Genomic DNA, 922,746 nt, shown 5'->3' with positions numbered 1-922,746 from the left:
AAGTCAAAAGAATTTGACGTATTTAAGTCAGAGGTGTTCTTTAGAGAGCTAGACTTGGTGGTATTCTGTGTAAACGATGTGCTTAAAGATATTTGGCGGGATTCGCCGGGAGCCAAGTTAACAGAATTGACAAGCTGACCTAATTCAGCGCCTTCCCAAGCAATTCTGTAAGCCAAGGTTTCCCTTATGCTTAAATCGGGTAAATCCTGGGAAAACAGAACTGGAAGGGGGGCAAAGAAAATTTTAGCATCAACCGGATATTTTTTTTCCGTGAGAATGAAATCATATTCATAAGTAATGATGACACAATTAAGTCTAAAGCTTTCGTCTTCTTCACATTGTTTGAGTATTTGAGACATAAAAGTTCCATCATGTTCCGATACATAGCCCTCGAAGGTTTTGATGAATGTAAAAAAATGAATATCTTTTACATCACTTTGCAGCTGAATCTTGTAGCTTTCCAAAGGATCAAGCAAATCAACTTTTACCGGAACAGGTAAGATTTCAGTTTGATACCCTACTCCATAACGGGTTTCATTATGGCTTTTCACACAAACATTACCTCCAAACGGACTTAATGGAATTCTTAAATCACAAACAGATTCCTGATAAGGATAGGTATATGAATAAGTAAATGATTTTTCAATTAACCTGAATATATCTCCTTTTGCAATACTTGTTAGGTTGTATTTCTGTAATACATCCTGAGTTACATTCTTTCCGTTTGCCGTATATATTTCTTTTGTATTTTCTGTACAAATGAAATACCCTATATTTTTAAAATCCTGGTTAATATTCTCAATCCTATTCTTGATTTCAAAAAACCGATTACAAATTTCAAAATAGCTTTGCTTAGCTATATTTAATTGTTCCTGGTCAAGGGTATTTGAAAAATTGGCGGCAATATCGTCAAGTTTTGATGAATTGGGTATTTCATTTTTAGTAGTCGCATCTATTGTATTAGCTTCATAGACATTTTTTAGTTTTGTTAAAAATATCAATTCATTATCTAACCTAAAAAATTCTTCACGCAGGAAAATTAAGCTCCTGTCAATTGATGAATTTTTTGGAAAAAAATATTTTTCATTAAAAGTATTATCTGTTGATTTTTTAAAACAAATATTTACATTTAACTGAAGGTCATGTTGATCTAATTCACTCCAAAACTCCTGAATACTTAAAGTCTCTAAATCTGTTATTTCAAATATTTTCTCAAAATCAGTTTTTGTAAAATAATCGTATTTTTTGTTTGAAAAATAATATAATCTTTCAGATTCATGATGAATGATACAAAAAACATCCGGTGTTGAATACAGAACATTTTGTTTTTTATTGGATAAATATCCTATTTCCGCTAACATCCAATATTTATTTTTGATGTCAGTATCAGATAATTGGAGGGTTTCATTAAAATTGTTCTTTTCTGTATTTAATAAGGGATAATACTTTTTGTAGCTCCAATATTTAAAAAAGTATTCTTGAATTAATTGGATAGAAGTTTTAAAATTACTATTGATAATATCTACATTATTTTTATCAATATTCAATACATCAAGCCAATCGACATCCACTTTTTTAAATCTCTCAAAATCCAAAATGGAATTTGAGTTTAAAAACTTACTTGGCGCTAATATGCTAAGCTTACTTTCCAGCTCTTCTTTGTTCTTTATTGAACCTTGAATAATTTGACAGTCCATATGTGTTTTGTTTTTTTAAGTCTGAGTTTAATTGCTCTATCTGGCTGATATACAGCGGTGGGTACTACTGAAAATAGTAGTTTTCAGAACTACGTTCAATAGAAGTAGGTTTTCCGTGCCCTTGCAAGGACATTGCATTCCTTATTGTTTCCAATTTATAATTACATCATCTGTTACAGGATTCAATCTCAAATCGAAAAATTTATTTGGATATTCGGTGTTAAAATAAATTCTTTGTTGTCATATGTTTTTACTAAAGCATAGCTTATATTGGGTCTTTTATTATCAATCGGGTCCGCAAATCAAAGATGCTTACACTTAAGTTTATACAGCACATCAATTCCAACTAGAGTAACGGTAAACTGTCTGTCAGTATACCACTGAATAAGTATTTATTGCTTATCAAAAGTACTTTATATAAGAGTAAGTATCAATCACCCTTTTGTGGTATTTTGGAACAGTAAATAGTAAAAACCCCTCGTAAGATATCTTACGAGGGGTTTTAAATCATAGGGATTATCCGAAATTACATCGTTTCCATTTTGAAACTCATGCTTTCGATTACTTTTAAGATCGCTTCTACCGTATCCATTGACGTCAGACAAGGAACTCCGTTTTCCACACTCATCCTTCTGATCTGGAAACCGTCTCTTTCAGCCTGTTTACCTTTTGTAGTGGTATTCACAACATACTGAACTTTTCCTTTCTGGATCAGGTCAATAAGGTTTACACTTTCTTCTCCGATCTTGTATCCGATCTTACAAGGGATGCCTTTTTCTTCAAAGAATTTTGCAGTCCCTTCTGTAGCCCAGATTCTGAAACCTACTTCATGGAATCTTGAGGCTAATGCTGCAGCTTCTTCTTTATGCTTATCTGCTACTGTGAATAAGATTGAACCGTGCATAGGAACTTTTCTCCCTGCTGCAACAAGGCCCTTGTAAAGCGCTTTTTCCAGGGTGGTATCTTTCCCCATAACCTCTCCGGTAGACTTCATCTCAGGGCCTAGCGAGATATCCACTTTTGTTAATTTTGAGAAAGAGAACACAGGGACTTTTACAAATACCCCTTCTTTATTTGGAACTAAACCATCCTTGTAGCCTAGATCCGTTAATTTCTGTCCTAAGATTGCTTTTGTTGCAAGATTCGCCATCGGAACCTCTGTGATCTTGGACAAGAAAGGAACTGTTCTTGAAGAACGCGGGTTTACTTCGATCACATATACGTTTCCTTCGAAAAGGACGTACTGAATGTTCATCAATCCGATCACTTTCAGTCCTTTTGCCAGTCTCTTCGTATAGTCTACCAAGGTTTCGATTTCGCTCTGGGAAATATTTTGTGGCGGATACACTGCGATAGAGTCTCCGGAGTGAACTCCCGCTCTTTCGATATGTTCCATAATTCCAGGAATCACCACGGTTTCCCCGTCACAGATCGCATCTACTTCGATTTCTTTTCCTACCATATACTTGTCAACCAGGACAGGGTGTTCAGGACTTGCGTCTACCGCATTTTCCATATAGTGCGCCAGTTCTGCTTCTGCATATACAATTTCCATTGCTCTTCCTCCAAGCACGTAGCTCGGACGTACCAATACCGGATAGCCGATTTCGTTGGCAATTTTTATAGCTTCTTCTTTTGAAGTGGAAGTCCTTCCTTTTGGCTGAGGAATTCCAAGTTCCTGAAGTGCTTTTTCAAATTTATCTCTGTTTTCAGCTCTGTCAAGATCTTCCAGGGAAGTTCCTAAGATCTGTACTCCGTGGGATGCCAATTTATCGGCAAGGTTAATTGCTGTTTGTCCTCCGAACTGAACCACCACTCCTTTAGGTTTTTCAAGCTCGATGATGTTCATTACATCTTCTTCCGTAAGCGGCTCGAAGTATAGTTTGTCAGAGATGGAGAAGTCTGTGGAAACTGTTTCAGGGTTGTTGTTGATGATGATCGCTTCATAACCCATTTCTTTGATCGCCCAAACCGAGTGAACAGTCGCGTAGTCGAATTCAACTCCCTGGCCGATTCTGATAGGTCCTGAGCCTAGTACGATGATCTTTTCTTTGCCGGAAACAACACTTTCATTTTCTTCTTCATAGGTTCCATAGAAGTATGGAGTCTCACTTTCAAACTCGGCGGCACAGGTATCCACCATTTTGTATACCGGCATTAGTCCGTTTTCCTTTCTGAAATTGAAAATCTCACGCTCTGTCACATTCCAAAGAACAGCAATATTGATGTCTGCAAAACCTAGTTTTTTAGCCTCAATCAGTGTTTCTTTATCAAATTTATTTTCCGCAATAACTTTTTCGAAATCAACCAGTTTCTTAAGTTTCCAGATAAAGAATTTATCTATTTTACTCCATTCTACGATCTGTTCCCAGTCGTACCCTCTTCTTAAAGCATCTCCGATGATGAATAATCTTTCATCATCACATACTCTGATTCTTCTTTCGATTTCCTCTGCGGTAAGTGCCTGGGCCTGCTTTGTTTTTAATCCTAAGTGTTTGATTCCTGTTTCTAATGAACGGATCGCTTTCTGTAAAGACTCTTCGAAATTTCTTCCGATCGCCATTACTTCACCAGTCGCTTTCATCTGAGTAGAAAGTCTTCTGTCCGCTGTTTCGAATTTATCGAATGGGAATCTTGGGAATTTAGTAACCACATAGTCCAGTGCAGGTTCGAAACATGCGTATGTCTTTCCTGTGACAGGATTCATAATTTCATCCAGCGTCAGTCCTACAGCAATTTTCGCAGCGATCTTTGCAATCGGATATCCGGTTGCCTTACTCGCTAAAGCTGATGAACGGGATACTCTCGGGTTTACCTCAATGATATAGTAGTTGAAAGAATGCGGGTCTAATGCCAATTGTACGTTACATCCTCCTTCAATTCCTAAGGCTCTGATGATTTTTAAAGAAGCATTTCTCAATAACTGGTACTCTCTGTCTGAAAGCGTCTGAGATGGTGCTACTACAATTGAATCTCCTGTATGAACTCCCACAGGATCTATATTTTCCATGTTACAAACCACAATGGCATTGTCATTTGCATCACGCATTACTTCATATTCAATTTCTTTGAAACCGGCAATCGATTTCTCGATAAGACACTGGGTCACCGGGCTATATTTCAGTCCCAGCTCGGCAATTTCTTTCAATTCAGCCTCAGTGGAAGCAATACCTCCTCCGGTACCTCCCATTGTAAAAGCAGGACGAACAATTACAGGATATCCGATCTCATCAGCAAAGGCCAGTGCTCCTTCTACTGTGTTCACGATATCAGATTCAGGAACCGGCTCATTTAATTCTCTCATCAGCTCACGGAAAAGGTCTCTGTCTTCTGCTCTGTTGATCGCAGAAAGCTTTGTTCCCAATACTTCCACTTTGCATTCTTCAAGAATTCCTGATTTTTCCAGTTCTACCGCCATATTCAGACCTGTCTGCCCTCCAAGTGTTGGGAGCAATGCATCCGGACGTTCTTTTCTGATGATGTGGCTTACAAACTGTAATGAAATCGGTTCGATATATACTTTATCGGCGATTTCCACATCGGTCATGATCGTTGCAGGGTTTGAGTTGATCAAAATTACCTTGTAGCCTTCTTCTTTCAAAGACAGGCAAGCCTGCGTTCCTGCGTAATCAAATTCAGCTGCCTGACCAATGATGATAGGTCCTGAACCGATTACTAAAATTGTTTTTATATCTGTACGTTTTGCCATTTTTCTTTTTTTTAAGATACAAGATGTTAGATTTCAGATGTCAGATTTCCAACATTATGTTTACTTTTTTAAGTTAGATTTGAATGTATAAATCATTCTTTGAATTTCATTCAGATTTGATATTAAACTGTTGACAGTTTCTGTATTGACCAGCTCTAATTCTTTTATTAAAATCAATTGAGTTTGTAATTCAAAAGAGGATGCGTTTGCAATTCCAAGAAAGTGATAAAATTCACTATCATTATTTCTCCCTGCTCCTTCAGCAATGTTTGAAGGGATTGAGATTACAGACCTTTTAATTTGAGAAATTAAACCGAACTTTTCATCCTTTGGTAGATCTGCACAAATTATATAAACCTGTTTTGCAAGTTCTATAGATTTCTGCCAAAAAATCAGTTTTTCAAAATTGTGCATGATCAAAGTCTGTTATCTGATGTCTAATATCTAAAATCTTATTACTTCTTAAAGTCCTCCATCATTTGAATAAACTCATCAAACAGGTAGTTCGCGTCCTCCGGGCCTGGGCTCGCTTCAGGGTGATACTGAACAGAGAAGCAAGGGTGAATTTTGTGTCGCAACCCTTCATTGGTTCTATCGTTCAAAGCAATATGTGTTTCGATTAGATCTGTTCCCTTCAAGCTTTCCTGATCTACGGCATATCCATGGTTCTGAGAAGTGATGGCCACTCTGTTTTTCTCCAAATCCAGCACCGGGTGGTTTCCTCCTCGGTGTCCGAACTTTAATTTGAATGTTTTCGCTCCACAGGCCAAACCGATCAATTGGTGTCCCAAGCAGATCCCAAAGATCGGAACTTTTCCTAATAGTCCGCGGATCATATCTAATGCATGCGGTACATCTTCCGGATCTCCAGGGCCGTTTGAAAGCATGATTCCATCAGGATTCATTAATAAGATATCTTCTGCTGTGGTATCCTGAGAAACGACAATGATATCACAATTTCTCTGGGATAATTCTCTGATGATTCCCAGCTTGGCGCCAAAATCAACCAATACTACTTTGAAACCTCTGTTAGGATTTGCGTAAGGAGTTTTTGTAGAAACTATTTCTACCTGATTGATCGGGAAGTTCGTTGATTTTAATTCCGAAGCTGCTGCGCTTTCGTCAGCATCAGCATTTACGATTTTTCCTTTCACTACCCCGTGGTTACGAAGAATTCTCGTCAGTCTTCTGGTGTCGATTCCTGAAATTCCTGAAAGGTTTTTCTTTTTAAATAATTCATCTAAAGTGATCTGGGTACGGAAATTGGAAGGAAGATCGCAAAGTTCTTTTACGATAAGCCCTTTGATTGCCGGCTCGATACTTTCATAATCATCACGGTTAATACCATAATTCCCGATAAGCGGATAGGTCATACAAACTATCTGACCGCAGTATGATGGGTCAGAGATCAATTCCTGATACCCTGTCATTCCGGTATTGAAAACTACTTCCCCTGCAGTTTCCAACTCTGCTCCGAAACCTTCTCCATGAAACACTTCACCGGACTCCAGTATTAATTTTTTCTTCATTTTTAAAAATTAGATATTAGATTTTAGAAATTAGAAGTCAGACTTCCTCGTTCTATATTATTTTTTCTTTATTCTTTACTCTTTATTCTATCAGTTTACCTTAAAAGTAAACCCTTTTTCTTCCAACGTTTCTTTCAGGATCGCCATTCTGGCAAAAACACCATTCTGCATCTGTTTGAAAACTCTTGAACGTTCGCATTCTACCAGCTCAGAATCTATTTCCACTCCCCTGTTGATCGGTGCCGGGTGCATGATGATAGCTCCTTTCTTCATGGCCTGTTCCCTTTCTTTAGTCAAACCATATCTTTTATGGTATTCAGAAGCTGAGAAACTCATTGCTGCATCATGTCTTTCGTGCTGGATTCTTAATAGCATCAGAACATCCACTTCAGCGATCAGTTCATCTACCGAAAGATAAGTTCCGTTGATCAATGCCCCTTCGTCGAACCAATGCTCCGGTCCTGAGAAATATACTTTAGCTCCCAATCTTCTTAGGGCCTCAGCATTGGAGTTCGCCACACGGCTGTGTTTTACGTCTCCTACAATTCCAATTTTCAATCCTTCGAATTTTCCAAACTCCTGATAGATGGTCATCAGATCCAGCATACACTGTGAAGGATGATTTCCTGTTCCGTCTCCGCCGTTGATTACAGGAATTGCAATATTTTTTAATTCTTCGAAGTATCTGTCTTTCTTATCGCGGATCACCACTAAGTTTACTCCTAAACTTTCAATGGTCTTCACGGTATCATATAAACTCTCACCTTTGTTTACCGAACTGTGGGAAGCATCAAAAGGAACCACCTGCAATCCCAGTTTTCTTTCGGCAATATCAAAACTCGTCTTCGTTCTTGTACTGTCTTCAAAGAAAAGGTTTGAGCAAAAAACTTCTCCTTCAATTTTGGCAGTTTTTCCGTTTGCAAAAGCCAGTGCTTCTGTCAGTATACTGTTGATTTTCTCGGTGCTTAGTTCTGTAATCGTAAACATAATTCTTAATTTTTGAGCATAAAAAAAGCGAAGACAAGATCTTCGCTTAATAACAATAAATATCGTAAAGGGCGCTTTCGCCCGGTAAATCTAATGATATAAATACTTTTTTATTCATTAGGTGCAAAGATACAAAAAAATTACGAACCTACAAAAGCAAAGTTTTAAATAAATTAAAAACCCCGGTATTTCCTTATTCTCATTTAAAATTAATATTTTTGTTACAACTCAAATTAGTTCTATGGATTTAAAAGACAAAATGATTCTCAGCATTATTCAGGAAGACTCCACTTTATCTGTTAAGGAAATTTCAGAAAAGATAGGTCTTACCTTTACTCCTACGTATGAGCGAATCAAACAATTGGAGAAACAGGGGATCATTCAGAAGTATGTCGGGCTTTTAAACCGTGAAAAACTGGGTTTGAATATTGTCGTCTATTGTAATGTCCGTCTTAAAGAGCAATCCAAGAAAGTATTGGAGACTTTTGAGAAAAACATTGGAAAATATGATGAGGTCCAGGAAATCATCAGCCTTTCCGGCGAATATGACTATATGCTGAAGATTATTGCAAAAGACATCAACTCCTACAATGAATTTGCGGTCAACGTGATCTCCAACATTCCCAACATTGGGCAATATCACAGTTCTATCGTACTTCATGAAGTGAAAAAGTCTACCAAATTCAAAATTGACCTGGAATAGACCTTTTTACTTTTAAACCATTGAATTTTTAAATAATTAAAAGGTAAGGATTCGCATGCACTTTAAAAGGCAGTTCCTAAATTTTAACCTACCTCAAAACCTTCTTTAATTTTAATGGTTCACAATCAATCATCAAAATTTAAATACCGGAATAAAATCCAACCATTAAGATCACTTAAGCAAGTAAGATTTATTAAGATTAAGGATTCACAAACGAGTGTAAGGCAGTATACCGGAAGTAATTTTCAGATATTCTACTGATTCCGCTTAAGTGATGGCCTTAATGGTTTAGATTCTAACCCAATAATTTATTCTTCAGCTTGTTGAACTGATATTCTATTTTATCCAGACAAAGATTTCCTATACTCCCATGGTGGGTATGGTCAAGGTTCCCTGCTTTAAACTCAAATTCATTATTTTCAATCTCCTTTCCTATTTTCACATAGGCATCCCGGAATGAGCTTCCGTTTTTCACCTCTTCATTGATCTTTTCTACACTGAAAAGATATTTATATTTTTCATCCTCCAAAATCCCATCCTTTACCTGAATATTCGGTAACGTATAGCTTAAGATCTCCAGACATTCTTTCAGAGAATCAATAGCAGGGAAAAGGATTTCTTTGGTCAGCTGTACATCCCGGTGGTATCCTGACGGAAGATTATTGGTCAGCAGGATAAGCTCATTGGGCAAAGCCTGAATTCTGTTACATCTTGCGCGAACCAGCTCAAAGATATCCGGGTTCTTTTTGTGCGGCATAATACTGCTTCCCGTTGTAAACTCTTTTGGAAAACTGATAAAATCAAAGTTTTGATTCAGGTACAGACAGACATCATAAGCAAACTTCCCAAGTGTTCCGGCCAGAGTAGCCATCGACATTGCCAATAGCTTCTCAGACTTTCCACGGGTCATCTGGGCATACACCGAATTATAATTCATCGACAGAAAGCCTAAGTTATAGGTCGTACTTTCACGATTGATCGGAAAGGATGATCCATATCCTGCTGCTGAACCCAGCGGATTTTTATTGATGATATTTTTTACTGAAAAAAGCATTTCAACATCATCCAAAAGGGCTTCTGCATAAGCTCCGAACCACAGCCCGAAAGAAGAAGGCATAGCAATCTGCAAATGGGTATATCCCGGAAGCAGAACATTTTTGTGCTGGTCTGCCAGCTGAATCAGGATCTGGAAGAATTCATCTGTAAGGGCTGTTATTTCACGGATCTCATCTAATAAATATAGTTTTATATCCAGTAAAACCTGATCATTTCTGGATCTTGCCGTATGTATTTTCTTTCCTGTATCTCCTAATTCTTCAATTAGGATCGCTTCTACCTGAGAATGGATATCCTCAGCTTCTTTATCAATTTCAAAACTCCCATTCTCAACTTTTTCTAAAATAGTGTTCAAAACAAACAGCATCTGTTCTGATTCTTCGTGAGTAATAATTCCTGTTTCTGCCAGCATTTTACAATGGGCCATAGAACCTTTGACATCATATTTCGCGAGACGCTCATCGAAATCAAGGTCTTTCCCGACTGTAAAATTATTGACTAATATATTGGTGGCAAGGTCATCCTTCTGCCATATTTTTTTCATATGTAAATATTTTATTTTTTTCTACAACCCCTATGCAATCGCGTGCGATTTCATAATGATCTGATTTAAAAATCCGATTGGTTTTGACTTGCCCAGCATGGCAATCCTTATTACTATTAACTATAAAAAAACATCTCCTTAATTCAAAGCCTCCATTTTTAATTTTCTTTTTTGCATAAATCTTTATTAAAAACTTAAACTTTAAATGCCTGCTGAGCGGAGTCAAAACATATATTGAGCTGGAAGCCTAAAGCTGGAGGCTGGAAGCTAATAACGTATTATAATAACTTCCCTCTTCCTGCTTCGCTCTTCCATTCCTTATAACACTTTTTCTAAAATTTGGATATAGATTTCAATCCCTTCTTCTATTTCCTGAATATAGATGTATTCATCTGCAGTATGGGAGCGCCTACTGTCTCCGGGGCCTATTTTCACTGATGTACATGGAATAATGGCCTGATCTGAAGAGGTGGGTGAACCATAGGTCGTCCTCCCGATTTCCAATCCTGCTTTTACAAACGGATGTTCCATTTCAATTTTTGAGGAATTGAGCCTGAAAGACCTTGCCGTCAGTGTGGATTCCATCTGAGACTGAATGATCTCAAAAGCTTCTTTATTGGAATATTCATCCGTCACGCGTACATCCAATGTAAAATGACATGATTCAGGCACTACATTATGCTGTACTCCGGCATGAATTCCTGATAACGTAACTTTAACCTCACCCAAATATTCTGAAACTTTGGGAAAGGTAAAGCTGAGTATATTCTGAAGGTCCGCCATACATTTTATAATCGAATTATCATCATTGGGATGAGCGGCATGAGAAGGAGTCCCTTTCATTTCTCCATCAATCACCAGCAGTCCTTTTTCTGCAATCGCCAGGTTCATCTGCGTGGGTTCTCCTACAATGGCGAGCTCTATGTTAGGTAGCTGCGGAAATAAAGCTTCGATTCCATCAAATCCTGAGATCTCCTCCTCTGCCGTCAAAGCAATCACTAAATTATATTGTAAATCTTCTTTCTCATAAAAGTGTAAAAAAACCTGTGCCATAGAAACCAAAGAAGCGCCGGCATCATTACTTCCCAGCCCATACAATTTACCGTCTTTCTCAACAGGCACAAACGGGTCCAGCGTGTAAGCCTTGTTAGGCTTCACCGTATCATGATGGGTATTCAGCAAAACTGATGGTTTAAATACATCAAAGTTTTTATTAACCGCCCAGATGTTATTTTTAAAACGTTTGGTTGGAATTTGATGTTTCCTGAAGAAATTCTCAATCTCTACTGATGTGTTGAATTCATCTTTGCTGAATGAAGGAATTTCAATCAGATTTTTAAGTAACCCAACTGCATTACTCAATAATTCTTCCTTATTATAAACAGATTTCAGTTCCTGCATGATGATTCTCTATATGGTTTTTCAATTCGGTTTCTTTAATCAGAAACACTTTATTTACATTATTTTTTATCGCCCCGATAGCATTTTCCAGTTTGGGCAAAATCCCTTTGTGCAGCTTTCCTTTTTCCTTTAATTCGGAAAATTCTTTTTCGGAAACACTTTTGATAACAGATTCAGGATTATTTACATCTTCCAGCACACCCTCTTTATCAAAACAATACAATAACTCCACTTCAAATTTTGATGATAAAGCCTGTGCCATCACAGAAGCAATGGTATCCGCATTGGTATTGAAAAGATTTCCTTTTTTATCGTGTGTGATGGCCGAAAATACAGGAACAAGGTCAAGTTTAATTAATTTTGAAACCAACTTCTTATTCACACTTTTTTTATTCACATCTCCTACAAAGCCAAAATCAATTTCCGGATGTACCCTTTTCTTAGCCTTGATTAAATTTCCATCCGCACCGGAAAACCCTATTGCATTACAGTTTTTATGCTGCAATTTTTCAACAATATTTTTATTAATTCCCCCTGCATATACCATCGTGACAAGATCCAGTGTCTCCTTATCCGTAATCCTCCTTCCGTTGATCATCTTTTGCTCTATTCCTAGCTTGGCTGCCAATTCAGTAGCTAATTTACCTCCGCCATGAACAAGGATTTTCTTTTCTTTAATTTCGGAAAACTGATCTAAAAACTGATCCAGTAATCGTTCATCATCAATGAGCGCTCCGCCTATTTTTATGATGTATATTTTATTTTTCATGAAAAGATTAAAGGATTTAAGAATTAAAAAATTACATGCTTCTTATCTGATTATTGTATGCTGTCTATATGCATCGGATTTCAATCCCGGGTTACATCGTTCCTCCGGGATTTTGGATATTTATTTTATGTTGTCTAAAATTTCACTGAATACAGCTTGTGCTGAGAAAATACGGTTCTTAGCCTGCTGGTAAATGATAGAATTTTCTCCGTCCATTACTTCATCGCTTAATTCTACATTTCTACGTACCGGAAGACAGTGCATTACTTTCGCCTGATTCGTATTGGCCAATTTTTCATTCGTCAACATCCAATCTCCTTTCACTTCAGGCATTGCAGCATAATCATCGAAAGAAGACCAGTTTTTTACATAGACAAAGTCTGCATCTTTTAAAGCTTCATCCTGATCATGGATCACCTGTACATTTTTTGTAAAACTCTGATCCAGATTATACCCTTCCGGATTCGTGATCACAAAGTCAACATCCATTTCCTGCATCCATTCTGCGAAAGAATTTCCAACAGCCTGAGCGATCGGTTTGATGTGCGGAGCCCAGGTCAATACAACTTTAGGCTTATGATCCTTTTTCCAGTTCTCTGTAATGGTAATACAGTCGGCCAGGCTTTGCAGCGGATGACGTGTCGCTGATTCCAATGAAATAACAGGCACTTTTGCATGCTTCTCAAATTGACTTAGAATGCTTTCATTCACGTCGTCTTCTTTACTTTTCATTCCGGCAAAGCAACGTACTGCAATAATGTCGCAATATTGGTTCAAAACTTCAATCGCATCTTTAATATGCTCCACCGTATCTCCATTCATCACCGCACCGTCGGCAAATTCAAGATTCCATGCTTCCTGTGCCGCATTCAATATTAAAACATTTAAGCCCAGGTTTTGTGCTGCAATCTGGCTGCTCAAACGGGTTCTCAAACTTGAGTTTAAAAATACAAGTCCTATTGTTTTCCCTTTTCCTTTTTCTGTTTCTGAAAGTGGGTTTTCTTTTATCTGTAAAGCTTTTTTTATAATGTCCTGTAAGTTTTCAACGTCACTTACAGCGGTAAATTTTTTCATTTCGAACTAATTTTAAAGATTTTTGTTTACCTGTTCAATGTTTAAGTCTAGTGGTTTAACTATTTCCCAATACCGTTTTCAGGGCATTGATGAAAAGATCAGTTTCCTCTTTCCTGATGTTAAGTGCCGGAAGAATCCTTAAAACACTCTTATCATTCGAGTTTCCTGTAAAAATATGATGATCATACAGTAAGTTTTTTCTCACTTCCGAACAGTCTCTGTCAAGCTCTATTCCGATCATCAGCCCCTTCCTTCGGATCGATTTAATATGTGGTAAATCTTTAATTTCGTTTTCTATATACTCACCCATTTTCTGAGCGTTCTCAATAAGGTTTTCCTCTTTCATTACATCCAGTACAGCAATTGATGCAGCACAGGCAAGGTGGTTCCCCCCAAAAGTTGTTCCCAGCAATCCGCTGGTCGCCCGGAATTTAGGATGGATCAAAACTCCTCCAACCGGAAAACCATTTCCCATTCCTTTTGCCGTTGTAATGATATCCGGTTCTATTCCGAATTCCTGGTGGGCAAAGAAGTATCCGCTTCTTCCATACCCTGACTGTACCTCATCCAAAATCAGGACAGCATCATACTGATCACACAGCGCTTTGATTTTAGATAAAAATCCTTCAGCAGGAATCATAATTCCGCCCACTCCCTGGATTCCTTCAATGATCACAGAGGAAATTTCATTCCCATGCGCTTCAAAGGCTTCTTCAAGCTGCTCTATATTATTCCATTCGGATTTTACAAATCTTTCTGAAAAGTTAACAGGGGCAACAATCTTTGGATTATCTGTCACGGAAACAGCTGCAGAAGTTCTTCCGTGAAACGAACCTGAGAAGTAAAGCACCTTGGTTTTCCCGTTATGAAAAGAAGCCAGTTTTAATGCATTTTCATTCGCTTCAGCTCCTGAATTACACAAGAAAAGATTATAATCTTCATATCCTGAAAGCTGCCCCAGTTTTTCAGCCAATTCAGTTTGCAGTTCATTCTGTACAGAATTGGAATAGAAAGAAATTTTTTCCAGCTGCTCTTTCAGTTTATTCTGATAATGCGGATGATTGTGCCCGATAGATATCACAGCATGCCCTCCGTAAAAATCAAGATACTGCTCTCCTTGGTCATCCCAAAGAAAAGAACCTTGAGCTTTAACCGGATTTATATTAAATAATGGATATACGTTGAATAAATTCATTTTTTTATTTTTTATTTTTCTTTTGTCTTGAAACAAAAGAAACAAAAGTTCAAGACCTGGAAACTTCCGCTAAAAATGAGTTCTATTCTCTAAAAATTCTAAAACTTGCGCGAAATCCAAATTGGTTCTTCGAGTCTTTATTTTCCTCGCACTTCGAACAGCAGAATTTTTTTAACATTCATAGAATTAATTTTCTTAACGCTCCGTTTTCCTATGTCGGATTTACTTCTTGTTTAAAATTCTCAATTACTTATTGTCAATTTAAAATGCTATTGGTTTCAGGTTCAGTCCTGCATTTTCTTCCCAGCCCATCGCAATATTCATATTCTGCACTGCCTGTCCTGACGCTCCTTTCAACAAATTGTCAATCGCTGAGTGGATCACGACTACATTTCCACTTTTCTCGATTTGAATCACACAGCGATTGGTATTGACAACCTGTTTTAGATCAATTGCTTTCCTGCTTACCTTTACAAAAGGCTCATCTGCATAAAAATTCTCATACAATTGTTCTATATCTTCCAGATCAAGATCGGTTTTTACCGTAGAACTTGTAAAAATCCCTCTTGAAAAATCGCCTCTCCATGGGACAAAATTCAGAGCAACCTCTTGATTGTTTAAAGAAACCAGCTGTTGCAGGATCTCATCCACATGCTGATGCTTCAATGTCTTATAGGCTGATATATTATCATTTCTCCAGGTAAAATGCGTAGTAGCCTGCAAGGATTGTCCAGCTCCTGTAGAACCCGTAATCCCTGTTGTGAAAACCTCATCCAAAATTCCTTTTTCTGCCAGCGGCAATAAAGCCAGTTGAATAGCTGTCGCAAAACATCCGGGATTGGCAATGCTCTTTGTACCTGCCAGTTGTTTTTTATTGATTTCAGGCAATCCGTAGATAAATTCTCTGTTTCCAGAATTTCCTTCCAAACGGAAATCATTTCCCAGATCAATCACTAAAGTATCTTCCCGAACAGGATTTTGAGTTAACCAATTCTGACTTTCCTTATGCGGAAGGCACAGAAAAAGAATATCTACCTCTTCAGGCTGATCTGTTAAAACCTTGTCACAAACCGTCGTTAAATCCGGGTACAAATCCGATATTATTGTTCCCGAATTTGAACGACTATATAAAAAACTCAATGTCACATGGGGATGAAAAGCCAGTAAGCGTATCAGCTCACTTCCTGTATAACCGTTTGCACCAATTATTCCTACTGTTTTCTTCATTTTTAAATCAAGGACTGTATCCTAATCTTTTGTTAAATCGTTCCTTCGGAACTAGTTGATATTCTGGTTAATCTGGTGGTATATATTTAAAGAATTGCTCACAATTTTTGTATAGCCTTTCACATCCTCTCCTGTCCATGCTCTGTTAGCCTCTCCGTAGCTTCCGAATTTATCGGACATCAGGTCATGATCAGATTCTATTCCATTTAAAATAAACCTGTACGGATGAAGGGTTACAAATACTTTTCCACTCACTGTTTTTTGAGAATCCGTTAAGAAAGACTCTATATTTCTCATCACAGGATCCAGGAAAAGCGCTTCATGAAGCCAGTTGCCATACCAGTCGGACAACTGGGATTTCATCATCTGCTGGTATTTTGAAAGAGTATGCTTTTCCAATAAATGGTGGGCCTTGATAATCACTAAGGCCGCCGCAGCTTCAAACCCTACTCTTCCTTTAATCCCTACAATCGTATCTCCAACATGGATATCACGGCCGATTCCGTAAGCAGAAGCCAGTTCTTCTATTTTTTGAATCGCATACACAGAATGTTTAAAGCTTTCTCCATTTACGGAGATTACCTCCCCATTTTTAAATTCAATCTCCACCTCTGAAGGTTGAGTTTCTTTTACCTGTGAAGGAAAAGCTTCTTCCGGCAGATAATTTCTTGAAGTCAGCGTCTCTTTTCCTCCTACTGATGTTCCCCAAAGCCCTTTATTCACTGAATATTGCGCTTTTTGAAATTCCATTTCATATCCATGGCTTTTTAAAAACTCAATTTCCTCTTCACGGGATAAAGCCATATCACGGATAGGCGTAATGATCTCAATATTCGGACACATTACCTGAAAGATCAGATCAAAACGAACCTGATCATTTCCAGCTCCGGTACTTCCGTGGGCTATTGCATCAGCATTGACTTCCATAGCATATTTTGCAATTTCCTGAGCCTGGATCGTACGTTCAGCACTCACAGAAAGAGGATACGTATTATTCTTTAATACATTCCCAAAAATCAAATACTTCACACAAGAATTATAATAATCTTCCTGAGCATCTACGCACCTGTATTCTTTTACCCCAAGGTTTAAAGCTTTGCTTTCCAATTCCTTTTCCTCCTCTTTAGAAAAACCTCCGGTATTTACAGTGACTGCATACACATCATATCCCAGTGTTTCACTAAGATATTTGGCACAGTAGGAAGTATCCAAACCTCCACTAAATGCTAAGATGACTTTTTTTTTCATCTGGATTTTTTTATTTTTTTTTATGGTCAGATGGAATTCACCAACAGGATTTTGTGCAGAATGCCCAAAGTCTGTTTGGTTCATTTCAAAATATTTATTTTCAGGCTGGTTATCGGCAGCCTCATTTCCTTTTATTTGATCCGGAACAAACAGCATTGCCGTACACAGGCAGTTTTTACGTTCCTTTTTCATTAAAATTTCATAGTTGACACAGCTCTTGCATCCGTTCCAAAATTCCTCATCCTGAGTCAGTTCAGAATAGATCACCGGCTTATATCCCAGATCACTATTGATTTTCATTACCGCAAGCCCCGTCGTTAGCCCGAAGACTTTCGCTTCAGGATATTTTTCTCTAGATAACTGGAAAACTTTATGCTTTATCTGAGTCGCTACCCCTCCGTTCCTGAATTTCGGAGATACAATCAGCCCCGAATTAGCCACAAACTTCCCATGTGACCAGGTCTCTATATAACAGAAACCTACCCACTCTCCGTTTTCAGTGGCTACCACAGCATTGCCTTCTGAAATCTTCTTACTCAAATATTCTATAGAACGTTTTGCGATTCCCGTTCCTCTACGCTGTGCAGAATCATACATTTCCTGCTGTATTTCACTCACATACTTTAGATGTTCGCATGAGGAAATTTCTATTTCCATTTATTTATCTAAATTTTTTGGCAAATTTAAAATATAATTTCTTTTAAATCCAAATAAAAAAGATATTTTTTTTGTTTTAAAAATTTATACAGGTAAAATTATCTTTAATAAAAAATATATATTTGCTAATTTATTATATATTTGCTAAAATACTATAGTTATGGAAAATACATGTCCCAAATGCCACAGCGATAAAGTAGTAAAAAGCGGCATTATCAATGAAAAGCAGAGATTTCACTGCAAGAACTGCAATTATTATTTCACTGTTAAGAAACTGGGAAAACAGATTGACGACTATTATGTGACCAAAGCATTACAGCTCTACCTGGAAGGCTTAAGCTACCGTGAAATTGAAAGAATTATCGGGGTTTCCCATGTTACCATAAGCTCATGGATAAAAAAATACAATATCACCAGACCTCCCCATTCGGAGTTCCATCCTGTCTATAAAATCCTGAAACAAAATGAATTAATTGAATATATCGCCCATGAAGAAAACATTAAAAATTCCGGGATCATCATTACCCAGTTTGCTGATAAGTATATGCTGATCAAGTGGGAAAGATTTAAAAAATAGAGGTGGGAAGCAAGAATTAAGATGGCTGATGTCTGATGTAGGGCAAGAAATTCCGAGATAAGAGGTTATCGGCATAGAGAACTCCTGGCAAGGGATATCGCAGCAGATATAATTTATATGTAAAACTTTCAATTGTCAAAGATAGCTATATGACTACCACTAATATATATTAAATTTTTGTAAATAAATTATTAATTACAATTTGGCATTCACAAAAAACAACGCCAAAAATTGATAATTTATGAAGAAATTACTTACATTCATTGGAGTGGCATTAATCAGCAGTTCTCTTTATTCGCAAGGCTCTCCTGATTATGGCAGTGGATTAAAATTAAACCTGAACTCTGAAGGCGATAAATTCATCAGATTTATTTTATGGGACCAGCTGTGGCTAAGAAATACATCAATGAATCCGGGAAGCATGGTTGGAGGGGAACCTACAGACAACTCCTGGAGCATAGGAAACAGAAGGTTACGGGCATTAACCTATGCTCAGATCTCCAAAAGATACATGATCCTCCTCCATTTTGGAATCAATAACCAGACGTTCATCAACGGAGGAGCTACTGGAACTTCAGGAACAGGCGGTTATGGAAACGGAAAGAAAACCCAGCTGTTTTTCCATGATGCCTGGAACGAATATGCAGTTATTTTACCTGGAGAAGCCGGAAAATTCAGTTTATCTTTAGGGGCGGGACTTCATTACTACATGGGACTTTCGCGTATGACCATGGCTTCCACCTTAAATTTCCTTACCGTAGATTCTCCTGTTTTCTCATGGCCTCTCATTGATAACTCGGACCAGTTTGCAAGACAGCTGGGAATGTTTGCCAAAGGTAAATACGGAAAGCTGGAATACCGGCTCAGTTTAAACAAACCTTTTGCCACAGACTTAACACCGGTGAACGTAACAGATCCTTCAAAAGCCGTAGCGGTAGACAATAATGGGAACCCAAGTTTTTCTAAAGCTGGCTATCTGGAATATCAGTTCCTTGATGAGGAATCCAATGCCCTTCCTTTCAAAGTAGGCTCCTACCTGGGAACGAAAAAAGTATTCAATGTAGGTGCCGGTTTCTACCACCAGGCAGATGGAACAAGAACTTCCGTCAATTCAAATGTTGAGAAGCATGACATTACTCTTTTCGCTGTTGATGCCTTCGCAGATATTCCTCTGGGAGATGCAAAAAATAAAATGGCCGTTTCAGCTTATGCAGGGTATTACAATTATAATTTTGGTCCCAACTATGTAAGAAACCTGGGAACAATGAATATAGCCGCCAATGATCCCAATTTTATCGGCAATAAAGCCATTGCAGGGCCTGGAAATTTACAACCCACCATCGGAACAGGTAATATTATCTACGCACAGGCAGGCTTACTGTTACCAAGCCAGGCAGAAAAGCCTAAAATCAGAATACAGCCTTTCGCGGCCTATACCCACAAAAACTTTGAAGCCTTTGACAAGTCCTCTTCTCAATTTGACATCGGCGCCAACTGGTTTATAGACGGCCACCATGCAAAAATTACGACCCAGTATTCAACAAGACCCGTTTACACCAGTCCTACAGAAAACCCGTCTTCAAAAGGCGAATTTATTGTACAGTTTCAGATCTACCTATAAACCAAGGATGAACTTAATATTATTTTCTACTAACATCAAAACGAATCACTATGAGCGAAAATCATCACGAAAGCTACGAAAATATGACCGAAAGGCAGAAAAACCGCACCATCTGGAGCGTGATCACCGCCTCTTCACTCGGAACCCTTATAGAATGGTATGACTTCTATATCTTCGGAAGTTTAGCCATTGTTTTAGCCACAAAATTTTTTCCGGCAGATAATCCTACGGCAGCATTTTTATCTACACTGGCCACATTTGCAGCCGGATTTGTGGTAAGACCTTTCGGAGCTTTATTCTTCGGAAGGCTGGGAGATCTTATCGGAAGAAAATATACTTTCCTTGTCACTTTGCTGATCATGGGATTCTCTACTTTTCTTATCGGATGTATCCCAAGTTATGAAACCATCGGTTTTTTGGCTCCGGTTCTCGTTTTAATTTTAAGATTATTACAGGGATTAGCCCTTGGAGGAGAATATGGAGGTGCCGCCACCTATGTTGCAGAATACGCGCAGCCTCACCGAAGAGGATACTGGACTTCCTGGATCCAGACGACTGCGACTGCAGGACTTTTCATTTCATTGATTGTTATTTTAATTACAAAAACAACGCTTTCTGCAGAAGAGTTTGACAGCTGGGGATGGAGGGTCCCGTTCTGGATTTCCATCTTAATGGTAGCTGTCTCTTATATCATCAGGAAAAACATGAAAGAATCTCCACTTTTTGCAAAGGCCAAGAGTGAAGGAAAAACTTCAAAAAACCCTTTAAAAGAAAGTTTTGGCAATAAATACAATTTCAAATTTGTTCTGCTTGCCCTGTTTGGAGCCGCGATGGGACAAGGGGTAATCTGGTACACAGGACAGTTCTATGCCATGAGCTTCCTGCAAAAGGTAATGAATGTAGAATCCGCACAGGTGGATTCCCTGATGGCTACCGCTCTGTTTTTAGGAACCCCTTTCTTTGTATTTTTCGGATGGCTATCTGATAAAATAGGACGAAAAGCAGTGATGATGACCGGAATGCTGGTCGCCATTTTAGCGTACAGACCTATTTATGACAGTATGTTTAAGAGTGTAACCCTTGAGAATAAAACAGTGGCCTCCAATGGAATTACAGAAAAAAGAACAGCCAAAATTCACAATGACATCACGACAGACAGCCTTGTTACCTTTCATAAAGAAACACTTTTCACCGATGGAACACTGATTAAAAAAGACAGTATCGTCCACTGGTCTCCCACCGGCCCTGTGATGAAAGACGGCAAAGCTGAAGAACCCAAAGTTTCCCAGACGCTAAAATTAAGTGATGACACCAAATGGTACCTGATCTTCCTGGTATTTATCCAGGTCATATTCGTAACCATGGTATACGGACCTATCGCAGCTTTCCTTGTAGAAATGTTCCCTGTAAGAATACGATATACCTCAATGTCTTTACCGTATCACATTGGAAACGGGGTATTTGGCGGCCTTCTTCCGGCAGTTGCAACGTATCTGGTAACCACAGGAAAAGAAGCCGGCCATCCGACATGGTACCTGGAAGGGCTTTGGTATCCGATTGGAGTCGCCACAGTCTGTCTGATCATCGGATTATTCTATCTTAAAAATAAGAACAATAATCTTCATGATTAAGCATTGAATCAGTCAAATTTTTATTAATTTTAAAACTACTAAAATGAACGGACTAAAAAAAATATTAGGCATTGTATGGATTGCCATCGCTGTGATTGTAGGATATTTCGGAATTACAGTTCTGGGAATCCCTAAGATCACTTCCGGAAAACAGGAGGATCTGGTTTTCGGTATCATCATTCTGTTTGTACTGATGCCGATCATCTCAGGCGGATTGGGAGTTTTCGGTTACTATGCATTAACAGGAGAATATTCTGACGACAAAATATAATTTATAAGGATGAATGATAATTGATGAATGATCAATACTACAGCATCTATTCATCAATTATCTTTTATCAATCATCATTATGAAAAAAAGACACGAACAAAAACTGGTGATCTTAAGCATTGGGCTGATGATCGCATTCAGTATTCCAATTTCACTGCTTTTCAACAGTGAGAAGGAAGTTTTCGGCTATCCTATGATCCTGATCTATCTGTTTGCCGTCTGGATGGTTTCTATCGTGATTTCTTTTGTAATCGTAAAAAAGTATGATGAGTAGTTTTGCATTATTTTTTGTAGTCCTGTTTTACCTGGCTCTTCTTTTCTTGGTTGCCCACCTGGCAGAGAAGAAAAGAAGCAAACTATGGATCAACAACCCTTATATCTATGCATTATCCCTTGCTGTATACTGCACAGCATGGACTTATTATGGAAGTATTGGCGTTGCAGCTACAAGCGGGTTAAACTACTTACCCATCTATATTGGCCCCATTATGATCATTCCTGCGTGGATCTATATCAACACACGGATTGTAAGAATTTCAAGGGTCAATAAAATAAGCAGTATAGCAGATTTCATTTCATTGCGGTATGGAAACAGCAGAAGCTTCAGCGCGATCATTACTATCGTATGCCTGCTGGCTATTGTACCTTATATCGGGCTGCAGATTAAAGCGATCTCTGAAACCTTTCATCTGGTCACCGAAACTTCGATGTCTAAAGATATCCTGACTGACAATGCTACATTTGTAGTTGTTTTGATTGCTTTATTTTCTTCTTACTACGGAACACGGTATGTGGACGCTTCAGAAAAACGGCTGGGAATCATTTCGGCAATTGCCCTGGAAAGTTTTTTAAAACTGTTTTTCATTATTATTCTGGGACTCTTTGTGATCTATTATGCATTTGACGGATTTTCAGATATCTATCAGAAAGCAAGCCAGTTTGAAGATTTTAAAGAAAAAAACACGTTCAACGGGATTGAAGGCGCGATGAACTGGATGATCCTGTGCATGATTTCCGCAACAGCCATCTGTATCCTGCCAAGACAGTTTCATACGGCAATTGTTGAGAACAGGCAGGAAAAGCATATCAGAACGGCAATATGGTTTTTTCCTCTTTACTTATTGATTTTCACAATCTTCATCTTTCCGATTGCCTGGGGCGGCAGATTGATTTTTGACGGCCAGAAAGTCAATCCTGAATTTTATTCTATTTTAATTCCGCAACATTTTGACAACACCCTGATCACGGTTCTGGTTTTTCTGGGAGGGCTAAGTTCATGCATTTCAATGATCATTATCTCTGCCATTACCTTATCTATCATGCTTTCCAATAACCTTATCATTCCTTATGGCCTGCTTGGAAAGTTTAAATCTGAAAGGGAAGAGCAAAACACCAGAAACATTACCAACATCCGGAAATTCAGCATTTTCGCCCTGATCATCATGGCGTTCGTTTTCTACAAATATTTTATCCTGAAAACATCACTGGATTCTGTAGGACTGATTTCATTTGTAGTGATCGCACAGCTGGCCCCTTCATTTTTCGGAGCTTTATTCTGGAGAAGAGGAAGCTATAAAGGAGCCGTTGCCGGGCTTGCTGCCGGATTGGCGATCTGTTATTTCGGACTGATCATTCCTCAGTATTATTTCTCATACAACCAGGAACTCAAGGGAGTTCTGAGAGATCTATATAATTCTTTCGGATTTTTCACCATTCCCTATTTAGCAAGAATTCCGCAGATCTTTTTCTGGTCTCTTTTGGTGAACACAGGATTATTTACCGTTATTTCAGTAAGTACCAAAGGAAATTACCGTGAAAGAAATTTTGCTGAACTCTACGTTGATATTGATAAATACATTCAAAACCACGAAAACGCATTTATCTGGCGCGGAACAGCCTATATCTCAGACATTCAAAACATTCTTGAAAGATTTTTAGGTAAAAACAAAACCGAACAGGCATTAAGAATTTTCAATTTAAAATATAATATCGACTCCAAAACTGAAACTGCCGACTCCCGGTTTATCAAATTTTCCGAAAACCTGTTAGCAGGAAGAATAGGCACTGCTTCTGCAAAAATCCTGATTGAAGGAGTCACCAAAGAAGATAAAATATCTTTAAAAGAGGTTTTAAATATCCTTGAAGAATCTCAGGAAAACATCAACTTAAATAAAAAACTTACGGAACAGTCTGAAGAATTACAAAAACTTTCTGATGATCTTAGGACAGCCAATGCAAGCCTGATCGTCAAAGACCGCCAGAAAGACGACTTCCTCGATTCCGTTGCCCATGAGCTCCGAACTCCGATCACGGCTATCCGTTCTGCAGGAGAAATTTTAGCAGATGATGAGGATATTCCTCCCGAAATCAAACAGGAATTTTTAAATAATATCATCACAGAATCCGACAGGCTCAGTGAAATCATCAATGATATCCTTTACCTGGATAAGCTGCAGCACGGTGAGATCTCGTTACATATTCAGAAAAATAATATTATTGAAACCTATAAAAAGGCACTAAACCCACTCCTCCACCTGATACAGCAGAAAAACATCCATCTGAGTGAAGTTAATCTTTTAAATCAGTTTATATTTGAATATGATGAAGCAAGACTGATTCAGCTATTTCAGAATATCTGGGGGAATGCTTTAAAGTTCACAGATGAACAGGGAACAATACAAACCAAATTATTTGAAAAAGAGGGCCAGCTGGTCATTACTATTTTCAATACCGGAAAACATATTCCTGAAGAAGACCTGGAACTGATTTTTGACAAGTTTTATCAATCCAAAAACCAGAATATTTTAAAACCTACGGGAAGCGGACTGGGACTTGCCATTTCTAAAAAAATTGTGCAGGCTCACGGAGGAAGCATAAAGGCCGAAAACAGCGGACTCGGCGTAACTTTCACCATAAGCATTCCTGAGAATATTATAAAAGAGATCAAAAATGAAGTTGAACACCATTAAAAACCCTTTATGAAAAAGATAATAATTGCAGATGACGAGCACAAAATTTTAATGTCGCTGGAATACAGTTTTAAGAAAAACGGATATGACGTCTATATTGCCCGTGATGGAACCGAGGTGCTTGATTTTTTAAAAACAATGGTTCCGGATGTGATCCTTCTCGATATTATGATGCCCAATCTCGATGGGTACAGCACCCTTGAGATCATCAAACAGGATGAAAAACTAAAGAATACCAAGGTGATCTTTCTCAGTGCAAAAAATAACCCGAGAGATATTGAAAAAGGAATAGAAATGGGCGCTGATGCCTATCTAACAAAACCCTATTCGATAAAAAAACTGATGCAGCAGATTGAGGAAATGTTTGGTAGTTAGAATCAAGAGCCAAGAGGTCTGATATAAGATTTTAGATTTTAGATTTCAGATTTCAGATGGGATAGTAAAAACGACTGTCATTGGGCGGACAAAGCGAAACAATCTCAACGTAAGGCTCAGCCCAACCTATAAACACAAAAAATACACGATTATTGATATGAATGCAGATATGTTATTTAAACAAAGCATAGAAAATAAAGAAGACTTCTGGAAAGAACAAGCCCGGGAAATACAGTGGTTTGAATTTCCAGAACAGATCCTTTCAAAAGATACCAACGGCTATTCTCAATGGTTTCCCGACGGAAAACTCAATATATGCTACCTGTGTATTGATCAGCATATTGAAGAGGGCTTTGGAAACCAGACCGCTATTGTCTATGATTCCCCTGTAACAGGCCAAAAGAAAACATACACGTTCAGCCAGGCAAAAGAAGAAATTTCAAAATTCGCAGGTGGTTTACTTTCTCTGGGATTACAAAAAGGGAGACACAGCCGTCATTTACATGCCCATGATTCCGCAAACACTTTTTGCCATGCTGGCCTGTGCGAGAATCGGGGTGATTCATAATGTGGTTTTTGGAGGTTTTGCGCCTCATGAACTGGTCGTGAGAATTGATGACTGTAAGCCTAAAGTTTTAATCACAGCAACCGCAGGAATAGAGATCGCCAAAAGAATCCCTTATCTGCCACTGGTAGAAAAAGCTATTGAGCTGGCACAGGATAAAGTAGATAACATTATTGTGTATAACAGAAAGTTGGTTGATAATCAGCATGAAATGTTTGACGGCCTGATCGATTATGAAGACCTGGTACAGAAATCACTTCCTGCAGATTGCATTCCTGTTGAGTCTACCCATCCTCTTTATCTTCTTTATACTTCCGGAACGACAGGAAAACCCAAAGGAATCGTCCGTGATACCGGAGGTTATGCCACTGCATTAAAATTTTCAATGAAATACGTGTACGGAGTTGAGCCGGGAGAAACCTACTGGGCTGCGTCTGATTTCGGATGGGCAGTAGGACACAGCTATTCTGTCTACGGTCCTTTACTCAACAGAAATACAACTATTGTTTTTGAAGGAAAACCTATTATGACGCCTGACGCCGGCACATTCTGGAGAATTATTTCAGAATATAAAGTAGCCGTGATGTTTACTGCACCTACCGCAATCAGAGCCATTAAAAAAGAAGATCCGAACGGAGAACTGGTTAAAAAATACGATCTATCCCTTTTCAGAAAACAGTTTCTGGCGGGTGAGCGTTGTGATGTTGCCACACTGGACTGGTTTGCAGAACATATCGGAGTTCCGGCGATCGATCATTGGTGGCAGACAGAGTCAGGCTGGCCTATGCTTGGGCTCATGACCTTTGACGAAAATTACAGGATTAAAAGAGCTTCTGCAGGAAAACCGATTCCGGGATATGATATTACCATTTTTGATGAAAACGGATTGGAGCTCGATCCGCATCATGAAGGTTATCTGGTGATCAAACTTCCCCTTCCTCCTGGTGCCCTGCTTGGAATCTGGAAAGACCACGAACGTTTTGAAAAAAGTTATCTGTCTCAATACAACGGTTATTATTTTTCAGGAGACGGCGCAATACAGGATGAAGACGGTTATATTTTCATTACGGGAAGAGTGGATGATGTGATCAATGTTGCCGGACACAGGCTTTCTACTTCCGAAATGGAAGAAATTGTTTCTTCTCATCCACAGGTTGCAGAATGTGCCGTAGTGGGAATTGATGATGATTTAAAAGGACAGATCCCTTTTGCGGCAGTTGTTTTAAAAAACGGCTCGCAGATTTCCGAACAGGATGTGGAAAAAGACATCATTCAAATGGTTCGGGAAAAGATAGGTGCGGTCGCATTTTTAAAGAATGCAATGGTGGTGAGCCGCTTACCCAAAACAAGGTCCGGAAAAATCTTGAGAAAACTGATCCGTACTTTACTGGACGGAAAAGATTTTCAGGTTCCGTCAACGATTGATGATGAAAAAATCATTGAAGAAATTCAGAAAAAAATCAAGGAATATAGGGGCTAACCCATCAATTAAACATAAATTTAAAATATAAAAATTTCAAAAAACGAAAGGGATATGAGAAATTACTTAATAGAAGATTTACCACAATACTTTGAGGATTATAAAAAGTCTATCAAAAACCCAAAAAAATTCTGGGACAAGGTTGCGGATCAAAACTTTGTGTGGTACCAACGATGGAGCAAGGTTGTTAAGTACGATATGAATGAAGCCAAGATCACCTGGTTCAAAAATGCCAAACTCAATATCACAAAAAACTGTATTGACAGGCATCTAGCCATAAGAGGAGATAAAACAGCCATTATCTGGGAACCTAATGATCCTAAAGAAGAAGCGCAGCATATTTCTTACACCGAATTATATACCCGGGTCAACAAAACAGCCAATGTTTTACGTGATATGGGCATTGAAAAGGGAGACAGAGTCTGCATCTATCTTCCAATGATCCCCGAGTTAGCCGTTACCATGCTCGCATGTGCCAAACTGGGGGCGGTTCATTCCGTGATCTTCGCCGGATTCTCAGCATCTGCCGTTGCTTCAAGAGTCAATGACTGTGAAGCTAAAATGGTGATCACTTCAGATGGAAGCTACAGGGGAAGCAAAGTACTGGACCTGAAAAGTATTGTTGACGAAGCGTTGGAAAAAACACCAACCGTTGAACATGTTCTGGTGGTAAAAAGGACCCATAACGAAATTACAATGAAAGAAGGAAGGGATTACTGGATGGCCGATCTATATGAAAAAGCTTCTGCCGATTTCGTAACCGTGATCATGGATTCTGAAGATCCGCTTTTCATTTTATATACTTCAGGATCTACAGGAAAGCCCAAAGGCATGCTTCACACCTGTGCCGGCTATATGGTATACACCGCTTATACTTTTAAAAATGTTTTTAATTATAAAGAAAACGATATTTATTGGTGTACTGCTGATATTGGCTGGATCACGGGGCATTCTTATATCCTTTACGGACCTCTCTTAAACGGGGCCACAACCGTTATTTTTGAAGGTGTTCCCACCTACCCTGAACCGGACCGTTTCTGGGAAGTGATTGAAAAACATAAGATCACTCAGTTTTATACGGCTCCTACAGCTATCCGTTCCTTAGCCAAAGAAAGCACGGAGTGGGTAGACAAGCATGATTTAAGCTCACTGAAAGTGATAGGTTCCGTAGGAGAGCCTATCAACGATGAGGCATGGCACTGGTTCAACGATCATGTAGGGAAGAAGAAATGCCCGATTGTAGATACCTGGTGGCAGACTGAAACAGGAGGAATTATGATTTCACCCCTGCCCTTCGTTACCCCTACAAAACCAACCTATGCAACGCTGCCTCTACCAGGTGTACAGCCTGTATTGATGGATGATAAGCGTAACGAAATTACAGGAAACCAGGTGACCGGAAATCTTTGTATCCGTTTTCCATGGCCGGGAATTGCCAGGACCATCTGGGGTGATCATCAAAGATATAAAGAAACCTATTTTACAGCTTTCCCTGGTAAATATTTCACCGGAGACGGTGCACTGAGGGATGAAGTCGGCTACTATAGAATTACAGGACGTGTGGATGATGTCATTATCGTCTCAGGACATAATCTAGGAACCGCCCCTATTGAGGACAGTATCAACCAACACCCTGCTGTAGCGGAATCTGCTATTGTAGGATATCCTCATGACATCAAAGGAAATGCACTCTACGGATTTGTCATGCTGAAAGAATCGGGAGAAGGCCGTGATAAAGACAATCTGAAAAAAGAAATCAACCAATTGATCTCTGACCAGATAGGCCCTATTGCCAAACTGGATAAAATACAGTTTGTTTCAGGACTTCCAAAAACGCGTTCAGGAAAGATCATGCGTAGAATTTTAAGGAAAATTGCGGAAGGTGATTTCAGTAATTTTGGAGATATCAGCACCTTGCTGAATCCGGAAATTGTAGAGGAAATTAAAAATGAAAGAATCAGTTAATTTATATTCAAAACGGGCTAAAAACCCGTTTTTTTATTGACCTGATGTAAGCCGTAATCGGCAAACGGCATATTTCCATTATTATTCAATACTTAAAATTAAACACCCGTTCAATAGACATTCTCAAACAATTTAACATTATTGTATAGATGAAATATTAATAGATAAATTTTATTAACTTTAGTTCAACAAAATCAACAAATTATCACTAACTTTAATCAGAACTTAAAACCAATTAACTATGTCACATATATTAGCGGGGCTATTTGAGCACCATAGCGACTATAAGAAGCTTGAGAGCGATCTGGAAAATTCAGGATTTGAAAATTCGGATTATATCATATACCTTAATAGTGACACCCATAATTCTCAATATCTGGCAAGTGTATCCGTACAAGACAGCAGCCAGACTGAAAGTGCCCGTGCTGTTTTCACCCAAAACGGAGTGTTAAAAGCTTATTTATTTGAAAATATGGGTATCGCTGAGACCAATTATGATACTATTAAAAAATACATTGATGCCAGAAACAAGGCCGAGATCCATAACAGTCCTGACATTAAGATCAAAACGTCAAGTGACGGCATGAATTCAGAGGTAAAATTTTAAATAAATATAAATACTAATAACCAAAGATCCGTAGAACATTCTACGGATCTTTTATCTTTGAAAAAACTAAAAATTTTCGTATTTTCGTCTAAATATAGGCATCTGCACAAATGAGTTACGACTTAGAACAAGAAAATAAAGAAATCCTCGCTCGCTATAAAGACTTGATTTCTAACACCTACAGAACTTTGGATGAGGAAAACAATAAACTTATCCGGAAGGCATTCGACATTGCTTTGGATGCCCATAAAGATCAAAGAAGAAAATCCGGTGAACCCTATATCTACCATCCTATTGCCGTTGCTAAAATCGTAGCGACAGAGATCGGTTTGGGGGCTACTTCCATTGCCTGTGCCCTCCTTCATGATGTGATTGAGGATTCGGATTACACCTACGAAGATCTAAAGAAGATTTTTGGTGAAAAAATTGCCAATATAGTGAACGGGCTCACCAAGATATCCATCATGAATCATCAGAATATCTCCGTACAGTCTGAAAACTACAGGAAGCTGTTATTGACGCTATCAGAAGATTTCAGAGTGATTCTGATCAAGATTGCAGACCGTCTCCACAACATGCGGACACTGGAAAGCATGGCTCCGGATAAGCAGAAAAAGATTGCATCAGAAACGGTTTATATCTATGCGCCGATGGCCCACCGTCTGGGGCTTTACAATATCAAGTCTGAACTGGAAGATCTTTCCTTAAAATACAACAATCCCGAGATCTATAATGAAATCACGGAGAAATTGGAACTAGCCAAAGAAAGCCGTGAAAAATATATTGAAGAGTTTAAAAAAGAAGTTTCCGAAAGGCTGCATGAAGAAGGACTGAATTTTAAAATCAAAGGACGCGCAAAAGCGATCTCTTCCATCTATAGAAAGATGCTGAAACAGGGGGTTTCTTTTGAAGAAGTCTTTGACAACTATGCGATCAGAATTATTTACAAATCTGATGCAAAAAATGAAAAATTCCTGGCCTGGAAGATCTATTCTATCGTTACGGATGTATACCACAGTAATCCGTCAAGGATGAGAGACTGGATTACCCAGCCGCGTTCAACAGGTTATGAGAGTCTCCACCTAACCGTTCTGGGGCCTGATAAAAAATGGATCGAGGTACAGATCCGTTCTGAGCGAATGGATGAAATTGCAGAAAAAGGAGTGGCGGCCCATTATAAATATAAGGAAGGGTATAAGCAGAGCTCTGATGACCGAAATTTTGAAAAATGGGTTACCGAGATCCGTGAAGTTCTTGAGCAGCAGCAAAATCTTTCTACTTCCGAACTGTTAGATAATATTAAACTTAACTTATATTCTAAAGAGGTATTTGTATTTACTCCCAAAGGGGAAATCAAGATCTTACCTACCAATGCAACCGCTTTAGATTTCGCATTTTCAGTACACTCCGATCTGGGAATGAAATGTTTAGGAGCCAAGATCAATGGAAAACTGGTTCCCATCTCTTATATTCTCCAAAATGGAGATCAGGTTGATATTCTCTCCTCACAAAATCAGAAGCCAAAATCTGACTGGCTGGAATTTGTAGTAACCTCAAAAGCCAAATCAAAGATCAAAAGTTATCTGAATTCTCAGAAAAACCAACTGGTAGAAGAAGGAAAGGAAATTTTACAAAGAAAGCTGCGTCACGCCAAGATCAATTTCAACGACGACGAAGTCAACAAACTCCAGAAGTTCTTTAATTTAAAATCATCCCAGGAAGTATTTCTTAAATTTCAGAGTAATGAATTGGATGCCAGCAGCTTAAGAAAATATATTGAAAGTAAAAACGTATTCAACAATTTACTTTCAAGATTCAGAAAATCTCCGTCAAAAAATCAGCATTTCGAGGAACCCAAAGAGCAGAATCTCGATATGATTGTCTTCGGAAAGGATGAAGAAAAACTGAACTACAGCTATGCAAAATGCTGTACGGTAATTCCGGGAGATAAAATTTTCGGCTTCATTACGATTTCTGACGGAATCAAGGTACACAGCGATAACTGTCCGAATGCAATCAACCTTAGGGCGCAGTATGATTATCGTGTCATTCCTGCGAAATGGGTCAATGCAGAAAGCTTTAAAAACAGGGTTAAAATTGAAATTGAAGGACTGGACAGAATGGGTATGATCAATGATATTACCACTGTCATCAGCGGAAGTATGGGAATGGATATGAAAAGTATGTCTATAGAATCCAATAATGGAGTTTTCACCGGAAATATTAATCTTGAAGTCAAAAACAAGGGCCAGCTGGAGGAAACATTCAAAAAACTTAAAAATATCAATGGCGTTTCAAAAGTGAGACGGGTACAATCATAAATATGAATTTATCTCTTTATTTTAAAAAATTTTTCAATAACAGCCAGGCCTCAGGAATTATACTTATTTTCTGTGTCCTTATTTCCCTGCTTATTGCCAACTCGTCTGCTGCAGAAGGGTTTCAGCTCTTTTTAGACCAGGAAATAGGCACCTCCCTTTTCGAATTGGAATATCCTGTCAGCATCTGGATCAATGACGGATTGATGGCTATATTCTTTCTTCTGGTGGGGCTGGAAATAAAAAGAGAACTCGTAGAAGGTGAACTCTCCTCTTTTAAAAATGCTTCGTTACCCATCTTTGCTGCAGTGGGCGGCATGCTGGTTCCCGCAGTAATTTACACGGTATTCAATTCAGGAACTGAATACAGCAATGGCTGGGGAATTCCTATGGCAACGGATATCGCATTCTCACTGGCCATTATTTCCATGTTGGGAAAGAAAATTCCAAATTCAATTAAAATCTTCCTGGCTGCACTGGCCATTGTAGATGACCTGGGAGCCATTCTTGTGATTGCTGTTTTCTATACGGAGCAGATCCACTGGAGCTATCTTTTGTTGTCTTTTGGAGTGACTGCCCTGCTTTTTATCTTAAATTTTCTGAAAGTTACCCGTATTGTATTTTACATTATTCCGGGACTATTTTTATGGTATTTCCTGCATCATTCCGGAATTCATGCTACGATAGCAGGTGTTTTGCTGGCATTTTCAATACCTACCAATGCTTCGAACGTTGAAATTTCTCCATTGGAAAAACTGGAGCATCAGCTTCATATTCCTGTAAGTTTTCTGATCATGCCCATATTTGCCTTAGCGAATACAAATATTACATTTTCCGGTGCTATGGTGTCCGGTGTTACCAGTACGCTTGGATTAGGGATCATCTGCGGTCTGATCTTTGGAAAACTGGTCGGAATCAACGTATTTTCATTGATAGCCATTAAGCTTAAGCTTAGCTCCTTACCCCAAAACAGCAACTGGGTTCAGATGTTAGGTGTAGGATTATTGGCCGGAATAGGATTCACCATGTCTATTTTTATCGCCTTATTATCATTTAAAAACGAAATTCATATTCAGGACGAAGCCAAATTTGCTATTTTGATTGCTTCTTTCTTAGCCGCAACTTTAGGGTTTACGATCCTTAGTGTAAGCTCAAAAGAAACTGCCGAACTTGAAGAGGATTAATTAATTTTTAGCCGGATTTTCAAGTTTTCTATTGTGCTCTTCATCACTGTCAAACCCAGGTTCTGTAATCTGAGTATGATACGAGGCCGTTTCTTTTTTGATCTCATCAGACAGCAGCTTTTCTATTCTAAGCTTTCTGATCGCCATATTCAGTTCATTTCCGAACAGAAGCAGGTATACATTGACATTCACCCACACCATCAGCAGGATCATACTTCCGATGGAACCGTACAAAACGTTATAACGGGCAATGTCTTTTACATAAATCGCAAAAATATAAGTGGTCACCAGAAATAAAATTGTAGTCAGAATTGCCCCCGGAACCGCCTGTCTGAATCTTGCAATTTTCACTGTTCCCAACCAGTAAAATAAGGTCAGAAGAATAAAATAGAACAGTGGAAAAGACACGAATCCAATGATGCTGGACAGGTTGTCGACAAGCCAGGTAACATCATAGGCCGGCGTAAAGAGCTTAAGTACAACTTCCACATAATACACCCCGAAAAGCGTTAAAAAAACAATTGTAATAAAGCCTATGGTGATAAAAAATGAAAGGATAAATTCTTTGACATCACTCAGCTTTTCATCAGAATTTTCGTTGAAGCCATTGATCAGGGAAAATGTCCCGTTGGTAGCAAAGACAAGCGCCAATACAATGGTCAGGTTACTGATGCCTTTCATATTAGGGATAATATTGGTTTCTATATATCCTCTTACATCATTTTCCATATTGGATGGGAAAACATTATGCATCAGGACTTCAAAAATATAAAACTGCAGTTTATCGTAATGCGGCATATAAGGCAAGACAGAAAGGAGGAAGAGAATAAAAGGAAATAAACTGATGGTAAAGCTCCAAGAAATAGCAGCAGCTTTCCTTCCGATATTTCCTTTGAAAATCCCTGAAATGTAAATTTGAAACATCTGCCAGAGTGATATTCCTAGTACCGGAATATGGATATTATCAAAAAACTCTTGAATTTTCAAAATAAATTTAGGAAACTTTACACTCATCTATCTATGGGTCTTTATACAAATGTAGGGGAATTAAATTAAATAGGGAAAAGACAAAATATGATAGGAAACAGGAATCAGGTAACCGGTGGCCGATAGCAGGTTTTAAAGAGTAATAAATAGTGATTTTTTAAGAAACAAAAATTGAATATAACCGGTAAACGGACAACCGGCAACATTCAAACAAAACTTTGAACTTTATCCCCCGAAATCCTATCTTTGCCGTCTGAAACTTATTATAATGCGCATCAGCTTACTTTGTATCGGTAAAACAGACGATAAGGAAATCACTTCTTTGATCAGCTATTATCTCAGCCGGCTGCCTAAACACTGGAATTTTGAGATCACAGAAATTCCCGATGTTAAAAATGCCAGAAATCTTTCTCCCGATCTTCTTAAAAAAGAAGAAGCTAAGCTGTTTTCAAATCATATAGATAAAAACGACCTGGTCATCATCCTGGATGAAAAGGGAAAACAGTTTACCAGCCGTGAGTTTGCTCAAAAGATTGATGGCTGGATGAATTCTTCCGTTAAAAAAGTACATATCCTGATAGGGGGTGCTTATGGTTTTTCAGAAGAAATCTACAGCAGGGCCAATGAAAAAATGTCATTATCCAAAATGACATTTACCCACCAGATGATCAGATTGTTTATTGTTGAGCAGCTTTACCGTGCCGACCAGATTCTGCAGGGAAAGCCATATCATAATGATTAAACTTCTATTGTTTACTCAAAACAGTAGAGTTTACGGTTGCTTTATTTTAAGTAAATTTCCCGCAGATTACAGATAACCTGGATTTTTTCTGTGAAATTTGTACAGTCTTTGGGAAATCTAATCTGTAAGCTCAGTATTTTTTAAGATCTTTTGAAACGATCCGTCTCTGTATTTATTTCCTGATACATTTGGCATAATAGTCCGCCAAAATAGCTTTTTCGTACCCAAAACTAACTGCTTTATCCAGGTTTTCGCAGGCTTCTTTCGGTTTTGCAGTCTCGAATAATACCAGTGCCTTCGCTACATAAGACTGCGCAAATTTAGGATCAATAGAAATCCCTTTATTGGCATCTGCAAGGGATTCTTTATATTTTTTCATTTTAAAATAAACATCTGCCCTACCGTTATACAGTAAGGATTCGGGTTTTTCCGCGATCAGTTTATTGTAGTCTGCCAAAGCACCTTCAAGATCTCCGTTATTTTTTTTCAGACCGGCGAGTCCGGTTTTTGCAAAAATGTTATCCGGTGAGAAACTTAATATTTGATTGAGATCTTTAATGGCCAGCTCTTTTTTGCCCTGGCTGTAATAGATTTTAGAACGGGTCAGATATAAATCGGCATTCTCAGGTTCTATCTGAAGTCCTTTTTCAATATACTCAAGTGCTTTCGCTTTATTTCCTTTCTGGCTGTGTAAGGAGGCCAGATTAGCATATACGGAAACGGACATAGGATTGGCGATCAACGCTGATTCGTAAGATTTGAAAGCTAATGTAGCTTTTCCCAGTCTTCTCTGAGCCGTTCCCAGGTTATTGTAATATTCGGATTGAAATTTTTGGATCTGTTCCGCTGCTGCCAGTTTTGAATACTGCTCTTCGGCGCATTTATAATCGGCTTTTTTAAAACATTCTTCAGCCAGTTTTTTGTCCTGCGCGTAAAAATTAAGCGAAAAGCAAATAGAAACTAGGAGTAATAAAGGTTTTTTCATGGTGTTATCTTTTGTTTGTTGATTACTTTTTGGGCGAGCACACTAAATATCACTCCCAATAAAGAACCAGCAAACGCCCCCACCAAAACATCTATCGGGAAATGTACTCCTAAATAAATCCGGCTGTAGGAAACCACTATAGCCCATACAAATATAGCGTATGGAAACCATTTAATTTTCTTTTTTAATAAAATTCCCAGATAAGATGCTAAAAAGAAGGTGTTGGAAGCATGTGCAGAATAAAACCCATACTGTCCGCCACATTTCACGATCCTCATATAATGTTCTAAAGAAGGATCATGGCAAGGTCTCAGCCTTGCAACCCCATATTTAAAGACATTGGCCAGCTGATCGGATACCGTTGCACCAAGCGCCAAAAAAATAAGGATGAAAACTAAAGATCTTAGCTGATAATTTTTATATAAAAAATATAGAAATATAATATAAAGAGGTACCCAGATCCAGGTACTGGAAATCAACATCCAAAGCTGATCGAATGAAGGATCGCCCAAGTTATTAAGATATAAAAATACCTTCTTATCTTCCTGAATAATCTCGTCCATTCCTTATCTGCTTACAGGTCCTTCATGCGTTTCATCTTCTGAAGGGTTGGGTTTTGGAGGTTCATTGGATGCGGCAGGTTCTGTTAAAATATCCTTTTTGATATCGTTCATCGGGTTGAAATCTTTGGCAGCATCTTTTACCTTTTCAATTTCACGCTTGATCTCAGAAACCGGATTGTCCGTTTCTTTCATGATCTCCGTTTTGATATCTTCCACTGCTCCACGCATTTTTCTGACACCTGCCCCTAAGTCACGTGCTATCTGAGGAAGTTTATCCGGTCCGAATAATACAACGATTGCAATGGCAATGAGTGCCATTTCTCCAATGCTTAATTCCATGCTGTAAAATTACGAAAGATTATAACATCTATTTACTGCAAATTTAAATTTTAAATAAATTTTAAGATTTTAACTCCAATACGATCTCTGACAGGAACCTGTTTATATTGTAAAGCATAAGATAAGCCCCGCTTTACGTTTCATTTCTTTTCTTGAACTCATAAAACCAATTTTACGAATTAGCATCAATATTAATAAAACATCACTTATTAACAAATATTTAATTCAAAATATTGAGAATTAATTTACATTTTATTATATTTACTATATACAACTTAAAAATATTTATTATGAAAAAATTAGTAACCTCTTTTAAATGTCTTGCGGTATTATCTGTACTGGTTCTCGGAAGCTGCCAGAATGAAAGCAATGAAATTACACAACACGAAACCGTTCAATCTAAAGTTTCAGCGGCTGATCTAAAAAAAGAAACCACTCCCCTTCTTCAAAGCCTTCCTGAAACAGTACAGACCCAGCTTGGCGAATCCAAAAAAAATCTCGAAAAGTATTTGAAAAATGATCTGCAGATTGCAGGAGTCAATGTAGTAGGAAATATTTCAACACAGAAGGGAATTGAAATTTCTCAAAAGCTAGTATCTGACAGAGACCAGTTTATTGCATTGGGAAATATCATGGACCCGTCTTCAGTGAAAATCGGCAGGATCGGTGATCTGTATTCCGGAGATGATTTAGCCATCGCCCAGGAAGGGTTAAAAGAGACAGTGACTGAACAGATAAAATCTGGGACTCATGTTCTTGAAATAGCATGGGAAGGCAAAAACGGTAAGTTTACAACCCTGTGTTTTTATAATGATTCGGGAATTATCTGGGATAATATTTTGGGAGGACTGGTCATGATGGATACCAGAGGGAATTCTGAAGTTTCCAATAATTCTGCGGCGAAAGTGGTTTCTACATGGTATAAACAATGGTGGACTGCAAGCTGGCTCTGGGGCTCTAAAAGAGGAGAAATCGGGTACCAGATTACGATTTATTATTCAGGGTCTACTGTTTCAAATGCTGATGTGAGTGATTGGGGATACATCAGTTTAGGAAAAGCAAAAAGTGAAAGTAAAGTCATTAAGAAAACAGGTGCTTACGGAAAGTGTCAGTATGCTTTAGGGCTTTGCACTCCTACAGGATCCCTGAGCTTTAATGCCAGCAAATTCTCCGTATCATTTTCCGGATTAGGAAGTAATATTGTAAGTAACGGAACCAAATCTCTTTATCCGTAATTTTATAAAAATCAATTTTCAAATAGTAAGGGAAGCTCACTGGCTTCCCTTTACTATTACCTCCATGGATTATCAATTTTAACTTATAATCCACCTTCGCTTTTAAATTTCTGTTTCAGAGGTTCAATTGCATTTTCCTGCAGTCCAAAGGTATTGTTCATCATCCTGAACAATTCTTCATTATTTTCTATAGAGACAGTATCCTTTTCACCGCTGTTCCACCGTATATTCAATGTATGATCTGTAAAGGTGTAGCGTGCGTCTTCGTCTACTTTTGAAAGCACCAGGTTTTTCTTAAAATTAGACTCAGGGTGGGTTGATAAATACCAATTGACTATTTCCAGATCAACAGGCTCTACCTGCTCCAGGGCAAATCGGTAAACCGGCAACCACTGTTCTTTCCCTATCCAAAGTAAATATGTTCCTTCTTTCTGTGAAATTTTAAACAAACCATTAGGAGTCTCCTGTACCTTTTCTTCATTCAATACCAAAGGAGCGGTCAGCGTTGTAATTCCAAAACCACAGTCTGCAAGGTACTTTTCTCCTTGAAAATCAACAATAAGCAACAGGTGTGTTTTTGCCGTAATGCTATTTTCATCTTTCCTCCACAGTACTCTTGCCAATTGTAATTCAACATTAAATCCAAGATACTTTAAAACTTCTCTCAAAAGCAGATTCTGCTCATAACAATAGCCTCCCCTGGACTCCAGTACCAGTTTATTAAAAATAGCATCAGGATGCAGCAAAGGCACTGTACCTGTATATGAATCGATATTTTCAAAAGGAATATGCCTGGGATGTAAATGATGAATTTTTCCCAGCGTTTCCCTATTCATTCCCCAATCACCGGCATAATGAATCCGTTCTAAATATTTTTTAAATTGTGCTGCATCCATAATCCTGTTTTTTACGTTTTTAATGTACTCAACTTCTCCGTTTTGTAAAAGTATACAATACATTGGAAACAAGATGGGAACAATTGAAAAAAATAAGGCTAAAATGAAATTCACTTTAGCCTTATTTATTTTATTTCTTTTATTTCTTTCTAAAATACAGTTAATTCAGATCCTTTCTTTTCTTCTGAAAAGCAGAATAGGTAATCACAACACTTATAGCCATTAATATAAATGCTAAAAAGAACGGTGCTCCTGAAAACTTGAATGGTGCTTCATCATGGGTAAAAAAGTAAAACAGGTTGGTCATCATGGGAGGTCCCACAATTGAAGTGGCACTCATCAGACTCGTCAATGCTCCCTGCAGCTCTCCCTGTTCATTAGACGGAACAGTCTTCGTAATAACAGACTGTAAAGCCGGCCCGCAGATTCCTCCTAAACAATAGGGAATCAAAAATACAAACATCATCCAGCCTTCAGATGCAAAAGCAAATAATAACATTCCTACGGCATACAGCGCTAAACCATAATAAATACTTTTCTGCTCGCCCAGCCTTGGAGTGGTCCATCTGATCAAAACTCCTTGCACCAGACCAACTAACAAGCCTACGACCCCTAATGAGATTCCTACCATTCTTTCCGTCCAACTGAATTTATACATGGTAAAGAAACTCCAGTTGCTTTGCACGGCATGGCCTGCAATATAGATTAAAATCAATGCAAGTATCAATCCTGAGATTTCAGGGTGTTTTCCTAAAAACTTAAATGAACCCACAGGATTGGCACGTCTCCAGTCGAATGCTCTTCTTTTATCTTTATCTAAACTTTCAGGCAAAATAAAGTAACCATACAGGAAATTAAGCAGACACAGCCCTGCAGCCGCATAGAAAGGGACTCTGGCTCCGTAATGTCCCAGAACGCCCCCCAAAACAGGTCCTATGATAAATCCAAGACCAAAAGCAGCACCTATCAGTCCAAAGTTTTTTGCTCTGTCTTCATCCGTTGAAATATCTGCAATATATGCACTGGCGGTGGTCACACTCGCCCCTGTGATCCCTGCAATGATCCTTCCCAGAAATAACCACCAGATAGTAGGGGCCAGTGCCAGGAAAATGTAATCCACGGCAAATCCAAAAAGAGAGATCAGGATAATGGGCCTGCGCCCATACTTATCGCTCAGATTACCTACCAACGGAGAAAATATAAATTGGGTAAATGCATAGGCAAATCCCAGCCAGCCACCATATTTTGCGGCCTCGCTGATATCTGCATGAATCAATTCTTCAATCAGTTTAGGAACAACAGGAATAATGATCCCCCATCCCGTAATATCAATGAGTAAAGTAATAAATATAAAGCCTATCGCAGCCTTTTTCCTTGAATTTTCCATGATAAGTGCAAAATTAATCAAATCTGAAAAATAATGATTCTAAATTATGAATAGTTAATATGAATAATGTAATCTTAAACAAAAATATCTTTCCATTTCCCTTTGTTCTTTCATAGCGTAAAAAAAGACCGTCTCTTTCGAAACGGTCTTTACTTATTTATTGTAGTTTGTATTACTTTGAAGCAAGTTCTTCTTTAGCAGAAGTTGTCTTTCCGTGTACATCCTCTTCTTTTCCTGTTTTCAGGAAGTCATAAGCAATTGCAGACGCAATAAAGATTGATGAATAAGTACCGAATCCAATACCAATCAGCATGGCAAACATGAATCCTCTCAAGTTGTCACCCCCGAAAATAAAGATCGCCAGGATCACCAAAATCGTAGTAAATGACGTGTTGAATGTTCTACCCAACGTACTTGAAATAGAGTCATCAAATAATCCTGCCAATGTTAAAGATTTCTTCTCTCTCAGATATTCTCTAATTCTGTCGAAGATAATTACCGTATCATTGATTGAGTATCCTAATACTGTAAGGATCGCTGCAATGAAATCCTGGTTGATCTCCATGTTGAACGGCATGTATTTGTGAAGCAATGAATAGGTTCCTAAAATAATAACCGCATCGTGGAATAATGCTGCTACCGCTCCTAAAGAGAACTGCCATTTTCTAAATCTGAACAAGATATAGATAAAGATCCCTGCAAGAGCAGCTACTACTGCAAGAATACCATGAGTCTGAATATCATCAGCCACTGTAGGACCTACTTTTTCAGATGAAATAATACCTGCGTGGTCCTTATCAGCAGACTTAAAGTCTTTTAGCGTAAGCGTAGCAGGAAGATCTCCTTTTAATCCCTGGTATAGTTTTTCTTCAATAGTCTGGTCAGCCTTTAAAGACTCATCTTCGATAAGGTAATCAGTAGAGATTTTCAACTGGTTTGCGTTACCGAAAGTTTTAGCTTCTACAGAAGAGTTTTTACCATCTTCAGTCTTGAACAGCTTTACTAATTTTTCTTCAACATCATTAGCATTAACGTCTTTATCAAATCTTACGACATAGTTTCTACCTCCTGTAAAGTCGATACCATATTTGAATCCGTGAGTAACCATAGAACCAATACAGATCACTGTTAAAACAGCAGAAATGATATATGCATATTTTCTCTTTCCGATGAAATCGATCCATGTATTTCTGAATAGATTTTTTGTAGGCGGAGTCCATACAGAAAGGTGTTTTCCTTTATTTAGTCTGCTGAAGATCATGACTCTTGAAAGCAATACAGAAGTAAACAATGTCATGACGATACCGATCATTAATGTCAAAGCAAATCCTTTGATAGGTCCTGTACCGAAGAAGAACAATACGACTGCAGTCAATAACGTAGTAGAGTGACCGTCAATAATCGCACTTAACGCGTGTTTGAAACCGTCTTTATAAGCTTCCAAGATGCTCTTACCGGCAAATAATTCTTCTTTCGTTCTTTCATAGATAATTACGTTCGTATCTACCGCCATTGCCATCGTTAATACGATACCGGCGATACCAGGAAGCGTAAGGGTAAAGTCTCCGGAATCCATAATTCCGAAAATATAAAAAAGGTTGATTACCATTGCAATGACAGCGTATACACCAGCACCACCATAGTAGAAAATGATATAAACAATGATAATTAAGAAGGCAATAGCAAATGAAATCATACCTGCATTGATAGACTCCTGTCCTAAAGACGGACCTACCTGCGTAGCCTGAACCACTTTTGCACCGGCAGGTAATTTACCGGCTCCTAACACGTCAACCAATTCTTTAGCTTCTTCCTGAGAGAAGTTACCTGAGATCTGAGTTCTACCGTTTGGAATAGCGTTGACAACGTTCGGAGCAGTATACACTCTGTTATCAAGTGTTACAGCAACTGGTTTTCCAACGTTTTTCTCGGTTAATGTTTTCCATTCTTTTGCTCCTTTAGAATCCATCTGCATATCTACCACTACTCTTCCAAGTTCGTCATAGCTGATGTTTGCTGTTTCTACAGCACCGTCTACCGGAGCTTTTTGATTGATGTTACTTCTGATGGCATACAATACCAGGTCGTCCGGGCTTGTTGCTTCAGGTTTGTAACCCCACATGAACTGGGTATATTTAATGTTTGCCGGACGTAAAGCCTGCCCTACTTTGCTGTTTAAAATCTTGTTAACAACTGCAGTATCGGATAATTTTACGTTAGCAACCCCATTAGTTCTTAATTTGTCAAGCTGTAAAAGATTGATAAAATTCACATTCTTTGCCACTCCCATAGAATCTCCTTTTGCAGCAACCATGGCTGTCAAAGTCTGGAAATAAGGAGCCATTTCAGGAACCTGCTGTACTTCCCAGAATTGAAGTTTTGCAGAAGTCTGAAGCATTTTTTTCACTTTGTCGATATCTTTCATACCAGGCATTTCCACGGAAATTCTAGCTGTACCAGGGACTCTCTGAACGTTGGGCTGGATGGCTCCAAGCTTATCAATTCTCGTTCTGATTACCTCGAAAGCTGTACCTACAGAAAGATCAACTCTTCTTTTAACAATACTTTTTACCTGCTCATCCGTAGTGTTGTACTTGATCTCAGACAGGTTTGTATTTCCGAAAAGTTCCGGATCTGCAAGCTTAAGGTTTGTTCCTTTTGCTTTGTTTATCGCATCGAATTGCTCAAAGAAGTTGTCGATATACGATTTTGTAGAGTTTTTCTGAACTTCATCAGTCTTGTTTAAAGCATCAATAAGAACAGGATTGGTAGAATAATTCGTTAAATCATTCACCAGGTCTCTTTGGTTGATTTCCAAAAGAACGTTGATCCCTCCTTTTAAGTCAAGACCAAGTTTCATTTCCTTGTCTTTAGCTTTTGAATAATAAAGCTTAGTATACCCAAGATTAAGAGTATCTTCCTTGATTCGTTTGATCTCTTTCTCGTTTCCTTTCGCAGCTTCGATCTGCGATTCAATTTTGCTGGCGTACCAGGTTGGCAATAGCTCGTTTAAGCAGATCAACCCCAGGACAATAGCAACAATTGTAATAAGTCCTTTTCCTTGCATTTTGTTATAACTACGTTAAATTAAGTCGGCAAATATAATGATTTTCTTGTATTTTATGAATTTTTAACAACAGAAATGGTTTATTTTCAGATATATTGGTATTTTGATTTCTATTCAAGATTTAACAATTTTTTCATGGTATCTTAATGAAGTTTTCAAATTCCGATTGGTATAAAATTTTCATTCATTTTTCAACACACTAACTATCAAAATATTATGAAAAATTTACTTTTTATGACCAGTATCCTTTCTTCCTTATTCGTTAATTCTCAAAGTATTAATTTGGAAGAATTTGCTACCGGGCTTACCAGTCCGGTCGAGATCACAAACGCCAATGACAGCAGGCTTTTTGTTGTACAGCAGAACGGTATCATTAAAATTATCCAGCCCAACGGAACTATTAATTCAGTTGATTTTTTAAACATCAGTTCTAAAGTTCTTTACGGTGGAGAGCGCGGACTTTTAGGTCTGGCATTCCATCCTCAATACCCTAGCAACGGGTATTTTTTTGTGTATTACAATAATACGGCAGGAAATATCGTGGTAGCCAGGTATACCGTAAATTCTGCCAATCCCAATGCAGCGGATCCCACTTCTGAAAAAATCATGCTGAATATCCCAAAACCTTTCGATAATCATAATGGAGGAAGCATTCATTTTGCGCCGGATGGCAAGCTTTGGATCATCACCGGAGACGGCGGCAGCGGCGGAGATCCCAACAATAATGCACAGAACAAAAATTCACTTCTGGGAAAACTGTTAAGAATTGATGTAGATGCTACCGGAGCGTATACTATTCCGCCGGATAACCCTTTTGCCGGAACGGGTGTTGATGGCGCAGACGAAATTTGGGCTTATGGACTCAGAAACGGATGGAAATTTTCCTTTGATTTAACTACCGGGAATGTTTTGATTGCTGATGTTGGCCAGGGAGCTATTGAGGAGATCAACAGAATGCCGGTTACACAGGCAGGGATCAATTACGGATGGCGCTGCTATGAAGGAAATACCCCTTATAATACAACAGGATGCCAGCCTTCAGGCTCCATGACCTTTCCTATAGCCGTCTACGACCACTCCGGTGGAAAATGCTCCATTACGGGAGGATATGTCTACAGAGGGACTCAATATCCTGCTCTCCAGGGAAAATATTTCTTTGCCGACTACTGCTCTACTCAAATCGGGATCCTGGATACCAACAACGCCATCACATGGAGTTCTGCCTACAGCGGAAACAATTTTTCAACCTTCGGGCAGGATTCACAGAAAGAATTGTATGTGGCAGCCGTCAACAGCGGAAAGGTCTTTAAAATATCAACAGGAACGCTGGGTGTGCAGGAAAGCAATAGTTTAGAAAAAGTAAGCATTTATCCCAATCCGGCTACCAAAGAAGTCTTTATTGAGGGGGTTAAGGATAAAAAAGCTACAGCAGAAATCATCAGCGCGGAAGGAAGAAAAGTACTGAAAATGGATCAGATCATCAATGGTAAAGGCATAGATATTTCCGGAATACCTGCCGGAGTGTATTTTATCAATCTAAAATCCGGAGATTTGAAATCTTACAGCCAGAAATTAATTATTAAATAAATGAAAATAAGTTATTTAAACTAAAATTTTAATAAATAAAAAAGCGGTTCTTACTGAACCGCTTATGTTTTTATATCGTCATTGAGAAAATTCTCGTTTCCGGTTTATTTCTCATCATCCTCAGGTCAAATACCATGGCTACATTTCTTGTAAATGCTCTTCCCTCTTCTGTAATCTTTATTTCATGGCCGTTGATTTCCACCAGTCCGTCATTTTCCATTTCCTTAAGCATATCCAATGCATTTTCAAGTTCGGGGAATGAATTGGTATTGTTAAAAGTTGTCTCAAGCTGGCACATCAGGTTCAGAATATGTCTTCTTACCCTCAGATCTTCCTCATTCAGCACATGCCCTTTTACAACAGGAATCTCACCTTCTTCAACTGCTTTCTGATATTCTTCCACCGTTTTTACATTCTGGGCAAAAGCATACCAGGAATCTGAAATTGCAGACATTCCAAGCCCTACCATCAGCTGGGTATTGCTTGAAGTATAGCCCATAAAGTTCCTGTGAAGTTTTTTATGGGTCAAAGACTGATACAGGTCATCATGTTCAAGGGAGAAGTGGTCCATTCCTACTTCAATATATCCCAGGTCCTGAAGCAGTTTTTTACCGTCTTCATACAAACGGCGTTTTTCTTCTCCGCTTGGCAGGTCATTTTCATCAAAGCCTCTCTGACCTACACCTTTCACCCATGGGACGTGTGCGTAAGAATAAAAAGCCAGCCTGTCCGGCTTTAATTCCATGGTCTTTCTGATGGTATGTTCCATAGCTTCCCAATTCTGATGCGGAAGTCCGAAAACCAAATCATGGCTGATTCCTCGGTACCCGATTTCCTTCGCCCACTCCGTTACATTTTTGACATTCTCAAAAGGCTGAATTCTATTGATGGCTTTCTGCACTTTAGGATCATAATCCTGTACTCCAAAGCTCACTCTTCTGAAACCAAGATCATATAACGTCTGAAGATGTTCCCGAGTTGTATTATTCGGATGTCCTTCGAAAGAAAACTCCGGATGTTCCGCAATATCTACTGTAGAAAAGATTCCTTCCAGCAGTGTCCTTAAATTCTCCGGAGAGAAAAAGGTAGGAGTACCTCCGCCCAGGTGTAATTCTTTAAGCTTTGGCCTTTCGTTAAAAAGATCAAGGTAAAGTTTCCACTCTTTTAAAACACTTTCCAGATAAGGAACTTCAACACTGTGTTGTTTTGTAATTCGTTTATGGCAGGCACAAAACGTACATAACGCCTCACAGAAAGGCAGGTGAATATAAATAGAAATTCCCTCCTCTGCATTGCTTTCATGAAAAGACCTGATTACGCTTTTTTTCCATTTTTCCGGTGAGAATGTTGTTTCATCCCAATAAGGAACAGTAGGATAAGAGGTGTATCGTGGTCCGGGAATATTATACTTATCTATTAAAGAGTTCATTTGAAAAATTAAAATTTTAGGATGAAATTTTATACCCTTAAAATTTCATCCTACAAAATTAACCATTAGTTATGAATTTTAACCTATGAATTATATTAGGTTCTATTTTATAATGAATCTAAATATGATCCGAAAACTCTTCAGAAACGATCTGCTACGGCCATTCATCTCCTGTTCAGTATACTTCCTGTACGATATTGAATATATCTTTCCGGGAAAAAGTTATTTTCTATCATGAGCATTCAATATTTTCATTATCATTTTATTTTCATCAGGGCAATTCTGTCTTTTCCCGCCAATACTACCGTCTTATGGTCTACCCAGCGGCAAACAAAAAATCCTTTTTCGTCTGAAATCTTCTTCCATGTTTTTCCAAAATCCGATGAGTAACTGATATGCTGATCACCCACGGCAATGATCTCTTTTCCGTTGGACCCCGGTTTAATTTTCACGCAGGTCATATATCCGGCATTCTGTCCAGACGCCTGAATTTCCCAGGTTTCACCGCCGTCCCGGGTGGTCGCTATATTGTTGATATTAGCTTCCTGTTTTGTATAATCTCCCCCCACTGCAATTCCAAACCGGTCATCATTGAAATCTACAGAATACATTCCCTGTGAAGATTCACCCTGGACAAACGGGGTTTTAAAAATCTCCATGGTATCATTCTTTATATTCAGCCTCAGAATTCTTGAAGCCTTCCCACCTGTTGCTATCCATACATAGTTTTTAGTAGAAGCTATATTGGTATTACTGGCTGCAAAAGCAGCTTCTCCTTCAGTAAGGCTCGTATTGCTTTTCAGCATACTCCATTTTCCGTTTCTATAGACGGCCAGCTTCAACAGATGGTCTTTGTCTGCATCACTGAAGGTGTAGGCAAGGTCATCATTTACAAAATGCAGCGCATCATAGAAGGCTGTTGTTGCAGGGTCCGTAAAAACAATCTGCGATTTCAGATCTTTTTTATCAATTTTAAAGAAATAAGCGGGGCTTTCAATATTAACCGCATAAAATGAAGTTTTATCCTGAGCCAGAGTTCTGAACTGAAGCTTGTCTTCTGATAATCTGATCTGCTTCTGATTCTTGGAATCTTTTAAATCAACAAATCCAAACTTGGAATCTGTCCCGCTGTACCAGACCTTATTGTGGTACAACTCCAGTGCCCTGATACTTACTTTATCATTAAAAATCGTTTCGATGCTTTCCACCTGTTGGGAAAAAGCATTTATTCCTGCGGACAGGAATATGATAGCACATATTTTTTTCATATGATATCCAATAAAAAAAAACCGCCGAAGCGGTTTATATTAAAATTTAATCTATGTTTTTATACTTTTCAGGATTGTTCAGTTTACTGTTTGATTTTCCATAAATGAAATACACCAATCCTCCTAAGAACAACCATGCTGCAGAAAGCTCTAATGCGTGAGCGCTCAGGTTAAAAATCAAATAAATATTGATCACTACTCCTAATGCAACCACTATTTTATAAGCAGGAACTTTGAATGGTCTGATAAGATTCGGTTCTTTTTTTCTCATCACCCAAACTGCAATACAAACCAGGGTAAAAGCAAATAGGGTTCCGAAACTTGTCATATCTGCCAACGTTGAAATCGGTGTAAATGCGGCAATAAGAGCGACTACTATTCCCAGTAGAATAATTCCTTTGTAAGGAGTTCTTGTTTTTGGGTGAAGTTCACCAAAGAATTTAGGAATCAATCCGTCTTTCGCCATTCCGATGAAGATTCTTGACTGTCCCATCATCATCACCATTACTACAGAAATCAATCCTACAGTTGCAGCAATTGTTACGATATTACTGGCCCAGTGTTTTCCTGCAATTTCAAATGCATAAGCTACAGGTGCTTTAATCGCGTCAGGATATTTTCCTTCAGGGTTAAAGTCTGTATAATGCATCATCCCTGTCAATACAAGAGACACACAGATATATAAAGCTGTACAGATCAATAATGAAGCAATAATCGCGAAAGGAACATCTTTCTTAGGATTAATGGCTTCTCCTGCCTGAGTAGAAACAGCATCAAAACCGATATAGGCAAAAAAGATGGCCGCTGCTCCGGAAATAATCCCTTTAATACCATAGGCTGAGATGAGATCTCCTTCAGAGTTTTTAATTTTTACCTGATCGGGGATAAAGGGCTTCCAGTTTTTAACTCCATCCACAGCATTGTAAAGATCTGTATTAGAAAAGATAATATAAACTCCCGCTATAATTACGAAAATGACCGCTGCAGTCTTCAATAAAACAATAAGGTTATTGGCTCCTGCTGCTTCCTTTGTTCCTTTAACCAATAATGCTGTAATCAACAAAACAAGGATAAATGCGGGAAGATTCATCGAAAAACCGTCTCCTGTATAACTCGCAGGGTCAGAAGTAAGATATGCCGGTAAATGCACTCCGAAGATTTTCAAAAATTTGGTGAAATATCCGGACCAACTCACGGAAACCGCCATACTTGCCATGGCATACTCCAGGATGAGACACCAGCCCATAGCCCAGGCAAAAATTTCTCCTACCGTTCCATATGCATAGGCATACGCTGAACCTTCCACCGGAATAATGGAAGCGAATTCTGCATAACATAATGCAGCGAAAACACAGGCTATACCTGCTATAATAAAAGAGATTGCGAGTGCCGGTCCTGCGTGATAATAGGCTCCGGTTCCGGTAAGAACAAAGATTCCGCCACCAATGATAGCACCCACTCCAATTGCTGTTAAACTCCATTTTCCAAGGACTTTCTTCAGCTCACTTTTCTGCATATCTGCCTCATAGGCACTTAGCGGCTTCTTAACCCAAATTTTAGACATGTTTTTTTATTTATTAAGGATTTACGAAAATATAAAAATTTTAGAAACTCTCCCATTTATCGGCAAATTTTCGTCATATATTTTAAATAAAAATTCTGAAAACCTGACTATCACATTGTTTAAAGTATTTTATGAAGTCTTTATTTTTGTTTATTTTTGATCACATGAATTTATATGATCTTTTTGTGAAGCCGTATGAAAATTATACGACTGCACAGATTTTGCTGGAGACATCAGGAGCTCTTTTCGGAACCCTAAGTGTTTATTTTTCTATCAAAAAGAACATCTGGGTCTATCCTACCGGCATTATTTCCACTTTGATCTATGTTTATATTCTTTTTAATTTCGGGTTATTAGGAGACTGCCTGATCAATGTTTATTACACCATCATGAGTGTGTACGGATGGATTTTATGGTCAAAGAATTCTAAAGACCATATTCATGTGGATGTCAGCTGGGCCACCCGGAAAGAATGGATCTACGCCATCATTCTTTTTATCCTGAGCTTAGCGTTGGTCACCCTTATTTATTATTACAAACCGTATATTGACAACCAATTTTCTATGGAAGGAACCTATCTCGGATTATATCATCTCGATTGGGCAAACTGGCTGGATGTATTCACGACTTCTATATTTTTGGTGGGAATGTGGTTTATGGCCAAACAACGCATTGAGAACTGGGTTTTCTGGATCATCGGAGATTTTATTTGCATGCCCATGATGATTTTTAAGGGTCTTGGGATCACTTCGGTTCAATATTTGGTATTTACTATAATGGCTATCTTAGGATACCTCAGTTGGAAAAAAAGTTTTAAAGAAAAAAAAGTACAATAAAGTCATGAAAAATTTATTAAAAATAGCAATCAGTATTTTTGCTATCTCCAGTTTAACTTCTTGTCTGGCTTATTCAGACGGATACGCCAATGGTGGTTACGGGGATCCGTATTATAATAACGGATATTATTATGCACCATCCGGATATTACGGAAGTGGTGGATATTGGGGCAATGACGGCTATTATTACAGAAACAACGTTAATTATTACTATGATAATGGTGTTCCTTACTACTACTATAACTATAATAACTCACGAAGAAAAGTATATGTAGAAAGGAGATCAGATTCGTCTAGACCGAATAACGGCTTCAGAGGGGAACCTTATTACGAACGTAATAATAACAATGGCAGTGGATTCAGAAACCAAAACAGTGGTTCTCAAAACAACCAGGGAAACAGAAATCAAAACAACAGCGGTTTCAGAAATCAGAACAGCGGCAATCAGAACAATCAGGGAAACCAAAACAACAATAAAAGCGGTGGATTCAGAAACCAAAACAGCGGTTCTCAAAATCCTCAAAGAAATTCAAACAGTGGCGGTTTCAGAAACTCTGAAAGCAGCAGACCCGAATCTTCGAACAGCGGATTCAGAGGAAGCTCCAGCGGACAGAACAACAGCAGCTCCCAAAGACAGCAGAGCAGCGGAGGCGGCTTTAGATAAAACGATTATAAATAAGGAAACGAACAGCTAACACTGTTCGTTTTTCATTTTAAATATATTAATTTTGCTTCTTCATTTAAGACAAAAAAATATGGAATTTTATAAATATCAGGGAACTGGAAATGATTTTGTAATGGTGGATAACCGCGACCTGCAGTTTCCTAAAGATAAAAAAATTATTGAAAAACTGTGCGACAGACGTTTTGGAATTGGCGCAGACGGCCTTATTTTATTAGAAAACGATGACCGCTATGATTTCAAAATGGTATACTATAATTCTGACGGTGGTGAAAGTACCATGTGCGGCAACGGAGGAAGATGTCTGGTTGCTTTTGCTTTCTTCCTGGACATTTTTGAAGACAAATGTAAGTTTATCGCTATAGACGGTGAGCATGAAGCTGAAATTCATAACGGCATTGTTAAACTAAAAATGATTGATGTAAACAACATCTCCCAGGACGGAAATGATGCTGTTCTTAACACCGGATCCCCCCATTATGTAAAATATGTAGAAGATCTGGAAAATTTCAAGGTATTTGCCGAAGGAAACGGGATCAGAAATTCTGAAAATTATAAAGAAAAAGGCATCAACGTGAACTTTGTGGAAAAAATTTCTGATCATGAAATTTTTGTAAGAACCTATGAACGAGGTGTTGAGGATGAAACTTACAGCTGCGGAACAGGAGTTACAGCTTCCGCTTTAACTTTTCTACAAAAAGATAATCTAACTTCTGTAAAAGTTAAAACTTTAGGCGGCAATCTGAAGGTTTATGCTGAAAAAGAAGGGGATTCTTTCCGGAACATTTGGCTGGAAGGCCCTGCAAAGCAGGTTTTTAAAGGTAAAATAGATCTTCTTTAAAAACAAAAACTTTTAATCAATAGTATAAGAATGAAAAAAGCTATTCTCATTATCATTCTGCTGGTTTTTGTAGTGGCAGGATTTTTTGGATTGAGATTTTATAATACGTATTTCGGAAATAATGTAGAAAAAGAGGGATATATATTGATTCCCCATAAAGCGGATTTTAAACAGATCCTGGATTCTATCACTCCGTATATAAAAAACAAAGAATCTTTTGAGGCGGTGGCCAAAGATAAAGGACTTGATAAAAGTTTCAAAGCCGGACGCTATCATATTCAGGCAGGTACAGGAAATACCGATCTTGTCAATATGATTAAAGCAGGCAATCAGACGGCCAACTCTTTCAGAATCGGAGATTTTGGAGATATGTACCAAATGATCGGAAAAGTATCCAAAAAAACGGAGCTTGATTCTTTACACTTTATCAATGATCTGGATGGAGTTGCGCGTGAGAAAGGCTATAAAAATGTTGAAGATTTAAAGAAATATTTCTTCATCGATACCTATAATTTTTTCTGGACGGTAAGTCCAAGAGAGTTCTTCAAAAAATTTGAAGACCAATATGATGGTTTTTGGAACAGTGAAAGAAAAAATAAGGAACAACAATCCGGTCTCACAAGAGATCAGATCTACGCACTGGCTTCTATAGTGTATAAAGAATCCGGTGGAAAAAAAGATGAAATGAGAACCATTGCAGGCTTATACCTGAACCGTTATAAGAAAGGAATGAAACTTCAGTCCGATCCTACAGTGATCTATGCCATCAATAAACAGACTAATTTTAAAGAACCTATAAAAAGAGTATTTTATAAACATTTGTCTACTCCATCTCCATACAATACCTATGCAAATGCTGGCATTCCTCCGGGACCCATCTGTGTGGTAGATAAAAACTCAGTAGATGCTGTTTTAAATGCTGAAAACAACAAGTATATATTTATGTGTGCCGACCCTGCAAGATTTGGATATCATAAGTTTACGGCAAGTGCAGAAGAGCATGCTGTCAACGCGAAAGCCTATCAGGACTGGCTTAATTCAAAAAATATAAAATAGGCTTAGCAAGCTCTTAAAATTTACAGTTAAAATAATAAACAGATCATAATATTTTGAAAATCAGATCATTCTGGCATTTTAAAATATTAAGGTTATCCTTTCATGATTTTTATACAAAAAAGTAACCTATGAAGAAGACAGAAATTGTCAATATTTTCACAAAAAAAACACTGGGCCTTACATTAGTCCTTTCAGCTGCAGCAATGGCTTTTGCACAGGAAAAAGCTGAAGTTTCAGGAATCATTGTCAATAAGAAGAACCAGCCTGTACCCTACGCTTCCGTAACATTTAGCAATAAGGCGAATAAAACATTAAGCGACGCTGTACTGACTGATGAAAAAGGACAGTATCAACTGCAGCTTGTTCCCGGAGATTATGATATTACAGTAGAGGCTATTGATTACAAGAAAAGCATACTCCATAAAAATATTACCACAGGAAATATTGGCGCCTTATCTATAGAACCAGAGGCGACCACTACTTTAGATGGAAAAACTCAGGAATTACAAGGCGTTGTGATTACTGCTTCAGCTGCTAAGCCTTACAAAGTAGAGCTGGATAAAAAGACGTATGATCCTTCACAGGATATTGTCAGCAAAGGAGGAAGTCTTCAGGACGTTTTAACAAATGTTCCTTCGGTTTCTGTAGATACTGATGGTACTGTTTCCATGAGAGGAAGCAGCAATGTCAAGTTTTTGATCAACGGAAAGCCATCTTCGCTTCTTGGAATAGATGATGGAGCTAATGCTTTACAAAGTATTCCAGCTGATCAGATTGAAAGAATTGAAGTGATTACCAACCCATCTTCAAAATTTGAGGCAAGCGGAACTTCCGGGATATTAAATATCATTCTTAAAAAGAGCAAGAAAGTAGGGTTTAACGGGAGTGTAGTTGGAACTTTGGGATATTTTCCAAGAACAGCTCTGAATACCAATTTAAGCTGGAGAAAAAACAACTGGACATGGTTTCTGAATGGCGGCGGCGGCTACACTGAAAACAGAACAAAGAATAATTCAGAAACTACATATCATAATATTGCTTTTCCTACAATAGATCCCAAAACAGCAATAGAAGACGTTCCTAATGTACCTGTTCATCAGCTTCAAAATTCCACCAACAAGACTTATAATAAAAATTATAACGTAAGTGCAGGTTTTGTATATGAACTTTCTGAGAAGACTTCCATCAATTTAACAGGTCTTGTAAGAACATTTGAAGGAGATGGCAATGAGCTTTTGGATACCTATGACAGCTTTTACCGTTATACCGGTAACCCGGCAAACTTATGGGCATTAAACAACTCATTTGGGCAACGAGACTCTAAAAGCGTGTTCAACAACCTTGCCTTTCAGGGAGATGTGGGATTAGACCATAAATTTGATGACAAGGGCCAGAATCTATCGGTATCATTGAGTTTACAGAGAAACAGAAGCGACAATAACGCGAATATTCTGGAAACCCGTGATGATGTCCCATTACTGGAGGATATTACCCGAAGACATTCTGTGAGTAAAACGGTTATCGGAAAAGCGGATTACGAATTACCGCTAGGTGAAAAGTCTAAGCTTGAGGCAGGATACAGATTAGATGTCAATGACAATACCTATGATAATTTTGTAAGCAGTACTTCCAATAATCCTTATATAGCGGATTATAACAACAATACAGATTACAGGGAAATGTTCAACGCTTTTTATCTTCAATTTAGAAGTAAAATCGGAAATTTCGGTTATCAGCTAGGATTAAGGGACGAGCTTTCCAATGTTACAATCAACTATGCCAATCAAAACCCTGATAAAGCCCCGATAGATAAGACTAAGAATTACAACAATTTATTTCCAAGTGTGTTCTTAAGCTACGATGTATCAAAGAACAACCAGATTTTAGTTAACTATTCCCGAAGAATAGACAGACCGAGATCTTTCTTTATGGTTCCTTTTCCGAACTACAGCAATAGCCAGAATATTTTTGAAGGAAATATTGACCTGAACCCTTCATATGTAGATTCTTATGAAGTAGGTTACAACATTACCAGAAAGAAATTTACAATCAACCCAACTCTATATTACAGACATGCAAAGGATGACACCAAAATGTTGGTCTACAGGCCTGATGAAAGTTTGGGTGTTTTCTATACAAAACCGATTAACCTTGGTAATGACGACCGCTATGGTCTAGACCTTAATTTCACCTACGATCCTTTTGCATGGCTGAAAATAATGGGTAGCCTGGATATGTTTGGATATAAAACTACAGGAATTGCCTATTATGATGCAAAAGATGTAAACGGGGTTGCAAAAACAGGTTTTATGGACTTCACAGGGAATGGATTCTCTACGAGAGCACGTCTTAACACCACATTCAAACTTGATAAAACCTTAAGTGTACAATTACAGGGATTCTATAGAGGGGCACAAAAATCGGCCAACCAAAATACCCAGGACATGTATGCCCTGAACCTTGGAGCTTCAAAAACCATCTGGAAAGGAGACGGAACAATTTCATTTAATATTCAGGATATCTTCAATACAAGAAGCAGAGAGATTTTCAGCTTTAATGACGATTATACCCGAAGAAACTATATGCAGTGGCAGCCAAGACAGTTTTCTATTTCTTTAACCTATAGATTTAAACAAGGTGAAAAAATAGAACAACCTAAAAAGAAAAAAGATATTAATTCTAATGCAGCCGGCGACGACCAACAAGGCGGCCCAATGTAATAAAAACAAAATCCCGAAAATGCTTTCGGGATTTTTTATTTTTTATTTTACAGTTTCAGTTTTTGAAGCCTTTTCTTTTTCCGCTTCATAAATTCTTTTTCTTAAATCACTGGTAGAAAACCTGTGATCTCTTTTGTTATAAAAGATCTCTATTCCTTTTTCTTCGCAATACTGCTTACCTGTAAAATCCTTATCCATATAATCATCCCCGATGATTCTTACATCGATGACAAAAGATTTTAATATGTCCAGTAAATCTTCTTCTGTATAATAAGGTATAATCTCATCTACAGCATTTACTGCCTTCAACTGAATGTATCGCTCAACGATCGTTTGGCTGGGTTTGTTTTTGTTCGGACGGTCGTGTGACGGATCAATCTGCAGTCCAACGATTAAATAATCGCATACCGTTTTAGCTTCCTCAAGCATTTTAATATGCCCTGCGTGCAGCAGGTCAAATGAGGAAAAGGTAATACCTATTCTTTGTGTCTTCATATTAATAGTAAAAGTTAAAACTTCGCTGAAATAAATGTTCTTTTAAATGGATAAAAAACCGGTGATTCAGGGAAGATGTTTTGTAATTCTGTTTTATAATCGTTTTTAAATTGTTGTTTCATATCATCAGGAAGCCTTTCGATATAAGGAAGCATAGCTGTTCCCGAAGCCCACGTAAATACGGCTTCAGCATTTTCAAGGACATGCGGGAATACTTTTTCATAAACGGTAATTTCCCTCCCTTTATTGTCAAATAATATTCCTGCGTAGTCTTCTATTTTCAAGACAGTATAAGCCCTTTCCCAGGAGTTATATGCTGTTTTATACGGTTCTGTTCCTGCAATCTTCCTGAGCAGCTGATGTACTGTGTACTCGTGATTCGACGGAATCTGTACCGCTAGCTGTCCACCTGCTTTAATTTTGCTGATCATCCTTGGGAAAAGTTCTTTATGGTTCTCACACCATTGAACGGCCGCATTGGAAATCACCAGATCATAGGTATCCCCCAGATGAAGCTGTTCTTCGATACTTCTTTTCTCAAAGGTCAGCCTGCTCGTTTTAAAATGAGCCGCTTTTTCAAGCATCTCTCCGGATGAATCTATTCCTAAGACTTTAGAATCTTCAAGATAATCTAAAAGCTTAGAAGTAAGCTCGCCGGTTCCACACCCCAAATCTATAACGGACAGACCGGATTTTGATTCAACCAGTTTCAGCAAATCAAAAAAGGGAGCCGAACGCTCTTCTTTAAACTGGTCATATACTTCAGGATTCCAAGCCATATTATTTTGGTTTAAGAGTTTCTAGAATTCAGATATTTCTGCCATTCCCACGTCGTTCTTAAAGATTCTTCCAAAGAAGTTTCGGATTTCCAGCCGAGCTCTTTCTCAGCTTTACCGGGATCGGCGTAAGCAATCATAATATCACCTTCTCTACGGGCGCAAACCTGATAAGGAACTTCCACATTATTAGCTCTCTCAAAAGCCTTCACCACATCCAAAACTGATGATCCCTTTCCTGTTCCCAGATTATAAATATCTATCACGGCTTCTTCAGACTGATCTCCGATCAGTTTTTTCAACGCGGCAACATGGGCTTTTGCCAGGTCAACAACATAAATATAGTCACGAACCGCCGTTCCGTCTTCTGTGGGATAATCATCTCCCCAAATACTTAGTTTCTCACGAATTCCTGCGGCAGTCTGCATCACGTAAGGAACCAGATTATTGGGAACTCCAATCGGTAATTCTCCCATGATCGCAGAAGGATGGGCCCCAATCGGGTTAAAGTATCTCAATAGTGATATTTTTCGGCGGTATGCTTTGGCAAAATCAATCAGGATCTCCTCTCCCATTTGTTTTGTTTTGCCATATACACTTTCAGGCATTTTCAGCGGAGCAGTTTCATCAATCGGCATTACATCAGCCTGTCCGTACACGGTGCATGATGAGCTGAAAATAAAATTAGAAATCTCTCTCTTTTTAAATTCCTGAAGAATATTGATAAGGGTAAACAGATTATTTTCATAATAATCTACAGGCTTTACCTGGCTCTCTCCTACCGCTTTTGAAGCAGCAAAATTGATACATCCATCAATCTGATGGGCATCAAAAACCTGTGAAAGCAGCTCTTTACGCTTTAAATCAAAAGGATAAAAAACAGGCTTTTTGCCTGCAATTTCCTCAATATTATTTAAAATAAATCTTTCTGAATTGGATAAATCATCCACTATAACAACTTCAAAGCCGTTATTGAGAAGTTCTACTACGGTGTGAGAACCAATATATCCAAGTCCTCCTGTAACAAGTATTGCCATTTTTATTTTAATCTTTGTGTTTTCCTATGTCTTCTATTTCGTTGACTTCTTTGTGCCTTTTTACTTTATATACATTTATAATGATCAAAATTAATACAAATAAAACTAAAAATTTTAAACTAAAATGTCCTGAAACATTATACCCGTTTAAAATTCCAAATAATAAGGGATAACCTAAGATAACTATGGATAAAGATAAACTAAGGTTCAAAAATAAAACAGCTTTATCATATTTTTCAATCAAGTTAATAAATGCAAATGCATTAATAATAATTGAAGTACAAATAATTAACGTTTTAAATATGCTGAAATCGTTAAATAATCCCAGCACTGAAAAGGCTGATCATTACAGCTAAGTAATATGCCAGCCTATATTTAAATATCTTTTTTTTCATTATTTCATAAACTCAAGCACCGCATCCGTAATATACTTTAGCTGCTCTTCGTCTAATTCCGTATGCATCGGTAAAGAAATTACCTGATCCAAAAGCTTGTCTGTATTCACAAAATCCGCATCATTGCTGTCCTGGAAATAAGCTTTCTGCTTTCTTAAGGCAACCGGATAATAGATCATTGCCGGAATCTCTTTCCCGGTAAGGAATTTTTGAAGTTCATTACGTTTTCCGTTCAGAATTCTCAAAGTATACTGATGGAATACGTGGGTAGAGTTCTCAGCTCTTTTTGGCGTAAGAATATCCGGATGGCCTGCAAAAGCCTCATCGTAGAAATCTGCAGCCTTTCTTCTCGCTTCATTATAAGAATCCAGGTGAGGAAGCTTTTTTCTTAATACTGCCGCCTGGATACTGTCTAAACGGGAGTTTACCCCTACTTCATCATGATAGTATCTTTCGTACATTCCGTGGTTTACGATTCCTCTTAAACGGTGCGCCAGCTCATCATTATTGGTGAAAATAGCACCCCCATCCCCATAGCATCCCAGGTTTTTGGAAGGGAAGAAAGAGGTTGTACCAACAGTAGCCATTGTTCCGGCATATTTTACAGTGCCGTCAGAGAATGTATATTCTGCACCGATTGCCTGCGCATTATCTTCGATGACGTATAAATTGTGTTCCTCAGCAATCTTTAGGATTTCCTCCATATGGGCACACTGTCCGAATAAATGTACCGGAATAATGGCCTTCGTTCTTGGCGTAATCGCCTTTTTTAACTCTTCGGTTGAAATTGTAAATGTATCATAGTCAACATCTACCAAGACAGATTTTAATTTCAGGAGGTGGATTACTTCTACGGTAGCAGCGAAAGTAAAATCAGCTGTAATAACCTCATCTCCTTCCTTCAGATCTAACGCCATTAGCGCAATCTGCAGTGCATCTGTCCCATTGGCACATGGAATCACATGTTTTACCTCTAAATAAGACTCCAATTCATTCTGGAAAGACTTTACTTCAGGACCGTTGATAAAAGCTGCCGAATCCATTACATTTAAAACTGCATTGTCTACATCATTCTTTATTTTGTAATACTGACTTTGCAAGTCAACCATCTGAATTTTTTCATAAATAAATATTTCTGTAAAAATAAGGAATTTAAAATCCTATCAAAAATTTTATTGATTTTGTTTTTATCTTTATACAAAATAATGCTATGAAAAAAATTCTACTCTTTTCTCTGTTAATAGGTTACTGCAGTGTGTCAGCCCAGACACAGCTCGTTTTTGTTCATTTCACAGATAAACCTAATAAGGCGGCCTTCTTTGCCAATCCGCTTTCCGAACTCTCCCAAAAATCCCTGAACAGGCGTACTGCACTGGGAATTGCCCTTAATGACCAGGATGCTCCTATTGAACAGTCTTATCTCCAGAACCTTCAGAATATGGGATTTACTGTTACAGATTATTCCAAATGGCTTAACGGAGCCACCGTCAACGCTACCCCGGCACAAATTGCAGCGCTACAGGCACAACCTTTTGTACTTTCTGTAGAAAGTTTTGCCAGAAATGCATCAGGAGGAACCAAAATAACCCCTGCCGGTCAATGGAAAAACAACTCAAATGTCAATAAAACACTTACCAATTTTGACTACGGAGCAGGTGCAGTACAGATAGACCAGGTGAATATAAGACCTCTGCATCTGGCGGGATATACGGGGACAGGAGTTTCCATTGCGGTTATTGATGCAGGATTTCCATATGTAGATACCGGATCTGCATTTTCAAGATTACGGACCAATAATCACATAAAAGCCGGATATGATTTTGTTACAAAAACCAATGACATCTACAATGCTTCTTTAAGCGGACACGGCTCTGCTGTTTTGGGAGCTATTGGAGGATACTTGGAAAACACATTTGCAGGATCTGCCCCTGATGCTGATTTTTATCTTTACCGCAGTGAAAATGCTGCCGTAGAAATCCCTGAAGAGGAAATATACTGGATAGAAGCGGCTGAGGAAGCAGACAGAAAAGGAGTAGAAATCATCTCATCATCCTTAGGGTATAATGTTTTTGATGATTCCCGGTACAATTACAGCTACACCGATATGAACGGAACAACCTCCTTCATTGCCAGAGGAGCACAAATTGCCTCCGAAAAAGGGATTTTTGTTCTTGTAGCTGCAGGGAATTCCGGGGCGCTACCGTGGCATTACATTTTAACACCGGCAGATAACGCGAATGTATTCACTATCGGAGCTGTAGATGCTTCAGGAAATTCTTCAGGATTCTCTTCGTATGGCCCCAATTCTTCAGGAGCCATAAAACCCGATGGAAGCGCTCAGGGAACCGCTACAACAACAGTGGGTAACAATACAACTTTTACAGTCAATGGAACTTCCATTGCCACTCCTATTGCCTCGGGAGGGGTTGCATGTCTGATTCAGGCGTTTCCGGCCATGAGCAGGGAACAGATCAAACTAAAATTAAGACAATCTGCATCTCTTTATCCCAACCATACCGACCAGATGGGATACGGCATTCTCAATTTCGGAAGCGTATTGAATACTTTAAGGGTTTCTGAAACCGTAAAAAAAGTAATGGTAACCGTATATCCTAACCCTGTAAAAAATATTCTGAATGTAGCCTCTGATTCTGAAATAAAAACATTGGAAATCTATGATAACCTGGGAAGACTGATCAGAAAAAATATGAATCAGACTTCTATCAATGTAAAGGATTTTGCAAAAGGGACCTACTATCTAAAAATTCAGGCCAATGATAAGGTGTATTTTGAAAAGTTTATAAAAGATTAATCGTTTTAATTTCTCGCAGACCAGGCAGATTGAGCAGATCAAACATCTGCGGGATCTGTACAATCTGTGGGGAATATAAAAAACAAAACGGGCTAAGGCCCGTTTCTATTGATAACAGGTATTCCCTGTATTCCTAACAAACTATGCTGAATTTCTGCTGGCATTAATATTTCCGAATAATGAACGGGTCACCAGTTTTTCATAGGCTCCTTTATTCCCTTCCCCTTTCTGGATCTTCATCAATGCATATTGCTGGATACTCAACAGCGGAAGTACTATTTTTTCACGGATCTTTACTGATTTCCGCGATAGCGGATCTTCTTCCTGAAGCATTTTGAAGCCCGTCAGCTCCAGCATAATCTCTTTTGAAAGTTCGTATTCCTCAAAAAGGATGTTCCAGAATGCCCCGAATTTAGGATTGTTTTTGATGTAATAGGTCAATGGAAAATATGACTTATTCATGCTCATCATTGAGTTCAGCACTAAAGTTTTAAAGAAATCAGAACCTTTGTATAATTCTTTTACCTCTTCAAACCTTCCCTGTTCTTTCATCTGCTGCATGGCATATCCAAAACCGAAAAATCCGGGAACGTTTTGCTTTAACTGTGACCAGGAGCCCACAAACGGAATAGCTCTTAAATCTTCAAATTTCAGCTCACTGTCATTCCCTCTCTTGGACGGGCGGCTTCCGATATTGGTTTTACCGTAATATTCCAGGGTACTCATTTCCTGCAGATAAGGAACAAACATCGGATGGGCTTTCAGGTCAGAATATTTCTGATAACTGATATCAGCCAGTTCAATAATCAATGCTCTTTCTTTTTCTGTAAGATCTTTTTTAGCATTTTTAAATACATCATTTTCCACTCCGGCAGTCAGCAGCTGTTCGAAGTTATATTTTGCCTGTTCTTTGTTTCCGAAAATACTGGTAATGGTCTGCCCCTGAATAGTCAGTTCTATTTTATTGTTGGCAATTGTTTTTCCCTGTGAAGCATAGAAATCGTGGGTTTTGCCTCCTCCTCTTGCAGGCGGGCCTCCCCTGCCATCGAAAAAGACCACTTTAATATTATTTTCTTCAGAAAGCTTTGTCAGTACCTCTTTTGCCTTATAGATTTCCCAGTTGGCTTTCAGATATCCCCCATCTTTGGTTCCATCAGAGAATCCAAGCATAATGGTCTGCTGATTTCCTCTTCTTTCAAGATGCTTTTTATAAACCGGATTCTGATAGAGCTCATTCATGACATTTTCAGCATTGGCAAGACCTTCCATCGTTTCAAAAAGGGGAACGATATCCATATTGATCTCTTCGTCTTTATATCCGCATACTTTAAAGAAAGCATAGACATTCATCACATCTTTCACCGCGTCAGAATTGGAAATGATATAGCGGTTCATACCTCTTAATCCGTTTAACCGCTGGATTTCCGAAACCTGTGAAACGGTCAGTAAAGTATCTTTTACAATATCCTCAAAATCATTGGCATTTACTTTTTCTGAAAGCTGGACCAGCTGACTGAATTTCTGTTCAGCATCAGCATTCTCATTGCCGTATACCTTTGCAAAAACCTCATCAATTACCTTCTGATGAATTCTGCTGTCCTGACGGATATCTAACGTAGCAAAGTGGGTTCCGAAGATCTTCACCCGGTCTCTGAAATTGGCTAAAAGATCTAAAAATAAAGAATTATGTTCGGTGACCAGTATTTTCTCCGCTTCATCTGCTCTTTTTAAGATATCTTCTGCCGTAATGCTTTGTCCGTCAAAAATAGCGGCATACAGCTCTTCACTCAGCTGTGTTAAAACCTCTGCAACGCCTCTAAAGCTCAACCTTCTTCTGATATACTTCAAATGGCTGTAATAAGACTTCAGAATTGCCGAGCGGAGCTCTTCCGCTACTCTTTTCGTAACATCAGCAGTGACAAATGGATTTCCATCCCTGTCTCCTCCCGGCCAGAAACCAAGCTGGATAATATCTTCGTGAAGATGAAAATGCCCGTTTCCGAAAGTCTTTTTGATCTTCGTAAACAGCTCGCCAATCGTATCGTAATAAACATACCTGAGGTATGAAATAATGCTCAACGCCTCATCTATCGGGGTTGGTTTTTCTTTATTTACAAATGGGGTTTTTCCCAGCTGCTGCAGGAGCGTATCGATCTGTGTGACAGAATCATTGGTGATTGCCCCTCTCAAATCCTGAATAATTCTCTGTACTGAACTTGGATAAAACTGGGTCGGGTGAGCGGTAAACACCACCTTTACCGTAAAATCTTTTAACTTTTCGCGTACTTTTTCAATTTTATGATCCTGATAAGAACGTTCAAAGAGATTCGTCACCGTTCCGTTATCGCTTTCGGAATGAAGATTCGGAAAAGCAGCATCTTCAATACTGTCAAACAAAACGACCTGTCTTTCTATATACTGAATGATTTTAAAAAGCAGTTCGAGTTTCTGCTCCTCGGTCTGAAGATCGGTATGGTTTTTAAAAAACTCTTCCACAATTTCTTCGGGAGTTTTTCCGGCATCATAGCCCGTCCTGCTTTCTTCATAAAGAAACGGAAGGAGCATTCCGATATTCGTCATTTTATCATAGGGCAGGCTCATAAATAATGAATTGTAGATCTGGAATTTATTCTCCACGATCTGCCTGAATTTTTCTGCGCGTTGGTCGTGTATCATATAACAAATGTAAGTGATTTTGAAATTACATGAATTGACAAATGACAAAATTTGAAAGCGAAAACCAAAAAAAATATTAATTTTAATTTTTTAGGAAAAAAGATAACACACCTCATACTATTCTCACTTTGATATTTAATTCAAACTATCATCATTTGGTTGAAATCTACTATTTGCTGCGGTTCCGGATATCCTTGGAACAGAAGTATTTTTTTATGAATTTTCTGTAAATTGAGTCTAAAATGTATCTTCGCAAAAAATTTAACCAAAGATGAAATTCGGAATTATTTTTTACACGATTTTAGGAATTTAGCCTTATTCACAGGTATTTATCTACTGCAATATTTTATTCCTCTTTCTATTATTTTTTTCATTGGTGCATTTATCAATGTAGTTTTCATTCATAAAGAATATGCTCTTCATAAAAGTGATAAAATGGAATATAACGAAAATTCAATTCCTGATGAAATTATAGTCAAATATTCGCGTTCGGGTAAAATTATCGCTACTGCTACTTACAGCATGTTTATGATTCTGGAGCTATTTTTTCTTTTAGGTCTTAAGTTCAAATTCAATGGAACAGCAATATTTGTATTACTTATACTTCTTGGATTTACTGACTATTTTATTTTTAAAATAATTTCAGAAGTCAAAAAAATATCACAAATTATTATTTCCATCAATGGAAAAGGAATTCCGATAAAAAATAACACGAGGTATTTGTGGAATGAAATTCAACTTGAAAAGATTATTGTAAAACGTCTGGTAAGCCGTGAATCTAAACACGATTATTAACCTGAAGTAAATTATTTATATTGTTTTCATAACAACGAAAAAATAGAAATCAACATCGATGATTTTGATATCACAGATGATCAGCTTGCACAGGTTTTGAAAATATTTAGAGCTCGTTTTAATAATTCAGGTGTAATATAGTTTTGATTACAAAACATTAATAACTAATTTTACTCTTCACACTATCCATAATCCATGAAAAAAATATTCTTCTTATTATTAATAGCTTTTATTTTCACAGCTTGTGGAGATAGCTGTTATAATGCTCCTCAGCCGATAGTTTTTAAGTTTGTGGATTCTAATGGTGAGAATCTCATTGCCAACGGAACATTGACAACCTATTCAGTTCAAGATGAAAATAATGTTAATGTGCAATTAACCAAAACATCCGACAATATGGTTATTTTAGAAAATGTAGGTACCTATAACGGAACAAAAAATTATACATTTTATTCTAATATTAAAAACCTTGATTTTTCCATCCAATCATCGGAATTTAAAGGAGGTTGTGATGGCTATCAAATCAATAAATTAACATTTACAGGTATAGATATTGATGTAACTGATGACAAAGGGTATTATAAAATTATATTGAAATAATTCTCTTTTCTAAATTTGCACTGAAAACACTTTCTCTATGAAGATAATCATCCCATTTTCCCTGATCTTATCCAATCTGATTTTTGCACAGATCACGGTTCCCGATGATTATAAAAAAATTCCGGATATTCTGGATACCGTTGATTATCTCTATCCGTTCATTGTACCGGATAAAGAGTATGAATACTGGAGAGTGCTGAGTAATGATATTGATCCAGAAAAAGCGGTCATCTATGAAAGTCAGGCACCGGATTTTATGACGATCAATGAGCCTCTACCTGAAAAAGGATTCTTTCAAAAATGTATAGGCAACCATTGTTTTTCATATATTCTCGCCTGTAAAAAAGACAGGTCTGTATATTTTTCCAATGAACAGCAGCTAAGGGATTTTATCGGAACCGTTGACAATCTGCCGGAAGCTCTTTTAATAGCAAAAACTTACGGCTATTCGGTAGATACAAAAAATCTTTTTACAGGTGCTTATAAAATGAATGACCGTCATATTTCCCTATATGTTGTACAATCTAAAGGATGTCCTGTCACCAAAGAATCTTTTGTGATTAAAATCAATAGGAAAACCGGAAAACTTGAAGCCAAAAGCAACGGAGTTTATTCAAAAAGCGGGGAATGCCCTACTCTATAACAGCGTTTATAATTGATTTGAAAACGCTAAGACGCAAAATGGGTTGCCTGCCTGACGTTTTAAGAGGCAAGGATTTTATCTCCGAGAAATTGAATATCGTTATTAGGTAAGCTTTTAATCGCCACGAATGCACGAATTGTTTTATCCATACATTCGCGGCAAAATAAATTAACAGAAGAGTTCCTACTGAAAAATCTACAGGATAGATGATGAAACCTGATTCCCTTGCGTTTTTTCTCAGATATTGACAGCACCCTGTCCTGAGGCTATCAAATAGGCTTCTTTCAGAGTTTCGGAATAAGTGGGATGGGCATAAGAAATACGGAACATATCCTCTGCTGTCACCTCATATTCCTGTGCAATAACTCCCTGTGCGATCAGATCTGCAGCTCGCGCGCCTATGATATGAACTCCTAGAACTTCTCCATATTTCGGATCTACCAAAACTTTGGCAAATCCGTCTGTATCCATAGAAGCTCTTGCCCTTGCGCTGGCAGAAAATGGAAATTTTCCTACAGTATAGGCGATGTTATTTTTCTTAAGATATTCTTCAGTGTGACCTACAGAAGCCACTTCAGGCCAGGTATATACCACAGAAGGAATACGGTCATAATGAATGCGATGGTTTTGTCCATTAATCGTTTCCGCTACCAAAACACCTTCTTCTTCCGCCTTATGAGCTAACATCGCTCCACCAATCACATCACCGATCGCATAAATATGGGATACCGCTGTCTGATTGTTTTCATTCACCTTGATAAATCCCCATTCGTCCAGCAGTACATCTGTATTTCCCAGACCTAAGCCTTTTACATAAGGACTTCTTCCAACCGCTACCAAGACATATTCTGCATCCAGCGTATTCTCTGTACCATTTTTATCTTTAAAAAAGACTTTGGCTGATGAACCCAGGCTTTCAGTTTTATATACTGCCTGATTCAAACGGATATCAATTCCCTCTTTTTTCAGGATTTTCTGAAGATTTTTTCCTAATTCATGATCCATTGTCGCGATCAGGTTATCAGCATATTCAAGAATGGTCACCTGTGTCCCGATCCGGTTAAAAATGGAGGCCATTTCCACTCCTATTACTCCTCCTCCAATAATTACCATAGATTTTGGTTTTTCGTTCAAAGCCAATGCTTCGGTAGAGGTAATAATTCTTTGTTGATCTATTTCCACTCCCGGAACGGTTGAAGGCTTTGAACCCGTGGCAATGATATAGTTCTTGGCTGTAATCTCAACCGTCTCTGTTTCATTATCCACTTTAATGGCAGTATTGTTTATAAAACCTGCTGTTCCCTTCAGGCGGGTAATGTTGTTTTTATTCATCAGAAAATTCAGTCCGTCTGTATTTTTTGAAACCACTTCAGATTTCCTTTGGTACATCCGGGAGAAATCCAGTTCTATCTGATCCAGTATAATTCCATGTTTCCCAAACTGATGCCGGGCTTCAGCATAATGATGGGTACTGTCCAGCAAAGCTTTTGTCGGAATACAGCCTACATTGGTGCACGTACCGCCCAAGGTATCATACTTTTCTATAATTACGGTTTTATACCCCAGCTGTGCACTTCTTATCGCAGCTACATATCCGCCAGGTCCTGAACCGATTACGGCAATATCATAATTCTCCATTGTATTAATTCATTTTTTATGATTAAATTTACTTGCAAAATAAAAGCAAAATTAAAACAAACACTTTCGTTTTGCAAGTAATATGTAAAAAAATACGATCATGGCTAAAAAAAGATCAGACTGTCCGATCAGCTGCTCACTGGAGATGTGGGGCGACAAATGGTCATTATTGATTATAAGAGATCTGATGATCAGGAAAGAATGTACTTACGGGGACTTTTTGAAAGCGGATGAAAAAATTGCAACCAATATCCTCGCGTCCAGACTTCAGCATCTACTGGAAAACGGAATCATTGATAAAAAAGACCATCCGGACAACAAACTGAAAATTATATACTATCTCACAGAAAAAGGGATTGACCTTGTCCCTATAATCGTTGAAATTAATCTTTGGGGGGATAAGCATCTAACGATTCCCGAGGACAGAAAAAAACTGCTGGAAGATCTTAAAAAGGACAAGGAAAGTTTTATAAAAAAAGCCAAAATATATCTTTCCGGAAAGGCAGGTCAATAGCTTTCATGAAAATCAATCATAGTAATTTTAAAATTTCATTAACTCAATTTTCCTTTTTCATTCCGTAAATTTGGATTAAAATAAATTTAGAACAATGCTTAATTTCGAGTTTAAAAATCCGACTAAAATACTTTTTGGAAAAGGTGAAATTGCTAAAATTTCCAATGAAATTCCTAAAGACGCTAGAATATTAATGATCTATGGTGGAGGAAGTATCAAAAACAATGGTGTTTATGATCAGGTAAAGGAAGCTTTAAAAGGTCATGATCTCTATGAATTCGGCGGAGTTCCTGCGAATCCGGAATATGAAGTACTGATCAGTGCGCTCCGTTTTATTAAAGAAAAAAACATTACCTATCTTCTGGCTGTCGGAGGAGGTTCCGTGATTGACGGTACAAAATTCCTTTCTGCAGCAGCCAACTACAATGGTGAGCCATGGGAGATCCTGAGAAAACCGGTAAGAACTTTTGAAGGGGAAGGAATGCCTTTCGGAAGTATTTTAACGCTTCCTGCAACTGGTTCGGAAATGAATTCAGGGTATGTGATCTCAAGAAGGGAAACCAACGAGAAGCTGTCTTCAGGAGGTCCGGGACTTTTCCCGCAGTTTTCCGTATTGGATCCTGAAGTCATCAGGTCCATTCCGAAGAATCAGATTGTAAACGGGATCACAGATGCTTATACCCATGTTCTGGAGCAGTATATGACGGCTCCATCTTCTGCTGACCTTCAGGAAAGAATTGCAGAAAGCATCCTGATCAGCCTTCAGGAAACAGCTCCAAAAGTATTGGCAGATGACTTCAACTATGATGCTGCCGGAAATTTTATGTGGTGCTGTACCATGGCTCTGAACGGACTTATTCAGAAAGGAGTGATTACAGACTGGGCCGTACATGCTATGGGCCACGAGCTGACCGCTTATTATGGTATTGACCACGCAAGAACTTTAGCCATTATAGCCCCTTCCCATTACCGTTATAATTTTGATGATAAAAAAGGAAAACTGGCACAATATGCTGAAAGAGTCTGGGGAATCAAAGACGGGACGTTAGAGGAAAAAGCTGAACTGGGCATTAAAAAACTGGAAGAATTTTTCCACAGCCTTCATATCAAAACAAAACTCTCAGAATACACAGAAGATTATAAAGGAACTGCTGAAAAAGTAGAGAAAGCCTTCACAGACAGAAACTGGTCAGGTCTTGGAGAATATAAGAAACTGACCCCTCAGGATGCTTATAAGATTGTAGAGATGAGCTATTAAAGTTCAGAATTCTACCAAACCCACTTCAGGCAAACAGAATAGAGTAACTCATCATATAAGCGGGCATTAGTCCGCTTATATTTTTACGTATAATTTAACACGCCGTTGATTCTTCATCCGGCTTTATTTTCAGTATTTTGAGTTTCATGGGTTTAAAATTCCAAGCAATCTTTTTAAAACCATTATATTCATAAACATTTGTTTAGAAAATAGCGATTTCATTATAGATATTTCAAATTTATTTATATTTTAGCATATTCTTAAATTTGTGAAAATGAAAAAACAGCTACTTTTATTTGCCTTTTCTTCTTTGGCGCTTACTTCTTGTAAAGATGATGATGTACAAGCTTATGAAATGGATATGATGAAAGGAGATTGGAAGGAAGTCAAAAGAGAAGTAATTTCCGGAAAAGATAATAAAACGGTGCTTTCTTCCTCCACTCCACAAGGATGTGATGCAAAAAATCTACTTTTCTTCAGAACAGACTTTTATGTCAGTTATACGGCTTACTCAGGAACAGGAGGAGCAGACTGCCAGGTCAATGGAAAAAGTGAAGGAAATTTTACATATGATGCGGATGCTAAAATTTTAGGGATCAAGTTTGACAAAGATGATACGAGAAACTATAAAGTTGATATCTTGTCAAGTACTGAACTCAGAATCGCCCAGCAATTTGGCAATTATGATCAAAATGGAGATAAAATTACTGATGTCACCTATGTTACTTACAAAAGATAAATGATAAACTCCCTTTAATCGGGAGTTTTTTATTACTTTTATCTGAAATTAAAATTTGAAACTAATGAAGAAGATTCTTTCAGCATTCTTATTGCTGCTTTTTGTCATTTCCTTTTCTCAGGAAAAAAAACCAATGTTCTGGCAAGACATCCAAAATTTCAAAAAAGAAGATCAGCAGAACCCACCGCCTAAAAATGCGATCCTGTTTATAGGAAGCTCCTCTTTTACCAAATGGACGGATGTGGCGAGTTACTTCCCGGACAAAACGATCATTAACAGAGGTTTCGGAGGCTCAAGACTTACCGATCTAAATGATTTTGCAGATGATCTTTTAGCACCTTATCAGCCTAAGCAGATCATTATTTACTGTGGTGAAAATGATTTCGCAGACAACCATAACCTGAAGGCTAAAGCGGTAGTTAACCGATACAAATCCTTTTATAAAAAGATCCGTGAAAGATTCCCGAATATTGAAGTGGATTATATTTCAATCAAGTATTCTCCTAGCAGAGAACAGCTTTGGCCTCAAATGAAAGAAGCAAATAAAAAGATTGCCGCTTTCATGAAAAAACAGCCTAATGCAGCGTTTATTGATGTTACCAAAGCAATGGAAGATGCCAACGGGAAGGTAAGAAAAGATATTTTTGTAGAAGATATGCTTCATTTTAAACCGGAAGGTTATCAGATCTGGAAAAAAGTCCTGGATCCTTATATGAAATAAATGCTGCCCTCCCGGGGATCCTGAAGTCTATTATGGAATCGGCCAGATCTACTTTGCCAACTTAAAGGATAATGAAAAGGCACTTGACTATATCTGTAAAGCATACAGGATATATACGCAGCAGAAATCTCCTTAGAACTGATGCAGAAACGATGATAAGCTACATTTACAAGAATATGAAAGGGGAAGGCAAGACCGATACGTTTCATGAAATTCTGAAAAAGAATAACATTCAGTTTGAATAAAAATAAAAACCTCCCGAAATTCGGGAGGTTTTTGTCTATTTCTTTCTCTTGGATTTAGTTTTAGCTTTCTGCTGAGCTCTGTTGGCTCCAAACTTTTTAGGGGCCTTTCTTTTTGACGGGCCACCCCAGTTTTCTTTTGTATTTTTAGCTTTTTTCTCGTGAAATGCTCCTCCGCCGTCATTCAGTTTTACCTGGGCAGGATTTTTCATCACTACATCGTCTTTTTCGGAAGCGATTTTATTAGGATTGATCTTCACGCCTTCAGGGAAATCATTGTATTTTAGATCCTTGTCCATCAACAATTCGATGTCCAGCACCAATGGTTCCTCTTTCTTGGTGACAAAAGTGATTGCTTTACCGTCCTTATCCGCTCTACCGGTTCTACCAATCCTGTGGATATACTGCTCCGGAATATCCGGTGTTTCAAAATTGATAACATGGGTAATATTGGAGATATCAAGTCCTCTGGCCATTACATCAGTCGTGATCAGCCCCCTAATTTCTTCATTTTCAAATCTCTTCATGGCTTTAAGCCTGTAGTTTTGAGATTTATTTGAATGGATTACATCAAACTGCTCAGGGAATAATTCATCAATTTTAGTAAAAAGAAGGTCTGCATGTTTTTTATTATTATTGAATATCAAAACCTTAGACATATCCGTTTCATTCTTCAGCAAATATTCAAGCAGGTTGATTTTGGTATTGAAGTTTTCAACCTTATAACCGGTCTGTTCTATTTTTTCAAGCGGTGTCCCGGATTTTGCCAGCGAAATTTCAATCGGATTGGCAAAGTATTGATCCAGCATTTCATCTACCGCCTCTGTCATAGTTGCAGAGAAAAGAATATTTTGTCTCTTCTCTTTCATCATTTCAAAGATATGCGTCAACTGTGGTCTGAAACCTAAATTAAGCATCTCATCAAATTCATCAATGATCAGCCGTTGAATTTCTCTCAGGGAAATGGCATTATCAATGGAAAGGTCCATTACCCTTCCCGGTGTGCCCACCAAAATATCACACCCATCATTAAATAATAACTTTTGAGTATTGATATTCTTTCCACCATATACTCCAATAACTCTTGCAGTAATATTTTCTGTCAGTTTTTCAAGAATTTCAGTCACCTGAACTACCAATTCCCTTGTAGGAACAAGCACCAAAACAGTTGGATTCCCCGTTTTATTATATTTCCATGATTTCAGAACTGGCAAAAGATAAGCTAATGTTTTTCCGGTCCCGGTCTGTGCAATTCCCATCACATCTCTTCCGGAAAGAATAGGCTTTAAGCTTTTCTCCTGAATGGGAGTAGGCTCAAATAATTCCATATCCGCCAAAACATCAAGAATCTTAACCGGCAGCTCAAAATCTGCAAAAGTGAGTTTTTCCATTTTGCAAAGATAGGTATTAAAATGTATAATGTAAAATCAGGTTTTGGGTGGCAGGAATTAGGGGCCATGGATTAGGAAGGTCATTTCCTGTACTATGAAAGTATAGCTGGTGAACTTTTTAAAAGAGACAAGATACATAGAAATTTGACAGGACCTCAGGACTCTATAAACCAACAGGCACTTTGCTTAATCCTCAACTTTAAAGAAACCGGGAGCAAAAGATATAAAGCAGGAAACTGCAAAACCAGCAACCAGCAACTTTATACTATTTCCTTCAACTCTCTCAACTTTAATTTCAATCAATTTTAACCGTTTTACTCATGATCTGAATGTCATCATCTTCCCATTTGCTAGAGGTGATGATTACATTTCCTTTCTTTTTAGGATCTTTTTTGATAGGGAATTTATCTTCTTCCCACTGGTTACAGTGAGTGAGAATAGGATTGACTAAAGGTTTTATTCTTTCATCACGATACAAAGTGCAGATACTTAATATCCTGATGGCCAGCAGCTAATATCTGCCCTCAGCGGTCTATTCTATTTTCTTGTCAGCCTAAGCAAAAGGATGAAAACCAAAATGACAGAAAAAATAAATCCTAAAACAGCCACCAAAGACAGCTCTCCTATTCGCGGCCCGGATTCCGAAGCGAAAACAATAGCGGTAGCCACTATATTGGCCCCTAATATCACCGCCAGAATCAGATTGGTGATACTGGACTTTATCAGCTGGTTGGTCTTTTCTATATTTTTTATCTCACCGGAGACCGTAAATTTATTTTCATCCAGTTTCTGAAGGACAGAGCGAAGTTCTTTAGGAATCTCATCAACATTATCTGTGAAATTCATCATCCTGTCCATTCCTGTTTTTAAAAGGTTTTTAGGACTGATCTTTTTCGTAAATATCTTTCTCGTATAAGGATGAAGGCTTTTAACAATATCCAGATCCGGATTGATGTTTCTTCCCACCCCTTCTATCAGGCTTATGCCTTTAAACAAAAGATAAAAATAGTCCGGCATATACAACCTGTTGTCCTTTAAAATATCTTTCATTTTATTGATGATCACCTGAACATGGATATCCTGTAAAGAGGAGCTGTGCACAAAATTCAGAATATCCTCCACATCGCTTTCAAATCTTCTTTCATCCGGAATCTCATAGCTTATGGCCATTTTCTTGAGATAACGGACTATTTTATGAGGGTTTTTAGCGACAAAACTTACGATCAGGTTTTCGAGGATCTCTTTATCATTGGGCTGAATCTTTCCCACGGCACCAAAGTCGATGAAAACAATTTTTCCATCTTTTTTCACTAAAATATTTCCGGCATGCGGATCAGCATGAAAAAAACCGTAATCTAAAATCTGGGAGACAAACAGCCTCAGCCCTTCTTCCGAAACTTTAACCGGATCAATATTATGGGCTAAAAGAACAGATTTGTCCGTCACCTTTATACCGTCAATAAATTCCATACAAAGAACATTGTTGTTGGAAAATTCTTCGTATACTTTCGGAACGTAGGTTTCTTTATTATTTTTAAAATTGAGACGGAACTGCTGGATATTGTTTTTTTCGTTAATCAAAGAGACCTCTTCCAGTAATGATCTTTCAAAAGTAGAAATTGCCTGTTTTAGGTTAAGCTTTTCACCAATTTCAGAATAGGCCGATAAAAGGCGCTCCAAATCCTTGATCAAAAGCAGGTCATCTTCAATAACCGCCTGTACATCAGGTTTTTTAAGCTTTACAATCACCGGAACCCCATCCTTAAGAACAGCTTTATATACCTGTGCAATAGATGCCGTGGCCAAAGGTTCTTTTTGAATTTCCAGAAAATGATCTTTCACAGAGATATTGAACTCATTCTCGAGAATTTCCTCCACATCCATATCTACAGTTTCCACTTTATCCTGCAGTTTCTGTAATTCCTGAATCAATTCCGGCGGCAGAAGATCTTCCCTGCTGCTGAATGTCTGTCCAAGCTTTACAAAAGTAGGTCCCAGCTCTTCCAAAGCCAGTCTGATTCTTTCATAAACGGTCCCTTTTGAAATGATTTCATCAGAATTTCCGGAAGTTTCCTCCTGTTTATTTCCCCCATTCATTCTGGCCAGCATATCTTTAAAACCGTACTTACTTAATACGGAAATCAATCTGGCAGATCTTTTCAGTTTTCTTTGCTGCTTGTCAAACATAGTGTATAGATAGTGAGTGCAATTTACTCCAAAAACTATTCCTAATGCTATTTTTATGTTGAAATGGCAAGTTAAAATCTTTAACAAAATACTATTATAAAAAAGACTTATTCCAATAATGAAATAAGTCTTCGATATATTTTTAAAAAACTTCTTTTTGATTTATCCGACCGTTTCACAGGACCGGATGGCTCTTTAGGATTCAATAAGTTATTTAAAATTCAAGAGGTTCTGATACCATATTCCGGTTTATCCAACCACTCTGATGTTATAGGCTTCAGTTCCCTTTTTTCCTTCTCCAATTTCAAATTCAACGATTTGACCTGCTTCCAGAGATTTTTCTGAAGATAGTATTTTGGAAAAGTGGTAAAAAATTTCTTTTCCGCCATCCTCCGGTGTGATGAAGCCAAACCCTTTGGCTGAGTTAAACATTTTCACTGTTCCTTTTTTCATAGTTCTTTTTTTTAATTAAAGGATAAATATAATGATTTCAACAATTCAATTTGAAAATACAAACACAAAATCGCTATTTAATGGAGTAAAACTCAATCATAATAAGAAAAATACATCATTACTAACAGCATATGATATAATTTTTTATATTTACAGCGTACAAACATAAAACAAACCAATAAAAGTATTACAACATGAAAAATTTACGCAACAACAAACTTTCAAGAGAACAATTAAAAGGAATTAACGGAAACGGTATTATTATCGGATGTTCCAATGAATGTTGCCCTACTGACGGAAGACCGAGATGTCCAAGGTTAATCTGCCCTGCTGTGGTGTGTCCTCAGTATGTATAAACAGGGGCCATTATTTATGGACGTAAAAATAAAAACAGAATGCAGATGCATTCTGTTTTGTTATTTAAGATAGGTTTCGTAAAGGTCTTTTCTTCGGTCTTTCATGACCTGGACAGAGCCGTTATGATGAAGGTCTTTCAATAAATTCAAATCTACATCTACGATTAAAGTCATCTCTGTATTGGGTGTTGCTTCCCCTTTCACCGCATTGGATGGAAAAGCGAAATCTGAAGGGGTAAATACAGCAGCCTGTCCAAACTGAATATCCATATTGTTAACTTTCGGAAGGTTTCCCACACAGCCTGCAATAGCCACATAACATTCATTTTCTATCGCTCTTGCCGCCGCACAGTGGCGCACTCTCATATAAGCATTCTGAGTGTCTGTCAGGTAAGGGACAAATAGTATTTTCATGCCCTGATCTGCCAGAATTCTCGGTAATTCAGGGAATTCCACGTCATAGCAGATAACGAGTCCTATTTTCCCGCAATCGGTATCGAAAACCTTTATTTCGCTGCCTCCTTTCATTCCATAATACCGCTTTTCATTTGGGGTAATATGGATCTTTCTGTATTCATCGATGCGGCCGTCACGGTGAAGCAGGTAACTTACATTGTACAGGTCATTGTTTTCAAAAACAGGCATGCTTCCGGAAATAATATTCACGTTATAGCTGATAGCCAGTTCTGAAATTCTTTCTTTGATCTGCTCGGTAAGCTTAGCAAGCTCTATCATACTGTCTCTCTCTGAAAGGCTGTTGAAAGGTGCCAGCAAAGGAGTATTGAACAATTCCGGGAAAAGCACAAAATCTGATTTATAGTCTCCCATTACATTGACAAAAAATTCTACCTGCTCATAGAAGGCTTCTATATTCACGAATGTCCTCATCTGCCATTGTACCAGTCCCAGACGGATAATACTATCCTGCATGGTATTGGGGTTTTTGCTGTAATAAATATTATTCCACTGTAAAAGAACAGCATTTTCTCTTGATGCTTCATCTTCGGGGAGATATTTTTTCAGGACTCTGATCGGCAGAAAATTATTAGAAAGCTGAAAAGACAATACCGGGTCATAAATCTCTTTATCTCTTACTCTTCGTATATATTCTCTTGGAGAGAGCTCGTGGCTGTATTTATGATAATTCGGGATTCTGCCGCCTAGAATAATGGATTTTAAGTTTAATAATTCACATAATTCTTTCCTGGCATCATATAATCTTCTTCCCAAACGCAGTTCACGGAATTCGGGATCTACAAAAACTTCTATACCGTATAAAACGTTTCCTGTGGATGAGTGGGTATTGAATGTATAGTTCCCTGTAATATCAACGTAGGTATGGTCATCTCCAAACTCTTCATAATTTACAATAATAGAGAGGGCCACAGCAGCTAGTTTTCCGTCTACAGTAATACATATTTGTCCATTAGGGAATATTCTTGTCAGTTTTTCAATACTTTTTTTGGACCATATGGATTCCGACATTTGCGGATAGGCCCTTTTCATCGTTTGTGCCAGTTCATCATAATCCTGAACAGTCAGGGGTCTTGTTTCTATTTGCATTTGATGTAATTTTACTTAAATTTAGGAAAAAAAGATAGAACACTAAGGTTTACCCATGAAAATAGATATAAAAACTCCCTTATGAATCATTTCATAAAGGAGTTAATTGATAGACTGAATACTCTTATTTTTTCTACCTCTGAGGTTTATTTCTGAGGTGTAATTTCCCTGATAATTTCATATTGTCCGTTAAAATAATCTAATTTACATTCATACAGCTTCTTTTTGCCTTTTGCAATCAAAGCTCCTACTACTCCGCCCACTACACCGCCGATCATGCCTCCTGTAATTCCGAATACAAACTGTCTTTCACCTGTTGGAGAACCATTTATTCTTGAAATAAAATAAAAATCATCTGCCGTTTTTCTCATGGGATACAGCTCATCTTCACACATCACAAACGCTTTTCCCTGATAAACGACAGCATAGGAATCTGATTTGGCATTTTTTTTCTTCCCTTTATCATCAATATATGTTGCTTTCGTGATCATCCCCTGATTGACCTGTATTTCATCAATGGGTCTATCAGGGATCTGTTTACTGAAAGAGGTATAATTCCTATATACTCCGTCAACCAGTTTGGAATGGGTATACAAAGGCAATTGGGACTTTGCTATTTTATCATACTGATCGATATCTTCCAGTGTGTACATCCTATTTTCAGCAGGGTTTGCTGATGCTGCTTCAAATACCGTTTTACGAAGATAATCCAACGACTGTTTTTCCAGCTCTTTTGTAACATCCATTTTAAATAAAACCATGGTAGTATCAATCTTCTTTACAAGCTGATACTGGTTTTCCTTACCTCCGAAGATCAACGCTCTGAAGTTAAAATATCCATACTGCACCATATCAATGGTTACCTCCAGGTAATTCATATCCCGCAGTTGAATCAACATTTCCTGATCTTTGGCTGAAGAAGCCTCGATCCCTTTATGAAACATATCAGATAATTGTTTTTCAAGGCTCGGACTGAATTTGATTTTGGCTTTTCTGTCAGACAATCCTTTTTTAACGATTCCAAAGTCTTCCGGATCGTTTCTCACGTCCTGAAGCTTAATGTTGTTGTAATGGGAGCCCGATATTCTCTGCTCCGGATCCGGCAAACTTAATTCTTCAGAGAGATATTTTTTAGATTGAGCAAAAACAGAAGTTATTGTTAAAAACAATAATAAAATGAATGTATTTCTCATATATAATCGTATATAAATCATGTTGAAACTTCTCATTGATTAAAAAGAAGGAGTTCATTTTGATTTGTAGTTCAGTGGTTATTTTTCTGCTAAATAAGCATTTTTTTTATAAATAATAAAATATTCAAAAAAATCCCACCCGGAAGGGCAGGATTATATTTTAAATTCAAGTCAGGATTACTCCCACTCAATCGTTGCAGGCGGCTTGCTTGAAATATCGTAAGCTACTCTGTTGATTCCTCTTACCTCGTTGATAATTCTGCTGGAAACAGTATCTAAGAATTCGTAAGGCAATCTGCTCCACGTTGCCGTCATAAAGTCGATGGTGTTGGCAGAACGAACTACAGCAGTATACTCGTAAGTTCTTTCGTCTCCCATTACTCCTACTGATTTTACAGGAAGAAGGACTACGAATGCCTGAGACACTTTTTCGTAAAGATCATTTTTATATAATTCTTCGATGAAAATATCATCTGCTTCCTGAAGGATTCTCACTTTTTCAGCATCTACAGCGCCCAATACTCTGATCCCAAGTCCAGGACCCGGGAAAGGGTGTCTGTATACCAAATGGTGAGGAATACCCAGTTCTTCTCCTACTCTTCTTACCTCATCTTTGAAAAGTTCTCTTAAGGGCTCTAATAATTCGAATTCCATATCTTCAGGAAGTCCTCCCACATTGTGGTGAGACTTAATTACTGCAGATGGTCCGTTTACAGACTGGCTTTCGATAACATCAGGATAAATGGTACCCTGAGCTAAGAATTTAGCCCCTTCAATTTTATGAGATTCTTCGTCAAATACATGGATAAACTCGTTTCCGATGATCTTTCTCTTTGCTTCAGGATCATCAACACCAGCTAATTTTGTAAGGAATCTTTCTTGAGCATCCACCATTTTGATGTTCATATGGAAATGCTCTCCATATTGATCCATTACTTTCTTGCCTTCATCCTTTCTCAATAATCCCGTATCTACGAAGATACAAGTCAGCTGATCACCGATTGCTTTGTGGATCAAAACAGCCGCTACAGAAGAGTCAACTCCTCCGGAAAGTCCAAGGATTACTTTATGGTCTCCTACTTTCTCACGGATTTCTTCAACTGTTTTTTCGATATAGTTCGTCAGTTTCCAGTTTTTCTCTGCGTTACAGATGGCAAAAACGAAGTTTTCCAGCATTTTTCCGCCTTCTTCCGTATGGGAAACTTCAGGGTGAAACTGAACACAGTAGATTTTTCTGTCTTCATTGGAAATGGAAGCAACCACTCCTGATTTTGCATTTAATTCAAATCCTGCAGGAAGCTCCCCTACTTCATCAAAGTGGCTCATCCAAACGACAGAATTTTGAGTCACTCCTTTCAGTAAAGAGCTTTCTTTGATGATGTCAAGGTTGGCTTTACCATATTCTCCTTTCTCTCCTTTATTTACTTTTCCTCCTAAAAGGTGAGCAGTCATCTGCATTCCGTAGCAGATTCCCAAAACAGGAACTCTCTGCTCGTATAATTCTTTTTCAACCAGATGGGCATTTTCTGCGTTCACAGAGCTCGGTCCTCCGGAAAGGATGATTCCTTTGGGCTGTTTTGCTAAAATATCTTGTAAAGGTGTATTGTAAGGTAAGATCTCAGAATATACCCCCATCTCACGGATTCTTCTTCCGATAAGCTGGTTGTACTGGGATCCGAAATCTAAAATAATAATACCGTTGTTCATTTTTGATGATTGATAAATGATGATTATTTAACTGTTTTACAAAAAAAGACTTGGAATGTCTCCAAATCTTTTTTCGTGATTTTTATTAAAACTTTCCGATGTCTTCTCTGTAGAAGCCGTAATCGAAATGTACATGTCCGGCATCTTCATAAACTTTCTTGCGGGCATCTTCATAAGTAGCTCCTGTAGCCACCACATTCAGTACTCTGCCTCCGTTGGAAACTACTTTATCTCCTTTTCTGACAGCGCCTGCATATAATAATTTACTGTGCTTTAATTTCTCTTCTCCTACAATTTCAAAACCGGTTTCGAAATTTCTCGGATATCCTCCGGAACACATTACAAGACAAACTGCTTTTTCGTCTTTAAACTTAAGCTCAATGTCTTTTCCTTCCATACAATCCTGGATGACATCCAAAAGATTGTTTTCCATAAGCGCCATCAGCACCTGAGTTTCAGGATCTCCGAATCTCATATTGTATTCAAGAAGGTAAGCTCCGTTTTTCGTCACCATTAATCCGAAGAAAATGATTCCTTTAAATCCGAAACCTTCTGCTTTAAGGCCTTTCACTGTAGGTTCCAGGATATTTTTCTCGAAATCCGCATAATGTTCCTGAGTAAATTCAGGACTTGGTGCCACCGAACCCATACCTCCTGTATTGGGTCCTGCATCTCCATTTCCTGCTTTTTTATAATCTTTCGCTGCAATACATGGGAAAAGTTTTTCACCATTAGAGAAAGCAATGATAGAAGCTTCAAAACCTTGCAAATATTCTTCAATAACTAAACGGATACCTGCGTCTCCATAAATCCTTCTGATCATGAAGTCATGGATCGTAGCTTCTGCTTCTTCAAGGTTATCACAGATGACAACTCCTTTTCCGCCTGCTAAACCGCTAGCTTTGATTACTAAAGGATACTGTTGTTTCTGTACATATTCTTTAGCATCATTATATGAATCAAATACTACAGCTTTAGCTGTTTTGATATCATAGGTCTGCATAAATTTCTTAGAGAAAGCTTTACTTCCTTCCAAGCTTGCCACTTTTTGAGTAGGACCGAAAACTTTAAGATCATGCTGCTTAAACTCATCCTTGATACCTGCTACAAGCGGTGCCTCAGGACCTACAATCGTCAAGTCAACTTTTTCTTTAATAGCGAAATCTCTAAGTTCTTTGATTTCTGATAAATGAACATTTTTCCCTATTACATCGGTAGTCGCATTCCCGTTAGCAAAAAACATTTTAGAAATTCTAGGGTCATTCTGAAGTTTTGCCGCTAAAGCAGATTCTCTACCGCCTTCACCTATGATTAATATTCTCATACTTTATTTATTATCTAGTCTAATTTACAAATATATAATTTTGAATGCTATAAATACAATCCCTAATTATTTTTTAATTCTATTTTAATTAGTGTAAAAAGTGTCTCACCCCTGTAAACATCATAGGGATACCGTGCTCATTCGCAGCTTCTACACTGTCCTGATCTTTCACGCTTCCACCTGGCTGAATAATTGCTTTGATACCTTCCTGAGCGCAGAAATCTACAACATCACGGAAAGGGAAAAATGCATCGGAAGCCAATACTAAATCTCCTGAGAACTTTTCTTTTGCTCTTTCAATAGCCTGTTGTGTTGCCCAGATTCTGTTTACCTGTCCGCCTCCGATTCCGAAAGCCTGAATACCGTTTGAAACAACGACAGCGTTTGACTTCACGTATTTTACCACTCTCTGTGAGAAAAGCAATGCTTTTTTCTGCTCTTCTGTAGGTTGTACTTCTGTAACCACCTTGATATCATCTGAGAAATGCGTATCATTATCCTGAACCAGGATACCACCGTCAATCTTCACCCAAGTCTGTTGATCAGAAACAGGGTTTACAATCTTGATGATTCTTAAGTTTTTCTTTTTTCTTAAAATTTCCAGTGCTTCTTCATCAAAATCAGGAGCCATTACAATTTCAAGGAATGTTTTGTTCAGTTCTTCAGCAGTTGCAGCATCGATCTTGTAGTTCATAGCAACAATTCCGCCAAAGATGGAAACAGGATCACATTCAAAAGTTTTCTGGTAAGTTTCCAGCGCTGAAGTTCCGATAGCCACGCCGCAAGGTGTGGAGTGTTTTACTGCACAACATGCCATTTCTTCTTTGAACTCAGTAACCACTTTCCAGCACAGATCCATATCACGAAGGTTGTTGAAAGAAAGTTCTTTACCTCCAAGCTGTTCGAAATCTTTCATCGCACCGTTCTCAAAAGTAGAAACGTAGTAAGCAGCCGTCTGGTGAGGGTTTTCACCGTATCTTAAGTCAGAAACTTTTTTATAGGATGCATTTAGATAGGCTGGATATTCCTCCTCTAAAAGCATTCTTGAGATCGCAGCATCATATGCGGAAGTAAGGTTGAAGACTTTTCCTGCAAGTTTTTTACGCGTTTGGATGTAGGTATCACCATTTTGCTCCATTTCCAGTTTCACTGTGGTATAATCTTTTACATCAGTAATTACGGTAACCGAATCAAAGTTTTTCGCTGCAGAACGAAGCATTGAAGGCCCTCCGATATCGATAAATTCTACCTTTTCGTGTAAAGAAATGTTTTTGTTTACATTTTCAAAGAAAGGATAAAGATTTACGATTACCATGTCTATCAGGCCAATTCCATGTTCCTGAACCGTTTTCATATGCTCTTCATTTGTACGAACAGCTAACAATCCACCGTGAACTTTAGGGTGTAAAGTTTTCACTCTTCCGTCCAGCATTTCAGGGAAATCAGTAACCTCATCGATCTGAATGGGATTTAAACCAGCGTCTTTCAAATGTTTGAACGTTCCTCCTGTAGAGATCAACTCATAATTCTGAGCTTCCAAAAACTGCGCGAATTCAATTAATCCGCTTTTGTCAGAAACACTGATTAAAACTCTCTTTTTACTCATTTTACTTTCAATTTTTTACTTTTTACAGCTATTTCAAACTGTATCCGGTCTTTCACCTCCGGTCTTACTTTTATTTTACTTAGATTTCTTAACTATCCCGTCAAAAATTCTTAATTTTTGACACCCTTCCAAAGGAAGGGAATTAGTTTCCCAGGACCTTATTGATCGCTACCGGAAATATTTCATATTCAATTTGGTGAACTTTCTCTGCCAGTGTTTCAGGAGTATCATCGGCTGTAACTTCAAAAGACTTTTGAAGAATAGCTTCCCCTTCGTCAATTCCCGGAGTTACAAAATGTACTGTTGCTCCACTTTCCACTTCTTTAGCTTCGATAACGGCATTGTGAACATTCATCCCCCACATCCCTTTTCCTCCGAATTTCGGAAGCAGTGCAGGATGAATATTGATGATCTTACCATTCCAGTTCTCACAAAACTCAGATTTTAAAATGGATAAAAATCCTGCCAATACGATCAGATCTGTATTTTCAGGAATTACTTTAGCCAGTTCACTGCTGAAATTTTTCCCTCTCGGAATCAGGATGTTTTCTATATGGTGATTTTTTGCTCTTTCAAGTCCGAAGCATTCTCTGTCAGCAACTACCAAACTTACTTTTGCATTCTGAATTTCTCCAGCCTCAATGGTATCAATAATTCTCTGCAGATTGGTTCCGGAGCCTGATATCAGTACAACGATGTTTTTCATTATTTAGATGTTAGATATCAGAGGTCAGACAAAAGTCTGAGTCTGAGATCTGGAGTCTTTTAAAATTTCAGGTTGATTTTCTCTTCTCCTTCAGTGATTTCTCCGATTTCGTAAGCATCATCCAACAGATGTAATACTTTTTCAGCATGTTCAGCATCTACTACGATTACCATTCCCACTCCCATATTAAAGGTTCCGAACATTTCTTCACGTGCTACTCCGCCTCTTTTCTCCAATTCAAGCATAACGCCAGGAATTCTGATTTTTGAACTGTCTATGGAAGCACATAATCCTTGAGGAATGATCCTTGGAACGTTTTCGTAAAGTCCGCCTCCTGTAATATGAGCGATTCCGCTTACCTTTACTTCTTCGAGAACTTTATGAATATCTTTATAATATAATCTGGTAGGAACTAAAAGAGTTTCATATAAAGGTTTTCCTTCAAACTCTTCTTCGAAGTCCGGGAATACTTTTCTTACTAAAGAGAATCCGTTGGAGTGGAATCCTGAGCTTGGCAACGCGATGATTTTGTTACCAGCTTTAATGGTAGACCCGTCAATGATCTGGTCTTTTTCTACGATTCCCACACAGAATCCGGCAACATCATAATCTCCCGGCTGGTACATTCCCGGCATTTCAGCAGTTTCTCCGCCGATCAATGCACAGTTGTTATCCTTACAAGCTTCCACCATTCCTAAAACGATCTCAGCTGCAATTTCAGAATCCAGCTTTCCGCAAGCCAGATAGTCTAAAAAGAATAAAGGTTTTGCACCATGACAAAGGATATCGTTGGCACACATTGCGAAACAGTCGATACCGATAGAGTCATATTTTTTAGTATCCAAAGCTACTTTCAGCTTTGTTCCCACCCCATCCGTTCCTGAAACCAGGACAGGATTTTTATAACCTCCGATCTCATAAAAAGCACCAAAACTTCCCAGATGATTCAATACATTGGAATTGTGGGTTTCACCAACTGCCTTTTTGATCTTGTCAACGGTTTTGTATCCTTCTTCTTTGTCTACTCCTGCTGATTTGTAAGTGTTGCTCATGTCTGATTAGATTTTTAGATAGTAGATTTCAGATTTCAGATGATTAATTATCTTGCATCTGACGTCTTGTGTCTTCTTATCTTTTAATATTTCAATTACTTTTATACTCGATTTTAGAAAACAAAAAAGCCGACAATCTTTGCAGATTATCGGCCGTTATTTTATCTCAGAATTTCAGAGCCCACAATTTTCCCTTTCTTGGAAAAACATTGTTTATAGGAGGTCTGAATTTTCATCTCTTTTCTTTTTGCAAAAATAGTAATTTTAAATGAATATTCAAATTCTATTTTTCAAGGATGGTTTCAATGGCTGCAATCTTCTTGATTTTTTCCTTTAATTCGCTGTTTTTCTCTTCATTGGAAATTTTTTGATCCGCTTTATCAAAGTTGTCATTGAAGAAAGGAAGTGAGAAAGTTTCTACCACATTCCCTCCGTGGAAAGGGAAACGCTTCGATGCAGCTTCTAAAACGCCTGCTCCACCTCTACCTCCCGGAGATGTAGACATCAATAACATGGGCACTTCATTCCAAACTGTTCTGTCTTTGATTCTCGATACCCAGTCGAACACATTTTTAAATGCTGTAGAGTAAGTTCCGTTATGTTCCGGTAAAGAAACCAGCAATAAGTCTGCTCCATCAATTTTGGCTGCAAAATCATGTGCTTCCTGAGGAACACCTCCGGCCAGTTCTCTTTCATGCTTATAGATCGGCATTTCAAAAGGATTCAAATCCACCACTTCTACTTCTGCATTTTCGAATAATGTTGATGCGTAAGCTACCAACTGCTTGTTCATTGAAGATTCTGAGTTACTTCCTGCGATTGCTAAAATTTTCATATGTAGGTATTTTTTTAATGGATGTGACTGTCATTTCACCGCTGCTTTTTTGCAATGGAAGTTTTTATAAATGACAATTCCACCATATTTTTAATTTTTAAGGATACAAATTTAGTTTTTTATTTAAGATAAGAGGGTAATTCCATAGGGACTTCCATCAGTAATACTTCTGTGTCTTCTACGGCTTCAATAGAAAAGCTTTGAGTATCCCAGATTCCCAGTCCGTCCCTTTCATTTAAGATACGGTCACCAACTTTGGCAGTCCCTTTTAAAACAAAGGCATATACTCCGTTTCCTTTTTTGTTGAGCATATAGTTTTTACCGTTACCTTTTTTGAAGTTGGCCAAGTTGAACCAGGCATCCTGATGAATCCAAACCCCGTCATCATTTTTATCAGGGGATAAAATCTGCTGAAAGCCATTGATCTTTTCTCCTTCTTTGATACTTTTCTGATCATATCTGGGCTCCACATCCAGTTCTCTCGGAAAAACCCAGATCTGCAGGAATTTCACCTCTTCATCTTTATTTTTATTGTATTCACTGTGCATCACTCCGGTTCCGGCACTCATCACCTGGATCTCTCCTTTTCTGATCACCGCAGTAGTACCCATTGAATCTTTATGCTCCAGATCTCCTTCCAAAGGAATGGATATGATTTCCATACCTCTGTGGGGATGTGTTCCGAATCCCATTCCCTGAGAAACGGTATCATCGTTCAATACTCTCAATACTCCGAAGTTTGTTCTGTCTCTGTTTTGGTAGTTTGCAAAACTGAATGTATGATAACTGTTCAGCCAGCCGTGGTTGGCATGGCCCCTTGAATCTGCTTTATGATATACTGTTTTCATTTCTGTGATTATTTATGGTACAAATGTACGGGATATAGGCACAGAAAAAGTTGATGTAGGTTAAGAAAGGAAATGGATCAATACAAGGCGTAAAATCGTGAAAAGTAAATTACCGGGTTGGATATGGTCAAACGCAAAGGCGCAGGGAGGATTTTCATGCCTGCTGTTTTTAAGGCGCAACGATTTTATCTGTGATAAAATTTCATTCCGGATAGTTTTTCTCACAGATTGAGCTGAGTGAACACATATAAATGAGTGCAAGCGTCTGCGTTATCTGTGAAATCTGCGAGAGATTATTATAGCCATTAAGAGAAATATATAAAGTATAGATTTTAAGTGTTGGATATGATTAAACGCAAAGGCGCAGGGAGGATTTTCATGCCTGCTGTTTTTAAGGCGCAACGATTTTAGCTGTGATAAAATTTCATTCCGGATAGTTTTTCTCACAGATTGAGCTGAGTGAACACGTATAGATGAATGTCTTTCGCGCAGGAGCTTTATTTACAATGTTTTGTTGTCTACCATAGAAATTTGTTGTGCATGATTTAGAACGGTGACTAGAAGCAAAATTATTGTCTTATAGAATTTCATTGTCGTTGTTGTATTTCGTTCTATCAGCATGACTACTAACGTTTTGCGGCGTGGCGGCGTGGGTTTTAGCACTAAAGTTTATTAGAATTACAAATGTTTGTTTTAGTACAGATGTTTCATAGAAGCACTTCAGCCACCATATTGCCAAACCGATGTTAGCGGTAGTGGTTCTTTTGTCAAAGTGTTGCAGTTATGGTTTTTGAAATATTCTGTAACTCATTTAAAGATGTCATACTTGTTAGTTTATTTACTTTTAAACGTAATATCTTATTGTCTTTCCTTGATATAATCATAAGAAAATTTTCGTCGTCGGTATGCAAAAATGCCTGGTCTCCGATTTCATTTAGTTTTTTTAATCCGGGCATATTTTCGTTTTGTCCTAAAATGTCAGAATACGCTTTTTGTGAAGAATCCACATTTTCAAATTCTTCAAGCAGGTAGTATAAATTACCTGTCTTACTTGTTTTAGGGTCTATGGTATTTGCCGTATATGTACACCTGAATTTTGTAACGCCATTTTTATTTTCAGAGGAACTTTCCGTCAGTTTTGCAGTTTGTCCTAAAATCTTTTCAGCATCTGCCTGAGCAAGACAAAATCCTGATTTTGCTGTCTCTTTCTCTTGATTTGTCAAGTTAAGGGGTTGTTGAATGTTGATTTTATTGACAGGCTGATGACAAGCAAACAATGTCGCTGATACTGTCATAAAAAAATACATTATTGTTTTCATATCGTTTAAATTTTTATTGTCATTTTTTTAAACGGTCGTCCTACCATTACCGGTAAAGTTTTGCAGATTTGCGATGGGCGGGTTTTGAAACCGAAATGTTTTCTACCCGCACAATATTAATTAGTTGCCGAACGACTGTACTCTTTTTTGCTTACATGAAAATACAACTTTCTGCGTAGCAGGCAAAATTGTAAGCAAAAAACTTATACGTCCGCCCGCCTGACGCGAACCCCGTTTTAGCGGTATTTGTTCTTGTTTGTCTATTTGAAAAGTTTGTCCTCAATGAGTTTAAGATTCTTATTTACGAAAAACATATCAGGTTCGTGCTTAATTGCTCTTACACGTATTTCAAAATTCGGGTTCGGGTCTTCTGGTTTAAGATTGTCGAACAAGATGAATCCAATACCAAATTGTCTGCAAAGCGTGTCAAGACGTGTGACGTCCTCAATTTGTGAATCGTTTGGAACAACAATGTAAGATTTATGAGAAAAGATTTTGTAAGCACAAGCTTGTCCAAATGCAGTAATTAAACCGTTGGTGTCAATTTTTATTTCACCAACAATAATTTCGGTCGGAAATTGAATTATGTCGCTCCGTTTAGATTCTCTAACACCTACAACATCAGGAGTCCCCCATTTGTCACGAAAGATATTACCACCAAGTCCGATTGCACTTGTGCATTCTTCAAGTTCATTTACTAGACAGTCAGCAAATGGTTGGTAGAAATCCTCTTCTTTAATCGTTTTCTTTTTTATTGTCTTTGTCTCAATAGTTGACTGTTGGTCAGGTTGAGTTAAAATATCTTCTTTAAATTTTAAAAGGCGAAAAACTCCTCTGTCGGGCTTATAGATTTTATCAGGATAAGTTATGTCTAAGTCCCAGGTCGCACCACTTATTGTGTTCGGATTAAAACTTGCGTTGTGTTCTAAAATTTTTCGTTTAAGGTCTGAATACCTAATACCTTCAGGTCTGTCCGTAAGAACATCAAGTGCAATTTTTCGTATTTGTCCAGTTATGGTTATGATTGTTGCCATTGTCTATTTTTTGTCTGTTCGTTTATGTTGCGATGTCGTCCTACAATTGGTACTAACGTTTTGCGGCCTTGTGCCGACACACAGATACACCTTGCTCACTTGTCAACTTTTATATAACTAAATTTTTTTTGTCCGTCTTGAACCTCAATTTTTGTAATATTCTTGATAGGTATTGAAGTCCGTATGTTTATAAACCTTGATTGAACGCCATAAACCACATTGTCGTGAATTATTACTCTGTCAAAATAAAACACCACTCTTTTCTTATTGTTAATTGTTATTCGGGTTTCAATTGATGGTCCGTTATTTAATTCAGCGTCATTTCCTTTTTTGTCGACGCACTTTATTTTATTGATCGGATTTGCTTTATACGTCGCAGTACTGCCCATAGGTCCGCTTACAACTACAGTCCGCAGTTTTGTCGAGTCGATGTCTGAGAATTAATTTATAAAATTGATGAATGCTTAAAGGAAAAGCGGGCTAAAGCCCGCTCCTATTGATGTATCAGTTTAGTATTTTTTTAATTGGAGATATATTTCAACCCTCCAACTTCTAAAATTAAAAATGCACCTGCCGGATCTCTTCTTCAATTTCCTTAGGGGTTTCATTTTCTGATTTCACAAAAATCATCGTAACTAAAGCTCCGATCAGCATACAAACACCCCCTACCACAATGTAATCCATCGCCTGTTTACCAAAAACAGAACTTACAACAGGGCCTCCAAACAAACCATTGATGATCTGCGGAATCACAATAAAGAAGTTGAATATTCCCATATAAACGCCCATTTTTCTTTGCGGAATCACTTCAATCAGCATCGCATAAGGCATTGCCAGGATACTGGCCCAGGCAAATCCAAGCCCAATCATTGAAATCCATAAATGATCAACGTTTTTAATAAAGTACATAGAGATCAGTCCTAAACCTCCGCAAAACAGTGCTAGGGCATGGGTTTGTTTTTTACCGATCCATTTGGCAATGGGTGTCAGTAAAAATGCAAACGGAATCGCCCAAAGGTTATACATTCCAAAGAGCTTCCCCGTTAAATCTCCTGCATCATTAAATGCTTTGGAGTGGGTATCTTCCGGAGAAAGTCCCATATGATGGGTAGCCAGCGCACTGGTGGTAAATACCCACATCGTAAACAGGGCAAACCATGAAAAAAACTGAACGATTCCCAGTTTTTTCATTTGTATAGGAATCTTCGCAAAATCTTTAAAAATATCTGAAAATTTAGATTCGTCCTTTTCTATTTCTTTTCCATCCTCAAACTCAGCAAATTCCTGTGGAGAATATTCCCTGGTGGTTATGATGGTATACAGAATTGATAACAGCAGCAATACGGCGCCTATATAAAAAGAATAGATCACATTATCTGCGACAAAACCTTTAGGTGCTTCATTAGAAATTCCCAGCGTTGTAAGCCAATCCGGCAGATAAGAACCGAGTACCGCACCCATTCCGATCAGAATGGTCTGCACAGAAAACCCTACCGTTCCCTGGTGTTTCGGAAGCATATCTCCTACCAAAGCTCTGAAGGGCTCCATTGCAATATTAACAGAAGCATCCATCATAGCAAGAAAAATGACAGCCAGTAAAAGTGCATTGGCAGCAAATAACCGGGTTGCAGAAGCTGCATTCGGAAGCAATACCAGCCCTATGGCACATAAAACGGCTCCAATCAGGAAATAAGGCTTTCTTCTTCCCAGCGGGCTCCATGTATTATCTCCCATATGGCCTATGATAGGCTGAACAATCAATCCTGTAATCGGAGCGACCAGCCAGAACCAGGATAATTCATGGACATCAGCTCCTAAGTTGGCAAGTATACGGCTTGCATTGCCATTCTGCAGTCCGAAAGCCATCTGGATTCCTAAGAATCCCATGCTCATATTAATAATCTGCAGCATGGATAAGTCCGGCTTTTTTCTTCTTCCCAAAGAGCCGCTCCCATACTTCCCTTCCATTACTGCCATGAAGCTTTCAATTTTTGGATTAATACATCTTCGATCGGCGCTTTTTCGGCAACCACTTTATCCACTATCTCATTCGGAACTGTCATGGAAAGCACATACTGCTTTACCTTCCAGTTTCCGTTGATTTTTTCTACAACTCCTGAACCTCTGCATATTTTCATTTGGGTATCCAGCAATTCATCAAACCAGGCCAGCTTTCCGTCTTTACTGAAATATATATTTCTCTTAAGGGCAGTAAAATTCCAGGTTCTTTTCTTATCAAAATGGGGTTTTGCCCAAACCATGAATGCTTTTTTATCCCAAACCTCAGCAGCATCTGTTCCAATAAACGTAGATTCATCCGCAAAGTAACTGAAATAGGTATTATAATCAGCTTTAGCCGCTGCTGTATTGAATGCATCAAGCATGGTACTGATTTCGGCCTTTTCTTTTTCAAATCCTTTTTGTGACTGTGCTGAAAGTAACGAACATCCAAACAGGAAAAGGATCAGTGTATGGACCGTTATTAATTTTTTCATATAGGGTAATTATTTTTTAAGTTCGATAATAAGAGGAGTCTTGGCAGGGATCACCATATTATTCTGTAGGGGCAATTCTTTTCCAGAAATGACATCTTTTCCTTTTGAAAATCCGTTCAGTGCTTCTTCAAAACGCTTTAAATCTAATGTATAATCTTTTTCATTATTGTTAAGGACTACCATTACGCTTTCTTTTTCATTATATCTAAAGTAGGTAAAAATACCATCCTGAGGAACGAAATTTTTAGTTTTTCCGGAGTGGATCACCTCCTTTCCTTTTCGCCAGTTCAATAATTTTTGGGTAAACTGAAAGAATTCCTTTTGTTCCGGGGTCTGTGCTAAGGGATCAAACGCATTTTGTGGATCCGACTTCCATCCTCCCGGAAAGTCTCTTCGTATATCCGCATCTCCACCTTTGTTTTTATCGCCGCGCATTCCTATTTCTGAACCGTAGTAAATCTGTGGAATTCCACGGACTGTTGAGATCAGGGCAAGACCCATTTTGTAGGCTTTGGGATCTGCATTAAAGATTTCATTCCATCTTTCAGTATCGTGATTTTCGAAGAATACGAGTATATTATTGATATCCGGGTATAGAAAATCACTGGTAAAGGAATCATAGATTTTCACCAGGCCTGTATTCCAGCCTTCTTTTTCCTTAAACGCTTTAGGCATATCCCCGAACAACATAAAGTCCATTACAGACGGCAGATTGGAGTTGTATCCTGCCGCTTCTCCTGTTTTTGAATTTTTCTGCCAGGCCGAAATCTGCCCTGCTGTATACAGCCAGGTCTCTCCTACAATATTAAACTTCGGGTATTCATCGGTAATTGATTGGGCCCATTTTGCCATAGCTTCTTTATCATTATAGGGATAGGTGTCTACACGGAAGCCGCCTAACTGGGCATATTCAATCCACCAGATTGCATTTTGGGTCAAGTATTTTAAAACCAATGGATTTTTTTGGTTGATATCCGGCATCGTTTTATCAAACCATCCGTCTAAGGCATATTTTTTATCAATATCCGAAGCATTGGTATCGAACTGGGTAGTCGTTTTATAGTTAGACCGTTTAAAACCTTCATCCCCGTCATTAAACCAATGTATCCAGTCTTTGGCAGGAAGGTCTTTGATCATCCAGTGTGAAGTTCCCCAGTGATTCGTTACATAGTCCATTACCAGTTTCATATTTCTTTTATTGAGCTGCTGGGAGAGTATTTTATAGTCTTCATTGGTACCGTAGCGGCCATCGATTTTATACAGATCAGTCTGGGCATATCCGTGATAGGAATACACCTTTTCATTATCCTCATTTACCGGAGTCAGCCAAACGGCTGTAGCTCCAAGGTTTTGAATATAATCGAGATTATTGATGATGCCCTGAAGATCCCCGCCATGCCTCCCGTTGGGTAAATTGCGGTCGGCTTTTTCGGTAAGTTCCGGTTTGGAATCATTCTTCTCATTTCCATTGGCAAAACGATCCGGCATTATCAGATACATGACATCTTTTGAGGTAAAAGATTCGCGGTCTGCAGATCCCGGTTCCCGCTGTTTCAGTTCGTAAGTATAAGAACCCAGATTCTTACGTCCTTTTTTAATATGGATGGTGAACCTGGGAATGTTTATTTCATGGGTATTGACGGTGACGAAAACATAATTTGGGTTTTCTACTTTCTGAATATCCTTGATCTGTATTCCATCTGAAAGAGAGATCTCATTATTGGCAATTCCTTTTCCGTAGACCATGATCTGCAGCTCAGGATTTTTCATTCCTTTCCACCAGAAAGCAGGTTCTACTTTTTCCAGCATTTTTGATTGAGAAAAAGCCATTGAAGCTGCTGAAAGGGCAAAAAATAAGTATATTTTTTTCATAACTACTGTAAGCTTTCAATTAATAGCCCGGTGCGCATTATGAATTACAAGTAATAAAGCTGTTCATTATTCTGAAAACCAGCAAGTTACCATTTTAACACAACCGTTTAACTATGAACAACTTAGGAGCAAATTACGAAAAAAATTCAACAGTTATTACAAAATAATGGCCAGAATCTACATTTTCAGGCCTGTTTCTGCTATTAATACATTTCCTGTCACAGAAGCGGAGCATCTTATGTTTCATGAAAATTACGATGAGTCTGCAGTTCAAAAACGAATCTTCTATTGAAAATATAGCAGCCTTTAACTATTATCATTTCAATTTATTATAAAAAAATTGCATAAAAATAAAATTTAATGTAAAAAATAAACTTTCAACCCCTTTTATTTTTAGTTTTACAGAAAAAATGTTTGATTTTAATAAAATCTTCGTGACCGATGGTCCAGACATTGTTTATACATGGACCATCCCTTTATTTGCCGCTATTATTTTTATAGAAATGGCCTATAGTCATTTTAATAAAGAAAAACTTTATGAAACTAAGGATGTGGCGACCAATGTTCTTTTTGCTCTTCTTAACTATGGGCTGGACATTATCATGAAGGGTTTTTCTATGTTTGTCATGATGTTTTTTTATCATCACCGCCTTTTCGACTGGGAATTCGGAATCTGGTATTGGATCGCTGTATTTCTTGCCCAGGACCTTGCTTATTATGTTCACCACTATGTAGATCATCATTCCCGTATCTTCTGGGCAGTCCACATTACCCATCATAATTCTGATTACTTCAATATCAGTACAGGATTTAGAAGCCCCGTATTCCAGCCTCTGTACAGGTATCTGTTTTTTTCTCCTTTGGCGTTGATAGGATTCAACCCATGGCATATTATGGTGGCTTATTCCGCTATACAAATTTATGGAACGTTTGTGCATACCCAGTCTATTAAAAGCATGGGGTTTTTAGAATATATTTTGGTGACCCCTTCACATCATCGTGTGCACCATGCCTGTAATATCAAATATCTGGACCGTAATATGGGAATGGGTCTAATTATCTGGGATAAGATCTTCGGAACATTCCAGAAGGAGGATCCCGAAGTTCCTGTTAAATACGGAGTCTACCCGAAAATAAAATCTAAAGATCCCGCCACCATGCTTTTCTATGAATGGAGAAGAATAGGAAAAGATATCAGACAGCCGGGGATTTCTTTCAAAGACCGCACAAAATATCTTTTTTATCCTCCCGGATGGAAACATGACGGCACCGGAAAAACAGTAAGACAGTATCAAAAGGAATATCAGGAAAAAATAAAAAAGGAGCAACTGTCTGAGAATGTAGAAATTTCAACTCCTGAATATCATCCAAATTAGAATATCAATCTAACTCCATCATCCAGAAAAAAATACCCCGGTCATTGAAGATACAATGAGCCGGGGTATTTTATTATTGATTTTAAAAATTATTTTACCGGTTTAATAGAAACTGCAAATCCGCCGCTTCTTACCATTTTAAAATTAATTTTAGACTTGCTGGTAATCTCTTTTTTGTAGATGTTATAGCTTTGAGGATTGTCAATATAATCTGCATCTTTTCCATCTTCATAGATCGTTGCTTCATATTTTTTTCCTTTATCCAGGAATGAGAAATCTACGGTATACCCGCGTTTGTTTTCATCCGTAATCCCTCCTACAAACCAGTTTTCAGTACCTTTTGCTTTTCTGGCTGTGATGATATAATCTCCAGGTTCGGCTGATAAGATTTTAGTATCATCCCAATCTGCAGCCACATCTTTGATAAACTGGAAGGCATCCATATGCTTTTTGTAGTTTTCAGGCAGGTCAGCGGCCATCTGAAGCGGCATATACATCGTTACATACAATGCCAGCTGCTTAGCTAACGTAGTTTTTACAAAGCGGTTATCTCCAGGGAAATAATAGTCTAATTTCGTCTGGAAAATCCCCGGTGTATAATCCATTGAGCCTCCCATCCATCTTGTAAACGGAAGAACGGTCTGATGGTCAGGCTTGTTGCCTCCAAATGCCTCATATTCCGTACCACGGGCAGCTTCTGCAGAAATATAGTTTGGATAAGTACGGCTCTCTCCTGTAGGGCGTACAGATTCATGAGAGTTTACCATAATTTTATATTCATTTGCTTTTTCAGCAATTCTATAATAGTGGTTAATCGTCCACTGAGAATAATGGTGTTCTCCTCTAGGAATGATATCTCCTACATATCCTGTTTTTACCGCATCATACCCATATTTATTCATCGTTTGGAACGCTTTATCAGCCCATCTCTCATAATTCGTTGCAGAACCTGAGGTTTCATGGTGCATGATCAGCTTGATCCCTTTGGAATGCGCATATTCATTCAACATTTTGATATCAAAATCCGGGTAAGGGGTAATGAAATCGAAAACAAATTCTTTAGAGTGCCCGAACCAGTCTTCCCAGCCGATATTCCAGCCTTCGATCAATAATCCCTGGAAGCCATTTTCAGCAGCAAAGTCGATATATTCTTTAACTTTTGTATTATTGGCTGCATGCTTTCCATTCGGAGTCAGTTTTGTGAAATCTGTTTTATCTAAATGAACATTTTCCGCTGTAGAGTAAGCCCACTGTGATTTTCCGATAATCATCTCCCACCATACTCCCATGTATTTTGTAGGATGAATGTAAGAAGTATCGGTATATTTTGTAGGTTCGTTAAGGTTAAAGATCATTTTGGAATCCATCACCTGTTCTGCTTTCGGAGCGACAATAATAGTTCTCCAAGGCGTTACCGATGGGGTCTGGATATATCCTTTTGCACCCTGTCTGTCTGCTGTCAAATGTGTTTTGAACCTGAAATTCCGGGCATCCACTTCCAGATGGGAAGCAGGATAATCCAATACTGCAGCTTCAGCAACGTTGATGTATAAAGGCTCCTTTCCTTCTCTTTTAAGCATTAGCGGAGACTGCACTGCATTTTTCACCAAAGCCTGGGATGCATTGGCATCATAAGCCTTCTCCCATTGTGCAGGAATTTCAGAAACTTTTGTTTCCTGATACTGGTATTCCTGAGAGTCATAGTCTGCTACAATCCACCACGCTTTCATGTCGGTAGGAAAATCAATTTCAGAATCTTCTTCTCTGATAACGAAATAATTCAGGTTTTTCTGTTGAGGAAATTCGTATCTGAATCCAAGACCGTCATTGAACAGTCTGAATTTCACCACAATACTTCTATCGGTAGAGGCCTGGTTCAGGGTAAGAGCCAGTTCATTGTAGTGATTGATATAGTTTTTCTTTTCTCCAAGAACCGGCTGCCAGGTTTCATTTTTAGCATCTCTTTTCTCTTGTACCTTTGTGAAACCATTATTCAGATCGAATTTCGCATCTTCCGTTTTCGCGATTTCAGAAGCGAATTTTATGGATGCATCTTTAAATAATCTTAATCCTAATTTAGAGTCTTCAACGACTACCGCACCGTTATATGTAAGGTTATAATAAGGAACTCCTTCTTTAAGCTGGAAGTTCATTTCAAACTTACCATCCGGTGATTTTAAAGATTGTGCTTTTACTCCTACAAACATCATTGAAAGCAAAAGAGCTCCCACAGTAATTTTCTTCATAATGACTATTTATTAACTTAAAAAATAGATAAAGTGCTGGCTCTGGCGCAGCACTTTATCAACTTAATTGGTATGTTTTACAACTTTGTAATGGTTAATTTGTAATATGCTGAATTATGTAAATCCAGCTCTATCTTATAATTTCCTGCTACAGACACTTTATAGCCGGGGTCACCATCTACGGTACCTTCAGCATTTAAATAAGTTTGCACCGGCTTTCCTGAAACCAGGGTTTCATCATCTTTTTTAGGCTGAAATTTCAGTGTCCAGTCATCGTTTGCTCTGAATTTAAACAATCCTGTACTGTTCAGCATAATAGAGTTGATCACAAATGTTTTGGTAGCTGGATTATATACAAAATCTGTATCAGAGTTCCAGCCTGTAGGTGTTGCATCTCCTATGATACCAAAGTTTGCTAACGTTGAAGAATAGGTATTTGCAGCCCAGTCTACCTTGATATAATAGGTTCCGGCTGCCGGTGGTACTATATCAGCTCCATCAGCCTTTAATTTTCCGGTGTTCGTTCCATCATCTCCTTTATTTCCCGGCCAATCCTGATTGATAGCAAATTTGTATTTTCCGTTATCGCCTGAAGCATCTTTAATGAAAATAAATCCTCTGTATTTATCATTTTTTTCAGGAGAGAACAAATTGGGTGAATTTGACGGAGTCCAATTGGCATAACCAGCTGCTCCTGCGTATGCCCCCGGCACGTTGATCTTTGGATATACCAAATCCGGGTTGGGAGTATAAGGAGTTACTTTAAGTGCTATTACATTGGAATAAAAAACCGCTGATCCTACAGATGTTTTCAATCTCGCTTCAATTTCATTCACAACATCCGGCACTGCTCCAATATTGAACATTGCGGCATTCATTGCGGCATGGGTAACAGAACCAGCTGTTACATCATTAGAGAAATCAACAATAGTACTTTTTTTAAAACCATCTCCTTTAATTCCGAATTCTATTTCCTGACTGGGAACAACAGCAATACTAAATGTTGGTTTTGTCCAAGTAAAAGTGATTACGGCATCATTGGCATTGAGTTCATTAAGAATGACGGTACTTTTATCAGCAGATATTTTACCAGCGGATGTTTCATTAATAACCGCCTGTTCTTCATCTTTTTCACAGGAAACCATTAATAATCCGATAAAAGCTACCACTACTATTTTGAATAGATTTTTCATTTTTAAAATATTTAAAAGTTAGTAACCAGGATTCTGGATCAGATTAGGATTGGCGATAATATCTTTATTGGGAATAGGGAAAAGATCTCTATAGCTTTCTACAGCTTTTCCATCTTTAATATTTCCTTTCCAAGGCCACAAGTAATCTCCTGTAGTATATTTCTTAAAACGAATAAGGTCTGATCTTCTGGTTGTTTCCCAAGACAATTCTCTGGCTCTTTCATCCAAAATAAAATTAAGATTTATTGAAGCCACGTTACCGCTTGTGTTACCATATGCCCGTTGTCTCAATTGGTTAATATAACCTATTGCCGTAGCCTGATTACCACCGCTTCCACCTCTGAGAACAGCTTCAGCATACATCAGATAGATATCAGCCAAACGATATAAAGGAATATCAGCTTCTACCCAGTTGTCATGAGCACCGACAGAACCATTGCTTTTGATATTTTTAAACTTTATAAAAGCATAACCATCTGTAAATGATCCCAAGTCATTAATTTCTAAATTCTGTCCTGAAGTAAAGAACCTTCCTCTTTTGTCACTTCCATTAGCAGGAAATAAGCCTACAAATGATTTTGTAGTTCTTAAACCACTCCATCCTCCATTCACTCCAAAGTCAGCAGCCTTCATTTCTCCACCTATTGCAGCATGTACCAGATACGTGGTTCCACCATTGGTCTGCGTATTGATCCCGTCAAAATTTACACTTAGGATCTGCTCCGGATTATTGATATTATTATCTGCAAGGAACAGATCATCATACTTCGGTTTTAAAGAATAGCCTGCTGCGATTACTTTATTACAATAAGTAATACAATCTGTATTTCTCTGCGTTCCTGTATATACTTCAGCATTTAAATATAATCTTGCCAATAGCGACCAGGCCGCAGCTTTATCTGCTCTTCCATACTCATTGGTTTTAGGCTCCTTTAATTGATCTACCACAGCAATCAGTTCAGATTCTATAAAATTAAATAATGATTTCCTGTCTATTCTCTTTGGCGGATTTGCAGATCCGGGCAGATAGGATTCATCTACAAAAGGAACATTTCCAAACATATCTATGGCATGGTAATAAGACTGCGCTCTTAGAAAACGGGCTTCAGCTCTCATTAATTTTGCTTGATTAAGGTTTTCACCGGTGATATTATTGGCTGCTAATTTTTCGTCTGTGACATTTCTAAGAAACTCATTACAAAAAGCAATTTCTGTATACACTCTGTAATACATAGCTGCAATAAATTCATTGGATGAATCCCAAGTCATTTTATGGAGCGTGTGAAGGTTTCCGTCATTCCAGCCTATCACTGCTTCATCGGTAGTGATTACGTTCAGAGTGTATAGCAGCCTTGTATACTGTGAAAAACCTCCGTTAATCCCATTAATATCACTGTCAGGCTGGTCGCCGTCTCCACTTACCTGTCCTCCCATTGCAAGACCTCCATAAAGTTTTGCTAAAATATTTTTATAGTTAGAAAAATCTTTATAGATACTTGCTGAAGTAACGTCTGTTATAGGCTCTCTTTCAAGATCTTTCACACATGACGCTGTGGTCAGTAGAAATGCAGCAGAAAGAGGCAGTACTATATTTTTAAGTTTGATCTTATTTAGTTTCATCGTAATTATTATTTAAAATTGAAAATTAAAGCCTAAAGAATATATTCTAGGCATTTGATAATATCCGTTGTCTATTCCGCCAAAAACTTCAGGGTCTACGCCTGTATATTTAGTGATTACAAAAACATTTTGTGCCATACCGTATATTTTCAGATTACTTCCTTTAGAGAAAACTTCACCGAAATTATAGCCAATATTGATATTATCCAATCTTAAGAACGATGCATTTTCGATATAAACATCTGATTTATACTGCGGTACAGAAAATTTATATTCCGGTGCGGTAGAGAATACATTTTGCAGATATTCGTTTGTAGATGCAGACTGTAATGAGCTGTTGGAGGCCATATTGTTATATACGTAATTTCCTAATACAGCTCTGGCGCTGAGGGCAAAGTCCCAATTTTTATGAGATACTTTCGTTGAGAAACCTAAAATAGCATCCGGAGTGGTCGATTTGTAATAATACATATCTTTTGGAGTGATCACACCATCTCCGTTTCTGTCAACAAAAGCTCCGTCTACAGGTTTTCCGTTATTATCATATACCTGCTGGTACACCCAGAATGAGTTTGGAGCATATCCCACAACATGCGCCTGGATTTTATTTCCGGAACCTCCTTCAATACCACCAACTTCCATATTGAATGATTCATCGGCTCTGTCCTTTAATTTCGTCACAATGGGTTTGTAGTGGGTAGCATTAAAACTCAGCTCCCAGGTCGTTTTTTCATTTTTAATAGGAATCAAGGTGATACTTCCTTCAATACCTTCATTCTTCATATCACCCACATTCTGCCAACTGGCATTACTAAGCCCTCCAGCTGGTTCATCGGCATATACCAATAAATCTTTAGTATCTTTTCTGAAAAGATCGATGGACCCGGTAATCCTATTACTCATAAAACCAAAATCCAACCCTATATTTTTTGTTGTTGTGGTTTCCCAAGTAAGATTTGGATTATAATTAGCAGGTCTGAACATAAAATAATATTCGTTTCCAAACTGGTAGCTGGCTCCAGGGTAACTTGGATTATATGCGGCGAAAGCTGGGTAATTATTCGGCTTATTTCCATTGAGGGCCGGCAGCTCCTGCTGTCCTGTTTTTCCCCATCCTGCTCTCAATTTCAAAGTACTGATTGCCGAAATGTTTTTGATGAAGCTTTCCTCATTAAGCTTCCAAGCTAAAGAAACTCCAGGAAAGACTCCCCATACGTTATCTCTTGTGCTGTTAAAAAATCTTGAAGAACCGTCTTTACGTACTGATCCTGATATAATATACCTATTGGCTACCGTAAAAATAGCTCTTCCATAAAATGATATCAATGTATTTCGGGTTTCAAAATTCAAATCCGGGGGCAGCGTTGTTCCATTTCCTCTGTAGGTCACAGCTCCGGGAATGATGGTATGAAAATCCTGATAAGCATATCCGGCGGTGATGTCTACTCCCGTATTGATAGGAGCTATATTTTTAACATAATTAAAATAGGTTTCCAAAAGTTTGTTTTTCTTCTCCATCGAATAGAGGTTCGAACTTCCTTTATCACCGTAACCAGGTCTGTAAATGGCATCTTTAGTTTTGTGCCCTTCACTTTTTGTATAATCATATCCGGCATTCACATTGAAGTGAAGGTCAGGAAGAAAGTGAAATTTATAATCTAACTGAATATTTCCCAGTCCTCTTGTTACTGATGATATATCACGAATGCCGTCAATCATTCCAAGCGGATTTGAATTGGCATTTACATTATATCCGGTTGCAGACCCTGCATCCAGCCACTCATAATACCCTCCATACTTGGAATTTCCCGAATACACAGGCTGTGTAGGGTCAAAATAGGTAGCTGCCTTGATGACCCCTCCATCCACAAATCTATTATCTGTAAAAGTTCCTTTCGCATTTACATTCACTGACAAATGACTGTCAAAGAATTTAGGATTTAAGTTCAAACCTACTGAGGTTCTTCGGAACGAATTTGATCTTACAATACCGTTCTGCTCATTATAGCCTAACGATAAACGGTAAGGCAACCCTTTGATTCCTCCTGAAAGAGCCACATTATTGTCTGTTCCCCATGCAGTCTGGTAAATCAGATCCTGCCAGTTGGTATCGGCATTTCCAAGTTTTGTTTTGTAATTTGCAGGTGCATAATTATTAACAAAATCCCTGAACTCCTGTGCATTCAGTACGTCTACATTACCCATTTTGGTAGATAATGAAGTCACGGTAGAAAAATTCACCTTAAACTTTCCGGAACTTCCTTTCTTGGTAGTAATCAAAATAACCCCATTGGAGGCTCTGTTACCATAGATTGCTGTTGCCGAAGCATCTTTCAGGATATCGAATGTTTCAATGTCATTAGGATTTATTAATGATAAAGGATCTGAAACCCCATTTACTCCTACAAAATCCTGAGGAACTCCATCAATGACAATAAGCGGCGAGTTCTCTCCACTCAAAGATGATGTTCCCCTGATCCGGATCTTTGTTCCGGATCCCGGAGCTCCGCTGTTATTGGTAATCTGAACCCCCGGTGTTTTCCCCTGGATCAGCTGTCCGGCAGAAGTGGCTCCTCCGTTGAAGTCTTTTGCCGTTACAGAAGTGATAGAACCTGTAAGGTCAGACTTCTTCTGTTTTCCATACCCGATCAATACCACCTCTTCAATCTTCTTCTCCTTAGTGATAGAGTCCTTTGTCTGCGCATGCATTACTGTACTGGCCAATAAAAAGGCGGGCGCAATTTTTAATACCGTTGTAAAATTCTTCACAATCTTATTTTTATATAGTTTCGTTTTTGTTCATTTTGGCTTGCAGCCAGATATGCAATTTATAAAAAAATAGAATTATCATAAAATTAATATAATTTAAGATAAAATTATGTATATTACGATACTTATATGAATTAAATAACTGTATATTAGTGTTTTACATAATACTATGCTAAACATAATACAAGCATTACTTTAACATAAAGTTAAACGATGGTTTAACTTTAATTCATATTCATCCTCCTGAAAAGAGCCTGTTGATCATAATAACTCCACAAAGAGCGGTATTCAGCAGATAATCCTTATCTTTGCAGTCAAAACTTTACTATAAATGTCAAACAGAAAGATGATTACGGCAGCTTTGCCTTATGCAAACGGACCGGTTCATATAGGACATTTGGCAGGTGTTTATATTCCTGCGGATGTTTACGCAAGATTTCAGAGAAGATCAGGAAAAGATGTAGCGTTTATCTGTGGTTCGGATGAGCATGGAATTCCTATTACCATAAGAGCTAAAAAGGAAGGGGTTACCCCACAGGATATCGTTGACAAATATCACGAGATCATCAAGAAGTCCTTTTCTGATCTGGGAATCTCTTTTGATGAATATTCAAGAACAACTTCAAAGAAGCATTATGAAACCAGCCAGGATTTCTTCAAGGTTCTGTATGAAAAAGGGAAATTTACTGAAGAGGTTTCTGAGCAGTATTTTGATGAGCAGGCCGGAGAATTCCTTGCCGACCGTTATATTGTAGGAACCTGCCCAAACTGTGGCAACGAAAATGCTTACGGTGACCAGTGCGAGAAATGCGGCTCTACCCTGTCTCCTTCAGAGCTGATCAACCCAAAATCCATGCTGAGCGGAAATGTTCCTATCCTTAAAGAAACCAAAAACTGGTACCTTCCTCTTAATGAATACGAAGATTTCTTAAACGAATGGATTATTGAAGGTCATAAAGATGACTGGAAGCCTAATGTATACGGACAGGTTAAATCATGGTTGAATGATGGTCTGAAGCCACGCGCCATGACCAGGGACCTTAACTGGGGAGTTCCCGTTCCGCTGCCGGACGCGGAAGGAAAAGTTCTTTACGTATGGTTTGATGCTCCCATCGGGTATATTTCATTCACGAAAGAATGGGCCGAGAAGAATGGAAAAGACTGGAAGGATTACTGGCAAAGCGAAAACAGTGATCTGGTACACTTTATCGGAAAAGATAATATTGTATTCCACTGTATTATTTTCCCTTCGATGATGAAAGCTCACGGAGATTACATTATGCCAGCCAATGTTCCGGCCTTCGAATTCCTGAACCTTGAAAACGATAAGATCTCCACATCAAGAAACTGGGCCGTATGGGCACATGAATATGTAGAAGATTTCCCTGGTCAGCAGGATGTGTTAAGATATGCACTTCTTTCCTCAGCTCCGGAAACTAAGGACAATAATTTTACATGGAAAGATTTCCAGACAAAAAACAATTCTGAATTGGTCGGAATTTTCGGAAACTTCATCAACAGAGTAGCTGTTCTTATCCATAAATATTATGACGGGGTTGTTCCACAGGGCGACATCAACAGTCCAGAATTGCAGGAAATAAGCAAAGCTGCAAAAGAAATTTCAGGATTCCTTGAAAATTATGAATTCAGAAATGCTTTATCTGCATTGATGAACCTTGCCCGTTTTGGAAACCAGTATCTTCAGACAGAAGAACCTTGGAAAACAATTAAGGATAATCCGGAAAAAGCAGCCCAATCTTTATTCGTCGGTGCTCAGATTGCTGTTGCATTAGCTCAGCTGTGTGAACCATTTATGCCGTTCAGCTCTGACAAACTATTGAATATGTTCCATGTTGAAAAGAAAACATGGAATGATGTTGAAACCAAAACTGTTTTAATTGAAACAGGCCATAAAATCAATGAAGCCTCTCTTCTATTCTCAAAAATTGAAGACCAGGTAATTGAAGCTCAGATTGAAAAGCTGGAACAGACAAAACAAAACAATAAAAAAACAAACCTTAACGCAAAACCTATGAAAGACGAGATCACTTTTGATGATTTTACTAAGATAGACCTGAGAACAGCGACCATTTTAGAAGCTGAAAAAGTAGAAAAAGCAGACAAATTACTAAAACTTACCGTTGATACCGGTGTAGATGTAAGAACTGTAGTTTCAGGAATTGCAGAAAGCTTTAGTCCGGAAGAAGTAGTGGGCAAGCAGGTGATGATTTTATTGAATCTTGCTCCCAGAAAAATCAGAGGAATTGAATCTCAGGGAATGTTGTTATTAACGACTAAACCAGACGGAAAATTATCTTTCGTTACACCTGACGACAGCAATGTTGAGAACGGTATTGAGATCGGATAATTAAAATCCTCATAAAGATAATAGGCTGTTTCACAAGAAGCAGCCTTTCTTTTGGTCAATAGAAATATATTAAGGAAACTTGACAGCTTAGACCAGAGAACTGATTAGGAGCTGATTCCCGCTCTCCACTTTTACTCCTCGCGCCAGCCTTCTCCAATGCTTAAACCCTTTCACTCTCCAACTCATGCTGTGGGGTAACCGTTTCTATCGGGGCTAGGTAGAAGTACAAAAAAGTCATTATGGTGTACAGAATGACAATATAGGGTAATTGATAAGATTGCTTCGCTTTCAGCCCGCAATGACTGGTGTAAATTATTTCTTAGTCAGTTTGGCTAAATAAGAATCTTCATCCTTCAGCACCCTTTCTATTTTAAATCCATTATTTTCAGCAGCATTTTTAAGGGTATTGAAATCAAGATACAGCCATGTAATCGGCTTTTCGGATTCCCCTTTGTAATGAACAACATACTCCAGCTCTCCATAATACCCTCCGGCAGGAATATAAACTCCGCCGTCTTCATCACGGTCAAACATATAGAGAATATCCGTACTGTCGATCAGGATTTGTCCGCCTTCATTCAAAAGACTCTGTAATTTCTGAAGATAGGTATCTATTTTTGCCAGGCTTTCAAAGATTCCGGTCCCATTCATCAATAATAAGACAGTATCGAAAGTTTCTCCCGAAAAATCAAGGATATTTTCACAAACCGCCTTTTTGATTCCTCTCAGTTTGCAAACTTCGATAGATTTTGGTGAAATATCCAGAGCCATTACCTCAAGATTTCTTTCATTTTGGAGATACAGCGCATGGGAACCCGCTCCTGCTCCTATATCCAGAACTTTTCCGCCGGATAGCTTCAGTGCTTTCTGCTCAATGGCATTCATCTCTTCAAAATCTCTGAATAAATAATCTACAGGAAGTTCATCCAGTTCAGAAATCGACGTTTCAGTCTGCAGGTCTTCCGGGTTTTCATCATGAAAATAATCCCAGATCGCTCTGCCCATTAAATCTTTCATAACTGCAAAGATACGGCTTCAGGGTGCAAAGTTCAAAGCTTTGAGTTCAATGTTTAAAGTGAGGAGGGGAAGGTTGCTGGTTGTTGGTTTATATAGTCTTAATCTCCTGTGATTCATTTTCTGCCACTCCGGCTTTCCAGTAAGAATAAGCATAGAGTTCCTGTGCGGTCCAGTTTTTTTCTTTCCGAAGGTAGGTACGGATCTCTTTCACACTTGAAAACTCGCAGGCAACATATCCAAATCTACTTCCTTCGGGAATTTCAACACTTTTAACAGCTGCTGCCAGTTCACTGCCTATATGGGGCTGGGCATTATGAAGCCATTTAAACTCAATATCTGCTTGGGTAGCCAGGATCTGTTCATCTTCTTTTCCATGAACTTCAATAATACAAACTCCTTTTGCAGTCTCAGGAAGCGTCTCCAGAATAGCACTTAAAACAGGAATCGCGGTAGCATCCCCCACCAATAAATACCATTCCGCTGCAGGATACAGCTCTTTACCATCCAGGCGCATCATGACTCCCAATTTGGAACCTGCCTCCGCATTTCTCACCCAACTTGAAGCCGGGCCGCCATCTCCGTGGTCTACAAAATCAATGATCAGTTCATTCTTCTCCAGATCAATTCCCCGGTGTGTATAAGTCCTGATAGCCGGAGCCACATCTTTGGCCGGGTAGACCCACTGATGGTTTTCATCCAGGATCGGGAAATGAATTTCATTGAGGCCCGCCGGTGGAACGGCAATTTTGTTATTGTCTCCTACCACAGTATTTTGAAACTGGTGCACTTCAGGAGAATACAGATAAACCCTGATGAAATGATCTGTGATGTATTCTTTTCTCGTTACTTCGGCAACAATCTGCCCTGTTGGAATTTTCGCCATAACTGATTTTTTTTAAGTTAATATCCGGCCTCCCATCTGGATCGGAAGCCGGATTTGTAAAAGGTATGATTCAGATTAAGGCAGTACCTACCTTAACCTTATTTTTTTAAAACTCAAAAGTATAAGACAGATTGAATGTTCTTCCTCTTCCTTTGTAGTTAAATAATTCCGGAAGTCCGTAAGAAGAATATAAAACCTGGGAACGCTTGCTCCATAGGGTTTGATAGTCGGTATTAAACAGGTTCTGGATTCCTACATTGAATCTTCCCCAGTTGAACCGGTAGCCTATCATCAGATCTGAAGTATTATAGCCTTCAACCACATTGTTAAGCTCGTCCTTCAACTTGAAATTCTGTAAAGACTGGAATCTGAATGACCAGCTTTTGATAGTATACCCGATATACGTGACCAATTTTGAAGGGGAAGCATTATAGATTTCCTGTTTCTGCCAATCGCCTTTATGGTCTACCTCAGATTTGATCAAAAGCCCGCTGGCACCGAAATAAACGCCATTGTTTAGTGCATAGGAAACCTCTGCTTCAATACCCATATTCCTTAGCTTCAAATCGTTGACCAGGATCTGAAAAGTCTTTTTATCTACCGTAACACTTTTGTCTGAGTTACTTAAAAAACCGGCAATCTGCGCTCTTAACCCTCCTTTATTGACACGGTATCCCACTTCATACTGATTGGTCTTGATCGCCTGTAATGGCTGGTCTTTCACATTGATACTGGATATCACATCCCAGTTGGTTCCGTTGAGCTTATAAGTACCAATTCCGTAGAATTTCGCCGGGTCAGCCAAGCTTGCTCCCTGAGAAAAAGTTCCCCAAACCTGGTGCTGTTCATTGAATTTATATAACAATCCTGCATTAGCAAGGGTTACATTATAGGAACTCTGGCCTCCCGGAATGGCAGATGCAGATTTTCCATTGCCCATGGCCACCTGAGTTTGCTGTTCAGACCCTACAAAATCATCCATTTTAACGGTGATATTCTGGTAACGAACTCCTGCATTGATCTGAAGTTTCGGAAGAATATTGTATTTTGCCTGAACATATCCTGCATAGCTCTGTGAGTGATTCGTAGGATATCTCCCCAAGCTGTATTTTGTTTCACTGATTAAACCGCCGCTGGACATTGTTTTAGCAATATCATAAACAGACTGGTTTCCCTCAAACTTCTCAAAGTCAATATCTGCTCCATAGGTTACGTTCAGTCCTCGCCATGATTTTGACAACAGGGCTTTTATTCCTGAATAGTATGTATCCTGCTGTGAAGATGACATATACGCTGTTTTTCCGGTCTGCAACGTTATATTTCCAGGAAATGGATAAAATCCTAGCTTCTCCCCACGGGTTGCCAGCTGTACATACAGATCCTGGCCTCCCAAGATACCGTTTCCGGTATAGGTTACCGTTCCCATATAACGCTCTGTACCTACGTTTTTATCAGACGAAAAACCATCTCTCATTTCCAGCAGAGAAGCATTTTTCTGAGTGAAGGCACTTAAATTTTCACCTAAAAACAAGCTCCGGTCTCCATTAAATTTAGAATTATAATACTGAAGGGAAGCTGTAATTTTATGTTTGTTGTTAAACTGGTATCCTCCTGTTGCCAGGATATCAATAGACTGGTTATACTGAAGATCGGTTTGGGTAATATCTGTAAAGAGCTGCTTCTGATCTGCCCCATACACACCTCCATTCTGCTGGTAAGCAATGCCCAGTCTTCCAAAGAATTTCTCACCTTTTCCTGCAATAGACTGTGCCGCACGGAAATCATGATCATCTTTCCCCATAAAACCGGTGCGTACTCCCAATTCGGTTTCTCCACTGATGCCTTTTTTAGAAGGTATTTTCGTAATGATATTAATGATCCCCCCTGTTGCATTTCCCCCATAAATAGAGCTGGCTCCTGAAAGCACTTCAATTCTCTCAATATTGAACGGATCAATGGCATCTAACTGACGGCTGATCGCCCGGATACTGTTCAATGAAACCCCGTCAATCATGACCAGGGCAGAGCGCCCTCTCGTATTCTGCCCGTAGTTCGTTCTTCCCTGCGGGCCGATATCCATACTCGGAATTAAAATGGAAAGCATTTCTTTGATAGGAACTCCATTTTTGGCCTGTTCCTGAATTTTTTCTTTCTGTACTACCCAAACGGTTCCGGGAATTTCAGAGATTTTGGTAGGTTTTCTGGAGGCTACGATCACCACATCATCAATACCTTTAGAGGTTATAGAATCCTTAGCGGTCTGGGAAAATAGTAATCCCGAAGCTAACAGACCTATAAATGCATACTGCTTTTTCATTCTTTCTACTCAAAGTTTTATAATCCCGCAAATATAATTTTTATTGCTTCTAAATAAAAATAACTCAATGTGAAATTTTTCATGATTTTTTACAATTAAATACGTTTATTTATTGATCATATTCATAAAAGCGTAAAATCCCGGCCTATATAAGGTCCGGGATTTTACTAAATGAAAAACAAGGTATTTTTAGCCCGCAGGTCCGGCTGCGTCTTTGATCTCTTCTAATAATTGTTTACGTTCACGGAGTCTTCTTCTTGCAATCACAGATTTACCTCCAAGAACCCTCACAAATCTGAAATATTGGAAACGTTTTGCTCCGAAATGATGGGTGATGACATAGAATAATATTCCAAAACCAACCAGAATAATATATCCGAATATTTTTTTGCTGGCAATAATAATGGCATTCAGCTGAATAGCTTTCATAGTAGCGGCTGCATTTTGAGGAGTTACCGTCATTCCGTCCATATACACCGCAAGATCCCCCACCGCCACAATCTGAAACCGATACTGAAACCATGAGTACAGGGTTGAAAAGATACCGACTGCCAGAAAAGTTCTCCAAACCAATACCAGTCCTATTGCAGCCAGCATTTCATCCATTTCAAGTTTATCCAAAGTATAAAACCATACGGAAATAAATAAGGAACACATTCCGTAGCCCTTTAAAAACATAGGCAGATACCAGTTGTCATAACTGAACTCCAATACCATGGAAAAATACATAATGATCGCATATCCCACCATCCCTGCAAACCCTGAGAAAATGTACATTTTTAATGGTTTTTCCTTTTTAAACCAGAAGACGGCAATGACTCCGGCGACTAAAATTCCGGGAACCATCATCATACTGAGTCCGGCATTGGTCAGTTGATCATATCCCAACACTCCTACCGCAAAAGTATTCTGAATACTTGCCGTCCCCAGGAACATTCCCAGCCAGAACAACATAAACAGACCGTTCTGAACGTTATTTTTGGTAAATATATTAAATGAAAGATAAGGCCGTTTTAAAGTGAGCTGTCGGATACTAAGCAGGGCAAAGCTTACAAAAGCCGCGATACTTGCATTTATAATATTCTTCGAATTCAGCCAATCCTGCTGCTTGCCAAAAGAATACACATAGGCCGAAAACATAAAGGTAGATATGAACAGGAGAATACTCAGCCAGTCGATATAATGAAGCGGTACTTTCAGCGCAAAGTACTTATTGTGCATGAAAATCCAGTGAATAAGCGCCAGTATAAAGCACAGCACGGCTGTCAGTAGGTAAAACTGCTGCCAGTTATAAAGGAGGGCAAACTTTGCTGAATAATAAACCGCCACCTGGTTCATAATCAATACAAAGGTATAAAATACCCCATAGAACATTCCGCGGTTTCCGATCATTACCATAAGAGGCAGGAATAGTTCTATCGTTACCATCATTTTCATGAAACCGATAAGCAGAGAGGTAAATACAAAGATCATCGGCTGCAAGGTAGTGGCATTCACATAGCTCAGCAGCCCCAGAAGAACCAGGAGCATCACCATTTTATCCCTTACTTTGAACCTCATCTTCATTCTGAGAACGACCGGCATACATGCTCCCATTCCAATGGTGGTCGCATAGTTGGCCCACATAAAATATTCTGTCAACGCTCCGGTGCCACTCACCAAATAGCTGATATTTCCCGTATATACGCCACCCAGAGGCATGACTACGGCAAGCAGCAATACGATCAGCAGCAGCTGTACAGGTTTGGGTACCCAGTCGTTATATAGTCCTTTGTTGTACATTTTTTTAGATAATAGATTTCAGATATCAGATAACAGACTTTTTTAAACTCATCTTCAGTATTTCATTCAACATAGGGTCTGACATCTGACATCTCATATCTTTTAAGTCTTAATTAATATTCACATTCATATTCATTCCGGCACTCAGTTTATCCAAGTTTTCTTTTTTATTGGCAGCTGTAAACTCTATTCTTACAGGAATTCTCTGCTGTACTTTGATAAAATTTCCGGTAGAATTATCTGTCGGCACACTTGAATATCTTGATCCGGTAGCTGCAGAAACGGCTGTTACCACCCCTTCAAATTTCTGTCCGCCTAATGCATCTGCTGTCATTGTCATTTTCTCTCCTACCTTGATATGAGGCATCTGGCTTTCCAGGAAATTGGCTGTTACCCATTTCTGGCCGTTCAATACGATGGTAGCCACCTGCTGACCCGGTTGTATCAGCTGGCCTTCAGAGATTGTCCTTCTTCCCATCACCCCGTCATAAGGAGCAGTGATTACGGTATACGAAAGGTTGATCCTGGCCATATCCAATGCAGATTTTGTTCTTTTGATCTCCGCATCGTTGATTCCCAATTTGCTTTTCACTTCAGTGGTGGAAAGGTTTGCTGACTGCTTTTGGTTGACTAATGTTTCATAAGCTGCTTTTTGAGCATCATATTCTGTTTTTACCTGGTCATACTGCTGCCTTGTCACAGCTTCAGCTGACAAGAGGTTTTTATATCGGTTTAAATTCTGTTCAGCATTCCAAAGTCTTGCCTTCGCACCGGCAATATTGGATTCCATAACATTGATATTATTGGAAACCGTATTCACAGAAGAGCTTGTTGCCGTTTTCTGAGCCATTGCATTCTGATAAGCCGCCTCAGCCTGCCCCAGCTGGGTTAGAATCTCACGGTTATCAAGAACCACCAATGTATCTCCTTTTTTCACCTTTTGGTGTTCAATAAATTTGATCTCTTTAATATAAGCTGAAACCCTGGTATTGATCGGATTGATAAATTCTTCAACCTGTGCCGCTTCCGTATAGGTTTTATTCCCAATATGGAAATATTCCCGTATCAACCAGAACAAACCAAATCCGATCACCAGGAAAACGATGATATTGGAAATAATGGCTCTGATTTTATTTTTCTTATTCTGCTTTTTTTTCCCTTCTCCGCTTGTTCTTGCCGGAGATTGAGTTGTATTTTGAGTAGTTTGTTCCTTGTTTTCCATTGTCTTGATTTTCAGTTTTAAGATTAAAGCGTTCCGGTAGATTTCAACAGATTATAATATTGATACAGGACATTGATCTCTGCGTTGGCATAATCAAGCTCCGACTGCAGTTTCTGGTTCTGCGCATCAATCATTTCTGCCTGCACGGCCAATTGGTTCAGATATTTGGCTTCTGTGATCTTATAGTTTTCTTCAGCCAGTCTTTTGGAATCATTCAGGATGTCTGCCTGCTGGATAGCTTCCTGGTATTTGGTATACGCAGCATTCACTCCCATATCTACATTTTGCTGTACCAGAGTCATGGCATCACCTGCCTGGTTCTTTTGCAGTTCACCCAGTTTTACTTTTTCTTTTGTCTTATACAGCGTGTCTATATTATAACTGAGGGAAACGCCGGTCTGCCATCCTCCTGAATACATATCCAAAACAGGATTCCTTGTCGTAACCGGTCTTTGTAAGGTATATCCTCCAAATCCGGCCACCGTCGGCATATTATCCGTTTTTATAATTTCGATATTCTTATCAGCGATATCCCTGTTTTTCATTGCTGATCTCAACATGGGATTACTGTCATGAGCAAGGTTCATATAATAGTCCATTCCGATACCTGATTCTTTATTTTCCAAGCTTTCAGTAGGAACTATTTCAGTGTCAGAAGAGAGACCTAAAGCAATATTTAAATTATAATTAAGGATTTTTTTATTATTTGAAAGGGTCAGAATTCCCTGATCCAGGTTTTTAATAGCAAGTTCGCCACGAATCACCTCATTTCTGGTTACCATACCCTGCTGGTAGAACTTCTGGATATTTTTAAGACGCTCCTGAGCCAGTTTTCTGTTGTTTTGAAATACTTCCTCCTGGTTTATGATTTTGTATATATCCAGATAATTGGAGATGACCAGGAATTTCACATCCTGTTTGTTCTTTTCCAGATCAAGCTCCGAAAGCTGTTCACGAAGCCCAGCCATTTCAATCGACTTATTGACCAATCCTCCTTTGAAGATCAGCTGTGTTGCCTGCACGGCATAAGAGCTTCCATAATGAGGCATCGGAATTTTTGTAGAGTTTGAAAAGTCCTTATCAACAGCTACTGCATCACCCAGGTAGAACTGGCTTGTAGAAGCCGTAATGGCAGGCAGTTTCTGAAGTTTTACAACATTCGTATTCTGTTTAGCGATGTCAATATTCTGAGCAGAGACTTTTAACTGCTGATGATGTTGGACTGCCATTTCAGCAACCTCACCTGCGGTCATCTGTTTAATTTGTTGCGAAAAAAACAGCGCAGGAAAAGCTGCTATCAATAATGATAGTGCTGTTTTTATTTTCTTTGTCATTGTACCTTGTTTTACAGATGCAAAGTTAGGACAACAACAAAATCAATCAAATGTTTGATACTTGGAAAAAGATGTTCAAATGTAAGATTTTAGTTTTCAAACTGATGTCTATACTGGGTAGGACTTACTTCCAGATGCTTTTTAAAAAAGTGGGAAAATGAGTACTGATCACTGAATCCAAGGATAGAAGAAACCTCTGAAACCGGTTTATTAGAAGAGTTTAAAAGCACTTTTGCTTCATTGATTACAATGACCGCAATGATTTGACTGGCGGACTTTCCCGTGATAGACTTTACCACCGATGAAAGATGTCTGGTTGTAATCGATTGTCGTTCCGCATAAAACTCTACGGTTCTTTCCGTAAGATGATACTCTGCAAGATCGGTAAGAAAAACGAAAACAATCTCTTCCTGCCTGGACATGTGGTTCATAGAACTGTTATCTTCCTTGGAGATGATTCCCGCCATCTGATAGCAGAAAACAGAGAAAAGATGTTCCACCATTTCCTTTTTATACAGCATTTCCGTTTCAGAATCAAGAATATATTTCAAAAAATTAACACTTTTCCAGACCACTTCCATTTCACTCTCCGGAAAAGGAACTCCCTTATTCATCTGTTGCCTGAAATAACGGTAAGTAATCAAACGGTTAAATTTCAATGACAGGGCTGAAATAAATTCCCTTTTATAGGAAACCATCCTGGACTGGAAGTCGTCACTCACTGCCACCACTTCGTAAATGGTCTGAGGGTCAGTGACCATAAACATATTAGCGGTAAGCTCAAGGTCATTGAAATGCTGTCTAAGCTTTATGGTTCCTGATTTAATAAAAATAAATGCAGGATTATCGGGACGGAATGGTTTATCGACAGCAATTCTCTCGAAAATATTACGTTGCGTAAAAATTTCAACTCCGAACTTTTCTAAGGCAGACATAACACAAATGTAAGCAATCTTACCAGTGATTACAAAATTTTATTATTTTAGCATTTACCAAATTCACTATGACTATGAGAAAGGTTGATTTATTATTTGCGGAGTATAGCAAGAGCCATAGAAATGCAACCAACAAATTTATCCACTGGATCTGTGTACCGTTGATTTTCTGGACTATTCTGGGCTTTATAGCCCTGATTCCGGCGCCCCATTTCTGCAGTTCCTATTTTGGCTGCATCAGTATTGTCAGCCTGATCACTGTACTGCTTATCACCCTATTTTATCTGCGACTTTCCTTACTCATCAGCGGTATCATGATCTTTATGATGCTTATTATGGAGCATTTTATTTACCTCACCAATATTCATTTTGGAAAACAGTCATGGATGATTTACCTCGCTGTTTTTATCATTACATGGATTTTCCAGTTTATAGGGCATAAAATTGAGGGGAAAAGGCCTTCTTTTCTTAAGGACCTCCAGTTTTTACTGGTAGGCCCCATCTGGCTCTTAAGCTTTATTCTCAAAAAAACAGGGATCAGATATTAATCTTCCAGCGCATAGACCGCAAAACTTGCCAGCCAGTGATCGCCTCCATAATTTCCCTGAAATAACAAAGGCAGTCCATTCGTTAAGAATACATTGGCTGTTTTCCGGAAATCTTTTTTCAATGGGTGGTGATCCGGAAGTGCTTTCGCAATCCCTTTCATACACCATGCTTTTGAAAAAGACAATCCAACCAGGTGAACTGTCTGATAATCGCTAAGATCACTTACAACAGGTATTTTTTCTACATTTTCAAGACTTCTCTTTTCATAGAAACGGCTCAGCCACTGTACAAATTCTTTCTGAGGAAGTACCCTCCGCATCAGGTCTGCGATCTCAAGGCTTGGTGAGAAGAAGTCTGAACCGTCCGGTTCTAAATAAGCGGGTGTTTTCTGTTCTTTTAAGAAAAAGTACTGAGCCTTCTCTATCAGCTGATGTTCAAATTCTTTATCTTTATTGGCCCTTGCCCAGTCTATGGCAAAAGACATGGCAAAAGCAGTATTGGGATGCACTCCCGTTCTGTTCGGATAGGTCTGTTTAGGAAGATAAGTTTTCCAGGATCTCAGGATCTGATCGGTTAAAGGTTTCAGATTTTGGTGCCATATTCTGGCTTTTGGGTGATCCCAGGCGGTCAGTTCTTCATCCAGTTTTAATATCCATGCCCAGCCGTATGTTCTTTCAAAAGTTCCCGTCAGCTGATATTTTGTAAAATAGTCGGCTTCTGCCTGTAATTTATCTTTTTGAAAGGATTCATCGAGGATTTTTTCAATGTCTTTTGCATTGGATAAGTTGGGTTTTGTTTTCAGCAGCCGGGTAAGCATCCAATGTCCATGAACAGAGCTGTGCCAGTCAAAACATCCGTAAAAAGCAGGATGAAGGTCTTTCGGAGTCAAAGGAACTTCTCCGGCATTATTAATGATATGGGCTGTTTTATTAGGATATTCCTGATTGATACAATGAAGCGGCTTATCTGATAATTTCATCGCCATGTCGTCCGTAAGTTTCGGAACTTCCTGGGCATAGATGAGAAATGGCGAGAATGCAAATGCTAAAAGACTTTTTTTCATGTATTAAAAGTAAAAATAATTCAAACTCCGTACAACTTTTGTGGGAATTAAAGCATCATTTATAACATACACAGCGTTATTTTTTAAACCGTAAACAATTCAAGCATACTTTTTGATCATATTCACCAAAAACTATTCATGAAAAATCTATTATTACCATTATTCTGTATTATTCTGATAAACTGCAGCAAATCCGGTACAGATAAGCAGCCACTCAATGCCGATCTGATGGAAGTCCATGAGGATAAAGCCATTTCTAATACACTTCCTTCTCCTCCACCTGCTGAAGTTCAAAAAATATCAGCCAAGACCTCCCATGAGCCTAAAAAAACGGATACGATCTCAAGAAAAATTATCAAAAACGGAGAGATGAGAATCCAGGTAGGAGATATCAGAAAAGCACACAATCAGGTCAACGGTATTGTAAAGAAAAACAATGCCTATATCCAAAAGGAGCAATTTCAAAATACAGATACGGATGATAACCTGAATCTCACAATCCGTGTTCCTCATAAGAGTTTTGAAGCGCTTGTTAATTCATTTTCAGATGGTATCGGCTCTATTCTTTCCAAAAACATTTCATCCAATGACGTTACTGAAGAATATACGGATATTTCGATAAAACTAGCCAACAAGAAAATTTATCTGGAAAAGTATCGTGATATGCTTAAAAACGCTGCTACCACGAAAGATATATTGGAAATACAGGAGAATATCCGGGAATTAGAAGATGAAATTGATATAGCGGAAGGAAGGCTTCGTTTTATTGATGACCGGGTGAATTACAGCACGTTAGAATTGAGCTTATATAAAGAAAAAGTAAGAAGCTCAGCTACGTCTAAAATAGGTTTTGGAAGCCGGTTCATAGATTCTTTAACGGAAGGATGGAACAGTTTTGTAAGCTTTTTCCTTGGAGTAATTTCTCTATGGCCCTTCTTTTTGTTGGTTCCCTTTATTGTTTTCCTTTGGAGAAAATGGAAGACACGGGAAAAGAAGTAAACCCGGATAACCCAGTCTGTAATTAAATCATACTTGAAATCCTAAAAATCCGGACACTTTTGATGTCCGGATTTTTACTGCATTATCACAATTTAAACATTAAAATGATCTTTAACCGTTTCCAAAACCTGTTCATCAGGCATCTTCTGTGACGTTCCCAGCGTTATCTTCAGATCCCTGAACTGAGCCGTATCATGAAGAAAATGTTTCAGTTCTTCCTGGGCAACTCCCGGTCCGGTTATGTAGACTTCCTGGGTATTGGTCAATAAATGTTCAACTTCTTTAAAAAACTTATTCCTATTCGTAATTTCAGCATTATTAGCTGCGTTTTCACTGGAATTTCCATACTGTATTTCTGCCTTTACGGGCTTGCAGAGAAAAAATTCAGAAACGTTTTGAGCATCATGATTTTTCACGACAACCGCTTTTTCTGTATCAATCCATATTCCTGCTAATTTTTTATCAGACATGATTTATTTTTTTAAGGTTATGCCGGTTAAAAAACAAGAATGATGCAAAGGGAACGTTAAGGGCTGTTAAATATTTTGGTTAAAAATATAAATATTATTATCAGTTAAAGCTGAATATTAAATATTACAAATCCCTTAATACCTGAAATTTTCAAACAGTAAGGGATCTATAAATAGATAAGGGTATTTAAATTGAGATGGCTCCGCTTTGCTTGCAATGACAGTCTGCAAAACACTTATCATTTATCCAGTACCTATTGGCTCCCGGATGTCATATTATTTTCCAAGCACGAATACTGCAGGAATCTTATGGAGTTCCGGCTTTTGCTTTTGCCAGTCTTTTATTGTTTTTGTTTTAATAAATTCATGCTCAGGATCATTGATATTGGCAGCAATACACAGCTTTGTATTCGGAGCTAAGAATTTCGTTAAGTCTTCCAACAGCTGATTGTTACGATAAGGTGTTTCCATAAAAATCTGGGAATAGCCGGTTTTCTGTACTAGGCTTTCCAGCTGCTGGATCTGCTTTTTCTTTTCTCCCTTATCAATGGGAAGGTACCCGTGGAAGGTAAATTCCTGTCCATTAAAACCACTGGAAATCAAAGCCAGAATAATAGAGGAAGGTCCTGAAACCGGGATAACTCTGATATTCTTCTCATGACACCATTTTACAATCAGATTCCCCGGATCTGCTATACAAGGCAGCCCGGCTTCTGAAAGCAGTCCAAAATCCTGCCCTTTCAGCATCAGATCCTGTGCCTCTTTAACATCAGCATTCTCGGTATATTTATCCAACAGAAAAAGTTTCAGGTCCGCCTGTTTCTTCTCCGGAGCAAAAAACTTAACGACCTTTCTTGCCGTTTTTTCATTTTCCACAAAGAAATAATCCGTCTGCATGATATAATCCTTTACAACAGGTGAAAAATGAGTAACAGGTGTATTTTCTGATAAATAAGCTGGGAGTAAAAAAAGCATTGTATTATTTTTTAGTTCTTTCGTTTAATGTAGGTTGGGGAAAATATTGGGTAAGATCCATAGAAAAGCTGACAGAAGTTATTTTCCAGGCTCCGTTGACCTTCATCAGAGTCCAGATTTCTTTTCCCCAGTTTTCCATTTTACCGTCATACCAAAAACTGTAGTCAAAATTGGCAGAGGCAATGGACCCGTCTTCAATTATTTTGATATTGTCAAATTTTTCTTCAGATTTATCATCTTTGAAATTTCGGATAAAGTCTTTGTAATCATCTGTAAAATAAGAGTTCGCCGCAGGACTTTTTTCGAGCCGCTTTGCCTGGCTTCTTTCTGTATAAATTCCGGTCCAAAGGACAGGCTCCTGAAACAGCGATAAAAATTGAGCTTCATTCCTGGTTGTAATACATCTCATAAAATCGTCCATTACTTTACGGATCTCTATTTCATCCTTTGTTTGGGCAAAGGAAAAACTAAAACTAACTAATAGTAACAGCCACAGCTTTTTCATGATGACTGAAGTATTTGTTTTCTAATGGCATCACAGCCCTTATCCAGCAGTTGAAAAACCTCTTCAAAGTCTTTCATATCACCCCAATACGGATCCGGAACTTCTGCATTTTTATAATCTCCTGCCGGCTCTAAAAACAAGGATACTTTCCGGCGTTCAGCTTCATTTTTAGCTTGGGACACTACCTCTTCATAAACATCAATGTCCATACAGTAAATCTTATCAAAATTTTCAAAATCAGCTTTGGTGATAGGTCTTGACCGTTGTCTGGAAATGTCAATGCCATGGCCAGAGGCAGTTTTTACAGCTCTTTTGTCAGGATGCTCTCCTTCATGCATGGAAATGGTTCCTGCAGAGTCTACCAGAAAATTTTCAGGAACTTTTGATTTCATAATCCCTTCTGCTAAAGGGCTTCTGCATATATTCCCTAAACACACCATCAATATTTTCATATTCTTTTTTTGAAATATTAGAGATTTCTTTACCTTAACAAAACTAAATAAAAAATGAAGAATAAAAGCTATTCTTCATTTTCATTATGTCAACTAAACTATTATTTTTACTGTTTGATTCTTTCTGTAAGATCTTTTACGTACTTCTTTACTTCTTTATCAATTTTTGATACATCTTTAATGGTATCGCAAGCATACATTACCGTAGAGTGATCTTTACCTCCCATTTCTTCACCAATCTTGCTGAATGTGGAATTGGTAAATTCTTTTGAGAAATACATTGCCAGCTGTCTTGGAAGGGCGATTTCTCTTTTCCTTGTCTTTGATAGCAGCTGTTCTTTTTTGATTCCAAAATAGTCGCATACCACTTCCTGAATATAAGGAATATTGATAATCTTCTTTTGGTTGGCAGCAATTCTGTTAATGGTTTCTTTTAAAAGTTCTAAGCTTAGATCTGTTTTATAAATCGTAGAATAAGCAATTACAGAGTTGATAATACCGATAAGCTCTCTTACATTTGTTTTAGCTTCTGATGCAAGGAACTCAAGCATATCATCAGGAAGAACGATTCCGTCGCGGCTTAGTTTATTCTCAATAATTTTTTTACGGGTGTTTAGATCCGGAGATTTAATTTCTGCAGAAAGTCCCCATTTGAAGCGGGAAACAATCCTGTCCTGAATATCCATAATATCTGCCGGAGCTTTATCAGAGGTAAGGATGATCTGCTTACCGTTTTGATGCAGATGATCAAAAATATGGAAGAAGCTGTCCTGAGTAGCTGATTTTCCAGATAAGAACTGGATATCATCGATAATCAGTACGTCCACCATTTGGTAAAAGTTGGCAAATTCTGTCTGCTTGTGTGCTTTAGCCGCAGAAATAAACTGCTGGATAAATTTCTCAGAAGATAAATACAGCACCACCTTGTCCGGGAACTGGTTTTTTACTTCAAGACCTACTGCCTGCCCTAAATGGGTTTTCCCCACTCCATATCCTCCATATAAGAATAATGGGTTAAATGCTGTAGCTCCGGGTCTTTTTGCAATTGATCTTGCTACGGTAGCCGCAAATTTGTTGCTCTCTCCTTCTACATAATTATCAAACGAGAAATCCGCCTTCAGGTTGGAATCAATGTTCACCTTTTTAATTCCGGGAACTACAAAAGGGTTTACAATATTGGAAGAAAATCCTTGCGGCATTGTTTCCTGAACTTTTGGAGTAGGAACACTTTTGCCTTTCATATTCATAGTAACAGGTTTTTCCAGACCGCTTGGTCTGTTTTCCATTACAGAATACCATAATTTCACTCCTTTACCAATATTTTTTTCAGGGCTGCTGAAAGAAGTGACAAATAATTATCTTCTATATATTCTTTATAGAAATCACTGGGAACAATTAATGTAAGGTTGTTATCAACCAAGGAAAGTGGCTGTACTTTATCAAATAACAGGTCGAAAGATTTTTCAAGCTTTTTCAAATCAGAATCATCCTCAGCAGCGTTTAAATTATCACGCATGAACTGAAGACACCTCTGCCATATCATCATTAAATTTTCGTCCATATTTGGGCCCCTGATTAATTGTTTGTTAGTAATGTTTTTTAGAAGGAGGACAAAGGTCCAATTTTTTCTTTTTAAAAAAATATTGCGGGTATTGATTATTTAAAAATATATTTGTATGTATAATTTAGAGTTAAAAATGATACACACAACACACTCAATACGAGTACGTTACGGAGAAACAGATCCTATGAAATATGTATACTATGGCAACTATGCGGAGTACTTTGAAGTAGGAAGAGTGGAGCTCTTAAGAAGCATAGGAATTTCATACGATGAAATTGAAAACCAAGGAATTTGGCTCCCGGTTTCGGAATATAAAATTAAATATATCCGTCCTGCTTTATATGATCAAAAATTAGAGATTCATACATTTATAAAAAAAACTCCGGGCGTAAGAATTGAATTTGAATATGAAATTTACAATGAGGAGCATATTAAAATTACAGAAGCTTCCACTACTTTATTCTTTTTGGATGTAAAAACCGGTAAAATAATCAAATGTCCTGACTTTTTACTGGAGTGTATTGAAGCCAGCTGGGAATCAGAAGAAGGTGAAAGATAATAACTCGCAGGGATCAAGAATGAAACGATCAACTATTCCCTGCTTCCTGACATCTGCCCTTCTCTGTTTCTGAATTAATTTGCACCTTTGCAATTCAATTTAACCCCTATCTTACCTATCAATATGATGAAGATTGCATTTTTGGGCCCTCATGCCAGCTTTACTCAGCTTGCGGCGGCACAGCTTTTTCCGGAAGACCAACTTTTACCGCAGGCCAGTATTTTAGACTGTTTCAGTGCTGTGGAAAGCGGAGAAGTGGCACAAGCGGTCGTTCCTTTGGAAAACTCCATAGAAGGGACCGTTTCGATGACACTGGACTATTTATATAAGACCCCTTCTATCAAAATAGAAGCGGAAGCCGTAATGCCCATTGCGCATCACCTGATGATCCATCCCGAAAACAGGATTGAAGATATAGAAAAAATATACTCACATCCGCAAGCTTTAGCCCAGAGCTTTCACTTCTTGGATAACCATTATAAAGGAATCGCCAAACAGGACTTTTCCTCTACCGCCGCCGCTGCAAAATACGTTTCTGAAAATCAGGAACTTACCATTGCAGCCGTTGCCAACCAGTATGCCGCTAATTTATATGGTTTAAAAATCATCAGCCGTAACATCCAGGATTTTGAACAAAACCATACCCGGTTTATCATTATTTCCAAACAACAGAACCAATACCACAATGACCGCCTTGAGACTTTGGGTGAAAAATCAGGGATGCTGATCACACTTCCCGAAGATCATCCTGGGGGACTTCATCAAGTTTTGTCCGTTTTTGCATGGAGAAAGATGAATCTCAGCAAAATTGAATCCAGGACGTTAAAAACGGGATTGGGCAATTACTTTTTCTTTATCAACGTTGTAGGTGCATGGGAAGAGATCCTGCATGGAAATGCACTTAAAGAACTTGAATCTATTCACGCAGAAGTCGATTTTCTGGGCAATTATAAAGAATTTCTCCTGGAAAGCTAGAATTTTACAATATAAAGCTCCCTAATTTATTTACACTGTCATTACGGCAGTGTTTTTTTTTTAATTTAAATAACAATAACAGCCTATTTATCAATATTATAGCTATTTCATAATCCCAATTAATGATTTAAGTTAAAAAAATACAATTCAAAACAACGAGACATAATATATTTTTACTAAATTTGATTCATTGAAAATTAAAGAATAACAAACCGTAACCAAATTATGAAATGTATTAAAATGAAATATAAACATATGTTTAATAAATTACAATTTAATTAATATTAAATTTATGTAATTCACAAATCATAGCATATTTTTATTCTTCACGAAAATCCAGAAACTAATTAAAAAAATTCGATCATGAAAACTAAAATTTACAGCTTACTCTTAGCTTGTTCCACTTTATCCCTATTTGCCCAAGTTGGCATTAATACTGCTACACCGACTGCAACATTAGACATAAACGGAAACGCAAAGGTTCGTACCACTCCTGCAGCCCCTGCAATAGCAGGATACCAAATACTAGGTATCAATAGCGCAAACTCAGAGGTATCCAGTATTGACCCTCTGTTAATATATGCTGCCGCAAATACCAATTCCACCGTGTATGCTGCTAAAAAGACCACTGGAATCAGCCTTTTAAGCCTTGGGCTTTTCCCTTCAGGGTTTAGAGCTGTTAACTTCCTGGCCGCTGAAAGAACCATCGGATCTGCGAGTTTGTTCAGCGATACAGACAACACCTATACAATTCCGTCTGCGGGGGTCTATGCTGTAAGCTTTACTTTCCGTTACGGAACAGGATTACAGGCTTCCATATTAGCAAACAACCCGGGAGTTGGAATTGTGAGAACCAGAGCAGGGGTAGCAACTACTATTGACAACCGTCCGTTCAGTGGAGCCAACCTTATCTTATTAAGCTTAACCATCTCTGAAACAACAGTTAATTCATTATACTCATTCCAGGCTGGAGATAAAATTTCATTCGGACTTACAGGGTCAACAGCATTGGACGCAGGTCTGTTAGGAGCCAGTGTTGCTACATTCTATATCTACAAAATATCCAATTAGTAAAAACATATTGTTAGTTATTTATACAGTTGATCCATCACATGATTTGTGGTGGATTAATTTTTTAATATGTTTTCAAACATTTGTCTATATTTGATATAAAACTATGAAATGAATGAATATCTCATCATTGTATTAATCATTATTGTTGTTCTCATATTTAATAACCTGAGTACCAAAATCAGAAAACTGGAGAAAAAGGTTTCGGATCTTACCTCAGCAATTCATGAGACCTCACAACAATCAGGAGTAGCACAAGAAGAAGTTTCTGTTGAAAAAACGATTCCACAGACTCCTCCAGATGAGATCCTCTCTACAAAAAAAGCAGCTTATACCCTTCCCGAAGATATTCCCTTTCAAACACAAAAAGACTGGCTGGGCCCTGTTTTCGATTTTTTAAAACAGAATGCACTCACTATTATTGGTATTTTCACCCTTGTTCTCGGCATAGGATATTTTGTAAAGTATGCTATTGATAAAAACTGGATCGGTGAAACAGCCCGAACAGCCATCGGACTCTGCACAGGACTCGGAATCATTCTCACAGGACATTTTCTAAGAAAAAACTATGCAACATTTGCTTCAATCATTACCGGTGGAGGAATTGCCGTTTTATATTTTACCGCAACCATCGCCTTTAGAGAATACCATCTTTTCACACAGAATACGGCATTCCTCATTACAACACTCATTACCGCAGTGTCTATTGCTCTTTCTTACTACTATAAAAGTGAAGTATTGATTATTTTCTCATTATTAGGAGGCTTTTCAGCTCCTTTAATGATCAGTACCGGACAAAGCAATTATCTTTTCCTCTTTATTTACATCAGCCTTTTAAATATAGGAATGCTTGCCACCGCCTTCCTTCAACATTGGAGAAGTGTAGGATGGACAGCCTTTATTTTCACCAGCCTCTACCTATTCTCCTGGACTACAGAGAAACCGGAACTTCTGTGCATTGTATTTTATATGATCAGTTATATCATCTTTTATATTTTTGCACTGCAGGACTATTTCAAAAAGAATACATTACAGATTTCCGGCATTTTAATGCTCGCCTTAATCAACTTTTCCAGCATTACCGGGCTTGTTTATATTTTCAATGAACTGAAATATGAACCGGTCATTGTTTTCCCGGCCACTTTTGCCCTGATAAATGCCTTGTTTTTTTTCAGGGAATACGGAAAGAAAAATTTTGGAACTGCTTATTCTGTTTTTGCCGGGATAACGGTAAGCCTGATTACCATAGCAATAGCGCTTCAGTTTAAAGCACATCTCATGACCAGTGTATGGGCTGTAGAAGCGACTTTACTTCTTTTTATCTGGAAAAAAACCGGTCATACAATTTTTAAAAACTGTTTCTATGTTCTTTTTCCGTTGGTCATTATTGCCCAAATCATTACATGGACTGAATATATGAATGCCCAAAATCTGAGCATCATTTTTAATCCGGTATTTTTAACAAGCCTCGTCACTATTATTTCAATGGTTATCAATCTGTTCTTACTAAAAGGTACTCAGAATCACCAAAAACAAAGCAGCAGTTTACCTGAAGAACTCATTACCGTTACCAGCTACGGAATGATTTACATTGCTTTAGTCTCTGAAATGATCTATCATCTTTCGAGAATGCCTTGGGAAGCCGTTGTCAATGCCGGATTATTATTCAGTATTTATTATATTTTTATAGTATTGCTTTTCAGAAAAAAACTGGATATCAGCCCTACTCTTCAGACCGGACTTATTTATCTTTTTCTTCTTCTTCTGATCGTTAATTCATCCATCTCCACCTTATCAGTGGTCATGATTATTCTATCAAAGAAGCTTCAGGCTGGTTTTTATCTGCTTCATTTCCTTCAGTGGATTCCTTTTATTTATATCTATGTCAATGTGATTCTTTCTTCAGATTTTCATAAAACAAAGATTTCTTACTGGATCTTTGCCCTTACTCTGATCATTGCAGTCAGCTGTGGGCTTCATCATTCTTACGTACTGGTCGCTGCCCGTGATGTTCCTCATTCATATCCGATAAGAGAACATTTCAATATTCTTTATTTACCTATTATCTGGACTCTTTTAGCCAGCATTTTCATGTATGTGGGATTAAAAAAAGATATTCAGGAGTATAATAAAATTGGATTTGTCCTTATCGGGATCATGGTTCTCAAACTTTATGCTCATGACGTCTGGCAGATGGATAACATTTCTAGGGTGATTGCATTTATTCTGCTGGGAGTTATTTTATTAGTAAGCTCATTCACCTTCCAGCGTCTTAAAAATATCATTAGAAATATGGTAGACAAAAAAGATCCCCATAAGGAAGAGACAGATCTATCTTCCGACTAAACCCTTTATTTCTAAATAAAATGTAAAACATTCTGAAATTTCATTCACATTTTATAAAAAATAACTATATTTATCACGTTTTTAACAGTTATATATTCTGATTATGAAAAAAATACTCTACTCTTTTTTACTCCTGTCATCTGCAACTTTATTTGCACAAAAAAACACCGCAATAAAATTTGCTGTTGCTAATGATGTTATCGGGACAGTAGATATGTTTAATGCAAGAAAAAGCATTGTACAAAGCTCAAAAACATACCCCAGTTCAGCGAGTCTTCCCCAGAACCTGAAAAAATACAGCTCTATATTCTCAAACGGGATCACTGAATATAAGATCAAAAACGGTTATGGAGGATTAGACAGAATATCATTGGCCTCCCTGAATGAGCAACATGGTATCCCAAAAGATACTCCTGCATTCATCGAAGGATATGAATTCACAGATACCAATACCGTTATATACGGAGATATTCTGACAAGATCAGAAGTAAAAGATTATAACGGCAAGAAAAGTTTATTTATTTATACCACGAGGTAACTTGCCCGTAACATATTATAAAAGGATACCATGAGTATCCTTTTTTTATTTTAATATTTATTGTTCCATTTTTTCTTCAGTTCTTCATAAATTTTCTTTTCTGTGGAATTATTTCCGGGCTCATAAAGCTTTACATTTTTTATTTCCTCAGGAAGAAAATCCTGATCTATAAAGTTGCCTTCATAGGAATGGGCATATTTATATTCTTTACCGTAATCCAGATCCTTCATCAATTTGGTAGGAGCATTTCTCAAATGAAGAGGCACCGGTAAATTTCCGGTCCGTTTTACCAATGCCAGTGCTTCATTAATAGCCATGTATGCAGAATTGCTCTTAGGAGAGACGGCAAGATAAACAGCTGTTTCACTTAAGATGATCCTTGCCTCCGGATTTCCGATCACGTTGACCGCCTGGAAACAATTATTGGCGATTACCAAAGCATTAGGATTGGCCAATCCGATATCTTCCGCTGCCAGAATAAGCATCCTTCTGGCAATAAATTTGATGTCTTCACCTCCGGCAATCATTCTGGCAAGCCAATAAACGGCACCGTTAGGATCACTCCCGCGCATTGATTTGATAAAGGCCGAAATAATATCGTAATGCTGTTCTCCATTCTTATCGTAGAGCGCCATGGTCTCCTGAAGGACCTCAAGAACATCAGCATTTATGATTTCTTTGACTTTTGAATTCTTATATTGATTTAAAACCAATTCTACGGAATTGATCAGCTTCCTGGCATCTCCTCCTGAATACTGGATCAAAGCCTCTTTTTCAAGAATTTTAAAATCGGTTCCTTCATCTTTATTGTATCTTTCAGAAGCGGTATCAATCAGCTCTTCCAGCTTTTCATAGCTCAACGCCTTCAAAACATACACCTGGCTTCTTGAAAGCAAAGCAGAGACAACTTCAAAACTTGGGTTTTCCGTAGTCGCGCCTATCAATACAATCCATCCTTTTTCCACCGCATGCAGCAATGAATCCTGTTGGGACTTATTGAAACGGTGGATCTCATCTATAAATAAAATGGGAGATTTTCCTGAGAACAGATTCGCTTTTTTGGCATCATCAATCACATCCCTTACATCTTTTACCCCCGAAGAAACAGCTGACAGCTTATAAAACTTTCTCCCTGACTTTTCGGATATAATTTCCGCCAGGGTCGTCTTTCCTGTTCCCGGAGGTCCCCAAAAAATCAGAGAATTCAGGGTATTATTTTCAAGCATTTTCCGGATGGTCCCTTTTTCGCCGGTAAGATGTTCCTGCCCCAGCACCTCGTCCAGGGTTTTAGGTCTTAATTTTTCAGCTAATGGAATATTTTGATTCAAGGTAATTTTATTTTTTTTAAGATCAATACTTCAGGTTTCAGATCTCTGAAACTTCTAACAAAATTAAACTAATTTTAATTTTTTTAGCCTATTTTTGCATTGTTTTGAAACTTACATTCCATAAAATCATTACATTTCCTTTGGTAATTTTGATAAAATTTTACCAATGGTTCATCTCGCCCTTACTCCCTAAAAACTGCCGTTACGAACCTACTTGCTCCAATTATATGCTGGAAGCTCTGAAGGTTCATGGTATTTTTAAAGGATTCTGGCTGGGATTCAAAAGAATTTTAAGATGCCACCCCTGGGGAGGATGCGGATATGATCCCGTTCCACCCAAGTATAACAATCAATAAACAAACTATTAAACCAATAGAAATGAGTAATATCTTTTTCAGAATTTACCTTGTCATGTTTGCCTTCGTTGCACAATGTGTTTTTGCACAGGAATATCCCGGAGGTTTATCTGACGGTACATTAGAAGTAAACGGAAACAATGTTCCTGTAAAAATCTATTCCACAACAGAAGTTAGTGACCTCGGCGCTTTTCCGGACAGAGCGATCAACAACAATGTTTTGGTCATCTTTAATGAATCGAACTTTGAGCCGGCTTATTATAATTTCAGTGCGGCAACTTTGGCAAAATTTAAAAATTCAAAGTATCAGCTTTTTGATAAAGACTTTAAACTGATTGATACTCCTGTTACCCAGGATAATATTACTCATTTCAAATATGCTGTAAAATCGGCTAAGCCCATTAGTGCTTCTGATACCGTAGAACTTGAAACGCCATTTAAGATTTGGGATCCTTCCAAAGGAATTAAATTAGGTCCCGTTACCCTGCACTTTTACAGCCTGATGTTTGTATTTGCATTTGGGTTCGGATATATTTTAATGACCAGAATCTTTAAAATCGACAATGTTAATCAGAAATATCTGGAACCCCTTTTCACATGGACGTTGATTGGAACTATCCTTGGAGCAAGATTAGGGCATGTTATTTTTTATCAGCCTGAGCTTTTTAAAGAGGATTTCTGGAGTGTATTTTTACCTATCAGCACGAAAAACGGTTTTAAATTCACCGGCTTTTCAGGACTTGCCAGTCATGGAGCTACCATTGCTTTAATATTAACCACTCTGTACTATTCATTTAAAATCATTAAGAAAAATCCTTTTTGGGTATATGACCGGTTGGGTATTGTAGTCGCATTGGGAGGTGCATTTGTAAGAATGGGAAATTTCTTCAATTCTGAAATCGTAGGGAAACCTGCTGATCCAAACTCTCCGTTTGCCCTTCTTTTCCCTCAGCAAAGCAGCGAATACGGACTTACCGTTCCCCGTTTTCCAAGCCAGTTGTTTGAAGCGGCAGGCTATGTAGCCTTATTCGTTTTGTTATGGGTTTTATACAGAAAAACAGATAAAAAATACCAGCAGGGATGGTTATTCGGACTATTCTTTATCATCCTTTGGGCGATCAGATTCTTTGTTGAGTTCCTGAAAGAACCTCAGGGGGATGAGTTCATCCAAATCGGAGGACTGAATACCGGACAGGTACTTTCCATTCCGTTTATGATCGCAGGAGTTATTATTATGATTGTTTCCAAGAAATTTAAGATCACTCCCGAAGAGAACGGAAAACCTGAATAGATCCTAATAGCGAAAGCTTACAAAGGTAAAGACTGCAAAGCCAAACGCTTAGAAGTCCTTGCTTTTACAATATAAAAAGGCAAATAGGTAATGATCCCTATTTGCCTTTTTCACTTTCTGAATATATTGAGCCTCCTCACAGACTTTTAAAAGTCCTCCTGTTCAGCTCATTAAAAACACTTCCAAACGCATCAATGACGTCCGTAGGAAGCACGGATTCTCTGGAATGCTTTTCCGAAGCGTATTCTGCCGCTTTTCCGTGCAGCCAAACGCCTAAAATACACGCTTCTTCTTGTGAATATCCCTGTGCTAAAAGTGAAGTTACCGCTCCTGTAAGGATATCGCCGCTTCCTCCTTTTGCAAGACCTGAATTGCCTGTAATATTATAATATACTTTTCCTTCAGGAGTAATAACCTGGGTATGGTGATCTTTTAAGACAATATAAATGTGAAGTTCCGCTGCTTTTTTACAAGCAAGATCCAGTCTTTGGTAGGAGTTTTCGGTACTTCCGAAGAGCCTTTCAAATTCTTTAGGATGCGGCGTGATAATTGATTGCTGAGGAACGGATCTAATGTTTTTCTGATGCTTTGAAACGATGTTTAAAGCATCTGCATCCAAAACCAATGGATGAGAATGGTTTTTCAGAAATTGTAAAAATTTTCTTCAGTATCCGGATGAGTACCTAATCCGGGGCCTATCCCACAGGTCATATCCTGATCTATTTCAAAGTTTTCTACAAACGCATCACCTCCTTTTATAAACATAGCTTCCGGACATGAAGCCTGCAGCACCTCATAACCACATTCAGGAGCCAGGATAAAAGTTAATCCGACTCCGGTCTTTAACGCTGACTTTGCAGAAAGCACTGCAGCTCCTATTTTCCCATAGCTTCCGCCTATAATAACTGCTTTCCCGTAATTTCCTTTATGGGAAAATTCTTTTCTTGGTTTATAAACGGCATTGATCAACAGGTCATCAATAACGAAATACCCAGTTTCTGCCGTTTCATAATACTGTTTATCCAGATTGATATCCAGAATAATCACTTTACCGGTATACTGGCCGGATTCAGGATGCAGGAAGCTTCTTTTCCAGCCTTGAAGGCTAAGGGTGTAATCAGCCTTCAGAACCACAGCTTCAGGCCCTGCAATATGGTCGGTAAACATTCCTGAAGGAACATCAATCGAAATGATAATATTCTCTTTTATATTGAGCTGATCAATAATGAGTTTGTATTCACCCTCCAAAGACCTCGACAGGCCGGTCCCAAAAAGAGCATCAATGATGATTGTTTTATCATCAAAGTTATACTCATCAGCTTCATTAAATTTCTTTACAGAAATCCCTGAGAAATCCCGAAGTCTTTTAAGATTGACAGCCGCCTCAGTTGAAAATTTCCCTTTCGGATCGCGAACGAATACATCCACATCAAAGCCTTTTAAATAAAGCATTCTGGCAACAACAAATCCATCACCTCCATTATTCCCATGGCCGCAAAATACAGCCAGTTTCTTATGATTCTTACAATTCTCAGCAATCCAGCCTGTCACAGCCATAGCGGCTCTTTCCATTAACTGAACTGAAGAGACAGGCTCATGAGAAATGGTAAACTGATCCCAGTTTCGTATTTGTTCCGCAGTAAAAATCTTCATAAAATGTATTAAACTTTTAAGCAAATTACAAAAGATTTTTCATTACCTCGATATGCCTGATATAAAATTATAAATCGAAAAAAAAGAATAAAAAAAAGTTTTTTTCAAAAAACAAAAAAAAAGCTAAATTTATTAATAATTTCCATTTTTTTGAGATAAAAAGTCTAAAAAGTAGTGTTTTTTACATTTTTAAATTATATTTTTGTGTATATACTTAAAAATATAAATTATGGGATTTGTCAAAGAATTTAAAGCGTTTGCTTTTAAAGGCAACGTACTTGATCTGGCTGTCGGTGTTATCATCGGGGCAGCATTTGGTAAAATTGTTTCCTCTTTGGTTGAAGATGTCATTACCCCGCTCATCTTAAACCCTGCCTTAAAAGCTGCCGGTGCAGAAAACATTGCTAAACTTACCTGGAATGGGGTGGCTTATGGAAATTTTCTTTCAGCAGTGATCAGCTTCCTGTGTATCGCACTGGTTCTTTTCTGGATCATTAAAGGCGCCAACAAAATCAGCAGAAAAGAAGATCCGGCTCCTGCAGGACCTACAGAAGACCAAAAATTATTGGCCGAAATCAGAGATCTATTGAGAAGCAAGAATACTATGTAATCTTCCCCCTCAAGAGTTATACATAAAAAAGCATCTCAGATAGACTGAGATGCTTTTTTATTATTTGATTGTAACTACTAAATCTGTAAAATACTTGAAATCTGCTCTGCCAGGGAAAGTCCTATTCTATCCTGCGCTTCAAGGGTAGAAGCTCCGGTGTGAGGAGTCAGAGAGATCTTGGAATGAGCGAGAACCTCTTTAGAAGGAGTCGGCTCATTAATGAAAACATCAAGTCCTGCAAATCTCACTTTACCGGAATCCAATGCTTCAATCAAAGCAGTCTCATCAATCACTCCCCCTCTGGAACAGTTGACAATGGCAACACTCTCTTTCATGATATCAAACTCATTTTTACCAATCATGTACCCGTCTTTCTGAGCAGGAACGTGTAAAGTAATAAAATCTGAATGTTTTAAAACCTCCTGCAGCGGTTCAGTTTCTATATCCACATTGATAAACTGGTTATTGTAGAATTTCACTTTAATACTGGCTCTTCCTACATTATTATCAGCTGCAACAACTCTCATACCGAGTCCTAAAGCAATTCTTGCAACTTCCTGTCCTATTCTTCCCATCCCCACAATACCGATCGTTTTTCCTCTCAGTTCGATCCCGGCAGCATATGCTTTTTTAAGTCCAGCAAATTCTGTATCTCCCACTAAAGGCATTTTTCTGTTGGAATCCTGAAGAAATCTTGCCCCTGAAAACAAATGGGCAAAAACAAGCTCAGCCACCGATTCTGAGGAAGCTGAAGGAGTATTGATTACATGTATTCCTTTTTCTCTTGCATAATCTACATCGATATTATCCATACCAACACCTCCTCTACCGATAATTTCAATAGACGGGCAGCCATCAATGATATCTTTTCTTACCTGTGTTGCACTTCTCACCAATAAAGTACGGATCTTATGCTCATTAATGTAATCTACTAAAAATTCCTGGGGAACTTTTGTCGTAATGACTTCAAAGCCTTTTTCTGCTAATGCATCAATTCCAGATTGATCAAGGCCGTCGTTTGCTAAAACTTTCATAAATACAACTATATTAAAAAATGAAAGATTTAAAAATTAAAGCGATGAGTTCACATTTAATTTTTAAATCTTTTGGATTATATTTTTATTCTTCGTCTTCTTTGAACACTTCAATAGTCACTTGCTTTTCTACCAAATCTGTAAATCTGCCTTTATATCTAGTTGCTCTTACCAGGTGGTTATCAATCCAGTGATAATTTCCACCTCTTGGTTTTCCGCAGAGTACACTGTGGTATTTAAAACCGTGTTTATCCAGCCAGTCGATTGTGATTTGTTTCAGATTTTCAGTTCTTGAAGTGAAAAAACAGATTTGGTGACCTTCATCATACCATTTATTGATCGTTTCCAATGCATCAGGATATGGCTCACAGGTAACCATTCTTTCCGGTTCTTCATTAGGAACGTCATCGGTAATGGTTCCATCTATGTCTATTAAGTAATTTTTTATTCCGTCCTTAAGAATTGGACTCAAATGCTCTATGTATTCTAATTCCATCATTAAACATTAAGTAGCAAAGTTAGCGTTTTTACATCTATCAGACCCATTAATCTTAGTTTAAGTTAAAATTTTACTACAAAAAAATGTATTCAATAAATAATTTAAACATTTTATACATCAATTCACTGTTTTTAGTTAAAATTTTTCATTTCAAAATCTTGTTCTATTAAAATAAAATTAGTTTACTATCTTTATATTCATCGTATGATCCATGTTTATGAAAAGGACCCTATCTCTGCTCTTTTGTCTGGCCGGCTGGTTTGCTCTTATAACACAATATTTTTTAATGCTTGAAACAAGCGGGGTTTCTTTTTGGGAAACAACCATCAGATTCTTTAGTTTTTTCACGATCCTTACCAATTTAATTATTGCTCTATACTTCACCTTCAATATTATAGAAAATAATTCTTCGCAATTCGCCCGCTCAGGAACGTTAACCGCTATTACCGTCTACATTCTTATTGTGGGACTGGTGTACCAGATAGTTCTTCGGCAGACATGGAATCCTGTAGGCCTACAAAAAGTAACGGATGAGCTTCTTCACAGTATTATTCCCCTCTTCGTCATTATTTACTGGTATCTCTATGAAAATAAAAAAGGGCTGCACTATCGGATGATCTTATCATGGGCAGTATATCCGCTTCTGTATTTGATTTACATTTTAATAAGAGGAAGTTTTTCAGGGTTCTATCCCTATCCTTTTATGAATGTAGCAGAATTGGGGTGGGCAAAAGTACTGGCCAACGCTTTCCTTATTTTGATTTTCTTTATTGGATTATCTGCGCTGCTGATCCGTCTCAAAAAAGCTGTCAATAGATAATTGTAGTCTTCGGCAGACTCGTTGTTCATTATTAGACATGATGTTTATCTAAAAATTTCCAAAATACATTTATTACACTTACATTTGTAGAAATGGAAGAATTTGTAGTTTTAGTGAATCCTGAAGATGAAGTTCTGGGTCTGATGGAAAAACAGCAGGCTCACATCAATGGTCTGTTGCACCGTGCTTTTTCGGTATTTCTATTCAACAGTAAAGGAGAAATGCTTCTTCAGAAAAGAGCTTCGGGAAAATATCATTCTCCGAATCAGTGGACCAATGCGGTGTGCTCCCATCCCAGAGAAGGAGAAACTTATCTGAATGGAGCAAAGCGCAGGCTTAAAGAAGAACTTGGAATTGAAGCGGAGCTTTCAGAAAAATTCTATTTTATCTATAAAGCAGATGTTGGCGGAGGTCTTTGGGAACACGAACTGGATCACGTATTCGTAGGACACCATGAATCTGATTTTAACTTAAATAAAGATGAAGTGGAAGAAGTACGATTTATATCTCCGGAAGATCTGGATAAAGAAATTGCCGAAACTCCTGAAAATTTTACAGAATGGTTCAAGATTATTCTTGAAGAATACAAACACCATTTTTAGCTATGAAAAAAATACTGCTTGCTTTTGCTTTTGTTTCAGGGAGTTTATTTTTTGCCCAGAATACAAAAGTTTACGACAACCCCAATTATTCAATCAATATTCCGGAAGGCTGGAAATCTACTAATGATAATGAAATTGTCAATATTTTTCCTGCCAGCGAAATCGGCGCCATTACTATTTCAGAATACCATGATCTGGACCTTCCGAAAAAAGAGATGAAAAAATTCATCCTGGCCCTGTACAAATCAGAAGATCCGGAGAATAAGGTAAAGGACAATAAAAGTAAAAAGGGATATACGGAGTATTTCTACGAATATTTTGATGAAAAAGAAAAGCTTTTTTGGGTTACCAAAGCTTTTCAAAAAGATAAAGTTCTGTATCTGGTCAGCATCAACTGTGGCCAGAAATTCTGGAACGGAAATTATATGACCCTTTTCAATGAGACTTTCAATAGCTTTAAAATAAAGAAATAAATTAAATATGAAGAAAACAGCCTTGTACGACAAACATGTTTCCTTAGGAGCTAAAATCGTACCTTTTGCAGGTTTTGAAATGCCTGTACAATATTCAGGAGTAACTGAAGAGCATTTTGCAGTAAGAGAAAAAGCAGGATTATTTGATGTTTCCCACATGGGGCAATTTTTTGTAGAAGGTCCGGGTTCAAAAGATCTTTTGCAATTGGTAACGACCAACAATGTAGATGCTTTGGAAAACGGAAAAGCCCAGTACTCTTGTCTTCCCAACGAAAACGGCGGAATTGTAGATGACCTTATCGTTTACAAAATGGAAGATGATAAATATTTTGTGGTTGTAAACGCTTCAAACATTGATAAAGACTGGAACCATATTTCCAAATACAACAGCTTCGGAGCGACAATGACCAATGCTTCGGATGATATGTCATTATTGGCTATCCAGGGTCCTGAGGCGACTGAAATTCTTCAAAAGCTTACAGAGGTTAATCTTTCCGAAATCCCTTATTACCACTTTACAGTAGGAAGTGTGGCAGGAGTAAATGATATCATCATTTCCAATACCGGATACACGGGAAGCGGAGGTTTCGAAATCTATTTCAAAAACGAAAATGCGGAACAGCTTTGGGATGAAATCATGAAAGCAGGTGAAGAAGAGGGAATCATCCCTTGCGGATTGGCTTCCAGAGATACTTTAAGACTGGAAAAAGGGTTCTGCCTGTACGGAAATGATATTGATGATACGACTTCTCCAATTGAAGCCGGTTTAGGATGGATCACAAAATTTGATAAAGATTTTGTATCCAAGGACACTTTCGCAAAACAGAAAGAAGAAGGAGTTAGCAGAAAATTAGTAGGTTTCGAGCTTCAGGATAAAGGAGTTCCAAGACACGACTACCCGGTTGTAGATGCAGAAGGTAACGTTATCGGAAAAGTAACTTCCGGAACACAATCTCCAATGAAAAAGATCGGTCTAGGTCTTGCTTATGTAGACAAACCTCATTTCAAACTAGGTTCTGAGATCTTCATTCAGGTAAGAAACAAAAACATTCCTGCAAAAGTGGTAAAAGCTCCTTTTGTATAATTGTTTGTAAAGAAATATACTTAAAACGCAGGCTAGTTTAGCCCGCGTTTTTTTTTAATTGTTATTCCTGAGCGTTTAGTAGCAGATGCAACAAACTGATCTGTCTGAATTGCATGCATCCCCGATTCCCGGTCTGGTAGAGATCACTCCGCCGCCAGGTCCGCATAAAACACTGCATGGATTCAGGGAAACTATTCCTCCGTTAATCTCTTTTAATTCTGATCGGTTCAGATTTTTTGATTTTAAAAAGTTCGTTTTCATATTAAAATATTTTTAGTGAACTGTAAATTTAAAAATAACTATTTTAAAATCAAATATTTACATCAAACCAACTAGTTTATTCCAAAAAATTTCTGTAATTCTTCTACGTTTTTTTTATCATTTCCTACGAAGATCTCTTTTTCGGTAATGAAAACCGGTCTTTTCAAAAAGGTATAATGATCCAGCAGCAATTCTTTAAAGTCTTTTTCTGTCAGAGTCTTTACATCGAGTCCTCTCAGCTTAATCTGAGTGGATTTTTTACTGAACAATGCTTCGTATGATTTTGTTTTTTTATGCATTTCTTCCAGCTCTTCCCCGGTGATCGGTTCTTTTTTGATTTCTCTGAGTTCCCATCCCGTAAGGTCGAATTGAGCTAAAATTTTTCTGCAGGTATCACAGGTGTTAAGATAAAATACTTTCTTCATTATGGTTTATAAATCTGTTATTGATTAAAAAATCTTTTTCATTACCCTTTCGTCTTTCAAAAGTAGGATTTAATCTAAAACTTTGAAAATTATTAAATAACTTTATTCAAATTTTATAAAGATGGAGAACAAGCCTATTACTTTTCAGTTTATTTCAGAACCCTCAGATGTTAATTACGGAGGAAATGTACATGGCGGAAGTGTAATGAAATGGATTGATCAGGCAGGTTATGCATGTGCTACGACCTGGAGCGGAAATTATTCTGTAACAGTGTATGTAGGAGGAATCCGGTTTTATGAACCTATTAAGATCGGCGAAGTGGTAAAAGTAGATGCCCAGGTGATCTACACCGGTACTTCAAGTATGCATATTGCCATCAATGTCTATTCAAGAAACCTGAAGCAGCCGAATTTTGATAAAAAGACCCATTGTATCATTGTTTTTGTATCAGTGGATGAAAATGGGAAAAAACTGCCTGTTCCCAAATGGGTTCCTGAGACTGAAGAGGAAAAACAGCTGGAGCAATATGCCAAACGCCTGATGGAATTGAGGACTCAGATTGAAGATGAAATGAAACCTTTTTTGTAAAGAAACAATTGGGGTCCGGGGTTCACAATCCGGAAATGAAGTAAGAGGCCTGACCAGAAACATTCCAATAGTATAGAATATGAGACATATTTTCACCATCTCCGCTTTACTGATTATCAGTTTACTGCATTCCCAGACTCACAGATTCATGTATGAACTCCAGTATAAAATGGATTCTGCGGAAGCAGGTTACGAAAAGCTGAATATGATTCTGGATATCACTCCAAAAGAAGTTAAATTTTACGGGCAACATCTGGCCATTACAGATTCTTTAAATAAAAAATTCGGAATGAATTCCAGTCATACGGACATGTCCGGGCAGGTGGTCAAGCGAAAAACCAGCTCTTTTGATCATGAAAATTTCATCAATATTAAAAATGGATATTATTCATTTAAAACCACTGATAAAATCAACTGGAAAATTTCCGGCGAAACAAAAAAAGTTGATAACTATACCCTGCAGAAAGCAACGGCTGCATTTGGAGGCAGGAACTGGACAGCATGGTTTTGTAAAGATATTCCTTTTCATGAAGGGCCCTTTAAGTTTCGTGGACTGCCGGGTTTAATTTTTGAATTGTCAGATACTCAGAAAAATTTCATGTATCATCTTGTAAAAAGCAGGAAACTTCCCGGGATGTACTCTACAGAAGATTTTCTGGAATCCAACTTCGGAAATAAAGCGATTCCCATCAATGAAAAACAAAAATATAAGTTGATCATGGAGTTCTATAACGATCCGTTTGCTTTTGAAAGAAATAACTTCAGTAAAGCGAATAGTGATTTAAAAATCAATATCAATGGAAAAGAAATCCATAATGTTGATGAATTGAATACCCAAACCAAAAATATGCAGGAAGTGATAAGAAAATACAATAATCCGCTTGAGATTGATAAGGCGGTCCATTACCCGAAGTAACAATTTAAAAAATTTCAGTTATAAGCTTGCTGAAAGAAAGCAGATATATTATTTTTGTCAAACAGATTCTTATTTTTATATTTGCACGAACAAAAGGAAATGGTGTTCTTCCTTACCCAACCGCTCTACAAAAGCTGATGACGCCTGATTAAGAGATTATTAACCAATAACTTATCAGGAGTATTATGTCAAAAAGTCAGCGAACATTGAGTAAAAAAGCAGTTTTCCACACTCATTTTTTCTTCAGAAAATTTCCGGCTCTGCCTTATATTTTTAAATGGCTGGTCATCAGTATCATCATTGGTGCCTTAGCAGGAACGGCTTCTGCCGGATTTCTGCAATCGCTGGAATGGGCCACACATTTCAGAGAAAGTCATCTCTGGCTCATCGCATTGCTTCCCGTTGCAGGTTTTCTGATCGGACTTTTATATTATTACCAGGGAAAAGATGTTGAAGCTGGGAACAACCTTTTAATTGATACCATTCATAATCCAAGAGGAATCATTCCTTTCAAAATGGCGCCTTTTGTATATCTGGGAACGATTGCCACCCATCTCTTTGGGGGCTCAGCCGGACGCGAAGGAACTGCTCTTCAGATGGCCGGAGCAATTGCTGATCAGCTTAGCAATCCGTTCAAACTGGATAAGAACGAAAGAAAAACATTGATCATTGCTGCTATAGCAGCCGGTTTTGGTTCGGTTTTCGGAACTCCGCTGGCGGGTGCCGTTTTCGGTCTTGAGGTATTTCTGATAGGAAGAATACGTTATAACGCTATCTTTCCTGCTTTTGCTTCCGCTGTACTGGCAGATTGGGTCACGAATCTATGGAACGTAAAGCATACTCATTATCCTATTGATTTTATTCCTAAGCTGGCGTTTTTACCGATTCTGTACAGCATTTTAGCGGGAATAGCTTTTGGAATCTGTGCCGCTGCCTTCAGTAAAATGATTCATTGGATGGGCTCGGCTTTTAAATCAGGAATCACCTATCCTCCACTCCGTCCGGCAGCCGGCGGGATTATTATTGCTCTTGCGGTCCTTGCAATGGGAACAACGCGATATATAGGATTAGGGATTCCGGTCATTGTAGAATCTTTTGAAAAGCAGCTTCCGCTGTATGATTTTGTATTAAAGATGGTCTTTACCATAGTAACGCTTGCTGCAGGATTTAAAGGAGGTGAAGTAACTCCTTTGTTCTTTATAGGAGCCACATTGGGAAGCGCTTTATCGCTGTTTATCCCGCTTCCTTTCGGATTATTGGCAGGAATGGGATTTGTTGCCGTATTTGCCGGCGCTACCAATACGCCGCTGGCCTGTATGCTTATGGGTATTGAACTATTTGGGGCAGAATGCGGTGTTTATGTAGCGATTGCCTGTGTTGTTTCGTATCTTCTTTCAGGGCATAACAGCATTTATACCAGACAGCAAATCGGTGAAGCTAAGAATAAGAGATATGAAAACCAGCAGGATAAATCTATCTCGGACTTTTTGTAGAAAGGGGTTGGTTGATGGTTGGTAGTTGTGGTTAAGGGTAATGATGAAGGTTGAAAAAGATAATGAGCTAAGAAGTTTAGTTGATAGTTCAATATTAAAAGTTTGTATCCTGTCAACCATCAAACTGTCAGCTAGCAACTCTCAACCACCAACTCCATCACTGCATTACTCAACTTACAGCTATAATTCGTATTTTTACACCATGTTTGATTATAGGTTAAAAGTTTTCCATACCGTAGCTTCCAGGTTAAGTTTCACCAAAGCTTCGGAAGAGCTTCATATTTCCCAGCCGGCTGTTACCAAGCACATCAAGGAAATCGAGACTCAATTGGGCACAAAATTGTTTGACCGCAAAGGAACATCCATCCAGCTAACACAAAGCGGAAAGATCCTGTATGAATATGCCGAAAAAATCCGGGGCATTTACCGTGATCTTGAGTTTGAAATCAGCCAAATCAGCCAACAACATAAGGGAAAGCTGCTTATTGGAGCCAGTACAACTGTTGCGCAGTACATTTTACCGGAAATACTGGCTAAATTCAATACCTATTATAAAGATATCAAAGTTGAGCTTCTTACCGGAAACACCGAAACGATTTCAACCCTTTTAAAAGAGGAAAAAATAGACCTTGGAATCATTGAAGGGGAATCCCAGTCTTCCTATTTTGATTATCAACGTTTTAGGCCTGATGAAATTGTACTGGCAGCCAAAACGGATCACCCGCTAGCCAATAAGACTTTACAGCTAAAAGATCTGTATCACCTCAATCTTATCTTCCGCGAACATGGCTCCGGAACCCTGGAGTTTATTCAAAACCGGCTAAAGGAGAAAGAAATCAATATCAGTGAGCTCCATACGGTCATTCAGCTTGGGAGCAGTGAAAGTATTAAAAATTATCTTCTTCACTCAGACTGTATGGCTTTTCTTTCCATCAGTACTATTTTAAATGAGCTCAAGAATAATATTCTGACCGTTATTGATATTAAAAACTTCAGTATTGAAAGAGATTTTCACTTTATTCTTCCTAAAGGAGCGCAATCTGAATTGATTCAGCTTTTCCTGAGATTTGCAGAATGACAAGCAAGCAGTAAGCAGTAAGCAGTAAGCAGTAAGCAGTAAGCAGTAAGCAGTAAGCAGTAAGCAGTAAGCAAAGATATAACTTCTAGTTATTCAACATAACAAAATACAATTTACTTTGTAATAATAAATTGCGGAATTTTGATGCAGATTTTAAAAGTTCGCAGTATGAAAGATTTCATTCAAAATGAAACGACACGGAAAACAGTATTTATGATATTGGCGGGTTTATGCCTTACTCCATTTATATCTTCTCCCATAGCCCTTGCATCAGGCTTTATATTAGCTGTTTGCATCGGAAATCCATTTGAAAAGCATCTTCACCCATATATCCATCTCCTATTGCAGATCTCCATTGTCGGATTAGGATTCGGCTTAAAACTGGACGAAGCCCTCCATGCCGGAAAAACAGGATTGATACTAACTGTTGTCAGCATTGTAACCGTCATGGTTTTAGGCTATTTTTTAGGAAGGATATTCAAGCTCGAAAGACCATTAGCCTATCTGCTGTCTGCCGGAACAGCGATCTGCGGAGGGAGTGCCATTGCAGCTGTATCCCCTATTATTAAACCCGGCACCAGGCAGATTTCCCTGGCGCTGGCTATTGTTTTCACCTTAAATTCCATTGCTTTGTTTGTTTATCCGGCTATCGGGCACCTGCTGAATCTTTCACAGGAACAGTTCGGTCTATGGTGTGCTGTGGGAATACATGATACAAGTTCTGTAGTAGGTGCTGCGGGTAAGTATGGTAATGAAGCCCTGAAGGTAGCCACCACAGTGAAGCTGGCCCGTGCTTTATGGATCATTCCCGTTTCTGTGATCACCATGTTTATCTTTAAAAATAAAGAGTCTACAATAAAAATCCCATGGTTTATCGGGTATTTCATCCTTGCTATCCTCCTGAACACCTATTTCCCATTTTTTGACCGTTTTAGTACTGCAATAACTGCTTTGGCAAAATCCGGATTGAATCTGACCTTATTTTTCATAGGCTCTACCCTTTCTATCCAGACCCTGAAAACCATAGGCTTCAGGCCTTTGCTTACGGCTGTTCTCCTTTGGGTTACCATCAGTATTGGCAGCCTGCTCTATATTATTCATTAAAAAAAGCAGAACCCTCTTGATTTCAAGAGGGTTCTGCATATTAAATGTGGAAATGTTTATTTCATGTTGAAATAATTCTTTAGATCGCTGAGTCACCACAAGTATACACCTGAGGACAACCGATATACTGTACGCAGTACCATGGCCCAGGTTACAGAACCTGAACAGCTGCATCCGCAAAGAGATAAATCAGGGTTTCCACTTATTCCTCCTGCGATATTCTTTAGATCTTCTTTTCTTAATTTTTTAGCATTTTTAATAATGTTCATGTGATTTAGTTTTAATTAAACAATATAGTTTTAGTTACCTTCCAAAGTTAAACAAATATTAATTACACGCAACATAAATTAAAACAAATTTTATAATTTATTGATTATAAATCAATTAATATATTTAAAACAAGGATTAAAACATTATTATTTATTAAACAAAATTAATTATTCTATAAATTCAAGGTCTCTGTCATGGGTTTCTGAAATGGTCAATGAAGAATAAAATGCAAGACCGAACACCACCACCCCTACAATGGCTGCACTTTCCACCACTGAAAAATGATTTTTAAAGAAATCAAAAGCTAAAATCATCACCGGTACCAGCCCTCTTACCATATTGGGTACGGTGGTGGTAGCTGTATTCCGGATATTCGTTCCAAACTGCTCTGCAGCCAAGGTCACAAACATCGCCCAATATCCTGTTCCAAATCCTAACCATACACAGAACAGATAGTATTTGGTTTCTGTATTGGTATTTCCAAAAAGCATGACCGCTACTCCGACCAGAGTAAAGACCAGCATATAAAATATAGCCATTTTACGGGACTTTAAGGCATGTGAAATAAAACCACTCATCAGGTCACCGGCAGAAATCCCTATATAAGCCCACATAATAGCTTTTCCAGGGTTGAGGTCCTTTATTCCAAATTCAGGAGCAAATTGGTTAGCTAAAACCGCCAGAATCCCTATACAGTACCAGGTGGGCAATCCTACTGCAATGCATTTTACATACCTTATCAATCTGTCTTTATTCGTGAAAAAGGATAGAAAATTCCCTTTTGAAACACTTTTATGTTCAATATTCTTATAAATTCCGGATTCTGAAACGCTGATCCTTAACAGTAACAATAAGATTCCCATCACTCCTCCGATAATATACGAGATATTCCATCCACCAGCTAATTCTACGGTCAGCTGGGCTACTACAGCTCCCATTAGCCCGAAACCTGCCACTACCGAAGTTCCTATGGCTCTTAAGTTTTTAGGCAGGCTTTCTGAAACCAGCGTAATCCCGGCACCCAGTTCTCCTGCAAGGCCTATTCCTGCAATAAACCTTAAGCCTGCATATTGATACACCAAATGTTCTTTGGGAAAATAAGGAAGAAAACCACAGGCCATATTGGCCAGTGAGTAGACCAGAATAGATCCGAAAAGGACGGACAGCCTTCCTTTCTTATCTCCAAAGATTCCCCAGAAAACACCGCCGATAAGCAGTCCTACCATCTGGCAGTTTAGAATAAAGGTTCCATCAGCATCCGGATTAAGCCCCAACGCTTTCAGACTGGGGATTCTAACGATCCCGAATAAAAGAAGGTCATAAATATCAACAAAATAGCCTAAGGCGGAAATAATAACGGGAATAGAGAAAATGTACTTCAGTTTTGAAGACCGGGACAGTTCTTGCATTTTTAAGTTTTGATAAAAATAAAAAACCTTTCAATTTCTTGAAAGGTTTTTATTAAATATCTTAATCCGATTATTATCTGGCAATATTCACCGCTCTCGTTTCTCTGATTACTGTTACTTTTACCTGTCCCGGATAGGTAAGCTCATTCTGGATTTTTTCAGAGATATCGTATGATAACTGGGAAGCGACTTCGTCATTTACCTTTCCACTCTCTACCATTACCCTTAATTCTCTACCTGCCTGGATGGCATATGCACTTGATACTCCGTCAAAACTTAATGCGGCAGATTCAAGGTCTTTCAATCTCTGGATATATGATTCCAATACCTGTCTTCTTGCTCCCGGTCTTGCTCCTGAGATAGCATCCGCTACCTGAATGATCGGAGACAATAGGGATTTCATTTCAATTTCATCGTGGTGAGCTCCAATTGCATTAACCACTTCAGGATTTTCACCATATTTCTCAGCCCACTGCATTCCTAATAAAGCATGCGGTAATTCAGATTCCTGCTCAGGAACTTTACCGATATCGTGTAACAGACCTGCTCTTTTGGCCAGTTTTACGTTTAATCCTAATTCAGCAGCCATTGTTGCAGCGATGTTGGCTACTTCTCTTGAGTGCTGTAGTAAGTTTTGCCCGTAAGAAGAACGGTACTTCATTCTTCCTACGATTTTGATCAATTCAGGGTGTAATCCGTGGATTCCTAAATCAATGATTGTTCTTTTTCCTACTTCAATGATCTCCTCTTCTATTTGTTTTCTCGTTTTTTCCACCACTTCTTCGATTCTTGCCGGGTGAATTCTACCGTCTGTAACCAATCTGTGAAGGGATAATCTGGCGATTTCTCTTCTTACCGGATCGAAACATGAAAGAAGGATGGCCTCCGGCGTATCGTCAACGATAATTTCCACGCCTGTTACCGCTTCCAGAGCTCGGATATTTCTACCTTCTCTACCGATAATTCTACCTTTCACTTCATCAGATTCAATGTTGAAAACAGATACTGAATTTTCGATAGCCTGCTCGGTTCCGATTCTCTGAATGGTTTGGATAACGATTTTTCTCGCTTCATTTTTAGCATTCATCTGAGCTTCTTCCATAATGCTCTGAACGTGTGCCTGTGCTCTTGTTTTAGCTTCAGCCTTCATGGTTTCCACCAATTCTGCCTTAGCTTCATCAGCCGTGTAATTAGAGATTTTTTCAAGTATTTCAACTTTTTTTGCCGTAGCTGTATCTAATTCCTGCTGTTTTCTTTCTAAAATTTCATTCTTCTTAGCGTAATCTGCAATCTGCTTATCAAGATCCTTCTCCAGTTTTCCGGTTTTGCTAAGCTCATCATTCAGCTTATGCTCCTTGTCCTTGATTCTTTTTTCTACTTCCTGCATTTTCTTTTCACGGGACTGGATGTCAGCATCATGCTGAGATTTCAATTCCAGGAATTTTTCTTTAGCCTGAAGGTTCTTTTCTTTCTTTATGGATTCAGCTTGTACATTAGCTTTTTCTATAAGGTTTTCGGCATTTTTCTTTGCATCATCTATGATAAATTTTGCCTTAGTATTCAATGAGCTCCTGGAAAAAAACATCCCTATCACCGCCCCAATTACTAAACAAATAACGCCTACTATAATGGCTGTTGTCATAATATATATTGAGTTTTAATTGTCTTACTATTTAAATAAAAAAACCTACAACAATTCAGCGATTGAGAGTAAACTCCTAATCAACACGATTTGAACTGATTTCCACTGTCTGTAATCCGGGAATCCGGCACGCCATTCAATGGACATTTGCTCGGTAATTGTTTAGCGTTGAGTTTACCTTTAATGTGTTAGAATTATTGTAGGCAGTCTTTTTCAGGAAAAAAAATCTATTTCCCGATTTCATTCAACATTTGATTAATCTGAACTAATCTTTCGTTGGTTGAATTAATATTTTTTTCGTAGTTAAGAGAAAACACTTCCGCATTCGTCCCCAGTTTCAGGGCACACATTGCCAATGCATCCTGTTTATCTCTAACATCGAAGTTCTGTTCAAAATCTTTAATCATATTCTCGATCTGCTTCCCGACTTTACGCAAAGTTTCCTCCTCTGCTGCCGGTACGTTCAGCGGATATACCCTTCCTGCAATGTTTATGGTTATTCTCCTTACCTCCATTATAGTCCACTGTTTTGAAGCTGAGCAATACAGAAATCAATTTCTTTTACCAATCTGTTGATATGATTTTTCATTAACCTATTGTGTTCAGGATTTCCTGATATTGCTGAATAAAGTTTTATATTTTTTTGCTCTTCTGCTAATACCTGATTCTTTCTTCTCTCCTCGTCGTATTTCACCTTCAGTTCATCATGCTCAACACTTAATTCCGATAATCTTTCAGTAAGATTTTTATAATTCTTTTGCAGAGCCAAAATCTTTTTCTCTAATTCTGAAAAATTGTTTTCTAAATCTTGAAGCATTTCAGGTTTGTATATTCTAACTAGAAGCAAAAATAAAAAAATAATAACACTAACAAAAATAAAACGCTCTATATTTTGGTATCCCCATAAAAAAGGAGACGCAGATGCATCTCCTTTGTATTTTGAATATGATATTTCTTATTCGAATTTCAGCACAAACATTACGGCTCTCGTCTGCAATGTAGAGACTGCAGAAGCCCAATACGGAGGCGTAGTTGCATTATCTGCCACTTTTTCATTGTTCATGAAGAATGTTCCTCTGATGGCAGGAGTCAGTTTAAATTTGTTGAAATAAAACTGGATTCCCATTTCTGCAGACCATGCAAAATTATGGGTGGTAGATCTGAAGATCCCCTGCATATTGTCATCGGTAGAAGTTGCATTAGACTGCAGGTTTACTACATAATTGACTCCGGCTGCAACATAAGGTCTTGAATTGTACCATCTCTGCCCATGAAGCTCCAGCATAACAGGAATATCGATCAATGTAGATTTGATTTCTCTTACTTTATCTTTATCCTGCAGAGGGAAAGGCATGAAAGGAGGATTGGTTAAAGATCCGCCTGCATAGAGGTCATTAGATTGAGTATTAAAAGTCAACTGTCTTTGTGCAAACTGTAAACCCGGCTCTATTCTTACATCCAAATAGTCGTTCAGTCTCCATTTTGCAATAAGCCCGGCACCGAAACTGTAACTTTCCTTAGAGGTAACAAGATTTTGATTATCATTCATACCATACCTCGGGTGCAGTACAATGCGGTAGTCCAGTCTATTCCCGTTCAAATAAAAACCCCAACTGAATTTCTGCTCGTCGAAATCTTCCAACTTATCCATTCTGTTTCGGGTTCTAAATTGCGCGTTTGCAAAAACGGCAACATTTACTGAGGCTAAAACCAGTGCTCTTAATAAAAATTTATTCATAGGTTACTTTGTTGCTTTATAAATTGTGGCTATACCTAAACTTAGTTTTTTATATTCTACTTTCTTAAATCCCGTATCTAAAAGAATTTGCTTCATCTTTTCCCCGAAAGGAAAAGCATTTACAGAATCCGGAAGGTATGTATACGCCCTATTATCTTTGGAAACCAGTCTGCCTATGGCAGGTAATATATTTTGAAATAAAACATATAAAGCGGTCCCATCAAACCCTCAACCTTTGAAAACTCCAGTATATAAACACTCTTGTTATCTTTAACTACTCTTCTTAACTCTGCCAAACCTTTGGTAAGGTTCTCAAAATTCCTCACTCCAAATGCAACGGAAACAGCATCAAATCTATTGTCCTCGAAAGGCAGATTTTCTGCATCCCCCTTTTGCATTGAAATTTTGCCGTCTAATTTAAGTTTTTTTATTTTAATAACGCCAACATTAAGCATTTGTTGTGATAAATCTAATCCAACTACTTTTGAACCGGTTCCTTTTTCAATGGTAATTGCCAGATCTCCCGTTCCTGTAGCTACATCCAGCACTTCCTGCGGATTATCATTTTTCATCCATTTAACCAGTTTATTTCTCCATAAAATGTCAATTTTCATGGATAAAACACGGTTTAAAAGGTCATACTTCGGCGCAATATTGTCGAACATATCCTCTACCTGGCTTTTCTTGGTAGCCTCTGAATTGTAGGGAGTAACTTTGGTGATATCTTTTGTCAAAACTTAAAACTTGTAATATTCTTTATAATAATTTAGGTAATCCTGCTTTCTGAAGATCTTGGATCTCGATTCCACTTTCTGGATATTCTTGATGATTTTGTCATAATCTTCATCCACATTGTAGTAAAAATCTTCTGTGTAAAGCTTATTGAAACGCTTTGGGGCTCCGAAATAATCCTTTCCGTCAATTGTCGTCTTATCAAGGGCCAGCAATAACGAATCCTTTTTAAGGTTATATCCGTAATACTGATCATTCACATAATAATCCTGATGCGCAATATTAATCAAACCCCGAAGTTTGTTCACTTCAAATGCTGAATCATAAAGCATTTTTTTATTCTGATCAAAAACCTGAATAGAGTTTTTCCCTTTATTCAAATCCACATGCACATACTGCCCCGCTGAAATGATTCCTTCAGAACCATTATTGATTTTAAAATAATACGTGTTGGGGGTAGGATTATCTACAACATAATAATTCTTCTTGGCTAAAAAAAGGAAGTAGATCCCAAAGGCAACGATAAATGCCACAGCTGCAATAAGTAAGCCTTTTAAGGACGAGTTGTTTTTCATAGATTGTAAAGTACAATTTTTGCAAATTTAATAATATTTTTAATTCTCCGTTATTAATATTAATTATTAACTTTGCAACTTTAAAAAAATCATATAAACGAATGCCGAATACGATCATTATTGGCTCTGGATCTTACATCCCGAACAGAGTTATTGGTAGAGATTACTTCATGAATTCCGAGTTCTACACAGAAGACGGGGTAAAAATTGAAAAGCCTGTGGAAGAAACCATTGCGAAGTTTGTAGAAATTACAGAAATCGAAAACAGGCGATTCATTGAGGATGATCTTTCCAACTCACAGATCGGTTATGAAGCCGCAAAAATTGCCCTTGAGGATGCAAAAGTAGACGGCGAAGAACTGGATTATATTATTTATGCAAGTAATTTCGGGGAAGTTACCGAACACGGATACGCTGATTTCATGCCAACCATGGCTGCAAGAGTAAAGAATAAACTCGGAATCAAAAACAGAAAATGCGTAACGTATGATATGCTTTTCGGATGCCCGGGATGGGTAGAATCCATGATATTAGCGGACAATTTAATCAAGGCTAAAGTAGCCAAAACAATCCTGATAATCGGTGGGGAAACTTTAAGCCGTGTGACTGATCCGCATGACCGAAACAGAATGATTTTTGCTGACGGTGCAGGTGCGGTAGTTGTAAAAGCTACTGATGATGAAAATGTAGGGATTATTGCTCACAATACAATCTGTGACAACGGCCCGGAATTGAACTATCTTGAAAATGCTCCATCCATCAATAAAGAAGTTGACCAAAGACGTCTTTATGTGAGAATGCTGGGAAGAAAAATCTATGAATACGCTCTTAAGAACGTTCCGGTTGCCATCAAAGACACCATTACAGATGCAGGTCTTTCTATTGAAGATATCGATAAAATCCTGATCCACCAGGCCAATGCCAAAATGGATTATGCGATGATTGAAAGACTTCACAGGCTTTATGACGTCAAAGAATACGATCATGCAATCTCCCCTATGACCATTCAGGATCTTGGGAATACCTCTGTAGCAACCATTCCTACAATGTATGATTTAATAATTAAAGGAAAAATGGCAGGTCAATCGTTTAAAGATAATGGTAACATTGTGATGACTTCGGTAGGTGCCGGAATGAACATCAATGCTATCGTTTACAGATTTCCTTAAAAATATTTAAACAACAGAAAATATAAAAAGCACAGGAAATTATTCTTTGTGCTTTTTTTAAATCAGACTATGCAAAAGAATTTTTTAATCATTGCCGGGATCTTCCTGTTTTTAGAGATCTATATTTACCAGGCGATAAGAACGCTGACAGACAATTTTTGGTTGCGGACCGGCTATTGGGTGATATCTTTAATTATTTATGGCGTTTTTGCTTACGAGGTGACTCATTATCAGCGGTCAGAACGGAGCATGATGAGGGCTCAGATCATGATTTCCTTATTTTTAGTATTTATCCTTCCCAAAATTTTCGTGGTTCTGTTTTTATTAATTGATGACATCTTCAGAACGGGTGGTTATTTGGTAGGATTAACACGACCGACGGACCACTTTTTCCCGGAGAGAAGAAAATTTCTGAGTCTGGTAGGACTGGGAATGAGCGGCGTCCTTTCCGCACTCTTCATTGATGGTATTACCTTCGGAAAATACCGCCATAAAGTAAGAAGGGTAAAAGTAAAACTGACGAATCTCCCGAACAGCTTCAAAGGCTATAAGGTCATTCAGATTTCTGATGTCCACAGCGGAAGTTTCTCGGACCCGAGTAAGCTCCAGCACGCTGTAGACCTGATCAATGAACAAAATCCTGACCTGGTACTATTTACCGGAGATATGGTGAACAATGTAGCTGATGAGTTCAAACCATTCATACCTCTATTTTCAAAAATAAAAGCTAAAGACGGAAAATTTGCGGTACTTGGAAATCATGATTATGGTGATTATATAACCTGGGCTTCACCGGATGCCAAAAAGAAAAATCTTGATACCCTGATCGACTATGAAAGACAGGCAGGCTTTGACATGCTGAGAAATGAAAACAGGGTCATTGAAAAAAACGGAGAAAAATTATTCATCCTGGGAGTTGAAAACTGGGGACTGAAACCGTTCCCCCAATTTGGTAAAATTGATGACGCTTTAAAAAACATACCGGATTCCGCGACAAAAATTTTAATGAGCCATGATCCTACCCATTTTGATTATGTGGTAAAAAAACACCCGGGAAACATTCATTTAACCCTTTCAGGGCACACCCACGGAATGCAGTTTGGCCTGGATCTTAAAAATATCAAATGGTCACCGGTTCAGTACCGGTACCCGAAATGGGCAGACCTTTACGAAAGCGAAGGGAAGCTGCTGTATGTCAACAGAGGCTTTGGCGTATTGGGTTATCCGGGAAGAGTCGGGGTATTACCGGAGATTACTCTTTTTGAATTGAGCTAGCAAGGTGCGGGAAGCGGGGTGTGAGACAATCTACGTCTACCGTCTGCAACTTAAAAAATATAATCTTTCATACGGGAAACGGCTAGTTCTTTCTCGTTGATAAACGTAAGGAGGGCATCTAATTTGTCCTCCATTTTTTTGCCCGAAAACAGACTCCTGTAAAAAGGAATCTCAAAACGGTACTTTTTAAAGTCTGTAAACTGCCATGAATTGAGATAGATCAGTACAAATTCCTCATTCTGCAGTGTTTCCAGCATCATATTCTGGTAATATTTCATCGGCAGGATCTGAAACACAAAATCATTGTAGGGCAATTGACTGTAAGGAGAGATACTTTCCGGTACGATACTCAATCCGTCCTCCTCGGTAATTTCCGTATCCCGTTTCAGACGTTTGAACGGGAACAGAATATTGGCATTGTCGATATTGGAAACGTAATTAAACTCCAGCAGCTTCAAATTTTCCTGCGGCACTTTTACATCCTTCTGACGAATTCCTCGGATCTGTTTTTCCAAAAGATCCTGAATATTCCGCTTGGCATTTTCAAGTTCCGTAAGATTGGAACCTTTATTATAAAAAGCAATTTCATGCCCTTTGGATGAAATTGCTTTTATAAGATTCTGCAGTTTTTCAACGAGCGCAACCTCAACGAAAAAACTTGCTTTTATGTCATGAATATCTAAAATTCTCAGAATTGCTTTGGTATTATCTTCTGTCGTTTTCAGCCTTTCTTCACCGGTGATTGTGAAGCCGTTTTTTGCTTCCGCTTCGATATTTACAATATTGAAAGTCAATAATACCATTTAAATTAAATTCTATATAAAATTTATAATAAACTAAAAATCAGATGTTAAAATAAAAATTAATTAAAGCATTACTTTACATTATTAATCCTTAGCCAATTTTACTTTAAGATTCTTGATCATATCTTTTGTCATTTCAGAAATCCCGAAATCATACGTCAGACCCCAGTCCTTTTTAGCCACTGAATCATCAATTGAAGCCGGCCAGGAATCGGCAATAGCCTGTCTGAAATCCGGGTTGTAATCAATGGTGAAATCAGGAATTTCTTTCTTAATTTCTTCTGCCAGTTCTTTTGGGGTAAATGACATTCCTCCCAAATTATAAGAGGAACGAACCGATAGGTTTTTCTTTTGGAGCTTCCATTAATTTCAAGGTTGCATTGATGGCATCATCCATATATAGCATCGGCATTCCTGTATTCTCAGAAATGAAACTTGTATATTTCCCCTCCTCTATTGCTTTATAGAAAATCTCAACAGCATAATCGGTTGTTCCGCCTCCCGCAGGAGTCTTCCAGGAGATCAATCCCGGGTATCTGATACTTCTTACATCCACTCCGTATTTATCGAAATAGTATTCACACCATTTTTCACCCGCCATTTTAGAAATCCCGTAAACCGTTGTTGGGTTCAGTACCACCTCCTGGCCTACATTTTCCTTTGGAATTCCTTTTCCAAACACCGCGATTGAACTTGGCCAGAAGATCTTTTTAATAAGTCCTTCCTTCGCCATTTCGCAAAAATGAAGCAGAGGCTCCAGGTTGAGTTTCCAGGCGAAAACAGGCTGCTTTTCGGAAGTTCCGGATAAAAGCGAAGCTAAGTGATACACAGTAGTGATGTCATAATCCTGAATCACCTGCCTTACTAATTGTGTATTAGTAACATCCATTCTTTCATAATGCCCTGCAGAGGTAATTCCTTCCTGCCATCTGTCCAGTCCTGAAGCGACTACATTCTCCGCTCCGTGGATTTCAACAAGTCTATTGGTAAGTTCGGTGCCGATTTGTCCAAGAGCACCCGTAATCAGTATTCTTTCCGTATAGGATTCCATTTTTCAGATTTTTTTAGAATTGTACAAAAGTAAAAAAAACATGTCAACCATAATACAAAAGGTGTACTTAAAAAAAACATCATCCGGAACAGGCATCGAAAATCATCCACGGACATGCCCCTTTTGTGAATATCTGATTGTCCATAATAGCAGCATATGTTACCGGAACCGATCTGATCTACAGCACGGGCAATGGTCTGCTTTTTCAAGCCTGAAAGGGAGATTATGATTATTTTAAACAAAAAACTTTTTACATCATTATCGTTGACTATGATTTACACAAAAATCTATAATTTTGTTTCATAGAAAAACAATCGTATGAAGAAGATTTTAATTGTGTCGATCTTATTAGCCAGCCAATTAGGCTGGGCTCAATTTACAGATATCAGCATTGTAAAGGAAGTAAAAGTAAAAAATAAAGGAGTGGTCGTATCTGCGCACCCTTTGGCCAGTGAAGCCGGTGCCAGCATATTAAAAATGGGCGGAAATGCTTATGATGCAGTTACAGCCACCCAGTATGCTTTGGCTGTAGTATATCCTCAGGCAGGAAACATCGGCGGCGGCGGATTTTTGGTAGGCGTAAAAAATACCGGTGAAAGATTCACTTTAGACTATAGGGAAACCGCTCCCAAAAAAGCTTCCAGAGATATGTATCTGGATAAAAAAGGAAGAGCAGATACTGACCTTTCGCAGAACGGAAGACTTGCTGTAGGGATCCCCGGAAGTGTAGCCGGCTTTTTGCGACCTTAAAGTACTGTAAACTTCCGATGGAAAAGATCATCCAGCCTGCTATCGATCTTGCAGAACAGGGATTTGCCATTACAGAACAGGAAGCCGATATGTTGAATAATAACAGGGAGCACTTCAAGAAACACAACCAGTCTTCTACCGTTTTTGTAAAAGATACCCCCTGGAAAGCAGGTGATATATTAGTTCAGAAAGAATTGGCTGAAACGTTAAAATTGATTCAGAAACTAGGAGCTAAAGGTTTCTATGAAGGAAAAACAGCCCAGCTTCTGGTGGCAGAAATGAAGAGAGGCAATGGAATTATCACCCTGGAAGACCTTAAAAATTATAAAGTTGCTGAAAGAAAAGCCCTAGAATTCGATTATAAAGGAAACCGTGTCGTTTCTATGCCACTCCCTTCAAGCGGCGGACTGCTACTTGCCCAAATGCTTAGAATGGCAAGCTTTGAAAATCTTGAAAAATATCAGCAGAACTCCACAAAAGCAGTTCAGATTATGACCGAAGCTGAAAGAAGAGCCTTTGCAGACCGAGCGGAATACATGGGTGATCCTGACTTTATTGAGGACAAAACATCGTACCTTATCTCTGATGAATATCTGAAAAACAGATGGAAAAGTTTCAGTTTCAATAAGGCCACTCCAAGTGCAGAAGTGGGAAAAATCATCCCTCAGCCTAAAGAATCTACCCAAACCACTCATATTTCTGTCCTTGATAAGGATGGAAACGCTGCCTCTGTGACGACAACCCTTAACGGATATTACGGAAGTAAGGTCGTGGTTTCCGGAGCAGGATTCTTTTTAAATAATGAAATGGACGACTTTTCTATCAAACCCGGGGTACCGAATATGTTTGGTGCTGTAGGAGGTGAAGCCAACGCAATCCAGCCCAATAAAAGAATGCTGTCTTCCATGACCCCTACCATCCTGCTTAAGAACGGAAAGCCTTATATGGTGGTGGGAACGCCGGGGGGAACTACCATCCCTACTTCAGTGTATCAGTCTATTGTCAATGTAGTTGATTTTAAATTAAATGCCAACATTTCCGTGAATGCTCCCAAGTTCCACCATCAGTGGCTTCCGGAATCAATAAAGGTAGAGAACAACTTCCCGCAAAGTACCATTTCTGAGCTGGAAAGTAAAAATTATGTCATTGAAAAGGTAAAACAGATCGGAAAAACAGAAATGATTGTACTGGACGAAAATGGAAACATTCATGCCGTGGCAGATGGCCGTGGAGATGATTCCGTAGCCACTGAATAATTGAGTGACTCCCAAAAATATAGCCTATAAAAACAGGGTTGGAATTTTTATTCCAGCCCTTTCTTTATGCCTGATAATCAATGAATACTTTCAAATAAAAAAGCTGATAACTTGTAATATATTCTTCAAATTCTATGACTTCTATCATGTTTTTAGAAAAAATTCATAATTTCGCCCTTTAAAAACATTTCCTTTTGAAATCAAAAAAATTTTATCAGCAGCTTTATTTTCAGGTTATCATCGCAATTATTGCAGGTATTCTTTTAGGAAAATTCTATCCAGAAGTAGGAGAAAGCATGAAACCTCTGGGTGACGGTTTCATTAAATTAGTAAAAATGATTATTGCTCCTGTTATCTTTATTACCCTTACCCTGGGAATTGCCCATATGACGGATCTTAAAAAGGTGGGAAGAATTGCCGTAAAAGCAATGCTCTACTTTTTTACATTTTCAACATTAGCGCTGATTATCGGTTTAATTGTAGGCAATGTCCTGCAGCCTGGCCATGGTTTAAATATTGATCCTGTTACCCTTTCAGGAGACGTTTCACAATATAAGGCGAAAGCTCATGAGTCAACGCTTACGGGCTTCATCATGAATATTATCCCGGATACGCTTTTCAGTCCGCTAGTAGGAGACAATATTCTTCAGGTTCTCCTTGTAGCGATTTTAATGGGTGTTGCCCTGGTTTTAACCAAAGAAAAAAGCCAGAAGGTAACGGATTTTCTACAGAACTTATCTGCCCCCATATTCAAGATCGTTCATATATTAATGAAGCTGGCACCTATAGGTGCTTTTGGAGCAATGGCCTTTACCATAGGAAAATACGGGCTTCATTCTGTTCTGAACCTGATATTCCTGGTGGCAACCTTCTATATTACTTCTATCCTTTTTATTGTGGTGGTTTTGGGAGCTGTAGCATGGTATAACGGAGTGAATATATTCAAGCTCTTGTTTTACCTTAAAGAAGAACTTCTTTTGGTATTGGGAACCAGTTCATCAGAATCAGCTCTTCCCGGCCTGATGGAAAAACTGGAAAAAGCAGGCTGCTCAAAAGCTATTGTAGGTTTGGTAGTGCCCACCGGCTATTCTTTCAATCTGGATGGAACAAATATTTATATGACTCTGGCCTCTCTTTTTATAGCGCAGGCGCTCAATATTCATCTTCCCCTGGAAAAACAGCTGATCCTTCTTCTGGTGGCCATGCTTAGTTCGAAGGGAGCTGCAGGAGTTACAGGAGCAGGATTTGTTACCCTGGCTGCAACGCTGGCAGTTGTTCCTGAAGTTCCTCTTGCAGGAATGACATTGATACTGGGCATTGATAAATTCATGAGCGAATGCAGGGCATTGACCAATGTGATTGGAAATTCCGTAGCCACGATCGTAGTTGCCAACTGGGAAAAACAATTGGATAAAGAACAGCTTCAATACTGCCTGGATCATCCGGCTGAAGTTGAGAAAAAACTGGAAATGTGATGGCAGGTGGCAGAGATCAGGCAAGCAACCTTATACTTTCAACCTTGCTCTTCATGAATGAATTTTGCTTCACAGGTGAACAGTAAATTTGGAAACAAAGATCCAAACCAGGGATTGCATTACGGGAAACAATCAACTTTAAACTTTAAACCAGAATATTAAGACTAGACGGCTGTACTTTAACATGAACAGGCGATTTGATCTTATTGAATTCACCATCAAGGTGCCAGTTTTTGGTATTGACCTGAAAGGAAATTTCAGAAACCGGAAGATAGGTAACATATTCGTCATCCTTTAATTTCTTGGTAAACATCCTGAAAGCAAACAGCGCAGAATAGGTTAAAGGGAATTTCTTTACCAAAACCATGTCCACCAGCCCATCGCTCTTACTGGCTTTTGGCGCAATATAGGCATTGTTTCCAAACTGACGGGTATTGGCAATATTCAGCATAAGATACCTTCCGTTGTACTGCTTATATTCTTCTTCAAAAAACTTGACCTTGATCGGTTTATAATTGAAGAACGTTTTTAGGGATACTTTGATATAATTCTTGAAACCACGGCTTGTTTTTTCAAATTCTTTGACCACCTTGCCATCAAATCCTGTTCCCGAAACATTAATGGAAAGTCTGTCATTCACCGTAAAGGTATCAATCTTCCTGGATTTTTTCGCTTTTATTTTCTCCAAAAGCTCATCCAGGTTTTTACTGAAGCGGGTTTCATTGGAGAATCCGTTTCCTGAACCTGCCGGAAAAATGGCCAGAATTTTATCTGTGGAGATCAAATTTTTAGCTACTGTAGAAATCGTTCCGTCCCCTCCAATAGCAACAAAAATATCTACCTTATCAAAATGGGACTGAATAAAATCATCGGTCCCGGGAATAGATTCGGAAACGTAATACAGAGGATTGCCAACTTTGTTTTTAAGTTCGTTCAGAAATGGCTGATAATTTTTTTTAGCCGAAAAAGGATTGATGATAAAAGCTACTTTTTCCATTACCGCAAAAATAAACAATGCTTCCTGATCCGGAAGCATTAATTTATTTAATTTTCATTCTTTCTTTAAATTCGGTATTTAACGTTCCTATAAGTTCTTCCCAGGAAATAGGAATCGTAATATCTCCTGCTGCAAAAGCTGCAATTTCGTAGGGACTGTAATGGAAATACAGATTTTTATCATCAAAATAGAAATTATTGGTCGCCGGAATTTTCTCTACCAGTAACATTTCCGAGTTTTTTACTTCACCGTTTTCGTCCGTCGTCCCGCTATTCATCTTATTAATATTTTTCATCAGGATCGCCTCAATTTTAGCCTTGGGCATTGAAGTAATATCTTTCAGTTCCAGTTTTTTATTATTCCTAAGATCAAAAACTCTTTCTGAGAATCCATAATTATCATGCGCTCCTCCTTCATACCCGCTTCCAACATATTGAATATGCATATATCCATTAGCATTGGAAATCAGATTCATATAAGAGCTGGAATACCAATTCTGAGCATAGGTCATATCGCTAACCCAATCTTTATTATCATTTTTCACAGAAGAGAAATAGTCTTTTTTTCCGGTTTCCAGATAATTTTGAAGTCCGGTTTTCGAAAAATCTTTTATTCCTTTATCCTGAAAATAAATGCTGTCTAAAAGCGTTTTATTTTTTAATCCTGGAAAAACCAACAATTTTGAGGTATACGAAACTTTCAATGAGTCTGTAATTTTTGTAGAATCACTTACTTTCACAGAATCTACTATAAACCCTTCAGATTGTTTATTTTCTGTTTTTTCCTTTGCGGTTTCCGCTGTTTCATTTTTTTTACAGGCAGTAACAGCAAACAGGGAAGACAGGGCCAAAGCGGCAATCGTATTTTTCATAATTTCATTTTTTATATACAAGCAAAAACCATTCATCTTTTGAATGGTTTTTGAAAAATTTTATTTTTTTAATACACAAATCCTCAAATCTGTTCTTTATGATTTTTTAGTTAAACTGATCACCTGGTTTTCGTGTTTTGAAGCAACACCCCAAATCTGCTTGAATGCAGGGTAATATTCTTTTGGATAATCCGGGCTCGCAATTTTAGTGGTAGAAATTACTTCCAGTTTATTCCCTTTCTGTTCAACTATATAGCTGTATTCTATCTCTTTATCTTCTGTAACGATCTTTTTGTTTTTAGGCATCTCATCAATGGTATATCCTTCCGGAATTTCAAGAGTTACTTTTTTTACTTTCGTAGAGGAAGCTCCAAAATCAATAGGATACTTTCGGGCTTCCGTCTGATCAAACTCATTTGAATTTTTATTTAAAAACAACATGGGATTGATGATCAGTTTTTTTCCTACTTTATCAATCATTTCGTTTGATGAAAATTTCATAGTACTCTCAAATTCACCATTTTCCAGTACTTTTGAAGTAATGTCTGTAAAATCTACCGAAAAGTTTTCTTTATACTGCTTTTTATATTTGTCAGGATTTTCATCGTAATCATCTTTAACATACATGGCGAAAACACCGGTATCTCTATCGGAATAGGCACCGGAAACACTCCCGTCTTCATTAATTTTAGCCTCTACGGTAAGGAAAGTATTTCCCGGTTTGGTATTGGTCATCTGCAGCTGTAAAGTCTTGTCTTTACCCACTAAAATACCATATTCGTTCCAGTCCCTCAAAGGAAGTTCATTCATCGAAGACTGTTTCGATGTTGCATCAAACGTTTGAAGACCTCCGGCAGTTTCTACGGCAGCCAATACAAAATTCGTATTGGTAACATTAGGAGATACAATATTGATCAGGCCGTTATCCACAGTAGAAATAATAAGCGGATCAGCTTTAATGTTCGCCTCACGAAGAAGCATTACTAAAAAAAGATTGATTTCTGCCGCATTCCCCGTTTTTGTTTCTATCATTTTTTTTATACCGTCTTCGGTGTAAATTCCTCTATCTTTATTCCACGTAAACGTTTTCTGAACATATTTGAAAATAGCATTTGCCTTTTCAAGGTCGGTTTTCATCTCTGAAATACCTGCCGGCATATTTTCTTTCGCCAGTTTTGTTTTTTTCAGTTCCCCGCCGAAATCCTCATTTTCATAAAGTCTTTTTTTGATCTGCTCCCAAGAAGAGGAATACAGCTTCACTTCCTTAAAATTGGTAGAATGAAGTTCCGCACTTATTTTTGTACGATAATTTCTGTCATTTCTAACGAATTTCTCTGTTTTAAATCCTTTTACATTTTCGAAGCCGAACCTGTATGTTTTATATTGGGCTCCATACAGAGTTCTGTCCGAAATATCCCTATGTTTAGGCACCAAACTTCCGGTATAGTTGATATTATAAGATATACTAACGGGAGCGTCTAAAATATATTCTGTATAAAGGGAAGGCGTATCCAATTCTATCAGAGCCTCAGGAATAGTATATAAAAATGCAAACGGAGACAGTACCTCATATTGATATTCTAATACTGAGCCGTCTTTCACATTCGGAAAAGCAAATTTGGTAATTGTTGTATTTTTGCTCTCTTTACTTTTGTATTTAGAACTTTTTTCAACCTTTACCGGAACAGCCTTTCCATCTTCCAGATTGTAAGTAAATGCTTTAAACTTGTTCAATACTTCCTGATCATTACCACTTTTATAAAGCGGAACTTCAACATTCAGCCAGTCTTCAGCCTTATCTTTATTATAAATCTTTACTCTATAAACATATTCCCTGTGCAAATCACCTGTAGATACATCAATTCTATAATGTACAGATCTATATAAAACCTCAGCAGCTGCATTTTCATCCAATAATGATTTGGCTTTAGATAAATCGGCATCCGAAAATTTTGGGGGATCTAAAAACTCATGCTTTTGCGCTTTAATAAATGCTAAGTTTGCAGCGCAAACCAGTACCAGTACTATTTTTCTCATCGTTATATTTTTGTAATTAAAACTTTTGAATTGTCCATGTTTATTGTTTTCTTTCTGAAATTTACATATTCATTATATTTTTCTTTGGGGTAAGTTCCTTTATTGACCTGTATTTTTCTTTTTACCTTAAGTTCTTCTCCATTCTTGGCAAAGCTTAGGGTATAGTAGCCAAATTCAGATTTCACATGAGTATCTTCAGGGGTTTCATCGATCTTGTAGCCTTTAGGAAGGATAAAACTGATTTCATACTCATCTTCGAAAGATTGTCTGATTTCGAAAGGAAGTTCGCGGCTTTCATCTGTTTTGTAAATACTGTTGGAAAAAATCGGAATAGCTCTGAATATAAGGCTGTTTCCCGCTTTCTTCGCATAATTATTGGCTTTAAAATCTACATCATAGGTTATAAAAGCTTTATCCTTATCGTTGACAAAATTTTTCATTTCAACTTTTTCAAAATTCAGAACATTTAAAGAATTTTTCAAGGCATCATTTCTTTCTTTTGGATTAAGGCCTGTAAATCCTAAATTATAATCATACTGGCTTCCCGTATAGTGAAAATTTCCTTCTCCCGAAATACTGTTGTCTTCCCCTACTTTTATTTTCAGGATCTGTTTTTCTTTATTCTGATCAGCAGAATACACGGGAGTGCTGATCAATTCTATTCCATTTTTCTTTACAGAAAGCACATTTCGGTCTGTTGTACTGTACCCTAAGTGATTGAACCCGGTCTGCTGTGATGTATTTTCAAGCCAGATATTCCCGTTCTCCGTAGGTACCATTAGAATTGCGTGATTTCCTCCCATTCTTGGAAAATCCGGATCAAATGATACCTGGGAAGGTTCGGAATTGATAACGCAATAATAAGACGGTATTCCTGCTTCATTCAATAAAGTCTTCATATAATTGGTAAGACCTTTACAGTCCCCGTACCCTTTTTTATCCACCTCATCAGGCAGCATGGGAAGCCATCCCCCAATTCCCAACCCTACATAGATATATCGGGTTTTAGCCTGCATGTACTGATAAATCTTCTTTACTTTATCCTCTACGGAACCCTGCAGGTTTAAAGATGCTATTTCCGCTTTGATCGCCGGAGTAGAAACAGCAACCGGCTCCACAAGGTTATTGTAATACCAGGTTCCGAAGTCTGTCCAGTTATTTAAAGTTCCCTGTTTCCCTGCCAGGTTAAATTTCGTAAGGGAAAAACTTACTTTGGGTAAAATTTTAATAGGCTGTGGAATTAACAAAGCATCATCAATGGCCGGAACATTTTTGTAGGCGTATGTTTTTTTCCCCTGCGCTTCCGCTTTCAATAACAGATGTATAATTAAACTTTGACGGATAGGTCTTTGTCCTAAGTTCGATTCCGGAGGTATTGATAATTTTAAATTCCGCTTCTTCTAAAGATGTGTTGGTGGAAAAAAACGGCACAAAATCAGGAATGAAAACGGTATTTTTGTCAGAAATCTGATAAGAAAAATCCACCGTATACGGATAGTCTGTTGGGGTATAATTAAACACCAAAATCCTGTTATCCGAATAAAAGATCCCTTGACGGTTATTGGCAAAATCACCAAAATCCGATTTGGAAAAACTTTTTATTTTCTTACCGGCTCCGTCATAGATGGTCACCTTTACATCTGAAATGCTGTTTCCTTTATTATAAGGGATATAGGCTACGGCTTTATCATTACCGTCCTTATTTAAAACAGTTTTCACCGTATTGAACTGGTATTTTATTTCATCTACTTTATTAATACTAACGGTAGTAAAGTCTTTCCGAACCACTACGTTTGCATTTTTTTTTAAATTTTCAGGAATTGCAGAAACAGGATAGCTCTGTGCAAAGTAAGATGAAGCTACGGATAAAGCTCCAAGAAAGAATATTTTCATCATAGTTATTAAAAATTGTGCAAACATAATAAAATATTGGGAACTCTTAAATAGGTTTGCACAAAAAAATACTCCACCTAGTGAAATCTTTATTAATACTAAAGAAAGTATTATTCTAAAATCTACCTGCTTAAGCTGATGAATGGACAATTAAAACTCTTCATTAAAGAAAATTGTAACTTATTTCAGGATGATTTTAAGTATGTTTTTCAGACTTTCTCAGTATGCAAAATTATTGAATGGGAATATTAATTTTTATTAATATCTCCATTAATTTATAATGTTATCATTATTTCAAATGTAATACTAATTGACATTTTACATAATTCAAATACTGTAGAATTAATGTAAGACGGGTGTACAATAAATTCGACAATATTAATGAATCAGATATGTAACAAAAAAAGACTCCAGAATTGAAGTCTTTATTGTATTTATATTGTAATTTTTTAATCATTGGGAATTCTTTTGCTGTCGTAGGTATCACTTCCAAGCCCCAGCACAGGAATAAAAATAAATCCTAAGAAAAACAACAGAATGGTATATAAAGGAGTTTCCTTTCCAAACCCTTTGGCCAATCTGTCATTCACTACCCAGCTTGCAAATAGATTTACAAAAGGGAAACAGAATAATATAATCCACCATATCGGTTTTTTAACAATATCCAGCAGAACGATGATATTATAAATAGGGATAAAAGCTGCCCATGCATCTTCTCTTCCTGCTTTCTGGAAGATTTTGTACATGCAGTATCCATAAAATATATAGAAAAGTAAGCCAATGAATAAGGATCCGATCCCTAATCCGGCAGCGGCTGCACCTGAAACTGCATCTACCCCTTCATAAGGGTCTGTTTGTAAAAGAGTTAACATATTATTATTTTTTATTGGTTCCCTCAAATATAAAAAAAGCTTCTAAATAATCAGAAGCTTTTTTTATATATTTTACAAATGCTTATGCATCAATCTTTGCATATTTTGCATTTTTCTCGATAAATTCTCTTCGTGGCGGAACTTCATCTCCCATCAACATTGAGAAAACACTGTCTGCCTCCACAGCATTATCAATAGTTACCTGCTTTAAAATTCTGTGTTCAGGATTAAGGGTCGTTTCCCAAAGCTGCTCAGGGTTCATTTCTCCAAGACCTTTGTAACGTTGTACTTCTACTCCTTTCCCATCCGGAGACATTTCCAATGTAAACTCTTCACGTTCTTTTTCGTTATAAGCATACACTTTTTTGTTACCTCTCTTCAATAAATATAAAGGCGGCTGAGCAATATAGATATATCCGTTTTCAATAAGTTCCTTCATATATCTGAAGAAGAAGGTAAGAATCAAGGTAGATATGTGAGATCCATCGATATCAGCATCGGTCATAATCACAATTTTATGATATCTAAGCTTCACCATATTCAAAGCTTTGCTATCTTCTTCAGTACCTACAGATACTCCAAGAGCGGTATAGATGTTTCTGATTTCCTCGTTATCATATACTTTATGAAGCATAGATTTCTCTACATTCAGGATTTTACCTCTTAAAGGAAGAATAGCCTGGAAATGTCTGTCTCTTCCCTGTTTAGCAGTTCCACCTGCGGAATCTCCCTCTACAAGGAAAAGCTCAGATTCAGCCGGATCTTTAGATGAACAGTCAGATAATTTTCCAGGAAGACCGGAACCTCCCATCGGAGATTTTCTCTGAACCATTTCACGAGCCTTTTTCGCAGCTTGTCTAGCTTTGGCAGCTAAAACCACTTTTTGAACAATTACTTTAGCTTCATTAGGGTTCTCTTCCAAGAAGTTAGTAAGCATCTCCCCTACAATCTTATCAACAGCACCAGAAACTTCAGAGTTTCCTAATTTTGTTTTAGTCTGTCCTTCAAACTGAGGTTCCATTACTTTTACAGAAATTACAGCTGTTAATCCTTCACGGAAGTCATCACCAGTAATTTCTACTTTTTCTTTTGCCGGAAGCCCCAATTCGTCTGCATATTTCTTTAAAGTTCTTGTTAAAGCTCTTCTGAAACCTGCAAGGTGAGTACCTCCTTCGTGGGTATTAATATTATTAACATAAGAGTGAAGATTTTCGTTGAATGACGTATTATAACGCATCGCCACTTCAACAGGAATATCATCTCTTTCGCCTTCCATAAAAATAACGTGCTCCATGATAGATTCACGGCTGCCATCGATATAAGCAACGAACTCTTTTAATCCTCCTTCAGAATGGAAAATTTCTGTTTTGAAAGAGCCATCTTCTAATGTCTCTCTTTCATCAGTAAGTGTAATTGTAATTCCTTTATTAAGATAAGAAAGCTCTCTTAAACGGGTTGCTAATGTATCATAGTTGTAAACCAGTTCCGTAAAAATGGTATCATCCGGCTGGAAAAACTGTTTTGTCCCTCTTTTTTCACTATGTCCGATCTCTTCAACCTGAGTCTGGGCTTTTCCTTTAGAATATATCTGTTGGTAAACATTCCCATCTCTGTAAACTGTAGTTACCATTTCATTGGAAAGTGCATTCACACACGAAACCCCTACCCCGTGAAGACCTCCTGAAACCTTATAGGAATCTTTGTCGAACTTACCTCCGGCTCCGATTTTTGTCATTACAACCTCAAGAGCAGATTTCTGTTCTTTCTCATGGAAATCAACTGGAATACCTCTACCATTATCGCTTACCTCAATTCCGTTTCCTTCTTTAATGGCAACAAAGATCGTGTCGCAGTATCCTGCCAACGCTTCGTCAATAGAGTTATCTACTACTTCATAAACCAAATGGTGAAGACCTCTCGTTCCTACATCACCAATGTACATTGAAGGACGCATACGTACGTGCTCCATTCCTTCCAATGCCTGAATACTACTAGCTGTATATTGTTTTTGACTCATATTAAATATTAAAAATCTTGCTATATGCAAAGACTTACAAATATCGTGATTTTTTTCGAGGTATGAAAGTTAAAAAATGTCAAAAAAATGTAGAGTTTTCTTACTTAAAACATAAAGACTGATAGCATCATAAAAGATTTAAAATTAAGTTGTATTTCTGAAATACCAGCTGTTTTAAATCATACTCTACATCAATAATTTATACGTAAATTTATTTACTCAAAAGTTGATATTATGGATGATTTTATTGCTGCCCGTGCGCAGATGGCCTTATCCCTGGGCTTTCATATCATTTTTTCCTGTGTGGGAATGGTGATGCCTTTTTTAATGGCCTTTGCCCATTGGAAATACCTAAAAACCAATAATGAAATATATAAAGGACTCACAAAAGCCTGGAGTAAAGGAGTCGCTATTTTATTTGCTACCGGGGCTGTTTCCGGAACAATGCTGTCTTTTGAGCTGGGGCTTCTCTGGCCTGGATTCATGAAACACGCAGGTCCTATCTTTGGAATGCCGTTTTCTTTAGAGGGAACCGCATTTTTCATTGAAGCTATTGCTATTGGCTTCTTTTTGTATGGCTGGGAACGCTTCAACAAATGGTTTCATTGGTTTTGCGGTTTTTTGGTAGGAGTAAGCGGACTGGCATCAGGAATTCTTGTAGTAGCCGCCAATGCCTGGATGAATTCTCCTGCCGGCTTCGATTATATTAATGGGCAATATATGAATATTGACCCTATCAAAGCGATGTTCAACGATGCGTGGTTTCCCCAGGCGCTCCATATGACTGTGGCTGCATTTTGTGCTACCGGATTTGCTGTTGCCGGTGTTCACGCCTTATTAATTATTAAGAAAAGAAATATTGAATTCCATACCAAAGCTTTCAGAATTGCAGTTGGTTTTGCCCTTATCGGAGCTTTCGGAGCACCATTAAGTGGGGATATTGCCGCAAAATCTGTTGCGGAAAGGCAGCCCATTAAACTGGCAGCCATGGAAGCCCATTTTGAAACAGAGAAAGGAGCCGCTTTTGTTATCGGTGGAATTCCTGATGAAGAAAAAGGTGAAATTAAATATGCTGTTAAAATTCCAAAAGTATTAAGTTTTTTGGTAAGCAATGATTTCAACGCTGAAGTAAAGGGTCTGAAAGATTTCCCAAGAGATGAATGGCCTCCAATAGCTGTTACCCATTATGCATTTCAAATTATGATCTTCTTTGGAGTCATAATGATATGTATCGGGATCGTATACCTGTATGCCTTCTTCTTCAGGAAAGAATGGTTGAGTAAAAACTGGTTGTTAAAGACCTTTTTAATCGCCACTCCTTTCGGATATATTGCTTTAGAGGCGGGATGGACCGTTACTGAGGTAGGACGGCAGCCCTGGATTATCTATGGAGTCATGAGAACAATAGACGCTGTGACACCGATGCCCGGAATACAGTATTCATTTTATTTCTTTACAGCGATCTTCATCTCATTATCACTGATCCTTATTTTCCTTTTAAGAAGGCAGATACAGATGGTTCCCAAACTTTACGACCCTACAGACTCTCAGTTTAACGATAAAAACAAGAAATCATGATCTACATTGTTATAGGCTTTCTATGGCTGTCCATCTGTCTTTATATTATTCTGGGCGGGGCTGATTTCGGAGCGGGTATCGTGGAACTTTTCACGAATAAAAAAGCCCGTCATAAGACCAAAGAGATCATGTATGAATCTATTGCTCCTGTATGGGAGGCCAATCATATGTGGCTTATCATCGCTATTGTAATTCTTTTTGTAGGATTTCCTGAAATCTATACCACAATGTCTACTTACCTCCACATTCCTTTAGTATTGATGCTTTTGGGTATTATTGCGAGGGGAACAGCTTTTACCTTCAGACATTATGATGCCGTGAAAGATAACTGGCAGGTATTATATACGCAAATATTTTACTATGCAAGCCTGTTAACTCCATTTTTCCTGGGGTTAATAGCAGCAGCAACGGTTTCACATTCCATCAATCCTGATGCCACAGGTTTCCTCGATCTTTATATTTTCAGCTGGCTGAACTGGTTTGGCGTTTCTGTAGGCTTATTTACCGTAGCGCTTTGTGCTTATCTCGCTTCCATCTTTTCATTGAGAGAGACCAGAGATAAAGCCGATCTGGTACTGATGATCAGAAAATCCAAGCAGACTATGATTTTTGTAGTCATTACCGGAGTTCTTGTATTTTTTACAGCTTATATTTCGGATATTCCGCTTCTGATGTGGATATTCTCAAAACCATTGGGGATTATGGCAATTGCTTTTGCTACGATTGCGTTATTACTTATCCTTCGGGCAATGAACAGACAAAAACTGCTACCTGTACGGGCTCTGGCCGGTTTTCAGATGGTCATGATCCTTGTAGCAGCAACCTATCAGCATAATCCTGATATTATTTTACTCGGAAACGGACAGCACCTTTCGTTGCTCACCCATATGGCACCGCCAAAAACCATTGCCGCCTTGGGATGGGCCCTTATGCTGGGTTCATTATTTATCCTTCCGTTTTTGTTTTATCTGATGGCTTCATTCAGTAAACAGAGAAAATAAACCCTATCTCATGCAGCAGTACAGTAATAAAACCGAACTTATTGAAGCCTTACAGAAAAACTACCGGCTTTATGATCAGGAATTTGAGGGTATCAGAGAAGAGGAAAAAGACCTTGTAAAATCCGGGATTGACAAAACTCCTTCACAAAACATCTCTTATCAGATCGGCTGGACTCATTTGCTTTTGCAGTGGGAATCTGATGAAAAGAAAGGAATAGACGTGAAAACGCCTGCTCCGGAATATAAATGGAATAATTTAAGAGGTCTATATCAATCTTTTTATGATCAGTACGGTTTTTACAGCCTGCATGATCAAAGGGAGATCCTTCAAAAACAGGTCGATGAAATCATCCAATGGTTTGAAAGCCTTGACCCCGAAACTTTATTCGTACCCGGGCAGAGAAAATGGGCTACAACAGCAGCCAAATGGCCTGTCTGGAAATGGATACACATCAATACGGTAGCTCCGTTTAAAAACTTCAGAGCACCATTGCGAAAATGGAAAAAAGAAACCGGCACAGAGTAATCTGTACCGGTTTTTATATTATTTTGTTTAAAATTATACCAGTTTCATTAAAAGCTGATCATCAATCTTATCCACTTTCACAAGATTATTCTTTGTCAAAGTTTTAGAAGCTTTATCCCACTTCTTACCTGATAGCTGGCTTCTTTCTTTTACTTCAGCTAAAGCCATAGCTTCTTCCTGAGAATTAAGGATTTCAATGATTACTTTTTCATCTTCTCCTAATTCAATCTGCGGCACTGCTTTTTCAGGTCTCATCTGAGGGAAGAATAATACTTCCTGGATAGAGGCATTATTCGTTAAGAACATGATCAATCTGTCCATACCAATTCCTAATCCTGATGTTGGCGGCATACCATACTCAAGCGCTCTTAAGAAATCCTGGTCAATGAACATCGCTTCATCGTCACCTCTTTCTGATAAAGCCATCTGAGCTTCAAAACGCTCTCTCTGGTCGATTGGATCATTAAGCTCAGAATATGCATTTGCGATTTCTTTTCCGCAGACCATTAGTTCAAAACGCTCCGTTAAACCTTCTTTGCTTCTATGCTTTTTAGTCAATGGAGACATTTCCACCGGATAATCTGTAATGAAAGTCGGCTGAATGAAGTTTCCTTCACATTTTTCACCGAAGATCTCATCAATTAATTTTCCTTTGCCCATAGTTTCATTCACCTCAATTCCGATAGACTTCGCAAAATCATATAATTCCTGCTCAGTTTTTCCGGTGATATCAAAACCTGTGAATTTCAGGATGGCTTCCGTCATAGAAACTCTAGGATAAGGCGCTTTGAAATCAACATTATGCTCTCCAAATGTAGCCGTTGTAGTTCCATTCACCTGTATAGCACAGAATTCCAATAATTTCTCAGTGAAATCCATCATCCAGTTGTAGTCTTTATAAGCTACATAGATCTCCATGGCGGTAAACTCCGGGTTATGGGTTCTGTCCATCCCTTCATTTCTGAAGTTTTTAGAGAATTCATATACTCCGTCAAAACCACCTACGATCAGTCTTTTCAGATATAATTCGTTGGCAATTCTTAAATATAATGGAATATCCAATGCATTGTGATGCGTGATAAACGGTTTTGCTGCTGCCCCTCCTGGAATAGACTGCAAAATAGGGGTTTCCACTTCAAAATATCCGGCTTCATTGAAGAAAGTTCTCATCGCGTTGAACAATTTGGTTCTCTTCACGAAAATTTCCTTCACCTGAGGGTTTACCGTTAAATCCACATAACGTTGTCTGTATCTTAGCTCAGGGTCTGTAAATCCGTCATGTACTACTCCATTTTCGTCAGTTTTAGCCTGAGGAAGCGGACGTAAAGCTTTTGTAAGAAGGGTAAAGTTCTTTACTAAAACAGTTTTCTCTCCTACCTGGGTCGTAAACAGCTCTCCTTCGATACCGATAATATCTCCGATATCCAAAAGGTGCTTATATACTTCATTGTATAACTCTTTATCTTCCCCCGGACAGATCTCGTCTCTGTTGAAGTAAACCTGGATTTTTCCTTTAGAATCCTGCAATTCTGCAAAAGAAGCTTTTCCTTGAATTCTGCGGGACATTAATCTACCAGCGATCTTTACCTGTTTACTTTCAGAAAAGTCCTGTTTTATAGATTCTGTAGTATCTGTAATGGTATACTCATCCGCCGGGAACGCATTAATCCCCATTTCAGTAAGCTTATTCAGCTTTTCTCTTCTAATGATTTCTTGTTCTGATAATTGCATTTCTTATTTTTCTAAAAGCGTACAAATTTAGGCATTTTTGAGTTGACCATCAATGGCTTTTTTAAGAAATTTTAAAATGTGAATCGTGAATTGTGGAGAGAAGGGCAGAGAACCAAGAAGCAAGAGACAAGAGACAAGAGATGTGAGACTAATAACTAGCAACCAGCAATTAGCAACCAGCAACAAAACAAACAATCACGCGTTTACGAAAACCAATCGTTCCGGTCCTGTTGAGGAACAAATGTCCAGGCCAGTATTCTGCTTATTTTCTGTCCCTGAGCCATATCAATAATTTTAATATCCACAGCTTTTACTTTCTTTAAAAGTGTAGTCAGCTTATGCAGATTATCTTTTTTAGAAACCAAGCATGTAAACCACAGAACCTGTGATGAGTACAGCCTGCTTTCATGAATCATTTTTGAGATAAAAGCCAGCTCACCGCCCTCGCACCATAATTCCGTTTGCTGCCCGCCAAAATTAAGCAGCGGCTTTTGGTTTTTTGAACGGTTAAGATTCCTGGTTTTTCGCAGATTCCCTTTCATTGCAGATGCTCTGGAATCATGAAAAGGGGGATTACACATTGAAAATGTAAACCGGTCTCCGGTATCGATGATATTTTTGAAAAGGTGATCAGGGTTTTCCTGATGTTTTAACTGAATAGCCGGTGAAAGATCAGGATTTTGATCTACAATAACCCGGGCATTGTTTAAAGAATCCTGATTGATATCTGTTCCCAGCATTGTCCAGCCATAAGACCGATGGGCAATTAAAGGATATACCAGATTGGCTCCTACCCCTATATCCAAGCCTCTCACGCAATTTCCTGCTGGAATTTCGTTTCGCTCTTCAGCCAACACATCTGCAATATAGTGTACATAATCTGCCCGGCCGGGGATGGGAGGACAAAGATTGGCTGCCGGAATATCCCAGTTTTTAATATTATAAAAATGTAACAGTAATGCTTTATTAAGCAGCTTAACTGCTTGGGGAATGCTAAAGTTGATCGTTGATGATTGATAATCATTCACAAACACATACTGTTTCAGTTCTGGCACACAAGAAATAAGCTGATCAAAATCATAGGGATTACGATGCAGATTTCTTGTGTGCAGACTTGATTTTTCAGCAGACATATTTTATTTCTTCTGGCTTAAAATATATTCTACCATTTTTTTGGCATCTTTTTTTGACACCTGTGGATGAGCGGCCATAGGAACTCCTCCCCACACTCCACTTCCGCCTTCAATAATTTTGGAAGCCAGCAGATCAATATCTTTTTCAGAATATTTGCCTGCTATTTCCTGGTAAGAAGGTCCTATCATTCTCTCGCTGACAGAGTGACATCCTGAACAATCCAATGTTTCCATGATCTGGTCGCCGGAAAGATTGGAGGGAGCAGGTTCTGAAACCGAAGTTGTTTCAGAAGAGGTAGCCACCGCTGCTGTATTTTCTTTTTTAGAACAGGAAAAAATCAGAAGACCGATTGCTCCCGCCAAAAATATTTTTTTCATTATTTCTTCGCTGTAGAATCTGTTTTAGCAGCTTCAGGAGCTGGGGCAGCCGGAGTTGCAGCAGCTGGAGCAGCAGGTTTAGCTGTAGAATCTACTACCGTAGTGGTTTCAGGCTCTTCAAGCATGGTGTTGCTGTCCTGTAACGAGTGATCTGTTTTTTTTGAACAGTTAACAACTAATAAACCTCCGATAAATGCGATTGCTAATACTTTTTTCATTGTTTTCTAATTTGGTAGCAAAAATATAAAAAATAAACTTTGCAACTCATGACAAATGTTTTCTTTGAAAAATATTTTTAAAGATTGAATTTAAATTCAGCAAAAAAATAATTCAATAGTAAGGGATATTGAAATCCGGTTATTATTTTTGTACTATCGATGATCAACATCCAAAAACAATAATATTAATTTGAATTTATGACTCAGAAAAATTTATTAGGTACAGCTTTATTCACTGTACTTTCTGCCCTCCTTCTTTCATGTGACAACTCATCAAACGAACCGCAATCAGAGTATTCTGATAAAATTGAATCGGTTACACTTTTAAAAACGACAAAATCATGGGATGGAACTCCTTACCCTGCTTATCCAGCCAAACAACCTGAAATTTCTGTTCTTAAAATTGCCGTGCCGCCTAACAAAGCATTGGATTGGCATAAGCATCCGGTAATCAATGCGGCTTATGTAGAGAAAGGAGAAATCCAGATAGAAAGAAAAGAAGACGGTAAAACACAGTGGGTAAGGAAAGGACAAGTACTTCCGGAGATGGTAAATGTAGCACACAGAGGTAAAACGGGAGATAAAGGAGCCACTCTTATTGTTTTCTACAGCGGAACACCTGATATTCCTCTTTCGGAACCTGTCCATTAAATAAAATATTGTAGTATATTTATTGTAACATACTTAAAATATGGTTTTAATCTCAAAAATTTTGTTTTTCACCAGCCATCATGGTTTTTATACTGTGATTCTGTTGTTTGTATTCTTTGGACTTCTTTCTTATCTGACTAAAAAAGCCTGGTTTTTGATTCCAATCATTCCTCTGGCAATACTAAACGGGTTTGGAGGGCAGTTCTTAAACGCCTGGTTTCTGAATAAATACGGTGTTGAGAGTACTGCCATTATCACTTCCGATGTAGAAACCAACTCTACCCTGAACGATATGTATATCCATGATTACGAAGCCATTGTAAAGAAACAGGACGGAAAGTATATTTCAACTTTCTTCTCCACCACTACGGCATCGATCTACCCTATTGAAAATGCTATCAGAATCCCAAGAATGGAAGAATCTTTTCCGGTAAAGTACATTCCGGGCTATGAAAAAAACATTGTTATTCTTTATAACCAATCGGAAGAAGGGCAGCAAGCCCTCAGGTATTCAAAGCTTGCTCCTGTCAATTCTGCCAAGATCAAATATGAAGCAGACAGAACCAATAAAGAATTTATTAAAGAATATATATCAGCATTGGAAGACTACGTAAAATCCTATGATGATGAAAGTTACAAATCAAAAATCAGAGCGCTTAAACAAGAACTTGAGCAGCTGAAATAACAGATTTTCCCAGTACATTTTTTTATTTTTTTACATTTTTTATTTTTTGTATTAAAAAATTTTTTACATTTGTCCCATGTTTAACATGAGCAACAATATTTGGTGGTGGCTTTCAAACTCTTCGTCGGGTCTGGAAGTATTGTCATGTTGTTAACTGTACAGCAGAAATAATTAAAATAAACAATATATAGGCTTTGACGGATACCGTTGAAGCCTTTTTTTATTCCTTAATCTTAAAAAATAAAACTACAGATGTTTACTGATCTTATCAAAATAAAAACTGTTTCGAAAAAAACATTGGGAGACCTTCATACTCCAATGAATATCTATCTTAAAATCAGAGATAAATTCAGGGATACCATTCTTTTGGAAAGCTCTGATTCAAAAAGTATTGACAATAATTTTTCCTTTATCGCCATCAATGCCATTGCCGGAATTGAGGTAAAAAACCTTAATGAATTTGAAGTTAAGCTTCCCAACGCTGCGCCTGTAAAGCAATTCGTCATGGACCAGGCTATTACTGATATCTTTGAAAGTTTCCGCACGGTTTTCAAATGTGAAAAAACAGAAGATCCCATTGAACAGACTGCCCAAAGTCTTTTTGGCTACACCAGTTTTGAAGCGGTTCAGTTTTTCGAAAACGTCAAGCTAAAGGCTCAAAGTCCTGAAGTAGAGATCCCTATCCTCAGATACAGGCTGTATCAATATGTAATTGCCATCAATCATTTCAATGACGAGATGTACCTCATTGAAAATCAGATCGAAGGTATAAAATCTGAAATCCACCTGTTGGAAAACCTCATCAAAAATCAGAATACTCCGGTTTATCCTTTTGAAAAAAATGGCCAGGAAACTTCCAATATTACCAATGAAGATTATATTGAACTGGTAAAAACAGCTCAGAAACACTGCATGAGAGGTGATGTTTTCCAGTTGGTACTGAGCAGAAGATTTGAACAAAAGTTCAAAGGTGATGAATTCAATGTTTACCGTGCTCTGAGAAACATTAATCCTTCTCCTTATCTTTTCTATTTTGATTACGGAAATTACAAATTATTCGGATCCAGCCCGGAAAGCCAGCTGATCATAAAAAACCACAAAGCGATTATTCATCCAATTGCCGGAACTTCAAAAAGAACAGGCCATTTCGAGACCGATCTTCAGGCCATTGAAGTATTAAAAGAGGATCCAAAAGAAAATGCGGAACATACCATGCTGGTGGATCTCGCAAGAAATGACCTCGGAAAGCTTGGAAAAAATGTAACGGTTACAAAACTGAAAGAAATCCAGCTGTTCTCTCATGTGATTCATATGGTAAGCGAAGTGACCGCAGATCTTCCTGAGGATATCAATCCTCTTGAAATGGTGTCGGCAACCTTTCCGCAGGGAACATTAAGCGGAGCACCGAAACACAAAGCTTTACAACTGATCAATCAATATGAAAAAGATTCCCGTGGATATTATGGCGGCTGCATCGGTATGATTGGCTTGAATGGAACCTGCAACCAGGCTATCATGATCAGAACATTTTTAAGTAAGAACAATACGCTCTATTATCAGGCAGGTGCAGGACTTGTTGCCAAATCGGTGCCTGAGAACGAGCTGCAGGAAGTGAATAACAAGTTAAACGCTCTGAAAAAAGCAGTAGAAAAAGCAGAGAAAATAGTGGAGAGGTAATGGTTGACAATGGAGATCCTGCCACAGTAAATAATATGAATATAAAGAACCAGCAACCCGCAAAAAGTAAAAAAATGAACAACACTATAAACAACCAGCAGCCCGTATCCAAAGTTCTTGTTTTTGACAATTACGACAGCTTTACGTATAATCTTGTCCAGATCATTGAGAGAATACTGAATCAGAAAGTGGAGGTCGTAAGAAATGATCAGATCACTTTAGAAGAGATCAATAAATATGATAAAATAATTCTTTCCCCCGGCCCCGGTGTTCCGGAAGAAGCAGGAATTCTATTGGACCTGATCAGGGAGTATGCACCAACGAAAAGCATTTTGGGGGTATGTCTTGGACAGCAGGCGATAGCAGAAGCTTTTGGAGGAAGTCTTATTAACCTTTCTGAAATTTTTCACGGGGTAGCTACCACTACCGAAGTGGTAAAAGAAAATACAAAACTGTTCAGAGATATCACTTCAGGATTGGAAGTCGGTAGGTATCACAGCTGGGCAGTAGATCCGGAAAATTTTCCTGCTGCACTGGAAATTACTGCCGTAGATAAAGACGGAATGATCATGGCATTACAGCATAAATCGTATGATGTACATGGGGTACAGTTCCATCCTGAAAGCATTTTAACTCCTGATGGAGAAACAATCATTAAAAACTTCCTTTTACCGTGAAAACCACAGAAATCCCATCAACAATAAAAACTCCCCAAATGAAAGAAATACTGCAATACCTGTTCAATCATAATACATTGTCAAAATCTGAGGCTAAAGCGATGATGATTGAAATTTCTCAGAACAAGTTCAATTCGGCAGAAGTTACTGCATTCATCAGTGTTTTCCTGATGCGGAATATCACACTGAAGGAACTGGAAGGTTTCAGGGAAGCACTTCTACAGATGGCAGTCCCTGTTCAGATAGAGGCTCATGATGCCATAGATATTGTAGGAACGGGAGGTGACGGAAAAAACACAATCAATATATCAACATTGGCTAGCTTTGTAGTGGCCGGAGCCGGGCAGAAGGTAACAAAACATGGAAATTACGGAGCTTCTACCACTACAGGTTCATCCAATGTCCTGGAAGAACTTGGATATGGATTCAAAAACAGTTCGGATCAGCTGAATGAAGATCTTGAAAAAGCTAACATCTGTTTTTTACACGCTCCTTACTTCCATCCTGCCCTTCAATCAGTTGGATTATTGAGAAAATCTCTGGGATTAAGAACATTCTTCAATCTTCTGGGACCGTTGGTGAATCCTGCCAAACCTCAATATTCCATGATTGGAGTGTATAATCTTGAAATTGCAAGGATATACCAATATCTATTACAAAAAGAGGAACGTGATTTTATGCTGGTTCACGGATTGGACGGTTATGATGAAATCAGTCTAACCGACGACAGCAAGATTATTACTAAAAATGGAGAAAATATCTATTCTGCTGAAGATTTAGGCTTCAATCCGGTAACGCTGGAAAATATTAAAGCGGGAGATACAATGCAGGCAACGGCAAAGATTTTCAGAAATATTCTGGAAGGCAGGGGAACGGAGCAACAAAATTCCGTAGTGCTGGCCAATGCTTCCGTAGCCCTTCATCATACCGGTAAATTTGGAACTTATGAAGACTGCCTTCTGCTCGCAAAAGAGAGTCTTGAAAGCGGAAAAGCCTTACATAGCCTCACACTTTTAATTAATGAGTAAGGATTAATGGTTAACAGTTGATTACCTCAAACCTCTAAAATGAAAACATGACTATACTGGATACAATTATTGAAAGAAAAAAAGAAGAAATTGCTGCAGCGAAATCCAATATTTCCGTTAGCCGATTGAAAGACACCGATTTTTTTAAAAGAAAAACGTACTCTCTGAAAGAATCCGTTAAAAATAAATCCGGCATCATCGCTGAATTTAAAAGACAATCACCTTCAAAAGGAATGATCAACAGCAGCGTTTCACCGTTGGAGGTGGTTTGCTCTTATGAAAAATTTGGAGCCAGTGGAGTTTCCATTCTGACGGATAAAGATTTTTTCGGGGGTGATTTAAGTGATATTCTGAATGTAAGGAATCATATCAGCATTCCCATTTTGAGAAAAGATTTTATGATTGATGAATACCAGTTCTATGAAGCCAAAAGCATCGGAGCAGATGTCGTCTTACTGATTGCCTCATGCCTTTCCGCGGGCCAGGTCCAGGAGTTTACAGAACTGGCTCATACGCTTCACCTGGAAGTATTGCTGGAAATCCATACGGAAGAAGAATTAAAACATTTTAACCCTGATATAGATCTTGTGGGAATTAACAACCGTAATTTAAAAGACTTTAAAGTGGATTTGCAACATTCTGTACAGTTGAAAAACCTGCTTCCCAAAGAAGTTTTATCGGTTGCAGAAAGTGGTATTTATACCCTTGAGGATTTTAAATATGTAAAAGAAAAAGGGTTTGATGCTTTTCTGATGGGGGAATATTTCATGAAGAATACCGACCCTTCAAAAGCTTTTGAAGAGTTCACTTTACAAATTTGAAAATGAGATCATTTAAAACTAACTTTCAACGGATTAAAATCGCTATTAATGACCGCTATGAACCTGCACCCTAAATTAAAAGTCTGTGGTTTAACAAGATCAGAGCAGATCCTTGAGCTGATGGCTATGAAAGTGGACCTTCTTGGTTTTATATTTTACGAAAAATCACCAAGATATGTTCTGAATCATTTGAGCCTGGATGAAATTTACAATATTAACCACCCGGGGAAAGTAGGGGTATTTGTCAACGAAAAAGTTGATCAAATTGTAAAAACAGCCGATAAATCCGGGCTGAATTATATCCAGCTGCATGGTGATGAGGACGAAGATTTTATAGATGAATTAAGAAAAGAATTAAATCCGGAAATTAAAATCATCAAAGTCATCAGAATTGGAGAGAATACTGCTGAAAACAGAAATACAATGGCACTTACGCTCAGTTCTCCGCTCTCAGCCATCAACTATTTGTTATTTGATACCGACAGCAAAGCATTTGGGGGAACCGGAAAACAATTTGACTGGAAGCTATTGAATGAATGTAAAATTCCTCTGCCTTATTTTTTAAGCGGCGGTATTTCAGAAGACAATATTGATCATATGAAGTCATTACAGCTGATCCCCTTTGCAGTGGATATCAATTCAAAATTTGAAATTGAACCCGGCAATAAGGATGTTAACAAAATAAAAAAATTCAAATCTATTTTAGAGTCCCAACAGGACGTTTTGCCCTAGCGAGGTAAAAGCTAAGGGCTTCTCATCCTTTCTATTAATTATAATGTATTACTCATGAAGTACCAAATAAAACAGACTCAGGAATTAACAGAACGTGAAATAGAACATATTCTGAAGTTATGGGATATCTCTATGTGGAATACCATGAAGGCGGCCTACTTCCGCACTTTTTTTAAAGATTCTGAGTTTCACTTTCTGTTGGATACGGAAGAAAATATATTGGCGGTTATGCGTATGAATTTCGATTTTACCCTGGAAATCTCCGGAGAAGAACTCTCTTTTGCAGAAGCTGTAGGGTTGGTGGCAACCCATAAGAAAAAAGGGTATGGAGCTAAGCTTGTGGAGGCATTTAAAGATCATGTTACCCAGAGAAGTATAGATACAATAGGGTTCTGCCATCAGGAGCTGCGTCCATTTTACCAAAAGTGCAATATCTAAATCCTATATGACAAAGCTAAAGCCATCAAAGAAAGTGTAGGTTCAGAATGGATCAATTCAGAAGATGATGACATTTTAATTTTTAAGGTATCAAAAGACAGAAAAGAAAAACTCAATCAGCTGAGTCTACAAAATAATGCTTATTTAACCATTAAAGAATAAAGAAATGAATTATAAAAACCCCGATGAAAACGGATATTATGGAGCGTTTGGAGGTGCTTTCATCCCGGAGATGCTCTATCCTAATGTAGAAGAATTGCAAAGAAACTATCTTGAGATTATAGCATCTGAAGACTTTCAGAATGAGTACCAGGATCTGCTTAAGAATTATGTTGGGCGGGCTACTCCACTTTACTTTGCGAAAAACCTAAGTAAAAAATACAAGACCAAGATTTACTTAAAAAGAGAAGATCTGAATCATACCGGCGCTCATAAAATCAATAATGCTCTGGGACAGGTTCTTCTTGCCAAGCGTCTTGGGAAAACCAGGATCATTGCTGAAACCGGTGCCGGGCAACACGGCGTTGCCACTGCTACGGCCTGCGCGCTGCTGGGTCTTGAATGTATTGTGTATATGGGAGAAATTGATATTCAAAGACAGGCTCCCAATGTTGCGAGGATGAAAATGCTCGGAGCACAAGTCGTAGCTGCCACTTCAGGCTCAAAAACACTGAAAGACGCAGTCAATGAAGCTTTAAGAGACTGGATCAACCATCCGGTAACGACTCATTATGTGATCGGAAGTGTTGTGGGGCCCCACCCTTTCCCGGATCTTGTAGCCCGTTTTCAAAGCATTATTTCAAAGGAAATAAAGGAGCAGCTTAAAGAAAAGACAGGAAAAGAGAATCCTGATTATGTGATTGCCTGCGTGGGTGGCGGAAGTAATGCTGCCGGAACTTTTTATCATTTTGTAGAAGAAAAAGAAGTAAAAATCATTGCCGCAGAAGCCGGAGGTCTGGGAGTAAATTCCGGAAAGTCTGCCGCCACTACCTTTTTGGGAACCCTGGGTGTACTTCATGGAAGTAAAAGCCTTGTGATGCAAACTGCGGACGGGCAGGTAATCGAGCCGCATTCTATCTCGGCCGGACTTGATTATCCCGGAATCGGGCCCTTCCATGCGCATCTGTTTCAGGAAAAGCGGGCAGAATTTTTCAGCATCAATGATAATGAAGCTTTACAGTCTGCTTTTGAACTTACGAAACTGGAAGGAATTATACCTGCCTTAGAAAGCTCTCATGCCCTGGCTGTTTTGGGCAAAAAGAATTTTAATGAAAACGATATCGTGGTCATTTGCCTGAGCGGCCGTGGGGACAAGGATATGGAAACCTATTTGAGAAATCTGTAAAATGTCGGATGTAAAATGTACAATGTATTTCTAATCTAACCTTGATGCATTATACTTAAATACAATAGAAAAAATGAAAAAACTAAATATATACTTCACGGCCGGCATCCCAAAATTGGAAGATACTGCCGAAATTATACAATTGATTCAGGATTCCGGAGCGGACATGATTGAGATCGGAATGCCTTATTCTGATCCGGTGGCAGACGGACCCGTCATTCAGCAGGCCCATGAACTTGCTTTACAAAACGGAATGACCATTGAGACCCTTTTTTCTCAGTTAAAATCCATAAAAGACAACATCAGAATTCCGGTTATTTTAATGGGTTATATCAATCCTGTTTTAAGTTTTGGATTTGAAAAATTCTGTCAGGAGTGCTCAGAAAGCGGGGTTTCAGGATTGATCTTACCTGACCTTCCTCCTATTGAATTTGAAAAAAATTACCAGCAGATTTTGCAAAAGTATCACCTTAACTTCACATTCCTGGTGACTCCGGAAACTTCTGATGAGAGGATAGTATATCTTGATTCTTTAAGCTCAGGTTTTCTGTATGCGGTCAGTTCATCTTCAACAACCGGCGGTGAGAATGCAGTGCTAAAGAATGAGAATTACCTGTCCCGGTTGGCTTCACTTCCTCTTAAAAATCCTGTAATGATAGGTTTTGGAATAAAATCCAAAGAAAACTTTGAAAATGTAACGGAAAAAGCGGATGGCGGTATCATCGGAACAGCATTTGTGAATATCTTACTTCAGGATAAAGACTGGAAGAAGAGCGCTATAGATTTTATCCATTCCATAAAAGGCTAAAATTCACTAAATTTGTATGTCGAAAAAATGAAATGAATACAAATCAAAATAAAACAGTAGAGTTTGAAGATTTAGGAATCAGAGAATATCAGCCGACCTGGGATTACCAGGAACAACTGATGAAAAGCATCATTGATACCAAAATAAAAAACAGGGATCTTCCTGCAGAACAGCATATTACTACTCCGAACCACCTTCTTTTTGTAGAACATCCCCATGTATATACGCTGGGAAAAAGCGGCCATGAAGAAAATATGCTTGCCGGTATTGACAAACTGAAAGAAATTGATGCCACTTTTGTAAAGGTAAACCGCGGCGGAGATATTACTTATCATGGTTACGGACAGGTTGTAGGCTACCCGATTCTGGATCTTGAAAACTTTTTCACAGATATTCATTTGTATATGAGAAATCTGGAAGAAGTGATCATCCGAACCATTGGTGAATATGGTCTTAAAGGAGAACGTTCCCAGGGAGAAACAGGGGTATGGCTGGATGTAGGCAAACCTTATGCAAGAAAGATGTGTGCCATGGGAGTAAAAGCTTCCCGCTGGGTAACACTGCATGGTTTTGCCCTGAATGTCAATACGGATATGCGGTATTTTGAATACATCATTCCATGTGGCATCAAGGACAAGCAGGTCACTTCTTTAAAAAGAGAACTTGAAAGAGAGCTGGCCCCGGAAGAAGTGGAAGAGCTAAAAGCTAAGATCAGAAAACATTTTACAGACGTTTTCCAGGCCGAACTGATCTACAAATAATGATCAAATAAACATATATCAAAGCCAGTTTCAGCTATTGAAACTGGCTTTTGTTTTTCCAAATACCATTAAAACCTGAACATATCTCATTTTTATATTTTAAAGAATATGATTATTAATAAGCACCCATAAGACTCCTATAAATAGGCTTTACATTCCATACATCACATTTTTTTTAAAATTTTCACAAAAAAATAGTTGCTGGTATTTTAAATTTTTCTACATTTAATATCACTTTACAGTGAACTAAAATTACCGGTAAAGTAACATTTTTTAACCACCAAATCTATGAGAATTATGAAAAAATTTTTGTTATCCATGATGGTATTCGTAAGTGTACTGTCTTTCAATTCCTGTGCGGAATCAAGCGCCAACCAGGACAACTTAAGTTCAAAGGAGTCTAATGAAATTGCGTTAAAAGATTTCGGCAAAACTGTTCCGGTAGGGATAGAAAAGGAAAATGGAATGTATAAGGTCTCATTCATTGTTACGGCCCAATTTTATGAAATAAAAGCCAGCAAAGAAAATGAAGATTATATTTCCATGATCACACAGGCGGTAAAGGACGAATCCCCTATTCATGTTTTTATCAAACCTAACAGCAATGAAATCGCAAAAGTAGAGAAGCCTACCGATGAAGATATCCGCTATTTCAAATCTACTTTGACAAAAGAAGCCAAAGGGGAAGCCAGCAGATTAGCCAGTGTTATTCCTGATCTTGCGACTTTAAACAGTTTGTTTACCAAAATTAAAAATCAGTCTTGTGGAACTTCTACAGCATCTTCACCATGTATCACTTTCAGATATCCTGTAGACGGCTGCTATGCAAGAGCTCACAAAATGAGACAAATCTTGATGAACAACGGATATGACTGTGAAAAACAGTTTGTATACGGAAACTTAAAAGCTTCTACGGGCACCTGCTGTGTGGCATGGAGCTATCATGTTGCTGTCCTGGTAAGCTTTAAAAATGCTTCAGGAGTGGTTGAAAAAAGAATTATTGACCCGTCTTTATTTTCAAGCGGCCCTGTAACAGATACTGCATGGAGAGGTGCGTGTACTAATTCCACGTGTGGGTCTGTATCTGTTTCTTCCTATGCCAATACTGCAGGGAATGTTTATTACAGAAGCCCGGCAGGTTCTCTGTTATATGATGATAATCTGGTAAATACCAATTGTGTACTGACTACATTCTCTTCTCTTTCAGGATGCTCGCCATCCCCTGCTCCTAATGTAGGACATTGTGGATTCTAACTAACCTTTATAGGGCTCCTGCGTATATTATGTATATTGCAGGAGCTTTTTATTCAATAACTGCTCTCTTATGAAAGTCTGGAATTACATCTTATCACTATTATTTATGATCACATCCTGCTCTGGCAGCTCAGGTTCGCAAAACCTAACCTGGTACAACAGTGCCACCATTACCAACATTACGGAAGATCCTGAAAAACCGGAAGACTTTGTTCGCATATCTATTGGAATAAGCCCGCAGATCTTTTATGTTTCAAAAAAAGCATCTGACTACAAAGCCCTCATGGAAAAGGTAACCCAGAGCTACAAAAAAGGAAAAGCATTCAATATAGGGATTGAAAATAATACCAATGTTATTAAACAGGTTAATGAAATCAAGTGATTCCTGAACCTGTAACTTCATCGGGCATTATCTTATCACAGAAATTCCGGCATCCACTTTTATCTCTGCTCCATGAATGTAAGAAGCCTCTTCAGAAGCAAGAAACAGGACAACATTTGCAATTTCTGCCGGTTCTCCCTGTCTTTTAAACGGTATGGTAGGGATAATATCCTGAACCGCAGTGTCAATTTGTTCAGCTGTTAAACCTGTATTGTTAAAAATATTGGTCTTGATATGTCCCGGACTTACTCCATTGACCCGGATTCCACGTTCTGTAAGTTCGGCGGCAAATGTCTTAATAAAAGACCGCACTGCTGATTTTGCTGCAGAATACACCGAAAAATTAGGCATGGCAATATCCGTAGCCACGGAAGTATTAAAAATCACCGAACCTCCTCTTTTCATCAATGGCAGTATCTGCTGAACCGTAAAGAACGGGCCTTTTACCAGCATATTGAAAAGCTCGTTAAAATGATCTTCCTCCACATATTCAATAGGAGCGAATCGTCCATATCCTGCATTCGCAAAAACAATGTCAATCTGTTCTGTATATTGTCTCACCTCCTCCTGCAAATTCATCAGATCCCTGATATCACCGGTATTGGATACAATTCCAAAGGCTCCTTCTCCAAGGGTCTGTAAGGCATTATTTACAGTTTCCTCACTTCGCCCCGTTATTATGACTGTTCCTCCTTCATTCATAAATTTCTTTGCGGCGGCCAAGCCCATACCATTCGTTCCACCGGTAATTAAAGCGGTTTTGTTTTTAAATCTCTGCATTGTTTTTAGTTTATATTTCTATGGCAAAGATTGGAATAATAAGAGATCGAAAAAATCCAGTTCTTGCGGAATTGAAAAATGGTTAAAAAGCAAATTGCCGAATTTACTTTAACATATTAACGGTTTACCTTTTGTTTTTCTGTTTTATATTTTTATCAATAATTGCCATCAATAAAATCTCTCAAAATTAAATTGCACACAATTAAATTGACTCTATATTTGCACTGTTAATTCAGCTCAACATAAAAACTGAATTTAAACAATCGACCAGTAGTTTAATTTAAAACAAAAAGAAAAATGTCATTAATAGAAAATTTAAACTGGAGACATGCTGTAAAAGCTTACGATCCAACCAAAAAAGTTTCACAGGAAGATCTTAACACTATTTTAGAAGCAGCAAGACTGGCTCCTACTTCATCAGGACTTCAGCCTTTCCGAATCATTGTAGTGGAAAATCAGGAACTGAAAGAACAAATGGTAGCCGGAGCTTTGAACCCTGAAGTAATGAGAGATTCTTCTCACGTTCTGGTGTTTGCCGCATGGGATAGTTATTCCAATGAAAAAATTGACAAAGTTTACGATTATCATACTGACGTAAGGGATCTTCCAAGAGGACGTTTTGGAAGCTATACCGATCAAATCAAAGAAATATATGGTGCACAGACTCCTGAAGAGCATTTTGCGCACACTGCACGCCAGACTTATATCGCATTAGGAATTGCCCTTGCCCAGGCTGCAGAATTGAAAATCGACAGTACTCCGGCAGAAGGGTTTAGTAATGAAGTGGTAGATGAAGTATTGGGATTAAAAGAACTAGGATTAAAAAGTGTAAGCCTTTTATACCTTGGATACCGTGACGAAGCAAACGACTGGCTGTCTTCGATGAAAAAAGTCCGTGTTCCTATGGATGAATTTATCATAAAAAAGTAATACCTTCATCTCATCTTTCGTACCGAATTTATGGAAACTCCAAAAACACCCAGGTTAGAAAACCAAATCTGCTTTCCTTTATATGTAATCGCCAAAGAAATTACCGGTCTTTACCGCCCTTTTTTGGATGAGCTGGATATTACCTACCCACAGTATCTCGTAATGATGATCCTCTGGGAAAGTGACGGACTTACCGTAAGTCATATCGGAGAAAAACTGTTTTTGGACAGCGGTACATTGACTCCTCTTCTTAAAAGACTTGAAACCAAAGGATTTATTATAAGAAGACGAAAAAAAGAGGATGAAAGAGTGGTTGAAGTATTTTTAGCCGAGGCAGGAAAGCAACTGCAGAAAAAAGCATGTGAAATACCTGGTAAAATTCAGGAAAAAATTGGCATACAGCCAGAAGAGCTCCTGCATCTTAAAGATACAGTTCTCAGCATATTAAAAAAAATAGAAAATAAATGAAACCATTATATACAACAAAAGTTACCGCTAAAGGAGGAAGAAACGGCCAGGTAAAAAGTGAAAACGGAGTATTAGATCTTGAAGTAAGAATGCCGAAAGGCCTGGGAGGAGCCAATGATGATTTCACCAACCCTGAAATGCTTTTTGCAGCCGGATATTCAGCCTGCTTTGATAGTGCATTGAACAGAGTGATCAGCTTATCAAAAGTAAAGACCGGTGAAACAACCGTTGCTGCACAGGTAAGCATAGGACAAATTGAAAACGGAGGATTCGGGCTTGCCGTGGAACTGGATGTCAATATTCCGGGAGTTTCTATCGAAGAGGCACAGGTATTAACAGACAAAGCTCACCAGATCTGTCCTTATTCTAATGCTACCAGAAACAATATTGAGGTTAAGCTTGCGGTAACCAACAACGATTAATTATTTTTTTAAGCATAGGTTATAACGGAAGGAGCTGTTTCCATGGAAACAGCTCCTTTTATTTTTAGCCAAGAATTTACACAGATGATGCAAAAATCTGATATCTGATGTCTTTACTCACCCTCTCTATCTCCTATTCAGATCACTTTTCTGATATGCATCTACTTTTTTATAAGAATCGTTTTTCTCTTTTTCTTTTTTGTCGGAAATAAGAATTCCGAAGAGATGGTCGATCTCATGCTGGAAAATAACCGCTGTGAAACCTTCTACAATTTCTGAATATTTCTGGCCTTTCAAATCAACATATTCCAGCTGAATCACTTTGCTTCTGTAGAACTGGTCTCTGAAATCAGGAATAGAAAGATCTCCTTCAGGACCAAGATTCTGTAAATCCGAACGCCATACAATCACCGGATTGATAAAGTATTCCAGCGGAGTTCCTTCCTTATCAAAACGCTGTACCCAAATAATCTTTCTGTTGATTCCCACCTGTGGGGCTGCAATTCCTACTCCTCCGTCTGTTGACAGGAGAGATTCCTTCATTCTCTTTACCAGCACGGCAGTATGGGGATCTGTAGGATTGATCTCCGCAGAAAGATTCAGCAGTGTTTTGTGCTGATTTTCATCTGTAACCTGATAGATAGGCAGTGCAGTATGTAGGTCTCCCTGATTGATAATGGAAAGTTCATTGGATGTCAATTTTTGCGCATGAAGCAATCCTGCGAAAAGAATAAAAAAAACAGATAATTTTTTCATATGAAGTGAATGTTGTGCAAAGTTAGATATTGTCAGGTAAAGTTTAATGACTGCATCCTGTATTTTATAGTCTCTATTTAGGTTTTGGCTAAAGCCATTGGAATTTGGATAAAAAATAAACGGGCTGAAGCCCGTTTCTATTGATATTAATTCCTTACATAAGATGGTTTAGGATCCCTATTATAAAAAACAAAGGATCAGAAGGTCTTCGTCATATCGCTGGGAATAATCAGATTAAAATCTGTTGGAATATAATCTTTTGCCGGAACTTTCAACTCAGGGTCTTCAGATTCAAAAACGGAGATCACTGCCATTTTAAGATTTGGATTTTTCTGTTTGATATACCAATAAATACCTCCGAATTCTTTACTGTGATAGTTTCCGTTATAATGGATAAAGGTTTTCCCAGCCTGGAAATTTTTCAGGATAGATTCTGCCATGGTCGCATCTTTTGTCGCTTGTGCTGAAATAAAATTCATCACTTTTGTTCCTTCTGCATGATCCCCCATCATGGCTTTCATTTCGGGATAGCCTGGCGTATCTAATGTTACTTTAATCGGCAGCTGTGCAATATAGTTTTTTCTTTTCCGCTTAATCTATTGAGAGATTCAAGGCCTTCTTTAGCCGTCTGTGATGCATATCTTCTTGGAATATTGGTGGCGATAAAGTTTAGCTTCTTATTTTTAGCAAAATCAACCAGTGGTTTATAATCTGTAGCATAATTATTCCATAAACGGACAGAATCTTTCAGGGTTTTGGCATCCAATGTTCCGTTTAAATATTTGTTTAACTGAGATTGGTTATCTCTTTCAAACATTTCGGCTCCCAATATCAGCTGACCGTTTTTCTTCTCAAACAGAGCTTCCGTTATTTTAAGCTGGAGCCAGTGATTCACAGAACTGTTATGATTTTCTCCAAAAAAGACCACATCATAGTCTGCCAGTTCTCTGACCAGTTTATCAGTCTTTATTTCCTTTCCTTTTTTATCATAAAATTGATAGGCTTTAAAATTCTGAGCACTCAGCAAACAGAATCCTGAAAGCAAAATTGCTATAAAAATATTCTTCATTTTAAATATTTAACCACAAATTACACAAATATTTTGGCAAACATATCAGAAAGCAGCCACAATAGGCAAATTGGCAGATTCGCCTGTTTGCTGCAGCCCATTCCCGGGATTGCCAAAACTCAAAATGAACGGACCGCTTTGATTTTAACACAAAACGGCCCATTCAAATCATCTAATTATTATTTTTCTAATGCTGCAACAAGGTCTTTCCATTCCTGTAATTCAGGAATACCCGGTTTCCTTTTTCCGAAGAACTGAACGATAAAGTCTCCTTCTTGGTTGAACACCTCAATCGCGGTTACCTCCCCGTCTTCCGTTGGTTTTTTAACGATCCAGGCTTCAGCGATCTTCGTGACATCCAGGTGTAAATTGAAATCCGGATCCATTACATTGAACCATTGCTGGTGCCAAAGTGTTTTCTTCACATTTCCTGTATGGATCTGGATAATTCCCCTGTTTCCGACAAATACCATGATCGGTGTATTTTTTTCGGAAGCATCTTCAAGGATATTGACCACTTTAGCATTCTCGATTTTTCTGGCAAACCCTTCCGGAGCCAATCTTAATGCCTGAGTTCTGCTTACCCCGAATTTTCTGGTCATCATGAAGAAATCATGAGTATCTTTCAATTCTGTCCATGCCTTTTTGAATCCTTCGACATCAATTTCAGAATCCTGTTTTTCTGCCTGTTTAGGAGCTACAGGCTCAAAAACAAAAGTCTGGTTTTGATCTTCAGCTTTGAATTTCTCAACGATAGTATCAAAAGCCTCTTCATTACTGTCTTTAGTCAGATAGATCTTATGCAGTGCCAAGCCGTCTTTTCCAAAAAACTGCAGGCTTTTTTTATCGCCTTCCCTTACGGCAAAAGCAAATTTCCAGTGGGTAAGGAAAATTCTAAGGTCAATATCCTCTCCTACAAAGAGCTGTGCATGCGGGCTGCTGAAATCACCGTTCAGATACGTTCCTTTTCTTTCATGAACACATTCATCATTACGGGTAAGGGCCATTACTTTTCCCAGCTGCTCAGCATCGGTAAGGATCGCAGGAAATTCAGATTTTAAAACAGTTACCCCTTCTCCTATACCGGTTACTAATAATGCTGCTTCGCTCACTCCGAATTGTGCTGCTGCATTTCTGATTCTTACATGTGGATTTTCTGCTTTCAGAGCTTCCCATTTTTCCTTTAAATCATTAACTAATGTGCTCATTATTTATTTTTTTATGGTTAAAACTGTATAAATTCTTTGTATTGTTTCTTCTCCTGTTTTGCTTTTGATCTCTTCTTCTCTCTCGGAAATTTTCATTCTTTTAAAATGACTTCTGGACACCATCTGTTCCATTTCATCATTATTGTAAAGGGTAAAATCATATGCTGTAAATGGTAATTTCTCCATGAAATCCCGTTGTCCGAAAGTAAGAACGAAAGTGCCGTCATCTTTCAAAATTCTGTAGATCTCATTTAAAAATGCTACCGGATCTTCCCAGAAGTACACGGTATTGACCGTAAATATTTTATCAAATGTTTGATTTTCAAAAGGGAGCTTTCTCCCTTCGTACAGTATAAATTCTGCCTGATTCTCAAATTCCTTATTCAATCTCCTGGCTTCCTGGTGCATGGTCTCAGAAATATCGACTCCTGTATATTTTATATTTTGAGCCAGGCCTAGCATACTTTTCAGATGGCCAGCATTTCCATGTCCTATTTCAAGGATATGCTGATCGTCTTCTATCAGGAGTGTTTTAATACTTTCTAATGTCATCCCGATATTGGTGGCATTCATCATTTCACCGATTTCTATCCCTTTTTCTCCCTGAGGATTGGCAAGGTTCTGGGCGAGGATTTTTAATTCATCTTTTTCCATGGTTATCCAAAAATGATCATTGGGTTATTCGTAATAGGGTGTCCGCAGATGGTACAGGGAAAATTATAGGCATGGCTTATATTTTCGGCTGTAAAGACCTCCGGAGGGGTTCCATAGGCAGAAACTTTTCCCGATTTCATCAGTAATATCTTATCTGCAAACTGAGCAGCAAGATTAAGATCATGTAAAACAACAATAGCACTATTGGCTTTTTGGGTAAATTTTTTAATAATTTCCAATGCCTTATATTGATGTTTTATATCTAAATTATTCAAAGGTTCGTCCAGGAATACAAGCTTATGAGCAATTTCATTCTGCACCTGTGCCATTACCCGTGAAAGATGTACCCGCTGCTTCTCTCCACCCGAAAGGGTATTATATTCCCTGTCTTTAAGATGAAAAACGTCTGTTTCATACATCATGTTATTGATTGCTTCAAAATCTTCTTTTCCGGGTTGTGAGTCAAAATACGGATATCTTCCCATCATCACCACATCTTTTACTTCAAGCGGAATATCATTGCTGTTGTGCTGGGAGAATTTCGCTTTGTGTCTTGAAATCTCTTTCACATTCCATTCATGGATCAGCTTGTTTTTAAATAAGACCTTTTGTTTCCCTGACTTCACCTCATCCGCCAACACGCTTAACAGGCTGGATTTCCCTGCTCCATTCGGGCCCACAATGGCCAGAAATTCTCCATATTCCAGAGAGACATCCACTCCGTCCAGGATATGAAACTCTTTATGCTTATAATTAATCTGGTGTGCCTTGATCATTACAATGCTTTTTTAAATTTAACTAAAATAGCGATAAAGATAGGTCCTCCCATTAAAGCGGTAAGAATTCCTATCGGCAGCTCAGACGGTGCCACAATACTTCTGCTGAAGGTATCTGCCGTCAAGAGTAAGATACTCCCGCATACTGCAGACAATGGCAGGATAAAAGTATAATTGGATTTGAATAAAAGCCTTAAAATATAAGGGACAATAAGACCTACAAAGCCAATCGTTCCTGAAAATGAAACGCAAATTCCCACCATCAATGCCACAATAATAATGATCTGCTTCTTCAGCTTCTCCACATTGATTCCTAAATGCTGGGCATCTTTCTCTCCTAACATCATCGCATTGAGCGCTTTTCCCTGGGGCAACAAAATAGCATAGGAAATAATTAAAACTATGGTTAAAATGATATTCTTCGTCCACGTTGCCGCTGCTAAGCTTCCTAAATTCCAGAATGTCAGATCTCTCAGCTGCTCGTCTTTTGAAATATAAATCAGAAATCCGGTAATGGAGAATCCGATCGCTGTAATGGCAACTCCCGTCAGCAACATCATGACCACATTGGTCTTTCCTCCGCTTGTTGAAATCCTGTATACCAACATCATTGATAAAAAAGATCCTATAAAGGCTGAGATCCCTACGAGTGAAAATTGTACAGCTTCAGGAAGGTACTGCTTGAAATGCCCTCCTAAAACAATCGCAATTGCCGCCAATAGTGTAGCTCCCGATGTAAGTCCTATTAAATCTCCCGTCGCCAGAGGATTCCTGAACAGACCCTGCAGACTTGTTCCTGAAACCGACAGCATGCTTCCTATTAAAATCGCCATTATAATCCTGGCTGCCCGTACATCCCAAATAACATATTTATCACTTAAGGTTAAATGGGGGTCTCCTTTTATAAACTGCCACAGAGCCTTGAACGGAGATGTTCCTCCAAAATCATAGACTCCTGTATTAAGTGCCAGTACTGCTATAATAACCAGCAGTACCGCACTTGAAGTAAAATAAAAGTATAGTTTATTTTGTGTTCTCAATCAAAAGTTTATTTAATCCTACTGCTGCTTCTCCTAGTCTTGGTCCGAAACCTGAAACTAAACCTCCGTCCATTGCGATGATCTTCTTATTTTTACCGGCATTGGTTTGGGATACTCCCGGCATTTTAAGCGCGCCTTCGTTTCCACCGGCACCCTGTAATCCTGTTGTAAAAAAGAATAATACATCCGGATTGGCTTTTATAACGGCTTCCGGAGTCAATGGTTTGAAATCTTCAAAATCATTCACGGCATTTTCGCCACCGGCAAGACCGATCAGGGAAGCCATTGGTGTATTTTTACCTGCAACCATCAGCATATTTCCTCTGGCATAGATGAATAATACTTTAGGTTTTTTAGCGATTGGCTGTACCTGTTTCAGATCTGCATCAATCTTATCATTCAACTTTTGATAATCTGTGTTTCCAACTGCTTTTGCAACGTCTTCGATCAGTTTTTTAGTTCCGTCAACCGTGTATTCCTGTTTGAAAACTTCAGCTTTAATTCCTGAAGAGTTGATCTTTCCTAATAATTCCGGATTGATATCCTTATCGGAAGCCAGGATCAAAGTAGGGTTTACGGCCATGATCGGCTCTATTGTCATCGATCTTACATGTCCCAAATCTTTCGCTGTAGCTTTTACACTTTCAGGATATGTACTGGTCACATCGGTTCCTACGATTTCTTTTTCGTGTCCTAAGGCACTTACAATCTCTGTAATTCCTCCGCTCAGTGTTACGATCTTATTATTGCTCTTCGGAGCTTCGGAAGTGGCTTCCGTTGTATTTTCTTTTTGGGTTCCTTCTGTTTTTTTGCATGAATACACTGCTGCAAGAACAGAAGCTGCAAGAATGAATTTTTTCATAGGTAGATATTTATTTTTTTCAAAGGTCATACGCAATCGTCGTCTTTGTCTCCCGAATCATTTTACAGGGAATTTTATCCAAGACGATTTCACGACATACGATTATTATTTCTTATAGTGCTTTATACTGGAACATAGGATGTCCTCTTTCTCCTTTATCATCGGTAAGGTTTACAAATCTTAATTTATAATAGAAGCCCGAGGCATCTTTAACGATATAGAATACATCTCCTTTTACTTTAGAGCCGGAAGGCCCTACTTCTCTCCAGTTTCCTCCGATCACTCTTTGTTCGTTATACACTAATTTGGAATCATCTACATCTGCTTTTTTAAACTTATTAAAAGCATCCACCATAGAGCCGGATGTTATTTTGATTTCATACGCTCCTACATTCGCTACGTTGTTGATGGTAACAAAATCTGCATTGACATAGCTGCCGGCTCCGGGAATAATATTGGTAAATACGCTAAAGCAGATATCCCATTTGCTTTTTTCAGGCTGAACAGCAACCTCCTTACCGGTTTTTGAATTGAAGAAAGTATAGTTATAGGCAGTATTTTTCTTGATCACGACTTCTTTGATCTGATCTCCAACCGCATTAAGGTCTCCATATCTCACTTTATAACCATCTGCCTGTCTTGTGATCTGGATTTTCATCCAGCCTCTCTCATCACCTCCTGTGATGGCTGATCCGTGGGCAATACTTCCTTTATAAAGTTCTTTACCTAAATTGACAAGATAAACGGCATTATCAGCAGCATTGGCTTTGATCTCTTCTATCGCGGTATAGCCGGAAGGAAAATTTCCTTTTACATCATCAATATAATGGGTGTTGTCAGAGTCAAAGTTGGCTACCTGAACCTGTTCTTTTAAATTACTGACATCAGATTCTTTTACCGCCCCGATATCTGCAATATTCGGAATCTTGGCAGCAGCCATCATAATAGAAGTATTCAGGACCACTTTAAACTCAGCTCCTGCATAAAATGCAAGGTCCCAGTCTGTTCTGCTATTGACCGTCTGTTTCGGCTGTCCGTCCTGATCTACATCACTGAAGTCTATCCATACCTGATTAGGCTGTGCAGCTCCCCTTACATCAGGTTTCACAGATACGCCCTCTGAAGGGATAACCGGCACGGGATCTTCATTATCGTTGATACAGGATTGTGATACCAATGAAGTTCCTAGCAGAAGATAAAACAGTATTTTTTTCATTTTTAGAATTTTAAAAATTATAGCTTAATCTGGCAAAATAACTTCTGCCATAGAAAAGATTAATTTTAGGATCTGCTGCTTCGTGAGCATTTCCGGTAACGGTAGTATCTCTTACGGAGGATACATCAAAAATATTTTTAACCCCCAGACTTACTTCGAGATGTTGTTTGAAGAAAGGCTGGGTGACAATGAAATTCATCATATGGAAATCTCCCCTTTCTCCAATTTCATAGGTTGGATTCTGAAGATCCGAAGACAGCACGCACTGTTGAGTCTTTCCTGTATATTTATAGAACAGGGAAAGGGTGGTATTGATATTGGGAACCGTATAGTTCACTACAGCATTAGCCTCCAGTGTATAAAAGAAATCGTTAGGCGAAGTCACATTTCCATCTTTCAATTCTTTTGCAATTCCATAGTAAGCGACATTGGCAGCCAGTGCCAACTGATTTTTCTGAGCTTTAAAGTTAGCTTCAAATAAATAAGACTGGAATTTATCCAAATTGAGATATTGGTATTTCAAAGGCTGTCGGCTCACCGTCACCGATTCTATTCTGTCTTTCACGTTCAAATAGGTAGCACTCGCCCCTACGCCTAAATTCCAGCCTGAACCGGTGGTTATTTTTTTCTCCCCATTTAAAGAAACGGTCATTCCTTTTTCAGGAACCAGGTCTTCATTTCCTCTGATATCATGATTACTGTCTACCATATAGGTATATAGCTCGTCAAAATTCGGGAAACGGTTGGCACTTCCCACGACCAGCCTGAAATTATCGCTCTCGGTAGCTTTTACTCTGGCAGTCAAAGAGTAATTATGTTGTGTTTCAAACTTATCGCTTAAGGCAAGACGATATCCAGGACGCAATGATAACCAGTCTGTTGCATTCCATTCAACGGACATAAAGTTGGCATAATTAAAGATCTTTCTCTTGACATTATCCGTTCCTTTGAAGCTTCCTGCGATATTACCGGCAAATCCTGAAGTATGATCTAATTCATATCCTAGCTGGAAGTCAATTTTTTTGCTGTCCAAAAAGTTACTGAATACCCCTCTTGAATAGAACACATCTGCTTTGTTATAAGACTCAAAAGCGTCTTTGTCACCGATTACCTTTCTGTTAGGAATATCATATTTATAGTCCCGGTATTTTCTATCCTGTGTCTGGTAAGAAAAATCTCCGGTATAGTTCACAGCCCCCAGTTTGGTTTGTATAGTAAGCTGATGCAGATATCTGGTGGTATTATAATCTCTGTCGTTAGAGAAATAAGTCCTGTCATTTACACTATAGAAATGCTCGCCTACCGTGGGATTATAATAGTTTAGTTTTTCATTTACAAAGCCAAATTTATAAAATAAGGAAGTCCTATTTTTATTGTATCTTACAATTCCATCTACATTCAGCACATCTTTTGGCTGCCATAAATACCCTCTTTTTCCGTCCTGTTCAAAGTATTTGTATCCTTCCTGCGTTCCCTTGAATCCCTGGAAGTCATTATGATTGATATGGGCTCCTACAAACCAGTGCTCATTGATGTTATACCCTACATTCAGCGTCTGGATATGTCTTCCTTCTCCTTTTTTCTTAAAGTCATATTCTTTACCTACGGTTTCTTCCTGTACTGACGCATTAAGGGTGAGCTTTTTCTGACTGTTCTTTTTCGTAATAATGTTAATTACCCCAGCCACAGCATTGCTTCCATAGTCAACTCCCATTGATCCTCTTACCACTTCTATTCTTTCAACATTATTGATATTAAGCTTTGTAAGATCTATATTGTTCCCCAGGCCTATGTCTCCTACTACAGGAATATTGTCTATCAAAACCTTAGTATATTCACCTCCAAGACCCATCAAGTTTGCGGTAGAATTCCCCGAATTACGGTCAGAAATGATCAGAACATTCAAACTTTGATTCAAAACATCTGCCACATTGGTAGCAGCCATATTCTTGATCTGCTCTGCATTGATAACTTCAACTTTATATATGGATTTATTGATCGACTGCTGGGTATACTGTCCTGTAACAACAACTTCATCTATTCTTTTCTGTTTAAGAGAATCTTGCTGCTGTGCATTTACCAAAAAAATGGCGGACAGCAACAGTATGGAAAGCACTTTCTTCTTCATAAAGGCAAAAAATTTTCGACAAATATAATGCTTTATTTAGAATAGTTAAAAATAAATATTTACTTTTGTGGAATAATTCTAAATAAAAATAAATTATGAATTTAAAATTACTCCTAGGAACTTTAGTGCTTACGGCGGCCCCTGCCCATGCACAGTTAGCCTCTATCAATGAAAATTTTGAGACTTTTGTTACAGGTCCGGCGGGTCCGGCAGCAGCCTGGCCTCAAAAAAACTGGAATAGAGTTCAAAATGCAACAGATGGTCCATGGGTATATGCAGCGGGGACGACCAATAAATATGTACAGTATTACAGTTTCTCCGCACCCAATACGGCAGGATACCTGATCACGCCTCAGATCGTGGCTCCAGACGGTACGAAGACGATCTCTTTCACGGCGGCCATCACTTCCGGATCTGCAACCGGAGCTACCGGTACCATTGAAGTAGGTTTAGTGAGCGGAACTTCTGATATGGCTTCATTTACCCCGATCGCAAGTATTATCAATCTGAACCCGACGAATACACCGTATTCATTAACGGTACCTGCTTCTTCCAACCAGTACATTGCTTTCAAAATTATCGGAAGTGCAATGCATACCGCAATACAGATAGATGATGTGGTATACAATAATGCAACACTGTCAGTAACTGATCATATAAAGTCCAGTGACGAGATCAGGTTTGCGGTGAATTCAGGTAATACAGCACTGGAATTTGTTACGAGAAAAGATCCTAAAAACATTCAGATCTACTCTGCTTCAGGGCAAAAAGCTGCGGAAGGGAAACTGAACAGACAACAATTTGATATCAGCACCCTTCAGACAGGAGTTTATTACACGATTATTGAAACTGCTGAAGGAAAAACCATCAAATCGAAATTCATAAAGAAATAAGGTTTATCAGACTATTATTTGCCTTAGTAAAGCCGGCCGGGGAATCTCCAGCCGGCTTTTTCCTGGTTTGCATTCTACTGCTGGGAATTGTCACGGATGAAAACACGACAAAAATCATGCTTTTATTTAGACTGATTAAAAATAATATATATATTTTTGTAGAACAATTCTAAATAATAATTTAAAAATACATTATGAAAACAAAACTATTCTTGGCTTCACTGCTGGCTCTTACTGTGCAACAGACCGTTGCAGCACAAACAGATGCATTAGGATACACACAGGTGGATATGTCGATGGGAAGCGGTTATCAGAACCGTGTATTTGTGAACCTGGCGGACGGCAATATGGTTTCTCAGCCGGCGAATACCTGGGATATTGCTTTTTATAGAAATTCAAGTTTTCAATTTGGATCAAGGATTAATGACGCTCTTGATATCGAAGTATATACAGCCTCCACCAATCTGGCTGATTGGGATACCATCAATATCAGCAATTTAGCATCATGGGGAGCCCCTTTATACAATCCTGATCAAACAACAGACTTAAGCCAGGGCGCTTTTGAGCAGGGCCCTGTTACTTCAAGCAACCCGAATATTCCGGCAACAGGCTGGGGAGTATACAACCCGATTACCCATCATATTCAGGGAAAAGCAATTTTCGTTTTACGATATACCGCTACTGATTCTTATATCAAATTTGCCATTGAGGATTCATTTGCAGGATATACATTCAGATATTCCAAATGGAACGGCACCTCTTGGGAACCTACAGAAACAAGGACGATTGCCAACGGGACAGATGATGCTTATTTCAACTATTTCTCATTTACCACAGGGGCAAAAGTTCCGAATATGGAACCTTCCAAAAGTGCATGGGATCTGGTATTTACTAAGTATTACACTTTTTATAACAATATTCAGATGTATCCTCTTTCAGGAGCCATTCAAAGTCCAAACGTTAAAGTGGCTGTGGTTCAGCCTGAAGATCAGGCAACATCATCATATACTATTCCTGCCGACAACAGTTTCTCATCCAACATTACCACGGTGGGACATTCCTGGAAAGGTATTGGAACCGTTAAGAATAATGTAGTCTATTATATCAAAAAAGGAAGTGATTATTACAGAATGTACTTTACCACCAATGGCGGTGCCACCACAGGAAACATGTATTTCAAGTACAAAAAAGTCACCGCAACATTAGGGATCACAGAGGTAGGGAAAAAAGCCTCTTTTGGAATTTATCCTAACCCTGCTGCTGCGGATAAAAAAGTAACGGTTTTATTTGATGTTAAAGAAAAGGCAAATAATAAAGGGAATGTAGAAGTATATGACCTTACCGGGAAAAAGGTATATTCTGCGGAGCTGGCTAACCAGACGGGCTTATACCAGAAAGATATCAATTTATCTCACCTTACTTCCGGAAATTATCTTGTCAAAATAACGTATGGTGATCATTCGGAAACGAAAAAGCTCATTATAAAATAATTTTATTTAATACTTTCTATTTTTTCTAATAAAAAGGCGGCTTCAGAATGTTGAAGCCGCCTTTTATAGTATTAATAGATCTTGAATCCTTTATATACTTCCACGGAGCTTTCCATCATTTTGGAAGCCTCTTTACGGAAATCCAACAGGTGATCCTGCCCATTATGCCTGTTGTGATGGTCAACACTCTCCCAAAGCTCAATCAGGAAAAAAGTACCTTTATTGTCTTTATCTTCAATAAGGTCATACTGCAGGCAGCCTTCTTCTTTTCTTGTCTCTTTTACAAGGTTTTGAAAAAGCTCTACAGCCTCCATCAGGTAATTTTCATTAAACTTAAAAAGTGCAATGATATGTAAATTCATGTTCTAATATTTAGTGATGTAAAAGTAAAATATTTTCAAAACCAAATCTGTTTTTGAACCTTTTATTTTTCACACCCGGTCATAAATTTCAACTGAATACTGATTTATAAATAGTTATAGAACTCATGATAATCACCAGGAGCCCAATGACCACAAACATCTTCTTCACAGGAAGCTTTGCTGTGAGCATCGCAGAAAAAGGAGCGGTAATAATTCCCCCGATTAACAGTCCCAGAATAATATTCCAGTGCTGAATACCGAGTGTAAGGAAAAAGGTGGCCGCAGCCGTGATGGTCAGGATAAATTTAGCGACCGTAGAACTTCCGACTGCAAATCTGGGGGTAAAAGCATTCTTGATCAGCGTTCCTGTAACCAGCGGGCCCCATCCTCCCCCTGCAAAAGAATCGATAAAGCCTCCTATCAATCCAAGCCTTGTCAGGTTTGTTTTCTTTTTAAGGGCTTTGTTCTGTTTTTCTTAAATGCATTAGATAAGATCTGAAATCCGAGGTATAAAGTGTAAAAAGCAATAACGGTTTTTGTAATTTTAGCGTAATATTCACCCAGGTAGGTCAGACTTACAGCTCCTATAACGGCCCCGATAACCGCCGGAACCGCTAATTTCTTTACCAGGCTTTTGCTTACATTTTTCAGTTTGATATGGCTCAGACTTCCTGCTGCCGTTGTAAAACTTTCTGCGGAGTGAATACTTGCACTTACAATATGAGGCGGAATATTCAGAAACATAAGGGTTGTAGTACAGATCACTCCATACCCCATTCCCATAGATCCGGCGACAATTTCTGCAAAAACACCCACCAGCAGCATCCAGTAAAAGATATAATGATCCCTGGCCAAAACCGTGAGAAGTTCATCGAGATACCCCAGTTCGTACATGGAGAAAATGGTAATGAAAAGTACCGCAAGCATCACGATAAGTACATTGAGCCGGATCTGAATTTTTCTTGAAATCACCATATTATATCACTTTAACGCCTACATTTTCTCCTCTATGGGGCTCAGCATGACTGCTTATGACAGAGTGATCAAAAACCAGTGGTGTCAACTTTTTCAGTGAAATCATAGTATATTCATTTGAAGTTATGCAAATATCCAATAAAAATACTATCCTACCAAACGAGTAGACTAATAATTCAAAAAAAAGGACCGGGTCAGTCGACCAGATCCATTAAAGTTTTCTTCTCCAAAATATTCAGTGAGGCATCCCTAACCTCGATCAATACGTCATGGAGGCCACAGTGATCTTCGTTACAGTCTTCACATTTTTCATAAAAATTAAGACTTACACATGGAAGCATGGCGATAGGGCCATTGACCAGACGGATGATCTTGGCCAGTTTTACATTTTCAGGATTTTCTTTAAAAAAGTATCCTCCTCCTTTTCCTTTTTTACTGTCAAGGATTTCCGCTTTTTTCAGTTCAAGCAGAATATTTTCTAAAAACTTTAAAGGTATCTTTTTGTGTTCCGCTATTTCGGAAATAAGAATGGGGCCTTCATTTCTTTTTTCAACAAGATATGAAAGCGCCTTAAAAGCATATTGAGATTTTTTGGAAAGCATTAGAGCAAAAATACGAAAATTGTTTCATATGAATAAAATAGAAAAACAAAATTGAAAAACAGCGAATTTGCTTTTTAAGCCTTTTGCCTTTTTGCCATTAAATTATTATGTTTGTCTTTATGTTCAGTAAACAAGAGGCACAGCAGCTAAAAAAAGAATTTTGGACCGCTTTTGGAAAGTCTTTTCCCAGAAAATGGATTTTATATGACACCAAGATCAAGGATATGTCATTCAAATTTTCTGCAGATAATAAAAAAGCAGAGGTTTCCCTAGACATTGAAATGAAGGACGAAATCTTCCGTAATGCTTATTATGAAAAAATCTGGTCTTTGGAGGATATCCTTAAAGATTTCATAGGTGATTTTCAAAAGGAAGAATATTTTACACTTGAAAATGGGAAGACAATCAGCAGGGTTTGGGTTGATATTCAGGGAGTTTCAATTTTTAATAAAAATAAATGGCAGGAAATTTTTGAATTTTTTGTTGACAAAATGGATGGATTTGAAAGATTTTACTACGAATATGATGATTTTATAAAGGATATATAAAATAATTACGAAATAAATACTATTTTACCCTTAATAATAAAATAAAAAAGAAACTTATATTTGCCTACCACTACTTAAAACTAATATATGGAACAAATTAACATGCTTAAAAATGAAAAAAGTATACAAAAACATTTTTGGAGAAGTTGTCTCCAAAAGTAATGCTGTAAAGCTAGAGGAATACCATCTCTATTATTACGAGAAGGATACAGATGTATTGAAAGAAATTGAGTTTATAAGTGAAGACAATATTTATAATATCAATTATTTCATTAGTGAAAACGAGGATGAAAACAAAGCGTTTGATTACCTGAAAGAAAAATCGGATTTTTTTGATATTGAGGAAAGAGAAACGGAGGAAGAATTCATTATTTCTACAAACAAACTTTATTCACTGTCGGTGAATGAGGAGCCCCTGATCTCAAGAACGGTTTTTCACATTGATGACCCTGAAAACTTTATCTGTTCACAAGTTATAGATAATGAAACCCAGAAACCGCAACTTGAAAAGACCGTAAAATGCTGGTATACGACTGATGAAAACGGTGAAAAATATGCAGCCATAGAATGCAGCTATCAAGATGATGGAAAATTGGAACTGGCCGTTCATAAGACTTCAGATGATCATGAAGAAAACTGGGCTCATTATGATTATGATACTTTCCAGGATCTCCAGGATCAGGTAAGCACGGATATCAGCTATTACAGGACGGCGACATTTCTGCCTCAGAAAGAATTTCAAAAATAGCGGTGTACTGGAGTTGTCTCAGTGATTATGTTAACTGAAACCACAACAAAAGGAAATGAAAAACATCTCCATCAGAAATAACAATCTATTAAATTCAACTTATAAAAAAGAGAAACCTAAAAGTTTCTCTTTTTTATAAGAATCTTAATAATTTGATTGAATGATATTCTCAACCAGTTCATTTTCCACTGGATTTCCTCCACCATTATTATAAAAATCAAGAGGAATAATTCCCAACCGTCTTTTCCCTGCATATTGGGTATACTGTTTTAACCATGGATTCATGGCAGGATCTATCCCTGTTCCGCCCCATGCATACTGATAAGGGGTATGATGGAATGCTCCAAAAGCAATACTGTTAAAAGACACATACAAAACAGACTCATTGCCGGCATCCTTTTTCATGGCTCTTTCAAGGTTTTCCTGTACATATTTAACTTTTTTGTGGGTGTCATAGCTTTTATAATTATCTTCGATATAAAACTTCTGCCCATTTGAATTTTCAGTTTCAAAAGAAGCGTCATCCTGCCATGGACCAAACCTTACTCCCACCCTATTTTTATCAATTCCGGAATTTCCTGTATCCAGATCAAACCTGTATAAGAATACAACTTTACCTTTTGCCTGTTCTATTGTTGGAACTGTATTGTCTTTGTAGTACAGAGAATCATATTTTTTAAGGTAGGTCATAAAGTTTTCCGAGATTTTCTGACCGCTTTTCTCATGATCAACAGACATTAAAACAGTTTCCGAAGGATGATTTTTCAAAAATTCCCGGCAGGCATTCATGACCTCACCAAAGGTTACATCACAGGGGATAATCCCGTGATAAAGACTTAGAGGATCAGATGTATCGGACGAATTGACAAGACGAATATCTAAAAAACGGATTCCATTTTCCAACTGCTGGCTGATATCATAGTTCTGACAACGGGCGCCAAATGATGCCGGGGAAATTTTATACGTCCCCGTATCATGGGTTCCGGGAATACTCAGTCCCGGTAATGAAGCCTTCACATCTATTTTACCCATCCACTCTGAAGTATTTAATTTCATATAAAACTGATTCACTCCCGATACGGAAATATCACATTTAAAAGTGAGCTCCTGTCCCGTCTCCAGGATATAATTTCCGGATACTTTTTTAAGATTGCGGCTGCCGATCCACCAGTTATTTTCTGATCTTGAATTATGTCCCTGCCCAATCTGGATATCCCGCAGTTCACAATGCCTGTTGTGATAATCAAAAGAAAGAGTGCAGGTAAAAGCAAAATTCAGTTTGCCCGGCAAGGCGTCATAAGAGCTGCATCCCCTGGCATTTCCAACTGATATTTTATCTTTGAACCATCGTGCTACCGTATCTGTATCATGCCTTCCGGCCTGAACGTCAATTTCCCATGTATTTCCGGACTTCTGAATGATGCCCGGTATATTATCCCAGGGTTGTCCTGAGGAGATGCTGTGGTCTGTTATTGCGATTCGTAAATTGCTTACTCCCTCCATCATTTGGAGAAGAAATCTGTTGTGTTGTTTTGTTGGCATGACTTAGGTGATTTAGTGAGATTACGGAGAAAACAGATAAGTTTTCCATCCTTATCCCAAAATTAGACAGAAAAAATCCCTGATCATAGCGTATAAATACGTGTTTTAGAGGCAGGTGTTTTTACTTAAAAAAGAGACCGCCACAAAAGTCAAAAAATTAAACCTTGTCATTCTGAGCCTGTCAAATCATCTCTAAAAATCAGACACTTAAGATATCTTACAGTTCAAATGCAATGATAGACTAAAAAAATCACAGGATGATATAGGCTTGCCAAAGCCTCCGGAAAAGCAGAGAGAAAGAGCTGCGGAACTATCCTTTACTGCGCGCTCCACCATATATTTAGACGTGTATATAAGGTGGTAAGCGGAGATTCCAAAAGGAAGAAAAGGCTTTACAGGTATCAGGATCTTCAGGATGGTATAAAATGGCTGGAAATCAATATACAAAATGACTTCTGCTGACTTTAAAATAAAGTTCAGCTTCAAAAGAAAACAATACAGATCATAAAAAAGAGAAGCAATGTTGCTTCTCTTTTTTTATTTTATCCGAACTTCTTTTTCCTCAACCAGAAGAACAATCCTCCAATAAGGCCGATTATCACCAATGGAAGCAGTAAGTTCAGCCACTGCCAGTTGGTTTTCTCTTCGGTAATTCTGTGTCTGTCAAGAAGTCTTTCTTCAATATTCCTGTTTCTCAGCTCCATCAGGTTGCTGTCATCCAGCAGATAGTCCAGTGCATTTCTCAGGAACTGTTCGTTTCCGAACTGCTCGTTGGTCAGCAGGTCTACGCCTAAAGGAAGAGGTTTTCCTTTGATCACTTTATTTCTTCCTACATCTCCGTCTGCGATAACGATCATTTTGTTATCAGGACTTGCCGCTTTGAAGCCGGGATAAGATTTTCTTTCGATTCTTGAAGCGTAAGCAGAATTAAATTTCCCTTCCAACGCTACTGCAAAAATCTTTGGTGTACTCGGTTTCTCCATCTGTCCAAGGCTGTCTACACTTGCAATCTCTTTTAAGTCCACATAATTCGGAACCTGCTTTAACAGCGTTCTTTCACTGGATTCGAAAAGAACTTTTGTTTTGATGTTCTTTCTCCCACCCAATGTATCGATGGAAGTAGGGAATTCAAATTTTACAGGGTTGATATTCTTTGTAACCGGATTATTATTTTCGGCAATTCCCAGAGGATAATACGGCCAAGGTAAGCTTGTATACTGGGGGTTTCCGCTCACCTCCCCTGTTACCAGCCTTAATAAAGCAAATTTCTTCACGTCTTTTACCAATGCAGGATTGATTCTCACTCCGTAATTGAAAAAGAAATCCGTCATATTGATATCAACCGGGAAGGGCATTACTTTTTTAGATCGTGTTAAAGTATCCATTTCAGCGTTTACCGCATCGATCATCCAAAGTGTTTTCCCGCCATTCATGATGTATTGGTCAAGGATTACTTTTTCATTATCAGTAAAGGCTTTACGCGGTTTTGCAATCACAAGGGCACTCATCTGCTTCAGCAAAGGAACATCTTCTAATGAAAGCTCGGTCTGGTTTTTTGGAATGATGGGACCGGCGTCATAATTTTCCAAAGCCAGCTGTACAAATCCCTGGAATTCTTCCGGGCTCAGCTCATCGTGGTTGACCAAAATCCCTATTTTTTTTCTTTTGGCTGCTGCAATATTCTTAATATTGGAAACAAGACTGTATTCCAATCCTTCAATGGATCTTGTAAGCTGCTGATCTGCATCAATTCCTGCCTGCTGTACCACCAAAGGAATAGAAACGCCTTTGTTGTCATATTTTATTACGGCGTACGGGAAAAGAGTGATCTGTGAGATTTTTCCGTCTTTAACGTCGGGAAGAATCGAAGGCTGCATTCCCATCGCCATCAAAGTGTCCTGGGACATTTTGGTTTTAATAGGGTCGATAAATTTAAAATCAATCTTGGAATTCACTTTTCTGAACTCTTCCAGCATAAACTTCGTTTCTCCCTGCAGCTGTTTGAAGCTTGCGGGGAAATCACCTTCCAGGTATACCTCAACCGTTAAAGGTTTCTTTACAGATTCCAATACTTTAATGGTATTATCAGAAAGGGTATATCTTTTTTCTTTTGTTAAGTCTAATCTTATTCCCGAATACGCCAGGATAACAACTAAAGGAATAATAACGATTAGGAAAATTCCCAGTGGAGATTTAGCATTGATCTTCTTCATAATTCTACTTCTTTTTGTTAATAAAATGATTCGACAATACTAATGAAAGGCCGATGACCAATACAAAATAAGCAATATCCCTACCATCGATAAGGCCTCTGGTAAATCCTAAAAAATGCTGATAAAAACCTATATTCTGAAGGATAAAATCCGCTCCGCCCAATAGTTTATAGCTTGCCAGCTGTTCAATTCCAAAGTACATGATAAAGCACATGAAAACCCCTAGAAGATAAGCCATGATCTGGTTCTGTGACAGTGAAGAAGCTAAAATCCCCACTCCTGAAAATGCTGCAATTAAAATAATTAATCCAATATAACTTCCGAATGTCATCCCAAGGTCAATATTTCCTTCCGGAACTCCCAAAACATATACCGTATAAAGATAGATCAGGGATGGAATAAGGCATAAAATCCCGACAATCCATACGGAAAGGAACTTTCCTGCTACCAGTTCGGATACTTTTAACGGCTGTGAAAAAAGCCAGTTCAGCGTTCCCGTTTGCTGCTCTTCTGCAAAAGTTTTCATCGAAAGGGCCGGAATAATAAACATCAGCAGCCATGGAACCAATACGAAATAGCTCTGCAGAGAGGCCATTCCGATCTCAAAAATATTAGAATCGTTGTCGAAAAAGAACAGGAAAAGAGTGGCTATCAGACTGAATGCGGCAATAATCACCCATGCACTCCAGTTTCCAAAGTAACTCCAAAGTTCTTTCTTTAAAATTGCAATCATAGTTTTTTTGTAAAATGTAAAAAGTAGTATGGATCATTACATCCATCCTACTCCACAATTATTTGTTTTTTTTATTTTTATTAACCAGTTTCACTGTCATCATGATCAGAAATACAAGAACGAAAAATCCTCCGATTAATTGCCACCAGTATTCAATTGCCATTGATTTTAAAATAACGGTAAATACGACCAGAAACAGAATAAAGGTTGCAATTTCATTCGCCTGCCGCAGTTTGATGTTGGCAATTTCCAGCGTATTTCCATTCAGTTCCTTCAATTGAAGCACTTTTTTCCAACACCAGAAATGATACGCAGCAAGACCGATCAGGAAGGTCAGTTTTAAATGGAACCATGGCATTTTCATTAGTCCCGGGTTCATAAAAATCATGACCAGTCCGCACACCGCCATGATCACACCGGCAGGAACGGTAATGATATTCCACAGCCTTCTGGCCATAAACGTATACTGCTCTCTGAGAATTTTCTTTTTTTCTTCCGGAAATTCATCGGTATCCTTATAGTAAACGAAGATTCTCACGAGATAGAAAATTCCCGCAAAATAGCTTACCATAAAAATAATGTGCAGCGCTTTGATTATTGTGTAAAGCATTCAGAAAAAATTAACAGCAAAGATAAGCTTTTATCTAATTTTTAAAAATAAAATTCTTTTGATCCGGAAAATATAATTAATCGGTATGTATATAAAAAATACTTCGGCTCGGGGCAGCTTTGCTGCCCCGAGCCGAAGACTCTATTTTCACGGATTGAATCAAACTCAGGTATTAAGAGATTACCCCTAATTCCTTTCCTACTTTTTCAAAAGCAGCAATAGCTTTATCAAGGTGTTCTCTTGTATGAGCGGCAGACAGCTGAACTCTGATTCTCGCCTTTCCTTTCGGTACTACAGGATAGAAGAATCCGATAACATAAATCCCTTCATCCATCAGCTTTTCAGCCATTTTCTGAGAAAGCGGTGCATCATAAAGCATTACCGGAACAATTGCAGCATCCCCATCAGGAATATCAAAGCCTTTTGCTTTCATTTCTGTTCTGAAATACTCTGCATTTTCCATTACTTGATCACGAAGGGAAGTATCTTCAGAAATCATATCCAATACTTTTAAAGCAGCCCCTACGATTCCCGGAGCCAGTGAATTGGAGAATAAGTATGGACGGGAACGCTGTCTCAGCATATCGATGATTTCTTTTTTACCGGAAGTAAATCCTCCTAAAGCACCTCCAAGAGCTTTCCCTAAAGTAGAAGTAATAATATCCACTCTTCCCATAACTTCATTTGCCTCATGGGTTCCACGGCCGGTTTTCCCAATGAATCCTGTTGCATGAGAATCATCCACCATTACCAAGGCGTTATATTTATCAGCAAGGTCACATACTCCTTTTAAGTTGGCAACAATACCATCCATAGAGAAAACCCCGTCTGTAACAATAATTTTGAAACGGTGATTCTTTTCAGAAGCAGCGATCAGCTGGGCTTCAAGATCTGCCATATCATTGTTTTTGTAACGGTATCTGGCTGCCTTACAAAGACGAACTCCGTCAATGATGGAAGCGTGGTTCAGTTCATCTGAAATAATGGCATCCTCTTCTGTAAATAAAGGTTCAAAAACACCGCCGTTAGCATCAAAAGCAGCAGCATACAGTATGGTATCTTCAAGACCTAAGAAATCTGCAATTTCTTTCTCCAGTTGCTTGTGAATATCCTGTGTTCCGCAGATAAAACGTACCGATGACATTCCGTATCCATGAGATTCAATCATATCCTGAGAAGCTTTCATGACTTCAGGATGATTGGATAATCCCAAATAATTATTGGCACAGAAGTTCAAAAGCTTTTTACCGTTGGCTTCTATTTCCGCACTCTGCTGAGAAGTGATGATTCTTTCTCTTTTGTAAAGCCCGTCATTCTCAATATTTTGAAGTTCATTCTGCAAATGTTGAAGATATTTTTCAGAGATCATTTTAGTAAATTTTTAGATGTGCTAATTTAATAAAAAGGCAGTAAAATATAACCCTTTATACATTTAATTCTAAAAATTGATTTTCCATTGAGTTTTAACATTATTAGTCTACAAAATTAGTAGGACAATATTTATATTTGTTTAAAATTTGAGAATATGAAATTAGTACAGGTACACAAAGCAGAAAAAATAAATTCAGAAACCTTTATTAACAGCTATATGAAACCCCGTCTTCCTATTATTCTTAAAGATTTTGTACATCCGGAAAGTCCTGCCTTAAAAAAATGGGACTATGATTATTTCAAAAAAATAGCGGGTGATCAAAAGGTGAATATCTATGGGGCAGAGCTGGAATCCCTGGACAAAGTGGCAAGTAAGCCCATTGCACAGACCACTTTTTCAGAATATCTGGATCTGATAGATTCCACTCCTACTGAAAACCGGCTGTTTCTTTTCAATTTATTAAACCTTAAACCGGAGCTTAAAAGTGATATTCTATACAATGACGTCACGAATGGTAAAATCTTGAAGTGGCTCCCTTTTATGTTCTTTGGAGGCCAGGGTTCTGCCACCCGTAATCATATTGATATTGATATGTCGCATGTCTTTATCACTCAGTTTCGCGGTATTAAAAGAATCTGGCTCTTTCCCTGGGAACAGTCTGATCTAATGTATAAGCTGCCTTATAATTTTCACAGTCTGCCTAACATTAAGGAACCTGATTACAGAAGGTATCCGGCACTCCTTTATTTAGACGGCTACGAAGCAGTGCTGCATCCCGGCGAAACCCTTTATATTCCATCCGGATGGTGGCATTACATACAATATGAAACAGAAGGCTACTCTGTCTCTGTACGAGCGCTTCCTTTCAGTATTCTTGAAAAATGGAGGGATTCAAGAACATGATGATTACAAGAAATTTTGATAATATAATGCGTATTATTTTCAAGGAAAGATGGTTCAGGTACAAAATCAGAATCGCTGAAAGAAGAGGTGCAAGGAAATTCAGAAAACAAAGAAGCTTCCAAATCTGAAAGCTTCTTGTCTTGATAACAATTAAATTATTTATTATGGAATTATCAGATGCAACGGCGTCTGCTGAACGTCCTTATTACTTCTATTATCCCATTTTTTAAACATCAGATGATATTTTTAATGTTTAATGAATTTAATATTCTTTTCTTTTACGGTAAAGATATAAGCTCCCGGAACCAGTTCTGAAATTCCAACAGGCTTACCCGGCTCGTAGGTATCTTTTCGGATCAGCTTTCCATCGATAGCATGGATGGAGAATTCCGTAGCTTTATGAAGACCTTTTATGTAAAGCTCATTTTTGGCAGGATTCGGATATACACCAAAGTCTTCTTTCTCTGCAGAAGAAACACTTAACGTATTATCCTGGCTTACCGTAGAATTTTTTTCCAGGATCTGGTATTCATAATTAAACTGAACGCTTGCTACAGGAAACGATACCATTTCAGATAAATACTGATTGTTAACAGTATTGTTCAAAACCAGATAAGCCGTTTGCCCGCCTGTGCCATTCACTTTGATCGGTAGAGGCATTTCAAAAAAGCTGACAGAAGAATGGCTTTGAGCCTGATTTACATTCAATACCAGCTGATTTCCAAATTGTCTCCATTTGATAGTGTAAGTGGGATATCCCTGTCCATAGATCCAGTCGTTAAAAAATTCTGTAAAATCTTTTCCTGTAGACTGAAGCAGCGAGGCCTTAAAATCTGAAGTCAACACATAATTATACGCCAGGTTTGGCCTTGCATGATAATCTTTAAGGGCCTGGTAAAAGGCATCATCTCCCAAAATCCATTTCAACATTCTCAAAACATAGCCCCCTTTTGCATAGGAAAGCCTGCTGTCAAAAATCCTGTTGACACTGCCAAGACTACTATCCGGAACATAGGTACTTCCTCCTACACTGCTCGTGATATAATTGATCTGATTGGACAGATAATTCATAAATTCCGTATTGGTCAAAAGCAGTTTCTCATTAGTCACATGCTCTGCAAAAGTTGCAAAACCTTCATTTAACCAGATATCATTCCATGCTGCACAGGTTACTTTATCGCCAAACCACTGGTGTGCCAGCTCATGGGCAATAAGGGTTTTGCTCCAGCTGCTCACTGATGACATGGTCTGATGCTCCATTCCTCCGCCATTGAGGTATTCCATATGTCCGTATTTCTCATTACGGAAAGGATAAGGTCCGAAATACGTTTCAAAAGTATTCATGATCTGTTTGGTCCACTGAATATTGGCCATACTTGTTGAATTCGAATTGGTGGACGGATAGACATAGTTCACAAATGGAAAAGGTGGATTTCCAATCGTATCATTCAATTTGACATAGTTTGTAATGCCTAATGCAATCAGGTAAGCCGGTGTAGGATACATGGTTCTCCAGAAAGTAAGTTTCTTTCCGCCGGCAAGAGAGGTTTCAGACATCATTTTACCGTTTGCAGCAACACTGTATTGTGAAGGCGTGGTAATTTTAAAATCAAATCTTTCAATTTTATCATTCAGGCTTTGCTTCGTAGGAAACCAGTCCTGGGCTCCATAAGGTTCATTTAAAGTGGAAAGAACCGGTGTGCCTCCCTGGCTTCCTAGCATAACCGTATTATAAATAGGATCCGGAGTTCCTGAGTAGTGAATTGTTAGCGAATCTAATGTACTGGCAGGAATGGAAGCTGGAAAATCAATCTTCACTTCTTTGGTAGCAAGCTGCTGAAAAGCCACATTTACCCCATGATACTGTACCTGGGAAACCGTAAGATTGGTAGAAAGATCAAAATAAATACTTCCTATATTCTGGTTAGGCTTGAAATGTGAAGTCACAGATCCCGAAATAGTATTAACAGCAGGGTCCAAGCTTACATCCATCCGTTGATATTGGAGGTCGTAATTTAAGGTGTTAGGATTGATGTTATAGGCCGTCATTTTACTGGCAAAGGATTTCATTTCCTTTTTAATCAGGCCGTTCCTTTCGCCTTTCATGTCAATGTTTTGGTCTTGATCTTGTCCATAAAACGGCTGAGACACCAAGAATCCCAACATCAGAAGGTATATTTTTCTCATACTTAGAAATATTGTAGAATTCAAATATAAAAAAAACCTTTTAATCATTGATTAAAAGGTTTTTATATTCTTAAAATTATTTAAAGATCCAATGCTGGTTCCAGGATTTTCTCCATTCTTTTCTTTACCATATCTACTGATCCTGCATAGTTGTTGACCATTAAAGAAAAAACAAGGGTTTTTCCTGAATTGGTCTTTAGATAACCGGCTAAAGTCTTCACTTTATTTAAAGTTCCTGTTTTAGCAAAAACCTGCCCGTTGCCTTCTCCCAGGAACATTCTTTTCAGAGTCCCGGACTGTCCGCCTACCGGCAGAGAAGTCAGATAAGATTTATAATATTTTTCCTCCATTAAAGAAGTTAAAAATTTAACCTGAGAAATTGGAGTTACGTTATTACTTCTTGAAAGCCCGCTTCCATCCATATAATTCAGACCATTCATATCAAACCCTGCATTTTTCAAATGACCTGTTACCACGATTCTTCCTGATTCTGAAGTCTGATCTCCCATTTTCTGGAACCCGACCGTTCTCAGCAGGGCTTCCGCTAGTGAATTATCACTGTGCTGGTTGGTATAATAAATAATATCACCCAGTGTTGGAGATTTATAGGTGGAGAGCATTTTCCGGCTTTCCGGAGCGGCATCCGTCATTTTCGGGGATACTTTTCCGGTCACAGGAATTCCGCTTTTAATCAATGTTGTTCTGAAAGAATTGGCCAGATAAGCCGGGGCATCAGGAAGTTTTGTGGTCAGGACTCCTTCCCCGTCATATTTTTCAGCATATACCATCTGGCTGGCATATGGCGAAACATAGAAAAATTTTTTATCCGTAGAGAAGCCTGCTTTTTTTACGATCAGTTTTTCATTCGCCGGGTTGATTCCACGGGTGGTTCCTACTGGCAGATAGTAATTGTTGTTCTCTAGCCATACAACATTTTCCGGAAGCATTGAAATATTGCCTTTGAAAAGCGCTGTCTGAATAATAATATCACCATTTACCTTCTTAATCCCATCTCGTGAAAGTCCGCTTATGAAATCTGAAATAATGTCTCTGTAAGACCATGCTCCTGCTTTATTCGTTCCCAGAGAAGGATCTCCACTTCCTACGATATAAAGATTCCCGTTTAAAACTCCGTTTTCATCCACAGTCCCTGAATACTCAAGCTGAGTCATCCAGCGGTAGTTTTCTCCCAACAGATTCAAAGCTGTCTCTGTAGTCAGCAGTTTTGTGGTAGAAGCCGGAACTAAAGGAGTATTTTCATTGTACGAAGAAATGACCTTCTTCGTTTTCGGATCGTACACTACGAATCCCCAGCTTGCATTTTTCAGCACAGGATCCGTCATCATTGTGTTTACATTAATGTCTACTAATTCTTTGGCTGACAAAACTGTTCTCTCCACCACCGAGCTGACGGGTGAAGGAAGATTTAAACTGTTTTTCTGATTGTCATAAGCCTGAGAGTAAAGAACGGTAGAAACGGTAGATTGAGCCAGGAAAAAACCAGAAGCCAATACCGCTACGCTTGAAATATACTTTCTGAAATTTACCATTTATATTCTTTTTGTTCTGTTGTTTTGATCCTGTAAAAAATGACAGGTTAAATCATTCAATAAAAGAGTCAAACACTTAATCAACGTCCAAAAGTAGAAATTATTGTCATACAACAGATCATAGCGGTCTTATAAAAGAGTGTAAAGTTTGTTAAAAATTGTTAAAAATCAACAAAAACACCTTTTTTAACACTTTGATAAGCAGTGATTTCATCAAATTCTTTCAGACTTATCAAAACCATCTTCTTGTACTTCTCATAGTTTTTTCCACGGGGAAGTTTAAGTAAAATCTGGAATTGATATAAATTATTCAGCCTTGCAATCTGAGCTCTTTCCGGCCCTAAAACGCAATCTTCAGGAAGGTATTTTCTTAAAATAGATCCCAGGAACTGAGAAGCACGGTCTACTTTGTCCTCTTTTATATGCTTCAGCTCTATCATAATGAGCTTGGTAAACGGAGGATAATGGAACTTCTGGCGTTCAGTAAGGATATACTTATAGATTTTTGCAGGATTATTCATTTTGATCAGCTGAAATACGGAATGCTCGGGATTATAGGTCTGAATCAGGATCTTGCCTTTCCCGGAAACCCTTCCTGCTCTTCCTGAAACCTGTGTAATCAGTTGGTATGCTCTTTCTTCAGCTCTGAAATCCTGAACATATAATAAGGAATCTGCCTTAGGAATCGCTACCAGCTCTATATGGTCAAAATCAAGGCCTTTAGAGATCATCTGTGTTCCTACGACAATATCGGTTTCTCCTTCTTCGATCTTTTCATACAGTTTTTCATATGCGAATTTCTTGCGCATAGAGTCCACATCCATTCTGTCCACTTCATTTTCTGGAAATAATTTGGATACTTCCTCATGAATCTGTTCTACCCCGACTCCTCTTTCATTCAGCTTATCAGAATTACATTTCGGGCAGGTTCTAGGCTTTGAGGCCTGCTGTCCGCAGTAGTGGCATTTCATTTCGTTGGCTGCTTTATGATAGGTCATCACTACATCACAATTCGAGCAGTAATTCACGTAACCGCAGCTCTCACATTCTACAACATTGGCATAGCCACGGCGGTTGTGGAGGACAATAGCCTGATTTTTTTCGTCAACGGTCTTTTTGATCTCATCAATAAGTTTCAAAGAGAAGTTTCCTGAAACCTTTTTAGATTCCTGGGCTTCTTTGAAATTGATCAGCTCATATTCAGGCAAATTCACATTTCCGAACCTTTCGTTCAGGAAAATATATTTCATTTTATCTTTTCGTGCACGGTAATAGCTTTCCACGGAGGGTGTTGCAGAACCCAGTATGACTCCGGCTTCATAAAATCCTCCAAGAACCAGTGCTGCATCTTTAGCGTTGAAATAAGGGGAAACTTCTCTTGGTTTATAAGCAGCATCATGCTCTTCATCCACTACGATCAGTCCTAAATTCTGGTAAGGTAAAAACAAGGCGTTCCGGGTTCCGATAAGAATACGGATATTATTCTGCTTTATCCTTCTCCATACTTCCACTCTCTCAAAATCGGTCAGCTTCTGATGATAGAATCCCAGTTGCCTGCCGTATTTTTTTTCCAGCCGCCGGGTGATCTGTTTGGTAAGAGAAATTTCAGGAAGTAAAAACAAAACGTTTTTCCCTTCTTGTATACATTCTTCAATTTTCTCCAGGTAAATATGGGTTTTCCCTGAAGAAGTCACTCCGTGAAGCAAAACATTTTTCCCTTCCTCAAAAGCTTCATCTATCTCAGATTTTGCTGTTTTCTGCTGTTCAGAAAGCTCTTCAAGTTCTTCTATTTCTCCTTCATAGCTTTCAATCCTGTCTTTCTGCACATAATATTCCTCTGCAAGACCTTTATCAGCGAGGGCTTTGAAATGGGAACTTCCAAAATAGCCATCTTCAAATAAGGCTGCCTTTTTAATAGGAAGATCAGGGTTTTCCGTCTGCTTCTCCAAAATAAGAAGAAACAGATCTTTCTGTTTGGGCGCTTTATTCAGCTTTAAAAGAATTTCTGTAAGATTCTGATTGTTCAGAACATCACTGCTGATTCTTACATAGGCGACCTCTTTCGCTTTATATTTCTCAGCAATTTTCTCATCAATCTCGATATACTGCAGATCAATCAATGAATTGATCGTTTTAATGATTTCTTTTTTGGGAATAAATGCTTCAATGTCCGCCAGGTTAATCAGCTGGCGTACTTCCAGAGCCTGAACGAGATACATTTCGTTGACATCCAGGTTTTCAAAATCTATTACTGCGCCTGGTTTCAGCTTTAAATAGGTTTCACTTTCCAGTTTTAAAGAAGAAGGAAATGCGAATCTGTAAATTTCGCCCAGACTGCACAGATAATAATCCGAAAGCCAGTTCCAGAAGTCGATCTGCTCTTCCGGAAGGATAGGTTGATCATCCAGGATACTGATGACTTCTTTCGCTATAAAATTTTCCGGGGCCTGATCGTGAAGTTCAAAAACAATTCCCGTATAGATTTTTTTACCGCCAAAAGGTACCAAAACCCGCATTCCAGTCTGGATTTCGGGGATCAGTTCTTCCGGAACTTTATACGTAAAAGATCCTTTTAAATTCAGGGGCAAAACAATTTGAACGTACTGCAAGGGAAATATTTAAAGTGTAAAATTAGATTTTTCTTCAGAGAACTGCAAGTTTGTGGAGACTCTTTCGTTCTGCTCCGGATGATAATAATCCTCCATTATCATGTTACAAGTGCAGGAATTAATAAAGTAAATTTCCTCCGTTAAAACAGTAATTCGGTTACTTCATACCAGAATAGGGACGTAAAAAAGCCCACCATAATACTGACCCCGATGATCAGGTTTGTCAGTTTGGTATTCAGTCTGAACTGTTCTGCGATAATACTTGAAGTAACCAACGTTGGCATCGCAGCTTCAAATACTGTAATTTTAGCTACATCCCCTTTTATTCCCGATAATAAAGCTAATCCCAGCACAATGGCCGGTGCTAAAATCAATTTATAAAGCATGGAAGCAGACATCTGCGGGATCAGTTTTTTCCATCCGTTAAACTTCAGCTGCAGCCCTACTGAAAATAAGGCTAAAGGACTTACCGTAGCGGCCAGTTTATCAAAAAAAGGTTCTGCAACGGTAAAATCTATAAATTGTGAGAGCACTAAAGCTGAAATACAGCCAATGAGCGGCGGAAATGTAATAAGTCTTTTCAAAATAAACACGGCACTTACCTTTCCCGATTTGCTGCCTCCCTTTACCGCAGCAATAATTCCTAAGGTAGAAAGGGCAAAAAACATGGTCTGGTCACAGATAATGGCAATACTTAAAAGGCCTTCTCCATAAAAAGCACTGATCAAAGGAAATCCGATGAAAGAGGTATTGCTATACCCGCTTGACAGCTCCAGAGTACTCCTCGACCGCCTTGAATATCCCCTGCTTTTACTGTAAAACATCATGTAAAAGAAACAGAGAACAGAGATCATAAAAGTTCCTACAACCGGAAACAGCATTTCTGTAGTCCATTGTACTTTTGGCAGATATTTAAATGAAACTGCCGGCAGAGCAAGATAAAGAATCCAGGTATTGATACCCTTATGGGCATCCGGGTGGATAGATTTTGTTGCTTTGAATACCATTCCTGCAATAATGCACACTGCAATCAGAACAAAATTTACCATAACTGTAAAGAAATATGGTGCAAATTTACGGCTGATTTTTGAGTTGAAAGGGTAAAATTTATATTTTTTTGAGGATCATTCCTGTCTTTTTCAAACTTTGAAAACCTTATAGGCTTTGGGAACCTATAAGGCTGACTGTTTTTAATCGTACATAAAGAATTTCTATTGCTGTGCCTTACTTACGGAGTAAGCGATCAACGTATAGATTAAAAATAAGATTCCGCACACCATAATGTATAAGGCAGGATTCTTGAAGCTCACCAGTGAAAAAACAAGATTACTCATTACCCCCAATCCGAAGAATAGGGCGGAAACCGTTTTTATCACGGAGGTTGTTCGGGGCAGATTGAATCTGACCCCAATTGTTACAATTAAGGTAGGGATCAGAAAAATCAAACTTCCAATAGTCAATAATTCTTTGTGGTCATCCATATTTAACGTATAGAATCCATAAGCAATGAGACAGCTTACAGCAACCGCAATCATGGTTTTTACAATATCTAATTTCATTTTTTTTAAATTGTTGGGGGAGGAGGTGGTGTTACATTAAATAATCTGGAAGTTTCGGGTACATTTCCTGCTAATTCCCAGCCTGGCATTCCTTCTTTCCAGACGTGGTGATTCATTGAAAACTGCCCGGACTGTACAAGCTGCCTTAGAGATTCTGGGCTGTATGGCCCTGATTGCTGCCCGTTCAGGGCAATATGAAACATCGGATCAGGGTGAATGGGAGGCGGTGTATTCGTCATATTATCCATCAATCCTCCAAGCTGTGTTCTCATAGAAGCGCCAACTCCCATTCCGACCATAAGCCCTGCAGCATTTAATCCATCTCCATGGCCTATATCCACATGGCTCATTCCTCCAAGGCTGGCAGCCGCTGTTTTCAGGACATCAGCATGCTGATTCAGCTGATGAACAGCAAAGTGTTTTCCTTCTACTCCCAACTCCATCTCTTTTCGCTGGATTCTGGTTACTTCGGATAAGTTTTCAATTTCAATATCTGTTTTCGCCTCGGTAAATTTCGTCTGCTGGTCGGCAGTCACTCTTTTAAGCTGCCTGTAATGAGGGTGCTCCCTGTCCAGTTCTATCGTTCCTATATCCAGACGTTTCAGATTGACTCCAAAATATTCTTCCAATTCAGCTTTTAACCTGCCTTGTATACTATCACTTACCTCATCAATTTTTCTTTCGATCTGCATAACAGGAATATTATAATCCTGTGGTGCGCTAATCAGCACAGATTTAATTTTTCTTTGAAAAAAATCTTTGATCTGCGCTTTAAAATCATCCAGATTAAAATTGATCAAACGGTTTAGCTTAATGAAGTTTTTATAATCGGTCAAATTAAAGGTAAGTGTTCCACGTACCGCACAAGGAACCCCAAGATCCATAAACCTCGGATCATACATATCAAAATAAGGGATTCCAAACTTGATCTGTATATTTCCGGAAAGATTGATAAAATAGATCTCTGCCTGAAACGGTGAATTCCCCCCGAATGCAGCTCCCACGATATTGGTAAGAACCGGAAAGTTCGCTGAATGGATCGTCTGATCATGAGGTCCCTGTATAAAATCCTGAATGGTTCCGTCATTTTGCTTGTAAAAAAACACCGCAAGCTCTCCATCTTTTACCCGTAAGCTGCTTCCGTAACGGATACTGTTTTCTTTGCTGGTGGAATTGGCAGATCCGGAAGGCCTCCATTTCCAAACCAGGTACTCCTGCTCATCACAACGGATCACATCCATCAGCCCGCCCTCTTTTTTATTTCCAAATAGTCTCATTGATTTAAATTAAAATTTATAAATATCTGCTTTCAATTGTAGCTCTTTTTCTTTCCGGTAACTGATTGTTGACCGCTTCTTTCTTTTCTACAAAAATCCTGTACGAAATAGCCTCAATATCCTCTGTTTTATAATCTGATGTGTTACTTATTCTGGTCCATCTCAGTTTTTCTAATGCTAAACGGATCTTTGAATATTCTTTGTTTTGAATTAAAGGTTCCAAAGTTTCCAACTCTTCTGTAAGCTTGGCCAGCTGTATCTTGCTTCTGATTTCAACACTGTGTTTATCATCAATATTGACAGCAAGCTCTGCAGCTTCATCATATTTTTTATTTTCTATAAGCTTCTCAGCTGATTTAACTTTTGAAGCATAATTGGTATTTCTGTTTTCATCGAGCTTATTAGAAATACTGCTCCAGAAGCCTACTATAATGAGCAGTACTGCCACTGAACCTAATACTTTAAAAATTTTCCTGTTATTTTCTTTGGTAACATTCCTGGCATTTTCTACAATAGTAAGTACTTCGCTGTAGATTTCGGTATCACTTTTCATTGAAATGGACGCTTTGGAATTGATCTGTTCTATTTTCTTAAGCCATATCTTGTTCCATGTATTTTTATATTTTGTCTGCTCTGAAAACAGAGAGAAATAAGAAGCGGTATTGATTTTACTTGCCGACAATGTTAAAAACTCCAGAATCCCTTCTTTAGAAACCGGAACGGGATAATTAAGAACCAATTCTTCTTTGCGGGCATCGGTAGTAGACCACTTGGCAGGTTTTGATTTATTGATGATAAACTGTATCCCCTTGAAAAATATAAGAAGAGGCCACAAAAACAACCAAAGTACAATAGTAGTAAGGTTAATATTGCTTCCGGAATTCTGTGAATAGAAATTACCATCCCTGGTCGCTTCTATTTCATCTAATTTTTCAAAAAATCTGATGACACTGCTTGATACTTCTATGTTTCTGAATTCCGTTCCGCAATCTGAACATTTTGTGGCAAAACTTTCTGCAATTGCTCCACAGGCCGGGCATTTCTTGATATCTCCGAGTTTATCAGAGTAAGGGGCCGCCGATTCTGAACTTTTATCATTTGTTTTTTCAAAAAGCCGGGCTTCCAGGACAATTTCAAATTCATCCAGGTCTATTCCTTCGGCTTCTGCATTTTTAAAAAGCACCTGTTTTTCTTTCTCTGTTAATTCCCCGTCAGCCAGTGCCAGTTCAATGAGTTTTTCCAATTTTTCGTTATACATACGATAGATATTAGTAATTTTTTACAATGTTATAAAAAAGCCCGTGGGAATTTTTACGGGTTTCCGTAATCAGCGGTTTCCTCCTATCTGCTGTAATAAAAAAAGGACTGGCTAATGCCAATCCTTTGAACTGAAAACTCAGCTGGGTATATCTTTAATTTTCCATTGTTTCCCAAAGACTCATCACCTCCACTTTTTCCAAAGGTTTTGAAAGGGTAATTCTCTTTGAAGCCGCGGGCAAGAGATCGAAAAAGTTATCGCTAAAATGAGTATCTCCCATCAGGTAAACATCTTTTGCCAAAACATCTGTAGACACTTCAATTTCTGTCGGAGATATTTTCCTGATCGTCAGCCTAGGTTTTGAAAGCTTAAGGTTGTTGGGTCTGTTAAAGAAGAACAACTTCTCTTGTTTTAAAGAACCACCGGCAAAATAAACCCTTAAAACGGCTTTTGACAAATCAAATTTTGAAAGGGCTGTTTTCTTTATCCCAAAATATTTTTCACTTGAATTGGAGGGTACATGCTCTGCTGTATTCATAGACCAGAGAACTTTACCCTCAAAATCAATTAATTCAGCAACAGAGCTTACTTCAAAATCATTGAGCAGATCATTAATCAGATGAACATCGTAGGATTTTTCTGTTTCTTCAACGGATATTATCGCAGGCTCAAAACTCCTTTTAGCCTGATAGTGGAATGCTTTCCAATTTCCCAAATAGTCAATGGAAGACCATGAAACCACAGGCCAGCAATCATTAAGCTGCCAATATAAAGTCCCCATATTATATGGTTTTGCCCGGCGGTGGGCTTCAATAGCAATCTGCATTCCTCTGGCCTGCAATACTTGGGAAACGTAATTGTATTTCACAAAATCTGTCGGAATCGTGTAATCCCGTTTCATGTATTCATTGATAATATCCCAGCCTCTGGTGTGTTTCTCATGGGCCTTTACCGCAGGATGCTGCAGGCTCAGTTCCGGAGTTCCGGAAAACATTGATTTTATAGTTTCTAAAGCCGGCATTCCCTGAAAACCGTATTCAGACATGAAGCGCCCTACTTTTTCATTGTATATTTCAAACGGCTGCTCACCCCACCAAACTCCCCAATAATGCGAATCACCTTCCGTAAGGCTTTCTTTATGCCCCCAGCCTATAGATGGAGAACTCGGCCAATAAATATTCTTATCCGCGGTAAGATTTTCGTTTAATGCATTAGGAATAACTTCATGAAACAGTTTTTTATAATCTTTCCAAACCTGTATGGAATCATTTTCAGAATACTTAAACTGTTTCTGATATCCCCAGTTGACGATCGCTTCATCTATTTCATTATTGCCGCACCATAAAGCTATTGACGGATGGTTTTGAAGTCTGCTGACCTGATCTTTTACCTCTTCCTTTACATTGTTTAAAAATTCTTCATCTGCCGGATAAAAACTTCCGGCAAACATAAAGTCCTGCCATACCAAAATCCCGTTTTCATCACAGGCTTTATAAAATTCATCATCTTCATAGATTCCGCCACCCCAGATACGGATCATGTTCATATGGGCTTCTCTGGAGTCTCTGATCAGCTTCTGATATTTTTCTTTGGTAATCCTTGGGGAAAAACTGTCCCCAGGAATCCAATTGGTTCCTTTGATATACAGAGGATTTCCATTCACTCTAAAATAGAATGATTTTCCTTTACCGTCTTTTTCCTGCACCAGCTCTACTGTTCTTAATCCAATCTTCAGCGTTGTATCAGACCATATCTTTGTGTCATTCTGTAAGGAAAATTCCATGGAATAAAGATAAGGTTCTCCCCATCCATTGGGCTGCCACCGTTTTGGATTATGAATAGTAAAGGGAATATCGAGCAGGTTTCTCCCTTTTTCCAGGCGGATGGTGTTTTTCCGGCCATTAACGGTAAAAGTATACTTCCCGGCTGTATCGGCAAATAATGAAGTATGAATCATTAAATCAGCTTTTTTATCAGTGATGCTCTTCTGCTCAACCTTTATTGTTTCAATTTTGGCCGTATTCCAAAATTCGATCTTTACCTCTTTCCAGATTCCGGCTGTCACCAGTCTTGGTCCCCAATCCCATCCGAACTGATATTGTGCTTTTCTCACAAAACTTCTCGGCGATTCAGGCATGGTGAACGGAACTTTTTTAGCCAGTTCTTTTCCAACATTCACAGCAGATGTAAACCTGACCTGTAAAATATTATCCCCTGCTTTCAGGTTCTTTTTAACAGAAATTTCCCATTTTCTGAACATATTGTCTGTTTTCCTCAGCAATTTTCCATTAAGATAAATCTCCGAAAAGGTATCCAGTCCGTTAAAAATAAGATCAATATTATCGTATTCCAGTTCTTTTGCGGAAACGGTAAAATGAGTCTGGTAATCCCAGTCTTCATTCTCAATCCATTGTACCTTTTTTTCGTTTTCATCTTTAAAAGGATCCTGGATAATCTTGTTGTTCATCAGGTCCAGATGAACTGTTCCCGGAATTTTTGCCGGAAGCCAGTTTTTATCTTTTGAATTCTTGAACTGCCAGTTTTCTGAAGACAGATTTCTTTCGGAAAACTGTGCAAAAAGGATATTCTGCATACAAAGGAAAGCAAAAAGGAAAGTTTTATTCATCAATACATTTGTTTACAATTCTATGGATTCTATAAGTTTCATATGCATTTTCTAAGAGGCCAACTCCTAAGTTCTTACGTACTTCTATAGCTTCTCCTATTATTTTGCAGGATAATTCGTTTTCGGTCATTCATTTGTGTGTGCTTATTTTAATTATTTAGTGTAAACGCAAAGTATTTATTTCTGTTATACAATATTTTAAGGGAGCTAAGACAAAACCGATTTTCAATCAATTGGATGCAGCTTACTGTTTTTATTCTTAAGCTTACTCAGCGGCGTTGCCACAACCCTTTGCCTTCTCTTATATAATGTACATCCATTTTAAACTTTGCGTTTAAAATAGTACCTATATCACTTACTCTTCAATGCAGCCACCTCTTCCGGGTCGGCAAAAGCGCCACCGTCAGTGATGGCAGAAGAATGGAAATAGCCGGCTTTTGTCAACGACCTTATTTCTTCAATATTCGATGAACGGAGTCCTCCCCCAACAAGGATTTCTATTCTTCCCCTGGAAAGATCAACCAATTTTTTCAGATTTTCTTTCCCTTCGGATACATTCGGTTTCTGGCCTGAAGTAAGAATCGTTTTAAAGCCGCATTCAATTACTTTTTCCAAAGAATCTTCCAATCCTCTGGCACGGTCAAAGGCACGGTGAAAGGTACAGGGAAGAGGATCTGCAAGTTCTATCAAAGTTTTGTTCTGCTCTAGATTGACCTCATCATTTTCATTCAGAATACCCCATACAAAACCATCCACATTCAAAGACTTCAGATGCATCAAATCATTTTTCATCTGCTCAAATTCTGAATCTGAATAGGTAAAATCACCGCCTCTGGGACGGATCATTACAAATATCGGAATATTTATTTGTTCTCTGAGTTGCCGGGTCGCTTCAAAATCAGGAGTAGTACCGCCTTCACTCAATCCATCGCAAAATTCTATTCTGTCTGCTCCGTTTTCAAAAGCAATGACTGCTGATTCCGGATTAAAACATGCTATTTCTATTTTTGACATTTTCTTATTCTTATTCATTCAACTTATGCTCTTTCTGCCATACATCGGCAATCAAAAAAGAACCGTTTTCTTTTGTAACATTGACCGTAATAGGATATTCAGCCTTAAGCTTTCTATCGGACAGTACTACATCAAACAAAAAATCATGTTCACCCGATGCGAGTATTTTACAACTTGAAACTTTAATTTCTTCCCAGTCCTGCCCGGTGATCAAAAATCCAGTACCTATTCCTGCTTTCTGAACATCAAATTTCTTTCTCCATTTTTCATAAAATTCTTTCTTTGTAAGGCTTCCATCCACATCAAGATCAACATTCATTGCATCGTTTTTGTAATCGTAATATGCTTTGGTCGTCATTTTCTGCATATTCTTTTCTTCAGTCCCAAGGTCGGCTTTGAAGTAGTCTTCAATGCTTTCTTCCAACCATTTCTTAGCTTCTTCAGAGTCCTTGGGTTTATTTTCTGAAGCTATATTTTCCTTCACCTGAGGCCCGGTTTGTGGTACTGCTTCCTTCTTTTCTTCCTTACATGCGATAATCAGAAATAAGGAAGCGATAATCGTTCTTTTCATATGTTGTTCTACGTTTTGGCTAAATTCCTATTGAAATAAATAATCTGCGTCTTTGCGTTTTACTAATTTAGAACTATGGTTGTCCCGTTATGTTGTATTTTATGGTTAAACGCAAGGGCGCAAAACGTTTCACAAGAATACTGTTTTTAAGGCGCAAGGAATTTAACAAATCTAAATTTTACGTTTGTTTGATCTAAAACTTGCTTTACATATCACGTTAGAAGGTTATGGGCGCCAATTAACTTTAATGCAGCAAATTTCAATATATATTAAATTATTTTAAAGCAAACTCAGGCTTTTCAAGGTGGTTTCCTTTCTGATCATACACGGCAAAATTAAACCCATCCTGGATGCAGTAAGAGCCATATTCTCCTTTCTTATTCAATGCGATAAAGCCTACCTGAATATCTTTTAAGTTTTTATTTCTTCTCTGATTGATCTTTACAATTCTTTCCACGGCTTCTTTGCAGGCCTCCTGAGGATTTCTGCCCTGTCTCATCAGCTCAACCACAAGGTGTGTTCCTACTGTTCTGATGACTTCTTCCCCATGACCGGTCGCTGTAGCAGCTCCCACTTCATTATCTACAAATAGCCCGGCCCCAATGATGGGTGAATCTCCTACCCTGCCATGCATTTTGAATGCCATTCCGCTTGTCGTACATGCTCCCGAAAGGTTTCCCTGTGCGTCCAGTGCAATCATTCCTATGGTATCGTGATTTTCAATATTGGCTATTGGCTTATACCGGCTAGTTTTCAACCATTCTTTCCATTCTTTTTCTGATTCCGGAGTGAGAAGATTTTCTTTTTTAAAGCCTTGTGATAAGGCAAACTGCAGTGCACCATCTCCTACCAGCATCACATGCGGCGTTTTTTCCATCACGGCTCTGGCTACTGAAATCGGGTTTTTAATGTTTTCAAGACATGCTACTGAGCCGATATTATAATTTTCATCCATGATACAGGCATCCAGAGTTACCCTGCCATCCCTGTCCGGGCGTCCGCCATAGCCGACACTTCTTTCCTTGGGATCCAACTCTACAAGACGAACTCCTTTTTCAACTGCATCTAAAGCTTTTCCTCCTTTTCCGAGAATAGTCCATGCTTCTTCATTGGCTTTTAGTCCGAAATTCCAGGTAGAGAGAACAATTGGTTTGTTTACGGTGGCGGTATGTTCAGGTAATTCGGCAGCCATCAAATCCAACGGGTTTACGGCAAGTGCTGCTGTTGCAATTCCCAGTTTTTTAATAAAACTTCTTCGGTTATTGTTCATGGTATCTCAAATTATATAATACCTAACAAATCTAAAAAAAACTTCCATGAAATCCTCAAGACGGATAAAGAATATCTGTGCATTATTTTTAATTATCTTTACTGCTGCAATGGACGCATTTAAAACTTTCAGAAATATTCCATTCTTTCAGGAGCTTTCTGAGGAAGAAATTAATATTTTGATAAGGATCAGTACTCCGAAACTTCTCCGAAGGAAAGAAAAACTGGCAGAACCCGGGAAACCTTTTACCCATGTATTCATTCTTTCCAATGGATTATTAAGATTTTTCTTTGATGATGAAAACGGAATTGAAAGCAGCAAGACTTCCTTCACTGAGTATAAGCTCATCTCTGGGAACTGCCGAAAGCAATGTGGAATCTATTAATTCTTTATTCTCCAATCCTTTACTAAAAGTAGGCAGCGGACTGGTTTCCCCGTTATTCAACAGCGGAAAGTTAAAAAAGAATGTGGAAATAAAAACTTCCTAACAGAAGCAGGTTGTTGAAGAGTATTCAAAAGCAGTGCTGAATGCCCTGAATGAAGTAGAATCATCTTTAGCAAATCTCCATTCTATTGAAAAGCAGCTCACTTATAATCTTAGTGCTGTCAATGAACTGAAAAACAATATTGATCTGACTGCGAAACAAATAAAAGCAGGAACGAACAACAGCTTTATACTGATCCGGAAACAGCGGGATCTCCTTAAAAATGAAATGAACCTCATCAATCTGGAACTACAGTACAGAATAGAGCGCATCAATCTTTATATGGCCTTAGGAGCAGAAAACTTCATCGGTTCATAATTTTATACAAGAAAGACTGCAGAAAAGATCTGCAGTCTTTCTTGTAAGGTATTAATGGGGCAGTTGATCTCTGAAATACCCATACACCCAGGTTCCGGCAATGGCACTCAAAAGAGTAACGGATACTGCTAAAGCTCCTGTTCCGATCTGGGCGAAGAGAGGCCCGGGACAGGCTCCTGTAATGGCCCAGCCAAAACCAAATATCAATCCACCGTAAATCTGACCTTTATTAAATTTTTTAGGCGTCAGTGTAATAGGTTCACCATATATTGTTTTTATATTAAACTTTTTAATCAGCCCAACTGAAATCATTCCCACCAATACTGCACTTCCGATGATCCCGTACATATGGAAAGACTGTAAACGGAACATTTCCTGTATTCTGAACCAGCTGACCACCTCGGCCTTCACAAAAATAATTCCGAATATTATGCCTGCAGCAAGATATTTCAGGTTATAATACCATGGATGAGTAAGCTTGCTTTCATTCACACAAACAGCATCCTGATGACGTATGTCCGGTTTTTTTTCTTTTATCATTATTTCAAATTATATTTATAAGGAAAGGATTACAGGCAGAATAAGATTGGCCATTAAAAATCCTCCCGCCATGAAACAGATGGTTGCGACTAAAGAAGGCCACTGCAAATTGGAAAGTCCCATGATCGCATGTCCACTGGTACATCCACCCGCATACCTTGTTCCAAAACCCACTAAAAATCCGCCGGCTACCATCATGATAAACCCTCTCAGCGTCAATATACTTTCAAAGTTCATCAGCTGTACCGGAACCAGATTGCTGTAATCTGTAATTCCATAGCCTGCCAATTCGGTTTTCAGATCGGGATCAACTGCTATTTCAGCAGGATTAAGCATAAAATTGGCGGCCATCATTCCTCCGAAGAAAATTCCCAATACAAAAAATAAATTCCAGGCTTCTTTTTTCCAGTCGTATTTGAAAAAATGCACATCTGCCGGTACACAGGCGGCACAGATATGCCTTAGTGAGGAACTTATTCCAAAGGATTTATTTCCCATCATCAGTAAAGCGGGAACGGTAAGCCCAATCAACGGGCCTGCGATATACCACGGCCACGGTTCTTTTATCATCTCCAACATCTCTTTTTTTTAATCTAATTTATTTAAAACTTTAGTCTGACACACAAAATCGCTTGTAGGAATACCTGTAGAAGCTATGGCCTTAAAACCGCCTTCAATTTCCGTGAAGTTTCTGTAGCCTCTTGCCTGAAGAATACTCGCTGCCATCGTGCTTCTGTAACCGCTCCCGCAATGCATATAAAAATGTTCTTCCTCCCCTATCTTATGAATCCATTCATTGATATAGGCTAAGGGTTTGCTGTATGCTTCATGTACATGTTCTGCATGGTATTCGCTTTCTCTTCGTATGTCTATGATCTTTGCTTTTTTTTCTTTTATTTCTTTTTCAAACTGCTCCGCAGAGATACGGTTTACCCGGTCTGTTTCTTTTCCGCTCTTTTTCCAGGCTTCAAAACTGCCTTCCAGATATCCTACGATATAATCGAAGCCTACCCTGCTTAGCCGGGTTACGGCTTCTACTTCATCTCCTTTTTCCGTTACCAGCAAAATAGGCTGATTTACATCGCCAATTAAAGCGCCTACCCACGGGGCAAAATCGCCATCCAGTCCAATGTTCACAGATTGCGGGATAAAATCTTTCACAAATTCACGGTTCGTTCTTACATCTAAAATTAGAGCTCCTGAAGCTTCTGCGGTTTCCTCAAACTGTTCCGGCACCATTGCATGTAATCCTTGTGAAAGCACTTTATCAAAACTGTTATATCCTTTTTTATTCATCATTACGTTCATCCCGAAATAGGCAGGTGGAGGCAGAAGTCCGTCTGTAACCTTTTCTACAAAACTCTGTTTGTCCTTCTGGTTCAGCGCATAGTTGGTTCTCTTCTGATTACCCAATGTATCTACAGTTTCTTTCTGCATATTTTTGCCACAGGCAGAACCGGCACCATGGGCAGGATATACGGTGATATCATCATGTAAAGGTAAAATTTTATTGTATATGCTGTCATACAGCAACCCCGCCAGTTCCTCCTGGGTCATATGTGCCGATTTCTGTGCAAGATCCGGACGACCTACATCTCCCAGGAATAAGGTATCACCACTGAAAAGCACTTTTTCAACTCCATTTTCATCAATCAGCAGATAGCACGAGCTTTCGAGTGTGTGTCCCGGTGTATGAAGGACTTTAATTTTAATAGTACCTATTTCAAAAATCTGATGATCTTCTGCAATGAGCGCATCAAATTCAGGATTTGCTGTCTGACCGTAAACAATCGGAGCGCCTGTTTTGCTGCTTAGATCGAGATGTCCACTGACAAAATCAGCGTGAAAGTGGGTTTCAAAGATGTATTTTAATTGTACTCCATCTCTCATCAATCTGTCGATATAAGGCTGTGTTTCCCTTAAAGGATCAATGATTACGGCTTCTCCGGCTGAAGTAATATAATAAGCTCCCTGTGCCAGACATCCTGTATAAATCTGTTCTATTTTCATTTTACTTATTTTTTGATTCTGTTATCTGATACAAATCTCCTGCTTTCTTTTTTCCACCACAGTTACTTTTGTTACATAAGAAAAAATTAGAGGAATATTTCTTTGGTAATGATATAAATACCCATGATCAGGATAAACCATCCGAATGCAGGCTTCAGTTTTTTACCGTCAATTTTTCTTGATAATTGTGAGCCTATCATAATTCCTACGACGGCAATAGCAGTAATAGAAATCAGCAGGCTCCATTCTATATTCATAGTGCTGACAGAAGAGAAGAACCCTATTAAAGAGTTGAGGGAGATAATAACTAAAGATGTTCCTATCGCCATCTTCATTGGAATTTTCAAAAGACTGACCAATGCCGGAATGATCATGAAACCTCCTCCGGCTCCCACCAGTCCGGTTAAAACACCTACTATTGAACCTTGCCCTGCAGCCAGCAAAGCATTATTTTTATCCGTCGTATCCTCTAAAGACTCTGCAGAAGCATTATTTATTATCATTTTATAAGAAGACAGAATCATTAAACCCGCAAAAATCAACAATAAAAAAATGTTTCTGTTTACTGTAAAATCTTTTATTCTGGCTACTTGCTCAGGAATTAAAGGGAGCAGATATATTCTGGTGAGAAAAATTGAAACAACGGAAGGAAGCCCGAACACCAACGCTGTTTTAAAATTGACCAATCCTTTTTTAAAATACGAAAAAGAGCCTGCCAAGCTACTTATTCCCACTACAAAAAGAGAATATTCCGTAGCCAGAAAGGCATCTATTCCAAAAAGATAAACTAAGACAGGGACAGTCAGAATACTGCCGCCACCACCGATGAGCCCAAGAGAAATCCCTATTAAAACTGCTGCTGCATACCCTATAATTTCCATTTCACTATTCAAATAATTCTGATACAAAAATGGGAATGCGTAAGAAAAGCTACAGCTACTTTTGTTACATAAGGGAAATTTTTAACAGAATAACATTATAGTCATTACAGGGAGCAACATAAGAAAGCAATCTTTTATGACTGATCTGGAATCGCATGCTGTGGTAATCCACCCCGTCAAATCTTTGATTTGCCATCCTTCAAGAGGAGAGGAATTGAGTGGCTTATTACATTGGTGAGGGGTTATGAGTTGAGGGTTTTCAGAAGGGTAATTTTGTTTCTTCCCAGTTTTAGCCGGCCTTCTTCTTCAAGCTGTTTAAGGAGCCTGGACACTACAACTCTGGCGGTTCCCAACTCGTTAGCCAGTTGTTCGTGGGTGGTATTAATCGTTTCGGAACCTGTAAGTTCATATTTTTTATGGAGAAGATTCAGGAGCCTTTCGTCTACTTTTTTGAAAGCGATAGCATTAATGATATCCAGCAGTTCTTCAAACCGTTTATGATAAAGCCTGAAAATATAATCCAGCCATTCAGGATGTTCTTTAATGAATAAAGAAACTTTATCTACAGGTAAGAAAAGAATTTCTGCATCTTCTTCTACCTCAGCTTTTACAATACTTTTTTCATTATGCATCCCGCCCAGGAAAGACATAATACAGCTTTCACCAGCCTTGATATAATACAGCAGGATCTCCCTTCCGTCCTCTTCTGTCCTGATTACTTTGATCATTCCTTTCATCACAATAGGAATGGAACGGATAGAAGCATTCTCATCTAAAATTAGAGCTCCTTCACTGTAATTTTTTGTTATGCCGTATTGGTATAACTTCTCCACCAGCTCAGGGGAAGAGGAAAATTCTGAAGAAAGGATGTTTTCCTGCATGGTGTAAAATTCTAGGGGACTAATTTACACCAATTTCGTCAACGAACAGCCACGCTTTTGAATCTGCACCAGGGTTTCCTGCCGGAATAATCCCTGCATTTTCTATGCTAACCTTCAGGTATCTTGCATTTTGCATTCCTACATTCAATTTGATTTTTCCTTTCGCATTCCGGATTTCTTCATTTGCAATTTCCCTGATCATTGTAAAGGTCTTATTATCATCGGACACAAAAATCTTTGCAGATTTTGCCAGGTGGATCCAGCTTCCTTTATTTTCAAGGATATTAAAATACACTTCTGAAAAATTGGTTTTCTGTCCGAAATCTATGGTTGCTACCACATCTTTTCCCTGAAAGCCCAGCCATGTTTTACCCAGCTGTTTTACATTCCCTACAATTCCGTCTACAAGGGTGAAAGCACCGCCGAAAGAATAATTCTCACTGGGCTGCTGCTCAAGGGTAATACTTTTCCCTGTGGTTTTTGAAACTGTAAACTGCTGGGAAGAGACTGCACTTTTCAATTGGCCGCCTTCAAAATAAGCAGATTTGACCGTTAAAGAACCTGGAATGGCAACAGGTTTCTGATAAGTATTGGAATGTAGGGTAGGAACAGTTCCGTCTAACGTATATCTGATGCCGTCTGCATTCTGTGAAGTTGATAATTCGTAAGCAATACCATTATTCACCGGAATTACTTTTCCCAAAATATTGTAAATACTTTTGGCATAGTTTACCTTCATATTATCCAGGACTTTGAACTGGCTGATCACTCTTTTTTCAAACTCTTTATAATTTTTAGGATCCGATGTTCCCCATCCTACCTCAGAAAGGGCCATTAGTCTTGGAAAAATCATATACTGAACCTGCTTAAAGTCAAGAATATATTCGGTCCAGAGGTTAGCCTGGACACCCAGGATATATTTTGCCTGTTCAGAATTCAATTCAGCAGGAATAGGGTCATAGGAATACACTTTATCCAACGGGGTAAATCCTCCGAAAGCATTCGGTTCAGATTGTGGATCCCCCTGATAATGGTCAAAATAGCAATAGGCGCCTGGCGTCATCACTGCAAAATGTTTTGATTTGGCAGCCTCGATCCCTCCATTCACTCCCGTCCAGCTCATTACCGCGGCATTAGGAGCGAGTCCTCCTTCCAGAATCTCATCCCACCCGATGATTTTACGGCCTTTGCTGTTCACATATTTTTCAATCCTATGAATAAAGTAGCTTTGTAAGCCATGTTCATCTTTTAAATTATTTTTCTTAATCAATTCCTGGCAGTGTGCACATTCTTTCCACCTTGTCTTCGGGCACTCATCACCGCCGATGTGGATGTATTTGGATGGAAACAGCTTAATAACCTCATCCAGAACATTTTCCAGAAATTTAAATGTTTCCTCTTTAGGACAGAAAACATCATCGAAAACGCCCCATGTTGTAGCTACTTCAAAAGGACCTTTGGTACAAGCCAGTTCAGGATACGCAGACAACGCGGCCAAAGCATGTCCCGGCATTTCTATTTCCGGAACAATATTGATATGTCTTTCCTGAGCATATTTCACCACCTCTTTGATCTGTTCCTGGGTATAAAAATAAGGCCCGTAAGGTTTCCCGTCAAAAGTATTGTCAGCATACGCCCCGATCATCGATTGTTTACGTTTTGAGCCGATCTGTGTGAGTTTTGGATACTTCTTGATTTCAATTCTCCATCCCTGATCATCCGTTAAGTGCCAGTGGAAAGTATTCAGCTTATACATCGCCAGATAATCAATATATTGTTTTACCTCATCCACTGTAAAAAAGTGGCGGCAAACATCCAAATGCATTCCACGCCAGGCAAATTTAGGCTGGTCTTCGATCTTCATGGCCGGAATTTTCTTACCGTCTTTATATTGATCGATGATCTGAATTAATGTTTGAAGCGCCAGAAAATAGCCTTGTTTTGTGTAAGAGTGAATACGGATACCTCCTGGCGAAATTTCAATTGTATATTTTTCCTGTTCTCCATGTAAAGGGGTTAATGACGGCGGGAACAATGAGTTGATTAAATGAGTTCCTTCATCTTCTTTACCATATTTAAATGTGTAACGTTTCGCAAAATGTTTTTTGAAATATTCTGTTTCCTCTTTCGGAAGGTTTTCATCTAATTTAAAATTTTCAGGGATTATAAATTCTCCCTGTGAAAATTCCACTTTTTGAGGATATGGGATTAAATTCAATTTATTCTGAGCAAAAATTACATTTGAAAGTAACATAAGGAATAGTAAAAAAGTCCGTATCATGGGAGGTGGTTAAGATTTTAGCTAATATAATGATTTTCCAAAACTTACCAACCCTTTTTAGATAATTTGAACTTATTTCTATTAAAAATTACAAATTACACTATAAAACATTAAAAATAAGTAAAAATTTCAAAAAATAAGTTGAATTTCTCTTCATTTATTCAATTATAAAATACTGATAGGTGAAGGATAGACGTATGGATGAGAAATAGGCCTAAGTTTTTGAAAATCTTTGGTCTTTCCCTATTACAGTATTTTTTAAACTTACTAAAATGCCTGAAAAAATTTGTGGTTTATTTTTTGCTAAGTGTAAGCGACTACAACAAATAAACATTTAAATTTGTAAAAAAAATACGATGAAAAAAAGCATTTCTCTGGCAGCCGGGTTATTATTTTCAATTTCTACACAGGCTCAAATTTTAGATATGATCAAATCTACCGTTAAAGATAAAACAGGAGTGGATCTGAATGCTCCGGTAAAGACAAAAGGAACGGCAGCAGGTACTCCCGCAACATCTGCCCATACTTCTATCAGCTCTTCCACCAATCTGGGAAATCTTACTTCCACACAGATTTCATCAGGACTAAAAGAAGCATTGAATCTCGGCGTTACGGATGGAGTAAAGAAGCTCGCTATAACGGATGGTTTTTTCAAAAATGAAGCGGTAAAGATTTTAATGCCTGAAAAGTTAAGAAAGATTGATACCACCTTGCGTTCTCTAGGAATGGGAAGTCTTGCTGACGAAGGGGTAAAATTATTAAACAGGGCTGCTGAAGATGCAGTGACGGAAGCTGCTCCTATTTTTACCAGTGCTATTACCTCGATGACGATTACAGACGCCAAAAATATTCTGTTAGGCAGTGATAATGCCGCAACAAATTACCTTCAGGGCAAGACACAGAGCCAGCTGTTCACGGCTTTTCAGCCCAAGGTAAAAGCTTCATTAGGTAAAGTGGGTGCCGATACCGTCTGGAAAAACCTGATCTCAAAATACAATACTTTTACAGGACAGTCCGTTACTACGGACCTCAACGAATATGTGACGACCGAAACCATCAATGGAGTATTCAAAATGGTCGCTCAGAAAGAAAGCGGAATCAGAAATACACCGGCAATGAGAACGACGAGTATCTTGCAGAAGGTGTTTGGAGCACAGGATGGAAAATAAATCAAAAGTTGGATTGATAAACCAACCCTTAAAATATAAGGCTGTTTCATCATGAGACTGCTTTTTTATATACTTTACTTTTGTCTTGAAACAGAAGATTACAGATTTACAAAGCTTAAGTACACTTCTTATGCATAAAGTTTATGACTTAAATACCTTATGTGTTTAAACTGCTTTTGTGACTTTTGTGGTTTATAATAATCAGTTTAAACTGCATAAAAAAACCTTGCCGCTGGCAAGGTTTTTATTTTATTAGAATTGCATTTCAGGAATTTCACCTTCAATGATCAGGTCAGCTTCTGTGGACTTGACAATATGTTCTACCGAAACTCCCGGTGCTCTTTCCACCAGTTTAAACCCTGCCGGAGTAATATCCAGGACGGCTAATTCAGTAACAACTCTTTTTACACAGTTTACGCCTGTTAAAGGAAGTGTGCATTTTTTAAGGATTTTACTTTCTCCTGCTTTGTTGACGTGCATCATAGCCACGATAATATTTTCAGCAGAAGCCACCAGGTCCATCGCTCCTCCCATTCCTTTCACCATTTTCCCGGAATTTTCCAGTTGGCTATATCTCCGTTTTCTGAAACTTCCATCGCTCCAAGAATGGTAAGGTCTACTTTCTGACCGCGGATCATTCCAAAGCTGAAGGCAGAGTCAAAGAATGAACCTCCGGGCAAAATGGTTATCGTTTGTTTTCCGGCATTGATGATGTCTGCATCTTCTTCACCTTCAAAAGGGAATGGTCCCATCCCCAACACTCCGTTTTCACTCTGGAATTCTACGGAAATCCCTTCCGGAACATAGTTGGCAACCAAAGTAGGAATTCCTATTCCCAGGTTTACATAATAGCGATCTTTCAGTTCTTTTGAAATTCTTTTGGCAATTTGTTCTTTTGTAAGCATAATAAAAACTTAGACTGCAATTTAAATATTTTCAATCGAATACAAAAGGGCTTTGTCATGCTTAATAATTAACAGTGTTAGTCAAAATAATATCTTTAATTTTGTATCATTATTTAATAGAATGAAAATACTTTTAAGATACCTTAAGCCTTACCAATGGTTAATTGCCACTTCTTTGCTGCTGGCAACCATTAATCAGGTTTTTTCTTTATTTGCTCCGGCGATTACTGGGAATATCCTGGATCAGCTGGTTACCCATCCTAATTTTTTTGATAAGGAAAAACTGGTACCCAGAAACCTGAGCGAATATTTGTACGGAAATAAAATGTACCATGGTGCTTTTTATTTTTTAGGATTACTGATTGGAACAGCCATGGTAAGCAGGATTGCCAAAGCTTTTCAGGATTATGTGGTAAGTGTTATCACCCAGAAGTTTGGGGCAAAAATATTTACAGACGGACTGCAACATTCAATGGCATTGCCTTTTCAGGAATTTGAAGATCAGAGAAGTGGTGAAACCTTATCCATTTTGACGAAAGTAAGGGAAGATTCTGTAAAGTTTATCACCAATTTCATTAATATTTTCTTTGGAATTTTAGTAAGTATTATTTTCGTTTCCGTGTATGCTATCCGCTTACATTGGTCGATTATGCCGGTGTATATCTGCGGTATTTTCCTGATTGCATTCATTACCAATTTATTAAGCAAGAGGATAAAAATCATTCAGAAAAATATTGTTTCAGAAACAACATCTTTAGCCGGAAGCACTACAGAAAGTTTAAGGAATATAGAAATTGTTAAAAGTTTAGGACTGACCAACCAGGAAATCAACCGTTTGAATAATAATACTTACAAGATTCTTGGGCTTGAACTCAGAAAGGTAAAGAGTATCCGTTCTCTAAGCTTTATTCAGGGAACTATGGTCAATTTTCTTCAACAGATGATCACACTGACCTTATTGTTCTTAATTTTTAAAAATATTGTCACTCCGGGACAATATCTTTCTCTTATGTTTTATGGCTTTTTCATTTTCGGGCCTATGCAGGAAATAGGGAATATCATCATTTCGTACCGGGAGGCCGAAGCTTCTCTTCATAACTTTGACCGTTTAATGAAAAAAGAAGTGGAAGAAAAACCACTTCATCCAAAGCAAATTGGGGCTATCGAAGAATTGGAATTTAAAAATGTTTCTTTCAAACATCAGTCGGCTCAATATAAAGCCTTAAACAATATTTCTTTTGAGGTTAAAAATGGGGAAACCATTGCTTTCGTGGGGCCAAGCGGTTCAGGAAAAAGCACATTGGTAAAATTACTGGTTGGGCTTTACAGACCTCAGGAAGGAAGCATTTTTTACAATACCATCAATGGAAAGGAATTTGATTTTGATGAACTGAGAAATCAGATTGGTTTTGTCACCCAGGATACGCAGCTTTTTGCAGGAACAATCAAGGAAAATCTTCTTTTTGTCAATCCAAAAGCTACAGAACGGGAACTGGAAACTGCTTTACAGAAATCGAGCTGTACCACATTGCTGGAAAGGGCTGAAAAAGGTATCGAAACCGTTATCGGTGAAGGCGGACTAAAGCTGAGCGGTGGGGAAAAACAGAGAATTGCCATCGCGCGGGCTCTTTTAAGAAAGCCTCATTTATTGATTTTTGATGAAGCTACTTCCGCATTGGACAGTATTACTGAAGAAGAAATAACATCTACCATCAAAGACATTTCAAAAGAAAAGGAACAAATTACGGTTCTCATTGCCCATCGTTTAAGTACGATCATGCATGCAGATAAAATTTATGTCCTCGAACGCGGACAAGTGATAGAAACGGGTTCGCATGATCAATTAATTGACGAAAAAGGATTGTATTATGCGATGTGGCGGCAACAAATCGGGGAAAGAAAAATGCTCACCCCGCAAGCATAAACAACAAAGCGCTGAATAAGAACTTCAGCGCTTTGTTATTATAGTAACATTATTTTTCCTCAGAAAATTATTCTTTAGTCCTAACCGTTCGCTGCTCGATCCTTTTTTCAAATTTTTCTCCCTGAAAAATTCTCTGGATCATGATTCCCGGAATATGAATTTGGTTGGGATCCAATGCTCCGGGTTCCACCAATTCTTCTACTTCAGCAATGGTTATTTTAGCGGCACCGGCCATAGGATGGTTAAAATTTCTTGCAGATCCTTTGAAAATAAGATTTCCTGCGTAATCTCCTTTCCATGCTTTTACGATAGAAAAATCAGCATCATAAGCATGTTCCAAAATATGGGGCTTACCATTGAATTCTTTTACTTCTTTTCCTTCTGCAATCTCGGTACCATAGCCTGCCGGAGTATAAAAAGCAGGAATTCCGGCCTGGGCAGCCCTGCATTTTTCTGCTAAAGTCCCTTGCGGAGTAAGCTCTACATCAAGTTCTCCCGAAAGCATCTGTCTTTCAAATTCAGCATTTTCTCCTACATAAGAAGAGATCATTTTTTTAATCTGCCTTTTGTGAAGCAATAATCCCAATCCGAAATCATCTACCCCCGCATTGTTTGAAATACAGGTAAGATCTTTCACATCGCTTTCTACCAAAGCATTAATTGAATTTTCAGGAATACCGCAAAGCCCAAATCCGCCCAGCATCAGTGTCATTCCATCTTTAATTCCGTCGATGGCCTCCTTTGCATTTTTTACTCTTTTATCTATCATGAAATATTAGATTTTTCTGTTGGCTAAATTTAATAAATTTTCTCATATATCCTATGTTTACGATTCATCTGAATTATTGGAAGACGATCTCTGCTGATCTTTATTGAGAAAATAAAAAATACAGGTCATCCCCAAAATGCAGACGATAGAATTTAAAAATTCTGCAATTCCCTTAAAAATGATATATATTTAACTTTTAAAACTCATAATAACGGGATATTTTATTATTTTTGTCGCCCACCATTAAAAAATATTAATAACACCATTTCAATATAACCAATTATTCTGCGGCAGTCTTCATCTGCCTCTCCTGCTCTTTCGACTTTCTATACGGTCTAAAAGCAGATCATTCATTTCATAAAAAATAAAACGTAATCAAAAAAACATGAAAAAATTATTTACATCAGCCCTGCTTGCATTCGTACTCAGCATCAATATATATGCGCAGGAAAGGACTTATTTCGATGAAAACTGGGAAAAGGCCACCCAGGACAAGATGGAGTACTACCGGGAAACTTCAGCTAAAGGCCAACTTACTTTAATCAAGGATTTCTATAAAAACGGAACGCTTCAAATGGAAGGGATGGCATCCGATACCACTCCGGGCAATGAAGTTTTTGAGGGTAAGGTTACCTGGTATACTCCCGAAGGAAAAGTAATGAGCATGGTAACCTATTCTAAAGGCAAACAGGTTGGGATCTCTCAATCTTACGATGTTTCAGGTAAATTGTCTGAAGATATGATCTATAAAGCAGACGGTACCTTCAGTGGAAAAACCTTTAGCTACAAAGATCCTGAAAACGAATACTTTTATAACAGCGTGACCACCTACGAGAATTCTTTACCTCTCAAAACTATCGTATATGATGAAGATATCAAGGGAATTCGATACGAAACCATTACCGATAAAGAGGGAAAATACGAGATTAAATATTATGGTGAAAAAGGAAAATATCTGGGCAGCAGTTCTGCAGACGGTGAGACTATGCTGGTAGAATATTATCATGATCCGATGAGACTTTCTAAAATTGAAAAGTATAAAAGTGACGGCAGTATAAAGGAAGGTGTTATCTATGCTAAGAATGGAAAGATCCTGCAGGAACAGAAAAGAAATAAAAAAGAGGGGTACAAAACCACTTATGATGAATCCGGCAAAAAAATAGGACATCTCGTTTATCAGTATGACAAAGACAATGATGTTTATACACCGATGGACGGTGAAGATTATCAGCTTAACTATGATTATACTCAAATGTCAAGTATTGACAGCTATAAAAACGGATCTGTCATCCTGAGCAAATATTTTGATGAAAGCGGAAAATTAGTCTCCGAGAAGAGCGTAAAAGATGATATTACACAGGAGATCAAGTATTACAGTCCGGATGGAAAATTGAAATCTACCTTGACGTATAAAGATGATATGCCTTATAACGGTACTGCTTATGAAGGTCTGAATGAAATAGTATATAAAGACGGTATCATTGTGAATACAAAAAACTTTTCTGAAGATCAGAAGCTGAATTATGAAAAAAAGCTGAACGCTAAGCAAACAAGCTATGAAGCAACAGTTTATGATAATAAAGGAGCTGTTTTGTATACCTTTACACAACCCCTTAGTGAAGATGGAGAGGATTACTATTTCACAGCACAAATTGTACAGTATGCAAAAGGTAAACCTGCCAACAAATCTTCTGTAAAGGCAGGTGTTCTTCAAACCGGAAAAATAAAACTAAAAACGCCAAACGGAACCAAAGAACTTGAACGTAATGGAAAATGGATCTTGTTAAAAGTTTATAATACGGACGGAAAGCTTATCCAGGAAACCAAGACTCTTGCCGATGCACAGGATGAGTATGTATCTGCTGAAAACCAGACGATACTCAGTGAGGATGATTTATATTATTTTGACTAAATCACCAATTATAAATACAAAGGCAGTTTCAATTTTTTGGAACTGCTTTTTTTATAATTAAATACATAATTTTTGCAAAAAAGAGACCGTCATTTCTGGCGGTCTCTAAATTATACTTGTGTTTAGTTTACTGTTTACTGAATGATCAGTTTTAAAGTAAATAATTTTCTTGCGTGTACTTTGACAAAATATACTCCTTTCGGAAGGTTTTCATTGACTAAAGAAAAACGCTGGTTATTGATATTTTTGGAAACATACAATAGCTCTCCTGCTGCCGATACCAATTCAATCTTCTCTATTGGGTAGTCACTTTTAATAAAGGTCGGCTCACCAGGCTTTGTAGGATTTGGATATAAAACTACATTTTTCTCAGTACTTTTTGCTTCATCCACGCCTAAGGTTCCCGTCACCTGAAACTGTACCCTGTTTGAAACTTCCGTATAGGAATCATTGGTAAACATTACCATATAATAATTTCCCGGTGCAGCAGGCACTGCCGTTCCCTGTATTGTTTTAGTTCCCTGTGTCACTCCATCAAAATAAGTATAAGAGACAAAGTTATCATCAGGAATCTGAATATTCTGCGGGTAAATTCCAAGCCAGTCTTTGATGATCCCCGGAGAATCCGTCCATGAAGCGGTAATATTCTCACCCAAGGTATATACCGGTTTGTTGGTCCACAATTCTGTTACAATATCACCCACTTTAAAGAATACCTTTTCCCCTATGCCGGTGTATCCGTCTTCAAGTAAATACTGAGCATAGTAGTATCCTTTCGGAAGACCAGTAAAATTAAGGGTTCCGGATGCCGTTGTCACATAGCTCCATTTGATGGAATTGGTTGTTCCGGGAGTCTGCCCCATTTTATAAATCCCGACCCAGTCTTTTACTAGGTTCGGACCATTGCTGAAATTAATCGTAACTGTTCCTCCTACAGGATAGGCATCGGCAGTCGCCTGCAGCTGAACCTTCGGACCTACATAAAAATTCTTTCTTGGCGTAATTTCCGTATATCCGCCGTTGGCAAAAAAGCCTGCAAAATATTGTCCTTTATTTGCCAACCCATTATTAAAAGTAACCGTTCCGGCAGTCTGCCCATTCGTATAAATATAGCCCTGGGAAGTCGTCGTTGCAGGGGTTTGTCCTTTTTTGTAGATCCCAACCCAATCCTGCTGATTTCCCGGGCCTCCTGTGAAAGTGGCTGTTATCGATTCATTTTGTGTATATTCCGTTTTATCTAACGCAAAGGCAGGGTTTGACACCACACTTCCTGTGATTTCAAACTGTTTTACATCACTCCATTCACTCCACTCCAGGTTTCTGTCTCTGTAACGGGTTTTTACATAATAGATACCGTTCGGGATAGAATTGGCGGCCAGCGTTACTTTGGTAATATCTACCCCGTCATTCAGGTTTTTGGTTTTATCCGGATTTCCGCTTCCGTCTTTTCCAAACCAGTTTTCAAAATCACGGTAAACCTCTTTTTCAATAACAGAAAAGTCTGCTGCTTTACTGATCAGAAACTGGGTTGTATTCAACAGTTCTCCGTTGGGAGATGAAAATGCGCTTCCGTTCAATGTCAAAGGCAATGTAACCGGCCCACTGAACGTATTGGTAACAGAAGGTTTTACCGGTTTCGGCTGGTTTTTATACCGGTGGAAAGAATCTACCAATTCATTGTTTTTCTTAGTATATATTCCTCCGATAGAGTAACATTCTATATCTACTTTTCCGCTTTGTACGTCTACTTCCACGATCTGGTACGTCCAGTCAGTCAATGTTTTCTGAACATCATCAAAGTCCTGTTCATTAGACATTCCCCAATACTGGTCCCATGCGGTTCCTCCTGAAATAATCTGATAATTCGGGGTGTTTTTCAACTGTCCTCTGTGGTAAAGATGATGGTGAGCTCCTACGTGCATCAGATATTTATCCGAGGTAACTAAAAGAGGTACTGCATTATTTCTTACCCAGGCAGAAATATCTCCTACATACTGTTCTGCCTGATACGGCCTGTGGCTTAAAGAAATAATCCAGTCTACTGTAGGATCATTGTTGGCTTCATTTAAGACCTGCTGCAGCCATGTCTGCTGGGCTGCTCCCGTATGTTCGGAACTCAGGCTTATAAACAATACATTGCCTGCCTGCTGGGCATAATAGTTCTCATTTCCGGAACTGATGTTCTTATATTTAATTTCATCAATATAAAAATGAGCATAATAAGAATTCATTCCCAAACTTCCATACGTTTCATGATTTCCTACTGTCGTCTGGATAGGCAGATAAGGAGATAGTTTGATATTCTTTCTGAAATGAACATTCTCATAATGATCCAAAGTTCCGACATCTACCTGATCTCCTACCATAAAGGTAAGGGCAATATGATCTGACGGGTCGGCATTAGGCCCGAATTTTTGTTTTAATTTCTTAAAGGCATTTAAAGTAAGACTGTCATATCTCGGCTCCGCTTTAATCTGGTTATCACCCATGATCAAAAAACGGATCTTTCCATCGGCCGTGACCGGCTGCCCCGGTAAAGGAAGTGTTCTGAAATTATACACCGCAGATTCGCTGGTTCCGGTTTTTATTTTATAATAATACTTGGTATTAGGCTGCAGATTATTAATTTTCGCAGTGTGATAGTAATAGTTATTATTGTATCCTGTATCTGAAAAAATATTGGTAGTACCGGTAACGGTTACATTCAGATTCGTTGGAGAATTCCCGTAGATCACAGTAGTTTCGTTATTGGAAGCCGTTTTCCAATTAACGATCATAGAATTCGGAGTCGGATTTTGTAAATAGGGAAACAAAACCTGTCCGAATGCCATCTGAACCGCGAAACAAAAAAAGAAGAAATAATGTTTCATAATTAATTAGTTTTAAAATAACACATATAGTTTTAAATTGTAAATCAGTGTATTAAAAATCATTATTCAGATTTTTATTTCGGGCAAAAGTAGATTTCCTGTATAAACTCTACCTGATGGAATCTTAAAGGATCTGTTAATTTTTTACCAAAACTGGAATGAAAAAATTATAGTTTTTAGCACATTAATTATTTGGTATATTAAGAAACTATTTTGTACATTTGCAACCTGTTATTCAACCTCTGACGAAAAACGTGTAAGTTGCTTAGCTTTAACATTTTATTTTATTAATAATGGATTTATTAAAGTACGTACAAGACAAGTACATTACGAAAAAAGAATTCCCTGAATTCAAAGCTGGTGATACAATTACTGTGTATTACGAAATTAAAGAAGGACAAAAGACAAGAACTCAGTTCTTCAAAGGAACAGTAATCCAATTAAGAGGTGCTGGAACTACAAAAACTTTTACCATCAGAAAAATGAGTGGTGATGTAGGTGTAGAAAGAGTATTCCCTATCAACATGCCTGCACTTCAAAAAATCGAAGTTGACAGAAGAGGTAGAGTTAGAAGAGCTAGAATTTATTACTTCAGAGATCTTAGAGGTAAAAAAGCTAGAATTAAAGACGCTGCTTACAAGAAGAAATAATTCAGACAACAATAAATGCAAAAAGAAGCTGTTTACGTGTAAACAGCTTCTTTTTTTTGTCCATACAACAACAATTATTTCCTGAGGAGCCCGGTCCTGTTATCCGCTCATCACCCTATCATAAACGATGGATAAATTTCACAATTTATTTTCTGATCGCCCATCACAATGTGATGCTACTTGGTATACGGATTTCCTTTTCCTGTTTCCAAGAACAGTTTCAGGCTGTTGGTAAACTGCAGCCACCCCTCGGAACATATGTCATAGCATTCAGTAGACGGTCGTAAGCCGATATGGGTAACTTGCAACCGAGTACTGTTTTCCTTCTGCTTTATTTCCCAAACTATATAGGTTCCGATCCACTCTGTCTGATTCTTTAATACCGGAAGGGCGATCAGCGAGTCTTCAACATACCAGATCACTTTTGAATTGAGTATTGATTCTTTCACTCTCATTGTTTTGTGAATCTTATCTCCAAATCTTATAGTGAATGCATCACCGGCTTTTACAGATGAACCTTCAAACATTTCGGACCACCAAAGAGGAATTTCGTGAGTTAGAGCGTTATATACTTTATCCGAGGGAGTTTCTACTTCAATGGTATGCGTGTAATGGTCCACATTGCTTTTATTCATTGTTTTCATAACTATTGTATTGGTAATACAATTTTATGTCATTTATTTTTCAATAAACTTTGCATAAGGCAAGAAATATCTGGCCCAAGCTAATATGCTGCTTACACCATCCGCCAAATCTTCGATTGCTGTGTTTGATATTAATACATAAGCTTATGTACGGTGATGGGATCCATGTTCACTCATTTTTCGTCAGATACTGCAAAGGAGTGGATCCTGTATGTTTTTTAAAAAACTCAATAAAAGCACTGTCTGAGGAAAAATCCAGAATATGTGCCGCCTCGCCGATTGAATTCCCGTCTACCAAAAGCTCAATTGACCGCTGAAGACGCCATTGCTGCCTCCACTCCTGATAGCTCAATCCTGTTTCTTTTTTAAAGACCCGGCTGATTGTTTTTTCAACAGCTCCGGTTTCTTCTGCCAGGATTTTCAACATCGGCGGCAGCGTAAGCCTCTTGGCCCACTCTTCTGTTATCTTTTTAAAACGCCTGTCCTGAGGCATCCTAAGCCCTAATTTCTCTTCAGCCGCCTCATTCATTTCATTCCAGAATACCTTTACCATATGGTTCTGGCTGTCATCAAGAGCGGCCCATTCCCAAAAACAAATTCTTTCGATAATTTCTTTTAACAGAGGATTCACATGCAAGACTCTAAGACCGGAATTCATATGGATTGCAGCATAATCATCAAAGTAAATAGATCTATATGCTACAATATTCCGGAAATTCACCCGGTGAACTTCATGAGCCGGAATCCAAAGCATCCTGAATGGAGGCAGAACAAACTGCCTGTCGGCGGTAGTAACCGTCATGCAGCCTGAGGGAGCATACAGCAGCTGCGCTTTTGTGGCATGAAAATGAAAACCTGAATCATGCATTACCATATCGGAAGCAATTCCTATTACGTTACCCTCAATAGAATCTGCATCAAATTCCTGATCTTGTTTCAGTACAGCCATGTCCTATTTTTGATATTTTTTGTTTTTATATCATTATAAATATACATTGATTTTTTTAAACCTTTGCAGAAAAAAATGAAAAAGACAAATCCGCTCTGGCTGCTGACCCTTCTTGTAATGCTTCCACAGTTCGTAGAAACCATTTACAGCCCGGTCCTGCCCATAGTTCAGGAGCTATTTAAAGTGAAAGAAGAATCTGTGACGCTTACCATAAGTTTATACTTTATAGCATTTGCTTGGGGAGTTGCATTTTGGGGAGTTCAGTGTGACAGAATAGGAAGGAAGAAATCATTGGAATATGGGCTTATTACTTATGGAATTGGAACTTTAGCTGCTGTTTTCGCCCCTAATTTCACCATTCTTCTGATCGCCAGAATTACTGCTGCGTTCGGAATTTCGGTGGGTTCTATTGTGACACAGACTATTTTACGCGATTCATATGATAAAGACCACATCAGCAAAGTATTTTCCTGGATCGGAATAGGTTTATCCATCAGCCCTATTATCGGGATGATCACAGGATCCCTACTTGTTTCTACCGCGGGATATCAAGGGGTATTTATCACTTTATATCTGCTAGCGGTCTTATTTTTCTTCATCTCCAGAAGAAACGTTTCCGAAACCCTGCATTCCAAAAAAGAAGTTAATTTCAGTACTTTGATCAACCTGTTGAAGAGAATGCTTAAAGACCATGAGATCATCAGATCCTGTTTACTGGTTATGAGTTTTAACGTTCTGCTGTTTTCCTATTATTCACTGGCACCTTTTATTTTCAAAGCGCAGCATTATTCATCATATGCTTTTGGATACAGCAGTATTGTACTGGCAGTGGGAACTTTTGCAGGGGCGCAGCTTAACAGATTTTTGCTTTTAAAGAGCCATTCGCCAAAAACTTTAGTAATTTCAAGCACCCTGGGATCATTTATTGCTTCTTTTTTGGTCTGGATTTTATCAGATCACGGCCTGTACTTTTTAATTCCTTATTTTTTTATCGTCATGGCATTCAGTATTGCCATTCCGAATGTCCTAAGCACAGCACTCATAAAGTACAGGAATGAAACAGGAAGTGCCGGCGCTTTGCTGGGGCTCATTTATTATATATTGATAGGGTCAGGATTGGTCAGTATAGGCTGGATTCAAAATCTGGGAATTTCATGTCTGCTTTTTTCTGGAACCGGAGTGATTTCTCTTCTGCTGTTTCATCAAAAAAATAAACGACTACCCGGGAATTGAGACCGCCTTTATAGCCATGAACCTTTATTTTATAAAATCATATAAAGCTTTAAAAAATTTGGGATAAACCTCGATATGGGGAAGATGGCCTACATTTTCAAGTTCCACCAGTTGTGAACCGGCAATTTCATGTTGTGTTTTCTTCCCCAGCTCCTGGTACTGTCCCATTTTCGGCTGAAGTTCTTTAGGGGCCCGATCTTTTCCTATAGCTGTCCTGTCTCTTGTACCAATGATTAGTAAAGTCGGAGTCTTTATATTTTTAAATTCGTAGCAGACCGGCTGATTATAAATCATATCCGAAGTCAAGGCTGCATCCCATGCTACCTGGGGATAATCTTTATGAAGAGTCCATCCCGCAATTAAGTCGAGCCAGGGCTGGTATTCATCTTTCCATTGGTTATCATAATAAAACTTTAATTGGTAGTTTTTATAGGTTTCCGCCGTATTTTTCAGCTCTGCCTGATAAGCCTGGTCTATGGTTTGATACGCTGCAAAGGTTTTATAATCTTCGAGCCCGATTGGATTTTCCAGGATCAGTTTCTGAACTTTTTCAGGATAAAGCAGCGTCAATCTGGTAGCCACCATCCCGCCCATAGAATGTCCCAGCACAATGGTTTTATCGATCTTCAGCTCATCCAGGACAGCTTTGGTATTTTCTGCCAGCTGTGAAAAGGAAAACTGGTAAGCCTGGGGTTTAGAAGATTTTCCAAATCCGATCTGATCCGGAATGATCACTCTAAAGCCTTTAGCTGACAAATCCTCAGCCGTTTTCTTCCAATACGCTCCATTAAAATTTTTCCCATGGAGGAGCATGATTGTTTTCCCGTTTGATTTCTGAGGATGTACATCCATATATGCCATCTTCAGATCGTTATGCTGAGATGGCAAGCTGATAAAATGAACTGCATAAGGATATTGGTATTCTGAAAGCACAGCATCTAAAGGTTTCACCTGAGAAAACAGTACGGCTGGAGCAGCCATTAGTACCATCCCGGCAACTCTATTTCTGAAATATTTCATGAAACTACATTTTTAAAGCATTAAAATTAAAAAAACCACTCCAAAAGAAGCGGTTTTTAACTGTTTTTTTATTTCAATATTATATTTTTAAGACCATTCTGCTACGGGAACTTTCTTTTCCTTTTTAGACGGTAAGTTCATCAGGACAATCGCAAACAGGATCAGAATAATTCCGCCCCATTGGATCAAAAGCACTTTTTCACCCAATAAAACAAAAGCCATCGTTACGGAAACCGGAAGTTCCAGTGATGAAACAATACTTCCCAGTCCCAGCCCTGCATTCGGAAAGCCAATATTAAATAAGACAGGCGGAATGATGGTTCCAAACAGGGCCAGCACAAATCCGTATGTCCAGAATATTGAGTAATTAAATGGATGAATATGTTCCGTATTTTCTGTAAAGTTTAAGTATAATGATTTTAAGCCATCAAAATACATCGGTCCTATCTGGGCAAAGAATAGGAATGCAAAAACCACAATGGAACCACCCGCCAGCATGATGATACTCTTTCTGAAAACCGGCAGATGTGTAGCCAGGGTATTTGACGTAAACATGGTCAGTGTATACGAAGCTGCCGCCATCAGTCCCCAGAAGACTCCATGCCAGTCCAGTTCTATGTCCATATTAATAAGATTCGTCGCCAGCACTGTTCCCAGCAATACAATAACCACAGAAATTACTTTTCTTGCGTTGGGCAGTTTTTTGGTAAGAATACTTTCCACCACCACACTGAACCATACAGACTGCATCAGCAATACGATTGCAATGGAAACGTTGATATACTGTACCGCGATATAATAGAATAAACTTGTTCCTCCCAACGAAGTTCCTGCAAGGATCAGCATTCTGACTTCCTTAGAACTTGGCAGTGATAATTTCTGCTTTGAGGTTAGGGTCTGAATAAAATTAAGGATCAAAAGTCCCGTCAACCCTAATACGAATTGGGAGGTAGTCACCTCAGAGGTTGTAAAACCATCATGATAAGCCATTTTCACAAAAGTGGCCAACATACCATATATACTAGCTCCAATTCCTACAAATAAAACACCTTTTAGTATATTTTTCTTCTTCATAATTTTTTTAACAGCCTGCAAAGTTACGATATATAAATTAAAACCTGCAGGGGCATTGCCTTAATAGATAAATAAAATCGCCGCAAGCTCTGCTTGCGGCGATTTCTGAAATTGATTATATAAGTTCGTTATTTTTTAACAATTACTTTTGAAGAAGCTTCCATACCAAGTCCTTTCACTTTTACCATATACGTTCCATTGACCAGGTTGCTTGTAGAAATCGCTTTTTTATTCTCCGGTGAGATCTTATCTTCAGAAGAAACCAGTTTACCTGACATATCATAAAGCTCTACACTCACTTTTCCAAGGGTATTGCTTGGGAAATTAATATAAAACTCATCTTTAGCAGGGTTGGGATAGATAGAAATCTTGTTTTCTTTAACAGATTTCACTTCATTGGTAGCCAACATACATTCTGCCGGTACGGTGAAGTCCTGTACCTGATCGTTGATATTGGTTTTTGATCCTGCTGAAGCATTCAAGCCTAATCCTCTTTTTGCAAAAACATTCCAGATCATACATTTATCCTGCCCCTGAGTGGTTGCTGCATCTGCAGTTAGCAATGCATTTCTTCCATCAATAAATGTAGGGTTACAACCCTGAAGTTTTAAGGCATCGGTAACCAATTGCAGTACTCTTGTACTTCCATTAGTCGCATTAGCCAATACATCGGATGAGTACCCATATTTTTCTACGTATTTCCAGTGAAGATCCCATAACATGGTAGCCCAAACAAATCCGATAGAGTGAACGTCAGGCACTATGGCAGTTCCATTGTTATACTCCATTCCGTTGGTATTTCCGTACGTGAAACTATTGATCGTAAAATCAGGCGAATATTTAGCAGGTCTGATTCCTACTCCAGTGATCTGCTGACCCATTACATACGTTCCCACTCCTCTAGGTACCGAAGCATTATCACCAGGCTTATTCGTCAACATTAAAGCAAAGAAATCCGACCATCCTTCACCCATTTGTTCTTTATCAGCCCCTGAGTTCAAACAGTTATATCCTGTACCGGTCAGTCTGTTGGATATTCCGTGCCCGTACTCATGAGTTACAATTCCATTATCAAAACTTCCGTCCGGAGTGATACTTGTTGCCGGATCATTTTTCAATGTAACATTTACTGTGGTACTAGCAGCCAGCTGGCTTTTGATATATTCTCCTTCAGCATTGGTGATCAATACGGTAGAAATTGTAATAGTAGGATCTGTTCCGGTCATGTTAGCCAATGTAGAACCATTCACAGCATTGTTATAAACAATTGCAGCTGTAGCTCCGGCATCCTGGAGATTTTTTGTTTTAATAACAAAAGCACACGTTCCTCTTTCAACCAGACCTATTTTTCCTGTAAGAGCGCCTGCAGGTAAAGCTGTGCAGCCGTCTAAAACAGGAGATAGCTGTACATTTCCGGTAACACCTGCCGCATTAAGTGCATTACCAAAATCAGCAGTTCCTATACCCGGTTGACGGGTTACAGCCGCACTTGGAGCATTGTAAAAGAATTTTCTATTGACAGGAGACCACAGATACATCTGCATTCTCGGGTTATAATTATCCGGTGGAGAAGCGAAGTTAGCATTATTCGTTCCACCGCCGTCTTGCGCTTCTGCGTATACTGAATCATCATCTAACCCTCCTTTTCCAAAGTTATTCTGCTGAAAGTTCTTGGCAGACTCTGTAAATCCAAACTGATAGAAGACATCATGAATCCTATTGTTTAGGTAAAACAGATTGGTAATGGCTGCATTTTGATTTGATGCAGGCGTTCCGTTGATACTAAAAGGGAAATTAAAGTTTCTGGATGCTCCTCCATCTGCTGTATTGCCTATGGCATTCGTTCCGGCGGTATCTTCGTAAGTATATACGTTATTTCCTCTTGTGTATGTATAATGATTGGTTCCGTCAGAATGCCATCCTTCCGGTGAAGCGGCAAGAATCCAAGGATTTGTAATAACAGATCTTGACCCAAATGTTGCCGATTCAATAGGCATTGGGAAAACATTATACGAAGCATTATCTGGTGCAAAGAATAAGAAACTGCTTTGTCCAGACTGATTTACCGGTCCAATAGCCAAATTTCCTAATTGTTCAGAATGGTCATGCCCAACCTCTGATCCATAAGCATCAGGGTGGAAATTACATGAAAGTGTTAAGTTATTTTTCTCAAGAATCTTTCCGTTGTTTGCATCTACTAAAATATTCCAGTAATTTGAAGTTTTTGGCTCCATCAGGATATATTCATAGGCTAACCGTAAATTCCCTTGTCCATCATTTGCATACACCAATCTTTGGTTTGCTGATGCCGCTTTATTTTCACTTTTCTCTAAGAATTCCTGAATAGTAAAATGAGCAATCTCAGGATTCTTTAAGTCATCTGCAATCTTTTGCAACGCTGCTGCTTTATTGATGACGGCAGTACTTGAGGTAGGTGCAGAATAATCTTTTATAAAATTATCCGTATAATAAACAATTCTATTATCCTTAATAAGGGCAGTTCCTACAGAACTATGCACAGGCAGACCATTATAGGTTTGTAGGAACTTCACGACATTCCCTCCCAATGATTTTGACTGATCTACATTATCTACAATAAAATTGTTAAGGTCAGACTTTTTATATTCCCTTGTTTTATTTTGAGAAATATAATCTTTAATCAGCCTTTCATTATCTTGTCCAAACAAAAAAGCCGGAAATGCCGAAAATACAGCAAATAAAATAGGTAGAGTTTTATTTTTCATATCCATTATTAAAGTCGCTAATCTACAAATAATTAATATATTAAAATAACTTTTATTCATTATTTCAATAAAATAAAATAATAAAAATAAATTTTCAAACCGGCACATCCATTGTATATTTTTCAATAAAGAGAAGCGTCAGCAGGCAGGATTGCTCCAAGCTTCTTTTGACAGGCATTTTTCAATACTTTATCAGGATTATAATTTTTACAGAATAAGAGCTACAATAGAAAAAACCATCTTACCGGCAGTTGTATTTTTTATAATTTTCCGCCCGTATTGGCTGTAAAAAATATCATTTTGCAGATCTATTGTCCACAAGGCTATAAAAAAAGCCGCTCAAAGAGCGGCTCAATATTGATAAAAATGGTGTTAAGGATTATTTACCTTCTTCCATTTTTCTTTTTAATTCTGCTAATGCATCGATATCTCCAAGAGTAGATCTTTCTTCGTTGTTTGAAGAAGAAGATACGTTTCTAGAAGAAGATTCTTTTACGTTTTTCTTCTCTTCATCTCTGAAGATACCTGTGTGAGATACTACTACTCTCTTGAATTCTTTGTTGAATTCGATTACTTTGAATTCAGCATCTTCACCTTTTTTGATTTTAGATCCATCTTCTTTCTCTAATAATCTTGAAGGGCAGAAAGCTTCTACTTCAGCATCTTCGAATTGTACAGAAGCTCCTTTATCGTGAACTTCTACCGCTTTACCAGCGTGGATAGTTCCTTCAGCATATTTAGTTTCGAATTTATCCCATGGGTTTTCAGTCAATTGCTTGTGACCTAGAGATAATCTTCTAGCCTGAATATCTAATTCAAGAACTACAACGTCTAATTTATCACCTACTGCACAGAACTCAGACGGGTGCTTGATTTTCTTAGTCCAAGAAAGATCAGAGATGTAGATTAATCCGTCGATACCTTCTTCTAACTCTACGAATACACCAAAGTTAGTGAAGTTTCTTACTGTTCCTACATGCTGAGATCCTACCGGATACTTCGCTTCGATATTTTCCCAAGGATCTTTAGATAATTGCTTGATACCAAGAGAAATTTTTCTTTCTTCTCTGTCTAAAGTTAATACTTCAGCTTCTACTTCATCACCTACTTTTACAAAGTCACCAGCAGATCTTAAGTGAGTAGACCAAGACATTTCAGAAACGTGGATTAATCCTTCTACCCCTGGAGCGATTTCTACGAATGCACCATAGTCAGCAAGAACTACTACTTTTCCTTTTACTTTGTCACCTACTTTTAAGTCAGCAGAAAGAGCATCCCAAGGATGAGCTTCTAACTGCTTCATACCTAACTGGATTCTTGTTTTCTCATCATCAAAGTCAAGGATTACAACTTTAACAGTTTGTCCGTCCTCAAGGATTTCAGATGGGTGGTTCACTCTAGACCAAGAAAGGTCTGTAATGTGGATCAATCCATCAACACCTCCTAAGTCAATGAATACACCGTAAGAAGTAATATTCTTAACAGTACCTTCAAGAACCTGGCCTTTTTCAAGCTGAGCGATGATTTCTTTTTTCTGACCTTCGATATCTGCTTCGATCAATGCTTTGTGAGATACTACTACGTTTTTGAACTCAGGGTTGATTTTCACAACTTTGAACTCCATAGTTTTTCCTACGAACTGATCGTAATCTTTAATTGGCTTAACGTCAATTTGAGAACCAGGTAAGAATGCTTCGATTCCGTGAACGTCAACGATCATACCTCCTTTAGTTCTGGATTTAACAAAACCGTTAACGATTTCACCAGTTTCGTGAAGTTCGTTTACTTTATCCCAAGCTTTAAGCGTTCTTGCTTTTCTGTGAGATAACTGTAACTGACCAGTTTTGTCTTCTCTCTTGTCCACCATTACTTCTACCTCATCACCTACTTTCAGGCCTTGGTTGTAACGGAATTCATTTAGAGAGATAACACCTTCAGATTTGAAGTTGATGTCTACGATAGCTTCTTTGTCAGTTAATCTTACTACTTTACCAATTAGAACGTCGTTATCGTCTAAGTTGTTTAAAGATCCGTTGTAGATTTCTTCTAAATCGCTTTTTTCTTTTCTCGCATCTGCATCAAGACCTGATTCGAATGAATCCCAATCAAATTGTTCCGGTGCTACGTTTTGGTTTAATAAAACCTCTGCTGAATTTGTCTCTTTTGACATTTTCTAATAAAATTTGTATTCCTTCTTTTTTAGCGGTCTGAATAAATGTGAATCTAAAAAATACGGAAGTAATTAATTTTTAATAATTTACCTTTCAAACCTTTCACACAAAAAGTGGGTGCAAAGATATGAATTTTATTTAAGATAAGCAATAGTTTTTTATTTCCGGGAGATCTTATTAAGTAATTGAATATCAGTATTTATGGAAGAACCAAGAGCCAAGACACAAGACATGAGATTAGAAATAGAAACTAAAACTTTAAACCGCTCAACCAGCACAACCAACTTCCTCATACCCTCACTCTCAACCCCGCCTAAATTCACTACCTTTGCACCATGGAACTACAATCAATCTATCAGAAACTGCAGATTCAGGATATGAATCAAATGCAGAAATCTACCTATAAAGCTACAGAAAACAAACAAGATGTTGTTTTGCTCTCACCTACAGGCTCAGGGAAAACACTTGCTTTTTTATTTCCGGTTCTTAGAAACCTGAAAAAAGATACTACAGGAATTCAGACATTGATTTTAGTTCCGGCAAGAGAATTAGCTTTACAGATTGAACAGGTTTTCAAAGCAATGGGAACAGATTTTAAGGTTTCTGTCTGCTACGGAGGTCATGACAAAAAAATTGAGGTCAACAATTTAATTGAAGCTCCTGCAGTTTTAATAGGAACTCCGGGAAGGGTTGTTTACCACTTAAGAAATAATAATTTTGATCCGAAAACAATTCAGACTTTAGTTTTAGATGAGTTTGACAAGGCTTTAGAACTAGGCTTCCATGAAGATATGGAATTCATCTCGAATTCTTTGAAAGGCCTGTCACAACGCATCCTGACTTCTGCAACAGCAATGGATGAAATTCCAAAATTTACAGGATTAAAAAATGAAAAGCTCGTTGATTTTCTAAAATTAAGCGAAGTAAAACCGGATATTCAATTGCGAAAAGTAATGACCATTTCTGAAGAAAAGCTGGATACGCTTTTTAATCTGATCTGTAAAATTGGAAACAAAAGAACACTGATTTTCTGCAATCACCGTGAAGCAGTTGACAGAATCTCTGAACTCTTACGCGAAAAAGGAATCGACAGAGAAACTTTTCATGGCGGAATGGAACAAGATGAAAGAGAACGTGCTTTATTGAAGTTCCGAAATGATTCCGCAAGAATTTTAATTACGACAGATCTGGCATCAAGAGGTTTAGATGTTCCCGAAGTTGAATCCATCGTTCATTATCAATTGCCTCCCAAAGAAGATGCTTTTATTCACAGAAACGGCCGTACTGCCAGGATGAACGCAAAAGGTTTTGCTTACCTGATCATGACTGCGGAAGAAAATTTTCCATTCATCAAAAACAACACCCCGGAAGAAAGTGTTACAGGATTCAATAAAATTCCTGAGAAGACCCCTTTCCAAACCATTTATATCAGTGCCGGAAAAAAGGATAAAGTAAATAAGGTTGACATTGTTGGCTACTTGCTTAAAAAAGGAGAATTACAAAAAGAAGATGTGGGGGCTATCGAAGTGAAAGATACCACATCATACGTTGCAGTGGCCAGAAATAAAGTGAATGCTGTTTTAAGAAAGCTTCAGCATGAAAAGCTGAAAGGCAAAAAGGTAAAAATGGAGGTTGCTTATTAAAAACTCAGGACTCAATTTATAAACCACAAAAGTCACAAAAGCAGTTAAACACTTTAGTGATTTTAAGAGCCAAGATCGACGCGTAAAAGTTCACGTAAGTTTCTTGAAAATCTTTGATTTTCTTCTTTATATTAACTTTGTGCATGATGCTTTTAAACGTATTTAATTGTATCAGAATGAAAAGCAAAATGGAGGTTGCTTATTAAAAAACTCAGGACTCAATTTATAAACCACAAAAGTCACAAAAGCAGTTAAACACTTTAGTGATTTTAAGAGCCAAGATCGACGCGTAAAAGTTCACGTAAGTTTCTTGAAAATCTTTGATTTTCTTCTTTATATTAACTTTGTGCATGATGCTTTTAAACGTATTTAATTGTATCAGAATGAAAAGCAAAATGGAGGTTGCTTATTAAAAAACTCAGGAATCAATTTATAAACCACAAAAGTCACAAAAGTTAAACACTTTAGTGATTTTAAGAGCCAAGATTTGCGCATAAAAGTTCACATAAGTTTCTTGAAAATCTTTGATTTTCTTCTTAATATATACTTTGTGCATGATGCTTTTAAACGTATTTAATTGTACCAGAATGAAAAGCAAAATGGAGGTTGCTTATTAAAAACTCAGGAATCAATTTATAAACCACAAAAGTCACAAAAGTTAAACACTTTAGTGATTTTAAGAGCCAAGATCGACGCGTAAAAGTTCACATAAGTTTCTTGAAAATCTTTGATTTTCTTCTTAATATATACTTTGTGCATGATGCTTTTAAACGTATTTAATTGTACCAAAATGAAAAGCAAAATGGAGGTTGCTTATTAAAAACTCAGGACTCAATTTATAAACCACAAAAGTCACAAAAGTTAAACACTTTAGTGATTTTAAGAGCCAAGATTTCCACGTAAAAGTTCACTTAAGTTTCTTGAAAATCTTTGATTTTCTTCTTTATATTAGCCTTGTACATGATGCTTTTAAACGTACTTAATTGTATCAGAATGAAAAGCAAAAAAGCAAAATGGAGGTTGCTTATTAAAAACTCAGGACTCAATTTATTAACCACAAAAGTCACAAAAGTTAAATACTTTAGTGATTTTAAGAGCCAAGATTTGCGCATAAAAGGTCACATAAGTTTCTTGAAAATCTTTGATTTTCTTCTTAATATATACTTTGTGCAGGATGATTTTAAATGTACTTAAGTGTTTCGATATAAAAAACTTTGTGACTGTTGGGGTAAAAAATAGTTATAGCTGCAACTACTTTATCCCTCTCACTTTTGTCGGAAAAGTATAAACAGACCTTGAAGCTGTAATGAATAAAACATCATTATTTTTTCCGCCAAAGGTTACATTGGAGGTCCATTTTTCAGGAATCTGAATATGATAGATCTTCTTACCGTCACGGTTAAAAATATGAACTCCGTTTCCTGTCAGATAAAGGTTACCGTGTTTATCCAAAACCATCCCATCTGATCCCATTTCACAAAACAGTTTTTTCTCGGATAATTTTCCATCACCCAGGATATCATAAACATATGTTTTTCCGGCATCAATATCGGAAAGGTATAATTTTTTCAATTTCTCACTGCCCACAATTCCATTGGGCTGTGTAAAAGTTTCCAGCTTCATGGTTTTCCCATCTTTGCTTCTGTAATAAAGACTTTTGTGCAGTAATTCCTGTTTAAAATCTATCCAGTAGTCTCTTTCGTACAAAGGATCTGTAAAGTACATCCCTCCCACTGCATCATTCCAGACATCATTAGGGCCATTCAATCTCTTTCCTTCAAATCCTTTTACAATCACCTCTACTTTTTTATCTTTCGATATTTTCCAGATCTCTCCCTGATCATCTGAACAGGTAATCAAATAGCCGTCTTTATCAAAGTGGGTCCCGTTTGCCCTTCCCGTTTTATTTAAAAATTCAATGATCTGGTTGGTCTTCCAGTCCCAATAATAGATCTTATCATTAGGCTGGTCTGTAAAATATACGTTTCCTTCCTCATCTGCTGACGGGCCTTCTGTAAAACTAAACTTATCCGAAACTTTTTCCGGCTGTACACCTTCATAAAACATTTTACTATAATTTGCTGATTGGCAGTTTACCAATGCGAAAACCAAACCAATCAGTCCTATTTTACAGATATTCTTCATATTCCATTTTTAAGCCTGCAATTTACAACATGAGCAATAGGTTTCAAAGTTATTTTATCAATTTGATCCATTAAACTTTTACAAACACAATGTCCTAATTGTCCTATTTTTGAAGTGGATCATATTAGGAGTAAAAGCATATAATCCGGAGCTTTGCAGAAGCAGGATCAGTCATTTTTTTTCATCTGAAAAAACAGCCCGAAAAATAATCCTGACCTTGCATTAATATCATTATAATACTTTTATAGCATACAGCATGAGTGCAGATTCCAACCATATCAAATCTTTAGAAATTGAAAATGAAGATTTTAGAAATTCAGTAGGAACAATGGATGAAACCGGAAAAAGGAAATGGATATTCCCCCGGAAACCCAAAGGAAAATATACCAATTACAGGGATTATACCAGCTATTTTCTGCTTGCCTTATTTTTCGGACTCCCTTTTGTGAAGATCAATAACAATCCTTTTCTGCTAATCAATGTTATTGACAGAAGGTTTTTCATTTTGGGACAGCCATTTTACCTTCAGGATTTCTTTATCCTTGCGCTGGGAGCAGTAACTTCAGTAATCTTTGTCATGCTGTTTACAGTGGTTTTCGGGAGAATATTCTGCGGATGGCTGTGTCCTCAAACGCTTTTTATGGAAATGGTCTTCCGCAAAATCGAATATTGGATCGAAGGGGACCGGAACAAACAAATGAAACTTGACCGACAGGAATGGGATGCTGAAAAAATCAGAAAAAGACTCACCAAATGGTCCGTATTTCTTTTTATTTCCCTGGTCATCTCCCATTTTATGTTCATGTATATTGTGGGCTATGAAGAGCTTTTCCGCATTATGAGTGAAGGCCCGGCAGAACACTCACTGAAGTTTATCTCCATGATATTTTTTACAATGACCTTCTATTTTGTCTTTGCATGGCTTCGTGAGCAGGTATGTACTTTAGTTTGCCCTTACGGAAGACTTCAGGGTGTACTGATAGACAAACAGACCATCAATGTTTACTATGATTTTAAAAGAGGAGAAAACCGTTCAAAATGGAGAAATAATGAAGACAGAAAATCTACCGGAAAAGGAGACTGTATCGACTGCAACCAATGTGTGGTAGTCTGCCCCACCGGAATTGACATCAGAAACGGCCAGCAGCTGGAATGCGTAAACTGTACGGCCTGTATTGATGCCTGTGACGAGGTCATGGACAAAGTGGGGCTTCCTAAAGGGCTGATTCGTTATGCTACGGAAGCCGAAATTGAAAATCAGGAAAAATTCAAATTCACATCCAGAATGAAGGCTACTACTGTCTTCCTCGCCTTACTGATCGGGTTCCTTGGATTTTTAATGTATGACAGAGGGTCTATGGAAGCCAAATTCATCAAACCTGCCGGCTCTACATTTTTTATTAAAAACGGAAAAATCACCAACTCTTTTATTTATACGCTTCTTAACAAATCCAATGAGAAAAAGACCTTAACCATTAAGGTGATCAGTCCTTCCAATGCAGAGATTACCTATTTCGGATCTGAAAAAATCATTTTAAAAGGAGATGAAATCCTGAAAGGAAATATCAATATCACTTTCCCTGAAGAAGATATTAAGTTTTCAAAACAAAACATGGTGATCGGTGTTTTTGATGAGAAAGGGAAATTGATAGACTCTTTTGAAACTACTTTTGAGGGGCCATTTAAGCTGGCATTGTAGAAGGATGGCAGCAGGTGACAGGAAATGGATTGCATGTAACAGGGATTAGAAAAAACCACTTCTCACTTAACACCAAAGCTTTGAGTAAATAAGTGACAACCGGCAACTTTAATCCCTGAACTTTGAACCTTAAACTTCCAGCTCAATGTCAAGCCTTGTATTTTTTTATAAACTGCGTAGGGGTCATTCCGGAGTTTTTCCGGAAGACTCTTGCAAAGTAGGAATATTCTTCGTAGCCTAATCTAAAAGCGACTTCAACAAGGCTTTCGCCGAGGTACATCAGCATTCTCTTTGCTTCCAAAACAACTCTTTCTGTAATCACATCGGTTGCCGTTTTCTGAACCACAGTCTGCGTTATCCTGTTCAAATGCTTAGGAGAAATTCCTAATGAGGAAGCATAATAAGAAATCGATTTATGCTCCGTAAAATGCTGTTCCACCAGACTTTCAAACTCCTGATAATGTTTAAAATAGGAAAGTCCTGCTGAAGAAGCCATCGTGTCAAAATCCTTTGAAAACAATCTTGTTGCATTGATAAAGACCTGAGACATCAAGGAAAGCATAAACCCTTCTTTCATAATATTTTTAGACCGGTACTCTTTTCCCAGTTCCTGAAATAAAGTAATATTTTTCTGCAGCTCCGAGGCATCAAGCTGAAGTTTCCTCGGAAATGATACGGAACCGAAAAATGGAAAGTTCCTCAGTTTTTGATTCACATAATGCATCTCATAAAACTCCTGTGAACAAAAGAAAATATATCCTTCAATATCCACCGAAAGTTCCCAGCTATGAACCTGTCCCGGGGATAAAAAGAAAAAACTTCCTGTAGAGACCTCATGCTTTTGAAAATCGATCTCATGCACACCTGTTCCTCCGGTAAAAAGCACAGCTGCATAAAAATCATGCCGGTGCGGTTTTTCTATATGCCGGTGTCCCACAACCAGGTGATCTTTCATGGTATTGAAATAAAAGTCTGAAGCAGTCCTTCCAGCCTGGAAAAGATCAATATGAAGAACGGAAATAGAATTCATCACCTATTATTTAGAGAAAACGGATTGATTATTGATAAAAGTACTATAAATAAGGACAAGCTGCAAGTCTCCAATAAAAAAGGACCGGAAAAACCCAGTCCTTATCGTAAAAAATTTAACGATTGATTATTTGATAACCAATTTGCTGTTATATATTCCTTCTGAAGTGTCTGATCACCTACACTCTTTAGGTATATTTCATTGGATTCTTTCATATTACCGCCTGCACTTTGATCCCCCAAGCCGCCGCCTGAACGGCTCATCCCTGAATTCCGGGCTTCCTATATGCAGGTTTTCAGAAAACGTTCTGTCATACCCTCTACGGCTCCGGAATGGTGATTTCACTATGCCGTACCGATTTGTTTTTCACCAAATTACACAAAAAAAAGCAAACACAAGTATTTTTTTCACAATATCATGAATAAAATATTTATTTTATCATAAAGTATAAACCTGCAGACACTTTGAAAGATATATTTGGATGAAACTTTAAAAAATATTTATCTTTGAAGCTTAGGAGCTGTAAAATGAAAATAAATTTACCTGACAAACTGTATTATTCCATAGGAGAAGTTGCTAAAGCATTCGATGTAAACACTTCATTAATACGGTATTGGGAGCAGGAATTTCCTATTATCAAACCTAAAAAGAACAGAAAAGGCAACCGGTACTTTACTCCTGAAGACATTAAGAATTTACAGATGATCTATCATCTGGTCAAAGAAAAAGGCTACACCTTAGATGGAGCGCGTGTTGCTTTAACCACCAACAGCAAAATTTCCGAAACCATTACTATTATCGACCGGCTTGAGTTTGTGAAAGCAGAGCTCATCAAGCTAAAAGAGTCTTTGGGAGAAAGAGATTCTGAGTAATTTCACCGCTAAACAAATCTATGACCGGAGGCAGATAAAGTTTGCTCCCTGAAATATTGATTCTGTACTATCATTAGCCCATTTTTTATTCAGATGATTGACCGAGGTATAAGTCCCGGAGCTCTACAGCATTCATAAAATTCAAACTCCTTTTTATACTTGTTCATTAGTTCCTTTTGCTTTGCGTGCGGAATTATGATTATCAAGATTCTTTTATACAAAATCTTTTGAAGTGGTCATCATTCCTGGGTATAGCCCCGCTGTTTTTGTAAAGTCTTTAGCTTTTCCATCATGATTTTTTATTCATTACCACAACTCTAAAAATTCAGCCCTTTTATTCTATCCCTGAACATAATCCGAAGATTTATTTATTGTTGTTCTGTTTTCTAATAAAAAAACAGAACAATTTTTACAACACAAAACCCTCGCAAAAGCAAGGGTTTTCTTTTATTTTGGTACATATTCATTTTCAGAATTTTTCAATTTTTCTTCTTCAAAATCCTTTTGTATCTTCCTGTTATTTTCTATTTTCTGCCAGTCCTTACTATAATTCCAATATCTAATATCATCAATATTATACTTAGCATCACTGTTATTAGCGCTTGAAGATCTCTGTTTAAGATAATAATTTCTTATTCTTTTTGATATATCTTTCATATCATATGAATTAGTATAGTTTGGGCCGATCCAACTTAACAAAAAAGAGTCTTGTTCTTTTATTCCAAGATAACAAGTTGCATTATAATACCAATTGTAATTTTTGTCCGGCATTCTTTGCTTGTTAATAGGATTTTTTGCAATTATGAAAACTGCAATTTTTTTATAATCCGGACTGTACAGAATGGTGTCTACTATTATTTGAGTAGATGCATCATATTCTTCAGATAGTATGTATATTGTTCTTCAAATGCAAGGCTTTGTAAAAAATTTCTTGATGATTTTTTACAAAGCCTTGCATTTGAAGAACAATATACATACTATCTGAAGAATATTTTTCTTTATTTACTATATTACTGCTCACAAATTCTTTAGGAGTTTCCTTGTAAACTTAAACTTATACCATCCGTAAATATATTGTAAATAAAAGAATAGTAATACTAAGATTACAAGAATTACAACAATAATTATTTTCTTTTTCATTCTTCTGATATTTAATGTTGACAGGTTATGCAAATCCACGAAGAACCATTCCATTGATATGTACCTTCTTGCAATTTACTAATATCGTTTAAAAAAGTAAGAATTGAGTGATCCGTACTTGATCCTGTATTTGTATATGTGTCCTTATCACTCATTCCTTGCTCTTGCTCATTTGCAAGCCCACCCCATTCCTTTAATATTACTATCATCTTCGTGGATAAATTGTTGGGTTTTGATATTTGGATCAACTTTTAAGCTGCCTCCCTGGAATGGATCAAAATCTGCAACTAAAGTTATTTTTATTTGTTTTTGTTGTTCTTTTGGAAGAGTAGAAATATATTCTTTAAGAGCTTCCACATATCCTTTTCCATATGCACCACCCATACTATGGGTAATGATTTTTATAGTTTCTACAATTGCCCCAGTAGTTTCATCTCGTGCTAAATTTTTAATGATTTCTGCAGCATCTTTTTGGCCTTGTGCAAAACCTGAATTGATTCTATTTGTAGCTGAAGTGTTTGCGTTCTTTGCAGCAAAAAGAGTATTTGCCCATCCTCCCATTGCTCCATCAACATATTTACGATTATAATCACCTAGTTGTTTACTTACAGCTACATCAAATCTATCATACATTGGCATCGGCTGACCTCCTGCAACTGTCATATATCCTCTAAATCTGCCCTGCCAATATTCAGGTGATCCGTCTGAACCTCCATGTTGACCATTAATAAAAATTACGAGATTTCCATCTGGATCAATATAGCAGTTTTCTTAAGCCAATATAATGAAACCCACCGCATTGCGATGGGTTCTTTTATTATCTGCTCACGGAAGGTTATAAAGCTAGTATTACTGCTTTTTGAATATAAAACCAACACTTCTATTTTCAACTTTTTTATAATAATACAAATCGTTGTCTTGGGTTATCTTTAAAGTATCAATATTTGGTATATGATACAAAGATTCATCAGGATAAAATGTCCTTCCATCATAAAGCTTTCTTATGTTTGTTCTATATTTTTCACTCAGAAAATCGCAATCACTATTATTAAAATAAGGTAAGTTAAACTCTTCTTTTTGAGGATTCAAAATTATTATCTTATTCTTAGAAATACGGTATCTCTTTTTAAATACTATATTTTTGAACTGATCTGCCATATTCGTACAATTAAAAACATTTTTAATAATGAGATTATTCTCATCCAATATTTGAATAGACAATTTTCTATTACTATGTTCATAAATATATTCATTGCCGATTATCATTAAAGATTGGCTTTTGCAGGAAATGAACAAAGTAAATATAATTAAGGTTATTTTATTGTGCATAATAGCTTGTATTAGTTGCTGGAGGATAAATTAAAGATTGATTCAACCCAGGATTATCAACTAAACTTTGAAGAAAACTATTGTTAATATCATTAAGCTCAGTGACGGTTTGTACTTGATTTATTTTCAACAAATTACTAGGATTTGAAAAATCTAAATAAGGTTTATATAATATTTGACCAACTGCTGATAATTGTGCTTTGTAAGCATCCACTTCTTTACTTGCTCCAAAACTTCCAGATGTTAAATTTCCTGAAGTATCAGTATCATACTCTCCTCTGGCAATTTGTCCTCCATGTCTACCTTCATGCACTTTCTTATCATAATCATCAAAATAAATAGTTACTTCTGCACTGCCTGTTCTCATCGTTTGTGGTAGTCCACCGTTCAATGAAGCATCTTTGAATACATAATCATTATTTTTATCATTGATCATATCGGTTATATCATTCACAGACTTGTTAACTTCATTAATCATCGAATTAATAGTACCTATTTCTTTTTTCTGAGCTTTACTTAAGGTGTATGTCTTCTATATATTTCCGCCAATGGATCGATCACACCCCATCTTTCAATATCGGACATATAAAATCTCGCACCATAATCGTACATTCCTGTCTCCTGCACTCCTTACCGTTGTACTTATACTGATACGCATTCTGAGTTGTATCAGTGTTTCTAATTATAAAGGTGGAGGCTGAGGAAGCTTTTCATTCAATAATTCTTTTGAAAAATCATACTCTGATATCTCTTTATAATTTTTCAACTTATATAAATTAATTATTTTAAAAAATATCTGGTTTTGAGTGCTTGTCAAATCACTTTCAATAAACTTAGATTTATACACTTTTGAGGAAACCTTGTAAAACAATTGGTAATATGTGGCATCATTAACTTTAATATAAGTGGGCTCTATATTATTTTTAAAAGTGCTAATAATCTCTTTTTTAAATTTTTCGAAGTTAACAGGTTTAGTGTTTTTATAATACTTGTACTTTTCTGTTTTTCTTCCGTCGATTATTATTTCTTTACATAAGTACAAGTCATTATTAGAAGTGATTTTTATTCCAATCCTAGGCTCAGATGGATTCATACTACGTCCTTCAGTTATTTCAATAAATTCTATTTCTTTTTTACATCCACACAGTATTGTGCAGATAAATAAAAAAATTAAACTATTTTTTAGTATCATATTCCTCCTTTCCATCTCTTTTTACTTTTATTAATGATCCTTCAAATTCCCACATCTGTGTTTTTATTTGAGTATTCCCAAGTTTAAGCTTTAATTGCTCATTTACTTGTTTTAAAATATTATAAACCTTGTTAACATTTGTGCTTTCTGGGTTTTTAATGTATTCTCTAGAAATATAATAATGATCAGCATTTTGCGAACCTAAAACCCTATCGTACTGTCTATATTCTTTGGGTAAAGTTGAGTTGTTAGAATATCCATCATCTAAAAAGTCTTCAGCATCATCTTCAGCATAAAAAAAAGATTCGTGAGCAATATGTCCAACTGTATTAAACATATTACTTCCTGATGAACCAAATGGTTTTCTAGATAAACTAACAACAATATTTCTTTCCCCTCTTCTGTCTGTTGTTCTTTGCATTAAAGTATGACTCCCTGTTTCTGAGTTATTCCTCACATTGTATACTAAATTGACACCCTCTTTATGGTATTCTCCATCGTTTTTGGCTTCAAATTATTTGGTCATAGTGGAGCTTTGGGTTATTTTATCAGGTAAATTTAAATAATTATAGTCAATGGAAGAAATATCTTTATCTATTATTCATGAGCATATAGGTGCGTATTTTTAGATAAAACCTTTTGTAAACCTGTTTAAATAATTTATACATATAACAGTATCTTTCCACAGGTGTTCATTATCTTTGGTTAAGGTTTTCCAGGATACTTTAGCAATATTTCCGAAATCATTATTCGTATCGACAGGCCTGAGCTCGGGAAAGCAGAATTCATCAGGCAAAAAGAGTTTTTGTTTTAAGATTCTGTAAATTTTGTCTAAACTTTTGAGGACAGTCTAATTACGAAGGTTTTTTTATCTGCCACACGATGCAATTATGCGGGAGTGTTGGGATCACATCACCACTTTTTCTGCAAGAATGACACTTGTAAAAGTTCCTTTCCAAATTGACCTGTAAGCTTGCTGTCTTGTCTTCGTGATAAAAACAATGTAGAAGATAAAACTTTAATTGAACAGGTAAGGCTAATAAACAGCTTGGAAGAAAAAGACAAAAATGTAATCTTCGCTATGCTCAAAACGATGATTACCAAACAAAAATTTAAAGACTTCTTTAATAAAAATGTTGCTGCACTATAAAACAAACCCCACCGCAATGCGGTGGGGTTTGTGTTTTTATACAGATAGAAAATTTGTACTAACGTGTAGAAGTTTTTTTATACAATATATTTTCATCTGAATTCACTTCTATAATCGTTTCACTATTTTGTTTATAAACAGGAAAAGAAGTGATCATCAAAAATTTCTCAGCATCCTTATTTGATAAAGGTTCTTCTAACTCATTATCTTCATTGTTATAAAATCTTAACAAGGTAATTCTATCACCTTCCATAGTCCACTGATCTTCTCCTTGATACATTAGCTTAAGATCTTTATTGTAAATTTTATGTATATAAATATCATTTTTGAGGATGAGTGTATCAATTATATTTTCTCCTTTAAAAGAATAACTTCCTAATAAACTTTTTTTTGCTGCACAGCTCATCATAATTATTGAGCCTAATATAGAAAACATTATTATTTTTCTCATTTCATTTTATTTTTATCTACCCAAAATAAATACGTTTGTCTAGTAGTACTTTGGGGAGCACCGACACCATTTGTTCTAGGAATATTTCTTGATTCAGCCTTATTAAATGGATTAAGAGAGTAAGATGATACAGACTTAGAGTCAAAAGCCATTACAACGACCTTATTTCCAACAGGATAAAAGCTAAAATTGGTTTTGCCCATAAATTGACCTTGCATATTGCTACCTTCTGCAGCAAAGCCAATAAGTCCAAACATACCAGAAAAAGAAGTCTTTTCATTCATAGATGTATCTCTAAAATAATCTACTGCAGTTTCATACATATCAGTTTCCATAAGTTGTTTTACAGCAGTATTTTCTTTTCCCACAAGCAAACTGTTTTCAGGACCACCACCACTTAAAAATTCATCATATAAATTTGCCCAATTAGTACTGTTCATTCTTCGAGTATAACCTTTCAAGTTCTTTGATGAAGCCATCCATTGATCATCACCAGTTGCTCTATCAACAATTCTTGTTTTTCCATTAAATTGCGCCCCACCTCCTACATAGTGATAAAAATCAATCTCATTGCCACCTAAATCACTAATTTGTCTAGTTTTTCCTGTTTTCAAATCTACTTCATATTCATTTGGAGGTTTTTGAGAGCTCATAAGGCTTTGTAGTGATCTAAATGCAGATTGAGCATCAGCTCCGGTATAAGTCGTTCCTGAGGATGTTTCTTCAATACCTCTTCCATCCGGATCGATAAATCTTATAGGATTGTTCACAGCATAATTATAAGTAGAATGTCTTCTATATTGTTCCGCCAGCGGATCTACCACACCCCATCTTCCCAGATCCGGCATATACATCCTCGCACCATAGTCATACATCCCCGTCTCCTGCAGTTCCTTGCCATTGTACTTATACAGATAAATAACCTCGCAAATTGCGAGGTTATTTTGTTATATCTTTTTTAATCTCTTTTGATTATTCTTTTATAAACTATTCTCATCAGCAACATAACTTCTATGATAGTTAATAATAAAAAGGACATAAACCAAACATTTTGTATCATTGCTGACAATGAATTATTTTGGATTTTAGCCAGACTAAAAATGTAATTTAATCTATAAAAGTAACTATCCATCTCATCATTGTAGTTTACAGTAAGAATAGTATATAAAAACTGTAAAACAGCAGTGTAAATCAATAATTTATTTCCAGAAGTAAAAAAAGATAGGATAAAATTTAATATTATAATTGTAATTACAATTATATCTAATAATTTGGTTCCATCATCGTGGAAAATATTATCAGTTAACAGTATTAAGATTAATGAGATAAAACTTAATACATAGAAAAGAAGATTTTTTTAGTTTTCATTTTTTGGAGATAACATATGTAATTTATTTCTTAAATAGTCGACTATTTTCATCCCTCCATCTTCGGGACAATTTCTTGGATCAGTAGCTTTCTCTTTATGACCTCCTAAATATTGGATACCATATTTACCATTTAAATAAGAAACAAGATCCGTTACAGATTGTCTCATTTCTGTGCTTGCACCTCCATTGCCTCCAAATCCTTCTATTATACTACTAACAAGTCCTAAACCTTTATTTTCTGTATCAAGATCAGACATCAAAACAATACCGATATTCCCAGTATTTCCACCTTTTACGTGCGAACCTTTTATGTTTATAGGTCTACCTTCGTAAATATTACCCTTACTATCTATAGCAAAATGATATGGAATATCTGCATAACCAGCATCTTGTTCTTTCTCTTGCAATTCTTTTATAATCATATAGTTATCTCCATTTCCAGAATGATGCAATGTTATAGTGTTATAATATTTTGACAAGTCAGTAGGTATCGATACTGATTGGTCATATGTTGTGCCAAAAAAAGTCTTTGCTTTAATCGTAGCAGTAATATATTCATATGAGCGTCCACCTCCTAAAATAGGAGATTTTGCTCCCCATTCTTTTCTAGAAATAATTTTGGGACCAGGACCGCCTCCTAATTGATTTCGCAATGCTAAAAATGCTGATTGTGCATCTGCTCCAGTATACATTGTACCTGAAGCCGATTCTACGACATCCATTCCATCAGGATCGGTAAAATAAATCGGATTATTCAGAGCGTAAGTGTAAGTTGAAAATCTTCTAGATTTCTCCGCAAGCGGATCCACAGCCCCCCCATCTACCAATATCCGCCATATACATTCTTGCCCCATAATCATACATCCCAGTCTCCTGCAACTCCTTGCCATTGTACTTATACTGATACGCATTTTGTGTAGTCCTTGTATAATTATGCAGTAAGCCAAAAGGATAATAATTATTAACATCTACTATTTCTCCCGGTCTCCAATCATCTATGCAAAACAAGCCTGTACAGTTGGATGCATTATATCTTCGGGGCTGGATGATTCCGTCTCCATTGGTATCGGTATAGCTTAATCTTATATTTCCCAAATGATCTGTATAATTATAGACATACCTGTTCAACAGGGCATCGTAATATCCTTCAGAGGTCGGAATAATTCTCAGCTTTAAAACGGGGATTTCATTAGGATTCGGAAAGGTTCCTTCTCCGTTCCAGGATTCCATCGAAAATGTAGACTTGTACTGGAATCCATCCAGATAATCCGCTTCAATCTTATCTCCAAAGAACTTCTTTACTTTTATACCGTCTGCCCGATATATATATTTGGTCATAGTGGAACTTTGGGTTATTTTATCAGGTAAATTTAAATAATTATAGTCAATGGAAGAAATATCTTTATCCATTATTCATGAGCATATAGGTGCGTATTTTTAGATAAAACCTTTTGTAAACCTGTTTAAAGAATTTATACATATAACAGTATCTTTCCACAGGTGTTCATTATCTTTGGTTAATGTTTTCCAGGATACTTTAGCAATATTTCCGAAATCATTATTCGTATCGACAGGCCTGAGCTCGGGAAAGCAGAATTCATCAGGCAAAAAGAGTTTTTGTTTTAAGATTCTGTAAATTTTGTCTAAACTTTTGAGGACAGTCTAATTACGAAGGTTTTTTTATCTGCCACACGATGCAATTATGCGGGAGTGTTGGGATCACATCACCACTTTTTCTGCAAGAATGACACTTGTAAAAGTTCCTTTCCGAATTGACCTGTAAGCTTGCTGTATTGTCTTCGTGATAAAAACAATGTAGAAGATAAAACTTTAATTGAACAGGTAAGGCTAATAAACAGCTTGGAAGAAAAAGACAAAAATGTAATCTTCGCTATGCTCAAAACGATGATTACCAAACAAAAATTTAAAGACTTCTTTAATAAAAATGTGGCTGTGCTATAAAACAATAAACCCTCGCTTTGCGAGGGTTTTATTTTACTTTACTATTTCTCCATTGAGTTTAAATTTTATAGAAAAAGTATTTTCTCGAATACTAATAACTTTTTTTATATCCTCCTCTGTTCCTAATTTCTTTAATACATTTTCTCCCTTTTCTGCAAATGAAAAATATTCGTCAGTATAAAAATAAAGAGGAACTAAATTTTTCTCTACAAAAACAGATCTATTACTATTCTCTACCCAAAAATTCTCTGGAGAATTAGAAAGATTATTTAAATATAAAACATAAGTATCTGCATTTTCTTTATCCAAGACTACATAAACTTTATTATTTGAGCCTCTTTTTTGAACTTCTTTGCTAAGAATTTCAACAACAGAGGTAGGCAGAAAATATATTATATCCGAAGTTTTCTTTTGTGAATAACAACTACACAAACAAAAATTTAACAATAAGATTAATAAGCTTTTTTCATTACGGAGTTTTTTGTTTATCAACAAAGTTATTTAGTGATTCTTGACCAATATTATTAGTCTGTGTACCATTTGGCATAACTCTATGTATAGAATTTCCACTTGGCTGAACACCAGTATAAGAGTCTACCGCGTACACTGGAATATTAAATCCTGTAGAAGAACTTGAAGTGCTTACGTCTAATGACGATGTTCCAGGTATATTTGTGAGAGTAGGATTTTGTGAAGTATTATGTGTATGTACCTGAGCTGTTGGAAGTAATTTAGTTCCTCCAAATGTTTGTTTCACAATATTTCCCGATGCATCTCCTCGCTGATCCATTGTTATTGTCGTTTTTCCATCAATCCCATCTGGACCTCTCGAAGAAGTCACTTGCGCTGTCGGAACATCTCCTCTGGTAACTTCAATACCAACATACACCTGTCTTTCTTTGGTTTGATCGGCAATAGTTTCATTATTGGCATTGTTAATATCAGAATTTATCTGAGTATTATTGACTGTAACAACCGAACTACTTGCTTGTAAAGCCGTTGTTGCCGTTATGGATAAAGAACCTCCGTTCTCAGACGTTATATTATTCCAGTCACTTTTGTATATAACTCGGACGTTTTTAGTTGCAGCACTATCACTTCCCAAATATTTACCTGTTGAAGCATCAATATAATCATCTGGTGGCGTAGCAAACATTCCATCATAATCAACAAACATAATTGGGTTATCCCAAGCATAGTTATAAGGGCTGAATCTTCTCATCTTTTCGGTAAGAGGATCAATAGACAACCACCTTGCAACATCCGGCATATAAAACCTTGCGCCATAATCATACATTCCCGTCTCTTGCAACTCTTTACCATTATACTTATAATTCTACAAGCATTCCATTGTAGGAAAATATTCTGAAAATGTGACACTCCATTTATTATCAAATCCTCCGTTAATAATAATATAATCAATTCCTTTTTTTAAATCAAACTCCATGCTTTCTTTTTCTTAGATGTAATTTTTATCTTTCCCTCACTTTTAATAATTCTAATTTGTCTATATCCGCAGGTATAGTTTTCAAAATTATAGCTTTTACCATTTATAGTAATAACATCGTCAATAAAAGCAGCGTTATTAAAAAATAATAAGACTTCGTAATCTTTTTTAAGAAATTCTTTTGGAATATTCTCCAAATAAGATTTATATGCAGCGCTATCTGTTGCTGTTGCTTTCGTTTTATCCTGATAATAAAAATCAATATTATTTTGTGCGGAGCAACTATTGTTGGTCAGTAAAACCATTATTAAAAAAAATACTATTTTCATTATTTTTTATTTTGAGGTAGTCTAAATGAGTTAGCTTTAACAGTTTCTTCCATTTTCTGTATCTGATTTTTATTAAATTCTGTACCTAACCCTTTCATTGAAGAAGTTGGGTTTTCATATGAATTCATCCTATTATTAATATTAGCAGGTGTATTTTCAACTCCTGAGTTTGGCTCCCAGATGTGTTCTGCACCAAAGGTATGACCAATCTCGTGTGTAATTGTATCCGTATTTCCATTCTTTGCATTCACAGTTGCAGTAATAGGATTTCCAAGTGGGGCGTCTCCGAGAACCGTTCCTGAAGTAGTAGTACCGTCATCATTTACTACTGTTACAGATCGTCCTGAAAAAGTCATATCAATGTTATAAGTAGCATTACTATCTTGAATAATTGTAAGATCGAATCCTTCTTTTTTAAAGTTATTTTCTACGGTTGAAAGTTTTTGTTGAACTTGTTCATTGGTAAAAGAGCCTTGTACAACATTTGTTCTTAATTCAACTTTTGCCGGGGTATTCAAATTAAATCCAGATATATCATTAGATACAGGGGTATTCCTTGTAGATTTATTAATTAGCTCAGCTTCTAGCCCTTCTAATTCTCTCGCATCAATAACTCTATTTTCAGAAAATGCATAAGTACTGTTATGAGTGTATTTTTCAGCTAAAGGATCAATATTAAAGAACCTTCCCACATCCGGCATGTAATTTCTCCACTTAAACGAATAAAAACCAGTCTCTTGGAGCTCTTGCCCTTGGTATTTATACTGATAAGCAGGGTTCCCCGCCAACACATTCACCCCCTCATGTTTTAACCCAAAAGGATAATAATTGTTTTCTTCAATGATCTCAACTCCTGACCCTTTATTCATGTAACTTAATCGTACATTTCCTAAATGATCAGTATCGTTGTAAATATACTTATTTTCAAATAACGAAGTGGACAAACTGGTGGACGTTCACGGTGCTGTCATCGCTAAATATGAGCGTGAGGAAGTAAAACCGTCTATTGAGATGGCGACACAACTGGCGGAAGTTTTGGAGATTTCTTTAGATTATCTTGTAGGTTCTACAGATGTTCTTTTGGAAAAAAATATCGTCTCCAAAATCCTTGACATCCAAAAACTAAAAGAGAACGACAAATAGACAACACGTTTTCGCTCTCCTTGATGCTTTTCTCAAACAAACTAAACTGCAAAGCATTATGTAAAACAAAAGCCAACTCAATTGAGTTGGCTTTTGTTTACTTATTTGTTTGTTTTCTTTCTTTGTCCTTATAGCGTGTAAGGATTAAAACTCCCTCATAATTACTTCGCTTTGTCCCCTGCAAAATAATAGTATCCTTACTATAATAAAGTATTTTACTGGTGTTCTTATGATAAGAACCACTTACCGGATTTCTCTCAGAATCTATACTAACAACCGAATCGTTTATAATAAACCATTTTTCAGGATTGTACATATCACTCCTTGGGATTGTATCTAAATTCTTAGTAGTGTAATTATTGATATATTGGATTTGTCGTCCATCTTTGAAAAACTCTTTTACTCTATAAGGGTAAAATGAATGATCTTCGTCAATACTATAACAATACCATTTTTTACTGTTATCACCCGCAAAAGCTGACTGTATTTTATCTTGTTTACTTTCTTTACATGAAAAAACAATAAAAACTAAAAAAAGTAAACTAATCTTGGGGTTGTTTAATATCTTCATAGGGTACTGGTTTATAATATGTGTCTCCTACCTGAGGTGTTATTGTAGGTAAAGTACTTCCACCTGAATATAAGTTTATATGTACACCTCCTGTATTTTTTTCATTGTATGTATCAATCATGTTCATAAGATTAGTTCCATACTTGGATTCTTTATCTACCGCATTAAGAACACGTAATCCAAAAGCTGTGGATTGCCCTGCCCGATAACTTTCTGTTGTCTTTCCAAAATCTGGATTCATAGCTTCATTTAAGTAAACTTTTGCATGTAATTCAAAAGTATAATCTCCCTTGAAATTTTCATTTTTATGCCCAGACTTTCCTCCTTCATGGTTTAATGTAGACCGGATGTTATAGGCATTATCATAATCGCCTCCTTTTAAAGCTGTAGTATTAAAGAAAATATTTCCTCGTCCATTTGTGTGAGCATCTCCCTTAGAGTATGTTCCTACACCTACATAGCCTCCAATTCCTTTTTCTCCTGCATAATGTGCTAAAACTTTTGAAACTGCCGTTATAGTTCCTTTTTTATTGTAATCCAATTGAGATAAACTTGCAGCTCCTGTATTACCATTTAATTGAGATAATTTTGTAGCAGAACTATTAGTATGTACAACGACATTATTGGTTTTCTTATTATCAGTTCCAATATAACGTCCAAATTTATTAAAATGATCATCAACAGGAGCTCTACCATCGGGATCAATAAATCTGATAGGATTATTAAAAGCATAATTATAAGGACTATGACGACGCATTTTTTCTGCTAAAGGATCAGTTACTCCCCATCTTCCAATATCCGGCATATACATTCTCGCTCCATAATCATACATTCCATTCTCCTGAAGCTCCTTCCCATTGTACTTATACTGATAAGCAGGGTTCCCCGCCAACACATTCACCCCCTCATGTTTCAACCCAAAAGGATAATAATTGTTTTCTTCAATGATCTCAACTCCTGATCCGTTATTCATGTAACTTAATCGTACATTTCCTAAATGATCAGTATCGTTGTAAATATACTTATTTTCAAATAACGAAGTGGGACAAACTGGTGGACGTTCACGGTACTGCCATTGCTAGATATGAGCGTGAGAAAGTAAAAACCATCTATGGAGGAGGCTACACAACTGGCATTGAAAGTGTCTTTGGATTATCTTGTAGGGTCTACGATATTCTATTGGAAAAAGTATTGTTTTTAATATTGGATATACAAAAACTAAAAGAGAATGATAGATGGCATGTCTTCGCTCTCCTTGATGCTTTTCTAAAAACAAACGAAGTTGCAAAGCATTTTATAAATACAAAAGCCACTCGTTTTAGAGTGGCTTTTGCTTTTTTTATCCATAAAATTATTATTTCTTTTCTAAATAATATAACATTACTCCTACTATAATAGCTATAGGTATCAAAAGAAGTCCTGCTAAATTATTCTTTATTCCTTCTTGTGTCGTGTCAGAATTATAAGATTCTGCCATTTTTTTTGAATTACATTTATATATAAAAATCCATCTAATAAATGTTCCAACTAAACCAAACAATAAATCTATCATTTTTTATCTTTTTTAGGACCTAATTGATATATTCCTTTTTTTACAGCAGTTTTAGCAGCTGTATTTACTCCCAATTGCCAACCGCATTTCCTACAGCACCAAACTTAGTAAATGGATTAAAACCAAAGGCTACACCTGCAGTCATCGCCTCGACACCCGGTTTAGCAAATGCTTCGAATTGCTCTGCTTCAGTCATCGGATCACCATCTTTGTAGGTTACATGTTGAAGATTGCCATTCTTAAATTTAAGAACATTTACATCCATTTCTACATGTAGACCATAAATCTTTTCCTTTTCAATAGCCTGTTGTGGAAAAGCAACAAAACTACCATAAAGAATATGTCCGATAACTGAAACACCTTCCATTGGTGGGGAAATTAAATTATCCGCAACAAAATTCCAACCTTTTCTAGCTGTAGATGGCTCATGTGTCATTACAACTTCTTCAATCTCATGCATTTTCCCATCTTCAACAACTTTTCCTCCTCCTTCTTTAGAGTCATCATATATGTACCCATCTGCAGCATAATTCATATTCCCCATCGTGTTATTTGCAAAAGCATATTTGGCTCCTTCAATATTATTGTCCTTGAAAAATTGAGAGGCATTGTCCCTGTTTAAATCCTTATTATAAAGATATTGTCCATCACCAGTATAATACCAATCTCTTCCGTCCGGATCAATTCTCATAATCGGGTTATTTCCAACATAATTGTATGGTGAATGATCTAAATACGATTCCTGGTGAGGATCTTGTACACCCCATCTTGCTACATCCGGCATATAAAATCTTGCGCCATAATCATACATCCCCCGTCTCTTGAAGCTCCTTTCCATTGTACTTATAACTATAATACCCTCCAAAATTAGAAGTACTAAGCATTCCTTCAATATGGTTTAATCCAAATGGATAGTAGTTGTTTGCATCGGTTATTTCAAGAGCGCCTTCGCTGTTTTTTGCAAAGCTTACTCTGGCATTGCCAAGGTGATCTCTGTACTGGTAAATATAGTGGTTTTTATAAGAGAAAATAATAAAACCACCGCAAGAGCAGTGGTTTTGTTTTATTTGTGGACACGAGCGAGACGCTCGCGCCAGCGGGGGCAACTTTAAACATAATATTGCATCATTAAAACTCATTTGTTTTAATAATATGAGCATGCATATAATTATCAGATAATAAAAAATCCGTATACCAAATATTTGTCATTCCATCAATTAAAGAAGGCATTTCTTTTACTGCTAATTCTTGCAATAATTTTTTATTATTGTCATTAAGCTCTTCAATTATAGATATATCTAATTCACGAGTCCACACAATTAGAGCATCTTTAATTCCTTTAGCCATTACTTGGCTTATATATGTTCCTCCTTGGTAATACATGATTACAGTATATAGGTTTTTATCTAGTCCCTTTTGCATTTCTACTATGATTTTCTCCTGTTTCGTCTGCTTTTCTTTTCCAGTGTTCTGCTTGCTTCTTTAATTTTTCAACCATTTTTGATTCTTCTTTTGATTTATTAGGTTTTGTTCTTAATTTTTCATATTCAGCTTTCGCTTCTTGATATTTTTCCCCAGCACTCTGCTTAGCTTTAAGATTTTTATGTTGTCCATTCTTTCCACCACCTTTTCTGTTCTCATTCCCAGAAATAGAATCATTAGGAACATCAACCCCATTTACATCTTTATCTTCATCACTACTTTCGGCATTCATACTTCCGTAACCTATACCAGGATCTGCAATTGTTGTATGCCATTGCAAAGGAGGTTTTGTAGCCTGATCTACAATATAAGCAAGCCCTACGGCTGCAAGGATAAACAACCCGACACCACTTTCTGAGGTGCTCAATCCAAGGGCGGCAGCGGCAGCATACCCGCTATTATTGCTGTCTTTGGATTTCCCCAGTAAATTAACCTGAGTGATTATGGAACTCCCATTGTTAAAGTCTTTCCAGACGCTGTTTTTGCATCCCAGTAAAACTCTCCATCTGAATCTTTCCAAAATTCTCCATCTTTCCTACCATCCCGATCAGGATAAGCCAATTCTCCCTGCATTCCTGTAGGATCCCAAAAACTTATCGGATTATTCCAAACGTAGCTGTAAGCTTCATGAGTGTATTGGCTTCTTGGATCTACCACACCCCATCTTCCCAGATCCGGCATATAAAATCGTGCGCCAAAATCATACATTCCTGTCTCCTGCAACTCCTTACCGTTGTACTTATACTGATACGCATTTTGTGTAGTCCTTGTATAATTATGCAGTAAGCCAAAGGGATAATAATTATTTTCTTCAATAATCTCCACTCTTGATCCGTTATTCATGTAACTCAGTAATACATTTCCTAGATAATCAGTATAATTGTAAATATAATTATTTTCACATAATCAAAGATGGCGCAGGACGAAGTGGGCAAACTCGTAGGTGTCCACGGTGCTGTCATCGGTAGATATGAGCGTGAGGAAGTAAAGCCATCTATTGAGATGGCCACACAGTTAGCAGAAGCCTTGGAAGTATCTCTGGATTACCTCGTAGGGTCTACGGATATTCTACTTGATAAAAATATTGTTTCTAAAATATTATATATACAAAAACTAAAAGAGAATGATAGACAGCATATCTTCGCTCTTCTGGATGCGTTTCTTAAACAAACTAAATTGCAAAGCATTATGTAAAATAAAAGCCAACTCAATTGAGTTGGCTTTCTTGTTATTTTTGCTTTATCCATTCTTCCCCCTTCCACATTAAAGTATTTCTATCTTTTACATAGATATAACTGTGATAATAGGGTTCAAAATCGTAAAAACATTGATTAAAGTTAGGAAGACTAATTGTAAAATAGTTGTATTTATCTGTATCTAAATTATAGTCTTGTAAAATATTATACCTTAATCTATTCTTGAAAAAGACATCTCCTTTAGCACTAAACACTAAGTCAAGGATTATTTGATTTTTTACTCCAATCAAAGAATAATCCTTTTTTGACAATTTTATTCTATTACTTGCACTCCTGATTCTTTTAGAAGTCTTATAGTTAAATAAAAGGTCAAATTCTGGAGTTGCAACTTCTTCAAAATCTTTCGGAAGTATTACATCAATATATATACTATCCTGAGAAAGTTTTGACTCCTGTTTTAAATCGTATTTAAACCCTTCTTGTTTTGAATAGTAATTTTCACTTGTTAAATCTATAACATCAGAGCTTACTTTATTCCACTGTCCTTTGGATGCGTATTCACAAAAATCTGTAGCAAGATGCCCAAAAGAATCGGGATTATACAAAATATACAACCCTTTTGAATCTAATTCTAATTTTTGTCCAGAACCTTTTATTTTATAAACGCCTGAATAATCATTTATAGCCTGACTATGAAAATAACCACAAAAACAGAATTGGAATAATATTATTATATAGTTCTTCATATTATTTATCTTTAACATCTAGAGCCTTATAGACTTGAGTTCCATCACTTGTCTTAATATCCATCAAGTTCTCCTCATTAATATCATTTACAGACTTTACAGGAACAGGATAACTATTCGTGTCATAAGAATATCCTGTTTTATAGGCTTCTACTTCTACGGCTCTTCCTTCGCTAAAACTTTTTGCACTTGTTTTTAATTGCCCTTTACTATTAAATTTCATTCCTCCCGCTTCATAACTTTGGCCGACGTGCCTTATTTCGTGTAAGTGTAATGCGCTTCCAGTTCCTTCTATGTTTATTCTTTCTTTACCATCCTTTCCTGTTGTCTTCACAACACCGTGGGTTCCATTATCTTGGCTAGGACCTGTTAGGTAAAAAGTTTCTTTAGCATCTGCAATCGTTTTGATGTCTGTCAGCGATTGATTCATACTACCAAGCATAGTATTATTATCAGCAAGTTGAGTATTAAGCTTAGTTAATTGTTTATCACTTAAACCTCCTTTATCAATCTTCGCCTGAATTTTAGCATTGCTTTTATTTAAATCAGCAATTCTATTATTAACATTCTTAGTTAACCTTTGTTCATCTTTCGGGTCTCCCCAGGTTCTTCCATCCGGGTCGATAAATCTCATAGGATTATCTCCGGCATAAACATATGGTGTCCATCTTCTCGTTTTCTCCGCTAGTGGGTCAACAACACCCCAACGTCCAATATCCGGCATATAAAATCTTGCCCCATAATCATACATTCCTGTCTCCTGCAACTCCTTACCATTGTACTTATACTGATACGCATTTTGTGTAGTCCTTGTATAATTATGCAGTAAGCCAAACGGATAATGATTATTAACATCTACTATTTCTCCCGGTCTCCAATCATCTATGCAAAACAAGCCTGTACAGTTGGATGCATTATATCTTCGGGGCTGGATGATTCCGTCTCCATTGGTATCGGTATAGCTTAATCTTATATTTCCCAAATGATCTGTATAATTATAGACATACCTGTTCAACAGGGCATCGTAATATCCTTCAGAGGTCGGAATAATTCTCAGCTTTAAAACGGGGATTTCATTAGGATTCGGATGAAAGGTTCCTTCTCCGTTCCAGGATTCCATCGAAAATGTAGACTTGTACTGGAATCCATCCAGATAATCCGCTTCAATCTTGTCTCCAAAGAACTTCTTTACTTTTATACCATCTGCCCGACATATATATTTGGTCATAGTGGAACTTTGGGTTATTTTATTAGGTAAATTTAAATAATTATATTCAATGGAAGAAATATCTTTGCTTCAGAATCTTCTTAACCTAAAGGAATTCACCAAAAAAATATCTGGATGCCTCCCATGGCTTTACCGTTGCGGTATGGCCACCATTTCAATTCAGAAATCATTAGAGATAGAAAATCGTACCGGCTGGGGTAGCTTTGAAACAGAACCCGGATAAGTTGAAATAGTTACACAACTAGCAGAAGCTTTGGAAATTTCGTTGGATTATCCTGTAGGGTTTATAGATGTTCTTTTTGGAAAAAAATATTGTTTCTAAAATTCTGGATATCCAAAAAATTGAAAAAGAGCGACAGATAGCATGTCTTCGCTCTCCTTGATGCATTCCTCAAACAAACTAAGCTGCAAAGCATTTTAGAAATAACAAAGCCACTCGAACGAGTGGCTTGATTGTTTTATTTGTCTTTTTCTTTATATCGTGTAAGGATTAAAACACCTCCATAATTATTGCGCTTTGTACCTTGTAATATAATGGTGTCTTTGTTGTAATAAAGTATCTTTCGATTATCTTTGTGATAATATCCACTTTTAGGATTTCTTACAGAGCCAATACTAACAACGGAATCATTGATAATAAACCATTTTTCAGGATTATACATATCATCCTTGGGTATAGTATCTAAATTTTTAGTAGTAGAGTTATTGATATATTGGATTTGTCGTCCATCTTTGAAAAACTCCTTTACCCGAAAAGGATAAAATCCTTGAGAACAATGTATACTGTCTATACTATAGGCATACCATTTTTTGCTTGTTTCTCCCGAAAAAACAGACTGTATTTTATCTTGTTTATTTTCTTTACATGAAAATAAAAAAGAAAGTTAAAAGAAAATAACTAATCTTTGGGATACTTAATGTCTTCATATGATTTTGTTGGATAAGTATTATTTCCTACTTGAACAGTAAGTGTTGTACTGGCTGGTAAATTGTTTCCTCCGCTATATGGTGTAATGGTTACACTTCCTGTATTTCCGCTATTATATTCATTGATCATGTTCATATGATTAGTACCATAGCTGGATTCTTTTTGGACTGCATTAAGAACATGCCGCCCAAAGCTTCCAGCCTGTCCGGCTCTATACTTCTCTGTAGTCTTACCAAAATCAGGATTTCTAGCTTCGTTTAAATAAACTTTAGAATGATCTACAAAAGTATAATCATCAGGGTTAATATTTTCATTTTTATGTCCTAATGAACCTCCTTCATGGTTCAGAGTAGATCTAATATTATAAGCATTATCATAAGTGCCTTTGCTTAAAAATTTGATATTAAAGAAAATGTTACCACTAGGATTGGTATGAGCAGCTCCTCTTGATCCCGAATATATTCCTATATATCCTGATATCCCTTTTTCACTTCCATAGTGGGCAAGGACATTTGATACAGCTCTAGTTGTTCCTTTACTGCTATAATCTAATTGAGATAAACTCGCTGCACCTGTATTGCCTTTTAATTGAGATAATTTTGTTGCAGAACTATTAGTGTGCACAATAACATTATTTGTTTTTTTATTATCTGTGCCAATATAACGACCAAACTTATTAAAGTGATCATCAACAGGAGCCATTCCATCCGGATCAATAAATCTTATCGGATTATTAAATGCATAATTATATGGACTCCATCTTCTCATCTTCTCTGCCAGCGGATCGATCACACCCCATCTACCAATATCTGGCATATAGAATCTTGCCCCATAGTCATACATCCCCGTCTCCTGCAGTTCCTTGCCGTTGTACTTATACAGATAAATAACCTCGCAAATTGCGAGGTTATTTTGTTATATCTTTTTTAATCTCTTTTGATTATTCTTTTATAAACTATTCTCATCAGCAACATAACTTCTATGATAGTTAATAATAAAAAGGACATAAACCAAACATTTTGTATCATTGCTGACAATGAATTATTTTGGATTTTAGCCAGACTAAAAATGTAATTTAATCTATAAAAGTAACTATCCATCTCATCATTGTAGTTTACAGTAAGAATAGTATATAAAAACTGTAAAACAGCAGTGTAAATCAATAATTTATTTCCAGAAGTAAAAAAAGATAGGATAAAATTTAATATTATAATTGTAATTACAATTATATCTAATAATTTGGTTCCATCATCGTGGAAAATATTATCAGTTAACAGTATTAAGATTAATGAGATAAAACTTAATACATAGAAAAGAAGATTTTTTTTAGTTTTCATTTTTTTTTGGAGATAACATATGTAATTTATTTCTTAAATAGTCGACTATTTTCATCCCTCCATCTCCGGGACAATTTCTTGGATCAGTAGCTTTCTCTTTATGACCTCCTAAATATTGGATACCATATTTACCATTTAAATAAGAAACAAGATCCGTTACAGATTGTCTCATTTCTGTGCTTGCACCTCCATTGCCTCCAAATCCTTCTATTATACTACTAACAAGTCCTAAACCTTTATTTTCTGTATCAAGATCAGACATCAAAACAATACCGATATTCCCAGTATTTCCACCTTTTACGTGCGAACCTTTTATGTTTATAGGTCTACCTTCGTAAATATTACCCTTACTATCTATAGCAAAATGATATGGAATATCTGCATAACCAGCATCTTGTTCTTTCTCTTGCAATTCTTTTATAATCATATAGTTATCTCCATTTCCAGAATGATGCAATGTTATAGTGTTATAATATTTTGACAAGTCAGTAGGTATCGATACTGATTGGTCATATGTTGTGCCAAAAAAAGTCTTTGCTTTAATCGTAGCAGTAATATATTCATATGAGCGTCCACCTCCTAAAATAGGAGATTTTGCTCCCCATTCTTTTCTAGAAATAATTTTGGGACCAGGACCGCCTCCTAATTGATTTCGCAATGCTAAAAATGCTGATTGTGCATCTGCTCCAGTATACATTGTACCTGAAGCCGATTCTACGACATCCATTCCATCAGGATCGGTAAAATAAATCGGATTATTCAGAGCGTAAGTGTAAGTTGAAAATCTTCTAGATTTCTCCGCAAGCGGATCCACAGCCCCCCATCTACCAATATCCGCCATATACATTCTGGCTCCATAATCATACATCCCTGTCTCCTGCAACTCCTTGCCGTTGTACTTGTACTGATACGCATTTTGTGTAGTCCTTGTATAATTATGCAGTAAGCCAAACGGATAATAATTATTTACATCTACTATTTCTCCCGGTCTCCAATCATCTATGCAAAACAAGCCTGTACAGTTGGATGCATTATATCTTCGGGGCTGGATGATTCCGTCTCCATTGGTATCGGTATAGCTTAATCTTATATTTCCCAAATGATCTGTATAATTATAGACATACCTGTTAAACAGGGCATCGTAATATCCTTCAGAGGTCGGAATAATTCTCAGCTTTAAAACGGGGATTTCATTAGGATTCGGATGAAAGGTTCCTTCTCCGTTCCAGGATTCCATCGAAAATGTAGACTTGTACTGGAATCCATCCAGATAATCCGCTTCAATCTTGTCTCCAAAGAACTTCTTTACTTTTATACCATCTGCCCGATATATATATTTGGTCATAGTGGAACTTTGGGTTATTTTATTAGGTAAATTTAAATAATTATAGTCAATGGAAGAAATATCTTTGCTTCAGAATCTTCTTAACCTAAAGGAATTCCAAAAAAAATATCCATTGGTTAACACATATCCATAACAATTGGTGACGTCTTTAGAATGTTCATTCGCAAAGTTAGTTCGGTTTACAGGCATAAATCCATATTCTTGATCCCACTGTCCAATAGTTTGCTTAACATTTAACGTAGCATTACCTTTAACAGATTTTAAAGTTCCTACTCTTGCTCTTACATCCGTTCTATAATGCTCAACACTATCTTCATAATTCCAATCATTTATAAATCTACCCCATTTAACACCTCCCCAAGAACCCTTTGGACCTGGCCCACTGCTCATTTGATTTATTAAAGCAAGAAATGCTGATTGAGCTTCTGCCTCTGTATAAGTAGTACCTGAAGCCGTTTCAATCACTTTTCTTCCATCAGGATCTATAAATTTAATCGGATTATTCAAAACATAAGTATAGGGTGACCATCTTCTTGATACTTCAGCCAGCGGATCTATAATGCTCCATCTTCCTAAATCCGGCATATAAAATCTTGCACCGTAGTCGTACATTCCCGTCTCCTGCAGCTCCTTACCGTTGTACTTATATTGATACGCATTTTGTGTCGTCCTAGTATAATTATGCAGTAAGCCAAAGGGATAATAATTATTTTCTTCAATAATCTCCACTCTTGATCCGTTATTCATGTAACTCAGTAATACATTTCCTAGATAATCAGTATAATTGTAAATATAATTATTTTCACATAATCAAAGATGGCGCAGGACGAAGTGGGCAAACTCGTAGGTGTCCACGGTGCTGTCATCGGTAGATATGAGCGTGAGGAAGTAAAACCATCTATTGAGATGGCCACGCAGCTGGCACAAGCCCTGGAAGTATCTCTGGATTATCTTGTAGGGTCTACGGATATTCTACTGGATAAAAATATTGTCGCTAAAATTTTAGATATACAAAAACTAAAAGAGAACGACAGACAACATGTCTTCGCTCTCCTGGATGCGTTCCTTAAACAAACTAAATTGCAAAGCATTTTATAAAACAACAAAGCCACTCGTTTGAGTGGCTTTGGTTTTATTTAAGAAATTTTCAAATCTTGTAACATTTTCTAATTGTTCGATATTTCTAATATTTTTATTTCTCCTAAACAATTTGAGCCTTCATAAAAATAAATTTTTTCTCCAATTTTCAACTTGTCTTTTACAAATTCCTCAAACATAAAACTAATTTCTACTTCTCCAATTTCACCAGGATAAAACAATTGTTTTTTATTATCCAATAGCATAATTCTTCCAGATGTTAAACTTTCTGTTCCAAAATCAAACGCAGGTCTATATCCATTAGAAAAAGGCGTTTTTCTAATATCATCATACATATGCAGTGTTGCTTTAATTGTTATCATTATAATAGTTTTATTTATGGTAAAGGGCTATAATTAAGAGCTTTCACATTTTTAATATTTTGTAGCTGATTAGCAGGTATAGATATTACATTCTTTCCATCCATAATATAAGAACCTGATGTTTTCATTACACTATTCGGAACTTTAGCTTTTATTATAGTGTTTGCCGTTTTATCCCAAGGATAAAATGCTTTTGAAAAGAATGAAGCATCACTTGCTGTTGTAGTAAATAACTTTTCTGTTGCATAACCACTTTCTCCGACACGTAGACCATTAGTACCAATATCGGCTAACTCCGCTGGTGAAACAGATCTATAAACCGTTGTTGATTTAGACAATAAGCCTCCAATTTTTACAATCGCAAGTTCGGAAGCAATAGCTAACGGTGCTTGTTGCATAGCTGTAAGTGTTGTAGATGCTAATTGAGCCGATGGATTAGCAAAAGCTCCCTCTGCAGTATTTAATGATGGTGTTTCTCTTATATAAGAACCATCGTTAGGAGTTCCAAAAGCTGCAACACTCATTGCTGATGCAGAATCACCTGCTTGAATTAAAGGATCTAAATTATTCATTACTCCCATTCCTCCTAACAAAGAATTATTAGTATAAGAGCGATCAGAATTTAATGCAGTTGTAGAACCGTCCTGAGTTGTATATGTCCCAGATTTTCCAAGATAGGTCTCATTAGCTCCAGCTGTAGCTTGACTTGTGGCATTATTATTCCAATAAATCTGGTTAGTTTCTCTGTTATGAACCCAATCCGTTCCTTGTCTTCCATCAGGATCAATGAAACGTATTGGATTATTGAACGCATAATTATAAGGACTATGTCTAGTCATTTTCTCCGCTAATGGATCCACAACCCCCCATCTTCCCACATCCGGCATATACATTCTCGCTCCATAATCATACATACCCGTCTCCTGCAACTCCTTGCCATTATACTTGTACTGATAAGCAGGGTTCCCCGCCAACACATTCACCCCCTCATGTTTTAATCCAAAAGGATAATAATTGTTTTCTTCAATGATCTCAACTCCTGACCCGTTATTCATGTAACTTAATCGTACATTTCCTAAATGATCAGTATAGTTGTAAATATACTTATTTTTTACAAAATCAAAATAGCCTTCCGAGGTAGGTACAAATTGTAATGCAGGGGAAGCCGGGGGCAATCCAAACATGATATCCCTGAATTTTCCAACACGTACTGAAAGCCATCCAGATAATCCGTAACGGTATAAGCTAGGCTGGTATTTCCCTGCCAGTCTCTCTTATAATAAGAATATCCTTTTTTAAGTTTTGTCCCGTCAGCCCTGTACAAATAAGAACTAAGGCTCCCGAAAGGACTGGTATTGTTGTTGTTCTTCACTGAGGAAGGAAGATTCAGAAAGTTGTATGTAATCTCATTAATTCCTTTATCTAAATGATTTGTCATATTGCCATTCGAGTCATACCCTATGGTATTTCCTCCACCGCTATATCCTGAATAATTCTGAGCAGCATCTGTTACTTTCAAAAGTCTGTTTCCGGAGTAGGTATAGCTCAGGTTGTCAATCTGCATGGCTAGCCCATTGGTGGTATTTTTAGTATTCCGGTACAATCGGGTAATATTTCCGTTCAGGTCATATTCTGTAGTTTCCCCGAAATGATCTTCTTGAGGTACGGTACTGTCAGGTTCGGAATAATGTCCGTAGTTTAGCCTGTTTAAGCTGTCATAACTATATGAATACCTTTTTAAAACATGATCATTAGATGTTTTCCAATCCACCTCTGCAATGTTTCCATTGTATCTTCCGATAGCGAAAAGAGTATTGGCAGGGGTATGGTATTTAAGTTCATATCCAAATAGTTTTCCGCTCAGGTTGGAAGGGTTATTAATTCTGGTCATCCAGCCACGGATGTTATATTGATAATCAATCTGCTGAAGGGAGCAGCAGCCACTACTCCCGCCTACTTTCTTACTTTCTAGCTGGGAAAGTTCATTGTATTTGTTCTGGGCTAATATTTCAACAGGATTACCATTGACCTGATGGGTAAGTTTAACCAACCGGTTCTGGGGGTCATATGTAAATATTTCTCTGGTAACTATTTCTGCATTGTTGATAATCCTAATCTTCTATGATAAGTATTTGTTTGAAGGATGGTTCCTGTAAAGTCTAGTTTATGGTTTAATACGGTATATCCTCCAAGGTGGTTATTGCTTCTCGACCCTATTATTCTGCCTTGGGTATCATACCAGGTAAAGGTTTTGGTCCAGTTGTCATCTTCTATATTCTTCACATAAGTGGCTACAGGAAGTCCTTTGGTCGTGCGGTCCTGTGTCGGATTATCCGTAAGAAGAGGCTGGGCAAATGCATTGGTAACAGCGGGTGATCCTGCAGGATAGGTATCATAATAGTTGACACTTAAAACCGTTTCGATATCAAAAAAATATCCATTGCTGTACTGAACCGGCATTCCGTTTTTGGTAAATCCTGTACTGCTCCTGTTCTCCACTATTATGAGATGCCCTGCCTGGGACTGCATGCTGCTTCTGCTTCCTCCGGCAATGATCCCTGTATAAGCCACTCTCCCGAATGGATCATATTTAGTAATCAGCCATTTGCTTTTCTCCCGCATATTGGCATCCTGGGTCATGATAAGCCTCTCCGCCTGATCATACACCATATATTCCCAGCCTTTTCCGGGTAGTTTTTTCTCGACCAAACGGTTTCTGCCGTCATAACGGTATTCATAAGCTAAAGCCTGCTGATCTTCCCATTGCCAGTGTACCTTTTTTGATAATAAGGGGGGAATCACCCAGGCCAACTGGTCATATTCATTGTATACGTAATAAGTATCTGCATTTTCTGTAGCACTCAGGACTTTTCTCACTAACAAAAGCTGTCCTCTGCCGTTTTTGAATTCTATGGTTTTGTTGCCGTCTTCATCGGTTATTGTGTTCTTATATAGTTGTCCGCCATCATAAGTCCCTCCGTAATCAATGGTAGACTTAGTGGCACCATTTTCCCAGGTGGTCGTTGTGGTACATTTAATAACTTCTCCTGTAATGTTCACATCATAGTCAAATTTCACAGGCTTATTCTGCCAGGCATTTCCTACCTGGATCTGCTGCTGGATCCTGTCCAATGGTGAGTTTTCCAGTAATTTCTCTGCATAGATCTTTTCTGATCCGTAAAGATCCGGACTGGGAAGCATTGGTTAATGGAGAGGTGTAAATTGCTCCGTTTTGAGTTCCTTGCTGGGGAACGGGTAAAAATTCTTTTACCTGTCTTCCAAAATCATCATATTCAAAATGGCTCACCACATCCCTGCCCAATGGAGAGGATTTGACATTCACGACCTGCTTGGGTCTTCCCAGGCCGTCAAAATACTGAACCGTTTCTGAGGTTTTGGGATTGGCAAGTGTAGGGTCTGATAAATAGGTTTTACTGTAAATATAATTTTCTGCGGGACTCGGTGTTGTTTGCGCAGAGGAAAACCCCACCACAAATAATGCACTGAGAGGTGTAATTATCTTTTTCATCGTTTGTTAGTTTTTATAATGGTATTTCATTTCCTTCAATACTTTTCCGTTTACATCCACTACTTTTTCAAGACGGTTGGCCGAGTCATAGAGGTAATATTCTGTAATTCCTGAGGGCGGGGTGATGCTTCTTACGCCAATCAATGGATCATAGCTGTAGGTGGTGATCTGATAACCCGATAAGCTATTTTTAAAATTTTTAAAGGCATTCAGTAAAGCAGTCTCATCATTATTGGGTACAGCAGCGGCGTCTGTATCAGAAGCACTAATCAGTGCCGTAATCAGGGATTGCTGAATATCCGTTAATTTGGCATTTTCGATCTTGGCAATAGGCTGGGTATTGTTATAGCCCCAGATAATTACGGTGGAAATCCCATCTTTGGTGGTATACTGCTGAAGGTTTCCTTTTGAATCGTATTTATCATAAGTGACTTCTGTGGCAGTTCCTCCCTGAAGTCCGGTAGAAATGATTGAAGTCGGAAATAAGGTGACAGGATCATCATACCTGGTTTCTACCCTGGAAATGGTTTTCCCTGCATCATTACTATTCATTTTCTTCGTCATCACAGTTTCCAGCGGTATTCCGGTCATATTGGCATTAATCAGCTTTTGGCTGCCTTTTTCGTGGGCATAGCTGTAAGTGGTTTCATGTACCGTCTGATCAGAATAGGTCATTTTTTCAGAGGTCGGCTGATGATGGCTTACACTTGCATTGGTCGTCTCTATATTGATTGTCATAGAAGGTAAGCCATTCGTATATTCCTGTTTGATTTTCTTATAATTCCGGATCATTCCTCCATAGAAGAAAGCTGTTCTGTAAGTATCATGATCAAATACCGGGTCAGAATTATTTGCATCAAGATATTTACCCCATTTATAGATAGGGATACTTTTTATTTCATGAGATAAAATATAACTTGCCGGAGCTACATCAGGAGGCATAGGCATCAATCCATTTCTCGGAGTATTGGTAGCTACTGTACCATCATACTTTCTATAAAAGCGATAAGGGAGGTCATCACCTGAAAAACTATATAAATTGGTTAATGTTTCTACAATTTTCCCGTTAGAATCATAACTTACAGTTTTTAAATTCAATCCTCTCGCCCAATCCATATCATCAGCAAGATTGTATGGATATTTATAGTACTCCCCTCCATCCAGGTAATTGGTGAAATTGTATTTTTTAGACCACAACACCGAATCATCAGCAGATGAAAAAGTTTCTGTGACCTGGGAATATCCTACCTGGCCTGCATTATTAAAGCTTGACATCGGCTGCATTGAATCCGATCTGTTACCAGCCAGCAAAGGATAATTTCCAAATCTCTTAATAATATACATATAATCGGGAGTTCCCAATAATATCCCGGAACTAGTTCCATTATCTTGGGTGTAGGTGAATTTTCTTTTGGCAATTTTACCGTTTTCATTGGTCTCAATTCGTGCAATTCTCCTTCCGGCCCCCACAAAACTGTTGATAGGAAGTGTCGGTTTCCGTTCTTTCCACTGCAGACTCACTGAAAACGGATTGGTTTCATAGTTTTGAGAGTCACTCAGGGTAAAGGACCCGTTGGTGACTTCAATACGGTAATTACCATTTTCAAGAGGTGGATTAACTAGGGTTTGCTGTCCCTGTGTAATGATATAAGTGGCCCCTGTCTGAGTATTGTATAGCCTTACTTTGGTTTTACAATCGGTTGTTTCAACTGAAGTACAGTTTTGTCCCAACGATGCAATATAAACAAGCTCCTTATTATAGCTTGACTGGATGGTAAATTCTTTGACATACTTTCCAAGACTGGTAGTGTTGTTATTTAAAACAAAATATTCCGGTCCCTTGGCTATAGCTGTAGCTTTTTTATCATACATGATCATAGACGGGCTGGACAGCATAAAATCTGAAAAATATTTAGGCACAATCACATTATTATTCTCGTAATAGAAGTTCTCACTTCCACCGGTAGGATAAGTTATCTTAGTCAATATTCCTGCTTCTGCGAAGTTGGCATACACATCCCGGTCTGAAACATCGGTGAAAATATTCTCTTTATTAGGCTTACCATTAAAATATCCCCAATAGTCAATAGCGTTCGAAAAACGGTTGGGAAGTTCCTGAGGATTGTATTCTAATTGATAGGAGGAAACAATATTGTCATTCCTGTCCAATTCATTAACCCGATTAAGGAATAAGCGCTTATCTGACTTCGTATCTTTACTGAGTACGTTAGGATGAATATTATTATGATTTCCATCTCCCTGACGGTAGCCTTGCATAAAAGCTATCTTTTTAATCTGAGTCTCCCTCTTATTTTTTAATATGATACTTTGTAAAGCTTTTCCTCCTTTAAGATCTTCGCGTTCAGTTGTGCCGTATATAAACTCCAGACTTCCTTCAGGAAAAGAAATATTCTGAAGAACCTGTTGCCTGGTTATGGTTGTACTCAGTGAAATATCACCTATATTATCTCCTTTCTTGATATCTGTTTTCGAATATGTGGTTACTTCTTCTGAGTTATAATTAAACAAATAGCTGTTCTTTAAAGTCTTTACTTCTTTTAAATGCCAGGCTGTCCTGTATCCGTTTTCCTGCTGTTTAGGCGCCTCTATAACAAGTCCGGAACTTACAGCAGTGACAGTATCATAGGTTGAGTTTGCTGCTGAAGAGTCTTTTCCAAAATAGTATTTGTTCCCAAGCTCATCGGTAATGATTATCCGGCTAATCCTATAATTTCCTCCATTGGGATCTTCATAATCTATATCGATCTTCCAGTCATCGAAACTTTGAGCCACGGCTTTTTTAGTGACATTATCAATGATAAACTTTGCAGACTTTCCTAGAAAATTAATAAAAAACAAATCCGGATCTTCATCTACCGGTGTATCAGAACTTCCATATCCAGCATTTTCATTCCCCAACTGATGGCGTAAAGCAGTATTGGTTTCAAAATCTGAATTGTATGAATACGTTAAATAACCTCTGGTATATTCATCCGGACGATGTCTTACCTGGCGGGTAATTAAACCTCCTGCGCTTAAGCTCCAACCAGCTCCGAGGGAAGAGGCTACTTCCGCCACTCTCACCCCTTTGGTATCATACTGTATGGATACATTCAACGGAATATCTCCGGTATTGATGCTAAATAATGGAATACCTACATTGGCCGAACCCCTGTAGTAGGAAACCGGACTTTCCACAAACTTTGCTATGGAAGCAGCATTAGGGGATGGCGGTACAATTTTAGGTATATATTGTGCATAAGCAACTGAATTTAAAAATACTATTGCTCCTAGTGTTATAATTGCTCTTTTCATCGGTTATTTCTTAATCATTTTAGCATTCGCCGTTTTATTCGTATCCGTTTTTATCGTTACCAGGTAAGCCCCCTGGATCAAAGGCTGGGTGTTGATCTTGGTTACCGTGTTTTTGGTCTTCAGATGCTGAACCTGTCTTCCGCTCATGTCATAGACTACAATCTCCGCTTCCTTAAACTCAAAGCCGATTTCCACATAGGCATAGTCGGATACAGGATTCGGATAGATTTTGATGTCGTATTTCTGGATCAGATCTTTCACCTGCTTATCACCCAGCTTCACGATCTTCCAGTTCTCTTTGCCCAGTTCTTCGGCGCTCGTTCCTGCTAATATAATAGAACCGTCCCTGTTCAGCCTGATATCTGAAAGTCTCTCTTCTCTTCGTCTTGAGTCTCCATTCACATGTTTTCTCCACTGTTCATTACCGTTTCCATCCAGATACAGCATCCAGAAGGTCTCATCGTCCTTCTCTATTCTTCCTTCCGCCTGAGTATAACCGCCCAACAATATTCCTTTGGTGATGTCTTGATTCTTGATTCCTGGATCTTGACTCTGTATTACATTCATGCCCATCAGGATATCCCGGTTCTTAAAATTGTAGGATTTCTGCCACTGCTCGTCGCCTCTTTCATTCAAAGCGATCAGCCAAAGGTCTGTACCTTCTTCTATCCCTACGGTTTTATTGCCGGATCTTTCGGAACGGGACTCTCCACCGATAATGAAACCCTTTGAGGTTAAAGCGAGGGTTCTGATATGGTCATCGCCTTTGCCGCCGAAGTTCTTTTCCCATTCTACTTTCCCGGTCTTATCCAGTTTTACGATCCAGTAATCGCCTTCTCCGAAATTGCTGCTGGCTTTTGGCATTGGGCTAAGGGCGGCTGAGGAAGCAGGCTTTTCAGCCGAAACAGGATTAGTCGTTGCTGATTGAGAATTACTCATGTAAGCGCCACTTCTGGAATAGATGCCCAGCAATGCGCCGCCGTCTTTCGTGGGAATCATCTTTTCAACTTCATCCAGCCCTCTTCCGCCTAAGATCAGCTGGGAAAGTTCTTTGCCATCTTTGTCAAGCCGGATGATCCATACATCTTTGGAACCGTAGCCTTTGGAGGAGCTTTGCACATTCCCTGCTACAAAGAATCCTAAGTCTGTGGTTTGGATCACCGCTCTGGCTTCTTCGTCCGATGAAGTTCCCAGCGTTTTCTGCCACAGCTCATCCCCGAATTCATTCATTCTTATCAGCCAGATATCTGATCCGCCTCTGGATTCTTCTTTTTTATCGAGCCCTTTCCCCGAATAGGAAGTTCCCGCAACAAGAAATCCTCCTTCCCGGGTGGTAACGGCAGCGGATAAGTAATCATGGTTCTGGCCGGAGAAGTATTTTTCCCAGACTTCTTCACCCTGTTGGTTCAGTTTTACAAGATGGTAGTCGTAACCGTTGTTTTGCTTACTTCCAGCCTCAGGCTTCCCGCTTCCTGACTGTATACAGCTTCCGGTAATTAAATACTGCTGGTCTATGGTGGTGGTCACCTGGCTTAGGAAATCCTGTGTGGAAGACCTGATATCTTTCTGCCAGATCACTTCCTGGGCAGACAGGCCGAAAAATGCATATAAGGTACATACACAGAGATACATTTTTTTCATCCCCTGTTATTTTGAGTTAATGTTAGTTATTGTCAGTTTAAATCGGGTGCAAAATTATTATTTTTAGTTCACTCTAAAAAGAATAATTATTTTGATTGAGTATAAATTAGCCCTCTCGTTTTCAGTTTTGATTTCACAAAAACAAAAGTATTCAAAGAAGGCGACAGAACATGTCGCATTATATACCTCCCTCATTATAAAAAATTATATTGGGAGGATTGTATTTCAATGTACTTTTTTAGGCAATTGAAACCAATCTATATCTTAAACTTAATTACTTTAGCGTTAGCTATTGCCATGCTTTGTTTTTATTGATATGTTTACCTTATGATGAGAAAAAGCTATTACGAAAAACTGGCATGCATGGTTATATTACTGACTGTTTTACTGGTCTATCAGAAATATACCAGCAGAGAAAAAGAACCTTTTCCTGAGGTAGAGTTCATAGTAAGCTCTTCTATTCCTGCCAGGATCCCGGATTTTGATCCTAATGTTCTGGATGAAGGACAATGGCAGAAGCTTGGCTTTTCCGAAAAACAAGCCTCAGTAATTCTTAAGTATAAAAAACTGATTGGAGGGAATTTCAGTTCAAAGGAACAACTGAAAAAATGCTATGCGATTTCCACAGAAAAATTCACTGAACTGGAATCTTTCATTCTCCTCCCTGAAACGGCTAAAGAAACAGAATCCGGGACTTTTAAAAATTTTGAAAAGAAAGGGATCATTATTACCAGAAAGTTCAATCCGGACCAGTTTTCTGCCGGAGAGTGGATAAAAATGGGCTTCAGTGAAAAGCAGGCCGGCGCTATTTTAAAATATAAGAATTATCTGGGAGGAAGCTTTATCAGTAAAGAGAAGTTTAAAGAATGTTTTATTATTTCACCGGAAAATTACAGGCAGCTTGAGCCTTATCTTCTTCTCCCGGAAAAAGCCCGGGAAAACAGCAGAACTTTCGCGGAAAATAATACAAAAGCTCAAAAACCGCATCATTCATTTAATCCTAATACACTGAATACAGCAGAATGGCAAGCTCTAGGCTTTTCTGAAAAACAGGCGAATGCCATTGTGAATTACCGTGACAGAAATCTGAGGGGAAGCTTTAAAAATCTTGAAGAATTACAGAAATGCTTTGTGATTTCCGCGGAAAAATTTCAAGAATTAAAGCCTTATATTCAACTAAAAGAGCAAGTTAAACAGGAACAAACTGATTTTTCAAAAACTGATCTCAACAGCATCACTTTCAAACAGCTGTTGGAGTTCGGACTCGATGAAAGAAGTGCAGCTTCCATGATTGGCTTCCGGAATAAACTGGGTGGTTTTATGAATAAACAGCAAATTCTGGATACATATAATATTGATAAAGATAAGGTGCAGAAGCTGATTTCCACAGCCCAGCTGGATACTTCCGGCGTTCCCAGATATAGTTTGGCAGAAGCTCCTGAAGAATGGCTGAAAAATCATCCGTATTTTAAATATTCTGCGGATAAGATCATCTTTTACCGGATCACGTATCCTGATGATAAAAAAATATGGAAGTTTTTAAAACTGAAACCTGAGTATGAAGAAAGAATGAGGTTATACGTAAAATAACATAAACCCAGATAAAAAGTTGAATTTGAAAAAAACAATGCATAAAGCATGAATTTCAAATACTTAACATTTTTCTATTCAGGATTTTAAAGGATCAATTTATCTTCGATAAAACTATTCCAAAAAATAATATCTTGGAATAGTTTTATCATCTGAAACACTATTCTAACTTTTAATGATGCATATAATTGCTGGGGCCATTGGTTCCTTCAATAGATTCCGGCAGTATTCCATACCGGGTACGTAAATTCACCGTACCTAATGTTTTTCCCGTATTGATATCAATTATACTAATGGTTCCGGAATTTAAGTTAGGGATATTCAATAAATTATTTTGTACCGCTACAACCTCTTTTCCTGATTTAGTTTTAAAGAAAGCCATATGGTGTGCCCCTTTATCCGCGTCAAAAGTCTTCAAAAGCTTTAGTTGAGGAAGATTGTTTATATCAAAGACAAGCACTTTTCCAGGGTCTGCAAAACTCACATACAGTTTATTGGAATCGTCAATATACATTTCGAGTGTCCATCCTAATCCTTGTGTACTTCCGTCAAAAAACTTAGTAAAAGCATCATATTTTTTGGTTGTGGTATTGTATGGAGCCATCCAGATATCACCTCCAAGCATTGTTGTAGCAAGTGCATATTGCGGAAATTTTCCATGTAGTAATAAAACCTCAACAGGAGCGGACATATCTGTCGGCGAGTCTGCTACCTGATAGGTCTCCTTTATTTCATAGGTATTCAGATCTAATAAAGTACAGGTATTCCCCATTCCAGTAGTAAGGTCCGGGTGAATGGTGGAGGTTACCATCATTAATCCTTTTTCCTCATTAACTGAAATGCCATGCGGATACATTATAAATTGATTGGGATTATCCTGAATTGGTGCTTTAATAGTTTTGATAAGCTGATTATTACTAGCGTTAAAAACACCTATGCTTCCATCTTTTGGACCTCCTGCCCCACCCATAAAGGTCAGAAATTATCTTCCGTCATTAGTGAAAAATAAATTTTCTCCTACCGTATTCTCACCAGTGTCAATAGGAGTTGCACTCATTAATTTGGACTGTCCATTTTGGTCCTCTTCCGTTTTTATCTCATAGAGATAGCTGCCTCCCAAAGCAGTTGTGAACATTTTTTTTGCATTTTGATTGTAATAGATATGATGCGGCAATACGCCAATACCCAATTCAAGCCTGCTGCTGATATGTCCAAAATTTGGAGCTTCAGGATCGAGCTCTATAACAGCAATTCCGTCTGGTAATCCTTTTAAACTTCTGTAATCAATATAAAACGAAGAATCATGGGAATGCTCCGAATTGTGGTTATCATTGTGACAATTAGTAAATAGTATCAAAATGATAAACAAGAGAACTGTATTAAATTTTAATTTCATGATTTTCAGGTTATAGTTGTTACTATTATAAATATAATACATTTTCAGTGAGAAATAAAATATATTACACTATTATGTGAAAAATCATCAAATAACAATAAGTACATACATTTCCAGCTGTTTATACCAGAAAATATGAAAGCGGAACGACTAAGGTACCGTATATGTATTAGTCAATTGTTTTGCTAGAATCCACCAGCAAAGAGTTTAGAGCATTAAGTTCTTCCTCTGTCAAATCCCGCCATTTTCCGGTGGGAAGATCAAGTTTGATATTCATAATACGGATTCTCTTCAGTTTTTTCACTTCATACCCAAGATATTCGCACATTCTCCGGATCTGTCTGTTGAGTCCTTGTGTAAGGATAATCCTGAAGTTCATTTCATCAATTTTCTCTACTTCGCATTTTCTGGTCACCGTATCCAGAATAGGAACTCCGTTTCTCATTTTTTCCAAAAATCTTGGAGTAATGGGTTTATCCACCCGAACCAGATACTCTTTCTCGTGGTTATTTCTGGCTCTCAATATTTTATTGACGATATCTCCGTCACTGGTTAAAAGAATCAGTCCTTCACTTGGTTTATCTAACCTTCCAATCGGAAAAATTCTCTTAGGGTGGTTGATATAATCAACGATATTATTTTTCTCACGCTTCGTATCTGTGGTACATACAATGCCTACAGGTTTGTTAAAGACAATATATACGGGTTTATCCTGCGGTTCTTTCACAGGTTTCCCATCTACTTCCACCAGATCTTCATCCGAAACCTTTGTTCCCAGTTCAGGAACTTTTCCGTTAATGGTGATCCTTCCTTCTTCCAGAAGTTTATCTGCTGCTCTTCTTGAGCAGAATCCCACTTCTGATAAATATTTATTGATACGTGTCTTTTCCATTATTCTTTTCCGTAAGCGGTATAATTTGTATTGCTGAAAAGGGTAATCCCATAGCTGACTCCAATAAAAGCAGCCCTGGAATTTTCAAATGTATGGGATTCCAGAACAAGCCCTCCTTCCTGACTTAACCTTTTTGAAAAAGAAACCTGCATTCCCAGTTTAATTCCCCAAAACTCAGAATTGGAGCTCACTGAATGGTTAATCTGCTTTCCGTAATTAATATCAATAAAGAAAGGTTCTTCTCCGGGACTAAAAATAAATTTAGGCTGAATCACCCAGTACAGCAAATGATAATTGCTGTCTACAAAACTATATTTCAGTCCGGTCCCAAGTGCAAAATTAGGTAAAAAATTATATCCACCTACTGCCGTAAGCCCGTAGGTAATTTTGTTGGGTAAATAAGGTGCTATATTCTGCTGGTAATAAGGAGAATCTTTATTCTGGCTGTCTTTAATACTGTTTCCCAGGTTATATCCTGCATTTAAAGTTGGATTGATATAAAAATCCATTTTAGGTTTTCCGGTTTCTGTCTTTTGTGAAAATAGCTGAGCAAATGTCAGGAAAGCCAAAAAAAAGGATACATTTATTTTCATAGACTTTCAAATCTAAAGTCGTTGTTCAGAAACTGATCTGTCGCATCCTCAATTTTATAGTCTCCGATCCTGGTACGTCTAAGCTGGGTAAGATAGGCTCCCACTCCCAGCTCCTGCCCTATATCATGAGCAAGACTTCTGATATAGGTTCCTTTTGAACAGCCTACCATGAAGCTTATCAGAGGAAAATCAATGGTAATATCTTTGATATAGTGGATGGTTGTTTTTCTGGACTTCATTTCTACTTCTTCTCCTGCCCTTGCCAGGTTATAAGCTCTTTCCCCGTCAATTTTTATTGCGGAATATACCGGAGGCTTCTGCTCGATTTCACCAACAAACTTTTCCAGCACTTCTTTTACCTGTTCTTCCGTGATAGTTGAGATATCCTGATGAAGAATCTCGGGTTTTTCAGTATCATAGGATTCTGTCTGTACCCCGATTTTAATTTCCGTCCAGTATTCTTTAGGTGCATCCTGGATTTCAGGAATATTCTTTGTGAATTTTCCGCAGCATACAATAAGAAGCCCTGTCGCTCTGGGATCTAAGGTCCCTGCATGGCCTATCTTAAATTTCTTGGGAAGGTCAAATTCTCTTTTAAGCTTATATTTCATTTTATTGACTGCCTGGAAAGAAGTCCAGTCCAAAGGCTTGTCCAATAAAAAAGTATATCCTGATTTCAGTTCTTCAGCTGTCATGAAATGTTTTCCTATTTAAAGAAATAAAAATAAATCAACAAAGCAATTCCCACAAAAATACGGTACCATCCCCAAGGTTTGAAACCATACTTATTTAGTACGCCAATAAATGCTTTGATGGCAATAAGTGCCACAATAAATGCCACTACATTTCCTATCACAAAGATCATAATATGGTCCTGTGAAGCCATGATCATTTCGTATCCTTTCTGCGGATTGGCTGTTTCTTTTCCCCATGTCTTCACAAAAACCGAATATACGGTTACTGCAAGCATAGTAGGAACAGCAAGAAAGAAAGAAAACTCTGCGGCAGCTTTTCTGGTAAGTCCCTGTGCCATTCCTCCGATAATAGAAGCAGCACTGCGGCTTGTTCCCGGCATCATAGCCAGACACTGCCAGAATCCAATGGTTACAGCATTTCTTATGGTAATCCCTTTCTCATCATCAATTTTAGGATTCTTAAACCATTGATCAGCAAACAATAAAACAACACCTCCTATGACCAATACTGAAGAAATCGCAATCTGATTTCCAAGCACCGCTTCGATCTTATCATCAAACAAATATCCCAAAACCAATGCAGGGACTACTGCAAAAGCCAGTTTAAAATAAAACTGAAGGTTATTCAGATCAAAAAACTTTTTCCAGTAGGCTACCACTACAGATAAAATCGCTCCAAACTGAATAGATACCTGAAACATTTTTAAAAATTCAGTTTCTTCCAGTCCCATCAGATTTGCGGTAAATCCCATGTGGGCTGTAGAAGAAATCGGAAGGTATTCTGTAAGTCCTTCCACGATGGCAATAATGATTGCTTTGATTAAATCCATATCTTTCAAAAATTAAAAGATTAAGAAACCGGGAAATTCAGAATGTCTGATTCTAAATTTCCTGATCTCTTAATCTCTAAATATAAAATTTATTTACTTTCTTTTTAAAATAGCGTATACTTCTATTGCAAATCCTATGACTACAAACAGCGGGGCTATTCTGATCCTTCTGATAGAAAAAATACCGTCATTCCAGGAGTTGGGATCAAATTGACCATCTACGGTATTGGCATCCGGACCCATCATCAGTAGAAAACCTCCTACAATGAACGCCAGACCGATCAGCATCCATTTGAAATTCTGCTGTCCGAAATAAAATGTGTTTTCCTGTGGTGCTTCTGCTTCTCTTCCAAATTCAGAAGCGGAAAATTTATTTGTTTTTTTGCTCATTGTTAAGAGTAGTATAAATCGTCAACGTTTGATTTTAAGAATCTCCATGTTGCAATAATGGTACTGAGAACGGTAATAAAAATTCCAACCCCTATTACCAGTAATACAAGCCAGAAATACTGCTGATTGTCCTGTACAAATGCTGATCCGATCTGATTGGTAAAGTAATACCAAACCCCAAATAAAGCTAAAAGACCTATAAATGCTCCAATAGCACCCAAAACAATCGCTTCAATGATGAACGGCTTCAGGATAAACCTTCTTTTAGCCCCCACCAGCTGCATGGTTTTAATGATAAATCTTTTAGAAAATATTTTCAGACGGATCGAGTTGTTAATCAATACAACCGCCAATACCAGGAATAAAATTGAAAATCCTAAGATCCATTTTAAGATTCTGCTCAGGTTATTGTAAACATCCACCATCAAAGTACTGTCATTTTTAACATCAATGATGCCAGGTACTGACCTGATCACCTTGATCGCTTCGTCAATTTTTGCAGGATCTACGTATTCCGGTTTTAAAGCAACTTCGATAGATGAAGGGAAAATGTTTTCTTCAAACAAGGCATCACTATCAATTCCCATACTTTTCTTGGCCTCCTTTGCAGCCATGCTTCTTGAAATATAGGTTGCCTTTTTTACAGGAGCTAACGTCTGTACTTTTTTAAAAGTTTCTTCCTCTAGTTTTGCAATTTTTACAGAATCTTTAGCATCATAGTTTTCATCAAAGTAGGCATTCACTACCAACTGTTCTTTGATATAGTCAGAATACTTCTGGGCATTGATTAAAATAAGCCCCATTAATCCCAACAAAAATAACACTAAGGCAATACTTATCACTACTGTAATATTGCTAGACCGAAGCCTTTTCTTATTAAACTCTTCTACAGATTTAGCCATTAATATTAAAATTTTTGGCTAAAATAGAAAAAAACTTCCGAAATTTGGGACGAAATAAAGAAAATCATTGTTAATAAAATCATAAAAAACTTTGAGTGTAAAAGCAAAAAAACATCTTGGACAGCACTTCCTGACAGATGAAAATATCGCCAGAAAAATCGTAGAAGGTCTTAGTTTTGAGAACTATAATAACATTATGGAAGTAGGCCCCGGAACGGGAGTTCTTACCAAATATCTTATTGAAAAAGATCAGAACCTTTATCTGGCAGAAATAGATAATGAATCTATTGAATACCTGAAAAACAACTATTCTAAAATTACGGAAAATACTTTTGTAGGTGATTTCCTTAAACAGGATTTTAATTTTATCAAGGATGATCAGATTGCCATTATTGGTAATTTCCCGTATAATATTTCTTCGCAGATATTATTCCAGATCGTTGATCACTATGAACTGATTCCTGAAATGGTAGGAATGTTCCAGAAAGAAGTAGCGGAAAGAACAGCCGCAGTACCAAGGACCAAAGATTATGGTATCCTTTCCGTTCTGATCCAGGCATATTATGATGTGTCCTATATGTTCACGGTTCATGAAAATGTCTTCAACCCGCCTCCAAAAGTAAAATCAGGGGTGATCAGGCTGACCAGGAATCCGAAAGAAGGCCTGGCCGGGAACGAAGTTCTATTTAAGCAGATTGTGAAAGCAGGTTTTAACCAGAGAAGGAAAAAACTGTCAAATGCCTTAAAAGTACTAAACATTCCAGAAGCTTTAAAAACCCATCCGTTTTTAGACAAAAGAGCCGAGGAACTCAGTGTAGCAGACTTTATCGGCTTCACCAGCCTTTGGAAAGAAAATCAATAATCGGTTAATAACAGGAGCTCCTTTTCAGGAGCTTTTTTTATTGCTTGTATTCAGATAAAAAGAGCCTTTCAAATCAATTGAAAGGCTCTTTCTTTAAATCATGTATTATTTTAATCCCTGTTTTTAAGCATAATCCATCCGGACCAGTTCATCTGAGCTTTTGATTTAGGGTATTCAAAATTAAATTTATACCAATAGGTGGCTGTAGGAAGTCTCTTTCCGCCTACTGTTCCGTCCCATATCGGGTTTTCTTTTGAGAATCTGAACATTTCAACTCCATACCTGTCATAGATAGAGCCTGTAAAGTTTTTAAATTCTCCAAGTGCTTTAAGATCCAGCACATCATTAATTCCATCCTGGTTCGGAGTAATGATATTGTTGATCTTCAAGGTAAAGAAGTCTAAAGAACCCACGCAGTGAGTACCTGCTCTTCTTACCAAAATGGTATAGTGGGTATTATCGATAAGATTGGTGAAGATATTTGACTCCTGCCATGTAATTCCATTATCAATGGAATATTCAAGACTGCTCGGCATATTGTTCATCGGAGGATTTTCCGCTGTAACGGTCAATGTTTTCTTAGCTCCGTCATAATTCATTGCAGTTATGAAAGGAGTAGCTGCCCCCATCACTTTAACCGGGAAGACTTTTTTACAAATTCCGTTATCAATTTCTACAGTGTATACTCCCCATTGGTTTACTTCAATTGTCTGTGTGGTAGCCCCCGTACTCCAAAGATATTTATAGCCAGTTCCTGCTCCTGCATCCAGGGTAACACGGTCTCCCAAACACATTTCAACATCAGTTAAAGGAGTTGTGATTTCCGGAGTCACTTCTATTCTGATGGTGGCAGGATTCAAAGATCTGCATCCTTTTGGCCCGATAGCATATACGGTAAATACTCCGGACTGGTATAAAGTAACGGTCTGTGTGCTTCCTGTACCTGAGAAATTGTCCCAGAAGTAGGTGCTTCCTCCCTCTGCAGAAAGTGTGACAGATTCTCCCGGACAGATTTTTATTTTGGATGACTTCAGTTTAGCCGTAGGGGTTACTTCTTTTAATAATGTAAGTTCAATGGTCTTGCTACAGAAGCCGCCATTTGATACCACTACATACAAAATCTGACCATCGTTACCATTATAGTTCAGGATATTCTGGATGTAATTATTATTTTGTGCTGCAGCATCAGCCTGGTTTTCATAAAACCTGAACACGGCTCCTGGAGTCGGACTGATGGACGGCATAGCCGTACTCAAATCAAAGGTGGTGATATCCGGAGTGGTACAGAGAAGCAATGTTGCATCCTGAGCCTGCGGAGTAATTCCACCATGAATCTGTATGGATGCTTTACCCGGGCATGGATTTCCCGGAAGACTTACTTCAATGGTGTAAGTTCCTGCCTGGATAGCTGTAATAGTGTTGGTAGTAGCATTAGGAATTGCGGTTCCGTTAAAATACCACTGATATACTAAATTAGGATCACTTACAGAAGCTGTGATCACCTGTGGAACATTGTCACAAACGTTGATATCGGAAGGTAATGTAGCTCCACTTGGATCTAAAAGCTCTACCCCGATATTGAAAGATCCGCCTTCCAAAAATACGGCAGAATCAAAAGTATTGTCCCTGTAATCAGCAATTACCATTTTAAAATGATATTCCTGCCCTGCAGTTACTGTAGCAGTGGCAGTAAGCGGAATCGTTCTTCCATTAAAGTTAGTTACTGTATTGGTTGTGTTGTATCCTGCAAAATATTGTTCGTTAACAGCGGCACAGTTTGTAAACCCCGTATTGATCGCAGGCCGAATATTGGTAACACTTACCGGTCCTGCACCATTAGGAAGAACCGCCATATTAACGTAAGGGCCTCCTGAGGTAGGGCGCAGTAAGATTGCAAAAGCATCTGCATACTCACATGGATATCCCTCATAATATTCTTCGGAAGCCAGCATATAATTAAACTTAATCTGAGTCGTAGTAGGAACGAAATCAAATTCTAAGAGTACGGCATCATTTAAACTTCCTGTTGCTCCTGTAGCCTGGGCCAGATCAGAATCGGTTCCCCCACCATTTATCTGACCAAGATTTCCAGCTACTAAAAAATTACCTGCTTCACTTGCATATCCTGTAGAAAGGACAATCCCATCTTTGAAAGGGAAATTGGTTGTTCCCTTGTTAAAATATCCCCAGGCTCTGTTGGCGTCTCCTACCGCATGGTTAGGGGTAATCTTTACGTTGGTCACATTGGGAGTAACACAGGTATTAGTCCCTGATGAGATTAAAACATCTTTTACCAGCTTTTCAATAGAAAAAGTACTTTCCGTATATCCCGGAGCATTTACATCAATGAAAGCTCCAGCTCTTCTGGATAATTCAGTACTTTTTTCTTTTACAGTTTTTCTGGGTTGTTGATTTTGTGAATATAGAAATGTCGAGATGACTAAAAAAAATAGATAAAACGGTAAAAATCTTCTTCGCATAATACTTTTGTTTCAACAAATTTAATTTTTTTTTAAATATCTATTATACATATTTAGTTTTTTTATAAAAAAATAAGAAAAATATTCACTAAAATTTATTGCGAAAATTATCACTAATCATTCCTACTTCAAAACAAAAACAGGGGATTAACTGTCTATTCCGATAAAAAACATATTTTTTATCCATGAATAGTGAAATAATACCGGTTATTCTCTCATTGACTGTTTCTTCTTAAATATTTTTTTTCTGTGATAAAAACGATTAGCCATCACAGCCTCTACAGACTTTCTTTAATAAACTGTCCAAACACTGACTATTTTAAAAACAACAAAATCTCCCGTTTCCGGAAGATTCTGTTACTTTTATTTTACACTGATTTAGTTTCTGTTTTTTAATAATATCCAGCCTGAGCGCTGCTCTAGTTTTCGGCTGGCCGGATTCTCCCACTGTACCCTGTACCAGTAAGTACCGGTAGGAAGATTTGAGCCTTTTAAGGATCCTCTCCATATGGTCTCATTTTTTGTTGCTTTAAATACTTCAGCACCATACCTGTCAAAAATGGAAGCAGCAAAGTCTTTATAGCCGCTGATTCCCGTAAAATCTATGGCATCATTGAAACCATCCATATTAGGAGTTATGGCATTACTGATCACCAGAGTAAAATAATCCAGTGATGTACCACACTTCGAACCTACTACACGCACCATCAGATGATAGGTAGTATTATTTAAAGTGCCATAAAAAATATTAGAAGACTGCCATGTACTTCCTCCATCTATGGAATACTCTAAAATTCCTCCTGTCGGATTGCTTGCAGTAAGCGTAAGAACATGATTGTCATATATTATATTGGTAAACTGAGGTAAATCCGGATTGATCAATTGAGCTGAAAATACTTTAGAACACACCCCGTTGCTTATTGTTACACTATAAGTACCCGGGATATTGGTCGTAATGGTCTGCGTAGTCGCTCCCGTACTCCAAACGTAAGTATAATTGGGTCCGGCTCCTGCATCCAGAGTTCCGTTATCTCCGGCACATACGTAGACATCTTTCAAGGTAGATTCTATAGCAGGAACAACCTCAATGGTAATTTTAGCAGCTTCTACCGAACTACATCCGTTACCTCCCAATGCAAATACAGAATAGGTAGTAGTCACTGTGGGGGTAACTACCTGAGTATTTCCGTTTCCGGGAAGTCCCGGCCAGTTATAGGTAACTCCTCCGGTAGCCGTCAGCGTTACAGATTCTCCGGCACAAATTTTTGTTTTGGAAGCGGCAATTCCGGCAATAGGAGGTCCTACCTGAACCGTCACTGTAGCCGGTGTTGCAGAAACACATCCATTGGCTCCTACTGCATACACCGTGTATACGGTAGTCGTTGCAGGGGAAACCACCTGAGTACTTCCGTTTCCGGGAAGTCCCGGCCAGTTATAGGTAACTCCTCCGGTAGCCGTCAGCGTTACAGATTCTCCCACACATATACGCGGTTGTGATGAAGTAAGCCCTGCAAAAGGCAGTGCCGTATCCTGAGTTACTGTTACATTTGAAGTATAGGTACAGCTTAGGTTTCCTGGCTGAGAGACATTGGTAACCGTTAATGTATAAGTACCTCCTGCACTTACGACAGGGGTAAGGGTATTCCCTCCCGATACTATGGTTCCGCCTGTAGTCGTCCAGGTAATGGTAGATCCTGGTGGTATTACCGAAGCAGAAGCATCCAGGGTAACCTGAGGAGTGGTACAGGTAACCGTCTGCGGCGCTGCTATGGTTAATGTCGTTTCAGCTGATCTCAGCAACTGTAAGGAAACCACATAGCTACACCCTCCGTTGCTCACCAATACATATATGGTTTGATTCCCTGGTGGAGTATAAGCTGTAGGAGTTGTAATAAAGTTGGCATTCGCAGCAATGGCATCTGCCTGATTGACATAATAGGTAAAAGTGATCCCCGCAGCTCCCGTGATCTGAGGCTGCGCCTCTGTAAGATCATAGGTTAATCCTGGCTGATAACACTTGTGTAATGTTGCATTTTGAGCTGTGAATGGTTGTGATACTTCAATGGTTATTGTTGCAGGATTGGCAGATACACATCCATTGGCTCCTACAGCAGTTACCGTATAAGTTGTGGTCACTGTAGGGGATACTGTCTGGGTATTGCCGGTTCCAGGAAGCCCCGTCCAGTTATAGGTAGCCCCTCCTGTAGCTGTCAAGACTACAGAATCACCATTACATATTTTGATTTTACTGGCTGTAAGTCCTGTTGCCGGCGGCGCACTGTCTCCTGTAACGGTAACACTGGCTGTGGCTGTACAGTTGACATTTCCGGGCTGATAAGTATTTGATATGGTTAAAGTATAGGTTCCGGCAGCGTTGACAACAGGAGTCAAAGTGTTGCCTCCCGAAACAATATTTCCTCCGGTAGTCGTCCAGTTATAGGTAGCACCAGCCGGATACACAGATGTGGAAGCGTTTAAAGTTATTTGTGAATTGGTACAGGTTAATACCGCCGGAGGTGCAATAGTGGCAGTCATCTGTGGCGCTTTTACCAGCTGCAGCTGAGCTACTTTGGAACAGAAGCCGTTTTTAACTAAAACATAAATGGTTTGTCCCCCGGCACTTTGATAGGCGGTAGGATTCGGGATTGTATTAGCATTTCCGGCATTTGCGTCTGCTAACGTGGTATAGTATGAAAATGCAGCTCCCGGAGTGGTACTGATGGCAGCCTGTGCTGAGGTCAGGTTAAATGTAGCATTCCCTGCAGAATAACATGCTGTTAAAGTTGCATTCTGTACCGTGGGAGACGTTCCTCCTACTACGGTGATGGTGGCTTCTCCCGGACATGTATTGCCCTGGATATAGACTTTAACGGAATAGACTCCAGGCTGCGTAGCGGTATAGCTCGCTCCTGTAGCTCCCGGAATTGGATTAGAACCTAAAAACCATTGATAGGTAATATTAGCGCCCTGAACAGAAGCTGTAAATGTCTGTGGTGTGTTATCACACATATTCACTGTTGCAGGCAGCTGTACTCCTGCAGGATCAAGGATCTTTACTCCGATATCAAACGATCCTGCTTCCAAAAAGACAGCTGAATCAAAATTACGATCCTGGTAATCTGCCAATACCATTTTAAAATGATAAGTCTGCCCCGGGATAACAGTTGCTTTTGCTGTTAAAGGTATTGTACGCCCATCAAAATTGGTTTCGATTTGAGCGGTATTTGTTCCCCCATAGTAAGATTCATTGATCGGACCGCAATTAGGATAGGCAGGGTGAATATTTTTCACACTTACAGGCCCTGCTCCTCCAGGAAGTATAGCTAGATTAGTATAGGTAGGGTCACCCACCTTTTTCAATAATAAAGCAAAACCGTCCGTAATGGTACATGGAAAATTTTGTTGATATTCTTTAGAGGCAAATAAATACCTGAATGAAATTTCAGTGGAGGAAGCTACGAAATCAAATTCGATAGAAGTAGCATCAAACAATTGAGAATTAGGAATTCCCAATACGGTAGCCAGGTCAGCATCTCCGCCGGAAGGGAGCCCATCACTAAGGGTTCCCTGGAAATTATTCCCGGCTTTGTTGGCAAATCCTGTCGTTAATATAATTCCTTTGTTAAACGGAAAATTGGTCGTTGCCTTGTTAAAATATCCCCAGCTTCGCTCCTGGTTACCGGGAGATAAATTGGGAGATACCGTTACATTACTTACCGCTGCGGTACTACATCCTCCTCCTGAGATCAAAACATCTTTCACCAGTTGTGTGATGTTATAACCTGATTCAGGATAGCCCGGTGCATTTACATCAATAAAAACTCCAGCTCTCATAGAGGCAGCACCGGCTTTTCTGGCAACATCTACCCTTCCCTGGTTTTGAGAAGAGAAAAAGTTCCCTATCAGTGTAAAAAATAACGCAAAAAATAAACTTCCTGTCCTCCTATTTAACATTTTATATTATTTTAAACAAAAATACTATTTTTTTTGATTAAAATTCAGTTTAACGTAATTTACATTATTACTAACGCAACTTTATTTATTATAGAATATCAACTTTATTTATTCCATTCTGATAAAAAAAAGACTGACAAAACAGTCAGTCTTTCAATTATAATTCAAAAGTTACTCTATGTTCTTAAGCAATATCCAGCCCGTTTTTACAGTAAGCTGCTTACTTGCAGGATCTTCATAGGATACCTGGTACCAGTAAGTATTTGTCGGCAGGCGTTTGCCCTGGAAATACCCATCCCAGTACGGTCTTATTTTCTCAGCTTTAAATACTTCTCTTCCGTAACGGTCAAAAACAAATCCAGTGAAGCCATTATAATTACTCACTCCCCTAAAGTCGATGATATCATTGATATTATCCCCATTCGGAGTAATTACGTTTTTCATTACGAATGTAAAATATTCAAGGAATCCTATACAACTGGTATACTTAACCCTGACACGAATAGAAATTACCTTATTTCTGGGTACATTCGAGAATATGTTGGAAGACTGCCAGCTAATTCCGTTATCTATGGAGTATTCCAGTATCCCGTTACTAGGGTTACTTGCTGTAATGATCAGGGTTCCGTTATCATTGTAGTCCGCTTTTGTAACTTCAGGAATTACAGCACGGATTACCTGTGTTTTAAACACTTTTGAACAAACGGCATTGCTGATTGTTACGGTATATTCTCCCGGGGTACCTACCGTAATGGTTTGGGTGGTCTCACCTGTACTCCATTCATAGGTATAACCAGGTCCTGCCCCTGCATCCAAAACGATTTTATCTCCTTCACAGATATGTCCTCCTTTCAAAGAGGAAACAATGGCAGGCACTACCTCAACGGTAACAGAAGCCGGCTGTAAAGATACGCATCCCTGTGCTCCGATTGCATATACGGTATAGGTCGTCGTTTGGGTCGGGCTCACTGTTCGTATCGCTCCTGCTCCTGAGTTATCATTCCATTGGTAAGTAGCCCCTCCGGATGCGGTCAGCACTAAAGACTCTCCGGCACAGATTTTTAATCTGGAAGCGGCGAGCTGGGCGACAGGAGTTTCTTCTTTTCTTAATGTTAAAGTAGCGATTTTACTGCAAAACGCTCCGTTGGAAACAAGCACATATAAAATCTGCCCGTCCGTTCCCGTATAATTGGTCAGATTGGTAATATAGCTGTTATTTTGAGTCTGAGCATCAGCCTGGTTGGTATAAAAACGGAATACAGCGCCCTGTGTCGTGCTGATCAGAGGCTTGGCATCTTCCAAATTAAAAGTACTCAGAGAAGGTGTTGAACAGAGTTTTAGTTCTGCATTCTTTACTGTGGGGCTTGTTCCGCCTACAATCGTGATGCTTGCTTCTCCGGGACACTGATTTCCCGGGGTCATTACTTTGACAACATATACTCCTGGCTGATTCGCTATATACACAGCATTGGTCGCTCCGGGAATTAAAACACCATCCTTATACCACTGAAAAGTCATTCCCGGGATGGCAGCTACCTGAGCCTTCAGCTGCTGTGGGGTATTGTCACACATATTAATAGAACCGGGTAAAGCGGCTCCATTTCCGTCTACAATTTTAATTCCGATATCGAAGGATCCTCCTTCCAGGAACACCGCAGAATCATGTGTTGAGTCTTTTGCATCTGCAAGTACCATTTTAAAGTGATAGGTCTGCCCGGGAATTACATCAGCAACAGCTGTCAGCGGAGTGGTTCTTCCATAATAATTGATACCAACATGCGGATTAGTCAATCCTCCAAAATACGCTTCATTAATAGGACCACAGGAAAACCCGTTTCCTGTAGGCACAATATTCGTGGCACTTACAGGTCCTGCACCTCCGGGAAGTATCGCAAGATTGGTATATGTGGGATCTCCTACTTTCTTTAGCAGAAGGGCAAAAGCATCAGAATACCCCAAGCACGGGAAATTGGATATATATTCATCCGAAGCAAAAATATAATTGAATTTCACCTGAGTAGAATTGGGAACGAAGTCAAATTCCAGGGCTACTGCATCCACCAGACTCACGGTAGCGCCGGTAGCAGTAACAAGATCCGCGTCACTTCCCGAACCCACTGAAGCACCGACAGCCCCCAGGAAGGTATTTCCAGATTCAGAGGCGCGCCCTGTCGTTAATACAATCCCATCTTTAAAAGGAAAGTTGGCTGTCCCTTTATTAAAATACCCCCAAAATCTGTTCGCATTATCTAACGCATGGTTAGGGGAAACTGTAACATTGGTAACATTGGCCGTTGTACAGTTGGTTCCTCCATTAATCAAAATATTTTTCACCAGCAGATCAGGAGTATAGGTAGAACCTACATAAGGAGGAACATTTACATCGATAAATGCTCCGGCTTTCAAACTTTCTGCTGACGGGTATACTTTTTCCGGCTTTCTGGCTGGTACTGTTTGAGAAAAAACAGACACAGAAGCCATTAAAAAAGAAAAAAGGAAAAAATAGTTTTTTAATCTATAATTTAACATTTTAATTTCATTTGTCCAAATGTAGGAAAAATATTGAAATTAAATTAACCAATTTAAGGCTTAAACATTAATTTAATCCATTTATTTACAACAAATGCTTTTTATTTTTAAATTTTTATTAAACATGAAGAGTAATTTTTAAACTTAAAAATATTCGGAAACAAAAAGCAGATCAACACCTGCTAATCTGCTTCTATCCGGTAATTATCTTTGATGTATCCGCATTTGTAAACAATACAATTACATCATTCTTTTTTCAACTGATCAATCTCGTTCTGAAGCTGGGCAATGATGTCCTTTAAAGCTTTTATTTCATTTTTGTTGGAGCTTACATTGCTTTTGAGGATTACATTTTTGGCTCTTTCGTTATGATCTTCTTCCTCCTCTTCTTCATTGATGTCTTCACTGATTTCTTCGATATCTTCCTGGATATCTTCGATGTCTTCATTGATCTCCTCAATATCTTCACTGATCTCTTCAATATCTTCGCTGATCTCTTCGATATCTTCCTGGATATCTTCAATATCTTCACTGATTTCCTCGATATCTTCCTGGATATCTTCAATTTTTTCGTGGCTTTTGTTGACAGACATCTGAATAAAGATCGCCAGGTATATCGCTTCCAAAGAAAGAACCGTAGTAAGAATCAGAAGCATTTTATCAAATTCAACCAGGCCGACCATCGGAAGCAGAAATGAAGTAATAAAAAGCACGGTATGTACAATAAGTGACGGAATAGAACCGATCCACGAGGTAATACTATTGGCTATTTTTTCAAGAACTTCTGTTTTTTCATTATATTTTTTCATCTTTTTATTTTTTACAAGAGTTCTTTGGTCACTCCAAGCCCAAATAAAGCAAAATCATATTTGGCCGGATCATTTTCATCAAACTGCCTGATAGCAGTATCCAGTTCTTCCACGGTTTTCCAGTCATTCTGTGTTCTTGAAATAAGCCCCAGTTTCCTTGAAATATTTCCGGTATGTACATCCAAAGGGATAGAAAGATATTTCTGATCAATGTTTTCCCAGATTCCAAAATCCACGCCGCGTTTATCTTTACGCACCATCCATCTCAGATACATCATGATCCTTTTTGCAGAAGAGTTTTTACCGGGAGAACTGATATGTTTATGGCTCCTATGTTTTTCAAGCTCCAGAAAAGCATTTCTGAACCGTTCAATAGGCTGCAGAAAATTTGTTTCGGTTTCTTTTACTTCAAACAGGCTTTCCAGGCTTTCATTTTCTTTATAAATCCTGTTGAACTGCCTGATGAAATAAGCAAAATCCTGTCCGTTAAAAGTCCTGTGAATACTTTTATCCTGAATACCTTCAAGATCTTTCTCAGTATAGTTCATCACAAAATCATAGGGAGAATGGCCCATGATATCAAGCATTTTTTCAGCTGACCTGATAATGGACTTTCTGTTTCCCCAGGAAATTGTTGCCGATAAAAATCCTGCAATCTCAATATCCTGTCGTAAGGAGAACCGGTGCGGAATCTGTACCGGGTCATTTTCAATAAAGTCGGGAGTATTATACCGGTCAGCTTTTTCGTCCAGAAAACTTTTTAATTCTTCAAACTTCAGCATATTCATTTTAAATTTTCACACTTTCCAGCGCTTTTGGTAAAAACGTATTGGGAAAGACATTTCTTGCTTCATCTGTGAACACTGTCAAATCCCCGTATCTGTTGGAAAAATGGCCAAGGATCAGTTTCCCGACCTGAGCTTTCTGAGCAATAGTAGCAGCTTCCAGGGCGGTGGAATGCCCGGTATAATCTGCCATTTCCTTTAAATCATGCAGGAATGTGGATTCATGATACAGAACGGTTACATTTTTAATGATCGGCAATACACTTTCAAGATAACGCGTATCACTACAGAAAGCATAGGAAACGGACGGTGCCGGCTCCAGTGTCAGTATCTCATTTTTAAGGGCATAACCATCACTCAACACAAAATCTTTTCCTGCTTTGATATGATGATAATCACAGGTTTCAATTTCGCTGTATTTGGCAATCTCTTTCATATTGAGATGCCTGTCTTTGGGTTTTTCCTTAAAAAGATAGCCATTGCAGTAAATCCTGTGATCCAACGGGATCGTATACACTTCTACCCTGTTGTCTTCATAAATTTTTTCTGAATAGTCTTTATCCAATTCATGATACACCACCTCAAAACCGCGGTGGGTTTCTGTAATGGTAAAAATGGTTTCCAACATTTTTTTAATCCCCTTCGGGCCGTATACATGCAGGGGATTCTCTCTTCCCAACAGGCGGAAAGAAGCAATAAGCCCCGGAAGGCCAAAGCAATGATCGCCATGAAGATGGGAAATAAAAATATGGTTGATTTTTGAAAATCTTGCTTTTGCTTTTCTCAGCTGTACCTGTGTTCCTTCTCCGCAATCAATCAGAAAATGTCTTTCCTCCATTTCCAGCAGCTGTGCTGTAGGTGAAGAATTGATAGTCGGGATAGCTGAATTAAAACCTAATATCGTTAAATAAGTACTCAAATCAATAGTTTATTATAACAAATGTACGACAGAAAATCTAAAACGGGTATTTCCCATTTAAATTTAACGGTGAAGAATATCCTTAAATAGCCGTGGCTTAAACCCTGTGAAAAACAAAAGAGCTTTCGCCACAGACCAACCGGCAGTTCTGTTATGTCAATTTAATCGGTTACCTTCAAAAAATCCATAAACAAATCTAATGCCTGCTTACGGTGGCTGATTTTATTTTTATCTTCAGGATTCATTTCCGCAAAGGTTCTGTCATATCCTTCAGGAACAAAAATAGGATCATATCCGAACCCTTTGAATCCTTTATTCTCTGTCAATAAATTTCCATGAACCCTTCCTTCAAAATACTGGGCTCCGTTTTCATCGTAATAGCATAAAACAGTGACAAAATAAGCTTTTCTATTTTCGATCCCCGTCATTTCTTCCAATACTTTTTCAATGTTTTTAGCAAAATCATGATCTCCTGCATAACGGGCAGAAAATATCCCCGGTCTTCCGTCTAAGGATGCGACCACCAAACCGCTATCATCTCCCAAACTTGGAATACCGGTTTTTTCAAAACAGTATTTTGCTTTGATCAAAGCATTGGCATGAAAAGAATCTCCATCTTCTACAATTTCTTCGTGAATATGATAATCTGTAAGACTTTTCACGCTACAGTCGTTTCCTAAGATCTGTTGAATCTCTTCTTTTTTATGCTCGTTGTGGGTCGCTACCAATAATTCCATGTCTCTATTCATTTTCAATTTTTACTTTTAAGCTTTGCTTCATTAGATTTCAGAGTAATGTACTTTGTACTTTTTCATAAACAGATAGTAGAATAAGGAAAAAAGAACTATTCCAACTGCCAGTATAAGCCATTCTGAAACTTTAAAAACCTTTCCAAAGCTTTCCTCTTTACCGTAAAGTACCAATAAGGAAAGGCTCAGGTTATTAAACCCATGCAACAGCATAGGTATCAGTAAAGATTTTGTTTTATAATATACCAGTCCCAATACACACCCAAGCATGACAGCACTGATAAACTGCCAGGGATTACCGTGGACCAAACCAAAAATAATGGAAGCATACAGAATCGCTTTCCATGGTTCAACGCCTTTATTCATCAACCCTTTCTGGATGATTCCCCTGAATATAATTTCCTCAAAAACCGGGGCCATAATCACGGTCATGATGATCATCATTACCGGATCATCAGTCAGCTGATTCATCAGCTGTGTAAAATATTCGTAAAAATCTCCGAAAAAAGGGCCTGTGGTTGGGATTAAGGAGGTAATGAATTCTGTAATAAACATCATTCCTGCCATCATCGGGAAAATCAGAAGATAGGTATAAAAATTAACCGATGAGAGATTAAAGTTCAGTTTCCTTTGAGTGGTACGCCGTACAATAAAAAAGTCAAAAAAGGCAATAGCTGTCAGAAATCCTACAGAATTAGCCACCATAAAAAACCAGTCCTTAAGCTCGAGGTTTTCTCTGAAAGCAACTTTCCAAAAAGTACCCAATAAAGAAACAGCCATCGTTCCCACAAACAGTCCAGCTACCAAAGTAAGACCTCCCAACCATGTGAACGTAAACTTTGGATATTTGCTATTTTCCATTATTTTCTCTGTAAAATTTTATCGAAACAAAGATAATTTTTTTGAATGCTACGGGCAACTAAAAAAGGAAATACTTAGGTCCGAGATCTGTGATATCATATAGCAGATGCCAGACCATTCCTGTACCCTGTAACCTCAACCTCATCGCCCTTATCCAAAAACAATCACCCATTTATTCCCGGAATTATTTGAAACCTCGTAAAAAATCACGATTTTTGCAACTTCAAAATACAATATGTCAGACTTAATCAAAGAAATACAAAAAAGAAAGACTTTTGGGATTATCTCTCACCCGGATGCCGGAAAAACCACTCTTACAGAGAAATTACTTCTTTTCGGAGGGGCAATCCAGGAAGCAGGTGCTGTAAAATCCAACAAGATAAAAAAAGGAGCGACCTCCGACTTTATGGAAATTGAAAGACAGAGAGGGATCTCTGTAGCGACTTCCGTATTGGCTTTTGAATATAAAGATCATAAAATCAATATCCTCGATACTCCGGGTCACAAAGATTTTGCTGAAGACACCTACAGAACATTAACAGCTGTAGATTCTGTAATTGTTGTTATTGACGTGGCAAAAGGGGTTGAGGAACAGACTGAAAAACTGGTTCAGGTCTGCAGAATGAGAAACATTCCAATGCTGGTATTCATCAACAAACTTGACCGTGAGGGTAAAGATGCTTTTGACCTGCTGGACGAAGTAGAGCAAAAATTAGGATTAAGAGTTGTCCCTCTTTCCCTTCCAATCGGTATGGGAAGTGATTTCCAGGGAATTTATAACATCTGGGAAAACAATATCCAGTTATTCCTTGAAGAGAAAAAACAAAAGGTAGGAGAATCCATTACTTTTGATAATATCAATGATCCTTCTATTGATGAAGCGATAGGGGCAAAAGCTGCTCAGACATTGAGGGATGAACTGGAACTGATACAATCCGTATATCCTGAATTCAGCCGTGAAGATTATATGAAAGGTGATCTGCAGCCGGTTTTCTTCGGATCTGCTTTAAATAATTTCGGAGTACGCGAGCTGCTGAATGCATTCATCGAAATTGCACCGATGCCGCAGCCTAAGGAGAGTGATCTTCGTATGGTAAAGCCGGAAGAAAATACGTTCACAGGTTTTGTTTTCAAAATCCACGCGAATATGGATCCTAAACACAGGGACCGGCTTGCTTTCGTAAAAATTGTTTCAGGAACTTTTAAGAGAAACGAAAATTATTTATTGGTAAGAGAAGGTAAAAAGATGAAGTTTTCTTCTCCTAACGCATTCTTTGCTGATAAAAAAGAAGTGGTGGAAGAAAGTTTCCCCGGCGATATCGTAGGTCTTCATGATACAGGAAGTTTCAGAATCGGTGACACCCTTACAGGAGGTGAGAAGCTCAGCTTCAAAGGAGTTCCGAGCTTCTCTCCTGAACATTTCCGTTATATCAACAACAATGATCCTTTAAAAGCAAAACAATTGGCAAAAGGTATTGACCAGCTGATGGATGAAGGGGTTGCACAGCTGTTTACCCTGGAAATGAACGGCAGAAAGATCATCGGAACAGTGGGTGCCCTTCAGTATGAAGTGATCCAATATCGTTTGGAGCATGAATACGGAGCTAAATGTACCTACGAGCCTTTATCCATGCATAAGGCATGTTGGGTAGAAGCGGATGAAAAATCCGAAGAGTTTAAAGAATTTGCCAGATTAAAGCAAAGATTCCTTGCCAGGGATAAATACAATCAATTGGTATTTTTGGCAGACTCCTCGTTCACCATTCACATGACGCAGGAAAAATTCCCGAATGTGAAGCTGCATTTCATCAGTGAATTCAGAGATCATTAACCGATAAAATTACAAAAGGCAAGATTGCTGAAAGTATAAATCCGTAGAAAAATTCTACGGATTTTTTATGCTCTATACGGGTAAAGCCACGCGTCAAATCTTTGGCTTGCCCCTCCGGTGGGATGTATAGATTCCCAATGGGTTTCATAAAAAAATGGAAATAAAAAAACGGAAGTGTTTAAAAACTTTTGCAGCTCACGGTATACATTGTAAAAATCTGCCTCCAACCCTATTTGAAGTGTAAAAAATATTTTGTAAACCTCTTGTAAAACAAATACAAAATAATAAAAACCAAACAGTTATAATTTTACCAGGATAATACATTCCATTTACAAGCTTTTCCATCACCTTCCGGCTAATTTTACTTCATCAAAAAATTAACGTTATGAAAAAGCTCATATTACTGGTTGCTGTATCAGGCACCTTCATCATGTGTAAAAAGGGAGAAACGGCACAATCCGGCCTTGAAAGAACAATACAGTCTGCAGACAGCACTGCTACCGCAGCTACAGAAACTATCGACCATGCTCATAAGACCATTGATAAGGCCCTGGATTCAGCCAATATTAAAATAAAGGACTTTGAAAATACCAAAAACGATATTCAGCAGAAAATAGAAAATACCTCAAAGATCGTGGATTCTCTATCTGATAAAATCGCTTCCACCAGGCTGGAATCAAGAGTTGAGAAAAAGGATTCAGCCACGAAAAAGTCTAAAAAAATCGTTGTGAACGTTCCTGCGCCCAAAGTTATTAAAGAAACCAAAGTTATTTACAAAGAAAAGCCTAAGAATGACAGCGAACTGAGTCTATCAGAAAACAGAATGGTGAAATCCGGACAGCTCTCTCTCAAAGCTGAAAACGCAGAAACGGTCAAAGAAATCATTAAGGAGGAAGTCCTCAAAAATAAGGGCTTTATCAAAAGTGAAGACCTTTCCTATATAGAATCCGCAGACCGCAGAAAGGAGGATCAAAAAGTCTATACGATGGAAATCAAAGTCCCTATGCGGAATTTTGACGACTTAATGGATGCCTTAAGCCATAATATTGGGGATATTGAGAGTAAAAACGTTCAGGTTTCCGGAAATAACTATACTGATCATGCGATCTGCAGTATTTCACTACATCTTACAGATCAGGTAGAGACGGCAAAAGAACCTGAAACCTTTGCAGAAAAATCCCTGGCTGCAGTTTCATCCGGCTGGGAGGTTATCACTTCCATATTCCTTTTTCTGCTTCCGCTGTGGCCTTTATTTCTGATGGGAGGAATTGGATATTATTTTTATAAAAAGAAAAGCAAGAACACGCCTAATACAGATTCAAATTAGAATACAAAACTCCATCCTTGTGGTGGATTTTTAATATTTTTTTAATGATATTTAGAATTTCAGATCGATTCTTATGCTTAAATTTATAAATAGAAACGAATTCGTCATGAAACGAAATTCGAAGTCAACCTGGAAATTTTTATTTCATATATTAATATTTTGTGATTTGGTGAAAAATAAGGCTCTCATCTGAGAGCCTTATTTATATTATTTCATGTTCACTACTTTATCAACCACAAACTTTGTGTTTCCTCTCCACGGAAGAGCTCCGTTATATTCTTTGTAATGGAGGTCAAAAGTCTTACCGCTGTTGGTTTCCAGTTGTTTGAAAACTTCAGGGTCATCTACAGAAAATTCAAACTCATAGCTTGTAATGGTTCCTGTTTTTCCTTTTCCAAATCCTTCCTGAATCAGTTTACCTTCATACGTTTTGAAGATATAGCCTTTTTTCATGGCATAATTCAGGTATCCGGATTTTACTCCTTCTCCGAAAACGAAGAAGTACTTATACCATACCAATACTCCTAATAACAGCAGTACGACACCGAGGGTGATCCACAAAGATTTTTTCATAGGGAGTGTGTTTTATTGATGTTTATTTTGCGATACTTCTTGAGATCACGATTTTCTGGATTTCAGAAGTTCCTTCATAGATCTGGGTGATCTTCGCATCTCTCATTAATCTTTCTACGTGGTACTCTTTCACATATCCGTATCCACCGTGGATCTGTACTGCTTCAATAGTAGTATCCATCGCTACCTGAGAAGAGTATAACTTAGCCATTGCTCCACTTTCGGAAATATCTTTTCCGGCATCCTTTTCACAGGCTGCTTTGAAACATAACATTCTAGCTGCAGTGATCTGAGTAGCCATATCAGCTAATTTGAAAGCAATTGCCTGGTGGTTGATGATTTCAGTTTTGAAAGCTTTTCTAGTTTTAGCATATTTCAAAGCCATTTCATAAGCCCCGGAAGCAATCCCTAAAGCCTGAGAAGCAATCCCGATTCTTCCCCCGTTCAACACAGCCATAGCAAAGTTGAATCCGAAACCGTCAGCACCGATTCTGTTTTCTTTTGGTACTTTCACATTATTAAAGATCAAAGAGTGGGTATCACTTCCTCTGATTCCCAGTTTATCTTCTTTTGGTCCGATTTCAAAACCTTCCCATCCTCTTTCTACGATGAAAGCATTGATTCCTTTGTGCTTTTTCTCAGGATCCGTCTGTGCAATCACGATATAATAAGAAGCTGTTCCGCCGTTGGTGATCCAGTTTTTAATCCCGTTGAGAAGGTAGTAATCTCCTTTATCTTCTGCGGTTGTCTTCTGAGAAGTTGCATCAGAACCGGCTTCAGGCTCAGATAAAGCGAATGCTCCGATTACCTGTCCGCTTGCAAGAGGCGTAAGATATTTTACTTTTTGTTCTTCAGAAGCAAACTTTTCAAGACCCGCACAAACCAATGAATTGTTTACAGACATTACAACAGCTGCAGAAGCATCTATCTTTGCAATCTCCTCCATTGCCAAAACGTAAGAAACGCTGTCCATACCTGCACCTCCGTATTTTGGATCAACCATCATTCCTAAAAGGCCCATCTCTCCCATTTTCTTCACCTGCTCTGCTGGGAATTTCTGGTCACGGTCTCTTTCAATAACTCCAGGTAATAGTTCGTTTTGTGCAAAATCTCTTGCTGCCTGCTGAATCATCAGCTGTTCTTCCGATAAATTAAAGTCCATAAAAAAAATAATTAGATAGCCGTAAATTTACACTTTTTAGGCAAATCTGGAAAAATAAATTAGAAGTTGGGAAAAGGCCGGAGGAAAGGCAGCCGGAAGGAGGAAAAATAAAAGTTTATAAATGATGTGTTTTCTTATCCGTCATCTTATAAATGATCATAAAAATTACATTTTACATAAACATAATATCCGGTTAATGATCGCACTGCAACACAAAATATGTTATGGTAAACATTCAAATAATTTTCGATCACCACCTCCAAAGTTCTGAAATTAAAAAAAATGCTTATATTTAGATTTCTTTATAAATTACGTAAAAAATCATGACGATCAAGAGATTATTCGATATTCCTCACTACGCATTAGAAAAATATCCTAAAACGGATATGTTTGTCACTAAATATCATGGTGAATGGAAAAAAACTTCTACACAAGAGTTTATTAATGAAGGAAATAAGATATCCAGAGGATTGCTGAAGCTAGGTATAAAACCGGGGGATAAAATTGCATTGATAACTACCAATTCCCGTACGGAGTGGGCTATCATGGATTTTGGGCTTTCTCAGATCGGTGTAGTTTCTGTACCGGTATATCCAAGTATTTCACCGGAAGATTATGAATTTATTTTCAATAACGCGGAAATTCAGTACTGTTTTGTTTCTGATAAAGACCTTCTCAACAAAGTAATGAAAGTGAAGCATAATATCCCAAGCCTGCAGGGGATCTTTACTTTCGATCCGATAAGCGGTGCAGCCAACTGGAGAGAAATTCTGGATCTTGGCGAGGATGAATCTACCCAAATTGAAGTGGATGACCTTTCCAATGCCATCAATACCGAAGACCTTGCCACCATTATCTACACTTCCGGAACTACCGGAAGGCCTAAAGGGGTAATGCTTACCCATAATAATATTGTTTCCAATGTACTGGGATCTATCCCAAGGATTCCGAAGAAAAAAGGTTTTGACTACAAGGAAACAAGAGCACTAAGCTTCCTGCCTATTTGCCACATTTTTGAAAGAATGCTGTTTTATCTTTACCAGTATAATGGATTTTCGCTCTATTTCGCTGAAAGTATTGAGAAAATGGGAGAAAACGTAAAAGAGGTGAAACCTCATTATATGACCGTAGTACCACGGTTAGTGGAAAAAGTATACGACAAAATTTATAATACCGGTTCTTCTGCCGGCGGGCTAAAGTCTAAAATATTCTTCTGGGCTTTAAATTTAATCAGTAAAAAGAAGGAAATTTCTAAACCATCAGGAATACAGGAACTCATTGCGGACAAACTGGTATTCTCCAAATGGAGAGAAGGCCTGGGCGGTGAAATCGTGACATTGGTTTCCGGATCTGCAGCTTTATCTACAAGACTGAATTTAATGTTCCAAAATGCAGGAATCCCTATCCTTGAGGGATATGGTTTAACGGAAACATCCCCGGTAATTTCGGTAAACAGTTTTGAAAAAATGAAAGTGGGAACAGTAGGGATACCTTTGGATAATTTAAAAGTAAAGATCCAGGAAGACGGTGAAATTACAGTAAAAGGACCGTCTGTTTTCAAGGCCTATTTCAAAAATGAAGAAATGACCAAAGAGGTTTTCACAGAAGATGGCTTTTTCAAAACAGGAGATATCGGGCATATCGACAGTGACGGTTTCTTACAAATCACTGACCGTAAAAAAGAAATGTTTAAAACTTCCGGCGGGAAATACATCGCTCCTCAAATGATTGAGAACCTGGCCAAAGCCTCTAAGTTTATTGAGCAGATCATGGTAGTGGGTGATGGTGAAAAAATGCCGTGTGCCCTGATACAGCCTGATTTTGACTTTGCAAAAAGCTGGGCGATGAGAAACAACTTAACCGTTGGTTCCACGCCAGAAGAAATCGCCAAAAGCCCTGAACTGAAACAAAGGATAGAAAAAGAAATTGAAGGCATCAATGAACATCTTGGTAACTGGGAAAAGATCAAAAAAATTGAACTGACCCCTGAAATATGGAGCATTGAAAGCGGATTGCTTACTCCTACCTTGAAACTGAAAAGAAAAGCAGTAAAAGAGAAGTTTATTGCATTGTATAACAAGATGTATGATCATCAGGATTAAATAATATCAACCGCTTCATTTTGAAGCGGTTTTTTATGCTTTTTGGAAGATATTACCGGGATTCAGGCTAAAGACCTATTAACGGGTAAACAGGCTAAAACCAGGGCTTTTGAATGCTGCTCATATAATATCCCTAGTTAAGATAACAAAAAAGCTGTCTCATTTCTGAAACAGCTTTTGTATGATTGACAATCAATAATTAGAATTTAATTACAGATTTCATTTTTTCATTTTCTTCCATTACCAACTCATCATCTACAAGGATTTTCCCGGAATGTTCGTCAATAATAATTTTCTTTCTCTGAGCAATTTCCATTTGCTTTTGAGGAGGAATCGTGAAGAAAGATCCTTTGGGGGCTCCTCTTTCCAATCCTACTACTGCTAAACCATTGATAGAATTTGTTCTGATTCTGTTGTAAGAAGCTAATAATCTTTCATCAATTTTACCTGCGAATTCTTTAGACTGCTCTAACAGATATTCTTCTTCTTTTTGAGTTTCAGAGATAAGACCTTCTAATTCTTCTTTCTTGAATTTCAAGTGGTTTTTCAAATCGTTGATCTTAGCGTTCAGCTCGCTTAAAGTTTCATTTTTATGAGCGATTTTAGCTCCGAATTCTTTAATTCTTTTTTCAGCAAGCTGAATTTCCAGATCCTGGAATTCGATTTCTTTTCCTAATGCTTCAAACTCTTTATTGTTTCTTACATTATCCTGCTGAGATTTGTATTTCTCAATTAAAGTTTTAGCATGGTTAATCACTTCATGCTTTGTTTTGATCTGGTCATCCTGATCTTTAATGTCTGCATGAAATTTTTCAGCTCTCTTTTCAAGACCTTCGATCTCAATTTCAAGATCTTCAACTTCAATTGGCAATTCTCCTCTAGTATTTCGGATTTCATCCAATCTTGAATCAATGATCTGTAAATCGTATAAAGCTCTTAATTTTTCTTCAACTGAAATATCGTTGGTTTTTGCCATATTTAAATGAAATAATTTACTGGGTTTGTTTTTTCAATAGATTTTGAAATTGCAAATGTACTAAATTTTTGTGATAAAATTTCAAATAATTGTTGAGTCACAAATTGTTCTGATTCATAATGGCCTATATCACAGATCAGCATTTTGGACTCCGCTAAAAAATAATCATGGTATTTGAGATCTCCCGTAAGATAGGCATCACATTTCTTGGAAACGGCAGATCTGATTCCACTGGCTCCGGAGCCGCCCAGAACCCCTATCCTCTTAATTTTTTTATTGTTAAAAGAAGAATGTTTGATGACTTCAAGACCAAACTTTTCTTTAACCAATGTCAGAAAATCCTTTTCATCCATTTCCTCTTCCAGATCTCCATACATTCCCAATCCTGCATGATGGTTTTTGTTATCCAGGCTGTATACCTGGTAGGCTACTTCCTCGTAGGGATGTGCAGTCTTCATAGCCCCTACGATCTGCCCTTCTTTATATGTTTCAAAAATAACGGAGATCATGTCCTCATCCGCATTTTCACGGATATTCTGCTGGCCTGAGAACGGATTTGAGCCTTCTGTTGGTCTGAATGTTCCTTTTCCATTAACCGTAAAGCTACATTCATCATAACATCCTATACTCCCTGCTCCCGCACTAAACATGGCTTCTTTTACCTTTTCCGAATACTCGCCCGGGACGAAGACGGTCAGCTGCTTCAGGTTATTTTCTTTAGGCTGAAGAATTTTCATGTTTTTTAGCCCCAACTGGGTGCATATACCATGGTTTACACCAAAGAAATCATTATCAAAAGCCGTATGAATCGCATAAATGGCAATTTTATTTTCAATCGCTTTTAAAACGGCTCTTTCCACATAATTTTTTCCTGTTAAAGACTTTAACCCGGAAAATATAATAGGATGAAAACACACGATCAGATTGCAGTTTTTCAGGATAGCTTCTTCTACTACATTTTCCAATGCATCATGACATACCAGGATTCCGCTTACATCGCGATCAGGAACACCACACAGCAATCCCACATTATCAAAATCTTCTGCCTGTCTGACACTTATTTCTTCTTCAATCTTTGAAATGACAGTTCTTAGCTTCATGAATCTATTTTTACAGTTACGGCGAAGATATTAATTTTACCATGATCCCGGAAAAATTACACCATAAAAAACCGGCAAATTCAGCCGAGCCGGATCAAAAAAGCAACACAAACTTGTCTTTAAATAGGTATTAATTCAATCATGATAGTACTACTATTGAATATTTGGAATTTTCTTTTAACAATCTTATATTTACCTTATACTTGATTGAAATTATTAACTTCGCCGTGAAATAAACAGATTTTAAATGGAAAGAGAACATAATCTTGTTCCTGAAGATATTCTATGGAAAAGATTCCTTTATCGGATCATTTACCGTTCCGATACCAAGCTCGGAAAACTCTTCGACATCATCTTATTGTCCTTAATTCTCATCAGTACTGCCATCATTATGATGGAAAGTGTACCCAAACTCGACAAAAAGTTCCATTATACATTCCTGATCCTTGAGTGGGTCATTTCTATTTTTTTTACGCTTGAGTACTCTATGCGGATTGCTGTGGTGAAGAATAAAAAGAATTATATTTTCAGCTTTTTCGGGATCATCGATTTTCTTGCACTGGTTCCTTTTTTCCTTAGCTTTTTCTTTCCCATCACCAAATATTTCCTGATCTTCAGAATGCTGAGAATGTTGAGAATTTTTAGAATTTTCAATTTACTGGACTTTATGAATGATGGCTACCTCATCGTAAGGGCTTTAAAAAACAGCTCAAGAAAAATTTACATTTTCCTCCTGTTTCTGATTATTTTTTCAGTGATCGTAGGCTCATTAATGTTTATGGTGGAAGGCGGCAGGCAAGGTTTTGAAACCATTCCGCAGGCTATTTACTGGGCTGTGGTAACAGTTACTACCGTAGGCTACGGGGATGTGTCTCCTATCACTCCTTTAGGGAAGTTTTTTGCAGTAATCCTCATGCTGGCAGGTTATTCCATTATTGCAGTTCCTACGGGTATTGTAACCGCTGAAATGCGAAATAAAAGACAGAACCTGGAAAAGATATGTGACCGCTGCGGAAACGATGATATTGACGACAATGCAAGATACTGTAAACAATGTGGCAAGAAATTAGCTTAATATTTGGTATTCATTTAATCTATTAACAAATACCCGAAAAATCATGGAACCGAAAAAGAAAAACAAACCGAATAGTTTAGTGATCATTCTTTTCTCATTAATTGTATTGATGATCATCATTTACTTTATCCTTGCTATGTTCTTCCCTACTGTTTTTGATCTTATGAATACGGGAGACATACAGCCCGTACCTGATAAATAATGAGTAGTGAGCAAGATCATGAGATAGCATTAAAAATAAAAAGATGAGTGAAATATTTCACTCATCTTTTTTAGCAGTAAACAAAGCAGGTTTGTTTTATTTCTTAATCGCTTTCACAGTCTGCTTAGATCCGTCCTTCATATGAAGTGTTACCATATACATTCCTGATTTCAGATCTCCCAGATAAAGCGTTGAAACCGGCTGGTCTATAGTCTTCACGAGTCTTCCTGAAACCTCAGAAACCGAAATTGATTTTACCTGGTCAATTTTAGCGATATTCAATACGTCTGTGAACGGATTCGGATAGGCTCTGATCTCATTTTTAGCTTTAGAAGTTTCTGCAGTAGCAAGATTTTCTTTCGTAATATTAATGGTAAAAGTTCCTTCCAAGTTGTCATCCCATGTACTGTAATCGCCCACATTCACATAATATACCGTTCCGGCAGCCGTAGGGATAGCAATTGTTTCCGTCTCTCCTGCTCCGTTCTGATCTACAGTATCTACACAGGTTAAATTATTACAGCTACCGCTGTACACTCCGATCTGAGAGTCAAAATAACTGCCGGCAGGTGTTGATACGGTCATATTAAACGTAGTACCATCGCCGGTGAAAGTAAACCATGTACCATCATTCATCCCATTAGAGCAAACTTCAATATAGCCATTATTATTAGTAGCTCCTGCAGCATCAGTCTGTGTAAAGCTATATGGGAATACAGTTGCTGCTAATGCTCCAGAACATTCATCATTTACCGGCGGCGGAGGGATTGTCCCCACACAGATATCAAAGCTTTGAGCTTCGCCTGCCCCTCCATAACTGTATGCCCTGATATAATAAGTCTGGCCTACCGTCAGCCCGGTAAGAACTTCCATTCCTCCGTAGGAACACACCATACTTGCCAAACTATTGCAGTCACCGCTGAATACCTGATAATAAAGCTCATCGCTAAAGTCCGCTCCAATGGAAACCACGTTACTAAGCGTTACCGTATGACTGGTAGCAGTAGCTGTAAACTTAAACCACACATCATCATCCGGGTCACCATAGCATGGATCCGGGACCAAACCAGAATCACTTGCTCCCAAGGTATACCCTGAAGCCATGCTGGCACAGTTCATATCCGGATTCACCGTAAGATTTACCGCACTTGTACAGTCATCATTGGCAGGTGCAGGCGGCGCTGTTTTAAACTGGATGATGGAACAACCTGTAGATTCTCCTCCCGCTCCCACAGCTGTTACTTTTGCATAATAGATGGTATTGGCATTAAGCGGGGATGACGGCGTGAAATTGTTGGAAGTTACCGTTTGCTGATTGACAATATCTGTTCCTCCCGGAGTTGTTCCTATTGATACCTTATAACTCGTAGCCCCCTGCGTGGTATTCCATGTGATAGCAGGTGACACAGGAATAAACGATGAATTATTTAAAGGGTATTCCATGACAGGACAAGCCGGTATAGGATTGATTGTAAGCCCCATAAGACTCACTACAGATCTATATTCCAGGATTTCGCCAGATGGAGGATTGGCAGGGTCAGGGTCAGTACCGTCACTGCTGTAGGAAAGGGTACGATCATTGACAGCGCTGTATTTATAGACCGTAAATATATTACTGTCATCATAATCCGGAGAATTTTCTTCCGCCGCAATGACTAAGTTTTGTGTATTATTATACGGAAACGGGGTGGTAAAAGTGATTTCTATAACTCCGTTATTGTTAGTAACAGCACCCGCATAGACCTGTGTCAGCTGTGTTGAAGGAATCCAGTCACTGCCGGAAGTAAAATTGGATTTTGCAGTATGTCCCACATAAACAACCCAGTCTGATGAGTTGGTTAAAGATGCTGAAGCATCCAGATAAAATTTCAATCCTGTAATAGTACCTGCCGCATTGGCATTAATCTCTTGTTTGGTAAAAATCTGCTGGATATAGGAATATCCATAATAAGTATCAATCGGGGCATTCCCGGTTTCAGTACTCCCTTCTCCTAAGTTGATTTGAGCACTCAATGTCATGCCTATCATCAATAAGCACAAAAGTAAGATTTTCTTCATATTATATTATTTTATTGGGTATTAATTATATTACCAAATTAATAATAATTTTAACACAAGATTAAAAAAACATTAAAAAATTATTAAAAAAGCAGTGACTAAATAGCCACTGCTTTCATAATTATGAATAAATAATGATTTTTATTTTTTTAGAATCTTGATCGTCTGTTTAGATCCGTCTTTCATATTCAATACCGCTAAATACATTCCTTGTTTTAATTCTCCTAATTGAAGTACAGAAGAAGGTGCTGCAATAGTCTTCACTACTCTTCCTGTAAGATCAACAATTGAAATAGACTGTACTTTAGAGATGTCTGAAATATTCACAACATCAGTAAATGGATTAGGATAAGCCTGAATCGTATTTACTTTAACGGCAGATGCTTCTGAAGTCGCTAACATACTTGAGGTAATACTCATCGTAAAGTTTCCTTCTGCTGAATCGGTAGTGGCACTATAGTAGGCTACATTTACATAATAGTCTGTACCTGCTACAGAAGAGAATGTATAAGTTTCCGAAGATCCGGAAGTACTAAGGCTGTCATCTACGGTACCCACGCAAGTAAGAGCACCGCAGTTACCGGAATATACCGATACCTTATGATCCCAAGTAGTGGTTGTAGTTGCCTTTACCGTAATCGTTCCTCCGTCACCTGTAAACTTAAACCACATTCCGTCATTAGATCCTGAAGAACAGGCAGTAATAAATCCGGATCCGTTTGTATTACCTGCTCCGTCTGTCTGGTTGTAAGTATAAGGGAATGATGATGCTACCAATGCTCCGGAACAGTTATCATTAGCCGGTGCAGGATTAGCATTCACGGTAAATGTTCTTTCCGTACATGCTGATGAGGTATTGGTATTGACCTTGTAATAGTATTTAGTTCCTAATGTTAAAGGAGCAGTAAATGTATAGGATGTAACATTCCCCACGTTCACATTACTCAGGATATCAGTTCCGCCAGCTGTTGTTCCCACAGATAAACTATAAGAAGTTGCCGTAGAAATCGGATTCCATTTAATAGTAGGCATTATTGGCTGAAGAGTTGCCGCATCAGCAGGATAAGTCACGATAGGACAAGGTCCCTGTGTCGTAAAGTTTCTTTCCGTACAAGCTGTACCTGCCAAGCCTCCCGCGTATCCGGTTACTGTATAATAGTATTTTGTACTGAATGATAATGGCGTAGAAACGGTATAGGACGTCATATTTCCAACATCCACACTATTCATAATATCTGTACCTCCGGCAGTGGTTCCCATAGAAATTCTATATCCGGTAGCCCCCGTGATCGCTCCCCATGTAATGGTAGGAGTGATGGAAACATTGGTGGCAGAGGATGAAGGCGCGGAAACAGCAGGACATAAAGTTGACGTTGTGAAGTTTCTTTCCGTACAAGATGTCCCCATGATACTTCCTGAATATCCCGTTACCGTATAATAATATTTTGTATTATATGATAAAGGGGTAGAAAGGGTATAAGTCGTTACATTTCCTACATCCACGCTGTTCATAATATCTGTACCTCCGGCAGTGGTTCCCATAGAAATCTTATATCCGGTAGCTCCTCCCACCGCAGACCATGTAATGGTAGGAAGGATGGAAACCCCGTTGCAGAAGATGAAGGTGCTGACACACTTGGACATAACGTTGAAGTGGTAAAGTTTCTTTCCGTACAGGAAGACCCTGTTGTACTTCCGGAATACCCGGTTACGGTATAGTAATGTTTTGTATTATATGCTAATTGCGTAGTAAGGGTATAGGTACTTACATTTCCAACATCCACGCTGTTCATGATATCTGTACCTCCGGCTGTAGTTCCCATGGAAATTCTATATCCGGTAGCCCCTGCAATAGCCCCCCATGTGATGGTAGGAAGCACAGATACCCCTGTTGCTGCCGATGAAGGTGCCGAAACACTCGGACATAAAGTTACCGTTGTAAAAGTTCTTTCCGTACAACCTGAGCTGGCAGAAGTCCCGCTATAACTGGAAACCGTATAATAATATTTAGTATTGAATGATAAAGGGGTAGTAAGGGTATAAGTCGTTACATTCCCTACGTCCGCATTATTTATAATATCCGTACCTCCGGCAGTAGTTCCCATAGAAATTTTATATCCGGTAGCCCCCGCTAAAGAACTCCAGCTGATAGCAGGCATTACAGCAACTCCGGTGGCTGCAGAAGAAGGTGACGAAACGCTAGGACAGCCAATATTTAAAGTTGTAAAAGAACTTTCCGTACAACCTGTATTACTTCCAAAATTATTGGTAGGAGTAACTTTCACGTAGTAAAGCACCGAGTAGTCCAGTGCATTGGCAGCAGGAATTGTGTAAGAAGTAGCACTCCCCACATTCACATTATTTAATACATCTGTTCCTCCAGGTGTAGTCCCCACACTTAATAAGTATGAAGTAGCCCCTGCAGCCGCAGCCCAGGTAAGCGCAGGAGTTCTGGAAATCCCCGTAGCTCCGGCAGCCGGTGTAGCTAATGTAGTACACCCAGGTCCGGTTGAAATAGTCTGAGTCAGCTTAACATCATCAAAACCTAAATAAAAGTCACCGGGACTTGTATAATTCCCCGTAAGTCTGAATTTAAAATTAGCTCCTGCCGGAATGGTTCCCGCCGGAATAGTCCCTGAAACGGTAGTACAGGAAACAGGAGTAGCATTTGGACTGTCAAGAACCACAGGAGTGATCAGCGGAACCCAGGTAGTTCCTCCATCCACTGAATAATCTGCCGCTACATTCCCCTTGATCGCTCCGGAAGTAGAATATCCTTTTGCTGCATACTGAAATGAATAGTCCATTGCAGTGCCATTCGAATTAGCAGAACTATACACAAGGCTAAAAGATGTCGCACTTGAATATAAATTCTTATAAGCCATTTTTGCATCCGCACAGGCAGTACCCCCTGACCATATGGAATACGAAGGAGAACCTGTGGACGTCCATCCTACAGGTAATGAATTCTCAAACCCTTCATTGACTATAATCTGTGCCGAGGCTCCTATTCCCAGAGCGGTCATACACAATAGTAGAAGTTTTTTCATATATAGTAAAATAAAATTAGGGCGTAAAAGTAATTAAATATTTAATTAAAAATCAATAATTAATTAAAACAAACACATACAAATCAATGAAATAGAATTATTTTTAACTAAAATCAAACAATTATTTAATTTTAACATTTTTTTAACAATTGATGATAAATTGTAATATTCTGAATATCAGCAAATTAAGAATAATCATAAAATTAAGCCCCAGCTTACAGACTGCTATTTAACATAAAATAATTTTTGAAAAAAAAATCATCATAATAATAAAAGTTCAATAAAAAAAGCGGCAAAAAAGCCGCTTTTATAGATATTTATTTTTTATTTAATTTAATTCAAGTAAAATTCATATTTATTCAGTAACTGAATCTCTTTAATCAGATCCCCATTCAGATCCACGGAATGCTTCATCGATTGAACTTCAATATGAGAGTTGTCCTCAATATTTTTAATAAAGAATTTTAACTTCTGATTTCCTTTGTTCCTATCGAGAACCGTTCTGAAAAAGTCAAGGTCCTCAGGCCGTACATCCATGACATCCATGACCAGAGAAATGCTTTTCGCAAACCTTTCAAACGCTTCCTGAAGCTCAATGACATCATTTACATTTACGAAAACCCTTCCATCCTTAACCTGTGCGAATTTTATCTTAAAGATCACAAACCGCTGGACTTCAAGTTTTTCTTTCAACCTCATATAATCCCGGTCTCCCAGCCTGAAAGAATATGACCCCGAATAATCCTCCAGCGTTACAAATGCCACTTTCTCACCACTCCTGAAACCATCCTGCACCCTGTACTCGGTAATCAGACCGGCTACCGTGTATTCTTTTCCGCCTCCGCCATTTTCCCTTTCTTTCTGAATCGTTTTCCAGTCTTTCTTTTTCTCCTCAAACAATTCTTCCTGCTTATTGGAAAAGGCTTGTTCTTTATAAGCATCCACCTCATCAAGGTTTAAAAATAAAAAATTACCTTTCGGCTCAGCTTTTTTGGTCACCTCTTCCACGATCTCTTCTTCAATCGATATTTCGTCTGAAACAATTTCTGTAAGATAAACTGTTTCGTCCTGCGCTTCCTGCTCTACAACAGGTATATCATCAGAAGCGGTTTTTTCTTCTTCCTCTTTTTCCAAAACTGCTTTTTTTGAAAGCTGGCCCTGCATAAACTGAAACTGGTATTTAAACTCATCCAATGGGTGGGCAGAAAGATAGAAACCAATGATTTCTTTTTCTTTATTAAGCTTATGCATATTCGGCCATTCCGGACAAGGTGCCAGTTTGGGCTGTTCGATCTGAACTTCTTCCGCAAAATCAGCAAACAGGGAGTGTTCCATTTCATTTTTACTTTCCTGGAAGCTCTGCCCATATCTGATCAATCGTTCCAGATTCGTTTTTCCAGCCATATCTATATCAAAATACTGACCTCTGTGGAAAGTATCCAATTCATCAAAAGCTCCTGCCAGCACTAAACTTTCCGCCACTCTTTTATTCATCTGCGAAGGCATTATTCTCTCGAAGAAATCATAGATATTTTTAAACCTGCCGTTTTCCCGCTCTCTCGTGATCGCTTCACTAGGACCTTCTCCAATACCCTTGATCGCTCCCAGTCCAAAACGAACCTGCCCTTTCTCGTTTACTGAGAACTTATATTGAGATTCATTAACATCCGGCCCTAAAACATCAACGCCCATACTCTTACAGTCTTCCATAAACATGGTAATAGAATCCGTGTTGTTAATGTTATTACTCATTACGCTCGCCATGTACTCCGCCGGGTAATTTGCTTTTAAAAATGCGGTTTGATAGGCAATAAAAGCATAACACGTAGAGTGAGATTTATTGAAGGCATATTCGGCAAAGGCTTTCCAGTCATTCCAGATTTTTTCTAACCGCTCTTCATTCAGGTTATTCTTTCGGCCTCCTTCAATGAATTTAGGGTACATTTTATTCAGAACATCAATCTGCTTTTTACCCATCGCTTTTCTCAGTGTATCAGCCTCACCTTTTGTAAAATTGGCCAATTTCTGGGATAAAAGCATTACCTGCTCCTGGTAAACGGTAATTCCGTAGGTTTCCTTTAAATATTCTTCTGTTTCCGGTAAATCATAAACAATCTCTTCAATCCCGTGCTTTCTGTTAATAAAGTTTGGAATATACTTGATCGGACCCGGACGGTACAATGCGTTCATGGCAATAAGGTCAGCAAAAACCGTCGGTTTCAGTTCCCGCATATATTTTTGCATCCCGGGACTTTCATACTGGAAAATCCCTACCGTTCTTCCTTCCTTAAACAGCTGATAGGTCTTGGCATCATCCAGCGGGATAAGATCCGGATCAATATCCAACCCATATCTCGCTTTCACAAGTTTCAGGGCATCCTTGATGATCGTCAGTGTTCTAAGACCAAGGAAGTCCATCTTTAAAAGACCGGCACTTTCCGCCACGGAGTTGTCAAACTGTGACACCAAAATATCGGCATCTTTGGCTGCAATCGTTACCGGAACCAGATTACTCACATCTTCCGGGGTAATGATTACCCCACAGGCATGAATTCCGGTATTCCTGATACACCCTTCCATCTTTTTCGCACTTGCAAGCACATCATGACGGGAATCCTCAGGGCTGTCCAGAACATACCTCATCTCATCGACAAGCATTTGCTCCTCCGGCTTCAGTTTATCATATTTCGCCAATGCTTTTGCAATATTCATCCCCGGTGTGGACGGAATAAGCTTAGCGATATTATTCGTATCCGGGATAGGGACATCCAGAACCCTTCCTGCATCTTTAATTGCAGACTTTCCTCCAAGCACAGAATAGGTAATAATCTGCGCTACCTGGCTCTGCCCGTATTTATCGATTACCCATTTGATAATCCTGTCCCTTCCTTCGTCATCAAAGTCAATATCAATATCCGGCATCGAAACCCTTTCCGGGTTCAGGAACCGCTCAAAAAGGAGATCATATTTAATCGGATCCACATTCGTAATTCCTATACAGTATGCCACTGCGGATCCTGCTGCAGATCCTCTTCCGGGACCTACCCAAACTCCCATTTTTCGGGCTTCGTTACAGAAATCCTGTACAATAAGGAAGTATCCTGGATAACCGGTATTGGCAATTACCTCCAGTTCAAAGTCAAGACGCTCTTTGATCTCATCAGTAATACCTGTTTCCGCATATCTCTTTTTAGCTCCTTCATAGGTTAAGTGCGTAAGATAAGCCATCTCCCCTCTTTTCCCTCCGTCTACCTCATCTTCTGCATGGATAAATTCTTCAGGAATGTCAAATTTAGGAAGAAGAACATCTCTTTTTAAAGTATAAGGTTTGAACTTCGCAAAGAATTCTTCGTACGCGTCAAAAGCATCCGGATAAGCAAGGAAAGCTTCTTTTATTTCATCCGAGTTTTTGATGTAATACTCTCCTGTAGCCAGTCCTCTCCTTTTACCAAATCCTTTTCCAATAGGTGTTGTAAGCTTCTCTCCATCTTTGATACAGCTTACAATATCCTGAATATTAGCATCATCCTTATTGGTATAGAAGGTTTCGTTCTGAGCTAAAATCTTAACATTATATTTATCTGAAAGATATAACAGGACCTCATTTAAGTGTTCTTCCTCAGGCAGCTTATGGTTTTGAAGCTGAACATAAAAATCATCTCCAAAAGTTTGTTTCCACCATTTAAAAAGCTCCTCTCCTTTTTGTTCCCCGGTATTTAAAATCGCATCCGGAATATCACCCATGATCCCTGAGGTAAGAGCGATCAGTCCTTCTTTATACTGAGCGATCAGCTCACGGCTCACCCTGGGAACACCAAAATAGAACCCTTTTAAAAATCCGATACTGGAAAGCTTGGCAAGGTTTTTATATCCGTTAAAATCCTTTGCCAGCAGAACAACCTGCGTTCTTCTGTCCGGATCATCCTTCGTAAACTGCTTCTGTTCGTAACGGTCTGAAATATAAAACTCACATCCGACAACTGGAATTAAGGGTTCTGAAACAGGCTCCTCTTCATTAAACTCTTCTCCGTTCTCTTCCGCTTCCTGTTTTTTGGCAAGATATTCTTTATGCTTTTTCGCTCTGTCCCCATTGGCTCCTTCCACCGCAGAAACAAACTTAAAAGCTCCCATCATATTTCCCAGATCCACCATTCCGACAGCCGGGAAATTTTCATCAGAGGCTCTTTTAATCAGATCACTGATACTTGAAGTAGCCGTGAGTGTTGAAAATACACTATGATTATCAAAATTGAAATATTTACCTAAATCAATATCATCGATACTTCCAAAATCCTGCTGTTTCTTCTTGTTATGAAAATCAGCAACCTGTCTCCGGATAACAATTCCGAAAGGTTTGATCGGGTCCGGGTAAAGACTTTTAAAATAAGCAAGCTGATCCTCTGAAATCTTTAAGGTTTCAGCCGGAACAACCCCAATTCTCATCATTTCAAAGAAAACCTGAGCGGTGGCATTTACGTCCGCAGCAGCATTGTGGGCTTCATCAAACTTATTTCCGTACAGCTTTTCATAGAGTTCTTCAAGTTTCGGAGGTTTAAACCGGCCTCCCCTTCCTCCGCCAAGCTTGCAGAAGTCGGTTCCCAGAATCATTGTATCTGCTCTGGGTTTTCCCTGTAAATTATCATTAAGATTTTTTCTGTAAAATTCTGCCCCTACAATATTGTAGTCAAACTCCACATTATGTCCGGATACCACTCTTACCCTTTCCAGTACTTTTGAAAACTCTTCCAAGATTTCCTGGAGGTCACGGCCTTCTTCATGGGCAATCTTTGTGGTAATTCCGTGAATCCTGGCTGCATTAAAAGGAATGTCATAGCCTTCCGGTTTAATAATATAATCCTGGTTTTCAATCAGGTTCCCGTCATCATCATGCAATTGCCATGCAATCTGGACCATTCTTGGCCAGTTGTCCGAATCCGAGAGCGGTGCGTTGAAATTCTTTGGTAAACCGGTTGTTTCTGTGTCAAAAATTAAATACATATAATGTTCTAACTTTTTTATAAAAAAGAGAATGTAAAGTTACTTCATTTTTTCTAAATACTGTCTTAAAGTCATGAGATAAACGATCAATAATTATTAAAACAAAAACATCCGAATAAGAGTCCTACATTTTTACGGCAGGCAAAGAAATACGGATTATGCAATTGAATTTACTCATTTCAATTCATTGTACTACAAAAAAACAGGTCAAAGACATTTTCTTCTGAGTATCTGGAAAAAAACGATAAAAAAATGACAATATTTTGAAAATCAGCCCCTGTCTTTTATTCATTTTCACAAAATAAAAAACATTCATAAATATAAATTATATAAAAATATCAACTAAAAATTAAATATTTATTTATAAATACAGTCAAAATGCTTTTTGTTTTCACGAAATAAAGCCTGAATTGAAATTATTCATACATTTGAAAAAACACTAAACTTCTTTAAAACCTTAACAAAATGAATAAGATCTTTATTTCGATCAGCACTTTAATTATTTCATTTATAAGTGCTCAAAACAACAATGATGCTCTCAAAAGAGAATTTGAAAGACAAAGAATAGAAAACAACGAAAAGTTTGACGCCTATGTTTCAAAACATTATGGCGCCAGCAGAAGTCCTGAAACCTTAAAAAAAATTGAGGAAGAGAGAGCAAGCATTGCTGCTTTTGCCCCTAACGGCCAGCCTCTTTTCAACAAAGCCCAGGACCTGGACCAGATCAAAAATTCTAATTCCGACTTTCTGCAGGGAGGAAATATCAGCGGACTCACAGGCTCCTTTAACGGTGAAAATATCAAATTTACCATTTTTGACGGAAGTACAGCAAACGCCCCCTCCAGAGTTTTTGCAGACCATGTATTTTTTAATAACGCTACCGGAAGGATAACCAATAAAGAAAGCAGCACTCTTAATTATGGTGATCATGCCACTTCTATTGCAGGCTTCATTGGAGCTAAAGATTATCCATATACTGTAACCTTTACTAATGGAACTACAAGAGCCGTTAATTTCAGGGGGATTGCTCCCAATTCTACCATAGATGCCTATGCTTTTATGGATAGCACCCTGCCTGGAAACACCACCGCAAGTACTGTGTTTCAAAAAATATTAATTGCGCAGCCTGCTATATCCAACCATTCTTACGGAACCAATCCCGGATGGACTCAAGCATTGGTCAATGGTGCAGCAGCCTGGGTATGGGCGGGAGATTTTACTTCACCCAATACAGCATATGATATGCAGGGAACGTATTTTGAGACGGACCGGGATTATGACCGCATTGTATATAATAACCCGTCCTATATCATTGTTAAATCCGCCGGAAATTCTTACGGAATGGGACCCGGCACCTCGGCAGGGACTAAATACTATTCCAAGGGCACTGTTGCATTTACCGCATCAGATACCCTTCCTCCCAACAACTGCTCACAGGGATACGACTGTATCGGCTTTGGTTCTCTGGGAAAAAACATTATTGTCGTAGGAGCTACCGACAGAATCACCACTAACGACGGGAGATACACCGCTTCTTCGGATGTCATCCATTCCGGCTACAGCAGCGCGGGACCAAGAGATGACGGAGGTATTAAACCTGATATTACTGCTGTTGGAACATCAGTAGCCAGCGCGAGTACTAATAATGATGCAACCGGAAGCCAAGGTATTACAGTAGGCGATGGGACTTCGTATTCAGCTCCTGTTGTTACAGGTATCATGGGGCTATGGACCCAGATCAGCAAGCAATTATTTTCCGGAAACCCACTCAGTGCCGCATCTGCTAAAACCCTGATGATCCACTCCGCTTTAGAAGCCGGCAATATCGGACCTGACCCGCATTTCGGATGGGGATTCATCAATGCAAAAAAAGGAGCAGAACTTCTTGTGGCAAAATCAAATAACAGCATTATTTTTAACGATGAGACCTTAACAAGCGGAACACCAAATGCCAAAATCGTTACAGCTTCCGGAAGTGAACCATTAAAAGTGACCATTTCATGGATCGATCCTGAATACACCACAATGCCAGCCACTTACGCAGATGCTTATAACGATAGAACATCTAAGCTTATTAATGATTTGGACGTGAGAATTATTGATACCTCTAACAATACTATTTATTACCCTTGGAAATTGAATGCTTTAAGCCCAATGTCCCCTGCTACAAAAGCCGACAATACGGTAGACAATGTAGAGCAGGTAGTTATCGACAATCCGGTAGCAGGTAGAAATTACAGGATTGAGATCACCAACAAAGGGACCTTAAAAAACAATGCAGGCGCTAATGCTCCACAGAATTATTCAATTCTTGTGACAGGCTACACCGCTCTTTTAGGAACTAAAGAAACCGGAAGCCTAAGCGGAATTGCCATAGCACCCACTATTACAAAGAATATGATCAATATACTGAAAGCACCTAAAAAATCAACTTTCACCATTTATGATCTATCCGGTAAAAAATTACAGAACGGAACCATCAACAGTGATAAAGAAGCAGTTGATTTATCTGCCTATACAAAAGGAATTTATATTATTGAAATAAAAACTGACAAAGAAGTAATTTCTAAAAAAGTAATTAAGGAATAACCATAAAATTCATTAAATTATTGCAAAATACTAACACTTGTTAGTATTTTGTTTTTTTATGTATATTTGCTTGCTATGGAAAATACACTTCACGAAAAAGTTTCTCAGGATATATTACTCAAGGCGTATAATCATATGATGCTGGCCAAGGCAATGGCTGATATTTACGAAGAAAACAGGAATATATGCAAATACGTTCACAGCACTTCAAGAGGCCACGAAGCTATCCAGCTGGCAACAGCTTATCAATTAAAAAAAGAGGACTGGGTTTCTCCTTATTACAGAGATGAAAGCATTCTTTTGGGGATTGGTTTTGAACCTTACCAATTAATGCTTCAACTATTGGCTAAAGCTGACGATCCTTTTTCGGGAGGAAGGTCTTATTATTCACATCCTTCAAGCAGAGATGAAAATAAACCTAAGATCATTCACCAAAGTTCCGCTACCGGAATGCAGACGATCCCTACAACCGGTGTTGCACAGGGGATAAAATACATCCAGGATTTCAATCTGCAGCATTTTGAAAATAATCCCGTAGTCGTTTGCAGCCTTGGAGATAACTCTGTAACAGAAGGTGAAGTAAGTGAGGCCTTACAGTTTGCTTCTTTACATCAGCTTCCGATCATATTCCTCGTTCAGGACAATGAATGGGGAATCTCCGTGACTAAAGAGGAAGCAAGAACCTGTGATGCTTACGATTTTGTAGCAGGTTTTACAGGATTAAGCAGAATGAGGGTGGATGGAACAGATTTCATAGAAAGTTTTGAAGCCATGAAAAAGGCTGTTGATTTCGTAAGAACTGAAAGAAAACCTTTAGTAGTTTGTGCAAAAACCGTACTGATCGGACACCACACCTCCGGAGTAAGAAGAGAATTCTATAGAGACGAAGAAGATTTAGCCAAGCATAGAGCAAAAGATCCGGGAGAAATCCTTAGAAAACAATTACTGGAAACCGGAGCAGACGAAGATCTTTTAAAACAAATTACCAAAAAAGCGCGTCTTGAAGCTGAGGAAGCTTTTGAAAGAGCCAAAAATGCAGATGATCCTAACCCTGAAACAGTCATGCAGCATGTTTTCGCTCCTACTCCAATTACCGAAGAGGCTGGAACGCGTGAGCCTGCCAATGGTGAAAAGATTGTGATGGTAGATGCGGCCATCCATGCTATACAGGAATTGATGTGGAAACACCCTGAAGCACTCCTTTACGGACAGGACGTAGGAGAAAGAATCGGTGGAGTTTTCCGTGAAACGGTAACATTAGGAAAGAAATTCGGAAGTAAAAGAGTCTTCAATACAGCCATTCAGGAGGCATATATCATTGGTTCCACAGCCGGAATGAGTGCCGTTGGATTAAAACCTATCGTTGAAGTTCAGTTTGCCGATTATATTTATCCCGGAATCAACCAGCTTATCACAGAAATTTCAAAATCCAGTTATTTAAGTGGCGGAAAATTTCCGGTCAGCAATATCATCAGAGTCCCAATTGGAGCGTACGGCGGCGGCGGCCCCTACCACAGTGGAAGTGTTGAAAGTATTTTAGCCAATATCAAAGGAATCAAAATAGCGTACCCAAGTAACGCTGCAGACTTTAAAGGATTATTAAAAGCGGCTTATTACGACCCTAACCCGGTGGTCATGCTGGAGCATAAAGGATTGTACTGGAGTAAAGTTCCGGGAACCGAAGATGCAAAAACAATTGAACCGGCAGAGGATTATATCCTTCCATTTGGAAAAGGAAAAGTAATCATTGAAGCAGATAAAGCGGAAACCGAAAAAGGAAGAACAGTATTGGTCGTGACTTACGGAATGGGCGTTTACTGGGCTAAAGAAGCTGCCAAAAACCATAACGGAAGAGTGGAAGTTATCGATTTGAGAACTTTAATCCCGTTAGATGAGGAGCTTGTATTTGAAAGAGTAAAAGCACATGGAAAATGTATTGTCCTGACAGAAGAACAGCTTAACAATTCGTTTGCAGAAGCTTTTGCCCACCGTATTTCGAAAAACTGCTTCAGATATCTGGATGCTCCGGTAGAAACAATGGGATCTTTAGATGTTCCTGCCGTTCCTATCAACCTGGTCCTTGAAAAAGAAATGCTTCCGAATGCGGAGAAGCTCTCCAACAAGATCGAAGAGATGCTTACATATTAAGTTATTATAAAATAAAAACCTCTAAATTTTTTTAGAGGTTTTTTTATTACTTTTATTCAATGATTAAATTCTCACCCTTAAGCCATTATCTCCGGATAAACGTGAATAAACAAGATTTCAAGGATATGATAAAACCGGTTTTATAATAGTTTGGTATTTATTTTGTCTCCACACCAAAAACACATTCTTCTTTATGATCACTACAAAATACGTTAATTATAAACAGGTTCTTAATCTCTCCGGGACCCACCTTATCTTAATTTCTATCTGGTGTACACTGATTGCAGTTCTGTTTTATTTTTTCAACTGGCAATGGATGACGATCCCATGGGTTCCTGTTGCACTGATTGGTACAGCAGAAGCTTTTTTAGTGGGTTTTAAAAATAACCAGGCGTATGACAGACTTTGGGAAGCCCGAAAGATCTGGGGCGGAATTGTGAACTCAAGCCGTTCATTTGCTTCAATGGTACAGGCCTTTGATACGAAAAATGAAGAAATAGGTGTTTTTGAACTGGAGGACCGAAAAAAAAGAATCATTTACCGCCATATTGCATGGCTATATACTTTCCGCGAACAGCTTTTAGTGCCTACGGAATGGGAACATATCAGCACTGAAAATAAATTCGGAAATATCAATCTGAGACGGAACAGACTGATCAAGGCGGGGTTTCCTGATTACGGAAGAGCGCCTATTTTTCTGCATAAATATCTTTCAGAAGAAGAATATGATCTTAAGAACGACTATAAAAACTTTGCCACTTACCTGATCTCCCAACAGGCCAAGGATATCAACGAACTGAAGAACATAGGTGCCATCTCAGACTTCAATCAAATGCAGCTGCAGACCTGTTTGAATGAATTTTACGGCTTTCAGGGACAAGCGGAAAGAATCAAGAAATTCCCATCGCCAAGGCAGTTTGCCAGTACGGCATTTGTCTTTAACATTCTGTTTATCACATTGCTTCCGCTGGGATTGGTGAATGAGTTTGCCAAACTGGGAGACTGGGGAATCTGGACATCTATTCCTTTCTGTATCATCATTGGATGGATATATATCATTATGGAACTTGTAGGAGATTATTCAGAAAATCCTTTTGCAGGGCTGATGTTTGATGTTCCGATGCTTTCCATCTGCAGAACTATAGAAATTGACCTGCTCCAAATGACCGGTGAAACAGATCTGCCTGACCCGATCGCTTCAAAAAATGGCGTTATCGTTTAGGAAATGTAAACTTTCTGAAAGAGAGAAGTTAGCTGCCCTTCAGCATTAAAAACCGGCTCTCTTTCAGCAATTGTTTTCCCTTTACACGCGGCTATTATAAAACAATTGCTGTTGTATTCTTCACTTCGGAAATCATAAACGAACTATGGGTACTTGCAATGTGCTGAAGTGTTGTAAGCTTTGTCAGCATAAAACTGCGGTAATCCTCTATATCTCTCACTCCTATTTTAAGAATATAATCATAATCCCCGCTCACATGGAAGCATTCTGTTACTTCCTCAAGATTCATCACCTCCTTTTCAAACTGCATGACAAATTCTTTCTTATGCTGCGTCAGTTTCACATGGCACAGCACAATAAAATTTCTATGAACCTTGCTTTTGTCTAAAAGTGCTACATATTTAGAAATCACCCCTGTATTTTCCATTTTTTTTACACGCTCATAAACAGCTGTAACAGATAATCCAAGCTTGCCGGACAGCTCTTTGGTCGTTTGTTTGCAGTCTTCCTGTAAAAACAGGAGCAGTTTTTTATCAGTTTCATCAAGTTCCATAGATAAATTTTTGGTAAAAATTTAATATTCCCGAAGATACTAAATATATTTTCTAAATAAACAATGATTTACAGTTTTATATTCTGTAAATTCAGATTTATATTGTAATAATTATGAAAATAATGCAATTTGGCTCAGTAAAATAAAGACAACGCCTATGGAAAATTTTAATGCAGCCAATGAAATCCAGGATCTTCAGTATTTTGGTGAATTCGGGGGAGTCAATCCTTCTATTTCAGACAGCTCTACCTATACTTTTCTTTCTGCAAAAACAATGTTTGATACTTTTGAAGGAAATGCAGAAGGATGTTACCTGTACTCCAGGCATTCATCTCCTATGAACCTTTATCTGGCGCAGGCCCTTGCCAAATTGGAAAATACGGAATCAGCCAATGTAACCGCTTCCGGAATGGGTGCGATCACCTCTGTTTTGATGCAGCTATGCAAAAGCGGCGATCATATTATTTCCAGCAGAACGATCTACGGCGGAACGTATGCTTTTCTTAAAAACTTCCTGCCTTCTTTTACTATTGAATCCACTTTTGTGGATATCAGCAACTTTGAATCTATTGAAAGCTCCATAAAGCCCAATACCAAGGTAATCTACTGTGAAAGCGTAAGCAACCCGCTCCTTGAAGTAGCCGATCTGAGAAGACTTTCAGAAATCTGTAAAAAATATGGTTTGAAACTGATTGTTGACAATACCTTTTCACCTCTTTCCATTTCTCCCACACTGCTGGGCGCTGATATTGTCATCCACAGTTTAACCAAATTCATCAATGGAAGCAGTGATACTGTAGGAGGCGTATATTGCGGAACTCAGGAATTCATTAATGATACTAAAAATGTCAATTCCGGAGCATGCATGCTTCTGGGCCCAACGATGGACAGTTTCAGATCTGCGAGTATCTTAAAAAACCTGAGAACACTTCATATCAGAATAAAGAAACACAGCGAAAACGCCATGTATCTTGCTGAAAGATTTGAAAAAGACGGCTTGAAAATATCCTATCCGGGTTTGCCGTCCCATAAGAATCATGAATTGATGAAAAGCATGCTTCACGAGGAATACGGATTTGGAGGATTACTAACCCTGGATGCCGGAACTACGGAAAAAGCAAATGAACTGATGGAACTGATGCAGGAAGAAAACCTGGGATATCTGGCAGTAAGCTTAGGATTCTATAAAACCCTGTTCTCCTGCTCAGGAAAATCCACCTCATCTGAAATCCCGGAAGAAGAACGTGCTTCAATCGGTATCTCCGATGGCCTGATCAGATTCTCAATCGGTCTGGATCATGATATAAAAAGAACTTACCACAAAATGAAAGAATGCATGCTGAAAGTAGGTATTCTTACCCATGAAAACATTTCTATACTCTAAATTTATTGTAAAAAAGAGGGCTGTTCCAAATGAAACAGCCTTCTTTGTATTTTTGTTATATTTAAAAGTTAAATCTCTTTCCAATACCTGCACAATCGGCAGGAACTAAAAATTCAGTAGAAACGGACTTTCACCCGATTAAAAAGATAATCTCAAAATTAGCTGTAGCCAACATCTATAAAATAAGAGAAATACTTTAAACCATATATACGGCGAACGTCAGGGATTTATTCTGATATCATCCATAAAAACAGGCAATCTACCAGGCTTATTTTTTATAATAATGATGGGGAAAAGCCTCCTCCGGTTTCATTTTAAAAACGTTCAGAAGGATCCATGATTTTAAAAAACCATATCCATATGAAAACATTTGAATATAAGTGGAAATCACCGCCATACCGGCAATACTTATATTTTTAGTCAGAAGCAGCGCATGGAAAAAGACCAAAAAGGTATATAATCCATAAAAAGCAAGAATAACGCCCCTTCCCAAAATAAAATATTCGAAAAATCCCATAATGTACCCCAACATGAATAAGGTCGGAAATGCAAAAGAAATCTTCACATAGTTAGGATGCCGCTGATTAAGAATCGGTCTTGCACATCCAAACTGATATACCTGTTTGGAGAATTTCCCAAAATCCACTCTGCGCTTGTGATACACAGCAATATCATCAAAGAAGGCAGTAGTGAATCCATTTTCCCAAAGGGTCATCGATAAGTCAGGATCCTCTCCTATTCTCATTTCAGAAAATCCACCCACTTTCTTAAAGACCTCTTTTTTTACTCCCATATTAAAGCTTCTGGGCTGAAATTTTGACACCGCTTTCTTGCTTCCCCTTATTCCTCCGGTAGTAAAAACGGAAGTCATAGAATAGGAAATTGCTTTCTGCATCAGATTAAACCCTTTATGGGCTTTATCTGCCCCACCAAACGCGTCACAAGGTATCGTCAGAATATCATTTTTAATATGTTCAATATAATCTTTCTCTACAATGACATCACTGTCCACAAAAACCAGCCACTCATTGGCAGCCCTTGCCGCTCCGTAATTTCTTGTCAGCCCCGGCCCTGAATTATCTTTTCTGAAATATTTGATATCCAGGATTTCCTCAAAATTCCTGATCGTAGGTTTAAGATCAATCATCGATCCGTCATCCACAATAATGATTTCAAACCCTTTATCAGTTTGTTGGGTAAGCGAGGTCAGCAACTCGAAAAGTTCATCCTTTCGGTTGTAAATAGCGACAATAATGGAAATACTAGGCTTCAAATTGAAAATTTTTCAAAATTACTTATTCAGAGAAGAAGCTGCAAATAGTTTAACAGCTTATTCGGAGAAATTAACTTTTATAGGATCTTTAAATAAATAGTCCTGTTTTAAAATAGATATACAACACTGCTGAAACAGAAAACAAAATAACGGAACTGCTGAAAAGCAGCAGTTTAAAAAAGTTCTTAAAATAATAATGCCCCAGTACATACAGAACAAAAAACAGCACAAACGAAATGGCAGTTCCGATCAAAGAAGCCACCATTAGGGTCTGAATATAATGTTCCGGAGGCAAAGGATCTTTAAAAACAATTATGAAAAGAACGGTCGCTGCTGCAATACATACGGCACTTACTTTTTCCGTATACTTCCCTTTTCCTTGCTCTTTCTTCGGTGAATGACCATGCCTTCGCTTTGGTGTATCCGAATTTGAGCCTAAAAGACTTAGTCCGTCTAAAAGCATTTCCACTCCATCAAAAAAATTCCAGGACATAAAGATTCAGTATTTCTATATTTATTTACCTTCTAATTTATGTATTTTCTTCGTTCCTTCATACATTTCATACTGCAAAAATCTTGTTTCCAGCTTTCCGTTGAAAAGCTTGATCTTTCTTGAAGGGCGCAGCCCAATTTTTTTAACGGCTTCCAGATCAGACGAAATCAGCCATGCCAATGTATTCGGATAATGGGTTTTGAAGGTATCTCCTACTTTTTTATAGAAATCATCATCATTAATAGAAATCCGCTCATCATATGGAGGGTTGAATACCATCAATAATGGGAAAAGCTCTTTCTTGGAATCAAAGAAATTCTGTTTTTTAATTTCGATAACATCTTCCATTTCTGCAGCTTCAACATTTATTCTGGCAGCATTCAGCATTCTTGCATCTATATCATATCCTACAATCTTTCCGTCAAACTGCTTGACTCTGTTGATTCTGAACTCTTTAATTTTTGCAAACAGATCAGCATCATAATTTTTCCAGTTCTGGAAGGCAAATCCTCTTCTGAAGATCTGAGCCGGAAGATCCATCGCAATCATAGCCGCCTCAATCAGCAATGTACCTGAACCACACATCGGATCAAGGAAGTTTCCTTTTCCGTCCCAGCCGGCAAGCTGAAGCATTCCGCTGGCAAGCACCTCATTAATAGGAGCTTCTCCCTGTTCTCTTCTATATCCCCTCTTAAATAAAGGATCACCGGACGAATCCAGAGAAATCATAATCAGTTCTCTGTCAATATGAAGATGAAACTTAATATCCGGATTTCTGGTCTCCACATTCGGACGTCTTTTGAATTTCTCCTGAAAATAATCCACGATAGCATCCTTCATTTTCAAAGTAACGAACTGTGAATGCTTAAATGTTTCAGAATTCACCGTGGCATCTATTGCAAAAGACTGATCAACATCCATGAAGTCTTCCCAGGCAAACTGAAATAGCCTGTCGTAAAACTGGTGCTGGTTGAAAGCTTTAAACTGGTGAATCGGTACCAGGACCTTCAATGCTGTTCTCGCAGAATAGTTGATCTTATAAAGAAATCCAAGATCTCCCTCACAATTTACCGCTCTGTTTTTAATTTCAACGTTTCTTCCGCCTAATTTTCTTATTTCTTCTGCCAGAATCTGTTCCAGTCCGAAGAATGTTTTTATCTGTATTTGTAAATTTTCTGTATCCATAAGTCGTTATTAAAAGTTTTAAAGGATTAAGAATTAAAAGATTAGCTATCCAATCTGTGAGCCAATTGAATTTTTCAATCTTTGAATGTTGCAAAATACTTTGCTTTTAACCGCACAAATTTAGTTATTTTTGCATTATGGAATGGTTTGAATCTTGGTTTGATACCCCTTATTATCATCTTCTTTATAGCAACAGAGACTATACCGAAGCCGAAAACTTCATTACAAAATTAACTGCGGACCTCCAGCTTCCGCCTAATTCCAAAATCATAGATCTTGCCTGTGGTAAGGGAAGACACTCTGTTTTCCTAAACAAATTAGGGTATGATGTTTTGGGACTGGACCTTTCAAGACAGAGTATTGAATCTGACAAGCAGTTTGAAAATCAGACTTTGATTTTTGAAGTGCATGATATGAGAAACCCGATTGATGCAGATCCTATGGATGCTGTTTTCAATTTATTTACAAGTTTTGGATATTTTGATAATGAAAATGATGATAAAAAGGTTTTTCAGTCGGTTTATCATGCATTAAAGCCGGGAGGATATTTTGTTCTTGATTATTTAAACGAAGAATACGTAAGAAAAAATATGGTTCCTGAAACCGTTATTACCCGTGGCAACATTGATTTTAAAATTCTGAAAAAAATAGAAGGAAGACATGTGATCAAGGACATTCGTTTTGAAACAGAGGGTAAAGCATTTCATTTCTTTGAAAAAGTAAAACTTCATACCCTGGAAGCCATTAATGCATACGCTTCCGAATGTGGCTTTGAAAGAATAAAAATATGGGGAGATTACCAGCTGAATGAATTTGATAGAGAAAGCTCGCCACGTTGTATCAATTTATTTAAGAAAAAATAATGATTACAGTACTTTTACTGATTTTAAGTGTAATCGCAGGCGTATTTCTGGGAAAATACTTCGGTAAAAAAGAAAAGCTGGCTAAAAACCTGCTGATCTTAAGTGCCGGATTCCTGATTACCATATGCCTCAATGAAGTATTTCCACAGGTATATACCTCCACAGCAGGCAGCAATATCGGAATATTCGTTATTGCAGGAGTTCTTCTGCAGATGATTCTTGAAGCACTCACTAAAGGTTTTGAGCATGGGCATTTTCATCATCATAATGAACATAATATCCTTCCTGTTGCTTTAATGGTAGGACTGTTTATTCATGCATTTATTGAAGGGATTCCTCTTGCCAATGAAAAACATGAGCTGTCCCCTTACCTTTTAGGAATTGTATTTCACAATCTCCCAATCTCTTTTATTCTGGGAGCCTTTTTATTCAACCGGAAAGAAGAGTCTAAAAGCAAGTCCTCATATCCTTCTTTATTGATCGTTGCCCTTTTTGCACTAGCCTCTCCAATGGGAATGCTGCTGGGAAATTATTTCAATCCGGATCTACAGCCTTATTTCCTGGCTATTGTTGGAGGAATATTCCTTCATATCTCCTCAGTGATCATTTTTGAAAGCAACAAGAACCACAATATAGACTGGGTAAAAATAGGATTGGTAGTCTTAGGGGTTTCCCTGGCACTTTTTATGCACCTGTTTCATCATCACCCTCATTAAAATAATGATTTATAAATATAAAAGGCTCCGGAAAATCCGGAGCTTTTTTATTGTATCGATCTATCAGCTGAAATTAGAATTTCCACCCCAATGTAAGGAAGAAATTATTTCTGGTATTTTTCACACTGGAAACAGCATAAGCGTTACTGCTTACAATATTCGTTGGTGAGTAATAGGCAGAATCTACCTGATCTGAAAGCACACCTCTCAAGAAAGGATTATTGTACGTTGAGGTTATATTTTGGTAAGAAGCATCAATATAGAACGATTTGAAATCATATCCTATACCAAATGAAAGAAGGTTTCTGTCACTTAACATAAGATTGCTGTACGACTGATTTTCCTGTACAATACCGGCATCGTTATAGCTGCTGATGGCAATAGCATCCATAGGACTGGAAATATAAGAATAACCACCTCTCAGTCTAAACTGCTGCACTCTATATTCGGCACCCAATCTAAGCTCTGATAAGTTCTTGTAATTATCCTTAAAGAAGCTGTTCAATTCTCTTTCCGCGGACCCGTATACTTTATAGTCCGGTTTTGTAAGTCCCAGTGTATAGTCTACGTTCAATGAGAAATTCTTACTGGCTACAAACGCAGCACTTACCGTTGCCTTAAGTGGTGTCGTTAGTTTTCTGTTTTCATATCCTACTCCATCTCCTGAACTGGCATCATTATAATAATTATAATCTCTGTCTATGGTCCAGAAAGTAGGTGTTTCAAGGGCTGCTCCCAGTCTGAAGTTAGGACTTAGTTTCCCAATAACCCCTAATGAAGCAGAAAAACCTGAAGACCTTTCAAAAAACGGAGTATTTTGCTTACTGAAATATTCCATGGTATTATTCTGAACCGATCGGAAAGCTGCTGTATCATATTGGTCTATTGAAGTACTCAAAAAGTTAAGACCTGCTCCAACATAGAAATTATGATTGTAGTTGGCTCCTACACCAAAACTCATTTTTGACAAATGACCGTATCTGTTGTAAGCATGTCCCGCAAATGCTGAACTTTTGTTAGTATCAAAATCATAAATCATATTATTATTCCCGGCCGATTCTACATAATTATCAATAGACTGATTGGAATAATTAATCCCTATGTTGATAAACTTCCATGCAGTTTCAGTCATCAGCGGAAAAGCAATAATTCCACCTACATTTCCTAGATCCGTCTTCGTTTTGTTATAATCAATCGTAGAACCCGCCCAAGAGCTGCTGTTTTTGTTACCAGCAACGGATAAAGTTCCTGAAATCTCTCCGGAGATAGCAACTCCTAAACCTGCCGGGTTGGTAAGCAGCGAGTTGGCATCTCCTCCCAATGCTCCGTTAGCACCTGCCATCGCATTAAACTTAGCCGATCCCACCATAGGAGTACTGGAATAAACATCTACAGTATTTCTTATCACGGAAACATCCTGTGCCTGCGCAAAGAAAGCCGCTGAAATACTCATTAATACTAAAGATTTTTTTAACATTATTTTATTAATAGTTTATTTAATTTGAAAATTACCTGAAGCCTCCGCTACCGCCGGATCTCATTCCGCCACCGCTGCCGGATCCACCTCTGAAGCCTCCGCCTCCTGAGTTGAAGCCGCCACTTGATCTGAAGCCTCCCGAATCATTCGATCTGAAACCTCCGTTGTTATTATATCTAGGCTGTTGATAATTGTAATCTGGTCTTGACTGAGGAGCAGCATTACGGAATCCTCCGGATGATGAATTTCTAAATCCGCCTGAGTTTCCTTGTCTGAAGCCTCCATTAGAGCCTCCTTGTCTGAAACCACCTGAATTCCCCTGTCTGAAACCTCCATTGGTATTGCTGTTGGCATCTCTGAATCCGCTTGTTCCACTGTTTCGGAATCCGCCGGTTGTACTCGGTCTGTAAACATTATTAGTTAACCCAGAATTTCCAACAAATCCTCTTCCGTCAGCACCGCTTCTTCTGTAGGCAGGTCTGTAGTAACTATTACCCCAGTATCCTCCGTATCCCCAATAAGGGTTGCCATAATATCCACCCCAGAACGGGTCATAGTATCCACCCCAGTAAGGAGAATATCCCAAGTATGGGCTTCCCCATCCGATAGAACCTCCCCAGCCCCAGCCGAAAGATCCGCCCCAGCCCCAGGATAGTCCCATATTCCAGCCTCGGTTCCAGCCCCAATATGGGCTATAACCACCGTACCAGCCCCAGGGAGATCCCCAGCCCCATGAATTGTCATAATAATTAGTCTGAGAACCGGCAAAAGCCCCCCAGTCAGAATCTGTGGCGCTGGTATTCCAGTTGGTTCCGTTCCAGTCGTTATATTTATTTTGTTGGTCTCTTGAATTCTCCTGTGCATTTTGGATCACATTAGAATCCTGATAGTAGTCATAATATTCGCCTACTCTGTTTCCGCTACCATTAATGATTACTCCTTCTGGCAGCGTATCCTTATTAGGGTCATAATAAACCCCGTCTGTCTCGCTATACCCTCCCATCTGAGCACCACAAGACATAAGCAATAATCCGCCTGAAACTGCCAATATCCCTTTAGATCTTAGCAGACCAAGCAAATTTTTATGTATATTTCTTTTCATGATAACGTAAAGATTTTTAATTTAAATTATATTTGCAATCTGTACCAAAAATGTACCAAAAGACTGGTAAAAAAATCTATCAAAAATAGATTTTTATTTTTAGATAACAATAATGTACAAAAGTTAAAAAAATTTTAAAAGATAATGGCAAAATTAACCTCAAGAAGCGAAGATTACAGCAAATGGTATAATGAGCTGGTTGTAAAAGCTGACTTAGCTGAAAATTCAGGAGTACGTGGGTGTATGGTCATCAAACCATACGGCTATGCAATCTGGGAAAAAATGCGTGATGAAATGGATAAAAAATTCAAGGAGACAGGTCACGTTAATGCATACTTCCCGCTTTTTGTGCCCAAAAGCTTGTTTGAGGCCGAGGAAAAAAATGCAGAGGGTTTTGCTAAAGAATGTGCCGTAGTAACACACTACAGATTAAAAACAGATCCAAATAATCCTCATAAGCTGATTGTAGATCCGGATGCCAAGCTTGAAGAAGAGCTTATTGTACGTCCTACTTCTGAAGCGATCATCTGGAATACGTATAAAAACTGGATTCAATCTTACAGAGATTTACCGATTCTTATTAACCAGTGGGCAAATGTTGTGCGTTGGGAGATGAGAACCCGTCTGTTCCTTAGAACAGCAGAATTCTTGTGGCAGGAAGGACATACCGCCCACGCTACAAAAGACGAAGCGGTTGAAGAAGCTGAAAAGATGAATAATGTATATGCTGACTTCGCAGAAAAGTTCATGGCAATGCCCGTTATTAAAGGTTTAAAAACTCCGTCTGAGAGATTTGCAGGAGCAGATGAAACCTATTGTATTGAAGCATTAATGCAGGATGGAAAAGCTCTTCAGGCAGGAACATCTCACTTCCTGGGGCAGAATTTCGCCAAAGCATTTGACGTAAAATTCACCAATAAAGAAGGAAAAATAGAACATGCATGGGCTACATCCTGGGGAACATCTACCCGTCTGATGGGAGCTTTGATTATGACACACTCTGATGATTTCGGATTGGTACTGCCTCCAACATTGGCTCCGATTCAGGTAGTGATCGTTCCAATTTTCAAGGGAGACGAACAGCTTAACCAGATCAGTGAGGTTGCCTTAGATATTCAGGCTAAACTGAAAGCTAAGGGAATTTCCGTGAAATTTGATAATGATACACAGAACAAACCAGGCTGGAAATTTGCAGAATATGAATTGAAAGGAGTTCCTGTAAGAATTGCTATCGGACCAAAAGATTTGGAGAATAAGTCTGTTGAAATCGCAAGAAGAGACAATCTTACTAAAGAAGTGCGCTCTATCGAAGGCTTAGATGCATATATCGAAGAATTATTGAAAACCATTCAGGAAGACATTTACAATAAAGCTTTAAACTTCAGAGAAAACAATATCACAAAAGTGGATACTTATGAAGAGTTTAAAAAAGTTTTAGAAGAAAAAGGAGGTTTTATTTATGCACACTGGGACGGTACAGCCGAAGAAGAAGAGCAGATCAAAGAAGAAACCAAGGCTACCATCAGATGTATTCCTTTGAATGATGACCTAGAAGAGGGTATTTCACTTATCTCCGGAAAACCTTCTAAGAGACGTGTATTATTCGCAAAAGCGTATTAATAATTTTAACGATTTTAAAAAACGTCACTGATTTTTAAAGAAATATTCAAAAAAAAGTGACATTTGGACAGATTTTTGTTTAAATTTATACAACATTAATCCAAAAATTTATTATTATGTCTTTAAATGTCATTGATTTAATTAAAGGACAATTAGGTCCCGCTTTGGTTTCCCAGGCTGCATCACAGCTTGGAGAAAGTGAATCCGGTATTTCTAAAGCCATTGGCGGTCTATTACCTGCAGTAGTAGGCGGACTTGCCAATAATGCAAACAACCCTGGTGTGGTGGATGCCATAACGAAAGCCTCTTCAAGTGGAATTTTAGGAAATTTAATAGGCGGATCGTCTAGCAATCCTATTATTACCAACTTACTCTCTTCTCTTTTTGGAGATAAAGTAAGCGGACTGATCAATTCCATTGCCAGTTTTTCTGGAATCAGCAACAATTCTGCAGGTTCTTTATTAAATCTGGTTACCGGAGCTACAGTAGGTACTGTCGGAAAATATGCGGCAGATAATAACCTGGGAGCTTCAGGAATTTCCAGCTTGCTGAACGATCAGAAAGGTATTGTTTCCACTTTATTGCCTGCAGGGCTTTCCCTGGCTTCGCTGAACATTGGTGATTGGGCTAAAGGATATAAGTTTGATAATGACAATGATGCCATAAATACACCTTCCAGCGAAGGGCCAAAAGTAGAAGTTACAAGAAGTACAACCCCTACAGGAACATTTCCTGACAGAAATAACAATAATGAAGGCGGAGGGTCAATCTGGAAATGGTTACTTCCGCTTTTATTGTTGATTGCAGCAGGATATTTCTTGTGGAAGCAGTGTGAGAAAAAAGAAACGACAACTACTACTACAACTGCTCCGGATTCAACGGCAACCAGTTCTACGGTAGATACAGCTGCAACTTCAGGTACAGCAACTCCGGTTCCGGCTACCGCTAAAACGGATGAAAACATTGATCTTAATGGAGTAATGTTAAAAGGATATAAAGGAGGTATGGAAGATCAGATGATCTCTTTCCTTAAATCCGGTGGTTATAAAGATGCAGCTGATGATGCAGCATTGAAAGAAAAATGGTATGATTTTGACCATGTTAATTTCAAAATGGGAAGTTCTACTGAGTTAGAAGCTGGTTCCCAGGGACAACTGGATAATCTTGTTGCTATTTTAAAAGCTTTCCCTGATTCTAAAATTAAAATCGGAGGATATACTGATAAAACAGGAAATGAAGCTTCTAATGTAAAATTATCCCAGGCAAGAGCAGATCATATCAAGGCTGCTTTAGCAAAAGCTGGAGTTGGAGGCCAGGTGCTTGGAGCTGAAGGTTACGGAAGTAAATTCGCAAAAGTAGATGCCAAAGCTTCTGATGCAGAAAGAGCTGCTGACAGAAAAATGTCTGTAAGATTTGCTAAATAAATCTTTAGAACAAATAAAAATTGAATCCCGGGAAGTCATTTTCGGGATTTTTTTTGCTCTATAAATTTTATATTTACATTTATTTAATTAAATTTGTTAGTCATTTCTAACATTTATGAATTTCAACTTAAAAAACGCTTGGCGAAAAGATAAAACTTCACCCTCATTACCAGAGGTTTATTCATCCATTAAGGTTCCTAAAAATGCAACATTCTGGAGAAAATATCTTGCATTTGCAGGGCCCGGTCTTATGATTGCCGTAGGGTATATGGACCCCGGAAACTGGGCTACGGATATTGCCGGAGGAGCTCAGTTCGGATATACATTGCTGTCCGTAATTCTTATTTCCAATATTTTTGCGATGGTTCTTCAGCACCTGTCAGTGAAACTGGGAGTGGTAGCAGAAAGGGATCTTGCGCAAGCCTGCAGAGACCACTTCAACCCTACCACCAACTTTATGCTCTGGATTTTTTGTGAAATAGCCATTGCTGCCTGTGACCTTGCTGAAGTAATAGGCTCTGCCATTGCTTTGAACCTGTTATTCCACATTCCTCTCACCTGGGGGATAGTCATTACAACAGTGGATGTCCTGATCATTCTTTTGCTTCAGGCAAAGGGATTCCGCTGGATCGAAAGTATTGTAGGAGGGCTTATTTTCATTATTCTGGCCTGTTTTGTGTATGAAATTGTAATTTCAAAACCTGCTTTCAATGAAATCCTTGGCGGGCTGATACCTCAAAAGGAAATTATCCAGAATCCGGCCATGCTCTATATTGCGATCGGAATTCTGGGGGCTACTGTTATGCCACACAACCTGTACCTTCACAGCAGCATTGTTCAGACCAGAGATTACACCCGTGACAGAGAAGGCAAAAAAGAAGCTATTAAGTTTGCTACATTAGACAGCACTATATCATTGATGCTTGCCTTCTTCATCAATGCGGCGATCCTTATTCTTGCTGCAGCTACTTTCCACACGACAGGAAATGAACATGTTGCCGATATTCATGATGCCTACAAAATGCTGACCCCTATATTAGGTGCTTCTATGGCAAGTATTGCATTTGCGGTCGCTTTGCTGGCATCAGGACAAAACTCTACTCTTACAGGGACTCTTGCAGGGCAAATTGTAATGGAAGGGTTTCTAAATATCAGGTTAAAACCTTGGCTGAGAAGGCTTATTACAAGACTTATTGCTGTTATTCCTGCCTTAATTGTTGCTATTCTTTACGGAGAAGAGGGAACCACTAATTTATTGGTTTTAAGCCAGGTGATCCTATCCATGCAGCTCAGCTTTGCAGTGGTCCCATTAGTAATGTTTACGAACGATAAAGCCAAAATGGGAGAATTTGCCAATAAACCCTTCCTGAAGGTATGTGTCTGGATTATATCGGTTATCATTATTGTTTTAAATCTGTACTTGCTGTATCAGACATTTGTGGGAGAATAGTCAAGTATCAGTAGCCAATTTTTACGCCGCAAAGTCAATAATGACTGGCTGTATAAAAACTCACAAGCACCGCGTATTGACTTTTTAATATTCACTCCATCAACTCCTTTCCTTTTTCTGCCTTAATGTCCTGATTTTTTGATTTGGCAGAATCTTTGTCAAACAATTCAGTAAATAAATATTGAATTATGGAAAACCAGGATATTAACGAAGAAAGCATCAATAATCAGGAAGAAAACAACATTCAGAACGAAGCCGTATCTGAGGACAATGTGACAGCTGCTCCTTCTGCAGAGGAACTTTTGGCAGAAGAAAAAGACCGTTACATCAGATTGTATGCCGAGTTTGAAAACTATAAAAAGAGAACTTCTAAAGAGAAAATGGAGTTCTTCCAATATGCCAACCAAGATATGATGGTTTCTATGCTTGGCGTTTTAGATGATTTTGAAAGAGCTTTAAAAGAAATCGCTAAAAACGGAAACCCTGCTGATCTGCAAGGAGTGGAACTGATCTATCAGAAATTCAAAAATAAACTTACCGAAAAAGGATTAAAAGCAATGGAAGTAAAGGCCGGTGACAGCTTCAACGTAGACTTCCATGAAGCAATTACCCAGATTCCTGCTCCATCGGAAGATTTAAAAGGAAAAATCGTAGACGTTATTGAAATCGGTTATACTTTAGGTGATAAAGTAATCCGTTTTGCAAAAGTAGTAACAGGAAACTAATCATATTTAATAAATGATAAATGGTGAATGGTAATTGATGAAGCTTCATCAACAAAAATTCAGCTATCAATTATCATCTATCCACCATCAATTATAGAAAGTCATGTCAAAAAGAGATTATTACGAGGTTCTGGAGATCAGCAAATCTGCATCAGCCGACGAAATAAAAAAAGCATACCGAAAAATGGCCATTAAATATCACCCTGATAAAAATCCGGGTGATAAAGAGGCTGAAGATAAATTTAAAGAAGCAGCTGAGGCTTATGAAGTATTAAGCGATGATCAGAAACGTGCCAGATACGACCAGTTCGGTCATGCCGGAATGGGTGGAAATGGCGGTTTCGGAGGCGGAGGCTTCGGAGGCGGAATGAATATGGAAGATATTTTCAGCCAGTTTGGAGATATTTTCGGTAGTGGTTTCGGAGGTTTCAGCGGTGGTGGCGGTGGCCGCCAGCAGGTGAAAGGTTCTAATTTAAGAATCAGAATCAAGCTGAACCTTGAAGAAATGGTGAACGGTACCCAAAAAACCATTAAAGTTAAAAAAATGAAAGTAGCTGAAGGAGCTACTTCAAAAACATGTCCTACCTGTAACGGTTCCGGTGTTCAGCTTAAAGTAATGAACACGATGTTCGGTCAAATGCAGACCCAGACGACCTGCAGTACTTGCCAGGGAATCGGAAAAGTGGCAGATAAGATCCCTGCAGGAGCGAATGCCCAGGGACTTGTAAAAGATGAAGAGGAGATCACCATTAATATCCCTGCAGGAGCAAGAGACGGTATCCAGCTTAACGTAAGAGGAAAAGGGAATGACGCTCCATTCGGAGGTATTCCTGGAGACTTATTGGTTATTGTAGAGGAAGAAGTGGATGCAACAATCAAGAGAGAGGGTGACAACCTTCACCAGGAATTGTATGTGTCATTTGCAGAAGCTGCCCTGGGAACGAAAAGAGAAATTCCTACCGTTGGCGGAAAAGTGAAAATTACGATTGACCCGGGAACCCAGTCCGGAAAGATCTTAAGACTGGCAGGAAAAGGTCTCCCAAGCATCGACAGCTATGGAAAAGGAGATATGTTTATTCACATCAATGTATGGACTCCCCAGAAGCTTACAAAAGAACAGAAAGATTTCTTTGAAAAGCAGATGTCCAGCGGAGAAATGGTTGCAGAACCATCCGGAAAGGAAAAAACCTTCTTTGATAAAGTAAAAGATCTGTTCAATTAATATAAAGAGGCCTCAGGGTCTCTTTTTTTAACTATAACTGTAAGGGAATTGATCACATCAATATATAAAAGTAAAATCCTGTACTATTTCAGTACAGGATTTTTTATAATATCTTAATTGATTCTTATTTTTTAGCAGCTAAAGAATATATTCCTTTACCTATGGTGAATAGGGCTACAGCAGCTAATCCTCCTACAATTCCGAAAGTAAATTCTTTAAGCATAGCCGGCCATGTGGGTAACAGTTCATGCAAATAATGAATATTGTGAGCGAAAATTCCTCCTGAAACCAGAATCAAAGCAATTGTTCCTACAACTCCCAAAACTTTAATAATAACAGGCAGCGCCTTTACCAATAAGTGTCCTAGCTTGGAAAAAAATCCTTTATCATGGCTTTTTTTGATCAGCTTAAACCCTGCATCATCCATTCTTACAATTAAGGCAACAATTCCATACACTCCTACAGTGGCTATAAATGACACAAAAGTTACCGTTAAGATCTGAGTAATCAATGGGTGATTTTCCTGAATAACGGTGCCTAATGCGATAATTACAATCTCAATAGAAAGAATAAAATCTGTTCGGATTGCTGAATTTATTTTTGCTTTTTCAGATACTTCCGAGTTCTCCTCTGCATTACTTTCTTCTACTACCTCATGTCCTTTTTTAGAACGGTGGAAAAGAAATTCAATAATTTTTTCTACTCCTTCAAATGCCAGGTATAGGCCTCCCAGGATAAGAATCATCTCAATCGCAGGCTTATACAGCCAGTTGAGCAGGAAAGCAATAGGAAGAATAATCAGTTTGTTTATAAATGAGCCTTTTGTAATCGCCCATAAAACAGGCAATTCCCTGGAAGAAAGAAAGCCTGTGGCTTTTTCTGCATTCACAGCCAGGTCATCTCCTAAAATACCTGCTGTCTTTTGGGTAGCTATTTTACTGGTAACCGCTACATCATCCATCAACGCTGCAATATCATCTAAAATTGCAAAAAAGCCTGATGCCATATTTTAATTTTTTTTTAATATCTGTTAACTTCAGCAAAAATAATTAATAAATTCTATTTTCAAGCGTTTTATCAAAACAATAATTGTAAGAATGAAGAACTAACAAATCTCTTATTTTTATACATTTGATGAATGAAAAAGTGGATTCTTACATACCATTTCTTTATTTTAGGATGTATGAGCTTTATATTCAATTCATGTAATACAAAATTCAGAGTTTGGGTAGGACCCGGTGGTCAGCAAAAAATCTATAATTTAAAATACGGAGAACATCAAAGACAGAAAATGGATGTCTTTCTTCCTAAAGACTACCCGCAGGACGTTCCGGTGGTTCTTATAGTACATGGCGGCGCCTGGACCTTAGGCAGAAAAGAACATATGATCCAGATCCAGAAGATGCTTTTTGAAAACAGGATTCCAAGTATCAATATGAATTACAGGCTGGTTTCGAAACGAAAAAAAATCACTTACAGGCAGCAGCTTGAAGATATTGCTTTGGCAGTCGACAAGTTTAATTCTCTAACAGAGAAGGCAGAGCTTCTTCCTGACAACTATATTATCCTCGGAGAAAGTGCGGGAGGACATCTTGCCCTCCTTTACGGATACCAGCATCCTGATCAGATCAGAAAAATCATTTCTTTGAGCGGTCCTACGGATTTTTACAGCCGGGAATATCTTAATTCATTTTATTCCAAGTATACTTCTCCGACAATTCAGAAAGTGGTGGGAACCAAATTTGACAGGAAGAATATGTCCCAAGCATTTAAAGAAGCCAGTCCAATTGCCAATATCAGCCATGTTCCTACTCTGCTATTCCAGGGAACCCATGATTTTTTAGTCAATCGGCACCAGGGAATTGCTATGGACTCTGCTCTTACCCGGCTTAATATTCCGCACAAGTTTATTTTTATGGAAAAAACCGGCCATGCTCCCAGATTTTTCAGCAAAAGAAAGAGAGACAGCATTATCTACCCGAATATCTTGGAATGGATAAAAAAATAACCTGCTTGGCAGCAGGTTATCTATTATAATTTTATGTATTGATTATTCAATCATTGTTTTCATATTTAGAAAGGTCATCTTTTTTCCCGAAAACAAATTTGATAATTACCGGAAGTGTGGTAACCAGTACAATCACAATGATGATATATTCCAGTTTTTCTTTCAAATTGATTCCAAACTGCTCCATGAATAGTTTATCAAGATAATGCCCGGCAAAGATCAGAATAAAGGACCATAAAACCGCTCCGATGATGTTATCCCGTAAAAATTCTTTTTTATCCATTTTTACAATCCCTGCAACAATTGGAGTAAACGTTCTTACTACAGGAAGGAATCTCGCCATAATGATAGCCAGAGCTCCGTGTTTTTCAAAGAAGTCATGGGCCTGATAGAGATATTTTTTCTTAAAAAGCATTGAATCGGGTCTTTTATATAAAGCGGGACCTGCCTTTCTTCCAAAATAATACCCTACCTCATTTCCTATTATCGCCGCCAATGCTACACCGGAAGCCAAAAGAGTGGTATCTAAGAAATCGCTCCCTGTGGAGCCGAATGTCTCTTTGATAATCTCAACAGCATAAATCCCTGAAACGAACAGTAAAGAGTCTCCGGGAAGAAAAAATCCTACAAATAGGCCTGTTTCAGCAAAAACAATAAATAAAATAAGCCAAAACCCTCCCATTTTAATGTAAAACTCCGGGTTCAATAAATCCTTCCAGCTATTAAAATCTTCCATATTTCTTGATGAACAACAAAAATAAGTCTAAAATGTCTGAAACAAAAATTAATTATAAGATTTTAACTAAAATTCATATGATCTTTTACAATTCCATGTCATCGTCGGAAACAGCCGTCCCATCGGCCATCAGGAATGCTTTTAAGAATGGAGTTATATTTCCGTTCATGACAGCATCCACATCTGAGGTTTCATGGCCTGAGCGTACATCTTTTACCAATTTGTACGGATGCATCACATAGTTTCTGATCTGGCTTCCCCACTCGATCTTCATTTTATTGGCTTCAATTTCGTTTCTTGCCTTCATACGTTCTTCCAGTTCCATTTCATAGAGCCTGGAACGAAGGAGCTGCATTGCCTTTTCTTTATTCTGAAGCTGTGATCTGGATTCTGAGTTTTCAATAATGATCCCCGTTGGTGCGTGACGAAGACGAACCGCAGTTTCCACTTTGTTGACGTTCTGTCCTCCAGCTCCGGAAGCCCTCATGGTTTCAAAGCTAATATCCGCAGGGTTAATATTGATTTCTATGGTATCATCCACCAAAGGATAAACATATACGGAAACAAAGCTCGTGTGGCGTTTTGCATTACTGTCGAAAGGTGAAATTCTAACCAAACGGTGTACTCCATTCTCTCCTTTCAGATATCCGAAGGCATATTCTCCCTCAATTTCAAGTGTAACAGTTTTTACGCCTGCTACGTCGCCTTCCTGGAAGTTGAGCTCACGAATCTTATAGCCTTGTTTTTCTGCCCACATCGTATACATTCTCATCAGCATGGAAGCCCAGTCACAGCTTTCTGTCCCTCCCGCTCCGGCAGTAATCTGAAGCACGGCAGAAAGTTCATCCCCTTCATTGGAAAGCATATTTTTAAACTCAAGGTCTTCAATTTTCTCCACCAATTGAGGAAAAGTCTCATCCAGCTCTTTTTCTGAATCAGGATCTTCTTTAGCAAAATCTGCCAGCACCTGTATGTCTTCAAACTGCGTCTGGATTTCATCATAGCCTTCCACCCATTTTTTCTTGGAACGAAGCTGCTTCAGAAAAGCCTCTGCTGTTTTAGGATTATCCCAAAATTCAGGAGCTGCCGTTTTTTCATCATCATTGGCAATTTCTATCTTCTTTTTTTCGATCTGAAGATATCTGTGTAAGTCTTCAATTCTGGATTGAACTTCTTTTATCTGGTCGTTGTTGATCACGAATTTTTCTTTTTTGCAAAAATACGGATTTCTTTTAGAGTGGAAAGTTAGGAATTGAAAGTTGAGAGGTAAGAATGAAGAGTTTTCTTAGGGTTGCGAAATTCAGGATGCAGGTTCAAAGGAAGACTCATCATTTTTCGTTTGTATTTGCCTAGACCAAACTTAAATGGATGCAGATAATATTAACATTTTGATGAATGGGCACTATGGAAATTTTGCCAAGCTAAAGAAACTTATTGCTTCAATGAATGTACTAAAAGGGCTTTCTAAAAGCAGCCTTGATCATTTAACTGAAAAAATACTTTACCATCTGGAAAAAAGGAACTGATCAGCAAAAGTTAAAAATCATGATAGAAACTGAGCTGTGTGTAACTTACGGTTTTTATATCTTTGAGTTTGATGCTGAACAACTGACTCTTGATCTATTTGACCGGTGGGAAATAATTAAAATCAGTAATTATTCATTAGTTATTTCAGCTTCAAAACTTTTTCTCAGGTATTCTTTTGATTTTTTGCTTTCCATTTTGAACCCCAGCATTGTTAAAGCATAAACAAATAACAGCATGAAGAGGGGAAGAAAAAAATCTACGGATATTTCTTTGTCTCTTATATCCCTCACACACAGGCATATGAAAAAAAACAGGGCCAATGAGCACCAAACGATTAAAAAAAAGAATACGAAAGCATGTAATTTCATCGTCACCTCTATTTGTGTTCCGTCATTATTTTTTTGAATCGTACCGCTTATTTGAGGAAGAAAGGAATTTCTGTTTTTGATAATTCTATTGATCTCAAACCTGTTATTATCCACAGACCCCTCATATTCCTTGATGGGATTTCTTCCAAAACCAAATTTTTTGGGTTCAACAAATCCGGAAAGTTTTGTTATTATTTCCTGCTCTGACAAATTGGTCCTATAGGTGATCCTTTCAAAGGGTAAATATTTCATTTATACAAAACTTTATTTTATATCATATCTGCCATTATTTCACCAATCTTCGGCGCCAGGGCCACTCCCATTCCGGAAAGTCTTACCGCACAGAACTGTCTTTCTGAAAGCTGTTTTACAACAGGCGTTTTTTCTGATCCCATGGCCATAATTCCTGACCAGCGGAGCGCAATTTTAAATTCATAACCGGGCAGAATGACTTCCTTTAAAAAGTTTTCCAAATGATTCTGCAGAAATTCCGTCGTTTCAAAGGCGGTAGTTTCTTCTGTTGTAAAATCCTGATTTCTTCCTCCTCCCAGCAGCACCCTGTTTCCTAAATTTCTGAAATAATAAAATCCTTCATCGTAATGAAAAGTTCCTCTAAGCCGCAAGCCTTCCACAGGTTCGGTGAGAAGAATCTGTCCACGGGCGGGAATAATTTCTTCATTCTCCAGAAATTTTGAGCTGAAAGCATTAGTACAATAAATCATTGTGTCAGATCGTATACAGGAATCTTCTGACAAATGAATTTCAACTTCATCCGATCTTTCATCAATATTTTTCACCTCGGTTCCAAACAGGAACTCCACCTTCATTGCCTGACATTTTTCTATAAGCTTTTGAAGCAATTTTCCGGAATGGAGACTTCCTTCACAGCTGTTTTCGATCAGAAACTTTGATTTTCCAAGCCCAAAGTCTTTTATTTTATCCTGTTTCAGCTCATATGTTTTGTGCAATCCGGTGATTGGTTGAAGTTTTTCATTAACGGCATCGAGATGTTTCAGAGGTTCTTCATTATTCAAAATTTCATATCCGCCGTTACGCTCAAAATCTATTTCGTCACTTTTAAAATATTTACTGATTTTCTGAAGTCCGTCAAACCTCATTCTCACCAACTCCAATGTTTTTTCCCAACCCATGTTCTCCGCATCAGCAATCAGTTCTGTGAGACTTCCAAAACATGCAAAACCGGCATTCCTTGTTGATGCACCCAACGGAACCGTATTCCGTTCAATGATTAAGACCGATTTTTCAGGATATTTTTCCTTAATGGATATTGCCGTCCAAAGCCCTGAAAATCCGGCTCCGATAATGATAATATCTCTTTTCCGGTAAAAGGTTTCGAGTTCCCAGATGCTGTTCATGAGCGATTTTTTGTACAAATATATGATGGTAGTAATGGAGTTGTTAGAAAGGGCTGAGAGTCAAGAGGTTAGATATCAGATTTCAGATAACAGACTTCAGACAGACTTAAACGTTCTTATTTCTCAATTTTTTCAACTCTAAAATTCTTCACTTTCAAACGCTCCACAAAATCACCCTTCATCCTTTTCTTCGCTATGGTGGAAACCAATAGCCCTTCTGGGCTCTTCAACCGCTTTGTAGGTTTCCAGTTCGTTTCTGAGTGCTTTGATCCTAAACTGGAAATCATCAAAATTATTGATAATGGCATCGGCAAGAAACCTCGCCACCTGATCCAGGTATTCTTCGGTAAGTTTTCCTGCAGCATCTCTTAAAGCACCATTTAAAAGATTCTGATCTATTTTAAGTTTTTCATTCTTTGTTCTCTGGTAAAGATTTTTAATCCTTTTTTTCAGGCTTTGGGTGAAATCGATCAACATTGTATTGCTGAAGGCTTTCATTTTGGATGAGATATCATGCCAGAAAGGAACTTTATCAGCCTTATTATTTTTAAGTATTTTGTAGAGCAGAGAATCTTCCTCAAGACCTCTTGTCATTGCATACAAAATAATTTCTGAACGTTCCGAAGCGTTGGGAGGAAATATAGGGATCATTACGTCAAACCTTCCCGGAGCAAGAATTTCTTCATCAATTTCTGAGACCGAATTAGCCGATCCCACCATCAATACTCCTTCTTTCTCAAATTTTCCGATATAATGCAGAATCAGTTCCTGCGCTTCAAGGTTACAGGAAGCAATATCTGTTTCAGCCTTTCGCTGCATCATAATCTCATCAAAATCATCCAGGAAGAGCAGCATTTTATTTTCTTTCATCATAGACAACAGAAAATCACTGAAATTAATTTCATTTCCGTCAATCAGTGAGGTCCCCAGATAATGTTTTTTCACTTCCTTAAACTGGTAGCCGATAATCTCCGCTATTTTAGTGGCCCAGAAAATCTTCCCGCTTCCCGGAGGCCCATACAAAATAATGCCGGCAGGTTTATTGATTCCCCAGTCTTTGATCTGCTGCGGGTTCAAGAAGGGCTCAAGAATAGCTGACGTATAAAAAAACAGATCCCGGTAGCCTATGAAATCTCTTTGCTGTAAACTGGTCTTATGACCAAAATAATCATAGACAAACTGATAATTTCCCCCTAATTTATTGTCAATCCCATAACTCGAAATGGAAGACTTGAAAAAACCGTTATCAAAAATATTGGGACTGCCGTCTTTGATTACTTTTTCGATTTTATCCTTAGGCTGATTAATCACTTCAGCAATCTGTTCTACCGTTTTACTTTTATCCAGATCTTTCTCATATAACCTTAAAAAATCTACATTTTCACGGGCAAATTTTTCAAAATCCTCTTTCACTTCAAAATTAGTACTGATACAGTCTACCAATTCCAGGTCAAAATCCTGTATAAATTGTTTTATGGCTTCTGCTGAAACATTCAGTTCTTCCGCAAGTTCAATTAATTTCATATCTGTTGATTAATTCTATCAAATTTAATGTATTTCATATTAAATGTAAATTGATTTATGATAATTCTGTAACATTCTCTAATTTATATAGACTACTACTATGTAAAACAAATTGCATGGAAAAGATTTTATCCGTAAAGAACCTGACGAAAAAATTCAAAAGAGTGGTAGTCAACAATATCTCTTTTGATGTTGAAAAAGGAAATGTCTATGGGCTTCTGGGGCCCAATGGAAGTGGAAAATCCACTACTTTCGGAATGCTGCTTTCAACGATCAATCCTACAAGCGGCGATTGGTTTTGGTTCGGTAAAAAAGGGACCGATCCTGAAACGTTAAAGAAAATCGGTGCGATTATCGAGCAGCCCAACTTTTATCCTTATTTAAGTGCGGAAACCAACCTTAAAATAGTCGCAGAAATTAAAGAAACTCCTTATTCAAGGATTGAAGAAGTTTTGAAAACCGTTAATTTATATGAAAGAAGAAAAGACCCCTTCAAAACCTATTCTCTGGGAATGAAACAGCGTCTTGCCATTGCTTCTGCCATGCTGAATAATCCTGAAGTGCTGATTTTAGATGAGCCTACCAACGGACTCGATCCGGAAGGAATTATCCAAATCAGGGAAATTATCAGCAATATTGCGGGACAAGGTATTACGATTATTATTGCAAGCCATCTTTTGGATGAAATTGAAAAAATCTGCAGCCATGTCATTGTGCTAAAAGAAGGAAATTCCATCTATTGCGGAAGAGTGGATGAAATGACTTCCAACAATGGTTATTTTGAGTTAAAAGCAGACAATAACACCTTACTTTTAAACGTATTGAATGAACTTCAATGGTTTACGTCCATCAACCAGGAAGGTGATCTTATTAAAGCCCAGATCCGTGATGATGCCTCGATTTCTGCCTCTGCTCTGAATCAGAAACTGGCTGAAAAAGGGATTTTCCTCGCCCATTTAACCAAGAAAAAACTGTCTCTTGAATCCCAATTCCTTGAACTTGTAAAAAACACAAATTAATCATGATCAAATTACTAAAGCTAGAATATTACAAAAATCTGAACTACAAACCGTTCAAGGTTTTTACTGCTCTTTATTTTGCCATTCTTATTGCACTGCTTTTCATTGGATTGGTAGATTTTGACCTTTTCGGAGCAACCATTAATCTAAAAGAACAAGGCATTTATAATTTCCCTGAAATCTGGAATTTCACTACATGGATTGTTGCTTTGTTGAAAATTTTCTTAGGATTGATCATTGTTTTCTCTATTTCACAGGAATTCAGCAACCGGATGTTTAAACAAAATACAATCGATGGGTTGAGCCGTAAAGAATTCATCACCTCAAAGCTGCTAACGATCAGTATTTTTACGATTATTTCGACTGTCCTTGTATTCGTTATCACTATGTTTTTGGGATATCAATATTCAAATACAACAGAATCTGCAAAGGTTTTTGGAGAGATTTTCTTCATCGGGAACTATTTTGTTAAATTATTTACGTTCTTCTGTTTCTTAATGTTCCTTTCCATTTTGCTAAGAAAATCAGTGTTTGTATTTCTGGCTCTTTTCGTTTTCTGGATCGGTGAAGGAATTTTAACCGCTCTGGAAGTTTTCACAAAAGTAAAAGGAATGCAGGGCCCCCAACGAAATGAAATTCTGCAAAATGACTTTTTTATAACGCACCTTTTGCCATTGGAAAGTATGTCCAGCCTTATTCCTAATCCGATGATGAGACTCAATATGGCCAAAATGATGGGGGTAAAATACGAATTCCATTATCCTACAGAAAGCCTTGTTGCATGTTTGGTATGGTGCGCTATTTTTATATTCGGATCGTATTGGATTTTGAGAAAAAGGGATTGGTAAGCGGGAGAAATTAAAATAGGTAAAGATTATTTTTAAAGTGGTTCGTTCCGGATCACTTTTTTTGGCTTAAAATTTTCATTCGGTTGTCAAAACTAACCATGAAAAAAATATACTACATACCTGGATTCATCAGTGCTCTGCTGATCCCTATTCTGTTTTGGTATTATGGAAATCAGAGGGTTCAGCCATCATATACAGTAATGGATCTTGGCCTTCCGGCGAAAGTTAGACCCAATAGAACTTTCGACAATACTTTTGAGCCCTACAGAAACTGGAATTACAGGAAAATTATAGTTAAGCCCAATACTGCACTTCAAAACCAAAATTTTTATGTTTCTGAACTTAAAGAACTGCAGACAAGAAATGAGAAAGAATCTGGAATTGAATTTATCATTGACGATAACAATAACTATCAGGATTTTATTGCTCTAATGGATGCTATGACAATTTCCAAACAGGATGCATTTTGTGTTGATATGGAGAAAACAGGACATTTTTTTGCGGTTCATTTTTATAAAGACCCGAATAAAATTGAAAGAGATTATGATACTATTTGCGGAACTGAAGCTACTACTATTTATTATAAAGAAGAAAACAATTATAAAGGCTTTGATACATTAAAATATTTACCAGAGCTTCCCAAACAGTCATTCTATGTAATTTTCGGATTTCTTATATTTTTGAATATCTCTATGCTAAGCATCAAAGAACGATTTCAATTACACCATTAATTCAAAATAAAAAGGCCGCCATTCGGCAGCCTTCCCTTCACATTACTTTTTATCTAACAACGGAAGATATTTTCCGTATCCTTTACTCTCCATTTCTGCTTTTGGAATAAACTTCAGAGAAGCACTGTTGATACAGTAACGAAGTCCTCCTTTATCTTCCGGTCCGTCTGTAAAAACGTGTCCTAAATGGGCATCTCCGGTTTTACTCCTTACCTCTACTCTTGTCATTCCATGGGTACGGTCCATTTTTTCATCAATCAAAGTCTTTGTAATCGGTTTTGAGAAACTTGGCCATCCACATCCGGATTCAAATTTATCGGTAGAAACAAACAACGGTTCTCCTGTGGTAATGTCTACATAAATCCCTTCACGGGTTTCATTCCAGTATTCATTCTGGAAAGGTCTTTCCGTACCGTTTTCCTGAGTCACATTATACTGTTCAGCAGTTAGCTTTTCTTTTAAAACTTTTTTATCCTGTTTTTGATAAGCCGGTTTTGGAAGCGGATTGGCTTTTTTGGCCATTTCAAAAAGTCCCGGTTCAATGTGGCAGTACCCGCCCGGATTTTTATCCAGATAATCCTGATGATAATCTTCAGCTCTGTAGAAATTTTTTAATGGAATCGTTTCTACCAATAATGGTTTGCTATAATTTTTTGCCAGCTTCTGAACTTCATCTTTTACAACGGCTTCATCTTCTTTGCTGGTGAAATAGATCCCGGTTCTGTACTGGTTTCCTCTGTCATTTCCCTGCTGGTCCTTGCTGGTAGGATCAATGGTTTTAAAATACAGATCAATCAGCAGTTTCAGATCCACCTGTTCAGGATCATATTTTACCTTTACGGTTTCTGCAAAACCTGTGGTATGGCTTACCACCTCTTCATAAGTAGGATTCTGGGTATTTCCATTGGCATAGCCCACTTCTGTTCCTACAACTCCGCGGATTTGCTGAAAAAAATGTTCTGTTCCCCAGAAACATCCACCTGCAAAATAAATTTCTCTAACGTTTTTATTATCCATAATTTCCTCATTTTCTTTTTTTACTTCTTCTTTTCCGGATTTTGTATTGTTAAACAGTCCGGAACCTGCAGCAAAGACTGCTATACCCAGAACAATTCCGAGTACGATCAATATATTTTTCATTTTTTTCTTTTTATTCATTATTTATTATTTTGAACGATCATTAATCCAAATCCTAAAAGCATAAGGTCTTTTATAATAAAAAAGTCCGTAACAGGGATACCATCCACTGTTTTCCACATTCCCGGAGTGGTAAACAAATAACTTAATGTGACAAGAAAAATCACGATCATTCCTGTTCCGGCATACTTTTTCAGTACTGCAAATTTCGCACTAAATACCAGCAGTAAACCAATGATAATTTCTATCGTTCCGATAATGTCTGACACTGCCTGTACACTCATTATCTTATATACGAAAAAAGGTTAGGAAATGGTTTTCAACCAAAGGTTTTATAGAAGCCGCTTCTGTGGGGGTAAATTTGAAAATACCGATCCAAAGTAAAATAAGGGCTGCTCCGAAAAGGGAAATGTAGTATCCTAATCTGAATGCGGATTGATTTTTATTGGATTGTGCTGTTCCGACCATGTTTTAAAATTTTAATTATACTTTTTTATTTTCAAAAGTATAGTCGGCACTTTTTCAATATCCTGACAAAATTTTCTTAAAAATCTAATTTTTTAATCATCTTATCTTTAAAATCCTGAATATCAGAATTATTTATTTCAGATTCTTTTGCAGCAAGGGCCTTTTTAAGAGCCTTATCCAGCAATGCCAGTTTTTTACTGTACATTTTGCACCATTTGCAGATCATCAAATGGGCGGTGAGCTTCCCATTCTCTTTCGAAGAAATGGATCCTGCATTTCGTTTTTCCATCAGCAGCGTCGCTTCACTGCAGGGTAAAAATAATATATGGAGAATTCTCTTTATCATCTTTAATTCTTATAATCCTGAAAACCAGTTAACTTCCAGACATTCCCTCAACTGCATCCGGCTTCTCTGTAAGATCTTCCAAAGGTTAGTCGTTGAAACTTCAAATTCCTGACTCACTTCCGGTGCTTTTTTTTCTTCGATATAATACATTTTTAACAGGATCTTCCACCGGGGAGGCAATTCTTCCATACATTCCTCCAGTGTTTTATTAAAATCCTGGTCATCCAACAGTTCGGATTCTTTGCCTGCCGCATTCCAGTCATTCAGCACGTCATTGTTTTTCCACGAACCGGTTTCATCAAAAAAATGATCGAGTCTTATTTTCGGTTCAGATCTGTATTTTTTCCTGTAAAAATCAGCAACTTTTCTATTTAAAATGGCCATCAGCCAAGTCAAAGGCTGGCTTTTTCCTTCAAAAGAATCATAGGATGAAAATGCTGCCAGAAAAACCTCCTGAACAATATCCTGAGCTTCTTCCTGATCCGAAAGCATATAAAAGGCTTTCTTCAAAAGCGGTTCGGAATACTGCTCTATCCAGCTTTTCAGGACTTCATTTTTCATCATTTTAGGGTTATTTTATCATATTCAGATCATAACGAAGATAATAAGTTAAATGGAAAATTGCAACACTATATTGAATCAGGTTTCAAGCAAAGAGGAATTTTAAACGCAAAGTTTAGCCTTCCTGAACCTCTTTCCCTACAATGTCTTATTATATTTTTGAATGGACAAATCCTTTTATCAGTACATCCATGGCTCAAAACAAAAGCAATACTTCATTATTATGCCGGACATTTGATAAAACATCTTTGAAAATAGTTAATCGTAGATATTAAATCACCTAAAAACATTAAATTTGCATCTTATCAAAATTTGATACGTTAAAAAGCAAAAGCAATACTATGACATCACAAGAGATCCGTCAAAAATTTTTAGATTATTTTAAAAGTAAAGGTCACATGATCGTTCCTTCAGCTCCTATTGTGCTGAAAGACGACCCTACCCTTATGTTTTCCAACTCAGGGATGACGCAGTTCAAAGATTTTTTCTTAGGCTACAAAACGCCTACCGCCCCAAGAATTGCCGATACACAAAAGTGCCTGAGAGTGTCTGGAAAGCATAATGACCTGGATGATGTAGGTAGAGATACTTATCACCATACCATGTTTGAAATGTTAGGAAACTGGTCCTTCGGGGATTACTTCAAAAAAGAGGCTATTGCTTTTGCCTGGGAATTACTGACTGAAGTATACGGAATTCCAAAAGAAAATTTATATGTAACGATTTTTGAAGGGGATGCTTCTGAAAATCTTGACAGAGACCAGGATGCTTATGATTGCTGGAAATCTCATATTTCAGAAGACCGAATCATCAATGGAAATAAAAAAGACAATTTCTGGGAAATGGGGGAAAGCGGGCCTTGCGGACCTTGCTCAGAGATTCATATCGATCTGAGAACTCCTGAAGAAAAAGCTGCTGTTCCGGGAATTACATTAGTGAACCAGGATCACCCGCAGGTAGTGGAAGTATGGAACCTGGTTTTCATGGAATTCAACAGGAAAGCTGACAAATCTTTAGAGAAACTTCCTGCTCAGCATGTAGATACGGGAATGGGCTTTGAACGTCTGTGTATGGCACTTCAGGGGAAATCGTCCAACTATGATACAGATGTTTTCACTCCGCTTATTTCTAAAGTTGAGGAACTTTCAGGTAAAAAATACACCGGAATTTTAGAAGATGAAAAAGATATTGCCATCCGTGTTGTGGTAGACCACATCAGAGCGGTTTCTTTCGCTATTGCTGATGGACAATTGCCATCCAACGGAGGCGCAGGATATGTGATCAGAAGAATTTTAAGAAGAGGAATTTCTTATGCATACAGATTCTTAGGAATGAAAGAACCTTTCCTTTTTGAATTGGTTGCTGTGCTCCAGGATCAAATGGGCAAATTCTTCCCTGAATTGGAAAAACAAGGAAAACTGGTTTCAGAAGTGATCAAAAGTGAAGAGGAATCATTCTTAAAAACTATTGAAAATGGACTGATCAGGGTAGAAAAACTGATTCAGCAGACCATCGCTGACCACTTAAAAGTATTGCCTAGCGAAGAAGTTTTTGAACTCTATGATACGTACGGTTTCCCTGATGACTTAACAAGAATTATTGCTGAGGAAAAAGGATTAACGATTGATGAAGCCGGATTTAAGGCTGAAATGGAAAAACAAAAACAACGTTCCAAGTCTGATTCAGCTCAAAAAGTTTACGATTGGGTGGTTTTGGAAGAAAAACCGGAAACGTTTGTAGGGTATGACCAAATCGAGTCTGAGACGTATATTACAAGATACAGAAAGGTAGAAAATAAAGACGGAGAATTTTATCAGGTTGTGCTGAGCAGCTCTCCTTTCTACCCTGAAGGCGGAGGACAGGTTGGAGATAAAGGAGTTCTTGAAAATGCTTCCGAAAGCTTTGAGGTATTGGAAACAAAAAAAGAGAACGGATTGATTATTTCATTGATCAGCGGTCTTCCAAAAGATGCCGGAGCTCTTTTCTATGCTAAAGTAAATGCTTCTGAAAGAAAAAATTCCCAGGCTAACCACTCTGTGACCCACCTTTTACATGAGGCATTAAGAGATGTTCTAGGAACTCATGTAGAACAGAAAGGTTCTTATGTAGGGCCAGATTATCTGCGTTTCGACTTCTCTCATTTTAATAAAATGACCGAAGAGGAACTGGCATCCATTGAAGAAAAAGTAAACCAAAAGATCAAAGACAGCATTGCTTTACAGGAGTTCAGAAATATTCCTATTCAGGAGGCTTTGGATAAGGGTGCAATGGCTTTGTTTGGTGAAAAATATGGTGACAGTGTGAGAATGATCCAGTTTGGAAGTTCAAAAGAACTTTGTGGAGGAACTCACGTTAAAAACACCAGTAAAATCGGTCACTTCAAGATCGTTTCTGAAGGTTCTGCTGCTGCAGGAATCAGAAGGATAGAAGCGATTTCAGGAGATCAATCAGAAGAGTATTTCAAAAATCTGGAAAAGCAGATCATTGAGCTTTCTCACCTGCTGAAGTCTAAAGATGTGGTAAGGTCTATCGAGAAATTACTTGAGGAAAACGCATCATTAAAAGCTGAGGTAGATGCTCTTAAAAAAGAAAAAGCAAAAGGAGAAATCGGCGACTGGAAAAATGCTTATGAGCAGAAAGGCAATAAACAGCTTTTAGTAAAGAAAACCTCTCTGGATGCAGGTTCTGTTAAAGACATTGTATTCCAGCTGAAAAGAGAGATTCCGGCTTCCGTGACAGTTATTCTTTCTGATGCAGATGGAAAACCGATGATCACCGTAGGAGTATCTGATGACCTGGCAGCAGATTATCAGGCCGGAGCTATCGTAAAAGATCTGGCCAAAGAGATCCAAGGCGGAGGTGGTGGAAACCCTGGCTTTGCAACTGCCGGAGGTAAAAACCTTGAAGGGCTTGAAAATGCTTACCAAAAAGCATTAACTCTCTAAGAATAGTAATATCTATCATACATATTAAAATCGGCTGTCTCAACTTTGAGACAGCCGATTTTGTTTTACCCATACATGCACAAATCCTTTATTAATGATGTTGAAATAAAGCATGGCATAAAAGAAAGGACCCAAGATTGTAAAGCAGCCTTTTACGCTCTTTTTATTTATAACGGTTCTAATTATTGACCTTAGCTTAACAAAGCATCATTCAATCTTAAACTATTTGTTTTGTCTTGTTAAAACACAATTCATACTGGATCTTTAGTTTTGTCTCAATCGAAATTCAAAAAAACAATTATGAAAATTAACAAAACTATTGGAGCTTTATTCTTTGCCTCCCTTATTTTCCAGGGATGTAATGATGACAATAACGGAGACGGGAATCCTCCTGTCAACAGCAATGTTAAGCTTGAAAATTTTTCTAAGGAACCAGCCTTCGTTTTTGGAATGCCTGGTTTTGAAAATTTAAATATCACCACCCTTATTTCAAGTTCAGATGTTCTTCCAGGTTCTCCTAACTTTGTTTTTGGAGGACAGCCGGACGGAATGGGAATTATGAAAGATCCTAATTCCGACGGATACCTGATGATTACCAACCATGAGATCAAACAGTCTGTATCAAGAGTATATTTAGACAAAACTTTCAAACCTGTAAAAGGAGAATATATTTTAAATGGAACCGGCGGGGTGACAAGATTGTGTTCTGCTACCCTGGCAACTCCTGAAATTCATGGTTTCAGTGCATTCCTTACTGCGGGAGAATCCGGTGAGGAGAGTATGGTTCACGCTTTGAATCCATCATTGGCACAGGTTTCTCAGGCATCAGACAAAAACAGAGTAAAACCGGCTTTAGGAAAAGCGTCTATGGAAAATGCGGTTCCTCTTCCTAAAGATGTATCCAACGGAAAATCTTATATCATCATTGGTGAAGACCAGTCTTATTCTTCTTCGCATCAGTCTGCCGGGCAATTGATCATGTACGTATCAGATGTACAGGGAGATTTAGACATCGGAAAATTGTATTCTTTAAAGAGAACGAACAACAACTACACGGAAACCGATATGGTAAAAGGAAGCAGCTATGATGTGGAATTTGTTGAAATCCCCGGAGCTAAAAACCTTACCGGAGCCCAGATCAATCAGAAAAATATTGATAATAATGCCATCCGTTTTTCAAGAGTGGAAGATGTAGATTACAGAAAAGGAGCCGGAAAAGGAAGAGAGATTTATTTTACAGCCACCGGAGAATCTTCTGACGGAGTGACGCCAAAACCGGGATTAACCATGTGGGGAAGAGTGTACAAGCTTGTTCTTAACGCCAATAATATGTTGACAGGAAAACTGGAAGTTGTTGCAGAGGGAGACTCTAATCCGGGACATAACCTTATTAATCCTGATAATTTATGTGTGACTGAAAACTATGTCTACATTCAGGAAGACGGAGATTCTTATTACAAGGCTGCTGCTCATGATTCTTACATCTGGCAGTTTAATATTGCCTCTAAGCAATATAAACCATGGCTGAATATGAAGCACAACAGGAATGATTCTGCATGGCAGACGGCTTACAATCAGTCCGGGAATCTTCAGAAGTTCGGTTCATGGGAGTTTGGAGCGATGGTGGATATTTCCGATATCATCGGAGTTCCTAACACATTCTCAGTGAACATCCATTCTCATACATGGCAGTTGGATAAATTCAAGAACCCTGACGGTTCGGGAATCAACACCAATAAAGAAGGTGGACAGATTGTCATTATCAGAAACGTAGAAAAATAGTTTTAATTAATCCATACCACTAAAAGTATCAGCAGACAAGCTTCTGTTGATACTTTTTCATACCTATGAAAAGACTTTCAAAATACCCGCTACTTCTGTTCTTCTATTCTGCAGCAGCCCTTTTCATTCTTTCTTACTGTAAAAATGACAAACATCTGCCGGTTTATGAAGACCTGGGTTCTGTAAAAAATCAAATCATCCAAAATAATTCTGATTTTGAAAAACAGATCAATGAACTGATAGGACTTGTTTCCAACAACCCAGATGAAAGAATACTCCAGGAAAAGTTTGAGGAGCTTAGAAAAACCTACAAAAAAATGGAATGGGCCGTGGAATACTTCCTTCCCCATTCCGCCAGGCTGATCAATGGCCCTGCCCTCCCTGAAATAGAAATGGATGAGCATACGGAAATAGAAGCTGAAGGGTTACAGGTACTGGAAGAAATGCTTTACCCTTATGATCCAGATAATAAAGATGAGGTCATCAGGTTTTTAAAGAAGCTAATTAATAAAAGCAACACCATTGACACCAATTTCCAGGTCATTACCATCAGTAAAGATCAGGTTTTTGATGCTTTGAGACAGGAGGTTTTCAGAATTTCAAGCCTGGGAATTTCAGGCTTTGACACTCCTATTTCCGGAACCTTCTTAAAGGAAATGCCTTATGCTCTTGAGGGAGTCCAACAAACTTTGCAGCAAATTTCAACAGATCAATCAAAAAATAAGGCCTTAAAAAGCATTATGGCTGAAATCCATGCAGCCATTGAGGTGGTGAAGAACAATACGGATAAAAATACGTTTGATTATGTCAGTTTTATTCCTGATCATCTCAATAAAATCACGTCTTTATTACTTGAATGTAAGAAGCAGGAAAAGATCCCGGAAATTGAGGTCACCACTGCCCTCACTAAAAATGCAGCTACATTTTTTGCAAAAAATGCATTCAATCCTAATGCATTTACTCCCGGAAAAGAATTTGCATTTTCTGATGAGAAAGCGGCTCTCGGCCATCAGCTTTTTAATGATAAAATGCTATCCAACAATAACAGCAGAAGCTGTGCGACCTGTCATATTCCGGAGAAAGCATTTACTGACGGACTGGCCAAGTCAATGTCTCTGGATAATTCGGAGCTGGCAAGAAATACCCCGTCTCTCAATTATGCAGGATTTCAGCATGGCCAGTTCTGGGATATGCGTAAAGATGATTTGGAAGGCCAAAGTTCCGATGTCATTTCAAATAAAGAAGAGATGCATGGCGACCTTAATGTGATCCTGGCTAAAATCAATCAGGATAAAGCATATCAGACTGCCTTTAAAAAGATGTATCATTCTCAGAAGGCAGAGGTATGGCAGCTTCAAAATGTACTGGCGAGTTATATCCGTTCCCTGGCAACATTCAATTCTGATTTTGATGCCTATATGCGGGGAAATAAGTCTGCAATGACCGAAGACCAGAAACGGGGATTTAATCTTTTCGTTGGAAAAGCACAGTGTGCGATATGCCATTTCATTCCTTTATTCAACGGTACCGTTCCCCCTGATTTCAAGAAAACGGAACAGGAAGTTCTGGGCGTGGCCGTCAATGGGGATAACAAGACTTTTGACCGTGATTTAGGAAGAGGAAAATTTCATGAAACAGTGCCTGCCTTACAGTATTCTTTTAAAACACCTACGCTTAGAAACATCAGCAAAACAGCTCCTTATATGCACAACGGAGGCTATAAAACGCTGAAAGAAGTCATGAACTTCTATAATAAAGGCGGAGGAAAAGGCTTCGGGTTTACCATTGAAAACCAGACTCTTTCTGACACTCCGTTACAGCTTACGGATCAGGAGATCGATGATATTATCGAATTTTTAAAAGCACTGGATGACCGGTAGGGATAATGAGCCCGTCAGATCTGCAATTTGCCAACCCTCCGGAGAAGTAGAATTATTCCCCGCCGAAAAGTAGTTTTTGACGAATATTCTTATCACAATAAATACTATTGCCAGTAACTGAAACTTCTGCCTTATACTGCGAATTTCATATCCTGAAATTTAATACAAAAGCCTGAAATAAATTCAATTTTCCTCGTTTACCAGCCTACTCTTCATTCTTGTTTTTCCATCAGAAGATTAGATTAAATCAATGTTATACTCCGTTAAAAACTTTCTTAAAACAATAAATATTATTACTTTTGACATAGTTTTTTCACATGAAAAAGGGTTTACTATTATTATTTTTTTTGATATACTGGTTGGGGTATTCACAATCGAAAGTTAAGGTTGTTGATGATGCCGATCAAAAGCCTGTTCCTAACGCTAAAATTTCCTGTGGCGATAAAATTCTTGGCTATACCGATGTTCAGGGGATTCTTGAATTTAAAACACCATGCAGGTCAATCGAAATTGAAGCCGCGTCTTATCAAAAAGAAACTTCAACGGTAGAAAGCAGCATGGAGGTTTCCCTGCTCAGAAAAACATTAAAAACAACAGCTATAGAAGCCGTAGTCATTGAAGATAAAAGCGATCCAAGAGCACTGGAAATTCTGAAAAAGGTAAATAAACTTTTTAACGAAAACTCGCCGAAAAGTTTGGGATCCTATTCTTATAAATCCTACGAAAAAATATCCCTGGATATTGATGAAGACAGTCTTTCCCAGTTTAATCAATATTTCGATGACTTGAATATTTTCAAGAAAAAAAGGGAGAAAGATTCATTAAATAACATCAACGCAAGAAAAATATTTTCAAACAGCAAGCTGTTCCTTTGGGAAAGGGCACAGGAGTTTTTGTACTCAAAAAAGTACGGTGAAAAAATCAATATCCTTGACAACAGAATTTCAGGGCTGAAGCAGCCTATCTATGAAATGATCGCTCTTCAGCAAAGTAACAGGGATGTTGTTCCTGAACAGGTAAAGCCTGAAAACAGAGGGCTCTACAGATTTTTTCTCTCTGATACCATTGAGCTTGACGGAAGAAAAAACTTTGTGATCCGTTTCCGTGAAGTCAATTATAAAAATCCCGACAGAAAAAGAAAATACAATGGGGCAATCTATGTAGATACTGAAACATACGGAATTAAAAAAATTGAAAATTTCAGTAAAAATAAAAACGACGGAATTATTACCAGTACATGGGTATTTTACAATAATAAGTGGTTCCTTGCCCATGAAAAGGCAAAGCTTAAAATGGGTAAAATGGCGATGGACGACAAAGACCATGTCCATAAAAAAGACAAAAAAAGTTTTGGAACCTACGCTTTTCTCACTTCCAAATACTTTGACTTTGAATCTCCTATTGAAGAAAATGCCAGGGATTTCAAAGGATACACTTTCTCTGTAAAAAGTATTGACGGTCATTCTTTGGACAAATACAGGACTGATCCGCTTAGTGCAAGGGAACAAAATACCTATAAAACCATTGACAGTTTAGGAAAACAATATAAAATAGACAGCAAGGCTCAGATATTATCCGGTCTACTCAACGGCCAGATCAGAGTGGGTTCTGTGGATTTTGCAGTGGATGAAATTGTCAATTATAATTCCTATGAAGGATTCAGACTGGGTTTAAAAGCCAAAATCAATGAAAACTTCAATCCTTATATCTCTCCGGATTATTATTTTGCCTATGGGGTAAAGGACAGAAGATGGAAATACGGGATGGGGCTGGATGTGAAAACTACCCTAGAGAAAAACTCATTCTTCAGATTTGAATTCTATGATGATGTAACCGCTTCAGGAGAATTTTACAGAAGACTCTGGAATTTCAAAATGAGGATGATGAACTTTGGAAACAACCTCAACAATGACCGTTATTTCCACTTTAAAGGAGCATCCCTCTCTTATTTGAATGATGTCACCAACGGCCTTACACTTGCCCTTGCCGTGAGAAGAAATATTGAAGAAGCGGAATTTGATTACCAGTTCAGGGACGGAGGTTCTTCATTTAAGAATTTTAATACCTTATTTACTTTAAAATATTCTCCAAACTCTACCAATATCATGACTCCTCAGGGAAAATCTCTGATCGACCAGAAATATCCTGAGCTTTATTTCAATTATGAGCAAAGTTATAAACTGGCGGGCGGAAATTTTAATTATTCCCGTTTCGATGCCCTTTTTGTCCATAATTTTAAAACATCTCTCGGAACAACAGGTTTCAGGCTTTACGGAGGAATGGTTTTCGGAGATGCTCCGATCTGGAAGAATTTCACTATGAACGGACTGGCATCCCCTGGTAAGGATTTTAATTTCAACCTTACTTCATTCCTGGGATTTGCCACACTGGAAGGCGGAAAATACTATAACGATAAGTTTGTCGCCTATTATTTTACCCATAAACTTCCGTGGTATTTCAAAAGCTTCGGACACAATGTTTCCAGTTTTGATTTTGTATTAAGGGGAACCATTGGAGACATGAAACATCCCGAGTACCACCAGTTCCGGTTCAAACCGCTGAATCATCTGTATCAGGAAGTAGGTCTGGAATGGAATAATTTCCTTTCAAGTTATTTTAATCTCGGACTATTCTACCGAGTGGGATATTATACCACTCCGAATTTCAAGCAGAATTTTGCAATACAGTTTAAACTGAAATTTCTGGAATTTTAAATCGCATCAGCCCGGTTATTTAATCTGAAACTATTTTTCAAAAACAATTCAACGATACTATATAAAAAGAAATATGCAGACAATCGAAATAAAAGCCGAACAGTTTTTTGAGCTATTAAAGTTAAAAGACACTTCCATGTGGGAAATTTTCTCACAGATGATCGATGGGAATGAAAAGGAAATTATCTTTTTAAACAATGACAATAAGATTCTTTTCAACTATGTTCTACCTTCAACCCCTGAAAAACTGGAAGAAGACAGAAAGGAATTTTCAAAACAGTTCTCAGAAAAACTGGCTAACTTTAATTAAAAATCCGATGAATAAAAGCTACATTTTTTCCCTGTTAAGTTTACTTTTCTTCAGTATTGGGAACGCGCAAAATTACAAGAAACCATTAGTCTCCGCCATTAAGGAATCTGACCTTAGGAAAGATATGTATGAGCTGGCTGCAGATCAGTTCTGGGGACGCGAAGCAGGAACTTTAGATGAGTTAAAAGTGTCTATGTGGCTTGCTGACAAAGCTAAAGAAGCGGGAATGAAACCCGCAGGAGATCATGGAACTTTTTTTCAGTTTTTTGATATGTACAGACATCAGGTTATTCCTCAGAGCAGCCTTACCCTTGGAGACCGTAATCTGAAATTGTGGAAAGACTTCCTCGTGGCAGAACCTGTCAATGCTTCCATAGATTCTGATATTATATATGCAGGAAATACGGAACCTGAAGAGCTGTCCCAATTGAATATTAAAGGAAAAGTTCTTGCTGTCAATGCTTCTGATAAAAATATAGAAAAGGAAATGACTCTTTTTGTAAGAAGATATCCGGGATTTGTACGCACAAAATATTACAACAAGGCTTATGAGCAGGGAGCAAAAGCTATTATTTTCATTACGGATGATATTGCTGAACAAAGCTGGCCGGAAATACTTCCTCAAATGACCAGGGGCAGCTATGGTGTGGAAGGGTTAAGGGAAAAAATAACCCATAATATTCCCGTCCTATGGATCAAAAGAGAAAATGCAGGCTGGGTAAAAAACAATCCTAAAGTATCTCTGAATCTGATCACTGAAACCTATAAATATCCTTCGGTCAATATCATTGGAAAAATAGAGGGTACAGATCCTGTTCTTAAGGATGAATATGTTCTGCTAAGCGGACATCAGGATCATGACGGCATCAGGCATCCGGTAAAAAATGATACGATTTATAACGGTGCTGATGATAACGCCAGCACATGTGTCGCTATGCTAGCTATGGCAAGAGCTTATAAAAAGCAGCCGGGAAAAAGAAGCATCCTATTTGTTTTTCATGGTGCCGAGGAAAGAGGGCTGCTAGGCTCCAGATGGCATGCAGCACACCCTGTCGTTCCAAAAGAGAAAATTGCAGCCGTTCTGAACGGTGACATGATTGGCAGAAACAGTACCGAAGAAGCCGCTTTATTGGGAGGCAATGCTCCGCATAAAAACTCTGAAGAACTTGTAAAAATGGCGGAAGATGCCAATAAAGAGAGCACAAAATTCAAATATCTGAAAGACTGGGATTCTCCGAATCATGCAGAATACTTCTACTTCAGAAGCGATCATCTTCCTTATGCAAAAATCGGAATTCCTGCGATATTCTTTACCAGTGTACTGCATGACCAGTATCACACTCCACAGGATGAATCTGAAAACATCAACTATAAAAAGCTTTATAAAATGACTGAATGGATGTACAGAACATCGTGGAAAGTAGCTAATGAAGCTGAACGGCCAAAAGTAATTCCAAATTTTTCCCTTGAAAGATAAATAACAAAAAGCTTCACAAATTGTGAAGCTTTTTTTCATCATGACAGATAATAATGAAATACAAAATGGAAGCTTGTTTTAAATAAGGAGATTCATTAAAGACGGGTCATGGTTCAGATAATTGACAAAAAAATCATAGTGTTTCATTTTATTGATCAACGGAGTGAAATCCTTATTCTGTTTCAACGCAATCCCTACAACAGCAATTCCTTTTTCCTTTGAATTTTTCTGAGTATACTCAAAAAAGGTAATATCATCATCAGGACCCAAGACATCGATTACAAAAGTTTTCAATGCCCCGGGACGCTGTGGAAACCTGACCAGAAAATAATGCTTTAATCCCGCATACAGCAGAGCTTTTTCTTTGATTTCTTCCATACGCGTGATATCATTGTTGCTTCCGCTGATGATGCATACTACATTTTTGCCTTGTATTTCATCCCTGTATTTTTCCAGGGCAGCCACCGAAAGGGCTCCGGCAGGTTCTACGACAATGGCATCTTTATTATAAAGAGACAGTATGGTCTCACAAACCCATCCTTCGTCTACCGTCGCCATATCATGGAGTACCTCTTTACAAAGCTTGAATGTAAGGTTTCCCACCTGCTGTACTGCGGCGCCGTCTACAAACCGGCTTATCTTTTCAAGAAGTACGGGTCTGCCCTTTTCCATTGCCTTTTTCATACTTGCTGCTGCTGAAGGCTCTACCCCGATAATCTTCGTTTGTGGAGACCGCTCCTGAAATACTGAACAAATTCCTGCAGCCAATCCTCCTCCTCCTATCGGTACAAAAAGATAATCCACAGGTTTTGCTGACTGCTCCAGAATTTCCAATCCTACGGTAGCCTGTCCCTCAATAATCGCGGGATCGTCAAAAGGATGAATGAATATTCCGTTGTTCTCATGGCAGAACCTCATCGCAGCATCTTTTGCTTCGTCAAAAGTGTCCCCGAATAAAACAACATCTATATAACTGCCTCCGAACATTTTCACCTGTTCAAGCTTTTGGCCGGGAGTGGGTAACGGCATAAAAATAGTCCCTTTCACTTTCATGGTATGACACGCAAAAGCAACTCCCTGGGCATGATTCCCTGCACTGGCACAAACCACTCCCCTGGTAAGGTCTCCCTGGGACATGGTTGCCATTTTATTGTAAGCCCCCCTGATTTTATAGGACCTTACCCTCTGAAGATCTTCCCTCTTAAAGCTGATATTCGCGTCATAGACCGCTGACAGGTTATTGTTGACTGCCAAAGGGGTCTTTATGACAACATTTTTCAGTCTTTCCTCCGCTTGATAAACCTTCTCCAAAACGGGGGAGCATGTTTCCTCTCTCATCATGATTCAGTTTAGTTATTTTCAGGCCTCAGACTTCGTACGGTCTTTCCTGCTTTCCACATTTCACTTTCTCTCAGTTCAGTGAGTTCCGCTTCTAATTTTTCCCTGTAATCCGGTTTACTGTTACTATCTATGGATCTTTGTGCTTCGTTTCCTTTGGCCACGCTGTCATAGAGTTCTTCAAATAAAGGAGAGGTAGCATCCCGAAAACGCTTCCACCAGTCTAATGCTCCTCTTTGAGCTGTAGTACTGCAGTTGGCGTACATCCAGTCCATTCCGTTTTCTGCTACCAATGGCATTAAGGACTGCGTGAGTTCTTCCACGGTTTCATTAAATGCTTCGGAAGGGCTGTGTCCGTTTTTTCTTAATACATCATATTGGGCAGCAAATATTCCCTGTACAGCTCCCATCAATGTACCCCGTTCGCCGGCAAGATCACTGTAAACTTCCTTTTTAAAATCGGTTTCAAATAAATAACCGCTTCCAATCGCTATACCAAGAGCTGTTACCCGTTCTCTTGCTTTTCCCGTAGCATCCTGATAGACTGCAAAACTGCTGTTCAGACCTCTATCCTGCAGGAACATTCTCCTTAATGAAGTTCCGGAACCTTTAGGAGCCACCAGGAATACATCCACGTCTGCAGGTGGAACAATCCCGGTACGTTCGTTAAAGGTAATTCCAAAACCATGAGAGAAATACAGTGCTTTTCCGGCAGTAAGATGCTGTTTTACTTTAGGCCAGTATTCGATCTGTGCGGCATCACTCAGGAGATAGCAGATGATTGTCCCTCTTTGCAGCGCCTCTTCAATCTCAAACAATGTTTCACCGGGAACAAATCCATCGGCAACCGCTTTATCCCAGGATTTAGAATTTTTTCTCTGCCCTACAATAACATTGATGCCATTATCTTTTTGATTAAGAGCCTGTCCCGGTCCCTGTACTCCGTACCCGATAACAGCTACCACTTCGTCTTTTAAAACTTCCTGAGCCTTTTCCAGGGGAAACTCATTTCTTGTCACTACATTTTCTTCTACTCCGCCAAAATTCAATTTTGCCATTTTTTTGATTTTATTAATTATTGATTATGTTGATTGATTCTATGCTTAGCTTGCATATTCTATTACCGTTAAATGTGGATTCCTGTGGTAATGAACTTCCAGTACATCTACCTGTTTTTCCATTTGCTGGCTGATCTTCTGAACTGATTCTTCCGTTTCCCTGATAACAATGACAAACTTTTTGATGTTTTCAATTTCAGAAGGTCCTACATTGAAGTTGACTATGGAAATCCTTCTCCTTGAAAAAATCGCATTGATCCGGCCTATCAGCCCTAAATAGTCTTCTGTGTAGGCGATTATGGTATATTCTTTATATTCTGGTTTCATCTTTTTATTTTTTTAAAACTTATTATTCAATACAATTTCAGAAACACTTTTTCCCTGTGGAATCATCGGAAATACATTGTGTTCCTTTCCTGTCATGACCTCAAGAAGAAAAGCTCCTTTATGATCAAGCATTTCATGGAGTGCATTTTCCAGGTCTTCTCTATGAGCCACTTTATTTCCCGGAATACCATATCCTTTTGCCACCTGTACAAAATCGGGACTCTGAATATCTACGGAAGAATACCGTTCCTCGTGAAACAGCTCCTGCCATTGCCTTACCATCCCCAGGTAACAGTTATTAAGGATCAGGATTTTAACATGAGGCCGGTACTGCATAATGGTTCCCAGCTCCTGAATATTCATCTGAGCGCCTCCATCTCCCATGATGGCAATGATTGGACGTTTACGTTCTGCATACGAAGCCCCTACAGCAGCAGGAAGACAGAATCCCATGGTTCCCAATCCGCCACTTGTGATATTGGTACGGGAATTCTTAAAATGTGAATACCGGCATGCAGCCATCTGATGCTGCCCCACATCTGTTACAATCACGGCCTCTCCTCCTGTTATCTCATTGAGACGGCGAATGACCTCTCCCATTGTAATTTCGCCTTCTTCAGGATACAATTCATGATTGATCAGTTGGGTACTTTCAATTTTAAAACAATCTTTAAACCTTGTATGCCATTCCGGATGTTCATTGTTTCCAATCCTTTCTGTAAGGAGTGGCAGCGTCTGCTTACAGTTTCCAAGAACCGGTACATCCACTTTTACATTTTTATTGATTTCTGCTTTATCAATATCCAGATGGATGATTTTTGCCTGTTTTGCATACTGGTCCAATCTTCCTGTAACACGGTCGTCAAAGCGCATCCCGACAGCAATAAGGACATCACATTCGTTGGAGAGTATGTTTGGGCCGTAGTTTCCGTGCATGCCCACCATCCCTACGGCCTGAGGGTGATCTGTGGGGATCGCACTCATTCCCAATACAGTCCAGGCAACCGGAATTCCGGATTTTTCGGCAAACTGCAGAAATTCTTTTTCTGCTTTCCCCAGCATAATCCCCTGTCCTGCAATTATAAGCGGCTTCTTTGCTTCATTAATGAGCGCTGCCGCTTTTTCTATATTTTCCATGGAGGGAACAGGGTCCGGTTTATAGCTTCTCAATGAATAACATGATGAATAGCCTTTATAGAGGGCAGTCTGCAGTTGGGCATTTTTTGTAACGTCAATCAGTACCGGTCCCGGGCGTCCTGATCTTGCAATATAAAATGCCTTAGCCAGTACTTCCGGGAGTTCGTTGGCATCGGTTACCTGATAATTCCATTTGGTAACAGCGCTTGTGATGTTCATCACATCAATTTCCTGAAAAGCATCAGTTCCCAGAAGATGCTCAAAGACCTGTCCTGTAATGCAGACAACAGGCGTATTATCCAATAAAGCATCTGCTAATCCTGTGACAAGATTGGTCGCTCCCGGTCCGCTGGTAGCCAATACGACCCCTACATCTCCTGAGACTCTTGCAAGGCCCTGCGCCGCATGCACTGCTGCCTGCTCATGGCGTACCAGAATATGTTCCAGTTTTCCCTGATAATCATAAAGGGCATCATAAATAGGGATGATGGCACCTCCCGGATATCCGAAAACCGTTTTTACTCCTTCCTGAAGAAACGCTTCAAGTATGATCCGACTTCCGCTAAGTTCTGTTCCTTTCGATAAATTAAAATCCTTCATGATGTAATTATTGTGAGATTTCGTCCGTTACGCAGCCTTCAGCAGCTGATGATACGGTTAGTGCATATTTGTAAAGCAATCCTTTCTGTACTGCAAGGGGTGGTTTTTTCCATCCTTGTTTTCTTCTTTCAATCTCTTCGTCTGAAACCTTAAGCTGTATGGTATTATTCACGGCATCTATTTCGATAAGATCATTATCTTTTACAAAAGCAATCAGGCCTCCTTCATAGGCTTCGGGGGTAATATGTCCCACTACAAAACCATGTGTTCCCCCACTAAACCGACCATCTGTAATCAAAGCCACACTGTTTCCCAGGCCGGCTCCAATCAAGGCACTTGTAGGTTTCAGCATTTCCGGCATTCCCGGAGCTCCTTTAGGCCCTTCATTACGAATGACAATAACATCGCCGTGTTGTACCGTTCCGTCTTTAATTCCTTTGATGAGGTTTTTCTCGCCATCAAATACCCTTGCTTTTCCTATAAAACGTTCTCCTTCTTTGCCGGTGATCTTTGCAACACTTCCCTTTTCAGCAAGGTTGCCATACAGTATTCTCAAATGGCCTGTAGCTTTTACCGGTTCCGATAAAGGCTTTATAATTTTCTGTCTGCTAAAATCCAATCCCTGAACATTTTCCAGATTTTCAGCCAGTGTTTTTCCCGTAACCGTAAGGCAGTCACCATGCAGCAGCCCCTGTTCCAACAAATATTTCATTACTGCAGGTATGCCTCCATGATCATGCAAATCCTGCATCAGGTATTTCCCACTGGGCTTAAGGTCTGCGAGCACCGGCGTACAGTCACTCATCTTTTGAAAGTCATCCTGAGTAAGAGCTACCCCTACACTTTTGGCCATCGCTATAAAATGCAGTACAGCATTTGTACTTCCTCCAAGGATAACAATAAGACGGAGTGCATTTTCAAAAGCTTTACGGGTCATAATATCCGAAGGCTTAATATCCTTTTCCAGCAATATCTTCAGATACTTTCCTGCTTCATGGCACTCCTTCTTTTTCTCATCACTCAAAGCGGGATTGGAGGAAGAATACGGAAGGCTCATTCCTAATGCCTCTATGGCAGAGGCCATAGTATTGGCTGTATACATTCCGCCACAGGCTCCTGCTCCGGGACAAGAGTTTTTAACGACTCCATCAAAGTCTTCTTCGGAGATCTCTCCGGCAATTTTTTTACCCAGGGCCTCAAATGCAGAAACAATATTAAGCGGTTCCCCTTTATAACATCCGGGAGCTATAGTACCGCCATACACCATAATCGACGGCCTGTTCAGCCTTCCCATCGCCATAATGGTTCCCGGCATATTTTTGTCACAGCCCGGCAGTGCAATCAGTCCGTCATAATACTGTGCTCCGCAGATCGCTTCAATACTGTCGGCAATGACATCACGGCTTACCAGTGAATAACGCATTCCATCTGTACCGTTACTCATCCCGTCACTTACTCCTATCGTGTTAAATATCAGTCCTGCCAACCCGTGATCCCAGGTTCCTTTCTTTACCATTCTCGCGAGGTCGTTGAGGTGCATATTACAGGTATTTCCGTCATAGCCCATACTGGCAATTCCGACCTGGGCCTTGTGCATATCTTCTTCTGTAAAGCCTATCCCGTACAACATTGCTTTTGCGGCGGGCTGTTCACTGTTTTGTGTGAATGTTTTTGAATATTTATTTAACATATTATCCTGCATTTGCTGTTCTTTTCATCTCTTTAAAATGAAGTTTTTTATTTAATTTTGATCCAAAACTACAGCTTGTAATATTCTTTTCATTTTCAACTTTTCTGAAAACTACAATATTCAACCGTTTGGAAAATAGACATATATATATGATAATCAGATATTTAAATCATAAAAATTTACAATAACAGAACTCTTACAAGTTTCAAATAGGCCTGCTGTACTTTTTCACTTGCGGTATCTTCCCAGTTTCTGGTAAAAGGAACACCATCCAGTGAATCCAGAGCGACGATTTCTGCAGCTGTACCACAGAAAAAAGCGGCATCCGCGCCACGCATTTCTTCTGGTTTAAAAAATGTTTCTTTTACAGGAATATCAAGTTCATTACAGATCTCCATAACCGTTTGTCTTGTGATTCCCGGAAGAATACTTCCTTTGGCCGGGGTGAACAGCACTCCGTCTTTTTCGTAGAAAACATTGGCTCCCGAGCTCTCGGCAACATTTCCGTTTTCATCCAATACCAGCGCTTCGTCATAGCCTTTATCCTTGGCATCCTGGCAAGCCAGTATAGAGTTCACATAATGCCCTCCTACTTTGGCTTCAACTTTAAAAGCCTTAGGATTAGGCCGTTGAAAAGGGGAAGTCATAATTTTCATTTTGTCTGCCAGATACCCGTTATTCCATTCCCAGGCCAGCAGGGACAGATAAGATTTTTGCCCTTTTGAAAGAGACATATTGGGGGAACAGGTAACCAGCGGACGGATATAAGCATCCGAAAATCCATTGCGGTCTAAAAGTTCATAAGTAAGCTCTGTAAGCTGCTCCACTGAATAATCAAAAGGAATATGCATCAGCTCTGCCGATCTTCTTAGCCTTTCGTAGTGTTCCTGAGCTTTAAAAATTCTGGTTCCATGGCCGGTACTGTAAGATTTGATCCCTTCAAAAACAGAATAGCCATAGTGAAGCGATTGTCCGTAAAGATCCGTTCCCGCTTCCTTTGCCTTCATGAAATTTCCATCAAAATAGATGACCGTGTCGTCGTTGTAATACATGTTATAGTGGTTAAAAAATTAACAAAATGGAATAAAAAAAGCCCTCTCAGCATGTGAGAGGGCCCAATATATGTACAGTCATACACTTTCCTTCTCACAGACGCAAGGGAATAATAATGACGATGATAATTACTGCTAATAACTGATACATATTCTGTACAAATAAAAAATTAAAACAAAAAAGCCGTTTCATATATGAAACGGCTTATATATAATTTAAATTAAAATCTATTCTAAAATGCCGCTTCCTTACTGTTGCTAATGACAACAGCAGTAATAGAAATGACCATAATATTTTTCTGATTCGTAAAATTCATACTGCAAATGTATAAACTTTTTAATTCCTCGCAAATTTTTTTACACTTTTTATTTTTTTCGTAAAAACTGCATAAGAGTTTCCTTTGCTTCAGCTACCTCATGAACCCTTAGAATCTTTGCTCCCTGTTCCAAAACTTTCAGGTGAAGTTTTTGAGTTTCCTCATTGATGTCCAAAGGAGATTTCCCAAGAGGCTTATAGATAAATGATTTTCTGGAAATGCCTATTAACAGGGGAAATCTTCCCCATCCAAGGTATTCAACCTCATTGATCATTTTCATCTGGTCATCCACCGTTTTTCCAAAACCAAAACCAGGGTCAAGAATCACATCATTCACCCCTTTTTCTAAGAGCTTACTGACCTTTTCAGAAAAATATCGGTTGACTTCCAGTGTAATGTCTTCAAACCTGATTTTATCATGCATGGTTTTGTATGACGGATTGACATGCATTAAGATGTAAGGAAGCCTTGTTTCAGCGGCTGTATCAAACATTTTATCATCATACTGACCTCCCGAAATATCATTGATCATATCAATTCCTTCATTAAAACCAAACTTTACGGTTTCAGCATAAAAAGTATCCAGGGAAATCAATGCTTCAGGAAATTCTTTTTTGATCTGAGAAATTATATTTCCTATCCTTCCGATCTCTTCTTCACTCGTTAGAAACTCAGCATTCGGGCGTGTTGACTGCGGACCAATATCAATGATTTCTGCCCCTTCCGCCAACAATTTTCCGGCATGTACCAATGCTTGCTTCTCATTATTGAACTTTCCTCCGTCAGAAAAAGAATCGGGAGTTAGGTTTAGGATTCCCATGATTTTTGGAGTATCCAATTGTACTAAACGGCCATTGCAATTCACTGAGTACGTTGGAGTGCTGGAGTGTTTGAGAGTCTGAGTGTTTGAGAGCATAAGAATCTATAAATGATGAATGATTTTGTATCCTGCAAAATTAGGAACTATTTGGGAATTGAGAGTAAGGAATAAAGAGAAAAAGAGATTGGGGGTTAGGATATTAGATATCAGATGTCAGATGTCAGATGTCAGATGTCAGACTACTGAGGTTGAGGTATAGCTTTAGATGTTATAGAGTCAAGAGTCAAGAGCCAAGGGCCAAGAGTCAAGATTCAAGATTTAAGATTTAAGAAAAACAAAGACAGAAACATGCCGTATGGAGACTAGAGACGGAATATCTACCTTGAGCTTTCCCCAACATTCATCCTTAAAACTCTCTCACCAAAAATTCTGCTACCTAAAAGCTAATTCGTATATTTGGAAGATTAAGAAAATTTATGCTAAAAACATCAGTACAATTCGAGAAAATTATCAGTCAGTGCCGTGATCTTTTCAGTAAAAAATTACAGGATTATGGTGCAGCATGGAGGGTTTTGAGACCGAGTTCCATTACGGATCAGATTTATATCAAAGTCAACAGAATCCGTACGCTTCAGATGACTGATAAAAAAATGGTAGATGAAAGTGAGGAAGAGGAATTTATCGCAATTGTCAACTATTCTATTATAGGCCTTATCCAGCTTGAGAAAGGTCTTTCCAATGATTTTAATGAAAATAAAGAAGAAATTCTGGGTCTGTATGATCAATATGCCAATGAAGCCAAAGCGCTGATGGAAAGAAAAAACCATGACTATGGCGAGGCCTGGAGAGATATGAGAATCTCTTCAATCACAGATCTTATCTACCAGAAAGTACTGAGAACCAAGCAAATTGAAGACAACCAAGGGAAAACAATTGTTTCTGAAGGGCTTGATGCCAACTACTTCGACATGCTGAACTATGCTGTTTTCTGTCTTATCAAATTCTCTGAAAAAGAAAATCAATTCGAACCCAAAACTATTTAATATGATCAAAGGTTTATTACGCTTTATTATTGCTGTCATTTTTATCCTTTCAGGATTTGTAAAAGCTGTGGATCTGGTAGGATTCTCTTTCAAAATGGAAGAATATTTTTCTCCCGCTGTTTTCAACATGCCGTTTTTTGAAAAATTCGCCCTGCTGTTTTCTATTATAGTCGTTGTACTGGAACTTTTCCTTGGATTTATGCTTCTGCTGAAATTAAAGCTTAAATTTACCTTGTCCGCATTAATAGCACTTTGTGTGTTCTTTGGATTCCTTACATTTTATTCCGCTTATTTCAATGTCGTGACAGACTGTGGCTGCTTTGGAGATGCGATCAAATTTACCCCTTGGCAAAGTTTCTTTAAAGATGTTGCCCTTTTGCTGGGACTGATCATTTTATTTTTGCTTTACAGAAAAGAATTCAGAAAAAAAGAGGCTTACAGCAGTACCCCAAAAGAATCTTCGGGTAAATTTAAATATTACCTGTTAGGGGCTTTTGCTCTGGTAATGATCTACATTATGGCACAGGGAATTATGCATGAACCGATCATTGATTTCCGGGATTATAAAATCGGAACGGATATTAAAGGAGAAAAAGAAAAAATCAACAAAAACCCTTCTGAATACAAGACTTTTTATTCTCTTAAAAATCAGAAAACCGGAGAAGTTTTAAAGGTCAACCAAGATGATTATATCAAAGAAACCAAGTACTGGGCAGAAGGTTCTTCATGGAAAATAGAGGAAGGAAAAAATGAATCTGTCCTGGTAAAGGAAGGATATAAATCTGAGATCGTTAAATTCAAAATCGAGGATCCTACGGGAATGGAGCTTACTGAAGAGATCATTAAGGCTCCCAAAGCCATTTTGGTATTCTCTTACCATCCAAAAGAGGTCCCAGCTGATCTGCTTCAAAAAGTGGAAGCTAAAGTAAATGCTCAAAAAGGGGCTCTGATCTATGGCGTTTCTACTGATCAGAATACATTTAAAACCATTAAAAATACGATGATGGACGGAACTGCCATCAAAACCATTGCAAGAAGCAATCCTTTTGTATTGATTCTTGAAAACGGAAAAATTGTAGATAAACAGCCTGCCAAAGATTATATTAACTAACAATCTCAAGACAATGGACCAGAATTTCAATTATATTAATGATCATTATATTACAGAAGAGGAATTGTGTAGTCTAACAGATATTACGAAAGACGAACTGGCAGCCCTTATTCAAAATCAACTGGTACCCCAGCCTTCTTATGTTATTACCCGAAGTATTAAAATTACATCACCTCTTAATGATAAATTTCAAAGTGAAATTACAGAAAAGTACTTCAGTAAAAATTGTATTTCCCTGATTAAAAAGAATAAAGACCTGCAGGATACGCATCAGTATAAAGAAGAATTCAAAGAAAAATTCATTCAAAATCTGACGGAACATCCTGATAAAAATTTTGCTTATGGTAATATTTTCAAAGACAGCATTCCTGATCCTGAAAAATTAAACGAAGCATTTGAAAGTGAATGGTCTGCCTATTGTGATGGAATATATGGGATTTGTACCCTGAACTCCACTGAAGAGGAAATTGTAAAAAAAGAAATCGCAGTTAAAAAATTAATACAGTTCAACACTCTGTTTTCTAAACAAATGCTCGCGCCAGTTGAACTGGCCGAATTGATGAAGTTGAATGAGGAATTCAATGAAGTGGCACAGAAATTTGCCCCTTATCAAAGGAGCTCCAGCAGCAGGGGTAAATACCTTGATCAAATTTTAGAAAATAATAATTTAAATTATTTAGTAAAAAAATATTAAACATGCAAAAATCAAATAAATCTATCGCCGGTTATCATTTATTAATGATCCTTTCTTCTATAGACGGAGAATTTGCTCCTGAGGAAGGAATGCTGGTACAGCAATATTTAGCGGATGAGTTTCCATTCAGAATGAACCTTGACAATGAGCTTGAAACCCTGGCTCTTTTACAGCCTGAAGAATGGAAAGATCACTTTGAGTTTCATGCACGATGTTTCCTAGATGATTCTACAGAAGATGAGCGTGTCAAATTTGTTCAATTCGCAAAATCATTGATCAAAGCAGACAATAAGGTAACCGAAGAAGAACATACGTTTTATATTCTTCTGAAAAAACTTTGGGGATTAGCATAACCACCGATCCAACATCAAAAAACGGCCATGAAAAAAATTTATTTAGGATTATTAGTAATGAGTGCATCTACATTTCAGTCTCAGCAATTTCCGGATATGAAAGCTCCTGTAGCAGAAAAACAGGAACATATCAGAGAAATCCATGGTGATAAGGTTAATGACCCTTATTACTGGATGATTGATTATTTTAAAAAAGGAAAAGATTCTACCAAAGTTGTTGACTATCTGAAGGCCGAAAACAGCTACTGGGAAGGCATGATGAAAGATACTGAACCTTTCAGGGAAAAGCTGTTCCAGGAAATGAAAGCCAGAATCAAGGAAAAGGATGAATCTGTACCTGTTTTTAAAGACGGATATTACTATTACAGCCGTACAGAGACCGGAAAGCAATATTTTAAATACTGCAGAAAAAAAGGCAGCCTTACCGCTCCTGAAGAAATTCTACTGGATATAGACCAGCTTGCTGAGGGACATCCCTATTATGCTGCTTCAGGCTTCAGCATCAGTCCGGACAACAATAAGATGATCTATGGTGTGGATGATGTTTCCAGAAGACAGTATAAATTATTTTTAAAGGATTTATCCACCGGAAAAACAACGGAACTCGGAATTAAAAATACAACGGGTTCAGCCGCATGGGCCAATGATAATAAAACCATCTTCTATACTTCAAAAAATCCTGAAACTCTTTTAACGGAAAAAATTTTCAGACATACCTTGGGAACAGATTCTTCCAAAGATGTTCTGGTATATGAAGAGAAAGATAAAACCAACTATATTGGAGTCAGCAAATCTAAGAATCAAAAATTCATTATGATTGATTCCCAGGCTACAACTTCTTCCGAGACCAGATATCTGGATGCAAATGATCCTAACGGCACTTTTAAAGTCTTTCAGCCCAGAATCAAGGATGTTCTGTATGATGTGACTCCTTTGGAAGACAAGTTTCTGATCACGACGAATAAAGATGCGCTAAACTTTAAAGTGGTAGAAACCCCTTTAAACAAAACCGGTATTGAAAACTGGAAAGACTTTGTACCGCACAGAAAAGATGTTCTGATGCAGGGAATTACTGAGTTTAAAAACTATCTTGTTTTCAACGAAAGACAGAACGGGCTTTCCCAGCTCGTCATCTACGACAGAAAAACCGGAAAAAAAGAATCTCTGAAGTTTGATGAACCGGCATATACTGTGTATTCATCGGGTAATCCTGAATACAATACGGATAATTTCCGTTTCGGTTATACTTCGATGATCACACCGAACTCTCAGTATGAACAAGACTTAAAAACCGGAAAAAGAACTTTATTAAAGCAGCAGGAAGTTCTGGGCGGCTACAATAAAGATAACTATACTACCGAAAGACTTTTTGCGACAGCAAAGGACGCTACTCAAATCCCGATCTCTGTTGTTTATAAAAAAGGATTCAGGAGAGACGGAAGCAGTCCGCTGCTGCTGTATGCTTACGGTTCTTACGGAAGCTCAATGGATGCTACTTTCAACAGCAACAGGCTCAGTCTTTTAGACAGAGGTTTTGCCTATGCCATTGCCCACATCCGCGGAGGCCAGGAAATGGGAAGACAGTGGTATGAAGACGGGAAAATGATGAAAAAGAAAAATACATTTACCGATTTCATTGATGCCGGAGAATATTTAGTGAAAGAAAAATATACCTCACCAAAACATTTGTATGCACAAGGCGGAAGCGCCGGAGGACTTTTAATGGGAGCTATCGCCAATATGAGCCCTAACTTATGGAACGGAGTCATCTCGCAGGTTCCGTTTGTAGATGTTGTCAATACAATGCTTGATACCAGTATTCCGCTAACAACCAATGAGTATGACGAATGGGGCAATCCTAACCATAAGGAGGCTTATTTCTATATGAAATCTTACTCTCCGTATGAAAATATAGAAAAGAAAAACTATCCTAATTTATTGGTAACAACAGGTCTTCATGATTCTCAGGTACAATATTTTGAGCCGGCTAAATGGGTGGCTAAGCTGAGAGATATGAAAACAGATAAGAATGTATTATTATTAAAAACAGATATGGATTACGGCCATGGCGGTGCTTCGGGAAGATTTGATTATCTGAAGGATATTGCTTTGGTGTATGCCTTTATGTTTAAACTGGAAGGAATTAACAAGTAATAATAAAGCTCGCAGATTCCGCAGATTTATCATAAAACCTACAAAACGGATTTGATTAAAAATCAGCGAGAGATAAAAGAATAGAAAATAAATCAATATATAAATCTTATGAGAAGAAAAATAGTTGCAGGCAACTGGAAAATGAACAAAAATGTAATTGATGCACAACAATTAATGATTCAGTTACTAAGCTATAAAAACAATGCTAACACAAACTGCGAAGTTTGGATCGCTCCACCGGCTTTATATTTAATGATGGCAAAAGACATCTTTGAAAAAGATGAAATCGGGGTATTTTCTCAGGATATGAGCGAGCATGAGAGTGGAGCTTATACAGGTGAAATTTCTGCAGACATGTTAGAGTCTATCGATGCCAACGGGTCATTGATCGGTCACTCCGAAAGAAGACAGTATCATGGTGAAACTGATTCTCACTGCAACAGAAAAATCAAATTAGCACTTGATAAGGGTCTTATTCCTGTCTATTGCAATGGGGAAACTCTTGAGCAGAGAAAAGCTGGTCAGCACTTTGAGGTGGTAAAAAACCAGACTGAAGTAGCATTATTCACGCTTTCTGCTGAAGAAATCAAGAAAGTGGTGATTGCTTATGAGCCGGTTTGGGCTATTGGTACAGGGGAAACAGCTACTCCAGAGCAGGCTCAGGAAATCCATGCCCATATCAGAAGTATCATTGCTGCAAAATACGGTCAGGAAGTCGCTGATGAGGTTTCTATCCTTTACGGAGGGTCTGTAAAACCAGACAATGCCAAGGAAATTTTCTCACAGCCTGATATAGACGGAGGTTTGATCGGCGGAGCTGCTTTGAAATTAGAGGATTTCTCTAAAATTATTGAAGCTTTTAATTAATAAAGAGATGTGATGTTTTGGCTAAAGCCAATGGAATATATTATTTTTGGAAACGGGCTAAAGCCCGCTTCTATTGATGTAAATGAGATACATAAAATAAAAACGGCGGAAATAAATTCCGCCGTTTTCTTTAAAAAAAAATCTAATTATTGAATATCGACTACATACATAGTTCCTTTGTCTACCTTCCCTGTTTTAGGAAGAATTTTAGCTTTGGGGTTTCCGTTTCCGTCATCCACCACTCCAAAATCATCATCATTGAAAACAGCCAGTTTATTATTTCCCAAATAAACAATTCCCTCGAACTTATCATGTTCATACCCCAGTTTTGAAACCAGATCCACTGCCAATTTTTTAGAAACAGATTTTATCCCTGCATTGGTAATTTCATCCCAGCTGCTCTGTTCTAAAGCTTTATTATTGATTTTCATTCCGTCTGCTGCTGCAATATCTGTTCCGTTAACATCAGTAGCTCCGGCCAGGTTGATTCTGTATACTTTTTTAATACCGCCCTGTGATCCGAAATTACCGTCTCTTTCAATCACCAAGAATTCATTATTCCCAATCGCTGTAATATCGCAGACTGAGTCGGAAGCACCGCCGTCCTGCCTGTATAAAAACTGTTTGGTCTGCCCGGTAATAATATCGAATGTTACAATTCTTGTCAACGTGGTATTGGTGGCTAATGCTTTAGTCGGAACATACATCATTGACTGTATTGTTCCTACCAATGTTCTGCCGTCAGGTGTAATGCAAAGTCCTTCCATTCCTCTGTTGGCTCTTCTTTTAGCCAACACAGCAGGCAGTTTTCTGGTCCCCGTATTCACTCCGACCGGGCTTATTCTTTCCAATTCCACCCCTTCTGCACTGTAATGAACGATATGGGGACCATATTCATCCGAAACCCAGAAGGTACCATCTGCCGCTGCTACAAGACTCTCACTGTCCAGACCATATTGATCTGTTCCCAAGACATTTCCTGATGCATCATAGGCTACCTCCCCGGTACTTCCCATTCCTACAGGATTTGGAAGTCCTGTGATAGGCTGGCCGGATGGATTTTTAAGTTTAATATATTTAATCACCTCAATATTTCCTTCTGCATTGATTTTAAAATGCATGATGGTGGGCGTAAAATTAGGGGCTAGGAATTTTTTACCGCTCAGATAATCTGTATTCGGACCACGGTCTGTAATGACATAAAATTCACCTTTTCTTTGAGGATGAGCTGCTGCTCCGGAACCGAATCCGCCATTGATCACGTCTACTCCATTTACTGTTGCCAATGTGGAAAAAGGAAATTCCTGTGGAAGTTTAGAATAATTGATATCCTGGGTATTGATATTGTCGTCATCTTTACACGATGCCAACGCCGTTAATACCAACACAGATAATAGCAGTTTTTTCATATTCTCTTTTATGGCTGCGAAAGTATAAATTGATTATAAACTAATCTTGAATACAATGATAATTCTATTTTAACAATAAAAACAATTGTATTAACTTAATATAAACAAAAAATAATCAGGATTAAATTAAAAAACACAATACTATAACCCAATTATTGATCAGATTAAAAATTAAGCATATAATTCACAAAATACAACACTAAAATTTATATGATATATTTGCAGCGTTTTAAGGCTGAACACTGTTCATTAATAGGGAATCAAGTGAGGAAATCATTCAATTCTTGGGCTGTACCCGCAACTGTAAGCTGTTTCACTTATAGCAAAATAACACCACTGGACCCATCATCCGGGAAGGTCTGCTATAAGATGCGAGCCAGGAGACCTGCCTTACATCCATTTTAACGTCAGGAATACAGATCATCGATTTTTTTCCTGCAGATAAGTTTCGGGAATAAAACTTTAATTTAATTATATCATGAGAAAAATCTATTTTTTTTTCTTACTGCTTTTTATGCAGTTTTTATCTGCCCAATTCACAGAAAACGACATTAGGTTTTGGGTAGGAACAGGATCAAAGAAGGCCTATTTCATTGCAGATTTCAACGATGGCAAGACGCCTGCTTCTTATGTCTGGGGATACCGTTTTGATTCGGATGGACTAACCATGGAAGATATGATCAATGCCATTGCAGCAGCAGAACCCAAAATAGAAGTGGAAATCCCTTCCGGCTTCTTTTACAGCTTTAATTACAACCACCATATTCCCGATATGAATAATGATTATTGGTTTACCTGGTCAGGACCAAGCCAGGGAAATATGGCATGGAATAACGGAGTAAGTGATCCTCTCATCGATGGAAAATGGTACGGAGCATCTTATGGCTACGATAATGCGGATGATCCTCCTTCCCTTCCTGTTACTGCCTATGGCTCCAACTGGTTTGCTGCCTCCCAGATCACCCACTGGATCGGAACCGGCAGTAACAAAAGTCTTGTGGTGATTGATTTTGGAACAGATAATACAAACGGTGCCGCCGATTCTTTTGTTTTTGGAATTCAATACAACGGAAGTATTACTGCTGAACAGGCGCTGCAGCTCATTCAGACCCAAACCTCTTATTTTAATTTTACGTCAGCAAATAACCAGATTTCTACGCTATCACTGAATACCTTTAGCGGCAGTACTTCGGGATCGGATACCTGGAAATTATATCAGGGAAAAGACCTTTCAAGCTGGCAAAAAAAGACAGGCCTTTCTCAGCTTCAGCTCAGCAACAATGACTGGCTGGGTTTAAGTTTTGGACAAAGAAGGCCATTTATTCCTGTAGAAGCAGCTTCAACACTGGGTATTTCTTCTGCTTATAAAAAAACATTTAAAATTTATCCTAATCCGGCAAGTGATTTTATCAGGATTGAAACGTCTGAAAAAGTTCAGGATGTAATTATTTATTCTTCTTTAAGACAGAAAGTGATGACTTCTCAAGCAACTACAATTGATATTCACTCTTTGAATCCAGGGCTTTATTTTGTTGAGGTCAAAACTGCAGGCGGATCAACATTATATAAAATATTAAAGAAGTAGATCATAAACCACCACCCCCAATCTGCGATTTGGCACCTCTACGGAGGAGGAGAATTCTCGCTCTATTCCAGTATCATAGAAAACCGGAATACATCAGGCCGGATTCCTGCAGAAATCGAAGTTTCGTCAGAGTTAACAGCACACCATACCTAAAGAAAAATATCAGATCTTAGGTACTTAAGAGTTAAAAAACGGTTGTGGTTCTCGTGGTTATCAACAAAAAAACGCACCGGACCGGTGCGTTTTTTATCGATGGTTTACATCAATTATTTTTTCTCTGTTGATCTCTGTAAAACCTCATCTACCATTCCGTAGCCTTTAGCTTCTTCAGAAGTCATCCAATAGTCTCTATCAGAAGATTTCTCAACCCACTCATACGTCTGCCCTGAGTGGTGTCCAATGATTTCATAAAGCTCCTGCTTTAATTTCAACATCTCTCTCAGGTTGATCTCCATATCAGAAGCAACTCCCTGAGCACCTCCGGACGGCTGGTGGATCATCACTCTTGAATGCTTAAGAGCAGAACGCTTTCCTTTTTCTCCGGCCACTAATAATACAGCTCCCATGGAAGCAGCCATACCTGTACAGATGGTTGCCACATCCGGCTTGATAATCTGCATCGTGTCATAAATTCCCAAACCGGCATACACACTGCCACCAGGAGAGTTGATATAGATCTGGATATCTTTGGATGGATCTGCACTTTCCAGGAACAAAAGCTGTGCTGTAACGATATTGGCTACCTGATCATCAATTCCTGTTCCCAGGAAGATGATTCTGTCCATCATCAAACGTGAGAAAACGTCCATTTGAGCAACGTTTAGTCTTCTTTCCTCCATGATGTACGGTGTAAGATTCGTTGGGCCATACATTCCCATATACTGATCGGTAACCAGACCGTTGTTTCCTAAATGTTTTACAGAGAAATCTCTGAATTCTTTTTTAATGTCCATATTTCTATTATGTATTATTTAAACAAATATTTTCAAAGTTTAAATTACAATATTTATTCCTAAAATTTTATAAGACTTTTTGTCACAGAATAGGAAAATTTTTGTCCATAAACTATCTTTTTCTATTGATATAGATCCCCTTAATCGGTGAATATTCAATGATATTGCTCAGCCGTATGGAAGCCTGTTTCAGCAAAGTGATTTTTTTGATCAGCTCGTAATATTTTACTTCATCACTGTTGCTGTATTGGTCTAGTTCTTTGGCGGTTTCTTTGATCAAATAATCGATATACCTGTATTTGTGCAGTAAAACATCACCTTTCACCTGGTCCGCCACCTTATCTCCGTAATTGGGAGGATAAATATTTCGGGAAGCCCAGTTTTCAAGCTCATCCAGAGGGATCAACGCATCTACAACCTTCGATGTAATTTCCTCGTCCATAAAAGATACAAAAAAGTTTCCGCTTCTGAGTTCTTCTTTTTGAATCCCTTCCCGAACCTGATTGATAATGATTTCATTTTCTTTAACCAAAAATACATACTGCTCTTCTTCAAAATGATGAAGAATCTCTTCAATCACAGTGATCTGATACTCCTCATTATTCTCATTTTTACGTTTCAGAACAATATCTCCAAACATCAGCATATGATCTACCAACTTATTCTCCATAAATAAGACATCATACAGAAATGGATCTTCCTTTTCCTGATCCAAAGGCACAATCTCCATTTTTGGAAGAGCCTTTTCTTTCTGGTGCTGGACATGTTGGGTCTGATTCTGAGTGATCTGCTTCTGAACATCCAATTCATTGAAAAGGCTCTGCTCTGAAAGCCCGAATTTATTGGAAACTTCTTTAAGGTATACTTCCCTTTTCAGGGCATTTTGCACAAAAGAAACAGATTTTACAATATCCCGTATGGCTTCTGCCTTCTTAATAGGATCATTTTCAACATCTCTTAACAGGATCTCGGCCTTAAAGTCGATAAAATCCATCGCTTCATTTTCGATGTATTTTTCTACATATTCCTGTGGATGTTTCCGGGCAAAAGAATCCGGGTCGTCTCCATCCGGAAAAAGCAGTACCCGGATATTCATTCCTTCCGTCAACAGCATATCAATGCTTCGGAAACTGGCTTTGATTCCTGCATTATCTCCATCGAAAAGAATGGTTACGTTTTCCGTAAGCCTTTTGATCAGCTTGATCTGTTCCGTGGTCAGGGAAGTTCCGGAACTTGCCACTACGTTTTCAATCCCGGACATATGCAGGGAAATCACATCCATATATCCTTCCACCAAAAGACAGGCGTTCTTTCTTGAGATAGCCTGTTTGCTCTGGTTTAATCCGTAAAGAACATTTGATTTATGATAAATCTCAGTCTCCGGAGAGTTGAGATACTTTGCTGTTTTAACATTGTTCTTAAGGATCCTTGCGCCAAAGCCCAGTACTCTTCCTGAAAAACTGTGGATGGGAAAAATAACCCTTTCCCGGAACCGGTCTACTCCTGCCGGGGCATTTTCCGGGAAAATAGAAAGTCCCGATTTTTCCAGAATTTCTTTTGAATATCCTTTTTCCAGGGCATATGCCGTAAAGGCATTTTTCTTTTCCGGAGAATATCCGAGCTGAAATTTCTTGATGATATCGTCCTTAAGCTCTCTTTCTTTAAAGTAAGAAAGCCCGATGCTTCTTCCGTCTTCAGCACTCCAAAGAATCTCCTGAAAATAATTATTGGCAACCTCATGGATTTTATACAGCAGATCTTTTTCCGTCTGTGCATTTTTAGCCTCTTCAGAGATCTCCCGCTGATCTTCTTCTATTTCAATTCCATACTTCTTAGCGGCATGGCGAAGGGCCTCAGGATAGGTGAAATTTTCAATCTCCATCAGGAAAGAAATGGCAGTTCCTCCTTTTCCCGTTGAGAAATCCTTCCAGATCTGCTTACTGGCAGAAACTACAAAACTCGGCGTCTTCTCATCATGGAACGGACTGAGCCCCTTGTAATTAGACCCCGCTCTTTTCAACTGCACATATTCCCCCACAATCTCTTCTACCCTGATTGTGGAGAATATTTTATCTATGGTCTGCTTAGAAATCATAGGGTAAAATTAAGTATTTAGTTTGAAGAAAAAAATTCACAAAAAAAGAATAGCTGTAAATCAATTCTTTAAAAATGTTGAATGAATTAAAGAAATGATCAGTTAGCATGCGATACTTATTTACAGGCCGTACAATATTTCAGGATCTTTGATAAAAAAACCGACTGAAAGAGATCAGTCGGCTTTTTTTGAGAGAAAAAATGAACTTGTGATAAGATTATTGATACAATAGTAGTTCTATAAAATTGTTATTGGTTTTAATTTCTTGTTCTGCCTGTTTCTCTAAATTTCTAATGATATCACTCTGCTTTATTTCTTCGCCGTTCCAATTTAAACTCGCCTGAACGCCTGAATTTAAAAATATATTTTTCACATTCGCAGAAGGATCTTTCCTGTACTCTTTCCAAATCTTATTAAATTTTTGTTCCGTAATAAGAGCTTTCTTATCATTATTCAATGCATTCCCCGAGGAAATATTTTTCTTAATTCCTATCAATTTGAAAATATGATCACCTTTAGTATCTTGAATTTCTAAAATTAACCCTGGCAAACCATAAAAACAATAAGGCCCATCCGGGAATGGAATTTCAGTGGAGAACCAGGCAATCCAATTTCTTCCCCCAAAAGAAGCCGTAGCTTTTTGAACGGTATAATTTTTTATTATTTTCTGATTGGGAAGGATACTCCAGTTTATTTGAGTATTTCTCCCTATCGTACATCTTTTTTCTCCTATTTTATTCTGTAAATAGGTTTTATATTCGGGGTATTCCTTTTCAACGGAAAATTTAACTTTAGACTTATTCTGAAAATTCGAAAAGTTATATTCTTTACGATGTAAAGAGGATACTTTTTGGATTTGGACACTTTTTAAAGAGTCATACACATACTTTGGATAGCTGTAAAAATGAGATCCCTTTTTCCATATATCCAAAAACATCACTTCCTTTTCCTGTTTTTCTCTATCTAAAGAATCAATCTTATAGGTATACTCGTAAGCAATTCTTGTATTCTGCCCAAAATACAAGGAACAGAATAAAAAGCATATTAGGATTTTCATATTATTCCCATTCATATTTTTTTTCAATACCATTTCTTTTTGGTGAATCAATACTTATTACAACTCCATTATTGAGATTGGATGTCAGTCTTTTTACTTCTTCCCAATCTTTCTCATCTTGTAAACGGATAAATTCTCTATAGGAAATTGTTTTTTTATCAGGAAATGCTAACACCATATCCTCAGGAATATTAAGTTCAATACTCTCAGCCTTCCATGAATTAACATGATTATTATCTTCTCCAATCTCTAAAATCACTCCTGATAAGCCATAAAATTTATATGGTCCGACAGCAAATGGCAAGTCAGGGGCATAAAAGGCTGTTATCTTGCTTCCTCTAAACTTTGCCGTTGCTTTTTTACAAATATATGCTCCGATTTTCTTCGTGTCAGTATAATTTGTATTCCAGACAATTTTTGGAAGTTCATCTGTGATCCAGTAAGAATGATCATCAATATATTCATTAATAACAACTGTTTGAGTTAAAGAAGATTTATAATATTTTGCTTTTTGCTTATTTATCTTCCCTAATATTTCAATATTGTTATCATCTACCTTCAATTTACCTGTACCAGCCTTAGACATCATCGAATCTCTTATACTCAATGCATTATTTCCTGATAGGTATAACTTCAGCTATTAACAAATTTACAGGATTTACATAAGTATATTTAATATGTACATTTTGGGACTGTACAAAAAATACAACTAATAAACTTAGAAATAAAAAAAGTTTATTCTTCATTTGAACTTGCTTATAAAAAATTATTAAAAACTGAGGATTAGCTCATCCTGATAAGACTAAAATACAAACTAGATACATAGAAAGTAGAATATTCAACCCATACACTAAAAAAAAATCAGTTCAATGAAAAACATGAATATATTTCCTATTTTAAACCAAAAACAGTATTAATAATCGAAAAAACCACGAAAAATAAATTACCTGATATTTTTAAAAAACAGTAATTTTGACTCAAATTTGACACATGGAAATACACTCCTTAAACGAATGGCAGAATATGGTGGATGAAATTCTTCCTAAACTAAAGTATAACATCCTTTTACTCAAAGGAAATTTGGGAGCCGGTAAAACTACTTTTACCCAGTTTCTGCTTAAAAATCTGGGAAGTACAGATGAGGTCAGCTCCCCTACTTATTCTATTGTCAACGAATACAGCACCTCCAAAGGAAAAGTATATCATTTTGACCTTTACCGCTTAAAAAGCATTGAAGAAGTCTATGATATCGGTATTGAAGAATACCTGGACAATTCTTTTTTATGCATCATTGAATGGCCGGAAGTCTATGAAGAGGAGCTTTACGGGCTCAACTACCACACAATGAGTATCATGAACAACGGTGAGAGCAGAGAAGTTTCATTCGATTAAATATTATGTATCTTTGCTTCTTAATTCAGTATTAAAATAACAATCTGTAAGACATAATTTAATTTAAGGATGAGTACAAATATTTTTACTCCTTTCACAGAAGAAGAATTGATGCCGAAAGAAGAAAAATTGGAGGTTATAAAAAAAGGAAAACAATTCAGTATTGGAATTCCTAAAGAAACCTGTTTAAACGAAAGGAGGACCTGCATTACTCCAGACGCTGTACAGGTGCTGGTAGAGCATGGTCATGAGATCATTATAGAATCAGGGGCCGGACAGGGTTCATTTTTTACAGATTTACAGTATTCCGAGTCCGGAGCAAAGATTACCAACGATCCTAAAGAAGCTTTCGGACAGGACCTCATCTTAAAGATCAATCCTCCTACAGAAGAGGAAATTGAATATATGAAACCTAATACTTACCTGGTTTCTGCCCTTCAGATCAACCTCAGAGATAAGGAATATTTCTTAAAACTTGCAGAAAGAAAAATAAATGCGATTGCTTTTGAATTTATTGCGGATGAATACAAGCAGCTCGCACTGGTAAGATTAATCGGTGAAATTGCAGGAACAGTTTCTGTTTTATATGCTTCGGAGCTGTTGGCATTATCAAACGGCTTAATGCTGGGAGGAATTACAGGGGTAAGACCTGCTGAAGTTGTGATTTTGGGGGCTGGAATTGTAGGTGAGTTTGCTACAAAAGCAGCTATTGGATTAGGCGCCAGTATCAAGGTTTTTGACAATTCATTATCTAAATTGAGAAGACTTCACACGATGGTTGACAGCCGGGTTCCGACGTCTATCATTGATCCTAAAGAACTCAGCAAAAGCTTAAGACGTGCTGATGTAGTGATTGGAGCTCTTCCAAGGCTCAATATGATGCCTATCGTTACGGAAGATATGGTGATGAAAATGAAAAAAGGCAGCGTCATTATTGATATTACCATCGATAATGGTAAGGTAATTGAAACTTCCGAGCTGACTACAATGGAAGATCCTTATGTCATTAAGCATGGCGTGATCCACTGCGGTCTTCCAAACCTGACCTCAAGAATGCCGAGAACCACCACTAAGGCCATTTCCAATTTCTTCCTTTCGTATATCCTGAATTATGATGAAGAAGGCGGTTTTGAAAATATGCTGATCCGCAAAAATGAAATGAAGCAGAGTTTATATATGTATAAAGGCAGACATACCAAAAAGATCATCTGCGACCGTTTCGGACTTACCTACCACGATATCAATCTTTTAATTTTCTAATGAAAAAACTGAAATTTTATATAATAGGCTTCATCCCGGGGCTGCTTCTCGTATTTTTTATTTTAAACAAAAAAGGAGCCAGCTGCAGCGGTTATTTACCTAACAGCCGTGTCATTGCCGAAATTCTTTCCAAAGAATTCAAATATTCTGAAGGTTTTAAAAATGAGATGAATACTTACAAGATTGATGAAAAATTTGTAAAGGACAGTATCATTACTGCCGGAAAAGTAGATTTTGACAGAAGCCACGCGCAGAAAAAACCGTGTCCGGATTATCTTATTACTTATCCTGAAAAGAACCCAAGATACGAGATCACTTTTGAAAAGTGTGAAGAAAGCGTAACACTGAACAGTCTGAAAAAACTGAAATAGTTTTAATTATAACAACACTATGGTATGGGAGGCAATTACTATATGATTGATGATTATCTGATATTCATTGGAGTTTTTGCCGTTTTCTTTTTTCTGGCCACCAGTATTTACCTGTTCAGCCAAAACCAAAAACTTAAACAGAAAAATACCCAACTATCAGAAACCAATAAAATTATTGAGCAGCGGTTGAATGAAGTCCGTCTGGAGCATATCGGCACCAAGCTGAACCCTCATTTATTTAAGAATATTCTTAATTCGGTACAGTCTCATGCCTATCAAACCTATATGTCTCTGGATAAACTGGCCAATGTGCTGGATTATATTTTATACGAAAGCAATAATAAGTTTGTAAGTCCTAAAGAGGAACTGAATTTTGCTTTAAGCCTTATTGAAATCAACAAGATCAAAATAAACCCTCTTTTTGATTTCAGGATCAAATCTAAGGTTAATAAGACGGATTCAGTATATGAAGAGAAGGTATTTGCCCCGCTCATTTCGGTAGACCTGATTGAAAATGCTTTCAAACATACTGATTTTCTGGCCCAGGATTCTTTTATTTCCATCTACCTGGAACTTGAAAATCGAATCTTTACCATGAAAGTCAGCAATAAAGCCTCTTTGAAAAACATCCTTGAAAAGGAAAAAAGCGGTTTCGGAAGCCAGTCCTTAGATCAAAGGCTTAAAATGATCTACAGTACATATTACCAGCTTGAAAAAGTTCGAAAAACGGTATATTCACGGCAGAATTAAAAATCAATTTAGGAGAATTCTATGATAAAGTGCGTTATACTGGATGATGAATTATTAGCCATCAGCTATTTAAAACTTCTATGCGAGCAGATTGATCATGTAGAAGTGGTAAAAGCATTCAATGATCCTAAAATATTTCTGAACGAAATTGATCATATTGATTGTAATCTCTGCATACTGGATATAGAAATGCCGGGAATGACAGGACTTCAGGTAGCAGAACTGATTTCAGATTCAAAAAAAATCATCTTCACCACAGCGTACAAAGAATATGCGGCAGAAGCTTTTGATCTTAATGTGGTGGATTATGTAAGAAAACCCATCAAAAAAGAAAGACTGATCCAGGCCTTTGAAAAAGCTAAGGAACTGGTAGACCCTGCTCCTAAAAAAGCCTTCATCGAATGGAATACCAATATAGGGAAAACCGTCATATTCACCGAACAGATCGCTTATATCAAAACTTCCGAAATAGACAGCAGAGATAAAGATATTATCCTGAATGACGGAACCGCTATTGTTTTAAAAAACCTTAATTTTAAAAATCTTCTGGAAATGCTTCCTGCTAAAGACTTTGCCCAGGTCAACAAAAAGGAGATCATAGCATTAGCATCCATTAAAGTATTTTCAACCAACGAGATCATTACGACGATCTCTGCAGAGGACCATACTTTCCTTAAACTTCAGATCGGAGATGCCTATAAAAGCTCATTAATGGAATTATTCGGAAAATAGAACTTTCAGATCTTTCCGGTTTCATTACAGAATACAAGCGCTTCGTTACAAGTCCTCTTTTTCAGCCCGTAATCCCTGTACTTTTGCTGTGAATTAATTGATTTTATAATGAAAAATTTCATCTATGCTGCAGGAATCTTCATATCCGGGTTGTGTTTTTCTCAGGAAGCGCCTTCAAAAATTAAGGCCTCATTTTTTGACGGAACAGCAGTAGCCGGATATGTGGATCATGGTGCTTTTATCAACTTCACAGGACCTAACATAAGCCTTACACACCAAAACGTAAAATTGATCCTGGGTATGCTTCCCTCGCTGAGAATAAAAGAGGACAGGTCTCCCGGAACAAAAAACAGTCTTATGACCCCTAATCTGGGGGCCGGGCTCACCGTGGTTTATAAAAAAATAGCCTTCCAGGTTCCCGCTTATTATAATTCCAAAACTTCAGATCAGAATGGACATTGGAAAGCAGGCATCGGAATCGGCTATTCCTTCAGATAGTTTTTATTACATTTTTTAGAACATTCATTACATTTTAAAAAGAAGCGTATTTTAATCTAATATATTCTTATCAACTTTGCATTAAAATATTGGAATCATGAATTTGGGAAAATACAGAAATATCATTTTCTACATCACTACGATAGCCGTCTTTTCTTGTCTAATGTACTTTTTTATTATTGAAGGGCAGACATTGGAGATAAAAGAAAATATTGTGGCTAAAACCAGCAGCGGCTCTACCTGGGAGAACTTCCAGGAATCTTTTAAAACCAATCTCCATCATCCTTTAGCACTGTTATTGGCACAGATCATTACCATCATTATAACCGCCAGGCTTTTCGGGTGGATCTGTATGAAAATAAAGCAACCTTCTGTAATTGGGGAAATGATTGCAGGTATCGTATTGGGGCCCTCCCTTTTAGGAATGTATTTTCCTGAATTTTCAGCTTTTCTTTTCCCTAAAGAATCTTTAGGTAACTTACAGTTTTTAAGCCAGATAGGACTTATTCTCTTCATGTATATTGTCGGAATGGAGCTGGACTTAAGTGTTTTAAGAAAGAAAGCTCATGATGCCGTAGTGATCAGCCACGCCAGTATTATTATCCCTTTTGCATTGGGAATTGGCCTTTCCTATTTTATATACCGGGAATTTTCACCTGATGGGATCCAGTTTACATCATTTGCCTTATTTATCGCTATTTCTATGAGTATTACAGCCTTTCCGGTATTGGCAAGGATTGTACAGGAAAGAAATCTCCAGAAAACAAAACTGGGAACTATCGTTATTACCTGTGCGGCAGCCGATGATATTACGGCATGGTGCATTCTTGCCGCTGTAATTGCCATTGTAAAGGCAGGCTCTTTTACAAGTTCCATTTATGTGATTATTATGGCGATTGCTTATGTGTTTTTAATGATCAAAATTGTAAGACCGTTCCTGAAAAGGATCGGGGATCTTCAGGCCGGGAAAAATACGATCAACAAACCTATGGTTGCTATTTTCTTTCTGACATTAATCCTTTCTTCTTATGCCACTGAGGTAATTGGTATCCACGCATTATTCGGAGCTTTCATGGCCGGGGCAATTATGCCGGAGAATACAAAATTCCGAACCTTATTCATCGATAAAGTGGAAGATGTGGCCCTCGTACTTCTTCTTCCGCTGTTCTTTGTTTTCACAGGGCTCCGTACGCAAATTGGCCTGTTGAATGACAGCCATCTGTGGATGACAGCAGGTTTTATTATTTTAACCGCAGTACTAGGAAAATTTGCAGGAAGTGCACTGACCGCCAGATTCGTCGGAATAAACTGGAAGGAAAGCCTAACGATTGGGGCATTGATGAATACCAGAGGTTTAATGGAGCTCATTGTACTGAATATCGGTTATGATTTGGGGGTTTTAGGCCCTGAGATCTTTGCCATGCTTGTTATTATGGCTTTATTTACGACATTTATGACCGGCCCTGCTTTAGACTTTATCAACTTTATATTTAAATCTAAAAAAGAGGAGGAGGAAAAAGTCCATGATGAAAATGGCTCTAAATACCGGGTATTGCTGTCATTTGACCAACCCGAATCCGGGAGCAAACTTTTAAAACTGGCTCATGACTTTACCAATAAAATGAACGGCAATAAAAGTATCACAGCCATGAATATTGCTCCTGTGGAAGAAATGCATGCTTATGATATTAATGAATACGAAAATTCCCAGTTTCAGAACGTAATTGAAACCTCTCACGAGCTTAATGTGGAAGTCACCACTTTGTTCAAAGCTTCTACAGATATTGAAAATGATCTTACCAGTATTACCAATAAAGGACATTACGATCTGTTATTGATCATGCTGGGGAAATCGATGTATGAAGGAAGTTTGTTAGGAAGGTTATTAGGATTTACCACCAAAATCATCAACCCGGAAAAGCTTCTGAATACAGTAAAAGGAAAAGGAAATATATTCAACAATTCGCCTTTTGACGATTTTACCCTGCAAATTTTAGATAAAACCAATATTCCTGTCGGGGTTCTGGTAGAAAAAGGATTCAAAGCAGCCGATAAGGTATTTGTTCCCATCTTCAATCTCAGTGATTTTTACCTGCTTGAATATGCTAAAAGACTGATCAACAATAACAATTCCCAGGTTATCATTCTTGATGCAGCAGGACAGATCCGTAATAATATTGAAGTAAAAGAACTGATCAGAAGTATTGAACAGGTAGCCCCCAATCACATCACCCTGTACAATGAAAAGAAGATTGAAAAGGAATTCCTGAACGCCCAGGATCTGATGCTTATCAGCAGCAAAAGCTGGAAAAACCTGATCGATACAAAGAGTCTTTGGCTGTCTGATATCCCTTCCACATTGATTATTTCAAACCCATAAACACCGATATTTCTATTTCTGTTGAAGCTGTAAATATTATTCGTTGTCTGTAAAGAAAAAACGGGTATATTTATAGCTTCAATTTTTTGGGAAATGCTGATTCATAGTGAAAATGGAGTTATAGAGCTGAAAGCCTTTGGCACCAGGCTGTATAAGGGAATGTCATATGATCAGCTGAAACAGACTGATTTCTATCAAGAAAAATACCATACGATGCGGGATATAAAAACCGGATATCTTTGGTATTCATTTGACCCCATAGAAATACAGGGATATCAACTGTATTTCAATCTGTGTTTTCTTGGAGATCAGCTGCACAGTATTCATATGAATACGTGGGAAAAAAGTGATGCTCAAGACTGGAATGAATGGACAGAAGAAAAAGAAGTGAAGGTTTTTTACCGCAATAATAAATTTTTGTCCTCTGTACTGCCAACACCTCCTCCCCAAAAAAAGAAAACACCATATCCCAGAGTCTCCTACCTATTTCCCTGGGGCAGCATATGGTCCGTATATGATCCCCGCAGTGCCAGCAGCCTGATGGGAATTCATTATAATGAAGAGGAAAAAGTTTATAAATAGCAAATAACCACAAGAACAAAAATTGTAATATGTGCCGATATGCCATGATGGTTTACAAAGGTCATTATGCCTGTTTTAACTGCCAGAAAACATTTAAGCGCCGCGTTTTAAAAGATGTGGACAGGGATGCTGTGGCTTCAGTGGAAGCCAAATGCCCGGAATGCGGAAATCTGATGGCCAATATGGGACCCGACTTTGAATCACCGGCAAAAAATGACCACAAACAATGGGCTCATATCCGAAATCTATATACGGTAGGCATCACGTTCCACTCCTGCGGATGTTCCGGTCCCGGATATATTCCCCAAGACCGGAAAGCGATTATCTCCTATCTCGAAAAGATACGGTCTGAATATATGCATGCCCTGGTATTCTGGAGATACAGAATTGAACCGGAGAATAAAAGAGAACGTGAGCTGGAGTATCAGAAAAACGGCTCCCAGCTATGGACCGTCAGCCGGAATGCCTTCAAGCAGACCGTTACCAACCAGGAAGGAATAAACTACTGGATCAGTAAGATCAAAGATGTGGAAGAACGTCTTACCTTAATCCGAAATTCAAAAAGCTGATGGAACTGAGATCAGACATAAAACCCGATTTAAAAACTGCAGAAGGCCGTTATTCCAACATTCTAAAATTAATTTTAGATTACACCGCCCACGTAGACCTTTCAGGCGATGAAGACCTCTCGGCCTATCGCCAGCTCGAATCCGAATTACACCAGATCACCCAAAAAGACATTTCCCAATTCAGTATGGAATGGTGGGAAGAGGAAGGCGCTGAAGTATTGGCATTCCGGATTTCCTTACCGGATCCTGAAAAAGTGGAAAATCTGACTCCTGATGAATTGGAGGAAATTACATTCCGGATAGAAAATCCGGTCATCATTAATAAAGACTGGGAAGAACAGACCTTTGAGGAGCAGTTTTCATTGTATCTGGATGATTATTACCGGAAATTTCTGAAACTAAACTCCCAATAGCCTGTACAGCTTCTTAAATCATTTTAAAAACTAAAATATTGTACAGCCTTTGTAACTTTACAGTTTACAATTCACAACATCTGTTTTAGCCACCCTTAAATGTTTTAAATCTTTTGTGACTTTATGGTTTACAATTTTCACCCAGACAGATTATTTTGTCCTTCAATTGTACACTAAATAAAAATCTTTGATTTTTTTAAACTTACGTGTACTTTATTACTCAACAACCTTACGATACCTTAAAAAAACTCAAGCGTTTAAAACTTTTGTGAATTTCATTTCCGGTTTAACGGATTGCACATATATTTGTGTATGTAGACAGATTAATCAGATCATACACAATAGTACACTAAATAAAAATCTATGATTTTTTTAAACTTAGGTGTTCCTCTCAACAGTCTGTATGAGAACTTAAAAAACTTAAGTGTTTTAAAACTTTTGTGACTTTGTGGTTTATAGTCTCCCACGGATCGCACAGATTACACAGATACGGATGCAATTTTGAGATAGTTACAGCTTCATTCTATTCGTAATAAAATCTTTGATTTTAAAAACTTATGTGTGCTTCTTCTGCGCAAACGCTGGAACTTAAAATAACTCAAGTGTTTAAAAACTTTTGTGACTTTATGGTTTACAATTTTCACCCTCGCAGATTAATCAGATCATAGACAATGGTACACTAAATAAAAATCTCTGATTTTTAAACTTAGGTGCTCTTCTCAACAGTCTTACGATACCTTAAAAAACTTTTGTGTTTTAAAACTTTTGTGACTTTTGTGGTTTATAGTCTCCCACTGATCACACAGATTACACAGATACGGATGCAATTTTGAGATAGTTACAGCTTCATTCTATTCGTAATAAAATCTTTGATTTTAAAAACTTATGGGTGCTTCTTCTGCGCAAACGCTGGAACTTAAAATAACTCAAGTGTTTAAAAACTTTTGTGACTTTATGGTTTACAATTTTCACCCAGACAGATTGACCAGATCAGACAGATTTAAATTCCTGTTTGCAAGAGGGATAACCACTGTAGAAATCGAACAGCAGGGGAAAACGTAAAAAAAATTATTACCCACAGCGCCGATTAATGTTCTCTCAGATTATATCAATCTATAATTTAAGATAAGAAATTTCTTACATTTCAAAAATATTTTATACCTTCGCTTTGTGAATTTCAACAACGGAACATATTATTATAGAATTTTTAACTCAGATCTGGGATAGGGATTCTTATGAACATAACTTAAAACCTCGTCCTAGACGAGGTTTTTTTATTGTAAAAAATTAAAAGATGAAAATAAGTATTATAGGAGTAGGATTAATCGGAGGTTCGATGGCTTTGAAATTAAGAGAAAAAGGCATTGCTGACTTCATTTATGGGATTGATTATGACCAGCAGCATATCAAACAGGCATTAGAGCTGAAAATAATTGATGCAGAAGCAGATCTGAAGCAGGGCATTCAAAACGCTGACCTGATCATCATAGCCATTCCGGTAGATGCTGCCAGGAAACTATTGCCCAGTGTCCTGGATCTCGTTTCAGACCATCAGACCGTCATGGATGCAGGTTCTACCAAAGCTGGAATTGTTAATGCTGTAAAAGACCATCCGAAGAGATCAAGGTTTGTAGCCTTTCACCCGATGTGGGGTACGGAGAACAGCGGTCCCCAATCTGCTGTTGCAGAAAGTTTTTCAGGAAAAGCCGGAGTGATCTGCAATACAGAAGAATCCGCTGAAGATGCTCTCAATACCGTTGAGCAAGTAGTAAATGCCCTTGATATGCATATGATTTATATGAATGCTGAGGATCATGACATCCATACCGCTTATATTTCTCATATTTCCCACATTACATCCTATGCGCTGGCCAATACGGTGCTGGAAAAAGAACGTGAAGAAGAAACCATCTTTCAACTTGCCAGTTCAGGTTTCTCGAGTACGGTACGTCTGGCCAAATCCCATCCGGAGATGTGGGTTCCGATCTTTAAACAAAATAAAGAAAATGTACTGGATGTACTGAACGAACATATTACCCAGCTTAGAAAATTCAAGTCTGCACTGGAGAAAGAAAATTATGAATACCTTGAAGAGCTGATCACCAACGCCAACAGGATCAGAGGAATCTTGAGATAATCTGTGATTAAGGCTGGAGACTGAGTTAATCAAAATAACTATTTTAACAGCCTCTTCTTCCAGCCTTCAATTTTATTTGTTAAAACTGCATCATCAGTCCTACCTCATTTCTGTCATTAAGCACATAATAGCCCGGAGTGAATTTTCTCCTGTCAGCATTTTTATAATTTTCGACAGCATCATTCATCTGTGAGTGTCCCACCTATTTAAGGACAACACCTCCTGCCGCTCCCAGCAGGCTGATAAGAGGTACAGGAGACCCTTTTGTTTCCCCATTTTTTACTTCTGCGGCATTTGCCTTTGAGAGATTGGATATCCCGCCTATCAGGAAGCATGCGCCACCTCCTATCACAAAGCAGTTTCAATATTATTCATCGTTCATCCTTTCATATATAAGGGATCTTTTTCCTTTTAAGGGGTAAAAAAATCCTTAGATGCTTTGTCTAAGGATTTATATGGCCGGGTTTTATAATCTGTTAACACTCCGGAACGTTTACCGCAATCGCCAGACCGCCTTCAGAGGTTTCTTTAAAACGGTCGCTCATGGCCTGTGCTGTTTCCCACATTGTCTGGATCACCTCATCCAATGTTACTTTAGCCTTGGCTGGATCACTTTCCAGCGCAATATTTGCTGCGGTAATGGCTTTCATGGCACCCATTGTATTTCTTTCAATGCACGGAATCTGTACAAGACCTTTAATGGGATCACAAGTTAAACCAAGATGATGTTCCATTGCAATTTCTGCTGCCATCAATACCTGTCCTACGCTTCCGCCCAAAATTTCTGTAAGTCCCGCTGCTGCCATCGCTGATGACACTCCGATCTCTGCCTGGCATCCTCCCATGGCCGCAGAGATGGTTGCATTTTTCTTAAATAAGGTTCCTATTTCTCCTGCTACCAAAAGAAATCTTACAATATCGTCTTCGCTTGTAAAAGAGGTAAACGCCTGCGCATACATTAAAACAGCCGGAATCACTCCACTCGCTCCGTTTGTAGGTGCTGTAATGATTCTTCCGAAGCTGGCATTCTCTTCATTAACGGCCAACGCAAAACAGGCTATCCATTTATTGATATTGGTGAAATTTTCTTCGGCATCAACAACCTGCTGAAACCATTCATTTTTATTTTTATAGATTTTATCTCCCAAAAGCTTTCTGTTCAGTCCAGCAGCTCTTCTTGAAACATTCAGACCTCCCGGAAGGATACCTTCCTTATTGACTCCTTTGTAAATACATTCTTTGATCTGATCCCAGATATACAATGCTTCCTGTCTGGTTTCTTCCTGTGGCCTCCAGCTTTCTTCATTGATTAAAATTAAATCTGAAATCCTGCTAAAGCCCAGCTGCCGGCAATATTTTACAATATCCGAAGATTTATGACAAGGATACAATGTACGCACACAATGTTTTTGGATAGAGTTTTTTTCCTGGCTGGCAATAAAGCCGCCTCCTACGGAATAAAAATCCTGGATAAGCTCGGTTCCATCTTCAAAAACGGCTCTAAAAATCATTCCGTTAGGATGAAAATCAAGAGATTTCTGCATATTTAAGATCAAATGATGCCCATAGATGAAAGGAATTTCTTTTTCTCCGCCAAGGTTAATGGCCTGGTCTTTTTTTATCCTTTCTATTTTTTCATCAATTTTTGATGTATCGATTGTCTTAAAATCTTCACCGTTCAGGCCCAGCATTCCGGCGATATCCGTTCCGTGCCCTATTCCGGTTTTGGCTAAAGACCCGAAAAATTCAAGGAAAACTTCCTTTACCTCTGCGATTGATCTTTCCCTTTTTATAATTCTGATAAATGCAGATGCTGCATTCCAAGGCCCCATCGTATGCGAACTCGACGGGCCTATTCCTACTTTAATAATCTCAAAAACCGATATTGATTCCATAAATGATTCGTCATTATTCCTCGAGAAACAAAGATACATGATAAATTTTAATAAAAGGATGCCCAGATCTTAGAATTAACAACACTTCACAGAGGAAGAAATGAGTTTATAATGAGTATTTTTGTAGATCAGCTGATCCAGTGCTGTCTCCTTATGAAACTATCATTTATGCGTCTCTTCTTTTAATTATTTTGAATGGAAACATTACTTAAGAACATTTTACAGCATATCAGGTTAAGTCCCGAAGAGGTTGTCATTTTTAAAAGCTTCTGGACAGAAAAAACTTTGAAAAAAGGCGAGTTTCTTTTAAGAAACGGAGAAATCTGCCGTTATGACAGCTATATTATTTCAGGGGTTTTAAAAGCCTTTTGCATCAATTCTGAAAACGGAAATGAAGAGATCCTTTTTTTAGCTATTGACCATTGGTGGGCAACTGATATCTCCAGTTTTTCCAAACAAAAAGCTTCAATTTACAATATACAGGCCGTAGAGAAAACAAACCTTTTACAGATCAGTCATCAGTCTTTTCAAAAAATGTTACAGGAAATTCCTTCCCTGGAAAGATACTTCAGGATTATTTTAGAGGGTTACCTGGGAACACTTGAGAAGAGGATTGTATGTAATAACATGCATAAAGCTGAACAGAAATATTATGATTTTCTTGAGACCTACCCGGATATCGTATCCAGAGTTCCTCAATATTTAATTGCGTCCTATTTGGGAGTATCAGCAGAATTTATAAGCAGAATCCGGAAAAAAAACAAATCCTCTTGAACTAGATCAATTGTTAAGGAATGAATAATCAGGAATTTTGCTGTAATAAAATCATCATAAATGAAAGTACTGATTATTAATGCAAGTGTAAGAGATGAAAGATCTTACAGCCGGAAATTAACCCAGATTTTTGTTGAAAACTGGAAAACGAAATATCCTTTAGATATCTTTACCTATAGAGAAACGGGTATTGACTGTATCCCCAATATTAACGAATCCTGGATTGCAGGAGCGTTCACAAAGCCGTCAGACAGAACAGAAGAAAGCCAAAAGGCATTACAACTAAGTAATGAGCTGGTAAAAGAGCTCAAGGACCATGATATTTACGTCATTGGAACTCCAATGTATAACTGGTCTATCCCCAGTGGATTAAAAGCCTATATAGACCAGGTCATGCGGATCAATGAAACCTGGAAGTTCAGGTCAGGAGTTCCGGATGGCGACTATGTAGGCCTGCTTGACAACAAAAAGGTATTTATACTATCTACTCGGGGCGATACAGGATACGGGGAAAATGAAAAAAACGGACATATTAATTTTCAAACAACCTATTTGAAGCACATTTTAGGAATTATGGGGATCAAAGACATTACCTTTTTTTCATTAGATAATGAAGAGTTTGGGGGTGAAGTGTTTGAAAAGTCAAAAAACAGCATTTTCAATGCCATCCACTCCATTGAATAACACCGGTAGACATCCTTTTAATTTGGATATTTTTTACCAGGGCATTCCGGCAATACTGCCTGTGCCCTATTTTTTCTTTTAATGATCATTACTTGAAGCTCTCCTGGTGTTGGGAAAGATCGAGTCCCATATCTTCAGACTCTTCTGAAACCCGCAGTGTAATTATAGCGTCTGTAATTTTATACAAAATCAATGATCCAAAAAATGTAAAGACAGAGACAAGAAGCAATGCAGCCATATGATGGAGAAAAACTTCGATGCCACCGTGAAGAAGACTAGCATTGTCACCATGTGCAAAAACAGCCGTAAGGACCATTCCCATTATACCTCCTACCCCATGACACGCAAAAACGTCTAATGTATCATCTACTTTCTTTAAAGCCTTCCAATTGACCAGTACATTAGAAACAATCGCTGAAATAAACCCGATGAAAAGACTTTCCCGAATGCTGACAAAGCCACATCCCGGTGTAATGGCAACCAATCCCACAACAGCCCCTATGCACGCTCCCAGTGCCGATATGCTCCTTCCGTTGATCCTGTCAAAAAAAATCCAGGTCATCATCGCAGAAGCAGAAGCAATTGTCGTAGTACCGAATGCGGAAGCTGCCGAAGCAGAGGCGCTCAAGGCAGATCCTGCATTAAACCCAAACCAGCCAAACCATAACATTCCTGTCCCCAAAAGCACATAAGGAATATTTGACGGTTCATGATGAGGATTCTTTCTCCTCCCTAAAACCAAAGCTCCTGCAAGCGCTGCAAACCCTGCACTCATATGCACTACCGTACCTCCTGCAAAATCTTTCACCCCAAAATATTTATTAAGAAGACCGTCAGGATGCCACACCATATGACAGAGCGGTGTATAGATAAAAATACAGAAAAGGACTATGAATAAGAGGTAAGAAATAAAGCGAACCCTTTCAGCAAAGGATCCTGTAATGATAGCCGGAGTAATGACAGCAAATTTCATCTGAAACAGGGCAAAGAGTATAAAAGGAATCGTGGAAGCCATCATTTTATGAGGTAGAACGCCCACTCCGTTAAAAAACGGATAGCTCAAAGGATTTCCAATAATGCCATAATGCTGTCCATTCATGGTAAACCCTAAAGATTCTCCGAAAGACAAAGAAAATCCTACCACAACCCATAAAATAGAGATAACCCCTAATGCAATAAAGCTTTGTAACATGGTGGAAATTGCATTTTTCTTTCCCACCATTCCCCCATAAAAGAAAGAGAGGCCGGGAGTCATCAGCAGAACAAGTCCGGCAGCAGCAAGGATCCAGGCTACATCAGCGCCTACAATTTTATCTTCGCTTAGAAATTCTCCGGTATTGGCAGCCTCTGTAGCAGGGCCCCAGAACAATCCGCCGATGGCCACCAGTGCAATGACGGAAAATGAAACGATCCATTTAAGTCCAACTTTCATAGAATTTTATATTTAACCCTATCAAATTTAAATATAAATTCTATAAAAATGATATTTTTTTTCAAATACCCCCAATAAAATACCAGTATTAAAAAACAACAAGCAATTTTACTCTTCAGAAAACACTTCATTCAATATTTTGGAAACCTCTTTATATCTGGTAGCAGGAAAGAGGTGCGAGCCTCCCCTGATCACATAATCCGGCTTTGAATTTTTGATAGGAAAAACAATATCTTTATCACCCAGCACCTGGATCACCTTAGGATTTTCTTCAAATTTCCATTCGGATACCTTCTCTACAGACCACTTTAAATAATAAGGGTCACGAACTTTGAAATACTGTAAAATTCTTGGGTTTCTGGGATCAAAAAGCTTCCTGACCACAGAATAAACCTGAGTAGCCCTATCATTGAAAAGCCCAACGGGAAGAATTTTCGGAATTTTAGTAACCTCTCCTGTCCTTATCAATTTGGACTTTTCTTTATCTGATTTTATACTTCCCAGGATGACTACTTTTTCAGCAGGCTTCAGCCTGTTAATTTCCTGGACGATGATTCCTCCAAAAGAATATCCCAAAAGATAAAAAGGCTCCGAATCATCTACTTTCTCTGCCATTCTTTCCACATAATCATGAAAAGCTTCATTATTTTCAGGGATAAGCCAATCTATAAACACCGGTTCGCAGTTCTTCGGAAATTCCAATCTTTCAAGTACCTTAAAGTCTGCTCCAAGACCGCTTACAATATAAATTTTCATAGGACTAATTTATAAAAAATACGGTAAAGCAGAATAATCGTTTATGGAGAAAAAGAAAGATACCATGATCAGATTTAAATTATAAAAGTTTTAAATACATCAGCCATTTTAAGTCCAAGACTTTACCCATATACGGTACAGCTAAGCTCCGGGTTTTCTTATTGATAGTAAAAGTCTTCAAAATTCACTGCTATTTGAACGGAAGGCCAAGGTTATTCTCCTTTGAAGGACCCGGCAAATCTTCGATTTGCCGGGGTGGTATCAACAGTGATTCTATTGCTGTATTCTTTCCATAAAAAATGAGCAGCCCATCAGAACTGCTCATTTTTATATCAATATTAATTTAACTCTTATTTCTTTTTCTTTGCCGGAACTCTGTTCTCGTTATCCAATTGTTCAGTAGAAACGCTGAACTGGATATCCATTTCGTTTTTAATGAAATAATCTTTCAGTGAAGACTGATAGAATACTTTAAAGTCTCTTCTGTTTAAAGAGAATTTAGCAGAATGAATCACTACGGTAAACTGAGTAACGTATACATTGGCAGGGAAAGAGATTGTTTTTCTCACGCCTTTAAGGGTAAGGTCTCCATACACTGTAGAATTGTATTCACTGTTTGCTAAAGGAATAATTTTAGTCAAATGGAATTTGGCAATCGGGAATTTTTTTACTTCGAAGAAATTTGTGCTCTTCAGGTCATCCGTAAGTTTGATCTGATCTTCATCGGAAACATCTCCCGCCATCATACTTCTCATATCTATTACAAACTCTCCGTCTACCAAAACAGTTTTGTCAAAGTTGAATTTTCCACTCTTCAGCTTTACAGTTCCTGAATGGGAAGAAGCCTCCGTTTTTACAACTTTATATCCCCACCACCTGATCTCTGATGAGGTCACTTTTGACACTTTATCAAATTTCTTTTGGGCAGAAACAAATGATATGCTTGCGCACACCATAGCAAACAATAGTAATCTTTTCATTCTTTTTTATTTACAATTCAACAAAAATAAAAAAAAGTGTAGAACTTCTACACTTTTAACAATCTTTTTTTGATTAATTTATTGAGCAGTAACCTTTACGACCATATCAATATCATCTTTCACAAAAACATCCTGCATAGTAGACTTGTAAGCCACATCAAATTTCTGTCTGTCGAAAGCAAATTTGTTGGATACCAAGCTTACTACTCCTTTGCTGTAAGAAATCTTTGCAGGGAAAGTAACCGGATTCGTTTTACCTTTTACAGTAAGATTTCCTGTCACTAAAGAACTGTAGATCTTATCGTTGTTTTTCTTAACAGAAGTGATTTTAAAAGTAGCGGTCGGGAATTTTTCAACTTCAAAGAAGTCACCGTTTTTAAGGTGCCCGTTTAATTTTTGCTGATATTCTCCTGAAAGGTCAGTGGCGTTGATTGAAGTCATATCCAATACAAAGCTTCCTCCTACCAATTGGTTTCCTTTCATTACCATATCTCCTGACTTTACTTTTACAGTACCGTCGTGAGAGCTCGCCTCAGATTTTGCCACTTTATATCCCCACCAGTGAATATCAGACGCTACTACTTTTTTTGACTGTCCGAAAGCTAAGCCACCAGCTAAAACTGCTAATAAAAATATTTTTTTCATTGAATAAAATTATTTACTTATTTGATATCACAAAGGTAGCTATCTTAGCTGATAGATTTCATTGATATATATCAAGAAAAACAATTATTTTTATGAATAATATCATCCATAAAAAAACTCCGAAAGAATTCGGAGTTTTGTATTTTAATCTTGGTAGTAAGCTGTATATAATGCCATCCCTTTTAATGCTGTATGATTTTGCTTGACCAGGTAAATCGGAATGTTTTTCAGCATTCCTTCCATTTTATCACTGATCTTGAATTTCTCATAGAACTTGGCCTTGTCAATGTATTCTCTGACCATCTGAGGAATATCTCCTGCGATCAGCAGCCCTCCGGTAGCCTTAAGCTTAAGGGTTAAGTTGTTTGCTTCTCTTGCTAAAAACTCAAGGAAAGTATCCAGAGCAATTCTGCAAACCAGCACATTGTCTTCTACGGCAGCTTTGTAAAGTTCTTCTACAAAATTTCCACCGGCAAGACGCTCGCTCAACCATTCCGGCTCCGGATGTCTTTTGACATCTCTTAAGAATCTGTAGATATTAAATAAACCTGATTTAGACAGCACGTTTTCCCAGCTTACAATTCCGTAGATATTATTCAAGAACTGGTAAAACTCTACCTCTACGTTTGTTCTTGGGGAAAATTCTGAATGTCCTCCTTCTGTTGCAAAAGGTCTCAGATATTTTCCGTCAAAAAAATATCCTGCTTCCCCCAGCCCGTTCCCCGGTGCAAGGATAGCCACATTTCCTTTTTCAAGATGGCCACTGGTATAAATGGCATCAAGGTCATCGTCCTCAAGCAGAGCCATTCCATAGGCAGAAGCTTCAAGGTCATTCAGCATATCTACTTTTTCGAAGCCGAAATCTCTTAAATATTCTTCAACGTCTAAGTCCCAGCCCAGTCTTGCAGGACTACTCTTTCCATAAAGTACCGGACCCGGTACAGCCATTCCCAAACGTTTTACATTTTCCAACCGGTTATCCTGAATAAACTTCTTTAAAATATCGGTAAAAGAAGCATATTCCTGTGTTGAATATGTATTTTGGATTTTTATCTCAAGACCTCCGTTACTGGAAACAAAATAGCCTAAGATTGTTATGTCTTCACGGAGACTTGCTCCAATGATTGAAACATTATCATTATTACTGTTCTCTACTCCTGGTAAATAAAGCGGAAATTTTGGATTCAGAATCATAACCTCAAATTTTATCAAATATAATAATTGTTTTTGTAAATCCTGCAGAGAAGAAAAAAACCTTTTCACAAAAATGAAAAGGTTTGGTTAATAATTGTTTATATTTAAATCTAACTACTTTCCTAATGGAATATTGTAACCGAAGCCTACTCCGATGTTCCCCACATTATAGTCCTGACCAGGCAAATCTCCCTTAGTTCCTACAAAAACCTTCTGGTATTGTACGAAGAAGTTCCAGTCTCTGTTGTGGTACCCAATCTCAGGCTTCAGGTAGAAACCTCCGCTTGCTCTCTCCACATTGGTGTTTGAAGCTACGGTCTTATCCCCTACCAAGAAACCATATCCTAAGTCTGTTCCAAAATAGAAACCGGTTTGTTTCGGATAAATTCTTATCAAGGCTGCTACAGGCACTACCCCTACATCATTGTTTTTATAACCGTTGTTATCTTTTCCGAAATAGTGAGTATATCCTGATGCGATACCTAATCCAAATCCAGGTGTGATCAGGTTTTGGTAAGATACGTCTACGCCAACGGCAGCGGAAAGGTTATCTGCAGGAACTGCTAAACCAACATTTGCGCCTACTTTGATCATATTGTTCATTTGTGCACTTTGGGCGCTCACTATTCCAGCTGTTAAAATTCCAGCCAGCAATATTGCTTGTTTAAACATTTTCATAACTCTAATTTTTAAATTTTACTAAGCAAGTAAGATGTAAAAATCGTGCCAAGCAAAGCTTTTTCTTTTATTTTAACACTCATGAAAATCATAAAACAATGAATATCAATGCTTTATTTTTAACAAAATTTAAATGTTTGTTTAACAAAATTTATCAAAAAATTGATCCCAAAAAGTGAATTAAGGAGAGTGAATGGAAGTTAGGAGCTGGAGGCTGGAAATAATTTACTATTTTTAAAATATGGGGTATGTATTAAGGCAAAAGACAAGTGAATGCAATAAGTCTCAATCCTATCTCCCAGCCTGCACTACAATATTAATAAATCCTTAACCGTTATAATTTTAACCTTTTCCCCTGAAAAACATCAAAAAATAAATTCTCTATAATGGCTGATTCATTATTAAAAAACAAGCATCTTCTTTGGCGTGCAGGTTTCGGAGTTGGAATTAATCAGATTGATGATGTAAAAACTAAAAATGCAAAAATGCTCCTTAGTGAATTATGTAAAGAGGACCGCTTTACTGAAATCACGTATGACACTCCTGATATCGATCCCGCAGCAGATGATATGAACAGTACCGCTCCGGCCGAAAAGAAAAAAGAGATGCAGCGGATCAGCAGAGCGCAGAATAGTGAGCTCAATCTGAATTTTCTGGATAAAATGGTCAACAGCAAAGAACAGATGAGAGAAAAAATGGCATTTTTCTGGCATGGACATTTTGCTTCCAGAGTAATCAATCCCAGATTCAACAGACAGCTTCTGAACACGATCCGGAAAAATGCACTGGGAAATTTCAAAGACCTCCTTTTCGAAGTAAGCCAGTCACCGGCGATGCTGAACTTCCTGAACAATCAGCAAAATAAAAAGGATCATCCCAATGAAAATTTTGCCCGTGAAGTCATGGAACTGTTTACCATGGGGAGAGGCTACTATACTGAAAAAGACGTAAGAGAGGCGGCCAGAGCTTTTACCGGATGGAGCTATGATAAAGAGGGAAATTTTAAGGAAAGGAAAAACCTGCATGATGAAGGCAGTAAGACTTTTTTAGGAAAAACAGGTAATTTCAGCGGAACCGATGTTCTGAATATTATTTTGGAACAGAAAGCAACCTCAACATTTATTACGACCAAACTCTATCAATTTTTCGTCAATGAGAAGGTAGACTATGATATGGTTACCAAATTAAGTGCAAATTTCTACAATTCCGGATATGATATCCGGAAACTGATGAATGAGATCTTCTCAAGTTCTTGGTTTTATGATCAGAAAAATATAGGAAACAGAATAAAATCTCCAGTAGAGCTAATGGCCGGAATCATGAGAATGCTTCCTATGCATATTCAGAACCCGGAAAACCTCATCGTCTATCAAAAATTACTGGGACAGATGCTGCTTTATCCGCCCAATGTGGCCGGATGGCCCAATGGAAAGGCCTGGATCGACAGTTCTACCCTGATGCTGAGACTTCAGGTGCCACAGATATGGTCCGGTCTGAGACCTTTGGAATACAGCCCCCGTCAGGATGATGATATTGATATGGGAATGAAATCCCGCGAAACCGCTTTAAACAAAACATTTAAAAATCCCAATATCACGATAGACTGGGAACGCGTAGAAAAGATCTTCGCTCATCAACACTGTGAAGATTATCTGATACAGAATGCCCGGAGTCTGGATATGAATTCGGTAAAGAACTTCTCAGATAACAGTATTAAAATGAATATAATCAATCTGATGTCTACCCCGGAATATCAGTTAATGTAATTTTTAACGCAGCAGGCACACCTACGCTACCTATTATCTTCACCCTAAACGCAAAAGTTATGCTGATCAAAAGAAGAGAATTCTTTAAAATAAGTTCACTGGCTACGGCTTCTCTGATGATGCCCAATTTTCTAAAGGCCATGACATGGGAGGAGGCACTGATCCCTAATCAAAACATCCTGATCGTTCTCCAGCTTACAGGTGGCAATGATGGCTTGAACACCATTATTCCTGCTAAAAATGACATCTATTTCAGAGAAAGGAAGACCCTGGCTGTTCAAAATTCTCTGGCTTTGACGGATGAAGCGGGAATCAATCCTTCTCTCTCCTACTTTAAAGAACTCTTTGACACCGGTGCGCTTTCTATTATGAATAATGTAGGCTATCCCAATCCTGATAAATCGCATTTCCGGAGCATGGATATCTGGCAATCGGCAAGCAAAAGCAATGAATTTCTGGACACAGGCTGGCTTGGCCGTTTTCTGGATGAAGAATGCTACCGTTGTGAGCATCCCACCCAGGCTCTGGAGGTAGATGATATGCTGAGTCTGGCCCTTAAAGGAGAGAATAATAAGGCATTTGCCTTTAAAGATCCTAAGAGGCTTTATCAAACCAGCCAGGAGAAGTACTTCAAATCTCTGTATGATCATCATCATGATGATGAAACGGTCTCTTATCTCTATCAGACCTTGGGATCTACCATCAATAATGCTGATTATATTTTTGAAAAAAGCAAAGCAAAAAAAACAGAACAGGCGTATCCAAATTCTCAGTTGGGAAAAGATTTCAGGACAGTAGCTTCCCTGATCAAATCAGATATCAATACCCAGGTATATTATCTCTCAATCGGCAGCTTTGACACCCACGTCAATCAAAATGAGAGGCAAAATAAACTATTCAATGATATCAATGATGCGGTAAAGTCTTTCGTTGCTGATATGAAAGCCAACGGCCTTTTCAACAATGTCCTGCTCATGACATTTTCGGAATTTGGACGCCGTGTTGCCCAAAATGCCAGCAATGGAACAGATCACGGAACAGCCAACCCAATGTTTTTCATCAGCGGAAATCTGAAGAAGAAAGGTCTTTTGAATACATTGCCGGACTTAGAAAACCTTAATGAAGGAGATCTGATCTACACGGAGGACTTCAGAAAAGTATATGCTACCATTCTGAAAAACTGGCTTCATGCGGATTCCACCAAAGTATTGGGCTGGAAAAACGGGGTTTATGATTTTATATAGCTGGAGCTTAGCTGGAGTAGAATGTTTACTATTCATATTATCCCATTACAGCGCTTTAGGATCAATAATACTTTCAAAACAACAGATAAAAAAGAGACTGATCGTACTACGACAGTCTCTTTTCAATAATTTTAAATTCTAACTCCTCTTCGTTTAAGCAGTAATCTGCTTTTTTTCCTTCTCTTCTTCTTTTTCTCTATCTTCTCAGATATTTTTTTAACAATATATTCTATTGCGAGTGGGGCTATAATTGCAATTAATGCTTTAAATATTCTTGATTTCATAAAAGTGATTTTGTATAGGTAATTAATGCAATTTCCAAGCCAAGATAAAAATGAATGCTCAGTTTCCGGCTCAATCTGTACTTAAGATTCTCCTTTTAAGGTAAGAAATCAAGCCGTTAATTCTCATCGGGAACCATGAGATTTTCATAGTTTTTACTCCCCGCCCTGAACTTTTCTTCCATTCTTACCCTCAGTTTTCTTGGTTTATAAACGATCAGGGAATCTCCGAACCCTAGCAGCAGCCTTTCAAGCTCAAAATTAATCTGAACACAAATTTTAAAGACTGTTCCCTCATGGTCTTCACTGATGATCTCCTGACTTTTATGGAGAGGTTTTGTTTTTACATAGGGTGCATTTCCGGAATCGACCCGGAAGATTACATTTTTGGGTACTATTGATTCTGAAACGGTAACTCCCACAATATCTTTAAAATATTCATCTCCATCCAGCTCCTTGTCAATATACTGGGTATTTGAGTCGATCTCGATATGCTCCATCCTGTCCAATGCCAGATTATACATCTTATTTTTATACAGGCAAATAAGAAACCAACGGTTGTTAAACTCTTTCAGCAGCTGCGGATGAACTGTATACACATTGGATTCTCTTGCTGTAAAGCTTTTATAGAGTATTTTCAAAACTTTTTTATTCGCCACGCTTTCATACAGAATGTCAATATGTTCAAGTCCTTTCAACTGTTCATTTTTGTCCAGATGGATAATCGACTTCTGGCTGGTTGCATGGATAGAATCCTCCAGTTTCTGAATGACCCCGTTCATTTCTTTAAACATAGAAAAATCTTTGAACTGTTTTAAGATCTGAACTGCATTATTCATCGCTTTCAGGTCACTTTCATTCACTGAAATATGATGGATGCTGTAATCGGGGTCGCTGTAACGGTAGTATTTTCTTTCATAAACCTCAATAGGGGCTTCATACCCGAATTTTTCACTGCGCATATTCTGCAGATCAAGCTGAACGGTCCGTTTACTGACATACGATTCTTTGCCCTCAAATTCAAACAAGGCTTCAGAACATTCATCAATAAGATCTTCCAAGGTATATTTTCTGTATTTGTTTTTGAGGCATTTATCCAGTGTTTTATAACGGATCAGAGCATTTTTATTGGATGACATAATTATAATGTTTAGTTGGACTGAAGGGGTTTATTCACTGATGTATCCATTTATTTTTCATTAAAAATTATTTTTCTATCAAAGGATCTCCTTCAAAAGAAATGCCCTCCCATCCAAATTCCATGAAATTTCTGATATTCTGATGGTCTGTTCCGTTTGGGTGTTTCAATACATCCTCTCTGTAAAATTCGCCAAAAAGGGGAAGTGTCTGTTCTTTCGTCAGTCCATTATATAAGGCAAATCCGAAGATTTTACATGAACCGTTGTTCTGCCCTTCTTCATTTTTTATATTTCCGTTTCTAAATGCGGCAGGCGTAAAATTGTAATTTTCGTCGATATAGGCAATGACCTCACTGAATTGAATGGTTTCAGGGAAATGCTTTAATTGTTCCAGTAGTATCATAGATTTTCGTTTTTATGTATTTGTATTAACCAGGCAATTTGCTGATTTGCTTTTGTAAAAATAATTAAAAAAAATCAATGTACGCAAAACTATTGCGCAATTATATAATTACTTTGCATCATCAAAATGAAAAACATATGGAATTTAATGGAAATCACTTAATCGGATTAGGATATAGACCAGCGCAATGGTTTAAAGATGCCATTACCTATATCAATGAAAATAATCTGGACGAAGTTCAGATCAAAGAATATCTGGAACAGTTCAAACAGCCTGACCTTATTCCGCTTCATGAAAACGCCAAGGATTTTGTCATCAACATCCGAGCCGAACATGAAAGTGAAAATGATAACGTAGAGAAAGTGATCAGAACGATGAATGTTTTGATGAAAACGCCTACGCTGACAGGTGGAGCATTGATGCCTGATGCCTGCCCTACAGGCCCTGAAGGCCAGATCCCTGTAGGAGGTGTGGTAGTTGCTAAAAATGCCATTCACCCCGGATTCCATAGTGCTGATATCTGCTGTTCTGTAATGCTGACAGATTTTGGAAAAACAAATCCTAAAGATATTCTGGATGCAGCCCATTCGGTGACCCACTTCGGATATGGAGGAAGGGCAAGAGGTGAGCAGATGCCTATGTCTCAGGAACTGATGGATGCTTTCAGGGAAAATGCGTTCTTACAGGATGAAAAACTGATCAGCATTGCCCGCTCCCATATGGGAACCCAGGGAGACGGAAACCATTTCCTTTTTGTAGGTATTTCTAAAAATACAGGAAACACCATGATGGTTACCCATCACGGTTCCAGAGCTCCGGGGGCGGCATTGTATGATAAAGGAATGAAAGTGGCCAACCGTTTCAGACAGGAGATCTCCCCTGAAACCCTGAAAGAAAATGCCTGGATCCCTTTTGATACGGAAGAAGGAAAATCATATTGGGAAGCGCTGCAACTGATCAGAAAATGGACTAAAGAAAACCATACTTCCCTTCACGATGCTGTCCTGAACAAACTTCAGGTAGAAAAAGAAGACCGATACTGGAATGAGCATAACTTTGTTTTCAAAGACGGTGATTTATTCTATCACGCTAAAGGAGCGACACCTTTAGATGATAAATTCATGCCTGATATCACAGGGCCAAGACTGATCCCGTTGAATATGGCAGAACCGGTACTGATCGTTCAGGGAAAAACAACGGAAAGAAACTTAGGTTTTGCACCGCATGGAGCCGGAAGAAACTTTCAGCAGAAGCCAGCATAAAAAATCGCTGGCCCATAAAACAACCGAGGACATTTTCAATGAGGAAACCGAAGGGCTTGATATCCGCTTCTATTCTAATGAAATTGATATCTCCGAACTGCCAAGCGCCTATAAAAGTGCTAAAAACGTGAGAGCACAGATTGAAGAATACGGCCTTTGTGAAGTCCTGGACGAAGTAATGCCTTACGGATGTATCATGGCAGGTGATGTCGGTAAAAATGCGCCGTGGAAGAAAAAAAAGAAATTCAGAAAAGCATAATTTTTAATATTTAAACTTTATAGGTTTTTAAAACTCATAAGGTTGATGAAAACTAATACTCTAACCTTACAGGTATAAAAGTCTGTAAGGTGAATGAAAACTTTTTTATAACGGCAGGGGCAGTAGCTCAGATGGTAGAGCAACAAAATTACTTTTCGCTGCAGGCAACTAAAGTTCCTATAAATCACCAAGATTGTGTGTCGCAGGTTCGAGTCCTGTCTGCTCCTCAAAACAAAGAAAATACTTATATTCAAATAGTAGTTATTTTCATATTAAAAAAAATAGAAGGTAAAGAAAGTTCCTATAATTCAGATTCACTTTCCACCTTTTTACAAATTATAAGGCAAAGGGGTTCCTATATTTTTTGGATAAATTACTCCCCGCTTTTATAAACTATAGGTAAAAGGAGTTCCTATACCCTTCACTTTTAATGAATCTACTCCTCACTTATTTTTTAAAACTTACAACAATGAAAACACTACAATTATTCGATGCTGTACTGGCCAGAAAATCTGATGATAAACCATTTATTTCTGATGATGGTTTCATCATTGAACCTAATGCAGTTTGGGCAAAAAATGAAATCATCTCTTATTTTGCAAAGGAAAAGCTGAATGGAAATGATTTGAATAAAACCTTTCATAAATCCTGGGAGAAAATAAAAAATACCTCCAGAATTGATTTATTTTTTGAACAGATCAGACATTATATTTCAACATATGGAAGTAATTTCCAAAGTGAAGTTTATATTCCTGCTGAAATATTGAATGTTCCTGATATGAAGCTGGTTTTTAAAGTCATCAAAGCGTATACAGTGGAAGAAATGCAGGAAAAGTGTCTTTCTCTTTTGAGATCGGGAATTGCTTTAAAGGAAGAAACCGTTGATGACCTGTTGTATATTTTACATACTGAGCTGGAATACGATTTTACAGGAAAAGAAAATATCAGAAATAAAGAAGCAATAATAAAAATAGCTGACCTGTACGATATCTATCCAGAAACCCCGGTTGAGTTTTTCCGTTATGTCATTTATAAAACAACCAACACGACGCTTTTGATCAAAAATGACGATCTGATTAATTTAATCAAGCAGAGTAACTTCAATCCGACATATCTGTTTGAAAGCTTCGGACTGGAAAAACTGGCAGAAATTTTTAACAGATTTAAACCGTTATTCCTTGCTTATAAAAACAGAGCTCCGAAAGCGATCAATAAAATATCGAAGCTGTCTAAAGTACATCATAAACCGCTGATTTCAAATCCTTTGAATGATGCCACCAATACATTGCTGGAAAACAGTGATTGGCACTGGCTGGAAAATGCGACACCGTTTGCGTTATTCAAAGCATTGTCAGCATGTTACTCAAGAATGTACGGTCAGGATACGTTTGTCTACAGAGTGAGAAATGGAAAATCATGGACTAAAAAAGGTAAGGAAACGTACGTGAATCAGTTCAACTATGATTTTATCATGGATTATCTGAAACTGAAATATGAAAACCTTTCCGGAAAGAAATTCTATTTCCCTGAAAATGTGGAATTCGCATTACCGACATCTGAAAAAATGTTTGTTGGAAATATCCCTACCGGAACCCGTTTTTATGCTGACAGACTGGCTGTAGGTATTTATTGGGAAGATCGATGGGGCGCCCGTGATCTTGACCTTTCAGGATTGAATATCGCTGGAAAAACAGGTTGGAATGCCGCTTATAACCATGGTGACGGACAACTGATGTATTCAGGAGATATGACTTCTGCTCCTAACGGTGCTGTTGAATATCTTTACGCCAATAAAGGGCTGTGCGCACCAACACTTGTTATGAATAACGTTTTCAGCGGAGATGCAAATTGTGGATATAAAATTGTGATCGGAAAAGGAGATGATATTTCCTACGAGTATATGATGAATCCTAACCATCTCTTTGCCGAGGCCAGATGTAATTCTGTTCAGAAGCAGATGATTCTGGGAATGCTGGTGACTAAAAACGAAAAGCAATGTTTCGTACTGTTGAATTTTGGAGCCGGACATTCTCATGTTTCAGGAAATACGGAAGTATCTGCGATGGCAACAAGTGCATTGTATCAGCAATGGTACAAAGCGATGTCCTTCAATGATCTTATAAAAGAGCTTGGAGCTGAGATTACAACAGAAAAAGCAGAAGCTGATTTTGATTTCTCGCTGGAAGGCCTGGAAAAAGATAGTTTTATCAGGATCTTCAAATAATAATTCGCCATTCAATCTAATTGAATGGTGTTTTTTTACCTTCATTTGAGTCACCCAACAAATTCAGTTACAAGCATATCAATTATTTATAAAAGTGATCATCTTTTTCTTTATATTTGCCGACCTTAATTTTATAAAACTAATTGCCTTCAAAAACTTTTAATCATGAAGAAAATATTATTTGTATTTTTATCTCTTTTCATGCTCGCTTCATGCGGATCAGACAGCAACAGGGATAATGACAATGGTACTCCCAATAACGTCACCGCAGCTCCGAAAGTGGTAACAGGTACCCCTATTATCGCCAACGCACAATTCAAATTCGCCGGAACAGTAACCTCTGCGGGATCAGGATATTCCAGACGTGGATTTTGTTGGAGCAAAAGTATCAATCCTACCATCAGCAATTCCAAATATATTGAGGAGTATACCAATACTACAGGCGATTACCTTCTTATGGCAACTTATAGTACAGATTTTGAAAAATCAACGACTTATTATGTAAGAGCTTATGTTGCTGCCTATAATGGGGATATCATTTATGGAGACAATATATCCTTCATCACTCCTGCAAAAATGGACATTACCTTCAAGATGGCTAAAAACGTGTACACCACATCTGCCACTTTAGTTACTGAAAATATTGCAGTAAATTATCTTGAAGCTTTTTATCCTGATGAAAAGGGATTCTGCTACAGGACCAGTACAGGAGTAGACATCTCAAACGGTCAGGTTATCAAGATATCAAATCCCGGCAACTATTCAGCGTATGAACTGGAAGCTACAGCATTACTTCCCAACACTACCTATTACGTCAAATCTTATGTAAAAGAGGGTGCAAAAGTATATTATTCCGCCGAAAAAACATTTAAAACAGCCGGAGCGATAGGCGCTTCCGGAGGATATATCTTTTATGATAAAGGAGAATTCACAGATGGCTGGAGATATTTGGAAGCAGCTCCCAATAACCTGCTCTACAGCGGATCTGATAAAATCAGATGGGGATGTCCTTTTGATATTGTCAATCAGACCCAGGCAGTAATGGGGTCAGGACCTGCCAATACGGCAAGGATCATTTCTCAATGTGGAGATGCCAACTGTGCTGCAAGGCTGTGCAAAAACTATTCTGTTAACGGTTTAGCAGATTGGTTCCTACCCTCGGAAGAAGAGCTAATGGCATTCTATAAGAGTTCCAAAAATGTTTACAATATTGCATCAAACCCTTGGAATGATGTATCACAAAAATACTACTGGAGCTCCACAGAAGTACCCGGTTCCAACAGGGCAAGAATCCTGGACGGATATGCAGGATACATGTGGGATTATACCAAAGATTATAATATGGTTAGGGTAAGACCATTCAGAAGATTCTAAAGACAAGCCATGATAAAAACAAAACCGCTACCCTGTGATTAGCGGTTTTTCATTTCTTATCTCTATTCAGATATATCATATATTTATACCTTTAATGGAAATCAGGTTTTTATCAACATGTATAATGGTCTTCCTGCCGTAGCCCATCTGAATGGTAAACATATTTTCCAGAGGAAACTGCAAAACGGACTGAAGGATTAACCGGATCACTCCTGCATGGGTCACCAGTAAAACCTTATGACCCTCTTTTTTAGTGATCAGTTCATCCCAAAATCGGGATACCCGTCTCTGCATCTCAAGAAGATTTTCCCCGTTTGTTGCTTTTACATTGATAAAATCCTCATACCAAGGGGTAATTTCTGCTTCCGGAATATCGGACCATTTTTTCATTTCCCAACTTCCGAAATTCATTTCCCGGATCCTTTCATCCGTTGAATAATCAAAGTTAAAATAATCAGCCAACAGACGGCAGCGCTGAGACGGACTTGAAATGATAAGATCAAAATCCGTATCCGGCTTTACATCGTTAAGATCATCTTTATAATTTTTACGCAGGGGCATTTCGGCAAAACCATAGCACAGATTTTCCGGGTTTTCTACAGCAGTATGCCGGATCAGATGAATTTCCATACGATCATTGTTCCCAAGTAAAATAAAACTTCACTGACCTGCTGTACGGAACCCAGGCAGTCTCCTGTATAGCCGCCAATATGTTTTTTAAAATACCATCCCATACAGATCTTCCCTAAATAGGCCAGGGCAAAAGCAAAAATCAAACGCCAGTCCGGGATCAGCGCAAAGGAGATCAAAACACCGGTTAGCCCTACCAGCAAAGCAGCTCCATCCAGTGGTTTATTTGCCAAAGGTTTTGATTTGCTGACATCAATGTCAGTGACATACTGGTGGGTATAGATCATTGTTCCTGAAATAAAACGACTCGATGAATGGGCCAGAATGACAATTCCTAAAGTTGTAACCGGATTCATATTCCCCAATGCCTGAATGCTGAAAAATTTTAATGCAAACAGCAGAATAATTCCGATCGTACCATAGGCTCCTACCCGGCTGTCTTTCATGATCGTCAGGATCTTCTCCTTTCCATAGCCGCCCCCGAAGCTGTCACAGACATCCGTAAAGCCGTCTTCATGAAATGCTCCTGTCAGTAAAACACTGGTGATCATCATCAGTATGATTCCTATCTCCAGATTAAAAATCTGCGAAGAAAAGTAAAGAACCACAGCGTTGACCAGCCCTACCAACAGTCCAATCCAGGCGAAATATTTCTGGGATTTATTCATGATCTCACCGGAGTATGGAATCGCAACCGGAACCGGTATTCTTGTAAAAAACATCAGGGCCGTTGCAAAATAGATCAATTCATTTTTTATTGCCTTCATCTATTCTTTATTTGAAACATGAGCATCTTCAAAGCTTGACATATCATTCAGAAAATTAACGGCACTCTGAATAACCGGATAGGCCAATGCGCAGCCTGTTCCTTCTCCCAAACGCAGACTAAAATTCAGCAGTGCCTTCTGTCCCAAGAGTTCAAGAAGCTGCTGATGGGCATTTTCATCACTAACATGACAAAAAATACAGTTTTTCAGGATGTCCGGATTTTTTTTCCATACCGTAGCTATTGCTGCTGTAGCAATAAATCCGTCTACCATGATGAGCATATTCCGGCGGAAAGCTTCTTCCATCGCTCCCATCATCTGGGCGATTTCCAATCCACCAAAAGTCTGTGCAATTTCGTCAGCACCCGTAATGTCCGGATATTGATCTAGAGCTGCTGATAGAATATTGATCTTATTTTGAAGCTGCTCATCATTCAACCCTGTTCCACGGCCTGCACAGCTTGCCATCGGCCAATCAAACAGTTTGCTCATCATCAGTGAGGATGCTGAAGTATTTCCGATCCCCATTTCACCAAAACCAATGATATTGCAGCCAGTTTTTACAATTTCAGCCACTACAGAGCGTCCGTTTTCCAGAGCCTGCTGATATTCTTCAACGGTCATTGCGGGTTCCTCCAGGATATTACGGCTGGATTTTCTGACTTTTTTATCTATCAGGTCTAACCCTTCAGGAAAATCAAAATTAACGCCTGCATCTACAATCTTAATTTCAATATCATTTTGTCTGCAAAATACATTAATAGCTGCGCCACCTCCCAGAAAATTCATCACCATCTGATAAGTTACCTCCTGTGGATAAGCACTTACGCCCGCAGCAGCAATCCCATGATCGGCAGCAAATACTACCATATGCGGGTTCAATAACTTCGGGAAAGCGGTCTGCTGGACCATCCCTATTTTATGAGCCAGTGGCTCCAATACTCCTAATGCGCCTAAGGGCTTTGTCTTAAAATCTATTTTGTGCTGTAATTCGTTTGCTAACATGGATATCAATGTAAACGTAGTTATGTTAAATTGAGAAAGTGCAATATTAGTGAAATAGGGATTATTTTGTGTAATGTTTGTGTAATGTATTTATGATTAATAAGGAGAAAAGAATTAAGAATAAAGAATAAAGACAGGAGAGACAGGAGACATAAAATAGGAGATCTGAGAGAGACAATTCAAATCTTAAGCTTTGAATTTTATGTCTCAGATCGCGAACGTTGTAACTCGAAGCTCCGCAATGCATACTCTAAGCCTTTCCAGCTTAAAAATTACAAAACTCAAAAATACTGCGCAATAACATTACGCACTTACTGATTTACTTTGCATGATAAATCAAAATAATGACACCCAAAATATTAGAAAAAATAAAAGAAGTTGAAAACGAGAAAGGCGTAAAAGTCCTTCTTGCCGTTGAATCCGGAAGCAGGGCCTGGGGCTTTGCCTCTCCTGATAGTGATTATGACATACGATTCATATACCGACATGAAAAAGACTGGTATCTCTCACCGTGGGATAAGGATGAAACGATAGAATTTATGACAGAAGACGACCTGGATGGTTCCGGATGGGATCTCCGGAAGACTTTTCACCTGCTGTTAAAATCGAATGCCGCTTTACTGAGCTGGTTCTACTCTCCTATCGTCTACAAAGAAAATGCAAAGTTTACAGAACTGTTCAGACCGTTGGCGGATGCCTGTTTTTCTCCGATTGCCGTTTCTTATCATTATTTAAGTATGAGTAAAAAATATCTTGAGGCCTGCAGAAATGATGAGGTCAAATTAAAAAGTTATTTTTATTGCCTGAGAACTACATTAACCGGAAAATGGATCATAGAAAAAGGAACAGTTCCGCCGGTGTTATTCAGTGACCTGCTTGTTTTGGTGGATGATAGAACCAGGCGGAAAATAGAGGATCTTGCTGCATTGAAAATAACTAAGGGAGAAGCTTATCTTCATCCGAATGACTGGGAACTGTTTGGCTTTCTGGAAAAAACAGTGATGGAAAACGAAGAAAGAGCCAGGAGCCTCCCTAGAGGAAACGCAGATAAAAGGGAGATGGAGAGGGTTTTTAGAAAGATCTTAGATTAAATATATGATTTAGGAAACAATAAAAAAAGAGATCAGCAGCACCTGAAAGTTTCATTTTCCTAAAATTAAAAGCCAGGAAACTATTTATTGCAAATTCACGTTATAAAATAGAGCAAATCAACAATTTATTGAATAACTTTAACTTTCTTAAAAAGCACAAACAATGGAACACAAAAAGAACTTTACCCCGGTAGAGCAATCGTTTTTAAATGATCTTTCAAGAAACAGCAAAACCAATGTACCGTATGTAACGGTTGACAATTTCCCCAATTTAGGAATGCTTACCGCCCTGCGGTTTTTGGAATGGGTGTCTGAAAATCCTACCGGGGTGATCAGTCTTCCTACCGGAAAAACTCCAGAATATTTTATCTTCTGGACCCAACACATTCTTGCGAACTGGGAAAAGGAGAATATTATTGAACTTAGAAAAAAGCATCATTTATTATCAAACGACAAGCCATCACTGGCAGAACTTCATTTTGTTCAGATTGATGAGTTTTATCCTATAAAATCATCACAGGCAAACAGTTTTTATCACTATGTCAACAAGTATTATATTGAAGGCCTGGGACTGAAAAGAGAAAATGCCCTCCTGATCAATTGTGATGAAATTCCTTTAGCCGACGGCAGAAGCTTTGAAGAGGTTTTTCCCAATCATAAAGTAAACCTTGACCTGAGATACCGTGAGCCCCAAACCTCTTTAGAAAAACTGCAAAAAGAATCCATTTTTCTTATTGACAACTGGTGTTCGGAATATGAACACAATATTCGTAAGCTAGGCGGTATTGGCTTCTTCCTGGGCGGAATAGGCCCTGATGGGCATATTGCCTTTAACATTAAAGGTTCCGATCCTTATTCCACTACACGGCTGACCTCAACCAATTTTGAAACACAGGCTGTGGCAGCAGGAGAACTTGGTGGAATTGAAATTTCCAGGGAACGGCTTGTCATCACCATCGGCCTCGAAACCATTACTTATAACAAAGATGCTGTCGCCATTATTTTTGCTGCGGGAGAAGCAAAAGCTCCTATGATCAAAAATGCACTGGAACTTGCTCCTTCAAATTTATATCCCGCATCTGTGCTTTCCAAACTTCCGAATGGAAGATTTTATCTCACTTTAGGCGCGGCAAGTATGCTGAATGATTATATTGACGATTATTACCAGTCCGGAAACTGGTCTCAGGAAAAAACGGATAAAGCAGTAATGTCACTGACCCAAAAACTCAACAAATATGCTGAACATCTTACTTTGGAAGACCTTCAGTCAGATCAGTATACCCGGTTAATTCCAGATCTTAGTGAAAATACAGTGGAGTCTGTGATTGCTTCCATTAAAAATAAAATAAAAAAAGGAACAGAATTTCTTAACAATGAAATTTTTTATCATACAGGTCCGCATCATGATGATATCTCTTTAGGCCTTTTACCCTATATTCATTACCAATCCCATAATGAGACCAATGAATCTCATTACTCGGTGCTTACTTCAGGATTCACTGCTGTAACCAATACATTCTTAAAAGATATTCTCTATGAGATGCTTTCTTTCGTTCAAAAGGGAGAGATTGAAATGCTTCATTATCCGGACTTTTTTGAGACCGGATATAAAAATAAGAAAGATAAAGATGTCTATCATTACCTTATTAACATCGCCTCCGAAAATGCCGTTGAAAGATCAAGGGCCTTATCCCACAGGATGGTAAGAAACATTGTTGAACTTTGGAATTTAAAGACCCAACAAGGTCTGGAAGAAAAAATTAATGAAATTCTATCGATCATCAATTCGAGCTATGACGGGCAGAATCCGGAACCCAAGATCCAGACTTTGAAAGGGATGATCCGGGAATATGAAGAGGAATTAGTATGGGCACACTTTGGGGTAAGAACAAAAAATGTTTATCATCTAAGGCTTGGTTTTTATACAGGAGCAATTTTTACAGAAAAGCCCAGCAGGGAAAGAGATGTATATCCTATATTACAACAGCTGAGGACCATCAACCCTACCATCATAAGTTTAGCGTTCGATCCTGAAGGAAGCGGCCCCGATACCCACTATAAAGTTCTGCAGGCCATTGCTGCTGCCGTGAGAGAATGGAGTAAAGAAAAAGATCTTTCCCAACTCAAAATATGGGGTTATCGAAATGTTTGGTATCAGTTCAATATGGCTGATGTAACTCATATTTTCCCGGTATCACTTCCTGCAATGAGTACCATGGATGAGAGCTTTACCAACAGTTATCTGAGCCAGGTGAATGCTTCTTTCCCAAGCTATCGGTACAACGGGAAATTCAGCCATCTCTCAATACAGACGTGGGTAGAGCAGCTTCATGCCGCCCAATTGATACTGGGAAAACCTTATTTCTATGATAACGACAGTCCCTCCCTCCGGGCAACGCATGGATTGCTTTTCTTTAAAGAAATGAATATAGAGGAATTCCTGCAGTCTGCCCGTGAGCTGGAGCAATCAACAGAAGGGGTATTTTGACGTGAGCCGGATCTTCGCCAGCTGTAAGTAAAAAATAAAATTAGCATTATAAAATTTAATACTGTAAAAACCGGTTAACTCACCTGCTTAACTGTGTTTCAAAGATAACAAATGACTATCCAAGACCTAAAATCCAACAACCTTATTCTTTTTGAAGCCATTTCCGGAAGCCGTGCTTTCGGACTGGCTACAGAAAACTCAGATACGGATATCCGGGGAGTATATTACCTGCCGAAAAAAGATTTCTTTGGGCTGAACTATATTCCGCAGATCTCCAATGAGACCAATGATATTACTTATTATGAAGTGGGAAGGTTTGTGGAACTGCTGCAGAAAAACAATCCGAATATCCTTGAAATGCTGGCCAGTCCGGAAGATTGTATCCTGCATAAAGATCCGCTGATAGACCTGTTGAAAACGGAGGATTTTCTGTCAAAATTATGTAAAGATACCTTTGCGGGATATGCCATTTCACAGATCAAAAAGGCAAAAGGACTCAACAAAAAGATTCTAAATCCTATAGATAAAGAAAGAAAATCTATTCTGGATTTCTGTTGTATCCTTGAAGGACAAGGCTCTGTTCCTTTGAAGAAATGGCTATTAAAGCATGAATTACTTCAGGACAAATGCGGATTGGCAGGCATTGCTCATACCAAGGGAATGTTTGCTTTGTATTATGATGAATCAGGAACTTTAGGATATAAAGGAATTATCCGGCATGATGACACGAACCAGGTTGCTGTATCGTCTGTTCCTAAGGATGAAAAACCGGACGCCTATCTCTTCTGCAATCTGGACGCCTACTCTACTTACTGTAAAGACTACAGGGAATATTGGAAATGGGTTTCTGAACGCAATGAGGACCGTTATAATGTCAACACAGCACATGGGCAAAATTATGACAGTAAAAATATGATGCACACCATCCGGCTTTTACAGTCGTGTGAACATATTTTCAGGACCGGCTCGCTTCAGATCAGGGTGGAAAACCGGGAAGAACTATTAGACATTAAGTCCGGAAACCAGCCCTATGAAGCTGTGATTCAAAAAGCGGAAGACCTCGTACGGTCTATCGAGGAATATCATTCAACAGCAAATCTACCGGACCATCCTGATTCAGAAAAAACAACAGGGATCTTAGTCAGCATCAGAGAAAAGTTATATCGGTAAAAAGCATACATACTGAGGATGAGCTGTGGGATAGGCCTTTACATACATGGTCTCCCGCACTCATGCTCTCAAACTTCCGCACGCCCAAACCCTGAAACCCGGATATGGGCTATCCAAAACTATTTTTTCTTCGAAGGCTTTGCAATTTTATTGTAATCCAGGCAGATCTTTATCCAGTATTCAAAGTCCTCAGGTTTTTGAAAGCCAATGGATTCAACATAGCAGTATGCTTTGAGCTGCTTTCCTTTCATTATCATTGGGAGAAAGCCTGTCTTTTCCGAAACCTCCTCTTCCAGTTCCGGGTTATACCGGCACATCAAAAGATCATGACTGATATTGATACACATCTTTCCATTGACAAGAAATGCTAATCCACTGAACATTTTCTTTTCTTCCGCTTCAATATCAGGTTCTTTTAATAGCCGTTCACGAACTCTGTCTGCCAGTTCAATATTGTAACCCATGATTTTTTATTTTTTACTGTTTAAAATTAAATAAAAACAGCATTCAACAGCGCATTTTTTATTTGTATTTCATTGCAGAGGCCTTAAAAAATAAAATTTTATTTAAATTAATTATTGTTTTACGATAATTAATTATATATTTGTAATACTAATTAATGATCGTGTCATGAACCAGACCAAAATTATTTCAAGAATTTTATTTTATATCTGCGCTCTGCTTTCTGCCGGATATTTAATCACTTTTGTGTACTCCGTTTTATGCCTGGTAACAGGATTCTCTGTTACTCCATATAAAAACGGGCAATATCTTCATATCAATTATCTGTTCACCGAAAAACCATTTCTGAATATTGAAAACAACTATCCGTATATCATCTTTTCTTTTCTAACTGTTTTAATTTCTTACGGAATCTTTTTCTGGCTTTCCGCGAAAGTTTTCAAAGTTTTTTTCCAGCCAAAACTGTTTACAAAAGATCATATACAACAGCTTAAGAGATTTTACCTGTATAATATTTTCATCCCGCTCCCACTGGTTATTGCTGCCAGTTTCTTTGTGGAAGTAGAAAGTATAATCTGGGGACTGGTGTTTATTCACTTTATGCTAGGAATTTTCTGCCTGTTTCTTGCGAATATCTTTAAGCAAGGACTACATTTGCAAAACGAACAAGACCTATTTATTTAACATGCCAATTATAGTCAACTTAGATGTCATGCTAGCCAAACGAAAAATGCAGAGTAAAGAATTGGCAGAAAAACTGGGAATCACTCCCGTAAACCTTTCTATCCTAAAAACAGGGAAGGCCAAAGGCGTGCGTTTCGATACCCTGGAAGCCATCTGTAAAATCCTGGAATGCCAGCCGGGTGATATTCTGGAATATAAGGACTAGGTTTTGAGTGAGAGTGTTTGAGTGTGGGAGGTCCTATTATTGAGCTGCTGGCCCAAAGTATAAGATAATCTCTACGTCTCCTGTCTCCTGTCTCCTGTCTCAAAATCTATCATTACTCTTAGCCACAGTCTATAAATCATCATTATTTACCATTATTAAAAGCAGCCTGAAAAAGGACTGCCTGTCATTCTATTACCCAAACACAACACTATGAACACTTTATCTATCAACAACCTTAGCCTCACCTACAAGAATGGTTTCCAGGCTATTAAGGACATCTCATTGGAAATCGGAAACGGGATGTTCGGTTTGCTGGGTCCAAACGGAGCCGGAAAATCGTCCTTAATGAAAACCATTGTAGGATTGCAGAAACCCAGTTCCGGAACCCTGTTTTTTAATAAAATGAATATTGCTGAAAATCCCGGTTATATAAAACAGAACCTGGGATTCCTTCCACAGGATTTTGGAGTATATCCTAAAGTCTCCGCTTATGATCTCTTGGAGCATATCGCAGTACTCAAGGGTATTACAGACAAAACGAAATGTAAAACCCAAATTCTAAATCTGCTGGAAAAAGTAAATCTTTCGGATTTCCGGAACAAAGAGGTTCATACCTTTTCCGGTGGAATGAAGCAGCGTTTTGGGGTTGCCCAGGCTTTGTTGGGTGATCCTAAAATTATTATTGTAGACGAACCCACTGCCGGTTTAGATCCCGAAGAACGTAACCGTTTCAATGCTTTACTAAACGACATCAGCCAGGAGGTTATCGTTATTCTGTCGACCCACCTGGTAGAAGATGTCAGAAATCTCTGCCCGGAAATGGCCGTGATGAACCATGGACAGATCCTTCGAAAAGGAAATCCCGGAAAATTAATGGCAGAGCTCGAAAACAGAATCTGGTCAAAGCCTATTGATAAAAATGATCTTGAAACTTATGATTCCAGCTATGAGATCATCAGCAGGCAGCTGATAGAAAGGGAGCTTCATATCACTGTTTTTTCTGAAGAATCCCCCAAAGGTTTCAGCCCTGTAACTCCTTTACTTGAGCATGTTTACTTCCATACGCTAACCCAAAAACCTTAGTCATGAACAGCCTTTTTTTATTTGAAGCCAAGCGCAATATCAAGCACTGGCTTACCTACCTTATTACCTTACTTCTGGTTTTTATAGGTATTTTCTGTGGTCATCAGTTTAATCTTTCGGTAGGAGAAGGTATTTATCTCAATTCACCTTATACGATTGGGTTCATGTCCGGAATGCTGAGTCTTTCTATCATTTTCTTTGCCACCGTTTATGCATTACAGCTGCTTTTTAGAGATTGGGATACAAAATTCGACCTTGTGCTCTTCTCTTTTCCTATATTAAAATCCACCTATCTTAAGGGTAAATTTCTGACTTACTTTTTACAGACTTTTTTAAGTTTCTGCTTCTTAATGACCGGTTTCCTGACAGGCCAGATGTTGCGTACGGGAAGTGAAATGCAGAATGAATTCAATATAGGGTATTATCTCTACCCATTATTTATCTTCGGATTTATCAACAGCCTTCTGGTCTGCAGTTTTCTGTTTTTGATATCTCTTAGTCTCCGGAAAAAACTGATTGTTGTGATTGGAGGACTTTTTCTGTACGTATTTTATATGATTGTTTTATTGTTTTCCAATTCACCCTTTATGGCAGGAAGTATTCCCCAGTCTTTGGAAGCACAGCAGATTTCTTCATGGCTGGATCCGTTTGGCCTTTCCTCATACTTTCTGGAAGCCCGGACCTTTACTGTCCATCAGAAAAACACACAGCTGGTATCCTGTACGGGATATTTACTTCTCAACAGGCTTTCATTTCTTATCATCTCCATAGGTTTTCTATTTCTTAGCCTCAGGTTATTTTCTTTCTCAAAAATTTCTAGGCAAAAGACAAAAAAGACGGTCAAAGAGCCGGATTCTCCCCATAAGACATTAGCCTTACCATATTCCTCTGTTCTGCCCAATTTCGGGAAAACAGCTTCTGTTAAGGCAGCTATGTCCTTTGCCCGGATTGATATAATTTATCTGTTTAAAAGCATAACCGTTCCGGCTGTATCCATCCTTTTACTATTTTTTGTCGGGATGGAAATGTATGCCGAAATAGAGAAAGGAATACGCCTTCCCCAAAAATATGCCGGTTCCGGGCTTATGGCCACTACCATTTCAGAAAACTTTCCGCTGTTCGGACTGCTTATTTCTTCCTATTTTATTAATGATCTTTATTGGAGAAGCCGTTCCTCATGGTTCTTTTTGATTGAAAACACTACTTTTTACTCGAAAAATAAGCTGCTGGGACATTTTCTTTCCATCAGTTTTCTGTTAGTTTTCTTTACAGGAATTTTGATCATTCAGGGAATCATTTTCCAGGCAGCCTATCAGTATTTCCATATCGACTGGAATGCTTATCTACCGGTCTTTCTTTTCAATACAGTTCCCTTAATTCTTTTTTCCGGGCTTATTCTGCTTATTAATGGCAACATCACGAATAAATTTATAGCGCTGGGAGTATCTGTTCTTGCGGTTTTTATATTGGCAGGTCCTGTTTCCGGAAAAATACTGTCCTACCCTCTTTTCAACATATTTTCAGACTTTAAAGGTACTTACAGTGATTTCAATGGCTATGGAATTTATGAATTAGCTTTTGCACAAAGGCTTTTATTCGGAATAGGTGTGATGTTTACGGTATGGATGCTACATCAGTGGATTACATTAAAAAAAATAGTACCTGGCCAAGCAATTTTCACTTCTATCGTTCTTTTCTCAGGAATATATGCAGGGACCTCTTTTATGAAGGGCTATCTTCCCCAAGAGGATGAGAAAGAAATTTCAAACTCGGTACAGTATGAAAAAAGTTTCAAAAAGTATGAACATATTCCGCAGCCTGACATCATGGATATCACTACGGAAATCCAACTGTATCCCTCAAAAAACTCATATCAAATCATTGGAAAATACGCTCTAAAAAACCAAACAGACCAACCTATCCGCAAAGTACTGATTAATTTTAATCATGATCTAAAACTGGAACATGCAGTTTTACAATCAGGTTCTGAAACTATGAAGATCACTGAAAATACTACTGAAATCGTCCTAAGACAGCCAATGCAGCCTAATGAAACAGCAGTTCTTGATTTTACATTATCTTATCAATGGGTTGCCGTCAATGGTCATCATTCTTTCAATGCGATTATAGAAAATGGTTCATTCATCAGGATCAGCAGATATTTCCCGTCGGTGGGCTATCAGAAAGATAAAGAAATTGAAGATCTGAAAATACGACAAGACAACCAGCTTGGAAAACCGGCTGCATTGAAAAATCCGGAAGCACCAGGCGTCTCCAAAAAAGATTTTATCAATCTGGACATGACTGTTTCTACGGAGAAGGATCAAACCGCTATAGGAACCGGAGATTTGGTAAAGAAATGGACAAAAACAGGCCGTAATTATTTTCAGTATAAAGCAGAAAATATACCTTTCAGATTGGCTGTTTCTTCTGCAGAATATCAGATAAAAAGTGTCCATTACAAAGGAATTACAATCAATATTTTTTATCATCCGAAACATTTTGAAAATGTAGATCACCTGCTGGAAAACAGTATAATTACTTTGGATTACTGTCAGCAGAATTTTGGAAAGTATCCTTTTAAAACCATCAATTTTGCAGAAGTTTCTTCTTTTACCAGGGGTTTTGCTGCTACAGCCTATCCATCTGCTGTTTTTATGCCTGAGGATATGGTTTTCCACGCCAATATCCATGCTGACCAGCATCAGGATGTTATCAACGAACTTGCAGGACACGAACTTTCCCATCTGTGGTGGGGAAACAGCCAGATCAATCCTGATGACAGAGAAGGTGCTGTCATGCTTACTGAAACTCTTGCCATGTACACCGAAATGATGCTCTACAAAAAAATGCATGGCAAAGCAGAGATGATGAAAAGAATCCATGTTCATCAGCAGATCTATGATAATGAAAAAGGACTGTCTGAAAATATCCCCATCTATAAAGCCACCGGAGATGCAGCTCATATATCTTATTCTAAAGGTGCAGTTTCCATGGTAAAGCTAAGTGACCTGATCGGTGAAAAAAAGGTGAATACAGCCCTACACAACTTTTTAAAAAATAACAGCTATCCTAAAAAACCTACTTCCCTGGATCTTATCAATGAGTTTTATAAAGTAGCCCCTAATGAACGTTCTAAAAAACAGATTGATCTATTATTTAAATCTATATAACAACAGTACGTTGAAATACTCATTCAATAATGTATTTCAATTCCTCTAAAAATGGACAGCCAGGGGTGCAGATGATCTGAAACAGAGAAAAGGAACCTAAATTTTGAAGAGTTGCCGGATGACCAGTTGGAATTACGCCAAGATGTGAAGATTTCTGACAAGCTTCCTGTTGTAAGGCGCAAGGATTTTATCTACGATGCAATTGAATACCGTTACAAATTATTTATTCGTGCATTCGTGGCAAAAAAATACAGCCTATTTGCTGTAAATCTTCGATTTTCTTGCTCCTTAAAAATTTGCAGCATACATTATCACTATTTGCGTATAACAATGCCTATACAAAACAAAAGATCCCTCAAAATTGAGGGATCTTTTTATATCTAAGAAATATCTTAAGCTTCTGTTGAAGGAGTCTGGTTTTCCACAGGTGCCTCACCTTGCGGTCTGCCTTGTCCTTCTGGTCTTGGTCTTCCTTCCGGTCGTCCTTGGCCCTCAGGTCTTCCTTGTCCTTCCGGTCTTGGTTTCCCTTCCGGTCTTGGAGGTCTTGGTAAAAGAACTTTACGGGAAAGCTTCATTTTCTTACGGTCATCATAACCCATAAATTTAACTTCTACCTCATCCCCTTCAGCATAAGGAACTTTGTCTAAACGAGCCCATTCAATTTCAGAAATGTGAAGAAGGCCTTCAGTTCCCTTAGCAATAGCTACGAAAGCTCCGAAATCCATTACTTTTACTACTTTACCTTTGTAAACTTCACCTACAACCGGTACGAAAGTAATTTCATTGATCTTAGCAATAGCCGCATTGATCTTTTCTCGGTCTGTTCCTGCAATCTCGATACGTCCGATTTCCCCGATTTCTTCGATCGCGATAACCGTGTCTGTATCTTTCTGTAATTGTTGGATAATTTTTCCACCAGGTCCGATTACAGCACCAATGAAGTCTTTAGAGATCTCCATTACCACCATCTTCGGAGCGTGAGGTTTCACGTCTGCTCTTGGCTGAGCAATCGTTTCAGTGATTTTGTTAAGGATGTGTAATCTTCCGTCTTTAGCCTGCATCAAAGCTTTTTCCATGATGTCCATAGAAAGTCCCTGGATTTTAATATCCATCTGACATGCTGTAATACCGTCTTCAGTACCTGTTACTTTGAAGTCCATATCTCCAAGGTGATCTTCATCTCCCAAGATATCGGAAAGTACCGTAAATTTACCTGATTTTGCGTCAGTGATCAATCCCATAGCGATACCGGAAACAGGTTTTGTAATCTGTACCCCGGCATCCATTAACGCCAATGTTCCTGCGCAAACTGTTGCCATTGAAGAAGAACCGTTTGATTCTAAGATATCGGAAACTATTCTGATGGTATATGGATTTTCCGCTGGAATTACCGCTGTTAAAGCTCTTTGAGCCAGGTTTCCGTGTCCTACTTCTCTTCTTGAAGTTCCTCTTAAAGGTCTTGCTTCACCCGTTGAGAATGGAGGGAAATTATAATGTAAGAAGAATCTTTCGTCGTGCTGCGTAATTACGCTGTCGATCATATTCGCATCTTTCACAGAACCTAAAGTTACTGCTGTCAAAGACTGGGTTTCCCCTCTTGTAAAGACTGCTGAACCGTGTGCTCCGGGAAGATAATCAACTTCTGACCAGATCGGACGGATCGTCTGAGGATCACGGCCATCAAGACGGATATTATCTTCAAGGATCATCTGACGCATTGCTTCTTTCTCTACGTCATGGTAATATACTTTTACGAAAGGAGTTACTCTTGCCAGCTCTTCTTCGTTTTCAGCATACTGAGCTAAAAATTCTTCAAGAACGGCTTTGAATTTCTCGCCTCTTTCTTCTTTATTGGATGGAGTTTTTGCTACTTCATATACTTTATCATAGCACTCTTTCCATACTTTTTCACGAATCTCTTCGTCATGCTCTTCGTGGCTGTATTCTCTCTTAGGGAAAGCTTTACCTACTTTCGCAGCCAATCTTTCCTGAGCTTCGATCTGTTTTTTGATCTCTACGTGAGCGAAATTGATCGCTTCTAACATTTCCTGCTCAGAGATCTCTTTCATTTCTCCTTCTACCATTACGATGGAGTCTTTCGTAGCTCCAACCATAATGTCAATATCTGATTTTAATAAGTTTTCGTGGCTTGGATTCACGGATAATTGTCCGTCAATTCTTACGACTCTTGCTTCAGACATTGGTCCGTTGAAAGGAATATCTGTAATCGCAATCGCTGCAGAAGCTGCCAAACCGGCTAATGCTTCAGGCATTACTTCTTTATCATAAGAAATCAATGAGATCATCACCTGCACTTCCGCATGGAAATCTTCAGGGAAAAGCGGACGCAATACTCTGTCTACCAATCTCATTGTAAGCACTTCATCATCAGATGGCTTTGCTTCTCTACGGAAGAAATTTCCAGGAATTCTTCCACCTGCATAAAACTTTTCTCTGTAATCTACCGTTAATGGTAAAAAGTCTACTCCAGGATTTGCTTCTCTATTGGCTACAACAGTTGCTAAAAGCATTGTTCCGCCGCTTTTAACCACTACAGATCCGTCAGCCTGCTTAGCCAGCTTCCCCGTTTCAATAGTGATTTCCCTGCCGTCTGCAAGGGTAATCGTTTCTATAAACGCTTGAGGTATACTCATAAATTTTCTTCTTTATACTCCGTATTGAGTATGATTAATATTTAAACTCTTTAAATTTTCGTTTGCAAAGGTACTATATAATAATGATATATTAAATTTTCACTTGTATAAATAAGGTATCAAATTACAAAATTTCACCCAGCAGTTTGAAGAAAGATTCAAAAATTCTTATCATAATATGAAACTTATTCACTATTTGTGAAAATAAAAAAATGTTTTTATAAAAAAATACATTAAAAAATGAAGGTGTTTTTGTATTATTGTCCCAAAAAAAGAAAATAATATTTTTAAGAAATAAAAAGTATCCCTATTATGATAAAAATCTACAAAAACATTGCAAAACCATAGGGGGATACCTATATTTGCCGTGCTTCACAACATGTAATGCGGCAGACAAAAAATTAGGAAAATCTGATACCGAGACAGAGGTACTGCAAGCTCTTTCTCTATTAAATAAATGATTATGAACACTAAAGAAGTAAAGCTACAAAGCAGGAATTACACGGTTCCGTTGATTACCATCACCCTGCTTTTTTTTATGTGGGGATTCATTACCTGTATGAATGACATCCTGATCCCCTATCTGAAACAACTTTTCAATCTCACTTTTTTTGAATCCATGCTGGTACAGTTCTGTTTTTTCGGAGCTTATTTTATTGGATCACTGATTTATTTTCTGATCTCTATTTCCAAAGGAGATCCCATCAATAAAGCGGGGTATAAAAAAGGGATTCTGTTTGGAATTTTTCTGGCCGCTTTCGGCTGCATCTTATTTTATCCGGCAGCCACTTTTTCTTATTATCCTTTATTTTTAGGGGCTCTATTTATTTTGGGGTTAGGTTTTACGGTATTACAGATCACCGCCAACGCTTACGTTTCCTTATTGGGAAGTGAAGAGTCCGCTTCCAGCCGTTTAAATATGACCCAGGCATTCAACGCATTCGGAACAACGATTGCTCCGGTATTGGGAGGACACCTGATCTTTGAGTTTTTCTCAGCTCCGGACGGATCATTCAGTGCGGTAGCCACCCGGATTCCCTATTTGATTTTTGCAGGAATTCTTTTGCTGGTTGCTTTACTGATTTCAAGAGTAAAACTTCCATCATTTCAAATGGAGGAAGAAGAAATAGTGAAAGGCTGGGGAGCTTTGCAATTCAGCCATCTAAAATTTGGTGTTTTCGCTATGTTCTGTTATGTAGGCGGAGAAGTTGCGGTGGGAAGTTTTATCATCAGCTTTTTAGAACAGCCTCAAATTATGGGCTTCAATGAAATCATCAGTAAGAATTACCTGTCACTGTATTGGGGCGGGGCGATGATCGGACGTTTTCTGGGAGCAATTTCTTTAAACCAGTCGTTAAGCCAGGGTAAAAAGGCCGTATATATGCTGGGAGCAGCTGCAGCTGTTTTTCTTGTTATTTTCAGTATTGTCAATCTTAGCTTTGCACAGATCAGCTTTTTCCTGGTATTCATCGTCCTCAATTTTATAGCTTTCTTTATTGGTAAAGCAGCTCCGGCGAGAACATTATCAATTTTCGCCGCGATCAATGTTGCCTTACTTATTTCTGCTATGGTCAACCATGGTGAACTGGCCATGTACAGTATTCTGGGAATCGGGATTTTCAATTCCATTATGTTCTCCAATATTTACACACTGGCAATTTCAGGATTAGGAAAATATACCAGCCAGGGATCTTCACTGGTGGTAATGGCTATTTTGGGAGGGGCTATCGTTCCCATTTTTCAGGGGTATCTTGCAGACCAGTTTGGAGTACAGCATTCCTTTATTATTCCGGTATTCTGCTATCTGGTGATCCTTATTTTCGGGGCCTATTGCACCAAATACCTGGGACATGTAGAAAGTACTGAAGCCAAATCAGGACATTAAACAAATCAATTGATCATATAAAGCGGAATACTTTAAAGTGTTTCGCTTTTATTTTTTTTACCCTTTAAGGGTGTAACTTTTGTCGTGAAAAAATGACCTATCTTATCATATAATCACAACTGTTTATTTCGATGAAAATACAATTACAACTTGAGTATGCAGCATTTTTAGCACTGGGTATATTTGCTTTTGCACAGACAGGATATTCCTGGTGGTGGTTCGTTGGGCTTTTCCTTGCTCCTGATATTTCCATGCTGGGATATACGGTGAATAATAAATTGGGAGCATTTTTCTACAATCTGTTCCATCATCTTGGAGCAGCCGTCATCGTTTATCTTGCCGGAACGGCACTAGCCCTTCCTTATCTTCAGATGGCCGGGGCCATTTTATTTGCGCATTCTGCCTTTGACAGGATATTGGGCTATGGATTGAAGTATCCTGACAGCTTTCAGAATACTCATTTGGGTAAAATCGGAAAAGAAAAATGATTGAAACCAGCAAGATTATAATAGCAAACTGTTTACAGGCCCTTCCTTCAAATCTTCGGTTTCACCCTGAATTTTTCCTCAAAGAAAGCAGGATATTTTCTGGAATTTATCGTATTGAAAATTTCCAATTTTCAAAAATGACTTAAGTGTTTTTTTAAATATGACCTTCTGTTTTGAGATAGTACACTAAGGGGTAAAAAAAAGCAACCTCTTTCGAAGTTGCTTTATGTTGAGAATCTTATAGATTATTTTCTTAAACCTAGTTCAGCGATGATCGCTCTATATCTTTCGATATTTTTATTTTTAAGGTAATCTAGTAATCTTTTTCTTTTACCTACCAATTTAACCAAAGATTTTTCAGTGTTGAAATCTTTATGATTGCTCTTTAAGTGAGCTGAAAGGTGGTTGATTCTGAAAGTGAAAAGAGCAATTTGTCCTTCAGCACTTCCTGTGTCTTGTGCAGATTTTCCGTGTTTTGCGAAAATTTCCTGCTTTTTTTCTGTTGTTAAGTACATTCCAATATTGTTTAATGATTATTATGTAACGGGTGCAAAATTACGACTATTTTTTGATTCTGCAAACATTATTGATTTCATAAATCAAATTTGATAGAAAAAAATGTTAAAAAATTCTTAATAAATTTGATGCAATCCAAGGAAAAGGCAGTAATTTTGCATTCGGATTACAAATGAGAAAAATTATATTTTTTACAGCAGTTGCTTCTTTTTTATTGATCGGCATTACTTCGGTAAAAGCACAGAAAAATGCTGATGACAGAATAAAAAAAGTTCTCTACTTCAATCCTGAGGTAGAGCCCGATATTGATGAAATCAAAGAGCCGACCAACAATGCATTCTTTGATGCCGTATCTGATAATTTCAGCGGAAGGAGAAATAAAATGCTCAGAGCGGAGCTTCAGGTTCCTTTTGACAGCATAGACAAGCAGACCATTGTGGATTACTGCGTAAATAATGATGCTGATTTTGCCATTGTTTCCAAAGTAAGATATTTCAAGGTAGGCTTCGGAAAATATGTTTTCTCCAACCAGGTTGTCATAAGCATGAAGCTGTTTGGAGCTGATGGAAATCTGCTTACAGAAACAGACCATGACACCTACCGAAAAAATATGCGCCTGCTGGGCTCTACAGTAAATTCTGTGAAAATAGGTACGGAAGGCGCCATAAAAGGGATTATTAAAAAACTGAGAAAGCTGAAACCTACGGAAGCAGAATTATAAGGAAAATACCTGTTCAGGATTCCGCCTTTCATCACTGCCAGAACTATTGTGAATCCCCAACGGATCCATGCTTTGCCGGCTCATTATTCCAATAAGACTCAACGTGAAAATATATTCTGACATCTGTTCTTCACAGATGTCTTTTTTTATTCAAAAAGAATAATATTAACATTAATACCTTGATTTACAGTAAAATATTTTCACTAATAGATGAATAATTGAAAATTATTTATTATTTTAGTGAAACATTAAAATCTAAATCATATGAAAAATCTAAAGAAACTCAGCAGAGAAGCATCAAAGCAGATCAACGGCGGAGCTATTGAAAGATGCAGCGAGCAAAGGCCGTGTACTGTAGGATGGTGCTGTAATGGTATCTGTTCACCATTCATCTGTATGGAATTTTAAAAAATCTATCTTATTAACAATTGAATACTATGAAAAATTTAAAGAAACTCAGCAGAGAAGAGCAAAAAGAAATCAAAGGAAGCGGAATCATTAAAAGATGTAATTATTCCTTTGAATGTCCAGGTGGCGCATGCTGCCAAAATGTATGCGTATTAAACCCTTGTATGTTGGATTAATTCCAATAACAATAGACTCAGGCACTTGTTTTTCAGCAGGTGCTTTTTTATGGCTATTAAGAAAATAATTAATGCAAATATTGATTTTCAATAAAATATTTTCACCATATAAGGAATAATTGAAAAAATATTATTATTTTAGTTACACATTAAAATCTAAATTATATGAAAAATCTAAAGAAACTCAGCAGAGAGTCAGCAAAACAAATCAAGGGTGCCGGCGGTCCGATCAAATCTTGTAGTGAAACCAGCCCATGCACTTTCGGATCATGCTGTAAAGGTGTTTGTATGGAATATATCTGTATGGAAGAATAAACCAAGCATTACTATTTAAAACGCGTCACCATGAAAACTCAATATTTAAAAAAGCTGAGCAGACAAGAACAAAGAGAGATCAAAGGCAGCGGAATCATCAAAAAGTGCAGTGAAAGCTCACAATGTGATCCGTTTCAATGCTGTACAGGCGGAATGTGCATGTTCTCTCCTACTCCGGAATGTGAACCACTTTCCTAATAATAAGGATATTGGAATTTAAAATTTAATTTTTTGAACATCCGTTTCGGCGGATGTTTTTCGTTCTTATACTGAGACACCAAACTTTAATTAATCCTTAATTTTGCCAGTTTGTTGCATAGTCTTAAAAATTTGAATTATTTTTGCATATCCAAAAATTTCACGTTTTGAACTCTAGAGACGAACTTATCTTCAATCCTGCCGATATTGCCGAAACTCTCAGCGAACTTCCTGCTGACGAGAGGCTGCTCGCGTTTTTGAAAGTTCCGAAAGAGTATAAAGCAGAAGTTTTTTCCCACCTTGACCCTGATTTCCAGGAAGATACCATCAGAAGTATCGGAAGCGACGAAGTTTCTGAGATTCTGAATGCCATGACTCCGGATGACAGAACAGCTCTTTTCGAGGACTTCCCGGACGAACTTATCAAGTATTCGATCAATCACCTTAATCCACAGGAAAGAAGGATTGCACTGAAGCTGTTAGGCTACAATTCAGACTCTATTGCCCGTCTGATGACTCCCTATTATATTCAGATCCGTAAAGAATGGACCGTAAAAAGATGTCTTCAGCAAATCAAAAAAGTAGGAAGAAAGGTGGAAACCATGAACTACCTGTATGTAGTGGATGAAAGAAACCGTCTCATTGATGACCTTGCGATCGGAACTTTGCTGCTGGAAGAAGAAGACACTTTGGTTTCGGATATCACCGACAATCATTTTGTGGCGATTACCACTACAACCTCAAAAGAGGATGCGGTAACCTATTTTGAAAAGTATGACCGCGGTGCCCTTCCCATCATTACGGAAGCCGGTGTCCTGGTAGGAATTGTAACAATTGATGATATTCTTGATCAAATTGAACAGCAGAATACAGAAGATATCCAGAAGTTCGGGGGATTGGAAGCTTTGGATCTTCCCTACACCCAGACCTCATGGACAGAAATGATCAAAAAAAGGGCAACCTGGTTAATTATTCTTTTCGTTTCAGAAATGCTTACCGCTTCAGCAATGGGGTATTTTGATAAAGAAATTGAAAAAGCAGTAGTCCTTGCCTTATTCGTTCCTTTGATTATATCCAGTGGGGGAAATTCCGGATCCCAGGCAGCCACCCTTATTATTCGTGCGATGGCCCTTCAGGAAATCGGATTGAAAGACTGGTGGTATGTCATGCGGAAAGAAATTATTTCCGGAATATGTCTGGGAGCGATATTGGGAGCGATCGGGTTTATCAGGATTATGCTGTGGCAACAGATCGGGCTTTTCGATTATGGACAATACTGGGTATACGTAGGATTAAGCGTTTCCATATCCCTGATTGCCATTGTATTATGGGGAACCTTATCAGGTTCTATGATCCCTTTTGTCTTAAAGAAATTAAACCTGGATCCCGCTACTTCTTCTGCTCCTTTTGTAGCAACATTAGTAGACGTTACGGGACTTATTATTTATTTTACGGTAGCCGGACTTTTCTTAACCGGAAAACTTTTGTAATTTTAGGCATCATCTAACATGCCAATATGAAAATCGTTTCTCTCGTACCCTCTATCACTGAGGCTTTATTTGACCTTGGACTTACTGAAAATGAAATTGTGGGCAGAACAAAATTCTGTATTCACCCACAGGATAAAATAAAGAACGTAGCGGTGATTGGCGGCACAAAAAACATCAATATTGATAAAATCAAAGCTTTACAACCCGATCTTATCCTGGCCAATAAAGAAGAAAATAATAAAGAACAGGTAGAAGCCCTGATGGATGATTTCAAAGTGATCGTGACTCATGTAGAAACCATTGAAGACAATTATTATCTTCTTAAAACCCTCGGAATATTGCTGGGTAAAGAAGATAGAGCACAGTTTTTCAATCTGAAGATCTATGATATCCTCAATCAGGCAAAGCTTGAAACTCCTGTAAAGGCAGCCTACCTTATCTGGAAAAATCCCTATATGACTATTGGCAATGACACTTTTATTCACCGGATTCTATCGGAAATAGGTTTTGAGAATATCTTCAAAAACCAAACCCGTTATCCTGAAATTCAAACTGAAGATCTGGCAGATGCTGAGGTGGTTATGCTTTCTTCGGAACCTTTTCCATTTAGAGAAAAACATATTGAAGAATTAAGAGAATTTTATCCAGATAAAAAGATGATCATCGTGGATGGTGAAGCATTTTCCTGGTACGGTACCCACATTGCAAAATGTGAAAATTACTTTAAAGAATTACTGGCTGAGATCCACTTGATGAAGCTCTGATTTTGATTACACCAATTGAAAAGGGGATTAATCCGACTGGGGAATAATTCTAAACCACAAAAGTCACAAAAGTTTTTAAACACTTAAGTTTTTTAAGTTTTCATACAGACTGTTGAGAAGAAAACCTAAGTTTTAAAAAAATCAAAGATTTTTATTTAGTATATTATTTAAATCTGTCTGATCTGAGTAATCCGACTGGGGAATAATTCTAAACCACAAAGTCACAAAAGTTTTTAAACACTTAAGTTTTTTAAGTTTTCATACAGACTGTTGAGAAGAACACATTAGTTTTAAAAATCAAAGATTTTTATTTAGTATATTATTTAAATCTGTATGATCTGAGTAATCTGACTGGGTAAAAGTTCTAACCACAAAAGTCACAAAAGTTTTTAAACACTTAAGTTTTTTAAGTTTTTATACAGACTGTTGAGAAGAACACTTAAGTTTTAAAAATCAAAGATTTTTATTTAGTATATTATTTAAATCTGTATGATCTGTTTAATCCGACTGGGGAATAATTCTAAACCACAAAGTCACAAAAGTTTTTAAACACTTAAGTTTTTTAAGTTTTCATACAGACTGTTGAGAAGAATACCTAAGTTTTAAAAATCAAAGATTTTTATTTAGTATATTATTTAAATCTGTCTGATCTGAGTAATCCGACTGGGTAAAAAGTTCTAACCACAAAAGTCACAAAAGGTTTAAAACACTTGAGTTTTTTAAGGTATCATACAAAATGTTGAGAAGAACACTTAAGTTTTAAAAATCAAAGATTTTTATTTAGTAAAGCTCTAAGCGCATCAGATCAATCCATAAAAAAACTCCGGCAAAATACCGGAGCTTATGTTTATGATCACAAGATTTTAATTACAAAATCTTAGAAACTTCGTTACAAAGCCATTCCAACAGCTCTCTGTCTTCGGCTGTGAAAGGATCTATCGTATGAGAGTCAATATCAATCTGCCCGATGTTTTTTCCGTCTTTGAAGATCGGAACCACAATTTCTGCTTTTGTATCGATGGAGCAGCTTAAGTAATTGCTTTCTTCATGTACATCCGGAACAACGAAAGTCTCGTTGGAAACGGCAACCTGCCCGCAAATCCCTTTTCCATAAGGAATGATGGTATGATCGGTAGGAGCTCCTACGTAGGGGCCCAGGATCAGCTCTTCCTTATCTCCATTTTTAAAATAGAATCCTGTCCAGTTGAAATAAGAGATCTCCTGGTCCAAAAGGTGGCAAACTTTCTGAAGTTTTTCTTCTGTATTATGTTTAGGACTTTCAAGAATTGAGGAAAGCCTTTTCTTTAATTCTGACATTTTATTTATTTTTAAGAGAATTGTTTTAGGGAAAGTTCTTCTTTATAGCCAAACATTCCACGCTCTTTGATCATTTCTGCAACGCCTTCCTGAACCTGAGTTTCCCAGCCTTTCACACAACATGCTATTTTCCTTAATATTTCTCTTGAATAGATTTCCAAAAACTCAGGGTTATAATTGGTAATATCTACAATACGGTTGTTGTGTTTGAAATATTTATATAACTCTTTCAGATTTTCCTCCACTTTAAGGTTCGAAGAATCCAATAGCATATGGGTTTCAGGATCTTTATAAGGGTATAGATAGACTCTCATCCCGTTTCGGAAAAATTTACCGAAAGCTTCCAGGATTCCCCCTGATAAGTTTTTATAGTATTTCTCATCGAATACCATTAACAGGTTGTTTACACCCATTGCCACTCCGATATTTCCACCGGTATAAGATGCAAAATAATCGATCAGCCTGTAATATTCTGAGAAGTTTGAAATAATAACGGTATATCCCAGTTTTCCCAAAATATCCACCCTATCCAGAAAATCCCTTTCATCTATATCCCCGTCTGCTCTAAGATTGGAAATCGTAATTTCTATAAGAACCTCAGTTTCTTCATGGGTACAGATCGCATCTTTGAAAAACATATCCATACCGTTCTTAAGCATATCAATATTCACTTTCGTAACCGGTCTGAAACTTCCTCTTACCGCAAAAATATTTTTTTTGTACAATACATCTGCAGGAAGCATATTGTTCCCCTGAGAGTTGAAGATCACCGCATCGGTCATTCCGTGTTTCACAAGTTGCAATGACATCAGCCTATTGTCAACATAGGAAAAAGCAGGTCCGCTGAAATCAATCATATCAATTTCCAGGTTGTCTTTTGCTACATCATCGTATAAGGATTCTACCAGTGTTCTCGGGTTATCATAGTAATTAAAAGCTCCGAAAATAAGGTTTACCCCCAGGTTTCCTAAAGTTTCCTGTTGTAAGGTAGCATCATTTTCTTTAAACTTTACGTGAATAACAATTTCATTGTAATCTTCATTTTCTTTGGTCTGAAAACGGATTCCTACCCAGCCATGGCCCTTTACTGTCTTGTCAAAGTTAATAGTGGTTACTGTATTGGCATACGAAAAGAATTTTCTATCCGGATTATTATCCCTTGAAATTCTTTCTTCAATCAATGCCACTTCATAACGGAGCATTTTACGAAGTCTGTTTTGGGTAACATACCTGTTTTTTACCTCTTTTCCGTAGATAGCATCACTAAAATCTTTGTCGTAAGCAGACATGGCTTTAGCAATCGTACCGGAAGCTCCCCCTGCTCTAAAAAAGTGACGAACAGTCTCCTGCCCTGCTCCAATTTCTGCGAAAGTACCATAAATAGTAGGATCTAGATTAATTGTTAATGCTTTTTGTTTAGGAGTTAGTTTCTGATACATTAGGACGTGAAATTTTTTGTAAATTTACCAAAATTAAACCAACCTCAAAACAAAATGAAGTTGAAATTTTTAGGAACCGGTACTTCCCAAGGTGTGCCCGTTATAGGCTGTACATGTGAAGTGTGTACTTCCGAAAATCCCAAAGACAAACGTTTTCGCTCTTCCGTAATGATTACTACGGAGGAAAATAAAAAAATACTGGTAGACTGCGGTCCGGATTTCAGACAGCAGATGCTTCTCAATCACGAACACAACGTAGATATTGCCTTGATTACCCATGAACATAACGATCATGTGATCGGGCTTGATGATATGCGTCCGTTAATTTTTAAAAGCGGAAAAGATGTTCCACTCTACTGTTATTCAAGAGTGGCCCATGAAATCAAGAAACGTTTTCCTTATGCATTTGCAGATGTAAGATATCCGGGAGCTCCTGCTTTCGATCTTCATGAGATTGAAAATAAACCGTTCACTGTTTTGGACACGGAAATCACCCCTGTTGAAGTCATTCATTATAAAATTACTGTGTTTGGATATAAGTTCAACAACCTGGCCTATATTACGGATGCCGGTTTTATTTCGGATAAGGAAAAGGAAAAACTCAAGAATTTGGATGTCCTGATTTTAAACTGTATCAGGAAATTTGATCCACATCCTGCCCATTTTATCCTCCCGGATGTAATCAAGCTGTTTGAAGAGCTTACCCCTAAAAAATTATTTTTAACTCATATCAGCCATCATTTGGGGCTGCATGACGTTGAAGATAAGCTGCTTCCAGCCGGAATTCACCTTGCCTACGATGGTTTGGAAATAAATTTTTAATTTTTTTTCTTCAAAAAGCTTTTGAACATTGAAAAAAGTTTCTATATTTGCACACCAATTTGAAACAAACATCAAGCCCAGGTGGCGGAATTGGTAGACGCGCTGGTCTCAAACACCAGTTCTTAGGAGTACCGGTTCGATCCCGGTCCTGGGTACAAAAAACCTCTGAAATCTTTTGATTTTCAGAGGTTTTTATTTTGAATAGCAGTAAACAAATAATTCATTTTTATTTCAGATCAGAAAATAATGGAGTTTATCTGCGTATACAGGTCAATTATTTTGCCAGGTGTTTATTTTAAGTTCCCGCTCCACTTCATCAATATCCGGCAAAGCAAGGTCATAGCTTTCACTGATATAGTTCAGGATACTTTCATCTGTTTTATGATTTACTTTTCTGATAAAAAGATGATTGCTGGATTTAAGAAATTCAATTAAGGTATTGACGTATTGTTTTCTGTTAAAAAAAGTTTTCCCGATAATGGCTCTTTTATCATCATTCACAATAATGTCATTAAAAGATGTATTCATAAGAACTGTCTGAAAAAATGATTCAGCCGGTAAAAAGGTGTGAAGATAATAGTCTTCAAAATCCATCACTTTTTTGTTATTGGTCATAAACAGACAGGTTTCTCTGGTAAGAATGAACCACTTTTCACCAATATAAGGGGTTACTCCTTTCATGAATTCTCTTTTATAAATAAATGAGGAGATCTTGTAAGATAATTCGGTAAAATGATTTTGTATTCTTTGAAGGGTGTCAGGCCTGTAAAACTTCTGGTCATAGTAGAAAAGATAGTTTCTCCCGTTATTGACCGTAAGAAACTTCCGGATGATATTTTGTGATTTGAGAGGGTAATCTTCACCGCTTAAATTAATGAAATAATCCCATTCAAGGCTTACATTAAGCATGAATTCCATGGCATCAAGTTCTGCCTGGATCATACTGAATCCCCCTGAGACAATATTCATGCTTTCCAGAAGATACACATTGGGAAATTGCACTGCATACAATTGGATTTCTTCCGTTATTTCTATGCTGGCTTTCCGGTCAATATGGATCAGATAGAACTGATCTCTTGTATAAATTTTCTGAAACATGGCTTTGAATACCTCAAATTTATGGTGTACCATAATAAAATAGGCAATTCTTACATGGGGTGCAGAATGGGATTCCAGGGTCTTGGAATGCGGATCAGTAATAGGGAAGGGAGTTTGCATAAGGTTGGAGCTAAAAATCATCCGCGCCAAGCAAACAATTCAGTTATGTGCGAAAGCTACGAATATATTTTTGATAATCAATCAATTAAACAAGCCAGTATTCCATTATTTTATTGTACATTTGCAGAGCATTAATAAAATAGGTTTCTGCCTTTGCTATTCTGTAATAGTTTAAAATCACAATTTTCTTTTCCAGTTTTGCTTTTTCAGCTGCCCAATTTTTAACCTTAGAATCATTTTTTAAAAATGTAGGGTTTTAAAAGTCCTATTTTACAGTAGGAGCGATACGTCATTGCAGGCTCATCAATCATATTTCAGTGTAAATATGTTATTGCGATAGTTAAAGCAAATAAAATGATGAATAGAAAAGAGCATTCTTCCTTTATTTATCCTTTATAAATATACCAAAATACAGGGAACCCGGGAAATTTTACAATGAGTTTTAAAAATTTAAATTTAATCAATCCAATCATACGTGCTGTTACAGAAGCAGGATATTCTAAACCTACGGAAATACAGTATACTGCCATTCCCCATATTTTAGCAGGAAAAGACATTATAGGATGCGCACAGACGGGAACAGGAAAAACAGCTGCATTCGCTATGCCTATTCTGCAATTACTGAAAAAACATACCCCTGATCATAACGAAATACGGACGTTAATACTCACTCCAACACGGGAATTGGCAATACAAATTGAAGAGAGCTTTAAAGTCTACAGTAAGTATCTGCCATTATCACAACTTTCGATTTTTGGTGGAGTTTCAGCAGGAAGCCAGCTTGCTGCTCTAAGAAAAAGAGTGGATATTCTGGTGGCAACTCCCGGAAGGCTGCTGGATTTAGTCGCCGAAAGACATATTGATCTTTCTAAAATTGAAATATTTGTACTGGATGAAGCAGACAGAATGCTTGACCTTGGATTTATCAATGATGTAAAAAATGTGCTGAAAAGGATTCCTCAAAAGAGACAGACATTATTCTTCTCCGCAACCATGCCGGCAGTGATAAGGAAATTTGCAGACACCATATTAAACAATCCTGAAGAGATTACTATTACTCCGGTATCATCAACGGCACAAACCATTCAGCAATCAGTATATTTTGTTGAAAAAAGAGATAAAGTGGACTTGCTGATCAGTGTACTCCAGGATGAATCCATTTTACGTTCGCTGGTTTTTACCCGCACGAAGCATGGTGCAAATGAACTTGCCAGACAATTGGAAAGTACAGGAATTGATGCAGCCGCTATCCACGGAAACAAATCTCAGGCAGCAAGACAAAAAGCATTGGATGATTTTAAAAATAATAAAATCCGAGTTTTAGTGGCTACTGATCTTGCCGCAAGGGGAATTGATATAGATGAACTGCCGCATGTGGTCAATTATGAACTGCCTAATATTCCTGAAACTTACGTCCATCGGATCGGAAGAACCGGAAGAGCCGGTGCACAGGGAACTGCTATTTCATTTTGTGATGATGATGAACTTTCTGATTTGAAGAATATTCAAAAGCTGATAGGACGTATGATTCCCGTAGTGAAACCTATCAAACATTCATGAAAGATTACATTCAGAATGCTGTAAGTTTAAGAAACAAGAAATAATTTTTTCAAAATATCCAGTATCCAAATTCATAAAACGGAATACGGTGTCTTTTGAAAAAAACCAGGGAGAGGTTTTCAGTAACCAGTACCTATTAATATAATAATAACAATTTTTAATAATAATTACAATGCAACAAGGCACAGTAAAATTTTTCAATGAAGCAAAAGGCTTCGGATTCATTTCTCCTGCAGATGGGAGTAAAGATATATTTGTACATTCTTCAGGATTAGCTTCAAGATCTATCCGTGAAAATGATAAAGTAACTTTTGATGTACAAAAAGGTGAAAAGGGTTTAAACGCTATTAATGTAAAATTAGCATAATGTAAATAGTATTTGCAGATAGATTGGTTTCGAAAAAGAAAGCAATTCTATTGGCAACCCAATTCTAAGAAATTATATTTTTTTACAATTTTTAAAATCCATACATCTCTTTGCAGATCTGGATATATTGTTTGAACGAATATTGATATAAATACACTATTTATATGATGTTCATGAACCTCTTGCATCAAGCAAGAGGTTTTTTTATCATATATTGCAGCTTCTGTCCATATTACGGCATGCAAAAAGCAGGACAGCTTCTTATTACCCAGACGCTGTCCTGCTTTATATGATGGTAGTATTCTTATGGGGTAGGCCAGCCTCCGTCGTAAGAAGAGTTACCTAATTCTATCTGCTCTGCACTGATAATAAAGCTGATATACATACTATTCTCATCTACTGCATCAAAATCTACTTCATGCTGGATGACATAGCCGTTAGTCCATTTTAATGTTGTTAATGTTCCTTCTTCGTGAGATTTATTAAAGGTCACCTCACCTACAGTCGGTTTGTACTTCCCGTTAAGAAGACTTTCCAGAATATCAGATTTTTCTGTAGCTTCCACTGTAATTTTAATAAGCGCATTGGAAGGATCGGATGCCACTCTTCCTGATACGTCTGTAGCACGGGACACACTGTAATTTAATTTTAATAGCTTTTGTCCTTCACCGTTGTTGAATTTTAGAATTCCTCTTGAATTTCTTTCTGCCATGATGGTAAATTTTAATCGTTAATATTTTGTGACTTGTTGTTGGTTATATCACCAAATTTAGAAGTATTTAAAGGATTAAAATAATATTTAAGAGTAAATATTGAAAAGTGTCGTACTTCTACGACTAACAGTTGTTAGGCAAAATACCTGCTGTAAATCAAAAACTTACCCTTGATAAAAAAGCAGGCTACGCTACATTCACTCCAAAAAACCGCCCTACCAATGCGGTAATTCCCATCGCTACCGTTCCCCAAAAACAAATCCTGAGTACAGCAATTTTAATACTGGAGCCTCCTATTTTCGCCGAAACAGCCCCTAAAAGCATCAGGAATATGATAGAAAATCCATACTGAAAGTAAATCATCTGTTTAATAGGAGCCAATAAAGAAACAATAAAGGGCAGTAATGCACCTACCGCGAATGAACCAAATGATGCTACAGCAGCATGTAATGGTTTTGCCTGTGTGATTTCATTGATCCCCAACTCGTCACGGGCATGGGCACCCAGGGCATCATATTCCGTAAGTTCAATAGCCACCTGCATAGCGGTTTCTTTGGTACACCCTCTTTTTTCGTAGACTTTAGCCAGTTCTCTGAGTTCTACTTCCGGCATTTCTTCCAGCTCACGCTTTTCACGCATTAAGTCCGCCTTTTCTGTATCTTCCTGTGAACTTACAGACACATATTCACCGGCAGCCATAGACATTGCTCCTGCAATCATCCCAGCCAATGCAGCGAGGATAATAATATGCCGTTCGGGTTCTGCAGCCGCTACCCCGATGACAATACTTGTGGTGGATAATAATCCGTCATTAGCTCCTAAAACAGCTGCCCGGAGCCAGCCTACCCTGTTTACATAATGTTTTTCCAACTGATGATGCATAGTAAATATTTCTGTGTTGATATTGTAATGAAAGGTATAAAATGTTTATTTGAGAATCATTTTAAATTATACAGATTTTATTGCGGATAAAACCTCATCTGCTCAAAAATATAATTGGGGTTTGCTCTTAGCAGATCAATCAGCTGTTTCAGTTCGGATTCCTCCCAGCTTTTTTGAAACATTTCATCATGGATCAGCATCACCACATTATTTTTTGTAAAGGTTTTGTCTGAGGTACAAAGTTTCTGAACACTTGCATACATCTCGCTGACTGTTTGTATCGGGGTTCCGTCAGCAGGACGGTGCTGCCATTCAATATCCCACCCTACAATTTTATAGCCGAGAGCTGCCAGCTGATCTGCAGTCTGTATGCCATTGGCCACGTCATTTTTTGACCGGTCTCCCAAACGCCAGATATTACGTCCAGGAAGCCGCACAATCTTATAGGGCAATTTCAGCAAAGTCTGATTATATTCAACATCCTTGACCGATTTTTCAACATTATTATAAAATGCTTCATAGTGGTCATTGGCATGAGAAAAACTGTGATTATATTCATCAATGTAGGGATTCTGGTCATAATACTTCGCGTAGGTATCCATCTGTTTGTCTTTCATGACATGCTCTCCCACCATGAAAACGCTGATCTTGATTTTTTCTTCCAAAATTATATCATTGATATTCTCACTTCCGTTGAGCGGACCGTCATCAAAAGTAAGGTAAATATAACATTGATCAGATACGGATACCGCTGTCTTCTGCGAATAGAAAGAATTACCCAGTACTAAAAGAGTTCCTGCAAAAGCCTTAAAAAGTGCATTCATAATGATCAGTTTATCACAAAGATAGCAAGGATCATCTTATTTATGGGTAGCTAAGATCGATTATTGAGTATCATGGTGATCTTTCAGTAATTTTTTTTGAGATGCTATCCCTCCATTCTTTATGAATCTGCCGGAAATAAAAAGAAGAATCAGACGGCATAAACCCCCTGCCTGCATTTCTGATTCCCCTTATTCTGTCCATAATAACATTTCCCTTATCTTTGCTCCCTATGAATCAATTATACATCGACTGGAATGTCAATCCTGAGATCTTCAATATTTCCGGATTCCCTGTGAAATATTACGGCCTGTTATTTCTTACAGGACTTATTTTATGCCTCAATATTTTAAAAAGCATTTATAAAAAAGAAAATTTAAGTGCACAGGCGCATGAGGCTTTATTTTCATATGCTTTTATAGGAATTTTGTTGGGAGCCCGGCTGGGACACTGTATTTTTTATGACTTTGATTATTATTCCCAGCATCCTGTTGAAATATTCCTACCTATCCAGAAAGGAGTAGATGGATCTTATCACTTTTCAGGCTATGCAGGACTTGCGAGCCATGGCGGCGGTATTGGTCTCGTGATCATGCTTCTGTTGTATGCCCGAAAGTTTTCCATACCGTTTATGACTGTTCTGGATGCTATCGCCATTGTGCTTCCTTTAGGCGGAACTTTTATCAGATGGGGCAATCTTATGAATTCTGAAATCATAGGAACACCCACCAGCCTTCCATGGGCCTTTATCTTCCGGCAGGTAGACGATGTTCCAAGACATCCTGCGCAGCTTTATGAAGCCATCTCCTATTTCATCATTTTCCTTCTTGTTTATTTTATCTACAAGCAAAATATATTCAAAATAGGAAAAGGATTTTATTTTGGAATCAGTATCCTGTTAATTTTCATGATGAGAATTCTTATTGAATTTATCAAGGAAGATCAGGTGGGCTTCGAGCATGGGATGAGCTTTAATATGGGACAGATCTTAAGTATTCCTTTTGTATTGCTTGGGTTGTTTTTCATTGCCAAAAGCATATTGGAAAAAGGAAAAGTGAAAACGTCATAGATTTTATTATTCTTTAATGATATCATCAACCCCCGCTGAAAAAATATTCAGCGGGGGTTTCTATTCAAATGATGATCTTCATTTATCGGGTGGTATATCCTCCGTTGGCAAATATTGTCTGCCCGGTAATCCACCATCCGTCCGTAACCAGGAATTCAACCAGGGGAGCTATATCTTTGATATCTGTAAGCCCTCCCAATGCAGAGGCTGACTTGTGGTAGGCCACTGCATCCTCAGTTTCCTGCCCATAAAAGAAGGGAGTATCCATTGGGCCGGGAGCCACAGCAGTGACAGAAATTCCTCTTCCTCCAAATTCTTTGGAAGCTGCTCTGGTAAAATGTTCTACAGGTGCTTTTGCTCCTGCGTAGGTAGAATACAATCCGGTATAAGCGGCAAGCAGAGAAGTAACAATGGTACAGATTTTCCCATTATTATTCAGTTTCTTTCCGGCTTCCTGCAAAAAGAAATATGCCGATTTTGAATTAACGTTAAACATTGTATCGTATTCCTCTTCTGTTGTTTCTGAAAATGGTTTTTTCAGTACCATTCCTACCGTATTGATCGCAATATCAATTCCTCCGAATCGGGAAATGGTTTCATCAAAAAACTGCGTGATATGATCTATTTTAGTCAAATCTCCCTGGAACAAAAATGCTTCCGCTCCTAAGGCCTGTACTTCCGCCAATGTTTTTTCACTTTCTGCTTTTGAGCTTTCACTGTTGTAATGAATGGCCAATTTTGCTCCTTTCGCTGCAAAATCCCGGCTTAATAAGCCTCCAAGGTTTTTACCTCCGCCGGCAATTAAAACAACTTTTCCCTTTACATCTTGTGCTGACATAATTTTTATTTTTAGTAGGTTAATGAAGCAAAGATGAACCATTAAAACCGTCTCAACATGGTGAACTTTTCGGAAATTATATCCCCAATATCGGTTTTAGCTCCAATATCTATGGCCCGGAATTTAAATAAAGTTGAAAATATTTGAGTTTTTGAAAAAAATATTTGGACAAATATCCCATTATTTACCAGACAGATACAGCAAATCATTTTATTCCCGTAAAAATGTATCCGTTCAAATTTCTTTAAACAGTGAGTTTTAGGCATAGCATTTGATACTTAACACCCCATATTATATACACCACTTCATTTTTATAATATATTTTTCACAATCCCCAATTTATTGGGGATTTTTTATTATTAATTCCCAAAAGGAACTAAAATTATAATCCTTCTTATCCATACAGTATAATCTATTTCTGATAATCAATTAATTAAAACTGTATTATTCATTTTATTGTTGTATCTTTGCAGTATTATTAATCAAGTCACTACTTTGTTTTCTGCCCTGACCGAATATTTTAACATTCAGTCTTTGCTTTGTAACAACCCTACTTTTAACTTTAATTCTTCTACTAAGAACACTACTTGTCGGAATTTTAAAGCTTTGTATGATTGGGAGAATCCAAGACAGGAAGCATAGGTAGGCTTTATCAGATATAAAGCTGAACAGACTGACCAATACACAATATAGCAACTAAATACTAAAAATAATTTATGGCAGATTCTTTTTCTAAAAAGGAAAATTTCAAGAAAAAAATTCAAAAGCAAAAAGAAAAAGCGTTGAGACGCGAAGAACGTAAAACGAACAACAACAAAGGGAAGGACATGGAGGATGTATTCATGTATGTGGATGAATTCGGAAGATTAACATCTACCCCTCCTGAGCAAAGACAGGAAGTAAACCTTGATGAAATTCAGCTAGGAGCTGCTCCTATTATTGAAGAAGACATCAGAAAAACAGGAATCATTACTTTCCACAGTGAAAAAGGATACGGTTTCATTACTGAAGATAATAGCAAAGAAAATATTTTCTTCCACAACAACAACTGTACGGAACTTGTAAAAAAAGGAAACAAAGTATCTTTCGAAAAAGAAAAGTCTCCCAAAGGTTTTTCTGCGGTTAATATCCAGATCATCAAATAATTCAAAGATTCTTATCAAAATAAAAGCCACCTTTCCGGGTGGCTTTCTTTATACATCGTAAAAAATAAAATGGGCCAGTTTCAGCAACTGGTAAATTGTTCTTGTTTTATCTCCTCACCATTACTCCAGTTTTCCTCCCAGTGCTTTAAACAGCAGGACGTTATTTCTGGTGTTCTGATGCTGAAACTGTAAAAGATCAAGTTCAGCAGTCAATTTGCTTTTCTGGGAATTGATTAATTCAAAATAATTGGCATAACCTGTAAGATAAAGATCATTAGAAACCTCTACCCCACGGTCAAGAAAAGCCACTTCTTCCGATTTCAACTTTAAAACCCGTTCATAGATCTTGGTCTGCTTTAAAATGGATTGAAGCTCATTAAAGGCAGTGGTAATACTCTTCTGGTAGTTTAGAAAAGCAATTTCCTGCTCCTTGCTCGCCACTTTAAATTCATATTTTAACTGTCCCTTATTAAAAACAGGAACCATCAATCCTCCTAACAGCTGTCCGGCTAATGAACTGGGTTTGAACAAAGTCTCTACGGAAAAGGAGTTCAGACCAAAGCCTGCTCCGAGATCGATTTTAGGATAAAAAGCAGCTCTCGCCGCTTTAGCATCAGCCTGAGAAGCTTCCAATACATAATAATTGGCAGCAACATCCGGTCTGGAATGAATGACTCCTTCTACATTAATGGTTTTATTCAAAATTTCCATATTGGTAGGCATCAGAGTTTTCCCCCGCTTTACACTTCCTCCATAACTTCCTGTCAGGGTAGTAATGGCCTGTTCAACGGTGACAATCTCCACCCTGATATGTTCTATCTCTGCAAGCCAGTTGTTGTTCTGGGCTTTAAACTGCTGTACAGCAAGCTCTGTAGCTTTACCAACTTCACGTTGTGCCAAAACAATTTCAAAAGCCCTTTGCTGAAGCTTATAATTCTTCTGATAAATAGCCAGGCGGTTATCCAGGGCCACCAGCTGATAATACAGATTGGCTATATCCGTGAAAAGCTCTACCTGTAAAAGACGGAGACCTTCTGTGGATGCCAGGTATTTCTTTTGGGCAGCAATTTTTTTGTTTTTAAGCTTTCCCCAGGCGTCAATTTCCCAGCTGCTTCTCCCTCCCAACCAGTAGTTCGGAGTAAAATTCCGGTTAATTTTCTGCTCTTCGGTAATATTAGGGGAAAGATTGGTATCATAATTTCCAACACCCTCCATGGTATATTTTCCATAGCGGTTTCCGGAAGCTTCAACTCCAATATCAAGAGATGGCAAAAGATCCATTTTTGAACGCTGTAAAAAACTGTTGGCAATTTCTACTCTTTGCTGGGCAATCTGGAAATCCGGATTGGCCTGTATCACCTTATTAAAAAGCTCCTGGAGATCCGGATCTGTAAAGTAAGCTCTCAGATTGACCTGCTGGAATTCATCTGCATTTGTTTTCTTTTCAGTTTTCAGGACTTCATCAGGCAACGTCTGGGCTTTTTTCAATTCTGCCACTTTTGGAGCAGCACATGAAACTAAGCTTAGCGCAGTAATCCCGTACAATATATTTCTATGATTTAATCTTTTCATCTTTCTTCTTATTTTCAAGTTTTGCAAAGAATATATACAGCCCGGGAATGACCACCAGCCCGAAAATAGTTCCGATCAACATTCCTCCCGCTGCAGCGGTACCGATAGAGCGGTTTCCTATGGCTCCTGCTCCGGAGGCAATACACAATGGAATCAGCCCGGCCACAAACGCAAAGGAAGTCATCAGGATCGGCCGCAGACGCTGCCTTGCCCCTTCGATTGCCGCAGGAATAATATCAAAGCCCTGTTTGTTTCTGGCAACGGCAAATTCTACAATCAGAATTGCATTTTTAGCCAAAAGCCCGATCAGCATGACCAGCGCTACCTGTGCATAAATATTATTATCCAGACCAGCCATGACCAGGGCAATATAAGACCCGAAAATTCCTGTCGGCAGGCTTAATAGTACCGGAAGCGGAAGAAGGAAACTTTCATATTGTGCTGCCAGCAAAAGGTATACGAACAACAGACAGATCAGGAAAATGTAAACGGTTTGGTTTCCTGACAGAATTTCCTCCCTGGTCATCCCTGACCATTCAATATCAAATCCCCGCGGAAGGGTCTCCTTGGCTACTCTTTCTACTGCTGCAATGGCATCTCCCGAGCTATAGCCATCTGCCGGCTCTCCGTTGATCATGGCAGACATATACATATTATACCTTGTCAGGACCTCAGGACCATATACTTTTTCAATCGTGATAAATGTTGAAAAGGGCACCATTTCACCTTTGTCATTCTTCAAGTATAAATTCAGAATACTCTCCGGAGTATCTCTGTGTTCCGGGCTTGCCTGAACCATTACTTTATACATCTGGCTGAAACGGATGAAATTTGTTGCATAATAAGAACCCAGCATGGTCTGCAAAGTTGACATTGCATTGTCTACGGAAACTCCTTTCTTCGCCGCCATATCATAATCCACATTGATCATGTATTGCGGAAAGGTAGCATCAAAACTGGTAAAACTGTTCTGCAGCTCAGGAGTTTCATTGAGTTTTTTGACAAAATCTTTGGTGATTTTATCTGTATTCTCAATCGTACCTCCGGTCCTGTCTAACAAACGCAATTCAAAGCCACTGGTATTTCCGAATCCAGGAACCGTAGGCGGTGCAAAAATTTCAATCTGGGCATCTGCAATACCCTTTGTTTTTTCAGAAAGCTCTGCGATCAGATCGTTCACTGAAATACTTCTTTCTTTCCAGTCTTTAAGGTTGATCATTGCCATTCCGTAAGACGAACCCGCTATTTCTGTTACAATACTGTATCCGGCAAGTGTCGTTACGTTTTCCACTCCTTCTATCTTTTTGGCGATCACCGTCACCTCATCCAGTACTTTTTCTGTTCTTTCTACGGTTGCCCCCTGCGGAGTGGTAACACTTACGTACACCATTCCCTGGTCTTCCATAGGGATAAAGCCTGTGGGAAGAAACTTACCGGTCACAAAAGTGAGTGCTATGAATAAAAATAGCAGACCAAAAGTAACGGTAGTTCTTGTGGCAAATTTTGATAAAATTCCTACATAAGTATTGGTCATCCGGTCAAAACCTGTATTAAAACTCTGGAAAAACCGGTCAACGATCGTTTTCTTCCTGTTATGATCATGAGGTTTTAAAATAATAGCACAAAGCGCCGGGGTAAGAGTCAGTGCATTGACCCCTGAAATAACAATACTGATGGCCAGCGTTAATGAAAACTGGCGGTAAAACACTCCTACCGGACCATCCAGAAACGCTACAGGAATAAACACAGCAGACATCACGATGGTAATTGCCACTACCGCTCCTGCAATTTCTTTTGTAGCACTGATGGTGGCATCCATCGCATTCATTCCTTCCTCCATTTTAACGTGAACCGCTTCCACGACGACAATTGCATTATCCACCACAATTCCGATCGCCAGAACCAAAGCAAATAGAGTCAGCAGGTTGACAGAAAAATCCAGCATATTCATGAAAGCAAAGGTTCCTACAAGCGCTACCGGAACAGCCAGCACCGGAATTAATGTGGAACGCCAGTCCTGAAGGAAAATAAATACTACGATTCCAACTAAAATAAAGGCTTCAATAAGTGTCGTCAATACGGCACTGATGGAAGCATCCAGGAACCTGGAAACATCATAAGCCATATTATATTCCATTCCCGGAGGGAAAGAGGAAACTTTGAGTTCTTCCATTTTTGTTTTTACACTTTCGATCACTTCAGAAGCATTGGAACCGGGACGCTGTTTCATCATAATAGAAGCAGAAGGTCTTCCGTCTGTTTTGGAAACCATTCCGTAATTCATGGCCCCGAATTCTACTTTGGCAATATCTTTAAGCTTTAAAATCGTTCCGTCTACGTCAGACCGGATGGGAACTTCTTCATACTGCTTAGGTTCAAAAAATTTTCCTTTGTATTTGATTACATACTGAAGCTGGCTAGACGTTTTCCCGGAGGTTTCCCCCACTTTTCCAGGAGCTGCCGAAATATTCTGCTTCTGCAATGAGCTGATCACTTCATCTGCTGAAATATTGTACGCTGCCATTTTCTGGGGATCCAGCCATACCCGCATCGAGTATTCTTTCTGCCCCATAATCTCAGCACGTCCTACTCCGTCAATACGTTTCAGTTCCTGGAGAACATTAATATCTGTAAAGTTGTAAATGAACTGTTCATCCTGGCTTGGATCTGTACTCGTAATGTTAAGGTACATCAGCATACTGTTCACCTCTTTTTCAGTGGTTACACCGGCCCTGATCACTTCTTCAGGAAGCTCATCAAGAATGGTTGTCACCCTGTTCTGAACGTTTACAGCCGCTACATCGGGATCTGTCCCTACTTCAAAGAAAACCTGGATCAGGGTAAGCCCATCGTTCGAGGTAACTGTTGACATATATGTCATTCCTGGAACTCCATTGATGGCCCGTTCCAGAGGAAGCGCTACTGCATTGGCTGATACTTCCGCATTTGCTCCGGTGTATTTTGCTGTTACGGTAACGGACGGCGGTACAATATCAGGGAATTGTGTGATCGGCATTTTCAGTAATGCCATGATTCCCAGGAGCACAAATAATATAGAGATAACCAACGAAAGCACCTTTCGTCTTATAAACATTTCTACCATTCTCAATTGATTTTAAGATTATGAAAGGTTAATACCTCTTTTTGATTTTAATAACATCACCGTCTTTTAAAGACTGAGTCCCTTCATAAATAATCAAATCTCCTTTTTTAAGACCGCTTTCTATCAGATAGGAATCTCTTAGGGTAGCCCCGATCTTAATATTGGTCATTTTTACTTTATTCTGCTTATCCACAACAAAAACATAGGTCTTATCCTGAATAGAGAAGGTTGATTTTTGCGGAATAAGAATCGCATTAGCCTGGTGCTCGGAAATAATCAGTTTTCCTGAGGTACCGTGCTTGATGAGATGATCCGGATTCGGGAACAGTACTTTATACCGGATAGAACCTGTAGTTCTGTCGATTTCCCCTTCAGCGGTTTTCAAAGCTCCGTTAAACTGATAGTTTACTCCATTAGGCAGCATCAGTTCGATTTTCTGATGGCTTCCGATCTTATCATTGGCCAAGAGTTCGAAATACAGGTTTTCCGGAATTGAAAAATAGGCATATACCTCGCTAAGCTGAGATAATGTGGTCAATAGGGTCCCATTTTCCACTAAACTTCCGTCTTTATGAGGAATCACATCAATCACCCCGTCAAAAGGTGCGGTAATCCTGGTAAAGCTTATCTTTTGCAATACCGCTTTCTTTTCTGCATCGGCAAAGGCATGCCTTGCTTTGGCAGAAGAAAGTTTAGCCTTTACCATCTCCAGCTCGTTGCTGGCTACGAATTTTTTATCGTGAAGGCTCTGGATCTGCTTCAATTCCACTTCTGCAATACGGACATCAGCTTCGGTCTGTTTCAGCGCAGCATTGGCCTTTAAAAGTTCCATCTGTAATTCGGCATCATTGATTTTAAACAAAGCTTGTCCCTGATGTACAAATTGTCCTTCGTTCACATAGATATGCTGTATAATCCCACCAATCCTGGAACGCAGTTCTACATTTTTCTTAGCCTGGATATCCGTAACAAACTGATTGCTGACCAATGTATCTTTTTCTTTGATTTCCAGTATGGGAACTTCTTTTTCTTTCTGATTGTCTTTTTTCTTGTCTTTACTGCATGACACAGCGAATAATATTGCAAGAATGCAAATTATTACGTTTTTAGAATACATTATTAAATGTTTAAGTTATAAAATTTTCGTTAAAATAAATTGAAATTCAATAACTTAAACTAATACAGCTGGAGGAGATGGAGAAAGGATTTCACGCCGCAGATCATAGAAACGGCAATATCCGGAAGTGTAATTTTCGGACTGACTTTTAAGACCGCTGAAAAATCACTTATTGCATGATCATCTTTACGGACAGAATGTTTTACAATTTTTGAGGCTGCAGGCAATGCATGCGTGTTCATATCTGCCTCTTCGTAGACATCGAGTAGATGGATGTTGTTTACATGGGGTACATGGGGAATATTACGAAGCGATTTTTCCGCCCAGTTCGAATTGAAAAGGGAAAAAACCAATATAATATAAAAAATGATAAATGACTTCAGACCTGCCATGTCAACTAGAACAACTTTGTTTTTTAGTAAAAACGATAGTGGTGCAAAAATAAGAATTTTAGACGGAGTTCCCGTCCTTAAAATGTTAAAAAAACTTAAACAATGATAAATAACCGGTATTTTTCAACCGCACAGTCACATAAGTTTTTTGAACACTTTAGTTATTTTAAGTTCCAGCATTTGCGCAGAAGAAGAGCACATAAGCTTTTAAAATCAAAGATTTTATTACGAACAGAATGAAGCTGTAACTATCTTAAAATTGTACCGGATCTGTGTAATCTGTGCGATCCGCGGGAGACTATAAACCACAAAAGTCACAAAAGTTTTTTGAACACTTTAGCATTTTAAGTTACAGCGTTTGCGCAGAAGAAGAGCACATAAGTTTTTAAAATCGAAGATTTTTATTACAAACAGAATGAAGCTGTAACTATCTTAAAATTGGATCCGGATCTGTGTAATCTGTGCGATCCGCGGGAGACCATAAACCACAAAAGTCACAAAAGTTTTTTGAACACTTTAGCATTTTAAGTTCCAGCGTGTGTGCAGAAGAAGAGCACATAAGTTTTTAAAATCAAAGATTTTTATTACTTAAAAGTGGATCTGTGTAATCTGTGCGATCCGTGGGAGACCATAAGTCACAAAAGTCACATAAGTTTTTTGAACACTTTAGTTATTTTAAGTTCCAGAGTGTGTGCAGAAGAAGAGCACATAAGTTTTAAAAATCGAAGATGTTTACTTGTAATAAGAATTAAAATCCTGCTCAGTGTGTTCAATCTGCAAGCGTAAAAGCAAGCTAAAAAAATTTGCTATTAAAACAACTTACGCAATACCCGGAAACGGTAATCGAAAATATATTCCAGTTTCTTTCTGACAAAAAGACGGTGCGCTATTTCTCCCAGGAATCCCATAGGAAGTTCATAATCTATGGTATCCCTCATTAAAACGCCCTCTTCATTAGGGATAAATTCATGGTGGTGATTCCATACTCTATAAGGTCCTTTTTTCTGAAAATCGATGAAGCTTTTTTGAAAATCCACGTGCGTGATTTCCGTCTGCCATTTCATTTTAATTCCCAATAAAGGCGAAACATAATAATCAATAAGCATTCCTTCATAGATCTCATCATCTTCCATTTCTGTCAGAACAATGAATCCCATATCGTTGGGAGTAATTTCGGAAAGATTATTGGCCGAAGAAAAAAATTTCCAGGCAGTTTCTATATCACATTTCAACTGCTGTTCGCGGAAAAGCGTATGTTTCATCTTACTTTTTTTAATTATAAATCTACATCAGAACCTGTTTTTTGCGCTCTGAAGCAGAGGATCAACTTTTCTTATCGCCTGCCCTAAGACCGCTCACTGTTTTTTCTTTACCGGTAAAAAATACATACGCGACAAAAAAGAGGCAGATGATTCTGATTCCTATTTATAATGTTGAAAAATTCCAAAATCGGAAGGCGTCCAAAGAGCAGCTTTCTGCCCGGCAGCTTTCAATGCATTATTGGCCCATGTATTACAGGTGTAAAGAAAACTATAGGTTCCTTTGGCATCATAAAAGGCGTCATGATCTCCGTAAACGGCATTGGTAGGAATCAATATAAAGTTTCCATTCTGATCCCGGTCAAATTTATTTTCCACAAATGCTACCAGGCTCTCATACTGGCTTCTGCTGATCATCATCATTTTACAGTCATCGCCTTCTTGCATGGAGGTATAATAAGTACAGTGCATCGCTGAATCACTCAGCCAGAATGCCGCTTTTACGGCGGTTGAGAACTTCAGGTCAGCCCAGGTAGGGGTATCCAGATAAAACCCTTTATCTCCCCATCCTATTCCTATATAGTTATAATCCGTTCTCTTAGATTTTGTATTGGCAAAAGGAATTTTAAGACTCCAGTCCTGCAGGTCATTCTTTACAGGCATTACAATATCGGTATGTACTCCATTGGTGTAAATATAAATAGGGATTTCCTTCTTCTGTCCGTCATTATTTGCTGAAACAGGAATATAGGGGATCAGCAGACCCAGAATCACATAGAGGATCACGATTCCTAAAATAATTCCCAGCCCCTTTAAGATATACCATAATACAATTTTCACAGTCATGTTTTTTAATAAAATTTAATCTACAATTTTTCGTAAAAGTATTTGTTTTAATCGAAAAAATGGCTATATTTAGTTACGAAATATTCATAAATATGCGTAAAAATACTAAATCCCAGAAAAGATTTAAAATAAGAGTAAAAACTGCTCCAAAAAGAGTACAAAAAAAACGTTGATTTTCGGTGAGATTTAATCTCCTGAAAGTCAATTTTTCTTTTTAGGAAAGGCTTTTTAAGAAAATTATTTAACTCAATCTTAACCTCCTTAAAGTAGAATTTTTAAGGAATGGTCGATTATCAGCTTCAGTTTGGAACTTTAAAAAATTCCAAAGAAGGGACTGTCACCAAAAGTTTAGGTTAAAATGGGTCTGAAGACTTCTTCAAAAATTCAATATTTCTTTTCAGGCCGGCAAATTTTGTTCTTTTCACTGGTGATTTTCTGAAAATTTCAGAGAAAATTTCCTGAGTCAGCTCTTTCCATTCTCCTTTTTTAAAATTTTTCAGGGCTTCATTGGGTTTAAACCGGCTTTGCTTGTTCGGAGCGGAAAATCTGTTCCAGGGGCATACATCCTGGCAGATATCACACCCAAACATCCAGTCTTCCATCTTACCTTTAAAATGATCGGGAATTTCATTTTTCAGCTCTATTGTAGCATAAGAAATACAACGGCTTCCGTCAATGATCTTTTCAGAAACTATAGCATCTGTAGGGCATGCATCAATACATTTCCGGCAGGTTCCGCAATGATCTGTGGTTTCATGATCAGGAATCAATTCCAGGTCGCAGATAATTTCTGCCAGGAAATAAAAGGAGCCGTTTTGTTTGGTGATCAGGTTGGCATTTTTCCCTACCCATCCAATTCCGGATTTTCTGGCCCAGCTTCTTTCTAAAACCGGTGCAGAGTCTACAAAAACCCGGAACCCGAATTCTCCTATTTCTTCCTGCAGTTCGGCTACCATTTCACGAAGGATCTCTTTAATAACTTCATGATAATCCTCTGCATAGGCATATTTTGAGATCTTGTAGTTTTCCAGGATTGAAATTTTCTCCTCGGGGAAATAATTGTATGAAAGTGAAATCACAGATTTAGAGCCTTCTACCAGCAGTCTTGGATCAAGTCTTTTGTCAAAATGATTTTCCATATATTTCATTTCGCCATTGAAATTATTCTTCAGCCATTCCTCAAGGCGTCCTGCATCTTCCTCCAAAAAATCAGCTTTCGAAATGCCACAGCTTTGAAACCCAAAACTTTTGGCCTTGGATTTTATCAGTTGGGAATATTTTTCGGCACCTGCATTCATAATTTTCACGTTGCAAAATTAAGATTATTTTATCAATCTTCCGATTTTCAACAAATCTCATATACAGGTCTCATGGGATCACTTTTCAAAAAAATTATGTTTTAATTAAGATTTTTTTCAAAAAAAAATTACGTACTTTCGTTCATAATTTAATGTTTAAAACAAACAACTATGTCTTTAATAGAAGTAATACAATCCGGAAACTATGAATTGGTCGACGTTCGTGAGCCTATGGAGCTTGAGATGGACGGAAATATCGATGGTGCCAAGAATATTCCTCTAGGTGAAGTAGAAGATAGACAGGATGAGATTTTATCTATCGAAAAGCCGGTGATCCTATTCTGCAGAAGCGGAAACAGAAGCGGAAAAGCATTGGAATTTCTTAACAGTCAAGGATTAAAGGACGGTTATAACGGCGGCGGCTGGGCTGATCTGAAAGCTGTTCTTGAATCAAATCAGGGAACTTTTTAAAAGTTCCTTTTTTTATACCTGATTATTGGCCATGCATCTGAAAGACCGGTTTGAAGAGCTTTGCTTTCCTTTTAGTGAAGACCATACTTTAGTCCACTCATTATGGAAAGAAATTGAAACGAAATATTCTCAGAAAGGAAGGTATTATCACAACCTTTCCCATCTCGAACATATGTTCCGGGAACTTGAGCCGGCAGAAAACAGCATTTCAGATTGTACAGCGGTTTCTTTTTCTGTATTTTATCATGATATCATCTATAATGCTACTTCCAAGTCCAACGAGGAAAACAGTGCCGTTACTGCTGAAAAAAGACTTAAGGAAATAGGTTTAGGCAGTGCTGAAATCAGGTTGATTTCAGCTCAGATTCTGACCACAAAATCCCATCAGGAATCAGAAAACAGCGATACCAATTATCTGCTGGATGCAGACCTTTCCATTTTAGGGAAAGATTTTGAAACTTATATTGATTATACCCAAAAGATCCGAAGGGAATACGCTATTTATCCTGATTTTCTTTATCAACCCGGCAGAAAAAAGGTACTTCAGCATTTCCTGAAGCTGAAAAGCATCTTTAAAACAGATTATTTTAAAGAGCAGTACGAAATACAGGCAAGGGAGAATATCAAAGCTGAAATTCAATTATTGTAATCAAAAAAAGAGATGCAAATTTGCATCTCCCACACATTACATTCATATAAAGCATAGATTCATTGATCGTACAATCAAAAATCATTATTTCTGTTTTCTTCTCAAAAATAAAAATCATGATGGTAAAACAGAGGTATTTTTATTGTATTTTTTATGTATTTTCAGGGATGCATTTTGCACATAAAATCAAATTTTCAAGTCTAAAACAAATATGAAAAATTTTAAAACCCTTTTGAAGTCTACGAAATATATTCCATAAAAAAACATCAACCGAAATTTTTATTTCTCACTTTAAAACTATTAAAAAAATACCTCAGTCTATAGAAAATAGGTATCTTTCAAACAGACAATATAATCCTTATACATAATGTACAAATTATGAGACTTGGGTTATAAAGATATTAAAATAAGTTATTAATAAACTCTGCAGATTTTTTTACAACGAGTTCCGGAGCTTCCTTATGCGGCGTGTGCCCAATACCGGGAATAATGTATTTCTCAGTACTTCCGCTTACCTGGGAAACCGTTTTTTCAACCTGATCCAGAGAGCCGTATTCATCTGCCTCTCCCTGAATGAATAATAGCGGACATACGATATCCTTTAAAAGATATTCGATATTCCAGTTTCTGTAATCATCACGCGTCCAGGTTTCTGTCCATGCTCTGAAAAGGATCTCTACTTTATCTCCGTGATATTTCTGTAAACGTTCTGCCAGATTTGTTGTTTTATAAGCTTCCCAGGCATCATAGATTCCTTTTAAAGTTACTTCTTCAACAAAGATATGTCCTGCTTCACAAATTACAGCTTCTACTCTTTCGGGATATTTTGCAGCGGTAATCAAAGCGATTGTTCCGCCGTCACTATGGCCAAAAAGAATAGCTTTATCAATATGAAGTTCTGCCAGCAGGTCATTGAGCAGATCGGCTTCGAGTTCCATATAATTGACTGTTCTTTCATGGGTGGGCATCGAATGTGATTTTCCATAGCCCAAACGGTCATAAACAAGAACATTGGATTGTGTAGCTTCGGCTAATTTACCCGGCAAGTCTCTCCAAAGCTGTACCGAGCCCAGAGAATCGTGAAGGAAAACAATTGCAGGCCTGTCTTCAAATGAGGTATTGTATTCTATATAAAGATTTTTTTCATCAACATTTATTACCGTATTCTGTATCATATTCTTTCACCAATTCTTTCAACAGCATCAAATTTTAATCTGTAAAAAGCTTTTATTATTTCTTACAAAATTATCAAATAACAGGATAATATGACTTAAAAGCCCGGGATATTTGAAATAAAATGATTTCCGCACCTGATATCAAATTTCAAACACGCTTTTATTCAAACACTTACCGATTTATCAAAAAATTAATATACCACCTGAAAATGATAACAAACATAATAAGACACTATTCAGTGTGCTAAAAATTTTATCATGATCAAAATAAGATGAAATAACTCTATTAATAAATTGAAAAGTATGAATATATCTCAAAAACGGGATAATTATACTTATTATATATTTGCCGCTGTAAAAAATCAACAACAATAAACATGAAAAACGCATTAAAAATTTCTTCTTTAGCTCTATTAGCATTGGTAACATTTTCTTGTTCTACAGAAAATGACTTACCTACAGAAGTACAACAAACAGTGCAGGCAAAATCTTCTATTGGCATTGCTAATTCTACAGAGAAATTGTCAGTTACCCAAACAACAGTTTTAGCCGAAAGTACCCGATTTAATGCTATGGGAGCAGGAGCTTCTTTGGTTCTGAATTACGGAAATGTAAACCTTCATCTTGATCTTCAACACGACTGCAACTTAGTATTATATGCAAGTCCGATTCACTGGGTAGGATCTCACCCAAATCCTGCAAGATGGGCTTCCAATACGGTACAATCAGGGAGCAATAATCCTTACTTAAGTGCTCAGGGAGACGGCAATCTGGTTTTATATAAAAATACACCTTATATTTCTTCAAATTCTTTATGGGCTACCAATTCTGATGGTGGAAATGTGTCTAATCCACAATTTAAAATACAGATTATCAAGAAGAAGAATCAAATAACCGGTAATTTAAGATACTATGCTACTTTTATTCTGGAAGGCAATAATTCTGAAAGACATGAAATAGCAGTGGTAGAAATCACAGATATTTACGAAATTAACAATTAATGATACATAAAAGAGATTGCCTTCAATGAAGACAATCTCTTTTATTATGTAAAATAACTACTGAAATTTAATACCGTTATCTATTCTATAAAGTAGGCATTTTTGCTTTTTCAAATTCGTTCAAAAGATGATTAAACACAGTTTCTACCGGTAGTATATCATCTATTAATGCAGAAACCTGTCCTATTTCCAATTCTCCATCTTCCATATCTCCTTCAAACATTCCTTTTTTTGCTCTGGCTCTTCCTAATGAAGCAATTAAAGCATCTTTATCTCGTCCGGTCTGATAAATATCTTCCAATTCTCCGAAGAACTTATTCTTAACCATCCTTACAGGGGCCAGTTCCTTTAATGTGAGATGGGTATCTCCTTCCTGCAGCTCGGTAATTTTCTTTTTCCAGTTTTCGTGCGCACTGGCTTCATTGGTAGCTGCAAATCGTGACCCGATCTGCACGCCGTCTGCTCCTAAAATCATGGCGGCTTTCATTTGGGATCCCAAAGCAATTCCTCCGGCAGCAATTAATGGTTTGGAAATATGTTTCCTAACATTAGGAATCAGACAAAAGGTTGTTGTTTCATCTCTTCCGTTGTGCCCACCTGCTTCGAAACCTTCTGCAACAATGGCATCTACTCCGGCCTCTTCACATTTCACTGCAAATTTGGTAGAGGAAACCACGTGAGCCACCTTTACTCCTTCTTTCTGGAGTGTTTCAGTATATGTTTTCGGATTTCCTGCTGATGTAAAGACGATTTTTACGCCTTCTTCCAGGATAATCCGGATGATTTCTTCAATATTGGGATACAGCATGGGAACATTCACCCCAAAAGGTTTATCCGTCGCCTGCTTACATTTCTGAATATTTTCTCTCAGGATATCAGGATACATGCTTCCTGCCCCTATTAGACCCAGTCCTCCGCAATTGGAAACAGCAGAAGCTAATTTCCATCCGGAATGCCAGATCATACCGGCCTGGATGATTGGATATTTTATATTAAAAAGCTCAGTAATTCTATTCTGACTGTTCTGCATAGTATGAAATTTTTTTGCCGCGTTGAAATCTATAAAATTGCTCATGCGTAAAAATACTAAAAACAAAGGTTCTACAGGAAATATCCACTGACATTTTCAGCATAAAAAAAGACCTTCAGAAATTCTGAAGGTCTTCGTTTTATTTTTTAGTGGAATCTTTTTTCCAGTTGGATTTAAAATTGCAGCTGTCGTAACGTCCGTTGATGGAGATGAAGATCGTTGGCAGTTTTGTATTCACAAACTTTTCAACCATTTCGTTCTTTTTCTTATTAAGTGCCATTTGTTTGATTCTGCTAAAGTCTGTCTCCAGAGTAATCTGGTGTGCAGGAATAACGTCTTCCAATTTAATGATCTTAATAACTTTTCTTCGGTTTTCATCATCTTCAAAAGCAGTTGTGATATCCCCTTTATTCAATCCTGCCAATTCATAGCTGATGGTTCCAGGGATACTTTCTCTTTCAATTTTATCAGAACCGTCTGCTCCAGGAATTACCCCTGCATTAAATTTGGTTCTTTTATCATCTGAAAACTTAAAGGCCGCATCTTTGAATGTCATCTTCCCTTCCATTACCAGGCCTCTGATGCTGTCTAATTTTGCTTTTGCCGTTTTGATTTCCTCGTCTGTAGGCGTCGCTTTCAGAAGGATGTGTCTCGCATCATATACTTTACCGGATTTCTTCAGCAACTGGATGATATGGTATCCAAATTCAGATTCAACAGGATCAGAGATCTCATTATCCTGCAGGTTTAATGCTGCAGCTTCAAATGGTTTCACCATCTGTCCTTTACTGATATTCTTATACAGTCCTCCGTTCGCAGCGGAACCTTCATCTTCAGAATAAATTCTGGCCTGGCTTTCAAAGCTTTCACCACCCAGGATATCCTGCTTAATCTTTTTTAATCTATTGATCAGATCCTGCTTATGAGCCTCCGTCAAGGTAGGATAAATCATGATCTGAGCCAGAGTTACTTCATCTTTTACCTGTGGCAACTGCATTTTATATAGGTTATAAAAGTCAGTCACCTCATTGGGAGTGACGTCAGCTTTTTCTGTAACTCTCTGGTATTTTGCCTGCCCGTAGTATTGGTCTGTATCTATCTTTTCGATAGCGTTTTTCATTTCATAAGCATTTCTGAACTTATAAGAGGCAAGCATTGTTTTTTCATCCGGAAATTGAGAAAGCAACTGACGGTATTTTGCATTAGCCTGTTCTTTAATGGCAGCAGAACGGTTTTCGATCAGGGTATCTTTTTTTGCCTCGTATACAAGAAGCTTATTGCTGATCAGGTTTTCAAGGAACTCACATTTATCAGTATTAGAAGCTCCCTGCTGCTTTCCATAATTCATCTGTTCAGTTACATCAGATTCCAACACAATCTCATCCCCGATAACAGCAGCAATACCATCCACTAAATCTCCTTGTTTTAACTGGGCATTCATCATATTTGAAGAGAATATCATCATGAAAATCCCAAGGAGAAAAGTGATTTTTAGTTTATTTGTCATTTTACTATTTTAAACAAGTTGCAAATTTAGAATTCTTAACGAATTTTACTCAATTTTTTATTATAAATATTTCTTAAAAAGACTTATTTACTGCAGTTCAATATCAAATGTCGTTAATTCTTTGAATTGTCTCAATCTGCTGAACATATCACTTTCTTCTACTTCCTGAATTCTTTCAGTTCCGAATTTTTCTACTGTAAATGAAGCCATTGCAGAACCTACAATCAGGGCAGACTTCATCGTTTCAAAATCCAATTTTCCTTTTTTCGCAAGGTAAGCGGCAAAACCTCCTGCAAAAGTGTCTCCAGCCCCGGTTGGATCGAAAACGTCTTCCAACGGAAGTGCCGGGATAGCGAATACTTTGTTATCGTGGAAAAGTAATGCACCATGCTCTCCTTTTTTGATGATCACGTACTCCGGACCCATGGTGTGGATCTTTTTAGCAGCCTTTACCAAAGAATACTCTCCGGAAAGCTGTCTGGCCTCTTCATCATTGATGGTGATGACGTCTGTTTTAGCAATCATATCCATCAGAATATCCCATGCGCTGTCCATCCAGAAATTCATCGTATCAAGGATGACAAGCTTAGGGCGCTTGTTCATCTTTTCAAGTACTGAAAGCTGAACACCCGGGTGTAGGTTTCCAAGTAATAAAATTTCTGCATCCTGCATTGAATCAGGAATTTTCGGGTCAAAATTCTCAAGCACATTCACTTCTGTAGCTAAAGTATCTCTGGTATTTAAGTCGTTATGGTATTTTCCTGACCAGAAGAATGTTTTTCCTTCTTTTACGATCTCAATTCCTTCGATGTTTACTTCTCTGTCTGTGAACATATCAAGATGCTCCTGTGGAAAATCTCCTCCTACAACGGAAACGATACCCGATTTAACGCCTAAAATAGATGAAGTGATCCCAATAACATTTTAATAAAAGAAGCCAAATCTTAAAAGCAATACAAAGGATTAATAAGCCACTAATAAGTGAATCGGAGAATAGGGGAGTAGCTACATAAGTGGCTGCACCACCTAAAATTTTATCCGTTTTACCAAATGGTGTTTCGATTGCATCAAATGCAACACTTCCTACAACTAAAAGTTTCATATATTTTTCAATGTATATTAAAAGTAATTTATTTTTTCCATTCAAAAGAATCCAGCAGGTGTTTCATATCATTTTTGATATAGTTCACCGCAGGAGCCAAAGAGTCCGGTTTCGGTCTTGAATTAAAGTATAGATAAGCAGTCACGAAATGTTTCGTACTGTCTGTAATGTAAAATTGAAGATTGGAAGCGCTCTGCCCTTTCAGTTCATAGAAGTTTCCGTATACTTTTTTCTCCGGATACTCAAAAGACTTGGTATCTATTGCACTGGCTTTGATGGTATGCTCATAAACCATTTTTTCAGCTTCCTTGATATGCTCGGCAAAGTCATTCTGTATCGGGTAATAGGTGATAAAAACCTTGGCTTTCATCTTGGGGTAGTTCAGATAATACCAGCATGGTTTCTTGGCCGGCGCCATAGAAGCGAAATCCGAATACTCAAAAGTATAGGCACAATTGTTTTCAAACTTTTGATATTTCGGGGTTGGGTATTCCAGACGCAATTCTCCGTAAGGTTTCGGAGCCGGGTCTTTTCCACATGAAATTAAAAGCAGTGATACAAAAATAAAAATGACTTTTTTAATCATTTTGCAAAAGTACAAATTAGATTTCAGATTTCAGAAGACAAATTTCAGTCTTTCAGTGCGTTTTGAATGTAATTTTCCAAAGGTTTGGGAAAGGATTTTTCATGAGAACCCTCAACATCCGTGATGAGGTATTGATTTTCAGTGATCAATGCATTCCATATTTTCTCAGAACTCACCTGCACGTTAAATATTTCAATACTTAAATTCTTGTGGGTCAGCTTATGGGCAATGGTTTTTGAACCGGTAATCAATGATTCCATTGCTGCAGGAATAGAAGAAGGAAACTCAAATAATTTTTTCCAGATAAAATCATCTTTTCTCTGACGGATCAGAAACTGGCCGTTTCTGTGAACAAAATAATAGGTCAAAGCAAGGTCTTCAGCCTTTACTTTCTTGGTTTTTACAGGGAAATCAGCTGTTTTCTGCAGAGAAAATGCCAGGCAGTCCTCATTTACAGGACATTCTCCACATAGAGGATTTTTCGGTTTACAGATCTCAGAACCAAGATCCATCATCGCCTGGTTAAAATCACCTACATTTTCCGGCATGATCAAAGCAGCCAGCTCAGAGAAATAAGTAAAAGCTTTTGAACCGGAAATATCAAAATCATCCGCAAAAAAGCGGCTTAATACACGATAAAAGTTTCCATCGACAGCAGGTATTTTCCCTCCAAAACAGATACTTGAAACAGCAGCTGCAGTATATTTCCCTACTCCTTTCAATTGTAAGATCTCTTCATACTCAGCGGGAAATACTCCTCCGTAATCGCTCATAATCTGCCTGGCCGCTTTATGAATATTGATCGCTCTGGAATAATAACCCAATCCCTTCCAGTATAGCAATACTTCATTCTCTTCAGCTTCAGCCAAAGTTTTCACATCGGGAAATCTTTTGATAAATTTATTGTAGTGATCCAATCCCTGATTGATCCGGGTCTGCTGAAATACAATTTCACAGATCCAGATTTTATAAGGGTCCTTTGTCTGTCTGAAAGGCAGATCTCTTGCATTATTTTTATACCACACCAAAAGCCTGTTTCCTACATGAAGAAAATCTGACGCTGCATTATTTTTTTCCAAAAACCTTAATTTATTTAAATCACTGAAGAGCTATATCCTTCATCTATGAGCATTATTCCGAAGCTGCAAAGATAGGTTTATTTATTTTTTCTTTACAGAGTATACCGGTGCTGCTTTTAGCCATTGGTATTTAAGTTTCCTGTCCTTGGCAATAAAGCGGTATCCCTGAAGGTTCTTCAGGTAAACATACATGGAATCGTTTTTCAGCTTCAACCTTTGCTGCGATAAAAACTGCATTGGATATTCTATCGTAGAATCCCTCACGGTTTTCAGCACTTTTCCTGATCGCACTTTATAGATAAAGAACGGTTTACCCCGTCCTTTTGAGCTGTCCACAAGCTTAACGTTTGAGCTGGCGATCACGAGTTCACTGCCATCGAAACATTCATCCTCGTTCATAATATAAGCTTTTCCTTCCTGACGCTCATCTGCAAAAAGATCGTTCTCATAATGCCCCGGACTCTGGTATTTTTTTCACAGCTTACCAGAAATGTTATCAGCAGGACCGGCAGGCCAATGATCATTTTTTTATTCATCTTGCTATTCATAGGTGTGGTAGAAAAAAACCGATGTAAAAAAATTGCATCGGTTTTATTGTATAAAAATAAGTTTTTATTATTCCTGAGTGTATTCTGCATCCCATTCGTTACCATCATCTCCTTTGTGTCCGTCTAATTTAATAACGAAACTTTTTGTAGGAAAATATGGAGTCATACGGATATCAAGCCATACTCTGTCTTTATTCACTCTGTCCTGTTCAAAACGAACGATCTTGAATTTTTCGATCAGCTTATCCGGTCCTTTGATATTGTCTAAGAACGTTACGATCTGTCTTCTCAAATCATCCTCATTCTTAGCATTCCAGTTTTCAAAAGCTCTTCTGTTCAGGAAGTCTAACAATACTTTCGTTACATAGTCGAATACCCGAACTACCGAATAGGTCTGAAGACCGATATTGTCTCCTGTAAACAATGTTTTCGCAGAGAATGCCATGATTTTTCCATATTCATTCACCATCGGGACAAGACCCATTTTTTCCAACTGAGAAATTTCACTTTTCTTCAATTCGAATTTTACGGCATCTACCTCGTTGATATTACCATGTTTTTTACCTGCAGCGACCTGAGACATCAGCGTTTTATGGATTTTTCCAGCTAATGAAGTGGAAGGTGGAAGTTCTACATTTTCCTCTTCTCCTACTTCTTCTGCTTTCCCACGTCCTACCAGCCAGTTACAGGTCATGATCACATTACTTCTGTGAAGTTCACCTCCTGTAAGGTTTGCCGAGTGGAATAAGTCTACCACATCATCCGGCTTGTCAAGGTTGGCAAAGTCTGTAACCATCATTACTTTATTCTCGTTACATATTTTTGCCCATTTCTCAATGACCTTGTTTGAGCCTAAATATCCTGGTATGGCAAGGATAGAATAGTTGTCTCTAAGGTCTAAACGGTCATAGTAATTCTTAAATTCTTCAGAAATTGCATCGATGAATAAAGGATTATCCAGGTCAGAAACCTGTTCGATGCTTGCATTAACGATACTTACGTTATCCACTTTGTCCAGTTCCGTATTTTTATAGAATTGAGCTACAGTTCTATAGTTGGTTTCCAACATACGTACTGCATCAAGTGTATTTTTTAAGTTGGTTTTTAAATTCTGATCGGCCTGCTGTGCTTTACTTTTGCACGTTTCCGCCATTTTATCGGCAGATTCATTTCCTTCTAAAAGGCTTACCCAAAGGTTGATCTTCTGAAGGAGTTCTTTTCTTTCGTCTGCTTTATTGCTATCATTAAGGAAAATTTCCTTTCTTGCCTTTCTTGTAGGGTTCATATTGGCGATACCGTCTACAACGGATTCAACAAAGCCAAAACCTCCCATTTTATTGAGCTCAGCAAGCGGGTTCCCTTTCGGCTGTCCCGAGTGCTGCTGTTGTCCCTGTTGTTGGCTTTCCTGCGCCTGTAATTTGCTATCCATGATTTAATGTAAAGTCTTTAATTATTTTTCAAGTTCTTGTGCCACATCTTTCAATACCTCTATGAACGCCGCTCTTGTCTGATCGTTCTCCAGCATATTGCGTAGAATTTTATTTGTTTTCAGCTGGCGTACAATTTTGTTGTACTGCTCCTGTTCCATGCTCAGCTGCTGCAGATAGTCTGATTTCTGAGTAAGGTTTTTGGGAGTAAAATCTGCAAGATTTTGAAAGCGGAATTCTTCTTCCACTACACTGCCGTCTTCTGTTTCATGCTGTACAGATACAGAAGGTTGGAAATGTTTGAAGACGTCTTCCACTGTTTTTAATCCTGTTACAATTTCAGGGGTATAAGCTTCATCTGTTGTAAGCTGGCTTACTATCAGTGATTTATTTTCCTGTATTTCCTGAATAGCTTCATTAGCGTCTACTTTTACCTCGTTTCCGCCAACACCATAATTAAACATTGCCATATTATTATTATTTTGAGATTTACTATTTTGATTTGGACCTGTTTTTGAGTAATTTACAGACGAATCAAATAAATTACCAATCCAATGTTTAAATTTAAAAAAAAACTGTAACATACAAAATTTTGTCAAGATTTTTCTTGAATTATTTAAAATTATCAAGAATTATTTAACATATAATCACTGCCTTACGATATCACTAAGCTATGAAAAATAAAACAAAAACGCATCAAAAAATGATGCGTTTTTATTTTCTAACAATTATTGGTTATTGTTACCAAATTTTTATTCTGTCCTCAGGAGCTTTATACATTTTATCCCCTGGTTTGATGTCAAATGCTTTAATGAAAGAATCCTGATTCACCAACGGGCCAAATGCCCTGTATATTCCCGGAGAATGCGGATCTGTTTTTACCTGATTGATCATGTACTGGTCTGTAGCTTTTGTTCTCCAAACGGTTGCCCAGCTCATAAAGAATCTCTGATCCTGAGTAAATCCGCTGATTTTCCCTGGATTTCCTTTATCTTTCAGATACATCTGAAGCGCATCATAGGCAACGGCTACCCCGCCCAGGTCCCCGATATTTTCTCCACTTGTAAATTTACCGTTTACAAAACTTCCTTTTACCGGTTCATAAGCACTGTATTGAGCGGCTAACTGTCCCACTTTTGCATCAAAGTTTTTACGGTCTGTATCTGTCCACCAGTTATTAAGGTTTCCATCGCCATCAAAACGGGAACCGCTGTCATCAAATCCGTGAGAGATCTCATGCCCGATCACCGCTCCGATACCTCCGAAGTTCACGGCTGCATCTGCCTTAGGGTTATAGAAAGGAGGCTGAAGGATCGCTGCCGGGAAAACAATTTCGTTATTTGAACCGCTGTAGTACGCATTCACGGTTTGCGGAGACATTCCCCACTCTGTTTTATCAACAGGTTTTCCTACTTTATCCAAACTTTTCTGATACTGCCAAGCGGATACATTCTTTAAATTGGAATATAAGGTAGCGCCCTGTGTTGGAGAGTCCACTTTTAATTTAGAATAATCTTTCCATTGGTCGGGATAAGCAATCTTTACGGTAAACTTAGATAATTTTTCCTGGGCTTTTACTTTTGTTTCAGGAGACATCCAGTCTATATTCGCAATATGTGATTTGAATGATTTTAAAAGGTAGTCAATATAAGTTTCCATCTGCTGTTTTGCTTCCGGAGTAAAATATTTTTCAACATACAGTTTTCCAAAAGCTTCCCCCAGCACACCGTTGACAAGAGTCAGACCTCTTTTGTTCATCGGACGCTGTTCTTTCTGTCCCTGCAAATATTTTGAATAGAAATCAAATCTGATCTGCTCCAGATTATCATCCAGGTTGCTTGCATTACCGTTAATCAGGTGATACTTCAGGTAATCTTTTAATAGCGGAAGGTTTTTCTGAGTCAGGAACTGATCCATATTCTGGTAATATTTCAGTTCACCCACAATCACTCTGTCTGTATTGACGCCAGCGTCTTTCAAATACTTGGCAAGATCAATATTTTTAACAAGGCCGGACAGTTCAGATACATTTTTAGGATTATACCTAAGGTTCGCATCTCTGTTCTGCTCAAGGGTTAATAAATAATTAGCAAGCTGTTTCTCAAAATCAACAACATTTTTCCCTGCCTGATCAGCATTTTTATATCCTAAAACACCAAATAGTTTTCCAACATATCCCTGGTATTCCGCCAGCGTTTTGGTATTGGCTTCATTGACCTTCTGGTAATAATCCCTTCCCAAACCAAGATCAGGACCGCCAAGATATACCGCATTCATTTTGGAATTCTTCATATCTGCGCTCACTCTCCAGCCATAGAAAGAGTTATCTCCTAATTTTGTTGCTTCCAAAAGGTATTTCTGAAGGTCATTCAGGCTTTTAATAGCATCAATTTTTGCCAGATCTCCTTTGATAGGAGCCAAACCTTCTGCATTTCTTTTATTGGTATCCATAAAAGAAGCATACAGGTTCTGAATTTTTTGTCCTTCAGATCCTTCGGCATATTTTTCAGATAAAATCTTGTTTAATATATCGAGCGAAGCATCATCCACATTTTCTCTCAAAGCATTGAAAGATCCCCAATTCGCTTTATCGGAAGGAATTTGAGTATTCTTTACCCAATTCCCGTTCACATAGCTAAAAAAGTCATCCTGCGGACGGACACCCGTATCCATATAAGATAAATTGATCCCTTCCTCTTTCACTTCTTTCACCGGCTTTTCAACAGCTGCAGCAGCTTCTGTTTTTGTCTCTGTCTCTGCAGTTTTTGCCGTACCACACGAGTTTAGAAATACAATACCCGAAAGGGCAAGTATTCCAATATTCAGCTTTTTCATTAAAGATAATTTTTGATTTTACACAAACGTATCAAATATACAAACTTTAATGATAATTGATAAAGGATAATTGGTAAATGATGAGAATAGTGATGAAATGAGGATTTACAGCTCATAGTTTAATGTTTTGGGGTACTGACCAGGATTTGGATTTCTGTTTGAGTAAGAAATGTTTTGAGGATATAAACCACCCGTCAAATCTTCGGTTTGCCATCTCTCCGGTGGAGGGAATGATGGAAGCCGTTTCTTATAGATTGTTACCTGATTCCTACTACAGATCTCTTAAAAAACAAAAACCGCCCATTTCTGAGCGGTTTGTATATGTTGTATATTACCAGATTTTGATTCTGTCTTCCGGAGCTTTAAATAATTTATCTCCTTTTTTCACGTCGAATGCTTTGTAGAATGAATCAACGTTGATCAGCGGGGCGAAGCTTCTGAAGTAACCCGGAGAATGCGGATCTGTCTTCACCTGGTTGATCATGTATTTCTCACTGGATAAAGTTCTCCAAACTGTTGCCCAGCTTAGGAAGAATCTCTGATCCTGGGTAAATCCGCTGATTTTTCCTGGATTTCCTTTATCTTTTAAATACATCTGAAGGGCATCGTAAGCGATGTTTACTCCTCCAAGGTCAGCGATATTCTCACCGTTTGTAAAAGTTCCGTTTACAAAAGTTCCTTTTACGGGCTCATATTTGTCATATTGAGAAGCAAGAGCTTTGGTCGCCTTTTCAAAATTTGCTTTATCTTCAGGTGTCCACCAGTCTACCAGGTTACCGTCTGCATCAAACTGTGCTCCTGAATCATCGAATCCGTGGCTCATTTCGTGGCCGATCACAGCACCGATTCCTCCGAAGTTCACCGCTGCATCAGCTTTAGGGTTGAAGAATGGCGGCTGAAGGATTGCGGCAGGGAATACGATTTCGTTGTTTACCGGGTTATAGTAAGCATTCACAGTTTGTGGAGTCATTCCCCATTCTGTTTTATCCACGGGTTTACCGATTTTAGCCAGATCTTTATTGTACTGCCATTCTGCAATATTCTGAAGGTTTTTATATAATGTTCCTCCTTTCGCTTCAGGAATGATTTCTAATTTTGAATAATCTTTCCATTTATCGGGATAAGCAACTTTTACAGTGAATTTATTCAGTTTCTGCATTGCTTTTTCCTTGGTAGTAGCAGACATCCAGGCCAGATTATTGATATGAACAGCAAAACTTTTCTTTAAATAATCGATCAGTTCCACCATTTGGGCCTTAGCTTCTGCAGGGAAATATTTTTCAACATATAATTTTCCGAAAGCTTCTCCCAGATTTCTGTTGATCACTTCAAATCCTCTCTTATTCAGTGCTCTCTGCTCCTGCTGACCTCTTAAATATTTTCCAAAGAAATCAAATTTCATGTCTCCTAACTTTTCGCTTAAGTAAGAAGCACTTCCATTGATCATGTGAAATTTAAGATAATCCTTAATCACAGGAAGATTCTGAGCATTCACTAATTTATCGAATTCTTTGTAATATCCCAGTTCCCCAATAATAACTCTGTCCGTATTCACCCCTACTTTTTTAAGGTATGCAGGAATATCAACTCCTTTTACCAAAGCTGAAAGCTGGGCCATCGTCTGAGGATTGTACTGAAGGGTATTATCACGGCTCTGCTCATTTGTCAAATAGGTCTTCGCAATACTTTTTTCGTAATTAACGATCCCTTTTGCCGCTTCATCAGCATTTTTGTAACCTAATTCCTTTAACATGGAAGCTACATATTTCTGATATTCAGCAATAGCTTCAGTATTTTTTTCATTTACTTTCTGGTAATAATCTCTTCCTAAACCAAGAGAGGCTTCCCCTAAGTAAACAGCATTCATTTTAGAATCTTTTAAATCTGCATATACCCCCCATCCGTAGAAATTATTTTCTCCTTCTTTGGTTACAGCAATCATATAATTCTGAAGATCAGCTAAATTTTTGATCGCATCAATTTTATTCAGATTCTCCTGGATAGGCTTGATCCCATCAGCATTTCTCTTCTGCATGTTCATATAAGACGCATACAGGTCCTGGATTTTTTTACCTTCACTTCCATCGGCGAATTTATCCTTCAAAAGCGAGTTCAGGATCGTCATAGAGTTGTTATCCGTATCTTCAGCAAGTTTATTGAAGCTTCCCCAAGTTGGCTTATCAGACGGAATTTTGGCAGTTTTCATCCAAGTTCCACTCACATAGTTATAAAAATCATCCTGTGGACGCACAGAAGTATCCATAAGGCTAAGATCCAAGCCTTTATCTGCGTTGTTTACTGCTGTAGTGATTTTAGCCTGAGCGTTCAGTGTATTTTGTGAACATATCCCCGCTAATAAAAACAAAGAAAGCGTTAGTTTTTTCATTATGATAACAATTTATACAATATGTATGATTTATTTACTATTTGTTACTTTTTATAAAAAACAAATTTAAATAAATATTAAGAAGTGGCGATCTCTTTTACATTTCCTGTTCTTTTCAGGAATCCCCAGGACTGCATTTCCCCTTTCAGAGCCTTTCTTAAGCTTTTAAACAATACAATATACATCAGCCATCTATACCCGAATCTTTGTGGAATAATATACATCAGACTGGTTAATCTTTCACGCTGCATGATGAATGCTACTAAAGATAAGGAAGCATCTACCAAAAGGAAGATCAGATAATACGTAAATATTTTGCTTCCGTTTCCTGATAAAATCCCAAAAAACATGATCAGGTCTGCCAGTGGTGAAAAGAATGGGATAATGTACTGGAACAGCAGAATATTCGGCATCGCCCAAAGTCCCAAGCCTTTATATTTAGGATTAAGGAAGGTTTGCTTCTGTTTCCAGAACATCTGCATAATTCCATACGTCCAGCGGAAGCGCTGTTTTAAAAACTGTTTCACCGTTTCAGGGGCTTCCGTCACAGCAACCGCTCTGTTTTCATTGGCCACCGTATAGCCTGCTCTTAAAATCTTCACTGTAATATCGCAGTCTTCAGCCAAAGTATCCGATGAATATCCTCCCGCCTCTATGATCGCTGATTTTCTGAACGCCCCGATAGCACCGGGAATTACCGTAATGGCATTGATATGAGCGTAAGCAAGTCTGTCAAAATTCTGACTGGTCGCATATTCTATAGACTGCCATTTGGTAAGCCAGTTCACCGTATTTCCTACTTTCACATTTCCTGCCACTGCTGCTATTTTTTCTTCAGGATCTGAATTTAAAAATCTCGCGATCATATATTTAACAGCATCCTGCTGCAGCTTGGTATCAGCATCAATACAAACCACATATTCAGCATCGGTCTGTGAGATTCCAAAGTTCAGGGCTGTAGCTTTTCCACCATTCGCTTTGGTGAAAATTTTCAGCTTCGGATGATCAGGAAATGCTTCTTTCGCCTTTTCATAAGTGGAATCTTTACTTCCGTCATCTACCATAATGATATTAAAATTCGGATAAGTCTGTTTCAAAAGGTTATGTAAGGAAGAAACAATATTTACTTCTTCATTATAAGCCGGAACAATAACAGACACGTTCGGATATGATTCCAGGATAGGAAATTCCCCCAGTTGTTTTTCTTTTCTTTTTTCTTTAAAGGCCCAATAAGCCATCAGTATAAGTCTGATCAAACCCAACACAATAAAGATGGTAAACAATGCAACCAAAAAATGACTTATTCCGTAGATAACGGTAGCCAGCACCAGATTGAGCTGCATCACATAATATGATCTTGTTTTAGGGATTTCCGGCATCAGCTCACTTCTGCTTTTATGCAGCAGGTTGGTAAGGTTGGTAAAATGATACCCTTGCTTTTGCAGTGTCGGGATTAAGATTTTCAATGCTTTCACCGTTTCTTCTCTTGTCTCTCCGCCTGCATCATGAAGCAGGATAATATTGCCTCTCTGCTGTTTGATCCCGGCCAATACACGTTTTACAATTTCATCAGCTTTTATTCCTGGCTGCCAGTCTTCAGGATCTATATTTTCTCCGATGTCCAGATAATTCTGCTGTCTTGCCAAGGCTACAGGGATGATCTCCTCTGGGGTGGTAGGCTCGGAGTCTGCATTGTAAGGTGCTCTGAACAGGATGGTACTGTGTCCCGTCACACATTCTATCAGTAATCTTGTTAGTTTCAGCTCCAATAAAGCTCTTTCAGGACTTACTTTAGCTATATTTTCATGCGTAAAGGTATGGTTGCCGATTTCATGTCCTTCCCGATAAATTCTTTTAACCAGGGGAAGATTCTTCTCAGCATTTAATCCTACCAAAAAGAAAGCAGCCGGAACATGATACTTGGAAAGAATATCCAGTACCTGCGGAGTATAGGTTTCATCAGGTCCGTCATCAAAGGTCAGCACCAGTTCTTTCTGAGGAGCGCTTCCATATTTTTTCACTTCATAAGAACTTGGATAGGTAACATAATTTTCATCGGTAATGATTTTCTCTTTCGGATCAATTTCCAATGCTATTTTACCATCATGCGGGGTATTCAGTACATCCAGTACCTCTCCGTCTCCGATATAGTCGACCATGGTCTGCCCTTTTACATTTTCAAGACTTTTTAAATGAAGCTTGGAAAGTCCGGCAAACGTAAGATCTTTATCATAAAAATTCCAGATCCTGCTGTCTTCACTTCCCAATCTCCAAAGTGCAGTGCCTGCCAATGGATATTCGGATGAAAAGCGCATGGTGTTGAAAACAGAGGCAGCATCATTGAAGAATACGGTATGGGTATTATTTTTAGAATCGGTATAGGAATAGTTCAGATTGAAGGTATTGTCATTAAAATCAATCACCGCTTTACTGGCGCTGGCTTTTGTAATGGCCTGCATATAGGTAATGGAAGTATTGTCATCCGGATTGGAACTCCAGTCATATCCATAAGCTCCCAAGCCCAAAATAATTTTTTGGGGAGAAGTCTTTTTCATGATTTTTCCTGTCTGCTCCTCGATCCATTTCTGTGAAGAAACAGGACCTGCATCACCGCCTGCTGAATATTCATCGTAAGCCATCAGCACAAAATAATCTACAAAAGGATCTAATTTCCGGATATTATAGTCATCATTATCTGTCATGATATCCATGGTTACCAGCAACCTGTTCTGCTTGAACGTTTCTGAAAGCTCTTTCATAAACGCAATCAGGTTTTCATCAGAATTAAGGTTCATATCTTCAAAGTCAATATTGATTCCTTTGAAATGATATTTTAAGCACTGCTGGGTAATTCTTTGGATAAGATGTGTTCTTTTCTGCGGATCATTAAGGACTTTTCCCAATCCCTCAGAACGGAATTCCCGGTCAAAATTATTACTCAGAATAGGCATGGCAGCCACTCCTGTTCTTCTGATCATTTTGTATCCTTCCGGGTCAATATTGGTTTTCAGATCCCCGGTATTGGGATCAAGGAAGAACCATTCCGGAAAAACAAGGTTGACGTGTCTGATATTTCGTTTTAAAGACATCAAAGACTGCGGATCCCAGGCAACATAAAAAGCTGAGCGGATCCCTCCCGGAAACTGGGCCCAGTTTCTGTTCTGATTTTTGAATCTCTCTGCTCGTGCCTTTTCAATTTTGGCAAGATTGGTATGGATTGTTTTTTCAGAAATAAAGCTTCTGAACCCTTTATATTCTTTAGAAATTTTATTTTCCTGAAGATAAGGCCTATTCGCAGTGATAACAGCCTTATAATCTTCTTTAAAAGGTATTTTAGGACTTCTGTCCAGGGTCATCATCAGACCTAAAGCAAGAAGAAGGAGTGCCGCAATAAAAATAAAAACACGGCTTCCCCATTGTACGCTTTTCCAGCGTTTCTTGCTGCTGGTCTGAAAAATCTGTTTGGAATTTTCCACAATTTTGAAATTTATTGAATGGCGCTCAAAAAGTGTGAAAAACTATACTAAAATTAATTAAAAAAAAATTAAAAAACAGATATGTATCTAACTGCTTATAAGAAGGCTTACAAGATCCTGGATCACCTTTTGTGAAACGAAATTCATAAAGTCTGCTCTTTCCAGATGCGGCATGTATAATTTGGAGGTTACTTCTTGATCATTAATCCTGATCGTATAGTAAACGGTTCCTATATCTTTACCGTCTTCTCCTTTTCCCGGACCGGCAACCCCTGTTGTAGAAAGGGAAATATGGGTTTCAAACAGTTTTTGACAACCTTCCGCCATTTCCCGGGCTACCTCTTCGCTTACCACAGTGAATTGATCAATGGTTTCCTGGGAAACATTAAGAATCTTCACTTTTTCTCTGAAGCATAGGCTACCATACCTCCAAGAAAATATTTTGAACTTCCTGAAACCGAAGTGATCATTTTTGCCAGTTCACCTCCGGTACAGCTTTCTGCAGTAGAAATAGTCAAGTTTCTTTCGGTAAGCATTTCTGCCAGGATATTTTCGATCTTATCTTCAGACGTTGCAATCACATGATCTCCTACCAGCGGAAGCAGTTTTTGGATTTCGCTTTCTGTCTGTTGTTGCAAGGCACCTTCGTTATCTCCGGAAGCCGTCAGTCTCAGCTTTACCCGTGTTCCAACCGGAAGGTATGATAACGTTATATTTTCAGGAAGGGCAAGCTCCCAGTCTTCAATAGTATCTGCGAGAATACTTTCAGGAATCCCGACTACGGAAACAATCCGGGTATGGATATACTTAAGACTGAATTTTTCCTGTAAATAAGGAATAATCTGGTCTTTGATAAGCGGTTTTACCTCATAAGGAACTCCCGGAAGGCTGTAGCACAGTTTTCCATCCAGCTCCATCATCATGCATGGTGCTGTTCCGTAATGATTTTGAAAAACAAGGGATTTGGTAGGAACAAAAGCCTGTTCTCTATTTCTTTCAAGAATATCCAGGCGTCCCCTTCTTTCCATATATCCTTTCAGGTGATTGAATGTCACCTCATCCAAAGCAATTTCATCATTGAAAAATTCTGCCAGTGCTTTTTTGGTTTTATCATCGCGGGTAGGTCCCAGGCCGCCTGTAGTAATAATTAAGTCTCCTTCTTGAAAGGCAGTACTCAATGTATTTTTAATGGTTTCTATTTCGTCTGAAATCGTAAATATCTGAGAGACTTTTATGCCTATATTTTTAAGTTCGGACGCAATAAAATTAGAATTGGTGTCTATTGTATTTCCAGAAAGGATTTCGTCACCGATCGTAATCAAAACAGCTTTTTCCATAGATCAATTGGTTGAAAAAATTCTCCTGCAAATGACGGAAAAATCTGTGGTTGCAGCAACATAAAATGATTTTTTCTATTTTTGACGGCAATTATTTAAAAAGATCATTACAATGACGTCTACATATGATGACGCCTCTTGGCATTGTGGCGGAGATTTCCCCGAAGGACTTCCTGAAAAAAACGGAGCAACGCATACAGGAATGTTCCTGAACTGGTGTGTTCACCATGATTTAATTTCTGATGAACTGAAGGAAGAGAGTGAAGAAGAAATTGACAAGTTAAAACGAAGAGAAATTACCGGAGCGGAATTTATCATGGAATCTTGTGACGGAAAATTTTCCGAATATGACCTTAATGATCTGGGAAACAGATTTGCAAAAGATTATTATGCAGATGATACCGACTTTGGGAATATATTCAGCTCATTTGCGGATGACTATGTCAATCTTTTTGATGCCAAGGCTGAAGAAAATGATTATGAATATGAAACATTCTATCACATTGAAGATACTTATGAAAACTATGATTTGATGAAACAGGTCATTGACCATCGCTTTGAGGAATGGAAAGAGTATTCCGGAGGCTAAAAGTAAAAGGACAAAAAAGGTGAAGAAGGCTGAGGAGTGACTTGTAAAATTCACTTATCAGCCTTCTCTGTTTATCTTACTGATTATGCTTCACCCAGATCAGCTCGTCTGTCTGATAGCCTATTTTCTTTGCTTTTTCAATAAATCGCTGTCGGATACTTTCAGGAATAGTGGTCGTCCGGGATAAGATCCAAAGATATTTTAAACTGCTTCCGGCCACCAATGCATACTGGTAGTCTTTATCAATATCAATCACATTATAGCTTGCCCAGAAGGGTTTGAAAAATGCCACTTTCAGCCTGGCCTCTGTTTTATCTTTCACAAACCTGGCTTCTCCTACCGATTCTTTCCATTCTTTTTTCACGTAATGATACCCTTTGTTGTCTACTTTGATGGTTCCATCCGGGTTTTCTGAATATTCGGCAGTCACATTATCCATATTTTTCTCAAACCGATAATCAAAACGGGCGATTTCATACCATCTTCCGAGGTACTTTTTAACATCAAAATTATTCACTGCCGTAGCTCCTTTAGGGATTCCTACCGAACATGAATTAAAAATAAGAAGTCCCAGTGCTCCCAGCGAGACGGGAAGTATAATTTTATGAAGTGTTTTCATAGCAGAATTATTTTGTGTGGTTCTGATGAAAGCTTCAAAAATAGTGCCTTTGGGCTATTAAAGAAGGACAATTCTACGAAAAAACTTTCAGAAAGTTATCTTTAAAACTGCCGGAAACCTCTATTTCCGTATCATCAGAAAGCATTACGGTTCCGCTTTTATGATAAGATTTTACGAAGGCTGAATTGATAATATGGGAACGGTGAACCCTTACAAAAGGATTTTCCAGCAAATCGTCAAAATGTTTTAAAAACCGGCAGACCATTTTCTTTGAACCATCGGTAAGGTAAACCTGGGTAAAGTTGCCATCGGCCTGAAGCCTGAGGATATCTTCTGTCTTCACTACATCGAACCCCTGCAAAGTGGGAAGGATAAGCTGCTGCTTTTCAGGTTTTAATTTTAAATTTTCCAGCAGGATTTTATTTCTGTTGAGTTCTTCCTTTTTCTCCAGACTTTCAGCGACTTTATTTACAGCAAGGATCAATTCCTGGATATCAATCGGTTTTAAAATATAATAACTTGCCGATTTATTTAAAGCCTGTAAAGAATATTGTGAAAATGCCGTAATGAAGATGGTCTCATAGGGAAACTCCTTGGTAGCTTCCAATACATCAAAGGCATTACCGAAAGGCATTTCCACATCCAGAAATACCAGCTGGGGCTGGTTTTCCGTAATCAGAGGCACTGCTTCCTTTATATTTTCTGCCTCTCCCAGAATTTCCACCTGAGGGCAGTATTTGGTGAGATAGTTTCTCAGTACTTCTCTTGCGATGACTTCATCGTCTACGATTACGGCTTTTATTTTCATTGGCAGATATTAATTGTGGGTTACAAATTAGCAATATTTATGCTAATCTTCCAATAAATACAGTAATGACCCAATTCTTTATATTTTCTTCCATTTTCAGGCATACCATACAATCAATATCGTTATGATACATTCTACAGCTGCCAGAAAAACATAAAACGAATACCAATCTGAATAGGAGATTATTCCAATAAGCAGCATTACCACAGTAAAAAAAACTCCAAAAATAATATTCAAAATCCTGTTGACCGCAGGCTTTACAATAAGGGAAAGGAATACCATTGCTGCAGGAATTGCCAGAATTATAGAAGCAATACATAATTTTAAAGGAGAATTTAGCAGGCTGCTTCCTTCCACGAGACCGCGTGTTTTCCCCGAAGTATAGAGTTCAAAGTAATCTCCATACAAATAACATAGTGTAACTGAAGTCCAAAGCCCTGCAAGGATGACCTTTATGTTTACCGGAATATCCTCAAATTTTGTGGAATTGTTCATCGGCAATCTGATATTAATGGTTAGTATTTCTATTTTTCACTCCCAGAACCAACATCCACAAACAGATACCCATCTCCCCTATTGAAGCGGGCAGTGTTATATAGCCTGATAATGCATAATCTGAAAAATGAGGGATTAGAGTTTTTCCAAAAACATTGAGTATATACCCAAAACACCCCAGCATTAAGAAAACTCCCAGAATTTTGGGCAAAAAGCTAGATTTATATACCAAATAGCCAAAAGGGTAAAGCCAAAGCCCCCAAAAGATCTGAACCATTAAAATTCCTTTATTATAATGACTCAATAAAAGCATCATCTGGGCCTGAAGCTCTTCTATCTTATATATTTTTAAGTAATCAGCAGTCTCAATAATGGTCAGTACAGAAAGCTTATTTTGAAGATTGACAAAGGAAATAGGAACGCTTATAAGAGCAAGAATAACCATCAGTTTGGCATAAGAGGCATTGACGCCTTTCAGTAATTTATATAATACCAGAGGAAGCAGTGTAAAGGAAATATAACACAGCATACTGCCTGCAATACTCAGACTGAAAAGATACTTAGAAGAAGAGATATTTTGAAAGGTCAATGCAGGATTCTTCAAGTCTATCAATTGGGACGGAACATACATTAAACTAAAAAATCCCGTTATTATGACGATCAGATAAATAAATCCTGCCCATCTTGCTGTCTTATTTTCAAAGGTCATCTGTTTAGCTTTTAACCTAATAAGACGATTTCATTTTCAGTTTGTTACAATTACATATAAAAAATATTGGCCTGCCTATTAAATCAGGTTCATCTTTATCATAACGATTACTCCGCCATTATTTTCTTTGTCTTTCACAGTACAGGTAATGTCTTTTTTATACAGGTCATTCAGCAGCTGGATTCTTTCCAGTGTATTTTTCATTCCCCGCCCTTCTCTTGCCTTCTGGTGCTGGGTTTTCTGTTTTTTACTTTCTTCAATTCCGATTCCGTTATCTTCAATGGTGATCTTTAAATACTGGACATCCTTTTCAAAACTCAGTTTTAAGAATCCTTTTTCATCTCTATACCGCAATCCGTGCCAGATTGCATTTTCCAGAAACGGCTGTATAAGCATTCCCGGAACCTGCTGGCTTTGCAAGTTCAGGCTTTCATCTACCTCGACTTCGTAATCAAATTTATTTGCAAAACGCGTTTTTTCGAGCGCAAGATAATTCTGAAGAAGATCGAGCTCTTGTTGAAACGGGATAAAGTCTTCTGCAGAATTTTCCATCACACCGCGCATCAGTTTGGAGAATCTGGTAAGATACTGATTGGCTTCCAGCTCATTGCTGGTGGCTATAAAGTGATTGACACTGTTCAAACTGTTGAAAATAAAGTGAGGGTTCATCTCCCGTCTCAGGGATTGAAGGGCAATTCTTTTATTCTTGATCTGAACTCTTTTTAAGGTTCTGAAGATAAAAATAACAAGACCGCTTAATAGAATTAAAACCCCGATCAATCCATAATTGAAAACATTTTTCTTCCGGATCAGCTCATCTTTCAGTTCTTTTTCCTTTTCCAGCTGGGAAATTCTCTGTTCCGTATCTTCAAGGATCTTATTGTCTACCAAGCTTCTGTCCTTAGAAACAAGGTCGGGTAATTTTCCTAAAAAATCACGGTACAGCTGAACGGAGGCATCTCTATTTCCTGATATAGTATAAAGACTGTCCAACTTTTTGACACTTTTCTGAGCTTCCAGCGTATGTCCTTTATCCAATGCAATCCCATAAGCATTTTTCAACAGGGTTACCGCTTCATCCGGATCATTTTTCTTAATATAAATATCGGCAAGCTCCTGAATCTGATTGACTTTCTCCTGTGAATTTTCTTTTACAAAATCTTCTCTGAGGACTTTCTTTTTGGCTTCAATAGCTTTTTCAAAGTTTTTGTTCTCAACATAGAGGTTCGCTAACTTCTGATTAATTTCCAACGCCTGCTGTGGCGCTTCTTTTTTCGATATTTTATAAGCATTATTCAGATTTTCTTCAGCTTTAAATACATCATTCTGCTGTATATTGACATCTGCCAGCTGGCTGTAGCCCTCTGCAACACCGGCCTGTTCGTTTTCCTTTTTGCTTATGTTGATATTGTTCTGAATGGCTTCCACCTTTTGTTCCGGTGTAGGGGAAGAAAGCCTTGCCACATCATTGGAATTGACGGTTCTGCTTTTTTCGCTGTATCCCAGCTGCGCCGCCATACTGTAATTGCTGATGGCAGGAGTTATTTTATTCTGTTTTTCCTGCGACTGGGCTAATCTCCGGGTAGTTTTCTCAATATTCGGCTTGTCATTAAGCTTTTCGTAGATCTTTTTGGCTTTTGTGTAGTACTCTTCACTTTTCGGAAAGTTTCCGTCATTGAAGAATGTTTCCCCGATATTGTAATAGGAGTCAGCCTGTGCAGATTCATTTTTGGTATCTATAGCTTTTTTCAGTTTCCTAGTGGCTACCTGAACTTCCTCCACAGCTTTAGTATTGACCTGAGAATACATTCCACTCCCAAAGGTCATGAATAAAAAGAGGATAAAAAGCCTAAGTGTTTTCATAAAACAAAGATATACATATATAAAGTCTGTTCAAAAACTATTCACCAAGTGAAAGTTCCGCTTCACCAAGTCTCCCCGTTTTCATTTTCAGATCTGACTAATTTTACTTCAGAATTTAAAATTATAATTAAAATTAAAAACAGGAAATTATGAAATTGAAACATTTTTTATTAATCGGAATTTTATCTCTTGGAAGTTTTATCAATGCTCAGGAAATAAAGAAAAATGCCATTGAAGTAACGGGAGTTGCCGAAATGGAAGTAGTACCGGATGAAATCATTTTCAGTATCGGAATAAAGGCAGATCATAAAAACGAATTAGCAGACAATGAAAAGAAACTGTTTGAAACCTTAAAAAATGCAGGAGTAAAAAATGAGGACATTAAATTCAAATCGATGTATCAGAATATATACTCTAAAACCACCAAGTTTACTAAAAGTTATCAGTTTAAGGCTTCTACAACATCAAATATCAGCAAGATTTTTGAAGACCTGAATCAAAAATGGGTCAGCAGCCTGAATATTGCAGAAGTAAAGAATACAAAGATCGCAGATTTCAGAAAAACAGTCAAGATCAATGCTTTAAAAGCCGCTAAGGAAAAAGCAGATTACCTATTGGAAAGTATGGGTAAAAAGACCGGAAATGCTATTGAAATTGTAGAAATAGAAGATTATACCAGTGATACGGTACTTCCCGTGGCCTATAAAAGCAGGATGAATAGTGTACAAATGGAAATGGCCGATGCTTCAGCAGATTATTCTTTTGATAATATAGAAAACATCAAACTAAGATACAGCATCAAAACGAGATACGAAATCCTTTAAAAATGACAGATGTAAAAAAGACAGTCCTCCCAAGGGACTGTTTTTTATTGATACCCGGCTGAGGTTTACCAAGCCAGACTGCTCCTTCACCAAGTCTTCCGGTTTTCAGTCTTAAATAGGGATAATTTTACTCTATAAATTCAAAATAATAAACGATGAAACGTTATTTTTTACTATTAGCCACATTTTGTGCTGCTTTTATAAAAGCACAGGAAATCAAAAAAGAAATTGAGGTAAAGCAGGCTACTGTATTTCTTCAGGGGGCAAAAGTCTTTGGAAATACGAATGTAAATCTCCAGAAAGGAAGAAATAGGGTGAGAATCATCAACCTTCCGGACAACCTGGATGAAAATACATACAAAATCAATCTTGAGAAAAACACAACACTTCTTTCGATCACTCCTGAAAGTAATTTTTTGAAGAACGACGTATTATCTGACGGTGAAAAGAAACTCGAGGACGAAAGAAAAAAGCTTCAGAGGCAGGTTAATCTTCTGAATATCCAGATCAAGAACCTCACCGGCGAACAGAATATCATCAATGGTAATTTAAAAATATCCACCAATGATAAGTCAACGCCTCAGGAACAGCTCATCAGACTCACGGAATTTTACCGAAAAAGAATGCTGGAAATTGACAATCAGATCTTTTTGCTGGATGAGCAAAAAAATATCCTGGACGAAAGCATGGTCAGGCTGAACAAGCAGGCTGCGGAAGAGCAAACCCATAAAAACACCAACAGGAAAGAACTTGTGCTTGAAATTCTTGCGGATAATGATACCAGTCTGAACCTTGGAATCAGTTATATTGTTTCTGATGCCGGCTGGGTCCCTTCCTATGATGTAAGGGCAGAATCTGTAAAGAAACCTCTTGAAATGGTGTATAAAGGAAAAATCTATCAGAAAACCGGTCAGGACTGGAAAAATGTAAAACTTTTTGTTTCCACTTACCGACCTTCCTACAACCAGGACAGGCCTATACTGTCTCCTCTTTATATTGCTGAATATAGCGCTTACAACCCACAGATAGAAACTTCAGGTTTTCAATTGAAAAAAGAAACGGCAGCAGTAAATGCTTATCAGATGCGGGAAGTAGCGGAATCAAAACCATATCAGGTTCCGGTGGCTTCTGTTTCCGGCCGCCAGATGAATGTCATCTATGAACTCAATTACAATCAAACCATCCTAAGCCAGGAAAAAGAACAGTATGTCATTCTTGATAAAAAACAAATTGAGGCGGCTTACAAATACCATACGGTTCCAAAGCTTAACAACCAGGTTTTCCTGATGGCTTTTGTAAAAAACTGGCAGAACCTTAACCTCATTACAGGAGAAGCCAATATTTATTTTGAAGATAACTACATTGGAAAAACAACCATTACCAGCCATTATGTGAAAGATGAGTTCCCGATTTCCCTTGGTGTGGATGAAAGAATTACCGTAAAGAGAATCAAACTGGAAGATAAAACCTCCCAAAAAGCAATGAATACCAATAAATGGGAAACTGAATCTTATCAGATCAGCATCCGAAACAATACAAAAGAAAGCATTGAACTGGAAGTTCTTGACCAGCTTCCGATCAGTGAGAATTCAAAAATTTCAGTGAAGGCAGCGGAAACAGGCGGCGGAATCCTCGATGAAAAAACAGGAAGTATCCTTTGGAACAAGAACATCAGTTCCGGAGGTTCTGAAAAGATCAGTTTCTCCTATGAAGTGAAATATCCGAAAGATATGCAGGTCCAATATTACAGCAGATAATTTTTATAACCGGTAGCCGGGGTTATCAATGCCATCATTTTAAAAAAAACAAACCCTAAAAGCCACAAAAGTCTTTACATGAATAATTTTAAGTTTTTGAAAATCTTTAATGCTCTCCTTATATGAATTATTCAACAGCATTACCTCAATCTTACTGAGGTGTTTAATAACAATTTTTGTGGCTTTGCGGTTTAAAAAAAAGTTATCTGCCAAATTTAAAATACCTGGACAGCGGATGTTTTTTATTTTTCATATACAGAGAAGCCATTTCCATCCCTGTTACCGAAAAGGTAATCCCGTTCCCTCCAAATCCCAATACAAAATAGGAGTTTTTGAATTTCGGATGTTCTCCGATATAGGGAAGCCCGTCTTTTGTTTCTCCAAAGGTTCCTGCCCAGACAAAGTCCGGATAGAAATGATAACCGGGTTTTATTTTCTGTAAAGTTTTTAAGATTTCCTCTTCTTTTTTGCCGAGGAGTGCATCCCGCTTTTCAGCATCATAGAAATCTTCATCTCCGCCTCCTATCAGAAGCCTTCCGTCATCGGTAGTCCTCATATACATATAAGGATCATTGGTATTCCAGACCAGGGTATGGCTGATATTCTTAAATTTATCCGTATTGATTTCTGACACCACAGCATATGTACTTTTCAAATCAACGAAATTTTCGTTCAACAGGCTTTTGCTTTCGTACCCAATGCAGTAGATTATTTTTTTAGCCTTGATGGTATATCCGTTCTCAACGGTGGCCAGATTAAATCCTTTATGGTAATCTACCTTTACCATCTCGGTTTTATCAAAAATTTTTAATCCTTTTTTTACATTATGCTTACACAGCTCATGAGCAAAGCGAAAGGCATCTATACTGGCACCCTGTCCTGATAATATTCCCCCATGCGTATTTTCAAACCCAAATTGTTCCAGCACCTGATCTGCAGATAACCATTTTACTTCAAAACCTGCATTTTTTCTGGCGTCATACTCTTTTTTCAGCCACTCAACATCTTTCTTTTTGGAAGCAAAATACAATGATTCTTTTCTTTTGAATCCGGCATCAGACCGGATCAGTTTTGAAAGGCTGCCGATGGTGTCAATAGCATCAGAGCATGCTCTATAGCTTAATACTGCTCCTTTTTCTCCTATTTTTTCTATTAATTCAAAAAGAGGAACATCTATTTCATACTGCAGCATGGAAGTGGTCGCTGAGGTACTTCCGTTACAGAGTTCCCGTTTATCCATGAGAATGGTACTATAGCCTTCATCTACCATCTGATGGGCAATAAGGCTTCCGGTAATTCCTCCCCCGATAATCAGGACCTCACATTCTTCATCTGATTTCAGAGAAGGATAAGAGGCTATTAATCCGTTTTTTAAAAGCCAGAAAGGTTCATTTGATTTTAAATCCATATTAATATTTTACATTAAAATAACAATATCTAAACCAATTTTAACAACTCATTAATAACTTATGGTTTAATTATTGTAGTTCCACTTAAAATCAAACCACCAAAAATATTTACTATGATAACAATTATTCCAGAAGCTCCGGAGAATGTTGCGGCGTTCAATGCAACGGGAGAAGTGACGAAAGAAGATTTTGAAAGACTGGTAATTCCTCGTGTAAAAGAAAAAGTAGACCAATTTGGCGAGCTGAATTACTTACTGTATTTGGATACTGATCTGGATAAGTTTACCATAGGTGCATGGCTAGAAGATGCGCTTTTAGGATTAAAGAATCTTACCCACTGGAACCGTACAGCCATTGTCACAGACAAAGAAGGGGTACAGAATTTCACAGACATTTTCAGTGTCCTGATGCCGGGAGAGTTTAAATCTTTCCCTAAAGAAAACTTATACAATGCTCTCTACTGGTGTAAAAACGGTAATGAAGTAGAGGCATAATTCCATTTTATACAAATATATGAGGCTGCTTCTATCCTGAAGCAGCCTCATTTAATATTCCCGCAGATCGATGAAATTTGCAGATTTTATGCTGACAAAGCCATGATCTCCATTGTTTTACTGATCACATGAAACACATTCTGTAACGGATTCCTCGGGTGTCCTTTTTCCTGCACTATACAGGTACATATACCTGATGCTTACCGCAAATCCTATAAAAGTCATTCCCACTCCTACCAGTGAAGGATAATTGTAAGGAAGTCCGTATTCTAAAGGAATTCCTCCTAAAAAAGCCCCCATGGCATTGGCAATATTAAATCCGGCCTGCATAAAAGCGGCAGCCATCATTTCGCTTTTGGGAGCAGCTTTCATCATCATGATGTTAATAGGTGCTGCAATCGACATCGACAGTGCTCCGCACATAAAGGTAAGGATAAAGGCTGTATTCTGATGCTCGGAAAGGAAAAATACTCCCGTCAAAGAAATCATCATCAGAAAAATCAGGAGGGCACATGTTTTCTCCGGTCCCAACTTGTCTGAAACAACTCCACCAACCAGGTTCCCTACCACCATTCCAGCTCCGGCAAGAACCATCACATAAGCCATCTGACTGCTTTGTACTCCTGAGACCACCGTCATTAAAGGGGTTATATAGCTAAGCCAGGTAAAAAGTCCTCCAAATCCGATCGCTGTAATCGCAAGAACCAGCCACGACTGCTTATTCTTCAAGAATTTCAATTCTTCCAGGAAATGAGTGTTCTGGTTAGACTCCATCGCGGGAAGCCATAGTTTTAAAAATAATATTGCAAACAGTCCTATCAGTGCTACAATCGCAAAGTACAGCCTCCAATGAAAGGTATGCCCTATATAGGTCACCAAAGGAACCATTGCCAGGTTAGCCACTGTGAGCCCTGTAAACATCATTGATATATAAAATGCCTCTTTTCCTTTTCCTGCCATTTTGGAAGCCACTACAGTTCCTACTCCAAAAAATGCCCCATGCGGAAGCCCAGACATAAACCTGATGATCAGCATCGTGGTATAGTTGGGAGCAATAGCAGAAAGCCCGTTAAACAAAGTAAACAGGATCATAAAAGCGATCAGTACTTTTTTAGGCGGAAACTTTACGGAATATCCGATAAGAAGCGGTGCCCCGATAACTACTCCCATCGCATAAGCAGAGATCAAATGTCCGGTCTGAGGGATTGTAATCTGTAAGGTTTTTGCAATATCCGGAAGAAGCCCCATCACGGTAAACTCCGTGGTTCCAATTCCCAATCCACCGATTGCCAGTGGTATTATTCGTTTATCAATCTTCATTGTATATTCTTTTGTCTGAATTGTTATTTAGAATTAAAAATGGATTCTGCCATATTCATTTTGAAAGTGCAAAAATCGAAAGAAAGATTGAATTTCACTTCTTTTAAAATGATAAAAATTTGCTCCGTATTGACCTTTTTGACTAATTTTAAATCCACAAACAATCAAATGAGGACAAAATGAAAATTCAGAAAGAAATTATAGAGTTTGATAAAGGGAAATCTTTCAAGCTTTTTTCACCTTCTTTAAAAAACTGTTTTTTCTGGCATTATCATCCTGAAATAGAGCTTGTCTATGTAGAGGCTCTTAACGGGATACGACATGTTGGAAAGGATATTTCAGGATTTACAGAAAGTGAGCTGCTGCTGATCGGCTCCAATGTTCCTCATCTCAATTTTGATTATGGCATTCAAACAGAATGCCAGCAGCTGGTTCTTCAAATGCGGGAAAATTTTCTTCAGGATATCATACAGCCCGTTCCGGAATTTGGAAATATAAAAAGGCTTTTAGAAAGATCCTACCTCGGATTATCTTTCTCGGGGGAAACAAAAAACAGTGTGGTTGAAAAACTTCATCAAATGAAGGAAAAAAACTCTTTTACTTCCTTAATAGAGCTTATTCAAATTTTACAAATTCTTGCAGATTCTACAGAGGTAAAAGAACTCAACAAAGAGGATACAAGAATCAAATGGTTCCTGAATGATAAGATCAGGATGGGTACCATTTACGACTATATCCATGAAAATTATGACAAGCAACCCAATGTCAATGAAATTGCAAAAATTGTGAGTTTGAGTACTCCTGCATTCTGCCGGTATTTTAAGAAACAAACCAATATGACCTTTACCGATTTTGTCAATAACTACAGGATCAACCAGGCCAAAATATTTCTGCTGAAAGACTATTCTGTGACCGAAGTCTGTTTTCAGGTGGGTTTTGAAAGTCTATCCTATTTTAATAAGCTGTTCAAGCAGCATACGGGAGAAACGCCATCGGAATTCAGGAAAAAATATTTCAAACCTATTGAAATCAATGGAAGGATTGGGGTGATCACCAAAGATTCTGCCTGTCATAAATAAAAGGTCCGTTTAAAATTTATCTACTCTCCAAAAAAAACCGCTCATTACTGAACGGTTTATATTGTTAGTGAATATGTTTTTCTGCGTGGTAAGAACTTCTTACAAGAGGTGAGCTTTCAACGTGTCTGAAGCCTAAACTTCTTGCGAAATCTCCAAATTCATCAAACTCTTCGGGAGTAATGAATTTCTTTACAGGAAGATGTTTTTTAGTCGGCTGCAGATACTGTCCCAGTGTAATAACGTCTACATTGGCATTTCGGATGTCTTCAATGGTTTGGAAAACCTCATCTTTAGTCTCTCCCAACCCAAGCATTACACCGGTTTTGGTTCTTCTTTGCCCTGCTTCTTTTAAATATCTTAATACATCAAGGCTTCTTTCATATTTTGCCTGAATTCTCACTTCTCTGGTTAAACGTTTTACAGTTTCCATATTATGAGAGATTACTTCAGGAGCAACGTCTACCAGCCTGTCAAGATGTTTGGTAATTCCCTGGAAGTCCGGAATCAATGTTTCCATAGTGGTTCCCGGAGAAATCCTTCTTACGGCATTCACCGTTTCGCCCCAAAGAATAGATCCCATATCTTTTAAATCATCACGGTCTACAGAAGTAAGAACAGCATGTTTGATCTTCATTAATTTAATGGAACGGGCTACTTTTTCAGGTTCATCCCAATTGACATCCAGCGGTTTTCCTGTTTTTACTCCACAAAATCCGCAGCTTCTCGTACAGATATTTCCCAAAATCATGAAAGTTGCTGTACCTTCTCCCCAGCATTCTCCCATATTCGGGCAGCTTCCGCTTTGGCAAATGGTGTTTAATTTATATTTATCAACCAAAGTTCTAAGTTCCCGGTAGTTCTTTCCGGTAGGAAGTTTTACGCGGATCCATTTTGGTTTTTGAACGGTAGTGTCTTGAACTGAATTTTCCATTTCTAAAATTGAAGTTCAAAGTTAAGGATTTTTTAATGGAAACCATCTACCAGAAAAATTGATGGAACTGATAATTCAACAATTAAGATCTGATTTTCAGATCCGTTGAACTGCAAAATAGTGAACATATTTTTCAAATACTGTCACTTTCATACCACAAAATAGTATTTATTGTCAATAATACAACCTTTTGGAAAGATTATTGCTACATTCTACAGTATGAAAAAACAGAACTACTATAACCACAGGAAATTTTATCCGCCCCATCATTTTATTTATCTTCCATTATTAATTCTTCTGGAAATCTTCGGCCTGTATAAAATAGGGAATGATGACAGCAACCAGTTGGCGTGGATATTGTTCTCCATTGTAATCTTTCTGCTTTTCTACCTTGCATTGATGACCAGACAGCATTATGCCCTGGGGCTTCAAAACCGTATGGTTATCCTTGAATTTAAGCAGCGGTACTTTGAAATTTTCAATAAAAGATCTGATGAAACGGCTGAAAAGCTAAAATTTGATCAGATTGCGGCACTGAGATTTGCGTATGATGATGAATTTAAAGAGCTTTTATACAGGGCTCTTCATGAAAACATTTCAGGGGATGAAATTAAAAGGTCTATTAAAAACTGGAAGGCTGACCACCTTAGAATTTAACACATTTAACAAAATATATTACTTATGAAAAAATGGAGCTTTTACAGTATAACGATATTATGTTTGCTAACATTAACAAGTTGTGAGGCAGTAGAAACAATTTTTAAGGCAGGAATGTGGTGGGGAATTATCTTGGTCTGTGCAATAGTAGTGATTCTTTTACTGATTTTTTCGAAGGGTAAAAACTCTTAACCATGTTTTATGGAGAAGAATACAGATTTAGAGATGATTTCTCACCTGAAGCCTTCTAAAATTGTTAAAATAATGAAGGATCCGGAAGCTTCTGCAAAGGCGGTACATCTTGTATATACCACCGATGCAGAAACGGCCGGAATTACCCGTAAAAAGACAGGGAAAAAGTATTCTTATTATAAAGACGGGGAAAGAATCACGGATAAAGAGGAGATTACAAGGATCAACAGCCTGGTCATTCCTCCTGCTTGGGAAAATGTATGGATCTGCGCGCTCGAAAACGGCCATCTCCAGGCCACCGGTTTTGATATCAAAAACAGAAAACAGTACCGCTATCATCCGCTGTGGAGTGCTTTGAGAAATCATACAAAATTTTACAGAATGCTTCAGTTTGGATATGCACTGCCGGATATACGGCTTCAGGTAGAGCAGGATCTGGCTTTGAGAAATTTTGAAAAACGGAAAATACTGGCATTGATCGTAAGCCTTATGCAGCGCACCAATATCCGTATCGGCAATAATGTATATGAGAAATTGTACGGTTCTTTTGGGCTGACCACGTTAAAGGGTAAGCATGTACAAGTAAAAGGACAAAAGATCTCCTTTTCATTTAAAGGGAAGAAAGGCATCATGCATCAGATTGATCTCAGAAGCAGAAGGCTGGCAAGGCTGGTGCAAAAATGCAAAGATATCCCCGGAAAAGAGCTTTTCCAGTATTTTGATGATGAGGGAAACCGGCATTCCATAGATTCAGGAATGGTCAATGAATATATCAAAGAAATAAGTGGTGAAGATTTTACCGCTAAGGATTTCAGGACCTGGTCCGGAACGGTGAGCGCATTGATCGCTTTTAAAGAAATAGGGTATGCAGAAAACGATACTCAGTATAAAAAGAAGGTGAAAGAAGCGCTGGACATCGTTGCTGAGCATCTTGGAAACACGAACACGGTCTGTAGAAAATACTATGTACATCCTCTGGTCATCAATCTTTATGAAAACAACACCCTCAAAAAGTACCTTGATGAGCTGGAAATCATAGAAGAAAATGACGGTAAAGCCAGTCTGACGCAGGAAGAAAAACTGGTTCTTAAAATTCTTGAAAATGAAAAAATGTAGAGTTTTTGAGGATGGAAGCTCTTGAAGCCTGAAAAATAATCGTTTGTTCTTTTAACCTGACCAGATTTAAATCATTATATTAATGTCAGCGCAACATCGTCCGAAAGTACGTTCAGCCTATTGCTCCCAGCTTCCAGCATTATTAAACCGGCACTCTGTTCTTTAAAAACATTGTCCGGTATTCTTTAGGGGTGATCCCTGCAATTTTTTTGAAAAGCTGGGTAAAATGGGATGCGGTATGAAAATTCAGTTCATAAGCGATCTCTGCAATATCTTTACTTGAATGGAGTAATGCTTTACTGTAATTGATGTCAATCTCATTGATCCATTGTTTCGGAGATTTCTGGGTAACACTTTTCACGCATTTATTTAAGTAACTTTCAGTCACCGACAGTTTATCAGCATAGAAAGCCACCCGTTTTTCCCCAACATGATATTTAAACAAAAGATCCCGGAACTGCAGTGATAATTCCATCGGACGGGTGGCTGATTTGTGGTGGCTGTCAGAATCCGTACTCAGCATTTTAATCAGAATAAGATGAAGCATCGTCACTACCACATCATTCACATTGAGGTTATTCAGCCACAATTCCTGTTCCATAATCGGAAGAAGCTGGGTGATCGTTCCATATGTTAAACTGTCCAGGTTCAGAAAAGGTGTCATGAAAAAAATACTGCTCTTATGCTTGGGCAGCTCCTGTTCAGACAGGATATTGTTTTCATAGGCAAGAAAAAAGCCTTCAATATCATCTGACAATTCAACGGTTGCCGTGATTGTACCCTGCTTAATGAAGATGACACCTCCTTTTTCAGAATGATATTCTTTATTTTCAAGGTATTGCTTGATATGTCCGTTCGTAATGAAGATAATGAAATTAAAAGTCGTACGGTACGGAATCACCGGCATCAGTATCCCTTTAAGATAATTCTCTATCCGATAAAGCTGTATATCAGCATTATTAGCTAATATTTTCTCCGTTATATTGGGAAGAAAAAGCTTTTTATATTGAAAATTGGATAATACTTCCATGATGATTGATTATTACAAATTTAATGCTGAAATTGAGTATTTGGATATTTTTATACAATGTGGGATGTGAGGTATAAAGTAGAATGAAGGACCCTCTTTGAAATAACGGTATTATAAATAACAATAGAACATCCCACATTATACATTAGAACTTATAGTACACTCCTACTCTTACTCCCAAAGGACTTCCCGGAGTATAGGTAAGATCTGTAATGGGTTCTGCTTCTCCTTTCAATTGTGTTTCTGTCGCAAATTGGGCTTCGTTCCATTTTACATTGAAAAGGTTATTTACCTGAAGATTGGCGCCCCATTTCTGACGGTTGTAAGAAAGCATCAGATCATTTACAAAATAGGCTTTTGTTTTGATACTGTTGTCCTCCACCGCCGGTCTTTCGCCAAGATAACGATATTGGAGCCCTAGAGAGAAACCATTCAGGAAATCCCAGTTTACGGATCCTGTACTGGTTACTACAGGGGCTAATGGAATGTAATCCTGACCTTTTTCCTCTTCAATAAATCTGGCATGAGAGTAATTGATATCTGCATTCAGATAAAAATTTTCCAGAGGCTGAAAACGGATGCCAAGATCTGCTCCAAAGCGTCTCGATTTTCCGGAAGGCTCTACTACGGCATCGTCTCCCACATAGACAAATTCCTGCTGCAGATCCATATACCATAAAGCAGGGGTAATGATCAACGATTTGAAAGGGTGCAATCTCACTCCGAAATCTGCACCGATAGAATACGGAAGGGTATTTTCGTTTTTATTGGGAACTACAACCCTTAAGTCATTAGAGTGAAAGCCCATTCCTGTTTTCAGGAACCACATCACGTTGTCATTCTGAGCGTAAGAAAAATTCAGTTTGGGGCTCAATCTTGTTGCCTCTTTTGACTGTCCGGAAGGCAATTGTTCTGCATCCAGCAGATTGTGCATAGTAAAGATAAAGTGATCTACTCTCAAAGCGGGGTTGATGGTCCACTTCCCTGTTTTCCAGATCAATCCGGAATAGGCGTGCAGATTGGTTTCCGTACCGGTAACATCGGATAATCTGTCAAGCAGTAAATCCCTGTGATACACATGATTCAACTGTAAGGTATTAATATCATCATTTCTTATACCGATTCCTGAAATCCAATTCAGCGCGCTGTTGGGTAAAGCGAAGCTTTTGGTGTATTTTACTTCGGCTCCGTAAATATTCCTTCCATCGGTCTGCTGGATTTCATCTCCATGGTCTTTATCTTTTAAATAGAAGGTAAAATCAGAATACAGGTTGAAGTTATATTTTGAATAAAAAGCCATTGCATCAATCTGCTCAGAAGGCGAAATGATATGCTTAAAATTCATCTGAAGGTTGGTTCTGGAGGTTTTTCCTCCTTCTGTAGGATCTATACTTCCCCATCTGCTGATGATTCCTTCATCTACCGCACGCTCAGGGATCTGTCCCGAAGCATTCCATGATGAATTGAAGGTTGAAAACTGAATATTGAAATAGTCATTATCGGTAAGCCATTGATTGTACTTTCCAAAAATATTGACTTTATTAAAATTCTGTTTTACATCAAAAGGACCGTCCGTATAGTTGTATTCTGCTGCCACATACGCATTCTTTCTTCCTAAATCATCATGCAGAATATTGAACATTCCCAACACTCTTTTTGAATTGAACGAACCGCCTTCCAATTTGATCATACTGTTTTTCAACCCGTTATACGTCTGAAAATCAACATAACCTGCTGTATTGAAATCTCCACGGTCCATATAATATGCTCCTTTTCCAAAGTCAATATTATTGACCGTTTCAGGAATCACAAAGTGCAGGTCAGAATATCCCTGTCCATGGGCATGAGACACAATATTCACCGGCATTCCATCTACATTGACACTTACGTCTGTACCGTGATCGGCATCAAATCCTCTTAAAAAAAGCTGTTCGGCTTTTCCTCCGCCGGCATGCTGTGCAATAAACAGTCCCGGAACTTTTCTCAACAGATCCTGCGCCGAATTTACCGGAAATTTATTCAGGTCTACTTTTGTAATGGCCGACAAAAATGAACTGTGATTGATGGCCACTTCAGAAATCTGAAAAGGCTTATGCTGTAAAAAAATAACTTTATTTTTATCTTCATCATTGGTCACCACCCATTTTACCTCATCGTATCCCTGACGGATGATCACAAGGGTATCAGGAAGAGATTTTACAGGAATGGCAAATGTACCGTCTGTTCCTGTGTGGGTATGGCTGTTTCCGTGGTCATATTTTACCAGCGCATCAGCGATGGGGAATTTGTCATCAGCATCTTTGATTAGCAGTTGCTTTTCTGCTTCCTGTGCCATCATCTTTCCACTGAATGCCATGACCAGAAATACGGCTGCTATTTTTGTTATTTTCATTTTTTGTTTTGATTAATGATTGTATTGATGTAAAATGTATTAATGATTTTAGAAGTCAGATGAGAGACATTTAATCTGAAATATCAATGGTGAATTTTGCTTTGCAAGTGAATCGTCAATTATCCGTAAAAGCATGACAACCATGAACTTTAAACTTTAAACCTTGAATTTTAAACTTTGAACTGCCTCACCTTCTCAATCTCAAACTCTCTGACTCTCCGACTATCAAACCCTATCCTTTCGCTTTAAAAAATACCTTCTGTATTAAAAGAGTAATCCAGGTTCCTGCTACAAATGGAAAAGTAAATACGCCACCAACAGCGTCCAGGCAATGATTATCTATCAGGAAATCATCGATAGCAATAGTTAAAAGAACGGCAATAAGCACCCACAATCCATCTGTTTTTTTAACACCAGAGAATACAATAGCTGAAAGCACGGCATTAAAACCAAATAATCCCATATGGATTTCTTTAATAGGTTCTCCGTTCAGCTGTGATAATCCGGCACCCAGAATAGAGGCTGTAAGCCCGTACAAAGCAGCTACCGGTGAACTGATGAAAACAGCAATGAAAAAAATCATTCCTGAAACCACTCCACCCTGAAATATCACTTCACCAAAGCCATTCGTACAGGTAAGAAAATCATCATATTTCGTAGGTACCACTTCACTGCTCAGCATGGCCGACGGCGGAATATGGGTAAAATGGTGTAGTGTAAATACCAATACCCATGTAATAATGATGAAAGGAAAAGTAAATACCTGAATTTTCTTTTGGATAAAGAAATGCTGAATAATAGCAGCCAATGCTCCCCCTAAAACGATCAGAACCCAGATCAATACTGTTGTTTGGAATAAGAAAGACAATGCTACTCCTACAAGTGCTGCACTGAAGCCGTACAATCCTGCATTGATCTCAGATTTATCATAGCTAAGTTTCATAGCTGTAAACGTTCCGGCAGCTGTCGAAAGAATCACGGCAACCCCGCATTGCCAGCTTCCCATAAAGATTCCTATAAGAAACAGAAGTCCTGTCCATCTGTTTTCCTGGAGCATGATCTGCCCGATCCCTTTTAAAACATTGTCTAAAAAGGGGATTTTTTTTAAAATTTCGTCCATAGTTTTTTTAATTGTATTAACGTAGAATGTAAAATGTATTAGTGATGTAGGATGAGATGTTAGAGGTTAGATTTTCAGATATCAGATTTGAGATAAAAAGATTAGATATTTGAAATTCATCATTTCCACTTCAATATCCTTCAATTTTCCAACTCTCAAACCTTCAAACCCTCAAACCCTCAAACTCTCAAACCCTCAAACTCGAAACCCGCATCACCTTACCATCCCAGAAAGACCATTCCGATTCCGCATACGGTTACTACCGCTCCGCTTACCACTCCCATATATCTTTCAAGTTTATCTGTATTGAATAATGTTGAGTATCCATAACGCCCTAAAAGAACCATTCCCAGCATAGTCAAAACTGTAGTCGCGGTAAATGAAGTCACAAGGACTGCAATTTCAGACATCGAATGCTTTACTCCTGAATAGAATAATAGAGGAATCAAAGGTTCACTCGGTCCCATTACGAAAATCATAAAAAGGACAAGCGGGGTCACTTTTATTCTTTTTTGAGGCATCACGATTTCACTGTGGTTGTGTTCATAAACGTAAACATCATCACCCATCACATCAAAGTGCTTATGAGGTTTATTTCTGATAGCCTGAACCAGGCCGTATACTAAGTAGACTCCACCAAAGATCAGCAGAGCCCATCCTGAGAAATTGCCTCTGATATCCTGAAACCATGAGATCTTATTCAGCTGCCAGCCGAGAAATACTCCGATAAATCCTAAAATTAAAGAGCTTAATACATGTCCCAATCCGCAGACTACAGTGAGCACTGCTGTTTTCATCCCACTCCATTTTTTAGATTTTGAGAGGACAATGAAAGGCAGATAATGATCCGGCCCTGAAGCCGTATGTATAAAACTTATTGAAACGGCACTTAAAAGAAGCGCCCATACTGTACTGTCCATTTTTGTTTACTGTTGTTCATTTTTTTATTAAGTTTTGGCTAAAGCCGATTGTATAAATTATTTTATTATCACGGGCTAAAGCCCGTTTCTATTGATAAAATCAGCCTACCTAACTTCAACAAGAATCATGTTATTTTTTATTCCAGTGACCAAAGAATTTCCTGGAGATGAAGGAAAAAATGATACATCAGTTCTCCGCCATGTCCCAGAGATCTCACGACGAAACCATGATCTTCCATAGCAGAAACCCCTACTTCCATTTCACCACGATATTGTTCTGCTGCTTCGATGATCTCTTCAATCAAACCGTTTTTATCCACATTCTCCTTCGTGCTGTAGAAGATCAGAGTTCCCTGATGAGTATACTGCTCCAGGTTTCCGATACTGCTGACCGGAATCATATCAGGCTGAATCACCACATTGTCTTTTACCACCAATTTATTATTGTGGTAGATCTCCATAAGATTCTGAAAGCGTTTCAATTTGAAAACCTCCCCATAATGCTTTCTCCCACAGGTAATGATCTCGCTGATGATAATCTGGCTGTTTTTCCCGATATGGATATTGACTTTACTTTTAAAGTTGGAATCTTCATGCGGAACTATGGGATGTGGCACGTAAGCAAAAGAAGTTTCATCTTCCATGGTAACGTTAAGCTCCTGCACAGCCTTATCTTTCATATTGAAAAGTCTCTGATACGACTGTGACTGCAGCTGAAGTGCAGCTCCCTTCTCAAGGGCTACATCCAGATGATAATGGTCTCCATCCAGAATCCCCGGAGAGGAGCTCATCACCATCTGATAGAGCTTTTTGTCACTTTTTCGCTGTCCTACAGAAACCACTCTGAAAGGAAGTGAGACATAAAGATCTTTCACATAGGATTCTCCTCCCTTGAATCCTGCGATAATATTTAAACGACTCTCCATTTATCTCACTAAGTTCGGTTCTTCAATTTCCTCTAAAAGGGCATATTTTTTAATCCAGCCGATTACTTTGTCAAGTCCTTCATCAGTTTTAAGATTCGTGAATACAAATGGATTTCCTTTTCTCATTCTTCTGGCATCATTCTCCATCACTTCAAGGCTGGCCCCTACGTAAGGTGCAAGGTCAATCTTATTGATGATTAATAAGTCAGATCTTGTAATACCAGGACCTCCTTTTCTAGGAATTTTTTCTCCTTCTGCTACGTCAATGATGAAAATCGTAACATCTGCAAGATCCGGACTGAAAGTCGCTGAAAGGTTATCCCCTCCACTTTCGATAAGAACCAGCTCGATATCCGGGAAACGGGACGCCAGTTCATCTACTGCTTCAAGATTCATACTTGCATCTTCACGGATTGCAGTGTGAGGACAGCCTCCTGTTTCCACTCCAATGATTCTGTCATGAGGAAGAAGACTGTTCTTTGCCATAAACTCAGCATCTTCCTTGGTATAAATATCATTTGTGATTACGCCAAGATCATAAGTCCCGAATAATTTTCTGCTTAGACGTTCCAATAATGCAGTTTTTCCTGAACCTACTGGTCCTGCCACCCCTACTTTTATATATTTTCTATTTTCCATTTCTTCTAAAATTTTAATTGTTTTTTTAACGCTATGGGCGCTAAGTTTTTCTTTAGCGTGATGAACACTATTTTTTATGAATTGAGAATATGTAAGGGATGCAAAGGCATTTCATTCGGCTAAGAAACACTCCTGTTCATTTAATCCTAAGTTTCTTCATTTTCTTAGATTTCCTGTCTTCCTTTATCATTTTGCCTTTTCTCCCCTTTGTCTTTTATTTTTACTTTTTACGACATATAAAGTCTTGAATAAAGCCTCTCATGCTGCATACACCTGATATCAAAAGCGGTATTACAAAGTCCTACCATATCCCTGTCCAGTTCCATGGTTTCCCAGACTGTTTTTTCCATTACAGGATAAAGGGAAAACAGGATGTCCTGGCCGTCCAGCTGTCCAAGAGGAACAAGTTTCACAGCATTGGTGATCATTCCCGCGACTGAGGTATAATAGAATCCTAAAAGGGCTTCGTATAATGGAATTTTCATTAAATAAGCATACACTCCAAACACAATACAGTAGTGGGAATTGGCTTCTTTATTCTGAACTGCCTTTTCAAAAGCCTCCATAAAAGGGAAACTTTCCCTTCTTTTGAAGATCTTGATCAGTCTGATCCCCAATTTCTGACTGGCCTGGCGGATTTCTTTCGGACATTTTATGGCATTGCACTCATTATCAAGAAGTAACAATGATTGCAAATCTCCTTTTTCTGCTGCTTTATAAGCCAGTTTTACAAAAGCGCCGTCATTGAACTTAAGATTATACTGAAGCATGTTTTGTACAAACTCTTTCGCTGTTTCCAGGTTATGTACGATTCTTTCCTGCACATACGTTTCAAGTCCGTTGGAATGGGTATAGCCACCGATAGGCAGTGTAGGATCTGCCAGATGCAGCAGTCCTGACAGGAAATTTATGTTGGTATTATTCATCTTTTGGAGCGGCCATTTTTAAGATTTTAGTAAAAATTGTTGAGCCCAGGCTTCCGTGGCCGTGAGGTTCCACATTAGATTTCAGGAGGTTCAGCAGTTTAACGGATTGTTTTTCCGGTTTGAAACCGCTTGCTTGCAGCCATCTGAACATGGGCATCTCAAAAGGAAGCAATACTTTATCTTCCTGGATAAAAAGCGGAATATGTTTATTTCCGATTTCGTAGCATACGGTACCCATTTCCAACAAAGAAGCCGGTGCCATTACAATCGCTTCCGTTTCAGGACGTTTACCGCAATTATTTTTTCTGTATCCTCAAAAAGAATATCACCTTCACGCAGCCGCTGTCCTTCTCTGAGGAATTTAATGGCAACATCAGTTCCCTCTCTGGTTTTTTTGCGTTGAATTCTTTTCGTGGTTTCAAACCATTCCAGATCCAGATAGTCTATGTTTTTTTCCGTAGGTTTTTCGGTTAGATTGCCTATGATTTGATTAATTATCATTTTTGGATTTTTTTCTGAAGTCAAAATTTTTGGAAATGCCTACCCCGAATGTTGAACCACTGATTCCCGCCACATAGCTTTTAGTCCAACCTTCCTCTTTTGTTTTGGTCTGAAGCATTGAAAGTTCAGCGAATTTGAATTTCAAAGCCCAGCCTCCGCCTAATAATATCCCAATCAAAGGATAAGCACGAAGACGGAATCCATTAAAGTTTTGCATCGCATCTGCTGCACCCGACAATTGTTGTCCCCAAACATAATGAGCATCTACCTGCCCAATCAATACAAAATATTTTCCAAGCATTAATGACGGGCTATACCAGATTCCGGCTTCATTTTGCTTATATACAACATGATGATCGACAGCATTTTGTGAATAAGCATAGTTTACTCCAATAAGATCATTATTATTGATAAAATATCCCACTCCCAGTGGTGCGCTGGAAACCGTACTGCTGCTGGTTGACGGTGTGGTGACTTTAGAGTAATCTAATGAACCATACACCATAAACTGCCCTTTGGGTCCGTCTTCATCACTTTTAAGCCGGTGCCCTCCTAAGAACTGTGCCCTTAGATTCGCTGAAAACACAGACATCCCTGCCACAGCAAGAGAAAAAACTGTTTTATTTAAATATTTCATTCTAAACTTAATTCTATAATGAGTTAAAATTTGTTTGGATAAACCTTCTAAAGTGTTAGTTAAACCTTCTAGGTTTTGAAAACCTAGAAGGTTTGGCTGATACTTTAGAAGGTTTATTTTAAAACAAGTAATACAACTGTGTTAAAGGAAGTGTTTCCGCCGGTTCACAGGTGATGTACTCACCATCTACCGTTACTTTATAGTTTTCAGGATTCACTTCAATCAAAGGAGTTTTGTCATTATGGATAAGATCTGCCTTGGAAATATTTCTACAGTTTTTCACAGGAAGGATCATTTTTTCCAATTTATAGGAATCGATTGTTCCGTTGTCAATAGAAATCTGAGAAACGAAATTGGCACAAGTCCCGAACTTAGCTTTTCCGTGAGCACCGAACATATTTCTGTAGATAATGGGCTGAGGAGTTGGAATAGAAGCATTAGGATCTCCCATTTTAGCAGCAATTACAAATCCACCTTTTACAATCATTTCCGGTTTTACTCCGAATAATGCAGGCTTCCAGATGACCAAATCCGCCAATTTTCCTTCTTCAATAGATCCTACATATTCTGAAATACCGTGTGCAATCGCAGGATTGATCGTATATTTTGCTACATATCTTTTGGTACGGTAGTTGTCATTTCCGCTATCTTTATCTTCAGCCAGATCACCTCTCTGCTCCTTCATTTTACTTGCCGTCTGCCAGGTTCTAGTGATCACCTCACCCGGTCTTCCCATAGCCTGAGAGTCAGAACTCATGATACTGAAAACTCCCATGTCATGAAGAATATCTTCTGCTGCAATCGTTTCAGGACGGATCCGTGAATCTGCGAACGCCACATCCTCAGGGATATTCTTGCTTAAGTGGTGGCATACCATCAGCATATCTAAGTGCTCGTCGATTGTATTGATCGTGTAAGGACGTGTTGGGTTGGTAGAAGCAGGGAGTACGTTCGGGTACATGGCTGCTTTGATGATATCCGGAGCGTGTCCTCCACCTGCACCTTCCGTGTGGAATGTATGGATTACTCTTCCGTTGATCGCTCTCATGGTATCTTCTAAGAAACCTCCTTCATTCAAAGTATCCGTGTGGATAGCTACCTGAACGTCATATTTATCTGCCACTTTTAAGGCGGCATCAATTGTCGCAGGCGTTGCTCCCCAGTCTTCGTGGATTTTTACGCCTAAAGCTCCGGCTTCCACCTGCTCTTCGATAGGTTCTTCTGCCGAACAGTTTCCTTTTCCGAAGAATCCAAGGTTCATTGGATACTCTTCTGCTGCTTCAAGCATTTTCTGCATGTTGAATCTTCCCGGAGTCACTGTAGTAGCGTTTGTTCCGTCATTTGGGCCTGTACCGCCTCCGATCATTGTGGTAATACCGCTGTATAGGGATGTTTCGATCTGCTGAGGGCAGATATAGTGGATGTGGGTATCAATTCCTCCGGCTGTTACAATATATCCTTTTCCACCGTGAACTTCCGTAGAAGCACCGATGATCATATTAGGAGATACACCGTCCATCGTATCAGGGTTACCGGCTTTTCCGATTCCTACGATCTTACCGTCTTTAATCCCGATGTCTCCTTTTACAATTCCCCAGTGATCGATGATTACGGCTCCTGTGATACAAAGGTCCAAAACCCCTTCATCTCTTTTTGCAGTAACATTCTGCCCCATCCCGTCACGTACGGTTTTTCCTCCTCCGAAAACGGCTTCGTCTCCGTAATGGGTGAAATCTTTTTCGATTTCAATAATAATTTCAGTGTCTCCCAGTCTGATTTTGTCTCCGGCTGTGGGACCTAATATATTGGCGTATTGCTTTCTATCTATGGGTAAGCTCATCTTAGTGATTTTTAAAGTTTAATTCTTCAACTTTTGCAAGGCTTGTTTTTTTCTGTTCTTCAGAATCTACCTGTCCGTCAACAAGATTATTGAAGCCCATTGCTTTTTTAGTTCCTCCTATTTCTACCAATTCCACTTCTTTCTCTTCTCCCGGTTCGAAACGTACGGCAGTGCTTGCTACAATATTCAGTCTCTTTCCGAAGGCTTTTTCACGGTCAAAGCTCATTGCTTTGTTTACTTCGAAAAAATGGAAGTGTGACCCTACCTGAATAGGACGGTCTCCCGTATTGGTTACTTTTATTTTGACCGTTTCTCTGCCTTCATTGCAGATAATAGTGCCTTCTCTTACAAAAATTTCTCCTGGTATCATGATCAATAAGTATTAGCGGATTGGGTTATGTACGGTTACCAGCTTAGTTCCATCAGGAAAAGTAGCTTCGATCTGAACATCGTGGATCATATCTGCCACGCCAGGCATCACATCCTCTTTAGTAAGGAGATTCGCGCCTTCCTGCATCAGTTCGGCTACTTTTTTTCCGTCTCTTGCGCCTTCAAGCAAAAAGTGGCTGATCAATGCTATCGATTCTGGATAGTTTAATTTTAGGCCTCTGGCCTTTCTTTTTAGAGCGAGCTCGCCTGCCAGAAATAGCATAAGCTTCTCCGTTTCTCTCGGTGTTAAGTGCATAGTATTTTATTTAAAATGTGGACAAACAGTATCCTGTTCGCCTTTTTGTAAAGGCAAATAGAAACGTTTAAAAATGTAAAATGAGGAATGATTCTAATGGATCTGTACAGTAAGTATACAAACCATTATGGATCATTAGATTTTAAAAAGGGATTAGCAGCGTGCTATCTGCAGAGAATGATACAGGATGTATCGGGGTGCCGTAATATAGATACAGCTTTGAACAGCTGCAACTCTTGTATTATAAGAATAACTTGCAAAAAAGCAGTACAGCCATTGCTGTGCAAGTATTGAATAATCAAATTTTACTTTCTCCCAATCATTGGAATCCTGAACATCCTGAGCATCTGTGAAACTATAGATTTCAGGCTGAGTCTGCTGATCAGATTTTTGTTGAAGAAGATGAATTTTCGATAAGATATCAGAGTATGGCTGAGTTTTCCCTTTATGTGCAAAAAGACCTGCACACAATGCTGAGAAAAATAATACAAAAGAGAAAAATAGGACTCTTTTTTTCATACCTGATAATAATGATGTAAAATTAAAACAATCTCAAAAGCCCGGCTATCAAAAAATTTATTTAAAATGTTCAAAATCGCAACAAACACAATTTTATACAATTTTAACATTTGGCTGTAAATCTCTTATTTACAACACTTAAGACCAATTCATGAGCTATGACAAATACTTGATTGTCCCCATTCCTATAATTCTGGCAAGCCGAACCCTTTTTTCATTCTATCTAAAGTATTGAATAATACATTAATTATTTTCAATATTTCATATTATAAAAAACATTATATCATAATGATTAATGAATAATAAAGTTCATTTCACAAAAACAGACCGTATTTTTTCTTTACTTATAATTATTGTAAATTTGTATATCATACTTTTTTAAATTAAAAAAAATAATACAACGTAATATGTCAAAAGCAATTTCGCAAGTACCATTAGCGGTAAATGAGCCGGTAAATTCATATGAACCGGGATCTCCAGAAGTTAAAAGCCTTATCGCCATGTATAAAAAAATGTGGGCTGAAAAGGTAGAAATTCCAATGATCATCAACGGAAAAGAAGTAAAAACTGACAAAAAAGTACAGCTTCAGTCTCCACAGGATCATGCTCATGACTTCGGATTTTACTATCAGGGTGGTATGCAGCATGTGGATGACGCTATCAACGCGGCATTGGCAGCTAAAAAAGAATGGAATGAACTGGGCTGGGAACAGCGTGCAGCAATTTTCTTAAAGGCAGCCGATCTTTTGGCTGGGCCTTACAGGGATGTTATCAATGCAGCAACCATGATCGGACAGTCTAAAAATGTACACCAGGCTGAAATTGACTCTGCCTGTGAGTTCATCGATTTCTTAAGATTCAACGTAGAATTCATGACTGAAATGTATGCTGAGCAGCCGGTTTCTGATAATGGAATCTGGAACCGTGTAGAATACAGACCATTGGAAGGATTCTGCTTTGCAGTAACACCGTTCAACTTCACCGCAATTTCAGGAAACCTTCCTACTTGTATGGCAATGCTTGGAAACGTAGTGGTATGGAAGCCTTCGGATAAGCAGGTTTATTCTGCAAAAGTAATTATGGATGTATTGACAGAAGCAGGTCTTCCTGCAGGGGTCATCAACATGATCTTTACAGACGGAAAAGAAACGGCTGAAAAAGTATTGGCACACCCTGACTTTGCAGGATTACACTTCACTGGTTCTACAAAAGTATTCCAGGGAATGTGGAAAATGATCGGTGACAATATCCACAACTACAGAACTTATCCAAGAATCGTTGGAGAAACTGGTGGTAAAGACTTTGTAATTGCCCACCCGTCTGCCAACGTAGAGGCTGTAGCAACTGCTTTGGTAAGAGGTGCTTTTGAATATCAGGGTCAAAAATGTTCTGCAGCTTCAAGAGCTTATGTTCCTAAATCCCTTTGGGCAGATGTGAAAAAAGTAATGGAAGCTCAGATGAGTACAATCAAAATCGGTTCTCCTGAAGATACCTCTAATTTTGTAAATGCTGTAATCGATAAAAATTCTTTCGAAAAATGTAAAGGATATATTGACAGAGCGAATGCTTCCGGTGAAGCTACTGTAGCAATCGGTGGGAAATGTGACGATTCTAAAGGATGGTTTGTACATCCAACGGTAATCGAAACGACCAATCCTCAATACGAAAGTATGGTTGAAGAAATCTTCGGACCTATCTTATCAGTATATGTTTATGAAGATCAGGATTGGAAAGAGACTCTTAAAGTAGTAGATTCTTCATCTCCTTATTCATTGACAGGTTCTGTATTCTCACAAGACCGTTATGCAATCAATGAAGCTTTCAAAGCGTTGGAAAATGCTTCAGGTAACTTCTACATCAACGACAAACCAACTGGTGCCGTAGTAGGGCAACAGCCTTTCGGCGGAGGTAGAGCTTCAGGAACTAATGATAAAGCAGGTTCTAAAATGAATCTTCTGAGATGGACATCTGTAAGAAGCGTAAAAGAAACTTTTGTTTCTCCAAAAGATTACAAATATCCATATTTAGGATAATCATGAGTAATAGGTAATACGTAATTGCTGCCTATTCCTAATATACAGCCCCGGGACTTCGGTTTCGGGGCTTTTTTATGAAAGTACAGGTGTGAGATTCGAGGGTAAAGGTTAACGTTTAAAGTTTAGATTTTAAAGTGGGTTGTAGCCGGAAAGTACTTTGTTCCCCCAACGCTATAATACTCTCCTATCCTAAAATTTTTCCACTCCTAATCCCTACAGGCTGCTACCTGCTATCTAACACCTTTTAACAAAATTTATCTATATTTTACAATTCATTCTCCCTGTTTGGGAATAATTGTTGATTTTTTTCCATTACACCAAAATAAAATAAATATGAAAAAGTTTTTGTTAACAGCCATCGGAATTGGAATACTTGCGGTGAGCTGTGGGACCAAAGAATCAACAATGTCAACGAGTAACAGTGATTCAGCAGCTGTAGACCGTGTGCAAAAAAACATACCGCCTACAGCTACTGATACTATGACTACCAAAATGACAAATCCTGATAGTATCAAGATGAAAAAAGATTCTTTATCTCCCGTAAAATAATCCAATATTATGTTTAATTTAAAATGGAAAATCTGCAGATGAAAGCCCTGCAGATTTTTTTATTACGATTTGGAAGTTAGAAGGAACAAGGTTTATAAGTAAGCACAATTATTTTTTTGATTTTAAGCTTTGGCTGAAGCCAATGAATCTATTTATATTGTAAAGGCGGGCTGAAGCCCACCTCTGTTGAATATTAATAAACAAATCTTTTAATCTTTTTAATTAAATCATTATATTTGAGTAATACCAACATTAAAAAATAGTACAATGAAAAAATTATGGATAGGAGCCATTCTGGGACTTCTTTTTCTTGGAAGCTGCGCTCAAAACAAAGAAAAGAGAGAAGAATTCAAAGATGCTCATGATAAAGATTCTTTAAGAAACAGGATGGGCGATTCTGCTGTAGCTAATTCCGAACCTGCACCAGCCACTCCGGATACCTCAAAACCAAAAACCGACAGTACCAAGACTAAATAAATCACAAATCCGCAGAAACCTGCGGATTTGCACTTAAAAAAACTTGACTGAAAAAAAACCGGGCAATCAACCCCGATTATATTGTATATCCTAATTTTTCATTAGGCCTTTCCCTGAGATAAAAGAAGGAACCGTGGCTATCTCATGATAAAGAAATATACACGCGTTCCATATTAAAAGTTCCATGGTCCGGCTAAAATGTACTAACTTATTTCGAAAAGAATATTTTTCAAGAAATAAAAGAGATTAACTTTAGTGTAATGTGGTGATCATTCCCGTAAAACTGGCGCAAATATAGTCCAGCAATGCTTTTGTAAAAAACAATAGGTTGTTCATTTTCGTGAAAATAACAATACAAAATAGAACAAATGATCTTATTTTAATCATTTTCGGGAAAACGGACATCTTTATCTGATTGATTTTCAGCGTCGAGATGCTTAATATAAGCAGAGGGTGAAAAGTCGGTGACTGCTTTAAAGACAGCTGCAAATTTACTGTGTGATGAAAAGCCGCATTCGTCAGCAAGGATACTGATTTTATATTGTCTGTACTTTTCATCATTGATCAGTTTGTCTACAATATAGCTAATTCTTAACCGGTTGATATAGGTTTTAAAATCAGCACTTTTATGCTGGTTGATCACATAGGAAAGATACTTTGTATTGGTATTCAGCTCTCCTGCCAGGAAAGATAAAGACATACTTTTGCTGTTATAAAGATCTCCTTTTTCAAAATCTTCAAGCAATTCAAGCAGTTTTGATTCTGTTTCGGAAGTCATCAGAGAATCATTTCTTCTCCTGTCTGCTTCGCTGTCTTTTTCATCAATCTCTTCAACAGAAATATTAGAAAATTCAGTTTCTTTTTTGGTATGTAGAGCTTCGCGGCTCAGGCTGTTGACAGGATGCAGTCTTGTTCTTATAATATTCCTGAATTTTGAAAGCTGCTTTTTCTGTTTTGTCCTAAAAAATATAATTATGCCGATTACAGAAATAAATAACACAACAATAGCTGTGTTTTTAGCAACATTCATCTGCCCGTTCTTACCAGATTTGCCAGCCGCATTTTCAGGGTTCTTCAATGCAAACTGATGAATACGGACTGCAATGCTGTCATAGGCTCTTACATATTTCACAGCATACAATGAGGCTTTAAAATTGTCTCCAATCCCCTCATAATAATCGTTAATATTAGAATATACGGCTTTCTTCAGCTTCAGGCTGCGGGAAGTATCTGCTATTTTTTCAGCTTTTTTCAGATAAAATTCGGCATCTTTCCAGTTTTTCTGCTTTAGCCGAATGCCTGCCAGACCATTATAAATAAGCCCCAGAGTACAGCTTTCCTTCTTCAGCAGTGTTTCGGCTTTTCTATAGTACTTTTCAGAAGTGTTATAATCGTTCTGCTTAAAACAGACATCTCCCAATACCTGATACGAAGTGGCCATTGTTTTGCCTATATCCGGATTGCCTGTTTTCTCCAGAAATTTCAGCGAAAGCTCAATATATTTGATTGCATTTGAATAATTCCCCAGCTCCATCTCATAAAAAGCCATTTCCTGATGGAGTAATCCTTCAGCTTCATTGCTTTTTTGAAAATCTGTAATCTGTTCCGAAGCCTGCATCCCTTTTACAATATACTTCCTGGACCTTTCATAAAGGCCAACCTGACGGTACTGTTTCGCTAAAAGTCTGCAGATATAAATCATCTTTTCAGGATCCCCTGTCCGGCTGATCAGGGCATGGGCATTCTCACTATAACAAATAGCCTTCTTGAATTCCCCGGAATAGTGATAAAGCTCTGAAGAAAGAATCAGACTTTTGATTTTTTCCTGCGGAGTTTGCGCAGCCATGTAAAGAGAGTCTGCCGTTTTAATGGCAGCCGATAAATTTTTATGAGCAGTAATAACGGTAGTCCTTTCACAGAGCTGATCGAAATTATTTTTCTTCTGTGCGGATATGGGAATAGCGGTCGTATATAGAAACAAAAACAGCAGTAAACATCTGGACATAAAAAAACAAATTATTATTTTAATTTTATAATAACTCATCATTTTTCAGTAGGTGTCTTTTTGTTTTTTACAAAACTACTAATATTTTATTTTTTATTAAAATATTCTCCTGTAATTTAATCATTTAAACCAAAATAGACATTTACATTAATTTTAATAATAAAAACAAAAAAGTATATGATCATCTTTCATTTCAACCTATACCTGTAGTAAAGTCAAGAGATGGGTATAATTATTTTCGATATGAACGTCTTAATTGTCATCATATTTATTACATTTGTAATGAACAAAAAGTTTTTTATGAAAAAATTATCTCTAGTTTCTTCTTTATTTATAGGAATTTTGGCCTTTGCACAGGGAATTAAATTTGAAGACGGCAACTTTGCGTCTATCCTGGCTAAGGCAAAAAAAGAAAACAAACTGATTTTCATTGATGCCTATGCTTCCTGGTGCGGACCATGTAAACTGATGGCTAAAAATATTTTCCCACTGAAGACGGTAGGCGACTATTACAATTCCCACTTCATCAATGCTAAAATTGATATGGAAAAAGGTGAAGGGATCGAGCTTGCGAAAAAATATAATGTAAAAGCATTTCCTACTTACTTATTCATTGATCCCAATGGGGAGACCGTACATAGAACACTGGGGTATGTAGAGGAAAATGACTTTATCCAGTTTGCAAAAGACGCCGGAGACCCAAATAAAAGGCTCACTTCATTAAAGCAAAAATTTGAAAATGGAGAAAAGGACCCTGAATTTCTAAAAAACCTGGCAGGGCTTACTATTTACAATGATCCTGAGTTTGCCGGTAAAGTATTGAACCGTTATTTCGGCCAAAAAACAACGCTGGATCAGGAAGATATCCAGATACTTCTTGCCGGGACACAGAGTACGGAAAGTCCTTTATATAAAATATTTCAGGACAAGAAAGCGGATATTCTAAAGTTCTTGCCGGAAGATAAATACGAAAAACTGGACAAAAATATACAACTGAACACGATTGCTAAAAAAGCTTATAATGCCGATACAAAAAGCTGGAATGAAACTTATTTCATGGCGGAAACCCAGAAATTCCTCAAGAAAGATGAAGCTGAAAAGGTATTTAAAAGAATGAAAGCAAACAGGGCTTTAAAAAACAAAGATATTCCTGTTTACGAAAAATTAATTCTTGAGCTGTACCAGGACTATTCTGCTGCAAGCTCTGAGGAACTGAATTCCCTGGCGTGGAACTTCTTTGAAAATGTAAGCAACAAAACGTCTCTTGAAAAAGCAATTGGCTGGGCACAGGAATCTGTGAAAAAAGACCAGAACTTTGCCAATACCGATACTTTAGCAAATCTTTACAATAAGATTGGTGACAAGAAAAATGCAAAAATGTGGGCTGAAAAGTCTATTGAGCTTGCAAAAAGTACCGGACAGGATTCTTCTGACACAGAAAAATTATTGAAAAGCCTTTAAGTAGGATTACATAAAGCAAAAAATCCGCAGAATATCTTTGGACTGCGGATTTTTTTTTGTGGAACCACCCCGTCAAAAATTCTTTGAATTTTCGCCACCCCTCCGGAAGAGGGAATTCTCACGTCTTCAGTTGTGATATAAGTGAAAATAGGGGTTTTCAATATTTTTATAAGATATCAATAAGCTATTTTGTTCTTTTGTTATCTTAGTATTCAAACAGTACACTTCCCCAGGTAAATCCGCTTCCAAAAGCTGAAAGAAGGACCAGGTCTCCTCTTTTAATTTTCCCCTGCTCAATCGCTTCACTTAAAGCGATCGGAATAGAAGCAGCTGTTGTATTTCCGTATTTCTGAATATTATTAAAGATCTTTTCATCCGGCAGCCCGAATTTTTCCTGCACAAACTGAGCAATTCTCAGGTTGGCCTGATGGGGAATGAACATATCCAGATCCTCAACCGTTTTTCCTGCTTTATTCAGGGCTTCCATCATTGTTTCCGGAAATCTTGTTACAGCATGCTTAAACACAAAGTTTCCGTTCATGATCGGATATACTTCTTTATTCGTTACATGTTCAGGATCTTTTCTCATCCTGTCGCTCCAGCCGAACTTCGAACCCGGGAACTGAGTACACAGATCGTCAGCATATTTTCCTTCAGAATGCATATTGACCGCCAAAACATCGCCGGTATTTTCCCCTTCTGTAGCAGAAAGAACAATAGCTCCTGCCCCATCTCCAAAAATTACGGAAACGCCTCTCCCTTCATCTGAAAAATCCAGGCCGAAAGAATGAACTTCCGCTCCTACGACTAAAATATTTTTATAGGTTCCGGATTTGATAAACGCATTGGCAACACTCATAGCGTATACAAACCCTGAACACTGGTTTCTTACATCCAATGCCCCAATGGTATCACACCCCAGCATATCCTGAAGCAATACCCCACATCCCGGGAAATAATAATCCGGAGAAAGGGTGGCAAAAACGATGTAATCAATATCTTTAGAAGTGAGACCTGCATTCTGAATCGCTTTTTCTGCTGCTTTAAAAGCTAAATAAGCAGTGGTCTCCTGGGAATCATTTCTGTTTTTTCTGTGTCTTCTCTCCCTGATGCCTGTCCTTTCTGTGATCCATTCATCATTCGTCGCCATTAGTTTCGCTAAATCATCATTTGTAACAACGTTATCTGGAACATAAAATCCCACACCTTTTATTGTACTTTTAATCATATAGTTTTATAATTTTGGCAAAGATAAACTTATTTAACACATAGTATTTCAAAATATTAGTATTTTTACTTTATGCCAATTGATACGATATACAGAAGCTCCCAGTGCGAATGGGTAGATGTAGAGGCTCCTACAGCAGAAGACCTGAAATTTCTTCATGAACGTTATGAAATCAATAATCTTCTTCTGGAAGATACCATGGATCCTAACCACCTTCCCAAATATGAAGAAGACGGGAATGTAAAATTCTTTCTCCTCCGTGAAAGTACAGAGCTGGAAAGAAAAAACCTCAATACCATCAGTGACATCAGTACTAAGATTGGAATTTTCTTACTGGATAATACCATTATCACTATCCACAGGATGAAAACCAGAAGTATTTCTGAGACCAAGAAAAAGGTCTCAATGATACAGGAAGACGCTACCCCCGAAAAGATTGTTTTAATGATCGCTATATTGATTATGAAAAGTTTTGATGATGAATCTCTAAGCTTATTTGAGACTATGGACAATATAGAAAATGAGATATTCCTTAAAAACACCAATCATACCAGCCAGATCCGGCGGCTTTATAAGCTGAAACGAAAATCAGGATTAAATTCACGGGTCCTGGTCATTTCCACGGATGCGGTTGACAAATTTAAGCTATTGAACCTGCAGGACTCTGAAATTGTCGATTTAAAAGACAAACATAAAGATGTAGTGGCCGATTTTGACCATCTAAACATCCAAATCACCAACCTTATCTCTATGTTCCTGGCGCTTTCGGATCAAAAAGCTAACCAGGTGATGAAGGTTCTGGCGATCTATTCAGTTTATTTTTTACCGATCACTTTTATTGCCGGGGTTTACGGGATGAACTTTGACAATATGCCTGAGCTTCATCATAAATATGGTTATTTTATAACATTGGGAGCTATGGCCACCGTAGTGATCAGTACGTTTATTTATGTAAGACGCAGACAGTGGTAATTTGCAGAAAATGTTTTTTAAGATCATGCAAAGACGCAAAAGGTTTTATTGAATTTTAAAAAGAAAGGATTTTATCTTCGACAAAATTTATTTAAAGAAACGGACAGGAAAATGACCCTGTGTTTCCCATACATCAAAAAACAAAGACCATGAACACTGAAGATCTTAATAAAATGCTGGATGATCCTTCTCTTTCAGAAGAGTCTAAAAAAAAGCTTATTGCCCTGCATGAAAGCATTTCGTCTAAAGAATTTTCAGATCTTTTGGATGAGTATGGGCATCAGTACGTGGAATTTGTGCAGGAAGGCGGTGGTGTATGGGGAAGCGCATTGGTAGGTTATCTCTATGGTCTTGAAAGCTTCGGGATCCGTTTTCTAAAAGTAGCGGGAACCAGTGCCGGCGCTATTAACACAATGCTCATTGCGGCCTGCAGAACAAAAGAAGAGGCTAAAAGTGATGTGATTAAGGATATCCTGTTCAGCTGGGACTTTGCTGATTTTATGGATGGAAAGACCTATGTGAAAACAACGCTCCATGCTATGCTGAACAATAAGGATTTTTTTAAAATCAATGCCATTATTACTGCAGCCCTGTTCATTATTCTCATCAGTATTCCTTTTACGGCTCCATCAGAAACCATAACACGTGCCAAACTTATGTTTCTCATTCCATTGGTACCCGCCATTATTCTCTTTTTCGGAATTAAGAAATTATACCATAACTTCAGAAAAGAAAACAGTGGCCTCAATCCCGGAAATGTTTTTATGGACACCATGAAAAATGCTCTTGATGGTTTTGGAATAGAGACCGTAGCCCATCTCAATAAAAAATATATCCGGAAAGAACATGACCTTAACCTCAGCTACCGGTCCGGAAACAGGCAGGAATACTACACCATAGCTTTGCAAAGCATTGAAAAGATAAAAGCTAAGAATCTGGAACATATTGATGAGACCAGATACAAAATTTTCTATGAGAGTTCTGTCAATAATGACTATTATAAAAACAATCCTTTTTATCAGCTTAAATCTGAATATGTAGTCATTACAACAGATATCAATGCTAAAATTAAAGTAGAGCTTCCCACCATGGCTAATTTGTACTGGTCTGAAGAGGAACTGAAACACACCAGCCCGGCAGAATTTGTGAGAGCCTCCATGGCTGTCCCTTTCTTTTTTGAGCCTTTTCAGAAAAAAATCAATAAGGAAGAAGATTCTGTGAAATATGCCTGGAAATTCTGGATGAGTACCCAGCAGCAGGATATTAACCCTGTAGGTATATTTATTGATGGGGGCAGCATATCCAATTTTCCTATTGACCTTTTCCACGCGGACGAGGTTTTTTATCCAAGGATGCCTCTTTTTGGCGTACAGCTCACCAACGATTCCGCTATTCTTTCTGAAAAAGGAAAAACAAGTGAAGAAATCCTTAAAACCCCATTCAGCTATGCCGGAAATATCATCAGTACCTTAAAGGGTTTTAATGATAAAATGTTTCTTACCAAACATAGTTTTTACCGCCAGTACAGCATACAAACCGTGAACTGCGGATCCAGCAGCTGGCTGAATTTCTTTATGAAAAGAGAAGAGAAAGAAGAGCTCTTCAACAGGGGCTTTCAGGCAGCTTTAGATTTTCTTCATCAATTTGACTGGGAAAAATACAAATATGAAAGAATGATGCTTTCCATGAAGGAGAAAAAGATACTCAAAGAAGAGGATACTCCTACGGTAGGATAAGGATTTTTAAATATTTTAGCAAAAAAATCACCGATATGAAATACATCTGCCAATGCTGCGGAGAAGAAAAAGAGGATTGGCCGGCGTTAGCTTATGACGCTCCTTATTTTTATTCCTGTTTATCTGATGAAGAATTAAAGAATGCTGAACTCTCTTCAGATTTATGCGTCGTTCAAGATTCTGAATACACTCATAGATTTATCCGTACAGTTCTTGTACAGGAAGTCACCGATGACTGCAGAGACCTGGATTACGGAATCTGGGTTTCACTGAGTGAAAAGAACTTTAATGAATATGTTGAAAATTATGATAATAAAGAATTTGAAGCGGAATATTTCGGATGGCTTTCTACTTATCTTCCGGATTATGATTTTCAGGAAACCATTCCTACAACAGTTGTGGTAAACAATTCTATAGGCCGTCCGTTTGTTTTTCCTCATCAAAGTTATGATCATCCCTTTGTGCATGACTTTTATAATGGAATTACAAAAGAGGAGGCAGAGAAAAGGATCGGCAGGGTTTTAAATACGAAATAAATGAACTGGATTATCAGAAGTACCAAAAAAGTAAAATTCCATACGAATCTCCGGGAAGTTCTAAAACCTATATGGAATGATCTGGCTGCTTACCGCTGGATTTTGACGGATCTAGATTTTATACCTAATGGCCAGCCGGTCCCTATTCATTTTGATGAAGATTTCTTTGTTTTAAATCATCAACAATTTCAACAGCTTTATGAAAGCAGTCCTCAGATCATTTGGGGAATCATAACTGCTGTACCAAGTAATATTGAGCCTGATAGTACACTAATCTCTACTTTATGTGCTGAAGATTCCCAGGTATGGGAAAGCGATCATTTTTTTATTCAGGAAAGTCTTTTGGAAATTATTGCTTTTGACAGTGGATATACTATTGTTAAATTCAGAGATAAAACCTTATCTGATCAATTCAAAGATTATTTTCAGGAGCAAGCTCTGGATCTTCATACGTTTAATGAAAAATATATGAACTAAAATATGAAGTCAATTCATCACGATCCATTCTTCACAGGCATCTCTGCAGGTCTTCTCTCTATTATAATGTTTTTACTATCCATGGGAATGTTTACGGCAAGAGGAAATTATTGATCATGTATTATACAATTGGGTGAGCCGTTTCTTATTCTATGGTTTCCATTTTAATTACCGGAATACTTTTAACCTTGGAAGGAATAGGAATCTATTTCACAAAAAAAAACAAATAGATTCCTGTTTATTTTCATTATAAGCTATCCAGAAAGTCAAGGTACATCGGCACGCTTCTTTCGATCCATTCATCGGAAGAATCTCTTTCGATTCCGTAGTACACGAAAGGTTCTTTATATTCTGCTTTAATATAATCAAAAGTCAGTTCATAAGGTCTGAAAAGCTCATTCATAGTATATTTATACTCTCCGGATGCACTATACCCATCCTCATCAATTCCTGCCGTAACAGCCAATGACATTTTCTTGCCTTCCAGCTTATATCCGCTGTTACTTCCATAAGCCCAACCATATAAAACCACCTTCATCTAACCATTGTTTTAAAAGCGGCGGACTGCTGAACCAGTAAAAAGGAAACTGAAATATAATTTTATCATAGGATTCCATTATTTCCTGCTCTCTGGCGACATTGATATTTCCATCAGGATACATTTCATACAGCTGATGAACCGTATATTTTTCAGGAGATTTTTTCAGTTCTTCGATCCATCTTCTGTTGATAACAGATTTTTCAATATCCGGATGAATTACAATAATTAAGGTCTTCATAAAGTTAAATTTCTATAGCAAAAATACTATACACAGGTTACATTTCGTACATTAGCAACCTATTGTATGGTACTATAAAAAATGTAAGTAATGACTAAAATTAAGGAAACATCCACCAATTTTGCGAATAAAAAAGCCCTTGCAGATGAATGTCCGGAAATCTATACCTCCAATATGATCGGAGGACAATGGGCCCTGGCTATCTGTTGTTATCTGATCAACGGGAAAATGAGGTTTGGAGAGCTTAAAAAACGTCTTCATACGATCACAGAACGAATGCTTACCCTTCAGCTTCGCAGACTGGAAAAAGATAAAATCATCACCAGAACGGTCTTTGCTGAAGTCCCTCCCCGTGTAGAATATGAGCTTACGGAAATCGGTTACAAACTGAAACCCATTATTCTGGAGTTTGAAAAATGGGGAAAAGAGCATAAACAAATTATGGAAAACGAATAAGATTCTTATTCCGGATTAAAAAATTCTGGATCGTATTATTTTATGTAAATTTAATCCTCACAAAACCCTCAAATAATACTATGAAAAACCTGACTTTTTTCATTTCCCTCACCACAGCTGTTTTTCTCGGAACATTTGTAAACGCACAAAAAATTTCTGACGGCCAAACCCTTGAAATCAACGGAATGAGTGTTACTTTCAATATCCTCAATAAAGAGAGTATTGAATCCGGCGGAAAATCTTATGACCGTTACAAAGTTTCGGCCTCTGTGAAAAATACTTCTGATAAGCCGTATAACATCCGGCTGTCTTCTTTTCCTCAGATTGTAAGCAATATCGGGCTTGTAGAATTAGACTGTGTGAATGCGACCGGTGCCAGGCTGACCTCCAAAAAGGTCGAACTGAAAATGAAAGCCCAGATCATCAACGTTACTTATTCCGCTTATGATAAATCAGGAAAATTTACGACCAGTACTATCCCTGTAACGGGAAGTTATTATTTTGATCCCGGAGATACAATTAATGACAATGCCATCTTTATCGTTCCGCAAGGCGAAAAACCTGATGTTTCAGTAAGAAGTCTTAAGTAAAAAATAAGCCGGAAGATGATCTTCCGGCCCAATATTTTATATTCCCGCTTCTTTCCACAATGGCTTCTGTTCCAAAACTTTTGAATGAATGGGGCAGCTTTCGGCATGGGCTCCTCTCAGATATCCGGTACTCATCAGAAATTCATTCACGATCTCTCCTCCCGTAAATTTGAATGTCTTTTTGAACAGCTTCATCCATTCCTGCAGAGGTTTAGGGTGATGATGTTCCAGCCATTTTTCAAAAGAACCAAATTCTTTCTGCAGTTCAACAATAGTTCTGGCATTTTCAATGGCAGCATTTACTTTTAATTTATTTCTGATAATTCCGCTGTCATTAAGAAGTCTTTCGCGGTCTTCGTCTGTGTAAGCAGCTATTGTCTGAATATCAAAATCACTGTATGCTTTTCTGAAGCGGTCTTCCTTTTTCAGAACGGTTTCCCAGCTCAGTCCAGCCTGATTAATTTCCAAAATCAGTCTTCCGAACAATTCATTATCATCATGAATCGGAAATCCGTAATGATTATCGTGGTAATTTTTATGCAGTTCTTTCCTGCTTTCAGGCTGCATTCCGTCTATGGCTAAGCAATAACTCATTGAAGTACTATGTTTTTAATTAAAAATATTGGATAAAGATAATACACGATTGTGACAACTGTCAGTCAGGAGAGATTTTAATTTTCAAAATTTATGACCTGAATCACCTTACTGGCCGTGTATGAAAAAAATGACGGAATATTTTCTGAGAAACAGCTTAATGACCTTCAAAATATAGTCGGAAAAGATCATTGTAAACATATTGACAACTGCTCTCATTATTTATTTGTGGATCAGCAGGATGAATTTTTACAATTTAGTAAGCTAAAACTAAAATAAAGTGTAGTTTTGTGTAAATGTCAAACACAGGAATCCATATGAAGACCTATAAAGCCATCATAACGATGCTGGTATTGGCGTTTTCATTATCGCCATGCTCTGTAAAGAGAAATGTTCTTGATATTTTTGACATTCAGTACATCAGTGGTTTAAATAAGATCAAAACCACATCCGGTTATTCCAATAACTGCGATATTGCTTCCACCTCTTCCAGACTTTCCGTTTCAAAAGCTGATATCAGGTTAATAGATAAAGGTTTTTCTGATGCTGGTTCTTCAGCAAAAAATACCGGAAAAGAAAAGGTTCTTAATGAGTATTCTGGGTACGCTACCGGAAACAGCCCTCCGAAGTATATTTTATTTAAAAGACTCAAATTAAGCCTGCCCCAGGTTTAAAATACCAATCAATAGTCTTTTACAATACAATATAAAATTCAATGAAACATACTTTAAACAGCCAGTCTTCTGATTTGGCCGGCTTATATACTTTATCCCTCCGAATGGTTATCGGGTGGACTTATTTTTCTGCCTTTTGGCGCAGACTCATTCTTGAGAACAAACTCATTCCCGATGAAAAGGGGTATATCGGAGAGAAATTCAATCACTTTCTGCCTAATGCTTTAGGAATAAAACCTGTTATAGAATATCTGGTTACCCATCCTGATGCTTTGCAACGATCTATGATGATCTTTACCATTATTGAAGCCATCGTAGGATTATTTATTATTTTGGGATTATTTACCAGATTCATGAGTCTCGGGATCTTCGGACTTGCATTGGGAATCCTTCTGGGCTCAGGCTGGCTGGGGACAACCTGTGTGGATGAATGGCAGATCGGTGTCCTGGGGATAGCAGGCGGATTCGTGCTGTTCCTCACCGGAAGCGGTCCGTATTCCTTGGATCATTATTTGATCAAAAAAAATGTAAGTTTTACACATAAAAAGTGGTTTCAATGGCTGGGCTCCGGTGTTTTGCCATTCTCAAAACCAAAAGGTATTGTACTTACAGGTTCTTTATTCATTTTGGGGATTACCCTGTATACCAATCAGTATTTTCATGGAGGGGTCTGGGGCACATTGCACAATAAATCCGTACAACCTAAGATTGAAATTTCCAATATCTCTTACAATGATTCAGATTTAAAATTTGAAGTGTACAGAACTGAAGGAGCGGATGTTTATGGCTCATTTCTCATAGGCATTCATATTCTGGATCAGGACGGGAAAATTTTAAAAGAACTGAATCATCATGAACTTTCAAAATTCTCTGCAAAAGATATCCAAAACCATTATGTAGCCAGGGTGAAGCCCGGAAAACACAGTCTTGTTATTCCGCTTGGAGCAAAGGCTGATATAACAGTAGGCATCCATGATATTCTTCAAAAAAGTGAAATTTACACATTAAAGCTGATTGACATCAGTGGTATTGAATGGACAGAGAGGATCAGGTAGCATCCTTTTATATTTATAATTCAAGGTTTAAAGTGTAAGGCTCTGAGTATGATCTTTAGAAGTTGCAGCAAAGATTATTAAAGTTGGAAGATCTCATGCTTAGGTAAAGCCTGATGCTTGTTTTTATTCATAACAGAAGCGGACTAAAGTTCGCTTCTGTTGATATTTATCTATGCTTTTTCATTCTTATTTTTCAGATATCACTACATGGTAGCTGCATGAACTGTCAGGATCAAGCTTCAGGACTTTTATTTCAAATAAAACATCCAGCCCCATGGTATCGCAAACTCCCTGTATAAAAGGTTTTATGACCGGCCATTTCAACAGGTCTGCGATCTGCAGGCTCTGTGTGACTTTATGGTAACGGTCTGCTCCCTTGATCAGCAGCTCGCATTTGTGATCATTTAATTCTTTACATTCAAAATTATATTCGGGACTGGATGTAAAAATTGCTCCTATAAGTATTTTGGCTACAGCTGGAATACCCGGCTGCAGATTAGGTTTTGTTTCAAGATTTTTCATTGTCATTCTTGATCCGAGATCATACATAAAAGCACTGGAAAGCTGTTCAATAGCTTCTGCTCCGTAAAGTCTGCCAATCTGCTTGAGCATGCCTCCGTAAAAAGCTCCTGTAATATCTGACAAGCGCTGGGTGAGTTCTGTAAAAGTTCCGGGGAAAAAATCTGAAATAATCTGAGCCTGATTCATTTCAGGAAGATAGACATCCTGTTTTCTGAAATCTGATAATGCCAGATAAGTTTCCGGCAGTTGTATTTGATTCATATTTAATATTTTGTAAGTATGTTGAGATCATGGTTAAGTTAAATAAGGAAACGAAAGGCAGTATTTATAAAGCTTTCGGAAATAAGAACATTGCCTTTATTGGATATAAAAACAAAGTAAAAGGTAGCGCTTGATCAGTTGATATTAAAAACTGAATTCAGTAAAAATCCGGTACTATATTGGGAAAATCCCTTTTAAAAAAGGGTTTTGAGGGATGAGGGAATCTATTTATATTTTTTCATTTGTTCGTGTAAAGCTAGAAAAAATAATTAAACTCTCCAATAAGTGATATTATTTTTTATTTAACAAAATTAAAACTGAAAGTTATTATCTGTCATTACTTTACGGTAGAAATGACAATGAAAAAACCTTCGAAAATATCGAAGGTTTTTAATTTAAATTTAGTGCATGGCTTCACTCAAATCTATTTTTTCTTTGCTCTTTCTTTCTTTTACGAGTAAGATAAACGGAATACATATCAGGAATACGATGCCGAGGTAAAGAAATACATCCATGTAAGACAATACCGTTGCCTGCTTGGTTACTGACATATCGAGCATTTTATAGGCGGCATTCATTGCAGCATCGGGTGTCATTCCTTTAGCTACGAAACTTGCTTTCAGTGCACTCAGCCTTTGCTGAACCTCAAAACTGTTTTCATCCAGATGGGAAATTAAATTATTCCTGTATTTCTGACCTGCATTGGCAATAAAAGTTGTGATGGCTGCAATCCCGAAAGATCCCCCAAGCTGTCTCATCATTCCGGTAAAAGCTGCTCCCTGACCAATCTCCTGCCCTTTCAATGTACTTAATGACAGAGATGTGATGGGAATAAACAGTAATCCTAAACCAGCTCCCCTTACAATCAGCATCCAGAAGAATGCGTCTTTACTGGTATCCGGTGTCAGAATTTTATATCCCCAGAAACTATAGACAAAGAAGATGAACAATCCTAAAGAAACAAGGATCTGCTGTTTTGCTCCTTTTGCCAGTAATCTACCAATAATAGGCATCATGAAGGCTGTCGTTAAAGCTGCCGGAATCATCAAAGCTCCCGACTGAAGGGCCGTCCATCCTAAAATACTCTGGGTATACAATGGAACGATGAATGTGGAACCATAAAGCCCAAATCCAAGCACGAATGACATCATTGTTCCGATTCTTAAATTACTATTTTTAAGTACCCTGAGCTCAACAATCGGATATTTAAAGGTAAGCTCTCTCCAGAGGAACAATATAAATCCTAAAACTGCCGCTATTGTAAACGTGACAATCATTCCACTGGCAAACCAGTCTTCCTCATGACCTCTCTCCAGAATAAACTGTAATGAACCTACCGTTACTGCCAGCAATCCAATCCCAATCCAGTCAACATCCGAGACTTTACGTTTTTCTGCATATTTCGGACTTCTTACAAACTGAAGCGTCATCAAGGTTGCTGCAATTCCAATCGGAATATTAATATAGAAAATATAGGGCCAGCTGAAGTTATCCACGATATATCCTCCAAGCGGCGGACCCAAAGTAGGGCCGATAATTACTCCCAGACCATAGATAGCCTGAGCCATACTTCTTTTCTCAATCGGATAAGATTCCGTAATGATGGTCTGTGAAGTTACCAGTAAGGCTCCTCCCCCGATCCCCTGCATCAATCTGAAGAATACCAATTCCCAGATGTTGGTCGCATTTCCACATAAAAATGAAAATACGGTAAATATAATGATGGAAGCCGCAAAGTAATTTCTACGTCCAAACTGCTGTGAAAGCCAGCTTGTCATAGGTACGATAATTACGTTACCTATCGCATAAGCCGTAATTACCCAACCTACTTCAGAAAGCGTGGCTCCAAGATTACCCTTCATCTCATTCAAGGCAACATTGACAATCGTGGAGTCCACAATTTCAAGCAGGGCACAAAGAATCGCTGTAATCGTAATGATTACTCTCCGGGCTCCATATTCTACTAATGAATCTTGCATACGTTTTTTACGATGTAAAAAAGCCAATGGTAAATTTTGCTGCGTAGTGAACGGTGAGTTTTTTAACCCTCAGTTTTAAATTGACAGTAAAACCTCTTCCCTGTAAACAAACGAAGTTTATTGACTTTTTACAATTTTAAATGTTATTTAAGCGAAACCTCTGCTTTCACGTTCATTCCTGTTCTCAGTCTTTTTGCAATATTCTTATCAAGATTTACAAAATCTATTTTTACAGGAAGTCTCTGAACTACTTTTACGAAGTTCCCGCTGGCGTTATCCGGAGGCAGAATTGAAAAAGTGGCACCTGTAGCAGGTGAGAAAGAGCTTACAACCCCTTCAAATTCCTGGTCAGGGAAAGCATCGATCTCAATTTTCACTTTTTGCCCTTCTACCATTTTATCTACCTGTGTTTCTTTGAAATTCGCCACTACCCACTTCTGGTCATTTTTTACCAATGCAAACAACTGGGCTCCGGCCTGCAGATATTGTCCGGCCTGAGTAGGTACTTTTCCTACATAGCCATCTTCAGAAGCAAGAATTACCGTATAGGACAGGTTTAATTTTGCATTTTCAACATCTACTTCTCTTTGTTTCGCCACAGAACCGGCCACGCTTATCTGCTGAGAGCTTGCTGCTGTCTGAGATGACGCGATTGTGGTTTGCTGAGCGATTTGATTTCTCTGATCGATTAAAACCTGTAATTGCTTATCTGCAGATTGTTTTGCTGCTAAAGCCTGCTCATATTGCTGCTCTGTAATAGAATGGTCTTTTACAAGGTTGGCATACCTCTTCAAATCCTGAGAAGTTTTCCAAACATTTACTTTCGCGGCCTCTATTTGTGCATTCGCTGTGACTACAGCGGCTTGAGAAGAACTGATATTTTTTGAGGTGGCTGTGGTAGACGCTTCTGCATTTGAAATATTGCTTTTAGCAGTAGATAAAGCTGCCTGAGCCTGCTCAAGGGCCATTTTTTGGTCCCTGTTATCTAAAATAACTAAAGTATCTCCTTTTTTTACGAACTGGTTATCTTTTACTTTTACTTCAGCTACATAGCCCGATATTTTAGAAATAACGGGTGCCATATTTGAAGTAATCTGGGCATCATCAGTTTCTTCGTGGTACTGTCCGTAAGTATATGCTCTGTAACCGTAGATTCCCCCTCCGATTACGACAGCTGCTAAAATGATAGGAAAGACTAGGCTTTTTTTCTTTTTAGGTTCAACTGCTGGTGTAGTATTGTTTTCCATTTTGGTTTCGATCTGATTATTTTATTGTTAAAGTTCCTGTTGTCTGTAATAGTTTTCTATAGGCTAATGCTGCATCAGCCTTTGCATTGATCACTCCCACGTTGGCTGCAATCTGAGCTGCATCTGCATCCAGCAATTCAGTCATGGTAGCCAATCCGTTATCATATTTATTTTTTGTGATTCTGTAGTTTTCATTAGCCTGTTCAGCTGACTTTTCAAAAACAGCAATTCTCTTTTTGGAATAGTCTGTATTCTGATATTCTCTGTTGACCTCAAGCTTAATGTTGTCATTCAATAATTCATCGGTAGCTGCCAGTTGCTTTTCTCTCGCCTGGGACTGCTTCATCGATGAATTTTCTTTCCAGATATTCGATAGATTATAAGAAATCCCCACTCCTACATTCACAGCATTGTATACGGTAAGAAATTTAGGAATATCTGCCGCTACATACCCTCCGGTAAATGCTATTGAAGGAAGATTTTCTGCTTTTGCCGCTTTTGTCCCCAATTCTGCTGCTTTTCTCTGCTGAGCTAAAGCCTGTAAATCCTTACGGTTTTCTCTGGCTTCATTCACATAATAATCAACAAGTTTCACATCAGAACCTTCATCAATATAATTTTGATCCACTTCAATCTCGGTATTTTCAGGAAGTCCTAATAATAAGTCCATATTGATATTGGCAATATTGTAGTTATTTTTGGCTTCCAGTAACTGTAGTTCGATGTTTGAGGTCTGAAGGTTGGCCTTTAACCTGTCATTTCTGGCAATCAATCCGTTGTTTTCCATTTTAAGGAAAGTCTCGTCTCTCTTTTGAGAAGCGGCAAGGTTTTCTTCAAAAACCTTGATGGATTGGTTCGCCTTAAACAAGTTATTATAAGCCTGAGCCACGTTGTATGCAATCGCTATCTTGTCATTTTCAGTGCTCAGTTTGGAAGCTTCCACGAGGTATTTTGCAGACTGGATCCCATATTTGATTCTTCCTCCGCTGTAAATAGGAACACTAAGGTTGGCAGAACCATAAAGGACCTGATGAACTTCAGGGCCTCCGGCACCTGAAACGCCGGGAAGCTTAATATCAATATTGGGTTTTATGGGAAGGTACATATAGCTTCCGGAAACTTTCAATTCAGGAAGCTGTCTGTTTTTAGCTTCCAAAAGATCAGCGGTAGCCTCTTCGATCTTGGCTGCGTCGATCTTGAGATTCTTGCTGTTCTGGATTCCCAGCTGCACCGCTTCGTCAAGAGAAAGTGTTTTTTTCTCCTGAGCATTTGCATTTGCTATTCCAATGAATAATGATAATGCAATCACTGAGTTATTTATTCTCTTCATAACCTAAAAGGTCTTTTAGTAAATATTTTATATGTTTATTAAGTTCTGTGTAGTACTTTTCATCAAAAACTTCATCATCTTCCGTATCATTCAGGAATTCCTTATACATCTCTTTCGCATTGGATGCATAGAACAAGGTTCCGCTTATGGTAGCATGAAGCAGATAAATCGGTGGATTTTTAGTAAAAATACCTTTCTTCAGGCCACTTTCGAGAACCTGTGAATACATCGAGATAAAGCCCATTTTTGTCTGTTTCAGAAATTCTACAATCTGTGGATTCTCTGTATGAAGCTGTTCCCGCTGCATGATCCTGTAAAAACATTTGTGATGTCTTACCCTTCCGGAAAATTGGTCTACTATTTTTTCTATTTTCTGCCATTCATTGATGTCCGTTCTTTCTAAAATATCTTTTGAAAAAAACTGGCCCTCATTCATCCTGTATTCAACTAATTTCTCATAAAGCTTTTCCTTGGAACCAAAATAGTAAGAGATCATAGAAATGTTTACATTCGCCGCCTTGGATATTTCTCTGGTAGAAGTCCCGTCAAAACCTTTTTCTGCAAAAAGTTTTTCAGCAGCAAATAGTATATTTTCTTCTTTTGAAATCATATCACTTCCATTTTTCAGGGCGCAAATTTACATCAATTTCCAATAAAATCAAACGATTGATTGATTTTTTAATATAGATTTAATTTATTAATAACAGAAGGTATTCTCTATGAAAGACATACACCTGCAAAAAAGGAAACCATTAATATATTATTTTAAGCCTTTAAAATGTATTTCAGAGATTAGAGTTTTATTTTAAAATTGAAAAATGAAACAAAAAAAGCATTACATTTATTCACTTTAAAAATTTAGATCATGAAAAAATTAATATCAATTTTAGCGATTGGCCTGTTTACGGTAAGTTATGCTCAGGAAAAACCTAAAGAAGGTGGATGCTGTGCGGGAAAAGACAAAAAGGAATGTTCGGTGAAAGATAAAAAAGCCAGTTCCGATGCTCATCATAAAAACTGTGATGCCAAAACAAAAACAGCTGAAAGCACCCTTAAAAAAGATAAAAAAGCAGCGAAAGTAACAAAATCTGCCTGATTCTAAAATAAAGGCACCAGCCATTGCCGGTGCTTTTTTATGAGTTCTTATGGATATATCTCGACAATTTGATCCCAAGATCCGTCCATACAATTTTAGGGTTTCCGTTTCTTGTTAAATGCAGATCGGCAGTATTAATCTCTTCCAGAATACTTTCAATATTGGCGCCACTGATAAATTTTGAAAATCCGCCCCAGTTGAACCCGTCAGCATTGATCTTTTTATATACCAGATCTTCAGACTGATAATTTTGAAGTAATGCCAGGCGGAAAATCTCAGAACAATAATTTAAAAAGTTCTTCTGTTTTTCCCGGTTCCATCCAGCAATTTCTCTGGCCCAAAAAATAATACTTTTAAGATATGCCGGTTTCTTCTTGACCATAAACGCATCACGAACCCACTGCACAAAAAGTTTTTCAAATTCATTGATTTTATCTCCTGAATTCAATAGTTTCACAGCATCATTAAGGTCTCCCTGGGATTCATGAACCATTTCTCTGACCTTTTCTTCGGAAAGCGAATACTTCTGCTTAAGATATTTCCCAAGATCATCATCATTAATCCTAGGAACTTCCACAATCTGCGTCCGGGAAAGAATCGTAGGAAGAATATCATTGGTATTTTCTGCGGTAAGAAGTATAATTGTTCTTGCCGGCGGTTCTTCCAGAAATTTCAAAAATTTATTGGAGGCAGCAACATTCATTTTATCCGCCCTCCAAACAATGAGAATTTTGGTTCCTCCTTCAAAGCTTTTCAATGAAAATTTCTGATTCTGGTCATCCACTTCATCGGCAGAAATAAAAAGCTGCTTGTTTTCAGATTCTAAAAAAGCCGTCCAGTCGTCATAGCTCGAATAAGGGGAACTCAGGATCATTTCTCTGAACTCTTCAAACTTATTCTTACTTAAAGAATTTTTATTATCTGTAAAAACAGGAAAACTAAAGTGCAGATCCAGGTGGTTAAGATGTTCAACCTTAGAAGCGGCATGCGCATTTTCCTGATTAAAAATCTCCTTGGCGTATGCCAATACCACAGGCAGTGTACCATATCCTTCTTTTCCTACAAAAAGTTGGGCATGGCTCACTCTATTTTCAGCGATGCTTTCTCTCAGAAGTTTTTTCAGATTTTCCTGTCCGGCTATGTTCTCCCAATTCATGTCCCAAAGATAAAAAATCTTATTTCAATTTATAAAATTAACTCTGTTTAATATCATATAAAAACTACGGTTTTGATTTTTACTGGGTGCAGATCCCTATTATAGGTGACATCAATAATGTAATTAGAATAAATTTTAAATTAAATTGTGTACAATGTAATTTTCAGCAATACATTTGCATGGTTGTTTGTTATCTAATTTACTTAGCTACTCAACTCACCGTCATCATCATTTAAATAAATAAAAATGGATAAACAATCTGAACAGAAAATAAGGGAGGTATTCCAACAACAAAAGGCTTTCTTTAAAACCAATCAAACGAAAGACATTGAATTCAGAAAATCACAGGTAAGAAAGTTCCGTGATGTATTTTCAAGCCATACCGATGCGCTCTGTGATGCTTTGCAAACTGATTTGGGAAAAAGCAGAAAGGAAGCGGAATATGTTGAAATACAAATTGTACTTAGCGAGCTTGATTATCTTCTGGAAAATATAGAGGAATGGTCTAAACCGACTCCCGCAGCATCTAAACCACATCCTTCAGGTGCTAAAGTGGAAAGTAAGATAATAGATGAACCTTATGGGGTTACCTATATTATCGGCCCTTTCAACTACCCGGTACAATTAACATTCAGTCCGCTTATAGGAGCATTGATTGCCGGAAACACAGCGGTTATAAAGCCTTCAGAAAATACGCCTCACGTTGCTGAAGTTCTTGAAGATATCGTGAAAGCATCTTTTGATGAATCTTACGTTGCAGTGGTTCAGGGAGCTGTTGAGGAAAATACCCTGTTATTAAGTCTTCCTTTCGATTATATTTTCTTTACGGGAAGCCCGCATGTTGGAAAGATCGTAATGAAAGCTGCTGCAGAACAGTTAATTCCTTTAACGTTGGAACTTGGAGGGAAGTCTCCCACCATTGTTCATTCTGATGCAGACTTAGATAAGGCTGTAGAAAGAATATCTTACGGAAAATGGATTAATTGCGGGCAAACCTGCGTTGCTCCTGACTACATCTACATTCATGAGTCTGTGAAGGACGCCTTTATTGAGAAGTTTAAAAGCTATTTACAGGCTCATTATCCTGACGGATCTTTAGGCAAAATAGGTAAGATCGTCAGTCAGAATCAGATTAAAAATCTTGCAAAATATCTTGAAGCGGCTCAGGAAAAAGTAATCTATGGCGGAGGCTATGATCTCGACACCCGTCATTTTGAAGCGACGCTCATGGATGCTGTCAGTTGGAATGATCTCGTTATGCAGCAGGAAATTTTCGGGCCTATCCTTCCTGTTATGACCTATCATGATATTGACGAAGCGCTGGAAGAAATCAATAACCGTCCCAAGCCGTTGGCCTTGTACATCTTCACAGAAAACCAGGCATTTGCAGATAGTGTTTTAAGCCGTACAACTAGTGGGGATGCAGAAATCAACAGTACCATTATTCATGTAGGTTCTCATTATCTTCCCTTTGGAGGAGTAGGAACTTCGGGAATGGGAAAATACCATGGAAAGTTCAGTTTTAAAACCTTCAGCCACAGCCGGTCAGTACTTCAGGTGAAATAATTTTCATCGCTTCTGTCCAGCAAAAAAAGACCATTCTTATCCGCTGAATGGTTCTTTTTTACATAATAGAATAGCCAGATGTATTCATAAAAATTTGCATTTTCCGTGTAAAGAACGGCCCTTAACAAACTTTAACCACATATAATTTTTACAATTCATTAATATTTAAGATATTTGCGCATTGTTTTAAAAATAAAGAATGAAAAAAATCTTTGTAGTATCATTCATATCAGTTGGATACTTCCTAAATGCACAGAGTTTAAGCAACTCTCCTTATGCAGCATATGGAATTGGAGATGTAAAATATGATAATACGATCGAAACTACTTCAATGGGAGGTATATCAACCGCTTTTATAAGTGATTTTACAAGTAGTTTCAATTTTGCTAACCCGGCCAATAATGCCAATTTCGAACTTACAAGTATCAGATTGGAAGCTACCAACGAAAACAATTATTTCAAATCGAATTATAACGATAAGAAATCTACAAAACATTCTACGTATCTTTCTAATATTGCTTTGGCATTTCCTTTATCACCAAAAGTGAAAATGGGACTTTCTTATCAGCCTTACAGTTCTAAAAGTTATGATGTAGTGAATCCTGAAACACTTTCAGACAAGGATATCTACCAGAACCGTTTTAAAGGAGGAGGTACATTAAATACCGCACAGGTTGCAGTATCTTACAAAATTAATCAGGAATTATCGGTAGGGGCAAGAGCCAATCTTTATTTTGGAGATCTATATGACCTTAATGAATTAGTTACATCAAATGCGGAGTACGTTAATGGCTATGAAACTAAAAACAGGGTCAGAAACTTTAACTTTACACTGGGTACCAGTTATCAGAAATTAAATACCCGTACGGATAAGAAACTGACTATCGGGGCTACAGCTACTTTTGGAAATACCAGCAATATGACAACTGAGTATATCAACAGTACATATCGATTTGCTGATGCTGCAGGAACAAAAACGGATGAAACCATCCTGGAACAGAAAACAACAAGTTCAAAAAACCTTCTTCCATTACAGGCTTCTTTCGGGGTAGGATACGGAAGTGAAAATCACTGGTTCCTTTCCGGACAGGTTGATTATAAAAAGGGAGAAGACATCTCTTATTTTGGCAAGACCTTTGATTTCCAGGATACCTACAGGGTTTCTGCCGGAGGATGGTATCTTCCCAACTACAATAACTTCAGAAATTATTTCTCAAGAGTGATCTACCGATATGGAGCATTCTATGAAAGAGGTAATCTTAAAATAGACGGTAACAGCATCAATAAGTTTGGTATTTCAGCCGGTGTAATGCTTCCGTTCAAAACCAGCAGTATCACAAGAATGAGCGGTCTTGAAATTGGAGTAGAACTTGGAAAGAGAGGTACACTTAAAGATAACCTGATCAATCAGAATTTCATCAACCTGAGAATCGGCTTTAATTTTGCTGATAAATGGTTCAGAAAGACTCTTTATAACTAGAATGAATTTTTCAAAAAAAATATCATATAAAAATATAGCATGCCTTTTTAGTTGTGCTATATTTTTTATATTGACATCCTGTGAAGAAGATCTTACCAAAAATAAAGGTAACCAAAGCAAGAACTTTCCCTCACAGATCATTAACAACGCTGATATTATCCAGCGTGATTCCGGCTTTGTGACCTTAAAGGCCAAAGCTCCCATCATTGAAAAATATGAGCTTATTGACAGCCCGTATGTCGTAGCCAGAAAAGGAATTAATATTGAATTTTTTGACAAAAAGAAACCCAAAATTCCCGGAAAAATTACCGCCAAATACGCCCGTATTTTTGAATATAAAAAATTCTATGAGGCAAAGGGCGATGTGAGGATTACCACCAATGAAGGACAAAGATTTGCCATGCAGAGCATTTACTGGGACCAGAGAAAAAACAGGATCTATACCAAAGATACCGTGTATGTTACCATGGAAGACGGATCTACTTTAGTGGGAGCCAATGGAATGACTGCTAAAGACGACTTTTCTGAATATACTTTTTATAACAATTCAGGAGACTTTAGTTCAAAACGGATTTCAGAAAATAAAAAATAGCTCCTATACTAATGAAAACTCTTGCTATTGGACTGATGTCCGGGACAAGTTTGGACGGCTTGGATATCTGTCTTGCTGAATTTGAAAAACAAAACAGCTGGACCTTTCAGATCCTGAAAGCAGAGACCCTTCCCTACTCTAAAGACTGGGAAAACAGACTTAGGACCTCTGTTCATCTTTCTGCAGAAGAATTGCTGGAACTGCACTCGGAATACGGTTTTTATCTTGGCCGGCAGGTCAAAGATTTCATCGGAAAATATCAGCTTGAAAATATCCACCTGATCGCTTCACATGGCCATACCGTTTTTCATCAGCCTCAAAGAAAATTTACGCTTCAGATAGGCGACGGCAGAGCTATTAAGCTGGAAACCGGATTGCCTGTGATCTATGATTTCAGAAGTCAGGATGTCCTGATGAAAGGAAACGGCGCTCCTTTGGTTCCTGTAGGTGATGAACTTCTTTTTTCAGAATATGATGCCTGTCTTAATCTGGGTGGATTTTCCAATATTTCCTTAAGGCTGAACGATCAAAGAATTGCCTTTGATATTGCACCGGTCAATATTATCCTGAACAGATTGGCAGAAAGGCTGAACCAGAGTTTCGACAACAACGGAAACCTGGCAAAAGAAGGGAAGATAGATGAAGAACTGCTGAAGAAGCTCAATTCTTTAGATTTCTATACCCAATCCCATCCCAAATCTTTAGGAATAGAATGGTGCAGTCAGTTTATATTTCCGCTGCTTGAAAACAGAGAGCCGGTAGATTCACTAGCGACAATGACTGAACATATTGCCCAGCAGATTTCAAAGGCGATCAATGAGCATCATAGTAAGAATATCCTTTTCACCGGCGGCGGCACTTATAACACTTTTCTGATTGACAAAATAAAATCGAAAACAGCCTCTGAAATCATCATTCCCAAAAAAGAAATTATTGATTATAAGGAAGCATTAATTTTTGCCTTTATGGGAGTCTTAAAAATGAATAGCGAAATCAATGTCCTCTCCTCGGCTACAGGAAGTACATCCGACCATTGTTCGGGAGTTATGGCGTAGAAAAAGGAACATTCCAACATAAAAAAAACCTTCATTGCTGAAGGTTTTTCTTTATTTATTTGTAAGCTTCAATCTTATCTGTCAATGTATTAATAAAGTTTTGTAATGGTTTTTCTACCATCATTTTGATGAATGGGTTAAATTTCCCTTCAAAAATCATCTGTACCTCTGTCTGGTTTTCGCTGATAGGGTTCAATGTTGCTGTTAATGAAAAATCTAAACTTGAACTTGCAGATCTCAAAACCGCTTTATGATCGTCTACTTCATCTATTTTTAACGCAATTTCCGGCATTCCCTGTAATCCGAATTTAAACCCGTTGTCTCTTGTTTCAAATTTCTGAAGGCCATCCGGCATGAAATCTTTATAGTTTTCCGGGGACTTCAGTAATTCTGTTAGCTCTTTAGATGATTTATTGACAATAATCTTTCGTCCTTCTAAATTCATTTTTTATTTTTGTATTTAAATTCTTAATTCTTACAAATGTATAAAGTTTTTGTGAACGAAAAAAAATTATTACTATCTAAGCATCCTGAGGAACTTGAAAAAAACCTTGGGTATGAAGGTTTCACAACTTTAGAGATAGCATTAGATCTTTTAGAGAACACTTCTGTAAATGAACTCAATGTTTTTGGTGAGAATATTGATGAGATCTGGCTGGAATTTCAGAAGCTGTTCAGAATCATAGAAGCAGCCGGAGGAATTGTGAGTAACCCCGAAGGTGATGTCCTCTTCATCAAAAGACTCGGAAAATGGGATCTTCCAAAGGGTAAAATGGAAAAAGGGGAATCTCAGGAAGAATCTGCTGTAAGGGAAATCGAAGAAGAAACCGGATTGAAGGAGGTAGAGCTTGTAAAATTCATCAACACCACCTATCATATTTATGTGGAAAGGAATGGCGATAAAATATTAAAATGCACCCATTGGTTTGAAATGAATTTCAATGGCGAAGACACTTCCAAGCCACAGATCGAAGAAGGAATTACTGAAGTAGCCTGGAAAAACACCTCCCAAATAGAGGAAGAAGTTTTCCCAAGTACATTTAAAAATATCAAACTGATTGTAAAAGAATTCTGGAAATCAAAGAAATAGATGTTTGGGCGAAGTTCAAAAAAATGAAGCTGGAAGTTACTCCTCAATAGTCGACTTCTGGCGGTCATTTAACAAGACCGTTATTAAAATTAAAAAAAAGGATAACGATTCGTTTTCAAGAACTTCTCTCCCCCAGCCTCGGCTTTTCCCGATTAAAAGTACAAGACTAGAGAAAATCAATCACCTTTTCTAAAGCGATTCCCCTGGAACCTTTCAACAGGATATTTTCAGATTGAACGGATCTTTGTTTTAAATAGTCTATCAATGCTGAAGTATCTTCAAAAGAAAGATTTGAAGGGTTAACTGCTTTAAAATGCTTTCCTACAGTAATAATTTCATCAAAATTTAAATCCTGAGCCAGTTTTAAAATATTTTGATGTTCTATTTCACTTTCGATACCCAATTCCAGCATATCACCGATAATGATCGTTTTCGTTCCTTCAAAGCTGATGAAATTATTCAATGAAGCGACCATAGAGCTTGGATTGGCATTATACGTATCCAGCACCAATGTCCTGTTTTCTTTTTTTACAACCTGTGAACGCATATTCGTAGGAATGTAATGTTCGACAGCATGTTTTATTTTTTCAAAGCTGATTCCGAAATGAAGACCAAGGCTCGCCGCTGCACAAAGATTGGTAAAATTATAGTTTCCTGTCAGTTTTGAAAGAGCTTTTTCCCCCTGATAGGTCAGTCCTACAAAATAATCTTCCGAAAATGATTCAAAGTGGTAATCCGACTCTTTTTTTCCAAAACTAATGACCGGTGAATAGCCTTGGGTTTTTTCTACCTGAACAGGATCATTTTCATTCACGACGATCGTCTGATGATGGCTTTTCAGATAATCATACAATTCTGATTTACCTTTGATCACCCCTTCAAAACCACCAAAGCCTTCCAAATGAGCTTTCCCGAAGTTGGTAATATATCCGAAATCAGGCTGGGAAATCGTACACAAAAACTCTATTTCCTTCTGATGGTTGGCTCCCATTTCTATAACAGCAATCTCATGTTCAGGACGAACAGAAAGAATAGTCAATGGAACTCCAATGTGATTATTTAAATTACCAAACGTATACTGAACACTGAACTTTTCTGAAAGCACGGCATGGATCAGTTCTTTGGTTGTCGTTTTCCCATTACTGCCGGTAAGGCCTATAAAAGGAATGCTTAGCTTATTTCTATGGTATATTGCCAGCTGTTGTAAAAACTCAAGCGTAGAAGGAACATAGAAAATATTTTTATCTTTATTTTCAAACTCCTGAAGCTCTACAATGACTGCCAAAGCCCCCTCATTAATCGCTTTTTCTGCTAACGTTGCGGCGTTGAAGTTTTCACCGGAAAAGGCAAAGAAAATATCATTCTGTGCTATTTTTCTACTGTCGATCGTTACTTTACCTGCTTGTAAAAACAAAGGATAAAACTGTTCTATATTCATGATTCAAAAATAAAAAACCTTCCGAAAATCCGGAAGGTTTTTTATAAGTATTTTTTGATAAATATTATCTTCTTGTTCTGCTCTTGTCGTTTGTTCTTGCATCCTGTGCTACACGGAATCCAATCCAACCGTAAGATTTATTCTGATTTTTATATCTTCTCTGCCCTGGATCTAACCAATAAGCAGTATCCTGCCAAGAACCTCCTTTTATAACTCTCACATCATTAGAGATGGAAGAAGTTCTGTCTCTGGTATCTTTCTGCATCTTCACTCTACCATTGGCATCTACAACGAAGCTCTTACGAGGAGCATTGTACATATCGAATGAAGCCGAATCACCTTCTTTTCTATATTCTAAAGAAGATTGTCTGTCACCGTCTCTATAGTTTCTGTAATCAGCAATCGTTTGTCTTTCAAATTGTCCCGGAAGTCCTCTGTAAACTAATCTTCCGTCAGCCAGAGTATCATATTTGATCGTTCCTTCATCAATCATCTTATAAGTTCCGTCGCCGTTTCTTACAATAGCCTGAGGCATATTCCCTCTGTAGTAGTTGAAGTCATTGTAATCTTCATCGATAATAGGTCTGTAAACATCCGCTGTCCATTCGGCAACGTTTCCATACATACCATATACACCTAAGTCGTTGGATGGATATTGTCTTACATCTGAAGTCTGTGCAGATCCGTCATTTTTCCATCCTGCAATCCCTGAATAGTCACCTTTACCCATTTTAAAGTTTTCAAGGAACATTCCTCTCTCCTTTCCTTTGGTACCTCTTAATTTTTCAATTTCAGGTTTCTTACCTAAGTATTGGTTATATTCTCTGTTTTTAGCCATACCCAGTGCTGCGTATTCCCATTCAACTTCAGTAGGAAGTCTGAATTTCTGTACCATTGCGGCATTAGGAGCTCTGTTTGCAGCAAGAAGCCTCTGATTAGTGGTTTTAAGACCTGTTTTCTGCTGCATTCTTTGTTCGTTAATGTATCCTTGCATTTCAGGATCATTGGCCTTGAATTTATCCATGTTGAATGCTGTTCCTCCCTGGTTATTGGATTCGTTGATGTACAAATCTTTAGCAATAATACCAGCGTTCATCAAAGCTTTTTCATTTGCTCTGTCTGTCAGCCATTCACAATATCTGTTTGCTTGAGTCCAAGATACTCCTACTACCGGATAGTAATCGAATTCCGGAGAACGCAGATAAGTTTCGTTATAATCGTTTCTAGCTAATTTGTTGTCCCATAATAAGGTATCCGGCAAAGCACCGTTGTAGATTTCCTTAAAGCTGGGATCACTTGGTGGGAATACGTACTTCAACCATGTAAGGTATTCGCGGTATTCATAGTTTGTAATCTCAGTTTCTCCGATAAAGAATGAACTTACCTGCATTCTGCGAGGCGTATTATTCCAATCGTGCATAACATCATCTTTCACTAATCCCATTGTAAAAGTTCCACCTTCTACATATACCATTCCCGGCCAACCTTTCTGCTTCTGTTGCTTTCCTGCAAAAAACCAACCCTGTTTTTCGTTTGGTTTCCAACCTGTTTTACTGACAAATTTTTTGGTACCGCCACCTTTGCTGGTTCCTGATCCGCCACAGCTGGTTAATGCAAGTGTAGAACTTAATGCTATTAATGAAAACAACTTTAGTTTTTTCATAGTCGATATAAATATTTTCAAGAGTACAAAGAAAAAATAAATTATTCAATAAATCAAATAAAGATTTGATTTTTTTGAAAAACGTTAACAAATTAATTTTATTGTATCGCAATTTAATTATAAAATTTTCATTTATTTTGTAATTTAGAAATTTCAACAATAAACATGAAACAAAAAATCGCGATTTTATTTCTATTCTCTTCTGTATCAATGCTTTGGGCCCAAAGAAACACCATAGAATGGGATGGTTCAAAAATCCAGGACTTTGGCGACACAAAATTAAATCTTCCCAATTTTAAAAATGAAGGTTTTTCATATAGCCAAAATAACGTTTTTATAGTAACTAAACAAAAAATAGGAGAAAAGCAGTTAAAAGTTTCTGACCTTACGTGGGAAAATGTTTCCAACAAAGATTTATATGAATTGGATAAGGGCAGTCTTCCTAATTATGAAGTTGCAGATGTTTCATATTATACATTAGAAGGGGAAAGCTATGCGAGCATTAGTGTGTCATTATTCAGAAATGTAAAAGGGCGCGTTCAAAGATTATCTTCCTATACTATTTCTGAAGCTGCATCATTAAATACGACCGCCGGTACAGGTACAGGCAGATTGGGAACTACAAATAATCCCCTGTCAAGCGGTAGCTTCTATAAAATAAAAGTAGACAAATCCGGTATATTTAAAATTACAGCCCAGTTTTTAAGAGATAACGGGATCAATCCTTCTTCTGTAAATCCTAAGAATTTCAGAATATACGGAAACGGAGGTCTTATGCTTCCTGAATTTAATCAGGACCCGAGATTTAATACCTTGCAGGAAAATGCAATCCAGGTAGTGGGTGAAGACGATGGTACATGGAATGACAATGACTATGCTCTTTTCTATGCCCAGGGTCCGAACGGATATAATCTTTATAATAAAGATAACGGTAACGGTATTAAAAGAACCGACACCCGCTATGACAGAAGTAATAATGTCAAAAATATATATGAAGACTTTTCCTATTATTATATTAATTTTGATAAAGGACCTGGAAAAAGGGTTCAAACGATAGACGGAAATTTACCTCCTCAGCTGATCACAAGATATGATGAATACCAGGTCATCAATAATGATCAGAAAAACCTGATGAAAGTAGGAAGAGTATGGGTGGAAGACACTCCTTTCACTACAGAAAAAAGCATCACGTTTACGACTAAGTCTGCCATACAGCCTGCGGATGTCATCCGGTTCGGAACGAGAGCTGCAGGATACAGGGCACAGAAAAATACATTGGAATTCAAAATTAATGACCAGAATCCAATGCCGACAACAGTTCCTACGGATACCTCGACCTACCAATACAATTATTATTTCCTGCCAACCTATTCAGGAACTATAAGTAATCTGAGCGGAACTCAAATTACGTTCAAATACAATCCGGATATTTCTTTAAATCCTAACGGGACCTTCTATATAGATTATGCTGAAGTACAATATAAAGAAAATCTGGCGTTCAATGGTTCACAAATGAATTTCAGGGATTTTTCCCTGGTAAGCGGAAGCAATACCAATTACGGCTTCAGTATTTCCAATGCAGGGAATATAGAACAGGTATGGGACGTTACCGATATTACAAATGCCAACCGAAAAGTAAATAAGGCCGGCGCCGGCAGCTTCAATTTTGCCTATACTGCTGCCGATCAGAACTTCAACAATGAATTTGTAGCTTTCAGGGCTGATGCCGCCTATTCACCACAGTTTGTAGAAAGGATAGGAAATCAGAATCTTTCGGCTATACAAAACGCCGATTATCTGATCATTACCGTCCCTGAAATGATGGGACAGGCTCAGAGAATTGCAAGCTATCATCAGACAAAGAACAATTATAAGGTAGAGGTTGTAGATGTGAATAAGATCTACCAGGAATTTGGAAGCGGAAGCAAAGATCTTACTGCCATCAGAGATTTTGTTACCAAGCTGAATACGCCACAGGGAAGACTTAAGTATGTATTCATCCTTGGTGATGCTTCATACGATTTTAAAAATAAGGTTTCAAACAATTCAAATATTATTTCGGGGTACCAAAGTGAGCAGTCTTCAGATTTTGTAAGCTCATTTATTACGGATGATTATATCGTAATGACTTCCCCGCAAACCGCAACCTATATCGAAAATAATCTGCCGGACCTGCCTGTTGGAAGAATTCCAGCTGCCAATGCTTCCGAAGCTGGAGACATGATTAACAAAACACTGGCATATTACAATTCTCTCCCGGGACAATCCAGCCCCTTTGGAGAATGGCGTATGAGGCTTGACTTTGTCGTAGATGATGATTCTGATGACGGGCCTCCTTTCCATAATGTGATGAACAATACCCTGGTGAATGTTTTTGAACAGCCGGCGCAACAGGAACTGAAAGAATATAATGTAAAAAAATTGTATTTGGATTCTTTCCCTGCTCAAAGTACTGCAGCGGGACAAAGATATCCACAGGTCAATCAGGCCATTTCCAATGCGATCGGAAACAGTATGTATCTGTTCTACTTTGGGCATGGAGGAATCAACGGCTGGGCACAGGAACGTGTTTTGACCAGTACCGAGATTCAAAACTCCAACAATTTTTCCAATGTATACAGCAGATTTCCATTTGTATCTACCATAACATGTGAATTTACCTTATGGGATGAACCGTCCACGAATTCTGCCGGTGAACAGTTCATTAAGCTAAAGCAAGGAGGTGCCGCTGCAATGATTACTTCCAGCCGTGCGATCGGGGTGATCTATGGCCGCCAGTTTACAGATCTTTATACCAAAAATATCTTTAAACTGACCAATGATGATTTTGAAACGTTAGGGAATGCTCATCTCACCGCAAAAAAACAAAGAGGTGCAGATCTTAACCATCTAAAGGTAAACCTGCTGGGAGATCCTGCCATGAAGCTCAGCAGACCCCAAAGACTTTTAACAATTGACAATATTGAAACTCCTGTTCCTGGTTTAATCAGAGGACTGGATTTTGTTAAGATCAAAGGTCATATCAACAACCCTAACGGAACACTAAACAATACATTCAACGGAAGGGTTTCCATCAATATTTTTGATAAGAGAATCAATAAGAAAACGTTAAATAATGACGGACACCTCAGCCCTGTTTTAGAATATACCGAGGAAGGAAGTCCTATTGTAAAAGCATCCGGGACAGCCGTAAATGGCGTCTTTACTGCTGAATTCTATGTCCCTAAAGATATTAACTATACCGTAGGACAGGGAAGAATCCTGGGCTATGCGGATAATAAAATAATGGACGTGTTCAATAACCAGGCCGTACAGGTAGGAGATATCAATCCTAACGGGATCAATGATAACCAGCCGCCGAAAGTAAAACTGTATATGAACAACACCAACTTTGCGGATGGCGGGATTACGAATCAAAACCCTACCCTTCTGGCTTGTCTTACGGATGACACCGGAATCAATTCTACGGGTTCAGGAGTAGGCCATGATATTACTGTATACCTGGACGGACAAATTATTAACACGGTCATCTTAAATGATTTCTACGCTGCAGGAGAAGGAAACGGATGTCTAAGTCCAAGTCTTGCCGAATATCAGAAAGGAAATGTAACCTATCCTTTCAGAAATTTGGCCATCGGACAGCATCAATTGACATTTAAAGTTTGGGATATAAACAATAATTCGACTACTGCAACGTTAAATTTTGAGGTTAAGGATGAATCTGACCAGCATTTAGTGATCAACCGCCCGTTGAACTGGCCTAATCCATTCACCAATAAGACCTATGTACAGTTTGAGCATAACTGTGACGATATCCTTGATGTGAATGTTCAGATTTACACAATCACCGGAAGATTGGTAAGAACTTTATCCCAGGCAGTAGTTGCAGAACCGTTCCTACAGGGCTTTAGAACCCCTCGCCAGGCTATAGAATGGGACGGAAGAGATGATTTTGGGGCTACAGTTGCAAAAGGTACGTATATTTTTAAGATATTTGCAAAAAGTCAAAATCAGGAAAAATGCAAAGGAAGTGCTACAGCTGTAGAAAAAATGGTACTTTTGAAATAATTAAATAATACATAGACAATAATATTAATAAAAAACTGATAATATATAAAAGACAACATATGAATTTAACTACTAAACTGCTTGTAGGATTTGGGTTAAGTGCTGGTTTTCTAGGCTATTCGCAAGATTTAAGTAAAATCAACCCTGTACTGACCGGAGCTCCTTTCCTAAGAATTGCGCCAGATGCAAGATCAGGAGGTATGGGAGACCAAGGGGTAGTAACCTCTCCGGATGCATTTTCACAATTCTGGAATGCGGCAAAATATCCTTTTAGCAGCACAAGTTCTTCCATAGGTCTCAACTACACGCCTTATATGGGAAAACTTACCAACGATGTATTTCTACTCTATGGAGCATTCCATAAGTTTTTGGGGCAGGATGAAAGATCTACTATTTCCGCAAGTATCTATTATTTCAATATGGGGCAGGTAGACCTGACTCAATTGGTAGGTACGGAAATTGCTTCAATGGGTACATCAAAACCTAATGAATTCTCTATTGACGTTGCTTATGCTTTGAAATTATCTGATTCTTACTCAATGGCTGTAACAGGTAGATTTATCCGTTCAGACTTAGCCGGTGGATTCAACACAGATACAACCCTTAAGGCAGCTAACTCTTTTGCTGTAGATGTTTCAGGATACTACAGCTCCCCAAGATTTACTGGCCTGGGAGGAAATGACGGTAAAGTAAATGCTGGTTTTGCCATCCAAAATCTGGGGCCGAAACTGGATTATACAGGAAACGAAGAATCAAGATCTTATCTTCCTACGATGGCAAGATTAGGGGTGGGCTATGATATGTACCTGGATGATATGAACAGAATCGGAATCAGTGTAGAAGGTTCAAAACTGTTGGTTCCCGGTTCTGAATATGCAGGGATCAATCCGAATACAAGAGAGCCCATATATGAAGTTCCCAATGTAGGGGTAATGGCAGGTATCGGAAAGTCATTCAAAAACAAAAACAGTATCATGTACAGCGGTGCGTTGGAATATTCCTATGACAATGCATTTTCAGTAAGAGGAGGTTACTTCCATGAAAGTGAAGAGCAGGGAGCAAGACAGTTTGCGACAGCAGGTATCGGTTTAAAATACCGTTCTTTCGGGCTGGATCTTTCTTATCTGATCAACATGTCTAAAATTAACAGTGCTTTGGATAACACCCTGCGTTTCGGTCTTACCTGGAACATCGGTGATGAAACATCGAATAACGAACGTTAATCAGCAACATCTAGTATACAAAAGCCTCATCAGGATGTATGGGGCTTTTTTATTGGAATACCCCGCCAGTGAATTGTGAATTGTCATTCATGAATCGTCAATCCTCTCCAATCGCCAATTTTCTATTAAAAAAATATAATATTTAAGTTGATAAAAGTCTCTTATTTATGGCTATTTTTTTAATTCCAATACCTATTTTTGTAGTATGAACTATTCGGCGGAACTCAAAAAATTTGTAACCAGTCAATATGTATATTCTGCAATCAGGATTACATTAGCTACTGTTCTGCCTTGTTTGGTCCTTGCCCACTTTGGAATTTTAAAAGAATACTTCCTCTTTCCTTTAGGGACCAGCTTTGTGGCCCTTACCGATCAGCCGGGCCCTTTTATCCGGAGAAGAAATGCCCTTGCTTTTGCGATCTGCTGTTTTGTTTTCGTAGCACTTATTGCAAGTATGGTCATGAATTTCAGAATACTGGTCCTCTCAGAAATCATCCTGTTTGGGATGTTCTTTTCCCTTATTGGAGTATACGGGCAAAGGCTGGCCGCTGTAGGCTCACTTTCCCTGGTGGTTCTTGCCATCTTTATCGACGGGCACCTTACAGGAAGTAATATTCTAAAAAGCCTGCTGATCTTTGCCAGTGGCTGTATCTGGTTTTTGCTGATCTTCCTTGTTGTAACCACCATCCGCCCTTATAAGCTGGCAGGTCAGATGATCGGAGAAAATTATCTCCAGCTGGCAGAGTTTTTAAAGATCAAGGCTAATTATTATCAGAAGAATCCGGACTTTGACAAACTTACCACACAGGTTATTGCCAAACAGATTGAAATAAAAAACCTTCAGGAAGATACCCGGGAAACGGTTTTTAAAACAAGAACCATCGTCAATGAATCTACCACTACCAGCCGTTTATTGATGCTGATGTTTTTGAATTCTATGGACCTTCATGAGAAACTGATGACCTCTGAAAGCGATTATCAAAAATTGCAGCAGAGTTTTGAAGACAGCATGATCCTGGTCAATATTCATGATTATCTTAACCTTTTGGCTGAAGAAATCACCAATATCGGGATTGCCCTTCAAAGCGGAACAAGAGCAAGGCCGATGTCTAATCTTGAACTTGAATTAAAAAATCTTAATTATAATTATTTCGAACTCAGAAATAAGCAGCTCTCTCCGGACAACCTGGAAAATTTCATGATCCTGCGCCAGATCCTGATGCGTATTAATGAGATTACCAAAGAAATCAATGAGATTTATAAAGTCTTTTCCCAAAACGTAAAACTGGCAAAGAGTTTATCCACCGGATTAGACCTGAAAAAATTTATGCCGAATGAGCCTAAACTTAATGCCAAGGTTCTCAGGAATAATATTTCATTATCATCCTCCCATTTCCGCCATGCCATAAGAATTACCACAGCCTTGCTGGTAGGATATATTTTCTCCATGTTTGATTTTCTGGGGCTGGGACACACCTACTGGATATTAATTACCATTACGGCAATCTTAAAGCCGGCCTACTCCATTACCAAACAACGGAACCTTCTTCGTCTCTACGGAACAGTCACCGGAGCAACTATCGCTTATATTATTTTACATTTTGTGCATATCAACGGAGTCTTATTTGCGATACTGCTCATCAGTATGATCATGTGCTTCAGCTTTTTGAAAGGAAGGTATTTTTGGGCCGTTTTATTTATGACCATCTATGTTTTCCTCAGCTTTAATTTCCTGAACCCGGGAAAGGTAGATATTATATTTAAAGACAGGGTTGTGGATACTGCTATTGCAGGGATCATAGCTTTTGCGGTCTCTTATATCGTACTGCCCGTTTGGGAACATACCCAGAATCTGGACCTGATGAAGAAATCTGCTGCCGATAACCTCATCTACTTCCAGAGTGTGATCTCCAAATTCCTGCAGGGAGATTTTGATCTTGAAGATTATAAAGTAAAGCGGAAAAATGCCATTATTTCTCTGGCCAACCTATCCGACAATTTCCAGAGAATGATCTCTGACCCTAAAAACCAGCAGAAAAAACTGGAGGTGGTTCATCAGTTTGTAGCAACATCGCATCTTATCACAGCCTATACCGCTTCCCTTTCTCAATATTCCAAAAGCAATGAACAGTATCCCGAAATAGATGCTGAAAGCTGGAGCAGAAAAATCGAAGCCGAAATGCAGCAAACCTCAACATTGTTAAACGGAGAAGATATCAATGAAACGCTTAAAATGGAAAGCCGCCTGGAACCGGAAGACTCATCCATTGAAGATATGCTTCTGAAAAGAAAAACCGAGATTGAGGAAAATGAAATTGTCGACCGGAGAGATCCTGATAAGATTTCACATTTAACGGAGCTCAAGAATATCCATGACATCCTGGAACTGATCTATGATGTTGCCAAAGAACAGAGAAAGGTCATCGAAAAATACAGAAGTGAAAAACATGCTACTCCTCCACAATCGTAAAACAGTAGTCATCAAAGAACTCTACTCTGGCTTTAAACTCATCTGAAAACCGGTCGTCATATACCCGGCAGCTTATTTTATGAAGATGCTTCAGCTCAAAAGGCTTCACTTCATAGTTTTTCTTTAAAGACCAGTACTTTGAATGATGGATCTTGTACATACTTTCTTTTACACTCCAGATGATCGTATAAAAAGTATCCGCTTTATCCTCCGGAATAAAGCCCCGCTCATGCTCATACGTGAATTTATCAATCACCCTTAAGATCTTAGGATTGAATTTTTCAACATCAATCCCTATTTTATTTTTAGAAATGGCAATCGCTGCAAAAGGAAAGGAATGCGTGATCGAAATTTCAGCATCCTTAGGAGAAAGAAAAGGTTCTCTCTCATTGTATAATATTTTGGAATTGGGTTTTAATCCTTTCAACAGTTTACGGACCATCAGTACCTCCAGCAGTTTTTTAGGATGATAATCTTTTACTTTCTCGGCATTTTCCGGCTCCAGAAGCTCGTTGATCTCAAGTTCTTCGCTCTCGTCATACTTCCAGACCAGGATGGTGGCATTGTCATCTGAAAAATCTCGGTAAAGGGGCATTATCTTTTTATTGGATAAAAGTAGTAAAAAGATGTGGAAGTTGAAAGAGGACGGATGGCGGGAGCTGAAGATAGTGGTTACCAAAAGTCCCGGTAAATATGGAAATAAAGGAAAGAATGGAGAGAGAAGACGGAAGTTACCGTTCGTTTATACAATGCCTTTTAAAAGGTTTGTTTGAAAGAATCTTTAAAAAATAATTTCTTCTTTGCTTAACCTTTATCAGCTTCCATCTTCACGCTCCCAGCTTCCTTTCTTATTGAGATTGATGATTCACATCATTTCTGTGTTCAATAACCTCTAAATTCTCATTTACAAAATAAGCGCTTCCAAATCCGTTTACATAAGACCCTTTTACCGGCTGGAGAGCAATTAAAATAAAATCTCCCATTTCAGAAATGACATCCACTACTTTTCCATGGTTTTCTTTAAGCTTTGCCACCACAGCATTCCATTTCTCCGAATCTCTCTCTACCCGGGAAGCAGAAGCTTCGATTGTTAAACGTTCACGGGCATAGATCTGTTTGGCAGCAGATTCATCTTCTATAAACATCACGGATGCCTTTCTTCCTTCTGCAAGATTCTTGGTATGTCTGGCCATAAAAGAAACCAGGATATAAAAAGCCTGATCTACCTGTACAAAAGGAGCATAGCTGGAATTGGGATTTCCTTCTGCATCAGCAGTAGCTAAAATGACGCTTTTGGTACGGTCAATCAGTTCTTTCACCTTTGGAGCAACAGGTTTTGCTTTTCTCTCTGTATTGGTATGATTCATAAAGTATTATTATCAGATAAAAATAGTTATTTTTATTAAGACTAAATAATCTGACTTCCTGTTTAATCTCATGAAACAGATCCTGATCTGTTGTTTTTTTATCTTAATTATTAATTGTAATTTTGCATTTCGTTATCAATTGAATTTAAAAAACTATTCATTCATATGAGTACTACAACACAATACATTCCTTATAAAGTAAAGGATATCTCCCTAGCAGAATGGGGAAGAAAAGAAATTACTCTTGCAGAAGCAGAAATGCCAGGTTTGATGGCTATCCGTGAAGAATACGGACCTTCTCAGCCGCTTAAAGGAGCAAGAATCGCAGGATGTCTTCACATGACGATCCAGACGGCCGTGCTTATCGAGACATTGGTAGCTTTAGGAGCTGAAGTTACCTGGTCATCTTGTAATATTTTCTCTACTCAGGATCACGCTGCGGCGGCTATCGCTGCTGCCGGAATTCCGGTATATGCTTGGAAAGGTTTAAATGAAGAGGAATTTGACTGGTGTATTGAGCAGACTCTGTTCTTTGGTGAAGACAGAAAGCCATTAAACATGATCTTGGATGATGGTGGAGATTTAACCAATATGGTTTTTGACAAATATCCTGAATTCACAAAAGATATCAAAGGGCTTTCTGAAGAAACCACTACAGGAGTACACAGACTGTACGAGAGAATGAAAAACGGAACATTAGTAATGCCTGCTATCAACGTAAACGATTCAGTAACTAAATCTAAATTCGACAACAAATACGGATGTAAGGAATCTGCAGTAGATGCAGTAAGAAGAGCTACTGACGTAATGCTGGCCGGGAAAAGAGTGGTCGTTTGCGGATATGGAGACGTAGGTAAAGGGACTGCTGCATCATTCAGAGGAGCTGGTTCTATCGTGACCGTTACAGAAATTGACCCTATCTGTGCACTTCAGGCTGCCATGGACGGTTATGAAGTAAAAAGACTGGATACTGTAGTAGATAACGCAGATATCATCATTACGACAACGGGTAACTTTAACATTGTAAGAGGAGAACACTTCCTTAAAATGAAAGACAAGGCGATCGTTTGTAACATCGGCCACTTCGATAACGAAATCGATATGGCGTGGTTAAACAAAAACTATGGTGAGACTAAATCTGAAGTGAAACCTCAGGTTGATATCTACACAATCGAAGGGAAAGAAGTGATCATCCTTGCAGAAGGAAGATTGGTAAACTTAGGATGTGCAACAGGACACCCTAGTTTCGTAATGTCCAACTCTTTCTCTAACCAGACATTGGCTCAGATCGAATTATGGAATAACTCTGCAGCTTACAAAAACGAAGTATACATGCTTCCTAAGCACTTGGATGAAAAAGTAGCGGCTTTACACCTTAAGAAATTAAGCGTAGAACTGGAAACTCTTTCTCCTGAGCAGGCTGAGTATATCGGTGTAGACGTAAAAGGACCATTCAAGCCTGAGTACTACAGATACTAAGACTTAAAAATCTATGATATTATCCCACTATTTGGAAATAGTGGGATTTTTTTATTTAAAACTGCTCTGCCATTCCCTATTTTTGCAAAAAAATAACATGAAAAACTACTTATTTCTGGGATTAATGGGCTCTGCTGTATTCTTTAACAGCTGCAGCAGCAGTAATGATGATACGGTAAATGAACCTACAGAGAAAAAATTATTATTGAGCAAAATCACAACAGTTTACTACGACAATCCGTCCCAGCCTCAAACCAGCATAGAAAACCTTGAATACAATAGTCAGGGAGAACTTATCAAAACCCTTTCCGCATCAGGAACCTCCACATTGGAATACAGTAACGGAAAACCTGTCAAGATAAAGTATTACAATAACAATCAGACGCTGGAATATTATTCAGTTTTTAATTATAATGGGGATCAGCTGGTAAATGTTAAAGCAATTTATCCAAACCCCGATTACAACAGAACCGTTACCTACAACTATAATTCTAATGGACAGGTTATTTCTTCCACGCTTTGTCAATCTGCAGACTGCTCCCATCCGGGAATCGATACGTTTGTTTATAATGGAAACAATATTTCTTCAGAAACTTCAGAAACCGGAGGATCCAGCTTTGGTACTAAAATTGTTTTCTCTTATGATGATAAACTGAACCCATACACGAACATCAACAAATATCTTAGAATTGCGATGGGCAGAGCTCATGTTGTAAGCAAAAATAATTATCTGACAGAAAAGATAAGTTACAAAAGTAACGGTGCCTGGGTACAAAATCAAACCAGAACTTCCACCATACAATACAACAGCTCCGGTTTACCGGTTCAGGTTATCTCAAAAGAAGCCAACGGAAACCTTGCTGCTCAGTATAATTACGAATATAGTACTCAATAACAGTAGACTCTCCAATTCCGGGGAGTTTTTTTATGAGCTGATCCCGCTATCCGCTTCTACTCCTCGCCCCAAAGCCAGAACCGCTGCCTGCTGCGGGGTAACCGCTCCTATCGGGGCTAAGGAGTTTTACATTTTTATTACTCCGTATTTTGCCCATATTTTTTTGTTATTCCCGCTGAGTTTATAAAAAATGAATATATTTAGCCTCTTAAACAAAACATTTAATTCATGAAGAAACAAAGAGTCTCGAATGCATTCATCGCAGCGTCCTGGGTAGCATTGGGAGCAGGAATGATTGGCTATATGGTAGGGCTTGCAAGAGCCGAAATGCAGCTGAATGAGAAAGGCTATTATTTTACCATCCTGCTGTATGGTTTATTTGCTGTGGTATCACTGCAGAAGGCAGTCCGTGACAAATTAGAAAATATTCAGGTGACAGATATTTATTATGGCATCTGCTGGTTTGCCACATTGTCATCTATTGTATTACTGGCAGTCGGACTCTGGAATGCAACCCTACTTCCGAGCGAAAAAGGATTTTATGCTTTTGCATTTCTGCTGGCTCTCTTTGGAGCCATTTCCGTCCAGAAAAACACAAGGGACAATATGGTTCAGGAATAATATAAAAACTCTCCAAACTTGGAGAGTTTTTTAGGTATAAAATTCTATATCTGACACTATTTAACTACTGATCAAAATGGTTCGGATGTTGAGCTTTAATATCATCAACGGTTCCCAGGACTTTATCTTTTAAAGAATCCTGATATTTTTGAAGATTTTCAGCCACTTTTTCGTCAGCACTTCCTATAATTTTCGCAGCTAAAATACCGGCATTCAAAGCGCCGTTCAATGCTACCGTTGCGACAGGAATTCCGCCCGGCATTTGAAGGATAGACAATACAGAATCCCATCCGTCAATAGAATTGCTGGATAAGATCGGAACCCCGATCACCGGAAGTGTAGTACAGCTCGCTACCATTCCCGGAAGATGGGCTGCTCCTCCTGCTCCTGCAATGATCACTTTAAGGCCTCTTTCCTTTGCTGTTTTAGCGTAATCGAACATTCTTTCCGGTGTTCTGTGTGCAGAAACCACGGTCAATTCGTATGGAATATCAAGACTTTTCAAAAAACTTGCAGCCTGTTCCATGATCGGTAGATCGCTCTGACTGCCCATAATAATTCCTATCATCTTCAATTTTTATTAGATCATCAAAGATAAAAAAATATAACCTTTTTTAATCATCAATTCTTAGCAACATTTTATAGAACAGAATCAGATAAAGAAGTTAAACTCTGTTAATTTTAATCCGTAATTATCATTTTTTTACAATATTTGTTTCACCAACAACATAAAAATTTAAAGAAATGAAAAATTTAAAGAAATTAAAAAAAGAAGAACTAAAAAAAGTTTTAGGAGGTATCGACGCCTGCTCATTCCAGCTTTGCTATAGAAACGGCAAATGGATATGTGTCCCCTTTGACACCTGCGGAGGATTCCAACCTTAAAAATTAAAGGAGTACATTAAAAATTGTACTCTTTTTTATTATTATACTTATGCAGTTCTTCTGTATCTTTAAAAATTACAACAACTGTACCCATCCGTTTTATTCCATAATAGATACATTTGTCTGGTATACCTGATTCACATTGAAAGACTATAAACTTTTTTTTGCCGTTCTTACCGTTGCTGTTGTCTGGGGAACTACATTTTTATCGATCCGTATTGCAGTGGAAACTATTCCCGCATGGTTTGTGGCAGGAATCCGTCAATTTCTGGCTTCTGTTATTATGTTTTCTATTCTTATGTACAGGAAAGAATTTAAATGGATTGGCTGGAAAAATCTCAGGTATCAAATCATTTTCTCTTTACTAATGCTGGTTATAGCTAATGGCATGACAACAGTAGCGGAAGAAGAAGTGACCAGCAGCCTCACCTCACTGATCAGTGCCTGCTCTCCCATTCTTGTATTTTTCGGAAGTCTGGCATTAGGGCTTCAAAAATTCAGCTGGCGGGCATTTGCAGGAGTATTGTTATGTTTCAGTGGAATTATTTTCATATTCTGGGATGGGATCAACGATCTTAAAAACCCGGACTATGCTTTGGGAATTCTCTTTTTATTTATTGCTATCGCAGGCTGGGCTTCAGGAACAATTTTTACAAAAAAACTAAACCTGCACAGCGGAAATATTTCTCTGAATCTATTTTATCAGTTTGCATTTGCAGGGATTGTTCAGATTATATTTGCTTTTTTATTCTCTGAAAATTATAATTTTGGTAACTGGACGCTACGCAGCATTTCTGCTATGCTTTATTTATCTGTTTTTGGTTCTGTAGCAGCTTTCTTTGCATTTCATTATGCACTCACCAAAGTCTCCCCAGTCCAGGTATCCATATTAGCTTACATCAATACTGTAATATCCATATTTTTAAGCTGGCTGATCCTCGGTGAGCAAATTAGTGTTAAATTTATCATTGCCGCCGTCCTTATCATCTGCGGAGTCTTTATTATTAATTACAACCCGGAAATGTTTAAAAAACAGCGGATTGAGCCTTAAATATCATTTGCGGATCAGCGGATCACTAATACCGTAAGCCTTTTCCACCATTTGTGATGTTTCCATTTTTTCCTTATATTGTATACTCAACCTACACAATATGTTAAAAAATACATTTTTTATCCTGCTGGCGGTTTCTTTTTTTCTGGTAAGCTGTGATTATAAAGAAAAGGAAAAGAACCTCACGGACAGAGAAAAACTATTACTGGAAAAAGAAAAACTATTTGCAACGAAAGAATCCGAATATCAGTCTCTCTTGAAAATGAGGGACAGTATTTTTGCGAAAAAAGATTCAGGGACGATAGTCGCAGTCTGGCCGGCAGAAATCTCAGGAGCGTGGAATGGTAAGGTGATCTGTACAGAATCCAGCTGCAGTGATTATGCTGTCGGCGACCAGCGTACAGATATCTGGGAATTTGATAATGACTCTACCCAGCCGATCACTAAAATCATCAATAACAACAACCTGGTAAGGCTGTATTCCGGCAAATTCGAAAATAATGAAATCAAACTCACATTCAAAACAGATTCTACATCGAAAAAAAATGTAGAGATGAATGTCCTTCTTAATGATATTTCCGATAACAAAATCAAGGGAACCAGAACCATTACTTCTGATGGCTGTACAGCCAAGTTCTCCGTTGAATTAGTACGTTCCACCAAATAAACACCTATGATCTTACTGAGTATACACAATCTGAGTCTTCCCATAGAAGATCCGGTACTGAAATTCCTATTGGTACTGGTCATTATTCTTGCGGCTCCGCTACTGCTGAATAAAATTAAGGTTCCCCATTTGCTGGGGCTTATCATTGCAGGGGCCATCATAGGACCTAACGGCTTCAATGTATTGTCCAGAGACAGCAGCATTGTGGTGACCGGGACCACCGGTCTTCTCTATATTATGTTTCTGGCAGGACTGGAAATCGATATGGGTGATTTTAAAAAAAATAAGTGGAAAAGTCTCACCTTTGGTATCTATACCTTTACCGTTCCTTTTGTTTTGGGATACCTCGGAGGGTATTATATTTTGCATTTTTCCATGCTTACTTCCATACTCTTTGCCAGTCTTTTCTCTTCTCATACGCTTATCGCTTATCCGCTGGTCAGCAAATTGGGAATTGCCAAAAATAAAGCAGTCAATATTACCGTGGGCGGTACCATGATCACCGATATTCTGGCTTTATTGGTCCTTGCTGTGATTGTGGGAATGTCCCAGGGAGATGTAGGAACAGAATTTTGGGTTACATTATCCGTTTCTTTCGTTCTTTTTGCACTGATTGTTTTAATTGTGTTCCCTATGATAGGACGCTGGTTTTTCAAAAAGGTAGATGATAAAATCTCCCAATATATTTTTGTATTGGTAATGATTTACCTTGCAGCCATGCTTGCTGAGCTTGCCGGTGTAGAAGCCATTATCGGGGCATTCTTTGCAGGATTGGCTTTAAACAGGCTGATCCCGCATACTTCTTCTCTGATGAACAGGGTAGAATTTGTAGGAAACGCTATTTTTATTCCTTTTTTCCTGATCAGTGTAGGAATGCTGATCGACTTTAAAGTTTTCTTTAAAAGCTGGGAAACACTTGAAGTAGCCGGAATTATGCTTGTTGCATCCATCGGAGGAAAATATCTTTCTGCCGTGGCAACACAAAAGACCTTCAGGCTCACAAAAGAAGAAGGAAAACTGATTTTCGGATTAAGTTCCGCTTCCGCAGCGGCAACGCTGGCTTCTGTCATGGTAGGATATAACATTATCCTTTCCGAAACCGAAACCGGAGAACCCGTAAGGCTGTTGAATGAACATGTACTGAACGGCAGTATTTTACTGATCCTGATCTCATGTACCATTTCATCCTTCATTTCCATGGCCAGTGCCCAGAAAATTGCAGAAAGTGATAATGAAGATACGGTTTCCGGAAACAGTCATGAGGAAGAAAGTATCCTATTAGCCATTAACCATGAAGAAACCGTCGAAAGAATGGTTAATCTTGGTATCCTGATCAAAGCTCATTCCAATACGGAAGACCTGTTTGCCCTGAATGTTATCAATGAAGACAAGAATGAATCCTCTGTAAAAAATGCAGAGAAACTTCTTCACCAGGCTGCAGATACCGCTGCGGCCGCCGATGTCCAATTACAAGCCCTTAAAAGGTATGATAATGATGTCATCAATGGCGTGAACAATGTCATTAAAGAGCAGAAAATTACGGATCTTATCATCGGACTGGAAGATGAGAAAGGCTTTTCTCCGTCTTTTGTCTATAACCTTTACAATGGGTATCTGCAGAATGATGATGTGAATGTATTGGTATACCATGCCGCCCAACCCCTTTCCACCATCAAAAGATACGCGGTGATGGTTCCCGAAAATGCCCATAAAGAGGCCGGGTTCTTCCATGCCCTTTTAAGAGTATGGAATATCGCCAGAAATTCCGGGGCCACCATGGTTTTTTATGCTCCTGAAAATATTCTGGACATCCTTCAGAAGATCATCAAAAAAGCCAATATTGAAGCGGAATTCATCATTATGAATACCTGGCAGGACGGTGAAAAAACAGCTGCCCAGCTGAAAGAAGATGAAGCATTGATCATATTGATGGCAAAACGCGGAATGCAGTCCTATATTCCCCGAATGAGGCTTATTCCTGAAATGCTGAACAGATATCTGAATGATAACAATTACCTTCTGATCTTCCCTTTCTCTGAATATGATAAAAACAGTCCGGAAATCCGTTCCGTAGGAAATCATGGTGATTTTATGGAAATCGGGAATGTGATTCAGAATATCTTTAAATAATACGGTTATTTTTGCAACGGTTTAAAATGATAATGATCGCATTGACAACAAAGAAAATATTCCTTTTCACAGCAGTTTTAAGTATCCAGTTATCTTTCGCACAGTTTGCTAAAGTGGCAGATCCGGACGGTGATGTGAATGTGAGGGAAAGTGCGGATGCCAACAGTACAATTGCCGGAAAAATCAATTCCGGGGAGATCGTCTATACATTTCCTGACGAAAGGAACAAAACCTGGCTGAATGTTGATTACAATAATAAAAAAGGGGAAAATACTGCCGGGTATATCCACCGTTCCAGGCTGAAACTTATTGAGTCTTATGAAGCGGTCCCTTCCGTAAGTAAGGATAAAAATAAAGCGATTTTCCAATCCGGACCTATCCAAGTGGAGATCACTGCCGGAAAGTTCAATTATAAAGAGAATAAAAAGTTCTTTTCCTCATCCGATTACAGTGGACAAAAAATTGAGGATCAATATAAAGGTCAACAGGTCTGGGGCACGGATGGTACCATCCCCGAAACCCATTACAAATCGATAACGGTACACATTGGACATAGAATCATTCAGGTGCCCCGGAAAGAGATTGAAAGTCTGTTCAATATCAATAATGAATCTGCACAATGTTATTATGACCTCAACAACGACATTCTATATATTACTATGACCAACTCCGACGGGGCCGGCAGCTATGTTGTATTATTTGAAATTGAGAAAGGAGGATACAAAGGCAGAAAGGTCATGATCCCTTTTTAAATTTCAAGGTAAAGAATTTGTTCTTTTTACTTTCAAGCAGATAAAAAATAAAGAGCCGTAGAAAACTACAGCTCTTTTGTATTTTTAAAAATAAAATTATTCAGAAATTACTCTCACCATTCCCTTCACCATCACAAGCCTTTCCATAAGCTCTTCTCTGGAATCTGCCAGCACATTGATGTGCCCCATTTTTCTTCCCGGCTTGGTTTCCGTTTTTCCGTACAGGTGGATGTATGTTTCAGGGAGTTTAAGAACCTCTTCCATCCCTTCATACATTACTTTTCCCGAGTATCCTTCTGCTCCTACCAAATTCAGCATGCCACTGTAGGTAATGGCATCGGTATCTGCCAAAGGTAAATTTTTCACCACACGATACATTTGTTCAAACTGTGAGTTGGTATTTCCTTCCTGGCTCTGATGCCCTGAATTGTGCAGTCTCGGAGCTGTTTCATTCACCCATACTTTTCCTTCCTTGTCAAGGAATAGCTCAATGGCAAAAAGCCCCGGAGAATTGACAGCATTTAAAAATTTCCCGGTAATAACATCGATCTGCTGCTGAACATCTTCAGTCAGAAGAACCGGGCACACATTGAAGTCCAATAGGTTCAGCTTCGGATCTGCCACCATTTCCGTAACAGGGAAAGTATTGGTTTCTCCCTTTTCATTTCTGGCAACAATAACAGAAAGTTCTTTATCAATGTCTACCAGGCTTTCTATTACGGAAGCTTCAGTCCAAAGATGTTGATAATCCTCTTCATTTTTAATCACCTGCACTCCTTTTCCGTCATATCCGCCTGTATTCATTTTCTGAACAAACGGAAGCGGCATCATGATTTTCTCATCATTGTTCCAGACTACCTGAAACTCCGGGCTTGGAATATCATGAGCCTTATAAAACTCTTTCTGAAGGATTTTCTGCTGAATGGTTTTGATAATAGCAGCATTGGGAACCACTCGTATTCCCTGCTTTTCAAGTTCAGCCAGTGCATCAGCATTTACATGTTCTATTTCTATCGTGACAACGTCCTTATCCTTCCCGAAGTTCAGAACGGTTTCATAATCATTGAAATTTCCCTGTGTAAAATACGAGATATTGTGACATGGTGCATCAGAAGCCGGATCCAGTGTATAAAACTCATCATCATATTTCAGTGCACTTTGTATCAGCATTCTCCCAAGCTGTCCGCCTCCCAGAATTCCTATTTTCATTTTTATTGTATTAGATTTATTTCTTATTGAACTTTATCAATTTTCAAATATCCAAGTCCCATTGTATTTTCCTGATTTTCCGCATCAGACTTTACGAGAACAATGGAATACTTTTCTTTCATTTTTTCAGGAAGAATATCACTTACATTGAAGATGTCATCGATATCTACTCCATGTTTATCATCAATATGGCTTACAGCGCCTTCAAATCCCATTGTATGATAGAATTCCGTAGCTTTTGCTCTCTTCACGATCTCTCCCATAGACTGTCCCACCATTAAATGCTGCTCATGAAACTCTTCAAAAAAGCCTCTCTTATATCCTCCCAGATTAAGGAAGTAAAGCTGCTCTTCCGTTGTTTTTTCCCCTTTGTCTACAATCTTCAGTTCATATCCGTCTGCAAATTTCACCTCCTGATAGCAGTCGATATGGATCTTACCCTCAGCTTCCTTCCAGAAGTCTTTCATATCCGGAACAAGATCTTTAAGATTTTCAGCAATTCCAAAGAATACGTCATGCTGCTCAATGTTTCTCCCTTTAGGGGTAGCACCAAGAATCACATAAAATAATTTCATTTCATTTTTCATGCATACAAAAATACGTTAAATTTATCTTTTTCAAATGTTTGGCAGACTACTACAATAATTTTATATTTGTAGCATTAATTGTAGTATGTCAGAAATCATCATACTCTTCCTTGGCGCAATTTCCGCTGGTCTTTTAGGTTCACTTACGGGTTTAGGAGGAGGAGTTATCATCATTCCTTTATTAACGCTGGGTTTCGGCGTTCCAATGCATTATGCCATCGGGGCTTCACTCATCTCTGTCATCGGGACTTCTTCCGGGGCAGCGGTAGCTTTTGTCAAAGAAGGCTTTACGAATATGAGGATCGGGATGTTTCTCGAAATTGCCACCACAGCCGGAGCTATTATGGGAGCTTTGGTTTCGGGAATGCTTAATCCCAATACAATCGGAATTATTTTCGCGAGTATCCTTCTTCTGACTGTTATTTTAAATCTTAAAGGAAAACCTGATCATCAGGAACCGTTGATAAAAGGAAGTCTTGAGGATAAGCTGAAACTTCACGGAACTTTTCCTGATAAGGGAGTTTTAAAAGGCTACTCTGCAAGAAATACTGTTCCGGGATTTATGATGATGATGTTTGCCGGTGCCATGTCCGGACTTTTAGGAATAGGTTCCGGAGCATTAAAGGTATTGGCAATGGACAATATGATGAAACTGCCTTTTAAAGTTTCTACCACGACCAGTAACTTTATGATCGGGGTGACGGCAGTAGCGAGTGCACTGATCTATTTTCAGAGAGGGGAAATTATTCCTGTTATCGTAGCACCTGTATTAATCGGGGTGGTAGTGGGAAGCTTCATTGGTTCGAAAACGCTGATGGTATCAAAAACAAAGAAATTAAAAGTATTTTTTGCTATTGTTATCACGATCCTTTCCATTTATATGATGTATAACGGTATCACAAAAAGCTTCAGATAATGAAAAAGAATTTTACAGATGTAGATCTGAACCGCTCCGTAGGAAACCTCCTCAGATTAGGTGTTATTTTATCTGTCGCAACTTCACTGATCGGATTTATCAAGTTGTTCACGGAAGGTTTTGAGATGCCCAAAAAATATACTTCCCTGGATATCGGCAATTCTTCAGAAAAGGTATGGTCACACTTCTGGAACTCTCTATGCAAAGGAGAAGGGATGGCAATTATCCAACTGGGAATACTTTTACTGATCTTCACTCCGCTGATGAGGATTGTCTTCGCTTTAATAGGCTACTTAAAAGAAAAAGACTACGTGTATGTAGTCATTTCTTCTATCGTTTTAACCATTATGGCGGTAAGCTTTTTTGCGGGTTACGCTCACTAATCCTTACATTTCATAGAACTCCAGTGGCAGCTGGTCCGGATCCTGGGTAAAGAAAAATTCTTTCCCTGTAAATTCGTCTATCCGGATTTCTTCACAGCTTAGCCCTTTTCCGATCAGCTCTGCACGTTGGTCAGCTACATTCTCTACTGAAAAAGCAAGATGTCTTAATCCACATGCTTCCGGACGGGAAGGTCTGTCGGGAGGATCCGGAAATGAAAATAATTCAATCACATAATGGTCTCCAATGGCCAGATCCAGTTTGTAAGACTGCCGCTCTTCACGGTAGACTTCGCGGATAATATGTAAGTTTAAAACCTCTGTATAAAACTTCTTTGAAACAGCATAATCTGAACAGATAATGGCAATATGGTGAATCTTCATTTTCATTTACATTGTTAATATGATTGTATCTCTCTGCAGTTGTCTTTTCTTCTTGTATCAATGATATACTGGATTTTCCAGTCAGTATTCTGTTTCACCAATTGGAAACTGTTTGCTCCACAATGGGAAAGCTTACCTTTCAGATAAAAAGAATAAGGCGTAAATACACTGGCCAGGTTTCCATCTGTATGAATGGCTTCTACTACAATTCTTTCATCGAGATCTCCTTTCGGAAATGTAGAAACAGAAGTTATAAAATCCTGGATGCTGTCACTTTTTACGGTTCCGTCTTTCGTTATCGTCTGGAGAACTGCACTTTCTGCAAAAACAGATTTCAATAAATCAGGATCCGCATTTTTCATCGCTAAAAATAAGTTGCGGATCGGTTTCTCAATATCCCGGTTCTGCTGTCCGAAACAAAAGATACCTGCCAGCAGGCAAATTAGGGCTATTTTATTCTTCATAATAATTGGATAAGATAGAACCAACACATAAAAATATGGAAAAAAAATCAATTTTATTAGCAAAGTTTAAATATATACTTTTGTATTCTTCCAAAAATAAATTAATTTTATCCGCAGACTTTTATTATGTGGATTGTTTATTTAATTATGGCCATGCTTTTGCTGGTCTTAACCATACTCCCAAAGATCCAGAATTCTCATTGGGTATTTCGGGTTCCTGAATTTGCTAAAATACAGATCACCTATCTTATATTTTTCACATTTATACTGGGTTTTCTGGTTGATTCTTCAGGATATTTCTGGTATTATCAGGGGCTTCTGGCTGTTTTATTTATTCATCACGGCCATACACTGGTTAAATATACACCTCTTTATCCTGTAAAAAAGCACCAACAGCATCACCAATCTTCCGGAAAGCTGCATTTTGTATCAGCCAATGTATATCAGTTCAATAAGAACTACAACCAATTTATCAGCCTTATTGAAAAATACAGCCCGGATTTTTTCATGACAATGGAAAGTAATGGGGATTGGGAAAAAAGTTTGAGAGTTCTTGAAGAAGATTATCCATACCAACATAAAGTGACGCTTGAAAATACATATGGAATGCATTTCTACTCGAAGGTTGCCATCAAAGAAGCAAAAACACATTATTTCGTGGCAGATGACATTCCGAGCATTGAAATTCACATGAAGACTGATGATGGTTTTTCCTTTGTTTTTTTCGGTGTTCATCCACCGCCGCCAAGTCCTACGGAAGAGGAAACCTCAAAGGAAAGAGATGGTGATCTTCTTAGCACGGCCCAATGTGTAAAGGATCTCCGAAAGCCTGTCATTGTAGTGGGCGACTTTAATAATGTGGCATGGTCAAAATCATCTATCCTTTTTAGAAAAACAAGCCACCTGATTGATCCGAGGATTGGCCATGCTTTTGTTTCTACTTTTCATGCAAAATATCGCCTGCTGAGGTTTCCTATAGACCTGATGTTTCATAGTGAAGATATCTTTATCAAAGAGCTTAAGACACTGGAAAATTTTGGATCAGACCATCTTCCGGTATACTGTGAATTTTTAATAGATCACCACAATGATGAACAGGAAGAGCTTATACAGACCGCCAGTACAGAAGAGCAGGCCGAAGCTGAAAAAATGATACAGGAAGGAATACAAGAAAGCGGAGATCGTGATGCAGTAGTAACTGAGGATTAAGTTTTACAAAAAATTGCCTCAAAAGCAGTATCAACAAAATTATGTTCTGCCAACACCTGCTTTTGAGGCCGTCTTTTATATAGTATACTTACTTTTTAAAACCTCATTATATCCTTCACTACTCCATTCTTCTGGGTATGCTGAAGCAACTCTTCTTCAATAAATGCTGTGATTTTTTCTTCTGAGCCGCCGTTCGGGAATAAAAGATGTACATTGGCGCCCGCATCTAAGGTAAAGAATAGAGACAATCCTGTATCCCTCCTAAAATCCCAGATCTTATTGATCACTTCCAGCGTTCCCGTTTTCATCAGAATAAAGGCGGGATCACTCATCATCATCATCGCATGAAGCGTCAATGCCTCATGTTCAACCAATGTAATGAACTGTTCCATATTCCCGCTTTTCAGGATCTCTTTCATCGGAACAAAATTCTCCCTGGCTTCCTGGAATCTTCTTTCCGCGTAAGGATTGGTCTTCATCAGTCCGTGTCCCACTGTTGAAGAAACACTTTTCTGCCCTTCATGGATCAGTAAAACCCAGTCGTTAAAATTTTTAAAAATATCATGGATTTCAGCATCGGGATACGGTACAGCAAATAAGTCTGAGCTATTTTCCACCTCATCCGTCTCTCCCCACACCACAAGCCCGTTGTATAAACTTCTGCATGCGCTTCCACTTCCCAATCTTGCTAAAAATGAAGCTTTTCTCAAGGATTCTTCCTCCGAAGATTTTCCTGTAAATACTTCATCCAGACTCATCAGGCACTTTGCGATTGCTCCAAATCCTGAAGCAGAACTGGCAATACCGGAACTATGCGGAAAGGTATTCTCAGTTCGGATCATATATTTTCCCTTTAAAATCCATGGAAGGTAACGTTCGATAGTTCTGAAGTATTTTTCTATTTTTTCAGCAAACTTCACTTCTTCATTTCCAGCCAGGAACGTCTGAACAGAGAAAGCCTCATCTGCGATAAATTCCATGGAGGTATTCGTTTTACAATGATTTAAGGTATAACTGATACTTGGATTTGCAGGAATCTGGTTGTCATATTTCCCCCAGTATTTAATAAGGGCAATATTGGACGGGCAGCTCTCTGAAACGGTTTGGGTATGGATGGTAAAGTCTTGTTTTCCTATAAATTCTTGTGTTGTCATAGTTTAATTTAAATGATAGAACCTGATTGTAACCGCAAAAGTCTTTATTTTTAAACACTTTAGCGTACTTGAGCAGTTAAATTTGCCTTGTAAAAGTTCGAAGAAAATCAATGATTTCCATAAAACTGAAGTGGACTTTATCAGTACAAAGCTTGTCACTTAAGTGTTTATTATCTTCGCTCTATTATTAATACATCTTTTCAATAATATCGGCATATTTTTTTATCACCACATTTCTTTTGACCTTCAAAGTAGGAGTAATTTCTCCTGTATTGATATCAAATTCTGCCGGCATCAGGGTGAATTTTTTCACTTTCTCATAATCGGCAAGGTGACTTTGTAATTCTTTAACTTTGTCTTTATAAAAGCTGATCACATTATCATTTTTCACCGCTTCTTCCCAGCTGGTAAAAGGAATATTATTTTTTTTGATAAAGTCCTGCAGGAACTCAAAGTTAGGGACGATCAGCGCGGAAACAAATTGTCTTCCTTCTGCAATCAGCATGATCTGCTGGATAAAATTATTATTCGTCAGCAGGTTTTCAATCTGCTGCGGAGCCACATATTTCCCATTGGAGGTTTTCATCAGATCTTTGATACGGTCTGTAATGATCAGGTTTCCTTTATCATCAAACTTCCCTGCATCTCCTGTTTTAAACCAGCCATCCTCAGTAAAAACTTTCCCGGTCTCTTCAGGCCTGTTGTAATATCCCTTCATAATCCCGTTTCCTTTTGCCTGGATCTCATCGCTTTCTCCGATACGGAGTTCTACTCCCGGAAGCGGCTTCCCACTGGTTCCATGCTCAAAATGCGTTAAAGGGAAAAGCGTTAAGGTAGCTGTCGTTTCTGTTAAACCATACCCTACTGTTACGTGAATGCCCACCGATTCAAAGAATTTGGTAACCTCCGGCGATAAAGAGGCTCCACCACAAGGTAAAAACCATAATCTTCCGCCCATTTTTGCTTTGATCTTACTGAACACCAACATATCTGCAATAGATTCCCTGATTTTCAAACCAAAAGGAATTGCCGTTTCATTTCTTCTCAGCTCAGCCGTTTGCCAGCCTGTCTTCAGAGCCCAGTTAAATATTTTTTTCTTGAATGCGGAACCTTCCTCTGCTTTTTCCAATACTCCGGCATAGACTTTCTGGAAAAACCTGGGTACGGCACACATGGTGGTAGGCTTTACTTCCTCCAGCGCCTTTGCTACATTTTTAGGATCTTCAAGGAAATAAACCCTTGCTCCTCCGTAAAGGCAAAGCAGGCTCCAGCTTCTTTCAAAAACATGGCTTAATGGTAAAAATGCCAGTGACAGTTCTTCCTCAAAGTTTTTAAATGTAAAAAATTCAAAGTGGGAGTCAAAGGCTTTGATAAAATTGCCATGAGTAAGCATAACTCCTTTCGGTATACCGGTAGTTCCGGATGTATAAATCAGCGTTGCCGTATCGTTATCTTCTTTTTTACAGATTTCTGATTTTGGAGAAGATTTCGCAATGAAATCCTCAAGATAAAAACTGTTGAATTCTTTCTTTATCCATACAGATTTCTTAGAAACAACAATGGTTTCCAGACTATTATTTTCTTTTGCTAAAAGATCCAGGCAGGCATCATACTGAACCTGGTTTCCTACCAAAACAACTTTAGCTCCCGAATCATTAATGATATATTCAGCCTGCTCGGCATTATTGGTTGAATAGATCGGAACGGTGACCGCTCCGATGGCCATAGAAGCCAGATCAAAGATCATCCACTCAGAAGAGTTATCTGAATAAATGGCGACTCTGTCATCTTCCTGAACTCCGGCATCTTTCAAAGCATTGGCCGTTTTAAAAATAATTTCACTGAATTTTTTCCAGCTCAGCTCTTTCCAGGCTTCATCTTTCTTTTTAAAGCCAATGGCAGCTTTTACAGGATGTTTTTCTACATTTTTAAGGATAATTGCCTCTGCCAGATTCATTTCTTCAGCTTTTTGTCGTTAATATAATTGTTCAGGTGAAAGTCGATGCTTTCTTTTATAGGAATAAACTGATAATTCAGTTTCTCTTTGATTTTGTGATTGGAAATGGTATTGAATGAAGAAATGGCTTCAATATTTGATTTGGTGACCATTCTCAGTTTGGGAATCAGCCATCCGAAAAGGGTATTGGCCAGTCTTCCGATATTGAGCTGCGCTTCTGTCAGTATTTTGGCCTCTTTAAGTCCTAACCGGGTTCTGATCTGCTTTCCAAGTTCTGCATATCTTTTATTTTCAGAAACAATGATAAAGCGTTCTCCAAAAATATTATGTTCCAGCAGTTCTACCGCAATTTGGGCAACGTCCCTTACATCTACGTAGGCGGAACCTCCGGCAAATGTAAAACTGTTATTTTCAAAAGTCGAAAAAAGCTCACCACTGCTTTGGCTCCAGTTGCCGCTTCCTACGATCATTCCGGGATTGATGACCGATACGTTCAGCCCTTCTGCAGAAGCTCTCCAGACTTCCATTTCAGACAGATGCTTAGAAATGGCATATGCTGAATGCTCAAGCTTTGGATTGAAGTCAGAATCTTCATCCAACTCGCCTTTTTCATTAAAATTATCCAGCACAGCAACGGAACTTACATGCAGAAACTTTTTTACACCTGATCCTTCACAGGCATACAGTAAGTTTTCTGTACCTTTGATGTTGGTATGGTACATTTCTTTTTCATCTTTAGGATGAAAACTTACCTTGCCCGCACAGTGATATACTTCCTCCACTCCTTCCAAAGCGGCCTGCAGCGTATTAAGATCATCAAAATCTACATCTATCCATTCGATCTTATTAAAAAAATCATCAGGATTCTCAGTATAAAAGCTGTATGAATGCCTTACTTCGTTTAAATTGCTGCCCGGTCTTTTGGAAGCACGCACCTTTTTACCTCTTTTAAGAAGTTCCAGTACAATTATTCTTCCCAGAATTCCGGTTGCACCTGTTACAAAAACCATTAATTATGTTGCTTGATTGCTGACTAAAATATGACAATATTTTTTACCCGGCAATTCTTCATTCTTATGTAAAAGCTGATTGAAAAACTGCTTCTGCAAATTTGCGATTTTTAAAGCAAAACTCAGCTTAATTTAACCAATATTATCGTTCTGAAGATGATAAAATGATCAGATACTGCTTAATCATTCTTCATTTTAGCAGGATCTTAAACCTCCATCAACAAATTGTCATTCTGCAGAATCGGGTAAACGACCATAAATTTTGATCGTTTAGATTCCACAGAATGACAATATGAATTAACCACAAAAGCCAAAAGTTTTTAAACACGTAGGCTTTCTGAAAATATCCGGTTTTCCGGCATATCACCATTGAAGCAGTAAAGATTCCTCGTCCCCTGGCGGCAAATCACGTGCAGGATCGGTTTATCAAGGGTATCATAAAAACATTGTTGCTTTTGCGAGTAAAAACAAGCTATTTTTTAAGCCATGACCATATTATTTCTTCTCGGTGCTTTATCGCAAAGAACATCTGCAATACTTTTGGAGATCTGGTTTCCTTCGGTAAGATTATCCAGCCAGAAAAACTCTCCTGCCGCATTGATCTCTATGAAGTAATACTCATCTTCAGGAGAAACAATAATATCAATGGCTCCGTAATCTACATGGTACACATCCAGCAGCTCCAGCAGTTTTTCTTCAATATCTGCAGGAAGTTCTATTCTGGACCATTTATCGAGAAGATTGATCCCGTCTTTTCTCCAGTCTACTTTGGCATCCTCAAACTGTTGGGAATCGATTTCGAAGGCATATACTTCTCTTCCTACAATGGTAACACGAAGCTCTCTTTTCTTTTCAATCATTCTCTGAAACTGCATCGGGCAATACAACAGAGAATCCAGTTCCTCAAGCTTATCTTCACTGACTACATTGGTAAAGACTACATTCTCTACCCCATCTTCATAAATTGCAAAACCGGTCTGCATTTTTGCAACCACATTCTTATGTTTCAGAATAAATTGTCTGGCTTCTTCAGCATTATTTGTAATGCAGGTTTCAGGAACATTCAATCCTATTTTAGTGGCAATTTTCAATTGTTCTTCCTTGCTGTCCAACCTTCTGTAGATACTTGGTTTCCCTAATGAATAGGCATCCACCGATTCAAAAAAACCGAAAAGAGTATTCCGGATCTCTCCCATCGCAGCTCCGTAAAACTTGGAATCCAGCTCTTCTTTTAATCCTTTTCCAATATTGTAAGCCCTCCTGTACCAAATTGATGAAATATCCTCAAGGCGGTATTGGGCATCAGCGGTCTCCAGAACACTTACCCATTCTCCATCCTGGAAAATCGTAGACAATTTATTCTGTAAAGGATAGAGATCTACATCAAAACGGATGACCTCAGCATTGTTTTTCTCAATATATTCTGTTACCTTTTCGATTGAAAAGTTATCTGCAGTATGTGTTATAATTAATATTTTGTCCATGAAAACTGATTCTTTTTATTAAATTATCGGCAATTCTCTGTGCTATCGGATAGCCAAGCTCCTTTTGCAGCATCCCCCATTCTCCCTGTGGATTCACTTCCAGGAAATAATACTTTCCGTCCTTCCCTTTTATCACATCAATAGCTCCCAAATAAAGGCCCATCTCCCTCATCATAGAGGTCAGATTCACTTTGAGGTCTTCCGGTAAGTCATAGGCAGACCAGAAATAACCTTCGCGGGCTACCCTCCAATCTGCATTTTCACTGTTATTGATCCTGCCTGTAAAAAACTCACCGTCCACATAAACTATTCTCAGTTCATATTCTTTATCAATATAAGGCTGAAATATCATCGGGCAGTAAGCAATATCTGAAATATAGTCCAGCGTATCTTCTTCAATCACCGTAGTAGCCAGCTGGTTTTCACCGTTCATTGTTTTTCCGAGGACGCTATGAAGTTTGGCAACAGCTTTTCCGTGACAGTATTGGTGAAAGAAGGCTGTTATGGCCTTTTCATCATTGGAAAAAATGGTTTGGGGAATGATCAGGTTGTTCTTTTGGGCAATTTTCAGCTGAAACATTTTATTTCCATCGACCTTCCTCTCATTTTCATAGGGATTGATCCACGGAATATCTTGTAAAACAGTCATGAGGTTGTATCGGAGGCACCCGTATTCATTCAGGAAAATTTTTTCATAGTCTTCATCAAGCTCAGACGGAATACTTATTTTCCATGCTTTCCTGTGCCATACCCCTTTAATGTTATCAGAATGGATTGTATTTCCTGACTCATCGGTCAGTTCAAATGAGCTTTCATTGATACTGATTTTCTGAAGATGATTCAAACGGTCAGAATTCAATCTGAAATAAGAAATATTTTGGGAAGTAAGGTATTCAAAAAAGATATCGATATTATAAAAATCCTGTGAATGGGTAATGCAGAGAATCATTTGCCGGTTTTTATTAAAAGGGAAACTTACTATTTAAGTTTCCCTACTATTTAATTTTATGAATATACTATTGATTTTATAATGGAACAGTCAAAGTATCATCATCTCCGTCAGAAGGATATTTCATCGTGTGCATCATATCATCTTTCGGAGAGGTTACAATATCTAAACTAGGTTTTGTAATCACATCTCTTTCAGGAATTGTGATATCTCCTCCTCCTTTTACTGTTTCCGGATCTTTCAATTGTTTTTCCAGGAATGATGCGAAAAATGGCTTCTTTTTTGAATTTTTGTTGTTCATAATGATTTCGTTTTTTGATTTGATATAATTTAGTTTACATTATAATACATCCCCGGCTTCATCCCCGTCAGATGGATACTTCATCGTTACGTTGTCATTGGACTGTGTCGTAACACTGTCTTCAAGTGCTGAAGTTGTAATATTATCCTTGATCACTGATGTAACATTGTCTACCAGTACTGAAGTGATAGCACCTCCTTTTACGGTTTCAGGGTCTTTAAGCTGTTTTTCAAGGAATGTAGCAAAAAACGGTTTCTTTTTTGAATTCTTGTTTTCCATAAGTTAATAATTTTATTTTTTTGACAATCCAAAGTACAAAAAAATTCAACTCATGGAGAAATAATAGTGGACTTTAATAAAATTTTAACATTATGCCATTATAATGTGAATAATTTTAATCTAAATCAAGAAATTCTTTAACAACATTTGCAAAATCAACAGGGTTCTCCGCCTGTACCCAATGTCCTGCATTTTTCACGGTAACCACCTTTGCCTTGGGGAACTGCTGTTTAATGCCATATTCATCCTGCGGCAGAATATAGTTGGATTTAGCCCCTGCAATAAATAATGCATCGCCATTAAAAACACCAAATTTTACAGCATTTGAAACAAATTCATTATATTTTTCGGATAAGGTCTTCAGGTTAAACCTCCAGTTTAGCTTTTTATGATCATCCCAATACAGGTTTTTCGTTAAAAACTGAATTGTAGATTTTTCCGGAATATACTGATTAAGAACAGCTTCTACCTCATTCCTGGAAGCCACCGTATTGAAATCCACACTTTCCAGCGCTTTGATAACGCCTTGATGGTGCGGAGGATAAGCTTTTGGAGAAATATCCACCACAATCAGCTTCCCGATTCTTTCAGGATACCTGATCGCAAACTGCATCACTGCTTTCCCTCCTAAGGAATGTCCTAAAACATGAGCTTTTTGAATACCGTAATGATCCATATACCGGGCAATATCATCTGCCAGGTCATCATGCGACATACTGTCCGAATGAAAGCTTCGCCCGTGATTTCTCAAATCGATCAGATGTACCGGAAGATATTCTCCCAGATCTTTTCCAAAACTTCCCCAGTTATCAAGCATTCCAAACAATCCGTGGAATACCAAAAGCGGCGTAGATGTAAGATTTTCGCCGAATATTTTTGAGTTTAAGATTTCCATAATTTTTTGATAATAGATTTCAGATATCAGATTCCAGATGATCAACCCAGCCATACTAATTGGACCTGAACCTCCAGCCTCCGACCTCTATTTTACCATTGTGCCAGTCTCTTCAAATAAGCCTGAACCGTATTTTCCAATCCCATATAAAGCGCTTCAGAAATCAAAGCATGTCCGATGGAAACTTCCAATAAATTGGGAATATTATCTGCAAAATATTTTAAATTATCCAAGCTTAAATCATGCCCGGCATTGATCCCCAATCCGAATTCTGTAGCTACCACAGCAGTATCGTAATAAGGTTGTATAGCCTGTTCTTTATTCGCTACATAATTTTTTGCGTAAGCTTCGGTATACAGCTCAATTCTGTCCGCTCCGGTTTTTGCTGCATATTCTACCAGCTCCGGTAAAGGATCAAGAAAAATAGAAGTACGAATCCCTTCGTTTTTAAATGCAGTGATGATCTCTGTAAGATAATCCAGGTGTTTTTTTGTATCCCAGCCTGCATTGGAAGTAATGGCATCATCAGCGTCAGGAACCAGGGTTACCTGTTCCGGTTTTACATCCAATACCATATCAATAAACTGCTGATGCGGGTTTCCTTCAATATTAAATTCAGTCGTCACAAGCGGCTTCAGATCATACACATCCTTTCTTGTAATATGCCTTTCGTCAGGCCTTGGGTGGATCGTAATTCCCTGCCCTCCGAATTCCTGGATCTTTACAGCAGCTTCAGTAACACTTGGCGTCTCACCTCCTCTCGCATTTCTTAATGTCGCAATTTTATTAATGTTTACACTTAATTTTGTCATTTTTATTTAAGATGTTAGACGTTAGATTTCAGATGTCAGACTTACATTATTATGGTAAGATCACCTTCCGATTCTAACTCTTTATTATATTTTTTAAAGTAAGATTTTAAAAACCAGTTTCCAGTCCCTAATTTCTAACTTCTTCTTATTATACTTTAATACTTACCTGCATTACCTGAAGATCAAATTCTTTTGAAGCCACCAGCAGGTGATCAAAAATATCTGCCTGAATCTGTTCGAAACGTTCCCATTTGGAATCATTCGCAAAGCAATAGACTTCAAGAGGGAGCCCCTGGGGTGTGATGTCCAGCTGGCGGACCATTCGGGTTCCCTGTTTATCAACATCCGGATCATTTTCTATATACTTCTGTGCATAATATCTGAACACCCCGATATTGGTAAGCTGTCTTCCGTTAACGACCTTATCCCGATGTTCCAGGCTCGCATTTTCCTTTTTAATCTCAAGACTTTTTTCTTCAAGATAATCTGAAATCAGGTTGACTTCTTTCAGCCTTTCAATATCTTCATCCGTTAAAAATTTAAAAGAATTGATATTGAAATAAATAGATTTTTTGATCCTTCTGGTATTGGATTCAGACATTACCTGAAGGTTTTTGATTTCCGTGGTCAGCAAATCATAAGTCGGAATAGTGGATACCGTTTTATCAAAATTGGTGATCTTCGTTGTTAAAAGACTTATATCAGTAATATTTCCTTCAATGCTGTATTTGGGAATACTTACCCAATCTCCTACTTTTAAATTTTTAGAAGTTGCCACGTGTAATCCCGTTACAAATCCCAGGATAGTATCTCTGAAAACGAGTACCAGGACCGCGGTGATCGCCCCTAAACTTCCTACAATAGTAGTTCCTTTAATTCCAAAAACCACACAAATCCCTACTACAGTGAATATAAAGATTCCCAGGATCTTTACAGTTTCCGAAATAGCGTTCAGGGCCATAATCTTATAAAAATCCTGCTTGATCGCAAAATAATTCCTGAATGCTGCCAGTGATCGATAAAGCATTCCGGCAAGGATCAGCACCAATCCCAAATTAACACTTCGTATAATAAAAATTGTGGTTTTGGGAAGTGCTCCCTCAGGAAATATGGATCCCTGTAAGGCTCCCACAATAATCAATGCAAAAAAATGAGCTACAGAATTGGTAATCTTAGACTGGTAGATAGATTTGAGGATCGGAAATTTTTCTTCACTGTGAAATAAGCGAAAAACAGAATTGATAACGAACTTTAAAACAAAATCAACAACCAAAAATACCGCACAAAGCAAAGCAAGTTTTACAATAATATGAACAATCCAGTCCAGCCCTGAAGGTGATATCTGGGTGATATAAATGTATAACTGTTCGCTTATTTCCTGCAAATAGTTTTTGGTTTCCTGTAGGTTATCTTTCATTGACAGCAAATTTATAAAATTAGAATGACGATTTTTACTATTCACTATCAATTTTCAGCCCAAAAAAATATCAGCGGGCCAATATCTGGTAAAAAATCCTGCACAATAATAAAATCCTAAATTCTATCATAAACACTGAAAAATAAACTATAAAAAACTAAAAATAAATTAATTAAATTAAAAAAATAACACATTCAATGTTTTTATATTAATTATTTTTTTAATTTGATAGAAACTAAACCCATCAAAATCAATTCAATATGAAACAAAAACTACCTATTAATGATGCTCTGTGTATTAGTATTTTTAGCCAACTGCAAAGGAGATCATTCCATTGCTTCTGAAGAGTTCACTCCCAGTGTTCCTCAAAACGGAAAAGTAGAGGGCACAATATTCGCCAAAAACGGAACAAAGCCCATCGGCGGGACTCTTGTATTTACCATTGACCAGGAAAACAGGGTTTACCATACCTATTCTGATTCCGATGGTAAGTTTAGCTTAACCGCTCCGGAAGGCAATACAACGCTTCACATTCAGACCGGTGACGGCCAGAACTTCAGGACTGAAATTCCCGTTACCATTAAAAAAAATGAAACCTTTACCGTGGCTGCGGCAGATTCCAAACTGAATCAGGTGGCAAAAATGGCCTATGTAAAAGGCAGTTATGATGAAATAGAATCCATCATTACCAGGCTGGGATATACGGTTACAGAAATCACTTATCAGGATTTAAAAAACCTGAATACCATTGCACAGTATGATATTATTTTCCTGAATTGCGGCTCCCGTAATTATACACAGACCGGAACTCCCACTCCCGGTAATGACTACAATGTGTACAGTAATCTGTCCACTTTTGTAAGCAACGGAGGAAGCATTTACAGTTCAGACTGGGCTTCCGCTTATCTGGTAGGAGGAAATACCAATACCGAACACTGTACTGCACCCGGAGGGTTCATCAATGACAATCTTCTTTGTTTAAAAGACACCGGCACGGCAGGTACTTATTCCAATTGCAGTGTTTCCAATGCCTCTTTGGCAACCGCCATAGGGTTTAATGCTCTGGATATTGAATATGATATGGGGGCCTGGGAGAAAATTCAAAACTATGATCCCGCATTCTGGGAAGTCCTGGTACAAAAAGGAAATGAACCTTTAATGATCAGAACGGGTCATTATACGAATCCATCCGCACCTCAGACCCCGGTAGGAACTTCGTTAAACAACAATCATATTACGATCTGCCATCATATTCCAAATGATAATAACATTACGATTACAATTAATCAGAATGCCTGGAATGCCCATCAGACACATGGAGATACTTTAGGCCCGTGTACGGGAAATTCCAACAACGGGAATATTTATTATACCACCTTCCATAATCATGCAACCGGAAATATTGGTGAGACCGCCCCTATTTTGGAATATGTTATCTTAAATCTGTAATAATTTTTTTTAATTAAAATATAAAGGTGGCTTTTTATAGGGCCACTTTTTTTATATTGCATCTATATTATATTTTTTAGGAATGGATCATACAATTATTAATATTCTCTGTCTTATTTTATTATTTATCGGAATACTGGGAACCTTTCTGCCGGTACTGCCCGGGCTGTTGTTAAGTATCTGCGGGCTCCTAATCTATAAATTCGGAACTGATGCAGACCTTTCTATGCTCTATATCTGGGCATTCGGAATTCTTACTGCTGCTTCTGTAGTGCTGAGCTATGTGATTCCTGCCAGAACCAACAGAAAATATGGCGGCACGCGCTGGGGAAGTATTGGATCAGTGATCGGAACGATTGTCGGAATATTTATTCCTATTCCATTAGGCTTTCTGATCGGAATGTTTGCAGGAGTATTCATTGGAGAATTACTTCATGACAGTAAGGATATGAACAAAGCCCTTCAATCCACCAAAGGAGCCCTTATCGGATTTATTTATGGGACGGGATTCAGTTTTGTAGTGGGAGTGGCAATGTTTTTGGTAGTATTACTCAATATGTTTAATATTATTTAAATTTAAAAAAAGAACTATGTTCCATAAAGCCCTTATACTCAGTCTTGGAATACTCGCATTAACAGGATGTGATGCCCAAAAGAAAACAAAGACAGAAACAAAAGCTTCTGAAATGAGTTCTAATACAAAAAGTACCAATGCTTCTGATCAAAAAGGAGATATCATCTACTTCAGTGAAGGTGAAAACAAATTCCTGAAAGAATACGAAATGAATGTCACCTTCAAAGGTATTTCGGAAGACAGCCGCTGTCCTGAAGGGGTGAACTGTATCTGGGCCGGGGTGGCTGTGGCTCAGGTTGAAGTCATGGGAACCACTACAAGACCTATGATTTTAAATCTTGCCAGCATGGACCACCAGGCTAAAAACTATCACCAGTCCGCAGATTTCAACGGCTACACAATTACGCTACAGGATGTAGCTCCCTACCCGCAGGCTGCAGAAGGAACCAAAGCTCTTGGTGGAAAATATAAGATCGGGATTACGATAAAAAAAACTGAGCGTTCTTCAACGCCTACCACGAAATAGGTTTTTTCCCTCTGGAAACAAGATATTCATTAATTTTTGAGAAAGGCCTGCTTCCAAAAAAACCTCTGTGAACAGAAAACGGTGACGGATGCGCCGACTTCAGAATAAAATGCTTAGTCGGATCTATGAGTTCGGCTTTTTTCTGTGCAAAAGCTCCCCAAAGGATAAACACCACATTTTCCTTTTTATCCGAAATTTCCTTAATGATAAAATCAGTGAATTTTTCCCAGCCGAGATCTTTATGAGAATTCGGTGAATGGGCACGAACCGTCAAGGTAGCGTTCAATAGCAATACGCCCTGTTTGCCCCAATCATCCAGTTCTTTAGATGTTCTTACCACTCCCAGATCATCTTTTAACTCAATAAAAATATTTTTAAGCGAAGGAGGTGCCGCTACCTGCTCAGAAACAGAAAAACACAATCCGTTTGCCTGATAGTCGTTATGATAAGGATCCTGCCCGATGATCACCACTTCCACATCTTCAAAAGGCGTGAGTTCCAGGGCTCTGAAAATCTGATTTCTCGGTGGAAAAACCTGAGTGGTGGCATATTCATTCTTTACTTTTCCCCATAAGGTCTTAAAGTATTCCGTACTCTTTATCGGGGCTAAAATTTCTGTCCAGGTCATAATTGAATTTAAAAATGAATTAATTTGATCATTGTTTTCTGCTTTTTAATCACGCAAATATTGTAAACTAAAGATCATGTTTTCAAGGTTCTTCTCATCTGTTGTATGTTCATCCAAAACAAAACCATGTTTCAAAAGCAATGCCTGAGAATCTCTGTTCATCTGATGGGTAAAAGCGAAAATCTTGTGTAAATTTAAGCTATTAAATCCATACTCTAAAACCGATGACAGCGCTTCGCTCATGATTCCTTTTTTATGGTAATCCGGCAACAGTTCATACCCTACCTCAGCCGTTTTCCGGTCTTCTGAAAAATTCCACAGGCAAATTGTTCCTATAAGGTTTCTTTGATCTTTGTAAGAAATCCCCCAGAACATCATTTCTCCGGTCTGCATTCTTTTTCTGACACTTACAATAAATTCCAGCGCATCATAATTTGTCTTTGGTGAATTTCTTCTGACATATTTATTGATCAACTCATTGCTCCGGATGCGTAAAATATCTTCTACGTGGCTTTCATTGATTCCATTTAAAATTAATCGTTCAGTTTCCAGTTTCATACTTCAAATGTATAAAACCCAGTTGATCCAAAAATGATCTTACCGTCAAATTTCATTATTTCTTCATTTTCAAATGCTCAAATTAACTCATTTTCAAATCTCCCCATCCCTAACATTCACATTTTCTCACTAAATTTGCACTGTGTATATAGATAAAGAAGATTTAGACGAATTAGAGTTTCCGCAATTGCTCGCGGAAATCTCCCCATTTGCGTATTCTCCGAAAACAAGAGAAAAAATTCTTCAACTTCGTCCGATGGAAATAGACGAGGCAGAGCTTTCATTGAAAAAAACGTCAGAATACCTGTCGAGTTTTGAGAGTTCAAATGCAATTCCGTTTGATGAATATGAAGATATTGAAAGTGAGCTGAAATTGATGCTGATTGAGAACTACCGTCTGGAAAACAGTGCTTTCATTAAAATAAAGACCATCACGGAACAGATCGGAAAGCTTCAGAAGTTCTTCCCTACCATGCCGGAAACCTTCCCTACTTTGATGGAAGATGTTTCTGTACTGGAGTTTAGAAAAGAGATCATTGAGAAAGTAGATCAAGTTTTCAACCGTTTCGGTGAAGTAAAAAATGAAGCTTCTCCAGCGTTAAAAGGACTAAGAACCGAGATTCAGCTTGCTAAGAAAGCCATCCAGGAAAATTTCAACCGGGCCCTCACCACTTATGGGCAGAGTGACTTTTTGGATGACATACGAGAGACCATTATTGACGACCAAAGAGTACTGGCTGTAAAATCAGGATTCAAAAAAAGAGTTCCTGGCAGAACCCTAGGAATCTCTAAAACAGGTTCTATCACTTATATTCAGCCGGATAGTGTAGTAAAACATTACTTCAAACTCCGGGAGAATGAAGAGGAAGAGAAAAAAGAGATCGACAAGGTCCTTCGGAAACTGACTGCTGAACTGGCAGAGTTTCAGCCTCAGCTCTGGAGATATCAGATCTATATTTTTGATCTGGACCTTACCAGGGCCAAAGCGAAGTTTGCAGATCTGGTTAACGGCGTACTGCCGAAAATAAACCGTCATAAAACGCTGAGGCTGAGAGATGCCTTCCATCCGTTATTATGGTTGAGAAATAAAGTAGAAAACAAAACGATTTTCCCACAGACTCTGTCTTTAACGGAACACAACAGGATTATCTGTATTTCCGGCCCTAATGCAGGCGGAAAATCAATTACGCTGAAAACAGTCGGATTATTACAGCTGATGATCCAAAGCGGTATTCTGGTTCCCGTACATCCTAAGTCTGAAATGTTTTTCTTTGAGAAGATGATGACCGATATCGGGGATAACCAATCGATTGAAAATCATCTGTCGACGTATTCCTCAAGGCTGAAGAAAATGTCAGGAATCATTCGTGAAGCTGATGCAAACACTCTTTTACTGATTGATGAGTTTGGTACCGGTTCTGATCCTGAACTGGGCGGAGCGTTGGCCGAGAGTTTTATGGAATACTTTTATGACAAAAAAGTTTCGCGATCATTACGACTCACTACACCAATATTAAACTGGTGGTAGAACAGCTCCCCAATGCTCAGAATGCAGCCATGCTGTTTAATGAAGAGACTCTTGAGCCTATGTATAAACTGGAGGTGGGACAAGCCGGAAGTTCATTTACTTTTGAGGTCGCGGAGAAGAATAAAATTCCACGATTCATCATTCATTCTGCCAAGAAAAAGGTAGAACATGATATCGTGAATCTTGACAAAACGATTGTTAAACTGCAACAGGAAAAATTTGAAGTCGAAAAGCTGAAATCTGATCTTGCGGAAAGAAAAGAATCTGTGGAAGATAAGCGGGATAACCTTCAGAAACTGAATGAGCAGCTTCAGCAGAAGCTCTTCAATTTCCAGAAGCTCTACGAGGAAGAGCACCGCAAACTTCAGTTCGGGAACAAAATTGAAACGTTTATCGACAGCTATACAAAAGGCAAATCAAGAAAAGATGTTGTAAAAGACTTTGTTAAGCTGCTGGAACAGGAAAAGTTCAGAAAATTGGGGGCAGATAAAGATGAATCGAAGCGTCTGCAAGTGGTGAAGAGAAAGATTACGCAACAGCTGAAAAAGGAAGAAGTGATTGAAAAAATTGCGGAAACGAACGAAAAGCTGGAAGAAAAACGCAAAAGCGACCGTGCCGTCTGGATGAAAATAGGCCAGCGTGTCCGTATCTCAGGAAGTACAAGCGTGGGAACAATTGAAAAGATCTCCAGGAACAAGGTGATTGTCAACTATGGAACTTTCAAGACGACCATTGATGCGGATGAACTTGAGAGAATTTAATTAATTTTTAAATTATATAGAATAAGAAAGCGCTGGGCTGCCAGCGCTTTCTTTATTTTTTGATCAACAGCGACGCCGAACTGCAATAATTAACAATTGTTGAAAAAGCTACAGAATTAGACCAGATTCCTGTAACTGCACAAATTTTGACAACCTGCACTTCATAAGCTGTACAAGGGGTGAGATTAGTAAAAGTAAAAGAATTTTGTCCGGAAGGCAAACTGTTGAAAACAAACCATGGAGCTCCTCCTACAGGTCGTATTCTTACTATATCCGGTGTAGTAGGATCTGCAGCCCAGCTTACTGTAGAAGGCGTAAAGCTGATATTGGATATCACCACATTGGTTGGAGCATCGGTATTACAGAAAATACCGGCTTGGATGTTTCTGCAATCTTAGTTTTGTTTTGAAAAAATGTAATTCCCATTGTAATGTAAAAATTGTTATTGTTTTACATTTCACTAATGGATTGGAAGCTATTTCATCCCCGATCAGACTTTAATCCGTTCTCTATTCTTCATTATTCAAAACAAATACAAGATTTAAAAGAACTGCGGCTGTATAATTATCTTTCGAAAAGCATTTAATTTATATATTTGAAGGATCAAAAAAAAGACATCATGATTTCCGTAAACAGAGCATTCTACTTATCCGTTTTCAGCGTTTTTTCTTTAGCCTTTGTGAAGGGACAGAATAAAGTTCCTTTCGGTGTTGTAAAAGCAGAAGAAGGTTATGCCAACGTACGTGTACATAAAGATAATTACAGAAAGATTGTGGATAAGATCCGTATGCGTAAAGGAGATGTTTTTATGTATGTAAAACCGGCTCCGGGAGAAACAGAATGGATCTGGATCAAATACCCGGAAAAACAGGATGAAGAAAAGCCCTTTGTAAGGTATGAAACCCTGGATAAAGAAGGGATGGTAAATAAGGAACGTATTGCCTATATTGACCAGCTTCCCCAGTATACCCCTTCTAAATCTAAAAACGGAAGATCACTCATATTCACAGACAATTCTGATCCTAAAATACCTACGGCACAGCGAAGCAAAGTGGTGATTGATATCTACCCTTCCAATGCCGGCTACCGTAAAAAAGAAAAAGATGCCGACGGAAAAATCCTTACCATTGATAAGGTAAAACCCTGGGGAATCAGCAATGAGCTGCCTGAAGGGATGACAGAAATCAAATCCATCAGGGTTCAGCAGCCCGGAAGAGGTTCTGTTTTTGTAAGGGAGGCCATCAAAAATATGTTCCAGCCTACCATGGATTTCAACAACGTTGGGGTAACCTCTCTGGACAATGACAATATTTTTCTTTATATGATCAATGGTTCAGGAGAAAACAGATACACCACCCTTTGGACGATCAAAAAGGGAAGAGTGATCAGCCAGATTATTTATCATAATCCGGAATAAATTCATTATTTTTGCACCGAAAAGTTGTAACGCTTATTCATCATAGAAATTGGTTCTGCCTAACCGCAGATTAAAAGGGAACCGTGTGAAAATCACGGACTGTCGCGCAACTGTAAGTAACTGAAATCTTTTATCAAAAGATCCACTGTGCGAGGCATGGGAAGGAGATTAAAGATGTTACGAGTCAGGAGACCTGCCTTTTTCTTACACAAGAAACTTTCGCGATTTGAAGTTTATTGATCTGATGGATTGTTTCAGGGATTTCTTAGGTTCCTGAGATTATTCTGTTGTTTTGATATTCCTTCTTGTCGCTTTAATTAATAATGAAATATGACTACAGACGAAAGAATTGAAGCATCCGAAACCAGAATCTTTAAAGCGGTTTTCCCTAACACCACCAACCATTATGATACCCTTTTTGGAGGTACAGCCATGCAGCTGATGGACGAAGTAGCTTTCATCACCGCAACACGGTTTGCGAGAAAAAGAGTAGTGACTGTAAGCAGTGATAAAATAGATTTTAAAAAACCTATTCCTGCCGGAACCATCGTTGAACTGATCGGGAAAGTGGCCCATGTCGGAAAAACAAGTATGAAAGTAAACGTTGAGATCTATACTGAGCAGATGTATTCTTACGAAAGAGAAAAAGCAATCGTAGGAGATTTCACCTTTGTGGCCATTGATGAATTCAAGAAGCCAATTCAAATACTATAATAACAGAAATTCGGGCGGCCTTTGGCCGCCCGAATTATATATATTCTCTCCGGATCAACGGTTATTGTACAACTTTCCGGGTTTCTAAACTTCGGTTCAATAAGAGTTCAAACGCTTCTCCCATTTCATCGGAAGCCCTGCAGATCGCATTTTCAAGCATGTTTCTGATTTGTCTCTCGGTAACCCCCGCTTCTGTCCAGCTTTTTCCTGAGGTATGAGAATTAAGAATAAAAGGCATAATCCGGTCTATCGCACAGGCAAAAATAGCATCGGGAGTCTTTTCCTCTTCAAATTCAAGCCACAAATTAAAGAATTCAGAACGGAGCGGCTCATCCAAAATGCCAAAGATTTTTTGAGCAGACACCTTCTCCCTTTCAAACTTCCCTACCATCGCTTTTTCATCAAACAGAAAAGTATCTCCGGCTTCAATTTCCACCAGGTCATGGATAGAGAGCATCCTGATCACCCTCAGTAAATCTATATCCGCACGGTTTTTGGCATAAGGATAAAGGATCTGGGCCAGGATAACGATCTGCCATGAATGTTCCGCTGTATTTTCTCTTCTGGAATCATCCGCATTATAATTTCTTCTCTGTACGTTTTTCAAAGCATCCACTGCCAGGATGAAATCGATCTCTTTCTGTATCTTCATGGTACAAAAATAGTGAATTGTAAGTAAATTTTAAATGACTATTGGCTGCTATTCTAAATAAAAAAATCAAATTAAGCACAGCAAATCAACTGATTATTAGAAAAAATATCATCCATAACAGTAATCTCACATCATTTATTATGCAATTGATATGAAAAAAATACTTAGAAAGTTAATTGTATTTTAAAAAAGTCTTCCGCATCAGGATGAAAATATATTATCTTTAACAAAATAATGATTTTAATGTATTTTTAATAAAAAACAATCGATCACACCACTGAATTTAATTATTATTATATTGAGAATTAGATACTTTATGGAAATATTCTAAGAAAATACAATGTAATTAAACACAAAAATGAAAAAATCGATTCTGTTTTTTGGAATTGCCACCCTGGCATTTTCAGCGAAAATAAATGCTCAGATAGGGGTTAATACTCAAGATCCTGCTTCCACCTTAGATATTACAGCAAAAAGGACAACAGGTACCTCCACCAATGTAGACGGGCTTTTAATTCCACGCATAGACAGGCAAAGAGCTCAAAGTATGGCATCAGTACCGGTCTCCACATTGATCTATGTAAACAGTATCACTACAGGCACTCAAACCGGTACAGCTGTCAATATAGACGCAGTGGGATATTATTATTTTGACGGAACAAACTGGGCAAAGCTTACTCCCAATATTTATAATTCTGATGGTAGTCTTAAAGAAAACAGAACAGTGACACAAGGAAACAATACCCTGGCTTTCAAAGCCAGCTCAGTGAATGCTTTTTCAGTTAATAATACTTTTTCTGTAGATGCCGCCAATAACAGAGTGGGTATTGGCACCATTTCCCCATCTGCCACTCTTGAAATCAACCCGAACATTGCCAACAATTCCGGGTTAAAATTCTCAAAACTTAATTCTTCTACACCGGTAGGAATTGGACAAGCTATAGGAGTAGACAATAATGGCAATGTAATCACTTTACCCAATCCTACCGCAGCAAATGTTACTGCTGTATTAAACACCTCTATCAATGACACCGGAGGGCCTGCCAGTAATGCGAATAATTTTACAGTAAATGATAATGGCTGGACCATTGTTCCGAGTACTTCTCAAACAATGACAATTCCTGCTGGAGGAAAAGCAATTTTCGTCAACTTTATGCTGGGTATTGATTATTTAAATAATCCTCCGGGATCAGGGTATTCATACTATACTTCCAAACTTTTTATAGACGGAGTGGAAACCAAAGTTTTTCTGACAACCCAGGAACCTGGGCCGGGAGGATTGCAGGCACAATTTACTTTAAGTTCGGTAAGCTTTTTTTCACCTGGAACCCATACTATTGATATCAGAATGAAAAGAACCTTTAATAACGGAACCAGCCCAGGATCCAATATGTCATGCGGCGTCATGTCTATGAGCATCAATGCTTCATATATCAATTAATGCTTACAGTTAATCCCTGTACCGGCCTGGCCTTACAACCTTACAGAGGGAGTCAGCACAAAAATTCAGACCATAAAAAGAGCAATGAGTCCTGCAGTACAGAACTCATTTGTTTTAATTCAGGAACATCATAATGGAAAGATCATCTTCATTGTCCTTTTTATTGATATTGTTCCGCCGGATATACCCTGGTTTTGGTAGCTTTTCCTTTATGACCACTTTTACCTGATCTTCCTGGGTCATATCTTCTTCCATCTCCAGTACCATTTCCAAACCTTTGTCAGGAATTACTTTATATTCTGTCGTAAAAACCCTGCAGCAGCCTGATTTTGCAGAGGCAATCAGACGCTTACGCTTAGGGTCGGTTTCAAACAGTCCCAGATAATTGGACGCAATTTCCGTAAGCTCTTCACTTTTTACAAACCCCATTTTAGTCTGGCTGAATACATAGATATCATAGGAAGCACCGCCGTAATTTCCGTTATTCCCGTTTCTGGCCGCTGCATCCTCTGTTCCGTCAAAATTAAAATCATCTATAATGACAGGACTCTGCTCTTTCGTTAACAGAAGCATTTTTCCCGGTCTCAATTTCTGATCTCTTCCCACATCTATGACCAGATCATCAGAAACAAAAGTCTGAATTATGCTGTTTTTATTATCAAATAATTCTACAGTTCCTTTATCATTGCATTGGCCATCAAAACAATTTTCAACATTAATGACGGCATTGTAGTTTTTGGATGCATTGTTAACTTCAAACTGATACTGTCCAAAAGATAAAAGGACCCAACAAAATAAAGGCATATAAGCCTTTGTAATTTTTCAATATATTCATGATCATCGTAAGATGGTTATCGTTCAGTAAAACTCTATAACAAAAATACAAATCTGCTCCCGGTCTCAAAATATGTTTCTTCTATCAATCAGAATTGGCAGCTATTCCCGCTATCCGCTCATACTCCTCGCGCCACGGCTGTTAAAACCTGCGCCTGCTGTGGGGTAACCGCTCCTATCGGGGCTAAGAATAGAACGTTTCACAGCTGTTTTCATGCTCAACAGGAACATAATTACTATGCTCTCTACCGTCACAATCTGTCAACTTCCTATGAAATCCACATGATCAAACAGATGCGGCTGAAATTGTTTAAAAATGACCGCTCTATACCATCCTATTTTTAAATCTTCTGCCTTTTTTATTTAAAACTTCCTGTTGGACAAAATATTAAATGAAATTTATTTTATTGATTATCAAATATTTATATATTTTATTTTAAAAATTTCACTACTTTGTATTGCATAATACCATTTTATTTACATATCTTTGTAATGTAAAATTAGAATAGGCTCAGCTAGCTAGGAGTAGTATTCTAAAAATATAACTAATTAATAAAACTTATCAAAGATGAATACTGAAAATACCAAAGCGCAAATGCGAAAAGGAATTCTGGAATTCTGTATTTTAAGTCTCATCAATCATCGCGAAATGTATGTTTCCGACCTTATCGATGAACTAAAAAAAGGAAAACTGGATGTAGTGGAAGGTACCCTCTATCCTCTTCTTACAAGACTTAAAAACGGAGAATTTCTCTCTTACCGATGGGAAGAATCAACAGGAGGACCTCCCAGAAAATATTATCAGATCACGGAAAAAGGAAAACTTTTCCTGGATGAACTTCAAAATACCTGGAATGAACTGACCGCGTCAGTAAACCAAATCACTCAACAATATTAAAAAACAAAGCTATGAACAAGACACTCTCAATAGGACTCGCAGGTTTTTCTTTTACAATAGAAGAACACGCATATATAAAGCTCAGCGATTACCTGAACGCCTTGAGAAGCTCTCTGGATGCTTCGGAAGCGGATGAAGTAATGCATGACATAGAAATAAGAATGGTGGAGATCTTCAGGGATTCTCTGGGAAAACGCGAAGTGATCAACGATACTGATGTAGAAAAAGTAATCGCACAAATCGGTACCCCGGAAAAAATCGAAGAGCAGGAAGAAGCTTATTTTTCTGAAAAAACAACGACAAAAAATACGAATTCAGGAACCCATTATTCAGATAAGAAACAATTGTTCCGTGACCCTGAGAAACAAAAGATAGCTGGAGTATGCGCAGGTTTAGCCCAATATGTAGGAATGGATATTACCACCATGAGAGCCATCTGGTTAGGAATCTTCGTTTTGGGAATCTTTACAGCAGCCATCTCCTCTTCATTGGTAGCGTTACTCTATATCATCCTTTGGATCGTACTTCCTAAAGCTGAAACGGCAGCCGATTTCCTGAAAATGCAGGGAAAGCCTATGAACTTCGACAATCTTAAAAATGAATCCAACAAAATCGTTCAGTTTGCCAATGAATCTACCCAGAGAGTCGGAGAAATATACAACGAAAACAAACCTTATATCAATAATGCAGGAAACGGGGTATGGAATATACTCAAATATCTTATAGGAGGTTTATTTGTACTGATGGCTGTAGGAAGTATCATCGGAGTATTTGTAGTCTTCGGTCTTTTCGGAATGGATGCGAATTTCCCTGGTGCCAATCAGATCAAATTTTATATGGATGACAATGGTCTTGATAAAGTGTTAGCAGCCATGATGGTCATCGTAAGCTTGATTCCTGCTATCATCTTTAGTTTATTAAGTATTAAGATATTTTCTCCAAAAACTAAATTGAGAAATATCGGATGGGTAATAGGCGGATTATTTCTTCTGCTGATAGGATTAGGAACGTATTTCGGACTAAGTATGGCTAAGAAAAACCTGATCTACAGAGGAAGCAAAGAAGACACAGAAAATGTTGCCATCAATACAACTTCCGATACCATCTATGTAGATGTAAAACAGGTAAGTATTCCACAGAATTTCGAAGCTTATGATGACGATATTTATTCTGATAAAAAATTCGTTTACGAAGAAGATTATATCTCTGTAGAGGTGACCAGAAAACCGGATATTCAAACTCCTTATCTGATCATTAAAAAAGAAGGTAACGGTTATAACTTCCCGATTCAGCTTACAGTACCTGTAGAGGTGGTAAACAACAAAGTAATACTTCCCAACTACGTCAAATATCCTTATGAACACAGATTCAGAGATTACAGAGTAGAATATGAGCTTGTAGTTCCTCAAAAATCAATCGTGATTCCATTGAAAAAGGACAGAATTGACTTTGACGGAGACCTGGATGGAGACGGAATCAATGACGATGATCAGAACGGAGATGAAAATCACCAGACAGTCAGAATTGAAAAAAACAAAATCTCTGTCAACGGATCTACTATTGAATACAACTCTGATGATAAAGACAGTGTTATCATCAACGGAAAAAAAGTTCCGAATAACCAGGCAAAGCAGGTAATTGATTCAGTGGCGTCAGGCATCAAGAAAATGAATAAAGATGTAGACATCAAAATCAAAGACGGAAAAAACGAAATTTCCATACAAACTAAATAATTAACTTTAGAGAGTGCAAGCAGGTGTGAATGGATAGCAACCGTTTGAAATTCACACCCTTCTTCTCTCAGAATCGTTAAAAAATCATATTATTTTAGTTCTCTATGTGAAAAAAAAGCTTTATTTTCGTACTATTGAAAATATAATAACCAAACAACAAAAGCACACACCTATCATGATACAATTAGCCCTAGAATTTGTAATGAAAATCGTAGATTTAATCAACGGTTTGTTTTAAGAGCGATAATATTTCAATATATTTGTAAAGTATAACCAACTTTGGTTATACTTTTTTGTTTTTAATCTAAGATCTATGAAAAAACTGATAGGTAAACTAATGTTAAAATTATTAGGATGGAAAGTCGTTCTGCAGGGCGATGTCAACAGCCTTAACAGGTGTATCCTCGTAGTTGCACCCCACACCCATAATATGGAATACATTTTAGGAAACCTTGCCTACTGGTCATTGGAAAAGCCATTAAAAATAATTATCAAAGATGCTCATACCAAAGCATGGTATGGAAATGTTGTCAAAGGACTTGGTGGTATTGGGATCGACAGAAGCCAAAAAAATGATCTTGTGAATTTTGTAGCCAAACAATTTGCAAAAGAAGACTTCAGTCTGGTCATCACACCGGAAGGGACAAGAAGCTGGGTTCCAAAATGGAGAAAAGGCTTCTACCACATGGCTTTGGCAGCAAAAGTTCCCATTGTACTGGCAGCCGGAGATTTTAAAAGAAAAATCGTTTATTTAGGCTATACGATTCCCTATGAAAGGCTTGCTTCTGCTCCTTTCTCTGAAATCATGCAGGAAATCCAGGACTATTATATCAAAAATGACATCGTACCTAAAGTCCCTGAAAACTGGAATCCCCAGATCATGGGAACAGGAAATGAATAAAAGTATCTGAAAAAATCACTTATCAACGATCATTATCAATCATCATTTACAACTATAAAATGAAAGATCAGACAAAAGAGGAAATATTAGAATTTTTGAATAACTGGGGAAATGAAACCTTAGCAAAAACTCTGGAAATAAAATTCATTGACATAGATCTCGAAAATGAAACCCTTACCGCAACAATGCCCGTACTTCCAAGAACCCACCAGCCTTTTGGAATCATGCACGGAGGCGCCAGCTGTGTGTTGGCTGAAACCTTAGGGTCAAGCCTGTCTAATATTTTTATCGACGGAAACAAGTATTATGGGGTGGGAACCAATATCAACTCCAACCACCTGAGAAGTAAAAAAGATGGTATTGTAACAGCTACAGCACGTTTTATCAGAAAAGGAAAGACCATGCACGTCTCTGAAATCGAAATCAGGGATGAAAAGGGCATTCTCATCAATCATACAACGATGACCAACAATATTATCCTCCGATAATTTAATCGGCCAATAAATGTAAAGACTCAAAAAATTGAGTCTTTTTTTCAAAAAAGTACCTGGGAAAAAGATTTTCCCGGAAACAGGTCACAATTAGGGATCAATGCGGGAATCTGGGCTTCCAGAAAGCTTTTCAACAGGTTTTCACTTATGCTGTCTGCCCTGGTTTACCACTGGAACTCTACTTTCGATCTCAATGCCAACATAGAATATACGCACTCAATGGATCTTATTGTACGGAAGATCATCATCATTTACTTTTTCAGCGTTTCAACAACAAGCATTTCGAATATGCAGTACAGCTAAAGTTATTATATGAATGGAAAAATCTGCGCCCTTTCGTAGGTTTTCCGGCCCATAAAAACACTTATAAAATGCAGTTTTTAGTTCCTGATAATAATGTACTCAATACACTGGATGATTTTACGTCCGGTCAGATCAATTTCGGATTCTCGTTAGGGCTTCAGTATCAGTTGCTGAGAAAGGTTTCACTGTATTTGGAGTATCAGGAGTACAAAATGAATAATATTCCGTTAAAAAACAGCTCGTATAATTTTGACATTTTTAAGACTAATAATACCTTTGCGGAAAGGAAAATCAACTTGGGAATTTCCTATACTATTTCCGGGCAGTGATTTTCAAAATCTATCCACAGCTAATGATTTATTTCAAACTTCCTTTTGACGAACAGTTATATTCCACCGATAAAGACCAGCATTTAAATTCCGTAAGTTTTTATTCTTTTGACAGGCAAAACCAGATCGGTTTTGAAGGCACTATTATCCAGGCCGGTGAACAGAATGCATCCCAAGATCTTACCGACACCCTCCTGCTTAAAGACCAAAATCATTGTGAAGGAGAAACTAAAGATGAATATATCAGCACGCTGGAGAATGTGATTGAAGTGATCAAAGAGAACCGACTTCCTAAACTGGTTTATTCAAGAAGAAAAATTTTCAGAGATTTTATTCAAATTAATCTAAGTGAAAGTTTTAAAAATTTGTGTGCTTCGTATCCTAATGCCTTCAGATATATATTTAATGACGGGCAAAATGCATGGATGGGAGCCTTTTCCGAAGTATTGGGAAGATTCAGCAAGGAAACCCATCAGTTTGAAACCATGGCTCTTGCAGGCACTTTACCGGTCTCAGAAGAATGGTCTGAAAAAGAAATTGAAGAGCAAAAGCCTGTGGCATCTTACATCCAGAATATTCTTAACCATTATTCTGATGAGGTGCAGCAATCGGAAACATATGATCACATTTCAGGGAATATCAAACACCTCCGCACAGACTTTACAACTCATATCCAGCCTGAAGATCTCGATCAGCTGATCCGGGAACTGCATCCTACTCCGGCAGTTTGTGGAATTCCAAAGGATTTCTGCATTGAAAATATTGAGAAATATGAAAAGTTTCCCCGTGAGCTGTATGCCGGTTATATTAAAATTGAAACCGAAAAAAGCATTCAGTATTTTGTCAATCTGAGATGTGCAAGACTCTATCAGGATGCTGTACATATCTTTGTAGGAGGAGGAATCACCGCTCAAAGTAATCCCGAAAAAGAATGGACAGAAACAGAACTTAAATCTGAGGCGATCCTGAAAAACTTAGCTGTTTCTTAAACATTCGATAAAAACTTAAAAACGTTTCAAACATCATAAAAAAACCTCTTTCAAAAGGAAAGAGGTTTTTATTATTTTGAAATATAAATATCTGATTTATTTCTTTACTCCGATTCTGCTCCATGTATCCATAACGAAAAGTAAGATAAGACCGATAAAAGCTGCAGCTGCAGAAAATACAAACTTCAGGTTATCACTCTCTTCAGACAGGATATCCGCCTGCTGCCAGTCTATAGCGTAAAGATTAATGGCGATGAATACAATAAACAGTACTAAAAATACTTTATAAAACTTCTTCATGACTCTTAAAAATTAATATAATTCTGCACCAATTGAGCAAAATTTGCGGTGAATAATTTAATTGAAATTGCCAAAAGGATAATACCGAAAACTTTCTGAAGAATCATCAATGTAGCATCTCCTATTTTTCGTTCCAGCCATTTCGCTGATTTCAGCACCAAATATACGAAAATTGTATTAAGAATAATTCCGCAAATAATATTAATGTCATGGAATTCAGCTCTGAGAGATAAAGCAGTAGTTAATGTTCCGGCACCGGCAACCAACGGAAACGCAATAGGCACAATGGATGCAGCCTTTGCTTCAGTCGTTTTGTTGATTTCAATTCCTAAAATCATTTCCAGCGCTATGACAAAAATCACAAAAGCTCCGGCAATCGCAAAGGAGTTAACATCTACCCCGATCAGCTTAAGAATTTTATTTCCTACAAACAGAAACACAATCATAATGGCACCGGCAGTAATGGCAGCTTTCCCGGCTTCAATCTGTCCAAACTTTTGCTGAAGACTTACGATAATAGGAACTGAACCGATAATATCAATTACGGCAAAAAGAACCATAAAGCTGGTAATAATCTCTTTAATAGAGAACCCATCAAAAATTTCCATCTCTTTGTAATTTTAAATTTCGCAAAAATATGAAAATAAACTGATTATTTGCTAATTTGTGAATACAAATTAACAATTGCTTTCAAAAGTTCTTCAAGACTTTCAAGAGATTTCACAGGGGAATATTTTTCCATCTGAATTTTCTGCCGGAGCTTTCCGTACTCTTCCGCAACAGAAGAACCTTTGTAATTTTCAAGAAAAGTCTTAAACTCCGCAGCAGAGCCCTGAAAATACTGGCTTCTCACTTCCTGATCCAATTCATCCAACGTTTCAAAAAACTTTTCATATTCACTATGATCTTTCAGATTTTCAAGATAACTGAAATAGTCGTTGATATCCGTTTTCAGCAATTCTTTGATCTCCTTTTCTGTTTCAGCCACAGATCCTAAAGATTTTGACGGTACGGTTTCCCTAACTAATGCGCGTTTTTTTTGCCAAGTCTTAAATAACAGATAAACAATAAATAAACCTGCAAGAATGACAATATTGGCAAGGAGAATATTCCAATGGAATTTACTTTTTTCTTTTACTTTAAATGACGTGGTTTTTAAAACCGGCGTATTCACGGTTTCCAGTAAATTATTGGTATATTCATTTACTTTTTCCACTGTAGACCGGGCTTCCAGTACCTGTTCATGAGAGAACGCATTCAATGCCAATGTTTTTTGTCCCAGATCTACATATTCCCGGTTTTCCGGATCAAAGAAAGCAAACTGTTCTGTTTTGATCGACAGAGATCCCGCTTTTTTAGGGATCACTATATAATTCGCCAGAATTTCACCTTTCATTCCTGTCGTTCCCGGAGCAACTCTGGAAGTTATTTTAGGGGCAAAAATCTCATAATCCGGAGATGATGCAATCTTCGGAAGCTCCATGTCCGGTAAGTTACCCTCGCCTGAAACTTTCACGATCACATTCATCGGTTTTTTAACCTCCGGCTTCTCTTTTGAAGCATTAAAAACACTTACTTTAAAATTTCCAACTGCATTTTTAAAGCACTCAGGTGCTCCTTCCGGAAGTTTTCTTACGGTAAGCTTTACTTTATTGGAAACAATTTTATTCTTATTTGAATAGGAACTTACAGAAGCCGAAACAGGCGGCACTTCTACATAGCCTGCTTCATTTGGAAATACCATAAACATTGCCAGGATCTGCGATGCCATATTTCCGGAACCGGCCGGATCAATCTCAGATTTATTGAAATTGATAGGATGTACATTGATATTATCCTGCTGTGGAAGATGAATGTTCTTTACTTTCCTAAGATTATCTACATTCCTGGAATACACTTTCAGCACAGCAATAGTCGGCTGATCCTGATAGACATCCCGATCTTCAATTTCCATATTCAGATATACCTCGTTGGAGGTATTGGCAGCCAGAGATTTCTTCTCAACGATCTCCTTAACCGTTACGTCAAAAGGCTCTGTCTTATAGATTTTATTATTGACTGTAACCAGTACGGAACCAATTTTAATTTTCCCTTTTTTCTTAGGTTCAAGGGCTATTCTCGATACTTTCTGAGTAATCAGCGTATTGGTGGCAGGATCAATCACCGTATTGGTTACAGATCCGCTTCCAATGATATTGAATTTTGAAAGATCCGGAAGCTGCAGCCCGGTTTGCTGTACCAGATCACTTCCGTTAAGTTCTAAAACAATGGTAAGGTTGACAATATCTTTACCTCCATATTCGGATTTATCTGCGTCCAGGGAAAGATTTACCTGTCCGTAAGTAATTACGGATGCTAGTGTAAGCAATATGTAAATCAATTTGTGCTGCATCACCAATCTTTCTCGTTGCTTTCAGGCATCGAATAAGAATTTTTGTTTAAAATTCTTCTGGCGGTTTCTTTTTCTTTTTCGTTTATTTTATCTAGGATTGCATTTTCAAGGTCTTTCGGCATTTTCCCCTCATTATTCTGATTCTGCTGAGGAGTATTGCCCTGGTCGCTTTTACCTTCGTTCTGCTGGCCATTTCCCTGATCCTGCTTTTGGTCTTTTTTATCACCTTTCTGATCATCCCCTTTGTTCTGATCATTACCGCCGCCTCCTTTTCCTGAGTTATTCTGTTGGTTTTTCTGTTGTTGTTCTTTTTCTTTAAGTTTGGCAATTTCATAGTTCTTACGGGTTGCCTCGCTGTATGGATTCTGCTTCAGAGCTTTTTTATAATAATCTGCCGCTTTTTCCGGCTGGTTCATCTGCATATAGGCATTCCCCAGATTATGAAGTACCGCAGATTTATCAGGAAGGGTCTGCGACAGCTTTTCTGCTTTTTCAAACTCTGCTTTTGCCTCTTCATACTTTTTACTTTTATACAGGGCATTTCCCAGATTGTAATGCGCCGTAAAATCTTTATCATTGGCCTTTGCCGCTTCCATGTATTTTGAAGATGCTCCATCATAATCTTTACCATCAAACTTCTGATTGCCTTCATGAACTAAAGTCCTGTAATTTTCCTGCCCAAGCAAAAAACCTGAGAACGAAAAAGCAATAATAAACGATAAAAAAATGATTTTAGTATTCATCACTTGCAAAATTATCCCTTTAAATGTTAATAAACAGGGTTTTATTTGTTAAAATTGGGTTAAAGTAGCCATTAAAATGATGCCTCAGAACAAAACGACCTAGACATTGAAATCTTTTTTAGGATTAAAGAGGAAAATCAACAGGAAAAATAAAAGGGAAACTCCGAGAAAATACTGATAATAATGGTTGGCATTCTGTGACTTTACAAGGGTTTCAGAACCTGAAGATTTCTTATTAACAGCGTCAATAATTCTGTCCGGAGCTTCATTAATATTGTTTCCGTCAATATAAGCTCCGCCTGTAGATTCTGCCATTTTCTTTAAAGCCTCTGTCTGTCTTTTCGAGATCACCGTTCCTCCGTCTACATCTGTTTTATATCCCATGAGCTGGCCAAAAACATATTCAGGCACCGGAGCCCCTTCATCAGATCCTACTCCCACGGAAGTAATGCTTATTCCTTCTTTATTGGCAAGCCTTATCGCAGCATTATCATTCCCTTCATTATCTTCACCGTCACTTAGTAAGATCACTTTCCGGGATCCTTTGCTCACATTTTTAAATTTTTCAACTGCCGCCTGCATTCCTTTAAGAAAATCAGTTCCCTGAATCTGCATCGAATTGGTTTCAATTCCGCTGATATAGGTTTCTGCTGAATTATAATCCGTTGTTAACGGCATAATAGACATCGCCTGTCCTGCAAAAATTACAATTCCCACTTTGTCATTCTTCATCTTCTGCATGGCAGCCAGCATCAGGTTTTTAGCCTCTGCAAGACGGCTTGGGTCTATATCTTCGGCATTCATTGAATTCGAAACATCAAGCATAAAGATCACATTATTCAGCTTTTGGCTGCTCTTTACTTCTTCAGATCCATTCAACAGGTCAATCATTGAAAATATCAGAAAGAGGATCCCCAGCAAGTATAAAGCAGGAAAAAACCTTGTAAATCCTGATCTCTTTTCAAATAGCTGTTCATGAAACTGGCTGTCTGCAAAAACTTCTCTCTTTCTGCTGGTCCATTTAAAAAAACGGAGTAAGAAAGAGGCTAACAGCGGCAGAAGCAGCAGTAAAAATAAATACCAGTAATTTCCTAAAGACCAACTCATCAGCTTAAAATTTTATAAAACACCCATCTCAACAATGCATCTAACACCAGCATTCCTAAAGCAATCCATAGGAAGATCTTAAAATACTCTTCATAATTATACAGTTTTGAAATCTTCACATCAGATTTTTCCAACTGGTTGATCTCATTATATACTTCTTCAAGACTACTGTTTGAAGTAGCCCTGAAATATTTTCCTCCGGTAGTCTGTGCTACTTCTTTCAAGGTATTCTCATCAATGGTCACTTCCGTTTCGGTAAAGACAAGATCTCCGAAAATATCCTGTGAAGTAGGCATCAATGCATATCCATTGGTTCCGATCCCTATCGCGTATACCTTTATATTATTATTTTTGGCCAATTCTGCAGCAATCTGAGGCGGAATCGCATTCTGAATATTGCTCACTCCATCCGTCATCAGGATCACCACTTTACTTTTTGCCTTGCTTTTGATCAGGTGGTTAACCGCTACAGAAAGTCCTTCTCCAATAGCCGTCCCCGGTTCCAGCCCCTCTGAATTCAGGTTTTTAATTTCATCAATGACAACCTGATGATCTGAGGTAACAGGTACCTTTGTAAAGGCCTCCGCAGCATAGGCTACAACTCCAATCCGGTCATTGGGACGTTTCTGCACAAACTTCACGGCAATATCTTTCAATGCTGTAATCCGGTCCGGATTCAAATCCTTCGCCAGCATACTGAGAGAAACATCTATCGATAACATAATATCAACTCCTTTGGTATCATCTCTATCCTGGGAAACCGTAAAAGTTCTTGGTCTCGCCATAGCAATGATCAAGGCTGAAAGAATAATATATTTTGATATTCTCAGTAAAAAAAGGACGGCCTGAATCCCGCCGCTGTTATCCATATTTTTAACGGTAGGAACTTTTATCCCTTTTCTTTTCCGTTTTCCCGCATCTTTAACAAAAAGAGGAATAAACAGCAAAAAGAGGAATAAAAACCACGGACTGTAAAACTCAAAATTAAACATCCTTTCTCAAGTTTTCAAATTCTAAATCTTTGGACGATCTTTTTACAAAGTCCCTGATATTGGCAAAATCGTTTTCCATTGTTTCCTGATCAGGAAAAGTCTTGGCAAACTTCACCAGGTCTCCCCTTAAGAAAACATCTTCCACTATTTTCTCATTTTCCTGAGAAATGGTGTTATTCTTCTTCATCACATCAATAAGATCATCGGTAAGGAGTACATCTGCCGGAAGATGATACTGTTTTGTAATAAAGTTTCTGGAAATATCGATCAGCTCTACATAGAATGATCGGAAATTGCCCCCTTCAATATATTTTTTCTTTTTAAGAGAATCCAGTTCTTTTAAAGTCTGATTGGTAGCCACAACCGGTGAGCTTTTGGATTTCCTGCCCCATTTTACGATCATGATAATGGCAACAACCAATGCAATAAGTGCCAGCGCAGCAAGGATATAGAATTTATACAGTTCCCAATAATCCTTGGCAGCCAGTTTGACCTCTTTGTTCTTCATGATATCATTGATCTGGTCAGCTTTTTGAGCCGTATTAATGACATCTATTTCATAAGGTATCGTCTTAAGGATCTTATCCCCCACTTTAAATTCCAGCTCCGGAATGGTAAATTTTCCTTCTTCAAAAACAGCAAATTCAATTTTTCTTTCGTAGGAATTGGCTCCCTGCCCTATGCTGTCTTTTATTTCTTCAAAATGAAAGGGAAGCAGTTCGTTTTTAGGGGCAGCAACCACCTGCTGATCATGAATATTGTCAATTTTTATTACAAAATGATTGACTTCCCCCAAAGCAATGGTCTTCTTCTCTACATTGGAAGATAATATCTGTGCAAATGTATTGGCACAGATTAAAAAAGATAATATTAAAAGTATTTTTTTCAATTTTCAAATAATAAATTCCGGCTGATGCCTGTTTTATTTTTAATTCTAAACGAGCTTATTCATCACTGCTATTTCTTCTGGAAATAATTATACAGCAATCTTGAATAGTCCGAACCTGTATTGATGTTCATAAAGCCGGCCGAGCTGTTGGAAAAATCTTCTTCCAAATCTCTTAATTTCTGCTTTTGAGCTTCAGCAAAAGTATATCTCCACCTTGCGCTTGAAGTATTGGCCCAAACCTGCTTTCCTGTTTCCGCGTCATATAAAAGAGTATATCCCACATCCGGAATTTCGTTATCTTTTTCATCATAAATACGCATTCCAAGCAGCTGATGCTTCTTTGAAGCGACTCTCAGCATTTTGGAGTCATATTCGTCTTCAAAGTCTGAAAACAGAAATACCAATGATTTTCTTTTAAAAATCCCCATCATATATTCTAGTGCATTGTCTATTTTGGATTCTGCCGAAACATAATCCGCAGTTAGAATATTACTGATGATCGAAAGAATATGTTTCCTTCCCTTTTGAGGAGGAATCACTTTATAGACTTTATCAGCAAAAAGAATCAATCCCACTTTATCATTATTTCCTGCCGCTGAAAACCCCAGACTGGCAGCAATTTCAGCGACATATTCCCTTTTCAGCTGGGTTTTGGTCCCATAATCCATGGATGCGGAAATATCTACGAGGATCATCATCGTCAGCTCTCTTTCTTCCTCCATCACTTTTACAAACGGCTCACGGAAGCGTGCCGTTTTATTCCAGTCGATTCTCCTGATCTCATCGCCGAACTGATAGGGGCGTACCTCAGAAAAAGTCATCCCCTGCCCTTTAAAGGCACTGTGATATTGCCCCATCAAAGCAGCCTCCGTCTTTTTTCGGGTACGGATTTCTATCTGCTTTACTTTTTTTACAATATCTTTTATCTGCATAAATATGTTTTAAAACCAGTCAATTCCGGCTTTCTAACTTATAAACTCAATGGAAACATTCAGCCATTCATTATCAAATTTTGGACTGTATTTTTTATAGAAATTGATCGCAGGCTCATTCCAATTCAATACCTGGAACACCAATCCGTTGTACGCATTTGATTTTCCATGTTCTAATGTTGCCTCAAATAGTTTTTTACCGATCTGCATTCCTCTCATTTTTTCGGTCACTACCAGATCTTCGAGATACAGCCTTCTCCCTTTCCAGGTTGAATATCTGTCATAATACAGTGAAATTCCTACAATATTACCATTTATTTCAGCGACAAAAGCTCCCCAAACCGGATTCTTTCCGAAACCGTCTTCTATAAACTGATCCAGGGTTACCGTAACTTCATGTAACGCTTTTTCATATTCTGCCAATTCCTTAATCAGTTCCAGCATTGAGTAGCAGTCCTCCTGAACTGCTTTTCTGATCACTACTTCATTCATTAGGGTGCCTGGATTTTTGCTAAAATTCTGTTGATAATTTCTTCTGTTGAAATTTCTTCCGCTTCCGCTTCAAAAGTTAAGCCCATTCTGTGTCTCAATACATCTTTCGCCAAAGCCTTCACATCTTCCGGGATAACAAAAGCTCTTCCTCTTAAGAATGCATAGGCTCTTGAGGCAATAGCAAGGTTTATAGAGGCTCTTGGAGAAGCTCCAAAACTGATATAGTTTTTAAGCTCAGAAAGTCCGTAATTTTCCGGATAACGGGTTGCAAATACCATATCCAGAATATATTTTTCAATTTTCTCGTCCAGGTAAATCTGGTTAATCAGTTCTTTAGCGTCTACGATATCCTGCAGGGAGATCACAGGTTTCACTGTCGGCTGATGCGAAGTGGAAACCATTCTCATGACCTTTCTCTCATCTTCAAAAGCAGGGTAATCTATAGTGCACTTGAGCATAAAACGGTCGCTTTGTGCTTCAGGCAGCAAATAAGTTCCTTCCTGATCGATAGGGTTTTGCGTTGCCAATACCAGGAACGGTTTGGGAAGCTTCATAGTCTCATCCCCAATCGTCACCTGTTTTTCCTGCATGACTTCCAAAAGAGCGGATTGTACTTTTGCAGGAGCACGGTTGATCTCATCAGCCAACACAAAATTGGCAAATACAGGACCTTTTTTTATAGAAAAATCATTGTCTTTGATATTAAAGATCATTGTTCCCACTACATCTGCAGGAAGAAGATCCGGAGTAAACTGAATCCTTGAGAATTCACCATGAACAGCATCTGCCAAAGTTTTTATCGCTAAAGTCTTGGCTAATCCCGGTACTCCTTCCAGAAGAACGTGACCATTCCCCAAAAGGCCTACCAAAAGGCGGTCTATCATGTATTCCTGTCCAATAATAACTTTGTTGATTTCCTGTCTCAGAAGAGAAAATAAATAGTTTTTTTCCTTTACTTTTTCCGTCAACTGACGGATATCTTCTGCTTGATATGTATCTGACATAGCTTGATTTAAAATAAGTGGTAAATTTCTGATAAATACTTGCATTAATCAACACAATCAATGCCATTATTGAGTTAAAGTTTGTTAAATATTCCAGAGCTGATAAGCTATATTTAAACATACGGTCTGAGTTTCTTACGGATCAACAGAGTCTATCGACCGAATAACGCTTTATAATCTTCTTTATATCCCTGTATGAAATGGCTGTTTTTTGACCAATCAATACAAAAACCCGCCTATTTTAAATAGAAAATGCTGTGAAATTTCACAACATTTTCTATTACCGAAATGGATCACACCCGGATATTGATATCGTTTTAAAGCTTCGTAATCGTAATTGTAAAGGTATTTTCAGGAACATCTACAGTTTCCTCATACGAGCCCACATTCACATAATATTCTATTCCGGCAGTTGTGGTAATTGTACTGGTTTCCGCACCGCCACCGCCTGCATTATCTACGGTATCCACACAAGCCAGATTATTGCAGCTTCCACTGTAAACCCCTAACTGAGGATCAAAAGTGCTGCTGCTTGCCGGCATCGTAATTTTTATGGTAAACTGACCGCCGTCTCCAGTAAATTTAAACCATGTTCCATCATTCATTGCATCAGAGCATGCGGTAATAAATCCGCCATTATTGGTAGCAGATACAGCATCATTCTGTGTATATGTGTAAGGAAAAGAGGCTGCCGCAAAAGCCCCTGAACAGGCATCATTTGCCGGTACAGGAGGAATTGTTTTAAAAACAATATCTGCACAGCCGGAAGACGCAGTATTTGCTGAAATAGCCATTACTTTTAAATAGTATGTTGTATTTGGATTAAGAGGCGCAGATGGAGAAAAACCGGCGGAGGTTACTACCTGCTGATTGATCACATCTGTACCTCCAGGAGTTGTTCCCAATGAAATTTTATATGAATCTGCTCCGGAAACCGGAAGCCAGGTTATATTAGGGGACAGTGATATAAGTTCAGCATTATTAACGGGATAAACAACAAAAGGACATGCAGGAGCAGTACTTGCTGTCAGTCCTGAAATCGTTATTGCCGATTTATAATCCGCTCTTATCCCACCGGGAGGAGCTGCAGGGTCCACTACTGCGCGGTCTCCTTTGTAATAAAGGGTAGAATATGGAATATGCGGATAAACATAAAAGGCTTCATCAAAATTATTAATATCGATACTCGGTGCGTTTTCCTTTGCAGCCACCACCAGATTATCACTATTATTATAAGCAAAAGGAGTCGTAAAAGTAATGACCACCTTGTTGCTGTTTCTGGTCACTGCGCCTGTGAATACCTGAGTCAGCTGGGCAGCCGGAATCCAGTCTGTACCGGAAGTGAAAGCTGTTTTTGTTGTATGTCCCAGGTAAACGGTCCAGTTAGAAGAGTCGGTAATTGTCGCCGATGGATCCAGATAAAAGGTAAGACCCGTTATGTTTCCTGCTGCATTTGCATTGAGTTCCTGTTTAGGATAAATCTGCTGAACATAGGAGTAGGAAAAAAAGCTACTGACAGGAGCAGTTCCTACATTTGTACTTCCAATGTTTAAATGTATTTGAGCTTTAAACATCAGCACTGTCAATAATCAAAACAAAATAGCAGAAATTCACAAGACAAATTAGAAGAAGATGCCAGCAGCCTAAGTCACCCCAAAATTGATGAATTTCCATTACCCCAGAACAACGACATATCGAAACCTTTCTTCATTATTATAAAATTATTGGTGAATTGGATGCTAATTTAATAATAAAATTTCAAATTTTATGATAAAAAATTTACCACTAATAGAATTTTAGTTATTATTTTTAAATAAAGACTTATTATTGTGTGCAATTTTATTTAATCATCAACAAAACATAATATATTTTAAAAATATACATAATAAAGTTAATTTTTAAACAATTATTTTAATATATTTATACAAAATACCAATAATATGTATAAAAAGCTATTTTTTTTAAGTCTCTTTTTAGCAGGTCTTTTTCCATCACAGACTACTGCGCTGAATCTGATTTCAGATGCAGTATATTATGATGGTTATGCGAGTCCGGTATCCGATCCGGTTCCGTCCGGGCTGATCAGATTGGCCAATACAAGATATGCAAGGAAACTTACAGATACTGAATTAAATTCATTTAAAGCAAAAATTGCAATGAGGGTAACCATAGGGGCATTATGTGATAATTATGACCGTTTGGGAAGTGTTTATCTGGCCATGGTTCCAAAAAACCAGCCGACCTATGCTTTAAGCGATACCAATGTAAAAAGAATTGAAGTCGGCAGATATATCACGCCTTTCATGAATAAAAACCGGTCTCCTGTAGAAGTTCCTTATACATATGATTTGAGTAATTTATATAATGTATTTCATGATGCCACATTGCGCAGTGCTTATGATCTGTATATGGAACTGGATGTTTTTGGTGTTCCTTATGCTGCACAGACTCAGGTTTCGGGATGCACGGGAAGGATTGATGTTTTCTCAGGAACGCTGACATTTTTCTCAACAGATGCCGGAGCAGCGCCAACAGGCTACAATACAATGGTCCCTATGCTGAATTACAGCAAGCTTAATAATTACAACAGTACTGATGTTACCGGAGAAACGGTTAGAATTGTTACCTTCAATCTCCCTAATCCCATTACCGATGCCCGATTTTTTGTAATATCCACCCCACACGGAGCCAATGCCGGTGGTGAAGAATATATAAGAAGACAAAACTATACCTATATAGATGATGTACAGGTACTCACTTATACTCCCGGAGGGATTTCATGCGAGCCATACAGGGTGTATAATACTCAGGGGAACGGAATCTATGGTGCCACCCCCAAAACATTTGCCGAATGGACTTCGTGGAATAACTGGTGTCCGGGCAACGCTGTTCCTATCAGAGGGTTTACATTACCTGCTATGACCGCCGGGAATCATACGCTGAAACACACCATACCCACAGCTGTTTTCAATCAGCAGCAGGGAGAGGTATATTTATCGGTTTATATGCAGAGTAAAAGCAATACGGCTTTAGACGTCAAAGATATTAAGACAGTGGATGTGAACATTTATCCCAACCCCACTTCTGATTTTGTGAATATAAGATCCAAAGCAGAGGTTGCTTCGATTGCCCTTTTCAGTATTGAAGGAAGAAAATTAATTGAAACCTACAGGGAAAACAGGATAGATTTGTCAGGATACACTGCAGGTGTTTACTTCCTGAATATTGTATTGAAAGACGGAACCTCCTTCAAACATAAAATAATCAAAAAATAACCCGCAAATACATTACTGAATAAGAATCATTTTAAGATCCTTTTTAAATCATACAGATTTGGAAAACAGCAAAACCCTTCTTGAATATTTTTCACAGGAGGGTTTTGCTGTTTCAAAAAATAGTTCAATTCACTTATATGTATTAAAAAGAAGGGTTTAAACTGTAAAAAAAATCGGTGTTTCAACAAAAAAACCAAGAAATAAGACAATAATTAGATCTTTTTTTGAATAGTTAAATAATTTTAACTTTAATCCTCCGCTCAAAAAATTGTCATTTCCAGTTTATTAAACTATTTTTGGAGATTAAAAAATCTGCAAAATGAATTATCATTTTCAAGCACACAGACAGGTTAGAAGAAATCTTTTAGATATCCTGCAGAAAACCTCTCATGAAGATCTTCTGCTGATCCCGGACGGTTTCAATAATAATATATATTGGAATATTGCACACACAGTTGCTACACAGCAGCTCCTGCATTATTACCTGAGCGGAAATCCCTTCCGTATTGATAAATACTGGATTGAAACATACAAAAAAGGAACCCTGCCTAATCTTAACGTTCAAAAATCCGAAGTGGAAGATTTAGAATTTCTGCTTACTGAAACGTCTAAGATTTTAATGAAAGATTATGACAGCGATTTCTTTTCAGACTATACTCCCTATACCACAAGTTTCGGTATGGATCTGAAGAGCATACAGGATGCCATTATCTTTAACAATATGCATGAAAGCCTTCACTACGGATATGTGATGGCACAAAGAAGAGCCATTTTAGGAGAAAAAGGAAGATAGTAAAATTTTGCTGCGCAGGTCCATGGTCAGATGTGAATCTATCTACCGCAAAAAATGACTTGCATAACAGAATTTGCTATTCCCATTCACTATATAACTACTATATATAATATATATACAAATTTCAATGAAAGACGATTTTATTTTCGGGCTGCGTCCCGTTATTGAAGCAATTGAAGCAGGAAAAACGATTGACAAGATCTTTGTGCAAAACGCACTTCAGGGTCCTATTTATGCTGAACTGAAAGCCATTTTAGCGAAAAATAAAATCCGTCCCAATTATGTTCCGATTGAAAAACTGAACCGCTTTACCAGAAAAAACCACCAGGGTGTGGTTGCTTTTATTTCAGATGTTCCGTTTTATAAGGTAGAAGATATTGTTCCGCAGCTGTTTGAGGAAGGAAAAACACCTTTTCTTCTGATTCTTGACAGACTTACTGATGTAAGGAATTTCGGGGCGATCTGCAGAACAGCGGAGTGTGTGGGAATTGATGCGGTGATCATTCCTGAAAAAGGAGCTGCGCCTATCAATTCTGACGCCATAAAAACATCTGCGGGAGCGATTTATAATATCAAAATCTGTAAGGAAAATAATCTTGCCCATGCGGTAGACTTTTTACAGCAAAGCGGAATTACGGTATTCTCTGCCAGTGAAAAAGGACAGAAGTTGATTTATGATGTTAACTTCACAGAACCATGTGCTATCGTTATGGGAAATGAAGAGACCGGGATCTCTAAAGAAGTATTGCATCATTCGGATGAAAAAATAAAACTTCCTATTGAAGGAAAAACTCAATCTCTCAATGTTTCTGTCGCTTGTGGAGCCATTCTGTATGAAGCAGTAAGACAGAAGATTCTGAAATAAATTATTCGATAACACAACCTTAAAAAAATTAGAAAATGAAAAACATAGCAGCATTAGCGCTAATATCATCTATAGCCCTTGTATCGTGTAAAAAAGAGACCGCTACGGTCACGAAAGTAGATCCTAAAACAGGGAAAACCGTTACCGTAGAAGTTCCTGTCGATTCTGTAGCAAAAGTGGCAGAAAATCCTGCGATCAGAGACTCTGCGGGAATCATTACACAAACGTTCAAACTTGAAAAAGGAAAAACATATCCTCTTACCACCTACCAGAGAGATGTAAAGACGATGACGGATCCTCAGGGTAAATCGATCAACGCGACCAGTGAATCTACGGATGAAATGAATTTCACGGTAAATGATATCAAAGGAAACGTATATGATATGACCCTTAATCTTGTGGCTAAGAGAAGTTCACAATCTGCACAGGGAAAAACGATTGTTGTAGATACCAAACTTCCTATTCCTAAGGAGGATGATCTTAAGATGATCTGGAATATCAACAGAGCCCTTACCGGAAACAAGCTTGATATGAAAATGGATACTAAGGGGAACGTAATTTCCATCACAGGTTTTGATGCAGTATATACTAAAGTCACCAATGCGGTGGGAACTCTTATCAAAGATGCTAACCAAAAGGCAAGTGTGGTAGCAAGCCTTAAAGAAACGTTCAATGAAAAAGTGCTGAAAGATCAGTTCAATAAAAATTTAACGATTATCCCTAGAAAAGGAGCTAAGATCGGTGAAAAATGGACGACTTCTGAAAATGCAGACGCAAGCGGAGCAATTAAGGTAACCTCCAACTATGTTTTAAAAAGCTTAGGAAACGGAACTGCCGAAATTACGGTAACCGGAGGGATCCCTAAGAAAACTGAAAAGAAAGCGCAGGGACCTATCACGCACAGTCTGAGCAGTGAACTTGTTCAGAATGGTACGATCAAGTTTGACCAAAGTACAGGATGGATTACGAATCAGAATATCAACGTAGTTACTACCCAAATAGAAACTATTTCGGACGGAAAACAATCACAGTCCATGAAAAGTGTTTCGAAATCTTCTGTAATGGTAAACCCTTCTGCAAAATAATTAAAAGAGAGTTTGAGAGTTGAAGAGTCTGAGAATTTGAGAGTTTTATTTTGATCCATGAAATAATTCTCAACAAACAACCTTGAACTTTAAAATCTTAAATAAATTCTATTATGAAGTACATTCTTGAGCTAGTACTTTCTGCTATTATTATTTTCTTTGTCTGGAATATTCTGAAAAGGATATTCTTTAAGACGTTTTACGGGTATCGGTTCAACAATAACAGTAATCAAAATAACGGGCAGCAGGATATTCACGGCTCGAATAAGAATAACCAACAGAACCTCAACTGGGATGCGGAAACCGTAGACTATGAAGAGGTAAAAGAGAGTAATGACAAAAGGTAAACATTCCAAGAAATAAAAGATAATAACCAGCATGGCAAAAAATAAAAACTTAATTTATATTGCTATTTCATTAGTTGTATTTATAGTTTTAGCATTTTTATATTCCACTCCTGTATTTACAGGAAAACAGCTTTTCCAGCATGATATCGTACAGTACAGAGGAGGGGCCAAAGAACTGCTCGACTATAGAGCCAATACCGGAAATGAAACGTATTGGAGTGACTCCATGTTTGGCGGAATGCCGACTTACCAGATGGGTAGCCAGTTCAAAGGCGACATCATCAAAAAGATCGACAGCAATCTGAATTTTCTGCCAAGGCCGGTTAATTATCTGTTTCTGCTTTTTGCAGGCTTTTTCCTTTTGGGAATGGTAGTGGTCAGAAACTGGAAATATGCCTTATTGGGAGCTACTTTCTTCGGTTTGTCCACCTATTTTTATATTATTATTGCAGCAGGACATAACGGTAAAGTAAATACGATTGAGTATTTTGCGCCCCTGTTAGCCGGAATTCTGCTGGTTTATATCCGAAAACAATATATCTGGGGATTCATTGTGACGACCCTTTTCATGGGGCTTCAGATTGCAGCGAACCATCCACAGATGACTTATTACCTGTTTTTAGCTTTAGGCTTTTTATTCCTGTCAGAACTGATCAGGGCTCTTCAGAAAAAGGCTCCCATGAAGCATTTTCTGATTTCTTCGGGAATCATTGCAGCTTCTTGTATAATCGGGGTGGGAATGAATTCACAAAGAATCATGGCCAATTCCGAATATATAAAAGAAACGGTACGTGGAAAGCAGATTTTAACGAATGACAGCCATACTTCAGGAAAATCCGGAATGGACAAGGAAAGTATGCTGATGTGGAGCTATGGAAGGCTGGAAACATTAAATCTCTTTATCCCAAGATTAATGGGCGGCGGAAGCCAGGAACCTGAAGCCAAAGAAATGATGAACAGGGTTCAGGAACTTGTTCAGGAAAATGTAGGGTCACAGGCTGAGATGGACAGGATTTCAAAAGGGTTCAACGGGATGACCTACTGGGGAGACCAGCCGGGAACATCAGGCCCTGCTTATCAGGGAGCCATTGTATGTTTCCTTGCTGCATTAGGTTTCTTTTTTGCCTGGAAAAAATACCGATATTGGATCCTGGGAGCTTCAATCCTGACTGTTTTACTGGCCTGGGGAAGCAACTTTATGCCTTTATCTGATTTCTTTATTGATTATGTTCCATTTTATAATAAATTCAGAGCCCCATCTTCCATTCTTGTGGTGGTGGAATTATTATTCCCTCTGATTGCGATTATAGGATTATACAGATTCTTTACAGATGAAAAACTGACGGAAGAATACAAACAGAAGATCCTTCTTTACGTAAGTGGAGTAACATTAGGGCTGGTATTGATCCTTTTAATCTTCGGAAAATCACTGTTAGGATTTGCTACTGAAGGTGAAAAGACGTATTTCCCTCCTTTCCTGTTGGATTATCTGGTGGATGAAAGATATAAATTGTTTAGAATAGACGCCATCAAGGCCTTTATCTATGTAGCCATTGCTGCAGCGGTTCTATTCTTAAGCCTAAAGAAAAAACTGAATCAGAATATGGCTCTGGTTATCATTGGAATCGTAAGTTTATTTGACTTGTGGACAGTCAACAAGCGGTATCTGAATGATGAAAATTATGTAGACAAAGTTTTCGCGGAAAACCCTTTCCAGACAGAGAGTTCAGATCTACTCGCTGAAAAAGTTCAGGCGAATCCGGCTCTTTCATCAATTTTAGCCAATGTGAATGTCAACAAAACATTAGAGACCATTGCTGAAAAAGACAAAGGACATTATAGAATTTTCAACAATATTCTGGGAACATTCAGTGAAACCAATACTTCTTATTTCAAGTCTTCTATCGGCGGTTACCATGCTGTAAAACTGAGAAGATATGACGATGTGATCAATGAATATTTCCAGGTGATGGATTCTGTAAAAGTTCCTAATGTACTGAACCTTTTAAATGCAAAATACTGGGTAGTAGGCGGACCTGAACAACCTCAGGCAATGCCGAATCCAAATGCCAACGGAAATGCATGGTTTGTAAGTGACCTTAAGTTTGTGAATACACCTAATGAAGAAATCAAATCCATTGGTGTTATCAATAACAAGACAACGGCTGTCATCGCTTCATCAGACAAATCTTATTTTGACAATAAGCCTGTTCAGGCAGATCCTGCAGCATTCATTCATCTTACAAAATACCAGCCTAATGAACTTGAGTTTAAATCCCAGTCTAAAACGCCGCAATTGGCTGTATTTTCTGAAATTTATTATCCTCACGGCTGGAAAGTACTGATTGATGAGAAAGAAGTCCCTTACATTAAAGCAGATTATCTGCTTCGTGCCGTACATGTGCCTGCAGGAAGCCACCATATCAGAATGGTTTTTGAACCTGAAGTGATTGAGAAAGGAAAATGGATTTCCCTTCTTGCCTTCGGATTATTTATTGCCCTGTCAGCTTTTGGGATCTTCTGGATGAATAAGAACAAAAAGAATCAATTAAACACGGTAAACTAATACCTCAAAATAAGGAATGAAAAAAGCAGCATTACTCTTTTTAGCAGTCAATTTTTTCTATTGTCAGAAAAAGGAAGTAGAATATTCTTCTCCTCCGCCCCCAATGGAAACTGTTACGTTGAATAATACAATTACATCAAAGTATGTGAATATTCCGAATACGAAAATATACGTAGCCCCCTTTGAGCATAATTATAAAATGAGTAATGGAGCTATCGTATCTAATGATAACAATTACACCCTTACCGTGATGGAATCGGGTGACGGCACCATAAAAAATACCATTAATGACTTTTCAAAAGAAGGTTTTGAAGCCAAAGGAATCAAAGTTTTTGATGAGAAGTTCATTACGGTGAATGGCGTAGAATCAAAAATTATTTTTTTGCAGGGTAAGCCTGAAATAAAAGGAATTCTTCTTTTCATCGATAACAAAGCTGAAAAGATAATGGTCACAGCCATGTATGAGGCCAATAATGTATTACTTGAAAACAAAGTAAAAGATATGCTGTACAGCATTGTTTACAATAAGGAGGAGAAAGTTGATTATGTAAAAAATGCATCATTTGCATTAGATCTTACGGGAACAAAATTTAAATTTCACAAATATACCTCCAATTCATATAATTTTACAGAGGAAGGTAAAGATACAGAATTAAATGACCCTGCTATTTTAGTAACTCAAATTCCTAAAATTGCCCATCCGGACTTAAAAAGTTTCCTGGGTGAGGTAAAAGCTTCAATGGGGAAATATGGGTTAGAAAACATTGAAGAAAAAAATATCATTGAAACTAAAGATTCTATCCAGTTTGAACTGTATGGAAAAATGAAAGGAAATCCTTCGGTAATTCTTTATAAAATCATAAAAGACCCTGCTAAAGATTTTATTTTACTTTTCATGGCTTCATCAAAACAAAATATAGATCAAGATTTAGTTCAGTTTAAAAAAATCGCCAAAACATTTTCATTTAAATAAATTGGAACAAAAGAAAATATTGATTATCACCTATTACTGGCCTCCTGCGGGAGGTCCTGGTGTTCAAAGGTGGCTTAAGTTTGCGAAATACCTGCCTGATTTCGGCTGGAAGCCTGTAATCTATACTCCGGAAAACCCGAGTTATCCGTTGTTGGATGAAAGCCTGATGAAGGATGTTCCGGAAGGCATTGAAATGGTGAGAACAAAGATCTGGGAGCCTTACCAGCTGGCTGAGAAACTTAATAAAAGTAATAAGAAGTTTAAGGCCGGACAGTTTGATGTAGGCAAAAACCAAAGCTGGAAATCCAGGCTTTCCATTTGGGTAAGAGGAAATTTTTTCATTCCTGATGCCCGGGTTTTCTGGGTAAAACCTTCCGTTAAATTTCTGGAAAAGTACTTGAAAGAAAATAAAATTGAGACTGTAGTTACTTCCGGTCCTCCCCACTCCCTGCATTTGATAGGTTTAGGGCTTAAAGAGAAGTTCCCCCACCTGAAATGGATTGCAGACTTTCGTGATCCCTGGACGGAAATCTCTTACTATAAGCATTTAAAATTAACAAAAACTTCTGACAAGAAGCACCGCCAGCTGGAAAATGCTGTATTTAAAAATGCGGATATTACCCTGGCAACAAGCTATACCGATGCTGAAAATTTCCGCAAAGCGGGAGCTAATGCTGTATGCATCACGAACGGGTTTGATGAGAGCGATGCCGGCAAAACGGTAAGACAAAATAGCGAAAATTTCACATTAAGCTATATTGGGGTATTGGAACAGCTTCGCAATCCTGAAAATCTTTGGAAAGTCCTTGATGCTTTAGTAAATGAAAATACCGATTTCGCTGAAAATTTCACATTAAAATTTGTGGGAAGAATCGATGATAAAATCTTAAATTCCATTGAAAATTCAAGCCTGAAGAACCATATTCTGAATATGGGATATCTTTCCCATGGTAATGCGGTTAAAGAAATGCAGAATGCTGATATGCTGCTGATCACCAACTTTCCGAATGAATCTTCAAAAGGAATTATTCCCGGAAAAATATTTGAGTACCTGGCTTCCGGCAAACAGATTCTGTCATTCGGCCCTGATAAAGCTGATGTAACCAAAATTTTAGAAGAAACCAATGCCGGGAAACACTTCAGCTATAGTGATTCTGAAGCAGTGAAACAGTTTATACTTGAAAAATTTGAACTTTGGAAATCAGGAAACCTTATTGAAAACACACAATATATTGAACAGTTTTCAAGAAGAAATCTCACCAAAAAACTGGCTGAAATTTTGTAATAGAAAAATTTTGTAATAGAAAAAAGAAGCTGGATGCCGGAAGTCATCTGCCAAGAGTTGAAAATTATAATTCGCTCATTTTAGTTTGATGTAGTGAATTTATTCCTGCATCTCACCATAACTTCCCGCTTCAGGCATCCGGCTTCCCAACTTAATTATATCGTCCACTGATCGTTGACCACAGCAATCAGATAATATTTTCCCTGGAAATCTTCAAATACGAAACGAACGGTTTTCCAATCCATTTCCCCATTTTTCTCAGATCCTTTTATATAATTTTCTGTAAAATCATCTTTAGGATAGATCTCTTTCAGGTTATTTAGAGAATTCCCTCCTCCTATGAATTTATTCAACGAATATTGGGAGGCTGTAAAATCTTTAGAGAAAACCCATTTGCCAAGATATTCATTGATGGTTGCTTTATAAGGATCCCCGGAACCATCGTGTGCTCCCCATGTAAATAATGTTTTTGTAGGCTGGTATTTTTCAAATTCCTCTTTTGAAAAATGTTTATCTGCTTTGGGATCCACAAAGGCATACATTGAAAAACGGATTCCTTTCTCAGGATGTATTAAGGAAGTAAATGCGGTATAATCTTTATTTTTTAAAGCCTGTAAAACCTCATCATTTGCTTTTTTCAAAGAGGCTTCTTTTTCTGCTTTACTGGGAAGCTTTGCGATGCTGTCTTCTTTTGCCTGGGCAACAGAATCAACAACATTCGGAACCGGTTTTCCTGCTTCTTTCTTACAGGCGATTACTACAGCCAATACAAAGAGAGAAATGAGTAGCTTTTTCATATTTTTAATTTTAGTGATGGTAAAAAACACCAAAATTAATGCCATACCCGAGCTGGAGGTGTTGTGGGATCCGCGGTGCAGGATCAGTAGCACCAAGTTTACTGGTAAATATCCTGTCTCTTATCTTAATGTTCCCAATCTAATAATATAATGTCTGATATCTGATGTCTGGCATCTTGGCTCTTGCTTCTTGCTTCTTGCTTCTTGGCTCTTGATTCAATACTTTGTTCTAAAAACATCCATATAATCTGCCAATTACATCGTACCTTTGCTCTATGGAAATTTTGGACATTCTCATTATAGGCGCAGGACCTATTGGCCTAAACTGTGCTATTGAAGCTCAAAAGAAAGGCCTCAGCTATCTGATTATTGAAAAAGGGACCATTGTCAACTCTCTTTACCACTATCCTTTATATATGCGTTTTTTTTCCACTGCTGAAAAACTTGAAATTGACGGAATTCCCTTTATCTCTACAGCCCCCAAACCGGGAAGACAGGAAGCATTGGAATACTACCAGGGAATTGCAAGACAAAAAAGGATGAATATTCACCTTTACGAAAAGGTTCTGAAGGTTGTGAAGAAGGGGAATCTATTTGAAGTTGAAACGACAAAAGGCAAATACTCCGCAAACAATGTAGTCATTGCCACCGGATTCTATGATATTCCGAATATGATGAATATTCCCGGGGAAGATCTTCCAAAAGTCAGACATTATTACACGGAACCTTATCCTTATGCAAGACAAAAGGTAGTGGTGATAGGATCCAGTAATTCTGCTGTAGATGCTGCTCTTGAAACGTATAGAAAAGGAGCGGAAGTGACCATGATCATCCGTCATTCTGAAATTTCAAAAAGTGTCAAATATTGGGTAAAACCGGATATTGAAAATAGAATTTCAGAAGGAAGCATCAAGGCTTATTTCAATGCTGAGATCCTTGAAGTGAAGGAGCATACAGTCGTTTTCAAGGATGAAAACAATCAAACCCATGAGATTGACAATGATTTCGTTCTGGCCATGACAGGCTATCTTCCTGATTTTGATTTTCTGAAAAATTCAGGCATCGAGCTGAATGGTGACTGCCTGAATCCTTATTACAATATGGAAACCATGGAAACCAATATTCCTGATTTATATCTTGCAGGAGTAGTTTGCGGGGGAAAAGATACCCATCTCTGGTTTATTGAGAATTCAAGAGTACATGCTGAAATGATTATAAGCAGTATTCTTACCAAAGAAAATAACTAATACTCAGAAAAACGAACTGTTTATTAAAGCAGATCAAATAAAGACCCCAGCTGAACATCAGCTGGGGTTACTTATTTACGGATAAGGATTGGTCTTAAGCAATCTCTTCTCCCGTCTTATTTTTATCTTTAAGCATCCATGGAACAATAAAGTAGAAAGCAACAGCAATAGCTGCCGCTAAAATTCCTGTTCCGATCCATAATGTATTAAAACCTAATTTATCGGCAATCAATGTCCCTATATAGGGTGTAATGATAAATGCTAAGGAGAAAGATATTCCGTTCAGACCCATATAAGCTCCTTTATTGTTTTCGCCTGAGCGCAGTGCTGTAATGGTTGACATAAAAGGCAGTGTCCATATTTCACCGATACAAAGCAGTGTCATGGAAAGCATTAGAGCGACCATGCTATAATCAAAAGCCAGCATCGCATATGAAAGCCCACATAAGAATGTTCCTATCAGCATGGTAAAGGCCAGCGTGAAATACTTTTCCGCCAGCTGTACAAATCCCATCTCAAGCAGTACAATCAGAAAGCCGCTGTATCCCAGCATAAATCCGATATTCTGCTGGCTCAGATGTGCCGTATCTTTGTAAAAGATAGTCAGGGTACTGAATAACTGGAAAAAGCAGATCGAAAAAAGCATACAGAACAGGCAGTACATCAAAAATTTGCCATCCCTGTAAGGGGAATTTTCTTTTTTAACCGCAACGGCCTCTTTTACGTTCCGGGCTTTCTTTCTGGCTAATCTGGTACGTTTTCTAAAAAACCAGATATACATCAATCCAGCCAGGAAAGCCGCCAAAGCATTACTGAAAAATAAAAATTCATAAGAAATGGCAGACAGGATTCCTCCCAATGCAGGGCCTATGGAAAATCCCAAATTAACCGCCATTCTGTTTAATGAAAAGGCCCGGGTAATATTCTCAGGTCTGGCATATTTGGTAATAGCTACCGAGTTGGCCGGACGGAAGGTCTCACTTACAATACTCTGCAGCAAAATAATACCAGCCAATCCAGCTTCTGTTTTAAAAAGGGGAATCAGGCAGAATAAAGGAACACTCAGCAGCAAGCTTAAGCTTTGTACCCTGTATTCACCTATCTTATCGGTGATCAATCCGCCCAGCCATGATCCAATCACTGAACCTATTCCAAAAAAGCTCAGAACAATTCCGGAATTTTCAATGCTAAAATGTAAATGATCAGTCATGTATACCCCTAAAAAAGGGAGTACCATAGAACCAGCCCTGTTGATTAGCATTACCAACGCCAGCATCCAACTCTCCTGCGAGAGTCCTTTGAAAGAACTCGTGTATATGTTTATAAGTTTCACAATAATATTTGGGGAAATTAAAAATACAAAGTTAGACAAAATAGCCCTTATCCCTTCGTTGTGACTCGAATAAATTTCGTCTTTCCCTCTGTTTTTAAAGGCTTTAAGAGATGTAACAAAATGCTGTCAAAATAAAAAAGCCGGAAGAAAAAACTTCCGACCTCAGCAAGTAAAACCTGTATTTATTCTGAATTCAATAATAAAAAATGGGGTTCAGGAGTTTATCCCATTTTAAATCTTGAATTTAACGCTTTACATTTTATCCCTGTTATGGATTTGTAGAGAAAATAGAACCATTGGCAATCAGCGCTCTTCTGTTCATTTTAAGAATATCTCTTACCCATTCAGCAAAGTCTTCAGGCTGTAAAACAGTATCCGGATTTCCATCGGTCAGTCCTCCCTGGATGCTCATATCTGAAGCAATGGTACTTGGAGTCAGGGTAATCACACGGATATTCTGCTTTCTCCATTCTGCCATCATCGATTGGGATAAAGAAACTACCGCTGCCTTTGAAGCTGCATAGGCCGACATATTGGGACCTCCTTTTAAACCTGCTGTAGAAGCTACGTTTACAATATCACCTTCTCCTTTGGCTTTCATAAAGGGATGTACTGCTTTAGCTGCGTAATATACGCCAAACAAATTGGTTTTGATCACCTGTTCCCAGGTTTCAGACGGCATGTCCTCAAGGGTTCCAAAATCTCCGATTCCAGCATTGTTAACCAGGATATCCACTCCACCCAGCGTTTCAGCCAATGTATTGATTCCTTCTTTCACAGCAGTTTCATCATCAATACTGAAGACAGCATATGCTGCTTTCACTCCCAGTTTTTGAATCTCATCCACTGTATTTTTTAAATTTTCTTCGTTTCTTCCTGTAATGGCAACGTTTACCCCTTCATTGGCTAAAGCTAGAGCGACAGCTTTTCCCAGCCCTCTTCCGCCACCTGTTACGATGGCATTTTTTCCGTTTATATTCATACTGATATACTTTTCGTTCTGCAAAGTTACGAAAGAACATTTTTATGGAATGGAAATACTATGGATTTAATGATTTTTTAACGGCTTCCTTTATTCCTAACCCGTAAAACACAAAGCCGGCTCACTACAAACCGGCTTTACAATCTAAAAAAAGTAAAATGAAAAGTTTAAGGAATCTGGATCGCGTTCTGTACTTCAAATTCTTCTGAAGCGGAGAACTGGTTTCCATACATATCAACTGCTCTAACCTCAACTTTATGTTTTCCCAATGCCAGTTTTTTAGGGAAATCGGCCTCCCAGATATGTTTTGACATTTCAGGATTGGAAGGTCTTCTTCCCGGTAAGATTTTCTCCGTAGCATCCCATTTGAAAACGGAAAGAGCAAAATTAGGATCAATGGTTTCATCATACTCCATCTCTTCCCATACCCCGTTGTCTATTCTGTACTCAACTTTATCTTTTTTGCTTCCCATAAAGAAATTCGCCATTACCTTGGCAGATGTTTTTGACGGATAAGGAATAACTTTCGGAACGTATAGCTGTATTTGATAATCATCCGGTTTTCCGGCTGTTTTGTATTTCACTTTATATTGGTTATCTGCAAAGCTGATAAAAGAGTATCCTTTGGCTGTTCCGTCTCTCATCGTTGACGTAGGAAGTCCCGAATCATCCGGTGTTCCTGAATACCAGTCACCACAAGTAGTTCCCACATTATATTCATGCAGGTCTTTCACTCCGTTCCAACCTGCTTTTTTACCATAGAAAATCTGCTGCTGGATATGGGTATGGGCCGATAAAAGCAATACATTGTCAAAAGGGTGCAGGAAATCGAATAACTTCTGACGGTCTGCATTTCTGAAACTGTCTTCGTTCTTATGTTCCAGCGGAATATGGAATGACACCACAACCAATTTATTTTTATCCACCCGTTTCAGATCATTTTCAATGAACTGAAGCTGGTCTTCACGAAATCCACCCCAATATCCTTTTCCATCTCTAGGGTCCGGATAAAGAATATCATCCAGAATAATGAAATGTACATTACCGTAGTTAAAGGAATAGTTGGCAGGTCCAAAGTTGGATTCAAATGTTTCATCAGACAGGCGGTCTTCTTTAGCATCATAATTCATATCATGATTTCCCATTACATTATACCATGGCAGCCCGACCTCTTTCATCACCTCAGCATACGGTTTTTGCAGACTTAGGTTATCTCCCACCAAATCTCCTAAACTGATTCCCAATACTGCATTTTTCCTGGTATTTTTAACCTCGTTAACGATTCCTCTTTTGAAATAATCAAGTTCTTTTTCTGTATAAGGCTGGGGATCTCCGAAAACCAGAATATCGAAGTTTTTATTTTCGTTTTGCTTATATAGCGGAAAGTTCAATTCTTTGGGAAGATCTCCTGTAGGGGCAACTCCTTTATATTTGAAATCAGCCGGTGAACCTTTTGGTTTATAATGGTAATAAAACTGCGGCAGGTTATTATTGTTTAAAGCAGTTTGATAGCCTGAGGGCTTTATGACAAAAACAGTCTGATCTTCCTGAACCGGCAGGCTGTATCTTCCATTTTTATCTGTCAGAACGACCTGAACTCCATTGGAAACAGCAACTCCTTCTATGCCTTTTTCACGGCTTTCTTTCTTTTGGTTTTTATTGCTGTCTTCATACACATAACCAGAGACCGAGGTCTGAGAAAATGCCATTGCCGAAACCAATACACAAGGCATCAAAAATTTTATGCTCATACTCATTTCTTTATTCTTTATTCTTTATTCTTTATTCTTTATTCTTTAATAAACATTTTATTTATTCCACCACATTTTTATATTGATATTATCTCCTCCCATCTGCTGAACGGCTGCCAGATAATTGGCCGTGTTCAATACTTTTGGATTCGGCGGATACATCAGTCTTTGAGGAAAATTCCCGTTATTCAGCAGGCCTCCGTTATTGGGAAGTACCGGGAACCCTGTTCTTCTTTTTTCAAACCACTGCTGCTGATCTACGAAGAAAAGAGCAATATATTTCTGAAGCATAATCTTTTTCATATCTGCTTCATAGGCTATATTTTGATTGTCAAAATAATTGGCGGGTACCACTGCTCCCCACTGTTCTATAGAGGACTTCACTCCGTTTTCATAAAAAGTTTTTGCGCTTCCCTGGATCACTCCTTTCAGTGCCAGTTCTGCCAGAGTAAACTGCAGCTCGGCGTAAGGATAAACGAAGATCTTTAAAGGGGCCTTTGCTAAATTTTGGTTAAGATTGGATGGCTGGTAAGTAAATACGGTTCCAAAAGGATAACCTGAAGGAGCTCCTACATAGCCAATATTTACATTATTCAGATCTTTTGCCTGGGAGAAGAACATAGAAATACGGGGATCGTTATTGGCTTTTAATGCCTGCACAAAGAAATCTGAAGCAGCCCTTCCCGTCGTAAAATCCTGTGGCCTTGCAATAGGCGGCATTAAGGGAGAGATTCCTGAAATATCCAGTTTGGCACCGTCAGCATTATTCTGAAAAACAGGATAAAGGGTCGGGTTATTGATAATTTCCCGGATTCTTTCTTTCACATTGATTTCTCCGTCTTTATTCAAAATTCTGGTCAGCAGTCTTAACGAAAGAGAATTACAGAATTTTTTCCAGTTGGCCATTCCATTGGTGTCCGTATCTGCCTTATAAAACAAATCTCCACCTGTAAGGGTTTTATTGGTTATAAAAAGAGCATTGGCCGCTTTCAGATCATCGAGAAGACGAACATAAATATCTTTTTGTTTATCAAATTTCGGCTGAGAAATATGATCATCCAATTGTGAAGCCTGAGAAAACGGGATATCCCCATAGGTATCCGTAAGATTGGAATAGATCCACGCATTGAGAACCATCGAGATCGCCAGATAATTCTTATCATCCGCAGAAATTGCTGCTTTTTTCAAATCATCTACTTGCTTCAGCCACCGGTATGAATTGTTCCAGAATCCGGCACCGGTATTTTCAGTAATATAATACCGGCTCAATGAATTTCCTTCATTAGGAAAATCCAGGGAAACCTGCATCAGGTCAAAAGTAAAATCATTAGCTCTGTTGTATCCTACAGCAGCCATGTTGTACTGTATCGGTACCAGTAAAGAACTGGCTACAGGTTCATTAATTCTACTTGTATCTTTATTGATTTCATCGAGGCTCCGGCTACATGAGACAGTACTTCCTGCCAGCGCAAGAAATGAGCATATATATATTATTTTTTTCATTTTTAAAATTTTAGAATTTAACATTTAACTGAATTCCGACCGTTCTGGCTGTAGGCAATTGTCCCATTTCAACACCCGGTGTAATGGTAGAGTCGTCAAGTGTCGCAGCTTCCGGGTCAAACAGTGGAAATTTTGTCCACATCCAAAGGTTTCTTCCAAATAAAGCAAGGGTAAGGTCTGTTACTTTTAAAGGAGTGATCACTGATTTTGGAAATGAGTAAGAAATTCTGGCATCTCTCAGCTTAATGAATGAGGTATCAAATGAATTGGTTTCCACATTCGCCCTTCTGTAATAATCTCCATAATAGGCAGAAACAGGAACTCCTTTGGTATTCGGAGAGAAGCTGCCGTCAGGATTCTGAACCACTCCGTCCCCTACAATCAAACCTCCCGGGTTGTCTCTTCCTGCAAGGGTATGGGCCAGTTTGCCCTGTTCAGACATTTTATGATGGGACTGTGAGTAAGCCATGCCTTTATACTGTCCGTCGAATGAAAAGCTTACGGTAATATTTTTGTATCTGAATTCATTCTGAAGCCCTGCTCTCCATTTCGGGTAGGCATTTCCTATTTTTCTTACCTCTGTTGGTTTAGCGGTAAGCCCATCTGTGCCATAGATCACTTTTCCATCCGGTGAATACATCAGGCCGTATCCGTAGATATCCCCAAGTGAACCTCCCACTACAGCGTTATAATACACTACGCCTCCCACACTTGCCATGGTATATGGAAGCCCTTTAAATTCTTCCGGAAGAGAAAGGATTTTATTCCTGTTCATCGACCAGTTGGCATTCACATTCCATGAGAAATCTTTGTTTTTAACGGGATAAGCGCTTAAAGACATTTCGATCCCCCTGTTTCTCAGCTCCCCGGAATTAATAATTCTTTTATTGTAACCGGTTTCATACAATACAGGAATGATGATCGTCTGATCCTTAGAATTATTTTGATAGGCCGTAAAGTTAAAGGTCAGCCTGTTTTTCAGCATGGTAAAATCCATACCGCCTTCTATATTGGTAATCATCTCCGGTCTCAGATCGGGGTTGGGATACAGCAGCGGAGACTCTACAGATCCTGTAAACACACTATTTTCATAGTATTTCTCAAGCATGTAATTGTAGGTGTCATTTCCTACTTTCGACCATGATAATCTAAGTTTCCAGAAATTGAACTGATCTGATTTTACCTTAAAAATATCCGATAATACAAAGGAAGAAGATACCGATGGGTAGAAATAAGACCTGTTGTGGCTGGGAAGGGTACTGCTCCAATCGTTTCTGGCCGTCACATCAAGGAAAACCATATCTTTATAACTGAAATTGGCCAGGGCATACATACTGTTTACCTGATTATCATTAGGCTTTGGAAGCCTGTTTTCTAATGATGTGGCATTGGACAGCTGGTAAAGCCCTGCTTTATTGAGCCCATTGGCTCTGTAATCATTCATGGTATATTCATGATACCTGATATTACCTCCGGCAGAGGCTGTGAAACCAATATTTCCAAATTTGTTTTTATAGGTAAGGAGGATATCATTGTTCAGGTCCAGATATCTGATGTACTGTTCCCTGTAATAGCCTTTCAGATAATTGGCAGAGCTCCAGGGCCTTCTTTGGGTACGGAGTTCATTGTTCCATTCCAAGCCTGATTTATAGGCAATATCAAAATTCTTTGCCAGCTGGTAACTGATATTGATATTTCCTGTCAGAGTCTTTTTATTGGTACTGTTCAGGTTTTCATAGGCAATCAGATACGGGTTATCGATGTATGAACTGAAAGGGTGAATCTGATCTACCTGTTCCTGTCCCTTCTTCCAGATCGGTCTGTACCATTCAAGATCTACATTGGGATTTTGGAAAATCATGAAATAAGAGATCGACTGATTATTATATCCTGTAGCCGGAAGGTTATCACTTTTGGTCTGGCTGAAATTGATCTTAGTTCCTATCTTTAATCTGCTGCTCAGCTTGTGATCTAAAGACAATGCGGCATTCAATCTGTCGAAACCTGTATTAGGCATCATCCACTCATTCTTCAGATAAGAAAGTGATGTTCTGAAAGCGGTAGACTCATTAGACTGTTCCAAAGACAAGCTGTTTGAATAGGTAGATCCTACCTGCCAGAAGCCTTTGATATTATCCTTATAGGGTCTCCAAAGCTGTCTTTCCTTACTCTGCCCTTCTACAGCAGGATCATACTGGAAGTAATATTGTCCGTCAAACTTCGGCCCGAAGGCACTGCTTGTGGAACCTGTATTCACGCCATCCGGGGAAGCCCCGTAAGAATAGTAATAATTCCCGTTTTTGTCTTTTTGCTGGGTTCCCTGGCCGTATTCATACTGGTAATCCGGCCATTTAAGCACCGTATCATAGCTTGTATATGAGTTTAGGGTAACCTGTATTTTCCCTTTTTTGGTTTTACCGGATTTTGTGGTAATCATAATCGCTCCCCTGGAACCTCTGGAACCATACAATGCTGATGCGGTTGGGCCTTTCAGAATTGAGATGGATTCAATATCATCAGGATTGATACTGTTGAAGCTATCTCCGTAATCAATAGGTAGATCGCCTCCTGAACCCGCTCCGTAGGCTGCAGTTCCGGTTCCGGTTCTTTTTTCACTTAAAGGAACGCCGTCGACAACAATCAGGGCTCCGTTATTCCCCATGTTCATAGAGATGTCTCCACGAAGGGTAATGCGGCTTGTTCCAAGAGGCCCGGCACCTGCAGTCTGCACTTTTAGTCCTGCTACTTTACCTTCCAGAGCCTGTGCCCAGTTGTTATTCTGGGTCTTCAAAATCTCATCGGATTTGACTGTCTGGGTAGAATACCCCAAAGACTTATCATGCCTTTTGATTCCCAGAGCAGTCACTACTACTTCGTCAAGTCCTTTAATCGTATCTTTCTTGGTTTTCTGCTGAGCCGTCAGATTGATGCTGATTAATCCTAACAGCGAAAAAACCAATAGCTTTTGTGTCTCTTTACGCATATCCTTTTTGTTTGCGCAAAATTAAAACGACATTATGATTACGGTTTTAACAATATTTTAACATTTATTAAAAAATTATTGAATATAATATTAATTTACTATTAACACATTACCTAAACCTCTGATTAGAACTCATTTAAGAAATTAAGGATTTTTAATGCCATTTCCCGGTTCTATTTACATATCTTTATTGTCTTTCCTTGAGAAAATAAAATAAATCAATCACTGATTGCAGCGGGTTACATTCAACACCGGTATTTTAAAATCTTATTGTTTCAGATCCCACCCGTCACTTATTTTCAGGATGACTCCCAGCTTTTACCTCTTACATGTCTTCTAAAACTGGTACTTATATCAAAAACAACAGCCTGCCCCTTTGTAAGAGGCAGGCTGTAAAAATTATATTTATTTTTTAATCTGAAGCCGTATTAATTAACGATTTCCAATTTAAAAATTATTATTTGTTTTTCAACTGTTCCGGAATATTAGTCGTTACAAATCCGATTCCCTGGTTTTTCAGCTCTGCATATACTGCTGCATCATTTACTGTCCAAGAATTGGTAATAAGGCCTAAAGCCTTGGCATCGGCAATCCATGTAGGATTTTTCTGGAAAACACTGTAGTGATAGTCCATACCGTCGAGGCCTTCTTTTTTGATCTGCTCAGGAGACAGTTCTCCGTTCAGATACTGCACTTTAAACGCCGGGGCTGTTTTTTTAATTTCTTTACAGATATTTAAACTGAAAGAAATGAATTCACTTTGTGATTCCAGCTTCATATCCCTGATCATTTTGATCGTCTTTTGAGTGATCTCATTTTCTATTTCCGGAGTCTTTGCAGGTTTGATCTCAACGATCAATTTTACCGATGGATCTTTTTTCCCCTGTTTAAGATAATCTTTTAACGTTGGAAATTTTTCTCCGTTTGATAATTTAAGTTTTTCCAGTTCCTTGAAAAGCGTTTCAGAGATTTCCATTTTACCATGGTGTTCATCGTGATTGATCACCAATACACCGTCACTTGTCATTCTCACATCAAACTCGGAGCCGTATACTTTAAGCTTTTGAGCATTCTCTAAAGATTGAATTGAATTTTCCGTTGTAGGAGGCTGAGCCTGGAAATATCCTCTATGAGCTATAATCTGAGTTTGTGCTTTCATTAAAACTGTACTTAAAACTGCTAACCCTAAGATAAAATTTTTCATAATATTAATTGATAATTAAAACCAAGTCTTTAGACTTTTGGATAAAGGTAATTATTTTAAAATTTTTCAACCACAAAAAACCCGGAAGTTTTCATTTTTCTTCGACCGATAAAGCATTCTAAGTTTTTTGTGGTGTCCATTGGCTTCCTGTTAGAAAGTATACTTTGCTCCGATTTGGATCTGATACGGATTTCCTGATAAAGGAGCTAAACCGCTGGTATTTTTAACATACTCAAACTGTTTGGTAACCTGGTTGAATCCGGTAATCCTGTACAGAGACATGTTTACGTAGGATTTGTTAACGCCCCATTCTTTATTAAGAAGATTGGCTACGTTGAAAATGTCTACAGAAAGTTCGAACGCCCCTATTTTGTCAAATTTTATTTTCTTGGCAACGCGTACATCCCAAACTCCGTAGAATCCGTTTTTACCGCCATTACGTTCCGCAATCTTATTATTGTAGTCTGTGATATAATCTTTTAATGCTTTTCCTACTTCAGGATCGCTTACAAGCGGCTGGGTAAGGTTCGGGAAGATATAAGCCAGGTCATTCGAATCTACGAAGTCCCCGTTGATGTTTCCTCCTGCCGTAAGAGAGAAACGGGTTCCTCCTATTCCTGAATACCTGATCCCTAATGTAAATCCTGCAATCGTCGGCGAATTCCCGTAAATAACTACTTTATTTCTGAACTGGTTATCGGAATACGTCATTCTCAGATCTCTCGGATCACTTTGGATCATCGTTGACAAGGTTGCAGAGTTGGCTACATTTCCGTTATAAGATGTGTTATCTTTGATATCAGACCATGTATAACTTGCCGTAATCTCTCCGTCTTTCCAGTAACGGTAGCTTGTATCCACCACGAACGAGTATTGATTTACTTTACCATCGCTCACCAATTCCAGTACTCTTCCGAAGTTAGGATTGATTCTGCCGGCTTTCCAGTCGACCTTTGCACCATCAATTGCTGAAGCAGGAACAAACACGCCTCTTCCTCCTTCATTGGCCAGTGTAAAGAACGGGTTGGCCACCATATTCCTGTCATAGTAATAGTAATTATTTCTACCCAATGCCATATAAGCAGCAATTCCTGCTCTGAATCTCTCATTAAAGAAGTGCGTATAGGAGATATTGGCTTTATAGACGATTGGAATTTTCGCATCTTTTCCGGTATAGTTGATCGTTGGAATCTGATACTGGGCCAGTGAAGGTACGGTACTGTAATCCCTTCTGTAGCTGTAGAAATCAGGGGTAAGGCCAATTGCCGAAGGATTCACATCTACCGTTGCCAAGTGCTTACCGTCAAACACAAGGTTGTTGATGATCATATAGTTGTTGATATCTGAAGAGAAGATTCCTGCCCCAAATTTTAAGAAGTCTTTATTCTGCTCATTGATATTCCAGTCAAACTGGAATCTGGGCTGGATAACAAATGATTTGATTTTATTATCCGTTCTGATTCCCATTTCATCAAACAGCTTTTGGTTGAATTCTGCTTTAGGGTAGCCTCCGTAATCTAATCTTAACCCGGCCATTAAATCAAGGCCTTTGGCTATTTTGGTCTGCAACTGCCCGTAAACCCCGATATTCCAGATATTGGATCTCACGGACGGATCATCCATCAAAGGAACTTCTCTGTAGAATCTGTACACTGTAAGGTTTTCAAAATTGTAGAGGTTACTCGGATTTTTCGTATTGTCTTCTCTAAAGTGGAATCTTCCGTTCACTTCACTTCCGTATACTGATTTTGAAGTGGTATACATCAGATCTGCCCCGAAGGTATATTTTACTTTATCCGTGTTATAGTATAAGTTGTCTACAATCTGGAATACATTATTCCTGAAGCTTTCCTGAGCGAAACGGTGGCCTCCGATCTGAATGTTGGTCGCACCGATCCCTGGAGAGACAATATTTTCAACAATGGCCCTCGGAACAGGCTTACCCAATTCACTGTTCTGGTAACTGTCCTGAAAGGTATAAAGGTACTGGGCCTTTAATTCATTTGTTAAATTAGGTTTCAGGTTTGATCTCAGGGTCAGTAACAAACTGTTATCAAGGTTTTTGTCATTTCCGTAGGATTCGAAGAAATTGATATTGGTATTGTCACCAAGACCGTTTTTATTAAGGTCGTAAGTAAAGTTATTTCTAAGCGTTAGTAAATGTTTTTCATTGATCTGCCAGTCTAACCGTAAAAATGCTGCATCTGAATTTCTTACTTTATCAAAGCTTCCGAATTGAGGGGTATTTCCTACTCCGTACTTTGATCTCGCAATGTCAAGAAACTTAGTCAGGGTTTCCGTAGTGGTATTGAATCTTTTCTCATCTTCCTGAGATCTGATATCTGCGATAATCAGCGGTCTTGAATCCAGCTGGTGATCCCAGGCAACGAAGAAGTGTAATTTATTCTTAATGATCGGTCCTCCCAATGAGAATCCGAACTGAGAAGTAGAGAAATCGTTCTGTCTTTTGTTTCCCCTGATATCATACGGGCTGGAAAGCCAGTTGGTTCTCAGGTATTCCCAGGCACTTCCTGAAAACTTGTTGGTTCCGGACTTCGTAACGGCACTTACCGTTCCTCCTCCACTTCTTCCCAGCGTCACATCGTATTGGTTGGTTGTAATTTTGAATTCGCGTACCGCTTCAATAGAAATAGAGAAAGGGGCACCACTGCGGCTGGTTGTAGATCCTGCAGAGGTTGGGTTTTTCGCGGTCATCCCATCAATGGTAAAGTTCGTGGAAGAACCAAGCTGTCCGGACAGATTCCCTCCTTTTCCACTTAAAGGAGACAGCTCCGTAAGGTTGGTAAAATTTCTGCCGTTTACCGGAAGCATGCTGATATTCTTCGCCGAAACAGCCGTAGCCGCTCCAAGGTTTCCGATCTTATTTTTAAGGTTTCCGGTAATCTTTACTTCTTCGATATGCTTTTCTCCTCCCAAATCCATATTTACAGTAACCTGATCTCCGAAGTTGACGTTATAGCCTTCTTTTTTATCATCGTTCACAATCACCGTATAAGGGCCGCCCAGAGGAATTTCTTTAAAAATATATTCTCCTTTTGAATTGGTTTCCGTCTCGGTTCTGAATCCTGTAGACTCATTCACGATGGTTACTTTCACTTTTCCCTGAGCCGTACTTCCCGGCCCGGTAACTTTCCCCACAATAGAAGCCTGCGTGGTCTGTGCATACGCCAGGGTTCCAAGCCCTAAAAACAATAATCCCAGTACAATCTTTACTTTTTTCATTTCTTCCGAAATATTTTTAATTTATTTTTTAATGACTGTCAGGAACCTCCATGATTTTCACGGTATTAGATCAGTTTTGAATCATGAAGGCTACTTTCAATTAGATGTGCAAAGGTATTTTGACTTTAAGGCTAGGCCGTTTACGGGAATTTTAACATTTTTTTAATTAAATTGAAACCTGATGTTAAATTATTCTAAACATCTATTTTATTATGTACAAAATCAATTGATTGAGGCATATTACTTATTATTAATTTTCCCGGAATATTTAATTCTGTTATTTTTTAAATGAAATTAGTTTAGTTATTTTTGCTCAAAAGATAGAACCGCAATGTCTGAAAACATTCAACAAAAGATAGAACAGCTTCGTAAAGAGCTTCATCAACATAACGAAAACTATTACCTTCTGGATACGCCTACCATTTCAGATTATGAATTTGATATACTGCTGCAGGAGCTTCAGGATCTGGAAGCCAAATATCCTGAGTTTTATGATGAAAATTCCCCTTCCGTACGGGTAGGCGGCGGAATTACTAAAGTTTTCCCAACCATTCAGCATAAGTTCCGAATGTATTCCCTGGATAATTCTTATGATTTTGACGATCTTGAAGACTGGGAAAAAAGGATCATTAAAACCATTGATGATCCTGTAGAATTTGTCGCTGAGCTAAAATATGACGGAGCCTCAATCTCTATTCTTTATGAAAACGGAAAACTGACGCAGGCGGTAACGCGAGGTGATGGTTTCCAGGGCGATGAGATCACTCCGAATGTCCGCACGATTTCGGATATTCCTTTGAAACTGAAAGGCCATTTTCCGCCTCATTTTTTTATGAGGGGAGAAATTTATTTGACGAGAAAGAATTTTGACAAACTCAACAGCCTTCGTGAAGAAGAAGGACTGGATCCTTTCATGAATCCAAGAAATACAGCAAGTGGAAGTCTGAAAATGCAGGACAGTTCGGAAGTAAGAAAACGCGGACTGTCTTCGGTATTATACCAATTTATTGCTGAAGATGTTCCTGCAGAAACCCACTGGGAACTGCTTCAAAAGGCCCAAAGCTGGGGCTTTAAAACGTCTCAGCAGGCGAAATTATGTAAAACCATGGATGAAGTAAAGGAATTTATCACGTTCTGGGATACGGAACGCCATCACCTTCCTTTTGAGATCGACGGGATTGTATTAAAGGTCAATTCTCTGCAACAGCAAAGACAGCTTGGATATACTGCCAAGTCACCCCGTTGGGCCATGGCATATAAATTTAAAGCTGAAAAGGTAGAAACTGAGCTTCAAAGTGTTTCTTATCAGGTAGGAAGAACGGGGGCCATCACTCCGGTAGCCAACCTTAAGCCTGTCCTTTTGGCAGGGACTATTGTAAAAAGGGCCTCTCTTCACAATGAAGATATCATCAAAAAACTTGACCTTCATGAACATGATTTCGTGTATGTAGAAAAAGGAGGAGAAATCATTCCAAAAATTGTAGGAGTACATACTGAAAAAAGGGCTGAGGACAGTAAAGAAATAGAATATATCAAACACTGTCCTGAATGTGGAACTGAGCTGGTAAAAATTGAAGATCAGGCCATCCATTTCTGCCCGAATGAACTTCACTGTCCGCCACAGGTGGTAGGAAGAATGATTCATTACGTTTCACGGAAGGCCTTGAATATTGACAACCTGGGAAGTGAAACTATTGAACAGCTTTACAGGGAAAAATTAATTGAAAATCCTGCAGATTTTTATGTTTTAACGAAAGAGCAGCTTCTTCCACTGGAAAGGATGGCAGAAAAATCTGCCCAGAATATCATCACAGGAATTGAAAAATCAAAAGAAATTCCGTTTGAAAAAGTATTGTACGGAATCGGGATCAAACATGTAGGAGAAACCGTTGCCAAGAAGCTGGTAAAGAATTTCCCAACGATCGATGAATTGAAAAATGCTTCTGTAGAGGAGCTTTGCCAGGTAGAAGATATTGGAGTTAAAATCGCTGTAAGTATTGCAGAGTTTTTCAGAAATTCTGAAAATATTCTGATGATTGAGCGTTTAAAATCTTACGGAGTACAGCTTGAAAAAGGAGAAAGTACGAATGAAGTTCTCTCCAATGTTCTGGAAGGGAAATCCTTCCTTTTCACAGGGAAATTATCTTTATTCACCAGAGAACAGGCAGAAGAGATGGTGGAAAAGCATGGTGGAAAAAATATCTCTGCGGTTTCCAAGAATCTGAACTTCCTTGTAGTAGGTGAAAAAGCCGGAAGCAAACTGAAAAAAGCCCAGGATATCGGAACGATTACCATTCTGGATGAACAGCAGTTTTTAGATTTGATCGAAAAACAATAATATTAATTTACAATAAAAAATATACCAACCATTGAGAAAGAATCTTGATGGTTTGTTTTTGTAATTCTTTTCGCAGAAAACCTAAAATTAAAGCAGAGCTGTGACAGATTTCACAGCCTTTTTTTCATAGCCTCCGATACTAAATCTTCTAAATTATGATCACATAAACTGTTAAAATACAACCTTAAAACTTTACTTTTTCTTTTTATTTACAGAATCATATAAAAAAGACAAAACTTAATAAACTAAACCATGAAAAAAATCTACCTGGTCATTGTAATGGCTATGTTTTCTGTACTGCAGTCACAGGTCATCCATATTCCTGATGCCAATTTCAAAGCACAGCTTCTGGCAGCAGACGTCACGAACAGTATTGCTGCAACAGTATTTAACAACAGTATAAAAATCGATACCAACGGCAATGGTGAAATTGAGGTTTCGGAAATCCAGCAAGTCGGAATATTGAGACTTTATGGGACATCCATCGCAGATTTTACAGGGATTTCAGCCTTTACGAATTTGGAAAGTTTAGAAACCGCTGGAAATACAGCCCCATCACTGGATCTTAGTTCCAATGTTAACCTGGGGAGTTTAACGATTTCTGCAAGCCCGCAGCTGGCCTCTTTAAATATCAACAACTGTAATCTGCTTCGACGGGTTAACCTCAGCGGCATCTCTATTACAGCATTAGATTTACACAACCGTTCTGTTCTTCAATATCTTTATATTTTTAATACGCCTCTTACCAGTTTAAATATTACCGGATGCCCGGCATTGTATGAAATTGATGTGGAGAATACACAGCTGGCCTCTTTAGATGCCTCCAATCTTCCGAATATTTTTATTTTTTATGTAAGGAGTAATGCTCTTTTATCCAATATCAATTTTACCAATTCCAATATGCAGGTAATTGATATCAGCAGCAATAACCTTTTCAATGTCAATATTCAGAACCAGAGCAGTCTCCGGAATATCAACTGCAGCAATAACAAACTGAGTTCTCTAAATCTTCCGGGATGTCCTGACATGATGGAAATCAATTGTGACAAGAACCTGATTACCAGTTTGGATCTTTCAGCGTATCCGCATTTGATCAGGTTAAAATGCAATAACAATTCCATCGGAGCTCTGGACCTTTCTCATAATCCGGAATTCCACAGCATCACATGTAGCGGGAATAACATGACGTTTTTGAACATCAAAAATGGAAAAGTACAGTCGAACTACTTTTTCAGTGTTCAGGGAAATCCTAATCTTGTGATCTGCTGTGATGAAAACGAAGCCGCCCTGATTCAGAGCTGGATCAGTAACGGTACGCTGTATCCTAATTACTCGGTAACGACTTATTGTTCTTTTACGCCCGGTGGAACTTTTTACACCATTAATGGGAATACAAAGTATGATTTTAACAATAACGGATGTGATCCGAATGATCCCAATAAAGCATTTCAAAGGTTCAATATTACCAATGGAACCACTCCGGGAAGCATTATTGCCAACAGTACCGGTGATTATTCCATTCCTGTACAATCCGGGACCTATACGGTAACTCCGGTTTTTGAAAATCCGGCTTATTTTACGGTTTCTCCGCCAAGTTTAACGGCAGATTTTCCGACTCAGGCAAGTCCATTACCTCAGAATTTCTGTGTTTCAGCCAATGGAATCCACCACGATCTGGAAACGGTTATCATCCCTGTAACAGCGGCCAGTCCCGGTTTTAATGCCCAATATAAAATCATTTATAAAAATAAAGGAACCGCTGCACAATCAGGAACTTTAGTATATAACTACAATGATAATATAATGGATTATCAGACTTCAACACTTACCCCCAACTCACAGTCAACAGGAGTTTTAAACTGGTCTTTTACCAATCTCCAGCCCTTTGAAACAAGAGAGATCACCCTAACTTTAAAATTAAATACTCCTACGCAAACCCCGCCTGTCAGCGGAGGTGACGTTTTGCATTACACAGCACAGATCAATGGGGCAACAGATGAAACACCGCCAGATAATAATGCCGTATTGAACCAGACTGTAGTCAATTCTTTTGATCCTAATGATAAGACCTGCCTTGAAGGCACTTCAATCAGCCAAACCCAGGCAGGTGATTATGTCCATTATCTGATCCGATTTGAAAATACAGGAACTGCCAATGCAAAAAATATCGTTGTAAAAGATGAAATCGATATGTCAAAATTTGATATGGCTACTCTAATACCGCTTCATGGAAGCCATAATTTTGTGACAAGAATAACCAATCCGAATGTCGTAGAGTTTATTTTTGAAAATATCCAGCTTCCTTTTACCAATGCTGACAATGACGGATATGTTTCCTTTAAGATCAAAACAAAATCTACCCTGACAACCGGTAACAGTTTCAGCAATACCGCCAAAATCTATTTTGATTATAACGCACCGATTGTTACCAATACCTTTACAACCGCAGTTCAGAATATACTGGCCGTTTCCGAGACTATCCATACTCCAGACAGGATCAGAATCTACCCAAATCCTGTACAGAAGATCCTGTTTATAGAATCTAAAGATGAGCTGTTGAAAACAGAAATTTATGATGCAACCGGAAGAATCATAACTTCTATGGGATGGAAAGGAAACTCTGTGAACGTTTCTGATCTGCCTAAAGGAAATTACATCATTAAAATGTTTATTAAGGACAAAACGATGGTACAGAAGTTTATTAAAGAATAGGCTTACAAAGGTTTTTATAATATAAAGGCTGCAAACAATTTGCAGCCTTTCTTAATCAAATAAGACATATTCTATTTGAAAACAAGGATTGTGTAAGGAGCCTTCTCCCCTGCTTTCGGTAAGATCAATCTGATGTGTTCTTTATTTTTATAATAGTCTGTATAAGGTTCTTTGGTAATGATTTTTCCTTTTTCAGCTACTTTATAGCCTGCATTCAGTATCAGTTTAAGATATTGGTCATACTCTTTTTTACTTTTAAACCCAAACTCGATTCTGTCTTCTGATTTCTCTGTAGTGAATTCAAATTTTCCGATTTTGGATTTATAATCAGGGCCGTCATATTCGTCTAAAGTGAAGTCTGTACTTTTTGTTGTGTCATAAAACCGGTAATTAAGCTTTTTCATTTCTTTTTTAAACTCAGCCATTCCAAGTTTATTGAAACCTTTCAGCGCTTCCAATGTGAAGGTCTGAGCAAAAATAGGTGTACTTAATAAGACAGCGAAGAATACAGTGAGTTGGTAAAAAATATTCTTTTGCATTTTAAATTTATAGAATAGGTAATTTGGTGATGGCATATCTCAATACCAATGATCCTATGAAATCGGCAGTCTGAAATAAAACGTACTTCCACTGTTCAGGGAACTTTTCACTCCGATTTCACCATTTTGTTTTTCAATGAAATTTTTTGAAATTGCTAACCCTAACCCGGTACCATTCTGATGTTCCCCGGGAACCTGAAAATAGCGGTCAAAGATCTGACGGTGGTATTTTTCATCAATTCCGCTTCCGGTATCTGTAATACTGAACTGAATAAATGCATCTTTCTTTTCTACCACAATCCGGATCGTTTCATCCTGGAATGAATGTTTTACAGCATTCGTAAGGAAATTATTCATTACCCAGACTGTTTTATCAAAGTCTGCGGTGACAAAATCATTCTCTTCCAAAATATATGCTGTACTTATTGAAATATTTTTCTGTTCGGCCAGTTTTTCAACATTTTTTACTGCAGCCTGTACAATTTCTTTAGGAGAACATGTTGCAACGGTCAACCGGATGTTCCCGGATTCCACCTGGGAAAGATTGAGCAGTTCTCCGGTGATATCCAGCAGGCGCTGCCCATCTTCATTGATGCTTTTCAACAGTTCTTTCTGCTGGTCATTCAATTCTCCGAATTTTTGATTTCCAAGCAGCTGTACTCCCATTTTGATAGCGGAGATCGGCGTTTTAAGCTCGTGCGAAATGGTCGCAATAAAATTGGTCTTTGCAAAATCCAGCTCTTTAAACGGAGTGATATTTCGCAACAGAATTACCTTTCCGATATATTTTTTTTCTTTTTCTCCCGTTTTTACAATGTTGATAGGAACAATATCCTGCTCAAAATAATTCTCTTTATTATCACGGACAATCTTGATAGGGTCTTTCACAGGATGATCGATATTTTTTAACAGTTCTCGCATCAGATCATTATTTACAGCTACTTCATGGGCGGTTTTTCCTATAATCTCTTCCTTGTGAAGGTTGGTGATCTTAAGGGCTTCATCATTGATCATGTAAATAAAATGATGTTCATCCAGCCCGATTACGGCATCATGCATATTATTGACCAGCGTTTCAATCCTTTTTTTCTCCATCAGCTGTTTGGAAAGACTGCTGCTTTCATACTCCTGAAGCTTTTCTGCCATCACATTAAAAGATTCTGCAAGGCTGTTAAACTCTTCGCTTCCTTTAAAATGTACTCTTTCGTTATAGTTTTTATCAGCAATCTGCCGGATACTGAACGTTAGCTGATTAATAGGCTCAGCAATAGTTTGCGGGAGGTTAAAAAGCAAAATAAAGGCAATCAGAAAGCATACGGTCCCTAAACTTACAATCCAGAAAGTGGCATTTTCTGCGGTAATGATCGCAATATCACTTTTACGTTCTATCCCTTTCATATTCAGAGACATGATCTTGGCCAGATCTTCCCGGATCAGCTTTTCCTTTTCACGGGTAGCCCCTTTTAAATAGCTGCTGAAATGCAGATTGAGATTTTGGGTGGCTTCCCGCTCTCCAAATTCGGTAAGGTTTTTTTCCTGTAGTTTATTATTTTTCTGAAAATCTTTTACGGCAACAGCGCTATCCGTATCAATATTATCCAGTGCCAGGAGCATATTTTTAGAAAACTCCAGACTGTTGTAATTAGCGGTAAGGATCTTTTCTGTATCAGATTTCAGTTTATTGATATATACAGAACCAATCACTGAAAGTAAAACAATCAGTAGAAATAAAAGCCCTACGCCTAATGTAAGTTTTGTTTTAAGTTTCATTACTTTTAAGATAATATAATAATATCTATCTGCCGCTCATTCAGTCTGTTCATCAGGGTATAAATCCAACTATATCCTAACAGACGGTGCCAGAATTTTGCATGAGGTTTACCCATACAAACCGTAGTGATATTATGGGCAATGACATACTCCAGGATTCCTTTATGAACACTGCTTTCTTTGATCCTGATCACTTTTGCGCCCAATTCCTGCGCTAAATTAAAATTATTAATCAAATACCGCTGTTTGTCCAGTGCTATTTTTTCAGGATTTTCTGAGGGTCTCTGAATGTATAAAACAGTCCATGGACTGTTATAATAGCTGGCCAGCCTGGCTGTTTTCCGTATAATGGTCTTAGCAATCTTTTCATTACTGCTGATACAGGCCAGGAATTTTATAGGTTTAAAATTTTCTGTTTTGATTTCAGTTTCCACCTTTCTTTCAACATGGGTCGCCACTTCTTTTAAGGCCAGCTCGCGAAGCTGCAGGATATGTCCGCTCTGAAAGAAGTTATTCAATGCGGTCTGAATTTTTTCCCTCTTATAAATCTTTCCTTCCTTCAGCCGTGTCAGCAGCTCATCTGCTGTAAGGTCGATGTTTACCACTTCATCGGCAAGAGCAAGGATCTTATCCGGGACCCGTTCAGCCACTTCAACGCCGGTAATTTTCTTTACCTCTTCGTTCAGACTTTCGATATGCTGAATATTCATCGCACTGATCACGTTGATCCCGTTATCCAGAATCTCAAGAACATCCTGCCATCTTTTTTTATTTTTGGATCCTTCCACATTGGTATGGGCCAGCTCATCCACCAATACAACTTCAGGGTGTTCATTAATAATTGCCTGAACATCCATTTCTTCAAGGTTTTTACCTTTATAAAACACCGATTTCCTTACGATTTCAGGAAGACCTTCCACCAGAGCCTGGGTCTCTTCCCTGCCATGCGTTTCTATATAGCCGATCTTTACATCAATGCCGTTTCTTAAAAGGGAATGAGCTTCCTGAAGCATACGGAAAGTCTTTCCTACGCCTGCACTCATCCCAATATAGATCTTGAATTTTCCTTTCCGGGATTTCTGGATCAGTTCTAAAAAATGTTTTGCTGATGACATTGATGATTACTTTTTCAGTATTAAGTTATTATAATTTTTACTGAACCACAAAAACCCCAGAAGCTTTTATTACAAATACTTGGTTACAATGGTACACTATTGAAGCCACCCCGCCAAATCTTCGATTTGCCCCCCTTGCGATGGAGGAGAATGAGCACGTCTTCAACGGTAACATTCGTGGAAACAAAAATTTTCATAAAACTTAAGTGTCCTTATTATCCGTAAAACTTGTCACGTACAGTACACTAAGGTATTTAAAAACTTTCGTGACTTTTGTGGTTATTTCATGGTATGGGAACTCCAGCCCAATTTTTATCGTCTAACGTGCAGCCCTTAAAACCAGACTGCCAGACTCGTGATAATAAAAAAGTTTCCTTTTTTCATTTCGCCGTTCTTTACAAAAATGGCATCTTTGGAAGTAAACCCTCTTGCTTCTGTCCGGAAGACCAAATTTTTTAAAATGGCATAGTCTATATTCAGAGAATATCCAAAAGTCTGAAACCCACCGGGAGTCCCGGTATTGATGATCACTCCCTTTTTATCGTTATAATATTCCAGTCTTCCTGCAAGAGCCCATTGGTCATCCAACTGATATTTCATCTGTAGATTCGGGCTGTACCAGATACTGTACTGTTCACTTCCTTTTGATTGCTGCTCTGCCCCTATATCAAAACCCAATAGCGCTGAAAACTGGCTGGTCAGCTGAAAACTCCCGTACAGATCATGGAAATAGCGCATTCTCTTATCTGCTTTTGCTTTATCATTTCCGATGAATGAGCTGCTGTTCAGAGTAATCTTATCATTCGGTTTATAGGTAACCTGGTGTCCAAAAGATAGGCTCTGGTTCCCTTCAGCCTTTGCAATACGCTGCCATCCGTTCAGAACCAGTCCGCTCAAAAACCATTTTCCATTATCCGAAGTATATGAAATTTTAGCACCGGTCTCAAAATAAGGAGAGTTTTCTGCTGCAAAACTTCGGGTCAAGTTGATATTATCTTTTCCTATAGCACTTTCCCAACCGATATGGGAAGGCATGATCCCCGCATCGATCCATAAATTTTTATTCTTTGAGATTTTGACCCCCATATTGGCTTCATTTACATAACGTAATGCATTCTGCTCGGCAGCCATATTATCCTGGGCATAAGTTCCTGCCATTAAGGCAACATTAGCTCTTAGGTTCTCGCTCTGATAATTTGCTTTAATAAGTCCCAGATTAAGATTTACTTCATTATGTCTGTTGTATGAATATAAAAAATTTTGACGGAGATGATTAGCAGGTTCATTAAAATCGTAGGTATAAAATAGTTCTGCATAAGCAGAAAATGTCACTTTATTCCCTATTTTTAATGAATCTGTGGATTGTGCTTTTGGAAAAAAAATGCCCAATAAAGCTCCTATGACTAGATATTTTTTCACGTTACTTTTAAATTATTTTAATTGGTCTAAAGCGATATTCAGCTTTAATACATTTATTTTTGAAGGTCCGAAAAGTCCTAAAAACGGCTTTTCAGTCTGAGTTTTAATTAAGTTGTTAATCTGTTCTTCCGGAAGGTGTCTGGCCTTGGCAATTCTTTTAGCCTGATATAAGGCTCCTTCCACAGAAATATCAGGATCCAGCCCACTTCCGCTCGCAGTCGCCAGCTCTACAGGAACTTTAGTATTTCCCATATCCGGATTCTGTCGTTGTAAAGTATCAATCCTTTTCTGCACTGTTTCCAGATATTCCTCATTGCTGGGGCCTTTATTGCTGCCTCCGCTTCCTGCGGCATTATAATTTACAGAAGAAGGACGACCATGGAAATATTTCTCAGACTTAAATTCCTGGCCGATATTGGCGTAAAATTTTTGTCCTTTATCCTTGATCATTTCTCCATTTCCCTGAGTAGGTAATATTTTTGAACCTCCATATACAATGGCTAAATAGATCCCTACAACAACCAGCATTACAAGAGTCAGCCTGAATGCTGAAACAATATGATTTTTCATTTTTAAATTTTTAATAGAATAAACTAATCAGTACATCAATGATCTTAATTCCAATGAACGGTACAATTACACCACCCAAGCCATAAATCAAAAGGTTTCTTCTCAATAAGGCACTTGCCCCGATCGGTTTGTAAGCAACCCCTTTTAAAGCTAATGGAATAAGAAAAGGAATAATCACCGCATTGAAAATAACAGCAGATAAAATAGCCGTTTCCGGACTGTGAAGGTTCATAATATTCAGCTTCTGAAGCGAAGGAATAAAGGTAATGAACAGAGCAGGAATAATGGCAAAATACTTGGCCACATCATTGGCAATACTAAAAGTAGTCAATGTTCCTCTGGTCATCAGCAGCTGTTTTCCAATTTCCACGATTTCGATCAGTTTTGTAGGGTCATTATCCAGGTCTACCATATTTCCGGCCTCTTTAGCCGCCTGTGTTCCACTGTTCATCGCGACCCCTACATCTGCCTGGGCTAATGCCGGTGCATCATTCGTTCCGTCTCCCATCATGGCAACCAGCTTACCTTCCTGCTGCTCTTTTTTGATATAGTTCATCTTGTCTTCAGGTTTAGCCTCGGCAATAAAATCATCTACCCCAGCTTTTTCTGCAATAAACTTTGCTGTTAAAGGATTATCTCCGGTAACCATTACCGTTTTCACCCCCATTTTTCTCAGTCTTTGGAAACGCTCCTGGATTCCTGTTTTAATGATATCCTGAAGTTCAATTACGCCCCATACTTTTTCATTCACAGCGACCACTAAAGGGGTTCCTCCTTTTTCAGAAATTCTGGTGACAGCATCCTGTGTTTCCTGCGGGAAGATATTCCCGGCTTTTTCAGTCAGTTTTTTTATCGTGTCGTAAGCTCCTTTTCTGATCCTTGTATCTTCAAAATCAATTCCTGAAGTTCTGGTTTCTGCCGTAAAGTCAATATAAGTAGGATTGGAAACCAACAAATCCTCTGATTTCAGCTGGCTGAGTTCTATAATCGACTTTCCTTCCGGAGTTTCATCTGCTACAGAGCTCAAGGCAGATGCTTTAATAAAATCTTCAAGTTTAATCCTATCAGCAGGGTGAAACTGTGTCGCTTTACGGTTTCCAATGGTAATGGTACCTGTTTTATCCAACAGTAAAACATCAATATCTCCTGCTGTTTCAACCGCCTTTCCACTTTTGGTGATGACATTGGCTCTCAGCGCTCTATCCATTCCGGCAATTCCTATGGCAGAAAGCAGCCCTCCGATTGTCGTTGGAATGAGACAGACAAAAAGTGAAATAAATGCTGCAATCGTAATCGGAGTCTGCGCATAATCTGCAAATGGTTTTAAAGTGAGGGTAACAATAATGAAGGTAAGGGTAAACCCTGCCAAAAGTATGGTTAATGCGATTTCGTTAGGTGTTTTCTGTCTTGATGCCCCTTCTACAAGAGCAATCATTTTATCCAGAAAGGATTCTCCCGGTTTTGTGGTCACTTTTACTTTGATCCTGTCTGACAGTACTTTTGTTCCCCCTGTCACGGAGCTTTTATCTCCGCCTGCTTCGCGGATCACCGGGGCACTTTCTCCGGTAATGGCAGATTCATCAATGGTCGCTAATCCTTCAATAATCTCCCCATCCATCGGGATCTGATCTCCGGCTTCACAAAGGAAAATATCCCCCAGCTTCATTTCAGCTGACATTTTCAACGTTGTTTTCACCTGAAATCCAGGTTTATTTTCAATCACGAGCTTAGCCGGGGTTTCTTCACGGGTTTTTCTAAGAGTGTCCGCCTGGGCTTTTCCTCTGGCTTCGGCAATAGCTTCTGCAAAATTGGCAAATAGAACCGTAAAAAATAAGATGATGAAAACTAAAAAGTTATAAGAGAAACTTCCCTGTGTTGTATCGCCTGTCAAGCTGAACATGCTTACGATAAACATAACAACGGTTCCGATCTCCACCAGAAACATAACTGGATTTTTAAACATGATTTTCGGATTCAGTTTTACGAAAGACTGCTTAATAGCCTCGTTTACCAAATCTCTTTGAAACAATGTTTGTGATTGATTTTTCATTTTTTTGAAAGAGTTTATATCATTGTCAATCAATATTAACCATTAAGGTCAGCTAAAGTAGTAAGGAATGGAATGGATAATAATAAAGTGAACGTTTCAGTAAGTTTTCAGATTAGATTCCTCAGACACTCCGGCTTCCTCAATGGTTTATTATTGATTTTAATTTTAATGTTCACATTTTATTTTGAGAAATATTGAATCTGCTCTGCTATAGGGCCTAAGGTCAATGCAGGGAAGAAAGATAAGGCTGCAATAAGTAGAATGACTGCCAGCGTCATGAAACCGAAAGTAGCGGTATCTGTTTTCAATGTTCCTGAGCTTTCAGGGATAAATTTTTTCTGTGCCAGCAAACCTGCTATGGCTACAGGCCCTATTATCGGGATGAATCTTGATAACAGCAGTACAATTCCTGTTGAAATATTCCACCAGGGAGTATTGTCTCCTAACCCTTCAAATCCAGATCCGTTATTGGCTGAAGAAGAAGTAAATTCGTACAGCATTTCACTGAAACCATGAAAACCGGGATTATTCAATGTTTTGGTTCCAAACTCCGGCAGATAAGCTGTTAAAGCGGTTCCTACAAGAATTAGAAAGGGATGGAACAAGGCTACGATCATTGCGATCTTCATTTCCTTAGCTTCAATCTTTTTGCCCATAAACTCCGGAGTCCTTCCTACCATCAGCCCACTGATAAATACAGCAAGAATGATAAAGATAAAGTAATTCAGGATTCCTACTCCACAACCACCGTAGAAACAGTTGATCATCATCGCAAGCAGCTCGTTCATCCCGGAAAGAGGCATTGTACTGTCATGCATAGAATTGACGGATCCTGTTGAAATTACAGTAGTTGCAATACTCCAATATCCTGATGCAGCACTTCCAAAACGGATTTCCTTACCTTCCATTGCTCCCAGGCTGCTGTCTGCTCCCATTTTTGTAATTAATGGGTTTCCAGCGGTTTCATTGACTATATTAGGGACGGCAAGAGCCAAAAAACCAACCGTCATAACCGTAAAGATGACCCATGAAAGTTTTCTTTTATTCAAATAAAAACCTAAAGCAAAAACTAATGCAAACGGAATGATCATTTGGGCGACCATTTCTGTCATATTTGTTATATAATTAGGGTTTTCAAGAGGATGCGCTGAGTTGGCTCCGAAAAATCCACCTCCATTGGTACCTAAGTGTTTGATAGAAACAAAAGCTGCTACAGGACCTCTGGAAACCTCAATCTTCTGCCCTTCTAACGTCGTTATATGATCTTTCCCTTGAAAAGTCATCGGACTTCCGTTCATAGAAAGAATTAAAGCTACTATTACACCGATGGGAACCAGGATTCTGATCATTGATTTTGTAAAATAATCATAGAAATTCCCCAGTTCCGTAGCCGTTTTTTCTTTAAAGGCTTTAAAAAGAACTGCCATAGCTGCCATTCCTGTCGCTGCTGTGACAAACTGTAAAAACATCAGATAAAGCTGGCTTAAATAACTCACTCCCGTCTCTCCTGAATAATGCTGAAGGTTACAATTGACTAAAAATGAAATGGCGGTATTAAATGCAAGATCAGGGGTCATATTGGGATTACCGTCAGGATTTAAAGGAAGCCGGGCCTGATTTAACAGGATTAGAAATCCAATGATAAACCAGACCCAATTAATGGTCAGCATGGCGAACATATTCTGTTTCCAGTTCATCTGACGGGCCGGATTGATTCCTGATATTTTATAAATTAACTTTTCTACCGGCTGAAAAACCGGATCTAAAAAAGTTTTCTTGTATCCGTAGACATTAGCAATATATTTACCTAAAAATATTCCGATAACTAATGTAATAGCAAACATGGCTATGATGCCTAAAATTTCTGTATTCATGACCGCTTAAAATTTTTCAGGTTTCATTAAAACATAACAGATATACACAAAGGCAAGAATTGAAAGGAAAAATAAACTCCACATAATTTTATATTCTATCAAAAAATTCAACTGATTTATATAAAAGCCAAAACAGGACTGCACATAGCAGAACCAAACTTATGAGCATCATATCTTTATTATTAGGGTTAATATGGTCAGCAATACGTACGATACAATCAGCAGACTAAAAGTCGAGTGCTCACGTTTTTTAAACGTTTTTCTTGAAATTGTCATTTTTAAATATTTTATTCAAATACTATATGCCAAAAGAAGTTCCATTGTAGAATAAAATAAAACAAAATACTGATTAACAACAACTTACACACATTAAGCAACCCATATAAAAACAGAAAAGCCTATCAAAATGATAGGCTCATTATTAAAATGATAAAACGTTTATTTTAATCCATATTCTTCCAGCTTCCGGTAGAGAGTGGCTATGCCAATCTCAAGTAGCCGTGCTGCTTCGGCCTTATTACCTTTGGTATACTGCAGTACTTTTTGAATATGTATTTTCTCTAATGATCTGATGCTTAAAGAATCACTTTCAGGAAGCGCTTTTTCCGAATAATGAGGAAGACTTTCTGCATCCAGAATGTTATTCTCCATTAAGATCAGACTTCTCTCCACAGCATTTCTTAATTCACGAATATTTCCTTTCCAGTCGTTTTTCTCCAAAACTTTATAATAATCCGGACTTATTTGAACGGAAGATAAATGTAATTTATGAGAAAATAAATCAATAAAATTCTTAGCCAGTGTTTTTAAATCTTCTTTTCGTTCCCGAAGCGGAGGAAGAGTAATTTCGAACACATTGAGTCTGAAGTACAAATCCTCTCTGAAATTTCCCTGCTTTATTTCCTCTTCCAAATCCCTGTTTGTGGCTGCCACTAATCTGAAATCTGACTTTGACACTTTGGTATCGCCCATTTTGATAAATTCCCGGGTTTCTAAAACCCTAAGTAATTTAGCCTGGAGTTCTATAGGCATTTCACCGATCTCATCCAAAAATAAAGTACCACCATTGGCTTCTTCAATAAGCCCTTTTTTATCTTTAATAGCTCCTGTAAAAGCACCTTGTCTATGTCCAAATAATTCGCTCTCCAAAATCTCTTTACTGAACGCAGAGCAGTTAATGGCAACAAAACTGTTTTTATTTCTCTCACTTCCCTCATGAATAGCGTTCGCAAAGACCTCTTTGCCTGTTCCTGTTTCTCCTGTTAAAAGGACAGCAGCATCCGTTAAGGCTACCTTTTCCGCTAATCTTTTAGCCTGTAAGATGGAAGGTGACTTGCCGATAATCTGTTCAAATCCTTTATTAACACAGGTTTGATGAACAATACTTGATTTATTGTCTTTTACCTTTTCCAATGCTTTATATACCAATGGAAGAATTTTTTCATTATCATCACCTTTTACCAGATAATCATAAGCCCCATTCTTCATAGCCTGAACAGCATCCGTAATATTACCAAACGCAGTCATCAGGATGATTTCAAGATGAGGATACTTTGTTTTAATAGATCGTACTAATTCTACCCCAAAGGCATCAGGAAGCCGGACATCGCTTAATACCACATCAAAATCATACTGCTCCAGCATCGTCATTGCCGAACGGGCGGTAGAAGCTTCTTTTACATTAAAATTTTCTTGGGAAAGGATCATTCCTAATAACTTAAGGAGCTTGATCTCATCATCGATGATCAGAATGTTTCCTGACATTATAATTATTTTTGGAAAACTAACTACAAACTTATTGATTTTATTTGACTAAAATGTATTTATAGAAGGAAATAGTTCACATAGAGATGAACAGTTTTATAAGGCTGGCCGCCTTTACTTGTAATGGTATTATTTTACCTGTCACATTAGCGTTAAATTCCAGATTATAAATGCTAATGATGTTGATGAAACATTGATCAATAGGCACGGGCTTTAGCCCGTGCTAAAGGATATTCGATCCTACGGCTTTAGCCGAAACATAAATACAGCAAAGTTAATCCTAATTACAAATAGGTTGGGCTAAAGCCTATTTCTATTGATTATAAAAAAGCATGGACAGATATAAAAAGATAAAATTAAAAAAATTAGATCTTTTCATTCGGGGGATATAAAAGACTTTTAGAGAGAGTATAGATTCCAGATCTCAGATCTCAGATTCTGGATTATAAATGATCAATAATGGGGAATAAAGGATAAGTAATGCGTGATGGATGGACTGCATATTTCAATAGGGACGGGCTTTAGCCCGTTCTAAAGGTTATGCAATCCTACGGCTTTAGCCGAAACATAAATACAGCAAAGTTAATTATTAATTACAAATAGGTTGGGCTAAAGCCCATTTCTATTGATTATAAAAAAGCAGGGATAGATATAATAAAGAGATAAAATTAAGAAAATAGATCTTTTCATTCGGGGGATATAAACGACTTTTAGGGAGAGTATAGATTCCAGATCTCAGATCTCAGATTTCAGATTCTGGATTCTGGATTATAAATGATCAATAATGGGGAATAAAGGATAAGTGGTGATGGATTAAATGCAGGCTTGCATGTTTCAATAGGGACGGGCTTTAGCCCGTTCTCAAAGAGAGCGCTGCCCTATGGCTTTAGCCTAAACGTATCTCAATCGGGTAACGGGAACCGGATCTTCCGGGATAGATGAAGATAGAGATGAATAGAGAGAGTGGAGATCTACGTATAGGTATAGGTACAGGTACAGGTATAGATATAAGTATAGATACGTAAGGTATATAATGTATATAACAAAAAAAACCTTTATCGTTATGATAAAGGTTTTTTAAAAATAAAATAAAAACTGGCGGCGGCCTACTCTCCCGCGTTAGCAGTACCATCGGCGCTGGTGGGCTTAACTTCTGTGTTCGGAATGGGAACAGGTGAGCCCCACCGCTAAAACCACCCTAAAGAAGGTATATAAGATATCAGAGCATAGATTTCAGATATCAGACTTAATGTCTGTCATCTGATGTCTTTTATCTGACATCTGGTTTAATCGATAAAAACTTTCACAAAGACAAAACCTTCATTGCGCATAAAGCACCTGGTTTATAAAAGTAACCATAGACTATAAATCTACGGGTAATTAGTACTACTCGGCTATGACATTACTGTCTTTACACCTGTAGCCTATCAACGTCGTCATCTACAACGACCCTTAAAAGATGTCTCATCTTGAGGCGAGTTTCGCACTTATATGCTTTCAGTGCTTATCTCTTCCAAACGTAGCTACTCAGCGGTGCACCTGGCGGTACAACTGATACACCAGAGGTTTGTTCAATTCGGTCCTCTCGTACTAGAATCAAGCCCTCTCAAACATCTAACGCCCGCAATAGATAGAGACCGAACTGTCTCACGACGTTCTGAACCCAGCTCGCGTGCCACTTTAATGGGCGAACAGCCCAACCCTTGGGACCTTCTCCAGCCCCAGGATGTGACGAGCCGACATCGAGGTGCCGAACCTCCCCGTCGATGTGAGCTCTTGGGGGAGACTAGCCTGTTATCCCCGGAGTACCTTTTATCCTATGAGCGATGGCCCTTCCATACGGAACCACCGGATCACTATGTCCTGCTTTCGCACCTGATCGACTTGTTGGTCTCACAGTCAAGCACCCTTATGCCATTACACTCTACGCACGGTTACCAAGCGTGCTGAGGGTACCTTTGAAAGCCTCCGTTACTCTTTTGGAGGCGACCACCCCAGTCAAACTACCCACCACGCAATGTCCTTCTAAAAGAAGTTAGGCTCCAAGTAAGTAAAGGGTGGTATTTCAACGTCGGCTCCACAAACACTAGCGTGCATGCTTCTAAGCCTCCCACCTATCCTACACATTACTTACTCAAAGTCAATACGAAGTTATAGTAAAGGTTCACAGGGTCTTTTCGTCCCATTGCGGGTAATCGGCATCTTCACCGATACTACAATTTCACCGAGCTCGTGGCTGAGACAGTGCCCAGATCGTTACACCATTCGTGCAGGTCGGAACTTACCCGACAAGGAATTTCGCTACCTTAGGACCGTTATAGTTACGGCCGCCGTTTACTGGGGCTTCAGTTAATGCCTTCGGTTTAACCCTAAGCACCTTCCTTAACCTTCCAGCACCGGGCAGGTGTCAGACCCTATACAGCATCTTTCGATTTAGCAGAGTCCTGTGTTTTTGATAAACAGTCGCCTGGGCCTCTTCACTGCGGCCACCATTGCTGATGGCGTCTCTTCTTCCGAAGTTACGAGACTATTTTGCCTAGTTCCTTAGCCACGACTCACTCGAGCACCTTAGGATTCTCTCCTCGACCACCTGTGTCGGTTTTGGTACGGGTTGCTTCACTTCGGCTTTTCTTGGAAGCACTTTCCCTACAGCAGCTTCGCCCGAAGGCTAGGCCTTGACTATTCCGTCAGTCTCCAGTAAGTACGGCACTCCGTCCCCTTTTTAGTGTGAGCAAGTATGGGAATATTAACCCATTGTCCATCCACTACCCCTTTCGGGTTCGCGTTAGGTCCCGACTAACCCTCAGCTGATTAGCATGGCTGAGGAAGCCTTGGTCTTTCGGTGAGCAGGTTTCTCGCCTGCTTTATCGTTACTTATGCCTACATTTTCTTTTCTATCCGCTCCACAATACCTCACAGTAATGCTTCTGCGCAAATAGAATGCTCTCCTACCAGATATATCTAAAATATAAATCCATAGCTTCGGTAATATGTTTATGCCCGATTATTATCCATGCCGGACCGCTCGACTAGTGAGCTGTTACGCACTCTTTAAATGAATGGCTGCTTCCAAGCCAACATCCTAGCTGTCAATGCAGTCCAACCGCGTTGTTTCAACTTAACATATATTTGGGGACCTTAGCTGTTGGTCTGGGTTCTTTCCCTCTCGGACATGGACCTTAGCACCCATGCCCTCACTGCCGCAGAACATTTATTAGCATTCGGAGTTTGTCAGGAATTGGTAGGCGATGAAACCCCCGCATCCAATCAGTAGCTCTACCTCTAATAAACTTATATACGACGCTGCACCTAAATGCATTTCGGAGAGTACGAGCTATCTCCCAGTTTGATTGGCCTTTCACCCCTACCCACAGGTCATCCGAAGACTTTTCAACGTCAACCGGTTCGGTCCTCCACTCTGTGTTACCAGAGCTTCAACCTGCCCATGGGTAGATCACAAGGTTTCGCGTCTAATCCTACTAACTATACGCCCTATTCAGACTCGCTTTCGCTCCGGCTCCGGTACTTAATACCTTAACCTCGCTAGTAAAATTAACTCGTAGGCTCATTATGCAAAAGGCACGCCGTCACAGCTTTACGCTGCTCCGACCGCTTGTAGGCGTACGGTTTCAGGTTCTATTTCACCCTTCTATTCGAAGTGCTTTTCACCTTTCCTTCACAGTACTTGTTCACTATCGGTCTTTCAGGAGTATTTAGCCTTGGAGGATGGTCCCCCCATATTCAGACAGGATTTCACGTGTCCCGCCCTACTCATTTATCACTTAAATATGCCTTTCATATAAGGGGCTATCACCCGCTACGGCTGTTCTTTCCAGAACATTCTATTAAACATATAAAAGCTTTTGGGCTAATCCGCTTTCGCTCGCCACTACTTACGGAATCTCTTCGATTTCTTTTCCTCCGGGTACTTAGATGTTTCAGTTCTCCGGGTTTGCTCCTCTTGCGAGGTGACATGTCTTCAACATGCCGGGTTGCCCCATTCGGATATCTGCGGATCAATTCGTGTGTGCCAATCCCCGCAGCTTTTCGCAGCTTACCACGTCCTTCGTCGCCTCTGAAAGCCTAGGCATCCGCCATACGCCCTTAACGATTTCTTTCCTATTGGTTACTCAAGCGCTTTATGCGCTCGGTTTTCTCTTTGTGATGTCTTTACCGTTAATGTCAATGATCTTAATTCTATTTCTGATTTAATTCGCAAATATTGTTTTTGGCTCTATTTGCTTTTTTAAAACTAAACCATCTATGATGGTGGAGAATAAGGGAGTCGAACCCTTGACCTCCTGCGTGCAAGGCAGGCGCTCTAGCCAGCTGAGCTAATTCCCCCTCTAGTAGACTTCAGATGTCAGATCTTAGATTTCAGTCTTTTAAATTCTGATCTCTAGCATCTTATATCTTCCCGTCTTATAATTAGTAGTCTCGGGCAGGCTCGAACTGCCGACCTCTACATTATCAGTGTAGCGCTCTAACCAGCTGAGCTACGAGACTGTCTGTTAGACTAACAGATTTCAGATATTAGATATCAGACTGATCTTCTTCTTTTATCTTGCCTCTCGTCTCAATCCCTTTTACTAATTTCTAGTGGGTGTTGTATTGTTAATATAACCAACCAAACAAAAAACTAAAGCTTCTCTTTAAGCAAGTACTTGTATCTTGCGATACTAATTTTGTTTATCGTCTAATGACGCTCTAAAATGAGATGTTCCAGCCGCACCTTCCGGTACGGCTACCTTGTTACGACTTAGCCCTAGTTACCTGTTTTACCCTAGGCAGCTCCTGTTACGGTCACCGACTTCAGGTACCCCAGACTTCCATGGCTTGACGGGCGGTGTGTACAAGGCCCGGGAACGTATTCACCGCGCCATGGCTGATGCGCGATTACTAGCGATTCCAGCTTCATAGAGTCGAGTTGCAGACTCCAATCCGAACTGAGACCAGCTTTCGAGATTTGCATCACATCACTGTGTAGCGGCCCTCTGTACTGGCCATTGTATTACGTGTGTGGCCCAAGGCGTAAGGGCCGTGATGATTTGACGTCATCCCCACCTTCCTCTCTACTTGCGTAGGCAGTCTCACTAGAGTCCCCAACTTAATGATGGCAACTAGTGACAGGGGTTGCGCTCGTTGCAGGACTTAACCTAACACCTCACGGCACGAGCTGACGACAACCATGCAGCACCTTGAAAATTGTCCGAAGAAAAGCCTATTTCTAAGCCTGTCAATTCCCATTTAAGCCTTGGTAAGGTTCCTCGCGTATCATCGAATTAAACCACATAATCCACCGCTTGTGCGGGCCCCCGTCAATTCCTTTGAGTTTCAAACTTGCGTTCGTACTCCCCAGGTGGCTAACTTATCACTTTCGCTTAGTCTCTGAACCCGAAAGCCCAAAAACGAGTTAGCATCGTTTACGGCGTGGACTACCAGGGTATCTAATCCTGTTCGCTCCCCACGCTTTCGTCCATCAGCGTCAGTTGTTGCTTAGTAACCTGCCTTCGCAATTGGTGTTCTAAGTAATATCTATGCATTTCACCGCTACACTACTTATTCCAGCTACTTCAACAACACTCAAGACATGCAGTATCAATGGCAGTTTCACAGTTAAGCTGTGAGATTTCACCACTGACTTACACATCAGCCTACGGACCCTTTAAACCCAATAAATCCGGATAACGCTTGCACCCTCCGTATTACCGCGGCTGCTGGCACGGAGTTAGCCGGTGCTTATTCGTATAGTACCTTCAGCTAGATACTCGTATCTAGGTTTATCCCTATACAAAAGAAGTTTACAACCCATAGGGCCGTCGTCCTTCACGCGGGATGGCTGGATCAGGCTCTCACCCATTGTCCAATATTCCTCACTGCTGCCTCCCGTAGGAGTCTGGTCCGTGTCTCAGTACCAGTGTGGGGGATCACCCTCTCAGGCCCCCTAAAGATCGCAGACTTGGTGAGCCGTTACCTCACCAACTATCTAATCTTGCGCGTGCCCATCTCTATCCACCGGAGTTTTCAATATCAATTGATGCCAATTAATATATTATGGGGTATTAATCTTCCTTTCGAAAGGCTATCCCCCTGATAAAGGCAGGTTGCACACGTGTTCCGCACCCGTACGCCGCTCTCAAGATCCCGAAGAATCTCTACCGCTCGGCTTGCATGTGTTAGGCCTCCCGCTAGCGTTCATCCTGAGCCAGGATCAAACTCTCCATTGTATGTTTGTCTGACTCACTCAAAGTTTTGACGCTTTAGTTTTTCCTTACTTGGTTGTTATATTGTATGTCAATGATCTTTATATCTTTCGCTTTTTAACGAAGCAATCTTTCTGTCTGTGTTGCTCCGTATTTGCGAGTGCAAAAGTAAAACTTTATTTCGATTTGACCAAATCTTTTTGAAGAAAATTTTAAAGTTTTTTTGTAACCTTAATCCTTCGCCAATCCTCAGCCCTACTCCTCCTGCGCTCCCTTTATTTGGGATTGCAAAGATACAAATCTTTTTCACTTTCGCAACTTTTATTTTTAAAAAGTTTTAAACGCGTTTTGTAGATTTATTATCTTAAAGTATTTCGTTTCTGCTTATCTAAAAGCCCTTCTGCGCTTACTGATCTTCTCTCGTTTTCAGTGGGGCAAAGATAGACCCTTTACCACATACCAAACAAGTTTATTTAACTTAAATTTTACATTCCCGTAACATTTTTTGCTAAAACCCTGAATGGCAGAGTGAAAAATTTTAAACAAATGTTTGAGGGGTTGGGTTTGAAAGGCAAACGATGCGGATATGGAGGGAAATAGTTCAGTTTATAAGCTTCTTCTTTATATATTATATAGTACCGGTTATGATTATATCTTATGTATAGGTACTAATAAAATTGCTGCTTCCCCCTCTCCCATTCACAGATCTCCTTTATATATGCACACTCAATTCAACTTCTCAACTATAATAATAGATGTAATAGTCATAAAACCGGAGCGCATTTTTTTTTGATTCATTACATTTGTACTGCATTCTGCATTTAAAAGAATGAAATGAATTCATATATGATAGACAGAAAATATAAAGAAACGGTTCATACAGATAAAAACCACTATGAATATATCACGGTAACCCATGATGAAAATAAAGTAAGAATCTACTTATTGAAAAACGGCCTAAAGGTTTTCCTTGCTCAAAATATTGATGCTCCAAGAATACAAACCTTTATACCGGTAAGAACCGGAAGCAATAATGACCCGGCAGATAATACCGGTCTTGCCCATTATCTGGAGCATATGATGTTTAAAGGCACCTCTAAAATAGGAACTCAAAACTGGGAAAAAGAAAAAGCACTCCTTGATCAAATCTCTGAACTTTATGAGTTGCATAAAGCAGAGCAGGATGCTGAAAAGAAAAAGGAAATTTATAAAAAGATAGACCAGATCTCCCAGGAGGCAAGCCAATATGCTATTGCCAACGAATATGACAAAGCGATTTCTTCATTGGGAGCCAGCGGAACCAATGCACACACCTGGTTTGATGAAACGGTTTATAAAAACAACATCCCCAACAATGAGCTGGAAAAATGGCTGAGAATAGAAAAGGAAAGATTTTCAGAAATCGCATTGCGGCTTTTCCACACAGAATTGGAATCGGTGTATGAAGAATTCAACAGGGCACAGGACAATGACACCAGGCTTGTCAACTATGAACTGATGGATGCCTTATTTCCGACACATCCCAATGGACAGCAAACGACACTCGGCAGGCCGGAACATTTGAAAAATCCTTCTATGAAAGCTATTCATAAATATTTTGATGAATATTATGTTCCTAATAATTATGCAATGGTATTGGTCGGAGATCTGGACTTTGAAGAAACTATTCAATTAATTGATCGATATTTTGGGACTCTTCCCTATAAGGAACTTCCGAAAAAAACACCTGTTACTGAACAACCCATCACCGACATTATCAAAAGAACGGTAAAGAGTCCTACCACTCCGAGAATTCAACTGGCCTGGAGAACAGAAAGCTATGGTACAAGAGAAGCAATGCTTGCTGATATTGTTGCCAATATATTGAGCAACCGTGGTGAAGCCGGCTTATTAGACCTCCATATTAACCAAACTCAGAAAATGCTTTGGGCACAGGCTTTCTCTGTAGGGTTGAAACAGTATGGATATTTTTCTATTGTCGCTGTTCCGAAGGAGACTCAAACATTGGATGAAGCGAAGGATATGGTTTTGGAAGAAATTGAACTCATCAAAAAAGGAGATTTCCCTGACTGGATGCTTCCTGCCATTATTAATGATTTTAAAATTCAGAGACTGAAAGGCCTTGAAACCGCTGAAGGTTTAGCCACAAATCTTTATGATACCTATATAAAAGGAAGAACCTGGGAGCAGGAGCTGAATGAAATGGATGAATATGCCCGTTTTACGAAAGAGGATGTTATGAGTTTTGCCCGTGAGTTTTTCAAAGACAATTATGTGATTGTTTATAAAGAAAAAGGGACTAATGATAAATTGGTACGGGTTGAAAACCCCGGCATCACCCCTGTTAAAATCAACCGCGAGGCGCAGTCTGAATTTTTAAAAGGAATTTTATCCGATATCACCGAAGATATCAAACCTGAATTCATCGACTATCAAAAAGAAATTGCCACGGACCATATTAAAGGTAAAAAGCTGAACTTCGTCAGAAATAAATACAATGACCTTGCACAGGTGCATTTCATTTTCCCTTTTGGAAGTGATCATGACAGGGAACTTGGAATTTCAACTCAGTTACTTCAGTATTTGGGAACCCATGAACTTTCTCCTGAAGATTTGAAGAAGGAATTTTTTAAGATCGGAATTAATAATGATTTTAAAACAACCAATAATCAGTTGTTGATCTCATTAAGCGGATTGGAAGAAAATATTGAAAAAGGAATCGCGCTTCTTCAGCACTGGATGTATCATGTAAAACCGGACCAGGATATTTATAATCAGTTCGTCAATACAGTATTGGAAAATCGGCAGGCAATAAAGAAAGATAAAAACCGTATTATGACAGCCCTGACAAATTATACGAAATTGGGCAGTACGTCCCGTTTTACGGATGTCATTTCAAAAGAAGAGCTTGAAAGCAGCAAGGCTGAAATATTTACGGACCGGATGAAAAAACTTTTCAAGTATCCCTACCAGATATTTTTCTATGGAAAGGATTTTGAAAATTTTAAAGGATACATCGGAGCCTATACCGAGACGGAAAGTCTCCAGATTTCTGAACCCAGGCTTTATCTGGAACCTGAAACCGGAGGTCATGTGTATTTTATTGATTATGATATGGTACAGATGGAAATGAGCAAAGCCGGAAAAGGGAATCTTGTAGATCCGTCCAACTTTGGAAAAGTGAATGTTTTCAATGAATATTTTGGAAGAGGATTATCTTCCATCGTTTTCCAGGAAATCCGGGAAAGTAAGAGTCTCGCCTATTCTGCGTATGTTTCATATGCTGCCAATCTTGAACTGAATCATCCTGATTATATTACCACGTATATTGGAACTCAACCGGACAAACTGATGATTGCTGTAGATACGATGGATGAGCTGATGAATGAGCTTCCGGAGGTTCCGATTCAGTTTGAAAATGCCAAGAATGCTGCTCTGAAACAGATCGCTTCCACCAGAATAACAAGAAACAATATATTTTTCAATACTTTACGATTGAAAAAGCTGGGTATTTACCACGATTTCAGAAAGGATATCTATGAACAGATCCAAAATCTGAGATTTGAAGATATTAAACAGTTTTATCAAACAGAGGTCAAGCCTGTCCATTTTAATACTGCGATTATTGGTAAAAAAGAAAATCTGGATATGGATGCAGTACGTAAAATGGGTGCATTTACCGAGGTAAGCCTGAAAGATATTTTTGGCTATTAAACCGAATAATGAATGAACAGCATTCTTCTTACGAAACCCATACAAATAATAAATCCCGGAATCATCCGGGATTTATTACTATAGATTGGTAATGATTACATTATTTAATCACCTTCATTTCATCAATCAGCCATTTTGAATCAGCGAATTTTTCAATGATGAACAGGATATATTTGGTATCCACCATGATATTTCTGCTGAAACGGGGGTCATAATTGATGTCACTCATCGTTCCCTCCCACTGTCTGTCAAAGTTTAACCCAACAAGGTTACCATTGGCATCCAGAGCCGGGCTTCCGGAATTTCCTCCTGTCGTATGGTTGGTGGCTGTAAATCCTACCGGAACATCACCCGTTTTATCTTTGTAAGCTCCAAAATCTTTCTTGTTATAAAGATCGATCAGTTTTTTAGGAACGTCAAATTCATAATCTCCAGGCACGTACTTTTCCATTACTCCCGCCAGGTGGGTCTGGTATCCGTAAGAAACAGCATCTCTTGGAGCGGAGCCTTTTACCTTTCCGTAAGTTACACGAAGGGTTGAGTTGGCATCCGGGAAGAATTTTCTGTCTTTATCAGTTTCCATTTGCTGTGCCATAAACTTCTTCTGCAACGCATCAATTTTTGACTGAAGAGAAGTAAACTGTGGATCAGCCGTTTTCATATAAATTTCTCTTATCGAAACATAGAGCTGATAAACAGGGTCTTTCTTTAAAGTTTTAATCAGTTTGTCCTGATTAGAAAATCCTTTATCAATATCAGCCGTTAATGCCGCTCCGTTTACAGCTGTTCTTCCGGTAATGATAGAGTTCTTGGACATTTCTTCCACCACGGGAATATTTGCGTTTTCATCTTTATATTTGCTGAATCCTGCCGGCAAAAACTGTGGTGCGGTTTTATTAACATACAGAGCCAATAATTTTGCAGTTACTTTGGCATCAAGTTCTGCACTGTAGTCTTTGTAGAATGAGGTTAATTTTGATTTTAATTTGGTAAGCTCTTTTTCATCCATCCTTCCTGCTTCCACAGAAGCAATAAAGTCGTAGTAGTCGCCAGCCAGCTTCAATGTTTCAGCATTTCTTATTACTTCCGTATAATAGGCATTGTTTAATGCGTAAGGAGCCTGATCATTGTAAAGTTTATTTAATTGGTCTAATGTTGATTTGATCTCCGGATTTTTAGACACAAGAGAACCTTCATACATTACTTTTTTCTCTACAGCATTGGATTTTTTTAATCCCTCCACTTCTCCGATCCATTTTTTCCAATAGTTGGCAACGGATGCATATTTTGAGGCATATTTGATACGTGTTTCATTATCCACACGCATTTTTTCATCCAAAGTTTTCAATGCTACATCACGTACAGCAATTCTGGCAGGATCAATATCTTTCATGATCTTTTCTACCGCTACTGCAGGAAGATATTCTGTAGTTTTTCCCGGGAATCCGAAAACAAAAGTAAAATCATTTTCATTTTTATCTTTTATAGAAACCGGCAAATAGTGTTTTGGAACGTAAGGAACGTTATCTTTTGAATATTCTGCAGGTTTATTGTTTTTGTCTGCATAGATTCTGAACATCGAGAAATCTCCGGTATGCCTGGGCCAAACCCAGTTGTCTGTATCGCTGCCGAATTTTCCTATACTTTGAGGCGGAGCTCCTACAAGACGAATATCTTTATAGGTCTCTATGGTGTATGCATAATACTTGTTTCCATAGTACATAGGCTTCACCAGGATCGATTGATAGGATTCAATTTTCTGAGAGTTTTTGTAAACCTCAATATTGTTGTTGATCTTTTTGCTCAGTTCAGGTTCTGTAAGGTTATCGGTGCCTTCTAAGACCTGATTGGTTACTTCTTTTATATCGACAATAAAATCTACTTTCACTCCCGGATTAGGAAGTTCTCCTGTGGTGTTCTTAGCCCAGAAGCCATTCGAAAGAAGGTCATTCTGAACCGTAGAATGCGCTTGGATCTGTCCGTAACCGCAGTGATGATTGGTTAATAACAGTCCTTTAGGCGAAATGATCTCTGCGGTGCACCCGCCATTAAACTGTACTACTGCATCTTTTATGCTCGGCTTCTGAGGGTTGAAAATGTCTTTGGCAGAAATCTTCATCCCCAAATCCTTCATTTCCTTTTCATTCAGTTCCGTAGGAATCCACATTCCTCCATATTGTTGTGCAAATGCCATTGCAGCCGGCAAAAGAAATACAGATAAAAGTATCTTTTTTGTCATAATCAAAATTTTGCCCGAATTTACGAAGAAAAATATGAACAGGCTCAATAAAAAGGCTGTAAAAGTTGTTATGTCCATTTTATATGAGGCAAAATACAAAAAGCACCAGAACCAGAAGAAAAGAATTATCTTAAGTATTGAATATGAATGATAAATGGTGGCCCTTGATTTCAATGCTTCAAATTATTTCTATCAATAGTGAATTTCTATCTTCTCTGGCTCAGTTTTTGTTTACTGGTATTCCACTTTAATATTAAAAAATTATTTAAATTGATTACTATGATGAAAGACAAAATGCTTATCCTGGGAATTGGGGCAGCACTATTCATGATTTCTTGTTCTCAAAAAGAAAAGACAGCTGAAGCAACGGGTTCTGCTACAGATTCCGCGGCTGTTCAACCGGCCTCTGACAGTACCTCGCATTCTGTAACAAATATTATGGCTGACACTTCTGAAAATGCCTTGGATTGGAACGGCACGTATGAAGCTATAGTTCCATGTGCCGACTGTCCCGGAATCAGGACTTTACTCACATTGAACAATGACAAAACCTTCAGCATTACGGAAGAATACATTGACAGAAATTCAAAAAACCAGGATAAAGGATCTTTTGAATGGGATACTACAGGAAGTATCATTACATTAAAAGGTAAAACAGCCAATTATAAATATAAGGTAGGCGAAAATATGCTCGTACAATTAGATATGGACGGGAAAGAAATTAGCGGTCCTAACAAGGATTTATATATATTCAAGAAAAAATAAAGGCTCAGGCCTTTATTTTTTGTCTTATTCTAAAATTGGTACGCTATAATTTTAGCATCCTCCATAAGGCATTTAATGACTTCTTCATGATGCTCATTTTTTCCTGTCAGCCTCCATGTAACGGCTAGATTCCCCTGCGTATACTGCTGTTTGATCATCTGATATTTTACATGATGCCCTTTAAAGATAGCCTCACAGTGCTTTACATCCTCTGAACCCGCTACCGCAATTTTGTATTCCCTGATTTTATGATAGTTGTCTATAAAGTTTTGGAGATACGTAAGAGAGCTTAGGATCAAAAGTACCAGAATGGTTCCCAGTAGTGACAGGTAGACATAGCCGGAACCTACAGCCATTCCTATGGAAGCTGTTGCCCAGATTGTAGTCGCTGTAGTAATTCCTTCTATTTTATTATCTCCCTTGAAAATCACTCCTGCTCCCAAAAAACCAATTCCGGTAATGATATTCGCAGCAAGACGGTCCGGATTGGCAACTCCTATTTTAATGGAAAGGATGGTAAAGAGACAGGCCCCGAAACAAACTAAAATAAAAGTACGAAGACCCGCAGATTTATTGCGGTACTCCCGTTCAGCACCAATCATCAGTCCCAGCAGGACGGAAATAAGAATCAGTAAGAGTTCATTTTTAACGGTATAATGATCCTGAAGAAAATCCATTTTTAAAAAATTTAACCTTAGAATAAATTTACAATAAAAAAATGTACGGAACTATTTTTGATGTCCAGACTTTGTCACGATGCTCAAAAAGCCTGATATAACAGAAAACTTTTGTAATATTACACTCTCAAATATCTGTTTAGGACGTTGAAAAAACAGCCTGCAAAGAGATTACCATAATAAACGCTATATGAAAAACCTTGTGTTCACATTGATTACGGTTTTATCCGGAATTTCATTTTTTAATGCACAAAAAGTATTTAATGAAAATTATTCTTTTAAAGGCGAAACCTCAATAGTTGCTTTTGTTCCTATCAACAACAATTTTGAAGAAAATGATGAGATTACAAAAGATATTTTAAAGGATACCCTGCTGTTAAAATTCATTGATGTTTCTGTACTGCGCACTCAGCTGGATACAAAAGTGACCGATATTTTAAAGAAAGTCGCTGAAAAAGACTATAAATCTAAAGAGATCAAAGCATTTCCCAACCTGAAAACCATCCTGAATACGGAGGAAATAGGCTATATCAAAGAAAAATTCAGTAATGCAGACCTGCTGTTGCTGCCAGTTGTCTTTACCATTAATCAAATGGGAGGGATGACATTCGGAAATTCAATATTCAGGCTGTATGATCTGAATAACGGAGAACTTATTCAACAGTTTTCAGAAAAGATCAATGTCAACATAAATGGCAAAGGAGGGTTTGCAATGATGACGGGAATGCTTCTCATTGATGAAAAGGCCCACCTGGTAAAGAATATCAAAAAATAACATTATATAAAATTTCACTTATGGATAAAGAAACTTCTCACTTCTGGCTGGGATATTTTAAAAATGAAGAAGACTTTTATGACTTTGTAGAAGAGGATGAAAGTTACTATATGGAAGAGGAAACGGAAGACCAGTATATTTCAAAATTTGCCGAATCACAAAATATAAAGTGGTTTGATGATGATTTCATGGAATATGGGTTTGAAGATGAAAACTTAGGCATCTATGAAAAATTTTCAGAATACTCCTATGCAGATCAATGGCTTCCGGCACTTGAAAAAAAGCTTAATGAGCTTGGTCTCAATACACCGGTTAACGCTATTATTTTTGCCAGCAGGTTTGTAATTCCTAATCCTGTTTCTGTAGACGGGGAAGAAAATAAACTGTATTATATTGGTGAGATAGAATTTGAGGTATAAAATACACACAGGCTCAATTCTATGGATTGACCGCAGTCTTTATTATGGAATAGTATATTGGAAATTATCCCATGATGTTGAATCCCCTGTATGCTATGAAAGAATGTAGATCAGAATACCTGGCTGTACTCGTCGCAGTTACAGCTTTGGTTTCTTATCTTCAGCAGTCTCAGAATCAAGAATTTGAACTTTAAAACCAAATTTTTGAGAGTTTTCCCCAATATTAATTTCCTGATTCTTTTATTGCTCTCCTAAAGCAATGGAAAGGATGGGAAGCCAGAATACAGAGGAAGATTGACGATCTCAATACAGTTCCTTAAAAATAAATCTATCAACCTATAATCTCACAATTTTTTTAGCAATTTAATGAATGTATACTCTGCCCTGCAAATCGGGGACTATCACACCAACCATTGTGAAGACTATCTCCTGATCAAAAAAATCAGCTCCCATAAAATTGTGTGTGCGGTCATGGATGGCTGCTCTACGGCATGGACAGTCATTTTGCTTCGGCATTGATCGGAAAGATCTTGCGTAAAGTAATTATTGAAACAGGATATCGTGAGTTATACGAAAAAAATGTTCAATATCCTTTAGAGGAAGAGCTTAAAGATATTATAAGAAATCTGTTCCGTGAAATTTCATCTGTCAAGAAGAACCTGATGCTGGACGAAAAAGAATTACTCTCCACTCTGACTGTTCTGCTGTATCATATTCGTGATAACAGGGGAATTGTTTTAACCATTGGTGATGGGGTAGTTTGTATTGACGGAAAAATCACAGCGTTCGATCACGACAATAAACCGGATTACCTGGCATTTCACCTCAGTGAAAACTTTGAGGAATGGTATGATCAGCTGCCTCAGAAAATACTTTTTGACAATATAAAAGATATTTCAATTGCTACGGATGGTATTTTAACTTTTTCAAAAATTAAAAAAACAGATGCTGAAGAATCTATTCATTCCGTTGACTATTTAATGAAGGACCGTTCTTACAATGATACTGAAGAAATGCTTAACAGAAAGCTTAAAACCCTTGAAAATCATTATCAGCTCAGACCGACGGATGATCTTGCCATCATTAGAATAATAAAAGAATAACACAGAGCCATCTATCAGTAAGAAATTATTTTTATTTCAAAGAAGTTTTCTATCCGTACAATACTTATTTCCACTGCTGCATTTTTACAAATATACTGGGCCCGTCAATAGTTATAAGCGGGCGCTTCTATACCATCTACCAGCTACGGATTCCCATAAAAAAAATCAGAAAAATACATCATAGATTTGAAAAATATAAAATAACAAAATCATGAAACGTATTTTAAACTTACTTCTTTTTTTGACAGTTTGTTTAGCAACAATAGCTTGCTCTACAAATTATTATACTGTTTTGCTGACTGACGACACGAAGCTTTACAGCTCTACAGATTCCATTCATACAGTAACTATAATTCCCAAAAACACACACGTTTTCTTATCTTCTAATCCTCATAAAAACAATTATAGAGAGATGAAATGGGAAAATTATTCAGGCTGGGCATATAAACCTGCTTTTACTTCATATAGCAGTTATGGGCCAGCTCAAACCTCATCAAGCCTATCAACTTATAGACCAGGAAGTACAGATAAATCATCCGGCGGCACAGCAAGTGTAAAAAGTTACTACAGAAAAGACGGAACTTATGTCAGATCCCACACCAGAAGTACATCATCAAGAAGGAGATAAACATAAAAAACTCCCGCTTCAGGCGGGAGTTTTTATATGATGATGATAAGAGCGTTTATTAATGGGCTTCCAGCCAGTTCTCTCCTACCCCAATTTCAACCAACAGCGGAACCTGCGTTTCTAAAGCGCTTTCCATTTCTTTTCTGATGAGTTTTGAAGCGGCTTCAATTTCCTCAGCCGGAGATTCAAATACCAGTTCGTCATGGACCTGCAGTAACATTTTGGTCTTTAGCTGCTGTTCGTCCAGCTGTCTGTCTATTTTGATCATTGCCATTTTAACAATGTCTGCAGCACTTCCCTGAACAGGCGCATTCACCGCATTTCTTTCTGCATGGCCTCTTACCACAAAGTTATTGGAATTGATATCCTTTAAATGACGTTTTCTTCCTAAAATAGTTTCCACATATCCTAACTGGCGGGCTTTATTTACCTGTTCTGCCATATATTCCTTCAGCTTTGGATAGGTTTCAAAATATGCTTCGATCATTTGTTTGGCTTCTGTACGTGACAATCCCGTCTGTTCTGCCAATGCAAAAGCGCCCTGGCCGTAGATGATTCCAAAGTTTACCGTTTTAGCCTGGCTTCTCTGTGTTTTGGAAACTTCTTCCAAAGGAATTTTGAACAGTTTTGCTGCGGTAGAAGCGTGAATATCCTCTCCGTTCTGGAAAGCTTTAATCATATTCTCCTCTCCTGAGATTTCGGCGATAAGGCGAAGTTCAATTTGGGAATAATCGGCAGAGATAATTTTCTTTCCTTCTCCCGAAACAAATGCTCCACGGATCTGCTGGCCTCTCAGCGTTCTGATCGGAATATTCTGCAGGTTTGGGTTTACACTTGCCAGACGGCCTGTCGCTGCGGTAGTCTGTGAGAAATTGGTGTGTACCCTTTTATCCTGTTTGTCAATCTGTGAAGGCAGAGCATCCACATATGTTGATTTTAATTTCTGATAGGTTCTGTATTCCAGGATATGCTTGATGATCTCATGTTTTGAAGCCAGCTTTTGAAGCACATCTTCTGAAGTAGCATACTGCCCTGTTTTTGTTTTTTTAGCTTTCGGATCCAGCTGCATTTTTTCAAACAGGATCTCTCCCAGCTGCTTCGGCGAGTTCATATTAAACTCTTCTCCTGAAAGTTCAAAAATCTTAGATTCCAACTGTCTAAGGTCATTTTCCAGGTCTATACTTTCCTGTGCCAGCCACTTTTCATCCAGAGAAATTCCGGCCAATTCCATTTTGGCAAGAACTTCCATTAAAGGCATTTCAATAGTGTAGAAAAGTTCTTCCAGGTTTTCTTTATTCAGCTGTGGGGCAAACAATTCATACAATTGGAAAGTTACGTCCGCATCTTCCGCTGCATAATCGGTCTGCGTTCTAAGATCTGCATCTCTGAAATTGCCCTGTTTTTTTCCTTTTTTACCAATGATGGTCTCAATGGAAACCGGTTTGTAGTTAAGATACACTTCCGAAAGGTAATCCATACCGTGTCTTCCATCGGGATTCAGCAGGTAATGGGCAATCATGGTATCAAACATAGCCCCTTTAACAGTGATATCATACTGTTTTAAAATTTTATAATCGAATTTCAGGTTGTGAGCTATTTTCAGCAAATCTTCTTTTTCAAAAAACGGTCTGAAAATTTCGAGCGTCTGCAGTACTTCTCCTTTATCTTCAGACAAAGGAATATAGTATGCAAGACCTTTTTTATAAGAGAAACTCATGCCTACCAGCTCAGCTTCCAACTCATTCAATGAAGTGGTCTCCGTATCAAAACAAACCGCCTTTTGCTTTAGCATGTTGTCTACTAATTTCTTCTGCGCCTTTGGATTATCGATGAACTGATAAAGATGGTCATTATGTTCAATGGTAGATTTTGTGGAAGTAGCCTGGTCCAGTTCTTCAAAATTAGCAAAGAGATCAAGCTGCATTACCTGCCCTTTTACTTCTGTTCCTGAAGGGGTCTGCTTTACTTCAACCTCACTTACCACTATTGTTTCTGTAGGTGCCGGAGCAAAAGCCCTGTAAAGGTTTTCATACAGTCTTCTGAATTCTATTTCGTCAAAAACTTCTTTTACTTTTTCAAAATCAGGAGTTTCAAGATCATATTGTTCCTGATGGAATTCTACAGGAGCATCACAGATAATGGTCGCCAATTTCTTTGACAGAATTCCGCGTTCTGCAGAAGCTTCCACCTTTTCTTTCAGTTTTCCTTTCAGTTTATCGGTATTCGCCAGTAAGGTTTCAATATTTCCGAATTCTTTAAGGAATTTCATTGCCGTTTTCTCTCCTACCCCTTCCAGTCCCGGGATATTATCTACAGCATCTCCCATCATCGCAAGGAAATCAATAACCTGCTTCGGATCTTCAATTTCATATTTTGCTTTTACCTCTTCTACTCCCAGAATTTCGATATCACCACCTTTTAAACCTGGCTTATATATTTTGATTTTATCAGTAACCAGCTGGGCAAAATCTTTATCCGGTGTTACCATAAAAGTGGTATATCCTTCTTTTTCTGCTTTACAGGCAATGGTTCCTATCACATCATCAGCTTCATAACCTTCTACTCCCAGGATCGGAATATGCATGGCTTCCAAAATCCGGTGAATATATGGAACGGCAATTTTGATAGCTTCAGGAGTTTCGCTTCTATTGGCTTTATAATCTGAAAAATCTTCTGTTCTTACGCTTGCCTGTCCTACATCAAAAACTACTGCCAGATGAGTTGGTTTCTCTCTTCTGATCAATTCGATTAAAGAATTTGTAAAACCAAAGATGGCAGAAGTATCCAATCCTTTGCTTGTGAGTCTCGGATTTCTGATCAGTGCGTAGTATCCTCTGAAAATCATCGCATAAGCATCGATGAGAAACAGCCTTTTATCTTGTGTTGCGTCCATATTGTCTATAATGAACAAATATAAGAAAATAGGTAGATAAGTTGCTAGCTGATGACTTAGAGTTGAGAGGCAATAGCTGAAAAAAGGATGGTCAATCTGCTGACCCGTCTATTCCTTTAAGTTTCCAAAATCATGATCCCGTATATCATAAAAAAAATAACAGCATACCCGTGAGTATACTGTTACTTTATTATAAGAGATCTGTGATTTATTTACCTGATGAAGGCCATAATCCTGCGTACTGGGAAGTACCGTAATCGATAGTTTCAGCGCTTACTATAAAGCTGATCAGCATATTGTTGCTGTCGATAGCATCGAAGTCTACTTCGTGCTGGATAACGTATCCATTTTCCCAGTTCAATGTGATCAATGTTCCTTCTTCGTGAGATTTGTTAAACGTAATCTCACCTTTAGTAGGCTTATATTTTCCGTTCAGTAAGCTTTCTAAGATATCAGACTTTTCAGTAGCTTCTACTGTCAGTTTGATCAATGCATTGGAAGGATCTGATGCTACCCGTCCTGAAACGTCTGTAGATCTTGATACGCTGTAGTTAAGCTTTAATAGTTTTTGTCCTTCTCCACCGTTGAATTTTAAGATTCCTCTTGAATTTGCTGCCATGATTTGTAAATTTTAATCGTTAGTAATACATTGTTATTCGATAATTATAGAACAAAGATAAAACCGTTGTTTTTGAAAAAAAAGCTTTTAAAGATAAATCTGAAATTTTGTCGTAATTCTACGATTTCATGTCGTAATTCTACGACTATAGATTTAAAACCTCTTTTTAATCTGTTATTTTTAAAATACTTACAGCTGATCTCGAATAGAATAATCCATATTAAATTACACACTATAAAGAGATATAAACTACGAAAATAAGCTGGATTTGCCTGCATTGTAAGAGTAATGCATAGGTAGAAAAAGATTATATTTAAATCTTAATTCAATGGTTTATCAATTTCGGCAAAGCTGTACTTTTTGGCTTCGTTTTATTTACCTTTAACCATATTCAAATCTTTCTGATACAGGTTTTCACCATAATTTTTATTAAAATTCACTGATATTTTATCTTTAGGCCCTAGATTTTCATACAGTTTTATTCTAAGCTTTGCTTCTTCTAAAGGATCTTTTTTATACGGAAACGTTACCTTATATTTTTCAACCAGCTGTTTTTTAATACTAAATAATTTTTGATAATAAGGGGAATCCGGTAAATTCCGCTCATTTTTCTGCTTTTCCTTATATTGAATATAATCAGCCATTGGACAAATATTTGTATCCTTTATGGTAGGCTGGCCGCCTTTGCTGAGAAAATATTCAGTCATATCCAGATCATCCCTCACCACAGCATCCATTATATTATTTCCATTATAAGATATATTATTGATATCAGCTCCATTCTGAAGCAGATAATCTATCATTTTCCTTTCGGTATTCTCGTCTCCTCCCACCGTCAAGGCATCGGTTAATGGGGAATCTCCCAGGGCAGGATTAGGGTTGGCTTTATATTTAAAAAGCAATTGAAGCATCTCATAGTTGTTGAGGGCTACGGCATGATTCAAAGGTGATTCCAATCCTTCATTAGGCACTATGATATTAGGGTCGGCACCTAGTTCCAGAAGTTTATCCATTGCTTTAAGATCTTCAATAATAGAAGCGTACATGAGTAAAGTATACCCTGTATCTTCCTCTAGCTTATTAATATCCATATTTTTTTCTTTAATAAGCTGCTCCATGCCCTTAAGATCGCCATCAAACATTTTTTGGGCTGCTAATAATCCATCCCCTTTGAACATTCTAGAGGGAGGATATTGATTTCTATTTTCTTTTTTGCGCGATCTAAGGCTAAAATCTGAACAGGAAAAAAGTGTCATGATGGAAAATATTATTAAAATAATTGGTTTCATATTATATATTATTAGCTACAACATTTGTATTTATAGTCGCCAGCATAGCCTGAAATGCATCATTATACGCGCTATGTCCGCTTCCTATAGTTTTAAGGCCAAGTCCTTCATTGTCTTCAATATACCCGAAGATCTCATGCTGCTCTCCCAAAGCACGCGGAACGGCACCTGTAAGGCTGCCGAAAATTGCAAGCTTATTAAGGCCGGGTATTCTTGAAAAAGCTAATGTGGAAAGAAGGCCTTCCCTGTTATTTTGTAATCCGTTAAGAATATCATTACTTGTGCTATAATTCACAATATTGGAAGTTGACTTTACGGCTCCTTTCTTATCAAGATAATCCAGAGTATTACCATGTACTCCTCTAGTATTAAAGGTATAGCCAGGAAGTCCTGTATAATAAGAGGCCATTGCACTGTTTCCCCCGCCTAATGAATGCCCGGTAAATTTCACGTTGCCTCCTGTAGCATAATCCATTTTTTCAGCAAGCTTTCTCGTCTTTTCTATTTGAGGGGTATCAAAACCAAAAGCCTGCCCTCCATCTTCTATGAACCAGTCATGATAGAATTGCATACCTTTAGGCTCTGAGCCTCTAAATGCCACAAAATAATCTCCTGTTTCTTTGTTATAATATAAGGAAGAAAAGAAACCGTTATCTTTATTCGTATTAAAATCTTTACTAGTCAATGCCCCGGGTCCAAACAGCTTGTCTAATTCATTCTGATCATCAGTATTGATTCTCATATACCCATCTATATTGGTATTCTGTCCATTATTATCTTCATAAGAATCCTGTGCCATTCTGCTGGCAATAGAAGCTTCCTGTAATTGAACAACCGGTAAATGAAAAGTAATTTCCCCTCCTATAAAGCAATGTAAACTGGAGTTCTGTAGTAAAGGTTTTTTGTTTTCAATTTTTACTTTGGGATGTGTATTTTTCCAATCACTCCCTTTACACAAAAAGGAACATATATTCAGACAATCATCGATCAGCGCACTTCCAGCCCAGGCTGCAGCGGCCAAAACAAAAAGTCCGCCGGAAAAAGCAGCGGCAACAGCCACTCCGGCTAAGGCTCCGGCCATCATCATTTCAGGGCAGATAAAATTGTCTTTGAATCGGTCTTCTTCTGTGGCCATCATCTTAGATCCTTTCTTCAATTTTACCGAAGACTGGGAGCTGACTCCAATTCCTATAAGTCTTCTACCCTTACTGCAAATAAGCGGAGTATCCTGTGCTATATATAATTGGCTCATAATGATTATAGTTATTTATTATTTAATTTTATATGATACCTGCAGACATAAAACATCTTTTCATTCAATTCTTCCTTCACATGGAAGATGATTTCTGACAATACAGAATCCTGATTATACTTATATTCCCCTTCCGATGAATATTTATATTTCAAAGAACTCCCGAGAGTCCGCTGATACTTATCTTTATATATCGTTTCAAACTTCGGCTGATTATCTTCACCCTTACCTTCTAACTTTACGATATATCCTCCTTCTTCATCCTTAGAAATGTTGTATTGAGAACTGTATCTTAATTTTTCTCCGGGAAAAAGGGTAGACAAGGCAGTTCTTTCAGGAATTTCATCTACAAATCCACCGCCTCTGAAGGCAGGCAACGGATAAAACATAATCTGGTATAATAAATTCTGTTTAATATTGTGGTCTATACCGTTAAACTCTTTATCATAGATCTGTATAAAAGTTTCATAGCTCTCTTTGATCAGTTCATAAAAGTGCAAATCCTTTTTTATCTTACTCCATTTATTTAAAATATCATCTTTATTCGTGACTTCATTAACGCTTTTATCAGCATGTAAAGAGATCTCCAGTACATCTGTGGCCTTATTTATTTTTTCAAGAATTTCATAAAAAGGCTTCATTTGTGCATCTGCCTCAATATATTTCTGGGTAGAGGAATTGATTGTAATCTGATTGTATTCTCCCGGTAAGAGGGTCCAATCTTCTTCTATTTCGGTCTGATTGGCTTTCCCGTTTCCTAAAGTAAGATAAGATTTTATATTAATTTTATATTGTGCCTTTTTATACCAGGCGTATTTAAATCCTGATAAATCACCGTTATGCTCTTCACTGTTCATTTCAGCTGTCATGTCTAATCAATTTAAGAAGCAGTTACACCCTATTATTAATTAATATCTACATTACTTCCGGTAATAAATATATCTCCTGTCGCATTGATTGAGGTTACCGATTTACTGTGGATACTCAGATTATCCTGGGTTACCAGTAAAGCATTTTGTAATGCATTCATATCCAGCATTCCTTCTTTGGCAGAAATCGTAATCCCTTCTTTGGTTATGGTAATGGTGTTTTCGCCTACTTTTAGTTCAATTTTTGTTTTTCCTTCCAATGATATATTTCCTGAGGCATCCATTTTTAAAACGGAATTGGCTGCTTCCCCTTCTTTTCCTCCCACATTAATGGCACTGGTGCTGCCCGCATTTACCGTGTTATTGTTTCCTACATTTACCGTTTTATTATTATTAGCATTGGTGTGGGCATTTCCTGCCCCGTCAAATTTCATATTGGCACCCCCTTGATCCGTAAGGAAAACAGAACCTTCGCCATCATTTAATTCTAATTTATTTCCACTTCTGCTGCTTAAACTTTTTATAATATTATCAGCGCCTCCTCCCGATCCGATTCCACCATGGAACATTCCTCCCATCACAAATGGACGGTCCGGATGCTGATGAACAAAATTAACAATGACCTGATCGCCTACCTCCGGGATAGCCATAAATCCTCTGTTTTTACTCACTTTATCACTGCTCCCTGCATCCGGTGTCATCACCCGGATAAATTCTGATGTATCCGGTCCATTCTGCCAGTCGAACTGTATCCGAACCCTTCCCTGGTTCAGGGGATCCGTATTGGAAATTACTTTTGCAAACTGAGCTTCAGCTCTCGGAACTTCAAATTCAGGACGCGGGATAAAACCCGTATCTGCTGCAATTGCTTCAAATTTACCATCATAATACCCTCTGGCATCTACTTCATGAGTCACTTCAATGATCATTAGTTTTGTAAAATAAGAGGTTTCATTGGTTTCTGACTTACGCATTTCAATATCTGCGGTACATCCCGGATATAAAAAAGGAACGGTTGTAGTTCCTGAAGTAATAAAAACTTCCGAAGCTTTACTTCCGGCAGCCCCTTTCTGGGAGGCATCTATATCCATAAAAGACGACGCCTTGATTGGAGCAATCCTCAGAGAAGGAGTGGTAAAGGTCTTTTCTGATATTTCATAAGCTCGTCTTGCGATATCTGAGGTATGATTTATTTTTGAACTTCCGGCAATCAGTTTTTCATTTTTACTGCTGTTATAGCCGTAAAAGCTCGGGTTGACATGCTGTGCCTTCATTTTAATGGCAATATCACTTACACTGCTTCCATAGGTAAGTTTAACAGGTTTTTCCTGAGGCGGAAGTTTTCCGAAATGCAGTACTTCCCCGTCATAATAAAACTGTTCACCATAGGCTTCAGCCATTCTGGCAAGGTAATTATAATGGGTTTCTTCATATTGCGAACTGTAAGGAATATTTCCGTGCTGGGCATCTACCCTGAAATCAAATTTGCTTTGTCCAAGGCCTTCCCTGATAACCTGGTCAGCAATACTGTTAAGGCTGACCGGCTGGCTTCCTCCAAAACTTTGAATATGAGGGGCCGCATCTAAGAGTATTGTGGGGCTGTGTCCTTTAAGAACAATATTACCGAGACTCCCTTTTTCCTGGCTGAAACCTACTTCCGTAACAACTCCCACAAAATTACGCTCGGCTCCTTTTTCAACATCTTTATATTTGAAAACAACGGTAATTCTTTTACCCAGAAAATTCTGGGCTGTTGCCAAATTATGGTTTTCCGGGCTTCCTAAGGTATCATGAGCCAGTATCAGGCTGAATTCATGATGCTTACCCGCATTCTGTACCAGTTTGAAATGTTTGAAATGTTGAATGATCTGTCCTTCAATAATGACATCAAGTTTTACAACCCGGTTAATTCCCGCAATATAACTTTGAGGAATAGCTTCTGCATTATGTATTTTTGAAGTGGGCTGTTTTGCCCATACTTTTTGCTCTACAACAGAGGCATTATTGGAAACCAAAGCCTGGTTCATAAATGTATCTGCTCCCTGTATAGCGCTTGCACCCTGCTGCGCGGTTTTTGCTCCTTTTTTTATTTTCCCGTTTCCCTCATTCACTTTCTCTTCTGCCTTTTTAACGGTATTTTCTTTGACAGCATTTTGGGCTTGCTCTGTATCGTGGCTGATGTTCTTTTTAGAGCTTTCTATTTTAATTGTTTTATCATCTTGAAACATAATCTTTTGTGTTTAAGTTAAACCAATGTGGAATGAGCTGCTGAAAACTGAATCAGAAAATATCCAGACCTGTACTGTTATCCGGCTATGTTCTTTGAGATCTTTATTTGAAAAATGGAAAAACAGAACAGCATACCCTTACGAGTGCGCTGTCCTGTACCAATTTTATTTTACTAAGATGATGAGCTTATTGGCCCGATGAAGGCCATAATCCTGCGTACTGGGAAGTACCGTAATCGATAGTTTCAGCGCTTACTATAAAGCTGATCAGCATACTGTTGCTGTCGATAGCATCGAAGTCTACTTCATGTTGAATTACGTATCCGTTCTGCCAGTTTAAAGTGATTAATGTTCCTTCTTCGTGAGACTTGTTAAAAGTAACTTCCCCTGATGTAGGTTTATATTTTCCGTTTAGCAAGCTTTCTAAGATATCAGACTTTTCAGTAGCTTCTACTGTAAGTTTGATCAATGCATTGGAAGGATCTGATGCTACCCGTCCTGAAACGTCTGTAGATCTTGATACGCTGTAGTTAAGTTTTAACAGCTTTTGTCCTTCTCCTCCGTTGAATTTTAAGATTCCTCTTGAATTTCTTTCTGCCATGATGAGTAAATTTTAATCGTTAATAATATTTTGTGATTCAGTGATTGTACAGCAAATATAAAGGGTCTATTTTTCTAAAAAAAACTTTTGAAGATAAATCTGAAATTTTGTAGTAGTTCTACGATTTTATGTCGTAATTCTACGACAAAGGATTTAAAAATACAACACAATAATCTGAAAACAAAATACTTAGAACCAGTAAAAAATTACGGTTTAATTGTACATTTTACACACAAATGAGAAATATTAAGATTTTTTTATCAAAAATTAAGATGCTTTAACAAACGCAAAAATCCTGTATCCTGTAACAGAATATAGCATACAGGTTATTCTGAATAGCCCTTATTTTACACCAATATAGTCCATTTTAATTTTCTTCGGATTACCCCGGTTTATTTGAATCAGGATTTTTTGAAGAAAAACAAGGAGGCCACAGTGATTTTATATTCTTGGATTTTTTATCTTTCCAAGACCTATAAGATAAAAGCCCGTCCAAATACAATAGGCGGGCTTGCTAAATCAGTAGCTGTACTTTATGAATTCTAGGGATGGGAATTCCCTCCTTCTTTTATAGACCGTACCAATATTTTATTTTTTCTTAAAAGAAAATCAGGCATCAGATCTGTCGGAAGGTAAAAAGAACTTTCTCCTTTTTTCTGCAGCTCTTCTACGATTCCGGGGTTCCATGCAAGGATCCGGTCTACATCCACATTCAGTTCATCAGCAACAACCTTCAGATTAAATCCTGCGTTGATCTCTGTTTCTGAAAGGGCTGCATCTGTCACTTTCCTGTTTCCGGCTTCAAAGAAAACCTTATTGATTCTTGAAGAGTTATAGTTGTTTAAAACACTTTCCAGCTCTCCTGTTGCATAACATGCATTGAGATATTTTCTAACATGATTAACCGTTTCACCCGGAAGATATTTCGAAAATTCGTGGTACTGGGAAGACCCGGCAGCCTGCATCGCTTTTGCAATATTTCCTTCACCACAGTTGTAAGCGGCTACTACTGTTACCCAGTTATTGTATTTCCTGTAAAGATTTCCCAGCGAAATGACAGCTGTTTTTGTACTCTTATAAATATCAGTCCGGTTCTGCTCTGTAAGCCCATACTGATTGGCATGTGCTGTCATAAACTGCCATATTCCTACTGCCCCGGCTCCCGAAGTAATATTCTTGTTGAAATGAGACTCAATAAGCGCCAGGTTTCTCAAATGTTTTGGAAGTCCCTTCTGAAGAAGAAGCTGTTCTATAAATTCTACGAGATCTTTGTTCGCATTAATGATTCCCCTGTATTTTCTCACACTGCTTTCCGAAGTATCGGAAGCAGCCAGAAACTGACCGTTTACAAAAATGCCAGCTCCCAAAAGCAGTAAACCTGTAAAGATATTTCTGACAATAATTTTCATTTTACATCTATTTATAAGCAAAAAGCTAATTTGCAATTAGCTTTTTGCTCTTTTACTTTATCACTAATCTACTTTCCAGCTTAATTTTTCCTCTTCCTTATTCCAGTCCACATGAAGGGTCTGTCCGGATTTCACTTCTTCTCTTACAATCATTTTAGAGATCGGTCTTGCGAGCTGGGCACGGATCACTCCGGAAATCTGTCTCGCTCCGTATTTACTGCTGAATCCTCCTAAAGCAAGGTTTTTCACCGCCTCCCCGCTGATCTTTAAGGTCATACCCAATCTTGTCAGCGAAGTATGAAGAGATTTCAACTGGATATTGAAGATCCTTTCCGCAATAGATTCCGTAATCGGGGCAAAAGGAATAATTTCGGTGATCCTTGCTAAAAATTCAGGTCTGAATCTTCCTGAGTTCGACATGATCTGCATCAGCGAAGAGGATTCAGGTACTTTCCCTTCTTCAAACTGTTTTACAATTTCCTCACTTCCGATATTGGATGTAAATAAGATCAGTGCATTGCTGAAATCTCCTTCTTTACCAAGTTTGTCATGAACTTTTCCTTCATCCATAATCTGGAGGAACACGTCAAATACAGAATGGTGAGCTTTTTCAATCTCATCAAACAGGACCACCGTATACGGCTGCTGTCTTATTTTGTTAACCAGCATTCCTCCTTCCTCATATCCTACATATCCGGGAGGCGCTCCGTATAATAAGGCTGCTGAATGTTCTTCCTTAAATTCTGACATATCAAAACGTACCATTGCTTTTTCATCGTTGAACAGCAGTTCCGCCATTGATTTTGCCAGCTCTGTTTTACCGGTTCCCGTAGGCCCTAAAAGGAAGAATGATCCTATCGGCTGTCCCGGTTTATTCAATCCGCTTCGGTTTTCAACAATAGCATCGGAAAGGATTTTTAAAGCATGATCCTGGCCTACTACCCTGTTCATCAGAAGGGATTCCATATTCAGGAGTTTTTCTTTTTCCTGAGCCTGTATTTTCCCGATCGGGATATTGGTTTTAGCTGCCATTACAGCGGCGAGCTCAAGCCGGTCTACTTTTTCTCTTTTCTTGGCTGCATGCTGTAAAAGCTCTGCATAAGTATCTTCGATGATCTTCTGGATCTGGTCTACAGGCATTGAATTATCAATAGCCGGCTGCTCACTTAGCGAGCCCCATAAAATAGGACTTATTTTGTCTCTCAACAGGTTGTAGGTCCAGATCAGTTCATCTGCTTTATCTTTGCTGTCTGCATATTCTTCTTTTAAAATAGCCTCATAACTTGCTTTCCAGCTTTCCAGCTCTTTCTCTGAAAGTTCATCAAGCATTTTGATCGCTGCCATTGTCCTGTCCAGCAAATCAATGGCAGCATCAGGCAATTTTTTACCTTTTGCATATCTTTTGGCCAAACGTACACATTCCGGAAGGGCTGTTTTTTCCACTTCAATTCCATGGTGTTTTTTATAGCCTTCAAGAAGCACATCGATCATTTTTACACAGGTTTTTTCATCCGGCTCATTAACAGTCAGTACCTCAAAACGACGGTTAAAAGCCTGCTCCGGTTCAATAATCTTTCGGTATTCTTCCTGGGTAGTAGCACCGATCACGGTGATCTCGCCTCTTGCCAGTTCCGGCTTCAGAAGGTTCGCTACATTTCCAATACTTCCTTTCGGATCTAAGAGCGTGTGAATTTCATCAATAAAAAGAATAGCCTTTTCAATTTTCTTACACTCATTGATGACTTTTTTAAGGCGGTCTTCTATTTCCCCTTTGTAGGAGGTTCCTGCAAGTAGTGCTCCTGTATCCAGTTCTAAAAGAGTTCCGTTTTTAAGCATTTCAGGAACATTTCCTTTTGTAATTTCAATGGCAAAGCCTTCTACCAAAGCTGTTTTTCCTACGCCGGGTTCTCCGATTATAATTACATTCGGCTTGCTTCTCCGGCAAAGGATCTCCACCAGCATTCTAAGTTCTTTATCTCTTCCAATGATATTTTCAAGGTTGCCATTTCTTGCCTGTGCCGTTCTGTCTACACAATAGCTTTTAATAGATGGAAACGACGAATCTGTGAAGTCTGAACCGTTTGAAAACAGGGAAGCAAAATCTCCATTTTCAGAAACAGTGAAAGGAGTATCTTTTCTGTACAGATTAAAGATCTCATGTTCTCTCAATGGAAGTGATTTCAGCTGCTGAAGTGAAAAAACGACCTGAGGTTTAACCACAGCTGTCAGAATACAAATTGGTGTAATCTCATCCAGTCCTAATTTTAAACGGATATCATCTGCCTCCTCAATAAGAGCGTCTACGGCATCATCCTGGGCAACTTCATCCGGAAGATGGCTGGTTTTTGGATATTCTTCAATGCGGACATCTGCCCATTCATAAAAATAGCCTGGATCCTTATCTATACTTTTCAAAAATTCATTGAGCCCGATATCTTTATGCATTAAAGCCTGAAGAATATGAGGACCACCATAAGTAGCATTATAATTTTCCTTCGCTATCGACTGAGCAATATGAAATAGCTGTTTTACTGTTTCGTTGGTTACTAGTACTCCCATTTATAATTTTTCTTATATTAATATTGTGCATTTCGTTTTAAGACTGAAGTTCTCTTGGCGGAGAATCTGAAGTCACGATTTTTTATCTCCCTAAAATTAAATATTTTATTCTAAACGGGATAAAGATAATTAATTCTTCAATGAGAGAAGTAGCGATGTCGTTTTTTTAATTTTTAACCCGGTTTCTTACTGTCATATTCTTACCTTTTTTATAAGCGAAGATGATTTTTTTATACAATCTGAAAATATACCAGAACCGAACTTACCCGTTTCAATCCAATATAGACCTAAAACGATATGGCTGAAGGCTCTGTCAATTCACTATAGTTTTGTTTTTATAGCGTAGAACGGGTTAATTCGTTTTAATTTCAAAGGTAATATCCAAATATCATCAAATTCCTATCCTCATTCTAAAATAGGGTTACAGGCAAAAAAGACCGCCTTTTATTAGGACAGTCTTTTTTGTATGAATGTGTGATAATGTGTCAATTTTAGCTGCTTGGCCAAAGTCCTGCATACTGAGAAGTACCGTAGTCGATTGTTTCAGCGCTTATCACGAAACTGATCAGCATACTGTTGCTGTCGATAGCATCGAAGTCTACCTGGTGTTGGATAACATATCCGTTTTGCCAGTTCAAAGTAATCAATGTTCCTTCTTCGTGAGATTTGTTGAATGTAATTTCACCTACAGTAGGTTTGTACTTACCATTCAGTAAACTTTCAAGAATATCAGACTTTTCAGTAGCTTCTACTGTAACTTTGATTAACGCGTTAGAAGGATCTGATGCCACACGTCCGGATACATCGGTAGATCTGGATACGCTGTATTTCATTTTTAATAGCTTTTGCCCTTCTCCTCCATTGAATTTTAAGATTCCTCTCGAATTTCTTTCTGCCATGATTTGTAAATTTTAATCGTTAATAATATTTTGTGATTCGGTGATTGTTCAGCAAATATAGAGGGTCTTTTTCTCTAAAAAAAACTTTTGAATGCAAATCTGAAATTTTGTAGTAGTTCTACGATTTCATGTCGTAATTCTACGACATTAGATTTATCAGCATATCACTAACACCCTAAAATAAAGAAGTTTAGCTTATTTTCAGTTTTTAGGCCAAACGGTCATTTTACACTTAAATGAGAAATAAAATGGTTTTGAAAGCTCAAAATATAAAGTTTATGGTTCAAGATCCGGAGCATATTTTTTTCAGACCAATAAGGAATGTCCATTCTCTTGCTTGTCAATTTTTATTATGGGATATAGATTCAAAATTCGTAATCTGCGGTTTACCATTTAAAGTCATATAACCTGCTCCTCTCGTTCCCCATTCATTGGCAAAGAAAAAATCCAATAAAAAAAGCAGAAGGAGTACTTCTGCTTTATGATGATAAAAAATGAACGATTAATGTTTAGTATATTCCGGTTGTTCAGTCGGAAGCCTTGTCGGCGTAAAATACTCGTTAAGCCAGTAGAATGTCTGTCCGTTCTGCTGAATTTTCACGGCAGGATCATTTCTGTGGGCAAGCATTCTATCCGCTAAATCTTTATAGTGGCGGAAATAGTTTCTTACGGTTTCGTTAGGAACAATTTTAGACTTTTTCCAACCTTTTAATTTATATTTAGCCATCAGCTCTTCTTCTGAAAGATCAAATCCTGTGCTCATTCCAATGGCATAAGACATCGGCATTTCGTACAGCGCTCCTTTGTCCAGGAACTTTATAGTCGGATTGTATTTCTTCAGCAGTTTCACATATTCTTTAACGGCTCTTGCCTGATTAAAGTCTGCTCTTTCGGCTTCAGTATTTCTATATACCTCTGTGTAGAAAGCTTTTAAGTTGTCATATTCTGCTTCAGAGATCAGGATTCCCTTTTCTATTCCGGGGGTAAATTCTTTCAGATCTTTTGGAATATAACCTTTTACAAGGAACGGGCTTCCATAGTTGATCAGCTGTGCTGCAATTCCTGCAGAAACCGGGTTCGTAAGCCCCGGATACAGATATTTGTATTTTAAATCCACATCTGTTCTTCCGGCTCCTACTGAAGAGTGGAAGTAATCGTTAAGCGACTTATCAACAGTCTGGTTGTCTAAGGTAACCTGTGCAATCAGGCTGTCCACAGATCTTTTAAGGAATCCCGGAGTGGCTACATCTCCTTTTTTAGGGAAAATAACATAGCCCTGGGACATACTCTGTTTAGGATAATCCAGCGAAAAGAACCCGGCATCACTTTCTATTAAGCTGAAATTATTCTTCGTAAGAACATCATTCTGATTGATGATCTTTTGTTTTTTAAGCTCAGCAATATTTTTGGCCGTATTTGTCACTACATTTTCAGCCATCAATACAAAATCATTATAAGTATCTGAAGACCTGGCGCTTGTCTGGAACATGATCAGTCTTGCCTGAGCCTGGGTAAGAGAACTGATTACACTGTACATATTTCCGCTCTGGTTAGCAGAAGTTCCTACTGTTACGACAACATTTGTTTCATCCGGAACGTTTGAAAGGAGGTTTCCTGCTGCAGAAAGCGCCTCTCCTACCGGTTGATACCCACTATTACTGTTACAGTTCATTTCATTGGTCTTCTGATCAATAAATGAAGTGATTTTGCTGTAGTCCGTACTTAAATTTGAAATGGAAAGATTGTTTCCACAAGGATTATTCTTATATAAAACCACTCCATACTTCACCGTACTGAAATAAGATGGTTTCTCAAACCTAAGCTGTAAATCCTGTAATAATGATTTTACAATAGGTGCATACGGTGCATTTGGAGCACTTACATCCAGTGCGAAAACGATATTGATATTTTTATTTTTTTCTGTGATCTCTCTGTAACGGTCAAAATAAATAGGTTCTCCCAGAACATTGAAGACATAGTTTTTGCTGTAATCTAAAATGTTGGTAAAATATTTTGTTTTGACATCGGGAGTTGGAGCTTCCTCCAAAGCAAGATTTACCGGATAAATATTTTCCAGCGGTGTTCTTTTGTTTACATCCGTAAGAAGAATTGCTGTTTTATTTTCAGCATCCGATGCTGATCCTCCCGGATATCCTTCGTGAATTCCTAAAGCAGTATCATTAATTCCCGTTGTATTTTTCAGTTTGATCGCTGAACGTTCTCCCCATGCAGAAACCACATTGGAGCTTACCCATCCGTAAAGGCCTGTACTGATACTGTCTATATCTATGGAAGGCTTTTTACCAACCAGGAATCTTTTGTTATTTTCTGCCTGTTTGTAAACGTATACCATCTGGCCGTTAGGAATCTTCACATTGGCTGTTTCAATCAGACTTGGCGAATTAAACACCATAATAGAGTCGTTCTTGTAGTATCTTTCAGCACTTCGGATCACTTCACTGTTGTTAGGAACTACCGCTACTCTTACAGGATACCCTGTTTTCTCGCTTTTTAAGGAATTATTCCATAGCAGAAGGTCAGATTCTGGAATCCAGCCATATGTTTTGATTGACTTTGATGAAACTTTTTTCATTAAAGCATCCGGAACGTATTCTGCTACTTTTACCATTCCGTCTCTATGTTTTAGAACCATTAAAGGTTCGAGAAATTTAACTTCCTTATATGACTTTTCGTCATTTTTATCTAAATAGGCCGTATTTTTAGATCGGTCTGAAATCACGATCCATGGAACGGATTTTTTTGGATACCCGTTGACTACAGTTGAGTTATCTACCTTCCCGTACTGTGACGGTTCCGGCGTTTTCTTTGACGGAAGCTTTACCTGGCAACCCGTCAACAATACTGACAGTCCTATATAATATGCTGCTAGAGGAAATTTATTTTTCATCCTATTTTATCTTTTTATGATTGGCACATCCGGTGAGACCGGAAATATTATTTGCTTTGGTTTATATCTACTTTAGTTACACAGTTTTGTGTATCATCCAAATTCACCTTTACGGTTTGGATCACCGTATTTTTATCAAACTGAAGACCTGCACAATACATGTAAAAATTGTTTACTTTACTGTCATTTACTTTCACTACTGTATTTTCATTGTTACACAGGTAAGTTCTCAACAGGTAATTATAGTGCATATTAAAGCTGTTTCCATTGGCGATCTGCTGTAAGTGGTATTTGAAATCATTATCCACTTTTGCGTAGGAGTCTTCCACGGAAACTTCATCTTCCGCCAGAGAGTTGTATGCAGGAAGAATTTTGATACGGTGGTAGATGGGCTCCTGAGTTTCTTCTGTATATAAAGTCACTAAATAATCGCCCGGCTTTTTATAAGAATAAATGGCAAGCTTTTCTTTAGCATCTGTATTTCCGGTTTCTCCAAATTTCCAGGCAAATTGTTTGGCTTCAGAAACAGCACGGAATTGTACATTTTCGTTCTGCATAGCCTGTACAGGAGCTTCGATTGTTGATTTAATCCTGGCCGTGTCTTTGGGTTTCTGAATACTTCTTGCAGCAACCATCACCGGGAAAGATTTTGTGTATTTATTGTCTACAATCAAACTTACCTGATAATATCCCGGTCTGTTATAAAAGTGAATTCCGCTGTTTTTGTCTGAAGTTGTCCCGTCTCCAAAATTCCATCTCTTGGTCTTTGCAAATTGGGTTTTATCTTCAAATAAAAGCGTATCTCCCACCGCCAGTGAAGACGGATAAACTACCCCCACAATATCATCAGCAGAATGGATCACTTTTTTCTGCAGCCATAATGCAACGAGCGCTGCAATGAGCAGGGTTGCGATAACACCGATGATAATGTTCTTTTTGTTCTTTTGAAAATAATTCATAGTTAATAATTGTGATGTGTTTTATTTAAAGTTCCTACTATTTTATTGTTTGGCTTATTGTGTACGTGCTTTCAATGCACTTTCCCTTTCATAAAGCTTATTCTGTTTATCTTTAAAGCCAATTCGGCAGTCTTCCACCTGCTTCTCAAATTTTTTGATATCTTCTGAAGTGGTTGAAATGACTTTTTTGTCTTCAAAATACATTTTATAAAATTTTGCAATCTGCGGATAAGCATCTTTTCGGATATCAGCAACGTCATAATTGCCGAAATAGTTTGCGAGATCATTGGTCCCTACGATAATGTTGTTTTCAACAAATGGCTGCGGTGCTTCGTCCGTAAGTTTGGAGATCATGGTATAGGTACTGTCCATGATCGGAAGAACAATTTTCTGATGCTGTTCGAATTCTGCCTTTTGTTCCAGATTCTGAATTCCCCTTACATCTTCATCTGAAAACGGAGATTCAAAACCTTTTAAAAAAATAATTCCGAGAAATATCATAGCAGCCACCAGCATCAGTATCAAATAAAAAAACTGATAATGCCTTTCCTTTTTAGATAATGTAATATTTCCTTGCATGCTCTTTCTTTATTTTCTTCTTTTACTTCCAGTGAAATTCCTTGTAGGATCTTTTCTAAGCTCATTATTGGCTCTGCCTACCTTATTCATACATTCTTCAAGATCTCGGAGAACCACTTTCTTTTTATATTCCACCTCGATGATCTTATTTTTCAAATCCAGTATAGGCCCTATCTGCTTCATCAGGACAGCATAATGCTTAAAGTTTCCGGTACTGTCTTTTCCCATAATATTTTTGGCATCCCTTACATTATCCATAATACTGGTTCTCAGGAACACATCATTCTCCACCTTATTGATATTAAGCTGGGTCATTTGGTCATAAATATTATCGACATGGGTTTTCAGAACGTCGCTCCGCTGCATCAATTCCTTATAGGCATCGGCCTCTTTGCTGATCCCTTCCCTTTGTCTATCATAGCTTTTAAAGAAGAGGAAGAGACATATAAAGGATACCGCCGACAAAACGGCAAAAGACAGGATAAACTTCCAAATGCCCATTCTGACGTCAGATCTGTTCAATTTTTTTTCCCTATTTGAAGACATAATTTGCGATTTGTTTGGCCTGTGAAAATATAAAAAAAAAATCTTATGCACAATACGTAATTTCCCCAATCCATTTTCGGGAAAACCCTGATTAACTTAATATTAATTTTCTCTTTCATAAGTTTTTCCTAAATTAGGCCTCTGAATTTTAAATATCATTCGCCAAATCGATATTAAGAATGAGTAAAATATTATCCAATACTGTGCGTTTTTCCATTGCTGACAGTGATTTTTATTTTAAGAAAATAATGATCAAAACGCTTATGGAAAATCCTTTCTATATGCTTCTGAATGACTGTAACAATGGCCACGAGCTTGTCAACAGAATCTACAGAAGGCAGGAGGACGTGTTCATTATTGAACTGTTTATGCCGGTATTAAGCGGTATTGAAGCCATCAAATACATTAGAAAAAGCAATACAGAAACTCCTATTATCACTTATTCCGGAACCTACCAGGAAGATATGGCGGAAATCCTTTCTAAAATTCCGAATATATTCTACTGTCAGAAGAAGAGCAATACCATAAAAGATATTATCAAAGGAAGTATAGCTTCTGATGATTTTGATTATCAGACGTATTCCAAAGAATGGGAGCAGCAGCCGTTAGCTGTACAGGAATATATGGAGCGTCAGAAAAAAAGCCAGGAAGAGCTCTCTTCTTCAGAGATCCAGCTGATGAGATTCTGTTATGAAGGATTCAGTAATAAGGAAATTGCTGAAAAGCTTAATTTGAGTACAAGAACCATTGATACTTATATCAACAGGCTTACGGAAAAACTGGGACTGAAGACGAAACTTCATTTGATCCGTTTCTGTGTGGAAAATGGATACTACAATTCCAGTATGTAAAAAAATTGTCAATTTTAGAGGCAAAAGATAATCAAAGGGATACTGTGATTTACAGGTTATGGTATCATTGCAGAACATTGTTATTTTATTCAATTTTATCCTTTTTTTTATTATTTCAGCCGTTATTTTGGTATGTTATACCGCTATATTATTAAATTATTAAATAATCTTAACCCCGCCTTAATATAGTGTATACATTAAAAACTCAACGATCTGAATAAAAATATTTTGCCACTAATTTGCTAGTATTCAATTTTTTTAACTAAATTTGCACACCTAAAATTTAAAATTAAAATAAGGAAATGACAAAGGCAGAATTGGTAAACACCATCTCAAATAAGTTGGGAACAGAAAAGAATGAAACACAGAAAGTTGTAGAAGCTTTTATGCAGGAGATCAGAACTTCTATGTATAATGGGGATAACGTTTATCTAAGAGGTTTTGGATCTTTCATCATTAAAACAAGAGCTGCTAAAACAGGAAGAAATATTTCTAAAAACACTGCAATTGAGATTCCTGCTCATAACATTCCTGCTTTCAAACCTTCAAAATCTTTTGTAGAGAAAGTAAAAACTAAAGTTGCAGTAAAATAAGAACATTAACTGAATATTAACTAGTTACTAAAAAATTAAAATTATGCCAAGCGGAAAGAAAAGAAAAAGACACAAGGTTGCGACTCACAAAAGAAAGAAAAGAAGAAGAGCAAACAGACATAAGAAAAAATAATCTCTTCTTCTCGAGATTTACAATATAATAATATAGTTGGTGATTTTAAATTTCTAAGGTTCACCGACTATATTTTTATTTACAACTATAAGATTCCGCGGAAAACAGCCGGTTTCAAATATTATTTTAATAAAAATATAATGATTTTCATTCTAAATTCTTATATTTATATAGATAAATCAACTGAGAAACATGCCAATTTCCTATAATCTTAACAATTTTATCTTATAACAAAATGAAGAAAGAACTAATAGTTTCGCATGAAGATGATCTTACAAAGATTGCACTGCTGGAAGACGGAAGACTATGTGAACTTCATGAGCAAGAGGACAAAAGCGATTTTATAGTTGGAGATCTGTTTATAGGAAAAGTAAAAAAACTGGCGCCCAATCTGAACGCCGCATTCGTTAATATCGGATATGATAAAGATGCATTTCTGCATTATCAGGATCTGGGGCCGCAATATCTTACGTACAGAAAGTTTTTAAAAGACACTATTTCTAAAAAACAAAGCACTTCAAGCTTAAAAAATTTCGAGATTCAACCCGAAATAGACAAAAACGGAACGGTAGATAAAGTGATTGCAAAGGACGATCTGGTTCTGCTGCAGATCACTAAAGAGCCTATCTCCACAAAGGGACCCAGGATTTCTACCCAGGTTTCTTTAACAGGACGTTTTCTGGTTCTTATTCCCTTCGACAATAAAGTTTCTATTTCCAAAAAGATCAGAAGCTCTGAGGAAAAGGAAAGACTGAGAACCCTTATCGACAGCATCAAACCTGAAGGTTTTGGGGTGATCATCAGAACGGTAGCCGAAGGAAAAAAAGTAGCCGACCTCCATAACGATATGAATCAGCTGATTCAGAAATGGGAAACCACTTTTAAAAATATCCAGAGAAACAAAGTTCCATCCAAAGTTTTAAGCGAAGAAGATAAAGCTTCAGCTATTTTAAGAGACAATTTTAATCAGGATTTCGTTAATATTATCTGTGATGACGAGCAGATGGTCCACGAAATGAAGAATTATGTGGAGGTAATTGCTCCGGAAAGAAAAAATATTGTCCAGTTTTACGATTCCCATATTCCTCTTCTGGAATATTACAATGTTGAAAAACAACTCAAACAGAGCTTCGGAAAACACGTCAACATCCCAAGTTCAAAGGGAGCCTATCTTGTTATTGAACACACAGAAGCACTTCACGTCGTCGACGTTAACTCCGGAAACAATATCACTACCGGAACCGCTGTCAACAAAGAACACGCACTAAAAGTGAACAAAATGGCAGCTACTGAGATTGCAAGGCAACTCCGCCTCCGTGATATGGGAGGGATCATTGTAATCGACTTCATCGATATGACCAACTCTGAGCACAGAAGAGAACTCTTTGAACATCTGAAAGAGGAAATGAAGCGCGACAAAGCACGCCATAAAATCCTTCCTCCGAGCAAGTTTGGACTGATCCAGATCACCAGACAAAGAAACCGCCCGGAAAAACAGATTGAAACCAAAGAAGAAAACCCGAACAAAGACGGAGAAATTGTAGCTCCGATCGTGATCGTGGAAAGAATGGGTGAAACCTTAAGAAACATCCTGCAGAAAGAAAAAGGAAAAGTTTATCTGCACGTACACCCATTTGTGGAAGCCTACCTCACCAAAGGCATCAAAAGTATCCAAATGAAATGGTTTATGAAATACAAAAAATGGGTAACCATTGTTCCAAGGGATTCTTTTAAATATTTAGAATACAAAATTTACAATTCAAAAAAAGAAGAATTGATCGAATTTTCTAATTAAGACAAAATTTAAACCTTCAGTTGTACTGGAGGTTTTTTCATTACCTTTGGCAGGGATGCTGGATGTCAGATGTCAGATGTCAGATATTAGATTTCAGATGTCAGATGTTTGAAATTTAAGGTTTACCCGTATAATTTTTTAAGTTTTGGCTAAGGCCGATGGATTGATGATACATTGGAAGGTGGGCTAAAACCTACCCTATTGATTTTTAATGGCAGCATCTTTTAATCTTTTAAATATGAAAAAACACTACTACAAAACCAAAATTCATTGGACGGGAAACAAAGGAACCGGCACCAGCGGATACAGAGATTATGAAAGAAGCCATACCGTTTCAGTAGAAAATAAAACAACTATTGAAGCTTCATCTGATCCCTCTTTCCGTGGAGACAGCACCAAATATAATCCGGAAGAAATGCTCCTGTCATCCCTTTCTTCGTGTCATATGCTCTGGTACCTTCATTTTTGTTCTGAAGCCGGGATTATTGTCACAGAATATACGGACGAAGCCACAGGAATTATGAATGAAACGGCTAACGGAAGCGGCCATTTTACAGAGGTAACCCTTCATCCCGCGGTCACTGTAGCAGAAGAATCAATGATTGAAAAAGCAGCGCTGCTTCATCATAAAGCCAATGAGTACTGTTTTATTGCCAATTCAGTCAATTTTCCGGTCAACCATATCCCTCTCATATCAGTTAAATAATTTGATAGATACAATTAACAGCTATAAGTAAAAAATCACCGGACCATCCGCTTTTCCCATTAATGCTCTTGTGAATTCACTACTTCCGGGATACAAATAGACCATTGACATTGGAAGTTCAAGATTCAGGGTGTAAAGCTGTTTTTATTATCATTGACCATTCATAATTCACTTATCAAGCAAATTCACCATTGACCATTATTTAACCGGAAGACTTACATGGTTAATTATTGTTAAGCCTCCTTATTTCTTCAAGATATATTGCTAAATTTGGATTATGGAAAATTTTGGAAAAGATTTATTGAGAAAAATTAAAAGTATAGAATTGCCCGGCGAACATGCGCATGGGATATTCTCCCCTCCCTACCGGCCGGTTTTCACCTATGATGAAGTGTTGGCAAAAAATCCCAAATTTGCTGCTGTCAACATTATATTATATTTAAAAGACAACGAATGGTATTTTCCATTGATCCAGCGAACAATTAATGAGCATGACCGGCATAGCGGCCAGATTTCATTACCCGGTGGAAAGCGTGAAGAAATGGACCAGGATTTTGCTGAAACCGCTGTCCGGGAAACATCTGAAGAAATCGGGATAGACAAACATTATGTAAGAATCATCCGGGAAATGTCTCCTATCTACATTCCACCCAGCAATTTTTATGTATATCCTTATATTTCATATACTAAAAAGAACCCTGTCTTCGTTCTTCAGCAGAGCGAAGCTGTGGAGACCATTGAATTTCCCATCACTTCTTTTTTAAATCTGTCTGACACTCCGGAAATCATGGCTCTTCCGAGCGCCGGAGGTCATGAAGTTCCCGTGATTAATTTCAACGGATATATTATCTGGGGCGCTACAGCCATGATATTAAGTGAATTCAGCCAGTTGCTGAAAAAAATGTAACTTTGCACTACCGTGTTTAATTGAGAGATGGCGAAGAAAAATATTTTCACCGATGCATTCGGAACACCTTATTTTTTAAAAAGGTTTATCATTTTTATTTTAGGAATTGTATCCTACAGACGATTCAATGGCTTTAATAAATTGAAGATAACTGGTACAGAGCACCTTGTGGATCTTCCGGATTCCAATGTTCTTTTTGTATCGAACCATCAGACTTATTTTGCAGATGTAGCAGCCATGTATCATGCATTCTGTGCTGTAAACAATGGGTACCTGAATACCATCAAAAATCCCATTTACCTGCTGAATCCAAAGATTGATTTTTATTATGTAGCTGCTGAAGAAACCATGAATAAAGGGATCCTTCCTAAAATTTTTAAAATTGCAGGAGCCGTAACGGTAAAAAGAACCTGGAGAGCAGAAGGAAAAAATGTCAACAGGATGGTAGACATGAGTGAAGTGGATAACATCATGAAGGCATTGGACAATGGCTGGGTAGCCACTTTTCCACAAGGAACAACCTCAGCTTTTGCACAGGGACGAAGGGGAACTGCCAAATTGGTAAAAAACCAGCGCCCTATCGTTATCCCCATTAAAATAAACGGATTCAGAAGAGCCTTTGATAAAAAAGGACTCCGTGTAAAGGTGACCGGTGTAAAACCTACCATGGAATTCAAAGCTCCTTTGGATATCGACTACGATAATGAAAAAGCACCGGAAATTTTATTGAAAATCATGACTGCCATTGAGCAGACAGAAGATTTCAATCTATTACACAATTATGATGAAGAACTTAAAGCTAAAAAATTAGAACAAAAGGACTCAAATAATTAAAGTAAATAAAAAAATTATGAATAGAATAATAGGAATCTTATTCGCAATCATAGTATTAGTTTCGTGCAACAGTCAAAAAGTATACTCCGATTTTGATATCAGCTATTCAAAAAGCGGAGGTTTTGCCCCTGTATATGAAAATCTGCTGATCAAAGGAAATAATGCACACTACTCTTTTGAGGGCCAGGGAAAAAAATACAAGCACGACTTTAAAATTTCCAATGAAGATTTAAAGAAACTGGACCAAACCCTTTCTCAGAATAACTTCAGAAGAATACAGGAAGACCGTAAAAAGCTTTACGATAATATTACGATTTCCATCAATGTTAAAAGAGGACCCAATGAGGGAAGCAAAACAGATGCTAGTCTGATCATTCCTAATTTTCAGAGCAATTGGAACAATATCATTCAGGCTTTCCAGGAGGTTATTAATAACAATGTTAAAAAACAGTAAATACAATTGAAAACCCACTTCATTGCAATCGGCGGGAGTGCTATGCACAATCTTGCCATTGCGCTAAAAGATAAAGGATATCAGGTGACAGGTTCAGATGATGCTATTTTTGAACCTTCCAAATCCAGACTGGAAAAAAAAGGAATATTGCCCCAGGAAACGGGTTGGTTTCCTGAAAAATCACCTCAGATATCGATGCTGTCATTCTTGGAATGCATGCGCACCAGGACAACCCTGAATTGGCCAGAGCAAGAGCGTTGGGTTTAAAGATTTATTCCTATCCCGAATTCCTGTACGAACAGTCTAAAAATAAAACCAGAGTAGTCATTGCCGGTTCTCACGGTAAAACAACCATTACTTCTATGATCCTTCATGTCTTGAATTTCCATCAGAAAGAGGTGGATTTTATGGTAGGAGCACAGCTGGAAGGTTTCGACTGTATGGTAAAACTGACCCAGGACAATGATTTTATGGTACTGGAAGGGGATGAATATCTTTCTTCTCCTATCGATCTGCGTTCAAAGTTCTTATTATACCAGCCGAATATTGCACTCATGAGCGGGATTGCCTGGGATCATATCAATGTGTTCAAAACGTTTGATGATTATATAGAACAGTTCAGAAAGTTTGTGGCAAGCATTACTGCCGGTGGAGTCTTGGTATACAATGAAGAGGATCCGGAAGTGGTAAAGGTAGTTGAAAATGCTGAAAACTATTTCAGAAAAATTCCTTATAAAACTCCTGAATATGAGATCAACAATGGAAAGGTATACTTAAAAACGGAAATGGGCGATGTTCCGCTTTCTGTTTTTGGTGCCCACAACCTACTGAACCTTGAAGGAGCAAGACACATCTGCCAGCAGCTTGGTATCATGGATGAAGATTTCTATGAAGCCATTATGAGTTTCAAAGGAGCTTCCAAACGTCTTGAAAAAGTAGAAAGAGAGGATCAGGGAACGCTTTACAAAGATTTTGCCCATGCACCAAGTAAAGTGAAAGCAGCTGTAAAGGCATTCACAGAACAATTTAAAAATGATAAGAAATACGGATTTCTGGAACTTCATACATACTCCAGTTTAAATCCGGCTTTCCTTGAGCAGTACGACCATGCCATGGACGGTCTGGACGAAGCTGTGGTTTTCTATTCCGAAGATGCTCTTAAGATCAAAAGGATGGAGCCTATCTCTCCTTCGCTAATTAAAGAAAAATTCAAGAATGAAAATCTAAAGGTATTGACCAATGCTGAAGATCTTCACGCCTATTGGGAAACGTTAGATAAGACCAAGGGCGTTTATTTAATGATGAGCTCCGGAAATTTTGGCGGACTGGATTTGACAAAGTAAAATAAATTACAAAGCTTCAGAAATATGATCTGAAGCTTTTTTGTTAAATACTGTTTTATCGAGAGCCAGCACAGAGTCTTTTACTGATCACTCATTGCTTAATTTTCTGTTATTGGTCAGTTCAACACTTTTTATTGATCCTACCGGTGCAATCTTTATCGTTTTATTTCCTTTGGCCAGATAAATGTAATACATACTGTTTGATCCTATCAGATGAACTTGTTCAAAATTATCATCACCATAGTTTAATTTATAGTCATATTTAAGTCTGTTTTCCTTTATTTTTTTGTCAGTCCCATTCCCTCACCCCAACGTATTCCTACAAAGAAAGACAATAACATCATGGCCATAAATCTTACAAACATATTGGTAAAATGGTTCTCCATATCCTCCTTACTCATGTTTTCATGCTCTTTAAGGGCAGCCATTTTTAGTGCCCATCTTTTATTTTTACTACTTTGCTTTGATAAATAGGACGGAAAGGCAAATGAAAATATGACTATAGCAGTGAGCGCAATCAATACTATCGGATGAGCTGTTAAGGTAGCAATCGGACTTATCAAGATGTCCATTATCGTAGAGTATTTTAGAATATTAATGCCTATCTGGTAGTAGAAGACACTTTCCTTTAATATTCCCATCACGACAAGAAATAGATATCCGAATGGAAGTGATCTCTGTATTCCTGCTGAAAATTTCATTTGTTTTCGCTGGTTTTAGTTTTTATAACTGATCAAATCGAGGTCCTGAAAAATTTCGACAAACGAACTTTCCGGTCCATAGAAATGATACTTGATCCACGAAAATATAAAATTATTGTCAAACTGAAAGCATACTGATCTATCTTTCACATTCCTTGATAAGTTTTTTTAAAATTTCTTCAGTGGAAAGTTCACTGTAAGGGTGAATCGACTGTCCGGTCCAAATGCTCACAAATTCAGCATTATGCAGTAATTTTGAAACTTTGCGCAATTGGCCAGTCAGTTTGTTCTGATAAGGATAGGGTAAAATATACGGTGAATCTTCAACAGCTTCAATATATTTATTTTTAATTCCCCGGGCATATCTGCCCGAAAAGCTTTTTGTGAGCATAATATCTTTTTCATCCACCTTTTTCAGTCTTTCTTTTTCAAAAGGCTGAAGAGCACTTTCTTCAGAGGCCAGCAACATACTTCCAACCTGAAAACCCTCAGCTCCCAAATCTCTTGCAGCGTGTAATGTTTTTGCATTATAAAGTCCACCGGCGTAAACCAAGGGTACATTGACCTGGTCATCAACCTGTGACAATAAAGACAAGCCGCCAATCTGCGGAATATATTCTGTATTGAAAGTCCCTCTGTGGCCCCCGGCCTCTATTCCCTGTACACAGATGATATCGATCCCGGATTTTTCCAGGAGCAAAGCTTCTTCCACCGACGTACACGTCCCGATAAGGGTAACTCCGTTTTCTTTTAATTTCTGAATACTTTTATCATCCAGATTCCCGAATGTAAAACTCAGAATATTGCATTTTTCAGCGATGATCGCATTTACCTGCTCGTGGTAACTGTTGGTTTTGATCTCTTCAAGTTCAGGAAGACTGACTTCAATATTGTGTTCTGCAGCCACCAGCTGTATAAACTGCCTGGCTTTGACAAATTTTTCTTGTAAATCATCTGTTATCTCAGGAATCGTATGTACAAAAATATTCGCAGCAAAGGGCTGATCGGTCAGCTTCCTTGTTTCCCGGATCAGTTCAATACATTCATCTGCTGAGAGATCTGCCAGCGCCAAAGACCCCAGACAATTTGCTTTGGCTGCTGCTGCAGCCATCGGCGGTGTACTTACTCCAAACATCGGAGCCTGAATTACAGGATATTGTATTCCTAATTTTTTACTGATTGTATCTGTCCAAAACATAAGAATTATTTTAATTAAAAGGTACAAATAAGCGGACAATGCTCTTTATTACAATGATATGATATTGCTCACAAAGATAATTTTAAATGAAAATCCCACAGATCCCACACAGTACACAGATTTTAATCCGTGAAATTTATGGGACCTGCGGGAATATTTTTAATCGCTATTTTTTATTAAATATCCGCTACGGAATTTAACATTTTCTGTTCCCATTCAGGATCTTTAGGATCGAAGAATAATCTTTTCCCTGTATCTAAAGAACGGACAATATTCATTTCATCTTCTGTCAGTTCAAAATCAAAGACATTAAAGTTTTCTTCGATTCTTGATGGGGTAACAGACTTTGGAATTACTACAAATCCTTCCTGCAGATGCCATCTCAAAATTACTTGGGCTACAGTTTTTCCATATTTTTCTGCGATCGCTTTAAGATCAGGATTGCTTAAAAGGTTGGCATTACCGTTTCCTAGCGGACTCCACGGCTGTGTTATGATGTTATTTTCTCTATCATATACCTGTAATTCTTTTTGCTGGAACACAGGATGCAGTTCAATCTGATTGATTACCGGTAAGACCGTTGAATGAGCCTTTAATTCTTCCAGCTTCTCGATAGTAAAATTACAGACTCCTATTGCTTTGATCTTTCCTTCCCGGTACAGGTCTTCCAAAGCTTTCCATGTGCCTAAAAAGTCTCCATAAGGCCAGTGGATAAGATACATATCAAGGTAATCCATCTGCAGCCTGTCCAGTGTTCTTTGGAAAGCGCTCTTCGCCTTTTCATAGCCGTGGTCCTGAACCCATACTTTTGAAGTGATAAACAGTTGATCCCTGTCTGCCCCGCTATTTTTCACCGCCGTTCCAACGGCTGTTTCATTCTGATATATTGCAGCAGTATCAATCATTCTGTATCCGGTCTGAATCGCTTTAATTACCGCATTTTCACATTCTTTCAGATCTTCCATCTGCCAAACTCCAAATCCCAAAGCCGGAATATCCACTCCGTTATTTAAGGTTACCACAGGCTGTCCTGTATAGGTTTTCTTTTGCATACTCTCTTAATTTTTGATTTTAATATAAAGTGATTACACAAATTTGCGATAAAAAATCGGAAACTCTGCCTACCAATTTTACTGTTTTCTGCAATGAAAGGCATTTGATGAGTTTCTAGATATGTTGGAAACGCAAAGGAGCAAAGCATTATGTACCATATTTTTAACTACCCCGTCTTTTTGCTTTGCAAAAATCCACCCCTTCAGAGAAGGGGAATGCGTAGTCAATAAAAACCTAACATTTCAGCTTCTAACTTTTACCTTCTAACTTCCATCTCCCAGCTTCAAATTTGCGCTCCTGCTGGCATCTCACCACTATTTTTTCTACTTTTGTATAAATTTCAAATCATGTCACAAAATATCAGATTGGTTACAGCAGAGGATTATCCAAAAGTTATGGAAATTTGGGAATCTGCGGTAAAAGCTACCCACGATTTCCTAGCTGAAGACGATTTTAACTATTTCAAAGAGGTTATCCCAAGAGATTATCTCCCCAATCTGGACGTTTATTTAATTACAGAAAATGATGATGCTAAAGGCTTTGCATCTGTATCGGAAGGCAGTCTGGAAATGCTTTTCATACACAATGACGCCCGTGGAAAAGGCTATGGGAAAAAGCTGTATCAATTTATGAAAGAGAAAACAGGTCTTACCAAAGTAGACGTAAACGAACAAAATCCGCAGGCTATTGGATTCTATGAAAATATGGGATTCAGAAAGGTTGGCAGGTCAGAGAAAGACGGTTCGGGAAAAGATTATCCCCTTATTCATATGAGCCTGTAAATGGAAAATTTCACTTTCAACCTCCACAGTCCGGGTTTACCCATCCCGTATGAACTGCTATTACTGGCAGATGAAACTACCGAAGCCATTGATGGGTACATTTTCAATTCCGATATTTATCTTTTACGTGACGGAGTACAGGATATTGCTGTTATGGCCTTATATAAAAACAGTGATACAGAACTGGAAATTAAAAATATTGCCGTTATTGAAAGCTACAGGAGTAAAGGAATCGGAAGCATCCTGATCAATAAGGCCAAGGAAATTGCCAGAGAAAATCATTATAAAACCCTGACTGTTGGAACTTCAGATACAGGGTTCCAACAGATCAGATTTTATGAGAAAAACAGTTTTATCAGAAAGGGAATCCGTAAAAACTTTTTTATAGAAAATTATCCTGATCCTATTTATGAAAACGGCTTACAGATGCGTGATATGGTTCTGCTTGCCCATAACCTTACGGAATAGTTCTTTGATATGCTCTATCTCCGTTTGGTAGTTCGTCTTTTTTCGGCACCCGAAATAAAGGGTATTTTCCAGTTTTTTCTTTCCCTCCCAGATCAGTTTCACTTCCCCGTTCTCTATTTCATTTTTGCATAGAAAATCAGGAATAACGGCCAGTCCGGTTCCTCCTTTCAAACAACGGATGATGGAGTTTAAATTGGGAACGATGTAATTGGGGCGGAAATTGGGTTTATGCCCAAAATTTAAGGTCCAAAACTGGAAAAGATGTTCCATATCTCCGGTAGTTCCGTACCATTTCTCTTTCTTCAGCCATTCTTCTATCGGTTCAATATCTTTTGTTTTTAAAACCTTATTGAAGCTATCTTTATCCACCTCTTTGCCTCCTACCAGAATGATCTGCTCGGAAGAAAAAGCCTCATGCTCTATATTCGGTGACGCTCCTTTTTTAGGGGTAATGATAAGATCCAGGATGCCTTTATCCAGCTGATCCAGCATTTCCGGATATTCTCCAAAGCTAATGATCAGATTAAAAGGCAATGTGGAAACATATTGTTCCAGGGTAGTCTGAAAGGTTTCAAAACACATCCCCACACTGATTGTAGGGGTATGCTTTTCTGTAGATTTCTGAAAATTCTTCTCTACATCCTCCAGCTTGCCAATAGGTTCGGCAACCGCGTTAAATAATACTTTTCCCCGCTCCGTCGGAATCATCTTTCTGCCGGTTCTGTCAAATAATTTATATCCGACATAAGCTTCCAGAGAACTTAGATGCAAACTCACTCCGGGCTGTGAGATAAACAATGCGTCAGCCGCTCCCGTTAATGTCCCCGTTTTATATATGGCTTTAAAAGTACGATACCATTCTAAATTAACCATAACATAATTATTAATATTATAATACAAAAATACAAAATAATTATAATACTGATATCACTTCTACAATAGATCAATCCGTATCGTTTTTACCTACCGAAAAATAAACGGGACATTCTACTTTCTTTACAGTCTTTGAAAGATCAATATTCATGACTTCATTCTACGCGGGTGGCCAGGTTTTGACCATTGAAAAAGCTTTTTTAAAATCATCACTTGCTACCTGCTGTTTTCAAGCTTTGTAAAAAAGTGATTTTCTTAAATAAAACAGGTCTTCATCAACTCTAAAAGGAATATTTACGCCTGACAATTCTTTACTGGCAGCAGGATCTGCCTTAAAGTACCGGTAAACAGTAATTTTCAATTGATATTATTTTACCCTGCTCCATTGAAACCAATTTTATTATTAAAGAAAAAACTTACCCATGCGGCACCTTTTCATTTCTTAAAAAGTCTGCATAATAATCCGGGATCTCACTTTCTTCAATCTTCCGGACTGTTTCTTCCAGCGGATAGCCCAACTGTACAATCTGCGGCGTGATCTTTTCTTCATCTAACGTTAAAATCACATAGGAAGCCAGCCGGTTCTGCTCTTTGGAACGCCCTACCGAGCCGCAATTGACGGCCCATTTATGATTTTCAAGCTGTTTTTTAAATGATAAATGGGTATGCCCCATCACAATGATATCAGATTGTGATTCTCTCAGCATGAGATCAAAAACCTCATCATCTTCCGATTCATACAGATAAGTATCATTACTCGATAAACTTGAATGTACAAGCTGGATATTCCAGTGCTTCCCGCCAACTTTATACTGTACCTTCATATGAAAAGGAAGGGCTGATAAAAATATTTTGTTCTCTTCTGTAATATTTCTTTTGGAATGATCAATAGCAATGAACCTGGCATTGGTTTCTTCTTCTGAATGTTTAGACAAAGGAACAACAGGAATATCAAAGGCGATTCTTTCATCATGATTTCCCATCAGGCAAGGAATATTCAACATTTTGATCTTTTCTGTGACTTCATTGCCCCAAGGCGCAAAATCTACAAGGTCTCCCAGACAAAATTTCTGACTGATCCCTCTTTCCTCTATATCCTTCAGCACTGAATCCAGGGCAGGAAGATTTCCATGTACATCACTAAAAACGGCAATCTGTATCATATTCACTCTATTTGTCATCACAAATTTACAAGAGAGAAAAGGAATTCAATTCACGAGGAATATGATATTTACCCATAAAAGAGTGAATCATCCGTAATTGGGAAACAACATAAACTTCAAATGTCAGGAGCTGCAGTACCGGAAAATTGACAAGCGAAACAAATTGTCCATTCACCATACCATAAAATAAATGTATAATTATTCTGATACTTCTTTATCATTTATATTATTTTTATTATACAATCATCCATCCTAACTTTGCAGGGTAAAATTTAAACAATCATCAAAAAATGAAAAAAGTATTAATCATCAATGGAGGACAAAACTTTGGACATTCCGGAGGAAAATATAATCAGACCATTGCAGAAAACACGATAGAAGTTCTTAAAGAATTCGATACTGTAGAAGTAAAGATAACCCATGTAAGTGACAATTATGACAAAGATGAAGAAGTACAGAAATTTGTCTGGGCAGATTACATTATTTACCACACTCCGATCTGGTGGTTCCAGCTTCCGAATGGTTTAAAAAAATATATCGACGAAGTGTTTACAGCCGGCCACGCGAAAGGAATTTATATGAGTGACGGAAGAAATGCTGAAAACCCTGAAATCAACTACGGTACAGGAGGAATGCTTGGCGGTAGAAAATATATGCTGACCACAAGCTGGAATGCTCCTAAAACAGCCTTTACTCTTCCCGGAGAATTCTTCAGCGAAAGAAGTGTAGATGACGGCCCCCTATTTGGTTTTCATAGGATGAATGCGTTTGTTTCTTTAGAAAAACTGGAAAGCTTCCACTTTCATGATGTAGAAAAAAATGCAAATATCGAACGCGATATGAAGCTTTACAGGGAACATATAAAAAACGTATTTGAAAAAGAATTAAAACCGGAATTAGTATCATGAAAATTCACCTTACAGCAGTTATAAAATCCAAAGAAGAGCACAGGACAGAAGTACTGGAAGTTCTGCAGAATATGGTAAAGGAAACAAGAAAAGAAGACGCCTGCGAACTCTACAATCTTCACCAGGGAATTGAAGACAAAAACCAGTTCGTATTCTACGAAATATGGAAAAGCGAAGATGGATTGGCCCTGCACAACGAGCAGCCTTATATCCAGGCTTTCGGAGCTTTGGTTGAAGAAAAACTTCAGGAAAAACCACAGATTTATACCACCCATATCATTTAAACATGAAAAAAACAGCAATTTTAATATTAGCCATCCTTACAATAGGATTCGTTCAGGCACAAACCAAAACATCAAAAAATATGAAAAAGAAAATTTTATTTGTCGTAACCAGCCATGATAAAAAAGGCAGTACCGGTGAAGATACAGGATATTATTTAGGAGAAGTTTCTCACCCATGGGAAGTCCTTCATCGAGCAGGCTATGAAATCGATTTCGTAAGTCCGAAAGGCGGGACTCCTCCGGTAGATGGATTCGATTTAAAAGACCCTGTCAATAAAGAGTTCTGGGAAAACAAAGAATACAAAAACAAAATTGATCATTCTTTACAGCCTTCCCAGGTAAATCCAAATGATTATTCAACCATCTTTTATGCAGGAGGACACGGCGCCATGTGGGATTTTGCAGACAATAAGGAGCTGGCAGATATCGCCTCAAAAATCTATGAAAACGGCGGCATCGTTTCAGGAGTCTGCCATGGGCCTGCCGGTTTGGTCAATATCAAACTGAATAACGGAAAATACCTGGTTGACGGGAAAAAGATCAATGCTTTTACCAATGAAGAGGAATCGGAAGTGAAGCTGACAAACGTTGTTCCTTTCCTGCTGGAAGACAAATTAAAAGAAAGAGGGGCAAGATTTGAAAAATCCGGACTTTGGGAAAATCATGTGGTAACGGATCAGAGAGTGATTACAGGACAGAATCCACAGTCTGCAAAAAGCGTTGGAGAAGCTATCCTAAAAGAATTAAAGAAATAACAGACAATGTTTAACCACAAAAGTCACAAAAGTTTTCAAACACTTAATTAAAAATAAGCTGCTATCCAAAATGCAGAGAAGAACACTTAAGTTCTTAAAAGTGTCACCATTGAAATGGCGAGAGTTCCCCTCCTCCGGAGGGGTGGCAAATTGAAAATTTGACGGGGTGGTTTAATAAAACAATCAATTTTAAAACAGACAAAATGGAATACAGAAAATTAGGAAACACCGATTTAGAATTATCAGCCATCACCCACGGAGCTTTTGCAATTGGCGGAAATATGTGGGGAGGTAATGAAAAAAAGGATTCCATTAGCTCTATCCACGCCTCACTGGATCATGGGGTAACTTCTATTGACACAGCCCCTTTCTATGGTTTCGGATTGAGCGAAGAAATGATCGGGGAAGCCATCAAGGGAAAAGACCGTTCAAAAATCCAGCTTTTAACAAAATTCGGATTGGTATGGGACGGAAGCAATAACGGTAAAGGAGAATTTTTCTTTGACGCAGAAGACGAAGGGAAAACAATTCCGGTTTATAAACTGGCTTCCAAAGAAAACATTATTAAAGAAGTTGAGGAAAGCTTAAAAAGATTAGGTACAGACTACATCGACCTTTTACAGCTTCACTGGCCGGACAGCACAACCCCGATCTGCGAAACAATGGAAGCAATGGAACTATTGATCCAACAGGGAAAAATCTGCGCTGCTGGGGTAAGTAACTACAGTGTTGCCCAAATGGAAGAAGCCAACAGAACTTTAAAGCTTGCCGGCAACCAGGTTTCTTACAGCATGCTGAACCGTGGCATTGAAAACGATCTTGTACCTTATTCTTTGGAGAACAATTCAGGAATTATCGTGTACAGCCCAATGGAAAGAGGTCTTTTAACCGGTAAATATTTCAAAGAAACCCAATTGAAAGATAACGATCACAGAAACGGCTATTTTTCACAGTTTGATTTGAATAAAGTAAAAACTTTCTTAGAAAAAATAGAACCTATCGCTCAGGAAAAAGGAGCAAGCCTTTCCCAGCTGGTATTAAGATGGACTACTTTACAGCCAGCCATTACAGTAGTATTGGCAGGAGCAAGAAACGCACAGCAAGCCATTGAAAACGCAAAAGCAATGTCTATTGATCTTTCACAGGTAGAATTGAACTTCATCAACTCAGCGTTGAGCGAAATTTAATGTAAACGCTGGAAGAAGGAGGCTGGAAGTTAGAAGGACTATCAGAGTAAAAAAATAATAACATATCTAAAGAACAGAGAGACAATGCAATTCCGGTTTAAAAAATAAAACTAACCTTTGAATTTATTTTTAGAATTAATACCCAAACTGTGTTACACTGTCACTTTGCATCTTGCATCAAAACGGCCTTTCAAATTTGAAAGGCCGTTTTTAAAATAAAGTAAACATCCGTAGATGATGCAGTCTTCATTAACTTCCATCCTCCATCTCCCCGCTTCCTGACTTCACTATTTTGCAATCGGAAGATGTGTACTTACTGCAATTCTGTTCCATGCATTGATCGTTACAATCGCCATGATGATCTGAGCAATCTGGTTATCATCAAAAATGGACTTCGCTTTTTGGTAAGTTTCTTCGGTTAATCCTTCATGGCTGATCAAAGTGATCTCTTCTGTCATGGCCAAAAGAACCTGTTCATCTTCTGTAAAAAGTTCTTTGGCTTCTGTCCATCCATCCAGAATGAAAATTCTTTGAGGAGTTTCACCATATTTCAGAGCATCTTTGGTGTGCATATCAAGGCAGAAAGCACATTTGTTAATCTGTGAAGCCCTGATTTTAATTAATTCCTTCTGAATATGGTTTAAAGAAATGGTCTGAAGATACCCTTCCAATCCTAACATCGCTTTGTAAGCTGCTGAATCTACTGCTGCAATATTTAATCTTGCACTCATAATATTATTTTTTGATTATTTGATCAATACTTAAAGAATAATGGTGTTGTACCGCCAGTAAAAGTGCCGCTGCACTTCCCACCCATACAGAATAATTCAGTGGAGCTTTTGGTCCTGATGCAATGGTCATGGATATGGCAAAAATCAACAGTAAGATACTGCTTCCATAGGCTGCAATTTTTGTTTTAAACCCTGCGATCAGCATCAAAGGAAAAATGATTTCGAAGAAAGTAGCAGCATACGCCGATATCGTACTCAAAGTTTCCGGGAGGAAAAAGGTCAGCTGTCTTGTATATTCTTTAAAACTCTCCATGTTTCCCCATGATGAATTTCCTTTGCTCCACCACCCGAACCGGTCTGCCACTGCAGAAAGCATGGTAACGGCAAGAGCCAGTCTTAAAGAGAGTTGCGGAAATTGATTTTTTATATCTGTCATTGCATTAGCTTTTAATCACATGACAAATTTCCGGTTTCTGATCCGTAAAAAACTTAAACTGGTTTAAGAACGTAATTTTGCTTTAATTTCACTCAAATATTCCGGTGTAAATCCAAGAAAAGAAGCGACAAGATATTGAGGAATTCTTTGAATAAACCATGGGTATAACGTACTGAAATGTACGTATAATTCTTCCCGTGAAAACTCAGACAGATAGCGGAGTTTTCTTTCAGAAGCAGCATAAGCCCTTTGATAAATAATTCTGAAATAACGTTCCATCACAGGGTGCTTTTCAAACAATAATTCCTGTTTTTTAAAATCAATTACTAAAATAGTAGAATGCTCCACTGACTGAATATTAAAATCTGTCTGCAGCTGTCTTTCATAAGCAAAAGTATCCGTGATCCACCAGTTTTCAATAGCAAACTGAGTAGTGTTCTCTACTCCTTTTTCGTTGATAAAGAACTTTCTCAGACAGCCTTTCACTACAAAATACATATTCCGGCAGATTTCCCCCTCAAGCATCAGATTCTGCTTCTTCTTTACCTCCAAAACCTGGAAAAATGATACAATAGAATGATATTCCTCATCGGTTACGGTAATGAATTTATTTAAATGTGCTTTGAATGGGTCCATCTTACAAATTAATACTCAAACTTAACTTTATTTTTTTAGTTTTACAATGACAAAATATGAAATCATGGAACTCGTTGCTAAAATTCTGATCGCCATTGTTGCACTCGAACATCTTTATATTCTCTGGATGGAAATGTTTGCCTGGGAAACCAAAGGAAAGGAAGTTTTTAAAGCAGCTCTGCCTGCAGAAATGTTTAAACCTACCAAAGGACTGGCTGCCAATCAGGGACTTTACAACGGTTTTCTGGCTGCCGGACTGATCTGGTCGTTTCTGATCAAAGATCCGCAATGGCAGACCAATGTAGCTTTATTCTTTTTAGGATGTGTGGCTGTAGCTGGAATTTATGGAGCAATCTCAGCAACTAAAAAAATATTTTTCGTTCAGGCCTTGCCTGCTATTCTAGCCATTATTGCTGTTTTATTGAAGTAATTACATGGGTCATATGATAAAGATCTTCTTAAAAATATTTACACGGTCAATACTCTCTTATGTTTCATGATAAGGGAAAAAACTGCTGTGAATATTTCATTCCGTAATCAGGCTTACAACCAGCTTCTTACGTCTCAAAAAATCCATTTAATATAAAAGTTGTAAATTTGCACCGTCATAAAAAATTGATACACAGGTTTTTTATACTGGTCTGCATTTTGATGAAATGTAGCAATTCAAGTTGTTCAGTACACATATCTGTAATTACCTCATCCGTAATTTAATTGTAGAATCTATGTAAAAGATTAACTTCTTTTTACATGATACACTCTTTTTCTAGAGTATAATCTATTGAAATATTTAAAATAAACATAAGACCTCAGGGTCATTATGGTATTATTTTTTTGTAAAAAGCTTCTATCATTATAAGCTCTACAGATTATTTTGCGCTATGGTCATCAGCAGGGCAACAAAGGCTAAACATAGTATAATTAATGGGTGTACAATTTTTTATATCATTTATAAATTGAAAAAAATCTGAATATGGAAAAAAATGAAAACACTAGAAAAGTAAAACTTAAAGTGGAAGACCTGACTATTATTTTTGGTAAAAACAAAGAAAAAGCACAGGAACTTCTGGACAAAGGTTTTTCCAAAAAGGAAATTCTGGAAAAAACAGGCTGCACCATAGGAATCAACAAAGCAAGTTTTGAAATCTATGAAGGTGAATTCTTTGTCATCATGGGATTGTCAGGAAGCGGAAAATCTACTTTACTGCGCTGCCTTAACAGACTGAATGAACCTACTTCAGGAAAAGTATATATCAATGACGATGATATTACCGGTAAAAATAATAAAGAGCTTCTGGAAGTTAGAAGAACGGAAATGAGTATGGTATTTCAGAAATTCGGATTGCTGCCCCATCATACTATTTTAGATAATGCAGGTTTCGGACTGGAAATCCGAGGAGAAGACAAAGCTTCCCGTGATAAAAAAGCTCAGAAAGCACTTGACATTGTAGGGTTAAACGGTTTTGAAAACCAGTATCCTTCCCAGCTTTCAGGAGGAATGCAGCAGAGAGTAGGATTAGCAAGAGCTCTGGCGAACGATCCTGAAGTACTGCTTATGGATGAAGCCTTCTCCGCACTGGATCCTTTGATAAAATCTGAAATGCAGGATCAGATGCTTGAACTGCAGAATACACTGCAAAAAACCATTGTCTTCATTACTCACGACCTGGACGAAGCGATTAAAATCGGAGACCGTATCGTTATTATGAAAGATGGGGTCATAGAACAAATAGGAACAGCCGAAGATATTTTAACCAACCCTGCAAGTGACTATGTAAAAGCATTTGTAGAGAAGGTGGACCGTAAAACAATCATCACCGCGAGATCTTTAATGTTCGACAAAGCTACGGTAGTACGTTTCAGAAAAGACGGTCCTGAAGGAGCTTTAAGAAAAATGAGAGCCACAGGTCTGGAAAACTTACCTGTCGTAGATTTTCAGAATAAATTCCTGGGTTTTGTAACGCTTAACGATGTCGTCCGCATTGCCAGAAAGAAAGAGCCTACGGTGGAATCAATTATCAACAGCAATGTTCCTTCAGTCTATCCGGAAGTTACTGTAGAAGAAATGCTGCCGCTGATTTCCGGAAGTAAATCAGCCATCGCTGTAATCGATGAAGACAATAAATTTTTAGGTCTTGTCACCCAGTTATCTCTTGTGATAGAAGCTACCAAGTTCAACGAAGAAGAGATCATTGAATTAAAAGAAATCGCAAACAATCAATAAGATGAATAAAACTATAGATATAGGCCAATATGTAGAAACTGCAATCAATTGGCTCACAGAAAATGGAAAACCTGTATTTGATGTCATAAAACATATAGGAAACTCCTCTATTATGGGGATTGAATGGGTTTTGGTAAACACTCCCTTTTATGTTATCATCCTCTTTTTTACGCTGCTTGCATTATGGAAAGCCGGAAAAGGCATTGCTGTGGTCACTGCAGCCGGACTGAGTTTAATATTTTTAATGGGATTATGGAAAGAAACCATGGAAACCCTGGCACTTATTTTTGTATCCACCCTTACTGCCCTTATCATTTCTATCCCTTTGGGAATTTTAGCTGCAAAAAGTACAATAGCAGATAAAATCATCCGTCCCTTACTGGATTTGATGCAGACCATGCCGGCATTTGTCTACCTGATTCCTGCTGTATTGTTTTTCAGTATCGGTAAAGTACCCGGTGCTTTTGCAACGATCATTTTTGCGATGCCGCCTGCAGTACGGTTAACGACATTGGGAATTGAAGCGGTTCCGAAAGATATTGTGGAAGCCGCCAGGGCTTTTGGAGCCACCAACCGTCAGATCCTGTTCAAAGTAGAGCTTCCTTTAGCCATGAAAACGATTTTAACAGGGATCAATCAAACCATCCTTTTATCCTTATCCATGGTTGTTATTGCAGGAATGATTGCAGCAGGCGGTTTAGGGGAAAAAGTACTGGAAGGAATTAATAATCTGGATATCGGATTAGGATTTGAAAGCGGTTTATCCGTTGTGATTTTAGCTATTATCCTTGACCGGATTACCCAGGGATTTGTAAAGAAAAAACAATAAGATGAAGCAGTTAAAATATCTATTTTTTTCCATTTTAATAGTGGCATTTGCTACATTAAATTCGTGTGGAAATATAAAAAACTCTAAATACATCACCATAGGAATGGTAGACGGCTGGGCGGAAGATGTTGCGATGACCCATGTTGCTAAAGCTATTCTGGACCAGCAGGGATATCATGTCATTATTCAAAAAGCTTCTACGGATATGATTCTGGCTTCAATGAACAATGAAGATACAGACCTTTTCATGGGAGTCTGGCTCCCTTACACCCATGCTAAAAAACTGGCTAAATTTCCGGGATTAGCTCATATTGGCACCAATTACGACAACGGCCGTATAGGATTGGTAGTTCCGGAATACGTTCCTGTTAACTCTATTGAAGAACTTAACCAACATAAGGATCAATTCAATCAAAGGATCATTGGAATTGAGAAAGGTGCAGGACTGACGTACGAAACAGATCAAGCGATTATTGATTATAAACTGGATTACAAACAGATCAACTCCTCTACCATTGCCATGATCACCGAATTACAGAATGCCATACAACGTAAACAATGGATTGTGGTAACAGGATGGCAGCCCCACTGGATGTTTAGTAAAATGAAGCTTAAGTTTCTCAACGATCCCAAAAAGATATTTGGTGAAGCTGAACAGATTAAAACGTATGCCCGAAAAAGCTTTGGCAAAGACCATCCGGAATTGGCAAAATTCTTTTCTAAACTCCATTTTGATGATGAAAATATGGCTGATCTTTTAATGAAAATGGAACAGAGTAAAAATAAAGAAGCCACCGCTAAAGAATGGGTGGAAGAACATTCTGAACTGATACAATTATGGTTAGATAAAAATTAATAAACAATACAATTTGGTATTAAAAAAATCCTCAACTCTATACGAGTCTGAGGATTTTTTTATCTATATATCAAAAGTATTCATTGATTCTTTGATTTTCTCCCGATGAAGGATACCCCAATTAACCAAAGTTTCTGTCACAGGAAATACAGATTTCCCATATTCCGTCACGGCATACGTTACAGTAATCGGCTTTGTATCCTGAATAGTCCTTGTAATCAGGAGATTGGTTTCCAGCTCTTTCAATTCTTTGCTCAGCATTTTAGCAGAAATTCCTTCAATACTTCGTTCCAGCTTTTTAAAATGAATCTTTTGATCAGGTCTGTTCGTCAGATAACGTAAGATCATCAGTTTCCATTTTCCACCCAGTACATCCAGGCTGTCGCGCATAGCGAACAATTCTTCTGTACAGCTCGCTTCTCTTTCTATGCCGTTTTCAATGATTTTTGCCATAATAGTTTCATGAAGGTAACTAGTTACCATTAGTTAACCAGTAGCAAATATAAACTATTCCCTCTTTACATTTGTGTATCAAATTAACAGTATGAAATCGCCGTGATTTATCAAATACCGATGAAAATAGTGCGATTGTATATGACTTTTGAAAAAATAAATATCAACATATGAAAGCAGTTATTTTAAATAAAAACGGAGAGCTGGAAAATGGGATTACCGAACAGCCTGAACCCAAAGGCAATGAAGTTTTAATCCGGATTAAAGCAAGCGGTTTCAATCCCATCGATTACCAGATGCTGGAAAACGAGCTTGAACGAAAACTGATCAGTTCCCCGATATTAGGAAGAGAATTGTCAGGAATTGTAGTTGATAAAGGTTCAGAAGTTACAGAATTCAACATCGGAGATGAAGTTTATTGTGGCAGCGGTTCCATGGGAAGCAACGGCACTTACGCTGAATACATTGCGGTTCCTGAAGCTATTGTTTCCTTTAAACCAAAGAATATTTCTTTTGAACAGGCAGCTTCCATTCCATCGGTTGGCTTAACTTCTTTACAAATCTTTAAACGTTTGAAATTACAACCGGAGCAGACGATCCTTATAACCGGGGCAACCGGAGGTGTCGGTTCATTTCTGATCAAACTGTTGCTGGCAGACAATATCCGGCAGATCACAGCAACTGTCGGTAGTGAAGAAAACAGGCAGATACTGCTGAATATGGGATTGAAAAGTGATCAGATCGTCCATTACAAAGAAGAAAATCTCATCGAAAACATTTTAAAAGCCAATCATGACCGCCCCTTTGATATCGGAATTGACCTCGTAGGAAATGGTATGGCTGAAGTCACTGCTGAAGTTTTAAACATCAATGGAACGTATGTGGATGTGACCGCCTTACTCACTAAAAATGCTCATGAACTCCTTTTCAACAAAGGAAGCCTGATCATGAATATTTCCAATTATACCTACAGCATGATTAAAAAATATGATTACTACAAAAACAGCTTAGAAGAAATCTCAGAACGTATTGAAACCGGAACCATTGCTCCACCTCAATATAAAGTCGTAGGAGATCTTTCGCTGGAAACTGTTTTGCAGGCACATTCCATTCTCAAAAACAACCAGACCCAAGGTCACAAACTTATCATGAACCATTAATCTATGAACAAAATACCAAGACGTATCGTAACAGGGATCAAAGACGGAAAATCCATCATTATTGAAGACCAGCAGGCAGAAAATGCCGTGGAACATTTCCCGGGACTCATTATTTCAGATATCTGGAATACACAAAAAACACCCGCCAGTTTAGATTCTGAAACCCCAATTCCCAATACCGGGTTTCCGCAAACTCCTAAAAACGGAACTTGTTTCCGGTATGTAGTTATTCCGCCGGATAAAGATCTCGGAGTAGATCGTAAACCTGGAAAGCCTCATCCGATGATGCATCAGACCCCGACATTAGACTACATCATCATTCTTTCCGGTGAACTTCACCTGATTATGGAAGAAGGAGAAACCCTTCTAAAACCTGGAGACATCGTCATTCAGAGAGGAACGAATCATGCATGGAGCAACCGTTCTGATGAACCGTGCATTCAGCTGGCTGTGTTGATAGATGCGGGGATATAAAAAATTTCTCAGGGATCGCACAAATGTCACAGATGAAGATAAAGACTAACGCAGATCTAGCGATTATGCAGATTTTATACAACCATTTATGAAATCTGGGGAATCTGCGCGAAATAAATATACATCATACAATTTTATCGCAGATAAAATCCTTGCGCCTTAAAAATAGCTCCAAAAAAATAACCTCGCGCCTTTGCGTTTCCCGATAGATGCAGAAATATAAGATTAAAAATTTCCCACGGATCACACAAATGTCACAGATGAAGATAAAGACTACGCAGATCTAGCGATTATGCAGATTTTATACAACCATTTATGAAATCTGGGTAATCTGCGCGAAATAAATATACATCATACAATTTTATCGCAGATAAAATCCTTGCGCCTTAAAAATAGCTCCAAAAAAATAACCTCGCGCCTTTGCGTTTCCCGATAGATGCAGAAATATAAGATTAAAAAATTTCCCACGGATCACACAAATGTCACAGATGAAGATAAAGACTAACGCAGATCTAGCGATTATGCAGATTTTATACAACCATTTATGAAATCTGGGGAATCTGCGCGAAATAAATATACATCATACAATTTTATCGCAGATAAAATCCTTGCGCCTTAAAAATAGCTCCAAAAAAAATAACCTCGCGCCTTTGCGTTTCCCAATAGATGCAGAAATATAAGATTAAAAAATTTCTCAGGGATCGCACAAATGTCACAGATGAAGATAAAGACTAACGCAGGTCTCGCGATTATGCAGATTTTATACAACCATTTATGAAATCTGGGGAATCTGCGCGAAATAAATATACATCATACAATTTTATCGCAGATAAAATCCTTGCGCCTTAAAAATAGCTCCAAAAAAATAACCTCGCGCCTTTGCGTTTCCCAATAGATGCAGAAATCTAAGATTAAAAAAATTTCTCAGGGATCACACAAATGTCACAGATGAAGATAAAGACTAACGCAGATCTAGCGATTATGCAGATTTTATACAACCATTTATGAAATCTGGGTAATCTGCGCGAAATAAAATATATAAGCAGTATTCAATTTTATCAAAGATAAAATCCTTGTGACTTAAAAAGCATTTAAAGAAAAACAACTTTGCGTTTACCAACAAAATTCATTTATCATAAGCAGAAATCTCCATCAGCTTCTGCTTCATTTTTTCAGGAGTAATTTTCCCTTCGTGATAGTATACCAGATTTTGGTTCTTATCCAGGAAAATCCATAAAGGATAAACAGGCTGGTTTTTATTCTTTGATAAAGCCAGTGCCAGTTCATGAATCCCGGAATTTCCATTCGGCAGATATTCAAATTCCTGATTCTGAAAACGGATTTTTTCTCTTGTTTTCTCCGCTTCAAAATTAATCAGATAAAAATGCTCGTTCATCATACTCACTAGTTTTTCATCCTTATTCAAAAGAAAAGATTCAATCTTACAGACAGCACACCAATCTGTGTAAAGGTGGATGACGACAGGTCTAGGATCTTTATGTTGCAAAGCCTCCAGTTCAGAAAAAGTGCCCGTCTTCATCTGAGACAGATAAAAACAGGGCACTACCATTAAAAATAAAGCTATTTTTTTCATTTCAAAATATATTTCACTCCCAGGAATCCCCTGATACGCTGCATCGGAGCATAGCCGTATGCTGTATCGAAAGTATAGTGGTTAGGATTGCTGACAGGATCGTCAGCATGTTTATCAAACGGGTCAAATGGCCTCATCAGAGGATCTTTAGGAGTAAAGTTGAATAAATTTTTAATGCCGCAATACACTTCAAATCCTGATTTAAAACCTTTTGAAACCTGGATATTAGCCAAAGAATAGAAGGGCGAATATTCGGGACGGTAGTCATTCACCAAAACAGGAAGCCTCATCGGTCCATAAAACTGTCCGGTAAAATCTACGGTCAGATTGTTTGGAAATTTATAGGTCAGATTATAGGTTCCACTCCATTTTGGAGCATGTAGCTGCTGTGTCTTTTGACTTTCATTATCATATTTCTGGTAAACATCAAGATACGTGACTCCCAGATTTACGCTTAAAGGAAACTGAAACGTGAAATCCACATTCAGTGAAGCTCCTCTTGAGATTCCATAGCCGTGAAGGTTATCGTAAATAATTTTATTGGGATCGGAATCAAAATCACCAACGATTTTATTACTGAAATAAGTATAGAAGGCAGACGCATCAAGATTCAGCAAACGGCTTCCTACAGGAATTTTCCAGATATAATTTAAATTCCCATTGACCGATCTTTCCGGCTTGAGGTCTGATTTTACCACCACTTCCCTCGAACCTGTCAGGGCTGCGTGATCTTCCGTAAATAAATTGACAACTCTGAATCCTGTTCCGAAATTGAAACGTAACGTATGGTAAGGATTCGGTGAGAACTTCCATGCGAATCTTGGTGAATGAACGGAATGATGCACTTTATCATAATCATACCGATATCCAAGCAACAACGTATTTTTATCATTGATCTCCCACTGATCCTGAATAAATGCTCCCCAGATCGGAGATTTCATCGGGGCATTGGTTATCCCGTCTGAAGCCAATGTTCCCGGTGTATTGTCATCGTAAAAAGTTCTTTTGAAAGTAAGCCCTGCCGTGAGATCATGCTTTCCGAAACTTCGGTCCCAATAGGTCTGTATAAAAGCTACCTTTTGAGCCGCATTAAACGGATTCGATCCGTAAAATGAGTTCTGATCATGATAGTTGTAAGAAAACTGTGTAACGATATGCTCTTTCACAGGCCATTCATACAATCCGAAAATTTCAGCCCGATTGGTATAAATACTTTCTCCGTATACCTCATCACTGCCCCGGAAAGATTTATCCCACTGCATTTCTCCTCCGAAACGGTCTTCATAGAGATACCTCATCGCAAAACTGGCCTGCCGGTTGTCCTTTCTCTTAAAGTTCCATTTGTTAAAAACTGAAATCCTGCTCTGTAAAGTGGTATCGGTGAAGTTATCTTTATTTTGATCTATTTTTTCCTGAAAGCTGAAATAATTTAAGCTTAATAATGAGGCGGCCTTTTTTCCCACATTGAACTTCGTGGAAAGATCAAGATTATTTTCACTCCATGTGCTGGTCATCATATCTACGCTTAATTGGGGCGCTGTCAGGGCATTCTTGGTAATGATATTGATAACGCCTCCCATCGCTTCAGAACCATAAATGGAAGAAGCGGGGCCTTTCACCACTTCAATTCTGTCTACCAGGCTATTTGGGATCCCGCTCAGGCCGTACACCGTGGAAAGAGAACTTACAATGGGCATGCCGTCAATCAAAATCATGGTATAAGGACCTTCCAGCCCGTTGATATGAATATCTCCGGTATTGCAGACAGAACAGTTCAGCTGAGGCTTTACACCGTTTACCATGGCGATCGCCTCAAAAATACTCGGTGTTGGATTTTTCTGGAAAAATTTCTGGCTGTAGATCTCTACGGCTACCGGGCTTTTTGATCTGCTCATCGGTTTTATAGTTCCTGTAACCACAACATCTTCAATATGGCTTGTCTTGATTTCTTTTTTGGAAACTCTGGCTGAATCGATGTTTTTGCTTTGATAAAGGCTCAGGCTGTCCGTCTCCTGTGAAAAACAATAGGATGATAATAAAGTAATAGAGAATAATATTCGCTTCATGAAATTAAAATTGTTAGACAAAACTAACAATTATTTTTGAAACACGAAACACGATAGCAAATATTGATACAGATCAATTCGTGAAAAATGATTAAATTTGAGAAACTACATATGAAAGTAAAATGAGATATCATCTAGCGGGAAATATCCCACCAAAAAGGCATACCATCTTTAAGTCTCCGGAAGATAAATTTTATTATGAACAGCTTTTCGGTACAGAAGGCTTTCATGGGATTTCGTCTTTGTTATACCACATTCACCGTCCTACACAGATAAAATCAATCGGAGAACCGAAAGATGTGACCCCTAAAATTGCGGTTGAAAAAAATGTGACCCCAAGAATGTTTAAAGGAATGAACGTTGCTCCGGAAGACGATTTTATGGACAGCCGGAAGATTCTTTTGATGAATAACGATTTGAAAATGGGATTGGCAAAGCCAAGAAAATCAATGGATTATTTTTACAAAAATGCTGAATGTGATGAGCTTTTATACGTTCATGAAGGAACAGGAACCTTAAAGACATTTGTAGGAAATCTTGAGTTTGTGACCGGTGACTATCTTATTATTCCGAGAGGAACAATTTACCAGGTAGAGCTGAAGTCGGAAAACCCTGTATTTTTCGTACTGGAAAGCCACTCTCCTATTTACACTCCCAAAAGATACAGAAACGAATTCGGACAGCTTTTAGAGCATTCCCCATTCTGCGAAAGGGATATTATCACTCCTTCTTTCGTGGAGCCCAAAGATGAAAAAGGAGAATTTTTAATCAAAGTAAAAAAAGAAAACCAGATCACAGACTTCATCTATGCAACGCATCCGTTTGATGTGGTAGGCTGGGACGGCTATTTTTATCCTTATAAATTCAATATTAAAAACTTCGAACCGATCACCGGAAGAATTCACCAACCGCCACCGGTTCACCAGAACTTTGAAGGACACAATTTCGTAGTCTGCTCATTCTGTGCAAGAATGTATGATTACCATCCACAGGCTATTCCGGCACCTTACAACCACTCGAATATCGATTCTGATGAGGTATTGTTCTATACGGAAGGTGACTTTATGAGCCGTAACCACATCGACCTGATGGACTTTACCCTTCACCCTGGAGGAATCGTACATGGACCTCATCCTGGTGCTATGGAAAGAAGTATCGGTAAAAAATTCACGGAAGAATATGCGGTCATGGTAGATCCTTTCCGTCCTTTAAAAATTACGGAAGAAGCTTTAAAAGTGGAAGATCCATCCTATAAAACCTCATGGCTGGAATAGTTTATTCTTAGAATTAAAACAGTTTTAACCGTTTACTATCAATCACAAAAGATTTAAACACTTAAGTCTTATAAGGTGAATGTTATTTGACAAAAAAGAGCACTTAAGTTTTTGAAAATGGAAGATTTTCTTTTAAGAACTTTATACAGCATTATTGTTGACTTCCTTAAGTGAACTATAGTGTTTAAACATATATCTTTATGATTTTTATGGTTAAAAATTCTCATAGATCTATTTAATAGTAAAGAGCCTAAACAGGTGCAAATAAAAAGTATTACTGAATACATACAAAAGACGCTTTAAATCCTTTATTTAAAGCGTCTTTTTTCGTAAATTTGTGAGGTATGGTTACCATATTTAACCATCATTATTTTTCATAACGCATCCTAAGTAATGGTGGTTTAAAACAAAATCAATATTACATGTTAGAAAGAATCAGATTAGAAAGTCTACACCAAAAAGTAACCACAGCAGAAAACGCTGTAAAAATCATTAAAGACGGTATGATCGTAGGATCAAGCGGCTTTACGAAAGCAGGTGACAGCAAAGCTATTTTGCCTGCACTTGCAGAAAGAGGAAAAACCGAAGACCTCAAAGTCACTTTGATGACCGGTGCTTCACTGGGGCACGGCACCGACGGAAAACTGGCAGAAGCCAATGTATTAAGGAAAAGGATGCCATTTCAGGTAGATCCGATTTTAAGGAATAAGATCAATAAAGGTGAAATTCTCTTCATCGACCAGCATTTAAGCGAAAGTGCGGAGCTTCTTCATACTAAAAACCTGCAGAGTATTGACGTCGCTGTTATTGAAGCAGCCTATATTGAAAGAGACGGAAGTATTGTACCCACCACTTCTGTAGGTAATTCTGTAACTTTTGCAGCTCTGGCTAAAAAAATCATTATCGAAATCAATACGGAAGTTCCTGAGGAAGTCTATGGGATTCATGATATTTACCAGGCAGAGGATTACCCATACAGAAATGTTATTCCAATCGTGGCTCCGTGGAACAAAATCGGCAGAAAAAGTATTCCGGTCGATCCCAATAAAATTGAAGCCATTGTTTTTACCCATCTTAAGGACAGCCCTGCAGATATTGCAGAGCCGGACGAAAAGACAACAGCTATTGCCCAACATCTTCTCGGTTTCTTTGAAAATGAGGTTCTTTTAGGACGTCTTACAGACCGGTTACTTCCCCTTCAGGCGGGTATCGGTAAAGTTGCCAATGCCGTTCTTACAGGATTCAAGGATAGTAACTTTTATGACCTGACCATGTTTTCTGAAGTGCTTCAGGACAGCACATTCGATCTGATTGATTCCGGTAAATTAAGTTTTGCTTCTGCATCCTCAATCACCGTTTCTAAGGAATGCTATGAAAGAGTTTTGGGAAACCTCTCAAAATATAGAGAGAAATTTGTTTTAAGACCTCAGAATATTTCCAATACTCCCGGACTGATCAGAAGGTTAGGAGTAATAGCGATCAATACCGCTATCGAATTTGATATTTACGGAAATGTAAACTCCACTCATATCGGAGGAACAAAAATCATGAACGGAATCGGAGGTTCCGGAGACTTTGCAAGAAACGCCTATTTAAGTATTTTTGTGACACAGGCAGCTTCAAAAGGCAACAACATTTCCCATGTCCTTCCCATGGTGTCTCACACGGATCATACAGAGCATGATGTTGATATCTTGGTAACGGATATCGGATTGGCTGATTTAAGAGGATTGGCACCAAGAGAAAGAGCACAGAAAATCATTGACAACTGCGTTCATCCTGATTACAAGGAAGAACTGCAATCCTATTTCGACAGAGCATGTGAAAGAGGAGGGCATACTCCCCATTTACTCGAAGAAGCATTCAGCTGGCATCTGCGGTTCTCTGAAACAGGAAGCATGAAACAGAAAACAGAAATCGAAGTTTCCATTTAAAAATTTTCATTACCATAATAAAAGGACCGCATGCAATGCATTGGGTCCTTTATTTTTAAAGAGTCCCGGGTTCATTCAATATGATAAATGTCTCTTAATATCCCTGCAATATTTAGAATAAGTAAAGGCTATAAATATTATCTTTGAAAGAAGATAGGTATTTTTATGTAAAAAAATAATATCGGCACCGGTCATAAACTATTATTAAAAAAGAAGGTATGCAAAATTACATAAGCGCAGAAGAAGCGATATATACAATAAAAAGCGGAAACCGTGTATTTTTCCATGGAAGTGCATGCACTCCAAATTACCTGATTGATGAACTGGCAAGACAGTCTCACCGGCTGGAAAATGTAGAAATGGTTTCCATTACGCAACAGGGGAATGTTGAAATAGCAAAACCTCAGTACAAGGACAGTTTTTTTGTCAACTCTTTATTTGTATCCACTCCTGTACGAGATGCTGTAAACTCTGAGAGAGGAGATTTTGTTCCGGTATTTTTAAGTGAAATCCCTATTTTATTCAGGAAAAATATCCTTCCGTTGGATGTGGCCCTGATCACGGTGTCTCCTCCCGACAGACATGGTTTCTGTACATTGGGAACTTCTGTAGACATCGCAAGATCGGCTGTAGATACCGCTAAGATCATCGTTGCGATTGTCAATCCGAGAATGCCCAGAACCCATGGAGACGGAATGATCCACATCACCAGAATTCATAAACTGGTTTGGCACGAAGAAGAACTTCCTACCGTAGATTATGGCTCAAAGGTAGGCCCTGAAGAAATGCTGGTAGGAAAAAATGTAGCAGAGCTTATTGAAGACAGGTCTACCCTTCAGATGGGTATCGGAACGATTCCTGATGCTGTTTTAAAATGCCTTACCAACCACAAAGATCTGGGAATTCACACAGAAATGCTGAGTGACGGGGTCATTGATCTGATTCAAAATGATGTGATCAACAATAAATACAAAGGGTATAACGACAATAAAACCATTACAAGTTTCTGCTTCGGAACCAGAAAACTGTATGATTATGTAGATGACAACACGGTGTTTGCCTTCAGAGATGTAAGTGAGGTCAACTTCCCGATCAATATTATGAAAAACAAAAAAATGGTGGCTATCAATTCAGCCATTGAAATTGACCTTACCGGCCAGGTATGTGCAGATTCTATCGGAACTTTACAATACAGCGGTATCGGAGGACAGATGGATTTCATGAGGGGCGCTGCATTAGGTGAGGATGGAAAACCAATCATTGCCATTACATCAAGAACAAAAAAAGGGATCTCAAGAATTGTTCCTTACCTTAAACAAGGCGCAGGAGTAGTGACTACAAGAGGCCATATCCACTATGTTGTTACAGAATACGGAACAGCTTATCTGTATGGTAAAAATCTTCGTCAGAGAGCCCAGGAGCTCATCAGCATTGCCCATCCTGATGACAGAGAAATGCTGGAAAGAGCAGCTTTCGAAAGGTTTAAACATTAATAATCAAAGCTTTTATAGAACTGCTTTGGCAGTATTTTTGATAAAATTCTTTCTAAAACAAGGAAATTGAAAACTATATATAATTCGATAAGAGAAGAAGTTGTAAAGCATTCAAAAGTAAGGAATTCTGTTTTGGGGAATGTGAATGAATGGAAGAGAAGCCATTATATTATTCTTTCCGAAATTATTAAAGAAGAATTATCTGAAGCAGAAGAATTGAAGGGCGGAAGAAAATTTGAAATAGGAAATACGATTTCACATGTTACCTTACAGCGTTTTTTTGAAAATGATTATCAGGATAAAACGCATAGCGATCTGAGATTTTTAAAAACCCTGGATAAGATCTGTATCTTTCTGGGATATAAGGACCTTAATGATTATATTCTATTTATAAGAAGTAAAAAACAGGAAGATCAGGAGTCGGATGACCGTTCGTTTCTGACCCAGATCGTGTATGATTACTGTGCTGCGGCTTTTGAATTTTACAAACAGTTTCCCAGCCATAATACCCAGCTTTTTAAAGGTCTGGTATTTGACGATTCCCCTTTTTTAGAAAGAGCTTCCTTATTCAGTAAAGAGCTCTGCGACAAAGATTTTCAATTGGTAACCAAAAACAACCGTTCCAATTATGAAGTATTTGATATTACTATTGTGACAGACGAGCCTGATAAAAAGGTACTGGAATCCCAGGAATTCTGGAACCTCTTGTTCAAGGTCGGGGAAACCGGTGAGGAACATTTTGTCAACCAGCTGAATACTCAGATCTACTTTATCCGAAAGATCGATGATACCTGGAAAATATGGGACAATTATAATCCCGATGCCGGAAGGCTAAACAGAAAAATTGAGAGAATGTAAAATAAGAAAACCGCAGATATTTCTGCGGTTTTCATGTTCGAAATATTTTTTTTTCACTTGTCTTTTGTAGTACAAAAGTAGCGGATCCTGGGTAAGCCTAAAAAACTTAAATGGACTTAAGTGAACTCTTCTTTAATTTTATGTTAAATAAATCCCAGGATTTCTACTGAATGTTTTTCCTATATCCAGGATTTTTGTAATTTGCATTCCTATAAAATAAAAGTAAAAGAGAAAATATGTCAACACTTACATTTGCCGAAAAAATTGCTCAAGCAGAGAATTTTTTACCGATCAACGGTACAGATTATATTGAGTTTTATGTAGGAAATGCAAAACAGGCTGCCCATTATTACAAAACCGCTTTCGGTTTTCAGTCTGTTGCCTATGCGGGTCCTGAAACAGGAGTAAGAGACCGCGCATCTTATGTGCTTCAACAAGGGAAAATAAGACTGGTATTAACAACCGGACTTACGTCTGACTCTTCTATCAGCGAGCACGTTAAAAAACATGGTGACGGAGTGAAAATTTTGGCACTTTGGGTAGATGATGCTTATGCAGCTTTCGAAGAAACTACGAAAAGAGGAGGAAAACCATATTTGGAGCCTGTAACTTTAACTGATGAGCATGGTGAAGTAAGAATGTCCGGAATTTATACTTACGGAGAAACCGTTCACATGTTTGTGGAAAGAAAAAATTATAACGGAGCTTTCATGCCCGGATATGAAAAATGGGAAAGCGACTACAATCCTGAAGAAACAGGGTTGCTGTATGTAGACCACTGTGTAGGAAATGTAGACTGGAACAGAATGATTCCTACCGTAGAATGGTATGAAAAAGTAATGGGATTTGTTAATATCCTTTCCTTTGATGACAAACAGATCAATACAGAATATTCTGCTTTGATGTCTAAGGTAATGTCAAATGGAAACGGATATGCAAAATTCCCGATCAATGAACCTGCAGAAGGTAAAAAGAAATCTCAGGTCGAAGAGTACCTTGATTTCTACGAAGGTGAAGGGGTGCAGCATATTGCTGTGGCTACAAAAGACATCATCTACACCGTAAGCGAATTAAAAAAACGTGGGGTAGAATTCCTTTCTGCTCCTCCTGAAGCCTATTATGATATGGTTCCTGAAAGAGTAGGCCATATTGATGAAGATCTTAAGAAACTTCAGGATTTAGGTATACTTATTGATCATGATGAAGAAGGGTATCTGTTACAGATCTTTACTAAGCCTGTAGAAGACCGTCCTACTCTATTCTTCGAAATCATTGAAAGACACGGTGCACAGAGTTTCGGTGCCGGTAATTTCAAAGCATTGTTCGAAGCATTGGAAAGAGAGCAGGAAAGAAGAGGAAATCTTTAATTTTACATTACATATAAGTTTTGTCAGGATGCAGCGTCTTGGCAAAACTTTTTTATAAAACACAGCATATGAGAAAATTTTTAATTGGAATTTTATTTTTTGGAACATTAGGCTTAAAAGCACAATATGGAACATTGAATGAAATTCTTAACAGACTTGAAGAAAGAAAAGGAATCAATCAGAATCTTGAAAACGTAAATATTGACAATAAAAAATTTGTTTTCATTAAAGATGAGGCAGATCATACGGAAAGAGATTTTATCATCTTCAAAGGAACGAATGCTACCTACGTAGAAGTCTTCGATGATAAAGCCACAGGCGAAAGCAGTTCCAATGTTTTCAGCGGTGATATTATCAGGAAAAAGAATATTATTTCTTTAAGGGCAGACAGGCTTGAAGATAAAAAAATTCCGCTGCCGGTCACCAAAACCTTGTTGCTTACCAAACAAAAGGATATTCTCTATCTCATTGATGTCAATACCAGAGACCGATGGATTGATGAAGAATCTTACTCAAAGAAGGCAAAATAAATATCTTGAGGAAGAGTTTCTCAGGTTGATATTTTAATCTAACTTAAATCTAAACTTATGAAATCATTTGTAGACTATTCCTCACATTCGGATTTTTCTATACACAATATCCCTTTCGGAGTCGCCGTTTTTAATAAAGAATATATAGGATGCTGTACAAGAATCGGAGATCAGGTAATTGATCTTGCAACCTTGTACGATCTGGGATATTTCGATGATATTGAAGGATTGGACGACAATGTTTTTGAAGCGTATACCCTCAACGAATTTATCGAGTTGGGGAAACCGGTTACCAACGCTGTGCGTACAAAGATACAGACGCTGTTACAGGAAGGCTCGGCTTTATCAAAAGACCAGAAAACCATTGAAGAAGCATTCTATGATCTGGATAAAGTAAAAATGATGATGCCTGTACACATCCCGAACTATACAGACTTTTACAGCAGTATTGAACACGCTACCAATGTTGGAAAAATGTTCCGTGATCCTGCTAACGCATTATTACCAAACTGGAAACACTTACCCGTAGGGTATCATGGAAGAGCATCTTCTATCGTAGTTTCAGGTACGGAGATCAACCGCCCGAAAGGTCAGATGAAACCTGCTGATGCAGACCAACCGGTTTTCGGACCTTGTAAACAGCTGGATTTTGAACTCGAAATGGCTTTTATCATCAACAAAAATACAGAGATGGGAGAAAGTATTTCTACAAAAGAAGCTGAAGACGCTATTTTCGGAATGGTCGTTTTCAACGACTGGTCTGCAAGAGATATCCAATCTTGGGAATATGTTCCGCTAGGGCCATTCCTTGCCAAAAACTTCGGTTCATCTATTTCTCCGTGGGTCGTTACCCTGGAAGCCCTGGAACCTTTCAGAACGGCTTCACCGACACAGGATCCTGAAGTCTTAGACTATTTGAAATTTGAAGGGGATAAAAATTACGATATCAATCTTGAAGTCTATATCCAGCCTGAAAACGGCGAACAAAACCTGATCTGCCAAAGCAACTACAAACACATGTACTGGAATATGACTCAGCAATTGGCCCATCACACGGTAAACGGATGTAACGTTGAGGTTGGCGACATGTATGCAAGCGGAACTATTTCAGGAAGCGATCCAAAATCTTTCGGTTCTATGCTGGAATTGACATGGAGAGGTCAAAACCCTCTATCCCTAAGCGATGGCCAGGAAAGAAAATTCATCGAAGACAACGATACGGTTACCATGAAAGCGTGGGCTGAAAAAGACGGGGTAAGAGTAGGTTTCGGTGAAGTTTCCGGTAAAATTATCCCGACAGTTTAATAAATATTAACCACAAAAGTCACAAAAGGATTTATGGTTACACAGTCTTATTTAACCGATTTGACCTATAAGATAAACGGTGCCTGCATAGAAGTTCACAAAATTCTGGGCGCCGGTTTATTGGAAAGCGTGTACCATAAATGTTTAGAGGAAGAACTTAGGTTAAGAAACATTCATTTTAAATCCGAGCTGAAGGTTCCGGTATGCTATAAAGGAAAAGAAATTGATTGTGATTTCTTTTGTGACTTTTTAGTTGAGGATTTAATCGTTATTGAGCTTAAATCAGTTGTTCAATTAAATGACATCCATCGGGCTCAAATTCTAAATTATATAAACTTAATGAGAAAACCTAAAGGTATTTTAATCAATTTTAACGTAAAAAATCTATATCACGAAGGACAGGAAACTTTTGTAAACAAATATTACGACATGCTTTTTTGAACTTTAAAAAGATAGATTTTAAACTTAAAAAACTTTTGTGCCTTTTGTGGTTAAATCAAAAATATGAAAACAGTAATCCCCTCCGAAATAACCTCCGTACAGCTGCAGACGATCATGCAGACAGCGGTTTCGCCACGGCCGATTGCCTTAGCTTCTACGGTAGATAAAAACGGGACGATCAATTTATCCCCATTCAGTTTTTTTAATATGTTCAGTACGGTTCCGCCGATTTTGATTTTTTCACCATCGAGAAGAGTCCGTGATAATACGACGAAACATACCCTTGAAAATGTTCTGGAAGTTCCGGAAGTTGTTATTGGAACGGTAAACTATCCCATTGTACAGCAGATTTCTTTAGCTTCTACAGAATATGAAACCGGAGTCAATGAGTTTATAAAATCCGGCCTGACGATGAAAGATGCTGATCTGGTACAGCCTAAACTGATTGAAGAATGCCCTGTCAATTTTGAATGCAGGGTTTTGGAAGTAAAACCGTTGGGAGATCAGGGAGGTGCCGGAAATCTGGTTATCTGTGAGGTTCAGAAAATCCATATCAGAGAAGATTACCTCAATGAATCCGGAAATCTGGATCAGAAAAAACTGGACATGGTAGCCCGTTTAGGCAGCAACTGGTATTCCAGAAGCAATGAAAACAGTCTTTTTGAAGTTCCGAAACCTTTGGTAACCAAAGGAATCGGGTTTGACTTATTACCTGATGCTGTTAAATACAGTAATATCTTTACAGGAAACGACCTTGGAATGCTTGCCAATATAGAAGTATTACCTGCCGGAGATTTCCATTCGGATGAAAGCATTCATTTGAATGCCCAGAAATTACTTTTAGAAAGCAGAATTGAAGAAGCCTGGAGAGTTTTGACAATACAGTAAAAATAAAATAAGCCTGAAGTTTCAGGCTTATTTTATATAGATGAGAGACTGGAAGAAAGAAATTAGAAATTATCTGAAAATAAATTTCTGATAGTCATTTGACATAATTGAACCTTAAAAATTACTAGAATCAGCCTAGTCATTCTCCGATTTCAATAACTTCCCTTTTCAGGTCCCTTTCCTTATTTAGCCTTCAAAGCCTCTGATATTTTAATTTTTCCTTTCTCTGCAAAGTCCGTAACCTTACCGTTTTTATCGATAGAGATATTCAAATTATCATTTTTAGCATCATAATAAATGGAGGTAGAATATCCCGGACAGTCATGCTGCTTACATCCATTGAGTTTATAGATGCCGTTTTCTGTCACAATAGGACTTTCTACATTGAAATATTTTACCATTTCATCATACTGGGCTCCGGCAAGTTTTTTCAGTCTGTCTGTGATGCTCTTATCTTCAAACAACTTAATATCATGCGGATATTTTCCGACATTTTTAGTGATGATATTATCTGAAGCTGCTGCAGGAGAGGCAGTGGATGCAGAATCCGTTTTAGGAGCAGCTGCCGAATCTTTAGACATTGTTGTACTTAGAGAATCGGTACCTGAAGAAGTTTCTGTCTTCACTTCCTTTTTACAAGAAATAACTGTTGCCAGCAATGATAGCGCCAATGCGCTTGTCATAAGTTTTTTCATAATTAATTTTATATGGCGTTTAATATATTATAGCGTAATTTATACTGTATTATTTCAGATATTTTCTTTTATAATACTTTCTCTTTTATAAATTCAATACATTTTTCAGTCGCTGTATTCAGATCTTTGGGCAGATTTTTTTCCTCCCATGGTTCTTTAGCTCCAAAAGTATGATTGGCATTTTCAATCAGAAACAGTTCAGAATCCGGATGAAGGAGATGGAGATGTTCTGCCTGCTTTTCCTCTACACTTTCATCAGTTGTTCCGTGAATGATCAGCATATGTGCTTTGGCCATTTCTGTAGCTCGTTCCACATCAAAACGGTGGATATGCTGTTCATAATTCTCATAAAACTGGTAATAGTGAGGCATTTCCTGGTTTGTACGCCCGTTTAGTACGTGGTAAACCCCTTCCTTTTTCCAGTTTTCAAGAGCTTCCCCTGTTGGAAAGCGCTCTAAGGTATCCACACTGGCCAGGGTAATCAATCCGTTGATTCTTTCATCTTCAAAAGTCTTAATAATAGAGATTCCTCCTCCTCTGCTGTGCCCGATCAATACTATTTTCTGATCGTCAACATGAGAATCTTTTATAAAGTGATCAATAACAATACCAAGATCTGAAAGTTCTTTAGAATAATTATTATTCCCAAAAGCTTTCAAATCTGCAAAATGATGAGGATTATTTAAAGTTGTTCCGTTATGGGAAAAGTTAAATTTCACAAAGAAAAAACCTGCCCCGGCAAACTTTTCCGCCATGAGATCCCAAGCTCCCCAATCTTTATAGCCTTTATAGCCATGAACGAAAATCACCAATGGTAGTTTTTCTCCAGTTTCCCCATAATAAACATCAGCAAGAAAACCTTTCGTTTCAGGGTTTTCCAGGAGTATATCTTTCTTAATAATCAAATCCATAAAACAAATACAATTAATTTAAATCGAAATTTATGAAAAAAACTATCAAAAAATAACCTTAATTTTGCTTAATGCAGAATTTAAGAACGGTAACCGTGATGCGTTACATTCTGCCCCTGAGAGAAGGAGGTTCTCTCCCCGCTCTGGCAGAAGCTGATGATGATTTCAAATATGTATTAAAGTTCCGTGGTGCAGGCCATGGAGTGAAAATGCTGATCTCCGAACTCCTGGGAGGAAAAATTGCAGAAGCGCTGGGGTTGAAGCTCCCGGAACTTGTCTTTATAAACCTCGATGCCGATTTCGGCAGAACGGAAGCTGATGAAGAGATACAGGATCTGCTGAAATTTTCTGAAGGCTTAAATCTGGGTTTGCATTATCTTTCAGGTTCTATTACCTATGATCCGGGAGTTGCTGTCGATCCTCTTATGGCGTCAAAAATATTGTGGCTGGATGCATTTATTACCAATATTGACCGTACTTATAAGAATACGAATATGCTGATGTGGCATAAAGAGCTTTGGATCATTGACAACGGAGCATCATTCTATTTCCATCATTCATGGCAGAATTTTGATGCAGCAGCCAAAACTCCTTTCAAATATGTGAAAGACCATGTTTTACTTCCCAAAGCCAAAAAACTGGACGAAGCCGATCAGTTTGCTCATGAAAAATTAAATGACACCCTTTTCAGAGATATGGTCAACTTAATCCCTGACGACTGGTTACAATGGAATGATGCTGATGAAACCCCTGATGAGATCCGTGAGATCTATTTTCAGTTTATGAAAACCCGGTTAGAAAATTCTCAAATCTTTGTAAACGAAGCCAAAAATGCAAGAGGATAAAATATATGAATATGCGGTAATACGCCTGGTTCCGAAAGTTGAGAGAGAAGAATTTTTCAACATTGGGCTCGTTATGTTTTCAAAAAAGGAAAAGTTCATACGAGTAGAGTTTTATCTGTGTCCCGATAAATTTAAGTTGATGCACAGCAAACTGGATTATGACGATATTATTCATAATCTGGAAAGTTTCCAAAAAATAGCAGAAGGCAATAAAGATGGCGGCCCTATCGCACAACTGGATATCCCTGAACGTTTCCGATGGCTTACAGCGGTAAGAAGCTCCGTTGTTCAGACTTCAAGACCTCACCCCGGAAAATCAAGTGATCTGAATAGCACTTTTGGTAGGCTTTTTGAGGAGTTAGTAAAATAACATTCCGTCAAAAAAATCATTATGAAATTATCAACAAACATATCAATCTACAGGTTTTTTACAAACCTGTTTTTTGTTTTATTTTTAAGTTCTTCCCATTTAATTTTTTCACAAAATTTTTCACAAATTCCAAAACAGACTCCACGCGTAAAAAGCACTCTTCTTCCTGAAATAACAACAGTTGCCGAGAATGTAGTATATAAAATAAATAAAAAAGGGAATCCTCTCGAATTGGATCTTTACACTCCCAAAACTCTTTCTTCTGAAAAATATCCGGTTCTAATCTATGTACATGGTGGCGGATGGATAGAAGGCAGTAAAATGATCTCAGCGGATGATTATGTTGAAAGTACCATAAAAAAACTGACGGCAAAACAGTATGCAGTAATCAGTATCAATTATACCCTTTTGAATGACAGCACTCACTTTCCCCTGCCTTTAGAAGATACCAAGGATGTGGTAAGATGGGTCAGAAAAAATGCGGAAAAATATAATTTTGATACCCATAATATCGGATTGTTCGGGGCTTCAGCCGGAGCGCACCTGTCTCTTCTTGCTGCCTATACTCCGGATGATACCTTTAAAGGGAGTTCTGAGCTTTCCCCCTACTCTGCCAAGGTAAATTATGTCATAGATCATTATGGTCCCACTGATCTGAATAAGCTTTTTCATACTAAATTGGGGACAATTCCGGTGGCTATGATCGGATTGATTTCAAAAAAGATTGTTAGTTTACAACAAGGCCTGGTAAAGGGACTTTCCGGATTTGACATCCAAAAGGACCAGGAAAATGCCATACAATATTTAAAAACCATATCTCCGGTCAGTTATATTTCCAATGCAGTACCTACTTTAATTATCCAGGGAGATCAAGACAAAATAGTTCCTTTAAGCCAGTCTAAAAAACTTCACAGAAAGTTAAACAGGGCTACGATACAGAATTCTTTGATCGTAGTCAAAGACGGTATCCACGGCTTTGGAACTACTGACAAAGCTTATCTTGATCAGATGACCGATCAGATGGTGGACTTCATTGTTTCACAGAAAAAATAAGATAACTATACCCAATTAAAATCTAAAAATCTATATTTCAATATATTAAAATACACATGAAACCAAATATGCTAGATTAATATACATATTAGTCTTTTTTAAACATAAAATAATTAACTTGGCTTTTAATTAAATTATTCGCATTAAAAAGCCTGCATTTTAATTATTCACTTAAAAAAACAAGACATATGGATTTCATGAACAATCTCAATGCCCTTACCCTGATATTTGTTTCGGTACTTATTTTTGCTATTGCTTACCGTGTTTATGGTATTTTTATGGCTGACAAGGTACTCCGGCTGAATGATCAGCACACCACTCCTGCGGTAGAGTTTGCAGATGGTAAAGATTATGTAGCCACCAATAAAAATGTCCTTTTCGGACATCATTTTGCAGCTATCGCGGCAGCCGGTCCTTTAGTAGGTCCAGTGCTAGCCGCACAGTTTGGTTATCTTCCCGGAGCATTATGGATTTTAATAGGCTGTGTATTGGGAGGAGGCGTTCATGATATGGTTGTTCTGTTTGCTTCAGTGAGGCATAAAGGCCAAAGCCTTGCTACTATTGCATCAAAAGAAATTGGCAAGACAACAGGAACAGTGGCTGGTTTTGCCATTTTATTCATATTGATTCTTACGCTGGCAGGGCTGTCCCTGGCCTGCATCAATGCTATGCATGAGGCTTCCTGGTCACTTTTTACAGTGGTGATTACCATGCCTATTGCTGTTATTATGGGACTGATTATGCGCTATAAGAAGAACTCTGTTCTGTTCGCCAGTATCTTGGGAGGCATCCTATTAATCGCAGGAATAATTGGCGGACATAGCCTGATGCAGAATCCAACAATGAATCATTTATTTTCATGGGATATTAAGACCATTTCCATTGCTATTCCCCTGTACGGCTTTCTGGCTTCCGTATTACCGGTTTGGCTGCTGTTGGTTCCGCGTGATTATCTTTCTACCTATCTGAAAATAGGAACAATCATCATGCTTGCCATCGGAGTTATTGTCATTCATCCTACGATACAGATGCCTGCCCTTACAGCCTTTGTCAACGGAGGTGGACCTGTCATTGGAGGCCCTGTACTGCCTTTTATCTTTATAGTGATTGCCTGTGGAGCGATTTCAGGGTTCCATGCTGTAATTGCTACGGGAACCACTCCAAAAATGCTCAATAAAGAAAGGGAAATCCTTTTTGTAGGATATGGTGCAATGCTCGTAGAGGGATTTGTTGCCTTAATGGCATTGATTGCCGCCTGTACCTTAATGCCAGGTGATTATTTTGCAATCAATACTCCGAAAGAATCATACGATGCCTTTCTTGCAGCACATCCTTCCCTACATGGAGTTGATATTGATTATTATTCCCAAAAGATAGGTATTGACCTTCACGGCAGAACAGGCGGTGCTGTATCTTTAGCGGTAGGAATGGCTCATATATTCAATAAAATCCCGTATATGGATCAATTGACGGCCTATTGGTATAACTTCGCCATTATGTTTGAAGCGGTATTTATCCTTACCGCGATTGATGCAGGAACCAGAGTGGGACGCTTTTTTCTACAGGAAATGCTGGGCTCCGTTGTCCCGAAATTCAATGATAAAAACTGGGTTCCCGGAATTATAATCAGCAGCCTTCTTTTCACTTTTGCCTGGGGCTATCTGGTGTATACCGGAAATGTGAGCAGTATCTGGCCGTTATTTGGGATCAGCAACCAGTTGCTTGCAGCCTGCGGACTTATTGTCTGTACCACGATGCTTATCAGGATGAACAGAGGAAAATATGCATTATGCTCAGCAGTGCCGGGAGTTTTTATGGCTGGAATCACTTTCTGGGCAGGCTATATCCAGGTGACCTCCATTTATATCCCTAAAGAGCAGTATTTACTGGCCGCTTTAGCAGTAACGGCTATGGTTTTGATGCTTATTGTATTTATTGGAGCTTTCAGAAAATGGTATGAACTTTTAAAAATCACTACCACAAAAACCGATTTTTACGGTGAGCAGGTAAAGGAGCTTGTGGAAAGGTAAAAGATACTTTTAATGCGCCCTGCTTTTTGCCCGGTCTGATTATTTTTATACATTTGTTTTGCTTTAGGGGTATTCTGAAAAGAATTGAGAGAGTCCCTTTGAACCTGATACGGCTGACACCGGCGTAGGGAAAAGCAAAATTACATTACCAATAATGTACCTTTTGTTTTGGATTTTTTCCTAAAGCTATTTTTATTTTAATAGATAACAATGGAAAAAATTCTTTGGGAACAGGTACAGCTTGTCAAACAAAAATCACCTCTTGTTCATAATATCACCAATTATGTCGTGATGAACAATACAGCCAATGCTCTTTTGGCTGCCGGAGCTTCTCCGATCATGTCTCATGCAAAATCTGAAATCAGGGAAATGATTGGCATTGCCCATTCAGTGGTCATTAACATTGGAACCCTTGATGAATATTGGTCAGAATCTATGCTTTTAGCCGCTGAGACTGCACATTCAACGAATAAACCCTGGATTTTAGATCCTGTGGGGGCAGGTGCTACTTCTTTTCGGGATCAGGTTTTGCACCGGCTTTTACAATTTCATCCTGCTGTAATCAGAGGAAACGCTTCTGAAATTATTGCCCTCGCTAAGGCCAATACCACAGTGACCAAAGGGGTGGACAGTACCGCACGGAGTAATGAAGCGGTGCATGCTGCACAAACGCTGGTCAATCAATACCATTCAATTGTCTGTATTTCCGGTGAAACCGATATTATTGTAAGCTCAAAACAGGAAATTTTTATTAAAAACGGACATCCTCTTATGACTAAAGTAACAGGGCTTGGATGTTCCGCTACAGCATTAATAGGCGCATTTATAGGAATTGCAGAGGATAAGGTACTTGCTGTAGCAGCGGCAATGGGATTACTGGGCGTAGCCGGGGAACTGGCTTTCCAGGAAAGTAAAGGTCCCGGAAGTCTCCAGGTCCATCTGATTGATAAACTGTACAATATTACGGAAGAGGAATTTGTAACGGTCTTAAAAATAGAGAAAAAATGAGCACTCTTTCCTTTCCCTATCAGCTATACCTGGTGATCTCAGAGGCCGATTGTATTGGAAAAAACTTCCTTACAGTAGCGGAACAGGCTATTCTGGGAGGAGTAGATATTATCCAGCTGAGGGAAAAAAATACCAGAACCGATATATTCTTTCAAAAAGCACTGCAGCTTATAGAAATTACCGATAAATACAATGTTCCCCTTATTATTAATGACAATATCGAAGTGGCGGAACACGTCAATGCCGCGGGAATTCATGTAGGAAACAGTGATGCTTCACCGGTCTATCTTAGACAGCAGCCTCTTATCCGAAATAAGATCATTGGATATTCCGTGGAATTTCTGTCTCAACTTGAAAATGAACAGACCATGGCATCAGATTATCTAGGAATAAGCCCGGTATTTAGAACAGATACCAAAAAAGACACTGTAACAGAATGGGGTCTTGAAGGAATTGCAACCATCAGACAGCTTACGGAAAAACCGCTGGTGGCCATAGGGAATATTCATCTTAACAATGCAAAAGAAGTGATCAGCGCAGGAGCAGACTGTCTTGCTGTAGTTTCTGCCATATGCAGTGCTGCAGATCCTCAAAAAGCAGCCTTTGAATTAAAAAATGAAATTTTAAAATGAAAAAACATAAATATCCATCAGTATTAACTATTGCCGGCTTTGACGGAAGCGGCGGTGCAGGTATCCAAGCTGATATCAAAACAGCTTCTGCCTTAGGATGTTTTTCTACTTCGGTATTAACGGCTTTGCCCGTGCAGAATACACAAGGTGTACAAAAAATCTATCCTATCCCCGTAGAAGCGGTAGCTGATCAGATCAAAGCCATTTTGGATGATATCTTTCCGGATGCCATTAAAATCGGAATGGTTCATACTCCTTTACTGGTAGAGACTATTGTTTCCACATTAGCTCAATATAAAAAAATACCGGTTGTATTTGATCCCGTTATGGTGGCCACCAGCGGACACCGGCTGATTGAGGAGGAAACCATCAAAGCCCTCACGGAAAAACTTTTCCCTATCGCTGATGTCATTACTCCCAACATGGATGAAGCGGCAATTTTAGCCGGTATGAAAGTAGAAACTCTTGAAGATTTATATGCTGCCGGAAAAAAAATAAAACAGCTGGGCTCTAAAAGTATACTTCTGAAAGGCGGCCATCAGGAAACCTCAACAATTACTTCTTTATTGTATGATGAGCATGACCATTTCCATGCATTTGAAACTCAAAAACTGAATACCCGCAATACGCACGGTTCAGGTTGCACCCTTTCCTCTGCGATCGCAGCCTATCTGGCACAGGGAAAAAGCTTATATGATGCAGTTTCCCTGGCCCAACACTATACTTATCGGGCTATAGAAAGCGGAATGGATGTACAGACGGGATTCGGAAACGGTCCGCTTAATCACTTTTTTAACCCTCAAAAATTAATTAAAAATGAAATGGTCTGAACAAACCTGGCAAACCATAGAAGGATATTATCAATCTATTCTGGAAATGCCTTTTATAAAAGAACTTTCAGATGGTAGTTTACCCCAGGAAAAATTCCGGTTTTATATGGCTCAGGATTCTTTATATCTTGAACACTTCGGCAGAACCCTCTCGCTGATTGCTGCAAAAATTCAGGATCTCCAGGATGTACTTGCCTATATGCGCTTTGCTGAAAATGCTATTGTGGTGGAAAATGCATTGCATGAATCTTATTTTAAAGATTTCGGTGTTGCAGACAAAGGTGTTTTACAGCCCGCCTGCCATCATTATATTCATTTCCTGAGAAGCACTGCTGCCCTGGAACCGGTAGAAATTGCCGTTGCAGCAGTACTGCCTTGCTTTTGGATTTACAGGGAAGTCGGAGACTATATTTACCGTACTCAGAATACAGATAACAATCCGTATGAAAAATGGATCGACACCTATTCCGGGGATGAATTTTCCGCTGCAGTGGATGAGGCTATTGCAGTTTGTGATAAAATAGCGCAGCAAAGTACAGAAGAGACCAGAAAAAAAATGACTGAAGCCTTTATCATGGCCACCAGAATGGAATATCACTTCTGGGAAGCTGCCTATGAACTGAAAATCTGGAAATAGCTTAGAAAAAGATAGTCAGGATTGATGAGGGAAGTCATTGATTTCTAGAAAACAACTATAAACCCATTTATTAAGCGCAAATAAATGATTCATATATTTTAACATCAATATAAAGCAAAAAGAGTAAACCCTTAAGTTAATTAAGAAACAAAATTGGGCAGAGTAAGTACACTTACGTTTTTGAAAATCTTTGATTTTCTTCTCAGGTGCACGTATTCTATCCAGTTTTTATGCGTTCTTAAGTAGACTAAAGTGTTTTAAAATAAAGATTTCCTATTTTAATAAAAAGTCAGAATACCCTTTATATCAAGCCTTAATTGATTTTGCAGCTGACCTTTCAAATTGTGATACTACCGGAAATAGAAAGCGGAAATAAAATATTAGTTCCGCTTTTTAAAGTATAAGTATTGATTAAAAATTGAAATTCAGTCTTGTGAAAACATATCTTCCGTTCTGCCCAAACTGAGAAGTGGAACGGGAGTAGACAAACTGATCGTTATTGGTTGACGCCGGAAGGTTTTTAGTAGGATAAATATCAAATAAATTGTTCACCCCTGCGGTTAGCCCTATATTTTTAGTAAACTGGTAAGCCAGGGAAAGATCCGTGATGATTTTATCTCCGATCTGCTGATGCTCATTGAATCCAATAATTCCGTCTCCGTTGACATCAAGAACATCAGCTCCTGTTACCTTTCCAAAATAGGTATTTCTAAGATAAAAACTGGCTCCCTTCCACGTTAGCGTATGCGAAAGACTTGCTTTTACTCTGGGCACTGCTTCTTCCAGGTATACTCTGGATTTTTCAGAGAAATATACCTTTTCCAGTTTTGGATCCTGTAAAAGTCCTGAGGAATGGATATCCCCTACCTGTTTGGTCTGGCTAAGATTAATAGCAAAATTATGATCTAACTTAAAGTCTGAAAATCTCGCATTATGGGCAATAACCACATCTATCCCTTTGGTTTCCGTGTCAATAGCATTGGTAAAAAACTGTGCGCCATTGATTCCCAACTCATCATATACTTTCTGTGCAGCAACCGGTACATCAGCTCTTAAAAATTGATCTGTCAGAATAATTCTGTTGTCAATTTTTGTAAAATATCCGTCGGCTGTGAAACTTAAACCAACAGAAGGAATTTTATAGGTAAATCCTACACTTGCTGATTTGGAAGTTTCCTGTTTCAGTTTTGGCATCTGGAGCAGCCCTGCCACCTCAGAATCATTGCTGAAAGTTCCTACTTCCAATAGCTGGTTGTTGGTAAATAAAGTAGAAGTCACATTATAATAAATCTGATGTATGGAAGGTGCTCTGAATCCTGTAGAGCCTGCCAGTCTTACATTGAAGTTAGGGGCAACTTTAATCCTTGAAGCCAGTTTATAGTTGAATGTAGATCCAAAATCCGAATAATTCTCATACCTCGCAGCAGCATCTACCAGTAACCAGTTGGTAAAATTGAATTCTACATCTGCATAGGCTGCCACAGACTGTCTGTTTTTATTTACAGCATTTACAGGCTTAAACCCGCCGAATACCTGTGAACCTCCGGGAAGAAAAGCTTTGAAAAAATCTGTAGGTCTTTTTAAGGGATCACCATCCCATACATTTCCGAAAACATCATAAATCTCGTAAGAAGCAGGTTCGCCTGCTGTTATTTTAAAATTTTCATAACGATGTTCTGCTCCAAATGCCACATTGATCCCTTCCCAGACGTCATATTTTTTAGAAAAATCCAAATTGATGGTATTTTGGGAGAATCGTAAGCCCCCTGCATCAAATTCATTCGGGGAAGCAAACCGTAATGAAGTATTTCCTGTATTTTGAATCGTGTAAGTAAACGAGTTTTGCCCGAACGTATTACTGAAGTCAATGTTCCAGCCATCCCATTTCCCCTTGATTCCCGCAGCCAGCGAGATATCCTGAATATCAGTTCCGATCTGAGGCAGGTATCCGTTAGGATATAATCCTGTAAACGTTCTGCTCTGGTTAGGCTTTCTGTAAAAACCTCCGGAAGTACCATGTCTTAAACTGTATCCCCCGAAAGAATATACTTTCCAGTCATCACTGATTGGAACTTCCATATTGATGAAAAGCTGGTGGTTGTTCAGTTTAGACTGACCTACCTGCATATTGAAATCTTTTCTAGTCAATCCTCTATACGCCAGTTCCTGATCCGTCACATCTCTTCCTAAAATCCCCTGTAATGCACCGATGGTATTCGCCGCCTGAATCTGGTTTTGAAAATCGGAGCTAAAGTAGTTTACTCCCTGGGCATATTGATGGATATAATTGACAATCTGCTGTGAATTCTGGGTGGTATTGATGTTGGTATAAAGTGAGGAAAGATTCACTCCGGCATTCAGCGCACGTTGCTCAATGGCATTATAAGCATTATAAATGGCTCCGCTTTCTGCACCGGCTCTGGAAGTAGGATCCCTGAACTGTGAAGACCAGGTAATATTAAAGAAACCGCCTTTGGTTCCGATTTTATTCCCGTAATTCAGGTCCACCTGAATATTTTGACCGTCAAAATTTCCGGTGTGATCATCGGCTGCCGGAGTTAAATTCCCACCATAACTCACCTGCCCGGCCAGCTTTCCGGTGTCTCTTTTAAGCTCAAGGTTGATTACCCCGGCAATAGCATCGGATCCGTATTGGGCAGAAGCACCATCTCTCAGAACTTCAATCCTGTTCAGTGCAAAAGCCGGAACAGCGTTCAAATCCGTTCCCACAGTTCCTCTTCCCGGGGTTCCGTTCACATTCACCAAAGCTGAAGTATGTCTTCTTTTTCCATTCACCAATACCAATACCTGATCCGGCCCCAAACCTCTCAGCTGGGCAGGATCCAAATGGTCTGTTCCATCAGAATTGGTTTGAATAGTAGAAGTAAAAGAAGGAGCCACTGTATTGAGTATCTGTCCTATTCCGGATTGCGGAAGAATGACAGAAGATTCTTTGATATTGAATACATCTACAGGAACCGGGCTGTCTGTTTTTGATCGTGCCCCTGCTCTTGATCCAAGTACAACAACTTCTTCTACATTGTTCGTCTTTATACTGTCCTTATTTACTTTTGTACTGTCTTTTTCCTGGCCATATGCATAGGTTCCCAGAAAAAATAAGACAGAAACAGAAAAGATAGTTTTTTTATTTCTCATGTTTTTTTATTTGAAGTTAATGAAAAACATTCACGTTTTTTAAGGGGCAAATGTAAAATTTATTTAATAGTCTACAAAATTAATAGACTTTATTTTGTGAAAATTATGATTGTTTTTTTCTATATTCCGTAAGAATCATTCAGACAAAGGGAATATTAAAAAAAACAGATTCAAAAATTGAATCTGTTTTTTATATCTAAATATGTTTTACTTTTAAATTTTAGTCAGTTTAGCGTATTTCAGAATAAGATTTTTCTCACCTTCATGCATAAAAATAACCTTGGCCTTGATATTTTGAGGATCTGTTCCGTCCAGGAATGTTACCTCTCCAATTCCAAAGCGGTCATGTCTTACCTTATCTCCCACCTCAATATCCTGCGAAGAAGCTCCGCTAGGGTTGATAATTTTTGCAGTACTTACCGGTTTCAGTTTTCGTACTTCCGGTGCCGGCTTTGAATTGTCTGCTCTTTCAATCGTCTTTTTCTCAACTTTTTTATAATATCTCTGCTCCGAAGGATGCTCATCAAAAATATTGGATTTAACCCCTGAATTATTGATAAACCTTTTCTCCATCGCAGGATTGATGAATTCAATGAACTCATCATCTATTTCACTTAAGAATCTTGAAGGTTCAGCATCTGTAATTTTTCCCCATTGAAAACGGGATATTGCATAGGAAAAAATGCCTGTTTTTCTGCTCTTGTCAATGCAACATAGAATAAACGTCTCTCTTCTTCCAGATCTTCCCGGGTTGCCGAACTCATAAAACTTGGAAAAAGGTTTTCCTCAAGCCCTACCAGGTGAACCACTGGGAATTCAAGTCCTTTTGACAGGTGAATGGTCATTAATGAAACCATATCATCATCAAGCTCTTTATCCTGGGTATCTGCAGAAAGGGCAATATTCTCAAGGAAATTGGAAAGGCTGGGATCTCCGTCCTCCAGCTGCATTTGCTCTTCAATAAATCCCTGCATCGAGTTCATTAATTCCTGCACGTTTTCCACTCTTGAAATTCCCTCAGGAGTTTGGTCATCTTTCAGGAATTTGATCAAACCGCTTCGTTTTGCTACTTCCATCGCAACACTGTAAGCCGTCTCCGTTTTCAGCAATACCTGAAAGGCCTTTATCATAGACCAGAAATCATTCAGTTTATTTAAGACCCCATTATTTAAACCCAGCTGAGGAGCATACATCGGAATATTATCCAATACTTTGGACACAGAAATGTTGTGTGCATCCGCAAAAACAATCAGTTTATTCTGAGTCGTTTCCCCGATACCCCTTGCAGGATAATTGATAATTCTCATCAATGCTTCAGAATCATTTTCATTGATCAAAAGCCGAAGATACCCGATAAGGTCCTTCACTTCTTTTCTCTGGTAAAAGGAAAGTCCTCCGTATACTTTATAGGGAATATTTTTACGTCTCAAAGCATCTTCAAATGCTCTGGTCTGAGAGTTTGTTCTGTATAAAATAGCAAAATCGCTATATTTTCTCTGGTCACGGTTACGAAGTTCCCAAATATTTCCGGCCACAAAATTCGCTTCATCAGCATCAGAAAGTGAACGGTATATTTTGATCTTATCCCCTTCTTCATTATCACTGAAAACATTTTTTTTGAATTGCTGCAAGTTTTTGGCAATAACAACGTTCGCAGCATTTACAATGTTCTGGGTCGAACGGTAATTCTGTTCCAAAGAAACGGTCTTCGCATCCGGATAATCTTTCTTAAAGTTTAAGATGTTATAAATATTGGCACCCCGGAACGAGTAAATAGACTGGGCATCGTCCCCTACAACACAGATATTCTCAAATTTTGAAGCCAGGGCTTTTACAATAAGATACTGAGAGTGGTTTGTATCCTGATACTCATCCACCATGATATATCTGAATCTGTCCTGATATTTGGCCAGTATTTCCGGAAAACGGGTCAATAATTCATTGGTTTTTAACAGCAAATCATCAAAATCCATAGCCCCGTTTCTGAAGCATGCATCAACATATCTCTGATAAATCTGACCGATAAATTTCATATTTGCCTTTTCATCAGCTTCCATCAGCTCAGGATTATTGAAATATGCTTTTACCGTAATCAGGTTATTTTTATAGGTTGAAATTCTTGCCTGAACTTTTTTAGGTTTGTAAAGATCAGCATCGATATTCATATCCTTCAACACCTTTTTGATCACATTCAGGGCATCCTGCTGATCATAAATGGTAAAATTGGAAGGATATCCCAGATAATGGGCTTCAATTCGTAAAATTCTTGCAAAAACCGAGTGGAAAGTTCCCATCCAGAGACTTCTTGCATTACTGTCTCCTACCACTTTTGCGATACGGTCTTTCATTTCACGGGCAGCTTTATTGGTAAAGGTAAGAGCCAGAATATTGAAAGGATCTATCCCATTGTGGATCAGGTGTGCTATACGCATTGTAAGTACACGTGTTTTTCCGGAACCTGCTCCTGCAAGTACCATCAAAGGTCCCTGTAAAGAGGTAACGGCTTCATATTGTGATTCATTGAGTCCTTTCAAATAGTCCATACTGCAAAAAAGATTTTGGGAACACAAAATTAATGTATTCAGAGGAGAATTCAAATTCTGATTAAAGAAGTTAGAATTTAAAGGCTAGAAAATAGAGCCAGGAACAAAGATAAGAGACTTAGAGATGGGAGACTTGAGACAAGGATTACACAACCGGCAACCGACAACCAGCAACCAGCAACCAGCAACCAGCAACTAGCAACTAGCAACTAGCAACTAGCAACTAGCAAACATAAACTTTAACCCGTGAATTTCAAAATTGACAAGCAAAGCAAATAGACTGTTCTTTATTGTATCCCTACTTCTCACTTTCAATTTTCAATTTTCAACTTTCAATTTTCAGCTTCTACTTCTGTAACATTTAATTCACTTTTTCTACTAATTAATAAAACAATTTGTACTTTATGAAAAAGCGACTTCTTTCTGCTGCTGCAGTAGCCTTCTTCGGGATGATACTGAATGCACAGCAAATCAAATTCGAAGAATATGACCTGCCAAACGGACTTCATGTTATTCTTCATCAGGATAATTCTGCTCCGGTAGTTACCACAGGAGTAATGTACCATGTAGGGGCAAAAGATGAAGTAAAAGGAAGAACAGGATTTGCTCATTTCTTTGAACATCTTTTATTTGAGGGGACACCGAATATTAAAAGAGGAGATTGGTTTAAGATCGTTTCTTCAAACGGAGGACAGAATAATGCCAATACAACTAACGACAGAACATATTACTATGAAACTTTCCCATCCAATAATGAGCAGCTTGGCCTTTGGATGGAAGCAGAAAGAATGCGCCATGCCTTGATCAACCAGGTTGGTGTAGATACTCAGAGAGAAGTAGTAAAAGAAGAAAAAAGATTGAGAATGGATAACCAGCCTTATGGTAACCTTTTCTCAACCATTCAGAAAAACCTGTTTACCAACCATCCTTATAACTGGCCTACAATCGGCTCTATGGAAGACCTTAACGCTGCCAAGCTTCAAGAATTCCAGGCGTTTTACAAGAAATATTATGTTCCCAACAACGCAACATTAGTGGTGGCAGGAGATATAAAACCTGAACAGACTAAAAAATGGATTGAGGAATATTACGGAGGAATCCCCAAAGGAACTGTTTATCCAAAAGATTTCCCGAAAGACGCTCCGATCACTCAGGAAAAAGAAGTAACCGCTACAGATCCGAACATTCAGCTTCCGGCTTATGTTTTCGCTTATAGAACACCTGCTAACAAAGAGAAAGATGCCTATGTTTTGGATATGCTTTCCTCCTATTTAAGCAATGGGAAATCTTCTGTTTTATACAAAAAATTAGTAGATCAGGAGAAAAAAGCACTTCAGGTAGCTGCTTTCAATCAGGGACTTGAAGATTACAGTATTTTTGCATTCTTCGCTATTCCTATGGGAAAAACAACGAAAGAAACATTGCAGACTGATATTGATGCAGAGATTAAAAAGCTTCAGACAGGTCTAATTTCTGAAGAAGATTATCAGAAACTTCAGAACCAGTTTGAAAATCAGTTTGTCAACCAAAATTCAAGCATTCAGGGAATTGCCGCATCGTTGGCTACCAACCATGTATTGATGGGAAATACCAATCTGATCAACAAAGAAATTGATATTTACAGATCAATCACCAGACAGGATCTGCAAAATGCAGCCAAAAAGTATCTGAACCCTAACCAAAGAGTGATCATCAACTACGTTCCTGAGAAAAAATAATTTTACCCCATGAAAAAGCAATTCACCTATATAGCAGCAGCATTTTTATTTTCAGGAATGCTTTCTGCACAGAAAATAGACCTTAACGCAATGCCAAAACCAGGACCTACCCCTGCGATCAATATTGCCAAACCAAAAACTTTTCAACTCAATAACGGCCTTACGGTAATGGTGGTTGAAAACAATAAACTTCCAAGAGTAAATACGACTCTTTCCATGGACAGGCCTCCTTATTATGAAGGAAAGGTAGCTGGAGTAAGCCAAATCATGGCAGAGCAGCTTGAAAACGGGACCACCAATCTAAGCAAAGACGATTTTAATAAAAAAGTGGATTTCTTAGGGGCCAGCTTACACTTCAGTTCCAGTGGAGCCTCTGCCAATTCACTTTCAAAATATTTTCCTGAAATCCTTGAATTAATGGCTGATGCCATCGTGCACCCTAAATTCTCTGCGGAAGAAATTCAAAACACAAAAGAAAGAGCCCTTGAAGGGCTGAAAGCGGATGAAAAGAATGCGGCTTCTATTGCTTCAAGAGTTTCCAATGCATTGATGTACGGAAAAAACACGTCAAGAGGTGAGTTTGAGACGGTACAGTCGATCAGCAATATCCAATTGGCAGATGTGCAAAATGCCTATAACAAATATTATACTCCTGATCATTCCTATTTAGTAATTGTGGGAGATGTACAGTTTGATAAGGTAAAACCTCTGATTGAAAAGGCTTTTGGAAACTGGAAGAAATCAAATACTAAATTTGCCGCTTTAGAGCCGGCTTCCAATGTTTCTAAAACTGAAATCAATGTAGTGGATGTGCCTACCGCCGTACAGTCTGTATTGTCAGTGAGCAATCTGAACACTCTTAAAATGAAAGATCCCAATTACTTCCCGGCTACGATTGCCAATTATATTTTAGGCGGCGGCGGCGAGGCAAGACTTTTCATGAACCTCCGAGAAAAAAACGGTTTTACATATGGAGCGTATTCCAGTATGAATCCAAGCAAATATTCTCCTGAATTCTCGGCTGAAACCAGCGTAAGGAATGAGGTTACGGACAAGGCAGTTAAAGAAATAATGAATGAGCTTAACGCAATTTCTACGGTGAAACCTGAAGAACTGGACAATGCCAAGGCCAAATTAAAAGGTGCTTTTATCATGTCCCTGGAAAAGCCAGAAAACATTGCCAATTTTGCCCTGAACCAAAAAATTAAGAATCTTCCTGCTGATTTTTACACCAATTATTTAAAATCCATCGATAAAGTAACAGCTGCTGACGTATCCAATGCTGTGAAAACCAACATTCTTCCTACCCAAAGCAGAATTTTCATTGCCGGAAAAGCATCAGATATTTCCGAAGGACTTGAAAAATTAGGATACCCGGTAAAATACTTTGACAAAGAAGCTAATCCTGTAGCAAAACCTGCCGTACAGAAAGTGGATACCAATGTGACCATTGCTTCTGTTGCAGATAAATACATCAATGCCATCGGAGGATGGTCAGCCGTTCAGAAAATAACTTCCATTACTGCTGACGCGACGACTAAAGTTCAGGGAATGGATATGAGCATGAAGCTGATCCAGGCCAAAGGTGGAAAAATGATGATGGATATGAAAATGATGGGCAATACCATTCAGAAAATCGTGTTTGACGGCAAAGATGGTTATGTAGAAGCACAGGGTCAGAAAATGCCTTTAAATGATAAACAGAAAGCCTCAATGGCGGAGCCGGAACTGTTCCCGGAACTTGGTTTTGCCAAATCTTCTGACTTTAAATTAGCAGGAATCGAAAAGTACAACAACGAGGATTCTTATGTTATCAAAGGAGCCAAGCAAACGTATTACTATAGTGTAAGCACGGGCTTAAAAACAGGAGAAATAAAAGCAGGAGAAGGAGGTTCTATTCCTACCAGCTTTGCCAATTACAAAGATGTTTCAGGAGTAAAGTTCCCGTTTACGATCATTCAGAATATGGGCGGAATGGAAATCAATATGAATGTACAGTCTTATCAGCTCAATCAGGCAAAGGATTCTGATTTCAAATAAATATCCTTTTTTGATATTAAAACGGCAGCTTTCAGCTGTCGTTTTTATTGTACACGTAAACATTAAGGAAAGATGGGATAGTAAAGATAAAAGATAAAGATTTTCTAAGCTCATTTAAAAAAAATTAATATTTCACTGTGATTTATAGCTTTAAAACCGAAAACGAAATTCTGTTTCAACCTTATTTTTAACCTAAAATCATTAGCTGATTACCAAACTTTTGCACTTAATTTATATTTACCAGCATCTTTTTTTGTTGTTCAGTAAAAAAAGGTTAAATTTGCCCATTCAAAAAGATATCAGAATTAATGGATACTATATTTACACTATTGATGGTTCTTGTTATGATTGCCAGTATTTTATTGGTGATCGTTGTTATGGCTCAAAATCCAAAAGGAGGAGGTCTTTCCAGTACTTTCGGAGGGGCATCACCTGCTCAGTTTGGAGTACAGAGAACCAATGATTTCATGGAAAAAGCTACATGGACTCTGGGCGGGACAATTATTGTTCTTATCCTTTTAAGTGTTGTTATTACAGGTAAACCCTCACAAGTGGCACCTGCTCAGCAACCCGCTAAGAAAGAAGCTCCGGCAAAACAATCGGCTCCTGCTTCTTCTACAACCACTACTCCGGCACCGGCTAAATAAGAAGACTATTATTTTACATACAATAAAAGCAACTCGATTTGAGTTGCTTTTTTATTTTAACTTGATCTTTTCAATTTGATGGCGAAGTTTTAAGCCTGCTTTTAAGAATGAATACTGCAAAGGCTTTTCTTCTTTATAGTATTTATCAATGAAAATCTGCATGGCACCATAAAACCTTTTGAGGTATACCCCATCTTTGATTGTACTTTCTCCTTTGTGATGAAGAAGCAGGGCCTTACCGTAATAATAGTTTTTATATCCTTTTCTCAATAATGTATAGCAGAGATCAATATCTTCCCCATACATAAAATAAGCTTCATCCAATCCTCCTATTGATTCGTAGACATTCTTTCTAATCAATAAAAAGGCTCCTGTAACCACTTCTACTTCTGCAATTTCATCCTTCTCTATATCATTCCTGTAATAGGACTTTGAATTATTTTTTTTTAAATTGGTAAAAAGCTTCTCAAAGGAATTGAACATATCCGGTACCGAACGTTTGCTTTCAGGAAGAAAATGGCCTTTCGCATCATGCATTTGTATTCCAAGACATCCGAAATCCGGGTCAGAATCCGCAAAATCCAACAGATCCTGCATATATCTGCCTTCAAACTCAGTATCAGGATTAAGAAGAAGCACATATTCTCCTTCCGCCTTTTTGATCGCCTGATTATTAGCTTTTGAAAAACCTCCGTTCGTTTCCGAAGACATAAAACGTACTGCAGGAAATTCGGGAATAAGATCTTTCCATGAAGGATCTGTAGAAGCATTATCCATTACAATCACCTCATATTCTATGTCTTTAACATATTCCTGAATAGATAAAAGACATTTTCTGAGCAATTGGGCAACATTATAGTTAACAATAATAATTGACAGCTTCATATTACTCTTTTTCGTTGTATGGCAGCCTGTTGATAATGGACCTCCCCAAAGATATTTCATCGGCGTATTCCAGTTCATCTCCCACAGCAATTCCTCTTGCAATACTTGAAAAATTCACTTTAAAATTTTTAAATTTCTTGTAAATATAGTAAGCAGTCGTATCGCCTTCCATTGTAGCGCTTAAAGCAAAAATAAATTCCTTGACCTGTCCTTCATTCAGTTTCTTTTCAATGCTGGATATATTCAGCTGTCCTGGTCCTACTCCTTCCATAGGAGAAATTTTCCCGCCAAGAATCAGATATTTCCCTGTATATTTCCCTGTATTTTCAATAGCAATGACATCCCTTACGTCTTCAACGATACAAATTAACTCACTGTTTCTCTTCTCATTACTGCATATCTCACAGATGTCAAAATCAGAAAAATTATGACACTCTTTACAGTATTTGATTTCATTGACAAGATTAATCAGTGAATTTCCGAGGCTTACAGCTCTGGAGTTGGGTTGTTTCAATAAATGTAATGCCAGCCTCAAAGCCGTTTTTCTGCCGATCCCCGGCAATCCCGAGATTTCATCAACCGCCTTTGCCAACACTTTACTTGGATAATCCATAAGTACAAAAATAAGAATTATAGTTGAGAGTTTGGATTTTGAGGCAGGAGAGAATTTGGGAAGATGGGATAGGAAATACTATTGTAAATTCAAATGGGCCTATTGATATTGTAAATTCAAAATTCACAATGTACAAGCTATCTGTAGTCCTCCCTCTAAAGTCTTGCTCTCTGCTCTTTATTCTTTAATTCCATTAATGAATAACATAACTCACCACCTATACTGTATAACTCTAAAAAAACGTTTATATTTGCGGCCTAATATGAAAAAAATAAACTAACATGGTACTTAAAAACCTAAATTATCCGCTGGATTTCAAATTCAAAATCACTACATTAGCAAGTGATTTTAATATTACTGACAAAAATGGGAACTATGTAGCCTATGTACGTCAGAAAATGTTTAAGCTGAAGGAAGATGTGATTGTTTTCAATGATGAGAGCAAGTCTAGGGAACTATTCAGAATCCGGGCAAACAAATGGATTGATTTCAATGCTTCTTATTCCCTGAATGACCTTATTGACAACAAAAACTTTGGAAGATTGGCAAGAAAGGGAATGCGTTCTATATGGAAAGCAAGTTATGATATTCTTGATGCTGCCGATCAACCTAAATTTAAAGTTCAGGAAGACAGTGCATGGGTACGATTTTGGGATAGTTTCGTAGGTGAGCTTCCTATCATTGGAATGTTTACAGGTTATTTCCTTAATCCATCATACACTGTAACAGGTATTGACGGAAAAGCTTACTTTAAATTGAAAAAAATGCCTTCCTTCTTCGGAAGAAGATTTCAGCTGGACCGATTAATTGACATTGATGATGAGGAAGAAAGCTTAGTAATCCTGTCATTATTAATGATGACTCTTCTTGAAAGAGCAAGAGGTTAAAAAATAAAACCACCAACATAATGAAATACCTAATCATTTTCTTTTCTGCGTTTCTCCTGACAGCCTGTAAAAAAGACAAAGAAACAGTGGCCGGCCCTGCCCCTGCCGATTCTTTAAACATTGTTCAAGACACAGCCGCCCGCAGATCTTCAGGAAACATTCTGGTAGGAACCATTCCTTTTCCAAAAGAAATCAAAGAATGCTCATGCTATTTTGCCCAAAGCAAAGCTGATTTTGAAACTGAAAAATACATCTATGCTGATGATGCCGGAAAAACAGCCTATATGATGCTGGATGGTAAAAGACAGGCTATGAATCTGATCTCCTCCAGTGATATGGAAGTGGATGAAGAATTGACCAAAGAAATAGAAAACGATGATTACAAAATCTCCGTGAAAGGTAAGAAGATAAAAGGCGAAGAAGCTTTATTGTTTGAAGGTACGCTGACTATTGAAAAACCCGATGGAACCATTTTCACAACTCCTATCTACGGAGAGTGCGGATGTTAATACATTAAAATAGCAAAAGGCTATCCATAAATCTGCGATTTTGCCTTTTCATTATTCATAAAAAATGCTTCTGTATTCCACGGAAGCATTTATTATTTCGTAAATTTGAGAAAAATAAATTTCAATGGAATTATCTAATATAGAACCGCAGATCATCTGGAAAAACTTCTCCAGATTAAACGCTGTTCCAAGACCGTCAAAAAAAGAAGAAAAGGTAATAGCCTTCATCAAAGGATTTGGTGAAGATCTTGGATTGGAAACTACGGTAGATGCAGTAGGAAACGTCATTATCAAAAAACCGGCAACAGCAGGAATGGAAAACCGTAAATCTATTGTGCTACAGTCACACCTAGATATGGTTTGCCAGAAAAACAATGATGTCAATTTCGATTTTGAAACAGAAGGCATCAAAATGGAAGTGGACGGCGACTGGGTAAAAGCAAAAGGAACTACTTTAGGAGCTGATAACGGTCTCGGAGTGGCTACCATCATGTCTATCCTTGAAAGTTCAGATATTCCACACCCTGCTTTAGAAGCATTATTTACCATCGACGAGGAAACGGGCATGACCGGTGCTATAGGTTTAAAGCCGGGACAGTTGACAGGAGAAATCTTACTCAACCTGGACACAGAAGAAGATGACGAGATCGATATCGGCTGTGCAGGAGGTGTAGATGTTACCATCACTCAAAATTATGCAGCAGAGGCTCCAAAAGGACAAATTGTAAGAATTGAAGTAAAAGGTTTACAGGGAGGGCACTCCGGAATGGACATCCATAAAGGATTTGGAAATTCAAATATCATTACAGGAAGACTTCTTTACAAGGCTTTAGAAAAACAAAATATTCAATTGATTTCTATCGACGGAGGCGGATTGAGAAATGCTATTCCTAGAGAAGCGGCAGCGGTTGTGTCTGTGAGAAATGCTCAGGAGTTCATAGAAGAGGTAACTGGTCTTAAAAAAGAAATTTTAGAAGAATTTGCTTCTGTAGAACCGGGAATTCAAATCAATATTGAAAGCTCTACCTCATCTGACCAGGCGATTTCTGAAGAGGATTCAAAAAAAATAATCCTTACATTGAAATCTCTTCATAACGGAGTGTACAGAATGAGCCCTGATGTAGCTGATCTTGTGGAAGCATCCAACAACGTTGCAAGAGTAGAATTGAAAGGAGGCGAACTTAAAATCCTAAACCTTACGAGATCATCCGTAGAATCTTCTAAGGATTCAGTGGCTGAACAGCTAAAATCTGTAGCAGAATTAGCAGGAATGAACGTAGAATTCAGCGGTTCTTATCCGGGATGGAAACCAAAGCCAGGTTCCGAGATCGTACAGCTGATGGAGAAGATCTATACTGAAAAATTCAGTGAGAAACCTCATGTAGTGGCTTGCCACGCAGGGCTAGAATGCGGGATCATCGGTGCCAACTATCCTGAAATGGAAATGGTAAGTTTCGGGCCTACCATCAGAGGGGCCCATTCTCCGGATGAAAAAGCCAATATTCCTTCTGCTCAGAAATTCTGGAGCTTCCTGAAGGATATTTTAGCCAACATTCCCCAGAAATAGAACATTAAAATTACTATATTGAATATCCAAAATCATAAGATTTTGGATATTTTTAATTTAAACCATTAAGAATTATTTAAAATATGAAAAGCATAACCGTATTCTGCGGCTCAAGTTTCGGGTCCGCTGATATATATAGAGAACAGGCTGTTTTGCTTGGGCAGACGTTAGCAAAACAAGAGATACAGTTAGTTTATGGCGGGGCAGATGTAGGCCTTATGGGAGCCGTTGCAGACGGGGCAATGAACGAAGGCGGAAAAGTGGTTGGAGTTCTTCCCCACTTTCTACAGTCCAAAGAAATTGCTCACAAAAACCTGACAGAACTGATTCTGGTAGAAACCATGCACGAAAGAAAAACCCGAATGAATGAACTTTGTGACGGTGTGATTGTTCTTCCCGGCGGTTACGGAACTCTGGAAGAATTTTTTGAAATGATCACCTGGGCGCAGCTTGGACTTCACCAAAAGCCTATTGGTGTTCTGAATATTGACGGCTTTTATGATGATCTGATCAAGCTGGTTCAGACGATGGTGGATAAGGGATTTTTAAAACAGGTCAACAAAGATATGCTCCTGATCAGTGATACGATTGATAATCTGTTGGAAAAGATGCGAAATTATCAGGCACCTACTGTAGGAAAATGGATTTCTAAAGAGGAAATCTGACTTTAGAAAGAAAGAGATATCCAAAACGGTATCTCTTTTATTTTATCAGTACCTCTCATTTCCAACGCTTAAGTTTAGTACATTTGCAATTATTAATTTATCACCGTTAAAAGAAATAAACTAATGAAAAATATATTTTTATCAGCCTCCTTATTTTTCAGCTCAATAACGTTCGCTCAGTACAGTTATCCAAAAACTCCGGAGAAGCCCGTAACCAACGATTATTTTGGAACAAAGATCACGGATAATTACCAATGGCTGGAAGATCTTAAAAGCCCTGACGTGAAAACATGGTTCAAAGCGCAGTCCGACTACAGCCACCGTGTTATTGACAATATTCCACACCGCGATGACCTCTACAAACGGATGAAGGAAGTCCAGGAAATGGTGGGAGACACTTACAGCAGCGTGTTGCAAAGAGGAAATCTTTACTTTTACACCAAGACCAAAAAAAATGAAAAGCTTTCCAAGCTTTATACGAGAGAATGCTCTACAGGAAAGGAAACATTGATTTTTGATCCTGAAACCTATAAGAAAGACGCACAGATCACTAATTTTACTATCGATCTGAAAGGAGAAAAGATTGCATTACTATTTTCAAAATCAGGAGGTGAAATCTGTGAACTGAGGATTTTGGATCTTAAAACGAAAAAAATGCTTGATGATGTACTGGGGCCTGTTTGGAGTGAGTTCAACTTTGAATTTACCCCGGACAGCCGATACATTACCTATACTAAAATGAGCACCGGAGATCCGAACAGCAATATGCTCCTGAAAGAGATGAAAGCAATGCTGCATCAGATTGGAACAAGTATGGATCAAGACATCATACTAGGTTCAAGGGCTGAATATCCGGAGCTTGCTATCTTAACAGAACAGTTTCCGAATGTTTCTTTTTCCGACGACTATCAGTCTGTCTTTCTGAGAATAGGATCCACAAAATCTGAAAACCCGATATTCTACGCTCCATTTTCTTCAATCAAAGATCAAAAGATCAAATGGAGACCCATTGTAAAACCTTCAGATGATATTACCCAGATCCTGGCATATGGAGATCAGTTATTTTTCCTTAGCCATAAGGATTCACCCAATTATAAAATAGGCCTTACAAGCTTATCCAATCCTGATTTTAATAAGGCCAAAATTATCGTCCCTGAAACAAATTCTGTCATTAAGTCTATTCAGAATTCCAAAAATTTTCTATACTATTCATTAAATAACGGAATCACTCAGGATAAATATCAAATGGACCTTAAAACATTAAGTACGGAAAAAGTTCCGTTACCCAACGGAGTCAATTCCTCCTATCCTGTTAATCCCCGCGAAAATGACGACCTGCAATGTTTCAACAGCAACTGGCTTACTCCTACCACAACCTACGACTACAATCCTCAAAATGGCAAAGTCGTAAAAAGTAAATATTTCAACGGAGACACCAGTTATCCCGACTACCACAAATTGTATGAAATAAAAGAAGTGGAAGTGAAAAGCCACGATGGAACAATGGTTCCACTTTCCATTATTTATCCTAAAAACATGAAAATGGATGGAAGTACGCCTGCTTACATCACCGGTTACGGCGGATACGGGATATCTTCCATTCCCCGTTTTTCCAACAGGCTATCGGTCTTACTCGAACAAGGTGTTGTACTTGCTATTGCCCATGTCAGAGGGGGTGGTGAAAAAGGAGAAAACTGGCATAAAGACGGAATGAAAGCCAACAAACCCAATACCTGGAAAGATTTTATTGCGTGTTCAGAATATTTAATCAACCAACACTATACCTCTCCTTCAAAACTGATCGGAAACGGGGTCAGTATGGGAGGTATCCTTATTGGAAGAGCCATTACGGAAAGACCAGATTTATATGCTGTGGCCGTTGCTGAAGTAGGAATGACCAATGTTCTCCGCTCACAAAATTCTGCCAACGGAGCCAACCAGATTCCGGAAGTGGGATCATTACAAAATACCGAAGATGTCCCTTACCTGATTGAAATGGATGCCCAAAGTAAGGTGAAAAAAGGAGTAAAATACCCTGCCGTTATCATCCGTACCGGAATGAATGACTCCAGGATCACCCCCTGGGAACCTGCAAAATTTGCGGCTGCATTACAGAACAGTACAGCTTCCGGAAAACCAGTTTTATTATATGTTAATTACGAAAACGGCCACTTCACCAGTGATTTAGATGTGGTTTTCCGTGAGTATTCCGATATTTTTGCCTTTGCACTATGGCAGGCGGGACATCCGAAGTTTCAGCCGGTAAAAAAATAAAACATTCCATAAAAAACAAAACCCGTCCGAATGATCCGGGCGGGTTTTTATTAAGATTAAAAAATATTTTCTAAGGATAAGGAGCAATCGCCACTTCAAGTCCTTCCATTTCATCTGCCATATGCAGCTGACAGCCTAATCTGCTGTTATCTTTCACGTGGAAAGCTTCAGCCAGCATCGCATCTTCCTCATCTCCCATCGGTTCCAATCCAGGGTCATTGATTACATAAACCTGGCATGAAGCACACATCGCCATTCCTCCGCACACCCCAATAGTACCTTCTTCAGCCAATTCATAGGAACGGATGATTTCCATTAAATTCATGGACATATCCGTTGGAGCAACAACATCATGGATTACACCTTCTCTGTCGGTGATTTTAATATTAATATCTGACATAATTCTGCAAAATTAGTCAATTTTTTTCACAACAGCCTTCTCTGCTTCTTTACGGCTTCCGTCAAATCCGTCTACACCACTTACTGTCGTGTATTTCAATACGAATTTTTTACCCGGATTTAATCTGTTGTAAACACTTTGACACATTAAGGTCGCTTCGTGGAAACCACAAAGAATTAACTTTAATTTTCCAGGATATGTGTTGATATCACCAATAGCATAAATCCCGTCAATATTGGTTTGGTAATCAAGAGCATTATTTACCACGATCGCATTTTTTTCAATATTCAATCCCCAGTTTCCGATATCTCCCAATTTTGGAGTCAATCCGAATAGAGGAATGAAATAATCCGTTTCGATATCAAATGCTTCTTCACCGTCTTTTTCTACCGTGATCGCTTCTACTTTTCCTTCACCTTTGATCGCAGTCACTTCAGCAGGAGTGATTAATTTGATTTTTCCCTGATTTTTAAGATCCTGAACTTTTTCTACAGAATCTAAAGCTCCCCTGAATTCATTTCTTCTGTGAATAAGCGTCACTTCACTTGCCACATTAGCAAGGAAGATGCTCCAGTCCAGGGCAGAATCTCCTCCACCGGCAATTACTACTTTTTTGTTTCTGAAATGCTCAGGCTCTTTTACGAAATACTCAAGACCTTTTTCCTCGTAGTCAGCGATGTTTTCAATCGTTGGCTTTCTCGGTTCAAAAGTACCCAGCCCTCCCGCAATGGCCACAGCTTTTGCTCTGTGTACGGTTCCTTTGTTCGTAATGACTTCAAACCATTCATCATCTACTTTATTTAAAGTAACCGCCGTTTCACCTAAAGTGAATCCCGGCTGGAATTGTTTGATCTGCTCCATCAAATTATCCACTAACTCTCCAGCGTTTATTGAAGGATACCCTGGAATATCGAAAATAGGTTTTTTAGGATAAAGTTCTGCCAATTGCCCTCCAGGTTGTGGAAGTGCATCAATAATATGGCACTTCATTTTTAATAGACCAGCTTCAAAAACTGCAAAAAGTCCTGTAGGTCCCGCGCCTATGATCAATATATCAGTGGTTATCATAATGTTTAGATAATTTAATTATACTTGTAACTGCAAATTTACTAATTTTAATGCGAAGCATATTTAATTGATTCTAAATAAAAACCTGAGATTTGTCAAATATCTATCTTTTAAGGGATTAAATTTGGCAATGTTTTTGTAAATGTCATATCATGAAGAAAATTTTAAATCTTTTAGCAGTATTTATATTCTTTTTAGGTTCTGCTCAGATTGATAACATCGCAGACGGCGAATCCATTACTCTTAGAATTCATTATGGGTTCCTGAATGCCGGTACCGCTAATCTTACCACAAAAAAAACAACATATAAAGGCGTTCCACATTTATATGTAAAAGGTACCGGACAAACGACGGGAGCGGTAAAGGCGTTCTTCAAAGTAGAAGATCTCTATGAAAGCTTTATCAATACACAAACCGGATTACCCAGTTTCTATGTAAGAAATGTGCGTGAAGGAAGTTACCGACAGCATTTTGAAACCGTGTTTAATCATGATAATAATACTTTGATCCTAACGGATAAAAAAGAACCGGCCAACGGTTCTAAAGTACTCAAATCGGTAAAAGGAGTTCAGGATATGCTTTCATGTTTTTACTATCTGCGCAGTAAAAGTCCTGATGAGCTGAAAATAGGAACCATAATCAATATGAATGTATGGATTGATGATGAAATGTTTCCTTTTCAGCTAAAAGTAATCGGAACAGAAAATTTAAAAACAAAATTCGGAACGATCAACTGTCTTAAAATCATTCCATCTGTAAAAAGCGGAAGAGTGTTTAAAGAAAAAGAAGGGGTGACCATGTGGGTTTCCAATGATGCCAATCACATTCCGATGCTTTTGAAGGCAGAGTTGGCTGTAGGCTCTCTGAAAGCGAGTATTGATGATTTTAAAAATGTAAAATATCCATTAAAGTTTACCAAGTAAACATATATTGTTAGTTTTTTTATCTATAGATGTCTGTAAAGTTTTTTACAGACATTTTTTATTTCCTATGTAATACTTCCCGGAATAGGATTGTCTTTATTATAACAGCGGGAATGGCAGCATTTCCGGTTAAGAGTAAATAGAATGTTGATTCGCTCTAGGTAAGAAACAGAACACATGTACATTTTCAATACAATCAGTTTTTAATTACGTTTTGTTTCTTAGGTCAGTAATTAAAAACAAAAACCTCCGGAATATCGGAGGTTTGTTTTTTATAAAGATTTAAACTGTTCTAATGTTCTGATATCATTTTCAAAGAACATTCTGATATCACTCATTTGATAAAGAAGCATGGTAATTCTTTCAATACCCATTCCGAATGCATATCCTGAATATTTCTCAGCATCGATATTGACATTTTTAAGTACGGCAGGATCTACCATTCCACATCCCATGATTTCCAGCCAGCCTGTCCCTTTTGTAATCCTGTAATCGGTCTCAGAGTTTAATCCCCAATACACATCAATCTCAGCACTCGGCTCTGTAAACGGGAAATAAGAAGGTCTCATTCTGATCTTGGATTTTCCGAAAAGCTCTGTTGTAAAGAACTGGATGGTTTGTTTTAAATCGGCAAAGCTTACATTCTCATCGATATATAAACCTTCAATTTGGTGGAAAATACAGTGAGAACGTGAAGAGATTGCTTCGTTTCTGAATACTCTTCCGGGAGATAAAATTCTGATGGGCGGCTGATTTTCTTCCATATAGCGGGTCTGTACGGAAGAGGTATGCGTTCTCAAAAGAATATCCGGATTCTGCTCAATGAAGAAAGTATCCTGCATATCTCTTGCCGGATGATACTCCGGAAGATTAAGCGCCGTAAAGTTATGCCAGTCATCTTCAATCTCAGGACCATCCGCTACTGCGAATCCAATTGATTTGAAGATTTCAATGATTCTGTTTTTTACCAGGTTGATTGGGTGTCTTGACCCCAATTCCAGTGGAAATGCCGGTTTGGTAAGATCTTCTTTTTCTAAGACAATAGAAGATTCAGAAGCATTTTTCAAATCTTCTAATTTCACAGCTACAGCCTGCTTCAAAGAATTGATCTTCTGCCCGAATTCTTTCTTCTGGTCGTTAGGAACTTCTTTAAATTTTTCAAAAAAATCATTCAGAACTCCTTTCTTACCGCTGTACTTAATTCGGAAGTTTTCTATTTCTTCTTTAGATGTAGTATTGAAGCTGTTTACCTCGATCAGTAGTTCTTCTATCTTTTCTATCATTATTTTACCCTTTCAAAATGTTTTGCAAAAATACGATTTTTAAGTGTAATAATTAATTGACTCATAAAAAAATCTGCCTCTTTTTCGGGAGGCAGACTTCAATCACTTATTTCACTTAAATAAAAAAATTATTTCTTTTCTAAAGCTTTAACGCTGATCTGAAGAGTTACCTCATCTTTAATCACCCCGTTTTCAGCAGGAGCCTGGAACTTTACGCCAAACTCTTCTCTCTTGATATCTTTCGGCTCAGTCGCTACGCTTACCTCTCCTTCTTTTACAGAAACATTTGCTTTAAACTGAACTGGTTTTGTAATTCCTTTGATGGTTAAATTACCATCTAAAAGCGTGTTATAATCACCTTCTGTAGCGGGTGTTACTTTTGTTATTTCATAGGAAGCTGTCGGGAACTTTTCTACTTCAAAGAAATCACCGCTCTTAAGGTGCCCGTTTAATTTTCCTAAATCTTCAGGGCTGTCTTTTAAGTCTACGGAAGTTAAAGAATTCATATCGGCAACAAATTTACCGCTTTCCAGTTTTCCATCTTTTACTGTAACATCACCACTTTCAAACTTAATCGTTCCAAAATGGCTGGTATTTTCAGATTTAAATATCTTATATCCTTTCCATTCCACCTTACTGTTTAATGTATCCAAAGTATACTGGCTACCCTCTTTGGTAGTGGTCACTTCATTACTTTCGCTGCTAAGAGGTTTGTCTTTTTTACAAGAAATGACAACGGCTGCAAGAAATAAAGCAGGAATAGCCAACGAAAACAGTTTTTTTCTCATTTTTGATATATTTTTATTAGTTCCGCTAATATAATAAAAAAAATCATGTTTTCATAAAAACCTTACATTTGTAATATGCTATTAGAAATAAACAACTTATTTTTTTCTCATACCAAGGACAAACCGTTGTTTCAGAACCTTAATTTAAGGTTTAAAGCCGGCAGAATCATTGCCCTGGCAGGAGAAAGCGGATGCGGAAAATCCACACTTCTCAGTTTGATTTATGGACTTCTTGACTGGGAAAGCGGCGAAATCATCTTTAATGGGACTCATCTTCTGGGACCTAAAGGAAATCTTGTGCCCGGAGAAACTGAAATGAAATTTGTAGCGCAGAATTTTGATCTGATGCCTTATGCTACCGTTGCTGAAAATGTAGGGAAATTTATTTCCAATATTAATTTAAAAGAAAAGAAAGAAACCGTAATGGAGCTCCTGGAAGTTGTAGGCCTTCAGGAATTCGCTCATATCCTTCCCAAATATTTAAGCGGGGGCCAGCAGCAGAGAGTAGCCATTGCCAGAGCGCTTTCTGTACTGCCTAAACTTCTTATCCTGGACGAACCGTTCAGCAACCTGGACTTTCCCAGAAAAATTGAACTTCGTGAAAGACTTTTCAGGTATGTGAAACAACATGGAGTTTCTTTGATCATTTCCACTCATGAACTTCAGGATATCATGCCTTGGCTCGATCAGATCGTTATTCTTCAGGATGGAAGGCTTATTCAAAATGACAGCCCGGAAGAGACCTACCGCCACCCTTATAATTCTTATGTTGCCAAATTATTTGGTGAAGTCAATCTTTTTGATGAAAATGAAGCTGCAGAACTTCAGCTTTCTAAATTATCCTATTATCCCAAAGAAATAAAAGTTTCCGAAAATGGCCTCAATGCCGAAGTCCTGGAAAGCCGGTTTGCAGGAAATTACTATTGGAATAAAATTAAAGTAAAGGGCAGGGAAATAGTAATGTATACTGATGAAAAACTTGACAGCTCTGTTGCTATTTCATTTGTTTAAGACCCAAAAGCCGATAAACAGTAAAGGGTGAATTTGTAAATTTGCTTATTTACCTTTTTCTTTCTCCACCTTCCAAATTCCTTAATTACACCATCCAGCTGACACTACTTAACTCAAAGAAAATCTTACACTTATCCACAATTTGTGGATAAAAAAATACAAACATAAGAATCTGTCGTAAAAAACTTTTTCTTACATTTGTATTTCCACAGCATAAGGAAATTTTTGGTTAATTCTCTTTCTGCCTTCTAGACGGACATTAGCAATCTTGCAATTAAGTCTTTTGAAAGATTACACTGTCCAATTTTTCCTTTTTTTATGGGCTTGCAGCCAATCGCTTTAAGCCGTTGGCTTTTAAAAGCCAGCTGCAATTATGCCTTCTTTACGAATTCTGATTTCAAAGCCATGGCTCCAAATCCGTCTATCTTACAGTCGATGTTATGATCACTGCCTGGTCTTAAACGGATATTTTTCACCTTAGTACCTGCTTTTACCGGTTTTGGTGCTCCTTTTACCGGAAGATCTTTAACAACAACTACAGAATCTCCATCCTGAAGTTCGTTTCCGTTTGAATCTAAGATCTTTCCTTCATTGGCAGCCTCGGAAGCTGCTTCTTCAGGGTTCCATTCGTAGAAACATTGGGAACATACCATCATATTATCGCTTGGATAGGTAAACTCCGAGCTACACTTTGGGCAAAGTACTGTATCACTCATATTTTTTATTTTTTGCAAAGGTAGAGCTTTTTAGATGATAGAGTCAAGAGCGGGAATTAAGATATTAGATTTCGGATTTTAGAATCAGACATCAGACTATACAATTGTCAAATTTGAATTTTAAAATTTAAAATGTCAATTAATCCTTTACCCGTATTAAGAGACCATCTCCTTTTGCCTTGTCTTTGAATAGTAAAATCAGCTGCATTTTACGCTCCCACTCTATACCCTCAAACTCTCCGGACTCAAATTCCAAACTCTCAACTATAATTCGTATTTTTGCAGATTCAAACAGCAGAAGCAATTATGGAACTTATTCACAGAAACTTGGCGATCGGAATTCACGATGCTTTACAAGAAACATTTTTCGAGAAAAATAAATACGCTGATAAAGTAATCGAAAGACTTTTAAAAGCTAATAAAAAATGGGGAAGCCAGGACAGAGCAGTTGTTTCTGAGATTTTCTACAATATCATCCGTTGGAAAAAACGCCTTGAGTACTATATGGGAGAGGGTGTGAAACCCAACAATATTTATAAACTTATCATTGCTTACCTTCTTTGGAGCAAAACCAATTATAAAAAATTTGAAGAGTTTGACGGAATCAAAATTGCTGACATCCTTACCAAACTTAAAAAGAATACAGTTCCTACAAAAGCGATTGAATACTCTATTCCTGACTGGCTGGCTGAAACACTTGAAAAAGAACTGGGTGCCAACTGGGAAAGAGAAATGTCCGCACTGAACGAACAGGCCCCAACCGTCTTAAGAACAAATTCTTTAAAAACAACGACGAAAGAACTGATCTCCGATCTTTCCGATGAAGGAGTCTCTTCTTTTCCTATTAAAAACTACCCTGATGCGGTACAGCTTGAGGAAAAAAAGAATGTTTTCCTTACCACTGCCTTTAAAGAAGGTTTATTTGAAGTTCAGGATGCATCTTCACAGAAAATAGGATACTTCCTTGATGTAAAAGAGGGCCAGAGAGTGGTGGATGCATGTGCCGGTGCCGGTGGAAAGACCCTTCACTTAGCGGCATTAATGAAAAACAAAGGCCAGATTGTAGCACTGGATATTTTTGAATGGAAACTGGCAGAACTGAAACGTCGTGCTAAAAGAGCCGGAGCCCACAATATCGAAACCAGAATGATTTCTGACAACAAAGTGATCAAGCGCCTTCATGAGAAAGCAGACAGATTGCTGATCGATGCTCCATGTTCAGGTCTTGGAGTTTTAAAAAGAAATCCGGACAGCAAATGGAAAATTGACCAGGATTTTATTGACAGAATCAAAAAAGAACAGCAGCAGATCCTTCAGGACTATTCCAAAATGCTTAAAAAAGGCGGAAAAATGGTATATGCAACATGCTCTATCCTTCCTTCTGAAAATAACGGGCAAGTAGAAGAATTTCTTAAAACCAATCCCGGATTCAAAATGATCAAGGACGAAAAAGTAATGCCTAGTGAAGGCTACGACGGATTCTATATGGCTTTGATTGAAAGAGTATCTTAATCTTTCTCTGAAATAAAATATAAAAAAACTACTCTGGAGCAGAGTAGTTTTTTTGTTGCTAAAATCTAGTTTTTTTTAGATTTCTCTGTAACAATTCTCCTGTATTGTCTACTAACTAAGCATAGATTACAACCGTTTTAATGTCATAAAAAGTTAAAATAACTTTGTGGCAAACCCATCTAGTTATGCATACAAGAATTGTTTTCAATTTTCTGGCTGTTTTCATATACTGTCTGTTTTCTGCACAGACGTATGAAATTCAGTACATCAGCTCTTATAACGGAAAAACATTAGCTGATCAGCCCTCTACACTGGTTTGGGTCAATGAGAAAGAAAATTTCATCCTCAACAGCGTTATCAAAGAACAAAAAAGCAGCTACCCCTATGAAATCACTAAGGTAGAAAAACCATCCAACACTATTGTTTCTTATGCTTTTTTAAAACCCGGTTCAATTATTTCCACATCAGATGCCGAGTCTGTGGGAAAACAGGATTTTGAACTCACCAATGAAACTAAAAAAATCTTAGGATACAACTGTAAAAAAGCGGTTACAAAAGTCAATTCAAACACCATTGAAGTCTGGTATACCAATGATCTTAAGCTGAAAGGTGGTCCTTCTGTTCTGGGACAGAATTTGGGACTTGTTCTGGAAGTGGAAAGAAATAAAAATTCCCTACTTACGGCCGGTTCAATCAAAAAAATCAAAAATACCGGCATTGAAAATATTCTAACAGGAAACGTACAAACAGCAGATCAGTTAGGATACAAGGACCTTCTTTGGAAAAGCAGATTCACCACCCTGAATGTTTTTGAAAATGAAACGATCAATTTCTCTGATGCCTCAAAATCAGATGGCCAGATAAAAAGATATGCCAACGGAACTATCATTCTTAAAAAGATAAAATTCCCTGCCATGACAGAAGGTGAAAATATTTTTGTAGAACTGAAGCAGCAGTCGAACGGAGATGCCTATGACAGAACCGGGACTGTATTTTTCATTCCGCAGGATAAGGAAAAATCTTTTTTCGATGGATTGGAAAAAGGGGCAAAAACGCTTCCTGTTTACGAAAATGGAAACGGGAAACAATATTACGGAGTAACAACTACTGACAACTACAGTCCTGCTACGGAAATGATGAGATTCTTTACTGCCTTCGGAATCCAGAAATTCAATCATATCCAGCTTAAAGGAAAAAACTGGCAGACCATCAGCCCTTACCGGCAGGATATTACAGAATTAAAACCTTCTTTATCAGGAAAAGAACTTTGGGTAGGTACATTTATCGGCAATTATGATAAGGGCGGCCACAAAGTAAGTCTTGAAATTACCATTCACAGAAGCGATCAGACGGTTTATAAAAACAATGTCGCCATTCCTTTATTCAACACTTTGAATATCATGGAAATGGCCGGACAGGACTATTCCACCATGTTCAATCAGGATAAAGGGCTTTGGGTAGATTTTACCCTGAAAAAAGACATAAAAAACGCTCAGCTGAGATATACGGCTACAGGACATGGCGGCTGGGAAAACGGGGATGAATTTGTTCCTAAAACCAATTCTATTTCCCTGGATGGGAAACCTGTATTTTCTTTTATCCCATGGAGAACCGATTGTGGCTCTTACCGCCTGTATAATCCTGCTTCGGGAAATTTTCAGGACGGACTTTCATCATCTGACCTCAGCCGATCGAACTGGTGCCCGGGAACAGTGACTAACCCCAACTTTATTCCTCTCGGAGACCTGAAAGCAGGAAAACATACGATTCAGATCAAAATCCCGCAAGGCCCTTCAGAAGGGACAAGTTTCAGTTCATGGAATGTCGCAGGGGTGCTACTGGGAGTACAATAAAAACAAAACCTTCTTGCATGAGAATTGCAAGAAGGTAAAAACACAAATGATGAAAAAAAATTATTTCGAGCCACAAAGTAAGGGGTAAAATTTGTATAATAAATTATCATACATTAATAAATATGTCATTTTTATTTCGTATAGAGATAGAGCTCACTTATCCTGAACGAAAAAAATTAATCAAAAACATATTAATCAGCTTAAATAGTTAATATTTTTCTTTAAAATAAATTATTTAATTAAAAATTTTAACTATTAGACATTTTTCATTGTTATTTTTAAACAGCACATTTACTTTTGTTTCATAATAATAAAAATATGTGTGGAATTGTATGTCTATTTGACGCTAAACAAAAAACCGAAATATTAAGACCTCAGGTTCTAGAAATGTCAAAAAAAATCCGTCATAGAGGACCGGATTGGAGCGGAGTTTTCCAGGATGAAAAAGTAGTATTCTCCCACGAAAGACTTGCTATTGTTGATCCTACATCAGGAAAACAACCTCTATTTACTAAGGATGGAAAAGTAGTATTAGCCGTCAATGGTGAAATCTATAACCATAGAGAATTAAAAGAAGAATTTCCGGACTATGAGTTTCAGACGCAGTCCGACTGTGAGGTAATCTTGGCACTTTACAGAAAATACGGAAAAGATTTCGTTGAAAAACTGAACGGGATTTTCGCATTTGCATTATACGATACTGAAAATGAGATTTATCTGATCGCCCGTGATCATATGGGGATCTGCCCTCTTTATCAGGGATGGGACAAAAACGGGAACTATTATGTTGCTTCCGAATTAAAAGCCCTGGAAGGAGTATGTAAAACAATAGAACCGTTTTTACCGGGACATTTGGTGTACAGCCAGGATGGCAGCGCATTGCAGCAATGGTATACAAGAGAATGGGAAAGTTTTGATCATGTAAAAGACAATGAAACCGATATTGCAAAGGTAAGAAAAGGACTTGAAGATGCTGTTCACAGACAATTGATGAGTGATGTTCCTTATGGTGTACTTCTTTCCGGAGGTCTTGATTCTTCAGTGATTTCAGCTATTACAGCAAAATTTGCGAGACAAAGAATAGAAAGCGGCGATACCCAGGAAGCATGGTATCCGAGGCTTCACAGTTTTGCTGTAGGGCTTGTAGGATCACCTGATCTGGCGGCTGCAAAAAAAGCGGCAGAACATATCGGCTCTGTTCATCATGAAGTTAACTTTACCGTACAGGAAGGTCTTGATGCTGTGCGTGATGTCATTTATCATTTAGAAACTTATGATGTAACAACAATCAGAGCTTCCACACCAATGTATCTTCTGGCAAGAGTTATCAAATCCATGGGAATCAAAATGGTTCTTTCCGGAGAAGGCTCTGATGAACTGTTCGGTGGGTACTTATATTTCCATAAAGCTCCTAACGCTAAGGAATTTCACGATGAAACAGTAAGAAAACTTGGAAAGCTTCACCTTTATGACTGCTTAAGAGCCAACAAAGCATTAATGAGCTGGGGAATAGAAGGCAGAGTTCCTTTTCTGGATAAAGAATTCATGGATATCGCAATGACCCTTAACCCAAAAGACAAAATGATCGATACCGCCGAAGGAAAGATTGAAAAGTGGGTATTAAGAAAAGCTTTTGAGGATATTCTCCCGGCATCTATTGCCTGGAGACAGAAAGAACAGTTTTCTGATGGCGTAGGATATTCCTGGATTGACAACTTAAAAGAAGTTGCGGAAAAAGAAGTTTCCGATGATATGATGGCTAACACAAGATTCAGATTTCCACTGAACACTCCTCAAAACAAAGAAGAATACAGATACAGAACTATTTTTGAAGAACACTTCCCAAGTGAAACTTCAGCAGCCACTGTTCCTTCTGTTCCTTCTGTAGCCTGCTCCACTCCCATCGCGCTGGAATGGGATGAGGCTTTCAAAAAAATGAATGACCCAAGTGGAAGAGCGGTGAAGGTACATGAGACCTCATATTAGAATGGAATCAATGGTGAATCATCAATCCGCTTCGCTTGTCAATTTCTACAGGGAAGCAATTCACAACTGGGCAATTGACGATTAAGGTTCAAAGTTTCAGGTTTAAAGCTAAGGTCTTTATTCTTTGTTCTTTACTCCAGATCTGCTTTTTATAGAGTATAAAAAAAATTTGCTTTCTGCTTCTACTATCCAACTTCCGGCACCATAATTTATCAATCCTGTAGCAATACAGGATTTTCTTTTGAATTAACGGCAATAATATCAACAGATTTTCACCGACAATCAAAAATAATATCTAATAAATAATTATATTTGGAAAACGAAAATATCAATTATAAAAAAATGAGAAGAAACCTTACTGTTTTGTTTGCCTTATTATCTATAAGTTTTGCTTTTGGACAGGGAAAATTTGGCAAATACCTGAATTCAAAAAAGCTTGCTTTAGCTTACAAAAGTGTGAAAGATGCAGATAAAGATGACTACTATCAACAATTTTACTGGCTGGTAAAAGCAGAGCAGCTTAAAACGTATCCTCACCTTAAAGATGTAAAACCTGCGGTATTATATGAGTTCGTAAAGAAAGTAAATCCTCAGAACCCAACCAAAAAACTGGATGACAGAGGTAAAGAATTGAGAGCTACTGCAGAATTATCATTAAATCAGTATTTTAAAAATAAAAAATTCGAAAACAATTCTGTTTTAATGTACAATCTTGAAACGTATGTAGACCCTTCTAAAGGCCAATATTATACAAAGGTTGATCCTGAAAAAATCAAGGAACTGGTTCCGAAAGAATTGTTTGCCTTTAATTCCTACAACAGGAATATGGGCGAAGAGAAGACCTATTATCTTTGGATTGATAAGAAAAAAGATGATTTCAATATTGTAGACATCATTCCAAACGAAAAAGAAGATAAGGCTTTCTATACAAGATTAAGACAATATCTTCCGAACTACAAATTCACCAAATATGTTCCTTCTGTAAAAAAAGGAAATAAATCTGACAAAACGGATATAGACTATTATTATATCATGCCGTTTGAACAGAATACCGATAATATCGAATATAAAACAAAGGACTTCAAAACTTATATGCTAAGCCAGTACAGAAAAGCCGGCGAGGAATGGAAAGGAGTAGAAAAACCTAGAAAATAAATCAAAAAGTCCTGTGATATTTCGCAGGACTTTTTTAATTTTATACAGATTTCTTTATCTAAAGATTGAAACTGCTTAAAGCAAGCATTTTCTTGAAATAAAATAAGTCTGGAAGTTTGTAAACATTCCAGCCTGTATACAATGACAGAAACATCCCATCCACAACAGACTTCAATAAAGAAAATTCTTCCCCTGATTCTGGCTACCGCTATTTTCATGCAAATGCTGGATTCAACCATCCTGAACACTTCCCTGCCCTCCATTGCAAAGGATCTTCATGAGTCGCCGCTGAATATGCAGAACGCCATCATAAGTTATGTTCTGACACTGGCTGTTTTCATGCCTGCCAGCGGATTTTTAGCAGATAGGTTCGGAACAAAAAAGGTATTTATTTTCTCATTGGTACTCTTCAGTCTGGGCTCGTTATTCTGTTCATTATCTCAGAATCTTACGCAGCTTGTTATTTCAAGGGTGATCCAGGGAGTTGGAGGAAGTTTAATGACTCCGGTGGGTAAACTAGCCCTGATTAAAACCTTCGATAAAAACGAATTGCTTAAGGCCATGAATTTTGCCATTATTCCAGCACTTATTGGCCCCGTACTCGGTCCATTGGTGGGTGGATATATGGTGGATTATCTTTCCTGGCACTGGATCTTCCTGATCAATATTCCAATTGGAGTGTTGGGAATATTTTTAGGTTTAAAATTTATGCCTAATTATAAATCTGACAATGTAGACTTTGATTTAAAGGGCTTTTTAATTTTTGCCGCCGCTTCTCTCCTGCTTTCCGTTTCACTGGAACTTTTCGGGGATATCCAAAATATTACGCCGGTGCTTCTTGTATTTATTATGGGCTTTTTATTTCTTTATTATTATTACAAACATGCAAGAAGAGAGGGAAATCCAATTTTTCCTTTGAATTTGTTTCAGGTACGAACGTTCCGTGTAGGAATTGTAGGAAACCTGGCCACACGATTAGGAATCAGCTCTGTTCCGCTTCTTCTTCCACTGATGATTCAGATTGCTTATAAACAGTCTGCAGTGACTTCCGGATGGATTATTGCTCCAATGGCTTTAACAGCTATATTCGGGAAATCATCCGTTATCAAAATTTTAGATAAATACGGCTACCGGCAGACTTTAATGGTGAACACATTTATTATCGGAACCCTGATCTGCCTGCTTGCTATTCCCAATATCCATACTTCCCTCTATTGGTTTATTCCTATTATCGCGGTGCTGGGATTCTTCAATTCGATCCAGTTTACCTCAATGAATACCATTTCCATTGCAGACCTCCGGAATTTCCAGACGAGCAGCGGCAACTCGTTGATATCTGTCAATCAGCAACTCGCTATCGGTTTCGGAATTGCTTTCGGATTAATTGTTTTAAAATTATTTGAAAATACAGATCTGATCAAAGGTGAGATTCACAATGCGTTCCGTTATACCTTTCTCACCGTAGGAATACTAACCATTTTGTCAGGTTTTGTCTTCAGAAGGCTTCATATTTCAGACGGGAAGAATATGAGATCGAAGGAAGATTAATTGTAATGGAAAATATCAACAGTTGACTTGCGAATTTGCCTATTTACACTCCCTGTCTTTTAGCGATTTTACTTTTTCGCCTTTGCCGATATAATTTTCTCTTCCTTACCCTACGAACTTAACACAGATCAATGTATTTTCCTCTTCGCTGTGATATTTTTGTGTATATAAAAAATCAATATGATGGCGACTAAAAAAGTAGAAATCGTAGTAGCTCCAAAACCTGCGCATTTTGTAGGCGATGGATTCAGGGTTCATAATTTTATCCCGGGCGTACACGGATTGGATATGAAAAGAATGGACCCGTTCATTATGCTGGATTACAATTCAAAGTTTCATTTCAATGGTTCAGACAGACCAAGAGGAGTAGGAGTTCATCCGCACAGAGGTTTTGAAACGGTAACAATAGCTTATAATGGCAAAGTGGAACATCACGACAGTGCCGGCGGAGGCGGTATTATCGGAGAGGGTGACGTACAGTGGATGACGGCTGCAAAAGGGGTTCTTCATAAAGAATATCATGAAACGGAATGGTCAAAAAAAGGAGGAATCTTTCAAATGGTTCAGCTATGGATCAATCTTCCGGCTAAAGATAAGATGAGCAATCCCAAATACCAGGCTATTGAAAACAGCACCATGGAAAGAGTGGATTTAGGTGAAAATGGATCTGTGGAAGTTATTGCCGGCGAGTATGACGGCCATAAAGGGCCAGCCGATACGTTCACTCCGGTGCATATGATGAATGCAAAGCTTAAAGCCAATGGAAAGGCAGAGTTTAATTTTCCGGCTCATTTTAATACCGCAGCTTTGGTGATTGAAGGACATATCATTATTAACGGGGAAGAAAAAGTAAAGGCAGACCATCTCGCCCTATTTAAAAATGAAGGCGAAACTTTCACGGTTGAAGCCGGTGAAGATTCAATTATTCTGATCATCAGCGGAGAACCTATTAATGAGCCGATCTATCCCCACGGGCCTTTTGTCATGAATTCCAGAGAGGAAATCATGCAGGCATTTGAAGATTTTAATACCGGGAAATTTGGTTACCTGGAGGATTAACAGAATTAAACTTATTTTAATCTTCGATTATTCCTTTTTTATTAACTTTATATAATGATGTGGGATTAAATATACAAAGGCAGATTTATCAACTGATGTTTTTTGATCTGCAATTAAATTCATTATACACCTGCGTCTTATTGTCATTCCGTAGGGATCCGGATCAGATTCTCATATTAAATTATTGAGATTTCTACGAAATGATCATCATGCAATTACATTAAAGTTGATTCTTTAGTTGATAACCCATCATCTTTTAATACAAAAATTATGAAACCAGAATTTGAAAATATACCTCTTGTAAAAACCGATAAAAGATTTGAAATACAAGTTAACGGACATTATGCATTCATTGACTATCGGGAGACTACCCACCAGATTGTCCTGATCCATACCGAAGCCGGGCCGGAACTGGCCGGAACAGGGGCAGCTGCAGCAATTGTGGAAAAAACACTGAACTATATTGAGGAAAGCGGTAAAAAACTTTTACCATTCTGTCCTTATGTTTTCGCTTTTATCAAGAAACATCCGGAATGGAAACGTATCGTGGATGAAAAATTTGAAGGATATCAGCAACTTTAAATCCGCTACGAAAGCATCTCAATTTATCTAAACAACTAAAAAAACAACTATTTATCATGTCAAATATTGGACTTATCATTGAAGAAAAAGCAGCAGATATAGGAAACTTTCTGGTAGGAAGGCTCCTTCCCTTCCGTGAGAAAAGAGCTGTGGGGCCTTTTGTTTTCATCGATCACATGGGGCCTTCTGAACTGAAAGATTATCAAAACCTTGATGTTCCGCCTCATCCTCATATCGGATTATCAACATTAACCTACCTTCTTGAAGGATCTATCTTCCACCGAGACAGCATAGGAAGTGCTGTTGAAATAAAACCGGGAGCTGTCAACTGGATGACTGCCGGGAAAGGAGTGGTACATTCTGAAAGGACTCCTGAATATTTGAGACACAGTGATAAAAGACTTCACGGATTCCAGATCTGGGTAGGTCTTCCGAAACACCTGGAACAGTCTGAGCCTACTTTTCATCATATTGAAGCGGATGATATTCCGGTTTGGGAAGAAGATGGAATTCAGTATAAATTAATTGCCGGTGAAGCATTTGGAAGAACATCGCCGGTTCCCGTACACAGCCAACTGTTTTTTCTTGAGATCAAAACGAAAGATGCAAAGAAAATAAGCATAGGAAAAGACCTGTATGGTGAAGCAGCCATGTATGTTCTGGATGGTACTGTAACCACTGATGGAAATTCCTACGGCTCCAAACAGCTGATGATCGCAAAAGACACAAAGCTTTGCGAGTTTGAGATGAGTGAAAATGGAACTGTTTATCTTTTCGGGGGTGAGCCCTTTGATGAGGAACGCTTTATATTCTGGAATTTTGTGAATTCAGACAAAGAGCTGATTGATCAGGCTAAAGTAAACTGGAGTGATCAGAATCATGATGCTTTTCCTTTGGTTCCAGGGGATGATCAGGAATACGTACCTCTTCCGAAAGCTATTTTAAACAGAAAATAATCTTGTCCCCATCCTACAGCCATGAAAATATTAGCATTTGCAGGAAGTACTTCTTCCACCTCCATCAATAGAGAGCTGGTAAAGTTTGTTTTAAAGGATTTTCAGAATGAAGACATCAATTTAATTGACCTCAATGATTTCACAATGCCTGTTTTTTCAGTAGATCTGGAGAAGAAAGGTTTTCCTGATGAAGCCCACCAATTTTTAAAAATGATTGAGGAATGCGATATCATTATCTGTTCTCTTGCGGAACATAACAGATCTTACAGTGCTGCATTTAAAAATATTTTCGATTGGGCTTCAAGGATCAATGTTAAAGTATTTCAGAATAAGCCTATGCTTCTGATGAGTACTTCTCCCGGCGGCTATGGCGGAGGAAATGTTATGAATACGGCCAAAACATTTTTCCCGCAATTTGCGGCAGACATCAGGGATACTTTTTCACTGCCTAAATTCTATGAAAATTTTGATCTTGAAAACGGTATTGTCAATCCTGATATGCTGAACGATCTGAAAGGTAAGATAGAAAACTTTAAAAATCAAGTCAAAACCAATGACTAAAGGCAGACTAGAGGCTTTCAGCGATGGTGTTCTGGCCATTATTATTACCATTATGGTACTTGAACTGAAAGTACCGGAAGGCAGCAGCTGGGCCAGTCTGAAACCGCTGCTTCCAAGATTTTTAGCTTATATTTTCAGTTTTATCTATGTGGGCATTTACTGGAACAACCATCATCATTTGTTTCAGACCGTAAAAAAAGTAAACGGCAGCATTTTGTGGGCCAATCTGCATCTCTTGTTTTGGCTCTCCCTGATGCCGATTGCAACAGAATGGATAGGGACCACTCATTTTGCAAAAAATCCGGTGGCGACTTATGGTATTGGACTCATCATGTCGGCTATTGCCTATACTATACTCGAAAACGTGATCATCCGGTATGAGGGAGAAAGTTCAAAGCTGAAAGAAGCTATACATTCAAAATATAAAGAATACATCTCTATTATATTTTACGTCCTTGGAATCGCTACTTCGTTTTTTTATCCTTATATTGCCATAGGTTTTTATTATATCGTGGCTCTCATATGGCTGATTCCGGACAAAAGAATCGAAAAATCATTAAAAGAAAATTAATATGGAAACACACGAATATCCCAACGGCGACATTACTGTCATCTGGCAGCCTCAAAAGTGTATCCACTCGGCTGTATGTGTAAAAATGCTTCCCCAGGTTTACAATCCCAAGGAGAGACCCTGGATCAAAGCACAGAATGCAACCCCTGAAGAACTTAAAAAACAGATAGATCAATGCCCGTCAGGCGCATTAAGTTATAAATTCAATACAGACAAATAATGGCGGTAACGGTAAAAGCAAGTTTAGGAAAAACAAAATATTATACAGAAGTAACAGCGGGTGAAAATACGATCATTACTGATGAGCCGATAGATAAAGGCGGACAAAACAAAGGGTTTAATCCTTTAGAAATCCTGGCCACTTCCCTGGCAAGCTGCACTGCGGCTACTTTGAGAATGTATATTGAAAGAAAGGAATGGGAGGTAGAAAACATCAATGTAGAAGTAGAACTTGAAAATTTTCCATTGACCAAAAGAGCCGTTTTCAAAAGAGATATCAGTTTTGAAGGCGTATTGGATGATGAGCAGATGAAAAGGCTGCATACCATTGCTGACGCCTGCCCGGTTCACAAAATATTAACTAACGACATAGAAATACTAACTAAATTCTCGTAATATGATCGAAGTAAAACAAAACAACGACGAAAAACACGGAAGTTTTGAAGCTTTCATAGATGGAAAGCGCGCAGGAATGATGACCTATACCTGGGCAGGAGAAGAAAGATTTATTATTGACCACACTGAGGTGGAAGAAGCCTATAACGGAAAAGGTGTAGGTAAAGAAATGCTTTTGGCAGCTGTAGATTTTGCAAGGAAGAATGGCAAAAAGATCATTCCCCTCTGCCCTTTCGCTAAGGCAAGCTTCCAAAAGAGCGCGGAACTGCAGGATGTTCTAGTGAATTAATACCTGTTTTCCACCCTTATCATACAAACCTTTCAGATCAAGACTCTGAAAGGTTTTTCTTTTTCTTCCGGTTTTGTTACTTGTTTTTTAGGATGGTCAGGAACCTTTGTCATACGATGTCATTGGATTTTTGAATCATGGAGGTTTCAGCAGAACAGAAAAAAACTATATTTGCTAAAATTTAAAATTGAAGCATGAATTCAGGAACTATCCTTTTGCTATTTGTTTTTATCTATTTTATCGGGCTTTTGGTGATCTCTTATTTTACAAGCCGGAATTCTGATAACCAGTCATTCTTTATTGGTAACAAAAAAAGTAAATGGTGGCTTGTCGCATTCGGGATGATAGGAACCAGCTTAAGTGGTGTTACCTTTATTTCAGTTCCGGGAACCGTTGGAAAAATGACGGGTACGGAATATATCTATGGAGGGTTTGAATATTACATGATGGTCATTGGTTTCTTCATTGGATATTTCATTGTTGCAGCTATATTACTTCCGTTGTATTACAAGATGAACCTGACTTCCATTTACACCTATCTCGGAAAGAGATTTAATGTAGAAGCTCATAAAATCGGGTCTATATTTTTTATCATTTCCAGGGCTATTGGTGCTACGGCAAGATTATACCTGGTAGTCAATGTTTTACAGATATTCTTACTTGAAGGATTGGGGGTTCCGTTTTGGGTGACGTCTCTTGTACTTTTAGTAATGGTCCTCCTATATACTTTTGAAGGAGGGGTAAAAACCATTGTGATCACAGATACCCTGCAAACCTCTTTTATGATCATCAGCTTAGTAGCCTGCATCGTGTATATTTTATCCAATTTAAATTTATCTTTTGGTGAGGCATACACTATTTTAGAACAGAAAAACTATACCCATTTCATCAATTTTGATCCTAATTCCAAAACATTTTTCCTTAAAACCATATTAGGAGGAATTTTTATTACAATTGCCATGACAGGCCTGGATCAGGAAATGATGCAGAAAAATATTTCGGTTGACAATCTCAAGAATTCAAAGAAAAACATGCTGACTTTCGCAGGAACGCTTCTTCTTGTCAATCTTGCCTTCTTATTTTTAGGAGGCTTACTATATCTTTTTGCTTTACAGCATGGAGCAGAATACGGAGCAATCAAATCAGAAACCGTTAGCCATATTTTCGGGTTTAAGGACGCATCAGGAAATATCAAGAATATTATGGGTGATGACCTCTTCCCTGCATTATCACTTCAGGGATACTTTCCGATGGCGATTTCTATTATTTTCATTATCGGGTTGATTTCGGCATTATTCCCTTCAGCGGATGGTGCTTTAACTGCTGTAACGAGCTCATACTGTGTAGATTTATTAAACCTTAATGAAGACAAGACCAAAACTGAAAAAGAGAAGAAACGTCTCCGTATGAAAGTCCATTTGACGTTCACTGTCGTTTTCTTCATCCTGATTATGGTTTTCAAAGCCATGAATGATAAATCTATTGTTTATCTTATCATGGAAATTGCCGGTTATACATACGGACCGCTTTTAGGCCTTTTTGCTTTCGGAATTTTTACCAAATTCCAGATTTCAAAAAAATATGCCATTCTTGCGGTGACCATTATCGCTCCAATTCTCACCTATTTAATCAACCTATCGGTGACCACTTATACTGATTACCGAATTGGTGTGGAATTGATTGTTCTCAACGGACTGCTTACCTTTATCGGTCTGTGGCTGGTCAAGAACAAACAGTATTTAAGGGTCGTTTAATTAAAAAATTAAGTTTCAGCTCAATAAAAGAGGAGTAATTTTATACTGCTCTTTTTTTATGCCTGTCATTTCTTTTCAGAGGTATACTGACTATTTTATAAATCAACTGTACAATTTACAGGTCGGGGTTCTTGATTTCTTTGATCTTATGGTAAGGTTCCGTAATAGCATCGGTACCAATATAAAAAGGCTGTTTTATGGTTAAAACAGCCTTTTTTTGTCCTTTACCCTTATATCGGATTTCGGATTAGTCAAAAGTATTTAGGCATTGCCTATTCTTTAATCCATTTTATGGTTTTATCCATATTTTTAGTTTTCACCTTAATTAAATAATTTCCTTTCACTAAATGAGTTAAGTTAAAAGTCCCTGATTTATCATGGTTTAATTGATTATTCAATTTACTAAACACTAATTTCCCGCTTACATCGTATACCATGATATCATACCTATCATTTTGACTGGTAAATTTAATAGTAAGAAGCCCTTTGCTTGGGTTAGGATATACTGCAAATACCTCTTTATTTCCAGTTGTTTCAGTGACACCCAATACCTGATTAATTGTAAAATTAACAGGGTTGATATTATAAAAGACATTATCTATTCCTGCAACCATAATTCTGGCTTGCGCAGTATTTACATTAGGAACTGTTATAACTTCTGAACCATCGTTTGGAGTAGAGGCTAAAATGGTCGTTGGATACGTAAGGCCTCCATCCGTTGAAAGTAAAATGCTTACATTGGCACAGCTTACAGGAGCAGCAGTTGTATTGGCTACATTCCAAGTTATTGTTTGTGAAGTGTTGCCCGTCCAGCTTACCGCTGTACCAGGCTCCGTTACAGTGAACGGCCCTGAATTTCCATCCACTGTAATTATTGTGTCATCATTGGCAACGCCGCCGCATCCTGCGTTATTATCTCTCACCGACAATCTGAATTCCATGGATCTTGCATAGGATGGTAAAATCTCTCCTATCGTTGTCGTGTTATTGAGAACATCTGTAATTTTCGGAAAATACCTGTAAGGAACAGTAGTCGGTATAAAAGATCTGAATAAAGGCGCATTTCCGGACGGCGCATTCCAGTTTCCTGCCGGTCCCGTATCGTTTTGTTCCCAGCAATAGGTAAGGCCGTTGTTTTGAGCATCTGTTGCTGAGCCTGTTAACTTAAACGGGGTACTCTTAGGAATGGTATAGTCATTTCCTGCATTGACAACAGGAGCTGTATTGGAAACAGGAGTTGTCACCTGGCAGGTTGTTGATTGCACAGTCGTTGTGATGGACTGAAATGAGCGGCTATGAAAAATAGGAATACTATTGGGGGCTAAATTATTGGTAGCACCGCAAATACCGGCATAAGCCATAATTGTAATTCCACTTCCAGGTTCTACTGCATTGGAAGCGCTGCGATTGCCATTACAACTTCCTGTTATTGCATTAAATGTGTGGGGACCACCAAACTGATGTCCTACTTCATGGGCAACATAATCAATATCATAAGGATCACCAACCGGATTAGATGAACCGGTAATTCCACTCGCTTTGGAGGAATTGTTACATATCACTCCCACTCCGGCCAATCCGCCGCCGCCTGTACTGAAAGTATGTCCTATATCGTAATTGGCAGTTCCTATTCTTGTATCAATCTGGGCCTGGCTCTCGTCAATTAACGTGTATGCATCATTATTTCCATTAAAAGGGTCTGTAGCCGGATCTGTAAAGATAATGCTGGTTTCATCAGGTATTAATATCAGCCTTACTGCCACTTCCTGTTCATAGACTCCATTCACCCTGTTTACAGATGTTACAATAGCCGACAGGGTTTGTGCAACTGTGGGTGAAGATAATCCCGTTGCAGCTTGTGCATATTCACCTGTGCAGGCTACTGCGAACCGAAAAATTCTAATTTGGCTGCCTACGCCTGGGGTAACGGTTTTTTGTTCGTTTTTTTTTTCTAATGGAAAGCTCTCATCTTTCGTTCCGCATATTCTCGGGTTTTTGTCAAGTAAATCACTTTTTTTGTAAATGATATAATGTTGAATATCACTTTTTGCATAAGGATCAATATAAAGATCACCTGTGACCACCGATTTTATTTGAGCGTGAAATCCCAACTCTGTAAAATCCAGTTTTATAGTAGCATATGGATCATCGATCCCCTGGCCGGTGAAAGTCACCAGCTGAGGAAACTTCAGAGCCAGTTCCGGAGCCATCACTGAAGACTTCCAGATTTTGAATTTAGCTTTAGTTCCATCAGGCATCGGAAGGACTATAAGGGTTGCATGGTCCTTAAGATCATTATCTTTCAGTTCCGGAACAGAATTAAAATAGCTTTTTATACCAGCCACATCCAGTTTATAGGTAAGAAACTTTTCGGGCTGTACGGTTCTGCTTTTAGATTCTGCTTTAAGGGATTTCGCATTGATCTCTGTAAAAAAATCCTGTGCTTTCACTAAGGAAACGGATATCATGAATATCCCTAAATAAAATAATTGTTTAATTTTCATATTTATGATGGTTGGTTTACAAAATGCAATAAAAAATAAAAGATTTGAAAAAAATCCAGATCTGAAAATTTAATAATTTCAATTACAAATGATTATAAAATTAATCAAATCTGTACAATTATTACAGTAAAAACGACAAAATTGAGCATCACTTTATAAAAACAATTAATATCACATTAAAACAAAATAAAACTATTAATAACAACTAATATCATGTAAAATATTAACTGTAAATGAATCAAGTTTCTGTTTTTTGTTATTAAATTTTCAAAATTATCTTGCTGAGGAAGAGCTGTTTTATTCACTCACATCTGAATAATCGATGAGGAGGCCTCACAGGATTGCCTATTTTGAGTATCTTTGAAACCGATAACCGGACTTGAATATTACTTTATTAAAATAAAAAAACAGGAATTACAGACTATGAAAAAAATACTTCTATTTTTCACTTTCGTATTGGCATTTGGCTGTATGAATGCCCAGGAAAACTTTGAGGTCTCTACCTTAAGAATTGGGCCTTACAAAGTTTTTATGCCAAAGGCTGAAGCTGAAAAAATTGCAGGTACAAAGCTGAATATTGCAGACGGAGAGAAAAAAAACATGGTAAAATATAATGGAGAGACCATCCAGATCGAGCTTTTTAATCATTACGTGAATGAAGCCAATCCCAGTGTTCCTTCCATTACCTATATGACTACCACCAGCAAAAAGTTTAAAACCAAAAGCGGAATAGGGGTTGGAAGCACCAGAGATGACCTGGTCAATGCGTACAGAAATTATTCCAGCTTCAGTGTACGCCCGGATTGGGATGATAAAAATGAGAAACCTATTAAGGACGCCGGTTATTTTACGTTGGAAGATAGCCAGGCAGGAACTCAATTAACGTTTAAGTTTGTTAATAATATCGTGACTGAGATTTCAGTTTACCTTAATGAAGGCTGTTAAAAGCAGGAAAATATTTAAATAATTCAAAATCCGGATTTTAGATCCGGATTTTTGCATTTCCATAAGCCGGCAAAAAATTGTAAATTCGCGTGCAAATAAATCAGAGATATAATGAGTAAAAGTATTGAAGAGTTAAAATCTCTTACTACACAGATCAGAAGAGACATTTTAAGAATGGTTCATGCTGTTAATTCAGGACACCCGGGTGGAAGTTTAGGTTGCACAGAATACTTCACCGCACTTTACGGAAAGGTGATGAACTATCATCTTCCTTTTACGATGGAAGGAAAAAATGAAGATCATTTTTATTTGTCAAACGGGCACATTTCACCGGTTTTCTACTCTACTTTGGCAAGATTTGATTTCTTCCCGGCAGAAGAGCTGAACACCTTCAGAAAACTGGATTCAAGATTACAGGGTCACCCAACCACTCATGAGGGGCTTCCAGGTATCAGAATCGCTTCAGGTTCTCTTGGACAGGGACTTTCTGTAGCTCTTGGAGTTGCTGAAGGCAAAAAATTAGACGGAGACCAGTCTCTTGTTTACTCTCTTCACGGAGATGGTGAACTTCAGGAAGGTCAGATCTGGGAAGCTTTGATGTATGCTGCTGCTAAAAAAGTAGACAACATCATCTCTACGATTGATTACAACGGACGTCAGATTGATGGAGATACAGATGATGTATTAAGCCTGGGAAATCTTCATGCCAAACTTGAAGCATTCGGATGGATTGTTTTAGAAGAAAAGAACGGTAACGATCTTGAAGCTGTCATCGCAATCCTTGAGAAAGCAAAAACTGAAACAGGAAAAGGAAAACCTGTAGCTATTATTCTTCATACAGAAATGGGATACGGAGTTGACTATATGATGGGTTCTCACGCTTGGCACGGAAAAGCTCCTAATGACGAACAGTTGAATACGGCATTCAAACAATTGTATTTAGAAGCTCCGACGGATTACTAATTTCTTAACCCTCTCGATTAAAAAAATAAAAATGAAATATACATATACAGAAAAAAAGGATACTCGTTCAGGATTTGGAGCCGGATTGGCAGAACTAGCTGACAAAAATCCTAATGTTGTAGCACTTTGTGCAGACCTTATCGGTTCTCTGAAAATGGAGAAATTCATTGAGAAAGCACCGGATAGATTCTTTCAGGTAGGTATTGCAGAAGCAAATATGATGGGTCTGGCAGCAGGTCTTAGTATTACAGGAAAAATTCCTTTTACAGGAACTTTCGCGAACTTCTCTACTTCAAGGGTATACGATCAGATCCGTCAGTCTATTGCTTATTCCGGGAAAAATGTAAAAATCTGTGCATCTCACGCGGGTCTTACCTTAGGAGAGGATGGGGCTACCCACCAGGTTTTGGAAGATATCGGGATGATGAAAATGCTTCCTGGAATGACGGTAATCAATCCTTGCGACTACAACCAGACGAAAGCTGCCACTATTGCTATTGCAGAGCATGAAGGTCCTGTATATTTAAGATTCGGCAGACCTACTGTTCCTGTATTCATTCCTGAAGATATGCCTTTCGAAATCGGAAAGGGAATCATGTTACAGGAAGGTACTGATGTAACCATCGTTGCAACAGGACATCTTGTATGGGAATCTCTTGTAGCTGCTGATGAACTTGAAAAGGAAGGAATTTCCTGTGAAGTGATCAACATCCACACGATTAAACCTTTGGATGAAGAGATCATTTTAAAATCTGTTGAAAAAACCGGTAAAATTGTAACGGCTGAGGAGCACAACTACCTTGGCGGTTTAGGGGAATCTGTTGCGGGAATGCTTGCAAGAAGAAGACCTACAAGACAGGAATTTGTAGCGGTAAACGATACTTTCGGGGAATCTGCAACCCCTGCTGAGCTTATGAAGAAGTATAAAATAGATGCTGCAGCCGTGAAAGAAGCTGTAAAAAGAATTTTAGCCAACTAAGATTTAGCAATACTAATAAACCCCGGCTGGTTCTTCGAACCAGCCGGGGTTTTTGTTGGTTGATTTGTAAAAAACGGTTGCTGTTGCCCATATTACCACTCCGCAACATCTTCGATTTGCCCCCGGCGAATCAGTTTTTACCCAGCTTATTATTGTTCCGGCGGATTCAGGGAATTCCTACAGCGATCAGAACAGGACGTAAGATTTCTCTGATGTATTCATCTTCTCTTCTGGTGGACGCTTTTGAACCTGAAAAGTAATTGCTGATCCTATAGCTTTTTACAAACTGATTTCTCTTTTTTCCAATTGAATAATAATATCCTCCTCTTTCATCATTGATAAAATAGGTCATTTCATCAAAATTCATGAGCTTTTTGGAAACTAAGAGTTTTCTGTAGATACACTTCTCTGATTTATCAAAAATATATTTCACAGGAATTCTGAAAAGCAGGTCAAACAGAAAGTAAAGCATGTAAATTATCCATAATCCCATTACGATTTTAAACTGGTCTCCGGATATTTTATCCATAAAGCAGTAAATAATTACAGGAAAGGCGATCACGCCCAGTGCCAGCCACCCTGTCAAAGTATGCAGGCAGCTGTAATTGGGCATAAAGCTTATTTCACTTCCGTTTTCTTCAAACTTATAGCGGTCTGTGATGTCCATTCTCCGGATTATTAATGTTCATAATATCCTCTGTTTCATTGACCATTTTCTGTATTCCTTTTTGAGTAAGGGCCTGCCCAATGGTAAGCTGCTTTTCTTTACCATCAACTTCAAAATAAATGGACAGCACTACATTCGTGGTAATAAAGCTGAATGGAATTAATGATTAAAATTGTATAGAAAGAAAAACAGCATCAAAATGATGCTGTTTTTGTTTTCTGTTATTTTTTAATTTGTATAATTTAATAATAATTATCAAATTTTAATTCAATAATATCATCAGAAACAAAAAATTTAATGACTGAAAATTGTTTAATAATTTTGGTATATCATTATGGTAAAAATATCTCTTAAATTAAGCTACTAATTTTCTAATATTATCATTACTATTCTTTTCAGACCATAAAATAAAATCTGCATTTTTTGATTTTAATGCATCTATATATTCGTCTTTGACTGTTTTATCAGAATCATTAATAATTGCAATAGCTTTAAACTCTTTCTTGGTTGTTTTTTCCCTTGTTTCTTTAATATCTTCCCAAGAAAACAAAAAGTTGGAAAGGTTTGATTTATTTACTGAATTAAATGATTTAAGCACAATTTCTTCTGATTTTTTAGCAATTTGAAAATCAAAATTAAATTCTAATCCTGTATGACCTTTAGCTATAAAATCAGGGGTGTAAACAATATCGATTGCATCTAAATACGTTTGTACATCTTCTTTAAATATAGAAGCCACGTTGGGTTTAGATAATAAATGTAAATCGTTTATTTCTAAGATTGCAGATATTAGTTTATGTTTTAAAATCGGAAATTTATCTACTGTTCCTTGTACTATAATATCTTCACCTGACAATTTAAGACCATAATTCAATAATATGCTATCTAATAAATCTCTTCTGTTTTTCGAAGAATTTATATTTATACCTACTAAACTAAGATTGTTTAGCGTTTCACCATCATCTGATAATATAACATTCACACCTTCATTCTTAACATATATATCAATCCCATCATTAAACGCTCCAAAATAGGGAGTATTAATTAAAAACCAGTCACTATTCTCATCTTTATGAGAATATGTCCTATCTTTTAACCATTGATAGTATTGTTCAATTTTGTTATCTATCCAATTCAAAATAATGAGGTATTTATGTTTAAAGGTGAAACTACGTTTATTTTTTCTCCAAATTTAAGTAATAAGTCAACAATATCTTGTTTATCATTTAAACTTTGAATTTTAAAATCATAGTCGCCTAATGGTATCGCCCAAGCAAGGGGTCTATATCCTTCAATATACAAGTGTACATGAGGTTCGTCAGGAGAAAAATGTTTACCTGTAAAAGGCTTTAAATAACTAGGTAAACTATTTAATTCGTAATCAGGATTCATATGAGATCCTTTGAAATCAATACGCAACAATCCAATGTATGTGTTATTTTCTTGGTGATGTATTGAGGTTTTTAAAAGAATTTTTTCATTACTTGTCAGTTCAATTAAAAATTTTTGGTCTTCATCATCAGGAGAAATAAATTCCAATCTGTTTCTTTTTTGAGATAGGTCTACTACTGTTTTACTGTCTTTTAAAGTTTTTGGTAGTGAGATTAGATATTCAGCATGTTGCGTTGAAAACATAATTTTAGTTTTTACTAATATATAGAAAAACTTTTAGATAGCTGCTACTTTCCATAACACCAAATAATTTCTGTAGTGATATGAATTAAAGGGACAATTAACTTGAAAGTGTTTTTTTATCACCCTGAAATTCTACTATAATACTTTTACAAGTTTAACAAGGACAATCACTAAAAAATTTATCAAATCCTTACATCAAGTTAAATCAAATATAGAGATAGGAAATTATGACTTTTTGGAAGAACAAATAAGTACAGATAAAATAAGTGTTAACTTTTTAGAATCAATAGTTGAATTAGGAGAATATGGTGAAAAAGATAAAATTGATATTAGTGTAAGTTGGTCAAATCATATTGAAAAAATAAGCGATTTACCAAATGAAGTTAGCTTTACAAGAGACTATATACAACCCTTAGAATATATTATAGCCAAATATACTCCAAAAGATGAAGGAACAATAGGTACTTTTGTTGGTAAGATATCAGAAGCCAAAACGAACCCCGATCTTGAAAAAAAGAAATGTTGGTGAAATTACATTCAACTTTATTAATGAAGAAAATAAAGCTATTAAGGCAAAACTAAATTTAAACCCTGAACAATTTAGTGATGCTTTAAAAGCCTTTGACGGTGGATATCATGTAAAAATTGAAGGAAAGTTAATTTCACAAGGTAGAAGTAATTTTATAAACAATCCAACATTTAGAATTATAGATTAAAAATTACTTTTGAGATTTTAGTTTTTCATTTTCTTCTTTTAATAATACAATTTGTTCTTTCAAAAGTTCAATGTAATCTTGGGTATTCTTCATCATAACTTCAGGCACATTGTAATAGTTTACATTATTTCCAGAATTATCATGAAAATTAAAATTTTCATTATGGATGCTTGCTCCTTTATCTTCTCTTATTTCATCAGTCGAAACATCTAAAACTTCTGATATTTTTTTCCATTCATCCTCATGTATTTTCACTTCCCCTCTTTCTTTTCGAGAATAATTTGATGTGTCCATAAATAACATTTTTGCCATAGATTCTTGGGATATTCCCTTTTCCTTTCTTAGTTTTCTCAATTTTTCTTGAATCATCACTTATATGTTTTGTAACAAATGTATGCAAAATTTGTACAAAATTTGCAAAGGAATTACCAAAAAATTACAAAAATTATCACTTCAATGTGATATGATTTTTTATAGCTTTGGAAATGTCAACGTTGATGAAACACATTCTGCATTTTTACACTGTATGTGTACAGTACGGGATAAACGTGGGAATTGTTCAGCCCAATGCCAGGGTTCATATGGCACAAATGATTTTATTCAACTTAAAAAAACAATCAAAATGAAAAAGTTAATCGGAATGAAGAGAGGCTTCTCTTCCTTGGAAAACAAAAAAATGAAAAATCTACAGGCCATTAATGGAGGTGGCGATACTGCCATAAACTATGTTGAAACCAACAAAGGAGAATGTTATGATAAGGAAACATGGAGGGATCATAAACTTGAATCAACTTTAGAGATCTGCTAGGAAATTGATTTACATCATATCATTGTAAAGGGAGGAGCAACTCCTCCTTTTACAGATGATAGTATTAAAACTGACACTTCTTAATAATACAATAAAACGGATAGCACAGATGAAACGAAAATCAATTTTAAAACAAAACCTTGCCTTGTATATCCTACTTCTATTTATTATCAATTTTATATTCTTTTCCTGCAAAAGTAAAAGCATAAACTATATTACGTATTACAATACAGTAAACGAAATTGACAGCCTTTACCGTATAGCGAATCAACCTGAAAAAGCTGTAAAACATTTCCGAAAATTATTCAAAAAATATAATCCTAAAAATCAGGATCGCATTGAAGAATATGAAACTTACATCAAACTTGCTGACCAGTATCACAAAAATTTTGGAGGAAAAAAAAGTCTTTACAAACTTATTCCACTTATTGCTCCCTATGAGGGTTCTTATAAAAAGTATTTTGCATTGTATCAAAAATATGGGATAGACAGTATTGAAGTGAAACAGAAAATTGCAGACTGGAAAAAGGGATTGAATAAACAGCTCGTGGATTCTTTTACCATTGCTTTTATCCGAGATCAGGCCGAAGGACGCAGAAACCCTGAAATTATGGAAAAGAATGACAGAATAAATGCACAGCTATTGAAATGGACCTTTGAAAACTATGGTTATCCTTCAATACAAAAAATCGGACTCATAGGAAATGATGGAGTGTTTATGCCTATGCATCCACTATTCAGCCATATGATAGATTCGAAAGAATATCCTTATTTCAAAGCAAAAATGCTGGAATACATAAAATCCGGAGATTGTGTACCCAAAGACTACGCCAATATGGTAGACAGACATAATCTACAGGTTGCTAAAAAAGAAATGTTATATGGAGTATATCCAAGTTATACTGCTGTAATTGATACTTTAAAAACAAATCGTAATAGAAAAAGTATAGGTATACCAAGTTTCAAACATTCTGCTAAAATCACAAAAGATTATTTAAAAAAATGATCCTTATTATTTCTATCAACAACGAAAGAACTACTACTCTAATTATAAAATCGCTACTGAAACTGGGAAAGAAATTCATTCGTGTACATGAAGACGAAGTTTTTGCCATTAAAGTTGAGAACAAAAAAATCTTTTTAGAAAGCGAAAGAAATTCCTTTTTTCTGGAAGAAATCACTTGTGTATGGTACAGAAGGGGTAGACTGAAAATCAAACGTCTAAAATATGAAAATCCTTCTGTTAATGCCCATATGAATGAAGTACAACATTGGCTTGAAGATTATATAAGAAAAACACTTGAATCCAAAAAACACATCAATAAAGAAAGTAACAGTGATGTTAATAAATTATTGATATTGGAACAAGCTAAGAAAATAGGTTTGGAAGTTCCGGAATATTTTTTAGCAGATAATACTGACCATGTTTCCTTAAACAAAACCATTATAAAAACAATCGGCGGAAACCCGATACTGGATGATATTAGTACAAATTTAAATGGTATCATGTATACATCAAGTGTAAAAAGGAAGAAAAAAAAGAAGTTCTTTATTACTTTCTTTCAGGATAAGATTGATAAAGAGTTTGAAATCAGGACATTCTATCTGAATGGAAAATGCTATTCAATGGCCATTTTTTCTCAAAATGATGAGCAAACCAAAACAGATTTCAGAAAATACAATTTAGAAAAACCTAATAGAAATGTTCCATATAATCTGCCTTTTGACATTGAAGAAAAATCCAGCTTCTGATGCAGGCATTAGACCTTAATTGTGGCTCACTGGATTTTATTAAAGGAAAAGATGAAAGATTTTATTTCTTAGAAGTTAATACGATTGGGCAATTTCTGGGTTTATCCTACACATGCAATTATTTACTGGACAAAGAAATAGCTGATTATTTATGAAAATTAAAGTTAAAGAAAAAAATAAGCTTCCCTTACTTTCAAATATATTGAAACATTCAATAATCAGAAGCTAAAAAAAACAAGTGATATTATCTACGTTTTAGATTGTGAAAAATATCAGACCAATTTTTATATAAGAGAAAAACCCATAAAATCACTGAACCGGTTATTATGAAACATTTTAATCTATTCTCAACTATACTGGTCACTAAAGGAGCCGGCAGAATTCTTATCTCAGATCTTCAAAGGAACATATCAGAACTTTATCCCATAGAACTATATGAGATACTAGAAGAACTAAAAAATCATTCTATAGAAGATATTATAAAAATTTATAATGAAGAATCTAAAGAAATTTTTCAGGAATATCTCAATATTTTGTTGGAAAAAGAATATGGTTTTATCACTGACAATGATTGGGACAGGAATTTTCCGTCCCTATCCTATGAATATTATGAACCCAGTACCATAGCAGATCTTTTTATAGAAATGGAAGACACCGGTTTACTGAAAAAAATAAAACCGTCTATAGAAAACCTCGGAATCAGGCATCTGGTTATTTACAGTTTGAAATCCTTAACCGCAAAGGATTTTATAGAAATTGACAAAACTTTTAGAACCTCAGTCTTATCAGGAATAGAAATTTTTTCCCCATTTTCATCAGGAAATAAACCCATATTTTATACAGGCTCTCCATAAAAACACAGTCAGAATATACAGTCTCATTTTCTACCATTGTTCGAAACCTCCTTTCAAAGCTAAAGAAGAATACAGATTTAAGCTGCATTTCCTGGAAGATGATCTGAAAATATCTGCCTGCGGAAAAGTGGAATTGAAATATTTTAACACGAATCTTCCTAAAGTTCTGGAAGCAATTAACCATAATTCCTGCCTGCATAAAAAGATAGGTATTGATAAAAACGGAAATATTAAAAACTGTCCCCTGATGCCGGAGAGCTTTGGAAATATTCAGCACCACAGCCTTGAAGATGCAATAACCCAGCCCGGTTTCCAAAAATACTGGAATATCACCAAAGACCATATAGAGGTCTGCAAAGACTGTGAATTCCGCTATGTCTGTACCGATTGCAGAGCTTATACGGAAAGAAATCATTGCAATAACAATGGACTTAATCTTTCAAAACCATTGAAATGCGGATATGATCCCTATACCGGAGAATGGAAAGACTGGGCAGAGAATCCTTTAAAGAGAGAAGTTATCCATTATTATGATGCAGAGGAATTCAAATAATTTAATTCTTTCAACCCTCTTCAATTGAACTTAAAAAAACAATCAAAATGAAAAAATTAAGTTTTATTTTTATAGTAATGACCTCATTTTGCTTTGGGCAAAAAATGAGCTTTATTTATGAGATGAAATATCGGTTAAACAACCAAATCCCCGATCAATACATTACAAATACGACGATTTTAGATTATGCGGATAATCATTCGATCTTCAGGGAAAGGATGGACCGAAAAGCAGATTCTACGAGAATGAATAATGGTTTTCCTATGCTTTCTTCCGGCTTTGAAAATCATTTCTATGTAAAGAAAGACCTGTCAAATAGTAAAATATCAAAAATAATTACTAATGGCCAATTTAGCTATCGTCTCCCTATAAAAGAAACTTTAAAATGGAAAATATCGTCAGAAAAGAAAAAAATCGGAATGTATAATTCTCAAAAAGCTATGGTCACTTATGGAGGTCGAGAATGGACGGCATGGTTTACTGGTGATATACCTATTAATGATGGGCCTTATATTTTCAATGGTTTACCCGGATTGATTATTTCTGTCACAGACAGCAGAGGAGATTATAATTTCGAATTAGTACAAACTAAAAAATTTGCAAATTTATTTGATGCCAGACTAAAATCAATAGTTATTGATTGGAATAAATATGATCAATTAGCAAAATCCTATTATCAAAATCCCAATGCTGAAATCGAACAAAAAATCAGAAATGCGAAAAAGGTTGTTATGCAAGATGCACACGGAAATGTTATTGATTTTGATATCAGGCAAATGAATAAAGACCAGCAAGAAGATATTAGAAAAAATAATAACCCAATAGAACTTAATCATAAAATTGAATATCAGTGAGAATGAATCATGAAACAGCGACAGTATTATACAAATTAAAATCAGTAGCTATTTTTCGCAATTCCTGCCTATATTCCATATTAAAATAGCTTTTAAAGGGCATTTAAAAGCTATGGGGTTATCCTACTATAGTCAGTGATTATTTTCTATTTAAAAAATTTCCATTTCGGGATAATGGCCAGCATTCCAAATCCTGTGAAAAGGAAAAGATTGGTCACATCGGTGTACAGGAAGGTAGACAGGTAGTAGTTGTGCATAAAGAAATGCAGGACCAATAATGCCGGGAACATAAAAATCCCTACTTTCTTATAAAAAAACATCAGGACCAGCCCTACCATCATCAGGACATCAATAGAAAAGATGATAAAAAAATACCATCTTGGGATCTGAAGATACTCATGCTGCAGATATTCATCCACATCTATTCCCAGCCCCATTATCGTAAACAACATTAAGGCAGCAAATGCCAGTACAAATCCCCACCCTTTCTTCGGATCTTCGTCAAAATAGCTGTATTCTTCCATAGGTACAAAAATAAAGAACTTATGAGAGATTTCATAAGTTCTTTTATAATTATTCGTTTAAAATTTGAATTATATAGAGATAGCGTTGATCAGTCTGTTCTTGTCACTTAAGTACTCTTCCATAGAAATCATACTCTCTGTTCTCATGACATCCTGAATGTCGTCTATCTGGTAGATAATTCTTTTAGCATCATCCGTATTCTTAGCTCTTACTTTACAGAAAATGTTATATTTTCCTGAAATAACGCTTGCTTCGATTACGTTAGGGATTGTTGACAATTCTTTCAATACTTCCTGAGTACGGTTAGATTTTGTCAGAAGGATCCCGATGAAAGCTGTAAAATGATAATCCAGCTTACCATAATCAATGTTAAGAGATGATCCCAAAATAATACCAGCATCTTCCATCTTTTTCACTCTTACGTGAATTGTTCCAGCAGAAACATCCATCTGCTTTGCAATTTCGGTAAAAGGCATTCTTGTGTTCTCTACTAAGAAATCAAGAATCTTCTTGTCTATTTCGTCCAGTTGATAGTTCATATTAGTTAAATTACAATTTCTTTAAAAAATCTATGTATTTTTTGCAAATTTATAAAAAATAATTTAACTAAAAAAATTATATCAAATATTAACAATAATTAACACAGATGATAAAAATCATTAAAATATTCTAATTATTTACTATTCGATTTTATAGAATCTGTTTTTATTTCACGTTTCACTTCAGTGGTTTTTTTATCTTTTTTCTTCTTTTTAAACAAAGAATTAAAGCTTTTACTCCACATAACTCCCATTCCATAGGCCTGATTAGCAGAACCGTTTGTACTTACCATACCGATATTGGTTGGCTTGGAATATCCTCTTAAGACTAAACTTCCGTCATTCTTTTTAGAAAGATCATATTCAACAGATCCCTCTCCGGAGAGATAATTGCTCTGTGTATTCTCTGTTTTTGACAGCGGAATCCCCAAACCGGTTTTGATATTTACTCTTGGTGAAAGCGCCACACTTACCCCTGCATTTGCCCGGTCTCCGATATTGCCATTCTGATCTCCTTTTACATAATTCAAATCGATCTGGAATTCATTACTCATGGTATTAAGTACAGATCCCAGCTGCTTGAGAAGCATATTATATCCTGAAGATTCAGCTACATTTCCTACGTTTACATCCACCCCTCCGGTATTGGATACATTAAATGTACTCAACAGCAATACAGAACCAAACTGAAGGACTTTCTCCCCTTCCTGACTCATTTTTGCCGCCAGCGTCTCTCTCACCTGGCTGGAAACATCCATAGCCGTTACATTAAGATCTACCTTAGGATCGATCAGTGAGCGGGTAATATGGGCCTGCAGCAGTATACTGATTGGCTGCAGTTTTCCCATGCTTAAATATTCCCCTGCATTTGATACCATTCTCACATAGTTTGCGGTAATATCCAGTGTCGGTTTCATGGCATCCCCGTCCCATCGTATGCTGCTGTTCTTTTCAATCTGGAAGGTTTTATTAAGAATGGCTTTCGAAACAAAAGTTCCGTTATCCACTTTATACGTTCCGTTCATGGCAATATTTCCCTGTCTGTTCATCTGGAACTTCAGCGGATCTGCAGTTCCTTTTACGGTAATATTTCCAACATCATCTCCAATAAGAACATTCACAGTGGTGCCTTTATCAACGGCAAGGTTGAAATCGATATTCATATTGGCACCTGTCTTTTTCTTATCTTCCAGGGTGATCAGACCATCCTTTCCTTCTTTCAGGAACCTCAGCATTTTAAATTCTTCAACATTAGAGGTAGAACTGGAATTGAAAGTAAAGGTGCTTCCGTTCAGCGACTTCATATTGGGAGTGGTAATACTCAATCCTGAAACCGGCCCATCCACATACAGGTCACCCTGTCCGTACACTCTTCCCCAGAAAAGATCAGAATCCTTTTGTGTCGTATTTAAAACCAAAAGATTGTCTGCTCTCATCACCAGGTTGACCCCCATGGAAGAAAGCGTTTCAAACTGAATGGCTCCTGAGATATTCCCTTTGGAATTCGTTCTTCCGTCATGCACCTCAATATTGTTGAGAATAGCAAGTCCACGGGACAGCTGAATCACGGTATCATCAAATGAGTAATCTACCCCTGTAAACAGAAGTTTTAAGCCAAAGTCTTTTAAGGCAATATCACCGCTGTAGTCAAGATCATTAAGCTTACCATTGATTTTAAGATCTCCGGTAGCTTTACCTCTCAGGTTCCCGAAAATCGTCTGTACAAACTGCTGCGTAAAGGAAAGATCAAAATCACGCATTTCTGCCGTAAGATCAATAACCGGTGAAGCGGTATTGTTATTAACCGTTCCCGTAAGGTTCAGGCTGTTATTTCCAAGTACACCTGCTGAATTTACCTTTACATCAATATCATACACGTTCAATGAGAACCCGTTGGTGGCAGAAATGGTAATATCTCCCATATCATTGCCATTCATCTTAATATCGTCGACGGTAAGATCTACCAAAGGCTGCAAAGTGCTTTTATCCATTTTGATCTTCACACTTCCGTTGGCCAGCCCCTTGATATCCATGCCGTTTCCTCCGGACTGCATGTCCAGAAGTTTTTCTATGGCAAAATCATTAATGTCAGCGTCTACATAGAAATCTTTGGCAGACTTAAACTGGGCTTCTTTGATAAACAGGGCACTCTTATCAGAATATACCCTCAGGTTCCTGATATCAAAATCCCCGGTTTTCTTTCTGTACGTAATAGAATGATTAAGTTCCGGGCTTGTATCTATCGCCCAGGTCACTTCATTGAACTTTACCTCTGTAGGTTCAAACCTGAAAACATAATCCCCTGCAGCATCTGTAGACTGATCTACATTGATCGCATATTCCTTAAGCTTATCGTCGGTCTCATCTTCAGGACTTCCATGCTTAAATACAGTGGATAAATGCAGTGTATTATTGTTTTCATTATGCCCTTTAAGTTCAAAGTCCTTAATGACATTTTTATTGTACTGTAGTCTTGTTATTTTTGCATACAGCTGCTGGTTAAGGTCAGCCGTATTAATTCTCACCTTGACACTGTCCACCAAGGCACTGTCTCTGCTCATACTCTTCCTGTCATTAATCTTATAGTCAGGATTGGAAGCTGCCAAAGCTTTATCAGCATCTGTGATTTGCTCTTCCTTGGTCATGATATATTTTAAAGAAGCAGCATCCACATTGAGAATCAGGTTATTAGAATTTCCATCATATTCACCTTCCACTTTTGCTCCATTGGGAAGCTTCAGATCCGGTAAAAAATAATTGACCAGCCCTTGCTGTACATCAAAATTCAATGTAAAATTCTGACCTCTGTACAGTTTTCTTGGCGGCGGGCCTACCAGTATCTTACCGACTCCGTTCTCTACCATCCCGGCAAGATCTGCAAGACTGTATCTTCCCGAAATCTTACCGGTAGCAGCTCCCGGCGCATCTACATCAATCATACGGCCGCTGGCATCGACAAAAGTTTTTAATCTGGCATTAGGAACTGTATATTTTTGAGTCGCGGTAGCAAACTGAAGATTATTGGCATTCACATCTAAGGTCAGGTCATTGATTGAAGACATAGACATTTTACCTTCAACCTGCCCGCTCACTATCTGGCTTCCGGGCTTATTGGTAAAATAATTCATGTTCAGGTAGCGTACATCTGCATTTACATCCATGGCTACTTTAGAGGTACTGAAATCAATAAGTCCCTTTACCGTTGCTTTTGCCTGCTCGTCATCAACCGTAATAAGGCCGTTATATTTTTTATGATCCAACATTCCGTCAAGGTACAGGTTATTGATCACTTTATCCATAATTTCAATGCTGGCAATCTGAGATTTGGTCGTCAGACGCATCGTATTGACATCAAAACTTTGGCCGTTAAGATCAAATTTTCCGGAAATTAAACCTACCGTTTTATTTTTTGTGATCACGGAAGTATTAAGATCCTTTACATCCACATAACCGGAATATTTAGGCATTGCCGTACTGTAGGCTGTGAGTGACAGTTTTGATATTTTGGCCTGCCCGATTCCCGTCAGTAAATGACCGCTCTCCACATACACCTGGTCCGGGGTAACTTTGGCTGTCCCGTTGTATTTCAGCTTTCCAAAATCATCCGCAAAGTTCTTCATCTTTTTGGAAATAAATGAAGGCATCATTGCTTTTAAATCTTTATAGGTAAAATCAGCAGAAAGTTCTTTTGTTTCGATGGAAAAATTCCCTTTCAGCAGACGATCTACTTTCATGGTCTTTGTAGCAATATTCACATCAGGGTTCCTGATCAGGAAATTTTCCAGGTGGAATTTATTCAATGGACCGGTCATTTTTCCGGAAAGATTGAACGGCTTATTGTTATCCCAGTTCGTCACAAAGTAACTGATATCATATCCGCTTACCTGGCTTCCCTGCTCAATATTCATATCCCAGCGCACTCTATCGGCAAAATCGGCCCATGAACCATCATGAAGATTGAATTTGATATCTCCCTGAAGTAAGGTATGATCCGTATTTAAGGTCAGGTCTTTTAATGATAAAAACTGCTTGGTTAAAGACAGTTCGGTTGAAAAAGTATCCACAAAATGGGATTTCCCCCATCTTGAAGTCACAAATGACATGTTGTTGATAAGGGCAGAGATATTGGGGCCGTTAACTTTAACGTTAGGTGCTTTTAAATTAAATTTCGTTGCGGTAAGCCATTTTCCAGGTTCTCCCGGAGAATTCTGATTGACGATGGAAACTTTAGAATCAATAATCTGCACCCTGGAGTTCAGCTCAAAAGGAGGTTTCTTTGGATCTCTCTTTTTTCCGTTATCAAAAAGTTCTGTAAATCGGACGAAGTTAGAAATACTGTCCCCTTTATAGGTAATTACTTTTATATCAGCATTCACTAAAGTCAGGGCATTAAAACTTAAAGAATTGCTTTTTCCTGAAATAGCATTTACGGCAAGAGAAATCCAGTCTGAATCTGCACGAAATTCACGGGCTTTAATAAATTCAAGCCCTTTATAATCTTTAACTTTCAATCCTTTTATGGTGACATCTCCGAAATAGTTCACATCTACACTTTCTGTAGAAAAACCGGCTTTAAAGTCTTTATTGACAATCTGTAATGCCTGATCTGCCGCCCATTGCTTGGTTACCGGAAGATTAATCGTGATCAGTATTCCTCCTACAAGAACAACCGCCAACCAGAAAAGAATAAGAAGGAGCTTTGCCCACCAGGTATAGCTGGTGACATCTTTCATAGCCTGTTTACCGAATTCTTCAGCGGTTTCTACAGGATGATGAATAGCATCTGAAGCCAGCTCAGACGCTTCCTTTACAGTCTCCCGAACTTTTCCCTCCACATTTTCAACAGTCTTCTGTACCTGATCCCCTAGGTTTTCAGCTACTGATTTTTTATTCTCATTCTCGTTATTATTCTCTAACTTTGCCATTATTATGAGCGACTCTATAATTTTAGGTATTGAATCGTCTTGCGACGACACCTCAGCAGCTATCATCAAGGGGAATTCTATTCTTTCAAACATTGCCGCGAATCAGGCCATCCATAAAGAATATGGTGGTGTAGTTCCTGAATTGGCTTCACGAGCTCATCAGCAAAATATTATTCCCGTTGTTGAAAAATCTCTTACTAAAGCAAATATACAACAAAATGCAATTTCAGCTATAGGATTTACACGCGGACCCGGACTTTTGGGTTCACTTCTTGTAGGAACATCATTTGCTAAGTCTTTGGCAATGAGCCTTAATGTCCCACTGATTGAAGTAAACCACCTCCAAGCCCACATTTTAGCCCATTTCATTGAGGATGCAAATCCTGTGCCGCCTACCTTTCCTTTCCTATGTCTTACCGTAAGCGGAGGGCATACCATGATTGTATTGGTAAAAGATTATTTTGACATGGAGATCATCGGAAAAACCATCGATGACGCCGCAGGAGAAGCTTTTGATAAGATCGGAAAGCTCTTTGACCTCGATTATCCTGCCGGCCCTATTATCGACAGGCTTGCCAAAGAAGGAAATCCGGATGCGTTTACATTCAATAAGCCAAAGATGGAAAACTACGATTATTCTTTCAGCGGCATCAAAACTTCGGTTTTATACTTTATCCAGAAAGAAGTTAGAAAAAACCCTGATTTCATCAAGGAAAACCTTAATGACCTCTGTGCTTCCGTACAAAGGTCCATTATTGAAATTCTAATGAATAAGCTTGAAAAGGCTGCCAGAGAGCTTAACATCCATGAAGTGGCCATTGCGGGTGGAGTGTCTGCCAATTCAGCACTAAGGAAAGCAATGGAGGATAATAAAGAAAAACTGGGCTGGAATATCTACATTCCGAAGTTCGAATACACCACGGACAATGCAGCCATGATTGCTATGGTAGCACAGCTAAAGTTTGAAAGAGGTGAATTTACCGACCTTAGGACTACGGCTACAGCGAAGTATGATTTGTAGGAAAAGGGATCAAGAAGTACGGAAAAAAAATCAAGATTTATAACTATTTCTCTTAGCAGCTGTATTACTAATTTCAAATGATCTGTTTTTAGATGATGAAAATTATGAATTAAGTATAGAGGCTGAAAATATTATTTATCAATTGAATTCATTACATAAAACTTTAAAAATAACAGAGGACAAGGCGGCATGTAAGTATTTGCATTCTTTGCCTTTTCCCTTTCTTTGCCATTATGAAACTATTCTACGGACAAATAGAAAATAATCTAGTCACCATCAATGATGATGAACAGCAGCATATTGTAAAAGTTCTCCGCATGAAGGCAGGAGAGGAAATCCATGTGACCGACGGAAAAGGGAGCCTGGCTTCCGGAAAACTAGTGATAGAAGGGAAAAAAGCGGGTATTGAAATTTCTGAGATTAAAGAAAATTTAGCAGATTTCAACCCTAAACTTCATATTGCTATTGCCCCGACAAAGAATATTGACAGAATAGAATTTTTTGTGGAAAAGGCTGTAGAAATGGGAATCGCTGAGATCAGCATTATCTTAACGGAAAAGACTGAACGTAAAAATATCAATATTGACAAAATCAGGAAACAAAGCATTGCCGCTTCCAAGCAGAGTTTAAGGTTTCACTTCCCTCTGATCAATGATGCGGTAAAATTATCTGATTTTCTAAAAAATACGGATCCGGAAAATACTTTTGTGGCCCACTGTCATGAGAATCTTGAAAGAATTGACCTCAACAGGATACCACCATCCGGCAATTACACATTCCTGATCGGCCCTGAAGGTGATTTCTCCGAAAAAGAGATCGGATACCTGTCAGACCATAAAATAAAAGCGGTTTCTCTTGGCCGCCAGAGACTCAGAACAGAAACGGCAGGAGTATTCGTTGCTGCATGGAACTACAATAAAATGATTTAATTTTTTACTTTTACAGCTTCCTTACGTTTAAAAAGTGGAAGCAGGATATGGTAGGGAAAGAAAAGCACAATCAGAAGATAGTTCGTGTTCTCAAAATCTGCCAGTACAAATTTCGCGGTATAAGTATGGAATATATAGAGAAACACCATGAAAAAGGTAAGTAATTTTCTATTAAAAGCGCCTAAAAAACAGGAAAACTGCAGGAAAATTCCCACAACGGTAAGGAGTACCCAGAAATTTTCATGAATATAAATTTCTTTCATCCATTCGGGGATTATCATATCTGCAGTCCAGTAACTGTCGTAGGTATTCAGCTTGGCAGCATTTTTATCCAGCCAGGTAAGTTTAGCCGTATGTTTAATGATATTTTTAGCCGTTCCTAAAAACTTACCCAGCCCGGCCAACGTGTAGGTTGCTAAAATCCCCAGGTAAAAGTACTGAACGAGTTTATAATCTTTATCTTCCATATCTTTAGGCAGTAAAAAGATACTTAAGAAATAAGCCAATATAATAAGATGATTATCATGGTGAACTCCAAAATTGGCTGACAAGGGCAGGTTAATCAGCGCCGTCAATAGAAAAATCAGGATATTCATGATGTAAGATGGCCTGAAAGCGGAAGCAATAACCAATATTCCGCAAGACACAATAAGCCCTGCAGACAAGAATGCTCCCGGGAATTCGGGGAATATTACTTTTTCCAGCCAGAAAACAGGCTCATAGATTTCCTTTGGTCTTTTTCCGAGTTCAGTAAACTTCAAATACTGAACGACCAGCCAGTATATGGTGAATATTCTTAAAGCGTAATAAGCAATTTTATAGTTGAATACGGTAAGCTGAGGGTACTTCATTACAGTTTAGTAATTAGTTTTTTATTGATTTCCATCTTTTTTTCACCTATCTGCTGAGGCTTGTAAATTTCTTTATACAGCAAATATTCTTTAAATTCCGGTCTGATATCCTTTGCAAAAACCAAAAGCTTGTTCACATTGGCTGTTTTATTTTCATTTTTTTCAATCATGCCGCCATAGGTATTGACAATCGACTCTTCATCATTGGCTTCATACCTTTCAACAGAAGTATTCAGGATCCTTACAGTATCCTGATTTTTAATTCCGTAAAGTTTATATCTTTCAGCAAAAGCCTCGCCTCCGCTGGGAACTGTAAACAGCTTCCAGCTGGCAAAAGGATATATTTCCTTATAGCCTTGCTCTTTAATTGCAAGACTGACCAAAGACATAATGATAGAAAAAAAGAATAAATAGATGGTATATTTCTTCATCTGTTCTATTATTACAAATGGTGATCTTTCAGGTATTTTGCATAAATCTCCTTTCCGCTTCTGATCGAATTTACAGCCCATCGTATCTTCATTTCCATAAGCTTCCGGTTATCCAGTTTATAATCAATACCTGACTTCATCAATTTCTGTTTCAGCTCATACATACAGATTCCAGCGGCTACAGAAACGTTGAAACTTTTTGTAAAACCATACATGGGGATAGCCAGCGTTTCATCTGCAAAATCGATTACTTCCTCAGAAACCCCCTCCAGTTCCGTTCCGAAAACAAGAGCAATCGGTTCTGTCACATCATATTCGGGAAGCATCTTTGCATTTTTCTCCAGAGAAACGGCCAGGATTTTATAGCCTCTGTCTTTAATCTGCTGTAAGGATGAGATATTCTTGGGCATTTTTTCAACCTCTACCCATGTTTCTGCACCTTTTGTTACGGTAAGATTAGGATTAAAGACATTTTCTTCTTCCATTGCAATCACCTTATGAAAACCGCAGGCTTCCACTGATCTTATAATGGCTGCGGCATTTCTGAACTGATACACATCATCCATCACAGGAAGCACAAAATCAGAACTTTCCTGGGAGAAATGTTCAATTTTCGCCAGCCTTTCTTCTGTTAAAAATTGCTTTAAATACTCAAAAGTTTGTGCTAAATCTTTCATTCATTTTCAAATCTTTGCAAATTAACGTAATTTTGGGCTATGAACCTTAGTCAGGCTCAAATTCTTAATTAAAAATAGTACATGAAACGAAAAGTCCTGCTTATCTATACCGGAGGAACCATCGGTATGGAAAAAGATTATGAAACCGGTAGTCTCCGCGCCTTTGATTTTGGCAATATATTTGAAAAGATGCCTGAAATGAAGCTCATGGAATGTGAAGTTTTTGTACATCCTTTTGCCAAACCCCTGGATTCTTCGGACATGGGGCCTGAGGAATGGAGAATTATAGCCAATTATATCTACAAGAATTATGAAGACTATGATGGATTCCTTATTCTTCACGGAACAGATACGATGTCATATACCGCTTCAGCGTTAAGCTTTATGCTGAAAGGGCTGAGAAAACCGGTGATTATGACCGGCTCTCAACTTCCTATCGGAGATCTGAGGACTGATGCCAAGGAAAATCTTCTGACAAGTCTCTACTACGCCAGTCTTTACGAAAATGACGAAGCCGTTATCCAGGAGGTAGCCATCTACTTTGAATATAAATTATTAAGAGGAAACAGAACATTGAAATATTCTGCAGAGTATTTTGATGCCTATGCCAGTCCGAACTACCCTATTCTGGGACAATCCGGAGTACATTTAAATATTCTAAAAGATAATCTTTTCCGGTGTGGCCAGGAGGTGGAATTCCATGTTGACGAGCATATTTCTGAAGATATTTTGTTCTGGAGAATATTTCCGGGAATGCATCTGAGCCACTTCAGGGAAATTCCCAAAATGAAAGTTCTTATCCTGCAGGTTTTTGGCTCGGGAACTATTTTCAGCAGTGAAAAGACCCAGGAGACACTTCAGGAAATCAGAAATAACGGAACAGAAATCGTGGTGGTAAGCCAGTGTATCTCAGGAGGTATCTCCTTTGGAAAATATGAGAACAGTAATATTTTCTCAAGAATAGGAGCCATCAGCGGAAGGGATATGACCGCTGAAACGGCGATTACTAAAGCGATGCATCTTATAGACAATCCCACCTATTCAGGAAGCTTTGCAGACAACTTCACCAGAAGTCTTTGTGGAGAAATTACAGATTAATTGCAATAATAATTTGGATATTCAAGAAAATACTCTATTTTTGCAATCTCAAAAAGAAAGGTGTCCGAGTGGTTGAAGGAGCTACCCTGGAAAGGTAGTATACGGGTAACTGTATCGAGGGTTCGAATCCCTTCCTTTCTGCAACCCAACTAGAGCCCGTGCTAATGAGCACGGGCTTATTTTTTTCTAAATTCTCAGTATTTATACCCAAGCTGTTAATTGGTTATTTATACTATACAATATACGCGTTGTTCTTTGTTACTTTGAAATACAAAATAACCATCTAAAATCAGTTTAATATGACGACAGCAACAAACGTAAATGCAAATTCATCCGGCCAGGTTCAACTGGGAGGAGGAGCACAATTCTGGGTTTATCTTTCCCCACAAAATGATACTTCCAGAATGATCACTACATGGCGTGTAACTTTCTCACAGGGAAATTGGAGCGATACCATTTCAAGCGAGAATCCTACAAAACAAATCCAGACCCCTAACCTTTCGGGTATTTTTGACATTAAAGTAGAATTGTTAAGCGGCTCAACGGGTACCTGGCGCCAGATTCCGCCTCAGTCAGGAAGCCATAATGAAATAGGCTGTAACTCCAACTGCGCTTCAATGGTAGGGATTGTTGCCGACAGTACCAACCCGCCTATCGGTGCTATTAATGCTCATTTTTGGACTACATGGGACGCCATGTGCAAGATGACAGGAGCCTAAACAAAAATCTGAACAAAACAAGTCCATAACATCCAATTGCCGCAGTATTTTTGCAGGGACGACAGCGAATAACGCATTCACATGTTTAATCCCACAAAAAATACTGTGGTATTTTCTATATCAGCTAAACCGTGTTAAGTGATCTTATCCACAAATAACTAATATTTTTTCCACAAGTTTTCCACAAGCGGTTTATTTTATGAGAAAAAAATTGCCGCGTCTGTTTCAGCGATAATGATTCTGATATCCAGAGGTAAACTTGTTATTTTGAAAGTCTACACCTGAAAAATTTACCTGACTATAGAAAATGAAAGCGGGAAAATTCCGGTACAATGGTTAGGAAAAGGTCAGTATATCTTAGTGTTGCCGGTTTGGATATTTAATCCTGAAAACTGGAAAAAAACATTTTGGTCAACGAAAATCATCAGGAGATTTTTAGACCTACCATGCCCGGACTCTATGTTATCAGGCAGGATTGGCAGGATGATAGTCCCGGAACTTTCTAAGGCCAATCTTATGGAAAAATACGGTATCGTAATAATTACTGTCTTTGGCCAACTGAAGATCTCATTATAAAATAAAAGCCCGGATTCATAAACCCGGGCTTTTTTCTTTACCAATCCTATCTTAAAATTTCATGGAAACACTTCCAAGAAAACGGGCTGGAGCCTGCGGCGTTAAACGTACTGACCAGGCTTTTTCATTGGTGATATTATCAAATTTCAATCCCACTCTATACTTCGGCTGATCATAGAAAATCCCCAGATCAAACATGGTATAGGAAGGTATGATGACTTTTGCGGTCTGTGTATTGGTTTGGTAAGAAGAAGATCCCATATTTCCTCCGCCGCCTATTCCCAGCCCTTTCAGTTTACCCTGCGGAATACGGTAGCTGATCCAGAAGTTAAACATATTGGCAGGGCCTGATAATGCAGGTCGTAAGCCATTAACGGAAGGATTAGCGTTAGTATATTTACTGTCATTATAGGCATAGCCTGCCACCATGTTTAATCCATCAACCGGATTGGCTGTCAGTTCCGCTTCTATTCCTTTACTAAGCTGTGTCCCATCCTGGATGGAATAGTTGATATCCTCCGGATTGGTTCTCAAAATATGATCTACCCGGATATTGTAATAGCTTAACGTTCCTACAAGTCTGTGATTGAATACATCTGCCTTTACTCCAAACTCAAGCTGGTTGGCATATTCAGGTTTGAAAGTATTACCATTGATATCTACTCCGCTGACGTTGTTAAAGCCATTCATATAATTTCCAAATAAAGAAAGTTTATTTCTGAATACCTCATACACCACACCGAGCTTAGGCGAAAGGGCAGTCTGCCCATAGGGCCCCGACTGTACTCCACTGTTACTTAATCCGCCTTTTATTTCACCTGTAGTGATGTCATAGACTCCTTTAAACTGAAATCGGTCTACCCTTAAACTGGCCATTATCATAAGCTGATCGGTGATATTAAAAACATCCGACACATAGGCCGCATAGGTATTGTCACCATTATTTTCTTTTCTGAAAGCAGAAGTTGCCGTAAGGGCGTCAATCGTATTTCGGTTCACTCTAAAATCTGCTGAAGGATGAACAAAATTAAAGACTTTAGTATTGGTATGATAACGGTCAAAATGATTGGAATTGTTATAATAATCCAATCCCACGACCATTCTGTTTCTAAAGCGTCCGATCCGGAAGTCTCCAATAAAATTCTGCTGGATATTGGTCGCAATAAAAGAAGTGGTTCCTACCATTACCTGGGCACTTGCCGTAGAGTCTGTTTTTCCGTTGATTGCTGAGATGTATCCGTTGATGGTTGACCTTGCCCTGGACAAGATAGTCTGGGAGGTCCAGTTTTCTGAAATCTTGTAATTCAGCTGGGCAAAAATATTCATCATCTGCGTTTCATACGCCAGATCATCGCTTAAAAAGTTTTTATAATAAGGAAACTTCATATCAGCAATAGACTGTGTTTTATTTCCTCCTGTATAAGGATTAAAACGGACCACTGAGGTACCTTTTGCCTGGTTGAATTCCACATCCAGGAGAAGCGACATCCGGTCGGTAATCTGGTAAGAAAAACTAGGAGCAATGGCTAAAGAATTGGTAAATCCCAGATCCTGGAAGCTTTTTTCAAAAGTCCCGGCAGCATTGAGGCGGAAAAGAGCTGTTCTGTTTTTATTGATCGGTGTATTGAGGTCTAAGGTCAGGCGGTTATAATCCCAACTTCCTCCTACATACCCAACTTCTCCTCCAAAATCATTGTAGGGCTTTTTGGTTACCCGGTTATACACTCCACCATAACTGCTCGCCACACTTTTCCCAAATAAAGTGGCAGAAGGTCCTTTAATGGCTTCTATGCGTTCAAGGTTTACAGGATCAATCACTGAAAATGCAGCTCCTGCTACGCCGTTTCTTGCATTCGGTTCTGTTTCAAATCCCCTTGAGCGGAATGTGACCCTTCCCTGATTGGCTATCATAGGAACTCCTGCTCCGGGTACATTTTTAGAAATACTTCCTAAATCTACCGCTACCTGCTCCTGAAACAGTTCTTTGGTCACGGTATTATATACCTGAGGATTTTCAAGATTTTTCAATGGCATTCTTGCTACATAGCCGCTTTCTTTTTTTGAAAACCGGTTGGTATTCTTCATAATAACGACCTCCTGGATCGCAAGAATATTTTCTTTTGTCAGCTGATAATCAAGCGTATCGGTTTCTCCGGGCTTCACTTCAATAGGAAGACGTATTTCTTTACTTCCCAATATCTGTAGTTTTACGGTATAGTTTCCTGCATTCAGATTTTCAAAATGGTAATATCCGTCATCATCTGTCAGGGTCTGCCGGTCCGTTTCCAATAATGAAACCGATATTGATCTCAGAGGCTGCCCGTCAATCATATTCACTTTTCCGGTGATTCCTCCCTGCAGATCCTGTGCATACATTTTTGTCAGGCTTATCAGAGAAAATACCAAGATTAAAAAGGGCTTGGTCCATTGGGTTATTTTGCGGTTAAACAGTTCATCGGTTTGTTTTCCAGGATTGATTATTTCCCTTGTCAGAAGTACATTTTCACTACATTGTATCATTTTTTCAGCCTTATTTAAAGTGATTATAAATAAAAGTGCAAAATAACGGAATAGTAAAGTCACGCACAATATTAATTTAAATTATTCTAAATAAAATATAAAATAACTCTAATAAAACAGATCAAAAAAAACAGAGGATCTGCTAGTGCTCTCTTATCATACATTCCTAAATTCTTTCTAAATCATCTTGTTATTTTGTCTTGTTTTTAAACAGTATTAAACGAATTTGAATAATCTCAGAATGAGTAAAGTATCTAATTTTGTTATGTCAAAATATATCTTCTGCACTTCATCATGGGCTGTAACGGGCTTTATGATCCCGCAGTCATTAAAATTAATTTTGAAGCAATTATCTATGATGTTCAGTTTAAAAAAAATATTCATTGTCTTATTTTTAACCGGTCTTACAGGAAGTTCTATTCAGGCACAGATCAGTCCGCCAGGGCTGGGGGATGCCAATTCAGCGTTCTGGTCTGCCGTTGGAGTCAGACGCAAGCTCGATTCCTTAGGGGAAAAACAGGCTCTAAGTTATATTGCCATTGGACGTAAGAGCAGTCCGGACCATCATAATATGTTCTCAAAACAGGCTATTTTTGTTGTAAACCATGAGGTATACCACTCTTTTGCCCTTCATCAGCAATACAGCTATGCCATCAGCTACCGCCGGCAGCCTCAATACGAAAGCACTGCGCCTTACGAAAAAGAAAACACGGAACAGGAATTCAGGATATACGGGAGATATGCCTATACTTTTGATCTTGGAGAAAAATGGAAACTTAAAAATACAGTCCGGCAGGAATTCAGAAAATTTTTTGATGCTGATTTCAGGAAAGTGGAAGAAGATTTCCAATTAAGAACCCGTGTCAAAAGTCAGTTAACATACAATCTATCTCCCAAAAACAATCAAAAGCTGGCCTTAAGCGCAGAAGCATTATTTTCCATTAGCCATCTGAATGAACCCGATTCACAATGGACTTCTTTCGGATATCGGGAAATGCGTATTGCAGCCTATTATATGTTTACTATTCCCCATTCTCCTTTTACAGTAGATATAGGCTATATGGATGATCTGATCAGAGACAGCAGAAGTATTCATCACGGCGGTGTTCATTACCTTGCGGCAGACCTGATCTGGAATATCCCTTATCATAAGAAATAATCATTTGAATAAAAAAATCCCAATCATCTCTGACTGGGATTTTTGTTTGGAAAACATAAAGTCTTCCTGCAATATAATTAGTATGAATGTTTGGTGTAAAATTTTAATTGCATAATGTCAGAAACTGGCGGCTCATGTGTACCCTGAATTTTGCTTCAGCTCTTGACCTGGCATAAATAGTATGTTCAAAAGCCCGGATCGTTTTAAGCTTCCTGTCAATAAATTCAGCGATATCTACAATGGAAAAAATAAAATCCTTATACAATGCCATATTTACCGTCTGTCCATAATAAGGAAGATAGGCTTTTAAAAAAGGAAGCACCTTCTGATGACGGTTATAGCTGATACAATATCCTACTCCTTCTACAGAAGTGATTATATCATAATTATTGAGGTAATCCAGGATATTTTTACTGCCATTCAAGGCATCGTTATTTTTTGAGCAGTACTTGTTGATTTTATCCAGAATATGCTGTGCATACTCCATCATCGAAATATTTTTAAATTCAAAGACTTGGTTAGGATTCTTTTTAGATGAAATTCCCTTTTCACAATGGGTACAGAAAGAAATCCCGATCTTTTCATGATAAGGAAAAAAGCAGTCTTTAATTTCAATAGAAGCATCCGCCTGTACGCTGTCATCTCCAAAATTGTAATACACGTAGGGGCTGTACAAATTGGCAAGAGCTTTCAGATAATCTATTTCGCTTGTATTGTTATATTCTTCAAACCATTTTTCAAGGTTGTCGTAATAGTGGCTTTCAAAGTCTTTAAAGTGTAAGTAAAATGGTAATTCCATAGCTCTGTAATTTTGATAAAACAAAGCTATTGCAGTAATGCGACAAAACTTGACGTAATATATTTTTTTGTATCATGCAGTTTGATAAGACAGCCAAGATCCAAGATCCGAGAGGCAAGACAGGGGCTGAAGATGGGAGACCGGAGACAAAAATTACAAAACCAACAACTTTAAACCCAGAGCCAGCAATGAAGACGCTAGATGTCAGACTATAGAGACTGAGCCCGGAATTTTTTGATGGATGACCTTTGCTTTGAAAAGTTAACAGGGTGAAAAAACCGACAGATAAAGCAAAGCCGATCATTCAGCTCAACTTCCCAGAATTGTCATTCGTAAATTTCACTTCACAAATGAATAATCAATGATTTTACCCTAAAAAAACTGACAGGCAAAACAACCTGATCATTCAACTCACATTTTCAACTTTCAACTTTCAATTTCTCATTCATTACTTATCATAGTTCTTCATCACATATTCAAAGTAATGGATCATTTTCAGATAGTTTTCTATACTGAGATATTCGTTGGTACTGTGGATACTCTGCTGTTCGGAACTGTTGATTTTAATAGGCATAAACCGGTACACGTTTTTGCTTACAATTTCATATTTGGCAGCATCTGTCCCGGCCATAGTAAGATATGGCGTGACAATGGCGCCGGGATAAATTTCTTTGATTCCTGCCTGTATCATTTTGAATGCCTTGGTATTGGTAGGAGATATTGCTGAAGCTTCTCTTGTATTGTCTATTTCTTCTACTTCCACATCAAAACCTTTGGTTGCTTTTGCAATATGGTCTTTGACCTCTTTCACCGTGTTTCCAGGAAGAAGCCTGAAATTGACCACAAATTCAACTTCAGGAGAAAGCACATTGGTACCGTCACTTCCTTTCATCATAGTTAAAGCCGTGGTAGTTCGTACCAATGCATTGGTCGTATTATTTTTAGTAAGCTGTGATAATAATACGGGCTTTAAGAGCCACTGATTGGCAATTGCCAGTCTGTTGGCAAACGGCATTGCCCCACCGATATTATCAAAAAATGCTTTAATCAGCGGAGTGATGGTGGGTTTCATCTGATCATCTTCCAGGCGCTGCATAATGACAGCTGCTTTCCCGATAGCACTTTCCATAGGAGGCATCGAAGAATGGCCGCCAAGCCCTTTTACTTTTATTTTTGCTGAAAGAAACCCTTTTTCTGCACACCCCACTACAGCAACATCAGAATCAATTCCTGATACGCTTCCTTTCCTCATGATCAGTCCGCCTTCATCATAAACGGCATCAAACCTCAGCCCTCTTTTTTTAAAATAATCCGCAATCTGCACCGCTCCTTTTTGTCCGCCTACCTCTTCATCAAAACCGAAGGCAAGATACACGTCACGCTGTGGAATCTGTTTGTTTTTAATCAAACTGTTCATTGATTCCATCAGGGAAAAAAGCATTCCCTTCATATCGATAGCCCCTCTTCCATAGATCCTTCCATTGGCAACGACTCCCGAAAAAGGGGCAAAATCCCAGTCTTCTGCAATTTTTGCAACGGGAGGCAACGGTTTATCATCCGGACGGAATATATTTTCTTCTTTACTTTTCACATCTGCATCTCCCGGAGGAACCACATCCATATGAGAAAGAAAAAGGATAGGTTCCAATGACGGATTACTTCCTTTTAACCGGAATACCAATCCATGTTGATTGACTTCAACGTATTCCGTATTCTGATATACCAGTGGATAAGATGCTTTCAGATATTCTTTAAACTGATCAAACGGAGCATAATTAAATTCCCCCAAACTGCCGGTAGAAACGGTAGGAATCTTTATTCCTCCGGAAAACCGCATCACTGCAGAATCATTTTTCACCGGTTTCCATCCTTCGTCTGCTACAGCGGTGTTTTTCTTAAAAGGGTATGTATAGGTCTTAATAAGAAGTACTGCCGCCAGAATAACGAGAATACCCAAAATAATTAAAAGGATTTTTTTCATGGTAGAAAATTTTTGTGAAATAGTTTGATCCTATAAATATAGCAAAGTATTTTTTCTTTAACAATTGTACAATCAAGCTTTTCTGCTGATCTACCTGAAAATTCACTTCATTTCAAAGTGCCCCAAAAATATCATGGTGATGTCTACAGTCGTTGTCCCCAGTGTAGAACCATCATGAATACAGTTATCTGTAGGCGCTATATAAAATTCGTATGGTTTTTGCTTTATTCTCAATACCGGATAATCCGGAAAATAGGTAAGGAAAAAACGAACGATATTGGTATTGTTGACATTTTCTTTTTTCACATCCATTTTCTTCTTCAGCATATTATAAATCTGGAGAATACTCAAATTGATAAATAAGAAATACCTTGATTCCTGCCCTAAGTTAATGGATAAGCGATTACCATGTTTGTGGGATGATCCCACAGTCATCTGCCTGTTGGATGAATCTTTATGAAGTCCGATAAACCGTACTTTATCCGGGGCGAATTCTTCCGGCATTCCTCTTCTGTCGAATGAAGTCGTTTCACAATTAGGATAGCCGGCTCCCACACAGAGAAAAGAATAGCCGCTTTGAGAAAGGCCGTTTAAGAAAGTATGCAGGTTTTCGTTCAGCTGCTCTACAATTTCTTTATTGTTGTAAAAACAGGCAAGCGTTTCTTTCTCATTGGTTGCCGTATGAAGATGAAGCTGCTGGAATAAGCCTTTCATCTCTTCGGAAATTTTTCCGACTACAATTGTATTATAATCCTTTCTAAAATGGTCTGTTTTTATTTTTGACAGGGCTGAACCACTGACTTTTTTCCAATCTTTTTTAGGAAGATAGGACTGCGGTTCATATTGTGGCTCACACTCTACATGATCCCATACAAATTTTGCTGATGGATGATCTTTGCTGGAATGGCTTCCGGTATTGATCGTTACAGCCTCTTCAAATTCTACGTCGGTGCAAAAAATTTTAATTCCGCTTTTTAATTCCATAATTAATAATTGTCAAAGATTCCTACATAAACAATAGTGATATCAAAGCCTTTATTTCCTAATGTGCTGCCGTCATGGATGAAGTTATCAGTAGGTGCAATATAGTATTCATAAGGCTTTACCTCCAGTCTGATCACCGGATAATCCGGAAAATCTCTCATAAAATTTTCAACAATATTCTCTGTGGTCACTTTTTTCCCTTTATACAGATGATAAATCTGTCTTAGCGTCAGATTGATATAATACAGATAGCGGGATTCTTCACTGACATTGATTGATATCCGGTTATTTGACTTGTAAGCCGTATAAGGAGTAAACCTCCGGCTTTCGTCAATATGTAAACCTGTATACCTCACATGCTCCCTGTTGATCAGGTGGAATGTAGTGGTCTCCCTGTTAGGCTGAGCTTTGGCAATTCTATGAAACTTAAAATCCTGAACGGAAGACTTTTCCTTTAGAAATGTATCCAATTCCTCATTGATTTGAGTTATCAGCTCTTCATTTTCTTTAAACTTTGGATCTACATCAAAAAGACTTTCACATTCAGATAACTTCAGCTGCTTGATCAGGTGGGTTATCTTTTCCGGTATTTTTCCAACAGAAACCGACTTTGAAAACGGAGTACCGCTGGTATCCGTCATGACTATCCGGTATTCCTTGTCTGTAAGCTGCCGCCAGCTGTTTTTCGGAAGAAAAGCATTGCTTAGATACTCTACCTCTGTAATATCCTTTACGGGTTCGGTTCCGGTATTGATAAGGATTTGCTGTTCGATATTATCAATTCCGTTATTATATAATTGAAGTCCTTTTTTTAACATACTAGACTAAATGATTTTAATTTGTTCCTGATTTCACCATCCGTTTTTACCACCACTTCTTCATTGATCTCATCTACAATTTCTTCATAATTGGCCTCGCTGGCGTCCAATGATGCATACACTTCTTCCGGAAGGCTGTTGATAATGTCATTCTGAATATGGGAAACCAGTTTGATCATATCATGGCAGTAAATTGTAGGATTATCGAAGCCTTTATCATTGGAATAGCGGTTGCCGAGGAATCCGCCTCCACATATATCATAGATGGAACAGTTCAGACATTTATCATTCACCATATTATGGCTGTTGAAGAAAACATCAAATAATCTGTCCTCATGCAATGCCTCAATAGCATGCGTATGAATATTGATATCATTTCTCGTAATTCCTTCATAGCATGCGCGGATAGAATCTGAGACTTCTAAATTTCCGTTGGTTTCAAGAACTGCAACCCCATTCTTAAGCCTTCCCAGCATTTGGTCTCCTGTCTGTTCGCCCATGATCAGTTCTATGATGGTCTGGAAAAAACGGATGACGGGTCTGTCACTGTCATTTTTCCAAAGTTCGAACATTTCAATTAACCAGTCAGCATAGGGAGTATAATGCAGGGTATTGATTCTCTGCTTTTCAACATTTTCCGGTAAGTTGTCATAATGACCATCGGGTAGCAGAATGTTAAACCCCGGTATGCCTGTATTTTTAACTTCCTGATAAAATTCTGCAGGTGAAATATCCAGATTAACGACGGATAGTATATTATTCATTCCATATTGTTTACCCCGATCAATCGCTTTGATGACCTGCTCATAAGAGCCTTTACCATTGTGAAAGACACGGTATCTGTCGTGATGTTTCTTTGGTCCATCCATACTGATTCCCACCCTGATATTCAGTTCCTGAAACAACGTATACCATTCATCATCAAGGCTTACTCCATTGGATTGCAGGGCAAAGTCAAATTTTACATTTTTAATGGTAGAGGTAAAGATCTGAATAGCCTGTCTGTAGTGATCTTTACTCCACAATAACGGCTCTCCGCCATGAAATACAATCTGAACAAATTTTGAGTTATTTTTCTGGCAGTAATCATTAAGTTTCTCTGCGAAAACTATAATGGTTTCAATGGACATGAATTTAGGCTGAGAGAGGTAGGTTTTATCTCCCAGGTTATACATATAACAATAAGAACAGTTGAGGTTACAACGGCTCGCAACCTTTAAAACAAATGAGATAATATTTTCCATAAATTTTGTTTAAGAAAGTTCCCCATTAGTTTGAAAAACCAATGGAGAACACATGAAAGTAGCTTATGCTCTTAAAAATGTACCTGTCCTGTTGTAGGCTGCAGAAGCACCCGTATCTGCTATAGCAATATCGCAATCACCAGGCTCAAGTCCCGTTCCCGGACCTGTCTGTCCACCAAAAACAGATTTATACAAATCCATTCTTTCTGAAGATTTGATGGTTTCTTTTAGTAAACTTTTGTTCTCTAAGTTGGAAACCAATTTTACTTTTTTCTTTTGCATGTTTAAAAATTGTAAGGTTAATAGTTTTGCCGTCAGTAAGGACACGGCAATGGCCCTGATTATAAAAATAATTAACCTATCTAGCTGAATTACCTAGAAGGCGGAAGGATTATACTCTTAAAAATGGTCCTGTCCTGTTGTACGCTGCAGAAGCACCGCCACCTTCAATTGCGATATCACAATCACCAGGCTCAAGTCCGGTTCCCGGATCTGTCTGCCCACCAAAAACAGATTTATACAAATCCATTCTTTCTGAAGATTTAATGGTTTCTTTCAGTAAACTTTTGTTCTCTAAGTTGGAAACCAATTTTACTTTTTTCTTTTGCATGTTTAAAAATTGTAAGGTTAATAGTTTTGCCGTCAGTAAGGACACGGCAATGGCCCTGATTATAAAAATAATTAACCTATCTAGCTGAATTACCTAGAAGGCGGAAGGATTATACTCTTAAAAATGGTCCTGTCCTGTTGTACGCTGCAGAAGCACCGCCACCTTCAATTGCGATATCACAATCACCAGGCTCAAGTCCGGTTCCCGGATCTGTCTGCCCACCAAAAACAGATTTATACAAATCCATTCTTTCTGAAGATTTAATGGTTTCTTTCAGTAAACTTTTGTTCTCTAAGTTGGAAACCAATTTTACTTTTTCTTTTGCATGTTTAAAAATTTTAAGGTTAATAGTTTTGCCATCAGTAAGGACATGGCAATGGCCCTTGTTATAAGAATAATGAATCCGTTCCAGCTGAATCGCTTAGAAGGTGGAAGGTAATTATACTCTTAAAAATGTACCTGTTCTGTTGTAGGCTGCAGAAGCACCTGTATCTGCTATAGCAATATCGCAATCACCAGGCTCAAGTCCGGTTCCCGGACCTGTTTGTCCACCAAAAACAGATTTATACAAATCCATTCTTTCTGAAGATTTAATGGTTTCTTTTAGTAAACTTTTGTTCTCTAAGTTGGAAACCAATTTTACTTTTTTCTTTTGCATGTTTAAAAATTTTTAAGGTTAATAGTTTTGCCGTCAGTAAAGATCCGGCAATGAATAAATTGTTGATTTTGCCATTAGTAAGGACATGGCAACCGTCCTCATTTGTAATCAGTGAACGATCATAAAGAGTACATTATACTCTTAAAAATGGTCCTGTTTTATTGTAAGCCGCAGATTCACCGCCGCCTTCAATTGCGATATTACAATTATCAGTTCCAAGTTCAATTCCTGACTTACCACCGAAAACTGCTTTATACAGATCCATTTTTTCTGAAGATTTGATCGCTTCTTTTACAAGACTTTTGCTTTCTAAATTGGAAACCAATTTTACTTTTTTCTTCATATAAAAAATTGTAAGGTTAATACTAACGCCATCAGTAAGGACATGGCAACCGCCCTCATTTATAATAAAAATGAACTTTTTTATTTTATTCGCTGTTTGACTTCATCAAATTCAGTATCCCGGTCTCTTTTTTCCTTCACTGTTTTTTTCCCGAAAGCGTAGCTTACTGCCAATGCAACACTCCTGGTATCGTAATAGTAGTTATCATACACTCTTAAATCCCCAACATCCACCTTATAGCGGTCTTTATTACTTCTGAAAAAATCCTGACCGGAAAGGGTGATATTCCAATCTCCTATTGCTTTCCTGATTCTTATCTCTGTTTCCAGCCTGTTTCCTATACGGGTGTTGACAATGGTTGCGGGAAATGAATTGGCAGCAATCACCGTACAGGTAAGCCCTGCAGCTTTGGAGATGGTGAAGGTCTGGTTGGCGGAAATATTCAGTAAAAATGTTTTATTATGAATGGGCAGCCCTTCATATTCGCCTTTTGATACCACGTATCCTGTTAAGACCGATGTTGTGATCTTCCACCATGGAAGAATCTGTCCGTAGTATACAATGCTTCCGGTATAACCATATTTATCCCCATAATTCACTCTTTTATTCACGATAACATTGCCGGAAGGATTATAGGGTAAGGCATAAAACTCATCTATAGTCTGGCTTGCTGCAAGCTGAAAAACATAGGTAGATTTCTTCTTTTTTACCGTATGGCTCATCTCCTGTCTGTAATAACGAGAAGGCTGTAGAAAAGGATTTCCTTCAAAATAGGTCTGATCTGTTAAATATGTCCTGAATGGGTTTACATCCCAGAAACTCGGACGCGTAATCCGGCTTGAAAGTGCAAGATTAAAGCTGTTGCCTTTATCATTTACATACCGTAGAAATGCTGTTGGAAATAAACTGATATAATTCCTGTTCACCGCTTTTATATTTTCAAGCCAGCCATTGGCCAACGTGTTCTCAAGGCGTGCCCCAACCTGATAAGACCATTTTTTATTAACCGTATGGTTTAATGTCGCGTATAATGCATAAATATTTTCTTCATACCTGAAATCATTACTTCTTGTGCCATCTTTTACCCAGCTGCCATCAGCCGTATTATTTTCAAAAAGCAATTCGTTATTGATCTTTGAAAAACTCATTTTTCCGCCAAAATCCATCGATACCTCTTTATTAAAAGGCCATTCGAAGTCAACTTTCAAAGATTGATTCCGAACATTCTGAGGAGAGGAACTTCTGAATGTATTTCCTGCTCCCACAGGAGCTAAAAGTATTGTTTCTACCAGTGAATTATTGGATGAATCATAAAAAAGCGCATCATAGTCTACGCTGAACCTTTTCCCTATGGAGTCCAGTTTGGCCACATAGTTGGCATTCAGCGAATAGGTATTCGATCTTAATTTATTGCTGTTGCTGGTAAGGGAAAGAGAATCTCTGCCGGCATAGAAATCATGACTACGGGCTTCCCTGCTTTCCTCATCCCATGCGCCTGAATAATCGAACAGAATTCCTACTGTATTTTTAGCATTAATCTCGTAATCTATTCCCAGATTGACCCCTCCAAATTGATTCTCGTTATTATCGTTAGAATTAATTTCTCTTTTTTGCAGTGAATATCCTTCCGGATATATAATTTCTTTTCTTGCATCGGGCTTACGGTTTCTTGCTCCATAATACATGGAAGAATAAGCACTCCATTTCCCTTTCCGGTAATTAAAATTGGCGCTTGAAGACTGGGAGTTCACTCTGGTTTGTCTTGTACTGAGCACCCAACTTCCGGTCATTCCGTCATTCTTACTTTTTTTCAGGACAATATTAATGATCCCGGCTCCTCCTTCGGCTTCATATTTACTGGATGGAGTCGTCATCACCTCTACCGCTTCCAGGTTTTCTGAAGGAAGGCCGCTCAAATAACTTTTTAATGCAGTACCGGATAACTGTTTTCTCTTTTCATTAATGTAAACAATAGCATTGGATGTTCCTGCGATCTGAATATTTCCGTCAGTGGAAGCTGTCACCAACGGTGTTTTTTCAAGCACTTCCCATACATTATTTCCTTTCGTGAGATCTGAATTGCCCACATTAAAGCGCAGCCGGTCTGCCTTAGATTCTATGAGGGATCGGTTGCCCTCAATTTTAACTTCAGATATATTTTTTGTGATATTCAGACGAAGATTGACCACAGCATCTTTTGCAAGAGCCACTGAAATTGCTGTATCTTTTTCATAGACCGGATAATTGAACGTAAGTCGGTAATTCCCTTTTTCTAAATTTTGGAATTGATACTGCCCCGACGTATTGGATACCGCCACCCATGACTTTTGGGAAGAATTCACAAGACTGATCCTTACAAACTCTAAAGGTTTGTTTTCCTGATCGGTTATATTCCCGGCTATTGAAAATTGTGCGTAGGATAATTGAAAAAAGATTATTAAAAAAAAAGCAATGCTCCCCCTCATCATTATTCTTTTTTAAACTGAAAACTTATTTCCCAGTGTTCCATAAATTCCCTATCAGATGGAACCTGACAAAAGAGTAAGGAGAAATAAGTGATTCGTCATGTTAGTTATAGTTTTTGTTAGTTTTTGGTTACCGTGTTTTTAAATCTTTACCGGAAGGATTTAAGATTTTTAGAATTCCCTGGTACCGGAATACAAACAACGGCATTCTTCTGTCTGCATAAGCCTGTTAAAAATACAAGAGCAGGTCTGTACAGAATCTGTATTAGAAGACTCCTTTTGATCATTAGTTTTTTTTTACCAATGTATGTATTGATGGCAGTTGAAACTACAAATTAAAGAATTGGCAAGCGTTACTTCTTAAAAAAAAAGATATCAAATCATAAAAAAATAAATCATCAATTTAATACAAATATATGATTATCAATATTTTAACCTTTTTCATTTTTTAGGGATTTATTACTACTTTTGTTACAGTTATTTTTTATGATTTTTGCAATTTTCCGATATGAAAAAAATATATTTTCTACTGCTTTTCCAATTATGTTTAATAACACCCATTTTTTTTATTCAGGTAAAAGGAGTACAAAAATTGGAAAATTCAAAAAATTCCGTTAGTAATGATGAAAAGTGGAAAAAAAAATTAATTTATTTAGATAGTGCAAAAAAAGAAAAAAGTCCGGAAAAATCTGATATTATGTTAAAAAAAAACATTATTCCGGAAGGAGAAAGTCAAAACAATAACAGACTCCGGTCTTCAATTTTATCAACAGAGCCTGATCAAAAAAAACGGCTGAAACAAATACTGCATTAAAAAACACGATAAAAAAAGGACAAGCTGTCTATACCGTAAGTATATCTATTGGAGCGCTACTCATTCTTGGTCTGATATTCTTTCTCGATAAAGAAATAAAGAAAAGAAAACATTATCAGAAGCTGTATTATGAGTCTATAAACATCAAAAGGAATGATTTCCCCTTAAGTCAGCAGGGCATTGCTGACAATGACCGCGATATGATCAATACTAACATTGACAAAACTGATATTGAAATTGCCTCAGATAGTGACACGCACGATATTCCGGCTTTTGCGGAGGCTGACGATATTGACCTGAATCCCAAACTTGTGGACAATGTCCTTAAAGAACTTGAGCTGTTTGAAAAAAACAAAGATTTTTTAAAGAAAAGAGTAAGCCTGGAAAGCCTTTCACTGCAATGCGGAACCAATACCGCCTACCTGTCCAAGATCATCAACCATTATAAAAAGCAAAATTTCAAAGCCTATGTTAATGATTTAAGACTTCATTATGTGATGAACCTCTGGACCAACCATAAAAAAAGCCGGAAGTACTCTATACAGGATATCGCGGGGAAATCAGGCTTCAGCAATGCCCAAAGCTTTTCAAAAAAGTTCCAGGAAAAATTCGGGGTTTCGCCTTCCTCTTTCCTGAAACAGTTCAACTCCAATATGGAGCTTGAGAATGAGGTAAGAAACGAAAGCTAAGCGTTTAATTTCACTTAAATATGGAATATTATATTGAACTGACACTTATAGAATATTACATTTATGTTATATTATAAAAATAAAAATCTAATACAGAAAAATTATTTAAATCATCCATATAATTAAAATATTTTTCATACAATGCTTTATCCACGGATAAATATTCATGATTAAAAAAGTCTACAGTAACGTATTGTATATACTCATCTTTATGTAAGATTGCCTTTATTTTAGATAAGTATGTATCCTCTATGAAAAATATAGGATAGTCCGCATATATATATCCAACGATATTATTTTCAATCTCAACTATAGCAATTTTTTCTACTTCAGGTTCGTAATTGACATTAAAAAATTTACTCAGTTCACTAACAATACTATGGAAGTGATCATACTTCCAGTTTACATCTAAATTTACTGCCTTTTTAATAAAATATGTTATATCCATAAGTTAGCCATAGTTCTACTTTCCTCCTTAAGCCTGAATTTTATCGCTTTGAATGCTGTTTCAGGTAATTTCCGTCAATCGTAGCGGTCACCTCGCTTAGAAAATCCTGAGCAAAGGATTTAACGTACCACATCGCTTCCTATGCAGACAGGCCGTAACATGTGTATAAAGTACATACACAGAGACACATTTTTTTCATCCCCTGTTATTTTGAGTTGCTGTAGTTATTTTCAGTCTGGATCCGGTGCAAAATTATTCTTTTTAGTTCATTCTAAAAAGAATAATTATTTTGATTGAGTATAAATTAATTCCATATTTTCCGATTTGATTTTCACAAAAACAAAGGTATCCCAGGAAGACAACAGAATTGGCATACAACAGCAAAAAGGGCCAATCCAAAAGAATTGACCCCAAACATTAACTGTTTATTGACTGAATTATGATGTTTCTTTATTTCCAGCCGCCTCCCAGGCTTTTGTAGATATCGACTACCGTACTTAATTGTTTCTGTTTTGCTTCAATCAGTTCCATCTTAGCATCCAGCGCATCTCTCTGGTTCAAAAGAACTTCAAGATAATCTGCTCTGGAGTTTCTGAACAATTGATTTGCAATGTCAATAGATTGGTCCAGGGCTTTGGTTTCCTGGGATTTCAGTTGATAGTACTGATCTATATTTTTAATTTTCGACATCATGTTGGCAACATCCAGATACGCATTTAAAATCGTCTTGTCATATTCATACAAGGCCTGGATCTGTCTGGCATCAGCCGTCTGGAAGTTAGCCTTGATAGCACTTTTATTAATCAGCGGTCCTGCCAGCTCACCGGCAAGGTTGTATGCTATAGATTCCGGCATTTTAACCAAATAAGAAGGTTTGAATGCTTCCAGTCCCAGTGTTGCAGAAATCTCCAGTGAAGGATAGAATTCTTTTCTTGCTGCTTCCACATCCAGTTTTGAAGCTTTTAATTCTAATTCTGCCTGTTTGATATCCGGACGGTTCGACAGTAATTGTGACGGAATTCCGGTATAAACAGTTTGAGGGATGGTAGACATAAAGCTTTCCTTCGTTCTCACAATAGGCTGCGGATATCTTCCCAGCAAAGCATTGATCTCATTCTCCTTTTCAGTAATCTGCTGACGGATTGTATATTCCGAAGCTTTGGATTTAGCTAATTCTGCTTCAAATTTCTTTACCGCTAATTCCGTAGCCGCGGCAGCTTCCTTCTGGATCTTAGAAATTTCCAGTGCCCTTTGCTGAAGCTTGATATACTGCTGCATAATGTCCAGCTGATTGTCAAGAGCCAGTAACTCGTAATAATTATCCGCGACTTCTTCAATAAGATTAGACAGCACAAAGTTTTTTCCTTCAACCGTGGAAAGATAATGAGCTACTGCTGACTCTTTCTCAGTTCTGAGTTTTTTCCAGATATCAACCTCCCAATTGGCCATTATTCCGCCTTCAAAATTCCCTAATGGGTCCGGCATTTCTCTTCCGGGCTCTATTTCTGTAGTGGCATCCCCAGCTCCTTCACTGGTATAACGGCCGGACTTTCTCAGACCGGCTCCTACTCCTGCAGAAACTGTTGGGCTTAGCCTGCCTTTTTTAGCCAATACTCCACTTTTGGCAATTTCAATTTCCTGAAGCGTGATCAGAAGTTCCTGATTATTCTTTAATGCAGTTTCAATCAGGCTTACAAGATTGGGATCAGTGAAAAATTGTCTCCAGGGAGTTGTTCCACTGTTGTTGTTTGCATCCTGTTGCTCTTCCTGGTTGAAATTTTGAGGTATATTTTCTTTTACCTCATCTTTTATGACTGTCGCCATCGGAGCTTTACAACTTGCAAGAAGAAGTGGTAAAGCAATGGCGGCGAATATATTTTTAATCTTCAAATTTTCCATCATGTTCGTACGGTTCAGTTTGTTCTGTTAAAGGATTTTCTTCTTCATATCTCGCCAGTCTGGACTTTTCAGCAATCGTTCCGAAGATATAATACAACCCTGGAATAACCATCAGTCCGAAAATGGTACCTATCAGCATCCCTCCGGCTGCCGCTGTACCAATCGTTCTGTTCCCCACTGCCCCGGGACCTGTTGCTATCACTAAAGGGATCAGCCCGGCAATAAATGCAAATGAAGTCATCAGGATCGGACGGAAACGGATTGCAGCCCCCTCAATAGCTGCCTGTGCTACAGGAATTCCTTCTTCTGCCTTCTTCTGTACGGCAAACTCTACAATCAGCACCGCGTTTTTACCTAAAAGCCCGATAAGCATTACCATGGCCACCTGTGCATAGATATTATTCTCTAATCCTAAAAGTTTTAAACATAAAAAGGCTCCGAAAATCCCCACCGGAAGTGATAGAATAACAGGAAGCGGAAGAATAAAACTCTCATACTGCGCAGAAAGGATCAGGTAGACAAACCCCAGACAGACCAGGAAAATAAACACAGCTTCATTACCACGGCTTACTTCATCTTTGGAAATCCCTGCCCAGTCGATCCCAAAACCTCTCGGAAGAGTTTTATCAGCGACCTCCTGAATCGCCTGAATCGCCTGTCCGCTACTGTATCCCGGTGCCGGCGTTCCGCTCACTTCTGCAGAATTATACATATTATGTCTTGTAATTTCAGATAATCCATATACTTTTTCAAGTCTCATGAAATCTGAATACGGAACCATCTGATCTTTATCATTTTTCACATACAATTTCAACAAATCTGTTGGCAGTGCACGATATTGTGGTCCTGCCTGAACAATAACCTTGTAAGGTCTGTCGAAACGGATAAAACTCGTTTCATAGTTGGAACCGATAAGTGTAGATAAATTATCCATTGCTTTTTCAATAGTAACGCCTTTCTGCTCTGCAAGATCATTATCTATTCTCAGCATATACTGAGGGAAACTCGCCGAATAAAATGTAAATGCAGATCCCAGTTCCGGACGCTTCTTCAGTTCCTTCACAAAATCATTGCTTACCTGTTCCATTTTATGATAATCACCACTTCCTGCCTTATCCAGCAAACGGAGTTCAAAACCTCCTGCAGCTCCATAGCCGGGAACGGAAGGTGGCTGGAAGAATTCAATATTGGCTCCGGGAATATTCTTGGCCTTTTCTTCCAGCTTTTCAATAATTTCAGAGGCAGACTCTTTACGTTCTTCCCAGCTTTTAAGGTTGATCAGACAGGTTCCGGAGTTGGATCCTGTCCCTTCCGTCAGAATTTCATATCCTGCCAGGGAAGAAACAGACTGTACCCCGTCAATATCTTCAGATTCCTTTAAAAGCTCCCTTGCAATCTGATTGGTTCTTTCCAGTGTAGATCCCGGAGGAGTCTGAATAATGGCATAGATCATCCCCTGGTCTTCAGCCGGAATAAATCCTGAAGGCAGCGAGTTGCTCAATAAATAAGTACAGACACAGAAAGCCAGTAATAACGGCAGCGTGATCATTTTTTTGGTCACGGTCTTATTCAACATCTTCTCATATCTTCCGGCTCCTTTTGTAAAAACATTATTGAATTTATCAAGGAAGATTGTAACCGGTGTTTTCTTTTTAGCCTTTCCGTGGTTATTTTTCAGGATCAAGGCACATAATGCCGGTGTCAAAGTAAGGGCTACAACTCCCGACAAAATAATGGAGGATGCCATTGTAATAGAGAACTGGCGGTAGAATACCCCAACCGGCCCGGACATGAATGCAATAGGAATAAATACCGATGCCATTACTAATGTGATCGCAATAATTGCCCCGCTGATCTCATGCATCGCTTCTTCAGTAGCTTTTAAAGGCGAAAGATTTTTCTCCTCCATCTTGGCGTGAACGGCTTCAATCACTACAATTGCATCATCGACGACTACCCCGATTGCCATTACCAGAGCAAAAAGCGAAATCATATTTAAAGTGATCCCAAATGCAGACATGACTGCAAAGGTCCCTACCAATGAAACAGGAACCGCCAGTGCGGGGATTAAGGTGGAACGCCAGTCTCCCAGGAAAAGAAATACAACAATTGCCACCAATACAAAGGCCTCGAAAAGGGTATGGATCACCTTCTCCATGGAAGCATCCAGGAACCTGGAAACATCATAGCTGATATCATAATGCATTCCTTTCGGGAAATTATTTTTCTCAAGATCCGCCATCAAAGCCTTTACATTTTTGATAACATCACTTGCATTGGATCCATACGACTGTTTTACAGTGATTGCCGCTGAAGGCTTACCATTCAGGGTCGAATAGATATCGTACATCGAACTTCCGAATTCGATATCTGCCACATCTTTCAGCCTTACAGATTCGCCATCTGTTTTTGCCTTTAAGATAATATTGCCATATTCCTTTTCACTGTTAAAACGTCCAGGATATTTTAACACATATTCAAAAGACTGGGAACGCTTCCCGGAACTCTCCCCGGTTTTCCCCGGAGAGGCTTCCAAACTCTGCTCGTTCAGAGCCTCCATTACTTCATCAGCTGAAATATTGTAAGCGGTTAATCTATCCGGTTTAAGCCAGATACGCATTGCATATTCCCTGGTTCCGAGAATATCGGCAAAACCTACCCCGCTTACCCTTCTCAATTCAGACATTACATTGATATCTGCATAGTTGAAAAGAAACTTCTGATCCGCTTTGGGATCATCACTGTAAAGGTTGATATACATCAGCATATTCGGTTCTTCACGGGTAATCTTCACCCCTTCCCTTACCACAAGAGGAGGAAGTTTATTCACCACTGAAGATACACGGTTTTGCACGTTGACTGCTGCAACATTAGGATCTGTACCCAGGTCAAAGACAATCTGAATAGAGGCTTCTCCGTCATTTCCGGCATCCGAGGTCATATATTTCATACCCGGAACCCCATTCAACCCTCTTTCCAACGGAATAACCACGGATTTGATCAACAGTTCATTGTTGGCTCCGGGATATTCTGCCGTAATATTTACTTTCGGCGGAGAAATGGACGGGAACTGAGTCACCGGAAGCTTGACCAATGACAAAATCCCTAAAAATACTATAATCAATGAGATTACAATAGACAGAACAGGTCTGCGAATGAATTTCTTAAACATATTTCTTCACTTTAGAGTACACTACTCTGCTTTTAATTTCAATGATTGAAGAACCTTTTTAGGATCTTGGAATTTTGTTTTTATCTTTTGATCATCTTTCACTTTCTGAACGCCCTCCAAAAGGATCTGATCCCCTTTTGAAAGTCCTGATCCTATAACATACAGATCCGGAAGCTCATATGCGATTTTAATGTTTCTGGATCTTGCGGTTCCGTTTTTGTCAATAACAAATACATATTTCTGATCCTGAATTTCATAGGTTGCTTTCTGTGGGATGATCAGTGCATTGTGGACAGGCATTGCCATCTGCACTTTTCCGGTTTCTCCATTTCTAAGAAGTTTATCAGGATTAGGAAACTTGGCACGGAACGCAATATTTCCGGTCTCGTTGTCAAATTCTCCTTCAATCGTCTGAATTTCTCCTGGTTGAGAGTAGGTTTCTCCATTAGCGGTAATCAATGAAACCTGCTTGCTTCCACGATCTGCAACATGCGTCTGATAACTTAAATATTCAGGTTCAGAAACATTAAAGTAAGTGTAGATACTGGTATTATCAGACAGTGAGGTAAGCAGATCACCTTCATCAACCAAACTTCCCAGTTTTAAAGGAATTCTGTTGATCACCCCGGAAAACGGAGCTTTAATATCAGTAAATGACAGATGGATCTGGGCCAGTTTCATTTCAGCATTGGCAGCATCCAGCTTGGCTTTTGCCATTGCTCTTTCATTTTTAGAAACAATATTGTTCCCGGCCAATGTACTTGCATTTTTCAATTCGATAGAAGCCTGTTCTACTTCAGCTTTTGCCTTTAAAAGCTCTGCCTGATACAGTTTCGGCATAATACGGAATAAAGTTTGTCCGGCCTGCACGTACTGGCCTTCATCTACAAAGATCTTTTCAAGGAACCCTTTTTCCTGAGCCCGGACTTCAATATTTTTCACCGACTGGATCTGGGCTACGTATTCTTTGTGAATAACGGTATCCATGACCACCGGAGAAGTTACCGGATATACTGAGGCTTCTTCTTTTTCCTCTTTTTTCTTGTTACAGCCAACAGCCAATAGCAGAATGCTCAATGCAATGCCCGAGGCAACTCTTTTCATCATAATTCTAGAGTTTATATAAATCGTTAATGTTTGTATAGAAATAAAAAAACGGTAATTGAGAATAGCGTGAAGCGATGATTATCAGCATCCTCAACACATAGATATATCCCGCCTGAAATCAGGCAGAAATCAACGGAAAAATGAAATTTTAAATTCTAATGGAACGGATTAAAATAAATCTTTTGGTGGCTAGACCAAAAACAGAACCGTGAATATGCGGTCTGAATTGTTTATCGCTTTTTAATCCAAAAATATAGATCAGACTGAATACCCCTGCGAAAACAACAATTGCCTGAAAGACATCAGACAGTTGAAATTCATTCTCAGCAACTTCTAAAGTAGAATTGTCTATAGTATCTGCCATCTGCTGCACCGACAATTTTTCATAGGTCTGATTCAGTCGGTTCGCTCTTTTAGGCATGTGATGAGAAACATGGCCGGAATAGTCATTCCGAAGCGTTTTAACATTAAGCTTACTTTCCACTATGAAGAGCAGAAAAAGGCTGGTTAAAAAATATACTATAAAGTTTCTCATTTTGAAGTCGCAAATGTACATCTAGATTATGATATTCTCATAACAGATTAACAAAATTTAACGCTTCTTTAAATAAACTCAAAAGAAAAAATTATATAGTCAAGCGTCCGTTTTCCAAACATTAGAATAAAATAAGTTGTTTACATTTCAATTAAAACAGTATTGAAGCACTTTTAAGCCATTTTTCATTAAATTTATTCACTCAATATTGAATTTATTTTTAAATAAGAATAATTGATGAAGTTATTTTTATATCGCTCCACCAAAAGTAACACAAAACAAAGTGAACATTTTATTAAAAGCAAAATTATTATCAATTTTATTATAATAATTTGTATATTTATAGAAATTCAACAATGCATAATGAATAATTTAGTCGATTTCCTAAATTATATCAAAAAAATCCCTTGCTGTAATTTTTCTCAATATTACAGTAGAACTGTATGTCATTCAGCAAAAAAACTACCTGTTTCACTTTTATATGATTTTAACAGCTATAGAAATCTTAGGAAAGTCTATTATTTTCAGGCTGGTATCATCATCCATTTTTCTGCCGATAATCTCATTTTTCACCTTCAGGATATAACCTTTAAGAAATATATTACTATGAAAAAAAAATTATTATTAGCAGGATTAGGATTCGCTTCAATCTTTTCATATGCTCAGGTAGGCATAGGAGTTTCCAGCCCAGACCCTTCCGCCATGCTGGAAGTAAACTCTCCTAACAAAGGTATTTTGCCGCCGAGAGTGGTACTGACTGCTGCCAATATGCAATTAGGAGCAAGCCCTAATGCTACAGGATTACTGGTTTATAATACAGCGTCAGCTGCCTTAAAAGTGGGTTATTATTTCTGGGATGGTATCCAATGGCAAAAACTGGATTCTACGACGGATAACAGTGGAATAAATGCGACTGTGGAAACCAAAGCTGTCATGGGTCCTCTGAGCGCAACGACTGACAACGGAAGAGCCGGATATGCTATTGTAATTACCACTCCCGACGGCAGATTTTCTGTACGGTGCTTTATTCCTTCCGGAAGTTTATTTGCAGATGTCAACTTACAGATCAGAAATAATGATGTTTCCAATATTGATATTATTTCTAACGGCCACTATCTTTGGTCGGGAGCGGGAGGTTATCAGCAGAATCAGCTCAGGTTACCGCCCGGAGCATGGGCCGGAGACAATGCAACGACTTCACAGTCACTTATTGATGCAACCACCGGTGCCAGAATACAAAATGCATCTACCAACCCATATTGGGGAGATCCCGGAGTCTATGCCAGTGGTGTCCCTGAACAAAGGTTATATTCCTGGACCACAACTGATGGTAATGACAAGGTTTTCTATAAAATGTATTTTATGATGGGATCTTCTACTCCTGCAAGTGCAGGAACAGCCACTACCTGTCCGGGAGGTACCTGCAGTACCACAAAAGCCTTCTTCACTATTGATCAGGTGAAAGCGCCTTAAATGATAAAAATGGCAACAGTCAGGAAGAGTTGATAGGTGATTCTTCCTGACATTTATGCATTAATTTTTTCAACAGCTGCTATTTTTATATTAAACATCACTGATCACAGGCAAGGCTAATTTTTATCATGATTTTCAATTATTTACAAAACCATATTGCTATTCTCCATGATTTGAATTATTTTTGCCGAAAATTAAAACAACAAATGGAAAATGAAAAATTTACAATCTATCTCACTTACATTGAGCTTAATACCCTCCCTTTTAAAGGAGGAGCGTTCTGATTACGATTTCTTACCACTTTATCACTACTATTTTGTTTCAGAGAAGGTGTTTTTACAATGCCCTTTGAATTGTTAATCAAAACATATTATTAGTTTATGAAAAATTAACATATATTTAGTAAAAATATTCGTATTTTTATATCGTATTAACATCATAATTCATGAAACACTTTAAAATCACTTATCACTATGAAAAAATTATTAACATCAGTCCTTTTGGGATTGACCATTCTTTCCTCAACAACGTGTAAACATCCGGGAAAAGAAGCTGAAACGGTTATTACAAGTACTCCTGAAAACACAGACCATATTTCCAAAAATATTTATGTGGACAGCTATGGAGAAAAAATAGAAGTAACTATAAACAGTACTAAAAACACGGCAACCATTCATTTGGACGGTAAAACTTATGACCTTAAAAAAAGTGATGCCCTCCCAGAATACACCGCTTCCAATGAAGAGTACCAATATTCGGAGATCAAAGGTAATATAACTTTTCTGAAGAAAAATGTAGATATGGTTCTCTTCCATCTTAAAAAAGACAAAAAAGAATCAGGTCCGGCAAAAATGGCATCATATTAGCTAAATAATTAAACAGTTATTTAATTTTTTTTTAAAACAGAGTTATGAAAAACCTATTTTATTATCTATCCGCTCTTTTTCTAGTTGTATTCCTTGTTGCCTGTAAAGCTCCTGCAGCGCAGAAAACTACAGATATTACAGGAAAGACATGGAAACTTACTGAACTTAACGGACAACCTATCCAGTTGAAAAATCCTAAAAACAATCCTTATTTCAAGCTTACTATGGATGGTATGAGATATGAGGGCCACGCAGGATGTAACGGACTAGGCGGTACATTTGAAATCAAGCAGGATATCATGAGAATTAAGTTCAATCAGGGAATGTCTACCATGATGGCTTGTGAAGACCTTGACATTGAAAATCAGTTTACCAAAGCTTTACTTTCTGCAGACAATTATTCTGTTAACGGAAACACTCTAACTTTAAATAAAGCAAGAATGGCTCCTTTAGCTAAATTTGTTCTTCAGTAAGAATCAGATATACAAGTACAAAAAACACTCTCAATTGAGAGTGTTTTTTTATGGTTTATTGTTTTTATTATAGAGCATATAGCAAAATAGAAGGCTCAGATTGACCACAACAGCAAATGCATTGGATAAAATAATGGGCAGCTCATCTTTTTTAAAACCATACCATACCCAAAGTGAAAGTCCGGAAATAAGCACCAAAAGCATAAGCAGAGAAATATCCTCTACGTTTTTTTCCCTGATCACCTTGATAAGCTGTGGAATCATGGAGACAGAAGTCAATACACCGGCAATAATACCCAACAGGTTTTCATTCATAATTTTCTATTTTTTATCGTACTTTAATAAAAAGGCAATATAGGATTATTTAAATCGGGTAAGGGAAATCTCTTCATGCAAAGGAATTTCATCTTCAATGAAATCGTAAAGGCTTTTGGAGAAATAACATCCATTGAGAATTCCCCTTGCGCCCAGGCCATTAAAAACATAGAGATGATCAAAAGTTTCGTGTCTTCCAATAATTGGCCTTCTATCTTTTACGGTAGGTCTGAAACCGAAATGCACTTCCTCCACGTCAAAATCATAAGGATAGAATTCTGACAGCCCCTTCACCAGCTGGTCAACAGCCGATTGATCCACATGATGATGAAGCTGCTCCCGGTCATAAGTACCTCCGTAAAAATGAAGCCCGTTCCCGGCAGGAAATAAAAAATGCTTCTTTTTAATCGTTACATCAGGAACATCCTGAGAAAGTCTGACTTTGACATGATGCCCCTTATTGGGATTTACCTGTATTCCAGAAAAGTAAGGATTTTCTTTAACTCCCATTCCTTCACAGAAGATTACCTGTTTAAAAATAAAATCTTTGTAAGATGACCCGGCAGGGTCGAGTTTGCCGTAATCGAACTTTTCCCTGACTAAAAAGTCATTTTTTTCAAAATAATCAAATAGACCTCCAAAAAATCCATTAACATCCAGCCTGGCAGACTGATTTACCTTTCCGCTGAGAAAATCGTTTTTTACTATGTCTAAAAGCTCAAATTTTTCACTGAGAAAAGCAGATAATTCTTCATTTCCTGATTTCTTCAGCCAGAGTTTCTGTTCATTTTCATCATGAAAAATCCTGTGGATTGATTTTCTGATCAGGAAATTTTCACCTGTATAAGATTCTATCTCTTCGAGGGTACGGGTAAGGAAATCGATCTGTTCCTGAGCTTTCCAGAAGGTTGTAAATTTCTTAAGGACCACAGGATTAATGATCCCCGCCGAAACCTGGGATGCACTCTTTTTTCCTTCAGAAAACAGAACAAAGGACTTATTATTCTTAATTAACTGGTGAGCGAAGAAAAGTCCTGCATATCCGTCTCCCACAATAATATAATCTACATTTCTCATAATAAAAAAACCTGAGTAAAAATACTCAGGTTTTCTATAAATATCAAATGAAATTTAGTAATTCCACATATCATTTTCCATTTCAAGGATCTGCGTCTTGATTCTGTCACTCTCTTCTAACTGATCATCAGCATCTCTAGGAATATAGTCCTTAATAGTACCATCTCCTAACCCGGCTGAAGATTTGTAGATTACAGAAGAGAACCTTCTTGCATTGATGATATCATCGAAAGATAAATCAGCGGAAGAGTTTTTTCTGTTGAAAACATAATTGTTTGCTAAGATATCTCTTGCATTCGGATAGAAGATCCAGAATAAGTCGATAAGTTCGTCATTGCTTGCCAGTGGCTTACCATCAGGACCTATTACTCCCTGTACTGCCGGGTCAGGACCCATAGCTGCAATACCAAGAGGTCTGTATTTCATCTGTCCGTCTCTCTTATCGATGAACCACATCCCCATAATTTTAAGAACTTTTACTTTATCAGTAGTCGTTTCAATAATATCGGTATATTCTTTTTTCTCCTGTTCCGTTAATTGTCTTCCAGAGTTCAGGATATCAATTGCTGCATCACTGATTTTAACGTTCACCAATCTTTTCTTAATGGCTTCAGGAGTCAGTTTATCTACAAAATTTTCGTCGTTGTAAACCTGCTCAATTTTACCGCTTAAAGCAGCATCCAACAATAATTTATATAAAGATCTTGTAGGAGTAGAAAGTAAACCATCCGGATTATCATAATAGAACGGCTGGTTGATCTTATCATTCATATCAATGATTTCCCAAACAAACATACTCTTAAGGATATCTTTATCTTCTACAAAACCATATTCAAGAGGCTTTACTGTTTTATCAATAATAGTATCACCAACTTTTTGTTTATTCTCCTCTCTCATCTTTCTAAACTCTTCTGGAGAAGAAGCGTTCAGAATAGTCTGGGACAAAGCAAATCCCGAAACTAATACTAAAAGGGTGCTAATATATTTTTTCATAATAAGTTACAATTTTAGTCCTATTGAACATTAATTAATATAGGAGTAATGTTTTTAATCTGTTGCCCTTCCAAACCTTGAGCTGTTGCTTTAATATCAAATATTGAAAATACGTCTCCTGATCTTAAATTTCTTACCAATCCTGCTGCTTCACCTAAAGAATTTCCGTGGATCAGCAATGCTGCTTTTCCAGGTACTCTTACCATAAACTGGGTTACAGTGAATGAAACCGGGAAGTCAAAGTCAGGAATAGTCGCCTGTACAGTCTGGTTCGGAATAGAAGTTGCCGGCATAGACAATATATTCTGTCCTCTCATTTGCCCCTGTGGTGGCGGTACATTTTTGATTCTATATTCAAATACCTGAGATACGGATTTACCATAAGGATCAAGACCTGATAATGTCAACTTCACTGTAGTACCAGCACCAGGTTTTACATTCCATTTACCAGGACCTGTGCTTCTTACAGAGGCTCCCGGAGCTGATAATGAAAGTTTAGCATTGTCTGCCCCTAAGATTGATCCTGAAACAGGGTTCTCAAGTCCTCTATACATTACATTCATTTTATCAGCAGAAAGTAATAGACCTTTTTCAAGTTTTACTTCTCTTGGCCCTGCAATGACATTGTAAGTATGCGTCCAAGGGAAACTTTGTGGCTTACCTGAAGCATCTGTCAATGTAATTGTACCTCCTAATTTATGTTCACCAATTCCAGAACCTGAAATAGATGTGATACCTTTTCCGTTCTCTACTTTACCTACACCTGAGATACTGATCTTGTTACTTGTAGAATAAGTACCTAACATTACTTTTACTTCAGCTTGCTTTCCTGCCTGGATATCTACCGGACCTGAAACAATAGGCTCATAGCTTGAAAATTTGATACTTGCATCTACTTTCTCCTGTAACAACATTGCCAATGCATCAGACTGTACGTTTCTGGCATCATTTTGGATAATCTCTAAATTGGAGATTGCACCAATCAAAGGCTGATGATAGAATTTATTCTGAAACCAGGTCTTATTATTTGGCGATTTTCCTTTTGGATATTCAGCTATAAGAGATGCATTAGCTCTATTCACCAAATCTTGCAATTGATGATTTTGTCCGAAAGTAATGTTGATATAATTTCTTATAGCATCAATCTTAGCCTTTAACTCATTTGCTCCTTTGGAAGGAGTATTTTCATCTCCATCCTTGAAGAAATATTGTGTTGCCCCTTCATTATTATTAAGTGAAGAAAAATTCTCACTAACATCAATCGGCTTACCAGTTGCTGGATCGTTTTCCATAAATTCAGCCTCTTTCTTCAATTTTTCTTTGATTTGTTCTGCATGAGAAACCAAATCATCGATTTTTGTCTTCAACACCTTATATTGCTCCCAAGGCTGCGCATAAGTATCCGGTACCTGTTGTGCTTTAGCCTCTAATGTTTTTTCAAATATATCAGTATTTTTAGCTTCCGTAAGCATACGTGTTGCTTTTAAAGAAACTGTAGAGTCATAGTATGATCTGATGATTTCTGCATCAATATTGAGGGCCATCATCGCGATGAACACCAAATACATCAGGTTGATCATCTTCTGACGAGGGGTCTGTTTTCCTTGTGCCATTCTCTTTTCTTTTTTTAGATTAAATAGTTATTTAGAAATGGTTTAGGAATTAAGACTTCATAGCGGTTAGCATACCACCATAAACTCTATTTAAGTTGTTCAGATTAGTTGTTAAACCTTGTAGCTCTTGATTGAATTTTTCAGATTGCTCAGCAGATTTCTGCATATCTGCAACATATTTATTGGCAAATTCGGATTGCTTCTTACCGTTTTCAAGCTGCATTGCATATAAAGCGTTCATGCTTTCCATATGTTGAGCAGCTTTGTTGAGCTGATCATTATACTTATGAGTAGAAGCAGATACATCTACTGTTTGATTGATCTGATCTACAGAGTTTGAAAATTTATCAATTCCTGTTCTCAATCTGTCAAATAACTGAACGTCAAGTTTAGCATCCTGAAGCATTTTGTCTAATTTGTTGGAAAGAGAATTTTCTAACTCAGCAAATTGAGCGCTTGTATTTTTAGTGGTTACATTAGAGTGTAAAGGGTTTGGGTTCGCATGTTTATCCAATAATTCAGGGTAAACATTTTCCCAGGCATAAGACTCTTCAGTTTTTGGAGGGTCAAATGCGAAAATAATAAAGATAATAGCCTCTGTAATAAGCCCTACTGTAAGAGCGATATTACCGTTAATTGGTCCCAGGGTAATGTGAGTAATTTTAAGCCAAGCTCCAAGAATTACAATTGCAGCACCGAATGAATAGAAGAAATTCATCCAAGCATCTTTAGTCTTAAACATATTGAGTTAGTTTTTTTAATGTTAAATAAAATTGTTATTGAAAAATAATTGTCTGGTTAATTATCTGTTCACTCTTCTTGGCTTAACAGCTGCTTCAGGAATATCCTGTACAGTTCTAAACCCGATATAGCTTCTTGCCGAATCCTTTCTTTCCCAATCTCTTGCACCCGTCATCAACGCATATCCTATATCTTTCCAAGATCCACCTCTTACCGATTTTTTAGTATCCTTTTTATCTTTTGTAGAAGGATTGAGTGTAGAAGAGAATCCATATGAAGAATTGTTGTACGCAGATTCTGTCCATTCAGAAACGTTTCCAGCCATATCAAACAACCCAAATCCATTTTTCTTAAATTTCTTAACTGGAGCTGTATATGTATAAGTCCCTTTTTTCTCGTCTTCCATGTAGTTACCTCTCTTAGGCTTAAAGTTTGCCAGGTAGCAACCTCTGTCATCCATTAAATATGGACCTCCCCAAGGGTAAGTAGCATTTTGCATACCTCCTCTTGCAGCATATTCCCATTCGATTTCTGTAGGAAGACGGAACTGCAATGGTCTTTGTTTTTTTCTTTTTAAACTTTCGTTATAATCCGTTTTCAATTTAGATCTGAAGTTACAATAAGCTCTCGCCTGATCCCAGGTTACTCCCACTACCGGGTAGTTTTTGTAAGCTTTGTGCCAGAAGTATTGTTCAAATAATGGCTCATTGTAAGCAAAGTGGAAATCTTTTACCCAAACGGTAGTATCAGGATAGATGGCGATACTTTCGCTTTTCAGGTAATTAACTCCTCTTTCGTTATCTGCAAGTGCTGCGTCCATATCTCCCCAACGGTAAGTATATTTAAGCTTGCTCACATCTAAAATTCTTTCGTTTCCTATTCTGGAAGATGCTGGTAAATACATAGATTCCAAAACCTCTGCATATTCAACATCGGGGTATTTTGATGTACTCCAATGTAAAGGAATTTTCCAATCTAATCTTTTACTCGCGTCATAGGTTCCATCCTCTCGGCCTCCCTGGCCTTCCATATATTCTTGATAAGGTGTTAAATTTTCTTCTTTTTTAGCAAGGTATGCATAATCTCCTATGCTTGCCCCTTTACGTCCGCCTTCATCACCGCCTTCTCCGGCAGCTTCAGCAAGTAAAGTTCTTGCGATAGAATCTCTTACGTAATTGATAAATACCCTGTATTCTGAATTGGTAGTTTCTGCCTCATCCATGAAGAAAGAGGAAACAGTAACGGTTTTCAATGCTGTTTTTTCAGGTGTATGTGTTGGATCCTGATCTGCGAGACCAGCAACAAATGAACCTGCAGGAATTGCAACCATTCCGTATGGTCTTTCCGCAACAAATGATTTCGTTTTTTCTCTTGGTATCAATTCTCCTTTTGTTCCTGGCTTCCCTACAGAAGAGTTGCCACCACCTGAACAAGATACCGATGCTACCGACGCAGACAATAATAAAAGAAATATCCTTTTCATGTTAATTTTTATAATTAAGCCGTAAATATATAATTTTTTTAAGAAACTTTTAAGATTTTTTTTGAAATAACGGAAGAAATCTAAATTTATTTTATTTACAACTACTTTTTATTCCACGGTAACAGATTTTGCTAAGTTTCTCGGTTGATCTACGTTCGCACCTCTATATACTGCAATGTAGTAAGCAAGCAGTTGTAAAGGTACTGAAGCCACAATTGGAGAGAAACATTCCGAGGTTTCAGGGATTTCAATAACATAATCTGCCATTTCACTTACCTGACGGTCACCTTTATTAACAACAGCGATAATTTTTCCTTTTCTTGCTTTAATTTCCTGAACATTGCTTACAATTTTATCATAATGACCTTTTTTAGGTGCGATAATAACAATTGGCATATTTTCGTCAATCAGAGCAATAGGACCATGCTTCATTTCTGCTGCCGGGTATCCTTCCGCGTGGATATAAGAAATTTCTTTTAATTTTAAGGCTCCCTCTAATGCTGCAGGATAGTTATATCCTCTTCCCAGGTAAAGGAAATTAGAAGTACTCACAAAGTCTTTTGAAATCTGCTGAATCAATTCATGGGTAGTGCTCAGAACTTCTTCAATTTTCTTAGGCATCGCATTCAACTCAGCAATTAAGCTCATAAATTCAGCATTTCCTAAGTTTCCGTTATGTTTCCCTAATTTAAATGCAATTAAAGTAAGGATTGTAAGCTGAGCGGTAAATGCTTTTGTAGAAGCAACCCCGATCTCCGGACCGGCATGAGTATATGAACCTGCATCTGTAATTCTTGCGATAGAAGAATCCACCACATTACATATTCCATAAATAAAGGCCCCTTTTTCTTTTGCCAGCTTTAAAGCAGCCATGGTATCCGCAGTTTCTCCGGATTGAGAAATGGCAATCACAACATCTTTATCTGTAATGATAGGATTTCTATATCTGAATTCCGAAGCATATTCCACTTCAACAGGGATTCTTGCATATTCCTCAATAAGGTACTCTCCGATAAGACCCGCGTGCCAAGAAGTTCCACAGGCGATAATAATGATCCTGTTGGCATTTTTGAATCTTTCTACATGATCCCAGATCCCGGCCATTTTGATCACGCCTTCCTCTACAAGAAGTCGGCCTCTCATTGTATCATGGATAGATTTAGGCTGTTCAAAGATTTCTTTAAGCATGAAATGCTCATATCCTCCTTTTTCAATCTGCTCAAGGCTTAGCTTAAGCTTTTGAATTTCAGGTTCTATTTTAGAGTTTTCATTGATTGTCCGTATGTCTACTCCGTTTTCTAAAGAGATCGTTGCCATATGCCCTTCTTCCAAATAGATGGCTTCTTTTGTAAACTCTACAAAAGGAGAGGCATCAGAAGCAATAAAGTACTCTTTATTTCCAATTCCAATAGCCAGAGGAGAACCTAATCTTCCCACTACCAATACTCCAGGATAATCTTCATGAAGTACAGTAATGGCATACGCTCCGTATACCTCATTTAAGGCATATCTTACTGCTGTTGGGAAATCTATTTCAGGATTAAGATCCATAAAATATTGAATAAGATTTACCAATACCTCAGTATCTGTTTCTGATTTGAAGGTAAATCCTTTTTCAGTAAGCATTGTTTTAATCGTATCATAATTTTCAATGATCCCATTATGTACAATTGCAATTTTCCCATTATTTGATAAATGCGGGTGGGAGTTTCTGTCACTTGGAACACCATGGGTGGCCCAACGTGTATGTCCCATTCCAATTTTGGCTTTCCCTTTCAGTTTTTCCGAAATATTCACCAAATCATCAACCTTGCCCTTTGTTTTTTCTACTTCAAATTTTTTGTCTGCATTTTCTAAAACAATTCCGGCACTGTCATATCCTCTGTATTCTAATCTTCTAAGACCATTGATTACAATGTCATAAGCGTCCTGAAAACCTGTATATCCTACTATTCCGCACATATTTATTTTGTCTAGTGTTGTTTATTTATTGTGTTTATTTTTTTGTACCGTAAGTCACTTTCAACTGAACCCTGTTAGCGTTCATTTTATCCGTTCCTATCAATACAGCTCTGTTCATATCAGTTGCCCTTGTCGTATATTTGGCACCAAAGTACCCTCCTGTAGCAGATTTCACAAATGAACCAAGATTAATAATCAACGGTTTATTTTCTTTAGCGCTTTCAACGATATTTTTAATCGTTTTTGTTACGATGAAATCATAGTACACAGGTTCTTTATTGACATTATACATCGGGAACCCCGCTAAGAAGTCTGCCGTAAAATCTAACGAAGTAAGTTCATTTTCCTTTCCTTTGCCATCATTAGGAAGAATAGTAAACCTGCGGTCTCCTAGCAATGAGTGTTTGTTATCCCAGCTTGCTGCGTCTACATACATTCTGATTTTTGCAGTTACAATTCCTGCTTTATCTTTCTGATATAAATTTTTAAGTGCATTGATCGCATCTTCCGGAATCTTCACTTCTATTGAAGGACCTCCCATTCCCTGAACAAAAAGTTTAGGATCTCCGTTCACCTCACTGCTTGATGCCAATGCCGATTCAAGGGAAGAACCTGCTCTGCTATAAGTATATTGTCCAATATGAACATTACCTGCTCCTACATTGAAATTAAGAGTAGTCTGTGTTTTCGTTACAGTACTATTATCTGTTTTATCATATTTATAGTACATGATAATCTGCATATCATTAGGCGAAAACTGGAAAAGGTAACGGTCTGTCTCATTGACAGAAACTCTTATTCCGTTAAAGTATCTGATAAAGTTAGCCGCATTCTGAAGCTCAGGCTTTCCTTTCATATCTACGATCTTAGTCTGGAAATAATCTTTATCAAGCTTTATTCTAAAGTCATTGCTTGAAGTAAATAAATTCGTATTATCAGACTTCTTGGTAACGGTTACAGAACTTACATTTCCGTCAAATACAGCGGATCCCAATAATCTGCCTGTACTCACCTCTACATTGGAGCGGGTAAAAGGCTTGGCATTGGCATCCAGGAAGGTGGTCACTTCATGTACATTTACTGTCATAGAGTTATACTGACCTCCTATTCTTCCGTATTTAAAAACAGGATATGTTTTTTTATCTATTGAAACCGGTACGGTTTCGTTTCCTACCGGAAAATCATTTCTATCATATGCTGCCTGTGTCTTTACTGAGTCTGTAAGATAAGCCGGTGTTTTTAGGACCAGCACCACAGAATCCACTTTAGCATTAGGCCCGTTAAAATCAAAGTTATCAATAGGCATTCTCATCTGTGTAATATAAGATGCCTTCTGCCCACCAAACTGGTTTTCGGTGAAAGCTCCTAAAATACCTACCGCAGGAAATACTCCCTGGGAGTTTTGATCACTGATAAGTTTGGCGGCATCGCTTCTGATAGAATCATGATTATTAATATTGTAAGCAATAAGGTCATATGAAGTTTCATTACCTTGTACCGCATCTTTTACAAAAAGCTGTTCGCCAAGAGAATCTGCATCCGGTTCACAGTTATAAAGCATGGTGCTTCCGAAAATCGCCAATAAAAGCATGGCGAAAGTCTTTTTAAGAGTATGAGTCATTAAAAATGTGTTTTTAATAAAGTTGGTTTATAGAATCTACGTCAAGATACTCCGACTTTTGGGTAGCGCTCTCATTGAACGCCTGATCAAGATCTTCATCCAGAAATTCATCCCCTTTAACAACGGCATCTACGTAGTTCATGCTTTCGATAACAAATGTTTTAATTGTTGGGTTATCTAACGCCTTTAATCCTGAAATATTATCAAACTTCAACTTCTCATCGATCTTTTTATCCAAGGCGGCATCTTTCTCATTGTATAGAGAAAGTACAATTTTAGCGTCTTTGAAATACGTATCGGATTCGTAATAAGTTTTAAGATAAATAGGGACAAAAGAAGACATCCATCCGTTCAAATGAATAACATCCGGTACCCAATTCAGCTTCTTGATGGTTTCAATCACTCCTCTTGCAAAGAAAATAGCTCTTTCGTCGTTATCGTCAAAAGGATTTCCTTCGTCATCAAAATAGTATTGTTTTCTTTTGAAGTATTCTTCATTGTCAATAAAGTAAACCTGAAGTCTTTCCCCCGGAAGAGACGCTACTTTAATGATTAAGGGCTGGTCCAAGTCGTTGATGATAATATTCATCCCTGACAGACGGATCACCTCATGAAGTTGGAATTTTCGCTCACTTATTTGTCCAAATCTTGGCATAAAAACTCTTACATCATTGCCTTCATTGTGCATCTTAAGTGCCATTTTGTTTACCACTGCAGCCATATTTGTATCTTCCTGATATGGATACATCTCTGTAGTAATGTACAGTATTTTTTGATTCGGCATAAATTTTCTATCTAATTTTTGTAAAAATGCTTTAATGTGCAAAATTACAAAAAAACATCCAACATTATTTTAATTAACATTTTTTTACGAAAATTCCCTTTTTCAAATTATTAAAAACACACTTTATTATACGATATTTTTACTATTTTTGAATTAGTATTAAAATAAACTATGGAAGTTATAAAAAACAGGAAAGTCCTTCAGGATTTCATTGAAAGACAGAAAGAAATGGGAAAAAGAATTGGCTTTGCCCCCACCATGGGAGCCCTTCATAAAGGCCATCTTTCTCTATATGAAGAGGCAAGAAAGGAGAATGATCTTGTTATTTCTTCAATTTTTGTAAATCCAACTCAATTCAACAACCCGGAGGACCTTGCCAAGTATCCAAGAGATGTGAACAGGGATATTTTAATCCTGGAAAACTCCGGCCTTGTAGATGCCGTTTACATCCCTGAAATAACTGATATCTATCCTGAAAAAGCAGAAAGCAAACATTATGATTTTGATGGACTGGAAAATGAAATGGAAGGAAAATCAAGACCCGGACATTTTGACGGTGTAGGAACCGTTGTAGAAGAGCTTTTCAGACAAGTTCAGCCGGACAATGCCTATTTCGGTGAAAAAGACTTTCAACAACTGGCCATAATCAAAAAAATGGTTGAAAAGAAGCACCTTCCGGTAAAGATCACAGGAGTTTCTATTTACAGGGCAGAAAACGGGCTCGCATTAAGTTCCAGAAATCAAAGGCTTCATGACAGCCGAAAAGAAGCCTCTACAGTCATTTATCAAACCCTTAAAAAAGTAAACGACTGGTTCAGAACGGTTACCGTCCCTGAAATTAAGGAAAGGGTAACCGATATTTTTGACGACCAGCAGGGAATGAAACTGGAGTACTTCCTGATCGCTGATGAAGAAACGTTAAAAGAGACCGATTTTTTCTACAAAGACAGAAATTTCAGAGCCTTCATCGTAGTTGAAGTCGATGGGGTAAGATTGATAGACAATATGCATCTGGATTAGTTACAATGCATTTTAAAGTAAAAGACAAACTCTGGTTATAGTAATCAGAGTTTTTTTTAGAATCAGCTGCAAAGTTGAGACCACGGATTGAAAGTATTAAAATGAACACCACTGTATTTTATCGCAAAGCTTTTACTTCCGTCATCAGCTAAGAAGAGAATATAAAAAATCAAAGGCCTCCTGAAGGAAGCCTTTGAAACACCAAATCACAAAATATTAATATGAAAAAAATTTACTTTTCAGTAAACTTGTGACCCGGCTGGGATTCGAACCCAGGACCCATACATTAAAAGTGTATTGCTCTACCAGCTGAGCTACCGAGTCGGCCACAATTAAAAATGAATTAGATATCCATTAGTAATTATTAATTTTTCTTTGCAGTGCCTGCGACTGGACTCGAACCAGCACATCCTTAGGAAACCACCCCCTCAAGATGGCGTGTCTACCAATTTCACCACGCAGGCAATAAAATTACAACATTCAAGTAATTTTCTTGCTAGTGACCCGGCTGGGATTCGAACCCAGGACCCATACATTAAAAGTGTATTGCTCTACCAGCTGAGCTACCGAGTCGGTCACTTACTCATCAAGTTTTCATTTAAGTAATGTCCCTTGTTTTAAGTGGTGCAAAGATATGACTTTTTTCTTTATCTCAAAACTTTTTCGCAAATTTGTTTAAAAAAAATTCATGGTAATTTCACTCATCGGATACATGGGGAGCGGCAAATCTCACATTTCCAAAATATTAAGCGAAAAAATAAATTTTAAACTGATTGACCTCGATAAAGAGATTTCCAGAAGAAATAAATTAACCATTCCCGAGATCTTCGAGAAAAAAGGGGAAATTCATTTTAGAAAGTTAGAACGGGAGGCTTTGGAAGAAATACTGGCTTCTGAAGAAAACGTAGTTGTAAGCCTTGGCGGAGGAACTCCCGTTTATTATAACAATATGGAGATCATCAATCACAACTCTAAAAGTGTATTTTTAAGAACCTCTGTGGGAACACTCGCAGAAAGGCTTTCCAAACAAAAAGAAAAAAGACCCTTAATTGCTAATATAAAGGATGAAGACCTTCCTGAGTTTATTGCCAAGCACCTTTTTGAAAGAAATCAATTCTACAGTAAGGCACAGTTCAGTGTAGGTACTGATGCCAGAGAACCGGAAGATATTGTCAACGAAATAATAGAAAAGCTCTATCTCTAGAGCTTTTTTATATTAATCTTCTTCTGTCTCATCACCGGTTTCCCCGAAAAAGTCATCCCAATCGGTAAAATCTGAAGCGATATCGTTACCTACATATTCATCCATTTCTCTCCGGTCCTTTTTCGTAGGTCTTCCCTCCCCCTTATTTCGGTAATAATCCTGGGACAGTTTACGAAGCTTCAGTAATTCATACTGTTCCTTATCCGTTACATCCTGTATATGAAGGGGCACAAGCTTTGCTCCTATCCTGCTTTTAGGGATTTGGATCACCTTTATTTTATAATCAATCTGATTCTTTCTGATCTTAATGACATCCCCTTCTTTTACCTCCTTTGATGATTTTACGGCAGACGTCCCGATCGAAACTCTGTTCTTTTTAATCTCCTCTGCTGCAATACTTCTGGTTTTATAAAAACGAATGCTCCATAAAAATTTATCTATTCTCATATTTTTTTATACTTTTGCCGTTATATTATTTGTAAAGTAATTAAAGTTTTTTGAAATGAAAAAAATATTTTTATATATCCTTGCGGGATCTCTGTGTTTTACGGCCTGTAAAAAAGATGATGTAGTAGACACTATTAATGAGCCCGAAGATATTAATGTCCAGAACAGCTATGATGATCAGGCTATTAAAAAATTCATGAATGAAAATTATCTGGATACACAGGGAAATATAAAAGCCTTCAGCAGTACAGATACCAGCGATGATAATGAAAAAAAATTATCTGAACTTCCTCATGAGACCCTGCCTTCAGGTACTGTTTTTATTACAAGACCTAATGCACAGCCTTCTCCTGGAAAACCGATCGCAGCAACAGACAGTATCCGTATTATGATGAACGTTCAAACTTATGTAGCCAATGACAACGCGGGAACGGTAACATTTGGTTCCGCTTCTGCAATGACCAATTACAACAGCATCAACGAAACAGGGAATCCCATTATAGATCCTAAATTCTTTTACATTAGAAAAGATGATAAGCTGATTACAAACGCCACTACAGATGCGGCAAAGCAGCAAAATTATTATATGATTGAAGGTTTTAATGAAGCTTTGCAGAAGTTCAACGCTTTTGATAAGGCTGATTCTGAAGGATACAATCTGCAGGGTGTGATCATTGTACCATCCAGAGCTGCTTTTGCAAGGGATGCCCACTATAATTACAGTGGTTATTCTTTCAGAAATAGAAGTTTTGTTTTCAATTTCCAGGTATACAAAACAACGACAAGGCCCAATTTAAAATTGTAAAAAAAAAAAAAAAAACCGCAATATTCGTATTGCGGTTTTTTTTACTTTTTAAAACGGAATTTTAAAATCTAGCTTTCTGTTTTACATTTCCTAAAATATCCGGGAAGTAAAGATCCGCCAGGTGATCAAATTCATCTCCTCTCATAAACATTGTAGCATCTACTTCTTGGTAAGAACTTCTTCCTGCAGCAGCAATCAGCTCATTACAAGTGTGAAGTGTATTTTTATGGAAGTGGTATACTCTTTCGCTTTTATCCGTTACATCAAGTCCTTTGATCAGCATTTTATCCTGGGTTGCAACTCCTGTAGGGCAGTTGTTGGAATTACATCTTAACGCCTGAATACAACCTAAAGAGAACATAAATCCTCTTGCATTGTTACACATATCCGCTCCCATCGCAATAGCTCTTAAAATATCCAAGCTGGTAAGGACTTTACCACTTGCAATTACTCTTAATTTCGTTCTTAAGTTATAATTGTTAAGGGTTCTGTTGACAAATATCAAAGCAGGTTCCAAAGGCATTCCCACCCCATCTGAAAATTCCGGCGGCGCAGCTCCTGTTCCTCCTTCTGCTCCGTCAATGGTAATAAAGTCCGGATAGATCTTCAGGACATTCATCTGCACGCAGATATCTTCAAATTCTTTGGTATCTCCGATACAAAGCTTAAACCCAACAGGTTTTCCTCCAGAAAGCTCTCTCAGTTCCTGTACAAACCTCAACAATCCGGCGGCGTCAGAAAAAGAAGTATGTGATGGTGGAGAGATCACTGTCATTCCAGGAGTGACGTGACGGATTGCTGCAATTTCCGGAGTATTTTTCACTCCCGGAAGTACACCTCCATGACCTGGCTTTGCTCCTTGTGATAATTTGATCTCAATCATTTTCACATTAGGCAGCGTGGAATATTTTGTGAATAGCTCAGGATTAAATTTTCCTTCCTCATCCCTGCAGCCAAAATAACCGGTACCAATCTGCCAGCATAAATCTCCTCCTTCCAAATGATAAGGTGAAATTCCTCCTTCACCTGTATTGTGGTAAAAATTCCCCTTTTTGGCCCCTCTGTTTAAAGAAATCTGAGCTCTGTCACTTAATGCACCGAAACTCATGGCTGAAATATTGAATAATGAAGCATGGTAAGGCTGTGTACACTGCTCTCCTCCTACCCAGACTCTCGGGAGCTCTTCCGAAGGTGACTTTGCATAAATAGAATGCTTGATACCTTCATATTTTCTATGATTAACTTCCAGCTGCGTACCAAAAGCAACCGTGTCACTTAAGTTCTTGGCACGTCTGTATACTGCAGAACGCTGATTTCTTGGAAATGGTTTGCCGTCTGTCTCCCGCTCAATAAAATACTGCTGCATTTCCGGGGAAATACTTTCAAAAAAGTACCTGAAATATCCCAAAACAGGAAAGTTCCTCAGAATAGCATGTTTAGACTGGTATGCATTGTAAACACCCAATGCATAGATCGCGGACAGCAGGATGGGTATCCAATAGTGCGCTCTGATTAGTAACGCTACAATCCACGTAGCAGCTACTAATACAATTCCCCAAGATAAAAACTTATCTCTCATGAATGTAGTATTTAAAGTTAAAAATAAATTTAGTAGAAATTTTGCAAAGAGCCTATGCTTTTGCTAAAAAATTTTGGTAGGAAGATTGCACAGAAACTGTGCCATCTGACAGGATTTTTTCTAAATTTAGAAATTCTATTTGATTGACAGAAGCAGGATCAAAGTCTTTCTGGACTCTCACATAGTTTTCTGTGAAGCCAAACATTTTTCCGTCTTTATTTTCATGCTCCCAAAGTACAGGAAGTGTTTTTCCTAACTGAGTCTGATAAAAAGCCATTTTTTTCTTTTCAGAAAGGATTCTGAGCATTTTATTACGCTTTTTTCTTTCAGCCACCGGAACAACTCCCTCCATGGCAGCGGCTTCCGTATTCTCTCTTTCCGAATAAGTAAATACATGAAGGTAAGTGATGGGAAGCTCATTAAGGAAATGATAGGTTTCCATAAATCGTTCTTCTGTTTCACCCGGGAATCCTACAATAACATCCACACCAATAGCCGCATCAGGCATGACCTCGCGGATCTTGTTTACTCTGTCATTATAGAGTTTAGTCAAATAACGACGCTTCATTTTTTTCAATAAATCATCGCTTCCCGACTGTAAAGGAATATGGAAATGCGGAACAAAGCTTCTGCTTTTAGAAACCAGTTCTATGCTTTCATCTTTTAAAAGGTTGGGTTCAATAGACGAAATACGGATTCTTTCTATTCCTTCCACTTTATCAAGTTCAGAAATCAGATCTAAGAAGGTGTGTTCATGTCTTTTATTTCCGAACTCTCCTTTTCCGTAGTCTCCGATATTTACCCCTGTAAGAACGATTTCCTTGATATCTTTTGCTGCGATTTCAGTCGCATTTCTAAGAACATTCTCGATGGTGTCTGAACGTGAAATTCCTCTTGCTAAAGGAATGGTACAGTAAGTACATTTATAATCACAGCCATCCTGTACCTTAAGGAAAGCTCTGGTTCTGTCACCTATTGAATAGCTTCCGATAAAAAAGTCAGTTTCTTCGATTTCACATGAATGAACAATACCTTCATTCTCTGTTTTCTCAAGATCGTCAAGGTAACTAAGAATATTGAATTTTTCTTTCGCTCCCAATACAAGATCTACTCCGTCAATCTGTGAAATCTCTTCCGGCTTCAACTGTGCGTAACATCCTACAATAACCACCAGTCCTTCAGGATTGGCTTTCATCGCTCTCTTTACGTGAAGTTTGCATTCACGGTCAGCGTTTTCTGTTACAGAACAGGTATTGATGACATATACATCTGCTTTATCATCAAAACTTACCTTATCATACCCTGCATCTGTTAATTGACGGGCAATAGTAGACGTTTCTGCAAAGTTTAATTTGCAGCCCAGTGTATGGTACGCGGCAGTTCTGTGAAAAGTAGACATTTGTTACTTCTGAATTTTATGGGTGCAAAGATAGTAATTTTAATAAGAACTCAAGATTGATTCAATCTATTGCTTGTATTCATCCCGCACTTCAGTACTATTCTGGAAACAGACAGGTGACGAATTGGGGGCTTGTTCTTCCCCTGAAAATTTCTTTTTCATCTCATTATTAAAGTCCTGAGATTTATTTCTGGCAATGGAAAGTGTTTTCCAATCTTCATTTTTTATCATTTTAGCGATATAAACAATCTGTCCGATATGATATGGATAATGTGCCAATTGTCTTAAAACAGCATCAATAAAAGCATGACTTTCTCCTCTTATATAGATGGTGGTATAAAGATTATCATCATTGATCTGGTTCAAAGCCTCAAAGAAACATTTCCAGCCTTTTTCCCAATAGTCCAATACTTCTTCTTTTGTCTTAAAATCATTGTTGAACTCTCCATCACGGTGACGCCAGGATTTTTCACCGTCTTCCGTTAAAAAATTAGTCCATCTCGAAAGCATATTTCCGGCAATATGCTTGGCTACTACCGCAATAGAGTTACTTTCCCCGTTGTACTGCCAAAACATCTGTTCCTCGGACAGCTGGCCAAATGATTGATCGCCGAGAGATTTATAATACTCAAACCGTTTAATAAAAAGCTCTTTCATGTTTTCTCATTTTGATAACGAATGTAAAACTTTTAAATAACAAAACCACCTCCTATGAAGTGGTTTTGTCTATGTAGGCTATTTATTATTTTTACTCTCTGTTTTTAACCAAAACCCACCCGGAAAATTTGACCGGCGTGTTTTTTTTATCATTTTCACTCCAGGTTACAGAATACCAGTACGTCCCTGTCGGCGCCCGTTTTCCTCCTTCTGTTCCATCCCATTTATAACCATTGGTTCTATCTGCCCTGAAAATTCTATTTCCGTATCTGTCAAAGACATCCATGACCAGGTTCTGTTTGCCTGCCAGCGCAGAATAATCTATCATATCATTGATACCGTCTCCATTGGGGGTTATGACATTCACTAAATTAGGAACAATCACTCCGATCTCAATAGGATCACAGTCATAAGCATCTTTCACAAACACTTTGTGATCTCCTCTTGAAACACTATTGAAAATATTGGAATCCTGCCAGCTGACATTATCCATGGAATATTGATACGGAGGATTTCCACCCGTTACAGATATGGTGACCGTATTATTGGTAATTTCTATATTTGAAACAACAGGCTGATCTGACGGATATACCTTTACAGTCTGCAAAGTCGTACAGTCTCCGGTTTTAAGTTTCACCCAATACGTTCCTATGCCAGCATTACTGATCGTCTGAGTAGTCGCTCCTGTACTCCATTCATAACTTTTGAAACCGGGACCGGCATCTAAAGTAGTGGTATCTTCAGCACAGATGATTTTATCTTTAAGAATCTCGGAAGAGACCGGCGGAATCACCACCAATGTAATCTTAGCGATCATGTAGCATCCTTGGGCATTGTAGACCCTTACGTATACTACCCCATTCGGTGCAATATAGGGGTTGGAAGTAGGAATTTCATTCGTTTGATTGATGGCATCAGTGAGCGACGGATAATATTTCTTTCCGGTTCCTGCTTGTGTGGTTACACTCGCTTCTGTCAGGTTAAAGGATGCCGTAGCAGGATTAGTTTCAATAAAGCATGACCTGATGATAGCATCATTCACTACAATTGCCGGATAAAATTTCAAAGTGATCTGCGCTATTGTGCTGCACCCGAACTCAGATGTTATTTTCACATAAATGATTCCCTCAGCAGATACAAATGCCATCGGCGTAGTAATCTCATTGATTCCGGCATTGAGATCAGCCATAGAATGATAATATTTCTTAGTAGCATTAAGATTTCCAATTACATCCGCAGAGGTAAGATCAAACAATGCTGTACCTGCATTATTATTGTTACATGCCAGTAATGTAACATTTTTAGCTTTAATAGACCCATCTTTAAATTTAAACTTCCCGATTTGCTTACATTTATTAAGCGGATTATTAGGATTTGCTGCGTCGGTATAACTAATGCTATAGTAAAAGACAGTGGTTGTATTGACTACTCTTGGTACAGTAATAGGATTAGCCCCGGTCAGCGCATCATTCTGACTTATATGGTAGCTCACACTAAAATTCTGATTTCCATTAAGTATTCCGGCCGACAAAATAGAAAAATCAAACAATTCGGTACCCGAACATATAACAACTTCTCTTGGGTCAGCAGGGTTTGCAGGGGCAATACCAGGAGGGATAAATGGATAAGTTTGAATAGTAGGGTCAGTAAATGGAGACGCCAGTGTTGCTGTTCCTCCCCAGGTCAAAGAAAATGGAGCTGTTGTAGAACTGGTACTGCCCACCCAGTTGTCAATAAATAAATAATACGTTTGTCCTGGTAAAACATCCAGATATTTACAATAGGGTGTTGAAGAACCTCCCACAGCATTTATAACGGTACTTGTCATATTTAATCCTGTAGAGGGTCCTACCCCAATTACTGTTGCCGCGTTGCAACGGATTGGGGCTCCTAAACTTCCGCAGGTAACATTCGGTCCAAAGATGGCCCAGTCGTAATCTGCATCCGGATTATTCGGAACCAGGTCAAAAGTAAGCGTTCCTCCTGTGGCAATCGTAATTTTATACCAAATCGAATTATGCTCACCTGTCGGATCTAAACAAGTTCCTGAATTGACCAGTTCCTTAATGTTACCATATCCTGTCGGGCTGTAGGTGATATCTGAATTTCCACAAACTGCCAATGCCGTGGCACAATCCGCCTGCGAATAAAAAGTTTGGGATATGCCAAAAAGAATAAAAAGTAAAAGTTTCCTCATAGATATATGTTTTTAGTTAAACCAGTGGCTAATCGGATTGAAAACAAACCTTATCAAATATACCTATAATTTAATAACAAACAACAGAATTCAAAATATTTTGAATTATATTAATTTAAAACACATAATCTTTAAATATACCGTATTTTATTTTATACTTGTGATATTCCCGCAAAGATTTTCCAGATGGAAGATTTTATGGAAAGGGCTTTTCACTTCTTTCAAATGCTCTTTATCCTGGATAAAAGTATATCTTGAAGCAATAGAATTCATATCAGAAACAATAATCAGCCAGCATTCATCTACAGAAGTGTCATAATAAGGGAATTTTTCATTTTTCTTTTCAATGAGTTCCAGGATTTTTTCCGAACAGAGTTCATCAAAAAGATTCATGCTGTATTCATGCGTGATAAAGACATTTCTCCGGTGAAAAGATTTTCTGATCCTTTTGACACATCCTATTGCTTTGCTTTTCTTAATGCTTTTGTAAATATTGATAATATTTTCCTCCTGTTGTTCCAGACTATCAAACCTCACATCAGGATGGAATTCTAAAAAATAAACACCACGATATTTCGTAGTGTCTTCATGTTCCAGTAATATTTCTGCCTGACGGAACATCTTGTTCAAAGTACTTTCCAGCTTTTTCATTTCCAAATGATTGATCACTTCCGTGAGTTCTATGCCAATTTTTTTGCCGTTTAATTTTGCAATAAAGTCAGGACTTTCACAAGTGAAATTTTCAAATTTCACTTCAGGGAAGTGGTGCATAAAAGAGTTCAGAAGCAATATCTCGGACTTCTTTCTGTATTTTTCACGGTCATGGAGCGGAGATTCATCTATGGTACGGTGGTACTTTTCTATGGGCTTTTTTTCAAATGCCTGTTCAGGTAATATAAACTTAGATTCTTAATTAGATCTTCATCAGAAAACGTCTTTTTCATGTGTGATTTTTTATTTAATTAAAGAACACATGCAGCAATGGGCTTTCATCATTAAAAGTTTTTGATAATCAAAAATTTACACTCTTAAAGATAAGTAAAAAAACAATTCAATATTTACTTTTATATTTAATTTATCAAATAATTAATGTAAAGTTTATTTCTATAATTAATACCTTTGCTCCTTCTAACACAAACCAGTATTTATGGATTTTAGGAATTTCAAGACCCCTTACAGCATCAATCCCCAATATTCAAAAAAAACCGCCTATTTTTCAATGGAGTTTGCCCTTGAACAGGTGTTAAAAATATACTCAGGAGGACTTGGCTTTTTAGCAGGCTCCCATATGAGAAGTGCCTATAATCTGAAACAGGACCTGATCGGAATTGGTATTCTTTGGAAATTCGGATATTATGACCAGGCAAGAAATCATGATCAAACATTACAACCCGTATGGACAAGAAAAATGTACAGTTTTCTTGAAGACACAGGCATTAAATTTCAGATTGAAATCCACAGTGCTCCGGTATGGGTAAAAGTATGGTATCTGGATCCTGAAATTTTCAATACGGCACCCATGTTTTTCCTTTCTACAGATGTTCCGGAAAATGATCACGTCTCCAAAACGATCTGCCATAAGTTATACGATGCCAATGAATCTACGAAACTTGCCCAATACATCCTTCTGGGAAAAGGTGGGGCAAAATTACTGGATGAAATGAATATCGAGAGGGACGTTTACCATCTGAATGAAGCGCATGGACTTCCCGCAGCCTTTTATCTATTGAATAAATATAACGGAGATCTGAATAAAGTCAGGGAAAAACTGGTTTTTACCACCCACACTCCCGAAGAAGCAGGAAATGAAAAGCACAATCTCAAACTATGTTATGATATGTCCTATTTTTCCGGCTACAGCATGGAAGAGATAAAAAGCATTGAAGGTACTGATGAAGACCGTTTCAACCATTCTCTCTGTGCCTTAAAAATGGCAAGGAGAGCCAATGGAGTCTCCAGGCTTCATGGCGTTGTTTCCAGAGCAATGTGGAATAAATATCCGGGAATCTGCGAAATTACGTCCATCACCAATGCCCAGGAATTCAAATATTGGGCAGACAAACCTCTTTACAATGCCAAAGATGAAAATGATGCAACGGTTTTCGATTACCGTAAAAAACATTTAAAGAAAAAACTGTTCAGCATTGTGGCTGATCAAACGGGAAATCTATTTAATCCCAATATTTTCACCATTGTCTGGGCAAGAAGATTTGCCGGTTATAAACGCGCTGAACTTCTGTTACATGATAAAGAAAGATTCTACAGGCTCCTTAACAATCCGAAATACCCTGTACAAATCATCTGGGCAGGTAAACCCTATCCTATGGATTACTCAGCAATCTCTACTTTCAATTCTTTAGTGGAGGAAAGTAAAAATCATAAAAACATGGCTGTACTGACAGGATATGAGCTCGCTTTAAGCAAATCTTTAAAACAGGGTTCAGATCTGTGGCTGAATAACCCAAGAGTTCCAAGGGAAGCTTCAGGAACTTCAGGAATGACCGCAGCGATGAACGGCTCTGTAAATTTATCTACAGACGACGGCTGGATCCCGGAATTTGCAAAACATGGAGAAAACTCTTTTGTAGTACCCAAAGTAGATTACCTCAATATGAGTATCTACGAACAGGACAATTATGATTTAAACACAATGTATGAAATCCTTGAAAATGAAATTCTGCCAACATATTATGATCATCCGGACCGATGGAGAAAAATCCAGCACAACGCAATGAATGATGTAAAAGACCAATTCAACAGTGACAGGATGGCGGATGAATATTACAGAATCCTTTATAACGGGTCGGAATAACGGAAAGGCAAAAAGGTAAAAGGCAACCCCCGAAGAGTAGTATACCTGGCTTGTATTAGAACGCTACAACCTTTGCCATTTGCTGTCTCGCCATTTTGTTTCACCATAAAAGATGCCCGGAAAAATTTCCGGGCATCTTTTATGGTGAATTATTTACTTTTCTTTTTCTCCGGCACTTTCAGGCCTTTTTCCTTCGCTTCAGAAATACCGATGGCTACGGCTTGTTTTCTGCTTGTCACTTTTTTTCCGGAAGAAGATTTCAGTTTTCCTTCCTTAAATTCGTGCATTACCTTTCCTACTTTGTCCTGAGCTTTTTCTGAATATTTCGTTTTGCTCATCATACTATTTTTTAAGATTTTGGCAGGGCTACCCCCAGTTCATAAACACATGCATGCTTCAAATATTTTGAGCGCTCTCTTGAAGTTACCGATTCAAAATGGTCATTCTTAATCACAATGATCGGATCTTCCGTATTTTCAATTTCAAAATTAGCCAGATACCGTTCATCGGGACTGGTTTTATCATTTTTCGCTTTTATTTTCTGCAGTTCATCTGCATATTTTCTGAATCCTGGATCAGATGAATGGATAAATTTATACTCATCGCCTGCATACACATAGTAATGAAGTTTTTTTTCTATCAGACCTGCTTCATCTGTAATTTCGGGATTATCGTTTCCATCTTTGAACCCCACTTCCACTAAAGTTCCACCTTTTTTACCAGCACATTCTTCAGCGTCTTTAAAGCTTGAAAAGCCTGTATAAACAATCTGGTCGTTCAACACATAACGATTAAGTTTCTGGTTGTATGCATTCGTTTCCATAATTATTACTTGATTTGATTATTTAAAGATATTCAATTTTGTTGCCAAAAGTCTTATTTGGAAAGCTTTTTTTACACATTTTAATAAAATTATTATCTTTGAAATCCATTAAAGCTAGAAATGAAAAAACTTCTTTTAACACTTACTATTGCTGCTGCATTCCAGAATGTATCAGCACAGGAAATTACTTTAGATAAAATATATTCAGGATATTACCGTGGCAAAGGCATCGCCGGGATCACTTCCATGAAAAACGGTGAAAATTACCTGGTAATAGAGCCTACAGGAATTGCCAAATATTCCTACAAAACCTCTCAAAAAGAGGGAAATGTTGTTGACGGAAAATTTGAAAGCTATATCTTCTCTGACGACGAGTCAAAAATCCTCTTACAGGTAGGAAGCCAGCCTATTTACAGACATTCTTTCCTTGGAAAGTTTGATGTAAAGGATTTAAAATCAGGAAAGGTAACCAGTCTGAATAATGGAAAAACCGTTCAGGAACCTGCCTTTTCACCTGATGCTACGAAAGTGGCTTTTATCTCTGATAACAATTTATTCTATCAGGATCTTGCCTCAGGAAAAATTACACAGATTACTACGGACGGCAAAAAAAACTCAATCCTTAATGGTTTGGCAGACTGGGTATATGAAGAGGAATTCGGACATGCAAAACAATACGAGTGGACCAAAAATTCGGATGCTATTGTATTTGTAAAATCCGATGAAAGCCAGGTTCCGGAAATTTATATTCCAATCTATGGAAAGAACCTTTATCCTGCTGAAATGCGTTACAAATATCCAAAGGCAGGTGAGAAAAACGCGGTGGTTTCTGCACAGTTATATCGTCTTGATAGCGGAAAAACGATACCGCTGAATCTTGGATCATTTAAAAACTATTATATCCCGAACGTTCTCCAGACTGCAAAAGCCGACGAGATTGTTTTGATCACCTCTGAAAGAATTCAGAATGCTTCAGACATCTTAAAAGTGAATACTAAAAACGGAGCTGTCCAGAAATTATTTACGGAAACTGATGATAAATGGATTGACACAGACAGTCCTACTATAGAATTTTTGGATGACGATTCTTTCCTTTGGTCTTCTGAAAGAGATGGAAACCGCCATTTATATTGGTATGACAAAGATGGGAAACTTAAAAAGCAAGTGACTAAGGGAAACTGGGAAGTAACTGATTATTATGGTTTCAATCCAAAATCAAAAGAAATTTATGTTCAGACTACTGAAAAAGGAAGTATCAATAAAGTGGTTTCTAAAGTAAATATTGAAACAGGAAAATCTCAATTGATCTCCAATGCGGAAGGAAACAATTCTGCCAATTTTAGCAAAAACTATAATTATTTCATTGAAACCTCTTCTACGGCAGCAAAACCCAGCACCTATGTTTTAAAAGACGGAAATGGAAAAACAGTAAAAGAACTTCAGAACAATAATGACCAGCTACAGAAATTAAAAGCTGACAATTTTGTTGAAAAAGAGTTCATTACGATTCCTAATGCGGCAGGTGATCAGATGAATGCATGGGTCATGAAACCTAAAAACTTTGATCCTCATAAAAAATATCCATTATTCATGTTCCAATATTCCGGTCCCGGATCTCAACAGGTTGCCAATTCATGGGATAACGGCAATGCAATCTGGTTCAATCACCTTGTACAAAAAGGATACATTGTTGCTTGTGTAGACGGACGTGGAACCGGCTATAAAGGGGCCAAATACAAAAAGGTAACGTATATGAACTTAGGAAAATATGAGATTGAAGATCAGATCACCGCAGCAAAGTGGTTTGGAAACCAGTCTTATATTGATAAAAGCAGAATCGGAATGTTCGGATGGAGCTTTGGTGGCTATATGACAAGTTTAGCAATGACCAAAGGGGCAGATGTGTTCAAAATGGGAATTGCTGTTGCACCGGTAACCAACTGGAGATATTATGATTCTGTATATACGGAACGATTTATGAGAACACCTCAGGAAAATGCCGATGGATATGATAAAAATTCACCCACAGAATATGCGAATCTATTAAAAGGTAAATTCCTGTTAATCCACGGAACAGCTGATGACAATGTTCATTTCCAAAATTCTATGGAATTCTCTGAAGCTTTGATTCAACAGAAAAAACAGTTTGATTTCATGGCTTACCCGGATAAAAATCACGGAATCTATGGTGGGCAGACAAGACCACAGCTTTATCAGAAAATGACAGATTTTATTTTGCAGAATTTGTAAAAATATAAGCCAATGAAGATCCCTTTCAAAAATTTTTGAAAGGGATCTTTCGTCAATACATTCAGTAAGGATATTTTATCGCTTCATCCGGCTAGCTCTATAGGATTAATTTTTTTATGGGCATTGGCCTCAGCGGGTTTCCACTATGCCCTGTCACCGAGCCTCAGTTTTTTCCTTCAGGAATAGTCAATAAAGTTATTTTAAGAGATCCCAAAGTATTCTAAAAATTCAATTTTTAATTACCTATCAATAGATCAAGCTCAATGATATTATTCTCTTTTTTAACCTTTTCTTTTCTAAGGTTTTCAATTAATCTCATATGTTCTTGCCTTTTTGATTCCGATTCATAATATACATCTCCACTCAAAACCCATTTGTCTAAATTCTTTAGCAGGATTACTTTACGATATTCTTTATATTTAAACTTAACGAAATCGTTGAAAGTAAAATTTCTGATTTTATTTTTTTCATCAATTATATTTGGAATATAGCTGTCTTTTATTTTTTTCGTTCCTTGAAGTTGAAAACTATGAGAATTTGATGCATCTTTGATTTGTACAATTAAACCTGGTAAGCCCCTGAATTATATGGTCCATCATTAAACAGAATTTGATTGTAAACCAAGCTATCCATTTTCTTCCAGCAAAATCTAATTCCGCTTTCTGACATTCATAGCTTCCTATAATTTTTTATCAGGCTGAAAAGTACCAGTCAACTTAATGATCTATCGATAAAATAATAAATTGATAGGTAGTTGAAAATTCATCTGTTAGTATGCTCGTTTTAAAATCCGATACTTTTTATAATAATAGATCTGGTATTAATATTCTCATCCGGCATTGTCATAATTCCTTTTTTAACCACCTATACAATGGTTGAATCCGAAATCATTTTTTTCTGACTGATAAACACAGATCTATCCTTATCAATTTCTAAAACCATATTTTCATTTATGATGTTATTTTTATTAAGGGTATCAGGTATAGATGCATAGTTATAGACAAAACGATATTTCTGAGCAGAAACAAGTGAAACAAGTACAGAAAACAAAAAATAAGATATATTTGAAACTATACATATAATTAAATTTTAGAAGTAAACCCCCTAAGATGTACTTAGAGGGTTTGTTTTTAACAAGATACGGGATAAGAACCAGTAGAACATACAGGATTAGTCTTTATATAAACACAGTTACTACATGCGTCACTGTTATTAGAACAGCATTTATAGTAGCCTCCACCATTTCCACCCTCTCCATCTGTAATATTATTATCAGCCGCTTGCTCGGTACCTCCGGCAATAATTTTCAAATTCTCTCTCGAAAGTTTTTTTAAATTTCTCATAATGTTTTTTTTAATGATTCTTTATCACTATTGACCTCATCGAAACTAAAAAATGAATATCACATCAAAGAGAAATAGTTATGTATATTTTGTGCAGTTTTATTTTTGCAAATGTGTACAATGACCTCTACCTATTATACAAATTCACCGACGAATTAGCTAAGAAAAGGCTAAGTTGGAATGCAAGTTTTATATTTATTTCATTAATCGTTTGTCTAAGTATTATTTATTTTATCAATTGAAATTAAAAACCTATTTTTGGGAAATTTGAAAATTGAATATATGAAGACTAAACATCCTAAAGGGCTGCCCTATCTCTTTTTCACTGAAATGTGGGAGCGTTTCGGGTACTATCTGATTCTTGGAATCTTTGTTCTCTATGTGATTGAACCTAACGGTATAAAAGGAGGTCTTGGATTACCTGACAAAACGGCTGATGATATTTTCGGAACCTATATCGCATTGACCTATCTTACCCCTTTCATTGGTGGTTTTTTGGCAGACAGGGTGTTAGGATATATCAAGTCCATTTATCTTGGAGGTTTTTTAATGGCTGCAGGATATATAGGAATGGGGGTTTTCAAAGATTTACCTTTGTTTTACTCTTCTTTAGCTTTAATCATTATTGGAAACGGTTTCTTTAAACCAACCATTTCAACCCTATTGGGAAATCTTTATTCTGAAGAACCTTATAAAGCCAATAAGGATTCGGGCTATAATATTTTCTATATGGGAATCAATATCGGGGCATTTATCTGTAACATTATTGCTGCTTTCATGCGTAATAAATTCGGCTGGGGAGAAGCATTCATCACTGCGGGAGTCGGGATGTTGATCGGTATGGTTATTTTCACCATCGGAAGAAAACACTATATCCATGCGGCACAGATGAAGCCTGTACAGGAAGGAGATACTAAACTTTCTGAAATTTTAATCAAAGTATTCGTTCCAGCAATCGTTGCAGGGGCCATCGGTTGGTTTATTCCCAATAATATTTTCGGAAGTGACAGCACAGATGCCTTTATTTTCGCATGTATTCCTGTTATTTACTTTTATGCTTCTCTTTATTTTAAAGCTAAGCCAGAAGAGAAAGCTTCCATCGGGGCATTGCTATCAGTATTTCTGATCAGTATGTTCTTCTGGGCTGTTTTCAAACAAAATGGTACAGCATTGACAAGATGGGCGAATTATTATACGGACAGAAGCGTTCCTGCTTCGTTGGAAAAGCCTTTGGAAGGGATTTTTATGGTTGACGGGAAGAGCTATGAGGATAAAGAAACCCCTGTATATGATACGCAGTTCAGATCTCAGAAGGATGAAAATGGGGACACCAGAAAAGAAATGGGAAAAGATGTTTATTTTAAAAATATTTCTCCTGAACAACGGGCTGCTCTGGAAAAGAATCCTGAAAATAAAGTATATCTATATAATACGGAATTATTCCAGTCTATCAATCCATTTTGGGTAATCGCTCTCACACCGGTTATTGTAGGTTTTTGGGCATTGCTAAGAAGGAAAGGAAAAGAACCTTTAACGCCTACTAAAATCGTTCTGGGACTATTTATTTCAGGACTGTCCTGCCTTGTCATGGTATTAGCCGTAATGGCAGGAGACAATGGTGCTGTAAAAGTTTCTCCTTTATGGCTGGTGGCAAGTTACGGAGTTATTACTATTGGAGAATTATGTCTTTCTCCGATGGGTCTTTCCTTCGTTTCGAAATTATCTCCTGCAAGAATTACAGCGTTAATGATGGGAGGATTCTTCCTGGCTAACTCTGTAGGAAATAAGCTTTCAGGTATCCTGGCAAGTACATGGTACAATTACGAAAACAAGACCAATTATTTCCTGGTTAACTTTGGTTTGTTAATATTTGCTACACTTTTAGGCCTTTCCATGTTAAAAAGATTAAACAAAATTATGAGGGAAAAAGGACACTAATCCTTAGTATTATAAAGAATATCAAGCTGCGGAACGGTTCCGCAGCTTTTTTATTTAAAAATAAAATTAAAACCTTGCCAAAAACCTAAAATAAACTATATTTGTCAGTCTTAACAAAAATTAACAATAGAAATGGATAATATTGAAGCATTAAGTCCGAAACCGGATGAATTTGTAGAGAATAAGGGTTCCAGACATCCAAAAGGATTATGGGTTCTTTTCGGAACTGAAATGTGGGAGCGTTTCAACTTTTATGGCATGAGAGCATTGCTTACCTTGTTTATGGTAAACTCGCTCTTAATGAAGGAGGCAGATGCGTCAATTATTTATGGTGGTTTCTTAGCACTTTGTTATCTAACCCCGATGTTGGGAGGTTTTATTGCCGACAGATTCTTAGGAAACAGATACTGTATCCTTGTTGGCGGTACTTTAATGGCTATCGGTCAGTTTTTACTGTTCATCAGTGCCAGTACTTTTGGTTCCAGCTTAGGAAGTGCAACCATGATCATGTGGGTTGCCTTGGGAATCATTATTTTCGGTAATGGTTTCTTCAAACCCAACATTTCTTCAATGGTGGGAAGCCTTTATCCAAAACAGGAAAAATCAAAACTGGATTCAGCATTTACGATTTTCTATATGGGGATCAATCTTGGAGCATTCCTGGGCCAGTTGATCTGTCCATTGATCGGAGATGTAAAATCAACGGAAGGAATCAGAGATATCCATGCTTTCAAATGGGGATTCCTTGCAGCTTCTATTGCTATGATGGTAGGTACTCTTACGTTCCTGGTTCTTAAAAACAAATATGTTGTCACTCCAACGGGTAGACCTATCGGAGGACTTCCAAAAAACAATACTGCTGAAGACTTTGAAGAGGGAGAAGCTCAATCTGCTAAATTCTCTGGAAAATCAATTGGTATTGCTGTTGTTTTATTTGCCATACTGGGATCTTTTTTCCACTTTGCTGTTGGGCAGAACATCATCTATTCCCTTGTGTATGCAAGTGGTATTTCATTAGCGTTTTTAATCATGTCTGATTCCTCTCTTACTAAAATTGAAAGAGACAGAATCTGGGTAATCTATATTGTTTCATTCTTCGTTATCTTCTTTTGGGCAGCATTTGAACAGGCGGGTTCGTCTCTTACATTTATTGCTGATAACCAGACTGACAGACATTTCTTCGGATGGAATATGCCTCCTTCAATGGTTCAGATCTTCAACGGGATCTTCGTTGTAGCGTTAGCTGTACCATTCAGTATCCTTTGGGATAAATTGAGAAACAAAGGAAAAGAGCCGGTATCTCCATTCAAACAGGCAATGGGATTGGCTTTGATCGCTCTTTCTTATTTCATCATCGCGCACAACGTAAAGGACCTTGGAAGCCACGGGCTTTTAGCAGTTAAATGGTTAATCTTATTATATTTCATCCAGACTTGTGGTGAGCTTTGTTTATCTCCAATCGGGCTTTCATTGGTAGGAAAACTGGCACCGAAAAGATTTGCTTCTTTACTGTACGGGGTATTCTTTATTGCGAATGCTGCAGGATACGCTTTAGCAGGAACATTGGGTTCTATCTTACCTGCAACAGGGGATAAATTTGAAGCAGCTCAAAAAATTGGTGTAAGCCTTCAGGATGTTTTGGATAAAAAAGTAACACTGACAGCTGATCAGGTTGCTGCTTTTGAAAAAGCCCAGTTACCATTACACAATCCTACTTTTGCAGGATTTGAAATCCACAACTTATTTGAATTCTTTATGGTATTCGTAGTACTTTGTGGTATTGCTTCTGTAATTTTAGCTTTAATCTCTCCTATCTTAAAGAAAATGATGCATGGTGTCAACTAATGCATGAACAAAATATGAATAAAACCTCTGCTAAGTCAGAGGTTTTTTTTATTTTCGTATGATGGAAATTTCCGATGATTCTTTATTCCAGTCCGTAAAGGAAATTATTAGGCAATCGCGCGAAAATGTCTTAAAGGATCCTTATATCTTTGAGTTCCCGGGTTTAAAAGCCGATAAACAATTCTCTGAAAAAGAAATGGAAATATCTGCTTTACCTGCCAAAAGAAGAAGAATGAAAACAAATCATCGACCGGGACAGAATCTGTTTTGAACTGGATCAGGAAGATAAAAACCCTAATTAAACTAATCATATCATTATGAGCTTAACTTTAGATGAAATACAAAATTTCAAAGGAAAATACCCTAGGCAAATCTGGAGTCTGTTTTTCTCTGAAATGTGGGAACGCTTCTGTTTCTACGGAATGCGCGGAATGCTGGTTTTCTTTATGATCTCACAGCTCAACTTCCATGAAAAAGAAGCGAACCTTCAATATGGAGCTACCCAGGCTTTCGTTTATGCCTTTACTTTCGTAGGCGGCCTTTTTGCAGATAAAATTTTAGGATTCAGGAAATCACTGTTTTGGGGTGGACTTCTGATGATTGTCGGAAGTTTGATCCTCGCCACCGATCCCCATCAATACTTTTTCTTAGGAATTGCATTTACTGTAGTGGGAACAGGGTTCTTCAAACCTAATATTTCATCAATGGTCGGACAGCTCTATAAACCTAATGATTCGAGAGCTGATGCAGGATTCTCACTTTTCTATGCAGGAATTAATCTTGGAGCATTATTGGGGGGTTACTTATGTATCGCCATCGGCAAAGGAGAATTTCTAAGTCACCTTATTCCAGAAGAAATGAGATGGCATATCGCTTTTGGACTGGCATCAGTAGTAATGGTCATCAGTTTGATCAATTTTATATTTACTCAAAGAAGGCTGGGAACAATCGGGCTTCAGCCCGGACACCCTTTAGCAGAAACAAAATCAGCTCCTATTCCGAAATGGAAAGAATATGGAGTTTATATTTTGTCTCTGATCTTTGTCCCGATTATTATGACCATGGTGGCCAAAACAGAATATACAGATTATTTCATGTGGACCATTGGACCATTGACATTAATTTACTTATTCTACGAAATGACTAAAGTAACCCCCTCCGAACGTAAAAAACTTTGGGCCGCTTTAGTATTCATCATATTTTCAATATTGTTCTGGGGAATTTATGAACAAAGCGGAGGCTCTCTGAGTATTTTCGCAGCTAAAAACCTGAATAAAGACCTGTTTGGTTTAGATCCTAACGGTGTCAACAATTCAGGAGGTGCCTTTTTTATTATTTTCCTGGCCCCTCTTATCGGGCTTCTCTGGATTTGGCTCAACAAAAGAAAAATTGAACCAAATACCCTGATTAAATTTGGTCTGGGATTTATCTTCTTAGGATTAGGATATTATGTTCTATTTGCAACACGTCTATTTGCTGACCTTCAAGGGATAACTTCTCTTAACTTCTTCACACTGGCCCTGTTGATTATCACTCTCGGAGAATTGTGTTTATCTCCAATCGGGTTATCGATCATGACCAAACTTTCTACAAAGAACCTTCAGGGAATGATGATGGGAATGTGGTTTCTGGCTTCAGCCTATGGCCAGTATGTAGCTGGAATTATAGGAGCTGGCCTTGCAACAGCAAAAGAAGGCTCTACCAACTATGATGCTTTGATCACTTATACTGATGGATATAAACAATTGGGTTTGTATGCAGTAATTGCCGGAGTGGTATTAATTTTGATATCTCCGTATGTGAAAAAATTAATGCAGGATGTAAAATAAAAAATAGGTAATTATGCTTATTTTTACACAAATATCACATTATGAAGAAAATTTTAAGCATAATACTCTTATTTTTATTAAATTTTAGTTTTGCACAGATAAAATGGATGACCATTGAAGAAGCTTTAAAAGCTCAAAAAGAACAGCCCAAAAAAATTCTTATTGATTTTTATGCAGACTGGTGCGGGCCGTGTAAGATTATGGATAAGAAGACTTATGGACACACTATAATTTCTCAAATTTTAAATGAGAACTATTATCCTGTAAAGTTTAATGCTGAAGAAAAAAACAATATTGAAATCTTTGGAAGAACATTTTCAAATCCTAATACAACCCATAAAAAAGGAAAAAATTCCTTGCACGAGTTTACTCAATATATGAATGTAGGCGCTGTCCCAAGCACTGTTTTCCTTGATGAACACGGTGATCCGATCACCATTTTACAGGGAGAATTATCCGCAAAGGAACTGGAGCCTTATCTGGAGCTGATCTCGAAAGATGTATTTAAAAAGATCCGGACCAGAGAACAATGGGAAGACTACCAAAAAAAATTCAAATCTAAAATCAAAGAATAATATCAATGAAAGGCTTTCAGGATCTGAAAGCCTTTTTTACATAAAAATTCTAATATTTATGGGAGAAAAATTTTAAATTTCAGCTATTTTACCGAAATTAGGGCTCGTTTTTTAAATGACTTTAGATACCTCCATAGAATACGTAAAAGGAATAGGTCCGGAAAGAGCCAAACTCATCAAAAATGTGTTGGGACTTTCTACCGTAGAAGATCTTCTTAACTTCTACCCTATCCGCTATTTGGATAAAAGCAAGATTTACACCGTATCTCAGCTTGAGGAAAGTAATCTTGACGTACAGCTCAAGGGAAAGATCACCCAGATACAGGAAATTCAAACAGGAAAGACCAAAAGACTTTCTGCCAAGTTCAATGATCACACCGGCAGTATGGACCTGGTATGGTTTCAGTATTCAAAATGGCTGAAAGAACAACTTCCGATCGATCGTGAAGTGTATATTTTTGGGAAAATCAATGTTTTCAACCGGCAGTTCTCGATGCCCCATCCGGAAATAGAAGCTGAAGAAAATAAAGAAAATGACACCCGCCTGAAACCCATTTATCCAAGCTCAGAAAAACTCACGAAGAGAGGGCTGGGCCAAAAATTTTTTCAAAATGTTTTAAGAAATATCTGTAAAGAAATTCCGAATCTTATTGTAGAAAATTTTCCGGAATACCTGATGAAAACTTTCAGGTTGATCTCCAGGCAACATGCTTTTCTGAATATTCACTTTCCAAAGGATATGGAACATTTTGACAAAGCTGATTACAGGCTCAAATTTGAAGAATCATTCTTTTTTCAATTAGGCTATGGCCTAAAGAAACTTCATCACAAAACACAGTCATTTGGAAACCCGTTTCCTATCATAGGAGACCACTTCAATGATTTTTATCAAAACCATCTTCCTTTTGATCTCACCAATGCCCAAAAAAGAGTGTTAAAAGAAATCCGGATGGATATGAAAAGACCTATCCAGATGAACAGGCTTTTACAGGGCGATGTAGGTTCAGGAAAAACCATGGTAGGATTGTTGACCATGCTTATTGCTATGGATAATGGTTTTCAAAGCTGTATGATGGCCCCTACTGAAATCCTCGCTCAGCAGCATTATAACGGGATTAAGGAACTGCTGCAGGAAACCGATATCAATGTCAGACTTCTGACCGGTTCTACCAAAACTTCCGAAAGAAAAATTATCCATCAGGAGCTTGAAGAGGGCACCCTTTCTATTTTGGTAGGTACCCATGCTGTTTTAGAGGATAAGGTCAGGTTTAAGAATCTTGGGCTTGCGATCATTGATGAGCAGCATCGATTTGGTGTTGCACAGCGTGCCAAGCTCTGGGCAAAGAATACAATTCCGCCTCATATCCTTATTATGACCGCTACTCCTATTCCGAGGACCCTGGCGATGAGCTTCTACTCTGATCTTGATGTTTCCGTAATTGATGAAATGCCCGTTGGAAGGAAACCCATTATTACTGCCCACCGACGTGAAAAGGACAGACTGTATGTCTACAACTTCTGCAAAGACGAAATTAAAAAAGGCAGACAGGCTTATTTTGTCTATCCGCTCATTGAAGAGTCTGAAACCTTGGATTATAAAAATCTGATGGAAGGACTTGAGCATGTCATGGAGTATTTTTCAGACTACAACGTAACGATGCTGCATGGAAAAATGAAACCGGATGAAAAAGATGCAGCGATGTCTTATTTTGCTTCAGGAAAGGCTGAAATTATGGTAGCTACCACGGTTATTGAAGTAGGGGTAAATGTCCCTAACGCTTCTGTAATGGTTATTGAAAGCGCCGAAAGATTCGGGCTTTCACAGCTTCATCAGCTTAGAGGACGTGTGGGAAGAGGAGCTGAACAAAGCTACTGTATCCTGATGACATCCGATAAGTTATCCAAAGAAAGCAGAACCCGTGTCCGAACAATGACGGAGACCAATGACGGATTTAAAATTTCTGAAGTCGATATGCAGCTTCGCGGACCCGGAGATATTTTAGGGACCCAGCAAAGTGGTGTGGTAGATTTTAAAAGACTGGACCTCATTCATGATTCTGCCATTATCAAAACGACAAAAAATACGGTGGATAAGATTTTGGAAGCAGATCCTATGCTTACCAGACCGGACAATATGGCCATCAAAAATTATTACCTCAAATATTACAGAGGAAAGAATAAATGGAGTAAAATTTCATAAAAAAACCGCAGAAAGATATTTTCCTGCGGTCCCCTTATAAAACTGTTATTTAGAAGAAATTACTTTTGGTCTGCTTAAAAAATTTATTTTAATAGCCTAGGCTTAATATTTTGTGATGTGGTATGAAAATATTTATATAATTTGAAAAAAGCCCTAACTATTAAAATAAATTATAAAAAACAAAATGAATTATTTTTCCAACTTGCTTATTATAAAAACTAACTGAATTGAGATGGAGATGAGGGAATGAAACGAATAAAAATATCTCCAACTACTATTGAGTTTTCATGATTGTACCGTTTTGTTTAAAGATCTTCTATGCTTTATAATTGGAAATGAACATAATTCATTTTGTTAACTAACATTGTGATTTATATAATTTTGTTTTTGAAACAATTACTTTTCATTCATCTACGTCTTTCTATTTATATCAAATTTGTGTCACTGATTTTATACTTACAAAAGTCAGGATATTAATTGAGAATCTTTTTATATTATTTCATTTATTAGTTATAAAATTTTCACCTCTTTGTGAATATTATGCATTAAACATGATCCAACTCCCTGTAAAAAAGTTGGCATAAATCTAATGTTAATCATACTTTAAGGATAAAGTTTTCTTTATTCAATCCTGAAGTATGGTATTGCCAATTGATCGTGATAACTTCCGTGAGTACTTTTTTAAGACTCTCAAAAGTATCCGGTTTTTTCATATAAATATTTCCTCCTTTTACAAAAAGCTCCTCAATTTCATTTTCAGAAATCTGGTCAGAATAAACGGCAACCACCATATTATTGAATTTCAGGTTTGCTCTGATCTCTTCAATACATTCTATACTGCTTTTGCCAGGAATTTTATATTTTATAAATACGATCTCAGGAACGAGAGCTTCTGCATTATTCAAATACTTCATGAGTTCATTTCCATGATGAAGGCATTGAACCTTTATAGAGATTTTCAGCTCTTTGAATATGTTTTTAAAAAAAATTAAAGTGTTTTCATCGTCGTCTGTAACTATTACGTTCAGAAATTCTTTATTCATACTGCATTTTAGGGTTTATGGCCGTACTCTGGGCTCTTCTTCTTTTGCCTACTATCTTTTGAAACTGGGACGGAGTAATACCTGTCGTATTTTTAAACTGGGTACTCAAATGGGCGACACTGGAATAATTTAATTTGTGAGCGATTTCTGTAAGGCTCTGCTTATTTCTTATAATCAAAACCTTTGCGTGTTCGATTTTCTGTAAAATGATAAAGTTCTCGATTGAAGTAAAGGCAACTTCTGAAAAAAGGTTGGAAAGATATCCATAACTGTGATTCAGTTTTTCAGAAATATAAATAGATGCCTTTACAGGGATAATCTCATCAGAAAAAACAAGTTCTACAATAGCATCTTTTATTTTCTGTACTAAAGCCGTTTTCTGGCTTTCAATAATTTCAATTCCATAATCTCCAAGATTCTTCTTGAAAAGATTATGCTGCTCCTGAGTGAAAGGTTCGTAAAACTCTACCTCCCCAAAGTTCAGCAGCCTGTACTTCAGTCCGTGCTCTTTAAGCTTCTCATCCAATACTTTCTTACAGAGAGTATTGAAATCAAATTTTACATACATTTTCATCCTAGTATAAGTAAGTCAAATTTTTAGTAAATATAATAATTTATTTCAATTAAAAGTGAAATAGAAAGGATTTTTTTAACATAATATAGATAAAAAAAATTCCTGTATCCGAGAATACAGGAATTTAAACACTAAGGATGAAAAAAATATACTGATAAAAAGCTATATAAGCTCAAAACCAAGCATATGAATGTATTATTTATAAGTGATCTGGTTCTGAAGCAAAGATGATCCAAAAAAAGAACTCACATGTTATAGAATTACAGGATAAAGTTACAAAATTTTAAGTCAACTACTTGTGAATTAGAAATTCCATTAAATAATCATCCATTACAAAGCCGTTTCCAATGTCAAAGACTCCTTCATCATACACTTTGTAACCTTGGGATTCATAGAAATTTCTGGCTGAGTTGTATTTATTAACATTTAAAATAATCCTTTCATTTCCGTTTTCAGCCACTTTTTGATTTAAAAAAAGGAGTGCTTCTTTCCCAAATCCTTTTCCTTTACTTTCCGGAACCAAATAAATACGGTGCAGTTTGGTTGTCTTATCTTCATAGTTATGCTCATACCCAATAAATCCTTCATAAGAGCCGTTGATCTCATCCTGAATCAAATAATAATGATAATCGGAATTTTGCAGATGGCTTTCAATTTCAGTTTCAGAATACATTTCTGAAAGCATATACTCCATCTGCTCTGCTGAAAGTATTTCTGCATATGCATTTTCCCAGGATCTTTTTGCCAGCTCCTGAATAAGAGGAATGTCTTTTTCTGTTGCTTTTACTAATTTCATACTTTTTTATCTTATGATTAAAAAAAGTGAAAAGCCGGAACTTTTCACTTCTTGTACTATTTATTGTCATTATAAATGGTCAACCTTATTTTGTGATAGCTTTTTGTATCACGATTGGCTGTTCATTTATTAAATGTTTGCCATTTCAGCTTTAATTTTAGCGTAAAGCCCTTCTGAAGCCTGGACTAGAGGAAGTCTCAAATAGTTTTTGATAATCCCTTTTTCCGCCAACACTACTTTGATACCGCAAGGATTTCCCTCAGCAAAGATCAAACGTGTAATTTCAACCAGCTTATTATGAATTTCATAAGCTTCTTTTACTTTACCCTCAAAGGCAAGCTGTACCATAGTTGAAAATTCTTTAGGATATCCCTGCCCGATTACAGAAATCACACCGTTTCCTCCTGCTAATGTCACAGGAAGCGTAAATTCATCATCTCCGGAAACCAATGAAAATCCTTCAGGTTTCTTTCTTAAAATATCGAAGTACTGAAGAATGTTCGGTGCCGCTTCTTTGATCATGATTAAATTTGGGAACTCTTTAGCAATACGAATCGTCGTATCTGCATCAATATTTTGCCCTGTTCTTGAAGGAACATTGTAGATAATAATATTTTTCCCTGTGGAAGCTAAAGCTTTGTAGTGCTGATAAAGCCCTTCCTGATTAGGTTTATTATAATAAGGAGATACAGAAAGTACAGCTTCGAATGCAGAAAGGTCTGCTTCTTCTATCTGTTTCTTGACTTCAAGAGTATTGTTACCGCCAATTCCCAATACCAAAGGAAGACGTTTATTATTTACCTTAATGATATGCTCAATTACCTGTTTCTTTTCCTCATCAGAAAGCGTAGCGGCTTCAGCCGTAGTTCCCAATACTACCAAATAATTGGTTCCGTTTTCAATATTGTATTCAACAAGTTGAGTTAAACTGTCGAAATCAACGGATAAATCTTCATTAAAGGGTGTTACCAATGCAACACCTACTCCTTTTAAAATGCTCATCTGTTCGAATTATTTTTTTCAAATTTAATAATTTACAATGAGAATTTGTAATTTATTAAGTTATATGCTTTTTTCTTTCAAAAAAACGATCTGCTCTTTCAGTATTGCGATTTGCTCATCTTTACTTTGAATGAGCCTGTCATAGGTTTCTTTGATGTCTTTGATTAAATCTTTACAATCATTATTGCTAATTTCTACATATCCATTTCCTTCGTTGGATTGATTGTCAAATACATTTTTAGTATTGATATTTAAAAGATTCGAAACAGGGCTTTTGATTTGGGATACAAACTTTAATGATGAAAAAGAGGTTCTTGGCTATAAGTCTTATAAAGCAACAACAATTTTTAATAAGAAACTGTACGTTGCTTGGTATACAAAAGAAATTCCTATTTCAGAAGGTCCATACAGATTTAAGGGCTTGCCGGGATTGATTTTAGAATTGGAAGATGAAAAAGGATATAGTACTTTTAAAGCAGTCGGAATTGAAAAAAAGAAAGTTGAAATAAAACAGCTTCAAAAAGGAATTCCAATTTCAAGAGAACTATATTTACAAAAAAAGAGAAGAGTTTAGAAATAATCCTTATCCCGGAAAATCTTTTGATAAAGCAAAACAAAATCAAATAATTGGGTCAAATAAAAAGAATAATAATCTTATTGAAAGATAATTTCAAAAAAATAACAACCTTCGATTGAGGGTTGTTTTTATTTAAATCAAATCTTTTCCCATGTAAAAATAATAAACTGTATTAATTAACAATTCTTTCTAAAATTTAATTTTTTATTTTTAATAATTATACCAAGAATTTCCAATAAATAATAATGTTTTATTATACATATAGTTATATTTGCATATACTAAAAGATATTATGAAAAATAAATTCTTGTTACTAGGAATTGCTCTGGCATCTCTTACTGCATGCAAAACAGCTTCTACGCTGCAAATTGCAAATGTACAGACCCAGAAAAACATTTCTATTAATAACGAGCTAAAAAATGATGAGGAGTTTGTAAAAGTAATTGAACCCTATAAGCAAAAACTGGACAGGGAAATGAACCAGAAGATCTCACATACGAGCGCAGATCTGACGAAGCAGGGAGACAACAGCAATCTGGGTAATCTTTTAGCTGATTATACACTTGAAGGAGGAGATCAATGGACGAAAACTCATCTGAAACAAAATGTAGATGCTGCTTTGATCAATATAGGAGGAATCCGTACTACTATTGGAAAAGGCGACATTATGCTGAAAAATGTTTTTGAAGTGATGCCTTTCGAAAATGAACTGATCATCGTAAAAATGAAGGGCACAGATTTACCCGGACTTTTTGAATATTATGCAAAAACGCAGGTGAACAATCCTGTTTCTCACTTATATATTGAAACAAAAAACGGACAGTTAACCCAGTCTTTAATTAACGGAAAAAAAATAGATCCGAACAAAGACTATTATATTGCTACCTCAGACTATCTTGCTCTGGGAGGAGACAATATGAAGTTCTTTGCCAAAGGAGAATCAATCCCAACGGGCATTAAGCTTAGGGATTTATATGTAGAATGCTTCAAAAAAAATCCTGAAGTGGTTCCCAATACAGATGTTCGTTTAAATTTTATCGGTAAAAAGTAATGGATAGAAAAAGTTTTTTAAAAGCAATAGGCGGTGGATCTTTAGCAATGGCTTTAGCTCCCCATATGATGAAGGCAGAGGGATTGGCAATTTCAGGCTTAAAATCCGCAAGCAAACTGACTATTCTTCATACAAATGACCAACATAGCAGAATCGAGCCTTTTGATGCAAGTTATACCAAAAATCCTAATCAGGGTGGTTTTGCAAGAAGGGCGAGTTTAATTCAGCAGATCAGAAATCAGGAAAGCAATGTATTACTTCTTGATTCAGGAGATATTTTCCAGGGAACTCCCTATTTCAATTTCTTCGGAGGAGAACTGGAATTTAAATTAATGTCCATGATGAAGTATGATGCTTCTACCATGGGGAATCATGATTTTGATAATGGCTTAGATGGATTTTTAAAGGTTCTTCCCAACGCCAAGTTCCCTTTCATATGTTCCAATTATGATTTTAAAAATACAGTTCTGGACGGAAAAACTTCACCCTACAAAATCTTTGACAAAAACGGGATCAAAGTAGGCCTTTTTGGAGTCGGAATCCAGCTGGATGGCCTCGTGGGCAAAAAGCAATATGGAGAAACCATCTATTCCAATCCTATTGATGTAGCACAGCATTATTCAAATTTTCTGAAAAAAGAGCAAAAGTGTGATCTTGTGATCTGCCTTTCCCATGTTGGTTACGATTACAAAGATGAACCCAATAAAGTAAGTGATACAATCTTAGCCGCCAGTACAGAAAATATCGATATTATTCTGGGCGGGCACACCCACACATTTTTACCTGAGCCACAAACTTTTACCAACAGACAGGGTAAAAATGTCCTTGTGAACCAGGTAGGATGGGCAGGTCTTCTTTTGGGTAGAATAGATTTTCATTTTGATACAAATAAAAACATACAGCACATCTCCTGGAACAATCAGGTAATAGACAGCAGCATAATAGCATAATATGAAAAAACTCTCTTTACTTTCTCTTGGTATTTTAGCATCTCTGCAGCTTACAAAAGCGCAGGTCATTTCATCAAAAAAATGGGCAGATCTTTTTTCCTACAACAATGTCTTGGCAATGAAAGAAGACAATGGAAAAATAATAGCCGCAACTGAAAACGGAATATTCTATTATACCATGGCAAGTGGAGAGATCACAAAATTGTCTAAAGCCAACGGGCTGCACAATATCGGGATCACAGCTTTTGATTACAATCCACAAACCAAAACAGGACTTATCGGCTATTCGGATGGCTCGATGGATGTGATCACCCCTCAGGAAATTAAATACGTTGTAGATATTCCTATTGCTACAGGATACAATGGCAGCAAAAAAATCAACCATATTTCTATTACAGGAGATCAGGCAGTGATTTCTGTGGGGTATGGTGTTTCGGTATTTAATCTGAAAAAGAAAGAGTTTGGCGATTCTGCATTTTTTATCAATGCAGGAGTATATGAAGCAAGTAACGAGGCGACGATATTTGGAAATAAAATATATTCCGTAACCAATGCCGGCTTGAAAAGCCATGAGATGAATAATACCTTCCCGGTATATTCTACCTGGGCCACAGAAGTTCCCGGAACATTCAAAAATATAGATGCTGAGTCTGAATTGGTATTTTCATCTGCAACCTCCGCATTCCTGTATAATAACGGAACGCCTGCACCACTTCCTGCCACCTTTGGAAATATCCGGGATATTGTAGTGACTTCCAATAATATAGTGGTCACTGACAGCAGAATATATACTTTCGGTATTAATGGAGTTTCTACAGGAGCCGTAAGTGTAGGAGAAGAATGCAATACCGCTATAGTGGCTGGTGGAAAAGTACTTGGCGGGACCCAATTATCTGGGATAAAAGACGAAGGTAACAACACCTATAAACCGTCAGGCCCCTATTTCAACTTTGCTTATAAAATCAACCTGTATGACAACAACCAGATGCTTGTTTCTACGGGTGCCAGGTCAGGAAATTATAACTTCCCAGCAGGTGACGCTAAAAAACCGGGATTCTATTATTTCACGGGTACTGAATGGATCTATTCTTCTTTTTTTAATAACAACGCAAGGCAAATCAATGTGTTAGATGCCATATTAAATCCTGCCAACAGCAACGAAGTCTTTTTTTCTAACTATACCATGTTTGACAATGGCGTTTACAAAATGAAGTATAACGCCAACAATAAAGATTTTGAACTTGTCAAATATTATAATCTGGGGGCAGAACCTTATTACCGACGCCCGGCAGGTCTTGCTACAGATGGTCAAAATAATGTTTTTGTATCTATCGGATATACCGATAACGGAATCCCTTCTATCGGTATTTACGACAAGGCCTCTGATGATTTTATTATAAAAAAATATACCTTCTCAAGTGCTGGAGTACAAAAGCCGATTGTTTACGAAAATATGCTGTGGACCCCTTTGCCAAGAACAAATAATTTCTGGGTATATGATTATAAAAATGCAACTAACCTTTCTGACGACACCGATTACCTCCTAAAAGAATCTAACGGTCTTGGGGGCACAGGAACATTATCCGTAGCCTTCGACAAGTCTGGTGATGCATGGATAGGTACAGACAATGGAATAAGAGTCCTTCCTAATGCTGCTGCAGAGATAAAGTCTCCCAATGCTAAAGCAGAGCCTATTGTGATAGAACAAAACGGTCTTGCAGAGGAACTCTTCAGGGATGCCTCAGTGATTCAGATTGAACCGGATGCCGGAGATTACAAATGGGTGTCTATAGAAGGAGGTGGTGTATACTATCTTTCAGCTGATGGACAGAAGACGATCAAACATTTTACAAAAGAAAATTCACCGCTTCCAACCAATACGGTAACCGATATAAAAGTAGACAAAAAAACAGGTAAAGTATATTTTGCAACTTATAATGGTATAGTAAGCTACCAGGGAGATGTAGCAGATGTCACCTCAAATTTCGGGGATGTGGTTGTTTATCCGAATCCGGTAGTATATTCTAATTTTAAGGGAAAAGTGACCATTAAAGGGCTTGCAGAAAAAACAAATATAAGAATTGTAGATGCGGCAGGAAATGTAGTGCATTCGGCAGTTGCAAGAGGAGGCTATTATGAATGGGACCTTAATAATCAGAAAGGAACCAGAGTCGCTTCAGGTATTTACTTTGTATTGATGACGAATGAAGACGGTTCTGACAAAGCTACAGCCAAAATAGGGGTAGTCAATTAATGAATTCACAAAATGGTTTTTTACTTTCACTGATAAAGTATGGGGAAAATGATGCAGTCTTGCATTGTTTTACAGAAGAGGAGGGTTTTCAAACTTATTTCCTGAAAGGAATTTATTCTAAGAGGAATAAAAAGAAGGCCCTGCTGCAGCCTTTGAGTAAACTTAATTTTTCCGTAAATCCGGTAAGAGGCAGCGGTATACCGTCTGTTTCAAACTTTGAACTGGTCCAAAACAATGATATCTATACTGATATAAAGATCAATACGATTATTTTCTTCATCTCAGATTTCCTGAACCAGATTCTTAAATTTGAAAATAAAAACGCCAATATATTCGTAAGTATTGATCAATTTGTAGGGGAGCTGGTTAACAAAAACTATCAGTCGCACCTTCTTTTTTAGTGGCTGTCTTAAAGATCCAGGGGGTGGCTCCGCTCATCAGTGAAGGCCTATTTTTAGATCCTGAGACCGGAACTTTCTCAGCTGTATCCACCCACCAGCTTTTCAATGAAGAAATTTCAGCAGTATGGCGGGCGTCTCTTATGACAGAAAACTTTTACGCTACAAAAATTCATTCTTCGCTGAGAAAAGATTTCCTGGACAGTCTTTTGGTTTATTATCATTACCATATCACAGATTTTAAGGTTCCGGCATCGCTGGAAATTATACAGCAAATATTTGAGTAGTTGAGGTGGTAAAAGCTGATAATACAAATCAAATTTCAGACATTAGCCTTTCATTCTTCTTTGCCTTTAGTATCAGGATCTTCCGGCATTTCAGTTTCAGATTCTGCAATGGCTTTTTTGGAGAACCTAGGCTGCAGAATTTTTGCAATCAGCCCCGTCCAGCCGGTCTGATGTGAAGCTCCTACCCCACGGCCGTTATCGCCATGAAAATATTCGTAAAACAGGATATAATCCTTAAAATCAGGATCAGTCTGAAATCTTTCATACTGACCATGTACAGGACGTTTTCCATTTTCATCTTTTAAGAAAATTTTAGAAAGTCTTTTACTTAAAGAATCTGCAATCTGATCAAGATCAGCATAATTTCCGCTGCCTGTTGGATATTCAACCAAAAAGTCAGGACTGTAATAAAAGAAAAAACGTTGCAGACTTTCAATGATCAGGAAGTTTATGGGAAACCAAACAGGCCCACGCCAATTGCTATTCCCTCCAAAAAGTCCACTGTCACTTTCTGCAGGGGTATATTTTACACAATAATCTGCTCCATTAAGGTTTAAAGTATAGGGATTCTGTTCGTATTCTTTTGACAGCGCCCTTATTCCGTAGTCGCTTAAAAATTCAGCCGGATTGAGCATTCTTTCCAGCAGCTTTTTTAAACGATGTCCCCGAAGCAAAGACAACAGGTGCTTGGAGTCCTGCCCTTTAACGGCCCATCTGGAAACCAAAGACGCCAGCTCCGGTTTATTATCAAGCACCCACTCCATTCTTTTCTTAAAATTAGGTAGGTTTTCAATCATTTCATCATCGATGACCTCAACGGCAAACATAGGAATAAGGCCTACAATTGTTCTTAATCTTAAATACATATGAGGACCGTCATTGGAAGCAATGGCATCGTAGAAAAACTCATCCTCTTCATCCCAAAGACTGAAATTCTCGTCTCCCATATTATCTAATGAATTGGCAATAGACAGGAAGTGCTCAAAAAATTTCATTGCCATCTCTTCGTAAACAGTATTATACAAAGCCAACTCAAGAGCTATCCTCATCATATTCAGGGCAAACATCGCCATCCAGCTTGTTCCGTCTGATTGCTCCAGCTGCTCCCCATTCGGTAAGACAGAATTCCGGTCAAACACCCCGATATTATCCAATCCTAAAAAGCCTCCCTCAAAAATATTGTTGCCATTGCTGTCTTTTTTATTGACCCACCATGTAAAATTCATCAGGAGTTTTTGAAAGGCACTCTCCAGGAATTCAAGATCTGGCTTTTCGTTCAAATATTCATCAATTTTGAATACCCTAAAAACAGCCCAGGCATGCACCGGAGGATTTACATCGCTAAAGTTCCATTCGTATGCAGGGAGCTGTCCGTTGGGATGCATATACCATTCAAATAGAAAAAGCTTAAGCTGGTGTTTGGCAAAATCAGGATCAATCAATGAAAAACTAATCGTATGAAAAGCCAGATCCCAGGTAGCGTACCAAGGATATTCCCATTTGTCAGGCATAGAAATAATATGGGCATTATTGAGATGCTTCCAGTCATAATTCCTTATTTTATCCCGGGATTTTGAAGGCGGCATCTCTGCTGGGTCTCCTTTCAGCCATTTTTCAACATTGTAATGGTAGAACATTTTATTCCAGAGCATTCCTGCAAAGGCCTGTCTCTGCACCAGCCTTTCATCCTCAGATGGAATGCCCTTCTGAATTTCAGCATAAAACTCGTCTGCCTCCTGGTGTCTCAGATCAAAAACAGTATCGAAATCCTCAAACGGTTCTTTTAATTCTTTATTTGAAATCCTGAATTCAAAGGTTCTGGATTCTTTACCCTTAAAATTTTCTTCAATCAAAAATGAAGCTTTGGTTCCTGTATTTTGGGGATTGACCGATTGCGTATTTCCATTCAGTACAAAGTCATTAATGCCATCCTTACAGTATCTTGATGGGTTAGCAGATTGATAAAGCCTTTCATTATTCGTTTCATTATTGCAAAACAGGGTTTTTAAAGATTGTTTTGCATAAATATTCCTGATTTCAAGATCCTTATGCTGTACTTTGATCCGGTTTGCTTCTTCACCAGACAGCTTTGGTTTATAATCATCATAGCCCCAGTTCCAGGTATTCCGGAACCATACTGTGGGCAGTAATACAAGGGGAGCTTCCTTTTCCGATTTGTTGATAATGGTAAGCCTGATTAAAATATCATGCTGGCTTTCCTTAGCATATTCAATAAAAATATCAAAATACTCATTGGCATCAAAGATACCGGTATCAATGAGTTCGTATTCAGGTTCTGTTTTAGTCCTTTCTGCATTCTTTGCGATCAGATCTTCATAGGGAAATGCATGCTGAGGATACTTATACAGCATTTTCATATAAGAGTGGGTAGGAGTAGAATCCAGGTAATAAAAATACTCCTTTACATCTTCACCATGATTTCCCTGTCCGTTGGTAAGGCCAAAAAACCGTTCTTTGACCATGCTATCATTTTTGTTCCAAAAACCGACAGAAAAGACCAATCTTTGAAGGTCATCACAGATCCCGCAAATCCCTTCTTCACCCCACCGGTATGTTTTGGCTTCAGCTGTATGATGACCGGTATAATTCCATGCATCTCCATTTTCGCTGTAATCCTCACGCACAAGTCCCCATTCCCGGTTACTTACATAAGGACCCCATTTTTTCCATGATATATCTGAGATTCTTTCTTTTTCTGACATAAGCACGCCTATTTGCACAATTATAAAATGTATTCATCTAAGGGTGATGATACGCTAAGTTTTAACTTTCCGCCCAACAATCAATCAGCAACTTGTAACTAGAGACTTTTAACTAGAAACTTTTAACTAGCAACATGCAACCAGCAAACAACAGCCAACTATCCTCCTGTAGAAAAGCTCTCAAAGGTGGTCATTCCGCCGTCGACGAAAATACTGGTTCCCGTAATATAATCTGCCAGATCACTGGCCAGAAACGCGGCCAGATTTCCGATATCCTGGGGCTGTCCGATCCTGTTGTAAGGAATCAGTGTGAGAAGTGAATTGAGTGCTTCCGGGGTATCCCATGCATTTTTATTGATAGGAGTCTGAATGGCTCCTGGACAAATAGAATTGACACGGATCTTGTCTGCACCATATTCCTGAGCCAACGTTTGCATCAGCATTCTGACAGCTCCTTTACTAGAGGCATAATTAGCGTGTCCTGCCCAGGGAATAATTTCATGAACAGAGCTGATATGAATAATCTTACCACAGGCAACAGACCGTGAAGCATCTATTCCCCTTCGTAAAAATTCTTTGATGGCTTCCCTTGCGCAAAGAAACTGTCCGGTAAGATTTACTCCTATGACCGCATTCCACTGATCAAGGGTCATCTCTGTAAACTTAGCATCCTTTTGAATCCCTGCATTATTGATGAGAATATCCACCGTCCCGAACTGGGAAATGGCCTCCTGAAACATTGCAATGACCTGATCTTCCTTGGAAACGTCACATTGACAGGTAATTCCCTTCCCTCCGGCATCGGTAATCTCTTTTAAAACGGCTTTTGCTTCTTCTGAAGACCTTTCCGAGGAATGATTGACAATGACTGCAGCTCCTGCTGCTGCTAAAGATTTTGCGATTCCTGAACCAATTCCACTGGAGGCTCCTGTAACTACAGCCACCTGATTATGAAGTGAGATTTCCATATTTTATAATTTGATGTTACTCAAAGTTATGGAAAGAAAATCTGCTGGACGGACATTTTGAATTTAAAATTTTCTTAAAATTTTTTGTACATTAAGTATTGAGGTCCGCTTCTCCCGATCCTGGTCTTTCCTTCATAAGAATATCCTGCTGTACGGTAAATATGATAGGCAGACTCATTTTTCTGGTTCACCGCCAGGACAATTTCATGACAATCTTTGAAATGCTTTCTTACAAAATCATCTACCTGAATCATGGCTTCTTTTCCAATTCCTTTTCCCTGCATTTGAGGATTCACAGATAAAGATCTTATCAAAACGGAATTTTGAGTATCAGTCAGTTCAAATTTATCATCTCCAAAATCAAGGATAAAAAAACCTACAGGCTGTCCATCATTGAAAATAGTAACCGGAAATGCATCTTCTGTATTTCTTTCCCGGATCATGCTCATTGCCTTTTCTACCGTTGCGGTAAATCGTGACTGACTTTCGTCCAAAGCATAGCTGATGGCAGGAAGATCTTTCGGATCTAAAAATTGTAAACTTACCTTATTATTCATGATAGATATCTTCATACATCACACCGGCCCGTATTTCCACCGGAAGTTTATTTTCTTCAGGAACAATGGGGCAATTGTAATCGTAGGCATTATAGGCACAAAACGGCTGATAGGATCGGTTAAAATCCAACACTATGGTATTTCCTTTCGGAATTTTCAGATCCATATATTTTCCCCCGCCATACGTTTCTTTTTCATTCGTTGCATCTCTGAAAGGAAGAAAGAGATACTCTTTATACTGAGCCTTTTTGATCAAATCCAGACTTTGGTATAAAGTGACTGTATAAGGTTTTCCGTCAAGGGTAAAAGTTGCTTTTCCATATTCCTGGTAAGTCTTGGTTTTTCCTGCAGAAGTCGGAAGTTCAAAAGGTTTTGTTTTTTTTGATTTAACAAATTTTGCCGTTACTCTGTATTTGATATCAAACGGAAAGAAAGGATGGCCTTTAAAATTTTTAAGATGATCTCCTCTTAAAGGGGTTTCTTTTGGATTAAGATATTCGGCATTGAGTTCCTCCTGAAATTTCTTAACCTCCATTATTTCTTTAGAGACCATTTTTTGAGAAAAGATCCACATGGGCAGGATCAAAAAGAACACAATATATTTTTTCATAAATGCTTTAAATTATAAGTAAAACTATGAATTTTTCATGGGATAAAGAGTTAAAATTATAATAAAAAGTATAATCTGTTTTAAATAAAAATGGGCCGAAGCCGCTCTAGCATACTTTTTGAAAATCAAAGCTCATGGACAGAAAAAAATTCATTAAGACAAGCGCTTTGGCGATCCCGGCTTTTTACTTTCTTCAATCCCATTTCTTTCAGGGTGCAGAAAGGAAAATCCAACGATCCCAAGAGACCATTGAAGCACCTATTGTGATCATTGGCAGTGGATATGGGGGTTCTGTAGCAGCCTTACGTCTTTGTGAAGCCGGGAAAAAAGTGATTATGCTGGAAATGGGTCTTAACTGGGGAAAAGCGGGAATTCCGTTTTCCAATCTGTTGAAGCCGGGAAAAAGCTCAGCCTGGCTGAAAAAGAAAAGCATTGCTCCTTTCATGAATATTTTTTCGCTGACTCCCTTTACCGGAACACTGGACCGCCTGTCTTTTGACCATATTAACATTTGGGTAGGAAGAGGAGTGGGCGGAGGTTCATTGGTTAACGGCGGAATGGCCGTAACTCCGAAGGAAAGTTACTTCAAAGAGGTTTTCCCCCATCTTGATGCCGAAAAGTTTTTTACTTATTACTTTCCTTTGGTACAGAAAGAGCTTAAAGTCAACGTGATTGATGAACAGTTTTTAAAAGACTGTCCTTATTACCAATTTACAAGGGTAGGAGAAAAGGAAGCTCACCGGGCAGGTTTTAAAACCATAAGAGTTCCGAATGTCTATGATTTCAAATATATGGAAAAAGAATACCGGAATGAGGTTCCGCGGTCTGCTCTCAATACGGAAGTGATCTACGGAAACAATTATGGCAAAAACAGCTTAGATAAAACATATCTTAAAAAAGCCCTTGAAACCGGCAACCTTGAAATATTTGATCTCCATCGTGTAGATCATATCAGGCTTAATGATGACAAAAGCTATACTGTAACTGCACAGCAAACGGATACATCAGGAAATATAATCGCTGATAAAACATTTCATTGTGGAAAGCTTATCCTTTCAGCAGGTACCATGGGAACCTTACAACTGCTGTTACATTCAAATGCAGTCAATGGGCTGCCTCTTGATGAACATATTGGAAAAAACTGGGGTAACAACGGAAATTTTATGACAGGAAGAAATTGGGTCAAACCGCTGTCCGGCGGAACAGGATCGAAACAATCGACTATTCCGGTAGGCGGAATTGATAACTGGGATGATAAAGAGCATCCTTTCTTCACAGAAATTGCGCCTTTACCTATGGGAATGGATGTGGCTACCGCCTTGTATCTGCTGATCAACAGGGTAGATAAAAAAGGAGACGTCAGGTACGATAAAGCCCGTCAGTCACTGGTTTTGAACTGGGATGAAACGAATACTGCCAAGATGAGAGAAAATGCCAGATATTTTATCAGAAAAATGAATAAGGCCAATGGCGGAACCCGAAGCCATCTTCTGTTTAATAACGGTTTTGGGGCAGATATCTGCTACCATCCCCTTGGAGGCTGTGTATTAAATGAAGCAACGGATCAATATGGTAAACTGAAAGATCATAAAAACCTGTTCGTCTTAGATGGTTCCCTGATTCCCGGAACCGTGGGAGTCAATCCTTTCGTTACCATTACTGCTATTGCTGAGTATTGTATTGAAAATCTGATCAGAAAAAACGAATTTGCTTAAATTAGGGCATTGATTTTACTTCAGTAAGGTAATTCCGGATATCATTTTCATGCTTTGCCGGATAGGTGAAATTAAGTTTTTCGGCCAAAGCAGTTCCCAGTTCATGTACGATATCAGCAAATTTGAATAAGGCAGTCCAGTTTTCTTCAGGATGACTCCCGGAAAAGGTAGCCTCTATCCTGTTCCAAAGTTCTTCAGGCAGGTATTTTTTGAACAGTCTTCCGTGTTTATTGGTTGTTATATTATCCCAATTATGATTGCCGGCAATATTCCATTCTATCAAAGGAACCAGATAATCTGTTCGGAGAATATTTTCAGACATGAATTTGGCATAGAAAATATCACCCCTTTTAAGACATTTGGCCACATAGGTGGTATCCCACCAGAAATCATTGATCAATTGTTGAAACTGCTGCTCTGTAGGTTTCTGGATCATGACGGATTGGTAGCCTGGCAGTTTCATATCTTTTGTCAGCCCGTCTTTATCTACCAAAACTTTATAGCCTACATCCCAATCACCGGGAAGGGTTTCTTGTTTTATTTCTTCCACAAATTCAGATACCTGATACAGCTTAAAGTCAACTTTGACATGATCTTTGTACAAGACCATCTTCATCGCGTGCTTGCCTTCAAAAACAGAATCCTTTTCTTCAATCATCGAAATGGGATCTCCAAAAAGACTGATCCATTCATTGCCGGTTTCATAAGCACTCCTACTTTCAAAGACTAATTCAACGTCAAGATCACTGAAATCATCTACCGGAGCATAAGGGTTTACTAACGAGCTGGTAAGGAGAACAGCCCGAATGTCCGGATTGTTTTCAGCCCAATGAATAATCTGTTCCAGTTTTTCCGTTCTTCCCGTCATGTTAACTAGGATTCTGATATTTTCACCCGGTAAACATCCGAGGAATTTCTTTTGATAGATTCCACGAAGAAACCTCCTTCTTCAGGAATCACTTCTTTCAGATCAAAACTTTTACAGTCTTTCGGTAATCCGGAAAATATCAGGGTAAACCAAAAATCCTGCATAAAAGGAACGGGAGTCCAATAAGGAGAAATTGAAATATTTTCTGTGTGAATCAGTTTGCTTCTATGGTCAGACTGATTATCAAAAAGATATGTGGAGTGCCAGATCCTGATCAGATTTCCCAAAAATGGGGAGGCCGGAAAACAGCAGTGCACAATGACCTGCCTTTCCTCTTCTATTTTGGTTTGAAGAGATTCCAAGAGTTCTTTTGCAATGACTGGTTTTACAACTACTTCTTCCACGTATTTTTATAAATAATAAATGACGGGCAATGAATAAGTTGAAAATTACTCATTGCCCGTCATGGATGTTAATATTCTAGTTCTAATTTTTCTTTCGTATAATGTCTCACTTCTTCAGTAAGCGCAGGATGTTCTGCTAGTTTTTTGCCATAAGAAGGAACCATTTCAAGCAGTTTTTCTTTCCATTCTCCCTGAAGCTTTTCCGGGAAACATTTTTCAAGGACATTCAGCATGGCGTATACCGCTGTGGAAGCTCCGGGCGAAGCACCCAGCAATGAAGCTATGGTGCCGTCTTTATTGACGACCACTTCAGTTCCAAATTCCAGTTTACCGCCTTCTTTTTCATCCTTTTTAATGATTTGAACCCTCTGCCCTGCAACCTTCAATTCCCAGTCTTCCTCTTTGGCATCTTTTATAAACTCTCTTAAATGCTGCATTCTCTGGGATTTTGTCATAGCTACCTGCTGAATAAGATACTTCGTCAACGGAATATTATGCCACCATGCACCAAATAAAGATTTCAAATTTTTTGTATTCACGCTTTCAGGCAAATCAAGATAGCTTCCTTCTTTCAGGAATTTTGTTGAAAATCCTGCAAAAGGACCGAAAAGAAGCGCTTTTTCTCCATCAATAATTCTAAGATCAAGGTGCGGAACCGACATCGGCGGAGCATCTACCGTGGCCTGTGTGTACACTTTAGCCTGATGTTTTTTCACCAATTCCTGATTATGGCTTACCAACCACTGCCCGGAAACCGGAAAGCCTCCGTACCCTTCACTTTCTTTAATATCTGAACTATCCAGCAACGGAAGTGCGTATCCGCCGGCCCCGATAAATACAAAGTCAGCAACAACTTCCTGCTTGTGATTATGAATTCTGTCTTTTACCTTCATCTCCCACTTCCTGTCTTCTCTTGGATCAATATCTTTTACCTCATGGTATAAGAACACTTCAACATTAGAGTCTTCAAGCAAATGTCTTCCCATTTTTCTTGTCAGTGTTCCAAAGTTTACATCCGTTCCCATATCCATTTTGGTGGCTGCCATTACTTCAGATTTATTTCTTTTGCTCATGACCAAAGGAATCCATTCTCTCAGTTTCTCATGATCTGTAGAAAATTCCATTCCTGAGAAAAGAACAGATTCCTCCATTTTATCATGGCGTTTTTTAAGGTATTCTGCATCTTTTTCACCAAATACCAAGCTCATGTGCGGGCAGGAATTGATAAAATCCTTAGGATCTTTTATATATCCCTTTGTCACCAGGTAAGCCCAAAACTGTTTTGAAATTTCAAATTGTTCAGCAATGCTTTCTGCCTTGGTAATATCAATGGTTCCGTCTGGTTTTTCAGGCGTATAGTTGAGCTCACAAAAAGCGGAGTGACCTGTTCCGGCATTGTTCCATGCTGCTGTACTTTCTTTGGCAAATCTCCCGAGTCTTTCGAAGATGGCAATTTCAAGAGTTGGATCAAATTCATGAAGCAGTGTTGCTAAAGTGACACTCATGATTCCGCCTCCTATCAGTACAACGTCGTATTTAGGTTTCGGTGTTCTGCTTGTAAGCGATTGTGGCATAATTTTAAAATTTTACTTCAAATTTCGGGAAAAGTTTTAAAAAGAGAAACGCGTTTAATGATTTTAACACGTTAATTTTTCATCAAAAAACAGATATGAAATATGCAAGATCATATGATGGAAAGTATCAATTTATATTGATGATTTCATGTATTAAACCAAACAGCCTAAAGATTGCAAGGGCTCTGTTTTTGAATTTCTGTGTTCATTGAAAATATGGATTCATTTACCTCTGATCCGTATAATTTAAAATATAAGCTCCGTCCTATATGGATATGGGACGGAGCTTATGTATCATGTAGAATTACTCTTAATTCAATTTCGCAGTCAGTTTCTTAAACTGTTTTTCAGCATTTTTGCCCTCATAAAGAATAGCATACACCGTTTCTATGATCGGCAGCTTAAGGTTTTTCTGTTTTGCTGTTTTATAAATAGAATCTGCCGCATAATATCCTTCTGCTACCATGTTCATGGACTGGATCGCAGATTTTACGGTATAGCCTTTTCCGATAAGATTTCCTAAGTTTCTGTTTCTTGAGAAAAGTGAATAGGCTGTTACCAAAAGGTCTCCCAAATAAGCACTTTCATTCACATCCCTAGGCGCTTCATAGATCGCTTCAAGGAAAGTTTCCATTTCACGAATGGCGTTGGATACAAAAACAGCTGTAAAATTGTCTCCATATCCCAATCCGCTTGCTATTCCTGCTCCGATGGCAAAAATATTTTTAAGAATCGCACTGTATTCATTTCCTAAAATATCTTTACTGGAATGTACTTTAATAAAATCTGAGTTAAAAATTCCTTCCAGCTTTTCAGATGTTTCATCTTCTGCTGCTGCAATGGTAAGGTAAGAAAGTCTTTCCATTGCCACTTCTTCTGCATGACAAGGGCCAGCAATAACAGCCTGATTCCTGAAACCGATTTTAAATTCATCACGAAGATAATGGGCCACCACATCATTCACTTTAGGAATAATCCCCTTAATAGCAGAGATAAAGATTTTATCTGAATAGTCACAGGTCATTTTTTCCAGGGTATCGGAAAGGTAAATGGACGGTGTTGCCAAGACAATCACATCACAGGCTGAAACCAGTTCATTGATATCGGTTGTCAGTTTTAAACTCTTCAGATTAAAATGAGCCGCTGTAAGATAAGTCGGATTATGGCCACGAAGTTCAATTGCTCCTTTTACAAATTCACTTCTTACACACCAGTGTACCACTTTACAGTTTTCAACAAGCATTTTGACGATAGCGGTTGCAAAACTTCCGCTTCCTACTACCCCTACAGAAATATCCTTTTTATTCTTTTTTGGATGAGAAGATTCTGACATTGTTTTCTTTTTAGCCATAATTGGAATGTGAACTGCAAAGATATTAAAACAAAGACGTAACCTGGGCCTCAAAACCATGATAAAAGCCATTTTCTGAAAAAATTAACACTTCAACACAATTAAACAGCTAATTGAACGTTAAATACAGAAAAAACTGAGTTTTAAATAAAAATAACGCATAAAGGTTATTTTTATTTAAATTTGCAGCTTCAAAAAACCGTTTTAAACTTACTAAGAGAAGAAATATGAAGAAATTTCTAAACAGCAAGAAGAATGTAAACATTCTCCTCGGAGGACTTTTACTGGTAGTTTTTGCACAAGGGGTATTTATTGCCAAGCTATTCTCCGAAAGGGATGATAAAACCTACGAAGTAAATCTAGTAAAAATAAACACTGAAAGAGACAGTGTAGATTACCTAAAAATGAAAACAGATCTTAATCTTGTAGATCAGACTGTTGCTCAACTTAATTCTTTCCTGAAATCCAAAGACATTCCCAATGAAAAACTAATGGTTCTGAGCCAGGACAGCATTTCAAATTCTATTTATCTCGCGAAACAAGCCAACCGTTACAGTCAATATTTAATGGATCTACAGAAAAAACTAATGCAGGTTCCTTTGGGAATGCCTACAGACGGCTATATTTCTTCCAATTTCGGGATCAGAAAAAATCCTATTCCATTTAAGACGGTTTTTGCTTCTGTAAAATCAAGTGCGGCATCAGAATCCAAGCCTGTGGCTGCAGCAGCTCCAAAGCCTGAGGTTAAAGCTGAGCCTGTTGAAAAAATCATTGAGGTTACAGACAGCTATGGAATAAAGAGAGAGATTAAAGTAATGGTAACCCCTAAGGCGGCTCCGGCTCCGGCTGCTGCGGCTTCTACAAAATCTATTGCCGGCAATACAGCTTCTAAAGCAGCACCCGCTGAGAAAAACAACCCGCCTGCTGAAGCTGATCAGATGCAGTTCCACAAAGGACTGGATATCGCTGTAGCTTATGGCTCTGATGTAAGAGCTGCTGCTGCCGGAACAGTTATTTTCTCGGGACAGAAAGGAGGCTACGGAAATTGTGTTATCGTTTCTCATGGAAATGGATTGGCTACTCTTTACGGACATTTATCACAGCTTATTTCCAAAATAAATGATAAAGTAAAAGTAGGTCAGGTAATTGCTAAATCAGGAAACTCCGGACGCTCTACAGGGCCTCACCTTCATTATGAAGTGCACAAAAACAACACTCCGGTCAACCCGAAGCTGTTTATGAACTTATAAAAAGAAAGGCTGCCTCTTATGAGACAGTCTTTTTTCTTAAGAATGGAATCGGCAAGCTGATTCGATGAAGCGATCATTTTCTTTCTTATTTTAAAATCTTAAGACTTCCTTTCGGATGGGTGAATGTACCATCAGGCCCTGCAATATTTGAATACACAATATTTTTATTATAATCCTGAATATGGGTGACATTAAAACCCAGATTAGGCTCATGCCAGTATACCATAAAAATATTTTTAGCGATTTCTACTGCGGTATACTGTACCGTATCCGTACTGTTTTTTGAACTTCCGGCTGTTCCAACGAATGTCATCGTCTTGTTATCTTTAAAATCAAGAAGGAATTTTACCGTTCCAAAATCCACCTCTACTTTCTTTCCGATTGCCGGGAAAGGTGACTTTAAATCCCAGTCCATTGCTCCCAAAAATACCTTAACTCCCATCTCCAATTCCTCTTTGCCTGGAAGATCAGGATATTTTTTCACCATGAAATCTACAATCGCCGGAGAAGTTTTATTTTCTGCTACGGCCTTTTTATAATCTTCAAGATAATTTTTTACAAAATCAAGGGACTGAGGGGAAAGAGACTGTTCTGCAAAATGGGACGGAATGACCTGTGCCGGCTGTAAAGCTTTCATAGCATCAATCTGTCCGATCCAATGATCGATTGCTTTTGCATTTTGAGTATCCGCCATCCAAAGGTGTGAACCTGTAGATACTGAAATTCCTCCGGCCACTGTTTTCAGAGACGGAATCCAAAGAAAGCTGTGAGCCGGATCTTCAGGGTTTTGTCTGATCTCAATTGGATGTCCTTCAAGATCGGGAATGGCCGTTACAGCTTCAGGAACAATAATTTCTGAAGGGGCATCTGCTTTTAACTGCGGTTTCCAAACTGCCATTTTATCGTCTTTCGAAGCAGAGATCAGATAAGCGGTTTGAGCGGTTGAAATGATCTTTACATGAGGAAACGCTTTTTTGATTACGTCCAGCCCAAAATAAAAATCGGGATCACTGTGGGAAATAAAAACTGTTGTCAGGTTTTTACCTGTAGCCTTAATCTCTCTGACCAGCTGTTCGGCATATTGCTTCTGAAACTGGGCATCTACAAGCATAGCATCCTTATCTCCGTAAATAATTGTGGAAGTCACTGCAAAAATGGCTTTCGATCCCGGGTTATAAACTTTTAGTTTTAAGTTTCCTGCCCATACAATACTCATGAAACCAAGGATTGCAGCCAATGATAATAATTTCTTTTTTAACATTTTGTTCTTTTTTAGTTAGTAAGCCGCTGTAAAACGTTCACGGATGTGGTTGTTCTGCTCTAGTTCATCCACTAAGGCTACTGCTACATCTTCTACAGAAAGACGGCTTCTTCCGTTTTCATCGAACACCGGAGTTTCTAATGATGTTCTGTATTTTCCCGTTCTAGATCCTACATTGGCCTGATTCATTTCTATAGCAGGGCTGAAGAAAGTCCAGTCTAGGGTATTGTTATTTTTGATCTTATTTAAATAATCCCTCGCTGCTGTTGCTCCAGGTTTGTAAGCTTCCGGGAAATCAGGAGTATCCACAATCTGAATATGATCAGGAGTATATAAGCTTCCTGCTCCTCCCACTACGATAAGTCTTTTCACACCTGCCTGCTCTACTGCTTTTTCAATATTTTCAGAACCGTTCAGAAAATCGTTGTACAAATTTGGATTAGTCCATCCCGCATTAAAAGCACTGATAACTGCATCGCTTCCTTGTAAAGCGTTTGCCAATTCTTCCACATTGTTTACATCTACGCTTTTAGCGGTTACATTCTCTTGTGTTTTTACCTTCGAAGCATCTCTCACCAAAGCTTCCACAGCGTATCCTCTGTCAGCTAATTCTGTTACGATATGCGCTCCTACAAATCCGGTTGCACCGATTACTGCTACTTTTTTCATAATGTTTTATTTTTAAAATTAAATTGTAATAAGTTTTGTTACATTTATAGTTAAAAAATTTTATTCGAACTGATCTGCAAATTTCTGCAATGATTTATCGCCTAAAAAGCTAACTACCAATTGATCTGTTTCTTCAAATAACGTATTTAAATGAATATTGATTTCTTTTCCTACACTGCAAGCCGGGTTGGGATTTTGGTTTTTCTTTCCTAATACCTCCGTATTCTTTACGGCCCGGTAGATCTCAGAAATCGTGATTATTTCAGCATTTTTTGCAAGCTGGCTTCCTCCTTCCTTTCCTTGTCTGCTGGTGATCAGACCTGCCTCTCTCAGCACGCTGATCTCCTTTCGGACAATCACCGGGTTTACATTGATACTACCGGCAATCCAATCAGAAGTGAGCCACTCCTGAGGACTTTTTGCCAATAATGTCATTATATGTACTGCCGTAGCAAATCTTGTATTATTCATTGTAATTACATGGCAAAGGTACACAATTTTTTAAATGTAACAAATTTTATTACAGTTAATTTTTTCTTAAAGGATCAATTTATCCAGATCCAGCAGCAAATAATTGATATTCTGATTAATGGTTCTTGTAGCCGATTGCATCTGATTGAGCATTGCAGCCCTGTTGTGAAGATCATCTGCCCTGTAGAAGCCTCCATCACTGAAAATGACGGATTGGTCTGCATCTGCTTTATTATCATCAAACTGGTAATGCAGCCATCTTTCTTTCATATTGCCGATAATGGAACGCTCTTCTCTGTTTGAAAACTTTTTCTCTGTATACATATACCAGATAAATGGTGGGAAATTAGGGGATTCCAGTTTTTCTCTCCAGATATCTCTCAGCAGATTTCTCTGATGGATAAACTCTACTTTTTTGCCTTTCGGATTCAGGGTTGCCAAACCAAATCCTGCTCCCAAAACCCCTCCGCTGATGTCAATTGCATTACTCCAGCCCTGATCTTTTACAATTCCCCCGGCAATAGATGCAGCTGCTCCTGCTACGATTGAATATAAGATGAGCTTATTATTTCTGGATGCATTAAGATTATCTACATAATTTCCGATCTGTGCTACCCGCTCTCCTTCACAGTCGAATTCTGCCGCTACAGCATCCAATTCTGTCAGTGCTATGGTGATCTTGCTGTTGATCTTTGTTTTCAGCTGCAATACTTTGACCTGGGAGGCAATGGATGAATCTTTTTTAAGCTCCATGATGTCGTGTACCTCATCCAGATTGTCCAGAGCATTAAGGATCAGGATACTCTGATCAGAAAATATTTCCTTCAATTCTTTATTCGCTGCCAGTATGGAATCTGAATTATAAGACGGGAGTTTGTTCGTGTAATTATACTTGAAAGGTGCCTTGCAATAACTGTCCTTCAGCGTAAGGATATTTTGTTGAATAACCTGATTTTTCCTGGAAATACAGGAAGCAAGCAAACCCAGAACAATAAAAAGGTAAACTATTTTTTTCATTCCAACTTATTTTGTGCAGTAGCAGTCATGGCAAAATGATTGATATACAAACAATCAAGCTTTTCCATGAATATTCATCTATACGAATATAAAACAAATAAAAAAATTTACCTGAATTCAGGTAAATTTTTAATCTATTTTTAAGTTGGATTATTTAATATCCAGTAATTCAACTTCAAAAACAAGCGTAGAGTTCGGGCCGATTTCTTTGCTGATCTCCTGATCTCCATAGGCCAGATGCGGTGGAATGATCAGTCTCCATTTGCTTCCTACAGGCATCAGCTGAAGTGCTTCTGTCCATCCTGAAATCACTCTGTTTAAAGGAAAAGACGCTGGTGTACCTCTTTTCACAGAGCTATCGAAAACTTTACCGGAAATGGTCGTTCCATGGTAATGGCATTTTACAGTAGACTTCGGACCCGGTTTTTGACCGTCTCCCTCTGTAATGATCTCATACTGTAAGCCGCTTGGCAATTGCACTACACTTTCTCTCTTACCATACTCTTCCATGTATTCCTTACCATCTTTAAGGTTTTTTTCCGCCAGTTCCTTTTTACGTTTAAATAACATGTCTGCTACTCCCATAACTTAATTTTTTTGCAAAGATAGGATTTTTAGAGTGGGAAAATGGAAGATAAAAGCAGGAAGCCCTTATTAAACCGCTTAAATATATAGGCATAGACAATAAAACAAGAACTGATAGATCTTGATTATCAAATATTTAAAAAACACAGACGTTGAACCACGCTCCTTTACCAGCTTCAGTCTTCCCGCATCCGGCTTCCCTCCTATTAAAATTCAAACATATATAATACTCCGTTAACACAGATTTAAAAACTTGGCGTTATAATTGAATTTAAAAACTAAATGCCAAATCCATTAAAATATAATAAGAAATTCGACGAACTTAACGAAGAGGAGAAAAAACTTCTTGAAATCAATAAAAAAACCATTGCAGATTTTGTTGAACAGTCTCCTGCCATAAGTGACGTCAATTATGCTACCCGAAATGCTCATGCTAAAACCTATGGCATAGCAAAAGGTACATTCTGGGTAGATCCGGATATTCCTGAAGCGCTTCAGCCTTTTTTTGACAAAGAAAAATTTGATCTGACCATCAGGTTTTCCAATGCACAGCTTAAAATTAAAAACTCCAAAAGAGATATTCCCGCTTATGGATTTGCTGTTCAGATTAAAGATGAAAACGGCGGATTGCTGGCAAATTATCCATTGGTGAATTTTCCTTTATTTCCTATCAACTCTGTTTCCACCTTTTTGAAATTGTTTACCGCCATAAACCAGTCGTATAACAAAAAATGGAGCAGTTTCTTTTCTTTAGCCGCTCAGCTGATTAAAACAATTCCTTCCATTCTGACAGGATCTTTTATAAAGAATACCCTCAAACTGATCGGTAAGAAAAATGATTTCATTTTATCCTTTAATTATCATTCAGTAGGAGCATACCGCCTTGGAGATCACATGATCAAAATAAAAATAAGTCCCAAGTCAATAGATAAAACGACCGGTAGGAAACAAAAAATAAAAGAAGCCTTAAAAAATTACTTTCAGAACCATGATTTTACAGCTGATGTTTTAATCCAAATCTGTTACGATTTAAAAGACCAGCCCATCAACAAACTGAATGTTGAATGGAAAAACTCTCCTTTTATTAAGATAGGCGAGATCAAAATAAATAAGGGATCCCTGCTTGATTCACAAACCTGTACCAATGAACTGCTTTCATTCAATCCTTTTGAAAGCAAACTTATTTTTCAGCCTGTCGGAAAAATACAAAAGCTTCGTGATGAGGCTTACAAAGTGTCTGTACAGACGAGACGGAAAATCAATAAGCTTTTACATGGAAAATGAGCTTAAAAATGATGAATTATAAATTAGCGTAATCCCTGTTTTTTTTAAAAATGTTGATTCCTATTAAATATACAAAAGACTGTTGTTATAACAGCAGAACTATATTTATCCTCTTTGCCCTTTCCAACAAAACAAAAAAAGCCTCCAGAATTATAATCCAGAGGCTTTTGATATATTTAAAATATTTTATTTTTCTTCTAATTCTTCTTTCTTCTCTTCTTCTTTTTCAGGGAAGATGATAGATAAAAGAACAGAGATCACCAATACTCCTCCTACGATTCCCAGCGAAACCGGAGACGAAATATGATACCATGGTGCTATAAGCATTTTAACTCCGATAAATGAAAGGATAATTGCCAATCCATAGGGAAGTTTGCTGAACATATGAATAAAGTTCGCCAGCAGGAAATACAATGATCTTAGACCTAAAATAGCAAAGATATTCGATGTATAAAGGATAAAAGGATCATCTGAGATGGCAAAGATTGCGGGAATAGAATCTACTGCGAAAAGAACGTCGGTAAATTCGATAACACCCACCACTACCAAAAGAGGTGTTGCCATTTTAATTCCATTCTGAATAGTGAAGAATTTATCTCCGTCATAGTTATCAGAGACTTTCCAGAAACTCTTGATCAATTTGGCTCCGGCTGTATTGCTATAGTCTTCATCGTCATCATCATCACCATCTCCCCAGGACTTAATTCCTGCATATACAAGGAACAGTCCGAAAAGAGTCATTACAATATTGATATTCACTGCTTTTCCAAAAATATTCATTTCAGGAAGGTAAGTAAGATTGATCAGCCCGACTCCGGCAAAAATAAATATCGCCCTGAAGATCAATGCTCCAATGATTCCCCAGAAAAGAACTTTATGATGAAGGAATTTCGGAACTTTAAAAAATCCGAAAACAAGGATAAACACGAACAAGTTATCTACAGAAAGTGCTTTTTCGATCCAATAGGCCGCCTGGTACTGGGTAAATTTTTCTACTGCCAGTGCATGACTTTCAGGGGATCCATCTGTATTGAATGCCCAATATACCACTCCTGAAAAAACCATGGACAGTGAAATCCAAACGACGGTCCAGATCGTAGCTTCTTTGGATGAAACTTCGTGACTTTTTTTGTTGAATACTCCTAAATCCAGAAGCAGCATGATAACAACCGTTATCGCAAATCCCCACACCAAGCCTGGGTGCATATCTAAAATACTATGTTTTTCCACTTGATTTATATGTTATTATATGATAAAAGCAATAAGTGTACAAGGTACAAATATTGCTATTTTATTCATTAGTTGATTGATAATTGGTTATAAGTAATTCATCTGCACGGTCTGAATCGTCTGCTCCAGCTTTTTGTCTGCGGTAGGATCCCCGATAGCATTGAATTTCCATTCTCCGTTTCTCTTATAAAAAACTCCCATTACCATGGCCACATGACCACTGAAAGAGGCATCATTGGCGATATCATATTTGGCGAAAACCTCTCTTACATTGGTAGGGCTTCCTTCGTAGATACGGATAGAAGCAAAAGGAATCGTTCCGAAATCCTGGCCTCTATAGCTGTTCAAAACCATGGCCACATGCTCCACGTTAGGTTCCAACTGGCTGAAATCTACTGTAATCACTTCATTATCCAACCCGTCATCCCCGTCTACATCCCCTGTAAGGTCATCTCCGCTGTGTCTTACAGATCCGTTTTTTGATTTCAGGTTTCCGAAGTAGATCACTTCAGTAACGTTTTTATTCGAGTCGTATAAAATACAGCTTCCGTCTAAGTCTACTGCTTCTTTTTTAGTTCCGAAAAATCCTTTCTTTTCAATTGCTCCCCAGTTGATTCCAACACAAGCTTGGGAAAGCTCAGCTCCGTTTTCTTTTTTAAGGTTGATTCTTTGACCTTTTTGTAAGTTGATAGCCATCTTGTTATGTTTAGTTGTTATTTGTAAAAAGGCTAAACTGCAAAAGAGCGAAAAGGCATATTTGCGATTTTACTGTTTTGCGATTTGCTTTCTCATTGATTGTTTAAATTCAAATTAAGCATTGCGCGCAGAATATTCGTTTCTTCATCAAAATCAAATATTTTGCTCATAATATCTATATTTTCCAGGTTTTTAATATAATCCTTCAGAACGCTTTCCACCTCTGCAGGCAACGTACGTTTTCTCTCATTCATACTGTTTTCAAGTTGTTCATTTTTCCTTTTCAGCTGCTCAATAATACTACTCTGGTTCGACTGATTTTCGGAAATATCAAGTGTACCCAGCTCATGATCAAAAAGATACAGTTTCCTTTCATCTATACTGAAAATAAAGTAATCATCAGACTGAAAGATCTTGAAAAGTTCATATTCATGAGTTCCGATGAGGTACCCACAGACAAAACGGACTTTAAATCCCTGTATATTAAGCCTTCCCAATAATTTCCTTTCAATGGAATAATCCCGATACTGATATGCAGGAAAGGAACCGGATTTCAACAGAGATTCATCTGCTTCTGTTCTATAAAATTCCTGAGCATATTTTTTATGAAAATACAGTACATTATCCCAGTTGGCCGTAAAAATGTCTCCTGTGAGGTCCTTATACAGAGTTTTCAGATGTTGGGAAAATATACCGCTGTACATTTTCCGGTCGGTCTGAAAGCTGTCTCCCTGTCTTTCTTCAAAACCTGAAATATATTTTTTGTTAATATCAATTTCGTTAATGACAGCCAGCATATCATTTTCTTTCTGACGTTTTATTTTGGTCAGCAATTCTATGAGGCTGTCGGTATACTGCAGGTGAAAAAGCTCCAGTTTATTGTAATCTAAAGCCGTATTTTCCTGGAACAGATTGTGAATAATATCCGTTTTAATGTAAATAGATATAATATCAATATGTTCATAAAAATTAGCAAGAAGCTTAAGTTTTGTTATTCTTCTTTTGCTTTGTGACAATATGGTTGCTGCATCCTCCCCCACCTTGATACCTATAAATTAACCTCTGACATTAGCTTTTAATTCATGCTCCAGTGTCTGTAGATCCTGATCCAGTTTTCTTCTGTTATCAGCTCCCTGTTTTTGGATTTGTTTCACTTCATTCAGGGTGTTGATCAGCATTGAAGTTGTTTCTCTCAATGTTTCTACCGATACGATAGTCTGTTCATTGGCTCTGGCCACATTCACTGAATTCTGGCCCAGGCGCTCTGCATTCTTTCTTAAAATCTCTTCTGTCGTGGAAGAAACTTTCTGCTGGATTTCAATATTCTGCTGCTGTCTGTACATTGCCACAGCAAGTGAAAGCTGGTTTTTCCACACCGGAAGCGTCGTGGTCAGAATCGTCTGTGCTTTTTCAGCAATGGAGACGTTGTTATTCTGTACCAGTCTGATCTGTGGAAGAGACTGCATCATAATGATACGCACGACTTTAAGATCAGCCATTCTTCTGTCTAATCTTGCGATAAAATCTCTCTTATCTGCAATCTGGTAGTCCTGGAAATTCTGAGGATTTGCTTCCATCTGGGCAAGCTCAACGGCTGCTCTTTCCATTCTTATATTTCCGGCAATCACAAGCTCTTCGATTTGCTTAATGGAATTCACATTACTCTCAAAAATAGTCTGCAAAACCGCATTATCTTTGGTAGAAGTAATGATTCCTGCATTTACTTTATAAGAGATCTGCTCAATATTGTTGATGATCTTATCATATTTTGCAAATAAGTTTTCCACCTGAGTCATTACCTTCTTCATAAATGGTAATTTGCTCAGGAAGCTTTTTACTTTATTTCCATTGAGCTCTTCTACGTCTACATAGTTAAGCTCTACCAAAAGATCATTGATAAGCCCTCCTACTTCTCCGGAGTTTGATCTTCTCACATTTCCTAAGAAGCTGTCACTCTGATTCGTTAATGTTTTCTGAAGTTCCGCACCAAAATTTACAATTGATCCCGGGTTGGCTTCATCAATAGAATTCGCGAGAACCTCATATTTCTGGCGTTCTTCCGACGGTAGCTGAGTCAGATTTACATTTCCATCTCTATCCACAAGAACCGCCGGCGCTGTATTTTGAACAGGCTGACCCGGAGGAGCCATCGGAGTAGGTTCAAATGTTTTAAGGGGTTCAATTGACCCAAGTGGATCTATTGGCTGATTTTCTTGATTATCCATGATTATTTCTGATAAATTGATACAAATTTCTCAAGGCCTTCTCTTTGTCCTGCTCCTACAGCCTCAAATTTCCATTCTCCGTTCCTGTTATAGATTCTTCCGAATTCTACTGCCGTTTCGATTGAGAAGTCTTCGTCTAATTCATATTTTAAGATCTCCTCATTCGTATCGGTGTTAAAAATTCTGATGAAAGAATTTCTTACCTGCCCGAAGTTCTGCTTTCTTGCATCTGCTTCGTGAATGGTTACCACTACTGTAATTTCTTTTATAGCAGAATCAATTTTCGTAAGATCGATCTTGATCTGCTCATCGTCACCGGCCCCTTCTCCTGTAAGGTTATCTCCTGTATGAATCACTGATTTATCCGGAGATTCCAGGTTGTTATAGAAAATAAAGTGGTTATCTGAAACTAATTTTTTGTCGTCACCCAATAAAAATAAAGAAGCATCCAGATCGAATGCCGTTCCTGTAGAAGTATTATTGATATCCCATCCTAAACCTACAGTAAATTTAGGTGCGTTAATGTTTTCTCTTTGTCCTTTTTGTAAGTTAATAGCCATAATATAATTCCGTTTGTGTTAAAGTATTGATGTTATTTTTATATTCTTTTATTAAATGATAATTGTTACTGATGGCAAGTTCCAACAGGAGATCCATCTGTTCTCTTTTTACTTTAGACGTAAGATAATCAAAATTACTTGAATCCAGGCCTAAAATATACTTCACGATCCGGGTATTGAACTCAAAACTCTGTTTCTCCATTACTTCTGCGACATGTTTTACATTCTTTACAGCGTAATAATTGAAAAAGTTTTCAATCTTCGGATCAAGATCAAAATTCATCAGTTCCGCATAATACAGGAACGTAAAATCTGCCTCCACATCATATTCATCCAGGATTCTGTTGACGGTATACTCATGGCTTCCCGTTATTTTTATATCGTCTATAAAAATACAAAGTTTTCCTTTTAAAAAATCTTTATCAATATAATAAGTGTCATTGGCAATCAGATTCTTACGATCTTCAAAATTAAGATTCCCATAATCTGTAATATAGGTATGGTTTCTATTGATTTTGGATAGGATGCTTGATTTTTTTCCTTTTTGAAACAGATAAAAATCCAGATGCTTTTTAAAGAAAAAACACAGGAAATTGGAAGCTGTAGGAATAGCCATGTAAGGGCTTGGAAGAACTACAATTTCTTTATCCATATTGAAAAGTTCTTCATTTTCGGAAATAAATCCTTCAAATAATTCTTTTGCGAATTTTTCAGCATACGACTTATCGCCATACTTGAAATAACTGTATTCTGTAGGTGAGAAGGTAAACTCATCCGCTGAATGAATGTGGTGTAAGCTGTATCTTCTTTTCATGTTTATTTAGTATTTAAGTAAATGTGCACTGAAACCGAAGTCTTTTGCTCCCTGATAATCTGCCACCGGGTTGTCTCCGATATGTAAAATCTGATGTAAAGACAAATCCTGATCTTTGATATTATTCTTCACTTCCTGGAAAATAAGAGGATTGGGTTTGGAACAATTCATTTCATCGGAATAGACATGAAAATCTATATACTGATCCAGATTTTCATGGATCAGAAATTTTCTCATCGTTGTTCCTTTGATAAATCCTGTGTTGCTTAGAATATTGATTGTTTTCCCCTGGTTTTTGATATGATCAAAAAAATCATGGATATTTTTAAAAATAATCACCGGCTTATATTCTAAAAACAGCTCTTCGCTTTTTACATAAAACTCCTTTAACTTTTCATTATGTAAAAGCTTTATATCTACACCCAGCGAACCTAAGATCATCAGATAGATCTCAAAAGTATCTATATTTCCGCCCGTCACTTCATTGATGGTATTGCAGAGGTCATCATAATATTTTACTCTTCCTGCAACTTCTTCAATCGGTTTATCCACATTAAAAAATGAGGAGAACAGCTCAACTCTTTTTGTTTTAAATTCAGGATGAGATTTGATTAAGGTGAGCCACAGGTCAAAGGAAAAATGACAGTGGTTATGAATGTCGATATCTGTTTTCAAGATGTTATAAGTTAAAAGTTTTATTTAGCTTTAATTTGAAAAAGATTTAAATTCTCTTGATCATCAACAAGTGTTTAGTTTGTATTCCTCCCAAAGATAGAATTTTTATCAGAAATGCATACCTTTAGTTCCCTGTTTTAAGATATTTTATGATTTAAAGTAAGAAAACAGAAACAAGGACTGTATCTTTTTACGGTCCTTGTCTCAAATCTCTGTATCTCTTGTCTTTATTCCTATTTTTCCGGCATCACTTTATATGTAGGGTCTTCCTGAATATTAATTTCCACTACCGCTTCCGCATTTTTCAGCATTTTCCGGCAGTCTTCGCTGAGATGGCGAAGATATAGTGTTTTGCTGTGCTGCTTATACCGTTTTGACAGTTTATCCAACGCATCAATGGCACTCATATCCACGATCCGGCTTTCTTTGAAATCTACAACCACCTCTTCCGGATCGTCCATAGGATCAAATTTATCTGTAAATGCCGTTACCGAACCGAAAAATAGCGGACCATAGATTTCATAGTGTTTAATGCCATGTTCATCGGTATGTTTTCTTGCCCGTATCCTTTTGGCATTATCCCAGGCAAAAACCAGCGCAGAGATGATCACTCCTACCAATACCGCCAAGGCAAGATTATGTAAAACCACCGTTATCAGGGCGACCATAATTCCCACAAAAATATCAGACCTCGGCATTTTGTTCACAATTCTGATAGAAACCCACTGAAAGGTACTTATGGCAACCATCATCATGACTCCTACCAATGCCGCCATCGGAATCTTTTCAATAATAGGAGCGCCAAACAGGATGATCATCAGAATCATCAGGGAAGCTATCATTCCCGATAGGCGGGCTCTTGAACCGGCATTAAGATTTACCAGGGTCTGTGCTACCATGGCACACCCTCCCATTCCGCCAAAAAATCCATTGGCAATATTGGCCAATCCTTGCGCCACCGATTCTTTATTGGCATTTCCTTTTGAATTGGTGATCTCATCCACCATAGACAGCGTTAAAAGCGACTCGATCAACCCTACACCCGCCATTACCAAAGCATACGGGAAAATGATCTGCAGGGTTTCCATGGAAAAAGGAAGCTCCGGGATATGAAAACTTGGAAGATTTCCGCTGATATGAGCAATATCTGCTACTGTTTTCGTCTGAATATTGAAACCCAAAACGACAGCAAATACTACTATAATAGCTATTAAAGAAGCGGGAACTGCTTTGGTGATCTTTGGAAAAAAGTATACTACCGCAATGGTTAAGGCAGTTAATCCTCCCATACTATATAAAGGAAGCCCCTGGAGCCAGTGTACGGCTCCATTGCGATCTGTCACTTTAAACTGTTCTATCTGTGCCATAAAAATAATAATAGCCAAACCATTCAGGAACCCATACATAACCGGCTGAGGAATGAGCCGAACAAATTTGCCCAGCTTACATATTCCCACAAGCATCTGAAAAATTCCGGCAAGGACTACGGTAGCAAAAAGATATTCTATTCCGTGAAATTTGATCAAAGCTATCAGAACAACAATTGTGGCTCCGGCTCCTCCCGAGACCATTCCCGGACGCCCACCCAACACAGCGGTTACAAATCCCATTATACAGGCTGCATAAAGCCCTGTAAGAGGCGAAAGCCCTGCCAGAATAGCAAATGAAAGCGATTCAGGAATCATGGTCATGGCTACGGTAAAACCTGCCAACAGTTCATTTTTATAATTTATTTTCTTCGAAAAGTCGAATAAGCTTATAGTATTTTTCATTGATCTGCAAAGGTATGTACTTGATCTCTGAGATACAATTTTTTATTTTTAACCTTGATTATATATATTTAAAATAATTCACACATCTGCTTAAATAATGTGTTAATTTTAATTAAAAATGAGCATATAAATAATTTTTTTATATTTCTTAACACCCTTACTTCTATTTTTTGTTTAAATTTGAAACTCATTAAGCGGATTATTTGTTATTATTTAAAAATTTTAACACCTAACCTACTGGTTATGATCATTGATACGGAAATGAAATAAGTAAGAGCTTAGAATAAAAAATAGAATTGTATGAAGGGATTTTAAAAGGTTATATATTATTTACACATAATGGTAGAAAAAGAAGATTGACATCAATGGAGCGTTCATAAACCAAATGAAAATAAGGAATATATCCCTGAGGCCGATAAAACAGCCGTGAATACATTCTTTTAGCATATTCAAATACCCCCTGTATATACTGATAAGCTCTTTTTATTAGCATTTTACTATTCCTGAATAGTCATTCCAACTTCCGTCAACCTTCTTATTCACATGCATTATATTTTATAAGGCATGTATCATATATTACCCGTTTATTTTTTCTGTAATGCATGAGTTTAATTAAAAAGATAATATTCAATAAAAATGTTATATAAAGAAATCCATATTGGAAAGTTTATTAAGGAGAGGGTTGATGAAAGTGAGATAACAATGGAAAGAATATGCAAATTCCTAGGCAAGGATGAAGAATCCGTTGAGAGGATGTATGACAGCAGATCAATGGATACCGATATCCTTCTAAGATGGAGCAAATTATTAGAATATGACTTTTTCAGACTTTACAGTTCCCATTTAATCTTATATGCTCCACCTGCGGCTGCCAGCAAAAACCAGCAGAAATCTGACAAGATCCCTTATTTCAGAAAAAATATCTATACACAAGAAATTAAAGAATTCATTATGAAAAGGATTCTTTCCGGGGAAATGACACAAAGTGATGTCATTAAAGAATATTCGATTCCTAAAAGCACCCTCCACAGATGGCTTCAAAAGAGTGATAATACTAACGGATAACAGAGACGAAATGCGGCCCAATTACAAAAAAATTTATCAGGATATGCTTAAGCTTGAACATCCGGAAAAGCTGAAGGATCCAAAGATCAGAGAACTTCTTGAAAAGCTTCATACTACTGAAGATGTGCTTAAGTTTAATGATAAGCTTTTCAAACAATCCAGAGAAAATCAGAAACTCAAAACATATGATAAGGCGACCATGCTTAAACTTCTCCGATATCAAAAGAAGCATGGCCACTCTACCAGTTATATGTCAAAAAAATATAAAATAAGCAGAACAACTCTTTCCAAGTGGAAGAATATGTTTGAACAGGAACTCGAAGATACAATGAAAAATGCCGGCACATAATGTACCGGCATTTTTTGCAAAGGTGATACTAAGGAAAAAGCGGGGCTCACGTCTGCCGGAGTCGAACCGGATAGCCTTGCCGGAGTGACCGGCTTCGCTATTCCTCCCCTAATTGCGTCGCGATGAAGTTTTTCCTAACGACACTTGTATGATTATCAGTAAAAAGGAAGCTGGAGGCGGGAAGAAAGGAAGTTATTAAAGCCTGAAAGAATAATCTGTCTGACTTTGTAGAAAATTACGATACAAAGATTATTTCCAATTCCCCGCTTCCCGCTTCGAATGATTATAAAACAAGGCAAAAAGCGAAAGTGTGATGCCGTGCTCTAACCAGCTGAGCTACTCTTCCTGTCTGGATTGTGTTTTTTTGTGGAAGAGACGGGATTCGAACCCGTGACCCCGTCGTAATGAGCGAAGTAACACTATTCTACGGCACCTGTTTAATTTTTTTATATAAAGAGGCAAAAGCTTGAAAAGACTTTCCAGATCACTTTTGTGATCTGTTTGGAGTTGAACCAATATCATAAGATTTACCGAAGTAAGCCTTTTCTACGGCACTCTTTTATTATATCAAGGTAAAAATGGCGGAATCTTTCTTTTCCATCTGCTCTACCTGCTGAGCTACATCCCGTTTACAACAAGAATGACAGGAATCGAACCTGTGACCTGATGACGTGTAATCGAATTATGATTCCAAAACGACACTTGATACAAGCAAGGCAACCAATCAAACAGAGACTTACCGGCGGAGTGTTGTCATTTTCACTACCGAAAGGACAGGACTTGAACCTGTATTGCCGCCCCGAAAACGAAGAAACTCTGTTTTACGACACTTGCTTTTTTATTTTTTCCATGGGGTGTTTCTGTATTTTTTCCAGTTTCGCTGAAACTTTTTGTTCTTTGCGTTGCTCACTTCAAAGCCATGTGGAAAACAATAGGAACATCCCAATTCATTTCCGTATAAGATTCTGGAAATCTTGATTCCGGACATTTTCACCGGGAAATCAATACCTCCGTATTCATTGAGTCCGAAAGTTTGTCTTAATGTTTTATATTTTTTCATATGTATTGAGTATTCCCTCAATACACTGCTTCTTTAAGATCTGGTTTATAATAATCCATCGTTATTCGTTGTATTGGTCAAATGATATGTTTTGAACGTATTCTACGCAATTTTGTTATATAAAAAACCAAGCCATTCATGATAAGAGTATCTGGTGTCCTATTGGAAGTTGACGATGAAACGCTTACCCACGGCATTGACTGTTGAAACCGGGCGACCTGGCGAAAAGACTCTGTTTCAATAGGAAGTCGAAGGATTTCTTTTCTTACGGCACCGATTTTATTAACACTGCAAAATTACATGATAAGTACGCACTCTTTTTACGCAGTTCATTTTTAATTAGAAAAATAGTGAGGTTACAAGCTCAAACATCTTAAAAACACCTAAAATAGGAAGTAAAATAAGGATCCCGATTAACAAATAAATTCTGTAAAATAAATCTCCCACAGTTGTATTTTTCATTAAAAACCAAGTAACCATTCATAAGAGTTTTTTGATTCTGTTCAAATTACAAGTTTGACGATGGACTCTTACCCTACGACATTGGTTATATTTTATTCGTTTGCTATGAAGCAGAAGATCTAAAAGTTCAAGAATTGGAAACTCCGGCTAAAAAGAATCTACACTCTTTAAAAATCCTGAACTCGTACCTTATCGATTCATTGATAGAGTTAATAAAACTTTCATTCATCATTCATAATTCATAATTCAAAATTCAAAATTCAAAATTTAAAATTATTCTTTCCCAGCCCCGATTGCAACGGCATCCTTTTTCTGAAGAGGCGAAAGCAGCGGCGAAAAAGATACAGTGGAAAGCGGGAATAAGCTCCTAACAGATTAAAAGGTTATTTGTTTTTATTGTAAAAGCAGTGCCTGTTACAGCACTACTTTTTTGATCATTTCAACTGCGGATTTCTGATCTTCCAACGCATTCAGTACATCGAAAATTTTGTCGGACCAACCTGCAATAAGGTATACATCATTTCTTCTGACATCAAGCGGCTGTCTGCCGTAACCTGCCAGATCAAAAATATAGAGTTTGGCATCCGGAGCTATAGCTTTATACCTGTTCCAAGAATCTTCAAAAGAATTTCTGTTTCCGGTACTATCCCACATCTGGGTATCGGTGAACAACATGACTTTATTCACTTTTTCATTTCTCCTGATCAGATCTTCAATCACCAGATAGCCGTTCGTAGAATATCCTACTTCACCTTCACGTTTGTAAAAGGCATCCACATTTCTCAGAATCCCGTTTTTAGGCATTGGAACGGGAAGCCAACGGTCACCGAACATCCCTGTTATTACATTTTTACACTGCGACTGCAGGATCATGGACATCAGCAAACCAATATCGTACAGCAGGATTTTGCTTTTAGCAGAAACCGGTTGCTGCATTGAGCCTGAGACATCAGCTGCGATCACCACAGAAGTATCAAACCCGAAACCTTTGATATTTTGAGCACTTACCATGGCAGCATCTTCCAGTGCTTCCAAAACAGAGCACAGATAAGGTGATTCATTAGATTTCAATTCCCTGTAAGCTGCCAGAAACCGGAATGGCAGCTGTTTTGAGCTTTTTACCGCTCTTTCATCAGACAGATAGATGCACACTTTTTTCATAGCTGCAGATGATACTCCAGCTTCCAGAATGTTCCGCAGGTTTCTCAGGGTAGCCATGTACCCCAGTTTATTGCTGAAGATCAGTTCTTCCCATTTATCTTTGAAGGCTGATTTTCTTTCTGCTTCGGTAACAAATTTCGTCTGTCCTAAAACAGAAAGCTCAACTTCCCAGGTATAAGGAGTTTCCAAAGTATCGTTTACGATCTTGTTGAAAACAGCCTGCTGGTTTTCATCTTTTGCTTTCGGGTGAACCAGGAATAGGGCATCTTTCAAAGTAACGTCTGCCTTTCTGTTGTATTTTGCAAACTGATATTCATCGAATTTATTGAATGATTTCACCAAACCTTTCTGAATTTGTTTTGACAATTTATTCAGTTTTTTGGTTTCCGTTCTTTCGTTGGCAAGCTGGTAGTAAGCCAGTAATTCTGTGATTTCATCTGCTCTCTGAACAACACCATCTACTGTCCGGCTTACCAAATCCGTACCTGAAACCTGCTTTGCCAATTCAGTTGTCAAAACCAATGGAACGGAACGCAGGTACATCTCTTTTCTGGCGTACACCGCCAGTTTTGCCACAAACTCGGGATCATTTTTCTTGATCAGAGACCGGATTCTCTCCAACCTGCCATTTCCTTTTTCATAGGCAGTATCTGACAGTCCTGTTGTAACAACAGCACTATATAATTCTTCTGCCGGCGTCATCACATATGATGTTGCACCTTCGTAGTTCACAACTACTTTATTCTCATTTCTTAAAAAATTAAATTTCATGGTTACTGTTTTTTTGTTAAACATAGGAGGATCATCTTATCCTTTCTGATTTCTGATGCAAAGTAAGCTCTGTATTACGCAATCTTTTTGCGCAGATGTTTTTTTTATAAAAATTTTGATTTTTTATTTTGAAGAAGCCTAAAAAATATAATTCATAATTCATAATTCATAATTCATAATTCATAATCCATAATCCATATTATAAAAACCTTCTATCATTCATTTCCGATAAAGAAATCACTATTCCCTGATTTTTAGGTATCCGTTGTCTAGCTTTGTTTCTATTAAAATCGGAACTATGATTAAAGGATTATATGAAACTCACGTTCAGGTAAGTAATTTGGAAAATGCGATACAGTTTTATACAGAAGTATTGGGATTAAAGCTAGCCCATAGAGATGAAACAAGGCCTATAGCATTTTTGTGGATCGGAGAAGGAAAGGATTTCATGTTAGGATTATGGGAACAGAAGGAAAATCTTCAGCCCAGGCATTTTGCATTTACAAGCACCCGGGAAGATATTTTGAATTACTCGGTGGAGTTTTTGGAAAACAGGGATCTAAGGCCTTATAACTTTCTGAAAAATGGAACTGTTCAGCCTATGGTATTTGCATGGATGCCGGCTTTGGCTATTTATTTTAATGATCCGGATGGCAATCAGCTTGAATTCATTTCTGTTCTGGAAGGCAAAGGAAGACCAGAATTGGGTGTTCTCACCTATGAGGAGTGGATGAAACAGGTATAATCATTAATAAAAAAAGGACAGCCTTCCGGAGGATCTGTCCTTTACTTTTATGTGCTTATTATTTTCTTAACGGCCAAAACATGTTTACAGGGGCCTCTTTCCCCCTGATATTTACTGAACCATTCACAGGTACAACGTTCTTTATCGCCTTCAATAATTACGGTATGGTGCACGCCGGTTCCTTCCACTCTGGCTTCTGTTCTTTCGTTATTGCTGTTTAAAACTTCAACTTTTCCTTCTTCGATCAGCCTTTCAGCATTTTTCATACGGGGATTTAAACCTAAAATACGGCTTAATTTAAACGGCAATCGGCGGTAGAAAAATCCGTTGTCATCCAGATCATATCCCAGCATTCCCATTGCCGCCAATCTTCCGGTAAGATCTGAAACTTTCTTAAGGCTGATATTTTCTTCCATAGCCAGCGCTGCTGCATTAAAAGACTGATTGGCATAGGCATATTTATCTAAAGCATCGATCCATTCATCAGAAACATCGGTAATTAAGCTATCCAGTACAGCCCCTTCTCCTGAAAATCCTCTCCAGCTTTCTCTCGATAAAGAAAAACTGAATCTGATATTCCCCATATACAGTTGCCATGTTGCAGACTTCATATGGGGATGGGCAAAAACCTGCATATAATCAATGTACGGAAGAAGAGGCTCAAGAAGGCGAAGCCTGTGAATCCCTCCTACACAAACAGCATCGGCCGATTTTACAGGTGAAAACATCGGCTTATTTCCACGAACAATCAGATAGTAGTCTGATTTCACCACTCCTTTCGGCATTCCCCTGAATAGCTGCTGTGTCTGAATCTTATTGAAACAATGCCGTTTTTCTGATTCCGATAAATAGACCTGAACGGTCCCCAGGCCTTTGATCCATTTTACAGGCAGCGGAACTTTTCTTTCCACTAATTTTTGCTCTTCCTTATACAGCCCCACTTCTTTTTCACCAACGGAAAGCATTATATTCTCATTGGGACGGATGCTTCCTAAAGCCATAATCATGGGCTGGTTAAAGTCTACGTTCGTTGTTCCGTTTTCCAAAAATTCTCCGTCTAATCCTTCCGGCAGGACATCTACCCTTGCATACACGCCTGCACAATGCGAAAATCCTTCAAATCTCAGCCGTTCATTTCCGGCCGTTACAATCGGATCTTTAAGCAATGCCATTTGAAATGGCGAGAGATTAAAGCTGGACTTTACAATATTGGAAAGCGTGATCAGGCATCTTGCCACAATAAAGGGCTGCCCTACATTTCCCCAGAAAAAGCAGGGAACATCGGTATTTTTTTGTATCTCACTATATTGGGCAAGAAACAGTTCTTCCAAGGCCCCCTTCTTTACCAAAGATGATGACCCGGAATAGTTGTAAATAAGCGTATCTTCCATAATTTATTTTTTTAGAAGAAGATTGCAGATTTTTTTCAGGCTTGAGTTTTCTTTCCAGTCGCTTAATTTTTCTTTTACTTTATTATTGGCTTCCGACTGATTTAAAGCCAAAACTTCATGATAAACCTCCAGGAGTTTTTTCAGGTTTGTAACGGGTTTATCCATCTGAAGCAATGCACCGGAGATTAATTCTTCTAATGCTTGATTATGATTTTTGCTGACATTAAGCATTTGATGCTGCATAAGATCAGTCAATCTTTTAACAGGTGCCCATTCCAGCTTTTCATGCAAACCCATCACTTTTCCCAATCGGGAATTGTCGATCATCTGATGAGCAACATGTTCCAGCCATATTTCAGCGGCTATTCCTCTTATTGTTTTATCTCCATCCATAAAAATGGTTCCCAAAAACAGGTATCCCATTTCATCCAGCGGTTTCTTAATTTGGTAAAGGGACTGAGCGGTATTCAGCACGAGATTTCGTTCATACACTTCAGCCATTCCTGAATAGAAAAGGCAGGTTTTAATAACCTTTGCCAGGATATTGCCAGGAACATTAGGAAAACTCCACATAAAAGCGGGCGCTTCAGAGAAGTCCTTTTGTTCTGCAATGAAATATTCCAAAAGAAGAGAATCTTTTCTTTTTTCAAGATGATATTTTGGAATTGTAATCGTGAGTTCTGCAGGATAATACGAGTTCTTTTTGCTGTCAATTGTTTTCCAGTCATAGATCCCTGAAAAAAACTCCCGGGGAATATTTCCGTACCCCAAATTTTTAAATTCTTCAAAAACCATTCCGGGAGACCGGGTAATTCCTGCAGTCATCCACCATGATGGATGCTCAAACTTTCCTTTTGGGGTCCCATTTTTTCCGAAGAAGAACAGCAAAAGCTCTTTATACTCGCCTTTTAATTTTTTCTCAACCAGCGTGAGTGCCTCAGAGGTATTGTCCAAAGCACATCGCTGTAATGCAAGCTGAACATCCAGCGGGTCAGGTTCAATATTTTGATTCTGATAGATTTCAAATCTTTCCACCAGTTGTACAGGATCAATCCAACAGGGTAAATGAGTTATTGTCGACAGCAAAGGTGTCTGATCTCCTGACCGCATTTTATGGTAGGCAGCCATCGCAATTTCTTTATACACCTTCATAGCCGTAGCTCCTATCCCGATTCCCTGTAGCGGACCCAATTTCTTATCATAACTGGAATAGGATTCTCTTACGGTCTCTTCATCACTGATCTTTTGATAGATTTTTTCCAGGTTTTTCAATTGGACAGGAAATTTTGCCAATACATCCAACCCGTAATTAATAATCAGATTGCAAAGTATTACGTTAAAATAAGGAACTTCCCATCTGGCAATCGTTTTACAGGCTTTCTGAAATACGGGTTCAATTAATTTCACAGATTCTGCATCTGCATCACCGGCAAAACGAATCAGCCCGGCCAAAGCAAGATCATAATAATATGTCCCCGGATTTTCTATAGCCAGCGGAAGTAAAAACATCAGATCTTCAAAGTTTTCAGGTTCCCGGATCTTATTTTCGTTCCCTGCCAATACTAATTTTTCTGTGGCCAGATCTTCCAGCTCATGCTGCTGGGCATCAATATATTTCTCTAAAATAGGCCTTACGTTCGTCAGGATATTATCTGAATAATGAGAAAGAGCATCCCGGATATTTTCTGAAACAGGAATATATTTCAGAATAATTTTTGCCGCTTTAGACTGTATCCCATCATCTTTACTGACAAACGCTGTGCTTAAAGCAATCCCTAACATTTCAGGATTGATGCTTCTTTTCTGAAAAATCTTTTCTGTTACACTGAGGCTTGCCATCACTACCGTTTTAACCTCAGAACTCAGCAGGTTGGGAAGGTAATGGGAAAATTCATCAGTCTTGAATAAAGGAGATGAAACAATTTTTTTCAAATGGGCCAGGATGGTATTGACCGCTTTTGACTGTACAGAAGCTAACCCTGCCAGCAATTCGTCCTGGAGATCCGCCAGCTCGTCATCCGTTGGTTTTAATACGGTAAAAGTATCCATAAACCAACCTGTTACATTTTTATTAAAATTCCTATTGGAAGCTAAAAGACATTCCTTTAAAAATCTTTTTCTGTCAATTTTTTTTCTGCCGACAACTTTTGAATGATAGGAAACCATTCTTTACGGAACGGCAATGACTTTGATGGATATTCACACAAATACCAAAAATGGGTTTTGAGTGTTTCAGGATGCAGCTCAAGATCGGCCGGATAATTACTCAGGTGATGACCCAGCAGCTCAGGTTTAGGCTGTACATATCCTTTTTCAGCCCATCTTAAAATATCATGGTAGTTAAAAGCTGTAAATTCGGCATCTATAGAATCATTGATAAAATCCGAAAACCAATCCGGGCATCCCCATTCCAGTATTTGCTCTGCCTTTTCCCTGTTCCGGAAAAGACTCCAGTAGTTTTTACCGAAATTTTTCTGGTCCATACAGGCGAGTGAGGCAATATCAATAATGGAATGCTGGTTTACAGAACCTGCCGTATGATAGGAGTTCTTAGTCATTATGATCTTACTGATCTCCCTGTCCATTTTTTTAATCGCAGGGACAAGTGCTTTTCTTTCTTCAGTGGTCAGTTCCTTTAAAAAAGGAATAATCTCATGTACTTTGCCCTCATTAAGGATCTCATAAAGTCTTTCTTTCATGTGTTTTAATTTGATGAATAATTTTTTTCAGGTTATTTTCTTTTTCCCATTCTTTAAGCTGACCGGCAATAGCTTCATCTGCATAAGAATGGTTCAGGTTTACTAGTTCATAATAAAGTTCCAGTATTTTTTTAAGGTTAAAGACCGGGCTCTTAATCGCCGAAAGAATAGATATCAGCAGCTTCTCAAAAACTTGATTATGAAGAGCGCTTATGTTGATAAAACTGGAAATTCCATCTGTCAGTCTTTTCACCGGTGCCAATTCAAAACTGATCATCTGACCGGTGAGCCTACCCAGTTCCGGAATATTAAAATCATCCGAAACAGCCTTGTTTACCAGCACTTCAAAAGCCATACCATAGAATGTTTTGTCTTTATTAAGTAAGCCTGCTGATAGAAACAAATAATGGATGGGCTGAAAAGGCAGATTAAGTTTCAGCCAGGCATCCAGAAATTCTATATTTCCTTTACTATCATACTGATAAACGGCATTCGACAGGGTTTCATTGTATCTTTTGGCAAATACAGAGCCTGAAAAACGGGGCGCTGTATACAGAATACGAATCATATCATCATGATAGACACCAGGATATGAGTTAAACAAGGAATCTAAAAGAGAAGAATTCTCCGGAAGTTCTTTTTTATTGTTAATATTTACCCACAATTGAGGAATCTCTTCTGTTGTATTCCACTTATACACTTTCCGTTTTCCCGGTGTCCATTCAAAACGGCCATCAAGATACACTTTCTCATACCGCTCTGTAAAATAATGGCAGTCAAAAACAGGTGTCAGCATAGTATAATACTCTTTATTAAGAAGTCTTTTGGCATACTGCTCAGCTTCTTCCAGGTTCTCTTTTTTCACCCGGAGTACCGCCATTTGCAAATCAAAAGGAATAGGCTGCTCATTCTGATCCTGATATATTTTCAGTTTATCGGTAAGTGTATTGATAGAAATCCAGCAAGGGGTATAATCCGGCGCTGAAAGTACAGGTAACTTTTTATCTTCCTTCAACCGTTCAAAAATTCCTAAAAGAAGTTGCTGATAGGCTTTGAAAATGAAAGGACTCCGTTTTTCACCCCAGTTTTCGAGTCTTGGGAACTCTAACCGTGCATCAAGCAAAACAGATGATTTTTTCTGCTGTCTTAATAAGCCGTAATTGATAAAAAATGTTGCCAATAAATGGTTTAATCCTAATGTTCCCTTGAGCTTAAAAGCCGCTTTAAAAGCAGGTTCAAGCTGATTAAAATGGTCTTCTTCCAGTTGATGGTTCAATCTCAGCAACGCATCCAGAAAAAGATCAAAGTGAAACGTTTCGTTATTATTGAATACCTGGGAAGCCAGGAATATAAAATCCTCTACAGTTTCTACAGGTGAAATAGGTTCTGACCGGTGCCATAAAGCGGCTTCATAATGTTGTTCTTCTTTGTTTCCAGCTTCATCTTCCGTCAGAAAATTCTTTAATAATGTATGGGTATCAGCAAGAAGAGTCCCGTTATAAGACTTTAGTTCTTCCTTTATTCTATAGGATTCCGGATCGCCATATTTAGCAATAATCTTAGCGCCTTTTGTTTGAATTGCTTTATCTTTATTCAAAAATACAGGCATCAAAAGAATGCTGATCTCTTCGTGAAGCCCCGGATTGTTCCTGGCAATTTTTTCCAGGGCAGGAAGTAACCCGTTTAAAATATTTTTAGCCGAAAGACTTACCAAAGAAGTGATGGAATGTAAAAACAATTCGGTTTTAAAGCCAGTTTCTGTAATGACAGGATTCAGAATCTTTAAAATTCCTGGAAATAAAGACTGCTGTGTAGAATGAAAAATCAGAAACAGTTCTTCCTGCAGTTCAAGAATTTCCTTATCAGCAGGCTCAAGATAAGCAAAAAGCTCCAGAAACCAGGTATTATGTTCTTTTGAGAAATTGAAATTAACAGCGCTAAGGCTTGATTTCAAAATGCTGAAACGTTCAATTTTATTTTCCTGAACCAAAGTTTTTAACAGATCCTTCCAGTTTCGGTCACCATAACGTGCCGTTATACTGCTCTCATATTCGAATAAAAGCCAGATATGTGACTCCAGCGTAACCGGATATACAGATACAACATCTTGTGAAATAGATGAGGAAAGCAGCGATGCACAAATTTCATCATTCAGGGTAAGGTACCCTTTCTGTTCCCATTCCAGCATTTTTAAATATCCCATCTCCCGTAAAAATGAATGGCTCTCTCCAATCCATTCCGGAACGTAGGATTCAAACAATTCATCAATGAGATCTACCGGCATAGAATAATATCCCGGACTTATTTTTTCGTATTCATTTTTGGTTTTGCAGCATGCCAAAGCAGCTAACACGGAAATACTATTGTGCCCCCATTCTTTATTGATCATTTTTTTTAAAAGAGCCGCAATTTCTTTTTTATCTTTCGGTGTAAGCTTCGTCAGAAAAGGAACAATTTCCTTGATCTTATAGTTTAAATAGAGTGCTTTAAACCCCTCTTCAATAAGCATAAATTCATTCTTACCGGCTAAAATAACAAAAAATGACTGACAGACTATAAATTATCCCACAAAAGTGATTTTTTTAACAAAATATTAAGTTAATTAAAGCACCTGCATTAATCATTTTAACCAACTACATTAAATCTCTATATTTAGAAATATGAATAGATAGTAAAGAAAAAAATGTTTTTTTTAATAATCCATTATTTTTCCTTTCCCATGGTTCTGTTTTGATATTATAAAATATCTTAAAAAATGAGCCGGATACCTTATTTTCTATCCGGACTGTGCAAAAGATATGACGGTCTCCATTCTATTCCCGCAGAACTGTTTACTATTATTTGTGACCGCATGGCTGTTCTCACTCAGTAAAAAAAAGCCGTACAGAGTACAGCCTTTTCCATGAATGGTCCTTTCGGAGAATTAATGGTTCTTCATACACCAATGGAGAATCTTTGCAATATTCCTGGCATCATCTACCCCTCTGTGGTGGGTGCCTTCCAGGGTAAGCCCTAATTCACCCAAAGCCCGGTTCATTCCCACACTTTTCCTTATGGTAGGATGAATTTCACCGAATAAGGTTTTCACATTGATATGGTCATCGCTCATCGGATAATCCAGATAAAATCTTCGTGCCTGATTCTGAAGCATATTCAGGTCATAGTTTCCATAGCTTGCCCACGTCAGCTCTTCCGAATCATACTCCGCTCTCAGGATATCAAAAGCATCTTCGAGCAATACTCCCTCGCTATCCAGCATATTTTGCGTCAGCGTCGTAAGTTCTGTACAGAATGGACTTACCTTTGAATATTGAGGTTTTACTAAAATTCCCTCATTTTGAGAGATCTTACCCGTCTTTGCGTTCATGATGCAAACACCGATTTCGATGATCTCACTTTCCTGGCCTCTTGGCGGCCGGTTATCCCAACATGTTGCTTCAAGGTCTATGATTACTATATTTTCTGTTGTTTTCACTTGTTTCAATTTTTGTTTCCCCCATAAAGACAAAAGGTGATCATTTTACTCTTAAGATCTTTTGTGGTCAAATTGTTAATAAATATATTGTTCCTAACCAAAAATTCTACTTAAAATTCCGGCTGTATTGTAAGCATCATCTGCCCACCCTTCTACTCAATAGTTCTCGGTTCAAACGGAGCTGTTCATTTTTTCTTCTTCATCATTTCTTTGACCTCTCTGTAAGAAACCGGATAAAAGTTATCTATTTTCACCTTCTCCTGCTTGAAATTCCAATGGAATGACAAACCGAATGATTAATGAAAACCAGAGATTCCCAACAAACTTTTATGGCTTAGGTTGTACATAAAAAGTTCCGGTAAAAAAATTACCGAAACTACATTGTAAGCGTCATCAACTCTTCTTTTATAAAATCAATGACTAGAGAATTCAACTTTTTGTTGATCCTTTTCTGCTCTTCTTTTTCAATAGTGGTGAAAATTCCCGGGAAATCTTTCTCAAAATCTTCTAAAATATCCTGTGCAAAAAGGCCGATCAATTTCCCCATGATCTTGGGTTCGAATGCTCCAATTTTACTCATGACATTATTCAAGCGGTTCTCCGTCGCATATTTTTGGATTTCGCCCCAAATATGTTGGGCGTTTTCACTGAAATGAACAGGTTTATGAACCGTTTTGTCCTGCTTTTTAACCATTTTAGATTTTTCGATCCATTTTTCATTCTTATTTTTTAGAATGACTCTTGCACCGTTGCCAAAATAGTTGGTTTTCAAAGTTTTAATAACGGTTCCTTCACACATATTGTTCAATTCAGGTAATCCCAGCCAACCCGGAATTTTAGAATTGAAGACATTCGGAAACCTCAAAGCTTCTTCTAAAGTTCCCTGAAACAATGTTTTCGCATAGAAAAATCCTGTGTCTTCAAAAATAAGATTGATGACATCGGTATCCAGATAAGTAATTCCGTTCAGCTTAATGTCAAAAGCATAAAATTCGTTGTAAGGTGCATATTCAATCCCTTTTTGTACTCTTACAGCATCTTTTACCGGTTCTACATCTTTATGCTGGTACCCGCCACCGAACAATTCTCCGTAGATGGCTACAGTTTTCATATCCGGATATATTGTTTTCACTTTTCGGAACACTTCGAATACATTTTCTCTGTACCGTTCCAACATCTGATGAGCGTTGAAAAATTTATCATCTTTTTCGATGAAAGCCGTTCTCTTCGCGATCTTAATTTCCTTTCCGTCGGTAAAGAAAGAGAAATTAGCCCCGTGAACCTTCTCCTGTACGATGAAAATCTCATCCCCAAAACCCTGTATCCTGATCTGCTCGATCACGCGGGCCTGGTAAGCATTTTCTATAGAGTTATATGTTTTGAAAATCATTTCTTTTAATTTTTAATCGTTTCTCATTCGTTATTCTTCATCGGAATAAGATGTCTATGAGCAGTTCAATATTTTCTTATCTGAATCAAACCACTTGTCAGCCTCTTCAAAAGTCAGTACCAAATATGACTTTATCTCCTGAATTATCCATCGTTTTTTTGAAATTTTCTAATATGTTCAAAATATTTCCCTTTCCTACAGGATTCATCGAGTGGCAGTAGCATTGAGGTAAGTCTAAATACTTATCCATACAATATTCTATCAGCCATTTTGCACAGTCGTAACCTGTTTTTTCAACAAATTCCTGAGAATCCTGTTTCAGATAATGCTCGTCTGCCAGGTCGTGGTCAAAAGAAATCATTTCCGGAAGTCCTTTATCCAGAATCCAGTTGACAAACTGTTCGTAGTTCCGAACGATATGCCAGTCTTTTCTTAGGAAAACCTCCTGTTTTGTATAATGATATACCTCAACCGGGTATCTTATATCATCCAGAAACAATAATCTTTTTGTTTTTTCCATGACTTATTTTTTTAAACTTATTAAGCTTCCATCTTCCTACATTCCTCTTCCAGCTTTATTAAACCATCATATCAGCACAGTTGGAGCTTGCAAAAGCAAAAGGTTTTGCTTTAAACACATATCCCATTCCCAGAATGTATCCCATGGCATCTTTTAATGCTACGTTGGATTTAAAATCAGGGTCTGTATTAATGTCTGCGTGTACCTCCATTTCCACACCATAAGTATCCAATACAGAGCAGATCGCGTATGCAATTTCTACAGATTTGTTAACCTCGTTCAGCATTCGCTCTTTGATACTGATATTCTGTATTTCTCTTTCTTTTCTGATAAAGGTAAACGCTCCTTTTCCCTCACGAATAAACACTACTGCCGTAGCATAATTAATGGCCTCTCCGTATACGTGAGAGTCTGATCCCACACATACTTTCAGACGGTGTCCGTGGGCCTGTTCGCGGATGATGGCTTCTTCTACCAGCTGTGTGATAGAGTGCTGGAAAATTTTTCCATTCATATTCTGCCATATTTGTTGTTGCGTTTCCATTTTTTCTACATGTTTTTAATTATTCTATGTTTGTTTATAAATCATAAATGCTAATTGATTGATTAGGAGTGAATGGTCAGTAGTGAATTTTAAAATAAACCGCAAATCGGATTGGCTATTCACTATCCACCATTCATTTTCTGCACTCTGAACCGCGCCCGAACCAGTACTATCAGTTTTGGAGACTGAGATGCTGCCATTACAATATCAGAGTAAATGTTGTTAATTCATTAGGACTCGAACCTAAACTACAAGAGCCAAAGTCTTGTGTGCTTGCCTATTACACTATGAATCAAATTATAATTGATAAAGGACAGTTGATAAACATCATAAAGCCATCATCAATTCCTTCATCTATATTTTGCGGAACAGACAGGAATTGAACCTGTACCTTTAGTTTTTCAGACTAATGTGCACACCTCGTACACCACTCTTCCGGCTTTTTATGAGTAATAACCGATAATTTGCATATACAGCAAGTACACATTGCTCATATTTTATACTTCTCCCCAGATTGTTCATGAATTATTTCTCTGCCACCTTAGAGAGGTCATTGTTGTATTGGAAGAGAGACTCGAACCCCCAGTAGCCTGATCCTAAATCAAGAGTGTCTACCATTCCACCATTCCCGCGTTTTTTATGGTTAAGGTTTGAGAAAGCTTTGTCTGTTACTAAATTATGCCTGTTAGGGTCTGTAAGATCTTCTGCGCTTGACAAACCTTTCTCTTTTCCTGTTTTTGTGTGAATGGTAACCGGCCAATACACTTTTTCATTTGAACTTTCATGGTATTGTAATCAATTCAAGATTGGCCAGTTCATTCACATCCTGTACTCTATAAGGGAATCGAACCCTTATCTACTGTTCGAAAGACAGCCGTCCTGACCTTTAGACGAATAGAGCAATCAATCAACTGACCAGGAATCGAACCTAAACAACAAGAGTACATTTCCTGCATGCTGCCATTACATTATCAGCTGTTGGGTGGAAGTAGTAGGATTCGAACCTACTCAGCAATGAAGCAACAGATTTTAACACTGTCATTTTCATTTTTTCAAGGAAACGTTCAATTCGTTCCTCATGTCAGTCTGCCCCGACTCTCCAACTTCGGCATACTTCCGGTTTTCATGAGTAATGGATGATTGTTTCCACTTCCCATTTCCCTGTTTAAAAAAGAAAAGGCCTGTCTGAATTTGTTTAACTAAAGATCTTCTGCGCTTAACAGACTTTTTCTTTTCTTATAAAGGATAATTTTCATAAGAGTAATAGTATTTCTAACTTCTAATATCTAACCTCTTCTTTGAGATGGCTATGGGATTCAAACCCACTCAGCTTACGCAACGGTTTTGCAGACCGCCCCGACTCTTCCACTTCGGCGAACCATCAGATTTTGTTATCCATGATCATTACCGTTCATTTCTAACTTATATTATGTTTAAAAGAAAGAGTTTGTCTTTATTTTTGTTTGATATAAGAACTTCTGCGCTCAACAAACTCTTTTCTTTATAAAGGATAATTCATTACAATGATGTCATTTTTTATACATCTCATCCCAAGCATCGGTCTATTGTTTTTGGATAAAGAAAAAGCCTGTCTGTGTTTTTCGTGTTTGGCGTAAAGATCTTCTGCTCTCGACAAACTTTTACTTTTCTCCTGAAACAATTAACTTTTAGTTCGCTGCGATTCCGGAAAGGCTCGAACTTTCAACTTCTGGTTTAACAGACCAGCGCTCTACCATTGAGCTACAGAATCATTTTGTAATTTCGGAAGGACTCGAACCTTCAACCTCCGGTGTATCAGACCGGCACTCTAACCTCTTGAGCTGCGAAATCTTTTGTATTCCATAAGGGAATCGAACCCTTATCCTCCGGTAGAAAGCCGAATACACTCCCCATCATGCTAATGGAACCCATAGTCTGGAAAATAGGATTTGAACCTATGACCTCCCGCGTCCAAGGCGGGTAAACAACCACCGTTATCTTTCCAGTTTTGGGTTCACTTCGAGTTCTTTTCCGGGAGACAGCCGGATCGGAAACTTTCCGTGAACCTTTTATGATTCCTGAAGGAACCATTTTTGTAATCTCAGAAGGACTTGAACCTTCAACCTCCGGTGTATCAGACCGGTACTCTAACCAGTTGAGCTATGAAATCAATTGGGGTGTCTCCGGGGATCGAACCCTGTTCTCCGGTTCCACAGACCGGCGCTTTACCAAATAAGCTAGAGAAACCATAAAAAAAGCACCTCTTTTCGGGAGGCGCTTCATATATTGTAACGTAAGAGATCATTAGCTGACCCTCATATATAAGCACCTTTTATCCACAATTCCACTTTCAAGAATACACAGTCTTCCTGTCGGCTCCTGTCCGAACAGCTCTGAATATAGATTGAATATGGTATGTAATTGTTTCATTTTATTTTATTTGTTTTTAAATTATTTTTTGAAATCCTGAAAACGAGCTGCTTTCAATTTTCGGTTGCAAAGTAAGTATGAATTTTTGAAACCTGCAAATAAATTTCTAAATCAACTATTTGAAAATCAATGATTTATATCTATAATTTTGAATAAGAAAATCCTGTCCGCAATATTTTGCAGATCTCTCAATTACCTAAATGACTGTCTCTCACCGGGTTACTTATCACTCTATATTATCGTATTAAAGTTTCATTGTTTATTAAAAATTTTTCATGTTGATGGTTATTTTTTTTCATTCTAAATAATTTCTGACCTAAAAAACAAAAAACGCCTCGAAAAACCGAGGCGTTTATGCAGTATTTTGATTAAATTTTTACGGGTTTATAGTAAATAATTTCCAAAGTCAGCACATTTTACCTCATTCCATATCGTCCATTCATATCCGAATAATCCTTTTATTGAAGGACTATCGCATAGGTTTACATTGATATGTGCTCTTTGTATTGTCATAATTTTCTGGTGCAAAGATAAATCTTTTTTGTAATTATTTTATAATTTTCACAAGACAGGGTAATACAACAAGCTGCTTTGAAAGCCTTACTGCTGCTTATCTTATCTAAAAAAATTACTGTGGTTCCGGGAACCTCAGCCACAAGTTTTACATCATAATCTTTGAGTCTTCTAACTCCTAAACATCTTATTCCTGCCCGTTTTAAATCGGGAAATATCTTTGAGGATCACAGCATCATCAGGATTAAAGTGTTTCAGTTCATTCACAATCTCTGAACGGGTACTTACTTTTTCGGCTATAATCTCGTAAGCTATATTTCTGGTTACGGTTTGCAGTTTAGGATCTTTCTTAAACTCATGTTTCAGGGCCTCCAAATACATAATTTTCTTGTAAGCCGGGGTTTTCTCATACACATCCTGAATCTCCGCTTCCAGTTTTTTAACATCAAAAATATTGGCAAAGTAGTTATTGAGGCAGTTGAAAGCATCTTTATCATCTTCCCATCCTTTCATCAAAACCTTTTGGGCCTCCTCTGTGTTTTCCATTTTTTTCCGGTACACCAAAGAGGCTTTCACCATCTGATTATTGGACACGTAATCCTCTGCGACCATTTGATAATAGGCATGAGCATTTTTAAGATCATTGATTTCCCGGTAAAGATCTCCCACCTTTTCTTTCTGTTCCATTTCTTTATAGAGATCGATTGCTTTTCTGTATTGTTTTGCCTTTTCGTAGCAGACTGCCGCGTCGGATTTATTTTTTAATTTTTTAAGATATACGGCAGCGGCTTCGTTATAAAACCCGCCATCTTCCAGAGCCTTGGCCCCTCTGTAATTATCCTGAAGCAGATTCATATACACCTTCGCGGCCTTTTTATACTCTTTTTCAGCAATATACTTTTCGGCGAGTTCTTCATATTTGTTGCGGATACGGTCAAAAAGAGAGGTTTCCAGATAGAAATTTCCTCCGCCGGCACTCCTTTTTTTTGAGTTTCGCTGATTCTGTTCTTTATCTTTTAAGGCAGTAATAACCATCAGAAGGATAAAAGCTACGATTAAAAAAATAACCAATGTTCCGATTACGCTCCAGAAGCTTTCATGGAACAGCTGGGCTACGATTCCGATGATCTTAAACATGGCTAATAGCACAAAGGCCGCCATAAATTTGTCTATAAATTTCTGTTTATTCATCATCTTCGCTGTTTAAAATAGTTTTATCTTCCCTGAACAGGCGATACAGCAGCAGCATGACACAGATTACAAGTGCCCACACGAACCAGTTGTACCCAAACATTTTTACCAGCGGATAAAAAAGGTATACCAACATGGCAACAAGTATTGCTGTCAAAAGAAATTTGATCCAGGCCGGCACATGATCGCCTCCCAAATGTAAAGATCTGCGCTTAAAGATAAACGAAAAAAGTCCCACCGCTCCAATCATCAACAAAACAAGATACAGAATATCCAAAACAGGAGTCTTTTCCTTCGGCTGATTTCCACCGGATTCCATTCCTTTTACTTTGGATTTATTAAGGGCTGCCGAAGATGGATCAGCAAGATCTACTGTTCCGTAAAGCCTGCCCAGAGAATCTGCCATCAAAACCTGTCTTTTCTTTAAAAGATATTTGACAACATCTCCGTTCACAGGTTTTCCTTTGGTGTATTGTTTCAGAGAATCCGAAATTTTACGTTGCAGTTTTTCCGTTTTTCCATCAATATGCTTTTTGATTTTTTGGGTATAAATTATTTTAAGAGAATCTCTGCTTTGCTGTTCTTTCCGTCCCAATTTTTCAATATCATGTCCTATTTCATTAACGTTTCTGCCTCCCGACTTCTTATAGTTTTCCTTTTCTTTTTCGCTTTTAGCTTCTATCATTCCGGCGGTAAGAAGTTCATTGGAGAGTTCTTTTCTTTTGTGAAAGTACATTGAATCAATCTTCTGATCAATTTCGGAAATCCCGGACTGGAAGGCAATCATATCTGAAGGAGCTTTCACAGCATCCGTTACAATCGTTCCTGAAGAAGCGCCCGTTTCTTCCTGCTCAGATTTATTTTTTTCTGACGGCAATGCAAACCTTAAAATTACAGCAACCACCAAAACGGCCCAAAAGATTCTACGGGAATTTCTGGCCCCTTTACTTTCTGGCTTTCCGTTAGAATTTCCACCAAACAGCCCTTCCCACCATGTAAATTTTCCAAAACCATCTCCCCTGGAAGTGCCCATAATATCTAAAGGAACGCCCAGCTCTATTGCTCTTTCAGGATATTTTTCAATATAGGCTAAATATTTTTCAATTTCTTTTTTATTTCCGGCCATTACCTTTTTCAGATCAAAAGGCAGATGATTCATCCATTCTTCTTCTGTCTGTTTGGGGCGTAATGCTTCCAGCACTTTTTCATCGTCCATTTCAACGGTATAATGCTCTATTTTCTGAGGAATTTTAACTCCATTGAGCGGCTTTCTGATGGGTTCATCTATTTTTCCTGGATCCTGGATTAATGATATCCAGTCGATTTCTTCGGATAGTTTTACTACTCCAAATTCAGGGTGCATAATCAGGAAACGCGCATCCAGTTTTTCCCAATCTTCCGGATTGATTTTAGGATAAAAAGTAGTGTTTTCCGGAATAAAAAGCCGGTCATCCACTCCCTGAAAGTAGGCATTCCTGCCTATTTCCTGCGGAGCATAATCATGAAAGATAAGAAAGCATCCATACAATACATCCGGTGTATCTCCCGGAATTGCATAGGGCCTTACTTTATGCAGAGGTATGCCAAGCATCTCCATTTCCTGAAGCCATAGTACAGGGGAAGCACCTTTAATCAAAAGTCCTTTTTTAGGATAATTATTTTTCGGGAAAGGTTTAATTCTAAGCTCCATAATCCAAAATCTGTTCTATAAATGCTCTTAAAAACCGGGAACACATGTCTTCCATTGTTTTCACTTTCAGCAGGGCATGTTCCGGAAGATAATATTCTGAACCTCCAAATTCAGTATAGGTAGCCAGGGATAAAAATCCATACGCTGTGGAAGGGATAAAAAATTCCTCAATGCTTTTATTGCTGCTTCTGAAAGTCAGCATTCCGCGTGCATCTGTAATAATTTCGCTTCCATCGGGAAAAGTAAATTTATTTTTGTTCTGCTCTGCAGATACTTTAAGGTCAGCTTTGTTTTTGTATAAATTCAGTGAGTTTTCATACAAGCTGCTTAGTTCATGGCCGGAAATAACCAGGTTGTGATGGTCATTAATTCCAATTGTATGAAAATTACTGATGATCTTCAAACCACTCCTATTCAGCTTGGCCACCTCTGCTTCTGCTTTTGTATTGTTTTTCTCTATTTCTTTATCCTCATTAAAGATGGATTCAACAGAAATATTTCCGTCTATATTTATCTTGTAAAGAGATGGATTGGTCTGCTGATAAAGGTAAAAACTTTTGCCAAAATAGATCAATTCATAGGAACCGGGAATATGAAGGCCGGTTATATTCTGCTCAGAGTATTCTTTTGTATTGATATTAAGCTTGGATATCAATTTTTTATCAGGCTGATACTGACATAAAATAAAATGCTGCTGCCTGTTTTTTGCCAATGCGAACCAGCCTCTTGGTTTTATCGAAATATTTTCAAACAGTACTTCACACCCATGATATGTTTTATAGTAATCATAAGAATGCCGGTCATAATAATTATCGGAAAGATAAGTTTTCAGCAGCTGCTTTTTTGAGCTTAGGATAAAAAATTCACCTTCGTATAAAAACCGGGCTATCGTATTCACCGGTGCCGGGAATAAAATAGGATAATTTTGCGGAAGATCGGTTTTCTTTCCGTTGATATTTTCTACCCTGTGTTTCTGTCTTGGCGGATGGGACCACAACTCCTGAAGGGGCAGTTTTATTTTCTGAATATGTTTTCTTGCCCCCTGATGATGTTTATAAAAATTAATTTCTCCATCTGAGCTGGTAGTCACCAAAAACTTAAGCCTGTCTCTATTCTCATGAATAACTTTCTGCACTTTTTCATCAGCTACATTTTCCTGATGGGTAATGAAAAAAACTTCAATATCTTTTTCGGTATGTTCTTCGTTAAAAAATTTCTCCAAAGCTTCTGAAACTTCCAGCACAGGGCTCACCTGGTTAAGATTTTCAATCACTTCTTCCACCTTATCCAGAGCAATGGGAATTCCTGACTGCCCTAAAACAAAAACGCGGCATTCCGAATGAGCTTTCGGATGTTTAATGACCGCAATTGCTGATGCAAAGGCCAATACTTTCGGGGTCCCCCAATTTCTAAGAGAAGTATCAATAAGGATAACTCTTTCGAAAATATTTTCCTCGGGTGGGATCTCTCTTTGAATATAAAGCGCTTCATTATTGGCAACACGGTTCATCAATACCTCATCCTCATTGGCAAATTCTGATAAAAGCATTCTGTGAAAATCTCCTTTGTTGGTCATATCAGAAATTCCTCCAATAGGTTGTTCACCGGGAGAAAGATGTCGCATTGGAATTTTCAGTCCGCTCCAGATCCTTTTGATGAGGCTTCCTACCTGGAATGTTTTAGGCTCATCAATCAATTCTCTGATAAAGTCTTTATCCGTATCTGCAGTCGTTGCTTCCTGTACAATCTCCTCATCCAGGTCAGGTTCTTCTATAAGACCTTTCATCGCATCAATAATCGATTGAGCAGTAGGAAATTTCTCATTAAGATCCAATGCATTGAAGTCTCTGTTTAAGGCTGAGGGTCCGGCATTCTGTTTTTCTGCACTTGCAGCAAGTTCGTAGGGTCTTTTGTAATAGGTATTCAGATTAAGTTCTGCATTCACAGAAGATATTCGGTTATGCACATCTTTGAACAGGGTCTGCAAAAGTACTATTCTGTTCTGCCCCTGTTTATATACTTTAGGCAGTGATTTTATCTTTTCCAGAAATTCTATTTCTCTTTCTGCCGTAAAATCGAAATTGCCCATGCTGTAAAAATCAGCTGTACGTCTCAAAGGTCCCGCAAAATCAATATAACCTTCCTGCATCGCATATAAAACCATAAGCAATGCCCCAAACGGAGGCCATCCCTGCGGCTGAAGCTCCTTCAGGATCTCCATGATGTAGGGTCTGTACGCAATTGCGCCTACTCCCGGCACCGAGAGAAGGTTATGGTCATGGTATCCGGAATCCCCGGGAACATCTTCATCGGTTTTCCATTCCCAGAAATAATTTTCATAGGACTGGAAGTATACCTTTAATTCCATTCTTTTGATTTTTCAGTAAGGCGGAATGAGCTTACGGACAGCTGTCGGAAATCAGTATTCTTTACAGAAAGATAATTTCCGTTTTCATCCCACAAAAGCCATCCGTCTGACTCTTTATTATATTTCTGCTGCAGCAGTGTGCTTATATTTTTAAACTCAAAATCTAACCCGGCAGGCAGAAGATGCCCCTCTTTTGCCCAATAGGTTTTTCCGGGGAGACTTAATAAAGGAGTTCCGAATAACAGGGCCTGATCTCCTATCACCACCCATTTTATTTTTTCAAGTTTAAATTTCGGCAGTACTTCAATACTTTCTCTGATATCAGATATCCTGTTCAGTAAAGCAATTACGGGTTGTTCTTCAGTACTTTCTTTTAAGCGGACCGGAACTTTTTCGCGGATTCCGGAATAATTTTGATTGGAAACCGGAAAACTAAGCCTTAAAGCTTTATCTATAGGGGTCCAAAGCAAGGCTGTCCGCATTTTTTTGCTGGGAACCAGGGCCTCTTTTCTGAATAAAAGACCGTCACGCAGTTCATACAGTAAAAGATCCGGCAACTGATGGATTTCTGAAGAAACCGCTTGTTCTTCAGTAAAACCTTTCAGCCAAATCGTTTCTTCATCTACCGCCAGCTGAACATTTTTCCAGTCTCTTACCGAGCCCAGAAAATCTTCATCAGTACGGGGAAGTTCAGCCCAAAATTCTTTTATATGCTTTGAAGAATCTTCTGCCATAAGTTTTCAATTTCTTGCTGGATATACTGTTTTTGTTCAGGATTTCTGATCCAGTCGCAACGGGTCTGCAGGTATCTCAGTTTATCCTTTATTACATTCTGCTCTTCGAAACTGAGCATTCCCTCATTCCATTTATCCACAAGGATCTTCACATCCTTCATAACTTCTTCAGGATTTGGAGTTTTATTTTGCATGGCCTGTGGGTGGGAGTGGGGATGATCATCTTTTTCAATAGTTCTGTTGATGATTCCTTCCAGAATTTCAATTTGTTCTTCAGTGTCCCAGATGTGTTTCAATACCCAAAGGTCTGAAAGAACAGCTTCATTTCTGCCGCAGATCAACGCACTTGCAGCAATAAGGTTCTGAAGTTTCACGGCTCTACGGTCTGAAATGGCAATTCCTGTATTCCGGAGACTCATAATGGTATTCAGATATACTTCATAAATTGGTTTAAGATCTACTGTTCTGCACAAATTCTGAAGTTCTCTGATCTCATCTGCATGGATTTCCGGGATCTCCGTTTCTTCTTCATTTTCAAGTTTTCTTCCGGCTAAAAGAACCTGCTGCAATAATTCAGGATTTACGTAATCGACATTGATTCTAACCAAAAAACGGTCAAATAATGCATTCAGTGCTTCATCTTCAGGCAGGATATTGCTTGCTCCCACAAACATCAATGCCGGTAAGTGTTTGGTTTCTTTTCCTCTTTTGAAGATTTTTTCGTTAAGGGCCATCAGAAGGGAGTTCAAAATAGCAGAATTGGCATTGAAAATCTCATCAAGGAAAACCATAGAAGCTTCCGGCATCATTCCTTCTGTATTCGTCAGAAGTTCCCCTTCTTTTAATTTTCTGATATCAAAAGGGCCGAAGATCTCATTCGGTTCTGTAAAACGGGTTAATAAATATTCAAAATTTTTCCCATCTTTTACGGTTTTTGACAAGGTCCTTATAATGGCTGATTTTGCGGTTCCCGGAGGACCGTACAAAAAAGCATTTTCTCTTGCCAGCAGGCAGATTCCCAAAAGATCCACCACATCATTTTTGCCTACGAAAGTATCTTTTACATAGGTGAGGACGGTATTGAGTTTATTGATATTCTGAGTCATTGATTTTCTTCAGTTATTATTTTTAATTCTCTCCAAAATGCATCTTTATGCATTCCGAATTCTGCTATAAGCCATTTATTAATGAACGGGATTTCTGCCAGTCTGTAATCCCTTTTTTCCACAATTCTTTCCAGATATAGTTTCCGGTAGGTAGCATCTTTTAATTCTTCCACCCAATTTACATTCTTCAAATCGAGATCATACCCGATTCCGGAATAATGAAATTCTGTCAAAATATCTTCAAGCATGGTAACCAGAATATCTTCCGGATCCATGGTATGCAGCGCCATGATAATCTGAGGTAAGAACCTTAGAGATAAGTCTGCGGATAATATAGAGGAAGTATCTCTTTTACCTTTACATCTCGACACCAGGTTCCCCAGTTTTTTTTCTGTATTTTCTCTGATCAGGTAAAGCTGGGCACTATAATAAAGGATTTTTGCGCCCCAAACCGCTGCCTGTTTATTGCAAGTCAACTGGCTGGACAGAAATTCGAGTCTTTCTTTTTCGAATTCTGCTTCAAAATAATCCTCTGCCTCCCGTTCTTCTTTCGAGGAAATTTCCTGTACGTTTGAGAAAAGGGTAATGCATTCATTTTTCCTGAGCAGAAAAATGGTATCTAAAAATGGTGATCCGGCTTCCGTCATCTAACAAAAATAAAACTATTTCGTTGAGAATAAAATTTTTCAATAAAGGATTGATGTTAAAAGCTATTTTATCCTTTAAATGGTAATACATGATAAATTAAACTCATAAGCCGGAATGTAAGAAGGCTGCTTTTATCTGATAAGAGTGAAGCTGATCACGCAAAGGCTCAAAGATTTATTACCGGTCATATAGTTTTTAAGGCGCAAGAAAATCAAAGATTTCCGGTAAATATCCGTAGAATTGTTTTTACATATTAATATTCAGCTCTTTGCAATAACCCTATCAGGCTACTATTTCCACTATATTATTTTCAGGATCGAGAATGACACTTTCGTAGTAACCGTCACCTGTAGTACGGGGCTCTCCGGCAACGTGGTATCCGTCTTTTCTTAAAATCTCCGTGAGCTCATCTACTTTTTCCCTGCTTCCTGCTGAAAAAGCAAGATGTATGATTCCGAACTGCTGGGCTTCGTAAGAGTTTGTGTTTTCTTTAAGATCCGGCCTGGTCATAATTTCAATGCGGCAGCCGTTATCAAAACTCAGAAAATAGGATTCAAAATTTTTGACCGGATTGTGGTACTTTTCATTGGACAAAGCATTAAAATATTTCTGATAGAATTCTCTGGACCTTTCCAGGTCTTTTACCCAAATGGCAATATGCTCAATTTTCATTTTTAAAATTTTAATTGTTATGAAACAGGACAAAAGTAACGGGCTTACCGTTGGCACATTTGCTCCCCATTATTCTATCCTTGCTCTGTATTGGCATTG

At 38.0% G+C, this 922,746-nt stretch carries 810 protein-coding genes, 17 tRNA genes, 3 rRNA genes, 21 pseudogenes and 4 riboswitches (1 of these 855 running past the window's edge); of the genes and pseudogenes, 349 read left to right on the top strand and 502 right to left on the bottom strand.

The genetic code is table 11. The features are described from left to right. The 5 genes and pseudogenes from MUW56_RS18815 to MUW56_RS18795 all read right to left on the bottom strand — a co-directional run. Window positions 1-1,697, bottom strand: partial view of a hypothetical protein gene (locus MUW56_RS18815; protein ID WP_292014632.1) — the 5' portion only. The gene continues 1,315 nt to the left of window position 1, outside the view; only the first 1,697 of its 3,012 coding nucleotides appear in the window; it begins with the start codon at window positions 1,695-1,697; the stop codon falls past the left edge of the window. A 434-nt stretch (window positions 1,698-2,131) separates the two neighbouring features. After that, window positions 2,132-5,406, bottom strand: a pseudogene (gene carB / locus MUW56_RS18810) (carbamoyl-phosphate synthase large subunit). Between the two features lie 60 nt (window positions 5,407-5,466). Beyond that, window positions 5,467-5,820, bottom strand: a complete 354-nt coding sequence (locus MUW56_RS18805; RefSeq protein WP_292014630.1) for a four helix bundle protein — start codon at window positions 5,818-5,820, stop codon at window positions 5,467-5,469. A gap of 41 nt (window positions 5,821-5,861) precedes the next feature. After that, window positions 5,862-6,935: a carbamoyl phosphate synthase small subunit gene (locus MUW56_RS18800; RefSeq protein WP_292014629.1), complete on the bottom strand. Its 1,074-nt coding sequence runs from the start codon at window positions 6,933-6,935 to the stop codon at window positions 5,862-5,864. Window positions 6,936-7,025: 90 nt separating this feature from the next. Further along, window positions 7,026-7,922, bottom strand: coding sequence for an aspartate carbamoyltransferase catalytic subunit (locus MUW56_RS18795; protein ID WP_292014628.1), 897 nt, complete (start codon window positions 7,920-7,922; stop codon window positions 7,026-7,028). Window positions 7,923-8,163: 241 nt separating this feature from the next. Here MUW56_RS18795 and MUW56_RS18790 point away from each other — a divergent pair, with 241 nt between their 5' ends. After that, window positions 8,164-8,625: an Lrp/AsnC family transcriptional regulator gene (locus tag MUW56_RS18790; RefSeq protein ID WP_292014627.1), complete on the top strand. Its 462-nt coding sequence runs from the start codon at window positions 8,164-8,166 to the stop codon at window positions 8,623-8,625. A gap of 295 nt (window positions 8,626-8,920) precedes the next feature. On the opposite strand, the gene argH is transcribed toward MUW56_RS18790, so the two are convergent. The 7 genes from argH to MUW56_RS18755 all read right to left on the bottom strand — a co-directional run bounded on the left by argH (window position 8,921) and on the right by MUW56_RS18755 (window position 17,796). Then, window positions 8,921-10,225: an argininosuccinate lyase gene (gene argH / locus MUW56_RS18785; protein WP_292014626.1), complete on the bottom strand. Its 1,305-nt coding sequence runs from the start codon at window positions 10,223-10,225 to the stop codon at window positions 8,921-8,923. Window positions 10,226-10,543: 318 nt separating this feature from the next. Further along, window positions 10,544-11,626 (bottom strand): M20 family metallo-hydrolase, encoded by a 1,083-nt coding sequence (locus MUW56_RS18780; RefSeq protein ID WP_292014625.1) that lies wholly within the window; start codon window positions 11,624-11,626, stop codon window positions 10,544-10,546. After that, entirely contained in the window at window positions 11,601-12,395 is a 795-nt protein-coding gene (gene argB / locus MUW56_RS18775; protein ID WP_292014624.1) for an acetylglutamate kinase, read from the bottom strand. Before argB ends, MUW56_RS18780 begins: the two co-directional genes overlap by 26 nt. 120 nt (window positions 12,396-12,515) lie before the next feature. Continuing rightward, window positions 12,516-13,469 carry an N-acetylornithine carbamoyltransferase gene (locus MUW56_RS18770; protein ID WP_292014623.1) on the bottom strand — a complete coding sequence of 318 codons (954 nt, stop codon included), beginning with the start codon at window positions 13,467-13,469 and terminating at the stop codon, window positions 12,516-12,518. A gap of 55 nt (window positions 13,470-13,524) precedes the next feature. After that, window positions 13,525-14,664 carry an aspartate aminotransferase family protein gene (locus MUW56_RS18765; protein WP_292014622.1) on the bottom strand — a complete coding sequence of 380 codons (1,140 nt, stop codon included), beginning with the start codon at window positions 14,662-14,664 and terminating at the stop codon, window positions 13,525-13,527. A 261-nt stretch (window positions 14,665-14,925) separates the two neighbouring features. Beyond that, on the bottom strand, window positions 14,926-15,891 hold the full coding sequence (gene argC, locus MUW56_RS18760) for an N-acetyl-gamma-glutamyl-phosphate reductase (RefSeq protein WP_292014621.1): 966 nt from the start codon (window positions 15,889-15,891) through the stop codon (window positions 14,926-14,928). Window positions 15,892-15,942: 51 nt separating this feature from the next. Continuing rightward, window positions 15,943-17,796 carry a GNAT family N-acetyltransferase gene (locus MUW56_RS18755; RefSeq protein ID WP_292014620.1) on the bottom strand — a complete coding sequence of 618 codons (1,854 nt, stop codon included), beginning with the start codon at window positions 17,794-17,796 and terminating at the stop codon, window positions 15,943-15,945. Between the two features lie 160 nt (window positions 17,797-17,956). Between MUW56_RS18755 and MUW56_RS18750 the strand changes: the two genes are divergently transcribed. The 12 genes and pseudogenes from MUW56_RS18750 to nhaA all read left to right on the top strand — a co-directional run bounded on the left by MUW56_RS18750 (window position 17,957) and on the right by nhaA (window position 33,359). Beyond that, complete coding sequence (locus MUW56_RS18750) at window positions 17,957-18,373, top strand: helix-turn-helix domain-containing protein (protein ID WP_292014619.1); 417 nt, start codon at window positions 17,957-17,959, stop codon at window positions 18,371-18,373. A gap of 241 nt (window positions 18,374-18,614) precedes the next feature. Beyond that, window positions 18,615-19,994, top strand: coding sequence for a porin (locus tag MUW56_RS18745; protein WP_292014618.1), 1,380 nt, complete (start codon window positions 18,615-18,617; stop codon window positions 19,992-19,994). A 50-nt stretch (window positions 19,995-20,044) separates the two neighbouring features. Next, window positions 20,045-21,625 carry an MFS transporter gene (locus MUW56_RS18740; protein WP_292014617.1) on the top strand — a complete coding sequence of 527 codons (1,581 nt, stop codon included), beginning with the start codon at window positions 20,045-20,047 and terminating at the stop codon, window positions 21,623-21,625. Window positions 21,626-21,668: 43 nt separating this feature from the next. Further along, on the top strand, window positions 21,669-21,896 hold the full coding sequence (locus tag MUW56_RS18735; RefSeq protein WP_292014616.1) for a DUF6814 family protein: 228 nt from the start codon (window positions 21,669-21,671) through the stop codon (window positions 21,894-21,896). Window positions 21,897-21,975: 79 nt separating this feature from the next. Then, window positions 21,976-22,170, top strand: a complete 195-nt coding sequence (locus MUW56_RS18730; RefSeq protein WP_292014615.1) for a hypothetical protein — start codon at window positions 21,976-21,978, stop codon at window positions 22,168-22,170. Further along, window positions 22,163-24,865, top strand: a complete 2,703-nt coding sequence (locus MUW56_RS18725; RefSeq protein WP_292015443.1) for an ATP-binding protein — start codon at window positions 22,163-22,165, stop codon at window positions 24,863-24,865. Before MUW56_RS18730 ends, MUW56_RS18725 begins: the two co-directional genes overlap by 8 nt. A gap of 9 nt (window positions 24,866-24,874) precedes the next feature. Next, entirely contained in the window at window positions 24,875-25,240 is a 366-nt protein-coding gene (locus MUW56_RS18720; protein WP_292014614.1) for a response regulator, read from the top strand. Between the two features lie 157 nt (window positions 25,241-25,397). Then, window positions 25,398-27,285 (top strand): annotated as a pseudogene (locus tag MUW56_RS18715) (AMP-binding protein). A gap of 54 nt (window positions 27,286-27,339) precedes the next feature. Continuing rightward, window positions 27,340-29,250: an acetate--CoA ligase gene (acs, locus tag MUW56_RS18710; protein WP_292014613.1), complete on the top strand. Its 1,911-nt coding sequence runs from the start codon at window positions 27,340-27,342 to the stop codon at window positions 29,248-29,250. A 241-nt stretch (window positions 29,251-29,491) separates the two neighbouring features. Next, on the top strand, window positions 29,492-29,857 hold the full coding sequence (locus MUW56_RS18705; RefSeq protein WP_292014612.1) for a hypothetical protein: 366 nt from the start codon (window positions 29,492-29,494) through the stop codon (window positions 29,855-29,857). 110 nt (window positions 29,858-29,967) lie between these two features. Next, window positions 29,968-32,178: a RelA/SpoT family protein gene (locus tag MUW56_RS18700; protein ID WP_292014611.1), complete on the top strand. Its 2,211-nt coding sequence runs from the start codon at window positions 29,968-29,970 to the stop codon at window positions 32,176-32,178. Window positions 32,179-32,180: 2 nt separating this feature from the next. Continuing rightward, window positions 32,181-33,359, top strand: a complete 1,179-nt coding sequence (nhaA, locus tag MUW56_RS18695) for a Na+/H+ antiporter NhaA (protein WP_292014610.1) — start codon at window positions 32,181-32,183, stop codon at window positions 33,357-33,359. Here the strand turns inward: nhaA and MUW56_RS18690 are convergent, their stop codons facing one another. Then, the gene (locus tag MUW56_RS18690; protein ID WP_292014609.1) at window positions 33,360-34,373 is read right to left on the bottom strand and encodes a YihY/virulence factor BrkB family protein; all 1,014 of its coding nucleotides are present in this window, start codon (window positions 34,371-34,373) and stop codon (window positions 33,360-33,362) included. A gap of 241 nt (window positions 34,374-34,614) precedes the next feature. Between MUW56_RS18690 and MUW56_RS18685 the strand changes: the two genes are divergently transcribed. Continuing rightward, window positions 34,615-35,088: a 23S rRNA (pseudouridine(1915)-N(3))-methyltransferase RlmH gene (locus MUW56_RS18685; RefSeq protein WP_292014608.1), complete on the top strand. Its 474-nt coding sequence runs from the start codon at window positions 34,615-34,617 to the stop codon at window positions 35,086-35,088. 172 nt (window positions 35,089-35,260) lie between these two features. Here MUW56_RS18685 and MUW56_RS18680 read toward each other — a convergent pair whose 3' ends face one another. From MUW56_RS18680 to MUW56_RS18670, 3 genes are read right to left on the bottom strand one after another with little or no spacing between them, the layout of a single operon-like run. Then, window positions 35,261-36,073 carry a tetratricopeptide repeat protein gene (locus tag MUW56_RS18680; RefSeq protein ID WP_292014607.1) on the bottom strand — a complete coding sequence of 271 codons (813 nt, stop codon included), beginning with the start codon at window positions 36,071-36,073 and terminating at the stop codon, window positions 35,261-35,263. After that, window positions 36,070-36,636, bottom strand: coding sequence for a phosphatase PAP2 family protein (locus MUW56_RS18675; RefSeq protein ID WP_292014606.1), 567 nt, complete (start codon window positions 36,634-36,636; stop codon window positions 36,070-36,072). The genes MUW56_RS18680 and MUW56_RS18675 overlap by 4 nt, the downstream gene beginning before the upstream one ends. 3 nt (window positions 36,637-36,639) lie before the next feature. Next, window positions 36,640-36,975 (bottom strand): twin-arginine translocase TatA/TatE family subunit, encoded by a 336-nt coding sequence (locus MUW56_RS18670; RefSeq protein WP_292014605.1) that lies wholly within the window; start codon window positions 36,973-36,975, stop codon window positions 36,640-36,642. 290 nt (window positions 36,976-37,265) lie between these two features. Between MUW56_RS18670 and MUW56_RS18665 the strand changes: the two genes are divergently transcribed. Then, window positions 37,266-38,210 (top strand): hypothetical protein, encoded by a 945-nt coding sequence (locus MUW56_RS18665; protein WP_292014604.1) that lies wholly within the window; start codon window positions 37,266-37,268, stop codon window positions 38,208-38,210. Between the two features lie 83 nt (window positions 38,211-38,293). On the opposite strand, the gene MUW56_RS18660 is transcribed toward MUW56_RS18665, so the two are convergent. From MUW56_RS18660 to secD, 3 genes are all read right to left on the bottom strand, one after another. Beyond that, window positions 38,294-39,106: an arylamine N-acetyltransferase gene (locus MUW56_RS18660; protein WP_292014603.1), complete on the bottom strand. Its 813-nt coding sequence runs from the start codon at window positions 39,104-39,106 to the stop codon at window positions 38,294-38,296. 160 nt (window positions 39,107-39,266) lie between these two features. Further along, window positions 39,267-40,493 (bottom strand): TCR/Tet family MFS transporter, encoded by a 1,227-nt coding sequence (locus MUW56_RS18655; protein ID WP_292014602.1) that lies wholly within the window; start codon window positions 40,491-40,493, stop codon window positions 39,267-39,269. A gap of 172 nt (window positions 40,494-40,665) precedes the next feature. Then, on the bottom strand, window positions 40,666-43,560 hold the full coding sequence (gene secD / locus MUW56_RS18650; protein ID WP_292014601.1) for a protein translocase subunit SecD: 2,895 nt from the start codon (window positions 43,558-43,560) through the stop codon (window positions 40,666-40,668). 216 nt (window positions 43,561-43,776) lie between these two features. On the opposite strand from secD, the gene MUW56_RS18645 reads away from it, so the two are divergent. Continuing rightward, the gene (locus MUW56_RS18645; RefSeq protein WP_292014600.1) at window positions 43,777-45,147 is read left to right on the top strand and encodes a PQQ-dependent sugar dehydrogenase; all 1,371 of its coding nucleotides are present in this window, start codon (window positions 43,777-43,779) and stop codon (window positions 45,145-45,147) included. Window positions 45,148-45,217: 70 nt separating this feature from the next. Here the strand turns inward: MUW56_RS18645 and hemN are convergent, their stop codons facing one another. The 3 genes from hemN to MUW56_RS18630 all read right to left on the bottom strand — a co-directional run bounded on the left by hemN (window position 45,218) and on the right by MUW56_RS18630 (window position 49,408). Next, the gene (gene hemN / locus MUW56_RS18640; RefSeq protein WP_292014599.1) at window positions 45,218-46,576 is read right to left on the bottom strand and encodes an oxygen-independent coproporphyrinogen III oxidase; all 1,359 of its coding nucleotides are present in this window, start codon (window positions 46,574-46,576) and stop codon (window positions 45,218-45,220) included. Between the two features lie 257 nt (window positions 46,577-46,833). Beyond that, complete coding sequence (locus MUW56_RS18635; protein WP_292014598.1) at window positions 46,834-47,844, bottom strand: glycosyl hydrolase; 1,011 nt, start codon at window positions 47,842-47,844, stop codon at window positions 46,834-46,836. Between the two features lie 46 nt (window positions 47,845-47,890). Beyond that, complete coding sequence (locus tag MUW56_RS18630) at window positions 47,891-49,408, bottom strand: amino acid permease (RefSeq protein ID WP_292014597.1); 1,518 nt, start codon at window positions 49,406-49,408, stop codon at window positions 47,891-47,893. Between the two features lie 164 nt (window positions 49,409-49,572). On the opposite strand from MUW56_RS18630, the gene pnuC reads away from it, so the two are divergent. The 5 genes from pnuC (at window position 49,573) to MUW56_RS18605 (ending at window position 55,543) form a co-directional block, all read left to right on the top strand. Further along, window positions 49,573-50,244, top strand: a complete 672-nt coding sequence (pnuC, locus tag MUW56_RS18625) for a nicotinamide riboside transporter PnuC (RefSeq protein ID WP_292015442.1) — start codon at window positions 49,573-49,575, stop codon at window positions 50,242-50,244. Window positions 50,245-50,248: 4 nt separating this feature from the next. Further along, entirely contained in the window at window positions 50,249-50,908 is a 660-nt protein-coding gene (locus tag MUW56_RS18620; RefSeq protein WP_292014596.1) for a hypothetical protein, read from the top strand. Between the two features lie 91 nt (window positions 50,909-50,999). Beyond that, complete coding sequence (gene dapF, locus MUW56_RS18615; protein ID WP_292014595.1) at window positions 51,000-51,767, top strand: diaminopimelate epimerase; 768 nt, start codon at window positions 51,000-51,002, stop codon at window positions 51,765-51,767. Window positions 51,768-51,797: 30 nt separating this feature from the next. Continuing rightward, window positions 51,798-52,823, top strand: coding sequence for an endolytic transglycosylase MltG (gene mltG / locus MUW56_RS18610; protein ID WP_292014594.1), 1,026 nt, complete (start codon window positions 51,798-51,800; stop codon window positions 52,821-52,823). Between the two features lie 128 nt (window positions 52,824-52,951). Continuing rightward, on the top strand, window positions 52,952-55,543 hold the full coding sequence (locus tag MUW56_RS18605) for a TonB-dependent receptor (RefSeq protein WP_292014593.1): 2,592 nt from the start codon (window positions 52,952-52,954) through the stop codon (window positions 55,541-55,543). A gap of 42 nt (window positions 55,544-55,585) precedes the next feature. Here the strand turns inward: MUW56_RS18605 and MUW56_RS18600 are convergent, their stop codons facing one another. From MUW56_RS18600 to MUW56_RS18585, 4 genes are all read right to left on the bottom strand, one after another. After that, window positions 55,586-56,038: an adenylyltransferase/cytidyltransferase family protein gene (locus MUW56_RS18600; protein WP_292014592.1), complete on the bottom strand. Its 453-nt coding sequence runs from the start codon at window positions 56,036-56,038 to the stop codon at window positions 55,586-55,588. Between the two features lie 14 nt (window positions 56,039-56,052). Beyond that, complete coding sequence (locus MUW56_RS18595) at window positions 56,053-56,817, bottom strand: methyltransferase domain-containing protein (RefSeq protein ID WP_292014591.1); 765 nt, start codon at window positions 56,815-56,817, stop codon at window positions 56,053-56,055. Window positions 56,818-56,828: 11 nt separating this feature from the next. Beyond that, a complete protein-coding gene (galE, locus tag MUW56_RS18590; RefSeq protein ID WP_292014590.1) occupies window positions 56,829-57,851 on the bottom strand; it encodes a UDP-glucose 4-epimerase GalE in 1,023 nt (340 codons plus the stop codon). A gap of 394 nt (window positions 57,852-58,245) precedes the next feature. Beyond that, entirely contained in the window at window positions 58,246-59,355 is a 1,110-nt protein-coding gene (locus tag MUW56_RS18585; protein WP_292014589.1) for a DegT/DnrJ/EryC1/StrS aminotransferase family protein, read from the bottom strand. 101 nt (window positions 59,356-59,456) lie between these two features. On the opposite strand from MUW56_RS18585, the gene MUW56_RS18580 reads away from it, so the two are divergent. Then, window positions 59,457-61,058 carry a S8/S53 family peptidase gene (locus MUW56_RS18580; RefSeq protein WP_292014588.1) on the top strand — a complete coding sequence of 534 codons (1,602 nt, stop codon included), beginning with the start codon at window positions 59,457-59,459 and terminating at the stop codon, window positions 61,056-61,058. A gap of 141 nt (window positions 61,059-61,199) precedes the next feature. Here the strand turns inward: MUW56_RS18580 and MUW56_RS18575 are convergent, their stop codons facing one another. Next, complete coding sequence (locus tag MUW56_RS18575) at window positions 61,200-63,734, bottom strand: phosphoenolpyruvate carboxylase (protein ID WP_292014587.1); 2,535 nt, start codon at window positions 63,732-63,734, stop codon at window positions 61,200-61,202. Between the two features lie 435 nt (window positions 63,735-64,169). On the opposite strand from MUW56_RS18575, the gene MUW56_RS18570 reads away from it, so the two are divergent. From MUW56_RS18570 to MUW56_RS18560, 3 genes are all read left to right on the top strand, one after another. Further along, window positions 64,170-64,529 (top strand): hypothetical protein, encoded by a 360-nt coding sequence (locus tag MUW56_RS18570; protein ID WP_292014586.1) that lies wholly within the window; start codon window positions 64,170-64,172, stop codon window positions 64,527-64,529. 195 nt (window positions 64,530-64,724) lie between these two features. Beyond that, window positions 64,725-65,129: a hypothetical protein gene (locus MUW56_RS18565; RefSeq protein ID WP_292014585.1), complete on the top strand. Its 405-nt coding sequence runs from the start codon at window positions 64,725-64,727 to the stop codon at window positions 65,127-65,129. 37 nt (window positions 65,130-65,166) lie between these two features. After that, on the top strand, window positions 65,167-65,772 hold the full coding sequence (locus MUW56_RS18560; protein ID WP_292014584.1) for a hypothetical protein: 606 nt from the start codon (window positions 65,167-65,169) through the stop codon (window positions 65,770-65,772). 237 nt (window positions 65,773-66,009) lie between these two features. Here the strand turns inward: MUW56_RS18560 and lpdA are convergent, their stop codons facing one another. Continuing rightward, entirely contained in the window at window positions 66,010-67,410 is a 1,401-nt protein-coding gene (lpdA, locus tag MUW56_RS18555; RefSeq protein WP_292014583.1) for a dihydrolipoyl dehydrogenase, read from the bottom strand. Between the two features lie 100 nt (window positions 67,411-67,510). Here lpdA and MUW56_RS18550 point away from each other — a divergent pair, with 100 nt between their 5' ends. From MUW56_RS18550 to MUW56_RS18535, 4 genes are all read left to right on the top strand, one after another. Next, window positions 67,511-67,924 carry a helix-turn-helix domain-containing protein gene (locus MUW56_RS18550; protein WP_292014582.1) on the top strand — a complete coding sequence of 138 codons (414 nt, stop codon included), beginning with the start codon at window positions 67,511-67,513 and terminating at the stop codon, window positions 67,922-67,924. Between the two features lie 94 nt (window positions 67,925-68,018). Continuing rightward, complete coding sequence (locus MUW56_RS18545) at window positions 68,019-69,182, top strand: iron-containing alcohol dehydrogenase (RefSeq protein WP_292014581.1); 1,164 nt, start codon at window positions 68,019-68,021, stop codon at window positions 69,180-69,182. A gap of 274 nt (window positions 69,183-69,456) precedes the next feature. Continuing rightward, complete coding sequence (locus MUW56_RS18540) at window positions 69,457-69,921, top strand: lipocalin family protein (protein WP_292014580.1); 465 nt, start codon at window positions 69,457-69,459, stop codon at window positions 69,919-69,921. A 64-nt stretch (window positions 69,922-69,985) separates the two neighbouring features. Next, on the top strand, window positions 69,986-70,642 hold the full coding sequence (locus tag MUW56_RS18535; RefSeq protein ID WP_292014579.1) for a GDSL-type esterase/lipase family protein: 657 nt from the start codon (window positions 69,986-69,988) through the stop codon (window positions 70,640-70,642). 280 nt (window positions 70,643-70,922) lie between these two features. Here MUW56_RS18535 and MUW56_RS18530 read toward each other — a convergent pair whose 3' ends face one another. From MUW56_RS18530 to MUW56_RS18515, 4 genes are all read right to left on the bottom strand, one after another. Next, window positions 70,923-72,275: a DEAD/DEAH box helicase gene (locus MUW56_RS18530; RefSeq protein ID WP_292014578.1), complete on the bottom strand. Its 1,353-nt coding sequence runs from the start codon at window positions 72,273-72,275 to the stop codon at window positions 70,923-70,925. Window positions 72,276-72,570: 295 nt separating this feature from the next. Then, a complete protein-coding gene (locus MUW56_RS18525; protein WP_292014577.1) occupies window positions 72,571-72,753 on the bottom strand; it encodes a hypothetical protein in 183 nt (60 codons plus the stop codon). Window positions 72,754-72,812: 59 nt separating this feature from the next. Next, complete coding sequence (locus MUW56_RS18520; protein WP_292014576.1) at window positions 72,813-74,462, bottom strand: AarF/UbiB family protein; 1,650 nt, start codon at window positions 74,460-74,462, stop codon at window positions 72,813-72,815. 249 nt (window positions 74,463-74,711) lie between these two features. Beyond that, on the bottom strand, window positions 74,712-74,915 hold the full coding sequence (locus MUW56_RS18515; protein WP_292014575.1) for a cold-shock protein: 204 nt from the start codon (window positions 74,913-74,915) through the stop codon (window positions 74,712-74,714). A 194-nt stretch (window positions 74,916-75,109) separates the two neighbouring features. Between MUW56_RS18515 and MUW56_RS18510 the strand changes: the two genes are divergently transcribed. Continuing rightward, window positions 75,110-75,271 (top strand): hypothetical protein, encoded by a 162-nt coding sequence (locus MUW56_RS18510; RefSeq protein WP_292014574.1) that lies wholly within the window; start codon window positions 75,110-75,112, stop codon window positions 75,269-75,271. 60 nt (window positions 75,272-75,331) lie between these two features. On the opposite strand, the gene MUW56_RS18505 is transcribed toward MUW56_RS18510, so the two are convergent. The 14 genes from MUW56_RS18505 to MUW56_RS18440 form a co-directional block, all read right to left on the bottom strand. Next, window positions 75,332-76,834: a carbon-nitrogen hydrolase family protein gene (locus MUW56_RS18505; RefSeq protein ID WP_292014573.1), complete on the bottom strand. Its 1,503-nt coding sequence runs from the start codon at window positions 76,832-76,834 to the stop codon at window positions 75,332-75,334. Window positions 76,835-76,980: 146 nt separating this feature from the next. After that, window positions 76,981-78,027 carry a hypothetical protein gene (locus MUW56_RS18500; RefSeq protein WP_292014572.1) on the bottom strand — a complete coding sequence of 349 codons (1,047 nt, stop codon included), beginning with the start codon at window positions 78,025-78,027 and terminating at the stop codon, window positions 76,981-76,983. Window positions 78,028-78,204: 177 nt separating this feature from the next. Further along, complete coding sequence (gene guaA, locus MUW56_RS18495) at window positions 78,205-79,761, bottom strand: glutamine-hydrolyzing GMP synthase (RefSeq protein WP_367118569.1); 1,557 nt, start codon at window positions 79,759-79,761, stop codon at window positions 78,205-78,207. 58 nt (window positions 79,762-79,819) lie between these two features. Continuing rightward, window positions 79,820-81,058: a phosphoribosylamine--glycine ligase gene (gene purD / locus MUW56_RS18490; protein ID WP_292014570.1), complete on the bottom strand. Its 1,239-nt coding sequence runs from the start codon at window positions 81,056-81,058 to the stop codon at window positions 79,820-79,822. Between the two features lie 88 nt (window positions 81,059-81,146). Continuing rightward, on the bottom strand, window positions 81,147-82,664 hold the full coding sequence (purH, locus tag MUW56_RS18485) for a bifunctional phosphoribosylaminoimidazolecarboxamide formyltransferase/IMP cyclohydrolase (protein WP_292014569.1): 1,518 nt from the start codon (window positions 82,662-82,664) through the stop codon (window positions 81,147-81,149). A gap of 142 nt (window positions 82,665-82,806) precedes the next feature. Next, on the bottom strand, window positions 82,807-83,370 hold the full coding sequence (gene purN / locus MUW56_RS18480) for a phosphoribosylglycinamide formyltransferase (protein ID WP_292014568.1): 564 nt from the start codon (window positions 83,368-83,370) through the stop codon (window positions 82,807-82,809). A gap of 59 nt (window positions 83,371-83,429) precedes the next feature. Continuing rightward, window positions 83,430-84,422 carry a phosphoribosylformylglycinamidine cyclo-ligase gene (gene purM / locus MUW56_RS18475; RefSeq protein ID WP_292014567.1) on the bottom strand — a complete coding sequence of 331 codons (993 nt, stop codon included), beginning with the start codon at window positions 84,420-84,422 and terminating at the stop codon, window positions 83,430-83,432. A 283-nt stretch (window positions 84,423-84,705) separates the two neighbouring features. Then, on the bottom strand, window positions 84,706-85,257 hold the full coding sequence (locus tag MUW56_RS18470) for an NADPH-dependent FMN reductase (protein WP_292014566.1): 552 nt from the start codon (window positions 85,255-85,257) through the stop codon (window positions 84,706-84,708). A gap of 119 nt (window positions 85,258-85,376) precedes the next feature. Beyond that, window positions 85,377-86,105 (bottom strand): pirin family protein, encoded by a 729-nt coding sequence (locus MUW56_RS18465; protein WP_292014565.1) that lies wholly within the window; start codon window positions 86,103-86,105, stop codon window positions 85,377-85,379. A gap of 767 nt (window positions 86,106-86,872) precedes the next feature. Further along, window positions 86,873-87,424: a hypothetical protein gene (locus tag MUW56_RS18460; RefSeq protein WP_292014564.1), complete on the bottom strand. Its 552-nt coding sequence runs from the start codon at window positions 87,422-87,424 to the stop codon at window positions 86,873-86,875. Window positions 87,425-87,684: 260 nt separating this feature from the next. Continuing rightward, a complete protein-coding gene (locus tag MUW56_RS18455; RefSeq protein WP_292014563.1) occupies window positions 87,685-88,458 on the bottom strand; it encodes a hypothetical protein in 774 nt (257 codons plus the stop codon). A gap of 558 nt (window positions 88,459-89,016) precedes the next feature. Then, window positions 89,017-90,435 (bottom strand): MFS transporter, encoded by a 1,419-nt coding sequence (locus tag MUW56_RS18450; protein WP_292014562.1) that lies wholly within the window; start codon window positions 90,433-90,435, stop codon window positions 89,017-89,019. Continuing rightward, on the bottom strand, window positions 90,426-90,953 hold the full coding sequence (locus tag MUW56_RS18445) for a nuclear transport factor 2 family protein (protein WP_292014561.1): 528 nt from the start codon (window positions 90,951-90,953) through the stop codon (window positions 90,426-90,428). Before MUW56_RS18445 ends, MUW56_RS18450 begins: the two co-directional genes overlap by 10 nt. A gap of 9 nt (window positions 90,954-90,962) precedes the next feature. Next, a complete protein-coding gene (locus MUW56_RS18440; RefSeq protein WP_292014560.1) occupies window positions 90,963-92,825 on the bottom strand; it encodes a glycoside hydrolase family 13 protein in 1,863 nt (620 codons plus the stop codon). 410 nt (window positions 92,826-93,235) lie between these two features. Here MUW56_RS18440 and MUW56_RS18435 point away from each other — a divergent pair, with 410 nt between their 5' ends. Then, window positions 93,236-94,201 carry a sterol desaturase family protein gene (locus MUW56_RS18435; RefSeq protein ID WP_292014559.1) on the top strand — a complete coding sequence of 322 codons (966 nt, stop codon included), beginning with the start codon at window positions 93,236-93,238 and terminating at the stop codon, window positions 94,199-94,201. An 89-nt stretch (window positions 94,202-94,290) separates the two neighbouring features. Here the strand turns inward: MUW56_RS18435 and MUW56_RS18430 are convergent, their stop codons facing one another. The 4 genes from MUW56_RS18430 to MUW56_RS18415 form a co-directional block, all read right to left on the bottom strand. Then, complete coding sequence (locus tag MUW56_RS18430; RefSeq protein WP_292014558.1) at window positions 94,291-96,447, bottom strand: glycoside hydrolase family 97 protein; 2,157 nt, start codon at window positions 96,445-96,447, stop codon at window positions 94,291-94,293. A 77-nt stretch (window positions 96,448-96,524) separates the two neighbouring features. Continuing rightward, entirely contained in the window at window positions 96,525-97,640 is a 1,116-nt protein-coding gene (locus tag MUW56_RS18425; RefSeq protein WP_292014557.1) for a SusE domain-containing protein, read from the bottom strand. An 18-nt stretch (window positions 97,641-97,658) separates the two neighbouring features. Further along, window positions 97,659-99,260 carry a RagB/SusD family nutrient uptake outer membrane protein gene (locus MUW56_RS18420; RefSeq protein WP_292014556.1) on the bottom strand — a complete coding sequence of 534 codons (1,602 nt, stop codon included), beginning with the start codon at window positions 99,258-99,260 and terminating at the stop codon, window positions 97,659-97,661. Between the two features lie 12 nt (window positions 99,261-99,272). Next, window positions 99,273-102,029 carry a SusC/RagA family TonB-linked outer membrane protein gene (locus MUW56_RS18415; RefSeq protein ID WP_292014555.1) on the bottom strand — a complete coding sequence of 919 codons (2,757 nt, stop codon included), beginning with the start codon at window positions 102,027-102,029 and terminating at the stop codon, window positions 99,273-99,275. A 331-nt stretch (window positions 102,030-102,360) separates the two neighbouring features. Between MUW56_RS18415 and metG the strand changes: the two genes are divergently transcribed. Next, complete coding sequence (gene metG / locus MUW56_RS18410) at window positions 102,361-104,397, top strand: methionine--tRNA ligase (RefSeq protein ID WP_292014554.1); 2,037 nt, start codon at window positions 102,361-102,363, stop codon at window positions 104,395-104,397. A 312-nt stretch (window positions 104,398-104,709) separates the two neighbouring features. Here metG and MUW56_RS18405 read toward each other — a convergent pair whose 3' ends face one another. The 7 genes from MUW56_RS18405 to MUW56_RS18375 all read right to left on the bottom strand — a co-directional run bounded on the left by MUW56_RS18405 (window position 104,710) and on the right by MUW56_RS18375 (window position 113,887). Further along, the gene (locus MUW56_RS18405; protein WP_292014553.1) at window positions 104,710-105,414 is read right to left on the bottom strand and encodes a bifunctional 2-polyprenyl-6-hydroxyphenol methylase/3-demethylubiquinol 3-O-methyltransferase UbiG; all 705 of its coding nucleotides are present in this window, start codon (window positions 105,412-105,414) and stop codon (window positions 104,710-104,712) included. Window positions 105,415-105,502: 88 nt separating this feature from the next. Beyond that, window positions 105,503-106,297, bottom strand: a complete 795-nt coding sequence (locus MUW56_RS18400) for a siderophore-interacting protein (protein ID WP_292014552.1) — start codon at window positions 106,295-106,297, stop codon at window positions 105,503-105,505. A 106-nt stretch (window positions 106,298-106,403) separates the two neighbouring features. After that, window positions 106,404-108,614 (bottom strand): TonB-dependent receptor, encoded by a 2,211-nt coding sequence (locus MUW56_RS18395; protein WP_292014551.1) that lies wholly within the window; start codon window positions 108,612-108,614, stop codon window positions 106,404-106,406. A gap of 189 nt (window positions 108,615-108,803) precedes the next feature. Further along, the gene (locus tag MUW56_RS18390; RefSeq protein WP_292014550.1) at window positions 108,804-110,396 is read right to left on the bottom strand and encodes an MFS transporter; all 1,593 of its coding nucleotides are present in this window, start codon (window positions 110,394-110,396) and stop codon (window positions 108,804-108,806) included. Between the two features lie 109 nt (window positions 110,397-110,505). Beyond that, the gene (locus MUW56_RS18385; RefSeq protein WP_292014549.1) at window positions 110,506-111,618 is read right to left on the bottom strand and encodes an HlyD family secretion protein; all 1,113 of its coding nucleotides are present in this window, start codon (window positions 111,616-111,618) and stop codon (window positions 110,506-110,508) included. Window positions 111,619-111,641: 23 nt separating this feature from the next. Further along, window positions 111,642-112,952: a TolC family protein gene (locus MUW56_RS18380; protein WP_292014548.1), complete on the bottom strand. Its 1,311-nt coding sequence runs from the start codon at window positions 112,950-112,952 to the stop codon at window positions 111,642-111,644. A gap of 89 nt (window positions 112,953-113,041) precedes the next feature. Continuing rightward, a complete protein-coding gene (locus tag MUW56_RS18375) occupies window positions 113,042-113,887 on the bottom strand; it encodes an AraC family transcriptional regulator (RefSeq protein WP_292014547.1) in 846 nt (281 codons plus the stop codon). A gap of 74 nt (window positions 113,888-113,961) precedes the next feature. Here MUW56_RS18375 and MUW56_RS18370 point away from each other — a divergent pair, with 74 nt between their 5' ends. After that, window positions 113,962-114,435, top strand: coding sequence for a DUF962 domain-containing protein (locus MUW56_RS18370; RefSeq protein WP_292014546.1), 474 nt, complete (start codon window positions 113,962-113,964; stop codon window positions 114,433-114,435). Here MUW56_RS18370 and MUW56_RS18365 read toward each other — a convergent pair. After that, the gene (locus MUW56_RS18365; protein ID WP_292014545.1) at window positions 114,432-115,499 is read right to left on the bottom strand and encodes a DUF2891 domain-containing protein; all 1,068 of its coding nucleotides are present in this window, start codon (window positions 115,497-115,499) and stop codon (window positions 114,432-114,434) included. The two genes, MUW56_RS18370 and MUW56_RS18365, sit on opposite strands and share 4 nt — an antisense overlap. Before the next feature lie 138 nt (window positions 115,500-115,637). Between MUW56_RS18365 and MUW56_RS18360 the strand changes: the two genes are divergently transcribed. Continuing rightward, complete coding sequence (locus MUW56_RS18360) at window positions 115,638-116,498, top strand: DUF4349 domain-containing protein (RefSeq protein WP_292014544.1); 861 nt, start codon at window positions 115,638-115,640, stop codon at window positions 116,496-116,498. Window positions 116,499-116,590: 92 nt separating this feature from the next. Here the strand turns inward: MUW56_RS18360 and MUW56_RS18355 are convergent, their stop codons facing one another. The 5 genes and pseudogenes from MUW56_RS18355 to dnaA form a co-directional block, all read right to left on the bottom strand. Further along, window positions 116,591-116,968, bottom strand: coding sequence for a hypothetical protein (locus tag MUW56_RS18355; RefSeq protein ID WP_292014543.1), 378 nt, complete (start codon window positions 116,966-116,968; stop codon window positions 116,591-116,593). Window positions 116,969-117,244: 276 nt separating this feature from the next. Next, window positions 117,245-117,943, bottom strand: coding sequence for an SAM-dependent methyltransferase (locus MUW56_RS18350; RefSeq protein ID WP_292014542.1), 699 nt, complete (start codon window positions 117,941-117,943; stop codon window positions 117,245-117,247). Window positions 117,944-117,947: 4 nt separating this feature from the next. Further along, entirely contained in the window at window positions 117,948-118,448 is a 501-nt protein-coding gene (locus tag MUW56_RS18345) for a nuclear transport factor 2 family protein (protein ID WP_292014541.1), read from the bottom strand. Then, window positions 118,445-118,900, bottom strand: a complete 456-nt coding sequence (locus MUW56_RS18340; protein WP_292014540.1) for a low molecular weight protein-tyrosine-phosphatase — start codon at window positions 118,898-118,900, stop codon at window positions 118,445-118,447. Before MUW56_RS18340 ends, MUW56_RS18345 begins: the two co-directional genes overlap by 4 nt. A gap of 107 nt (window positions 118,901-119,007) precedes the next feature. Continuing rightward, window positions 119,008-120,461: pseudogene (gene dnaA, locus MUW56_RS18335) on the bottom strand (chromosomal replication initiator protein DnaA). Window positions 120,462-120,597: 136 nt separating this feature from the next. On the opposite strand from dnaA, the gene MUW56_RS18330 reads away from it, so the two are divergent. From MUW56_RS18330 to MUW56_RS18310, 5 genes are all read left to right on the top strand, one after another. After that, window positions 120,598-121,023: a thioesterase family protein gene (locus MUW56_RS18330; RefSeq protein WP_292014539.1), complete on the top strand. Its 426-nt coding sequence runs from the start codon at window positions 120,598-120,600 to the stop codon at window positions 121,021-121,023. A gap of 126 nt (window positions 121,024-121,149) precedes the next feature. Further along, complete coding sequence (gene pheA / locus MUW56_RS18325) at window positions 121,150-121,998, top strand: prephenate dehydratase (protein WP_292015441.1); 849 nt, start codon at window positions 121,150-121,152, stop codon at window positions 121,996-121,998. 363 nt (window positions 121,999-122,361) lie between these two features. Beyond that, window positions 122,362-123,069 (top strand): hypothetical protein, encoded by a 708-nt coding sequence (locus MUW56_RS18320; RefSeq protein ID WP_292014538.1) that lies wholly within the window; start codon window positions 122,362-122,364, stop codon window positions 123,067-123,069. 111 nt (window positions 123,070-123,180) lie between these two features. Beyond that, on the top strand, window positions 123,181-125,415 hold the full coding sequence (locus MUW56_RS18315) for a DUF2339 domain-containing protein (protein WP_292014537.1): 2,235 nt from the start codon (window positions 123,181-123,183) through the stop codon (window positions 125,413-125,415). A 103-nt stretch (window positions 125,416-125,518) separates the two neighbouring features. After that, window positions 125,519-125,953 carry a hypothetical protein gene (locus MUW56_RS18310; RefSeq protein ID WP_292014536.1) on the top strand — a complete coding sequence of 145 codons (435 nt, stop codon included), beginning with the start codon at window positions 125,519-125,521 and terminating at the stop codon, window positions 125,951-125,953. A gap of 50 nt (window positions 125,954-126,003) precedes the next feature. On the opposite strand, the gene MUW56_RS18305 is transcribed toward MUW56_RS18310, so the two are convergent. After that, the gene (locus MUW56_RS18305; protein ID WP_292014535.1) at window positions 126,004-127,281 is read right to left on the bottom strand and encodes a replication-associated recombination protein A; all 1,278 of its coding nucleotides are present in this window, start codon (window positions 127,279-127,281) and stop codon (window positions 126,004-126,006) included. Window positions 127,282-127,385: 104 nt separating this feature from the next. On the opposite strand from MUW56_RS18305, the gene yidD reads away from it, so the two are divergent. Together yidD and lgt (MUW56_RS18295) are read left to right on the top strand one after the other, a co-directional pair. Beyond that, the gene (gene yidD / locus MUW56_RS18300; RefSeq protein WP_292014534.1) at window positions 127,386-127,637 is read left to right on the top strand and encodes a membrane protein insertion efficiency factor YidD; all 252 of its coding nucleotides are present in this window, start codon (window positions 127,386-127,388) and stop codon (window positions 127,635-127,637) included. 442 nt (window positions 127,638-128,079) lie between these two features. Next, the gene (gene lgt / locus MUW56_RS18295; protein WP_292015440.1) at window positions 128,080-128,928 is read left to right on the top strand and encodes a prolipoprotein diacylglyceryl transferase; all 849 of its coding nucleotides are present in this window, start codon (window positions 128,080-128,082) and stop codon (window positions 128,926-128,928) included. Window positions 128,929-129,064: 136 nt separating this feature from the next. Here the strand turns inward: lgt (MUW56_RS18295) and MUW56_RS18290 are convergent, their stop codons facing one another. After that, complete coding sequence (locus tag MUW56_RS18290) at window positions 129,065-129,553, bottom strand: ADP/ATP-dependent (S)-NAD(P)H-hydrate dehydratase (protein WP_292014533.1); 489 nt, start codon at window positions 129,551-129,553, stop codon at window positions 129,065-129,067. Between the two features lie 17 nt (window positions 129,554-129,570). Beyond that, the gene (locus MUW56_RS18285) at window positions 129,571-130,581 is read right to left on the bottom strand and encodes an NAD(P)H-hydrate epimerase (protein WP_292014532.1); all 1,011 of its coding nucleotides are present in this window, start codon (window positions 130,579-130,581) and stop codon (window positions 129,571-129,573) included. Window positions 130,582-130,810: 229 nt separating this feature from the next. Here MUW56_RS18285 and mscL point away from each other — a divergent pair, with 229 nt between their 5' ends. After that, entirely contained in the window at window positions 130,811-131,191 is a 381-nt protein-coding gene (mscL, locus tag MUW56_RS18280; RefSeq protein ID WP_292014531.1) for a large conductance mechanosensitive channel protein MscL, read from the top strand. A 77-nt stretch (window positions 131,192-131,268) separates the two neighbouring features. On the opposite strand, the gene MUW56_RS18275 is transcribed toward mscL, so the two are convergent. Together MUW56_RS18275 and MUW56_RS18270 are read right to left on the bottom strand one after the other, a co-directional pair. Beyond that, on the bottom strand, window positions 131,269-132,225 hold the full coding sequence (locus tag MUW56_RS18275) for a D-2-hydroxyacid dehydrogenase (protein ID WP_292014530.1): 957 nt from the start codon (window positions 132,223-132,225) through the stop codon (window positions 131,269-131,271). 85 nt (window positions 132,226-132,310) lie between these two features. Next, window positions 132,311-132,721: a phosphoheptose isomerase gene (locus tag MUW56_RS18270; RefSeq protein WP_292015439.1), complete on the bottom strand. Its 411-nt coding sequence runs from the start codon at window positions 132,719-132,721 to the stop codon at window positions 132,311-132,313. A 289-nt stretch (window positions 132,722-133,010) separates the two neighbouring features. Here MUW56_RS18270 and MUW56_RS18265 point away from each other — a divergent pair, with 289 nt between their 5' ends. The 4 genes from MUW56_RS18265 (at window position 133,011) to gcvT (ending at window position 135,703) form a co-directional block, all read left to right on the top strand. Beyond that, entirely contained in the window at window positions 133,011-133,544 is a 534-nt protein-coding gene (locus MUW56_RS18265) for a Pr6Pr family membrane protein (protein ID WP_292014529.1), read from the top strand. A gap of 92 nt (window positions 133,545-133,636) precedes the next feature. Beyond that, complete coding sequence (gene idi / locus MUW56_RS18260) at window positions 133,637-134,146, top strand: isopentenyl-diphosphate Delta-isomerase (protein ID WP_292014528.1); 510 nt, start codon at window positions 133,637-133,639, stop codon at window positions 134,144-134,146. 2 nt (window positions 134,147-134,148) lie between these two features. Beyond that, window positions 134,149-134,619, top strand: coding sequence for a hypothetical protein (locus MUW56_RS18255; RefSeq protein ID WP_292014527.1), 471 nt, complete (start codon window positions 134,149-134,151; stop codon window positions 134,617-134,619). A gap of 7 nt (window positions 134,620-134,626) precedes the next feature. Next, complete coding sequence (gcvT, locus tag MUW56_RS18250) at window positions 134,627-135,703, top strand: glycine cleavage system aminomethyltransferase GcvT (RefSeq protein WP_292014526.1); 1,077 nt, start codon at window positions 134,627-134,629, stop codon at window positions 135,701-135,703. 75 nt (window positions 135,704-135,778) lie between these two features. Here gcvT and MUW56_RS18245 read toward each other — a convergent pair whose 3' ends face one another. Next, window positions 135,779-135,964, bottom strand: a complete 186-nt coding sequence (locus tag MUW56_RS18245) for a hypothetical protein (RefSeq protein ID WP_292014525.1) — start codon at window positions 135,962-135,964, stop codon at window positions 135,779-135,781. 71 nt (window positions 135,965-136,035) lie between these two features. After that, the gene (locus tag MUW56_RS18240; RefSeq protein ID WP_292014524.1) at window positions 136,036-136,389 is read right to left on the bottom strand and encodes an arsenate reductase family protein; all 354 of its coding nucleotides are present in this window, start codon (window positions 136,387-136,389) and stop codon (window positions 136,036-136,038) included. Window positions 136,390-136,510: 121 nt separating this feature from the next. Between MUW56_RS18240 and MUW56_RS18235 the strand changes: the two genes are divergently transcribed. From MUW56_RS18235 to MUW56_RS18215, 5 genes are all read left to right on the top strand, one after another. Next, window positions 136,511-136,978, top strand: a complete 468-nt coding sequence (locus tag MUW56_RS18235; RefSeq protein ID WP_292014523.1) for an acyl-CoA thioesterase — start codon at window positions 136,511-136,513, stop codon at window positions 136,976-136,978. A gap of 79 nt (window positions 136,979-137,057) precedes the next feature. Continuing rightward, the gene (locus tag MUW56_RS18230) at window positions 137,058-137,894 is read left to right on the top strand and encodes a GLPGLI family protein (RefSeq protein ID WP_292014522.1); all 837 of its coding nucleotides are present in this window, start codon (window positions 137,058-137,060) and stop codon (window positions 137,892-137,894) included. An 86-nt stretch (window positions 137,895-137,980) separates the two neighbouring features. After that, window positions 137,981-138,048, top strand: a riboswitch (Fluoride riboswitch). A 31-nt stretch (window positions 138,049-138,079) separates the two neighbouring features. Next, the gene (locus MUW56_RS18225; protein WP_292014521.1) at window positions 138,080-139,387 is read left to right on the top strand and encodes a voltage-gated chloride channel family protein; all 1,308 of its coding nucleotides are present in this window, start codon (window positions 138,080-138,082) and stop codon (window positions 139,385-139,387) included. A 202-nt stretch (window positions 139,388-139,589) separates the two neighbouring features. Continuing rightward, window positions 139,590-140,465 (top strand): LysR family transcriptional regulator, encoded by an 876-nt coding sequence (locus MUW56_RS18220; protein WP_292014520.1) that lies wholly within the window; start codon window positions 139,590-139,592, stop codon window positions 140,463-140,465. A 168-nt stretch (window positions 140,466-140,633) separates the two neighbouring features. Beyond that, a complete protein-coding gene (locus MUW56_RS18215; protein WP_292014519.1) occupies window positions 140,634-141,569 on the top strand; it encodes a putative sulfate exporter family transporter in 936 nt (311 codons plus the stop codon). 92 nt (window positions 141,570-141,661) lie between these two features. Here MUW56_RS18215 and MUW56_RS18210 read toward each other — a convergent pair whose 3' ends face one another. The 8 genes and pseudogenes from MUW56_RS18210 to MUW56_RS18175 all read right to left on the bottom strand — a co-directional run bounded on the left by MUW56_RS18210 (window position 141,662) and on the right by MUW56_RS18175 (window position 147,935). Beyond that, entirely contained in the window at window positions 141,662-141,838 is a 177-nt protein-coding gene (locus tag MUW56_RS18210; RefSeq protein ID WP_292014518.1) for a hypothetical protein, read from the bottom strand. A gap of 168 nt (window positions 141,839-142,006) precedes the next feature. After that, window positions 142,007-143,248, bottom strand: a complete 1,242-nt coding sequence (locus tag MUW56_RS18205) for an MFS transporter (protein WP_292014517.1) — start codon at window positions 143,246-143,248, stop codon at window positions 142,007-142,009. A gap of 73 nt (window positions 143,249-143,321) precedes the next feature. Continuing rightward, entirely contained in the window at window positions 143,322-144,890 is a 1,569-nt protein-coding gene (gene rny, locus MUW56_RS18200) for a ribonuclease Y (RefSeq protein WP_292014516.1), read from the bottom strand. A gap of 227 nt (window positions 144,891-145,117) precedes the next feature. Then, a complete protein-coding gene (locus MUW56_RS18195) occupies window positions 145,118-145,405 on the bottom strand; it encodes a cell division protein ZapA (protein ID WP_292014515.1) in 288 nt (95 codons plus the stop codon). Continuing rightward, window positions 145,405-145,707, bottom strand: a complete 303-nt coding sequence (locus MUW56_RS18190) for a hypothetical protein (protein ID WP_292014514.1) — start codon at window positions 145,705-145,707, stop codon at window positions 145,405-145,407. Before MUW56_RS18190 ends, MUW56_RS18195 begins: the two co-directional genes overlap by 1 nt. A gap of 138 nt (window positions 145,708-145,845) precedes the next feature. Then, window positions 145,846-146,628 carry a porin family protein gene (locus tag MUW56_RS18185; RefSeq protein WP_292014513.1) on the bottom strand — a complete coding sequence of 261 codons (783 nt, stop codon included), beginning with the start codon at window positions 146,626-146,628 and terminating at the stop codon, window positions 145,846-145,848. A 3-nt stretch (window positions 146,629-146,631) separates the two neighbouring features. Beyond that, window positions 146,632-147,293 (bottom strand): annotated as a pseudogene (gene ubiE / locus MUW56_RS18180) (bifunctional demethylmenaquinone methyltransferase/2-methoxy-6-polyprenyl-1,4-benzoquinol methylase UbiE). A gap of 72 nt (window positions 147,294-147,365) precedes the next feature. Then, on the bottom strand, window positions 147,366-147,935 hold the full coding sequence (locus tag MUW56_RS18175) for a hypothetical protein (RefSeq protein WP_292014512.1): 570 nt from the start codon (window positions 147,933-147,935) through the stop codon (window positions 147,366-147,368). A 101-nt stretch (window positions 147,936-148,036) separates the two neighbouring features. Here MUW56_RS18175 and MUW56_RS18170 point away from each other — a divergent pair, with 101 nt between their 5' ends. Together MUW56_RS18170 and MUW56_RS18165 are read left to right on the top strand one after the other, a co-directional pair. Beyond that, window positions 148,037-149,104 (top strand): 3-oxoacyl-ACP synthase III family protein, encoded by a 1,068-nt coding sequence (locus MUW56_RS18170; RefSeq protein ID WP_292014511.1) that lies wholly within the window; start codon window positions 148,037-148,039, stop codon window positions 149,102-149,104. Between the two features lie 69 nt (window positions 149,105-149,173). Continuing rightward, a complete protein-coding gene (locus MUW56_RS18165; RefSeq protein ID WP_292014510.1) occupies window positions 149,174-150,379 on the top strand; it encodes a metallophosphoesterase in 1,206 nt (401 codons plus the stop codon). A gap of 50 nt (window positions 150,380-150,429) precedes the next feature. Here MUW56_RS18165 and MUW56_RS18160 read toward each other — a convergent pair whose 3' ends face one another. Both MUW56_RS18160 and MUW56_RS18155 read right to left on the bottom strand, forming a co-directional pair. Further along, window positions 150,430-151,182, bottom strand: coding sequence for a polysaccharide deacetylase family protein (locus MUW56_RS18160; RefSeq protein WP_292014509.1), 753 nt, complete (start codon window positions 151,180-151,182; stop codon window positions 150,430-150,432). An 84-nt stretch (window positions 151,183-151,266) separates the two neighbouring features. Then, window positions 151,267-152,233: pseudogene (locus MUW56_RS18155) on the bottom strand (NAD-dependent epimerase/dehydratase family protein). Between the two features lie 318 nt (window positions 152,234-152,551). On the opposite strand from MUW56_RS18155, the pseudogene ggt reads away from it, so the two are divergent. Together ggt and MUW56_RS18145 are read left to right on the top strand one after the other, a co-directional pair. Continuing rightward, window positions 152,552-154,239 (top strand): annotated as a pseudogene (gene ggt / locus MUW56_RS18150) (gamma-glutamyltransferase). Between the two features lie 194 nt (window positions 154,240-154,433). Continuing rightward, window positions 154,434-155,714 (top strand): dicarboxylate/amino acid:cation symporter, encoded by a 1,281-nt coding sequence (locus tag MUW56_RS18145; protein ID WP_292014508.1) that lies wholly within the window; start codon window positions 154,434-154,436, stop codon window positions 155,712-155,714. A gap of 145 nt (window positions 155,715-155,859) precedes the next feature. Here the strand turns inward: MUW56_RS18145 and MUW56_RS18140 are convergent, their stop codons facing one another. From MUW56_RS18140 to gyrB, 7 genes are all read right to left on the bottom strand, one after another. Beyond that, a complete protein-coding gene (locus MUW56_RS18140; protein ID WP_292015438.1) occupies window positions 155,860-156,711 on the bottom strand; it encodes a diacylglycerol kinase family protein in 852 nt (283 codons plus the stop codon). Between the two features lie 43 nt (window positions 156,712-156,754). Further along, window positions 156,755-157,582 carry an RsiV family protein gene (locus MUW56_RS18135; protein WP_292014507.1) on the bottom strand — a complete coding sequence of 276 codons (828 nt, stop codon included), beginning with the start codon at window positions 157,580-157,582 and terminating at the stop codon, window positions 156,755-156,757. Between the two features lie 96 nt (window positions 157,583-157,678). After that, on the bottom strand, window positions 157,679-159,619 hold the full coding sequence (locus MUW56_RS18130; RefSeq protein ID WP_292014506.1) for a transglutaminase domain-containing protein: 1,941 nt from the start codon (window positions 159,617-159,619) through the stop codon (window positions 157,679-157,681). Between the two features lie 2 nt (window positions 159,620-159,621). Continuing rightward, window positions 159,622-160,932, bottom strand: coding sequence for a DUF3858 domain-containing protein (locus MUW56_RS18125; protein ID WP_292014505.1), 1,311 nt, complete (start codon window positions 160,930-160,932; stop codon window positions 159,622-159,624). After that, on the bottom strand, window positions 160,874-161,515 hold the full coding sequence (locus MUW56_RS18120; protein ID WP_292014504.1) for a DUF3857 domain-containing protein: 642 nt from the start codon (window positions 161,513-161,515) through the stop codon (window positions 160,874-160,876). The genes MUW56_RS18125 and MUW56_RS18120 overlap by 59 nt, the downstream gene beginning before the upstream one ends. 446 nt (window positions 161,516-161,961) lie before the next feature. Next, window positions 161,962-162,384: a DUF5684 domain-containing protein gene (locus MUW56_RS18115; RefSeq protein ID WP_292014503.1), complete on the bottom strand. Its 423-nt coding sequence runs from the start codon at window positions 162,382-162,384 to the stop codon at window positions 161,962-161,964. An 82-nt stretch (window positions 162,385-162,466) separates the two neighbouring features. Beyond that, window positions 162,467-164,401 (bottom strand): DNA topoisomerase (ATP-hydrolyzing) subunit B, encoded by a 1,935-nt coding sequence (gene gyrB, locus MUW56_RS18110; RefSeq protein ID WP_292014502.1) that lies wholly within the window; start codon window positions 164,399-164,401, stop codon window positions 162,467-162,469. Window positions 164,402-164,635: 234 nt separating this feature from the next. Here gyrB and MUW56_RS18105 point away from each other — a divergent pair, with 234 nt between their 5' ends. From MUW56_RS18105 to MUW56_RS18095, 3 genes are read left to right on the top strand one after another with little or no spacing between them, the layout of a single operon-like run. Then, window positions 164,636-165,979 carry a cytochrome ubiquinol oxidase subunit I gene (locus MUW56_RS18105; RefSeq protein WP_292014501.1) on the top strand — a complete coding sequence of 448 codons (1,344 nt, stop codon included), beginning with the start codon at window positions 164,636-164,638 and terminating at the stop codon, window positions 165,977-165,979. After that, the gene (locus tag MUW56_RS18100) at window positions 165,976-166,980 is read left to right on the top strand and encodes a cytochrome d ubiquinol oxidase subunit II (protein WP_292014500.1); all 1,005 of its coding nucleotides are present in this window, start codon (window positions 165,976-165,978) and stop codon (window positions 166,978-166,980) included. The genes MUW56_RS18105 and MUW56_RS18100 overlap by 4 nt, the downstream gene beginning before the upstream one ends. A 10-nt stretch (window positions 166,981-166,990) precedes the next feature. After that, window positions 166,991-167,506: a ClbS/DfsB family four-helix bundle protein gene (locus tag MUW56_RS18095; protein WP_292014499.1), complete on the top strand. Its 516-nt coding sequence runs from the start codon at window positions 166,991-166,993 to the stop codon at window positions 167,504-167,506. 33 nt (window positions 167,507-167,539) lie between these two features. Here the strand turns inward: MUW56_RS18095 and lysS are convergent, their stop codons facing one another. From lysS to MUW56_RS18075, 4 genes are all read right to left on the bottom strand, one after another. Next, a complete protein-coding gene (gene lysS, locus MUW56_RS18090) occupies window positions 167,540-169,237 on the bottom strand; it encodes a lysine--tRNA ligase (RefSeq protein ID WP_292014498.1) in 1,698 nt (565 codons plus the stop codon). Window positions 169,238-169,440: 203 nt separating this feature from the next. Next, the gene (rlmF, locus tag MUW56_RS18085) at window positions 169,441-170,370 is read right to left on the bottom strand and encodes a 23S rRNA (adenine(1618)-N(6))-methyltransferase RlmF (RefSeq protein ID WP_292014497.1); all 930 of its coding nucleotides are present in this window, start codon (window positions 170,368-170,370) and stop codon (window positions 169,441-169,443) included. 3 nt (window positions 170,371-170,373) lie between these two features. Further along, window positions 170,374-170,748: a c-type cytochrome gene (locus tag MUW56_RS18080; protein ID WP_292014496.1), complete on the bottom strand. Its 375-nt coding sequence runs from the start codon at window positions 170,746-170,748 to the stop codon at window positions 170,374-170,376. After that, a complete protein-coding gene (locus MUW56_RS18075) occupies window positions 170,748-170,966 on the bottom strand; it encodes a hypothetical protein (RefSeq protein WP_292014495.1) in 219 nt (72 codons plus the stop codon). The genes MUW56_RS18080 and MUW56_RS18075 overlap by 1 nt, the downstream gene beginning before the upstream one ends. Window positions 170,967-171,164: 198 nt before the next feature. Between MUW56_RS18075 and MUW56_RS18070 the strand changes: the two genes are divergently transcribed. The 13 genes from MUW56_RS18070 (at window position 171,165) to MUW56_RS18010 (ending at window position 182,225) form a co-directional block, all read left to right on the top strand. Further along, window positions 171,165-171,617: a cupin domain-containing protein gene (locus MUW56_RS18070; protein ID WP_292014494.1), complete on the top strand. Its 453-nt coding sequence runs from the start codon at window positions 171,165-171,167 to the stop codon at window positions 171,615-171,617. Between the two features lie 40 nt (window positions 171,618-171,657). Further along, complete coding sequence (locus tag MUW56_RS18065; RefSeq protein ID WP_292014493.1) at window positions 171,658-172,302, top strand: hypothetical protein; 645 nt, start codon at window positions 171,658-171,660, stop codon at window positions 172,300-172,302. Between the two features lie 252 nt (window positions 172,303-172,554). Continuing rightward, window positions 172,555-173,979, top strand: coding sequence for an anthranilate synthase component I family protein (locus MUW56_RS18060; RefSeq protein WP_292014492.1), 1,425 nt, complete (start codon window positions 172,555-172,557; stop codon window positions 173,977-173,979). A 74-nt stretch (window positions 173,980-174,053) separates the two neighbouring features. Further along, window positions 174,054-174,656: an aminodeoxychorismate/anthranilate synthase component II gene (locus MUW56_RS18055; protein ID WP_292014491.1), complete on the top strand. Its 603-nt coding sequence runs from the start codon at window positions 174,054-174,056 to the stop codon at window positions 174,654-174,656. Window positions 174,657-174,694: 38 nt separating this feature from the next. Next, entirely contained in the window at window positions 174,695-175,684 is a 990-nt protein-coding gene (trpD, locus tag MUW56_RS18050) for an anthranilate phosphoribosyltransferase (RefSeq protein WP_292014490.1), read from the top strand. A gap of 47 nt (window positions 175,685-175,731) precedes the next feature. Further along, on the top strand, window positions 175,732-176,505 hold the full coding sequence (gene trpC / locus MUW56_RS18045; RefSeq protein ID WP_292014489.1) for an indole-3-glycerol phosphate synthase TrpC: 774 nt from the start codon (window positions 175,732-175,734) through the stop codon (window positions 176,503-176,505). 57 nt (window positions 176,506-176,562) lie between these two features. Then, complete coding sequence (locus tag MUW56_RS18040; RefSeq protein WP_292015437.1) at window positions 176,563-177,237, top strand: phosphoribosylanthranilate isomerase; 675 nt, start codon at window positions 176,563-176,565, stop codon at window positions 177,235-177,237. A gap of 54 nt (window positions 177,238-177,291) precedes the next feature. After that, a complete protein-coding gene (locus tag MUW56_RS18035) occupies window positions 177,292-177,675 on the top strand; it encodes a GNAT family N-acetyltransferase (RefSeq protein ID WP_292014488.1) in 384 nt (127 codons plus the stop codon). A gap of 166 nt (window positions 177,676-177,841) precedes the next feature. Continuing rightward, window positions 177,842-179,020, top strand: coding sequence for a tryptophan synthase subunit beta (gene trpB / locus MUW56_RS18030; protein ID WP_292014487.1), 1,179 nt, complete (start codon window positions 177,842-177,844; stop codon window positions 179,018-179,020). A gap of 73 nt (window positions 179,021-179,093) precedes the next feature. After that, the gene (gene trpA / locus MUW56_RS18025; RefSeq protein ID WP_292014486.1) at window positions 179,094-179,828 is read left to right on the top strand and encodes a tryptophan synthase subunit alpha; all 735 of its coding nucleotides are present in this window, start codon (window positions 179,094-179,096) and stop codon (window positions 179,826-179,828) included. A gap of 32 nt (window positions 179,829-179,860) precedes the next feature. After that, a complete protein-coding gene (gene lipB, locus MUW56_RS18020) occupies window positions 179,861-180,589 on the top strand; it encodes a lipoyl(octanoyl) transferase LipB (RefSeq protein WP_292014485.1) in 729 nt (242 codons plus the stop codon). A gap of 297 nt (window positions 180,590-180,886) precedes the next feature. Next, window positions 180,887-181,843, top strand: a complete 957-nt coding sequence (locus MUW56_RS18015; RefSeq protein WP_292014484.1) for a protein-glutamine glutaminase — start codon at window positions 180,887-180,889, stop codon at window positions 181,841-181,843. A gap of 70 nt (window positions 181,844-181,913) precedes the next feature. Beyond that, window positions 181,914-182,225, top strand: coding sequence for a hypothetical protein (locus MUW56_RS18010; RefSeq protein ID WP_292014483.1), 312 nt, complete (start codon window positions 181,914-181,916; stop codon window positions 182,223-182,225). Window positions 182,226-182,252: 27 nt separating this feature from the next. On the opposite strand, the gene MUW56_RS18005 is transcribed toward MUW56_RS18010, so the two are convergent. Next, window positions 182,253-183,005, bottom strand: coding sequence for an SDR family oxidoreductase (locus MUW56_RS18005; protein ID WP_292014482.1), 753 nt, complete (start codon window positions 183,003-183,005; stop codon window positions 182,253-182,255). 297 nt (window positions 183,006-183,302) lie between these two features. Here MUW56_RS18005 and MUW56_RS18000 point away from each other — a divergent pair, with 297 nt between their 5' ends. Genes MUW56_RS18000 through MUW56_RS17990 form a run of 3 tightly spaced genes read left to right on the top strand, consistent with a single transcriptional unit; the run spans window position 183,303 to window position 184,825 of the window. Continuing rightward, the gene (locus MUW56_RS18000; protein WP_292014481.1) at window positions 183,303-183,935 is read left to right on the top strand and encodes an NAD(P)H-dependent oxidoreductase; all 633 of its coding nucleotides are present in this window, start codon (window positions 183,303-183,305) and stop codon (window positions 183,933-183,935) included. A 30-nt stretch (window positions 183,936-183,965) separates the two neighbouring features. Beyond that, complete coding sequence (locus MUW56_RS17995) at window positions 183,966-184,403, top strand: MarR family winged helix-turn-helix transcriptional regulator (protein ID WP_292014480.1); 438 nt, start codon at window positions 183,966-183,968, stop codon at window positions 184,401-184,403. Then, window positions 184,400-184,825: an organic hydroperoxide resistance protein gene (locus MUW56_RS17990; RefSeq protein ID WP_292014479.1), complete on the top strand. Its 426-nt coding sequence runs from the start codon at window positions 184,400-184,402 to the stop codon at window positions 184,823-184,825. Before MUW56_RS17995 ends, MUW56_RS17990 begins: the two co-directional genes overlap by 4 nt. 126 nt (window positions 184,826-184,951) lie before the next feature. Here the strand turns inward: MUW56_RS17990 and MUW56_RS17985 are convergent, their stop codons facing one another. From MUW56_RS17985 to MUW56_RS17945, 9 genes and pseudogenes are all read right to left on the bottom strand, one after another. After that, window positions 184,952-185,581, bottom strand: coding sequence for a peptide deformylase (locus MUW56_RS17985; protein ID WP_292014478.1), 630 nt, complete (start codon window positions 185,579-185,581; stop codon window positions 184,952-184,954). Window positions 185,582-185,778: 197 nt separating this feature from the next. Beyond that, window positions 185,779-186,650: pseudogene (locus tag MUW56_RS17980) on the bottom strand (ChaN family lipoprotein). A 179-nt stretch (window positions 186,651-186,829) separates the two neighbouring features. After that, a complete protein-coding gene (locus MUW56_RS17975; RefSeq protein ID WP_292014477.1) occupies window positions 186,830-187,858 on the bottom strand; it encodes a ChuX/HutX family heme-like substrate-binding protein in 1,029 nt (342 codons plus the stop codon). 3 nt (window positions 187,859-187,861) lie between these two features. Further along, window positions 187,862-188,512 carry a class I SAM-dependent methyltransferase gene (locus MUW56_RS17970; RefSeq protein ID WP_292014476.1) on the bottom strand — a complete coding sequence of 217 codons (651 nt, stop codon included), beginning with the start codon at window positions 188,510-188,512 and terminating at the stop codon, window positions 187,862-187,864. Window positions 188,513-188,514: 2 nt separating this feature from the next. Next, entirely contained in the window at window positions 188,515-189,288 is a 774-nt protein-coding gene (locus MUW56_RS17965) for a heme ABC transporter ATP-binding protein (protein ID WP_292014475.1), read from the bottom strand. Continuing rightward, window positions 189,288-190,328, bottom strand: a complete 1,041-nt coding sequence (locus MUW56_RS17960) for an iron ABC transporter permease (RefSeq protein ID WP_292014474.1) — start codon at window positions 190,326-190,328, stop codon at window positions 189,288-189,290. The genes MUW56_RS17965 and MUW56_RS17960 overlap by 1 nt, the downstream gene beginning before the upstream one ends. Then, complete coding sequence (locus MUW56_RS17955) at window positions 190,312-191,190, bottom strand: hemin ABC transporter substrate-binding protein (RefSeq protein ID WP_292014473.1); 879 nt, start codon at window positions 191,188-191,190, stop codon at window positions 190,312-190,314. The genes MUW56_RS17960 and MUW56_RS17955 overlap by 17 nt, the downstream gene beginning before the upstream one ends. A 112-nt stretch (window positions 191,191-191,302) precedes the next feature. After that, complete coding sequence (locus tag MUW56_RS17950) at window positions 191,303-192,406, bottom strand: HmuY family protein (protein ID WP_292014472.1); 1,104 nt, start codon at window positions 192,404-192,406, stop codon at window positions 191,303-191,305. 10 nt (window positions 192,407-192,416) lie between these two features. Then, window positions 192,417-194,534, bottom strand: coding sequence for a TonB-dependent siderophore receptor (locus MUW56_RS17945; RefSeq protein WP_292014471.1), 2,118 nt, complete (start codon window positions 194,532-194,534; stop codon window positions 192,417-192,419). 95 nt (window positions 194,535-194,629) lie between these two features. On the opposite strand from MUW56_RS17945, the gene MUW56_RS17940 reads away from it, so the two are divergent. Together MUW56_RS17940 and MUW56_RS17935 are read left to right on the top strand one after the other, a co-directional pair. Then, window positions 194,630-195,427, top strand: coding sequence for a T9SS type A sorting domain-containing protein (locus MUW56_RS17940; RefSeq protein ID WP_292014470.1), 798 nt, complete (start codon window positions 194,630-194,632; stop codon window positions 195,425-195,427). Window positions 195,428-195,621: 194 nt separating this feature from the next. Beyond that, on the top strand, window positions 195,622-196,917 hold the full coding sequence (locus MUW56_RS17935) for a T9SS type A sorting domain-containing protein (RefSeq protein ID WP_292014469.1): 1,296 nt from the start codon (window positions 195,622-195,624) through the stop codon (window positions 196,915-196,917). A gap of 71 nt (window positions 196,918-196,988) precedes the next feature. On the opposite strand, the gene MUW56_RS17930 is transcribed toward MUW56_RS17935, so the two are convergent. From MUW56_RS17930 to MUW56_RS17915, 4 genes are all read right to left on the bottom strand, one after another. Continuing rightward, on the bottom strand, window positions 196,989-197,279 hold the full coding sequence (locus tag MUW56_RS17930; RefSeq protein WP_292014468.1) for a putative quinol monooxygenase: 291 nt from the start codon (window positions 197,277-197,279) through the stop codon (window positions 196,989-196,991). An 88-nt stretch (window positions 197,280-197,367) separates the two neighbouring features. Then, window positions 197,368-197,703 (bottom strand): TSUP family transporter, encoded by a 336-nt coding sequence (locus tag MUW56_RS17925; RefSeq protein WP_292014467.1) that lies wholly within the window; start codon window positions 197,701-197,703, stop codon window positions 197,368-197,370. Between the two features lie 11 nt (window positions 197,704-197,714). Beyond that, window positions 197,715-198,254 carry a sulfite exporter TauE/SafE family protein gene (locus MUW56_RS17920; RefSeq protein WP_292014466.1) on the bottom strand — a complete coding sequence of 180 codons (540 nt, stop codon included), beginning with the start codon at window positions 198,252-198,254 and terminating at the stop codon, window positions 197,715-197,717. Between the two features lie 194 nt (window positions 198,255-198,448). Further along, window positions 198,449-198,856, bottom strand: coding sequence for an Rrf2 family transcriptional regulator (locus tag MUW56_RS17915; protein ID WP_292014465.1), 408 nt, complete (start codon window positions 198,854-198,856; stop codon window positions 198,449-198,451). 119 nt (window positions 198,857-198,975) lie between these two features. On the opposite strand from MUW56_RS17915, the gene MUW56_RS17910 reads away from it, so the two are divergent. Continuing rightward, the gene (locus MUW56_RS17910; protein WP_292014464.1) at window positions 198,976-199,404 is read left to right on the top strand and encodes a DUF4268 domain-containing protein; all 429 of its coding nucleotides are present in this window, start codon (window positions 198,976-198,978) and stop codon (window positions 199,402-199,404) included. A gap of 112 nt (window positions 199,405-199,516) precedes the next feature. Continuing rightward, window positions 199,517-200,152 carry a hypothetical protein gene (locus MUW56_RS17905; RefSeq protein ID WP_292014463.1) on the top strand — a complete coding sequence of 212 codons (636 nt, stop codon included), beginning with the start codon at window positions 199,517-199,519 and terminating at the stop codon, window positions 200,150-200,152. 144 nt (window positions 200,153-200,296) lie between these two features. On the opposite strand, the gene MUW56_RS17900 is transcribed toward MUW56_RS17905, so the two are convergent. The 5 genes from MUW56_RS17900 to kbl form a co-directional block, all read right to left on the bottom strand. Further along, window positions 200,297-201,694 (bottom strand): phosphatidylinositol-specific phospholipase C, encoded by a 1,398-nt coding sequence (locus tag MUW56_RS17900; protein WP_292014462.1) that lies wholly within the window; start codon window positions 201,692-201,694, stop codon window positions 200,297-200,299. 542 nt (window positions 201,695-202,236) lie between these two features. Continuing rightward, window positions 202,237-203,907, bottom strand: a complete 1,671-nt coding sequence (gene gldG / locus MUW56_RS17895; protein ID WP_292014461.1) for a gliding motility-associated ABC transporter substrate-binding protein GldG — start codon at window positions 203,905-203,907, stop codon at window positions 202,237-202,239. 4 nt (window positions 203,908-203,911) lie between these two features. Continuing rightward, window positions 203,912-204,640, bottom strand: coding sequence for an ABC transporter permease (locus MUW56_RS17890; RefSeq protein ID WP_292014460.1), 729 nt, complete (start codon window positions 204,638-204,640; stop codon window positions 203,912-203,914). A gap of 58 nt (window positions 204,641-204,698) precedes the next feature. Continuing rightward, complete coding sequence (locus MUW56_RS17885; protein WP_292014459.1) at window positions 204,699-205,250, bottom strand: CopD family protein; 552 nt, start codon at window positions 205,248-205,250, stop codon at window positions 204,699-204,701. 172 nt (window positions 205,251-205,422) lie between these two features. Beyond that, complete coding sequence (kbl, locus tag MUW56_RS17880; RefSeq protein ID WP_292014458.1) at window positions 205,423-206,619, bottom strand: glycine C-acetyltransferase; 1,197 nt, start codon at window positions 206,617-206,619, stop codon at window positions 205,423-205,425. A 156-nt stretch (window positions 206,620-206,775) separates the two neighbouring features. Here kbl and MUW56_RS17875 point away from each other — a divergent pair, with 156 nt between their 5' ends. Beyond that, a complete protein-coding gene (locus MUW56_RS17875; protein WP_292014457.1) occupies window positions 206,776-207,525 on the top strand; it encodes a cupin-like domain-containing protein in 750 nt (249 codons plus the stop codon). 246 nt (window positions 207,526-207,771) lie between these two features. Here the strand turns inward: MUW56_RS17875 and MUW56_RS17870 are convergent, their stop codons facing one another. The 12 genes from MUW56_RS17870 to MUW56_RS17815 form a co-directional block, all read right to left on the bottom strand. Further along, a complete protein-coding gene (locus tag MUW56_RS17870; RefSeq protein WP_292014456.1) occupies window positions 207,772-209,712 on the bottom strand; it encodes a M1 family metallopeptidase in 1,941 nt (646 codons plus the stop codon). Window positions 209,713-209,792: 80 nt separating this feature from the next. After that, window positions 209,793-211,262 (bottom strand): D-alanyl-D-alanine carboxypeptidase/D-alanyl-D-alanine-endopeptidase, encoded by a 1,470-nt coding sequence (gene dacB, locus MUW56_RS17865; protein ID WP_292014455.1) that lies wholly within the window; start codon window positions 211,260-211,262, stop codon window positions 209,793-209,795. A 161-nt stretch (window positions 211,263-211,423) separates the two neighbouring features. Beyond that, a complete protein-coding gene (priA, locus tag MUW56_RS17860; RefSeq protein WP_292014454.1) occupies window positions 211,424-213,871 on the bottom strand; it encodes a primosomal protein N' in 2,448 nt (815 codons plus the stop codon). Between the two features lie 140 nt (window positions 213,872-214,011). Then, entirely contained in the window at window positions 214,012-214,920 is a 909-nt protein-coding gene (locus MUW56_RS17855; protein WP_292014453.1) for an AEC family transporter, read from the bottom strand. A 162-nt stretch (window positions 214,921-215,082) separates the two neighbouring features. After that, window positions 215,083-215,430: a hypothetical protein gene (locus MUW56_RS17850; protein ID WP_292014452.1), complete on the bottom strand. Its 348-nt coding sequence runs from the start codon at window positions 215,428-215,430 to the stop codon at window positions 215,083-215,085. A gap of 5 nt (window positions 215,431-215,435) precedes the next feature. After that, the gene (locus MUW56_RS17845; RefSeq protein ID WP_292014451.1) at window positions 215,436-216,707 is read right to left on the bottom strand and encodes an SPFH domain-containing protein; all 1,272 of its coding nucleotides are present in this window, start codon (window positions 216,705-216,707) and stop codon (window positions 215,436-215,438) included. Between the two features lie 16 nt (window positions 216,708-216,723). After that, the gene (locus tag MUW56_RS17840) at window positions 216,724-217,965 is read right to left on the bottom strand and encodes a hypothetical protein (RefSeq protein WP_292014450.1); all 1,242 of its coding nucleotides are present in this window, start codon (window positions 217,963-217,965) and stop codon (window positions 216,724-216,726) included. Window positions 217,966-218,119: 154 nt separating this feature from the next. After that, complete coding sequence (locus MUW56_RS17835; protein WP_292014449.1) at window positions 218,120-220,591, bottom strand: glycoside hydrolase family 2 protein; 2,472 nt, start codon at window positions 220,589-220,591, stop codon at window positions 218,120-218,122. Then, window positions 220,584-220,721 (bottom strand): GxxExxY protein, encoded by a 138-nt coding sequence (locus tag MUW56_RS17830; protein ID WP_292014448.1) that lies wholly within the window; start codon window positions 220,719-220,721, stop codon window positions 220,584-220,586. Before MUW56_RS17830 ends, MUW56_RS17835 begins: the two co-directional genes overlap by 8 nt. A gap of 221 nt (window positions 220,722-220,942) precedes the next feature. Beyond that, entirely contained in the window at window positions 220,943-221,605 is a 663-nt protein-coding gene (locus MUW56_RS17825; RefSeq protein ID WP_292014447.1) for a copper homeostasis protein CutC, read from the bottom strand. Window positions 221,606-221,615: 10 nt separating this feature from the next. After that, entirely contained in the window at window positions 221,616-222,176 is a 561-nt protein-coding gene (locus MUW56_RS17820; RefSeq protein WP_292014446.1) for a hypothetical protein, read from the bottom strand. 274 nt (window positions 222,177-222,450) lie between these two features. Continuing rightward, on the bottom strand, window positions 222,451-223,446 hold the full coding sequence (locus tag MUW56_RS17815; RefSeq protein WP_292014445.1) for an isoaspartyl peptidase/L-asparaginase family protein: 996 nt from the start codon (window positions 223,444-223,446) through the stop codon (window positions 222,451-222,453). A 46-nt stretch (window positions 223,447-223,492) separates the two neighbouring features. On the opposite strand from MUW56_RS17815, the gene MUW56_RS17810 reads away from it, so the two are divergent. Beyond that, window positions 223,493-223,831 carry a hypothetical protein gene (locus tag MUW56_RS17810; RefSeq protein ID WP_292014444.1) on the top strand — a complete coding sequence of 113 codons (339 nt, stop codon included), beginning with the start codon at window positions 223,493-223,495 and terminating at the stop codon, window positions 223,829-223,831. Window positions 223,832-223,949: 118 nt separating this feature from the next. Continuing rightward, a pseudogene (locus MUW56_RS17805) lies at window positions 223,950-224,249 on the top strand (TolC family protein); the annotation flags it as partial. A 51-nt stretch (window positions 224,250-224,300) separates the two neighbouring features. Here the strand turns inward: MUW56_RS17805 and MUW56_RS17800 are convergent. The 6 genes from MUW56_RS17800 to MUW56_RS17775 all read right to left on the bottom strand — a co-directional run bounded on the left by MUW56_RS17800 (window position 224,301) and on the right by MUW56_RS17775 (window position 230,779). Continuing rightward, entirely contained in the window at window positions 224,301-224,789 is a 489-nt protein-coding gene (locus MUW56_RS17800; protein ID WP_292014443.1) for a DUF6691 family protein, read from the bottom strand. Between the two features lie 15 nt (window positions 224,790-224,804). Beyond that, entirely contained in the window at window positions 224,805-225,368 is a 564-nt protein-coding gene (locus MUW56_RS17795) for a YeeE/YedE thiosulfate transporter family protein (protein WP_292014442.1), read from the bottom strand. 9 nt (window positions 225,369-225,377) lie between these two features. Next, window positions 225,378-226,799 carry an MBL fold metallo-hydrolase gene (locus MUW56_RS17790; protein WP_292014441.1) on the bottom strand — a complete coding sequence of 474 codons (1,422 nt, stop codon included), beginning with the start codon at window positions 226,797-226,799 and terminating at the stop codon, window positions 225,378-225,380. 86 nt (window positions 226,800-226,885) lie between these two features. Next, complete coding sequence (locus MUW56_RS17785; protein ID WP_292014440.1) at window positions 226,886-227,680, bottom strand: sulfite exporter TauE/SafE family protein; 795 nt, start codon at window positions 227,678-227,680, stop codon at window positions 226,886-226,888. Between the two features lie 242 nt (window positions 227,681-227,922). After that, entirely contained in the window at window positions 227,923-228,561 is a 639-nt protein-coding gene (locus MUW56_RS17780) for a Crp/Fnr family transcriptional regulator (protein ID WP_292014439.1), read from the bottom strand. 19 nt (window positions 228,562-228,580) lie between these two features. Beyond that, entirely contained in the window at window positions 228,581-230,779 is a 2,199-nt protein-coding gene (locus MUW56_RS17775) for a family 20 glycosylhydrolase (RefSeq protein WP_367118538.1), read from the bottom strand. Between the two features lie 419 nt (window positions 230,780-231,198). Between MUW56_RS17775 and MUW56_RS17770 the strand changes: the two genes are divergently transcribed. Next, window positions 231,199-232,011, top strand: a complete 813-nt coding sequence (locus MUW56_RS17770; protein WP_292014437.1) for a DUF4197 domain-containing protein — start codon at window positions 231,199-231,201, stop codon at window positions 232,009-232,011. 252 nt (window positions 232,012-232,263) lie between these two features. Here MUW56_RS17770 and MUW56_RS17765 read toward each other — a convergent pair. Continuing rightward, window positions 232,264-232,916, bottom strand: a pseudogene (locus MUW56_RS17765) (3-oxoacid CoA-transferase subunit B). Between the two features lie 121 nt (window positions 232,917-233,037). Here MUW56_RS17765 and MUW56_RS17760 point away from each other — a divergent pair. Beyond that, window positions 233,038-234,840: an ABC transporter ATP-binding protein gene (locus MUW56_RS17760; protein ID WP_292014436.1), complete on the top strand. Its 1,803-nt coding sequence runs from the start codon at window positions 233,038-233,040 to the stop codon at window positions 234,838-234,840. Window positions 234,841-234,907: 67 nt separating this feature from the next. Here MUW56_RS17760 and MUW56_RS17755 read toward each other — a convergent pair whose 3' ends face one another. After that, the gene (locus MUW56_RS17755; protein ID WP_292014435.1) at window positions 234,908-235,609 is read right to left on the bottom strand and encodes a CoA transferase subunit A; all 702 of its coding nucleotides are present in this window, start codon (window positions 235,607-235,609) and stop codon (window positions 234,908-234,910) included. A gap of 385 nt (window positions 235,610-235,994) precedes the next feature. Here MUW56_RS17755 and MUW56_RS17750 point away from each other — a divergent pair, with 385 nt between their 5' ends. After that, window positions 235,995-237,521, top strand: coding sequence for a membrane-binding protein (locus MUW56_RS17750; RefSeq protein ID WP_292014434.1), 1,527 nt, complete (start codon window positions 235,995-235,997; stop codon window positions 237,519-237,521). Window positions 237,522-237,655: 134 nt separating this feature from the next. Here the strand turns inward: MUW56_RS17750 and MUW56_RS17745 are convergent, their stop codons facing one another. Continuing rightward, the gene (locus MUW56_RS17745) at window positions 237,656-240,391 is read right to left on the bottom strand and encodes a fibronectin type III domain-containing protein (RefSeq protein ID WP_292014433.1); all 2,736 of its coding nucleotides are present in this window, start codon (window positions 240,389-240,391) and stop codon (window positions 237,656-237,658) included. A gap of 293 nt (window positions 240,392-240,684) precedes the next feature. On the opposite strand from MUW56_RS17745, the gene rplS reads away from it, so the two are divergent. Next, window positions 240,685-241,041 carry a 50S ribosomal protein L19 gene (gene rplS, locus MUW56_RS17740; RefSeq protein WP_292014432.1) on the top strand — a complete coding sequence of 119 codons (357 nt, stop codon included), beginning with the start codon at window positions 240,685-240,687 and terminating at the stop codon, window positions 241,039-241,041. Between the two features lie 176 nt (window positions 241,042-241,217). On the opposite strand, the gene MUW56_RS17735 is transcribed toward rplS, so the two are convergent. Beyond that, window positions 241,218-241,685 carry an SRPBCC domain-containing protein gene (locus tag MUW56_RS17735; protein WP_292014431.1) on the bottom strand — a complete coding sequence of 156 codons (468 nt, stop codon included), beginning with the start codon at window positions 241,683-241,685 and terminating at the stop codon, window positions 241,218-241,220. A 169-nt stretch (window positions 241,686-241,854) separates the two neighbouring features. Continuing rightward, window positions 241,855-242,634, bottom strand: a complete 780-nt coding sequence (locus MUW56_RS17730; RefSeq protein WP_292014430.1) for a helix-turn-helix transcriptional regulator — start codon at window positions 242,632-242,634, stop codon at window positions 241,855-241,857. A 75-nt stretch (window positions 242,635-242,709) separates the two neighbouring features. Between MUW56_RS17730 and MUW56_RS17725 the strand changes: the two genes are divergently transcribed. Next, a complete protein-coding gene (locus MUW56_RS17725; RefSeq protein WP_292014429.1) occupies window positions 242,710-243,867 on the top strand; it encodes an MFS transporter in 1,158 nt (385 codons plus the stop codon). A gap of 24 nt (window positions 243,868-243,891) precedes the next feature. Here the strand turns inward: MUW56_RS17725 and MUW56_RS17720 are convergent, their stop codons facing one another. The 4 genes from MUW56_RS17720 to rpsA form a co-directional block, all read right to left on the bottom strand. After that, window positions 243,892-244,887: an alpha/beta hydrolase gene (locus MUW56_RS17720; protein WP_292014428.1), complete on the bottom strand. Its 996-nt coding sequence runs from the start codon at window positions 244,885-244,887 to the stop codon at window positions 243,892-243,894. Window positions 244,888-244,974: 87 nt separating this feature from the next. Further along, complete coding sequence (locus MUW56_RS17715) at window positions 244,975-245,961, bottom strand: DMT family transporter (RefSeq protein WP_292014427.1); 987 nt, start codon at window positions 245,959-245,961, stop codon at window positions 244,975-244,977. A 128-nt stretch (window positions 245,962-246,089) separates the two neighbouring features. Further along, window positions 246,090-248,705 (bottom strand): T9SS-dependent M36 family metallopeptidase, encoded by a 2,616-nt coding sequence (locus MUW56_RS17710; RefSeq protein ID WP_292014426.1) that lies wholly within the window; start codon window positions 248,703-248,705, stop codon window positions 246,090-246,092. 379 nt (window positions 248,706-249,084) lie between these two features. Continuing rightward, window positions 249,085-250,875 (bottom strand): 30S ribosomal protein S1, encoded by a 1,791-nt coding sequence (gene rpsA / locus MUW56_RS17705; protein WP_292014425.1) that lies wholly within the window; start codon window positions 250,873-250,875, stop codon window positions 249,085-249,087. A gap of 336 nt (window positions 250,876-251,211) precedes the next feature. Here rpsA and MUW56_RS17700 point away from each other — a divergent pair, with 336 nt between their 5' ends. Beyond that, the gene (locus tag MUW56_RS17700; RefSeq protein WP_292014424.1) at window positions 251,212-252,519 is read left to right on the top strand and encodes a DEAD/DEAH box helicase; all 1,308 of its coding nucleotides are present in this window, start codon (window positions 251,212-251,214) and stop codon (window positions 252,517-252,519) included. Between the two features lie 1,251 nt (window positions 252,520-253,770). Here the strand turns inward: MUW56_RS17700 and MUW56_RS17695 are convergent. Continuing rightward, window positions 253,771-254,664, bottom strand: coding sequence for an SMP-30/gluconolactonase/LRE family protein (locus tag MUW56_RS17695; protein ID WP_292014423.1), 894 nt, complete (start codon window positions 254,662-254,664; stop codon window positions 253,771-253,773). Window positions 254,665-254,920: 256 nt separating this feature from the next. Here MUW56_RS17695 and ccoG point away from each other — a divergent pair, with 256 nt between their 5' ends. After that, window positions 254,921-256,363 carry a cytochrome c oxidase accessory protein CcoG gene (gene ccoG, locus MUW56_RS17690; RefSeq protein WP_292014422.1) on the top strand — a complete coding sequence of 481 codons (1,443 nt, stop codon included), beginning with the start codon at window positions 254,921-254,923 and terminating at the stop codon, window positions 256,361-256,363. A gap of 148 nt (window positions 256,364-256,511) precedes the next feature. Here the strand turns inward: ccoG and MUW56_RS17685 are convergent, their stop codons facing one another. Next, window positions 256,512-257,393, bottom strand: coding sequence for a helix-turn-helix transcriptional regulator (locus MUW56_RS17685; RefSeq protein WP_292014421.1), 882 nt, complete (start codon window positions 257,391-257,393; stop codon window positions 256,512-256,514). Between the two features lie 527 nt (window positions 257,394-257,920). On the opposite strand from MUW56_RS17685, the gene MUW56_RS17680 reads away from it, so the two are divergent. Then, window positions 257,921-258,265 carry a MerR family transcriptional regulator gene (locus MUW56_RS17680; protein ID WP_292014420.1) on the top strand — a complete coding sequence of 115 codons (345 nt, stop codon included), beginning with the start codon at window positions 257,921-257,923 and terminating at the stop codon, window positions 258,263-258,265. A 447-nt stretch (window positions 258,266-258,712) separates the two neighbouring features. On the opposite strand, the gene MUW56_RS17675 is transcribed toward MUW56_RS17680, so the two are convergent. The 17 genes and pseudogenes from MUW56_RS17675 to MUW56_RS17605 all read right to left on the bottom strand — a co-directional run. After that, a complete protein-coding gene (locus MUW56_RS17675; RefSeq protein ID WP_292014419.1) occupies window positions 258,713-259,036 on the bottom strand; it encodes a hypothetical protein in 324 nt (107 codons plus the stop codon). A 537-nt stretch (window positions 259,037-259,573) separates the two neighbouring features. Further along, a complete protein-coding gene (locus MUW56_RS17670; protein ID WP_292014418.1) occupies window positions 259,574-260,068 on the bottom strand; it encodes a hypothetical protein in 495 nt (164 codons plus the stop codon). 186 nt (window positions 260,069-260,254) lie between these two features. Beyond that, window positions 260,255-260,563 (bottom strand): hypothetical protein, encoded by a 309-nt coding sequence (locus MUW56_RS17665; protein ID WP_292014417.1) that lies wholly within the window; start codon window positions 260,561-260,563, stop codon window positions 260,255-260,257. A gap of 160 nt (window positions 260,564-260,723) precedes the next feature. Continuing rightward, window positions 260,724-261,212: a hypothetical protein gene (locus MUW56_RS17660; RefSeq protein ID WP_292014416.1), complete on the bottom strand. Its 489-nt coding sequence runs from the start codon at window positions 261,210-261,212 to the stop codon at window positions 260,724-260,726. 204 nt (window positions 261,213-261,416) lie between these two features. Next, window positions 261,417-261,941, bottom strand: coding sequence for a hypothetical protein (locus MUW56_RS17655; RefSeq protein WP_292014415.1), 525 nt, complete (start codon window positions 261,939-261,941; stop codon window positions 261,417-261,419). Then, window positions 261,910-262,347, bottom strand: a complete 438-nt coding sequence (locus tag MUW56_RS17650) for a hypothetical protein (RefSeq protein ID WP_292014414.1) — start codon at window positions 262,345-262,347, stop codon at window positions 261,910-261,912. The genes MUW56_RS17655 and MUW56_RS17650 overlap by 32 nt, the downstream gene beginning before the upstream one ends. A 433-nt stretch (window positions 262,348-262,780) precedes the next feature. After that, a pseudogene (locus tag MUW56_RS22880) lies at window positions 262,781-262,930 on the bottom strand (CHC2 zinc finger domain-containing protein); the annotation flags it as partial. Window positions 262,931-263,134: 204 nt separating this feature from the next. Then, window positions 263,135-263,527, bottom strand: a complete 393-nt coding sequence (locus MUW56_RS17645; RefSeq protein ID WP_292014413.1) for a hypothetical protein — start codon at window positions 263,525-263,527, stop codon at window positions 263,135-263,137. Then, window positions 263,524-264,441, bottom strand: a complete 918-nt coding sequence (locus MUW56_RS17640; protein ID WP_292015436.1) for an RHS repeat-associated core domain-containing protein — start codon at window positions 264,439-264,441, stop codon at window positions 263,524-263,526. Before MUW56_RS17640 ends, MUW56_RS17645 begins: the two co-directional genes overlap by 4 nt. A gap of 443 nt (window positions 264,442-264,884) precedes the next feature. Beyond that, complete coding sequence (locus tag MUW56_RS17635; RefSeq protein ID WP_367118537.1) at window positions 264,885-265,706, bottom strand: N-acetylmuramoyl-L-alanine amidase; 822 nt, start codon at window positions 265,704-265,706, stop codon at window positions 264,885-264,887. After that, a complete protein-coding gene (locus MUW56_RS17630; RefSeq protein WP_367118536.1) occupies window positions 265,681-266,235 on the bottom strand; it encodes a hypothetical protein in 555 nt (184 codons plus the stop codon). Before MUW56_RS17630 ends, MUW56_RS17635 begins: the two co-directional genes overlap by 26 nt. Window positions 266,236-266,563: 328 nt before the next feature. Further along, window positions 266,564-266,713 (bottom strand): annotated as a pseudogene (locus tag MUW56_RS22875) (CHC2 zinc finger domain-containing protein); the annotation flags it as partial. A 179-nt stretch (window positions 266,714-266,892) separates the two neighbouring features. After that, window positions 266,893-267,351 (bottom strand): hypothetical protein, encoded by a 459-nt coding sequence (locus MUW56_RS17625; RefSeq protein WP_292014412.1) that lies wholly within the window; start codon window positions 267,349-267,351, stop codon window positions 266,893-266,895. After that, window positions 267,329-268,183 (bottom strand): annotated as a pseudogene (locus tag MUW56_RS17620) (RHS repeat-associated core domain-containing protein); the annotation flags it as partial. The gene MUW56_RS17625 and the pseudogene MUW56_RS17620, both read right to left, overlap by 23 nt. A gap of 107 nt (window positions 268,184-268,290) precedes the next feature. Beyond that, window positions 268,291-268,635 carry a hypothetical protein gene (locus tag MUW56_RS17615; RefSeq protein WP_292014411.1) on the bottom strand — a complete coding sequence of 115 codons (345 nt, stop codon included), beginning with the start codon at window positions 268,633-268,635 and terminating at the stop codon, window positions 268,291-268,293. After that, on the bottom strand, window positions 268,635-269,153 hold the full coding sequence (locus MUW56_RS17610) for a reprolysin-like metallopeptidase (RefSeq protein WP_292015434.1): 519 nt from the start codon (window positions 269,151-269,153) through the stop codon (window positions 268,635-268,637). Before MUW56_RS17610 ends, MUW56_RS17615 begins: the two co-directional genes overlap by 1 nt. A gap of 66 nt (window positions 269,154-269,219) precedes the next feature. After that, window positions 269,220-269,567: pseudogene (locus MUW56_RS17605) on the bottom strand (RHS repeat domain-containing protein); the annotation flags it as partial. 4 nt (window positions 269,568-269,571) lie between these two features. On the opposite strand from MUW56_RS17605, the gene MUW56_RS17600 reads away from it, so the two are divergent. Then, the gene (locus MUW56_RS17600) at window positions 269,572-269,778 is read left to right on the top strand and encodes a helix-turn-helix transcriptional regulator (RefSeq protein WP_292014410.1); all 207 of its coding nucleotides are present in this window, start codon (window positions 269,572-269,574) and stop codon (window positions 269,776-269,778) included. Window positions 269,779-269,875: 97 nt separating this feature from the next. On the opposite strand, the gene MUW56_RS17595 is transcribed toward MUW56_RS17600, so the two are convergent. Together MUW56_RS17595 and MUW56_RS17590 are read right to left on the bottom strand one after the other, a co-directional pair. Further along, on the bottom strand, window positions 269,876-270,349 hold the full coding sequence (locus tag MUW56_RS17595) for a hypothetical protein (RefSeq protein WP_292014409.1): 474 nt from the start codon (window positions 270,347-270,349) through the stop codon (window positions 269,876-269,878). Continuing rightward, complete coding sequence (locus MUW56_RS17590) at window positions 270,321-271,322, bottom strand: RHS repeat-associated core domain-containing protein (RefSeq protein WP_367118535.1); 1,002 nt, start codon at window positions 271,320-271,322, stop codon at window positions 270,321-270,323. Before MUW56_RS17590 ends, MUW56_RS17595 begins: the two co-directional genes overlap by 29 nt. Before the next feature lie 80 nt (window positions 271,323-271,402). Here MUW56_RS17590 and MUW56_RS17580 point away from each other — a divergent pair, with 80 nt between their 5' ends. After that, window positions 271,403-271,744 carry a hypothetical protein gene (locus MUW56_RS17580; RefSeq protein WP_292014408.1) on the top strand — a complete coding sequence of 114 codons (342 nt, stop codon included), beginning with the start codon at window positions 271,403-271,405 and terminating at the stop codon, window positions 271,742-271,744. Between the two features lie 221 nt (window positions 271,745-271,965). Here MUW56_RS17580 and MUW56_RS22870 read toward each other — a convergent pair whose 3' ends face one another. From MUW56_RS22870 to MUW56_RS17560, 5 genes are all read right to left on the bottom strand, one after another. Then, a complete protein-coding gene (locus MUW56_RS22870) occupies window positions 271,966-272,712 on the bottom strand; it encodes an RHS repeat-associated core domain-containing protein (protein WP_367118534.1) in 747 nt (248 codons plus the stop codon). Continuing rightward, on the bottom strand, window positions 272,705-273,040 hold the full coding sequence (locus tag MUW56_RS22865; RefSeq protein ID WP_367118533.1) for a hypothetical protein: 336 nt from the start codon (window positions 273,038-273,040) through the stop codon (window positions 272,705-272,707). The genes MUW56_RS22870 and MUW56_RS22865 overlap by 8 nt, the downstream gene beginning before the upstream one ends. Further along, window positions 273,030-273,323 (bottom strand): hypothetical protein, encoded by a 294-nt coding sequence (locus MUW56_RS17570; RefSeq protein ID WP_292014407.1) that lies wholly within the window; start codon window positions 273,321-273,323, stop codon window positions 273,030-273,032. Before MUW56_RS17570 ends, MUW56_RS22865 begins: the two co-directional genes overlap by 11 nt. Continuing rightward, window positions 273,304-273,750: a hypothetical protein gene (locus MUW56_RS17565; protein ID WP_292014406.1), complete on the bottom strand. Its 447-nt coding sequence runs from the start codon at window positions 273,748-273,750 to the stop codon at window positions 273,304-273,306. Before MUW56_RS17565 ends, MUW56_RS17570 begins: the two co-directional genes overlap by 20 nt. A gap of 74 nt (window positions 273,751-273,824) precedes the next feature. Continuing rightward, window positions 273,825-274,226, bottom strand: a complete 402-nt coding sequence (locus MUW56_RS17560) for an RHS repeat-associated core domain-containing protein (RefSeq protein ID WP_292014405.1) — start codon at window positions 274,224-274,226, stop codon at window positions 273,825-273,827. Window positions 274,227-274,295: 69 nt separating this feature from the next. Between MUW56_RS17560 and MUW56_RS17555 the strand changes: the two genes are divergently transcribed. Further along, window positions 274,296-274,577: a helix-turn-helix transcriptional regulator gene (locus MUW56_RS17555; protein ID WP_292014404.1), complete on the top strand. Its 282-nt coding sequence runs from the start codon at window positions 274,296-274,298 to the stop codon at window positions 274,575-274,577. Window positions 274,578-274,611: 34 nt separating this feature from the next. Here MUW56_RS17555 and MUW56_RS17550 read toward each other — a convergent pair whose 3' ends face one another. Together MUW56_RS17550 and MUW56_RS22860 are read right to left on the bottom strand one after the other, a co-directional pair. Further along, on the bottom strand, window positions 274,612-275,325 hold the full coding sequence (locus MUW56_RS17550; protein ID WP_292014403.1) for a hypothetical protein: 714 nt from the start codon (window positions 275,323-275,325) through the stop codon (window positions 274,612-274,614). Between the two features lies 1 nt (window position 275,326). After that, window positions 275,327-276,553: an RHS repeat domain-containing protein gene (locus MUW56_RS22860; RefSeq protein ID WP_367118532.1), complete on the bottom strand. Its 1,227-nt coding sequence runs from the start codon at window positions 276,551-276,553 to the stop codon at window positions 275,327-275,329. Between the two features lie 49 nt (window positions 276,554-276,602). On the opposite strand from MUW56_RS22860, the gene MUW56_RS17540 reads away from it, so the two are divergent. After that, window positions 276,603-276,776: a hypothetical protein gene (locus MUW56_RS17540; protein ID WP_292014402.1), complete on the top strand. Its 174-nt coding sequence runs from the start codon at window positions 276,603-276,605 to the stop codon at window positions 276,774-276,776. A gap of 675 nt (window positions 276,777-277,451) precedes the next feature. Here the strand turns inward: MUW56_RS17540 and MUW56_RS17535 are convergent. The 4 genes from MUW56_RS17535 to MUW56_RS17515 form a co-directional block, all read right to left on the bottom strand. Beyond that, window positions 277,452-278,363 carry an RHS repeat-associated core domain-containing protein gene (locus MUW56_RS17535; protein ID WP_292015432.1) on the bottom strand — a complete coding sequence of 304 codons (912 nt, stop codon included), beginning with the start codon at window positions 278,361-278,363 and terminating at the stop codon, window positions 277,452-277,454. A gap of 44 nt (window positions 278,364-278,407) precedes the next feature. Then, a complete protein-coding gene (locus tag MUW56_RS17530; protein WP_292014401.1) occupies window positions 278,408-278,818 on the bottom strand; it encodes a hypothetical protein in 411 nt (136 codons plus the stop codon). Next, entirely contained in the window at window positions 278,808-280,163 is a 1,356-nt protein-coding gene (locus tag MUW56_RS22855; protein WP_367118531.1) for an RHS repeat-associated core domain-containing protein, read from the bottom strand. Before MUW56_RS22855 ends, MUW56_RS17530 begins: the two co-directional genes overlap by 11 nt. A 69-nt stretch (window positions 280,164-280,232) precedes the next feature. Continuing rightward, a complete protein-coding gene (locus MUW56_RS17515) occupies window positions 280,233-280,910 on the bottom strand; it encodes an RHS repeat-associated core domain-containing protein (protein ID WP_292014400.1) in 678 nt (225 codons plus the stop codon). Window positions 280,911-280,979: 69 nt separating this feature from the next. Here MUW56_RS17515 and MUW56_RS17510 point away from each other — a divergent pair, with 69 nt between their 5' ends. Continuing rightward, window positions 280,980-281,261, top strand: a complete 282-nt coding sequence (locus tag MUW56_RS17510; RefSeq protein WP_292014399.1) for a helix-turn-helix transcriptional regulator — start codon at window positions 280,980-280,982, stop codon at window positions 281,259-281,261. 68 nt (window positions 281,262-281,329) lie between these two features. On the opposite strand, the gene MUW56_RS17505 is transcribed toward MUW56_RS17510, so the two are convergent. Genes MUW56_RS17505 through MUW56_RS17475 form a run of 7 tightly spaced genes read right to left on the bottom strand, consistent with a single transcriptional unit; the run spans window position 281,330 to window position 290,108 of the window. Next, a complete protein-coding gene (locus MUW56_RS17505) occupies window positions 281,330-281,623 on the bottom strand; it encodes a hypothetical protein (protein WP_292014398.1) in 294 nt (97 codons plus the stop codon). A 14-nt stretch (window positions 281,624-281,637) separates the two neighbouring features. Next, entirely contained in the window at window positions 281,638-282,807 is a 1,170-nt protein-coding gene (locus MUW56_RS17500; protein ID WP_292014397.1) for an RHS repeat-associated core domain-containing protein, read from the bottom strand. Next, window positions 282,735-283,673 (bottom strand): hypothetical protein, encoded by a 939-nt coding sequence (locus MUW56_RS17495; protein ID WP_292014396.1) that lies wholly within the window; start codon window positions 283,671-283,673, stop codon window positions 282,735-282,737. Before MUW56_RS17495 ends, MUW56_RS17500 begins: the two co-directional genes overlap by 73 nt. Window positions 283,674-283,711: 38 nt before the next feature. After that, window positions 283,712-284,824 carry a hypothetical protein gene (locus MUW56_RS17490; RefSeq protein ID WP_292014395.1) on the bottom strand — a complete coding sequence of 371 codons (1,113 nt, stop codon included), beginning with the start codon at window positions 284,822-284,824 and terminating at the stop codon, window positions 283,712-283,714. Then, entirely contained in the window at window positions 284,706-285,152 is a 447-nt protein-coding gene (locus MUW56_RS17485; RefSeq protein ID WP_292014394.1) for a DUF6443 domain-containing protein, read from the bottom strand. Before MUW56_RS17485 ends, MUW56_RS17490 begins: the two co-directional genes overlap by 119 nt. Window positions 285,153-285,158: 6 nt before the next feature. Then, window positions 285,159-288,467: a hypothetical protein gene (locus tag MUW56_RS17480; RefSeq protein WP_292014393.1), complete on the bottom strand. Its 3,309-nt coding sequence runs from the start codon at window positions 288,465-288,467 to the stop codon at window positions 285,159-285,161. Window positions 288,468-288,470: 3 nt separating this feature from the next. Beyond that, window positions 288,471-290,108, bottom strand: coding sequence for a T9SS type A sorting domain-containing protein (locus MUW56_RS17475; RefSeq protein ID WP_292014392.1), 1,638 nt, complete (start codon window positions 290,106-290,108; stop codon window positions 288,471-288,473). Window positions 290,109-290,435: 327 nt separating this feature from the next. Here MUW56_RS17475 and MUW56_RS17470 point away from each other — a divergent pair, with 327 nt between their 5' ends. After that, entirely contained in the window at window positions 290,436-291,698 is a 1,263-nt protein-coding gene (locus MUW56_RS17470) for a helix-hairpin-helix domain-containing protein (protein WP_292014391.1), read from the top strand. A 172-nt stretch (window positions 291,699-291,870) separates the two neighbouring features. On the opposite strand, the gene MUW56_RS17465 is transcribed toward MUW56_RS17470, so the two are convergent. The 8 genes from MUW56_RS17465 to MUW56_RS17430 form a co-directional block, all read right to left on the bottom strand. Beyond that, window positions 291,871-292,668: a hypothetical protein gene (locus MUW56_RS17465; RefSeq protein ID WP_292014390.1), complete on the bottom strand. Its 798-nt coding sequence runs from the start codon at window positions 292,666-292,668 to the stop codon at window positions 291,871-291,873. Between the two features lie 12 nt (window positions 292,669-292,680). Continuing rightward, window positions 292,681-293,094 (bottom strand): hypothetical protein, encoded by a 414-nt coding sequence (locus MUW56_RS17460; protein WP_292014389.1) that lies wholly within the window; start codon window positions 293,092-293,094, stop codon window positions 292,681-292,683. A gap of 169 nt (window positions 293,095-293,263) precedes the next feature. After that, complete coding sequence (gene rluF / locus MUW56_RS17455) at window positions 293,264-293,986, bottom strand: 23S rRNA pseudouridine(2604) synthase RluF (RefSeq protein ID WP_292014388.1); 723 nt, start codon at window positions 293,984-293,986, stop codon at window positions 293,264-293,266. Then, the gene (locus tag MUW56_RS17450; RefSeq protein ID WP_292014387.1) at window positions 293,986-294,579 is read right to left on the bottom strand and encodes a hypothetical protein; all 594 of its coding nucleotides are present in this window, start codon (window positions 294,577-294,579) and stop codon (window positions 293,986-293,988) included. The genes rluF and MUW56_RS17450 overlap by 1 nt, the downstream gene beginning before the upstream one ends. Next, entirely contained in the window at window positions 294,576-295,274 is a 699-nt protein-coding gene (truB, locus tag MUW56_RS17445; RefSeq protein WP_292014386.1) for a tRNA pseudouridine(55) synthase TruB, read from the bottom strand. The genes MUW56_RS17450 and truB overlap by 4 nt, the downstream gene beginning before the upstream one ends. Before the next feature lie 11 nt (window positions 295,275-295,285). Further along, a complete protein-coding gene (locus MUW56_RS17440) occupies window positions 295,286-296,104 on the bottom strand; it encodes an undecaprenyl-diphosphate phosphatase (protein ID WP_292014385.1) in 819 nt (272 codons plus the stop codon). 93 nt (window positions 296,105-296,197) lie between these two features. Then, window positions 296,198-296,494 (bottom strand): DUF3098 domain-containing protein, encoded by a 297-nt coding sequence (locus MUW56_RS17435; RefSeq protein WP_292014384.1) that lies wholly within the window; start codon window positions 296,492-296,494, stop codon window positions 296,198-296,200. A 2-nt stretch (window positions 296,495-296,496) separates the two neighbouring features. Beyond that, window positions 296,497-297,396, bottom strand: a complete 900-nt coding sequence (locus tag MUW56_RS17430) for a permease-like cell division protein FtsX (RefSeq protein ID WP_292014383.1) — start codon at window positions 297,394-297,396, stop codon at window positions 296,497-296,499. A gap of 91 nt (window positions 297,397-297,487) precedes the next feature. On the opposite strand from MUW56_RS17430, the gene rsmA reads away from it, so the two are divergent. After that, on the top strand, window positions 297,488-298,258 hold the full coding sequence (gene rsmA, locus MUW56_RS17425) for a 16S rRNA (adenine(1518)-N(6)/adenine(1519)-N(6))-dimethyltransferase RsmA (RefSeq protein ID WP_292014382.1): 771 nt from the start codon (window positions 297,488-297,490) through the stop codon (window positions 298,256-298,258). 110 nt (window positions 298,259-298,368) lie between these two features. Here rsmA and MUW56_RS17420 read toward each other — a convergent pair whose 3' ends face one another. The 8 genes from MUW56_RS17420 to MUW56_RS17385 all read right to left on the bottom strand — a co-directional run bounded on the left by MUW56_RS17420 (window position 298,369) and on the right by MUW56_RS17385 (window position 311,344). Further along, entirely contained in the window at window positions 298,369-300,738 is a 2,370-nt protein-coding gene (locus MUW56_RS17420; RefSeq protein ID WP_292014381.1) for a choice-of-anchor L domain-containing protein, read from the bottom strand. Window positions 300,739-301,116: 378 nt separating this feature from the next. Continuing rightward, window positions 301,117-304,692, bottom strand: a complete 3,576-nt coding sequence (locus MUW56_RS17415) for a choice-of-anchor L domain-containing protein (protein WP_292014380.1) — start codon at window positions 304,690-304,692, stop codon at window positions 301,117-301,119. Window positions 304,693-304,863: 171 nt separating this feature from the next. Continuing rightward, on the bottom strand, window positions 304,864-307,221 hold the full coding sequence (locus tag MUW56_RS17410; protein ID WP_292014379.1) for a choice-of-anchor L domain-containing protein: 2,358 nt from the start codon (window positions 307,219-307,221) through the stop codon (window positions 304,864-304,866). Between the two features lie 245 nt (window positions 307,222-307,466). Next, on the bottom strand, window positions 307,467-308,030 hold the full coding sequence (locus tag MUW56_RS17405) for a DUF1003 domain-containing protein (RefSeq protein WP_292014378.1): 564 nt from the start codon (window positions 308,028-308,030) through the stop codon (window positions 307,467-307,469). Window positions 308,031-308,041: 11 nt separating this feature from the next. Next, window positions 308,042-308,809 carry a TIGR02757 family protein gene (locus tag MUW56_RS17400; RefSeq protein WP_292015430.1) on the bottom strand — a complete coding sequence of 256 codons (768 nt, stop codon included), beginning with the start codon at window positions 308,807-308,809 and terminating at the stop codon, window positions 308,042-308,044. 10 nt (window positions 308,810-308,819) lie between these two features. After that, the gene (locus tag MUW56_RS17395; RefSeq protein WP_292014377.1) at window positions 308,820-309,734 is read right to left on the bottom strand and encodes a ribonuclease Z; all 915 of its coding nucleotides are present in this window, start codon (window positions 309,732-309,734) and stop codon (window positions 308,820-308,822) included. Between the two features lie 161 nt (window positions 309,735-309,895). Further along, window positions 309,896-310,483, bottom strand: coding sequence for an RdgB/HAM1 family non-canonical purine NTP pyrophosphatase (gene rdgB / locus MUW56_RS17390; protein ID WP_292014376.1), 588 nt, complete (start codon window positions 310,481-310,483; stop codon window positions 309,896-309,898). A 30-nt stretch (window positions 310,484-310,513) separates the two neighbouring features. Then, entirely contained in the window at window positions 310,514-311,344 is an 831-nt protein-coding gene (locus MUW56_RS17385) for a CPBP family intramembrane glutamic endopeptidase (protein ID WP_292014375.1), read from the bottom strand. A 235-nt stretch (window positions 311,345-311,579) separates the two neighbouring features. Here MUW56_RS17385 and MUW56_RS17380 point away from each other — a divergent pair, with 235 nt between their 5' ends. Continuing rightward, complete coding sequence (locus MUW56_RS17380) at window positions 311,580-313,175, top strand: peptide chain release factor 3 (protein WP_292014374.1); 1,596 nt, start codon at window positions 311,580-311,582, stop codon at window positions 313,173-313,175. Window positions 313,176-313,560: 385 nt separating this feature from the next. Next, on the top strand, window positions 313,561-314,502 hold the full coding sequence (locus tag MUW56_RS17375; RefSeq protein WP_292014373.1) for a DUF4349 domain-containing protein: 942 nt from the start codon (window positions 313,561-313,563) through the stop codon (window positions 314,500-314,502). A 207-nt stretch (window positions 314,503-314,709) separates the two neighbouring features. Here the strand turns inward: MUW56_RS17375 and MUW56_RS17370 are convergent, their stop codons facing one another. Next, the gene (locus tag MUW56_RS17370; protein WP_292014372.1) at window positions 314,710-315,075 is read right to left on the bottom strand and encodes a hypothetical protein; all 366 of its coding nucleotides are present in this window, start codon (window positions 315,073-315,075) and stop codon (window positions 314,710-314,712) included. 22 nt (window positions 315,076-315,097) lie between these two features. Further along, window positions 315,098-316,237 carry an acyl-CoA dehydrogenase gene (locus tag MUW56_RS17365; protein WP_292014371.1) on the bottom strand — a complete coding sequence of 380 codons (1,140 nt, stop codon included), beginning with the start codon at window positions 316,235-316,237 and terminating at the stop codon, window positions 315,098-315,100. Window positions 316,238-316,560: 323 nt separating this feature from the next. On the opposite strand from MUW56_RS17365, the gene MUW56_RS17360 reads away from it, so the two are divergent. Next, complete coding sequence (locus MUW56_RS17360) at window positions 316,561-318,339, top strand: long-chain fatty acid--CoA ligase (RefSeq protein ID WP_292014370.1); 1,779 nt, start codon at window positions 316,561-316,563, stop codon at window positions 318,337-318,339. 199 nt (window positions 318,340-318,538) lie between these two features. On the opposite strand, the gene MUW56_RS17355 is transcribed toward MUW56_RS17360, so the two are convergent. Then, window positions 318,539-319,315, bottom strand: a complete 777-nt coding sequence (locus MUW56_RS17355; protein WP_292014369.1) for a hypothetical protein — start codon at window positions 319,313-319,315, stop codon at window positions 318,539-318,541. Between the two features lie 2 nt (window positions 319,316-319,317). Continuing rightward, window positions 319,318-320,415 (bottom strand): Nif3-like dinuclear metal center hexameric protein, encoded by a 1,098-nt coding sequence (locus tag MUW56_RS17350; RefSeq protein WP_292014368.1) that lies wholly within the window; start codon window positions 320,413-320,415, stop codon window positions 319,318-319,320. A gap of 247 nt (window positions 320,416-320,662) precedes the next feature. Here MUW56_RS17350 and MUW56_RS17345 point away from each other — a divergent pair, with 247 nt between their 5' ends. Further along, on the top strand, window positions 320,663-321,490 hold the full coding sequence (locus MUW56_RS17345; RefSeq protein WP_292014367.1) for an ion transporter: 828 nt from the start codon (window positions 320,663-320,665) through the stop codon (window positions 321,488-321,490). A 43-nt stretch (window positions 321,491-321,533) separates the two neighbouring features. After that, window positions 321,534-321,692 (top strand): hypothetical protein, encoded by a 159-nt coding sequence (locus MUW56_RS17340; RefSeq protein WP_292014366.1) that lies wholly within the window; start codon window positions 321,534-321,536, stop codon window positions 321,690-321,692. A 96-nt stretch (window positions 321,693-321,788) separates the two neighbouring features. Here MUW56_RS17340 and MUW56_RS17335 read toward each other — a convergent pair whose 3' ends face one another. From MUW56_RS17335 to dnaE, 4 genes are all read right to left on the bottom strand, one after another. After that, a complete protein-coding gene (locus MUW56_RS17335; RefSeq protein WP_292014365.1) occupies window positions 321,789-323,750 on the bottom strand; it encodes a T9SS type A sorting domain-containing protein in 1,962 nt (653 codons plus the stop codon). Window positions 323,751-323,891: 141 nt separating this feature from the next. Then, on the bottom strand, window positions 323,892-324,152 hold the full coding sequence (locus tag MUW56_RS17330) for a T9SS type A sorting domain-containing protein (RefSeq protein ID WP_292015429.1): 261 nt from the start codon (window positions 324,150-324,152) through the stop codon (window positions 323,892-323,894). Between the two features lie 1,106 nt (window positions 324,153-325,258). Next, a complete protein-coding gene (locus MUW56_RS17325) occupies window positions 325,259-326,800 on the bottom strand; it encodes a hypothetical protein (RefSeq protein WP_292014364.1) in 1,542 nt (513 codons plus the stop codon). 333 nt (window positions 326,801-327,133) lie between these two features. Further along, window positions 327,134-331,798, bottom strand: a complete 4,665-nt coding sequence (dnaE, locus tag MUW56_RS17320) for a DNA polymerase III subunit alpha (RefSeq protein ID WP_292014363.1) — start codon at window positions 331,796-331,798, stop codon at window positions 327,134-327,136. Window positions 331,799-332,263: 465 nt separating this feature from the next. On the opposite strand from dnaE, the gene MUW56_RS17315 reads away from it, so the two are divergent. From MUW56_RS17315 to MUW56_RS17305, 3 genes are all read left to right on the top strand, one after another. Continuing rightward, a complete protein-coding gene (locus tag MUW56_RS17315) occupies window positions 332,264-334,387 on the top strand; it encodes a S8 family peptidase (protein WP_292014362.1) in 2,124 nt (707 codons plus the stop codon). Between the two features lie 75 nt (window positions 334,388-334,462). Beyond that, window positions 334,463-336,535, top strand: coding sequence for a thiamine pyrophosphate-dependent enzyme (locus tag MUW56_RS17310; RefSeq protein WP_292014361.1), 2,073 nt, complete (start codon window positions 334,463-334,465; stop codon window positions 336,533-336,535). Between the two features lie 193 nt (window positions 336,536-336,728). Beyond that, complete coding sequence (locus MUW56_RS17305) at window positions 336,729-337,757, top strand: bestrophin family protein (RefSeq protein WP_292014360.1); 1,029 nt, start codon at window positions 336,729-336,731, stop codon at window positions 337,755-337,757. 94 nt (window positions 337,758-337,851) lie between these two features. Here the strand turns inward: MUW56_RS17305 and MUW56_RS17300 are convergent, their stop codons facing one another. Beyond that, window positions 337,852-338,310 (bottom strand): Lrp/AsnC family transcriptional regulator, encoded by a 459-nt coding sequence (locus tag MUW56_RS17300; RefSeq protein ID WP_292014359.1) that lies wholly within the window; start codon window positions 338,308-338,310, stop codon window positions 337,852-337,854. A gap of 157 nt (window positions 338,311-338,467) precedes the next feature. On the opposite strand from MUW56_RS17300, the gene MUW56_RS17295 reads away from it, so the two are divergent. After that, window positions 338,468-339,694, top strand: a complete 1,227-nt coding sequence (locus tag MUW56_RS17295) for an aminotransferase class I/II-fold pyridoxal phosphate-dependent enzyme (RefSeq protein ID WP_292014358.1) — start codon at window positions 338,468-338,470, stop codon at window positions 339,692-339,694. Between the two features lie 268 nt (window positions 339,695-339,962). Here the strand turns inward: MUW56_RS17295 and MUW56_RS17290 are convergent, their stop codons facing one another. From MUW56_RS17290 to MUW56_RS17280, 3 genes are all read right to left on the bottom strand, one after another. Then, on the bottom strand, window positions 339,963-340,967 hold the full coding sequence (locus MUW56_RS17290) for a glycosyltransferase (RefSeq protein ID WP_292014357.1): 1,005 nt from the start codon (window positions 340,965-340,967) through the stop codon (window positions 339,963-339,965). A gap of 88 nt (window positions 340,968-341,055) precedes the next feature. Beyond that, a complete protein-coding gene (locus MUW56_RS17285; RefSeq protein ID WP_292014356.1) occupies window positions 341,056-341,460 on the bottom strand; it encodes a branched-chain amino acid ABC transporter substrate-binding protein in 405 nt (134 codons plus the stop codon). A gap of 21 nt (window positions 341,461-341,481) precedes the next feature. Next, a complete protein-coding gene (locus MUW56_RS17280; protein ID WP_292014355.1) occupies window positions 341,482-342,645 on the bottom strand; it encodes a THUMP domain-containing protein in 1,164 nt (387 codons plus the stop codon). Between the two features lie 137 nt (window positions 342,646-342,782). Here MUW56_RS17280 and MUW56_RS17275 point away from each other — a divergent pair, with 137 nt between their 5' ends. After that, window positions 342,783-343,508, top strand: a complete 726-nt coding sequence (locus MUW56_RS17275; RefSeq protein ID WP_292014354.1) for a class I SAM-dependent methyltransferase — start codon at window positions 342,783-342,785, stop codon at window positions 343,506-343,508. Window positions 343,509-343,510: 2 nt separating this feature from the next. Beyond that, window positions 343,511-344,224 (top strand): ZIP family metal transporter, encoded by a 714-nt coding sequence (locus MUW56_RS17270; protein ID WP_292015428.1) that lies wholly within the window; start codon window positions 343,511-343,513, stop codon window positions 344,222-344,224. A gap of 73 nt (window positions 344,225-344,297) precedes the next feature. Here MUW56_RS17270 and MUW56_RS17265 read toward each other — a convergent pair whose 3' ends face one another. Together MUW56_RS17265 and MUW56_RS17260 are read right to left on the bottom strand one after the other, a co-directional pair. Next, the gene (locus tag MUW56_RS17265) at window positions 344,298-345,677 is read right to left on the bottom strand and encodes a hemin receptor (protein WP_292014353.1); all 1,380 of its coding nucleotides are present in this window, start codon (window positions 345,675-345,677) and stop codon (window positions 344,298-344,300) included. 55 nt (window positions 345,678-345,732) lie between these two features. Further along, window positions 345,733-346,803 carry a prolyl-tRNA synthetase gene (locus MUW56_RS17260; protein WP_292014352.1) on the bottom strand — a complete coding sequence of 357 codons (1,071 nt, stop codon included), beginning with the start codon at window positions 346,801-346,803 and terminating at the stop codon, window positions 345,733-345,735. Between the two features lie 144 nt (window positions 346,804-346,947). Between MUW56_RS17260 and proS the strand changes: the two genes are divergently transcribed. The 5 genes from proS (at window position 346,948) to dnaJ (ending at window position 353,244) form a co-directional block, all read left to right on the top strand. After that, the gene (gene proS / locus MUW56_RS17255; RefSeq protein ID WP_292014351.1) at window positions 346,948-348,423 is read left to right on the top strand and encodes a proline--tRNA ligase; all 1,476 of its coding nucleotides are present in this window, start codon (window positions 346,948-346,950) and stop codon (window positions 348,421-348,423) included. A gap of 116 nt (window positions 348,424-348,539) precedes the next feature. After that, the gene (locus MUW56_RS17250; RefSeq protein WP_292014350.1) at window positions 348,540-349,847 is read left to right on the top strand and encodes an OmpA family protein; all 1,308 of its coding nucleotides are present in this window, start codon (window positions 348,540-348,542) and stop codon (window positions 349,845-349,847) included. A gap of 115 nt (window positions 349,848-349,962) precedes the next feature. Continuing rightward, entirely contained in the window at window positions 349,963-351,297 is a 1,335-nt protein-coding gene (locus MUW56_RS17245) for an Nramp family divalent metal transporter (RefSeq protein WP_292014349.1), read from the top strand. A gap of 185 nt (window positions 351,298-351,482) precedes the next feature. Beyond that, window positions 351,483-352,022, top strand: a complete 540-nt coding sequence (locus MUW56_RS17240; protein WP_292015427.1) for a nucleotide exchange factor GrpE — start codon at window positions 351,483-351,485, stop codon at window positions 352,020-352,022. Between the two features lie 103 nt (window positions 352,023-352,125). Continuing rightward, a complete protein-coding gene (gene dnaJ, locus MUW56_RS17235; RefSeq protein ID WP_292014348.1) occupies window positions 352,126-353,244 on the top strand; it encodes a molecular chaperone DnaJ in 1,119 nt (372 codons plus the stop codon). 124 nt (window positions 353,245-353,368) lie between these two features. Here the strand turns inward: dnaJ and MUW56_RS17230 are convergent, their stop codons facing one another. Next, window positions 353,369-354,250 carry a DUF808 family protein gene (locus MUW56_RS17230; protein ID WP_292014347.1) on the bottom strand — a complete coding sequence of 294 codons (882 nt, stop codon included), beginning with the start codon at window positions 354,248-354,250 and terminating at the stop codon, window positions 353,369-353,371. A gap of 132 nt (window positions 354,251-354,382) precedes the next feature. Here MUW56_RS17230 and MUW56_RS17225 point away from each other — a divergent pair, with 132 nt between their 5' ends. Next, on the top strand, window positions 354,383-355,252 hold the full coding sequence (locus tag MUW56_RS17225; protein ID WP_292014346.1) for an alpha/beta hydrolase: 870 nt from the start codon (window positions 354,383-354,385) through the stop codon (window positions 355,250-355,252). Window positions 355,253-355,298: 46 nt separating this feature from the next. On the opposite strand, the gene MUW56_RS17220 is transcribed toward MUW56_RS17225, so the two are convergent. The 5 genes from MUW56_RS17220 to MUW56_RS17200 form a co-directional block, all read right to left on the bottom strand. Continuing rightward, window positions 355,299-355,988: a VTT domain-containing protein gene (locus MUW56_RS17220; protein WP_292014345.1), complete on the bottom strand. Its 690-nt coding sequence runs from the start codon at window positions 355,986-355,988 to the stop codon at window positions 355,299-355,301. Between the two features lie 85 nt (window positions 355,989-356,073). Next, window positions 356,074-357,186, bottom strand: a complete 1,113-nt coding sequence (gene prfB / locus MUW56_RS17215; protein WP_292014344.1) for a peptide chain release factor 2 — start codon at window positions 357,184-357,186, stop codon at window positions 356,074-356,076. 457 nt (window positions 357,187-357,643) lie between these two features. Next, window positions 357,644-358,135: a hypothetical protein gene (locus MUW56_RS17210; protein ID WP_292014343.1), complete on the bottom strand. Its 492-nt coding sequence runs from the start codon at window positions 358,133-358,135 to the stop codon at window positions 357,644-357,646. 17 nt (window positions 358,136-358,152) lie between these two features. After that, window positions 358,153-359,259, bottom strand: coding sequence for an FAD-binding oxidoreductase (locus MUW56_RS17205; protein WP_292014342.1), 1,107 nt, complete (start codon window positions 359,257-359,259; stop codon window positions 358,153-358,155). 171 nt (window positions 359,260-359,430) lie between these two features. Next, on the bottom strand, window positions 359,431-360,783 hold the full coding sequence (locus MUW56_RS17200) for an ATP-binding protein (RefSeq protein ID WP_292014341.1): 1,353 nt from the start codon (window positions 360,781-360,783) through the stop codon (window positions 359,431-359,433). A gap of 116 nt (window positions 360,784-360,899) precedes the next feature. Between MUW56_RS17200 and MUW56_RS17195 the strand changes: the two genes are divergently transcribed. From MUW56_RS17195 to MUW56_RS17185, 3 genes are all read left to right on the top strand, one after another. Beyond that, the gene (locus MUW56_RS17195; RefSeq protein WP_292014340.1) at window positions 360,900-361,802 is read left to right on the top strand and encodes an ABC transporter ATP-binding protein; all 903 of its coding nucleotides are present in this window, start codon (window positions 360,900-360,902) and stop codon (window positions 361,800-361,802) included. Window positions 361,803-361,804: 2 nt separating this feature from the next. Further along, window positions 361,805-362,650 (top strand): ABC transporter permease subunit, encoded by an 846-nt coding sequence (locus MUW56_RS17190; protein WP_292014339.1) that lies wholly within the window; start codon window positions 361,805-361,807, stop codon window positions 362,648-362,650. A gap of 98 nt (window positions 362,651-362,748) precedes the next feature. Beyond that, window positions 362,749-363,381: a hypothetical protein gene (locus MUW56_RS17185; protein WP_292014338.1), complete on the top strand. Its 633-nt coding sequence runs from the start codon at window positions 362,749-362,751 to the stop codon at window positions 363,379-363,381. Between the two features lie 42 nt (window positions 363,382-363,423). Here the strand turns inward: MUW56_RS17185 and msrB are convergent, their stop codons facing one another. From msrB to MUW56_RS17165, 4 genes and pseudogenes are all read right to left on the bottom strand, one after another. Beyond that, window positions 363,424-364,521 carry a peptide-methionine (R)-S-oxide reductase MsrB gene (gene msrB, locus MUW56_RS17180; RefSeq protein WP_292014337.1) on the bottom strand — a complete coding sequence of 366 codons (1,098 nt, stop codon included), beginning with the start codon at window positions 364,519-364,521 and terminating at the stop codon, window positions 363,424-363,426. 17 nt (window positions 364,522-364,538) lie between these two features. Beyond that, window positions 364,539-364,986: pseudogene (locus MUW56_RS17175) on the bottom strand (DUF417 family protein). Between the two features lie 76 nt (window positions 364,987-365,062). Continuing rightward, on the bottom strand, window positions 365,063-365,332 hold the full coding sequence (locus tag MUW56_RS17170; protein ID WP_292014336.1) for a hypothetical protein: 270 nt from the start codon (window positions 365,330-365,332) through the stop codon (window positions 365,063-365,065). A 9-nt stretch (window positions 365,333-365,341) separates the two neighbouring features. Next, on the bottom strand, window positions 365,342-365,896 hold the full coding sequence (locus MUW56_RS17165) for a sigma-70 family RNA polymerase sigma factor (protein WP_292014335.1): 555 nt from the start codon (window positions 365,894-365,896) through the stop codon (window positions 365,342-365,344). Between the two features lie 338 nt (window positions 365,897-366,234). Between MUW56_RS17165 and alaS the strand changes: the two genes are divergently transcribed. From alaS to MUW56_RS17135, 6 genes are all read left to right on the top strand, one after another. After that, complete coding sequence (gene alaS, locus MUW56_RS17160; RefSeq protein ID WP_292014334.1) at window positions 366,235-368,838, top strand: alanine--tRNA ligase; 2,604 nt, start codon at window positions 366,235-366,237, stop codon at window positions 368,836-368,838. Between the two features lie 300 nt (window positions 368,839-369,138). Further along, complete coding sequence (locus MUW56_RS17155) at window positions 369,139-370,620, top strand: hypothetical protein (protein ID WP_292014333.1); 1,482 nt, start codon at window positions 369,139-369,141, stop codon at window positions 370,618-370,620. A gap of 65 nt (window positions 370,621-370,685) precedes the next feature. Next, window positions 370,686-372,500 carry a cytochrome c peroxidase gene (locus MUW56_RS17150; RefSeq protein ID WP_292014332.1) on the top strand — a complete coding sequence of 605 codons (1,815 nt, stop codon included), beginning with the start codon at window positions 370,686-370,688 and terminating at the stop codon, window positions 372,498-372,500. A 317-nt stretch (window positions 372,501-372,817) separates the two neighbouring features. Continuing rightward, window positions 372,818-375,214 (top strand): hypothetical protein, encoded by a 2,397-nt coding sequence (locus MUW56_RS17145; protein ID WP_292014331.1) that lies wholly within the window; start codon window positions 372,818-372,820, stop codon window positions 375,212-375,214. Between the two features lie 73 nt (window positions 375,215-375,287). Continuing rightward, window positions 375,288-375,524: a hypothetical protein gene (locus MUW56_RS17140; protein WP_292014330.1), complete on the top strand. Its 237-nt coding sequence runs from the start codon at window positions 375,288-375,290 to the stop codon at window positions 375,522-375,524. A 7-nt stretch (window positions 375,525-375,531) separates the two neighbouring features. Beyond that, complete coding sequence (locus tag MUW56_RS17135) at window positions 375,532-377,001, top strand: M20/M25/M40 family metallo-hydrolase (protein WP_292014329.1); 1,470 nt, start codon at window positions 375,532-375,534, stop codon at window positions 376,999-377,001. A gap of 78 nt (window positions 377,002-377,079) precedes the next feature. On the opposite strand, the gene ilvA is transcribed toward MUW56_RS17135, so the two are convergent. The 7 genes from ilvA to folP form a co-directional block, all read right to left on the bottom strand. Next, window positions 377,080-378,342, bottom strand: a complete 1,263-nt coding sequence (gene ilvA / locus MUW56_RS17130; protein ID WP_292014328.1) for a threonine ammonia-lyase IlvA — start codon at window positions 378,340-378,342, stop codon at window positions 377,080-377,082. A gap of 8 nt (window positions 378,343-378,350) precedes the next feature. Next, window positions 378,351-379,397, bottom strand: a complete 1,047-nt coding sequence (gene ilvC, locus MUW56_RS17125; RefSeq protein WP_292014327.1) for a ketol-acid reductoisomerase — start codon at window positions 379,395-379,397, stop codon at window positions 378,351-378,353. Window positions 379,398-379,442: 45 nt separating this feature from the next. Then, entirely contained in the window at window positions 379,443-379,724 is a 282-nt protein-coding gene (locus MUW56_RS17120) for an ACT domain-containing protein (RefSeq protein WP_292014326.1), read from the bottom strand. Between the two features lie 12 nt (window positions 379,725-379,736). Continuing rightward, entirely contained in the window at window positions 379,737-381,461 is a 1,725-nt protein-coding gene (ilvB, locus tag MUW56_RS17115; protein ID WP_292014325.1) for a biosynthetic-type acetolactate synthase large subunit, read from the bottom strand. 7 nt (window positions 381,462-381,468) lie between these two features. Beyond that, window positions 381,469-383,163: a dihydroxy-acid dehydratase gene (gene ilvD, locus MUW56_RS17110; RefSeq protein ID WP_292014324.1), complete on the bottom strand. Its 1,695-nt coding sequence runs from the start codon at window positions 383,161-383,163 to the stop codon at window positions 381,469-381,471. A 167-nt stretch (window positions 383,164-383,330) separates the two neighbouring features. Next, window positions 383,331-384,203: a branched-chain-amino-acid transaminase gene (gene ilvE / locus MUW56_RS17105; protein WP_292014323.1), complete on the bottom strand. Its 873-nt coding sequence runs from the start codon at window positions 384,201-384,203 to the stop codon at window positions 383,331-383,333. A 366-nt stretch (window positions 384,204-384,569) separates the two neighbouring features. Beyond that, complete coding sequence (gene folP, locus MUW56_RS17100; RefSeq protein WP_292014322.1) at window positions 384,570-385,340, bottom strand: dihydropteroate synthase; 771 nt, start codon at window positions 385,338-385,340, stop codon at window positions 384,570-384,572. Window positions 385,341-385,816: 476 nt separating this feature from the next. On the opposite strand from folP, the gene MUW56_RS17095 reads away from it, so the two are divergent. From MUW56_RS17095 to tpiA, 6 genes are all read left to right on the top strand, one after another. Next, window positions 385,817-386,383: a DUF1599 domain-containing protein gene (locus MUW56_RS17095; protein ID WP_292014321.1), complete on the top strand. Its 567-nt coding sequence runs from the start codon at window positions 385,817-385,819 to the stop codon at window positions 386,381-386,383. Between the two features lies 1 nt (window position 386,384). Next, entirely contained in the window at window positions 386,385-387,494 is a 1,110-nt protein-coding gene (locus MUW56_RS17090; protein ID WP_292014320.1) for a BT_3928 family protein, read from the top strand. A 13-nt stretch (window positions 387,495-387,507) separates the two neighbouring features. Next, window positions 387,508-388,188, top strand: a complete 681-nt coding sequence (locus tag MUW56_RS17085; protein WP_292014319.1) for a DUF6058 family natural product biosynthesis protein — start codon at window positions 387,508-387,510, stop codon at window positions 388,186-388,188. Window positions 388,189-388,190: 2 nt separating this feature from the next. Beyond that, the gene (locus MUW56_RS17080; protein ID WP_292014318.1) at window positions 388,191-388,541 is read left to right on the top strand and encodes a TerB family tellurite resistance protein; all 351 of its coding nucleotides are present in this window, start codon (window positions 388,191-388,193) and stop codon (window positions 388,539-388,541) included. 27 nt (window positions 388,542-388,568) lie between these two features. Continuing rightward, complete coding sequence (locus MUW56_RS17075) at window positions 388,569-390,695, top strand: S9 family peptidase (protein ID WP_292014317.1); 2,127 nt, start codon at window positions 388,569-388,571, stop codon at window positions 390,693-390,695. A 108-nt stretch (window positions 390,696-390,803) separates the two neighbouring features. Continuing rightward, window positions 390,804-391,562, top strand: a complete 759-nt coding sequence (tpiA, locus tag MUW56_RS17070) for a triose-phosphate isomerase (protein ID WP_292014316.1) — start codon at window positions 390,804-390,806, stop codon at window positions 391,560-391,562. Between the two features lie 146 nt (window positions 391,563-391,708). Here the strand turns inward: tpiA and MUW56_RS17065 are convergent, their stop codons facing one another. Further along, window positions 391,709-392,971 carry an esterase-like activity of phytase family protein gene (locus MUW56_RS17065; RefSeq protein ID WP_292014315.1) on the bottom strand — a complete coding sequence of 421 codons (1,263 nt, stop codon included), beginning with the start codon at window positions 392,969-392,971 and terminating at the stop codon, window positions 391,709-391,711. Window positions 392,972-393,186: 215 nt separating this feature from the next. Next, window positions 393,187-393,379, top strand: a riboswitch (cobalamin riboswitch). Window positions 393,380-393,449: 70 nt separating this feature from the next. Between MUW56_RS17065 and MUW56_RS17060 the strand changes: the two genes are divergently transcribed. Continuing rightward, a complete protein-coding gene (locus MUW56_RS17060) occupies window positions 393,450-394,556 on the top strand; it encodes a T9SS type A sorting domain-containing protein (RefSeq protein WP_292014314.1) in 1,107 nt (368 codons plus the stop codon). A gap of 266 nt (window positions 394,557-394,822) precedes the next feature. Here MUW56_RS17060 and clpP read toward each other — a convergent pair whose 3' ends face one another. The 4 genes from clpP to MUW56_RS17040 form a co-directional block, all read right to left on the bottom strand. Further along, complete coding sequence (clpP, locus tag MUW56_RS17055; protein WP_027373257.1) at window positions 394,823-395,509, bottom strand: ATP-dependent Clp endopeptidase proteolytic subunit ClpP; 687 nt, start codon at window positions 395,507-395,509, stop codon at window positions 394,823-394,825. A gap of 112 nt (window positions 395,510-395,621) precedes the next feature. Continuing rightward, window positions 395,622-397,604 carry a DNA primase gene (gene dnaG / locus MUW56_RS17050; protein WP_292014313.1) on the bottom strand — a complete coding sequence of 661 codons (1,983 nt, stop codon included), beginning with the start codon at window positions 397,602-397,604 and terminating at the stop codon, window positions 395,622-395,624. A 217-nt stretch (window positions 397,605-397,821) separates the two neighbouring features. Beyond that, entirely contained in the window at window positions 397,822-398,661 is an 840-nt protein-coding gene (locus MUW56_RS17045; RefSeq protein ID WP_292014312.1) for a GLPGLI family protein, read from the bottom strand. A gap of 1 nt (window position 398,662) precedes the next feature. Further along, window positions 398,663-399,250, bottom strand: coding sequence for a GLPGLI family protein (locus MUW56_RS17040; protein WP_292014311.1), 588 nt, complete (start codon window positions 399,248-399,250; stop codon window positions 398,663-398,665). A 401-nt stretch (window positions 399,251-399,651) separates the two neighbouring features. Here MUW56_RS17040 and tsaE point away from each other — a divergent pair, with 401 nt between their 5' ends. The 11 genes from tsaE (at window position 399,652) to MUW56_RS16985 (ending at window position 409,745) form a co-directional block, all read left to right on the top strand. Continuing rightward, on the top strand, window positions 399,652-400,053 hold the full coding sequence (tsaE, locus tag MUW56_RS17035; protein WP_292014310.1) for a tRNA (adenosine(37)-N6)-threonylcarbamoyltransferase complex ATPase subunit type 1 TsaE: 402 nt from the start codon (window positions 399,652-399,654) through the stop codon (window positions 400,051-400,053). A 69-nt stretch (window positions 400,054-400,122) separates the two neighbouring features. Then, entirely contained in the window at window positions 400,123-401,313 is a 1,191-nt protein-coding gene (locus MUW56_RS17030) for an alanine dehydrogenase (protein ID WP_292014309.1), read from the top strand. Next, window positions 401,313-401,684, top strand: coding sequence for a hypothetical protein (locus tag MUW56_RS17025; RefSeq protein ID WP_292014308.1), 372 nt, complete (start codon window positions 401,313-401,315; stop codon window positions 401,682-401,684). The genes MUW56_RS17030 and MUW56_RS17025 overlap by 1 nt, the downstream gene beginning before the upstream one ends. Before the next feature lie 24 nt (window positions 401,685-401,708). Next, complete coding sequence (locus MUW56_RS17020; protein WP_292014307.1) at window positions 401,709-402,434, top strand: histidine kinase; 726 nt, start codon at window positions 401,709-401,711, stop codon at window positions 402,432-402,434. 21 nt (window positions 402,435-402,455) lie between these two features. Next, window positions 402,456-403,166 carry a LytTR family DNA-binding domain-containing protein gene (locus MUW56_RS17015; RefSeq protein ID WP_292014306.1) on the top strand — a complete coding sequence of 237 codons (711 nt, stop codon included), beginning with the start codon at window positions 402,456-402,458 and terminating at the stop codon, window positions 403,164-403,166. A 108-nt stretch (window positions 403,167-403,274) separates the two neighbouring features. Further along, window positions 403,275-403,664 (top strand): hypothetical protein, encoded by a 390-nt coding sequence (locus MUW56_RS17010; RefSeq protein ID WP_292014305.1) that lies wholly within the window; start codon window positions 403,275-403,277, stop codon window positions 403,662-403,664. A gap of 97 nt (window positions 403,665-403,761) precedes the next feature. Beyond that, window positions 403,762-406,044, top strand: a complete 2,283-nt coding sequence (locus tag MUW56_RS17005) for a cation:proton antiporter (RefSeq protein ID WP_292014304.1) — start codon at window positions 403,762-403,764, stop codon at window positions 406,042-406,044. Between the two features lie 93 nt (window positions 406,045-406,137). Further along, complete coding sequence (locus MUW56_RS17000; RefSeq protein WP_292014303.1) at window positions 406,138-406,626, top strand: hypothetical protein; 489 nt, start codon at window positions 406,138-406,140, stop codon at window positions 406,624-406,626. A 29-nt stretch (window positions 406,627-406,655) separates the two neighbouring features. Next, entirely contained in the window at window positions 406,656-407,195 is a 540-nt protein-coding gene (locus MUW56_RS16995) for a hypothetical protein (RefSeq protein WP_292014302.1), read from the top strand. Beyond that, window positions 407,195-407,608, top strand: a complete 414-nt coding sequence (locus MUW56_RS16990; protein WP_292014301.1) for a hypothetical protein — start codon at window positions 407,195-407,197, stop codon at window positions 407,606-407,608. The genes MUW56_RS16995 and MUW56_RS16990 overlap by 1 nt, the downstream gene beginning before the upstream one ends. Before the next feature lie 1,294 nt (window positions 407,609-408,902). Further along, window positions 408,903-409,745 (top strand): prephenate dehydrogenase, encoded by an 843-nt coding sequence (locus tag MUW56_RS16985; RefSeq protein ID WP_292014300.1) that lies wholly within the window; start codon window positions 408,903-408,905, stop codon window positions 409,743-409,745. A gap of 79 nt (window positions 409,746-409,824) precedes the next feature. Here MUW56_RS16985 and MUW56_RS16980 read toward each other — a convergent pair whose 3' ends face one another. The 3 genes from MUW56_RS16980 to MUW56_RS16970 all read right to left on the bottom strand — a co-directional run bounded on the left by MUW56_RS16980 (window position 409,825) and on the right by MUW56_RS16970 (window position 411,640). Next, window positions 409,825-409,947 carry a hypothetical protein gene (locus MUW56_RS16980; RefSeq protein ID WP_292014299.1) on the bottom strand — a complete coding sequence of 41 codons (123 nt, stop codon included), beginning with the start codon at window positions 409,945-409,947 and terminating at the stop codon, window positions 409,825-409,827. Beyond that, on the bottom strand, window positions 409,948-410,097 hold the full coding sequence (locus MUW56_RS16975; protein ID WP_292014298.1) for a hypothetical protein: 150 nt from the start codon (window positions 410,095-410,097) through the stop codon (window positions 409,948-409,950). It lies immediately after the preceding gene. A 124-nt stretch (window positions 410,098-410,221) separates the two neighbouring features. Then, the gene (locus tag MUW56_RS16970; RefSeq protein ID WP_292014297.1) at window positions 410,222-411,640 is read right to left on the bottom strand and encodes an L-serine ammonia-lyase; all 1,419 of its coding nucleotides are present in this window, start codon (window positions 411,638-411,640) and stop codon (window positions 410,222-410,224) included. A 195-nt stretch (window positions 411,641-411,835) separates the two neighbouring features. On the opposite strand from MUW56_RS16970, the gene MUW56_RS16965 reads away from it, so the two are divergent. Further along, complete coding sequence (locus MUW56_RS16965; RefSeq protein WP_292014296.1) at window positions 411,836-412,414, top strand: Crp/Fnr family transcriptional regulator; 579 nt, start codon at window positions 411,836-411,838, stop codon at window positions 412,412-412,414. Window positions 412,415-412,474: 60 nt separating this feature from the next. After that, window positions 412,475-413,098, top strand: coding sequence for an NAD(P)H-dependent oxidoreductase (locus MUW56_RS16960; RefSeq protein ID WP_292014295.1), 624 nt, complete (start codon window positions 412,475-412,477; stop codon window positions 413,096-413,098). 88 nt (window positions 413,099-413,186) lie between these two features. Here MUW56_RS16960 and MUW56_RS16955 read toward each other — a convergent pair whose 3' ends face one another. The 6 genes from MUW56_RS16955 to MUW56_RS16930 all read right to left on the bottom strand — a co-directional run bounded on the left by MUW56_RS16955 (window position 413,187) and on the right by MUW56_RS16930 (window position 418,783). Then, the gene (locus tag MUW56_RS16955; RefSeq protein ID WP_292014294.1) at window positions 413,187-414,530 is read right to left on the bottom strand and encodes an ammonium transporter; all 1,344 of its coding nucleotides are present in this window, start codon (window positions 414,528-414,530) and stop codon (window positions 413,187-413,189) included. A 108-nt stretch (window positions 414,531-414,638) separates the two neighbouring features. Further along, window positions 414,639-415,286: an alpha/beta hydrolase gene (locus MUW56_RS16950; protein WP_292014293.1), complete on the bottom strand. Its 648-nt coding sequence runs from the start codon at window positions 415,284-415,286 to the stop codon at window positions 414,639-414,641. Window positions 415,287-415,636: 350 nt separating this feature from the next. Beyond that, window positions 415,637-416,266, bottom strand: a complete 630-nt coding sequence (locus MUW56_RS16945) for a YceI family protein (protein WP_292014292.1) — start codon at window positions 416,264-416,266, stop codon at window positions 415,637-415,639. Window positions 416,267-416,344: 78 nt separating this feature from the next. After that, window positions 416,345-416,911: a YceI family protein gene (locus MUW56_RS16940; protein WP_292014291.1), complete on the bottom strand. Its 567-nt coding sequence runs from the start codon at window positions 416,909-416,911 to the stop codon at window positions 416,345-416,347. A 144-nt stretch (window positions 416,912-417,055) separates the two neighbouring features. After that, complete coding sequence (locus tag MUW56_RS16935) at window positions 417,056-418,105, bottom strand: glucokinase (protein WP_292014290.1); 1,050 nt, start codon at window positions 418,103-418,105, stop codon at window positions 417,056-417,058. A 114-nt stretch (window positions 418,106-418,219) separates the two neighbouring features. Next, window positions 418,220-418,783 (bottom strand): hypothetical protein, encoded by a 564-nt coding sequence (locus MUW56_RS16930; RefSeq protein WP_292014289.1) that lies wholly within the window; start codon window positions 418,781-418,783, stop codon window positions 418,220-418,222. A gap of 386 nt (window positions 418,784-419,169) precedes the next feature. Between MUW56_RS16930 and MUW56_RS16925 the strand changes: the two genes are divergently transcribed. Next, entirely contained in the window at window positions 419,170-420,549 is a 1,380-nt protein-coding gene (locus MUW56_RS16925; protein ID WP_292014288.1) for a DUF1800 domain-containing protein, read from the top strand. A gap of 59 nt (window positions 420,550-420,608) precedes the next feature. Beyond that, window positions 420,609-421,793 (top strand): DUF1501 domain-containing protein, encoded by a 1,185-nt coding sequence (locus tag MUW56_RS16920; protein WP_292014287.1) that lies wholly within the window; start codon window positions 420,609-420,611, stop codon window positions 421,791-421,793. A 131-nt stretch (window positions 421,794-421,924) separates the two neighbouring features. Here the strand turns inward: MUW56_RS16920 and MUW56_RS16915 are convergent, their stop codons facing one another. From MUW56_RS16915 to MUW56_RS16905, 3 genes are all read right to left on the bottom strand, one after another. Continuing rightward, a complete protein-coding gene (locus tag MUW56_RS16915; protein WP_292014286.1) occupies window positions 421,925-422,077 on the bottom strand; it encodes a hypothetical protein in 153 nt (50 codons plus the stop codon). A 116-nt stretch (window positions 422,078-422,193) separates the two neighbouring features. Then, window positions 422,194-423,213: a WYL domain-containing protein gene (locus MUW56_RS16910; protein WP_292014285.1), complete on the bottom strand. Its 1,020-nt coding sequence runs from the start codon at window positions 423,211-423,213 to the stop codon at window positions 422,194-422,196. Window positions 423,214-423,280: 67 nt separating this feature from the next. Further along, window positions 423,281-423,616, bottom strand: coding sequence for a HopJ type III effector protein (locus tag MUW56_RS16905; RefSeq protein WP_292014284.1), 336 nt, complete (start codon window positions 423,614-423,616; stop codon window positions 423,281-423,283). 137 nt (window positions 423,617-423,753) lie between these two features. Here MUW56_RS16905 and MUW56_RS16900 point away from each other — a divergent pair. From MUW56_RS16900 to MUW56_RS16885, 4 genes and pseudogenes are all read left to right on the top strand, one after another. Then, window positions 423,754-425,137 (top strand): annotated as a pseudogene (locus tag MUW56_RS16900) (RtcB family protein). A 116-nt stretch (window positions 425,138-425,253) separates the two neighbouring features. After that, a tRNA-OTHER gene (locus MUW56_RS16895) sits at window positions 425,254-425,364 on the top strand. Between the two features lie 242 nt (window positions 425,365-425,606). Further along, entirely contained in the window at window positions 425,607-427,361 is a 1,755-nt protein-coding gene (locus tag MUW56_RS16890) for a hypothetical protein (RefSeq protein WP_292014283.1), read from the top strand. Between the two features lie 165 nt (window positions 427,362-427,526). Next, window positions 427,527-428,735 (top strand): membrane lipoprotein lipid attachment site-containing protein, encoded by a 1,209-nt coding sequence (locus MUW56_RS16885; protein ID WP_292014282.1) that lies wholly within the window; start codon window positions 427,527-427,529, stop codon window positions 428,733-428,735. A 75-nt stretch (window positions 428,736-428,810) separates the two neighbouring features. On the opposite strand, the gene cobC is transcribed toward MUW56_RS16885, so the two are convergent. Genes cobC through cobT form a run of 3 tightly spaced genes read right to left on the bottom strand, consistent with a single transcriptional unit; the run spans window position 428,811 to window position 431,137 of the window. After that, window positions 428,811-429,365, bottom strand: a complete 555-nt coding sequence (gene cobC / locus MUW56_RS16880) for an alpha-ribazole phosphatase family protein (protein ID WP_292014281.1) — start codon at window positions 429,363-429,365, stop codon at window positions 428,811-428,813. Further along, entirely contained in the window at window positions 429,350-430,132 is a 783-nt protein-coding gene (locus tag MUW56_RS16875) for an adenosylcobinamide-GDP ribazoletransferase (protein ID WP_292014280.1), read from the bottom strand. The genes cobC and MUW56_RS16875 overlap by 16 nt, the downstream gene beginning before the upstream one ends. Next, complete coding sequence (gene cobT, locus MUW56_RS16870) at window positions 430,133-431,137, bottom strand: nicotinate-nucleotide--dimethylbenzimidazole phosphoribosyltransferase (RefSeq protein WP_292014279.1); 1,005 nt, start codon at window positions 431,135-431,137, stop codon at window positions 430,133-430,135. A gap of 344 nt (window positions 431,138-431,481) precedes the next feature. Between cobT and MUW56_RS16865 the strand changes: the two genes are divergently transcribed. The 3 genes from MUW56_RS16865 (at window position 431,482) to MUW56_RS16855 (ending at window position 435,886) form a co-directional block, all read left to right on the top strand. After that, a complete protein-coding gene (locus MUW56_RS16865) occupies window positions 431,482-432,228 on the top strand; it encodes a nucleotidyltransferase domain-containing protein (protein WP_292014278.1) in 747 nt (248 codons plus the stop codon). 163 nt (window positions 432,229-432,391) lie between these two features. Next, window positions 432,392-434,716 (top strand): glucosamine-6-phosphate isomerase, encoded by a 2,325-nt coding sequence (locus MUW56_RS16860; RefSeq protein ID WP_292014277.1) that lies wholly within the window; start codon window positions 432,392-432,394, stop codon window positions 434,714-434,716. Window positions 434,717-434,827: 111 nt separating this feature from the next. Next, window positions 434,828-435,886 (top strand): nucleotidyltransferase domain-containing protein, encoded by a 1,059-nt coding sequence (locus MUW56_RS16855; protein WP_292014276.1) that lies wholly within the window; start codon window positions 434,828-434,830, stop codon window positions 435,884-435,886. A gap of 119 nt (window positions 435,887-436,005) precedes the next feature. Here the strand turns inward: MUW56_RS16855 and MUW56_RS16850 are convergent, their stop codons facing one another. Further along, a complete protein-coding gene (locus MUW56_RS16850) occupies window positions 436,006-436,350 on the bottom strand; it encodes a TfoX/Sxy family protein (RefSeq protein ID WP_292014275.1) in 345 nt (114 codons plus the stop codon). A 166-nt stretch (window positions 436,351-436,516) separates the two neighbouring features. Between MUW56_RS16850 and MUW56_RS16845 the strand changes: the two genes are divergently transcribed. The 4 genes from MUW56_RS16845 to MUW56_RS16830 all read left to right on the top strand — a co-directional run bounded on the left by MUW56_RS16845 (window position 436,517) and on the right by MUW56_RS16830 (window position 441,493). Next, on the top strand, window positions 436,517-437,032 hold the full coding sequence (locus MUW56_RS16845; protein WP_292014274.1) for a DUF2975 domain-containing protein: 516 nt from the start codon (window positions 436,517-436,519) through the stop codon (window positions 437,030-437,032). Window position 437,033: 1 nt separating this feature from the next. Beyond that, on the top strand, window positions 437,034-437,237 hold the full coding sequence (locus MUW56_RS16840) for a helix-turn-helix transcriptional regulator (protein WP_047487719.1): 204 nt from the start codon (window positions 437,034-437,036) through the stop codon (window positions 437,235-437,237). Between the two features lie 210 nt (window positions 437,238-437,447). After that, window positions 437,448-438,320: an ABC transporter ATP-binding protein gene (locus MUW56_RS16835; RefSeq protein ID WP_292014273.1), complete on the top strand. Its 873-nt coding sequence runs from the start codon at window positions 437,448-437,450 to the stop codon at window positions 438,318-438,320. A gap of 2 nt (window positions 438,321-438,322) precedes the next feature. Next, the gene (locus MUW56_RS16830; protein WP_292014272.1) at window positions 438,323-441,493 is read left to right on the top strand and encodes a M1 family aminopeptidase; all 3,171 of its coding nucleotides are present in this window, start codon (window positions 438,323-438,325) and stop codon (window positions 441,491-441,493) included. Between the two features lie 392 nt (window positions 441,494-441,885). On the opposite strand, the gene MUW56_RS16825 is transcribed toward MUW56_RS16830, so the two are convergent. Next, on the bottom strand, window positions 441,886-444,147 hold the full coding sequence (locus MUW56_RS16825; protein ID WP_292014271.1) for a polyribonucleotide nucleotidyltransferase: 2,262 nt from the start codon (window positions 444,145-444,147) through the stop codon (window positions 441,886-441,888). 463 nt (window positions 444,148-444,610) lie between these two features. Here MUW56_RS16825 and MUW56_RS16820 point away from each other — a divergent pair, with 463 nt between their 5' ends. After that, window positions 444,611-446,032, top strand: a complete 1,422-nt coding sequence (locus MUW56_RS16820) for a sugar MFS transporter (protein WP_292014270.1) — start codon at window positions 444,611-444,613, stop codon at window positions 446,030-446,032. A gap of 131 nt (window positions 446,033-446,163) precedes the next feature. Next, window positions 446,164-446,520, top strand: a complete 357-nt coding sequence (locus MUW56_RS16815; RefSeq protein WP_292014269.1) for a DUF4260 domain-containing protein — start codon at window positions 446,164-446,166, stop codon at window positions 446,518-446,520. A gap of 245 nt (window positions 446,521-446,765) precedes the next feature. Here MUW56_RS16815 and rpsO read toward each other — a convergent pair whose 3' ends face one another. Then, complete coding sequence (gene rpsO, locus MUW56_RS16810; protein ID WP_292014268.1) at window positions 446,766-447,035, bottom strand: 30S ribosomal protein S15; 270 nt, start codon at window positions 447,033-447,035, stop codon at window positions 446,766-446,768. 173 nt (window positions 447,036-447,208) lie between these two features. Here rpsO and MUW56_RS16805 point away from each other — a divergent pair, with 173 nt between their 5' ends. The 7 genes from MUW56_RS16805 (at window position 447,209) to MUW56_RS16775 (ending at window position 451,108) form a co-directional block, all read left to right on the top strand. After that, window positions 447,209-447,757 (top strand): pyruvate decarboxylase, encoded by a 549-nt coding sequence (locus MUW56_RS16805; protein WP_292014267.1) that lies wholly within the window; start codon window positions 447,209-447,211, stop codon window positions 447,755-447,757. Between the two features lie 264 nt (window positions 447,758-448,021). Next, a complete protein-coding gene (locus MUW56_RS16800; RefSeq protein WP_292014266.1) occupies window positions 448,022-448,165 on the top strand; it encodes a hypothetical protein in 144 nt (47 codons plus the stop codon). A gap of 29 nt (window positions 448,166-448,194) precedes the next feature. Continuing rightward, window positions 448,195-448,341: a hypothetical protein gene (locus MUW56_RS16795; RefSeq protein ID WP_292014265.1), complete on the top strand. Its 147-nt coding sequence runs from the start codon at window positions 448,195-448,197 to the stop codon at window positions 448,339-448,341. Between the two features lie 165 nt (window positions 448,342-448,506). Next, window positions 448,507-448,656: a hypothetical protein gene (locus tag MUW56_RS16790; protein ID WP_292014264.1), complete on the top strand. Its 150-nt coding sequence runs from the start codon at window positions 448,507-448,509 to the stop codon at window positions 448,654-448,656. A gap of 30 nt (window positions 448,657-448,686) precedes the next feature. Then, window positions 448,687-448,854, top strand: a complete 168-nt coding sequence (locus MUW56_RS16785; RefSeq protein ID WP_292014263.1) for a hypothetical protein — start codon at window positions 448,687-448,689, stop codon at window positions 448,852-448,854. A gap of 167 nt (window positions 448,855-449,021) precedes the next feature. Next, a complete protein-coding gene (mgtE, locus tag MUW56_RS16780) occupies window positions 449,022-450,344 on the top strand; it encodes a magnesium transporter (RefSeq protein ID WP_292014262.1) in 1,323 nt (440 codons plus the stop codon). Window positions 450,345-450,370: 26 nt separating this feature from the next. Beyond that, window positions 450,371-451,108 carry an ABC transporter substrate-binding protein gene (locus MUW56_RS16775; protein WP_292014261.1) on the top strand — a complete coding sequence of 246 codons (738 nt, stop codon included), beginning with the start codon at window positions 450,371-450,373 and terminating at the stop codon, window positions 451,106-451,108. A gap of 867 nt (window positions 451,109-451,975) precedes the next feature. Here the strand turns inward: MUW56_RS16775 and MUW56_RS16770 are convergent. Next, on the bottom strand, window positions 451,976-452,425 hold the full coding sequence (locus MUW56_RS16770) for a GAF domain-containing protein (RefSeq protein WP_292014260.1): 450 nt from the start codon (window positions 452,423-452,425) through the stop codon (window positions 451,976-451,978). An 11-nt stretch (window positions 452,426-452,436) separates the two neighbouring features. Then, on the bottom strand, window positions 452,437-453,864 hold the full coding sequence (locus MUW56_RS16765; RefSeq protein ID WP_292014259.1) for a TonB-dependent receptor: 1,428 nt from the start codon (window positions 453,862-453,864) through the stop codon (window positions 452,437-452,439). A 54-nt stretch (window positions 453,865-453,918) separates the two neighbouring features. Between MUW56_RS16765 and MUW56_RS16760 the strand changes: the two genes are divergently transcribed. Both MUW56_RS16760 and MUW56_RS16755 read left to right on the top strand, forming a co-directional pair. Further along, window positions 453,919-454,686 (top strand): MBL fold metallo-hydrolase, encoded by a 768-nt coding sequence (locus MUW56_RS16760; protein ID WP_292014258.1) that lies wholly within the window; start codon window positions 453,919-453,921, stop codon window positions 454,684-454,686. A gap of 75 nt (window positions 454,687-454,761) precedes the next feature. Further along, window positions 454,762-454,841 (top strand) — tRNA-Leu (locus MUW56_RS16755). Between the two features lie 115 nt (window positions 454,842-454,956). Here the strand turns inward: MUW56_RS16755 and MUW56_RS16750 are convergent. Then, a complete protein-coding gene (locus tag MUW56_RS16750; protein WP_292014257.1) occupies window positions 454,957-455,904 on the bottom strand; it encodes a beta-1,6-N-acetylglucosaminyltransferase in 948 nt (315 codons plus the stop codon). 435 nt (window positions 455,905-456,339) lie between these two features. Here MUW56_RS16750 and MUW56_RS16745 point away from each other — a divergent pair, with 435 nt between their 5' ends. Together MUW56_RS16745 and MUW56_RS16740 are read left to right on the top strand one after the other, a co-directional pair. Further along, a complete protein-coding gene (locus tag MUW56_RS16745) occupies window positions 456,340-457,464 on the top strand; it encodes a DEAD/DEAH box helicase (RefSeq protein WP_292014256.1) in 1,125 nt (374 codons plus the stop codon). Between the two features lie 172 nt (window positions 457,465-457,636). Continuing rightward, on the top strand, window positions 457,637-457,831 hold the full coding sequence (locus MUW56_RS16740) for a cold-shock protein (RefSeq protein ID WP_292014255.1): 195 nt from the start codon (window positions 457,637-457,639) through the stop codon (window positions 457,829-457,831). Window positions 457,832-458,135: 304 nt separating this feature from the next. Here MUW56_RS16740 and tssD (MUW56_RS16735) read toward each other — a convergent pair whose 3' ends face one another. The 3 genes from tssD (MUW56_RS16735) to MUW56_RS16725 form a co-directional block, all read right to left on the bottom strand. After that, window positions 458,136-458,543, bottom strand: coding sequence for a type VI secretion system tube protein TssD (tssD, locus tag MUW56_RS16735; RefSeq protein ID WP_292014254.1), 408 nt, complete (start codon window positions 458,541-458,543; stop codon window positions 458,136-458,138). A gap of 187 nt (window positions 458,544-458,730) precedes the next feature. After that, complete coding sequence (locus MUW56_RS16730; protein ID WP_292014253.1) at window positions 458,731-459,426, bottom strand: VIT family protein; 696 nt, start codon at window positions 459,424-459,426, stop codon at window positions 458,731-458,733. A 77-nt stretch (window positions 459,427-459,503) separates the two neighbouring features. Beyond that, window positions 459,504-460,250, bottom strand: coding sequence for a polysaccharide deacetylase family protein (locus MUW56_RS16725; protein ID WP_292014252.1), 747 nt, complete (start codon window positions 460,248-460,250; stop codon window positions 459,504-459,506). 230 nt (window positions 460,251-460,480) lie between these two features. On the opposite strand from MUW56_RS16725, the gene lgt (MUW56_RS16720) reads away from it, so the two are divergent. Further along, on the top strand, window positions 460,481-461,317 hold the full coding sequence (gene lgt / locus MUW56_RS16720; RefSeq protein WP_292014251.1) for a prolipoprotein diacylglyceryl transferase: 837 nt from the start codon (window positions 460,481-460,483) through the stop codon (window positions 461,315-461,317). 82 nt (window positions 461,318-461,399) lie between these two features. Here the strand turns inward: lgt (MUW56_RS16720) and MUW56_RS16715 are convergent, their stop codons facing one another. Further along, a complete protein-coding gene (locus MUW56_RS16715) occupies window positions 461,400-462,155 on the bottom strand; it encodes an SDR family oxidoreductase (protein WP_292014250.1) in 756 nt (251 codons plus the stop codon). A 716-nt stretch (window positions 462,156-462,871) separates the two neighbouring features. Here MUW56_RS16715 and MUW56_RS16710 point away from each other — a divergent pair. Continuing rightward, window positions 462,872-463,300 (top strand): cold shock domain-containing protein, encoded by a 429-nt coding sequence (locus MUW56_RS16710; RefSeq protein WP_292014249.1) that lies wholly within the window; start codon window positions 462,872-462,874, stop codon window positions 463,298-463,300. Between the two features lie 120 nt (window positions 463,301-463,420). Here MUW56_RS16710 and MUW56_RS16705 read toward each other — a convergent pair whose 3' ends face one another. From MUW56_RS16705 to queG, 7 genes are all read right to left on the bottom strand, one after another. Beyond that, window positions 463,421-464,872: a TolC family protein gene (locus MUW56_RS16705; protein ID WP_292014248.1), complete on the bottom strand. Its 1,452-nt coding sequence runs from the start codon at window positions 464,870-464,872 to the stop codon at window positions 463,421-463,423. After that, window positions 464,853-467,975, bottom strand: coding sequence for an efflux RND transporter permease subunit (locus MUW56_RS16700; RefSeq protein ID WP_292014247.1), 3,123 nt, complete (start codon window positions 467,973-467,975; stop codon window positions 464,853-464,855). The genes MUW56_RS16705 and MUW56_RS16700 overlap by 20 nt, the downstream gene beginning before the upstream one ends. Window positions 467,976-468,003: 28 nt before the next feature. Beyond that, window positions 468,004-469,092, bottom strand: a complete 1,089-nt coding sequence (locus MUW56_RS16695) for an efflux RND transporter periplasmic adaptor subunit (protein WP_292014246.1) — start codon at window positions 469,090-469,092, stop codon at window positions 468,004-468,006. 59 nt (window positions 469,093-469,151) lie between these two features. Continuing rightward, window positions 469,152-469,484 carry a hypothetical protein gene (locus tag MUW56_RS16690; protein WP_292014245.1) on the bottom strand — a complete coding sequence of 111 codons (333 nt, stop codon included), beginning with the start codon at window positions 469,482-469,484 and terminating at the stop codon, window positions 469,152-469,154. Window positions 469,485-470,293: 809 nt separating this feature from the next. Beyond that, window positions 470,294-470,746, bottom strand: a complete 453-nt coding sequence (locus MUW56_RS16685) for an SRPBCC family protein (RefSeq protein ID WP_292014244.1) — start codon at window positions 470,744-470,746, stop codon at window positions 470,294-470,296. A gap of 159 nt (window positions 470,747-470,905) precedes the next feature. After that, window positions 470,906-471,589 carry a TIGR02117 family protein gene (locus MUW56_RS16680; protein ID WP_292014243.1) on the bottom strand — a complete coding sequence of 228 codons (684 nt, stop codon included), beginning with the start codon at window positions 471,587-471,589 and terminating at the stop codon, window positions 470,906-470,908. Between the two features lie 353 nt (window positions 471,590-471,942). Beyond that, window positions 471,943-472,887, bottom strand: coding sequence for a tRNA epoxyqueuosine(34) reductase QueG (queG, locus tag MUW56_RS16675; RefSeq protein WP_292015426.1), 945 nt, complete (start codon window positions 472,885-472,887; stop codon window positions 471,943-471,945). A 171-nt stretch (window positions 472,888-473,058) separates the two neighbouring features. On the opposite strand from queG, the gene MUW56_RS16670 reads away from it, so the two are divergent. Beyond that, window positions 473,059-473,358, top strand: a complete 300-nt coding sequence (locus tag MUW56_RS16670) for a rhodanese-like domain-containing protein (RefSeq protein WP_292014242.1) — start codon at window positions 473,059-473,061, stop codon at window positions 473,356-473,358. Window positions 473,359-473,389: 31 nt separating this feature from the next. Beyond that, window positions 473,390-474,007, top strand: coding sequence for a hypothetical protein (locus tag MUW56_RS16665; RefSeq protein WP_292014241.1), 618 nt, complete (start codon window positions 473,390-473,392; stop codon window positions 474,005-474,007). Window positions 474,008-474,408: 401 nt separating this feature from the next. Here MUW56_RS16665 and MUW56_RS16660 read toward each other — a convergent pair whose 3' ends face one another. After that, window positions 474,409-475,182, bottom strand: a complete 774-nt coding sequence (locus MUW56_RS16660) for an alpha/beta hydrolase (RefSeq protein WP_292014240.1) — start codon at window positions 475,180-475,182, stop codon at window positions 474,409-474,411. Between the two features lie 377 nt (window positions 475,183-475,559). Here MUW56_RS16660 and MUW56_RS16655 point away from each other — a divergent pair, with 377 nt between their 5' ends. Further along, a complete protein-coding gene (locus tag MUW56_RS16655) occupies window positions 475,560-476,183 on the top strand; it encodes a hypothetical protein (RefSeq protein ID WP_292014239.1) in 624 nt (207 codons plus the stop codon). 85 nt (window positions 476,184-476,268) lie between these two features. Here MUW56_RS16655 and MUW56_RS16650 read toward each other — a convergent pair whose 3' ends face one another. From MUW56_RS16650 to MUW56_RS16595, 12 genes and pseudogenes are all read right to left on the bottom strand, one after another. Next, window positions 476,269-477,213 carry a nitronate monooxygenase gene (locus MUW56_RS16650; RefSeq protein ID WP_292014238.1) on the bottom strand — a complete coding sequence of 315 codons (945 nt, stop codon included), beginning with the start codon at window positions 477,211-477,213 and terminating at the stop codon, window positions 476,269-476,271. Window positions 477,214-477,352: 139 nt separating this feature from the next. Then, window positions 477,353-478,720: a peptidylprolyl isomerase gene (locus MUW56_RS16645; protein WP_292014237.1), complete on the bottom strand. Its 1,368-nt coding sequence runs from the start codon at window positions 478,718-478,720 to the stop codon at window positions 477,353-477,355. Between the two features lie 87 nt (window positions 478,721-478,807). Beyond that, window positions 478,808-479,822: pseudogene (locus MUW56_RS16640) on the bottom strand (PfkB family carbohydrate kinase). Window positions 479,823-479,850: 28 nt separating this feature from the next. After that, entirely contained in the window at window positions 479,851-480,408 is a 558-nt protein-coding gene (gene gldD / locus MUW56_RS16635; RefSeq protein ID WP_292014236.1) for a gliding motility lipoprotein GldD, read from the bottom strand. Window positions 480,409-480,452: 44 nt separating this feature from the next. Beyond that, the gene (gene mutY, locus MUW56_RS16630) at window positions 480,453-481,487 is read right to left on the bottom strand and encodes an A/G-specific adenine glycosylase (protein WP_292014235.1); all 1,035 of its coding nucleotides are present in this window, start codon (window positions 481,485-481,487) and stop codon (window positions 480,453-480,455) included. 81 nt (window positions 481,488-481,568) lie between these two features. Next, window positions 481,569-481,886, bottom strand: coding sequence for a hypothetical protein (locus MUW56_RS16625; RefSeq protein ID WP_292014234.1), 318 nt, complete (start codon window positions 481,884-481,886; stop codon window positions 481,569-481,571). 216 nt (window positions 481,887-482,102) lie between these two features. Further along, complete coding sequence (locus MUW56_RS16620; RefSeq protein WP_292014233.1) at window positions 482,103-483,464, bottom strand: DUF5458 family protein; 1,362 nt, start codon at window positions 483,462-483,464, stop codon at window positions 482,103-482,105. 21 nt (window positions 483,465-483,485) lie between these two features. Next, window positions 483,486-483,932, bottom strand: coding sequence for a type VI secretion system contractile sheath small subunit (locus MUW56_RS16615; RefSeq protein ID WP_292014232.1), 447 nt, complete (start codon window positions 483,930-483,932; stop codon window positions 483,486-483,488). A gap of 271 nt (window positions 483,933-484,203) precedes the next feature. Beyond that, window positions 484,204-486,297, bottom strand: coding sequence for a M13 family metallopeptidase (locus MUW56_RS16610; protein ID WP_292014231.1), 2,094 nt, complete (start codon window positions 486,295-486,297; stop codon window positions 484,204-484,206). Window positions 486,298-486,628: 331 nt separating this feature from the next. After that, entirely contained in the window at window positions 486,629-488,683 is a 2,055-nt protein-coding gene (locus MUW56_RS16605; RefSeq protein ID WP_292014230.1) for a M13 family metallopeptidase, read from the bottom strand. A 77-nt stretch (window positions 488,684-488,760) separates the two neighbouring features. Then, window positions 488,761-492,159: a glycosyltransferase gene (locus tag MUW56_RS16600; RefSeq protein ID WP_292014229.1), complete on the bottom strand. Its 3,399-nt coding sequence runs from the start codon at window positions 492,157-492,159 to the stop codon at window positions 488,761-488,763. Window positions 492,160-492,246: 87 nt separating this feature from the next. After that, window positions 492,247-493,496: pseudogene (locus MUW56_RS16595) on the bottom strand (CinA family nicotinamide mononucleotide deamidase-related protein). 112 nt (window positions 493,497-493,608) lie between these two features. Between MUW56_RS16595 and MUW56_RS16590 the strand changes: the two are divergent. Next, window positions 493,609-494,085 carry a hypothetical protein gene (locus MUW56_RS16590; RefSeq protein WP_292014228.1) on the top strand — a complete coding sequence of 159 codons (477 nt, stop codon included), beginning with the start codon at window positions 493,609-493,611 and terminating at the stop codon, window positions 494,083-494,085. A 76-nt stretch (window positions 494,086-494,161) separates the two neighbouring features. Here MUW56_RS16590 and MUW56_RS16585 read toward each other — a convergent pair whose 3' ends face one another. The 5 genes from MUW56_RS16585 to MUW56_RS16565 form a co-directional block, all read right to left on the bottom strand. Further along, on the bottom strand, window positions 494,162-494,704 hold the full coding sequence (locus tag MUW56_RS16585) for a lipocalin family protein (protein WP_292014227.1): 543 nt from the start codon (window positions 494,702-494,704) through the stop codon (window positions 494,162-494,164). Window positions 494,705-494,777: 73 nt separating this feature from the next. Beyond that, window positions 494,778-495,512: a LytTR family DNA-binding domain-containing protein gene (locus tag MUW56_RS16580; protein WP_292014226.1), complete on the bottom strand. Its 735-nt coding sequence runs from the start codon at window positions 495,510-495,512 to the stop codon at window positions 494,778-494,780. A 96-nt stretch (window positions 495,513-495,608) separates the two neighbouring features. After that, complete coding sequence (locus MUW56_RS16575) at window positions 495,609-496,007, bottom strand: DUF6326 family protein (RefSeq protein WP_292014225.1); 399 nt, start codon at window positions 496,005-496,007, stop codon at window positions 495,609-495,611. A 13-nt stretch (window positions 496,008-496,020) separates the two neighbouring features. After that, window positions 496,021-496,716 (bottom strand): DUF4386 domain-containing protein, encoded by a 696-nt coding sequence (locus MUW56_RS16570; RefSeq protein WP_292014224.1) that lies wholly within the window; start codon window positions 496,714-496,716, stop codon window positions 496,021-496,023. Between the two features lie 78 nt (window positions 496,717-496,794). Continuing rightward, window positions 496,795-498,579 carry a histidine kinase gene (locus tag MUW56_RS16565; protein ID WP_292014223.1) on the bottom strand — a complete coding sequence of 595 codons (1,785 nt, stop codon included), beginning with the start codon at window positions 498,577-498,579 and terminating at the stop codon, window positions 496,795-496,797. A 149-nt stretch (window positions 498,580-498,728) separates the two neighbouring features. Here MUW56_RS16565 and MUW56_RS16560 point away from each other — a divergent pair, with 149 nt between their 5' ends. Then, on the top strand, window positions 498,729-499,403 hold the full coding sequence (locus MUW56_RS16560; RefSeq protein WP_292014222.1) for an SIMPL domain-containing protein: 675 nt from the start codon (window positions 498,729-498,731) through the stop codon (window positions 499,401-499,403). 155 nt (window positions 499,404-499,558) lie between these two features. Beyond that, entirely contained in the window at window positions 499,559-501,160 is a 1,602-nt protein-coding gene (locus MUW56_RS16555; RefSeq protein WP_292014221.1) for a DUF4139 domain-containing protein, read from the top strand. Window positions 501,161-501,362: 202 nt separating this feature from the next. Here MUW56_RS16555 and MUW56_RS16550 read toward each other — a convergent pair whose 3' ends face one another. Continuing rightward, complete coding sequence (locus MUW56_RS16550) at window positions 501,363-502,568, bottom strand: FAD-binding oxidoreductase (protein WP_292014220.1); 1,206 nt, start codon at window positions 502,566-502,568, stop codon at window positions 501,363-501,365. Between the two features lie 114 nt (window positions 502,569-502,682). Between MUW56_RS16550 and MUW56_RS16545 the strand changes: the two genes are divergently transcribed. Next, a complete protein-coding gene (locus MUW56_RS16545; RefSeq protein ID WP_292014219.1) occupies window positions 502,683-503,063 on the top strand; it encodes an STAS/SEC14 domain-containing protein in 381 nt (126 codons plus the stop codon). Between the two features lie 117 nt (window positions 503,064-503,180). Here the strand turns inward: MUW56_RS16545 and MUW56_RS16540 are convergent, their stop codons facing one another. Beyond that, the gene (locus tag MUW56_RS16540) at window positions 503,181-504,383 is read right to left on the bottom strand and encodes an MFS transporter (RefSeq protein ID WP_292014218.1); all 1,203 of its coding nucleotides are present in this window, start codon (window positions 504,381-504,383) and stop codon (window positions 503,181-503,183) included. A 179-nt stretch (window positions 504,384-504,562) separates the two neighbouring features. Here MUW56_RS16540 and MUW56_RS16535 point away from each other — a divergent pair, with 179 nt between their 5' ends. Further along, window positions 504,563-505,462 (top strand): AraC family transcriptional regulator, encoded by a 900-nt coding sequence (locus tag MUW56_RS16535; protein WP_292014217.1) that lies wholly within the window; start codon window positions 504,563-504,565, stop codon window positions 505,460-505,462. 64 nt (window positions 505,463-505,526) lie between these two features. Here the strand turns inward: MUW56_RS16535 and lipA are convergent, their stop codons facing one another. Further along, the gene (lipA, locus tag MUW56_RS16530) at window positions 505,527-506,393 is read right to left on the bottom strand and encodes a lipoyl synthase (RefSeq protein WP_291932663.1); all 867 of its coding nucleotides are present in this window, start codon (window positions 506,391-506,393) and stop codon (window positions 505,527-505,529) included. Window positions 506,394-506,564: 171 nt separating this feature from the next. Between lipA and MUW56_RS16525 the strand changes: the two genes are divergently transcribed. Next, entirely contained in the window at window positions 506,565-507,050 is a 486-nt protein-coding gene (locus MUW56_RS16525; protein ID WP_292014216.1) for a DUF6526 family protein, read from the top strand. 201 nt (window positions 507,051-507,251) lie between these two features. Next, complete coding sequence (locus MUW56_RS16520) at window positions 507,252-508,358, top strand: DNA topoisomerase IB (protein WP_292014215.1); 1,107 nt, start codon at window positions 507,252-507,254, stop codon at window positions 508,356-508,358. A 142-nt stretch (window positions 508,359-508,500) separates the two neighbouring features. Here MUW56_RS16520 and MUW56_RS16515 read toward each other — a convergent pair whose 3' ends face one another. The 14 genes from MUW56_RS16515 to MUW56_RS16450 form a co-directional block, all read right to left on the bottom strand. After that, a complete protein-coding gene (locus tag MUW56_RS16515; RefSeq protein WP_292014214.1) occupies window positions 508,501-509,388 on the bottom strand; it encodes an AraC family transcriptional regulator in 888 nt (295 codons plus the stop codon). A 145-nt stretch (window positions 509,389-509,533) separates the two neighbouring features. Then, window positions 509,534-511,780: a TonB-dependent receptor plug domain-containing protein gene (locus tag MUW56_RS16510; protein WP_292014213.1), complete on the bottom strand. Its 2,247-nt coding sequence runs from the start codon at window positions 511,778-511,780 to the stop codon at window positions 509,534-509,536. 232 nt (window positions 511,781-512,012) lie between these two features. Further along, window positions 512,013-512,900, bottom strand: coding sequence for an urea transporter (locus tag MUW56_RS16505; RefSeq protein ID WP_292014212.1), 888 nt, complete (start codon window positions 512,898-512,900; stop codon window positions 512,013-512,015). 218 nt (window positions 512,901-513,118) lie between these two features. Continuing rightward, window positions 513,119-513,820, bottom strand: coding sequence for a hypothetical protein (locus MUW56_RS16500; protein ID WP_292014211.1), 702 nt, complete (start codon window positions 513,818-513,820; stop codon window positions 513,119-513,121). Between the two features lie 137 nt (window positions 513,821-513,957). Next, entirely contained in the window at window positions 513,958-514,746 is a 789-nt protein-coding gene (locus MUW56_RS16495) for an urease accessory protein UreD (protein ID WP_292014210.1), read from the bottom strand. Then, window positions 514,747-515,385 carry an urease accessory protein UreG gene (gene ureG, locus MUW56_RS16490; RefSeq protein WP_292014209.1) on the bottom strand — a complete coding sequence of 213 codons (639 nt, stop codon included), beginning with the start codon at window positions 515,383-515,385 and terminating at the stop codon, window positions 514,747-514,749. 227 nt (window positions 515,386-515,612) lie between these two features. Beyond that, a complete protein-coding gene (locus MUW56_RS16485; RefSeq protein WP_292014208.1) occupies window positions 515,613-516,311 on the bottom strand; it encodes an urease accessory protein UreF in 699 nt (232 codons plus the stop codon). Further along, window positions 516,304-516,573 carry a hypothetical protein gene (locus MUW56_RS16480; protein WP_292014207.1) on the bottom strand — a complete coding sequence of 90 codons (270 nt, stop codon included), beginning with the start codon at window positions 516,571-516,573 and terminating at the stop codon, window positions 516,304-516,306. Before MUW56_RS16480 ends, MUW56_RS16485 begins: the two co-directional genes overlap by 8 nt. After that, window positions 516,573-516,812: a hypothetical protein gene (locus MUW56_RS16475; protein WP_292014206.1), complete on the bottom strand. Its 240-nt coding sequence runs from the start codon at window positions 516,810-516,812 to the stop codon at window positions 516,573-516,575. Before MUW56_RS16475 ends, MUW56_RS16480 begins: the two co-directional genes overlap by 1 nt. Beyond that, entirely contained in the window at window positions 516,802-517,449 is a 648-nt protein-coding gene (locus MUW56_RS16470) for a hypothetical protein (protein ID WP_292014205.1), read from the bottom strand. The genes MUW56_RS16475 and MUW56_RS16470 overlap by 11 nt, the downstream gene beginning before the upstream one ends. Window positions 517,450-517,567: 118 nt before the next feature. Next, window positions 517,568-519,289 carry an urease subunit alpha gene (gene ureC / locus MUW56_RS16465; RefSeq protein ID WP_292014204.1) on the bottom strand — a complete coding sequence of 574 codons (1,722 nt, stop codon included), beginning with the start codon at window positions 519,287-519,289 and terminating at the stop codon, window positions 517,568-517,570. A gap of 1 nt (window position 519,290) precedes the next feature. Continuing rightward, window positions 519,291-519,659 (bottom strand): urease subunit beta, encoded by a 369-nt coding sequence (gene ureB / locus MUW56_RS16460; RefSeq protein ID WP_292014203.1) that lies wholly within the window; start codon window positions 519,657-519,659, stop codon window positions 519,291-519,293. Between the two features lie 12 nt (window positions 519,660-519,671). Continuing rightward, a complete protein-coding gene (gene ureA, locus MUW56_RS16455; RefSeq protein ID WP_065398656.1) occupies window positions 519,672-519,974 on the bottom strand; it encodes an urease subunit gamma in 303 nt (100 codons plus the stop codon). 153 nt (window positions 519,975-520,127) lie between these two features. After that, window positions 520,128-520,493, bottom strand: a complete 366-nt coding sequence (locus MUW56_RS16450; protein WP_292014202.1) for a hypothetical protein — start codon at window positions 520,491-520,493, stop codon at window positions 520,128-520,130. A 407-nt stretch (window positions 520,494-520,900) separates the two neighbouring features. On the opposite strand from MUW56_RS16450, the gene pruA reads away from it, so the two are divergent. The 3 genes from pruA (at window position 520,901) to MUW56_RS16435 (ending at window position 523,555) form a co-directional block, all read left to right on the top strand. Beyond that, window positions 520,901-522,526 carry an L-glutamate gamma-semialdehyde dehydrogenase gene (gene pruA / locus MUW56_RS16445; RefSeq protein WP_292014201.1) on the top strand — a complete coding sequence of 542 codons (1,626 nt, stop codon included), beginning with the start codon at window positions 520,901-520,903 and terminating at the stop codon, window positions 522,524-522,526. 336 nt (window positions 522,527-522,862) lie between these two features. Next, the gene (locus MUW56_RS16440; RefSeq protein WP_292014200.1) at window positions 522,863-523,078 is read left to right on the top strand and encodes a cytochrome C551; all 216 of its coding nucleotides are present in this window, start codon (window positions 522,863-522,865) and stop codon (window positions 523,076-523,078) included. Window positions 523,079-523,345: 267 nt separating this feature from the next. Next, window positions 523,346-523,555 (top strand): hypothetical protein, encoded by a 210-nt coding sequence (locus MUW56_RS16435; protein WP_292014199.1) that lies wholly within the window; start codon window positions 523,346-523,348, stop codon window positions 523,553-523,555. Between the two features lie 379 nt (window positions 523,556-523,934). Here MUW56_RS16435 and MUW56_RS16430 read toward each other — a convergent pair whose 3' ends face one another. Continuing rightward, window positions 523,935-525,560 (bottom strand): tetratricopeptide repeat protein, encoded by a 1,626-nt coding sequence (locus tag MUW56_RS16430; protein WP_292014198.1) that lies wholly within the window; start codon window positions 525,558-525,560, stop codon window positions 523,935-523,937. Window positions 525,561-525,860: 300 nt separating this feature from the next. Between MUW56_RS16430 and MUW56_RS16425 the strand changes: the two genes are divergently transcribed. Beyond that, window positions 525,861-527,021 carry a thioredoxin fold domain-containing protein gene (locus tag MUW56_RS16425; RefSeq protein ID WP_292014197.1) on the top strand — a complete coding sequence of 387 codons (1,161 nt, stop codon included), beginning with the start codon at window positions 525,861-525,863 and terminating at the stop codon, window positions 527,019-527,021. A gap of 205 nt (window positions 527,022-527,226) precedes the next feature. On the opposite strand, the gene MUW56_RS16420 is transcribed toward MUW56_RS16425, so the two are convergent. Continuing rightward, window positions 527,227-528,249: a 3-oxoacyl-ACP synthase III family protein gene (locus MUW56_RS16420; RefSeq protein ID WP_292014196.1), complete on the bottom strand. Its 1,023-nt coding sequence runs from the start codon at window positions 528,247-528,249 to the stop codon at window positions 527,227-527,229. 72 nt (window positions 528,250-528,321) lie between these two features. Between MUW56_RS16420 and MUW56_RS16415 the strand changes: the two genes are divergently transcribed. From MUW56_RS16415 to MUW56_RS16400, 4 genes are all read left to right on the top strand, one after another. Further along, a complete protein-coding gene (locus MUW56_RS16415) occupies window positions 528,322-529,221 on the top strand; it encodes a CorA family divalent cation transporter (protein WP_292014195.1) in 900 nt (299 codons plus the stop codon). 149 nt (window positions 529,222-529,370) lie between these two features. Continuing rightward, the gene (locus MUW56_RS16410) at window positions 529,371-530,957 is read left to right on the top strand and encodes a patatin-like phospholipase family protein (protein WP_292014194.1); all 1,587 of its coding nucleotides are present in this window, start codon (window positions 529,371-529,373) and stop codon (window positions 530,955-530,957) included. A 35-nt stretch (window positions 530,958-530,992) separates the two neighbouring features. After that, a complete protein-coding gene (locus MUW56_RS16405) occupies window positions 530,993-531,493 on the top strand; it encodes a DUF2199 domain-containing protein (protein WP_292014193.1) in 501 nt (166 codons plus the stop codon). Further along, window positions 531,494-531,970, top strand: coding sequence for a hypothetical protein (locus MUW56_RS16400; protein ID WP_292014192.1), 477 nt, complete (start codon window positions 531,494-531,496; stop codon window positions 531,968-531,970). It abuts the gene before it with no gap. Window positions 531,971-532,217: 247 nt separating this feature from the next. On the opposite strand, the pseudogene MUW56_RS16395 reads toward MUW56_RS16400, so the two are convergent. After that, window positions 532,218-532,749 (bottom strand): annotated as a pseudogene (locus MUW56_RS16395) (NAD(P)H-dependent oxidoreductase). 90 nt (window positions 532,750-532,839) lie between these two features. On the opposite strand from MUW56_RS16395, the gene MUW56_RS16390 reads away from it, so the two are divergent. Both MUW56_RS16390 and MUW56_RS16385 read left to right on the top strand, forming a co-directional pair. Then, window positions 532,840-533,205, top strand: a complete 366-nt coding sequence (locus tag MUW56_RS16390; RefSeq protein WP_292014191.1) for a helix-turn-helix domain-containing protein — start codon at window positions 532,840-532,842, stop codon at window positions 533,203-533,205. 80 nt (window positions 533,206-533,285) lie between these two features. Continuing rightward, window positions 533,286-533,795 (top strand): hypothetical protein, encoded by a 510-nt coding sequence (locus tag MUW56_RS16385; protein ID WP_292014190.1) that lies wholly within the window; start codon window positions 533,286-533,288, stop codon window positions 533,793-533,795. Window positions 533,796-533,831: 36 nt separating this feature from the next. Here MUW56_RS16385 and MUW56_RS16380 read toward each other — a convergent pair whose 3' ends face one another. Continuing rightward, window positions 533,832-534,389, bottom strand: coding sequence for a DNA-3-methyladenine glycosylase I (locus MUW56_RS16380; protein ID WP_292014189.1), 558 nt, complete (start codon window positions 534,387-534,389; stop codon window positions 533,832-533,834). 317 nt (window positions 534,390-534,706) lie between these two features. Here MUW56_RS16380 and MUW56_RS16375 point away from each other — a divergent pair, with 317 nt between their 5' ends. Together MUW56_RS16375 and MUW56_RS16370 are read left to right on the top strand one after the other, a co-directional pair. Beyond that, window positions 534,707-535,063, top strand: a complete 357-nt coding sequence (locus MUW56_RS16375; protein ID WP_292014188.1) for a hypothetical protein — start codon at window positions 534,707-534,709, stop codon at window positions 535,061-535,063. A gap of 41 nt (window positions 535,064-535,104) precedes the next feature. Further along, a complete protein-coding gene (locus MUW56_RS16370) occupies window positions 535,105-536,118 on the top strand; it encodes a TQO small subunit DoxD (RefSeq protein WP_292014187.1) in 1,014 nt (337 codons plus the stop codon). Between the two features lie 186 nt (window positions 536,119-536,304). Here the strand turns inward: MUW56_RS16370 and MUW56_RS16365 are convergent, their stop codons facing one another. From MUW56_RS16365 to MUW56_RS16345, 5 genes are all read right to left on the bottom strand, one after another. Then, window positions 536,305-536,901 (bottom strand): hypothetical protein, encoded by a 597-nt coding sequence (locus tag MUW56_RS16365; RefSeq protein WP_292014186.1) that lies wholly within the window; start codon window positions 536,899-536,901, stop codon window positions 536,305-536,307. 401 nt (window positions 536,902-537,302) lie between these two features. Beyond that, window positions 537,303-538,880 (bottom strand): DHA2 family efflux MFS transporter permease subunit, encoded by a 1,578-nt coding sequence (locus MUW56_RS16360; protein WP_292014185.1) that lies wholly within the window; start codon window positions 538,878-538,880, stop codon window positions 537,303-537,305. Between the two features lie 143 nt (window positions 538,881-539,023). After that, a complete protein-coding gene (locus tag MUW56_RS16355; protein ID WP_292014184.1) occupies window positions 539,024-540,127 on the bottom strand; it encodes an HlyD family secretion protein in 1,104 nt (367 codons plus the stop codon). 16 nt (window positions 540,128-540,143) lie between these two features. Continuing rightward, window positions 540,144-541,457 carry a TolC family protein gene (locus tag MUW56_RS16350; protein ID WP_292014183.1) on the bottom strand — a complete coding sequence of 438 codons (1,314 nt, stop codon included), beginning with the start codon at window positions 541,455-541,457 and terminating at the stop codon, window positions 540,144-540,146. Next, window positions 541,441-542,067: a TetR/AcrR family transcriptional regulator gene (locus MUW56_RS16345; protein ID WP_292014182.1), complete on the bottom strand. Its 627-nt coding sequence runs from the start codon at window positions 542,065-542,067 to the stop codon at window positions 541,441-541,443. Before MUW56_RS16345 ends, MUW56_RS16350 begins: the two co-directional genes overlap by 17 nt. A 255-nt stretch (window positions 542,068-542,322) precedes the next feature. Between MUW56_RS16345 and MUW56_RS16340 the strand changes: the two genes are divergently transcribed. After that, on the top strand, window positions 542,323-542,553 hold the full coding sequence (locus MUW56_RS16340) for a hypothetical protein (RefSeq protein WP_292014181.1): 231 nt from the start codon (window positions 542,323-542,325) through the stop codon (window positions 542,551-542,553). Window positions 542,554-542,590: 37 nt separating this feature from the next. Here MUW56_RS16340 and MUW56_RS16335 read toward each other — a convergent pair whose 3' ends face one another. Next, a complete protein-coding gene (locus MUW56_RS16335) occupies window positions 542,591-543,709 on the bottom strand; it encodes a DNA polymerase III subunit delta' (protein ID WP_292014180.1) in 1,119 nt (372 codons plus the stop codon). A gap of 246 nt (window positions 543,710-543,955) precedes the next feature. Between MUW56_RS16335 and mdlD the strand changes: the two genes are divergently transcribed. The 4 genes from mdlD to MUW56_RS16315 all read left to right on the top strand — a co-directional run bounded on the left by mdlD (window position 543,956) and on the right by MUW56_RS16315 (window position 548,402). Beyond that, on the top strand, window positions 543,956-545,275 hold the full coding sequence (gene mdlD, locus MUW56_RS16330) for an NAD(P)-dependent benzaldehyde dehydrogenase MdlD (protein WP_292014179.1): 1,320 nt from the start codon (window positions 543,956-543,958) through the stop codon (window positions 545,273-545,275). 199 nt (window positions 545,276-545,474) lie between these two features. Further along, the gene (locus tag MUW56_RS16325; RefSeq protein ID WP_292014178.1) at window positions 545,475-546,755 is read left to right on the top strand and encodes a hypothetical protein; all 1,281 of its coding nucleotides are present in this window, start codon (window positions 545,475-545,477) and stop codon (window positions 546,753-546,755) included. Window position 546,756: 1 nt separating this feature from the next. Continuing rightward, on the top strand, window positions 546,757-547,347 hold the full coding sequence (lptC, locus tag MUW56_RS16320; RefSeq protein WP_292014177.1) for an LPS export ABC transporter periplasmic protein LptC: 591 nt from the start codon (window positions 546,757-546,759) through the stop codon (window positions 547,345-547,347). A gap of 11 nt (window positions 547,348-547,358) precedes the next feature. Further along, the gene (locus MUW56_RS16315; RefSeq protein WP_292014176.1) at window positions 547,359-548,402 is read left to right on the top strand and encodes an anhydro-N-acetylmuramic acid kinase; all 1,044 of its coding nucleotides are present in this window, start codon (window positions 547,359-547,361) and stop codon (window positions 548,400-548,402) included. A 55-nt stretch (window positions 548,403-548,457) separates the two neighbouring features. Here MUW56_RS16315 and MUW56_RS16310 read toward each other — a convergent pair whose 3' ends face one another. Next, window positions 548,458-548,847, bottom strand: coding sequence for an SRPBCC family protein (locus tag MUW56_RS16310; protein WP_292014175.1), 390 nt, complete (start codon window positions 548,845-548,847; stop codon window positions 548,458-548,460). Between the two features lie 36 nt (window positions 548,848-548,883). Between MUW56_RS16310 and MUW56_RS16305 the strand changes: the two genes are divergently transcribed. Further along, window positions 548,884-549,492 carry an NUDIX domain-containing protein gene (locus MUW56_RS16305; protein WP_292014174.1) on the top strand — a complete coding sequence of 203 codons (609 nt, stop codon included), beginning with the start codon at window positions 548,884-548,886 and terminating at the stop codon, window positions 549,490-549,492. 166 nt (window positions 549,493-549,658) lie between these two features. Here MUW56_RS16305 and murF read toward each other — a convergent pair whose 3' ends face one another. Together murF and gldJ are read right to left on the bottom strand one after the other, a co-directional pair. Then, window positions 549,659-550,930, bottom strand: a complete 1,272-nt coding sequence (gene murF, locus MUW56_RS16300) for a UDP-N-acetylmuramoyl-tripeptide--D-alanyl-D-alanine ligase (RefSeq protein ID WP_292014173.1) — start codon at window positions 550,928-550,930, stop codon at window positions 549,659-549,661. Window positions 550,931-550,994: 64 nt separating this feature from the next. Next, complete coding sequence (gldJ, locus tag MUW56_RS16295; protein ID WP_292014172.1) at window positions 550,995-552,593, bottom strand: gliding motility lipoprotein GldJ; 1,599 nt, start codon at window positions 552,591-552,593, stop codon at window positions 550,995-550,997. 165 nt (window positions 552,594-552,758) lie between these two features. Here gldJ and porU point away from each other — a divergent pair, with 165 nt between their 5' ends. From porU to MUW56_RS16280, 3 genes are all read left to right on the top strand, one after another. Further along, entirely contained in the window at window positions 552,759-556,661 is a 3,903-nt protein-coding gene (porU, locus tag MUW56_RS16290) for a type IX secretion system sortase PorU (protein WP_292014171.1), read from the top strand. Between the two features lie 59 nt (window positions 556,662-556,720). Beyond that, window positions 556,721-557,884, top strand: a complete 1,164-nt coding sequence (gene porV / locus MUW56_RS16285) for a type IX secretion system outer membrane channel protein PorV (RefSeq protein ID WP_292014170.1) — start codon at window positions 556,721-556,723, stop codon at window positions 557,882-557,884. 205 nt (window positions 557,885-558,089) lie between these two features. Then, a complete protein-coding gene (locus MUW56_RS16280; RefSeq protein WP_292014169.1) occupies window positions 558,090-560,354 on the top strand; it encodes an FUSC family membrane protein in 2,265 nt (754 codons plus the stop codon). Here MUW56_RS16280 and MUW56_RS16275 read toward each other — a convergent pair. Next, the gene (locus MUW56_RS16275) at window positions 560,335-560,949 is read right to left on the bottom strand and encodes a 4'-phosphopantetheinyl transferase family protein (RefSeq protein ID WP_292014168.1); all 615 of its coding nucleotides are present in this window, start codon (window positions 560,947-560,949) and stop codon (window positions 560,335-560,337) included. The genes MUW56_RS16280 and MUW56_RS16275 overlap by 20 nt on opposite strands. Window positions 560,950-560,980: 31 nt before the next feature. Here MUW56_RS16275 and MUW56_RS16270 point away from each other — a divergent pair, with 31 nt between their 5' ends. Further along, window positions 560,981-561,127: a hypothetical protein gene (locus MUW56_RS16270; RefSeq protein ID WP_292014167.1), complete on the top strand. Its 147-nt coding sequence runs from the start codon at window positions 560,981-560,983 to the stop codon at window positions 561,125-561,127. 75 nt (window positions 561,128-561,202) lie between these two features. Here the strand turns inward: MUW56_RS16270 and MUW56_RS16265 are convergent, their stop codons facing one another. Then, a complete protein-coding gene (locus MUW56_RS16265) occupies window positions 561,203-561,721 on the bottom strand; it encodes a pyridoxamine 5'-phosphate oxidase family protein (RefSeq protein ID WP_292014166.1) in 519 nt (172 codons plus the stop codon). Between the two features lie 165 nt (window positions 561,722-561,886). On the opposite strand from MUW56_RS16265, the gene ahcY reads away from it, so the two are divergent. The 3 genes from ahcY (at window position 561,887) to yiaA (ending at window position 564,716) form a co-directional block, all read left to right on the top strand. After that, complete coding sequence (gene ahcY / locus MUW56_RS16260) at window positions 561,887-563,200, top strand: adenosylhomocysteinase (protein WP_292014165.1); 1,314 nt, start codon at window positions 561,887-561,889, stop codon at window positions 563,198-563,200. A 97-nt stretch (window positions 563,201-563,297) separates the two neighbouring features. After that, the gene (locus MUW56_RS16255) at window positions 563,298-564,095 is read left to right on the top strand and encodes a hypothetical protein (protein ID WP_292014164.1); all 798 of its coding nucleotides are present in this window, start codon (window positions 563,298-563,300) and stop codon (window positions 564,093-564,095) included. Window positions 564,096-564,323: 228 nt separating this feature from the next. Further along, entirely contained in the window at window positions 564,324-564,716 is a 393-nt protein-coding gene (gene yiaA / locus MUW56_RS16250; protein WP_292014163.1) for an inner membrane protein YiaA, read from the top strand. 64 nt (window positions 564,717-564,780) lie between these two features. Here the strand turns inward: yiaA and purE are convergent, their stop codons facing one another. Beyond that, entirely contained in the window at window positions 564,781-565,284 is a 504-nt protein-coding gene (gene purE, locus MUW56_RS16245; RefSeq protein WP_292014162.1) for a 5-(carboxyamino)imidazole ribonucleotide mutase, read from the bottom strand. Window positions 565,285-565,460: 176 nt separating this feature from the next. Here purE and MUW56_RS16240 point away from each other — a divergent pair, with 176 nt between their 5' ends. From MUW56_RS16240 to MUW56_RS16220, 5 genes are all read left to right on the top strand, one after another. Continuing rightward, window positions 565,461-565,601, top strand: coding sequence for a hypothetical protein (locus tag MUW56_RS16240; protein ID WP_292014161.1), 141 nt, complete (start codon window positions 565,461-565,463; stop codon window positions 565,599-565,601). Window positions 565,602-565,743: 142 nt separating this feature from the next. Further along, a complete protein-coding gene (locus MUW56_RS16235) occupies window positions 565,744-566,652 on the top strand; it encodes an EamA family transporter (protein WP_292014160.1) in 909 nt (302 codons plus the stop codon). Between the two features lie 100 nt (window positions 566,653-566,752). After that, complete coding sequence (locus tag MUW56_RS16230; RefSeq protein WP_292014159.1) at window positions 566,753-567,319, top strand: hypothetical protein; 567 nt, start codon at window positions 566,753-566,755, stop codon at window positions 567,317-567,319. A gap of 6 nt (window positions 567,320-567,325) precedes the next feature. Beyond that, window positions 567,326-569,449, top strand: a complete 2,124-nt coding sequence (locus MUW56_RS16225; RefSeq protein WP_292014158.1) for a cation:proton antiporter — start codon at window positions 567,326-567,328, stop codon at window positions 569,447-569,449. A gap of 32 nt (window positions 569,450-569,481) precedes the next feature. Beyond that, window positions 569,482-570,201, top strand: coding sequence for an SH3 domain-containing protein (locus MUW56_RS16220; protein WP_292014157.1), 720 nt, complete (start codon window positions 569,482-569,484; stop codon window positions 570,199-570,201). Between the two features lie 96 nt (window positions 570,202-570,297). Here MUW56_RS16220 and MUW56_RS16215 read toward each other — a convergent pair whose 3' ends face one another. Then, a complete protein-coding gene (locus MUW56_RS16215) occupies window positions 570,298-571,410 on the bottom strand; it encodes a 5-(carboxyamino)imidazole ribonucleotide synthase (protein WP_292014156.1) in 1,113 nt (370 codons plus the stop codon). Between the two features lie 23 nt (window positions 571,411-571,433). Further along, window positions 571,434-571,985, bottom strand: coding sequence for a DUF1543 domain-containing protein (locus MUW56_RS16210; protein ID WP_292014155.1), 552 nt, complete (start codon window positions 571,983-571,985; stop codon window positions 571,434-571,436). Window positions 571,986-572,082: 97 nt separating this feature from the next. Here MUW56_RS16210 and MUW56_RS16205 point away from each other — a divergent pair, with 97 nt between their 5' ends. Both MUW56_RS16205 and MUW56_RS16200 read left to right on the top strand, forming a co-directional pair. Continuing rightward, window positions 572,083-572,913, top strand: a complete 831-nt coding sequence (locus MUW56_RS16205) for a sulfite exporter TauE/SafE family protein (RefSeq protein WP_292014154.1) — start codon at window positions 572,083-572,085, stop codon at window positions 572,911-572,913. Then, complete coding sequence (locus MUW56_RS16200; RefSeq protein WP_292014153.1) at window positions 572,913-573,296, top strand: DUF1634 domain-containing protein; 384 nt, start codon at window positions 572,913-572,915, stop codon at window positions 573,294-573,296. The genes MUW56_RS16205 and MUW56_RS16200 overlap by 1 nt, the downstream gene beginning before the upstream one ends. Before the next feature lie 3 nt (window positions 573,297-573,299). On the opposite strand, the gene MUW56_RS16195 is transcribed toward MUW56_RS16200, so the two are convergent. Both MUW56_RS16195 and MUW56_RS16190 read right to left on the bottom strand, forming a co-directional pair. After that, complete coding sequence (locus MUW56_RS16195; RefSeq protein ID WP_292015425.1) at window positions 573,300-573,677, bottom strand: VOC family protein; 378 nt, start codon at window positions 573,675-573,677, stop codon at window positions 573,300-573,302. Between the two features lie 14 nt (window positions 573,678-573,691). Then, complete coding sequence (locus tag MUW56_RS16190) at window positions 573,692-574,141, bottom strand: nuclear transport factor 2 family protein (RefSeq protein ID WP_292014152.1); 450 nt, start codon at window positions 574,139-574,141, stop codon at window positions 573,692-573,694. Window positions 574,142-574,267: 126 nt separating this feature from the next. Here MUW56_RS16190 and MUW56_RS16185 point away from each other — a divergent pair, with 126 nt between their 5' ends. Further along, window positions 574,268-575,350 carry an endonuclease/exonuclease/phosphatase family protein gene (locus MUW56_RS16185; RefSeq protein WP_292014151.1) on the top strand — a complete coding sequence of 361 codons (1,083 nt, stop codon included), beginning with the start codon at window positions 574,268-574,270 and terminating at the stop codon, window positions 575,348-575,350. A gap of 95 nt (window positions 575,351-575,445) precedes the next feature. Here the strand turns inward: MUW56_RS16185 and MUW56_RS16180 are convergent, their stop codons facing one another. From MUW56_RS16180 to MUW56_RS16135, 10 genes are all read right to left on the bottom strand, one after another. Next, on the bottom strand, window positions 575,446-576,504 hold the full coding sequence (locus MUW56_RS16180; protein ID WP_292014150.1) for a diphosphomevalonate decarboxylase: 1,059 nt from the start codon (window positions 576,502-576,504) through the stop codon (window positions 575,446-575,448). Window positions 576,505-576,691: 187 nt separating this feature from the next. Next, window positions 576,692-578,461 (bottom strand): long-chain fatty acid--CoA ligase, encoded by a 1,770-nt coding sequence (locus MUW56_RS16175; protein WP_292014149.1) that lies wholly within the window; start codon window positions 578,459-578,461, stop codon window positions 576,692-576,694. After that, a complete protein-coding gene (locus tag MUW56_RS16170; protein ID WP_292014148.1) occupies window positions 578,458-579,471 on the bottom strand; it encodes an NAD-dependent epimerase/dehydratase family protein in 1,014 nt (337 codons plus the stop codon). Before MUW56_RS16170 ends, MUW56_RS16175 begins: the two co-directional genes overlap by 4 nt. 479 nt (window positions 579,472-579,950) lie before the next feature. Then, entirely contained in the window at window positions 579,951-580,955 is a 1,005-nt protein-coding gene (locus MUW56_RS16165) for an MvdD family ATP-grasp ribosomal peptide maturase (protein ID WP_292014147.1), read from the bottom strand. Next, window positions 580,918-581,904 (bottom strand): MvdC/MvdD family ATP grasp protein, encoded by a 987-nt coding sequence (locus MUW56_RS16160; RefSeq protein ID WP_292014146.1) that lies wholly within the window; start codon window positions 581,902-581,904, stop codon window positions 580,918-580,920. The genes MUW56_RS16165 and MUW56_RS16160 overlap by 38 nt, the downstream gene beginning before the upstream one ends. A gap of 76 nt (window positions 581,905-581,980) precedes the next feature. Continuing rightward, window positions 581,981-582,205 carry a microviridin/marinostatin family tricyclic proteinase inhibitor gene (locus MUW56_RS16155; protein WP_292014145.1) on the bottom strand — a complete coding sequence of 75 codons (225 nt, stop codon included), beginning with the start codon at window positions 582,203-582,205 and terminating at the stop codon, window positions 581,981-581,983. Window positions 582,206-582,244: 39 nt separating this feature from the next. After that, a complete protein-coding gene (locus tag MUW56_RS16150) occupies window positions 582,245-582,484 on the bottom strand; it encodes a microviridin/marinostatin family tricyclic proteinase inhibitor (protein ID WP_292014144.1) in 240 nt (79 codons plus the stop codon). A gap of 115 nt (window positions 582,485-582,599) precedes the next feature. After that, window positions 582,600-583,379, bottom strand: a complete 780-nt coding sequence (locus MUW56_RS16145; protein ID WP_292014143.1) for an alpha/beta fold hydrolase — start codon at window positions 583,377-583,379, stop codon at window positions 582,600-582,602. 92 nt (window positions 583,380-583,471) lie between these two features. Then, entirely contained in the window at window positions 583,472-584,191 is a 720-nt protein-coding gene (locus tag MUW56_RS16140; protein ID WP_292014142.1) for a pyridoxine 5'-phosphate synthase, read from the bottom strand. Window positions 584,192-584,339: 148 nt separating this feature from the next. Continuing rightward, window positions 584,340-585,608, bottom strand: coding sequence for a mechanosensitive ion channel domain-containing protein (locus MUW56_RS16135; protein ID WP_292014141.1), 1,269 nt, complete (start codon window positions 585,606-585,608; stop codon window positions 584,340-584,342). A gap of 282 nt (window positions 585,609-585,890) precedes the next feature. Here MUW56_RS16135 and MUW56_RS16130 point away from each other — a divergent pair, with 282 nt between their 5' ends. From MUW56_RS16130 to MUW56_RS16120, 3 genes are all read left to right on the top strand, one after another. Beyond that, window positions 585,891-587,057 carry a hypothetical protein gene (locus MUW56_RS16130; RefSeq protein ID WP_292014140.1) on the top strand — a complete coding sequence of 389 codons (1,167 nt, stop codon included), beginning with the start codon at window positions 585,891-585,893 and terminating at the stop codon, window positions 587,055-587,057. Window positions 587,058-587,139: 82 nt separating this feature from the next. Next, window positions 587,140-587,631, top strand: a complete 492-nt coding sequence (locus tag MUW56_RS16125; RefSeq protein WP_292014139.1) for a DUF456 domain-containing protein — start codon at window positions 587,140-587,142, stop codon at window positions 587,629-587,631. A gap of 16 nt (window positions 587,632-587,647) precedes the next feature. Next, on the top strand, window positions 587,648-588,157 hold the full coding sequence (locus MUW56_RS16120; RefSeq protein WP_292014138.1) for a hypothetical protein: 510 nt from the start codon (window positions 587,648-587,650) through the stop codon (window positions 588,155-588,157). Here MUW56_RS16120 and MUW56_RS16115 read toward each other — a convergent pair. Next, window positions 588,144-588,785, bottom strand: a complete 642-nt coding sequence (locus MUW56_RS16115; protein WP_292014137.1) for a uracil-DNA glycosylase — start codon at window positions 588,783-588,785, stop codon at window positions 588,144-588,146. The two genes, MUW56_RS16120 and MUW56_RS16115, sit on opposite strands and share 14 nt — an antisense overlap. Window positions 588,786-588,830: 45 nt before the next feature. Then, window positions 588,831-589,343, bottom strand: coding sequence for a GNAT family N-acetyltransferase (locus MUW56_RS16110; protein WP_292014136.1), 513 nt, complete (start codon window positions 589,341-589,343; stop codon window positions 588,831-588,833). A 142-nt stretch (window positions 589,344-589,485) separates the two neighbouring features. On the opposite strand from MUW56_RS16110, the pseudogene MUW56_RS16105 reads away from it, so the two are divergent. Continuing rightward, a pseudogene (locus MUW56_RS16105) lies at window positions 589,486-591,632 on the top strand (DNA mismatch repair protein MutS). Between the two features lie 52 nt (window positions 591,633-591,684). Here the strand turns inward: MUW56_RS16105 and MUW56_RS22850 are convergent. After that, complete coding sequence (locus MUW56_RS22850) at window positions 591,685-591,969, bottom strand: fibronectin type III domain-containing protein (RefSeq protein WP_367118528.1); 285 nt, start codon at window positions 591,967-591,969, stop codon at window positions 591,685-591,687. A gap of 282 nt (window positions 591,970-592,251) precedes the next feature. Here MUW56_RS22850 and MUW56_RS16095 point away from each other — a divergent pair, with 282 nt between their 5' ends. Both MUW56_RS16095 and MUW56_RS16090 read left to right on the top strand, forming a co-directional pair. Continuing rightward, complete coding sequence (locus MUW56_RS16095; RefSeq protein ID WP_292014134.1) at window positions 592,252-593,049, top strand: hypothetical protein; 798 nt, start codon at window positions 592,252-592,254, stop codon at window positions 593,047-593,049. 33 nt (window positions 593,050-593,082) lie between these two features. Beyond that, window positions 593,083-593,265, top strand: a riboswitch (cobalamin riboswitch). 114 nt (window positions 593,266-593,379) lie between these two features. Then, window positions 593,380-593,763, top strand: coding sequence for an acyl-CoA thioesterase (locus MUW56_RS16090; protein ID WP_292014133.1), 384 nt, complete (start codon window positions 593,380-593,382; stop codon window positions 593,761-593,763). 61 nt (window positions 593,764-593,824) lie between these two features. Here MUW56_RS16090 and MUW56_RS16085 read toward each other — a convergent pair whose 3' ends face one another. Then, the gene (locus MUW56_RS16085) at window positions 593,825-594,415 is read right to left on the bottom strand and encodes an HD family hydrolase (RefSeq protein ID WP_292014132.1); all 591 of its coding nucleotides are present in this window, start codon (window positions 594,413-594,415) and stop codon (window positions 593,825-593,827) included. Between the two features lie 358 nt (window positions 594,416-594,773). Here MUW56_RS16085 and MUW56_RS16080 point away from each other — a divergent pair, with 358 nt between their 5' ends. Next, window positions 594,774-595,856 (top strand): hypothetical protein, encoded by a 1,083-nt coding sequence (locus MUW56_RS16080; protein ID WP_292014131.1) that lies wholly within the window; start codon window positions 594,774-594,776, stop codon window positions 595,854-595,856. A gap of 114 nt (window positions 595,857-595,970) precedes the next feature. On the opposite strand, the gene MUW56_RS16075 is transcribed toward MUW56_RS16080, so the two are convergent. Further along, window positions 595,971-596,660 carry a hypothetical protein gene (locus MUW56_RS16075; RefSeq protein ID WP_292014130.1) on the bottom strand — a complete coding sequence of 230 codons (690 nt, stop codon included), beginning with the start codon at window positions 596,658-596,660 and terminating at the stop codon, window positions 595,971-595,973. 598 nt (window positions 596,661-597,258) lie between these two features. Between MUW56_RS16075 and MUW56_RS16070 the strand changes: the two genes are divergently transcribed. The 7 genes from MUW56_RS16070 to MUW56_RS16040 all read left to right on the top strand — a co-directional run bounded on the left by MUW56_RS16070 (window position 597,259) and on the right by MUW56_RS16040 (window position 602,334). Then, window positions 597,259-597,588 carry a PadR family transcriptional regulator gene (locus tag MUW56_RS16070; protein WP_101239803.1) on the top strand — a complete coding sequence of 110 codons (330 nt, stop codon included), beginning with the start codon at window positions 597,259-597,261 and terminating at the stop codon, window positions 597,586-597,588. An 11-nt stretch (window positions 597,589-597,599) separates the two neighbouring features. Then, the gene (locus MUW56_RS16065; protein ID WP_292014129.1) at window positions 597,600-599,321 is read left to right on the top strand and encodes a PspC domain-containing protein; all 1,722 of its coding nucleotides are present in this window, start codon (window positions 597,600-597,602) and stop codon (window positions 599,319-599,321) included. Between the two features lie 313 nt (window positions 599,322-599,634). Beyond that, window positions 599,635-600,222 (top strand): 1-acyl-sn-glycerol-3-phosphate acyltransferase, encoded by a 588-nt coding sequence (locus MUW56_RS16060; RefSeq protein ID WP_292014128.1) that lies wholly within the window; start codon window positions 599,635-599,637, stop codon window positions 600,220-600,222. Window positions 600,223-600,281: 59 nt separating this feature from the next. Further along, window positions 600,282-600,710 (top strand): hotdog fold thioesterase, encoded by a 429-nt coding sequence (locus MUW56_RS16055; RefSeq protein WP_292014127.1) that lies wholly within the window; start codon window positions 600,282-600,284, stop codon window positions 600,708-600,710. A gap of 150 nt (window positions 600,711-600,860) precedes the next feature. Next, the gene (locus MUW56_RS16050; protein WP_292014126.1) at window positions 600,861-601,016 is read left to right on the top strand and encodes a hypothetical protein; all 156 of its coding nucleotides are present in this window, start codon (window positions 600,861-600,863) and stop codon (window positions 601,014-601,016) included. A 68-nt stretch (window positions 601,017-601,084) separates the two neighbouring features. Further along, window positions 601,085-601,345, top strand: a complete 261-nt coding sequence (locus MUW56_RS16045) for a hypothetical protein (RefSeq protein ID WP_292014125.1) — start codon at window positions 601,085-601,087, stop codon at window positions 601,343-601,345. 23 nt (window positions 601,346-601,368) lie between these two features. Next, on the top strand, window positions 601,369-602,334 hold the full coding sequence (locus tag MUW56_RS16040; protein ID WP_292014124.1) for a chorismate-binding protein: 966 nt from the start codon (window positions 601,369-601,371) through the stop codon (window positions 602,332-602,334). Window positions 602,335-602,430: 96 nt separating this feature from the next. On the opposite strand, the gene MUW56_RS16035 is transcribed toward MUW56_RS16040, so the two are convergent. From MUW56_RS16035 to MUW56_RS15985, 11 genes are all read right to left on the bottom strand, one after another. Continuing rightward, window positions 602,431-602,634 carry a hypothetical protein gene (locus tag MUW56_RS16035; RefSeq protein ID WP_292014123.1) on the bottom strand — a complete coding sequence of 68 codons (204 nt, stop codon included), beginning with the start codon at window positions 602,632-602,634 and terminating at the stop codon, window positions 602,431-602,433. A gap of 5 nt (window positions 602,635-602,639) precedes the next feature. After that, the gene (locus MUW56_RS16030; RefSeq protein ID WP_292014122.1) at window positions 602,640-603,242 is read right to left on the bottom strand and encodes a MarC family protein; all 603 of its coding nucleotides are present in this window, start codon (window positions 603,240-603,242) and stop codon (window positions 602,640-602,642) included. A 44-nt stretch (window positions 603,243-603,286) separates the two neighbouring features. Further along, window positions 603,287-605,002, bottom strand: a complete 1,716-nt coding sequence (locus MUW56_RS16025) for a BatD family protein (protein WP_292014121.1) — start codon at window positions 605,000-605,002, stop codon at window positions 603,287-603,289. 23 nt (window positions 605,003-605,025) lie between these two features. Beyond that, window positions 605,026-605,769 carry a tetratricopeptide repeat protein gene (locus MUW56_RS16020; protein ID WP_292014120.1) on the bottom strand — a complete coding sequence of 248 codons (744 nt, stop codon included), beginning with the start codon at window positions 605,767-605,769 and terminating at the stop codon, window positions 605,026-605,028. Window positions 605,770-605,868: 99 nt separating this feature from the next. Continuing rightward, a complete protein-coding gene (locus tag MUW56_RS16015; protein ID WP_292014119.1) occupies window positions 605,869-606,876 on the bottom strand; it encodes a VWA domain-containing protein in 1,008 nt (335 codons plus the stop codon). Next, complete coding sequence (locus MUW56_RS16010) at window positions 606,876-607,868, bottom strand: VWA domain-containing protein (protein WP_292014118.1); 993 nt, start codon at window positions 607,866-607,868, stop codon at window positions 606,876-606,878. Before MUW56_RS16010 ends, MUW56_RS16015 begins: the two co-directional genes overlap by 1 nt. Then, window positions 607,861-608,757, bottom strand: a complete 897-nt coding sequence (locus MUW56_RS16005) for a BatD family protein (RefSeq protein ID WP_292014117.1) — start codon at window positions 608,755-608,757, stop codon at window positions 607,861-607,863. The genes MUW56_RS16010 and MUW56_RS16005 overlap by 8 nt, the downstream gene beginning before the upstream one ends. Before the next feature lie 68 nt (window positions 608,758-608,825). After that, the gene (locus tag MUW56_RS16000) at window positions 608,826-609,689 is read right to left on the bottom strand and encodes a DUF58 domain-containing protein (RefSeq protein ID WP_292014116.1); all 864 of its coding nucleotides are present in this window, start codon (window positions 609,687-609,689) and stop codon (window positions 608,826-608,828) included. A gap of 33 nt (window positions 609,690-609,722) precedes the next feature. Further along, window positions 609,723-610,181, bottom strand: a complete 459-nt coding sequence (locus MUW56_RS15995; RefSeq protein ID WP_292014115.1) for a GNAT family N-acetyltransferase — start codon at window positions 610,179-610,181, stop codon at window positions 609,723-609,725. Continuing rightward, window positions 610,181-611,185 (bottom strand): MoxR family ATPase, encoded by a 1,005-nt coding sequence (locus tag MUW56_RS15990; protein WP_292014114.1) that lies wholly within the window; start codon window positions 611,183-611,185, stop codon window positions 610,181-610,183. The genes MUW56_RS15995 and MUW56_RS15990 overlap by 1 nt, the downstream gene beginning before the upstream one ends. A gap of 317 nt (window positions 611,186-611,502) precedes the next feature. After that, window positions 611,503-612,759, bottom strand: a complete 1,257-nt coding sequence (locus MUW56_RS15985; protein ID WP_292014113.1) for a hypothetical protein — start codon at window positions 612,757-612,759, stop codon at window positions 611,503-611,505. 366 nt (window positions 612,760-613,125) lie between these two features. Between MUW56_RS15985 and MUW56_RS15980 the strand changes: the two genes are divergently transcribed. The 8 genes from MUW56_RS15980 to MUW56_RS15945 all read left to right on the top strand — a co-directional run bounded on the left by MUW56_RS15980 (window position 613,126) and on the right by MUW56_RS15945 (window position 622,374). Beyond that, complete coding sequence (locus MUW56_RS15980; RefSeq protein ID WP_292014112.1) at window positions 613,126-614,460, top strand: peptide-N-glycosidase F-related protein; 1,335 nt, start codon at window positions 613,126-613,128, stop codon at window positions 614,458-614,460. Window positions 614,461-614,779: 319 nt separating this feature from the next. Beyond that, the gene (locus tag MUW56_RS15975) at window positions 614,780-615,253 is read left to right on the top strand and encodes a DinB family protein (protein WP_292014111.1); all 474 of its coding nucleotides are present in this window, start codon (window positions 614,780-614,782) and stop codon (window positions 615,251-615,253) included. Window positions 615,254-615,380: 127 nt separating this feature from the next. After that, on the top strand, window positions 615,381-616,118 hold the full coding sequence (gene rlmB / locus MUW56_RS15970; RefSeq protein ID WP_292014110.1) for a 23S rRNA (guanosine(2251)-2'-O)-methyltransferase RlmB: 738 nt from the start codon (window positions 615,381-615,383) through the stop codon (window positions 616,116-616,118). Window positions 616,119-616,153: 35 nt separating this feature from the next. After that, on the top strand, window positions 616,154-617,203 hold the full coding sequence (locus tag MUW56_RS15965) for a DUF6263 family protein (RefSeq protein WP_292014109.1): 1,050 nt from the start codon (window positions 616,154-616,156) through the stop codon (window positions 617,201-617,203). 113 nt (window positions 617,204-617,316) lie between these two features. Beyond that, a complete protein-coding gene (locus MUW56_RS15960) occupies window positions 617,317-617,550 on the top strand; it encodes a hypothetical protein (RefSeq protein ID WP_292014108.1) in 234 nt (77 codons plus the stop codon). Between the two features lie 31 nt (window positions 617,551-617,581). Next, window positions 617,582-620,116 (top strand): YfhO family protein, encoded by a 2,535-nt coding sequence (locus tag MUW56_RS15955; protein WP_292014107.1) that lies wholly within the window; start codon window positions 617,582-617,584, stop codon window positions 620,114-620,116. 16 nt (window positions 620,117-620,132) lie between these two features. After that, a complete protein-coding gene (locus MUW56_RS15950; protein ID WP_292014106.1) occupies window positions 620,133-621,089 on the top strand; it encodes a hypothetical protein in 957 nt (318 codons plus the stop codon). A 1-nt stretch (window position 621,090) separates the two neighbouring features. After that, on the top strand, window positions 621,091-622,374 hold the full coding sequence (locus MUW56_RS15945) for a glycosyl transferase family 1 (RefSeq protein WP_292014105.1): 1,284 nt from the start codon (window positions 621,091-621,093) through the stop codon (window positions 622,372-622,374). Between the two features lie 155 nt (window positions 622,375-622,529). Here MUW56_RS15945 and MUW56_RS15940 read toward each other — a convergent pair whose 3' ends face one another. Continuing rightward, window positions 622,530-623,171, bottom strand: a complete 642-nt coding sequence (locus tag MUW56_RS15940; RefSeq protein WP_292014104.1) for a hypothetical protein — start codon at window positions 623,169-623,171, stop codon at window positions 622,530-622,532. Window positions 623,172-623,446: 275 nt separating this feature from the next. On the opposite strand from MUW56_RS15940, the gene MUW56_RS15935 reads away from it, so the two are divergent. Then, window positions 623,447-624,418, top strand: a complete 972-nt coding sequence (locus MUW56_RS15935) for a YpdA family putative bacillithiol disulfide reductase (protein WP_292014103.1) — start codon at window positions 623,447-623,449, stop codon at window positions 624,416-624,418. A 94-nt stretch (window positions 624,419-624,512) separates the two neighbouring features. Here MUW56_RS15935 and MUW56_RS15930 read toward each other — a convergent pair whose 3' ends face one another. The 7 genes from MUW56_RS15930 to MUW56_RS15900 form a co-directional block, all read right to left on the bottom strand. Further along, window positions 624,513-625,751: an MFS transporter gene (locus MUW56_RS15930; RefSeq protein WP_292014102.1), complete on the bottom strand. Its 1,239-nt coding sequence runs from the start codon at window positions 625,749-625,751 to the stop codon at window positions 624,513-624,515. A gap of 268 nt (window positions 625,752-626,019) precedes the next feature. Further along, window positions 626,020-626,733, bottom strand: a complete 714-nt coding sequence (locus MUW56_RS15925; protein ID WP_292014101.1) for a 3-ketoacyl-ACP reductase — start codon at window positions 626,731-626,733, stop codon at window positions 626,020-626,022. A 167-nt stretch (window positions 626,734-626,900) separates the two neighbouring features. Next, entirely contained in the window at window positions 626,901-628,484 is a 1,584-nt protein-coding gene (locus tag MUW56_RS15920; protein ID WP_292014100.1) for a calcineurin-like phosphoesterase C-terminal domain-containing protein, read from the bottom strand. A 57-nt stretch (window positions 628,485-628,541) separates the two neighbouring features. Then, complete coding sequence (locus MUW56_RS15915; RefSeq protein WP_292014099.1) at window positions 628,542-629,987, bottom strand: SusD/RagB family nutrient-binding outer membrane lipoprotein; 1,446 nt, start codon at window positions 629,985-629,987, stop codon at window positions 628,542-628,544. 10 nt (window positions 629,988-629,997) lie between these two features. Further along, window positions 629,998-632,970, bottom strand: coding sequence for a SusC/RagA family TonB-linked outer membrane protein (locus tag MUW56_RS15910; RefSeq protein ID WP_292014098.1), 2,973 nt, complete (start codon window positions 632,968-632,970; stop codon window positions 629,998-630,000). 457 nt (window positions 632,971-633,427) lie between these two features. Then, a complete protein-coding gene (locus MUW56_RS15905) occupies window positions 633,428-634,174 on the bottom strand; it encodes a glycerophosphodiester phosphodiesterase family protein (protein ID WP_292014097.1) in 747 nt (248 codons plus the stop codon). 150 nt (window positions 634,175-634,324) lie between these two features. Continuing rightward, window positions 634,325-637,417 (bottom strand): TonB-dependent receptor, encoded by a 3,093-nt coding sequence (locus MUW56_RS15900; protein WP_292014096.1) that lies wholly within the window; start codon window positions 637,415-637,417, stop codon window positions 634,325-634,327. A gap of 331 nt (window positions 637,418-637,748) precedes the next feature. Between MUW56_RS15900 and ligA the strand changes: the two genes are divergently transcribed. Both ligA and MUW56_RS15890 read left to right on the top strand, forming a co-directional pair. Beyond that, a complete protein-coding gene (gene ligA / locus MUW56_RS15895) occupies window positions 637,749-639,755 on the top strand; it encodes an NAD-dependent DNA ligase LigA (protein ID WP_292014095.1) in 2,007 nt (668 codons plus the stop codon). 252 nt (window positions 639,756-640,007) lie between these two features. Beyond that, window positions 640,008-642,467 (top strand): T9SS type A sorting domain-containing protein, encoded by a 2,460-nt coding sequence (locus MUW56_RS15890; RefSeq protein WP_292014094.1) that lies wholly within the window; start codon window positions 640,008-640,010, stop codon window positions 642,465-642,467. 71 nt (window positions 642,468-642,538) lie between these two features. On the opposite strand, the gene MUW56_RS15885 is transcribed toward MUW56_RS15890, so the two are convergent. The 13 genes from MUW56_RS15885 to MUW56_RS15825 form a co-directional block, all read right to left on the bottom strand. Then, window positions 642,539-643,006 (bottom strand): hypothetical protein, encoded by a 468-nt coding sequence (locus MUW56_RS15885; protein WP_292014093.1) that lies wholly within the window; start codon window positions 643,004-643,006, stop codon window positions 642,539-642,541. 54 nt (window positions 643,007-643,060) lie between these two features. Next, complete coding sequence (locus MUW56_RS15880) at window positions 643,061-644,776, bottom strand: ATP-binding protein (RefSeq protein ID WP_292014092.1); 1,716 nt, start codon at window positions 644,774-644,776, stop codon at window positions 643,061-643,063. Between the two features lie 5 nt (window positions 644,777-644,781). Further along, window positions 644,782-645,891, bottom strand: coding sequence for a sensor protein KdpD (locus tag MUW56_RS15875; RefSeq protein WP_292014091.1), 1,110 nt, complete (start codon window positions 645,889-645,891; stop codon window positions 644,782-644,784). 333 nt (window positions 645,892-646,224) lie between these two features. Further along, complete coding sequence (locus MUW56_RS15870; protein WP_292014090.1) at window positions 646,225-647,310, bottom strand: porin; 1,086 nt, start codon at window positions 647,308-647,310, stop codon at window positions 646,225-646,227. Window positions 647,311-647,322: 12 nt separating this feature from the next. Further along, the gene (kdpC, locus tag MUW56_RS15865) at window positions 647,323-647,880 is read right to left on the bottom strand and encodes a potassium-transporting ATPase subunit KdpC (RefSeq protein ID WP_292014089.1); all 558 of its coding nucleotides are present in this window, start codon (window positions 647,878-647,880) and stop codon (window positions 647,323-647,325) included. 10 nt (window positions 647,881-647,890) lie between these two features. Next, the gene (kdpB, locus tag MUW56_RS15860) at window positions 647,891-649,930 is read right to left on the bottom strand and encodes a potassium-transporting ATPase subunit KdpB (protein ID WP_292014088.1); all 2,040 of its coding nucleotides are present in this window, start codon (window positions 649,928-649,930) and stop codon (window positions 647,891-647,893) included. A gap of 179 nt (window positions 649,931-650,109) precedes the next feature. Beyond that, complete coding sequence (kdpA, locus tag MUW56_RS15855; RefSeq protein WP_292014087.1) at window positions 650,110-651,804, bottom strand: potassium-transporting ATPase subunit KdpA; 1,695 nt, start codon at window positions 651,802-651,804, stop codon at window positions 650,110-650,112. A gap of 438 nt (window positions 651,805-652,242) precedes the next feature. Continuing rightward, window positions 652,243-653,568, bottom strand: coding sequence for a sigma-54 dependent transcriptional regulator (locus MUW56_RS15850; protein WP_292014086.1), 1,326 nt, complete (start codon window positions 653,566-653,568; stop codon window positions 652,243-652,245). 1,093 nt (window positions 653,569-654,661) lie between these two features. Continuing rightward, window positions 654,662-654,769: ribosomal RNA gene (gene rrf / locus MUW56_RS15845) — 5S ribosomal RNA — on the bottom strand. A gap of 159 nt (window positions 654,770-654,928) precedes the next feature. After that, window positions 654,929-657,686: ribosomal RNA gene (locus MUW56_RS15840) — 23S ribosomal RNA — on the bottom strand. 149 nt (window positions 657,687-657,835) lie between these two features. Further along, window positions 657,836-657,912: transfer RNA gene (locus MUW56_RS15835), tRNA-Ala, on the bottom strand. A gap of 88 nt (window positions 657,913-658,000) precedes the next feature. Next, window positions 658,001-658,074 (bottom strand) — tRNA-Ile (locus tag MUW56_RS15830). Between the two features lie 204 nt (window positions 658,075-658,278). Beyond that, window positions 658,279-659,795, bottom strand: a 16S ribosomal RNA gene (locus MUW56_RS15825). The 16S, 23S and 5S rRNA genes sit together here with 2 tRNA genes alongside, the layout of an rRNA operon. 822 nt (window positions 659,796-660,617) lie before the next feature. On the opposite strand from MUW56_RS15825, the gene MUW56_RS15820 reads away from it, so the two are divergent. After that, entirely contained in the window at window positions 660,618-663,485 is a 2,868-nt protein-coding gene (locus tag MUW56_RS15820; RefSeq protein WP_292015424.1) for a pitrilysin family protein, read from the top strand. A gap of 100 nt (window positions 663,486-663,585) precedes the next feature. Here the strand turns inward: MUW56_RS15820 and MUW56_RS15815 are convergent, their stop codons facing one another. Beyond that, on the bottom strand, window positions 663,586-665,724 hold the full coding sequence (locus MUW56_RS15815) for a S46 family peptidase (RefSeq protein ID WP_292014085.1): 2,139 nt from the start codon (window positions 665,722-665,724) through the stop codon (window positions 663,586-663,588). 279 nt (window positions 665,725-666,003) lie between these two features. Here MUW56_RS15815 and MUW56_RS15810 point away from each other — a divergent pair, with 279 nt between their 5' ends. Continuing rightward, complete coding sequence (locus MUW56_RS15810) at window positions 666,004-666,489, top strand: copper resistance protein NlpE N-terminal domain-containing protein (protein WP_292014084.1); 486 nt, start codon at window positions 666,004-666,006, stop codon at window positions 666,487-666,489. Window positions 666,490-666,518: 29 nt separating this feature from the next. Here the strand turns inward: MUW56_RS15810 and MUW56_RS15805 are convergent, their stop codons facing one another. Next, window positions 666,519-667,166 (bottom strand): MgtC/SapB family protein, encoded by a 648-nt coding sequence (locus tag MUW56_RS15805; RefSeq protein WP_292014083.1) that lies wholly within the window; start codon window positions 667,164-667,166, stop codon window positions 666,519-666,521. A gap of 190 nt (window positions 667,167-667,356) precedes the next feature. Here MUW56_RS15805 and MUW56_RS15800 point away from each other — a divergent pair, with 190 nt between their 5' ends. The 4 genes from MUW56_RS15800 (at window position 667,357) to MUW56_RS15785 (ending at window position 670,091) form a co-directional block, all read left to right on the top strand. Beyond that, window positions 667,357-667,941 carry a hypothetical protein gene (locus tag MUW56_RS15800; protein ID WP_292014082.1) on the top strand — a complete coding sequence of 195 codons (585 nt, stop codon included), beginning with the start codon at window positions 667,357-667,359 and terminating at the stop codon, window positions 667,939-667,941. Between the two features lie 20 nt (window positions 667,942-667,961). Continuing rightward, window positions 667,962-668,360 carry an immunity 22 family protein gene (locus tag MUW56_RS15795; protein WP_292014081.1) on the top strand — a complete coding sequence of 133 codons (399 nt, stop codon included), beginning with the start codon at window positions 667,962-667,964 and terminating at the stop codon, window positions 668,358-668,360. 461 nt (window positions 668,361-668,821) lie between these two features. Further along, window positions 668,822-669,463, top strand: a complete 642-nt coding sequence (locus tag MUW56_RS15790; protein ID WP_292014080.1) for a protein phosphatase 2C domain-containing protein — start codon at window positions 668,822-668,824, stop codon at window positions 669,461-669,463. Window positions 669,464-669,674: 211 nt separating this feature from the next. Continuing rightward, window positions 669,675-670,091 carry a hypothetical protein gene (locus tag MUW56_RS15785; RefSeq protein WP_292014079.1) on the top strand — a complete coding sequence of 139 codons (417 nt, stop codon included), beginning with the start codon at window positions 669,675-669,677 and terminating at the stop codon, window positions 670,089-670,091. A 58-nt stretch (window positions 670,092-670,149) separates the two neighbouring features. Here MUW56_RS15785 and polA read toward each other — a convergent pair whose 3' ends face one another. From polA to tssO, 14 genes are all read right to left on the bottom strand, one after another. Next, the gene (polA, locus tag MUW56_RS15780; RefSeq protein ID WP_292014078.1) at window positions 670,150-672,984 is read right to left on the bottom strand and encodes a DNA polymerase I; all 2,835 of its coding nucleotides are present in this window, start codon (window positions 672,982-672,984) and stop codon (window positions 670,150-670,152) included. 208 nt (window positions 672,985-673,192) lie between these two features. Then, window positions 673,193-673,603 (bottom strand): type VI secretion system tube protein TssD, encoded by a 411-nt coding sequence (gene tssD / locus MUW56_RS15775; RefSeq protein WP_292014077.1) that lies wholly within the window; start codon window positions 673,601-673,603, stop codon window positions 673,193-673,195. A 371-nt stretch (window positions 673,604-673,974) separates the two neighbouring features. Next, window positions 673,975-674,781 carry an ankyrin repeat domain-containing protein gene (locus MUW56_RS15770; protein ID WP_292014076.1) on the bottom strand — a complete coding sequence of 269 codons (807 nt, stop codon included), beginning with the start codon at window positions 674,779-674,781 and terminating at the stop codon, window positions 673,975-673,977. 112 nt (window positions 674,782-674,893) lie between these two features. Next, entirely contained in the window at window positions 674,894-676,144 is a 1,251-nt protein-coding gene (locus tag MUW56_RS15765) for a PAAR-like protein (protein WP_292014075.1), read from the bottom strand. Window positions 676,145-676,155: 11 nt separating this feature from the next. Further along, window positions 676,156-677,013 (bottom strand): hypothetical protein, encoded by an 858-nt coding sequence (locus tag MUW56_RS15760; RefSeq protein ID WP_292014074.1) that lies wholly within the window; start codon window positions 677,011-677,013, stop codon window positions 676,156-676,158. 35 nt (window positions 677,014-677,048) lie between these two features. After that, window positions 677,049-679,241 carry a phage baseplate assembly protein V gene (locus MUW56_RS15755; protein ID WP_292014073.1) on the bottom strand — a complete coding sequence of 731 codons (2,193 nt, stop codon included), beginning with the start codon at window positions 679,239-679,241 and terminating at the stop codon, window positions 677,049-677,051. Window positions 679,242-679,428: 187 nt separating this feature from the next. Further along, entirely contained in the window at window positions 679,429-679,842 is a 414-nt protein-coding gene (gene tssD / locus MUW56_RS15750) for a type VI secretion system tube protein TssD (RefSeq protein WP_292014072.1), read from the bottom strand. Between the two features lie 542 nt (window positions 679,843-680,384). Continuing rightward, a complete protein-coding gene (locus MUW56_RS15745; protein ID WP_292014071.1) occupies window positions 680,385-681,251 on the bottom strand; it encodes a lytic transglycosylase domain-containing protein in 867 nt (288 codons plus the stop codon). Window positions 681,252-681,314: 63 nt separating this feature from the next. Further along, window positions 681,315-683,810: an ATP-dependent Clp protease ATP-binding subunit gene (locus tag MUW56_RS15740; RefSeq protein ID WP_292014070.1), complete on the bottom strand. Its 2,496-nt coding sequence runs from the start codon at window positions 683,808-683,810 to the stop codon at window positions 681,315-681,317. A 491-nt stretch (window positions 683,811-684,301) separates the two neighbouring features. Further along, on the bottom strand, window positions 684,302-684,709 hold the full coding sequence (gene tssD, locus MUW56_RS15735) for a type VI secretion system tube protein TssD (RefSeq protein ID WP_292014069.1): 408 nt from the start codon (window positions 684,707-684,709) through the stop codon (window positions 684,302-684,304). Between the two features lie 502 nt (window positions 684,710-685,211). Then, window positions 685,212-687,617, bottom strand: coding sequence for a type VI secretion system protein TssR domain-containing protein (gene tssR, locus MUW56_RS15730; RefSeq protein ID WP_292014068.1), 2,406 nt, complete (start codon window positions 687,615-687,617; stop codon window positions 685,212-685,214). A 47-nt stretch (window positions 687,618-687,664) separates the two neighbouring features. Further along, window positions 687,665-688,576, bottom strand: coding sequence for a PKD domain-containing protein (locus tag MUW56_RS15725; RefSeq protein WP_292014067.1), 912 nt, complete (start codon window positions 688,574-688,576; stop codon window positions 687,665-687,667). A 54-nt stretch (window positions 688,577-688,630) separates the two neighbouring features. Then, entirely contained in the window at window positions 688,631-689,155 is a 525-nt protein-coding gene (locus MUW56_RS15720) for a type VI secretion system transmembrane protein TssO (protein WP_292014066.1), read from the bottom strand. Window positions 689,156-689,164: 9 nt separating this feature from the next. After that, window positions 689,165-689,701, bottom strand: coding sequence for a type VI secretion system TssO (tssO, locus tag MUW56_RS15715; RefSeq protein WP_292014065.1), 537 nt, complete (start codon window positions 689,699-689,701; stop codon window positions 689,165-689,167). Between the two features lie 179 nt (window positions 689,702-689,880). On the opposite strand from tssO, the gene MUW56_RS15710 reads away from it, so the two are divergent. The 8 genes and pseudogenes from MUW56_RS15710 to murC all read left to right on the top strand — a co-directional run bounded on the left by MUW56_RS15710 (window position 689,881) and on the right by murC (window position 697,317). Then, window positions 689,881-690,552 (top strand): response regulator transcription factor, encoded by a 672-nt coding sequence (locus MUW56_RS15710; RefSeq protein WP_292014064.1) that lies wholly within the window; start codon window positions 689,881-689,883, stop codon window positions 690,550-690,552. A gap of 302 nt (window positions 690,553-690,854) precedes the next feature. Beyond that, the gene (locus MUW56_RS15705; protein WP_002984212.1) at window positions 690,855-691,145 is read left to right on the top strand and encodes an HU family DNA-binding protein; all 291 of its coding nucleotides are present in this window, start codon (window positions 690,855-690,857) and stop codon (window positions 691,143-691,145) included. 368 nt (window positions 691,146-691,513) lie between these two features. Beyond that, the gene (locus tag MUW56_RS15700; protein ID WP_292014063.1) at window positions 691,514-693,073 is read left to right on the top strand and encodes a ribonuclease E/G; all 1,560 of its coding nucleotides are present in this window, start codon (window positions 691,514-691,516) and stop codon (window positions 693,071-693,073) included. 238 nt (window positions 693,074-693,311) lie between these two features. Further along, window positions 693,312-693,779 (top strand): OsmC family protein, encoded by a 468-nt coding sequence (locus MUW56_RS15695; RefSeq protein WP_292014062.1) that lies wholly within the window; start codon window positions 693,312-693,314, stop codon window positions 693,777-693,779. 277 nt (window positions 693,780-694,056) lie between these two features. Continuing rightward, complete coding sequence (locus tag MUW56_RS15690) at window positions 694,057-694,686, top strand: CoA pyrophosphatase (RefSeq protein WP_292014061.1); 630 nt, start codon at window positions 694,057-694,059, stop codon at window positions 694,684-694,686. 27 nt (window positions 694,687-694,713) lie between these two features. Next, window positions 694,714-695,520, top strand: coding sequence for a 1-acyl-sn-glycerol-3-phosphate acyltransferase (locus MUW56_RS15685; RefSeq protein WP_292014060.1), 807 nt, complete (start codon window positions 694,714-694,716; stop codon window positions 695,518-695,520). A gap of 16 nt (window positions 695,521-695,536) precedes the next feature. Next, entirely contained in the window at window positions 695,537-695,974 is a 438-nt protein-coding gene (locus MUW56_RS15680) for a hypothetical protein (RefSeq protein ID WP_292014059.1), read from the top strand. A 6-nt stretch (window positions 695,975-695,980) separates the two neighbouring features. After that, window positions 695,981-697,317, top strand: a pseudogene (murC, locus tag MUW56_RS15675) (UDP-N-acetylmuramate--L-alanine ligase). Window positions 697,318-697,595: 278 nt separating this feature from the next. On the opposite strand, the gene MUW56_RS15670 reads toward murC, so the two are convergent. The 3 genes from MUW56_RS15670 to MUW56_RS15660 all read right to left on the bottom strand — a co-directional run bounded on the left by MUW56_RS15670 (window position 697,596) and on the right by MUW56_RS15660 (window position 700,268). Further along, a complete protein-coding gene (locus tag MUW56_RS15670) occupies window positions 697,596-697,889 on the bottom strand; it encodes a hypothetical protein (protein WP_292014058.1) in 294 nt (97 codons plus the stop codon). A gap of 268 nt (window positions 697,890-698,157) precedes the next feature. Then, complete coding sequence (locus MUW56_RS15665; protein WP_292014057.1) at window positions 698,158-699,216, bottom strand: nitronate monooxygenase; 1,059 nt, start codon at window positions 699,214-699,216, stop codon at window positions 698,158-698,160. Between the two features lie 176 nt (window positions 699,217-699,392). Beyond that, window positions 699,393-700,268 (bottom strand): aldo/keto reductase, encoded by an 876-nt coding sequence (locus MUW56_RS15660; protein ID WP_292014056.1) that lies wholly within the window; start codon window positions 700,266-700,268, stop codon window positions 699,393-699,395. A gap of 348 nt (window positions 700,269-700,616) precedes the next feature. On the opposite strand from MUW56_RS15660, the gene MUW56_RS15655 reads away from it, so the two are divergent. Together MUW56_RS15655 and MUW56_RS15650 are read left to right on the top strand one after the other, a co-directional pair. Then, the gene (locus MUW56_RS15655; protein ID WP_292014055.1) at window positions 700,617-701,051 is read left to right on the top strand and encodes a GNAT family N-acetyltransferase; all 435 of its coding nucleotides are present in this window, start codon (window positions 700,617-700,619) and stop codon (window positions 701,049-701,051) included. Further along, window positions 701,052-701,519, top strand: a complete 468-nt coding sequence (locus MUW56_RS15650; protein ID WP_292014054.1) for an N-acetyltransferase — start codon at window positions 701,052-701,054, stop codon at window positions 701,517-701,519. On the opposite strand, the gene MUW56_RS15645 is transcribed toward MUW56_RS15650, so the two are convergent. Both MUW56_RS15645 and MUW56_RS15640 read right to left on the bottom strand, forming a co-directional pair. Then, window positions 701,472-702,392: a LysR family transcriptional regulator gene (locus MUW56_RS15645; RefSeq protein WP_292014053.1), complete on the bottom strand. Its 921-nt coding sequence runs from the start codon at window positions 702,390-702,392 to the stop codon at window positions 701,472-701,474. The two genes, MUW56_RS15650 and MUW56_RS15645, sit on opposite strands and share 48 nt — an antisense overlap. A 416-nt stretch (window positions 702,393-702,808) precedes the next feature. Beyond that, window positions 702,809-703,555 carry a metallophosphoesterase family protein gene (locus tag MUW56_RS15640; RefSeq protein WP_292014052.1) on the bottom strand — a complete coding sequence of 249 codons (747 nt, stop codon included), beginning with the start codon at window positions 703,553-703,555 and terminating at the stop codon, window positions 702,809-702,811. 290 nt (window positions 703,556-703,845) lie between these two features. Between MUW56_RS15640 and MUW56_RS15635 the strand changes: the two genes are divergently transcribed. The 4 genes from MUW56_RS15635 to MUW56_RS15620 all read left to right on the top strand — a co-directional run bounded on the left by MUW56_RS15635 (window position 703,846) and on the right by MUW56_RS15620 (window position 706,689). Then, a complete protein-coding gene (locus MUW56_RS15635; protein WP_292014051.1) occupies window positions 703,846-704,463 on the top strand; it encodes an NAD(P)H-dependent oxidoreductase in 618 nt (205 codons plus the stop codon). Further along, a complete protein-coding gene (locus MUW56_RS15630; protein WP_292014050.1) occupies window positions 704,460-704,747 on the top strand; it encodes a putative quinol monooxygenase in 288 nt (95 codons plus the stop codon). Before MUW56_RS15635 ends, MUW56_RS15630 begins: the two co-directional genes overlap by 4 nt. Before the next feature lie 2 nt (window positions 704,748-704,749). Then, window positions 704,750-705,502 carry a type 1 glutamine amidotransferase domain-containing protein gene (locus tag MUW56_RS15625; protein ID WP_292014049.1) on the top strand — a complete coding sequence of 251 codons (753 nt, stop codon included), beginning with the start codon at window positions 704,750-704,752 and terminating at the stop codon, window positions 705,500-705,502. Window positions 705,503-705,705: 203 nt separating this feature from the next. Then, a complete protein-coding gene (locus MUW56_RS15620) occupies window positions 705,706-706,689 on the top strand; it encodes an aldo/keto reductase (RefSeq protein WP_292014048.1) in 984 nt (327 codons plus the stop codon). 287 nt (window positions 706,690-706,976) lie between these two features. Here the strand turns inward: MUW56_RS15620 and MUW56_RS15615 are convergent, their stop codons facing one another. From MUW56_RS15615 to MUW56_RS15605, 3 genes are all read right to left on the bottom strand, one after another. Next, window positions 706,977-707,420: a carboxymuconolactone decarboxylase family protein gene (locus tag MUW56_RS15615; RefSeq protein WP_292014047.1), complete on the bottom strand. Its 444-nt coding sequence runs from the start codon at window positions 707,418-707,420 to the stop codon at window positions 706,977-706,979. 4 nt (window positions 707,421-707,424) lie between these two features. After that, window positions 707,425-707,856: a DoxX family protein gene (locus MUW56_RS15610; RefSeq protein WP_292014046.1), complete on the bottom strand. Its 432-nt coding sequence runs from the start codon at window positions 707,854-707,856 to the stop codon at window positions 707,425-707,427. Between the two features lie 63 nt (window positions 707,857-707,919). Further along, a complete protein-coding gene (locus MUW56_RS15605) occupies window positions 707,920-708,492 on the bottom strand; it encodes a Crp/Fnr family transcriptional regulator (RefSeq protein WP_292014045.1) in 573 nt (190 codons plus the stop codon). Between the two features lie 64 nt (window positions 708,493-708,556). Here MUW56_RS15605 and MUW56_RS15600 point away from each other — a divergent pair, with 64 nt between their 5' ends. From MUW56_RS15600 to MUW56_RS15585, 4 genes are all read left to right on the top strand, one after another. After that, window positions 708,557-708,922, top strand: a complete 366-nt coding sequence (locus MUW56_RS15600; RefSeq protein WP_292015423.1) for a DUF1304 domain-containing protein — start codon at window positions 708,557-708,559, stop codon at window positions 708,920-708,922. 543 nt (window positions 708,923-709,465) lie between these two features. Next, window positions 709,466-710,716 carry a glycine betaine/L-proline ABC transporter ATP-binding protein gene (locus MUW56_RS15595; RefSeq protein WP_292014044.1) on the top strand — a complete coding sequence of 417 codons (1,251 nt, stop codon included), beginning with the start codon at window positions 709,466-709,468 and terminating at the stop codon, window positions 710,714-710,716. 1 nt (window position 710,717) lies between these two features. Beyond that, on the top strand, window positions 710,718-711,545 hold the full coding sequence (locus MUW56_RS15590; protein ID WP_292014043.1) for a proline/glycine betaine ABC transporter permease: 828 nt from the start codon (window positions 710,718-710,720) through the stop codon (window positions 711,543-711,545). Window position 711,546: 1 nt separating this feature from the next. Then, window positions 711,547-712,401, top strand: a complete 855-nt coding sequence (locus MUW56_RS15585) for a glycine betaine ABC transporter substrate-binding protein (RefSeq protein WP_292014042.1) — start codon at window positions 711,547-711,549, stop codon at window positions 712,399-712,401. Between the two features lie 63 nt (window positions 712,402-712,464). Here MUW56_RS15585 and MUW56_RS15580 read toward each other — a convergent pair whose 3' ends face one another. After that, window positions 712,465-712,854, bottom strand: coding sequence for a helix-turn-helix domain-containing protein (locus tag MUW56_RS15580; RefSeq protein ID WP_292014041.1), 390 nt, complete (start codon window positions 712,852-712,854; stop codon window positions 712,465-712,467). Between the two features lie 170 nt (window positions 712,855-713,024). On the opposite strand from MUW56_RS15580, the gene MUW56_RS15575 reads away from it, so the two are divergent. Beyond that, a complete protein-coding gene (locus tag MUW56_RS15575) occupies window positions 713,025-714,014 on the top strand; it encodes an NADP-dependent oxidoreductase (protein ID WP_292014040.1) in 990 nt (329 codons plus the stop codon). Between the two features lie 3 nt (window positions 714,015-714,017). After that, window positions 714,018-714,488 (top strand): cupin domain-containing protein, encoded by a 471-nt coding sequence (locus tag MUW56_RS15570; RefSeq protein ID WP_292014039.1) that lies wholly within the window; start codon window positions 714,018-714,020, stop codon window positions 714,486-714,488. A 1,126-nt stretch (window positions 714,489-715,614) separates the two neighbouring features. Here the strand turns inward: MUW56_RS15570 and MUW56_RS15565 are convergent. Together MUW56_RS15565 and MUW56_RS15560 are read right to left on the bottom strand one after the other, a co-directional pair. Next, window positions 715,615-716,082 carry a thiol:disulfide interchange protein gene (locus MUW56_RS15565; protein WP_292014038.1) on the bottom strand — a complete coding sequence of 156 codons (468 nt, stop codon included), beginning with the start codon at window positions 716,080-716,082 and terminating at the stop codon, window positions 715,615-715,617. Continuing rightward, window positions 716,079-718,148, bottom strand: a complete 2,070-nt coding sequence (locus MUW56_RS15560) for a TonB-dependent siderophore receptor (RefSeq protein ID WP_292014037.1) — start codon at window positions 718,146-718,148, stop codon at window positions 716,079-716,081. Before MUW56_RS15560 ends, MUW56_RS15565 begins: the two co-directional genes overlap by 4 nt. A 122-nt stretch (window positions 718,149-718,270) precedes the next feature. Here MUW56_RS15560 and MUW56_RS15555 point away from each other — a divergent pair, with 122 nt between their 5' ends. The 9 genes from MUW56_RS15555 to MUW56_RS15515 all read left to right on the top strand — a co-directional run bounded on the left by MUW56_RS15555 (window position 718,271) and on the right by MUW56_RS15515 (window position 728,238). Continuing rightward, window positions 718,271-719,422, top strand: a complete 1,152-nt coding sequence (locus tag MUW56_RS15555; protein ID WP_292014036.1) for a homogentisate 1,2-dioxygenase — start codon at window positions 718,271-718,273, stop codon at window positions 719,420-719,422. 422 nt (window positions 719,423-719,844) lie between these two features. Then, window positions 719,845-721,356, top strand: a complete 1,512-nt coding sequence (locus MUW56_RS15550; protein ID WP_292014035.1) for a succinate CoA transferase — start codon at window positions 719,845-719,847, stop codon at window positions 721,354-721,356. Window positions 721,357-721,574: 218 nt separating this feature from the next. Further along, window positions 721,575-722,849 (top strand): acetyl-CoA hydrolase/transferase C-terminal domain-containing protein, encoded by a 1,275-nt coding sequence (locus MUW56_RS15545; protein ID WP_292014034.1) that lies wholly within the window; start codon window positions 721,575-721,577, stop codon window positions 722,847-722,849. Window positions 722,850-722,915: 66 nt separating this feature from the next. Beyond that, window positions 722,916-723,707, top strand: a complete 792-nt coding sequence (locus MUW56_RS15540) for a hypothetical protein (RefSeq protein ID WP_292014033.1) — start codon at window positions 722,916-722,918, stop codon at window positions 723,705-723,707. 236 nt (window positions 723,708-723,943) lie between these two features. Then, window positions 723,944-725,074 carry a 4-hydroxyphenylpyruvate dioxygenase gene (hppD, locus tag MUW56_RS15535; protein WP_292014032.1) on the top strand — a complete coding sequence of 377 codons (1,131 nt, stop codon included), beginning with the start codon at window positions 723,944-723,946 and terminating at the stop codon, window positions 725,072-725,074. 68 nt (window positions 725,075-725,142) lie between these two features. Further along, window positions 725,143-725,604 (top strand): hypothetical protein, encoded by a 462-nt coding sequence (locus MUW56_RS15530; RefSeq protein WP_292014031.1) that lies wholly within the window; start codon window positions 725,143-725,145, stop codon window positions 725,602-725,604. Between the two features lie 57 nt (window positions 725,605-725,661). Beyond that, window positions 725,662-726,909: a fumarylacetoacetase gene (gene fahA, locus MUW56_RS15525; RefSeq protein WP_292014030.1), complete on the top strand. Its 1,248-nt coding sequence runs from the start codon at window positions 725,662-725,664 to the stop codon at window positions 726,907-726,909. A gap of 33 nt (window positions 726,910-726,942) precedes the next feature. Then, on the top strand, window positions 726,943-727,350 hold the full coding sequence (locus MUW56_RS15520) for a GxxExxY protein (RefSeq protein WP_292014029.1): 408 nt from the start codon (window positions 726,943-726,945) through the stop codon (window positions 727,348-727,350). A gap of 63 nt (window positions 727,351-727,413) precedes the next feature. Further along, window positions 727,414-728,238, top strand: coding sequence for a flavin reductase family protein (locus tag MUW56_RS15515; protein WP_292014028.1), 825 nt, complete (start codon window positions 727,414-727,416; stop codon window positions 728,236-728,238). Between the two features lie 182 nt (window positions 728,239-728,420). Here the strand turns inward: MUW56_RS15515 and MUW56_RS15510 are convergent, their stop codons facing one another. Then, the gene (locus MUW56_RS15510; protein ID WP_292014027.1) at window positions 728,421-728,933 is read right to left on the bottom strand and encodes a hypothetical protein; all 513 of its coding nucleotides are present in this window, start codon (window positions 728,931-728,933) and stop codon (window positions 728,421-728,423) included. A 68-nt stretch (window positions 728,934-729,001) separates the two neighbouring features. Next, the gene (locus MUW56_RS15505; protein ID WP_292014026.1) at window positions 729,002-729,844 is read right to left on the bottom strand and encodes a prolyl oligopeptidase family serine peptidase; all 843 of its coding nucleotides are present in this window, start codon (window positions 729,842-729,844) and stop codon (window positions 729,002-729,004) included. 71 nt (window positions 729,845-729,915) lie between these two features. Here MUW56_RS15505 and MUW56_RS15500 point away from each other — a divergent pair, with 71 nt between their 5' ends. The 8 genes from MUW56_RS15500 (at window position 729,916) to tenA (ending at window position 737,249) form a co-directional block, all read left to right on the top strand. Further along, window positions 729,916-730,689 carry a HipA family kinase gene (locus tag MUW56_RS15500; RefSeq protein ID WP_292014025.1) on the top strand — a complete coding sequence of 258 codons (774 nt, stop codon included), beginning with the start codon at window positions 729,916-729,918 and terminating at the stop codon, window positions 730,687-730,689. Then, window positions 730,676-731,059 (top strand): DUF3037 domain-containing protein, encoded by a 384-nt coding sequence (locus MUW56_RS15495; protein WP_292014024.1) that lies wholly within the window; start codon window positions 730,676-730,678, stop codon window positions 731,057-731,059. Before MUW56_RS15500 ends, MUW56_RS15495 begins: the two co-directional genes overlap by 14 nt. A gap of 21 nt (window positions 731,060-731,080) precedes the next feature. Continuing rightward, a complete protein-coding gene (locus MUW56_RS15490) occupies window positions 731,081-732,112 on the top strand; it encodes an alpha/beta hydrolase (protein ID WP_292014023.1) in 1,032 nt (343 codons plus the stop codon). A 188-nt stretch (window positions 732,113-732,300) separates the two neighbouring features. Beyond that, a complete protein-coding gene (locus MUW56_RS15485) occupies window positions 732,301-734,142 on the top strand; it encodes a carbon starvation protein A (RefSeq protein WP_292014022.1) in 1,842 nt (613 codons plus the stop codon). Between the two features lie 55 nt (window positions 734,143-734,197). Further along, window positions 734,198-734,290, top strand: a riboswitch (TPP riboswitch). A gap of 62 nt (window positions 734,291-734,352) precedes the next feature. Further along, window positions 734,353-735,150 carry a hydroxyethylthiazole kinase gene (gene thiM / locus MUW56_RS15480; RefSeq protein ID WP_292014021.1) on the top strand — a complete coding sequence of 266 codons (798 nt, stop codon included), beginning with the start codon at window positions 734,353-734,355 and terminating at the stop codon, window positions 735,148-735,150. Further along, entirely contained in the window at window positions 735,147-735,782 is a 636-nt protein-coding gene (thiE, locus tag MUW56_RS15475) for a thiamine phosphate synthase (RefSeq protein WP_292014020.1), read from the top strand. The genes thiM and thiE overlap by 4 nt, the downstream gene beginning before the upstream one ends. Then, window positions 735,779-736,612 (top strand): bifunctional hydroxymethylpyrimidine kinase/phosphomethylpyrimidine kinase, encoded by an 834-nt coding sequence (gene thiD / locus MUW56_RS15470; RefSeq protein ID WP_292014019.1) that lies wholly within the window; start codon window positions 735,779-735,781, stop codon window positions 736,610-736,612. Before thiE ends, thiD begins: the two co-directional genes overlap by 4 nt. Beyond that, window positions 736,599-737,249: a thiaminase II gene (gene tenA, locus MUW56_RS15465; RefSeq protein ID WP_292014018.1), complete on the top strand. Its 651-nt coding sequence runs from the start codon at window positions 736,599-736,601 to the stop codon at window positions 737,247-737,249. Before thiD ends, tenA begins: the two co-directional genes overlap by 14 nt. A gap of 411 nt (window positions 737,250-737,660) precedes the next feature. On the opposite strand, the gene MUW56_RS15460 is transcribed toward tenA, so the two are convergent. Further along, window positions 737,661-740,405, bottom strand: a complete 2,745-nt coding sequence (locus tag MUW56_RS15460) for a TonB-dependent siderophore receptor (RefSeq protein ID WP_292014017.1) — start codon at window positions 740,403-740,405, stop codon at window positions 737,661-737,663. A 213-nt stretch (window positions 740,406-740,618) separates the two neighbouring features. Then, a pseudogene (locus tag MUW56_RS15455) lies at window positions 740,619-742,948 on the bottom strand (ATP-dependent helicase). A gap of 404 nt (window positions 742,949-743,352) precedes the next feature. On the opposite strand from MUW56_RS15455, the gene MUW56_RS15450 reads away from it, so the two are divergent. From MUW56_RS15450 to secG, 3 genes are all read left to right on the top strand, one after another. After that, window positions 743,353-744,666, top strand: a complete 1,314-nt coding sequence (locus MUW56_RS15450; RefSeq protein WP_292014016.1) for a pitrilysin family protein — start codon at window positions 743,353-743,355, stop codon at window positions 744,664-744,666. A gap of 9 nt (window positions 744,667-744,675) precedes the next feature. After that, window positions 744,676-746,706, top strand: coding sequence for a pitrilysin family protein (locus MUW56_RS15445; protein ID WP_292014015.1), 2,031 nt, complete (start codon window positions 744,676-744,678; stop codon window positions 746,704-746,706). Window positions 746,707-747,014: 308 nt separating this feature from the next. Then, complete coding sequence (gene secG / locus MUW56_RS15440; RefSeq protein ID WP_292014014.1) at window positions 747,015-747,353, top strand: preprotein translocase subunit SecG; 339 nt, start codon at window positions 747,015-747,017, stop codon at window positions 747,351-747,353. A gap of 51 nt (window positions 747,354-747,404) precedes the next feature. Here secG and MUW56_RS15435 read toward each other — a convergent pair whose 3' ends face one another. Beyond that, window positions 747,405-748,238: a glycosyltransferase family 2 protein gene (locus MUW56_RS15435; protein ID WP_292014013.1), complete on the bottom strand. Its 834-nt coding sequence runs from the start codon at window positions 748,236-748,238 to the stop codon at window positions 747,405-747,407. 1 nt (window position 748,239) lies between these two features. Next, window positions 748,240-748,851, bottom strand: a complete 612-nt coding sequence (gene recR, locus MUW56_RS15430; protein ID WP_292014012.1) for a recombination mediator RecR — start codon at window positions 748,849-748,851, stop codon at window positions 748,240-748,242. Between the two features lie 281 nt (window positions 748,852-749,132). Between recR and MUW56_RS15425 the strand changes: the two genes are divergently transcribed. The 5 genes from MUW56_RS15425 to MUW56_RS15405 all read left to right on the top strand — a co-directional run bounded on the left by MUW56_RS15425 (window position 749,133) and on the right by MUW56_RS15405 (window position 754,753). Then, window positions 749,133-749,738: a hypothetical protein gene (locus MUW56_RS15425; RefSeq protein ID WP_292014011.1), complete on the top strand. Its 606-nt coding sequence runs from the start codon at window positions 749,133-749,135 to the stop codon at window positions 749,736-749,738. Window positions 749,739-749,758: 20 nt separating this feature from the next. Continuing rightward, on the top strand, window positions 749,759-750,247 hold the full coding sequence (locus tag MUW56_RS15420) for a hypothetical protein (protein WP_292014010.1): 489 nt from the start codon (window positions 749,759-749,761) through the stop codon (window positions 750,245-750,247). 124 nt (window positions 750,248-750,371) lie between these two features. Beyond that, the gene (locus tag MUW56_RS15415; protein WP_292014009.1) at window positions 750,372-751,814 is read left to right on the top strand and encodes an aminoacyl-histidine dipeptidase; all 1,443 of its coding nucleotides are present in this window, start codon (window positions 750,372-750,374) and stop codon (window positions 751,812-751,814) included. A gap of 83 nt (window positions 751,815-751,897) precedes the next feature. After that, window positions 751,898-752,479 carry a TIGR00730 family Rossman fold protein gene (locus MUW56_RS15410; protein ID WP_292014008.1) on the top strand — a complete coding sequence of 194 codons (582 nt, stop codon included), beginning with the start codon at window positions 751,898-751,900 and terminating at the stop codon, window positions 752,477-752,479. 123 nt (window positions 752,480-752,602) lie between these two features. Continuing rightward, window positions 752,603-754,753, top strand: coding sequence for a prolyl oligopeptidase family serine peptidase (locus MUW56_RS15405; RefSeq protein ID WP_292014007.1), 2,151 nt, complete (start codon window positions 752,603-752,605; stop codon window positions 754,751-754,753). Between the two features lie 70 nt (window positions 754,754-754,823). On the opposite strand, the gene MUW56_RS15400 is transcribed toward MUW56_RS15405, so the two are convergent. Together MUW56_RS15400 and MUW56_RS15395 are read right to left on the bottom strand one after the other, a co-directional pair. Beyond that, window positions 754,824-755,153 carry a 2Fe-2S iron-sulfur cluster-binding protein gene (locus tag MUW56_RS15400; protein WP_292014006.1) on the bottom strand — a complete coding sequence of 110 codons (330 nt, stop codon included), beginning with the start codon at window positions 755,151-755,153 and terminating at the stop codon, window positions 754,824-754,826. Window positions 755,154-755,165: 12 nt separating this feature from the next. After that, on the bottom strand, window positions 755,166-756,221 hold the full coding sequence (locus tag MUW56_RS15395) for an NAD(P)/FAD-dependent oxidoreductase (RefSeq protein ID WP_292014005.1): 1,056 nt from the start codon (window positions 756,219-756,221) through the stop codon (window positions 755,166-755,168). A 152-nt stretch (window positions 756,222-756,373) separates the two neighbouring features. On the opposite strand from MUW56_RS15395, the gene MUW56_RS15390 reads away from it, so the two are divergent. Beyond that, window positions 756,374-757,144, top strand: coding sequence for a DUF3108 domain-containing protein (locus MUW56_RS15390; protein WP_292014004.1), 771 nt, complete (start codon window positions 756,374-756,376; stop codon window positions 757,142-757,144). A gap of 272 nt (window positions 757,145-757,416) precedes the next feature. Here the strand turns inward: MUW56_RS15390 and pheS are convergent, their stop codons facing one another. Beyond that, a complete protein-coding gene (gene pheS, locus MUW56_RS15385; protein ID WP_292014003.1) occupies window positions 757,417-758,427 on the bottom strand; it encodes a phenylalanine--tRNA ligase subunit alpha in 1,011 nt (336 codons plus the stop codon). A 128-nt stretch (window positions 758,428-758,555) separates the two neighbouring features. After that, complete coding sequence (locus tag MUW56_RS15380) at window positions 758,556-759,215, bottom strand: YceI family protein (protein ID WP_292014002.1); 660 nt, start codon at window positions 759,213-759,215, stop codon at window positions 758,556-758,558. A 75-nt stretch (window positions 759,216-759,290) separates the two neighbouring features. Between MUW56_RS15380 and MUW56_RS15375 the strand changes: the two genes are divergently transcribed. Next, window positions 759,291-760,226: a sulfate/molybdate ABC transporter ATP-binding protein gene (locus MUW56_RS15375; protein ID WP_292014001.1), complete on the top strand. Its 936-nt coding sequence runs from the start codon at window positions 759,291-759,293 to the stop codon at window positions 760,224-760,226. Between the two features lie 371 nt (window positions 760,227-760,597). Here MUW56_RS15375 and MUW56_RS15370 read toward each other — a convergent pair whose 3' ends face one another. After that, window positions 760,598-760,942, bottom strand: a complete 345-nt coding sequence (locus MUW56_RS15370; protein WP_027373877.1) for a zinc ribbon domain-containing protein YjdM — start codon at window positions 760,940-760,942, stop codon at window positions 760,598-760,600. A 306-nt stretch (window positions 760,943-761,248) separates the two neighbouring features. Between MUW56_RS15370 and MUW56_RS15365 the strand changes: the two genes are divergently transcribed. The 14 genes from MUW56_RS15365 (at window position 761,249) to MUW56_RS15300 (ending at window position 775,383) form a co-directional block, all read left to right on the top strand. After that, a complete protein-coding gene (locus tag MUW56_RS15365) occupies window positions 761,249-762,454 on the top strand; it encodes a methyltransferase domain-containing protein (protein ID WP_292015422.1) in 1,206 nt (401 codons plus the stop codon). Window positions 762,455-762,639: 185 nt separating this feature from the next. Then, window positions 762,640-764,307 carry a GLPGLI family protein gene (locus MUW56_RS15360; protein ID WP_292014000.1) on the top strand — a complete coding sequence of 556 codons (1,668 nt, stop codon included), beginning with the start codon at window positions 762,640-762,642 and terminating at the stop codon, window positions 764,305-764,307. Window positions 764,308-764,625: 318 nt separating this feature from the next. Beyond that, complete coding sequence (gene asnB / locus MUW56_RS15355; RefSeq protein WP_292013999.1) at window positions 764,626-766,293, top strand: asparagine synthase B; 1,668 nt, start codon at window positions 764,626-764,628, stop codon at window positions 766,291-766,293. 312 nt (window positions 766,294-766,605) lie between these two features. Beyond that, window positions 766,606-767,448: a hypothetical protein gene (locus MUW56_RS15350; RefSeq protein ID WP_292013998.1), complete on the top strand. Its 843-nt coding sequence runs from the start codon at window positions 766,606-766,608 to the stop codon at window positions 767,446-767,448. A 141-nt stretch (window positions 767,449-767,589) separates the two neighbouring features. After that, entirely contained in the window at window positions 767,590-768,996 is a 1,407-nt protein-coding gene (locus MUW56_RS15345) for an MFS transporter (RefSeq protein ID WP_292013997.1), read from the top strand. 183 nt (window positions 768,997-769,179) lie between these two features. Next, window positions 769,180-770,055 (top strand): pirin family protein, encoded by an 876-nt coding sequence (locus tag MUW56_RS15340; RefSeq protein ID WP_292015421.1) that lies wholly within the window; start codon window positions 769,180-769,182, stop codon window positions 770,053-770,055. Window positions 770,056-770,325: 270 nt separating this feature from the next. Further along, window positions 770,326-770,637, top strand: coding sequence for a GNAT family N-acetyltransferase (locus MUW56_RS15335; protein ID WP_292013996.1), 312 nt, complete (start codon window positions 770,326-770,328; stop codon window positions 770,635-770,637). A gap of 56 nt (window positions 770,638-770,693) precedes the next feature. Next, on the top strand, window positions 770,694-771,593 hold the full coding sequence (locus MUW56_RS15330; RefSeq protein WP_292013995.1) for a pirin family protein: 900 nt from the start codon (window positions 770,694-770,696) through the stop codon (window positions 771,591-771,593). Window positions 771,594-771,614: 21 nt separating this feature from the next. Continuing rightward, window positions 771,615-772,154 carry an NADPH-dependent FMN reductase gene (locus MUW56_RS15325; RefSeq protein WP_292013994.1) on the top strand — a complete coding sequence of 180 codons (540 nt, stop codon included), beginning with the start codon at window positions 771,615-771,617 and terminating at the stop codon, window positions 772,152-772,154. Continuing rightward, window positions 772,147-772,725, top strand: coding sequence for a TMEM175 family protein (locus MUW56_RS15320; RefSeq protein ID WP_292013993.1), 579 nt, complete (start codon window positions 772,147-772,149; stop codon window positions 772,723-772,725). Before MUW56_RS15325 ends, MUW56_RS15320 begins: the two co-directional genes overlap by 8 nt. 1 nt (window position 772,726) lies before the next feature. Beyond that, window positions 772,727-772,945, top strand: coding sequence for a (4Fe-4S)-binding protein (locus MUW56_RS15315; protein WP_292013992.1), 219 nt, complete (start codon window positions 772,727-772,729; stop codon window positions 772,943-772,945). Further along, on the top strand, window positions 772,945-773,340 hold the full coding sequence (locus MUW56_RS15310; protein WP_292013991.1) for an OsmC family protein: 396 nt from the start codon (window positions 772,945-772,947) through the stop codon (window positions 773,338-773,340). Before MUW56_RS15315 ends, MUW56_RS15310 begins: the two co-directional genes overlap by 1 nt. Window position 773,341: 1 nt before the next feature. Next, a complete protein-coding gene (locus MUW56_RS15305; RefSeq protein ID WP_292013990.1) occupies window positions 773,342-773,629 on the top strand; it encodes a GNAT family N-acetyltransferase in 288 nt (95 codons plus the stop codon). Window positions 773,630-773,823: 194 nt separating this feature from the next. Then, window positions 773,824-775,383: a sodium:solute symporter gene (locus MUW56_RS15300; RefSeq protein WP_292013989.1), complete on the top strand. Its 1,560-nt coding sequence runs from the start codon at window positions 773,824-773,826 to the stop codon at window positions 775,381-775,383. 272 nt (window positions 775,384-775,655) lie between these two features. Here MUW56_RS15300 and MUW56_RS15295 read toward each other — a convergent pair whose 3' ends face one another. After that, the gene (locus MUW56_RS15295) at window positions 775,656-777,887 is read right to left on the bottom strand and encodes a reprolysin-like metallopeptidase (protein ID WP_292013988.1); all 2,232 of its coding nucleotides are present in this window, start codon (window positions 777,885-777,887) and stop codon (window positions 775,656-775,658) included. 423 nt (window positions 777,888-778,310) lie between these two features. Between MUW56_RS15295 and MUW56_RS15290 the strand changes: the two genes are divergently transcribed. The 3 genes from MUW56_RS15290 (at window position 778,311) to MUW56_RS15280 (ending at window position 780,774) form a co-directional block, all read left to right on the top strand. Further along, window positions 778,311-778,832 carry a hypothetical protein gene (locus MUW56_RS15290; protein ID WP_292013987.1) on the top strand — a complete coding sequence of 174 codons (522 nt, stop codon included), beginning with the start codon at window positions 778,311-778,313 and terminating at the stop codon, window positions 778,830-778,832. 111 nt (window positions 778,833-778,943) lie between these two features. After that, the gene (locus MUW56_RS15285; protein ID WP_292013986.1) at window positions 778,944-779,795 is read left to right on the top strand and encodes a transketolase; all 852 of its coding nucleotides are present in this window, start codon (window positions 778,944-778,946) and stop codon (window positions 779,793-779,795) included. A 31-nt stretch (window positions 779,796-779,826) separates the two neighbouring features. Then, complete coding sequence (locus tag MUW56_RS15280; protein WP_292013985.1) at window positions 779,827-780,774, top strand: transketolase family protein; 948 nt, start codon at window positions 779,827-779,829, stop codon at window positions 780,772-780,774. Window positions 780,775-780,940: 166 nt separating this feature from the next. Here the strand turns inward: MUW56_RS15280 and MUW56_RS15275 are convergent, their stop codons facing one another. The 4 genes from MUW56_RS15275 to MUW56_RS15260 form a co-directional block, all read right to left on the bottom strand. Next, the gene (locus tag MUW56_RS15275) at window positions 780,941-781,441 is read right to left on the bottom strand and encodes a hypothetical protein (RefSeq protein ID WP_292013984.1); all 501 of its coding nucleotides are present in this window, start codon (window positions 781,439-781,441) and stop codon (window positions 780,941-780,943) included. Next, the gene (locus MUW56_RS15270) at window positions 781,419-781,571 is read right to left on the bottom strand and encodes a hypothetical protein (RefSeq protein WP_292013983.1); all 153 of its coding nucleotides are present in this window, start codon (window positions 781,569-781,571) and stop codon (window positions 781,419-781,421) included. Before MUW56_RS15270 ends, MUW56_RS15275 begins: the two co-directional genes overlap by 23 nt. Window positions 781,572-781,796: 225 nt before the next feature. Next, window positions 781,797-782,579, bottom strand: a complete 783-nt coding sequence (locus MUW56_RS15265) for a DUF1829 domain-containing protein (protein ID WP_292013982.1) — start codon at window positions 782,577-782,579, stop codon at window positions 781,797-781,799. After that, window positions 782,576-783,076: a hypothetical protein gene (locus MUW56_RS15260; protein ID WP_292013981.1), complete on the bottom strand. Its 501-nt coding sequence runs from the start codon at window positions 783,074-783,076 to the stop codon at window positions 782,576-782,578. The genes MUW56_RS15265 and MUW56_RS15260 overlap by 4 nt, the downstream gene beginning before the upstream one ends. 235 nt (window positions 783,077-783,311) lie before the next feature. On the opposite strand from MUW56_RS15260, the gene MUW56_RS15255 reads away from it, so the two are divergent. Then, on the top strand, window positions 783,312-783,605 hold the full coding sequence (locus MUW56_RS15255; RefSeq protein WP_292013980.1) for a hypothetical protein: 294 nt from the start codon (window positions 783,312-783,314) through the stop codon (window positions 783,603-783,605). Beyond that, window positions 783,583-783,792: a hypothetical protein gene (locus MUW56_RS15250; protein WP_292013979.1), complete on the top strand. Its 210-nt coding sequence runs from the start codon at window positions 783,583-783,585 to the stop codon at window positions 783,790-783,792. Before MUW56_RS15255 ends, MUW56_RS15250 begins: the two co-directional genes overlap by 23 nt. A 3-nt stretch (window positions 783,793-783,795) precedes the next feature. Here MUW56_RS15250 and MUW56_RS15245 read toward each other — a convergent pair whose 3' ends face one another. Further along, window positions 783,796-784,161, bottom strand: a complete 366-nt coding sequence (locus tag MUW56_RS15245; RefSeq protein ID WP_292013978.1) for a helix-turn-helix transcriptional regulator — start codon at window positions 784,159-784,161, stop codon at window positions 783,796-783,798. Between the two features lie 253 nt (window positions 784,162-784,414). Here MUW56_RS15245 and MUW56_RS15240 point away from each other — a divergent pair, with 253 nt between their 5' ends. The 6 genes from MUW56_RS15240 (at window position 784,415) to MUW56_RS15215 (ending at window position 788,613) form a co-directional block, all read left to right on the top strand. Then, window positions 784,415-784,600, top strand: coding sequence for a TIGR04139 family peptide modification target (locus MUW56_RS15240; RefSeq protein WP_292013977.1), 186 nt, complete (start codon window positions 784,415-784,417; stop codon window positions 784,598-784,600). A 109-nt stretch (window positions 784,601-784,709) separates the two neighbouring features. Then, a complete protein-coding gene (locus tag MUW56_RS15235; RefSeq protein WP_292013976.1) occupies window positions 784,710-785,606 on the top strand; it encodes a hypothetical protein in 897 nt (298 codons plus the stop codon). Next, on the top strand, window positions 785,603-786,352 hold the full coding sequence (gene gwsG, locus MUW56_RS15230) for a grasp-with-spasm system ATP-grasp peptide maturase (protein WP_292013975.1): 750 nt from the start codon (window positions 785,603-785,605) through the stop codon (window positions 786,350-786,352). The genes MUW56_RS15235 and gwsG overlap by 4 nt, the downstream gene beginning before the upstream one ends. Before the next feature lie 326 nt (window positions 786,353-786,678). Then, window positions 786,679-787,206, top strand: a complete 528-nt coding sequence (locus MUW56_RS15225) for a hypothetical protein (protein WP_292013974.1) — start codon at window positions 786,679-786,681, stop codon at window positions 787,204-787,206. Beyond that, window positions 787,175-787,759, top strand: coding sequence for a grasp-with-spasm system SPASM domain peptide maturase (gene gwsS, locus MUW56_RS15220; RefSeq protein ID WP_367118567.1), 585 nt, complete (start codon window positions 787,175-787,177; stop codon window positions 787,757-787,759). Before MUW56_RS15225 ends, gwsS begins: the two co-directional genes overlap by 32 nt. Window positions 787,760-787,806: 47 nt before the next feature. After that, complete coding sequence (locus tag MUW56_RS15215) at window positions 787,807-788,613, top strand: GLPGLI family protein (RefSeq protein ID WP_292013973.1); 807 nt, start codon at window positions 787,807-787,809, stop codon at window positions 788,611-788,613. A gap of 146 nt (window positions 788,614-788,759) precedes the next feature. On the opposite strand, the gene MUW56_RS15210 is transcribed toward MUW56_RS15215, so the two are convergent. The 3 genes from MUW56_RS15210 to MUW56_RS15200 form a co-directional block, all read right to left on the bottom strand. Then, window positions 788,760-789,137: a hypothetical protein gene (locus MUW56_RS15210; RefSeq protein ID WP_292013972.1), complete on the bottom strand. Its 378-nt coding sequence runs from the start codon at window positions 789,135-789,137 to the stop codon at window positions 788,760-788,762. A 69-nt stretch (window positions 789,138-789,206) separates the two neighbouring features. Next, window positions 789,207-789,677, bottom strand: coding sequence for an AsnC family transcriptional regulator (locus tag MUW56_RS15205; protein ID WP_034682046.1), 471 nt, complete (start codon window positions 789,675-789,677; stop codon window positions 789,207-789,209). 134 nt (window positions 789,678-789,811) lie between these two features. Beyond that, complete coding sequence (locus MUW56_RS15200) at window positions 789,812-794,602, bottom strand: translocation/assembly module TamB (protein ID WP_292013971.1); 4,791 nt, start codon at window positions 794,600-794,602, stop codon at window positions 789,812-789,814. Window positions 794,603-794,606: 4 nt separating this feature from the next. Here MUW56_RS15200 and tsaD point away from each other — a divergent pair, with 4 nt between their 5' ends. Together tsaD and MUW56_RS15190 are read left to right on the top strand one after the other, a co-directional pair. Further along, window positions 794,607-795,623: a tRNA (adenosine(37)-N6)-threonylcarbamoyltransferase complex transferase subunit TsaD gene (gene tsaD / locus MUW56_RS15195; RefSeq protein WP_292013970.1), complete on the top strand. Its 1,017-nt coding sequence runs from the start codon at window positions 794,607-794,609 to the stop codon at window positions 795,621-795,623. Window positions 795,624-795,856: 233 nt separating this feature from the next. Beyond that, window positions 795,857-796,552 (top strand): 16S rRNA (uracil(1498)-N(3))-methyltransferase, encoded by a 696-nt coding sequence (locus MUW56_RS15190; protein ID WP_292013969.1) that lies wholly within the window; start codon window positions 795,857-795,859, stop codon window positions 796,550-796,552. Here MUW56_RS15190 and MUW56_RS15185 read toward each other — a convergent pair. The 3 genes from MUW56_RS15185 to MUW56_RS15175 are packed head-to-tail and all read right to left on the bottom strand — an operon-like array spanning window position 796,549 to window position 798,511. Continuing rightward, the gene (locus MUW56_RS15185; RefSeq protein WP_292013968.1) at window positions 796,549-797,403 is read right to left on the bottom strand and encodes a hypothetical protein; all 855 of its coding nucleotides are present in this window, start codon (window positions 797,401-797,403) and stop codon (window positions 796,549-796,551) included. The genes MUW56_RS15190 and MUW56_RS15185 overlap by 4 nt on opposite strands. Beyond that, window positions 797,403-797,834 carry a hypothetical protein gene (locus MUW56_RS15180; protein WP_292013967.1) on the bottom strand — a complete coding sequence of 144 codons (432 nt, stop codon included), beginning with the start codon at window positions 797,832-797,834 and terminating at the stop codon, window positions 797,403-797,405. The genes MUW56_RS15185 and MUW56_RS15180 overlap by 1 nt, the downstream gene beginning before the upstream one ends. 11 nt (window positions 797,835-797,845) lie before the next feature. Continuing rightward, entirely contained in the window at window positions 797,846-798,511 is a 666-nt protein-coding gene (locus tag MUW56_RS15175) for an RNA methyltransferase (RefSeq protein ID WP_292013966.1), read from the bottom strand. Between the two features lie 81 nt (window positions 798,512-798,592). Here MUW56_RS15175 and MUW56_RS15170 point away from each other — a divergent pair, with 81 nt between their 5' ends. From MUW56_RS15170 to MUW56_RS15160, 3 genes are all read left to right on the top strand, one after another. Next, window positions 798,593-799,609 (top strand): asparaginase, encoded by a 1,017-nt coding sequence (locus tag MUW56_RS15170; RefSeq protein WP_292013965.1) that lies wholly within the window; start codon window positions 798,593-798,595, stop codon window positions 799,607-799,609. A 54-nt stretch (window positions 799,610-799,663) separates the two neighbouring features. Further along, window positions 799,664-799,750: transfer RNA gene (locus tag MUW56_RS15165), tRNA-Ser, on the top strand. 158 nt (window positions 799,751-799,908) lie between these two features. Next, complete coding sequence (locus tag MUW56_RS15160) at window positions 799,909-800,328, top strand: hypothetical protein (RefSeq protein WP_292013964.1); 420 nt, start codon at window positions 799,909-799,911, stop codon at window positions 800,326-800,328. A gap of 627 nt (window positions 800,329-800,955) precedes the next feature. On the opposite strand, the gene MUW56_RS15155 is transcribed toward MUW56_RS15160, so the two are convergent. Beyond that, window positions 800,956-803,424 carry a TonB-dependent receptor gene (locus tag MUW56_RS15155; RefSeq protein ID WP_292013963.1) on the bottom strand — a complete coding sequence of 823 codons (2,469 nt, stop codon included), beginning with the start codon at window positions 803,422-803,424 and terminating at the stop codon, window positions 800,956-800,958. Window positions 803,425-803,689: 265 nt separating this feature from the next. On the opposite strand from MUW56_RS15155, the gene MUW56_RS15150 reads away from it, so the two are divergent. Then, window positions 803,690-804,583: a DUF2490 domain-containing protein gene (locus MUW56_RS15150; RefSeq protein WP_292013962.1), complete on the top strand. Its 894-nt coding sequence runs from the start codon at window positions 803,690-803,692 to the stop codon at window positions 804,581-804,583. A gap of 103 nt (window positions 804,584-804,686) precedes the next feature. On the opposite strand, the gene MUW56_RS15145 is transcribed toward MUW56_RS15150, so the two are convergent. The 11 genes from MUW56_RS15145 to MUW56_RS15095 form a co-directional block, all read right to left on the bottom strand. Continuing rightward, window positions 804,687-805,382 (bottom strand): hypothetical protein, encoded by a 696-nt coding sequence (locus tag MUW56_RS15145; protein WP_292013961.1) that lies wholly within the window; start codon window positions 805,380-805,382, stop codon window positions 804,687-804,689. A gap of 448 nt (window positions 805,383-805,830) precedes the next feature. After that, window positions 805,831-807,363 carry a M20/M25/M40 family metallo-hydrolase gene (locus tag MUW56_RS15140; protein WP_292013960.1) on the bottom strand — a complete coding sequence of 511 codons (1,533 nt, stop codon included), beginning with the start codon at window positions 807,361-807,363 and terminating at the stop codon, window positions 805,831-805,833. A gap of 102 nt (window positions 807,364-807,465) precedes the next feature. After that, a complete protein-coding gene (locus tag MUW56_RS15135; RefSeq protein WP_292013959.1) occupies window positions 807,466-808,347 on the bottom strand; it encodes a hypothetical protein in 882 nt (293 codons plus the stop codon). A 2-nt stretch (window positions 808,348-808,349) separates the two neighbouring features. Continuing rightward, window positions 808,350-809,165, bottom strand: a complete 816-nt coding sequence (locus MUW56_RS15130; protein WP_292013958.1) for a hypothetical protein — start codon at window positions 809,163-809,165, stop codon at window positions 808,350-808,352. Further along, window positions 809,159-810,409 (bottom strand): radical SAM protein, encoded by a 1,251-nt coding sequence (locus MUW56_RS15125; protein ID WP_292013957.1) that lies wholly within the window; start codon window positions 810,407-810,409, stop codon window positions 809,159-809,161. Before MUW56_RS15125 ends, MUW56_RS15130 begins: the two co-directional genes overlap by 7 nt. 63 nt (window positions 810,410-810,472) lie before the next feature. Then, window positions 810,473-810,691, bottom strand: coding sequence for a hypothetical protein (locus MUW56_RS15120; protein WP_292013956.1), 219 nt, complete (start codon window positions 810,689-810,691; stop codon window positions 810,473-810,475). A 109-nt stretch (window positions 810,692-810,800) separates the two neighbouring features. Then, on the bottom strand, window positions 810,801-811,019 hold the full coding sequence (locus MUW56_RS15115; protein WP_292013955.1) for a hypothetical protein: 219 nt from the start codon (window positions 811,017-811,019) through the stop codon (window positions 810,801-810,803). Window positions 811,020-811,128: 109 nt separating this feature from the next. Next, the gene (locus MUW56_RS15110) at window positions 811,129-811,326 is read right to left on the bottom strand and encodes a hypothetical protein (protein WP_292013954.1); all 198 of its coding nucleotides are present in this window, start codon (window positions 811,324-811,326) and stop codon (window positions 811,129-811,131) included. Between the two features lie 132 nt (window positions 811,327-811,458). After that, on the bottom strand, window positions 811,459-811,677 hold the full coding sequence (locus tag MUW56_RS15105; RefSeq protein WP_292013953.1) for a hypothetical protein: 219 nt from the start codon (window positions 811,675-811,677) through the stop codon (window positions 811,459-811,461). A gap of 133 nt (window positions 811,678-811,810) precedes the next feature. After that, window positions 811,811-812,020, bottom strand: coding sequence for a hypothetical protein (locus MUW56_RS15100; RefSeq protein ID WP_292013952.1), 210 nt, complete (start codon window positions 812,018-812,020; stop codon window positions 811,811-811,813). 80 nt (window positions 812,021-812,100) lie between these two features. Further along, complete coding sequence (locus MUW56_RS15095; RefSeq protein ID WP_292013951.1) at window positions 812,101-814,488, bottom strand: TonB-dependent receptor; 2,388 nt, start codon at window positions 814,486-814,488, stop codon at window positions 812,101-812,103. A gap of 505 nt (window positions 814,489-814,993) precedes the next feature. On the opposite strand from MUW56_RS15095, the gene MUW56_RS15090 reads away from it, so the two are divergent. Together MUW56_RS15090 and MUW56_RS15085 are read left to right on the top strand one after the other, a co-directional pair. Further along, the gene (locus MUW56_RS15090; protein ID WP_292013950.1) at window positions 814,994-815,299 is read left to right on the top strand and encodes a hypothetical protein; all 306 of its coding nucleotides are present in this window, start codon (window positions 814,994-814,996) and stop codon (window positions 815,297-815,299) included. Between the two features lie 200 nt (window positions 815,300-815,499). Then, window positions 815,500-815,988, top strand: coding sequence for a helix-turn-helix transcriptional regulator (locus tag MUW56_RS15085; protein WP_292013949.1), 489 nt, complete (start codon window positions 815,500-815,502; stop codon window positions 815,986-815,988). A 61-nt stretch (window positions 815,989-816,049) separates the two neighbouring features. On the opposite strand, the gene MUW56_RS15080 is transcribed toward MUW56_RS15085, so the two are convergent. The 5 genes from MUW56_RS15080 to MUW56_RS15060 form a co-directional block, all read right to left on the bottom strand. Then, complete coding sequence (locus MUW56_RS15080) at window positions 816,050-816,436, bottom strand: hypothetical protein (RefSeq protein WP_292013948.1); 387 nt, start codon at window positions 816,434-816,436, stop codon at window positions 816,050-816,052. Between the two features lie 450 nt (window positions 816,437-816,886). Next, complete coding sequence (locus MUW56_RS15075) at window positions 816,887-818,338, bottom strand: efflux transporter outer membrane subunit (protein WP_292013947.1); 1,452 nt, start codon at window positions 818,336-818,338, stop codon at window positions 816,887-816,889. Then, entirely contained in the window at window positions 818,316-821,507 is a 3,192-nt protein-coding gene (locus MUW56_RS15070) for an efflux RND transporter permease subunit (protein WP_292013946.1), read from the bottom strand. The genes MUW56_RS15075 and MUW56_RS15070 overlap by 23 nt, the downstream gene beginning before the upstream one ends. A gap of 21 nt (window positions 821,508-821,528) precedes the next feature. Further along, entirely contained in the window at window positions 821,529-822,611 is a 1,083-nt protein-coding gene (locus MUW56_RS15065; protein ID WP_292015419.1) for an efflux RND transporter periplasmic adaptor subunit, read from the bottom strand. 151 nt (window positions 822,612-822,762) lie between these two features. Then, on the bottom strand, window positions 822,763-823,149 hold the full coding sequence (locus tag MUW56_RS15060; protein ID WP_292013945.1) for a hypothetical protein: 387 nt from the start codon (window positions 823,147-823,149) through the stop codon (window positions 822,763-822,765). Window positions 823,150-823,755: 606 nt separating this feature from the next. On the opposite strand from MUW56_RS15060, the gene MUW56_RS15055 reads away from it, so the two are divergent. The 3 genes from MUW56_RS15055 (at window position 823,756) to MUW56_RS15045 (ending at window position 825,961) form a co-directional block, all read left to right on the top strand. Then, window positions 823,756-824,622: a hypothetical protein gene (locus MUW56_RS15055; RefSeq protein ID WP_292013944.1), complete on the top strand. Its 867-nt coding sequence runs from the start codon at window positions 823,756-823,758 to the stop codon at window positions 824,620-824,622. A gap of 473 nt (window positions 824,623-825,095) precedes the next feature. Further along, window positions 825,096-825,488 (top strand): hypothetical protein, encoded by a 393-nt coding sequence (locus MUW56_RS15050; protein WP_292013943.1) that lies wholly within the window; start codon window positions 825,096-825,098, stop codon window positions 825,486-825,488. A 44-nt stretch (window positions 825,489-825,532) separates the two neighbouring features. Beyond that, window positions 825,533-825,961: an META domain-containing protein gene (locus tag MUW56_RS15045; RefSeq protein WP_292013942.1), complete on the top strand. Its 429-nt coding sequence runs from the start codon at window positions 825,533-825,535 to the stop codon at window positions 825,959-825,961. A gap of 48 nt (window positions 825,962-826,009) precedes the next feature. Here the strand turns inward: MUW56_RS15045 and MUW56_RS15040 are convergent, their stop codons facing one another. From MUW56_RS15040 to MUW56_RS15000, 9 genes are all read right to left on the bottom strand, one after another. Then, window positions 826,010-826,276 (bottom strand): SemiSWEET transporter, encoded by a 267-nt coding sequence (locus MUW56_RS15040; RefSeq protein ID WP_292013941.1) that lies wholly within the window; start codon window positions 826,274-826,276, stop codon window positions 826,010-826,012. Between the two features lie 45 nt (window positions 826,277-826,321). Further along, on the bottom strand, window positions 826,322-827,353 hold the full coding sequence (locus MUW56_RS15035; protein WP_292013940.1) for an FAD-binding oxidoreductase: 1,032 nt from the start codon (window positions 827,351-827,353) through the stop codon (window positions 826,322-826,324). A 54-nt stretch (window positions 827,354-827,407) separates the two neighbouring features. Then, window positions 827,408-828,346 carry a gliding motility protein GldN gene (gldN, locus tag MUW56_RS15030; RefSeq protein WP_292013939.1) on the bottom strand — a complete coding sequence of 313 codons (939 nt, stop codon included), beginning with the start codon at window positions 828,344-828,346 and terminating at the stop codon, window positions 827,408-827,410. 20 nt (window positions 828,347-828,366) lie between these two features. Beyond that, window positions 828,367-829,959: a GldM family protein gene (locus MUW56_RS15025; RefSeq protein WP_292013938.1), complete on the bottom strand. Its 1,593-nt coding sequence runs from the start codon at window positions 829,957-829,959 to the stop codon at window positions 828,367-828,369. 49 nt (window positions 829,960-830,008) lie between these two features. Then, window positions 830,009-830,701, bottom strand: a complete 693-nt coding sequence (gene gldL, locus MUW56_RS15020) for a gliding motility protein GldL (RefSeq protein WP_292013937.1) — start codon at window positions 830,699-830,701, stop codon at window positions 830,009-830,011. A 60-nt stretch (window positions 830,702-830,761) separates the two neighbouring features. Beyond that, on the bottom strand, window positions 830,762-832,183 hold the full coding sequence (gldK, locus tag MUW56_RS15015; protein ID WP_292013936.1) for a gliding motility lipoprotein GldK: 1,422 nt from the start codon (window positions 832,181-832,183) through the stop codon (window positions 830,762-830,764). A 108-nt stretch (window positions 832,184-832,291) separates the two neighbouring features. Further along, window positions 832,292-834,145, bottom strand: coding sequence for a glutamine--fructose-6-phosphate transaminase (isomerizing) (glmS, locus tag MUW56_RS15010; RefSeq protein WP_292013935.1), 1,854 nt, complete (start codon window positions 834,143-834,145; stop codon window positions 832,292-832,294). Between the two features lie 34 nt (window positions 834,146-834,179). Beyond that, window positions 834,180-835,766 (bottom strand): DUF4270 family protein, encoded by a 1,587-nt coding sequence (locus tag MUW56_RS15005; protein WP_292013934.1) that lies wholly within the window; start codon window positions 835,764-835,766, stop codon window positions 834,180-834,182. 13 nt (window positions 835,767-835,779) lie between these two features. Next, window positions 835,780-836,550, bottom strand: a complete 771-nt coding sequence (locus MUW56_RS15000; protein ID WP_292013933.1) for a glycogen/starch synthase — start codon at window positions 836,548-836,550, stop codon at window positions 835,780-835,782. A gap of 171 nt (window positions 836,551-836,721) precedes the next feature. Here MUW56_RS15000 and panC point away from each other — a divergent pair, with 171 nt between their 5' ends. Continuing rightward, on the top strand, window positions 836,722-837,570 hold the full coding sequence (gene panC, locus MUW56_RS14995) for a pantoate--beta-alanine ligase (protein ID WP_292013932.1): 849 nt from the start codon (window positions 836,722-836,724) through the stop codon (window positions 837,568-837,570). Between the two features lie 251 nt (window positions 837,571-837,821). On the opposite strand, the gene MUW56_RS14990 is transcribed toward panC, so the two are convergent. The 3 genes from MUW56_RS14990 to MUW56_RS14980 form a co-directional block, all read right to left on the bottom strand. Further along, a tRNA-Lys gene (locus MUW56_RS14990) sits at window positions 837,822-837,894 on the bottom strand. A 57-nt stretch (window positions 837,895-837,951) separates the two neighbouring features. After that, a tRNA-Leu gene (locus MUW56_RS14985) sits at window positions 837,952-838,034 on the bottom strand. A gap of 36 nt (window positions 838,035-838,070) precedes the next feature. Further along, window positions 838,071-838,143 (bottom strand) — tRNA-Lys (locus MUW56_RS14980). Between the two features lie 115 nt (window positions 838,144-838,258). Between MUW56_RS14980 and MUW56_RS14975 the strand changes: the two genes are divergently transcribed. Further along, the gene (locus tag MUW56_RS14975) at window positions 838,259-838,774 is read left to right on the top strand and encodes a shikimate kinase (protein ID WP_292013931.1); all 516 of its coding nucleotides are present in this window, start codon (window positions 838,259-838,261) and stop codon (window positions 838,772-838,774) included. A 12-nt stretch (window positions 838,775-838,786) separates the two neighbouring features. Here the strand turns inward: MUW56_RS14975 and MUW56_RS14970 are convergent, their stop codons facing one another. Continuing rightward, window positions 838,787-839,221: an RNA-binding S4 domain-containing protein gene (locus tag MUW56_RS14970; protein WP_292013930.1), complete on the bottom strand. Its 435-nt coding sequence runs from the start codon at window positions 839,219-839,221 to the stop codon at window positions 838,787-838,789. A 55-nt stretch (window positions 839,222-839,276) separates the two neighbouring features. On the opposite strand from MUW56_RS14970, the gene MUW56_RS14965 reads away from it, so the two are divergent. Next, the gene (locus MUW56_RS14965; protein ID WP_292013929.1) at window positions 839,277-840,026 is read left to right on the top strand and encodes a hypothetical protein; all 750 of its coding nucleotides are present in this window, start codon (window positions 839,277-839,279) and stop codon (window positions 840,024-840,026) included. A gap of 61 nt (window positions 840,027-840,087) precedes the next feature. Here the strand turns inward: MUW56_RS14965 and MUW56_RS14960 are convergent, their stop codons facing one another. The 5 genes from MUW56_RS14960 to MUW56_RS14940 form a co-directional block, all read right to left on the bottom strand. Next, the gene (locus tag MUW56_RS14960) at window positions 840,088-841,605 is read right to left on the bottom strand and encodes an FMN-binding glutamate synthase family protein (RefSeq protein WP_292013928.1); all 1,518 of its coding nucleotides are present in this window, start codon (window positions 841,603-841,605) and stop codon (window positions 840,088-840,090) included. Window positions 841,606-841,657: 52 nt separating this feature from the next. Continuing rightward, a complete protein-coding gene (gene mtaB / locus MUW56_RS14955) occupies window positions 841,658-843,004 on the bottom strand; it encodes a tRNA (N(6)-L-threonylcarbamoyladenosine(37)-C(2))-methylthiotransferase MtaB (protein ID WP_292013927.1) in 1,347 nt (448 codons plus the stop codon). Between the two features lie 66 nt (window positions 843,005-843,070). Then, window positions 843,071-843,661 (bottom strand): DUF1572 family protein, encoded by a 591-nt coding sequence (locus tag MUW56_RS14950; RefSeq protein ID WP_292013926.1) that lies wholly within the window; start codon window positions 843,659-843,661, stop codon window positions 843,071-843,073. A gap of 91 nt (window positions 843,662-843,752) precedes the next feature. Continuing rightward, a complete protein-coding gene (locus MUW56_RS14945; protein WP_292013925.1) occupies window positions 843,753-845,858 on the bottom strand; it encodes a T9SS type B sorting domain-containing protein in 2,106 nt (701 codons plus the stop codon). A 147-nt stretch (window positions 845,859-846,005) separates the two neighbouring features. After that, complete coding sequence (locus MUW56_RS14940) at window positions 846,006-846,647, bottom strand: hypothetical protein (protein ID WP_292013924.1); 642 nt, start codon at window positions 846,645-846,647, stop codon at window positions 846,006-846,008. Window positions 846,648-847,005: 358 nt separating this feature from the next. On the opposite strand from MUW56_RS14940, the gene glgP reads away from it, so the two are divergent. Then, window positions 847,006-848,670 (top strand): alpha-glucan family phosphorylase, encoded by a 1,665-nt coding sequence (gene glgP / locus MUW56_RS14935; RefSeq protein ID WP_292013923.1) that lies wholly within the window; start codon window positions 847,006-847,008, stop codon window positions 848,668-848,670. A 149-nt stretch (window positions 848,671-848,819) separates the two neighbouring features. On the opposite strand, the gene MUW56_RS14930 is transcribed toward glgP, so the two are convergent. Continuing rightward, window positions 848,820-849,011, bottom strand: coding sequence for a DUF6496 domain-containing protein (locus MUW56_RS14930; protein ID WP_292013922.1), 192 nt, complete (start codon window positions 849,009-849,011; stop codon window positions 848,820-848,822). Between the two features lie 8 nt (window positions 849,012-849,019). Then, window positions 849,020-849,493 carry a hypothetical protein gene (locus MUW56_RS14925; protein WP_292013921.1) on the bottom strand — a complete coding sequence of 158 codons (474 nt, stop codon included), beginning with the start codon at window positions 849,491-849,493 and terminating at the stop codon, window positions 849,020-849,022. 120 nt (window positions 849,494-849,613) lie between these two features. On the opposite strand from MUW56_RS14925, the gene MUW56_RS14920 reads away from it, so the two are divergent. After that, on the top strand, window positions 849,614-851,743 hold the full coding sequence (locus MUW56_RS14920; RefSeq protein ID WP_292013920.1) for a S9 family peptidase: 2,130 nt from the start codon (window positions 849,614-849,616) through the stop codon (window positions 851,741-851,743). 1,130 nt (window positions 851,744-852,873) lie between these two features. On the opposite strand, the gene MUW56_RS14915 is transcribed toward MUW56_RS14920, so the two are convergent. Beyond that, window positions 852,874-853,086 carry a hypothetical protein gene (locus MUW56_RS14915; protein ID WP_292013919.1) on the bottom strand — a complete coding sequence of 71 codons (213 nt, stop codon included), beginning with the start codon at window positions 853,084-853,086 and terminating at the stop codon, window positions 852,874-852,876. A 282-nt stretch (window positions 853,087-853,368) separates the two neighbouring features. Between MUW56_RS14915 and MUW56_RS14910 the strand changes: the two genes are divergently transcribed. The 5 genes from MUW56_RS14910 to recG all read left to right on the top strand — a co-directional run bounded on the left by MUW56_RS14910 (window position 853,369) and on the right by recG (window position 861,473). After that, complete coding sequence (locus tag MUW56_RS14910) at window positions 853,369-855,024, top strand: peptide MFS transporter (RefSeq protein WP_292013918.1); 1,656 nt, start codon at window positions 853,369-853,371, stop codon at window positions 855,022-855,024. A 132-nt stretch (window positions 855,025-855,156) separates the two neighbouring features. Beyond that, window positions 855,157-856,869 carry a peptide MFS transporter gene (locus tag MUW56_RS14905; RefSeq protein WP_292013917.1) on the top strand — a complete coding sequence of 571 codons (1,713 nt, stop codon included), beginning with the start codon at window positions 855,157-855,159 and terminating at the stop codon, window positions 856,867-856,869. Window positions 856,870-857,186: 317 nt separating this feature from the next. Beyond that, the gene (locus MUW56_RS14900) at window positions 857,187-858,698 is read left to right on the top strand and encodes a peptide MFS transporter (protein ID WP_292013916.1); all 1,512 of its coding nucleotides are present in this window, start codon (window positions 857,187-857,189) and stop codon (window positions 858,696-858,698) included. A gap of 41 nt (window positions 858,699-858,739) precedes the next feature. After that, entirely contained in the window at window positions 858,740-859,273 is a 534-nt protein-coding gene (locus tag MUW56_RS14895; protein WP_292013915.1) for a thioredoxin family protein, read from the top strand. Between the two features lie 115 nt (window positions 859,274-859,388). Then, entirely contained in the window at window positions 859,389-861,473 is a 2,085-nt protein-coding gene (recG, locus tag MUW56_RS14890) for an ATP-dependent DNA helicase RecG (RefSeq protein ID WP_292013914.1), read from the top strand. 596 nt (window positions 861,474-862,069) lie between these two features. Here recG and MUW56_RS14885 read toward each other — a convergent pair. The 4 genes from MUW56_RS14885 to dapA all read right to left on the bottom strand — a co-directional run bounded on the left by MUW56_RS14885 (window position 862,070) and on the right by dapA (window position 864,888). Then, on the bottom strand, window positions 862,070-862,516 hold the full coding sequence (locus MUW56_RS14885) for a response regulator (RefSeq protein WP_292013913.1): 447 nt from the start codon (window positions 862,514-862,516) through the stop codon (window positions 862,070-862,072). Continuing rightward, window positions 862,509-863,090 (bottom strand): helix-turn-helix transcriptional regulator, encoded by a 582-nt coding sequence (locus MUW56_RS14880; RefSeq protein WP_292013912.1) that lies wholly within the window; start codon window positions 863,088-863,090, stop codon window positions 862,509-862,511. The genes MUW56_RS14885 and MUW56_RS14880 overlap by 8 nt, the downstream gene beginning before the upstream one ends. Window positions 863,091-863,382: 292 nt before the next feature. After that, window positions 863,383-863,886 (bottom strand): GNAT family N-acetyltransferase, encoded by a 504-nt coding sequence (locus tag MUW56_RS14875; RefSeq protein WP_292013911.1) that lies wholly within the window; start codon window positions 863,884-863,886, stop codon window positions 863,383-863,385. Between the two features lie 129 nt (window positions 863,887-864,015). Next, window positions 864,016-864,888, bottom strand: a complete 873-nt coding sequence (dapA, locus tag MUW56_RS14870) for a 4-hydroxy-tetrahydrodipicolinate synthase (protein WP_292013910.1) — start codon at window positions 864,886-864,888, stop codon at window positions 864,016-864,018. A 244-nt stretch (window positions 864,889-865,132) separates the two neighbouring features. On the opposite strand from dapA, the gene MUW56_RS14865 reads away from it, so the two are divergent. The 6 genes from MUW56_RS14865 to MUW56_RS14840 all read left to right on the top strand — a co-directional run bounded on the left by MUW56_RS14865 (window position 865,133) and on the right by MUW56_RS14840 (window position 870,405). Beyond that, entirely contained in the window at window positions 865,133-865,462 is a 330-nt protein-coding gene (locus MUW56_RS14865) for a GLPGLI family protein (RefSeq protein WP_292013909.1), read from the top strand. A 295-nt stretch (window positions 865,463-865,757) separates the two neighbouring features. Next, window positions 865,758-866,516, top strand: a complete 759-nt coding sequence (locus MUW56_RS14860) for a 5'-nucleotidase C-terminal domain-containing protein (protein ID WP_292013908.1) — start codon at window positions 865,758-865,760, stop codon at window positions 866,514-866,516. Continuing rightward, the gene (locus tag MUW56_RS14855) at window positions 866,516-867,466 is read left to right on the top strand and encodes a bifunctional UDP-sugar hydrolase/5'-nucleotidase (RefSeq protein WP_292013907.1); all 951 of its coding nucleotides are present in this window, start codon (window positions 866,516-866,518) and stop codon (window positions 867,464-867,466) included. The genes MUW56_RS14860 and MUW56_RS14855 overlap by 1 nt, the downstream gene beginning before the upstream one ends. Window position 867,467: 1 nt before the next feature. Then, window positions 867,468-869,720, top strand: a complete 2,253-nt coding sequence (locus MUW56_RS14850) for a T9SS type A sorting domain-containing protein (protein ID WP_292013906.1) — start codon at window positions 867,468-867,470, stop codon at window positions 869,718-869,720. Beyond that, window positions 869,720-870,121, top strand: coding sequence for a recombination protein O N-terminal domain-containing protein (locus tag MUW56_RS14845; RefSeq protein ID WP_292013905.1), 402 nt, complete (start codon window positions 869,720-869,722; stop codon window positions 870,119-870,121). The genes MUW56_RS14850 and MUW56_RS14845 overlap by 1 nt, the downstream gene beginning before the upstream one ends. A 23-nt stretch (window positions 870,122-870,144) precedes the next feature. Then, window positions 870,145-870,405, top strand: a complete 261-nt coding sequence (locus tag MUW56_RS14840; RefSeq protein ID WP_292013904.1) for a hypothetical protein — start codon at window positions 870,145-870,147, stop codon at window positions 870,403-870,405. Window positions 870,406-870,455: 50 nt separating this feature from the next. Here MUW56_RS14840 and MUW56_RS14835 read toward each other — a convergent pair whose 3' ends face one another. From MUW56_RS14835 to MUW56_RS14820, 4 genes are all read right to left on the bottom strand, one after another. Continuing rightward, window positions 870,456-873,128, bottom strand: coding sequence for a glucosidase (locus MUW56_RS14835; protein ID WP_292013903.1), 2,673 nt, complete (start codon window positions 873,126-873,128; stop codon window positions 870,456-870,458). Between the two features lie 158 nt (window positions 873,129-873,286). Then, window positions 873,287-874,096 (bottom strand): glucose 1-dehydrogenase, encoded by an 810-nt coding sequence (locus MUW56_RS14830; RefSeq protein WP_292013902.1) that lies wholly within the window; start codon window positions 874,094-874,096, stop codon window positions 873,287-873,289. Window positions 874,097-874,170: 74 nt separating this feature from the next. Then, on the bottom strand, window positions 874,171-874,653 hold the full coding sequence (locus MUW56_RS14825) for a GNAT family N-acetyltransferase (protein WP_292013901.1): 483 nt from the start codon (window positions 874,651-874,653) through the stop codon (window positions 874,171-874,173). Next, complete coding sequence (locus MUW56_RS14820; RefSeq protein WP_292013900.1) at window positions 874,646-875,263, bottom strand: DUF1684 domain-containing protein; 618 nt, start codon at window positions 875,261-875,263, stop codon at window positions 874,646-874,648. The genes MUW56_RS14825 and MUW56_RS14820 overlap by 8 nt, the downstream gene beginning before the upstream one ends. A 134-nt stretch (window positions 875,264-875,397) precedes the next feature. Here MUW56_RS14820 and MUW56_RS14815 point away from each other — a divergent pair, with 134 nt between their 5' ends. Continuing rightward, window positions 875,398-876,978 (top strand): GMC family oxidoreductase N-terminal domain-containing protein, encoded by a 1,581-nt coding sequence (locus MUW56_RS14815; protein ID WP_292013899.1) that lies wholly within the window; start codon window positions 875,398-875,400, stop codon window positions 876,976-876,978. Window position 876,979: 1 nt separating this feature from the next. Here the strand turns inward: MUW56_RS14815 and MUW56_RS14810 are convergent, their stop codons facing one another. The 4 genes from MUW56_RS14810 to MUW56_RS14795 all read right to left on the bottom strand — a co-directional run bounded on the left by MUW56_RS14810 (window position 876,980) and on the right by MUW56_RS14795 (window position 881,157). Beyond that, window positions 876,980-877,846, bottom strand: a complete 867-nt coding sequence (locus MUW56_RS14810; protein ID WP_292013898.1) for an AadS family aminoglycoside 6-adenylyltransferase — start codon at window positions 877,844-877,846, stop codon at window positions 876,980-876,982. 5 nt (window positions 877,847-877,851) lie between these two features. Beyond that, a complete protein-coding gene (locus tag MUW56_RS14805) occupies window positions 877,852-878,250 on the bottom strand; it encodes a hypothetical protein (RefSeq protein WP_292013897.1) in 399 nt (132 codons plus the stop codon). A 68-nt stretch (window positions 878,251-878,318) separates the two neighbouring features. Continuing rightward, window positions 878,319-879,824 carry a malate dehydrogenase (quinone) gene (gene mqo, locus MUW56_RS14800; RefSeq protein WP_292013896.1) on the bottom strand — a complete coding sequence of 502 codons (1,506 nt, stop codon included), beginning with the start codon at window positions 879,822-879,824 and terminating at the stop codon, window positions 878,319-878,321. Window positions 879,825-880,134: 310 nt separating this feature from the next. Then, complete coding sequence (locus tag MUW56_RS14795) at window positions 880,135-881,157, bottom strand: NAD(P)H-dependent glycerol-3-phosphate dehydrogenase (RefSeq protein ID WP_292013895.1); 1,023 nt, start codon at window positions 881,155-881,157, stop codon at window positions 880,135-880,137. A 245-nt stretch (window positions 881,158-881,402) separates the two neighbouring features. Here MUW56_RS14795 and MUW56_RS14790 point away from each other — a divergent pair, with 245 nt between their 5' ends. Further along, window positions 881,403-882,425, top strand: a complete 1,023-nt coding sequence (locus tag MUW56_RS14790) for a M23 family metallopeptidase (RefSeq protein ID WP_292013894.1) — start codon at window positions 881,403-881,405, stop codon at window positions 882,423-882,425. 85 nt (window positions 882,426-882,510) lie between these two features. Here MUW56_RS14790 and MUW56_RS14785 read toward each other — a convergent pair whose 3' ends face one another. The 5 genes from MUW56_RS14785 to MUW56_RS14765 all read right to left on the bottom strand — a co-directional run bounded on the left by MUW56_RS14785 (window position 882,511) and on the right by MUW56_RS14765 (window position 886,428). Then, window positions 882,511-883,686 carry an MBL fold metallo-hydrolase gene (locus tag MUW56_RS14785; RefSeq protein ID WP_292013893.1) on the bottom strand — a complete coding sequence of 392 codons (1,176 nt, stop codon included), beginning with the start codon at window positions 883,684-883,686 and terminating at the stop codon, window positions 882,511-882,513. Window positions 883,687-883,701: 15 nt separating this feature from the next. Next, window positions 883,702-884,355 carry an NAD(P)-dependent oxidoreductase gene (locus tag MUW56_RS14780; protein ID WP_292013892.1) on the bottom strand — a complete coding sequence of 218 codons (654 nt, stop codon included), beginning with the start codon at window positions 884,353-884,355 and terminating at the stop codon, window positions 883,702-883,704. A gap of 60 nt (window positions 884,356-884,415) precedes the next feature. Further along, the gene (locus MUW56_RS14775; RefSeq protein ID WP_292013891.1) at window positions 884,416-884,826 is read right to left on the bottom strand and encodes an Rrf2 family transcriptional regulator; all 411 of its coding nucleotides are present in this window, start codon (window positions 884,824-884,826) and stop codon (window positions 884,416-884,418) included. Window positions 884,827-884,892: 66 nt separating this feature from the next. Further along, the gene (locus MUW56_RS14770; protein ID WP_292013890.1) at window positions 884,893-885,843 is read right to left on the bottom strand and encodes a hypothetical protein; all 951 of its coding nucleotides are present in this window, start codon (window positions 885,841-885,843) and stop codon (window positions 884,893-884,895) included. A gap of 150 nt (window positions 885,844-885,993) precedes the next feature. Beyond that, window positions 885,994-886,428, bottom strand: coding sequence for an FKBP-type peptidyl-prolyl cis-trans isomerase (locus MUW56_RS14765; protein ID WP_052184755.1), 435 nt, complete (start codon window positions 886,426-886,428; stop codon window positions 885,994-885,996). Window positions 886,429-886,710: 282 nt separating this feature from the next. On the opposite strand from MUW56_RS14765, the gene MUW56_RS14760 reads away from it, so the two are divergent. Then, complete coding sequence (locus MUW56_RS14760) at window positions 886,711-887,712, top strand: catalase (protein ID WP_292013889.1); 1,002 nt, start codon at window positions 886,711-886,713, stop codon at window positions 887,710-887,712. 186 nt (window positions 887,713-887,898) lie between these two features. Here MUW56_RS14760 and MUW56_RS14755 read toward each other — a convergent pair whose 3' ends face one another. The 8 genes from MUW56_RS14755 to MUW56_RS14720 form a co-directional block, all read right to left on the bottom strand. Further along, the gene (locus tag MUW56_RS14755; protein ID WP_292015418.1) at window positions 887,899-888,918 is read right to left on the bottom strand and encodes a TerC/Alx family metal homeostasis membrane protein; all 1,020 of its coding nucleotides are present in this window, start codon (window positions 888,916-888,918) and stop codon (window positions 887,899-887,901) included. Between the two features lie 111 nt (window positions 888,919-889,029). Then, the gene (locus tag MUW56_RS14750; protein ID WP_292013888.1) at window positions 889,030-889,638 is read right to left on the bottom strand and encodes a TerD family protein; all 609 of its coding nucleotides are present in this window, start codon (window positions 889,636-889,638) and stop codon (window positions 889,030-889,032) included. A 92-nt stretch (window positions 889,639-889,730) separates the two neighbouring features. After that, window positions 889,731-890,678, bottom strand: coding sequence for a hypothetical protein (locus MUW56_RS14745; protein WP_292013887.1), 948 nt, complete (start codon window positions 890,676-890,678; stop codon window positions 889,731-889,733). A gap of 15 nt (window positions 890,679-890,693) precedes the next feature. Continuing rightward, the gene (locus MUW56_RS14740; RefSeq protein WP_292013886.1) at window positions 890,694-891,863 is read right to left on the bottom strand and encodes a toxic anion resistance protein; all 1,170 of its coding nucleotides are present in this window, start codon (window positions 891,861-891,863) and stop codon (window positions 890,694-890,696) included. Between the two features lie 2 nt (window positions 891,864-891,865). Then, window positions 891,866-892,423, bottom strand: a complete 558-nt coding sequence (locus MUW56_RS14735; RefSeq protein ID WP_292013885.1) for a TerD family protein — start codon at window positions 892,421-892,423, stop codon at window positions 891,866-891,868. After that, window positions 892,413-893,237 carry a phosphoribosyltransferase family protein gene (locus MUW56_RS14730; RefSeq protein WP_292013884.1) on the bottom strand — a complete coding sequence of 275 codons (825 nt, stop codon included), beginning with the start codon at window positions 893,235-893,237 and terminating at the stop codon, window positions 892,413-892,415. Before MUW56_RS14730 ends, MUW56_RS14735 begins: the two co-directional genes overlap by 11 nt. A 6-nt stretch (window positions 893,238-893,243) precedes the next feature. Beyond that, window positions 893,244-893,912, bottom strand: a complete 669-nt coding sequence (locus MUW56_RS14725; protein ID WP_292013883.1) for an HAD family hydrolase — start codon at window positions 893,910-893,912, stop codon at window positions 893,244-893,246. Between the two features lie 233 nt (window positions 893,913-894,145). Next, window positions 894,146-895,684, bottom strand: coding sequence for a SulP family inorganic anion transporter (locus tag MUW56_RS14720; protein ID WP_292013882.1), 1,539 nt, complete (start codon window positions 895,682-895,684; stop codon window positions 894,146-894,148). 636 nt (window positions 895,685-896,320) lie between these two features. Here MUW56_RS14720 and MUW56_RS14715 point away from each other — a divergent pair. Together MUW56_RS14715 and MUW56_RS14710 are read left to right on the top strand one after the other, a co-directional pair. Next, a complete protein-coding gene (locus MUW56_RS14715) occupies window positions 896,321-896,749 on the top strand; it encodes a transposase (RefSeq protein WP_292013881.1) in 429 nt (142 codons plus the stop codon). A gap of 43 nt (window positions 896,750-896,792) precedes the next feature. Further along, entirely contained in the window at window positions 896,793-897,098 is a 306-nt protein-coding gene (locus MUW56_RS14710) for a helix-turn-helix domain-containing protein (protein WP_292013880.1), read from the top strand. Between the two features lie 838 nt (window positions 897,099-897,936). Here the strand turns inward: MUW56_RS14710 and MUW56_RS14705 are convergent. Together MUW56_RS14705 and MUW56_RS14700 are read right to left on the bottom strand one after the other, a co-directional pair. Continuing rightward, on the bottom strand, window positions 897,937-898,158 hold the full coding sequence (locus MUW56_RS14705; protein WP_292013879.1) for a phosphate ABC transporter substrate-binding protein: 222 nt from the start codon (window positions 898,156-898,158) through the stop codon (window positions 897,937-897,939). A gap of 876 nt (window positions 898,159-899,034) precedes the next feature. After that, entirely contained in the window at window positions 899,035-900,552 is a 1,518-nt protein-coding gene (locus MUW56_RS14700) for a TROVE domain-containing protein (protein WP_292013878.1), read from the bottom strand. Window positions 900,553-900,850: 298 nt separating this feature from the next. On the opposite strand from MUW56_RS14700, the gene MUW56_RS14695 reads away from it, so the two are divergent. Next, window positions 900,851-901,297, top strand: a complete 447-nt coding sequence (locus tag MUW56_RS14695; RefSeq protein ID WP_292013877.1) for a VOC family protein — start codon at window positions 900,851-900,853, stop codon at window positions 901,295-901,297. Between the two features lie 47 nt (window positions 901,298-901,344). On the opposite strand, the gene MUW56_RS14690 is transcribed toward MUW56_RS14695, so the two are convergent. From MUW56_RS14690 to MUW56_RS14570, 25 genes are all read right to left on the bottom strand, one after another. Beyond that, window positions 901,345-902,688: an SWIM zinc finger family protein gene (locus MUW56_RS14690; protein ID WP_292013876.1), complete on the bottom strand. Its 1,344-nt coding sequence runs from the start codon at window positions 902,686-902,688 to the stop codon at window positions 901,345-901,347. A gap of 3 nt (window positions 902,689-902,691) precedes the next feature. After that, window positions 902,692-904,854: a DUF6493 family protein gene (locus tag MUW56_RS14685; protein ID WP_292013875.1), complete on the bottom strand. Its 2,163-nt coding sequence runs from the start codon at window positions 904,852-904,854 to the stop codon at window positions 902,692-902,694. Beyond that, entirely contained in the window at window positions 904,794-905,387 is a 594-nt protein-coding gene (locus MUW56_RS14680) for a DUF6493 family protein (RefSeq protein WP_292013874.1), read from the bottom strand. Before MUW56_RS14680 ends, MUW56_RS14685 begins: the two co-directional genes overlap by 61 nt. Continuing rightward, complete coding sequence (locus MUW56_RS14675) at window positions 905,368-907,896, bottom strand: DUF6493 family protein (RefSeq protein WP_292013873.1); 2,529 nt, start codon at window positions 907,894-907,896, stop codon at window positions 905,368-905,370. The genes MUW56_RS14680 and MUW56_RS14675 overlap by 20 nt, the downstream gene beginning before the upstream one ends. Before the next feature lie 414 nt (window positions 907,897-908,310). After that, window positions 908,311-908,862 (bottom strand): 3'-5' exonuclease, encoded by a 552-nt coding sequence (locus MUW56_RS14670; protein ID WP_292013872.1) that lies wholly within the window; start codon window positions 908,860-908,862, stop codon window positions 908,311-908,313. A 376-nt stretch (window positions 908,863-909,238) separates the two neighbouring features. After that, the gene (locus tag MUW56_RS14665; RefSeq protein WP_292013871.1) at window positions 909,239-910,252 is read right to left on the bottom strand and encodes an RNA ligase, Rnl2 family; all 1,014 of its coding nucleotides are present in this window, start codon (window positions 910,250-910,252) and stop codon (window positions 909,239-909,241) included. 106 nt (window positions 910,253-910,358) lie between these two features. Beyond that, window positions 910,359-910,772 carry a cyclic-phosphate processing receiver domain-containing protein gene (locus MUW56_RS14660; RefSeq protein ID WP_292013870.1) on the bottom strand — a complete coding sequence of 138 codons (414 nt, stop codon included), beginning with the start codon at window positions 910,770-910,772 and terminating at the stop codon, window positions 910,359-910,361. A 58-nt stretch (window positions 910,773-910,830) separates the two neighbouring features. Beyond that, on the bottom strand, window positions 910,831-911,316 hold the full coding sequence (locus MUW56_RS14655) for a ribonuclease H-like YkuK family protein (protein ID WP_292013869.1): 486 nt from the start codon (window positions 911,314-911,316) through the stop codon (window positions 910,831-910,833). 364 nt (window positions 911,317-911,680) lie between these two features. After that, window positions 911,681-911,753 (bottom strand) — tRNA-Phe (locus tag MUW56_RS14650). Window positions 911,754-911,841: 88 nt separating this feature from the next. Next, window positions 911,842-912,081, bottom strand: coding sequence for a hypothetical protein (locus MUW56_RS14645; protein WP_292013868.1), 240 nt, complete (start codon window positions 912,079-912,081; stop codon window positions 911,842-911,844). Window positions 912,082-912,145: 64 nt separating this feature from the next. Then, window positions 912,146-912,217, bottom strand: a tRNA-Glu gene (locus tag MUW56_RS14640). 82 nt (window positions 912,218-912,299) lie between these two features. Continuing rightward, a tRNA-OTHER gene (locus MUW56_RS14635) sits at window positions 912,300-912,434 on the bottom strand. A 183-nt stretch (window positions 912,435-912,617) separates the two neighbouring features. After that, a tRNA-Cys gene (locus tag MUW56_RS14630) sits at window positions 912,618-912,699 on the bottom strand. 295 nt (window positions 912,700-912,994) lie between these two features. Next, window positions 912,995-913,066 (bottom strand) — tRNA-Asn (locus tag MUW56_RS14625). 6 nt (window positions 913,067-913,072) lie between these two features. Continuing rightward, window positions 913,073-913,146: transfer RNA gene (locus MUW56_RS14620), tRNA-Ile, on the bottom strand. 83 nt (window positions 913,147-913,229) lie between these two features. Continuing rightward, window positions 913,230-913,301, bottom strand: a tRNA-Pro gene (locus tag MUW56_RS14615). 90 nt (window positions 913,302-913,391) lie between these two features. After that, window positions 913,392-913,465 (bottom strand) — tRNA-Ile (locus tag MUW56_RS14610). 3 nt (window positions 913,466-913,468) lie between these two features. Beyond that, a tRNA-His gene (locus MUW56_RS14605) sits at window positions 913,469-913,542 on the bottom strand. An 867-nt stretch (window positions 913,543-914,409) separates the two neighbouring features. Beyond that, window positions 914,410-915,432 (bottom strand): hypothetical protein, encoded by a 1,023-nt coding sequence (locus MUW56_RS14600; protein WP_292013867.1) that lies wholly within the window; start codon window positions 915,430-915,432, stop codon window positions 914,410-914,412. Beyond that, window positions 915,422-917,119, bottom strand: coding sequence for an APC family permease (locus tag MUW56_RS14595; RefSeq protein WP_292013866.1), 1,698 nt, complete (start codon window positions 917,117-917,119; stop codon window positions 915,422-915,424). Before MUW56_RS14595 ends, MUW56_RS14600 begins: the two co-directional genes overlap by 11 nt. Next, entirely contained in the window at window positions 917,109-919,487 is a 2,379-nt protein-coding gene (locus MUW56_RS14590) for a hypothetical protein (protein WP_292013865.1), read from the bottom strand. Before MUW56_RS14590 ends, MUW56_RS14595 begins: the two co-directional genes overlap by 11 nt. Beyond that, complete coding sequence (locus tag MUW56_RS14585) at window positions 919,478-920,221, bottom strand: hypothetical protein (RefSeq protein ID WP_292013864.1); 744 nt, start codon at window positions 920,219-920,221, stop codon at window positions 919,478-919,480. The genes MUW56_RS14590 and MUW56_RS14585 overlap by 10 nt, the downstream gene beginning before the upstream one ends. Then, window positions 920,194-921,327, bottom strand: coding sequence for an AAA family ATPase (locus tag MUW56_RS14580; protein ID WP_292013863.1), 1,134 nt, complete (start codon window positions 921,325-921,327; stop codon window positions 920,194-920,196). Before MUW56_RS14580 ends, MUW56_RS14585 begins: the two co-directional genes overlap by 28 nt. After that, window positions 921,324-921,974 (bottom strand): hypothetical protein, encoded by a 651-nt coding sequence (locus tag MUW56_RS14575; RefSeq protein WP_292013862.1) that lies wholly within the window; start codon window positions 921,972-921,974, stop codon window positions 921,324-921,326. Before MUW56_RS14575 ends, MUW56_RS14580 begins: the two co-directional genes overlap by 4 nt. Before the next feature lie 283 nt (window positions 921,975-922,257). Continuing rightward, window positions 922,258-922,647, bottom strand: a complete 390-nt coding sequence (locus MUW56_RS14570; RefSeq protein WP_292013861.1) for a VOC family protein — start codon at window positions 922,645-922,647, stop codon at window positions 922,258-922,260. Between the last annotated feature and the right edge of the window lie 99 nt (window positions 922,648-922,746).

Source organism: Chryseobacterium sp. (assembly GCF_022869225.1).
GTDB lineage: Bacteria > Bacteroidota > Bacteroidia > Flavobacteriales > Weeksellaceae > Chryseobacterium.
The sequence above is the reverse complement of the archived record's forward strand: the minus strand, read 5'-3'. Positions and strand labels throughout refer to the sequence as shown.

What these genes read in the sequence shown, in the direction of transcription:
- MUW56_RS18805 (WP_292014630.1), bottom strand. Translation starts at nt 5,820, where the DNA reads ATGCACAATTTTGAAAAACTGATTTTTTGGCAGAAATCTATAGAACTT.
- MUW56_RS18800 (WP_292014629.1), bottom strand. Translation starts at nt 6,935, where the DNA reads ATGAAGAAAAAATTAATACTGGAGTCCGGTGAAGTGTTTCATGGAGAA.
- MUW56_RS18795 (WP_292014628.1), bottom strand. Translation starts at nt 7,922, where the DNA reads ATGTTTACGATTACAGAACTAAGCACCGAGAAAATCAACAGTATACTG.
- MUW56_RS18790 (WP_292014627.1), top strand. Translation starts at nt 8,164, where the DNA reads ATGGATTTAAAAGACAAAATGATTCTCAGCATTATTCAGGAAGACTCC.
- argH (WP_292014626.1), bottom strand. Translation starts at nt 10,225, where the DNA reads ATGAAAAAAATATGGCAGAAGGATGACCTTGCCACCAATATATTAGTC.
- MUW56_RS18780 (WP_292014625.1), bottom strand. Translation starts at nt 11,626, where the DNA reads ATGCAGGAACTGAAATCTGTTTATAATAAGGAAGAATTATTGAGTAAT.
- argB (WP_292014624.1), bottom strand. Translation starts at nt 12,395, where the DNA reads ATGAAAAATAAAATATACATCATAAAAATAGGCGGAGCGCTCATTGAT.
- MUW56_RS18770 (WP_292014623.1), bottom strand. Translation starts at nt 13,469, where the DNA reads ATGAAAAAATTTACCGCTGTAAGTGACGTTGAAAACTTACAGGACATT.
- MUW56_RS18765 (WP_292014622.1), bottom strand. Translation starts at nt 14,664, where the DNA reads ATGAATTTATTCAACGTATATCCATTATTTAATATAAATCCGGTTAAA.
- argC (WP_292014621.1), bottom strand. Translation starts at nt 15,891, where the DNA reads ATGAAGAAAACAGTAGGAATAATTGGTGCAAACGGTTATACAGGAAGT.
- MUW56_RS18755 (WP_292014620.1), bottom strand. Translation starts at nt 17,796, where the DNA reads ATGGAAATAGAAATTTCCTCATGCGAACATCTAAAGTATGTGAGTGAA.
- MUW56_RS18750 (WP_292014619.1), top strand. Translation starts at nt 17,957, where the DNA reads ATGGAAAATACATGTCCCAAATGCCACAGCGATAAAGTAGTAAAAAGC.
- MUW56_RS18745 (WP_292014618.1), top strand. Translation starts at nt 18,615, where the DNA reads ATGAAGAAATTACTTACATTCATTGGAGTGGCATTAATCAGCAGTTCT.
- MUW56_RS18740 (WP_292014617.1), top strand. Translation starts at nt 20,045, where the DNA reads ATGAGCGAAAATCATCACGAAAGCTACGAAAATATGACCGAAAGGCAG.
- MUW56_RS18735 (WP_292014616.1), top strand. Translation starts at nt 21,669, where the DNA reads ATGAACGGACTAAAAAAAATATTAGGCATTGTATGGATTGCCATCGCT.
- MUW56_RS18730 (WP_292014615.1), top strand. Translation starts at nt 21,976, where the DNA reads ATGAAAAAAAGACACGAACAAAAACTGGTGATCTTAAGCATTGGGCTG.
- MUW56_RS18725 (WP_292015443.1), top strand. Translation starts at nt 22,163, where the DNA reads ATGAGTAGTTTTGCATTATTTTTTGTAGTCCTGTTTTACCTGGCTCTT.
- MUW56_RS18720 (WP_292014614.1), top strand. Translation starts at nt 24,875, where the DNA reads ATGAAAAAGATAATAATTGCAGATGACGAGCACAAAATTTTAATGTCG.
- acs (WP_292014613.1), top strand. Translation starts at nt 27,340, where the DNA reads ATGAGAAATTACTTAATAGAAGATTTACCACAATACTTTGAGGATTAT.
- MUW56_RS18705 (WP_292014612.1), top strand. Translation starts at nt 29,492, where the DNA reads ATGTCACATATATTAGCGGGGCTATTTGAGCACCATAGCGACTATAAG.
- MUW56_RS18700 (WP_292014611.1), top strand. Translation starts at nt 29,968, where the DNA reads ATGAGTTACGACTTAGAACAAGAAAATAAAGAAATCCTCGCTCGCTAT.
- nhaA (WP_292014610.1), top strand. Translation starts at nt 32,181, where the DNA reads ATGAATTTATCTCTTTATTTTAAAAAATTTTTCAATAACAGCCAGGCC.
- MUW56_RS18690 (WP_292014609.1), bottom strand. Translation starts at nt 34,373, where the DNA reads ATGAGTGTAAAGTTTCCTAAATTTATTTTGAAAATTCAAGAGTTTTTT.
- MUW56_RS18685 (WP_292014608.1), top strand. Translation starts at nt 34,615, where the DNA reads ATGCGCATCAGCTTACTTTGTATCGGTAAAACAGACGATAAGGAAATC.
- MUW56_RS18680 (WP_292014607.1), bottom strand. Translation starts at nt 36,073, where the DNA reads ATGAAAAAACCTTTATTACTCCTAGTTTCTATTTGCTTTTCGCTTAAT.
- MUW56_RS18675 (WP_292014606.1), bottom strand. Translation starts at nt 36,636, where the DNA reads ATGGACGAGATTATTCAGGAAGATAAGAAGGTATTTTTATATCTTAAT.
- MUW56_RS18670 (WP_292014605.1), bottom strand. Translation starts at nt 36,975, where the DNA reads ATGGAATTAAGCATTGGAGAAATGGCACTCATTGCCATTGCAATCGTT.
- MUW56_RS18665 (WP_292014604.1), top strand. Translation starts at nt 37,266, where the DNA reads ATGAAAAAATTAGTAACCTCTTTTAAATGTCTTGCGGTATTATCTGTA.
- MUW56_RS18660 (WP_292014603.1), bottom strand. Translation starts at nt 39,106, where the DNA reads ATGGATGCAGCACAATTTAAAAAATATTTAGAACGGATTCATTATGCC.
- MUW56_RS18655 (WP_292014602.1), bottom strand. Translation starts at nt 40,493, where the DNA reads ATGGAAAATTCAAGGAAAAAGGCTGCGATAGGCTTTATATTTATTACT.
- secD (WP_292014601.1), bottom strand. Translation starts at nt 43,560, where the DNA reads ATGCAAGGAAAAGGACTTATTACAATTGTTGCTATTGTCCTGGGGTTG.
- MUW56_RS18645 (WP_292014600.1), top strand. Translation starts at nt 43,777, where the DNA reads ATGAAAAATTTACTTTTTATGACCAGTATCCTTTCTTCCTTATTCGTT.
- hemN (WP_292014599.1), bottom strand. Translation starts at nt 46,576, where the DNA reads ATGAACTCTTTAATAGATAAGTATAATATTCCCGGACCACGATACACC.
- MUW56_RS18635 (WP_292014598.1), bottom strand. Translation starts at nt 47,844, where the DNA reads ATGAAAAAAATATGTGCTATCATATTCCTGTCCGCAGGAATAAATGCT.
- MUW56_RS18630 (WP_292014597.1), bottom strand. Translation starts at nt 49,408, where the DNA reads ATGTCTAAAATTTGGGTTAAGAAGCCGCTAAGTGCCTATGAGGCAGAT.
- pnuC (WP_292015442.1), top strand. Translation starts at nt 49,573, where the DNA reads ATGAATTTATATGATCTTTTTGTGAAGCCGTATGAAAATTATACGACT.
- MUW56_RS18620 (WP_292014596.1), top strand. Translation starts at nt 50,249, where the DNA reads ATGAAAAATTTATTAAAAATAGCAATCAGTATTTTTGCTATCTCCAGT.
- dapF (WP_292014595.1), top strand. Translation starts at nt 51,000, where the DNA reads ATGGAATTTTATAAATATCAGGGAACTGGAAATGATTTTGTAATGGTG.
- mltG (WP_292014594.1), top strand. Translation starts at nt 51,798, where the DNA reads ATGAAAAAAGCTATTCTCATTATCATTCTGCTGGTTTTTGTAGTGGCA.
- MUW56_RS18605 (WP_292014593.1), top strand. Translation starts at nt 52,952, where the DNA reads ATGAAGAAGACAGAAATTGTCAATATTTTCACAAAAAAAACACTGGGC.
- MUW56_RS18600 (WP_292014592.1), bottom strand. Translation starts at nt 56,038, where the DNA reads ATGAAGACACAAAGAATAGGTATTACCTTTTCCTCATTTGACCTGCTG.
- MUW56_RS18595 (WP_292014591.1), bottom strand. Translation starts at nt 56,817, where the DNA reads ATGGCTTGGAATCCTGAAGTATATGACCAGTTTAAAGAAGAGCGTTCG.
- galE (WP_292014590.1), bottom strand. Translation starts at nt 57,851, where the DNA reads ATGGCAATACTTGTTACAGGAGGACTTGGATATATTGGTTCTCACACC.
- MUW56_RS18585 (WP_292014589.1), bottom strand. Translation starts at nt 59,355, where the DNA reads ATGGTTGACTTGCAAAGTCAGTATTACAAAATAAAGAATGATGTAGAC.
- MUW56_RS18580 (WP_292014588.1), top strand. Translation starts at nt 59,457, where the DNA reads ATGAAAAAAATTCTACTCTTTTCTCTGTTAATAGGTTACTGCAGTGTG.
- MUW56_RS18575 (WP_292014587.1), bottom strand. Translation starts at nt 63,734, where the DNA reads ATGATACACGACCAACGCGCAGAAAAATTCAGGCAGATCGTGGAGAAT.
- MUW56_RS18570 (WP_292014586.1), top strand. Translation starts at nt 64,170, where the DNA reads ATGGAATATAACGAAAATTCAATTCCTGATGAAATTATAGTCAAATAT.
- MUW56_RS18565 (WP_292014585.1), top strand. Translation starts at nt 64,725, where the DNA reads ATGAAAAAAATATTCTTCTTATTATTAATAGCTTTTATTTTCACAGCT.
- MUW56_RS18560 (WP_292014584.1), top strand. Translation starts at nt 65,167, where the DNA reads ATGAAGATAATCATCCCATTTTCCCTGATCTTATCCAATCTGATTTTT.
- lpdA (WP_292014583.1), bottom strand. Translation starts at nt 67,410, where the DNA reads ATGGAGAATTATGATATTGCCGTAATCGGTTCAGGACCTGGCGGATAT.
- MUW56_RS18550 (WP_292014582.1), top strand. Translation starts at nt 67,511, where the DNA reads ATGGCTAAAAAAAGATCAGACTGTCCGATCAGCTGCTCACTGGAGATG.
- MUW56_RS18545 (WP_292014581.1), top strand. Translation starts at nt 68,019, where the DNA reads ATGCTTAATTTCGAGTTTAAAAATCCGACTAAAATACTTTTTGGAAAA.
- MUW56_RS18540 (WP_292014580.1), top strand. Translation starts at nt 69,457, where the DNA reads ATGAAAAAACAGCTACTTTTATTTGCCTTTTCTTCTTTGGCGCTTACT.
- MUW56_RS18535 (WP_292014579.1), top strand. Translation starts at nt 69,986, where the DNA reads ATGAAGAAGATTCTTTCAGCATTCTTATTGCTGCTTTTTGTCATTTCC.
- MUW56_RS18530 (WP_292014578.1), bottom strand. Translation starts at nt 72,275, where the DNA reads ATGGAAAAACTCACTTTTGCAGATTTTGAGCTGCCGGTTAAGATTCTT.
- MUW56_RS18520 (WP_292014576.1), bottom strand. Translation starts at nt 74,462, where the DNA reads ATGTTTGACAAGCAGCAAAGAAAACTGAAAAGATCTGCCAGATTGATT.
- MUW56_RS18515 (WP_292014575.1), bottom strand. Translation starts at nt 74,915, where the DNA reads ATGAAAAAAGGAACAGTGAAAATGTTTAACTCAGCCAAAGGGTTTGGC.
- MUW56_RS18510 (WP_292014574.1), top strand. Translation starts at nt 75,110, where the DNA reads ATGAAAAATTTACGCAACAACAAACTTTCAAGAGAACAATTAAAAGGA.
- MUW56_RS18505 (WP_292014573.1), bottom strand. Translation starts at nt 76,834, where the DNA reads ATGCAAATAGAAACAAGACCCCTGACTGTTCAGGATTATGATGAACTG.
- MUW56_RS18500 (WP_292014572.1), bottom strand. Translation starts at nt 78,027, where the DNA reads ATGAGAAATACATTCATTTTATTATTGTTTTTAACAATAACTTCTGTT.
- purD (WP_292014570.1), bottom strand. Translation starts at nt 81,058, where the DNA reads ATGAGAATATTAATCATAGGTGAAGGCGGTAGAGAATCTGCTTTAGCG.
- purH (WP_292014569.1), bottom strand. Translation starts at nt 82,664, where the DNA reads ATGAGTAAAAAGAGAGTTTTAATCAGTGTTTCTGACAAAAGCGGATTA.
- purN (WP_292014568.1), bottom strand. Translation starts at nt 83,370, where the DNA reads ATGAAAAACATCGTTGTACTGATATCAGGCTCCGGAACCAATCTGCAG.
- purM (WP_292014567.1), bottom strand. Translation starts at nt 84,422, where the DNA reads ATGAGCAACACTTACAAATCAGCAGGAGTAGACAAAGAAGAAGGATAC.
- MUW56_RS18470 (WP_292014566.1), bottom strand. Translation starts at nt 85,257, where the DNA reads ATGAAAATTTTAGCAATCGCAGGAAGTAACTCAGAATCTTCAATGAAC.
- MUW56_RS18465 (WP_292014565.1), bottom strand. Translation starts at nt 86,105, where the DNA reads ATGAAAACAGTATATCATAAAGCAGATTCAAGGGGCCATGCCAACCAC.
- MUW56_RS18460 (WP_292014564.1), bottom strand. Translation starts at nt 87,424, where the DNA reads ATGAAAACAATAATGTATTTTTTTATGACAGTATCAGCGACATTGTTT.
- MUW56_RS18455 (WP_292014563.1), bottom strand. Translation starts at nt 88,458, where the DNA reads ATGGCAACAATCATAACCATAACTGGACAAATACGAAAAATTGCACTT.
- MUW56_RS18450 (WP_292014562.1), bottom strand. Translation starts at nt 90,435, where the DNA reads ATGGCAGTAATGGAAGGGAAGTATGGGAGCGGCTCTTTGGGAAGAAGA.
- MUW56_RS18445 (WP_292014561.1), bottom strand. Translation starts at nt 90,953, where the DNA reads ATGAAAAAATTAATAACGGTCCATACACTGATCCTTTTCCTGTTTGGA.
- MUW56_RS18440 (WP_292014560.1), bottom strand. Translation starts at nt 92,825, where the DNA reads ATGAAAAAAATATACTTATTTTTTGCCCTTTCAGCAGCTTCAATGGCT.
- MUW56_RS18435 (WP_292014559.1), top strand. Translation starts at nt 93,236, where the DNA reads ATGTTTGATTTTAATAAAATCTTCGTGACCGATGGTCCAGACATTGTT.
- MUW56_RS18430 (WP_292014558.1), bottom strand. Translation starts at nt 96,447, where the DNA reads ATGAAGAAAATTACTGTGGGAGCTCTTTTGCTTTCAATGATGTTTGTA.
- MUW56_RS18425 (WP_292014557.1), bottom strand. Translation starts at nt 97,640, where the DNA reads ATGAAAAATCTATTCAAAATAGTAGTGGTAGCTTTTATCGGATTATTA.
- MUW56_RS18420 (WP_292014556.1), bottom strand. Translation starts at nt 99,260, where the DNA reads ATGAAACTAAATAAGATCAAACTTAAAAATATAGTACTGCCTCTTTCT.
- metG (WP_292014554.1), top strand. Translation starts at nt 102,361, where the DNA reads ATGTCAAACAGAAAGATGATTACGGCAGCTTTGCCTTATGCAAACGGA.
- MUW56_RS18405 (WP_292014553.1), bottom strand. Translation starts at nt 105,414, where the DNA reads ATGAAAGATTTAATGGGCAGAGCGATCTGGGATTATTTTCATGATGAA.
- MUW56_RS18400 (WP_292014552.1), bottom strand. Translation starts at nt 106,297, where the DNA reads ATGGCGAAAATTCCAACAGGGCAGATTGTTGCCGAAGTAACGAGAAAA.
- MUW56_RS18395 (WP_292014551.1), bottom strand. Translation starts at nt 108,614, where the DNA reads ATGAAAAAGCAGTATGCATTTATAGGTCTGTTAGCTTCGGGATTACTA.
- MUW56_RS18390 (WP_292014550.1), bottom strand. Translation starts at nt 110,396, where the DNA reads ATGTACAACAAAGGACTATATAACGACTGGGTACCCAAACCTGTACAG.
- MUW56_RS18385 (WP_292014549.1), bottom strand. Translation starts at nt 111,618, where the DNA reads ATGGAAAACAAGGAACAAACTACTCAAAATACAACTCAATCTCCGGCA.
- MUW56_RS18380 (WP_292014548.1), bottom strand. Translation starts at nt 112,952, where the DNA reads ATGACAAAGAAAATAAAAACAGCACTATCATTATTGATAGCAGCTTTT.
- MUW56_RS18375 (WP_292014547.1), bottom strand. Translation starts at nt 113,887, where the DNA reads ATGTCTGCCTTAGAAAAGTTCGGAGTTGAAATTTTTACGCAACGTAAT.
- MUW56_RS18370 (WP_292014546.1), top strand. Translation starts at nt 113,962, where the DNA reads ATGAGAAAGGTTGATTTATTATTTGCGGAGTATAGCAAGAGCCATAGA.
- MUW56_RS18365 (WP_292014545.1), bottom strand. Translation starts at nt 115,499, where the DNA reads ATGAAAAAAAGTCTTTTAGCATTTGCATTCTCGCCATTTCTCATCTAT.
- MUW56_RS18360 (WP_292014544.1), top strand. Translation starts at nt 115,638, where the DNA reads ATGAAAAATCTATTATTACCATTATTCTGTATTATTCTGATAAACTGC.
- MUW56_RS18355 (WP_292014543.1), bottom strand. Translation starts at nt 116,968, where the DNA reads ATGTCTGATAAAAAATTAGCAGGAATATGGATTGATACAGAAAAAGCG.
- MUW56_RS18350 (WP_292014542.1), bottom strand. Translation starts at nt 117,943, where the DNA reads ATGCTTTTTTTACTCCCAGCTTATTTATCAGAAAATACACCTGTTACT.
- MUW56_RS18345 (WP_292014541.1), bottom strand. Translation starts at nt 118,448, where the DNA reads ATGAAAAAGCTGTGGCTGTTACTATTAGTTAGTTTTAGTTTTTCCTTT.
- MUW56_RS18340 (WP_292014540.1), bottom strand. Translation starts at nt 118,900, where the DNA reads ATGAAAATATTGATGGTGTGTTTAGGGAATATATGCAGAAGCCCTTTA.
- MUW56_RS18330 (WP_292014539.1), top strand. Translation starts at nt 120,598, where the DNA reads ATGATACACACAACACACTCAATACGAGTACGTTACGGAGAAACAGAT.
- pheA (WP_292015441.1), top strand. Translation starts at nt 121,150, where the DNA reads ATGAAGATTGCATTTTTGGGCCCTCATGCCAGCTTTACTCAGCTTGCG.
- MUW56_RS18320 (WP_292014538.1), top strand. Translation starts at nt 122,362, where the DNA reads ATGAAAACTAAAATTTACAGCTTACTCTTAGCTTGTTCCACTTTATCC.
- MUW56_RS18315 (WP_292014537.1), top strand. Translation starts at nt 123,181, where the DNA reads ATGAATGAATATCTCATCATTGTATTAATCATTATTGTTGTTCTCATA.
- MUW56_RS18310 (WP_292014536.1), top strand. Translation starts at nt 125,519, where the DNA reads ATGAAAAAAATACTCTACTCTTTTTTACTCCTGTCATCTGCAACTTTA.
- MUW56_RS18285 (WP_292014532.1), bottom strand. Translation starts at nt 130,581, where the DNA reads ATGAAGATTTTTACTGCGGAACAAATACGAAACTGGGATCAGTTTACC.
- mscL (WP_292014531.1), top strand. Translation starts at nt 130,811, where the DNA reads ATGGGATTTGTCAAAGAATTTAAAGCGTTTGCTTTTAAAGGCAACGTA.
- MUW56_RS18275 (WP_292014530.1), bottom strand. Translation starts at nt 132,225, where the DNA reads ATGAAAGTTTTAGCAAACGACGGCCTTGATCAATCTGGAATTGATGCA.
- MUW56_RS18270 (WP_292015439.1), bottom strand. Translation starts at nt 132,721, where the DNA reads ATGGAATTAGAATACATAGAGCATTTGAGTCCAATTCTTAAGGACGGA.
- MUW56_RS18265 (WP_292014529.1), top strand. Translation starts at nt 133,011, where the DNA reads ATGCTTGAAACAAGCGGGGTTTCTTTTTGGGAAACAACCATCAGATTC.
- idi (WP_292014528.1), top strand. Translation starts at nt 133,637, where the DNA reads ATGGAAGAATTTGTAGTTTTAGTGAATCCTGAAGATGAAGTTCTGGGT.
- MUW56_RS18255 (WP_292014527.1), top strand. Translation starts at nt 134,149, where the DNA reads ATGAAAAAAATACTGCTTGCTTTTGCTTTTGTTTCAGGGAGTTTATTT.
- gcvT (WP_292014526.1), top strand. Translation starts at nt 134,627, where the DNA reads ATGAAGAAAACAGCCTTGTACGACAAACATGTTTCCTTAGGAGCTAAA.
- MUW56_RS18245 (WP_292014525.1), bottom strand. Translation starts at nt 135,964, where the DNA reads ATGAAAACGAACTTTTTAAAATCAAAAAATCTGAACCGATCAGAATTA.
- MUW56_RS18240 (WP_292014524.1), bottom strand. Translation starts at nt 136,389, where the DNA reads ATGAAGAAAGTATTTTATCTTAACACCTGTGATACCTGCAGAAAAATT.
- MUW56_RS18235 (WP_292014523.1), top strand. Translation starts at nt 136,511, where the DNA reads ATGGAGAACAAGCCTATTACTTTTCAGTTTATTTCAGAACCCTCAGAT.
- MUW56_RS18230 (WP_292014522.1), top strand. Translation starts at nt 137,058, where the DNA reads ATGAGACATATTTTCACCATCTCCGCTTTACTGATTATCAGTTTACTG.
- MUW56_RS18225 (WP_292014521.1), top strand. Translation starts at nt 138,080, where the DNA reads ATGTCAAAAAGTCAGCGAACATTGAGTAAAAAAGCAGTTTTCCACACT.
- MUW56_RS18220 (WP_292014520.1), top strand. Translation starts at nt 139,590, where the DNA reads ATGTTTGATTATAGGTTAAAAGTTTTCCATACCGTAGCTTCCAGGTTA.
- MUW56_RS18215 (WP_292014519.1), top strand. Translation starts at nt 140,634, where the DNA reads ATGAAAGATTTCATTCAAAATGAAACGACACGGAAAACAGTATTTATG.
- MUW56_RS18210 (WP_292014518.1), bottom strand. Translation starts at nt 141,838, where the DNA reads ATGAACATTATTAAAAATGCTAAAAAATTAAGAAAAGAAGATCTAAAG.
- MUW56_RS18205 (WP_292014517.1), bottom strand. Translation starts at nt 143,248, where the DNA reads ATGCAAGAACTGTCCCGGTCTTCAAAACTGAAGTACATTTTCTCTATT.
- rny (WP_292014516.1), bottom strand. Translation starts at nt 144,890, where the DNA reads ATGACAACAGCCATTATAGTAGGCGTTATTTGTTTAGTAATTGGGGCG.
- MUW56_RS18195 (WP_292014515.1), bottom strand. Translation starts at nt 145,405, where the DNA reads ATGGAGGTAAGGAGAATAACCATAAACATTGCAGGAAGGGTATATCCG.
- MUW56_RS18190 (WP_292014514.1), bottom strand. Translation starts at nt 145,707, where the DNA reads ATGCTTCAAGATTTAGAAAACAATTTTTCAGAATTAGAGAAAAAGATT.
- MUW56_RS18185 (WP_292014513.1), bottom strand. Translation starts at nt 146,628, where the DNA reads ATGAATAAATTTTTATTAAGAGCACTGGTTTTAGCCTCAGTAAATGTT.
- MUW56_RS18175 (WP_292014512.1), bottom strand. Translation starts at nt 147,935, where the DNA reads ATGAAAAACAACTCGTCCTTAAAAGGCTTACTTATTGCAGCTGTGGCA.
- MUW56_RS18170 (WP_292014511.1), top strand. Translation starts at nt 148,037, where the DNA reads ATGCCGAATACGATCATTATTGGCTCTGGATCTTACATCCCGAACAGA.
- MUW56_RS18165 (WP_292014510.1), top strand. Translation starts at nt 149,174, where the DNA reads ATGCAAAAGAATTTTTTAATCATTGCCGGGATCTTCCTGTTTTTAGAG.
- MUW56_RS18160 (WP_292014509.1), bottom strand. Translation starts at nt 151,182, where the DNA reads ATGGTATTATTGACTTTCAATATTGTAAATATCGAAGCGGAAGCAAAA.
- MUW56_RS18140 (WP_292015438.1), bottom strand. Translation starts at nt 156,711, where the DNA reads ATGGAAAAAGTAGCTTTTATCATCAATCCTTTTTCGGCTAAAAAAAAT.
- MUW56_RS18135 (WP_292014507.1), bottom strand. Translation starts at nt 157,582, where the DNA reads ATGAAAAATACGATTGCCGCTTTGGCCCTGTCTTCCCTGTTTGCTGTT.
- MUW56_RS18130 (WP_292014506.1), bottom strand. Translation starts at nt 159,619, where the DNA reads ATGAGAAAAATAGTACTGGTACTGGTTTGCGCTGCAAACTTAGCATTT.
- MUW56_RS18120 (WP_292014504.1), bottom strand. Translation starts at nt 161,515, where the DNA reads ATGATGAAAATATTCTTTCTTGGAGCTTTATCCGTAGCTTCATCTTAC.
- MUW56_RS18115 (WP_292014503.1), bottom strand. Translation starts at nt 162,384, where the DNA reads ATGTTAACTCTTTTACAAACAGACCCTTATGAAGGGGTAGATGCAGTT.
- gyrB (WP_292014502.1), bottom strand. Translation starts at nt 164,401, where the DNA reads ATGAGTCAAAAACAATATACAGCTAGTAGTATTCAGGCATTGGAAGGA.
- MUW56_RS18105 (WP_292014501.1), top strand. Translation starts at nt 164,636, where the DNA reads ATGGATGATTTTATTGCTGCCCGTGCGCAGATGGCCTTATCCCTGGGC.
- MUW56_RS18100 (WP_292014500.1), top strand. Translation starts at nt 165,976, where the DNA reads ATGATCTACATTGTTATAGGCTTTCTATGGCTGTCCATCTGTCTTTAT.
- MUW56_RS18095 (WP_292014499.1), top strand. Translation starts at nt 166,991, where the DNA reads ATGCAGCAGTACAGTAATAAAACCGAACTTATTGAAGCCTTACAGAAA.
- lysS (WP_292014498.1), bottom strand. Translation starts at nt 169,237, where the DNA reads ATGCAATTATCAGAACAAGAAATCATTAGAAGAGAAAAGCTGAATAAG.
- rlmF (WP_292014497.1), bottom strand. Translation starts at nt 170,370, where the DNA reads ATGTCTGCTGAAAAATCAAGTCTGCACACAAGAAATCTGCATCGTAAT.
- MUW56_RS18080 (WP_292014496.1), bottom strand. Translation starts at nt 170,748, where the DNA reads ATGAAAAAAATATTTTTGGCGGGAGCAATCGGTCTTCTGATTTTTTCC.
- MUW56_RS18075 (WP_292014495.1), bottom strand. Translation starts at nt 170,966, where the DNA reads ATGAAAAAAGTATTAGCAATCGCATTTATCGGAGGTTTATTAGTTGTT.
- MUW56_RS18070 (WP_292014494.1), top strand. Translation starts at nt 171,165, where the DNA reads ATGACTCAGAAAAATTTATTAGGTACAGCTTTATTCACTGTACTTTCT.
- MUW56_RS18065 (WP_292014493.1), top strand. Translation starts at nt 171,658, where the DNA reads ATGGTTTTAATCTCAAAAATTTTGTTTTTCACCAGCCATCATGGTTTT.
- MUW56_RS18060 (WP_292014492.1), top strand. Translation starts at nt 172,555, where the DNA reads ATGTTTACTGATCTTATCAAAATAAAAACTGTTTCGAAAAAAACATTG.
- MUW56_RS18055 (WP_292014491.1), top strand. Translation starts at nt 174,054, where the DNA reads ATGAACAACACTATAAACAACCAGCAGCCCGTATCCAAAGTTCTTGTT.
- trpD (WP_292014490.1), top strand. Translation starts at nt 174,695, where the DNA reads ATGAAAGAAATACTGCAATACCTGTTCAATCATAATACATTGTCAAAA.
- trpC (WP_292014489.1), top strand. Translation starts at nt 175,732, where the DNA reads ATGACTATACTGGATACAATTATTGAAAGAAAAAAAGAAGAAATTGCT.
- MUW56_RS18040 (WP_292015437.1), top strand. Translation starts at nt 176,563, where the DNA reads ATGAACCTGCACCCTAAATTAAAAGTCTGTGGTTTAACAAGATCAGAG.
- MUW56_RS18035 (WP_292014488.1), top strand. Translation starts at nt 177,292, where the DNA reads ATGAAGTACCAAATAAAACAGACTCAGGAATTAACAGAACGTGAAATA.
- trpB (WP_292014487.1), top strand. Translation starts at nt 177,842, where the DNA reads ATGAATTATAAAAACCCCGATGAAAACGGATATTATGGAGCGTTTGGA.
- trpA (WP_292014486.1), top strand. Translation starts at nt 179,094, where the DNA reads ATGAAAAAACTAAATATATACTTCACGGCCGGCATCCCAAAATTGGAA.
- lipB (WP_292014485.1), top strand. Translation starts at nt 179,861, where the DNA reads ATGAATACAAATCAAAATAAAACAGTAGAGTTTGAAGATTTAGGAATC.
- MUW56_RS18015 (WP_292014484.1), top strand. Translation starts at nt 180,887, where the DNA reads ATGAAAAAATTTTTGTTATCCATGATGGTATTCGTAAGTGTACTGTCT.
- MUW56_RS18010 (WP_292014483.1), top strand. Translation starts at nt 181,914, where the DNA reads ATGAAAGTCTGGAATTACATCTTATCACTATTATTTATGATCACATCC.
- MUW56_RS18005 (WP_292014482.1), bottom strand. Translation starts at nt 183,005, where the DNA reads ATGCAGAGATTTAAAAACAAAACCGCTTTAATTACCGGTGGAACGAAT.
- MUW56_RS18000 (WP_292014481.1), top strand. Translation starts at nt 183,303, where the DNA reads ATGTCATTAATAGAAAATTTAAACTGGAGACATGCTGTAAAAGCTTAC.
- MUW56_RS17995 (WP_292014480.1), top strand. Translation starts at nt 183,966, where the DNA reads ATGGAAACTCCAAAAACACCCAGGTTAGAAAACCAAATCTGCTTTCCT.
- MUW56_RS17990 (WP_292014479.1), top strand. Translation starts at nt 184,400, where the DNA reads ATGAAACCATTATATACAACAAAAGTTACCGCTAAAGGAGGAAGAAAC.
- MUW56_RS17985 (WP_292014478.1), bottom strand. Translation starts at nt 185,581, where the DNA reads ATGAAAAAATTATCTGTTTTTTTTATTCTTTTCGCAGGATTGCTTCAT.
- MUW56_RS17975 (WP_292014477.1), bottom strand. Translation starts at nt 187,858, where the DNA reads ATGAGCACATTAGTTAATGATTTAAAGGAAAAATGGGAAGCTCTGAAA.
- MUW56_RS17970 (WP_292014476.1), bottom strand. Translation starts at nt 188,512, where the DNA reads ATGGAAAAAGATGAATTAAAAATCCTCGCCCAGAACCTTGCCAATCCT.
- MUW56_RS17965 (WP_292014475.1), bottom strand. Translation starts at nt 189,288, where the DNA reads ATGATCAAGGCACACCAGATTAATTATAAGCATAAAGAGTTTCATATC.
- MUW56_RS17955 (WP_292014473.1), bottom strand. Translation starts at nt 191,190, where the DNA reads ATGAAAAAATTCATTCTTGCAGCTTCTGTTCTTGCAGCAGTGTATTCA.
- MUW56_RS17950 (WP_292014472.1), bottom strand. Translation starts at nt 192,406, where the DNA reads ATGAAAAAAATACTGTTTTATCTTCTGCTAGGAACTTCATTGGTATCA.
- MUW56_RS17945 (WP_292014471.1), bottom strand. Translation starts at nt 194,534, where the DNA reads ATGAAGAAGAAAGTGCTTTCCATACTGTTGCTGTCCGCCATTTTTTTG.
- MUW56_RS17940 (WP_292014470.1), top strand. Translation starts at nt 194,630, where the DNA reads ATGAATTTAAAATTACTCCTAGGAACTTTAGTGCTTACGGCGGCCCCT.
- MUW56_RS17935 (WP_292014469.1), top strand. Translation starts at nt 195,622, where the DNA reads ATGAAAACAAAACTATTCTTGGCTTCACTGCTGGCTCTTACTGTGCAA.
- MUW56_RS17930 (WP_292014468.1), bottom strand. Translation starts at nt 197,279, where the DNA reads ATGAATTTACATATCATTGCACTTTTTAAGTTTAATGAAAATTACCTG.
- MUW56_RS17920 (WP_292014466.1), bottom strand. Translation starts at nt 198,254, where the DNA reads ATGGTGATTTCAAGAAAAATTCAGATCCGGCTCAATGTACTTATCGTG.
- MUW56_RS17915 (WP_292014465.1), bottom strand. Translation starts at nt 198,856, where the DNA reads ATGCTTTCCAAAAAATCTCAATATGCTTTTAAGGCGCTTTCATATCTT.
- MUW56_RS17910 (WP_292014464.1), top strand. Translation starts at nt 198,976, where the DNA reads ATGTTCAGTAAACAAGAGGCACAGCAGCTAAAAAAAGAATTTTGGACC.
- MUW56_RS17905 (WP_292014463.1), top strand. Translation starts at nt 199,517, where the DNA reads ATGAAAAAAGTATACAAAAACATTTTTGGAGAAGTTGTCTCCAAAAGT.
- MUW56_RS17900 (WP_292014462.1), bottom strand. Translation starts at nt 201,694, where the DNA reads ATGCCAACAAAACAACACAACAGATTTCTTCTCCAAATGATGGAGGGA.
- gldG (WP_292014461.1), bottom strand. Translation starts at nt 203,907, where the DNA reads ATGAAGAAGATCAATGCTAAATCTCCACTGGGAATTTTCCTAATCGTT.
- MUW56_RS17890 (WP_292014460.1), bottom strand. Translation starts at nt 204,640, where the DNA reads ATGATTGCAATTTTAAAGAAAGAACTTTGGAGTTACTTTGGAAACTGG.
- MUW56_RS17885 (WP_292014459.1), bottom strand. Translation starts at nt 205,250, where the DNA reads ATGCTTTACACAATAATCAAAGCGCTGCACATTATTTTTATGGTAAGC.
- kbl (WP_292014458.1), bottom strand. Translation starts at nt 206,619, where the DNA reads ATGATCTCTGAAAAATATCTTCAACATTTGCAGAATGAACTTCAAAAT.
- MUW56_RS17875 (WP_292014457.1), top strand. Translation starts at nt 206,776, where the DNA reads ATGAAATTAGTACAGGTACACAAAGCAGAAAAAATAAATTCAGAAACC.
- MUW56_RS17870 (WP_292014456.1), bottom strand. Translation starts at nt 209,712, where the DNA reads ATGAGAAAAATATACCTTCTGATGTTGGGATTCTTGGTGTCTCAGCCG.
- dacB (WP_292014455.1), bottom strand. Translation starts at nt 211,262, where the DNA reads ATGGTAAATTTCAGAAAGTATATTTCAAGCGTAGCGGTATTGGCTTCT.
- MUW56_RS17855 (WP_292014453.1), bottom strand. Translation starts at nt 214,920, where the DNA reads ATGGTAAATTTTGTTCTGATTGCAGTGTGCATTATTGCAGGAATGGTA.
- MUW56_RS17850 (WP_292014452.1), bottom strand. Translation starts at nt 215,430, where the DNA reads ATGAAATTAGATATTGTAAAAACCATGATTGCGGTTGCTGTAAGCTGT.
- MUW56_RS17845 (WP_292014451.1), bottom strand. Translation starts at nt 216,707, where the DNA reads ATGAGACTATTTGGAAATAAAAAAGAGGGCGGGCTGATGGATGTGATC.
- MUW56_RS17840 (WP_292014450.1), bottom strand. Translation starts at nt 217,965, where the DNA reads ATGTATAACGAAAAATTGGAAAAACTCATTGAACTGGCACTGGCTGAC.
- MUW56_RS17835 (WP_292014449.1), bottom strand. Translation starts at nt 220,591, where the DNA reads ATGAATAAAACTTTCCTTTTTGCTTTCCTTTGTATGCAGAATATCCTT.
- MUW56_RS17830 (WP_292014448.1), bottom strand. Translation starts at nt 220,721, where the DNA reads ATGACCGAAAACGAATTATCCTGCAAAATAATAGGAGAAGCTATAGAA.
- MUW56_RS17825 (WP_292014447.1), bottom strand. Translation starts at nt 221,605, where the DNA reads ATGTCAAAAATAGAAATAGCATGTTTTAATCCGGAATCAGCAGTCATT.
- MUW56_RS17820 (WP_292014446.1), bottom strand. Translation starts at nt 222,176, where the DNA reads ATGAAAAGAACGATTATCGCTTCCTTATTTCTGATTATCGCATGTAAG.
- MUW56_RS17815 (WP_292014445.1), bottom strand. Translation starts at nt 223,446, where the DNA reads ATGAACAATAACCGAAGAAGTTTTATTAAAAAACTGGGAATTGCAACA.
- MUW56_RS17810 (WP_292014444.1), top strand. Translation starts at nt 223,493, where the DNA reads ATGAAATCCTCAAGACGGATAAAGAATATCTGTGCATTATTTTTAATT.
- MUW56_RS17800 (WP_292014443.1), bottom strand. Translation starts at nt 224,789, where the DNA reads ATGATAAAAGAAAAAAAACCGGACATACGTCATCAGGATGCTGTTTGT.
- MUW56_RS17795 (WP_292014442.1), bottom strand. Translation starts at nt 225,368, where the DNA reads ATGTTGGAGATGATAAAAGAACCGTGGCCGTGGTATATCGCAGGCCCG.
- MUW56_RS17790 (WP_292014441.1), bottom strand. Translation starts at nt 226,799, where the DNA reads ATGAAAATAGAACAGATTTATACAGGATGTCTGGCACAGGGAGCTTAT.
- MUW56_RS17785 (WP_292014440.1), bottom strand. Translation starts at nt 227,680, where the DNA reads ATGGAAATTATAGGGTATGCAGCAGCAGTTTTAATAGGGATTTCTCTT.
- MUW56_RS17780 (WP_292014439.1), bottom strand. Translation starts at nt 228,561, where the DNA reads ATGCAGGAAAACATCCTTTCTTCAGAATTTTCCTCTTCCCCTGAGCTG.
- MUW56_RS17770 (WP_292014437.1), top strand. Translation starts at nt 231,199, where the DNA reads ATGAAAAAAAGCATTTCTCTGGCAGCCGGGTTATTATTTTCAATTTCT.
- MUW56_RS17760 (WP_292014436.1), top strand. Translation starts at nt 233,038, where the DNA reads ATGAAAATACTTTTAAGATACCTTAAGCCTTACCAATGGTTAATTGCC.
- MUW56_RS17755 (WP_292014435.1), bottom strand. Translation starts at nt 235,609, where the DNA reads ATGATAGATAAAAGAGTAAAAAATGCAAAGGAGGCCATCGACGGAATT.
- MUW56_RS17750 (WP_292014434.1), top strand. Translation starts at nt 235,995, where the DNA reads ATGAAAAAATTATTTACATCAGCCCTGCTTGCATTCGTACTCAGCATC.
- MUW56_RS17745 (WP_292014433.1), bottom strand. Translation starts at nt 240,391, where the DNA reads ATGAAACATTATTTCTTCTTTTTTTGTTTCGCGGTTCAGATGGCATTC.
- rplS (WP_292014432.1), top strand. Translation starts at nt 240,685, where the DNA reads ATGGATTTATTAAAGTACGTACAAGACAAGTACATTACGAAAAAAGAA.
- MUW56_RS17735 (WP_292014431.1), bottom strand. Translation starts at nt 241,685, where the DNA reads ATGAAAACAATGAATAAAAGCAATGTGGACCATTACACGCATACCATT.
- MUW56_RS17730 (WP_292014430.1), bottom strand. Translation starts at nt 242,634, where the DNA reads ATGGCTGTACTGAAACAAGATCAGGAATTTGATGCAGATTCTATTGAG.
- MUW56_RS17725 (WP_292014429.1), top strand. Translation starts at nt 242,710, where the DNA reads ATGAAAAAGACAAATCCGCTCTGGCTGCTGACCCTTCTTGTAATGCTT.
- MUW56_RS17720 (WP_292014428.1), bottom strand. Translation starts at nt 244,887, where the DNA reads ATGAAATATTTCAGAAATAGAGTTGCCGGGATGGTACTAATGGCTGCT.
- MUW56_RS17715 (WP_292014427.1), bottom strand. Translation starts at nt 245,961, where the DNA reads ATGAAGAAGAAAAATATACTAAAAGGTGTTTTATTTGTAGGAATTGGA.
- MUW56_RS17710 (WP_292014426.1), bottom strand. Translation starts at nt 248,705, where the DNA reads ATGAAAAATAAAACTCTACCTATTTTATTTGCTGTATTTTCGGCATTT.
- rpsA (WP_292014425.1), bottom strand. Translation starts at nt 250,875, where the DNA reads ATGTCAAAAGAGACAAATTCAGCAGAGGTTTTATTAAACCAAAACGTA.
- MUW56_RS17700 (WP_292014424.1), top strand. Translation starts at nt 251,212, where the DNA reads ATGGAACTACAATCAATCTATCAGAAACTGCAGATTCAGGATATGAAT.
- MUW56_RS17695 (WP_292014423.1), bottom strand. Translation starts at nt 254,664, where the DNA reads ATGAAGAATATCTGTAAAATAGGACTGATTGGTTTGGTTTTCGCATTG.
- ccoG (WP_292014422.1), top strand. Translation starts at nt 254,921, where the DNA reads ATGAGTGCAGATTCCAACCATATCAAATCTTTAGAAATTGAAAATGAA.
- MUW56_RS17685 (WP_292014421.1), bottom strand. Translation starts at nt 257,393, where the DNA reads ATGAATTCTATTTCCGTTCTTCATATTGATCTTTTCCAGGCTGGAAGG.
- MUW56_RS17680 (WP_292014420.1), top strand. Translation starts at nt 257,921, where the DNA reads ATGAAAATAAATTTACCTGACAAACTGTATTATTCCATAGGAGAAGTT.
- MUW56_RS17675 (WP_292014419.1), bottom strand. Translation starts at nt 259,036, where the DNA reads ATGCCGGACAAAAATTACAATTGGTATTATAATGCAACTTGTTATCTT.
- MUW56_RS17670 (WP_292014418.1), bottom strand. Translation starts at nt 260,068, where the DNA reads ATGACAGTTGCAGGAGGTCAGCCGATGCCAATGTATGATAGATTTGAT.
- MUW56_RS17665 (WP_292014417.1), bottom strand. Translation starts at nt 260,563, where the DNA reads ATGGCAGATCAGTTCAAAAATATAGTATTTAAAAAGAGATACCGTATT.
- MUW56_RS17660 (WP_292014416.1), bottom strand. Translation starts at nt 261,212, where the DNA reads ATGATTAATGAAGTTAACAAGTCTGTGAATGATATAACCGATATGATC.
- MUW56_RS17655 (WP_292014415.1), bottom strand. Translation starts at nt 261,941, where the DNA reads ATGGAAAGGAGGAATATGATACTAAAAAATAGTTTAATTTTTTTATTT.
- MUW56_RS17650 (WP_292014414.1), bottom strand. Translation starts at nt 262,347, where the DNA reads ATGCAAAGAACAACAGACAGAAGAGGGGAAAGAAATATTGTTGTTAGT.
- MUW56_RS17645 (WP_292014413.1), bottom strand. Translation starts at nt 263,527, where the DNA reads ATGAGAAAAATAATAATGTTTTCTATATTAGGCTCAATAATTATGATG.
- MUW56_RS17630 (WP_367118536.1), bottom strand. Translation starts at nt 266,235, where the DNA reads ATGACCAAATATATATATCGGGCAGACGGTATAAAAGTAAAGAAGTTC.
- MUW56_RS17615 (WP_292014411.1), bottom strand. Translation starts at nt 268,635, where the DNA reads ATGAAAATAGTATTTTTTTTAATAATGGTTTTACTGACCAACAATAGT.
- MUW56_RS17595 (WP_292014409.1), bottom strand. Translation starts at nt 270,349, where the DNA reads ATGAAGATATTAAACAACCCCAAGATTAGTTTACTTTTTTTAGTTTTT.
- MUW56_RS17590 (WP_367118535.1), bottom strand. Translation starts at nt 271,322, where the DNA reads ATGAATAACGGATCAGGAGTTGAGATCATTGAAGAAAACAATTATTAT.
- MUW56_RS22870 (WP_367118534.1), bottom strand. Translation starts at nt 272,712, where the DNA reads ATGTATGATTATGGCGCAAGATTTTATATGCCGGATGTAGCAAGATGG.
- MUW56_RS22865 (WP_367118533.1), bottom strand. Translation starts at nt 273,040, where the DNA reads ATGAGTTTTAATGATGCAATATTATGTTTAAAGTTGCCCCCGCTGGCG.
- MUW56_RS17570 (WP_292014407.1), bottom strand. Translation starts at nt 273,323, where the DNA reads ATGCAAAAGGGACTAGATAAAAACCTATATACTGTAATCATGTATTAC.
- MUW56_RS17560 (WP_292014405.1), bottom strand. Translation starts at nt 274,226, where the DNA reads ATGAATAACGGATCAAGAGTGGAGATTATTGAAGAAAATAATTATTAT.
- MUW56_RS17555 (WP_292014404.1), top strand. Translation starts at nt 274,296, where the DNA reads ATGGCGCAGGACGAAGTGGGCAAACTCGTAGGTGTCCACGGTGCTGTC.
- MUW56_RS17550 (WP_292014403.1), bottom strand. Translation starts at nt 275,325, where the DNA reads ATGAAGAACTATATAATAATATTATTCCAATTCTGTTTTTGTGGTTAT.
- MUW56_RS22860 (WP_367118532.1), bottom strand. Translation starts at nt 276,553, where the DNA reads ATGACCAAATATATATGTCGGGCAGATGGTATAAAAGTAAAGAAGTTC.
- MUW56_RS17540 (WP_292014402.1), top strand. Translation starts at nt 276,603, where the DNA reads ATGGAAGAAATATCTTTGCTTCAGAATCTTCTTAACCTAAAGGAATTC.
- MUW56_RS17530 (WP_292014401.1), bottom strand. Translation starts at nt 278,818, where the DNA reads ATGAAAACTAAAAAAAATCTTCTTTTCTATGTATTAAGTTTTATCTCA.
- MUW56_RS22855 (WP_367118531.1), bottom strand. Translation starts at nt 280,163, where the DNA reads ATGACCAAATATATATATCGGGCAGATGGTATAAAAGTAAAGAAGTTC.
- MUW56_RS17515 (WP_292014400.1), bottom strand. Translation starts at nt 280,910, where the DNA reads ATGAATAACGGATCAAGAGTGGAGATTATTGAAGAAAATAATTATTAT.
- MUW56_RS17510 (WP_292014399.1), top strand. Translation starts at nt 280,980, where the DNA reads ATGGCGCAGGACGAAGTGGGCAAACTCGTAGGTGTCCACGGTGCTGTC.
- MUW56_RS17505 (WP_292014398.1), bottom strand. Translation starts at nt 281,623, where the DNA reads ATGATAACAATTAAAGCAACACTGCATATGTATGATGATATTAGAAAA.
- MUW56_RS17500 (WP_292014397.1), bottom strand. Translation starts at nt 282,807, where the DNA reads ATGTTTGGATTGCCCCCGGCTTCCCCTGCATTACAATTTGTACCTACC.
- MUW56_RS17490 (WP_292014395.1), bottom strand. Translation starts at nt 284,824, where the DNA reads ATGCTTCCCAGTCCGGATCTTTACGGATCAGAAAAGATCTATGCAGAG.
- MUW56_RS17485 (WP_292014394.1), bottom strand. Translation starts at nt 285,152, where the DNA reads ATGAAAAAGATAATTACACCTCTCAGTGCATTATTTGTGGTGGGGTTT.
- MUW56_RS17480 (WP_292014393.1), bottom strand. Translation starts at nt 288,467, where the DNA reads ATGAAAAGAGCAATTATAACACTAGGAGCAATAGTATTTTTAAATTCA.
- MUW56_RS17475 (WP_292014392.1), bottom strand. Translation starts at nt 290,108, where the DNA reads ATGAAAAAAATGTATCTCTGTGTATGTACCTTATATGCATTTTTCGGC.
- MUW56_RS17470 (WP_292014391.1), top strand. Translation starts at nt 290,436, where the DNA reads ATGATGAGAAAAAGCTATTACGAAAAACTGGCATGCATGGTTATATTA.
- MUW56_RS17465 (WP_292014390.1), bottom strand. Translation starts at nt 292,668, where the DNA reads ATGGGTGGGGCAGGAGGTCCAAAAGATGGAAGCATAGGTGTTTTTAAC.
- MUW56_RS17460 (WP_292014389.1), bottom strand. Translation starts at nt 293,094, where the DNA reads ATGAAATTAAAATTTAATACAGTTCTCTTGTTTATCATTTTGATACTA.
- rluF (WP_292014388.1), bottom strand. Translation starts at nt 293,986, where the DNA reads ATGGAAAAGACACGTATCAATAAATATTTATCAGAAGTGGGATTCTGC.
- MUW56_RS17450 (WP_292014387.1), bottom strand. Translation starts at nt 294,579, where the DNA reads ATGAAAATAAATGTATCCTTTTTTTTGGCTTTCCTGACATTTGCTCAG.
- truB (WP_292014386.1), bottom strand. Translation starts at nt 295,274, where the DNA reads ATGACAGCTGAAGAACTGAAATCAGGATATACTTTTTTATTGGACAAG.
- MUW56_RS17440 (WP_292014385.1), bottom strand. Translation starts at nt 296,104, where the DNA reads ATGGATTTAATCAAAGCAATCATTATTGCCATCGTGGAAGGACTTACA.
- MUW56_RS17435 (WP_292014384.1), bottom strand. Translation starts at nt 296,494, where the DNA reads ATGAGCAAAAAAACAAATAAATTTTCCGCTTCTGAATTTGGAAGAGAA.
- MUW56_RS17430 (WP_292014383.1), bottom strand. Translation starts at nt 297,396, where the DNA reads ATGGCTAAATCTGTAGAAGAGTTTAATAAGAAAAGGCTTCGGTCTAGC.
- MUW56_RS17420 (WP_292014381.1), bottom strand. Translation starts at nt 300,738, where the DNA reads ATGCGAAGAAGATTTTTACCGTTTTATCTATTTTTTTTAGTCATCTCG.
- MUW56_RS17415 (WP_292014380.1), bottom strand. Translation starts at nt 304,692, where the DNA reads ATGTTAAATAGGAGGACAGGAAGTTTATTTTTTGCGTTATTTTTTACA.
- MUW56_RS17410 (WP_292014379.1), bottom strand. Translation starts at nt 307,221, where the DNA reads ATGTTAAATTATAGATTAAAAAACTATTTTTTCCTTTTTTCTTTTTTA.
- MUW56_RS17405 (WP_292014378.1), bottom strand. Translation starts at nt 308,030, where the DNA reads ATGAAAAAATATAATGAAAAAACAGAAGTTCTTGAAAAAATAGCCAAT.
- rdgB (WP_292014376.1), bottom strand. Translation starts at nt 310,483, where the DNA reads ATGAATAGAGACATGGAATTATTGGTAGCGACCCACAACGAGCATAAA.
- MUW56_RS17385 (WP_292014375.1), bottom strand. Translation starts at nt 311,344, where the DNA reads ATGGAAAATAGCAAATATCCAAAGTTTACGTTCACATGGTTGGGAGGT.
- MUW56_RS17380 (WP_292014374.1), top strand. Translation starts at nt 311,580, where the DNA reads ATGTCAGACTTAATCAAAGAAATACAAAAAAGAAAGACTTTTGGGATT.
- MUW56_RS17375 (WP_292014373.1), top strand. Translation starts at nt 313,561, where the DNA reads ATGAAAAAGCTCATATTACTGGTTGCTGTATCAGGCACCTTCATCATG.
- MUW56_RS17370 (WP_292014372.1), bottom strand. Translation starts at nt 315,075, where the DNA reads ATGAAAAAATCTTTGTGGATCACCCTCGGTGTCGTACTGCTGTTATTA.
- MUW56_RS17365 (WP_292014371.1), bottom strand. Translation starts at nt 316,237, where the DNA reads ATGGACTTTAATTTATCGGAAGAACAGCTGATGATTCAGCAGGCAGCA.
- MUW56_RS17360 (WP_292014370.1), top strand. Translation starts at nt 316,561, where the DNA reads ATGACGATCAAGAGATTATTCGATATTCCTCACTACGCATTAGAAAAA.
- MUW56_RS17355 (WP_292014369.1), bottom strand. Translation starts at nt 319,315, where the DNA reads ATGGCAAAAACCAACGATATTTCAGTTGAAGAAAAATTAAGAGCTTTA.
- MUW56_RS17350 (WP_292014368.1), bottom strand. Translation starts at nt 320,415, where the DNA reads ATGAAGCTAAGAACTGTCATTTCAAAGATTGAAGAAGAAATAAGTGTC.
- MUW56_RS17345 (WP_292014367.1), top strand. Translation starts at nt 320,663, where the DNA reads ATGGAAAGAGAACATAATCTTGTTCCTGAAGATATTCTATGGAAAAGA.
- MUW56_RS17340 (WP_292014366.1), top strand. Translation starts at nt 321,534, where the DNA reads ATGGAACCGAAAAAGAAAAACAAACCGAATAGTTTAGTGATCATTCTT.
- MUW56_RS17335 (WP_292014365.1), bottom strand. Translation starts at nt 323,750, where the DNA reads ATGAAGAAAATCTTACTTTTGTGCTTATTGATGATAGGCATGACATTG.
- MUW56_RS17330 (WP_292015429.1), bottom strand. Translation starts at nt 324,152, where the DNA reads ATGTTAGCGACTTCAGAAGCATCTGCCGTTAAAGTAAATACGATTCAG.
- MUW56_RS17325 (WP_292014364.1), bottom strand. Translation starts at nt 326,800, where the DNA reads ATGAAAAAACTTCTACTATTGTGTATGACCGCTCTGGGAATAGGAGCC.
- dnaE (WP_292014363.1), bottom strand. Translation starts at nt 331,798, where the DNA reads ATGTATTTAATTTTTGACACAGAAACAACCGGTTTACCAAAGAATTTC.
- MUW56_RS17315 (WP_292014362.1), top strand. Translation starts at nt 332,264, where the DNA reads ATGAATAAGATCTTTATTTCGATCAGCACTTTAATTATTTCATTTATA.
- MUW56_RS17310 (WP_292014361.1), top strand. Translation starts at nt 334,463, where the DNA reads ATGGAAAATACACTTCACGAAAAAGTTTCTCAGGATATATTACTCAAG.
- MUW56_RS17305 (WP_292014360.1), top strand. Translation starts at nt 336,729, where the DNA reads ATGATCACTACAAAATACGTTAATTATAAACAGGTTCTTAATCTCTCC.
- MUW56_RS17300 (WP_292014359.1), bottom strand. Translation starts at nt 338,310, where the DNA reads ATGGAACTTGATGAAACTGATAAAAAACTGCTCCTGTTTTTACAGGAA.
- MUW56_RS17295 (WP_292014358.1), top strand. Translation starts at nt 338,468, where the DNA reads ATGGAAAATTTTAATGCAGCCAATGAAATCCAGGATCTTCAGTATTTT.
- MUW56_RS17285 (WP_292014356.1), bottom strand. Translation starts at nt 341,460, where the DNA reads ATGTCCTGGAATTTTTTTGATGGAGTGGAAATGCTTTTAGACGGACTA.
- MUW56_RS17280 (WP_292014355.1), bottom strand. Translation starts at nt 342,645, where the DNA reads ATGGATACAGAAAATTTACAAATACAGATAAAAACATTCTTCGGACTG.
- MUW56_RS17275 (WP_292014354.1), top strand. Translation starts at nt 342,783, where the DNA reads ATGGAATGGTTTGAATCTTGGTTTGATACCCCTTATTATCATCTTCTT.
- MUW56_RS17265 (WP_292014353.1), bottom strand. Translation starts at nt 345,677, where the DNA reads ATGAGTATTTCAGCGGCTTTCTTTGCGCAGGCACAGGATGTTTCCGTG.
- MUW56_RS17260 (WP_292014352.1), bottom strand. Translation starts at nt 346,803, where the DNA reads ATGAAAAGAAATATACATAAAAATTTGCTTGGTCTGCTAAGATCTAAA.
- proS (WP_292014351.1), top strand. Translation starts at nt 346,948, where the DNA reads ATGGCAAAATTAACCTCAAGAAGCGAAGATTACAGCAAATGGTATAAT.
- MUW56_RS17250 (WP_292014350.1), top strand. Translation starts at nt 348,540, where the DNA reads ATGTCTTTAAATGTCATTGATTTAATTAAAGGACAATTAGGTCCCGCT.
- MUW56_RS17245 (WP_292014349.1), top strand. Translation starts at nt 349,963, where the DNA reads ATGAATTTCAACTTAAAAAACGCTTGGCGAAAAGATAAAACTTCACCC.
- dnaJ (WP_292014348.1), top strand. Translation starts at nt 352,126, where the DNA reads ATGTCAAAAAGAGATTATTACGAGGTTCTGGAGATCAGCAAATCTGCA.
- MUW56_RS17230 (WP_292014347.1), bottom strand. Translation starts at nt 354,250, where the DNA reads ATGGCATCAGGCTTTTTTGCAATTTTAGATGATATTGCAGCGTTGATG.
- MUW56_RS17225 (WP_292014346.1), top strand. Translation starts at nt 354,383, where the DNA reads ATGAAAAAGTGGATTCTTACATACCATTTCTTTATTTTAGGATGTATG.
- MUW56_RS17220 (WP_292014345.1), bottom strand. Translation starts at nt 355,988, where the DNA reads ATGGAAGATTTTAATAGCTGGAAGGATTTATTGAACCCGGAGTTTTAC.
- MUW56_RS17210 (WP_292014343.1), bottom strand. Translation starts at nt 358,135, where the DNA reads ATGAAATATTTACCCTTTGAAAGGATCACCTATAGGACCAATTTGTCA.
- MUW56_RS17205 (WP_292014342.1), bottom strand. Translation starts at nt 359,259, where the DNA reads ATGAACAGCATCTGGGAACTCGAAACCTTTTACCGGAAAAGAGATATT.
- MUW56_RS17200 (WP_292014341.1), bottom strand. Translation starts at nt 360,783, where the DNA reads ATGAAATTAATTGAACTTGCGGAAGAACTGAATGTTTCAGCAGAAGCC.
- MUW56_RS17195 (WP_292014340.1), top strand. Translation starts at nt 360,900, where the DNA reads ATGGAAAAGATTTTATCCGTAAAGAACCTGACGAAAAAATTCAAAAGA.
- MUW56_RS17190 (WP_292014339.1), top strand. Translation starts at nt 361,805, where the DNA reads ATGATCAAATTACTAAAGCTAGAATATTACAAAAATCTGAACTACAAA.
- MUW56_RS17185 (WP_292014338.1), top strand. Translation starts at nt 362,749, where the DNA reads ATGAAAAAAATATACTACATACCTGGATTCATCAGTGCTCTGCTGATC.
- msrB (WP_292014337.1), bottom strand. Translation starts at nt 364,521, where the DNA reads ATGAAAAATATATTGATCGTACTCGGAATTGTTCTGGGTATAGCAGTC.
- MUW56_RS17170 (WP_292014336.1), bottom strand. Translation starts at nt 365,332, where the DNA reads ATGATAAAGAGAATTCTCCATATATTATTTTTACCCTGCAGTGAAGCG.
- MUW56_RS17165 (WP_292014335.1), bottom strand. Translation starts at nt 365,896, where the DNA reads ATGATGAAAAATGAAGTCCTGAAAAGCTGGATAGAGCAGTATTCCGAA.
- alaS (WP_292014334.1), top strand. Translation starts at nt 366,235, where the DNA reads ATGACATCACAAGAGATCCGTCAAAAATTTTTAGATTATTTTAAAAGT.
- MUW56_RS17155 (WP_292014333.1), top strand. Translation starts at nt 369,139, where the DNA reads ATGAAAATTAACAAAACTATTGGAGCTTTATTCTTTGCCTCCCTTATT.
- MUW56_RS17150 (WP_292014332.1), top strand. Translation starts at nt 370,686, where the DNA reads ATGAAAAGACTTTCAAAATACCCGCTACTTCTGTTCTTCTATTCTGCA.
- MUW56_RS17145 (WP_292014331.1), top strand. Translation starts at nt 372,818, where the DNA reads ATGAAAAAGGGTTTACTATTATTATTTTTTTTGATATACTGGTTGGGG.
- MUW56_RS17140 (WP_292014330.1), top strand. Translation starts at nt 375,288, where the DNA reads ATGCAGACAATCGAAATAAAAGCCGAACAGTTTTTTGAGCTATTAAAG.
- MUW56_RS17135 (WP_292014329.1), top strand. Translation starts at nt 375,532, where the DNA reads ATGAATAAAAGCTACATTTTTTCCCTGTTAAGTTTACTTTTCTTCAGT.
- ilvA (WP_292014328.1), bottom strand. Translation starts at nt 378,342, where the DNA reads ATGATGAGAGAGGAAACATGCTCCCCCGTTTTGGAGAAGGTTTATCAA.
- ilvC (WP_292014327.1), bottom strand. Translation starts at nt 379,397, where the DNA reads ATGGCAAAATTGAATTTTGGCGGAGTAGAAGAAAATGTAGTGACAAGA.
- MUW56_RS17120 (WP_292014326.1), bottom strand. Translation starts at nt 379,724, where the DNA reads ATGAAACCAGAATATAAAGAATATACCATAATCGCCTACACAGAAGAC.
- ilvB (WP_292014325.1), bottom strand. Translation starts at nt 381,461, where the DNA reads ATGAAGGATTTTAATTTATCGAAAGGAACAGAACTTAGCGGAAGTCGG.
- ilvD (WP_292014324.1), bottom strand. Translation starts at nt 383,163, where the DNA reads ATGCAGGATAATATGTTAAATAAATATTCAAAAACATTCACACAAAAC.
- ilvE (WP_292014323.1), bottom strand. Translation starts at nt 384,203, where the DNA reads ATGTATTACAACGACGACACGGTCATCTATTTTGATGGAAATTTCATG.
- folP (WP_292014322.1), bottom strand. Translation starts at nt 385,340, where the DNA reads ATGGGAATCCTAAACCTAACTCCCGATTCTTTTTCTGACGGAGGAAAG.
- MUW56_RS17095 (WP_292014321.1), top strand. Translation starts at nt 385,817, where the DNA reads ATGCTAAAAACATCAGTACAATTCGAGAAAATTATCAGTCAGTGCCGT.
- MUW56_RS17090 (WP_292014320.1), top strand. Translation starts at nt 386,385, where the DNA reads ATGATCAAAGGTTTATTACGCTTTATTATTGCTGTCATTTTTATCCTT.
- MUW56_RS17085 (WP_292014319.1), top strand. Translation starts at nt 387,508, where the DNA reads ATGGACCAGAATTTCAATTATATTAATGATCATTATATTACAGAAGAG.
- MUW56_RS17080 (WP_292014318.1), top strand. Translation starts at nt 388,191, where the DNA reads ATGCAAAAATCAAATAAATCTATCGCCGGTTATCATTTATTAATGATC.
- MUW56_RS17075 (WP_292014317.1), top strand. Translation starts at nt 388,569, where the DNA reads ATGAAAAAAATTTATTTAGGATTATTAGTAATGAGTGCATCTACATTT.
- tpiA (WP_292014316.1), top strand. Translation starts at nt 390,804, where the DNA reads ATGAGAAGAAAAATAGTTGCAGGCAACTGGAAAATGAACAAAAATGTA.
- MUW56_RS17065 (WP_292014315.1), bottom strand. Translation starts at nt 392,971, where the DNA reads ATGAAAAAACTGCTATTATCTGTGTTGGTATTAACGGCGTTGGCATCG.
- MUW56_RS17060 (WP_292014314.1), top strand. Translation starts at nt 393,450, where the DNA reads ATGAGAAAAATCTATTTTTTTTTCTTACTGCTTTTTATGCAGTTTTTA.
- clpP (WP_027373257.1), bottom strand. Translation starts at nt 395,509, where the DNA reads ATGGACATTAAAAAAGAATTCAGAGATTTCTCTGTAAAACATTTAGGA.
- dnaG (WP_292014313.1), bottom strand. Translation starts at nt 397,604, where the DNA reads ATGATTTCTAAGCAGACCATAGATAAAATATTCTCCACAATCAGGGTA.
- MUW56_RS17045 (WP_292014312.1), bottom strand. Translation starts at nt 398,661, where the DNA reads ATGAAAATCCTAATATGCTTTTTATTCTGTTCCTTGTATTTTGGGCAG.
- MUW56_RS17040 (WP_292014311.1), bottom strand. Translation starts at nt 399,250, where the DNA reads ATGATGTCTAAGGCTGGTACAGGTAAATTGAAGGTAGATGATAACAAT.
- tsaE (WP_292014310.1), top strand. Translation starts at nt 399,652, where the DNA reads ATGGAAATACACTCCTTAAACGAATGGCAGAATATGGTGGATGAAATT.
- MUW56_RS17030 (WP_292014309.1), top strand. Translation starts at nt 400,123, where the DNA reads ATGAGTACAAATATTTTTACTCCTTTCACAGAAGAAGAATTGATGCCG.
- MUW56_RS17025 (WP_292014308.1), top strand. Translation starts at nt 401,313, where the DNA reads ATGAAAAAACTGAAATTTTATATAATAGGCTTCATCCCGGGGCTGCTT.
- MUW56_RS17020 (WP_292014307.1), top strand. Translation starts at nt 401,709, where the DNA reads ATGGGAGGCAATTACTATATGATTGATGATTATCTGATATTCATTGGA.
- MUW56_RS17015 (WP_292014306.1), top strand. Translation starts at nt 402,456, where the DNA reads ATGATAAAGTGCGTTATACTGGATGATGAATTATTAGCCATCAGCTAT.
- MUW56_RS17010 (WP_292014305.1), top strand. Translation starts at nt 403,275, where the DNA reads ATGAAAAATTTCATCTATGCTGCAGGAATCTTCATATCCGGGTTGTGT.
- MUW56_RS17005 (WP_292014304.1), top strand. Translation starts at nt 403,762, where the DNA reads ATGAATTTGGGAAAATACAGAAATATCATTTTCTACATCACTACGATA.
- MUW56_RS17000 (WP_292014303.1), top strand. Translation starts at nt 406,138, where the DNA reads ATGCTGATTCATAGTGAAAATGGAGTTATAGAGCTGAAAGCCTTTGGC.
- MUW56_RS16995 (WP_292014302.1), top strand. Translation starts at nt 406,656, where the DNA reads ATGTGCCGATATGCCATGATGGTTTACAAAGGTCATTATGCCTGTTTT.
- MUW56_RS16990 (WP_292014301.1), top strand. Translation starts at nt 407,195, where the DNA reads ATGGAACTGAGATCAGACATAAAACCCGATTTAAAAACTGCAGAAGGC.
- MUW56_RS16985 (WP_292014300.1), top strand. Translation starts at nt 408,903, where the DNA reads ATGAAAATAAGTATTATAGGAGTAGGATTAATCGGAGGTTCGATGGCT.
- MUW56_RS16970 (WP_292014297.1), bottom strand. Translation starts at nt 411,640, where the DNA reads ATGGAATCAATATCGGTTTTTGAGATTATTAAAGTAGGAATAGGCCCG.
- MUW56_RS16965 (WP_292014296.1), top strand. Translation starts at nt 411,836, where the DNA reads ATGGAAACATTACTTAAGAACATTTTACAGCATATCAGGTTAAGTCCC.
- MUW56_RS16960 (WP_292014295.1), top strand. Translation starts at nt 412,475, where the DNA reads ATGAAAGTACTGATTATTAATGCAAGTGTAAGAGATGAAAGATCTTAC.
- MUW56_RS16955 (WP_292014294.1), bottom strand. Translation starts at nt 414,530, where the DNA reads ATGAAAGTTGGACTTAAATGGATCGTTTCATTTTCCGTCATTGCACTG.
- MUW56_RS16950 (WP_292014293.1), bottom strand. Translation starts at nt 415,286, where the DNA reads ATGAAAATTTATATTGTAAGCGGTCTTGGAGCAGACTTTAAGGTACTT.
- MUW56_RS16945 (WP_292014292.1), bottom strand. Translation starts at nt 416,266, where the DNA reads ATGAAAAGATTACTATTGTTTGCTATGGTGTGCGCAAGCATATCATTT.
- MUW56_RS16940 (WP_292014291.1), bottom strand. Translation starts at nt 416,911, where the DNA reads ATGAAAAAAATATTTTTATTAGCAGTTTTAGCTGGTGGCTTAGCTTTC.
- MUW56_RS16935 (WP_292014290.1), bottom strand. Translation starts at nt 418,105, where the DNA reads ATGATTCTGAATCCAAAATTTCCGCTTTATTTACCAGGAGTAGAGAAC.
- MUW56_RS16930 (WP_292014289.1), bottom strand. Translation starts at nt 418,783, where the DNA reads ATGAAAATGTTTAAACAAGCAATATTGCTGGCTGGAATTTTAACAGCT.
- MUW56_RS16925 (WP_292014288.1), top strand. Translation starts at nt 419,170, where the DNA reads ATGGCTGATTCATTATTAAAAAACAAGCATCTTCTTTGGCGTGCAGGT.
- MUW56_RS16920 (WP_292014287.1), top strand. Translation starts at nt 420,609, where the DNA reads ATGCTGATCAAAAGAAGAGAATTCTTTAAAATAAGTTCACTGGCTACG.
- MUW56_RS16915 (WP_292014286.1), bottom strand. Translation starts at nt 422,077, where the DNA reads ATGAAATCAAGAATATTTAAAGCATTAATTGCAATTATAGCCCCACTC.
- MUW56_RS16910 (WP_292014285.1), bottom strand. Translation starts at nt 423,213, where the DNA reads ATGTCATCCAATAAAAATGCTCTGATCCGTTATAAAACACTGGATAAA.
- MUW56_RS16905 (WP_292014284.1), bottom strand. Translation starts at nt 423,616, where the DNA reads ATGATACTACTGGAACAATTAAAGCATTTCCCTGAAACCATTCAATTC.
- MUW56_RS16890 (WP_292014283.1), top strand. Translation starts at nt 425,607, where the DNA reads ATGAAAACACTACAATTATTCGATGCTGTACTGGCCAGAAAATCTGAT.
- MUW56_RS16885 (WP_292014282.1), top strand. Translation starts at nt 427,527, where the DNA reads ATGAAGAAAATATTATTTGTATTTTTATCTCTTTTCATGCTCGCTTCA.
- cobC (WP_292014281.1), bottom strand. Translation starts at nt 429,365, where the DNA reads ATGGAAATTCATCTGATCCGGCATACTGCTGTAGAAAACCCGGAAAAT.
- MUW56_RS16875 (WP_292014280.1), bottom strand. Translation starts at nt 430,132, where the DNA reads ATGAAGGCAATAAAAAATGAATTGATCTATTTTGCAACGGCCCTGATG.
- cobT (WP_292014279.1), bottom strand. Translation starts at nt 431,137, where the DNA reads ATGTTAGCAAACGAATTACAGCACAAAATAGATTTTAAGACAAAGCCC.
- MUW56_RS16865 (WP_292014278.1), top strand. Translation starts at nt 431,482, where the DNA reads ATGACACCCAAAATATTAGAAAAAATAAAAGAAGTTGAAAACGAGAAA.
- MUW56_RS16860 (WP_292014277.1), top strand. Translation starts at nt 432,392, where the DNA reads ATGGAACACAAAAAGAACTTTACCCCGGTAGAGCAATCGTTTTTAAAT.
- MUW56_RS16855 (WP_292014276.1), top strand. Translation starts at nt 434,828, where the DNA reads ATGACTATCCAAGACCTAAAATCCAACAACCTTATTCTTTTTGAAGCC.
- MUW56_RS16850 (WP_292014275.1), bottom strand. Translation starts at nt 436,350, where the DNA reads ATGGGTTACAATATTGAACTGGCAGACAGAGTTCGTGAACGGCTATTA.
- MUW56_RS16845 (WP_292014274.1), top strand. Translation starts at nt 436,517, where the DNA reads ATGAACCAGACCAAAATTATTTCAAGAATTTTATTTTATATCTGCGCT.
- MUW56_RS16840 (WP_047487719.1), top strand. Translation starts at nt 437,034, where the DNA reads ATGCCAATTATAGTCAACTTAGATGTCATGCTAGCCAAACGAAAAATG.
- MUW56_RS16835 (WP_292014273.1), top strand. Translation starts at nt 437,448, where the DNA reads ATGAACACTTTATCTATCAACAACCTTAGCCTCACCTACAAGAATGGT.
- MUW56_RS16830 (WP_292014272.1), top strand. Translation starts at nt 438,323, where the DNA reads ATGAACAGCCTTTTTTTATTTGAAGCCAAGCGCAATATCAAGCACTGG.
- MUW56_RS16825 (WP_292014271.1), bottom strand. Translation starts at nt 444,147, where the DNA reads ATGAGTATACCTCAAGCGTTTATAGAAACGATTACCCTTGCAGACGGC.
- MUW56_RS16820 (WP_292014270.1), top strand. Translation starts at nt 444,611, where the DNA reads ATGAACACTAAAGAAGTAAAGCTACAAAGCAGGAATTACACGGTTCCG.
- MUW56_RS16815 (WP_292014269.1), top strand. Translation starts at nt 446,164, where the DNA reads ATGAAAATACAATTACAACTTGAGTATGCAGCATTTTTAGCACTGGGT.
- rpsO (WP_292014268.1), bottom strand. Translation starts at nt 447,035, where the DNA reads ATGTACTTAACAACAGAAAAAAAGCAGGAAATTTTCGCAAAACACGGA.
- MUW56_RS16805 (WP_292014267.1), top strand. Translation starts at nt 447,209, where the DNA reads ATGAGAAAAATTATATTTTTTACAGCAGTTGCTTCTTTTTTATTGATC.
- MUW56_RS16800 (WP_292014266.1), top strand. Translation starts at nt 448,022, where the DNA reads ATGAAAAATCTAAAGAAACTCAGCAGAGAAGCATCAAAGCAGATCAAC.
- MUW56_RS16795 (WP_292014265.1), top strand. Translation starts at nt 448,195, where the DNA reads ATGAAAAATTTAAAGAAACTCAGCAGAGAAGAGCAAAAAGAAATCAAA.
- MUW56_RS16790 (WP_292014264.1), top strand. Translation starts at nt 448,507, where the DNA reads ATGAAAAATCTAAAGAAACTCAGCAGAGAGTCAGCAAAACAAATCAAG.
- MUW56_RS16785 (WP_292014263.1), top strand. Translation starts at nt 448,687, where the DNA reads ATGAAAACTCAATATTTAAAAAAGCTGAGCAGACAAGAACAAAGAGAG.
- MUW56_RS16775 (WP_292014261.1), top strand. Translation starts at nt 450,371, where the DNA reads ATGAAAATCGTTTCTCTCGTACCCTCTATCACTGAGGCTTTATTTGAC.
- MUW56_RS16770 (WP_292014260.1), bottom strand. Translation starts at nt 452,425, where the DNA reads ATGTCAGAATTAAAGAAAAGGCTTTCCTCAATTCTTGAAAGTCCTAAA.
- MUW56_RS16765 (WP_292014259.1), bottom strand. Translation starts at nt 453,864, where the DNA reads ATGTATCAGAAACTAACTCCTAAACAAAAAGCATTAACAATTAATCTA.
- MUW56_RS16760 (WP_292014258.1), top strand. Translation starts at nt 453,919, where the DNA reads ATGAAGTTGAAATTTTTAGGAACCGGTACTTCCCAAGGTGTGCCCGTT.
- MUW56_RS16750 (WP_292014257.1), bottom strand. Translation starts at nt 455,904, where the DNA reads ATGCAAACTCCCTTCCCTATTACTGATCCGCATTCCAAGACCCTGGAA.
- MUW56_RS16745 (WP_292014256.1), top strand. Translation starts at nt 456,340, where the DNA reads ATGAGTTTTAAAAATTTAAATTTAATCAATCCAATCATACGTGCTGTT.
- MUW56_RS16740 (WP_292014255.1), top strand. Translation starts at nt 457,637, where the DNA reads ATGCAACAAGGCACAGTAAAATTTTTCAATGAAGCAAAAGGCTTCGGA.
- tssD (WP_292014254.1), bottom strand. Translation starts at nt 458,543, where the DNA reads ATGGCAGAAAGAAATTCAAGAGGAATTCTAAAATTCAACAACGGTGAA.
- MUW56_RS16730 (WP_292014253.1), bottom strand. Translation starts at nt 459,426, where the DNA reads ATGCATCATCAGTTGGAAAAACATTATGTAAACAGGGTAGGCTGGCTC.
- MUW56_RS16725 (WP_292014252.1), bottom strand. Translation starts at nt 460,250, where the DNA reads ATGAATGCACTTTTTAAGGCTTTTGCAGGAACTCTTTTAGTACTGGGT.
- lgt (WP_292014251.1), top strand. Translation starts at nt 460,481, where the DNA reads ATGAATCAATTATACATCGACTGGAATGTCAATCCTGAGATCTTCAAT.
- MUW56_RS16715 (WP_292014250.1), bottom strand. Translation starts at nt 462,155, where the DNA reads ATGTCAGCACAAGATGTAAAGGGAAAAGTTGTTTTAATTGCCGGCGGA.
- MUW56_RS16710 (WP_292014249.1), top strand. Translation starts at nt 462,872, where the DNA reads ATGGCAGATTCTTTTTCTAAAAAGGAAAATTTCAAGAAAAAAATTCAA.
- MUW56_RS16705 (WP_292014248.1), bottom strand. Translation starts at nt 464,872, where the DNA reads ATGAAAAGATTAAATCATAGAAATATATTGTACGGGATTACTGCGCTA.
- MUW56_RS16700 (WP_292014247.1), bottom strand. Translation starts at nt 467,975, where the DNA reads ATGGTAGAAATGTTTATAAGACGAAAGGTGCTTTCGTTGGTTATCTCT.
- MUW56_RS16695 (WP_292014246.1), bottom strand. Translation starts at nt 469,092, where the DNA reads ATGTATTCTAAAAACGTAATAATTTGCATTCTTGCAATATTATTCGCT.
- MUW56_RS16690 (WP_292014245.1), bottom strand. Translation starts at nt 469,484, where the DNA reads ATGGCAGGTCTGAAGTCATTTATCATTTTTTATATTATATTGGTTTTT.
- MUW56_RS16685 (WP_292014244.1), bottom strand. Translation starts at nt 470,746, where the DNA reads ATGAAACATACGCTTTTCCGCGAACAGCAGTTGAAATGTGATATAGAA.
- MUW56_RS16680 (WP_292014243.1), bottom strand. Translation starts at nt 471,589, where the DNA reads ATGACTGTGAAAATTGTATTATGGTATATCTTAAAGGGGCTGGGAATT.
- queG (WP_292015426.1), bottom strand. Translation starts at nt 472,887, where the DNA reads ATGAATGCAGGTGCCGAAAAATATTCCCAACTGATAAAATCCAAGGCC.
- MUW56_RS16670 (WP_292014242.1), top strand. Translation starts at nt 473,059, where the DNA reads ATGTCTTTAATAGAAGTAATACAATCCGGAAACTATGAATTGGTCGAC.
- MUW56_RS16665 (WP_292014241.1), top strand. Translation starts at nt 473,390, where the DNA reads ATGCATCTGAAAGACCGGTTTGAAGAGCTTTGCTTTCCTTTTAGTGAA.
- MUW56_RS16660 (WP_292014240.1), bottom strand. Translation starts at nt 475,182, where the DNA reads ATGATACAGAATACGGTAATAAATGTTGATGAAAAAAATCTTTATATA.
- MUW56_RS16655 (WP_292014239.1), top strand. Translation starts at nt 475,560, where the DNA reads ATGAAAAACGCATTAAAAATTTCTTCTTTAGCTCTATTAGCATTGGTA.
- MUW56_RS16650 (WP_292014238.1), bottom strand. Translation starts at nt 477,213, where the DNA reads ATGCAGAACAGTCAGAATAGAATTACTGAGCTTTTTAATATAAAATAT.
- MUW56_RS16645 (WP_292014237.1), bottom strand. Translation starts at nt 478,720, where the DNA reads ATGACAAATAAACTAAAAATCACTTTTCTCCTTGGGATTTTCATGATG.
- gldD (WP_292014236.1), bottom strand. Translation starts at nt 480,408, where the DNA reads ATGATTAAAAAAGTCATTTTTATTTTTGTATCACTGCTTTTAATTTCA.
- MUW56_RS16625 (WP_292014234.1), bottom strand. Translation starts at nt 481,886, where the DNA reads ATGAACGAGGATGAATGTTTCGATGGCAGTGAACTCGTGATCGCCAGC.
- MUW56_RS16620 (WP_292014233.1), bottom strand. Translation starts at nt 483,464, where the DNA reads ATGGATAGCAAATTACAGGCGCAGGAAAGCCAACAACAGGGACAACAG.
- MUW56_RS16615 (WP_292014232.1), bottom strand. Translation starts at nt 483,932, where the DNA reads ATGGCAATGTTTAATTATGGTGTTGGCGGAAACGAGGTAAAAGTAGAC.
- MUW56_RS16610 (WP_292014231.1), bottom strand. Translation starts at nt 486,297, where the DNA reads ATGAAAAAGCTGAATATTGGAATACTTGCCCTTTCGGGTATTGTATTT.
- MUW56_RS16605 (WP_292014230.1), bottom strand. Translation starts at nt 488,683, where the DNA reads ATGAAAAAACTAACGCTTTCTTTGTTTTTATTAGCGGGGATATGTTCA.
- MUW56_RS16590 (WP_292014228.1), top strand. Translation starts at nt 493,609, where the DNA reads ATGACGTCTACATATGATGACGCCTCTTGGCATTGTGGCGGAGATTTC.
- MUW56_RS16585 (WP_292014227.1), bottom strand. Translation starts at nt 494,704, where the DNA reads ATGAAAACACTTCATAAAATTATACTTCCCGTCTCGCTGGGAGCACTG.
- MUW56_RS16580 (WP_292014226.1), bottom strand. Translation starts at nt 495,512, where the DNA reads ATGAAAATAAAAGCCGTAATCGTAGACGATGAAGTCATCGCAAGAGAA.
- MUW56_RS16575 (WP_292014225.1), bottom strand. Translation starts at nt 496,007, where the DNA reads ATGAACAATTCCACAAAATTTGAGGATATTCCGGTAAACATAAAGGTC.
- MUW56_RS16570 (WP_292014224.1), bottom strand. Translation starts at nt 496,716, where the DNA reads ATGACCTTTGAAAATAAGACAGCAAGATGGGCAGGATTTATTTATCTG.
- MUW56_RS16565 (WP_292014223.1), bottom strand. Translation starts at nt 498,579, where the DNA reads ATGAAAACACTTAGGCTTTTTATCCTCTTTTTATTCATGACCTTTGGG.
- MUW56_RS16560 (WP_292014222.1), top strand. Translation starts at nt 498,729, where the DNA reads ATGAAATTGAAACATTTTTTATTAATCGGAATTTTATCTCTTGGAAGT.
- MUW56_RS16555 (WP_292014221.1), top strand. Translation starts at nt 499,559, where the DNA reads ATGAAACGTTATTTTTTACTATTAGCCACATTTTGTGCTGCTTTTATA.
- MUW56_RS16550 (WP_292014220.1), bottom strand. Translation starts at nt 502,568, where the DNA reads ATGGATTTAAAATCAAATGAACCTTTCTGGCTTTTAAAAAACGGATTA.
- MUW56_RS16545 (WP_292014219.1), top strand. Translation starts at nt 502,683, where the DNA reads ATGATAACAATTATTCCAGAAGCTCCGGAGAATGTTGCGGCGTTCAAT.
- MUW56_RS16540 (WP_292014218.1), bottom strand. Translation starts at nt 504,383, where the DNA reads ATGAAGATTGATAAACGAATAATACCACTGGCAATCGGTGGATTGGGA.
- MUW56_RS16535 (WP_292014217.1), top strand. Translation starts at nt 504,563, where the DNA reads ATGAAAATTCAGAAAGAAATTATAGAGTTTGATAAAGGGAAATCTTTC.
- lipA (WP_291932663.1), bottom strand. Translation starts at nt 506,393, where the DNA reads ATGGAAAATTCAGTTCAAGACACTACCGTTCAAAAACCAAAATGGATC.
- MUW56_RS16520 (WP_292014215.1), top strand. Translation starts at nt 507,252, where the DNA reads ATGGAGAAGAATACAGATTTAGAGATGATTTCTCACCTGAAGCCTTCT.
- MUW56_RS16515 (WP_292014214.1), bottom strand. Translation starts at nt 509,388, where the DNA reads ATGGAAGTATTATCCAATTTTCAATATAAAAAGCTTTTTCTTCCCAAT.
- MUW56_RS16510 (WP_292014213.1), bottom strand. Translation starts at nt 511,780, where the DNA reads ATGAAAATAACAAAAATAGCAGCCGTATTTCTGGTCATGGCATTCAGT.
- MUW56_RS16505 (WP_292014212.1), bottom strand. Translation starts at nt 512,900, where the DNA reads ATGGACGAAATTTTAAAAAAAATCCCCTTTTTAGACAATGTTTTAAAA.
- MUW56_RS16500 (WP_292014211.1), bottom strand. Translation starts at nt 513,820, where the DNA reads ATGGACAGTACAGTATGGGCGCTTCTTTTAAGTGCCGTTTCAATAAGT.
- MUW56_RS16495 (WP_292014210.1), bottom strand. Translation starts at nt 514,746, where the DNA reads ATGGAGAGTCGTTTAAATATTATCGCAGGATTCAAGGGAGGAGAATCC.
- ureG (WP_292014209.1), bottom strand. Translation starts at nt 515,385, where the DNA reads ATGGAAAATAGAAAATATATAAAAGTAGGGGTGGCAGGACCAGTAGGT.
- MUW56_RS16485 (WP_292014208.1), bottom strand. Translation starts at nt 516,311, where the DNA reads ATGAATAATACCAACATAAATTTCCTGTCAGGACTGCTGCATCTGGCA.
- MUW56_RS16480 (WP_292014207.1), bottom strand. Translation starts at nt 516,573, where the DNA reads ATGGCACCGGCTTCTTTGTTGGAAATGGGTACCGTATGCTACGAAATC.
- MUW56_RS16475 (WP_292014206.1), bottom strand. Translation starts at nt 516,812, where the DNA reads ATGATAATTAATCAAATCATAGGCAATCTAACCGAAAAACCTACGGAA.
- MUW56_RS16470 (WP_292014205.1), bottom strand. Translation starts at nt 517,449, where the DNA reads ATGAAATATTTAAATAAAACAGTTTTTTCTCTTGCTGTGGCAGGGATG.
- ureC (WP_292014204.1), bottom strand. Translation starts at nt 519,289, where the DNA reads ATGAGCTTACCCATAGATAGAAAGCAATACGCCAATATATTAGGTCCC.
- ureB (WP_292014203.1), bottom strand. Translation starts at nt 519,659, where the DNA reads ATGATACCAGGAGAAATTTTTGTAAGAGAAGGCACTATTATCTGCAAT.
- ureA (WP_065398656.1), bottom strand. Translation starts at nt 519,974, where the DNA reads ATGCACTTAACACCGAGAGAAACGGAGAAGCTTATGCTATTTCTGGCA.
- MUW56_RS16450 (WP_292014202.1), bottom strand. Translation starts at nt 520,493, where the DNA reads ATGAAAAAAAGAGTCCTATTTTTCTCTTTTGTATTATTTTTCTCAGCA.
- pruA (WP_292014201.1), top strand. Translation starts at nt 520,901, where the DNA reads ATGTCAAAAGCAATTTCGCAAGTACCATTAGCGGTAAATGAGCCGGTA.
- MUW56_RS16440 (WP_292014200.1), top strand. Translation starts at nt 522,863, where the DNA reads ATGAAAAAGTTTTTGTTAACAGCCATCGGAATTGGAATACTTGCGGTG.
- MUW56_RS16435 (WP_292014199.1), top strand. Translation starts at nt 523,346, where the DNA reads ATGAAAAAATTATGGATAGGAGCCATTCTGGGACTTCTTTTTCTTGGA.
- MUW56_RS16430 (WP_292014198.1), bottom strand. Translation starts at nt 525,560, where the DNA reads ATGTCCAGATGTTTACTGCTGTTTTTGTTTCTATATACGACCGCTATT.
- MUW56_RS16425 (WP_292014197.1), top strand. Translation starts at nt 525,861, where the DNA reads ATGAAAAAATTATCTCTAGTTTCTTCTTTATTTATAGGAATTTTGGCC.
- MUW56_RS16420 (WP_292014196.1), bottom strand. Translation starts at nt 528,249, where the DNA reads ATGATTAAAAGTACAATAAAAGGTGTGGGATTTTATGTTCCAGATAAC.
- MUW56_RS16415 (WP_292014195.1), top strand. Translation starts at nt 528,322, where the DNA reads ATGCCAATTGATACGATATACAGAAGCTCCCAGTGCGAATGGGTAGAT.
- MUW56_RS16410 (WP_292014194.1), top strand. Translation starts at nt 529,371, where the DNA reads ATGAACACTGAAGATCTTAATAAAATGCTGGATGATCCTTCTCTTTCA.
- MUW56_RS16405 (WP_292014193.1), top strand. Translation starts at nt 530,993, where the DNA reads ATGAAATACATCTGCCAATGCTGCGGAGAAGAAAAAGAGGATTGGCCG.
- MUW56_RS16400 (WP_292014192.1), top strand. Translation starts at nt 531,494, where the DNA reads ATGAACTGGATTATCAGAAGTACCAAAAAAGTAAAATTCCATACGAAT.
- MUW56_RS16390 (WP_292014191.1), top strand. Translation starts at nt 532,840, where the DNA reads ATGACTAAAATTAAGGAAACATCCACCAATTTTGCGAATAAAAAAGCC.
- MUW56_RS16385 (WP_292014190.1), top strand. Translation starts at nt 533,286, where the DNA reads ATGAAAAACCTGACTTTTTTCATTTCCCTCACCACAGCTGTTTTTCTC.
- MUW56_RS16380 (WP_292014189.1), bottom strand. Translation starts at nt 534,389, where the DNA reads ATGAGTTATTGCTTAGCCATAGACGGAATGCAGCCTGAAAGCAGGAAA.
- MUW56_RS16375 (WP_292014188.1), top strand. Translation starts at nt 534,707, where the DNA reads ATGAAGACCTATAAAGCCATCATAACGATGCTGGTATTGGCGTTTTCA.
- MUW56_RS16370 (WP_292014187.1), top strand. Translation starts at nt 535,105, where the DNA reads ATGAAACATACTTTAAACAGCCAGTCTTCTGATTTGGCCGGCTTATAT.
- MUW56_RS16365 (WP_292014186.1), bottom strand. Translation starts at nt 536,901, where the DNA reads ATGAATCAAATACAACTGCCGGAAACTTATCTGGCATTATCAGATTTC.
- MUW56_RS16360 (WP_292014185.1), bottom strand. Translation starts at nt 538,880, where the DNA reads ATGCAAGATTCATTAGTAGAATATGGAGCCCGGAGAGTAATCATTACG.
- MUW56_RS16355 (WP_292014184.1), bottom strand. Translation starts at nt 540,127, where the DNA reads ATGGAAAACAATACTACACCAGCAGTTGAACCTAAAAAGAAAAAAAGC.
- MUW56_RS16350 (WP_292014183.1), bottom strand. Translation starts at nt 541,457, where the DNA reads ATGAAGAGAATAAATAACTCAGTGATTGCATTATCATTATTCATTGGA.
- MUW56_RS16345 (WP_292014182.1), bottom strand. Translation starts at nt 542,067, where the DNA reads ATGATTTCAAAAGAAGAAAATATACTATTTGCTGCTGAAAAACTTTTT.
- MUW56_RS16340 (WP_292014181.1), top strand. Translation starts at nt 542,323, where the DNA reads ATGAAAAAATTAATATCAATTTTAGCGATTGGCCTGTTTACGGTAAGT.
- MUW56_RS16335 (WP_292014180.1), bottom strand. Translation starts at nt 543,709, where the DNA reads ATGAATTGGGAGAACATAGCCGGACAGGAAAATCTGAAAAAACTTCTG.
- mdlD (WP_292014179.1), top strand. Translation starts at nt 543,956, where the DNA reads ATGGATAAACAATCTGAACAGAAAATAAGGGAGGTATTCCAACAACAA.
- MUW56_RS16325 (WP_292014178.1), top strand. Translation starts at nt 545,475, where the DNA reads ATGAAAAAAATCTTTGTAGTATCATTCATATCAGTTGGATACTTCCTA.
- lptC (WP_292014177.1), top strand. Translation starts at nt 546,757, where the DNA reads ATGAATTTTTCAAAAAAAATATCATATAAAAATATAGCATGCCTTTTT.
- MUW56_RS16315 (WP_292014176.1), top strand. Translation starts at nt 547,359, where the DNA reads ATGAAAACTCTTGCTATTGGACTGATGTCCGGGACAAGTTTGGACGGC.
- MUW56_RS16310 (WP_292014175.1), bottom strand. Translation starts at nt 548,847, where the DNA reads ATGAATTTAGAAGGACGAAAGATTATTGTCAATAAATCATCTAAAGAG.
- MUW56_RS16305 (WP_292014174.1), top strand. Translation starts at nt 548,884, where the DNA reads ATGTATAAAGTTTTTGTGAACGAAAAAAAATTATTACTATCTAAGCAT.
- murF (WP_292014173.1), bottom strand. Translation starts at nt 550,930, where the DNA reads ATGAATATAGAACAGTTTTATCCTTTGTTTTTACAAGCAGGTAAAGTA.
- gldJ (WP_292014172.1), bottom strand. Translation starts at nt 552,593, where the DNA reads ATGAAAAAACTAAAGTTGTTTTCATTAATAGCATTAAGTTCTACACTT.
- porU (WP_292014171.1), top strand. Translation starts at nt 552,759, where the DNA reads ATGAAACAAAAAATCGCGATTTTATTTCTATTCTCTTCTGTATCAATG.
- porV (WP_292014170.1), top strand. Translation starts at nt 556,721, where the DNA reads ATGAATTTAACTACTAAACTGCTTGTAGGATTTGGGTTAAGTGCTGGT.
- MUW56_RS16280 (WP_292014169.1), top strand. Translation starts at nt 558,090, where the DNA reads ATGAACTATTCGGCGGAACTCAAAAAATTTGTAACCAGTCAATATGTA.
- MUW56_RS16275 (WP_292014168.1), bottom strand. Translation starts at nt 560,949, where the DNA reads ATGCCCCTTTACCGAGATTTTTCAGATGACAATGCCACCATCCTGGTC.
- MUW56_RS16270 (WP_292014167.1), top strand. Translation starts at nt 560,981, where the DNA reads ATGTGGAAGTTGAAAGAGGACGGATGGCGGGAGCTGAAGATAGTGGTT.
- MUW56_RS16265 (WP_292014166.1), bottom strand. Translation starts at nt 561,721, where the DNA reads ATGAATCATACCAATACAGAGAGAAAAGCAAAACCTGTTGCTCCAAAG.
- ahcY (WP_292014165.1), top strand. Translation starts at nt 561,887, where the DNA reads ATGAGTACTACAACACAATACATTCCTTATAAAGTAAAGGATATCTCC.
- MUW56_RS16255 (WP_292014164.1), top strand. Translation starts at nt 563,298, where the DNA reads ATGAAAAACTACTTATTTCTGGGATTAATGGGCTCTGCTGTATTCTTT.
- yiaA (WP_292014163.1), top strand. Translation starts at nt 564,324, where the DNA reads ATGAAGAAACAAAGAGTCTCGAATGCATTCATCGCAGCGTCCTGGGTA.
- purE (WP_292014162.1), bottom strand. Translation starts at nt 565,284, where the DNA reads ATGATAGGAATTATTATGGGCAGTCAGAGCGATCTACCGATCATGGAA.
- MUW56_RS16240 (WP_292014161.1), top strand. Translation starts at nt 565,461, where the DNA reads ATGAAAAATTTAAAGAAATTAAAAAAAGAAGAACTAAAAAAAGTTTTA.
- MUW56_RS16230 (WP_292014159.1), top strand. Translation starts at nt 566,753, where the DNA reads ATGTTAAAAAATACATTTTTTATCCTGCTGGCGGTTTCTTTTTTTCTG.
- MUW56_RS16225 (WP_292014158.1), top strand. Translation starts at nt 567,326, where the DNA reads ATGATCTTACTGAGTATACACAATCTGAGTCTTCCCATAGAAGATCCG.
- MUW56_RS16220 (WP_292014157.1), top strand. Translation starts at nt 569,482, where the DNA reads ATGATCGCATTGACAACAAAGAAAATATTCCTTTTCACAGCAGTTTTA.
- MUW56_RS16215 (WP_292014156.1), bottom strand. Translation starts at nt 571,410, where the DNA reads ATGAAAATAGGAATTCTGGGAGGCGGACAGCTTGGGAGAATGCTGATA.
- MUW56_RS16210 (WP_292014155.1), bottom strand. Translation starts at nt 571,985, where the DNA reads ATGAAATTATTTTATGTGATTCTTGGTGCTACCCCTAAAGGGAGAAAC.
- MUW56_RS16205 (WP_292014154.1), top strand. Translation starts at nt 572,083, where the DNA reads ATGTCAGAAATCATCATACTCTTCCTTGGCGCAATTTCCGCTGGTCTT.
- MUW56_RS16200 (WP_292014153.1), top strand. Translation starts at nt 572,913, where the DNA reads ATGAAAAAGAATTTTACAGATGTAGATCTGAACCGCTCCGTAGGAAAC.
- MUW56_RS16195 (WP_292015425.1), bottom strand. Translation starts at nt 573,677, where the DNA reads ATGAAGATTCACCATATTGCCATTATCTGTTCAGATTATGCTGTTTCA.
- MUW56_RS16190 (WP_292014152.1), bottom strand. Translation starts at nt 574,141, where the DNA reads ATGAAGAATAAAATAGCCCTAATTTGCCTGCTGGCAGGTATCTTTTGT.
- MUW56_RS16185 (WP_292014151.1), top strand. Translation starts at nt 574,268, where the DNA reads ATGTGGATTGTTTATTTAATTATGGCCATGCTTTTGCTGGTCTTAACC.
- MUW56_RS16180 (WP_292014150.1), bottom strand. Translation starts at nt 576,504, where the DNA reads ATGACAACACAAGAATTTATAGGAAAACAAGACTTTACCATCCATACC.
- MUW56_RS16175 (WP_292014149.1), bottom strand. Translation starts at nt 578,461, where the DNA reads ATGAATCTGGCAGAGGCAATTATCCTTAAAAATGTAGAAAAACATCCT.
- MUW56_RS16170 (WP_292014148.1), bottom strand. Translation starts at nt 579,471, where the DNA reads ATGGTTTTTGTAACAGGTGCAACCGGAATTCTGGGAAGAATAATTGTA.
- MUW56_RS16165 (WP_292014147.1), bottom strand. Translation starts at nt 580,955, where the DNA reads ATGGACAAAATATTAATTATAACACATACTGCAGATAACTTTTCAATC.
- MUW56_RS16160 (WP_292014146.1), bottom strand. Translation starts at nt 581,904, where the DNA reads ATGATTCTCTGCATTACCCATTCACAGGATTTTTATAATATCGATATC.
- MUW56_RS16155 (WP_292014145.1), bottom strand. Translation starts at nt 582,205, where the DNA reads ATGAACAACAAAAATTCAAAAAAGAAGCCATTTTTCGCATCATTCCTG.
- MUW56_RS16150 (WP_292014144.1), bottom strand. Translation starts at nt 582,484, where the DNA reads ATGGAAAACAAGAATTCAAAAAAGAAACCGTTTTTTGCTACATTCCTT.
- MUW56_RS16145 (WP_292014143.1), bottom strand. Translation starts at nt 583,379, where the DNA reads ATGGAAATCTTAAACTCAAAAATATTCGGCGAAAATCTTACATCTACG.
- MUW56_RS16140 (WP_292014142.1), bottom strand. Translation starts at nt 584,191, where the DNA reads ATGACAAAATTAAGTGTAAACATTAATAAAATTGCGACATTAAGAAAT.
- MUW56_RS16135 (WP_292014141.1), bottom strand. Translation starts at nt 585,608, where the DNA reads ATGAAAGATAACCTACAGGAAACCAAAAACTATTTGCAGGAAATAAGC.
- MUW56_RS16130 (WP_292014140.1), top strand. Translation starts at nt 585,891, where the DNA reads ATGATGCTCTGTGTATTAGTATTTTTAGCCAACTGCAAAGGAGATCAT.
- MUW56_RS16125 (WP_292014139.1), top strand. Translation starts at nt 587,140, where the DNA reads ATGGATCATACAATTATTAATATTCTCTGTCTTATTTTATTATTTATC.
- MUW56_RS16120 (WP_292014138.1), top strand. Translation starts at nt 587,648, where the DNA reads ATGTTCCATAAAGCCCTTATACTCAGTCTTGGAATACTCGCATTAACA.
- MUW56_RS16115 (WP_292014137.1), bottom strand. Translation starts at nt 588,785, where the DNA reads ATGACCTGGACAGAAATTTTAGCCCCGATAAAGAGTACGGAATACTTT.
- MUW56_RS16110 (WP_292014136.1), bottom strand. Translation starts at nt 589,343, where the DNA reads ATGAAACTGGAAACTGAACGATTAATTTTAAATGGAATCAATGAAAGC.
- MUW56_RS16095 (WP_292014134.1), top strand. Translation starts at nt 592,252, where the DNA reads ATGATTTCCGTAAACAGAGCATTCTACTTATCCGTTTTCAGCGTTTTT.
- MUW56_RS16090 (WP_292014133.1), top strand. Translation starts at nt 593,380, where the DNA reads ATGACTACAGACGAAAGAATTGAAGCATCCGAAACCAGAATCTTTAAA.
- MUW56_RS16085 (WP_292014132.1), bottom strand. Translation starts at nt 594,415, where the DNA reads ATGAAGATACAGAAAGAGATCGATTTCATCCTGGCAGTGGATGCTTTG.
- MUW56_RS16080 (WP_292014131.1), top strand. Translation starts at nt 594,774, where the DNA reads ATGAAAAAATCGATTCTGTTTTTTGGAATTGCCACCCTGGCATTTTCA.
- MUW56_RS16075 (WP_292014130.1), bottom strand. Translation starts at nt 596,660, where the DNA reads ATGCCTTTATTTTGTTGGGTCCTTTTATCTTTTGGACAGTATCAGTTT.
- MUW56_RS16070 (WP_101239803.1), top strand. Translation starts at nt 597,259, where the DNA reads ATGAATACTGAAAATACCAAAGCGCAAATGCGAAAAGGAATTCTGGAA.
- MUW56_RS16065 (WP_292014129.1), top strand. Translation starts at nt 597,600, where the DNA reads ATGAACAAGACACTCTCAATAGGACTCGCAGGTTTTTCTTTTACAATA.
- MUW56_RS16060 (WP_292014128.1), top strand. Translation starts at nt 599,635, where the DNA reads ATGAAAAAACTGATAGGTAAACTAATGTTAAAATTATTAGGATGGAAA.
- MUW56_RS16055 (WP_292014127.1), top strand. Translation starts at nt 600,282, where the DNA reads ATGAAAGATCAGACAAAAGAGGAAATATTAGAATTTTTGAATAACTGG.
- MUW56_RS16050 (WP_292014126.1), top strand. Translation starts at nt 600,861, where the DNA reads ATGCTGTCTGCCCTGGTTTACCACTGGAACTCTACTTTCGATCTCAAT.
- MUW56_RS16045 (WP_292014125.1), top strand. Translation starts at nt 601,085, where the DNA reads ATGCAGTTTTTAGTTCCTGATAATAATGTACTCAATACACTGGATGAT.
- MUW56_RS16040 (WP_292014124.1), top strand. Translation starts at nt 601,369, where the DNA reads ATGATTTATTTCAAACTTCCTTTTGACGAACAGTTATATTCCACCGAT.
- MUW56_RS16035 (WP_292014123.1), bottom strand. Translation starts at nt 602,634, where the DNA reads ATGAAGAAGTTTTATAAAGTATTTTTAGTACTGTTTATTGTATTCATC.
- MUW56_RS16030 (WP_292014122.1), bottom strand. Translation starts at nt 603,242, where the DNA reads ATGGAAATTTTTGATGGGTTCTCTATTAAAGAGATTATTACCAGCTTT.
- MUW56_RS16020 (WP_292014120.1), bottom strand. Translation starts at nt 605,769, where the DNA reads ATGAATACTAAAATCATTTTTTTATCGTTTATTATTGCTTTTTCGTTC.
- MUW56_RS16015 (WP_292014119.1), bottom strand. Translation starts at nt 606,876, where the DNA reads ATGAGTTGGTCTTTAGGAAATTACTGGTATTTATTTTTACTGCTGCTT.
- MUW56_RS16010 (WP_292014118.1), bottom strand. Translation starts at nt 607,868, where the DNA reads ATGTTTAATTTTGAGTTTTACAGTCCGTGGTTTTTATTCCTCTTTTTG.
- MUW56_RS16000 (WP_292014116.1), bottom strand. Translation starts at nt 609,689, where the DNA reads ATGCAGATAAAAGATATTGTAAAAAAAGTAAAGCAGATAGAAATCCGT.
- MUW56_RS15995 (WP_292014115.1), bottom strand. Translation starts at nt 610,181, where the DNA reads ATGAATGAAGTAGTGATCAGAAAAGCAGTTCAGGAGGACTGCTACTCA.
- MUW56_RS15990 (WP_292014114.1), bottom strand. Translation starts at nt 611,185, where the DNA reads ATGTCAGATACATATCAAGCAGAAGATATCCGTCAGTTGACGGAAAAA.
- MUW56_RS15985 (WP_292014113.1), bottom strand. Translation starts at nt 612,759, where the DNA reads ATGTTTAAAGCTCAAATACATTTAAACATTGGAAGTACAAATGTAGGA.
- MUW56_RS15980 (WP_292014112.1), top strand. Translation starts at nt 613,126, where the DNA reads ATGTATAAAAAGCTATTTTTTTTAAGTCTCTTTTTAGCAGGTCTTTTT.
- MUW56_RS15975 (WP_292014111.1), top strand. Translation starts at nt 614,780, where the DNA reads ATGAATTATCATTTTCAAGCACACAGACAGGTTAGAAGAAATCTTTTA.
- rlmB (WP_292014110.1), top strand. Translation starts at nt 615,381, where the DNA reads ATGAAAGACGATTTTATTTTCGGGCTGCGTCCCGTTATTGAAGCAATT.
- MUW56_RS15965 (WP_292014109.1), top strand. Translation starts at nt 616,154, where the DNA reads ATGAAAAACATAGCAGCATTAGCGCTAATATCATCTATAGCCCTTGTA.
- MUW56_RS15960 (WP_292014108.1), top strand. Translation starts at nt 617,317, where the DNA reads ATGAAGTACATTCTTGAGCTAGTACTTTCTGCTATTATTATTTTCTTT.
- MUW56_RS15955 (WP_292014107.1), top strand. Translation starts at nt 617,582, where the DNA reads ATGGCAAAAAATAAAAACTTAATTTATATTGCTATTTCATTAGTTGTA.
- MUW56_RS15950 (WP_292014106.1), top strand. Translation starts at nt 620,133, where the DNA reads ATGAAAAAAGCAGCATTACTCTTTTTAGCAGTCAATTTTTTCTATTGT.
- MUW56_RS15940 (WP_292014104.1), bottom strand. Translation starts at nt 623,171, where the DNA reads ATGAAAAAGCTACTCATTTCTCTCTTTGTATTGGCTGTAGTAATCGCC.
- MUW56_RS15935 (WP_292014103.1), top strand. Translation starts at nt 623,447, where the DNA reads ATGGAAATTTTGGACATTCTCATTATAGGCGCAGGACCTATTGGCCTA.
- MUW56_RS15925 (WP_292014101.1), bottom strand. Translation starts at nt 626,733, where the DNA reads ATGAATATAAACGGAAAAAATGCCATCGTAACAGGTGGCGGAAGAGGG.
- MUW56_RS15920 (WP_292014100.1), bottom strand. Translation starts at nt 628,484, where the DNA reads ATGAGCATAAAATTTTTGATGCCTTGTGTATTGGTTTCGGCAATGGCA.
- MUW56_RS15915 (WP_292014099.1), bottom strand. Translation starts at nt 629,987, where the DNA reads ATGAAAAAAATAATATATATATGCTCATTTCTTGCGCTGGCAGGAAGT.
- MUW56_RS15910 (WP_292014098.1), bottom strand. Translation starts at nt 632,970, where the DNA reads ATGCGTAAAGAGACACAAAAGCTATTGGTTTTTTCGCTGTTAGGATTA.
- MUW56_RS15905 (WP_292014097.1), bottom strand. Translation starts at nt 634,174, where the DNA reads ATGAAAAATTTTATCTTAGGGTTAGCAGTTTTAAGTACAGTTTTAATG.
- MUW56_RS15900 (WP_292014096.1), bottom strand. Translation starts at nt 637,417, where the DNA reads ATGAAAAAAGTAAAGATTGTACTGGGATTATTGTTTTTAGGGCTTGGA.
- ligA (WP_292014095.1), top strand. Translation starts at nt 637,749, where the DNA reads ATGTCTGAAAACATTCAACAAAAGATAGAACAGCTTCGTAAAGAGCTT.
- MUW56_RS15890 (WP_292014094.1), top strand. Translation starts at nt 640,008, where the DNA reads ATGAAAAAAATCTACCTGGTCATTGTAATGGCTATGTTTTCTGTACTG.
- MUW56_RS15885 (WP_292014093.1), bottom strand. Translation starts at nt 643,006, where the DNA reads ATGCAAAAGAATATTTTTTACCAACTCACTGTATTCTTCGCTGTCTTA.
- MUW56_RS15880 (WP_292014092.1), bottom strand. Translation starts at nt 644,776, where the DNA reads ATGAAACTTAAAACAAAACTTACATTAGGCGTAGGGCTTTTATTTCTA.
- MUW56_RS15875 (WP_292014091.1), bottom strand. Translation starts at nt 645,891, where the DNA reads ATGTCATCAGCAAAACATTTTTTAGAACTGATCCAGAAATCCCGGAAA.
- kdpC (WP_292014089.1), bottom strand. Translation starts at nt 647,880, where the DNA reads ATGAAAAATCATATTGTTTCAGCATTCAGGCTGACTCTTGTAATGCTG.
- kdpB (WP_292014088.1), bottom strand. Translation starts at nt 649,930, where the DNA reads ATGAAAAATCAATCACAAACATTGTTTCAAAGAGATTTGGTAAACGAG.
- kdpA (WP_292014087.1), bottom strand. Translation starts at nt 651,804, where the DNA reads ATGAATACAGAAATTTTAGGCATCATAGCCATGTTTGCTATTACATTA.
- MUW56_RS15850 (WP_292014086.1), bottom strand. Translation starts at nt 653,568, where the DNA reads ATGTCAGGAAACATTCTGATCATCGATGATGAGATCAAGCTCCTTAAG.
- MUW56_RS15820 (WP_292015424.1), top strand. Translation starts at nt 660,618, where the DNA reads ATGATAGACAGAAAATATAAAGAAACGGTTCATACAGATAAAAACCAC.
- MUW56_RS15815 (WP_292014085.1), bottom strand. Translation starts at nt 665,724, where the DNA reads ATGACAAAAAAGATACTTTTATCTGTATTTCTTTTGCCGGCTGCAATG.
- MUW56_RS15810 (WP_292014084.1), top strand. Translation starts at nt 666,004, where the DNA reads ATGATGAAAGACAAAATGCTTATCCTGGGAATTGGGGCAGCACTATTC.
- MUW56_RS15805 (WP_292014083.1), bottom strand. Translation starts at nt 667,166, where the DNA reads ATGGATTTTCTTCAGGATCATTATACCGTTAAAAATGAACTCTTACTG.
- MUW56_RS15800 (WP_292014082.1), top strand. Translation starts at nt 667,357, where the DNA reads ATGAAAAACCTTGTGTTCACATTGATTACGGTTTTATCCGGAATTTCA.
- MUW56_RS15795 (WP_292014081.1), top strand. Translation starts at nt 667,962, where the DNA reads ATGGATAAAGAAACTTCTCACTTCTGGCTGGGATATTTTAAAAATGAA.
- MUW56_RS15785 (WP_292014079.1), top strand. Translation starts at nt 669,675, where the DNA reads ATGAAACGTATTTTAAACTTACTTCTTTTTTTGACAGTTTGTTTAGCA.
- polA (WP_292014078.1), bottom strand. Translation starts at nt 672,984, where the DNA reads ATGGACGCAACACAAGATAAAAGGCTGTTTCTCATCGATGCTTATGCG.
- tssD (WP_292014077.1), bottom strand. Translation starts at nt 673,603, where the DNA reads ATGGCAGCAAATTCAAGAGGAATCTTAAAATTCAACGGTGGAGAAGGA.
- MUW56_RS15770 (WP_292014076.1), bottom strand. Translation starts at nt 674,781, where the DNA reads ATGTTCAAAGGGGATGGATTATTAGCAGCCCAAAAAATGTTTGATGGC.
- MUW56_RS15765 (WP_292014075.1), bottom strand. Translation starts at nt 676,144, where the DNA reads ATGAGCCAATTATATATAGCACAGGATACTCCGCTTATTTGCAGTAAG.
- MUW56_RS15760 (WP_292014074.1), bottom strand. Translation starts at nt 677,013, where the DNA reads ATGACAGCTGAAATGAACAGTGAAGAGCATAACGGTGATTTATCAGGA.
- MUW56_RS15755 (WP_292014073.1), bottom strand. Translation starts at nt 679,241, where the DNA reads ATGTTTCAAGATGATAAAACAATTAAAATAGAAAGCTCTAAAAAGAAC.
- tssD (WP_292014072.1), bottom strand. Translation starts at nt 679,842, where the DNA reads ATGGCAGAAAGAAATTCAAGAGGAATCTTAAAATTCAACGGAGGAGAA.
- MUW56_RS15745 (WP_292014071.1), bottom strand. Translation starts at nt 681,251, where the DNA reads ATGAAAATTATTGTCAGAAATATCTTTACAGGTTTACTGCTTTTGGGA.
- MUW56_RS15740 (WP_292014070.1), bottom strand. Translation starts at nt 683,810, where the DNA reads ATGGGAGTACTAGTAACCAACGAAACAGTAAAACAGCTATTTCATATT.
- tssD (WP_292014069.1), bottom strand. Translation starts at nt 684,709, where the DNA reads ATGGCAGAAAGAAATTCGAGAGGAATCTTAAAATTCAATGGAGGAGAA.
- tssR (WP_292014068.1), bottom strand. Translation starts at nt 687,617, where the DNA reads ATGAAAAATAAATTTCCTCTAGCAGCATATTATATAGGACTGTCAGTA.
- MUW56_RS15725 (WP_292014067.1), bottom strand. Translation starts at nt 688,576, where the DNA reads ATGAATTATTTTCAAAAGAACAAAAAGAACATTATCATCGGTGTTATC.
- MUW56_RS15720 (WP_292014066.1), bottom strand. Translation starts at nt 689,155, where the DNA reads ATGCAAGGAAATATTACATTATCTAAAAAGGAAAGGCATTATCAGTTT.
- tssO (WP_292014065.1), bottom strand. Translation starts at nt 689,701, where the DNA reads ATGTCTTCAAATAGGGAAAAAAAATTGAACAGATCTGACGTCAGAATG.
- MUW56_RS15710 (WP_292014064.1), top strand. Translation starts at nt 689,881, where the DNA reads ATGAGTAAAATATTATCCAATACTGTGCGTTTTTCCATTGCTGACAGT.
- MUW56_RS15705 (WP_002984212.1), top strand. Translation starts at nt 690,855, where the DNA reads ATGACAAAGGCAGAATTGGTAAACACCATCTCAAATAAGTTGGGAACA.
- MUW56_RS15700 (WP_292014063.1), top strand. Translation starts at nt 691,514, where the DNA reads ATGAAGAAAGAACTAATAGTTTCGCATGAAGATGATCTTACAAAGATT.
- MUW56_RS15695 (WP_292014062.1), top strand. Translation starts at nt 693,312, where the DNA reads ATGAAAAAACACTACTACAAAACCAAAATTCATTGGACGGGAAACAAA.
- MUW56_RS15690 (WP_292014061.1), top strand. Translation starts at nt 694,057, where the DNA reads ATGGAAAATTTTGGAAAAGATTTATTGAGAAAAATTAAAAGTATAGAA.
- MUW56_RS15685 (WP_292014060.1), top strand. Translation starts at nt 694,714, where the DNA reads ATGGCGAAGAAAAATATTTTCACCGATGCATTCGGAACACCTTATTTT.
- MUW56_RS15680 (WP_292014059.1), top strand. Translation starts at nt 695,537, where the DNA reads ATGAATAGAATAATAGGAATCTTATTCGCAATCATAGTATTAGTTTCG.
- MUW56_RS15670 (WP_292014058.1), bottom strand. Translation starts at nt 697,889, where the DNA reads ATGGACATCTTGATAAGTCCGATTGCTACCTTAACAGCTCATCCGATA.
- MUW56_RS15665 (WP_292014057.1), bottom strand. Translation starts at nt 699,216, where the DNA reads ATGTTTTGGACAGATACAATCAGTAAAAAATTAGGAATACAATATCCT.
- MUW56_RS15660 (WP_292014056.1), bottom strand. Translation starts at nt 700,268, where the DNA reads ATGCAAAAGAAAACCTATACAGGACAGCCTGTGGTAACCTTAAATAAC.
- MUW56_RS15655 (WP_292014055.1), top strand. Translation starts at nt 700,617, where the DNA reads ATGTCACAAAATATCAGATTGGTTACAGCAGAGGATTATCCAAAAGTT.
- MUW56_RS15650 (WP_292014054.1), top strand. Translation starts at nt 701,052, where the DNA reads ATGGAAAATTTCACTTTCAACCTCCACAGTCCGGGTTTACCCATCCCG.
- MUW56_RS15645 (WP_292014053.1), bottom strand. Translation starts at nt 702,392, where the DNA reads ATGGTTAATTTAGAATGGTATCGTACTTTTAAAGCCATATATAAAACG.
- MUW56_RS15640 (WP_292014052.1), bottom strand. Translation starts at nt 703,555, where the DNA reads ATGATACAGATTGCCGTTTTTAGTGATGTACATGGAAATCTTCCTGCC.
- MUW56_RS15635 (WP_292014051.1), top strand. Translation starts at nt 703,846, where the DNA reads ATGAAAAAAGTATTAATCATCAATGGAGGACAAAACTTTGGACATTCC.
- MUW56_RS15630 (WP_292014050.1), top strand. Translation starts at nt 704,460, where the DNA reads ATGAAAATTCACCTTACAGCAGTTATAAAATCCAAAGAAGAGCACAGG.
- MUW56_RS15625 (WP_292014049.1), top strand. Translation starts at nt 704,750, where the DNA reads ATGAAAAAAACAGCAATTTTAATATTAGCCATCCTTACAATAGGATTC.
- MUW56_RS15620 (WP_292014048.1), top strand. Translation starts at nt 705,706, where the DNA reads ATGGAATACAGAAAATTAGGAAACACCGATTTAGAATTATCAGCCATC.
- MUW56_RS15615 (WP_292014047.1), bottom strand. Translation starts at nt 707,420, where the DNA reads ATGAGTGCAAGATTAAATATTGCAGCAGTAGATTCAGCAGCTTACAAA.
- MUW56_RS15610 (WP_292014046.1), bottom strand. Translation starts at nt 707,856, where the DNA reads ATGACAGATATAAAAAATCAATTTCCGCAACTCTCTTTAAGACTGGCT.
- MUW56_RS15605 (WP_292014045.1), bottom strand. Translation starts at nt 708,492, where the DNA reads ATGGACCCATTCAAAGCACATTTAAATAAATTCATTACCGTAACCGAT.
- MUW56_RS15600 (WP_292015423.1), top strand. Translation starts at nt 708,557, where the DNA reads ATGGAACTCGTTGCTAAAATTCTGATCGCCATTGTTGCACTCGAACAT.
- MUW56_RS15595 (WP_292014044.1), top strand. Translation starts at nt 709,466, where the DNA reads ATGGAAAAAAATGAAAACACTAGAAAAGTAAAACTTAAAGTGGAAGAC.
- MUW56_RS15590 (WP_292014043.1), top strand. Translation starts at nt 710,718, where the DNA reads ATGAATAAAACTATAGATATAGGCCAATATGTAGAAACTGCAATCAAT.
- MUW56_RS15585 (WP_292014042.1), top strand. Translation starts at nt 711,547, where the DNA reads ATGAAGCAGTTAAAATATCTATTTTTTTCCATTTTAATAGTGGCATTT.
- MUW56_RS15580 (WP_292014041.1), bottom strand. Translation starts at nt 712,854, where the DNA reads ATGGCAAAAATCATTGAAAACGGCATAGAAAGAGAAGCGAGCTGTACA.
- MUW56_RS15575 (WP_292014040.1), top strand. Translation starts at nt 713,025, where the DNA reads ATGAAAGCAGTTATTTTAAATAAAAACGGAGAGCTGGAAAATGGGATT.
- MUW56_RS15570 (WP_292014039.1), top strand. Translation starts at nt 714,018, where the DNA reads ATGAACAAAATACCAAGACGTATCGTAACAGGGATCAAAGACGGAAAA.
- MUW56_RS15565 (WP_292014038.1), bottom strand. Translation starts at nt 716,082, where the DNA reads ATGAAAAAAATAGCTTTATTTTTAATGGTAGTGCCCTGTTTTTATCTG.
- MUW56_RS15560 (WP_292014037.1), bottom strand. Translation starts at nt 718,148, where the DNA reads ATGAAGCGAATATTATTCTCTATTACTTTATTATCATCCTATTGTTTT.
- MUW56_RS15555 (WP_292014036.1), top strand. Translation starts at nt 718,271, where the DNA reads ATGAGATATCATCTAGCGGGAAATATCCCACCAAAAAGGCATACCATC.
- MUW56_RS15550 (WP_292014035.1), top strand. Translation starts at nt 719,845, where the DNA reads ATGTTAGAAAGAATCAGATTAGAAAGTCTACACCAAAAAGTAACCACA.
- MUW56_RS15545 (WP_292014034.1), top strand. Translation starts at nt 721,575, where the DNA reads ATGCAAAATTACATAAGCGCAGAAGAAGCGATATATACAATAAAAAGC.
- hppD (WP_292014032.1), top strand. Translation starts at nt 723,944, where the DNA reads ATGTCAACACTTACATTTGCCGAAAAAATTGCTCAAGCAGAGAATTTT.
- MUW56_RS15530 (WP_292014031.1), top strand. Translation starts at nt 725,143, where the DNA reads ATGAGAAAATTTTTAATTGGAATTTTATTTTTTGGAACATTAGGCTTA.
- fahA (WP_292014030.1), top strand. Translation starts at nt 725,662, where the DNA reads ATGAAATCATTTGTAGACTATTCCTCACATTCGGATTTTTCTATACAC.
- MUW56_RS15520 (WP_292014029.1), top strand. Translation starts at nt 726,943, where the DNA reads ATGGTTACACAGTCTTATTTAACCGATTTGACCTATAAGATAAACGGT.
- MUW56_RS15515 (WP_292014028.1), top strand. Translation starts at nt 727,414, where the DNA reads ATGAAAACAGTAATCCCCTCCGAAATAACCTCCGTACAGCTGCAGACG.
- MUW56_RS15510 (WP_292014027.1), bottom strand. Translation starts at nt 728,933, where the DNA reads ATGAAAAAACTTATGACAAGCGCATTGGCGCTATCATTGCTGGCAACA.
- MUW56_RS15505 (WP_292014026.1), bottom strand. Translation starts at nt 729,844, where the DNA reads ATGGATTTGATTATTAAGAAAGATATACTCCTGGAAAACCCTGAAACG.
- MUW56_RS15500 (WP_292014025.1), top strand. Translation starts at nt 729,916, where the DNA reads ATGCAGAATTTAAGAACGGTAACCGTGATGCGTTACATTCTGCCCCTG.
- MUW56_RS15495 (WP_292014024.1), top strand. Translation starts at nt 730,676, where the DNA reads ATGCAAGAGGATAAAATATATGAATATGCGGTAATACGCCTGGTTCCG.
- MUW56_RS15490 (WP_292014023.1), top strand. Translation starts at nt 731,081, where the DNA reads ATGAAATTATCAACAAACATATCAATCTACAGGTTTTTTACAAACCTG.
- MUW56_RS15485 (WP_292014022.1), top strand. Translation starts at nt 732,301, where the DNA reads ATGGATTTCATGAACAATCTCAATGCCCTTACCCTGATATTTGTTTCG.
- thiM (WP_292014021.1), top strand. Translation starts at nt 734,353, where the DNA reads ATGGAAAAAATTCTTTGGGAACAGGTACAGCTTGTCAAACAAAAATCA.
- thiE (WP_292014020.1), top strand. Translation starts at nt 735,147, where the DNA reads ATGAGCACTCTTTCCTTTCCCTATCAGCTATACCTGGTGATCTCAGAG.
- thiD (WP_292014019.1), top strand. Translation starts at nt 735,779, where the DNA reads ATGAAAAAACATAAATATCCATCAGTATTAACTATTGCCGGCTTTGAC.
- tenA (WP_292014018.1), top strand. Translation starts at nt 736,599, where the DNA reads ATGAAATGGTCTGAACAAACCTGGCAAACCATAGAAGGATATTATCAA.
- MUW56_RS15460 (WP_292014017.1), bottom strand. Translation starts at nt 740,405, where the DNA reads ATGAGAAATAAAAAAACTATCTTTTCTGTTTCTGTCTTATTTTTTCTG.
- MUW56_RS15450 (WP_292014016.1), top strand. Translation starts at nt 743,353, where the DNA reads ATGAAAAAGCGACTTCTTTCTGCTGCTGCAGTAGCCTTCTTCGGGATG.
- MUW56_RS15445 (WP_292014015.1), top strand. Translation starts at nt 744,676, where the DNA reads ATGAAAAAGCAATTCACCTATATAGCAGCAGCATTTTTATTTTCAGGA.
- secG (WP_292014014.1), top strand. Translation starts at nt 747,015, where the DNA reads ATGGATACTATATTTACACTATTGATGGTTCTTGTTATGATTGCCAGT.
- MUW56_RS15435 (WP_292014013.1), bottom strand. Translation starts at nt 748,238, where the DNA reads ATGAAGCTGTCAATTATTATTGTTAACTATAATGTTGCCCAATTGCTC.
- recR (WP_292014012.1), bottom strand. Translation starts at nt 748,851, where the DNA reads ATGGATTATCCAAGTAAAGTGTTGGCAAAGGCGGTTGATGAAATCTCG.
- MUW56_RS15425 (WP_292014011.1), top strand. Translation starts at nt 749,133, where the DNA reads ATGGTACTTAAAAACCTAAATTATCCGCTGGATTTCAAATTCAAAATC.
- MUW56_RS15420 (WP_292014010.1), top strand. Translation starts at nt 749,759, where the DNA reads ATGAAATACCTAATCATTTTCTTTTCTGCGTTTCTCCTGACAGCCTGT.
- MUW56_RS15415 (WP_292014009.1), top strand. Translation starts at nt 750,372, where the DNA reads ATGGAATTATCTAATATAGAACCGCAGATCATCTGGAAAAACTTCTCC.
- MUW56_RS15410 (WP_292014008.1), top strand. Translation starts at nt 751,898, where the DNA reads ATGAAAAGCATAACCGTATTCTGCGGCTCAAGTTTCGGGTCCGCTGAT.
- MUW56_RS15405 (WP_292014007.1), top strand. Translation starts at nt 752,603, where the DNA reads ATGAAAAATATATTTTTATCAGCCTCCTTATTTTTCAGCTCAATAACG.
- MUW56_RS15400 (WP_292014006.1), bottom strand. Translation starts at nt 755,153, where the DNA reads ATGTCAGATATTAATATTAAAATCACCGACAGAGAAGGTGTAATCCAT.
- MUW56_RS15395 (WP_292014005.1), bottom strand. Translation starts at nt 756,221, where the DNA reads ATGATAACCACTGATATATTGATCATAGGCGCGGGACCTACAGGACTT.
- MUW56_RS15390 (WP_292014004.1), top strand. Translation starts at nt 756,374, where the DNA reads ATGAAGAAAATTTTAAATCTTTTAGCAGTATTTATATTCTTTTTAGGT.
- pheS (WP_292014003.1), bottom strand. Translation starts at nt 758,427, where the DNA reads ATGATAGAAAAGATAGAAGAACTACTGATCGAGGTAAACAGCTTCAAT.
- MUW56_RS15380 (WP_292014002.1), bottom strand. Translation starts at nt 759,215, where the DNA reads ATGAGAAAAAAACTGTTTTCGTTGGCTATTCCTGCTTTATTTCTTGCA.
- MUW56_RS15375 (WP_292014001.1), top strand. Translation starts at nt 759,291, where the DNA reads ATGCTATTAGAAATAAACAACTTATTTTTTTCTCATACCAAGGACAAA.
- MUW56_RS15370 (WP_027373877.1), bottom strand. Translation starts at nt 760,942, where the DNA reads ATGAGTGATACAGTACTTTGCCCAAAGTGTAGCTCGGAGTTTACCTAT.
- MUW56_RS15365 (WP_292015422.1), top strand. Translation starts at nt 761,249, where the DNA reads ATGGAACTTATTCACAGAAACTTGGCGATCGGAATTCACGATGCTTTA.
- MUW56_RS15360 (WP_292014000.1), top strand. Translation starts at nt 762,640, where the DNA reads ATGCATACAAGAATTGTTTTCAATTTTCTGGCTGTTTTCATATACTGT.
- asnB (WP_292013999.1), top strand. Translation starts at nt 764,626, where the DNA reads ATGTGTGGAATTGTATGTCTATTTGACGCTAAACAAAAAACCGAAATA.
- MUW56_RS15345 (WP_292013997.1), top strand. Translation starts at nt 767,590, where the DNA reads ATGACAGAAACATCCCATCCACAACAGACTTCAATAAAGAAAATTCTT.
- MUW56_RS15340 (WP_292015421.1), top strand. Translation starts at nt 769,180, where the DNA reads ATGGCGACTAAAAAAGTAGAAATCGTAGTAGCTCCAAAACCTGCGCAT.
- MUW56_RS15335 (WP_292013996.1), top strand. Translation starts at nt 770,326, where the DNA reads ATGAAACCAGAATTTGAAAATATACCTCTTGTAAAAACCGATAAAAGA.
- MUW56_RS15330 (WP_292013995.1), top strand. Translation starts at nt 770,694, where the DNA reads ATGTCAAATATTGGACTTATCATTGAAGAAAAAGCAGCAGATATAGGA.
- MUW56_RS15325 (WP_292013994.1), top strand. Translation starts at nt 771,615, where the DNA reads ATGAAAATATTAGCATTTGCAGGAAGTACTTCTTCCACCTCCATCAAT.
- MUW56_RS15320 (WP_292013993.1), top strand. Translation starts at nt 772,147, where the DNA reads ATGACTAAAGGCAGACTAGAGGCTTTCAGCGATGGTGTTCTGGCCATT.
- MUW56_RS15315 (WP_292013992.1), top strand. Translation starts at nt 772,727, where the DNA reads ATGGAAACACACGAATATCCCAACGGCGACATTACTGTCATCTGGCAG.
- MUW56_RS15310 (WP_292013991.1), top strand. Translation starts at nt 772,945, where the DNA reads ATGGCGGTAACGGTAAAAGCAAGTTTAGGAAAAACAAAATATTATACA.
- MUW56_RS15305 (WP_292013990.1), top strand. Translation starts at nt 773,342, where the DNA reads ATGATCGAAGTAAAACAAAACAACGACGAAAAACACGGAAGTTTTGAA.
- MUW56_RS15300 (WP_292013989.1), top strand. Translation starts at nt 773,824, where the DNA reads ATGAATTCAGGAACTATCCTTTTGCTATTTGTTTTTATCTATTTTATC.
- MUW56_RS15295 (WP_292013988.1), bottom strand. Translation starts at nt 777,887, where the DNA reads ATGAAAATTAAACAATTATTTTATTTAGGGATATTCATGATATCCGTT.
- MUW56_RS15290 (WP_292013987.1), top strand. Translation starts at nt 778,311, where the DNA reads ATGAAAAAAATACTTCTATTTTTCACTTTCGTATTGGCATTTGGCTGT.
- MUW56_RS15285 (WP_292013986.1), top strand. Translation starts at nt 778,944, where the DNA reads ATGAGTAAAAGTATTGAAGAGTTAAAATCTCTTACTACACAGATCAGA.
- MUW56_RS15280 (WP_292013985.1), top strand. Translation starts at nt 779,827, where the DNA reads ATGAAATATACATATACAGAAAAAAAGGATACTCGTTCAGGATTTGGA.
- MUW56_RS15275 (WP_292013984.1), bottom strand. Translation starts at nt 781,441, where the DNA reads ATGGACATCACAGACCGCTATAAGTTTGAAGAAAACGGAAGTGAAATA.
- MUW56_RS15260 (WP_292013981.1), bottom strand. Translation starts at nt 783,076, where the DNA reads ATGTTTTCAACGCAACATGCTGAATATCTAATCTCACTACCAAAAACT.
- MUW56_RS15245 (WP_292013978.1), bottom strand. Translation starts at nt 784,161, where the DNA reads ATGATTCAAGAAAAATTGAGAAAACTAAGAAAGGAAAAGGGAATATCC.
- MUW56_RS15240 (WP_292013977.1), top strand. Translation starts at nt 784,415, where the DNA reads ATGAAAAAGTTAATCGGAATGAAGAGAGGCTTCTCTTCCTTGGAAAAC.
- MUW56_RS15235 (WP_292013976.1), top strand. Translation starts at nt 784,710, where the DNA reads ATGAAACGAAAATCAATTTTAAAACAAAACCTTGCCTTGTATATCCTA.
- gwsG (WP_292013975.1), top strand. Translation starts at nt 785,603, where the DNA reads ATGATCCTTATTATTTCTATCAACAACGAAAGAACTACTACTCTAATT.
- MUW56_RS15225 (WP_292013974.1), top strand. Translation starts at nt 786,679, where the DNA reads ATGAAACATTTTAATCTATTCTCAACTATACTGGTCACTAAAGGAGCC.
- MUW56_RS15215 (WP_292013973.1), top strand. Translation starts at nt 787,807, where the DNA reads ATGAAAAAATTAAGTTTTATTTTTATAGTAATGACCTCATTTTGCTTT.
- MUW56_RS15210 (WP_292013972.1), bottom strand. Translation starts at nt 789,137, where the DNA reads ATGGAAGAATACAGCTATTTTGACGAAGATCCGAAGAAAGGGTGGGGA.
- MUW56_RS15205 (WP_034682046.1), bottom strand. Translation starts at nt 789,677, where the DNA reads ATGAACTATCAACTGGACGAAATAGACAAGAAGATTCTTGATTTCTTA.
- MUW56_RS15200 (WP_292013971.1), bottom strand. Translation starts at nt 794,602, where the DNA reads ATGGCAAAGTTAGAGAATAATAACGAGAATGAGAATAAAAAATCAGTA.
- tsaD (WP_292013970.1), top strand. Translation starts at nt 794,607, where the DNA reads ATGAGCGACTCTATAATTTTAGGTATTGAATCGTCTTGCGACGACACC.
- MUW56_RS15190 (WP_292013969.1), top strand. Translation starts at nt 795,857, where the DNA reads ATGAAACTATTCTACGGACAAATAGAAAATAATCTAGTCACCATCAAT.
- MUW56_RS15185 (WP_292013968.1), bottom strand. Translation starts at nt 797,403, where the DNA reads ATGAAGTACCCTCAGCTTACCGTATTCAACTATAAAATTGCTTATTAC.
- MUW56_RS15180 (WP_292013967.1), bottom strand. Translation starts at nt 797,834, where the DNA reads ATGAAGAAATATACCATCTATTTATTCTTTTTTTCTATCATTATGTCT.
- MUW56_RS15175 (WP_292013966.1), bottom strand. Translation starts at nt 798,511, where the DNA reads ATGAAAGATTTAGCACAAACTTTTGAGTATTTAAAGCAATTTTTAACA.
- MUW56_RS15170 (WP_292013965.1), top strand. Translation starts at nt 798,593, where the DNA reads ATGAAACGAAAAGTCCTGCTTATCTATACCGGAGGAACCATCGGTATG.
- MUW56_RS15160 (WP_292013964.1), top strand. Translation starts at nt 799,909, where the DNA reads ATGACGACAGCAACAAACGTAAATGCAAATTCATCCGGCCAGGTTCAA.
- MUW56_RS15155 (WP_292013963.1), bottom strand. Translation starts at nt 803,424, where the DNA reads ATGATACAATGTAGTGAAAATGTACTTCTGACAAGGGAAATAATCAAT.
- MUW56_RS15150 (WP_292013962.1), top strand. Translation starts at nt 803,690, where the DNA reads ATGTCAAAATATATCTTCTGCACTTCATCATGGGCTGTAACGGGCTTT.
- MUW56_RS15145 (WP_292013961.1), bottom strand. Translation starts at nt 805,382, where the DNA reads ATGGAATTACCATTTTACTTACACTTTAAAGACTTTGAAAGCCACTAT.
- MUW56_RS15140 (WP_292013960.1), bottom strand. Translation starts at nt 807,363, where the DNA reads ATGAAAAAAATCCTTTTAATTATTTTGGGTATTCTCGTTATTCTGGCG.
- MUW56_RS15135 (WP_292013959.1), bottom strand. Translation starts at nt 808,347, where the DNA reads ATGGAATTAAAAAGCGGAATTAAAATTTTTTGCACCGACGTAGAATTT.
- MUW56_RS15130 (WP_292013958.1), bottom strand. Translation starts at nt 809,165, where the DNA reads ATGTTAAAAAAAGGACTTCAATTATATAATAACGGAATTGATAATATC.
- MUW56_RS15125 (WP_292013957.1), bottom strand. Translation starts at nt 810,409, where the DNA reads ATGGAAAATATTATCTCATTTGTTTTAAAGGTTGCGAGCCGTTGTAAC.
- MUW56_RS15120 (WP_292013956.1), bottom strand. Translation starts at nt 810,691, where the DNA reads ATGCAAAAGAAAAAAGTAAAATTGGTTTCCAACTTAGAGAACAAAAGT.
- MUW56_RS15115 (WP_292013955.1), bottom strand. Translation starts at nt 811,019, where the DNA reads ATGCAAAAGAAAAAAGTAAAATTGGTTTCCAACTTAGAGAACAAAAGT.
- MUW56_RS15105 (WP_292013953.1), bottom strand. Translation starts at nt 811,677, where the DNA reads ATGCAAAAGAAAAAAGTAAAATTGGTTTCCAACTTAGAGAACAAAAGT.
- MUW56_RS15100 (WP_292013952.1), bottom strand. Translation starts at nt 812,020, where the DNA reads ATGAAGAAAAAAGTAAAATTGGTTTCCAATTTAGAAAGCAAAAGTCTT.
- MUW56_RS15095 (WP_292013951.1), bottom strand. Translation starts at nt 814,488, where the DNA reads ATGATGAGGGGGAGCATTGCTTTTTTTTTAATAATCTTTTTTCAATTA.
- MUW56_RS15090 (WP_292013950.1), top strand. Translation starts at nt 814,994, where the DNA reads ATGAAAAAAATATATTTTCTACTGCTTTTCCAATTATGTTTAATAACA.
- MUW56_RS15085 (WP_292013949.1), top strand. Translation starts at nt 815,500, where the DNA reads ATGATCAATACTAACATTGACAAAACTGATATTGAAATTGCCTCAGAT.
- MUW56_RS15080 (WP_292013948.1), bottom strand. Translation starts at nt 816,436, where the DNA reads ATGGATATAACATATTTTATTAAAAAGGCAGTAAATTTAGATGTAAAC.
- MUW56_RS15075 (WP_292013947.1), bottom strand. Translation starts at nt 818,338, where the DNA reads ATGATGGAAAATTTGAAGATTAAAAATATATTCGCCGCCATTGCTTTA.
- MUW56_RS15070 (WP_292013946.1), bottom strand. Translation starts at nt 821,507, where the DNA reads ATGTTTAAGAAATTCATTCGCAGACCTGTTCTGTCTATTGTAATCTCA.
- MUW56_RS15065 (WP_292015419.1), bottom strand. Translation starts at nt 822,611, where the DNA reads ATGAAAAGAGTTGCCTCGGGCATTGCATTGAGCATTCTGCTATTGGCT.
- MUW56_RS15060 (WP_292013945.1), bottom strand. Translation starts at nt 823,149, where the DNA reads ATGAGAAACTTTATAGTATATTTTTTAACCAGCCTTTTTCTGCTCTTC.
- MUW56_RS15055 (WP_292013944.1), top strand. Translation starts at nt 823,756, where the DNA reads ATGAAAAAAAAATTATTATTAGCAGGATTAGGATTCGCTTCAATCTTT.
- MUW56_RS15050 (WP_292013943.1), top strand. Translation starts at nt 825,096, where the DNA reads ATGAAAAAATTATTAACATCAGTCCTTTTGGGATTGACCATTCTTTCC.
- MUW56_RS15045 (WP_292013942.1), top strand. Translation starts at nt 825,533, where the DNA reads ATGAAAAACCTATTTTATTATCTATCCGCTCTTTTTCTAGTTGTATTC.
- MUW56_RS15040 (WP_292013941.1), bottom strand. Translation starts at nt 826,276, where the DNA reads ATGAATGAAAACCTGTTGGGTATTATTGCCGGTGTATTGACTTCTGTC.
- MUW56_RS15035 (WP_292013940.1), bottom strand. Translation starts at nt 827,353, where the DNA reads ATGAGAAATGTAGATTATATTATTGTGGGAGACGGATATGCAGGACTT.
- gldN (WP_292013939.1), bottom strand. Translation starts at nt 828,346, where the DNA reads ATGAAAAAATATATTAGCACCCTTTTAGTATTAGTTTCGGGATTTGCT.
- MUW56_RS15025 (WP_292013938.1), bottom strand. Translation starts at nt 829,959, where the DNA reads ATGGCACAAGGAAAACAGACCCCTCGTCAGAAGATGATCAACCTGATG.
- gldL (WP_292013937.1), bottom strand. Translation starts at nt 830,701, where the DNA reads ATGTTTAAGACTAAAGATGCTTGGATGAATTTCTTCTATTCATTCGGT.
- gldK (WP_292013936.1), bottom strand. Translation starts at nt 832,183, where the DNA reads ATGAAAAGGATATTTCTTTTATTATTGTCTGCGTCGGTAGCATCGGTA.
- glmS (WP_292013935.1), bottom strand. Translation starts at nt 834,145, where the DNA reads ATGTGCGGAATAGTAGGATATACAGGTTTTCAGGACGCTTATGACATT.
- MUW56_RS15005 (WP_292013934.1), bottom strand. Translation starts at nt 835,766, where the DNA reads ATGACTCATACTCTTAAAAAGACTTTCGCCATGCTTTTATTGGCGATT.
- MUW56_RS15000 (WP_292013933.1), bottom strand. Translation starts at nt 836,550, where the DNA reads ATGCCGAATCAAAAAATACTGTACATTACTACAGAGATGTATCCATAT.
- panC (WP_292013932.1), top strand. Translation starts at nt 836,722, where the DNA reads ATGGAAGTTATAAAAAACAGGAAAGTCCTTCAGGATTTCATTGAAAGA.
- MUW56_RS14975 (WP_292013931.1), top strand. Translation starts at nt 838,259, where the DNA reads ATGGTAATTTCACTCATCGGATACATGGGGAGCGGCAAATCTCACATT.
- MUW56_RS14970 (WP_292013930.1), bottom strand. Translation starts at nt 839,221, where the DNA reads ATGAGAATAGATAAATTTTTATGGAGCATTCGTTTTTATAAAACCAGA.
- MUW56_RS14965 (WP_292013929.1), top strand. Translation starts at nt 839,277, where the DNA reads ATGAAAAAAATATTTTTATATATCCTTGCGGGATCTCTGTGTTTTACG.
- MUW56_RS14960 (WP_292013928.1), bottom strand. Translation starts at nt 841,605, where the DNA reads ATGAGAGATAAGTTTTTATCTTGGGGAATTGTATTAGTAGCTGCTACG.
- mtaB (WP_292013927.1), bottom strand. Translation starts at nt 843,004, where the DNA reads ATGTCTACTTTTCACAGAACTGCCGCGTACCATACACTGGGCTGCAAA.
- MUW56_RS14950 (WP_292013926.1), bottom strand. Translation starts at nt 843,661, where the DNA reads ATGAAAGAGCTTTTTATTAAACGGTTTGAGTATTATAAATCTCTCGGC.
- MUW56_RS14945 (WP_292013925.1), bottom strand. Translation starts at nt 845,858, where the DNA reads ATGAGGAAACTTTTACTTTTTATTCTTTTTGGCATATCCCAAACTTTT.
- glgP (WP_292013923.1), top strand. Translation starts at nt 847,006, where the DNA reads ATGGATTTTAGGAATTTCAAGACCCCTTACAGCATCAATCCCCAATAT.
- MUW56_RS14930 (WP_292013922.1), bottom strand. Translation starts at nt 849,011, where the DNA reads ATGATGAGCAAAACGAAATATTCAGAAAAAGCTCAGGACAAAGTAGGA.
- MUW56_RS14925 (WP_292013921.1), bottom strand. Translation starts at nt 849,493, where the DNA reads ATGGAAACGAATGCATACAACCAGAAACTTAATCGTTATGTGTTGAAC.
- MUW56_RS14920 (WP_292013920.1), top strand. Translation starts at nt 849,614, where the DNA reads ATGAAAAAACTTCTTTTAACACTTACTATTGCTGCTGCATTCCAGAAT.
- MUW56_RS14915 (WP_292013919.1), bottom strand. Translation starts at nt 853,086, where the DNA reads ATGAGAAATTTAAAAAAACTTTCGAGAGAGAATTTGAAAATTATTGCC.
- MUW56_RS14910 (WP_292013918.1), top strand. Translation starts at nt 853,369, where the DNA reads ATGAAGACTAAACATCCTAAAGGGCTGCCCTATCTCTTTTTCACTGAA.
- MUW56_RS14905 (WP_292013917.1), top strand. Translation starts at nt 855,157, where the DNA reads ATGGATAATATTGAAGCATTAAGTCCGAAACCGGATGAATTTGTAGAG.
- MUW56_RS14900 (WP_292013916.1), top strand. Translation starts at nt 857,187, where the DNA reads ATGAGCTTAACTTTAGATGAAATACAAAATTTCAAAGGAAAATACCCT.
- MUW56_RS14895 (WP_292013915.1), top strand. Translation starts at nt 858,740, where the DNA reads ATGAAGAAAATTTTAAGCATAATACTCTTATTTTTATTAAATTTTAGT.
- recG (WP_292013914.1), top strand. Translation starts at nt 859,389, where the DNA reads ATGACTTTAGATACCTCCATAGAATACGTAAAAGGAATAGGTCCGGAA.
- MUW56_RS14885 (WP_292013913.1), bottom strand. Translation starts at nt 862,516, where the DNA reads ATGAATAAAGAATTTCTGAACGTAATAGTTACAGACGACGATGAAAAC.
- MUW56_RS14880 (WP_292013912.1), bottom strand. Translation starts at nt 863,090, where the DNA reads ATGAAAATGTATGTAAAATTTGATTTCAATACTCTCTGTAAGAAAGTA.
- MUW56_RS14875 (WP_292013911.1), bottom strand. Translation starts at nt 863,886, where the DNA reads ATGAAATTAGTAAAAGCAACAGAAAAAGACATTCCTCTTATTCAGGAG.
- dapA (WP_292013910.1), bottom strand. Translation starts at nt 864,888, where the DNA reads ATGAGCATTTTAAAAGGAGTAGGTGTTGCATTGGTAACACCCTTTAAT.
- MUW56_RS14860 (WP_292013908.1), top strand. Translation starts at nt 865,758, where the DNA reads ATGAAAAATAAATTCTTGTTACTAGGAATTGCTCTGGCATCTCTTACT.
- MUW56_RS14855 (WP_292013907.1), top strand. Translation starts at nt 866,516, where the DNA reads ATGGATAGAAAAAGTTTTTTAAAAGCAATAGGCGGTGGATCTTTAGCA.
- MUW56_RS14850 (WP_292013906.1), top strand. Translation starts at nt 867,468, where the DNA reads ATGAAAAAACTCTCTTTACTTTCTCTTGGTATTTTAGCATCTCTGCAG.
- MUW56_RS14845 (WP_292013905.1), top strand. Translation starts at nt 869,720, where the DNA reads ATGAATTCACAAAATGGTTTTTTACTTTCACTGATAAAGTATGGGGAA.
- MUW56_RS14835 (WP_292013903.1), bottom strand. Translation starts at nt 873,128, where the DNA reads ATGTCAGAAAAAGAAAGAATCTCAGATATATCATGGAAAAAATGGGGT.
- MUW56_RS14830 (WP_292013902.1), bottom strand. Translation starts at nt 874,096, where the DNA reads ATGGAAATCTCACTTCATAATCAGGTGGCTGTAGTTACAGGAGCCTCC.
- MUW56_RS14825 (WP_292013901.1), bottom strand. Translation starts at nt 874,653, where the DNA reads ATGAATAATAAGGTAAGTTTACAATTTTTAGATCCGAAAGATCTTCCT.
- MUW56_RS14820 (WP_292013900.1), bottom strand. Translation starts at nt 875,263, where the DNA reads ATGAAAAAATATATTGTGTTCTTTTTGATCCTGCCCATGTGGATCTTT.
- MUW56_RS14815 (WP_292013899.1), top strand. Translation starts at nt 875,398, where the DNA reads ATGGACAGAAAAAAATTCATTAAGACAAGCGCTTTGGCGATCCCGGCT.
- MUW56_RS14810 (WP_292013898.1), bottom strand. Translation starts at nt 877,846, where the DNA reads ATGACGGGAAGAACGGAAAAACTGGAACAGATTATTCATTGGGCTGAA.
- mqo (WP_292013896.1), bottom strand. Translation starts at nt 879,824, where the DNA reads ATGCCACAATCGCTTACAAGCAGAACACCGAAACCTAAATACGACGTT.
- MUW56_RS14795 (WP_292013895.1), bottom strand. Translation starts at nt 881,157, where the DNA reads ATGTCAGAATCTTCTCATCCAAAAAAGAATAAAAAGGATATTTCTGTA.
- MUW56_RS14790 (WP_292013894.1), top strand. Translation starts at nt 881,403, where the DNA reads ATGAAGAAATTTCTAAACAGCAAGAAGAATGTAAACATTCTCCTCGGA.
- MUW56_RS14785 (WP_292013893.1), bottom strand. Translation starts at nt 883,686, where the DNA reads ATGTTAAAAAAGAAATTATTATCATTGGCTGCAATCCTTGGTTTCATG.
- MUW56_RS14780 (WP_292013892.1), bottom strand. Translation starts at nt 884,355, where the DNA reads ATGAAAAAAGTAGCAGTAATCGGTGCAACCGGATTTGTAGGAGCGCAT.
- MUW56_RS14775 (WP_292013891.1), bottom strand. Translation starts at nt 884,826, where the DNA reads ATGAATAATACAAGATTTGCTACGGCAGTACATATAATGACATTATTG.
- MUW56_RS14770 (WP_292013890.1), bottom strand. Translation starts at nt 885,843, where the DNA reads ATGAAAAAAATAGTTTACCTTTTTATTGTTCTGGGTTTGCTTGCTTCC.
- MUW56_RS14765 (WP_052184755.1), bottom strand. Translation starts at nt 886,428, where the DNA reads ATGGGAGTAGCAGACATGTTATTTAAACGTAAAAAGGAACTGGCGGAA.
- MUW56_RS14760 (WP_292013889.1), top strand. Translation starts at nt 886,711, where the DNA reads ATGCCAAATCCATTAAAATATAATAAGAAATTCGACGAACTTAACGAA.
- MUW56_RS14755 (WP_292015418.1), bottom strand. Translation starts at nt 888,918, where the DNA reads ATGCACCCAGGCTTGGTGTGGGGATTTGCGATAACGGTTGTTATCATG.
- MUW56_RS14750 (WP_292013888.1), bottom strand. Translation starts at nt 889,638, where the DNA reads ATGGCTATCAACTTACAAAAAGGTCAAAGAATCAACCTTAAAAAAGAA.
- MUW56_RS14740 (WP_292013886.1), bottom strand. Translation starts at nt 891,863, where the DNA reads ATGGATAATCAAGAAAATCAGCCAATAGATCCACTTGGGTCAATTGAA.
- MUW56_RS14735 (WP_292013885.1), bottom strand. Translation starts at nt 892,423, where the DNA reads ATGGCTATTAACTTACAAAAAGGACAAAGAGAAAACATTAACGCACCT.
- MUW56_RS14730 (WP_292013884.1), bottom strand. Translation starts at nt 893,237, where the DNA reads ATGAAAAGAAGATACAGCTTACACCACATTCATTCAGCGGATGAGTTT.
- MUW56_RS14720 (WP_292013882.1), bottom strand. Translation starts at nt 895,684, where the DNA reads ATGAAAAATACTATAAGCTTATTCGACTTTTCGAAGAAAATAAATTAT.
- MUW56_RS14715 (WP_292013881.1), top strand. Translation starts at nt 896,321, where the DNA reads ATGTTATATAAAGAAATCCATATTGGAAAGTTTATTAAGGAGAGGGTT.
- MUW56_RS14710 (WP_292013880.1), top strand. Translation starts at nt 896,793, where the DNA reads ATGCTTAAGCTTGAACATCCGGAAAAGCTGAAGGATCCAAAGATCAGA.
- MUW56_RS14705 (WP_292013879.1), bottom strand. Translation starts at nt 898,158, where the DNA reads ATGAAAAAATATAAAACATTAAGACAAACTTTCGGACTCAATGAATAC.
- MUW56_RS14700 (WP_292013878.1), bottom strand. Translation starts at nt 900,552, where the DNA reads ATGAAATTTAATTTTTTAAGAAATGAGAATAAAGTAGTTGTGAACTAC.
- MUW56_RS14695 (WP_292013877.1), top strand. Translation starts at nt 900,851, where the DNA reads ATGATTAAAGGATTATATGAAACTCACGTTCAGGTAAGTAATTTGGAA.
- MUW56_RS14690 (WP_292013876.1), bottom strand. Translation starts at nt 902,688, where the DNA reads ATGGAAGATACGCTTATTTACAACTATTCCGGGTCATCATCTTTGGTA.
- MUW56_RS14685 (WP_292013875.1), bottom strand. Translation starts at nt 904,854, where the DNA reads ATGGTTTCCTATCATTCAAAAGTTGTCGGCAGAAAAAAAATTGACAGA.
- MUW56_RS14680 (WP_292013874.1), bottom strand. Translation starts at nt 905,387, where the DNA reads ATGAAAGAAAGACTTTATGAGATCCTTAATGAGGGCAAAGTACATGAG.
- MUW56_RS14675 (WP_292013873.1), bottom strand. Translation starts at nt 907,896, where the DNA reads ATGCTTATTGAAGAGGGGTTTAAAGCACTCTATTTAAACTATAAGATC.
- MUW56_RS14665 (WP_292013871.1), bottom strand. Translation starts at nt 910,252, where the DNA reads ATGATTTTCAAAACATATAACTCTATAGAAAATGCTTACCAGGCCCGC.
- MUW56_RS14660 (WP_292013870.1), bottom strand. Translation starts at nt 910,772, where the DNA reads ATGGAAAAAACAAAAAGATTATTGTTTCTGGATGATATAAGATACCCG.
- MUW56_RS14655 (WP_292013869.1), bottom strand. Translation starts at nt 911,316, where the DNA reads ATGGAAACGCAACAACAAATATGGCAGAATATGAATGGAAAAATTTTC.
- MUW56_RS14600 (WP_292013867.1), bottom strand. Translation starts at nt 915,432, where the DNA reads ATGATGAATAAACAGAAATTTATAGACAAATTTATGGCGGCCTTTGTG.
- MUW56_RS14595 (WP_292013866.1), bottom strand. Translation starts at nt 917,119, where the DNA reads ATGGAGCTTAGAATTAAACCTTTCCCGAAAAATAATTATCCTAAAAAA.
- MUW56_RS14590 (WP_292013865.1), bottom strand. Translation starts at nt 919,487, where the DNA reads ATGGAATTAAAGGTATACTTCCAGTCCTATGAAAATTATTTCTGGGAA.
- MUW56_RS14585 (WP_292013864.1), bottom strand. Translation starts at nt 920,221, where the DNA reads ATGGCAGAAGATTCTTCAAAGCATATAAAAGAATTTTGGGCTGAACTT.
- MUW56_RS14580 (WP_292013863.1), bottom strand. Translation starts at nt 921,327, where the DNA reads ATGACTCAGAATATCAATAAACTCAATACCGTCCTCACCTATGTAAAA.
- MUW56_RS14575 (WP_292013862.1), bottom strand. Translation starts at nt 921,974, where the DNA reads ATGACGGAAGCCGGATCACCATTTTTAGATACCATTTTTCTGCTCAGG.
- MUW56_RS14570 (WP_292013861.1), bottom strand. Translation starts at nt 922,647, where the DNA reads ATGAAAATTGAGCATATTGCCATTTGGGTAAAAGACCTGGAAAGGTCC.